This window comes from Phenylobacterium sp. LjRoot225 (assembly GCF_964252855.1).
Taxonomy (GTDB): Bacteria; Pseudomonadota; Alphaproteobacteria; order Caulobacterales; family Caulobacteraceae; genus Phenylobacterium.
The window spans coordinates 56,094-725,229 of sequence record NZ_CAXUPL020000004.1; the positions used below are offsets into that span (position 1 = coordinate 56,094).

The 669,136-nt window shown below is 69.6% G+C and carries 636 protein-coding genes, 2 tRNA genes, 1 other RNA gene, 7 pseudogenes and 2 riboswitches (1 of these 648 running past the window's edge); of the genes and pseudogenes, 348 read left to right on the forward strand and 298 right to left on the reverse strand.

All coding sequences use genetic code 11. The features are described 5' to 3' along the window. From ACSQ2B_RS20310 to ACSQ2B_RS20385, 16 genes are all read left to right on the forward strand, one after another. On the forward strand, positions 1–105 hold the final stretch of the coding sequence (locus tag ACSQ2B_RS20310; RefSeq protein ID WP_436052718.1) for a papain-like cysteine protease family protein. Its footprint begins 4,227 nt before the window's first position; 105 of the gene's 4,332 nt are visible here — the last part of the coding sequence; the start codon falls outside the window, past its left edge; it ends in the stop codon at positions 103–105. A 31-nt stretch (positions 106–136) separates the two neighbouring features. Next, positions 137–1,222: a hypothetical protein gene (locus ACSQ2B_RS20315; RefSeq protein ID WP_436052719.1), complete on the forward strand. Its 1,086-nt coding sequence runs from the start codon at positions 137–139 to the stop codon at positions 1,220–1,222. Continuing rightward, entirely contained in the window at positions 1,219–1,461 is a 243-nt protein-coding gene (locus ACSQ2B_RS20320; RefSeq protein WP_436052721.1) for a hypothetical protein, read from the forward strand. The genes ACSQ2B_RS20315 and ACSQ2B_RS20320 overlap by 4 nt, the downstream gene beginning before the upstream one ends. Next, entirely contained in the window at positions 1,458–2,249 is a 792-nt protein-coding gene (locus ACSQ2B_RS20325) for a hypothetical protein (RefSeq protein ID WP_436052723.1), read from the forward strand. The genes ACSQ2B_RS20320 and ACSQ2B_RS20325 overlap by 4 nt, the downstream gene beginning before the upstream one ends. Beyond that, positions 2,246–3,685, forward strand: coding sequence for a S8 family peptidase (locus ACSQ2B_RS20330; RefSeq protein ID WP_436052725.1), 1,440 nt, complete (start codon positions 2,246–2,248; stop codon positions 3,683–3,685). The genes ACSQ2B_RS20325 and ACSQ2B_RS20330 overlap by 4 nt, the downstream gene beginning before the upstream one ends. Positions 3,686–3,730: 45 nt before the next feature. Next, positions 3,731–5,431, forward strand: a complete 1,701-nt coding sequence (locus ACSQ2B_RS20335; protein WP_436052727.1) for a hypothetical protein — start codon at positions 3,731–3,733, stop codon at positions 5,429–5,431. Positions 5,432–5,445: 14 nt separating this feature from the next. Next, positions 5,446–6,483, forward strand: coding sequence for a hypothetical protein (locus ACSQ2B_RS20340; RefSeq protein ID WP_436052729.1), 1,038 nt, complete (start codon positions 5,446–5,448; stop codon positions 6,481–6,483). A 23-nt stretch (positions 6,484–6,506) separates the two neighbouring features. Next, positions 6,507–7,877 (forward strand): hypothetical protein, encoded by a 1,371-nt coding sequence (locus ACSQ2B_RS20345; protein WP_436052731.1) that lies wholly within the window; start codon positions 6,507–6,509, stop codon positions 7,875–7,877. Positions 7,878–7,889: 12 nt separating this feature from the next. Beyond that, complete coding sequence (locus ACSQ2B_RS20350; protein WP_436052732.1) at positions 7,890–9,098, forward strand: hypothetical protein; 1,209 nt, start codon at positions 7,890–7,892, stop codon at positions 9,096–9,098. After that, on the forward strand, positions 9,098–10,045 hold the full coding sequence (locus tag ACSQ2B_RS20355; RefSeq protein ID WP_436052734.1) for a hypothetical protein: 948 nt from the start codon (positions 9,098–9,100) through the stop codon (positions 10,043–10,045). Before ACSQ2B_RS20350 ends, ACSQ2B_RS20355 begins: the two co-directional genes overlap by 1 nt. A 4-nt stretch (positions 10,046–10,049) precedes the next feature. Further along, complete coding sequence (locus ACSQ2B_RS20360) at positions 10,050–11,453, forward strand: hypothetical protein (protein WP_436052736.1); 1,404 nt, start codon at positions 10,050–10,052, stop codon at positions 11,451–11,453. Between the two features lie 154 nt (positions 11,454–11,607). Continuing rightward, on the forward strand, positions 11,608–12,471 hold the full coding sequence (locus tag ACSQ2B_RS20365; RefSeq protein ID WP_436052737.1) for a dienelactone hydrolase family protein: 864 nt from the start codon (positions 11,608–11,610) through the stop codon (positions 12,469–12,471). Between the two features lie 26 nt (positions 12,472–12,497). Next, positions 12,498–14,204: an arylsulfatase gene (locus tag ACSQ2B_RS20370; RefSeq protein WP_436052739.1), complete on the forward strand. Its 1,707-nt coding sequence runs from the start codon at positions 12,498–12,500 to the stop codon at positions 14,202–14,204. Positions 14,205–14,210: 6 nt separating this feature from the next. After that, positions 14,211–15,131 carry an SUMF1/EgtB/PvdO family nonheme iron enzyme gene (locus ACSQ2B_RS20375; RefSeq protein WP_436052741.1) on the forward strand — a complete coding sequence of 307 codons (921 nt, stop codon included), beginning with the start codon at positions 14,211–14,213 and terminating at the stop codon, positions 15,129–15,131. A gap of 66 nt (positions 15,132–15,197) precedes the next feature. Beyond that, positions 15,198–15,917, forward strand: a complete 720-nt coding sequence (locus tag ACSQ2B_RS20380; RefSeq protein WP_436052743.1) for an SIMPL domain-containing protein — start codon at positions 15,198–15,200, stop codon at positions 15,915–15,917. 91 nt (positions 15,918–16,008) lie between these two features. Further along, the gene (locus ACSQ2B_RS20385; RefSeq protein ID WP_436052745.1) at positions 16,009–17,376 is read left to right on the forward strand and encodes a sensor histidine kinase; all 1,368 of its coding nucleotides are present in this window, start codon (positions 16,009–16,011) and stop codon (positions 17,374–17,376) included. Between the two features lie 7 nt (positions 17,377–17,383). Here the strand turns inward: ACSQ2B_RS20385 and ACSQ2B_RS20390 are convergent, their stop codons facing one another. Next, entirely contained in the window at positions 17,384–17,749 is a 366-nt protein-coding gene (locus tag ACSQ2B_RS20390; RefSeq protein WP_436052747.1) for a response regulator, read from the reverse strand. A gap of 201 nt (positions 17,750–17,950) precedes the next feature. On the opposite strand from ACSQ2B_RS20390, the gene ACSQ2B_RS20395 reads away from it, so the two are divergent. Continuing rightward, a complete protein-coding gene (locus tag ACSQ2B_RS20395; protein ID WP_436052748.1) occupies positions 17,951–18,838 on the forward strand; it encodes a DMT family transporter in 888 nt (295 codons plus the stop codon). Between the two features lie 31 nt (positions 18,839–18,869). On the opposite strand, the gene ACSQ2B_RS20400 is transcribed toward ACSQ2B_RS20395, so the two are convergent. Further along, positions 18,870–19,286, reverse strand: a complete 417-nt coding sequence (locus ACSQ2B_RS20400) for a DUF6491 family protein (protein ID WP_436052750.1) — start codon at positions 19,284–19,286, stop codon at positions 18,870–18,872. 238 nt (positions 19,287–19,524) lie between these two features. Between ACSQ2B_RS20400 and ACSQ2B_RS20405 the strand changes: the two genes are divergently transcribed. The 8 genes from ACSQ2B_RS20405 (at position 19,525) to ACSQ2B_RS20440 (ending at position 33,402) form a co-directional block, all read left to right on the forward strand. Beyond that, positions 19,525–20,889 (forward strand): MdtA/MuxA family multidrug efflux RND transporter periplasmic adaptor subunit, encoded by a 1,365-nt coding sequence (locus tag ACSQ2B_RS20405; RefSeq protein ID WP_436052752.1) that lies wholly within the window; start codon positions 19,525–19,527, stop codon positions 20,887–20,889. A 100-nt stretch (positions 20,890–20,989) separates the two neighbouring features. Beyond that, positions 20,990–24,148: an efflux RND transporter permease subunit gene (locus ACSQ2B_RS20410; RefSeq protein ID WP_436052754.1), complete on the forward strand. Its 3,159-nt coding sequence runs from the start codon at positions 20,990–20,992 to the stop codon at positions 24,146–24,148. Continuing rightward, positions 24,145–27,492 carry an efflux RND transporter permease subunit gene (locus ACSQ2B_RS20415; protein ID WP_436052756.1) on the forward strand — a complete coding sequence of 1,116 codons (3,348 nt, stop codon included), beginning with the start codon at positions 24,145–24,147 and terminating at the stop codon, positions 27,490–27,492. Before ACSQ2B_RS20410 ends, ACSQ2B_RS20415 begins: the two co-directional genes overlap by 4 nt. Positions 27,493–27,496: 4 nt before the next feature. Continuing rightward, entirely contained in the window at positions 27,497–28,972 is a 1,476-nt protein-coding gene (locus ACSQ2B_RS20420; RefSeq protein ID WP_436052758.1) for an efflux transporter outer membrane subunit, read from the forward strand. A gap of 117 nt (positions 28,973–29,089) precedes the next feature. Continuing rightward, a complete protein-coding gene (locus ACSQ2B_RS20425; protein ID WP_436052760.1) occupies positions 29,090–30,751 on the forward strand; it encodes a glycosyltransferase family 4 protein in 1,662 nt (553 codons plus the stop codon). 2 nt (positions 30,752–30,753) lie between these two features. After that, on the forward strand, positions 30,754–32,418 hold the full coding sequence (locus ACSQ2B_RS20430; RefSeq protein WP_436052762.1) for a glycosyltransferase family 4 protein: 1,665 nt from the start codon (positions 30,754–30,756) through the stop codon (positions 32,416–32,418). A gap of 99 nt (positions 32,419–32,517) precedes the next feature. Next, the gene (locus tag ACSQ2B_RS20435) at positions 32,518–32,898 is read left to right on the forward strand and encodes a glycine zipper domain-containing protein (RefSeq protein WP_436052764.1); all 381 of its coding nucleotides are present in this window, start codon (positions 32,518–32,520) and stop codon (positions 32,896–32,898) included. A gap of 6 nt (positions 32,899–32,904) precedes the next feature. Then, positions 32,905–33,402 carry a hypothetical protein gene (locus ACSQ2B_RS20440; protein WP_436052766.1) on the forward strand — a complete coding sequence of 166 codons (498 nt, stop codon included), beginning with the start codon at positions 32,905–32,907 and terminating at the stop codon, positions 33,400–33,402. Between the two features lie 207 nt (positions 33,403–33,609). On the opposite strand, the gene ACSQ2B_RS20445 is transcribed toward ACSQ2B_RS20440, so the two are convergent. After that, complete coding sequence (locus tag ACSQ2B_RS20445) at positions 33,610–34,017, reverse strand: DUF3597 domain-containing protein (protein WP_436052767.1); 408 nt, start codon at positions 34,015–34,017, stop codon at positions 33,610–33,612. 118 nt (positions 34,018–34,135) lie between these two features. On the opposite strand from ACSQ2B_RS20445, the gene ACSQ2B_RS20450 reads away from it, so the two are divergent. Further along, entirely contained in the window at positions 34,136–37,294 is a 3,159-nt protein-coding gene (locus ACSQ2B_RS20450) for a rhamnan synthesis F family protein (RefSeq protein WP_436052769.1), read from the forward strand. Here ACSQ2B_RS20450 and ACSQ2B_RS20455 read toward each other — a convergent pair. Both ACSQ2B_RS20455 and ACSQ2B_RS20460 read right to left on the reverse strand, forming a co-directional pair. Then, positions 37,207–38,007, reverse strand: coding sequence for an ABC transporter ATP-binding protein (locus ACSQ2B_RS20455; RefSeq protein WP_436052771.1), 801 nt, complete (start codon positions 38,005–38,007; stop codon positions 37,207–37,209). The two genes, ACSQ2B_RS20450 and ACSQ2B_RS20455, sit on opposite strands and share 88 nt — an antisense overlap. After that, a complete protein-coding gene (locus tag ACSQ2B_RS20460) occupies positions 38,004–38,840 on the reverse strand; it encodes an ABC transporter permease (protein ID WP_436049282.1) in 837 nt (278 codons plus the stop codon). Before ACSQ2B_RS20460 ends, ACSQ2B_RS20455 begins: the two co-directional genes overlap by 4 nt. 266 nt (positions 38,841–39,106) lie before the next feature. Here ACSQ2B_RS20460 and ACSQ2B_RS20465 point away from each other — a divergent pair, with 266 nt between their 5' ends. From ACSQ2B_RS20465 to ACSQ2B_RS20480, 4 genes are all read left to right on the forward strand, one after another. Then, positions 39,107–40,087: a glycosyltransferase family 2 protein gene (locus ACSQ2B_RS20465; RefSeq protein WP_436052772.1), complete on the forward strand. Its 981-nt coding sequence runs from the start codon at positions 39,107–39,109 to the stop codon at positions 40,085–40,087. A 90-nt stretch (positions 40,088–40,177) separates the two neighbouring features. Continuing rightward, a complete protein-coding gene (locus tag ACSQ2B_RS20470; RefSeq protein WP_436052774.1) occupies positions 40,178–42,703 on the forward strand; it encodes a glycoside hydrolase family 99-like domain-containing protein in 2,526 nt (841 codons plus the stop codon). A gap of 141 nt (positions 42,704–42,844) precedes the next feature. Then, the gene (locus ACSQ2B_RS20475; protein WP_436052776.1) at positions 42,845–43,255 is read left to right on the forward strand and encodes a sugar 3,4-ketoisomerase; all 411 of its coding nucleotides are present in this window, start codon (positions 42,845–42,847) and stop codon (positions 43,253–43,255) included. Next, the gene (locus ACSQ2B_RS20480; protein WP_436052778.1) at positions 43,252–44,355 is read left to right on the forward strand and encodes a DegT/DnrJ/EryC1/StrS family aminotransferase; all 1,104 of its coding nucleotides are present in this window, start codon (positions 43,252–43,254) and stop codon (positions 44,353–44,355) included. Before ACSQ2B_RS20475 ends, ACSQ2B_RS20480 begins: the two co-directional genes overlap by 4 nt. Here the strand turns inward: ACSQ2B_RS20480 and ACSQ2B_RS20485 are convergent. Genes ACSQ2B_RS20485 through ACSQ2B_RS20495 form a run of 3 tightly spaced genes read right to left on the reverse strand, consistent with a single transcriptional unit; the run spans position 44,337 to position 47,466 of the window. Continuing rightward, the gene (locus tag ACSQ2B_RS20485) at positions 44,337–45,269 is read right to left on the reverse strand and encodes a GNAT family N-acetyltransferase (protein ID WP_436052780.1); all 933 of its coding nucleotides are present in this window, start codon (positions 45,267–45,269) and stop codon (positions 44,337–44,339) included. The two genes, ACSQ2B_RS20480 and ACSQ2B_RS20485, sit on opposite strands and share 19 nt — an antisense overlap. Then, the gene (locus tag ACSQ2B_RS20490; RefSeq protein ID WP_436052781.1) at positions 45,263–46,177 is read right to left on the reverse strand and encodes a hypothetical protein; all 915 of its coding nucleotides are present in this window, start codon (positions 46,175–46,177) and stop codon (positions 45,263–45,265) included. Before ACSQ2B_RS20490 ends, ACSQ2B_RS20485 begins: the two co-directional genes overlap by 7 nt. Before the next feature lie 5 nt (positions 46,178–46,182). Then, a complete protein-coding gene (locus ACSQ2B_RS20495; RefSeq protein ID WP_436052783.1) occupies positions 46,183–47,466 on the reverse strand; it encodes an ATP-grasp domain-containing protein in 1,284 nt (427 codons plus the stop codon). A gap of 300 nt (positions 47,467–47,766) precedes the next feature. Between ACSQ2B_RS20495 and ACSQ2B_RS20500 the strand changes: the two genes are divergently transcribed. Continuing rightward, the gene (locus tag ACSQ2B_RS20500) at positions 47,767–48,930 is read left to right on the forward strand and encodes a hypothetical protein (RefSeq protein ID WP_436052785.1); all 1,164 of its coding nucleotides are present in this window, start codon (positions 47,767–47,769) and stop codon (positions 48,928–48,930) included. A 37-nt stretch (positions 48,931–48,967) separates the two neighbouring features. Here ACSQ2B_RS20500 and ACSQ2B_RS20505 read toward each other — a convergent pair whose 3' ends face one another. Beyond that, positions 48,968–50,260, reverse strand: coding sequence for a hypothetical protein (locus ACSQ2B_RS20505; protein ID WP_436052787.1), 1,293 nt, complete (start codon positions 50,258–50,260; stop codon positions 48,968–48,970). A gap of 114 nt (positions 50,261–50,374) precedes the next feature. On the opposite strand from ACSQ2B_RS20505, the gene ACSQ2B_RS20510 reads away from it, so the two are divergent. The 3 genes from ACSQ2B_RS20510 to ACSQ2B_RS20520 all read left to right on the forward strand — a co-directional run bounded on the left by ACSQ2B_RS20510 (position 50,375) and on the right by ACSQ2B_RS20520 (position 53,325). Next, positions 50,375–51,433, forward strand: coding sequence for a glycosyltransferase family 2 protein (locus ACSQ2B_RS20510; RefSeq protein WP_436052789.1), 1,059 nt, complete (start codon positions 50,375–50,377; stop codon positions 51,431–51,433). A gap of 122 nt (positions 51,434–51,555) precedes the next feature. Further along, positions 51,556–51,924 carry an EamA family transporter gene (locus ACSQ2B_RS20515; protein WP_436052791.1) on the forward strand — a complete coding sequence of 123 codons (369 nt, stop codon included), beginning with the start codon at positions 51,556–51,558 and terminating at the stop codon, positions 51,922–51,924. 33 nt (positions 51,925–51,957) lie between these two features. Beyond that, the gene (locus tag ACSQ2B_RS20520) at positions 51,958–53,325 is read left to right on the forward strand and encodes a hypothetical protein (RefSeq protein WP_436052792.1); all 1,368 of its coding nucleotides are present in this window, start codon (positions 51,958–51,960) and stop codon (positions 53,323–53,325) included. Here ACSQ2B_RS20520 and ACSQ2B_RS20525 read toward each other — a convergent pair. Then, on the reverse strand, positions 53,322–54,062 hold the full coding sequence (locus ACSQ2B_RS20525; protein ID WP_436052793.1) for a hypothetical protein: 741 nt from the start codon (positions 54,060–54,062) through the stop codon (positions 53,322–53,324). The genes ACSQ2B_RS20520 and ACSQ2B_RS20525 overlap by 4 nt on opposite strands. Positions 54,063–54,107: 45 nt before the next feature. Here ACSQ2B_RS20525 and ACSQ2B_RS20530 point away from each other — a divergent pair, with 45 nt between their 5' ends. After that, positions 54,108–55,574 (forward strand): hypothetical protein, encoded by a 1,467-nt coding sequence (locus ACSQ2B_RS20530; RefSeq protein WP_436052795.1) that lies wholly within the window; start codon positions 54,108–54,110, stop codon positions 55,572–55,574. On the opposite strand, the gene ACSQ2B_RS20535 is transcribed toward ACSQ2B_RS20530, so the two are convergent. Further along, positions 55,551–56,621, reverse strand: a complete 1,071-nt coding sequence (locus ACSQ2B_RS20535; RefSeq protein ID WP_436052797.1) for a sulfotransferase family protein — start codon at positions 56,619–56,621, stop codon at positions 55,551–55,553. The genes ACSQ2B_RS20530 and ACSQ2B_RS20535 overlap by 24 nt on opposite strands. Positions 56,622–56,734: 113 nt before the next feature. On the opposite strand from ACSQ2B_RS20535, the gene ACSQ2B_RS20540 reads away from it, so the two are divergent. The 9 genes from ACSQ2B_RS20540 to ACSQ2B_RS20580 all read left to right on the forward strand — a co-directional run bounded on the left by ACSQ2B_RS20540 (position 56,735) and on the right by ACSQ2B_RS20580 (position 69,932). Next, the gene (locus ACSQ2B_RS20540; RefSeq protein WP_436052799.1) at positions 56,735–58,705 is read left to right on the forward strand and encodes a hypothetical protein; all 1,971 of its coding nucleotides are present in this window, start codon (positions 56,735–56,737) and stop codon (positions 58,703–58,705) included. After that, entirely contained in the window at positions 58,702–59,727 is a 1,026-nt protein-coding gene (locus tag ACSQ2B_RS20545) for a hypothetical protein (RefSeq protein WP_436052801.1), read from the forward strand. The genes ACSQ2B_RS20540 and ACSQ2B_RS20545 overlap by 4 nt, the downstream gene beginning before the upstream one ends. Next, positions 59,724–60,950 (forward strand): hypothetical protein, encoded by a 1,227-nt coding sequence (locus tag ACSQ2B_RS20550; protein ID WP_436052803.1) that lies wholly within the window; start codon positions 59,724–59,726, stop codon positions 60,948–60,950. The genes ACSQ2B_RS20545 and ACSQ2B_RS20550 overlap by 4 nt, the downstream gene beginning before the upstream one ends. A gap of 136 nt (positions 60,951–61,086) precedes the next feature. Then, a complete protein-coding gene (locus tag ACSQ2B_RS20555; RefSeq protein ID WP_436052805.1) occupies positions 61,087–62,814 on the forward strand; it encodes a type I secretion system permease/ATPase in 1,728 nt (575 codons plus the stop codon). Next, positions 62,811–64,187 (forward strand): HlyD family type I secretion periplasmic adaptor subunit, encoded by a 1,377-nt coding sequence (locus ACSQ2B_RS20560; protein ID WP_436052807.1) that lies wholly within the window; start codon positions 62,811–62,813, stop codon positions 64,185–64,187. Before ACSQ2B_RS20555 ends, ACSQ2B_RS20560 begins: the two co-directional genes overlap by 4 nt. A 302-nt stretch (positions 64,188–64,489) precedes the next feature. Next, positions 64,490–66,226, forward strand: coding sequence for a beta strand repeat-containing protein (locus tag ACSQ2B_RS20565; protein ID WP_436052809.1), 1,737 nt, complete (start codon positions 64,490–64,492; stop codon positions 66,224–66,226). A 138-nt stretch (positions 66,227–66,364) separates the two neighbouring features. Further along, the gene (locus tag ACSQ2B_RS20570) at positions 66,365–68,011 is read left to right on the forward strand and encodes a glycosyltransferase family 4 protein (protein WP_436052811.1); all 1,647 of its coding nucleotides are present in this window, start codon (positions 66,365–66,367) and stop codon (positions 68,009–68,011) included. Positions 68,012–68,322: 311 nt separating this feature from the next. Then, a complete protein-coding gene (locus tag ACSQ2B_RS20575) occupies positions 68,323–69,171 on the forward strand; it encodes a hypothetical protein (protein WP_436052813.1) in 849 nt (282 codons plus the stop codon). 5 nt (positions 69,172–69,176) lie between these two features. Beyond that, a complete protein-coding gene (locus ACSQ2B_RS20580) occupies positions 69,177–69,932 on the forward strand; it encodes a hypothetical protein (RefSeq protein WP_436052815.1) in 756 nt (251 codons plus the stop codon). A 5-nt stretch (positions 69,933–69,937) separates the two neighbouring features. Here ACSQ2B_RS20580 and ACSQ2B_RS20585 read toward each other — a convergent pair whose 3' ends face one another. After that, on the reverse strand, positions 69,938–70,693 hold the full coding sequence (locus tag ACSQ2B_RS20585) for a sulfotransferase domain-containing protein (protein WP_436052816.1): 756 nt from the start codon (positions 70,691–70,693) through the stop codon (positions 69,938–69,940). A gap of 105 nt (positions 70,694–70,798) precedes the next feature. Here ACSQ2B_RS20585 and rfbF point away from each other — a divergent pair, with 105 nt between their 5' ends. From rfbF to ACSQ2B_RS20610, 5 genes are read left to right on the forward strand one after another with little or no spacing between them, the layout of a single operon-like run. Further along, entirely contained in the window at positions 70,799–71,563 is a 765-nt protein-coding gene (gene rfbF, locus ACSQ2B_RS20590; protein ID WP_436052818.1) for a glucose-1-phosphate cytidylyltransferase, read from the forward strand. Then, positions 71,554–72,612, forward strand: a complete 1,059-nt coding sequence (rfbG, locus tag ACSQ2B_RS20595) for a CDP-glucose 4,6-dehydratase (RefSeq protein WP_436052820.1) — start codon at positions 71,554–71,556, stop codon at positions 72,610–72,612. Before rfbF ends, rfbG begins: the two co-directional genes overlap by 10 nt. Continuing rightward, positions 72,609–73,850 (forward strand): methyltransferase domain-containing protein, encoded by a 1,242-nt coding sequence (locus ACSQ2B_RS20600; RefSeq protein WP_436052822.1) that lies wholly within the window; start codon positions 72,609–72,611, stop codon positions 73,848–73,850. Before rfbG ends, ACSQ2B_RS20600 begins: the two co-directional genes overlap by 4 nt. Further along, the gene (gene rfbC / locus ACSQ2B_RS20605; protein WP_436052823.1) at positions 73,850–74,383 is read left to right on the forward strand and encodes a dTDP-4-dehydrorhamnose 3,5-epimerase; all 534 of its coding nucleotides are present in this window, start codon (positions 73,850–73,852) and stop codon (positions 74,381–74,383) included. Before ACSQ2B_RS20600 ends, rfbC begins: the two co-directional genes overlap by 1 nt. Next, positions 74,383–75,336 carry an NAD-dependent epimerase/dehydratase family protein gene (locus ACSQ2B_RS20610; RefSeq protein WP_436052825.1) on the forward strand — a complete coding sequence of 318 codons (954 nt, stop codon included), beginning with the start codon at positions 74,383–74,385 and terminating at the stop codon, positions 75,334–75,336. Before rfbC ends, ACSQ2B_RS20610 begins: the two co-directional genes overlap by 1 nt. A gap of 149 nt (positions 75,337–75,485) precedes the next feature. Here ACSQ2B_RS20610 and ACSQ2B_RS20615 read toward each other — a convergent pair whose 3' ends face one another. From ACSQ2B_RS20615 to ACSQ2B_RS20625, 3 genes are all read right to left on the reverse strand, one after another. Further along, positions 75,486–77,774 (reverse strand): O-linked N-acetylglucosamine transferase family protein, encoded by a 2,289-nt coding sequence (locus tag ACSQ2B_RS20615; RefSeq protein ID WP_436052826.1) that lies wholly within the window; start codon positions 77,772–77,774, stop codon positions 75,486–75,488. Between the two features lie 86 nt (positions 77,775–77,860). After that, on the reverse strand, positions 77,861–78,151 hold the full coding sequence (locus ACSQ2B_RS20620) for a SemiSWEET family sugar transporter (RefSeq protein WP_436052827.1): 291 nt from the start codon (positions 78,149–78,151) through the stop codon (positions 77,861–77,863). Positions 78,152–78,209: 58 nt separating this feature from the next. After that, positions 78,210–78,857, reverse strand: coding sequence for a sensor histidine kinase (locus ACSQ2B_RS20625; protein WP_436052828.1), 648 nt, complete (start codon positions 78,855–78,857; stop codon positions 78,210–78,212). A gap of 141 nt (positions 78,858–78,998) precedes the next feature. On the opposite strand from ACSQ2B_RS20625, the gene ACSQ2B_RS20630 reads away from it, so the two are divergent. The 5 genes from ACSQ2B_RS20630 (at position 78,999) to ACSQ2B_RS20650 (ending at position 84,025) form a co-directional block, all read left to right on the forward strand. Beyond that, positions 78,999–80,411, forward strand: coding sequence for an ATP-binding protein (locus ACSQ2B_RS20630; RefSeq protein ID WP_436052830.1), 1,413 nt, complete (start codon positions 78,999–79,001; stop codon positions 80,409–80,411). Between the two features lie 56 nt (positions 80,412–80,467). Beyond that, complete coding sequence (gene phoU, locus ACSQ2B_RS20635; protein ID WP_436052832.1) at positions 80,468–81,160, forward strand: phosphate signaling complex protein PhoU; 693 nt, start codon at positions 80,468–80,470, stop codon at positions 81,158–81,160. Positions 81,161–81,176: 16 nt separating this feature from the next. Beyond that, entirely contained in the window at positions 81,177–81,869 is a 693-nt protein-coding gene (gene phoB, locus ACSQ2B_RS20640) for a phosphate regulon transcriptional regulator PhoB (RefSeq protein WP_436052834.1), read from the forward strand. A gap of 215 nt (positions 81,870–82,084) precedes the next feature. Further along, a complete protein-coding gene (purD, locus tag ACSQ2B_RS20645; protein ID WP_436052836.1) occupies positions 82,085–83,356 on the forward strand; it encodes a phosphoribosylamine--glycine ligase in 1,272 nt (423 codons plus the stop codon). 171 nt (positions 83,357–83,527) lie between these two features. Then, positions 83,528–84,025 carry a helix-turn-helix domain-containing protein gene (locus tag ACSQ2B_RS20650; RefSeq protein ID WP_436052838.1) on the forward strand — a complete coding sequence of 166 codons (498 nt, stop codon included), beginning with the start codon at positions 83,528–83,530 and terminating at the stop codon, positions 84,023–84,025. Here the strand turns inward: ACSQ2B_RS20650 and lpxK are convergent. The 5 genes from lpxK to ACSQ2B_RS20675 are packed head-to-tail and all read right to left on the reverse strand — an operon-like array spanning position 84,006 to position 89,836. After that, a complete protein-coding gene (gene lpxK / locus ACSQ2B_RS20655; RefSeq protein WP_436052840.1) occupies positions 84,006–85,019 on the reverse strand; it encodes a tetraacyldisaccharide 4'-kinase in 1,014 nt (337 codons plus the stop codon). The two genes, ACSQ2B_RS20650 and lpxK, sit on opposite strands and share 20 nt — an antisense overlap. Continuing rightward, on the reverse strand, positions 85,016–86,299 hold the full coding sequence (locus ACSQ2B_RS20660) for a 3-deoxy-D-manno-octulosonic acid transferase (protein ID WP_436052842.1): 1,284 nt from the start codon (positions 86,297–86,299) through the stop codon (positions 85,016–85,018). Before ACSQ2B_RS20660 ends, lpxK begins: the two co-directional genes overlap by 4 nt. Before the next feature lie 11 nt (positions 86,300–86,310). Continuing rightward, positions 86,311–87,336, reverse strand: coding sequence for a cation diffusion facilitator family transporter (locus tag ACSQ2B_RS20665; protein ID WP_436052844.1), 1,026 nt, complete (start codon positions 87,334–87,336; stop codon positions 86,311–86,313). A gap of 11 nt (positions 87,337–87,347) precedes the next feature. Then, positions 87,348–88,073, reverse strand: coding sequence for a lysophospholipid acyltransferase family protein (locus ACSQ2B_RS20670; protein ID WP_436052846.1), 726 nt, complete (start codon positions 88,071–88,073; stop codon positions 87,348–87,350). Then, the gene (locus tag ACSQ2B_RS20675) at positions 88,070–89,836 is read right to left on the reverse strand and encodes an ABC transporter ATP-binding protein (protein WP_436052848.1); all 1,767 of its coding nucleotides are present in this window, start codon (positions 89,834–89,836) and stop codon (positions 88,070–88,072) included. Before ACSQ2B_RS20675 ends, ACSQ2B_RS20670 begins: the two co-directional genes overlap by 4 nt. A gap of 100 nt (positions 89,837–89,936) precedes the next feature. On the opposite strand from ACSQ2B_RS20675, the gene ACSQ2B_RS20680 reads away from it, so the two are divergent. Together ACSQ2B_RS20680 and ACSQ2B_RS20685 are read left to right on the forward strand one after the other, a co-directional pair. Continuing rightward, positions 89,937–90,620 carry a fused DSP-PTPase phosphatase/NAD kinase-like protein gene (locus ACSQ2B_RS20680; RefSeq protein ID WP_436052850.1) on the forward strand — a complete coding sequence of 228 codons (684 nt, stop codon included), beginning with the start codon at positions 89,937–89,939 and terminating at the stop codon, positions 90,618–90,620. A gap of 53 nt (positions 90,621–90,673) precedes the next feature. Beyond that, positions 90,674–90,889 (forward strand): hypothetical protein, encoded by a 216-nt coding sequence (locus ACSQ2B_RS20685; RefSeq protein ID WP_436052851.1) that lies wholly within the window; start codon positions 90,674–90,676, stop codon positions 90,887–90,889. Positions 90,890–90,924: 35 nt separating this feature from the next. On the opposite strand, the gene ACSQ2B_RS20690 is transcribed toward ACSQ2B_RS20685, so the two are convergent. From ACSQ2B_RS20690 to ubiA, 12 genes are all read right to left on the reverse strand, one after another. Next, positions 90,925–91,173 (reverse strand): DUF4170 domain-containing protein, encoded by a 249-nt coding sequence (locus tag ACSQ2B_RS20690; RefSeq protein WP_436052852.1) that lies wholly within the window; start codon positions 91,171–91,173, stop codon positions 90,925–90,927. Between the two features lie 32 nt (positions 91,174–91,205). Beyond that, positions 91,206–91,997, reverse strand: a complete 792-nt coding sequence (locus ACSQ2B_RS20695; protein ID WP_436052854.1) for a 3'(2'),5'-bisphosphate nucleotidase CysQ — start codon at positions 91,995–91,997, stop codon at positions 91,206–91,208. Next, positions 91,994–93,325 (reverse strand): TldD/PmbA family protein, encoded by a 1,332-nt coding sequence (locus tag ACSQ2B_RS20700; RefSeq protein ID WP_436052856.1) that lies wholly within the window; start codon positions 93,323–93,325, stop codon positions 91,994–91,996. Before ACSQ2B_RS20700 ends, ACSQ2B_RS20695 begins: the two co-directional genes overlap by 4 nt. A 137-nt stretch (positions 93,326–93,462) precedes the next feature. Continuing rightward, positions 93,463–94,107 carry a hypothetical protein gene (locus tag ACSQ2B_RS20705; RefSeq protein ID WP_436052858.1) on the reverse strand — a complete coding sequence of 215 codons (645 nt, stop codon included), beginning with the start codon at positions 94,105–94,107 and terminating at the stop codon, positions 93,463–93,465. A 249-nt stretch (positions 94,108–94,356) separates the two neighbouring features. Continuing rightward, positions 94,357–94,758 (reverse strand): MAPEG family protein, encoded by a 402-nt coding sequence (locus tag ACSQ2B_RS20710; protein WP_436052860.1) that lies wholly within the window; start codon positions 94,756–94,758, stop codon positions 94,357–94,359. A gap of 47 nt (positions 94,759–94,805) precedes the next feature. Beyond that, the gene (locus ACSQ2B_RS20715; RefSeq protein WP_436052862.1) at positions 94,806–96,332 is read right to left on the reverse strand and encodes a UbiD family decarboxylase; all 1,527 of its coding nucleotides are present in this window, start codon (positions 96,330–96,332) and stop codon (positions 94,806–94,808) included. 49 nt (positions 96,333–96,381) lie between these two features. Continuing rightward, positions 96,382–97,506: a glycosyltransferase gene (locus ACSQ2B_RS20720; RefSeq protein WP_436052864.1), complete on the reverse strand. Its 1,125-nt coding sequence runs from the start codon at positions 97,504–97,506 to the stop codon at positions 96,382–96,384. Beyond that, entirely contained in the window at positions 97,503–98,312 is an 810-nt protein-coding gene (locus tag ACSQ2B_RS20725) for a hypothetical protein (protein ID WP_436052866.1), read from the reverse strand. The genes ACSQ2B_RS20720 and ACSQ2B_RS20725 overlap by 4 nt, the downstream gene beginning before the upstream one ends. Positions 98,313–98,390: 78 nt before the next feature. Further along, a complete protein-coding gene (locus ACSQ2B_RS20730; protein WP_436052867.1) occupies positions 98,391–98,735 on the reverse strand; it encodes an MmcQ/YjbR family DNA-binding protein in 345 nt (114 codons plus the stop codon). 28 nt (positions 98,736–98,763) lie between these two features. Continuing rightward, on the reverse strand, positions 98,764–99,105 hold the full coding sequence (locus ACSQ2B_RS20735; RefSeq protein ID WP_436052869.1) for a VOC family protein: 342 nt from the start codon (positions 99,103–99,105) through the stop codon (positions 98,764–98,766). Between the two features lie 72 nt (positions 99,106–99,177). Continuing rightward, positions 99,178–99,840 (reverse strand): class I SAM-dependent methyltransferase, encoded by a 663-nt coding sequence (locus tag ACSQ2B_RS20740; RefSeq protein ID WP_436052871.1) that lies wholly within the window; start codon positions 99,838–99,840, stop codon positions 99,178–99,180. 178 nt (positions 99,841–100,018) lie between these two features. Then, positions 100,019–100,942, reverse strand: a complete 924-nt coding sequence (ubiA, locus tag ACSQ2B_RS20745) for a 4-hydroxybenzoate octaprenyltransferase (protein ID WP_436052872.1) — start codon at positions 100,940–100,942, stop codon at positions 100,019–100,021. A 323-nt stretch (positions 100,943–101,265) separates the two neighbouring features. Here ubiA and ACSQ2B_RS20750 point away from each other — a divergent pair, with 323 nt between their 5' ends. Continuing rightward, positions 101,266–103,056, forward strand: a complete 1,791-nt coding sequence (locus ACSQ2B_RS20750) for an ABC transporter ATP-binding protein (protein WP_436052874.1) — start codon at positions 101,266–101,268, stop codon at positions 103,054–103,056. Between the two features lie 10 nt (positions 103,057–103,066). On the opposite strand, the gene ACSQ2B_RS20755 is transcribed toward ACSQ2B_RS20750, so the two are convergent. From ACSQ2B_RS20755 to ACSQ2B_RS20785, 7 genes are all read right to left on the reverse strand, one after another. Then, on the reverse strand, positions 103,067–104,266 hold the full coding sequence (locus tag ACSQ2B_RS20755; protein ID WP_436052876.1) for a winged helix-turn-helix domain-containing protein: 1,200 nt from the start codon (positions 104,264–104,266) through the stop codon (positions 103,067–103,069). Positions 104,267–104,416: 150 nt separating this feature from the next. Next, positions 104,417–105,178: a polyphosphate kinase 2 family protein gene (locus tag ACSQ2B_RS20760; protein WP_436053732.1), complete on the reverse strand. Its 762-nt coding sequence runs from the start codon at positions 105,176–105,178 to the stop codon at positions 104,417–104,419. Positions 105,179–105,246: 68 nt separating this feature from the next. Then, entirely contained in the window at positions 105,247–106,737 is a 1,491-nt protein-coding gene (locus ACSQ2B_RS20765) for an ATP-binding protein (protein ID WP_436052877.1), read from the reverse strand. Beyond that, a complete protein-coding gene (locus tag ACSQ2B_RS20770) occupies positions 106,734–107,363 on the reverse strand; it encodes a SpoIIE family protein phosphatase (protein ID WP_436052878.1) in 630 nt (209 codons plus the stop codon). The genes ACSQ2B_RS20765 and ACSQ2B_RS20770 overlap by 4 nt, the downstream gene beginning before the upstream one ends. A 16-nt stretch (positions 107,364–107,379) precedes the next feature. Next, on the reverse strand, positions 107,380–107,781 hold the full coding sequence (locus tag ACSQ2B_RS20775) for an anti-sigma regulatory factor (RefSeq protein WP_436052879.1): 402 nt from the start codon (positions 107,779–107,781) through the stop codon (positions 107,380–107,382). Further along, the gene (locus ACSQ2B_RS20780) at positions 107,771–108,145 is read right to left on the reverse strand and encodes an STAS domain-containing protein (RefSeq protein ID WP_436052881.1); all 375 of its coding nucleotides are present in this window, start codon (positions 108,143–108,145) and stop codon (positions 107,771–107,773) included. The genes ACSQ2B_RS20775 and ACSQ2B_RS20780 overlap by 11 nt, the downstream gene beginning before the upstream one ends. Positions 108,146–108,157: 12 nt before the next feature. After that, positions 108,158–109,111 carry a protoglobin domain-containing protein gene (locus ACSQ2B_RS20785; RefSeq protein WP_436052883.1) on the reverse strand — a complete coding sequence of 318 codons (954 nt, stop codon included), beginning with the start codon at positions 109,109–109,111 and terminating at the stop codon, positions 108,158–108,160. A 269-nt stretch (positions 109,112–109,380) separates the two neighbouring features. On the opposite strand from ACSQ2B_RS20785, the gene ACSQ2B_RS20790 reads away from it, so the two are divergent. Both ACSQ2B_RS20790 and ACSQ2B_RS20795 read left to right on the forward strand, forming a co-directional pair. Next, positions 109,381–110,103 (forward strand): 16S rRNA (uracil(1498)-N(3))-methyltransferase, encoded by a 723-nt coding sequence (locus tag ACSQ2B_RS20790; RefSeq protein WP_436052884.1) that lies wholly within the window; start codon positions 109,381–109,383, stop codon positions 110,101–110,103. Between the two features lie 114 nt (positions 110,104–110,217). After that, a complete protein-coding gene (locus ACSQ2B_RS20795; protein ID WP_436052886.1) occupies positions 110,218–111,573 on the forward strand; it encodes a glutamate--cysteine ligase in 1,356 nt (451 codons plus the stop codon). On the opposite strand, the gene ACSQ2B_RS20800 is transcribed toward ACSQ2B_RS20795, so the two are convergent. From ACSQ2B_RS20800 to ACSQ2B_RS20810, 3 genes are all read right to left on the reverse strand, one after another. After that, a complete protein-coding gene (locus ACSQ2B_RS20800) occupies positions 111,567–112,514 on the reverse strand; it encodes a DUF808 domain-containing protein (protein ID WP_436052888.1) in 948 nt (315 codons plus the stop codon). The genes ACSQ2B_RS20795 and ACSQ2B_RS20800 overlap by 7 nt on opposite strands. Before the next feature lie 25 nt (positions 112,515–112,539). Next, positions 112,540–113,391 carry an alpha/beta fold hydrolase gene (locus ACSQ2B_RS20805; RefSeq protein WP_436052890.1) on the reverse strand — a complete coding sequence of 284 codons (852 nt, stop codon included), beginning with the start codon at positions 113,389–113,391 and terminating at the stop codon, positions 112,540–112,542. 100 nt (positions 113,392–113,491) lie between these two features. Then, the gene (locus tag ACSQ2B_RS20810; protein ID WP_436052892.1) at positions 113,492–114,046 is read right to left on the reverse strand and encodes a DUF427 domain-containing protein; all 555 of its coding nucleotides are present in this window, start codon (positions 114,044–114,046) and stop codon (positions 113,492–113,494) included. 172 nt (positions 114,047–114,218) lie between these two features. Here ACSQ2B_RS20810 and ACSQ2B_RS20815 point away from each other — a divergent pair, with 172 nt between their 5' ends. Next, positions 114,219–116,075 (forward strand): peptide MFS transporter, encoded by a 1,857-nt coding sequence (locus tag ACSQ2B_RS20815; protein WP_436052893.1) that lies wholly within the window; start codon positions 114,219–114,221, stop codon positions 116,073–116,075. A gap of 169 nt (positions 116,076–116,244) precedes the next feature. On the opposite strand, the gene tldD is transcribed toward ACSQ2B_RS20815, so the two are convergent. Continuing rightward, entirely contained in the window at positions 116,245–117,675 is a 1,431-nt protein-coding gene (tldD, locus tag ACSQ2B_RS20820) for a metalloprotease TldD (protein ID WP_436052895.1), read from the reverse strand. A 378-nt stretch (positions 117,676–118,053) separates the two neighbouring features. On the opposite strand from tldD, the gene coxB reads away from it, so the two are divergent. From coxB to ACSQ2B_RS20880, 12 genes are all read left to right on the forward strand, one after another. Next, positions 118,054–118,998: a cytochrome c oxidase subunit II gene (coxB, locus tag ACSQ2B_RS20825; RefSeq protein ID WP_436052897.1), complete on the forward strand. Its 945-nt coding sequence runs from the start codon at positions 118,054–118,056 to the stop codon at positions 118,996–118,998. A 17-nt stretch (positions 118,999–119,015) separates the two neighbouring features. Next, complete coding sequence (gene ctaD, locus ACSQ2B_RS20830; protein ID WP_436052899.1) at positions 119,016–120,677, forward strand: cytochrome c oxidase subunit I; 1,662 nt, start codon at positions 119,016–119,018, stop codon at positions 120,675–120,677. An 84-nt stretch (positions 120,678–120,761) separates the two neighbouring features. After that, complete coding sequence (locus ACSQ2B_RS20835) at positions 120,762–121,733, forward strand: heme o synthase (RefSeq protein ID WP_436052901.1); 972 nt, start codon at positions 120,762–120,764, stop codon at positions 121,731–121,733. Between the two features lie 11 nt (positions 121,734–121,744). Then, positions 121,745–121,897 carry a hypothetical protein gene (locus tag ACSQ2B_RS20840; protein WP_436052903.1) on the forward strand — a complete coding sequence of 51 codons (153 nt, stop codon included), beginning with the start codon at positions 121,745–121,747 and terminating at the stop codon, positions 121,895–121,897. Further along, entirely contained in the window at positions 121,875–122,459 is a 585-nt protein-coding gene (locus tag ACSQ2B_RS20845) for a cytochrome c oxidase assembly protein (protein WP_436052905.1), read from the forward strand. The genes ACSQ2B_RS20840 and ACSQ2B_RS20845 overlap by 23 nt, the downstream gene beginning before the upstream one ends. A gap of 179 nt (positions 122,460–122,638) precedes the next feature. Beyond that, positions 122,639–123,517: a cytochrome c oxidase subunit 3 gene (locus ACSQ2B_RS20850; RefSeq protein WP_436052907.1), complete on the forward strand. Its 879-nt coding sequence runs from the start codon at positions 122,639–122,641 to the stop codon at positions 123,515–123,517. Positions 123,518–123,519: 2 nt separating this feature from the next. Beyond that, positions 123,520–123,879 carry a DUF983 domain-containing protein gene (locus tag ACSQ2B_RS20855; protein ID WP_436052909.1) on the forward strand — a complete coding sequence of 120 codons (360 nt, stop codon included), beginning with the start codon at positions 123,520–123,522 and terminating at the stop codon, positions 123,877–123,879. Beyond that, a complete protein-coding gene (locus ACSQ2B_RS20860) occupies positions 123,872–124,639 on the forward strand; it encodes an SURF1 family protein (RefSeq protein ID WP_436052910.1) in 768 nt (255 codons plus the stop codon). Before ACSQ2B_RS20855 ends, ACSQ2B_RS20860 begins: the two co-directional genes overlap by 8 nt. Then, positions 124,640–126,031: a threonine synthase gene (gene thrC, locus ACSQ2B_RS20865; protein WP_436052911.1), complete on the forward strand. Its 1,392-nt coding sequence runs from the start codon at positions 124,640–124,642 to the stop codon at positions 126,029–126,031. After that, positions 126,006–127,301 carry a M16 family metallopeptidase gene (locus tag ACSQ2B_RS20870; protein ID WP_436052913.1) on the forward strand — a complete coding sequence of 432 codons (1,296 nt, stop codon included), beginning with the start codon at positions 126,006–126,008 and terminating at the stop codon, positions 127,299–127,301. The genes thrC and ACSQ2B_RS20870 overlap by 26 nt, the downstream gene beginning before the upstream one ends. 47 nt (positions 127,302–127,348) lie before the next feature. Beyond that, positions 127,349–127,960, forward strand: a complete 612-nt coding sequence (locus ACSQ2B_RS20875; RefSeq protein ID WP_436052915.1) for a GNAT family N-acetyltransferase — start codon at positions 127,349–127,351, stop codon at positions 127,958–127,960. 84 nt (positions 127,961–128,044) lie between these two features. Continuing rightward, positions 128,045–129,685, forward strand: a complete 1,641-nt coding sequence (locus ACSQ2B_RS20880) for a putative bifunctional diguanylate cyclase/phosphodiesterase (protein WP_436052916.1) — start codon at positions 128,045–128,047, stop codon at positions 129,683–129,685. Here the strand turns inward: ACSQ2B_RS20880 and ACSQ2B_RS20885 are convergent. Beyond that, positions 129,682–130,245 carry a YqgE/AlgH family protein gene (locus ACSQ2B_RS20885; RefSeq protein ID WP_436052918.1) on the reverse strand — a complete coding sequence of 188 codons (564 nt, stop codon included), beginning with the start codon at positions 130,243–130,245 and terminating at the stop codon, positions 129,682–129,684. The genes ACSQ2B_RS20880 and ACSQ2B_RS20885 overlap by 4 nt on opposite strands. Before the next feature lie 129 nt (positions 130,246–130,374). Between ACSQ2B_RS20885 and ACSQ2B_RS20890 the strand changes: the two genes are divergently transcribed. Next, the gene (locus ACSQ2B_RS20890) at positions 130,375–130,857 is read left to right on the forward strand and encodes a peroxiredoxin (protein WP_436052920.1); all 483 of its coding nucleotides are present in this window, start codon (positions 130,375–130,377) and stop codon (positions 130,855–130,857) included. 148 nt (positions 130,858–131,005) lie between these two features. On the opposite strand, the gene ACSQ2B_RS20895 is transcribed toward ACSQ2B_RS20890, so the two are convergent. After that, positions 131,006–131,563: a DNA-3-methyladenine glycosylase gene (locus ACSQ2B_RS20895; protein ID WP_436052922.1), complete on the reverse strand. Its 558-nt coding sequence runs from the start codon at positions 131,561–131,563 to the stop codon at positions 131,006–131,008. Between the two features lie 13 nt (positions 131,564–131,576). Beyond that, positions 131,577–133,322, reverse strand: a complete 1,746-nt coding sequence (locus ACSQ2B_RS20900) for an acyl-CoA dehydrogenase (protein WP_436052923.1) — start codon at positions 133,320–133,322, stop codon at positions 131,577–131,579. Positions 133,323–133,472: 150 nt separating this feature from the next. On the opposite strand from ACSQ2B_RS20900, the gene ACSQ2B_RS20905 reads away from it, so the two are divergent. Together ACSQ2B_RS20905 and ACSQ2B_RS20910 are read left to right on the forward strand one after the other, a co-directional pair. After that, positions 133,473–134,249, forward strand: coding sequence for an SDR family NAD(P)-dependent oxidoreductase (locus ACSQ2B_RS20905; RefSeq protein WP_436052925.1), 777 nt, complete (start codon positions 133,473–133,475; stop codon positions 134,247–134,249). 86 nt (positions 134,250–134,335) lie between these two features. Beyond that, positions 134,336–135,259 carry an L-threonylcarbamoyladenylate synthase gene (locus ACSQ2B_RS20910; RefSeq protein ID WP_436052926.1) on the forward strand — a complete coding sequence of 308 codons (924 nt, stop codon included), beginning with the start codon at positions 134,336–134,338 and terminating at the stop codon, positions 135,257–135,259. Positions 135,260–135,265: 6 nt separating this feature from the next. Here ACSQ2B_RS20910 and ACSQ2B_RS20915 read toward each other — a convergent pair whose 3' ends face one another. Beyond that, positions 135,266–135,907: a PaaI family thioesterase gene (locus ACSQ2B_RS20915; protein ID WP_436052928.1), complete on the reverse strand. Its 642-nt coding sequence runs from the start codon at positions 135,905–135,907 to the stop codon at positions 135,266–135,268. Positions 135,908–136,013: 106 nt separating this feature from the next. Continuing rightward, complete coding sequence (locus ACSQ2B_RS20920; protein WP_436052930.1) at positions 136,014–136,202, reverse strand: hypothetical protein; 189 nt, start codon at positions 136,200–136,202, stop codon at positions 136,014–136,016. A gap of 179 nt (positions 136,203–136,381) precedes the next feature. Between ACSQ2B_RS20920 and ACSQ2B_RS20925 the strand changes: the two genes are divergently transcribed. Together ACSQ2B_RS20925 and ACSQ2B_RS20930 are read left to right on the forward strand one after the other, a co-directional pair. Beyond that, positions 136,382–137,680, forward strand: a complete 1,299-nt coding sequence (locus tag ACSQ2B_RS20925; RefSeq protein ID WP_436052932.1) for an O-acetylhomoserine aminocarboxypropyltransferase/cysteine synthase family protein — start codon at positions 136,382–136,384, stop codon at positions 137,678–137,680. Positions 137,681–137,728: 48 nt separating this feature from the next. Beyond that, on the forward strand, positions 137,729–139,138 hold the full coding sequence (locus ACSQ2B_RS20930) for an FAD-binding oxidoreductase (protein ID WP_436052934.1): 1,410 nt from the start codon (positions 137,729–137,731) through the stop codon (positions 139,136–139,138). A gap of 330 nt (positions 139,139–139,468) precedes the next feature. On the opposite strand, the gene ACSQ2B_RS20935 is transcribed toward ACSQ2B_RS20930, so the two are convergent. Further along, complete coding sequence (locus tag ACSQ2B_RS20935) at positions 139,469–140,179, reverse strand: hypothetical protein (protein ID WP_436052936.1); 711 nt, start codon at positions 140,177–140,179, stop codon at positions 139,469–139,471. 112 nt (positions 140,180–140,291) lie between these two features. On the opposite strand from ACSQ2B_RS20935, the gene ACSQ2B_RS20940 reads away from it, so the two are divergent. From ACSQ2B_RS20940 to ACSQ2B_RS20950, 3 genes are all read left to right on the forward strand, one after another. After that, positions 140,292–140,531, forward strand: coding sequence for an AbrB/MazE/SpoVT family DNA-binding domain-containing protein (locus ACSQ2B_RS20940; RefSeq protein WP_436052938.1), 240 nt, complete (start codon positions 140,292–140,294; stop codon positions 140,529–140,531). Continuing rightward, positions 140,528–140,923, forward strand: a complete 396-nt coding sequence (locus ACSQ2B_RS20945; RefSeq protein WP_436052940.1) for a PIN domain-containing protein — start codon at positions 140,528–140,530, stop codon at positions 140,921–140,923. Before ACSQ2B_RS20940 ends, ACSQ2B_RS20945 begins: the two co-directional genes overlap by 4 nt. A 73-nt stretch (positions 140,924–140,996) precedes the next feature. After that, positions 140,997–141,317 carry an FxLYD domain-containing protein gene (locus tag ACSQ2B_RS20950; RefSeq protein WP_436052942.1) on the forward strand — a complete coding sequence of 107 codons (321 nt, stop codon included), beginning with the start codon at positions 140,997–140,999 and terminating at the stop codon, positions 141,315–141,317. Positions 141,318–141,410: 93 nt separating this feature from the next. Here ACSQ2B_RS20950 and ACSQ2B_RS20955 read toward each other — a convergent pair whose 3' ends face one another. Beyond that, positions 141,411–142,115: an energy transducer TonB gene (locus ACSQ2B_RS20955; protein ID WP_436053733.1), complete on the reverse strand. Its 705-nt coding sequence runs from the start codon at positions 142,113–142,115 to the stop codon at positions 141,411–141,413. 698 nt (positions 142,116–142,813) lie between these two features. Between ACSQ2B_RS20955 and ACSQ2B_RS20960 the strand changes: the two genes are divergently transcribed. Further along, complete coding sequence (locus ACSQ2B_RS20960) at positions 142,814–143,488, forward strand: hypothetical protein (protein WP_436052944.1); 675 nt, start codon at positions 142,814–142,816, stop codon at positions 143,486–143,488. A 179-nt stretch (positions 143,489–143,667) separates the two neighbouring features. After that, a complete protein-coding gene (locus ACSQ2B_RS20965) occupies positions 143,668–144,879 on the forward strand; it encodes a hypothetical protein (RefSeq protein ID WP_436052946.1) in 1,212 nt (403 codons plus the stop codon). 19 nt (positions 144,880–144,898) lie between these two features. On the opposite strand, the gene ACSQ2B_RS20970 is transcribed toward ACSQ2B_RS20965, so the two are convergent. Then, entirely contained in the window at positions 144,899–145,588 is a 690-nt protein-coding gene (locus tag ACSQ2B_RS20970) for an AbiV family abortive infection protein (protein WP_436052948.1), read from the reverse strand. 369 nt (positions 145,589–145,957) lie between these two features. Here ACSQ2B_RS20970 and yaaA point away from each other — a divergent pair, with 369 nt between their 5' ends. After that, positions 145,958–146,758, forward strand: a complete 801-nt coding sequence (yaaA, locus tag ACSQ2B_RS20975) for a peroxide stress protein YaaA (protein WP_436052950.1) — start codon at positions 145,958–145,960, stop codon at positions 146,756–146,758. Between the two features lie 90 nt (positions 146,759–146,848). Here the strand turns inward: yaaA and ACSQ2B_RS20980 are convergent, their stop codons facing one another. Then, positions 146,849–147,382 (reverse strand): hypothetical protein, encoded by a 534-nt coding sequence (locus tag ACSQ2B_RS20980; protein ID WP_436052951.1) that lies wholly within the window; start codon positions 147,380–147,382, stop codon positions 146,849–146,851. A gap of 112 nt (positions 147,383–147,494) precedes the next feature. On the opposite strand from ACSQ2B_RS20980, the gene ACSQ2B_RS20985 reads away from it, so the two are divergent. From ACSQ2B_RS20985 to ACSQ2B_RS20995, 3 genes are all read left to right on the forward strand, one after another. Continuing rightward, positions 147,495–148,466: an SPFH domain-containing protein gene (locus ACSQ2B_RS20985; protein ID WP_436052953.1), complete on the forward strand. Its 972-nt coding sequence runs from the start codon at positions 147,495–147,497 to the stop codon at positions 148,464–148,466. A gap of 4 nt (positions 148,467–148,470) precedes the next feature. Further along, a complete protein-coding gene (locus ACSQ2B_RS20990; protein WP_436052955.1) occupies positions 148,471–148,929 on the forward strand; it encodes an NfeD family protein in 459 nt (152 codons plus the stop codon). Positions 148,930–149,059: 130 nt separating this feature from the next. Further along, positions 149,060–150,379 carry a hypothetical protein gene (locus ACSQ2B_RS20995; protein WP_436052956.1) on the forward strand — a complete coding sequence of 440 codons (1,320 nt, stop codon included), beginning with the start codon at positions 149,060–149,062 and terminating at the stop codon, positions 150,377–150,379. Positions 150,380–150,622: 243 nt separating this feature from the next. Here the strand turns inward: ACSQ2B_RS20995 and ACSQ2B_RS21000 are convergent, their stop codons facing one another. From ACSQ2B_RS21000 to ACSQ2B_RS21015, 4 genes are all read right to left on the reverse strand, one after another. Beyond that, positions 150,623–152,404 carry an AMP-binding protein gene (locus ACSQ2B_RS21000; RefSeq protein ID WP_436052958.1) on the reverse strand — a complete coding sequence of 594 codons (1,782 nt, stop codon included), beginning with the start codon at positions 152,402–152,404 and terminating at the stop codon, positions 150,623–150,625. A gap of 55 nt (positions 152,405–152,459) precedes the next feature. Continuing rightward, entirely contained in the window at positions 152,460–154,154 is a 1,695-nt protein-coding gene (locus ACSQ2B_RS21005) for a sensor histidine kinase (protein ID WP_436052959.1), read from the reverse strand. A gap of 72 nt (positions 154,155–154,226) precedes the next feature. Then, positions 154,227–155,561 (reverse strand): dihydroorotase, encoded by a 1,335-nt coding sequence (locus tag ACSQ2B_RS21010; protein WP_436052961.1) that lies wholly within the window; start codon positions 155,559–155,561, stop codon positions 154,227–154,229. Positions 155,562–155,588: 27 nt separating this feature from the next. Then, on the reverse strand, positions 155,589–156,587 hold the full coding sequence (locus ACSQ2B_RS21015) for a glycosyltransferase family 9 protein (RefSeq protein WP_436052963.1): 999 nt from the start codon (positions 156,585–156,587) through the stop codon (positions 155,589–155,591). A 60-nt stretch (positions 156,588–156,647) separates the two neighbouring features. On the opposite strand from ACSQ2B_RS21015, the gene ygfZ reads away from it, so the two are divergent. The 6 genes from ygfZ to ACSQ2B_RS21045 all read left to right on the forward strand — a co-directional run bounded on the left by ygfZ (position 156,648) and on the right by ACSQ2B_RS21045 (position 163,492). Then, positions 156,648–157,481: a CAF17-like 4Fe-4S cluster assembly/insertion protein YgfZ gene (ygfZ, locus tag ACSQ2B_RS21020; RefSeq protein WP_436052964.1), complete on the forward strand. Its 834-nt coding sequence runs from the start codon at positions 156,648–156,650 to the stop codon at positions 157,479–157,481. 227 nt (positions 157,482–157,708) lie between these two features. Beyond that, positions 157,709–158,299, forward strand: coding sequence for a DNA-3-methyladenine glycosylase I (locus ACSQ2B_RS21025; RefSeq protein ID WP_436052966.1), 591 nt, complete (start codon positions 157,709–157,711; stop codon positions 158,297–158,299). Between the two features lie 68 nt (positions 158,300–158,367). Then, positions 158,368–159,048, forward strand: a complete 681-nt coding sequence (locus ACSQ2B_RS21030; RefSeq protein ID WP_436052967.1) for a ribonuclease HII — start codon at positions 158,368–158,370, stop codon at positions 159,046–159,048. Positions 159,049–159,461: 413 nt separating this feature from the next. Next, positions 159,462–161,741: a TonB-dependent receptor gene (locus ACSQ2B_RS21035; RefSeq protein WP_436052968.1), complete on the forward strand. Its 2,280-nt coding sequence runs from the start codon at positions 159,462–159,464 to the stop codon at positions 161,739–161,741. 292 nt (positions 161,742–162,033) lie between these two features. Beyond that, complete coding sequence (locus ACSQ2B_RS21040; protein WP_436052970.1) at positions 162,034–163,113, forward strand: site-specific DNA-methyltransferase; 1,080 nt, start codon at positions 162,034–162,036, stop codon at positions 163,111–163,113. Between the two features lie 13 nt (positions 163,114–163,126). Further along, positions 163,127–163,492, forward strand: coding sequence for a carboxymuconolactone decarboxylase family protein (locus ACSQ2B_RS21045; protein WP_436052971.1), 366 nt, complete (start codon positions 163,127–163,129; stop codon positions 163,490–163,492). Between the two features lie 58 nt (positions 163,493–163,550). Here the strand turns inward: ACSQ2B_RS21045 and ACSQ2B_RS21050 are convergent, their stop codons facing one another. Beyond that, positions 163,551–164,594, reverse strand: coding sequence for an A/G-specific adenine glycosylase (locus ACSQ2B_RS21050; protein WP_436052973.1), 1,044 nt, complete (start codon positions 164,592–164,594; stop codon positions 163,551–163,553). A 141-nt stretch (positions 164,595–164,735) separates the two neighbouring features. Between ACSQ2B_RS21050 and ACSQ2B_RS21055 the strand changes: the two genes are divergently transcribed. From ACSQ2B_RS21055 to ACSQ2B_RS21100, 10 genes are all read left to right on the forward strand, one after another. Continuing rightward, entirely contained in the window at positions 164,736–165,275 is a 540-nt protein-coding gene (locus ACSQ2B_RS21055) for a DUF721 domain-containing protein (RefSeq protein WP_436052974.1), read from the forward strand. A 63-nt stretch (positions 165,276–165,338) separates the two neighbouring features. Beyond that, entirely contained in the window at positions 165,339–165,947 is a 609-nt protein-coding gene (locus tag ACSQ2B_RS21060; protein WP_436052976.1) for a DsbA family protein, read from the forward strand. A gap of 5 nt (positions 165,948–165,952) precedes the next feature. Further along, positions 165,953–166,555 carry a DsbA family protein gene (locus ACSQ2B_RS21065; protein WP_436052978.1) on the forward strand — a complete coding sequence of 201 codons (603 nt, stop codon included), beginning with the start codon at positions 165,953–165,955 and terminating at the stop codon, positions 166,553–166,555. Between the two features lie 16 nt (positions 166,556–166,571). After that, entirely contained in the window at positions 166,572–170,015 is a 3,444-nt protein-coding gene (locus ACSQ2B_RS21070) for an AAA family ATPase (RefSeq protein WP_436052980.1), read from the forward strand. A gap of 204 nt (positions 170,016–170,219) precedes the next feature. Continuing rightward, positions 170,220–170,576 (forward strand): AtpZ/AtpI family protein, encoded by a 357-nt coding sequence (locus ACSQ2B_RS21075; protein ID WP_436052981.1) that lies wholly within the window; start codon positions 170,220–170,222, stop codon positions 170,574–170,576. Between the two features lie 16 nt (positions 170,577–170,592). After that, positions 170,593–171,378 (forward strand): F0F1 ATP synthase subunit A, encoded by a 786-nt coding sequence (locus ACSQ2B_RS21080; RefSeq protein ID WP_436052983.1) that lies wholly within the window; start codon positions 170,593–170,595, stop codon positions 171,376–171,378. A 59-nt stretch (positions 171,379–171,437) separates the two neighbouring features. Continuing rightward, positions 171,438–171,662 carry a F0F1 ATP synthase subunit C gene (locus tag ACSQ2B_RS21085; protein ID WP_436052985.1) on the forward strand — a complete coding sequence of 75 codons (225 nt, stop codon included), beginning with the start codon at positions 171,438–171,440 and terminating at the stop codon, positions 171,660–171,662. Between the two features lie 57 nt (positions 171,663–171,719). Then, positions 171,720–172,325, forward strand: a complete 606-nt coding sequence (locus ACSQ2B_RS21090; protein ID WP_436052987.1) for a F0F1 ATP synthase subunit B family protein — start codon at positions 171,720–171,722, stop codon at positions 172,323–172,325. Further along, entirely contained in the window at positions 172,325–172,828 is a 504-nt protein-coding gene (locus ACSQ2B_RS21095) for a F0F1 ATP synthase subunit B (protein WP_436052988.1), read from the forward strand. Before ACSQ2B_RS21090 ends, ACSQ2B_RS21095 begins: the two co-directional genes overlap by 1 nt. A gap of 180 nt (positions 172,829–173,008) precedes the next feature. Further along, positions 173,009–175,153, forward strand: a complete 2,145-nt coding sequence (locus ACSQ2B_RS21100; RefSeq protein WP_436052990.1) for an Ig-like domain-containing protein — start codon at positions 173,009–173,011, stop codon at positions 175,151–175,153. A gap of 22 nt (positions 175,154–175,175) precedes the next feature. On the opposite strand, the gene ACSQ2B_RS21105 is transcribed toward ACSQ2B_RS21100, so the two are convergent. Then, positions 175,176–175,880, reverse strand: coding sequence for a GntR family transcriptional regulator (locus tag ACSQ2B_RS21105; RefSeq protein ID WP_436052992.1), 705 nt, complete (start codon positions 175,878–175,880; stop codon positions 175,176–175,178). A gap of 166 nt (positions 175,881–176,046) precedes the next feature. On the opposite strand from ACSQ2B_RS21105, the gene ACSQ2B_RS21110 reads away from it, so the two are divergent. The 6 genes from ACSQ2B_RS21110 to hpxZ are packed head-to-tail and all read left to right on the forward strand — an operon-like array spanning position 176,047 to position 181,226. Continuing rightward, on the forward strand, positions 176,047–176,892 hold the full coding sequence (locus ACSQ2B_RS21110; RefSeq protein WP_436052994.1) for a hypothetical protein: 846 nt from the start codon (positions 176,047–176,049) through the stop codon (positions 176,890–176,892). 28 nt (positions 176,893–176,920) lie between these two features. Beyond that, a complete protein-coding gene (locus tag ACSQ2B_RS21115) occupies positions 176,921–177,619 on the forward strand; it encodes a cysteine hydrolase family protein (RefSeq protein ID WP_436052995.1) in 699 nt (232 codons plus the stop codon). Beyond that, complete coding sequence (locus tag ACSQ2B_RS21120; protein WP_436052996.1) at positions 177,616–179,238, forward strand: hypothetical protein; 1,623 nt, start codon at positions 177,616–177,618, stop codon at positions 179,236–179,238. The genes ACSQ2B_RS21115 and ACSQ2B_RS21120 overlap by 4 nt, the downstream gene beginning before the upstream one ends. A 13-nt stretch (positions 179,239–179,251) precedes the next feature. Then, a complete protein-coding gene (locus ACSQ2B_RS21125; RefSeq protein WP_436052998.1) occupies positions 179,252–179,452 on the forward strand; it encodes a hypothetical protein in 201 nt (66 codons plus the stop codon). Then, positions 179,449–180,849, forward strand: coding sequence for an AtzE family amidohydrolase (locus ACSQ2B_RS21130; protein ID WP_436052999.1), 1,401 nt, complete (start codon positions 179,449–179,451; stop codon positions 180,847–180,849). The genes ACSQ2B_RS21125 and ACSQ2B_RS21130 overlap by 4 nt, the downstream gene beginning before the upstream one ends. Next, positions 180,843–181,226: an oxalurate catabolism protein HpxZ gene (hpxZ, locus tag ACSQ2B_RS21135; RefSeq protein ID WP_436053000.1), complete on the forward strand. Its 384-nt coding sequence runs from the start codon at positions 180,843–180,845 to the stop codon at positions 181,224–181,226. The genes ACSQ2B_RS21130 and hpxZ overlap by 7 nt, the downstream gene beginning before the upstream one ends. On the opposite strand, the gene ACSQ2B_RS21140 is transcribed toward hpxZ, so the two are convergent. The 10 genes from ACSQ2B_RS21140 to ACSQ2B_RS21185 form a co-directional block, all read right to left on the reverse strand. Continuing rightward, on the reverse strand, positions 181,223–181,639 hold the full coding sequence (locus ACSQ2B_RS21140) for a hypothetical protein (RefSeq protein WP_436053001.1): 417 nt from the start codon (positions 181,637–181,639) through the stop codon (positions 181,223–181,225). The two genes, hpxZ and ACSQ2B_RS21140, sit on opposite strands and share 4 nt — an antisense overlap. A gap of 137 nt (positions 181,640–181,776) precedes the next feature. After that, the gene (locus ACSQ2B_RS21145) at positions 181,777–182,193 is read right to left on the reverse strand and encodes a hypothetical protein (RefSeq protein WP_436053003.1); all 417 of its coding nucleotides are present in this window, start codon (positions 182,191–182,193) and stop codon (positions 181,777–181,779) included. 123 nt (positions 182,194–182,316) lie between these two features. Continuing rightward, positions 182,317–183,906 carry an aminomethyl-transferring glycine dehydrogenase subunit GcvPB gene (gene gcvPB / locus ACSQ2B_RS21150; protein WP_436053004.1) on the reverse strand — a complete coding sequence of 530 codons (1,590 nt, stop codon included), beginning with the start codon at positions 183,904–183,906 and terminating at the stop codon, positions 182,317–182,319. Beyond that, positions 183,903–185,249, reverse strand: a complete 1,347-nt coding sequence (gene gcvPA, locus ACSQ2B_RS21155) for an aminomethyl-transferring glycine dehydrogenase subunit GcvPA (RefSeq protein WP_436053006.1) — start codon at positions 185,247–185,249, stop codon at positions 183,903–183,905. Before gcvPA ends, gcvPB begins: the two co-directional genes overlap by 4 nt. Before the next feature lie 98 nt (positions 185,250–185,347). Beyond that, entirely contained in the window at positions 185,348–185,713 is a 366-nt protein-coding gene (gene gcvH, locus ACSQ2B_RS21160; protein ID WP_436053007.1) for a glycine cleavage system protein GcvH, read from the reverse strand. A 17-nt stretch (positions 185,714–185,730) separates the two neighbouring features. Next, complete coding sequence (gcvT, locus tag ACSQ2B_RS21165) at positions 185,731–186,855, reverse strand: glycine cleavage system aminomethyltransferase GcvT (protein ID WP_436053009.1); 1,125 nt, start codon at positions 186,853–186,855, stop codon at positions 185,731–185,733. 166 nt (positions 186,856–187,021) lie between these two features. After that, positions 187,022–187,113: riboswitch (glycine riboswitch) on the reverse strand. A 197-nt stretch (positions 187,114–187,310) separates the two neighbouring features. After that, entirely contained in the window at positions 187,311–187,562 is a 252-nt protein-coding gene (locus ACSQ2B_RS21170; RefSeq protein ID WP_436053011.1) for a nuclear transport factor 2 family protein, read from the reverse strand. After that, positions 187,531–187,719 (reverse strand): hypothetical protein, encoded by a 189-nt coding sequence (locus ACSQ2B_RS21175; protein WP_436053013.1) that lies wholly within the window; start codon positions 187,717–187,719, stop codon positions 187,531–187,533. Before ACSQ2B_RS21175 ends, ACSQ2B_RS21170 begins: the two co-directional genes overlap by 32 nt. A 53-nt stretch (positions 187,720–187,772) precedes the next feature. Next, complete coding sequence (locus ACSQ2B_RS21180; protein WP_436053014.1) at positions 187,773–189,566, reverse strand: arginine--tRNA ligase; 1,794 nt, start codon at positions 189,564–189,566, stop codon at positions 187,773–187,775. Beyond that, entirely contained in the window at positions 189,563–190,240 is a 678-nt protein-coding gene (locus ACSQ2B_RS21185) for a Tat pathway signal sequence domain protein (RefSeq protein WP_436053016.1), read from the reverse strand. The genes ACSQ2B_RS21180 and ACSQ2B_RS21185 overlap by 4 nt, the downstream gene beginning before the upstream one ends. A 122-nt stretch (positions 190,241–190,362) precedes the next feature. On the opposite strand from ACSQ2B_RS21185, the gene ispH reads away from it, so the two are divergent. Further along, positions 190,363–191,316: a 4-hydroxy-3-methylbut-2-enyl diphosphate reductase gene (ispH, locus tag ACSQ2B_RS21190; RefSeq protein WP_436053018.1), complete on the forward strand. Its 954-nt coding sequence runs from the start codon at positions 190,363–190,365 to the stop codon at positions 191,314–191,316. Between the two features lie 136 nt (positions 191,317–191,452). On the opposite strand, the gene ACSQ2B_RS21195 is transcribed toward ispH, so the two are convergent. Then, a complete protein-coding gene (locus tag ACSQ2B_RS21195; RefSeq protein ID WP_436053019.1) occupies positions 191,453–191,680 on the reverse strand; it encodes a hypothetical protein in 228 nt (75 codons plus the stop codon). An 87-nt stretch (positions 191,681–191,767) separates the two neighbouring features. Here ACSQ2B_RS21195 and thrB point away from each other — a divergent pair, with 87 nt between their 5' ends. Beyond that, positions 191,768–192,733 carry a homoserine kinase gene (gene thrB / locus ACSQ2B_RS21200; protein ID WP_436053020.1) on the forward strand — a complete coding sequence of 322 codons (966 nt, stop codon included), beginning with the start codon at positions 191,768–191,770 and terminating at the stop codon, positions 192,731–192,733. A gap of 11 nt (positions 192,734–192,744) precedes the next feature. Next, entirely contained in the window at positions 192,745–193,203 is a 459-nt protein-coding gene (gene rnhA / locus ACSQ2B_RS21205) for a ribonuclease HI (protein WP_436053735.1), read from the forward strand. A gap of 9 nt (positions 193,204–193,212) precedes the next feature. Here the strand turns inward: rnhA and ACSQ2B_RS21210 are convergent, their stop codons facing one another. Continuing rightward, positions 193,213–194,469 carry an MgtC/SapB family protein gene (locus ACSQ2B_RS21210; RefSeq protein WP_436053737.1) on the reverse strand — a complete coding sequence of 419 codons (1,257 nt, stop codon included), beginning with the start codon at positions 194,467–194,469 and terminating at the stop codon, positions 193,213–193,215. A gap of 86 nt (positions 194,470–194,555) precedes the next feature. Then, positions 194,556–194,930 carry a glycine zipper 2TM domain-containing protein gene (locus tag ACSQ2B_RS21215; RefSeq protein WP_436053022.1) on the reverse strand — a complete coding sequence of 125 codons (375 nt, stop codon included), beginning with the start codon at positions 194,928–194,930 and terminating at the stop codon, positions 194,556–194,558. A 238-nt stretch (positions 194,931–195,168) separates the two neighbouring features. On the opposite strand from ACSQ2B_RS21215, the gene ACSQ2B_RS21220 reads away from it, so the two are divergent. Next, positions 195,169–196,332 (forward strand): hypothetical protein, encoded by a 1,164-nt coding sequence (locus ACSQ2B_RS21220; protein ID WP_436053024.1) that lies wholly within the window; start codon positions 195,169–195,171, stop codon positions 196,330–196,332. 185 nt (positions 196,333–196,517) lie between these two features. Here ACSQ2B_RS21220 and ACSQ2B_RS21225 read toward each other — a convergent pair whose 3' ends face one another. Together ACSQ2B_RS21225 and ACSQ2B_RS21230 are read right to left on the reverse strand one after the other, a co-directional pair. Next, positions 196,518–197,426, reverse strand: coding sequence for a response regulator (locus ACSQ2B_RS21225; RefSeq protein ID WP_436053026.1), 909 nt, complete (start codon positions 197,424–197,426; stop codon positions 196,518–196,520). Beyond that, on the reverse strand, positions 197,416–200,598 hold the full coding sequence (locus ACSQ2B_RS21230) for a hybrid sensor histidine kinase/response regulator (protein WP_436053027.1): 3,183 nt from the start codon (positions 200,596–200,598) through the stop codon (positions 197,416–197,418). The genes ACSQ2B_RS21225 and ACSQ2B_RS21230 overlap by 11 nt, the downstream gene beginning before the upstream one ends. 913 nt (positions 200,599–201,511) lie before the next feature. On the opposite strand from ACSQ2B_RS21230, the gene urtA reads away from it, so the two are divergent. From urtA to urtE, 5 genes are read left to right on the forward strand one after another with little or no spacing between them, the layout of a single operon-like run. Further along, complete coding sequence (urtA, locus tag ACSQ2B_RS21235; protein WP_436053029.1) at positions 201,512–202,747, forward strand: urea ABC transporter substrate-binding protein; 1,236 nt, start codon at positions 201,512–201,514, stop codon at positions 202,745–202,747. A 26-nt stretch (positions 202,748–202,773) separates the two neighbouring features. Next, the gene (gene urtB, locus ACSQ2B_RS21240; protein WP_436053031.1) at positions 202,774–203,667 is read left to right on the forward strand and encodes an urea ABC transporter permease subunit UrtB; all 894 of its coding nucleotides are present in this window, start codon (positions 202,774–202,776) and stop codon (positions 203,665–203,667) included. Positions 203,668–203,680: 13 nt separating this feature from the next. Next, positions 203,681–204,793 (forward strand): urea ABC transporter permease subunit UrtC, encoded by a 1,113-nt coding sequence (gene urtC, locus ACSQ2B_RS21245; protein WP_436053033.1) that lies wholly within the window; start codon positions 203,681–203,683, stop codon positions 204,791–204,793. After that, the gene (locus tag ACSQ2B_RS21250) at positions 204,790–205,581 is read left to right on the forward strand and encodes an ABC transporter ATP-binding protein (protein ID WP_436053035.1); all 792 of its coding nucleotides are present in this window, start codon (positions 204,790–204,792) and stop codon (positions 205,579–205,581) included. The genes urtC and ACSQ2B_RS21250 overlap by 4 nt, the downstream gene beginning before the upstream one ends. Beyond that, complete coding sequence (gene urtE, locus ACSQ2B_RS21255; protein WP_436053037.1) at positions 205,578–206,294, forward strand: urea ABC transporter ATP-binding subunit UrtE; 717 nt, start codon at positions 205,578–205,580, stop codon at positions 206,292–206,294. Before ACSQ2B_RS21250 ends, urtE begins: the two co-directional genes overlap by 4 nt. Before the next feature lie 153 nt (positions 206,295–206,447). Here the strand turns inward: urtE and ureG are convergent, their stop codons facing one another. From ureG to ACSQ2B_RS21305, 10 genes are all read right to left on the reverse strand, one after another. Then, positions 206,448–207,080, reverse strand: coding sequence for an urease accessory protein UreG (ureG, locus tag ACSQ2B_RS21260; RefSeq protein WP_436053039.1), 633 nt, complete (start codon positions 207,078–207,080; stop codon positions 206,448–206,450). Next, on the reverse strand, positions 207,077–207,826 hold the full coding sequence (locus ACSQ2B_RS21265) for an urease accessory protein UreF (RefSeq protein WP_436053040.1): 750 nt from the start codon (positions 207,824–207,826) through the stop codon (positions 207,077–207,079). Before ACSQ2B_RS21265 ends, ureG begins: the two co-directional genes overlap by 4 nt. Next, a complete protein-coding gene (locus ACSQ2B_RS21270; RefSeq protein ID WP_436053041.1) occupies positions 207,816–208,289 on the reverse strand; it encodes an urease accessory protein UreE in 474 nt (157 codons plus the stop codon). The genes ACSQ2B_RS21265 and ACSQ2B_RS21270 overlap by 11 nt, the downstream gene beginning before the upstream one ends. Positions 208,290–208,299: 10 nt before the next feature. Then, the gene (ureC, locus tag ACSQ2B_RS21275; protein ID WP_436053043.1) at positions 208,300–210,009 is read right to left on the reverse strand and encodes an urease subunit alpha; all 1,710 of its coding nucleotides are present in this window, start codon (positions 210,007–210,009) and stop codon (positions 208,300–208,302) included. Then, on the reverse strand, positions 210,009–210,314 hold the full coding sequence (locus tag ACSQ2B_RS21280) for an urease subunit beta (protein ID WP_436053045.1): 306 nt from the start codon (positions 210,312–210,314) through the stop codon (positions 210,009–210,011). The genes ureC and ACSQ2B_RS21280 overlap by 1 nt, the downstream gene beginning before the upstream one ends. After that, the gene (locus ACSQ2B_RS21285) at positions 210,311–210,892 is read right to left on the reverse strand and encodes a HupE/UreJ family protein (protein ID WP_436053046.1); all 582 of its coding nucleotides are present in this window, start codon (positions 210,890–210,892) and stop codon (positions 210,311–210,313) included. Before ACSQ2B_RS21285 ends, ACSQ2B_RS21280 begins: the two co-directional genes overlap by 4 nt. Before the next feature lie 10 nt (positions 210,893–210,902). Further along, complete coding sequence (locus ACSQ2B_RS21290; protein WP_436053048.1) at positions 210,903–211,205, reverse strand: urease subunit gamma; 303 nt, start codon at positions 211,203–211,205, stop codon at positions 210,903–210,905. A 20-nt stretch (positions 211,206–211,225) separates the two neighbouring features. Beyond that, complete coding sequence (locus ACSQ2B_RS21295; RefSeq protein ID WP_436053050.1) at positions 211,226–211,990, reverse strand: urease accessory protein UreD; 765 nt, start codon at positions 211,988–211,990, stop codon at positions 211,226–211,228. Positions 211,991–212,288: 298 nt separating this feature from the next. Next, positions 212,289–212,627 carry a hypothetical protein gene (locus tag ACSQ2B_RS21300; RefSeq protein WP_436053052.1) on the reverse strand — a complete coding sequence of 113 codons (339 nt, stop codon included), beginning with the start codon at positions 212,625–212,627 and terminating at the stop codon, positions 212,289–212,291. A 119-nt stretch (positions 212,628–212,746) separates the two neighbouring features. Further along, entirely contained in the window at positions 212,747–214,021 is a 1,275-nt protein-coding gene (locus ACSQ2B_RS21305; protein WP_436053054.1) for a TetR/AcrR family transcriptional regulator, read from the reverse strand. 154 nt (positions 214,022–214,175) lie between these two features. Here ACSQ2B_RS21305 and ACSQ2B_RS21310 point away from each other — a divergent pair, with 154 nt between their 5' ends. From ACSQ2B_RS21310 to ACSQ2B_RS21320, 3 genes are all read left to right on the forward strand, one after another. Beyond that, on the forward strand, positions 214,176–216,464 hold the full coding sequence (locus ACSQ2B_RS21310; protein WP_436053056.1) for a TonB-dependent receptor: 2,289 nt from the start codon (positions 214,176–214,178) through the stop codon (positions 216,462–216,464). A gap of 60 nt (positions 216,465–216,524) precedes the next feature. After that, positions 216,525–217,610, forward strand: coding sequence for a tyrosine-protein phosphatase (locus ACSQ2B_RS21315; RefSeq protein WP_436053058.1), 1,086 nt, complete (start codon positions 216,525–216,527; stop codon positions 217,608–217,610). Positions 217,611–217,736: 126 nt separating this feature from the next. Further along, entirely contained in the window at positions 217,737–218,189 is a 453-nt protein-coding gene (locus tag ACSQ2B_RS21320) for a MarR family winged helix-turn-helix transcriptional regulator (protein WP_436053059.1), read from the forward strand. Here ACSQ2B_RS21320 and ACSQ2B_RS21325 read toward each other — a convergent pair. After that, positions 218,186–218,800: an Hsp20/alpha crystallin family protein gene (locus ACSQ2B_RS21325; protein WP_436053061.1), complete on the reverse strand. Its 615-nt coding sequence runs from the start codon at positions 218,798–218,800 to the stop codon at positions 218,186–218,188. The genes ACSQ2B_RS21320 and ACSQ2B_RS21325 overlap by 4 nt on opposite strands. A gap of 150 nt (positions 218,801–218,950) precedes the next feature. Between ACSQ2B_RS21325 and trxC the strand changes: the two genes are divergently transcribed. The 4 genes from trxC to ACSQ2B_RS21345 all read left to right on the forward strand — a co-directional run bounded on the left by trxC (position 218,951) and on the right by ACSQ2B_RS21345 (position 221,907). After that, positions 218,951–219,403, forward strand: a complete 453-nt coding sequence (gene trxC / locus ACSQ2B_RS21330) for a thioredoxin TrxC (protein ID WP_436053062.1) — start codon at positions 218,951–218,953, stop codon at positions 219,401–219,403. A 143-nt stretch (positions 219,404–219,546) separates the two neighbouring features. Continuing rightward, positions 219,547–220,614, forward strand: coding sequence for an MBL fold metallo-hydrolase (locus ACSQ2B_RS21335; RefSeq protein WP_436053064.1), 1,068 nt, complete (start codon positions 219,547–219,549; stop codon positions 220,612–220,614). A 34-nt stretch (positions 220,615–220,648) separates the two neighbouring features. Further along, on the forward strand, positions 220,649–221,416 hold the full coding sequence (locus tag ACSQ2B_RS21340) for an enoyl-CoA hydratase-related protein (protein ID WP_436053066.1): 768 nt from the start codon (positions 220,649–220,651) through the stop codon (positions 221,414–221,416). Positions 221,417–221,475: 59 nt separating this feature from the next. Continuing rightward, complete coding sequence (locus tag ACSQ2B_RS21345) at positions 221,476–221,907, forward strand: N-acetyltransferase family protein (protein WP_436053738.1); 432 nt, start codon at positions 221,476–221,478, stop codon at positions 221,905–221,907. Here ACSQ2B_RS21345 and ACSQ2B_RS21350 read toward each other — a convergent pair. Next, a complete protein-coding gene (locus tag ACSQ2B_RS21350) occupies positions 221,904–223,157 on the reverse strand; it encodes an MFS transporter (protein ID WP_436053068.1) in 1,254 nt (417 codons plus the stop codon). The genes ACSQ2B_RS21345 and ACSQ2B_RS21350 overlap by 4 nt on opposite strands. Positions 223,158–223,391: 234 nt before the next feature. Here ACSQ2B_RS21350 and ACSQ2B_RS21355 point away from each other — a divergent pair, with 234 nt between their 5' ends. The 6 genes from ACSQ2B_RS21355 (at position 223,392) to ACSQ2B_RS21380 (ending at position 227,383) form a co-directional block, all read left to right on the forward strand. Then, complete coding sequence (locus ACSQ2B_RS21355) at positions 223,392–223,904, forward strand: GNAT family N-acetyltransferase (protein ID WP_436053070.1); 513 nt, start codon at positions 223,392–223,394, stop codon at positions 223,902–223,904. A gap of 40 nt (positions 223,905–223,944) precedes the next feature. Beyond that, positions 223,945–224,529: a DUF1285 domain-containing protein gene (locus ACSQ2B_RS21360; RefSeq protein WP_436053072.1), complete on the forward strand. Its 585-nt coding sequence runs from the start codon at positions 223,945–223,947 to the stop codon at positions 224,527–224,529. A 10-nt stretch (positions 224,530–224,539) separates the two neighbouring features. Then, entirely contained in the window at positions 224,540–225,172 is a 633-nt protein-coding gene (locus ACSQ2B_RS21365; RefSeq protein WP_436053074.1) for a CoA pyrophosphatase, read from the forward strand. Between the two features lie 23 nt (positions 225,173–225,195). Continuing rightward, on the forward strand, positions 225,196–226,398 hold the full coding sequence (locus ACSQ2B_RS21370; RefSeq protein WP_436053740.1) for a CCA tRNA nucleotidyltransferase: 1,203 nt from the start codon (positions 225,196–225,198) through the stop codon (positions 226,396–226,398). Next, positions 226,395–227,108 carry a type 1 glutamine amidotransferase gene (locus ACSQ2B_RS21375; RefSeq protein WP_436053076.1) on the forward strand — a complete coding sequence of 238 codons (714 nt, stop codon included), beginning with the start codon at positions 226,395–226,397 and terminating at the stop codon, positions 227,106–227,108. The genes ACSQ2B_RS21370 and ACSQ2B_RS21375 overlap by 4 nt, the downstream gene beginning before the upstream one ends. A gap of 62 nt (positions 227,109–227,170) precedes the next feature. After that, entirely contained in the window at positions 227,171–227,383 is a 213-nt protein-coding gene (locus ACSQ2B_RS21380; protein ID WP_436053078.1) for a hypothetical protein, read from the forward strand. Here ACSQ2B_RS21380 and ACSQ2B_RS21385 read toward each other — a convergent pair. Next, on the reverse strand, positions 227,380–227,817 hold the full coding sequence (locus ACSQ2B_RS21385; protein ID WP_436053080.1) for a CBS domain-containing protein: 438 nt from the start codon (positions 227,815–227,817) through the stop codon (positions 227,380–227,382). The two genes, ACSQ2B_RS21380 and ACSQ2B_RS21385, sit on opposite strands and share 4 nt — an antisense overlap. A gap of 306 nt (positions 227,818–228,123) precedes the next feature. Here ACSQ2B_RS21385 and ACSQ2B_RS21390 point away from each other — a divergent pair. Then, a pseudogene (locus ACSQ2B_RS21390) lies at positions 228,124–228,878 on the forward strand (IS5 family transposase). A gap of 13 nt (positions 228,879–228,891) precedes the next feature. Here the strand turns inward: ACSQ2B_RS21390 and hemF are convergent. Next, complete coding sequence (hemF, locus tag ACSQ2B_RS21395; RefSeq protein ID WP_436053082.1) at positions 228,892–229,764, reverse strand: oxygen-dependent coproporphyrinogen oxidase; 873 nt, start codon at positions 229,762–229,764, stop codon at positions 228,892–228,894. A 174-nt stretch (positions 229,765–229,938) separates the two neighbouring features. Then, on the reverse strand, positions 229,939–230,400 hold the full coding sequence (locus ACSQ2B_RS21400; protein WP_436053084.1) for a tRNA (cytidine(34)-2'-O)-methyltransferase: 462 nt from the start codon (positions 230,398–230,400) through the stop codon (positions 229,939–229,941). 211 nt (positions 230,401–230,611) lie between these two features. Here ACSQ2B_RS21400 and petA point away from each other — a divergent pair, with 211 nt between their 5' ends. Genes petA through ACSQ2B_RS21415 form a run of 3 tightly spaced genes read left to right on the forward strand, consistent with a single transcriptional unit; the run spans position 230,612 to position 233,344 of the window. Next, positions 230,612–231,166, forward strand: coding sequence for a ubiquinol-cytochrome c reductase iron-sulfur subunit (gene petA / locus ACSQ2B_RS21405; RefSeq protein WP_436053086.1), 555 nt, complete (start codon positions 230,612–230,614; stop codon positions 231,164–231,166). Positions 231,167–231,171: 5 nt separating this feature from the next. After that, complete coding sequence (locus ACSQ2B_RS21410) at positions 231,172–232,491, forward strand: cytochrome b (RefSeq protein ID WP_436053088.1); 1,320 nt, start codon at positions 231,172–231,174, stop codon at positions 232,489–232,491. Positions 232,492–232,498: 7 nt separating this feature from the next. Further along, positions 232,499–233,344, forward strand: a complete 846-nt coding sequence (locus ACSQ2B_RS21415; protein WP_436053089.1) for a cytochrome c1 — start codon at positions 232,499–232,501, stop codon at positions 233,342–233,344. Positions 233,345–233,368: 24 nt separating this feature from the next. Here ACSQ2B_RS21415 and ACSQ2B_RS21420 read toward each other — a convergent pair whose 3' ends face one another. Next, on the reverse strand, positions 233,369–234,178 hold the full coding sequence (locus ACSQ2B_RS21420) for a hypothetical protein (RefSeq protein ID WP_436053091.1): 810 nt from the start codon (positions 234,176–234,178) through the stop codon (positions 233,369–233,371). 82 nt (positions 234,179–234,260) lie between these two features. Here ACSQ2B_RS21420 and ACSQ2B_RS21425 point away from each other — a divergent pair, with 82 nt between their 5' ends. Further along, positions 234,261–234,734, forward strand: coding sequence for a hypothetical protein (locus tag ACSQ2B_RS21425; RefSeq protein WP_436053093.1), 474 nt, complete (start codon positions 234,261–234,263; stop codon positions 234,732–234,734). Positions 234,735–234,744: 10 nt separating this feature from the next. Here the strand turns inward: ACSQ2B_RS21425 and ACSQ2B_RS21430 are convergent, their stop codons facing one another. After that, positions 234,745–235,422, reverse strand: a complete 678-nt coding sequence (locus tag ACSQ2B_RS21430) for a dienelactone hydrolase family protein (RefSeq protein WP_436053095.1) — start codon at positions 235,420–235,422, stop codon at positions 234,745–234,747. A 160-nt stretch (positions 235,423–235,582) separates the two neighbouring features. Further along, on the reverse strand, positions 235,583–236,680 hold the full coding sequence (ychF, locus tag ACSQ2B_RS21435) for a redox-regulated ATPase YchF (protein WP_436053097.1): 1,098 nt from the start codon (positions 236,678–236,680) through the stop codon (positions 235,583–235,585). A 131-nt stretch (positions 236,681–236,811) separates the two neighbouring features. On the opposite strand from ychF, the gene ACSQ2B_RS21440 reads away from it, so the two are divergent. The 3 genes from ACSQ2B_RS21440 (at position 236,812) to ACSQ2B_RS21450 (ending at position 239,218) form a co-directional block, all read left to right on the forward strand. Then, positions 236,812–237,333: a DUF1993 domain-containing protein gene (locus ACSQ2B_RS21440; RefSeq protein ID WP_436053099.1), complete on the forward strand. Its 522-nt coding sequence runs from the start codon at positions 236,812–236,814 to the stop codon at positions 237,331–237,333. 416 nt (positions 237,334–237,749) lie between these two features. Next, positions 237,750–238,469, forward strand: a complete 720-nt coding sequence (locus ACSQ2B_RS21445; protein WP_436053101.1) for a Crp/Fnr family transcriptional regulator — start codon at positions 237,750–237,752, stop codon at positions 238,467–238,469. A 23-nt stretch (positions 238,470–238,492) separates the two neighbouring features. Next, a complete protein-coding gene (locus ACSQ2B_RS21450; RefSeq protein ID WP_436053103.1) occupies positions 238,493–239,218 on the forward strand; it encodes a hemerythrin domain-containing protein in 726 nt (241 codons plus the stop codon). Between the two features lie 141 nt (positions 239,219–239,359). Here the strand turns inward: ACSQ2B_RS21450 and ACSQ2B_RS21455 are convergent, their stop codons facing one another. Then, complete coding sequence (locus tag ACSQ2B_RS21455; protein WP_436053105.1) at positions 239,360–240,139, reverse strand: class I SAM-dependent methyltransferase; 780 nt, start codon at positions 240,137–240,139, stop codon at positions 239,360–239,362. Positions 240,140–240,227: 88 nt separating this feature from the next. Here ACSQ2B_RS21455 and ACSQ2B_RS21460 point away from each other — a divergent pair, with 88 nt between their 5' ends. After that, positions 240,228–241,010 (forward strand): helix-turn-helix transcriptional regulator, encoded by a 783-nt coding sequence (locus tag ACSQ2B_RS21460; RefSeq protein ID WP_436053107.1) that lies wholly within the window; start codon positions 240,228–240,230, stop codon positions 241,008–241,010. A gap of 69 nt (positions 241,011–241,079) precedes the next feature. Continuing rightward, entirely contained in the window at positions 241,080–241,331 is a 252-nt protein-coding gene (locus ACSQ2B_RS21465; protein ID WP_436053109.1) for a hypothetical protein, read from the forward strand. A 14-nt stretch (positions 241,332–241,345) separates the two neighbouring features. On the opposite strand, the gene ACSQ2B_RS21470 is transcribed toward ACSQ2B_RS21465, so the two are convergent. The 6 genes from ACSQ2B_RS21470 to ACSQ2B_RS21495 form a co-directional block, all read right to left on the reverse strand. Beyond that, positions 241,346–241,768: a response regulator gene (locus tag ACSQ2B_RS21470; protein ID WP_436053111.1), complete on the reverse strand. Its 423-nt coding sequence runs from the start codon at positions 241,766–241,768 to the stop codon at positions 241,346–241,348. After that, positions 241,768–241,935 carry a hypothetical protein gene (locus ACSQ2B_RS21475; protein WP_436053113.1) on the reverse strand — a complete coding sequence of 56 codons (168 nt, stop codon included), beginning with the start codon at positions 241,933–241,935 and terminating at the stop codon, positions 241,768–241,770. The genes ACSQ2B_RS21470 and ACSQ2B_RS21475 overlap by 1 nt, the downstream gene beginning before the upstream one ends. 72 nt (positions 241,936–242,007) lie before the next feature. Next, on the reverse strand, positions 242,008–242,346 hold the full coding sequence (locus ACSQ2B_RS21480; protein ID WP_436053115.1) for a hypothetical protein: 339 nt from the start codon (positions 242,344–242,346) through the stop codon (positions 242,008–242,010). Between the two features lie 108 nt (positions 242,347–242,454). After that, the gene (locus tag ACSQ2B_RS21485) at positions 242,455–243,267 is read right to left on the reverse strand and encodes a hypothetical protein (protein WP_436053117.1); all 813 of its coding nucleotides are present in this window, start codon (positions 243,265–243,267) and stop codon (positions 242,455–242,457) included. 85 nt (positions 243,268–243,352) lie between these two features. After that, positions 243,353–243,622, reverse strand: a complete 270-nt coding sequence (locus tag ACSQ2B_RS21490) for a hypothetical protein (RefSeq protein WP_436053119.1) — start codon at positions 243,620–243,622, stop codon at positions 243,353–243,355. Between the two features lie 113 nt (positions 243,623–243,735). Continuing rightward, entirely contained in the window at positions 243,736–244,191 is a 456-nt protein-coding gene (locus tag ACSQ2B_RS21495; protein ID WP_436053121.1) for a cupin domain-containing protein, read from the reverse strand. A 134-nt stretch (positions 244,192–244,325) separates the two neighbouring features. Here ACSQ2B_RS21495 and ACSQ2B_RS21500 point away from each other — a divergent pair, with 134 nt between their 5' ends. After that, positions 244,326–245,081, forward strand: a complete 756-nt coding sequence (locus ACSQ2B_RS21500; RefSeq protein WP_436053123.1) for a sulfite exporter TauE/SafE family protein — start codon at positions 244,326–244,328, stop codon at positions 245,079–245,081. Between the two features lie 6 nt (positions 245,082–245,087). On the opposite strand, the gene ACSQ2B_RS21505 is transcribed toward ACSQ2B_RS21500, so the two are convergent. After that, positions 245,088–246,851, reverse strand: coding sequence for a chloride channel protein (locus tag ACSQ2B_RS21505; protein WP_436053125.1), 1,764 nt, complete (start codon positions 246,849–246,851; stop codon positions 245,088–245,090). A gap of 117 nt (positions 246,852–246,968) precedes the next feature. Between ACSQ2B_RS21505 and ACSQ2B_RS21510 the strand changes: the two genes are divergently transcribed. From ACSQ2B_RS21510 to ACSQ2B_RS21530, 5 genes are all read left to right on the forward strand, one after another. After that, positions 246,969–247,253, forward strand: a complete 285-nt coding sequence (locus ACSQ2B_RS21510) for a hypothetical protein (protein ID WP_436053126.1) — start codon at positions 246,969–246,971, stop codon at positions 247,251–247,253. 46 nt (positions 247,254–247,299) lie between these two features. Next, positions 247,300–247,512: a hypothetical protein gene (locus ACSQ2B_RS21515; RefSeq protein WP_436053128.1), complete on the forward strand. Its 213-nt coding sequence runs from the start codon at positions 247,300–247,302 to the stop codon at positions 247,510–247,512. A gap of 193 nt (positions 247,513–247,705) precedes the next feature. After that, entirely contained in the window at positions 247,706–248,332 is a 627-nt protein-coding gene (locus ACSQ2B_RS21520; protein WP_436053129.1) for an HAD hydrolase-like protein, read from the forward strand. A gap of 84 nt (positions 248,333–248,416) precedes the next feature. Next, positions 248,417–248,656 (forward strand): DUF3297 family protein, encoded by a 240-nt coding sequence (locus tag ACSQ2B_RS21525; protein ID WP_436053131.1) that lies wholly within the window; start codon positions 248,417–248,419, stop codon positions 248,654–248,656. A 103-nt stretch (positions 248,657–248,759) separates the two neighbouring features. Beyond that, positions 248,760–248,972 (forward strand): hypothetical protein, encoded by a 213-nt coding sequence (locus ACSQ2B_RS21530; RefSeq protein WP_436053133.1) that lies wholly within the window; start codon positions 248,760–248,762, stop codon positions 248,970–248,972. A gap of 46 nt (positions 248,973–249,018) precedes the next feature. Here the strand turns inward: ACSQ2B_RS21530 and ACSQ2B_RS21535 are convergent, their stop codons facing one another. Beyond that, complete coding sequence (locus ACSQ2B_RS21535) at positions 249,019–249,717, reverse strand: pirin family protein (RefSeq protein WP_436053135.1); 699 nt, start codon at positions 249,715–249,717, stop codon at positions 249,019–249,021. A 187-nt stretch (positions 249,718–249,904) separates the two neighbouring features. Here ACSQ2B_RS21535 and ACSQ2B_RS21540 point away from each other — a divergent pair, with 187 nt between their 5' ends. Beyond that, entirely contained in the window at positions 249,905–250,765 is an 861-nt protein-coding gene (locus ACSQ2B_RS21540) for a D-alanyl-D-alanine carboxypeptidase family protein (protein ID WP_436053136.1), read from the forward strand. Between the two features lie 88 nt (positions 250,766–250,853). Further along, on the forward strand, positions 250,854–251,030 hold the full coding sequence (locus ACSQ2B_RS21545; RefSeq protein WP_436053138.1) for a hypothetical protein: 177 nt from the start codon (positions 250,854–250,856) through the stop codon (positions 251,028–251,030). A gap of 157 nt (positions 251,031–251,187) precedes the next feature. On the opposite strand, the gene ACSQ2B_RS21550 is transcribed toward ACSQ2B_RS21545, so the two are convergent. Then, positions 251,188–251,472 (reverse strand): hypothetical protein, encoded by a 285-nt coding sequence (locus ACSQ2B_RS21550; RefSeq protein ID WP_436053140.1) that lies wholly within the window; start codon positions 251,470–251,472, stop codon positions 251,188–251,190. A 63-nt stretch (positions 251,473–251,535) separates the two neighbouring features. Next, positions 251,536–251,721 carry a hypothetical protein gene (locus tag ACSQ2B_RS21555; RefSeq protein WP_436053142.1) on the reverse strand — a complete coding sequence of 62 codons (186 nt, stop codon included), beginning with the start codon at positions 251,719–251,721 and terminating at the stop codon, positions 251,536–251,538. A gap of 290 nt (positions 251,722–252,011) precedes the next feature. Between ACSQ2B_RS21555 and ACSQ2B_RS21560 the strand changes: the two genes are divergently transcribed. Next, positions 252,012–252,533: a MarR family transcriptional regulator gene (locus ACSQ2B_RS21560; protein ID WP_436053144.1), complete on the forward strand. Its 522-nt coding sequence runs from the start codon at positions 252,012–252,014 to the stop codon at positions 252,531–252,533. On the opposite strand, the gene ACSQ2B_RS21565 is transcribed toward ACSQ2B_RS21560, so the two are convergent. From ACSQ2B_RS21565 to ACSQ2B_RS21575, 3 genes are read right to left on the reverse strand one after another with little or no spacing between them, the layout of a single operon-like run. Continuing rightward, positions 252,468–252,740, reverse strand: a complete 273-nt coding sequence (locus ACSQ2B_RS21565; protein ID WP_436053146.1) for a DUF1294 domain-containing protein — start codon at positions 252,738–252,740, stop codon at positions 252,468–252,470. The two genes, ACSQ2B_RS21560 and ACSQ2B_RS21565, sit on opposite strands and share 66 nt — an antisense overlap. Before the next feature lie 25 nt (positions 252,741–252,765). Then, the gene (locus ACSQ2B_RS21570) at positions 252,766–253,410 is read right to left on the reverse strand and encodes a hypothetical protein (RefSeq protein ID WP_436053148.1); all 645 of its coding nucleotides are present in this window, start codon (positions 253,408–253,410) and stop codon (positions 252,766–252,768) included. A 27-nt stretch (positions 253,411–253,437) separates the two neighbouring features. Further along, the gene (locus tag ACSQ2B_RS21575) at positions 253,438–257,193 is read right to left on the reverse strand and encodes a hydantoinase B/oxoprolinase family protein (protein ID WP_436053150.1); all 3,756 of its coding nucleotides are present in this window, start codon (positions 257,191–257,193) and stop codon (positions 253,438–253,440) included. A gap of 72 nt (positions 257,194–257,265) precedes the next feature. Here ACSQ2B_RS21575 and ACSQ2B_RS21580 point away from each other — a divergent pair, with 72 nt between their 5' ends. Together ACSQ2B_RS21580 and ACSQ2B_RS21585 are read left to right on the forward strand one after the other, a co-directional pair. Beyond that, positions 257,266–257,961 carry a TerB family tellurite resistance protein gene (locus ACSQ2B_RS21580; protein WP_436053152.1) on the forward strand — a complete coding sequence of 232 codons (696 nt, stop codon included), beginning with the start codon at positions 257,266–257,268 and terminating at the stop codon, positions 257,959–257,961. Between the two features lie 102 nt (positions 257,962–258,063). Further along, positions 258,064–258,354 carry a hypothetical protein gene (locus ACSQ2B_RS21585; protein ID WP_436053154.1) on the forward strand — a complete coding sequence of 97 codons (291 nt, stop codon included), beginning with the start codon at positions 258,064–258,066 and terminating at the stop codon, positions 258,352–258,354. Between the two features lie 194 nt (positions 258,355–258,548). On the opposite strand, the gene ACSQ2B_RS21590 is transcribed toward ACSQ2B_RS21585, so the two are convergent. After that, positions 258,549–259,124, reverse strand: coding sequence for a TetR/AcrR family transcriptional regulator (locus tag ACSQ2B_RS21590; protein ID WP_436053156.1), 576 nt, complete (start codon positions 259,122–259,124; stop codon positions 258,549–258,551). Between the two features lie 86 nt (positions 259,125–259,210). On the opposite strand from ACSQ2B_RS21590, the gene ACSQ2B_RS21595 reads away from it, so the two are divergent. After that, a complete protein-coding gene (locus ACSQ2B_RS21595) occupies positions 259,211–259,969 on the forward strand; it encodes an alpha/beta fold hydrolase (RefSeq protein ID WP_436053158.1) in 759 nt (252 codons plus the stop codon). A gap of 53 nt (positions 259,970–260,022) precedes the next feature. Next, the gene (locus ACSQ2B_RS21600) at positions 260,023–261,981 is read left to right on the forward strand and encodes a PKD domain-containing protein (RefSeq protein WP_436053159.1); all 1,959 of its coding nucleotides are present in this window, start codon (positions 260,023–260,025) and stop codon (positions 261,979–261,981) included. A gap of 28 nt (positions 261,982–262,009) precedes the next feature. Here the strand turns inward: ACSQ2B_RS21600 and ACSQ2B_RS21605 are convergent, their stop codons facing one another. From ACSQ2B_RS21605 to ACSQ2B_RS21630, 6 genes are all read right to left on the reverse strand, one after another. Beyond that, positions 262,010–263,278 (reverse strand): cytochrome P450, encoded by a 1,269-nt coding sequence (locus tag ACSQ2B_RS21605; RefSeq protein WP_436053161.1) that lies wholly within the window; start codon positions 263,276–263,278, stop codon positions 262,010–262,012. A gap of 98 nt (positions 263,279–263,376) precedes the next feature. Then, entirely contained in the window at positions 263,377–264,258 is an 882-nt protein-coding gene (locus ACSQ2B_RS21610; protein WP_436053162.1) for an SMP-30/gluconolactonase/LRE family protein, read from the reverse strand. 27 nt (positions 264,259–264,285) lie between these two features. After that, positions 264,286–264,804: a dihydrofolate reductase gene (locus tag ACSQ2B_RS21615; RefSeq protein ID WP_436053164.1), complete on the reverse strand. Its 519-nt coding sequence runs from the start codon at positions 264,802–264,804 to the stop codon at positions 264,286–264,288. 149 nt (positions 264,805–264,953) lie between these two features. After that, the gene (locus ACSQ2B_RS21620; RefSeq protein WP_436053166.1) at positions 264,954–265,796 is read right to left on the reverse strand and encodes a thymidylate synthase; all 843 of its coding nucleotides are present in this window, start codon (positions 265,794–265,796) and stop codon (positions 264,954–264,956) included. Positions 265,797–265,977: 181 nt separating this feature from the next. After that, positions 265,978–266,520 (reverse strand): DUF924 family protein, encoded by a 543-nt coding sequence (locus ACSQ2B_RS21625; RefSeq protein WP_436053168.1) that lies wholly within the window; start codon positions 266,518–266,520, stop codon positions 265,978–265,980. 279 nt (positions 266,521–266,799) lie between these two features. Then, positions 266,800–267,105 (reverse strand): hypothetical protein, encoded by a 306-nt coding sequence (locus tag ACSQ2B_RS21630; protein ID WP_436053170.1) that lies wholly within the window; start codon positions 267,103–267,105, stop codon positions 266,800–266,802. A 240-nt stretch (positions 267,106–267,345) separates the two neighbouring features. Here ACSQ2B_RS21630 and ACSQ2B_RS21635 point away from each other — a divergent pair, with 240 nt between their 5' ends. Beyond that, positions 267,346–267,513 (forward strand): RcnB family protein, encoded by a 168-nt coding sequence (locus ACSQ2B_RS21635; protein ID WP_436053742.1) that lies wholly within the window; start codon positions 267,346–267,348, stop codon positions 267,511–267,513. Positions 267,514–267,702: 189 nt separating this feature from the next. Here ACSQ2B_RS21635 and ACSQ2B_RS21640 read toward each other — a convergent pair whose 3' ends face one another. After that, on the reverse strand, positions 267,703–268,182 hold the full coding sequence (locus tag ACSQ2B_RS21640) for a Fur family transcriptional regulator (RefSeq protein WP_436053744.1): 480 nt from the start codon (positions 268,180–268,182) through the stop codon (positions 267,703–267,705). A gap of 160 nt (positions 268,183–268,342) precedes the next feature. Between ACSQ2B_RS21640 and ACSQ2B_RS21645 the strand changes: the two genes are divergently transcribed. Further along, positions 268,343–268,546 (forward strand): hypothetical protein, encoded by a 204-nt coding sequence (locus tag ACSQ2B_RS21645; protein WP_436053171.1) that lies wholly within the window; start codon positions 268,343–268,345, stop codon positions 268,544–268,546. Between the two features lie 161 nt (positions 268,547–268,707). On the opposite strand, the gene ACSQ2B_RS21650 is transcribed toward ACSQ2B_RS21645, so the two are convergent. The 4 genes from ACSQ2B_RS21650 to prfA form a co-directional block, all read right to left on the reverse strand. Further along, on the reverse strand, positions 268,708–269,730 hold the full coding sequence (locus ACSQ2B_RS21650) for a DUF4167 domain-containing protein (RefSeq protein WP_436053173.1): 1,023 nt from the start codon (positions 269,728–269,730) through the stop codon (positions 268,708–268,710). Positions 269,731–269,996: 266 nt separating this feature from the next. Beyond that, the gene (gene prmC / locus ACSQ2B_RS21655; RefSeq protein ID WP_436053175.1) at positions 269,997–270,866 is read right to left on the reverse strand and encodes a peptide chain release factor N(5)-glutamine methyltransferase; all 870 of its coding nucleotides are present in this window, start codon (positions 270,864–270,866) and stop codon (positions 269,997–269,999) included. Between the two features lie 6 nt (positions 270,867–270,872). Beyond that, positions 270,873–271,667 (reverse strand): MOSC domain-containing protein, encoded by a 795-nt coding sequence (locus ACSQ2B_RS21660; protein ID WP_436053176.1) that lies wholly within the window; start codon positions 271,665–271,667, stop codon positions 270,873–270,875. Positions 271,668–271,768: 101 nt separating this feature from the next. Beyond that, positions 271,769–272,845: a peptide chain release factor 1 gene (gene prfA / locus ACSQ2B_RS21665; protein WP_436053178.1), complete on the reverse strand. Its 1,077-nt coding sequence runs from the start codon at positions 272,843–272,845 to the stop codon at positions 271,769–271,771. Positions 272,846–272,984: 139 nt separating this feature from the next. Between prfA and ACSQ2B_RS21670 the strand changes: the two genes are divergently transcribed. After that, entirely contained in the window at positions 272,985–273,290 is a 306-nt protein-coding gene (locus ACSQ2B_RS21670; RefSeq protein ID WP_436053180.1) for a hypothetical protein, read from the forward strand. A 156-nt stretch (positions 273,291–273,446) separates the two neighbouring features. On the opposite strand, the gene ACSQ2B_RS21675 is transcribed toward ACSQ2B_RS21670, so the two are convergent. From ACSQ2B_RS21675 to ACSQ2B_RS21700, 6 genes are all read right to left on the reverse strand, one after another. Continuing rightward, complete coding sequence (locus ACSQ2B_RS21675) at positions 273,447–273,740, reverse strand: hypothetical protein (RefSeq protein WP_436053181.1); 294 nt, start codon at positions 273,738–273,740, stop codon at positions 273,447–273,449. A gap of 92 nt (positions 273,741–273,832) precedes the next feature. Then, positions 273,833–274,981: a flavodoxin-dependent (E)-4-hydroxy-3-methylbut-2-enyl-diphosphate synthase gene (gene ispG / locus ACSQ2B_RS21680; protein WP_436053183.1), complete on the reverse strand. Its 1,149-nt coding sequence runs from the start codon at positions 274,979–274,981 to the stop codon at positions 273,833–273,835. Between the two features lie 61 nt (positions 274,982–275,042). Then, positions 275,043–277,427: a TonB-dependent receptor gene (locus ACSQ2B_RS21685; protein WP_436053185.1), complete on the reverse strand. Its 2,385-nt coding sequence runs from the start codon at positions 277,425–277,427 to the stop codon at positions 275,043–275,045. Between the two features lie 367 nt (positions 277,428–277,794). Then, the gene (locus tag ACSQ2B_RS21690; RefSeq protein WP_436053186.1) at positions 277,795–278,742 is read right to left on the reverse strand and encodes a helix-turn-helix domain-containing protein; all 948 of its coding nucleotides are present in this window, start codon (positions 278,740–278,742) and stop codon (positions 277,795–277,797) included. A gap of 183 nt (positions 278,743–278,925) precedes the next feature. After that, positions 278,926–281,190: a phosphoenolpyruvate--protein phosphotransferase gene (ptsP, locus tag ACSQ2B_RS21695; RefSeq protein ID WP_436053188.1), complete on the reverse strand. Its 2,265-nt coding sequence runs from the start codon at positions 281,188–281,190 to the stop codon at positions 278,926–278,928. A gap of 115 nt (positions 281,191–281,305) precedes the next feature. Continuing rightward, positions 281,306–282,283 carry an alpha/beta hydrolase family protein gene (locus ACSQ2B_RS21700; protein WP_436053189.1) on the reverse strand — a complete coding sequence of 326 codons (978 nt, stop codon included), beginning with the start codon at positions 282,281–282,283 and terminating at the stop codon, positions 281,306–281,308. A gap of 619 nt (positions 282,284–282,902) precedes the next feature. Between ACSQ2B_RS21700 and ACSQ2B_RS21705 the strand changes: the two genes are divergently transcribed. Both ACSQ2B_RS21705 and ACSQ2B_RS21710 read left to right on the forward strand, forming a co-directional pair. Next, positions 282,903–283,217: a LytTR family DNA-binding domain-containing protein gene (locus tag ACSQ2B_RS21705; RefSeq protein WP_436053191.1), complete on the forward strand. Its 315-nt coding sequence runs from the start codon at positions 282,903–282,905 to the stop codon at positions 283,215–283,217. Between the two features lie 48 nt (positions 283,218–283,265). Next, a complete protein-coding gene (locus ACSQ2B_RS21710; protein ID WP_436053193.1) occupies positions 283,266–284,669 on the forward strand; it encodes an MFS transporter in 1,404 nt (467 codons plus the stop codon). Here the strand turns inward: ACSQ2B_RS21710 and ACSQ2B_RS21715 are convergent. Next, positions 284,666–285,916 (reverse strand): aspartate kinase, encoded by a 1,251-nt coding sequence (locus ACSQ2B_RS21715; protein ID WP_436053195.1) that lies wholly within the window; start codon positions 285,914–285,916, stop codon positions 284,666–284,668. The genes ACSQ2B_RS21710 and ACSQ2B_RS21715 overlap by 4 nt on opposite strands. Positions 285,917–286,042: 126 nt before the next feature. On the opposite strand from ACSQ2B_RS21715, the pseudogene ubiG reads away from it, so the two are divergent. Both ubiG and ACSQ2B_RS21725 read left to right on the forward strand, forming a co-directional pair. After that, a pseudogene (ubiG, locus tag ACSQ2B_RS21720) lies at positions 286,043–286,789 on the forward strand (bifunctional 2-polyprenyl-6-hydroxyphenol methylase/3-demethylubiquinol 3-O-methyltransferase UbiG); the annotation flags it as partial. 354 nt (positions 286,790–287,143) lie between these two features. Then, positions 287,144–288,097, forward strand: a complete 954-nt coding sequence (locus ACSQ2B_RS21725) for an alpha/beta fold hydrolase (RefSeq protein ID WP_436053197.1) — start codon at positions 287,144–287,146, stop codon at positions 288,095–288,097. A 13-nt stretch (positions 288,098–288,110) separates the two neighbouring features. Here the strand turns inward: ACSQ2B_RS21725 and chrA are convergent, their stop codons facing one another. Further along, positions 288,111–289,352, reverse strand: coding sequence for a chromate efflux transporter (chrA, locus tag ACSQ2B_RS21730; protein ID WP_436053199.1), 1,242 nt, complete (start codon positions 289,350–289,352; stop codon positions 288,111–288,113). A gap of 139 nt (positions 289,353–289,491) precedes the next feature. Here chrA and ACSQ2B_RS21735 point away from each other — a divergent pair, with 139 nt between their 5' ends. Next, complete coding sequence (locus ACSQ2B_RS21735) at positions 289,492–290,574, forward strand: Zn-dependent alcohol dehydrogenase (RefSeq protein WP_436053201.1); 1,083 nt, start codon at positions 289,492–289,494, stop codon at positions 290,572–290,574. 222 nt (positions 290,575–290,796) lie between these two features. Here the strand turns inward: ACSQ2B_RS21735 and ACSQ2B_RS21740 are convergent, their stop codons facing one another. After that, positions 290,797–291,603 (reverse strand): hypothetical protein, encoded by an 807-nt coding sequence (locus tag ACSQ2B_RS21740; RefSeq protein ID WP_436053203.1) that lies wholly within the window; start codon positions 291,601–291,603, stop codon positions 290,797–290,799. A gap of 132 nt (positions 291,604–291,735) precedes the next feature. Here ACSQ2B_RS21740 and ACSQ2B_RS21745 point away from each other — a divergent pair, with 132 nt between their 5' ends. Continuing rightward, positions 291,736–292,293, forward strand: a complete 558-nt coding sequence (locus tag ACSQ2B_RS21745) for a class I SAM-dependent methyltransferase (protein ID WP_436053205.1) — start codon at positions 291,736–291,738, stop codon at positions 292,291–292,293. Positions 292,294–292,458: 165 nt separating this feature from the next. On the opposite strand, the gene ACSQ2B_RS21750 is transcribed toward ACSQ2B_RS21745, so the two are convergent. From ACSQ2B_RS21750 to ctrA, 4 genes are all read right to left on the reverse strand, one after another. Beyond that, positions 292,459–293,730, reverse strand: coding sequence for a peptidoglycan DD-metalloendopeptidase family protein (locus ACSQ2B_RS21750; RefSeq protein WP_436053207.1), 1,272 nt, complete (start codon positions 293,728–293,730; stop codon positions 292,459–292,461). A 341-nt stretch (positions 293,731–294,071) separates the two neighbouring features. Then, complete coding sequence (arsC, locus tag ACSQ2B_RS21755; protein WP_436053209.1) at positions 294,072–294,422, reverse strand: arsenate reductase (glutaredoxin); 351 nt, start codon at positions 294,420–294,422, stop codon at positions 294,072–294,074. 31 nt (positions 294,423–294,453) lie between these two features. After that, a complete protein-coding gene (locus tag ACSQ2B_RS21760; protein ID WP_436053211.1) occupies positions 294,454–296,835 on the reverse strand; it encodes a M20/M25/M40 family metallo-hydrolase in 2,382 nt (793 codons plus the stop codon). 115 nt (positions 296,836–296,950) lie between these two features. After that, positions 296,951–297,646 carry a response regulator transcription factor CtrA gene (gene ctrA / locus ACSQ2B_RS21765; protein WP_436053213.1) on the reverse strand — a complete coding sequence of 232 codons (696 nt, stop codon included), beginning with the start codon at positions 297,644–297,646 and terminating at the stop codon, positions 296,951–296,953. 452 nt (positions 297,647–298,098) lie between these two features. On the opposite strand from ctrA, the gene fliI reads away from it, so the two are divergent. Together fliI and ACSQ2B_RS21775 are read left to right on the forward strand one after the other, a co-directional pair. Further along, positions 298,099–299,436: a flagellar protein export ATPase FliI gene (gene fliI / locus ACSQ2B_RS21770; RefSeq protein WP_436053215.1), complete on the forward strand. Its 1,338-nt coding sequence runs from the start codon at positions 298,099–298,101 to the stop codon at positions 299,434–299,436. Beyond that, on the forward strand, positions 299,433–299,849 hold the full coding sequence (locus ACSQ2B_RS21775; RefSeq protein ID WP_436053217.1) for a flagellar export protein FliJ: 417 nt from the start codon (positions 299,433–299,435) through the stop codon (positions 299,847–299,849). Before fliI ends, ACSQ2B_RS21775 begins: the two co-directional genes overlap by 4 nt. A 67-nt stretch (positions 299,850–299,916) precedes the next feature. On the opposite strand, the gene ACSQ2B_RS21780 is transcribed toward ACSQ2B_RS21775, so the two are convergent. Together ACSQ2B_RS21780 and ACSQ2B_RS21785 are read right to left on the reverse strand one after the other, a co-directional pair. Beyond that, a complete protein-coding gene (locus ACSQ2B_RS21780) occupies positions 299,917–300,765 on the reverse strand; it encodes a hypothetical protein (protein WP_436053219.1) in 849 nt (282 codons plus the stop codon). A 15-nt stretch (positions 300,766–300,780) separates the two neighbouring features. Continuing rightward, positions 300,781–301,455, reverse strand: coding sequence for a DUF6345 domain-containing protein (locus tag ACSQ2B_RS21785; RefSeq protein WP_436053221.1), 675 nt, complete (start codon positions 301,453–301,455; stop codon positions 300,781–300,783). 406 nt (positions 301,456–301,861) lie between these two features. Between ACSQ2B_RS21785 and ACSQ2B_RS21790 the strand changes: the two genes are divergently transcribed. Together ACSQ2B_RS21790 and ACSQ2B_RS21795 are read left to right on the forward strand one after the other, a co-directional pair. Continuing rightward, the gene (locus ACSQ2B_RS21790) at positions 301,862–304,480 is read left to right on the forward strand and encodes a TonB-dependent receptor (protein ID WP_436053223.1); all 2,619 of its coding nucleotides are present in this window, start codon (positions 301,862–301,864) and stop codon (positions 304,478–304,480) included. Further along, positions 304,480–305,499 (forward strand): phosphatidylinositol-specific phospholipase C domain-containing protein, encoded by a 1,020-nt coding sequence (locus ACSQ2B_RS21795; RefSeq protein WP_436053225.1) that lies wholly within the window; start codon positions 304,480–304,482, stop codon positions 305,497–305,499. The genes ACSQ2B_RS21790 and ACSQ2B_RS21795 overlap by 1 nt, the downstream gene beginning before the upstream one ends. A 13-nt stretch (positions 305,500–305,512) precedes the next feature. On the opposite strand, the gene ACSQ2B_RS21800 is transcribed toward ACSQ2B_RS21795, so the two are convergent. The 15 genes from ACSQ2B_RS21800 to ACSQ2B_RS21870 all read right to left on the reverse strand — a co-directional run bounded on the left by ACSQ2B_RS21800 (position 305,513) and on the right by ACSQ2B_RS21870 (position 323,539). Then, positions 305,513–307,258 (reverse strand): PAS domain S-box protein, encoded by a 1,746-nt coding sequence (locus ACSQ2B_RS21800; protein ID WP_436053227.1) that lies wholly within the window; start codon positions 307,256–307,258, stop codon positions 305,513–305,515. A 174-nt stretch (positions 307,259–307,432) separates the two neighbouring features. Then, on the reverse strand, positions 307,433–307,795 hold the full coding sequence (locus ACSQ2B_RS21805) for a DUF4282 domain-containing protein (protein WP_436053229.1): 363 nt from the start codon (positions 307,793–307,795) through the stop codon (positions 307,433–307,435). 102 nt (positions 307,796–307,897) lie between these two features. Continuing rightward, complete coding sequence (gene flhA, locus ACSQ2B_RS21810; protein WP_436053746.1) at positions 307,898–309,907, reverse strand: flagellar biosynthesis protein FlhA; 2,010 nt, start codon at positions 309,905–309,907, stop codon at positions 307,898–307,900. Positions 309,908–310,492: 585 nt separating this feature from the next. Then, positions 310,493–311,860: a sigma-54-dependent transcriptional regulator FlbD gene (flbD, locus tag ACSQ2B_RS21815; protein ID WP_436053231.1), complete on the reverse strand. Its 1,368-nt coding sequence runs from the start codon at positions 311,858–311,860 to the stop codon at positions 310,493–310,495. 31 nt (positions 311,861–311,891) lie between these two features. Then, positions 311,892–312,215: a flagellar motor switch protein FliN gene (fliN, locus tag ACSQ2B_RS21820; RefSeq protein ID WP_436053233.1), complete on the reverse strand. Its 324-nt coding sequence runs from the start codon at positions 312,213–312,215 to the stop codon at positions 311,892–311,894. A 5-nt stretch (positions 312,216–312,220) separates the two neighbouring features. After that, on the reverse strand, positions 312,221–312,871 hold the full coding sequence (locus tag ACSQ2B_RS21825) for a flagellar assembly protein FliH (RefSeq protein ID WP_436053235.1): 651 nt from the start codon (positions 312,869–312,871) through the stop codon (positions 312,221–312,223). Next, positions 312,871–313,899, reverse strand: a complete 1,029-nt coding sequence (fliG, locus tag ACSQ2B_RS21830) for a flagellar motor switch protein FliG (RefSeq protein WP_436053237.1) — start codon at positions 313,897–313,899, stop codon at positions 312,871–312,873. Before fliG ends, ACSQ2B_RS21825 begins: the two co-directional genes overlap by 1 nt. After that, positions 313,896–315,551 (reverse strand): flagellar basal-body MS-ring/collar protein FliF, encoded by a 1,656-nt coding sequence (gene fliF, locus ACSQ2B_RS21835; RefSeq protein WP_436053239.1) that lies wholly within the window; start codon positions 315,549–315,551, stop codon positions 313,896–313,898. The genes fliG and fliF overlap by 4 nt, the downstream gene beginning before the upstream one ends. Positions 315,552–315,799: 248 nt before the next feature. Continuing rightward, on the reverse strand, positions 315,800–316,132 hold the full coding sequence (locus ACSQ2B_RS21840; protein ID WP_436053241.1) for a copper-binding protein: 333 nt from the start codon (positions 316,130–316,132) through the stop codon (positions 315,800–315,802). Beyond that, the gene (locus tag ACSQ2B_RS21845; RefSeq protein ID WP_436053243.1) at positions 316,129–319,278 is read right to left on the reverse strand and encodes an efflux RND transporter permease subunit; all 3,150 of its coding nucleotides are present in this window, start codon (positions 319,276–319,278) and stop codon (positions 316,129–316,131) included. The genes ACSQ2B_RS21840 and ACSQ2B_RS21845 overlap by 4 nt, the downstream gene beginning before the upstream one ends. Next, on the reverse strand, positions 319,275–320,762 hold the full coding sequence (locus ACSQ2B_RS21850) for an efflux RND transporter periplasmic adaptor subunit (protein ID WP_436053245.1): 1,488 nt from the start codon (positions 320,760–320,762) through the stop codon (positions 319,275–319,277). Before ACSQ2B_RS21850 ends, ACSQ2B_RS21845 begins: the two co-directional genes overlap by 4 nt. Then, the gene (locus ACSQ2B_RS21855; RefSeq protein WP_436053247.1) at positions 320,759–321,988 is read right to left on the reverse strand and encodes a TolC family protein; all 1,230 of its coding nucleotides are present in this window, start codon (positions 321,986–321,988) and stop codon (positions 320,759–320,761) included. Before ACSQ2B_RS21855 ends, ACSQ2B_RS21850 begins: the two co-directional genes overlap by 4 nt. 123 nt (positions 321,989–322,111) lie before the next feature. Continuing rightward, positions 322,112–322,384: a hypothetical protein gene (locus ACSQ2B_RS21860; RefSeq protein ID WP_436053249.1), complete on the reverse strand. Its 273-nt coding sequence runs from the start codon at positions 322,382–322,384 to the stop codon at positions 322,112–322,114. 78 nt (positions 322,385–322,462) lie between these two features. Continuing rightward, the gene (locus ACSQ2B_RS21865) at positions 322,463–322,849 is read right to left on the reverse strand and encodes a hypothetical protein (RefSeq protein WP_436053250.1); all 387 of its coding nucleotides are present in this window, start codon (positions 322,847–322,849) and stop codon (positions 322,463–322,465) included. Between the two features lie 36 nt (positions 322,850–322,885). Then, entirely contained in the window at positions 322,886–323,539 is a 654-nt protein-coding gene (locus ACSQ2B_RS21870; RefSeq protein WP_436053252.1) for a thioredoxin family protein, read from the reverse strand. Positions 323,540–323,795: 256 nt separating this feature from the next. Here ACSQ2B_RS21870 and ACSQ2B_RS21875 point away from each other — a divergent pair, with 256 nt between their 5' ends. After that, a complete protein-coding gene (locus tag ACSQ2B_RS21875; protein ID WP_436053254.1) occupies positions 323,796–324,572 on the forward strand; it encodes a VOC family protein in 777 nt (258 codons plus the stop codon). Positions 324,573–324,647: 75 nt separating this feature from the next. Here ACSQ2B_RS21875 and ACSQ2B_RS21880 read toward each other — a convergent pair whose 3' ends face one another. Then, entirely contained in the window at positions 324,648–324,959 is a 312-nt protein-coding gene (locus ACSQ2B_RS21880; RefSeq protein WP_436053256.1) for a DUF6665 family protein, read from the reverse strand. Between the two features lie 104 nt (positions 324,960–325,063). On the opposite strand from ACSQ2B_RS21880, the gene ACSQ2B_RS21885 reads away from it, so the two are divergent. From ACSQ2B_RS21885 to ahpF, 12 genes are all read left to right on the forward strand, one after another. Continuing rightward, positions 325,064–325,630, forward strand: coding sequence for a DUF4262 domain-containing protein (locus ACSQ2B_RS21885; RefSeq protein WP_436053258.1), 567 nt, complete (start codon positions 325,064–325,066; stop codon positions 325,628–325,630). Further along, a complete protein-coding gene (locus ACSQ2B_RS21890; RefSeq protein ID WP_436053260.1) occupies positions 325,627–326,226 on the forward strand; it encodes a DUF4262 domain-containing protein in 600 nt (199 codons plus the stop codon). Before ACSQ2B_RS21885 ends, ACSQ2B_RS21890 begins: the two co-directional genes overlap by 4 nt. Continuing rightward, entirely contained in the window at positions 326,223–326,774 is a 552-nt protein-coding gene (gene ilvN, locus ACSQ2B_RS21895; protein ID WP_436053261.1) for an acetolactate synthase small subunit, read from the forward strand. Before ACSQ2B_RS21890 ends, ilvN begins: the two co-directional genes overlap by 4 nt. A gap of 177 nt (positions 326,775–326,951) precedes the next feature. Further along, entirely contained in the window at positions 326,952–327,845 is an 894-nt protein-coding gene (locus ACSQ2B_RS21900) for a hypothetical protein (RefSeq protein ID WP_436053262.1), read from the forward strand. Between the two features lie 140 nt (positions 327,846–327,985). After that, on the forward strand, positions 327,986–329,098 hold the full coding sequence (locus ACSQ2B_RS21905) for a glycosyltransferase family 87 protein (protein ID WP_436053263.1): 1,113 nt from the start codon (positions 327,986–327,988) through the stop codon (positions 329,096–329,098). After that, positions 329,083–329,463: a transfer-messenger RNA gene (ssrA, locus tag ACSQ2B_RS21910) on the forward strand. The genes ACSQ2B_RS21905 and ssrA overlap by 16 nt, the downstream gene beginning before the upstream one ends. 166 nt (positions 329,464–329,629) lie before the next feature. Further along, complete coding sequence (locus tag ACSQ2B_RS21915) at positions 329,630–330,094, forward strand: SspB family protein (RefSeq protein ID WP_436053748.1); 465 nt, start codon at positions 329,630–329,632, stop codon at positions 330,092–330,094. Positions 330,095–330,108: 14 nt separating this feature from the next. Then, complete coding sequence (locus ACSQ2B_RS21920) at positions 330,109–330,909, forward strand: C13 family peptidase (RefSeq protein ID WP_436053264.1); 801 nt, start codon at positions 330,109–330,111, stop codon at positions 330,907–330,909. Positions 330,910–330,968: 59 nt separating this feature from the next. After that, positions 330,969–333,254, forward strand: coding sequence for a serine hydrolase domain-containing protein (locus tag ACSQ2B_RS21925; protein ID WP_436053266.1), 2,286 nt, complete (start codon positions 330,969–330,971; stop codon positions 333,252–333,254). A 474-nt stretch (positions 333,255–333,728) separates the two neighbouring features. Beyond that, positions 333,729–334,112: a hypothetical protein gene (locus ACSQ2B_RS21930; RefSeq protein WP_436053268.1), complete on the forward strand. Its 384-nt coding sequence runs from the start codon at positions 333,729–333,731 to the stop codon at positions 334,110–334,112. Positions 334,113–334,277: 165 nt separating this feature from the next. After that, entirely contained in the window at positions 334,278–334,841 is a 564-nt protein-coding gene (gene ahpC, locus ACSQ2B_RS21935) for an alkyl hydroperoxide reductase subunit C (RefSeq protein ID WP_436053270.1), read from the forward strand. 87 nt (positions 334,842–334,928) lie between these two features. Then, complete coding sequence (gene ahpF, locus ACSQ2B_RS21940) at positions 334,929–336,512, forward strand: alkyl hydroperoxide reductase subunit F (protein WP_436053272.1); 1,584 nt, start codon at positions 334,929–334,931, stop codon at positions 336,510–336,512. Positions 336,513–336,627: 115 nt separating this feature from the next. Here ahpF and ybaK read toward each other — a convergent pair whose 3' ends face one another. The 3 genes from ybaK to miaA all read right to left on the reverse strand — a co-directional run bounded on the left by ybaK (position 336,628) and on the right by miaA (position 340,196). Next, the gene (gene ybaK / locus ACSQ2B_RS21945; protein WP_436053273.1) at positions 336,628–337,098 is read right to left on the reverse strand and encodes a Cys-tRNA(Pro) deacylase; all 471 of its coding nucleotides are present in this window, start codon (positions 337,096–337,098) and stop codon (positions 336,628–336,630) included. Between the two features lie 167 nt (positions 337,099–337,265). Further along, the gene (locus tag ACSQ2B_RS21950) at positions 337,266–339,056 is read right to left on the reverse strand and encodes an acetolactate synthase 3 large subunit (protein ID WP_436053275.1); all 1,791 of its coding nucleotides are present in this window, start codon (positions 339,054–339,056) and stop codon (positions 337,266–337,268) included. 210 nt (positions 339,057–339,266) lie between these two features. Next, complete coding sequence (gene miaA, locus ACSQ2B_RS21955) at positions 339,267–340,196, reverse strand: tRNA (adenosine(37)-N6)-dimethylallyltransferase MiaA (RefSeq protein WP_436053277.1); 930 nt, start codon at positions 340,194–340,196, stop codon at positions 339,267–339,269. On the opposite strand from miaA, the gene serB reads away from it, so the two are divergent. Further along, the gene (gene serB, locus ACSQ2B_RS21960) at positions 340,195–341,085 is read left to right on the forward strand and encodes a phosphoserine phosphatase SerB (protein ID WP_436053279.1); all 891 of its coding nucleotides are present in this window, start codon (positions 340,195–340,197) and stop codon (positions 341,083–341,085) included. The genes miaA and serB overlap by 2 nt on opposite strands. A gap of 25 nt (positions 341,086–341,110) precedes the next feature. On the opposite strand, the pseudogene ACSQ2B_RS21965 reads toward serB, so the two are convergent. Next, positions 341,111–341,202 (reverse strand): annotated as a pseudogene (locus ACSQ2B_RS21965) (hypothetical protein); the annotation flags it as partial. Between the two features lie 17 nt (positions 341,203–341,219). Here ACSQ2B_RS21965 and ACSQ2B_RS21970 point away from each other — a divergent pair. Then, positions 341,220–341,885 (forward strand): HAD family hydrolase, encoded by a 666-nt coding sequence (locus ACSQ2B_RS21970; protein ID WP_436053281.1) that lies wholly within the window; start codon positions 341,220–341,222, stop codon positions 341,883–341,885. 124 nt (positions 341,886–342,009) lie between these two features. Here the strand turns inward: ACSQ2B_RS21970 and hflC are convergent, their stop codons facing one another. Both hflC and hflK read right to left on the reverse strand, forming a co-directional pair. Next, on the reverse strand, positions 342,010–342,906 hold the full coding sequence (gene hflC / locus ACSQ2B_RS21975) for a protease modulator HflC (protein ID WP_436053282.1): 897 nt from the start codon (positions 342,904–342,906) through the stop codon (positions 342,010–342,012). Beyond that, positions 342,903–344,066: an FtsH protease activity modulator HflK gene (gene hflK / locus ACSQ2B_RS21980; RefSeq protein ID WP_436053283.1), complete on the reverse strand. Its 1,164-nt coding sequence runs from the start codon at positions 344,064–344,066 to the stop codon at positions 342,903–342,905. Before hflK ends, hflC begins: the two co-directional genes overlap by 4 nt. Positions 344,067–344,198: 132 nt before the next feature. On the opposite strand from hflK, the gene ACSQ2B_RS21985 reads away from it, so the two are divergent. Then, positions 344,199–345,299 carry a P-loop NTPase gene (locus tag ACSQ2B_RS21985; RefSeq protein WP_436053285.1) on the forward strand — a complete coding sequence of 367 codons (1,101 nt, stop codon included), beginning with the start codon at positions 344,199–344,201 and terminating at the stop codon, positions 345,297–345,299. Here the strand turns inward: ACSQ2B_RS21985 and ACSQ2B_RS21990 are convergent, their stop codons facing one another. Further along, positions 345,300–346,280: a FecR family protein gene (locus ACSQ2B_RS21990; RefSeq protein ID WP_436053286.1), complete on the reverse strand. Its 981-nt coding sequence runs from the start codon at positions 346,278–346,280 to the stop codon at positions 345,300–345,302. Beyond that, positions 346,195–346,887 (reverse strand): RNA polymerase sigma factor, encoded by a 693-nt coding sequence (locus ACSQ2B_RS21995; protein WP_436053288.1) that lies wholly within the window; start codon positions 346,885–346,887, stop codon positions 346,195–346,197. The genes ACSQ2B_RS21990 and ACSQ2B_RS21995 overlap by 86 nt, the downstream gene beginning before the upstream one ends. 268 nt (positions 346,888–347,155) lie before the next feature. On the opposite strand from ACSQ2B_RS21995, the gene ACSQ2B_RS22000 reads away from it, so the two are divergent. Together ACSQ2B_RS22000 and ACSQ2B_RS22005 are read left to right on the forward strand one after the other, a co-directional pair. Beyond that, on the forward strand, positions 347,156–349,849 hold the full coding sequence (locus ACSQ2B_RS22000; RefSeq protein ID WP_436053290.1) for a TonB-dependent receptor domain-containing protein: 2,694 nt from the start codon (positions 347,156–347,158) through the stop codon (positions 349,847–349,849). A gap of 3 nt (positions 349,850–349,852) precedes the next feature. Continuing rightward, positions 349,853–352,990, forward strand: a complete 3,138-nt coding sequence (locus tag ACSQ2B_RS22005) for an amidohydrolase family protein (RefSeq protein WP_436053291.1) — start codon at positions 349,853–349,855, stop codon at positions 352,988–352,990. Between the two features lie 24 nt (positions 352,991–353,014). Here ACSQ2B_RS22005 and ACSQ2B_RS22010 read toward each other — a convergent pair whose 3' ends face one another. Continuing rightward, positions 353,015–354,388, reverse strand: a complete 1,374-nt coding sequence (locus ACSQ2B_RS22010) for an MFS transporter (protein WP_436053293.1) — start codon at positions 354,386–354,388, stop codon at positions 353,015–353,017. Between the two features lie 153 nt (positions 354,389–354,541). Here ACSQ2B_RS22010 and ACSQ2B_RS22015 point away from each other — a divergent pair, with 153 nt between their 5' ends. From ACSQ2B_RS22015 to ACSQ2B_RS22060, 10 genes are all read left to right on the forward strand, one after another. Further along, complete coding sequence (locus ACSQ2B_RS22015) at positions 354,542–355,825, forward strand: NupC/NupG family nucleoside CNT transporter (RefSeq protein ID WP_436053295.1); 1,284 nt, start codon at positions 354,542–354,544, stop codon at positions 355,823–355,825. A 150-nt stretch (positions 355,826–355,975) separates the two neighbouring features. Then, entirely contained in the window at positions 355,976–356,434 is a 459-nt protein-coding gene (locus ACSQ2B_RS22020; RefSeq protein WP_436053296.1) for a globin domain-containing protein, read from the forward strand. A 65-nt stretch (positions 356,435–356,499) separates the two neighbouring features. After that, on the forward strand, positions 356,500–357,123 hold the full coding sequence (locus ACSQ2B_RS22025; RefSeq protein ID WP_436053298.1) for a glutathione S-transferase family protein: 624 nt from the start codon (positions 356,500–356,502) through the stop codon (positions 357,121–357,123). 282 nt (positions 357,124–357,405) lie between these two features. Continuing rightward, the gene (locus ACSQ2B_RS22030) at positions 357,406–358,695 is read left to right on the forward strand and encodes a hypothetical protein (protein ID WP_436053300.1); all 1,290 of its coding nucleotides are present in this window, start codon (positions 357,406–357,408) and stop codon (positions 358,693–358,695) included. Between the two features lie 211 nt (positions 358,696–358,906). Then, the gene (locus ACSQ2B_RS22035; RefSeq protein ID WP_436053301.1) at positions 358,907–359,932 is read left to right on the forward strand and encodes a glycine zipper 2TM domain-containing protein; all 1,026 of its coding nucleotides are present in this window, start codon (positions 358,907–358,909) and stop codon (positions 359,930–359,932) included. Between the two features lie 148 nt (positions 359,933–360,080). Next, the gene (locus ACSQ2B_RS22040) at positions 360,081–360,644 is read left to right on the forward strand and encodes a hypothetical protein (protein ID WP_436053302.1); all 564 of its coding nucleotides are present in this window, start codon (positions 360,081–360,083) and stop codon (positions 360,642–360,644) included. 16 nt (positions 360,645–360,660) lie between these two features. Continuing rightward, positions 360,661–361,809 carry an acyl-CoA dehydrogenase family protein gene (locus tag ACSQ2B_RS22045; protein WP_436053303.1) on the forward strand — a complete coding sequence of 383 codons (1,149 nt, stop codon included), beginning with the start codon at positions 360,661–360,663 and terminating at the stop codon, positions 361,807–361,809. Then, entirely contained in the window at positions 361,809–362,075 is a 267-nt protein-coding gene (locus ACSQ2B_RS22050) for a DUF3253 domain-containing protein (protein ID WP_436053304.1), read from the forward strand. The genes ACSQ2B_RS22045 and ACSQ2B_RS22050 overlap by 1 nt, the downstream gene beginning before the upstream one ends. Positions 362,076–362,105: 30 nt before the next feature. Next, a complete protein-coding gene (locus tag ACSQ2B_RS22055; RefSeq protein WP_436053306.1) occupies positions 362,106–362,708 on the forward strand; it encodes a uracil-DNA glycosylase family protein in 603 nt (200 codons plus the stop codon). Beyond that, the gene (locus tag ACSQ2B_RS22060; protein ID WP_436053308.1) at positions 362,705–363,739 is read left to right on the forward strand and encodes an alpha/beta fold hydrolase; all 1,035 of its coding nucleotides are present in this window, start codon (positions 362,705–362,707) and stop codon (positions 363,737–363,739) included. The genes ACSQ2B_RS22055 and ACSQ2B_RS22060 overlap by 4 nt, the downstream gene beginning before the upstream one ends. An 18-nt stretch (positions 363,740–363,757) precedes the next feature. On the opposite strand, the gene ACSQ2B_RS22065 is transcribed toward ACSQ2B_RS22060, so the two are convergent. Further along, positions 363,758–363,886: a hypothetical protein gene (locus ACSQ2B_RS22065; protein ID WP_436053310.1), complete on the reverse strand. Its 129-nt coding sequence runs from the start codon at positions 363,884–363,886 to the stop codon at positions 363,758–363,760. Positions 363,887–364,251: 365 nt separating this feature from the next. Here ACSQ2B_RS22065 and ACSQ2B_RS22070 point away from each other — a divergent pair, with 365 nt between their 5' ends. The 6 genes from ACSQ2B_RS22070 (at position 364,252) to ACSQ2B_RS22095 (ending at position 369,874) form a co-directional block, all read left to right on the forward strand. Continuing rightward, positions 364,252–365,676: a sensor histidine kinase gene (locus tag ACSQ2B_RS22070; RefSeq protein WP_436053311.1), complete on the forward strand. Its 1,425-nt coding sequence runs from the start codon at positions 364,252–364,254 to the stop codon at positions 365,674–365,676. 140 nt (positions 365,677–365,816) lie between these two features. After that, entirely contained in the window at positions 365,817–366,653 is an 837-nt protein-coding gene (locus ACSQ2B_RS22075) for a helix-turn-helix transcriptional regulator (protein WP_436053313.1), read from the forward strand. 156 nt (positions 366,654–366,809) lie between these two features. Continuing rightward, entirely contained in the window at positions 366,810–367,628 is an 819-nt protein-coding gene (locus ACSQ2B_RS22080) for a sugar phosphate isomerase/epimerase family protein (RefSeq protein ID WP_436053315.1), read from the forward strand. Position 367,629: 1 nt separating this feature from the next. Continuing rightward, positions 367,630–368,001 carry a VOC family protein gene (locus ACSQ2B_RS22085; protein ID WP_436053316.1) on the forward strand — a complete coding sequence of 124 codons (372 nt, stop codon included), beginning with the start codon at positions 367,630–367,632 and terminating at the stop codon, positions 367,999–368,001. A gap of 22 nt (positions 368,002–368,023) precedes the next feature. Further along, complete coding sequence (locus tag ACSQ2B_RS22090; protein WP_436053318.1) at positions 368,024–369,049, forward strand: zinc-dependent alcohol dehydrogenase; 1,026 nt, start codon at positions 368,024–368,026, stop codon at positions 369,047–369,049. A 39-nt stretch (positions 369,050–369,088) separates the two neighbouring features. After that, a complete protein-coding gene (locus ACSQ2B_RS22095) occupies positions 369,089–369,874 on the forward strand; it encodes an SDR family NAD(P)-dependent oxidoreductase (protein ID WP_436053320.1) in 786 nt (261 codons plus the stop codon). 106 nt (positions 369,875–369,980) lie between these two features. Here the strand turns inward: ACSQ2B_RS22095 and ACSQ2B_RS22100 are convergent, their stop codons facing one another. The 5 genes from ACSQ2B_RS22100 to ACSQ2B_RS22120 form a co-directional block, all read right to left on the reverse strand. Further along, entirely contained in the window at positions 369,981–370,736 is a 756-nt protein-coding gene (locus tag ACSQ2B_RS22100) for an SDR family oxidoreductase (RefSeq protein ID WP_436053322.1), read from the reverse strand. Beyond that, the gene (locus tag ACSQ2B_RS22105) at positions 370,733–371,338 is read right to left on the reverse strand and encodes a carboxymuconolactone decarboxylase family protein (RefSeq protein ID WP_436053323.1); all 606 of its coding nucleotides are present in this window, start codon (positions 371,336–371,338) and stop codon (positions 370,733–370,735) included. The genes ACSQ2B_RS22100 and ACSQ2B_RS22105 overlap by 4 nt, the downstream gene beginning before the upstream one ends. A gap of 32 nt (positions 371,339–371,370) precedes the next feature. After that, positions 371,371–372,240, reverse strand: a complete 870-nt coding sequence (locus ACSQ2B_RS22110) for an SDR family NAD(P)-dependent oxidoreductase (RefSeq protein ID WP_436053325.1) — start codon at positions 372,238–372,240, stop codon at positions 371,371–371,373. A 43-nt stretch (positions 372,241–372,283) separates the two neighbouring features. Then, positions 372,284–373,132 (reverse strand): TauD/TfdA dioxygenase family protein, encoded by an 849-nt coding sequence (locus tag ACSQ2B_RS22115; RefSeq protein ID WP_436053327.1) that lies wholly within the window; start codon positions 373,130–373,132, stop codon positions 372,284–372,286. 211 nt (positions 373,133–373,343) lie between these two features. Beyond that, a complete protein-coding gene (locus ACSQ2B_RS22120) occupies positions 373,344–373,994 on the reverse strand; it encodes a TetR/AcrR family transcriptional regulator (protein WP_436053329.1) in 651 nt (216 codons plus the stop codon). Between the two features lie 313 nt (positions 373,995–374,307). On the opposite strand from ACSQ2B_RS22120, the gene ACSQ2B_RS22125 reads away from it, so the two are divergent. The 4 genes from ACSQ2B_RS22125 to ACSQ2B_RS22140 all read left to right on the forward strand — a co-directional run bounded on the left by ACSQ2B_RS22125 (position 374,308) and on the right by ACSQ2B_RS22140 (position 380,264). Beyond that, entirely contained in the window at positions 374,308–375,498 is a 1,191-nt protein-coding gene (locus tag ACSQ2B_RS22125; protein WP_436053330.1) for an FAS1-like dehydratase domain-containing protein, read from the forward strand. A 28-nt stretch (positions 375,499–375,526) separates the two neighbouring features. Then, positions 375,527–377,263, forward strand: a complete 1,737-nt coding sequence (locus ACSQ2B_RS22130; RefSeq protein ID WP_436053332.1) for a class I adenylate-forming enzyme family protein — start codon at positions 375,527–375,529, stop codon at positions 377,261–377,263. 16 nt (positions 377,264–377,279) lie between these two features. Beyond that, on the forward strand, positions 377,280–377,801 hold the full coding sequence (locus ACSQ2B_RS22135) for a nuclear transport factor 2 family protein (protein WP_436053334.1): 522 nt from the start codon (positions 377,280–377,282) through the stop codon (positions 377,799–377,801). A gap of 933 nt (positions 377,802–378,734) precedes the next feature. Then, the gene (locus tag ACSQ2B_RS22140; RefSeq protein ID WP_436053335.1) at positions 378,735–380,264 is read left to right on the forward strand and encodes a UdgX family uracil-DNA binding protein; all 1,530 of its coding nucleotides are present in this window, start codon (positions 378,735–378,737) and stop codon (positions 380,262–380,264) included. An 18-nt stretch (positions 380,265–380,282) separates the two neighbouring features. On the opposite strand, the gene ACSQ2B_RS22145 is transcribed toward ACSQ2B_RS22140, so the two are convergent. Continuing rightward, positions 380,283–381,458 carry a vWA domain-containing protein gene (locus tag ACSQ2B_RS22145; protein WP_436053336.1) on the reverse strand — a complete coding sequence of 392 codons (1,176 nt, stop codon included), beginning with the start codon at positions 381,456–381,458 and terminating at the stop codon, positions 380,283–380,285. Positions 381,459–381,693: 235 nt separating this feature from the next. Here ACSQ2B_RS22145 and ACSQ2B_RS22150 point away from each other — a divergent pair, with 235 nt between their 5' ends. After that, entirely contained in the window at positions 381,694–382,866 is a 1,173-nt protein-coding gene (locus ACSQ2B_RS22150) for a calcium-binding protein (RefSeq protein ID WP_436053337.1), read from the forward strand. 13 nt (positions 382,867–382,879) lie between these two features. On the opposite strand, the gene ACSQ2B_RS22155 is transcribed toward ACSQ2B_RS22150, so the two are convergent. After that, positions 382,880–383,314 carry a nuclear transport factor 2 family protein gene (locus ACSQ2B_RS22155; RefSeq protein ID WP_436053339.1) on the reverse strand — a complete coding sequence of 145 codons (435 nt, stop codon included), beginning with the start codon at positions 383,312–383,314 and terminating at the stop codon, positions 382,880–382,882. Between the two features lie 134 nt (positions 383,315–383,448). Here ACSQ2B_RS22155 and ACSQ2B_RS22160 point away from each other — a divergent pair, with 134 nt between their 5' ends. Then, the gene (locus ACSQ2B_RS22160) at positions 383,449–384,483 is read left to right on the forward strand and encodes a zinc-dependent alcohol dehydrogenase (protein ID WP_436053340.1); all 1,035 of its coding nucleotides are present in this window, start codon (positions 383,449–383,451) and stop codon (positions 384,481–384,483) included. Beyond that, positions 384,476–385,561 (forward strand): phosphotransferase, encoded by a 1,086-nt coding sequence (locus ACSQ2B_RS22165; protein ID WP_436053341.1) that lies wholly within the window; start codon positions 384,476–384,478, stop codon positions 385,559–385,561. Before ACSQ2B_RS22160 ends, ACSQ2B_RS22165 begins: the two co-directional genes overlap by 8 nt. Positions 385,562–385,831: 270 nt before the next feature. Here the strand turns inward: ACSQ2B_RS22165 and ACSQ2B_RS22170 are convergent, their stop codons facing one another. Both ACSQ2B_RS22170 and ACSQ2B_RS22175 read right to left on the reverse strand, forming a co-directional pair. Further along, positions 385,832–386,323, reverse strand: a complete 492-nt coding sequence (locus ACSQ2B_RS22170; RefSeq protein WP_436053342.1) for a recombinase family protein — start codon at positions 386,321–386,323, stop codon at positions 385,832–385,834. A 150-nt stretch (positions 386,324–386,473) separates the two neighbouring features. Continuing rightward, the gene (locus ACSQ2B_RS22175; protein ID WP_436053344.1) at positions 386,474–387,016 is read right to left on the reverse strand and encodes an N-acetyltransferase family protein; all 543 of its coding nucleotides are present in this window, start codon (positions 387,014–387,016) and stop codon (positions 386,474–386,476) included. 31 nt (positions 387,017–387,047) lie between these two features. Here ACSQ2B_RS22175 and ACSQ2B_RS22180 point away from each other — a divergent pair, with 31 nt between their 5' ends. After that, positions 387,048–387,974 carry a histone deacetylase family protein gene (locus ACSQ2B_RS22180; RefSeq protein WP_436053345.1) on the forward strand — a complete coding sequence of 309 codons (927 nt, stop codon included), beginning with the start codon at positions 387,048–387,050 and terminating at the stop codon, positions 387,972–387,974. A 47-nt stretch (positions 387,975–388,021) separates the two neighbouring features. After that, positions 388,022–388,645: a histidine phosphatase family protein gene (locus ACSQ2B_RS22185; RefSeq protein ID WP_436053346.1), complete on the forward strand. Its 624-nt coding sequence runs from the start codon at positions 388,022–388,024 to the stop codon at positions 388,643–388,645. A gap of 10 nt (positions 388,646–388,655) precedes the next feature. Here the strand turns inward: ACSQ2B_RS22185 and ACSQ2B_RS22190 are convergent, their stop codons facing one another. Further along, complete coding sequence (locus ACSQ2B_RS22190) at positions 388,656–389,609, reverse strand: DUF5996 family protein (RefSeq protein WP_436053347.1); 954 nt, start codon at positions 389,607–389,609, stop codon at positions 388,656–388,658. Positions 389,610–389,779: 170 nt separating this feature from the next. Here ACSQ2B_RS22190 and ACSQ2B_RS22195 point away from each other — a divergent pair, with 170 nt between their 5' ends. From ACSQ2B_RS22195 to ACSQ2B_RS22215, 5 genes are all read left to right on the forward strand, one after another. Beyond that, on the forward strand, positions 389,780–390,697 hold the full coding sequence (locus tag ACSQ2B_RS22195; protein WP_436053349.1) for an alpha/beta fold hydrolase: 918 nt from the start codon (positions 389,780–389,782) through the stop codon (positions 390,695–390,697). A 71-nt stretch (positions 390,698–390,768) separates the two neighbouring features. Next, positions 390,769–391,023 carry an exodeoxyribonuclease VII small subunit gene (locus tag ACSQ2B_RS22200; RefSeq protein WP_436053350.1) on the forward strand — a complete coding sequence of 85 codons (255 nt, stop codon included), beginning with the start codon at positions 390,769–390,771 and terminating at the stop codon, positions 391,021–391,023. After that, positions 391,023–391,904, forward strand: a complete 882-nt coding sequence (locus tag ACSQ2B_RS22205) for a polyprenyl synthetase family protein (protein ID WP_436053352.1) — start codon at positions 391,023–391,025, stop codon at positions 391,902–391,904. Before ACSQ2B_RS22200 ends, ACSQ2B_RS22205 begins: the two co-directional genes overlap by 1 nt. A gap of 33 nt (positions 391,905–391,937) precedes the next feature. Further along, positions 391,938–393,857: a 1-deoxy-D-xylulose-5-phosphate synthase gene (gene dxs / locus ACSQ2B_RS22210; RefSeq protein ID WP_436053354.1), complete on the forward strand. Its 1,920-nt coding sequence runs from the start codon at positions 391,938–391,940 to the stop codon at positions 393,855–393,857. Positions 393,858–394,015: 158 nt separating this feature from the next. Further along, positions 394,016–396,535 carry an esterase-like activity of phytase family protein gene (locus ACSQ2B_RS22215; protein WP_436053356.1) on the forward strand — a complete coding sequence of 840 codons (2,520 nt, stop codon included), beginning with the start codon at positions 394,016–394,018 and terminating at the stop codon, positions 396,533–396,535. Between the two features lie 51 nt (positions 396,536–396,586). Here ACSQ2B_RS22215 and flgH read toward each other — a convergent pair whose 3' ends face one another. From flgH to flgF, 4 genes are read right to left on the reverse strand one after another with little or no spacing between them, the layout of a single operon-like run. Further along, positions 396,587–397,315, reverse strand: coding sequence for a flagellar basal body L-ring protein FlgH (gene flgH / locus ACSQ2B_RS22220; RefSeq protein ID WP_436053749.1), 729 nt, complete (start codon positions 397,313–397,315; stop codon positions 396,587–396,589). Between the two features lie 48 nt (positions 397,316–397,363). Then, positions 397,364–398,125: a flagellar basal body P-ring formation chaperone FlgA gene (gene flgA, locus ACSQ2B_RS22225; RefSeq protein WP_436053358.1), complete on the reverse strand. Its 762-nt coding sequence runs from the start codon at positions 398,123–398,125 to the stop codon at positions 397,364–397,366. Next, the gene (gene flgG, locus ACSQ2B_RS22230) at positions 398,125–398,913 is read right to left on the reverse strand and encodes a flagellar basal-body rod protein FlgG (RefSeq protein WP_436053360.1); all 789 of its coding nucleotides are present in this window, start codon (positions 398,911–398,913) and stop codon (positions 398,125–398,127) included. The genes flgA and flgG overlap by 1 nt, the downstream gene beginning before the upstream one ends. A gap of 12 nt (positions 398,914–398,925) precedes the next feature. Next, positions 398,926–399,663 (reverse strand): flagellar basal-body rod protein FlgF, encoded by a 738-nt coding sequence (gene flgF, locus ACSQ2B_RS22235; protein WP_436053362.1) that lies wholly within the window; start codon positions 399,661–399,663, stop codon positions 398,926–398,928. Positions 399,664–399,880: 217 nt separating this feature from the next. On the opposite strand from flgF, the gene ACSQ2B_RS22240 reads away from it, so the two are divergent. From ACSQ2B_RS22240 to ACSQ2B_RS22260, 5 genes are read left to right on the forward strand one after another with little or no spacing between them, the layout of a single operon-like run. Further along, positions 399,881–400,474: a flagellar basal body-associated FliL family protein gene (locus ACSQ2B_RS22240; RefSeq protein WP_436053364.1), complete on the forward strand. Its 594-nt coding sequence runs from the start codon at positions 399,881–399,883 to the stop codon at positions 400,472–400,474. A 27-nt stretch (positions 400,475–400,501) separates the two neighbouring features. Beyond that, on the forward strand, positions 400,502–401,578 hold the full coding sequence (gene fliM / locus ACSQ2B_RS22245; RefSeq protein WP_436053366.1) for a flagellar motor switch protein FliM: 1,077 nt from the start codon (positions 400,502–400,504) through the stop codon (positions 401,576–401,578). Next, on the forward strand, positions 401,575–402,060 hold the full coding sequence (locus tag ACSQ2B_RS22250; RefSeq protein ID WP_436053368.1) for a DUF6468 domain-containing protein: 486 nt from the start codon (positions 401,575–401,577) through the stop codon (positions 402,058–402,060). Before fliM ends, ACSQ2B_RS22250 begins: the two co-directional genes overlap by 4 nt. Beyond that, the gene (locus tag ACSQ2B_RS22255; protein WP_436053370.1) at positions 402,057–402,947 is read left to right on the forward strand and encodes a MotE family protein; all 891 of its coding nucleotides are present in this window, start codon (positions 402,057–402,059) and stop codon (positions 402,945–402,947) included. Before ACSQ2B_RS22250 ends, ACSQ2B_RS22255 begins: the two co-directional genes overlap by 4 nt. Positions 402,948–402,951: 4 nt before the next feature. Beyond that, positions 402,952–405,885, forward strand: coding sequence for a tetratricopeptide repeat protein (locus tag ACSQ2B_RS22260; protein WP_436053372.1), 2,934 nt, complete (start codon positions 402,952–402,954; stop codon positions 405,883–405,885). Positions 405,886–405,936: 51 nt separating this feature from the next. Here the strand turns inward: ACSQ2B_RS22260 and ACSQ2B_RS22265 are convergent, their stop codons facing one another. The 3 genes from ACSQ2B_RS22265 to ACSQ2B_RS22275 all read right to left on the reverse strand — a co-directional run bounded on the left by ACSQ2B_RS22265 (position 405,937) and on the right by ACSQ2B_RS22275 (position 407,403). After that, positions 405,937–406,239, reverse strand: a complete 303-nt coding sequence (locus tag ACSQ2B_RS22265) for a GIY-YIG nuclease family protein (protein ID WP_436053374.1) — start codon at positions 406,237–406,239, stop codon at positions 405,937–405,939. Between the two features lie 91 nt (positions 406,240–406,330). Beyond that, positions 406,331–407,119 (reverse strand): flagellar type III secretion system pore protein FliP, encoded by a 789-nt coding sequence (gene fliP, locus ACSQ2B_RS22270; protein ID WP_436053751.1) that lies wholly within the window; start codon positions 407,117–407,119, stop codon positions 406,331–406,333. Continuing rightward, on the reverse strand, positions 407,116–407,403 hold the full coding sequence (locus ACSQ2B_RS22275) for a flagellar biosynthetic protein FliO (protein WP_436053376.1): 288 nt from the start codon (positions 407,401–407,403) through the stop codon (positions 407,116–407,118). The genes fliP and ACSQ2B_RS22275 overlap by 4 nt, the downstream gene beginning before the upstream one ends. A 92-nt stretch (positions 407,404–407,495) precedes the next feature. On the opposite strand from ACSQ2B_RS22275, the gene flgB reads away from it, so the two are divergent. The 3 genes from flgB to fliE are packed head-to-tail and all read left to right on the forward strand — an operon-like array spanning position 407,496 to position 408,667. Further along, the gene (gene flgB, locus ACSQ2B_RS22280) at positions 407,496–407,909 is read left to right on the forward strand and encodes a flagellar basal body rod protein FlgB (RefSeq protein WP_436053753.1); all 414 of its coding nucleotides are present in this window, start codon (positions 407,496–407,498) and stop codon (positions 407,907–407,909) included. Positions 407,910–407,939: 30 nt separating this feature from the next. Continuing rightward, positions 407,940–408,359: a flagellar basal body rod protein FlgC gene (gene flgC / locus ACSQ2B_RS22285; RefSeq protein WP_436053378.1), complete on the forward strand. Its 420-nt coding sequence runs from the start codon at positions 407,940–407,942 to the stop codon at positions 408,357–408,359. 11 nt (positions 408,360–408,370) lie between these two features. Beyond that, positions 408,371–408,667 (forward strand): flagellar hook-basal body complex protein FliE, encoded by a 297-nt coding sequence (gene fliE / locus ACSQ2B_RS22290; protein ID WP_436053380.1) that lies wholly within the window; start codon positions 408,371–408,373, stop codon positions 408,665–408,667. 27 nt (positions 408,668–408,694) lie between these two features. On the opposite strand, the gene ACSQ2B_RS22295 is transcribed toward fliE, so the two are convergent. Then, positions 408,695–408,994: a hypothetical protein gene (locus ACSQ2B_RS22295; RefSeq protein ID WP_436053382.1), complete on the reverse strand. Its 300-nt coding sequence runs from the start codon at positions 408,992–408,994 to the stop codon at positions 408,695–408,697. Between the two features lie 137 nt (positions 408,995–409,131). Beyond that, entirely contained in the window at positions 409,132–409,662 is a 531-nt protein-coding gene (locus ACSQ2B_RS22300; RefSeq protein ID WP_436053384.1) for a DUF4168 domain-containing protein, read from the reverse strand. Between the two features lie 165 nt (positions 409,663–409,827). Between ACSQ2B_RS22300 and ACSQ2B_RS22305 the strand changes: the two genes are divergently transcribed. The 11 genes from ACSQ2B_RS22305 (at position 409,828) to ACSQ2B_RS22355 (ending at position 421,719) form a co-directional block, all read left to right on the forward strand. Further along, positions 409,828–410,604, forward strand: a complete 777-nt coding sequence (locus tag ACSQ2B_RS22305; protein ID WP_436053385.1) for an ATP-binding cassette domain-containing protein — start codon at positions 409,828–409,830, stop codon at positions 410,602–410,604. After that, positions 410,601–412,151, forward strand: a complete 1,551-nt coding sequence (locus tag ACSQ2B_RS22310; protein ID WP_436053387.1) for an ABC transporter permease/substrate-binding protein — start codon at positions 410,601–410,603, stop codon at positions 412,149–412,151. Before ACSQ2B_RS22305 ends, ACSQ2B_RS22310 begins: the two co-directional genes overlap by 4 nt. A gap of 248 nt (positions 412,152–412,399) precedes the next feature. Then, on the forward strand, positions 412,400–412,663 hold the full coding sequence (gene fliQ, locus ACSQ2B_RS22315) for a flagellar biosynthesis protein FliQ (RefSeq protein WP_436053388.1): 264 nt from the start codon (positions 412,400–412,402) through the stop codon (positions 412,661–412,663). A 19-nt stretch (positions 412,664–412,682) separates the two neighbouring features. After that, positions 412,683–413,438 carry a flagellar biosynthetic protein FliR gene (gene fliR, locus ACSQ2B_RS22320; protein WP_436053390.1) on the forward strand — a complete coding sequence of 252 codons (756 nt, stop codon included), beginning with the start codon at positions 412,683–412,685 and terminating at the stop codon, positions 413,436–413,438. 4 nt (positions 413,439–413,442) lie between these two features. Further along, positions 413,443–414,528, forward strand: a complete 1,086-nt coding sequence (gene flhB, locus ACSQ2B_RS22325; RefSeq protein WP_436053392.1) for a flagellar biosynthesis protein FlhB — start codon at positions 413,443–413,445, stop codon at positions 414,526–414,528. 75 nt (positions 414,529–414,603) lie between these two features. Further along, complete coding sequence (gene cckA / locus ACSQ2B_RS22330) at positions 414,604–416,679, forward strand: cell cycle histidine kinase CckA (RefSeq protein ID WP_436053394.1); 2,076 nt, start codon at positions 414,604–414,606, stop codon at positions 416,677–416,679. 248 nt (positions 416,680–416,927) lie between these two features. After that, positions 416,928–418,007 carry a glycosyltransferase family 9 protein gene (locus ACSQ2B_RS22335; RefSeq protein ID WP_436053396.1) on the forward strand — a complete coding sequence of 360 codons (1,080 nt, stop codon included), beginning with the start codon at positions 416,928–416,930 and terminating at the stop codon, positions 418,005–418,007. A 4-nt stretch (positions 418,008–418,011) separates the two neighbouring features. Continuing rightward, positions 418,012–418,230 carry a hypothetical protein gene (locus tag ACSQ2B_RS22340; RefSeq protein WP_436053398.1) on the forward strand — a complete coding sequence of 73 codons (219 nt, stop codon included), beginning with the start codon at positions 418,012–418,014 and terminating at the stop codon, positions 418,228–418,230. Positions 418,231–418,306: 76 nt separating this feature from the next. Further along, complete coding sequence (locus ACSQ2B_RS22345) at positions 418,307–419,038, forward strand: dienelactone hydrolase family protein (protein ID WP_436053399.1); 732 nt, start codon at positions 418,307–418,309, stop codon at positions 419,036–419,038. A 116-nt stretch (positions 419,039–419,154) separates the two neighbouring features. Beyond that, a complete protein-coding gene (locus tag ACSQ2B_RS22350) occupies positions 419,155–421,014 on the forward strand; it encodes a DUF885 domain-containing protein (RefSeq protein ID WP_436053401.1) in 1,860 nt (619 codons plus the stop codon). 75 nt (positions 421,015–421,089) lie between these two features. After that, positions 421,090–421,719 carry a glutathione S-transferase family protein gene (locus tag ACSQ2B_RS22355; RefSeq protein WP_436053403.1) on the forward strand — a complete coding sequence of 210 codons (630 nt, stop codon included), beginning with the start codon at positions 421,090–421,092 and terminating at the stop codon, positions 421,717–421,719. 151 nt (positions 421,720–421,870) lie between these two features. Here ACSQ2B_RS22355 and ACSQ2B_RS22360 read toward each other — a convergent pair whose 3' ends face one another. Then, entirely contained in the window at positions 421,871–422,815 is a 945-nt protein-coding gene (locus ACSQ2B_RS22360; RefSeq protein WP_436053405.1) for a LysR family transcriptional regulator, read from the reverse strand. 149 nt (positions 422,816–422,964) lie between these two features. Here ACSQ2B_RS22360 and ACSQ2B_RS22365 point away from each other — a divergent pair, with 149 nt between their 5' ends. Continuing rightward, positions 422,965–424,041: an HlyD family secretion protein gene (locus tag ACSQ2B_RS22365; protein WP_436053406.1), complete on the forward strand. Its 1,077-nt coding sequence runs from the start codon at positions 422,965–422,967 to the stop codon at positions 424,039–424,041. Between the two features lie 58 nt (positions 424,042–424,099). Beyond that, positions 424,100–425,557: an efflux transporter outer membrane subunit gene (locus ACSQ2B_RS22370; RefSeq protein ID WP_436053408.1), complete on the forward strand. Its 1,458-nt coding sequence runs from the start codon at positions 424,100–424,102 to the stop codon at positions 425,555–425,557. Positions 425,558–425,751: 194 nt separating this feature from the next. Here the strand turns inward: ACSQ2B_RS22370 and ACSQ2B_RS22375 are convergent, their stop codons facing one another. Then, positions 425,752–427,755 (reverse strand): elongation factor G, encoded by a 2,004-nt coding sequence (locus ACSQ2B_RS22375; protein ID WP_436053409.1) that lies wholly within the window; start codon positions 427,753–427,755, stop codon positions 425,752–425,754. 410 nt (positions 427,756–428,165) lie between these two features. Here ACSQ2B_RS22375 and ACSQ2B_RS22380 point away from each other — a divergent pair, with 410 nt between their 5' ends. Next, positions 428,166–428,981, forward strand: coding sequence for a carbon-nitrogen hydrolase family protein (locus ACSQ2B_RS22380; protein ID WP_436053411.1), 816 nt, complete (start codon positions 428,166–428,168; stop codon positions 428,979–428,981). Then, positions 428,978–429,406 carry a DUF1178 family protein gene (locus tag ACSQ2B_RS22385; RefSeq protein ID WP_436053413.1) on the forward strand — a complete coding sequence of 143 codons (429 nt, stop codon included), beginning with the start codon at positions 428,978–428,980 and terminating at the stop codon, positions 429,404–429,406. The genes ACSQ2B_RS22380 and ACSQ2B_RS22385 overlap by 4 nt, the downstream gene beginning before the upstream one ends. Positions 429,407–429,555: 149 nt before the next feature. Here ACSQ2B_RS22385 and ACSQ2B_RS22390 read toward each other — a convergent pair whose 3' ends face one another. Continuing rightward, on the reverse strand, positions 429,556–430,845 hold the full coding sequence (locus tag ACSQ2B_RS22390) for a porin (RefSeq protein WP_436053415.1): 1,290 nt from the start codon (positions 430,843–430,845) through the stop codon (positions 429,556–429,558). Positions 430,846–431,058: 213 nt separating this feature from the next. On the opposite strand from ACSQ2B_RS22390, the gene clpB reads away from it, so the two are divergent. Beyond that, positions 431,059–433,641 carry an ATP-dependent chaperone ClpB gene (gene clpB / locus ACSQ2B_RS22395; RefSeq protein ID WP_436053417.1) on the forward strand — a complete coding sequence of 861 codons (2,583 nt, stop codon included), beginning with the start codon at positions 431,059–431,061 and terminating at the stop codon, positions 433,639–433,641. A gap of 100 nt (positions 433,642–433,741) precedes the next feature. On the opposite strand, the gene ACSQ2B_RS22400 is transcribed toward clpB, so the two are convergent. Together ACSQ2B_RS22400 and arfB are read right to left on the reverse strand one after the other, a co-directional pair. Continuing rightward, complete coding sequence (locus tag ACSQ2B_RS22400; RefSeq protein ID WP_436053418.1) at positions 433,742–434,272, reverse strand: hypothetical protein; 531 nt, start codon at positions 434,270–434,272, stop codon at positions 433,742–433,744. Between the two features lie 92 nt (positions 434,273–434,364). Beyond that, positions 434,365–434,787: an alternative ribosome rescue aminoacyl-tRNA hydrolase ArfB gene (gene arfB, locus ACSQ2B_RS22405; RefSeq protein ID WP_436053420.1), complete on the reverse strand. Its 423-nt coding sequence runs from the start codon at positions 434,785–434,787 to the stop codon at positions 434,365–434,367. Between the two features lie 163 nt (positions 434,788–434,950). Between arfB and ilvC the strand changes: the two genes are divergently transcribed. Then, a complete protein-coding gene (gene ilvC, locus ACSQ2B_RS22410) occupies positions 434,951–435,970 on the forward strand; it encodes a ketol-acid reductoisomerase (protein WP_436053422.1) in 1,020 nt (339 codons plus the stop codon). 66 nt (positions 435,971–436,036) lie between these two features. On the opposite strand, the gene ACSQ2B_RS22415 is transcribed toward ilvC, so the two are convergent. Together ACSQ2B_RS22415 and rsgA are read right to left on the reverse strand one after the other, a co-directional pair. Next, the gene (locus tag ACSQ2B_RS22415) at positions 436,037–437,515 is read right to left on the reverse strand and encodes an NCS1 family nucleobase:cation symporter-1 (RefSeq protein ID WP_436053423.1); all 1,479 of its coding nucleotides are present in this window, start codon (positions 437,513–437,515) and stop codon (positions 436,037–436,039) included. Between the two features lie 129 nt (positions 437,516–437,644). Continuing rightward, a complete protein-coding gene (gene rsgA, locus ACSQ2B_RS22420; protein ID WP_436053425.1) occupies positions 437,645–438,727 on the reverse strand; it encodes a ribosome small subunit-dependent GTPase A in 1,083 nt (360 codons plus the stop codon). A 230-nt stretch (positions 438,728–438,957) separates the two neighbouring features. On the opposite strand from rsgA, the gene ACSQ2B_RS22425 reads away from it, so the two are divergent. Continuing rightward, complete coding sequence (locus ACSQ2B_RS22425) at positions 438,958–439,272, forward strand: GNAT family N-acetyltransferase (protein WP_436053426.1); 315 nt, start codon at positions 438,958–438,960, stop codon at positions 439,270–439,272. Position 439,273: 1 nt separating this feature from the next. On the opposite strand, the gene ACSQ2B_RS22430 is transcribed toward ACSQ2B_RS22425, so the two are convergent. Further along, the gene (locus ACSQ2B_RS22430) at positions 439,274–440,014 is read right to left on the reverse strand and encodes a tRNA1(Val) (adenine(37)-N6)-methyltransferase (RefSeq protein ID WP_436053428.1); all 741 of its coding nucleotides are present in this window, start codon (positions 440,012–440,014) and stop codon (positions 439,274–439,276) included. Between the two features lie 179 nt (positions 440,015–440,193). Here ACSQ2B_RS22430 and ACSQ2B_RS22435 point away from each other — a divergent pair, with 179 nt between their 5' ends. Next, positions 440,194–441,162, forward strand: coding sequence for a polyprenyl synthetase family protein (locus ACSQ2B_RS22435; RefSeq protein ID WP_436053755.1), 969 nt, complete (start codon positions 440,194–440,196; stop codon positions 441,160–441,162). 220 nt (positions 441,163–441,382) lie between these two features. Here ACSQ2B_RS22435 and fumC read toward each other — a convergent pair whose 3' ends face one another. Continuing rightward, positions 441,383–442,774: a class II fumarate hydratase gene (gene fumC, locus ACSQ2B_RS22440; RefSeq protein ID WP_436053429.1), complete on the reverse strand. Its 1,392-nt coding sequence runs from the start codon at positions 442,772–442,774 to the stop codon at positions 441,383–441,385. A 278-nt stretch (positions 442,775–443,052) separates the two neighbouring features. Between fumC and ACSQ2B_RS22445 the strand changes: the two genes are divergently transcribed. Then, entirely contained in the window at positions 443,053–443,373 is a 321-nt protein-coding gene (locus tag ACSQ2B_RS22445; protein ID WP_436053431.1) for a YbjQ family protein, read from the forward strand. Continuing rightward, positions 443,343–443,757 (forward strand): annotated as a pseudogene (locus ACSQ2B_RS22450) (RusA family crossover junction endodeoxyribonuclease); the annotation flags it as partial. The gene ACSQ2B_RS22445 and the pseudogene ACSQ2B_RS22450, both read left to right, overlap by 31 nt. 91 nt (positions 443,758–443,848) lie before the next feature. On the opposite strand, the gene sciP reads toward ACSQ2B_RS22450, so the two are convergent. From sciP to ACSQ2B_RS22475, 5 genes are all read right to left on the reverse strand, one after another. Beyond that, positions 443,849–444,136 (reverse strand): CtrA inhibitor SciP, encoded by a 288-nt coding sequence (gene sciP / locus ACSQ2B_RS22455; RefSeq protein WP_436053432.1) that lies wholly within the window; start codon positions 444,134–444,136, stop codon positions 443,849–443,851. Between the two features lie 166 nt (positions 444,137–444,302). Further along, positions 444,303–445,712, reverse strand: coding sequence for a flagellar hook-basal body complex protein (locus ACSQ2B_RS22460; protein ID WP_436053433.1), 1,410 nt, complete (start codon positions 445,710–445,712; stop codon positions 444,303–444,305). A 72-nt stretch (positions 445,713–445,784) separates the two neighbouring features. Next, entirely contained in the window at positions 445,785–446,528 is a 744-nt protein-coding gene (locus ACSQ2B_RS22465; protein WP_436053434.1) for a flagellar hook assembly protein FlgD, read from the reverse strand. A gap of 10 nt (positions 446,529–446,538) precedes the next feature. Continuing rightward, complete coding sequence (locus tag ACSQ2B_RS22470; RefSeq protein ID WP_436053435.1) at positions 446,539–447,258, reverse strand: flagellar hook-length control protein FliK; 720 nt, start codon at positions 447,256–447,258, stop codon at positions 446,539–446,541. After that, the gene (locus ACSQ2B_RS22475; RefSeq protein ID WP_436053437.1) at positions 447,224–448,291 is read right to left on the reverse strand and encodes a hypothetical protein; all 1,068 of its coding nucleotides are present in this window, start codon (positions 448,289–448,291) and stop codon (positions 447,224–447,226) included. Before ACSQ2B_RS22475 ends, ACSQ2B_RS22470 begins: the two co-directional genes overlap by 35 nt. Before the next feature lie 366 nt (positions 448,292–448,657). Between ACSQ2B_RS22475 and flgK the strand changes: the two genes are divergently transcribed. The 3 genes from flgK to mnmA are packed head-to-tail and all read left to right on the forward strand — an operon-like array spanning position 448,658 to position 452,938. Further along, entirely contained in the window at positions 448,658–450,751 is a 2,094-nt protein-coding gene (flgK, locus tag ACSQ2B_RS22480; protein WP_436053438.1) for a flagellar hook-associated protein FlgK, read from the forward strand. A gap of 14 nt (positions 450,752–450,765) precedes the next feature. After that, positions 450,766–451,704 (forward strand): flagellin, encoded by a 939-nt coding sequence (locus ACSQ2B_RS22485; RefSeq protein WP_436053439.1) that lies wholly within the window; start codon positions 450,766–450,768, stop codon positions 451,702–451,704. A gap of 49 nt (positions 451,705–451,753) precedes the next feature. Then, positions 451,754–452,938 carry a tRNA 2-thiouridine(34) synthase MnmA gene (gene mnmA / locus ACSQ2B_RS22490; RefSeq protein WP_436053441.1) on the forward strand — a complete coding sequence of 395 codons (1,185 nt, stop codon included), beginning with the start codon at positions 451,754–451,756 and terminating at the stop codon, positions 452,936–452,938. A 31-nt stretch (positions 452,939–452,969) separates the two neighbouring features. On the opposite strand, the gene ACSQ2B_RS22495 is transcribed toward mnmA, so the two are convergent. Next, positions 452,970–453,455 (reverse strand): SRPBCC family protein, encoded by a 486-nt coding sequence (locus ACSQ2B_RS22495; RefSeq protein ID WP_436053443.1) that lies wholly within the window; start codon positions 453,453–453,455, stop codon positions 452,970–452,972. Positions 453,456–453,524: 69 nt separating this feature from the next. Then, positions 453,525–454,091, reverse strand: coding sequence for a DUF3617 domain-containing protein (locus tag ACSQ2B_RS22500; protein WP_436053444.1), 567 nt, complete (start codon positions 454,089–454,091; stop codon positions 453,525–453,527). A 133-nt stretch (positions 454,092–454,224) separates the two neighbouring features. On the opposite strand from ACSQ2B_RS22500, the gene ACSQ2B_RS22505 reads away from it, so the two are divergent. Next, positions 454,225–454,497 carry a GNAT family N-acetyltransferase gene (locus ACSQ2B_RS22505; RefSeq protein WP_436053446.1) on the forward strand — a complete coding sequence of 91 codons (273 nt, stop codon included), beginning with the start codon at positions 454,225–454,227 and terminating at the stop codon, positions 454,495–454,497. A 291-nt stretch (positions 454,498–454,788) separates the two neighbouring features. Here ACSQ2B_RS22505 and ACSQ2B_RS22510 read toward each other — a convergent pair whose 3' ends face one another. The 4 genes from ACSQ2B_RS22510 to ACSQ2B_RS22525 all read right to left on the reverse strand — a co-directional run bounded on the left by ACSQ2B_RS22510 (position 454,789) and on the right by ACSQ2B_RS22525 (position 456,982). Further along, positions 454,789–455,088: a hypothetical protein gene (locus ACSQ2B_RS22510; protein ID WP_436053448.1), complete on the reverse strand. Its 300-nt coding sequence runs from the start codon at positions 455,086–455,088 to the stop codon at positions 454,789–454,791. Positions 455,089–455,369: 281 nt separating this feature from the next. After that, complete coding sequence (locus ACSQ2B_RS22515; RefSeq protein ID WP_436053450.1) at positions 455,370–455,576, reverse strand: hypothetical protein; 207 nt, start codon at positions 455,574–455,576, stop codon at positions 455,370–455,372. A 133-nt stretch (positions 455,577–455,709) separates the two neighbouring features. Then, on the reverse strand, positions 455,710–455,910 hold the full coding sequence (locus ACSQ2B_RS22520) for a hypothetical protein (protein ID WP_436053451.1): 201 nt from the start codon (positions 455,908–455,910) through the stop codon (positions 455,710–455,712). 127 nt (positions 455,911–456,037) lie between these two features. Further along, positions 456,038–456,982: an aldo/keto reductase family protein gene (locus ACSQ2B_RS22525; protein WP_436053453.1), complete on the reverse strand. Its 945-nt coding sequence runs from the start codon at positions 456,980–456,982 to the stop codon at positions 456,038–456,040. Positions 456,983–457,427: 445 nt separating this feature from the next. Here ACSQ2B_RS22525 and ACSQ2B_RS22530 point away from each other — a divergent pair, with 445 nt between their 5' ends. Continuing rightward, positions 457,428–460,994 carry a PAS domain S-box protein gene (locus ACSQ2B_RS22530; RefSeq protein ID WP_436053455.1) on the forward strand — a complete coding sequence of 1,189 codons (3,567 nt, stop codon included), beginning with the start codon at positions 457,428–457,430 and terminating at the stop codon, positions 460,992–460,994. Positions 460,995–461,066: 72 nt separating this feature from the next. Here the strand turns inward: ACSQ2B_RS22530 and ACSQ2B_RS22535 are convergent, their stop codons facing one another. The 6 genes from ACSQ2B_RS22535 to ACSQ2B_RS22560 all read right to left on the reverse strand — a co-directional run bounded on the left by ACSQ2B_RS22535 (position 461,067) and on the right by ACSQ2B_RS22560 (position 469,110). Next, a complete protein-coding gene (locus ACSQ2B_RS22535) occupies positions 461,067–463,121 on the reverse strand; it encodes an ATP-binding protein (RefSeq protein ID WP_436053456.1) in 2,055 nt (684 codons plus the stop codon). A gap of 201 nt (positions 463,122–463,322) precedes the next feature. Beyond that, positions 463,323–463,553 carry a lipoyl domain-containing protein gene (locus ACSQ2B_RS22540; RefSeq protein ID WP_436053458.1) on the reverse strand — a complete coding sequence of 77 codons (231 nt, stop codon included), beginning with the start codon at positions 463,551–463,553 and terminating at the stop codon, positions 463,323–463,325. A 14-nt stretch (positions 463,554–463,567) separates the two neighbouring features. Further along, positions 463,568–465,610, reverse strand: a complete 2,043-nt coding sequence (locus tag ACSQ2B_RS22545; RefSeq protein ID WP_436053460.1) for an alpha-ketoacid dehydrogenase subunit alpha/beta — start codon at positions 465,608–465,610, stop codon at positions 463,568–463,570. Between the two features lie 219 nt (positions 465,611–465,829). After that, positions 465,830–467,179 carry an SRPBCC family protein gene (locus ACSQ2B_RS22550; RefSeq protein ID WP_436053462.1) on the reverse strand — a complete coding sequence of 450 codons (1,350 nt, stop codon included), beginning with the start codon at positions 467,177–467,179 and terminating at the stop codon, positions 465,830–465,832. Positions 467,180–467,457: 278 nt separating this feature from the next. Next, a complete protein-coding gene (locus ACSQ2B_RS22555) occupies positions 467,458–468,207 on the reverse strand; it encodes a hypothetical protein (protein WP_436053464.1) in 750 nt (249 codons plus the stop codon). A gap of 39 nt (positions 468,208–468,246) precedes the next feature. Continuing rightward, the gene (locus tag ACSQ2B_RS22560) at positions 468,247–469,110 is read right to left on the reverse strand and encodes an alpha/beta fold hydrolase (RefSeq protein ID WP_436053465.1); all 864 of its coding nucleotides are present in this window, start codon (positions 469,108–469,110) and stop codon (positions 468,247–468,249) included. Between the two features lie 300 nt (positions 469,111–469,410). On the opposite strand from ACSQ2B_RS22560, the gene ACSQ2B_RS22565 reads away from it, so the two are divergent. Further along, entirely contained in the window at positions 469,411–470,244 is an 834-nt protein-coding gene (locus tag ACSQ2B_RS22565; protein ID WP_436053466.1) for a TauD/TfdA dioxygenase family protein, read from the forward strand. A gap of 27 nt (positions 470,245–470,271) precedes the next feature. Here ACSQ2B_RS22565 and ACSQ2B_RS22570 read toward each other — a convergent pair whose 3' ends face one another. Continuing rightward, positions 470,272–471,069 (reverse strand): alpha/beta fold hydrolase, encoded by a 798-nt coding sequence (locus tag ACSQ2B_RS22570; protein WP_436053468.1) that lies wholly within the window; start codon positions 471,067–471,069, stop codon positions 470,272–470,274. A gap of 142 nt (positions 471,070–471,211) precedes the next feature. Between ACSQ2B_RS22570 and ACSQ2B_RS22575 the strand changes: the two genes are divergently transcribed. The 6 genes from ACSQ2B_RS22575 to ACSQ2B_RS22600 all read left to right on the forward strand — a co-directional run bounded on the left by ACSQ2B_RS22575 (position 471,212) and on the right by ACSQ2B_RS22600 (position 476,764). Then, positions 471,212–472,087, forward strand: a complete 876-nt coding sequence (locus ACSQ2B_RS22575; protein WP_436053470.1) for a CPBP family intramembrane glutamic endopeptidase — start codon at positions 471,212–471,214, stop codon at positions 472,085–472,087. Positions 472,088–472,207: 120 nt separating this feature from the next. Next, positions 472,208–472,453: a hypothetical protein gene (locus ACSQ2B_RS22580; RefSeq protein ID WP_436053472.1), complete on the forward strand. Its 246-nt coding sequence runs from the start codon at positions 472,208–472,210 to the stop codon at positions 472,451–472,453. Positions 472,454–472,591: 138 nt separating this feature from the next. Further along, positions 472,592–473,476: an SMP-30/gluconolactonase/LRE family protein gene (locus tag ACSQ2B_RS22585; protein ID WP_436053474.1), complete on the forward strand. Its 885-nt coding sequence runs from the start codon at positions 472,592–472,594 to the stop codon at positions 473,474–473,476. A 118-nt stretch (positions 473,477–473,594) separates the two neighbouring features. Next, the gene (locus ACSQ2B_RS22590) at positions 473,595–473,804 is read left to right on the forward strand and encodes a hypothetical protein (protein WP_436053475.1); all 210 of its coding nucleotides are present in this window, start codon (positions 473,595–473,597) and stop codon (positions 473,802–473,804) included. Between the two features lie 180 nt (positions 473,805–473,984). Beyond that, the gene (locus ACSQ2B_RS22595; RefSeq protein ID WP_436053476.1) at positions 473,985–475,340 is read left to right on the forward strand and encodes a hypothetical protein; all 1,356 of its coding nucleotides are present in this window, start codon (positions 473,985–473,987) and stop codon (positions 475,338–475,340) included. Continuing rightward, entirely contained in the window at positions 475,337–476,764 is a 1,428-nt protein-coding gene (locus tag ACSQ2B_RS22600; RefSeq protein ID WP_436053478.1) for an acyl-CoA reductase, read from the forward strand. Before ACSQ2B_RS22595 ends, ACSQ2B_RS22600 begins: the two co-directional genes overlap by 4 nt. A 75-nt stretch (positions 476,765–476,839) precedes the next feature. Here the strand turns inward: ACSQ2B_RS22600 and ACSQ2B_RS22605 are convergent, their stop codons facing one another. Beyond that, positions 476,840–477,160 carry a glycine zipper 2TM domain-containing protein gene (locus ACSQ2B_RS22605; RefSeq protein WP_436053479.1) on the reverse strand — a complete coding sequence of 107 codons (321 nt, stop codon included), beginning with the start codon at positions 477,158–477,160 and terminating at the stop codon, positions 476,840–476,842. A 198-nt stretch (positions 477,161–477,358) separates the two neighbouring features. Between ACSQ2B_RS22605 and ACSQ2B_RS22610 the strand changes: the two genes are divergently transcribed. Both ACSQ2B_RS22610 and ACSQ2B_RS22615 read left to right on the forward strand, forming a co-directional pair. Beyond that, the gene (locus ACSQ2B_RS22610; RefSeq protein WP_436053481.1) at positions 477,359–478,882 is read left to right on the forward strand and encodes a DHA2 family efflux MFS transporter permease subunit; all 1,524 of its coding nucleotides are present in this window, start codon (positions 477,359–477,361) and stop codon (positions 478,880–478,882) included. A 193-nt stretch (positions 478,883–479,075) separates the two neighbouring features. Next, entirely contained in the window at positions 479,076–482,039 is a 2,964-nt protein-coding gene (locus tag ACSQ2B_RS22615; RefSeq protein ID WP_436053482.1) for a TonB-dependent receptor plug domain-containing protein, read from the forward strand. A gap of 22 nt (positions 482,040–482,061) precedes the next feature. Here the strand turns inward: ACSQ2B_RS22615 and ACSQ2B_RS22620 are convergent, their stop codons facing one another. Then, on the reverse strand, positions 482,062–483,321 hold the full coding sequence (locus ACSQ2B_RS22620; protein ID WP_436053484.1) for a multidrug effflux MFS transporter: 1,260 nt from the start codon (positions 483,319–483,321) through the stop codon (positions 482,062–482,064). A gap of 211 nt (positions 483,322–483,532) precedes the next feature. On the opposite strand from ACSQ2B_RS22620, the gene ACSQ2B_RS22625 reads away from it, so the two are divergent. Further along, positions 483,533–485,323, forward strand: coding sequence for a thiamine pyrophosphate-binding protein (locus ACSQ2B_RS22625; protein WP_436053485.1), 1,791 nt, complete (start codon positions 483,533–483,535; stop codon positions 485,321–485,323). Between the two features lie 120 nt (positions 485,324–485,443). Here ACSQ2B_RS22625 and ACSQ2B_RS22630 read toward each other — a convergent pair whose 3' ends face one another. The 3 genes from ACSQ2B_RS22630 to ACSQ2B_RS22640 form a co-directional block, all read right to left on the reverse strand. Beyond that, on the reverse strand, positions 485,444–486,328 hold the full coding sequence (locus ACSQ2B_RS22630) for a MaoC/PaaZ C-terminal domain-containing protein (protein ID WP_436053486.1): 885 nt from the start codon (positions 486,326–486,328) through the stop codon (positions 485,444–485,446). Positions 486,329–486,429: 101 nt separating this feature from the next. Then, positions 486,430–486,603 carry a hypothetical protein gene (locus ACSQ2B_RS22635; protein WP_436053488.1) on the reverse strand — a complete coding sequence of 58 codons (174 nt, stop codon included), beginning with the start codon at positions 486,601–486,603 and terminating at the stop codon, positions 486,430–486,432. Between the two features lie 21 nt (positions 486,604–486,624). Then, complete coding sequence (locus tag ACSQ2B_RS22640; protein ID WP_436053489.1) at positions 486,625–487,506, reverse strand: hypothetical protein; 882 nt, start codon at positions 487,504–487,506, stop codon at positions 486,625–486,627. Between the two features lie 297 nt (positions 487,507–487,803). Between ACSQ2B_RS22640 and ACSQ2B_RS22645 the strand changes: the two genes are divergently transcribed. The 3 genes from ACSQ2B_RS22645 to ACSQ2B_RS22655 all read left to right on the forward strand — a co-directional run bounded on the left by ACSQ2B_RS22645 (position 487,804) and on the right by ACSQ2B_RS22655 (position 490,766). After that, the gene (locus tag ACSQ2B_RS22645; RefSeq protein WP_436053491.1) at positions 487,804–488,331 is read left to right on the forward strand and encodes a hemerythrin domain-containing protein; all 528 of its coding nucleotides are present in this window, start codon (positions 487,804–487,806) and stop codon (positions 488,329–488,331) included. Positions 488,332–488,455: 124 nt separating this feature from the next. Then, positions 488,456–489,679: an alpha/beta fold hydrolase gene (locus ACSQ2B_RS22650; RefSeq protein ID WP_436053492.1), complete on the forward strand. Its 1,224-nt coding sequence runs from the start codon at positions 488,456–488,458 to the stop codon at positions 489,677–489,679. Between the two features lie 151 nt (positions 489,680–489,830). Continuing rightward, a complete protein-coding gene (locus tag ACSQ2B_RS22655) occupies positions 489,831–490,766 on the forward strand; it encodes an oxygenase MpaB family protein (protein ID WP_436053757.1) in 936 nt (311 codons plus the stop codon). A gap of 6 nt (positions 490,767–490,772) precedes the next feature. On the opposite strand, the gene ACSQ2B_RS22660 is transcribed toward ACSQ2B_RS22655, so the two are convergent. Both ACSQ2B_RS22660 and ACSQ2B_RS22665 read right to left on the reverse strand, forming a co-directional pair. Continuing rightward, positions 490,773–491,951 carry an FAD-dependent oxidoreductase gene (locus ACSQ2B_RS22660; protein WP_436053493.1) on the reverse strand — a complete coding sequence of 393 codons (1,179 nt, stop codon included), beginning with the start codon at positions 491,949–491,951 and terminating at the stop codon, positions 490,773–490,775. A 343-nt stretch (positions 491,952–492,294) separates the two neighbouring features. Next, entirely contained in the window at positions 492,295–492,855 is a 561-nt protein-coding gene (locus ACSQ2B_RS22665) for a YfcE family phosphodiesterase (RefSeq protein WP_436053494.1), read from the reverse strand. 61 nt (positions 492,856–492,916) lie between these two features. Between ACSQ2B_RS22665 and ACSQ2B_RS22670 the strand changes: the two genes are divergently transcribed. Further along, entirely contained in the window at positions 492,917–493,147 is a 231-nt protein-coding gene (locus ACSQ2B_RS22670; RefSeq protein ID WP_436053495.1) for an alpha/beta fold hydrolase, read from the forward strand. A 303-nt stretch (positions 493,148–493,450) separates the two neighbouring features. Here the strand turns inward: ACSQ2B_RS22670 and ACSQ2B_RS22675 are convergent, their stop codons facing one another. Then, the gene (locus ACSQ2B_RS22675; protein ID WP_436053497.1) at positions 493,451–494,452 is read right to left on the reverse strand and encodes a sensor histidine kinase; all 1,002 of its coding nucleotides are present in this window, start codon (positions 494,450–494,452) and stop codon (positions 493,451–493,453) included. A 138-nt stretch (positions 494,453–494,590) separates the two neighbouring features. Between ACSQ2B_RS22675 and ACSQ2B_RS22680 the strand changes: the two are divergent. After that, positions 494,591–494,781 (forward strand): annotated as a pseudogene (locus ACSQ2B_RS22680) (transposase); the annotation flags it as partial. Here ACSQ2B_RS22680 and ACSQ2B_RS22685 read toward each other — a convergent pair. Both ACSQ2B_RS22685 and ACSQ2B_RS22690 read right to left on the reverse strand, forming a co-directional pair. Continuing rightward, entirely contained in the window at positions 494,771–495,445 is a 675-nt protein-coding gene (locus ACSQ2B_RS22685) for an OmpA family protein (protein WP_436053499.1), read from the reverse strand. The pseudogene ACSQ2B_RS22680 and the gene ACSQ2B_RS22685 sit on opposite strands and share 11 nt — an antisense overlap. A gap of 145 nt (positions 495,446–495,590) precedes the next feature. Then, positions 495,591–495,752 carry a hypothetical protein gene (locus ACSQ2B_RS22690; protein WP_436053500.1) on the reverse strand — a complete coding sequence of 54 codons (162 nt, stop codon included), beginning with the start codon at positions 495,750–495,752 and terminating at the stop codon, positions 495,591–495,593. Positions 495,753–496,088: 336 nt separating this feature from the next. Here ACSQ2B_RS22690 and ACSQ2B_RS22695 point away from each other — a divergent pair, with 336 nt between their 5' ends. Next, the gene (locus ACSQ2B_RS22695) at positions 496,089–496,721 is read left to right on the forward strand and encodes a hypothetical protein (protein WP_436053501.1); all 633 of its coding nucleotides are present in this window, start codon (positions 496,089–496,091) and stop codon (positions 496,719–496,721) included. 107 nt (positions 496,722–496,828) lie between these two features. Here ACSQ2B_RS22695 and uvrB read toward each other — a convergent pair whose 3' ends face one another. Both uvrB and ACSQ2B_RS22705 read right to left on the reverse strand, forming a co-directional pair. Beyond that, the gene (gene uvrB / locus ACSQ2B_RS22700) at positions 496,829–499,078 is read right to left on the reverse strand and encodes an excinuclease ABC subunit UvrB (protein ID WP_436053502.1); all 2,250 of its coding nucleotides are present in this window, start codon (positions 499,076–499,078) and stop codon (positions 496,829–496,831) included. A gap of 60 nt (positions 499,079–499,138) precedes the next feature. Then, positions 499,139–499,321 (reverse strand): hypothetical protein, encoded by a 183-nt coding sequence (locus ACSQ2B_RS22705; RefSeq protein ID WP_436053503.1) that lies wholly within the window; start codon positions 499,319–499,321, stop codon positions 499,139–499,141. A gap of 427 nt (positions 499,322–499,748) precedes the next feature. Here ACSQ2B_RS22705 and ACSQ2B_RS22710 point away from each other — a divergent pair, with 427 nt between their 5' ends. Next, a complete protein-coding gene (locus tag ACSQ2B_RS22710) occupies positions 499,749–500,723 on the forward strand; it encodes a cell wall hydrolase (protein ID WP_436053504.1) in 975 nt (324 codons plus the stop codon). Here the strand turns inward: ACSQ2B_RS22710 and ACSQ2B_RS22715 are convergent. Further along, positions 500,720–501,664 carry a GlxA family transcriptional regulator gene (locus ACSQ2B_RS22715; RefSeq protein ID WP_436053506.1) on the reverse strand — a complete coding sequence of 315 codons (945 nt, stop codon included), beginning with the start codon at positions 501,662–501,664 and terminating at the stop codon, positions 500,720–500,722. The genes ACSQ2B_RS22710 and ACSQ2B_RS22715 overlap by 4 nt on opposite strands. A gap of 79 nt (positions 501,665–501,743) precedes the next feature. On the opposite strand from ACSQ2B_RS22715, the gene ACSQ2B_RS22720 reads away from it, so the two are divergent. Continuing rightward, entirely contained in the window at positions 501,744–502,424 is a 681-nt protein-coding gene (locus ACSQ2B_RS22720) for a DJ-1/PfpI family protein (RefSeq protein ID WP_436053508.1), read from the forward strand. Positions 502,425–502,482: 58 nt separating this feature from the next. On the opposite strand, the gene ACSQ2B_RS22725 is transcribed toward ACSQ2B_RS22720, so the two are convergent. After that, entirely contained in the window at positions 502,483–502,800 is a 318-nt protein-coding gene (locus ACSQ2B_RS22725) for a winged helix-turn-helix transcriptional regulator (RefSeq protein ID WP_436053510.1), read from the reverse strand. Between the two features lie 117 nt (positions 502,801–502,917). Here ACSQ2B_RS22725 and ACSQ2B_RS22730 point away from each other — a divergent pair, with 117 nt between their 5' ends. Both ACSQ2B_RS22730 and ACSQ2B_RS22735 read left to right on the forward strand, forming a co-directional pair. Further along, entirely contained in the window at positions 502,918–503,244 is a 327-nt protein-coding gene (locus ACSQ2B_RS22730) for a nuclear transport factor 2 family protein (RefSeq protein ID WP_436053511.1), read from the forward strand. Continuing rightward, on the forward strand, positions 503,244–504,026 hold the full coding sequence (locus tag ACSQ2B_RS22735; RefSeq protein ID WP_436053512.1) for an SDR family oxidoreductase: 783 nt from the start codon (positions 503,244–503,246) through the stop codon (positions 504,024–504,026). The genes ACSQ2B_RS22730 and ACSQ2B_RS22735 overlap by 1 nt, the downstream gene beginning before the upstream one ends. A 62-nt stretch (positions 504,027–504,088) precedes the next feature. Here ACSQ2B_RS22735 and nadC read toward each other — a convergent pair whose 3' ends face one another. Genes nadC through nadA form a run of 3 tightly spaced genes read right to left on the reverse strand, consistent with a single transcriptional unit; the run spans position 504,089 to position 507,554 of the window. Continuing rightward, on the reverse strand, positions 504,089–504,934 hold the full coding sequence (nadC, locus tag ACSQ2B_RS22740) for a carboxylating nicotinate-nucleotide diphosphorylase (protein WP_436053513.1): 846 nt from the start codon (positions 504,932–504,934) through the stop codon (positions 504,089–504,091). After that, on the reverse strand, positions 504,931–506,469 hold the full coding sequence (locus ACSQ2B_RS22745) for an L-aspartate oxidase (RefSeq protein ID WP_436053515.1): 1,539 nt from the start codon (positions 506,467–506,469) through the stop codon (positions 504,931–504,933). Before ACSQ2B_RS22745 ends, nadC begins: the two co-directional genes overlap by 4 nt. Next, on the reverse strand, positions 506,469–507,554 hold the full coding sequence (nadA, locus tag ACSQ2B_RS22750; protein ID WP_436053517.1) for a quinolinate synthase NadA: 1,086 nt from the start codon (positions 507,552–507,554) through the stop codon (positions 506,469–506,471). Before nadA ends, ACSQ2B_RS22745 begins: the two co-directional genes overlap by 1 nt. A gap of 102 nt (positions 507,555–507,656) precedes the next feature. Here nadA and ACSQ2B_RS22755 point away from each other — a divergent pair, with 102 nt between their 5' ends. Continuing rightward, entirely contained in the window at positions 507,657–508,964 is a 1,308-nt protein-coding gene (locus tag ACSQ2B_RS22755) for a cell wall hydrolase (RefSeq protein ID WP_436053519.1), read from the forward strand. Between the two features lie 175 nt (positions 508,965–509,139). On the opposite strand, the gene ACSQ2B_RS22760 is transcribed toward ACSQ2B_RS22755, so the two are convergent. Both ACSQ2B_RS22760 and trxB read right to left on the reverse strand, forming a co-directional pair. Next, positions 509,140–509,301: a hypothetical protein gene (locus tag ACSQ2B_RS22760; protein ID WP_436053521.1), complete on the reverse strand. Its 162-nt coding sequence runs from the start codon at positions 509,299–509,301 to the stop codon at positions 509,140–509,142. Between the two features lie 207 nt (positions 509,302–509,508). Next, positions 509,509–510,522, reverse strand: coding sequence for a thioredoxin-disulfide reductase (gene trxB / locus ACSQ2B_RS22765; RefSeq protein WP_436053522.1), 1,014 nt, complete (start codon positions 510,520–510,522; stop codon positions 509,509–509,511). Positions 510,523–510,556: 34 nt separating this feature from the next. On the opposite strand from trxB, the gene ACSQ2B_RS22770 reads away from it, so the two are divergent. The 4 genes and pseudogenes from ACSQ2B_RS22770 to ACSQ2B_RS22785 all read left to right on the forward strand — a co-directional run bounded on the left by ACSQ2B_RS22770 (position 510,557) and on the right by ACSQ2B_RS22785 (position 512,802). Continuing rightward, entirely contained in the window at positions 510,557–510,766 is a 210-nt protein-coding gene (locus ACSQ2B_RS22770) for a hypothetical protein (RefSeq protein WP_436053524.1), read from the forward strand. Between the two features lie 256 nt (positions 510,767–511,022). Further along, positions 511,023–512,078: a pseudaminic acid synthase gene (gene pseI, locus ACSQ2B_RS22775; RefSeq protein ID WP_436053526.1), complete on the forward strand. Its 1,056-nt coding sequence runs from the start codon at positions 511,023–511,025 to the stop codon at positions 512,076–512,078. After that, complete coding sequence (gene pseH / locus ACSQ2B_RS22780; RefSeq protein ID WP_436053527.1) at positions 512,075–512,650, forward strand: UDP-4-amino-4,6-dideoxy-N-acetyl-beta-L-altrosamine N-acetyltransferase; 576 nt, start codon at positions 512,075–512,077, stop codon at positions 512,648–512,650. The genes pseI and pseH overlap by 4 nt, the downstream gene beginning before the upstream one ends. Positions 512,651–512,675: 25 nt before the next feature. Next, positions 512,676–512,802: pseudogene (locus tag ACSQ2B_RS22785) on the forward strand (hypothetical protein). Positions 512,803–512,841: 39 nt separating this feature from the next. Here the strand turns inward: ACSQ2B_RS22785 and ACSQ2B_RS22790 are convergent. Next, positions 512,842–513,558 (reverse strand): cytidylyltransferase domain-containing protein, encoded by a 717-nt coding sequence (locus ACSQ2B_RS22790; RefSeq protein ID WP_436053759.1) that lies wholly within the window; start codon positions 513,556–513,558, stop codon positions 512,842–512,844. Between the two features lie 101 nt (positions 513,559–513,659). Between ACSQ2B_RS22790 and ACSQ2B_RS22795 the strand changes: the two genes are divergently transcribed. Continuing rightward, a complete protein-coding gene (locus tag ACSQ2B_RS22795) occupies positions 513,660–514,535 on the forward strand; it encodes a hypothetical protein (protein ID WP_436053529.1) in 876 nt (291 codons plus the stop codon). 30 nt (positions 514,536–514,565) lie between these two features. Here the strand turns inward: ACSQ2B_RS22795 and pseG are convergent, their stop codons facing one another. The 6 genes from pseG to ACSQ2B_RS22825 all read right to left on the reverse strand — a co-directional run bounded on the left by pseG (position 514,566) and on the right by ACSQ2B_RS22825 (position 521,411). Further along, on the reverse strand, positions 514,566–515,600 hold the full coding sequence (pseG, locus tag ACSQ2B_RS22800) for a UDP-2,4-diacetamido-2,4,6-trideoxy-beta-L-altropyranose hydrolase (protein ID WP_436053531.1): 1,035 nt from the start codon (positions 515,598–515,600) through the stop codon (positions 514,566–514,568). A 166-nt stretch (positions 515,601–515,766) separates the two neighbouring features. Then, positions 515,767–516,240 (reverse strand): transcription elongation factor GreA, encoded by a 474-nt coding sequence (greA, locus tag ACSQ2B_RS22805; RefSeq protein ID WP_436053532.1) that lies wholly within the window; start codon positions 516,238–516,240, stop codon positions 515,767–515,769. 184 nt (positions 516,241–516,424) lie between these two features. Beyond that, on the reverse strand, positions 516,425–516,925 hold the full coding sequence (locus ACSQ2B_RS22810; protein WP_436053534.1) for an AAA family ATPase: 501 nt from the start codon (positions 516,923–516,925) through the stop codon (positions 516,425–516,427). Between the two features lie 260 nt (positions 516,926–517,185). Then, positions 517,186–517,359: a hypothetical protein gene (locus ACSQ2B_RS22815; RefSeq protein WP_436053536.1), complete on the reverse strand. Its 174-nt coding sequence runs from the start codon at positions 517,357–517,359 to the stop codon at positions 517,186–517,188. Between the two features lie 251 nt (positions 517,360–517,610). Next, positions 517,611–520,898 (reverse strand): carbamoyl-phosphate synthase large subunit, encoded by a 3,288-nt coding sequence (gene carB / locus ACSQ2B_RS22820; protein ID WP_436053538.1) that lies wholly within the window; start codon positions 520,896–520,898, stop codon positions 517,611–517,613. Between the two features lie 303 nt (positions 520,899–521,201). Beyond that, complete coding sequence (locus ACSQ2B_RS22825; RefSeq protein ID WP_436053540.1) at positions 521,202–521,411, reverse strand: cold-shock protein; 210 nt, start codon at positions 521,409–521,411, stop codon at positions 521,202–521,204. A gap of 277 nt (positions 521,412–521,688) precedes the next feature. Between ACSQ2B_RS22825 and ACSQ2B_RS22830 the strand changes: the two genes are divergently transcribed. The 6 genes from ACSQ2B_RS22830 (at position 521,689) to ACSQ2B_RS22855 (ending at position 526,442) form a co-directional block, all read left to right on the forward strand. Beyond that, positions 521,689–521,913 carry a hypothetical protein gene (locus ACSQ2B_RS22830; protein WP_436053541.1) on the forward strand — a complete coding sequence of 75 codons (225 nt, stop codon included), beginning with the start codon at positions 521,689–521,691 and terminating at the stop codon, positions 521,911–521,913. A gap of 156 nt (positions 521,914–522,069) precedes the next feature. Further along, positions 522,070–522,621: a sigma-70 family RNA polymerase sigma factor gene (locus ACSQ2B_RS22835; protein ID WP_436053543.1), complete on the forward strand. Its 552-nt coding sequence runs from the start codon at positions 522,070–522,072 to the stop codon at positions 522,619–522,621. Beyond that, positions 522,618–523,340 carry an anti-sigma factor gene (locus ACSQ2B_RS22840; RefSeq protein WP_436053545.1) on the forward strand — a complete coding sequence of 241 codons (723 nt, stop codon included), beginning with the start codon at positions 522,618–522,620 and terminating at the stop codon, positions 523,338–523,340. Before ACSQ2B_RS22835 ends, ACSQ2B_RS22840 begins: the two co-directional genes overlap by 4 nt. An 87-nt stretch (positions 523,341–523,427) precedes the next feature. After that, positions 523,428–524,021: a fasciclin domain-containing protein gene (locus ACSQ2B_RS22845; protein ID WP_436053547.1), complete on the forward strand. Its 594-nt coding sequence runs from the start codon at positions 523,428–523,430 to the stop codon at positions 524,019–524,021. A 182-nt stretch (positions 524,022–524,203) separates the two neighbouring features. Further along, positions 524,204–525,985 carry a DUF885 domain-containing protein gene (locus tag ACSQ2B_RS22850; RefSeq protein ID WP_436053549.1) on the forward strand — a complete coding sequence of 594 codons (1,782 nt, stop codon included), beginning with the start codon at positions 524,204–524,206 and terminating at the stop codon, positions 525,983–525,985. A gap of 55 nt (positions 525,986–526,040) precedes the next feature. Beyond that, positions 526,041–526,442: a GxxExxY protein gene (locus tag ACSQ2B_RS22855; protein WP_436053550.1), complete on the forward strand. Its 402-nt coding sequence runs from the start codon at positions 526,041–526,043 to the stop codon at positions 526,440–526,442. 36 nt (positions 526,443–526,478) lie between these two features. On the opposite strand, the gene carA is transcribed toward ACSQ2B_RS22855, so the two are convergent. After that, on the reverse strand, positions 526,479–527,645 hold the full coding sequence (gene carA, locus ACSQ2B_RS22860) for a glutamine-hydrolyzing carbamoyl-phosphate synthase small subunit (protein WP_436053551.1): 1,167 nt from the start codon (positions 527,643–527,645) through the stop codon (positions 526,479–526,481). A gap of 155 nt (positions 527,646–527,800) precedes the next feature. Here carA and ACSQ2B_RS22865 point away from each other — a divergent pair, with 155 nt between their 5' ends. From ACSQ2B_RS22865 to sigJ, 4 genes are all read left to right on the forward strand, one after another. Continuing rightward, positions 527,801–528,496 (forward strand): HAD family hydrolase, encoded by a 696-nt coding sequence (locus tag ACSQ2B_RS22865; RefSeq protein WP_436053552.1) that lies wholly within the window; start codon positions 527,801–527,803, stop codon positions 528,494–528,496. Positions 528,497–528,558: 62 nt separating this feature from the next. Next, positions 528,559–528,969 carry a hypothetical protein gene (locus tag ACSQ2B_RS22870; RefSeq protein WP_436053554.1) on the forward strand — a complete coding sequence of 137 codons (411 nt, stop codon included), beginning with the start codon at positions 528,559–528,561 and terminating at the stop codon, positions 528,967–528,969. Then, complete coding sequence (locus ACSQ2B_RS22875; RefSeq protein WP_436053555.1) at positions 528,969–529,520, forward strand: hypothetical protein; 552 nt, start codon at positions 528,969–528,971, stop codon at positions 529,518–529,520. Before ACSQ2B_RS22870 ends, ACSQ2B_RS22875 begins: the two co-directional genes overlap by 1 nt. A gap of 11 nt (positions 529,521–529,531) precedes the next feature. Then, positions 529,532–530,392 carry an RNA polymerase sigma factor SigJ gene (sigJ, locus tag ACSQ2B_RS22880; protein ID WP_436053557.1) on the forward strand — a complete coding sequence of 287 codons (861 nt, stop codon included), beginning with the start codon at positions 529,532–529,534 and terminating at the stop codon, positions 530,390–530,392. On the opposite strand, the gene ACSQ2B_RS22885 is transcribed toward sigJ, so the two are convergent. Continuing rightward, complete coding sequence (locus ACSQ2B_RS22885) at positions 530,369–530,632, reverse strand: hypothetical protein (protein ID WP_436053559.1); 264 nt, start codon at positions 530,630–530,632, stop codon at positions 530,369–530,371. The two genes, sigJ and ACSQ2B_RS22885, sit on opposite strands and share 24 nt — an antisense overlap. Before the next feature lie 319 nt (positions 530,633–530,951). On the opposite strand from ACSQ2B_RS22885, the gene dnaG reads away from it, so the two are divergent. The 3 genes from dnaG (at position 530,952) to ACSQ2B_RS22900 (ending at position 535,589) form a co-directional block, all read left to right on the forward strand. Further along, positions 530,952–532,862 carry a DNA primase gene (dnaG, locus tag ACSQ2B_RS22890; RefSeq protein ID WP_436053561.1) on the forward strand — a complete coding sequence of 637 codons (1,911 nt, stop codon included), beginning with the start codon at positions 530,952–530,954 and terminating at the stop codon, positions 532,860–532,862. 86 nt (positions 532,863–532,948) lie between these two features. Further along, the gene (gene rpoD / locus ACSQ2B_RS22895) at positions 532,949–534,886 is read left to right on the forward strand and encodes an RNA polymerase sigma factor RpoD (protein WP_436053563.1); all 1,938 of its coding nucleotides are present in this window, start codon (positions 532,949–532,951) and stop codon (positions 534,884–534,886) included. Positions 534,887–535,160: 274 nt separating this feature from the next. Next, positions 535,161–535,589: a hypothetical protein gene (locus tag ACSQ2B_RS22900; RefSeq protein ID WP_436053565.1), complete on the forward strand. Its 429-nt coding sequence runs from the start codon at positions 535,161–535,163 to the stop codon at positions 535,587–535,589. Between the two features lie 27 nt (positions 535,590–535,616). Here the strand turns inward: ACSQ2B_RS22900 and ACSQ2B_RS22905 are convergent, their stop codons facing one another. Beyond that, the gene (locus ACSQ2B_RS22905; protein ID WP_436053567.1) at positions 535,617–535,991 is read right to left on the reverse strand and encodes an EthD domain-containing protein; all 375 of its coding nucleotides are present in this window, start codon (positions 535,989–535,991) and stop codon (positions 535,617–535,619) included. A 191-nt stretch (positions 535,992–536,182) separates the two neighbouring features. On the opposite strand from ACSQ2B_RS22905, the gene ACSQ2B_RS22910 reads away from it, so the two are divergent. From ACSQ2B_RS22910 to ACSQ2B_RS22920, 3 genes are all read left to right on the forward strand, one after another. Continuing rightward, complete coding sequence (locus tag ACSQ2B_RS22910; protein WP_436053569.1) at positions 536,183–536,950, forward strand: retropepsin-like aspartic protease family protein; 768 nt, start codon at positions 536,183–536,185, stop codon at positions 536,948–536,950. A 32-nt stretch (positions 536,951–536,982) separates the two neighbouring features. Then, the gene (locus ACSQ2B_RS22915) at positions 536,983–538,404 is read left to right on the forward strand and encodes a M48 family metalloprotease (protein WP_436053571.1); all 1,422 of its coding nucleotides are present in this window, start codon (positions 536,983–536,985) and stop codon (positions 538,402–538,404) included. A gap of 148 nt (positions 538,405–538,552) precedes the next feature. Next, complete coding sequence (locus ACSQ2B_RS22920; RefSeq protein ID WP_436053573.1) at positions 538,553–538,879, forward strand: CC_3452 family protein; 327 nt, start codon at positions 538,553–538,555, stop codon at positions 538,877–538,879. 186 nt (positions 538,880–539,065) lie between these two features. Here the strand turns inward: ACSQ2B_RS22920 and ACSQ2B_RS22925 are convergent, their stop codons facing one another. The 4 genes from ACSQ2B_RS22925 to ACSQ2B_RS22940 all read right to left on the reverse strand — a co-directional run bounded on the left by ACSQ2B_RS22925 (position 539,066) and on the right by ACSQ2B_RS22940 (position 541,350). Then, positions 539,066–539,299, reverse strand: coding sequence for a hypothetical protein (locus ACSQ2B_RS22925; protein WP_436053575.1), 234 nt, complete (start codon positions 539,297–539,299; stop codon positions 539,066–539,068). A gap of 174 nt (positions 539,300–539,473) precedes the next feature. Continuing rightward, entirely contained in the window at positions 539,474–540,094 is a 621-nt protein-coding gene (locus tag ACSQ2B_RS22930; protein WP_436053576.1) for a TIGR02466 family protein, read from the reverse strand. Positions 540,095–540,142: 48 nt separating this feature from the next. Next, positions 540,143–540,364 carry a flagellar basal body rod C-terminal domain-containing protein gene (locus tag ACSQ2B_RS22935; protein ID WP_436053577.1) on the reverse strand — a complete coding sequence of 74 codons (222 nt, stop codon included), beginning with the start codon at positions 540,362–540,364 and terminating at the stop codon, positions 540,143–540,145. Positions 540,365–540,792: 428 nt separating this feature from the next. Beyond that, positions 540,793–541,350 (reverse strand): YbhB/YbcL family Raf kinase inhibitor-like protein, encoded by a 558-nt coding sequence (locus tag ACSQ2B_RS22940; protein WP_436053579.1) that lies wholly within the window; start codon positions 541,348–541,350, stop codon positions 540,793–540,795. A gap of 210 nt (positions 541,351–541,560) precedes the next feature. Between ACSQ2B_RS22940 and panD the strand changes: the two genes are divergently transcribed. Both panD and ACSQ2B_RS22950 read left to right on the forward strand, forming a co-directional pair. After that, positions 541,561–541,917: an aspartate 1-decarboxylase gene (gene panD, locus ACSQ2B_RS22945; protein WP_436053580.1), complete on the forward strand. Its 357-nt coding sequence runs from the start codon at positions 541,561–541,563 to the stop codon at positions 541,915–541,917. Then, positions 541,917–542,390, forward strand: a complete 474-nt coding sequence (locus ACSQ2B_RS22950) for a hypothetical protein (protein ID WP_436053581.1) — start codon at positions 541,917–541,919, stop codon at positions 542,388–542,390. Before panD ends, ACSQ2B_RS22950 begins: the two co-directional genes overlap by 1 nt. A 112-nt stretch (positions 542,391–542,502) precedes the next feature. Here the strand turns inward: ACSQ2B_RS22950 and ACSQ2B_RS22955 are convergent, their stop codons facing one another. After that, a complete protein-coding gene (locus tag ACSQ2B_RS22955; protein ID WP_436053582.1) occupies positions 542,503–543,240 on the reverse strand; it encodes an SIMPL domain-containing protein in 738 nt (245 codons plus the stop codon). Between the two features lie 114 nt (positions 543,241–543,354). On the opposite strand from ACSQ2B_RS22955, the gene ACSQ2B_RS22960 reads away from it, so the two are divergent. After that, a tRNA-Ile gene (locus ACSQ2B_RS22960) sits at positions 543,355–543,430 on the forward strand. A gap of 79 nt (positions 543,431–543,509) precedes the next feature. On the opposite strand, the gene ACSQ2B_RS22965 is transcribed toward ACSQ2B_RS22960, so the two are convergent. The 8 genes from ACSQ2B_RS22965 to ACSQ2B_RS23000 all read right to left on the reverse strand — a co-directional run bounded on the left by ACSQ2B_RS22965 (position 543,510) and on the right by ACSQ2B_RS23000 (position 553,052). Then, positions 543,510–544,739 carry a dipeptidase gene (locus ACSQ2B_RS22965; protein ID WP_436053584.1) on the reverse strand — a complete coding sequence of 410 codons (1,230 nt, stop codon included), beginning with the start codon at positions 544,737–544,739 and terminating at the stop codon, positions 543,510–543,512. A 71-nt stretch (positions 544,740–544,810) separates the two neighbouring features. Beyond that, complete coding sequence (locus ACSQ2B_RS22970) at positions 544,811–545,290, reverse strand: hypothetical protein (protein WP_436053585.1); 480 nt, start codon at positions 545,288–545,290, stop codon at positions 544,811–544,813. Between the two features lie 20 nt (positions 545,291–545,310). Then, positions 545,311–547,413 (reverse strand): penicillin acylase family protein, encoded by a 2,103-nt coding sequence (locus ACSQ2B_RS22975; protein WP_436053586.1) that lies wholly within the window; start codon positions 547,411–547,413, stop codon positions 545,311–545,313. A gap of 2 nt (positions 547,414–547,415) precedes the next feature. Beyond that, positions 547,416–550,169, reverse strand: coding sequence for a TonB-dependent receptor domain-containing protein (locus ACSQ2B_RS22980; protein ID WP_436053587.1), 2,754 nt, complete (start codon positions 550,167–550,169; stop codon positions 547,416–547,418). Between the two features lie 305 nt (positions 550,170–550,474). Continuing rightward, complete coding sequence (locus tag ACSQ2B_RS22985; RefSeq protein ID WP_436053589.1) at positions 550,475–551,491, reverse strand: FecR family protein; 1,017 nt, start codon at positions 551,489–551,491, stop codon at positions 550,475–550,477. Continuing rightward, positions 551,421–552,008: an RNA polymerase sigma factor gene (locus ACSQ2B_RS22990; RefSeq protein ID WP_436053590.1), complete on the reverse strand. Its 588-nt coding sequence runs from the start codon at positions 552,006–552,008 to the stop codon at positions 551,421–551,423. The genes ACSQ2B_RS22985 and ACSQ2B_RS22990 overlap by 71 nt, the downstream gene beginning before the upstream one ends. Before the next feature lie 49 nt (positions 552,009–552,057). Then, complete coding sequence (locus ACSQ2B_RS22995) at positions 552,058–552,390, reverse strand: NIPSNAP family protein (protein WP_436053591.1); 333 nt, start codon at positions 552,388–552,390, stop codon at positions 552,058–552,060. A gap of 221 nt (positions 552,391–552,611) precedes the next feature. After that, complete coding sequence (locus tag ACSQ2B_RS23000) at positions 552,612–553,052, reverse strand: Lrp/AsnC family transcriptional regulator (protein ID WP_436053592.1); 441 nt, start codon at positions 553,050–553,052, stop codon at positions 552,612–552,614. A gap of 135 nt (positions 553,053–553,187) precedes the next feature. On the opposite strand from ACSQ2B_RS23000, the gene ald reads away from it, so the two are divergent. Together ald and ACSQ2B_RS23010 are read left to right on the forward strand one after the other, a co-directional pair. Next, positions 553,188–554,285, forward strand: coding sequence for an alanine dehydrogenase (gene ald, locus ACSQ2B_RS23005; RefSeq protein WP_436053593.1), 1,098 nt, complete (start codon positions 553,188–553,190; stop codon positions 554,283–554,285). Positions 554,286–554,300: 15 nt separating this feature from the next. Continuing rightward, entirely contained in the window at positions 554,301–555,026 is a 726-nt protein-coding gene (locus ACSQ2B_RS23010; RefSeq protein WP_436053595.1) for a cupin domain-containing protein, read from the forward strand. A 12-nt stretch (positions 555,027–555,038) separates the two neighbouring features. On the opposite strand, the gene ACSQ2B_RS23015 is transcribed toward ACSQ2B_RS23010, so the two are convergent. The 4 genes from ACSQ2B_RS23015 to ACSQ2B_RS23030 are packed head-to-tail and all read right to left on the reverse strand — an operon-like array spanning position 555,039 to position 557,509. Then, positions 555,039–555,620 carry a hypothetical protein gene (locus tag ACSQ2B_RS23015; RefSeq protein ID WP_436053596.1) on the reverse strand — a complete coding sequence of 194 codons (582 nt, stop codon included), beginning with the start codon at positions 555,618–555,620 and terminating at the stop codon, positions 555,039–555,041. Continuing rightward, complete coding sequence (locus ACSQ2B_RS23020; protein ID WP_436053597.1) at positions 555,617–556,339, reverse strand: HupE/UreJ family protein; 723 nt, start codon at positions 556,337–556,339, stop codon at positions 555,617–555,619. The genes ACSQ2B_RS23015 and ACSQ2B_RS23020 overlap by 4 nt, the downstream gene beginning before the upstream one ends. 10 nt (positions 556,340–556,349) lie before the next feature. Then, a complete protein-coding gene (locus tag ACSQ2B_RS23025) occupies positions 556,350–556,745 on the reverse strand; it encodes a hypothetical protein (RefSeq protein ID WP_436053598.1) in 396 nt (131 codons plus the stop codon). Positions 556,746–556,768: 23 nt separating this feature from the next. Further along, positions 556,769–557,509, reverse strand: a complete 741-nt coding sequence (locus tag ACSQ2B_RS23030) for a DUF4198 domain-containing protein (RefSeq protein WP_436053599.1) — start codon at positions 557,507–557,509, stop codon at positions 556,769–556,771. A gap of 483 nt (positions 557,510–557,992) precedes the next feature. On the opposite strand from ACSQ2B_RS23030, the gene ACSQ2B_RS23035 reads away from it, so the two are divergent. The 15 genes from ACSQ2B_RS23035 (at position 557,993) to ACSQ2B_RS23105 (ending at position 576,912) form a co-directional block, all read left to right on the forward strand. Then, positions 557,993–559,201, forward strand: a complete 1,209-nt coding sequence (locus tag ACSQ2B_RS23035; RefSeq protein WP_436053601.1) for a DUF1624 domain-containing protein — start codon at positions 557,993–557,995, stop codon at positions 559,199–559,201. 383 nt (positions 559,202–559,584) lie between these two features. Further along, positions 559,585–561,726, forward strand: a complete 2,142-nt coding sequence (locus ACSQ2B_RS23040) for a TonB-dependent siderophore receptor (protein WP_436053602.1) — start codon at positions 559,585–559,587, stop codon at positions 561,724–561,726. A gap of 97 nt (positions 561,727–561,823) precedes the next feature. After that, the gene (locus ACSQ2B_RS23045) at positions 561,824–562,750 is read left to right on the forward strand and encodes a 2-hydroxyacid dehydrogenase (RefSeq protein WP_436053604.1); all 927 of its coding nucleotides are present in this window, start codon (positions 561,824–561,826) and stop codon (positions 562,748–562,750) included. Between the two features lie 177 nt (positions 562,751–562,927). After that, the gene (locus ACSQ2B_RS23050; protein WP_436053606.1) at positions 562,928–563,596 is read left to right on the forward strand and encodes a haloacid dehalogenase type II; all 669 of its coding nucleotides are present in this window, start codon (positions 562,928–562,930) and stop codon (positions 563,594–563,596) included. A 12-nt stretch (positions 563,597–563,608) separates the two neighbouring features. Then, the gene (locus ACSQ2B_RS23055) at positions 563,609–564,880 is read left to right on the forward strand and encodes an NAD(P)/FAD-dependent oxidoreductase (RefSeq protein ID WP_436053607.1); all 1,272 of its coding nucleotides are present in this window, start codon (positions 563,609–563,611) and stop codon (positions 564,878–564,880) included. Continuing rightward, positions 564,880–566,415 (forward strand): ABC transporter substrate-binding protein, encoded by a 1,536-nt coding sequence (locus ACSQ2B_RS23060; protein ID WP_436053608.1) that lies wholly within the window; start codon positions 564,880–564,882, stop codon positions 566,413–566,415. The genes ACSQ2B_RS23055 and ACSQ2B_RS23060 overlap by 1 nt, the downstream gene beginning before the upstream one ends. 5 nt (positions 566,416–566,420) lie before the next feature. Further along, entirely contained in the window at positions 566,421–567,371 is a 951-nt protein-coding gene (locus tag ACSQ2B_RS23065; protein WP_436053609.1) for an ABC transporter permease, read from the forward strand. Next, positions 567,368–568,240, forward strand: a complete 873-nt coding sequence (locus tag ACSQ2B_RS23070) for an ABC transporter permease (RefSeq protein WP_436053610.1) — start codon at positions 567,368–567,370, stop codon at positions 568,238–568,240. Before ACSQ2B_RS23065 ends, ACSQ2B_RS23070 begins: the two co-directional genes overlap by 4 nt. After that, positions 568,237–570,057 carry an ABC transporter ATP-binding protein gene (locus ACSQ2B_RS23075; RefSeq protein ID WP_436053611.1) on the forward strand — a complete coding sequence of 607 codons (1,821 nt, stop codon included), beginning with the start codon at positions 568,237–568,239 and terminating at the stop codon, positions 570,055–570,057. The genes ACSQ2B_RS23070 and ACSQ2B_RS23075 overlap by 4 nt, the downstream gene beginning before the upstream one ends. 133 nt (positions 570,058–570,190) lie before the next feature. Then, the gene (locus ACSQ2B_RS23080; RefSeq protein ID WP_436053612.1) at positions 570,191–571,048 is read left to right on the forward strand and encodes a GNAT family N-acetyltransferase; all 858 of its coding nucleotides are present in this window, start codon (positions 570,191–570,193) and stop codon (positions 571,046–571,048) included. Positions 571,049–571,074: 26 nt separating this feature from the next. After that, entirely contained in the window at positions 571,075–572,550 is a 1,476-nt protein-coding gene (locus tag ACSQ2B_RS23085) for an NAD-dependent succinate-semialdehyde dehydrogenase (protein WP_436053613.1), read from the forward strand. A 4-nt stretch (positions 572,551–572,554) separates the two neighbouring features. Further along, positions 572,555–573,631, forward strand: coding sequence for a tartrate dehydrogenase (locus ACSQ2B_RS23090; RefSeq protein WP_436053614.1), 1,077 nt, complete (start codon positions 572,555–572,557; stop codon positions 573,629–573,631). A 116-nt stretch (positions 573,632–573,747) separates the two neighbouring features. Further along, on the forward strand, positions 573,748–575,151 hold the full coding sequence (locus ACSQ2B_RS23095) for an aspartate aminotransferase family protein (RefSeq protein ID WP_436053615.1): 1,404 nt from the start codon (positions 573,748–573,750) through the stop codon (positions 575,149–575,151). Between the two features lie 86 nt (positions 575,152–575,237). Further along, positions 575,238–575,732 (forward strand): Lrp/AsnC family transcriptional regulator, encoded by a 495-nt coding sequence (locus ACSQ2B_RS23100; RefSeq protein WP_436053616.1) that lies wholly within the window; start codon positions 575,238–575,240, stop codon positions 575,730–575,732. Between the two features lies 1 nt (position 575,733). Beyond that, positions 575,734–576,912: a M20 aminoacylase family protein gene (locus tag ACSQ2B_RS23105; protein ID WP_436053617.1), complete on the forward strand. Its 1,179-nt coding sequence runs from the start codon at positions 575,734–575,736 to the stop codon at positions 576,910–576,912. A 2-nt stretch (positions 576,913–576,914) separates the two neighbouring features. On the opposite strand, the gene ACSQ2B_RS23110 is transcribed toward ACSQ2B_RS23105, so the two are convergent. The 7 genes from ACSQ2B_RS23110 to copC form a co-directional block, all read right to left on the reverse strand. Continuing rightward, complete coding sequence (locus ACSQ2B_RS23110; RefSeq protein WP_436053618.1) at positions 576,915–578,051, reverse strand: carbohydrate porin; 1,137 nt, start codon at positions 578,049–578,051, stop codon at positions 576,915–576,917. Between the two features lie 130 nt (positions 578,052–578,181). Beyond that, the gene (locus ACSQ2B_RS23115) at positions 578,182–578,769 is read right to left on the reverse strand and encodes an RNA polymerase sigma factor (protein WP_436053620.1); all 588 of its coding nucleotides are present in this window, start codon (positions 578,767–578,769) and stop codon (positions 578,182–578,184) included. Then, the gene (locus ACSQ2B_RS23120; protein ID WP_436053621.1) at positions 578,766–579,206 is read right to left on the reverse strand and encodes a Spy/CpxP family protein refolding chaperone; all 441 of its coding nucleotides are present in this window, start codon (positions 579,204–579,206) and stop codon (positions 578,766–578,768) included. Before ACSQ2B_RS23120 ends, ACSQ2B_RS23115 begins: the two co-directional genes overlap by 4 nt. After that, positions 579,203–579,496 (reverse strand): hypothetical protein, encoded by a 294-nt coding sequence (locus ACSQ2B_RS23125; protein ID WP_436053623.1) that lies wholly within the window; start codon positions 579,494–579,496, stop codon positions 579,203–579,205. The genes ACSQ2B_RS23120 and ACSQ2B_RS23125 overlap by 4 nt, the downstream gene beginning before the upstream one ends. Positions 579,497–579,587: 91 nt before the next feature. Continuing rightward, positions 579,588–579,929 carry a copper-binding protein gene (locus ACSQ2B_RS23130; RefSeq protein ID WP_436053624.1) on the reverse strand — a complete coding sequence of 114 codons (342 nt, stop codon included), beginning with the start codon at positions 579,927–579,929 and terminating at the stop codon, positions 579,588–579,590. A 55-nt stretch (positions 579,930–579,984) separates the two neighbouring features. Beyond that, positions 579,985–580,893 (reverse strand): copper homeostasis membrane protein CopD, encoded by a 909-nt coding sequence (gene copD, locus ACSQ2B_RS23135; RefSeq protein WP_436053625.1) that lies wholly within the window; start codon positions 580,891–580,893, stop codon positions 579,985–579,987. Between the two features lie 4 nt (positions 580,894–580,897). Next, entirely contained in the window at positions 580,898–581,257 is a 360-nt protein-coding gene (copC, locus tag ACSQ2B_RS23140; RefSeq protein WP_436053626.1) for a copper homeostasis periplasmic binding protein CopC, read from the reverse strand. Positions 581,258–581,444: 187 nt separating this feature from the next. On the opposite strand from copC, the gene ACSQ2B_RS23145 reads away from it, so the two are divergent. Continuing rightward, positions 581,445–583,220, forward strand: coding sequence for a copper resistance system multicopper oxidase (locus ACSQ2B_RS23145; RefSeq protein ID WP_436053627.1), 1,776 nt, complete (start codon positions 581,445–581,447; stop codon positions 583,218–583,220). Further along, entirely contained in the window at positions 583,217–584,062 is an 846-nt protein-coding gene (locus ACSQ2B_RS23150; RefSeq protein WP_436053629.1) for a copper resistance protein B, read from the forward strand. The genes ACSQ2B_RS23145 and ACSQ2B_RS23150 overlap by 4 nt, the downstream gene beginning before the upstream one ends. Positions 584,063–584,071: 9 nt before the next feature. Here ACSQ2B_RS23150 and ACSQ2B_RS23155 read toward each other — a convergent pair whose 3' ends face one another. The 3 genes from ACSQ2B_RS23155 to ACSQ2B_RS23165 are packed head-to-tail and all read right to left on the reverse strand — an operon-like array spanning position 584,072 to position 586,883. Continuing rightward, positions 584,072–585,223, reverse strand: a complete 1,152-nt coding sequence (locus tag ACSQ2B_RS23155; RefSeq protein WP_436053630.1) for an NAD(P)/FAD-dependent oxidoreductase — start codon at positions 585,221–585,223, stop codon at positions 584,072–584,074. Further along, a complete protein-coding gene (locus ACSQ2B_RS23160) occupies positions 585,220–586,590 on the reverse strand; it encodes an FAD-dependent oxidoreductase (RefSeq protein WP_436053631.1) in 1,371 nt (456 codons plus the stop codon). Before ACSQ2B_RS23160 ends, ACSQ2B_RS23155 begins: the two co-directional genes overlap by 4 nt. Next, positions 586,572–586,883, reverse strand: coding sequence for a (2Fe-2S)-binding protein (locus ACSQ2B_RS23165; protein WP_436053632.1), 312 nt, complete (start codon positions 586,881–586,883; stop codon positions 586,572–586,574). Before ACSQ2B_RS23165 ends, ACSQ2B_RS23160 begins: the two co-directional genes overlap by 19 nt. Positions 586,884–587,519: 636 nt before the next feature. Between ACSQ2B_RS23165 and ACSQ2B_RS23170 the strand changes: the two genes are divergently transcribed. The 6 genes from ACSQ2B_RS23170 to ACSQ2B_RS23195 all read left to right on the forward strand — a co-directional run bounded on the left by ACSQ2B_RS23170 (position 587,520) and on the right by ACSQ2B_RS23195 (position 596,883). Next, complete coding sequence (locus ACSQ2B_RS23170; RefSeq protein ID WP_436053634.1) at positions 587,520–588,395, forward strand: transglutaminase family protein; 876 nt, start codon at positions 587,520–587,522, stop codon at positions 588,393–588,395. Positions 588,396–588,486: 91 nt separating this feature from the next. Beyond that, positions 588,487–589,374, forward strand: coding sequence for a transglutaminase-like domain-containing protein (locus tag ACSQ2B_RS23175; RefSeq protein WP_436053635.1), 888 nt, complete (start codon positions 588,487–588,489; stop codon positions 589,372–589,374). Between the two features lie 179 nt (positions 589,375–589,553). Continuing rightward, a complete protein-coding gene (locus ACSQ2B_RS23180) occupies positions 589,554–592,799 on the forward strand; it encodes a DUF2126 domain-containing protein (protein ID WP_436053636.1) in 3,246 nt (1,081 codons plus the stop codon). Next, positions 592,789–595,329 carry a circularly permuted type 2 ATP-grasp protein gene (locus ACSQ2B_RS23185; RefSeq protein WP_436053637.1) on the forward strand — a complete coding sequence of 847 codons (2,541 nt, stop codon included), beginning with the start codon at positions 592,789–592,791 and terminating at the stop codon, positions 595,327–595,329. Before ACSQ2B_RS23180 ends, ACSQ2B_RS23185 begins: the two co-directional genes overlap by 11 nt. Further along, entirely contained in the window at positions 595,326–596,288 is a 963-nt protein-coding gene (locus tag ACSQ2B_RS23190; protein WP_436053638.1) for a transglutaminase family protein, read from the forward strand. The genes ACSQ2B_RS23185 and ACSQ2B_RS23190 overlap by 4 nt, the downstream gene beginning before the upstream one ends. A 190-nt stretch (positions 596,289–596,478) precedes the next feature. Further along, positions 596,479–596,883, forward strand: a complete 405-nt coding sequence (locus ACSQ2B_RS23195) for a hypothetical protein (RefSeq protein ID WP_436053640.1) — start codon at positions 596,479–596,481, stop codon at positions 596,881–596,883. Here ACSQ2B_RS23195 and ACSQ2B_RS23200 read toward each other — a convergent pair. Together ACSQ2B_RS23200 and ACSQ2B_RS23205 are read right to left on the reverse strand one after the other, a co-directional pair. Then, the gene (locus tag ACSQ2B_RS23200) at positions 596,880–597,512 is read right to left on the reverse strand and encodes a PepSY-associated TM helix domain-containing protein (protein ID WP_436053641.1); all 633 of its coding nucleotides are present in this window, start codon (positions 597,510–597,512) and stop codon (positions 596,880–596,882) included. The genes ACSQ2B_RS23195 and ACSQ2B_RS23200 overlap by 4 nt on opposite strands. After that, positions 597,509–598,936 (reverse strand): DUF2271 domain-containing protein, encoded by a 1,428-nt coding sequence (locus ACSQ2B_RS23205; protein ID WP_436053642.1) that lies wholly within the window; start codon positions 598,934–598,936, stop codon positions 597,509–597,511. The genes ACSQ2B_RS23200 and ACSQ2B_RS23205 overlap by 4 nt, the downstream gene beginning before the upstream one ends. A gap of 118 nt (positions 598,937–599,054) precedes the next feature. On the opposite strand from ACSQ2B_RS23205, the gene ACSQ2B_RS23210 reads away from it, so the two are divergent. Together ACSQ2B_RS23210 and ACSQ2B_RS23215 are read left to right on the forward strand one after the other, a co-directional pair. After that, the gene (locus ACSQ2B_RS23210; RefSeq protein WP_436053643.1) at positions 599,055–599,927 is read left to right on the forward strand and encodes a DUF4198 domain-containing protein; all 873 of its coding nucleotides are present in this window, start codon (positions 599,055–599,057) and stop codon (positions 599,925–599,927) included. Between the two features lie 49 nt (positions 599,928–599,976). Beyond that, a complete protein-coding gene (locus tag ACSQ2B_RS23215) occupies positions 599,977–602,823 on the forward strand; it encodes a TonB-dependent receptor (protein WP_436053644.1) in 2,847 nt (948 codons plus the stop codon). A gap of 21 nt (positions 602,824–602,844) precedes the next feature. Here ACSQ2B_RS23215 and ACSQ2B_RS23220 read toward each other — a convergent pair whose 3' ends face one another. Both ACSQ2B_RS23220 and ACSQ2B_RS23225 read right to left on the reverse strand, forming a co-directional pair. Beyond that, positions 602,845–603,699, reverse strand: coding sequence for a hypothetical protein (locus ACSQ2B_RS23220; protein WP_436053646.1), 855 nt, complete (start codon positions 603,697–603,699; stop codon positions 602,845–602,847). 84 nt (positions 603,700–603,783) lie between these two features. Next, positions 603,784–604,230: a hypothetical protein gene (locus ACSQ2B_RS23225; RefSeq protein WP_436053647.1), complete on the reverse strand. Its 447-nt coding sequence runs from the start codon at positions 604,228–604,230 to the stop codon at positions 603,784–603,786. 243 nt (positions 604,231–604,473) lie between these two features. Between ACSQ2B_RS23225 and ACSQ2B_RS23230 the strand changes: the two genes are divergently transcribed. Together ACSQ2B_RS23230 and mmsB are read left to right on the forward strand one after the other, a co-directional pair. Further along, positions 604,474–605,970: a CoA-acylating methylmalonate-semialdehyde dehydrogenase gene (locus tag ACSQ2B_RS23230; protein WP_436053648.1), complete on the forward strand. Its 1,497-nt coding sequence runs from the start codon at positions 604,474–604,476 to the stop codon at positions 605,968–605,970. A gap of 96 nt (positions 605,971–606,066) precedes the next feature. Then, a complete protein-coding gene (mmsB, locus tag ACSQ2B_RS23235; protein ID WP_436053761.1) occupies positions 606,067–606,978 on the forward strand; it encodes a 3-hydroxyisobutyrate dehydrogenase in 912 nt (303 codons plus the stop codon). A 3-nt stretch (positions 606,979–606,981) separates the two neighbouring features. On the opposite strand, the gene ACSQ2B_RS23240 is transcribed toward mmsB, so the two are convergent. Further along, entirely contained in the window at positions 606,982–608,115 is a 1,134-nt protein-coding gene (locus ACSQ2B_RS23240; RefSeq protein ID WP_436053649.1) for a zinc-binding dehydrogenase, read from the reverse strand. A gap of 99 nt (positions 608,116–608,214) precedes the next feature. On the opposite strand from ACSQ2B_RS23240, the gene ACSQ2B_RS23245 reads away from it, so the two are divergent. The 3 genes from ACSQ2B_RS23245 (at position 608,215) to ACSQ2B_RS23255 (ending at position 610,548) form a co-directional block, all read left to right on the forward strand. Beyond that, a complete protein-coding gene (locus tag ACSQ2B_RS23245) occupies positions 608,215–609,132 on the forward strand; it encodes a response regulator (RefSeq protein WP_436053650.1) in 918 nt (305 codons plus the stop codon). A 132-nt stretch (positions 609,133–609,264) separates the two neighbouring features. Then, entirely contained in the window at positions 609,265–609,762 is a 498-nt protein-coding gene (locus ACSQ2B_RS23250) for a GAF domain-containing protein (protein ID WP_436053651.1), read from the forward strand. A gap of 93 nt (positions 609,763–609,855) precedes the next feature. Beyond that, positions 609,856–610,548 carry an SDR family NAD(P)-dependent oxidoreductase gene (locus ACSQ2B_RS23255; RefSeq protein WP_436053653.1) on the forward strand — a complete coding sequence of 231 codons (693 nt, stop codon included), beginning with the start codon at positions 609,856–609,858 and terminating at the stop codon, positions 610,546–610,548. A 16-nt stretch (positions 610,549–610,564) separates the two neighbouring features. On the opposite strand, the gene ACSQ2B_RS23260 is transcribed toward ACSQ2B_RS23255, so the two are convergent. Further along, entirely contained in the window at positions 610,565–611,917 is a 1,353-nt protein-coding gene (locus ACSQ2B_RS23260) for a PQQ-dependent sugar dehydrogenase (RefSeq protein ID WP_436053654.1), read from the reverse strand. A gap of 111 nt (positions 611,918–612,028) precedes the next feature. Between ACSQ2B_RS23260 and uvrC the strand changes: the two genes are divergently transcribed. Then, the gene (uvrC, locus tag ACSQ2B_RS23265) at positions 612,029–613,891 is read left to right on the forward strand and encodes an excinuclease ABC subunit UvrC (RefSeq protein ID WP_436053656.1); all 1,863 of its coding nucleotides are present in this window, start codon (positions 612,029–612,031) and stop codon (positions 613,889–613,891) included. Positions 613,892–613,960: 69 nt separating this feature from the next. Here uvrC and ACSQ2B_RS23270 read toward each other — a convergent pair whose 3' ends face one another. From ACSQ2B_RS23270 to ACSQ2B_RS23285, 4 genes are all read right to left on the reverse strand, one after another. Continuing rightward, positions 613,961–615,646, reverse strand: a complete 1,686-nt coding sequence (locus tag ACSQ2B_RS23270) for an FAD-dependent oxidoreductase (protein ID WP_436053657.1) — start codon at positions 615,644–615,646, stop codon at positions 613,961–613,963. A 327-nt stretch (positions 615,647–615,973) separates the two neighbouring features. Continuing rightward, positions 615,974–618,778 carry a family 16 glycosylhydrolase gene (locus tag ACSQ2B_RS23275; protein WP_436053658.1) on the reverse strand — a complete coding sequence of 935 codons (2,805 nt, stop codon included), beginning with the start codon at positions 618,776–618,778 and terminating at the stop codon, positions 615,974–615,976. Between the two features lie 334 nt (positions 618,779–619,112). Beyond that, complete coding sequence (locus tag ACSQ2B_RS23280) at positions 619,113–619,838, reverse strand: EthD domain-containing protein (protein WP_436053659.1); 726 nt, start codon at positions 619,836–619,838, stop codon at positions 619,113–619,115. A 24-nt stretch (positions 619,839–619,862) separates the two neighbouring features. Continuing rightward, positions 619,863–622,055: an acyl-CoA dehydrogenase family protein gene (locus tag ACSQ2B_RS23285; protein WP_436053660.1), complete on the reverse strand. Its 2,193-nt coding sequence runs from the start codon at positions 622,053–622,055 to the stop codon at positions 619,863–619,865. A gap of 202 nt (positions 622,056–622,257) precedes the next feature. Between ACSQ2B_RS23285 and ACSQ2B_RS23290 the strand changes: the two genes are divergently transcribed. The 3 genes from ACSQ2B_RS23290 (at position 622,258) to pgsA (ending at position 626,954) form a co-directional block, all read left to right on the forward strand. After that, the gene (locus tag ACSQ2B_RS23290; RefSeq protein ID WP_436053661.1) at positions 622,258–623,931 is read left to right on the forward strand and encodes an MFS transporter; all 1,674 of its coding nucleotides are present in this window, start codon (positions 622,258–622,260) and stop codon (positions 623,929–623,931) included. 288 nt (positions 623,932–624,219) lie between these two features. Next, complete coding sequence (locus ACSQ2B_RS23295) at positions 624,220–626,136, forward strand: transglycosylase domain-containing protein (RefSeq protein WP_436053662.1); 1,917 nt, start codon at positions 624,220–624,222, stop codon at positions 626,134–626,136. A gap of 197 nt (positions 626,137–626,333) precedes the next feature. Continuing rightward, complete coding sequence (gene pgsA / locus ACSQ2B_RS23300; RefSeq protein ID WP_436053663.1) at positions 626,334–626,954, forward strand: CDP-diacylglycerol--glycerol-3-phosphate 3-phosphatidyltransferase; 621 nt, start codon at positions 626,334–626,336, stop codon at positions 626,952–626,954. Between the two features lie 69 nt (positions 626,955–627,023). Here the strand turns inward: pgsA and ACSQ2B_RS23305 are convergent, their stop codons facing one another. Continuing rightward, positions 627,024–627,905, reverse strand: a complete 882-nt coding sequence (locus ACSQ2B_RS23305) for an SDR family NAD(P)-dependent oxidoreductase (RefSeq protein ID WP_436053664.1) — start codon at positions 627,903–627,905, stop codon at positions 627,024–627,026. Between the two features lie 119 nt (positions 627,906–628,024). On the opposite strand from ACSQ2B_RS23305, the gene ACSQ2B_RS23310 reads away from it, so the two are divergent. Further along, the gene (locus tag ACSQ2B_RS23310; protein ID WP_436053665.1) at positions 628,025–628,216 is read left to right on the forward strand and encodes a hypothetical protein; all 192 of its coding nucleotides are present in this window, start codon (positions 628,025–628,027) and stop codon (positions 628,214–628,216) included. A 6-nt stretch (positions 628,217–628,222) separates the two neighbouring features. Here the strand turns inward: ACSQ2B_RS23310 and bluB are convergent, their stop codons facing one another. The 3 genes from bluB to ACSQ2B_RS23325 all read right to left on the reverse strand — a co-directional run bounded on the left by bluB (position 628,223) and on the right by ACSQ2B_RS23325 (position 630,220). Continuing rightward, positions 628,223–628,888: a 5,6-dimethylbenzimidazole synthase gene (bluB, locus tag ACSQ2B_RS23315; RefSeq protein ID WP_436053666.1), complete on the reverse strand. Its 666-nt coding sequence runs from the start codon at positions 628,886–628,888 to the stop codon at positions 628,223–628,225. Beyond that, positions 628,885–629,418: an N-acetyltransferase family protein gene (locus ACSQ2B_RS23320; protein ID WP_436053667.1), complete on the reverse strand. Its 534-nt coding sequence runs from the start codon at positions 629,416–629,418 to the stop codon at positions 628,885–628,887. Before ACSQ2B_RS23320 ends, bluB begins: the two co-directional genes overlap by 4 nt. A 79-nt stretch (positions 629,419–629,497) precedes the next feature. Continuing rightward, positions 629,498–630,220 carry an N-formylglutamate amidohydrolase gene (locus ACSQ2B_RS23325; protein ID WP_436053668.1) on the reverse strand — a complete coding sequence of 241 codons (723 nt, stop codon included), beginning with the start codon at positions 630,218–630,220 and terminating at the stop codon, positions 629,498–629,500. A gap of 74 nt (positions 630,221–630,294) precedes the next feature. On the opposite strand from ACSQ2B_RS23325, the gene ACSQ2B_RS23330 reads away from it, so the two are divergent. Then, positions 630,295–631,221 carry a transglutaminase family protein gene (locus ACSQ2B_RS23330; RefSeq protein WP_436053670.1) on the forward strand — a complete coding sequence of 309 codons (927 nt, stop codon included), beginning with the start codon at positions 630,295–630,297 and terminating at the stop codon, positions 631,219–631,221. Positions 631,222–631,248: 27 nt separating this feature from the next. Here ACSQ2B_RS23330 and ACSQ2B_RS23335 read toward each other — a convergent pair whose 3' ends face one another. Then, on the reverse strand, positions 631,249–632,304 hold the full coding sequence (locus ACSQ2B_RS23335; protein WP_436053671.1) for an alpha/beta hydrolase: 1,056 nt from the start codon (positions 632,302–632,304) through the stop codon (positions 631,249–631,251). A 219-nt stretch (positions 632,305–632,523) separates the two neighbouring features. Here ACSQ2B_RS23335 and ACSQ2B_RS23340 point away from each other — a divergent pair, with 219 nt between their 5' ends. Then, on the forward strand, positions 632,524–633,753 hold the full coding sequence (locus tag ACSQ2B_RS23340) for a DUF3734 domain-containing protein (protein WP_436053672.1): 1,230 nt from the start codon (positions 632,524–632,526) through the stop codon (positions 633,751–633,753). Beyond that, a complete protein-coding gene (locus tag ACSQ2B_RS23345; protein WP_436053674.1) occupies positions 633,750–634,532 on the forward strand; it encodes a 3-hydroxybutyrate dehydrogenase in 783 nt (260 codons plus the stop codon). Before ACSQ2B_RS23340 ends, ACSQ2B_RS23345 begins: the two co-directional genes overlap by 4 nt. A gap of 57 nt (positions 634,533–634,589) precedes the next feature. Here ACSQ2B_RS23345 and ACSQ2B_RS23350 read toward each other — a convergent pair whose 3' ends face one another. Both ACSQ2B_RS23350 and ACSQ2B_RS23355 read right to left on the reverse strand, forming a co-directional pair. Continuing rightward, positions 634,590–636,629 carry a TonB-dependent receptor gene (locus ACSQ2B_RS23350; RefSeq protein ID WP_436053675.1) on the reverse strand — a complete coding sequence of 680 codons (2,040 nt, stop codon included), beginning with the start codon at positions 636,627–636,629 and terminating at the stop codon, positions 634,590–634,592. A gap of 168 nt (positions 636,630–636,797) precedes the next feature. Then, a riboswitch (cobalamin riboswitch) is annotated at positions 636,798–637,032 on the reverse strand. Positions 637,033–637,139: 107 nt separating this feature from the next. Beyond that, complete coding sequence (locus tag ACSQ2B_RS23355; protein WP_436053676.1) at positions 637,140–637,427, reverse strand: hypothetical protein; 288 nt, start codon at positions 637,425–637,427, stop codon at positions 637,140–637,142. A gap of 309 nt (positions 637,428–637,736) precedes the next feature. Between ACSQ2B_RS23355 and ACSQ2B_RS23360 the strand changes: the two genes are divergently transcribed. Further along, complete coding sequence (locus ACSQ2B_RS23360) at positions 637,737–637,928, forward strand: DUF1059 domain-containing protein (protein ID WP_436053677.1); 192 nt, start codon at positions 637,737–637,739, stop codon at positions 637,926–637,928. Positions 637,929–637,940: 12 nt separating this feature from the next. Here the strand turns inward: ACSQ2B_RS23360 and ACSQ2B_RS23365 are convergent, their stop codons facing one another. The 5 genes from ACSQ2B_RS23365 to ACSQ2B_RS23385 form a co-directional block, all read right to left on the reverse strand. Next, positions 637,941–638,834 (reverse strand): pirin family protein, encoded by an 894-nt coding sequence (locus ACSQ2B_RS23365; protein WP_436053678.1) that lies wholly within the window; start codon positions 638,832–638,834, stop codon positions 637,941–637,943. Between the two features lie 128 nt (positions 638,835–638,962). Next, positions 638,963–639,460: an Lrp/AsnC family transcriptional regulator gene (locus ACSQ2B_RS23370; protein WP_436053679.1), complete on the reverse strand. Its 498-nt coding sequence runs from the start codon at positions 639,458–639,460 to the stop codon at positions 638,963–638,965. A gap of 103 nt (positions 639,461–639,563) precedes the next feature. Beyond that, on the reverse strand, positions 639,564–639,812 hold the full coding sequence (locus tag ACSQ2B_RS23375) for a hypothetical protein (RefSeq protein WP_436053680.1): 249 nt from the start codon (positions 639,810–639,812) through the stop codon (positions 639,564–639,566). A gap of 126 nt (positions 639,813–639,938) precedes the next feature. Next, the gene (locus tag ACSQ2B_RS23380; RefSeq protein WP_436053682.1) at positions 639,939–640,067 is read right to left on the reverse strand and encodes a hypothetical protein; all 129 of its coding nucleotides are present in this window, start codon (positions 640,065–640,067) and stop codon (positions 639,939–639,941) included. A 100-nt stretch (positions 640,068–640,167) separates the two neighbouring features. Then, complete coding sequence (locus ACSQ2B_RS23385) at positions 640,168–641,469, reverse strand: tetratricopeptide repeat protein (protein WP_436053684.1); 1,302 nt, start codon at positions 641,467–641,469, stop codon at positions 640,168–640,170. Positions 641,470–641,625: 156 nt separating this feature from the next. On the opposite strand from ACSQ2B_RS23385, the gene ACSQ2B_RS23390 reads away from it, so the two are divergent. Beyond that, complete coding sequence (locus ACSQ2B_RS23390) at positions 641,626–642,273, forward strand: TetR/AcrR family transcriptional regulator (protein ID WP_436053686.1); 648 nt, start codon at positions 641,626–641,628, stop codon at positions 642,271–642,273. 13 nt (positions 642,274–642,286) lie between these two features. On the opposite strand, the gene ACSQ2B_RS23395 is transcribed toward ACSQ2B_RS23390, so the two are convergent. Continuing rightward, positions 642,287–642,907 carry an FkbM family methyltransferase gene (locus tag ACSQ2B_RS23395; RefSeq protein ID WP_436053688.1) on the reverse strand — a complete coding sequence of 207 codons (621 nt, stop codon included), beginning with the start codon at positions 642,905–642,907 and terminating at the stop codon, positions 642,287–642,289. A gap of 129 nt (positions 642,908–643,036) precedes the next feature. On the opposite strand from ACSQ2B_RS23395, the gene ACSQ2B_RS23400 reads away from it, so the two are divergent. Next, positions 643,037–644,149, forward strand: coding sequence for an NAD(P)/FAD-dependent oxidoreductase (locus ACSQ2B_RS23400; RefSeq protein ID WP_436053689.1), 1,113 nt, complete (start codon positions 643,037–643,039; stop codon positions 644,147–644,149). Positions 644,150–644,244: 95 nt separating this feature from the next. Beyond that, on the forward strand, positions 644,245–645,186 hold the full coding sequence (locus ACSQ2B_RS23405; protein WP_436049975.1) for an IS481 family transposase: 942 nt from the start codon (positions 644,245–644,247) through the stop codon (positions 645,184–645,186). On the opposite strand, the gene ACSQ2B_RS23410 is transcribed toward ACSQ2B_RS23405, so the two are convergent. Genes ACSQ2B_RS23410 through ACSQ2B_RS23420 form a run of 3 tightly spaced genes read right to left on the reverse strand, consistent with a single transcriptional unit; the run spans position 645,183 to position 649,281 of the window. Continuing rightward, the gene (locus ACSQ2B_RS23410) at positions 645,183–646,415 is read right to left on the reverse strand and encodes a PQQ-dependent sugar dehydrogenase (protein ID WP_436053763.1); all 1,233 of its coding nucleotides are present in this window, start codon (positions 646,413–646,415) and stop codon (positions 645,183–645,185) included. The two genes, ACSQ2B_RS23405 and ACSQ2B_RS23410, sit on opposite strands and share 4 nt — an antisense overlap. A 14-nt stretch (positions 646,416–646,429) precedes the next feature. After that, a complete protein-coding gene (asnB, locus tag ACSQ2B_RS23415) occupies positions 646,430–648,253 on the reverse strand; it encodes an asparagine synthase (glutamine-hydrolyzing) (protein WP_436053691.1) in 1,824 nt (607 codons plus the stop codon). Then, on the reverse strand, positions 648,253–649,281 hold the full coding sequence (locus ACSQ2B_RS23420) for a glycosyltransferase (RefSeq protein WP_436053692.1): 1,029 nt from the start codon (positions 649,279–649,281) through the stop codon (positions 648,253–648,255). The genes asnB and ACSQ2B_RS23420 overlap by 1 nt, the downstream gene beginning before the upstream one ends. 96 nt (positions 649,282–649,377) lie before the next feature. Between ACSQ2B_RS23420 and ACSQ2B_RS23425 the strand changes: the two genes are divergently transcribed. Both ACSQ2B_RS23425 and ACSQ2B_RS23430 read left to right on the forward strand, forming a co-directional pair. Then, positions 649,378–649,454: transfer RNA gene (locus tag ACSQ2B_RS23425), tRNA-Met, on the forward strand. 438 nt (positions 649,455–649,892) lie between these two features. Further along, positions 649,893–650,162 (forward strand): hypothetical protein, encoded by a 270-nt coding sequence (locus tag ACSQ2B_RS23430; RefSeq protein ID WP_436053693.1) that lies wholly within the window; start codon positions 649,893–649,895, stop codon positions 650,160–650,162. 12 nt (positions 650,163–650,174) lie between these two features. Here the strand turns inward: ACSQ2B_RS23430 and ACSQ2B_RS23435 are convergent, their stop codons facing one another. Next, a complete protein-coding gene (locus ACSQ2B_RS23435) occupies positions 650,175–651,035 on the reverse strand; it encodes a beta-1,6-N-acetylglucosaminyltransferase (protein ID WP_436053695.1) in 861 nt (286 codons plus the stop codon). Positions 651,036–651,543: 508 nt separating this feature from the next. On the opposite strand from ACSQ2B_RS23435, the gene ACSQ2B_RS23440 reads away from it, so the two are divergent. Then, positions 651,544–652,602 (forward strand): methyl-accepting chemotaxis protein, encoded by a 1,059-nt coding sequence (locus tag ACSQ2B_RS23440; RefSeq protein ID WP_436053696.1) that lies wholly within the window; start codon positions 651,544–651,546, stop codon positions 652,600–652,602. Between the two features lie 6 nt (positions 652,603–652,608). Here ACSQ2B_RS23440 and ACSQ2B_RS23445 read toward each other — a convergent pair whose 3' ends face one another. Beyond that, positions 652,609–653,790, reverse strand: coding sequence for a hypothetical protein (locus ACSQ2B_RS23445; protein WP_436053698.1), 1,182 nt, complete (start codon positions 653,788–653,790; stop codon positions 652,609–652,611). Positions 653,791–653,924: 134 nt separating this feature from the next. On the opposite strand from ACSQ2B_RS23445, the gene ACSQ2B_RS23450 reads away from it, so the two are divergent. After that, positions 653,925–654,899 carry a mitochondrial fission ELM1 family protein gene (locus tag ACSQ2B_RS23450; RefSeq protein WP_436053700.1) on the forward strand — a complete coding sequence of 325 codons (975 nt, stop codon included), beginning with the start codon at positions 653,925–653,927 and terminating at the stop codon, positions 654,897–654,899. Here the strand turns inward: ACSQ2B_RS23450 and ACSQ2B_RS23455 are convergent. Together ACSQ2B_RS23455 and ACSQ2B_RS23460 are read right to left on the reverse strand one after the other, a co-directional pair. Beyond that, positions 654,896–655,090, reverse strand: coding sequence for a hypothetical protein (locus ACSQ2B_RS23455; RefSeq protein WP_436053701.1), 195 nt, complete (start codon positions 655,088–655,090; stop codon positions 654,896–654,898). The two genes, ACSQ2B_RS23450 and ACSQ2B_RS23455, sit on opposite strands and share 4 nt — an antisense overlap. Positions 655,091–655,141: 51 nt before the next feature. Beyond that, positions 655,142–656,182 carry a DUF2125 domain-containing protein gene (locus ACSQ2B_RS23460; protein WP_436053703.1) on the reverse strand — a complete coding sequence of 347 codons (1,041 nt, stop codon included), beginning with the start codon at positions 656,180–656,182 and terminating at the stop codon, positions 655,142–655,144. Between ACSQ2B_RS23460 and ACSQ2B_RS23465 the strand changes: the two genes are divergently transcribed. After that, positions 656,181–656,762 carry a gamma-glutamylcyclotransferase gene (locus ACSQ2B_RS23465; RefSeq protein WP_436053705.1) on the forward strand — a complete coding sequence of 194 codons (582 nt, stop codon included), beginning with the start codon at positions 656,181–656,183 and terminating at the stop codon, positions 656,760–656,762. The genes ACSQ2B_RS23460 and ACSQ2B_RS23465 overlap by 2 nt on opposite strands. A gap of 221 nt (positions 656,763–656,983) precedes the next feature. Next, a complete protein-coding gene (locus tag ACSQ2B_RS23470) occupies positions 656,984–659,152 on the forward strand; it encodes an Ig-like domain-containing protein (RefSeq protein ID WP_436053706.1) in 2,169 nt (722 codons plus the stop codon). A gap of 11 nt (positions 659,153–659,163) precedes the next feature. Here ACSQ2B_RS23470 and ACSQ2B_RS23475 read toward each other — a convergent pair whose 3' ends face one another. From ACSQ2B_RS23475 to ACSQ2B_RS23490, 4 genes are read right to left on the reverse strand one after another with little or no spacing between them, the layout of a single operon-like run. Then, complete coding sequence (locus tag ACSQ2B_RS23475) at positions 659,164–659,868, reverse strand: lysophospholipid acyltransferase family protein (RefSeq protein ID WP_436053708.1); 705 nt, start codon at positions 659,866–659,868, stop codon at positions 659,164–659,166. Between the two features lie 11 nt (positions 659,869–659,879). After that, positions 659,880–660,515 (reverse strand): YdcF family protein, encoded by a 636-nt coding sequence (locus tag ACSQ2B_RS23480; protein WP_436053710.1) that lies wholly within the window; start codon positions 660,513–660,515, stop codon positions 659,880–659,882. Continuing rightward, positions 660,512–661,405: a cell division protein FtsX gene (locus tag ACSQ2B_RS23485; RefSeq protein WP_436053712.1), complete on the reverse strand. Its 894-nt coding sequence runs from the start codon at positions 661,403–661,405 to the stop codon at positions 660,512–660,514. Before ACSQ2B_RS23485 ends, ACSQ2B_RS23480 begins: the two co-directional genes overlap by 4 nt. Continuing rightward, a complete protein-coding gene (locus ACSQ2B_RS23490) occupies positions 661,402–662,058 on the reverse strand; it encodes a cell division ATP-binding protein FtsE (RefSeq protein WP_436053765.1) in 657 nt (218 codons plus the stop codon). The genes ACSQ2B_RS23485 and ACSQ2B_RS23490 overlap by 4 nt, the downstream gene beginning before the upstream one ends. 125 nt (positions 662,059–662,183) lie before the next feature. Here ACSQ2B_RS23490 and ACSQ2B_RS23495 point away from each other — a divergent pair, with 125 nt between their 5' ends. Beyond that, positions 662,184–663,035, forward strand: a complete 852-nt coding sequence (locus ACSQ2B_RS23495) for a DUF3426 domain-containing protein (RefSeq protein ID WP_436053714.1) — start codon at positions 662,184–662,186, stop codon at positions 663,033–663,035. Next, the gene (locus ACSQ2B_RS23500) at positions 663,028–663,555 is read left to right on the forward strand and encodes a phosphoribosyltransferase (RefSeq protein ID WP_436053716.1); all 528 of its coding nucleotides are present in this window, start codon (positions 663,028–663,030) and stop codon (positions 663,553–663,555) included. The genes ACSQ2B_RS23495 and ACSQ2B_RS23500 overlap by 8 nt, the downstream gene beginning before the upstream one ends. A 61-nt stretch (positions 663,556–663,616) precedes the next feature. Here ACSQ2B_RS23500 and lysA read toward each other — a convergent pair whose 3' ends face one another. From lysA to argH, 3 genes are read right to left on the reverse strand one after another with little or no spacing between them, the layout of a single operon-like run. After that, complete coding sequence (gene lysA / locus ACSQ2B_RS23505; protein ID WP_436053717.1) at positions 663,617–664,891, reverse strand: diaminopimelate decarboxylase; 1,275 nt, start codon at positions 664,889–664,891, stop codon at positions 663,617–663,619. Next, complete coding sequence (locus ACSQ2B_RS23510) at positions 664,888–665,199, reverse strand: hypothetical protein (protein WP_436053719.1); 312 nt, start codon at positions 665,197–665,199, stop codon at positions 664,888–664,890. The genes lysA and ACSQ2B_RS23510 overlap by 4 nt, the downstream gene beginning before the upstream one ends. Beyond that, on the reverse strand, positions 665,196–666,629 hold the full coding sequence (gene argH / locus ACSQ2B_RS23515; protein ID WP_436053721.1) for an argininosuccinate lyase: 1,434 nt from the start codon (positions 666,627–666,629) through the stop codon (positions 665,196–665,198). The genes ACSQ2B_RS23510 and argH overlap by 4 nt, the downstream gene beginning before the upstream one ends. Between argH and ACSQ2B_RS23520 the strand changes: the two genes are divergently transcribed. Next, positions 666,630–667,247: a TlpA family protein disulfide reductase gene (locus tag ACSQ2B_RS23520; RefSeq protein ID WP_436053723.1), complete on the forward strand. Its 618-nt coding sequence runs from the start codon at positions 666,630–666,632 to the stop codon at positions 667,245–667,247. Between the two features lie 21 nt (positions 667,248–667,268). Here the strand turns inward: ACSQ2B_RS23520 and ACSQ2B_RS23525 are convergent, their stop codons facing one another. Then, complete coding sequence (locus ACSQ2B_RS23525) at positions 667,269–667,685, reverse strand: helix-turn-helix domain-containing protein (protein WP_436053725.1); 417 nt, start codon at positions 667,683–667,685, stop codon at positions 667,269–667,271. A 394-nt stretch (positions 667,686–668,079) separates the two neighbouring features. Here ACSQ2B_RS23525 and ACSQ2B_RS23530 point away from each other — a divergent pair, with 394 nt between their 5' ends. Beyond that, positions 668,080–668,331 (forward strand): hypothetical protein, encoded by a 252-nt coding sequence (locus tag ACSQ2B_RS23530; RefSeq protein ID WP_436053726.1) that lies wholly within the window; start codon positions 668,080–668,082, stop codon positions 668,329–668,331. Positions 668,332–668,564: 233 nt separating this feature from the next. After that, a pseudogene (locus ACSQ2B_RS23535) lies at positions 668,565–669,136 on the forward strand (ice nucleation protein); the annotation flags it as partial.

The following is a 669,136-nucleotide window of genomic DNA, read 5'->3' on the forward strand; positions in this document are numbered from 1 at the left end:
CAGCCCGACGAGGTGGCGATCACCGAGGTGACACTGTTCGGCGACGGACGTGAGCCTCAGCGGGTCAACCGCCAGGAAAAGCCTGTTCCGGCGCTCGGCCGCTAACGGGAGCTGGACCGTGGCTGGTGACCCTAAGATGTCCAGGCTGACCCCGCCCCCGCCGCCCAACACCTGGGGCCCTGCGGCGAGCGGGCGTGGGACCGCTCGCGGGCTGGAGAGCGGCTTCTTTCTCGGCGGCGGGCGCTCCGAGCCGGAACCGCCTCCGCCCGATCCCGTCGACAGCGGGGCGGGCAAGCCGAAACGCGAGCTGGCCACCGACGCCTTCGCCAGGCGGGTCGGCGCGACCGTGGACGAGCTCGACTTCCCCGCCTTCGTCGCCTCCCTGGTGCACGGGACTTTCGACGCCATCGTGGATTCGTCCATCCGCCAGATGGAGAGCTTCGCGGACCTGGTGTCGGCGGTGGCCAAGCCGCTCGACGAGTTCACCCAGGACAACGTCACCCAGAACCAGGCGCGCGACTGGATCGTCGAGCAGTTCCCGCGCGACGTCCAGCTGGTCCAGTCCGGCGGTGAGTTCCGGCTGGAGCCCCGGCTGGCGGCGGCGCCCGACGGCGACGAGCCGCCTGCGCCGGCCTGGCTCGCCGACTTCGGCCAGGAGGGGGCGGAGCTCTCCAGTGAGCTGCTGGAGGAGGAGATCCTGCCCCAGGCCCGCGAACGGGTGGCCCGCCAGCGCCTGCAGACCTTGGCCAGCATGGTGCTGATGGGCATGAACCGGGTGGTGGTGAAGGACGGGACCATCGCCGCGCGCCTGCGCTTCCGGGCCACCGGCGTCGACACCGCCGCCGTCCAGTACGCCACGTCGGACGACCCGTCCGGCGGCGGCTCGGAATGGGGCAGCCGCGGAGCGCGAACCTATTCCCTGCCGTCGACCAAGGTCTCCACCGTGGGCGTCAACGCCCAGTCCGACAGCGAGCTCAAGGCGGAGCTGTTCGGCGAGGTGAAGATCAACTTCGCCTCCGAGACAGTGCCGCTCGACCGGTTCATGGACGAGGCCAAGCGCACCCTCCTGGAGCGCCACGCGCGCAGCATTCCCACGCCCCAGGCCCGGGCGGCCGCGCCGGCCGCCGCGCCGCCGCCGCCGATCCTGGCGGCGCCCGCTCCCGCTCCCGCGCCAGCTCCCGCTCCCGTGTCGAACCCGGCGCCCGCCGGAGGCCCGGCATGAGCGCGCGGCGGACCATGGGCGCGATGCTGGCCGAGGTCGCCGACGGGGCCATGGCCGCGGCGGCGACGGGCGGGCTGCGCGCCACCCGCGTGGAGATCACCTTGCCGGTCGAGGTGGGCTTCCGGCGGGTGGACGGCGAGACCCAGCTGCTGGCCGACCTGCCCCGGCTCCTCACCCGCACCGACTTCGACCTGGAGCCCAGCCGGCTCACCGTGGTGTGGCAGGAGGCCGGGCCATGACGTCCGACGCCACCCTGCCGCTCGAGCACTTCATCCAGGCCGTGCAGAGCCAGCTCGACAACGCCCAGACCGCCATGGCGGTGAAGGCGCGCAATCTCAACCTGCCGCTGACCTTCGCCATCAAGGACATCACCCTGGACCTGCGCGCTCATGTGGAGTTCGCCAACAGCCAGATCCGCCTGCGGCCCGCCGGTCCCTCCGAGAAGGAGGCCAGCCTCTTCCACCTGGTGTTCACCGCCATCACCCGGCCGATGATCGACGAGAACGCCGTCAGCTTCTCCGAGAACCCTGACGATCAGTCGATCGACGACCTGAAGGACGACCTTTCCGACGACGAGCGCCGCCGGCTGGAGTGGGTGGGCGTCCGCACCGTCTCCAAGCTGCGCGAGGTGGAAAGCCAGGGCGAGAGCCGTACGGTGGGCCGGGTCACGAGCCTGCCGGTCGACCGACTGCGCCGGGCGCTGGAGCGGGCCTCTTCGCCGCTGGTGGAGCATGTGACGCCGGTGGGCGCCTCGCCGGGCGACCCTCCCGACCTGCCGGCGCTGTTGCGGGTGCGCGGCCGCAACCTGACGCAGGAAGGCGTCTCGCCCTACGTGGCCATCGGCGGCCGTCCCGTGGCGGTGCTGAAGGCCAGCGATCGCGAACTGCTGATCGCCCCGGACGCCGAGCAGTGGGCGGGCGAGCTCTCGATCCAGCCGTCGCCGCAGCTGGCGACCACCATGGGCTTCGACCTGCGGCCGTTCGCGCCACGCCCGAACGGCCATGGCCAGCCGGAGGCGCCGTCATGACCATCCGCCGCCTCGGCATGCCCTGGGCCGCGCCCGGGGACCGCACCTACTCCCTGCCCAACAGCCTGATCGTCAAGCTGGCCCTGGGCGAGGCGCCCGACGCCGCGCCGGCGCTGGCCGACGTGCGGCGCGGCGCGGCGGCGGCGGCGGCCTCGATCGACGGCGGTCCGGTCGACCGGATCGTCACGCGCTACGCCGGCGGCGTCCGGGCCTGCCGCCTGCACGCTGCGGCCCGGAGCGCCGGAGCGCTCGGGCGCGGGCGCCAGGGCTTCGACGAGGTCGAGCAGCTGACCGGCGTGGCGCGCACCTTCGTGCTGCAGGCGCCGACGGGCACCTCGATCGGGGCCTTGGTGGACTCGCTGGCTCAGGTGACGACGGTGGAGTCCGCCAGCCCGAACTATGTGTGCGTGACGCCCTATGAGGCGTCGCCGCGGGGCGACCCGATGGGCGAGGACGCCTGGGCCGCGCGGCTGATGGTGCGCGCCGCCGAGGCCCTCGCCTACGAGCCCGGAGATCCCGCCGTCATGGTCGGCCTGGTCGACAGCGGCGTCGCGCCCGACCATCCGGAGCTGAGCGGCCGCCTGAGGGCCGGCTACGACACCGTCCAGCTGGGCGGCGATGACGTGGCGCCGGGGATCATCCTGATGGGCGACCACCGGCGCGACGACAGCAATCCCGTCGACCTGTGGGTCGGCCACGGCATGGGCTGCGCCGGCGTGATGTCGGCGCTTGGACTGGGCATGCCTCCGGGGCTGGCGGGACAGAGCCAGATCATCCCCATGCGGGCGCTGGGCGCGGCCAAGCTGCCTGGCAAGCCGATCCCGGTCGGCCTGGGGGCGATCGCCGATCTGGACGCGGCGGTGAAACGGGCCGTCGACCTGGGCGCCAAGGTGATCAATATGAGCTTCGGCTCCGACGACGCCGCCCTGGCCCCCTCGAGCCCCAAGCCGCACGCCGACGTGGTGCGCTACGCCCTGGAGCGGGGGTGCATCCTGGTGGCGGCCAGCGGCAACAACGGGGCCGACACCCGCTACTGGCCGGCCGCCTATCCCGGGGTGATCGCCGTCGGCGCCGTGGGCGCGGACCGGCATGCCTGCGCCTTCTCCACCCGCGGCGACCACGTGGCCCTGTGCGCGCCAGGCGAGCGCGTGCTCACCGCCGGCCTCACCGGTTACCAGTCGGCCACCGGCACCAGTTTCGCAGCCCCGTTCGTGGCCGGCGCCGCGGCCCTCCTGGCGGCGCGGGCGGCCCGCCGGGCCGTGCCGATCGACGGCGCCATCGTCGCGGAACTGCTCACCCGGACGGCGCAGCCCTTCGCCGGCGGACCGGCCCCAGGGTGCGGCGCCGGCATCCTCGACGCGGCGGCGGCGCTCGCCGCCCTCGACGCCTTCATCGACGCTGCGCTTCCCGAAGAGGAGCGAGCCGATGACGGCTGAGACGAGGCGAGGCGAGAACGGCAACCGACATTCAGGAGACTAGACATGGCCATTATCGACAACATCCGCTTCCGCGACATCGACCAGCGGGAAAAGCGCGAGATCCAGCGCATCGAAAGCCGCCTGGGCGTGCTCAGGACGACAGCGCCCAAGCGCCCGCTCAACCACGAAGAGATCGACGAAGAGCGGCGTCTGAAGGAGATAGCCGCCGAACTGAAGGCCGACCCGACGGAGGTCTGCGATCCCCTCTACGTCGGCGTCCGCGACCTGTTCAACGCCAGCGACGGCATCCTCGGCAGGCCGCTGGGCAACCATGTGGCCGGCAAGCTGCCGATCGACGACGACGATGCGATCATCAAGGCGGCCCTGACCCTGGGCTTCCTGATCGCCGACAACGTCGCTGCGCCGCCGGTGATGGTGCTGGGCGCCGCAGCGCCCGCAGCCGCCGCCGGAGGAGTGGTCGCGCCGACTATCGTCACCATGAGCGATCAGGCGGCCTTCCGGAGCCTCAGCCGCGCGTTCTTCGGGGCGATCGGCGAGGCCCAGGCCGTGCATGAGCTGGCCAAGCTGGTGCTGCCGATCCTGGCCATCGAAGGCGACCCCGACGGCAGGGGCGGCGACCAGCCCTCCGTGGACGCCGGCGAGTTCGCCCGGGTGGTGCGCGCCCTCGTCGAGCGGAACGTCACCGCCGACGAAGCCCAGCTGCGCCGCCGGGTCAACGAGGCGCTCGACCGCATCCAGCGCGTGGGCGCCAACAAGCCCATCACCGAGATGTCCCTCGCGCTTCCGGAGTTCGACGTCGAGCCGGCCAACGAGGTGGTCAAGCAGCACGTCGAGGTCTTCGAGCTGGCGGTCCCCGCCGCGATGCTCGACGAACTGGGGGTGTTCGACGTCGTCGACAAGATGGCCGAGATGGCGGTCTGCGGCGCGCTTTCCATCCCGCCGGGCGAGGCGGGCAAGATGTTCTACCGCTACTGGAAGGACGCGCCCTTCCGGATGAGCGCGGCCGATCGGCGGGCCTTTCTGGCCCTGACCATCGGCACGCCCGGCGGTCCGCCGAACAACGACATGGTCAACAAGTATTTCCGCGACCTGTGGCTGCGGTTCGTGGTCGCCGTCCCGGCGTTCATGCGTCGCAATGACGTCGACAACCTCCTGCGTCCGGCCGCGCCCAGCGTGATCAGCCACCAGCAGGTGCGCAAGGCGGCGCGGGACCTGATCGTGAACATGTCCCGCTACGCCTACGGCATGACCTACTACACCGCGCTCGACGTGCAGGAACAGATCAAGTTCATGATCGACCTGCTCAACGACAAGGACGTCAAGGCCAGCTGCAACGCCAATAATATGTGGGATGTCATCGACTACTATTCGTCGGTGTATCTGGAGCGGCCGAAGAGCGCCCCGCGGTACCGCACGCTCGCCAATTCGAGCGCCATCATCGCCGCATGGCTGTCCAGCAACGTCGATCGGATCATGGAGCCCACGGGCCCGCTGATCGACGTCGACGCGGTGCGGTTTCCGCCGCCCCGACCCTCGGGCCAGACGGCGAAGACCGATCCCACCGACTTCGACCTCGTCGAGGCTTGCGAGCTGTGGCAGCTGGACACCGCGACGTCGGCCGAGATGGCGGAGGCGGCTCTGCTGCCTCGAGAAGCTCCGCCCGTGGCGTCTCGTCCCATCCCCTCCTTCGCCCGCGAGATGCTCGACTCCGTCGACGTGGGACTTGGCTTCGCGCGGCACTAGGCAGGGAGGCTGACATGAAAAGCGAACCCCTCGCCGCCAAGGTGGCGCGACGATTGAGCCTCGCCGCGGGCGTCCTCGGCACCGCCGATCCGGGGGATTCCGTGCGGGGGATCCTGCAGCGCACCTTCTCCCTGCCGGAGGGCGACCAGCGCTACGGCCAAAACGCGCTCATGCCGATGGCCGCGCCGTTCGAGCCGTCGTTCTCCGAGCTGCAGCCCGGCGTCCTGCGCTTCACCATCGAACCGTTGCCGCCGGAGGCCTCCGGCCTCGACCGACGCGACGAGGCCACGCGCGAAATGCGGCGGCTGATCTCCGGCTGTGTCGGCCGCGAGGCGCTGCGGTGGTTCGACGAGCGCAGCGAGCCTTGGCGGGGCTTCACGGCGGGCGGCCGGCTCAACTACGGCGCCTTCTTCGGGACCAGCCACGACCGCGACGGCCTCTGTGCGTCCAAGGTCTACTACGAGATGCAGCCGGGCCAGGTCGGCGAGCTGCCCCACGGCCTGACGAGTCTGGCCCGCCTGGTCACCTCAATGCTGCCCTCGCTGACGCCGCTGTTCACGACCCTCGCCGCCCAGCGCGACCAGGGCGGCCAAAGGCTGACCTTCGCCCACACCGGGCCGCTCAAGCTGTCGGACCTGGGGCCGGTCCTCGACCAGCTCGGGCTGGGCCACCGGCTGCCGGGCATCATGCAGACCATCGGCCTGGTGCTCGGCGGACGTTTCGACCTGCCGGCCAACGGCTGTCTGCTGGCGTTCGGCCAGGGCCCGGACGGCCCGGAGTTCGAGATCTACGTTCTGCTCTCCACTATTCCCGACCTGCCGGCGAACTTCCTCAGCCTGTTGAGCCTCGGCCTGTCGGAGCGTCCGCGCGAGCTGATGGCCCTGGAGCGGTGGATGGGGGCCTTCACCCCCGAGGACGACGTCTGGCCCGGGCGGTTCTCGATCTTGTCGCTGCGCACGAGCCGCACGACCCCACCGCGCGCCAGCCTCTACCTGCGGCCGGCCGAATTCGAACTCCCCGCGCAGACGGCGAGAGCGTCGATCGCGGTCTGACCTCTACACTTCGGAGCTGCCCCATGCCCGCGTCCGCCGCCCAGTCCGTCCTTCCGCCGCCGCCCGGCCCCGAGGTCCGCGCCGTCGTCCGCGACCTCCTGACATCGAGTCGGGCCTTCCAGGCGCTGTCGCCCGCGAAGCAGCAGCAGGTCGCCCGCGACACGGCCCTGGTCGCCAGCTATCTGGCGGCGCCCGAGGGCATCCGGGCCCACAAGCTGGCGGGCGGCGCCCCTCCGGCGCGGGCGCTGGACGGCGACACCTGGCTCGCCGCGCCGTCCTCGCAGAACCCTCCGGCCCAGAACGCCGACTACCAGACGGCGCGCCAGGCGGTCACCGAGATCGGCACCAGCGACTTCAAGGCCGGGGGGGCCCGCGAAGGCGTCAGCCAGATGGGCGCGATGGTGGAGCAGGTGAACTTCACCGCCTTCGTGGGCGGGCTGATCAGCGGGGTGTTCCAGGCGATCGTGAAGTCCTCCATCGAGCAGATGGAGGCCTACTCCTCGATGATCGCCTCGGTGGCCAAGTCGCTCGGCCAGTTCATGGACGACAACGTCACCGACAATCAGGGCCGCGACCACATCGTCCAGCAGTTCCCGGACACCTTCGAGATTGGTCTCGACGACTTCTCCGGCGACCCCCAGCCCCGCTTGAAGCTGAAGGAGGGCGTGGAGGAGGGCGATGCGCTGAAAGCGGTCAACAACAAGCTCACCTTCGTCGACGGCTCTCCCACCAGCCTCGACCTGTCGGACGAGAACGCGGAACAGGCGCTGGTGCTCGCAGCGCGCGTGCAGCTCGCCAAGCAGCGCCAGCAACTGCTCGCCAGCATGGTGATGATGGGGATCAACCGCATCGTCATCACCGACGGCAAGATCTCCGCGAAGGTGATCTACCAGTTCCAGGCCCACGACGACCGGCGGCTCGAGCGCAGCGCCCAGGCGTTCGATTTCGCCCGCAAGGCCGACGGCAGTCTCGACTACACTCAGGACGGCACCAAGACCTGGGACAACAGCTCCAAGCGGGTCGGCAACTACAAGGGCGACTACCAGGGCGGCGGCGGCAGCTATTCCGGCAACTACACCGGGGACTACAGCGCCGAGTCCTACGCCAAGGGCACCCACCAATATCAGCAGAAGCCGGTGATGACCGCGATGAGCGCGGCTGCGGAGGGCAGCAACTCCAGCCTGGAGACCCGCGCCCAGCTGGCCGGCAACGTCGAGGTCAACTTCAAGAGCGACTACCTGCCGCTCGACAAGATGGCGACGCCCGGCATGATCGCCGCCATCCAGGGCAACTCGACCCCTGTCGATCCCAACGTCATTCCGTCGGCGCGCGCCGCCCCCGCTGCGGTTCCGGGCGCTGCGGCTCCCGCCGCCGCGCCGGCGCCGGCCGCCTGAAGGCCCGCCGCGATGACCCTCCAGCAAAGCAAGGCCCGGTGGACCAGCGCCGGCGCACTGGAGTCTGTCCGCCCCCAGGTCCGCGAGGCGCTCACCGCGATCCCGTCCTTTAACCAGATCTCAGAGCCCGAGCGGCGCGAGCTGGCCGCCAATATGGTCAAGGTGCTGTCCTACATCGCCGACCCCAACGCGGTGGTGTCCGAGACGGCGCTGGCGTCCCAGCCGCCGACAGCCCGCGCCCAGGCGGAGGATCCCGTCACCGCCACCAAGCGTCAGCTCTCGCAGAATCCGGGACAGGTGGGGAAGGGCTTCGAGGCCGGGGCTGTCCGCGAGGGCGTCCAGCAGTTCGGCGAGCTGGTGCAGAAGGTCGACTTCCCCAAGTTCGTCGGCGGCCTGATCAAGAACGTCTTCCAGGCCATCGTCGAAAGCTCGATCGAGCAGATGCGGGCCTACGGCGAGCTGATCGCCAACGTCGCCAAGACCGTCGACCAGTTCATGGCCGACAACATCACCCAGGGCGCCGGCCGCGACTACCTGGCCCAGCGCTTCCCCGACGACCTCGGCGTCGACGTGCAGGGCGGCTCGTCGGCCTTCGCCGAGGGAGACGCCGCCGCGCCGGCGCCAACCGCGGCCCTGAAGGTGACGGCTGACGACCCGGAGGTCGCCCTGGCCAAGATCAGCCAGGAGATGAACATCAACCCGCCGATCACCGACCTCTCCGACGCCGACGCCGAGATGCGGCTGGTGACCGCGGCGCGGCTGCAGATGGCGAAGTCGCGCCAGCAGCTACTCTCGTCGATGGTGATGCTGGGCATCAACCGCATCGTCGTCACCGACGGCTCGATCAACGCCAAGGTGGTCTTCTCGATGCGCGCGACGGACACGGCCAAGCGCCACTACACCGCATCGATGTACGACCAGCAGACCCAGCGTCACAAGGAGTCGATCAGCGCCGAATACGGTTCCTGGTACTCGCCGGTCAGCGCCTCGGCGTCGGCTGAGAACGAGCAGACCCACGTGGCCACGGTTGGGTCGGCGGTCGACGACACCAGCGAGTCCAAGGCCGAGGTCAAGGCCCAGCTCTCGGGCGACGTGCGGGTCAACTTCAAGAGCGACTACCTGCCGTTGGAGAAGATGGCGACGCCCGAGATGATGTCGGTGATCCAGGGCAATTCGACGCCGTACAATCCCAACATGCCGGCCAAGGGGGCCGCGCCGTGATGAAAGCGCTCACCGACGCGGATCTGAAGCGCGCGCTGGACGACGCCGGCGCCCTCACCACCCTCGCGCTCGGCTTCGCCGTGGCGCTGGCGGACCTGGGCGACTTCGACCTGCCCGCCGGATCCGAGGCCCGCGTCGACCAGGCCCAGATGCGCGCCCTGGCCAGCCTCTACCTGGCCGCCGACCTGGAGGCGGCCGGGGTCCTGCCGGCGGTGGAGACGCTGGCCGGCCTCGCCCGCTCCGGCGCCATTCCGGGGGACATCGGGCCCGCCGCGCCCCTGCTGCAGGCCTTCTGGAGGGGCCGCAACGAACGGGCGAGCGCCGACGAACGCAGCGCCTTCTACGGCCGGCTGTTCGGCGCCGGGGCTGGGCCGGTCGCCGCCGTCGGGGCCAACATGGAGTTCGAGGACCGCATGCTCGACCTGTGCGAGGCGCTCTTCAAGCTCGACGAGCTGGCGAGCAATTCGACCTACGGAGGCGTCGGCCAGCAGGCGCGGGTGCGCGCCGCGGCCCAGCGGCTGGCCGGCAACCTGGTCGACGCGGGCGGCGGCGTCACCGCCTTCTTCGCCCAGGAGATCTTGCAGTCGTTGCGCGACGCCCTCGCCATCCTGGCCACACCCGCCGTGCGCGCGACCTTGCGGGCCCGCGACACCTGGGAGGCGATCGCCGGCGTCAACCGGTTGTCCGGCGAGCGCACCGAAGATCCGAGCCCCTTCGCCCGGCGCGGCAAGGCGGGCATGATGGTGATCTCCTGGCTGGCCGACGCCGCGCCGATGCTGGCTCAACCCTCCCAGCCGCTGGTCGGCCTCGGCGATCCGGTGATCGCCGCGGCGGTGGAGTGGCTGGAGGCTTCGCTGGCCATCGGGGAGACCGCCCCGGCGCCTGTTCCGCCGACCTCTCCGCGAGCGCCGCAAGCGGCTTCGCCCTGGGCCGCGATCGGAGCCTGAGGCCATGCTGGCGACGCCGATCAGACCGGCCGCCGAAACTCCGTCCCCGGCTGTGCGCGCCGTGGTGCGCGACCTGCTCACCACGTCCCAGGCCTATCAGGATCTCGATCCGGCGACGCGCCGGGAGATCGCCGGCTCCCTGGTGCGCATCTCGTCCACCGCCGCGGCCTTGGCCGATCAGGCCGAAGTCATGCCCCGTCCCATGCTGGCTGCGGCGCAGGATGCGGGACAGACGTTTTCCGGCGTGGCCGCCGACAAGGTGGCCGGAACCACCAAGGCGATCCTCAACGCCGTCTCCTTCCCGCGGTTCGTCACGGAACTGATCAACGGCGTCTTCAAGGCCATGAACGATTCCAACCAGCAGCAGATGGCCTCCTACGTCGAGCTGATCAAGAACGTGGCCGCGACCACCGAGGGCTTCGCCGACGCCAACATCGGCGTGGCCGGCGCGCGCGAGTGGCTGGCCGAACGCTTCCCGGCCACCTTCATGATCCAGGGCGACGAGGACGACACCACCGCCGAGGAGCGGGCCCAGATGACGCCCGAGGAGCGATCCGAATATCAGCAGGAGCGCGACGCCTCCACGCGTCTGCGACTGCGGCCGGGCGCATCGATGCCCACCGAGCAGGCGTTGAAGACCGCATTCGGCCTGGGCCCCGGCGAGAGCGTGCCGTCGGGCGATCCGGAGAGCCTGGTGGGGATCGCCCGCGCCGCCATGGCCAAGAACCGGCAGCAGACGCTGTCGACCATGGTGATGATGGGGCTGCAGCGAATCGTCATCGACTCGGGACGTCTGAACGCGTCCATGCGGTTCCACATCGACACCCACAGCCTGGCGGCGGACGACCGCGGCTCGAGCTTCGACGTCCGCAACGAAACCTCCGCCGAGGTCGGGGCCAAGGTGGGGCCCTGGGGCGTCGACGCCAAGATGAAGAACACCATAGGCTACGTCTCCACCGAGCGGACGCAGAGCACCGAGGAGATGAACACCTCGCTCGATCTGAATTCGTCGGTCGAGCTGATCTTCCACACCGACTATGTGCCGTTGGGACGTTTGGCGGGCGTAGGCGACGTGGACCGGATACGGGTCAACGCCCTCAACCCCGAGGCGGAGGCCAAGATCGCGGCCGACGACCGCCGAGCCCAGCGCGAGTCCCAGGGCCAGGCGGAGCGTGCGCGCGCCGGTCAACTCGACCAGGCCCTGCGGCCCCCCGCGCCCAGTCCTCCCGCCCCGCCGAAACCGGCCGAAAAACCCGCGGTCGACAAGAAGCCGGACGCCCAGGCCCAGACCCCGACCAAGACTCCGCCGGCGGGCAAGACCGACGCAGGCGCAGGCCAGTCCGCCAAGCCGCCCGCCAAGCCGCCGCCCAAGGCGCCCGAGACGCCCAAGGCGCCGGCCAAGGCTTAGGGGCGGTCAGCTCAATTCGGCTTCGGTCGTGATCGCGCGGCGAGCCGAAGCTGGTATCGTCGCAAACGTCCACGTCGCTCCTTAACGGTCAGCATCCCGCGCATTGATCCGGAGCTCGTGAATTGAGCCTTCCCAACGTCGAGGACCATTGAAGATGTGCGACGGTGATCGCCCCGCCTTTGTCCCATACACCGGTCTGACACGCCGCACGTTCGGAGCGCTGGCGACCGCCGCGGCGGCCAGCGGCGCGGCGACCGCCGCCGGCGCGGCTGCGCGGGATGTCGTCGAGCGCGACGTCACGGTGCGCACGGCCGACGGAACCGCGGACGCGGCGTTGTTCCATCCGCAGGGCAAAGGCCAGTGGCCGGGCGTGTTGTTCTGGGCCGACATCAAAGGCTTGCGGCCCGCCATGCGCGACATGGCGCGGCGCTTGGCCTCCTCCGGCTACGTGGTGCTGGTCCCCAATCCCTTCTATCGCTCCGCCCGGGCGCCCGTCGTACCGGCGGATGCGAACTTCCAGGATCCCGCGACGCGGGAGACGCTGACGGGCATGCGACAGGCGATGACGGACGCAGGGGTCGGCGCCGACGCGCGGGCCTATGTCGCGTACCTGGACGCCCTGTCTGAGACCTCGCCGGCCAAGCTCGGCGTGCAGGGCTACTGCATGGGCGGGCCGCTCAGTTTCCGCACGGCTGCGGCGGCTCCCGACCGGATCGGGGCGGTGGCCTCGTTTCACGGCGGCGGCCTGACCACCTCGCAACCGAACAGTCCGCACCTGCTGGTCGAGAGCACCAAGGCCGCCTACCTCGTGGCCGTCGCGCGGAACGACGATCTGAAGGATCCGACCTCCAAAACCATCCTGCGCGAGACCTTCGCCAGGACGCACAAGGTCGCCGTGGTGGACGTCTATGACGGCGACCATGGCTGGTGCGTCGTCGACAGCGCTGCCTACAACCAAGCTGAGGCGGAACGCGCCTGGACCACGCTTCTGGGCGTGTACAAAGCGCACCTGGTCTAGGGCCTGGCGATTTGGGGGAGTCAGCCATGATTCGTAATCTACGGGCGTTCATCCTCGCGCGTCACAGCATGCGCGGGCCGCTGCGGCGGGGGCTGGGGCGCTGGCTGCTCGCGATCGGTCTCTCGCTGGTCGCCGGCGCGACCGCGGCGGCGGCCCCGGCGGCGAAGCGGCCGAACTTCCTGGTGATCGTCGCCGACGACCTGGGCTTCTCGGACCTGGGCGCGTTCGGCGGCGAGATCGACACGCCGAACCTCGACAGGCTGGCGCTGTCCGGCCTGCGGCTGACCGGCTTCCACACGGCTGCGGCCTGCGCGCCGACGCGCGCCATGCTGTTCACCGGCAGCGACAGCCATCGGGTCGGCCTCGGCAACATGCCGGAGTCGATGCAGACCAATCAGATCGGCCAGGTCGGCTACGAGGGCCATCTGCGGGCCGACAACGCGACCCTGGCCGAGCGCCTGTCCGCGGCGGGCTATCGCACCCTCTTCTCCGGCAAATGGCACCTGGGGACGGCCCCGGACCAGGACCCGCACGCGCGCGGCTTCCAGCAGAGCTTCGCCATGCTGCACTGCTGCCACAACCACTTCGGCCTGGGCGCCACCGACGATCCGACGAAGATGCCGGGCTACCGCGAGAATGGGGTGACGGTCAGCCGTCTGCCGGCGGACTTCTACTCCTCGCGCTTCTTCGCCGCGAAGCTGGTCGAGCAGCTGACGTCCAGCAAGGACGGGCCGGACGGGCGCAAGCCCTTCTTCGCCTATCTGGCCTTCACCGCCCCGCACGCTCCCCTGCAGGCGCCGCCTGAGACCATCGCCAAATACAAGGGCCGCTACGACGCGGGCTTCGAGGTCCGGCGCGCCCAGCGGCTGGCGCGCCAGCGGGCGCTCGGCCTGCTCGACCCTGCCGTCGAGCCGCACCGGGTCGTCGACGCGCCGGCCTGGGACCAGCTCACCGCCGACCAGAAGCAGGTCGCCGCGCGCAAGATGGAGATCTATGCGGCCATGGTGGACGAGCTGGACCAGGCGGTCGGCCGGGTGGTGCAGACGCTCAAGGACACCGGCGAGTTCGACGACACCGTCATCATCTTCCTGTCGGACAATGGCGCAGAGGGCCGCGAGGACGCGCGCACCCCCGATCCGCCGGGCCCGGGGCCGAAGTTCGACGCGATGGGGACGGCGCAGAGCTACGTCAACTACGGCCCTGCCTGGGCCCAGGTCGCCACCGCCCCGTCCTGGCGGTTCAAGACCTTCGCCTCCGAGGGCGGGATCCGCACCCCCGCCTTCATCGCGGGTCCGATCGTCAGCAAGAAGGGCGCCGTCGCGGGCGTCTACACCAATGTGACCGACATCGTGCCGACCGTCGTGGAGCTGGCCGGCGCGCCGCTCGAGCCGGGCCGCTTCGCCGGCCGCCAGGTCCAGCCCGTCGACGGGATCAGCTGGACGGCCCTCCTGAAGACCGGCGCGCCGGTCTATCCCGCCGATCGCGCCGTGGGCGCGGAGCTCTTTGGGTCCCGGGCGCTGCGCCAGGGCGACTGGAAGATCACCGACATCGGCGACGGCCGGTGGCGGCTGTTCAACATGGCCGCCGATCCCGGCGAGAACCGCGACCTGTCCGAGGCGGAGCCGGCGCGCAAGGCGGCGCTGCTGAAGGCCTGGGACGCCTATGCCCGCGACGTCCACGTGGTCATGCCCGACCCGCCGCTGCAGCCCACGCCCCGCAAGGCGCCGGAGTAGCCGGTCATGGCTCCGACGTCCGCCGACAGACCGCGACGCCGCTGGGCCGGGCTGTGCGTCGCCGCCCCTTTGCTCGCGCTCGTGCTCGGCGGTGCGGCCAGCCGCCCGACGGCCACCGAGCCTGCCCGCTGCAACGGGCGCGACGCCCGGGTGGCCATCCCGGCGGGCGCGGTGCTCCTGGGCGAGGACGGTCGCGCCCGGCCCGGCCGCACGGTTTCGCTGCCGGCGTTCTGGATTGATCGGCACGAAGTCACTAACCGGCAGTTCGCGGCCTTCGTCCGGGCGACCGGCTACCGCACCCAGGCGGAACGCGAAGGCGGCTCCGCCCTGTTCGTGCAGCCGACGGAGCCCACGCCGCTCGACGACGCGGGCCGTTGGTGGCGGTTCGTGCGCGGCGCCGACTGGCGCCATCCCGCGGGCCCGGGGAGCGACCTCTCGGGCCGGGACAGCCTGCCGGTCGTGCACGTCGATCGCGAAGACGCGCAGGCCTACGCCAGGTGGGCGGGCGGCGCCCTGCCCACGGAGGCGCAATGGGAGCGCGCGGCGCGCGGCGGCCAGGTCGCGCCCGTGGACCCGACGAGCTGGGCCTTCGACGACCAGGGGCGGCCGCAGGCGAACGTCTGGGAGGGAGCCTTTCCCGCGCGCGACACCGGCGAGGACGGCTTCAAGGGGCTCGCGCCCACAGGCTGCTTCCAGCCGAACGACTTCGGCCTGGTGGACATGGTCGGCAACGTTTGGGAGTGGACGGCGGGCGAGGGCGAGCTGGGCCTTGTGAAGGGCGGCAGCTTCCTTTGCGCCTTCAACTACTGCGCCAACTTCCGTCCCGCCGCCTTCCAGGCCCAGGAGCAGGACCTCGGAACCTCGCACATCGGTTTTCGCGTCGCCTACGACCGGGCGGCGCCCGAGGCGGCGAGCGCCAAGCCCTGAGCGCGCGCCGTCCATGGCCCCGACAGCTCCGAAGGGCTAACCTGGCGCGAAATCCGTGAGGCAGAGATGGCCGACAGCCGCATCCTCCCCGCCGCCATCCTGGGCGCCCTCGTGGCCCTCGGCCTGGCGATCGCCGGAGGCCTCGTGGGGAAGGGCGTGGAGAACGCCCGGGTCGGCGACCGCAACGTCACGGTCCGCGGCCTGGCCGAGCGCGTGGTCAAGGCGGACCTGGCGGTGCTGCCGCTCAAATTCGCGGCCGCCGGCGATGATCTGCAGGCGGTGCAGGCCGACATAGACGCCGACACCGCCGCGGTGCGGCGGTTCCTCGCCGCCCAGGGCTACCAGGGGGCGGAGGTCGATCTCGGTCGTCTCGAAGTCACCGACCAGTTCGCGCGCGAATACCAGCAGCAGAATGTCGCCGCGCGGTACCGCGTCGCCCAGACGGTGATCGTACGCACGACCAACGTCGACCGCGTCCAGGCGACGACGCGGCAGCTGGATCAGCTTATTCGCCAGGGCGTGGTGCTGCAGGACTACACCGGACCGTCCTATGTCTTCACAAAGCTCAACGAGGTGCGCCCGGCGATGATCGCCGAAGCCACCGCCAGCGCCCGGACCGGCGCCCAGCAGTTCGCCCGCGACGCCGGCGCTGAGCTCAATGGAATCCGCTCGGCGACGCAGGGTTCTTTCGAGATCCTGGGTCGCGATGAAATCGGCTACGAGGCCGCGGCCCAGGTCTTCAAGAAGCTCCGCGTGGTCACGACCGTCAGCTATCGGCTCCGCTAGGCCGAGGGCTCCCCTGGGGTCCGTTTCATGAACGACGGGCCCGGTGATAGGGTGGCGTGCGGGCGTCTGGCGCCGCTCTGGGCCCGAACAATTGGAAATTTCCGCGGACGATATCGTCGAGACCGTCCGCAGCGCCTTGCTGGTGCTGGACGCGGACCTCACCGTCCATTCGGCGAACCGGGCCTTCTATCGAACCTTCGGCGTGACGCCCGAAGAGTCGATCGGCCGGACCATCTATGACCTCGGCAACGGGCAATGGGACATCCCTGCGCTGCGTCGCCTGCTGGAAGAGGTGATCCCCAAGCAGGAGGTGGTCGAGGCCTACGAGGTCGACCACGTCTTTGAGACGATCGGCCGGCGCAGCTTCGTGCTGAACGCGCGCAAGGTGTTCCGTCCGGGCAATGGCGTCCCCTTCCTGCTGCTGGCGCTGGACGATGTCACCGAGGCGCATGACGCCCGGCTCGACCGGGACCGGGCCTGGGCGCTGGCCGAGACCATCGTCGACACCGTCCGCGATCCGCTGGTGATCCTCGAGGGCGACATGACCGTGGTGCGGGCCAACCGCTCGTTCCTGCAGCTGTTCGACGTGACGGCGGAACAGATCGCGGGGCGCCCGGTCGGCGAGCTCGGAGAGGGTCAGTGGGGCGTCGCGGCCCTGCGCGACCTGCTTCTGCGGGTGGTCCCGGACAGCGAAGCCTTCGACGGCTACGAGATCGAGGACGAATTCCCCGGCCTGGGCCGGCGGATCTTTAAGCTCAATGCGCGGAAGGTCTTCCGCCCGGGCGACCACGTGACCCGGCTCCTGGTCGTGTTCGAGGACGTCACCGAAGCCCGGCTGCTCGAGCGCCACCGCGACGTCCTGGCGGCGGAGCTCGCCCACCGGATCAAGAACAGCCTGCAGATCATCTCGTCCTTCGTGGCCTTCGAGATGCGCCGCGCGGCCGAGCCCTGCGTCGCCGGCTATCGCGCCATGCAGGCGCGGATCGGCGCTGTGTCCGAGCTCTACGACGTGATCTCCCGCTCAGCGGCCTTCGGGCCGGTTCCGGTGGACGCCTATCTCGACGGCATCGCCGCCAGCCTGACGGCCAGCCTGTTGGGGCCGGGGTCTCCAATCGGGATCAGCGTCGCCGCGGAGCCCCTGTCGATCTCCGCCGACCACGCGGTGACCCTCGGCCTGATCGTCAACGAACTGGCGACCAATGCGGTCAAGCACGCCTTCCCGCGGGGCGAGGGCCAGATCGTCCTGGGCTTTGCGCGCCAGGACGGCGAAGTGACCCTCACCATCAGCGACGACGGGGTCGGCCTGGCGGCGGCCGGCGACAGCGGCGGCGCGAAGCTCGGCTCGCGATTCGTCGAGGCCTTCGTCCGGCAGGTGGGCGGAACCCTGTCGAGGGACTCTGGCGCCGACGGCACGACCTTCACGGTCCGCTTGCCGCCCACGGTCCTGGCCGCAGGCTAGACGCCGCCTAAGCGCGGCGCGCGCCTTGGATCGACGCGGTCATCTCGTCGGCCGTGTAGGGCTTGGTGAGGAAGCAACCGTCTTCGGGAACCCGGCGCTCGAGCGAGCGGCCCGAGGTCACCACCAGGCTGATGTTCGGCCACCGGACATGGACGAGCTCGGCCAGCGCCAAACCATCCAGAGGGCCCGGCATGTTGATATCGGTGAACAGAACGCCGACGTCGCTGCGCGATTTCAGCACGTCGAGCGCCTCGTTCGCGCTCGCGGCCTCCACCACCCCGTAGCCCGCGTCCTCCAATCCCTCGGCGGCGACGAAACGAACCATCGGCTCGTCCTCCACAAGCAAGACGAGTATTTTTGCGACGTGATCCATGGGTGCGTAGCACCTGAGCGCCGGGGCGGTTCCATGGCCGCCGAGCGATCGGTCACCGTCCATTGGACTTCACGAAGGTGGAGGTTGAGGCTTGCGGCGCCGGCGCGGGCGCCGCACTGCGGGTCACCGCCGCATCAGTGAAAGACCTTGATCTTGGACATATCGGCCGCAGCAGACGAAAGACGGCGGGGCCTGCAGGGTTTGGCGATTTGCGCGCTGGTCCTCGCCGGTTCCGGGTGGGGGCTGGGCCTGCCGATGGGCAAGCTGGCGCTTCGCGAGATCGATCCGGCGCACATGGTGCTGCTGCGCTTTGCGGTGGCCGCGGTCGCCGCGGCGCCCTTCGCCTTCGCGCGGCGCGAGACCCGCGCCCTGTTCCGTTCGCCGGCGGTGCTCGCGGCGGGCGCGCTCTACGGCCTGGGGTTCGTCATGCAGTTCGAGGGGCTGGCCGGGGTCAGCGTCACGCTGGCGGCCCTGCTGGTGGGGGTGATGCCGGCGCTGATCGCCATCTGCGCCAAGCTGATGGGCGAGCGGCTGAACCGGCTGGTCTGGATCGGGGTGGTGGCCGCGACCCTGGGGGCGGCGCTGATCGCCGGCAAGCCCGACGGCGCAGGCACGCCCTTCGGCATCTTCCTGTCGCTGGCGTCGCTGTTCGTTTTTCTGGGCTGGCTGATCGCGCTGAAGCGCACCCCGAAAGGACCGACCGTCATGGCGATCCCGGCGGTGATCATCGTCGTGGCCGCCGTGACCATCCTGCCGATCGCCCTCGTGCTGCACGGCGTCCCGCAGCTGGCCATGAGCCCGACAGCCTGGACCGGGATCGTCGGCCAGGGCCTGTTCTCGACCCTGCTGGCCACCGCGGCCTGGCAGTATGGATCGACCCGCGTCGGCAGCGCCACGGCCGGCGTCTTCATCAACATCGAGCCGCTGCTCGGCGCCACGCTCGGCGTGCTGGCGTTCGGCGACCACCTGCATCTGGGCCTGGCCGTCGGCGGGGCGCTGATCCTGATCGGCAGCTTCGTCGTGGTGCTGGGCGAGAGCGCCACGCCGCCGGGGACCCTGGCGCACGACGCCCCGGCGACACCGGGCTAGGTCAGATCCGCGAGAGGGCCTCCGCGAGCCCCTACGGCAGTTCCTTGCGCGGGATGGCGGCGATCTCTTCGGCCGAGAGCTTGCGCAGGCCGCGGGCGATCAGCGGTTGCCGGAAGCCCTGGTGGTCGGAGATCGCCAGGTTGAGGTCGAGCGGCGAGCAGATCCAGTTGGAGCCCCGCACGGTGTTGACCAGGAACTGGTCGCCGTACCGTCGCGCATGCGATCCGGGCGTCAGGTCGACGCGATAGATGTCCCTGACGTTGACGCGAAGGTAGAGGGCGTCGCCGTCCGCCGTCGTGCTCCAGCCGCTCCAGCTGCTGCTGGCGAAACAGCTGCTCTTCGACTTGGCCGGGGCCTCAGTCGAGGCGTGGGCGAGGGGAGCGGCGAGCCCGCCAAGGGCTATGGCGGCTGCGATGGCCGAGGCGAGGCGAATGAGACGTGTCCGCATGGGGATTCTCCGCGAGACTCCGGGATCTAGGCGCGCGCCGGGCGACGGCAAGGGACAGAAGGATCGATCACGCAGATTTTGCGCGCCTTGACCGTATTTGTCATGCCTGCCGTCGCCCCGTCCGGCGACGCCGCCGTCACAGGGCCTTGGCGATCGCTGCGTACGAAGCGCCGGAATCGAGGGGCTGGTGCGTTCTTAGTGCTCGAGCTTCGGTGTTCCGCGGGTTTTTGGAGGCATGATGGACGATCTGGTCGCTGACCGGCGCCTGAAGCGCGACAGCAAGGTCGCGTCGAGGCGGCCCTGGATCATCCTGCTCGTCCTGGTCCTCCTGGGGCTGGCGGTCTGGGGCGCCTGGACGTTGGCGCAGAACGCCCAGAGCGGCGGGAGCGGAGGTCCGGGCGGCGGTCCCGGCGGCTTCGGCCGGCGCGGCGGCAGGCCTGCAACCACCGTCGGCGTCGCGACAGCCAGCCTTGCCGACATTCCGGTGACGCTCGACGCCCTGGGCACGGTGACGCCGGTCGCGACCGCGACCGTGACGCCGCAGGTCGGCGGGACCATCACCCAGATCCTGTTCCGCGAGGGCCAGATGGTGAAGCGCGGCCAGGCGCTGGCGGTGATCGACCCGCGGCCGCTGGAGATGGCGCTGCTGCAGGCCCAGGGGACGCTGACCCGCGACGAGGCCCAGCTCGCCAACGCCCGGCTGACGCTGGGCCGCTACCGCACCCTGCTCGCCCAGGACTCCATCGCCCGCCAGGAGGTCGACACCCAGGCCGCGACGGTGAAGCAGCTGGAGGGCACGGTGATGACCGACCGGGCCGCCGTCGGCACGGCCCGGCTCAACCTCGGCTATTCGCGGGTCGTCGCACCCTTCGACGGCCGCGTCGGCCTGCGCGCGGTGGACGTGGGCAATGTGATCGCCGCCAACAGCACGACCGGCATCGTCGTGGAGACCCAGGTGGCGCCGATCGACGTCCAGTTCACCGTGCCCCAGGACCAGGCGCCGGAGATCATGGGCCTGGCGGCGCGAAGCGCCCTGCCGGTCACCGTGCTCGACCGCACCAAGACCAAGGCCCTCGCCACGGGGACCTTCGCCACCCTCGACAACCAGGTCGATCCGACCACCGGCACGGTGCGGGCCAAGGCGCGCTTCGCCAACGGCGACGCGGTCCTCTTCCCCAACCAGTTCGTCAATGTGCGGGTCACGCTGAACACCCTGCAGAAGGCGGTGGTCGCCCCGCTGACGGCGCTGCGCACCGGACCGAACGGCGACTACGTCTGGATCGTCAAGACGGACCAGACCGTAACCATGCGCCAGGTGAAGCGCGGCCAGACCACGCCCAGCCAGGTCGTCATCCTCTCCGGCCTTTCGGCGGGCGAGAAGGTGGTGACCGAGGGCGGCGACCGGTTGACCGAAGGCGGCAAGATCATGTTGCCGGGCCAGACCCGCAACAGGCGCAGCGGCGGCAAGCCGGGTGAGGCCGGCGCCCCGGCGAGCCGCCCGCGGCCTGGCCGGAGATGCAGGCGGCGCGCGCGGCGATGCGCCAGGCCTGCGCCGGCGACCTGCAGACGCTGTGCGCCGGCGCCGAGGGTCGCGAAGCGATGACGTGCCTGCGCGACAAGGCCGACCAGGCGAGCGCGGCGTGCAAGGCGGCGCTCGCCAAGGCGCCCCGCCGAGGCCTAGGCGGCGGCGCGGGTCCCGGCTGATGTCGGAACGCCAAGATCCGCGACCGCCGCAGGCGCTTCCGCCCCTCGGCGGCGGGCCGTCGCGGCCCTTCATCCTGCGGCCGATCGCGACCTCGCTGCTGATGGTGGCGATCGTTCTCGGCGGGCTGGTGGGGATGCGGCTGATGCCGCTCGCGGCCCTGCCGCAGGTCGACTACCCGACCATCCAGGTGCAGACCCTCTATCCGGGCGCCAGCCCCGATGTGATGGCCCAGACCGTCACCGCCCCGCTGGAACGGCAGTTCGGCCAGATGTCCGGCCTGTCGCGGATGAGCGCGGTGAGCTCCGCCGGCGCCTCGGTCGTCACCCTGCAGTTCGACCTGTCGGAGAGCCTCGACGCCGCCGAACAGGAGGTCCAGGCGGCGATCAACGCGGCCAACGCCCTGCTGCCGGCCGACCTGCCGGCGCCGCCGGTCTACGCCAAGGTCAACCCCGCCGACGCCCCGATCCTGACGCTGGCCGTGACCTCCGACGCCATGCCGCTGACCGAGGTGCAGAACCTGGTGAACACCAACCTGGCGCAGAAGATCAGCCAGGCGCCGGGCGTGGGCCTGGTGACGCTGAGCGGCGGCCAGCGGCCGGCCGTGCGCATCCAGATGGACACCCAGGCGCTGGCCGCCCGGGGGCTCAGCATGACCACGGTGCGCACCGCCATCACCGACGCCAACGCCAATGCGGCGAAGGGCAGCATCGACGGCCCGCTGCGCGCCTACGCCATCAACGCCAACGACCAGCTGCTGACCGCCGAGGACTACAAGACCCTGGTCGTCGGCTACAGGAACGGCGCGCCGGTGCGGCTGTCCGACGTCAGCCAGGTGGTGGAGTCCGCCGAGAACGTGCGGCTGGCGGCCTGGGCCGGGATGACCCCGGCGATCATCCTCAACGTCCAGCGCCAGCCGGGCGCCAACGTCATCGCCACCGTCGACGCCATCAAGAACCGGTTGCCGGAGCTGACCGCCGGCCTGCCGGACTCGGTGAAGGTGGCGGTGCTCTCCGACCGGACCACCGGCATCCGCGCCAGCGTCCACCACGTCGAGCTGGAGCTGTTCCTGGCCGTGGCCCTGGTGGTCGCGGTGATCTTCCTCTTCCTGCACAGCGTTCGCGCCACCGCGATCGCCAGCCTGGCGGTGCCGGTCTCGCTGATCGGCACGCTGGGGGTGACCTACCTGCTGGGCTACAGCCTCAACAACCTCAGCCTGATGGCGCTGACCATCGCCACCGGCTTCGTCGTCGACGACGCCATCGTCATGCTGGAGAACATCTCGCGGCACGTGGAGGCGGGCGAACGCCCGTTCGAGGCGGCGCTGAAAGGCGCCAAGCAGATCGGCTTCACCATCATCTCGCTGACGGTCTCGCTGGTCGCCGTGCTGATCCCGCTGTTGTTCATGCAGGAGGTGGTGGGCCGGCTGTTCCGCGAGTTCGCCGTGACCCTGGCGATCACCATCCTGATCTCGGCGGTGGTGTCGCTGACGCTGACGCCGATGCTGGCGGCGCGCTGGCTGAAGCCCGGCGACCAGACCGGGGACAGCGCGCTCGCCCGCAGATCCCAGGCGCTCTTCGACAAGCTGCTGGGCCACTACGACAGCGCCCTGATCTGGGTGCTCGACCGGCAGCGGGCCACCCTGGCGGTGGCGGTCGGCACGGTGGTGCTGACGGTCCTGCTCTATCTCGTCATGCCCAAGGGCCTGTTCCCGACCCAGGACACCGGCCAGCTGCAGGCGCGGGTCGAGGCGACGCGCGACATCTCCTTCAGCCGCATGAGCCAGCTGCAGCAGCAGGTGGCGGGCGAGATGCTGAAGGACCCGGCGGTGGAGAGCCTGAGCTCGCTGGTCGGCGTCGACGCCTCGGCCAACAGCATGCTGCACACCGGCCAGATGCTGATCAATCTGAAGCCGGACCACGGCTCCCAGGCAAAAGTCATCCAGCGTCTGCGCGAGCGCGCCGCCAACGTGCCGGGCGCGACCCTCTATCTGCAACCCACCCAGGACCTGACAATCGACTCCGAGACCGGGCCGACCCAGTACCGGCTGTCCGTGGAAGGGGCGAACACCCAGGAGGTGCAGAACTGGGCGGCCAAGCTCACGGCCAGGCTGGCGACCGTAAAGCAGCTGCGCAACGTCTCCACCGACGCCCAGGCGACGGCGCCGGCCATCTACGTCGACCTCGACCGGGACACCGCCGCCCGGGTAGGCGTTAGCAGCTCCTCGGTGGACGACGCCCTCTATTCGGCCTTCGGTCAGAGGATCGTCTCGACCATCTTCACCGAGACCAACCAGTACCGGGTGATCCTGGAGGCCCAGCCGGGCCTGGCGGCGACGCCGGAGGGCCTCGGTCAGCTGCAGATCCCGACCTCGAGCGGGACCACGCCGCTCAGCGCCATCGCCACCATCCGCGAGGCGCCCGCGCCGCTGCAGGTGACCCATGTGGCCCAGTTCCCGGCCGCCACGGTCAACTTCGACACCGCCCCCGGCGTGGCCCTGGGCGCGGCGGTCGACGCCGTGCGCAAGGCGGCCGCGCAGCTGGAGATGCCGACCTCGGTCAGCATCAAGATGCTGGGCGCGGCGGGCGCTTACGAGACCTCGCTCGGCAACACCCTGTGGCTGATCCTGGCGGCGGTGGTCTGCGTCTACATCGTGCTGGGCGTCCTCTACGAGAGCTACATCCACCCGCTGACCATCCTCTCGACCCTGCCGTCGGCGGGCGTCGGCGCCCTGCTCGCCCTGCTGCTGACCGGCCATGAGCTGGGGGTCATCGCGATCATCGGCCTGATCCTGCTGATCGGCATCGTGAAGAAGAACGCGATCATGATGATCGACTTCGCCATCGACGCCGAACGCAACCAGGGCAAGAGCCCGCGCGAGGCGATCCACCAGGCGGCCCTGCTGCGCTTCCGGCCGATCCTGATGACCACCATGGCGGCCCTGTTCGCCGCGGTGCCGCTGATGATCGGCCTCGGCGAAGGGGCGGAGCTGCGCCGGCCGCTGGGGATCGCTATCTTCGGCGGGCTGATCGTCAGCCAGCTGCTGACCGTCTTCACCACCCCGGTGATCTACCTGGCCTTCGACCGGCTTGCGCCGCTCCGGCGGCGGGCGGGGGCGGCGGACGGCGAGCCGGAGCCTCGCCCGGAGCTGGGGACGTGAACCTCTCGGCCCCCTTCATCCGCCGGCCGATCGCCACCATCCTGCTGACGATCGGACTGGCGCTGGCGGGAACCGCGGCCTTCTTCGTCCTGCCGGTCGCGCCCCTGCCGAACGTCGACTATCCGGCGATCTCGGTCAGCGCCAGCCTGGCCGGGGCCAGCCCGGACACCATGGCGTCCAGCATCGCCACCCCGCTGGAGCGGCGGCTGGCGGTGATCTCCGGCGTCAACGAGATCACTTCCCAGAGCTCAACCGGATCGAGCCGGATCAGCCTGCAGTTCGACCTCGCCAAGAACATCGACGTGGCCGCGCGCGAGGTGCAGGCGGCGATCAACGCCGCGCGCGTCGACCTGCCGGCCACGCTCCGCTCCAACCCGACCTACCGCAAGCGCAGCGCCGCGACCCAGCCGGTGATCATCCTGGCCCTGACCTCGGAGAGCCGCACGCCCGGCCAGATCTACGACGTCGCCAGCAACGTCCTGCAGCAGCGGCTGAGCCAGTTGGACGGGGTGGGCGAGGTGGAGATCGGCGGCTCCTCCCTGCCGGCGGTGCGGGTCGAGCTCCTGCCGTTCGCGCTGAATTCCTACGGCCTGTCGGGCGAGGACGTGCGCGCCGCGGTCCAGGCGGCCAGCGCCAACCGGCCCAAGGGCGCCGTCGACGAGGGCGCCCGGCGGCTGCAGATCTACACGCCGAAGGCCGGGCGCCATGCGGCCGACTATCAGGACCTGGTCATCGCCTGGCGCAATGGCGCGCCCGTGCGGCTGAAGGACGTGGCCCAGGTCACCGACAGCGTTCAGGACGAACGGACGCTGGGCCTCTTCAACGGCAAGCCGGCCATCGTGGTGCTGGTCACCCAGCAGGCTGGGGCCAACGTCATCAAGACGGTGAACGAGGTCCGGGCCGAGCTGCCGATGCTGCGGGCGGACCTGCCCGGCGACGTGACCCTGCAGGTCGCCTCCGACGCGACATCCTCGATCCGCGCCTCGCTGCACGAGATCGAGATGACCCTGCTGATCTCCATCGTCCTGGTGGTGCTGGTGGTCAGCGCCTTCCTGCGCAGCGGCCGGGCGACGGTCATTCCCGCGGTCGCCACCGTGGTCTCCCTCCTGGGGACGTTCGGGGTGATGTACCTGCTGGGCTTTTCGTTGAACAACCTCAGCCTGATGGCGCTGACCGTGGCGACCGGCTTCGTCGTCGACGACGCCATCGTCGTCCTGGAGAACACCAGCCGCCACCTCGAGGCCGGCATGGACCGCGCCAAGGCCGCCCTGCTGGGCGCGCGCGAGGTGGGCTTCACCGTGCTGTCGATCAGCGTCAGCCTGGTGGCCGTCTTCATCCCGCTGCTGTTCATGGGCGGCCAGGTCGGACGGCTGTTCCGCGAGTTCGCGATCACCCTGTCGGCGGCGGTGCTGATCTCCCTGGTGATCTCGCTGACCACCACGCCGATGATGTGCGCCCTGCTGTTGCGCCCCGAGTCGAGGCGCCGCCCGCCGGGCCGAATCGCGCGCGCCTTCGAGGCCGGCTGGGAGCGGATCCTGCGCGCCTACGCCGTCAGCCTGGACTGGGCGCTGGGCGCCAAGCCGCTGATCCTGCTGGTCCTGGCGGTGGTGATCGGCCTCAACGTCTTTCTCTACATGGCCGCGCCGAAGGGCTTCTTCCCGCAGCAGGACAGCCGTCGGCTGAACGGCGGCCTGCGCGCCGACCAGAGCATCTCGTCCGAGGCCATGGGCAAGAAGCTGCGGCAGATCGAGCGGATCATCCGCCGCGACCCGGCGGTGGACACGGTGGTCGGCTTCACCGGCGGCGGCCGTGCGGGCGGCGGCTTCTTGGCCGTCCAGCTCAAGCCGCCCTCCGAGCGTCCGGGGGTGAAGGGCCAGGACGTGATCCAGCGCCTGCGGCCCCAGCTCAGCCGGGTGACCGGCGTCTCGCTCTTCCTCAATCCGCAGCAGGACGTGCGGATGGGCGGACGCATGGGCAACGCCACCTACCAGTACACGCTCATGGCGGACAACGACGCGGACCTCGCCGCCTGGACGGTGAAGCTGGCCGATGCGCTGAAGTCGGATCCGCGGCTGACCGACATTGACAACGACGTGCAGGACAATGGGGTCGAGGCCTTCGTGAACATCGATCGCGACACGGCTTCGCGGCTGGGGATCTCGCCGCGCGACGTCGACAACGCCCTCTACGACAGCTTTGGCCAACGCCAGATCGCGACCATCTACGAGGACATCAACCAGTACAGCGTGGTGCTCGAGAACGCTGACGTCTACAGCCAGGGCCCCGAGGCCCTGACCGCGGTCAACGTGCCGACCAACGGGACCACGACGACCTCGCGCCAGGTCAGCCAGGCGCCGCCGGAGAAGGTGTTCCAGCCGATCGCCCGCAGCACGCCCCTCGCCAGCTCCAGCGGAACGATCGCCGATCCCTTCCCGCAGATCGGCGCGAGCGCCGCCAGCAGCGACTCCGCCTCCACGGCGACGACGACCAGCGAGACGACGGCCAATCCGGGGCTGCGCGACTCGGCGAGCGGGCAGGGGATCAGCACGAGCGCCAGCCGCATGGTTCCGCTCCCGGCGCTGGCGACCTTCTCCGAACGGGCGAGCCCGGCCAGCGTCAATCACCAGGACGCCCAGCTGGCCGCGACCATCTCCTTCAACCTGGCGCCCGGAAAATCCCTGAGCGACGCCGAGGCCGCCTTCGCCGAGGCGGAGGCGCAGATCGCCATGCCGGCCAACGTCCGCGGCGGCTTCCAGGGGACGGCCCGCAGCTTCCAGGCGCAGATGAGCGAACAGCCGGTGCTGATCCTGGCGGCGCTGGTCACGATCTACATCGTGCTGGGCGTGCTCTACGAGAGCCTGGTCCACCCGCTGACGGTGCTCTCGACCCTGCCCTCGGCGGGAGTCGGCGCGGTGTTCGCCCTGTTGCTGTTCCAGATGGAGTTCTCGATCATCGCCCTGATCGGGATTTTTCTGCTGATCGGCATCGTCAAGAAGAACGCCATCCTGATCATCGACTTCGCCCTGGAAGCGCAGCGCGCGCGCGGCCTGTCGGCCACCGAGGCGGTGCGCGAGGCCTGCCTGCTGCGGTTCCGGCCGATCCTGATGACCACCCTGGCCGCCGGCCTGGGCGCCCTGCCGCTGGCCATCGGTTTCGGCGAGGGCTCGGAGCTGCGCCAGCCCTTGGGCGTGGCGATCATCGGCGGCTTGATCGCCAGCCAGCTGCTGACCCTGCTGACCACCCCTGTCGTCTACATCTACCTCGATCGTCTGCGCCCGCGCCGGCGCGACGAGCGCTTCCTGAGCCGGAGCGGCGGGCCCAGGCCCGCCCCGGCCAACGGGTGACCGCATGCTGAACCGTCTCGCCAGAAGCCTGATTTCCGGCGCCGCGGCCGCCGCGCTCTGCGGCTGCGCCGTTGGGCCCGACTACGTCCGCCCGTCGATCCCGGTCGCGCCAGCTTACAAGGAGCAGGCTGGCGAGGCGCAGGTCGCCACGGAGCCGGGCTGGAACCCGGCCCGGCCGGCGGACCTCGCTCCGCGCGGCGACTGGTGGGCGCTGTTCAACGACGCGACGCTGAATGGACTGGAGGCGCGCGTCGCCGTCTCCAACCAGAACGTCGCCGCTGCAGAGGCCGCCTATCGCCAGGCCGAGGCCCTGGTGCGAGAGCAGCGCGCCGCCCTCCTGCCGACCCTCGACCTCAGCGGCGGGGCGACCCGCTCCGGCGGCGGCAGCGGCAGCGGCGGCACGGTCGTCAGCTCCGGCGGCGGGACCGTCGTCACCAGCGGCGGCGGCTCGCGCAGCACCTACCGCGCCAGCGTCGGCGCCTCCTGGGAGGCCGACGTCTGGGGCCGTATCCGGCGGGGGGTGGAGAGCGCCCGCGGCTCGGCCCAGGCCAGCGAGGCCGACCTCGCGGCGGCGAAGCTCTCGGCCCAGGCGACGCTTGCGGCCAACTATTTCGACCTGCGCCAGACCGACCTGCAGATCGCCCTGCTGCAGCAGGTGACGGATGGCTACAAGCGCGCCCTGCAGATCACCCAGAACCGCTTCAACGCCGGGATCGCCCCGCACAGCGACCTCTTGCAGGCGCAGAGCCAGCTGGCCTCCGCCCAGGCCGATCTTGCAGACCTGTCGAGCACCCGCGCCGCCTTCGAACACGCCATCGCCGTGCTGGTCGGCGAGACGCCGGAAAGCTTCAGCCTGGCCGTCGATCCGAGCTGGAGCGCGGCGACCCCCGACATCCCCGCAGGCGTGCCCTCGACCCTGTTGCAGCGCCGGCCCGACATCGCCGCCGCCGAGCGGCGGGCGGCCGCGGCCAGCGCCCAGATCGGCGTCGAGACCGCCGCCTGGTTCCCGAGCCTGACGCTCACGGGCTCCTACGGCTTTTCGGCGAGCGCGCTCGGCAAGCTGTTCAGCGCCTCGACCAGCGTCTGGTCCCTCGGCGCCTCGGCGGCCCAGACCCTGTTTGACGCCGGGGCCACGCGCGCCCGGGTCTCGGGCACACGCGCGGCCTATGACCAGTCCGTGGCCGAGTACCGGCAGACCGTGCTGGCCGCCTTCCAGGATGTGGAGGACCAGCTGGCGGCGCAACGCGCGCTCGCCGCTCAACACGCGCTGCGCCGCCAGGCCGCCGAAGCCTCCGAGCAGGCCGCGACCATGATGCTCAACCAGTACAAGGAAGGGCAGGTGGCCTACACCGACGTGGTCACCGCCCAGGCCACGGCGCTCACTGCGCGACGCACCTTTGTTCAGACGACCGCGGCGCGGCAGACCACGGCGGTGGCTCTGGTGCAGGCGCTCGGCGGCGGCTGGACCGCGCCGTTCTGAGCAGATGCTTTCCGGCGAGGCGGGCGCAGGTCTGAACGCCTCTCCCCGCGTGCGGGGAGAGGGCTCGACTGCCTCGCTCCCCTTGGGCCCAGCTACGTCGCCGTGTTAAGCGGGGGCGTGACTCCCGCAATCCTCTTTGACGCCGACGGCTATGTCCTCGACGGCCCCAAGCTGATGGGGCGCCAGGCCGCCGGCCATGGCTTCCTGCGCGCCGCGGTGCGCGGCCACGCCGGCCGGCCGATCCACGCGCTGACCCCCCACCGTGCGGCCGCCGAGAAATTCCGCGACGTGGTGCTGGGGCTCGATCCGAGGGCTCAGCCGCGCTGGGTGCCCTCCTCCCGGCTGGCCGGCGTCGCCGATCGCGGCGTCCTCTATCGGCCCGACGCCAACATCGTCACCCACGCCCGCGAGCGCCTGCGGATCGGGGCGGAGCGCTACAGCGTCTGCGGCGTGACGCACACCCTGTCGTCCCACGGACCGGCGGAAGCCCTTGCGGACATGGTCGCCGGGCCGGTGATGCCGTGGGACGCCCTGATCTGCACCTCGACCGCAGCGCGGACCTTCGTCGAGCACCTGCTTTCGGAACAGGAAGACTATCTCGCCTGGCGCTTCGGCCAGCGGCTGGCGACGCCGCGACCGCAGCTGCCGGTGATCCCGCTGGGGGTCCACTGTGAGGATTTCGCCTTCACCGAGGCTGACCGCGCCGCGGCGCGCCTGCGCCTCGGCCTGGCGCCGGACGAGGTCGCGGCCCTGTTCGCCGGGCGGCTGACCTTCAACGGCAAGATCCACCCCTTCCAGATGTACACGGCCCTGGAGCAGGCGGCGCGCGCCACCGGGCGCAAGCTGGTGCTGATCCAGGCCGGCCGCTTCCCGAACGCGGCCATCGAGCAGGCGTACAGGAGCGCCGTCGTCCAGTGGGCGCCCAGCGTGCGGGCGGTGTTCGTCGACGGCGGCGATTTCCAGCTGTTCGCCAGCGCCTGGCGGGCGTCGGACATCTTCGTCTCGCTGTCGGACAACATCCAGGAGACGTTCGGCATCACCCCGCTGGAGGCCATGGCCTGCGGCCTTCCGGTGCTGGTCAGCGACTGGAATGGCTACAAGGACACGGTGCGCGACGGGATCGACGGCTTCCGCATCCCGACCTGGGCGCCGGCGCCGGGCGCGGGCGCGGAGATGGCGCTCGACTTCGAGACCTTCACCCACAACTACGACTATTTCCTGTCGCGCACGAGCACGGCGACGTCGGTCGAGGCGCAGCCGCTGCTGGAGCGGCTCACCGGCCTGGTGGAAAGTCCTGAACTGCGTCGCAGCCTCGGCGAGGCCGGTCGCGCCCGGGCGCGGGGCGAGTTCGACTGGGCCGTGGTCTACCGGCGCTACGAGGAGCTATGGCGCGAGCTCGGCGAGATCCGCGCCCGCGGGGCGGCCGAACCGGCGCTGCGGCTTCAGGCGGCGCCCAAGGCCTCGCCGATCCGCCCCGATCCCTTCACCGCCTTTGGCCACTATCCGACCCATCACGTCGGTCCGGCCACCCGCGTGCGCGCCGTCGCGCGCGCCAACGGCAAGACCTATGCGACGCTTGTCGCCCATACCATGCACCAGGGGTGGCGCTCGGAGCCCGAGCTGGTCGGACGCACGCTGGCGGCCTGCGGCGGCGAGGGGACCACGGTCCAGCGCCTGGCCGAGCTGCTGCGCGAACCGGTTCCGGCGGTGCTCGAGCGGGTGGCCCGGCTGGCCAAGCTGGAGCTGGTCATTCTCGCGCCCGGCGAAGGGGCCGACTGAGGATGGCCCGGCGGCTTTCCATCTTCCATCCGCCCGGGCGGGTGGGCTTCGGGGCCAATCCGTTCGGCAAGGACGTCGCCAACCTGCAGCTCTATCGGGCCCTGGCCCGGCACGGCGGCCTGGAGCAGCTCGACCTCCTGAGCCTGACGCCCGCGGCCCAGGCGGACGTCCGTCGCGACCTCCTGGGCGACGCCGAGGCGAGCGTGCGGCTGACCACCGAGTCGATCTTCAACCAGGCCGCGCCGGCCGCCGCCGGCGCGATGCTGCGCGGCCAGCCCTATCTGCATGAACTGGCCTGGCTGCGGCGGCGCGGGCCGGGCGACAAGGCCTACAGCCTGATGGGGCTGGTCCATACCATCGCGCCGCCGGCGATCCGCGAGCTGATCTCGATGACGCTGACCAGCCCGGTGCAGCCGTGGGATGCGGTGATCTGCACCTCGCCTTCGGTGCGCGATGGGCTGGCGCGGATGTTCGACGAGTACGGCGACTTCCTGGGCGAGCGGACCCGCGGCGTGCGCCCGCCGCAGCCGCAGCTGCCGATCGTGCCCCTGGGCGTCGACGGCGAGGTCTTCGCCGCGCGCGCCGACCGGCCCGAGGCTCGAGCGCGGATGCGCTCGGAGCTGGGGCTGGCCGACGACGACGTCCTGGTGCTCTGGGTCGGGCGGCTTTCCTACTACGAGAAGGCCTTTCCCCAGCCGATGTTCCGCGCCGTCCAGCAGGCGGCCAAGGCCACCGGCGCCAAGGTGGCCTTCGTCATGGCCGGCTGGTTTCCGGGCGAGCCGGACCGGGGGGCCTACCAGCAGGCCGCCGCCGTGCATGCGCCGGACGTGACGGTGCGCTTCATGGACGGCAACCTCGCCGACCAGGTGGCGGACCTCTGGTCGGCGAGCGACATCTTCCTGTCGCTGGTGGACAACATTCAGGAGACCTTCGGCCTGACGCCGCTCGAGGCCATGGCCGCCGGCCGTCCGGTGGTGATCAGCGACTGGGACGGGTACCGCTTCACCGTGCGCGACGGGATCGAAGGCTTCCTGATCCCCACCCTGATCGGTCACGCCGGCAGCACCAGCGCGTCGATCGGCCTGCAGCATGTGCTCGAGGCCCAGAGCTATCAGGCCTATGTCGGGACCCTCGCCCAGCATACCGCCGTCCATACCGGCCGGGCCGCGGAGGCTCTCACGCGGCTGATCGCCGATCCGGAGCTGCGCCGGCGGATGGGGGCGGCCGGGCGCGAACGGGTGCGCCAGGCGTTCGACTGGAAGGTCGTGGCGGGCCAGATCAACGCCCTGGTCGACGATCTCGCCGCCCGGCGCGCGGCCGCGACCGAGCCCTCGACCCGTCATCGCGCCCATCCGGTGAAGGGCGACCCCTTCCGCGACTTCGCGGGATTCGCCAGCGCAGTTCTCGGCCTTGACACCCCGCTCTCCGTCGCGCCGGGGGCCACGCCGGACAAGGTCCGCGCCGCCGGCGCGGTCACGCTTGACGTCGCCTTCCCCTCCTGGAGGGCCGACCTCGCCGAATGCGCCCGGGCGCTGCAGCTGATCGCCAGCGGCGAGGCGCGCACGGTGCGCGAGGTGCTGTCGGCGTTTCCGATGCCGCGCCGCCGGCCCGTCGAGCTGGGCCTCCTCTGGCTCGCCAAACACGACTTCCTCGACTGGCCGACGTAGAGCGCGCGCTCGCGCCGCCCTCGCGAAGCATCCAAACGCGCGAACGCCACGTTCTCCCTGGGCGAGCTCCGCGAGGCTCCCGACAGAGGAGACGGCAAGATGCGTCGAACATGGATGGCCGCGGGGCTTGTCGCGGCCCTGGCCGCGCCCTCGTTCGCCAGCGCGCGCGACGCCTGTCAGCAGCGCGCCCACGACCGCAAGGTCACCGGCACGGTCCTCGGCGGGGTTGGCGGCGCGCTTGTCGGCGGCGCGATCGGCGACACCAAGGGCGCCGTGATCGGCGGTCTCGGCGGGGCGGTGGTCGGCAACCAGCTGGCCCGCACCAAGTGCGATCGAAGGGTGGTCTACCGCACCCGCTCTACGCACCGCGCTTCGTCGCGGGGCGATGACGCCGCGCCGCGCGGCTGCACCTATGAGAACCGGCGCTACTATGACGAACGCGGCCAGGCGATCTACGCGCCTGTCCGGGTCTGCAGGTAGGGCCGGATGCGCGCCCCCAGTCTCATCGCGGCCGTGGCGCTGACGGCGCTGGCGGTCGCCGCCTGCAACAATCCCGACCGCGCCGCGTCGCGGATCTGCACGCCCTTCGCCGCGGCCAACGCCAGCGCCAATCCCGGTCCCGCGGCCCCGGGCGTGGCGCAGCCGCTCCCGGCCGCTGCGGATCCGGCCGCGGCGCTCGACGACTGCCTGCACCGCTGGGGCTATACGCTGGCGGCCTCGTCAGACCGCGCCCAGGAGGTGGCCCAGGCGGCGATCGCGGCCTGTACGCCGGCCCTGACCCGTTGGAACCAGCAAACGCTCTCGGCCCCCGCCGCCGGCTCGCAGGGGCCGGGTCCTGCGGAGACGGCCCCCAGTCTTCTCACCGGCCAGGCCACCACCCCGATCGTCGAGCACTACAACTATGCGCAGGCGCGAGCGCTGTTCTACGTCGTCCAGGGCCGCGCCGGGAAATGCGCGCCGCCCCCGGCGAGCGGCGCGAAGTAGGCCTCTGAATCCTTCCCGCCGCTAGTGTCCCGATTCCGAAGTTCGCATGCGCCTGTGGCGGGCTCGGACGAGTTCGGAATCGAGAAGGACACTAGCAAGTGTAAGTTTCTAGTGTGCTTTGCGGATCTGAAGCTCGCTTCGGCGCCTGATCGAGATGCCGGCGAACTTCAGATCCAGCACACTAGCGGCGAGAGGGATGCCGCAAGGTCAGCGCAGCGAGTCTGGGACCAGGCCGCCATTTGCGGCGAGCTTGGCCATGACCTGCTTGTGCAGCCAGATATTCATCGAGGCGGAGTCGCCTGTGTCGCCGGTGTAGCCCAGCTCGCCGGCCAGGCCCTTGCGGGACGCCAGGCTGGAATCGATGGACAGCAGCTTCATCAGGTCGACAATCGAAGCCCGCCAGTCGAGCTTCTCCGGGTTGTCCTTGGCCATGACGTCGAGCACCGCGGCGACGTCCACCGGGGACATCGCCGCCGCGGGCGCAGGTTGCGGGGCCGTCGGGGGTGCGGCGGATGGCGGCGCCTGCGCCGGGGCGGGCTGAGGCTTGGTGGCCGGCGCGGCCTGCGCCGTGGGGTGGTGGAAGATCTTGGACATGATCGAGCTGAAGATGCTCATCTGGGACGCTCCTTGGTTGCCGCGTGGCGGGCAACGCGCCGGACGCAGGTTGGATGCGGCGGGAGTGCGGCTCGGGCGCGAGGGTGGACCCGACCCGCGACGCATGGTTGAAGGCTCCATGCCTCTGATCAGCGTCGCGAAGGCGCGCCTGAAAAAGCTCCTCTACCGGTTGGTGATGAGCGTCCGCGAGGTCGCGCTGGACCGGCCGAGGCTGCGCGTCGTCCTGCGGACCCTGGGGCAGCCGGTGATCGTGCTGATGCGGTGGGTCAGCCGCGGGCCGCCGCCGACCGTGCCGGAGCCGGTGCTGCGCCTGCCGCTGGACTATGAGCCGGCGGCGCCGCCGCTCTCCACCGTCATTCTGCTGCACGCCTACCATGTCGAGGTGCTGCCGGAGATGGCGGCGCTGCTGCGGCGGCTGCCGTTCCCGGCCGACCTGGTCGTCACGACCGACGCCGAGGCCAAGCGCGCGGCGATCCTGGCGGCCTTCGAGGGCTGGACCGTGGGCGGGCTGGAGGTCCGGGTGACGCCCAACCGCGGCCGTAACGTCGGGCCCCAGCTGATCGCCTGCCGCGACGTGGTCGACGCCCATGAGTTGGTGCTGATCCTGCACACCAAGGTCTCCGCCCACACCGACGCGCTCGCCGGCTGGCGCGAGTTCCTGCTGCGCGACCTGGTCGGCTCCGCCGGCGTGGCGCGCGGCGTCATGGAGGCCTTCGCCCGCCTGCCGAAACTGGGCGTGCTGGCGCCGCGCACCTTCCCGCTGATCCGCCGGCACATGACCTGGGGCGAGAACTATGCGGCCTGCCGTGGTCTGGCCGATCGGCTGGGCTTCGCCCTGTTCCCCGACAGCCCGCTCGACTTCCCGGCCGGCTTCATGTTCTGGGCGCGCAGCGCCGCCCTGCGGCCGCTCCTCGACCTGAACCTCGACTGGGAGGATTTCCCGACCGAGGCGGGCCAGAAGGACGGCACCGTCGCCCACGCCCTCGAGCGGCTGATCTTCCACGCCTGCGAGCGCGCCGGCTATCGCTGGGCGCGCGGCGGCGTCGAGCTCGACCCGCAGAGCCCTGAGGCCTTCTACGCCGCCTGGACGCCGCGGGTGCTGGCCCGGGCGCTCACCGAGCATGGCCGCGCCGTGCTGATCCCCGGGCGCGTCCCGGAGCCCACGGCGGGGACCGACGCCGAGACCCTGAGGGCGGCGCCCGACCCCAAGGCGGCCTTCCGCGCCGCCTGCCGCGCCGAGCTCGACGCCTTTCTGGCGCGCGGCGACCGGCTGGTCCTGCCGACCTCCGAGACGCCGGTGGTCTCGATCCTGCTGGTGCTGTTCAACCAGGCCGAACTGACCTTCGAGGGCCTGCGGGCGCTGCGCCTGGCGCTCGACGCGCCGTGCGAGGTGATCCTGGTCGACAACGCCTCGTCCGACCGGACGGCCGAGTTGCTGGACCGGATCGACGGCGCCAGGATCGTCCGCAATTCCGAGAACCTCCACTTCCTGCGCGGGGTGAACCAGGGTGCGGAGCTGGCGCGCGGCCGCTGCCTGCTGCTGCTCAACAACGACGCCCGCCTCGTCCCGGGCGCCATCGCCGCGGCCGTCGAGCGGCTGGACGCCGAGCCGGACCTGGGCGCGGTGGGCGGCCGGATCACCCTGCTGGACGGCAGGCTGCAAGAGGCCGGCAGCATCATCTGGAGCGACGGAAGCTGTCTGGGCTACGGCCGCGGGATGGATCCCTGGGCGCCGGAGTTCCAGTTCCGGCGGGACGTGGACTACTGCTCCGGGGCCTTCCTGATGACGCCGCGCGCCCTTTTCGAGCGGCTTGGCCGCTTCGACATGGCCTTCGCGCCGGCCTATTACGAAGAGACCGACCTGTGCATGCGGATCCGCGAGGCCGGCCTGCGGATCGGCTATGACCCACGCATCCTGCTGTCGCATTTCGAGTTCGGCAGTTCGTCCAGCTCGGAGGCGGCGCTCGCCCTGCAGGCGGATCACTCCAAGATTTTCCAGGCGCGCCACGCCGCCGTCCTCCAGGCGGATCACCGGCCGCCGGGAACCGCGCCGTTCGAGGCCCGGATGCGCGGCGGCTTCCGTGGGCGGGTGCTGATCGTCGAGGACCAGATCCCCTATCCGCAGCTGGGCGCCGGCTATCCGCGCGCCCTCGATCTGCTGCGCGCGACGGTCGCGGCGGGGTGGTTCGTCACCTTCTATCCGCTGGTCTACCCGGACGTGGACTATGCCGACGCCTATGGCGTGCTGCCGCCTGGGGTGGAGATCGCCGCCGATCGCGGCGAGGGCGGTCTGGCGGACTTCATGCGCGAACGGCCGGACTATTACGACGCCGCCATCGTCAGCCGGCCGCACAATATGGCGGTGTTCCGCACAGCGCTCGCCGAAGCGCCCGGCTTCATCGGCCTCTCCAAGGTGGTCTACGACGCCGAGGCGATCTTCGCCTTGCGCGAGGAGGCGCGCGCGCGCATCGCCCGCGAGCGGGAGAAGGCCAAGGGCGACGTGGCCGCGGAGCTGGCGCTGGGCGCCGGCGCGGCGGTGATCCTGGCGGTCAACGAGGTCGAGGCCGACGCCTTCCGGCGCGCCGGCGCGCCGGACGTCCGGGTGCTCGGCCATGGGATCGCGCCCCGGCCGACCGCGATCGCCTTCGAGGATCGAGGCGACCTGCTGTTCGTCGGGGCGATGGACGAGAACGCGTCGCCCAACGCCGACGCCCTCGAGGTCTTCGTGCGCGAGATCATGCCCCGGCTCGACGCCCTGATCGGCGCGGACTGGGTGCTGCGCGTCGCCGGCCGCCACGGCGCGGCCCGGGTCCAGGCGCTCTCCGGCCCGCGAGTGCAGCTGCTGGGGCCGGTGGACGACCTGCAGCCGCTCTATGCCAGGAGCCGCGTCTTCATCGCCCCGACCCGCTATGCGGGCGGCATCCCGATGAAGGTGCAGGAGGCCGCGGCCCGCGGCCTGCCCGCGGCCACGACCTCGCTGCTGGCGCGTCAGCTTGGCTGGGCCGATGGCGAGGCGCTGGTGGTCGGCGACGCGCCCGAGGCCTTCGCCCAGGCCTGCCAGAGGCTCTATCAGGATGCGGCCTTGTGGGAGGCGATCCGCGCGGGCGCCCTGGCGCGAATCTCGGCCGAGTGCGCGCCGGAGGCCTTCGCCGCGACGGTCGCGACCGCCCTCGACGCCGTGGCGGGACGTCAGGCGGCGAGCAGCTCGTCGAGCTTGCGGATGTCGGTGACGGGGGAGGCGACGCCGCCGTCGAGCCGCATGACCTTGTTGCAGTAGAGCCGGAGCAGGTCGCGGTCGTGGGAGGCGAGCACCAGGATGCCGGCCCGTTCCACCAGCTTCAGCAGGCGCTTGTGGGCGAGCTGCTGGAACTCGGCGTCGCCGACGGCGATCCACTCGTCCATCAAGAGCACGTCGGCCTCGACGGCGGTGGCCGCGGCGAAGGCCAGCCGGGCCTTCATGCCGGCCGAATAGGTCTTCACCGGCATGGCCAGGAAGGCGCCCAGGCCGGTGAAGTCGGCGATCTCCTCCAGCCGCGCCTCGATCTCGCGCGAGGTGAGGCCGGCGATGCGGCCGCGCAGGCGGATGTTGTCGAACCCGGTGGCCGAGGGGTCGACGCCGAGCGAGAGGTCGAGCAGGGCGGCGATGCGGCCCTGCACCTCGACCTGGCCCTCGTCGGGCTCGTAGGCGCCGGACAGCGCCCGCAGCAGGGTGGTCTTGCCTGAGCCGTTGTGGCCGACCAGGCCCAGCCGGTCGCCGGCCTTCAGCTCGAGGTTCACCCTCGTCAGGGCGGTGACGTCGGTGACGCCGGCGTGGGAGCCCAGCCGGCCGCCGACGGTCACCGCCGCCAGCCGCTTCTTCAGCGACTTGGCGTCGACCCCGTAGACCGGGAAGCGCAGGGTCAGGTCGCGGCAGGAGATGGAGACCGGCGGCGCCTTGCCGGGGCCCGGCGTCCAGGCCTTCAGCGGCGCGGTCTTCAGGGCGGGCTTCATAGGAAGTGGACGATCCGGCGGCGGGTGACGGCGAACAGGCTGAACGTCAGGCCCCAGCCGACCAGGGCCATGACCGCCAGGAAGGAATAGGTGTGCGGCGCGATCGGGACGCCCAGCAGCGGCGCGCGGACGGCTTCGAGCATGTGGTAGAAGGGATTGAAGGCGAGCACCGCATGCTTGGCGCCCGCCAGCCGCTCCGCCGGCCAGAACACCGGCGTCACGAACATCGCGAACTGCATGACCGAGACCACCAGCTGGGGAATGTCGCGAAAGCGCGCCGAGGCGATGGCGATCAGCATGCTGATCCAGGCGGCGTTGGCGACCAGGAAGACCAGGCCGATGGCGGCGCCGGGCAGGTTGGTGTGGCGCCAGTAGCCGTAGAAGACCAGCACCGCGACCACGATCACCAGGTGGTGGGCGAGGTTGATCAGGTTCCTGAGCACCGTGCGCCAGACGAAGGTGAACATCGGCAGATTGGTCTGCGACAGCATGCTGGAGGCGGAGACGAAGGTGTCGCAGCCCTCGGTGATGATGCTGCTGATCGTGCCGAAGAAGACGATGCCCAGGGCCACCAGCGGCAGGAACTCGCCGAGCGTGACGCCGAACAGCTGAGCGTAGACCACGCCGATGCCCAGCACCATCAGCCCCATGGACAGGGTGATCCAGAACGGTCCGAGGATCGAGCCGCGGTAGCGCGACACCACGTCGTGCGAGGCCAGCGACCAGGCCAGACCCAGCCGGCGGGCGGAGTTCCTGAGGTCCTGAAACGCCATGTTGAACTCGAACAGCGCGCCGCGCCGCCCGGTCCGCAACATGTGAGTCGCCGTGTCCATCTGCTCTCCGAAGCGGCCGCTGGTAACAGCTGCCCTATGTCCGTGCAAGGACGCCCCGGTCCGCCGCTGGGCCTTGCTGCCGCGGGAAAAGGGCCGGGGCGTGGCGGCGGCCCCGCCGCGACCTTTGCTCGCCGCGACCGAACCGTGGTAGCGCGCTCCCGACCAGGCTGGGCGTCTCGCCAGGCCGATTGGAAGCTTGCCGTGCCGTCAAAGCTCTTCGATGAGCGGCTCTCTACGTCATCGCACCTCATGCAGGGAGGCGCGTCGTGCCGTTCGTGACTGTGGCGATCCCGGCCTACAAGGCCGAGCACCTCGGCCAGGCGATCGCCAGCGTGCTGGCGCAGACCTTCACGGATTTTGAGCTTCTGATCTCAGACGACTGCCCCGACGATGCCGTTCGCGCGGTCGTGGCCCAGTTCAGCGACCCGCGCATCCGGCTGATCAGCGGGCCGCGAGACGGTCTGGTGGCCAACAGCGTGCGCCTGTGGGACAGCGCAACGGCTGACCTGCTCAAATATGTCTACGATGACGACTTCCTGCTGCCGTTCGGCCTGGCCGAATTGGTGGACGCCATCGGCCATGGTCCGGAGTTTGGCTACGCCTTTTGCTGGCGCTACGTCGTCGACGGGGCCGGCAAGGTCCTGTTCCGCCAGCCCTCGTTCGATGGCGACAAGAAAGTCGTCTTCACGCCGTCCGCAGTCCTGGGAACGATCATCGGTGAAATCCGCAATCCGATCGGCGAGCCGACGAACGTGCTCATCCGGCGGTCTCGGTTTGCGGACAGCCGTTGCCTGTCGAGCTACGCCGGACGCTCGATCCGGCACCATATCGACCTCGCATTCTATCTGAACGCCTGCGAGCGCGGCCCCTGCATCGGCGTGCCGACGTTCGGCGCCGCCTTCCGCCGTCACGCGAACCAGGTCACCTCGTTGGAGCGGTCGCCGGACTTCGCCTATGGCGTCGCGGAGTGGGAGATCTTCGTGCGCGCCGCGGTGACGCAGGGTCTCGTTGCGCCCGAGATCGCGCTGCGGAACCTCGATCGGCTGGCGCAGCACTATGACAATCACAGAGCGGCCTTCCCTGAAATCGACGCCCTGGCGGCGGCCCTGCCGGCGCTCAGGGCCGCGCTCGAGCGCGGCGAGCGGGATCTGCTGGGGGGAGCCTTCCACGCCCAGCTTGAACGCATCGACGCGGGCAGACAGCGTCCTGAAGGTCAGCGCTCTGATCTGACGTTTCGGCCAGCCTAGCGCGGCTGCGTCGCCGGGTCCATTCGCCTCGGTTGCATCGACGGAGGCGCGCAGCTACTCCTGCCCCGCCCAGATTTCTGGTGGAGCAGCATGGCGAAGGTCACGGTCGCAATCCCGGCTTACCGGACCCGGTTCCTCGTCGAAGCGATTTCCAGCGTTCTCACCCAGAGCTTCACGGATTTCGAGCTCCTGATCTCGGACGACAGCGCCGACCGCTCTGTGGCGGATCTTGTCGGCCGCTTCCGTGACCCGCGCATTCGCCTCATCGAGGGGCCCCGGCGCGGGCCAGCCCGCAATAGCGCGCACATTTGGGAGAACGCCTCGGCGCCGTTCCTCAAATTCCTCCACGATGACGACAAGCTCTATCCCAACGCCCTGGCCGAGCTCCTTCGGGTCATCGAGAAGGACGAGCGCCATCTCTTCGCCTTCTCCCATCGCGATGTCATCGACGACTACGGCCGGCTGATCCGAAAGCCGCAACAATTCAACGGCGAGACATTCGAGCTGCCCGTCCTGGCGGAGTTCATGGTCAGCAGGATGGTCAACCCGGTGGGCGAGCCGACGGCCATGCTCGTTCGACGCTCGCACATCCCGGACGCCTCGGTCCTGCATCGTTTCGCGGGCCTCGAGATCTCCAATCTGAGCGAGGTCGCCTTCGTCCTGAACGTCGTGAACGCCGGCAGCGCCATCGCTAGCGGAGAACGGCTGTGCGCCATCCGGCAGCACCGGGAGCAGGTGTCGGCGAACCGCGCCGATCCGGCCTATCCGAGGGGCCTGTTCGAGTGGGAGATCTGCCTGCGCGGCGCGGTTCAGGCCGGCCTCATCACGCCGCAAGCCGCCGTCGGCGCCCTGCCGCGGCTGGATGCGCTCTATGTCCGCCAAGGGAGCGGCTTCGAGGAGATCGACCGGTTCAGAGCCGGGCTTCCCCAGCTTCGCGACCTGCTTGCGGCCGGACGGACCGATGTCGTCGACGACGGGTTCAAGGCGGCCATCGCCTTTGCTGAGCAATCGGCGCAGCTTCCAGCGCGCCGGGCGCCGGCCATTCCCGCGAGCCCTTACGATCAGGCTGGCGAACGCCGCGCGCGCCTGACCGTGGAACAGCTGACGCGCCGACGCGCGCGGGGCTGGGCCTGGCTGCCGGAGGCGCCTGAGAAGAGCGTTCGGGTCGAAGTCCTCGCCGGGGCCCGCGTCGTCGGGCAGGCTGTTGCAGACCTCGAGCGCGCGGATCTGCGCGATGTCGGAACAGGCCGGTACGGCTTCGACCTGGTCTTCGAGGAGCCGATTCTCGGGGACGACCTGCCTGTGTTGCGCGTGGTCCTCGACGAGGAGGAGTTCTCACCGGGCAACTACAAATTTCCGCCCCTCGAACAGGCGCTGAAGTCGACCGAGGGCGGCGGCGCCGTGCTTCGCGAGCACGCAAGGTTCACGACCGCGGGGCCGCAGTTCGAAGAGTTCCAGCCGGCCATCCTGGCGGACCGCCCGAAACTCGTCGGCGGAGAGGACCCGCTCGTCCTCGCCTTCTATCTTTCGCAGTTCCACGCCATTCCTGAGAACGACGAACACTGGGGCGCCGGCTTTACGGAATGGCGCCAGCTCGCCCGCGCCGCGCCGCGCTTTCCAGGACATTACCAGCCGCGGATCCCGCGGGACCTCGGTTTCTATAATTTGCTGGATCCCGAGGTCATGCGCCGCCAGGTCGAATTCGCGACGGCGGCCGGCGTGGGCGCGTTCGGGTTCTACTACTACTGGTTCGATCAGAAGCGCGTGCTGGAACGGCCGATCGAACAGTTCCTCGGGTCCGACATCGAAATGCCCTTCCTGCTGATTTGGGCGAACGAGAACTGGACGCGCGCCTGGGACGGCGGCGACCGCGACGTGCTCCTGGAGCAGCGCTATCGGATCGAGGACGAGGACGCCCTGCTGGCGGATCTCGCCCGCCATATGCTCGATCCACGTTACGTGCGGATCGCCGGCCGCCCGCTTTTCGTCATCTACAACGCAAGCTCGATTCCGGAGACCGAGAAGACGGTCGATCGCTGGCGGCGCAAGTGGGAGAGCGAGTTCGGTCTCCAGCCGCTGATCTTCATGGCCCAGGTCTTCAATCGCAACGATCCGCGACCGTACGGGCTGGACGGCGCGCTGGAGTTCCCGCCGCACAAGCTCTCGGCTCGGACCCAGAAGATGGAGGTGCTGGACGCCTTCTCGAGCGACTTCCGCAGCACCGTCATTTCCTATGACGACATCGTCGGCGCGTCGCTGACCGAGCCGCCCTCACAATTCCCGCTGATCAAGACCGCCCTTCCAGGCTGGGACAATGACGCCCGGCGACCGAACCGCGGCGTGACCTTGGCGGCGTCCGCGCCCGCGAAATATGGCGCCTGGCTGCAGAACCTCATCGAGGCGGCGATCGAGCGGCCGCTGTACGGACGACCGGTTGTCGCGGTGAACGCCTGGAACGAGTGGGCGGAAGGCGCGCATCTGGAGCCGGATGTCTATTATGGCGCCGCCTATCTGAACGCGACGGCCCGCGCCCTCAAGGGCGCCATCCTGAAGAAGAACCTGGAGCGTGAGGCCCTGGCGGCCAGGCGAGGCCCAGCCGGTGAACCGAGTTCCTGAGCGCCTGGCCGCCGCGGGGAAGAGGCCGCCGGTGACCGGCGGCGAGGCCAGCTTTGCGCCGCCCAGGCCATTCGTGGTAGCGGCGTTCCGCACTCGGTCGGGTCTCCCGACGCCGGCTCATCGAGACTGTCGCCCCCGCCCATGAAGCCGACCCGCCTCGCCGCCCTCATCGAACTCCCCGTGGTCTCCGATCCCCGCGGGAACCTCTGCTTTGTGGAATCCGAGCGGCACGCGCCGTTCCCGATCGCGCGGGTCTACTACCTCTACGACGTGCCGGCGGGCGCGGTGCGGGCGGGACACGCCCACCTCGCCCTGCACCAGCTGCTGTTGCCGCTGTCCGGCAGTTTTGACGTGCGGCTGAACGACGGGACCGTCGAAGAGGTGGTGACGTTGAACCGCCCCAATATCGGCCTGCACATCGGTCCGATGACCTGGCGGGAGCTGGAGAACTTCTCCTCGGGCTCGGTCTGCATGGTGCTGGCCTCCACGCCCTACGATGAGGCCGACTACATCCGTGACTTCGACACCTTCCTGGCGCGGGCGCGGCGATGAAGTTCTTCCAGCTCGACGTCCAGGAGCCCGAGCTCAAGGCCGAGCTGGACGCCGCCTACCAGCGGGTGCTGGCGAACGGCCAGCTGATCCTCGGGCCGGAGCTCGCCGCCTTCGAGGCGGAGTTCGCCGCCTATTGCGGCGCGGGCCAGGCGATCGGCGTCGGCAACGGCCTCGACGCCCTGGTGCTGACGCTGCGGGCCGCTGGCGTCGGTCCCGGCGACGAGGTGATCGTCCCCTCCCACACCTTCGCCGCCACCTGGCTGGCGGTGACGCAGGTGGGCGCGCGGCCAGTCCCGGTGGAGCCTGACCCGGCCAGCTATACGATCTCGGCCGAGGCGGTCGGCGCCGCGCTGACGCCGCGGACGGCGGCGGTCATTCCGGTCTCGCTCTACGGACATCCGGCGGACATGGATCCGATCCTGGCGCTCGCTGCGGATCGCGGCCTCTTCGTGCTGGAGGACGCCGCCCAGAGCCACGGCGCCGAATACCGCGGCCGGCGCACCGGCGGGCTCGCCCACGCCACCGCCTTCAGCTTCTATCCGACCAAGAACCTCGGTGCGCTGGGCGACGGCGGCGCGGTCACCACCTCGGACGCCGCCCTCGCCGACAGGATCCGCAAGCTGCGCAACTACGGCTCGGCGCGGAAGTACGAGCACGAGCTGTCGGGCGTGAATTCGCGCCTCGACGAGCTGCAGGCCGCCTTCCTGCGCGCCAAGCTGCCCCGGCTCGACGCCGCCAACGGCGCGCGGCGAACGCATGCGGCGGCCTACGCCGAGGCCCTGACGGACATCCCCGGCGTGACCCCGCCCGCGGAAGCCGCCTGGGCGCGGCACGTCTATCACCTGTACGTCGTCCGCTGCGCCGACCGGGCGGCGACCCAGGCGCGCCTGGCCCAGGCCGAGGTGCAGACCCTGATCCACTATCCGACCGCCTGCCACCAACAGCCGGCCTTCGCCGAGCTCGGTTTCCGGCCCGGCCAGTTCCCGCTGGCCGAGCGGCTTGCGGCCGACGTCCTGTCGCTGCCGATGTGGCCGGGGATGGACGAAGGCGCGCCGGAGCGGATCGCGGCGGCGCTACGGAGTCAAAGCGGGATCTCGTAGACGTCGTAGGCCACGGCCCGGCCGCCCAGCTCTTCCTTCTGCCGCATCAGCCCGTCGTTCAGCACGGCGCCGCCGTTCTCGGTGGAAATGCCGAAGTCGAAGTAGGGTCGGTCCCGATATCGCTCGTTGATCAGGTGGTCGAGGATGACGTCCGCCGCCGAGCTCCTGCGGCCCAGCTCCGAGGCGCCGATGTACTGGGTGTGGACGACGCGCCCGGTGTCGAACACCAGGACGCCGGCCTCCATCCGGCCGTCCAGGGTCCAGGCGAACAGCCGGATCTGCTCGGGGAAGCGCGACCTCAAGAGCCGCAGTTCGGCCGCGGTATGGACGGGGCGGGTGTCGTACTTCTCGGCCAGCCGCTGCGCCATCAGCCCGACGAAGGCTTCGAAATCCGCGGATTCCGCCAGTTCGCCGAGACCCTGGCTCTTGCGGACGCGCCCGCGGCGCCCGGGATTGAACGCCAGCCGATTGTCCGCGCTGATCGTCGAGGACAGGCCGCGGGCGGTCAGGCGGGCGCCGCAGCGAAACAGGGCGTAGAGATCCTCCTCCGCCGGCAGCGCGTGATAGATGTGCGGGACGCATTTGTAGACGATGCTGCGGAAGCCCTGCCCACGGGCATGGTCCAGGATCGCCTGGAACGCCTGCAGCATGTCGGCCGTCTTCATGCGCCGGTCGCTGATGACGCCGCCGTAGGTCAGGCCCTGGTGCGAATGGAGGACTCCTTCCTTGGCGTTGGCCGGAAGGATGGCCAGCAGCGCCTCGCCCTCGAAGATCATCAGCGAATGATCCTCGAACCGATCGGCGTGGTAGTCCATGAAGCCACGGTTGAAGAGGAAGGTCGCGTTCTTGGCCTCCGCCACGAAGCGGTTCCAGGCCTTGGCGTCGTCCGACCTGAAGCGGCGGACCGTCACCATGAGGCGAGTTCAGCGTAACCGAAGCCGCCGCGGCTGAAGTCGTTGCCGATGTAGAAGAGATAGCGGCGCGAGCCGGTGTCGATGAAGTTCGGAAAGTAGACCATCTCGGAGTCCCACGATCCCGCCGGACTGTGGCCGAGGTTCAGGGCGTCGTCGCGCCGTGTCCAATCCCAGCCGTCCTCCGACACCGCGTAGCCGCTGGCGTAGCGCAGGTCCGGCGTCCGGACGCAGAAGAACATTCGCCACAGGCCGTCGGCGCGGACGATCTGCGGCCTTCCCAGGCCATGCTCGCCCGCCTGCCGCGCCAGCAGTGGGCGGCCTGCCGGCGGGAACACCGCGCCGTCGGCCGAGATCGATCCATAGATGTCGTAGGTCGGGCGCAGCCGGTCGCCGATGAATTCCCACGCGCTGCCCGCGCTGTAGACGGCGCGCAGGCGACCGTCCTCCGGCTCGACCGACGGCCCGCCCCGGAAGAACAGCCCCTCGTCCGTCCGGTCCATCACCGGCGCTTCGGTCGCCCGGTGAAAGGTTTCGCCGTCGTCGTCGGAAACGGCGAGGCCGCCAAACATCCGGTAGCGGATCTTCTCGCAGATTTCGAAGCCGGTGTAGTAGAGGAACACTTGGCTTCCGACCCGCGTCACGCTCGCCGGGAACACGCCGTTGTCGTCGAACATGCCCGGCCGGCCTTTGACCAGAACCGGCTCCTGCGAAATCCCCAGGATGCGGCTCGGATCATTCGCGGCGACGTCGACGTAGCCGATGCTGGAGACGCCATCGGCCGCGATGCCGCCGACATAGATCCGGATCGTCTCGCCGCGCAGCAACGGCGAGGGGGCCAGCGCGCTGTGCTCCCACCACGGACGTTCGCGATCGGGCGTCAGGATTTTCCTGCGAACTTTCCATTCCATCGCAGTCAGTCGATCCGGTCGTTCATGAGCATTTCCAGCATGCTGGGGTCGAAGGTCGGGATGCCGTGACGCTCGGCGACCTCGCGCCGCTGGCTGAAGCTGTCGTCGATGAAGATCGACCCGTCGGGATCGATGTGGTCGGCCTTGGAGTCGGCTTCGGCCAGATGCACGATGCGGTCGAACAGGCCGGAAAGCCGCCGCGCCGCGAGGACCTGATGGGGATCCGTCAGGCATTTGGTGAGCAGCACCAGTTCGCAGCCCTCGTTCAGCGCCCGGAAGAGAAAGGCCGCGACCTCGACGTTGATCTTGTCGTGCAGCAGCAAGGTGTCGTCCAGGTCCACGTAGACCCGGCGATAGCCGATTCGGTGCGCGAAGCGGTTGGTCAGGGCGCGGTCGATGGCCTCGGGCGGATCGTTCAGCAGCAGGGCGAGCGGCGCGCGCTCGTCCTCAAGGATGCTCAGTAGCGGGAAGTTGACGCCGCGCACGCGGTTGAAGGCCATGGTGCCGGCCACGCGCGTGCCGATCTCGAGCAGCTTCGGCGTCCCGGCGGCGTCTTCGCGCATCTGGAAGAACCAGGCGCCGCGCATCGGCAGGCGCGCCTGGATGGCGCGGGCGTGCTTCAGGAAGAGTGCGTCCCGCTCCGGACCGGCCGAGGCCGAACGCATCGCCGTCCCCATGCGGATCCGTTCCCGGGTCCGACCGCCGGCGAACAGCACGCCCTGCTCGCGATCCGAGAAGCAGTCGATCGTGTACTCGCGGCCGGGCAGGTATTCGAGCGTGAGGGGATCGGAGGTCTGTTCCAGCGCGCCGCCCAGCTGCACCGCCGAATCCACCCGCACCGCCCCCTGGCCGCCGTAGCCGTGGTCCGGCTTGATGAAGACGGGGAAGCTCGCGACCGTCGCCGGATCGAGGATCGCAGGCGTCGGGATCACGTCGGCGAACAAGGACAGGGTCGCCCGCTTCGAGGCGGTGATCGCAAAGACCTCGGCGGGCGCCGCGATCACCGGGACGGAGATCCTCTCGCGCTCGCGCACCAGAGCCTCGGCCACATAGTCGTGGGCCGGATAGACGAGGTCGATCGACCACGCCGCGCAAAGTGCGTTCAGCGCCTCGAGCCATCCTTCCGTAAAGACGTCGGGCGTCGCGGCATGGCGTGCGAACACGAACGGAGCGTGGTTGCCCGGGCCGCTGCTGGCGGCGAACAGGCGCACCTCCTTGCAGCCCTTCAGAGCGCGAGCGATCTCCAGCCCGGGCTCCGTGCCGCCGGGGAAGATCAGAACGTTGCGCACGCGGCGGGCCATGTCTGCGGACTAGGGCCTCGCCGGGAAATTCGCAACCGTGCGGGACGTGACCGCCTGGCGCCTGCGTTGTCCGGGCGGAGCCTATCCACTATAGAGACGAAGGCCTTGGGGGCGTGGGCTCGCGCACGTGCGATCGGAATATCGGAACCTCGCGCTTGAGCGGCGTCCGTCGGCCGTGGGTTCGATGCGGGCTCATGAAGCCGTCCTAAAGCAGGGCTCGTCCCCAGCCTCTTCAGCCGCCGCCCGATGGCCCCGCGCCGCGGCCCTGCAACTCGATGAGACCTCGCCTTGAGCCCCAAGTCCGATCCTGCGCGCGCCATCCTCATCTGCGACTCCGGGCGGCTCAACCAGCTGTTCGCCCTGTTCGATGGGGAGGCGGTCCGGATCGAACGCGTGCTGACGAACATTCTGCGGCCCGCGGACTTTGCCCATGCTGGCGGTCTGACGCCTTGCCTTCCCGCCTGCGACGTGGATCGTCTGGCGGCCGACGAGGCGGACCTTCGCATCGTCGTGCGCGACCAGCACGACAAGGGCCTTCTCGACCGGCTCGCCCTGCGCGGCTTCGAGAGACGGCGCGTGCTCGACTTGGATGTCCAGGAACTGTTCCGGAACGCGTCGGGGCTGCGCTCGGCGGCCCGGGCGGTGCAGCAGTCGGCGTTGCGCTGGCGCGGCTTCCTCACGGGCCTGTCCTACTTCCGCGGCGGCGTCATCGAGTCGGCGTTCGACGACCAGCTCGCGAATTTCGCGGGCGATAGCCAGGATCTCTATTACGACTTCGCCCTGGCCCGCGATGTGCTGCTCGCCTCGCCACAGAGGTTCCAGTACGCCGTCATCGGGCTGGCCCCCTACTCGTTCGACTACGATATGGCCCTGGGCGGCGAACCTTGGCGCTTCATCAAATACTATCCCACCCTGAGGGACGATCACGGGGTGGCGGCGGCCCTGCCGGCGCCGCTCGGCGGGCTGTTCAGCCGGCGGCTGTACGACATCGCGTCGGCTGAAGCCGAGACCCTCACCCAGGCCAGCTTTCCCCGCCTGTTTTACACCCACCGCCCCGAACGCCTGAACCTCGACAGCGTCTTGGAGGGCCGTCAGAAGGCCGTCTCATGGAACGGACGTCGGTTTCCCGTCACCCAGGCCGCCAATTCTGAGATTCTAAGCCGCTACGTCGACCTTTGCCGATCTGCGGGTCTTGCGGTGTTCATCGCCACCCCGCCCATGTCCAGCCTCTTCCGCGACGCCTATGGCGCGGAGCGCCTGGCGGAATTCCACGCGAAGCTCAGGCCGGAGCTGGAGAAGCCCGGAGTGCGCTTCCGCGACTTCTACTCCGAGACCGAATACGATCTGCACCACATGTACGACGCCGACCATCTCAACACGAAAGGCGCGCTGAGGTTCTCGGCCGAGCTTCGCGCCTGGATCGAGCAGACCCTGGCCGGCGGCTGCCTCTAGGAATCGTCGGTCCGAAGCTGCGTCCCCCGGGCGCGACTCACCGCGCCGCAGGCGGCGTGGCCGCCGGCGGGGTTCGGACATAGGCGTTGAAGCGCTCGACCTCAGCCGCGATCGGGTCGCCGGCGCCCGCCATGGCGGCGCGCTTCGCCAGGGCGGCGTCGATCGCCCCGTTGATGTCCTGCGGACGGGAGACCTCGACCCAGATGTCGGTCGGAAAGTCGAAGCGAAGCAGCGGCGGGCAATCTGGGTCGAGCGGGACGATCGGCGGCAAGCCTGCGGACATGGCCTCGACGATCGCCTTTCCGCCGCTCACCGGATAGCTCGACAGGTAGACGTCCACCTCGCGGGCCCGCAGATCCTCGGCGAGACCTGGCGTCAGCCCCGCGAAGACATAGGCGGCCGGATCGACGCCCGCTTCGGCCAGGCCCTGCCTGATCTCGCGCTGAAACGCGTCTTCCGCGTCGCCGAAGTGAACGATCTCGGCGCCGGGCCGCTGGAGGGCCGCCACCGCAAAATCCAGCCAACGGTAGGTCCCGGCGCCCCGGTACTTGGCGCTGTGGCCGCAGGTGGCGATCCGAAGCCGGTCTGGGGTCTTCCCGCCTGTCGTCGACGGCGTCGTGAGCGCCGTCGGCGTGACGGTCAGGCCCACATAGGTCGGATTCAGGCCGGCGCGCTGGCAGGTCGTGTGGCAGCCCCATGTCAGGTCCGCGTGCGCCGACCATGGCAAGGTCGCTCCGAGCGTCGGCAGGTGGTCGGCGTGGTGCAGGTATTCGACGACGCTGCGGAACGGCCACAAGGCGATCAGAGCGACCATGTCGAAGTGATGGGTGAGCAGGAAGATGCGGCCGGGCCGGACCGCCGCCATCAGATTGTACAGCTCGAGGATCTTGCCCACGAGGGTGTTCGCGCCGAGCAACAGGTCTGCACGGTGCCGGTTGTCTGCAGGCGTCCGCCGCAAGTTGAGCAGGTTCTGGTGTCTCAGTTCGCGGTCGATGTCCGTGTAGACGACGGTGGTGTCCCCGGGGCCGACGATCGCGGCGATGTCGGAGGCCACCTTGCTGTGTCCTCCGAACTCGTAGAGCCGTGTCGCGACGATGCAGATACGGTCGTTGGTCTTCGTCAGCGGCACGTCGTGAAGATCCAGGCGGCGCGCGACCGTGGGGATCGCCGCGTCCAACCCCGGGCTGAACATCTGATGCCCGCGAATGGCGGGATCGTCGAGGTCCGCCTTGAGGCCGGCCGTCGCCGTCAGCGCAGCTTCGAGCGAAGCCACATCCTTGGCGCTGAGAAGGGCCTGCTCGACGTCAGGTCGGCGGTATTCGAATTCCAAGATGTGACTTCCCTGGGCGGACCACCGGTCGTAAGCCGCCCGCCGAAGCCGATCAACCCGCCCGCTTTGCGCCGCTGGCGAGTTCCGTGTTAGCCGAACCGGATGGCCACGGTGATGGACAGGACCCCGCGCAACCCGGCGCCGCCGATGGGCGAGCGCCGCCGCGCGGGCGCGGCGCCCGCGCTGGAGGGCGCCGGCGTCTGGTTCGTCGTGCCCTGCTTCAACGTCAAGGCGCACATCCTCAACGTGCTGGCCAAGACCCCGGCCTGGGTCGAGGGGATCGTCTGCGTCGATGACGCCTGTCCCGAAGGCTCGGGCGACTTCATCCTGGAGAACACGCGCGATCCGCGGGTGGTGGTCGTCAAGCTGAGCCGGAACCTCGGCGTCGGCGGCGCCACGCTCGCCGGCTACCGCGAGGCCGAGCGGCGCGGCGGCCAGGTGCTGGTCAAGGTCGACGGCGACGACCAGATGGATCTGAGCTACGCGGCCCACCTGGTCGCGCCGATCCTGCTGGGCGAGGCCGACTACACCAAGGGCAACCGCTTCACCTCGATCAGCCACCTGCAGTCGATGCCGACGGTCCGGGTGCTGGGCAATGCGGCGCTGAGCTTCGCGGCCAAGCTGTCGACCGGCTACTGGAACATCTTCGACCCGACCAACGGCTTCACCGCCATCGACTCCCAGGTCGCCAAGATGGTGATGCGCAAGCGGGTGTCTCGGCGGTTCTTCTTCGAGACCGACCTGCTCTACCACCTGGGCACCCTGCGCGCGGTGGTCCGCGACGTGCCGATCCCGGCGCGCTACGCCGACGAGGTCTCCAACCTGCGCATCGGCGCCATCGTCGGGCCCTTCGCGCTGAAGCACCTGCGCAACTTCCTGCAGCGGGTGCTCGGTCAATATTTCGTCCGCGACTTCAGCGTGGCCAGCCTGGAGCTGGTGTTCGGCCTCTTCTCGCTGCTGTTCGGCGCCGGCTATGCGGCCCACTATTTCGCCACCCGGATCCCCGGCAACTCGGCCTCGGCCGGCGTCGTCATGGCGGCGGCCCTGCCGGTGATCCTGGGGGCCCAGCTGCTGCTGCAGGCGGCGAACTTCGACGTGCTGAACGTGCCGACGCGGCCCATCTATCCCTACCTGCGCACCCTGGCCCAGCTGGAGCAGGCCGCGAAGGCCTAAGGCCCAAGCCCAGAGGCGGCCCGGAGCCCCTGGGGACGTCGCGGCGGAGCGCTTGACCGGGTCTGGGGAAGCGGTTCTACAAACCGCGAGCGCGGGACGGATGCGGGCCGGGAGGGGACAGCTTGGGCGAGGTCGGACTGTTCTGGGGATGGGTGGCGCCGCTGGCCTGCGTCGGCGTGATCTCCGCCGGCCAGCTCCTCTTCAAGCTCGCCTCGGGCCACCTCGACTTTCGACGCCCGCTGGCCGATCTGCAGGGCCTCGCCATCCTCGGCGCAGCGCTGGCGCTCTACGGGGCGGCGACCCTGGTCTGGGTGATGATCCTCAAGCACGCGCCGCTCAGCCGGATCTATCCGCTGATGGCGCTGAGCTTCGTACTGACGCCACTCGGCGGCATGGTGCTCCTGAAGGAGCCGATCTCCAGCGTCTATTGGGTGGGCGTCGGCCTGATCCTGGCCGGCCTGGTGGTCATCAGCCGCGCGCCCGCCGGCTAGCCGCGCGAGCCGATGGGGGCGAGGGAGATGGACATGGACGGCCGCGCCGGGCGCGCTTGGACGACCTGGCGCTGGATCCTCATCGCCGGCTTTGCGATCGTCGCCAGCCTCAACCTGCCGGGCCAGGTGGGGTTCGATTCCACGACCGCCCTTTGGGAGGGCCGCCATCATGTGCGGATGAGCTGGGGCCCGCCCATGTACAGCGCCATCCTCGGCGCCTTCGATGCGATCGTGCCGGGAACCGGCCTCTTCGCCGCCGCCAGCCTGATGACCACCGCCCTGGCCTGGGCCGCCCTGCCGCTTCTGCGCCGGCGGCTCGCCTGGAGCGGGCCGGTGGTGCTGGCGCTGGTCTTCGCCCTGCCGCAGGTCCTGATCTACCAGGGGATCGTCTGGCGCGACGTGCTGTTCGCCGACCTGACGGTCGCCGCCTTCGTCGCCCTGGCGCTGGCGGCGCGGGTCTGGCCGCGGCCGGGCCTGCGCTGGAGCCTCCTGGTCCTGGCGGCCTTCGCGCTCGCCTTCGGCGCCCTGGTCCGTCAGAACGGCGGGGTGGTGATCGGGCCCTGGGCCCTGGCGCTGGCCTGGATCGCCGCCCAGGGACGCTGGAGGCGGGGCCTCGCCTGGATGGCCGGCGGCCTGGCCGGGCCGCTGGTCCTGGCGCTGGCGCTGGCCGCCGCCAACCCCGTCCATGAGGCGCCGGACCGCAACCGCTCGATCGGCCTGCGGCTGCTGGCGCACTACGACCTGATGGCCGCCCTGGCCGAGAATCCGGCGCGTCCGCTCCCGCGGATGGCCGCCGACCGGCCGGACGCTCTGGAGGTTCTGCGCCGCGAGGCGCCCGCCACCTATTCGCCGACCCGGATCGACACCCTCGACTGGAACAAGCGGCTGCAGGTGAAGATCTGGCGGTTCAAGGCGCCGGTGATGACCGCCGAGTGGCGGGACATGATCGCCTCGGATCCCGTGGGCTACGCGCGCCGCCGGCTCGAGGTGTTCCGCTGGGTCTTCCTGACCCCAAGGCTCGATCTCTGCGTGCCGCTGCACCTGGGCGTCAGCGGCCTGCCCCACGTGCAGAAGGAGCTCGGCCTGGTCGACGGCCAGAGGCTGCAGGATCCGCGCCTCTACAGCTACACGGCGCGGTGGTTCCAAACCCCCTTCTATTCGCACGCGACCTACGCCTTGCTGGCGGCGGCCGTGGCGGCCCTGCTGATGATCCGGCGCGATCCCGAGGACATCGCCGTCGCCGGCCTGATGGTCGCGGTCCTGGGCTTCACCGCGACCTTCTTCTTCGTCTCGATCGCCTGCGACTACCGCTACCTCTACGCGGTCGACCTGGCTGCGATCACCGGGGTTCTCTACCTGGCGGTCGATCCCTTGCTGCGACGGCGAAAGCCGGCCTCCTAGGTCCGCGCGGCATCCAGCGCCGCGCGCACATCTTCGTAGGGCGTCTTGAACATCCGCTCGTAGAACAGCGAACCCGCGTGCGGCCGGGCGGAGACCCGCTCGGGCGCGAGGGTCTGCCAGGCGAAACCGCGGGCGAGCAGGCCGGCGAACATCGCCGGCCAGATGCCGGACCAGGCGTAGGCCTGCGAGGGGAAGGCGCGGACGCCGGCCATCCAGCGCAGCCATTCGGCGGACGTCAGCCGGACCTGGCGCCGGGCTCCGTTTTCCGCCAACGGCGCGCCGCCGCGCAGCAGCGGGCCGGGCAGGCCCCAGCCGTTGTAGAGGGTGAACTGGCGGATCTCCGGCTCGTCAATCCGCTGCGCCAGCCGCACCGCCATGAAGGCGCAGGCGTCGTGGTCCATGTGGCCGCCTTCCCAGGCCGGCGCGACGAGACGCGTCACCCTCCCCATCCCGGCGAGCAGCTGCGAGAGCTCGGGCAAGAGCAGGTCGACGGAGCGATGCAGGCTCTGGTCAAAGGCGCCGCTTCCGAGCCCCAGCGGAACGACTGCGGAAGCCTCGATCCCGTGCCGCTGGAGGAAGCTGCGGGTCTCGGCCAGCCGCCGCTGGCCCAGGGCGGCGTCCCGGTAGTCGGCGAGATAGACGAAACGTTGCGTCAGGCCTTCGCGCGCCGCCTGCCAGATCATCGGCAGGGCGCAGTATTCGTCGTCGAAATGCGCCAGGATATAGACGACGCTCATCGGGCGGTTCCGGCGCGGCGCCGGCGGCCGCGCGGCGGAGTGAGCATGATTTCGCCCATTCCGGAAGGTGTCCGGCCGGAAGGCGTCTGGGCGATGGCTGGCGAGGTTGGCGGCGGAATGGGAGCTGGACGGTGGCGGGTGACGCGCAGCGCCTATCTCGCCGCGCTGGCGGCCGGCTGGGCCGCAATGCTGGTCATCAACCTGCCGGGCCATCTGTCGGTCGATTCCGTCCTCGAGCTCTACGAGGGCCGGTTCCGCGTCCGCCAGAGCTGGGCGCCGTCCTTCTACGCCTGGGTGTTGGGGGCGTTCGACGGGATCCGGCGGGGTACGGGCCTCTATGTGGCCGCAAGCGGCCTGCTGCTGTTCGCGACCCTGGCCTCGTTCGCCTGGCTGCGGACCAGGGTGAGCCGCTGGGCGGTGATCGCTGCGGTGCTTTTCAGCCTTTCGCCGCTGGTGCTGATCTACCAGGCCATCGTCTGGAAGGACGTGCTGTTCGCCAACGCCGCGGTGGCCGGAATGGCCAGTCTCGCCTGGGCGCTCCGCGACTGGGAGGGGCGGCGCGCGCGCTGGCTGCGGCTGGGCGCGGCCCTGGCCCTGTTCGCCGCCGCCGCCCTGCTGCGGCAGAACGGGATCGTCGTCGGCGTCGCGGCGGCCGCGGCGCTGGGCTGGGCCCGCGCCCGGACTCAGGTTGACGGCCGCTGGCGGCGCGGCCTGGTCTGGGGGCTGGGCGCGCTGGCGGCGATCGTCGCGGTCTCCCACGGCCTGAACCTCGCCACCCAGCCGCGCCAAGGCGTGGTCGCGGGCGACGGCATGGCGGAGGGGATGCGGGTGCTGCAGACCTACGACCTGCTGGGCGCCGTGGCCCTCGACCCGGCCTTCCCGCTGACCGCCGTCAGCCGCGCCGCGCCCGAGGCGGCGGCGACCGTGCGCCGTCTCGCGCCCCGCTACTGGTCCGCCGAGCGCACCGACTTCACCGACGCCCAGCCGGAGCTCGCCGAGGCCGTGGCGGCCGTGCCGGCGGCGGCGCTGGCGGCGGACTGGCGGGCGCTGATCCTGCAGCATCCCGGCCTCTATCTGCGCGAGCGGAGCGCAGTGTTCGCCTGGGTCTTCCTGACGCCGCGGATCGACCGCTGCCTGCCGATCTGCCTCGGCGTCCAGGGCTCGCGGGAGCATCTCGCGGCGCTGGGCCTTTCGCGGCGCTGGTCAGGTCACGAAAGCCGCCTGCTGGCCTACAACGACGCCTTCACCCCGACGCCGGCCTATTCGCACCTCGCCTACGCCCTGCTGGCGCTCGGCGTCGGGCTTGTGCTGCTGCTGCGGCGCGATCCGGCGGACCTGCCGATGATCGCCCTGATGGCCAGCGCGCTCGGCTTCGCCGCCAGCTTCTTCGCCATCTCGATCGCCTGCGACTACCGCTATCTCTACTTCCTGGATCTCGCGGCCATGGCGGGCCTCATCTATGTCGCGGTCGATCCGCCGGACCGGCGATCAACCCTTGAGCAGGGCGTCTAGCGTCCGCTCGGTCTCCTCCATCACGCTCTTGCGGCTCAGCCAGTCGCGCTGGAGGCTCTCGAACCGCGCCTTGAGCGCCTCGAGCTCGCGCCGGTCCCAGGCCAGGTTCTGGCGCGCGCTGATCAGCTGGCCGCGCGTGGCGTCGAAGTCGCGCGCCGTGGGCGAGACCAGGGCGCCCATCTCCCGCTGGCGTTCGGCCAGGTCGCGGGCGGCCGCCTCCAGAGCCGAGCGGTCGGGGGCTTCGTCGCGGGCGGCCGCGGCGAACCAGTCGTAGACCGCGCTTGCGATCGCGCCGGTCCAGCCGAGGGCCGCCAGGTCGCCGGTCGCCGCGTTGTGCCGCAGGTCCGAGGTCAGGGCGGCGTCGATCTCGCGCTCGGCGCGCTTGCCGAGCTTGGGCAGGGGCGCGCCGTGGTCGCGTTCGATGCGGGCGACCTGCGCGCGCCAGTCGCCGAGCAGCGGGTCGTAGCCGACGAAGGCGCGCGGCAGGTCGCGGCTGTAGGCTTCGGCGGCCAGCATGTAGGCGCTCCAGAGCAGCACGGATTTCTGCGGGGCGAAGCCGTCGCGGCGGCCGAGCGAGTTGGCCACCGCCATGGGATGGCGCACGGGGATCACGCAGCGTGCGTCTAGGCCTGCGCCGTCGAACACCTCGCGCCAGAAGGGCAGCAGCACGGTGACCCGCGGATCCTTCATCAACGGATGGCGCCGGCCCGCGTACTCCTCGGCGAAGAGGGCGGACGCGCGCTCGCGCCAGGCGGCGGCCTCGGCGTCGGGAACCGCCGGGCAGGGATAGGCGAAGACGTCGTCCCAGGCCGAGCCCGCGGCCCGCAGGCGCTCGTCGTTGAACATGGCGATGCGCCAGGGCTCGAAATAGCCCTGCGCGTTGTGCTCGTCGCCCGGCATCAGGTTCTTCGGCAGCTGCGCGCCCGCCAGCGACAGCAGCTGGGTCATCGCCGAGGTGCCCGATCGGTGCATCCCCAGAACGAGATAGGCCGTGCGCCGCGGCTCGGCGGTCGGCTTGGGCGGGGCGGGCGTACGGGTCGTGCTCATTGCATCCGGTGGTATGCGGGCTCGCCTATGGGAGCAACCTCAGGCGCAGGTTGATCGGCCCGACCATCTGTTGCACACAGGCCCTCGCCGCCGCGAAGGGAAGAATACGCCGTATGGCCGCCACGGCCAAAGCTGAGGACGTCTACCAGATCGTCGCGACGACGTTCGACCAGGCCTTCTATCGGGCGACCAATCCCGACCTGAACCTGACGGACTTCGACCCGATCTGGCACTACCTCGAGTACGGCTGGCGCGAGGAGCGCGATCCTGCGCCCTGGTTCTCGGTGCGGCGATATCTGCAGCGGCATCCGGACGTCGCCGCGAGCGGCCGCGAGCCCCTCCGCCACTACATGGAACAGGGTGTCCGGGAAGACCGCGCCGTCTTCATGTCGGACCATGCCGCCGCCTATCAGCGGGACTACGGCGAGACCTGGAGCTATGTGCCGGAGACGCGGCCCCTGACGCTTGCGTCGCAGGAGGAGCCGACGCCGCGGCCGTTCGATGACGCCGACTGGCGGGTCGTGGGGCCTCGGTTCAACAGCGGCTTCTACCGCGAGGCCTATCCGGACGTCGTCGCCAAGGGCGTCGACCCGATGGAGCACTTCCTCACCGTCGGATGGCGGGAAGGCCGTGATCCGACGCCCCAGTTCTGCGTCCGCGAATATCTGCAGGACAATCCGGACGTCGCCGCGACCGGAATCAATCCCTTCGTCCACTACATCGTGGCCGGCCGCGCGGAGGGACGAGCGCCGCGCCGCGTCGAGGGATTCCGCCTGAAGATCGCCGCCGACCTGACCTCGCTGGAGGCGCGGGTCGCCGAGGCCGCCGATCGAGCGCGAATCGCCGAGCCCGCTGCGGACTTCGCCGCCGCCGCCGCACCGTCGCGCACCGGCCTGAAGGACCTGCACGTCACCTTCAGCCACGACGACTACACCGCCAACCTGGGCGGGGTGCAACTGTGCCTGCAGTACGAGGCGCAACAGATGGCCGGGCTCGGCCGCGACCACCTGCACCTCTGTCCCACGACCTCCTGGCCAGTGCTGCGGCGGAGCGAGCCCGGATCGCTCGCCGCCATCCTGAACGGCCGCGCGATCGGCGTCTTCAGCGCCCACGCCGTCGCCGAGGGCCTGGCCGCCCTCAGGAGGCCAGAGGGGCGCGGGCAGGCGACGCGCGGCAGCTTCGCCATCCACAACCTGCTGGGCCACAGCGTCGACGAGGTTCTCGAGATCCTCGAGGCGGCGAGCCTGAGCGAGGGCGCCTTCTGGCTGCATGACTTCACCAGCCTTTGCGCCGGCTACCAGTTGCTGCGCAACGATGTGGAGGACTGCGCCGCGCCGCCGCCGGACAGCCCGGCTTGCGGGATCTGCCTCTACGGCCCCGGCCGCATGCCCCAGGTCGCCGAGCATGAGCGGCTGTTCCGCAAGCTGCGTCTCACCGTGGCCAGCCCGTCACAGGTGACGCTCGACTTCTGGCGCGACAGATCAAGCTACCCGACCGCCGCGACCGTGGTGCACCCCCACGTCCGCCTGATCCCCCGACCGCCGGCGCAGCCGTCGCCCGAGCCGGGGCGGAGCGAGCCTAGGCCGCTGCGGCTGGCCTTCTTGGGCTTTCCGTCGGCGCACAAGGGCTGGCCGGTCTTCGCCGGGCTGGCGGCGGACTACGCGGACGATCCGCGCTATCGCTTCCTGCACCTCGGCGCCCAGCGCGATCCCCGCACGACCATCGAATTTCACCCGGTCTCGGTCAGCCTGGCCGAGCCGCGGGCGATGCAGCAGGCCCTGGAGGCTCTGGAGATCGACGTGGCGGTCATCTGGTCGATCTTCCGCGAGACCTTCTGCCTGGCGGCCTATGAGGCCATCGCCGCCGGCGCGGCCATCGTCACCTCGCCGGAGAGCGCCAATGTCGCGGCCCTGGTGGCGGGGGAGGGGCGCGGCCGGGTGCTGGCCGACGAAGCGGCGCTGCGGCAGGCCCTGGCCGACGGCGACCTGCTCGCCCTTGCGCGCAGCATCCGTCAGCCCCGGCTCTACGACCTGGCCTTCAGCGGCATGACGGCCGACCTGCCGCTGGCGAGCGCGGCCGCATGAAGGTCCTCTGCTTCTCCAGCTTCACCTTCTCGTACCTGAACCGCGCGCGGGTGCTCTACGCGTCCTTGCGGCGCTTTCATCCCGACTGGGAGCTGGTGGCGCTGATCACCGACGAGCCGCCGCCGGGCTTCGTGCTGGACGTCGCCGCCGAACCCTTCGATCGGGTGGTCTATGCGTCCGAGCTCGGTATCCCGACCTTCAGGTCCTGGCTCTTCAAGCACGACGTCGTCGAGGTCTGCACCGCGGTGAAGGGACCCTTCCTGCTGCAGGCCTGCAACTCGGGCGCGGACGCCGTCATCTACCTCGACCCGGACACGGCCCTGCTGGGCAGCCTCTCGCCGCTGGAGGCCTGGCTCGAGGCCGACGACATCCTCCTGACCCCGCACCTGCTGGACCCGAACGACGATCGACAGGCGATCGAGGACAACGACGTGGCGACCTTGCGGACCGGGATCTACAATCTGGGCTTCGTCGCTGTGCGCACCTCGGGCGAGGGCGCGCGTTTCGCCCAGTGGTGGAACGACCGCCTGTTGACCCACTGCTATGACGATATTCCCAACGGACTGTTCGTCGACCAGCGCTGGTGCGACCACGTCCCGGCCCTGTTCGACAAGGTCAAGGTCGTGCGCGATCCGGGCTACAACGTCGCCAGTTGGAATCTCAGTCGCCGGAAGGTCAGCGTGGAGAAGGACGGTCGCATCCTCGTCAACGGCGCCCCGCTGCGGTTCTGGCATTTCACCAAGCTCGGACCGGTGGGGGACGCCATGACGCGGCGCTACGCCGGGGAGAACTTCCCGGTCTACGAGATCTGGAGCTGGTACAAGCGCGAGGTCGCCGCGGCCACCGACCCGGCGATCCCGTCGCGCTGGTGGGCCCATGGCGTCTATCAGGACGGCGGCCCGATCGAGAAGGCGCACCGGCTGCTCTATCGCGGCCGGCCGGACGTGCAGGCCGCGTTCCCGGACCCCTACGCGGTCGGCGCGGGCAGCTTCCAGGCCTGGATGGCGGAGTTCGCGGCGTGAACGCACCGGTTCGAACGGATCCCTGGGAGGATCGCCAGCAGCCCGACGCGCTGATCCAGAAGGCCGCTGCGGCCGCCAAGCTGGTCGACGAGCTGCGCGGCGAGATCGCCCGGCTCCACGCCCGCCATGCTGTGACGCGCGCGGAGATGGGCCAGGCGGTGATCGGGGTTTTCGCCGAGCACGCCCGCCGTCTGGCGGCGCGGCGCGCCGCGGTGATCGAAGCGGGCCGGACGCGAGCCTTTGCAGGGGTGGACCTGCTGAGCCGGACGGCATGGCGCCGCCGCTCCCTTCTGCTGCCGCTCGGCCGGGTCGGGCAGGCCCTTGTGGTTCTCGCCTCGGGCATGTGGCGTCGGAGCGGACGTCTGATCTATGATCTGCGGCACATCGCAGCCTATCTGCGCCGCGGGGCCGATCCGACCCTCGCGCCGCCCAGCCTGTTCGACCAGGCCTTCTACCTGAGCCGCGGCGCCGACGTGACGGCCGAAGGCGTGTCGCCCCTGCTGCACTATCTCCTCTCCGGCGGGCTGGAGGGGCGCGAGCCCCATCCGCTGTTCGACAGCGCCTTCTATGCGCGCGAGAACGCCGAGGCTCTCAGCGCGAGCGGCCTGTGGCCTGCGGCGCACTTCGTCGTGCATGGCGCGCAGAGCGGGCGCGACCCGCACCCGCTGTTCGACCTGGCTCACTACCTCGCCCAGGCGCCGGTGCTTGCGCCGGGCGAGGATCCGCCGTCGCATTATCTGCGCGAAGGCTGGCGTCTCGGCCTGTCGCCGCATCCGTTGTTCGATCCCGCCTGGTACCGATCGCAGATGCCGGCGAGCGCGGCGGAGACGCCGCCGCTGGTGCATTTCGTCTTCGAGGGCGCGGCCGCCGGCCTGTCGCCGCACCGGCTGTTCGATCCGGCCTGGTACCTGGCCCAGCTTCCCGAAGCGGGGGAGGCGGGGCGAAATCCGCTCCTCCACTACCTCTCCGTGGGCGCCCGGCAGGGCCTCAGCCCCAGTCCTTGTTTCGATCCGCAGCATTATGCCGCGCGGCGCGGCGACGCGCTGCCGGCGGGGGTCGATCCGCTGATCGACTATGTGCTGGGAGGCGCCTGGGCGGTCGCCGAGCCGATGCCGGGGTTCGCCACCACGGCCTATGTCGCGGCCCATCCAGAGCTCGTGCGCCTAGGAATAACGCCCCTGGAGCACTGGGCGCGATCCGCCGAACAGCGTCTGCGAGATTGACAGGGCGGTAGGCCACGAGCATCTCTCCGCGGGCGCCAGGCGCAGTGCAGCGGAGCGGAGACGCTTCGCGGCGCTCCGCAATTCAGCCACCTTTCGGGTATCTTGGCGGCGCCTCGGACGGGACAGCTCGGCGACCATGAAATTTCTGACGTTCCTCACGAACCAACCCGACAACGTGCTGACGCGCGCGTTGAACGAGGGCAAGAAGCCATTCGCCGTCGCGGCGGTGTTCAGCTTCTTTTCCAATGTCCTCTATCTGGCCATGCCCCTCTACACCTACCAGGTGTACGGCCGGGTGATGCAGAGCGAGAGCCAGTCGACGCTCTGGGTGCTGACCTTCATCACCGTCTTCGTCTTCGCCGTCTCCAGCGTGATCGACGACTATCGGGCGCGGATCCTGATCAACTACGGCGTGGTGCTCGACCAGCGCGTCTCCGGGCGGCTGTTCTCGAGCCTGTTCGATTCCGCGGTGCGCGGCGACGCCAACGGCCGCTCGCAGGTGCTGCGCGACCTCGATTCGTTCCGGCAGACCCTGACCGGGGTGGCGGCGGCGGCCTTCTTCGACCTGCCCTGGATCCCGGTCTTCATCTTCGTCCTCTACCTGATCGACCCCCTGGTCGGCGTGCTGACCACCGTGGGGGCCGTCGCCCTGATCTTCCTGGCCCTGGCGCAGGAACGCGCGATCCGGCCGCCCATGCGCGAAGCCAACGACGCGGCGCTGAAGAGCTACGCCTTCACCGAGGCGGCCCTGCGCAACGGCGAGGTGGTGCGGGCCATGGGCATGCTGCCGACGCTCGGCCAGGCCTGGGCCCACTTCCGGCGGATCACCATCGAGCGGGGCGCCGACACCGCCGAGGTGTCGAACGCCTACGCCGACACCATCAAGGCCACCCGGATGGCGATCCAGATCCTGACGATCGCCGTCGGCGCCTGGCTGATCATGAGGGGCCAGCTGCATTCGGGCATGCTGTTCGCCAACATGATCCTGGCGGCCCGCGCGCTCTCGCCGATCGAGAAGATCGTCGCCGCCTGGGAGCCGCTGAACAACATGGCCCGGTCGCACGGCCGGTTGATGGAAATCCTGCAGAAGGCCGAGCCGGCCTCGTCGGCGACGGCGCTGCCGCGGCCCAAGGGCCGGCTGAGCGTCGAAGGGCTGAACTTCGCCCCGCCCGGCGCCACCCGGCTGCTGCTGTCCGGCGTCAATTTCCAGATCGAGCCTGGGGAAGTGCTGGGCGTGATCGGCCCGTCCGGCGCGGGCAAGTCGACGTTGGCGCGCCTGCTGATGGGCATCTGGCGGCCGATCAACGGCATCGTGCGCCTCGACGGCGCCGACGTGTTCAGCTGGAACCGAGCCGATTTCGGCCGCCACGTCGGCTACCTGCCCCAGGACACCGAGCTGTTCGCCGGGACCGTCCGCCAGAACATCGCGCGTTTCCGCGATGACATCACCGACGAGCAGGTGGTGCGCGCCGCGCAGCTCGCCGGCGTCCATGAGCTCATCCTGCGGACCGCCAAGGGGTACGACACCGAGGTGGGCGACGGCGGCGTCGTCCTGTCGGTCGGGCAGCGGCAACGGGTGGGCCTCGCCCGCGCCATGCTCGCCGATCCCGCCTTCATCGTGCTCGACGAGCCGAACGCCAGCCTCGACGCCGAAGGCGAGGTGGCCCTGATGAGCGCCATCGAGACCATGAAGGCGAACGGCGCGACCGTCGTCATCATCTCGCACAAGGTCGGCGTCTTCCGCGTGGCCGACAAGCTGCTGGCCCTGCGCGACGGACGCATGGAGCTGTTCGGCGGGCGCGACGCGGTGCTCGCCAGGCTGACGAAACCCGCCGAAGTGCGCGCCGTGGAGGCCGGACGATGAAGCTTGATCTCGGGCCGCCCCACGGCCACGGCTACGTCACGCCGGTCTTCGGCACGGAAGTCGCGGGACCGATCGCTCCCCACCTGCAGCGCAGGCTGCGGCGGCCGATGATCATCGGCGGCGTCATTATCGGCGTGCTGGTCCTTGGCCTGGGCCTCTGGGCCGGCCTGACCCCGTTGGCCAGCGGAATCACGGCGCAGGGCGAGGTGGAGGTCGAGGCCAACCTCAAGACGATTCGCCACCGCGAGGGCGGCACGGTGCGCCAGATCCTGGTGCAGGAAGGCCAGCTGGTGAAGGCCGGCCAGACGCTGATCACCTTTGACGACACCGACGAACGTGCGTCGGTGGAAGTCCTGCAGAACCAGGCCGACGTGCTCACGACCCAGGCCGCCCGGGCCGCGGCCGAGGCCAGCGGGCGGGAGACGATCGAGTTCCCGCCGGAGCTGATGGCGCGGGCGTCGGATCCGCGCGTGGCGGGGTCGATCCGCGACCAGCAGCTGCTGTTCAGCACCCGCCTGCAGCTGTTCAAGAGCCAGACCTCGGTGCTCGCTCAGCGCCTCGACCAGATCCAGAACCAGATCCAGGGCGACCAGGCCCAGGTCGAGTCGGTGAAGGACCAGGCCGCGCTGACCGAGGAGGAGATGGCGGGCTACAAGACGCTCTACGCCAAGGGCTATGCGCCCCGGCAGCTGATCCTGCGCTACCAGCGCTCGATGTCCGAGCTGGCCGGCCGCAAGGGCTCGCTGCTGGCCGATATGGCCCGGCTGAAGCAGCAGCAGGGCGAGACCCGCATGCAGATGGTCACCATGAGCGACCAGCGGCACACCCAGGCGGCGGACGAGATGCGCGACGCCCAGGCCAAGCTGGCCGACGTGCTGCCGCGGCTGACCGCCGCCAAGGCGGCGCTCGAACACTCTGTGCTCCGCTCCCCGGTGGACGGTTACGTCTTCAACCTCACCCAGTTCACGCCCGGCGGCGCGTCGAACCCCGGGGAGGTGCTGATGCAGGTGGTGCCCGCCAACTCCCCGCTGTTCGTCCAGGCGATGATCAAGCCGCAGGACATCGAATCGGTCCGCATGGGCATGGATGCGCGGGTGCGAATCCTGGCGCTGAACCCGCGTTGGCACAATCCGATGGACGCGAAGGTGACCATGGTCGGGCCCGAGAAGACGAATAATGAGAAATTGGGACTGTCGTTTTACCGCGTAGACGTGCGAATCGATCCCAAAGAACTGACGAAACTCCGGCCGGGCGAGCGCATCACCCCCGGAATGCCGGCGAGCGTGATGCTGGTCAGCGGGAATCGGACGCTGCTGAGCTTCCTGATTTCGCCCATTACCGACACGTTGGAAGACGCATTCCATGAGCGGTAAGGCAGACGGTTTCGGACGGGCTTTCAGAGGCTCGTCCGACACCGTTTTTTAACCGTTTTCTGGGCCGATTTCCGAGCGTTTTCCCCCTGCGCAGACGCGGTAAAGCTCGGCCTCCAAGCCGCCCTAGTGTGGCCTTTTTGATATTGCGCGACGGGCCCTCATCCGATACGTCTTCCATCGGGCTCGTTTAACCTTCGCCGCGGTTCCGCCGTGGCGCATGGGGTGATGGACCGTCGGGACCGCTCCATCGGGGATGGGGGTCAGGCGTGCCGGGGTCCGTGTGACACAGACTGGAGAGAATAATGGCGAACTATACTTTTGAGACGATCACTGACGCACAGGCGCTGAGCTACAGCTCGGGCTCCGACTCGTTGGTGATCTCCAACACGACTTCGACGGGCGCGAAGTTCCGCGTCGCCTTTGTGACCGATCCGGGCGACGCGACGACGCCGGCGAGCGTCAAGGTCGTGGTGACCGACTCCAACAGCGGCGTGGTGAAGACCTTCGGTGCGGGCCTGTCGGGCGAAACCGTCACCATGGCTTCGACCGGTTCGAACCTGTACGTGGGCAGCACGGCTGGCGAAACCTTCGGCACGGCCGCCGGTCTCGCCGCGGGCGCCTTCCTGGGCGCGGGCGACGACACCATCACCGGCACCACCAGCGCCGACTACATCCAAGGCAACCAAGGCGGCGACATCCTCGCGGATGGCGGCGGCGCCGGCAACGACACCATCTACGGCGGCGCTGGCAACGACGCGATCACGATCAGCTCGACCGGCAGTGACTTCGTCCAGGGCAACCTCGGCGACGACACGATCTCGGCCAGCGGCACGGGCTCGCACACCCTGCTCGGCGGTCAAGGCGGCGACTCGATCACCGGCGGCGCGGGCGCTGACATCATCAGCGGCGACCTCGGCAACGACACCGTCGTCGGCGGCGGCGGCAACGACATCATCCATGGCGCGGCCGGCAACGACACCCTGACCCTGTCCTTCGGCGCCACGACCGATGACAGCCAGGCGTTCGGCGACGACGGCGACGACACCATCACGCTGACGGCGTCGACGCATACGACGACCATCGAAGTGAACGGCAACGCCGGCAACGACACCATCACGGCGGCTGACGTCGGCTCCTCCATCTACCACGGCGGCGCTGGCAACGACACGATCACCGTCACCGGCACGGGCGCGAAGTACATCGCCGGCGACCTGGGCGATGACACCTTCACCATCACCGCGGGCGGCAACGACACCATCCTCGGCGGCGACGGCAACGACGGCATCACCTACACCGGCACCGGCTTCTCGGCCTCGATCGACCTGGGCGCTGGCACCAACACCCTGGCCGTGACCCACGGCGCTGGCGTCGGTAACGACACCATCCTGGGCGGCGACGGCAACGACACCATCACGATCACCGGCAACGCCGCCTACACCGGCTCGGAAAGCATCGACGCCGGCGCGGGTAACGACACCGTCACCCTCGGCCTCAGCACCGCGGCGGGCAACGACACCGTCTCCGGCGGCCTCGGCGACGACACGATCACCGGCGCGGCCCACACTGCGGGCGGCGGTCTTTCGATCGGCGGCGGTCAGGGCAACGACCTGATCACCGGCGGCGCGGGCGCTGACACCCTCACCGGCGGCTTCGGCGACGACACGATCACCGGCGGCGCCGGCAAGGACGTGTTCTTCGGCAGCGATGGCAACGACACCTTCGTGTTCAGCACGAGCGACTCGAACATCGCCATCGGCAGCCAGGACCAGATCCGCGACTGGACCTCGGGCGACCACCTGAGCTTCACGACGACGACGGCGTCGGCCTACATCGAACAAACCGTCACGGACTACGCGGCGGCGACGGCTTTCGCCAACACCCAGTTCGGCGCCGGCAACGACATCGTCGCCGTCCAAGTGGGCAGCGACGTGGTTGTGTTCGCCGACACCACCAACGGCGGTGGCCTGACGGCCGCCGACAGCGCGGTGGTTCTGGTCGGTCGCTCGCTGAGCGACATTGACTCGACCAACATCGTCTAAGCCTTACGGCTCAGACAAAGCTTGGGGCCGCCCTTCGGGGCGGCCCTTTTCTTTTGGGGCCTTCCTTCCGGTCTTTCGGGACTTCCGTCGGCTCTTTTCGGACTTCCCTTCGCGCGGCGGTCGCGGTCTTAAAGGGCCATGTCGAACGCAGCCCTCTATTTCCATCCCGACGCCTACGACACGACCGGCGCGCGCCTTATGGGCCGCCATTCCGCGGGCGAAAGCTTCCTGCGCGGGTTCCTGCGTCACGGTCAGGTGGACGCGGTCCACCTCTGGAATGTGAACCGGCGACCGATCGCCGAGGTCATGGCCATGGTCCGGCGGATCCATCCCAACGAACGGGCCCTCACCTGGCATGCCAGCCGCCGCCGGCTCGGCGAGGTGGGCGTGCTCAACATGCCGGTGCCCGGGATCGCCGGCGAGGCCTGGGCGCGCCGCCCGCTCGGCGAGCAGTCCTATGCGATCTGCGGCATCACCCATACGACCGCCACCGCGGCCATCATGCAGAACGTCTCGGACCTGCTGCTCTCGCCGCTGCAGGACTACGACGCCTTGATCTGCACCTCCGAAGCGGTGCGCGCCTCGGTCGAGACCCAGCTCGACGGCGTGCGCAGCTACCTCGCCCAGGAATATGGGCCGCGCCGGCGCCCTGAACCGCAGCGCGTCACCATCCCGCTCGGCATCAACGTCGAAGACTTCGCCACCACCGCCGAGCATCGCAAGGCCTGGCGCGAGAAGCTCGGCATTCCCGAGGACGCCGTGGTCGCCCTCTATGTCGGCCGGTTCAGCGCGCGCGCGAAGATGAACCCGGCGCTGATGGCGATCGCCCTCGAGCAGGCGGCGCAGCGCACCTCGCGGCCGCTCTATTGGGTCAACTCCGGCTGGGCGGCGACCGAGCAGGCCATCAGCGAACACCACGAACAGGCGCGGGCGCTCTGCCCTTCGGTTCACTACCGCGAGCTCGACGGCCGTCCCGCCGATGTCCGCTTCTCGATCTGGTCGGTCGCGGACTTCTTCATCAGCTTCTCCGACAACATCCAGGAGACCTTCGGCCTGACCCCCGTGGAGGCGATGGCCGCCGGCCTGCCCTCGGTCGTCACCGATTGGGACGGCTATCGCGACACCGTCCGCCCGGGCGAGGACGGCTTCCGGATCGCGACCTACGCCCCCCGTCCGGGCGACGGCGGCGACCTCGCCTACGCCTACGCCGACAGCGTGATCAACTATGAGACCTATGTCGGGGCCGCGAGCCAGTTCACGGCCATCGACTTCACCGCGGCCGCCCAGGCGATCGTCGACCTGGCGGAGAACGCCGACCTGCGCCGCAGGATGGGCGCTCAGGCCAAGGCGCGCGCGCTGAGCGCCTTCGACTGGTCGGCCATCATCCCCCAGTATCAGGCGCTGTGGGCCGAGCAGAACGCCCGTCGCCGCGCCGCCCCGGTCGTGCCTGCGCCGGCAGCCAATCCTTTCCGGCCCGACCCCTTCACCCTGTTCGGCGGCTACCCGACCCACCACCTCCAGCCGGGCTGGCAGGTCAGCCTGCCGCCCGGCGCCGCCTGGGGTGGCCTTCTGGCCGTCCTGACCTCGCCGCTCGCAGCCCACAGCGACGTGCACCGGCCCAGTCTCGATGCGGCGCGCAAGGTGTTCGACGCGCTCGCGCAGCACGGTCCCGCCACCGTCGCGGAAACCGCCGCGCGGTTCGCACCGAGCGAGCAGCCGTTCGTTCAGCGGGGACTTCTGTGGATGGCGCGATTTGGCGCGGTCGTGCTCACGCCCCGAGCCTAAGCGCGTTCAAGCCTAAGCCCACAAACACAAAGGCCGGACAGCGAACCTTGCGGTCTGCTGCCCGGCCAAAGCGACACAGCCATGGAGAGCTAGGCTGACGTCAAAGCTTAGCCGAAAGCGGCGCTCGGGCAAAGAAAATCCGGGTCCCGGGCGATCAACTTCCAGAGAGCAGGCGGCGGCCCGCCGCCCCATCGGGCAAGACTCCGAAGCGCGGCGCAGCTAGAACGAGCGACGACTCAAACCTAGCCGCCCCGGGTTCGTCGGCGCCTCGCGCGGCGCGCGACCGTGATGCGGCGCAGCCGAACGAGACCATGGGGACGGAACCGCGAGACCTGGTGGTTGTGATGGCCGGCGACCGGTCGCTCCACGAGAGCTTCGTCGCCGATCGCGCGTTCGACCTGTGGGTGGTCTACTACGGCGACTCCGAGGAGGTCGCCCAGCGCTACAGCGCCGGCGCAGACCGGTTCTGGCGGCGCAAGGGGCTGAAGATCGACCTCATCCGCCAGGTCCTGCTGGAGGAGGTCTGCCTCGGCGAGGGCCAGGATTATTCCCAGTACCGCTATGTCTTTCTGCCCGACGACGACATCCATTTCGAGGCTGGCGCGGCGGACCTGCACAAGCTGTTTGCAATGGCGGCCGAACTGGAGGCCGACGCCTTCCAACCGGCGGTGAAGAACGACAACGTCTCGTTCAGCGCCACGCGGCAGATGGCCGGCGTCGTCTGCCACCACGTCAACTGGGTCGAGAACATGATGCCGGGCTACCGCTCCGACATCTTCCGCACCGCCTTCCTCGCCGGCGTTCACGCGCTCGAATACATGAAGTCCGGCTGGGGCTCGGAGATCATGGCCATCAAGCTCGCCGAGGTGATGCTGGGCCGCGGCGTCCGCAGCTACGTGATCGACGCCTGTCCGGCGGTGCACACGCGGCCGGTCGGGGCCAACTCCGCCGTGCACGAGATCGGCCGCGACGAAGAGTTCCTGTTCCCGCAGCTGACCACCAACCAGCTCAAGGCCTACACCGCCTTCCGTACGACGGCGGCGGCCCGCGAGCACATGGCCGGCGTCCGGCCGCAACCGCGCAACCGGCTGGCCATCGAGCTCTACATGCAGAAGACGCGCTTCGCACGGAAGCTCTGGCGCAATCTCGCGGAGAAATAGGCGGGATGAACCAGCCGGCGAGCCCGATCGGGCAGTACTATCCCGACGCTGCGGATCCGCAGGCGCCGGCGGACGTGGCCGTGGTCATGCCCACCATCCTTCGCCCCTGCATCGGCGCCGCGGTGGAGTCCGTCTTCCGGCAGACCTTCCCCGGGCGGATCCAGCTGATGATCGGCGTGGACAAGGCGGGCGAGACGCCGGTCGACCTCGCGGCCCTGCTCGACCGCCGGCCCAGCCACGTCTCGGCCCTGGTGCTGGCGCTGCCCTATTCGACCTCGATCCGGCACGGCGGCGTGCACCCCGCGACCGACGGCGGCTCGCTGCGCTCCATGCTCAGCTTCATGGCCAACACCCGCTATGTCGCCTACCTGGACGACGACAACAGCTGGGAGCCGGACCATCTCGCAGGCGTGATGCAGGCGATCCGCGGCAAGGTGTGGGCCTATTCGCTCCGTATGCTGATCGACGAGACCACCGGGCGCGAGTTGGGCGTCGACCGCTGGGACTCGGTCGGCCCCGACGCCGGCCGATTCGCGCCGCAGGGCGGGCTGGTCGATCCGAACTGTCTGCTCGTCGACAAGGTGCTGGCCGCGCGGGCCTTCGGCCGCTGGGCGGAGGGGCCGGGCGTCACCTCGGACCGCGCCTTCTTCGCCGCCATCAAACAGGCGTCGCATGCTCGCGTGGAGCGGGCCAGCGTGCGCTACGGCATCCGCCCGACCAATGTGCTCAACACCTTCCTGCGCGAGAACACGCAGTTCTGAGTCGGCTAGCGGTAGCTGAAGCCGGCCAGCGCCTGCAGCCGGTCCTGATCGCGGGCGTAGACGCCGCGCAGCCAGGCCGTGTCCTCCGCCGTCAGCGTCGAGCCGTAGTCGATCTCCCGGCCGACATGGACCTCCCGCGCCGCCGGCGCCGGCGCATCGGCCAGTCCGAGAAAGCCGCGCGCCTGGCTGAGCGCCGCGGCCGGATCCCGCCTCAGGTCCTCGGCGCGCAGGATCAGGACCTGCTCCCGTGGGAATTGGGCGAACAGCCGCTCCAGCTGTTCGCCATAGAAGCCGCGTTCGACATAGGAGAACTCGCGGTGATGGCCCCAGGGCGCGACGGGGGGCCGGGCCTCGAACAGGCGCTGGCGGCCCTGGCGGATGCACCAGCCGAAGGGCTCGCGCTCGGCGCCGCGCGCGTATTCCATGCGCCAGTGCGACCAGGCCCGCTGCACCGGATCGCGCAGGGTCACGATCAGCCGCATCGCCGGATTGTAGGCGGCGATGCGCTCCAGGGCGTTCGGCCAGTAGAGGTAGATCGGCGTCGCCTCGCCGCACGGGTGTCCGTCGGGGGCGTCGAACTGGGCGTGGTAGGCGCCATAGTCCGGAGCACGCCAGTCCCGGGTCTCGTCGTCGAAGAAGTGGACCTCCTTCACGCGCGACAGGGCGACGTCCGGATAGTCCGCCAGATAGTCGTAGAGCGCCGTCGTGCCGCCCTTCTGGACGCCGGCGATGAGAAAGGTGACGCGCGGCGCCTCTGCCATGCCGCATCCATCTCGCGCGATGGCGATCAGCGCAAGCTTCATCCGGGCGGAGGTTCGCTATAAGAGGGAGCGAGTGGGGCTGGGAAGGCCCGCAAGAGGCGAAGCATGAAGACGGTGATCCTCGCGGGCGGGCTCGGCACGCGCATCTCGGAAGAGAGCCATCTCCGGCCCAAGCCGATGATCGAAGTCGGCGGTCGGCCGATCCTTTGGCACATCATGACGCATTACTCACGTCATGGCTTCAACGACTTCATCGTGTGCCTTGGATACAAAGGCTACATGGTCAAGGAGTATTTCGCCAACTATGTGCTCCACAACGCCGACGTCACGGTCGACCTGGCCAGGGGCGCCATCGAATATCACGCCACCAACCACGAGCCCTGGCGGGTGACCCTCGTCGAGACCGGCGAGCAGACCATGACCGGCGGCCGGTTGAAGCGGGTGGCCGGCTACCTCGATCCGGCGGAGCCCTTTTTCCTGACCTATGGCGACGGTCTCTCGGACGTCGACCTGACCGCGCTCGCCGCCTTCCATCGCCAACACGGACGTGAGGCGACGGTCACCGCGGTGGCCCCGCCTGGCCGCTTCGGCGCGCTGGAGATCAACGGGGGCCAGGTTCAGCGCTTCAGCGAAAAGCCGCCCGGCGACAACGGCCTGATCAACGGCGGCTTCTTCGTCCTGCAGCCGAGCGTGCTGGGCCGTATCGACGGCGACGCCACGGTCTGGGAGAACGCGCCGCTGGAAGGCCTCGCCCACGATGGTCAGCTGATGGCCTACCGTCACGACGGATTCTGGGCGGCGATGGACACCCTGCGCGACAAGAACCACCTGGAGAGCCTGTGGGCCTCGGGCGCGGCGCCGTGGCGTTGAATCCCGGCTTCTGGCGCGGCAAGCGCGTCCTGCTGACCGGCCACACCGGCTTCAAGGGCGCCTGGGCGGCGATCTGGCTGTCGCGGATGGGGGCCGAGGTCACCGGCCTCGCCCTGCCGCCGGACCAGGATCCCAGCCTCTACGAGCTGGCCGGCGTCGCCCGCCGGGTTAGCTCGCGGCTGGTGGACCTGCGCAATCCGGAGGCGGTTCACGCCCTGGTCGCCGACCAGGCTTTCGACCTGGCGCTGCACATGGCCGCCCAGCCGATCGTCCGCGCCGCGATCGAGGATCCGATCGAGACCTTCGAGACCAATGTCATGGGCACGGCCCACCTGCTGCAGGCGCTGCGGGACCAGCCGGCGCTCCAGGCGATCCTGGTGATCACCACCGACAAGGTCTACGCCAACGCCGAGACCGGCCGGCCCTTCGTCGAGAGCGACGCCCTGGGCGGCAAGGATCCCTATTCGGCCTCCAAGGCCGCGGCCGAGCTGGTCACCGCCAGCTTCGCCAAGAGCTATTTCGAGCGCGAGGGCGTGCCCGTCGCCACGGCGCGCGGCGGCAACGTCATCGGCGGCGGCGACTTCTCACGCGACCGCCTGGTGGCCGACATCGTCCGCGCCGCCCAGGCCGGCGAGACCGTCGAGCTGCGCCATCCGGAAGCCACCCGGCCGTGGCAGCACGTGCTCGACTGCGTGGCCGGCTACCTCACCTATCTGCAAGCCCTGGCCGAGCGTCCGGAAACGCCGCGGGCGCTGAACTTCGGTCCTCGTCCTGGCGGGCCGGAGGTGACCGTCGGCCAGCTGGCGAGCCTTGGCGTCGCGGCCCTGGGCGCCAAGCCCTGGCGTCACGACCCGGATCCCGACTCGCTGGAAGCGCGCTCGCTGGCCATCGACGCCACCCGTGCGGCCGAGATCCTCGGCTTCCAAAGCCGGCTGGACGCGCCGGCGGCCGTGGCGTTGACCATGGACTGGCACCGTCGCCAGGCCGCCGGCGAGGCCGCGCTCGACTTGTGTCTGGAAGAGATCGCAGGCTACGAAGCCTGCTTATGAGCGCCACCCCCCATTGCCGGTTCTGCCGGACCCCCTTGGTTCACACCTTCGTGGACCTCGGCGATCAGCCCTTGGCCAACAGCAACCTGACGGGCGAGCAACTGGAGGCCGGAACCGAGCGTCGCTATCCGCTGCACGCCCGGGTCTGCCACGCCTGTTTCCTGGTCCAGGTGGACGACGTCGTGCCGGCGGAAGCCATTTTCGACCAGGACTACGCCTACTTCTCGTCCTTCTCGCCGAGCTGGGTGGCGCACGCCCGGCGCTACGCCGAGTCCATGGCCGAGCGGCTGAACCTCGGGCCGGACTCCCTGGTGGTCGAGATCGCCAGCAACGACGGCTATCTGCTGCAGCACTTCGTGGCGATGGGCGTGCCGGTGCTGGGGATCGAGCCGGCCGCCAACACCGCCGAGGCGGCGCGGGCGCGCGGCGTGGCCACCGAGGTCGCCTTCTTCAACGAGCAGACGGCCGTAGCGCTGGCGGCGCGCGGCGTTCGCGCCGACCTGATCGCGGCCAACAACGTCCTGGCCCATGTGCCCGACATCTCGGCCTTCGTGGCCGGTTTCGGCCATGTGCTGAAGGGCGAAGGCGTGCTGACCTTCGAATTCCCGCACCTGCTGAACCTGATCGAGCTGGTGCAGTTCGACACCATCTACCACGAGCACTTCTCCTACCTGTCGCTGCTGGCGGTGGAGCAGGTGCTGGCGGCGAATGGGCTGCGGCCCTTCGACGTCGAGCTGCTGCCGACCCATGGCGGCTCGCTCAGGCTGTTCTGCTGCCACGTCGGCTCGGACCGGTCGGAGACCGAGGCGCTGCAGACGCTGCGCGAGCGCGAGGCCGCCGCAGGCCTGGGGCGGATCGAGACCTATCTGGACTTCACGCCCAAGGTGGAGGCCGTCCGCGACAGCTTCCGCGCCTTCGTCGCCGCCGCCAAGGCGCAGGGCCGGCGGATCGCCGCCTATGGGGCGGCGGCCAAGGGCAACACCTTCCTCAACTACTGCGGCGCCACGGCTGACGACATCGTCGCGGCCTTCGACGCCAACCCCGCCAAGCAGGACCATTTCCTGCCCGGGACCCACGCCCCGATCCTCGCCCCGGACAAGGTCAGCGAGGTGCGGCCGGACTATCTGCTCATCCTGCCGTGGAACCTGAAGGCCGAGATCATGGGCCAGCTGGCCCATATCGCCGAATGGGACGGAAGGTTCGTCGTGGCCTCGCCGCGGACCGAGGTGGTCGGCTGATGCGGTTCACCGCGACCGCCATCGCCGGCGTGGTCGTGGTCGACATCGAACCGCGCACGGACGAGCGCGGCGCCTTCGCGCGGCTGCACTGCCCGGAGGAGTTCGCCGCCGCGGGCCATCCCTTCGTTCCGGCCCAGACCAGCCTGTCGCGCAATCTGCACGCCCGCACCCTGCGCGGCCTGCACTACCAGCCCGCGCCCTACGCGGAGACCAAGCTGGTGCGCTGTGTCCGCGGGCGGATCTTCGACGTGGCGGTCGACCTGCGTCCCGACAGCCCGACTTACCGCCAATGGACCGCCGCCGAGCTGTCGGCTGAAAACGGTCGGGCCCTGCTGATCCCCGAGGGCGTGGCGCACGGCTTCCTGACCCTCGAGCCGGACACCGACGTGATCTACCAGATCGCGCCCGAGTATCGACCGGGCCATGAGGCCGGGGTGCGCTGGGACGATCCCGCCTTCGCCATCGCCTGGCCGGCGGCGCCTGAGATGATCTCGCCGCGCGACGCCGGCTACCTGGACTACGAGGCCGGCTGATGGGCGAGAGGGTCCTCCTCACCGGCGCCAGCTCCTTCACCGGCCTGTGGATCGCCGAGGCCCTGGCCACGGCCGGGTTCGAGGTCATTGCCCCCCTTTTGCGCGAGCGCGGCGACTACGACGCCGAGCGGCTGGCGCGCATCGCCCGGCTCAAGTCGGTGGCGCAGGTGGTCCATGCCCGCCCGTTCGGCTCGGAGGCCTTCCTCGACCTGGTCCGCAGCCGATCGAAGATCGCGGCCCTCGCCCATCACGCCGCAGACGTGACCGGCTACCGCGACCCCGGCTTCGACGCCGCCGCGGCGGTCGCGCGCAATCTCGCCGGCGCGCCGGAGGTGCTGCAGGCGCTGGCGGGGCAGGGCGCGCGCGCCGTCCTGGTGACCGGCACGGTGTTCGAAGCCGGCGAGGGCGGCTCACGCGACGCTCCCCTCGCCGTGACGCCCTACGGCCTCTCCAAGACCCTGACCAACGTCGCCTTCCAGCACTACGCCGCCTGGGCTGGACTGCGGTTCGGCCGCTTCGTCATCCCCAGTCCCTACGGCCCGTTGGAGCAGCAGCGGTCCTTCCCGGCCTATCTGTTCCGCAGCTGGTTCGCCGGCGAGACGCCGGTCGTGCGCACGCCGCTCTACCTGCGCGACCACCTGCCGGCGCCCCTGCTGGCGCGGGCCTATGCCGAGCATCTCGCCGCACTCCTGAGCGACCCTGCTGCGCCCTCGGTCCATCGTCCGAGCGGCTGGGTCGCGACCCAAGGCGACTTCGCCGAAAAGGTCGCCGCCGAGGCCGGTCGCCGGCTCGGCCGCGCCTGTCCGGTCGCCTTCGCGGAACAGACCGAGTTTCCCGAGCCGCTGCGCCGGGTGAACGCCGAGCCCGCCCCGCGCGAGGGCTGGGACGAGACCGCCTTCTGGGACGACTACGTGGGCTGGTACGCGGCGTTGCAGGCCGCCGCGGGGCGCTGACGTTCGTATTCGTCATGGCCGGGCCCCGTCCCGGCCACCCATGAACGTCGAAGGCGCAGGACGGGCTTCGTCCTTCGGTGTGCATGGGTTCCCGGCACAAGGCCGGGAATGACGGGGGAAGGGGCGGAGCCGAGCCGAGCCGCCTTGAGTTAGTGGTCCGCCGCTTCGAGCGTCCGCGCCACCGCGGCGTAGAAGTCGCGCGCCCAGGCCTGGGTCTGGCCGAGCGGGCTCGCCTGCATGCGCTGGCGCAGGCCGGATCGCAGTTCGGCGATGCGGGCGGGATTGGCGGCGAGGCCGGCGGCGATCGCCACGTATTCGTCGACGGAGTGAGCGCAGAGATCGCCGAGGCCCAGGTTCATCAGGGTCGAGTAGCTCAGCCGCTCAAACACGCCTGCGCCCACCAGGGTCACGCAGGGCGCGCCCATCCACATCGACTCGCAGGTCGTCGTCCCGCCGGTCTGGGGGAAGCAGTCGAGGCTGATGTCGAGGCGGTTGTAGTGCGGCAGGTGCGCGCCCCGCACCGGTTCGAACTGGATGCGATCGGCCGAGACCCCGCCGGCTTCGAAGATGGCGCAGAGGTTCTCGCGGAAGGTCCGCGCGCCGCCTTCCGGACGGATGAACAGGAACCGCGAGCCCGGCGTCTCGCGCATCACCCGCGCCCAGGCGGCGATCACATGGGGTGTGTATTTCTGCGGATTGTTCGCCGTGCCGAAGGTCACATAGCCGTTGCGCGCAACCGGCGGTTCGGGATTGGCGGCGGGCTCCGGGCGGAAGTGGAAGGCGCCCAGCGGATACCAGGCGTGCGGCAGCATCAGCGGCCTTTCCTGGATCAGCTCCGGCCGCTGCGGCATGACGTAGGGGTCGACCACAAGGTAGTCGATGGTCGAGAGCCCCGCCGAATGCGGATAGCCCAGCCAGCTCGCCTGCCGGGCGGCGGGCCGGTAGGCCATGACGTCCAGCTTGTTCATGTAGGTCGATCCGCCCAGCTCGATCAGCATGTCGAGCTGGTCGTCGGCGATCACCTGGGCGGCTTCGCGCGCGCCGATCTCTGGCTTCCAGCGGAAGGCCTTGGCCCGGCTGGCCATGGCCTTCTGCACCTCGTCCTCCGCCCCCTGGGAGTAGGAATAGGCGTAGAGATCGAAGCGTTCGTCGATGCTCTCGAACAGCGGCATGGCGAAATAGCCGACCGGGTGGCGGCGCAGGTCCGAAGACATCAGGCCCAGCCGGATGCGACCGTCTTTCGCGCGCGGCTTCGGGCGGCGGATCGGCGCCTCGGCGGTGTGGCGCTCCACCTTCCGACCCCAGATCTGATGCTGCTCCAGAAGCTCGGCGCGGTCCTCGTCCGTCTCCACCGCCGAGAGCTGCTTCATCAGGGCGGCGTGGCGGCCGCTCTCCGCCCAGGCGCGGCCGCGGCCGCGGAAATCGCCGACGCGGGGCATGGCGTCGTAGTCGGCCACCCGCTGCAGAACCTCGTAGAGGATCTTCCGCGCCCCCGGGTCGGTGATCTCGCCGCCCTGCGCCAGGGCCGACTTCGCCAGCTGGTAGGCCTCTTCGATGTTGGCGCCTTCGTCGCCCGCACGCGTGCGCTCCAGGCTCTCGATCAGCGTCAGCCGATAGTCATTGTTCGTGGGCTCGAGCTCGATCGCCCGGCGCAGGTGGACGTTGCCGCTCGCGCGGTCGTATTCCCCAAGCGTCTGGCCGAGCTGATTGTGCAGCCAGGCCGAACTCTCCAGTTGCGGCAGAAAGCTCCGCAGATAGGTCTCCGCGCGGCGGAACTGTCCCGCCCGGCGCAGCACGATGACCCGGGCCTCGATCAGGCGCGGGTGGGCCGGATTGGCCGCTATCGCCTTGTCCAGCACCTCTTCGGCCTGTTTCGTCCGGTGCAGCTCGTTCAGCGCGCCAGAGAGGTCCAGCCAGGCGTCGATGAGATCCTTCTGCAGCGCCACGGCCTGGCGGAACCGCACCAGGGCGGGGTCGGTCTTGCCCTGCAGCAGGAAGGCGCGGCCGAGCTGGCGCTGAAATTCGGCGTTCCGCGGCTGCTGGCGCACCAGCTTGGTCAGGCCTGCCTCGGCCCGGGCGCCGTCGCGCAGGTCGAGCAGCACGTTGCAACGGTTGTATTGCGGCGCGTCCAGCTGCGGCGCGATCCGGACGGCGTCGTCGAGCGCGGCCAGCGCCTCCTCGAGACGGCCAAGGCGGCGCAGCAGAATGCCGCGAAGATTGGCGAGATCGACGTCGCGCGGATGCTGGGCCACGGCGCGGGCCGCCCAGGTCGCGCCCTCTTCGTAGCGGCCGGCCTGGTAGAGCTGGGTGAGAAGGGCGCGGTAGACTTGCGCCGGACGGGCGGGATCCTCCGCCAGCGCGGCCAGGACGTGGTCGATGGCCTCCGCCGTCCGCCCCGCGTTGAGGGCCGCTTGCGCCGCCGCCAGTCGATCGCTCATGCCACACCGTCCCAAGCGCGCGCGCGAGGCGCCTGCGCCGGCAGCCTTAAGGCGCGGCGCGGTGAATGGCTAGAAGGAGGGCGTGGCTAGACGGCGGCGTGAGGCGCCGCGCCGCGGCCCTGGTCGAACCGCCACTTCAGCACCAGGATGGTGGCGGAGAGCGCCAGGCAGACGGCGTTGGAGCCGATGATGGGCCAGCTGTCGATCATCACGCCGTAGGCGATCCAGAGGCTGAAGCCGGTGACGGTGACGGCGTACATGCGCAGCGAGACCGCCGAGGCGTCGCGCTCGCGCAGGATCTTGAGGATCTGCGGCACGAAGCTCGCCATCGAGCAGAGCGCAGCGCCCGTGCCGATGATGTTCGCCAGATAGGACATGCTCACGACCTCGCGCGGTCGAGGTGCAGGTGCGCGGTCGGGCGGGAGGCGGATGAGCTCATGGGACGGTAACGACGACCTGCAGTCCGGGTTGCGCATCCTTCCAGGCGACGTCGGCGCCGAGTTGCTGGGTCAGCAGGCGCGTCATGAACAGGCCGAACCCGCCGTCGGCGCTGCCCGGCGGCAGCCCTGGCCCCTCGTCCTGCACCGTCAGCGCGAAACCGCCGCCGACGGGCTCCAGCCGGACCGTCACCTCAGCCGGGCGGCCCGTCGCAGCGCCGTGGGTCAGGGCGTTCTGCGCCAGCTCATTGACCATCAGGGCCATCGGGCAGGCCTGGGCCGCGGAGACCTCGACCGGCGCGAGGTCCAGATGCACGACCGCCCCGCCGCCCTGGGCGCGCGCCAGGGTCGAGACATGTTCCCGTATGAAGGCCGTGAGGTTGAATCGGTCCGAATCCGGAGCGTCGAGGATTTCGCGATGCACCGCGGCCACGGCGCCGACCCGCTGGTGCATGGCCTTCATCGCCCGCTGGGTCTCCGGCGCCGCCGAGCGGCGCCCCTGCAGCAGCAGCAGGGATGAGACCAGCTGGAGGCTGTTCTTGGCGCGATGGTCGACCTCACGGGCGCGCTCGCGCTCCCGATCAAGCGCAGCCTGCAGCGCCTCGACCGTGGTCGGCTCGGGTCTGGTGTCTGGCCCCTCTAGCATCCCCGCAGCCGCCCCTGAGCCTCATCCCTGGGAAAAACGGCGTCGTCCCGCCCTTGGTTCCTCTTGCACGTGAGCGGCGTTCTTGTCACGGCCGTGACACACCCATGAGGATGTTGGAGAGTTCGCCGTCTGGAGATTCGATTGCCCGCGTCGCCGCCCGAAGACACTCGCGCCGCCCAGTCGTCACCCTGGCCGATCATGGCCGCCGGCGCCGCGGGCGTGGTGGCGATCGCGGCGATCGCCGTGACCCAACAGATCGGGCCCCCGGCGGCCCTGGCGGCGGCGGGCGTGGTGACCGTGGTGACCGCCCTGTGCGTCCTCGCCGCCGACCGCTCCGGCGAGGCGCGCTATCGCGCGCTGATGCGCAGCGCGGCGATCCGGGCCGGGGAGCCGCCGCCCTTCGCCAGTCTCGTCAACGCCCTGCCGGATCCGATCCTGGTGATCTCGGCGACGGAGCCTGAGGACCTCACCAGCCGGCGCTACGTCTTCGCCAACACCGCCGCGCGCGACCTTTTGAGGATCGAACGGGACGAGGGGTTGCTGGTGAACGCCATCCGCGACCCGGACGTGCTCGACGCGGTCGATCGGGCGCTGTTCACCGGCCACGACGCCGAGTGCGTCCATGAGGCCGGCGGCGCCCAGACCCGGACGCTGCGCGTCCACGCCCGCCCCCTGGCCGAGGCGCTCGACGGCCGCCGGATGGCGGTGCTGATGTTCCGCGACGAGACCGAGATGCGGCAGGTGGAGCGGACCCGGGCCGATTTCCTGGCCAACGCCAGCCACGAGCTGCGGACGCCGCTGGCCTCGCTTGCCGGCTTCATCGAGACCCTGCGCGGCCACGCCAAGGACGACCCCGTGGCGCGGGATCGCTTCCTCTCCATCATGCAGGCCCAGGCCGGGCGGATGTCGCGGCTGGTCGACGACCTGATGTCGTTGTCGCGCATCGAACTCGGCGAGCATATCGCCCCGGCCGACCAGGTGGATCTCGCCGCCTGCGTCAGCGACGTGCTGGACGCGTCCGCCCCCATCGCCGAACGGCGCGGGGTCAAGCTGAAGATCAAGCTGCCGCGCAAGGGCGCAGCCAGGGCGCCGGGCGATCGCGACCAGATCCTGCAGGTGATTCAGAACCTGGTCGACAACGCGGTGAAATACTCGCCCGACGGCGGGGTGGTGGAGGTGGCGCTGCAGGCCGGCCTCTCGCCGGAGGCCGCCAGCGCCCCCTACCGTCCGGGCGCCGCGCGCCTGTCGCTGCTGGCTCCGGATGTGCTGGGTTCCGCCTATGCGGCGCTCAGGGTCAGCGACCGCGGCCCGGGCATGCCGCGCGAACATCTGCCGAGGCTCACCGAGCGCTTCTACCGCGTCGAGGGCCAGAAGAGCGGCGAGCGCGCCGGCTCCGGCCTGGGGCTGGCGATCGTCAAGCACATCGTCAACCGCCACCGCGGCGGCCTGACGGTGGAGAGCGCGGTTGGCGAAGGCACGACCTTCACGGTCTACCTGCCGATGCGGAGCGCCCGCGTGACGCCGACTGCCGTTGCCGTCGCGAAAGTGTCATGACGTTGTTGCATACGCCTGACGCGCCAGGGGCTTAAGGCGCTGGAGATCGTCCCACCATGACCGAGCACACCGTCAAGTCCTTCGAAGAAGAGCTGAACACGCTCTCGGCGGAGTGCGCCCGCATGGGAGGGCTTACAGAGTCCCAGGTGGCCGACGCCATCACCGCGGTCGTCAAGCGCAACCAGGAGCTCGCCGGCGCGGTTGTCGGCCGCGACGACCGCCTGGATATCGCCGAGCGCGACATCGAGCGCCGGGCGATCAAGCTCATCGCCTTGCGCCAGCCGCTGGCCGACGACCTTCGCCGCACCGTCGCGGCGATGAAGATCGCCAACAACCTCGAGCGCTGCGGCGACCTCGCCAAGAACATCGCCAAGCGGACCCTGGTGATCATCGAATCCGATCCGATGACGCCGCTGACCCGTTCGATCGACCGGATGGGCAAGCTGGTGGTCCAGCGTTTGACGGCCGTGCTCGACGCCTACGCCCGCTCGGACCTGGAGCGCGCGCTGGCGGTCTGGTCCCAGGACGAGGACGTGGACGAGCACTACAACAGCCTGTTCCGCGAGCTCTTGACCTACATGATGGGCGACCCGCGCACGATCACCGCCTGCGCCCACCTGCTGTTCGTCGCCAAGAACCTCGAGCGGATCGGCGATCACGCCACCAACATCGCCGAGATCATCCACTACCAGATCACTGGCGACGAGATGATCGCGCCGCGCCCGAAGACCGACGCGTTCACCGCCTGACCGGAGCTTGAACGCCTTGCGGCCGACCATCCTGATCGTCGAGGACGAGGACGCGCTCGCGACTCTCCTCCAGTACAACCTCGAGAAGGAAGGCTACGCCGTCATCGTGGCCGAGGACGGCGACGAGGCCATGGTCTCGGTCGACGAGAAACTGCCCGACCTGATCGTGCTGGACTGGATGCTGCCGAAGGTTTCCGGCATCGAGGTCTGCCGCCGGCTGCGCCAGCGCCCCGAGACGCGCAACGTGCCGATCATCATGCTCACCGCCCGCGGGGAGGAGAGCGACCGCATCCGCGGGCTGGACACCGGGGCCGACGACTATGTGGTCAAGCCGGTCTCGATGAGCGAGCTGGCCGCCCGCGTCCGCGCCGTGCTGCGCCGGCTGCGGCCGGGGCTGGCGGAGGACGAGGTCCGCTGCGGCGACATCATCATCGACCGGGTCGGCCATCGGGTGAAGCGCGCCGGCAAAGAGGTGCATCTGGGGCCCACCGAGTTCCGCCTGCTCGACTATCTGATGCGCCATCCGGGCCGCGTCCTGTCGCGCGAGCAGCTGCTCGACGCGGTCTGGGGCTCGGACGTCTATGTCGAGGCGCGCACCGTCGACGTGCACATCGGCCGCCTGCGCAAGGCGCTGAACCTGCCGCAGACCGAAGATCCAATCCGCACGGTGCGTGCGGCGGGCTACTCGCTGGACGTGGCGCGGCAGTAGGTCTTCCTGGGCAGCGCGGGTTCGTGTCGACGCCGAACGCCCCCTCAGTCGCTTCGCGACAGCTCCCCCGCTATGCGGTGGAGCATCTTCGGCCCAGATCCTCCACCGCGTAGCGGGGGAGGTGGCTCGCGCAGCGAGACGGAGGGGGCGTTTGCAGCGCGCCTGACGCCCTCACGCCTTGACCCCGCCAGCCCAGCGCGCCAAAGCCCGGCGTCATGAACATCCTTCTCGTCGGCTCCGGCGGCCGTGAGCACGCCCTGGCCTGGAAGATCGCCCAGTCGCCGCTTCTCACGCGCCTGGTGGTCGCGCCCGGCAATCCCGGCGTCGCCGCGCTTTGCGAGACCCGCAGCGTCGCTGCGACCGACGTCGACGGCCTCCTGGCCCTGGCCCGCGAGATCGCTGCGGACCTGGTGGTGATCGGTCCGGAGGTGGCGGTGGCCGCGGGGCTGGGCGACGCGCTGCAGGCGGTGCAGATCCCCTGTTTCGGCCCGACCGCCCAGGCCGGCCAGCTGGAATCCTCCAAGGCCTTCACCAAGGCCTTCACCGACCGCTACGGCCTGCCGACCGCGGCCTATGCGGTCTGTGAGGACGCCGCCGCCGCACGTGCGGCGCTCGACCGTTTCGAGCCGCCCTATGTGGTCAAGGCCGACGGCCTGGCCGCCGGCAAGGGCGTGGTGATCGCGCCCACCCGCGGCGAGGCGGAGGCGGCCATCGACGACGCCCTTGGCGGGCGTTTCGGCGCCGCCGGCGCGCGCGTGGTCATCGAGGAGTTCCTCGAGGGCGAGATCGGCTCGTTGTTCGCTCTGTGCGACGGCGAGACCTCGATGCTGTTCGGCTGGGCCCAGGACCACAAGCGCGCCTTCGACGGCGAGCAGGGCCCGAACACCGGCGGCATGGGGACCTATTCGCCGGCCCCGGTCTTCACGCCGGAACTGGTCGAACAGATCCGCACCCGCCTTGTCGAGCCGGCCTTCGCCGGGATCGCCCAGGACGGCGCGCCCTATCGCGGGGTGCTGTTCGTCGAGCTGATGGCGACCCCGCACGGACCGAAGCTGGTGGAGTTCAACGTCCGCTTCGGCGATCCCGAATGCCAGGTGCTGATGCTGCGCCTGGAGAGCGACCTCGTGCCCTATCTCATGGCCTGCGCGACCGGGACGCTGAAGGACATGGCCCAGCCGGTCTGGCGCGACGAGGCGGCGGCCTGCGTCGTCGTCGCCGCCCACGGCTATCCCGAGACGCCCCGGTCGGGCGGTGAAATCCGCGGCCTGGAACAGGACTTCGGATCCGACGTGGTGGTCTTCCACGCGGGAACGACGCGCGATGCGGCGGGCGTGCTGCGGGCCTCCGGCGGGCGTGTGCTGAACGTCTGCGCCAAGGGCGCGGACCTCAAGGCGGCGCTGGCGCAGGCCTATGGCGCGATCGAGGCGATCGACTTCCCCGACGGCTTCTTCCGCCGCGATATCGGCTGGCGAGCGCTCGCGCGCTGACCTGGATTGGGCCGCCTGCTCACTCAAAACGGGTAATGGTCCCCCAAAACGGGTAAGGCCAAGCTTCAATGTGGCGAAAAAGTGTCGCTCTTCTCAACCTGAAGGCGTTGCAGGCGAGCCATCTGGCTCGCCTGCTCATGCGCCTTCACGTTGGGGTTGGAGCATCCGCAGATGAATACGGTTTCTCGCCGCGGGAACGAGGTCGCCGACCAAGACGCGGTCCCTGACGGCGGACCGCATCCGGTGGACCGTCACGTGGGGTTGCGCATTCGCATGCGCCGCAAAGAGCTCGGCATCAGCCAGGAGAAGCTGGCCGACGCCCTGGGGCTGACCTTTCAGCAGGTCCAGAAGTATGAGCGCGCCGCCAATCGGGTGAGCGCCTCCAAGCTCTACGAGATCGCTCGCGCGCTGAACGCCAGCGTCGGCTACTTCTACGAGGGGCTCGCGACGGTCGAGGAGATCGACCCGCCCGCCGCGCCGAATCTCGAGGCCCACGCCTTCCTGCTCACGCCGGAAGGCGCCGAGCTCGCGGCCATCTTCCCGAAGCTCGGCCGCAGCCGCGTCCGCCGCAAGGTGATCGAACTGGTGCGCGCGATCGTCGGCGCCGAGGAGAGCGAGCCGGCGGCCGACGCGGTCCGCGCCCGCGTCCTCACCTACGAGGCTCACTAGACGCCAGCAGGTCCTCCAGGGCTTCCGGAGTCTCGAACACCGCCCGGACCGGCCAGGCCGCGACCCGTTCGCGCCAGGCCGGCGGCAGCCGCACCCAGTCCTTCTCGGTGGTGACGAGGCCGGCCGCGAACGGCTCGGCCCGCGCCGCCAGCGCCCGCAAGGTGGCCTCGTCATAGGCGAAGTGGTCGGGGAAAGGCGCGAAGTCGGCCAGGTCGCAGCCGGCGGCGATGAGGGCGCGCTCCACCTTCCAGGGCTTGCCGACGCCGGCGAAGCCGACCTGCGGACCCGACGGCGGCGGTTCGGCCGCCTCCAGCCGGGCGACCAGCAGGGGCCTGGCGGCGAGCATCGCGGCCAGCTCCGCATCCACCGCCGCAAGATCCGAGGGCAGCAGGACGATGCTGGCGTCCGCCCGCGCCAGGCCGGCGGCCAGCGGTTCGCGCATCGGCCCGGCGGGAAAGACCCGGCCGTCGCCGAACGGCCATTCCCCTTCGCGGGTCTCGCCGTCGACCACCACCAGCGACAGCGCCTTCTCCAGCGAAGGATTCTGGTGCCCGTCGTCCATGACGATCACCTGGGCGCCCGCCGCGGCCGCGGCGCGGGCGCCGGCGGCGCGGTCGCGCGCGACCCAGACCGGAAAGTCCCGGGCCAGCATCAGCGGCTCGTCCCCAACCTCGGAGCCGGTATGGCGCTTCGGCTCCACGCGCACCGGACCTTCCAGCCGGCCGCCATAGCCGCGCGAGAGCAGGTGGACCTCGACGCCGCGGGCGGCCAGGCGCTCGGCGAGCGCGCGGACGATCGGCGTCTTGCCGACCCCGCCCACGGTCAGGTTGCCGACGCAGATGACCGGCACGCCGGGATCGGCCGGCGCGGTCCTGGCGATGCGCCGCGCGGTGACCGCCGCCCAGATCCAGGAGACCGGGGTCAGCAGGGCGCGCGTCACCGGCCTGGCCCGGCGATCGCGGCTGTACCACCAGCGCGGCGTCGACAGCCTCACGGCGCCACCAGGCCTTCGATCAGCGGCAGGGCCTCGTCGAGCGCCGCGCTTTGCCGCTCGGCGTAGTCGAGCGCCGCCTCGCCGATGCGCCGGGCGACCGCAGGATAGTCGAGCAGGCCGCGGATGTGTCGCGCCAGCGCCTCGGGCCCGCCGGCCTGGATGACGGCCGCCTCGGCCAGCATCTCGGCGTAGAGCTCCTGGGCGTTGGCGACGTGCGGTCCGGTGACGAGCGCCGCCCCGACCCGGGCGGCCTCCAGCGGATTGTGGCCGCCCACCCCGTTTACGAAGCTGCCCCCCATCACCACCGCGTCGGCCAGGCGCAGCCAGAGACCCATCTCGCCCAGGGTGTCGGCGACATAGGCCGTCGTCCGCGGCTCGAGCGGTTCGCCCTGGCTGCGGCGGGCGGCGAAAAGGCCGAGCTCGGCGAGGTCCTCGGCCGCCGCGGCCCCGCGTTCGGGATGCCGCGGGGCGACGACGAGCAGGGCGTCGGGTCGCTCCGTGGTCGCCGCGCGGAAGGCTTCGGCGATCAGCCGCTCCTCGCCTGGATGGGTGCTGGCGGCGAGCACCACTGGACGGCCGGAGATCTGCGCCGACAGCTTCGCAAGCTCCTCGGCGTCGAACGGCGGGGCGGCGCCGGTGCGCTTGAGGTTGAGCCGCGGGCCGATGCGGGGGGCGCCGAGGCTCGCGAGCCGTTCGGCGGTGGCGGCGTCCTGCGGCAGGATCAGGTCGAAGGCGTTCAGCAGGGCCCGCGCGGAGGCCGGGGCGCGGGCCCAGCCGGCGGCGCTGGCGGCGGTGATGCGGGCCGAGACCAGGCCCAGCCGGACGCCGCGCGCGCGGGCGGCCAGGATCAGGTTCGGCCAGAGCTCGCTCTCCACCAGCAGGCCTGCGTCCGGCCGCCAGTGGTCGAGGAAGCGGCGCACGGCGCCGGGCGCATCCACCGGCGCGAACTGGTGGATGACGCCGGGCGGCAGGCGTTTGGCCATCAGCTCGGCCGACGTGACGGTGCCAGAGGTGACCAGCAGGGAGAGGTCCGTCTGTCGGGACAAGGCCTCGACCAGGGGCAGGAGGGAGAGGCTTTCGCCGACGCTGACGCCGTGCAGCCAGACCAGGCGGCCGGCCGGGCGCGGGCGTCCGGCGCGTCCGAGCCGTTCGCCGAGCCGCTCAGGCGTCTCCTTGCCGGCGCGGGCCCGGGCGGCCAGGAGGCGGGGGGCGAGCGGTTCGAGAAGGTGCGCCGCCGCGCCGTAGAGCGCCAGCGGCAGGGGCCGGGCGGCTCGCGTCACGCCGCCTCGGCTCACACCACTTCCGCAGGCGCCAGGCGGCAGACGCCCGTCGGATCCCGCTCCACCTGCACCGTGGCGTGGCCGATGTTGAAACGCTTGGAGAGGCCCTCGCAGGTCTGGTGCAGGAAGGCGTCGCCGTCCTCCTCCGACCCCGCGCTCCCAGGGCGGATCAGGTGGACGGTGAGCGCCGTCTCGGTGGTGCTCAGGGCCCAGATGTGCAGGTCGTGGACCTCGACTACGCCAGGGCGGGCGGCCAGCCAGTCGCGCACCTTGGCGACGTCGATGTCCTTGGGGACGGCGTCGAGCGACAGGTCGATCGACTCCCTCAGGAGCCCCCAGGTGGCGAACAGGATGAAGGCGGCGATGGCCAGGCCCAGCGCCGGGTCGACCCAGGTCAGGCCGGTGCGGGCGATCACCAGGGCGCCGATCACCACCGCCAGCGAGACCGCGGCGTCGCCGGCCATGTGCAGGAAGGCCCCGCGCACGTTCAGGTCGCTGTGGCTGCCGCGGAAGAAGAGCAGGGCGGTGGCCGTGTTGATCACCACGCCCAGCCCGGCGGTCAGCATGACGACGCCGGTCTGGATCGAGGCGGGCTCCGCCAGCCGGTGGATGGACTCCGAGATGATTGCGCCGACCGCCACCATCAGCAGGACGGCGTTGGCGAGGGAGGCCAGGATGGTGGTCTTGCGCAGGCCATAGGTGCGCCGCGCGGTCGGCGCGCGCTTGGCCAGCGTCGCGGCCCCCCAGGCCAGGATCAGCGCCAGCACGTCGGACAGGTTGTGGCCGGCGTCGGCCAGCAGGGCCAGCGAGCCGGTCCAGACGCCCGCGCCCACCTCCGCCGCCACGAACAGGCTGTTCAGGACGATGCCGATGGCGAAGGCCCGGCCCATGTTTTCCGGAGCGACGTGATGATGGTGGTGGTGGTGGCCATGGCGGTGGCCGCCGTGTTCGTGCGCATGATCCGGATCGTGATGATCATGCTCGTGGTGATCATGGTGGTGACCGTGATCATGCGGATGCGGATGGACGTGCGCCATGGGCCTATGTCTCACCCCGCCGCGCGGGGATCAACCGAAGCGCGGCCGACCAGGGCCTCGGCGCGCCGGGTCGCCGCAGAAAGGCGGGCGGACCAGGCCTCGACCAGGGCTGCGATCCCGGCCTCGTCGGCCTCGGCCGGCACGTACAGTGGTCCGTCCCAGACCACCGCGCCGCGGCCGAAGGGGGCGGCGAACATCACCCTGTCCCAGGTGCTCTCCAGCTGCAGGGCGGGATTGGCGGCGATGCCCATCAGGAACACCGGCTGGCCGGAGCGCCGGGCGATCTGCAGGGCGCCGGGCGCGATCACCTCGTTGGGGCCGCGCGGGCCGTCGGGGGTGACCACCAGGGCGCCGCCGTCGCCGACCCAGGTCACCGCCTCGCGGATGGCGGCCACCGCCTGGCGCGCCTTGGCCGCGTCGCCCTTCTTGGCCGTCGAGACCCGGATCGCCGGAAAGCCGGACATGGCTAGGGCCTTGGCGATGAATTCGCCGTCGGCCGAGGGCGAGACGAAGGCGCGCGTGCGCTTGCGCCACCACTGGGGCGCGGTGGCGAGGCAGAGCGGAATCCGGCCGTGCCAGAAGAGGGCGATGGCCCCGGCCTCGCCGGCCAGCACCGGCTCGACGCAGGCCTGGTTCTCGTGGCGCCAGCGGACCGTGCGCAGGACGATCCGCAGATAGGCCCCGAGCAGCCAGCCCAGGGAGGCCTGGACGCCGTCGCTGCGCAGCAAACCCTTCAAACCGCCTCCAGATCCTGGGTGCGGGCGAGCCGGGCGTAGAGGCCGCCGGCCCGGACCAGGCTGTCGTGGTCGCCGGTCTCGACGACCCGGCCCTTGTCGATGACGTAGATGCGGTCGGCGCCGCGGACGGTGGAGAGCCGGTGGGCGATCAAGAGGGTGGTGCGGCCGGCCATCAGCCGCTTCAGCGCCGCCTGCACCTGGGCCTCGCTCTCGGTGTCGAGCGCGCTGGTCGCCTCGTCGAGCAGCAGGATGGGGGCGTCCTTCAGGAAGGCGCGGGCGATGGCGATCCGTTGGCGCTGGCCGCCGGAGAGCCGGGCGCCGGCCTCGCCGACGCCGGTCTCGTAGCCGGCCGGCAGGCTGGTGATGAACTCATGCGCCGCCGCGGCCCGGGCGGCGGCCTCGATGTCGGCGCGGCTGGCGTCGGGTCGGGCGTAGGCGATGTTGGCGCGGATGGTGTCGTCGAACAGGAAGGGCTCCTGGGTGACCAGCGCGATCTGCCGGCGCAGCGAGCTCAGGGTCACCTCGCGCACGTCGTGGCCGTCGAGCCGCACCCTGCCTTCGGTGGCGTCGTAGAAGCGCGGGATCAGGTTGAGCAGGGTGGTCTTGCCGCCGCCCGAGGGGCCGACGAGGGCCACGGTCTCGCCGCGGCGCACCTGCAGGGTGACATCGCGCAGCGCCGCCGGCCCCTCGGTCCCGTAGGCGAAGCCGACGTGCTCGAAGGTGATCTCGCCCTCGGCGCGGTCGAGCGGCTTGGCGCCCGCGGCGTCGCCGATCTCCGGCTCGACGTCGAGGGCGGCGAACAGCCGGCGCGCCGCCGACATGCCCTCGGCGAACACCGTCTGCAGGTTGGCGAGCTGGCGCAGCGACTGCGACCCCATGGCCAGGGCGCCGATGAAGGAGACGAAGGCGCCGGCGCTCATGCCGCCGTGCTGCGAGCGCCAACCGGCGTAGGCAAAGACGACCGCGGTGATCAGGGTCATCAGGAGCTCGGTCGCGGGCGCGGCGCGGGCGCGAGCGTTGGCGCCCTTGACCAGATGCTTCTCGCGCCGGCGCACCACCTCGGCGACGCGGGCCTCCTCGAAGGCCTCGCGGTTCTCGATTTTCACCACGCGGACCCCGTCGAGGCTTTCCATGATCGCCGTCGAGAGCGCCGAGGTCTCGACCATGGCGCCTTTGGCGGCCTTGGTGGTCTGTTTGGCGAAGCGCCGCATGATGGCGCTCGCCGCCGGGGCCGCGACCAGCAGGACCAGGGACAGGATCCAGTCGTTGTAGACCATCACCACCACCGCGCCGGCGGTGGTGAGGAAGTGCTGGGTGTAGTTGATGACGCCGGAGGTCGCCGCCTCGCGGATCAGGCCGGCGTCGTACAGCACCGACGAGACGAAGGCGCCGGAGTGCTGGGTGCGCAGATGGGCGAGGTCGGCGCGGACCAGCTTGCCGAACAGCTGCAGCTGGATGTCGCCCACCAGCCCGTTGCCGATGCGGTTGACCAAGGTCGCCTGGGTCACCTGGGCGATTGTCCGGCAGAGCGCCAGGACGGCGAGGGTGACCGGCAGGATGACGATGGCGCGCGGAACATGGTGGACCAGCAGCTGGTCGGTCGCGGGCCGCAGGAGCTGCACCAGCCAGGCGGAGGTGAGGGCGACGCAGATCGCCGCCAGCATGGCCCCGCTCCAGCCCTTCCAGCGCGGCGCCAGGTAGACCCGGGCCACCCGCGCGATCAGGGCGCGGGCGGAAAGCTCGGGCGGGGCGGGCTCGCTCATGGGCCTGGGGTCGTCCGTTGCGGGCCGTAAGTCAAGTCAGGGGGCGTTCGGCGCCGGCGGGCCGCTTCCTTAAAGCCTCCCGACCCCCTAGTTAGGCGCGATGAGCTCCGAGCCCGCCCGCAATGGATTCGACCTGTCCACCCCTGCCGGACGGACGAAGGCCTATCTGGACTATCTCTGGAAGGACCACGCCTACCTGCGCCTGGGCTTCCAGAACGCCCACTGGATCTCCGACGAGCTGGTGCGCACCAACCAGCCCTGGCCGCACCAGCTGGCCGCCTGGAAGGCGCGCGGGGTCAAGACCATCATCAACCTGCGGGGTGGGTTCGACGCCAGCTTCCACGCCCTGGAGAAGGACGCCTGCGAGCGCCACGGGCTGACGATGGTCGATTTCACCATCACCTCGCGCGAGGTGCCGAGCCGCGAGCGCGTGCTGGGCGCCAAGCGACTATTCGAGACCATCGCCTACCCGGCGCTGATGCACTGCAAGTCCGGCGCGGACCGGGCCGGCATCATGAGCGTCTTCTACATGCACTTCCGCGGGGGCCGGACGATCCGCGAGTCTCTGGAGCAGCTGCACCTGCGCTACCTGCATGTGAAGCAGGGCAAGACCGGCGTGCTGGACTACACCTTCGAGCGCTACCTGGCCGAGGGCGAGGTCGCCGGCATGTCCTTCCTCGAGTGGGTGCAGAGCCCGATGTACGACCCGGCGGGCATGAAGGCCCAGTTCCGCACCGAGATGTGGGGCCGGCTGCTGACCGAAGGCCTGCTCAGGCGGGAATGACATGAGCAGTGTCGGGCGCCCGACGGACGTTGGTTAGCCGGATATGCGAATCCTTGTCCGTGAGCGGCGTCGCCTATGACATCCCTGAGCAATACTACACCCTCCTGGGCGTTCGCCCCGACGGTGTGGCCTCGGTCGTCGACCTGGTGGCGGCGGGGGACCTGATGACGGCGCGCAACCGCGCGACGGCCCTGTTGCGCGAACACCAGAGCTGCACGGTCGTCGAGGTCTGGCGCGACGGCGCCCTGGTCGATCAGCTGTCGCGCTGACGCCGTAGCGCCGCCTCAGCCCAAAAACCCCGGGCTCAGTGCTTGTGATCGCCTTCGCCGTCGAGCTCCGGGTCGAGCAGGCGGTGGGCGTGGATGATGAAGTAGCGCATCAGCGCGTTGTCCACCGTGGCCTGGGCCTTGGCCCGCCAGGCGAGCAGGGCAGGCTCGTAACCGGAATAGGCGCCCACCAGATCGACCTTCGACGGGTCCTTGAACTCCGGCGCCCCCTGCAGAGATTTCAACTCGCCGCCAATCACCAGGTGCAGGAGCTGTTTATCGGCCATGGGGTCGCCTTCGTATGGGTGAGGGTTCGTATTCAGAGCGCGATATGCCGGACGCGGTCCAGGATCAATGGGGCGAGCGCGGGTGCGGCGCAAACCAGACTTGGCTGCATCGGTACGGTCTGGTTGTAGGCGAAACTCCGGCCGGTGTGGTCGCCGACAAATCCGCCGGCCTCCGTGGCGATCAGATCGGCGGCGGCGAGGTCCCAGTCGTACTTCGCCGCGAAGGTGACCGTGGCGTCGGCCGCCCCGGACGCCACCAGGCACAGGCGGTAGGCGGTCGAGTTGCGCCGGGCGATGCGCATGTCCGGCCAGGGCGTCGGCCAGTCCTCGTGCCGGAACATCGCCGGGTGGGCGATCATGCCGCACCCCTCGATCGCGCCGGCGGCGCTCGCATGGATCGGCTGGCCGTTCAGGGTCGCGCCTTCGCCGATCGCAGCGGCGTAGGCCTCGTCGAGCTGCGGGGCGATCACGGCGCCGGCGATCGGCCGACCGTCCTCGACCACGGCGACGCAGACTGTCCAGAAGGGCTCGCCGGCCAGGAAGGCGCGGGTGCCGTCGATCGGATCGACGACAAAGACCCGTCTTGCCGACAGACGGGCGGGATTGTCCGCCGTCTCTTCCGACAGCCAGCCGTAGTCCGGCCGGGCTTGCCGCAGCATCGTCTTCAGGAGGTCGTCGGCGGCGAGATCGGCGTTGGTCACCGGCGAGTCGCCGGGCTTGAACTCGGTGATGAGACCCCGGTCGCGCAGGGTCGAGGCGAGCTGGCCCGCCTCGCGGGCCGCCTCGACGATCAGGGTGAGGTCTTGGCTGAGGCCCAGCGTCAACGCCCCGCGATCGCGAGGTTGTCGATCAGCAACGACGGCGCGTTCGAGGCGCCGCGGATCTCCAGGTCGGCGCCCGGGACGACCCGGCCGTAGATGTCGATCAGATTGCCGGCCACGGTGATCTCGGTCACCGGATAGGCGATCTCGCCGTTCTCGAACCAGAAGCCCGAGCAGCCCACCGACCAGTCGCCGGTGTTGCCGTTCAGCGAGGGGCCGAACATCGAGGTGACCAGCAGGCCGGTTCCGGCGTCGCGCATCAGGGCCGCCTGGTCCCGGTCGCCGGGCTGGAAGGTCAGGTTCGACGGCGAGACCCCGGGCGGACCCGCCAGACCGCGCGAGGCGTGGCCGGTGGTCTTGAGGCCCAGCTGGCGCGCCGAGGAGGTGTTCAAGAGCCAGGTGGTCAGCACGCCGTCCTCGATGATGGAGGTTCGGCTATTGGCGACGCCCTCGTCGTCGAACGGGCTGGAGCCCAGGCCGCGAAGGCGGTGCGGATCGTCGTTGATGTTGATCCCCTTGGCGAAGATCTGCTGGCCGAGCCTGTCCTTCAGAAAGGAGGTCCCGCGGGCGATCGAGGGGCCGGAGATGGCGCCGATCAACGGACCCATCAGCGAGGCGGCGAGCCGGTTCTCGAAGATCACCGGCGCGGTGGTCGAGGCGATCTTGCGCGCCCCGAGCCGGCCGACGGCCCGGCGGCCCGCTTCCGCGCCGATCGATTCCGGCGAGGGCAGGTCGCCTTCCCAGCGCGTGGAGCGGCCGTCGTAGCCGCTTTCCATGCCGTTCTCGTCGCCGGCGATCGCCGAGGCGCCGAGCGAGAAGCCCGAGGCGCGGTGGACGCCGGTAAAGCCGCCGCTGGTGACCATCTTCCATTCCGACGCCGCCCAGGAGCCCGAGCCCCCGTCGGAGTTCGTCACTCGCGGGACCGCGCGGGCGGCGGCCTCGGCGGTGCGGGCGCGCGCCTCCAGCGCCTCGGCGGTGGGCTCGGCGGGGTCGAAGAGGTCGAGGTCGGGCAGGGGCCCGCGGGCCAGCCGGTCGCTGTCGGCCAGGCCAGCATAGGGATCCTCCGGCGCGAGCCGCGCCATGGCGACCACGCGTTCGATCAGCTTGGCGCGGGCTTCGGGGCTGATGTCGGAGCCGGAGACGCTCGCCTGCCGACGGCCGACGAAGACGCGCAGGCCGAGGTCGCGCGACTCTTCGCGCTCGACCTCCTCCAGCTCGCCCAGCCGGACGCTGATGGAAAGCGCACGGCGCTCGGCGCTGACGGCTTCGGCCGCGTCGGCGCCGGCCTTCAGGGCGGCGGCGACGACGTCTTGCAGCAGGTTTTCGTCCATGCACCGGATATGGCGGACCCGGGCCGCTCCGGCAAGTTAAGGCGGGCAAGTTCCAGGGTCGCAGGCCCTGGCTTCCGCGCCTTTCGGCCAAGCGAGCGCAGCCGTCGAAGCACGGCCGCGCTCACGGCCCGCTCTGGCTAGGGTTGGGTCACCTTGGTCGTCGTGGTGACCTGGCCCGAAGGGGCGGCCACCGGATTTGTCGCGCGCCGTGTCACATGGGTCCGCGTAGAACGACGAGCGCTGCCCGGCTGCTGGGTGGTGACGGTCGTCTCGACCTGCGTCGGCGGCGTCTGTGCAGCGACGGCGGCGTTGCGCGCGGCCGCCGCGTCAGCCGCCGAAGTCGCCGCGGATTGCTGGGCGGCCGCGGCTCGTGAGTTGGCTTCCGCGGCCTGTTGCTGCGCAGTCGCGGCCTGATCTTGGGCCGCGGCGACGCCTTCCCTCTGGTTCTCCTGCGCGGCGGCGACGGAGGCGTCCTTATGCTGCTGCAACTCGCCGATCGCGGTGTCGGCCAGGGCCGAAGCGCGGATGGCGGCTGCGATGGATGGCGACTTGTGGCCAGCCGCAAGATTTTCCTTGGCGGTCGCCAGGGCCGCCCGGGCTTCAGCCGTCTCGCGCGGCGCCTCGGTGCTGGCGCCGATGGATTCGGCGGTGTGGATCTTGGCCTCCGCGGCGGCGATGGCTTCGCGAGCGCGATCGCCCTTGCCAGCATGGGCCGGAGTTGTGAGGGCCAAAGCCATGGCGCTCGAAGCGAGGATCGATGTGAAGAGCGTCTTTCGGATCATGGTCTCTCTCCTGTAGGCGTCGTGGTGCAACGGTCGACCATGAGAAACGTTGCGAGACCAAATAAATATATGGAGAGATATGGCCTTCAATATGTGAAGCGAAGACGGGCAGTAAGTCTCGTCATACGTAATCGGAATCGACGAGAACCACGCCGATATCTCGGACATTGGTGGGGTCTTGATGGGAATGTTTATTGCCGGCGTCGCGGCGAGCTCGGCTGGACCGCCCTCAGCCTTGGCTTCCCGCGCCTACGGAACCGCGTAGACCAGCAGGATCACCGCCGTCGTCAGATAGACCAGCCAGGTCGTGATCACGCCCACGGTCCGTGGCAGAGACGCGCCGCCGCTGCGCGACAGGCCGACGGCGTGGGCGATACGGCCGAGGGTGAAGGCGAGCCCAAGCAGGTGGACCAGGCCGGCCGGCGCGTTCAGCAGCGCCAGCAGACCCAGGCCGAGCAGGGCGGCGGGGATATATTCGCTGGCGTTGCCGAAGGCGCGGACCGCCCGCTCCAGGTCCGGGTTCCCGGCATGGCCCAAGCCGATCCGGCGCGTGCGGCGGATCCGCACGACCCGCACCGACAGCACCAGCATCAGGATCAGGTTGAGGCCGGCCCAGAGGGCGGCGGCGTGGGCGGCGGGAGGAACGGTCATGGCGCGCAGACCTAGCACAGCTGTGGCGGAGCCGCCGAAACGCCCCCTCAATCCACCTCTTTCCCGTCGCCGGGCAGGCCAAGGCTCGCCCATTTGCGGGTCACCTCGGCGACCACGGCCTTGTCCATGCCGAGCTTCTCGCCCCACTCGCGCCGGGTCTCCGGCGGCCATTTGTTGGTGGCGTCGAGGCCGATCTTCGAGCCCAGGCCGCTCTCGGGCGAGGCGAAGTCGAGGTAGTCGATGGGGGTGTGCTCGACGAGGGTGATGTCGCGCGCCGGGTCCATGCGGGTGGAGAGCGCCCACATGACGTCCTTCCAGTCGCGGGCGTTGATGTCGTCGTCCACGACGATCACCCACTTGGTGTACATGAACTGGCGAAGGTAGCTCCAGACGCCCATCATCACGCGCTTGGCGTGGCCGGGGTAGGCCTTCTTCATCGACACCACGGCGATGCGGTAGCTGCAGCCCTCGGGCGGCAGCCAGAAGTCGACGATCTCCGGGAACTGCTGGCGGATCAGGGGCACGAACACCTCGTTCAACGCCTCGCCGAGCACGCTGGGCTCGTCCGGCGGCCGGCCGGTGAAGGTGGTCAGGTAGATCGGGTCCTTGCGCATGGTCACCGCGGTGACCTGGAAAACCGGGAAGCGCTCGACGGAATTGTAGTAGCCGGTGTGGTCGCCGTAGGGGCCTTCGTCGGCGTATTCGTCCAGGAGGACGTGGCCCTCCAGCACGATCTCGGCGTTGGCCGGGACCATCAGCGGCACGGTCTTGGCCGGAACCAGCTCGACCTTGGCCCCGCGCATCAGGCCGGCGAACTGGTACTCCGACAGGGTCTCCGGGACCGGGGTCACCGCCGCCAGTATGGTGCCGGGGTCCGCGCCGATGACGGCGCAGGCGGGCAGCGGCTCCGGCTTGCCGGCCGCCTTCCAACGGCGGTGGTGCTGGGCGCCGCCGCGGTGCGCCAGCCAGCGCATGATGGTGCGATCCTTGCCCAGAACCTGCATGCGGTAGATGCCGAGGTTGTAATCATCCTCGCGGTCGGTGGACGGGCCCTTGGTGACCACCAGCGGCCAGGTGATCAGGGGCGCAGGCTCGCCCGGCCAGCAGGTCTGGACCGGCAGTTTGGTGAGGTCGATCTGGTCGCCCTTCATCACCACCTGCTGCACGGGGGCGCGCTTCACGATCTGCGGCCGCATCGACATGACGGTCTTGGCGAGCGGCAGCATCTCCATGGCGTCCTTGAAGCCGCGGGGCGGCTCCGGGGCGCGCAGGAAGGCCAGCAGTTCGCCGACCTCGCGCAGGTCGGCGGCGGTCGAGCGGGCGCGGCCCTCCAGGGTCACCCCCATGGCCACCCGCTTGACCGTGCCGAACAGGTTGACCAGGGCCGGCATGGGCGAAATCTCGCCGTCGGCGCGGATCGGCCTCTCGAACAGGACGGCTGGGCCGCCGGTCGCCAGGAGGCGGCGCTGGATCTCGGTCATTTCAAGAACCGTGGAGACGGGCTCGGAAACCCGCACCAGCTCGCCGGCCTTCTCGAGCGTCGTCAGGAATTCCCGCAGCGATCGGTACGCCATCACCCCTCCGCAAAACTGGCGCGGAAGCTAGGGCGGGAGGCGGGTCCTGTCACGCCTGCAGCCGAAGCGCTTCGGCGCGGGCCTCCGCGAGCTCGCGCTCCAGCTGCTCGATCCTGGCCGCCATGACGGCGCGTTCGTGCATCCAGGGCCAGCGGCCGTCGGCGCGGGTCCGGGGCAGGGCGCCGCGGAGGAACTTCTGGGTCCCCGCACGCACCTCGTCGGGCCCGGGCCGGGGCGCTGCGATGGCCTCACGGTAGATCGCCTCGAGTCTGTCGAGCATCGGGCCGTGGCTGGCTTGCCGCCGGGCGGCGAAGGCGACCTGCGCCGACTCGTTGGCGTCATACCGGTCGATCGCCTGGCCAAGCGCCTCGACGCTGACGGGGCGGCTCAGCGAGCGCAGTCCGAAATTCAACCGCCGCAGGTCGGCGAAATTGGCCGTGGTGACGAGATCGGCCAGGCCGCGCGAGTCGCAGACGATGACGGCGCATCCGGCGCAGAGCGCTTCCAGCGCCATGCGCGCGGTGGCGAACACCAGATCGTAGCGGATCAACTCCCGTTCCGGATCCAGGACGAGGCGGTCTGCGCCCGCGCCCAGCAGGTCGAGCTCCAGGCCGCGACGTCGGCAGGCCTCCTGCAGGTATGGAATCTGAGCCTTGAACTTGGTGAAGGCGAGCGCGCGTCCGGGCTTTGGCGACAGCGGGTCGCGCCGCGGAATCCGGGCGAGATCGACGGTGTTGTACAGGGTCTCCACACGGTCCGCCGCGATCCCCTCCATCTGCAACAGGCGGTCGCGCACCGTGTCGTCGACCGCCAGATAGCGATGGATCTGGGGGAACGGGGCCGGGGCCTCGCGCCAGTGCTGCCAGCCGTGACAGTACTGGATCGCGGGCGTCTGCGGGAAGTGAAGCAGCGCTTCGGCGGTCGGGATGAAGTGCTGCCCATGGATGACCTCGGGCGCCTCGGTGATCGTCGAAAGATCCTCGGTGACGGCGACGCCCAGCTGGAAGAGGGCGCGCGCCGGGTCGCCCAGATGCGGCGCGTAGACCGTCGGCCGATGGCCGCGCCGCAGGAGGCCGAGCGCCACGTCCCGGATGACCGACTCCGTGCCCCCCGGCTGGTCCATCCAGGCATTGGTCAGAAGCACCCGAAGCCCGCCGGCTGGAGGCCCGCTCATGCCGCCACCGCCTGATCTCGGAGCATGGCGATGAGCTCGGCTGCGATGGGCGCCGCGTGTCTCCATCGCAGCACCGAATCATAGAGGCCGGCCTGCACGCGCATTTCTCCGAACTGCTCGTAGATCGGCGTCTCGCCGGGGCGGGGCAGAAGCTCCGGCATGGGTCGGGGGAGGTGCAGGGACTCGGTCGCGATGAACGCCGGCCCGCCGACCGCCAGCACCTCCGCCACGTCCTGCGCGATGGCGGGAAACACGGCCGCCAGCTCCTGCTTCCGCCGCACTTCGCCGTCGTCGAGCCTTCGGATCTCGTGCGTCTCGCCCATCGACCTCAGGGCGAGGCTGGGCGGCGTCACGGCGTAGTCGAAGCAGGCCACCCGGCGTCCGAGCCGCTCGCTGGCGAGGGCGACGGCGGCGCGTGTCACGAGGTGCCAGATGTCGTGCGTCACGTTGTAGAGCTGCCAGGCGTCGGTCACGACCGCGTCCAGGCGCTGGTCCACAATGTGATCGGCGAGCTGGCGCGCGAGGTTGGAGAACCTGCGAGTCTCGCCGGCCATGATCCAGGCGTAGACGTCTCGGTCCAGGCATTGGCCGAACAGCTGCCCAGGACGGGCCCCGAGGGTTTCCAGAAGCCGGCGGCTCGCGTCCACACGGGCGCGGTCGACGCCGTGACGAGAGCCGCTGGTGAGAATGAAGACGGTCGGGCGCCGCTGCTCGATCCAGCGCGTCAGCCTCAGCTCATGTCCGGGATGGGCGACAGCCAAGCCGACGCGAGCCGTCGTCGCGAGTCGGTTTGTCGATAGGCTCATCTTTCCCCCTGCCCGCAGCCAGCCTGATGCACCTGAGGCGCCGACTGAATGCAAGCGAAACCACGGAAGAATCGCGCCCTACGACTGGTGGCCGTCCCAGTTATTGACCAGCTTCTTCGGCGCGATCTTGCGCCAGCGCCGCTCCAGGAAACTTCGCAGCGAGCCTGCATCGAGGCTTTCGATGCGCGCCAGGACCATCGGGTAGTTCCGGTAGTGGTCAGTGAAGTGGAAGGTCGCGGGCTCGGCCTCGATCAGCATCTCCCGCTCGTCGAACCCGACCTCCTGCAGGACGACGCTGGCGTCCTCGTCGCGCAGCCGGGTGAAGAACTTGCCGCCGACCTTGTAGGCGGGATGGCCGTAACTGGTCCCCACCTCCACGCCGGGGAAGCCCATGACGATGACGTACATCTCGTCTGCGGTCATCGCGAACTCCGCCCAGCGTGCAGCCGCCTCAGGTCTCCGACCAGACCCCCATCTCGTTGCCGCTGGGGTCGCGGAAGTGGAAGCGGCGGCCGCCGGGGAAGTCGTAGGGGCCGCGGATGATCTCGCCGCCGGCGGCGCGGACCTTGTCCGCCATCGCCTCCAGGTCGTCGGCGTAGAGGATGACCAGGGGCATGGGCGCGCGGTCCGCGGCGTGGCCGTTGAAGCCGCCGTCCAGCCCCTCGTCGAAGGCGGCGTAGTCGGGGCCGTAGTCGGTGAAGGCCCAGCCGAAGGCCTGCTCGTAGAATCGCTTGGTGGCGACCATGTCGCCGCCCGGAAGCTCCACGTAATCGATCCGGCCGTCCTCGCCCATGGCGCGCTCCTGTAGCTATGTTCTGTTAATGTTCTAGTTTGGCGTCGGGCGGATGTGAAGCGCGATTTTGAGCTACGGCATCGCCCAGACCGCCGTCTTCTTGACCTCCATGTCCTCCAGCTCGCGCGTGGTCGGGACCTGGTATTCGGCGAGTTTCGTCAACCCCTCGCGCGGGAAGTAGCTGCGGCCGGGGTCGCCGATCAGCACGGTCGCGCCGGCGGCCCGGGCGACGGCGAGCCAGGCCAGAACGCGCTCGGCCAACGGTTTCTCATAGCAGATGTCGCCGGCCAGGATGATCTCCGCCCAGGCGGGCGGGGGCTGGTCCAGCAGGTTCTGGTCGGTGAAGTCGACGCAGACCCTGTTCGCCGCAGCGTTCATCTCCACCGCGGCTTCGCAATAGAGGTCGATGTCGGCGGCCAGCACGCGCGCGGCGCCGGCCTTCATGGCCGCGATGGCGACGATCCCTGACCCGGTGGCGAAGTCGACCACCCGCTTGCCCGCGACGACCTGCGGATGGTCGAGGAGGTAGCGCGCCAGGGCCTGGCCGCCGGCCCAGGCGAAGGCCCAGAAGGGGGGCGGCAGGCCCATCTCCTCCAGCGCCTCCTCGGTCAGCCGCCAGATCGGGGTGATCTCGTCGGCCAGGCAAAGCTCGAGCTCGGGAGTGTGCGGCGGGCGTTGCGGCCGGGTGTTCGCCAGCACGAAGTCGCGGCGGCCTTGCGGCGTGGGCTCGATCATGGGGCGTCCCTTCGCCCGTCCTCTCTCCTCTGTCATCCCGGAATGCGCGGAGCGCATGTCCGGGATCCATGAACACAGAGGTCAGTGTCCCTGCGCGGTAATCGCGGCGGACAATTTTCTCGCGCCGTGTTCATGGGTCCCGGTCTTTCGCTTGCGCGAAAACCGGGATGACAGCGGTTTAGAACCGGATCGCCCCGGCCGCGAAGGCGACGAACAGGACCACGCCGGCCCAGGTGTTGGCCTTGAACAGCGCCAGGGCTCCGGCCGGGTCGCTCACCCGGACGCGCCTCGCCTGCAGCATCAGCTGGACCGCGTAGAGGGCGAAGACGGGCACGAAGAGGAAGCCCAGGCCCGCCCAGAGACAGGCGGCGAAGGCCAGCGCCAGCGAGACGCCGTAGAAGCCGGCGATGGCCCGGGGCGCGGCCGCGCCCAGCCTGCGGGCGGAGGACTTCACGCCGGCGAGGGCGTCATCCTCCAGGTCCTGGATGGCGTAGATGGTGTCGTAGCCCAGGGTCCAGAACAGGCCCGAGGCGTAGAGCAGGATCGCCGGCCCATCGAGCCGGCCGGTCGCGGCGGCGAAGCCCAGTAGCGCCCCCCAGTTGAAGGTCAGGCCCAGCCAGGCCTGGGGCCACCAGGTGATCCGCTTCATGAAGGGATAGGCGGCGACCAGCGCCAGCGAGCCCACGCCCAGGCCGATCGCCAGCGGTCCCATGGTCAGCAGGATGAGCAGCGAGGCCAGGCAGCAGCCGGAGACGAAGGCCCAGGCCTGTTTGACCCGGATCTGTCCGGACGGAATCGGCCGGCCGGCGGTGCGGGCCACCTGGGCGTCGATGTCGCGATCGACGATGTCGTTGTAGGCGCAGCCCGCCGCCCGCATCAGCGCCGCGCCAAGGAAGAACTCCAGCAGCAGCAGCGGGCTGGGCGGACGATTGGACATGGCGCCGGCAAGCGCGATCGCCTGCCAGCCGGGCAGCATCAAGAGCCAGATCCCGGTTGGCCGGTCGAAGCGTCCCAGCTTCAGCCAGGGCCTGAGCGGCGCCGGCGCGCGCCGGTCGACCCAGTTGGTCGGGGCGGCGTCGGGCAGCGGGGCGGACTGGCTCATGGGCGCGGGATTAGCAGATGGCGGCCGGCGTCGCGACTGGCGGCCGTGGCGGAACGGGCCAAACTGTCGGGCGAGACATTGACCCTCGCGGAGGGTGATCCTACCTTGGCGTTGCAACTTTGGGCCGAAGGAGGCGAAGCATGATTGCGATCAGCACTGCGCGCTTCGGCATGAGCGGCGCGACGGCCTTCCTGGCCGGATAGGGCGTCACCCGCCCGGACGAAGCCAAGCTGAGCTTCGTCACGCCGCCATGATTTCCCCCACAGTCGCCGCCTGCAGACGCGGGCGCCTCACGACGGTCTCGCCCCGTCCACGAGCCATTCATGACCGACAATTACGAGGATGACGCCCCGGCCGAGCGCCGGCGCGTCCTGACCAACCGACAGGTGCTGGGCTTCATCGCCAGCCATTGGCTGCAGCGTCCCTGGCTGCTGACCGCGACGCTGAGCCTGATGCTCGTCGCGATCGCCTTCGATCTGACCGTACCGTGGGCCGCGGGGCGGCTGGTCGACGCGGTCGCCGGCGGTCCGGCCCAGCTGAAGCCGGCGTGGGAGGCCTGGGGCCTGTTCGTCGGCGCCTACCTGCTGTTCTCCGTGCTGCGGAACCTCGCCATGCGGTTCTGGAACCCGCTGGCCGCGGCCAACATGAAGACCATCGTCGACGACAGCTTTCGCAAGGTGCAGGCCTTCTCGTCCGACTGGCACGCCGACACCTTCGCCGGCGCCACGGTGCGGCGGCTGACGCGCGCCATGTGGGGCTACGACACCGTTTCGGACGCCGCCCTCATCTTTCTGGGACCGGCGCTCGTCGTGCTGTCGGGGATCTGCCTGATGATCGGTCTGCGCTGGCCGCTGGTCGGCCTGTTCGCCGCGGCGATGGTGGCGCTCTACATCGCCTCGAACGTCATCCTGACCGAGAAGTACGCCCGTCCCGCCAACCTGAAGTCTGTCGCGCTCGACTCGCGCATCGGCGGCGCGGTCGCCGATGCGATCAGCTCGAACGCGGTGGTGAAGAGCTTCGGCGCCGAGACCCGGGAGGAGTCGCGCCTGGCCGAGGTGACCGAGCTCTGGCGCCGTGCGGCCCTGCGCAACTGGGGCCGCTTCATGGACCTCTGGCTGCTGCACAACCTGCTGCTCGTCGTCCTGCAGGCGGGGCTCACCGGACTGCTGCTGCGCCTCTGGTCCAAGGGCGAGGCGAGCGCCGGGGACGTGGCCTTCGTGATCACCGCCTTCATGCTGATGACCAGCTACCTGCGGAACCTGGGCGAGAACATCCGCACGTCGCAGCGCGGCCTGGACGACGTTGAGGACGTCGCCCGCTACGCGACCGTCGATCCGCAGGTGATGGACGCCCCGGGCGCGCCGGCGTTCCGGCCTGAACGGGGCGAGATCGTCTTCGATCGCGTGGTCTTCCGCTACAAGTCCGCCGAGCGGCCGCTCTATGACGACTTCAGCCTGCGCGTCGCGCCGGGCGAACGGGTGGCGCTGGTCGGCCCCACCGGGTCGGGCAAGTCCACCTTCGTGAAGCTGATCCAGCGGCTCTACGACGTGGAGGGCGGGCGGATCCGGATCGACGGTCAGGACATCGCCGGCGTCGCCCAGGGATCGCTTCGGCGGGCCATCGCCGTGGTGCCGCAGGATCCGGCGCTGTTCCACCGGACGCTGGCCGAGAACATCGCCTACGCCCGTCCGGACGCCGACGAGGAGGCGGTGATCCTCGCCGCCAGGCGGGCGCGGGCGCACGACTTCATCAGCCGGCTGCCGCGGGGCTACCAGACCCTGGTCGGCGAGCGCGGGGTGAAGCTGTCGGGCGGCGAGCGCCAGCGGGTGGCGATCGCCCGCGCCTTCCTAGCCGACGCGCCGATCCTCGTGCTCGACGAGGCGACGTCCTCGCTGGACGTCGAGACCGAACGGCAGGTGCAGGCGGCGATGGAAGAGCTGATGGACGGCCGCACGACCGTGGTCATCGCGCACCGGCTCTCGACGATCCGCAGCGCGGACCGCATCCTCGTCTTCGAGAACGGCCGCATTGTCGAGGAGGGGCGCCACGCCGAACTGGTCGAGGGCGGCGGGACCTATGCGCGGCTGCACGCCGTGACGGAGGGGGCGAGCTAGCGGCGGGGCCTCAAAGCTCAGCCGCCAAGGCCTCGGCCAGATCGCCCCGGGGCGCGACGGCGACCCGCTCCAGCCCCAGCCAGCCGGCCATCCGTTCCAGCTCGGCCGCGAGCCGGCCGGCTGTCTCGGCCATCGCCCAGGGTTCGGCGTGGCTGGCCAGGACCCGCAAGGTCCCGGCCTTGCGATCGGCCTTCAGGTCCACCCGGGCGGTCAGGGCGTCGTCCTCCAGGAAGGGCAGGACGTAGTAGCCGTGGGTGCGCTTGTGGGCCGGGGTGTATATCTCCAGCCGCACGCGGACGCCGAACATCCGCTCTGTGCGTTCGCGGAACCAGATGGCGTTGTCGAAGGGCGAGAGCAGGGCCGCCGTCGCGATGCGCCTGGGCCGGCGCGCGGCGGGATCGAGATAGGCGGTCTCGCGCCAGCCTTTCACCGCCACGGGGACAAGCTCGCCGGCCTCGACCAGCTCGGCCAGCCGGGCGCGGGCCTCGGCCACGCCCATGCGGAAATAGTCGCGCAGGTCGCGCTCGGTGGCGACGCCCATGGCGCGGGCGGCGATCCGTAGCAGGGCGCGCTGGGCCTCGTCGCGCGGCGGCGTCGGCGTGTTGAGGACGGCGTTCGGCAGGACCTTGTCCGGCAGGCCGTAGACCCGCTCGAAGGTCCCGCGCCGGGTGGCGGTGGTCAGCTCGCCGGTCCAGAACAGGCCTTCCAGCGCCCGCTTGGCCTCGCTCCAACCCCACCAGCCGCCGGCGCCGCGATCGCCCAGCTCCAGCTCCGAGGCGGCCAGCGGCCCCCGCGCGCGGATCTCGTCCAGGGCGCGATCGACCACGTCGCGCCGCTCGCGCAGGAAGCGCGCCACGCCCTTCCACACCCCGACCCCGTCATGGGCGTCGGCCATCCGCCAGCGGAGCAGGGGCTGGGACGAGAGCGGCAGCAGGCTCGCCTCATGCGCCCAGTATTCGAACAGCGCCGGCCTGCGGCTCCAGGCGACCTCGTCGAGCAGGGCGCGCGGATAGGCGCCCAGGCGCGAGAAGGCCGGCAGGTAGTGGGTGCGCGAGACCACGTTGACGGAGTCGATCTGGACGACGCCGAGGCGCTCGATGGTCTTCAGCAGCTGGCGCCTGGCGACCTCTCCCTCAGGCCGCGCCGCGCCGAAGCCCTGCGCGGCCAGGGCGATGCGGCGGACCTCGGGCGCCGAGAGCGTGTCCTTCACGGACGTTCTCATCCGCTCGTCCCCGCGAAAGCGGGGATCCAGGTGTTTTTGTGCTTCGGCATGACCGGAACCCTGGTCGGGCGAGCCCAGGCTCGGCAACAGAAAAAGCCTGGGTCCACGCTTTCGCGGGGAAGAGCGGAGTTTAGAAGCTCACCGCTCCAGCCGTCCGTCTTTCAGCGCTGCGCTGTCGAAGGGGAAGAGGAGCGCCGGGTCGGCGGGGGGGACGGTGGCGGCGAGCTTGGGCGGCGCCAGGGTGTGGGCCAGGTGGCTGAGGATGGCGAGCCGCGCCTTGTGCTTGCGGTCGGACCGCACGCAGATCCAGGGCGACAGCGCTGTCGAGGTGCGCTGGAGCATCAGGTCGCGCGCCTTGGTGTAGTCGTCCCACTTCTCCTGGGCGGCGGCGTCCAGCGGCGAGCTCTTCAGGATTTTCAGCGGATCGTCGCGGCGCTCCTTGAGCCGCGTGGCCTGTTCGTCCTTGGAGACGTCGAGCCAGAGCTTGACGATCGTCAGTCCGCCCTCGATCAGCATCGCCTCGACCGTCGGCGCCTCGCGCAGGAAGATCTCCTGCTCCTGGGGCGTGGAGAAGCCCATCACCCGCTCGACCCCGGCGCGGTTGTACCAGGAGCGGTTGAAGATCGCCGTCTCGCCGGAGGCGGGCAGGTGCGGCATGTAGCGTTGGAAGTACCACTGGCTCCGCTCGCGGTCGGAGGGCTTGGCCAGGGCCACCACCTTGGTGTTGCGCACCGACAGGTGCTCGGTCAGCACCCGGATCGCCCCGTCCTTGCCGGCGGCGTCGCGGCCTTCGAAGATGATCAGCACCTTCTCGCCGGTTTCCATGGATTGCTGCTGCCATTTCACCAGCGCCAGCTGGCGGGCCTCAAGTTCGGGATCGTCGTCGTGATTGTTGGACATGGCTGAAGTGTAACGCGCGACGGGCGCAAGGATCACGCCCATCCTTTCGTCATGGCCGGGCGCCGCCCCTATGCGGCGAGCAGCATCGCGCTGATGCGATTGCACAACTCGTTCGAACGGTAGGGCTTGCCGATGATCTGGAAACCCTGGCCCTCGGCGTCGCTCAGGGCGTCGCTGTAGCCGGTGGCCAGCAGCACCGGCATATCCGGATGCTCGAGGGTGACCTGGGCGGCGAGGTCCAGGCCGTTCATCCCGTCCGGCATGACGATGTCGGAGAAGAGGATGTCGACCTTTTCGCCGCGCCGAAGGAGGTCCAGCGCCCCCTGGGCGCGATGGACAAGCCGAACCTCATAGCCGCTGTTGGCCAGAATCGTCGCCGCCACCTCGGCGACGTCGACGTCGTCCTCGACGATCAGGACCGTTCCCAGGGATTCGCGCCGTCCCGGCTCTTCGGCCCCGGCCTCGGCGTCGCCCAGGGCGGGCAGATAGAGCCGGACGGTCGTGCCGCGCCCCATCTGGCTCTCGATGTCCACGGCGCCGCCAGCCTGGTGAGCGAACCCGTGCACCTGGCTGAGGCCAAGTCCCGTTCCGACACCGACGGGCTTGGTGGTGAAGAAGGGATCGAACACCTTGGATAGCAGTTCGGGCGCAATGCCCTCGCCGGTGTCGGAAACCTCGATGGCCAGATAGCTCCCGTCGATGCCGAGCCGCTCGTCGCGGATCTCCCGGTTGACGGCGGCGACGCGCAGGCGGCCGCCGCCCGTCATGGCGTCGCGCGCATTGAAACACAGGTTGAAGAGGGCCAGCTCGAGCTCCGCCGCATCCACCTTGACGGGCCAGAGACCCTGCGGAAACTCGAACTCGACCGAAACCTCGGCGCCGAGGGAGCCGGCGATCAGCGCGGACAGGTCAGGAAGGCGCGTGTCGGGCTCGAATCGATCCGGCTTCAGGTGCTGCCGTCCGGAGAAGGTGAGCAACTGCCTTGTCACCCTGGCGCCGCGCTCCGCCGCCTCGGTCGCGGCCGCGAGGCGCTTGTCGCGGAGCTCGGGACCAAGGTCGCGGCGCTGAACGATGTCGAGATTGCCCAGGATCACGGTGAGCAGGTTGTTGAAATGGTGCGCGACGCCGCCAGCCAGACGGCCCACGGCCTGAAGCTTCTGAGCCTGCCGCAGCGTCTCCTCGACCCGCTCGCGCCCTGCCGTCTCGGCCTTTAGCCGGGTGTTGGCCTCTTGCAATTCGGCGTTCACGATCGCCAGTTCGGCGTTGGAGTCCCGCACGCCGCGAAGCGCCATCTCGAAGGGCGCTAGGCATTCGGCCAGGAAGGCCGAAGCGCGCCGCAGGCTCGGATATCCCGTCGCCGCCTCGGCCTTCGGATCTGCGTCCAGACCGATCAGCGCGTCGCGGTGCAGGCGCACGATGTCGAGCACGCTGTAGTTCTCGTCGAGCGCTCTGCGACCGATCAGATAGGCGCTGTGCAGCCAGCGCTCATCGTTTTCGCCGCCTTCTCCGCGCAGCATCGCCTCGTAGTCGGCGGGCAGGCTGTTCATCAGGTTGTTCATGATGGCGTCCCAAGATCCCGGCCCGGATGCCGGCCGAGATACCGGACGACGAGCACCAAGGCGTCGTCGGTCGATTTGCCGTGATCGGCGATGATGTCGTCTGCGATCGTCTGGGGGGTGCGGCCGTCCGCGACCGTGGCGGTGAAACCATGGCGCACCCCGTCCGTCGCGAAGATCAGGATGTCGCCGGTCGCGACAGGCCAGGCGGCCACTCGCGGCTCCTGCGCCTGATAGCCGACGACGCCGTTGCGGGGCAGAATCGACTGACGCGCATCCTTCGATGTGTCCCAGGCGCGCAGAAGAACACCTTCGACATTCCCCACCCCCGCCCAGGTGACGACGCCACGCGCCGCGTCGAACGATGCCAGGCTAAGGACGGCGCCGCGTGTGCTCTTGAGTTCTTCGTGGCACAGTTGGATGAGGTCCGCGACGGGCGCGTCGGGCCGCAGCGACAGCACGGCGGCGGCGGCTTCCGCGGCTTCCGCGGCCTGGGGACCGTGTCCCAGACCGTCGATCACTGCGGCCAGCGCGCCCCCCTCGAACGGCGCCACCAGATGCCGGTCACCCGATATCGGCTGACCGGCCAGCGCGCGGCCGGCCACCGCCCATTCGACGATGTCGCTCACGGCTGCTCCGCCGGTCTCATCGCGACCACTTGGTCATCGTCACCGTGACCCCGTTGCCCGGCTCGGAGACGATCTCGAACTCGTCCATCAGCCGTCTGGCGCCGGGCAGACCCAGCCCCAGGCTCTTGCCGGTCGAGAAGCCGTCGCGCATGGCCATGGCGATATCGGCTATGCCCGGTCCCTGGTCGCTGGCGATCACGATCACGCCGCGCCGGTGACCGTTCTGGGCGATCTTCAGCACGATCTCGCCGCGCTTGGCGTAGACGACGATGTTGCGGGCGATTTCCGAGATCGCCGTGGCGACCACCGTGAGGTCGCTGCCCGAGATCCCGGCCAGGACAGCCAGTTCCCGCCCCTTCTGGCGGGCGGTGACGACGTCGGCGTCGCGGTCGACGCGCAGGCGGGCCTCATCGGTCATCCGAGCCGCCTTCCAGCCCCAGGTCGGTGAGCATCTCCAGGCCCTCCTCCAGATCAAGGGCGGTGGATATCGTTCCAAGGCCCAGGCCCAGCTGCACCATAGAGAAGGCCACGTCCGGCTGAATGCCGACGATGACGGTGCGCGCGCCGCGCAGCCGGGTCGCCTCGGCGATGTTTCGCAGCATGCGGGCGGCGAAGGAGTCCATCACGTCCAGGGCGGTGACGTCGATGATCACGCCTTGCGCGCGGAACCGGCCGACCCTGGCCGTCAGCTCGTCCTTCAGCTCGCTGAGGTCATGGTCGGTCAACGCGACCTGGATGGAGGCGATCAGGACCTTGCCTTGTTTGAGGATGGGAACTGTCACGGCCCTGGACCATCACGCCAAGGTGCGGGCCGCGGACGGGGGGCCGATACGAACGAACTCGTAACCCAGCAGCCGCTCGGCCAGTTCGAGACCGCCTTGCAGGTCGCCGACGGCGTTGAGCTTGGTCAGATCGACGCCCAGGGTCACCAGCGACTGGGCGACCTCGCCGGACAGCCCCGTGATGATCACCTCGGCGCCCATCAGCCGGGAGGCCGCGATGGTCTGCAGCAGATGGTTGGCGACCTGGGAGTCCACCGTCGCCACCCCGGTGACGTCCATCACCACGACCTTGGCCCGATTGTCGCGGATCGCCCGCAGCAGGCCTTCCGTGAGTTGTCGGGCGCGATGGGTGTCGAGCACGCCGATGATCGGCAGGATCAGCAGGCGATCGCGAATCTGCAACGCCGGCGTCGACAGCTCGCGTATGGCCTCCTGTTGCTGGGCGATGGTGCTCTCGCGGTCGGCGATCAGCACATCGACGATGATCGCGAGGTCAAAAAACAGCACCTTTTCCAGGGACGACAGGCGATCGAACGCCGGCGTCGACGCCTCGCCCACGGCCATGATCCGGGCGCCGAGCGATCGCAGCACGGCGTGGAAGCCGCCCAGGAACATCCGCGCATCCAGTCCGGCCCGGCTGTACATGATGCCGAGGGTGACGCGCTGTTCGACGTAGTCCTTGCCGTACTCGCCGCCGACCATGGCGATCAGATGATCGCGCTTCAGGCGGACGCCTTCACTGCGCATCTCCCGTCCTGCAAACAGGCCGCGGGCCTCGGGCAGCGCGTCGAGATAGCTGAAAAACGCTTCGACGTGTTCGTCGAGGTGCTGGAGCACACCACCTTTCAAGTCGGCGATATGCTCCAAGTCGAGCGGCTGGAGATTTACAAATCGCCGCCGACGTTCGACGTCGTAATCCAGGACCTGGCGAAGATGTGCATCTGAACGTGCATGAATTTCGAGCATGTTTTTCCTCAGTCCCCGACGCTACAACTATAGGTAAGTGTCGAGAAGAACTATCTCGGAAAGGTCGAAATTGCCGCAGCCGCGAGCAATTGTTCGTCAGAATCATCGTTCGTTTCTGAAGACTCCCGCTGCGCCACTGTCTAGCTGGTCCGCCTCGACCTCCCCTCGCCCGCAGGGCGGCCTCAGGCGCGCTGGAGTTCGCCATCGATCGCCATGTCGCGCTTCACGGCCGGAGATGACGACCTGAAGAAAGCCGCTAAAACCTTCCCATGATCCGCCTTTTCGTCCCGCACGACCTCGCTTCCGGCGCCGGACTGGCGCTGGACGAGGGACAGAGCCGCTATCTCGCCGCGGTCATGCGGCTCTCGCCCGGCGATGAGCTGCTGGTGTTCAACGGCCGCGACGGGGAGTGGCGGGCCCAGGTCGCCAGCGTCGGCAAGCGGGCGGTGACCGTGGCGGTCGAGGCCCAGGCGCGGCCGCAGGCGACGGGTCCGGACCTCGACCTGGTCATCGCGCTCGTCAAACGCGCCCGGCTGGAGACCATCGTCGAGAAGGCGGCCGAGCTGGGCGCCAGACGGGTCCAGCCCGTGATCACCGAACGCACCAACGCCGACCACACCCGGGTCGACCGGCTGCGGGCCATCGCCGTCGAGGCCTCCGAGCAGACCGGCCGGCTGGACGTTCCCGAGGTGCTGAAGCCGGTGCGGCTGGAGAAGCTGATCGGCGGCTGGCAGGCCGGCCGCCAGCTGCTGTTCTGCGACGAGGCCGGCGACGCCGCCCCGGCGCTGGCGGCGCTGAAAGGCCAGCGGGACGCCCCCTGGGCCATCCTGATCGGTCCGGAAGGCGGGTTTTCGCCGAAGGAGCGCGAGATGCTGCGGGCGCAGACCTTCGCGACGCCGGCGACATTGGGGCCGAGGATCCTGCGCGCCGACACCGCCGCGATCAGCGCGCTGACGCTGTGGCAGGCGGCGCTTGGCGACTGGTCCAGCTGAAGAGCGGGGCGCCCTTGAGCTGCGACAGTTTGCACCCATCTCACAGATGCGCGTAAAGATCGCCGCCGCGCGGGGGCTCGCCCGCCGACAGTTAATTCGGGCTGGAGAGCTTCATTGGCCGACACTGCTTGCCAGGACCGCCCGCTGGTCTTCGAAGACCTGGTTCGCTGGTTCGAGGTCGGCGCCAAGCCCGCGTCCGAGTGGCGCGTCGGCGCCGAGCACGAGAAGTTCGTCTTTCAACTGGGCACGCACAAGCCGGTCCCTTACGAGCCCTCCGGCATCAAGGACCTGCTCGACGGTCTGACCCGGTATGGCTGGCAGCCGGTCTATGAAGGCGAGCACGTCATCGCCCTGGAGCGCGGCAAGGCCAACGTCAGCCTGGAGCCGGGCGGCCAGTTCGAGCTCTCCGGCGCGCCGCTCGAGACCATCCACGAGATCTGCGAGGAGACCGGCGGCCACCTGCAGGAGGTCAAGGTCGTGGCCGATGAGCTCGGCCTGGGCTTCCTCGGCCTAGGGTTCACCCCCGTCTGGCGGCGGGACGAGATCCCGGTGATGCCCAAGGGCCGCTACAAGATCATGCGCGAGTACATGCCCAAGGTCGGCGGCATGGGGCTCGACATGATGTTCCGCACCTGCACGGTGCAGGCCAACCTCGACTTCGGCTCGGAAGCCGACATGGTCGCCAAGTTCCGCACCAGCCTGGCGCTGCAGCCGATCGCCACCGCCCTGTTCGCCAATTCGCCCTTCGTCGAGGGCAAGCCGACCGGCCTGCTCTCCAGCCGCGCCAATGTCTGGACCGACACCGATCCCGACCGCACCGGCATGCTGGACTTCGTGTTCCGCGACGGCTTCACCTTCGAGACCTACGCCCGCTACGCGCTCGACGTGCCGATGTATTTCGTCAAGCGCGACGGCAGGTACATCGACGCCTCCGGCCAGTCCTTCCGCGACTTCATGGACGGCAAGCTGCCGGCGCTGCCCGGCGAGCGGCCGACGATCAAGGACTGGGCCGACCACACCACCACCATCTTCCCGGAAGTCCGACTGAAGCAGTACCTGGAGATGCGCGGCGCCGACTCCGGTCCGTGGAGCCGCCTCTGCGCCCTGCCGGCGCTGTGGATGGGCGTGCTCTACGATTCCGCCTCGCTCGCCGCCGCCTGGGACCTCTGCAAGGACTGGGCGATCGAGGACCACGAGCGCCTGCGCGCCGACGTGGCGCGGCTCGGCCTCAAGGCCGAGATCGCCGGTCGCACCGTGCAGGACGTCGCCAAGGACATGCTGGCCATCGCCCGCGAGGGGCTGAAGCGCCGCAACCGCCTCTCCGGCGGCCTGGTCGACGAGAGCGGCTATCTGGGCGAGCTGCACGAGATCGCCGACAGCGGGATCACCCCGGCCGAACGCCTGCTCGAACTCTACAACGGCCCCTGGGCCGGCGACGCCGGCAAGGTCTTCGAGGCCTTCGCCTATTGAGCTTGCGCGTGCGCCCTTCGCGGGATGACGTGAAGAGCGCCGGCGACGATCCCCCCGACCAGGAAACCGACCAGGGCGCAGCTTGTCGCGAACACCAGCCAGCCGGTGATCGCGCCCACCGCCGGCGCGCCTTCCGCCCAGTGTTGCAGGCCGTGGATCAGCTGCGGCACGGGGCTCAGGTGATAGTGCTCCAGTCCGTGCACGATGATGCCGCCGCCGACCCACAGCATGGCGGCTGTGCCGACGAGGGTCAGGCCTGAGAGCAGAGGCGGCATGGCCTTGACCAGCCCGCGGCCGAAGGCGCGCACGGCGCGGGCTTTCCGTTGGGCCAGGTGCAGGCCGATGTCGTCCATCTTCACGATGAAGCCCACCACGCCATAGACGCCGACGGTGATCAGAAAGCCCACGACCGCGAGCGATGCGGCCTGGATCGCCAGCGGCCGCTCGGACACGGTGGCGAGCGAGATGGCCATGATCTCGGCCGAGAGGATCAGGTCGGTGCGAATCGCGCCGGACACCTTCTGGCGTTCGACCTCCTTGGAGCTGAGGGCCAGCTCGGCCGGAGCCACGTCGTCCTCCGGCCCATGGGCGATCGCCTCGATCACCTTCTCGGCCGCCTCGAAGCAGAGATAGGTCCCGCCGAGCATCAGCAGCGGCGTCACCGCCCAGGGGGCGAAGGCGCTGAGCAGCAGGGCGCCCGGCAGCAGAATGAGGAATTTGTTGCGCAGCGAGCCCATCGCGATCTTCCAGACGATCGGCAGCTCGCGCTCCGGCGTGAAGCCGACGGCGTAGCCGGGCGTCACCGCCGTGTCGTCGATCACTACGCCGACCGCCTTGGAGCTGGCCTTCCCCGCCGCGCCCGTGACGTCGTCCAGGGAGGCGGCCGCCAGCTTGGCGATGCCGGCGATGTCGTCGAGCAGTGCGGCGAGACCCGAGGCCATAACGTTCCTTCGTTGCGGGCGCGGATCAGCAAACGCGCGGGCTGGCGATGAACGCCAGGATGGCGGGCGCCAGCAAGGGGTAAAGCTCGAAAACCGTCCCGGGCGCGCGGCCGGTGAACCGGTCCATCCAGGTTTCCGGCGGCCAGGCGGAGGGCAGGAGGCTCGCACCGGGGATCAGCCTGGCCAGCGCCTGGGAGACCGCGGCCGGGTGGATGTCGTCGCCGCCTTCGAAGATCAGGGCGGGGAGCGCCAGCCTCTCGAGGTCCGCATCGGCGACGCCGGCCAGGGCCGCGTCGTCGCGATAGTAGAAGAAGCCGTTCCAGCGCTTGAGCGTGGCGATGAAGGCGCCCGGCTGGAGCGCCAGCAGGCGCTCGCGATTGGCCGGGTTGGCGGCGATCCGCTCGGCGAAGAAAGGCGTCTTGGCGATCGCCGGCATGCCGCCGCGCTCGGCCGCCATGATGTAGGGCACATGGTACTGGAAGCCGAGGAATTGGCAGGCGTACCGCCCGCCGGACGCTGACCAGAGGATCAGTCCCTTAGCGACGTCGGGACGGCGAAGCATCGTCAGCACGGACACCCGGCATCCCGCCGATCCGCCCGCCAGCCAGGCCGGTCCCTCGCCCAGGTGGTCGAGGAGGTCGGCGAGGTCGTCGGCCCAGATCTCCTGTTCGGAGCCCTCGCCGCCGAAGAAGACGTCGCTCGCGCCGGTGTTGCGCCGATCCCAGGTCAGCACGCGGGCCTTCACTGCAAGCGCCTCGGCCAGAGCCGTCACCGCCGCGCCCGCTTCGCGGCCGCCGGGCGTAAGCGCGATCAGCGGGCCCTCGCCGCGCAGTTGGTAGGCCAGGCGACAGCCGTCGCGGGTCGTGAAACTGGCCATGCCGCAGCCTCCGCCTTCACCGGCGAGGGCTACCGCATTTGACTAGGGCTCGTCATCCCGGGCGGGGATTTCGATGATGGCGTAAGGCGCGAGACCGCGCCTACCGCGCCCCGCCCTGGTCGGGCCCCGAGACGTTCGGGGGCCAGTGCTCGCCCTGGCTGGCGCCGCTCCCTGAGTCCGTGTGCCGGACGATCTCGTCGATCTCGTCGATCTCATCGCTATCGTCGACCTCGGCGACCTCCTCGCGGGCCGTCACCTCGGCGGCGCGCTCGCGAGGGTGCGGGTTCACCGCCGCATCGTCGATGTCGTAGACCTCCACCCGGCCCGGATAGAAGGCGAGGCGTTCGCGGATCGGGCTCATCGCCTCGAACGGGCTCTCGTAGGACCAGGCCACGTTCTCGGCGATCTCGCCGTCGAGGGTCAGGGTGTAGTGGGCGGCGTCGCCCTTGTAGGGGCAGTGGGTTTGGTGGGCGGTGCGGCCCATATATTCCACGCTCACGTCGTGGCGCGGGAAGTAGACGACCGGCGCCAGGTCGGCTTCGCGCAGGATCAGCGCGTCGTTGGTGTCGGCGATGACGTGGCCGTTGAAATAGGCGCGCCAGCGCCGCGCGCTGGGCTCGAGCGTAATCGGATGGTCGGGGCCGGGGGTCAGCATGGCGGTGGTTCTCCTCGTCAGCCTCAACGTCTGGGGCGGCGGGCGGGCTCCCGTACACCGAATGTTACGTCTTGTGACGTCGACGAGCCCGTGATTTTCTGCGCCGCTTCGAGGGCCGCGCCCAAGCGGGTAGGCTTGCCGCAGCGCCCGCATCCGCAGGACCCCATTCGAGATGGATATCGTCTTCGTCGTCGGCCTCGTGGTCACCCTGGCCACCGCCGTCCCCGTGGCCCTGCAGCTGCGACGACATCCGCGCGGGCTGGCCATCCTGTTCTTCACCGAGATGTGGGAGCGGTTCTCCTACTACGGCATGCGCGGCCTGCTGATCTTCTTCCTGACCCAGCAGTTCCTGATGGACGACAAGGCCGCCAACGCCGGCTACGGCGCCTATACCGCCCTGGTCTATCTGATGCCGCTGATCGGCGGGGTCGTCGCCGACCGGCTGCTGGGGACGAGGAAGGCGGTGGCCTTCGGCGCCCTGCTGCTGGTCGCCGGCCATCTGACCATGGCCTTCGAAGGCCGGCCCGCCGTCCAGCTGCTGACCTACCAGGGCGCGACCTACGAGTTCGTCGCCGAGGGCCGAGGCGAGGATCGCCACGTGCGGCTGAAGGTCGGCGAGGGCGTCTACGCCTATGCGGCGACGCCCGAGGGCGGCCTGGCGGTGAAGGACCTGCCCGCCGCCGCGCCCCTGCCGTCGGTCCTGCCGAAGGGCGCCTTCGAGCTCAGCGTCCGCGACGACACTCCGATCTTCCGCAACGTCATGTACCTGGCGCTGGCCCTGATCATCATGGGGGTGGGCTTTCTGAAGGCCAACATCTCCTCGATCGTCGGCCAGCTCTATCCGCAGGACGACCCGCGGCGGGACGCCGGCTTCACCCTCTACTATTTCGGCATCAACATCGGCGCCTTCTGGGCGGCGATCGCCTGCGGCTGGCTGGGCCAGAGCATCGGCTGGTGGGCGGGCTTCGGCGCGGCCGGGGTCGGCATGCTGCTGGGCTACGTCGTCTTCCTCTGGGGACAGCCGCTGCTGGCCGGACACGGCGGCCCGCCCGATCCCGAGCGGCTGAAGCGGCCGCTGGTCGGCCGGCTCAGCACCGAGCATGGCGTCTATCTGCTGGCCCTGCTCGGCGTCGGCGTCATCTATTTCGTCGTGCAGCGCAGCAGCGTCGTCGGCGGCATGCTGGCGGCCGGCGCCGTCCTCGTGCTGGGCTATCTGGTCTGGCACATGGTCACCCAGTGCGACCGGGTGGAGCGGCAGCGGCTGATGCTGGCCCTGGTGCTGGTCGCCGCCTCGGTGGTGTTCTGGGCGCTCTATGAGCAGGGCGGCTCCTCGCTCAACCAGTTCGCCGAGCGCAACGTCGACCTCAGCCTCTGGGCGGGCCAGTCGATGACGCCGGCCCAGGCCCAGGCCTTCCAGGGCGGCGGCATCCTCATCCTGGCGCCCATCATGGCGGCGCTGTGGGCCTGGCTCGGCCGGCTCGGGCGCGACCCGAATCCCGTCGCCAAGTTCGCCGTGGGCCTGATGATGGTCGGCGGCAGCTTCTTCGTGATCGTCTTCGGCGCGCGCTTCGCAGGTCCCGACTTTAAGACGCCGCTGCTCTATCTGGCGCTCGCCTACATGATCCAGACGACGGGGGAGCTGTTCCTGTCGCCGGTCGGCCTGTCGCAGATGACCAAGCTCGCGCCGCGGGCGCTGATCGCCACCCTGATGGCCACCTGGTTCCTCGGCACGGCGGGGGCCCAGTGGCTGGCGGCGCAGATCGCCACCCTCACCGCCGCGGACACCGTCGGCGGCCAGGTGCTCGACCCCGCCAGGTCGCTGGCCACCTACAATGAGGTGTTCACGAAGATCGGCCTCTTCGGCGTCGCCGCGGGGCTGCTGATGCTGGCGCTGTCGCCCTGGCTGAAACACTGGGCCCACGCGGTCCACGCCGGCCCGCCGCAGCAGCCGGAGCCGATCGCCCCGGTGCTGGACGGCGAGCGCCAGGCGGTGAACCCCGGCGCGATGCGGGCCGACCGGGAGGCTTGAGGGCGGCGCGGAACGCCCCCTCAGTCCAGTTTACCCCGGAGCGGACCGGCCAAGGGCCGGATCCGGGGCGACAGCTCCCCCGCATTGCGGTGGAGCATCTACGGTCCAGATCCTCCACCGCGCAGCGGGGGAGGTGGCTCGCGCAGCGAGACGGGGGGCGCTCCCCGCCCTACAGATTCGTCCCGCCGACGGTCAGGCCGGTGAGCTTCAGCGAGGGCTGACCGACGCCGACCGGCACGCTCTGGCCGGCCTTGCCGCAGCTGCCGATGCCCGGATCGAAGTCAAAGTCGTCGCCGATCATGGTCACCCGGGTCAGCGCCGAGGGGCCGTCGCCGATCAGGGTCGCGCCCTTCACCGGGGTGGTGACCTTGCCGTCCTCGATCAGATAGGCCTCGGTGCACTGGAAGACGAACTTGCCGTTGGTGATGTCCACCTGGCCGCCGCCGAAGTTGGCGCAGTAGAGGCCGCGTTTGGTGGAAGCAATCATTTCTTCCCGGGACGTATCGCCGCCGAGCATGCCGGTGTTGGTCATCCGCGGCATCGGCATGTGGGCGTAGGACTGGCGGCGCGCATTGCCGGTCGCCGCCAGGCCCATCAGCCGCGCGCTCATCCGGTCGTGCATATAGCCCACCAGGATGCCGTCCTCGATCAGGATGGTCCGCTCGGTCGGGGTGCCCTCGTCGTCGACCGTCAGCGAGCCGCGGCGGCCGGGGATGGTCCCGTCGTCGAAGACGGTGACGCCCGGCGCGGCCACCCGCTCGCCGATCCGGCCGGAGAAGGCCGAGGTGCCCTTGCGGTTGAAGTCGCCTTCCAGCCCGTGGCCGACCGCCTCGTGCAGCAGCACGCCGTTCCAGCCGGGCCCCAGCACCACGTCCATCTCGCCGGCGGGGCAGGGGACTGCGTCGAGGTTGACCAGGGCCTGGCGCAGCGCCTCCTCGACCTGCTCCTGCCAGCGCTCGGGCGTGATGAAGGTCTCGAAGCCGGTGCGGCCGCCGGCGCCGCTGGTGCCGGTCTCGCGCCGGCCGTCGCGCTCCACATTGATCTGCACATTGAGCCGGCACAGCGGGCGCACGTCGCGCACCAGCCGCCCGTCGGCGCGCAGGATCTCCACCGTGCGCCGCTCGCCGGCCATCGAGGCCATCACCTGCACCACGCGCGGGTCGCGCGCCCGGGCCCAGGCGTCGATCTCCTGCAACAGGGCGACCTTGTCGCCGAAATCGGGCGAGGAAAGCGGATTCTCCTCGCCGTAGAGCTTGGCGTTGGTGGCGCGGGGGCCTTCCGCCGCCACGCCGGCGTAGCCGCGCTTGGCCAGGGCCGCGGAATCCGCCGCGCGCCGGATGGCCGCCTCGGAGATCTCGCTGGCGTGGGCGTAGCCGGCGGTCTCGCCGGCGACGACCCGCAGGCCGAAGCCCTCGGTGGCGTCGTAGGCGGCGGACTTCAGCCGGCCGTCGTCGAACAGGAAGGATTCGCTTTCGGAGCGTTCGACGAACAGCTCGCCGTCGTCCGCGTCGGCGAGCGCTTCGCTCAGGATGCTGACGGCGCGCTCGGGGTCGACGCCGGCGGCGTCCAGGATCGAAGGGGCGGGGGCGTGGGCGTTCATGGCCTCAAGATAGGGAGAGCCCGGCCGCGCGTCACCTGCGACGTCAGCGCTTATCCTTGCGCGGAGGTTTCAGCGCCCGTCCTTCAGCGGATCCGGCCCCAGTTCGTGGCGCAGGGCCCCGGGGCGTCGCGACGCAAATGCGCTGCGGTCCTTCCCAACGGCGGGGCGAATCGCCAGCTCTTGCTCGTCGATCCGCTTCGTCGGGGCGAGGTTTGATCTAACTGAAGCAGGCGCCTTGGCAAGCTCCGGGGATGCGCGTATGCACGCCCGCTGAAGGGGCGGACCGGCGCAGCAACTGCGCCTGCGCGCGCTCATTCTGTCAGGCGGCGGGCTCGTCGGTTTCGCGAGACGCGGCCGCGCCAAGCAGACCGAGGGGACATGAAGTCGAGGTTTAAGGGGATGCGGGCGCTGGCGACCGGTGTCGCCGCGGGCGCAATGGCGGCGTTCTGGGGTGTTTCCGCCCTCGCCGAGGACCTGGTGGGCCAACCCACTCCGGGCGCGATCGACCTGCAGCCGGGGGTGACCCCGCTGCGTCACGACGCGATCTTTTTCCACAACGCGATCCTGATGCCGATCATCACGCTGATCGTGCTGCTGGTTCTGGGCCTGCTGATCTGGTGCATGGTCCGCTACAACAGCCGCGCCAACCCGACGCCGGCCAAGTGGAGCCACAACACCGTGGTCGAGGTCATCTGGACCCTCGCCCCGGTGCTGATCCTGGTCTTCATCTCGATCTTCTCGTTCAAGCTGCTCTTCGCCTACCACGACATGCCGAAGCCCGACCTGACCATCAAGGCGACGGGCTACCAGTGGTACTGGGGCTACGAATATCCGGACCAGAAGATCTCCGAATTCGTCTCCAACATGCTTCCCGAGGACCAGGCCAAGGCCAAGGGCGTGCCCTTCCGTCTGGCGGCGACCCAGCCGGTCGTGGTGCCGGTGAACGCCACCGTCCGCGTGCTGGTGACCGGCGCCGACGTGATCCACGCCTTCGCCGTGCCGTCCTTCGGCGTCATCACCGACGCCATTCCGGGCCGGGTGAACGAGACCTGGTTCAAGGCCGAAAAGGTCGGCGTCTACTATGGCCAGTGCCGCGAGCTCTGCGGCGTCGACCACGCCTTCATGCCGATCGAGGTTCACGTCGTGACCCAGCCGGAGTTCGACGCCTGGGTGGCCTCCAAGAACGGCACGACCGCTGCGGCGACGCCGACCACGGTCGCGGCCGCTGCAGCCGCTCCGACCAACCCCGCCACGCCCGCGCCGCAAGGCGCGCCGGCCGCGGCTGTCACGACCCCGGCGCCCGCTGCGCCGGCCGCGCACTGATCTAGGACAAGCGTACGATGGCAAACGCCGCCGCTCACGATCATGCCCATGGGCATGACCACGATCACAAGCCGGGCTTCTTCGCCCGCTGGTTCTTCTCGACCAACCACAAGGACATCGGCACCCTCTACCTGCTGTTCGCCATCATGGCGGGCCTGGTGGGCGGCGCGCTCTCCGGCCTGATCCGCTGGGAGCTGGCCGAGCCGGGCATTCAGGTCTTCGCTCCGGGCAGCCTGCTGGCCCAGATGGGCCTGATCGAGGCCTCGAAGCACGGCTATAACGCCGTGGTCACCGCCCACGCCCTGATCATGATCTTCTTCATGGTCATGCCGGCGATGATCGGCGGCTTCGGCAACTGGTTCGTGCCGCTGATGATCGGCGCGCCGGACATGGCCTTCCCGCGGATGAACAACATCTCCTTCTGGCTGCTGGTCGCGGCCTGGGTGCTGCTGGTCACCTCGATGTTCGTCGACGGCGGCCCGGGCAAGGGCTTCGGCGGCGGCTGGACGGCCTATCCGCCGCTCTCGACCACCGGCCACGCAGGCCCGGCTCTGGACTGCGCCATCCTCTCGCTCCACCTGGCCGGCGCCAGCTCGATCCTGGGCGCCATCAACTTCATCACCACCATCTTCAACATGCGCGCGCCGGGCATGACCCTGCACCGGATGCCGCTGTTCGTCTGGTCGGTGCTGGTGACCGTCTTCCTGCTGCTGCTGTCGCTGCCGGTCCTGGCGGGCGCCATCACCATGCTGCTGACGGACCGCAACTTCCACACTCACTTCTTCGACCCGGCCGGCGGCGGCGACCCCGTCATGTACCAGCATCTGTTCTGGTTCTTCGGCCACCCGGAAGTGTACATCCTGATCCTGCCGGGCTTCGGCATCATCAGCCACATCGTCTCGACCTTCTCGCGCAAGCCGGTGTTCGGCTACCTCGCGATGGCCTACGCCATGGTCGCCATCGGCTTCGTCGGCTTCCTCGTGTGGGCGCACCACATGTACACGGTCGGCATGAACATCAATCTGCGCGCCTACTTCGTGGCGGCCACCATGGTCATCGCGGTGCCGACGGGCGTGAAGATCTTCTCCTGGATCGCGACGATGTGGGGGGGCTCGATCGAGTTCAAGACGCCCATGCTGTGGGCGATCGGCTTCATCTTCCTGTTCACCGTCGGTGGCGTGACGGGCGTGGTCCTGGCCAACGCCGGCATCGACTACAGCCTGCACGACACCTATTACGTCGTGGCCCACTTCCACTACGTGCTGAGCCTCGGCGCCGTGTTCGCCATCTTTGCGGGCTTCTACTACTGGTTCGAGAAGATCTTCGGGGTGAAGTACCGCGAATGGCTGGGCGCGGCCCACTTCTGGGTGATGTTCGTGGGCGTGAACCTGGTGTTCTTCCCGCAGCACTTCCTGGGCCTGCAGGGCATGCCGCGCCGCTACATCGACTATCCGGAAGCCTTCACGCTCTGGAACAAGGTGTCGTCGATCGGCTACGCGATCACCGTCGTCGGCGTGCTGATCTTCCTGATCATGCTGGTCGAAGCGATGGTCTTCCGCCGCAAGGCCGAGGCCAATCCCTGGGGTGAAGGCGCGACCACGCTCGAGTGGACGCTGTCCTCGCCGCCGCCGTTCCACCAGTTCAACGAACTGCCCGTCGTCGAGCCCGAGGCGCACTAAGCCCCGATCTGCGGCAAGTCTTCGGGGGGCGTGCGCCGGAAACGGTGCGCGCCCCTCGCCCATTTCCGAGTATTCTCCATGGTCATGGCGACAGCCCCTTCCGACGCTCGCGCAGCCGCTCCCGCGCGGTGGCAGGACTTCATCCAGCTGCTGAAGCCGCGCGTGATGTCGCTCGTCGTGTTCACCGGCCTGACGGGCCTGGTGGCCTCCGGCCAGCCGATCAACCCGATCCTGGCCGCGGTGGCGATCCTCTGCATCGCCGTCGGCGCCGGCGCCTCGGGCGCGCTCAACATGTGGTACGACGCCGACATCGACGCGATGATGCGGCGCACGCGGGGCCGCCCGGTTCCTGCCGGACGCGTCCAGGGCGCCGACGCCGCGGGTCTCGGCGTGGTGCTCTCGCTGTTCTCGGTCATGCTGATGGGCATGGCGCTGAACTGGCTGGCGGCGGGCCTGCTGGCCTTCACCATCCTGTTCTACGTCGTGGTCTATACGATGTGGCTGAAGCGTTCGACGGCGCAGAACATCGTAATCGGCGGGCTGGCCGGCGCCCTGCCGCCGGTGATCGGCTGGGCCGCGGCGACCGGCGAGACGCCGCTGAACGCCTGGCTGCTGTGCGCGATCATCTTCATGTGGACCCCGCCGCACTTCTGGGCGCTGTCGCTCTATACGACCGAGGACTATGCCCGCGCCGGCGTGCCGATGATGCCGGTGGTCAAGGGCGCGGCCTTCACCCGCCGGCAGATCCTGATCTACAGCTGCCTGGTGACGCCCCTGGGCGTCGTCCCGGCCTTCACCGGCCTGGGCGGGATGGCCTATCTGGCGGTCTCGACGGTGGGCGGCCTGGTCTTCCTGCTGCTGGCCGTGCGCCTGTTCCGCAGCCACGCGGGCGAGAGCCCGGATCCGCGCATGGACGACGGTCTGTATGACGTCCGCGCCGGGGCCAAGGATGCGCGCAATCTTTTCGCCTTCTCGATCCTCTACGTCACCCTGCTGTTCGCCACCCTGCTGGTGGAGCATCTGGCCGGGCTGGCGGCCCTGAACCTGTGGAACTGAGAGCTGTTCAAATGAGCAATCCCGCCCGGGAGTCCGAGGCTGAGAGCAAGGCCAGGCGCGGGCGCAATATCGCGCTGGCGCTCGGCCTGTTGCTGTTCGTCGCCCTGATCTTCGTCGTCACCATCGTGAGGCTCGGGTCCAATGTCGCCCAACGCCCCTTCTAAGCGCGAGCTGTCGCCGAAGGCGCGCCGCAACCGCAACGTGGCGGTGATCTGCGGGGCTGTCTTCTTCGGCATGATCGGCGCGGCCTACGCCTCGATCCCGCTCTATCGCGCCTTCTGCCAGGCGACCGGCTTCGACGGCACGGTCCGCCGCGCCAAGGCGGCGCCCACGACGGTCGCGACCCAGTCCGTGACGGTGCGCTTCGACGCCAACGTCCGCGACCTGCCGTGGGACTTCACCGCCGAGCAGACCGCCCAGAAGGTGCAGCTCGGCGAGACCAAGCTGGCCTTCTTCAAGGTGGCGAACAATTCCGACACGCCGGTCACGGCGCGCGCGGTGTTCAACGTCGTGCCGGAACAGGCGGGTCCCTACTTCCAGAAGCTGCAATGCTTCTGCTTCTCCGACCAGACCATCGGCGCTCACCAGACGGTGGAGATGCCGGTGCTCTATTTCGTCGATCCGAAGTACGCCCAGGATTTCGAGACCAAGACCAAGTCGGAGATCACCCTCTCCTACACCTTCTATCCGGCGACCGACGCGCCGCCGGCTGGGCCGAAAAGTTGACTTTGAGCCGTCGCCCCGACTGCGGGGAGACGGTTGGGCGCGGGGCGGCGCATTCCTGCCGCGTTTCCCCTTGGCGGACCCCGCAGGGCGGGGCTATAGCGTCACCCGAACCGGCCTGCGCCCGCCCCGCGATTTGCGGGCTCGTGGCCGCTTGGGGGAATTAGAGGATTAGGACCGAGATGGCCCAAGGCGTGAAGCACGACTATCACCTGCTAAGCCCGAGCCCGTGGCCGCTCGTCGCCTCTGTGTCGGCGACGGTGATGGCGCTGGGCGGGGTCGTCTGGATGAAGGGCCTGTTCGGCCTGCCCAAACACACCTCGTGGCTGTTCTTCATCGGCCTCGCCGGCGTGCTCTACACCATGTTCGGCTGGTGGCGCGACGTGGTGAAGGAAGCCAACCAGGGCGACCACACGCCGGTCGTCTCGCTCGGCCTGCGCTACGGCATGATCCTGTTCATCGCTTCCGAAGTGATGTTCTTCGTCGCCTGGTTCTGGATGTTCTTCGAGATGGCGCTGTTCCATCAGCACCGGACCCTCTCCTCGATCGAAGAAGTGCGAACCGCCTGGGCGACCTGGCCGCCGCACGGCGTCGAGACGGTCTCCGCCTGGCACCTGCCGCTGGTCAACACCCTGACCCTGCTGCTCTCGGGCACGACGGTCACCTGGGCGCACCACGCCCTGCAACAGGGCGACCGCAAGGGCGCCAAGCTCGGCCTGCTGCTGACGGTGCTGCTGGGCGTGCTGTTCACCGCGATCCAGGTGTTCGAGTACGCGCACATCCTCGAGCACAAATACTTCTTCAACACCGAGGCGGTGAACTCGGGCCTCTACGGCTCGACCTTCTTCATGGCCACGGGCTTCCACGGCTTCCACGTGCTGATCGGCACCATCTTCCTGCTGGTCTGCCTGCTGCGCCTGATGAACGGGGCCTTCACCCCGCAGAAGCATTTCGGCTTCGAGGCGGCGGCCTGGTACTGGCACTTCGTCGACGTGGTGTGGCTGTTCCTGTTCGCCTTCATCTACGTGGTGTTCGGGACGCACGCCGGCGGCGCCCACTGATCGTGGCGCACGGCCCCAACCCGTTCCTGGCGGGACTGACGGGCCGCTGCCCCAATTGCGGCGAGGGGCGCCTCTACGAGGGTTTCCTCAAGGTGGCGCCTCAATGCGAAGCCTGCGGCTTCGATCTGGCGGCGGCCGATTCCGGCGATGGGCCGGCGGTCTTCGTCATTCTGATCGCAGGCTTCGTCGTCGCCTTCGCAGCGCTGTTCACCGAAGTGGCGCTCCATCCGCCGGTCTGGGTGCACCTGATCGTCTGGCTGCCGGCCACCTTGATCCTCTGCCTGGCGCTGCTTCGACCCACCAAGGGCCTGCTGCTGGCCTCCCAGTTCAAGAACAAGGCCTCCGAATCCCGTCATGGCTGACAGCTGGGAGCCGCAGCTGCCGCCGGCGCCCGCCGCGTCGCCGCGCGCTACGGGATTTCCGCTTGGCCTGACCGTGGCCACGGCGCTGGCCCTCGTCCTGCTGATCGGTCTCGGCGTCTGGCAGCTGCAGCGGCTGACGTGGAAGGAAGCCCTCCTCGCCCACATCGCCGCCCTGCAGAGCGCGCCGGCGCGGCCGCTGGAGCCCGAGCTCGACGCCCTGGCCGGCGGCCGCAACGTCGACTTCACCCGCGTGCGGCTGTCCTGCCCGGGCCTGGGCGCCGCGCCCTTCCTCGAGCTCTATGGCCTGAAGGACGGCCAGGCCGGCTGGCGCCTGGTCTCGGCCTGCGCCGTGACGAGCAACCGCTACCGCACCGTCCTGGTCGATCGCGGCTTCGTCATCGACACCGTCACGGCGCGGCCCGCGGTCGACCGGACGATCACGGCCCCAGTCGAGGTCGTGGGCGTGCTGCGCATTCCCGACCGCGCCACCTTCATGACGCCGAAGAACGGCGCCGCCGCGGATCGCTGGTATTCGCGCGACGTGCCGGCCATGGCCAAGGCGCTGGGCGCGCCTCTGCCGGCGCCGATCTTCCTGTTCGCCGAGACCTCGTCCAACCCGGGCTTCGCCGCGCTGGAGCCGGCCCCGCTGCCGGCCGAGATCCCCAACCGGCACCTGGATTATGCCTTGACCTGGTTCGGCCTTGCCGCGGCCCTGGCCGGCGTCTATGCCGCCGTCCTCTTGAGAAGGCGGAAGAATTAGATGCGTTACGTCTCGACGCGAGGCCAGTCGCCCGCGGTGGGTTTCGTCGATGCGGTGCTCGCGGGCCTTGCCCCCGACGGCGGCCTCTATGTGCCGGAAACCTGGCCCGCCTTCACGCGCGAGGAGATCGCGGGCTTCGCCGGCCGGCCCTACTATGAGGTCGCCGCCGCGGTGATGGGCGCCTTCGCCGGCGACGAGATCGCGCCTGCGACGCTCACCGAAATGTGCCGCGAGGCCTACGCGACCTTCAAGCACGCCGCGGTCGTCCCGCTCGTCCAGCTGGGCCCCGACACCTTCATGGCCGAGCTGTGGCACGGCCCCAGCCTGGCGTTCAAAGATGTCGCCATGCAGATCCTGGCGCGTCTCTACGACCATGTGCTGGGCCAGCAGAACCGCGTCCAGACCATCCTGTGCGCCACCTCGGGCGACACCGGCGGCGCCGCCGTCGAGGCCTTCCGCGGCCGCAAACACGTCAAGGTGATCGCCCTCTTCCCCGAGGGGCGGATCAGCGAGGTGCAGCGGCGCTTCATGACCACGGCCGCCGACGCCAACGTCGCCTGCGTCGCCGTGCGCGGCACCTTCGACGACTGCCAGGCGATCGTGAAACAGGCCTTCCAGGACCAGGCGCTGCGCCAGGCGGTGGACCTGTCGGGCGTCAACTCGATCAACTTCGCGCGTATCGCCGCCCAGGCGGTCTACTACTTCACCAGCGCGGTTGCGCTGGGCGCGCCTGACCGATCGGTCAGCTTCTGCGTGCCCTCGGGCAATTTCGGCGACGCCTTCGCAGGCTTCGTGGCCAGCCGCATGGGCCTGCCGATCGCCCGCATCGTGGTCGCCACCAATTCCAACGACATCCTGGCCCATGCCTTCGAGGACGGCCGCTACGCCCGCGGCCAGGTGCACGCCACCATGAGCCCGGCGATGGACATCCAGTCGGCGTCCAACTTCGAACGGCTCTATTTCGAGGCGGTCGGCCGCGACGCCGCCGTCACGGCCCAGGCCTTCGAGGGCTTCAATACGACCGGGGTGATCGAGGTCCCGGCGGACGCGCTTTCGGTCATGCGCCAGATGTTCCGCGGCGTCGGCGTCGGCGAGGACGACACCGCCAAGGCCATCGTCGCCACGCTGAATTCCTCGGGCCAGCTGATCGATCCGCACACGGCGGTGGCGGTCTCCGCGCTCGGCCGGGCTGCGGATACGCCCGGCCCGGTCGTGGTGCTGTCCACGGCGCACGCTTCCAAGTTCCCCGAGGACGTGGCCAAGGTGTCCGGCCTTATGCCGCAGTTGCCGCGCGGGGCGGCGGATCTCGCCGACCGGCCCGAGCGTTTTGACCGGCTTGCGGCCGAGACGGAGACGATCAAGGCCTATGTCCGCACCTTCGCCGAGGCCTAAGACGACAGCCCCCCGGGTTCATACCCTCGCCAACGGCGTGCGCGTCGTCTGCGACCCGATGCCGGGGTTGCAGACCGTAGCGCTGTCGGTCGTCGCCGGCCGCGGCGCGCGCAGTGAGGACGCCGCCCGCTCCGGATGGTCGCATCTGCTGGAGCACATGGTCTTCAAGGGGGCCGGCGGTCGCTCGGCCCGCGGGGTCGTCGAGGCCATCGAGGCCGAAGGCGGCCACATCAACGCCGCCACCGGCTATGAGCGCACCAGCTACCAGGTCCGCGCCCTGAAGCATGGCCTGGACCTCGGTTCGGCGGTGATCGCCGACCTGGTGCTGCGCCCGCACATGGACCCGGACGACCTCGCCCGCGAGAAGCAGGTGGTGGGCCAGGAGATCGCCGAGGCCGCCGACGCCCCCGACGACCTCGTCTTCGAGCTGGCCCAGAGCGCGGCCTTCGAGGGCCATTCCCTCGGCCGTTCGATCCTCGGCACCCCGGACTCGATCGCCACCGCGACGCCGGAGACGCTCAGCGCCTGGCGCGGGGCCCTCTATTCCCCCGACAGCCTGGTCGTCAGCGCCGCCGGCGCGGTGGAGGAGGCGCAGGTGCTGGCGCTCGCCGAGCGCGACTACGGCGACGCGAAGGCGGCCGCCCCGCCTCCGGAGGACGAGCCTGCGGCCTTCCACGGCGGCCAGCGTCCGACCCCCAAGCGACTGGAGCAGGCCAACCTCGTGCTGCTGCTGCCGGCCGTCGGCACCCTGCATCCCGACTATTTCGCCCTTCGCCTGCTGGCCGAGATCCTCGGCGGGGGCATGGCCTCGCGGCTGTTCCAGGAGGCCCGCGAGAAGCGCGGCCTGGCCTACGCCATCGACGCCTACTGCGAGACCTACGACGACACCGGCGTGCTCGGCGTCTTCGCCGGCTGCGCGGCGGGCGACGCCGCGGAGTTGGTCAGGGTGGCCGCGGGCGAGATCGCCGGCATGACCACGGCGGTGGACGAGGCCGAGCTCGCCCGCGCCAAGGCCCAGCTGAAGGGCTCGATGTTCATGGCCCGCGAGCAGCCGCTCTCCCGCGCCGAACAGGCCGCCGGCCACGTGTTGATGTTCGGCCGGGTGCTGGAGCCGGAGGAGCTGGCTGCGGAGGTGGACGCTGTCGTCGCGGCCGACCTCGTGCGCCTGACCGAGACCATCCTCGCGCAGCGCCGCAGCGTGGTCGCCGTGCTGGGCCCCAAGGCCTCGATGAAGGCCGCGCCGGCCTTCGAGAAGGCGCTGTTCGGCTAGGGTTCAGCGAAACTTGACGCATTCTGGAAATCGGCGACGCTGCGGGGATGGCCTTGCTGGACTGGATTGCGCCGGAGAGCGGCCTGCGTCTCGACGCGGAGGCGATCTATCTGCGTCCGCCGCGGGCGGCGGACTACGCCGAATGGCGCGAACTGCGGGCGGCTTCGAGGTCCTTCCTGCAGCCCTGGGAGCCGGTCTGGCCCTCCGACGACCTGACCCGCGCGGCATTTCGTCGCCGATTGACGGCCTATGCGCGCGATCGCGATCTCGGCGTGGCCTATCCCTTCTTCATTTTTCGCGGTTCGGACGATGCGCTCACCGGCGGCATCACCCTGTCGAACGTCCGTCGCGGCGTCGCCCAGATGGCTTCGGTGGGCTATTGGTGCGGCCGGCCCTATACGCGCCAGGGCCATACGCTGGCGGCGGTGCGCGCCGTCAGCGATTTCGCCTTCCGCACCCTGGGGCTTCACCGCATTGAAGCGGCCTGCATTCCGGACAACGGCCCCTCGCGACGGCTGCTGGTCAAGGCCGGCTTCGACGAAGAGGGCTACGCCAAAGCTTATTTGAAAATTAACGGCGTTTGGCGAGATCATGTGCTCTTCGGTCAGGTCTCGCCCTTCAGCGCGCCTGAGGGGCCGGATCCCGGGGCGTCGGTGTGAGCGGCGCCTGCAGTTTTTAAGTGCTGCGCTTCGGCTGTTCCTCGCGAACGGCGCGGGCCGCGGTGAGGCAGGCAAGCGCGCCCGATGTCCGACGGCGGCTGGATCTGGGACGTTTCCACGACCCTCGCCGCCCTTGGCGCGGGTGAGGCTGCGCTCTGGGCGTGGTCGCCGGACGACGACCGGCTGCAGCTCGCCGGAGCGGCGCGCGCCCTGGGCCTTGGCCCGCTCGTCCCCGACTGTTCTTCCGCCGCCTTCCGCGCCCTCGTCCTGCCGCAGGACCGCAACCAGGCCGATGAGCTGCTCGAGCCGCGCGCGCCCGGCGCCGAGGTGGTCGCGCGGATCCGGATGCGCGGCGCCGAGCCCTGCGTCTGGCGCGGGCGTTGGCTAGAAGGCGGCCGCGCGACAGGCGTGCTGGCGCCCCAGACCCGGTTCGCCGCCGCCGACCATGACAGCCTGACCGGCCTGCTCGACCGCCGGAGCTTCATCCGCTGCGCCCGCGAGCGCCTTCAGGCGCCCGGCCAGCACCAGCTGGTCGTCGCCGATCTCGACCGTCTGCGCCGGCTGAACGAAGCCCTGGGCCACGAGCGCGCGGACCTGGTGCTGGCGGCGCTGGGCGCGCGGCTCGCGGCCGCGCTGTCGCCGAAGGCCATCGTCGCCCGGATCGGCGAGGATGAGTTCGCCGCCCTGTTCCCGGCCGCGACCGGCCCCGGCGTCGAGCACCTGCGTCGCGAACTGGAACGGCCGATGCGGGTCGCCGGCTTCGACATCCATCCGAAGATGTCGCTGGGCGTGGTCGAGGTCCGCGGCGGACCCGACGCTCCGGAGGCCACCGAGCTGCTGCGCCGCGTGGAGCTGAAGGTCGAAGCCGGCAAGGCGGGCTTCCGGCGCCTCGGCCCTCCGCTGGAAGGCGACGGCCTCTCGCGGCTGGCGCTGGAAGCCGACCTGAAGGGCGCGATCGAACGTGGCGAGCTGGGGCCCTTCTACCAGCCGATCGTGCGTCTGGGGACCGGGGCGCTGGCCGGGTTCGAGGCCCTGGTGCGCTGGCGTCACCCGCGCCGCGGCCTGCTGACGCCCGAACACTTCCTGCCGCTCTGCGAGGAGCTCGGCATGATGGGCGAGCTGGGCGTCATGATGCGCCGCGAGGCCGCCGCCCAGCTGGGCGCCTGGCGGCGCCTGCGACCCGCCGCGGCGGGGCTGACGGTGGCGGTCAACCTGTCGGTGGGCGAGCTGGACCGGCCCGACCTGCTGGCCGAGGCCTGCGACCTGCGCCGCAGCGCCGACCTGCCGCCCGGCGCGCTGAAGCTGGAGGTCACCGAGGGCGACGTGATGCGCGATCCGGAGCGCGCGGCGGTCACCCTGCACAATCTGCGCGCCGCCGGGGTGACCCTGGCCCTGGACGACTTCGGCGTCGGCTTTTCGTCGCTCTCCTATCTGACGCGCCTGCCGTTCGACACGCTGAAGATCGACGGCTACTTCGTGCGCACCATGACCGCCGACCCGGGCTCGGCGAAAATCGTCTCCTCGATCATCAAGCTTGGCCAGGACCTGGCGCTGGAGGTGGTGGCCGAGGGGGTGGAGGACGCCGCCACGGCCCTGCGGCTGCAGGCGCTCGGCTGCGACTACGGCCAGGGCTTCAGCTTCTCGCAGGCGCTCAGCCCTGGCGATGCGCTCGCCTATATCGAAGCCTGCGACGTTGAGGGCCGGCCAGCGCGAAAAGCGGGTTAGGCTCGTCCCGCCGCCGAGCTGAGCCGCTGGGGATCGATGCCGAGCTTGCCGAGCGCGCGGGTCCATTTGGCCGCGTGGCCGCTGTCGAAGATCAGCTGCTCGTCGGCGTCGCAGGTCAGCCAGACGTTCTCCTTGATCTCCGTCTCCAGCTGGCCGGCGCCCCAGCCGGCGTAGCCCAGCGCCAGCAGGGCGCGGCGGGGATGGCCTTCGGCCTGGGCCATGGCCTCAAGAACGTCGCGGGTCGCCGTGATCGCCAGGCCGCCGCCGATCGCCAGGGAGTGCTCGCCGCAGTAGTCGTCGGTGTGCAGCACGAAGCCGCGTTCGCGCTCGACGGGGCCGCCCATCAGCACCAGGTCCGGCGGGGCCTTGATCTCCGACTTGATGTCCAGCCGTTCGAGCAGGTCGGGAACGTTCAGCCCCTCGACCGGCCGGTTCACCGCCAGGCCCATGGCGTGCTCGGGATCGTGGGCGCAGACGAGGATCACGGCGCGCTCGAACCGCGGGTCCGAGATGCCGGGCATGGCGATCAGCAGTTGGCCGGAGAGGAAGCCGTCATCCATCCCCAGGAGATTTGGCCTGGAACGCCAGGCTTTCAAGCGCGATCGTAAGAGGTTGGTTGAAGCGTGCGGAACTGTCGCTATCTGCCAAGCTTGAGATTCGCCCCGTTTGGGGCCTGAGGAGAGACGGCCATGACGATCAAGGTTGGCGACAAGCTGCCGAGCGTGAAGCTGAGCGAAGCCACGGCCGAGGGCCCCAAGCCCGTGACCACCGACGAGGTCTTCAAGGGCAAGCGCGTCGCCCTGTTCGCCGTGCCGGGCGCGTTTACGCCCACCTGTTCGGCCAAGCACCTGCCGGGCTTCCGGCAGCTCGCGGGCGAGATCAAGGCCAGGGGCGTCGACGTGATCGCCTGCATCTCGGTCAATGACGCCTTCGTCATGCGCGCCTGGGCCGAGGACCAGGCGGTCGGCGAGGACATCGTCATGCTGGGCGACGGCAGCGGCGACTTCACCAAGGCGATCGGCCTGGAGATGGACGCCACCGGCTTCGGCATGGGCAAGCGCTCGCAGCGCTATTCGATGCTCGTCGACGACGGCGTGGTGACCGAGCTCAACGTCGAGGCGCCCGGTGAGTTCAAGGTGTCGACCGCGGACTACCTGCTGGCCCAGCTGTAGGCGCTCTCTCCTGCTTACTTCAGCCGTCATGGCCGGGCCCCGTCCCGGCCACCCATGAACGTTGACGGCGCAGGGCGACCTCCGTCGCGCCGTGTGCATGGGTTCCCGGCACAAGGCCGGGAATGACGGCTTTAGGGTGGAGAAGGAACTAGACCTTCGGAAACGGCCTGCTCAGAAACCGCGACCCGGCCTCGCCGAACCGCCAGGGCAGGTCCGCCGCCTTGCTGATGCCGATCCTGGGGCCTTCGACGACCCCCGCCGCTTCGCCCGGCCGAATGGCGAAGGGCGCTTCATCGACCGCCAGGCCGTCGTGGGCGCGGGTGACGGCCAGCGCCTGGCACAGTTTCCCTGGTCCGGAGCAGAGGCTCCGCAGCTCGCTCAAGGCCCGGCGTTCGCGCATCACGGCGATCCCAGCCACGGGCTCCAGGGCGCGGATCAGGACCGCGCTGCCGGGGTCCTCGCCGCAGACCAGGTTCAGGCACCAATGGACGCCGTAGGAGCGATAGACGTAGGCGCGGCCGACCGGCCCGAACATGACGCCGTTGCGCGGCGTGGGGCCGATGAAGCTGTGCGCCGCCGGATCTTCGTGATGATAGGCCTCGGTCTCGACGATCCGCCCGCCGACGCCGTCCAGCGTCAGGGTCCAGCCGATCAGGTCGCGGGCGACCGCGACCGGATGGCGGGCGAAGAAGGCGGCGAAGTCCAAGCGTCAGCCGGGCTCAGCCGACCAGGGCGTCTGGCGTGATCGCGGCCATCTCGGGCAGGGTGTCCATGACGCCCTCGGCGAGGCCGGGGGCCTGGGCCAGGACCTGGCTGGCGTAGAGCTTGGCGAGCGGAGCCTTGGCCTGCAGCCAGGGCGCGTCCGAGCCGGCGGCCGCCAGCGCCTGGCGGGCCAGGACCCAGCCGCCGATGACGTCGCCGGCCAGTTTCAGATAGGGGGTGGCCGAGGTCAGGCTGTCGGCGCCCTGGTGGGCGAGCTGCCAGTCGGTGGCCTTTTCCAGGGCCTGGGCGCCAGCCGCCAGCCGGCGGCCGACCTGGATGAGGTCGGGGCTTTCGGTGAGCGCCTCGGCGGTCAGCAGGATCTCGGCGCAGACCTCGCGCATGGCCGATCCATTGGTCGTCTTCAGCTTGCGCCCCGACAGGTCGATGGCCTGGATGCCGTTGGTCCCCTCGTAGATCGGGGCGATGCGGGCGTCGCGATAGTGCTGGGCCGCGCCAGTCTCCTCGATGAAGCCCATGCCGCCGTGCACCTGCAGGGCGGCCGAGGAAACCTCGACGCCGACGTCGGTCGACCAGGCCTTGGCGATCGGGGTCAAGAGCTCCTGGCGGACCAGGGCGGCGGCGCGGTCCTCCTCGCTGGCGGCGACCTTGGCGAGGTCGGCCAGCACCCCGGTCATCAGGCAGATCCCTCGCGCGGCCTCGATCTTGGCCTTGGCCAGCATCAGGGTGCGGCGCACGTCCGGATGGTCGTAGATCGGCCCCGAGGGGCCGGCGGACCACAGCGCCTTGCCCTGCACCCGCTCCTGGGAAAAGGCCAGGGCCTGCTGGAAGGCCCGCTCGGCGATCGCCACGCCCTGCACCCCGACCTCGAGGCGGGCGGCGTTCATCATGACGAACATGTGCGCCAGGCCCTGGTTCAGCTCGCCGACCAGCTCGGCCTGGGCCCCGTCGTAGAGCATGACGCAGGTGGGCGAGCCGTGGATGCCCATCTTGTGCTCGATGGAGATCGGCCGGAAGTCGTTCGGGCTCCCGAGCTCGCCGTCCTCGTCGATCAGCCGCTTGGAGGTGAGGAACAGGCTGATGCCCTTCACCCCGGGCGGGGCGTCGGGGGTGCGGGCGATGACCAGATGGACGAGATTGTCCGTCATGTCGTGGTCGCCCCAGGTGATGAAGATCTTCTGGCCGTAGAGCCGGTAGCCGCCCGCGCCGTCGGGCCTGGCGACGGCGGCCAGCGCCGCCAGGTCGGTGCCGGCCTGGGGCTCGGTCAGCACCATGGCCCCGGTCCATTCGCCGCTGACCAGCTTGGGCAGGACCAGACGTTTCTGCCGCTCGGTGCCGTGCAGGGTCAGCGCCTCGATCGCCGCCAGGCTGAGCATGGGGCAAAGGCCGAAGCTCATGTTGGCCGACTGCACCATCTCCGAGACCGCCAGCTCGACGGCCTTCGGCAGGCCCTGGCCGCCGTGCTCCGGGTCCGCCGTCAGCGATGTCCAGCCGTCCCGGGCGAAGGCCCGGTAGGCTTCGGCGAAGCCGGGGACCGGGGTGACCTTGCCGTTGGCGTAGGTCGCGCCGATCTGGTCGCCCGCCCGGTTCAGCGGGGCCAGCACCTCGCCCGCGAAGGCGCCCGCCGCCTCCAGGATCGCCTCGACGGTCTCGAAGTCGGTCTCCGGATAGCGCTCCAGCACGGCCTCGAAGCCCGCCGTCTTCAGGGCGAAGGCCAGCTCACGGACAGGCGCGCGGAAGGTCATGGATCAGGCCCCAGACTGGAGAAATCGCTCAGAAGTGAACAGGCGCTCTTTAGGCCATGGAAAACGGTCATCCAAGCGAGGCGGTCCGGGAACCATCCCCGCGACCCACCGTTGGCGGCCGGAGCCCAAACATCGCCCAGGATGCTCGACATGGCCGAAGCTCTCCGTCCCCTCGCCGTCGTCACCGGCGCCTCCTCCGGCATCGGCTACGAGCTCGCCAAGCTTGCCGCGGAGAACGGCCACGACCTGGTCCTGGCCGCCGACCGTCCGGAGATCGTCGAGGCGGCCCAGGCGCTCCGCCAACTGGGCGGCTGGGTCGACCACATCCAGGTCGATCTCGCCACACGCGACGGCGAGGAGAAGCTCATCGCGCTGATCGGCGATCGTCCGGTCGACCTCCTGATGGCCAACGCCGGCCACGGGCTGGGCCGTGGCTTCCTCGACCAGCAGCTGAACGAGTGGCGCCATGTGATCGACACCAACATCACCGGAACGCTCTATCTGGTGCACAGGCTGGGCCAGAAGATGCGCGAGCGGGACCGCGGCCGGATCCTCTTCGTCGGCTCGATCGCCGCCCTGATGCCGGGGATCTCCCAGGCGGTCTACAACGCCAGCAAGGCCTTCATCGATTCCTTCTCCCTCGCCCTGAGGCGGGAGCTGAAGGACACCGGGATCACCGTGACCTGCCTGCTGCCCGGGGCGACCGACACCGACTTCTTCGAGCGTGCGGGCATTTCGGACAGCAAGGTCCGGACCTCCAGGAAGGACGACCCCGCCATGGTCGCCAAAGTCGGCTTCGAAGCGATGATGAGGGGCGAGGGCGACGTGGTCGCCGGTTTCAAGAACAGGTTCCGCGCGGCCGTAATCCCGCAGAGTTCGTTCGCCGAGATGTACAGGGGGATGGCGGAGCCGGGGGCAGGTCGCTAGGCGGGCCGGGATGACGGTTTGGGGTTGGGACGCGGCCGGTGTAACCAGCCATCGTGCCAGACGCGCCGCCAAATCCGACCGAAGGCTTGACCGACGACGCCGCGCTCGCAACGGCGGTCGCCGCTCTGCGCGCCGGCGGGTTGGTGATTCTGCCGACCGAGACGGTCTACGGGCTGGCGGCGAACGCGTCCGACCCGCGCGCCGTCGCCGCGGTCTATGAGGCCAAGGGCCGGCCGAGCTTCAATCCGCTGATCGCCCACGTGGCCGACCTGGCGGCCGCGCGCCGCATCGCCCGTTTCGACGCCCGCGCCGAGCGCCTGGCCGAGGCCTTCTGGCCGGGGCCGCTGACCCTGGTGCTGCCGGTCGCCGACGATCAGGCGGTGTGCGATCTCGCCCGTGCGGGCCTCGACACGGTGGCGGTGCGCGCCCCGGCCCATCCGCTGGCGCGCCGGCTGCTCAGCGCCTTCGGCGGTCCGGTCGTCGCCCCGTCCGCCAACCGCTCCGGCCGCCCGAGCCCGACCACCTTCGCCGATGCGCTGGAGGAGACCGGCGCCGCCGCGGCCGCGGCTCTGGACGGCGGTCCCTGCGCCGTGGGTCTGGAATCGACCGTCGTGGCCCTGCTCGACGAGGCCCGGCTGCTTAGGCCCGGCGCGGTGACGCGGGCCGAGATCGAGGCTTTGATCGGGCCGTTGGCCGAGGCGGAGGCCGACGCCAAGCGCTCGCCGGGCCGGCTCGCCCGGCACTATGCGCCCAAGGCGCCGGTTCGGTTGGATGCGACGCCCGGGCCCGGTGAAGCCTATCTCGCCTTCGGCCCGACGCCGAAAGCGGAGGGGGTCTGGAACCTGAGCCCCGCGGGGGACCTCCGCGAAGCCGCCGCGAACCTCTTCGCCCATCTGCGCGCCGCCGATCGCAGCGCGCCGTCGGCCATCGCCGTCGCGCCGATCCCGCACGAAGGGCTGGGCGAGGCGATCAACGACCGGCTGAAGCGCGCCGCCGGGTTCGTCGGCTGATCCGCCTCAGCGCTGGTCCGGCTTCAGCGCGACGAACAGGCCCTCGGCGTCGGCGCAGACCACGTCGCCATGGCGAAGCTCGCCACGGACGAAATATTTGCGGCCCTCCTGCCGGTCGAGCCAGCCGCGGACCTCCAGCCGGGTGTCCAGCGGGGTGAGCGCGCGGAAGTCGGTCTTCAGATAGGCGGTGCGCAGCCGCAGGCCCGGCTGCCCGGCCGCACGGCCCAGCACCTCGTCGAACATCAGCGGCAGGGTTCCGCCGTGCACCGCCCCGTTCACGCCCAGGAAGTAGCGGCCGAAGGTGACGTGGCCGCGGAAGTCGCCGACCTCCTGTTTCTCGACGACCAGGGCGGGCGACATGGTCTGGCCGCGCCCGGGCTGGTCCAGCAGGCGGGCGAACAGCTGGTCGCGCTCCTCGACGGCGCAGGCCTGCAGCCGTTCGGACCAGGCCTTGAGGTCGTGGGTCAGGTCGGCGAGCGTCGCCGGGTCCGGCCGGGCGCCGGAGACCTTGTCGAGAAAGCCGCGCAGCAGGTCAATCATCTCGCCGTAGGGGACGGCGACGTCCGCCGACAGCCTGCCCCGATCGGGCCAGGCGTGATCGTGGGACGGTTCGGAGGACGGCTCGGGGCTCGAGGACTCGTCGCGCAAGACGCAAGGCTCCCTGTTCCTGACGGCGGAGATCAAGCCTTACCGGCCCCGGAGCCATGCGGCCATAGCCAAGCCAAGGGTATCGCTGCGGCGAAGCGGAGCGGGTTCAGGCGACCACGTCGCTGCACGGAAAAACGCCGACCTTGCGCGGGCCCTGCCAGAGCTCGACGCTGGGGGTTCCCTCGTCGCAGAGCGAATGCGCCATCCGCCGCGCGTCCTGCTCGCTCTCGGCCTCGATCCATTCGCCGCTGATGATCGCGCCCGCCCGATTGAGCCTGTAGACCCGGTAGCTCACGTGAAGACCCTCGCGGGAATGCTCGCCCATATCGGCAGACTAGGCCGCGCCAGGCTTCTTGCCGATGTGGCATGAGGAAGCTCGACCGCGCGATCACCCCTCTAGCGGTCGGTTACGCAGCTATGCAATTTGTCGGTGTCCAGCTCGCCCCCCGGCGAGGCGCGAGAAGGGAACCCGTCATGTCCGAGCCGCAACTTCGCCCCGAGACCCTGGCGGTGCACGCCGGCTGGCGCGCCGATCCGTCGACCGGCTCGGTGGCGGTGCCGATCCACCAGACCACCTCCTACCAGTTCCGCGACGCCGACCACGCCGCCGCCCTCTTCTCGCTCCAAGAGATGGGCAACATCTACACCCGGATCATGAACCCGACGACCGACGTGCTCGAGAAGCGGATCGCCGCGCTCGAGGGCGGGGTCGCGGCGCTGGCGGTCGCCTCGGGCCAGGCGGCCTCGGCGTTCGCGGTGCAGAACCTGGCGCGGGCGGGCGACAATATCGTCAGCTCCACCGCCCTCTACGGCGGCACCTGGAACCTGTTCGCCAACACCCTCAGGGACCAGGGGGTCGAGGTCCGCTTCGTCGATCCGGACGAGCCCGAAGCCTTCCGCCGGGCCACCGACGCCCGCACCCGGGCCTATTACGCCGAGACCCTGCCGAACCCGCTGCTGGAGGTCTTCCCGATCGCCCCGGTGGCGGCCATCGGCCGCGAGCTGGGCGTGCCGCTGATCATGGACAATACGGCCGCGCCCCTGCTCTGCCGGCCGCTCGACCATGGGGCGGCGATCGTCGTCTATTCGGCGACCAAATACCTGGGCGGTCACGGGACCTCGATCGGCGGGCTGATCGTCGACGGCGGCAATTTCGACTGGGCCGCCTTCCCGGAACGCCAGCCGCTGCTGAACACCCCGGACGCCTCCTATCACGGGGCGATCTGGACCGAAGCCGTCAAGCCGCTGGGGCCGGTCGCCTACATCATCCGCGCCCGCGTGATCCTGCTGCGCGACCTCGGCGCGTCGCTGTCGCCGTTCAACGCCTTCCAGATCATCCAGGGCGTCGAGACCGTGGCCCTGCGCATGGAGCGCCACTGCGCCAACGCCCGCCGCGTGGCCGATCACCTGGCGGAGCGCGAAGGCGTCGCCCGGGTGATCTATCCCTCCCTGCAGAGCGGTAAGGCCCAGGCGCGCGCCGACGCCTACCTCAAGGGCGGCTACGGCGGCCTGGTGGGCTTCGAGCTGGAGGGTGGGATCGAGGCCGGCAAGCGGTTCATCGACGCCCTGCAGCTCTTCTACCACGTGGCCAATATCGGCGACGCCCGCAGCCTGGCCATCCACCCGGCCTCGACCACCCACTCCCAGCTGACGGCCGAGGAGCAGGCGGCGACCGGAGTGACCCCAGGCTATGTGCGCCTCTCCGTCGGCATCGAGCACATCGACGACATCCTGGCCGACCTGGAGCAGGCGCTGACGGCCGCCGGCGTCTAGCGGAATCGGGAGTCCACGGCGCGCGCCTGAGGGATTATCCTCAGGCGCATGACCGCGCCCGTTCCCGCCGACGTCCTCTCCCGCCTGAAGTCCGTGCTGGGCGAGGGCGGCTGGAGCCAGGATCCCGACCGCCTCGCGCCCAAGCTGCTGGAGTGGCGCGACCGCTGGCGCGGGACGACCCCGCTGCTGGTGCTGCCGAAGACCACCGCGGACGTCGCCGCGATCGTCGGCATCTGTTTCGAGGCCGGCGTGGCGATCACGCCCCAGGGCGGCAACACCGGCCTGGTCGGCGGCCAGATCCCCCAGGGCGAGGTGCTGCTCTCGACCGAGCGCATGCGCGCCATCCGCGAGATCGACGTCGACGACGAGGTGATCGTCGTCGAGGCCGGCGCGACGCTCGCCGCCGTGCACGAGGCCGCCGCCGAGGTCCGGCGGCGGTTCCCCATCGGCCTGGCCTCGGAGGGGACCGCGACCGTGGGCGGGGTGATCTCCACCAACGCCGGCGGCACCCAGGTGCTGCGCTACGGCATGGCGCGCAACCTGGTCCTGGGATTGGAAGCCGTGCTCCCCAACGGGGAGATCTGGCAGGGCCTGAAGCGGCTGCGCAAGGACAACACCGGCTACGACCTCAAACAGCTGCTGATCGGGGCGGAAGGCACCTTGGGCGTGGTCACCGCCGCGGCGCTGAAGCTCTTCCCGCTGATGGCCTCGCGGGCGGTGGCCTTCGCTGGGGTCGCGAGCCCCGAGGCGGCGATCCGCCTGCTGGCCCGCGCCAAGGAGGAGACCGGCGGCGGGGTCGAGGCCTTCGAAATCATGGCCCGTCAGGGGATCGACTTCGTGCTGAAGAACATCCCCGGCGCCCGCGATCCGCTGGCCGAGGCCTATCCCTGGTACCTGCTGGCCGAGTTCGGCTCCGGCGAGCCGGGCGCCTCGGAGGCCGCCATGGAGCGCTTCCTGGAGCGCGGGCTGGAGGACGGGCTGATCCAGGACGCCGTGGTCGCCCAGACCGACGCCCAGGCCAAGGCGATCTGGAATCTGCGCGAGAACCAGTCGCCCGCCCAGAAGACCGAAGGCGCGACCTGGAAGCACGACGTCGCCGTGCCGGTCAGCCAGGTGACCACCTTCCTGCGCGAGGCGGACGCGATCGTGCGCGCCGTGGTCCCGGACGCCCGCATCGTCGCCTTCGGCCACATCGGCGACGGCAACATCCACTATGACGTCCTGCGCCCCGACGGCGGCGTCGACGCCGAGCATTCCGCCCGGCGCGACGCCGGCTCGCGGCAGGTGCACGACCTGGTGGCCCGGCTGGGCGGCTCGATCTCCGCCGAGCACGGCCTGGGCGCGATGAAGACCGAGGAGGCGCGGCGCTACAAGAGCCCGGTGGAGATCGCGGCGCTGGTCGCCATCCGCAACGCGCTGGATCCCAAGCGGATCATGAACCCGCGGGTGTTGTTCTAGAAGATTTGGAACCACGGAAGGCACGGAAAGCACGGAAGGGGGCCGTCCACGGGCCCCACGAACCCGTGCCTTCTCACATCTCTCCGTCATGGCCGGGCTCGTCCCGGCCACCCATGATCACCGCCCGGCGTGAATGTGCATAGGTTCCCGGCACGAGGCCGGGAATGACGGATGTGGAGAGGGCGAGGAGCCACGCCAGTCACGCCCGCGCGGCCGAGAGCCGGGCTGAAGTGGTCCACGAAATACACGAAATACACGAAAGGGGCCGCGCCGAGAGGGGGCGTTCGTCCGGCGTCCGGTGGATTGGGCGACCGGCCTTGGGCCGGTCAGTCATGGCGCCTGGCTCAAGGTCTTTCGTGTATTTCGTGTATTTCGTGGACCGACTTTCCGACGCGGAGCGGCGGGCGGGTCTGGCCCGCCCAGGGCCGCGAGCGGCGCCGCGGCCGTGCGGGCTTCGATCTCTTCCTGCGCCCAGGCCTCCTGCGCGAGGCTGGGCCAGTCGGGGGAGAGGCCGAGGTCGCGGCAGACCCGGTCGATGATCTCGCTGACCGACCTTTCGGCCAGGTCGCCGTAGATGTCGTCGCGCTCCAGCCGCTCATGGGCCTCGCCGGCCAGGCGCTCGCCCTCGGCCTCGCTCGTGGCCTCTTTCTCGATCACCCGGTCGAGGACGCGGTCGACGCGCTCCCTGTGAGCCTGGGCGCGCAGCTGCCGGTCGCGCTCGGCCTTGCAGCGCTGTTCGTAGAGGCGGCTGCCGGCGGCCCGGTCCAGCGCCTGCAAGCCCTCCAGCACGCTCGACTGCAGGGCCAGGCTCAGCCGCACGGCCCGCGAGACCCGGGCGTAGGCGAGCGCCGCGTCACCTGCGGCCAGCTTGGCGCCCTCGGCTGTCACCTGCTGTTCGAGGGCGCCGGCGATGGACAGCCCGATCTCCGCCAGCCGCCCCAGCACCTGCAGCTGCCGCTGGGCCACGGCGCGGGCCTGCGCCTCGGCCTCCCAGGCGTCGGCCTGGGGCTCGGGGGCGGAGGTTGCGGCGGCGGCGGTCATGCGGCGAACAAACCACGAACGATTGGTGGGGTTTGTCAAGCCGTGGCGAGCCCTTGCGCCGCCTGGACCGCTATCTTACTTTTGTCCTTACTAAATGTAAGGAGGCGCCCGAATGGCGACGGCGACCATTTCGTCCAAAGGACAGGTGACCTTGCCGCGGGAGGTCAGGGCCGCCCTGGGGGTTTCCACCGGCGACCGGCTCGACTTCATCCGGCTGGACGACGGGACCTACGCCATCGTGCCGGCGTCGCACTCCATCCGCGCGCTGAAAGGGCTGCTGCCCCGGCGCGACCGGGCCGTATCGCTCGAACAGATGGACGCGGCGATCGAGGCTGGTGCGAAGGGCGAGTGATCGGTCTCGATACCGACGTCCTGGTCCGCTACATCGCCCAGGACGAGCCCACCCAGGCCGCGCTCGCGGCGCGACTGATCGACGGCTTCACCGCCGAGGCGCCGGGCTTTGTCTCCACGGTCACCCTGGTGGAGACCGTCTGGGTGCTGGCCCGGGCCTATAAGACGGCGAAGGCCGAGATCCTCCAGGTCATCGAGGGCCTGCTGCGAGCCCGCGACCTCGTCATCGAGGACTCCGAGACCCACTACCTCGCGCTGAACCAGTTCGCCGCGACGAGCATCGACTATGCCGACGCCGTGATCGCCCAGACTGGACGCCGGGCCGGATGCGAATTCACCGCCACATTCGACCGCCGCGCCGCGAGCGGCGGCATGCGTCTGCTGGAGGGGTGACTGGCGAGGAGGGGTCTTCGCCCAGCCAAATTCAGTTTGGGGATAGGCCCGGTGTTCCCGTAGATCTCGTTCCATGATCGGGATCGTGTTCGCCGCCGCGCTCGCCAACAGCATCGCTGCGCCCTACGGGATCTGGGCGCGCGCCCAATGGGGCGCGACGCGCCCGAATGTCCAACTTTCCCTCGAGAACCGCAGCCAGGTGAAGGCCTGGCTCGTCGACGTCGCCTGCAACGCCTACGACGCCCGTGGCGCCCTCGTCGCCGTTGCGACCGCCAACGTGGCTCAGCTCAAGCCGGGCGAGCGCGTCGAGACCTGGGCCACGGCGGAGGCCGAGGCGCCGGCGGTTCGCTTCGCCTGCAAGGTCGGGGTCAGCGAATGGCAGCGACCGGATTGAAGGCGAGTCTGGTCGGTGTGCCGAGCCGACGTCGGGCTCGCGCCATCTCCAAGGCCCGCTCCACGAACGGAGCTAGCCGACGCAGCGCCTGCATCAGCGCAGAGGATCCAGGTGCATTCGGCCTTCTCCGAGAAAGGCGACCTCGATCCTGACTGTGCGTTGTTCTGTGGCTCCGTCAGGCCTGTGGAGCGTGACGCGATAGATGCGCTCTGCGTCCGTGCTGCGGGTCGGCAGGGTCCCTCCGTCATGCACGATATCGAGCACCTCCCTCGACGGGCCAGCTTCGCCATAGATGCCTCCCAAGTTGGCGCGTATGCGGGTCACGTCAGCTTCTGGCGAGGTCCTGAACGCCAGCACCGGCTTTAGAATAATCCGTGCTCCGAAATAGATGCCAAATCCCAAGACAAGAAGCGTCGAGAACGCTGCTGATAGTGGGTGATCAATCCAAGGATTTGAATCCGCAGACTGTGGCGACAGTCGAAAGCTTATTGGGATTATGATCTTACCGTCATCTACGGCCTGACCGTTGATCAACATTGGGCTCATGCGAAATCGCGACGCCATCGCAAGCGCCGCCGCGCCGAAGCCATACCCTTTTGGAGACTCGCTGACGGCGATGCACGCTCGCAAGCTGCCTGAAGCGTCGACCTTACAAGAGATGGTCGCCTCGCCTTCGATCGAGCGCGCTTCAGCGACCTTCGGATAGGCATCCGCCAGGTCTGATCCGCTCGGTTGTTCGATCCAATCGGGCTGGGTCACCACAACTGGCTCCGCCGCCGCGGCCGACCAGACGATCATGCTCAAGGCTAGGCCAAGACCGGCTTTCAAATGTGGCCCCCCGGCGCTGCGATTGGTCGGCGCCGGAAGATGAGCACACGGGCCTCTGCATGGCCAAGCTGTTGCGCCGTCCGGAGTCGGACCTGGCGCGCGGCGCCATGGTCAACGCGTCTCCTGCGTCGCGGGGCCACGATGGTTGGACCTGCGCGAACCGGGACAGCAGACGGGGTGGGCCCGGTGTTCGTCGAAACATCCGGAGTCGGCCGGTGGCGGACACACTGGTCTTGAGATCCAGATGCATCGGTGGGAATTTGGCAAATGATCAAGGATGACTGGGTGACGATAGGGGGCGCCGTCGTAGCGGTCGCGCTAGGCGTCCTATCGGTTATGGCCCACCGATGGGGTGCCGCTGCAGGCCTCATCGTCACCGGCGTTGCGCTGGTCCTCGTCACCTTCGCGAAGGTGAAGGACAGGATCCAAAAGCGAAAGATTCATTAGCGCCAGGAGCGGAAGTTGGCGTCCTTGCGGATTCGAGACCTTCGTGCGGGGAGAGGGACGTGTTCCTAAATCTCCGGGGGCGTTGAGTAGGTACGGTAGGCACGCCGCGCCAGGTTAAGCGCCGCCCACGGCACCTGTCCCAATTCCCTCGATAACCCGCCGGCATCTGAGTCCGCGCGGGGTTCGCATTCGGGTATACGCAGAAGATTCGCGGGGTGTAGATGGATCAACCGACCTGGCGCGGCTCGCTTGCCGACATGCTCTTTGAGGAGTTCGCCAGTTCGACTGGCACGTTCCGCGACCTTGTCGTTTCTCCTGCCTGTGAGGCTCTATCCGCCCATGAACCGGCAGAGGGTATCGGCACGGTCTTGGACCTGGACGATTACAAGCGGGCCCAAAGCGCACGCGAGGCACGGAAGGCGTTGGCGCTCGCAATGGCCGGGCTATGGGAAAGCCACTTCCGCGAGCACATGTGGAAATCGGTCGCCATTTTCGGCAAGGATCACGACGTGACTCTCGCGCGCTTCGACAAAGCGCGCATTCCGGACCTTGAGGACATGTTCTGTAAGTTGCGGGGGTTCGCCCTCACGACACTAGCGCCTTACCAGACGATCGCTGAGCTACTCGAAATCGCGAATGCGGCCCGCCACGGCAACGGTCGGTCGTCGGAAGCCGCGTTCAGGGCATATCCCCAGTACTTCTCGGAATCGCGGCCGCACGCGGGCTGGTATTCCTACTTCCTGCACGGCGCGACCCCGCTCGAGGATGTTCGCCACATCGATGTGTCTGATGATCAACTTTTCCGCTTTGCCCATGAAATCATCGCGTTCTGGGTTGCGCTGCGGGAGAAGACGCGGCCGATGCCAAGCGGTAGCTTCTCGGGCCCGTCCGTCTGAGCGAGCCGAGGGTCGGCGTGGGGGTCAGGCCTGCGCCAGCAGCGGCGTTGGCACGGCTCCCGACAGCGGGCATTCGCCCGCGCCGCAAATCGCCCCACAACGTTTCACGACCTTCGTTATTGAAGCTGCGCCATGCGGTTTCCAGCTAAGCTTCGTTGCCGGCCGAGGCCTAGACTGTGATGTTTGAGCGTGCGCCTTTTCAGTACTGCCCCGGTTGTCGCCAATCCGACTTAGGCATCCTGTCGGTTGGCGGGGACGCCCTGACGCGACGCTGCCGCCGCTGCCGATACGGCTATTCGGAGGCCCTGCCCGAGGTTGATAAGAAGGTCATTTACCTCGACCAGTTAGCCATCAGCGAAATATTCAAAATCAGGTCGGGAACTCGGCGCCCCGGTGCGAATAGCGAGGCGTTCTGGCGTGAAGCTGAGCGCCTCATCCGCCGGGTTCACCTGCTCCAACAGGCAGTCTTCCCGGACAGCAATATCCACACGGATGAGACGCTGGTTTATCGGTCCGCCTCCGAGCTTCGCCTCGCTCACGAAATGCTCGGGGGCGACGTGTCGTTCAAGAACATTGATGACGTCATCAATGCGCAGACGTGGGCGTTCTTCAAGGCGTTCCTCGCTGGATGCGAGCCGCCCGAGCTAACCTTCGACGTGGATGAGGTTCTTGAGGGCAGCCGCAATGCATGGCTCTCCGATATGCACATCAGCACCAACATGGACCTGAGCCGGTTTGCGGACGGCGTGCGGGCGTCGAGAGACAGAGCGGGAGACGCGCTTGCGGAGCTGGCTGAGCATTGGGGTCAGGAAAAACCCACATTCAAGCAAGCTCTGAAGCGGGAGCTGGAGAGCTACGGCCGTTCGCACATGCAGGCGCTGGCGGCCGCGCTACGGGGCGCGGCGGAGGCTAACGAGAGTGGCGACTGGATGGCCATGCTGGATAGTTTGCACAGTCCGGCGTACGTCCAGTTCGGCTTCATGGCCGATGATTTGCGTCGGCGCGGGAGTAGCTCGGAAGAGGCGAGTGAGACGGTCGTTCGCTTCTGGAACTGGAAGGGCAACTGGCGGCTCCCTCACCACCGCATCTCGGCCCATCTGTTCGCCGGGCTCGCGCGCAAAATGGCAGCCGGTCAGAAGGAGCTTCCCACCAGAGGCTTCTTCAACGACGTGAACGCGGTGTCCGTATATGGGCCGTACGTGGATGCAATCTTCCTCGACAACGGTTGCGCCGGTCTGGTTCGTGAGATGATCCAATCGGGCGTCACCCTGAAGGCGAAAGTCTTCTCGCCACGCTCGGGTGACCAGTTTCTCGCGTACCTCGAAGAGCTGGAGACGAAGGCGACTGCGGAGGTCCGTGAGTACGCGCATGAGGCATACGGCATCACCTGAACCGGCTCGCCGCGTGCGGTCAGTCGGTTCGACTTGGCCGCCGCCCCTGGGCTACACCGCGCCGCGAAGGAAGAGCCGACGCAATCTTGAAGCCCGCTTCCAACGTCCGTGGATCGCGCAGCGCGCTAGCGGCCTCACATGTCTGCTGCAACACGCTCACAACGTCAGCTCCGCTGGCCGGATCATGGAAGGGCACTCCCAGCTCATCGAAGTCGAGGTAGAAGCCCGCCTGTTTCTGTCGGTCGAGATAGCCCTCGAACGCTAGAGACAGCACCTTGATAGCCAAGCTGTCCTGATAGCTCCCCCGTAGCGCTTGGACCAGCGCGGCGACTTCTTTCGGTACGGCTCGCTGGGTGACCGCCTCTTCCGCTCTATCCCTGAGCCACGCAGCCATGACGATGGTTGATGCGGCGAGTTGCTTTTGCAGGTGCTCGCCTCGCATGCGCAAGGACGGGGCATCATAGCCGGCCTTGCGCCAGCCCATCAGCACCAGCTTTCCGACTTCCTCGTAGGACAGAACAGCCAAGCTGCGCGCGCTTTGCAGGCGGCCACCAGTGGCAAGATACATCGCGTCTTCATAGAGGCGATCCGCGTTCCGAAGGAGGATACCGAGCTGCTCGCGAGTAAGGCCGAACTGCCCCGCATCAAGCGCGCGCCCTATGGCGGTGAGAGCGCCGTCCCGCTGCTCTCGGTACTGACCGTCGTTCATCCGCTCCCACCTTTGGGCAAGGTATCCGTGAGCCACGAGTCGTCAATATTCGCGTGTTTCCCCCCGACGCGACATATCGACGATAGGCCTAGCGACTTCCTGTTGGGGCGCGAAGTTCACGCAAGACGGCCAAATCGAAGAGTTGCGCTTCAGCGACTATGTTGCCGCCAGCCGCAAGCAGACCTTCTGAACGTCAGCTAGGAGTCAACATCCCCACCCCACGCCGCGCCAGCGACGCCTGAGGCCGCGGCCGCGACGACGGTGAGCGAGCCGCCGCCCGCGGCCATCTTGCCGGCGGCTGACGCGCCCGCGGCGGGCGCCGCAATACGCCCCTTGCGTACGGCTCAGCCTGGCGGCAAACCCGCGGCCATGCTGATCGTGCTCTCGCCGGCCAAGGCCCTCGACTTCACTGCGCCGGCGACGGCGGCGCCGCTGACGACGCCGCAGCTGGGCGCAGACACCGCCGAGCTGGCCAAGGTCACCCGCAAGCTGACCGCCGCGGACCTGCGCCGGCTGATGTCGCTGTCGGACAACCTGGCCAAGCTCAACCGCGAGCGGTTCCAGGCCTTCGACCCGGCCTCGGAGGAGGGGCTGCAGGCGGTCTTCGCCTTCAACGGCGACGTCTACGGCGGGCTGGGCGCGCGCGAGCTGGACAAGAAGGGCCTGGCCTGGGCGCAGGACCATGTGCGGATCCTGTCGGGCCTCTATGGGGTGCTGCGTCCGCTCGACGCCATGCAGCCCTACCGTCTGGAGATGGGAACCCGGCTGAAGACCCGGCGCGGCCAGAGCCTCTACGACTTCTGGGGCGACCGGATCTCCACGGCGCTGAACGAGGCCGCCATGGGCCACAAGGACAAGACCCTGGTGAACTGCGCCAGCGGCGAATATTTCGGCGCGGTCGACCGCAAGGCGCTGAAGCTGCCCCTGCTGTCCTGCCGCTTCCTCGAGGAGAAGGACGGCGAGGCGCGGATCATCTCCTTCTACGCCAAGAAGGCGCGCGGCCTGATCGCCCGCTATGCGATCGACAACCGCATCGAGCGGGCCGCCGACCTCAAGGCCTTCGACGTCGGCGGCTACCGGTTTGTGGCTTCGCAGTCGAACGAGGCGGAGTTCGTCTTCACCCGGCCGCAGCCGGCGCCGGTCGCGGCGGCGCGGCGGCAGGAGGCGTAGAGGCGGGGGGCGATCGATAGGCCTGCGCCGAACGCCCCCTCAGTCGCTTCGCGACAGCTCCCCCGTTTCACGGTGGAGCACCTTTGAGCCCTATTCGGCGCCGGCCAGGAAGCCCGCGGGGTCTTTCTGGAAGGCGCTGAAGTCGCCGATGCAGCCGCGCCAGGCGTTCAGGTGCATCAGCATCTCGGCGCGCCCGTCCTTCTGGAACAGCAGCGACGAATACAGCACGTGGGCGCGGCCGCCCTTGTCCTGGTAGAGCCGGCACATCACCGAGGTCTGGTTGAAGGCGTTCAGCTGGACCAGGGTCGGCGAGCCCTGGGCGCTCGGCCGATCGAACAGCAGGGCCTGGCACTTGCGGCCCTGGGCGTCGCATCCCGCGAACTGGACGGAAAACACCTCGGTCGGCGAGGTCACCGTCAGGAAGACCGCATCCCCGTCGCGCTGCGCGACCTCGGCCTTGGCGCTGAGGCTGGAGAGCAGGGTTATCAGGCTCGCCGGATCACGGGCGTCGAGCGCGGCCGCACGGGCCGGTGCGGGCGCTGGGGCCGCGCGGCCGGCGGGCTTGGGCGCGGCGGCCATGCAGAGCAGGGCGGACAGGGTGAGGGCGAGGGCTTTGCGCAGCATGAGCAGGGCTTAGCAAACCGCGAACCTGGGCGGGAGCATGGCCGGCGCCTGCAACGGCGATGGCGCGAGCGCTGGGCGGTCGATAAACTCCAGGCTGTTTCCGGAGGACCGCATGGGCTTCACCATTCTCGTCGTGTTCGTGATCCTCGCCGTGGTCGTGGCCCTGGGCGCGATCAAGATCGTCCCGCAGGGGCGCGAATTCACCGTGGAACGGTTCGGCCGCTACACCCGCACCCTGAAGCCCGGCATCAGCTTCCTCACCCCCTTCGTCGAGAACGTGGGGCGGCGGGTGAACCTGATGGAGCAGGTGCTCGACGTGCAGCGGCAGGAGGTGATCACCAAGGACAACGTCACCGTCCAGGTCGACGCCATCGTCTTCATCCAGGTGATGGACGCCTCGCAGGCGGCCTATCGGGTCGACAACCTGCACTACGCCATCGCCCAGCTGACCATGACCAACCTGCGCACCGTGGTGGGCTCGATGGAGCTGGACGAGGTGCTGTCGCAGCGCGACCACATCAACTCGCGCCTGCTGAGCGTGATCGACGAGGCGACCAGCCCCTGGGGGGTGAAGGTCACGCGGATCGAGATCAAGGACCTCCTGCCGCCCCCGGACATCACCAACGCCATGGCCCGGCAGATGAAGGCCGAGCGCGAGCGGCGCGCGGTGATCACCGAGGCCGATGGCGAGAAGTCGGCGGCGATCGCCCGGGCCGAGGGCTCGAAACAGTCGGCCATCCTCGAGGCCGAGGGCCGCAAGGAAGCGGCCTTCCGCGACGCCGAGGCGCGCGAGCGCTCGGCCAAGGCCGAGGCCACCGCCACCGAACTGGTCTCCAACGCCATCGCCCAGGGCGACGTCAACGCCATCAACTACTTCATCGCCCAGAAATACGTCGAGGCCTTCGGCAAGCTGGCCGAGAGCCCGCAGCAGAAGACCGTCATCGTGCCCGCCGACATGTCCTCGCTGGTCGGTTCCGTCGCCGGCATCGGCGAGCTGCTGAAGAGCATCGGCGCGGAGCCGCCCGCCCTGCCGCCGCCGCGCCCGCGGGCGCGGGGCGCCGCCGTGCCGCCGACGGACGGCTGAGGCGATGGCGACGCTCGCCGACCTCTACCTGGCCCACCCCGCCTGGATCTGGGCGGGGATCGCCGCGGCCCTGCTGGCGGTCGAGGTGGCGGCCGGCTCCGGCTGGCTGCTGTGGCCGGCGGCCTCGGCCGGCGTCGTGGCGGTCATCGAGGGCTTTGGCGAGATCCCGTTCGCCGCCGCGGTGCTGATCTTCGTCTTCCTGACCATCGTCTCGACCCTGACCGCGCGGCGCTATGTCCCGCGCCGGCTGGCCAGCCATGCGCACGACATCAACGACAATGTCGCGCGGCTGATCGGCCATGAGGGCCGCGTCGTCGAAGCCTTCCAGGCCGGCGCCGGCCGGGTCTTCATCGACGGCAAGGAATGGGCCGCCGAGCTGGAGGGCGGCGAGACGCTCGAGACCGGCGCCCGGGTCACCGTCGCCGGGGTCGCCGGCGCGCGCCTCAAGGTGCGGGCGGCCTGAGTGCTCGGCGCGCTAAACCTCTGGATTCATGCCATGATTTGGCCGCCTTGGCGCCTCACTTGACCCTGGCGCGGCGAGGGGGCTTATGTTCGCCCTAACGATTAGAACACACCCAGGAGAGAGTAGCGACATGAGGCCAATCGGTTGGGGGCTGGTTGCGGCCCTCTGTGCAGCGGTGCTGGCGCCCGCCGCGGTGATCTCCGCCCCGAAAGCCGCCGCGCCGGTTTCGGACGCCCAGCGCAAGCAGGGCATGGCCGAAGCGCCAGCAGTTGTCCAAGCCGCAAGCCTGGGCTGCCAGGTCAGCGACGCCCGCTTCATCGGCAAGGCCAACGACCCCAAGACCAAGGTGGCGACCAGCTATTACGAAGTCGCCTGCGGCCCGGGCATGGGCTACATCCTCCAGGCGGCTACGGGCGCCGCGCCGTCGGTGTTCAGCTGCATCGAGATGGCCCCGCCTGCCGGCCAGCCGCCGAAGGAAGGCGCCATCACCTGCGTCCTGCCGGGCAACTCGGACCCGAAGGCGCAGCTCGCGCCGCTGCTGGCCAAGGCCGGCGTGCAGTGCGTGCCGGAAAAGGCCCGCGGCATCGGCCAGACCAAGGCCAACACCTTCCTCGAAGTCGCCTGTCAGGGCGGCGCCGGCTACGTCGTGATCGCCAGCTCGCCGCTGGACACCGCCAAGCCCGCCGAGGCGCAGAACTGCCTGAACTTCGACGACGCCGGCGGCAACGTGAAGTGCGAGCTCAGCGACAAGGCCGCCCGCCTGGCGGTGGTCGACCGCTACGCCCAGTCCGCCAACAACGGCTGCACGGTCAAGGATCGCCGCTTCGTCGGCAACTCCAAGGACGGCGCGGACTACTATGAGGCCGCCTGCCAGGACGGGAAGGGCTATATCTACAAGGTCGCCAGCGGCCAGCTCTCCCAGACCTGGAGCTGCGGCCAGGCGGTGAACATCCTTGGCGGCTGCACCCTGACGGACTCGCGCCAGGCCACTGCGGAACAGGCCGCCCTCTACACCAAGCTCGCCCGTAACGCCGGCTCGACGTGCGAGGTGGACCACTACGCCCAGTTCCCGATGCGCGGGAACGACGAGGTCGTCGAGCTCGCCTGCAAGAGCGGCTCCGGCGGCGTCGGCATCTTCCCGGCCACCGGCAAGGGCCAGGTGCTGGATTGCGGCCGTGCGCTCGCCGCCGGCTACAAGTGCAGCCTGACCAAGGACACCGGCTACGCCGCCCTGACCGAGGACCTGCGAAAGTTCAACCAGAAGACCTGCACCGTCTCGGGCGCCCGCGTCAGCGGCAAGACGCCCAAGGGGACCATCATGGTCGAGGTCGCCTGCTCGGACGGCTACAAGGGCTATATGATCGAATACAACACGACGCCGACCGTGACCGCGATCGGCGCCACCGGCTGCGCCTTCGCCGGCGGCTGCAAGCTGCCCGGCAACGTCTAAGGCTTAGCCGACAGGCTTAAGGAACGAGGCTCGCGGGTTCGCCCCGCGGGCCTTTTTCTTTTGTCCGGGTGAAAAACTTCGGCCGTGCATCAACCTAGGTCGTCATCCCGGCCGTAGCGAAGCGGAGAGCCGGGACCCAGGGGGTTTTGCGGTGCGGCGGCCCTGGGTCCCGGATCTGCGGCGCTTCGCGCCTTGTCCGGGAAGACGCGGAGTATTGGGTGTGATCGCATTCAGTAGGAGGTCCTAGCCCTCGTCGAACACCATCACCTCCGCCTCCGGCCGCTCGGCGAAGAGGCCGCGGATGGTCTCGGCGTGGCGGGCGCGGGCGATCGACTGGGAGACGTAGCCCTTGTCGGTGATTTCGCCGCTGGCGGGGTTCGGAGGCTGAGCCAGCACGAGGGCGCGGGCGATCCGTCCGGAGATCCCGGGCGTGCGGCTGTTGAACGCCTCGATCCCCTTGCGCGCGGCGGCGGCGACCACGTCGCGCGCCAGGGTCGGGTTCGGATAGAGCAGCAGACCGACGCCGGCCTGGTTCTCCCCACAGACCACCGCGTCGGTGACCGCCGGTCCGATCGCGCCGGTCGCGTTCAGCCGCACCTCGCCGCAGGCGACGAAGGCGCCGGTGGCCAGCTTGAAGTTCTCCACCAGCCGGCCGTCGAACACCATGCCCCGCGTCGGATCCTCCGGATCGAGCAGCCGCACGGCGTCGCCCAGCCGGTAGAAGCCTTCCTCGTCGAAGGCGGCGGTGGTGAGCTCGGGCTGGTCGAGATAGCCGCGGGTGAGCTGCGGCCCCTTCACGCGAAGCTCCAGCTTGCCGGCGCTTGGGACAAGCCGCACCGTGGTGCCGGGGATCGGCAGGCCGATCATGCCCATCCGGTCGTTCGGCCAGTGGACGCTGCAGGCGCTCGGCCCGGTCTCGGTCGCCCCATAGCCGCTGGAGAAGGTGATGCGCTCGCCGACCGCGCGCAGGGCGCAGGCCTGGATGCGGTCGCCGACGCCCTGGCCGAGCGCCGCGCCGCCGTAGACCATCACCCGCAGCCGTTCGAAGAAGGTGCGCGCCAGGGCGTCGTCGGCCTCGAGCGCCTCGACCAGCAGGCTCCAGCCCGCGGGCACCATGTACTGATAGGTCGCCTGGACCTCGCGCAGGTTCCGCAGCGTCTCGCCGAACCGCGCGGCGGTGGGTTGTCCCCAGTCGATGTAAAGCGTGCCGCCGCGGTGCAGCGACATGTGCAGGACGGAGTTGGCGCCGAGGCTGTGGCTCCAGGGGGCGGAGGAGAGGATGACCGGCGGCTCGGGATCCAGGAAACAGGCGGCGATCTGGGCCGAGTTCAGGCTGATGGCCCGGTGGGTGCAGATCACCGCCTTGGGCAGGCCCGTCGAACCCGAGGTCAGCAGGTATTTGGCGTGGTCGTCCGGCGTGGCGACGGCTGCGCAGGCGCCTGCCTGGTAGAGCCGCTCGAGCGGAATGTCCCCGGGCCGGGGGCGGCGGGCGGCGATCACCGGCAGGCCCGCCAGCCCCTCCGTCGCCAGTCCCTCGGCGAAGATGGCCGCGTCCTGGGTGTAGACTGCGGCGGGCCGGAGCGTGCGGCAGGCGTGGTCGAGGCGGGCCAGGTTCGCGCCCGGCAGGCCGTACTGCGGCGAGAGCGGCGCGATCGGCCGGCCCTGGCTCATCGCCGCATAGGCGATCAGGGCGTGGTCGATGGCGTTGGGCGAGAGGATGGCCAGGGGGCCGGGCGCGGGGATCCCGATCTCGGCCAGACCGGCGGCCAGCGCCTGGACCCGCGCCCTGGCCTCGGAGAAGCTGATCGTCCGCCAGCCTTCGCCGGAGCGTTCGGCCAGCCAGACGCGGTCCGGCGCGGTCGTGCTCCAGTGGTCGAGCGCCGCGGTCTGGGTCTGGAAGCGGTCGGAGAAGGGGGTGAGATTGGTCAGCAGCAGTTCGCCGCCCGCGCGCCGCTCCACCTCCAGATGGCGGGGCGCATAGCGGGCGTCGCGGATCGGGGCTGTCGCCGTGGCGCCTGGAGCCATGGCGGCGTTTATTCCAAGCGCCGGCGGGCTTGGGAAGCGTGATCTCTGCGCGGCATCAGGCGCCGCCGTGCGTCCTGACGGTGAAGTCGCAGCGTACGCCGTCCGCGGCGAACTCCAGTTTCGAGGGCTTCAGATCCCGGGTGGCCCGGCCGATCAGGCGTGATCCGAAGCCCTTCCGGGTCGGCGGGACGACCGGCGGACCCCCGGTTTCGCGCCAGGACACGTGGGTCTCGCCGCCGAGGTTGCGCCAGCTCAGCTCCACCGCCCCTTCCGACGTGGAGAGGGCGCCGTGCTTGGAGGCGTTGGTCGCCAGCTCATAGAGGACAAGCGCCAGATTGAGCGCGTCGGTGGGGCTCAGCGGGGCGGACGGGCCGTGGATCTTGAGCTGCGGGCCGGCGAAGGCGCTGAGCGTATCGCGCGCCAGGTCGCCGAGCTCCGCGCCTTCCCAGGCGGTGCGTGTGAGGATTTCGTGCGCGCGGCTCATGGCGATGACCCGGCCCTCGAGGGCGGCATGATAGTCCTCAGTCGAGGCCGCCCCCGCGCGGGTGTGCAAGGCGACGGCCTGCACCGTGGCCAGTGTGTTCTTCACCCGATGGTTCAACTCGTTCATCAGCAGCTTCTGCCGCGTGTCGCGCTGTTCGACAGCCTCCAGGGCCGAGGCGAAGGCGCGGCTGAGCCCGTCCGTCTCGGAAAGGCCCGTGCTGGTGGGAAAGTTCGCCGCGCCGCCGGCGACCCATTCGGAGGCGGCGCGGGCGACGGTTTCGACGGGCTGGGCGATGCGGCGACCCATCCGCAGGGCCAGCAGCACCGCCGCCGTGAGCAGCAGGGCGCCGAGGACGACGACGAGCAGCAGCGCTTGCTGGACGGCGCCGACGGCCTCGTCGCGCGGCATCGCCACCACGGCCACCCAGTGATAGCTCGGCAGTTGATCGTAGGCCGTGATCCCAGCGATCCCGTCGAGGGTGACGGTTCGCAGGACGTGGCGGTTCTGCGCGGCCAGGGATTTCATCACCTGGGCGGGGTGGCGATAGCCGACGAACTTCTGGCCCTCACGGCTTCGCCCGACGACGCGTTGCTGACCGTCGAGGATGGTGGCCGTCCAGCGGGCCGGCAGCTGCTGGCGCGCCAGCAGCTTGCTGAAGCTCGCCGCCGTGGTCACCACGCTGAGGTTCGCGGCCCGGCCGTCGTTGAGCACGACCGGCTTCATCACCACGACCACGGGCTGCTTCGACACCGGCCCCCAGATGACGTTCGATATCTGGGCCGGCCCGCGGCTCCCCGACCACGCCGCGGCTGGGATCCGCGTCGGAGACGCCGGCGTGGCCTCCCCGGGTCCGGCGAAGGTGTTCACCTTCAGGTCGCCGTTGGGAAACCGCACGACCACCCACGAGCTGGTGCCGTTCAGCGCCGTGCGCGCCTCGTTGGCGAACGCCCCCCAATCGCCTTGCGCCAGAGGGCGGGAAACCGCCAGGGCCTGGAGGGTGGCGACCTGTTCGCCGATCCGGCCGTCCACCACCAGGGCCAGGGCCCGCGCGGTGGCGGCGAGCTGCCGTTCCTGCATCCGGTTGACCTGCCGTTCGAGGCTCCAGAGCAGCAGGCCGGTGAGCAGCAGGGCCGGGATCAACAGGGCGAGGACGAGCAGGACGAGGCGCGCCCGGATCGAAGGCGTCCGATCCATGCCAGCGGCGGGCGAGGCGGCGCGCGAGCGGCGTGACGACCTTGGTCCGCCCTCGTGCTCCGTCGCGATCATCAATACGCTCCGCCGTAGTTTCGCAGGCTGCTTACAATCTCTGCGATAACTCCGTCATGCCGAATTTTTTGACTAGCCTGCCAGGGTTTCCAGGAAACGGACCGGCTGGCCGAGGTGGGCGGCGGTCACTTCGTCGTCGCGCATCACCACCCGGCCGCGGATGATGGTGGCGATCGGCCAGCCCTTGGCCTCCATGCCGTCGAACGGCGTCCAGCCGACCCGGCTGGCCATCATCGCGTGGGTCAGGGTGCGTCGCGCCTTCAGGTCGACAATGGTCAGGTCGGCGTCGAAGCCGGTCGCCAGCCGGCCCTTGTCGGCCAGGCCGAAGATCCGGTTCGCCCCATGGCTGGTCAGGTCGACGAGCCGCTCCAGGCTCAGCCGGCCTTCCGCCACATGGGTCAGCATCACCGGCAGCAGGGTCTGGACGCCGGGCATGCCCGAAGGCGAGGCCGGGTAGGGGCGGGCCTTTTCTTCCGAGGTGTGCGGCGCGTGGTCGGAGCCGAGCACGTCGGCGACGCCGTTGGCGACGCCGATCCAGAGGCCCGCGCGATGCTCGGCGCTGCGGATCGGCGGGTTCATCTGGGCGTAACCCTTCAGCCGTTCGTAGGCTTCGGGGCCGGCGAGGGTCAGGTGCTGGGGCGTGACCTCGACGCTGGCGACGTCCTTGTGCGCGGCCAGGAAGGCGATCTCCTGGGCGGTGGTGACGTGCAGCACGTGGATGCGCTTGCCGAGGCTGCGGGCGATCCGCACCAGCCGTTCGGTGGACTGGATCGCCGACTGGGCGTCGCGCACCTCGGGGTGGCTGGTCCAGTCGCCGGTGCGGGCGAGCGGCCGGCGCTCGGCCAGGCGGTACTCGTCCTCGGAGTGGAAGGCCGCGCGGCGGCTGACGTGGCGCAGCACCTGCTCGACGCCCTCGTCGTCCTGCACCAGCAGGCTGCCGGTCGAGGCGCCCATGAAGACCTTGATCCCGCAGCAGCCCGGCAGCCGCTCCAGCTCGCCCAGGAAGTCGGCGTTCTCGTGGGTGCCGCCGACGTAGAAGGCGTGATCGCAGTGCATGCGTCCGGCCGCCCGGCTGAGCTTGTCGGCGAGGGCGTCGCCGTCGGTGGTGGTGGGTTCGGTGTTGGGCATCTCGAAGACGGCGGTGACGCCGCCCAGCACCGCCGCGCGGCTGCCGGTCTCGAGGTCTTCCTTCCACTCCATGCCCGGTTCGCGGAAGTGCACCTGGCTGTCGATCACGCCCGGCAGGACCGTCAGCCCGGTCGCGTCGAACACCTCGCCGGCGGAAGCCTGGGCGAGGTCGCCGATCGCCGCCACCTTGCCGCCGCGCACGCCGACGTCGGCCAGGCCGCGCCCGGCGTGGTTGACGACTTCGCCGCCGCGAACGATCAGGTCGAAGGTCTCAGCCATGACAGCTTCCTTTGGGAAGGCTTCCGCTCAGGGGGCGGGGGAAGAAGCCTGCGGCTTCGGCTCGGTCTGGGCCAGCAGGACGCGCGCGGCCTCGTAGACCCGGTCAACGCTCAAGTCCATCATGTGACAGAGCGCCTGGCTCGAGTCCGGGTCGCTGGACATGATCTCCTCGAAGCTGCGTCCGCCGCGGACGACCCGCGCGTTCGCGCCCCAGGGCGCGTAGCGCCGCTCGTCGGACGGGCCGAAGAGGCCGAGCGTCGGCGCGCCTGAGGCGGCGGCCAGGTGCATGGCGCCGCTGTCGTTGCCGACGAACAGGCGCGCACGCTTGAGGCAGGCGAAGGAGGTCACCACGTCCACCTGGCCGACGAGGTCGATGAAACGGTTGCGCGGGACGCAGTCCTTCAGCCCCTGCGTCGTCTTGCGGTCGACAGGGCCGCCCAGCACCATCAGCCGTCCGCCCTTCAGCGGACCGTCTGATCCCAGGAGCCGTATGGCGACGCGCGAGAACCGCTCCAGCGGCCAGGTCTTGCCGACCCAGTTGGCGGCCGGCGCCATGGCCAGGATCGGCCCCTGGCCGGGCATCAGGTCCGAGGCGTAGGCCTCGACCTCGGGCGAGACATAGACGTGGGGGGCGGCGGGCTCGTCCTCGATCTTCAGGACGCGGGCGGCCTCCATCACCTTGTGGATCGGCTCGCCGATGAGCTTGCGGTGGACGGCGCGGCGCTTGGTGGAGATCAGCCGCGAGATGGCCGAACCGCGCAGGTCCACGACCAGGCCCCAGCGGCGCTTGCGAACCTTGCGCCACAGGTCGAACCAGTGGCTGCCGTCCTTCTGCTTCGCGAAGACGATCACCTCGTCCAGCTTGGGGACGAAGGCGAACAGCGGCGCGGCCGCCGGCCCGGCGACGATCGTGAAGCGCGCGTTCGGAATTTCGTCAGACAGGCGTTTGATCAGCCCGGACGCCAGGACGGCGTCGCCGATGTTCGTCGCCGTAATGAAAAGAATCGGGAAGGACCCGCGCGCCATTCTCTCTCTATATGCTGCTGCCGGCTGGCGCTCCACCGCCGCAGCGCCCAAATTGCCTTCATGACCAGCAAGCCTGCCTTCGCCGAGCTTCCGAGCCGCGCTCTTATCGCCGTGGGCGGCGCCGACTGGCGCAGCTTCCTCCAGGGCCTGCTGACCCAGGACGTCGAGAGCCTCGCGCCCGGCGAGGCGCGCCTCGCCGCCCTGCTGACGCCCCAGGGTCGGCTGCTCTGGGACATGTTCGTGGTCGGTCGCGAGGACAGCTGCTGGCTGGATGTGGCGCGCGAGCACCGCGAGGCGATCGTCCAACGCCTCTCCCTGTACCGGCTGCGGGCCAAGGTGGAGATCGCCGCCGACGCGGCGACGGTGTCGGCGCTGTTCGGGCCGGACGCCTCCTCGGCGCCGGGCTTCATCCGCGACCCGAGGCTGCCGGAGCTCGGCTGGCGCGGATATGGCGCAAGCGCCCCGGCCGGGGCGGAGCTCGCCGACGATGCGGCCTACGACGACTGGCGACTTGAGCTGGGCGTCCCCGGTCCGGCGGACTGGGGCTCGGACAAGACCTATCCGATCGAGGCCAACTTCGACCTCCTGGCCGGGATCGACTTCAAGAAGGGCTGTTTCGTCGGCCAGGAGACGACCTCGCGGATGAAGCGCCGTGGCCAGATCAAGACCCGCATGCTGCCGATCGTCTTCGACGGCGAAGCGCCCGCGCCGGGCGTCGAGGTGCTGGCGGGGACCTTGCGCGCCGGCGAGGTCTGCTCCGGGACCGACGGCCGGGCCATGGCCCTGCTGCGGCTCGACCGCATCGCCGGTGAGCTGACGGTCGACGGCTGGCCGGTCTCGGTCGAGCGGCCGGACTGGATGGTCGAGGCGCTGGGCCAAGGCGCGCCGGCGTAGTGGCGCTGAACGCCCCCTCCGTCTCGCGCTTCGCGCGATCCACCTCCCCCGCGTTGCGGTGGAGGATCTGGGCCGAAGATGCTCCACCGCAACGCGGGGGAGCTGTCAGCGAAGCTGACTGAGGGGGCGTTCGGCGCCGAAGCTTCCGCAACATCTCGAAACCAGGTCCGGATTCCGCTGAAAAGCGGGCTTGTGCTTCGCGCCGGGCTCGGCTGAAAGTCCCGGCGATGGATGCTCCCCTGCACAGGTGCGGCTGGCGCGGCATGGCCGGCGACCCGCTCTACGAAGCCTACCACGACACCGAGTGGGGCGTGCCGGAGTATGACTCGCGCGCGCTCTGGGAGAAGCTGGTCCTCGACGGCTTCCAGGCGGGGCTGGCCTGGATCACCATCCTGCGCAAGCGCGACGCCTTCCGTGCGGCGTTCGACGGTTTCGACCCCGAGGCGGTCGCCCGCTATGGCGAGGCCGAACGTGCGCGCCTGATGGCCGACGCCGGCATCGTCCGGTCGAACGCCAAGATCGACGCGGCGATCGGCGGCGCGCGCCTCTATCTCGATATGCGCGAGAAGGGCGAAGACTTCGCCGCCTTCTGCTGGAGCTTCACCGACGGCAAGCCTCTGCAGAACGGCTGGACCGAGGTCGGTCAGGTCCCAGCGCAGACCGAGCTGGCCGTGGAGCTGTCCAAGGCGCTGAAGGCCAAGGGCTTCAAGTTCGTCGGCCCGGTGATCGTCTACGCCTGGATGCAGGCCGTCGGCCTGGTCAACGACCACCTGACCTGCTGCTTCCGGCACGAGCCGATCAAGGGGATGGCGCGCTAGCGTGCTGGATCTGAAGTTCGCCAGGGGTTAGGTCATGCGCAGCGCGAACTTCGGAATCGGGACACTAGATGGCGAAGGGGCCCACCCTGATGCTGGAGAAGGCCTTCATCGACGGCCCGGTCTGCGGCGTCGATGAGGCCGGCCGCGGTCCCTGGGCCGGGCCGGTCAGCGCCGCGGCGGTGATCCTGCACCCGAAGAAGACCATCAAGGGCCTGGACGACTCCAAGAAGCTGTCGGCCAAGACCCGCGACGTCCTCGAGCTCGAGATCAAGCAGAAGGCCCTGGCCTGGGCCGTCGGCTTCGCCTCGGTCCAGGAGATCGCCGAGCTCAACATCCTGCACGCCACCGGCCTGGCCATGCGCCGGGCGGTCGAGGCCCTGACGACCCCGCCGAAATACGCCCTGGTCGACGGCAACTACCGCTTCAAACTGCCCTGCGAGGTGAAGACGGTGGTCGGCGGCGACGCGACCTCGAAGTCGATCGCCGCGGCCTCGATCCTCGCCAAGGTCGCCCGCGACCGGCTGATGGTGGAGATGGACGGCCTCTATCCCGGCTATGGCTTCGCCCGTCACAAGGGCTATGGCGCCCCGATCCACGCTGAGGCCTTGATCGCGCTCGGCCCCTGCGAGATCCACCGCATGAGCTGGGCGCCGGTGAAGCTGGCGATGATGGGCCAGGACCCGCTGACCGCCTTCGCCGACGTCCCGGACGATGAGCTGCCGCTCGACGCGGCCGAGGCGTTCAACTGACGGGCGTCGCCAGCTCCGCGGTGCGGTCGAATTGAGACCGTCGTCGCATCTCGACGTTCGTCGAGGCCGGATAAAATGTTCCCTATTTCAATAGCATATGGGGTCGGCTCCGTCCGGCCTGGGCGGGTGTGGGACGGCGCTGGGCGGCGATCCTGCGGCTGAGCTTCGCCGGGTCTGAATGTCACCCTGCCCAGCGGGCTCGCGATTGACACCCAGCGTATCCTCAACAACGATGTTGATAGATAAAAGCCAACGACGGTCCCGGCGGGCAATCGATGCGCCCGCCCGACGGCGTGAGAGCTGGCAAAGAATGCCGCCAAGGCGTATAAAAGAATAATAAGTTCAAGAGTTTAGGTGGCGGCTCAGAGGCTGCGTTCCCGAACTTCGATTGAACGTAAGACGGGGAGGATAAGATGTATTCGAGAGCGACTTCATTGCGCGTGAGCATGCTGGCGGGCGCTGCGCTGGCGGGACTGGCCGCGAGCCTTGCGCCGTCCTGCGCGAGCGCGCAGGCGCCGGGCGAGGCCGGCGCGCCCGCCGCTCAGCTCGACGAGATCGTCGTCACCGCCCAGCGCCGCGAGGAGAACCTGCAGGAGGTTCCGATCGCCGTGACCGCGGTCGGCGAGCAGGCCCTGCAGAGGGCCGGGATCTCGACGACCAGCGCGCTGCCGCAGCTGGTTCCGAGCGTGCAGATGACCCGGTCCGGCCCCAGCGGGCTGTTCTTCGTCCGCGGCGTCGGCACCACCAACGCCGCCGCCGGGGAGGAGGGCGCCAACGCCCTCTATGTCGACGGGGTCTACATCGGCGACCTCAGCCAGACGATCAACAATTTCAACAATATCTCGCGTATCGAGGTGCTGAAGGGGCCGCAGGGCACACTGTTTGGCCGCAACGCCACCGGCGGCCTGATCCACGTCATCACCCGCGAGCCCGGCACGGAGAAGGTCCTCAAGGGCCAGATCGGCTACGGCAATTACGACACCGTGAGCGGCCAGCTCTATGCCGGGGGCCCCCTCGCGGAGAATCTTGCCGGCGACATCGCCTTGACCGGCTCGGATCAGAACAACGGCTGGGGCCGCAACCGGACCACCGGTCAGAAGATCAAGAAGCAGGAGTTCTGGGGCGCGCGGTCGAAGATCGTCTGGCGTCCGACCGACGCCCTCAAGTTCACGCTGGCCGGCGACTACAACCGCAACAAGGACGATCTCGGACTGGCCTGGCGTCTCGAGGACGGGGTGGTCGGCACCGGCGGCGTCATCGGCCCGCGCGGCCAGGACACCACCTCCAACACGCCGGCCCAGACCAATCTCAAGATCTGGGGCGTGAGCCTGACGGGCGAGGCGGATCTCGGGTTCGCCACCCTGACCAACGTGGCGGCCATGCGCCGCATCCGCAACCACTCGAGCTTCGACGTCGACGGCGGCCCGATCAACCTGGTCAACATCGACTACGTCGCCCACGCGCGGACCTACCAGGAAGAGCTGCGACTTGCGTCGAACGCCGAGGGCCGGCTGCAGTGGCAGACGGGCGCCTTCTACCTGCGGTCCGAGGCGGAAACCGACCAGACGCAGTTCGGCCTGGCCTTCGCGGCGCCGCCGCTCAGCGCGCGCCAGCTGGATATTCTCTCCAGCCTGAAGACCGATTCCTATGCGGCCTTCGGCGAGGCCACCTACGCCATCACGCCGACGACCAAGATCACCGGCGGCGTCCGCTACACCATGGATCGCCGGCATTTCGACGGAAACCAGACCCCGGTGTTCCTGACCGGGGTTGTCGGGCCGACGTCGTCGAACATCGCCAAGCTCAGCTACAACAAGTTCACCTATCGCGTCGCTCTCCGCCAGGAGATCAACGACGACGTCAGCGTCTATGCGTCGGTGAACCGCGGGTTCAAGGCCGGCTCCTTCAGCCTGCAGAGCCCGCTCAGCCCGGCGGTCAAGCCGCAGTACATCATGGCCTATGAGGCCGGGCTGAAGTCCGAGTGGTTCGACCGCAAGCTCCGGCTCAATCTCGCCGCCTACCACTACGACATCGACGACTATCAGGTGCGCTCGGCGGCCACCGCCAACCCGGGGGCATCGCTGCTGCTGAACGCCGCGACCGTGAAGGTGGACGGTTTCGACCTCGAATTCGAGGCCGCGCCGACCGAGGAGCTGCGGCTCTTCGGCGGGTTCACCGCCCTGGATTCGCGGTTCCACAAGTTCGGCGGTTCGCCGGTGGCGACGGTCCCGCAGGCGCCGATCGCCTATGCCAATCCGGCGACCTGTCCGGCGGCCCTCAGGGGAACCGAGGACCCCGGCGTGCTCGGCGCAGGCCCGCGCACCGGCGGCTTCACCACCTGTTTCGGCGACGTGTCCGGCAACGACACGCCGCTGGCGCCGACGTTCAGCGGCAGCTTCGGCGCAAGCTATACGGCGCAGGTGCAGCCCCAGGGCGAGCTGCGGATCTCGGCGCTCTACAGCTACAACAGCGGCTATGTGTTCGAGCCTGACAACCTGTTCGACCAGGGCCCGTACCAGCTGCTCAACGTGTCGATGGAATACCGGCCGACGGAACACTTCGGCGTCGAGTTCTGGGTGAAGAACCTGACGGGCACCGAATATAGCGTCCAGAAGCTGACCACGGGCACCGGCACGACCGTCGCGCTCGGCGCGCCGCGGACCTACGGCGTCAATCTGAAGTACGACTTCTGACGCCGGCCGCGCCCCCTCCGCTGTTGCGGACCGGGGCGCGCGGTCTCCGCACCCCCGGGCCGTTGTCGACAAATCCGAAAACCGCGCTCGCGCGGCCGCTTCACGCGATGGTCTCGAGCAGGGCCAATCGCGTGTTTCCTGCCGTCCGCAGGAGCTAAAGCCCCTCGATCTCCACCTTAGCGCGCAGGAACGGTGGGAAAGCGGCCGGTCTTAGGCTTTCATTCACCATGTTTTGCAACTCAGAATTCACCATGAGCATGTGAATTCAGGCTCTTGAGTTCACGAGGTTGAAATGGCGTTTCCGGCCGAGACCATCCTCCAGGGCGATTGCCTGGAAGAACTGAAGAAGTTGCCGGACCGTTCGGTCGATCTGGTGTTCGCTGATCCGCCCTACAATCTGCAACTTGGCGGCGAGCTTTTGCGTCCCGACAATTCCAAGGTCGATGCGGTCGACGACGACTGGGACCGGTTCGAGAGCTTCGAGACCTACGACACCTTCACCAAGGCCTGGATGGGCGAATGCCGCCGGGTGCTGAAGGACGACGGCGCACTGTGGGTGATCGGCAGCTACCACAACATCTTCCGGGTGGGCGCGACCCTGCAGGACCTGGGCTTCTGGATCCTGAACGACATCATCTGGCGCAAGTCCAACCCGATGCCGAACTTCAAGGGCACGCGCTTCACCAATGCGCACGAGACCCTGATCTGGGCGACCAAGAGCCGGGGCGGCAAGCGCTACACCTTCAACTACGACGCCATGAAGATGGCCAACGACGAGCTGCAGATGCGCTCGGACTGGACGCTGCCGCTGTGCACCGGCGAGGAGCGGCTGAAGGACGAGACCGGCGCCAAGGCCCACCCGACCCAGAAGCCCGAGGCCCTGCTGCACCGGTTGATCATGGCCTCGACCAAGCCGGGCGACATCATCCTCGACCCCTTCTTCGGCACCGGCACCACCGGGGCGGCCGCCAAGCGGCTGGGTCGTCGCTTCATCGGCATCGAGCGCGAAGAGGCCTACGCCAAGCTCGCCAAGGAACGGATCGCCCGGGTCATCCCGGTGGCGCCGGACGAGGTGGTGGTCACCAGCTCCAAGAAGTCGGAGCCGCGCATCCCGTTCGGCCAGATCGTCGAGGCGGGCCTGCTGCGCGCCGGCGACATTCTCTATGACACCAAGGGCCGCCACGCCGCTCGCGTCCGCGCCGACGGCAGCCTGGTGGTCGGCGAGGTCTCGGGCTCGATCCACAAGGTCGGCGCCTTGGTGCAGTCGGCGCCGGCCTGCAACGGCTGGACATACTGGCACTTCAAATCGGACAAGGGTCTCGCTCCGATCGACGTGCTGCGCGCAAAGGTTCGCAGCCAGATCGCCATCTGATCCGAGGCGAACAATGTCCGACAAATCCGAGCGCGCCGAACGCGGCGCCGAGACGTTTGCGACCGTCGTCGGCCGTCCCATGCACCCGCCGGGCTCGCCTTTCACCGAAGCCGCCCGGGATTTCGTCTTCGCCGAGGTCTGGTCGCGGCCGGGCCTGGACCTCCGCTCGCGCCGCTGGATCACCCTGGCCTGCGTCTGCGCCGCCCGCGCGCCGATGGCGATCAAGACCTATATCGAGGCCGCCCTCGACAGCGGCGACATCACCGAAGACGAGATGCGCGAGTTCGTCCTGCAGTTCGGCGTCTTCCAGGGTTTCCCCAAGGCGGCGGAGGTGGAGATCATCCTGGGGCAGATCCTCAAGGACCGCGCCGCAAGATAACCCCCGGTGTCATCCCGGTTTCGGCTTCGCGAAACCGGGATGACACTCAAGGTGGAGCTCAGAGCAGGTTCGACAGCCCGGCCTTCGCGGCCTTGAGGAAGACGCTCGGCAGGGCGTCGAGGTCGCGGCGGGGACTCCAGATCACGTCAGAGGCTTCGCCCTCGGCCCGCAGCAGCTGCAGCGTGAGCGAGAAGTGGGTGAAGACGTGCTCGACCTCGCCCACGCCGCGCCAGGGCGCCGTCGCCGGCGCCGCCGCCAGGGCCTCGGCGTCGCTCCAGCGGGCGCTGCGCCAGTCCGAGGTCGGCAGGGCCAGCATGCCGCCCAGCAGCCCCTTCGGCGGGCGGCGCACCAGGGCGATCTCGCTGCCGCGGGTCAGCACATAGGCCACCCCGTAGCGGTGCGGCCGCTCGGCCTTGGCGACCTTGCGCGGATAGGTCTCCGGCGCACCGCCGCGCGCCGCGCAGGCCGCCGCCGCCGGGCAGCGGTCGCAGAGCGGCGCCTTGGGCCGGCAGATGGTGGCGCCCAGGTCCATCAGCGCCTGAGCCCAGTCGCCGGGCCGCTCGTCGCGCACCAGGCTCTCGGCCAGGCGTTTGAGCTCGGGCTTGCCGTCGGGCAGCGGGGTTTCGAGGGCGAACAGCCGGGCCATGACGCGCTCGACATTGCCGTCGACGACATTGGTCGGAAGGTCGAAGGCGATCGCCGCCACCGCCGCGGCGGTATAGGGACCCAGTCCCGGCAGGGCGCGCAGGCCCTCTTCGGTGTCGGGAAAGACGCCGCCGTGGTCGCGGGCGACGGCGCGGGCGCAGGCCAGCAGGTTGCGGGCGCGGGCGTAGTAGCCGAGCCCCGCCCAGGCGGCCATCACCTCGCCGTCCGCCTCCGCCGCGAGATCCGACACGGTGGGCCAGCGAGCGGTGAATTTCAGGAAATAGGGCGTCGCGTGCGGCACGGTGGTCTGCTGCAGCATCACCTCCGACAGCCACACCCGGTAGGGATCGGCCCTCACCCCCCCCGCGCGCGCCTGCGGCCGCACCCGCCAGGGCAGGTCGCGGGCGTTGGCGTCATAATGGGCGAGCAGGGCGGCGCGGAGGTCGGCGGGGGTCACGGGCGGTGGGGTAGCATCGTCGGGCGGGGCAGGGAACGCGAAGATGCCGAACGCCCCCTCCGTCTCGCTTCGCCGACACCTCCCCCCAAAGGGAGGATCTTTGCGTCGCGTCCCGAACCTCGCCGCGCTAGGGTGCCTCTCATGCGCCGGCAGCTGCCCACGCCCGAAGAAGCGATGCGGATCCTGACCGCCAAGCGGACGCGTCCGCAGCACCGGGCGCCGCCGCCGGCCGGGCGCGCGCTCAACAAGACGCTGAAGGCGCTCGACGACCGCTTCGGCCAGGGGCCCGGCGCCCTTGTCGCCCGCTGGCGCGAGATCGTCGGCCCGGAGGTCGCCAAGCGCACCGAGCCGGTGAAGCTGGTCAAGGGCCGCAACGGATCGCCGTCCTCGCTGGAAATCCGGGTGGCGGGGCCGTCAGCCGCCATCATCCAGCACCAGGCCCATGACATATTGGCGCGGGTGAACCTCTTCCTGGGCTCCGAGGCGGTGCAGAAGCTGCGCATCGTCCAGGGCCCTCTGCGCGTGGGGATCGAGGCGCCGGCGCCGCCGCGCAAGCGCGCCGCCCCGCTCGATGCGGCCAAGGAGGCCCAGCTCGCCAAGGATCTTGCCGACGCCCCGGACGGGCCGCTGAAGGACGCCCTCACGCGCCTCGGCCGCGCCGTCATGCGCCGCCAGAGCTAGATCGCATCCGATCCTGCGGGAATCGGGCTTTAATCCTTTCTTCGTATTTCAGGGACCTCGCCCATGTTCAGCCGCCGCATCCTTCTCGTCGCCGCCGCCGTGGCCGGGCTCAGCCTCGCGGGCTGCAACAAGGGCGCGAGCGGACCGAGCGCCGGCGACATGAGCCTGGGCCCGGCCGACGCCAAGGTGAAGGTGGTGGAGTACGCCTCGGCCAGCTGCAGCCACTGCGCAAAGTTCAACAACGAGGTCTTCCCGGCCTTCAAGGCCAAGTACATCGACGCCGGCAAGGTGAGCTACACCCTGAAGGAGTTCCTGACCCCGCCCGAAGAGGTGGCCGCGGCGGGCTTCCTGGTGGCGCGCTGCGCTGGGAAGGACAAGTATTTCACGGTCCTCGACGCCATCTACAAGAACCAGGCGGAGATGTTCCAGACCGGCGACTTCCGCGGCGTCCTGCTGCGGATCGCCCAGTCGTCGGGGATGACCGAGGAGCAGTTCAACAAGTGCGTCTCCGACCCCGAGGCGCTGAAGGCGCTGAACGCTCGGGTGCAGAAGGCGATCAACGACGACAAGATCACCGGCACGCCGACCTTCGTCGTCAACGGCAAGAAGGTGGCCGAGGGCGAGGTGACGCTGGCCCAGCTCGACGCGGCGATCGCCGCGGCGTCGAAGTAGCCGCTGTGACCTCCACCCGCCGCATCCTGCTGAGCGCCGTCCTCGCCCTCACGGCAGGCGCGGCCTCGGCCGCGCCGGCGAACAAGCTGCCGCCGGCGCCTGGCGACATGAGCCTCGGCTCGCCCAGGGCGGCGGTGCAGGTCGTCGAGTACGCCTCGCTCAGCTGCTCGCACTGCGCCCGGTTCAACAGCGACGTCTTCCCGGCCTTCAAGGCCAAGTACGTCGACACCGGCAAGGTCCGCTACACTTTGCGCGAGATGCTGACGCCGCCGGCCGAGGTCGCCGCCGCAGGCTTCCTGATGGCGCGTTGCGCCGGGCCGAAGAGCTACTTCAAGGTCGTCGACGAGGTGTTCCGCAGCCAGTCCCAGTGGGAGGGCGAGATCAAGCCGATCTTCCTGGGCATCGCCAAGAACAACGGCATGACCGAGGCGCAGTTCGAGGCCTGCCTGAGCAGCCAGGCGGGCTACGAGGGCGTCAACGCGCGGGTGAAGGCGGCCATCGACGCCGGCGTCAACTCCACCCCGACCTTCTTCATCAACGGCAAGAAGTACGAGGGCGAGATGAGCCTGCAGCAGTTCAGCGCCGCCCTCGCCGCGGCCGGCAAATAGGGAGGCGAAGCAAGCCGTGCATTTCCAGCGGCTGCGCCTTTCCGGCTTCAAGTCCTTCGTCGATGCGACGGAGTTCAGGATCGAGCCTGGCCTGACGGGCATCGTCGGGCCGAACGGCTGCGGCAAGTCGAACCTGCTGGAGGCGCTGCGCTGGGTGATGGGCGCCAATTCCGCCAAGGCGCTGCGGGCGGGCGGCATGGACGACGTGATCTTCGCCGGCTCCGGCGCGCGTGCGTCGCGCAACCACGCCGAGGTCCAGCTCACCATCGACAACGCCGAGCGCCGGGCGCCGCCCAGCTTCAATGACCATCCGGTGCTGGAGGTGGTGCGCCGGATCGACCGCGGCGCCGGCTCGACCTACCGCATCAACGGCCGCGAGGTCCGCGCCCGCGACGTCCAGCTCTTGTTCGCCGACGCCTCGACGGGCTCGAATTCGCCGGCCCTGGTGCGCCAGGGGCAGATCTCCGAGCTGATCGGCGCCAAGCCGCAGAACCGCCGGATGATCCTGGAAGAGGCGGCGGGGGTTTCCGGCCTGCACTCGCGCCGGCACGAGGCGGAGCTGCGTCTCAGGGCCGCGGAGGCCAACCTCGCCCGCCTCGACGACGTCGCCCGCGAGCTGGAGAGCGCGCTGAACCGGCTGAGGCGCGAGGCCCGTCAGGCCGAACGCTACAAGAAGCTGTCCGCCGAGATCCGCGCCCTGCAGGGCGCCGTGCTCTACGCCCGCTGGAACGAGGCCCGCGAGGCGGCCCAACGGCTGACGTCGGAGGCGCACGCCGCGGCCCGTGCGGTGGAGGAGACGGCGCGCGCCGCCGCCCAGGCGACCCTGCGGTCGACCCAGGCCGAAGAAGCCCTGAAGCCGCTGCGCGAGGCCGAGACGATCTCCGCGGCCATCCTGCACAAGCTGGCCATCGACAAGGAGCGGCTCGACCGCGAGGCCGAGGCCTACGCCGCCGAACTCGCCCGCCTGTCCGACGAGATCGCCCGCATCGACGCCGACCGCGCCCGCGAGGCGCACATCGTCGAGGACGCCGACGCCGCCTTGAAGCGGCTGGCCGGGGACCTCGGCGCGCTGGAGGCCGCGGTGGCCAGCTTGTGCAGGATGGCCGCGGAGATGGAGGCCGCCGCCCGCGCCGCCGAGGCCGCCCGCGCCGCCGCCGACGCCGAGGTCGAACGGCTCGCCGCCCAGGTCGCCGCCGACGAGGCCCAGCGCCGCGCCGCGACCCAGCGGGTCCAGGAGGCCGAGGCGCGCGTCAGCCGCACCCAGCGCGCCCTCGACCAGGCCCGCCGCGAGCGCGAGGCGCTCGGCCTGGCCGCCAATCCTCAGGCGGTCCAGGCGAAGTCTGATCTGGACGCCGCCGAGGCGGCCCTGGCCGCCGCCCGCGCCGCGCTGGAGGCGGCCGAAGAGACCCGGTCCAGGACCATCGAGACCGAGGCCGTCGCCCGCGACGCGGCCCGCAAGCTCGACGAACAGCTCAGCCGGCTGACGGCGGAGGCCCGGGCGCTCGCCAGCGTCGCGACCCAGGCCCGCCGCGGCGGCTTCGCCCCGGCGCTGGACTCCGTGCGCCCCGACCGCGGCTACGAGGCTGCGTTGGCCGCGGCCCTGGGCGACGACCTGGACGCAGCCCTCGACGCCAAGGCGCCGGCCTACTGGGGCGGCCGCGAAGCCGGGGCTCCGGCCTGGCCGGACGGGGCTGCGCCGCTTGGTCCGCTGGTGAAGGCGCCCGAGGCGCTGGCCGCGCGGCTGGCCTTCACCGCCCTGGTCGCCCGCGCCGACGGCGCGCGGCTGCAGGGCCAGCTTCCGCCAGGTTGCCGGCTGGTCTCGAGGGAGGGCGACCTCTGGCGCTGGGACGGCTTCACCGCCCGGGCCGACGCGCCAAAGCCCGCCGCGGTGCGGATGGAGCAGAAGACCCGGCTCGCCGAGCTGGAGAATGAGATCGAGGCCCTGGCTCCCCGCGCCACGGCCGCGCGCGAGACCCTGGGCCAGGCCGCCGCCGCCCTGCGCGCTGCGGAGGAGGCGCTGAAGGCCGGCCGCCGTGAGCCGCCCCTCTGGGAGCAGAAGGCCGCCGCCGCCCGCCAGGCGCTGGCCCGTTTCGAACAGGAGGCCGCCCGCAAGGAGGCCCAGGCCGCTTCGCTCGACGAGCTGATCAGCCGCTTCGCGGCGGAGCTGGCCGAGCACCAGGCGGCGTTCGACCAGGCCCGCGCCGACGCCGGCGAGGGCGGCCCTGTCACCGACCTGCCGCGCGAGCTGGCCGAGGCGCGGGCCAGCCAGGGCCGCGCCCGGGAGACGGCGAACGCCGCCCGCAGCGCCCTGGAGCAGGAGGTCCGCGAGCGCGACGGTCGGGCGCGGCGGCTGGAGAGCCTGACCAAGGACCGCGACGACTGGACCCGCCGGGCCCAGGCCGCCGCACGGCGTCTGGAGGCGCTCACCGAGGCGCGCGGCAAGGCCGAGGCGTCCTTACGCGCCGCCGAGGCTGCGCCCGGCACGCTGGAGACCCGCCGCGCGGTCCTGCTGGACGAGTTCTCCGCCGCCGAGGCCCGCCGCGCCAAATCGTCCGATGCTCTGGCCGCCGGCGAGCGGGAGCGCACCGAGGCCGACCGGGCCTTGCGCGCCGGCGACGCCGCGGCCGCCGAGGCTCGCGAGGTCCGCGCCAGCCTGTCCGCCCACGCCGAGGCCGCGCAGCAAAGGCTGGGCGAGGTCACGGCGCAGATCCGCGAGACCGCCCGCGTCGAGCCGGAGGAGCTCGCCCGCCGGATGGCCGACGAGGCCGTGGCCATCCCGGGCGACGCCGGCGGCATCGAGGCCCACCTCCATAATCTGGAACGCCAGCGCGACGGCGTCGGGCCGGTCAACCTGCGGGCCGAGGAGGAGGCGGGCGAACACGCTGCAAGGCTGCACACCATGCAGACCGAGCGCTCGGACCTCACCGGCGCGATCGCCCGGCTGCGCCAGGGCATCGACGAGCTGAACGGCGAGGGGCGCGAACGGCTGGTCGCCGCCTTCGACATCATCAACGAGCACTTCAAGACCCTGTTCGCCACCTTGTTCGAAGGCGGCCAGGCGGAGCTGCGCCTGGTGGAATCCGAGGATCCGCTGGAGGCGGGGCTGGAGATCTACGCCTGTCCGCCCGGCAAGCGGATGGCGACCATGAGCCTGATGAGCGGCGGCGAACAGGCGCTGACGGCGGCGGCCCTGATCTTCGCCGTCTTCCTGGCCCAGCCGGCGCCGATCTGCGTGCTCGACGAGGTCGACGCCCCGCTCGACGACGCCAATGTCGACCGCTTCTGCAACATGCTGGACGAGATGGCGCGGCGAACCAAGACCCGCTTCATCGCCATCACCCACAACCCGGTGACCATGGCGCGGATGGACCGGCTGTTCGGGGTGACCATGGGCGAGCGCGGCGTGTCGCAGCTGGTCTCTGTCGACCTGCATCAGGCCGCCGCCATGGCCGCGCAATAAGGCGCCGGGCGGGCGGATATTTCGAGATTGTAGCGTTGCCGGCCCTGTGGATAGAGGTTTTGGACGAAAAACTCTGCGTATTCAATCGGATAGACAATATTCGCCCAGCCTTGACGCACCGCACCACGCTCTATAGGTTCCGCGCGACTTTCGAAGCCCCCTACCGCGGCGGCGACGTCGTGGTCGCCTAGGTGACCTAGACGCATGCCACCTCCGGACGAGACCCGCGAAGAGACGATTCGTCGCCTCCAGCAAAGGGCCGGCGCGCTTGAAGCGCGCGCCAACCCGGAGCCGCGTGACTTGGGCTCACATGCCGCCGGCTACGGCTATCGGCTGCTGGGCTTGTTGATAGGCGGGGTTTTTGTGGGGTTGGGTTTCGGCTTTGCGATCGATGCGATCGCCGGGACGAAGCCTTGGGGACTGATCATCGGGGTCCTTGCCGGCTTCGGCGTTTCGCTCTGGATGACCATTCGGTCAGCCAAGGCGATGGCCGCGGAAGCTGCGCAGGATTGGGGTCCGCCACAGGATCTCGGCCCCGAGGACGACAAAGAAGACGATTAACGGAGACCGAGGCGGCATGGCCGACCCGATGCATCAGTTTGAGATTCACAAGATTGTGGATCTGCCCGACATCACCCTTCCGGGCGTTGGCGCCATTGATATGGCGCTGACCAACTCGACGCTGGCTATGACCCTCGCCGCCGGTCTGATCGTCGCCTTCATGGCGGCTGTCACGGCCAGGCCGCAGGTCGTGCCGGGCCGGGTCCAGGTGATCGGCGAGGCCGCCTTCAACTATATCGACAACCTCGCGGTCGGGATCATCGGCCACGAGGGGCGGAAGTTCTTCCCCTTCCTGTTTACCATCTTCCTGTTCATTCTGACGATGAACGTCCTGGGCCTGTTCCTGGTGTTCACCGCGACCTCGCAGCTGGCGGTGACCGCCACGCTCGGCGTCATGACCTTCCTGCTGGTGCTGGGCGTCGGTTTCGCCCGCAACGGCCTGGGCTTCTTCAAGCTGTTTTTCCCCTCGGGCGTGCCCTGGTACATGCTGATCCTGGTCACCCCGATCGAAGTGATCTCCTTCCTGCTGCGCCCGGTCACCCTCGCCCTTCGTCTGTTCGGCAACATGCTGGGCGGCCACGTGGCGATGAAGGTGTTCGCCGGCTTCGTGGTCTCGCTGGGCACGCTCGCCGCCGGCGGCGGCCTGGGCCTGCTGGGCATCCCCGGCGCCGCGCTCGCGCTCGGCGGCGTGGTGGCGCTGACGGCGCTGGAGTTCCTGGTGGCCTTCCTTCAGGCCTTCGTCTTCGCGGTTCTCGCCTGCGTCTATCTCAACGACGTGGTGAACCTCGGCCATCATCACTGACGGCCGAACTACCCAACCAACACAACATCAACTCTCATAATTAGACGGGACTAAAAAACATGGATCCGGCAGCGGCTAAGTTCATCGGTGCGGGCATCGCCACCCTCGGCATGCTGGGCGCCGCCATCGGCGTCGGCATGATCTTCTCGGGCTTCCTGCAAGGCGCGACCCGCAACCCGTCGGCCGCCGGCGGCCAGTTCACGAACCTGATCCTGGGCGCGGCTCTGACCGAAGCCCTGGGCATTCTGGCCTTCGTGCTCGGCCTGCTCATCCTCTTCAGCTAATCGCCCTGCGCGAGGCGGGTTTCCCCCGCCTCGCCGTCTTAGGATCGACGAAGCCTTATGGCCGCCGAAACCCATACCGAGACGGTCGTCGCAACGGAGGGCGCTCTGCCCTCTGGGGAAGCCGCCCACACGACGGCGACCAGCGAGCAACCGCACAAGAGCGGCGGCCTGCCGCAATTCCAGGTGGAACATTGGGGCGGCCAGGTCATCTGGCTGCTCATCGTGTTCGCGGTCCTGTACGCCCTGCTGGCGAAGGTCTTCGTGCCTCGCCTGCGCGGCATCCAGGACACCCGCGCCAAGACCATCGCTGACGCGGTGGAGCAGGCGCGGCGCGTCCAGGCCGAGGCTGACGCCCAGGCCGCCGCCGCCAAGGCCGAGATCGACGACGCCCGCGCCCAGGCGCGCCGCTTCGCGACCGAGGCCAAGGCCAAGGCGCAGGCCGATCTCACCGCCAGCCAAGCCGCCGAGGACCTGCGCCTCCAGGCCGAGTTGGAGAAGGCCGAGACCCGGATCCGCGCCATGCGCGACCAGGCCATGGCCAACGTCGGACAGATCGCCGCCGAGACCGCTCAAGCGATCGTCGCCAAACTCACCGGAGCCGCGCCTTCGCGGACCGAGGTGGATGCGGCGCTGACCGCCCGCACGCCGGAAGGAGTGGCCTGATGCCCGCGCTCCTGAACCCCGCCGAGGCCGAATTCTGGGTCGGCGTCGGCTTGCTCATCTTCCTGGCGATCGTCGTTTTCGTCGCCAAGGCGCCGGCGAAGATCCTCAGCGCCCTCGACGCCCAGTCCCAGGCGATCCAGACCAACCTCGACGAGGCGGCCCGGATCCGCGAGGAGGCCCAGCGCCTGCTCGAGACCCTGAAGGCCGAACGCGCCGAGGCCGAGCGTCACGCCAAGGAAATGCTGGCCCAGGCTCACGCCCAGGTCGCGCGCCTGGAAGCCGACGCCAAGGCCAAGCTCGAAGAGAGCCTGGCCCGGCGTCAGCTGATGGCCGAACGCAAGATCGCCACGGCCGAGGCGCAGGCCGCGGCCGACGTCAAGGCGGTGGCCGCCGACATGGCCACCCAGGCCGCCGAGACCATGCTCGCCCAACGCCTCGTCGGCGCCAAGGCGGACCCCCTGGTCGACGCGGCGATCAGCCAGATCGCGACCAAGCTGCAGTAGTTTCCGCGGCATCTGAATTGAGAAAGGCCCCGGAGTTCACTCCGGGGCTTTTTTCGTTTTGGCGGAGAGCCGCGCCAGGCCGCCAAGACGCCACGGATGGACAATCTAAAGTGGTAGTTATTACAAATTACGCCTAGCCTTCATTAGCCTTCCATTGCGTGGAGGACGAGGGGGGCGACTATGCCGACGACTATTCTAGGCGCTTCCCTAGGTCCGACGTCGCCCAGCGGCCTGGCGGACGTCGCCATCGTCAACGGCTACGTCAACAACGTCCGCGACACCGCGAGCCAGACGCTGACCGGCCTGGCCGATGCGGGGGCCACGGTGAGGGTGTACAACGGCGCGACCCAGCTCGGGACCGCCACCGCCGACGAGAGCGGGGCCTGGAGCTTCACGCTCGGGCGGCTGGCGGACGGGCCCTACAAGCTGACCGCCACCGCCGTCGACGCGGAGGGACACGTCAGCGCCGCGAGCGAGATCCTCAGCTTCAAGGTCGACACCCGGCCGCCATCCAAGCCCGGAACCCTGGCCGACGCCGCCATCTCGAAGGGCCACGTCAACGCGGAGCACAACACCGCCAGCCAGGCCTTCACCGGCAAGACCGACGCGGGCGCCACGGTCACCGTCTACGACGGCGAAATCCAGCTGGGGACCGTCAAGGCCGGCGGCGACGGGACCTGGAGCTTCACCCTGGGGCAGCTCTCCGAGGGCGCCCACAAGCTGACGGCGAGCGCCACCGACATCGTCGGCAACACCAGCGACCGCAGCGACATCCTGGCCTTCACAGTCGACACCCATGCGCCGGGCGCGCCCAGCGGCCTTGCGGACGCCAAGATCATCGGCGGCTATGTCAACGCCGCCCACGACGTCGCCAACCAGGCGCTCACCGGCAAGGCCCAGGCCTACGCCTTCGTCACCGTCTATGACGGGGCGACCAAGCTGGGCCAGGTCCAGGCGAGTGGGACAGGCACGTGGAGCTATACGCTGGGCAAGCTCGCCGACGGCGACCACAGCCTCCCCGCCACGGCCGCCGACAAGGCCGGCAACACCAGCGCGCCCAGCGCAGCCCTGGCCTTCACCGTCGACACCCATGCGCCGGGGGCGAACATCTTCGCCATCCAGGAGACCGGGCACCTCTTCATGGCCGGCGGGACCGAGCCGGGCTCGGTCATCACGATCTCCGAAGGCGAGACGATCCTCGGGACGACGGTCGTCGACGAAGGCGCCAACTGGAGCATGACGCTCTCCGGCCTGGCCGACACGGTCCACAACTTCACGATCTCCGCGGCCGATCCGGCCGGCAACAAGTCGACGACGACGCTGAAGCTCTACCATGGCGGAACGATCATTTTCGGTGACGGCGACGTCGTTCTCAGCGGCCACGCCGCGGCGGCAGGGGAAACGCTGAACTACAGCGATCCCCCCTCAACCCCTTCGCAGGTGTTGACCTTGGTCGGCGACGTGAACGGCTTGTCGGGCCAGGCCAGCGGCGGCGACGACATCCTCACCCTCTCCTATTGGTCGCCCATTGTGATCGGGGACGCACTCTCGATCACGGACGACGCCCACGGCGGCGATGACCAGATTTCCTCATCGAGCGGGCAGCGCACAGCGACGTCCGTGGGAGATGCTGTGTCGTTGAGCGGGCACGCCACGGGCGGCGACGACACCGTCAGCGCCGTCTGCGTCTTTCTCGGCGGCTCCGTCGGCATAGGCGACGCCAATTCCATGACGGACTACGCGCGCGGCGGCGACGACGTGGTCACGGCTGCGGGGGCGGGCAAGTTCTCGATCGGCGTCGCCTATGGCGACGCCGGGACCATGAGCGGAAATGCCGTGGGGGGGCGCGACACGGTGACGGCTGTTGTCGCTTTCGGAGACGCCGGCTCGCTGACCGACAACGCCCAAGGCGGCGACGATGTGGTGACCGGAGAGGACCACGCTCCCTATTGGACGAACTTGCTTTATGGCGACGGCGCGGAGCTGCTGGACCACGCGAGGGGCGGGAACGACACCGTGGTCGGGACCTCCAGCGCCGACGATCAAATGTGGGGCGACGCGGCGACCGTCCAGTCGACAGCGACCACCGGAGCCGACCTCTTCGTCATTCAGTGGAACGGCGGCCGGGATGAAATCGTGGATTTCGAGCTGGGGAAGGACCGGATCGAAGTCGACGGCTACGGGTTCACCGGGTTCGCCGACCTCTCTAGTCATTTCCAGAACACGGCGGAGGGGGTGCAGATCTCCCTCGACGCGTACAACAAGATCCTGGTGCGCGGCGTGACCGTCGCCCAGTTGACCGCAGGGGATTTTGTCTTCGGCTAGCGCTCAGGCTTGAGCCTTACCCTCAGACCTGCCCGGCAGGGACGGCGACGCCCAGGCGGGCGAGCTTCTCGAAGGAGGCGCCGACGATGTCGACGTGCTGCAGCATGGCGGCGTGGGCGCGGGCGGGTTCGCCGGAGATGATCGCCTTGACCACCGCCTCGTGCTCGGCGTGCGAGCTGGGCAGGCGGCCGGCGGTGCGGAACTGCGCCCGGCGGTAGGCCGCCACCCGCCGTCGCAGCGCCGTCGTCGCCTCCTCCAGGAGGCTGTTGTGCGCCCCCTGGTAGATCTGGGCGTGGAAGGTCTCGTTGGCGGCGCGGAATTCGTCCACCTCGCCGCGCTCGGCCATGCCGCCCATGCGCTCGTGCAGGCGCTGCAGGCCGCGGCGTTCGAGCGGGCTCATGCTCATGGCGGCGAGGCGTGCGCAGGTCGCCTCCATCTCGGCCATGGCGACGAACATCTCCTCGAGCTGCTCCGGAGTGATCTCGGCGACGAAGGCCCCGCGGTTGGGCCGAAGCTCGATCAGGCCGGTGCTGGCGAGCTGGCGCAGGGCTTCGCGCACCGGTGTGCGCGACACCTGAAAACGCTGGGCCAGACCGCGCTCGTCGAGCTTGGCGCCGGGCAGGAGCTCGCCGCTCAGCAGGATCGCCTCGATCTGCTCGGCCAGGCTCCGCGAGCCCGGGCGCTGGGCGCGGTCGTCGTCCGCGGATGGGGGCACGTCCTTCGTCACTCTCAACATCTCGTTCTGTGTGCAGCTTGATCAAACACTGTTCGCCTAGCGCGCAGATGTGAACGAACGCCGACGTTGGTATGCAAAATACGTTAATCCGGACGGATTGCATGCATCAATGCCTCCAGACGCGCCGCTGAGGCGCGCGTGAAGCGGGGGTGTCTCAATGCTGAAGATCTGTGGGGTGGCGGCGGCCATCGCATTCCTGGGATCGGCGCCGGCGTTGGCGCAGGAGGCTGGGCCCAGTCTGCACGGTTTCGCCGACCTGTCCGTCAAGAACGACTACATCACGCCGCGCGGCCTGCACGTGACCTCGACAGGGTCGACCGTACAGTTCCTGAACGGCTTGGTGCTCGATTTTCCGCAGGATCCCGCCGGCGTGGTGACTGACATCTCCCTGGTGGCGGGCACCTGGACTGATTTCAATCCCGGCGCTGCCGGGGTCCAGACCCTCAACGAGTTCGACTGGTTCGTCGGGGCCAATGCAAAGCTCGGCAAGTCTTGGACGATCGGGGCGCAATTCGTTCAGTTCATCAGCGCGCCGGGGAACTTCGACACCGAGAACAATATCGAGTTCAGCCTTTCCTACGCCGACAAGCTCACGCCGATCTCGATCAACCCCTACGCCAAGTTCTTCTGGGCGGTCAGCGGCGACTCGACCGTCGTTCTCGGCAAACGCGGCGACACCTTCGACATCGAACTGGGCGCTGTGCCGACCTGGGACCTGCATCCCTATGGCGCGCCGGTCGTGCTCTCGGCTCCGACCTGGGTGACCGTGGGGCCGAAGTCCTACTGGGGGGGCGACCAGAACGCCGGGGTGTTCTCGACCGGTTTGAAGGCGACCCTGCCGCTGAAGACCCCGCCGGCGACCGGCCATTGGTCGGTCTACGCCGGCTATCAGTACTACTACCTGATCAACGATCAGCTGGTGGCCGCCCAATCGATCCTCAACAACGGCATGGACGATCGGAATCTGCATCTCGTCCAGGTCGGCGTCGGCCTGGGCTTCTAACGTCGTCGCACAGATGCAGGAGGTCGCAATGGATATCGAGGCCAGACCTTATCCTTATCGGCTGGAGCCGGATCGGACGGCCCTGGTGATCATCGATATGCAGCGTGACTTCCTGCAACCGGGCGGGTTCGGGGCGGCTCTTGGGAATGACGTCGGCCAGCTGGCCGGCGTCGTCGCTCCGACCCAGCGCCTGCTGGCGGCCGCGCGGGCCTCTGGTTTGCTCGTTGTCCACACCCGCGAAGGCCACCGTCCGGACCTCAGCGACCTGCACCTCGCCAAACATCGGCGCGGCGGCGGGTCGCTGAGGATCGGCGACAAGGGCCCGATGGGCCGGATCCTGGTGCGCGGCGAGGCGGGTCACGACATCGTCCCGGAACTCGCGCCGCTGCCCGGCGAGCCGGTGGTCGACAAGCCCGGCAAAGGCGCCTTCTACGCCACCGACCTGGAGCTCATGCTGCGCGCCCGCGGCGTCACCCAGCTGCTGATCTGCGGGGTCACCACCGAGGTCTGCGTCAACACCACGGCGCGCGAGGGCAACGACCGCGGCTTCGAGGTCCTGGTCGTCTCCGACTGCACCGGCTCCTACTTCCCCGAATTTCACCTCCAGGCCCTGGAGATGATCCAGGCCCAGGGGGGCGTCGTCGGCTGGGTCGCCCCGTCCGACGCCATCATCCAAGCTCTCGCGGCGTCCGCCGCGTCCCCGCGCCAGAGGAGCGCCCAACCATGACCGCCACGTCCATCGCGCCGGGGTCAGGCCCCGCGTCCGCCGCCACGCGCCCGCCGTTCTGGACGCCGGGCGACTGGAACGCGCTGTTCGGCTTCGGCACCAACATCCTCGTCAACGTCCTGGTGCTGACCGGCCTGCTGCGGTTCGTGCTGCAGATGCCGTCCGAGATCGTCTTCGGCCGCATCCTGCCGGCGACCGGCCTGATGATGTTCCTGAGCACCATGTACTACGCCTGGCTGGCGCGGCAGCTGGCCGTCAAGACCGGCCGCACCGACGTCTGCGCCCTGCCGTCGGGCATCAGCGTGCCGCACATGTTCGTCGTCGTCTTCGTCGTGATGATGCCGATCCTGAACGCCACCAAGGACCCGCTGCAGGCCTGGGGCGCAGGCCTCACCTGGGTGTTCGTCCAGAGCTTCGTGCTGATGATCGGCGGCTTCATCGCTCCGGTGATCCGCAAGATCACGCCCCGCGCCGCCCTGCTGGGCTCGCTGGCCGGCATTTCGCTGACCTTCATCTCGATGAGCCCGGCGGCGCAGGTCTTCACCACCCCGGGTATCGGCCTGATCTGCCTGGTGGTGATCCTGATCAGCTGGCTGGGCGGGGTGCGCTATCCGAAGGGCATGCCCGGCGGGCTGGTGGCCATCGCCATCGGCGCCGGGATCGCCTGGGTCGCCACCCTGGCCGGCTACCCCATGGGCGGCGTCGGCCCGACGCAGGTCGGCGAGGCGCTCGGAACCTTCGGCCTCCACCTGCCGACCCCGGCCATTCCGGAACTGGTCGGGGGCTTCAAATACATCGGCGTCATCCTGGTCACCGCCATTCCGTTCGGCATCTACGACCTGGTCGAAGCCCTGGACAACGTCGAGAGCGCGTCTGCGGCCGGGGACAGCTTCCCGACCACCCGGGTGCTCACCGCCGACGGCGTGGTCAGCCTGATCGGCTGCCTGATGGGCAACCCCTTCATCAACGCCGTCTACATCGGCCATCCCGGCTGGAAGGCCATGGGCGGGCGCGGCGGCTATTCGGCGGCCACCGGCGTCCTGATGCTGGTGCTGACCTGGCTGGGCGTGGTCGCCGTGCTGATGGCGATCATTCCCTCCGTCGCCCTGCTGCCGATCCTGCTCTACATCGGCATGCTGATCGGCGCTCAGGCCTTCCAGGAGAGCCCGCACAACCATGCGCCGGCGGTCGTCCTGGCGCTGGTTCCGCAGGTGGCGGCCTGGGGCAAGACGCAGATCGACAATGCGCTGGGCGCGGCCGGGACCAATGCCGCCGATGTCGGCCTCGACAAGCTGGCCCAGGGCGGCGTGCTGTACCACGGGCTTTCGATCCTCGGCAGCGGCGCGACCCTGGCCGGCATCATCCTGGGCTCGGTCGCCGTGCTGATCATCGACCGCAAGCTCGACAAGGCGGCCTGCTTCGCCTTCGCCGGCGCGGTGCTGACTTTCTTCGGCCTGATCCACTCCGAAGCCATCGGAATAGCCAAAACCCCCCTGGTCGCGGCGAGCTATCTCGGTTGCGCCATCTTCCTGCTGGTCTGCGCCAAGCGCGCGCAGCAAGCTGACGCCGCGATCGTCCATGCGCCGACGATCGAACACGGAGTGGGCGAGCCGGCATGAGTTCGTTGCAGCCATGAGTTCATTGCAAACCGGGGGCGACGACCCTGACGAGGCGGTAGTCCGCACCCTGGCCGAAGCCTTCGACCTGACGATCCGGCCGGAGCATCTGGGGGAGGTCGCCGCAGCCTGGAGGCTGATGCGGCCTCATCTCGAACGGGTGCGGTCGGCGGAGCTCCCGCCGACCGCCGAGCCGGCTTCGCTCTTCCGCCCATGATCTCGGAAATCGAGGGACTGGGCGTCGCCGAGACGGCGGCGGCGGTCCGCGGCCGGCGGCTCACCGCCAGCCGCGTCGCCGAAGCAAACCTGCAGCGGATCGAGCGGCTCAACGGGCCGCTCAACGCCTTCCGGCTGGTGCTCGCCGAGCGCGCCCTGGCGGAGGCGGCCCTGGTGGACGCCGCGATCCGTGACGGCCGCGACCCCGGACCGCTGGCGGGGACGCCCTATGGGGTGAAGGACCTGTTCGACGTGGCCGGGCTGGCCACGGCGGCCGGCTCGAAGATCGGCGCGAACGGCCCGGCCGCGGCGCAGGACGGCGTCCTGGTCGAACGGATGCGACGGGCGGGCGGCGTGCTCCTCGGCGTCCAGGTGATGGACGAGTACGCCTATGGCTTCACCACCCGCAACGCCCACCACGGGACGACCCGCAATCCGCACGACGCCAGGCGCACGGCCGGCGGCTCCTCGGGCGGCTCGGCGGCGGCGGTGGCCGCAGGCCTGGGCGCCTTCGCGCTGGGATCGGACACCAACGGCTCGATCCGCGTGCCGTCCTCCTTCTGCGGCGTCTTCGGCCTGAAGCCGACCTTCGGCCGGCTGCCGCGGACCGGATCCTTCCCCTTCGTCTTCGACCTCGACCACCTGGGGCCCTTCGCCCGCAGCGTCGCCGATCTCGCCGCCGTCTACGACGCCCTGCAGGGTCACGACGCCGGCGACCCGGCCTGCGTCGATCGCCCCGCGGAGCCCGTCGGCCCGGGCCTCGCCACGGCTGCGGCCCCGACCCGCGTGGGGGTGCTGGAGGGCTGGTTCCACGAGATGGCGGGGCCGGAGGCGCGGGCCGCCGTGGCCGCCTGCGCAGACGCCCTGGGCGCACGGGCGCGGGTGACGCTGAGCGGCGCGGAGACCGCGCGTTCGGCGGCCTTCGTGATCACCGCCTCCTCGGGGGCGAACCTGCACCGCCGCAGCCTCCGCGACCGTCCGCAGGACTTCGATCCGGCGACCCGCGGACGCCTGCTGTCCGGGGCCTTGCTGCCCGCCGACGCGGTGATCCAGGCCCAGCGCCTGCGCCGCAGCTTCTACGAGGAGGCGATGGCGGCCTTCCGCGACGTCGACCTGCTGCTGGCTCCGGCGACCCCGGTCCCGGCGCCTGGGCATGACGAGGCGACGATCCGGATCGGCGGCGACGAGGTCCCGACGCGGCCCAACCTCGGCGTCCTGACCCAGCCGATCAGCGCCATCGGCCTGCCGGTGGCAGCCGTCCCGCTGCGCTGCGCCTCCGGTCAGCCGATCGGCGTCCAGCTGATCGCGCCGCCCTGGCGCGAGGACCTGGCCTTCGCCGCCGCGGCGCGCCTCGAGGCGCTGGGCTTGGCGGCCTCCCCGGTGGTGGAGCCATGCTGATCAACGACCCTGCGGTCGTGGCCGAAGTCCGCGCCGCCTTCGAGGCCTATGAGGCCGCCCTGATGGCCAACGACCTGGAGGCGCTCGACGCCTTCTTCTGGGCCGACGGACGCACCGTCCGCTACGGGCCGGGGCAGAACCTCTACGGCATCGAGGAGATCCGCGCCTTCCGCCTCGCCCGCGTCGGCGGCTCGCCGCAGCGGACGCTCGATCACACGGTGATCACCACCTTCGGCCGCGACTACGCCACCGCCAACACCGAGTTCCAGCGCGCCGGCGCCGACCGGCCGGGACGACAGAGCCAGACCTGGGTGCGGCTGGAGGCCGGCTGGCGCGTCGTCGCCGCCCACATCTCCCTGTTGTCCGAAGGGGCTTAGGAGAGGGGCCGGGCCCGCCACTTCCGCTTCAGCCGGCGTCGCGTCTTCACCCCGATGCGGGCCCGCTTCGGCGCGATCATGCGCTCGGCGCGCAGGTACTGCTGCCAGGCCACCGGGAAGACTTCCGGCTCCCGGCGCAGCAGCCGGCGGATCGGAAACACCATCTTCGGCCGGGCGCGCTGGAGGCGGACGAACTGCCGTTTGGCGGCGAAGGAGTTGCGCAGAACGAGGATCAGCCCAAGGACCACCAGGGGCACACCCAGCGGCCCGGGAAGCGGGGCGATCAGCACGCCCGTCAGCGCCAGGGTCCCGCCCAGGGCCAGCAGGAGCCAACGCGTGATGCGCGCAATGAGCTCGCGTGCAAAGGCGGCGTCTGGTCCTCTGAAGCGCAGCGGGGCGCGGGCGAATGACACGAAAGCTCCTGAGCGCTCTATGGAGAAGGCCGTCCTAGGCCGAGATGCAGCGACTTCTGTGGCGTTCCCGCGGCGGAGAGGTGAAACTCCGCTCGGCGGCGAATTGTTCCTGGAGAGCATGGCGGCGGCGCCACAGCCTAGACCAGGCGGCTCGCGCGGATCCTGCGCTTCAGGCCGCGGCGAGACTTCACCCCGAACCGCGCCCGCTTCGGCAGCACCAGGCGCTCGACGCGCAGATACTGCTGCCAGAAAACCAGGATGATCTCCGGCTCCCGGCGCATAAGGCGCCGGATCGGGAACACCATCTTCGGGTGAGCGCGCTGGATGCGGACAAACTGGCGCTTGGCCGCGAAGGAGTTGCGCAGGACGATCATCAGACCGACCACCAGCAGCGGCAGGCCGATATGTCCGGGCAGGGCCGCCAGGCCCAGGCCGACCAGCATGATGACGCCGCCGAGGAACAGCAGAAGAAAACGGCTGATCTTCGCCAGCAGATCGCGGGCGAATTCGTCCGAGGCGCGGTTCACGCGCAGAGAGGGCATAACGAAGGACACGAGCGCAACCTGGGGTCGCGCGGTCGTTCCGAGGGGAGTCGGTCCAGCACCGCGCCTCTCAGATATGTGAGCGGTCCGGGGAATCGTAAAGACAACGTCCGGTTAATTTCTATCCATGCGGCTCTATTCCGCAGCCAATGGCGCCGGCGCCACAGGTATGGGTTCCGGGCGCCACGTAAGCCGCGGCTTGCGGGCCGCCAGGGTCTCGTCCAGCCGCTTCAGCGGAGCCAGTCTCGGGGCGGCCTTGAACCGCTCCGTATCGCCGGCCTTGGCGGCGTTCGCCAGCGCGCGAAGCGCGTCACAGAAGCGGTCGAGCTCGCGCTTGGACTCCGTCTCGGTCGGCTCGATCAGCATCGCGCCGTGCACGACCAGGGGGAAGTACATGGTCATCGGGTGGAAGCCCTCGTCGATCATCGCCTTGGCGAAGTCGAGGGTGGTCACCCCCGTTCCGTCCAGCCAGGCGTCGTCGAACAGGGCCTCGTGCATGCAGGGCCCGTCGGGGAAGGCCGGCGACATGACGTCGGCGAGCTTGGCCTTGATGTAGTTGGCGTTCAGGACGGCGTCCTCGGCGACCTGCCGCAGGCCGTCGGCGCCATGGCTGCGCATATAGGCGTAGGCGCGCACGAACATGCCCATCTGGCCGTGGAAGGCGCTCAACCGGCCGAAGGCCTGGGCGGCCTCGCCGACGGCCTCCTCGGTGAGCGTCAGACCGTCGGACCCGTGGGTCACCCAGGGAGCCGGGGCGAAGGGCGCCAGCGCGGCCGACAGCACCACCGGGCCCGCGCCCGGCCCGCCGCCGCCGTGCGGCGTCGAGAAGGTCTTGTGCAGGTTGATGTGCATGGCGTCGACGCCCAGGTCGCCCGGCCTCACCCGGCCGACGATGGCGTTGAAGTTCGCCCCGTCGCAGTAGAAGTAGGCTCCGGCCGCGTGGGTCAGCCGCGAAATTTCCACGATGTCGCGCTCGAACAGGCCGCAGGTGTTCGGATTGGTCACCATGATGGCGGCGACGTCGGGCGCGAGCTTGGCGGCGAGGTCGGCGAGGTCGACCCGGCCGTCCTCGGTCTGGGCGATCTCCTGCACCGAATAGCCGACGAAGGCGGCGGTGGCGGGATTGGTGCCGTGGGCGGAGGTGGGGACCAGCACCCGGCGGCGCTCGCCGTGGCCGGCCGCCTCGTGCGCGGCCTTGATGGTCAGGAGGCCGCAGAGCTCGCCGTGCGCCCCGGCCTTGGGCGGCAGCGCCACCGCCGGCATGCCGGTCAGCGTCTTCAGCCAGTGCGCCAGCCGGTCCATGAGCTGCAAGGCGCCCTGCGTCGTAGACGCCGGCTGAAGGGGATGCAGGTCGGCGAAGCCGGCCAGGCGGGCCATCTTTTCGTTGAGCCGTGGGTTGTGCTTCATGGTGCACGAGCCCAGCGGATAGAGCGCCAGGTCGATGGCGTGGTTCTTCTGGGACAGGCGCACATAGTGGCGCACGGCCTCCGGCTCGGAGAGGCCGGGCAGGCCGATCGGTTCGGCGCGCACCAGGTCGCCCAGGTCCGAGGCGTCGGCGTCTGCGGCCGGCAGGTCGACGCCGGTCTTGGTCCAGCCGCCCAGTTCGAAGATCAGCGGCTCGTCCTGCAGCAGGCCGCGGCCGCCGGTCAGGGAGGCGAACGGCGCGTCCGCATCACTTGCGGGGCTCTCGGGCCGGGTCGGACGGCCCACGTTCTGCATGCTCATCGGCCGATATTCCGTTCAAGGGTGCGGACCAGGGCCGCGACGTCTTCGGAGGTGGTGGTTTCGGTGGCGGCCAGCAGCAGGACGTCGTCCAGGCCGGCATGGGGATCGAGGCGCGAATAGGGGACGCCGGCGACGACCCCGTCGGCCAGCGCCGCCTCCACCAGGGCCGCGGCGTCGCCGGGCGTGCGGATCGCCAGCTCGTTGAAGAAGCGGGGCGTCAGGATCTCGACGCCGGCGACGCCCGCCAGCGCATCCTTCAGTTCGCGCGCCCGGGCGTGGTTGATCTCCGCCAGCCGGCGCAGACCGGTCTCGCCCAGCAGCGACAGGTGGATGGTGAAGGCCAGCGCGCAGAGGCCGGAGTTGGTGCAGATGTTGGAGGTCGCCTTCTCCCGGCGGATGTGCTGCTCGCGGGTCGACAGCGTCAGCACGAAGCCGCGGCGGCCGTCGGCGTCGACGGTCTCGCCGCAGAGCCGGCCGGGCATCTGCCGCACCAGTTTCTCGCGCACCGCGAAGAGGCCGACGTAGGGGCCGCCGAAGTTCAGCGCATTGCCGATCGACTGGCCCTCGGCGACGGCGATGTCCGCGCCCATGGCGCCCGGCGACTTCAGCAGGCCGTAGGAGACCGCCTCGGTGGTGACGACGATCAGGAGGGCGCCGGCGGCGTGCGCGGCCTCGGCGATCCGGGTCACGTCGGTGGCCACGCCGAAGACGTTGGGGGTCTGGACGACGACGCAGGCGGTCTCGGCGTCGATGGCGTCGATCACCGCGGCCTCGGCGTCGACCGCCGCGGCCAATCGGACGATGTCCATGCCCTCGGCGTGGGCGATGGTCTGGGTGGTGGCGGCGTAGTGCGGATGCAGGCCGCCGGAAAGGACAGCCTTCTCCCGGCGGGTGACGCGTTGCGCCATCATGACCGCCTCGGCGCAGGCCGTGGACCCGTCGTACATCGAGGCGTTCGCCACATCGAGCCCCGTGAGCGCCGCCACCTGCGTCTGAAACTCAAAGAGAACCTGCAGCGTGCCCTGGGCGATCTCGGGCTGGTAGGGCGTGTAGCTGGTGAGGAATTCCGAGCGCTGGATGATGTGGTCGACGCTCGCCGGCACATGGTGGCGGTAGGCGCCGGCGCCGCAGAAGAAGGGCCCCGCGCCGGCCGGCCGGTTGCGGGCGGCCAGGGCGGAAAGTTCGCGCTCCACCTCCATCTCGCCGGCCAGCAGCGGCAGGTCGAACAGGTCCTGGGGCCGGGCGGCCTCAGGCACGTCGCAGAAGAGAGCGTCCACGTCGGGCGCGCCGATGACCGCCAGCATCTCGGCGCGGTCGTCGGGGGTCAGGGGCAGGTAGCGCATGTCCGTCTTTCCTCCGCTCGTCCCGCCCCGGACGTGATCCGGGGCAAGAGCCAAGCGGCGCTTCAGCTTGGGCCCCAGCCTTCGCCGGGGTGAGCGGATTAAAGGGTCTGCAGATAGGTTTCGTAGGCGTCGCGATCCATCAGCTGGTCGATCTCGGCCGGGTTGGCGACCTTCAGCTTGGCGAACCAGCCGGCGGCCTCCGGGGCGGCGTTGACGGTCTCGGGCGCCTCGGCGACCGCGCTGTTGGCCTCGACCACCTCGCCGGAGATCGGGGCGTAGACGTCGGAGGCGGCCTTGACGCTCTCGACCACGGCGAAGCCGTCGCCGGCCTTCACCGTCTTGCCGACCTCGGGAACCTCGACGAAGACGACGTCGCCCAGCTGCTCGGCGGCGTAGGCGGTGATGCCGACGGTGGCGACGTCGCCGTCCAGCTCGACCCACTCGTGGTCCTTGGTGAAGCGCATTCGAGTCTCTTTCATAGCTAGAGCTTGCGGACGTAGCGGTGGGCGGCGAACGGGGCCTGTACGACCTCGCAGGCCTGCGGCTTGCCGCGGACGATGACCTTCAGCCGCGTCCCGGGTTCGGCATGCCGCGGGGGGACGAAGCCCAGCGCGATTCCCTGCCGCAGGCTCGGCGAAAAGCCGCCGGAGGTCACGCGGCCGATCACGGCGCCGTCCGCGTCGGCGAGCTCGGCGCCTTCACGGGCCGGCGCGCCTTCCAGCACCTTCAGGGCCACGCGGACCCGCGCCGGGCCGGCGGCGAGTTCGCGCTGGATGCGCGCCGCGCCCGGAAAGTCGCCGGCCTCGCGGCGGCGCTTGGAAACAGCGAAGCCGAGGTCGGCCTCGATCGGCGAGACGGTCTCGTCGAGGTCGTGGCCGTAGAGCGGCAGCCCGGCTTCGAGGCGCAGCGAATCCCGCGCGCCGAGGCCGATCGGCCTGACCCGTTCGTCGGCCAGCAGGGCGTTCCAGACCGCGACGGCCGCCGAGGCGGGAATGGAGATCTCGTAGCCGTCCTCGCCGGTGTAGCCGGAGCGCGAGACGATCAGCTCGACGCCGAAGCCCGTCAGCGTGCGGGCCTCCATGAAGACCAGGGCCGCGGCCTCCGGAACGTGCTGCTTCAGGACCTCGGCGGCCTCGGGGCCCTGCAGGGCGATCAGGGCGCGGTCTTCCAGCCGCTCGACCTCGGCCGCGCCGGCCAGGGCGTCTGCCATCAGCTTGTAATCGTTCTCCTTGCAGGCCCCGTTGACGATGACGAACAGGCCGTCGTCGTCCGGCCGGGCGGCCATCAGGTCGTCGACGATCCCGCCCTGCGCGTTCAGCAGCACCGAATAGCGCTGCTTGCCGGGCTTCAGCCCCTTGAAGTCGCCGGGCGTCAGGGTCTCGAACGCGGCCAGCGGATCGGCGCCGCGCAGCCGGGCCTGGCCCATGTGGCTGACGTCGAACAGGCCGGCGTGCTCGCGGGTCCAGAGGTGCTCCTTCAGGACGCCGTCCGTGTACTGGACAGGCATGTCGTAGCCGGCGAAGGCGACCATGCGTGCGCCCAGCGCCACGTGCGCCTCGGTCAGGGGCGTGGTCTTCAGGACCGTCTTGGCGGGAGCATCTGACACTTGAAACGGACTCCGGGCTGATGACCAGCGAGCCGCCGGAACAAGTCCCGGCATCCCGCGCCCCCGCTGTCCTTGGGCCTGAGAGATTTCGGGTCCCGCCGATGGCTGGCGGCCCTCTGCTCCTTCGGCGAGTCGGCCTTTCGACCGACTACTTTCCAGCGTGCATCAGCTCTTCGCGGTCCGTTTTGCCTGAGCGTTTCCGGGGCGGTTGCGCCTTCGGCTCCGGACTCGAAGTCCGGTATCTCCCGCGAGAGTCGGCGGGAAGGTGGGTGATGGGCGGTGGGGAGTCAACGCGGGAAATGGCGCAGGGGGGCTGGGGCCGGAGTTTGCCAGTGTTCGGACCTTCCGAAGTCCCGTTGAGGGTGGATCAGAGACACTCTCACCGCCCCCGCGCAGCGGGGGAGGATCTGGGCCGAAGATGCTCCCCCTCAGGGGGAGCATCTGAGTTCCGCCGCCTAATGCGCCGTCGCCCGGTCGCGGCCGTAGGGGTCGCCGGCGAGGGATTCGGTGTGCAGGGCGCAAAGCCAGCGGCCGTTCTTGCGCACCCAGGTGGAGGCCTCGGCGGCGTCGAGCGACACGGGCTTGCCGTCGACGGTGAGCTCCTCGTGGACCTGGTAGCCGATGATCGCGACGTTGTCGTCCAGCTGCTCGAACTTCACGTCGCGGATCGTGAAGTCACGCAGCTGCCAGTCGCCGGCCTGCATCATCTGGGCGAAGCTCTTCTTGTCGTTCGACGCCCTGGGCGCCGGTGACGATGCAGGGCTCGTCGGTGAGGCGCAGCGCCGCATCGATGTCCTTGGTCTTCATGGCGTTCCAGAACTGCGTCTCGAGACCGAGCAGTTCGCGTTCAAGTGCGGTTTCCATGGCGGGCCTCCTGTCGTCGCAACAACCCGGAGGCCGGCGGCAAGGTTTCCGACCTACATCCGCTCCGGAACCGAAATCCCCAGCAGGTCCAGCGCCTGCTCCAGCTGGCGCAGCGTCGCCTGGGCCAGGGTCAGGCGGCTGGCGCGGACGGCGGGCTCGGCCTGCAGGATCGGGCAGGCGGCGTAGAACTTCGAAAAGCTCTGCGACAGGCGGTAGGCGTGCTCGGCCACCGCGTTGGGGGCGTGTCTGTCGTAGGCCTCGGCCAGCGCCGCCTCGAAGGCGTCCAGCGTCAGGGCCAGGTCGCGTTCGGCCGGCTCGGCCACCCTGACTTCGCCGGCGACGGCGCCCTCGTCGGCCGCCTTGCGCAGCACCGATTTCACCCGGACGGCCTGGTAGAGCAGGTAGGGGCCGGTCTTGCCTTCGAAGCTGGTGAAGCGGTCGAGGTCGAAGACGTAGGAGGTGCCGCGGAAGTTCTGCAGGTCGCCGAACTTCAGCGCCGCGACCGCGACCTTCTGGGCGATGTCCTCGAACTCCGCCTCGGGCAGGCTCTCGCCCAGGCCCGCCTCGTGCAGCCGCTCGCGCGCCTTGTCCCGGGTCATCTGGATCAGGTCGTTGAGCTTCAGCACCCCGCCTTCGCGGGTCTTGAAGGGCTTGCCGTCGGTCCCGTTCATGGTGCCGAAGCCGATGTGCTCCAGCTGGCCGTCCCTGGCGTAGTCGGCCAGGAAGGCGGCGCGGAAGACGATCTCGAAGTGGTCCGCCTGGCGCTGGTCGACGCAGTAGATCACCAGCTCCGGATCGAAGCTGTTCTTGCGGTCGAGGATGGTCGCCAGGTCGGTGGTGCCGTACATGGCCGAGCCTTCCGACGAGACCACCAGCAGCGGCGGCAGCTCGCGCTTGTCGCCCTCGCGCGTGACCCGGACGATCTTGGCGCCCTGGTCGTCGACCAGCAGCCCCTTGGCGGCGAGGTCCGCCACCATCGGCTCGATCAGCGAATCGACGTCGCTCTCGCCCTTCCAGAGGTCGAAGTCGACGCCGAGCGCATGGAAGTCGCGCTCCAGCGCCACGCGGGTGACCTTGGCGAAGCGCCGCCACAGCAGGTAGGCGCCCGGCGTCTTGGCCTGCAGCTCGGCGGTCAGCTTGCGTGCGCGGTCGCGGTAGTCGGGCTCGGTCTTCCCCTTGGCGGCGGCCTCCGGATAGAGCCGGTCGAGGTCGGCCAGGGAGACGGTCTCGAACTCGGCGGGCTCGAGCTCGGTCCAGTCAGCCGGCAGGTCGGTCCGGGCGTTCAGCGTCGCGACGGCGGCGGCGACTTGCGGGTTCTCGTCGCAGACCGCGCCGATCAGCAGGCCCATCTGGTAGCCCCAGTCGCCGAAGTGGGCGTCGCCCACCACCACGTCGCCGCGGAAGCGATAGAGCCGCTTGATCGACTCGCCGATGATCGAGGAGCGCAGGTGGCCGACATGCATCGGCTTGGCGACGTTGGGGCCGCCGTAGTCGACCAGCACCCGGCGCGGGGTTTCGACCAGCTCGCCGCCGGCGCGCGGATCCGCGGCGATCTCGTTCGCCCGGCGGGACAGTTCGGCCGGGGCGAGCTTGAGGTTGATGAAGCCCGGGCCGGCGATCTCGACCGAGGCCAGGCGCGGATCGCCGCTCAGGGCTTCCGCCACGGCGGTCGCCAGCTCGCGCGGGTTCTTGCCCACCCGCTTGGCCGCGGCCAGGGCGCCGTTGGACTGGAAGTCGGCCAGGTCCGGCCGGTCCGAGGCGGTCACCCGGCCGAGCTCGGCGGGCAAGCCAAGGCCGGCGAAGGCGGCTTCGACCGCTTCGCTCAAGATGCGTTTCAGGTCGCTCATGGGCGCTTGGCGTTGTCCTGGGCGGCGACGGTGGGCGCGACGTTCGGGCGGAAGCGTTTGCCCTCGCGATTGAAGGCGGCCATTTCCGGCGTCACGTCAAAGCCGACCAGGATCTCGAAATTGGCCCCCGACACCGTGGCGGTGGCGCGCGGGATGACGATGCCGCCGACAGTCTCGGACTTGTAGACCCGATCCTTGCCGGCCGGGAAGCTGACCGGCAGGTCGAAGGTCTGCTTGGCCAGCACCTCGCGGTTGCGGTCGGTGACGGCCACCCAATAGCGGTAGGTGTTCGACGAGCCTTCGGCCTGCGGCCCGCGGCCGAACTCGAACAGCAGGTTCATGGTGACCTTGATCGGCTCGTCCGACTTGTACTCGCAGGCGGCCGAAACCCCCTGGATCTCGCCGGTGAAGCCGACCGAGGCCGAGGCCTCCTGGCCGCCCTTGAACTCGACGTAGCGGGCGGCGTCATAGAGGCTCTTGGCGAACGGGCAGGGGCCGGCGTTGCGCAGGGCCGGCAGCGGCGCCTGCTTGTCACCCCAGTCGTCGTCCTTCTTCTTCTTCGCGGCGGCGTCGTCCTGCTGGTCGCCGCCCGGATCGATCTGGGCGTAGGCGAGGGTCGGGACCGTCGAGGTCGCCACGACAAAAGCTGCGGCGACGAGAAGCAGGCGGCGCATGAGGAGCGTCCATGATCGAGGAAGGGCGCAGATGAGCGCGCGGTGTGGCGCCTAAGTACAGCGTGACGAATGCGGCCGCAACGCGGCTGGTCCCGGCGGCCTCCAGCCCCTAAGTTCCGGCCATGTCCGACGCCGTCCCGCGCCCCAAGCTCAAAGTCCTGCTCGCCAGCCCGCGCGGCTTCTGCGCCGGAGTCGACCGGGCGATCCAGATCGTCGAGCGGGCGATCGAGAAATATGGCGCGCCGGTCTATGTGCGCCACGAGATCGTCCACAATCGCCACGTGGTCGACCGGTTGCGCGCCCTGGGCGCGGTGTTCGTCGAGGAGCTGGACGAGGCGCCGGACGACCGTCCGGTGATCTTTTCGGCCCACGGCGTGCCGAAGTCGGTGCCGGCCGCGGCCAAGGCTCGCCAGATGCTCTTTCTCGACGCCACCTGCCCGCTGGTCTCCAAGGTCCACGTCGAGGCCGAGCGGCACTACGAGGCCGGCCGCGAGATCGTGCTGATCGGCCACGCCGGCCATCCGGAGGTGGTCGGCACCCTGGGCCAGCTGCCGGAGGCGAGCGTCACCCTGATCGAGACCGTGGCGGACGTGGCCCACTTCGCGCCCCGCGATCCCGCCAATGTCGCCTTCGTCACCCAGACCACGCTTTCGGTCGACGATACGGCCGAGATCGTGGCGGCGCTGCGCGCCCGCTTCCCGGCCATCGCCGCGCCGCACAAGGAAGACATCTGCTACGCCACCACCAACCGCCAGGAGGCGGTGAAGGCCCTGGGCGTGAAGAGCGACGTGGTGCTGGTGCTGGGCAGCGCCAACTCGTCGAACTCGGTGCGTTTAGCTGAAGTGGGACGGCGGGCTGGGGCAGCGGCCTATCTGATCGAGGACGCCGACACCCTGGATCTCGACTGGCTGCAGGGCGCGTCCGTCGTGGGCGTCACCGCCGGGGCCTCGGCGCCCGAGGTGCTGGTGCACGGCGTGCTCGACCGCCTCGCCGAGAGCTTCGACCTCACCGTCGAGGAAGTCCAGGCCGAGCCGGAAACGGTCAGCTTCAAGCTGCCGCGGGCCCTGGTGGAGTAGCCGCCCGAACGCCCCCTCCGTCTCGCTGCGCGAGCCACCTCCCCCGCGTTGCGGTGGAGGATCTGGACCGTAGATGCTCCACCGCTTGCGGGGGAGCTGTCAGCGAAGCTGACTGAGGGGGCGTTCGGCGCCGGCCTCAGCTCAGCCGTTCGAACGTTCGGTTGTAGCGCTTCAGGAAGGCGCGGCCGCGGGCGTGGGAGTCCTCGACCCAGACCTCCTGGGTCACCGCCGCCAACACGTGGCCGTCGCGCGTGGGCTCCAGGTGCAGAATCCCGCCGACCTGGGCGTTCAGCACGTCGAGGGCTTCTTCGTTGAGGATCACGGCGATCTGGTCACCGATTTTTTCGACCTTCAGCGCAATCATAGACAGCTCTCCTGAAAGTCCGCCGATCCTAGCACGCTGGCGCCGAGGTGTCTTGACCCGGCCCGCAGGCTCGCGCACGCAGCGCCCATGGCGGTCTATACGGACATAACGGACGACGAGCTGGCCCAGTTGCTGGCGGATTTCGACCTCGGCGAGGCGGTGAGCTTCAAGGGCATCGCCGAGGGCGTCTCCAACTCCAACTTCCTGCTGGAGACGGAGGGGGGCCGCTTCATCCTGACGGTCTACGAGCAGCGCACCAACGAGGCGGAGCTGCCCTTCTTCATCGAGCTGATGCACTGGCTCGCCGAGCACGGCTATCCCTGCGCCTCGCCGATGGCCGATCGCAACGGCCAGGCGCTGAAGCGGGTGCGCGGCAAGCCCTGCGCCATCGTCGGCTTCCTGCCGGGTCTGTCGGTGCGCAAGCCCTCTGTCGCCCACTGCCGCCAGGCCGGCGAGGGGCTGGCGCGGCTGCACCTGGCGGTGCGGGGTTTTCCGATGCACCGCCACAACGACCTCGGCCAGGCGGCCTGGAGCTCGCTGTTCGCGCCGCTCGGCGACGCGGCCGAGGCGCTGAAGCCCGGCCTGCAGGCGGTGATCGAGGCCGACCTCGCCCACTTCGCCAAGGACTGGCCCAAGGGCCTGCCGGAAGGGGTCATCCACGCCGACTTCTTCCCGGACAACGTCTTCTTCCACGGCCCGGAGTTCGCCGGCGCCATCGACTTCTATTTCGCCTGCGACGACGCGCTCGCCTACGACATCGCCATCGCGCTCAACGCCTGGTGTTTCGAGCCGGACGGCAGCTTCAACATCACCGCGGCGCGGGCGATGGTCGCGGGCTACGAAACCCACCGACCGCTCTCCGACGCCGAGCGTTCGGCCCTGCCGATGCTGGCCCACGGCGCGGCGATGCGGTTCTTCCTGACCCGGCTGCAGGACTGGCGCGCGACCCCGGCCGGCGCGCTGGTCAAGCCGCACGACCCGCTGGAATACGAGCGCAAGCTCGCCGTGCACCGCGCGGCCCCTGACCTCGTCCTGTTCGGAGACCCGGCCTGATGTCCCCTGAAATGTCCCCCGATACCGGCAAGGTGGTGATCTTTACCGACGGCGCCTGCTCGGGGAATCCGGGGCCGGGCGGCTGGGGGGCGATCCTGTTCTACGGCGACAAGCGTCGCGAGCTGAAGGGCGGCGAGCGGGCGACCACCAACAACCGCATGGAGCTGATGGCCGCGATCCAGGCTCTGGAGGCGCTGACCCGGCCCTGCAAGATCGAGCTGCACACCGACAGCCAGTACGTCCAGAAGGGCATCCACGAGTGGATCCATGGCTGGAAGCGCCGTGGCTGGCTGACCGCCGACAAGAAGCCGGTGAAGAACGACGACCTCTGGAAGCGTCTCGACGCTGCGCGCCAGCGCCACGAGGTCGACTGGCGCTGGGTCAAGGGCCACGCCGGCCACGAGCACAACGAACGCGCCGACGAGCTGGCCCGTCAGGGCCTGAAGGAGGCGCTCGGCCGCGCGGCGTAGGCGCGATTGTCAGAGGACCGCGGTCACGCCGATCGCGGCGCCCGCCGCCGCCAGGGCCGCGGCCGTGACGACGGCGAACCGCACGGCGAAGGCCCTGGCGCCGAAGGACAAGGCGAGGATCACCCGCTGGACGGCGTTCACGCCCAGGGCGATGAGAATCCCGACCGCGCTCACCGTCGCCGGTTCGCCCTGCGCCGCGCGCCGCGCCAGCGACAGGGTGACGGCGTCGACGTCGACGAGGCCCGAGGCGGCCGCAAGGGCGTAGGTTCCCGCGGCGCCTGCGGTCTTCGCCAGCCAGGCGCCCAGCAGCATGATCGCCGCCAGCAGCACGCCGAAGCCGAACACTGCGCCGAACTCGAACGGGACGATGACTTCGTCGGGCGCCTTCTGGCCGCGGGTCCGGCGCCGCAGCGCGATCAGCCCCCCGGCGGCGAACATCAAGGCGGCGGCGGCCGCCGCAGGCGCCAACTCGACGAGCAGGCCGGGGGCGACGATCGCCGCCAGCAAGGTCGCCCGAACCACCGAGACCATGGAGGCGAAGCAGACGCCCGCCGCCAGCCCCAGAGTGTCGCGCGTCCCGCGGCTCAGCCGCGCCAGGGCGAGGGTCGTGGCGGTGGACGATGCGAGCCCGCCCGCCAGCCCGGCCAGGGGCGGCCCCTTCTCCGGGCCGCCGATCTTGAGCGCGATGTAGCCGGCGTAGGAGATGGCCGCCGTCAGGATCATGAACTGCCAGACTTCGCTCGGATTGACCGCGCCCAGGGGATCGATCGGCCGGTTCGGCAGAACGGGCAGGATCACCGCCGTCATGCCGAGCAGCAGCAGCGCCGAGCGGAGCTCCAGCCAGGTCAGCCGGGCGACGGCGCGGTGCAGGAGTTCGCGGCCCGCCAGCAGGCCCGCGGTGACCACCCCGGCGGCGGCGGCGATGAGCAAATCGCTGAGCAGGGCCATGACGCCGAGGCTGAAGACCACCATGGCGGCGACGACGCTGGTGACGCTGAAATCCTGGTCGGCGCCTCCCTCGCGGTAGCTGAAGACGGCGAAGGCGGTGGTCAGGATGGCCAGGCTCGCGACCCAGGGCACGTAGCTTGCCGCCGCGCCCGACAAGGCGCCGGCGAGGCCGCCGAGCAGGCCGATCAGCGCGAAGGTGCGGACGCCGGCCGTTCGCCCGCCCTCGCGCTCGTCACGTTGATGCCAGGCGCGCTCGACGCCGACCAGCAGGCCGATGCCGAGGGCCGCGCCGAGCCGCAGCAGGAGGTCTCGTTCGATGGTCTCGCCTCAGGGCTGAAGCCTCGGCTCCCGAAGGAGCCGTCGCGACCGACCTTAGCGGCCTCGGCGCCCCGGCGTCAGCACTTCTAGCGGCAGCGCATGCCGCCGCGGTCGATCTCGCGTCCGAGCAGCGCCCCGCCGGCGGCGCCGAGAACGGTGCCCACGGTGCGGTCGCGGCCGCCATCCAGCTCACGGCCGACCAGGGCGCCGACCGCGCCGCCGATCACCAGGCCCGTGGTTCCGTTTCCCCGGCGACAGTAGTAGCGGCCGTCGCCGCCGCGCCAGACGCGGTCACGCTCGCCGATCGCCCGGGGCTCATAGTAGCGGCCGCGGCTGTCGTAGATCGCCCGCTCCTTGGCCCGCCGGCCGTGCGCCGGCGCCCAAGGCGGCGGGTCGGCCTGCGCCGGAAGGGCCGGGATCGCGATCGCGGCGAGGACGATGGCGATGACGGACTTGCGCATGAGAGGTTCCCTTGAGGCTCGACTGTTCAAGGCCTCTGGGCGGCGGTTGTGGCGCCAGGATGGCGGCCCGCCTCACCTGCGGCGTTGTCGCTCACCCGCGAGGCGCGCCGTCGCCCCTCCATCCCAGGCTACGCTGTTTGACGTATTCCGATTTTCCGCCCGCGGACGACACTTGGACACGGGCGCGGACCTGCGCCGCTGTTGCGACTGGACGCGCAACGTCTGTGAGGGGGATCTCATGAAAAAGGATTATCGCCGCAGCCGGCTGCGGCTGCGCGGGCTTCTGTTGGCGGCCGCGGCCGGCGCGTGCCTTGCGCCGCTGAGCGCAGCCCAGGCCGGAGCCAAGATTCCGCTGGGCGACGACAGCTGGATCAGCGTGGGCCTGGGCGTTCGCGCCAGCGTCACCCAGGACGAACATGGCGCGCCGGACGGCTCGTCTGACTTCGACACCAATCTCGACAGCGTCCGCCTCTATGTGAACGGCCAGCTGAACAAGACCATCGGCGCGACCTTCAACACCGAGCGTGACGGCGACGGGAACATCAAGCTGCTGGACGGCTACCTGCGCTTCGAGTTCAGCGACGCCTTCAACATCTGGGGCGGCCGGCTGCTGCCGCCGAGCGACCGCTCCAATCTCGACGGACCCTACTATCTGTCGACCTACAACTTCCCGGGCCTGGTCTCGCAGTATCCGGCGCGCTTCGCCGGCCGCGACGACGGCGTGGTCGTCTGGGGCAAGCTGATCGACAAGAAGCTGGTCTATTCAGCCGGCGTCTTCCGCGGCCACAACAAGATCTCCGGCGCCTCGAACGAGGGCGGCGACCCGCTGTTCGCCGGCCGCGTCGCCTTCAACTTCTGGGAGCCTGAGGACAACCCCGGCTATTACACCAGCAGCACCTACTACGGCTCGGCCGACATCCTGACCGTCGCGGTCGCCGGCATGATGCAGAACGACGCCATCGGTACGGCCTCGGCGAAGGGCGACTACAAGGCCTGGAACGTCGACGCCCTGATGGAGAAGAAGGTGATGGGCGGCGGCGCCGTCACCCTGGAAGGCGCCTACTACAAGTACGACACCGACGGCGTTCTGGACGTTTTTCCGGGCTTCGGCGGCGCCGGCGGCACGGACAACGTCGGCGGGATCACCGAGGGCAAGGCCTATCTGGTCTCCGCCGGCTTCCTGTTCCCGCAGACGGTCGGCATCGGCAAGTTCCAGCCGGTGGTGCGCTTCCAGCAGTTCGACGCCAAGCTGCTGGACATCAAGACCAAGCAGTTCGACGCCAGCCTGAACTACATCATCAAGGGCCATAACGCCCGGCTCTCGCTCGACTACGCCCACCTGGACACCGACGGCGGCCAGGACAACGACACCCTGACGCTGGGCGCCCAGCTGCAGTTCTAAGGAGAGCTATCGGATGGGCGGCAACGCCCCCTCCGTCTCGCTGCGCGAGCCACCTCCCCCGCGTTGCGGTGGAGGATCTGGGCCGAAGATGCTCCACCGTGAAACGGGGGAGTTGTCGCGAAGCGACTGAGGGGGCGTTCGGCGCATGTGCGATTCCCCTGCAGTTCCAAGGAGAGTGAGGAGAGTCAGTTCCGGGCGGCGACCACGCGCGTTGCGATCGCCGCGGCCGCCGCCCGGTTCTCGACGCCCAGCTTCGAAAAGACCTGTTCGAGATGCTTGTTCACGGTGCGCGGGCTGATGTTGAGGATCTCGCTGATGTCGCGGTTCGGCTTCCCATGCGCGATCCAGACCAGCACCTCGGCTTCGCGCTGCGTGAGCTGGAGGGCCGATCTTAGTATGTCGGCTTCACGCCCCTGGACCGACTCGCTGAGCCGGAAATAGGCCTCCTTACCGCTGCTCCCCAAGTAGGCCACTTCCAGCCGTCGGCCCTCCAGCACCACGACGATCGGCGCGGTTCCCGGTTCCGGCGGCCGCGCCGTCATCGCCGCCACCGGCTGGGCGATCTCCGGCGGCAGGCCCGCGCCCGCGCCCGGGAAGCTGGCGGCGAGGAGCTCCGCCGCCGCCGGCGTCCGCCAAAGCAAAGCGCCGCTCGGCGTCTCCACCGCGAACAGCGAGCGCCCGGCGACGTCGAGCGCCATGCGGGCGCTCTCGGCGTAGCGCGCATTGGCCAGGTGCACGCGCACCCGCGCCACCAGCTCCTCCAGCACGATCGGCTTGGTCACATAGTCGACGCCGCCGGCCCGCAGGCCTTCTACAACGTGTTCGGTCTCGCTCAGGCCGGTGATGAAGATCACCGGCAGGTGGGCGCTGTCGGGCATGGCCTTCAGGCGGCGGCAGGTCTCGAAGCCCGACAGCCCGTCCATCACCGCGTCGAGCACCACCAGGCTCGGCCGCGCCTCGGCCACCAGGGCCAGGGCCGCCTGGCCGCTGCCGGTGGAGATCGCCGGCAGGCCCGCCTGGTCGAGGGCGGCGGTCACCAGGGCGCAGGCCTCGGGGTCGTCGTCGACGACCAGGATCAGCGCGTCAGTCGCCATGGAGGGCTGCATTGGCTGCGCCTGCGGGATCGTCGTGGCGCCATTCGAGGTCAAGCAGGACGCGGAGGCGTTCATGGAGGTCATCCACCTCGTAGGGTTTGATCAGGAAGTCGTCGTGCGGGTCGTCTTCGCGCCGGCTGCGCGAGAAGTCGTAGCCGTTGGCCGAGACCATCAGGATGGCGAGGTCGGGCCCCAGGCGGGCGCGCAGCGCGCGCGCCGCGGTCCAGCCGTCCATCCCCGGCATGGAGACGTCCATCATCGCCAGGTCCGGCCGCTGGCGCGCCGCCGCAGCCAGGCAGGCCTCGCCGTCGCGGGCGAAGGTCAGGTCGAAGCCGAGCGGTCCCAAAAGGTCGCGCACCAGGTCCAGGTGCACCGGATCGTCGTCCGTCACCAGGATGCGCCGGCGCGGCCCGCGGTAGCCGTTGACCGCCTGGGCGCGCGGCTTGGCCTCGCCCGGCGAGCGGCGCTCGGAGAGGTGAAGCTTCACCGAAAAGGCGCTGCCCTTGCCCGGCTCGCTGCGGACCTGGATGTCGCCGCCAAGCACGGTGACCAGCACCTTGGTGATGGTCAGGCCGAGGCCGACGCCCGGCGCGCCGGTCGGGCCGCCGAGCCGCTCGAACGGCTCGAAGATCCGCTCCAGGTCGCCCTCGTCGATCCCCTGTCCGGTGTCGGCGACGATGAACTCGGCGGTCTGGCCGCTCCAGCGCACGGTCAGCGAGGCCCCGCCGGCGTCGGTGTATTTGATGGCGTTGGACAGCAGGTTGATCAGGATCTGCCGCAGCCGCTTCTCGTCGCCGTAGATGTAGGCGGGCAGGTTGTCCGGCCAGGCGTGGTGGAAGGCCAGGCCCTTGTTGGCCGCCTGCAGGCGGAACATGTCGACCACCTGGCCCAGCAGGTCGATCAGGTTCACCCGCGCGTTCTCCAGCCTCAGCGTGCCGTTCTCGATGCGGGAGATGTCCAGGAGGCCGTTCACCAGGTCGGCGAGGTGGGTGGCGCTGCGGCGGATCACCCGCACCGCCTGGGGGACGTTGACGTTCGGGTTGCGCTCCAGGAGCTGGGCGTAGCCGGAGATGGCGTTCAGGGGCGCGCGGATCTCGTGGCTGACGCCGACGATGTAGCGGCTCTTGGCGCGGTTGGCGGTCTCGGCGACCTCCTTGGCCCGCTGCAGGGCCGCGTCGGTGCGCTCGTGCGCCTCGATCTCCTCGAGCAGCATGGTGGTCTGGCGGTCGGATTCGCTCTCGGCGGCGTGCTGGTTTTCGCTGGCGAGGATGAAGAACCAGACGGCGAAGGCGGCGACCGTCATGAAGGCGGCGAACACCACCAGCAGGGCCGCGCCCACCGCCTCGGCGCGAGGCGTGCCGACGCCCAGCCGGTCGTAGACCAGCCAGAGGGCGCCGCCGATGCCCAGGGCGCAGGCCAGCAGGGTGATGACAAAGCGGGCGACCAGGGGATAGGTCCCGTCGACGAGGCCGGCCGGCGCCCAGCGGCGCACTGCGCGCCCGACCTTCCCGATCAGCGGCGCCTCCGGCTTGCAGGCGTCGTGGCAGCGCGCCTCCAGCGTGCAGCAGAGCGAACAGATGGCGCCCTGATAGACCGGGCAGAAGGCCATGTCGGGCCGCTCGAAGGGGTTCTCGCAGACCGTGCAGACCAAGGTGGAGGGACCGCCCGGCGCCAGGCCGTCGGTGCGCGCGAGATAGTAGCGGCCGCGGGTGAGCTTGGCGATCGCCGGCGCCGCCACGAAGCCGGCGGCCAGCCCCGCCAGCGGCGAGAAGGCCTTGGCCGCCGGCCCGAAGACGCCCCAGAACAGCACTGTGGAGACGATCAGGGAGAAGCCCATCGCGCCCACGCCCACCGGATTGATGTCGTAGAGATGGGCGCGCTTGAACTCGATGCCCTTGGGGCTGAGGCCCAGCGGCTTGTTGATCAGCAGGTCCGCCGTCACCGCGCCGATCCAGGCCACCGCGAAGTTGGCGTAGAGCGCCAGGATGCCGGCGACCACGTTCATGATCCCGATCTCCATCAGCTGCAGGGCGATGAAGATGTTGAAGACCAGCCAGACCACCCGGCCGGGGTGGCGATGGGTCAGCCGGGAGAAGAAGTTGGAGGCGGCGATCGAGCCGGCGTAGGCGTTGGTGACGTTGATCTTGATCTGGCAGACCGCGACGAACAGGGCGGTGAGCGCCAGCGCCACGGCGGGATTGTGGGTCAGCCCCAGGAAGACGATGTCGTAGAGCCGGGCGGGCTGGGCCGCGTCGGCCGGCGACAGGGCCATGCCGACCGCCAGGCAGGCGAGCGCCGCGCCGATCAGGATCTTCACCCCGCCGATCAGGATCCAGCCCGGGCCGGCGATCGTCAGGGCGCTCCACCAGGCGAACCTCTTCCCCGGCCGGCGCGGCGGCAGGAAGCGCAGGTAGTCGACCTGTTCGCCGATCTGCGGCAGCAGCGAGAGCAGCACCGCCACCGCCGCCCCGATCATCGGCCAGCTCCAGCCGGAGCGGCCGGCGTGCACCGCGACCGCGTCGCTGACGGCCTGATAGTGCAGGGCGATATAGATCAGCGGGGCGAGCTGCAGGACCAGCCAAACCGGCTGGGTCCAGTTCTGCATCCAGCTGATCCGCTTCACCCCATAGGCCGCGATCGGCAGGACGATCAGGGCGCTGATCAGATGGCCTACGGCCAAGGGCACGCCGAAACAGAGCTCCAGCGCGGTCGACAGGATGGCCGCCTCGATGGCGAACAGGATGAAGGTGAAACAGGCGTAGATCGCCGAGGTGATGGTCGAGCCGATGTAGCCGAAGCCGGATCCGCGGGTGAGCAGGTCCATGTCGACGCCGTAGCGCGCCGCGTAGAAGCAGATCGGAAAGCCGGTCACTAGCACGATCACGGCGAAGACCGCGAGGGCTGCGAGCGCGTTGGGGAGGCCGAAGTCCAGGGTGATCGAGGCGCCCACCGCCTCGCAGGCCAGGAAGGCGATCGAGCCCAGGGCGGTGTTGCCGATGCGGCCGATCGTGAAGCGCCGGCCGCCCTCGGCGGTGAAGCGCAGGGCATAGTCTTCCAGCGTCTGGTTGGCCGCCCACTGGTTGTATTGGCGGCGCGTGCGCACGACGCGCTGACGGCGCGCCGCTGCGCCCGAAAGGCGCGCGGCCTCGGCGCCCTGCGGCTCAGCGCTCATCGGGGGCCCCTCGCATCACAAGGCTAGGCTGACGGGCCGGGCCGGTGGAGGGAACTGCTGGCGGGCCCCACCGGCGCGCGATCAACGTTCTGCCGAGAACTTGGGCGCCCAGGTCCTCCGTCGTCGAAGGGGGATGTCGCATATCCGGCCAGTCGGGCGTCGCTACTCCGGAAAGCAATCTAAAGTGGAAGAGGTATTCGTTGACCTCTCATCTTGGGTTTTGTGGCGCCGCTCGTTCTTCGGCGGAGCGCTCTGGATTGTTGCAACGCAGCATAGTCGAAGACCGTGAAGCCAACCTATCCTATTTACTTTACGCAAAGAGCAGCTTGGGCCTACGGTTCGTCTCCTTGGGCAGGGACGCGAGATGGCCCATTATCTGGTGAAGACTTACGACCGGCATCGGCGGTTGGTCTGCCGTTTTGAGTTTGCGGCGCCCGATGACGAAGAGGCGCAAGGCGCGGTCGGCGACATGCCGGACGACAGACGGCATGAGCTGTGGTGCGGAAGCCGCCTGGTGAGAACCTGGCCAGCGACCCTCGTACAGGTCGCACCACCGGGGCGATCCCCCTCCGCAGGCGCTTAGCAGACCCACAGATCCCGAGATCTTCGGCCCAGATCCTCCACCGCGCAGCGGGCGCGAAGCGCCAGAGGGAGCGTTCGGCGCCGGCTCGTGAGGCGCCCGTAGGCGCCGCGCGGCCCCCGGACATGGGGTGTTTGACGTATTGACCGGGTCCGCTTGCCGCCGCGCCGGGCAGCCGACGGGCGTGGTCGCCCGATCTACGTCAAATGGCCCATGTGGCGCGCCCGGAGCCTCGCCCATAGTCGATCCATCGTGAGGCGGGCGCCATCTTTTCGAACGCGCGCCAGGCCTCGCCATCACATGATCCATCGAGACGAGACGGGGGCAATTCACATGGTCACTGGGACAAAGATCGGGCGGCTCGCCGTCATCCTGATGATGAGCACGGCGCTGGTCGCCTGCAATAAGGCTGGGGGCAACACGGAAGCCGCGGCCGGGGCGCCGACCGGCGATACGGTCAAGGTCGGCGTGCTGCAGTCGCTGAGCGGCACCATGGCCATCAGCGAGGTCACGGTGAAGAACGCCTCGATGCTGGCGATCGACGAGATCAACGCCGCCGGCGGCGTGATGGGCAAGAAGATCGAGGCGGTGGTCGAGGACGGCGCGTCCGACCCCACCACCTTCGCCCAGAAGGCCGGCAAGCTCCTTGAGAGCGACAAGGTCGCCACCGTCTTCGGCGGCTGGACCTCGGCCAGCCGCAAGGCGATGCTGCCGGTGTTCGAGAAGGACAAGGGCCTGCTCTGGTACCCGGTGCAGTTCGAGGGCAACGAGTGCTCGCCGAACATCATGTACTCGGGCGCCCAGCCCAACCAGCAGATCCTGCCGGCCTACGACTGGGCCAAGTCCAAGGGCTACAAGTCCTACTTCCTGGTGGGCTCGGACTACGTCTTCCCGCGCACGGCCAACCTGATCGTCAAGAAGCATATCGAGAAGGACGGGCTGAAGATGCTCGGCGAGGAGTACCAGCCCCTCGGCGGCACCGACTTCTCCGGCGTGATCGCCAAGATCCGCTCGGCCAAGCCGGAGATCATCTTCTCGACCCTGAACGGCGACTCCAACGTGGCCTTCTTCAAGCAGATGGCCGCCGCCGGCATGACCCCGGACAAGGTTCCGGTGATGAGCTTCTCGATCGGCGAGCAGGAAGCCATGTCGATGGGCCCGACCCTGGTGCAGGGCGGCTTTGCGGCCTGGAACTACTTCCAGACCCTGGAGAACCCGGACAACAGCAAGTTCATCGCCGCCTACAAGGCGAAGTTCGGCGCCGACGCGGTGATCACCGACCCGATGGTGCACGGCTATCTGGACGTCTACGCCTGGAAGGCGGCGGTGGAGAAGGCCGGCAGCTTCGATCCGAAGGCCGTGCGTGACGCCGCCGTCTCGATGGACGCCTTCCCGAGCCCGCTCGGCGCGGCGAAGTTCGCGGCGAACAACAGCCTGACCCAGACCGCCTACATCGGCCAGTCCGACGCCACCGGCCAGTTCAAGATCCTCTGGAGCTCGCCCGCGCCGATCGCGCCGGATCCCTACGATCCGCTCGCCTTCCCCGGCAAGTCCTGCGTGATCAGCTAGGCCGGGCGGTACGACAGGAGACCCGCATGATGGATCCGGTGTTCCTGGTCGGCCAGGTGTTCAACGGTCTCAGCGTCGCCTCGATCTACGTCCTGGCGGCGCTGGGCCTGGCCCTGAGCTTCGGCCTCATGCGGGTCATCAACATGGCCCACGGCGAGATCGTCATGGCCGGGGGCTACGTCGCCTTCCTGGTCATGCGCCTCCTGCCGGGGCCGCTCGGGGTGCCGGCGGCCATGCTCGCGGCCTTCCTCGCAGCGGGCGTCATCGGCGCCCTCCTCGAGAGCACCCTGATCCGGCCGCTGACCGACCGGCCGCTCGACACCCTGCTGGCGACCTGGGGCGTCAGCCTCATCGTCCAGCAGGCGGCGCGCGACCTCTTCGGCGCCACCGGGGTCTCGGTGACCGCGCCCGCCTGGATGGGCGGGGCGATCGCCCTCGGTCCGCTTTCCATGCCGATCACCCGCCTGTTCATTCTCGGCTCGGCGATCCTGGTGCTGGGGGGGCTCACCCTCTTCCTCAGCAAGACCCGCGTTGGCCTGCTGGTCCGCGCGGTGAACCAGGATCGGCCGACGGCCTCGGCCATGGGCGTCAGCGTCCGCGGCGTCGACCTGCTGGTCTTCGCCCTCGGCTCCGCGGTCGCCGGCGTCGCCGGCGTCGTCCTCGCCTTGCTGGGTCCTGTCACCCCGAGCGTCGGCCAGAGCTATGTGGTCCCGGCCTTCCTGGTGGTGATCATGGGCGGGCTCGGCAGCATCCGCGGCACCACCATCGCGGCGGTGATCATCGGCTTGTTCTCGGCGCTCGCTCAGATCTTCGTCGACGTGAGCTTCGCCCAGGTCCTGATGCTCGTCTTCGTCATCATCTTCCTCCAGTTCCGTCCGCAGGGCGTCGTGGCGATCCGCTCGCGCGCCCTGGACGCTTGAAGGCGGCTCCGTCATGACGCTTCCCATCCTGGGCCTTCGACGGGGTAGTTGGCTGATCGGCGGTCTTCTCCTGATCGCTGCGGCCGTCGCCCCCTTCCTGATGTCCGCCTACGATCTGAACCTGCTCGGCCGGTTCCTGGCGCTGTCGCTGACCGCGCTCGGCCTGGTCATCCTCTGGGGCGAAGGCGGGATCCTCAGCCTCGGGCAGGGGGTGTTCTTCGGCCTGGGCGGCTACGCCATCGCCATGCACCTGAAGCTGGCGGCGCTCTCCGGCGGCGACACCATGCCGGACTTCATGATGTGGAGCGGCCTGACCCAGCTGCCGGGCTGGTGGAGCCTCTTCGCCAACCCGTTGGTGGCGATCGCCGGCGTCGTGGTGATTCCGGCGGCCTTCGGCGCGGCCTTCTCCTGGCTGGTCTTCCGCCGGCGCATCGGCGGGGTCTATTTCGCCCTGATCACCCAGGCCCTGGCGCTGGCCTTCGCCACCCTGCTGATCAGCCAGCAGGCCTATACCGGCGGCTTTAACGGCCTGACCGACTACAAGACCCTGTTCGGCGTCGACCTGAACTCCGCCGGCGCGACCCGGGGGCTCTACTGGATCACCCTGCTGCTCGTGGCCCTGGCCTTCGTCGGCGCTCGCCTGCTGCTCGCGTCGCGCTACGGCAAGATCCTGCGGGCGACGCGCGACGGCGCCAACCGGGTGCGGTTCCTGGGCTTTGACCCGGCGCCCTACAAGGTCCTGGCCTTCACCATCGCCGCAGCGCTGGCGGGGGTGTCCGGGGCGCTCTTCACCCTGCATGCGGGCAATGTCTCGCCGGCCCTGGTGGGCGTCGCCCCCTCCATCGAGATGGTGATCTGGGTCGCGGTCGGCGGCCGCACCAGCCTGGCCGGCGCGATCGCCGGCGCCCTGCTGGTCAACTTCGCCAAGGACCGGATCTCCACCGTCCTGCCGGCCTTCTGGCTCTACGGCCTGGGCGCGCTGTTCATCATCGTCGTCACCGTCGCGCCCAAGGGGCTGGCGGGCATGGTCGAGGCGTTCCGCAACCGGCCGCCGCGTCCGCCCAAGCCTGCGGCTGCCCCCGCCCCGGACCTCGCCGCCGAACCCGTCAGGAGCCCCGCCCCATGACCGTCGCCGCTCTCGCCGTGGAAGCGCCCGCGCTGCGGGCGCCCAGCCCGCCCTTGCTGGAGATCGACGACGTCACCGTCGACTTCGACGGCTTCAAGGCGCTGAACGGACTGAAGCTCAGCATCCCGGCCGGCGGCCTGACGGTGGTCATCGGCCCCAACGGCGCGGGCAAGTCGACCATGTGCGACGCGGTGATCGGCCGGGTGCATCCCAGCGCCGGCCGCATCCGGCTGCGCGGCGAGGACATCTCGCACCTGGCCGAGCACAAGATCGTCGCCAAGGGCGTCTGCCGCAAGTTCCAGACGCCCGGCGTGCTGGGCTCGCTGAGCGTCTTCGATAATCTGCTGCTGGCCGCCGCCGGCGACCGCCGCTGGTTCCGCACCTTCCGGCTGCGCGCGCCGGAGGCCGACGTCGCCCGCGCCGAGGAGACCCTGGCCCTGGTCGGGCTGGAGCGTCAGCGCGACGCCCTGGCCGGGGAGCTGTCGCACGGCGAGAAGCAGTGGCTGGAGATCGGCATGGTGGTCGCCACCGGCTGCGAGCTCTTGCTGCTCGACGAGCCCACCGCCGGCATGGGGGCGCCGGAATCCAGCCGCACCGCCGAGATCATCCGCGGCCTGGTCGGCCGCCATTCGGTGCTGGTGATCGACCACGACATCGACTTCGTCGAACAGCTGGGCGGCCACGTGGTGGTGATGCACCAGGGCTCCGTCTTCCGGGAGGGCGCGCTGGCCGATATCCGCAACGACGACGAGGTCGCCGCCATCTACCTGGGACGGCCCTCGAAATGACCGACCTTCTCAACCTGCGCCTGGTCTCGGCCGCCTACGGCAATGCGCCGGTGCTGTTCGACGTCGACCTCGACATAAAGCCTGCGTCGGCCACCGCCCTTCTGGGTCGAAACGGGGTCGGCAAGACCACCCTGATGCGCACCATCATGGGCCTGCACCGGCTGTCCGACGGCGACATCTTCCTGAACGGCGACAAGGTCAGCGAGCTGAGCGCCCACCAGCGGGCCCGCAAGGGCGTCGGCTTCGTGCCCCAGGGCCGCCACGTCTTCCCGCACCTGACGGTGGAGGAGAACCTGCAGGTCGGGCTCTCGGCCCTGACCGGTCGTCCGGAGAAGACGCCCAAGGGTATCCCGGATTATATCGCCGACCTCTTCCCGAAGCTGACCCAGATCGCCAAGCGTCACGCCGGCTTTCTCAGCGGCGGCGAGCAGCAGCAGCTCGCCATCGGCCGTGCGCTCGCCGGCCGGCCCCAGCTCCTGCTTCTGGACGAGCCGTGCGAGGGCGTGCAGCCCAACGTCGTCCAGCACATCCAGGAGGTGCTGGGCCGCATCCGCAGCGAACTGGGCGTGGCCATCATCATCGTCGAGCAGAACCTCGACTTCGCCTGGGGCTTTGCCGACCGCTACATGGTCATGCAGCGCGGCCGCGTGGTCCGCTACGGCGCGACGGCGGAGGACTCCACCGAGGCCGTGGGGCATTTGATCCACGTTTAGGCGGCGGCCGCTCCCTGAACGGTCCGTCATGGCCGGGCTTGTCCCGGCCACCCATGAACACGGCGCGTCTGAGCATCCCCTCAAGCTTCGGTGTGCATGGGTTCCCGGCGCAAGGCCGGGAATGACTGACGGAGGGGTGATGGGGATGTGGCGCTAAGCCGTCTTCAGCGCCTTCATCTCGAGTCCGCCCTGGGTGATCAGGAAGTCGATGACCTCCTCCAGCCCCCGCAGCCGCGTCAGGTCGGTGAAGACGTAGGGCCGGCCGCCGCGGGCGGTCTCGGTGTCGGCGCGCATGACCGCCAGATCCGCGCCGACGTGCGGCGCGAGATCGGTCTTGTTGACAACCAGCAGGTCCGAGCGGGTGATCGCCGGCCCGCCCTTGCGCGGGATCTTCTCGCCCTGGCAGACGCTGATCACATAGAGGCTCAAGTCCACGAGGTCCGGCGAGAAGGTGGCCGCCAGGTTGTCGCCGCCGGACTCCACGAAGATCAGGTCGAGGTCCGGGAAGCGGCGGTTCATCTCGGCGATGGCCGCCAGGTTCAGCGAGGCGTCCTCGCGGATGGCGGTGTGTGGACAGCCGCCGGTCTCGACGCCCAGGATCCGATCCTCCGGCAGGGCCTGCAGCCGGTTGAGGATCAGGGCGTCCTCCTGGGTGTAGATGTCGTTGGTCACCACCGCGACGCTCCAGTGGTGGCGCATCGTCTTGCAGAGCTTCTCGATCAGGGTGGTCTTGCCGGAGCCGACCGGGCCGCCGACGCCGATGCGCAATGGGCCGTGCTTGCTCATGAGATGAAGAGCCTCGGTTGCAGGGTTTCGTGCCGCATGGCGGCGATGTCGGAGAGGAAGGCGCAGCCGCCGAGATCGTCCCGGTCGGCGATCGCCGCGCGCTCGGCGGCGTCGAGCAGGGCGGGCTCGAGGGCGGCCAGAACGCGGACGGCCTCGCTCTGGCCGATGGGGATCGCCCGCACGGCAACGCTGACGAGATTGGCCGCAAAGCCGTGCAGCCAGGCGGTGAGGGCGGAGGCGAGCGGGATGTCGGCGGCGGAGCAGGCCGCGCCGGCGGCGACGGGGTAGGGGGCGTCGCTGGCCCCCTCCGTCTCGCTACGCGAGCCACCTCCCCCGTTACACGGGGGAGGAGCGAGGCCCAGCTGCTCCCCCGCTCGCGGGGGAGCTGTCAGCGAAGCTGACTGAGGGGGCGTTCGGCTCCACGGCGTCACTGCGATCGAGAAAGCCGTCCCCAGCTGCATCGTCTCCCGATGCCGCTCCCGCGACGGGGCGAGCGCCTCGGCCAGCTCGGCCAGATCCGCGAGCTCCTGCTCGTCCGCCGCGCTCCAGGCCAGCTTGAACAGCACCGCGTCGGTCCATCCCGAGCCGTGCTCGATCAGGCCGGCGATCCAGGCTTCCAGCGTCTCGCCGGTGACCCGGCCCTCGCGGATCGCGGTCTCCAGCCCATGCGAATAGCCGAACGCGCCGACCGGGAAGGCGGGCGAGAACCAGGTGAGCAGGCGGAGCTGGGCCGCCTCAGTGCTCATGGGAATGGGGCGCATGGTCGTGGTAGGCGCCGCCTTCGGGATCGAAGATGGCCTCCACCTCGCGGACCTGGGCGCCCTGGTGTTCGAGCATGTGGGCGATGACGTGGTCGCGGCGGATCAGGATGCGGTCGGCGAAGACCGCCGCCGCCAGGTGGCGGTTGCCGATATGCCAGGACAGACGCAGCAGCGCCTCGGTCGAGGCGGCGCGGATCTCCAGCAGCGGCTCGGCCAGCGCCTCCACCTCGACCAGCCGTCCGTCGGCCAGCTTCAGGGCGTCGCCGTGGCGAAGATGCGCGGTCTCGGGGAGGTCCAGCAGGTAGCGGGCGCCCGCCATCCCCGTCAGCACGATGCGCCGGCGGCGGCGGCCGTCGTAGTCCAGGCGGACCCGGTCGGCGGGCGCGGCCGCCCAGGCCTTGGCCGGGAGGATCTCGACGATCGGGGCGATGTCGGCGGTCTCGCTCATGACGGGCCTCTCAGAACAGGAAGTAGCGTTGGGCCATCGGCAGGACGTCGGCCGGCTCGCAGGTCAGGAGCTCGCCGTCGGCGCGCACCTCGTAGGTCTCCGGATCGACCTCGATCACCGGGGTCGCGGAATTGTGGATCATCGAGGCCTTCGAAATGCCGCCCCGCGTGTTTTCTACCGGCAAGAGAGTCTTTTGCAGGCCAAGGCGCTCTTGCAGCCCGCGCTCCAAGGAAAGCTTTGAAACGAAGGTCACCGCCGAGCGGGTGACCGACCGGCCGTAGGCGGCGAACATCGGCCGGTAGTGCACCGGTTGCGGCGTCGGGATCGAGGCGTTGGGGTCGCCCATGGGGGCGGCCGCGATCGAGCCGCCGAGCATCACCAGGTCCGGCTTCACCCCGAAGAAGGCCGGGGTCCAGAGCACCAGGTCGGCGCGCTTTCCGACCTCGATGCTGCCGATGTGCGCCGAGAGACCGTGGGCGATCGCCGGATTGATCGTGTATTTGGCGATGTATCTTTTCACCCGGGCGTTATCCGCCGGCCCGTCGCCGGCCAGGGCGCCGCGCTGGCGCTTCATCTTGTCGGCGGTCTGCCAGGTGCGGATCAGCACCTCGCCGACCCGGCCCATGGCCTGGCTGTCGGAGGAGATGATCGAGAAGGCGCCGAGGTCGTGCAGGATGTCCTCGGCGGCGATGGTCTCGCGGCGGATCCGGCTCTCGGCGAAGGCCACGTCCTCGGGGATCGACGGGTCGAGGTGGTGGCAGACCATCAGCATGTCGAGATGCTCGGCCAGCGTGTTGCGCGTGTAGGGCCGGGTCGGGTTGGTCGACGACGGAATGACGTTGGCGAGGCCCGCGATCTTGATGATGTCCGGCGCGTGGCCGCCGCCGGCGCCCTCGGTGTGGAGGGCGTGGATGGTGCGGCCCTTGAAGGCTGCGATGGTGTCCTCGACGAAGCCGCTCTCGTTGAGGGTGTCGGTGTGGATCATCACCTGGATGTCGTGGTCGTCGCCGACGCCCAGGCAGCAGTCGATGGCGGCGGGCGTCGTGCCCCAGTCCTCGTGCAGCTTCAGCGCGCAGGCGCCGGCGGCGATCTGCTCGACCAGGGCCTCGGGCAGGCTGGCGTTGCCCTTGCCGGCGAAGGCCAGGTTCATCGGGAAGGCCTCGGCCGCCTCGATCATCCGCTGCAGGTGCCAGGGGCCGGGGGTGCAGGTCGTGGCCTTCGTCCCGGTCGCCGGGCCCGTGCCGCCGCCCAGCATGCAGGTGACGCCGCTCATCAGCGCCTCTTCGATCTGCTGCGGGCAGATGAAGTGGATGTGGGCGTCCATGGCGCCGGCGGTGAGGATCTTGCCCTCGCCGGCGATCACCTCGGTGCCGGGGCCGACGATGATGTCGACGCCGGGCTGGGTGTCGGGATTGCCGGCCTTGCCGATGGCGTAGATCCGCCCGTCCTTGAGGCCGACGTCGGCTTTGACGATCCCCCAATGGTCGACGATCAGGGCGTTGGTGATGACGGTGTCGACCGCGCCGCCGGCGCGGCTGACCTGGCTCTGGCCCATGCCGTCGCGGATCACCTTGCCGCCGCCGAACTTCACCTCTTCGCCATAGGTGGTGAAGTCGCGCTCGACCTCGACGAAGAGCTCGGTGTCGGCCAGCCGCACGCGGTCGCCGACGGTCGGGCCGAACATGTCGGCATAGGTCGCGCGGGAAATCTTCGCCGGCATCAGAGGTCGCCCATGACGGCCTGGCGGAAGCCGTAGACCCGACGCGCCCCGACGATGGGAACCAGCCGCACCTCGCGCGACTGGCCGGGCTCGAAGCGCACCGCCGTGCCGGCGGCGATGTCGAGCCTGAGGCCGCGCGCCTGCTCGCGGTCGAACGCCAGGGCCGGATTGGTCTCGGCGAAATGGTAGTGGCTGCCCACCTGGATCGGCCGGTCGCCGGTGTTGGCGACCTCCAGCACGACGACCGGCTGGCCGGCGTTCAGCTCGATCTCGCCGGGGGCGGCGATGACTTCTCCGGGGATCATCCGGCCACCGCGAGGACAACGCCGCAAGCCGCCACGCCGGCGCCCAGCCAGCGGACCAGCTCGCCCCGGCGCAGCGCAAGGCCCAGGCCCAGGCCCAGGCCGGCCGCGATCAGGGCTCCGGTCGCCAGCAGCATGCCGAGTTCGAAGGTCGGGTCCGCCCGGCCGATGTCGGCGGCGTGGGCCATGCCGTGCAGGACCCCGGCCGCGCCGACGACCACGAGCCCGGCCGCCTCGCCGGCGCGGCGGTTCAGCGCCGTGACCGCGCCCAGCAGGATGACGCTCGCCAGCACGCCGAGCTCGAGGGCGGCGCGATCGAAGACGGGCAGGACGAAGCCCGCGGCCATGGCGAAGAGGAAGGTGGCCGGCCAGGTCGCCAGCGCGCGTCCGCCGCGCCGCGTGGCCCACAGACCCACCGCCAGCATCGCCAGCATGTGGTCCAGGCCGGTGAAGGGGTGGCCGAAGCCGGCCCAGGCGCCGAGGTCTTCGTGTCCCGGATGGCCGGGATGGGCGAGCGCAGGCGTCGCGGCCAAGGCGGCGAGGGCGGCGGCGGCGCTGAGCCGGCGGAGTAGGCGGGTCATGCTGGGCTCCTCAGCGAATCGGATGGTGGACGGTCACCAGCTTGGTGCCGTCGGGGAAGGTCGCCTCGACCTGGACGTCGTGGATCATCTCGGCGACGCCGCTCATCACCTGGTCGCGGCCGACCACATGGGCGCCGGCCTCCATCAGCTCGGACACCGCGCGGCCGTCCCGGGCGCCCTCGACCACGAAGTCGGTGATCAGGGCGATGGCCTCGGGGTGGTTCAGCTTGACGCCGCGCTCCAGCCGTTTGCGCGCCACGACGGCGGCCATGGCGATGAGCAGCTTGTCTTTTTCTCGGGGGGTCAGGTTCATTGGGTCGCGTTCGTGGGGGGTCAGGTCCGCCAGACGCGGGGCAGGGCCGATCCGCGCAGCGCCTCGAGCGCCGGGATCAGCGCCCGGCGCAGCGCGCGGCCGTCGTGAGCGACCAGCCGGGCGAACAGCTTGCCGTCGAAGGCGCTGGCGCCGCCGCTGTCGCCGAGCGCGCTGCGGACCGCGTCCAGCCGCTCGTGGGCGTCATCGGCCACCAGCAGCAGGGAGGCGAAGGCGCAGCCGCCGGCCAGCACCGGGGCGGCGGCGGAGATGCGGGCGACCTCGCCCTCCATCCGCACGTCGTCGGCGAACACCAGCCGGCCTTCGCGGCGCACGCGCCAGCGGTCGCGCAGCCGGCCAGCCAGGACCTGCTCGCCCATGGCCGTGCGGCCCAGCACCACCGACTCGACGGCCAAGAGCCGGGCGTCGGCGGCCAGGTCGGCTTCCAAGCTGCGGGCGAGGGCTCCCTGGTCGAAGAGCAGGGTCTCCTGCGGCAGCCAGTGCAGTTCGGCGGCCTCGCCGAGCGTGAGCCGGACCTCGACCTTGGCCGGGCCGCCGTTCGACCGGTAGACCCGCTCGCAGGCCTGGGTGGTGACGGTCAGGCGCGCGCCGGCGTCGGCGTCGGCGGACCAGCTCAGGCGGTCGTCGCCGGTCAGGCCGCCGGCGGTGTTGATCAGCACCGCCTCCAGGCCCAGTGCCTCGGCGTCGCGCGGCAGGCGGATCTTGGCGCAACCGTCCTGGTACAGGCGATGCAGCCGCGAGACCCCGTCGACGGCGTGGATGCGCACCCGTCCAGCGCCTTCGGCGCGCTGAAAGCGCGGCGGGACGGCCCCTGGGCGAGGGGGCGAGGCCTGGGCTGGCGAAAATTGCATCACGATACGACCTGAAAGGCCGCAACCTCGGCTGTCCAGGGCCGCACGCGCTCGCGCGGAGGCGGACTCAGCGGCGCCGAAAATCCAGGCGCCCTCCCTGCCCAGGTTGGAGCTCGCAGGCGCCCCGGCCGGTTTCGCCCGTCACGCCGCGAAGCACGTTGACTCAGGCCGCAGGTTCCGGGGGCGGCCCTGAAGACTGCCCCCGGAGCGGAGGTCAGTACCGGCGGCTGCGGTCCTGGCGGTCGTGACGCTCGGCGCGGATGTTCTGCGACAGGCGGTCGAACCGGCTGTTGAGGTCGCGGCGCTCCCAAGCGCTCAGGCCGTCGCCGGTGTGGCGGTAGCGCGCCTCCAGCCGGGCGATCTCGCGGTATTGGGTGCGCAGGCGCGCGGCTTCGGGGCGGGTCAGGTCGCCGCTGCGGACGCCCTGGTCGATGCGGCGCTCGAGATTGGCCTGGCGCTCGTTGATCGGCTGCCAGGGTGCGGCGCTGGCCGCGACGGGCAGGGAGACCAGGACGGCCGAGGCCGCAGCCACGGAAAGCAGGAGACGTTTCATGGGAGCCTTCTCTGAACCTTGCTTCGCTTGCGGAAGCGATGGCCCGAGAAAACAGGTTCGAGCCTGAACGTCCGCGGAGCGTCACTGTTGGCTGGCGTTCATCTCGCCCTTGGCGTGGGTCAGTTCAGGCGCTTCGCTGTCGCCGCGTGGCTGAGGCGCGACGCGATCGCCTCGAACAGCCGTTCCCGCGTCGCCGGCGGCTCCGGGTCCGCGGCGGCGGCGAACCAGAGCGCAGACAGCAGGCGCGACAGAACGCCGGCGTGGAGCGCCAGCTCCTCAGGGAGAAGGTCGAAGACGCGGTCCAGGCCGGTGCGGGTGGTGCCGCCGTGGGCGAATCGGATCACCGCGCCGCACCCGGCCAGCTCCGGCCGACGGACGGCGGCAAGGAACAGGTTTCGTCGGCTGAGCGCTGGCGACGACGGATGATCGACGACGGCATGGGGGCGGACGATCTGGAAAAAATGCTCGACGGAGCGGCTCTGCGCCACCGTCTGGGGCGCGGGGATGTCGGGCTCGCCCGCCATCGCCATCGCCAGCACTTGGCCGCGGATGGCGCCGGCGACCAGCTCTTCGATCGTCCTGAAATGATGGGTGACGGCTCCGGTGGTGACGCCGGCGCGGGCGGCGACCGCGCGATGGGTGAGCCCGCCGAGCCCGCCCTCGACCACTTCGGCGGCGGCCTTGGCGATCCGCATGGCCGCGTGGGGGATGGTTCCGTAGGCCTGCGCCCCGGCGGTCTGCTCCGCCAAGGCCAGAGCCCCCATCGGCGGTCCCGCCGCCGCGTCCAGCCAGACGACCCCGAAGTGATCGGCGAGTTCGCGCAGGGTCGCCGCCTCGAGCGCCGGCGACCAGCGGGAGAGGTGGTAGAGGCCCTCGGACTCGAAGAACAGGTGCAGGAGCCGGCCCTCGATCTCGCCCAGGCCGAAGGTCGCCGCGGCGTCGAGCCAGAAGTCGCGCCAGAGCGCCGTCCAAGCCGCGCCGACGCCGCGGCCGACGCTGGCGGCGAGGCATTCCTGGTAGAGCAGGGCCAGCGGCCGGGCTTCGCGCGTCCACGCCGCCACTATGTGCTCCAGCGCGCGGACGGCGCCTTCCGGACGATGCGGCAGGGCCTGCAACTCGCAGCGGCGCGCTGCGAGCCAGTCGGCGGTCTGCGCCACGCCCTGCTCGAAGGCGGTAGATAACAAACGTTCCATTCCGCCAAGGTTGTAGTTCACGGCGCTGGGCGAGCCGCCAGCGGCTGCAGCGACGGAGCGGGCCGAAACGGCGGCGAGCCCATGATCGGCGATCTGCTGCGCTGCGACGGAGACAAGGCGGTCTGCCCGCGTCTCGCCATCTGGGGAATGGACCGCGGGCGAAGGCTCCGGGGAGAGGGCGAACGGGTGACGGCGAGCCATGCCGCATTCTCCGGGGCCGCGACGGTGAGCGCAAGTCGCCGCGAAAGAACGTTGTGCTTCATGCGCCGGCAACATAACAGTCGTTCTATCGTCATGCGCTCCCTCTAACGCACCGCCGTCCCCCGCTCGGGGGCGAGGATGTTGAGGGGATGTCATGAGACGGCAATTTCACCGGTCGGCCGCGTCGCGCGCCGGCCTGCTGGCGGGCGCTGCGGCGCTGATCGCGGCGAGCTCGGCGCTCGCTGAAGGGGGCGAGACGGCGGCCGCTGAGAGCCCGGCCGGCGTCGGCCTGGAGGAAATCGTCGTGACCGCTCAGAAGCGAGCCTCCAACCTGCAGGACACCCCGATCTCAATCTCGGTGATGGGTGCGGAGGACCTCGCGCGCCGCCACGTCCAGTCGCTGGCCGACCTCGGCGACGGCGCGATCCCGTCCCTGCGGGTGGCCCCCTTCTTCTCACGCAGCTCGGCCCTGACCATCGGCATGCGCGGCATCGGCGCCCTGGGCGACGCCAACCAGCCGGCGCGCGACCAGGCGGTCGGGGTCTATCTCGACGGCGTCTATCTCGGCCGCGCCCAGGGGCTGGGCGCCGCGCTCTATGACGTGGAACGGATCGAGGTGTTGAAGGGGCCGCAGGGCACCTTGTTCGGCCGCAACACCGAGGGTGGGGCGATCAGCATCGTCACCAAGGCGCCGACCGGCCGGTTCGGCGTCAACGCCACGGCCGGCTACAGCAATTTCGACGGCTACAAGGCCGAGGCCCACGTCGACCTGCCGAGCTACCGCGACGTCAGCCTGAAATTCGACGGACTGCTCGCCAGGCGCGACGGCACGGTGAAGAACCCGACCACCTCCGGCCAGCCGGACTTCAACGCCTACGATCGCCGCGGCTTCCAGGCCGAAGCCCTGTGGCGGCCGAGCGACGCCTTCAGCGCCGACTACGCCTTCGACTACGGCTACGACGCGACGACGCCCTACTATGTCCAGCTGCTGAGCCAGGGATCCCTGGCGATCGCGCCCTTGATCCACGTCCAGCCCGAGCGGGCCGAGGTCGGCAATATCGGCGTCCCGTTGCAGTGGAGCGTGGGCAAGACCTGGGGGCAGCGGCTGAACCTGGACTGGAAGCTCAGCGAGGCGCTCGCGCTGAAGTCGGTCAGCTCCTATCGCAAGCTCGACCAGAGCCAGTTCGACAACGGCGCGTCGGTGCTCTCCGTCTTCACCCCGAACGGGACCTTCAGCCGCTACAGCATGGCGAAGGTGGGGCAGGACCAGTACAGCCAGGAGCTCCAGCTGATCGGCAAGCTCCCGCACCTGGAGTTCGTAGGCGGCGCCTTCTATTACCACGAGGCGGTCAACGACAACGCCCGGACCCCGAACACCCTGCAGTGGAACGCCACGGGAACGGCCTACACGACCCTGTCGCTGGACCTCAACGCGGTTCCGCTCGACCGCGCCAGCCATGTCGAGACCGAGAGCTATGGGGTGTTCGGCCAGGCGGTCTGGACGCCGCCGATCCTCAACGGCATCGCCCATCTGACCGTTGGCGGCCGCCTGACGCACGACGCCAAGAAGGGATCGCTCGACGTCGTCAACGGCGCCCTGCCGAGCTACGTGGACGCCAACAACGTCAGGATCACCGGCGCGGTCCCGCTCGACGAGTCCTGGAACCGGTTCGATCCCCTGGTCATCCTCGCCGTCGACGCCACGCCGGACCTCAACCTCTATGGAAAGTGGAGCACCGGCTACAAGGCCGGCGGCGCCAACTCCCGCTCGCTCACCTTCCGCGCCTTCGATCCCGAACGCGTGTCGATGTTCGAGGTCGGGGCGAAGGCGGAGTTCTGGGACCACCGCGTCCGGCTCAACGTCGCGGCCTATCGCGGAGACCTGAAGGACGCCCAGATCGATTTCTCGGTCACGATCCTGAACAACAACCGCGGCACCCTGGAGACAACCAACGCCGCAACCGGAACGACAAAGGGGGTCGAAGTGGACCTCTCCATCCAGCCCGTCGAGGGCCTGACGCTCTCGGCCGGCTACGCCTATACGGACATGAAGCTGTCCAAGGCCTTCAACCCGTTCACCAACGCCCTGGCGACGGTCTATCCGCTCTACACGCCGAAGAACGCCGCCAGCGCCTCGCTCGACTACGAGCGCCCGTTGCTGGGGGCGACGCTGCGGGCCCACCTCGACGGCGCCTACGCCGACGGCCAGTACACGACGACCACCGATCCGATGCTCAGCGACAGCTCTTTCATCGTGAACGGCCGGCTGGCGTTGAGCGACATCCCGCTGTCCGACGGGGCCGCCCTGCAGGTGGCGCTGTGGTCGCGCAACCTGCTCGATGAGGACCACGCCTTCGTCAAGAACCACAGCGCGGCGCTGGGGACCTACGGAATCTTCAACGAGGCGCGGACCTTCGGGGTCGAGGCCAACATCAAGTTCTGAACGCCGCCAAGGCGGGGCGGGCGGCTGTCGCCGCCTGCCCGGATATCTGGAGGAGGAAACATGGACCGTCGCGAACTTCTGATGGCCGCCGTGGCCAATGGGGCCCTGGCCGCCGCGCCCGCCGCCCTCGCCGCGGCGAAGCTGGAGGGGCGGGCGACCCGCACCTCGGCCCAGGCCGTGCGGCTGGACTGGGAGGCGCCGCGCCGGCCCGCGTCGATCTTCGTCTCCAGCGATCCGGACGCGCAGAAGCCCTACATGCGGGCGATCAGGTCCGGCGTGCGCGGCGGGCGGGCGGAGCTGCCGCTGCCGGTCTCGCCGCGACCCTACTTTCTGCTGAGCACGCCGGACGGCGCCCAGGTGCGGGTGGCCGAGCGCCTGCTGCCGCTGCAGGGCGGCCGCAACTTCCGCGACCTCGGCGGCTATCGCTCGGCCGACGGCCGGCAGGTCCGCTGGGGCCGGATCTATCGCTCGGGGGTGATGAGCGGCCTCACCCTCGCCGACATGAGCTATCTGTCCGGCCTCGGCGTCGAGGTGATCTGCGACCTGCGCAGCGTCCAGGAGCGCACCAGCCAGCCCAATCCCTTCCAGAAGGCCGAGGCGCCGCGGGTGGTGGGGACGGACTACGACATGATGTCGTTCGACGGCCTGCATCGCGCCACCACCCGCGCCGAGGCGGTCGACGCCTTCGCCGCATCCTACGTCCAGTTCACCGAGATCCTGGCTCCTCAGTACACGGACCTTTTCGCCCGTCTCGTGCGCCGCGAGACGCCGCTCGCGTTCAATTGCTCGGCGGGCAAGGACCGCACCGGCATGGGCGCGGCCCTGATCCTCTCCGTGCTGGGCGTGCCGCGCGAGACCGTCGTGGCCGACTATCGCCTGACCGAGATCTATGCGCCGCCGTCGATGTATGCGGGACAGGCGCCGCATGCGGGCCCCTCCCCGGGGATCACGCCGGAACAGTCCCAGGCCTTCGCGCGCATGCCGCGCGAGGTGATGCAGGTGATGCGGGGCTCCGACCCGGCGGTGATGCGCCAGGCGCTGGCGCGGATCGACCAGAAGTTCGGCGGGCCGATCGAGCTCGCCAAGGCCCGCTTCGGCCTGACCGACGCCAGGGTCGCCTATCTGCGCGGCGTCTATCTGATCTAGGCCGGGCTGTCCCAGCCGGGCCTGCGGCGTTACGACCGCCATCCATCCCCGGCTTCGGCGAGCGCGAGCCTTGATCGTACGATCTTGAACATTAGATTGTTCAGGGTCGTACGAAGGGGAATCGGAATGGCTGTGCAACCTCTCGACCATCCCATCCTACAGACGTTCGCCATGATCCGGCGGATCGAGGAGGGCGTGCGCGAGCAGATCGCCGAATGCCTCCCCGACGGGCTCACCGTGCCTCAGTACGAGGTGATGCGGCTCTTGGACCTCAAGGGCGACGGCCTGACGCCGGCCGACATCGCCCAGTCGTTGCACGCCACCAAGAGCGGCCTGACCAGCACCCTGCAACGGCTCGAAGCCGGCGGCTTCGTCCGGGTCGAGCCGTGCCCGGAGGATGGGCGCAAGAAGCGCATCTGGATCACGCCCGCGGGCAAGGACGCTTACATCGAAGCCCTGGGCGCGATCCGGCCGAAGATGGGCAAGCTGCGCGAAGCCTTCACCCCGGAGGAGTTCCGCGACGCCCTGCCTTTCCTGAAGGCGCTGCAGACCTGGTTCGCCGAGCGCGACTGGGCCTAGATTCTGGTCCCGGCCGCGTCCGGCGAGGCGGTGGGCTGGGCGCCCGACTGCTGAGCGCCCGTCTGCTGACTGGCGGACATGGCGCCTGAAGCCGGGATCTGGCCGGGCTCCGCCGAGGCGCCGGCGCCGCGGACCTCGATGCGCCGCGTCTTGTCCCGCGCCTTGGCGTTCTTCGGCAGGACGACCTTCAGCACGCCGTTTTCGCAGCTCGCCTCGACTTGGTCGGCGTCGACCTCGGCCGGGAAGGGGATGATGCGCTCGAAGCGGCCGAAGCTGCGTTCGCTGTAGCGGCGTCCGCCATCCTCCTCGTTGCGCTCGGTGCGCTTCTCGCCGCGCAGGGTGAGCGTGTTGTCGCTGAGGTTCAGCTCGATGTCCTTCTGGTCGATGCCGGGCAGTTCGGCGGTCACCGTGTAGGCCTGCTCGGTCTCCTGAACATCGACGCTCGGCCGAACGGCGGCGGTCAGGTCGGAGCTTGCGAAGCTGCGCGCTTCGGCCGGGGTGAAAAAGGTGTCGAACAGCTGATCCATCTCACGGCGGAAGGCGGTGAAGGGATCGCGTCCGAACGTCGGCAGCCCCGACGTCCTTGAGGGGATGAGGTCTCGATTGGCCATGAGGGTCTCCATCTGTCGATCGCCCCGACGACCTCCAAACGAGCGCCCTGGCGGAAGCGCACCGGGCTCGCCATATTTTGATCGAGGCCGCGCCACGACGGAACCCTGTCAGCCTCGCCGGCGCGCCTTATGATCGGTGTGGAGAAGCCGATGGCTGAGCCCCTGCATGTCGTCTGCCCGCACTGCGACAGCACCAACCGCCTGCCGCTCGAGCGGCTCGGCCTGGCGGCCAAGTGCGGCCGCTGCCACCGTGCGCTGTTCGACGGCGAGCCGGTCGCTCTGGATCAGGCGCGGTTCGCCAAACACCTCGCCCACAGCGACCTGCCGTTGGTCGTCGATTTCTGGGCCGCCTGGTGCGGTCCCTGCCGGGCCATGGCGCCGATCTTCGCCCGCGCCGCCGCCGAGCTGGAGCCGCACGCCCGCTTCATCAAGGTCGACGTCGACGCCAACCCGGGGCTGTCGACCCAGTTCGCTGTGCAGAGCATTCCCGCCCTCTTCGTCTTCCACGGCGGCAAGGTCGCCCTCCGCCAGGCCGGGGTGACGGACCTGGCGACGCTGCGGGCCTGGGTCCACAAGTTCGCCCCGCGCCAGGTGGGGGCGTGAAGGAAGCTCGCCCAATCGCATCCGTCATCCCGGACGGCCGCAGGCCGATGTCGGGTTACCGCCCTCGTCAGGCGCCTGAGGCCTTTACGCGCCCCTCGCTAGCGGGGGACACTGCTGCTCCGACGAGATGAGGAGCGCAGGCATTGGCGGACGGCGTAGACGAGGGCGTCGCGGAGACGGTGCGGCCGCGGCTCTCCTATCCGTTCGCCGAAGGTCCGGGCCAGGGCCAGGCGGTGGAGATCGCCCCCGGCGTGAACTGGCTGCGGATGCCGCTGCAGGGGCCGCTCGGCTTCATCAACGTCTGGGCCATCGCCGAGGACGGCGGCTACGCCATCGTCGACACCGGCATCGGCGGACCGGAAACGATCCAGGCCTGGCGTGAGGCTTTCAGCACCTCGTTCGATGATCGGCCCGCCACCCGCGTCTTCGCCACCCACATGCATCCCGATCATATCGGCATGGCCGGCTGGCTGACCCGCAAGTACGACTGCCGGCTGTGGATCACGCGGCTGGAGTTCCTGACCTGCCGCAGCCTGGCCGCCGACACCGGCCGCGAGGCGCCGGAGGACGCGGTGCGCTTCTATCGCGCCGCGGGTTGGGACGCCGAGGCGCTGGAGACCTACCGCGCCCGCTTCGGCTCCTTCGGCAAGAGCCTGCACGCCCTGCCGGACAGCTTCCGCCGCCTGCGCGACGGCGACGAGGTCGTCATCGGCGGGCGTCTCTGGCGCATTGTCGTAGGTTGTGGACACAGCCCCGAGCACGCCTGCCTCTACTGCCCGGAGCTGAAGCTGCTGATCTCCGGCGACCAGGTGCTGCCGAGGATCTCCTCCAATGTCGCGGTCTTCCCGACCGAGCCGGACGCCGACCCGCTGCACGACTGGATGACGTCGCTCGCCCGCATCAAGACCCTGGTTCCGGACGAGGTGCTGGTGCTGCCGGCGCACAACGACCCCTTCCATGGCCTGCACGCCCGCATCGACCACCTGATCGGCGGCCATCAGCGGGCGCTGGCGCGGCTCCGCAAGCGGATCGCCGAGCCGAAGCGGGTGGTCGACGTCTTCCCATTTCTCTTCCGCCGCACGATCGACGACTCGGTCATGAGCCTGGCGACGGGCGAGAGCCTGGCCCACCTCAACTACCTGCTGGTCCGCGGCGAGGCGGTCCGCACCAGGGACGAGAACGGCGTCGACTGGTACCGCGCCGCCGCCTAAGAGGCCGAACCTGCTGCTGGAACCGGAGGCCACGATGAGCGAACAGGTGCTGATCGACAAGGCGGACGGCGTGCTGACGATCACGCTGAACCGGCCGGAGCGGAAGAACGCGCTCACCATGGACATGTACCAGACCTTCGGCGGCGCGATCGACGCGGCCAATGACGACCGCGACGTCCGCGCCGTCCTGATCCAGGCCAACGGCGACATGTTCACCGCCGGCCACGACGTGTCCGAATTCGCCGAGATCAACGCCGGCGAGGCGCCCGGCCAGCCCTCCGGCGAGCCGCTGCTCCTGGCGCTCGCCAACGCCCGAAAGCCGCTGGTCGCGGCGGTGCATGGCCGCGCGGTCGGCATCGGCCTGACCATGCTGCTGCACTGCGACCTGGTCTATGTCGCCGAGGCGGCGCTGCTGTCCGCGCCGTTCGTCAACCTGGCGCTGGCGCCGGAGGCGGCGTCATCGCTGCTGCTGCCGGCGCGGATCGGTCATGTGCGGGCCTTCGAGCTGTTCGCGCTCGGCCGGACGATCGACGGGCGCACCGCCGAAGCCTGGGGGCTCGCCAACGCCGCCCTGCCGGCCGACGAGGTGCAGGCCCACGCCCGGGCCGCGGCTCAGGCGCTGGCCAGGCAGCCGCCGGCCGCCGTCGCCATCACCAAGGCCCTCATGCGGGATCCGTCCGCACTCGTCGAACGGATCGACGAGGAGTTCGTCCACTTTTACGCCCAGCTGAAGTCGCCGGAAGCGCGGGAGGCGTTCCAGGCCTTCTTCGAGAAGCGGCCTGCGAACTTCGGCAGGTTCTAGGAGGTTCGGTGTCCGAACTCGTCATCCGCGCCGCCCAGCCGGCCGACGCCGGCCAGGTCATGACCTTCATCCGCGAGCTGGCGGACTACGAGCGGCTGTCGCACGCGGTCGAGGCCAGCGAGGCCGACATCGCGCGGGATCTCTTCGGGCCGACCCCGCGGATCTTCTGCGACATCGCCGAGGCGGACGGCGAGCCGATCGGCTTTGCGCTCTGGTTCTACAACTACTCCACCTTCAAGGGCCGCCACGGCGTCTATCTGGAGGATCTCTACGTTCGGCCCGCCGCGCGGGGCCGCGGCGCCGGCAAGGCGTTGCTGAAGCGGCTCGCCCAGCGCTGCCTGGACGAAGACCTGGGGCGGCTGGAATGGGCGGTGCTCGACTGGAACGCGCCCTCCATCGGCTTCTATGACGCGCTCGGCGCCGAGGCGATGAAGGAGTGGATCGTCCGCCGGCTCAGCGGCGAGCCGCTGGCCAAGCTGGCGGCGGGTTAGCCCAACCGGTCCGCCTTGCGCAGGGCTGGGAACAGCCAGGCCCAGAGGCCGGTGATGCCGAGGGCGCCGACCCCGCCGAACAGGGCGGCCCCGATGGGGCCCAGGAAGCGGGCGACCACGCCGCTCTCGAACTCGCCGAGCTCGTTCGAGGCGCCGATGAAGACCGAGGAGACCGCCGCCACCCGGCCGCGCATGGCGTCCGGCGTGACCAGCTGAATGAGGGTCTGGCGCACATAGACGCTCAGCATGTCCGCCCCGCCGAGCACCGCCAGGGCCGTGACGGAAAGCCACAAGACCTTCGAGACCGCAAAGACGCAGGTCGCCAGGCCGAACAGGGCGACGCCGGCGAACATATAGCTTCCTGCCTTCCGGCGGATCGGGTTGGTGGCGAGCCACAGGGCGACCGCGGTCGCGCCGATCGCCGGCGATGCGCGCAGGATCCCGAAGCCCTCCGCGCCGACATGCAGGACGTCCCGGGCGAACACCGGCAGCAGGGCGGTCGCGCCGCCGAGCAGTACCGCGAAGAGGTCGAGGGAGATGGCGCCGAAGACGATCTTCTCGCGCCAGACGTAGGAGAGCCCCTGCTTCATCAGGGTCCAGCGTGAGCCGGGCTGGGTCTCGGGCTTGGTGTTCTTGCGGATCATCGTCACGCAGAGCCCTGAGACCGCGAACAGGATCAGGGCGGTGACGAAGGCGTGGGCGGGCGAGATGCCGACCAGGACGCCGGCGACCGCCGGACCGGTGATCGAGGCCGTCTGCCAGGCGAGCGAGTTCCAGGCGATCGAGCGCGGCAAGAGCTCGCGCGGCACCAGCATCGGGCCCATGGCCGTGTTGGCCGGGGCGAAGAAGGCGCGGCTGGCGCCGAACAGCACGGCGACCCCCAACAGCAGGTGCGGCGTGGCGACGTCGCGCCAGGCGGCCAGGGTCAGGATGAAGGCGGTGAGCATCTCCCCCGCCACGCAGGCCAGGGCCAGCTTGCGCCGGTCGTAGCGGTCCGCCGCCTCGCCGGCCGGAAGGGTGAGCAGGAACACCGGCACGAAGGCCGCCAGCCCGATCATGCCGACCAGGAAGGCCGACTCCTGCACGCCCAGGGTGCGACGCGCCAGGGCGTACATCTGCCAGCCGAGCGCGACGCTCTGCACCTGGGCGGCCATGCTGCCGCACCAGCGCGAGCCCCAGAAGAGCAGATAGTCGCGTTCCTTCAGGAGGGCGCGGGCGGACGGAACGATGTCCGGAGAGGCGTCGGGCATGGGGCGGGGAACCTGCCGTGTGCGGGGCGCGGCGGCAACCAAGAGTTTGTCATCACAGCCATGAGGTTGACGTGAGAGGCTTGCGGCCCTACGTCGCGCGCTCCCGAAAGGGCCGGAGTCCTGTCACATGCGACGATCAAGATCTGTCCGCGCCTCAGGCGCGTTTCGCTGAACCCGAGGCCGACCGCGCGCGACGCGCCGGCCGCTCCCGTCGACTCCGCAGTCCCAAGGTCCATGTCCGCAGAGCCCAGTCCGAGCCGGCCCGCGCTCAACTTCACCCACGAGACGCCGCAGGATCAGCCGGCGATCGAAGCCCTGCTCGATCGCGCCTTCGGTCCTGGCCGCTTCGTCAAGTCGTCCGAGCGGGTGCGCGAGTTCGCCGAGTTTGCGCCCGAGCTCTCCTTTTGCGCCTGGGCGGAAGCTCGCCTGCTGGGCGTGGTGCGCATGTGGCGCGTGCGGGTCGGCGAGACTCCGCTGGTTTTCCTGGGCCCGCTCGCGGTCGAGACCGACCAGCGCAGCGCCGGCGTCGGCGGCCTCCTCGTCGAACGCGCCTGCGAAGCGGCTGATGCGGCGGGCGAGGCCGCCGTCCTGCTGGTGGGCGACGGTTCCTATTTCGCCCGCTTCGGCTTTGCGGCCGCACCGGCGACCAAGGCCAAGATGCCGGGGCCGGTCGACCAGCGTCGGCTGCTGGTGCGCGCCTTCAGGGAACTGGGCGAGGGACTCTGCGGGACGGTCGAAGCGCGCTGAGCCGCTTGAGGCGGCCGCCGGCCACGCCTACCTTGGTCGCATGGGCGAAATCGAGGACAAGTCGGGGCTGGAGCAGGTGGCGGCCGCGGCCCAGGCGGCGGCCGATGCGCCGACACGACGCGGCCTGCCGCCGGTCCACCTGTGGGATCCCGCCCACTTCGGCGAGATCGACATCGTCATCCGCAAGGACGGCAGCTGGGTCCATGAGGGCGGGGTGATCGGCCGCGAGGCCCTGGTGCGGCTGTTCTCAACCATCCTGCGCAAGGATCCGGACGGCATCTATCTGGTGACCCCGCACGAAAAGCTGCGCATCACGGTCGAGGACGCGCCCTTTGTCGCCGTCAGCGTCGACCGCGACGGCGAGGCGCTGCGCTTCCTGACCAATGTCGGCGACGAGGTCGAGGCGGGACCCGAACATCCCATCCGGGTGCAGACCGACGCCGAGGGCGAGCCCAGGCCCTACCTGCATGTCCGCGCCGGGCTGGAGGCGCTGATCACCCGGCCGGTCTTCTACGAGCTCGTGGCCATGGCCGAGGAGCGGCCCGCCGGAGAGGGCGTCGAACTCGGCCTCGTTTCCAACGGCGGCTGGTTCCCGATCGGCGCGCTCGAGGCGCCCGTCCGGTGAGGCGCGGCCGGTGACCGACAGGATGCGCGCGGACGATCTCCGCGACTGGATCAGCCGCCACCTCGATCCGATCGAGGACTGCGACGCGGTTGACGGCGTCCACCTGGAGGCCGACGACGGCACCCTGCTGACGGAGCCGGCGACCCCGGCGGCCGTGCTGATCGGCCTGATTGAGCGGCCGCATGGCTACAACGTGCTCCTGACCCGGCGGGCCGACACCCTGCGCAGTCACACCGGACAGGTCGCCTTTCCCGGCGGCCGGCGCGATCCCGGCGAGACCGCCTGGCAGACGGCGCTGCGCGAAGCGGAGGAGGAGGTCGGTCTCGACCGGCGGCTGGTCACGCTGGCGGGCCTCTCCACCCCCACAGTCACCCACTCCGGCTATCTGATCACCCCGGTGGTGGGCTTCATCGGCGAGGGCTTCGAGCTCACCGCCAACCCCGACGAGGTGGCCGAGATCTTCGAGACCCCGTTCGGCTTCCTGATGAACCCGGAGAACTACGGCCGGCAGGAGATCGACATCGGCGACGGCTTGGTCCGGCACTACTATGAGATGACCCACGAGCAGCAGCGCATCTGGGGCGTGACCGCGGGCATCCTCCGCGCGCTCTACGACCGCCTCTACGGGGCGGGGCTGTCGTGACGGAGCGCCTAGACCTGCCCTGGATGACGGCGCCGGCGACCACGGCGGTGCTGGACGCACTGGAGGCCGCGGGCGGCGCCGACTGCGCCCGGTTCGTCGGCGGCTGCGTGCGAAACGCCGTGATCGGCAAACCGATCGCCGACATCGACCTGGCCACGACGCTCACGCCTGACGCGGTGACCCAGGCGCTTCGGGCGGCCGGCGTCCGCGCCGTCCCCACAGGCGTCGAGCACGGCACGGTGACGGCGGTCTACAAGCGCCATCCGATCGAGGTCACCACCCTTCGCCGCGACGTCGAGACCGACGGCCGCCGGGCAGTGGTGGCCTTCACGACCGACTGGCTGGAGGACGCCGAGCGGCGCGACTTCACGCTGAACTCGCTCTACGCCCGCCGCGACGGGACCATCTTCGACCCGACCGGCCATGGGGTCGCCGACGCCCGCGCCGGCCGCATCGTCTTCGTCGGCGATCCCGAGATGCGGCTGCGCGAGGATCATCTGCGGTCGCTGCGCTTCTTCCGCTTCCTGGCCTGGTACGGCCGGGGCGAACCGGACGCGGCGGCCATCGCCGCCATCACCGCGCTGAAGGACAAGGTGGCGAGCCTCGCCGCCGAACGGATCTCAGCGGAGCTGCTCAAGCTGTTCGGCGCGGAGGACCCGCGGGCGGCGGTGCGGCTGATGCGCGAGACGGGGGTGCTGCCGGTGATCCTGTCGGGCCGGCTGGACCTCGATCGCTTTGACGCCCTGGTGGAGATCGAACGGACGCTGGCCGAGACGGACGCGCTGGCGCGGCTCGCCGCCCTGCTGCCCGACGATCCGGCCGAGGCGATGCGGACCGCCGAGCGCCTGCGGCTGTCCAACGCCGAGCGCGACCGGCTGGCCGCGGCCTTGACGCCCGCGCCGCAGATCGTCCCCGGCCTGGCGCCGCCGACGGTGCGGGCGATCCTCTATCGGCTCGGCGGCCAGGCCGTCCGGGACCGGACGAAGCTGAACTGGGCCGCCGCCGGCGGCGCTCAGGCGGCCGGCTGGAAGGCGCTGCTGGCGATCGCCGAGGCCTGGACCCCACGCGCCCTGCCGGTCGGCGGCGCCGACGTCATGGCGGCCGGAGCGCCCAAGGGGCCCAAGGTCGGCGAGGTCCTGCGCGCGATCGAGGCCTGGTGGATCGACGGCGACTTCACCGCCGATCGCGCGGCGGCGTTGGCCAAGCTGAAGGAGCTGATGCCGTGAAGCTCGGCGTTCTCAAGACCGGCGCCCCGCCCGCCAGCCTGGGCGCCTTCGGGACCTATCCGGAGATGTTCCGCCGGTTGCTGGGCAAGGACGCCTACGACTATTCCGTCTTCGCCGTGGATGCGGGCGAGCTGCCGGCTACGCCCGAGGCGTGCGACGCCTATCTGATCACCGGCTCCTCGGCCGGGGTCTATGACGGTCTGCCGTGGATCGCCGACCTCAAGGGCTTTCTCGCCGCCGCCAAGGGCCGGGCGGCCCTGGTCGGCGTCTGCTTCGGCCACCAGGTCATGGCCGAGGCCTTCGGCGGCAGGGTAATCAAGTCGCCCAAGGGCTGGGGGATCGGCGCGCAGACCTACCGGCTGCTCCGCCGCGAGCCGTGGATGGCGGACGCCGCCGAGATCCGCCTGCCGGGCTCGCACCAGGACCAGGTGGTGGAAGCCCCGCCCGGCGCCGAGGTGGTGGCCGCCAGCGACTTCACCCCGTTCGGCGCGCTCGCCTATCGCGACCAGCCGGCGATCTCGCTTCAGCTGCACCCGGAGTTCGAGCCGGCCTATGCGATCGCCCTGATCGAGGCCCGCCGCGGGACGATGCTGACAAACGAACAGGCCGACCGCGCCATCGCCAGCTACGGGGCGCCCGACGACCGGACGAAGATTGGCGGCTGGATCCGGAATTTCCTCGAGACGGCGGGGACCACGGCGCGGGGATGAACCGAGCGCGCCGGGGTGCGTTCCAGTCCGACGTCGCGTCGCGTGCGGCCCGGGAGACGATCATGCGTCCATCGAACCTGAACAAGACGGACGTTTGGCTGGCCGGCGAGCCGCCCCTCCACGACCCCGTCGCCCCGCCGATCCCGCCAGAGTTGCCGGTCATGCCCGATCCGCCGGACATTCCGCCGACGCCCTTTCCCGATCCCTCGCCCGAGAGTCCGACTCTCGTGGCCTTCGCACGGTGGAATTCGCGGGGCGCCGGCGGCCAAGTCTAGTGCATCATCTGCGTATGCTGTCCGCCATGGCGCGAGATCGCCGAGAGGGTCGCGCCGGTCTGTTCGGGCTGGGCGCTTGCGGTGAGGTCGGCCATCGCGACGATGCCCACCAGTCGCTTGTTGCGATTGAGCACGGGCATCCGCCGGATCTGCTCGTCGCCGAGACGGCGCAGCACGCCCTCGACGTTTTCGTCCTCGTAGCACCAGCAGACGTCGGAGCTCATCGCCTCGTGGACCTTCGCCTTGGGCCCCTTCCCTTCGGCCATGCCGCGGATGGCGATGTCCCGGTCGGTGAGCATGCCGACCAGGCGGTCGTTATCGCCCACCGGCAACACCCCGGCGTCGCATTTGGCCATGAGCCCCGCCGCTTCTTGCAGCGTCATCTCCGGATTGGCGAGTTGCACGTTGCGGGTCATGCAGTCTGAGATTTTCATGCGCGCCTCCACACGTTCGGCCCCCTGCGGCTGGGGCAACACGCCGTGCAGGGTAAGGTTCCGGCCTCGACGCGAGGCGGCGAAACCGGCGTCCGCCTTCGCCTGACGCGCCCTAGACCCTTCCCGGTTCAGGTGGAATCACTGAACCGGATGAGAAGGGTCTATCTTCAAGGGTTTAGAGCGTGACGGCGGCCGCAACCGGCATTCACTTGCGGCTGTCACGCTCTAGGAGCTGTGGACTCTTAGGATTCCCTGCGACTCCGAAGCGTGATTCAAGACTGCTTTTTGGGGGCAGTCTTGGGGGTGATGGACCGCTTGGTGCTTAGCGACGACCAGTGGGAGCGGATCGCCCCGCTGGTCATCGGCCGTCCGGATCAGAAGGGCTCGACGGGCCGGGACAACCGGATGTTCGTCGAAGGCGTGCTGTGGGTGGTGCGCACCGGTTCGCCGTGGCGGGATCTTCCGGAGGTGTTCGGCGACTGGAACAGCGTCTGGCGGCGGTTCAGCCGCTGGAGCGCCAAGGGGATCTGGTGGCGCATCTTCGAGGCGCTCTCGAATGATCCCGACTTCGAGTACCTGATCGTCGACTCGACCATCGTCCGCGCTCACCAGCACGCGGCGGGGGCGAAAAAGGGGGGCCTGAAGATCAGGCCATTGGCCGCTCCCGCGGGGGCTTGAGCACCAAGATCCACATGGCCGTGCGAGGGTTGGGCTGTCCCGTGCGGTTCACGCTCACCGCTGGCCAGCGCGGCGACGCGCCCCAGGCCGGCCCGCTGATCGAAGGCCTGCCAGCCCAGGCCGTAATGGCCGACACCGCCTACGACTCCGACCGCCTGCGCCAGGCGATCGCCGAGAAGGGCGCGGTCGCGGTGATCCCCAACAACCCGTCCCGATCCCGCAAGCACCCGCTCGACAAGCACCTCTACGCCCAGCGCCACCTGGTCGAGTGCTGCTTCAGCAGGCTCAAGCAGTTCCGGCGCGTCGCTACACGCTTCGAGAAGACCGCCAGGAACTATCTCGCCATCGTCACCCTCGCAGCCATCGTCCTCTGGCTACGCTAAGTGTCCACAGCTCCTAGGGCCAGGCCACCATCGGCGGCATGGAGCTGAGGATGGATTCGATGTTCCCGCCGGTCTTCAGGCCGAACATCGTGCCCTTGTCGTAGAGCAGGTTGAACTCGACGTAGCGGCCGCGGCGGATCAGCTGCTCCTGGCGGTCGGCCTCGGTCCAGGGCTCGTCTATGCGGTGGCGGACGATCTTCGGATAGACGTCGAGGAAGGCCTCGCCGACGTCGCGGGTGAAGGCGAAGTCGCGCTCCCAGTCTCCGGAATTGTGGTGGTCGTAGAAGATGCCGCCGACGCCGCGCGGCTCGTTGCGGTGCGGCAGGAAGAAGTACTCGTCGCAGCGGGCCTTGTAGCGCGGATACCACTCCGGATCGTGGCGGTCGCAGGCGGCCTGCAAGGCCGAGTGGAAGAGCCGCGCGTCGTCGGCCTCCTGGCTGCGCTGGGCCTCGAGCAGCGGCGTCAGGTCCGCGCCGCCGCCGAACCAGCCGGCGGTGGTGGCCAGGTAGCGGGTGTTCATATGCACCGCTGGAATTCGTGGGTTGCGCAGATGGGCGATCAGGCTGATCCCGGTGGCGACGAAGCGCGGATCGGCGTCGGCGCCCGGCATGGTCGCGGCCATCTCCGGCGTGAAGGTCCCATGCACCAGGCTGATGTGCACGCCGACCTTCTCGAAGAGGCGGCCGCGCAGGAAGCCCATCACCCCGCCGCCGCCGGCCGGCCGGTCCCAGGGCTTCAGCTCGAAGCGTCCGGGCTCGCCCGGGTAGAGGTCGGCGGGCGCCTCGTCCTCCAGCTGCTCGAACGCCGCGACGATCCGGTCGCGGAGGCTGTCGAACCAGGCCCGCGCGCGCAGGCTCTTCTCGTCGAGGGCAGGGGCTTGGGTCATGGACAGGGGGATATCCGGATGCGGCGAGCCCGCCAAGATGCCGCTGAACGCCCCCTCCGTCGGCTTCGCCGACACCTCCCCCGCTGCGCGGTGGAGGATCTGGGCCGAAGATGCTCCCCCGCGCAGCGGGGGAGCTCCCGCGAAGCGGGTGAGGGGGCGTTCGGCGCTGTGATTTCAGCCGCCGCTGAAACCGCCCGTCTGCCGCAGCGCCTCGCCCAGCGCCATGGCCGCGGCGTTGACGACGTTCAGAGACCGGGCGTCGGGGACCAGCGGGATGCAGAGGCGGGCGTCGGCGGTCTGGTGGACCTCGTCGGGGACGCCGGCGCTTTCGCGGCCGAACAGCAGCACATCGCCCGGGCGGTACAGAAACGTGTGGAAAGGCTCGGCGCCGCGTGTCGTGAAGAGCAGCACACGCCCCGTCATCCGTTCGGGCGCCTCCAGGAAGCGCGACCAGCTCGTATGGCGCACAAGCTCGGCCTTTTCGGCGTAATCCATCGCCGCGCGACGCACTGCGCGATCCGAAAGCGGGAAGCCGCAAGGCTCGATGACGTCCACCGGAACGCCCAGGCAGGCGCCCAGGCGCAGCGCAGCGCCAAGGTTTTGCGGAATGTCGGGTTGAAAAAGGGCCAAGCGCATTCTAAGCGATCCGCCACGGATTAGGCCGGGGCGTAAAGACGAATCACAAAAGGCAGCCTTGCGCGCGTTCGCAAGGCCAGCCGCCGATGATTTGTCGCGCCCGTGACCTGTCCTGAAGAACCGCCTGGCCAGAATCTCTGGCCGGGTTCAAGCCTGGGCGTTCCTTCGGCGATCTCAAGAAGGCGCGCTCGAATTCGAAGGGTAGCTTTAGGTGGCCGACACCGTCGCGGGCGAAAGACCCGACCCGCACGTCTCGGGTGAAGACCCGAGCCGTCGCGACTTCATCCACATCGCTGCGGGCGCTGCTGCTGTCGGCGCCGTCGCGACTCTCGCCTGGCCGTTCATCGATCAGATGAACCCCGCCGGCGACACCCTGGCGCTCGCCTCGATCGAGTTCGACCTGAGCAAGGTCGCGAAGGGCCAGCAGGTGACGGTGAAGTGGCGCGGCAAGCCGCTCTTCGTGCGCAATCGCACCGAAAAGGAAATCGCCGAGGCGGTGAAGGACGATCACGCCGACATGCGCGATCCCCAACTCGACGCCGACCGGCACAAGCCGGGCAAGGCCGAGTGGCTGATCCTGATCGGCACCTGCACCCACCTGGGCTGCGTGCCGACCTTCGGCGGCGGCGAGTACGGCGGCTGGTTCTGCCCCTGCCACGCGTCGGTCTACGACACTTCCGGACGGATCCGTAAGGGTCCCGCGCCGCTGAACCTGGCGGTGCCGGAGTACAGCTTCCTCTCCGACACCAAGGTCAAGGTGGGCTGACGGACATGAGCGGACATTCCACCTACGAGCCGAAGACCGGCTTCGAACGCTGGCTCGACGTGCGCCTGCCGCTCGTCCGGTTCGGCATGGACACGGTCATCAACTTCCCGACCCCGAAGAACCTCAACTACTGGTGGACCTTCGGCGGCATCCTTTCGACGATGCTGGTCTTCCAGATCGTCACCGGCGTCGTGCTGGCCATGCACTACGTGCCGCACATCGACCATGCCTTCGCCTCGGTCGAGCGCATCATGCGCGACGTCAACTACGGTTGGCTGATCCGCTACATGCACGCCAACGGCGCCTCGATGTTCCTGCTGGCGGTCTACATCCACATGTTCCGCAACCTCTACTACGGCTCCTACAAGGCGCCGCGGGAGGTGCTGTGGATCCTGGGCTGCGTCATCTACCTGCTGATGATGGCCACGGCCTTCATGGGCTACGTCCTGCCCTGGGGCCAGATGAGCTTCCACGGCGCGGTGGTGATCACCAACCTGATCGGCGCCTTGCCGGTGGTCGGCGACGCCATCACCACCTGGCTGTGGGGCGGCTTCGCGGTGGACAACGCCACGCTGAACCGCTTCTTCTCGCTGCACTTCCTGCTGCCGTTCATGATCGCAGGCGTCGTGATCCTGCACATCTGGGCGCTGCACGTGCCGGGCAACAACAACCCGACCGGCGTGAACGTGAAATCCAAGGAAGATACGGTTCCGTTCCACCCGTACTACACGGTGAAGGATGGCTTCGCGATCGCCGTCTTCCTGCTGCTGTTCGGCTACTTCGTCTTCTACAACCCGAACGTCCTGGGCCATGCGGACAACTACATCCCGGCCAACCCGCTGGTGACCCCGGCGCACATCGTGCCCGAATGGTACTTCCTGCCCTTCTACGCGATCCTGCGGGCGGTCCCGCACAAGCTGGGCGGCGTGCTCGCCATGTTCGCCGCCATCGGGGTGCTGTTCGTCCTGCCCTGGCTGGACACCTCGAAGGTGCGCTCCATGCGCTACCGTCCGACGGCGAAGCTCTACTTCTTCATCTTCGTCGCCGCCTGCCTCGTGCTGGGTCTCTGCGGCGGCAAGCTGCCGGACGATCCGGTGATCCCGGGCCTGACCAGCTTCACCCTGATCGACGCCGACATGAACAGCTTCGTCTGGCTGTCCCGCATCGCGACGCTCTACTACTTCGGCTATTTCCTGATCATCCTGCCGATCCTGGGGCTGACCGAGACCCCGCTGCCTCTGCCGGAGTCCATCTCCGAGCCTGTCCTGTCGCATCCCGCCACCACGCCCGCCGGCGCCGTGGCGTCGCCTGAAAAGAGGGGTTGAGCCCAAGATGCTGCGTAAAGGTTTGACTCTCGCGGCGCTCGGGCTGGCCCTCATGGCGGGCCAGGCCCAGGCGTCCACGCATCCCGAGGAGCCGAAGGCGGTCGACTACGCCTTCGAAGGACCGTTCGGAAAGTTCGACAAGTCCCAGCTGCAGCGGGGCTACAAGGTCTATCGGGAGGTCTGCTCGGCCTGCCACTCGATGAACCTGCTCTACTTCCGCAACCTTGGGCAGAAGGGCGGACCGTTCTTCGATCCGAAGTACCCGAACCCGAACAACAACCCGTACGTGAAGGCGCTCGCCGCCGACCTCCAGGTCAATGATATCGACTCGGAGACGGGCGACGCCATCAAGCGGCCCGCCACCTCGGCCGACCGCTTCCCGGCGCCGTTCGCGAACGACGCGGCGGCGCGCGCGTCCAACGGCGGCGCATTGCCGCCGGACCTGTCGGTGATCGCCAAGGCGCGCGAGGGCGGGCCGGCGTACATCTACTCGCTGCTATCGGGTTATGGGGAGCCCCCGGCGGGCCTGACCGTTCCGCCCGGCCAGCACTACAATCCCTACATGCCGGGCGACGTGTCGCCGTTCTGGTCTGGCTCGCACGACCACGTTCCCCCGGGCGGCTTCCTGGCGATGCCGCCGCAATTGGCGGATGGCAAGGTGACCTTCGACGACGGCACGAAGTCGACCATCGACCAGCAAGCCAAGGACGTGGCCGCCTTCCTCGCCTGGGCCGCCGAGCCCAAGCTGGAAGAGCGCAAGACCTTCGGCCTGGGCGCGATGATCTATCTGCTGATCTTCACGGGCCTGCTCTACGCCAGCTACCGCCGGATCTGGCGCAACGTGGCCCACTAGGCCGCCAAGCCAGCCAGAGCTCGATCAGGGCCCGCCGGAGCGATCCGGCGGGCCTTTTTCGTGGGCGAGCAGCAGCTCGCCCCGCACAAAGTCGAACCGCAGGCGATAGCGCGCCAGCACCGGCGCGCCGATCTCGCCCGCCGCATCGAGCTCCGCCTTGGCGGTGAGGCCGCTCGCCGGGTCCTCGAAGAGGTCGCCAGCGAAGGACAGGGCCCGCAGCCGCGGCCGGGTCGCGCCGTACGGATAGAGGGCCTCATGCCGGACGGCGCCTGGCGCGTCGGCGAGGTCGTCGCGCAGCCGCACCGGCGTGTCGGAGCCGGTCGCCGGCACGAAGTCGCCGGCCCAGGCGCGCCGCCCGTCGGCCACCGCCGCCGCCGTCACCGGCCGTCCCTCGCGCCAGACGAGGGGCAGGGTGACGGCGTGGGCGAAGGGCGGGGCCTGTCCGGGTTCATGCAGCGCGACCCGGCAGGGGGCGAAGCTTACGTCCAGCACCCGGCCCACGAGGACGTCGGCGCCGATCACGCCGGCCACCGGGGTCGGCAAGGGGCGCAGGCGCGAGTCCAGCTTGACGACCTGCACCGGGCGATCGCGAAGCGCCAAGCCGGCCAGCCGGATATCGCCCCTGAGGGCGACCTCGGCGAAGCCGGCGCCCTGGGCCTGGGTCTCGGCCATCAGGGTGTGGGGCGCGCCGGTGTCGAGCACATAGTCGCCCGCCAATCCCATCACCTCGGCGGGAACCACCAGCACGCCGCCCTCGAACCAGCACCGGGTCTCGCCGGCGTGGGCGGCCAGCGGCAGGAAGCTGACGACGAGGAGGAGGGGTGAGGCGCGCACGTAAGCTCAGCTTAACGCAGCCGCGAGCGATCGGCGAGCCAAGGCGCCTTACGCCCGCCCCGAAGGCCCGGCACAATAGGCCATGGCCTCCTACACGCGCGCCTGGCGCAATTTCAAACGCATGCAGGACCTCACCGTGGCCATCGCCAGCCTGATCTATGCAGGCGCGGCGGTGCACGCCATAGGCCGGCTTCCAGGAGGGCCGGGCCTGGTGCTGCGCTGGATCCTGCTGTGGCCGGCCCTCTACCTCGCCGCCTCCCTGGTCGCGCCGCTGCTGATCGCGCCGGTCCGCCGCTGGCTGACGAAATATGTCTGGATGAGCTTCCAGGCCGGCTTCGGCCAGACGCCGGGCTCGGTCATCATGGGCGTCGTCCTGCTGATGGGGGCGGCGATGTTCATCTACTGGCAGATCGCCACGGTCGCGGCGACCGGCGCCTACCGCGCCAACGTCTTCTCGGCCTATGCGGCCGGCATCGGCATCCTCGCGGCCCAGGCGGTGCTGGTGCGGACGCTGGAACGTCGGCCGGATGTGCGGGCGCTGATCGAAGAGGGGTAGGGGGGAGGACCTAGGCCTCGCCCTTGCCGCGGCTGCGCGAGAAATGGGCCAGGGTGCGCAGCCTCGCGAGCTTGGCCGAGTCCGCGTCATAGTCGCTGCGGCGGTCGGAGACGAAGCCGTGGCCGGCGTCGTAGAGGAAGATCGGCAGCTCCGGGTGGCGCTCGCGGATCGCCTCGATGTTGTCCGGCGGGATCGAGGCGTCGGTCTTGCCGAAGTGCAGGATGGTCGGGACCCTGGGCGTCTCGTCCATCAGCTCGCTGATCCGGCGGCCATAGTAGGCGGCCGCCGCGGTCAGGCCGTCGCAGCGGCAGGCCGCCAGCCAGGTCGCCGCCCCGCCCCAGCAGAAGCCGGCGGCGAAGACCGGAGGGCCGAGGGCGTCGATGGCCGCCTGCAGGTCGCCCTGCACCTGGTCCCAGGGCGTCGCCTGGGAGATGAGCTTGCCCTGTTCAATGCTCTCGGGGCTGTAGTCCGCCTCGAAGCCGGGGGCGCTGCGATCGAAGAGGGCCGGCGCGATCACCTCGTAGCCGTCCTCGGCGAACCCTTCGCAGAGCTCGCGGATGTGGTCGGTGACCCCGAAGATCTCCTGCACCAGGACGAGGCCGCCGCGCCGGGCGTCGCGCGGGGCGACGTGGTAGGCGGCGAGCTCGAAGCCGTCGAAGCGGCTCGTCAGTCGGATCGTCTCGCCCATCCCCAGCTCCTCAACATCCGCTCATCCCGGCGAAAGCCGGGACCCAAGCTGAACCGCCGAATGATCTCCGGGGCTGCACCCAGGCACCGCCGTCCTGAACCTCAGCTTGGGTCCCGGCTTTCGCCGGGATGAGCGGAGGAAGGGGGTCGAGTTTGCCGCCTCAAACGTTGAAGCGGAAGTTCAGCACGTCGCCGTCCTGGACGACATATTCCTTGCCTTCCTGACGGAACTTGCCGGCCTCGCGGGCGCCGGCCTCGCCCTTCAGGCGGACATAGTCCTCGTAGGCGATGGTCTCGGCGCGGATGAAGCCCTTCTCGAAGTCGGTATGGATCACGCCGGCCGCCTGCGGGGCGGTGTCGCCCTTGTGGATGGTCCAGGCGCGCGCCTCCTTGGGCCCGACCGTGAAATAGGTCTGCAGGCCGAGCAGGTGGTAGGCCTCGCGGATCAGCTTGTTCAGGCCGGGCTCGGTGAGCCCCAGGGTCTCCAGGAACTCCGCGCGCTCGGCGGGGTCCAGCATGGCGATCTCGCTCTCGATCTGGGCGGAGATCGCCACGTGGTCGGCGCCGTCGCGCTTCGCGCGCTCGGCGACCTGGCTCGACATCTCGTTGCCGGCGGCGGCCGAGGCCTCGTCGACGTTGGAGACGTAGAGGGCGGGCTTCGAGGTCAGCAGCTGCAGCATCCGCCAGGCCTTGTCGTCCTCAGGCGAAACCTGGGCCTTGCGGGCGGGGCGGCCGGCGTTGAGCTCGGTCAGCGCGAGGTTGGCCAGGCGCAGGTTGGTCGCCGACTCCTTGTCGCCGGTCTTGGCGCGCTTCTCCAGGTTGACGACGCGCTTCTCCAGGCTCTCCAGGTCGGCCAGCATCAGCTCGGTCTCGATGGTCTCCAGGTCGGCGAGGGGATCTACTTTACCTTCAACGTGGGTGATGTCGTCGTCGACGAAGCAGCGGGCCACGAAAGCCACGGCGTCGCAGTCGCGGATGTTGGCCAGGAACTGGTTGCCCAGGCCCTCGCCCTTGGAGGCGCCGCGCACCAGGCCGGCGATGTCGACGAAATTGATCCGCGCCGGGATGATCTCCTTCGACGGGATGATGGCGGCCAGCGCCTCCAGGCGCGGCTCGGGCACCGCCACGTCGCCGGTGTTGGGCTCGATGGTGCAGAACGGATAGTTGGCGGCTTGCGCGGCGGCCGTCTGGGTCAGGGCGTTGAACAGCGTGGACTTGCCGACGTTGGGCAGGCCGACGATGGCGACTTTCAGGGCCATGTTGTCTTTCGGGGTCCTTCTCGAAGGGGCGGGAGGTAGCATGCGCGGGCGGGCCGCTCCACCCATGCGCTGCTTGTGGTCGGTTTCGCCGCAAAGCTAAGGTCGCCGACAACGATAACCGGAGGAAACCCATGGCCATCACGCTCTACGACGCGACCGTGCCCAACTACCTGCAGATCCTCCGCAGCCTGCGCGGGGTGCTGGAGAAGGGCCTCGCCCACGCGCAGGCGACCGGTGTCGATCCGGACAGCCTGGTCGAGGCGCGGCTGGCCGAGGACATGTTCCCCCTGAGCTTCCAGGTGCAGCGGGTCGCCGACCATTCCGCAGGCGCTCTGCGCGACGTGAGCCAGGGCGCCTTCAGCTTCCCGAGCAAGGACAGGTTCGACTACGCCGGCCTGCAGACGCTGATCGCCGACGCCGAAACGGCGGTGAGCGGCTGGACGCGCGAGGCGGTGAATGCGCTGGAGGGCCGCGAGGTGCTGTTCGACACCGGGCGCAGCCCCGCGAGGACCTTCACTGCGGAGGCCTTCCTCTTCTCCTTCTCGCTGCCGAACTTCCATTTCCACGCGGTCACCGCCTACGGCATCCTGCGGATGAAAGGGGCGCCGATCGGCAAGATGGACTACCTCGGCCAGCTGCGGACCAACCTCTAGTCGCTCCTTAATCGCCGCTCGCCCGTCCGGCGGGCGATCCGAAGGTGATTTCATAAAGGTGTCACCGGCGGGGAAGATTCCGGAAAGCCTGGACCGATAGCCATGCCGCACCCAACACGGTGCAGTCAGCCGGGCGGTGGCCGATCAGGCCGAGGCGCTGGCCCGGCCGATTGATCGCTTCCACCTCCGCGCCGACGTCGCGGGCCGGCCGGCCGCCGCGCCGGTCCGCCTCGCCTCCTGAGCGCGTTCAGGCGTGGGGCCGGCGCCGGCGCCGACGACCTTCGGGCCTGCCTTGGCTTTGCGAACCTCTTGCCGTCGAACGCCGCTGGGCGTTCAGTCTGAGCGACTCCCCACGGGCGGCGTGCGACGAGTCCGGGGCGAGGCAGTCGGCGTGAGCGCAAGGTCGGACGTGGACGATGGCCAAGCAAGGTAACTGGCTGCTCAAGGCCCTCGAGCCGGATGTTCGATCGCGTTTCACGCCGCGCTTGCGGCAGGTCCAGCTGGTGCGTGGCGAACTGCTGCTCAGTCCCGGCGAGACCGTCTCCAAGGTCTTCTTTCCCGAAGGCGCCCTGATCGGGCTGATCAGCGCCACGGCCGCCGGCGACACCGTGCAGACCGCCATGGTCGGCTGGGACGGCGCGCTCGGCGTCTTCGAAGCCTGCGGCACCCGCCAGAGCGCCTTCATGGCCGAGGTGCAGGTCGAAGGCGCCGCCTGGGCCATGGCCGCGACCGACTATCGCCTGATGTACGCGGCCTCCGAAACGCTGCGCACCGCGGTGCACAAATATGTCGAGATCCTGCTGACCGAGGCGCGCCAGTTCGTCGCCTGCAACGCCCTGCACAGCGTCGAGGCGCGGCTCAGCCGCTCGGTGCTGGAGGCGCTGGACCGCAGCCGCGACGGACGTATCTTGCCGGCCACCCAGGAAGTCCTCGCCCAGATGCTCGGCGTCCAGCGGACCACGGTGACGGCCGCCATAGCCCAGCTCCAGGCCGTCGGCGCTGTGCGCAGCACCCGCGGCGTGCTGGAGGTGGTCGACGAGGCCGCACTGGAGGCCGCCGCCTGTTGCTGCCGGGAGACCTTGCGCGAAGCCCGCGCGGAGATCTACGCCGCCGACGACGAGGCGTGCGACGACTAGCCGCCGCGCTTGCGAGAGGAATAATGACCCAGGATATCACGCGCCCTTCGCGGCGTGCGGCCTTCGTGGCTGCGGGCGGCGCCTTGGCGGCCGGGCTGGCGCTCGCCGGCTGCGGCGGCGGCAAGACGGACGAAACCCCCAAGGGCGCCGGCGCAGCCGACTCGGCGGACGAGGCGCTCATCCGCGGGCACGCGGTGTTGCGGCGGTTCCTGGTGATCTACCGCGAGTTCGGCGGGCGGCTCGCCAGGGGCGCTGCAGACTTCGACGCCGCGGCGCTTGGTCAGGTGGCCGACCTCTTCCGCGCCTATGGCGAGGGCTACCTGGAGCGCGAGCTGCAGGAGCAGCACGTTTTTCCCGCGCTGCAGAAGGTCGGCGGCCCGGTTGCGACGCTGGTCCCGGTGCTGCTCGCCCAGCACAGCCGCGGCCGCGAGATCACCGCCTACGTCCGCGCGCGTTGCGCCGGCGGCAAGATCGCGGCGGCGGACGCCATGCCCCTGGCGCGGGCGCTGCAGGACTTCGCCCGCATGTACGAAGCCCACGCCGCCTGCGAGGACACGGTGGTCTTCCCCGCCTGGCGTCAGGGCCAGTCCGAGCCGCAATGGGCGACGATCGGCGCGCAGTTCGCGCAGATCGAGCGCTCGCACTTCGCGGGCGGAGCCTTCGAGATGGCGGCCGGCCAGGCGGCGCAGATCGAACAGAAGCTCGGGCTGTCGGATCTGGCGCGCTATACGGCGCAGCCGGTAGCCTGACCGCAGCGCCGAACGCCCCCTCCGTCTCGCCTGCGGCGATCCACCTCCCCCGCTTCGCAGGGGAGGAGCGAGGCCGCGCTGCTCCCCCGCCTGCGGGGGAGCTGTCAGCGAAGCTGACTGAGGGGGCGTTCGGCGCTGCCTCTAAGCCGCCGCCTCCAGCACCATGACGTCGAGCTGGAAGGAGCCGTCCGGCTCGATGGCGAAGTGGGCGCGGACCTCGTCCGCGGCGAGCCGTTGCAGAGATCGAACGGCCTCGACCTGGATGTTCGGCGTGCGCATCCGCTCGGTCCAGACGGCGAAGTCCATGCGGATCTGCCGGCGGCTGACGGCGCTGATGGTGAAGCCGGCCCGCTCCACCGCCGCGGTCCATTCGCCGATCGTGTAGTCGCGCACATGGCTGGGGTCGCGCAGCAGCTCGACCGCCTGAAGGTGGCTGTCCAGCAGCGGCCGGCCGGGCGAAATGGCGTCGATGAAGACCGCCGTTGAGCCGGCCCGGGCCACCCGCCGGGCCTCGGCCAGGCCCGCCCCCAGGTCGCGCCAGTGGTGGGCGCTGAAACGGGTGGCGACGAAGTCGAAGGCGGCGTCGGGGAAGGGCAGGCGCTCGGCCGGCGCCTGTTCGGTGGCGATGTTGGCCAGGCCGCGCTCGGCGGCCGTCTGGCGCACCGCCGCCAGCATCCCGGCGGAGAGGTCGCAGGCGACCACCTCGCCGGCGTGCGGCGCCAGCCGATAGGCCACGTGTCCGCCGCCGCAGCCGATGTCGAGGGCGCGGGCGGGACGCGCGCGGCGGACGCTCGCCTCCAGGGCGTCGAGGTCGGCGCCGGAGGCGTGCACGGCGCTCTGCACATAGGCCTTCGCCTGCGGCCCGAACTGGGCGTCGACGACGGCGTGGTGGCTGCGGTCCTCGGAGGTCTTGGCGGTCATGGGGGTTCGTCTCCTTGAGCGGCCCACCCAAACTGCGCCGTCTTCAGCCTGGTACAAGATAGGCAATTATCCTGGTATAATTGGCGCCATGCCGACGCCTGTCGCCGACCAGCGCCGCCTTCTCGGGGCCTTCCTGCGAACGCACCGCGAGCGGCTTTCGCCCCTGGCCGCGGGTCTGGCCGCCGGACCGCGCCGGCGTACGCCCGGCCTGCGGCGCGAGGAGGCGGCCCAGCTCGCGGGCGTCAGCGCCACCTGGTACACCTGGCTCGAGCAGGGGCGGGACGTCTCCGCCTCGCCCGAGGCCCTGGGCCGGGTCGCGGGAAGCCTGCAGCTGACGCGCGCCGAGCGGGCCTATCTGTTCGAGCTGGCCGGCCGGCGCGATCCCGCGGCCCCCGCCGCGGCGGCTGAGGCGCCGCCGGGCCTGGCGGAGGCGGCAGCCAGGTTCGAGGGGCCGGCCTACGGCCTGGACCGGTGCTGGACCGCGGTCTGCTGGAACGCCGCGGCAGGGCGGCTGTTCGCGGGATGGCTGGACGGGGCCGAACCCAATCTGCTGCGCTACCTGTTCCTGGACCCGGGCGCGCGGCGGCTGGTCGTCGACTGGCCGGACCGGGCGCGCCGGGTCATCGCCGAGTTCCGCGCCGACTTCAGCCGCAGCTTGTCGGACCCGCAGATGCGGCGGCTGGTCGACGGCCTGCGGGGCGAGGACGCAACCTTTGCGGCGATGTGGGACGAGCAGTCGGTGCTGGCGCGGGAGGGCGGCCTGCGCCGCTTCGACCACCCGCAGGACGGGCCCCTGGCCTTCGAGCAGTTCACCTTCCAGCCGGCGGACCGGCCGGACTGCAAGCTGGTGCTGCTGGCGCCGCGCGACTGAGATCCCATTTGCGAGGGATCAAGGCGCGACGCGATCCTATGGTGCAGTCTGGCGCCGGCGAGGAAGATCATGGGCGAACCCACATCCGACGACCCGGCGCTGTCGATCCGGCGGAAGCTGGCGGGCGCGGTGATGGTGCTCGTGGGCGGCCTGACGCTGGTCGCCCTGGTCTTCATCAGCAACAGTCAGAACCCGACCGCGGCGCACATGATGTTCAGCCTGGGTCTGGCCGGCTCGGCCCTGCTGTCGGCGACGGCGCAGGGGCTGATCTTCGCCGGCGCCTGGATGCTCTGGCGCGCGACGCGTCGCCGGCCGCGCTGAGAAGGGCCGAAGCTCTAGCCGAAGGCGCTGCGACGCGTGTCCAGGCCGGCGTCCTGACGCCGGGCGCCCAGCATCTGCTGCACTGAGGCGAGCGAGATCGGCTTGTTGGCGTAGTCGTCGAAGCCGAGTTGGAGATAGTCGCGCTTGCTCCGCGTCGTGTCGCCGGTGACCGCGACCACCGGGGCCTGCTGGTTGGGGCCAGCGCCGGCGCGCAGCCGTTCGACCGCCTGGATCCCGCTCATCTGCGGCATCTGGATGTCCATCAGCACCAGGTCGACCGCTTCATGGCTGAGAAGCTCCAGCGCTTCGGGGCCGCTCGCCGCCTCCACGCATTGTGAACCCAAATGCTCCACCATGCGGGCGAGCACCATGCGGTTGACGGGCTCGTCGTCGACGATCAGCACCGTCAGGGCGCGGGTCCCGTCCGGGGCCTGCATCAGAAGTATTCCCCTTGGCGCACAGCTTCTTCATACTCACGTAAGGCTTTCAACGCCGTGTCCATCCGGCGCCGGAAGTCACAGAGCAGTTCGTCATAGTGGCCATTGAGCAGCGGAACCTCGACGACGTGGTCGTCGTTGGCTCCCGCCAATTCGAGCGATCTCATTCTTACCCACCTATTTTGAGGCAGGGTGTCGCATGGCCGTGAAATACAGATTAACGCTGCGGCGGTGAGCGATCAGCTCTTCTCGACCACGCGCGGGGTGAGCGGGGTGGCGAGGTAGGTGACGCTGGCCATGGCGTCCAGCGAGTCGCTGATCGGGATCACGGAAGAGTCTGCAAGGCGGGCGAGCTCGTCGAGCGCGGCCTGGGGATCGTCGGTCTCGATCTCGTAGATGGCGAGGTAGGGCAGGATGTCGGGCGCGCCGAACTGCGGCGCGACGCTGAAGCGCTGGGCGGCGACGAATCCCTTGGCGCGCAGGACGTCGTCGAGGTGCTGGTCGTCGTACCAGCTGTTGTAGGCCGCATCCTGGCCGGGCCGCGGCGTGGTGAACACTAGGAACAGATACTTGGCCATCGCGCGCGATCCTCCACGACGCGTCTCGGCGCGTCCTTCATCCAGGGCGCGGATCTTGGCGGAGGTTGTCAAGGCGCTCCACCGCTCCGCGAAGCGGCGAGGTCGGGGCTACCAGCGCCGGTAGGAGGTCGGCGGGTCGTAGCGGGTGTACGGATCCGGCGGATAGTAGGCGTCGCGCGGATCCTCTGGATAGTCGCGGACCCGGGCGTAGGGGTAGCTCTCGGCCTGGGCCTGCTGCCGGGCCCGTACGCGCTCGGCTTCGGCCTGGGCGCGCTGGCGCTCGGCGTCGGCCGCCGCGCGTAGCCGCTCGGCTTCGGCGGTGTTGCGCTGGGTTTCGGCCTCGGCCGCGGCCTTCTGAGCCCGCGCGGCCGCGAGCTGTTCGTCGGCGATGGCCTGAGCGCGGGTCTCAGCATCAGCCCGAGCCTGGGCCTCGCGCTGGGCGGCCTGCTGGGCGCGGTAGCGGTCGGCGACCTGGGCCCCGCAGGTGCGCAGGTCGGCCAGCGCCTGGTCGGAGCCGGCGAGCCCCACCTGCACGGGCTCGTCGGCGAGCCAGCCGATCTGCAAGGCGGCGCCCTTCTTCAGGGCGGCGAGCGTCTCGGAGCTGAGCTGCATGGTCGCCGACTTGCTGTCGGCCTGGCGCAGAACGAGGTTGGCGAAGGCCTTGCGGTCGACGCGGATCGGCAGGAAGGCGCGTTCCGGGGCGTCGGGCTTGGTGAAGACCAGGTCCACCGCCTCGCCGTTGGAGATCAGCGCCGCTGGCGAGATCGCGCCCGAGGGGGCGGTGAACTCCAGTTCGGTGCGGCAGCTGTCCTCGCCCGGGACGATGATCCAGGCGGGCGCCTCGGCGCGGCTGGCCGCGGCCCAGGCCGATGGGGCCGAGATCGAGGCTGCGGCGACGCCGAATAGCAGAACTTTGATCACGACAGATCCCCGACGCGTCCCTCGGCGCCGAGGCTACGCCGCAGGCCTTGCGGCGCCTAGATGCTGCGCGCTCCGGCCGCAGCCGTCAGTGGAGCCGGCGGCGGGGCGACAGCAGCACGCCCAGCACGGCGCCGGCCGCCAGGGCGACGGCGGCGGTGGCGAACGGGCGGGCCTTGACCTGGGCGGCGGAAAAGCGGCCGAGCGACTGGCCGCGTCGGCTGAGCACCTCGGCGGCGTCACGGCTGCGGCGCGCCAGGGCGTCGCTCACGGGGCGGACCACACGAATGACGCGCTGCACGGGCGGCAGGCGCAGCTCGGGCGGCGCATCCTCAATGCCGAAAGCGTCGTCTCGCATGACCTCTCTCATCCGGTCTCTCCTGTTGGCGCGAACCATTCTTCCAAGTTGCCGCGATAAGGCGGCGTGACTTTGTCTTTCGACAGCCTGGACCCAAAACAGTTAAGAGAGGCTCAGTTCCCCACCGTGCTCGCAGTATTGGTTGTGCTGGCCGTGGCCGTGGCGGCGCCGCCGGCGTCGGCCGGGGTGCGGTCGATGACGTAGACGGTCACGGGGTCGCCGCCGACGACCTCGGCGACATGCCAGTCGCCGGGCTGTTCGGCGGCCATCTTGCCGGCGTCCACCAGCTGTTCTTCGCCGGTGACCAGGTTCGAGACCCTCAACCGTCCCGAAACGACATAGAGGTAGCGCTCGCCGGCCTGCCGGTGCTCAGCCATCTTGCCGCCGGGGGGAAGGGTCTCCCGGCGCATGCCGATGCGGACGGCGTCCGTCGCGGCCTCCGGAAGCGCCTCCGAGGGCGCGACGGGCGAAATCGGCGACGGCGCGGCGAGCGCCGTGGCCCGAGACGCCGCGAGCGCCGGGGCGGACGAAACGCAAACCGCCAGCGCGGCCGCAACGAACAGTCTCATTGTGGGACCTCCCACCCGTCTCCCTAGCACGCAGGGCGCCACCTGCTTAAGCTTTCGGTAAGCATTTCGTCCGGGCGGCCTTCCGGCAACCGCGAAGCTTGCGCGCGCGTCGCGGAGCGGGGCATGAGGCGCAGGTGGACGGGTGGTTGCAAACGGCGAGCCTCGCGGGGGCGGGGCTCCTGGCCGGAGCGATGAACGCGCTCGCCGGGGGCGGCACCTTCGTGGCCTTTCCGGCCCTGATCGCCAGCGGCGTCGCACCGACCGTCGCCAACGCCACCAGCAACGCCGCGCTGCTGCCGGGGGCGGCGGCGAGCGCCTATACCCTGCGGCGGCATCTGACGCCGTTCGGTCCGCTGCCGATGCGTGCGATGGTGGCCCTGACCCTGGCGGGCGGCGCTGCGGGGGCATGGCTGCTGCACCTGACCAGCGAGACGGCGTTCCGCGCCATCGTGCCCTGGCTGCTGCTGTTCGCCAGCCTCGCGCTCACCTTCGGCAATCATGTCCGGCGCGCGCTGGAGCGCTCCGAGTTCCGGCTCCACGCCGGGCCTGCCGCCGTCGTCCAGTTCGTGCTGGGAATCTACGGCGGCTATTTCGGCGGGGCCGTCGGCCTGTTGATGATGGCCACCTGGGTGCTGATCAGCGAACTGCCGGTCCAGCGGCTGGCGCCCACCCGCACCCTTTTGCTGGCCTGCGCCAACGCCGCGGCCTGCGTGCTGTTCGCCGCGCTGGGCCTGATCGCCTGGGGCCGCGCCGCGCCGTTGGCCGCAGGCGGCGTCATCGGCGGGATCCTCGGCGCGCGCCTGGGCCTGAAGCTGCCCGCCGTCTGGGTGCGGCGCGTGACCCTGGCGATCACCTACGCCACCACGGCGGTCTTCTTCTGGCGATCCTGAGCGACCTCAGCTCTCGCCGAACACGCCTTCCTGCACCCGTTCGAGCTCCTTGGCGTAGCGCTTCGAGACATAGACCTCGGCCAGCACGCCCAGCACCACGCCGCTGGGATCGATCACCGCCAGCTCCTCGGTCTGGGTGGCGTCGAAGGTCTGCATGACCTCGGAGATGTTCATCGCCGGCGTCAGGGCGACGCCCTTGTTCAGCGCCAGGACGGCGGCGTGGCCGTCCGGCGGGTGGCCTTCGACATAGGCCGCCGCCGTGGGGGCGATGCCCGCGTAGTGGCCCTCCTCGTCCAGCAGCACGACCCGGCTCGGCCCGCCCAGCGGGAAGCGCCGGCGGAATTCGCTCAGCGGCGCGGTCTCGGCGATGGTCGGCACGTCGGTGCGCATCATCCGGCCGGCGGTGAGCGTGCGCACCCAGCCGACGTCGCGGGCGCTGCGAATGGTCTCGCCGCGCAGGTGAAGCCGCCAGGTCGAGAAGGAGTAGCCGAACCGCTCGCGCACCAGGCTGGAGGCGACCAGGGAGGCGGCGAGCGTCGCGGCGGTGACGCCGAAGTTGTGGGTGGTCTCCAGCACCAGGAAGCTCATCGTCAGCGGCCCGCCGACCACGGCGGTGGCCAGCGCCCCCATGCCGACCAGGGCGGCGTTCTGCGGATCGAGGCCGGCGGGCAGGTTGGTGAAGGCCAGCAACCGCGCATAGATCTGCCCGACCAGCGAGCCCAGGAAGAGCGAGGCGAAGAACAGGCCGCCGCGGAAGCCGGTGCTCAGCGAGACCACCGAGGCGACGGTCTTCAGCGCCAGGATCGTCGCCAGCGCGGTCACCGGCGGGGTGAAGAAGAGGTCGTGGTGCAGCGCGCCGTGCCCGGAGGACAGGGTCTGCGGCGAGATCAGCGCCAGGCCCGCCAGCGCCGTCCCACCGAGGAACAGGCGCATGGACGCGGGCATCGGCAGGCTCTTGGCCAGTTGCTCGCCGCGGGCGACCAGCAGCATCAGGACGATGGCGAAGACGGCGCAGACGCCGCCCAGGCCGGCGTAGAGGGCGTAGTCGGGAATGGTCGGCGTCTGGGTGACGCTGACGTGGATCGCGTAGGAGTCGACGCCGAAGGCGGTCGCCGCCGCCACCGCGGCCAGGCAGGCCGCGGCGACCGGGGCGATCATCGACGGCGCATAGGAGCCGATCACCACTTCGAAGGCGTAGAAGGCGCCCGTCAGGGGCGCGCCGAAGGCCGCCCCGATCGCTGCGCCGGCGCCGGCGCCCACCAGGGTGCGCAGGTCGTGCCGCCGCAGCCTGAGGCGCTGGCCGATCGCCGAGGCCAGCCCGCCGCCCGCCTGGGCGTAGGCCGCCTCCAGCCCGACCGAGGCGCCGAAGCCGTTGGAGATCAGGGTCTGGATGCAGATCACCAGGCTGCCGCGCAGCGACATGCGCCCGCCGTAGAGCGAATTGGCTTCGACGACGTCGATGATCGGCCGGTTTCTCCAAAGTCGGTGCAGCGACCCGAACCCCGCCAGCACCAGCCCCCCGACCGGCAGCCAGAGCAGGGCCATCGGATCGACCGTCTCCAGCGCGCTCAGCCGGATGTCCGGCGCGATGCCGTAGAGGTGCTCCTGCAGCGTGTGGGCGAGGCGGCTCTGGACGACCGCCAGGACGCCTGCGCCTGCGCCGACGACGATCGCCAGGGTGATGAACCAGGCCTCGCTGGCGCGGAACCGCGCCCGCAGCCAGGCCAGCGGGCGCGACGTGAGCGTGGGCAGCGGCGCGAGGAAACTCATCTTGCTGCAGATTGCACCGGTTCGCCCTCCCGGGCGATACGTCGCGGGGCGCGGCATTGACACAACCTCTCAGCGAATTGAGAGTGCGGTGCGATCCTGTTGGGGGGAGGCGTCTGGGTGCTTCGGCTGGCCTACAAGCTTCACTCTGGGGATGACGCCGACGGGGATGGGGCCGCTGCGACGCCGTCCGGCGGCGTGGCCCGCGACGGCGAGGACCTGCCTTACAAGGTGGAGGTCTGGGATCCCGCCGGTGATTTTGTCGAACAGGTGGTGGCGGTCAGCGCCAATCCTGCGATCGGTTTCGCCGCCTACTATGCCGCCGCTCGCGAATTCCCGGGCCGCGATGTTACGCTGCGCCACATGGGGCGTGTCCTGAGCCGCTGGCCCGGCCGCGCGCACTGAGCGCTGGGACGGCATGATCCAGGACAGGCGACCTTCTTCTTCATCCGTGGACGCGCCCGACGCCGGCGGCGCGCCGACGGACGAGCTGCCCTTTGCGATCGAGCTGTGGAACCGGCAGCGCACCGCGCCGGAACGGATCATCGGGCGCGCGCTCAACGCAACCCTGGCGCGCGCCATCTTCCAGTCGGCCCGGGGGGAATACCCCGACCGCCGCATCCGCCTGCGCCGCGGCGCCCAGGTGGTGATCGACACGAACTGATTCGCCGAGAATCGGCCCGCCGCGGAGTCGATCGCCGCATGGGGGCGTCGAACCTGCGTCTGAACGCCCCAGCGGCGGAGCGGCGCATGGGCGAGCCCGGGGCCAACAGGCTTAATCAGGCCTTAAGAGCGCTTGACCTGGCGGCGATGGAGCCGTAGGCGCAGCGCTCTCAAAACCACGGCGTCCAAGCTTCATGTACAAGCTGGTGATCTTCGATTTCGACGGCACCTTGGCGGACAGCGCCCGCTGGCTGGCCCGGGAGCTGAATCCGCTCGGCGCGCGCTTTGGCTTCCGCCAGGTGAGCGAGGCCGAGGTCGAGAGCCTGCGGGGCTGCGACACACGCCAGATCCTCGCCCGCCTGGGCGTGCCGGGCTGGAAACTCCCGCTGATCGCCCGCTACCTGCAGCAGCGCGTCGCCCAGGAGGCCGAGACCATCCAGCTTTTCCCCGGGGCCAAGGCGCTGCTGCGCAGCCTGGCGGGTCAGGGCGTCGTGCTGGGCCTGGTCAGCTCCAACTCCGCGGCCAACGTACGCCGCATCCTGGGGCCGGAAGCCGCCGCCCTGATCGAGCACTACCAGTGCGGCGCGGGCCTCTTCGGCAAGGCCGCCCGGTTCCGCAAGGTGGTCCGGCGCGCGCGGGTGAAGCCGACCGAGACCCTCTGCATCGGCGACGAGACCCGCGACATCGAGGCCGCCCGCGCGGCGGGCCTCGCCTCGGGCGCTGTGGTGTGGGGCTACAATCGCCGGGAGCTGCTGGCGGAGCGCGCGCCCACCTGGATGTTCGAAACGCCCGACGACGTCGCCGCCCGGCTCGCCGCCTAGGCGGGTCCGGCCGCCAGGATGAGTCCGCCGCCTGGCGCGCCGCAGATCTTGATCCCGTCGGCGGCCCGTGAGAGAGCGACACCCATGAGCGACACACCGCCCGACCGCCTCTCGACCACCCCAGGCAGCCCCTACTACGATCCGGACGTTCTCGCCCGGAACGTCGGCGTGCGCTTCCGCGGCGAAGACAAGACCAACGTCGACGAATATTGCGTGTCGGAAGGCTGGGTGCGGCTGGCGCTCGGCGACAAGCGCGACCGTCATGGCAAGCCGCTCACCATCAAGCTCACCGGACCCGTCGAGCCCTACTACCGTCAGGGTTGATGCGCGGTTCGGTCGCATCCCCTGCGGCCGTCGGTCCCCGCGCGATCTTCATCGATGAGTGACATAACTGAGTCATCCATCGTGGAGACCACGGGAGGCTGAGATGTTCGACCTGACTTTGCTCGCCAAGGGCGGCCAGTGGGTTCTTCTCGACGAACGGGCGGGTGAACTGGGCGCCTACGCCTCCCAGGCGGACGGCCTGCGGGCGGCCGGCGCCTACGAGGGCTTTCCCGGCGACGAATTCCGCTATGTGCTGATCCAGGAAGAGACCGGCGAGTGGGACGAGGCGGTCATCGAGCTCCCGCGGCTCCACTAGCCGAGAATGAACGTGGAGACGGCCTTCGCCGCCTCCACGCCCAGACCTAGGCCGCGTCCACCAGAACCACTTCGGCGTCATCCAGCGCGGTGATGCGCAGGACGGGCTCGTCACGCACGGCTGCGCCGTCGCGGGCGTCGAGTCGGACGCCGTTCACCTCGATCGCGCCGACCGCCGGCACCAGATAGGCGTGGCGGCCTTCGCCCAGGGCGTATTCCGTCGTCTCGCCGGCCTTCAGGGTTGCGCCCGCCACCCGCGCATCGGTGCGGATGGGCAGGGCCTCGCCGTCGTCCGGCAGGCCGGAGGCCAGGGACACGAAACGTCCGGCGCGGTCGCCCTTGGGGAAGGGCCGTGCGCCCCAGGTCGGGGCGCCGCCGCGGCCGGTCGGCTGGATCCAGATCTGGAAGATCCGGGTCGTCGTCGGCTCGACGTTGTACTCCGCATGGCGGATGCCGGAGCCGGCGCTCATCACCTGGACGTCGCCGGCTTCGGTCCGGCCCTCGTTGCCGAGGCTGTCCTTGTGGGTGATGGCGCCCTCGCGGACGTAGGTGATGATCTCCATGTCCGCATGCGGATGCGGCGGAAAGCCGGAGTTCGGCGCGATCTCGTCGTCGTTCCAGACGCGCAAGCTCCCCCAGTTCGTCCGCGCCGGATCGTAGTAGCCGGCGAAGGCGAAGTGATGCCGGGCCTTGAGCCAGCCGTGGTCGGCGCCGCCCAGGGTCGCGAAGGGCCGTTTCTCGATCATGTCTCAGGTCCTCCTCAGAGGCGCCGCAGCGGCGCCGTTCGAGTGAGAAGATAGGTTGACGATCTGCAGGATAAACGGCGCATTTCGCACAAGATTATTTCCATTTTGGAACGAGTTCGCAGGCGGCTCGGGAGCCTTTGGGGTTCGGCGCCGTTCCCAGCCTGGTGGAAGCTTAGGCGAAGCATCGATGAAATGGCTTCTCCTGCTCGCTGGGCTCGTGGTGGTTTTGCTGCTCGCGACCCGTAACGTCTGGCGTCCGGAGCAGGTCGCGACCGCCGCCTGCGTCGGGGCTCCGGAATTCGAGGCCGCCGCGCGCCGCAACGCGCAGACCTTCGCCTCCGTGGCGTGGGCTCCGTTTGGCGAGTTCGAAACAGGCTGGGACGCCTATGCCCCGGCCATCGCGCAGGAGATCCGCACAAGCTGTGGTCCGACGACGCCCGGTTTCGCCGCCGCCCTCGCCGCGTGGCAGAAGGCCCGGCATCTCGACGCCGCCGGCGAGATCGAGCCGAACACCTTCGAGGCCATGCGCGTCATCTGGATGCTGCGCCGTCCGTTCGTGGCGGCGACGCGCGACGGAAGCTGCCCGCCGGGCGCGACGGAAGCCTCGCTGGCGCAGGCCGCCGCGAGCGAAGGCTATAGGGGAAGGCTGGTTCAGCTCCGGCCAGGCGCCCTGGCGGCCTGGCGCCGGCTACGCGACGCCGCGCGTCGCGAAGTGCCCGCCGTGAGGGTCGACCCGAGCCTGCTGGCGCTGGTCTCCGGCTACCGCGACCCGCTGGCCGCCGAGGCGCTCTGTCTGGCCAATGGCGACTGTGGCGGTCCGGCCCGCGCCAACTGCTCGGCGCACCGGACGGGGCTCGCCCTCGACCTCTACCTCGGCGCAGCGCCCGGGCTCGACCCGATCTCCAGCGCAGACGCCAATCGCTCCCATCAGGCGGCGACGCCGGCCTATCAGTGGCTCGTCCGCAACGCAGGCCGCTTCGGCTTCGTGGCCTATCCGTACGAGCCTTGGCATTGGGAGTGGACCGGCGAGCCGATCGCGAGGGTCTAGGCTGCGGCGTCGCGACGCGCTGCGCGCGAATGTTGCGTTAACCGGAGATGGTCTAACGCAATGGTTGTAGTTCGGTGGTGGGTTGTCGATGTACGAGGTGGTGGAGGCGGCCGGCGAGTGGATCGTGCGGCAAGGCGGGCTGGAGGTGGCGCGCTACGACGCGCAGACCGCCGCCCTTCAGGCGGTCGCGGAGCGCATCCGTTCAGAAGACGCTCGCGACCGCACCGTTTCCTTCGCCATGCGGTTTCAGAGCCGCAAGAGCTAGTGTGCTGGATCCGAAGTTCGCCAGCATCTGGGTCATGCGCCGTGGCGAACTTCAGATCCAAGAAGCACACTAGAAACTTACACTTGCTAGTGTCCTTCTCGATTCCGAAGTTCGTCGGAGCCCGCCACAAGAGCCTGCGAACTTCGGAATCGGGACACTAGATCCGCATCTCGAAATAGGCCGTGTCGCTGCCGGCCGAGTGTCCCAGCATGGTGATGCGAAACTGCGCCCCGCCTTCCAGCGTCAACAGTCCCTCGCCCTCGCGGAACGCCTCCGCGGCGACCTCAGGCGTCGCGCTGATCGACCCGCGCAGCCGCGCCGGTCCCGGCCGAAGCGAGGAGGGCTCGCCGAGGATCTCGTAGCGAACCTGGCCGCGGAAGCCGCGGTAGCGCAGTTCGCCGTCGCCGGGAAAAGCTGGGAGCTTTTTGCGGACGTGCGCCATCGGATCTCCTTTTCGGTGAGACTCTCCTAACGGCTCAGGCGCGGGATCGATCCGTGGCAGAGCTCAGTTCGCGGGCGCGCGGCGCAGGCGCACCAGGCAGACGGGACCTTCCCAGACCTCCACAGCATGCCAGTCCTGTAGCCGCGCGTCGGCCAAGGCGCGCAGATCGGCGCGGTCGAAATCGCGGAGCAGCTGCGAGAAGACGATCTCGCCGGCTTCGTTGATCCCGTAGAATAGAAAATTCGCCACGCCCCGCCCCCCGCGGGAGCGGTGATTCCACGGTGGCTCGTCCGGGTCTGCCTGGAACCCGACATTGCCGTTCGCGGGCGCCTTTGCTGACCGTTGCAGGTCTGAGCACCTCGTCGGCGCCATCCCCATTTTGGGCGCCACCCTGAGCGCTGGGGTGGTTTTTCGATTTACTTGCGAGAGAAATCACAGCGGTCTGCAACGAAGGATTGCGGGTTGATCGAGCGCAATGCGCTGGCCGGCCCGTCGTCGATGGTGGTTCCTTCAAGTCACTTGCCATGGAGAACCCACGCGTGAGCCAGCCCGACGAGGAGGTGCTTCACGCGTTTTCACGCGAGCTTGTCGTGACCGCGCGGCGTTGGCGCACCCGGCTGAACGAACGGCTCAAGAGCATCGGACTGACGGAGGCCCGCTGGGCGGCGCTCTATTGGTTATGGCAGTCCCCAGAGGAACTCAGCCAGACCGCCCTGGCCGACCGCGCGGGCGTCGAAAACCCGGCCCTGGTGCGTACCCTCGACCTGCTGTGCAAGGCGGGGCTGGTGGAGCGCCGGACCTGCAAGCACGATCGGCGCGCCAAGGTTGTCGTCCTCACGCCGGCGGCCATGCCGATCGTCCGCCAGCTGGACCGTATCGCCGCGGAGCTTCGCGCCGAGCTGATGAGCGACCTGACCGCCGAGGAGCTGCAGGTGGCGCTCCGGGTGATGCATAAGCTGCGCACGAAGCTTGACGCCGCTGATCCGGACGGGCTCCTAGCGGAGCAGCCAGACGGCGAAGCCGCCGGCGATCGCCTGGATCGTCAGGATCAGCCGCATTAGGCTGGCGAACGGCTCCTTCACCGTCTTGTGGCGGAACAGCCGCTGGGCGGCCGCTGCGCCCGCGCCGCCGCCGATGGCGGCCAGGCTCAGCAGCCGACGTTCGGGAATCCGCCAGCCGCCGCGCAGGGCGCGGCGCTTGTCGAGACCGAAGGCTGCGAACGCCGCGAGGTTGATCGCGACGAGATAGACGGCGACAGCTGCGAACATCGATGACGGCGGCCGAGCGCGCGGCCTAGTTCTTGCCGGACGGCGCCGGCTCCGGAGCCGGCGCGGCGGGCTCCGCGGGCGTGGCCTCGGAGGCGGACGTCGGGGAGTCCGGGGCGGCGTTCCCCTTCAACGAGGCGCCAAGGAGGCTGGCGCGCTTGGCCAGGGTGTCGGCGACCACCGGGCAGCGGGACGGCAGGCTCCAGCTCATCCATTCCTGGGCCAGCCGCGCCTTGGTCACATCGGGGCCGACGTTCCAGACCGCGTGGCCGCGCTTCATGGCGGCCGAGCCGGTGACGTTGATCGGCTGCAGGCTGGCTTTTTCGGCCGCGGTGAGGGCGTTCTGGAAGCGCTTGAGATCGGCGCGGCCCTGGCGTTGCTGGTCCTCGTAGACCTTGAGGTCGTCAGACAGCTTGCTGCCGGGGCGCCGCCAGGTGGTCTCGATGCGGGTCACCTCGGGCATCACCTGGTCGTGCAGATCGAGGTAGCCGGAGAGCACGCCGTAGCACCAGGCCACGAACTGGTAGTCGTCGGTGGGCGCGCCCGTCGGGGCGGGGGCTTCCGCAGCCGGGGCTTGAGCCGCTTCGGCGGCCGGAGGGGCGGCGGCGACAGCCTGCTGGGCGGCGGGCTGGTCGGCCAGGAACAGGCTGGCGGCGAGCGCGAGCGAAATCATGCGGCGGTGAACCTCGAATGGTGCAGCTTAGCTCTTTAGGGCGTCGGCGACCGATCCGAACCCGCCGCCCCCCGGGGTTTCGATCTCGATCGCGTCGCCCGGCCGCACCTCGATCGAGAAGCAGCCGGCCAGATCTGTAGCGGTCCCGTCGGCCGCGATCAAACGCTGGCGGCCGGGCAGGCCCGGACCGCCGCCCGCCAAGCCTTGCGGCGCAAACCTCCGGCGCGAGGCCAGGAGGGCCGCCTGCATCGGCGCCAGGAAGCGGATCCGGCGCAAGGCGCCGTCGCCGCCCCGCCGCGCGCCCGCCCCGCCGGACCCGCGCCGAACCTCGAAGGTCTCGACCCGCACGGGGAAGCGCCGTTCGAGGATTTCCGGATCGGTCAGGCGCGAGTTGGTCATGTGGGTGTGGATGGCGTCGGCGCCGTCCGCGTCGGGTGTCGCGCCGGCCCCGCCGCAGAGGGTCTCGTAGTACTGGCGGGCGTCGTCGCCGAAGGTGAAGTTGTTCATCGTCCCCTGGGCGTTGGCCATCACGGCGAGCGCCGAATAGAGGGCGTCGACCACGTGCTGGCTGGTCTCGACATTGCCGGCGACCACGGCGGCCGGCGGCCGCGGGCTGAGCAGCGAGCCCTCCCGCGTCAGGATCTTCAGCGGTTCGAGGCAGCCGGCGTTCAGCGGGATGTCGTCGTCCACCAGGGTGCGGAAGACGTAGAGGGCCGCGGCGTCGACGATGGCCGAGGGCGCGTTGAAGTTGCTGTCCAGCTGGTCGGACGAGGCGGTGAAGTCGAGCACCGCCTCGCCGGCCCCGGCGTCCACCGTGGTCCGCACCACGATCTCGCCGCCGGCGTCGAGCGGCGCGCGGGCCTGCCCGTCCGAGAGCCGGCCGAGCGCGCGGCGGACCGCGGCCGCAGCGTTTTCCTGCACGAAGCCCATATAGCGGGCGACGGTCTGCGGCCCGAAGCTTTCGATCATCCCGCGGACCGCGGCGGCGCCCGCCTGGCAGGCGGCGATCTGGGCCTTGAGGTCGGCCAGGTTGCGCTCCGGCGCCCGGGCCGGCCAGCGCCCGGCGACCAGGGCCGCGCGGGTCTCGTCGGCCAGGAAACGGCCCTCGCGCATGATCGGCAGAGCGTCCAGCAGCACGCCCTCGTCCTCGATGGTCCTGGAGAAGGGCGGCATCGAGCCCGGCTGCATCCCGCCGACGTCCGCATGGTGGCCGCGCGCGGCGACGTAGAAGGCGGGTTGGGGCGGAGAGCCCCCTCCACCGCTTCGCGGACCCCCTCCCCCAAAGGGGGAGGAGAGGGGCCGCTGCAGCTTAGAATCTCCTCCCCCTTTGGGGGAGGGGGACCCCGAAGGGGTGGAGGGGGCCGTCGGCCCCTCCATGAACACCGGCATGACCACGGTGATATCCGGCAGGTGGGTGCCGCCGGCGTAGGGGTTGTTGAGCGCGAAGGCCTCGCCGGGCCGAAGGTCGGGGTGACGGTCGCGCACGGCCCGCACGCTGGCCCCCATCGAGCCCAGGTGCACCGGCATGTGCGGGGCGTTGGCCACCAGGCCGCCGTCGGCGTCGAAGAGGGCGCAGGAGAAGTCCAGCCGCTCCTTGATGTTGACCGAGTGCGCCGTCCGCTCCAGCGCCGCTCCCATGGCTTCGGCGACGCCCATGAAGCGGCGGTTGAACAGCTCCAGGGTGACCGGGTCGGGCCGCGAGAGGTCGGGCGCCGCGGCGGCGGTCACGCCGGTGCGGTGCAGGCGGATCAGTCCGTCCTCGTCGGCGAGGGCGCTCCAGCCGGGGAGCACGGCGATCTGGGTGTCCGGCCGCACGATCAGGGCGGGGCCGTCGAGGGTGGTGAAAGCGTCGGCCGCCACAAGCGGCGCATCGTGCCAACCGCCGGCGAACATCCTGACGCGAGCGCCGAACGCCCCCTCAGTCGGCTGCGCCGACAGCTCCCCCGCTGCGCGGTGGAGCATCTGCGGCCCAGATCCTCCACCGCGAAGCGGGGGAGGTGGCTCGCGAAGCGAGACGGAGGGGGCGTTCAGCGCCTCCGCTTCAACCGTGGAGATGAGGATGTCCCGCTCCGGCTCTACGAACCCGAACAGCCGTTGGTGCGCAGTCTCGAACGCTGCCCGGACCTCCGCGACCTCGCCCGGCGCCACCGGCAGCTCGGCGTCGGCGCCGTCGTAGCGCAGGCGCAGGGTCCGGCGGACCTCGCCGGCCGCGGCGCCCTGGTCGGCGAGCGCCGCGCGGGCGGCCTGCTCGACCTCGCCGAGGCGGGCCTCGGCCTGGACCAGTCCGGCCGCGTCCAGCGGCGCCTCCAGCCCCGCCTGGCGCAGGGCGCTCAGCTGCGCCTCGCCGATGCCCCAGGCCGAGAGCACGCTGCCCTGGCGCGGGCAGAGGATCTCCGCGACGCCCAGGGCGTCGGCGGTGGCGCAGGCGACCTGGCCGGCGGCGCCCCCGAAGGCGGTCAGCACATGTTCGCGCGGGTCGAAGCCGCGCTCGGTGGAGATCCGTCGCACCGCCTGGGCCATCTGCTCCACGGCGACGGCGAGGAAGCCCTCTGCCGCGGCCTCGACGCTGGGCGCGCCCATGGCCTGGGCGAGCTCGGCCAGCCGTGCGTGCGCCGCCGCGGCGTCGAGCGGCTGGTCGCCGCCCGGCCCGAACACCGCCGGGAAGGCGGTCGGCTCCAATCTTCCCAACACCAGGTTGGCGTCGGTCACCGTCGCCGGGCCGCCGTGGCCGTAGCAGGCCGGGCCCGGCTCGGCGCCGGCGCTGGCGGGCCCGGCTCGGGCGCGCAGGCCGTCGAAGGCGAGGATCGAGCCGCCGCCGGCCGCCACCGTCTCCACGTCCAGCATCGGGCTGCGGAGCCGCACCCCGGCCACCCGCGCCGCGTCCCGCCGCTCCAGCGTTCCGGCGAAGCGGCAGACGTCGGTGGAGGTGCCGCCCATGTCGAAGCCCAGCGTCGCCGCAGCGCCGGCCCGCCGCGCGGTCTCGGCGACGCCGACCACGCCGCCGGCGGGCCCGGAGACGACCGCGTCGCGCCCGCGAAAGGCCTCGGCGTGCACCAGGCCGCCGGCCGAGGTCATGAAATAGAGCGGCGCGCCGGCGACCGCGTCGGCGACCTGGCGGACATAGGCCTGCAGGACCGGCGTAAGATAGGCGTCGGCGACCGTGGTCTCGGCGCGCGGCAGGAAGCGGGGCAGGGGCGAGACCTCGTGGCTGAGCGCCACGAAGGCGAAGCCGGCGTCGCGCGCCAGAACGCCGGCGCGCCGCTCATGCTCGGGGTTCAGGTCGGCGTGCAGGAAGGCGATCGCGCAGGAGGTGAAGCCCTGCGCCGCCGCCGCCGCCAGCCGCGCCGCCAGCGCCGGTTCGTCGAGCGGCTCGACCACCTGGCCGTCCGCGCCCAGCCGCTCGTCGGCCTCGACGACGCCCGCGTAGAGCGGCGCCGGGCGGCGGATGTTCAGGGCGAACAGGTCGGGCCGCGACTGGTCGCCGATCAGCAGCGCGTCGGCGAAACCTGCGGTGGTGACGAACAGGGTCTTGGCGCCGGCGCGCTCCAGCAGGGCGTTGGTCGCCACCGTGGTGCCCATGCGGATGGTCTCGACCCGCGCGGCGGGGAAGGGCGTTCCGCGCGCCGCGCCCAGGATCCGGCGCATCCCTTCGACCGCCGCGTCCGTATAGGCGCAAGAGGAGGACAAGAGTTTGAGCGAGGCGTCCCGCCCGTCTGAAGCACGGCCGATCACGTCGGTGAACGTCCCGCCGCGGTCGATGGCGAAACTCCAGGCGATGTCCAAAACTTAATGTCTCCCAACTACTCGTGCGATTGTAATGCGACTTGATGCGGCCTAAGGCATTTCCCTACTCCGATGGGCTTTTGGCGCAAAATCGCGGGCTTGGCGGTCCGCAATCTGGACGAGGCGGACTGCCCGACCTGTCCCCCCGGCTTGCCGGGCGAAGATCCTGCGTTCACGACGGCGGTCACGGCCCTGGGCGCGAAGCTCGCCAAGGTCGACGGGCGGGCCCAGGCGTCGGAGTATGAGGCCTTCGCCGAAGTCTTCCAGCCGGAGGAGGGCAGCCTGGGCAACGTCCGGCGCCTCTACCAGCTCGCCCGCCAGACCACGCGCGGTTTCGAGAGCTACGCCCGCCGGCTGGCCAAGCGCTACCGCCACTGCCCGCAACTTCTGGAAGATGTGCTCGACGGCCTGTTCTTCGTCGCCACCTCCGACGGCGCGGTGACCGCCGACGAGCTGATCTATCTGGAGCGCGTCTCGCAGCTGTTCGGCCACAGCCCGCTCACCTTCCGCCGCCTGAAGGCGACGCACCTGGGGCTCGAGAAGGAAGATCCCTACGTCGTGCTCGGCGTGGCGCACGACGCCCCCGACGCCGACGTCCGCACCGCCTGGAAGGCGCAGCTGTCCGAGGCGCACCCCGACCGGGCGCGCGCCCGCGGCCTGCCCACCGAGTTCGTCGAAGTCGCCGAGGCCAAGGCCGCCGCCATCAACGCAGCCTTCGACACGGTCATGCGAGAGCGCAGGGCGCTGGCGTTGCAGGGAGCGGCATAGTTACGCGCTCGCCGAAGTTCACGATTATCTTCAGTTGACGTTCAGATCCTGAGGACCAAAATAGTTTATTACAGCTCATGCCTGGGCTGATTTGAGGACGCCATGGTGAGAGAATTCGCCGTTCGGCCGGGATCCGCCCTTCGCAGCCTTGCAGCGCTCGGCGGGACGCTGGCGACCGGGGCGGCGGTTGTCGTCGGTGCGGTGATGGCGGTTTTCGCCGCCGCCACCGTCGCGGTGATCGCGGTCATGGCGAGCGCGCTTCTCGGCTTCGCCGGCCTCGCGCTTCGGGCGCGGCGCACGGCGCGGGCGCGCAGCCGCCAGCCGGACGTCATCGAAGCCCGCCACCTGGGCGGCCACCACTGGGTGGCCTACGGCTGGAACGAGCGCAGCTGAACCTTAAGCGGCCGGACCCGGCCGGTTAAGGCTGTCGCGCGGTCGGGCTGGAGCTCTATCGCGACCAGGCCGCCATCGATCAGCACACCGCCAGCGACTATTTTCTCGCCGCGCTCGGCCGGATGCAGGCGTGCGTGGAAGGCGAGTCCGAAGTCGAATTCCTCGACAGCCTGGACTAGGGACGCAAGACGGGCTCAGGACTTGTCCACGACGCCCGTTGTGGACGTCCGCCGCTTCCCTGACGCCGGCGCGGCCGGAGCGATGACGGTTCGATCCAGAATGTCAGCCATGAGCGCGGCGGGCGGCGGGTCCGGTTGCCGGAGCCACCAGGCGAGAAGCTCGACGATCGCAGAGGCGGTGAGCACGACGCCCAGATCGCCCGGCAACCCGCTGTGCGGGCGCGCCGCAGCAGCCTCGCGGCCCTGGCGCAACATCTCCTCCCGCACGAAGCCGAACGCTCCTGTCAGCAGAGCTGACCACAGGGCGCGGTGCTGGTCGACATAGGTGCACAGAGCCAGGCAGGCGGCTCGCGAGTTCTCCGCGTCGTAGACGGGAATGGTCAGGTCCGACAGCCGCCGAACTTCCGCCGCCGCCAGGTCCTGCAGCAGAGCTTCCTTGCTCGCGTAGTGGCGATAGTAGGTCGTGAAGCCCACGCCGGCCGTCGCGGCGATATCGCGGATCGTGATCTGCTCCAGGGGCGTGGACTCCAGCAACTCCAGCAAGGCCTGGCTCAGGCCAGCCCGGCTGCGGAGCACGCGAGGGTCCGTCACGACCGCGCCTTTTTGGTTGATCTTCGGAACGCCGCGTTTCACAAGTTGCTCCATAGTCGGACAACCGATAGTCGGAGGAGACGCTCATGGCCACATTTGTACTCGTGCATGGAGGCGGACACGGCGGCTGGTGCTACACGCGCGTGGCGCGGCTGCTCAGGGAGGCCGGCCATCTCGTCTACGCGCCGAGCCTGACCGGCCTTGCCGACCGCAAGCATCTGCTCAGCCGCGACACCGACCTCGACACCCACGTCACCGACATCGTCAATCTGCTGGACTACGAGGAGCTGTCCGACGTGGTTCTGGTCGGCCACAGCTATGGCGGCATGGTCATCACCGGCGTCGCGGATCGCGCCGGCCGGCGCATCGCCCGGCTCGTCTATCTCGACGCCGCCCACCCGAAGGACGGCGAATCCCTCGCCGACGTCGCGCCCGCCATGATGAGCATGGCGCAAGGCGAACTGTTCGTTGCCGACGGCGTGGAGCTGGTGATGTCGCCGGAGTCCCAGGTGATCCCTCATCTGGGCGTCACCGATCCGGCCGACTTCGCCTGGATGAAGTCGAAGCTCACGCCCCACCCTTGGAAGTGCTTTACCCAGAAGCTCCAGTTCAGGGACGAGGTCGCCCTGCGCCGGATTCCGCGCACCAGCATCAACTGCACCCAGGCGCTGCGGTCGAGCGTGCCTGACGCCCGCGAGCGCCAGCTTGATGGCGACCAGCTGTTCGAGATCGACACCGGCCACGACCTGATGATCACCGAGCCCGCGGCCGTGGCCGACATGCTGCTGCAGGCCGCCGCCGCGGGGTCTCGGGCGGCGTCGCAGCCCGCAAGCGAAAGGGTCTGAGCGTTTCGCCCGGACTCGCCCAGCTGATGCCATAGCCAACGGCAAGGTTGAAAATGAACCTGCAGTCCCTCGACCGCGATGGGTCGGTGCGGGTGACGGAGGACTCCGTCGATCCGCTCTACAACGAGCCCTATATCGACGTGAACGAGCTGCGCGATGAGCCGGCGCCGCATCGTTACGTGCACGGCGGGTTCAAGGGCACGGACGCGCGCTTCTCGTTCTATTTCCCGCCTCCGGAGCAGTACGAGGGGCGCTTCCACCACAACACCTATCCGTTGGCGACGTCCGAGGACATTGGTCCGTTCCCGATCGCCTTTGGGGTGGCGACGGGCAATCTCGGCTTCACCCTCGACAGCGGCGCCTACTACGTCCAGACGAACCTCGGCGGCGCCTTCAGCCTGGGCGGCGCCGATCCCGCGATCGCGGCCTATCGCGTCAATGCGGCCGCGGCCAAATATTCGCGGGTGGTGGCGGCCGAGCTCTACGGCGATCACCGTCCATTCGGCTATCTCTTCGGCGGAAGCGGCGGCGCCTATCAGGCGGTCGGCAGCGCGGAGCAGACGAGCGGCGTGTGGGACGGCTTCGTCCCCTTCGTGCTGGGCTGCAACCACGCCACGCCGAGCAATTTCACCGTGCGGATGCATGCGCTGCGCGTGCTGCGGCGCCGGAACAGGTTTCCCGGCATCATGGACGCCCTGAACCCGGGCGGGAGCGGAGATCCCTATGCCGACCTGAACGAAGAGGAGCGGGCCGCGCTGAAGGAGGCGACGCTGATGGGCTTCCCTCCGAACGGCTGGTACAGCCACGAGACGATGGACGCCGGCTATTTCGGGAATATCGCCAGCGCCATTCCCCGCTTCGATCCGACCTATGTCGAGGACTTCTGGACGAAGCCCGGCTACCTGGGCGGCGATCCGGCCTCCTCGATCCGGGCCGATCGCTTTCACTTCGACACCACGGCGGCCAGCGTGACCGAGGGGCCTCCCAGGCGGGTCGAGCTGGCGACCATACCGGACAGGGACTTCGCCAATGCGCACCTGGTGCTGCTGAGCGGGGCTGCGGCCGGCAAGAGTCTCGCGATCCACGAAATCGACGGCAGGACCGTAAGCTTCACCACGACGGCCGATCCGGACGTGGTCGCGGCGGTTCAGCCCGGCGCACCGGTGCGGATCGACAATTCGTGGCCGCTCGCCGCGGAGACCTACCATCGCCACCAGGTCCCGCCGACGGAGGACTTCTATGGCTGGAACCAGTTCCGCGACGATCAGGGCCAGCCGATCTATCCGCAGCGCCACGCCCTGCTCGGCGCCACCTTCACGGTCAGCAGCGCGGGCGCCCTGCTGACCGGAAGGTTCCACGGCAAGATGCTCCTGATGCAGGCGCACATGGACATCGATTCCTTCGCCTGGTTCGCCGACTGGTACCGGTCGAAGGTGAAGGCGGCGATGGGACCCGGCTTCGAAGACAGCTTCGCGCTGTGGTTCGTGGATCGTGCCCAGCACGACAACCCCTCGACCCTGGTCGCCAAGGCCCACGCCGTGAGCGCCGAGGGCGCGCTGCAACAGGCGTTGCGCGACCTCAGCCGATGGGTCGAGACGGGGGTGCGCCCCTCCGACACCCGATACAAGGTGGCGCAGTCGCAGGTCGAGCTTCCGGCGCGGGCGGACGAGCGCGGAGGCCCGCAGCCGGTGGTCGACCTCAAGGCCAACGGCGGGGCGCGCGCCGAAGTCTCGGTCGGCGAACCCGTCGCCTTCACGGCCACGATCGAGACGCCGCCGGACGCGGGCGAGGTGGTTGCGGCGGAGTGGGACTTCGAGGGCCTCGGCGCCTACCCCGTCGATGACAGTCCCACCTCGCCGCAAGCGCGCGTCACCCTGTCGACCACCCACGCCTATTCCAAGCCCGGCGTCTATTTCGCCGTGCTGCGCGGCACGTCCCAGCGCGAGGGGGACGCACAGACGCCCTATGGGCGAATTCAGAACATCGCCCGCGTACGCGTGATCGTGACCTAGCCGGGCAGGACGGCGCGACGAGCGGCCTTCAGGCCCGGCGCGGGATCCGCACCGGCAGCTGCTCGTAGCCGTGCACGAAGCTCGAGTAGACGCGGGTCGGGGGACCGGTGACCTCGATCACCGGGAACCGCTTCAGGACCTCTTCCCAGATGATCTGCAGCTGCAGCTCGGCGAGGCGATTGCCGACGCAGCGGTGGATGCCGAAGCCAAAGGACAGGTGCTGGCGCACCCGCGGCCGCTCGATCCAGAAATCGTTCGGCCGCTCGATCACGCTCTCGTCGCGGTTGCCCGAGATGTACCACATGGCGACCTTGTCGCCCTTGCGGATCAGCTTGCCGCCCAGCTCCACGTCGCGGGTCGCCACGCGGCGCATATAGGCCAGCGGGGTCTGCCAGCGGATGGTCTCCGAGACCATGGCCGGGATCAGCGCCGGGTCGGCGCGCAGCCGAGCTTCCTGGTCGGGGTTCTGGCTTAGCGCCAGCACCGAGCCGGTGATGGTGTTGCGGGTGGTGTCGTTGCCGCCGACGATCAGCAGGATCAGGTTCCCGAGGTACTCCATGCGGTCCATGTTCCGCGTCGCCTCGCCGTGGGCGAGCATGGAGATCAGGTCGGGCCTTGGCGGGGCGTTGACCCGCTCATTCCACAGCTGGCCGAAATACGTCAGGCATTCGAACAGCTCGCCCTTGCGTTGCTCGACGCCGCGGCCGGGCTCGAAGAGGTGGCTGTCCGGCGGGGCGGTGGCCACGTCCGACCAGCGGGTCAGCTTGCGCCGGTCCTCCCAGGGAAAGTCGAACAGGGCGGCCAGCGTCATCGAGGTCAGCTCGATCGAGACCTTGTCCACCCAGTCGAACTCTTCGCCGATCGGCAGCTGGTCGAGGATCTGTCCCGCGCGCTCGCGGATGATCGGCGCCAGGTGCGCCATGTTCGGCCCGGAGACGATCGGCGCGATGGTCTTGCGCTGCACGTCGTGCCGCGGCGGGTCCATGGCGATGAACATCTGCAGCCGGAAATCTGGATCCGGATCCGGCAGGACGATCGCGGGCTCCGAGGAAAAGCTCTCGTGATCGCTGTCGACGGCGACGATGTCGTTGTAGCGGGTGATCGACCAGTAGCCGCCGATCTCCGGCAGCGGCGAGACGGCCCAGTGCACGGGATCCTCCGCCCGCAGCCGCTCGAAATAGGGCCAGAAGCCGCCGGTCCGGAAGAGTTCCGGATTCGCGGGACTGAGCGCCTCGAGCGGCATGGAATAGGCCGCTTCGCGAGCGGTGCGCTTCAGGTCTTGAGCGCCGTCATCCATGGGATCCATCCTCCAGCCGCGGGCGTCTCACCCATGGCGGCCCAAGTGTCCAGCCTCGCGCGTCGCCGCCGGGGCGCGGCGGGCGGGAGTCTAGACCCTCAGGCGTTGAAGTTCAGCCGCAATCCCGGCCGCGGCCAGCGGCATCTGTAGAGCTGGCCGGCGGCCGAGCCGGTGATCCAGGCGTCGCGCATGTCGGGTCCGCCGAAGCAGATGTTGGTGGTGACCGGGTCGGGGCAGGCGACGTGCTCCGTCGTTCCGTCCGGATCGAAGATGGTGATTCCGCTATCGCCGATGGTCGCGGCGCAGACCTTGCCGCCGGCCTCGACCGCCAGGCTGTCCAGCGCCTGCAGGCCGACCAGGTTCGCGACCAGGCGGCCGGGGACATGCCGCTCCTGGGGCGTCAGCACGCCGGGCTCGACGACGTCGAAGGCCCACAGCCGGCCCGTCTCGGTGTCGGCCAGATAGACCACCGTCTCGTCGGGCGAGAGGCCCACCCCGTTCGGCGAGAGCAGGCGCTGGCGCTGGCGGCTGATCTTCGATCCGTCGGCATGCGCGTAGTAGAGGCCGCCGTATCGGCGCGCGTCCGGCGTCGGCAGGCCGTGGTCGCTGAACCAGAGCCCGCCGTGGCGATCGAACACGAGGTCGTTGGGCGCGATCAGCCGCTGGCCGTCGCAGGCCTCGTAAACGGTCGAAAGCTCGCCGGTCTTCGGGTCGTAGCGCTGGATGTAGCCGCCCTGGTAGCTGTCGGCGTGGAAGAAGGCGCCGCCGTTGTTGGCGATCCAGATCGCGCCGTCGGGTCCGATCGCGGCGCCGTTCGGGCCCCCTCCGGTCTCGACCACCAGCGCCTTGCGGCCGTCCGGCCAGATCCGGGTGAGTTTCTGGCCCTGGACCTCGGTGACGATGACCGAGCCGTCGGCCATGGCCATCGGCCCTTCGGGGAACGCCAGCCCGTCGCAGACCTGCTGCATCTCGATCGTCATGCCAGCCGCCTCCCAGGTTTTGAAGGACTATAGGCGTTCCAGGACCCGGAAGGTGAAGGGGTGCTCGTCGTCGTCGCTCGCCGGATGCGACTCGCGGCGCACCTCCCGCCAGCGGCTCTCGTCGATCGGAGAGAGGCGCACGTCGCCCTCCACCTCGGCCTCGACCTCGGTGAGGTAGATCCGGCCCGCCCGTTTCAGCGCCAGCTCGAACAGCGAGGCGCCGCCGATCACGCAGACCTCGTCGCGGCCGTCCTCCTCGGCCTGCTCGCGGGCGATCTGCACGGCTTCGGAGAAGTCCTCGCAGACCAGGGCGCCGTGCGGCTCGAAGGAGCCGTCGCGCGACAGGACGATGTTGGTGCGGCCGACCAGCGGCTTCCGGGGCAGGCTGTCCCAGGTCTTGCGGCCCATGATCACCGGCTTGCCCATGGTCACGGCGCGGAAGATGGCCAGGTCGCTCTTCAGCCGCCAGGGCAGGGTCCCATCCTTGCCGATGACGCCGTTGCGCGCCCGAGCGATGGGGCCGGCAGTGAGAATGATCTGGGGCATGGAAGCTTCTTTAGCGCGAGTTCGCCCCCTCAGTCAGCTTCGCTGACAGCTCCCCCGCAAGCGGTGGAGCATCTTCGGCCCAGATCCTCCACCGCGTAGCGGGGGAGGTGGATCGCCGAAGGCGAGACGGAGGGGGCGTTCGGCGCGGATCAGACCGCGATCGGCGCCGGGATGGCCGGATGAGCCTTGTAGCCTTCCAGCTTGAAGTCCTCGAACGCGAAGCTGAACAGGTCGGGCTTGTCGGCGATCTGCATCACCGGCAGCGGCAGCGGTTCGCGGCTCAGCTGCAGCCGGGCCTGGTCGAGGTGGTTCAGGTAGAGGTGGGCGTCGCCGAAGGTATGGACGAACTCGCCGGGCTCCAGCCCGGTCACCTTGGCTATCATGAGGGTGAGCAGGGCGTAGCTGGCGATGTTGAACGGCACGCCCAGGAAGACGTCGGCCGAGCGCTGGTAGAGCTGGCAGGAGAGCTTCCCCTCCGCCACGAAGAACTGGAACAGGCAGTGGCAGGGCGGCAGCGCCATGTCGTCGACGTCGGCCGGGTTCCAGGCGCTGACGATATGGCGGCGGCTGGCGGGATTGGTCTTCAGGCTCTGGACCACATTGGCGATCTGGTCGATCACCCGGCCGTCCGGCGCGGCCCAGGAGCGCCATTGCTTGCCGTAGACGGGGCCAAGCTCGCCGTTCTCGTCGGCCCACTCGTTCCAGATGCTGACGCCGCGCTCCTGCAGCCAGCGGACGTTGGTGTCGCCGCGCAGGAACCAGAGCAGCTCCAGGATGATCGACTTGCGGTGCAGCTTCTTGGTGGTGAGAAGCGGGAAGCCCTTGGAAAGGTCGAACCGCATCTGCCGGCCGAAGACGCCCAGGGTGCCGACGCCCGTGCGGTCCTCGCGCCGGACCCCGGTCTCCAGGATGTCGGCGAGCAGGGCCAGGTACTGCCGCTCGGGATGGTCCGCGGCGGCTACGGCTTCAGCAAGGGCGAAGGGGGCGTTCATTGGACGCAAGCTTACGCGCAGAGGGGCGAGTCGTCAGGGCGAAACCACGCGGCCCATCATCCGCCCAATCCGTCATCCCGGCCGGAGCGAAGCGGAGAGCCGGGACCCAGGGGGTTCTGCAGTGCGGAGGCCCTGGGTCCCGGCTCGGCATGCGGCCGTCCGGGATGACGGGATTTTGAGTTCACCCCGCGAAGCCGCCCTCGTCGAGGAACTCCTGCTCCGGCGCGGTGGTCGGGCGGCCGAGGCAGGGGTTGCGGTGCGGGAAGCGGCCGAAGCGGGCGATGATGTCGCGGTGGATCGTCAGCCACTTCAGGACTTCGGCGTCGCCGAGCTCGGTGGCCACAGCCAGGCCGAAATCCTGGTCGGCGAGGTCTTCGGAATGTTCGAAGGGCAGGACGAAGAACTGCCGAAGCTCCGGCTCGACCTCGGTGTGGAAGCCGGCGTCGATCGCCGCGCGGGCGATGCTGCGCGCCTTGGGGTCGGTGGCGAAGGCATGCGCCGAGCCGCGGTAGAGGTTGCGCGGGAACTGGTCGAGCAGGATCAGCAGGGCCAGCGCGCCATCGGCGGTTTCCGTCCAGCCGTCGTACTGGCCGCGGGCGGCGGCGTGGTGCACCGGCTCGAACTTCAGCCGGATGGCGTCGTCGAACGCCCAGGAGCTGGCGTACCACTTCTTCGGACCGGCCGAGCGCCAGAAGCCCAGGATGTCGTTCGGGATCGCCGGCACGCGCGTTTCAGCTCCACTTCGGCGGCCAAGGCGCTCGCCTGCGGCAGACTTGGCCTGACGGGCGTCGTCGTTCAAGTCGGGTTCAGCCGCCGGGGCTCACAAGGAAGGTGAAGCGATGGGGCGGCCACGAGGGTCGCCCGGGAAAAGGTCGATGAAAACTAGGGTCCTCAGTCTTACGATCCTGTTGCTGGCGAGCACCGCGTCCGGCGCCTTGGCGCAGGATTCCGGCGGCGCCATGCAGCGGGTTTTGCGTCACTCCCAGGAGCAGGCGCGGTCGCGTCAGGAAGCGGCCGTCCCCGAGGCCCAGCCCGCCCCGCCCGCGCCAGCCGCTCCGGCCGCCCCGCCGGCGCGCTCGCCGCGGGCCCGCCCCTGGATGACGGCCGGGCCGACCGTGCGCCGCCCCGGGCCGGCGGGTCGCACGGGCCCGACGGAAACCGCGTCCGGGAGCGTGACCGTCGCGTCGAGGAGCGCCGCGTCGAGGAGCGCCGCGTCGAGGAGCGCCGCGACGATGATCGTCGCCGTCGCGACCTGGATCCGCGGGTCCAGGACCGGGATCGGGGGAACTGGGACCGCCGCGACGATCACCGGCCGCCCGGCGACCGTGACGGCCGGCGCGACGACAGGCGTGACGACAGGCGTGACGACAGGCGTGACGACCGGGGACGTTGGGACGGAGACCGGCGCCGCGACGACGGCGGGCGCGACGGTCCGCGCTGGGAATCCCGCCGCTATCCACCGATCTACAACAGCCCGTCACGCTACCGCGGCCCCTCCTGGCGGCCCCCGTACGGCTATTACGCGCGGTCCTGGCGGTTCGGCGAGATCCTGCCGCGCGGCTGGTATGGAGAGCAGTACCGGATACTCGACTGGTGGGAGTACGGCCTGCCGGAGCCGCCCTATGGCTACGACTGGGTCCGCGTCGGCCGCGACGTGCTGCTGATCGACAGCTACACGGGCCGCATCGTCCAGGTGGTTCGGATGGTCTTCTGGTGAGGCGCTAGAAGCGCCCGCCGCCCTTCCATCTTTCCGTCATGGCCGGGCCCCGTCCCGGCCACCCATGAACGTCGAAGGCGAAGGACGGTCTTCGTCTCTCCGTGCGCATGGGTTCCCGGCACAAGGCCGGGAATGACGGCGGGGGAGGGCGGAGCCGGGGGTTAAAGAGCGAATGAAAGCGCCGCGGCCCTATGCCCGGCAGGCGGGGCATAGGCCGCGGGCTTCGAGCGTGACGACGCGGACCTGGTAGCCGCGCGTTTCGGCCGCGGCGAGCTGGGCCGTGAAATCCGGCTCGAACTCTTCTGCTGCACCGCAGCAGTCGCAGATCAGGAAGGCGGCGCTGTGCGCCTCGCCGGCCAGGCGGCAGGGGACGTAGGCGTTCAGGCTCTCGATGCGATGGGCGAAGCCCAGGCGTTCGAGGAACTCCAGGGCGCGATAGACGGTAGGGGGTTTTGCCGGCGCGCCGGTCTGGCCGAACACCGCGATCAGGTCATAGGCCTTCAGCGGCGCGTCCGCGCCCAGCAGCAATTCCAACACCCGCCGGCGCGGCGCGGTCAGCCGCTCCTGGTTTTCCAGGCAGCGCGTCTCGGCCAGGCCGAGCGCGTGCTGAAGCGCTGGACCCTTGAGCCCAGGATGCGCCCCGTCGGCGTGATGACAATCCACACCCATCTGCACCAGCTAATCGCTTCAAGCCTCGGCGCCAACCACCCTGTCGTGATCGTTTCACAGTCAAGGTAGATACCTGCGTTCCGCGGCGCAGCAATTGCCTGCGACAATGTTGTGCGATGCGGTAAGAGATCGTTAGCCGTATAGCTTTGAGGGAAGCCCCATGTCGTTCATCCAGATGCGCACTGTGCCGGGCCTGTTCATCGGTCGCCGCACCTTGATCTGCGCCGAGCCGCCGGCCCCCGGGGTCGAGGACACGGGCTACCGCTGCGGCGCCTGCGACAGCATCATCCACGCCGCCGTCGATCCGGCCGAACTGCGCGACGTCGTCGTCCGCTGCGGCTGCGGCGAGATCAACCAGCTCTAGGCGGTTTCTCCTCCCCTCCCCGGGAGGAGCCTTCCACCGACCCAAAGAAAAAGCCCGCGGCTCGCGCCGCGGGCTTTTTGCATTCTGGGCCTTCGGCTAGCGCCTGAGGGCCTGACCCTCGTCGCCGCTCGCGCTGATCCAGCGCGAGCGGAACGGGGGCCTTAAGCGCCTTCGGTCTCGCTGCTGCTCGGCGAGCCGTCGCCGCCTTCGAAGGTGCGGGGCGCCCGGCGCCGGCGCGGCCGGCGGGCGGGAGCTTCCTCGTCGCTGGCGGCGGCTTCGGGGCGCGGCGTGGCGGGCGCCTGCAGGAAGGCCGGCGCGTGGCTTTCGCCGCCTTCGGAGTCGCGCAGCATTTGGGCCGGGCGCTCCTCGACGACGGGCGCCGGCGCGACCGGGACCTGAGCCTCGATCACGGGCGCCGGCTCGCGTGCGTCGCGACGCTCCTCGCCGGTGCGTTCGCCGCGGTTGCGGTCGTCCCGTTCGCGCCAGCGGTCGCGGCGGCCCTGGCCCTGAGCGGGCTGGCCGGTCGCAGCCAGCTGGGCGTTCTGAGCGCCCTGGGCCTCGCGATTGCGGTCGTCCCGGACCCGGTCGTCGCGGGGCCGGTCATCGCGCACCCGGTCGTCACGGGGACGATCGTCGCGCGGCCGGTCATCCCGGGGGCGGTCGTCGCGGTCGCGGCTCTCGAAGCGGTCGCGAGGCCGGTCGTCGCGAGCCCGATCGTCGCGTTGGCGGTCGTCACGGGGACGCTCTTCGCGCGCCTGCCAGCGGTTGTCGCGGGGCTGTTCCCCTTCGACTTCGTTGAGGCTCGCTTCCGCGGCGGCTTCGTCGGCCGCCTCGTGCTGGGCCTGGACGCCTTCGTCCTCGAAGTCGATGTCGTAGCCCGACTGGAACTGGTCTCGCCCGAGGATCTCGGACGCCGGCCGTTGCGGCTGCAGGGCGCGCAACAGGCGGAAATAGTGTTCGGAGTGCTGAAGGTAGTTCTCAGCCAGCACCCGGTCGCCCGCGGTCGTCGCGTCACGCGCCAGTTGCTGGTACTTTTCGAACACGGTCTGGGCGTTGCCGCGGACCTTCACGCCCTCGGGACCATTCGAATCGAAAGCCCGATTGGCGTTCTGTTGCTGCGGCTTGCCGCCGCCGCCGCTTCCGCCGCTTCCGCCCCCGCGGCCACGGCCGCGTTGACGCTTCATGCCCTTGAAATCTCTCATTATGCGATGACCGTTTTGGCTCTTCCTTGAGCGGACCTCGGTGAGGTCACTGCGCTAGCTTCAGCGTTCGGGCGTATGGCCCGTGGGAGTTGAGAAGACGCTAAGTTCCCAGTCGTCCGCCCGGGAGCTCGGAGCGAGAGCCTTTTGTGAGAAAGCGTCGCGCCTGCCGGGTCGGCTGGGCGTCCGTCTTTGGACGCGTCTGCCTTGGATCCAGCGATTTGGGTGGAGACGCACTGAGATGTAGCGAGTCAGGCCTTCTTTTCCAAGGGGTTTTTCAAGCCGGCCACCACGCGGTCGCGATCGGCCAGATCGCGCAGGGTGATCACCTCCGCCGCGCCGGCCTCGCGGAACAGGGCTTCGACGGCGTCTTTCTGGTCGTAGCCGATCTCGACGGCGAAGCGGCCGCCCGGTTTCAGCACCCGGAGGATCTCCGGGGCGAGGGTTCGATAGGCGTCCAGGCCGTCAGGGCCGCCCTCCAGCGCCAGCCGCGGCTCGTGGTCGCGGACCTCCGGCTCGAGGGTCTCGATCACATGGCTGGCGATATAGGGCGGGTTGGAGACCACCAGGTCGAAGCTCGCGTCCCCCAGGCCCCAGGTCCAGTCGCCGCGCATCAGCGCCGTGCGGCCGGCGAGGCCGAGGTTGGCGGCGTTCTCCCGGGCCACCGCCAGCGCCTCTTCCGAGACGTCGACGCCCAGGCCCTTGGCGGCCGGCCGCTCGGCCAGGATGGAGAGCAGGATGGCGCCGGAGCCGACGCCGAGGTCGAGCACATGCCAGGGCGCGTGCTCGGGGAAGTCGCGCAGGACGTATTCGACCACGGTCTCGGTGTCCGGCCGCGGCGTCAGCACGTCCGGCGTCACCTGCAGCATGATCTTCCAGAAGCCCTTGCGGCCGAGGATGTGGCTGACCGGCTCGCGGCGGCTTCGGCGCGCCAGATAGTCCTCGAGACGGGCCTGCTGCTCCGCGGTGAGCGGACGATGCGGGTCGGTGACGATGTCGACGCGCGTGGCCTCGGCGGCGGCCTCGACGAGCAGGCGGGCGTCGATCACCGGCCCGGCGACCCCGGCGGCTTCCAGCTGCTGCCTGGCCAGTTTCCAGGCTTGGACGAGGTTCAGGCCCATTCGGGTTCACGCTCTCCGGTCGGCCGCGGCCGGACCCTCGCAGATGTCCCCCGGGGCGATACGGCCCGCGGTGGTGACCTGCAGATAGACGCCGCAGTACATGTGGCCGTAGTTGTCGAACAGCGCCTTGGTGATCTCCAGATCGCGCTGGGCGGTCTTGAGGTTCACGTGAGTGGCCGCGCAACGGACGATCGGCTTGAACACCTGGGCCGCTGCGCCGCCCAGCTTCAACGCCTCGCCGACCCAGTCGTTCTCGACCCAGGCCGGCCAGCCCTCGACATAGAGGTTGGCCCGGAAGCGCAGGGGATTGATCTCCACGCCCAGGCGCTCGGAGAGGTCGCGGACGCTGGCGAGGTTGACCAGCGAGACCTGGCCCTGGGGATGGTCGGTGAAGCGGTGCTCGCCCGGCGCCTGGACCACCTGCAGCGGACCGCGGGCTTCCTCGCCGAGAAGCTCGCCCAGCCAGGCGGCGAAGCCCGCCCGGCCCTCGGCGCTGTCGAGCCGTCCGGCGAACGGGGTCAGGCCGTCGGCGCTGGCGTACAGAACGCCGTCCGCCTCGTCGTAGCAAGTGGTCGCCGCCGCCACCCGCGGCAGGCTGGCGAGCACGGTGAACTTCTGCTTCGGGATGAAGGCCGGCGCGGCCGGGTCGAAGCCCGAGGGGCCGTTCTCGACCGCCCACAGCCGGTCGAACGGGAAGCCTTCGCCCGGCGCCAGCGCGACGTCGGGCAGGGGCTCGGGCGTGAAGCCTTTCACCGGATGGCGGCACAGGGCCGCGAGAGTTCCCGAGATGGGGCTGGACATGCCAGGGCTCTAGCCGTTCGGGGCCCAGGGCGACAAGCGGAAGAAGAGCCTCCACCTTGGCGGCGTTTGCGATTCCCCTCCGCCTCGGCGAAGGTTCGCGCCTAGGCGATCTCGTCTTCGAGAGCCGCCAGGCGGGCGGCCTGGTCCTCGGCGATCAGCGGGTCGATGATGTCGTCGAGGGCCTCGCCTTCCAGCACCTTGGGCAGGTTGTAGACGGTCAGGTTGATGCGGTGGTCGGTCACCCGGCCTTGCGGGAAGTTGTAGGTGCGGATGCGCTCGGAGCGGTCGCCGGAGCCGACCTGGCTCTTGCGGGCGTCGGAGCGGGCGTTGTCGAGCGCCTCGCGCTGCTGGTCGTAGAGCTTGACCTTCAGCGCCTTCATCGCGCGAGCGCGGTTCTGGTGCTGCGACTTCTCGGAACTGGTGACCACGATGCCGGAGGGCAGGTGGGTGATGCGCACGGCGGAATCGGTCTTGTTGACGTGCTGGCCGCCGGCGCCGGACGAGCGGTAGGTGTCGATGCGCAGGTCCTGGTCGCGGATGTCGATCTCGACCTCCTCGGGCTCAGGCAGCACCGCGACGGTCGCCGCGGAGGTGTGGATGCGTCCGCCGGCTTCGGTGGCGGGCACCCGTTGAACCCGGTGGACGCCGCTCTCGAACTTCAGCCGGCCGAACACGCCGTCGCCGGTCACCGAGGCGATGATCTCCTTGTAGCCGCCGACCTCGCCCTCGGAGACCGAGTCGATCTCGACCCGCCAGCCCTGCAGCTGGGCGTAGCGCTGGTACATGCGGAAGAGGTCGCCGGCGAACAGCGCCGCCTCGTCGCCTCCGGTGCCGGCGCGCACTTCCAGGATGGCCGACGCGTTCTCGTCGCGGTCCTTGGGCGCCAGCAGCAGGGCCACCTCGCGCTCCAGCAGCGGCAGCCGTTCGTTCAGCGTCTGCAGCTCGCCGCGGGCGAGGCCGGCCATTTCGGCGTCGCCTGAGGCCAGCATCTCCTCCAGCTCCGGCAGCTCGCCGCGGGCGCGCTCCAGCGTCTGCACCGCCTCGGCCACCGGCCGCAGCTCGGCGTGCTCCTTGGAGAGTTTCACGATCTCGGCGCCGTCGCTGGCCGCGCCCATGCGCGCCTCCACCTCGCGGTAGCGGTCGAGCACCTGATCGAGCCTGGCCTGGGGAAGTCGCAAACGCAGATCCTGTCGAAAACTGGGAGGCTTCCTCTACCGCGCGGGGTCGCCGATGCCAACGCGCGCCGAGCTGGACCCAGGAACGCATGCCTGGGCGGCGAGTTACCCGCGCGGGGACGACAACAAGGAGACTGGCGAAATGGCGACGGAACGAGTGACCGAGCGCGCCGACGGACCCATCCGCGAACGCGTCGTCGAGCGGGAGGGCGGGGATACGACCTATGTGGATCGCGGCGGATCCGGCATCGGCGGCGTGATTGTCGGCATCGCGATCCTGGCGCTGGTGGCGATCATCGCCTTCTTCCTGCTGAACCAGAGCCGCAACGACAATCTACGCACCCGTGCGGTGACGAGCGCCGCCTCCGCCGTGGCCGACAGCGCCACGGGCGCAGCCAGGACCGCCGGCGACGCCGCCCAGGGCGCGGCGGACAACACGACCCGGTAAGCCCTCGTCAGGATCATGCAAAGGCCCGCCCCTGCGGGCGGACCTTCCATACGTCGAGCGCCATACTCTGACGCGAAAACGGGCCGTCCCTGCGGACGGCCCGTCGGTATCGCGAGACGGCGTCGGCGCTTGCGCCGGCGCCGTTATCGTGTGCGGCTAGATCCGATGCCCGTTCAGCGGCGCATTGCCGAAGGCGCCCAGCTTCACCGTCCCGGTCATCTTGTCGCCGTCCACCTTGGCGTCGAAGTCGAGCGTCAGCGGCATCGGCTTGGTGATGTCCGCGCTCCAGGTGAGGGTGTCGCCGGCGACCTTGCCGGTGATCTCCTGGGCGCCCATCGGGCTTTCGCTCTTGCCGGTGAAGGTGTCGCCCTGGGTGGTGATGGAGGCGGTCACCTCCTGCGGGCCCATGGGCGTCGAGATGGTGATCTTCCAGTTGCCGTCCGCGGACATGCAGGTCCTCCCGTTTCGTTGGGCGGCAGCTAAGCCCGGATGTCGGGCGCCGGCAAGGGCGCCGCAGGCGTCCGCTTCCTGAGGGAAGCCGGCTACTCCGCAGCCTCGCGCGCGGCGGCCGCAGCCGTCTCGGCCTGGATCTCCGCGGCGCGGGCTTCGACCAGGTCGACGATGTGTTCGACCATGCCTTCGTTGTCCATCTTGTGGTCCGGCCGGCCGGCCACATAGACCATGCCCGCGCCCTTGCCGCCGCCGGTGAAGCCCAGGTCGGTCATCAGCGCCTCGCCGGGGCCGTTCACCACGCAGCCGATGATGGAAAGGCTCATGGGCGTAGAAATGTGCGCCAGTCGCTCTTCCAAGGCCTCGACCGTCTTGATCACGTTGAACCCCTGCCGCGCACAGGAGGGGCAGGCGATGATGTTCACGCCGCGGTGGCGCAGGCCCAGCGACTTCAGGATGTCGAAGCCGACCTTGATCTCCTCCACCGGATCGGCCGCCAGGCTGACGCGGATGGTGTCGCCGATGCCGGCCCACAGCAGGGCGCCCATGCCGATGGAGGATTTGACCGTCCCGGTGCGCAGCGCCCCGGCCTCGGTGACGCCCAGGTGCAGCGGGCAGTCGATGGCCTCGGACAGCATCTGGTAGGCGGCGACGGTCATGAAGACGTCGGAGGCCTTCACGCTGATCTTGAACTCGTGGAAGTCGTGGTCCTGCAGGATGCGGGCATGGTTCAGCGCGCTTTCGACCATGGCCTCGGGGCAGGGCTCGCCGTAGCGCTCGAGCAGTTCGCGCTCCAGCGATCCGGCGTTGACGCCGATCCGCATCGAGCAGCCGTGGTCGCGGGCGGCCTGGATCACCTCGCGCACCCGGTCGGGCGAGCCGATGTTGCCGGGATTGATCCGCAGGCAGGCCGCGCCGGCCTGGGCGGCCTCGACGCCGCGGCGGTAGTGGAAATGGATGTCGGCGACCAGCGGGACCTTCGAGGCCTTGGCGATCTGCTTGAACGCCGCGGTGGAGTCCTCGTCCGGGCAGGAGACGCGGACGATGTCGGCGCCGGCCTCCTCCAGCCCGCGGATCTGGTCGATCGTCGCGGCCGCGTCGGCGGTCAGCGTATTGGTCATCGACTGGACGGTGATCGGGGCGTCGCCGCCCACCTCGACGGAGCCGACGCGGATCTTGCGCGACGGCCGGCGCTGGATCGCGCGCCAGGGGCGGAGATGGGTGTGGTCGTGGGCGCTCATGATGGGTGGAAGATAGAGGCTTCCCGGTCAAAGCCCAACCCGTCCCGCGCCCCCACGGGACCTAGCTGAACGGCCGCACCGTCAGCCGCAGCCAGACCTCCCGGCCGCGGTCCATGAAACAGACCGTTTCGTCGACGCCCGCAGGGCCGCGGTCATTTCCGCCGGTGAGCTGTCCGCCGAAGATGGAGTTCTGGATATTGGCGGCCGTGCAGTTGTGGGAGGTCAGCTTGTCGCCGATGTTCTTGCCGATCAGGGCGAACTCCCACCGGTCGTCCGGTCCGTGCACCGCCACGCTCAGATCGCTCTTGATGTAGCTCTTCTGGAAGAAGTCCGGCCGCAGGCCCAGGTAGGCCAGATACTTCGACGAGTACTGGTTGGAGTTGGAGATCACCATCTTCATCTCGTTGCCGATGGAGAATTCATAGTCGAACCCGAAATCGGCCTGCCAGTCCGGCGCACGGATCAGCGGCTGGCCGGCGAGGTTCTGGGCGGTGAACCGGCCGGTCAGCGGATTGAGGACCTCGGTGCAGCCTGCCGCGACCGTCTGGCCGCCCCAGCAGGGAACGTTGTTCAGGGTCTTGAACCGCGCGTGGTTCCAGTTGACCGCGCCGTGCAGGGTCAGTCCGTCGACCTGCGGCGGCAGGTAGCTGACGTCGAAATCAACGCCGTAGACCTGGGCCGCGCCGGCGTTGAGGGTCATGTTGACCGGCACGCCGCCGGCGGCGATCGGCTGGATGGCCCCAACCTGCAGCCCCGTGTAGCGGTAGTCGTAGAAGGCCAGGTTGGCGGCCAGCCGGCGCTCCAGCCACCGGGTCTTCAGGCCGACTTCGCCGCCCTCGACCTTCTCGTCGCCGAAGGAGAGGTCGGGGTTCGGCGTGGTCAGCGCCGTCAGGTTGAAGGAGCCGGACTTGTAGCCCTTCTTCAGCGAGCCGAAGGCGGTGATGTCGTCCGTCGGCTTGTAGGTGACCGTCAGCTCGGGCGAGACATTGTCCGACTTGATCTTCGGAACCCTGGTCGGGAACAGCACCGCCGCGCCGCTGATCAGGTTCTTGGCCGTGAGCTCGCGCCTTTCACCTGTCCAGCGGGCGCCGCCGGCGATCTCGAGCTTGGGCGAGACCTGCCACCGAAGCTGGCCGAAGGCGGACTTCGACTCGATCTGGACGAATTGCTCATAGTGGCCGATCGAAACGGGAATGCGATAGGCGCTGTTGCCCGGCAGGTTCACCCGGTTGAGCAGCTTGCCGTTCTGGTAATAGGCGCCGGCCGAGACGTTCAGCGGCCCTGTGAAGTCGGAGTTGGCGCGGAATTCCTGGGTCAGGTCGCGCCGGCTCAGCGGCTCCAGCACGGATGCGAAGGCCGGGCCCGCGAAGGTGCTCGACGAGGCGTTGGACGTGCTTTTGAACACCATGTCGTAGTAGCCGGTCGACGAGGTGAGCGTCAGCCCGGGGATCGGCCGGTAGTTCAGCTCCAGCGAGCCGTATTCCTGGTGCGTGCTGTGGAAGACGACGCCGTTGTTTTTCACGCCCGTGAAGTTGGCCGGGTTGAGATCCACGTAGCTGAGGTTGCGATCCCTCCTGCAGTTTTCGGCGCCGCCCAGAAGCGGCGGGTTGGTCCCGACCGCGCCGACGCCGTCGGGACAGGAGACGAGCTGGAAGGCGTCGTTTCCGGTGTGGCGGTTGTCGGCCATGTTGACCTTCAGCCGGGCGTCGAAGGCGCCCGACGGCTGCCAGATGGCCGTGCCCCGCAGCACATAGTTCCGCTCGGCCGGCGTGCGGCGGTTGTGCGGGTCCAGCGCGCCGGCGCCGGGCGCGGCGACAGCGACGTTTTTGAAATAGCCCTGGGCCTCGTCGTACATGCCGGCGAAGCGCAGGCGCAGGGTGTCGGTCACCGGGCCTGATATGATGAGTTCGCTCCGGTCCTCCTGAGCCACCAGCTCACGGCCGTAACGGGCGATGACCTCGAACCGGTCGGTCGGGTCGGCGGTGCGCAGAGCGATCACCCCGCCCGGGCTGTTCTTGCCGTAGAACAACGCCTGCGGGCCCTTCAGCACCTCGGCCTGACCCAGGTCGAACATGGCGCTGGCGTAGGCCAGGCTCTGGGTGATCTGCATGCCGTCGACGTTCAGCGAGACCGAGGCGTCGATGCCGGCGTTGATCGCGCTCGTTCCCACGCCGCGCAACGACACCTGGGTGCCCAGCGCGCCGGTGCCCTGGGCGAGCGAGAGGCCTGGCACGAACTTCGCGATGTCCTTCAGGTCCTGCGTCTGCCGACGCTCGAGTTGCACCTGCCCGATCGCGGTTTCGATGACCGGAACGTTGAGAATCGATTCCTGGCGTTTCCGGGCGGTGACGATGATTTCGCCGAGCTGAGTGTCCTGCGCCGTCGCCGCGACCGGAATCGCCGAGACGCACGCCGTCGCAGCAAGCAGCAGAAGCCTGAGCCGCATTGTAACCTCCCCAGTGTAGATTCTTGTCTCGTTGTCCTATTTGCGCGTATTCGAGAGCGCGCGGTCAAGGTGCGCGGGGGCTAAAAACGTGCTCTGGCGGCACGGGTTTTGGGATTTCGACGCAAAATCCGCTGGAAAGCTGAGTTTCAACTGTGGGATCGGGCCCAATTCTGGGCGCGCGACCATCTCGTCGAAGATCCTCGATGATCTGCGACTGTCGGTTGAGGCCGCCCTGAGGCGAGGCCCTAGATGGTGCGCGCTCACCTAACGACGCATTGCGCCGGTTTGCAATATCGTTGTTACCCAAGCGCTTGCTTCGCTCAGGGGGCGGGCTAGGCGCCGCAGGCGCGTTCAGACGCCGCGGCGTCTAGCCTCCGGCCAGTCCGCTGACCGAGGCCTGGGCGGCGGGGAGCACGCCGCGCGACTGGCCGCCGACGAAGACCTGGAAGCTGTTCGGGTCGGTGACGTTGAAGGTCAGGCCGTTCACCTGGGGCGCGCGGAAGGCCTCGCCCGCGGCGAGCTGGCGGGCGAAGTAGAGCGAGCCGTCGGCGCCCCGCACGATCAGCTGCGAGGACTTCAGCGCCTGGACGGTGACGAACGAGGGCTCGCCCGCCTTGGCGCCATAGATCATGCCCTTGGCCACGAACTTCGGCGGCAGCTGGGCCAGCGGCGGCGGATCGGTCATCTGGTTCAGCGGCTTGGGCTGGCCTGGCAGCGTCAGCTTGCCGTCTTCGGTCGGCACCGCCTGGGCCAGACCCGGGGTCTCGTAGGGCGGCGGCGTGGTGGACTCCACGGGCGCCGGCAGCGGGGGGCCCAGCACGATCGGTCCCGGCTTGGCGCTGGCGAGCGCCTTGGCGGTGATGACCTCCGAGGCGGCGGGCGGCGGCGGCGCGTCTTCGATCATGGCGCGCCGGGCGATGTTCCACAGGAAGATGGCGACAATGATCACGCAGCCGCCGGCGATCAGCGAGTTCACGCGCGGGTCGTGCTCGTCCTGCACGCCCAGCGGGGCGCGAAGCGGCTCGTCCAGCACCGGCTCCTCGGCGCGGAAGCGTTCGACGGCGGCTTCGGGATCGAGGCCGAGCGCGGAGGCGTAGGCGCGGATGTAGCCGATGGTGAAGGGCCGCGAAGGCAGGAGCTCTAGCCGCAACTCCTCGATCGCGGACAGATAGCTCGCGCGCACGCGGGTGGTTTCGGCGAGATTCTCGAGACTGCGGCCCTGGTGCTCGCGCACGGCGCGCAACGCCTGGCCGATGTCGACGCCGCTCTGCAGGGTCGGCGGCTCAGCCTGGGACGACCCGTCGGAGGCCGACATGTTAAGCTCGCTTACCCCGCCAGTATCGAGCGGCATGGCCACTGGACCTCTGCTTTAACGTCGCGTCGATCGGGCCGCGAAGACGCGCAACCCGAAACTTCTGAGCGTGATTGGATTAAGCTTTCGGTAACATGCGTCACGGAAGTGCTCAATGCGATGATCGGTCACGTGGCTCCGATCATTCTACACCGCAAGATAAATCTTGCGCGCGAGAGTCTCGATCTCGTTGCGCACCGATCCGGCGGAGCCCTTCAGCAGCGCCGACACCCCGCGCCGGGCCGCCTCGCGGTCGCAGGAGAGCACCATCTGCTTCACCGGGCCGATGCCGGCCGGCGGCATCGACAGCCGTTCGAAGCCGAGGGCGACCAGGGTGAAGGCTTCCAACGGCCGGCCCGCCATCTCGCCGCAGACGCTGACCGGGGTGCCGGTCTCGGCGCAGGCGAGCTGGATCTGCTGGAGCGCCCGCAGCGCCGGCGGCGACAGGAAGTCGTATCGATCCGAGACGCGCGGATTCCCGCGGTCGGCGGCGAACATGTACTGCATCAAGTCGTTTGTGCCGACCGAGACGAAGTCGGTCATCGGCAGCAGGGCGTCGAGGTGCCAGATCAGCGACGGCGCCTCGATCATTGCGCCGACGTCCAGCCTGGCGGGCGCGGCCCGGCCGCGGCGCAGCGCCCAGGCCACCTCGGTGTCGACCAGGGCGCGGGCGGCGCGGAACTCGTCGACGCTGGCGACCAGCGGGAACATCACTCGCAGCGGCCGGCCGCGCGCGGCCGCGAGCAGGGCGCGCAGCTGCAGCCGCAGCAGGGCCGGGCGGTCGAGCCCCATGCGGATCGCGCGCCAGCCGAGGGCCGGGTTCTCCTCGCGCTCGGCCTCCAGGTAGGGCAGCACCTTGTCGCCCCCCAGGTCGAGGGTGCGGAAGGTCACCGGCCGGTCGCCGGCGGCGTCCATCACCCGCTCGTAGAGCGCCGCCTGGGCGTTGAAGCGCGGCATCTCCTCGGCGACCATGAACTGGAACTCGGTGCGGAACAGGCCGATGCCCTCCGCCCCCGTCTCGGCCAGGATGTCGAGGTCGACGTCGAGGCCGGCGTTCATCAAGAGGGTGATCTTGGCGCCGTCGCGGGTGAAGGCCGGGGTGTCGCGCAGCTTGGCGAACTCTTCCCGACGCTGCCGGCGCACGTCGATCCGCGCCTGGATGGCTTTGACCACGTCGGGCCGGGGCCGCAGGTAGGCTTCGCCGGTCTCGGCGTCGACGATCACCATGTCGCCTTCCGACACCCGGTCGCGCAGGTTGGAGATCCGGCCGACGCAGGGGATGTCGAGCGCGCGGGCGACGATCGCGGCGTGGCTCGCGGCCGAGCCTTCCTCCAGCAGGAGGCCGCGCAGCTTCTTGCGGTCGTATTCCAGCAGGTCCGCAGGGCCCAGGTTCCGGGCGATCAGGATGGCGTTGTCGGGCAGCTCGCGGGCCACATGGCCGTCGCCGGACAGGTGGCGCAGCAGCCGGTCGTTGAGGTCTTCGAGGTCGTGCAGCCGCTCGCGTAGATAGGGATCGCGGGCCTGGCCCAGTCGCGCGCGGTGCTCGGAGCGCACCCGCTCCACCGCCGCCTCGGCCGTCAGCCCGTTGTGCACCGCGTCTTCCAGGCTGCGGTTCCAGCCGCGGTCGTGGGCGAACATGCGGTAGGTCTCGAGCACCTCGTAGGAGGCGTCGACCAGGCCGTGCTGGCCTTCCAACATGGTGTCGATCTGCGCCTGCAGGGCGGTGACGGCGGTCTTCAGCCGCTCTTCCTCGGCGACGACGTCTTCGGCCAGCAGCTGCGAGGGGGTGACCGGCGGCTCGTGCAGGACGGCGACGCCATAGGCCAGGCCGTCGCCGAACTTCGAGCCCTTCATCCGCTCGGGCTTGCGCGGCGCGATTTCGACGCCGGCGAGCTCGCCCAGGGAGATCAGCTCGCCCCCGGCCATCATCTCGGCCAGCACCATGGCGACGATCTGCAGATCCTCGACCTCGTCCTCGGTGTAGACGCGCTCGGTGCGGTTCTGCACGACCAGGACGCCGATCGCCCGGCCGCCGCGCAGCAGGGGCACGCCGAGGAAGGCGTGGAACGGGTCTTCGCCGGTCTCGGGCCGGTAGGAGAAGGCCGGGTGTTCCGGCGCGTCGGCCAGGTTCAGCGGGCGGCCCAGGCGCATGATCTCGCCGATCAGGCCTTCGCCGCGCTTCATGCGCGTCAGGTGGACGGCGCCGGGGTCGAGGCCTTCGGTGGCGAACAGCTCCATCTCGCCCGCCGAGCGGCGCATGTAGAGCGAGCAGACTTCCGCCACCATCGAGCGGGCGATGATGCGCACGACCATGTCGAGGCGCGCCTGCGCGGGGCCGCCGCCGGCGAGCGCCTCACGGATCTGCTTGAGCAGGCTCCGCTGTCCACGGATCGCAACGCCCGTATTCGCCATCGGACGTCTCGACGCCTCCCTGTCCTGCCTCGGCCTCCTATCAGCTTTATCGTCTGGAACGGAGACGGAAAGGGGGCGCGTGCACCGAAAGACGTGAAGTTCAGAAGCCGACCTTTCAAGGCCGCGGTTCGAGCGTTCTGCGAAAGAAATCGACGAGGTCGCGGTTGAACGCAGCGTGGAAGCCGGCGCGATCAAAGCCGGGCGCGCTGGTGCAGATCTGCGGATAGTGTTTCGCCAGTTCGGCCGAGCAGGGCGCAAGGAAGTCGTAGTGGCCGGCGCCGGCCACGAGGTGGAACTCCGGCGGGGCGGGCAGGGCGAGCCGCACAGCTTCGGCGTAATAGGGATGCGGCAGCACCTGGTCGTCGGCCGCGCGCCACAGCTGCACCGGCTGGCGCACCTGGGCGAGCCCCTTGCGTCCAAAGGCGTAGCCGAGGGCGGGCGCTGCGGCGACGACGGCCTTGATCCTCGGGTCGTGGGCCCAGATGAAACCGGCGGGCAGGGCGCGTCCGCCGCCACGCGCCACCAGACGGCAGTCGAAGAAGTCCGGATGCGCCTGGCAATGCGGTCCGACGGCGACCAGATCCGGCTCGCCGCCGGCCGCGGCCAGCACGGTGAAGCCGCCGGCCGAAAAGCCGAACGCGCCCACCCGGTCCGGGTCGATGCGGTCGTGATCGGGCCAGGTCGAGAGGATGTAGTCGACCGTCAGCTTCAGCTGTCGAGGGCGACGCCAGATCTCCACAGCGCGGCTCCGGTCGCGCCAGTTGTCGCCGGCGTGGGTCAGGGCGACGGCGACGAAGCCCGCGGCCGCCAGGGCGGCGGCGGTGTCCTGATGCGAGGTGAAGGCGCCGCCGGTCCCGTGGGAGATGACCACCAGCGGCAGGCCCTGCCCCGCCACTGGGCCGCCGACCGCCGCCGGGGCCTCGAGAAATGGCAGCTGCCTTGGAGCCGCGTCGGTGGGATACCAGACCCCGGCCTCGATCGGCCCGTCGTCAGGGTCGGGGATGGTGAGGCGGGCGAAGCCGACTCCGGCTTGGGCTGAGGCCGTCGTGAAGATCAGGACGAGAAGCGCAAGCGCGAGCGGACGGCGAAGCATGGCGGACCTTTCGGGGTTTCGATCCGGCCAAGGGATCCGCCGGACAGCCAGCCCGCCAGCGCCGCTTCGCGAACGGGCGAACGGGTTCGCCGGCCGCCGAACTGCGATATAAAAGGGGCCATGGTTGAAGGGGACAGCGGGGGCCGCCTGCGCGGATGGGCCGGCGATTTCACGATCGCGACGGCCATCGGCGTCTTCCTGGGCCTGCTCGGCCCGTTCGGCAGCTTTCTCAACGGTCCCTTCTGGCAGCGGGTCGGCTACTGGGTCGTGTTGGCCTGGCTGGGCTTCGGGGTGTTCGGCCTCGGCGCCCGTCTGGTCCTGGCCCGCATCCGCTCGCGGCGCGCGGCGCGGGCCGCGCTTTGCGCCTACGTCATCCTGATGTCCGCGCCTTTCGGCCTGCTCAGCTGGCGCGTCGCGACGGCGACCTGGCCCATGCTCGAACACCTGCCGGGCCTCACGCCGCTCGTCTGGTATCTCGAGGGCCTGCTGATCACCGCGCCTCAGGTGGCGCTGTTCAGCTATCTCGGCCGGCGGCGAGGCGCGGCCGCTCCGGACCGGCCGCTATCGCCAGGCGCCGGGCCTGCTGGGCGTCCCGCCCGGCGATGTGCTGTGCCTGCAGATGGAGGATCATTACGTCCGGGTTCACACCGCGGGCGGCTCGCGCCTGGTGCTGGCGACCTTCGCCCAGGCGATCGCCGCCATGGGCCGCACGCCCGGATTGCGGGTCCATCGATCCTGGTGGGTGGCCGACAAGGCGGTGGACCGCGCCGAGGCCGAAGGCCGCAACCTGCGCCTGATCCTGACCAACGGGGTCAGTGCGCCGGTCGCCCGCTCGTCCGTGGCGGCGGTGCGGGAAGCCGGCTGGCTGCAGCGCCCAGGCAGGGCCAGGTGCGAGACCGAGCGCCCGACGGCTTCCGCCGCGCTCAGCTCCTGACGCCGCGCCGGCTCGCCGGAGCGCAAGTGATCGGCTAAAGGCTGGCCGATGGCCGAAATGAGCGTGGGTGAGAAGGGCTGGGGCGACCTGCTGGCCGAGGGTCGCCTGCCGAAGTTCGCCCTGATTTGTCTGGGCGTCTGGCTCAACGCCGCCGACGCCCTGGTCACCGCCACCATCATGCCCAGCGTCGGCCTCGACCTTGGCGGCTACGGCTATTTCAGCTGGTCGGTGGCCGGCTTCCTGGTGGGGGCGATCCTGGCGGGAGCCAGCGCCGGCCGGATTTCGGAGCTGTTCGGCCTGCGCGCGGCCACGGTGCTCTCCGGCCTGCTGACCGCGGCCGGTTGCGTGATGAGCGCCGCGGCGCCGGACATCTTCACCTTCCTCGCGGGCCGCCTCGTGCAGGGCCTGGGGACCGGCTGGATCAGCGGCTTCTCGATGGTCGCCATCGCGCTGTTGTTCCCGGAGCGGCACCTGGCCAGGGTCTTTGCGACGGTGTCCGGCGTCTGGGGCGTGGCCACCCTGCTGGGCCCGCTGGTCGGCGGGTTGTACGCCACCGGCCACGACTGGCGGGGCGTCTTCTGGCTGTTCGCCGTGCAGTCGGCGGCCTTCAGCGCCGCGGCGCTGTGGCTGTTGCGCGGGGCGCAATCCCGCCGCGAGGGCGCAGGGATTCCCTGGCTGCAACTGGCGGTGCTGACCCTGGGCGTCGGCGCGATCGCCTTCGCGGACCTGGCTGGCGATGCGGCCGTCTCGCTGGGCCTGGTGGCCGCGGGCCTTGTCGTGCTCGTCCTGGTCCTGCGGATCGACGCCCGCGCCCGGGTGCGGCTGCTGCCGCGCGAGGCTGCGAAGCTGGGCGCGGTGGTCGGCGCAGGCTACGCCAGCATGTTCCTGATGACGGCCGCGTCCATGGGTTTCGCCATCTATGGTCCGCCCATCCTGCAGACGCTGCGCGGCTACTCCCCGCTGTGGGCGGGCTATGTGGTCGCGGTGGAGTCGCTGGCCTGGACGGTGGCGGCCTTCCTGGTCGCCGACGTCTCCCAGCGATGGGACGCTATCTGGGTTCGCGCCGGCGCGGCCTGCCTGATCGCCAGCGTGATCGTGCTGCCGTGGGCGCTGGCCGACCAACCGCTGGCCTGGGTGCTGATCGGCGCGAGCCTGCTGGGCGCCGCCTTCGGCTTGTCCTGGAGCTCGATGTCCATGCGGGTCATGGCGGCGCTGCCGGATGAGGACCGGGCGATCGGGACCTCGGCCATCACGGCGGTGCGCCAGACCGGCGCCGCCGCGGGCGCGGCCCTGGCGGGTGCAGCCGCCAATCTCGTCGGCTTCTCGCACGGCGTGAGCGCCGAGACCGCGCGGGCGGCCTCGGTCTCGGTCTTCCTGATCGCCATCCCGCTGGCCCTGGCCGGCGCCTGGACGGCATTCCGGCTGACCGGGGCGGCGGCCCGAAACGTCTAGAGCTGGTCCAGGCCGTAGGCGGCGTGCAGGGCGCGGACCGCCAGTTCGGTGTAGGCGGCGTCGATCAACACGCTGATCTTGATCTCCGAGGTCGAGATCACCTGGATGTTGACGCCCTTCTCGGCGAGCGCGCTGAACATCGACTTGGCGACGCCGGCGTGGCTGCGCATGCCGACGCCGATGACCGAGACCTTGGCCACGTCCTCGTTCACCGCCACCTCGTCGAAGCCGATCTCGGCCTGGGCGGCGCGGACGATTTCGACGGCGCGCGCGGCGTCGCGCTTGCCGACGGTGAACTCCATGTTCGCCGTGTCCTGGGTGCGGGCGTGGCTCTGGACGATCATGTCCACGTTGACGTTGGCGTCGGCCAGGCGGCCGAAGATCTCCGACGAGACGCCGGGATGGTCGGGCAGGCCGAAGAGGCTGATCTTCGCCTCGTCGCGGCTGTAGGCGACCCCGCTCACGATGCGCTTTTCCACGATCTCCTCCTCGTCGCAGACGATGGTGCCCTGGCCAGGGGCCTCGCCCGGCTCAACGAAACTTGAAAGCACCCGCACCGGCACGCCCTTGGCCATGGCGAGCTCGACCGAACGGGTTTGCAGCACCTTCGCGCCCAGGGACGCCATCTCCAGCATTTCCTCGTAGGAGATCTTGCTGAGCTTGCGGGCCTTGGACTCGATGCGCGGGTCGGTGGTGTAGACGCCGTCGACGTCGGTGTAGATGTCGCAGCGCACCGCCTTCAGCGCGGCGGCGATCGCCACGGCGCTGGTGTCCGAGCCGCCCCGGCCCAGGGTGGCGATGCGGCCGTCGCGGGTCACGCCCTGGAAGCCGGCGATCACCGCCACGGCGCCTTCGTCCATGGCGGCGGCCAGGTTCTCGGGCGGGATCTCGTCGATCCGCGAGCGGCCGTGGGCGTCATCGGCGATGATCGGGATCTGCCAGCCCATCCAGGAGCGCGCCGGCACGCCCATGTTGCGCAGCGTCATGGCGAGGAGACCCGCGGTCACCTGCTCGCCCGACGCCACCACCACGTCGTACTCGTCGTCGCTCGCCGGCAGGTCCGCCGCGGCCGAGCCGCAGCCGTCGGTCCAGGCGACCAGCTCATTGGTCTTGCCGGACATGGCCGAGACCACCACGGCGACCTGATGGCCCGCCTGCACCTCGGCGTTCACCAGCCGGGCCACGCGGCGGATGCGTTCCAGGTCGGCCACGGACGTGCCGCCGAATTTCATCACCAGCCGGGACATGCGAGTCTAGGAGCTCTCGTTTCTCAAAGGGCCGCGCCGTGAAAGGCGGAGCCTTCTAGCGGTGTGTCGTGTTCGGAGCAACGGTCTGGGTGTTTTGCCGCGGGGGCTGACGCGTTAATGAGAGCCATGACCACCGCCGACCCGCCCAAGTCCAGCATCGATCCGGCCGAGGTCGAACGCTTCTCGCGCATCGCCGCGGAGTGGTGGGACCCGAACGGCAAGTTCGCGCCGCTGCATCGTTTCAATCCCGTGAGGCTGGGTTTCATCCGGGAGCAGGCGCTGGCGCGGTTCGGGCGCGACGGGACGCAGCGCCAGCCGTTCGAAGGCCTGCGTCTGCTGGACATCGGCTGCGGCGGCGGCCTGCTGTCGGAGCCGATGCGCCGGCTGGGATTTGCGGTGACCGCGGTCGACGCCTCGGAGCGCAATATCGCCACCGCCGCCGCCCACGCCGCCGAACAGGGGCTGGTGATCGACTACCGCGCCTCGACGGCCGAGAGCCTGCTGGCCTCCGGCGAGCCGGCCTTCGACGTGATCCTCAACATGGAGGTGATCGAGCACGTCGCCGATCCGGGCGAGTTCCTGCGCACCACCGGACGTCTGCTGGCGCCGGGCGGGGTGATGATCTTCGCCACCCTCAACCGCACCCTGAAGGCCTTGGCGCTGGCCAAGTTCGGGGCGGAGTATGTGCTGCGCTGGCTGCCCGTCGGCACGCACGACTGGCGGAAGTTCCTCAAGCCTGAGGAGGTGCGCGGCTTCATCGCCGGCGAGCCGCTGGATATCGAGGGCCCGTTCGGCGTGGCTTACGACCCGCTGACAGGCCGCTGGTCGCGGTCGAACGACGTCGACGTCAACTATCTGATGGTGCTGACCCGCGCCCCCGAATCCGCCTCGGCGCCGGCGCCGGCGCCGGCGCCGGCCGCGCGGCGTCGCCGCACCCGCAAGGCCGCGGCCTGAGCGAAAAACCCGCTCTCGCCGTCATGGCCGGGCCCCGTCCCGGCCATCCATGAACGTCGAAAACGAAGGACGGTCTTGCGTCTCTCCGTGTGCATAGGTTCCCGGCACAAGGCCGGGAATGACGTTGGGGGAGGGGCGGGAACGCCTCCGGCGTGACCTTCGCGCCACGCAGATAGCAAATGACATCTTCCGGCGACGCTTCCCCGAACCCGAAGCTTGAACGGCGCGTTCCAAACTCCAGGTGATGAGTGAGTCCTGAGGAGTTTTCCCACCGTGTCGCGTAAACGGCCGAAAGGCGTGCTCGCCATGGGTTGGGCCTGTTTCGAGGCGGCCGCGACCGGCCGCAGCGAGCATGCGCCGACGTCTGCGGATTATCCCGACACCGTGCTGCGCCGAACCAGCTTCATCGCCGGCGGCGGCCACGGCTGGAAAATTTCCGCGCTGGAGACCCCGCGCCACAAGCCGGCGCCCTGGAAGATCGTGGTGATCACCGGCGCCCCGTCCTGGGCGGAGTACTGGGCCGAGACCATGGCCGAGCTGCCGCAGGACCGCGAGATGGTCGTCGTCGATCGGCCGGGCTATGCGGGCTCCGAGCCGGCTCACCCGGTGCACGACATCCGCGTCCAGGCCGAGGCGCTGGCCCCGGTGCTGACGGCGGCGCCCGGCCAGAAGGTGCTGCTGGTCGGCCAGAGCTATGGGGCGGCCATCGCCTCGATCATGGCGGCGCAGAACCCGGGCCGGGTGGCGAGCCTGGTGCTGCTGTCCGGCTTCTTCGGCGAGACCGGGCCGACCTCGCGCTGGCTGATCGACATGGGCTCCAGGGCGCTGAAGATGATCCCGCGCGACCTGCGCCATGCGGTGATGGAGGCCTCGGGCCAGCGGCCGCAGCTGGTGCACGCCAAGCGCGCCCTGATGCAGCTGACCATTCAGGTGCACATGATCCACGGCGACAAGGACGACTTCGCCCCGATCGAGGTCGCCGAGCGGCTGGCCAAGGAGACGCCGACGCGCCGGCCGGTGCGCTTCGTGCGCACCACGGGGGCCAACCACTTCCTCAACGACGGCCCGGCCCAAGAGCTGATCGCCGCCCTGGAAGGCTGCCTGCCGCCGAAGAAGACCTGGACCTTCCGCCTGCCCAAGCTGCCGAGCTTCGGCCTGCCCAAGGCCCGGCTGCCCGGCTTCGCGGCGCGCGCCCCAGCCGCCGCCGCCGCCCAGGCGCAGGCCTGAGCGCGGTCGGCGCCTAGCGGGCGAGAAGCCCGGCCGCCAGGGCGAAGCCGATGACCACCAACCAGGGCGGCAGCCTCGCCACCGCCAGGAAGACGTAGGCCGCGGCGACCAGCGCCCAGTCGTTCGTTCGCTGGACGGCGCCCGTCAGCACCGGGTCCCAGAGCGCGGCGGCCAAGAGGCCGACCACCACGGCGTTGACCCCGGCCAGCGCGCCGCGCGCCTCGGGGAGGACCTTCAGCCGGTCCCAGAAGGGCACCACGCCGGCCACCAGCAGCAGGCTGGGCAGGAAGATGGCGGTGACGGCGACCAGGCCGCCGATCCAGCCGCCAGGGGCCACGCCCTGGGCTGCGCCGACGAAGGCCGCGAAGCTGAACAGCGGGCCGGGAAGGGCCTGGACCGCGCCATAACCGGCCAGGAAGGTGTCGCGGTCGAGCCAGCTGCGCCCGACGATCTCCGACTGCAGCAGCGGCAGCACCACATGGCCGCCACCGAACACAAGGGCGCCGGTGCGGTAGAAGACGCTGGCCAGGCCGAGCAGCGGCTCGTTCAGGGCCGAGGCGGCGAAGGGAAGGCCGGCGAGCAGCAGGGCGAAGACCGCCAGGGCCGCGAGCGGCGGGCCATAGGCCGGCGCGCGCGCCGTAACGAGGTCCGGAGTCTCGATCGCCGGCGCGTCGCGCAACAGGCCGTAGCCGAAGGCCGCGCCGGCCAGGAGGGCGAAGATCTGCGCCATCGGCCCATGGGCGACGATCAGGCCGGCGGCGGCGCCGATGGCCATGCCGGCGCGCACCGGTCCGCGCGCCAGGGTGCGGGCCATGGCCGCCAGGGCCTGGGCGACGATGGCCGCGGCGGCGATCTTCAGCCCGTGCCGCCATCCGCCGCCCCAGGCAGCGTTCAGCAGCGGGGTGGCGTAGGCGAGCGCGATCATCGCCAGGGCCGCCGGCAGGGTGAAGCCGATCCAGGCGGCGATCAGGCCGGCCCAGCCGGCGCGGCGCTGGCCGATCGCCATGGCCAGCTGGCTGGACGCCGGGCCGGGCAGGAACTGACAGAGCGCCAGAAGGTCGGCGAAGGCGGCCTCGCCCAGCCAGCCGCGGCGCTCGACGAACTCGCGCCGGAAATAGCCGAGGTGGGCGACCGGGCCGCCAAAGGCGGTGAACCCCTGGCGCAGGAAGGCCAGGAAGACTGCGCCAGCTTCGCTCGCCCTCGAGGTCTCGCTGACCTTCGGGCTTTCGCTGGCTGTCGGCTGTCCCTCGTCCATCAGAGCTCCGGGCCGCAATTCTGGCCTCCTCATGCGTTGCAAGGCGGCCGCTGTCGACTGTTTTGCGGCTCCGCCGCCGGCGCGATAAGGCTAAGGGTCGGCTGCGCCGGCTGGTTCACGGGCGCGAGGAGAAAACGCCATGAAGGCCGCGGTGCTGCGTGCGGTGGGCCTGCCGCTTCAGATCGAGGACGTGCAGATCGACAAGCCGGGCCCGCGCGAGGTGCTGATCCGCACGGTCGCGGCCGGCGTCTGCGGTTCCGACCTGCATTTCCTCCAGGGCGATTTCGCCACGCCCCTGCCGACCGTGCTCGGCCATGAGGCCGCCGGCGTGGTCGAGGCGGTGGGCTGCGACGTGCGCACCGTGAAGCCGGGCGACCACGTCATCACCTGCCTGAGCGCCTATTGCGGACACTGCGACCACTGCCTCACGGGGCGCCTGAACCTCTGCGTCTCGGACGAGACGTCGCGCGACGCCGACCAGCCGCCGCGGCTGGCGCGCGCCGGCCAGCCGATGCCGCAGTACCTGCACCTCTCGGCCTTCGCCGAGCAGATCCTGACCCACGAGCATGCGGTGGTCGCGATCCGCAAGGACATGCCGCTGGACCGCGCCGCCCTGATCGGCTGCGCGGTGGTCACCGGCTTCGGCGCGGTGACCCACACCGCCCGGCTCCAGCCCGGCGAGACCGTGGCGGTGATCGGCTGCGGAGGGGTGGGGCTGTCGGCCATCAACGCCGCCCTGATCGCCGGGGCCGGCCGGATCATCGCCATCGACACCGTGGCCTCGAAAGAGAGCCTCGCCCGGGCCTTCGGCGCGACGGACTTCATCTGTTCGGCGCAGGACAATCCGGTGAAGGCGGTGCGCCAGCTGACCGGCGGCGGCGCGCACCACGCGCTGGAATGCATCGGCCTCGCCAAGACCGCCGAACAGGCCTTCGCCATGGTCGGCCGCGGGGGGACGGCGACCATCGTCGGCATGATCCCGCCGGGCCAGAACCTCTCGATCCCGGGCGCCGCCTTGCTGTCCGAGAAGCGCCTGCAGGGCTCGTTCATGGGCTCCAACCGCTTCCCGGTCGACATGCCCAGGCTGGTCGACTTCTACATGCAGGGGCGGCTGAAGCTCGACGAGCTGATCTCGCGGCGGATCCGGCTGGACCAGGTCAACGAGGCCTTCGCCGAGATGCAGACCGGCGAGATCGCCCGGTCGGTGATCCTGTTCGACTGAACGGCCGTGGAAGTGGGGTGTCCATGAACCACACGAACGCGCGCCAACCCTTTGTCATGGCCGGGCCCCGTCCCGGCCATCCATGAACGTCGAAGGCGCAGGACGGTCTCCGTCTCTCCGTGTGCATGGGTTCCCGGCACAAGGCCGGGAATGACGGTGGGCGGAGAAGTGGAGCCGGGCCCCTAAGTTGGCCCTGAGCAGACAGAGGAAAGCGGCCTGCTCTCACCCCTTCGGCCGCATCACCAGCCAGGGCGTCGGCGCTTGCCGCCACTCCCAGACCGCCAGCAGCTGGTCGAGATGCGCCAGGTTCTGCAGCCAGGACGGCATCTCGAACGCCTTCGGCTGCTGGCGCACGACCTGGATGTCGTGGGTGGGGGCGAACCGGAGGATCAGCTCCTTGAACGCGCCCTTGCGGTAGACGTCGTGGGTCTCGACGATGAGGCTCATGCCGGCCAGCGCCGGGCTGAGGTCCGGCCGCAGGACGTCGAGCTCCGCGCCCTCGGCGTCGACCATCACCAGAGTCCGCTGGCCGGCGAACGCCTGGAAGCCGTCCGGCGGGAACTCTGCGCCGATGCGGACCCGGTCGGTCACGCCGTTCCTGGCGGCCAGGTCCGCGCAGGCGGCGCGCGCCGCCGCGTCGATGTCGAAGGCGTGGACCACGGCCTGCGGCATCAGCCGCGCCAGGCCCACGGCGTAGTAGCCTTCGGCGCATCCCACATCGATCACCGCCTCCAGGCCCTCGGCGGCGAAGGCCCGGATGTGCGGATGCAGTTCGGACTCGTAGGTCCCGAGCAGACGCGGGACCAGGGCGCCCTCCGTGGCCTCGGTCACATAGGCCATGCCGGCGAAGGGTCCGCTGCGGATATAGGCGCCCTCGCGGGCGATGAAGGTGTTGGCGAGCACGCGCGAGCGCCAGCGTCCCAAGAGCCGCAGCAGCTCGTTCATCTCATCCAGGGTGGGCTCGTCCGGCAACGCCTCGGCGCGCCGCCGCGCGAGCTCGGCGTACTGGCTGGTGATGCTGTTGGCCACATTGGCCTCCGCGCCCCGGATGGGTAAGCGAGCAAACCAAATGCGGGCCGGTCTGGCCAGGGCCGGCAGGCCTTCGCGTTCGGCCTGGACTCGCCTAAGGCTCGCCGGGCCACAGGCTCAGGGAGACCCCGCGTGAAGCTCAATCTCGGCTGCGGCTTCGACAAGCGGGACGGCTGGCTGAACGCCGACGGTTTCGCCGGGTGCGAGCCCGACCTCTTGATGGACATCGAGACGACGCCCTGGCCGCTGGAGACCAGCGCCTTCGACCATGTGCTGCTGAAGCATGTGCTGGAGCACGTCGGCGCCGCCTTCGACGACTTCGCCGCGGTGATGCGCGAAATCTGGCGTGTGACCGCGCCCGGCGGCCTGGTCGAGATCCATGTGCCGCACGTGCGCCACGACACCTTCTGGTCGGACCCGACCCATGTGCGGTCCTTCACCCCGTTGACCTTCACCATGATGTCGAAGCGTCAGAACCAGGCCTGGATCGCGGCGCGGGCCAACTACACCATGCTGGCCCTGGTGATGGACGTGGACTTCGAGGTGGAGGCGATCGTCCAGGTCTATGACGCCAAGTGGCAGGTCAGGCTGCAGGCCGGCGAGATCACCCGCGAGCAGCTGCGCGAGAAGGCCGCCGAATCCTGGAACGTCGCCCGCGAGCTGCAGGTCAAGCTGCGCGCGGTGAAGTAGGCGCTAGTGTGCTGGATCTGAAGTTCGCCAGCATCTGGGTCACGCGCCGGAGCGAACTTCAGATCCAAAAAGCACACTAGAAACATATACCTTGCTAGTGTCCTTCTCGATCCCGAAGTTCGTCGGAGCCCGCCACAAGAGCCTGCGAACTTCGGAATCGGGACACTAGCGCCGCAGCGCCTGGCCGACCTCGGCCAGCGCCAGGGTCTGGGGCTTTTCCTGGGCGGCGAGCAGGCCGTCGATCCGAGCCTTCTCGGCCTTGAAACGCTTCAGCTCGCGGCCGGCGAGGACCGTGCCTTGCGGGACCTTGGCGCTCAGCGGGTTCACCCGCTGGCCGCGCCGGAAGATCTCGTAGTGCAGGTGCGGGCCGGTCGCCAGGCCGGTCGCGCCGACATAGGCCACCACCTGGCCCTGCCGGACGCGCACGCCCGGCCGCATGCCGGGCGCAAACCGCGAGATATGGCCGTAGCCGGTGTCCCAGACGCCCGCATGGCGGATGCGCAGCCAGTTGCCGTAGCCGCCCTTGCGTCCGGCCTCGACCACCACGCCGTCGCCGGCGGCGAGGATCGGCGCGCCCTGTCCGGCGCCGAAGTCGATGCCCTGGTGGGCGCGGGTGTAGCCCAGGACCGGATGCCTGCGCATGCCGAAGGCCGAGGTGACGCGCGCCCCGTCGACCGGGGTGCGCAGGAGGAAGCCTTTGATGTTCTTGCCGGACTGGTCGAAGTACTCGGCGTCGCCGTGCGGCCGCTCGAAGCGGTAGAACTTGACCCCGTGCAGCTCGGCGTATTGCAGGTCGCCGACCTCGATGGTCTTGCCGCTCTCGGTCACCGTGCGGTCGAACACCAGCTTGAAGTCGTCGCCCGGCTGGATGTCCCGCTGGAAGTCGAGCTTGTGGGCGAACAGCTTGACCACCTGGGCGGTGATCGTCGGCGTTGCGCCGAGCTTCTCGGCGGTCTCGTAGAGCGACCCCTCGATCTCGCCGTCGGCGGCGACGGTGTCCTCGCGGACCGCCTCGTCCCTCTGGCGCAGGGTCAGGGCGCCGTCGAAGGTGCGCGAAAGCGTCAGCGCCCGCACCGGGCTGGCTTGGAGCGAAAGGCTGATCAGCTGCGCATGCCCGCGCTCGGCGGCGGGGCGGGCGACGGCCGCCTCGAAGGCCATGCCGGCCTTGATGTTCACCGTGTCCATGGCCTCGCCGAGGGTCTGGACCGCGCGGCGGGCTTCGTCGGGCGCGACGCCGGCGCGTTCGACCGCCTCGGCCAGGGTCTCGCCTGGCAGCACCCGCACGGGCACCTTCTCGGGCGCCGGGGCCGCGGGGCGGGACTGGACGGCGAGCGGCGCCGTCTGGGACGTCGGCGCGCGCGCCGCGGGGCCCAGGACCTGTTCGGCGGCCTTCCACCCCAGGGCAAGGGCCAGCACCACGCCGGCGCCCGCGAGCATACGCGGCGCTTGCCGCACAAGGAGGTCTGGCAGTCGGAAGTCCTGCATCACCTCTCCGCTCTAGACGGTTGGGGTTAACGTCGCCTACCGCCAAGCCTGACGGGGCGCGGAGGATGCCTGGATCCGCCGCAAGCGGGGCCTGCGCGATTTGTCACGCGGGGGCTCGCGCGTGGGAGGGGCGCCGCCCCGGCTTGCCTAACCTAGGCTGTCATCCCGGCCGTAGCGTAGCGGAGAGCCGGGACCCAGGGGCGGTGCGCACGGCCCTGGGTCCCGGATCGGCCTTTCAGGCCGTCCGGGATGACGAAGGTTTATGGGCGGTAGGCCACCGCTTCGACCTTCAATCAGATCAGCGTCAGGGCGATCTCGGCCGGGCGGCAGAGGGCCGCGCCCTTGGGCGTGGCGACGATCGGCCGGTTGACCAGGGCCGGATCCAGGATCATCGCGGCGATCAGCGCCTCGTCGGAGGCGGCGGGGTCGGTCAGGCCCAGCGCCTCGGCCTGGGTGCCGCGCACGCGCAGGATGTCGTGGGCCTTGGCGTCCATCCGCTTCAGCAGGTCCTGCAGCTGTTCGCGGGTCCAGCCGGTCTTCAGATATTCGACGACCTTGGGCTCGAGCCCCTTTTCGCGCAGCAGGGCGAGGGTGTTGCGGGACGTGCCGCAGCTCGGGTTGTGATAGATGACGACGTCGCTCATGGCCCCGAGGCTTAGCCGAAATCGCGGCCGATCACCAAGCGAGGCTGCGGCTTCCGGTGACCAGCGTTTCACCGGAGCGGCCGGTCGCCATGGTTCCGGCCGGAGGCGGGGGCGGGGCGACGGCGCCCGCCGGCCAATCGTCGAACGCCATCGCATAGCGCAGCTGCAGGCGTCCGGGCCCGCCCGGGCGGAGCACCAGGGTCAGCCCGCCCTCCGGCGGCGCGGTCCAGCGCAGCTGGGTCCAGCGGCCCGGCGCCAGCGGCGCATCGGTCGCCGCCGTCGCGATCGCGACCAGGCGCGCCGGGGTGTCGGGGGAGAGGTGCAGCGTCAGCGTGCGGGCGCCGGGCGGGGTCGCGACCTTTACGGTGATCAATCCCGCCTCGGCGTGGGCGAGCGTGGTGATCGGCGCCGGCGCCGGGACGATCTTGGCGGGCGCGGCGTCGACCGGCCGGGGCCAGGCCCAGTGGCGCAGCTCGGCGATGCGGCCGCCGTCGGCCCGCAGCACGGCGTCCGACCAGGCCGAACGCCTTTCCGCGTCGCCGACCCGCCAGGCGCGGCCGGAGTCCTGATCGAGCTGGTAGGCGACGAAGGCCGGCTGGGGGTGGCGTGCGTCCCAGGGATTGGACAGACGAATGACAGCGACGAGGACCGCGCCGACGAACAGCAGGGCGCGTCCGGTCAGTCGCTCGGGCGGCGCGCCGGCGGCGGGCTGGGCGAGCGGCCAGACCGTCATGGCGCTCATGAACAGCGGCAGGGCGAGCAGCTCGGGCAGGCTGGTCACCACCACGATCAGGTGGGCGTGGATGGCGGCCCAGCCGACGCCGATCGCGGCGAACGGCATGAGGGCGGCGAGCCGGCCGCGCCGGCGGTCCGCGCCGAGGTCGGTGGCGGCGGCGCCAAGCGCGCCGAGGACGAGCGGCCAGGTCAGCACATAGGCGATCTGCGGGGCGAGGATCTGCGCGAGGCAGGCGGCGGCGAGGCCCAGCAGCAGGACGCCCGCCCAGGCCCCGGGCCGGTCCGCCGGTTGGCCGCCCACGGCCAGGGCCAGGAGGGCGGCGGCGATCCCTTCGCCCAGGCCTACGGCGTCCAGTCCGCGGGCGACCGCGCAGCTTCCCAGGCCGGCGACGAGCGCCAGCAGCGCGGCCTGGATCCGGCGGCCGCGCGCGGCCTCCGCCACGGCGAACATGAAGACGCCGGCGGCGAGCAGCAGTTGCGCGACTTCCCATCGTCCGGCGACGGCGAGCAGACGTTCGGCGGCGAGCGGGCCTTGGGCCGCCGCCGCGCCCGCCAGGTGCAGCACCGCGGCGAGGCTGGTCAGGGCGTAGAGCGCCCAGCCCGCCCCACGCGCCGCCTCGGACCAGGTCAGGGCGTCGCGCCTGCGGGCGCGGACCAGGGCGAGGGCGATCAGGGCGGCCGAGACGGCCAGCGGCGCCCAGCCCCACGCCGGCGGATAGGCCAGCACCGCATCGCCGAACAGCACGCCATAGACCGCGTCCGGCTGGCGCGGCGGCAGGCTGGGCGAGAAGGCCAGGGCCCGGGCGGCCGACAGCGCCTGGTCGCCGAGATCCTGCAGCGACCCGGGCTGCAGGTTGGCCGGGGTGTCGGTCGGCGCGTGGTAGTCGAAGGCCTGGCTGGTGAAGGCGTAGTTGAAGCCGGCGATCCCGGCCTGGCGGGCGAGGGAGAAGTCCGTGTCGTTGGGCAGGCGCTCATAGACCTCGCTGAACAGCGAGCCGGCGGAAGGGCGCACGGCGGTCCGCCGGAAGAGGTCGATCGCCGCGCCATTGTCGCGGCCGGTCTCGAACATCTGCACCCGCCCACCCGAACCCCGGGCCTCCAGGTTGAGGACGAACCCCAGTCGCCGGGCGAGCGGATCGTCGGCGAAGATGGCGCGGGCCCCGAACAGGCCCATCTCCTCGCCGTCGGTGAGGATCACCGCCACGTCGCGGACGGGGACGCCCTCGGCGCGGATCGCGCGCACTGTCTCCAGGGCGGTGGCGACGCCGGAGGCGTCGTCGGCGCCGCCGGGCGCGCCGGGCACGCTGTCGTAGTGAGCCATCAGGGCCAGCGGCGCCAGGCTGCGGTCGCGACCGGGCAGTACGCCGATCAGGCTCTCGGTCGAGCCGCCCTGCATGCGGTCGACGCCCTTGGTCACGAAGACGTCGTCGCGCCGAACCCTTGGGGCGAGCCCGAGCTCGGTCATCCGCGCCAGCAGCCGGTCGCGCACCGCATGGTTGGCGGCCGAGCCCATCGGATGGGGCCGGGCGGCGACCATCCGCACGTCGGCCATGGCGCGTTCGGCGGAAAACTGGGTGAGCGGGGCGTCAGCGGCGACGGGCGTCGGCAGGCGCAGTCCGCCCCAGGCGATCAGGACGCCGACGATGAGCGCCAGCACGAGCGCGATCGATCGCCCCACGTTGTCTCCCCCCTTTGCCTGCTTGGCCGCAACCTAGCCTGACGGCCGCCCCAAATGAAAACGCCCGCCTTGCGGCGGGCGTCTCAACGCTCCCAAAACGTCTTGGGGGCGACCCTCAGGCCGCGATTTCGGACTCGTGCGGGTCGCGCAGCACATAGCCGCGGCCCCAGACGGTTTCGATGTGGTGCTTGCCCTCGGCCGCGGCCGCCAGCTTCTTGCGCAGCTTGCAGATGAAGACGTCGATGATCTTCAGCTCAGGCTCGTCCATGCCGCCGTAGAGATGGTTCAGGAACATCTCCTTGGTCAGCGTCGTGCCCTTCCGCAGCGAGAGCAGCTCGAGCATCTGATATTCCTTGCCGGTCAGATGCACGCGCAGGCCGTTTACTTCGACGGTCTTGGCGTCGAGGTTGACGACGATGTCGCCGGTCTTGATCACCGATTGCGCGTGGCCCTTGGAGCGGCGGACCACGGCGTGAATTCGGGCGACCAGCTCGTCCTTGTGGAACGGCTTGGTCATGTAGTCATCGGCGCCGCCCGAGAAGGTCTTCACCTTGGTGTCGATCTCGGCGGTGCCCGACAGGATCATGATCGGCGTATTGATCTTGCCGACGCGCAGCGTGCGCAGAACGTCCATGCCGCTCATGTCCGGCAGGTTCAGATCGAGCAAGATCAGGTCATAGTCGTAGATCTTGCCCAGATCGACGCCTTCTTCACCCAAATCCGTCGTATAGACGTTGAATCCTTCGGACTTGAGCATCAACTCGATGCTTTGCGCAGTCGCGCTGTCGTCCTCGATCAACAGTACGCGCATAAGCTTCTCCTACTGCGTCCCCGTTCGCCCCTGGGATTCTTGGAATCCGACCAGAACCTCGTCGTTAAGCTGCCCGACAGGTCATTTAAGACTGGTTAATGGAAGCCTTCCCCCGCGAAGAAAATCGTTAATCTGATTTGAGTCAGGGGAGCAAGCGGGCCCGGCGCACGCCGCCGCCACGGGGTTGAATCTTTTGTGAGTGGACGCTGCGGCGAAGCAGTGGCGGCATCTGCTCCGCCCGTCGGCCGCGCGGTTTTCCTTGGGAAAGATCGAGGCGGGGCGTCGGCGCCAGCGTGGTTTCGTCGCAGGTCACGCGGGTCGACGCCGCGCCTGAAGGGGGCGCGAGCCTTATGGTTTCTCCGGCCCGGCCTTGCGCCGGCGCCGCCGCCGAAATCTTCACTCCCGGTTAAGAGGACGCGCCGAACCTGCTGCCGGGCTTGGGGACGTATTCGTTGCAGAGTTTGGTGGCCGCGGTCGAGCGGCTGGATCCCTTGACCGTTTCCGGCCGGGTCGCGGCGGTGAACGGGCTGTTGATCGAGGCGCGGGGCGGGCTGTCGCGCCTGGCCGTCGGCGCGCGCGCCGAGATCGACCGGATCGGCGAGAAGCCCCTGGCGGCCGAGGTGGTCGGCTTCCGCGAGACCCGCGCCCTGCTCATGCCCTTCGGCCCCGTCGAGGGCGTGGCCCCGGGCGCCGAGATCCGTATCGAACCGACGGCCGCCACCGTGCGGCCGACCAAGGCCTGGCTGGGCCGCATCGTCGACGCCTTCGGCGAGCCGATCGACGGCCTCGGGCCGCTGCCCAAGGGGCTGGCCGCCTATCCCCTGCGGGCCCCGCCGCCGCCGGCCCACGCCCGCGACCGGGTCGGCGAACGGCTGGACCTCGGGGTCCGGGCGATGAACGTCTTCACCACCTGCTGCCGTGGCCAGCGCCTGGGCGTGTTCGCCGGCTCCGGGGTCGGCAAGTCGGTGCTGCTGTCGATGCTGGCGAAGAACGCCGATTGCGGCGCGGTGGTGGTCGGCCTGATCGGCGAACGTGGCCGCGAGGTGCGTGAATTCGTCGAGGAGACCCTGGGCGAGGAGGGCCTGCGCCGCGCCGTGGTGGTGGTCGCCACCTCCGACGAGCCGGCGCTGAAGCGCCGCCAGGCCGCCTATATGACCATGGCGATCGCCGAATACCTGCGCGACCAGGACCTGGAAGTCCTGTGCATGATGGACAGCGTCACCCGCTTCGCCATGGCCCAGCGCGAGATCGGGCTGGCGGCCGGCGAGCCGCCGACGACCAAGGGCTATACGCCGACCTGTTTCACCGAGCTGCCGAAGCTCTTGGAGCGGGCCGGACCTGGGCCGGTCCGGGCGGATGGGACGACGGCCGGGCCGATCACCGCCATCTTCACCGTCCTGGTGGACGGCGATGACCACAACGAGCCGATCGCCGACGCCGTGCGAGGCATCCTTGACGGCCACATCGTCATGGAACGGGCCATCGCCGAGCGCGGCCGCTTCCCGGCGATCAACGTCCTGAAGTCGATCAGCCGGACCATGCCGGGCTGTCACCATCCGCACGAGCGGGAGATCGTCAAGAGCGCGCGCCGGGCGCTCTCGGCCTACTCCAACATGGAGGAGCTGATCCGCATCGGCGCCTATCGCGCCGGCGCCGATCCAGAGGTCGACCGCGCCATCTATTTGAACCCCGCCCTCGAAGACTTCCTGTCCCAGGACAAGGACGAGGCGAGCGGCCTGGACGAATCCTTCGGCCGGCTGGGTGAAATACTGCAGAGCGAGCACGCATGAGCAGCTGGGCGAAATCCCTGATCAAGCTCTCCACCTACGAGGTGGAGACCCTGCAGAAGCGGCTGGCGGACATCGCCGACCAGCGCCAGCGGGTGGAGATGAAGCTGGCGGCGCTGCAGGCCGAGGGCGAGGCTGAGCAGGCCGCCGCCGCCCAGGACCCGCAGAACGGCTGGCGGGTCGTCAGCTATCTCGACGCGCTGCGGGTGCGCATGGACCTGGTGCGCCAGGACCTCTACCTCATCCAGGTCGAGGAGCAGGGCGCGCGCGATGCGCTCGCCAAGGCCTTCGAGGCCCAGAAGAAATACGAGCACGTCGCCGAACAGGCCGAGATCCTGGCCCTGAAACAGCTCGACCGGCTGGAAAGCGCCCAGATGGACGAGGTCGGCCTGCGCAAGGCGGCGGGCGGCCGCTAGACCCTTCCCGGTTCAGGCGCTCGGGGCCAGGCGGGGAGCCTGGCCCCTTTCGCGTTCTCGCCTCGGCTCAGGCGATCAGCAGCGCCGGACGCGCATGCGCCCAGCGATGCAGCTTCGCCTCGGCCTCGGCGATCTCGGCCGCCGCCACATAGGTTACGAAGTCGTAGCGCGGCTGCAGTTCGGTGCTCACCTCGCCGCGCAGCACATAGGCCGGCGCAAGTACGCCCTGGGTCTCGGTGGGCGGCAGGCACAGCAGACCGAGCTGCACGGACTTGACCGTGACCCGCGCCCTGCCGCCCAGGTTTTCGAACGGCTCGCTGCGGGCGAACCGGTCGAACGCCTCCTTCGGCCCGATGGTGGGCCGTTCGCCGACCCGTCTGAGATCGCGGGCGAACCGGTAGGCCTGCGCCAGTTCGCCGTCGTGGCCGATGGTGACCTGGGCCTTGGCTCCGGGGCCCAGCAGCGGCAGGCCCTCGTGGGCGTAGCGGAAGCTGACCTGCAGGCCGACCACCTGGGGTTCACCGTCGGGCTTCCCCCGCGTCGCCTTGACGACCTCCAGTTCGGTGATCGATCCGGCGTCGGCCTTGGCGTGGGTTTCCCCCACACTCTCCAGGAACCCGTGCGCGATGGCCATCGCGCGCTCGCGGTCGAGGGCGATCGCCTTCGCCTCGCGGGCCTCGGCGTCGAAGTCATGGCGCTCAAGGCGCAGCGAATTGCTGGCCTGATAGACCTCGAGCGTCCATTGGTCGTTGCGGGCCACGTACCACGCGCCGACGTCGACGGCTCGGGCGCCGATATCGAAGCGCGCTGCGAGCCGGGCGACCTTGTCCGCCGTCCAGGCGGGCGGGACGACCTCGTAGAGGGGCAGCGTCCGGGGGACGTCGATCGGGTCTGGGAATTGGATCTTCACACTCATCTCACCCTCCTTCGATCAACAGGCGCCGCGCGCGTAATAGAGGACGTTGGGGTTGTCCGGGTCGGCGGACACGTGGCCCTTGCCCAGCCAATGGTCGTTGTAGGTGTCTGTGCCCGGCGCGTCGGCGCGCAGGTAGGCCCACTGGGTGTCGGAGTCCTCGGTGTCCTGGCAGGCCTTGATCCATGCCCTGCGCACGGTGTTCCCGGCGTTCAGGTACTGGGCCAGGATGCGCCCGCGGTCGGGCTCGTCCGAGGTCGTCGTGTTGAAGCCCAGGATGTAGTGCAGGCCCTTGAACACCGGCCATCCCCAGCGGCCGAACACGCCGTCCCGGGCGAGCACATTGCACGCGTCGAGGACGATGTATTCCAAGTCCTTGTCGCCCCAGCGGATCTCGCTGGGCTTGGCCTTGGCGTCGTCAGTCTTCACGCCGAACAGGAACCCGCTCGGCGAGCCGTGACCGGAAAAGAACAGCATGTCGACGTTGTCCGCCCAGGTGCTGTCGGTTCCCGCCGCCGGCGAGCCGACGTTCTTCTGCTCGAAGTCCTGGTCCCAGGCCAGGTCGTCGCCCCAGGCGAAGGAGCGGGTCGCGCTCAGGGTGTTGTAGAAGCCTTCCGCCTGCGGCTTGGTGTTGGTGAGATTTGACGCCAAGCCATTGTACTTACGTACCCATTCGATGCCGATTGTCGCCATTGTCGCCTCCCTGCCCGATTGGTTCGGGGTCCCGCTCTCGCGAATTCGGCGGCGCATCATCCGGCGGTTGGGGGCGAAGGCGGCGCGGCCGTCGGCGTCGCGCAGGCCGCGCGAAGCCGCCGACAGCGGACAAGCCGCCGATCTTCCCCCGGTTGTCGGAGACAGACACAGGTAATCGCGAAAGTGGTGAAAGCCTACACTGTTATCTCCCTGGGGTTGAGTCGAAAATTGTGCAGTCGGTGCAAAACTGATGGGCATGCCTTCCGCCGTCGCTGCGCCATGGGGTTGGTAGCGCAACACAAAACCTTCGCCGAAGCGTCACGGTTGTGCGGCGGATCCTAAGGTTGCGCCTGCGCTAGCTTGACCTCGGACCGGCGCGTTCCCGCCGGGATGGGGCTTTGAGTCAATGAAGACGAGACTGAGGGCGGCGCTCTGCGCCGGCGTGGCGTTCGCATGCCTGGCCGCCGGGCCGACGCGGGCCGCCGAAGGCGCCGCGGCCGAGGCGCCGGCCACCGTCGAGGAGGTCGTCGTCACCTCCTACGCCCGCAGCCTGGCGGAAGCCTCCGAGCTGAAGCGGACCTCCACCTACGGACTGGATGCGATCAGCGCCGAGGACATCGGCAAGTTTCCGACCCGCAACGCCGCCGAGGCCCTGCAGCTGGTCACCGGGGTGACCATCGAGCGCCCGCGCGGCGCGGGCCTCTACGTCAGCGTCCGCGGCCTGGGCCCGCAGTTCCAGAACGTGCAGCTGAACGGCCGCTCCATCGCGGTCAACGACCTGATCGAGAACGGCGGCGCGCGTGGGCGGCAGTTCCGTTTCGAGGTGCTGCCGACCGAGATCATCTCGCAGATCGAAGTCGTGAAGACCCCCACGGCCGACATGGATGACGGCGCCCTGGGCGGCAACATCAACATCCGGACCTTCAAGCCGCTGGACCTCGGCAAGACCGCGGCCTTCTCGCTGCGCGGCTCCTGGAACGATTTGACGGAGAAGACCGACCCGGCGGCCTCGGCCCTGCTGAGCTGGGTGAACGCGGACAAGACACTCGGGGTCTCGGTCTCCGGCCTCTACAGCCGCCAGAAGGTCCGTAACGACCGGCTGTACCAGGTGGGCTGGAACCTCAACAGGTTCACCAGCGTGCTGGGCGCCGGCGTCTACACCCCCTCGCGCACCCGCTCGACGATCGAGACCGAGGACCGCAAGCAGAAGTCGGTGGACGTCGCCGTCCAGTGGCGGCCGACCAGCGAGCTGCAGACCGATTTCGACCTGCTCGCCAACCGGCTGGACGTCGACTACGACGAGTTCGGCCTCGACATCTATCCGGACGACACGACCTTCCAGACGCCGAGCTTCGTGGCCGGCAGCCAGCGGCTGGTGGGCGACACCGCGGTCGCAGGGACCATCAACAATGTCCGCTGGATGGCCTCGCGCGAGACCAGCCTGAACCGCCACGACCTGGTGGCGGTCGGGCTGAAGCAGCGCTGGTCGCCGGGGTTGTGGACCTTCACCGGCGACTTCGCCTGGTCGAGCGCGCGCAGCTACCACCCGGACGGCAAGGCCACGACCCGCAACCGCCTGGCCTTCTTCGCGCCGCTGACCTACGACTTCCGCACCCTGGGGCAGATCCCGATCCTGACCACCCCGGTGGACTACAACAATCCCGCCAACTACGTCGGCCAGGCCTTCGACTACACCTGGAAGGACAGCCGCGACCACGACGACATGATCCGCTTCGATGCGGCGCGGGAGTTCCAGGGCAAGCCGTTCACCCGCCTGATGGCCGGGGTCGAGCAGCATCACCGCAACCGCGAATATCTGCGTCGCGACTGGGTGCTGAACGACATCCTCAACGTCCCGGCGACGACGCTCGGGGCGAACTTCTACGGCCCGCTGCCCTATTCCGACTTCCTGTCGGACTATTCCGGGGCGAGCCCGCGGACCTGGCTGACGCCCTCGTCGACCGCCTTCTACCAGCGCCTCTACACCGCCGCCGTGGCCGCCCAGCCGCTGTCGGCGGCCGACATGCGCAACACCTTCGAGGTCGACGAGAAGATCTTCGGCGCCTATGCGCGGGCGGACTTCGCCTTCGACGCCGCAGGCGTGCCGGTCACCGGCAACCTGGGGATCCGCTACGCGCGCACCAAGCAGGTGGCGAGCGGGACCCTGGTCAGCGGCTCGACGCCGGTCGCGGTGCGCTATGCCAAGACCTATGACAACTGGCTGCCCAGCTTCAACCTGCGGGCGGAGCTCGCGCCGGAGCTGATCGGCCGCCTCGCGGCCTCGCGGGTGGTCAACCGGCCGAACGTCACCGACATCGCCCCGCGGATCACCGTCTCGCGGGACTCGCCCACCGCGTCGGGCGGCAACCCGGACCTGGACGCCTTCCTGGCGACCCAGTACGACGCCTCGCTGGAGTGGTATCCGACCCGCACCACGGCGGTCACCGTGGCGGTCTTCCACAAGAAGCTCGACGACTACATCACCGCCCAGAACACCACCATCCAGGTGCCCGGGCGCGGCGACGTCCTGCTCTCGACCAACGTCAACGGCGGCGAGGCCGAGCTGTCGGGCGTCGAGCTGGCCTACAACCAGGTGTTCAGCTTCCTGCCCGGGCCGTTCGACGGCTTCGGGGTGCAGGCCTCGCTGACCGCGGTGAAGAGCAAGGCCAGCTATTTCGCCGGCAACCGCGCCATCTCGGACGACCTGATCGGCCTGTCCAAGACCAGCTACAACCTGGTCGGCTATTATGAGAAGGGGCCGGTGTCGGCCCGCCTGGGCTGGTTCTGGCGCTCGAAGTACCTGAACGGGATCGGCTCGACCACGACGGCGCCGAACTACGTCGACGACTACGGCTCGTTGGACGGCTCGCTGTCCTATGCCTTCAACCGCAACTACTCGGTGGTGCTGGAAGGCTCGAACCTCAGCAACCAGGACCGCTTCGTCTACGGCAAGACCAAGGACCAGCCGATGGAGATCTACCACTGGGGTCGCACGGTCTCGGTGACCGTCCGGGGCCGCTACTGATGCCGGTCGCGGCCCTGGCGCTGGCCGCCGCCCTGTCCGCAGTCGCGTCTGGGGCGCCGGCGGATCTGCGGGTGGACCAGCTGAGCTGGCTGGGCTCGCACAACAGCTACCGCCCGGCGCCTGGGCCGCAGGACCTGGCCCGGCTGCGGGCGACGCTGGGGCCGCGCTCGGCCGGTCTCGAGTATGGCCATCTGCCGATCGCCCGGCAGCTCGACCTCGGGATCCGGCAGCTGGAGTTCGACCCCTGGGCCGACAGCGCCGGCGGCCGCTACGCCGCGGCGCACCCGGACGACCCGGCGCAGCAGGCCGCGATGCAGGCGCCGGGACCGAAGGTGCTGCACATCCCGGTGGTGGACGAGCGCACGCTCTGCGCCAGCCTGGCGCAATGCTTCCAGACGGTCGCCGACTGGTCGCAGGCCCATCGCGCACACGACCTGATCGTCATCTTCGTCAACGTGAAGGAGGAGGAGACGCCGGTTCCCGGCGCGCCCAAGCCGGAGCTCTGGACGTCGGAGAGCCTGGGCGAGGTCGACCGGATCGCCGTGGCGGCGTTCGGACGGGCCGGGATCGTCACGCCGGACGACGTCCGGGGAGGCGCCGCAAGCCTGCGCGAGGCGGTGATGGCGCATGGCTGGCCGGGGCGGATCGCGGCGCGCGGCAAGGTGCTGCTGGTGCTGGATTCCAGCCCGCGCGTCGGAGAGGTCTATCGGGCAGGTCATCCTTCGCTCGGCGGGCGGGTGATGTTCGGGCTCTACGACGAGGCCGAGCCGGAGGCCGCGGTCTTCAACATCCAGGACCCGCGACCGCAGGAGCATCGCATCCGCCGTCTGGTGGCGGCAGGCTTCCTAGTGCGCACGCGCAGCGACGCCGACACCCGGGAGGCGCGGGCCGGCGACCACGGCCGGCTGGACGCGGCGATCCGCTCGACGGCGCAGATCGTCAGCACGGACTACTATGCGGGCGCGCCGGATCCGCTTGGGCTGAAGTTCGTCGTGACATTTCCGGCCTCGGCCCGTTAGCGGCTGTCACGCTCTAGGCGGCCTCGCGGGCGTGTCGCAGGGCATTGTCCAGCAGGCGCACGTCGACCGGCTTCCTGACGAGGGGCCAGACTTCATAGGCCGGATTGCTCTCCAGCTGTTCGTAGCCCGAACAGAAGACGAAGGGCACCTGCTGCGCCCGCAATCGGTCGGCAAACGGATAGACGAGCGTGCCGGAGAGGTTGACGTCGAGCACGGCGACGTCGGGCGGAGAACTCGCCTCCAGCAGCCGCTCGGCTTCCTCGACCGAGGCCGCGGGACCGATGACGTCCCAGCCGAGCGAAGTCAGATCCTTGCAGATGGCCAGGGCGATCAGCGTCTCGTCCTCCACCACGAGCAGGCGTCCACGCCGATGGCCGTCGATGATGCTGGCCTCCTGCGAAGCGACCGCGACGACCGGCGCGGCCGGACGATAGGTCGACGCCGGCAGGGTCGCGACCAGTCTCATGCCGTCCGGCGGCCAGGCCTGGGCGAGAGAGCCTCCCAGCTGCCGGGTCGTGACCTCGTTGATCAAGGTCGAGCCGAAGCCCTTGGCCGCCGGCTCCTGCGCCTGCGGCCCGCCGGATTCCGTCCATCGGAGCTGCAAGTCGCCGTCCGGCAGAATGGACCAGGCGATGTCCACCCGGCCCTCGGCGACGGACAAGGCGCCGTATTTCACGGCGTTGGTCGACAGCTCATGCAGCAGAAGACCGACCGGCTGCACGGCGTTGGGGGCCAGCAGGACATGGGGTCCCGTAAGGGTCACCTGGCCGCCCTTGTGGCAGCCCTCGGTTTCGTCGACGGCGATCTGGGCCAGGTCGCCGCCCTTCCAGTGGCTCTGCGCGAGCAAGGAGTGGGCGCGGCCGAGCGCGAGCACGCGGCCGCGCACCGCGGTGATGAAGTCTTCCTTCGACGCCGCGCGCGTCAGCGAAACGACCGCCTGGACGACGGCCAGGGCGTTCTTGGCGCGGTGGTCCACTTCGCGCGCCAGCAGGTGCCGCGCCTCCTCGTTGGCCTTGCGTTCGGTGACGTCGCGCAGGATCACCGTGGCGAGGTGCGCGCCGCCGACCTTGACATGCGAGATCGAGGCTTCCACCGGGAACTCCTCGCCATTGGCGCGCAGACCGCTGACCGCCGCGAGCGCGCCCATCCGGCGAGTGGTCACGCCGACCTCCTTGAACTTGCGGATATGTTCGGCGTGGTCGGGGCGGAACCGCTCGGGAATGAAGCGATCGATCGGCGCGTTGATCGCATCCTTGCTGGAAACGCCGAACATGCGTTCCGCAGCAGGGTTGAAGAGGATGATCCGCTGCTGGTCGTCGATGGTGATGAGGGCGTCCATCGCGGATTCGACGATGCCTTCCATCCGCCGCCGGCTCGCCAGCAGGGCGTCCTCCGCGGCCTTGCGCTCGGTGATGTCGCGCAGGATGACCGTGGCCAGCCGCTCGCCGCCCACCTCCACCTGCGATATCGAGGCCTCGATGGGAAATTCCTCGCCGTTGGCGCGCAGGCCGCTGAGCGCGCCCAGCGAGCCCATCTGGCGATTGGTGACGCCGGTCTCGGCGAACCGGTGGATATGCGCCTCGTGGGAGGCCCGGAAGCGCGCTGGGATGAACCGGGAAATGTTCTCGCCCAGGGCTTCGGACGCAGACATCCCGAACATCCGCTCGGCCGCCGGATTGAACAGCACGATCCGCTGTTGGTCGTTGATGGTGATGATGCCGTCCATCGCCGAGGCGACGATGCCCTCCAGCCTCCGCATCGTCTCCAGCGCGTCGCTTGAGGATCGGAGCCCGCGAGAATGGTTTGGCATGATCCGCCCCAGGTGGGTTTGGACACAACCTATACTAAGTTATGACCCAAGACACCTACCGAGGCATGTGTTCAGCGAGGCGTGAAGTCGGGGCCTGGCGCCTCGGCCTGTCGCCATCTCGCTCTAGCGGTCGGTCTTGGTCTTCTCGGCTTCCATGTCGGCGCGCAGGGCCGAAAGGTCTTCGCTGATCTTGAAGATGGCGACGTAGAATTCGCAGAACGAGCGCCACAGCAGCAGCAGCGCGCCCATCGCGACCAGGCCCACGACCGCCACGGGGATCGCCATCAGCAAGCCCCACGGGAAGGGGTCGCGGATCGCCACGCCGACGGCGGCGCCGATGAAGCCGAACACGCCGACAGCGACGATGGCCAGGCCTGCCCAGTAGATCAGGTGGACGACCGTATTGGTCATCAGCCGGTCAAAGGTGAGCAGGTCCCAGATCAGGGCTGCGCCCGGGCCTTGAGGTCTGTTCAGAGGTCGCCGCATCCGTTTCCCAGAAGTAGCGGAGCCGTAGACGCCCCTTCGTTGAACCGCTAGCAGCGCCCGCCGCGGGCTGCAACGTCCGTGACGTCGCTCCGTCCTTGCGGTCTAGATCTGCCCGACGGTCTTGAGCCGGGCGCGCGGATGGATTTCGCTCTGGCTCATCACCGGGGTCTGGCCGCGGAAGCGCTCGACGATCGAGCGGACATAGGGCCGGATCGCCGGGCTGGTCAGCAGGACCGGGGACTCGCCGCTGAGGGCGGCGCGCTCGAAGGTGTCGCGGACGCCGCGGATGAACTCCTGCAATCGCGAGGGCGCCAGCGCCAGCTGCTTCTCCTCCCCGGCGCCCACCAGGGCCTCGGCGAAGGCCATCTCCCAGTCGGGCGACAGGGTGATGATCGGCAGGCTCCCGTCGTCGCCGCGGTTGGCGAAGCAGAGCTGGCGGGCCAGTCGCGCGCGCACCTGCTCGACCAGGTTGGTGACCGAGGTGGTGTGGGGCGCGGCCTCGCCGATGCCTTCCAGGATCGCCGGCAGGTCGCGGACCGAGACCCGTTCGCGCAGCAGGGTCTGCAGCACGCGCTGGACGGTGGTGGCGGTCACCACGCTGGGGATCAGGTCGTCGGCCAGCTTCTTCTGCTCGGGCGGCAATTCCTTGAGGAGCTTCTGGACCTCGGCGTAGGAGAGCAGGTCCGGCATGCTCTCCTTGAGGATCTCGGTCAGGTGGGTGGTCAGCACGGTGGCCGGGTCGACGACCGTGTAGCCGCGGAATGTCGCCTCTTCGCGCAAGGAGTCGTCGATCCAGGTGGCCGGCAGGCCGAAGGCCGGCTCGCGCATATGCTCGCCGGGCAGCTCGACCTGGCCGCCGCGCGGGTCCATCGCCATCAGCTGGTTGAGCCGCACCTCGCCCTGGCCGGCGTCCATCTCCTTGATGCGGATGCTGTAGCCCTGGGAGGGCAGGCGCATGTTGTCGAGGATCCGCACCGCCGGCATGATGAAGCCGAAGTCCGAGGCGAGCGTGCGCCGCAGCGCCTTGATCTGGTCGGTGAGCCGGCGGCCCTCGAGATCGTTGATCAGGCCCAGCAGGCCGTAGCCGAGCTCGATCTTGATCTCGTCGATGGCCAGGCTGGCGGCGATCGGCTCCTCTTCCGGCTCGGCGTTGGCCGCGTCCGTGGCGATGTTGACCGCCGGCTCCGCCACCTTGTGCGCCCGCCGCCAGGCGAGGACGCCGGCGCCCAGGGAGATCGCCGCGAACGGAATGATCGGCATGCCCGGCACCAGGGCCAGCACGCCGGCGGCGGCGGAGACCATGCCCAGGCTGATCGGGTTCATCGCCAGTTGGGCGACGAGCGCCTTGTCGGCGGAGCCCTCGACGCCGGACTTCGACACCAGGAAGCCGGCGGCGATCGAGATGATCAGCGCCGGGATCTGGCTGACCAGGCCGTCGCCGATGGTCATGATGGTGTAGGTCGACAGCGCCTGGAGGATCGGCACCTTGTGCTGGATCACCCCGATCAGGATGCCGCCGATGATGTTGATGGCGACGATGATCAGGCTGGCGATCGCATCGCCGCGCACGAACTTCGAGGCGCCGTCCATGGCCCCGAAGAAGGTGCTTTCCTGCTCCAACTCCTTGCGGCGCGTCTTGGCCGTTTCCTGGTCGATCAGGCCCGACGACAGATCGGCGTCGATCGCCATCTGCTTGCCGGGCATGGAGTCCAGGGTGAAGCGGGCCGCCACTTCGGCGATCCGGCTGGAGCCCTTGGTGATGACGACGAAGTTCACGATCACCAGGATGGCGAAGACGATCACCCCGATGGCGAAGTTGCCGGCCATCATCAGTCGCCCGAAGGTCTCGATGACGTGGCCGGCGCCGTGCACGCCCTCATGGCCGTGGCCGAGGATCAGCCGCGTCGAGGCGATGTCGAGGCCCAGCCGGTAGAGGGTGGTGACCAGCAGCACGGTCGGGAAGCTGGTGAAATCCAGCGGGCGGCGCATCATCAGCGCCGTCATCAGGATCAGCACGGCGCTGGTGATCGAGATCGCCAGCAGCAGGTCCAGCACGAGGGCTGGCACCGGCAGGATGAGCAGGACGACGATGCCGACGATGCCGATCGCCATGGCGACGTCGCCACGGGCGACCCAGCCCCAGACCTCCCGCGGGGTCGGCGCATTGGTGCGCAGCCCGGAAAAGCCGGTGTCGGCCATCTAAATGCCGCGCCTACGCGATCGCGCGCAAGCGACGAACAGGACGGTTTCAATCGACGATGGACCGATCACGATTCAGTTTTGACCGGAGTCGCCAATTTGGGAAAGACTGTGGCGAGAAGGTGTGCGGAGACGCATTGACGCACCCTCTTGGTAGAAGGCTGGAACTCGCGTCCGCCTTTTTTGCGGCGAAGAAATGCTTAGTCAGGCAAACAACCTGGCCCAATGCCACGAGAATCGATCTGTGGTGGCGAAAATGACACATACATAACCCAAGGTTGCGTCACAAATACCTACGCATAGAGATGTCGTGCGGCTCTATGCCTCGATAACCTGAAACGTCTGAATGGATGAATCCGTGTCGGGGGGCCGTCGGCAGCCTCTCCGGGCGGGCCGCGCGACAGGGCCGGTGCGGCGTCGGACGGCGGGCATGCAAAAGCCCCACCCCCGAAGGGGAGGGGCTTTGACAGGACGGTCAGTTCGAGGCGGCTGAACGGGTCAGGCGGCGCTGGCGCCCATCTGCGGGGCGGGCACCGAGACGCCGGCCTCGGAATATTCCTTGAGCTTGTTGCGCAGGGTGCGGATCGAGATGCCCAGGATGTTGGCCGCATGGGTGCGGTTGCCCAGGCAGTGCTCCAGGGTGTCGAGGATCAACTGCTGCTCCATCTCGGACACGGTCTGGCCGACGAAGCCGCGCGTGGCGGTTTCGGCGGCGACCGAGGCGTGCTGGGCGGCGCGGGCGTGCGGATCGATCGACGAGAGCGGCTGGCCGTCGGGCAGGCGGATGGCCGCCTCCTCGATCTCCGGCCCGATCGCCAGCAGGACGGCGCGGTGCATGGCGTTTTCGAGCTCACGCACGTTGCCGGGCCAGCGGTGCGTCACCAGCCGGCGGCGCGCCTCGGCGGCGAGCGCCCGCTCCGGCACGCCGTTGGCGGCGGCGTACTTCTTCACGAAATGCTCGGCCAACGCGATGATGTCGCCGGGGCGCTCGCGCAGCGGCGGCAGCTTCAGGTTCACCACGTTCAGGCGATAGAGCAGGTCCTCGCGGAAGGTCCCCTCCTTCACCGCCTGGATCAGGTCGCGGTTGGAGGTGGCGAGGATGCGGATGTCCACCCGCACCGGCTTGGAGCCGCCGACCCGGTCGATCTCCCGTTCCTGGATGGCGCGCAGCAGCTTGGCCTGCAGGCGCGCGTCCATCTCGGAGATTTCGTCCAGCAGCAGGGTGCCGCCGTTGGCCTCCTCGAACTTGCCGATGCGCCGGGCCACGGCGCCGGTGAAGGCGCCCTTCTCGTGGCCGAAGAGCTCGCTTTCCAACAGGTTCTCGGGGATGGCCGCGCAGTTGACGCTGATGAAGGGCTTCGAGGCGCGACGCGACTTCTGGTGCACGTAGCGGGCGATGACTTCCTTACCGACGCCGCTCTCGCCGGTGATCAGGATGGAGGCGTCGGAGCCGGCCACCTGGTCAGCCAGGCCGAGCACGTTCATCATGCCCGGGTCGTGAACGACCATCGGCCGATTGTCGTCGGCCACCGCCGCCAGCACCGCGGCGATCAGCTCGGCGTCGGGCGGCAGGGGGATGAATTCCTTGGCCCCAGCCTTGATCGCCGCGGCGGCGCCGGCCGCATCGGCCGCCACCCCGCAGGCCACCACCGGCACCCGGATCCGCTCGGCCTCGTTGGCCGCGATCAGCGCCCGGATGTCGAGCTGGTAGTCGACCATCAGCAGGTCCGCGCCCTGGCCGGCGCGAAGCGCGTGGGTGGCCGCCTCGATACTCTCCACGTGGCTCACCTTCGCGCCTGCGCTCATCGCCAGCTTTGCGGCGCTGGACAGCTGTCCGTTCAGTTTTCCGACGACAAGAAGTCGCATTGTCCCGTCTCCTTACGTTTCGCGCCGACCGTCAGGCCTGTGCGTCGCCGTCCTTGATGATTTCCGTCATGGTCACGCCCAGCCGCTCGTCGACGATGACGACCTCGCCGCGCGCCACCAGGCGGTTGTTCACATAGATGTCGATGGCTTCGCCGACCTTGCGGTCGAGCTCCAGCACGCTGCCCTGGGCGAGCTGCAGCAGCTGGGCGACCGACAGGTGCGCCCGGCCCAGCACCGCCGAGATGTTCACCGGCACGTCGAAGACCGGCGCGAGATCGGTCGCGGTCTTGTCCTCTTCGTGCGGCGCGTCGGGGATGCCCCCTTCGTTGAATTCGTCGAGCTTCAAATCGGACATGAAGGTCAGCCTTCGCCGTCGAGTGTCAGGGCTTCGCCATGCAGGCCCTCGGCGGCCAGAGCCGCCTGCAGGGCCTCGGTGACGCGTTCCGCAGCGGCGGCGGGATCGAAGCTTCCCGCGCCGTCGCCGAAATCGAGGGTGAAGGCGTGCAGCCCCATGCCGAGGTCGGCGCGCACCTGGATGGCGCCGGTGAAACCCGCCCGGGCGGCGGTTTCGTCCAGCCTGCCCTGCAGATGTTCGGCGAGCTCGGCCGAGGCGGTGACGATCAGCCGGGGAGCAGCCTCGATCTCGCGGCCCAGGGCCTCAATCGCCGCCTGCACCGCCCCTTCCGGGAACCGGTCGAGGGCTGCGCCGGCGATGGCCCGACCGCAGGCCAGCGCCAGCTCGGCGGCGCCGATGCGGTGCTGGTGGGCGACATTGGCCAGGGTCGGGAGGGCCTGGCTGCAGGCGCGCGCGATTTCGGAGAGCGCCGCCATCTGCTGGGCGGTGATGCTGGTGATCGCCGCGCGCTCGCCCTCGCTGCGAGCCTTCTGGCGGATCTCCTCGACCTCTTCCGGGGTGAAGCTGCGCTTCGGCCGTGGCGCGACGTAGGAGACGTCGCCGGCGGCGTCGAATTCGGTGTCGAAGACGAATCTCTGATGGGGGGCGGTCGACATCAGTACACGAACTCATCTTCAGAGTTGGAGGTCGCCAGCATGATCTCGCCCTTGGCGGCGAGGTCCTTGGCCACCTGGACCATGGCCATCTGCGCCTGGTCGACGTCGCGCAGGCGCACGGGACCCATGGTCTCCATGTCCTCGCGCATGATCTTCGCGGCGCGTTCGCTCATGTTGGAGAAGAACATCTCGCGCAGCACGTCGGAGGCCCCCTTCAGCGCCAGCGCCAACTGGTCCTTCTCCACCGCGCGCAGCAGGGTCTGCACCCCGCCGGGATCGAGCTTGTTCAGATCCTCGAAGACGAACATCAGGGCGCGGATCCGCTCGGCGGACTCGCGGTTGCGCTCCTCAAGCGCGGTGATGAAGCGCGACTCGGTCTGGCGGTCGAACGAGTTGAAGATGTCGGCCATCAATTCGTGGGAGTCGCGCTTCGAGGTCCGCGCCAGGTTGGACATGAACTCGGTGCGCAGCGTCTGCTCGATCTTGTCGAGGATCTCGCGCTGCACGGGCTCCATGCGCAGCATGCGCGTGACGCATTCCAGCGCGAAGTCCTCGGGCAGGGCGGCCAGCACCCGGGCCGCATGCTCCGAGCGGATCTTGGAGAGCACGACGGCGACGGTCTGGGGGTATTCGTTCTTCAGATAGTTGGCGAGAACCGCCTCGTTCACATTGCCGAGCTTGTCCCACATGGTCCGACCCGCGGGACCGCGGATCTCCTCCATCAGGGCGTCGACCTTCTCCGGCGGCATGATCGCCGAGAGCAGCTTCTGGGTCTGTTCGAACGAACCCATGATCGCTCCGGCCCCGGACATGCCGGAGACGAACTCGACGAGCAGGTCCTCGACCACGCCGGAGTGGACATTGCCGAGGCTGGCCATGGCCTGGGAGATCTCCTTGATCTCCTCTTCGTCGAGCGACTGCCAGACGTGGGCGTGCTCTTCGCCGAGCGACAGCAGCACGATGGCGGCCTTCTCCGGCCCGGTCAGGCGGGCGACGTCGCTGACGGTCTTCTTCGCGGGCAGCTTCATGTTTCGTGAAGCCAGCTACGGAGGATGGCGACGGATTCCTCGGGGTGACGCTCGACGAATTCGGCGACCCGCTTGACGGAGCTCGCCTTCACCTGGCCCTCGATGCGGGCGATGTCGATCTTCTGGTCCAGCTCGCCGTTTCCGGTCGGACCGGGCAGGGCGAGCTGGCCGGTGACCGGATCGACCGCCAGCTGCATCGGCTGGCCGTCGGCGGCAGCCGCGATGCGGGTCACGGGCTGGCCGGGCAGCATCGGCAGGCTCCCGCCGCCGCCGCGCCCGCCGCCGCCCGTCGAGGACAGCATCGGCTTGACGATGAACAGGATCATCAGGATCGCCACCATCGCCAGCACGCCGAGTTCGGCCGCGCGCATGATGTCGTTCTTGTCGAAGCCCATCAGCGGATTGGCGGTGGTCACGCCGTCCGGATCCTCGACGCTGGGGAAGCGCACGTTGACCACGGTGACCTGGTCGCCGCGGCTTTCGTTGTAGCCCACCGCCGAGCGCACCAACTGCTCGATCTGCTGCATTTCCTGCGCGCTGCGCGGGGTGTAGGCGCCGGGTTTGCCGTCCTTGCCGGGCGGGCCGGTGACGCCGTCGACGGCCACCGCCACCGACAGCCGCTTGACGTCGCCGGGCGCCTGCACCTCGGTGCGCGTCGTGCGCGAGATCTCGTAGTTGGTGGTGGATTCCTGCTTGCCGCTGGCCGAGGAGGCGTTGGCGCTGCCAGGCGAGGCTCCGCCCGGGATGTTGGCGGAGGCCGAGACCTGGCCGACGCCTTCCGGCTCGTTCTGCTTGGAGTTCTCGTCGGTGGTCGATTCCGAGCGCACCACCTGGCCGTCCGGATCGTAGGTCTCCTGCTGGACGGTGACCTGGCTCAGCTGCAGGTCGGCGGTGATGTTGACCCGCGCCTTGCCCGCGCCCACCACCCCTTCCACCAGCGACTTCACCTGTTTGGAGATGCGCTGCTCGACGTCGGCCTTGCGGCTGTCGGCTTCGGACGCCAGCCCCTGCTCGCCGCCCGAAAGGGTCTTGGCGTGCTGGTCGACGACGGTGACCCGGTCGGGCTTCAGGCTGGGGACCGCGCTGGCCACCAGGTTCTGAATGGCGCGGACCTGTTCGGCGGAGGGCTCGCGGCCGCCGACGACGATGTTGACCGAGGCCGACGGCTGTTCGGCCTCTTCCTCGAACAGCTGGCGCTTGGGGAGCACCAGGTGCACGCGCACCGAGGTGACGCCGTCGAGGCCCTGGATGGTGCGGCCGAGCTCGCCTTCCAGGGCGCGCTGGCGGTTCAGCTGCTGGACGAAGTCGGTCTGGCCCAGCGCATTGGCGTTGTCGAAGATCTCGTAGCCGACCGAGCCCGCGGTCGGCAGGCCCTTGGACGACAGCATCAGGCGGGTGGAGGCGACCTCGTCGCGCGACACCAGGATGGTCGAGCCGTCGCCCTTGACCTCGTACTTCACGTTCGCCTGGTCCAGCGCCTGGGTGATGGAGCCGGCTTCCTTGAGGTCGAGGTTGGAATAGAGGAGCGCCTTGGGTTCGCCCAGGTTCATGGTCACGGCCACCAGGGCCGCGGCCACGCCGGCGCCGATGCCGAGCAGGGCGACGAGGCGCCCGATCCCGAACCTCTGCAGCGCCGCCAGAACCTTACTCAACGCACACGTCCTTCCCCCAAAGGCGTCGCGTCAGGCGTGAATCGCTCGCGCCTGTCGCTAGGCAGTAATTTCCCAGTGATTTGGTAAACGGCGTCTTAAGGTCGGTTAAGACGCGCGGTTTCGCGTTCGGGAGCGGTTCCAAAATCTCGTTTTGGCACAAAGGCTTGCGATCCCCCGCCAGGATCCGCAGCTTAAGCTGTGCGTGGATTCCAATCGGTGAACGGCGATGGCGATTGGGGCTCCGTCGGTCACTGTTTTCGGATCGCCGTGACCTCGTTGGAGCTGCCTTGAACCTTCACGTCAAAGCTCACCTTGTCGCCGGCCTTCACCGCGCTGGCGAGGACGGGCGGATTCGCCTTGAAGGTCATGGTCATCGCCGGCCAGCCCATCGCGGGGATGGGGCCGTGCTTGATCGTGACCGTCTTGGCCTTCGAATCCACCGCCGTGACGACGCCGGTCGCGTGACCTGTCTTGGCAGCCGCCGGACTCCTCGCCATGCCTTTCATATCGTCGGCGAAGGCGGGCGCGGCGAAGGTCGCCACGGCAAGGCCGGCGAGCGTGACAACGGTCGAGAATTTCATGGGATCTCCTTGGGTTGAGAGGCTGCAGGAAGGGATCGCCGCCGGCGTAGCAGCAGGTAGCCGGCGGGAATGACGAACATCGAGAGCAGCGGCGCGGTCAGCATGCCGCCGATCATCGGAGCGGCGATGCGGCTCATCACTTCCGAGCCGGCGCCGTGGCCGAAGAGGATGGGCAGCAGGCCGGCCAGGATCACAGCCACGGTCATGGCCTTCGGCCGGACCCGTAGCAGCGCGCCTTCGCGGACCGCCTCGGCGACTTCGGTCTCCGTCGGGTCGTCGCCGCGAACCGCCAGCGCGTCTTTCAGATAGATCAGCATGACCACGCCGAACTCGGCCGAGACGCCGGCGAGTGCGATGAACCCCACCCCGGTGGCGACCGACTGGTGGAAGCCCAAGAGGTACAGCATCCAGATCCCGCCGGTGAGCGCGAAGGGCAGGGTGCCCATGATTAGGGCCGCTTCGTCGAACCTCCCGAACGTGATGTAGAGCAGAAGGAAGATGATCAGCAGTGTGGCCGGCACGACGAGTTTGAGCCGCTCGACGGCCCGCTGCAGGTATTCGAACTGGCCGGAGTAGGCGATCGAGACGCCGGGCGAGAGCTTCACGTCCTTGGCCACGGCCTTCTGCAGATCGCCCACGACCGAGGCCAGGTCGCGCCCGCGCACGTCGACATAGACCCAGGTCGATGGCCGGCCGTTCTCGGTTTTGAGCATCGGCGGCCCGTCGGCGATCTGCACCTTCGCCACGGTCCCAAGCGTGATCTGCTGCCCGCCCGGGGTCAGGATCGGCAGGGCGCGCAAGCCTTCGAGGCTGTCGCGCAGCTCGCGCGGATAGCGGACGTTGATCGGATAGCGCGCCAGTCCCTCCACCGCCTGGCCGACATTTTCACCGCCGACAGCGCCGCTGACGATCGCCTGCACGTCGGCGATGTTCAGGCCGTAGCGGGCGGCGGCGGCTCGATCGATGTCGACGTCCACGTAACGCCCGCCGGTCAGTCGCTCCGCGAGGGCGGAGCTGACGCCCGGGACGGTCTTGGCGACCGTCTCGACGTCATGGGCGATGCGATCCAGCTCGGCGAGATCTGCGCCGGACACCTTCACGCCGATCGGGCTCTTGATGCCGGTGGCCAGCATGTCGATGCGATTGCGGATCGGCGGGACCCAGACGTTGGCGAGGCCCGGGACCTTCACCGTCCGGTCCAGCTCCTCGACCAGCTTCTCCGGCGTCATGCCTGGGCGCCACTGGCTCTGCGGCTTGAACTGGATGGTGGTCTCGAACATCTCCATCGGCGCCGGATCGGTGGCGGTCTCCGCTCGGCCGGCCTTGCCGAATACGCTCTGCACCTCCGGCACGGTCTTGATCAGCCGGTCGGTCTGCTGGAGCAGCTCCCCGGCCTTGGCGGCGGAGATCCCCGGCAAGGCCGAGGGCATGTAGAGCAGGTCGCCCTCGTTGAGCTGCGGCATGAACTCGCCGCCGAGATGCGCCAGCGGCCAGGCCGTGGTGGCGAAGGCCAGCACCGCGACGACGAGGGTCGTTCGCGGCTGGCGCATCACCCAGTCCAGGACCGGCTTATAGGCGGCGGCCAGCCAGCGGTTGATCGGATTGCTGCTCTCGGCCGGGATGCGGCCGCGGATCAGCAGGCCCATCAGCACCGGGACCAGGGTCACCGAGAGGATCGCCGCGCCGGCCATGGCGTAGCTCTTGGTGAAGGCCAGCGGCGAGAACAGCCGTCCCTCCTGACCCTGCAGGGAGAACACCGGCACGAAGCTGAGGGTGATGATGATCAGGCTGAGGAACAGCGCCGGCCCGACCTCGGCGGCGGCCTCGGTGATGACGATCCAGCGCTTCTCGCCGTGCAGGTGCTCGCCGGGATGGGCCGCCTCCCAGCGCTCGATCTTCTTGTGGGCGTTTTCGATCATCACCACGGCGGCGTCGACCATCGCCCCGATGGCGATGGCGATGCCGCCCAGCGACATGATGTTGGCGTTCACCCCCTGGGCCCGCATGACCAGGAAGGCGAAGACGACGCCCAGCGGCAGGGTCAGGATCGCCACCAGGGCCGAGCGCAGGTGCCAGAGGAACAGCGCGCAGACCAGGGCGACGACGATGAACTCCTCGATCAGCTTTTCGCGCAGGTTGCTGATCGACCGGTCGATGAGCTGCGAGCGGTCATAGGTCGGGACGATCTCGACGCCGGGCGGCAGGCTCTTCTTTAGCTCCGCAAGCTTGTCTTTCACCGCCGCGATGGTGGCCCGGGCGTTCTTGCCCGAACGCAGGATCACCACCCCGCCAGTGACCTCGCCCTGACCGTTCAGCTCGGCGACGCCGCGGCGCATTTCTGGTCCGAGCTGGATTGTGGCGACATCGCCCAGCCGGACTGGAACCCCGCCGGCCGCGGTCTTCAGCGGGATGGCGCGGAAGTCGTCCAAGTTCTTAAGGTAGCCGGAGGCGCGGACCATGTACTCGGCCTCGGCCAGTTCCAGCACCGAGCCGCCGGTCTCCGAATTGGCCTGCTGGATCGCCGCGACCACCTGCTGGTGGGTGACGCCATAGGCGGCGAGCTTCACCGGGTTGAGCACCACCTGGTACTGCTTGACCATGCCGCCGATGCTGGCGACCTCGGCCACGCCCGGCAGGGTTTTCAGCTCGTAGCGCAGGAACCAGTCCTGCAGCGACCGCAGCTGCGAGAGGTCGTTGCGGCCGGTCCGGTCGACGAGAGCGTATTCGTAGACCCAACCGACCCCGGTCGCGTCGGGCCCGAGCGCTGGCTTGGCCGTGTCCGGCAAGCGGCTTTGCACCTGGTTGAGGTATTCCAGCACCCGCGAGCGGGCCCAGTAGAGATCCGTCCCGTCCTCGAACAGCACGTAGACGAAGCTGTCGCCGAAGAAGGAATAGCCGCGCACCGTCTTGGCGCCCGGAACCGACAGCATGGTGGTGGCCAGCGGATAGGTGACCTGGTTCTCGACGATCTGCGGCGCCTGGCCCGGATAGGGCGTGCGGATGATCACCTGCACGTCCGAGAGGTCCGGCAGCGCATCCACCGGTGTGGAGCGCAGGGCGACGATCCCGGCTGCGAGCAGGGCCAGGGCGCCCAGCAGGACGAAGATGCGATGCCGAACCGACGCGCGGATCAGGGCGGCGATCATTGGGCCGCCACCGGCGCCAGCCGCTGCACGACCGGCCCGTCCGGCTTCTGCTCGAACCTGAAGGCCACGCGGTCGCCGACCTTCACGCCCTTGGCGAGCGCAGGCGACCCGAGCTTGAAGGTCATGGTCATGGCCGGCCAGCCGATCGCCGGGACCGGCTCATGGCTCAGCGTGATGGAGTCCGTCGTGAGCGCCTCGATCCGGCCGCGCGTCTCGTAGAGAGCGGCCTGCGGCTGTGGCGGGGGCGTTGCGGGCGCTGCGCTCAACGGTTGGGCCTGGAGACCGGCGAGGCTCGCTTCGGAGTCGATCAGGAATTGGCCGGAGGCGACCACCTTCTGGCCTTCGTTCAAGCCCGCCAGGATCTCCGTACGATCGCCATCTTCGCGGCCGACCTGAACCTCGACCGGCTGGAATCGGCTGCCCGCGCCGGCGACCATGACGATGGCGCGCTTGCCGGTGCGGATCACCGCCTCCGACGGGACGGACAGGGCCGGGTGTGCAGCCCCGCTCAGGTGAACCGTTCCGTACATCCCCGGTCGCAGTCGACCGCCGGTGTTCGCCAGCTCCACCCGGACCTGCAGGGTTCGGCTCGCCGCCTGCGCGGCGGGAAGGATGGCGGCGACGCGCCCGGTGAAGGCTTCGCCCGGGAAGGCGGCGAGCTCGACGCGGGCCGGCGCTCCGGTCCGGACCTGGCCGGCTTGCGCCTCCGGCACGGCCGCCGTGAGCCACACCGTGCTCAGCCCGGAGACCTGGGCGAGCGTCTGGCTCATGTTGACGGCCATGCCCTGGCGGACGTCGAGGGTCTGGATGGCCCCGCCGATCGGGCTGGTGATCGTGACGACCGTCTGCGCCCGGCCGCGCTGCGCGACCGCTTCGATCAGACCATCCGGCATGCCGAGGAACCGCAGGCGCTGGCGCGCAGCCGCTTCCAGGGCCGGATCGCCGGTGCGCCGCACCGCCAGGTACTCCGCCTGGGCGCCGCCCCAGGTCGGGACCAGCAGGTCGGCGATCGGCGCGCCGGCGGGCACGACGTCGCCCGGGGCGCGGCCGTAGACCCGTTGCACGAAGCCGTTGGCACGGGCCTGGACGATGGCGACGTCGCGCTGGTTGAACTCCAGCACGCCCGGGGCGGTGAGCTCGTCGGCGAAGATGGCGCGCTCGACGGTCGCATACCGGACCCCGAGGCTCTGCAGCCGGACCGGATCGATCTGGACGCCGGATGCGGCGCCCGGCCCCTCGTCCGCGTAGCGGGGGACCAGCTGCATATCCATGAACGGGGACTTGCCCGGTTTGTCGAAGTGCTGCGCCGGGACCATCGGGTCGTACCAGTAGAGGACCTTGCGGCCCCCAGCCGGCGCCTGCGCAGCGGGGTCCGGCGCCTTGCCGAGGTGGGCAAGGCCGTAGCCCGTCGCGCCCGCGACCACGGCGATGAGGGCCGCGCCGAGCGCCAGGTGCGCGGGTGTCAAGGAGCGGATCGGGCTCATGGGTTCGAGGTCTCGTAGGTGAGGTTGATGCGGACGGCGTCGCGGACCACGTCCGCCTCGCGGTCCAGGGCGTCGACGCGGGCTTCGGCCAGCGCGACGAGGGCTTGCAGCACATCGGACAGACTGGCCGTCCCGGCGGCGTAGCTCGACCTCTCGAGGTCCGCCTTGCGCTTGGCCAGGGGCACGAGCGTGCTCTGGGCGCGCATCAGCCGGTTGTGGTGCATGAGGTGATCGGCGAGGTCGGCGTCGAGCTGGGCGACGAGGGCTCTCTGCGTCGCCTCCCGCTCGATCCGCACGCGCGAGGCGGTCTCCGTCCGTGCGGTGATCACCGGATCCTGACGCTTCTTGCCGAACAGCGGCAGGCTCACCGTCCCCTCGAGCGAGACCATGTCGCCCCACATCGGGTCGCGGCGCTGGTAGGCGAGCTCCCAGCTCCAGTCCGGGCGCTTCTCGGCCCGGGCCGCCGCCACATCGGCGCCGGCCTGGCGTCCCATGGCGTCGTAGGCCAGGAGCGAAGGATGACGATCCAGGCCGGCGCGCAATTTGGCCGGATCGATCTTTTTATCCGGCGGGCCTCCCGCGACCTCGGGCTCGGCATCACCGGTCCAGCGTGCAAGCTCGGCGCGCGCCTTGGCCACAGCGGCGGCCAAGTCGGCCCGCCGGTCGCCCAGGGCGGCCAGCAGTTGTTCGGGCTCCACGGTCTGCGCAGGTCGCGCGGCGCCTGAGGCAAGCTGCGACGGCGCTGTCTTCCGCAGCGGCTCGAGCGCGGCCTCGATCTCGTCCAGCGCCGCAAGCCGACGCGTCGAGAAACAGAGATCGACCCACGCCAACGCCGCCGCAATCCGGACGTTCCGGGCTTCGATGACCTGGCTGGCTTGCGCCGCCCCGATGTCGGCGGCGCCTCGCTCGCGCGCGGCGCGGCGCCTGGCGCCGTTCGGCACGTCCTGCATGACCCCGACCGTGGCCATGGTCATGCTGTCAGGCCCGAACCGGCCGGCCGGCGGGCCGGAGATCGGGAAGTTGTCGAGCCCGAAACGCAGCTTCGGATTGGGCAGCCGGCCGGCGGCGACGGCCGCCGACTGCGCCGCCCGCACGTCCAGAGCCTTGGCTTCAAGGCTCGGCGCGGTCTCGCCTGCGAGCTTCAGCGCCGCATCGAAGGTGAGCGGGGCCGCGTGCGCCGCGCTGGCGAACAGCGCCGATGTCAGCATCAGCCAATAGGGCCGCATGTTGGCTCCTGGGATGGAAATGGCGGGATTCGACCGGCCGGAAGCGGCGGCGGACGGCGCGAGCCTCCCGCCGCCGCCCTCCGTCCCCGCGGCGGGAATAGGGGCTGCGGGGTTGGGAGCCGACTAGCCGGGCTGACCGGGCTGGGAGGTCGCGCCGCGATGGTCGCCGCTCATGGACATGCACTGGTCGCGCATGGACCCGGCGCCATTCATCATCGAGCAGTCGCACTGGGCGTCACGCATGTGGCCCCTGTGGTCGTCTTGAACCGAGGCCTGCGCGGTGGGCGCAAGGGCGTAGTTCCCGCCCTTGCCATAGGGCTGCGCGAAGGCGGCGGATGTGGCGATGGAGAGCCCAAGCGCCAGCGCGCCGAGGGCCGTGAAGTTACGGTTGGTCATGGGAAAGCTCCCTTGGAATCGATCAGGAAACCCGGACAGAGTCCGGGCGCTCGATCCTGCGGGCTCAGGCCCGCAGGATCAGCCGATCGATCTGGGAGGTCGTTCGAGCCGACTGGGCTCGTGGGGATGCAGCGACGCCAGCACCGCGGGGCGCGGCGCTCGCTCAATCAGCCGCAGCGGGGCGGCAGCCGGCGTGCTCGGCAGCGCGGCCACGACGCCGGACATCGCCGCACAGGCCTGCACGCAGTCGGAAGCCTGATGCCTGGAATGAACCTGGTCCTTGCCGGGGTCGCAACAGGGGTCGGGCTTCTGGCCATCGGTATGATGCATTCCGCTCATGTCCCCCATGGGCATGCCCGCCATGACCTGGTCGGCATGCCCGCTGCAGGCGGCCTGGGCCGCCGCGGCGGTGACCGGGCTCGCGAGCAGGCCGAGAATAGCCAGGAGGGCGACGACGAAACGCATCGGATCTCAGGCTACCGTGCGGGTGGGACAAGTCATCTAAATTCGCACATCACGCCGCTCGCGACGGGGATGCAGTCCCAGGTCATGATGCGCAGTGTGGCGCTCGCCGTCTGCATGTTGCACCGGCTGTGACCCATCCCGGGGCGGAAGCAGCCGGCATCCGGCGGCGGCGACCTGGTGCTGCGGCGCTGGGCGGCCGTTGAGGATCTGGAGGACGGCATGGCGCAGGTCCGCGCCGTGGGCCGGCCGGCCGCCGCCGAACCGGGTCTCGTCGAAACGCCCGTGGTAGGCGAGCCGTCGGTCGCGGTCGAACAGGTAGAAGTCCGGGGTGCAGCCGACCTGGTAGGCGCGCGCCACCGCCTGGGTCTGGTCGATCAGGTAGGGGAAGACATAGCCCCGCCGCAGCGCCTCGGCGGCGACGGCGGAAGGCGCCTCCTCCGCAGCGTCGGATGCGTCGGAGTTCACCGCCAGCACGCGCAGGCCGAGGGGGTCGAGATCCCGTGTGAGCGCGGCGAGCGCGCCGGCCACATGCTGCACGTCTGGGCAGGCGTTGCAGATGAAGGCCACAAGGAGGCCCTGCGCCTCCGGAAAGTCCTCCGGTCCGACCAGCCGCCCGGTGAGCGGCTCCGGCAGCCGGAAGGACCTTAACGGCGCGCCGAGGCCGAACGGGGGAGGGTTGGGGATGGGCATGACGCTCTCGCACACGGGAGAGCTCAAAATCCTACCGAACCACTTCGGTTTAAAGCGCAGAAATCCTGCGGGCCCGATGAGCTGAGCCGATGACGCTCAGGGGATCAACGTCTCGGGGCGAGTGTCCAGTTCCTGTTGGAGTCCCGTTGCTGTCATGGATGAAATTCGCGCTCCTCCTGTCGGAACCGTATTCCGTCGCGCGTCCTTCGCAGGAAACCCCGATCATGGTTTCTCTCACCCAAACGGAGGCGCTGCGATGAGCGACGATCACGGCCGTTTCATCTGGTACGAACTGCTGACCACCGACCCGAAGGCCGCCCAGGCCTTCTACGGCGACGTGGTGGGATGGACCTTTCAGGACATGCCTGGCGACGGCTTCACCTACACGGTGGCCAACGCGGACGGGAACGGAGTCGGCGGCCTGATGCTGATCCCGCCGGAAGCCAAGGCGATGGGCGTCCCGCCCAACTGGTCCGGCTACGTCGACGTCGACGACTGCGACGCGGCCGCCGACAAGATCAACAGCCTCGGCGGCTCGGTGATCCGGCCGCCCGCCGACATCCCCGGCATCGGCCGCTTCGCGGTGGTCGCGGATCCGCATGGGGCGGTGTTCGAGATCATGAAGCCCGCGCCGATGGAGACCGGGCGGCCGAGGGCGCCGCAGGGGACCCAGGGCCACACCAGCTGGCACGAACTCTACGCCGGCGAGCTGGAGACAGCCTTCGCCTTCTACGCGGCCCTGTTCGGCTGGAAGAAGGACGAGGCGATGGATATGGGCCCGATGGGGACCTACCAGCTGTTCTCCAACCAGGACGGCCAGATCGGCGGCATGATGAAGAAGCCGGACCAGATCCCGCGTCCGGCCTGGCTCTACTACTTCCAGGTCGGCGACATCGACGCGGCGGTCGAGCGGGTGACGCGCGGCGGCGGCCAGGTGGTCAACGGGCCGATGGAGGTGCCGGGCGGCGACTGGATCATTCAGGGGGTCGATCCGCAGCGCGCCATGTTCGCCCTGGTCGGCCGTCGCGGCTAAACGCATCGCGCGAGGTCAGCGCTCCGTCTGATAGCTCTGACGCGGGCATGACGACTGAAGATTGTTATTTCCCGGTTATCGCGCGCCGATGCGGACCAGCACCTCGCGCGGGATCTCGTGCCGGGCGACCACCTCGGCGCGGTCGCGCAGGCCCAGCACCTCGCGCTGGACGAAGAAACACCAGGCCGCGTCCGTCGCCTCCTTCAGCACGGCGGCGCGGCCTTCGCCCTCATGCGCCCGCAGGACGGCCAGCGCCTGCTCCAGCTTCGCGCCGAGGCGGCCGAGAGCTGCGGCCTGCTCCTGCAGGATCTCGTAGTTGAGCACCGCTTCGCCGGTCTCGACGCCGAGTCGCTTGGAAAGGCTCTGGGGCATGCGCAGCGAGGACATCGGGCGAATCTGACCGTGCGAGCGACGGTTGCAAGCTCGGCCGTTGACATGCGGATAATGTTCATGGAACGTTCCGGTCCAGCCGACGCCATGGAGAGCGCTGCGTGACACCGCCGGAGCTGATGTTCTTCTGCAACGGCCGTCGTCCGAGCCTGCGCGAACGTCTCTGGCTCAGCGGCCAGATGCGGAAGGTGGCTCGCCACGTGAAGGCGAGCGGCTGGACCGCGATTCCTTTTCAGCTTCCGCACGATGCGGCGCCGCGATTCTTCTACACCGTCGGCTTCGACGAGACCCTGAACCAGCCCGAACTGATCGCCTTCGACCAGACCGTCGAGGTCGCCGTCAATCAGTTCCATGTCGCCTTCCAGGAGTTGCAGGCCGGCGAACTGGCCTTGGAAGACGGCATGGTCTGGGCGCAGGACGGGCCGTGCCGATGCGTCCTCCGCAAGGTGCATCCCGGGCAGCTCGCCAACGGGTGGGTGGGCCTGGCGAGAGAGCGACGTCGCATCGTCAAGGGCGACGCCGACGGCCTGCAGGCCTTCCAGCTCGTGGCCACGGACAGATCGGGCTTTCTCCCGTGGGAGCCCGGATATGACGAGGCTGTCCGCAAATGGCAGCCGGCGCTCTACGAGCCGCCGGACGACCCGCGGCCTGACAGCGTCCCGGCATGAATGTTTTCGACCGGCTTCGAGTGTCCTGGGTCCAGCAGCGGCAGGGGAATGAGATCCGCCGCCACGGCTGGTCCGGCGTCTACGTGGGCGACCATCGCTCGGCGCCGTCGTGGGCCTACACGATCGGCTTCGACGAGTCCCTCGACCATCCGGAGCTTGTCGCCTTCGACCTGCCGAAGGCCGTCGCCAACGAGCTGTTCTGGAGAAGCTTTGAAGCCGCGCGCACGCGCCAGCTGGCGATCGAAGACGGGCTCCAGGCGCCGTTCACCGACACGCGCTGCGTCTGGCGGAAGGTCCATCCGGACCATACGGGCGAATGGCTGACGCTCGCCTGCATGCGACGGTTCGCCAGGACCGGCATGCGCGTCGGCCTGGAAGCCTATCAGTTCGTTCTGTCGGATAGGGCGGGCCTGCTTCCGTGGGAGCCCGGATATGACGAGCGCCTGCGCCATCTCCAGCGCGCGCTGTGGGAGGCGCCGCGCCTGCCTCCTGAGCCCAAGGGAAACCGCTGCCGGCGAAGAGCTGAACGATGTGGTTGCGGCGGCGGGCGCCGTGTGAGAGGTCACGCGCGACAATTCGCCGGAAACGAACGATGACCACCGACCCGCAGCCCGCCTCCGTCTACGACCTGGCCCATGACGAAGAGCCGGAGAACCTGGCCACCTTCGCCGTGCTGGTGGACAACGAACCAGGCGTGCTGCACCGGCTGGTCGGCCTGTTCGCCGCGCGCGGCTACAACATCGAGAGCCTGACGGTCGCCGAGACCGACCGGCGCTCGCACACCAGCCGGGTCACCATCGTCACCCGCGGCACGCCGCACGTGCTGATGCAGATCGAGGCGCAGCTGGAGAAGATGGTCTCCACCCGCCACGTCCAGGACGTCACCCGCGACCCCAACGGCCTGGAGCGCGAGCTCGCCCTGGTGAAGGTCCGCGGCGCCGGCGCCGACCGGGTCGAGGCCCTGCGCGTCAGCGACATCTTCCGCGCCAAGGTGATCGACACCACGCATGAGAGCTTCGTCTTCGAGATCACCGGCGCGCCCGACAAGATCGACAGCTTCATCGAGCTGATGCGGCCCCTGGGCCTGGTCGAGGTCTCGCGCACCGGCGTGCTCTCCATCCAGCGCGGCGCAAAGCCGCTTTAACGCCAGCGCCGAACGCCACCTCAGTCAGCTTCGCTGAAAGCTCCCCCGCGTTGCGGTGGAGCATCTTCGGCCCAGATCCTCCACCGCGCAGCGGGGGAGGTGGCTCGCGCAGCGAGACGGAGGGGGCGTTCGGCCTGGCCGCGAGGAACCCGCGCGCTCCTGCGGCTCTTCACTCCCGTGCGCAGCGCGATCCTGATCCTGGCCGCCGCCGCGGCCCTGGCCGGCCCAGCCCAGGCGCAGATTTTCGCGCGCCCGCGTCCCGCCCAGGCCGGACCGCCGCCGGGGACGCCGCCCGCCGAGGCGGACATCTGGCCCTTCCCCGCGCCCGACCCGCAAAGCTGGTGGGACGACAAGCGGCCTATGCCGTCGGAGGCCGCCGATCCGCTCGGCGGCCGACGCCTGCCGCGCGGCCAGCGCCTGCCGGTGATCGACAACGGCGTCGAGGCGGCCACCTATCGCCTCTGGGGGCTGATGCCGCTGCAGTGGCAGCTGCTGCGCGGCGACGAGATGATCCTCGAGGTCTGGGTCCGGCCGGCGCGCAACGTCCGCCAGAGCATCGTGCGCGTGACCGTCCGCGGCGACGGCCGCGGCTTCGTCCAGGGCCGCGCCGGCTACGCCTGCTGCGAGGCGGGCGTCGGCCGGCGCATCGGCTTCGACGCCGAGCTCGCGCCTGAGGCGACCCAGAGCTTCGTCGTCCTGCGCGGCCATCCGATGTGGTCGACCCCGCGCGAGGTCCAGCAGGTGCACGACGCCTCGACCACCGACGTGGTCTGCGTCTCGGGGGTGGGCTACGATCTGACGCTGCTGACCCGCAGCGGGTCGCGCTCCCTGCACCGGGCCTGCGACGACGTCGTCGTCGGCCAGGCGGCCGATGCGCTGGAGCCCGCGCTCCGCTCGGCGCTGGGCCACGACCCGCGCTTCGACATCCTGTTCCGCAGCCGCATCGACTTCGGCCCCGAGCGCCAGGCCTACCTGGACTTCACGGGCGCGGGCGGGGTGCTGAAGGCCGCGCCCACCAGCCGGGCCCAGCCGCCCGGCGCCGAGCCCGAGCCGCAGCCGGAAGCGCCCTGACCTCGCCGCCGGACCGGGTGAACGCTGAGATTTTCAGCAAGACCCCAGGCGTTCGCCGCCGCCGCGAGCGCAAACCCTTTGTCGATTGATGTATTTAGCGCCGTATTGCAGTGCACCAAACGGTCGTCTATGGGGCGCATATGCAGCTGAGCCGAATCGTCTGGATGGCCCTGGCCGTGCTGGCCCTTGGCCTCATGGCCTATGCCATGTGGGAAGACTATCAGGACCTTCTGGTCCTGGTGCGAGTCCAGATCCTCGGCGCAGACTATTCCTGCTTCTGGGCGGGCGCGAAGACGGCGCTGAGCCAGCCGCACCTGCTCTACGACTTCATTCACAACACCGACGTCCAGGGCTGGCCGCTCGGGCCGCGCGACATCCGCCCCTACATCTATCCGCCCTCGGCGCTGTTCGTCTTCATCCCCTTCGCCGTCTTCCCCTACTACGTGGGCCTGGCGCTCTGGGTCGCGGTGACGGGCGCGCTCTACATGTGGGCGACGCTGAAGGTCGGGGCGCCCTGGTGGGTGGCGCTGTCGCCCTGCGTCCTGCTGGTCGTCGACTGCGGGCAGATGCCCTTCATCATGGGCGGGCTGGTGATCGGGGCCCTGGCGCTGAAGGACCGGCCGAACCTCGCCGGCGTGATGCTCGGCCTCGCCGCCTGCCTGAAGCCGCAGTTCGTCCTGCTGGCGCCGCTGGCCTTCCTCGCTGAGGGCCGGATCCGCACCCTGATGGTCGCCGGCCTCACCGGCATGGTGGTCTGCTCGGCCTCGGCGATGATCTGGGGTCCGGGGATCTGGTTCGACTGGCTGGCCGCCCTGCCGCGCTTCAAGCAGCTGGTCACCACCAACCACGGCCTGTTGGCTACGGGCGCCACCCCCTACGCCTGGCTGACCAGCGCGGGCTACAACGGCGCCTGGGCCTATCTGCTGATCCCGGTCGCCATCGCCATGGTCTGGTTCACCTTCGCCAACAAGACGGAGATGCCCGACCGGCTGATGGCCCTGTTCGGCGGCATCCTGCTCATCTCGCCCTATGCGATGAACTACGAGTACGTGCTGCTCGCCCCGGCCGTGGCGTCCTATCTGGCGCGCATCCGCGATCCGCGCTGGCCGCTCTACGGTCTGGCGACCGCAGGCTTCCTGACCTACATCTGGACGCCGCCGGCGCTCTATTTCGCGCTGGCCCTGCCGCTGTTGCGCTACATCCCCGTCCCGGCGCCAATTTCAATTCGCGAACTCAGCTTCTTCAAATCCTAATCCGCAGCGCCTATATTCCTCAGCGTCGGGTTCGCCCGACTATGGAGATAAACGCGCACGTAATAAGCGGACTGGACCCGGGTGCGATTCCCGGCGGCTCCACCAATCTTCCTCCGGGTTATCGCCGGACAGCCAAATTTTCGCTGGAAGCATGGGGCCGATCAGCATCGACAGACGTCTAAAGGTGTTTGCCTTCTCTCGGCTTGACCCACCGTTCCGGGTCTTTTTCTAACTGCGAACGATAACTTCGCTCAAGAAGTCCGGCTGGCCGCGTAAGCGGTTCGTCGAATTTCGATCTTAAAGCCCTAACGTCTTAGCAGCGTTAGGCGGGGCCGGAGGGAGCCTGCCAACAGAATCCCTCCACTTCATTCTCTCCCGCTGAGCCAGGCGTCCGCCTGATCCCCGCGAATGGGATTCTCGCGAATTTCAGGCGCTTGGGGCCCTTTCCGCCGCGCAGCCCGCGCGCTACCTTCAACCAGACGCGTTTCGTCGGAGACACCATTGGCCCAGGACCCGCCGGCCCAGGACTTGATGCATTACGAGGCGATGGCTCAGGACGCCCTTCGCGGGGTGGTCAAGGCTGCGCTGAAGCGCGCCGCCGCGCCCGGAGGCCTGCCCGGCGCCCACCACTTCTACATCACCTTCAAGACCGATGCGGCCGGCGTCTCCGGGCCGACCGACCTGCTGGGCAAGTACCCGGACGAGATGACCATCGTCCTGCAGCATCAGTACTGGGACCTTGCGCCCGGAGAGACCTTCTTCTCCGTCACCCTGCAGTTCGGCGGCCAGCCCAAGCGGCTGAGCATTCCCTACGCCGCGGTGACTCGCTTCTACGACCCCAGCGTCCAGTTCCTGCTGCAGTTCGAAGCGCCGCCGGCCGCCATCGCCGACGCCCGCCCCCAGCCCGCCCCTCCGGCCGAGGTTGAGGACCCGTCCGCGGAGCCTGTGGCCGGCGAGACCAAGATCGTCTCGCTCGACCAGTTCCGAAAGAAGTGAGGGCGGACCGCTAGATGCGAGAGCTGGCCAGACTGGCGCTCGCACTCTGGCTCGCCCTGGCGCTTCCGGCCGCCGCAGCCCCGCCGCCTGCCTCTCCGTCCAGCTCCGCCTCGCCCTTCGCCAACTGGGCCGCCGTCGTGGTGGCCGGCGACTGGCATGGGCACGAGGGCGGCCCCTCCGAAGCCTTCGACAACGCCCGGCGCGACGTCAGCGCCGCCTTCCGCGCCGCCGGTTTCCGGGCGCAGAACCTGCGTGAGTTTTCGGTGCGCCCCGCCCGCTACCGGCCACGGCCCGCCAAGAGCGACATCGACGGGATCTATGACGCTTTGAGCGCGCTGACGGCGCGGGCGCCCGAGGGCTGCCTCGTCTACTTCAGCTCCCACGGCGCTCCCAACGGCGTGGTGGTGGGCGACGATCTGCTGGCGCCCAGCGTGCTGGGGGCGATGCTGGATCAGGCCTGCGGCCGCCGGCCCACCGTCGTCATCGTCTCCGCCTGCTTCTCCGGCGTCTTCGTGCCCGAGCTCGCCGCCCCCAATCGCATGGTGCTGACCGCCGCGCGCGCCGACCGCAGCTCGTTCGGCTGCGGCGAGGCCGACCGCTACCCCTATTTCGACGACTGTTTCCTGCGGTCGTTCCCGGCGGCGCACGACCTGCGCCAGCTCGCCGGCGCCGTCCAGGCCTGCGTGGCCCGGCGCGAAATCGAGACCGGCATGGCCCCTCCCTCCGAGCCGCAGCTATCGATCGGAGCAGCCATCAAGCCCCTCCTTCCGCTCTACGCCCTGCCTGCCGGCGCCATGCAGCCCGCGCAATTTTGAAGGACTCACTTTGCGCCCTACAACCGACGAACATTCCATGGTCAAGCCGGTGGCGCCTGATGCGGTCTTTGGTTCCTGCCCTGGTCGCTTTGGTCGCCCTGCTGGCGGCGCCCCACGGCGCGCCCGCCCACGCGCAGGAGATCTACCCCTACACCAAGCAGAATACGGCCCCTGCCGCGCCTGAAGCGCCGGCGTCCTCCAGCCCCGCGCCGGACCTCCCGAAGCGGCCGATCCCCTACACCAAGCTGGTCCCGAAGCCCCGCCCCAAGCCACGACCGGCGACGAAGCCGGCGTCCGCGCCCACCAAGCCAGCGGCCGCGACCTCGCCGACGACGCCCAGCCCGCCGGCCGCAGTCGTCGCAGCGCCGCCGCCGGCCGCGCCCGCCCTCCCGCCCGCAGCCAGCGTCCCGCCTGTGGTTCCCCCCGCCGCTCCGCCCGCGCCCGGCGCGCGGCTGCAACCCGGCCAGCCGATCCCGCCGGGCGAGCTGGAGACCTTCGTCGATGGCCTGGTGAAGCAGGCCATGGCGCGCCAGCACGTCGCCGGCGTCACCGTGTCGGTGGTGCAGAACGGCCAGATCCTGCTGAAGAAGGGCTATGGCTTCGCGCGCCTGTCGCCGGACAGCCCGGTGGACCCGGACCGCACCCTCTTCCGGCTCGGCTCGATCTCGCAGACCTTCACCTGGATCGGGGTGATGAGGGAGGTCGAGGCCGGTCGCATGCGTCTCGACCAGCCGCTCAACCTCTACCTGCCCGAGCGCATCCAGGTTCGCGACCAGGGCTTCGACCGGCCGATCCGGGTGGTCGACCTGATGGACCATGCGGCCGGGTTCGAGGATCGCGCCTTCGGCCACCTGTACGAGCAGGATCGGGACTATGTGCGCCCGCTCGAGCTCTACCTTCGGCGCGAGCGGCCTCGGCGCGTGCGCCCGCCAGGCCAGCTCTCCAGCTATTCGCACTACGGCGCGGGACTTGCCGGCGAGGCGACGTCCTGGGTCAGCGGCCGGCCCTTCGAGCGGCTGATGGAGGAGGACATCTTCCTGCCGCTGGGGATGAACCACACCACCTTCCGCGAGCGGCGCCCGCAGAAGGCCGCTCTGCCCGCGCCGATGCCGGACGCCCTGGCCGCCGACGTCGCCGACGGCTTCCATTGGACCCATGACGGGTTCGAGCGGCGGCCCTACGAGTACATCGGCCAGATCGCGCCCGCGGCCTCGGCCTCGTCCACCGCCGGCGACATGGCGCGCTACATGCTGGCGCTGCTGGGCGGCGGGCAGTTCGGCGGGGTCTCGATCTACGGCCCGCGCACCGCCCAGGCCTTCCGCACGCCGATCCTCGCCACGCCGGCCGGCGTCAACGGCTGGGCGCACGGCTTCGTCGTCGAACCGCTGCCCGGCGGCCGCAACGGCTATGGCCACCCCGGCGCCACCCTCGCCTTCGTGTCCAACATGGTGACCGCTCCGGACCTGGGCCTCGGCGTCTTCATCGCCGCCAACACCGAGACCGGCCTGCCGCTGGTGCAGGACCTGCCCCAGGCGGTGGTGCGCGAGTTCTACGCCGCGCCTTCGCCCTACCCGCGAACCGGCTCATCCGAGCTGGCCGCCGAGGCGGCGCGTTTCGCCGGCCATTACCTCTCCACGCGCCGCACCTACACCGGCCTGGAGGGGTTCGTCGGACGGCTGCTCGGCGACACCGAGGTGCGGGTCTCGCCGGACGGGCGGCTCGTCACCAAGGGCGAGGAGGGCCTGAAGGTCTGGGTCCCGGAGGGGCCGGCAGCCGAGGGACGGTTCGTGGCCTTGCAGGGCGAGGAGCGGCTGGCCTTCAAGATGGCCGACGGGCGCGCCACGGCCTTTGTCACCACCACCGGAATGGAGAGCTTCGACCGCATCGCCGTCTGGCGCTGGCGCGAGGCGCTGATCCTGCTGGCCGGGCTGACCGGCCTGGCGGCGATCTTCAGCCTGGCCGGCGCGATGCTACGCGACCGCCGAGAGTTGCGCGAAAGCCAGGTGCAGGGTCGCGCCGCCATGTTCCAGAACATTCAGGCGGGTCTCTGGCTGATCGCCATGGCGAGCTTCGGTGTCTGGGGCGCCAAGGCCCTCGCCGATCCGGCCCGGCTGGTGTTCGACTGGCCCGGCGGCTTGCTGGTGACAGCCTCGGCCTGCAGCCTGGTGGCCGCGGCGCTGACGATGACCACCATCTTCGCCCTGCCGGCGGTCTGGCGCGGCGGCCGGCGGGTGGATTCCTGGCCGATCCTGCGGCGGGCCGGCTTCACCCTGACGGTGGTGATCTACGCCGCCTTCTCGATCGTGCTCGCCCGCTCCGGCGCGCTGCTGCCTTGGAGCGGCTGAGGGGCTTGCGGCTTGGGCGGGTTACGGCCGCGTGAGAAGGAACGGCCCTAAAGGTATCCCGGAAGCGGACCTACCGAAGCGCCGCGATGGGTGGATCCGAGACTCTCACCGCCCCGACGGCCACAGGCTATCCGCGAAAGAGCTCCAATCTCGCCATGGACCTTAAGGGCTTCCAGCATTCTGCGAATGCAGGACGAACTTGCGATACCCCCCTCGAAGCCTGGGGATCGCATATGCCGCAAACGCCCCCTCCGTCTCGCTGCGCGAGCCACCTCCCCCGCGTTGCGGTGGAGGATCTGGGCCGAAGATGCTCCACCGTGAAACGGGGGAGCTGTCGCGAAGCGACTGAGGGGGCGTTCGGTCTCGATGCAGGCTCCCGCGCCGCGTCATGTATCGAAGACGTATCGGAACCCGCCTCGCACCGCCTAAATTAAGCCAGGGCGGACAGGTTAGTGGTCGCATCGGAGCCTGCCCATGATGCGATATCTGAGCGCCATCGCCCTAGCCCTGCTGATCGCGGCGCCCGCCGCCGCCAGCGAGCCGCTCGCCACCGCCGGACGGATCGCGGCCGCGCCGTTTGGCTTCGGTCCCGACGACGTCAGTCTTGTCCCGCCGCTAGGATCCTATCGCGCCCTGCCGCCGGCCCTGGACGACGGGTCGCCGAACCTGCCGCCGGGGGCCTCCGGCTGCAGCGAGGTCGCCGATCGCAAGCCCCACGGCGAAGTCTGGGCCGGCGTCGGCACCCACGGCTACCGGAACGTCGGGACCGCGATGACCGCACCGGTCGGCAAGTGCGGCTCCCTGTCGATCATGGTCGACCGGACGGAAGGCGGCGGCCTCTACGGCTGGCGGCGCTGAGACAGCTCAAGGCGCTGCAGGCTGTTCGCAAGCTGACGATCTGCGGCTTGCGAAACGCCGCATCATAGATTTAATCAATCGAAACAAATTGCACGATCGATTGGACCTTCGCTTCGGGAGGGGCTATCTCATGCCCCGTCAACCAACCATAGCGAGGGCGCTCCAATGTCGCTGATCGATACCGCCGTGAAACCCTTCACCGCCGACGCGTTCAAGGACGGCAAGTTCATCACCATCTCCGACGCCGACCTGAAGGGGAAGTGGTCGGTCGTGTTCTTCTATCCCGCCAACTTCACCTTCGTCTGTCCGACGGAGCTCGAGGATCTGGCCGACAACTACGCCGAGTTCCAGAAGCTGGGCGTGGAGATTTACAGCGTCTCCACCGACACCCACTTCGCCCACAAGGCGTGGCACGACACCTCGGACGCCGTCCGCAAGATCAAGTACGTCATGGTCGGCGACCCGACCGCCAAGATCAGCCGCAACTTCGACGTCCTGATCGAGCACGCCGGCCTGGCCGACCGCGGCACCTTCGTGATCGATCCGGAGGGCAAGATCCAGATCGTCGAAATCAACGCCGGCGGCGTCGGCCGCGACGCTTCGGAACTCCTGCGCAAGGTCAAGGCGGCCCAGTACGTCGCCAGCCACCCTGGCGAAGTCTGCCCGGCGAAGTGGGAAGAAGGTGAGAAGACCCTCACTCCGTCCCTCGACCTCGTCGGCAAGATCTAACTCAAGAAGGCCGCCGCCCTTCCGCGGGGCGGCGGCCCCTCCCCAGGGCCTCAGGAAGAGGCCGACACCTTCTCTCGGAGCGGTGCAATGTTGGACAATGGTCTGAAGGCCCAGTTGAAGGGCTATCTGCAAAACCTGGCGATGCCCGTGGAGCTCGTGGCCTCCGTCGATGACGGCCCGAAGTCCCGGGAGCTGCTCGAGCTGCTGAACGACATCGCCGGGCAGAACGACAAGGTGACGGTGGTGACGAACGGCGAGGACGCGCGGCGTCCGTCGTTCGAGATCCGCCGCACCGGCACGGACATCTCGGTGGCCTTCGCCGGCCTGCCGATGGGCCACGAGTTCACCTCGCTGGTGCTGGCCCTGCTGCAGGTCGGCGGCCATCCCCCCAAGGTCGACGCCATCGTCATCGAACAGATCCGCGCCCTGGAGGGCGAGTTCGAGTTCGAGACCTACTTCTCGCAATCCTGCCAGCTCTGCCCCGACGTGGTGCAGGCGCTGAACCTGATGAGCGTGATCAATCCGCGCATCCGCCACACGGCCATCGACGGCGCCCTGTTCCAAGAGGAAGTGGCGGCGCGCAACGTGATGGCGGTGCCCGCCGTGCACCTGAACGGCGAAGCCTTCGCCCAGGGCGGCATGAGCCTGGAGCAGCTGCTGGCCAAGATCGACACGGGCGCTGCGGCCCGCTCGGCCGAGGCCATGCGCGCCAAGGAGGTCTTCGACGTCCTGGTGGTCGGCGGCGGTCCGGCCGGCGCGGCGGCGGCGATCTATGCGGCGCGCAAGGGGATCAACACCGGCGTGGCCTCGGAGCGGTTCGGCGGCCAGGTGCTCGACACCATGGCGATCGAGAACTTCATCTCCGTGCCGGAGACCGAAGGCCCGAAGCTGGCGACGGCGCTGGAGACCCACGTCCGCAACTACGACGTCGACATCATGAACCTGCAGCGGGCGGTGGGGCTGAAGGCGCCCAGCGCTCCCGGCGGGCTGGTCGAGGTCGAGTTCGAGAGCGGCGCGACCCTGCGGGCCAAGTCGGTGGTGGTGTCGACCGGCGCGCGCTGGCGCTCGATGAACGTCCCCGGCGAGGTCGAGTACCGCAACAAGGGCGTGGCCTACTGCCCCCACTGCGACGGCCCGCTGTTCAAGGGCAAGCGCGTGGCGGTGATCGGCGGCGGCAACAGCGGCGTCGAGGCGGCGATCGACCTCGCCGGCATCGTCAAGCACGTCACCCTGATCGAGTTCGACCCCAAGCTGCGCGCCGACGCGGTCCTGCAGCGCAAGCTGGCCAGCCTGCCGAACGTGACGGTCATCACCTCCGGCCTGACCACGCAGGTGCTGGGCGACGGCCAGCGCGTCACCGGCCTGGTCTACAAGGACCGGGTCAGCGACGAGAGCAGGACGGTCGAGCTGGAAGGCATCTTCGTCCAGATCGGCCTGGTTCCGAACACCGACTGGCTGAAGGGCGCCATCGAGCTCAGCCCGCGTGGCGAGATCGAAGTGGACGTGCGCGGCGCGACCTCGGCGCCGGGCGTGTTCGCCGCGGGCGACGCGACCACCACGCCCTACAAGCAGATCGTCATCGCCATGGGCGAAGGCTCCAAGGCGGCGCTCTCGGCCTTCGACTACCTGATCCGTCTCGCCCCTGCGGAAGAGGCGGCCCAGGCAGCCTGATCGCAAGTCCGGGTTACGGACACGCCGTCCGCGCTCGCCGCGGGCGGCGTTTCTGTTTGCGGCGGGTGTCATCCCGGTTTCGCGGAGCGAAGACCGGGATGACATTTGAAGAGGGTCAGACCGCCACCGCGGCGACCGTCGCGCCCAGCACCCGGACCAGGTCCGTGGGCGCCAGCCGCGCCTGCAGGCCGCGCTGGCCGCCGTTGACATAGGCCTGGGGCAGGGCGGCGGCCTCTGCGTCGAGCACCGTAGGCAACCGCTTCTTCTGGCCGAAGGGGCTGACGCCGCCGACGCGGTAGCCGGTGATCCGCTCGGCCTCGGGGACCGGCGCCATCTCGGCGGCCTTTCCGCCGAGGGCGGCGGCCAGTTTCTTCATCGCCACTTCGCGATCCGAAGCCAGCACCACGCAGGCGGGCTTGCCGTCCACCTTGACAATCAGGGTCTTCAACACCTCCGACGGCGGCGCGCCGAGCGCTTCGGCGGCCTGCAGCCCGACCCGGTCGGCCGTGGGATCGTAGGCGTAGGTCTCCAGACTGTAGGCGACGCCGGCCTTGTCGAGCGCCTGGGTGGCGGGGGTCTTGGACATGATGACGCCTGTCAGCCCCTCAGCGGCCGCACACGCCGAACGCCCCCTCAGTCGCTTCGCGACAGCTCCCCCGCGTTGCGGTGGAGCATCTACGGCCCAGATCCTCCACCGCGCAGCGGGGGAGGTTGCTCGCGTAGCGAGACGGAGGGGGCGTTGCGGCGCGTGAACTACACCAGCCCCTTGCCGGCCTCGTCGATGATCGAGCCGAGGTCGCGGGTCTCCTCGGCCATGATCATCTCGTTGTGCGCCTTGCCGGAGGGGATCATCGGGAAGCAGTTCTCTTCCTTGGTGACCCGGCAGTCGAAGATCACCGGACGGTTCACCGAGATCATCTCGCGGATCTTGTCGTCGAGCTCGTCCGGGTGCTCGGCGCGCAGGCCGACGCAGCCGAAGGCGTCGGCCATCTTCACGAAGTCCGGCAGGCTCGCCGAATAGGAGTGCGAATAGCGCTCGCCGTGCAGCAGCTGCTGCCACTGGCGGACCATCCCCATCCACTCGTTGTTGAGGATGAAGATCTTGATCGGCAGGTCGTGCTGCACCGCCGTCGACATTTCCTGCATGGTCATCTGCACGGAGGCGTCGCCGGCGATATCGACGACCAGGGCGTCCGGATGGGCGATCTGCACGCCCACCGCCGCGGGCAGGCCGTAGCCCATGGTGCCCAGGCCGCCGGAGGTCATCCAGTGGTTCGGCTTGTCGAAGTGGAAGAACTGGGCCGCCCACATCTGGTGCTGGCCGACCTCGGTGGTGACGAAGACCTCGCGGTGCTTGGTCAGCTCGTAGAGCCGCTCGATGGCATGCTGCGGCTTGATCAGCTTGTCGTCCGGCAGATAGCGGAACGACTTGCGCGCGCGCCAGGCGTCGATCTCGCGCCACCAGTCGGTCAGCGCGCCCGGGTCGACCTTATAGTTGCGCTGCTTCCAGACCGCGATCAGGTCCTCCAGCACCGAGGCGGCGTCGCCGACGATGCCGATGTCGGCGCGGACGTTCTTGCTGATCGACGAGGCGTCGATGTCGATGTGGATCTTGCGCGAGGTGGGCGCGAACGCGTCCAGCCGGCCGGTCACCCGGTCGTCGAACCGGCTGCCGACTGCAATCATCACATCACAATCGTGCATGGCGTTGTTGGACTCGAACGAGCCGTGCATGCCGACCATGCCCAGCCACTGCCTGTCCGAGGCCGGGAAGGCGCCCAGGCCCATCAGGGTCGAGGTCACCGGCGCGCCGGTCAGGGCGGCGAACTCGCGCAGCAGCTCGGCCGCGCGGGGGCCGGCGTTGATCACGCCGCCGCCGGTGTAGAGGATCGGCCGGCGGGCGCCGGCGATCATCGCCGCAGCCTCGGCGATCCGGCCCGGGTCGCCCTTGGTGCGCGGCGAATAGTTGTGCGCCGGCTTCACCTCGTTCGGGCCCTGGTAGCGGCCCTTGGCGAACTGCACGTCCTTCGGAATGTCGATGACCACCGGGCCCGGACGGCCGGAGGTGGCGATGTGGAAGGCCTCGTGGATGATCCGCGGCAGCTCCTCGACCGACTTCACCAGGTAGTTGTGCTTGGTGCAGGGCCGGGTGATGCCGATGGTGTCGCATTCCTGGAAGGCGTCGGTGCCGATCAGGTGGGTGGCGACCTGGCCGGTGATGACGATCAGCGGGATGGAGTCCATCAGGGCGTCGACGATGCCGGTGACCGCGTTGGTCGCCCCTGGGCCCGAGGTGACCAGGACCACGCCCGGCTTGCCGGTCGAGCGGGCGTAGCCTTCCGCGGCGTGGGTCGCGCCCTGCTCGTGGCGGACCAGGACGTGGCGCAGCTTCGGCTGGTTGAACAGGGCGTCGTAGATCGGCAGGACCGCGCCGCCCGGATAGCCGAACAGCACGTCGACGCCTTGATCGAGCAGGGCGCGCACGACCATCTCGGCGCCGGAAATCGTCTCTTGCTGGACTTCGAGGGTTTGGGCGGCGGTCATGTGGGGCGACCTTTTTGGGAAACGGGCCGGGTTACGGAAAAGGGGGACGGCCAATTGGGCAATAAAAAAGGCCCTTCAAGGGGCCTGGGACGAGCGACCGAAAGGGCCTGACGCGGAGGTCAGTCCTTAGAGCGGTCGCCTTACGATTACGAGGAGGGTGCGCACGAGCATTCTCTTCAGAATAGGAACGGAGCATTTGGCATGCCCGTCTCAGTCCGTCAAGGCGGGGTGGAGCGCAAGAAACTGCCCCCACTGTCCCTCGGCCTCGGCGGCCGTGATGCGCGGCCAGTCGGCCATCTGGCCGCGCATCCAGGTGAGCTGGCGTTTGGCGTAACGGCGGGTCTCGCGCTGGGCGGCGTCGAGCGCCTCGGCCAAGGTGACTTCGCCGCGCAGATAGGCCGCCAGCTCGCGCACACCGACCGCCTTCATCGCCGGCAGGGCGGGATCGAGGCGCCGCGCCATCAGCCCCGCGACCTCGTCGAGCGCGCCCTCGCGCACCATCGCTTCGAGCCGCGCATCGCAGCGGGCATAGAGCACCTCCCGCGGCGGATCGAGCGCGACCGCGCGCCAGGCGCCGGCGGGCAGGGCGGGCTCGCCGGTCTTCTGCCAGTCGGTCAGCGAGGTCCCGGTGGCGGCGAACACCTCCCAGGCCCGCACCAGCCGCTGGCGGTCGCCCGGCGCGATGCGGGCGATGGCGGCGGGATCAGCCTGCGCCAACTGGGTGCGGAATCCCGCCTCGCCCAGGTCCTCGAAGGCGGCTTGGGCTTCGCGCCTCGCCTGCGGCGGGATCGGCGGGAGCTCCGCCAGGCCCTGGGTCAGGGCGCTGAAGTAGAGCCCGGTGCCGCCGACGACGATGGCCGGCGCGCCGCGGGCCTCGATTTCGGCCAGGGTCGCGGTCGCCGCGCGCAGCCAGCGGCCGACCGACCAGCCGTCCGCGGCGTCGACGGTTCCGAACAGGTGATGCGGGGCCTGGGCCAGCTCGTCAGCGCTCGGCCCCGCGGTGATCACGCGCAGGCCGCTGTAGAGCTGCAGGGCGTCGGCGTTGACGATCTCCGCGCCGGTCGCGGCGGCCAGCCGCAGCGCCAGGGCCGACTTGCCGCTTGCCGTGGGGCCGGCGATCAGCCAGATGCGGCGTTGCATGGAACTGGTGCTCACTCTCGTCAGCCCCGACCCGGGGGCCCTTCCCGCGGCCGAGGCGGCCGTCGATCAAGCGCTCGCAAGAGCGAGCGTACCCGTCAAGGCGCACGAGCCGCTCGGCGCGGGCGCGGTCGACCTCTATCTAGAGGGCCACATTGGCGCGGTGCGCAAGCTGGCGCTGGACGCGCTGGCCCATCACGCGACCGACGCGGCGGTGCAGCCGGTGGCCAATCGCCGCAAGGCCCTGCTGCTGGCGGACATGGATTCGACCATCATCAACGTCGAATGCCTGGACGAGCTGGCGGACTACGCGGGCGTAAAGGCCCAGGTCGCCGAGATCACCGAGCGCGCCATGCGCGGCGAGCTCGAGTTCGAAGGCGCTCTTCGCGAGCGGGTCGGCATGCTCAAGGGCCTGTCGCTCTCGGCGCTGCAAGCCGCCTACGACGAGCGGGTGCGGCTCAATCCCGGCGCCGGCACCCTGATCCGCACCATGGCTGCGAACGGCGCGCGCTGCGTGCTGGTCTCCGGCGGCTTCACCTTCTTCACCAGCCGGGTGGCCGAGATCGCCGGCTTTCACGCCAACCGCGCCAACACCCTGATCGAGGCCGACGGCGCGCTCACCGGTCAGGTCGGCGAGCCGATCCTCGGCCGTGAGGCCAAGCTAACGGCGCTGAAGGAGGAGGCCGAGATCCTGGGCCTGGACCTGTCGCGGACGCTGGCCATCGGCGACGGCGCCAACGACCTGGCGATGATCCAGGCCGCGGGCCTGGGGGTCGCCTATCGCGCCAAGCCGATCGTCGCGGCCCAGGCCGACGCCAAGGTCGACCACGCCGATCTCACCGCCCTGCTGTATTTCCAGGGCTACCGCGCCGACCAGTTCGTGGTGGACTGAAGCACCCCCAATCCGTCATCCCGGACAAGGCGCGCAGCGCCGCAGATCCGGGACCCAGGGCCGCCGCACTGCAGAACCCCCTGGGTCCCGGCTCTCCGCTTCGCTACGGCCGGGATGACGAAAGGTATTGCCGAATGCTTCTCCCTCGCACCGTCAAGGCCGTCGTCTTCGACATGGACGGCCTGCTGGTCGACACCGAACAGGTGGTGTTCGAGGCGATGGTCGCGGCCGCGAGCGGCTCCGGCCGTGAGATGCCCTTCGCCCTCTTCCAGCGGCTGGTCGGCCTGCCGGGCCATGTCAGCGACCTGATCGTCGTCGAACACTTCGGGGCGGACTTCGACCTCGCCGTCTGGCGGGACGGGGTCTCCCGCCATTTCACCGAGATCGCCGCGGCCGGGATCGCGCTGAAGACCGGCGTGGTCGAGCTGCTGGACGTGCTGGACGCCCGCGCCCTGCCGCGCGCCGTCGCCACCTCCTCGACGCGCCACGCCGTCGACCACAGCCTGGGCCAGCACGGCCTGGTCGAGCGTTTCGGCGCCATCATCAGCCGCGAGCTGCAGACCCACCACAAGCCGCACCCCGATCCCTTCCTGAAGGCCGCCGCGGCCCTGGGCGTCGCGCCCGAGGACTGCCTGGCGCTGGAGGACTCGCACAACGGCGTCCGCGCCGCCGCCGCCGCCGGCATGATGACCATCATGGTCCCGGACCTGCTGGATCCGACCGAGGAGATGCACGGGCTGGCGGTGCATATCGCCCAGGACCTGCACGAGGTGCGGGCGATGCTGGAGGCGCAGCGGTAGCGGCGGCCCCCTCCACCGCTTCGCGGTCCCCCTCCCCCAATGGGGGAGGAGAAGAACTGCAACCTCGAGTCTCCTCCCCCTCTGGGGGAGGGGGACTCCGAAGGGGTGGCGGGGGCTCGCCGCCCTACTTCCGCCCGCTCGCCCCGCGTTCGAAGTAGCGGAAGAAGGCGCTGTCGGGGGACAGGATCAGGGTGGAGTCGCCCTGGCCGAGCGCCGTGTCATAGGCCTGCATCGAGCGGTAGAAGCTGGCGAAGGCGGGATCGCGGCCGTAGCTCTGGGCGAAGATCCGCGTGCGCTGGGCGTCGCCCTGGCCGCGGGTGGTCTCGGCCTCCTCGGTAGCGGTGGCCAGGGTGATCGCCACCTCCTTGTCGGCGCCGGCGATGATCTCGCGCTTCTGCTGTTCGCCGACGGCGCGGATCTGGGCGGCTTCCTGCTGGCGGGCGGTCTGCATGCGGCGGTAGACGGCCGCCTGGTTGGCCGCCGGCAGGTCTGCGCGCTTGATCCTGAGGTCGATCACCTCGATGCCGAACCGGCCAAGCGCGGCGCGGCGCGCCACGTCGGCCTTGGTCTGGGCCATCAGCTCGGCGCGCTGGCCGGAGATGATGTTGCTGGAGGTCGTCGTGCCCAGCACCTGGCGCAACGCCGAATTGACCAGCGGCTCCAGCCGGGCCGCCGCGGTGCGGTCGTCGCGCAGGGTGCGGTAGAACTGCAGCGGATCGGAGATCCGGTAGCGCAGGAAGGCGTCGACCACGAGCCGCTCCTGGTCGGCGGCGATGACCTCTTCCTGGTCGGCCTCCATGCCCAGGTTGCGGCGGTCGAACCTCACGACGTTCTCGAGAAAGGGCGTCTTGACGTTGAGCCCCGGACCGCCCTTGCCCAGCGCATGGATCACCCGCACGGGTTCGCCGAAGCGCAGGACGACGGCCGACTCCCGCTGGTCGACGATGAAGAAGGTGTTGGCGAGCACGACCAGGATGGCGAACCCGATCACGCCCCAGGTGGTGAGCTGGCTGCGGGTCATTGGGCGGCGCCCTTCTGGCTGGCGGGGGGCGTCTCGGCGGCCGGCGCCGGCGCCGGCGCCGCGGCGGCGACGGGCTGGGCTCGTCGCTGGAAGACGTCGGGCGGCAGGATGACCGGGGCGGTGGCGCCCTTGCTGTCGACGATCACCTTGTTCGACCTGGCCAGCACCCGCTCCATGGTCTCGAGATAGAGCCGATCCTTGGTCACGCCGGGGGCCCGGCGGTACTCGCCATAGATCTGGTTGAAGCGGGAGGCGTCGCCGAGCGCCTCGCGCACCGACTGTTCGCGATAGCCCTGGGCCGACTGGATCAGGCGGGCGGCGTCGCCCTTGGCCTCGTTGATCACCCGGTTGCGGTAGGTGTTGGCCTCGTTGACGGCGCTCTCGGCGTCCTGGCCGGCGTTGGCCACTTCGCGGAAGGCGGCGACCACCTCCTGCGGCGGGTTGGCCGAGCGGATCTGCACCTCGACGACGATGACGCCGACGCCCCAGGCGTTGAGGGTCTTCTGCATCAGTTCGGCGGCCTGGATCTGCACCTGGCCGCGGCCCTTGGTGAGGATCTCCTGCAGCGGCATCTTGCCGACCACCTCGCGCATGGCGCTTTCGGCCACGGCCTTCACGGCGTCGTCGGGGTTGCGGGTGGCGAAGACGTATTGCGAGGCGTCGGCGACGCGCCAGGTGACGCTGAAGTCGAGATTGATGATGTTCTCGTCGCCGGTCAGCATCAGGCTTTCCTGCGGCACGTCGGCGTCCGTCGTGCCGCCGATGTCGACGCGGTTCAGCGAGGTCACCGGCACCTTCTCGACAGCCTCGATCGGCGCGGGCAGGTGGTAGCGCAGGCCGGGGGGCTCGGAGCGCGAATAGGCGCCGAAGGTGGTGACCACGGCCTCCTCGTTCGGCTGCACGACATAGAGACCCGACAGCGCCCAGAGGCCGACCAGGCCGCCCAGGACGGCCAGGACCGCGGCCGGACGCACGCCGCCCGGGCCGCCGAAGAGGGCGCTCAGCTGCGCCTTCAGACGCTCCAGGTTCGGGTTCAGGTCCGGCCGACGCGGGCCGTCGCCGCCACCGCCGCCTTGCGGTCGGCGCGCAGGGTCTCGACGATCATTTTCCGGCGGCGGAGCGCCCCAGGGGCCGGGATTGGCGTTATCGTTCCAGGGCATTAGCCGCGTCGCGTCTTGGTCAAACTGGCATCCAGGGCGCGGCCGGGTCTCGCAAACCCCCGCTGGGCTTGTAAACCGGCGCTGTCCGCCGGATATGAGACCCCTTCTCGGTCAACGCAAGCCATAGGCGCCATGAGCGACGGACCCGCCCTCGACCGCGCAGCCATCCTTTCGGCCCTCGACGGGGTGCGCGACCCCAAAAGCGGCCAGGGCCTGGCGGCGGCGGGACTGGTGCGCGGCCTGATTCTGCGCGCCGACCGGGCCGCCTTCATGCTGGAAGTTCCGCAGGCGGACATTGAGCTCTACGGGCCGGTCCGCGACGCCGCCGAACAGGTCCTGGCGCGCGCCACGGGCCTGCCCAAGGCCCAGGTCGTGCTGACGGCCGAGACCGCCGCGCCGCAGGTCCAGGCCCGGCGCGCCAAGGTGGCGGAGGATCCTCAGGCCCGCCTCGGCCACATGCCCGACGCCGAGCGGCCGGCCCATGTGAAGAAGGTCGTCGCGGTCGCCAGCGGCAAGGGCGGGGTGGGCAAGTCCACCGTCGCGGTCAGCCTGGCCGTGGCCTTCGCCCGGCTCGGCCTGCGCGCCGGCCTGCTCGACGCCGACATCTACGGGCCGTCGGCGCCGCACATGCTGGGGGTGGAGGGCGAGCCGACCTTCGACGCCGAGAAACGCCTCAACCCGCTGGAGGCCTGGGGCGTCAAGGTGATGTCCATCGGCTTCATCGTCGAGCCGGGCGACGCCGCCATCTGGCGCGGACCCATGGCCTCGTCCGCGGTGCGGACGCTGCTGGGATCCAACTGGGGCAGCGAGGCCGAGCCGCTCGACGTCCTGGTGGTCGACCTGCCGCCCGGCACCGGCGACATCCAGCTGACGATCGTCCAGCGGCTGAAGCTGGACGGGGTGGTGATCGTCTCCACGCCCCAGGAGATCGCCCTGATCGACGCCCGGCGCGCCGTCACCATGTTCCGCAAGATGGGGACCGAGATCCTCGGCGTGGTCGAGAACATGGCCTATTTCGCCGACCCGACCACCGGCGCGAAGATCCCGATCTTCGGGGCGGGCGGCGCGGCCGCCGAGGCCGAGCGCCTGGGCGTTCCCCTGCTGGGTCAGGTCCCCCTCGAAACGCCGCTGCGCGAGGCTTGCGACGCCGGCCGGCCGCTGGTGGCGACCGATCCGGACAGCCCGGCGGCCAGGGTCTTCCTGGAGATCGCGCGGAACTTGTCCAACACCTAGCTAGAGCGTCCGCCTGCGCTCAAGCCGGATCGTGTCGCCGTCGCGAACGACCTCGGCCCCCAGGGCGATGGCGGCGGCGGCGGCGAAGCTGTCCGGTTCATTGGTCCGGAACAGGCCGACGAAGCGGGCCTGCGCAAGCTCCGGGTCCTCGATGACGATCCGCCGGGCGTTGTAGCGGTTGAACTCTTCCGCGGCCTCGGCAAGGCTGTCGCCGTCCAGGGCGATCTGCCCGGAGCGCCAAGCGAGCCGACGCTCGATCTCCTGCGGCGCCGCGGTCGGCGCAGCATGAGGACCCACGGATTTGACGCCGGAGCCGGCGGCGATCCGGACGGGGGCGCCGTCTGCGCCCGTCCACCAGGATTCAACGACGCCTTCGGTCACGAGGACGTCCACCGCGTCGCCGCGGCGGCGGACGGAGAAGGCCGTGCCCACCGCTCGCACCTTGACCGGCCCCGCCTCGACGACGAACGGCCGCCTGGGATCCTTGGCGACCTCGAACCAGACCTCGCCGCGCAGCAGCCTGACCTGGCGCAGGTCCGAACTCATGGCGACGTCGATCTTGCTGGCCGTGTTGATGGCGGCCACCGAACCATCGTCGAAGGGAACGCGCCGGATCTCGCCGCGCGCGGTCCCGTAGCGCTTGCCGGACCCGACGAGGACGCCCGCGGCCACGGCCGCGGCGGCCGCGGCCGCACCGCCTGCGCCGGCCAGCACCCTGCGGCGGGAGAGGCCGTCGAGGGGGTGCCGCCTGGATATCGTGGAGGGAAGGGGGGAGGGCAGGGCCCGGCCCCTGTCCAGGAGGCTCAGCGCCGCCTGGGCGCGCAGCAGCGCGCCGCACCGACGCGCGTCGCCGTCCAGCCACGCCTGTAAGGCCGGATCGGGCGCCGCCTCCGGATCACGACCCTCGAGCCGGACCGCCCAGAGTGCGGCCTCGTCGTCGATTTCGCGGGCGGTCGGCCGCATGGTCATTCGGGTCCGCATGCGCCGGCCGCTCCGCAACTGGGGACTCCGCCAGCGCCTGCAGGATCAGCCGCAGGCCGCGCGCGGATTGCGCCTCGACGACGTTCTCGCTGACTCCCAGCCGCGCGGCGATCTCGCGCTGCGAGAGCCCACGGATGCGGCGCAGTATGAATATGTCTCGGCACCGCTTCGGCAGGTCCTCGATCAGGCGTTGAACGCGTTGCAGCTCTCGTCGCGCGGTGACGACGCGTTCGGGAGACGGCTCATTATCTACGACGTTCAGCGCTTCCAATTCCGTTGCGCAATCGATTCGAACGATGCGGGCGCGCCGAAGCCGCTCGATGGCGATATGACGCGCCGTCTGGAAGAAATAGGCCCGCCCATTCTGGATGTGGACGACGCTCTGCAGCGCGGCGAGCCGGCAATAGGCGTCTTGGACGATATCGTCGACCTCGTCGCTCGACGAGCCGTTGCGGCGGAGCCACGCGCGCACATCCCCCTCGTGCGGCAGAACATGGCCGCCCACCCACGCCACGATCTCCTGCCTGCTCTGCACCATGATCACGCCCCCGCGGTCATTGAGCTCGCGATCGCCAAGGTTGGCCTGTCGCCGAACGCCGAGGCACATGTTCGTTCGCGACGGCGATACGATTTGGCTCGAGCGCAGGCGGACGCTCCAGAAGCGAGCCGATTCCCACGGGCTCCTGTCGCAAAATCAAGCAGAAGCACGGTCCAGCGGAAATCTCCGTCGGCCGACGAAGGAAGCCCGTTTCCCGCGCATCGCTTGTCTGTGAGGCGCGGGCGTCGCCTGCTCCATTGGCGAAAGGGCAAGCACTGTGAAGTTTGGGGGCAAGTCATCTCGGGCGGGGCTGTTCTGCACCGCAGCCGGGCTTTGTGTGACGTTGGCCGGCGGATCGGCCTGGGCGGAGGCTCTGAGCTTCAAGGTGCCGGCTCAGCCGGCGACGACCGGGGTGACCGAGTTCGCCAGACAGGCCGGCGTGCAGATGCTGGTCGCGCGCGACGCCGCCCTCAGCCGCAGAACGGCGGCGGTGGTGGGCCAGTTCTCGCTGGCGGAAGGCTTGAACCAACTGCTGGCCGGGTCCGGGCTGGTGGTGGCGGCCAACGACGGCCACACGATCACCCTGGCGCAGCCGCGCGCGGAGCTGCTGCGGGCGCGCTGGGCCTCGGGCGCCGCCGACTTCGCCGCCCCCGCGGCGACAGACGCTCCTGCGCCGTCCGAACAGGTCGAGGAGGTGATCGTCACCGGCACGCGCCAGGCGCGCACCGTGACCACCAGCCTCGCGCCGATCGACGTCCTCTCGGCCGCGGCCCTGCAGAAGACCGGCAAGCTCTCCACCCGCGACCTGATCGCCACCCTGGTGCCGTCGGCCAACGTCTCGAGCTCCGGCGCGGGCGCGAGCTTCGCCTTCAAGACCATCTCGCTGCGCGGCCTCTCCGGCGACCATGTCCTGGTGCTGGTGAACGGCAAGCGCCGGCACAACACCGCGGTGCTGTTCGTCAACGGCACCACCCAAAACGGCCAGTCGCCGCCGGACCTGGACCTGATCCCGGCGTCGGCGATCGACCACGTCGAGGTGCTGCGCGACGGCGCCTCGGCCCAGTACGGCTCCGACGCGCTCGCCGGCGTCATCAACATCATCCTGAAGGACCAGGCCGGGGGCGGCTCGGCGCTCTTGATGGGCGGCCAGACCGCCGCCGGCGACGGGGAGACCGGCCAGGCGGCGCTGAACGGCGGGTTCAAGCTCGGCGAGGACGGCTACCTCAACCTCACCTTCGACGCGCGCTCGACCAAGCACACCGATCGCGGGAAGGTCACGCCGAACCTCACCCAGCTCTATTTCCCGCTGGCGGGGGGCGTCCCGGACCCGCGGGAGGCCACGGCCGACCGGCACACCAGCCACCCGGGCCAGCCGGAGGTGCAGCTCTATTCCTTCGACTACAACGCCGGCTACCGGGTCACGCCGGACGTGCTGCTCTATTCGTTCGGGACGGTCAGCAGCCGCAACTCGCTGGCCTACCTCACCTTCCGCAACCCGAACTCGCTCAACAACAATGTCGCCGTCTATCCGGACGGCTTTACACCCCGTCTGAAACTGGCGGACCGCGACTATCAGTTCGCCTTCGGAGCTAAGGGCTCTGATCTCGCCGGCTTCAACTGGGACCTCTCCACCACCGTCAGCCGCAACAACGTCTCCTATTTCGAGGACTCGCTGAACGCCTCGCTCGGGCCGGCGAGCCCGTCCCGCTTCTTCCTCGGCAAGCTGCGCTTCAAGGAGTGGACCACCAACCTCGACCTGACGCACGACCTCGACCTGGGCCTCGCCAAGCCGCTGCTGGTCGCCTTCGGCGCCGAGTATCGCAATGACGAGTTCATGATCCTGGCCGGCCAGCCGGAGAGCTACATCAATGGCGGATACCGCGCGCCCTCGGGGCCGCTGGCGGGCCAGGTGACCACCGCGGGCTCGCAGGGCGTCACCGGCTTCCCGACCTTCGCCGCCGGCTCCTTCTCGCGCAACAACAAGAGCGCCTACATCGACTTCGAGCAGACCCTGAGCGATCAGCTCGACGTCTCGGTCGCCGGCCGCTGGGAGGATTATTCCGACTTCGGCAAGGCCACCACCGCCAAGGCCTCGGCCCGCTTCGAGCCCGTCCGCGGCTATGCGATTCGAGGCACCATTTCCTCGGGCTTCCGCGCGCCCTCCCTGCAGCAGGAGCACTACGCCTCCTCCAGCACCATCGGCGTGCGTTTCCCGGCGGGCACCATTCTCTTCCCGGTGCAGTTGCTGCCGCCGGACAATCCCGCCGCCCAGGCGCTGGGCGCCAAGCCGCTCCGTCCGGAAAAGTCGACCAGCTATTCGGTGGGCTTCGTCGCCCAGCCCATGCGGGGCCTGAACCTGACGCTCGACCTCTACCAGATCGACATCAAGAACCGCATCATGCAGAGCGCGACGCTCGGCCCCAATACGGCGGTCAGCAATGCGTTGGCGAGCGTGGGCCTCGATCCCAACCAGGCGGTCTTCTACTACGCCAACGCCGCCGACACGCGCACGCGCGGCGTCGACGTCGTGGCCGAGTATGTCACCGACTTCGGCGACTGGGGCTCGGTCGCCTGGTCGCTCTCGGCCAACCTCACCGACAACAAGTTCACGCGCATCGCACAGCCGCCGCCGGCCCTGGCGGCCGCAGGCCTGGTGCTGATCGACCGCGTCCGCATGGGCGACTTCACCGTGGGACAGCCCCGGGACAAGGAGATCGCCTCCGCGCTCTACACGCGCGGCCCCTTCCAGGCGAACCTGCGCGTCACCAGCTACGGCAAGGTCATCCAGCGGACCGCGCTGGCCGCCAACGACGACACCATCTCGCGCCACCAGATCGTCGACCTCGATCTGGCCTACAAGATCCGGCCGAGCCTCAGGGCCTCGATCGGGGCGAACAACCTGTTCGACGTCTATCCGGACGTGATCAAGGTCGCCAACCGCGGGAACCCGCCCTTCTCCTACTACAACCAGTACTCGCCCTGGGGCTTCAGCGGCGGCTTCTACTACGCCAAGCTCGAGTGGACCTTCTGACCCATGGGGCGTTCGCGTAAGGGCGGCGTCGACCGTCGCCGCCTCTTCACCCTGACCGGCGCCGGCGTCGCCGCCTCGGCGCTTCCCCGCACGGAGGCGCTGGCCCAAGGGGCAGGGGGCCAGCCGCTCGTCACCATCACCGAGGGAACCAATATCTCGGCCAGGATCTCGCCGGACGGGCGCACCGTGGCCTTCGACCTCTATGGCGTCATCTGGACGGTTCCCGTGAACGGCGGCGCGGCGAAGCGGCTGACGGACGACTACGCCGACGCCGCCCAGCCCGACTGGACTCCAGACGGCCGGCGACTGGTCTTCCAGTCCTATCGAGACGGGACCTTCCAGGTCTGGAGCGTGGGCGTCGACGGGGCGGGGTTGACGCAACACACCCGCGGCCCCTTCGACTGCCGCGAGCCCAGGGTGTCGCCGGACGGGCGCAAGGTCGCCTTTTCGTCCGACCGCGGCGGCGACTACGCCATCTATCTGCTCGACCTACAAACCGGCCGCATCGACCTTGCGGCCAGGGCCGCCGGCCAGGCCTGCGAGCCGGCGTGGTCGCCGGACGGCCAGCGGCTCGCCTACGCCGTGGATCGCGAGCGGATCGAGATCGCGGACCTCTCGGGCGGTCGCACACCCGGGCCGAAGATCACCGCCTCGGCGGACCGCTTCAATCCATCTGAGCTGCACAGTCCGGCCTTCACGCCCGACGGCCGCGACATCGTCTACTGGGTGTTGGAGAACGGCCAGGCCTCGTTGCGCGGCGGCGCGGGCCCGCTGGTTGCGGGCGAGGACGTCTTTCCTTTCCGCGCCGCGTGGCTGAAGAACGGCGACCTGCTCTACACCGCCGACGGCCGGATCCGGCGGCGCTCGGCCGCCGGAGTGCGGGAGATCCCGTTCACCGTCGTCGTTCCGGTGCAACGTGCGACCTATCGCAAGACGCCGCGGGATTTCGCGAGCCCCGGTCCGCGGCCGGTGGTGGGCGTGGGCGCCCCGGCGCTCTCGCCCGACGGTCGCAGCGTCGTCTTCCGCGCCTTGAACGGGCTCTGGCTCTCCGAACTCGGCGGGGCGCCCAGGGTGCTGGTGCGCGACGGCTACTGGGTCTGCGACCCGGCCTGGTCGCCGGACGGCCGGACGCTCGCCTACTCGACCGACCGCGCCGGCAAGCTGGACATCTGGCTGCGCGACATGGCTACGGGAACCCAGCGTCAGCTGACCCGTCACAAGGACGCCGCCCTCTCCGCCGCCTGGTCGAAGGACGGCCGGCAGATCGCCTTCCTCGACCAGAACGGCGCGCTGCACGCGGCGGACGCAGCGTCCGGCGCGGTGCGTCAGGTGTTCGGGGCCATCTGGGAGCCGGGCAAGCCGAGCTGGAGCCTGGACGGCAAGACCATCGCCATGGCCGCCTTCAAGCCCTACTCGTCGCGCTTTCGCGAGGGATTGAGCGAGATCCTCGCCGTCGACGTGGCGAGCGGCCAGGCGACCTACCAGCCGATCTTCCCGCAGAAGTCCCTGGGCGTCCGCGGCGACGACGGGCCGGTCTGGTCGCCGGACGGCAAGCGCCTGGCCGTGGTCTTCGCCAGCCGGCTCTGGACCATTCCCGTGGACGCCGGCGGCCGCTTCACCGGCGAGCCCGTAGCCCTGAACGACGAGGTGACCGACGCGCCGAGCTGGAGCGGCGACTCCTCGAAGCTGCTCTACCTCAGCAAGGGCGAGTTCCGGCTGATCGATGCGGCCGGCGGGGCGCCGCAGCGGTTTCCGGTCAATCTCACCTGGGCCGCGCCGCGCGCGCCCGCACGGCTGGTGATCCGCGCCGGCAAGCTGTGGGACGGCCGCGCCCCAAGCCTCAGGCCCGCCACCGACATCCTCGTCGAGGGCGACCGGATCGCCGGCCTGGCCCCGGCGGGCGGGGCCTTGCCCAGCGACGCCAAGGTGATCGACGCCAGCGACGCCACCGTGATGCCGGGCCTGGTGGAGATGCACGCCCACCGGCAGATGCAGGGCTACGGCTATGGCGACCGCGACGGGCGGCTGTGGCTGTCGCTGGGCGTCACCACCACCCGCTCGCCCGGGTCGCCCGCCTACCACATGGTCGAGGATCGGGAAGCCATCGACTCCGGCGCGCGCGTCGGGCCGCGCTACTTCGCCACCGGCGAGGCGATCGACGGCTCGCGGATCTTCTATAACTTCATGCGGCCCGTGACAGAGCCGGGGCAGATGGACCTCGAGCTCGCCCGGGCCGAAGCGCTGTCCTACGACCTCATCAAGACCTATGTCCGGCTGCCGTTGCAGGACCAGAAGCTGGTCACCGCCTGGGCCCACGCCCGCGGGGTGCCCGTCACCTCGCACTACCACTATCCGGCGCTGGCCTTCGGCCTCGACGGGATGGAGCATATCGGCGCGACCAGCCGCACCGGCTATTCGCGTACGGTGACCGCAACGGGCGCGAGCTACCAGGACGTGGCGGCGCTGTTCGTCGCCTCGGGGGCGCGGCGCACGCCCACCCTGTTTCAATCCTCGGCGCTCTACGGCCAGGACCGTTCCCTGGTGGACGATCCGAGGGTCAAGGCCCTCTATCCGCCCTGGGAATACGCCAAGCTCACACAGCGCGCCGAGGCCGCCGCCGGGACCGACATGACGCCGGCGCTGCGCTACCTGGAGCGCAATGTCGCCCACCTGAAGTCCATCTTGCACGGCGGCGGCCGGGTGGTGACCGGCACGGACTCGCCGATCGACTTCAACGGGATCAGCCTGCACATGAACCTGCGCGGCATGGTGCGCTACGGGCTGACGCCCTACGAGGCGCTCACCACCGCCACCCGCTTCCCGGGGGAGTACCTGCAGCAGCCGATCGGCGTCGTGGCGCCCGGCATGCTGGCGGACCTGGTGGTGGTCGAGGGCGACCCGCTGCAGCGGATCGAGGATGCGGCGGCCGTGCGCCTGACGATCAAGGGCGGCCTAGCCTACGACATCCCCACGCTCACCGCGCCGTTCGCGAAGGTCCCGGAGCAGGCCGTCCGGCCGGTGCGGCGCGTCTTCGCCGCCGCCCCGACGCATTGGTGGCATGGCGAAGACTACGTCGAGGAGAGCCGCGCGGCCTGCTGCGTCGACGGTTGCCGCCGGTCGTGGCCGCGGTTCGAGGCCTGAGCGCCCCGGCTGGCCCCGTTCGCTTCACGGGGGCTCCGGAAAAGTCCCGCCGTGCTGCAGGTCGCGGGCTTCGAGCTGGCGGCGGATGTCGGCGTGGCGGACCTGGTCGAGCTTGTAGCCGACGAAGCACAGCCCCCCCAGCATGACGAAGACGATCGGGCCGGAGAGGAAGGCGATCTCCAGCCCCCTCAGCGCATAGGCGGTGTTGGCCGCGCCTTCGCGCGGGTCGAAGCCCACCTCGCTCAGCACGCCGAAGGTCAGGAAGATGGCGGCCGCGGTGGCGAGCTTGGTGGTGGCGTTGGTCAGGGCGAAGATCAGGCCGGTCCATTCGCGGCCGGTCTCCAGCCGGATCTCGTCGGCGATGTCGGCGGTCAGCGACCGCAGCGAGACGAGGAAGCCGGCGAAGGCCGCCCCGGCCGCCAGCATCAGGGGAACCGCCGCCAGGAAGTCGCCATAGGGGATGAAGGGCACGCCCATCAGGCAGAGCGAATAGGCGGTGGTGCAGACGATCAGGGCGCGGTGCTTGTTGAGCCGGGCGGCGAGCCAGGCGGTCGCCGGCGCGCCGACGAAGCCGGCGGTGATGTAGACGAGCAGCAGCAGGTTGGCCTGGCCGGGGGCGAAGCCGCGCTTGGTGGTGAAGTAAAATAGGTAGAGCGCCGCCATCCAGCCCGGGCCGAGCTGGATGCAGAGGTCCGAGGCCACCAGCCGCACCACATTGGGCCGGACCAGCAGGCGGCCGTAGTCGCGCAGGCTGAAGTGGTGGGCGTGGTCCGGGGCGATCCGCTCGGGCGTGCGGGCGATCATCAGCAGGGTCGTCACGGGCGCCGCGACGATGACGAACCAGATCATCGCCTCCACGCCCTGGGCGTCCGAATAGCCCAGCTTCTCCATGACCACCGGGACGAGCAGCACCGAGACCGAGCCCAGGATGCTCAGCCAGATGATGATGGCGAAGATCCGCGAGCGCTGCTGGTAGCTGGGCGCGAGGCTGGCGGCCCAGGCCTGCTGGGCCAGGTACATGGCCGAATAGCCCAGGAACATCACCAGGAGCACGCTGACCAGGAAGGCCTGGCCGACCGCTCCGGGCGGATGCATCAGCACATAGAGGGCGGCGATCGTCACGAGCGGGCCGCAGGCGGCCCAGAGGCGGTAGCGGCCGAATCGGCTGCGGGTCCGGTCCATCATCAGGCCGAGGATCGGATCGAGCGGGATGTCGATCGCCCGCACCAGGGCGAAAGCCCCGCCGACGACCGCCAGGCTGAGGCCCATGTGGCTGGCGAAATAGCGCGGCAGGTGCACGGTCAGCGCCAGCTGCAGGGCGCCGACGGGCAGGGCGGCGACGGCGAACGCCAGGACGGCGGGCAGCGAGAGCGCGGGCGCCGGTCCGGTCTGCGTCACCTGGCTGTCTCCTGAACGTCCGGCAGAGCGTTCCAATAGCGCAGATTCGCCGGAAGCCGGGGCGCGGTCTCAATCTGGCGGCGCGGGCCGCGCCGAACGTGTCACATCGGCGCGGTAGCCATCAGGATTGCGCTACGGCGCCGGGGGAGATGCATGTTTCGGGGGGAAAACGCCCAGAGCCTTTTTGGCATGGCGCTGGTGCTGGCGCTCTGCTGGCTGATGTCGGAGGACCGGCGACGCTTTCCATGGAAGCTGGTCGCCGGCGCGCTCGCCGTCCAGGCCTTGCTGGTGCTGGCGCTGTTCGGCGTGCCGCGCGTGCGGCAGGCGGTGGCCTTCGTCAGCCAGGGCGTCGAGGGCCTGGCGGCGAGCAGCCAGGCGGGCGCGGCCTTCGTCTTCGGCTTCCTGGCCGGAGCGCCGGATCAGCAGCCCTATCCGCTGAGCAATCAGGGCGCGCTCTTCGTCTTCGCCTTCCGGGTCCTGCCGGTGGTCCTGGTGGTCTGCGCGCTCGCCGCCCTGCTCTGGCACTGGCGGATCCTGCGCTGGATCACCCAGGGCTTCGGCCTGGTCTTTCGCCGGCTCTTCGGCCTGCGCGGCGCGCCGGCGCTGGCCACCGCGGCGACCGTCTTCATGGGCCAGATCGAGGGGCCGATCTTCGTCCGCAACTATCTCGACAGCCTCAGCCGCTCCGAGCTCTTCCTGCTGATGGCGGTGGGCATGAGCTGCGTCTCCGGCTCCACCATGGTCGCCTATGTGACCATCCTCCACGACATGCTGCCGAACGCGGCGGCCCATGTGATGACCGCCTCGATCATCTCGGCGCCCGCCGGCGTCGCCCTGGCCCGGATCGTCGTGCCCCGCGATCTCGTCATCGAGGCGCAGGGCGACGTTTCGCCGAGCGGGAGCAAGACCTACGACAGCTCCGTGGACGCGGTGATGAAGGGCACCCTGGACGGCCTGCAGATCAGCTTCAACATGGCCGCGACCCTGATCGTCTTCGTCGCCTTGACGGCGCTGCTGAACGGGCTGCTGGCCGGATTTCCGAACGTGGGCGGGGCGCCGGTCACCCTGGAGCGCGGCCTGGGCCTGCTGTTCGCGCCCCTGGCCTGGTCGCTCGGCGTGCCCTGGCGCGACGCCTCCGCGGCCGGGACCCTGCTGGGGGTGAAGATGGTGCTCACCGAGTTCACCGCCTTCATCAGGCTGGGGGCGACGCCGGCGGCCGAACTCGCGCCGCGCAGCCGCGTGATCATGACCTACGCGCTTTGCGGCTACGCCAACATCGCCTCCGTCGGCATCAATGTCGCCGGCTTCAACGTGCTGGCGCCGAATCGCCGGAGCGAGGTGATCGGCATGGTCTGGAAGGCGATGGCGGTGGGGTTCCTGGCCACCTGCCTCGGCGCCGCCGTGGTGGGCGCCATGCCCGCGGCCCTGTTCGGGTGAAAGGTCCGCGAATGCCGTCGCTACCTCGCGTCACGATCCAATTCAATTCCGTACGCGCCCGGAGTAGGCGGACTGGGTCGTCGCCTGTATCCGACCTCGTCCGCCGCAAACCAGCGCCGCAATCGGCGCCTACGACAAGGGATCTCTCGCATGACCAAGCCGCTGTCGCCGCCGTCGATCGCCATCGTGAAGGCCACTGCGCCCGTGCTCGTCCAGCACGGCGTCGCCATCACCACGCGCATGTACGAACGGCTGTTCGTCGACCCGGAGATCAAGGCCCTGTTCGATGAGGCGGCCCAGGCCTCCGGCGAGCAGCCGCGCCGGCTGGCCGCCGCCATCGTCGCCTTCGCCCAGAACGTCGACAACCTGCCGGCCCTGACCGGGGCGATCGAGCGGATGGCGGCCCGTCACGTCGAGACCAAGGTCAAGCCGGAACACTATCCGAAGGTCGCCGAGGCCCTGCTGCCGGCGATCCGCGACGTGCTCGGCGCGGAGGCGGCCACCGACGAGGTCCTGGCCGCCTGGGGCGAAGCCTACTGGTTCCTGGCCGACGTGCTGATCCATCGCGAAGCTCAGCTCTACATCGACGCGGAGCCGATGGCGGTCTGACCGGTCTCGGTCTTGACCCGGCGCAAGGGGGCGAGCTCACTCACAGGCAGAGAGGGAGCCCGCTCATGAAACTCTACGACAGCCCATTTGCGCCGAACCCTCGCCGGGTCCGCTGGGTGATGGCCGAGAAGGGCGTGACCGACATCGAGATCGTCGCCCTCGACCTGATGAAGGGCGAGCACAAGCAGCCGGACTATCTGACCAAGGCGGGCCTTCCGCAGCTCCCGGCGCTGGAGCTCGAGGACGGGACGGTGGTCACCGAGTCGATCGCCATCTGTCGCTATCTCGAAAGCCGCTATCCCGAACCCAACCTCTTCGGCCGCACGCCGGAAGAGACTGCGGTCATCGAGATGTGGCTGCGCCGCGCCGAGTTTCTGGTGGCGACCCCGATGATGCAGTGGGTGCGCCACACCGCCCTGCCGCTCGCGGTCCTGGAGACGCAGGACCCGGCGGTCGCCGAGCGTCAGCAGGCCGAGGGCCTGAAGGGCCTGGAGGTGCTGGATCACCACCTCGCGGGTCGCCAGTGGCTCGCCGCCAACCGCCTGACCATCGCCGACATCGCCGCCTTCATCGGCATCGATTTCGCCCGGCTGATCCGTTACCGCCCGCCGGAGACCCTCATCAACCTGTGCCGCTGGGCCGACGTCATGCGCGCCCGGCCGGCGGCCAAGGCCGGGATGGCCGGCTAGGGCGCGTTCGCAAAGGCGGACGCCGGATTTTGCCGCCAGAACGCGCCGCCTGATCGTCCTCGACCCGCGGCCTACCGAAGGCGGTTGGCGTAGCCGTCCGCCCGGGCCTGCAGCTGGCGCGCATCAAACATCCATAAAACTGATGGGAATTATAGAAAATATTCACCCCACCGCCCCGCCTCTGCGGTTAATCCAGAGGCAAGCGCTGCCGGGGCCTGCAGAGGGCGCGACCTTGCGCGTCCGCTATTGAGCAGGCCGTATGGCCTGGGAGGAGATCAAAAGATGAAACTGCAGACATGGCTGATCCCGTTCGCGGGACTGCTGGCGGCGCCGGTCGACGCCGGCCACGCCCAGCCCGCGCCGAGCGTGGCGAGCGCGCCGCCTTCGGTCGCCGGCTGGGACGAGTTCGTCGACAGCCTGCGGGCGCTTCCAGGCCGCATGCTCGCCAAGCTGCCGGAGGATCAGCGCAACGATCCCCAGGTGCAGCAGGAGGTCGGCCGGCTGGCGCTCGAAGCGCTGGCGGCCCAGACGCTCGACGCCATCGCCGGCGATCCGGACCACCCGGCCTTCATCAGCCAGATCGGCCAGGTGCTGAACGTCGGCCAGCCCAACGCCGACACCGTCTACCGCACGGCGCGGGTCCGGCCCGAGGGGACCTACCGTCTGCGCGGGGTGCGCGGGACCCTGCGGCTGTTCAACATCTCCCAGTCGCCCCCCAGCCCCGGAGAGCCGGGCTTCAAGCCGGAGGGCGGGGCGCGGACGCGCCACGAATTCGGCGATCTGCATGTCGACGCCCAGGGGCGGTTCGACGTGATCCTCAGCCCCGAGCGGCCGGCGGGCTACAAGGGCGACTGGTGGAAGCTGGAGCCGACGACCACCAAGCTGTTGATGCGGATGGTCAGCGCCGACTGGGCCAAGGAACAGGATCCGACCATTTCGATCGAGCGGGTCGACATCCCCATCACCCGTCCGCGGCCCCCGGCGGCGGACCTGGAGCAGCGGCTGCGCCAGCTCCCCGGCGCGGTGAACTTCCTGGCCCTGCTGTTCGTCGACCACGTCGAAAAGCTTCGGCAGGAGGGGTACGTCAACAAGCTGAAGGTGTTCGACATCACCCAGGTCGCCGGGCTGCTGACCGGCCAGGCCTATTACGAGGGCGCCTATGACCTCGCCGACGACGAGGCGCTGATCGTCGAGGCCAAGGCGCCGGCCAAGTGCGGCTACCGCTCGCTGATCCTGACCAACGACCTCTACGAGACCACCGACTGGTACAACAACCTGAGCAGCCTGAACGACGCCCAGGCCCCGCTCGACAAGGACGGGGTGCTGCGCATCGTCGTCTCGGCCAAGGATCCGGGCGTGCCGAACTGGCTGGACACCGCGGGCCATCGGCGCGGCCTGATCCAGGGACGCTGGACGGACTGCGACAGCCAGCCGACGCCGTCGGTCCGCAAGGTGGCCCTGGCCGACGTGCGCAAGTCGCTGCCGCCGGAGACGCCGACCGTCTCGCCGGCGGAGCGCGAAAAGCTGATCCGCGAGCGCCGCGCGGCCCTGCAGGAACGGCCGCTCTGGTAGCGAAAGCCGCTGAAGGATGGGGTCGCCGCTCGCGCGGCGGCCCCTGCTGTTTGCGAGATAATTCTCCTGTGAGGGAGCTGTGCAAAAATAGAATGAAGACGTTCCTGACGCCAATGCAGATAAATCGCGCTCGAATTTGGGCGATTCTATCATTTCATGCGTTGTGGGCGGCGAGGAATGGATTGGAATCCTTTCCAGGAGCTTCCCTGAAATGCGAAAACACCTTCTAGCCGTCGGCCTCGCCGCGGCGACACTATTTCCGTCGGCCGTCCTTGCGCAGCAAACCTGCGAGCAGCGGGCCACCAACCGCGCCGTCGGCACGGTTGCCGGCGCGGGACTGGGCGCCCTTGTCGGCGGGGCCGTGGCGGGTCGTGACGATCGCACGGCGGGCGCGCTGATCGGCGCCGTCGGCGGCGCTGTGGCCGGCAACCAGCTGACCAAGGGACACGGCGACTGCAGTCGCGCCTACGGCTACTACGACAACGCCGGCGTGTGGCACGCGAGCTCCGTCCAGAGCGGGCAGGCCGCGGGCTATTACGACCGCGAGGGCGGATGGGTGAACGGCGCGCCGAACGGCTACTACGGCGATCACGGCCGCTGGGTGGCGGGCCAGGCCGAGGCCTCGAGGGCCGCCTACCGCGACTCGAACGGCCGGTACGTCCCGGCCGCGGCGACGGGCTATTACGACAGCGACGGGCGCTGGGTCGCCGGCGCGGCGAGCGGGCACTATGACCGCAACGGGCGCTGGGTCGCAGGCCCCGCCGTCGGCCGCTACGACGTCGACGGTCGCTGGATCGCCGGCGAGGCCGCCGGGCGTCGCGACGCCAAGGGCGTGTGGGTGGCTGACGCCCAGCCGGGTTACTACGCCAACGGCCGCTGGGTTCGTGGCGAGGCGCGGGGCTACTACGACGGCGCTGGCCGTTGGCAGCCGGTCGCCGACGTCCGCGACAACAGGGCCGACCGCGGCCACGGCGTCGACCGTGCGCCGACCAACTCCACCGACCGTCGCCAATGGCTGGAGGCCCGGATCGAACGGGGCATGAACACCGGCGCCCTGAGCCGGCAGGACGGCGGGCAGGCGCTGCGCCAGCTCGCCGTGCTTCGCCGCGACGCGCGCGCACTGCGCGGCCGCCAGGGGAGCCTCAGCCCTCGCCAGGAACGGCGGATGATGGCGCGGCTCGACGTCATCAGCGACGGCCTGCAGTGGTCGCGAGGCGGCGGCGTCCGCCAGCGCTGACCGCGTCCGCCGACGCTGACTGCTCGCAGACACGGCCCGCCGGAGCGATCCGGCGGGCTTTGTCGTGAAGGTTTGCTCCCGGCGGCAGGGCTCACTAGGTTGCCCGGCGCGTTGCAACGGTCTTTCGGCCGGCGTGCGAGGAGCTGGAATGCAAGCCCGCAAACTTGGACTCGGTCTGGCCTTGGCGGTCCTGGCGCTGGCCGCACCGGGCGCCCTCCTGGCCCAGGAGGCGCCGGCCGCGCCGGCTGAGCCCGCGGCCCCGGTCGCGGGCGGCCTGGCCTTCAGCGGCAAGACCGAGATGGTCGAGGGACCGGCCCTGCAGGTGGTGTTCGGCGAACGCGCCGTCTTCCACCTCGACGACAAGGGCGAGCCGGCGCTGGATTTGGCCGAGAAGGGCCCGCTTGCGGTGGCCCATCCAGTCGGATCGGTGACCGAAAGCTTCCAGCCGCCCGGCGCCGGCAAGCTGGCGATCGCCCTCGACGGCTCGCCGCAGAAGAAGGCCTCCTACCTCAAGGTGTGGAATGGGCTGGATCATCCCGTGCTCTTCCGCGCCGGCGTGCTGGCCTACGAGGGCGGGGCGCTGAAGCCGGTCACCGTGCGGGTCTGCGCCGTCCCCGCCGGCGGAACCAATATCCAGACCTGGCCCGCGCCGATCGCCGCGGTGGTGACGGCCAACTTCACCGCCGCGAAGGACGCCAAGGCGTGCCAATGAGCGCAAAGGCCGGCTGATGGCGCTCGACCGCGAGACCCGCGACCAGCTGATCCAGACCCTGCGCCGGTATGTGACCGAGCGGCTGCGCCCGCTCGAGGCCCAGGTCGCCGAGCAGGACCTGGCGCCGCCCGAGGTGGTCGAGGAGATGAAGGCGCTGGGCCTCTTCGGCCTCTCCATTCCCGAAGAATATGGCGGGTTCGATCTCTCGGTGGAGGACGAGGCGCTGGTCTCGTTCGAGATGGGCCGCACCAGCCCGGCCTTCCGCTCCATCTACGGCACCAATGTCGGGATCGGCAGCCAGGGGCTGGTGATGTTCGGGACGCCTGCGCAGAAGGCCAGATACCTGCCCGGCATCGCCAGCGGCGAGCGCATCATCTCCTTCGCCCTCACCGAGCCGGAGGCCGGCTCCGACAGCGCCAACGTCCAGACCCGGGCGATCCGCGACGGCGACCACTATGTGCTGAACGGGACCAAGCGCTACATCACCAACGCCGACCGGGCGAACCTCTTCACCGTCATGGCGCGCAGCGATCCGGAGAAGAAGGGGGCGAGCGGCGTCTCGGCCTTCATCGTCTCGCGCGACCTGCCCGGCGTCAGCGTCGGCCCGCCCGAGCGCAAGATGGGCCAGCAGGGCGCGCACATCTGCGACGTGGTCTTCGACGACGTCCGCGTTCCAGTCGAGGACCGGCTGGGTCAGGAGGGCGAGGGGTTCAAGATCGCCATGCAGGTGCTGGACCGCGGCCGCATCACCATCGCCGCCATCTGCGTCGGCGTGGCCGAGCGGCTGGTCGCCGACTGCGTCGCCTACGCCAGCGAGCGTAAGCAGTTCGGCCAGGCGATCGCCAACTTCCAGCTGGTCCAGGCGATGATCGCCGACTCCAAGACCGAGTCCCTAGCCGCCCGGGCCTTGACGCTGGAAGCCGCCCGCAGATGCGACGCCGGCGAGGACGTCACCCTGGAAGCTGCGGCGGCGAAGCTGTTCGCCTCGGAGATGGTCGGCCGCGTCGCCGACCGGGCGGTGCAGATCTTCGGCGGCGCGGGCTATGTCGCAGACTACGGGATCGAGCGCTTCTACCGCGACGTACGCATCTTCCGCATCTATGAGGGCACCTCTCAAATCCAGCAGGTGGTGATCGCCCGCGAAACCCTGAAGCGAGGTGGCTGATGAGCGCCCAAGTCGAGACCGCAATCTTTGATCTCCTGGCCAAGGTCCCGGCCGGCAAGTCGATCTCTCCCGAAGAGGTGGCCCGGGCCGTCGAGCCGGAGCGCTGGCGGCGGTTGCTGGGCCATGTGCGCACCGTCGCCGTGAACTTGGCGAAGGAAGAACGCCTGGTTATCACCCGGCACGGCAAGCCGGCCGACCCCGCGGACTTCCGGGGCGTCTACCGGCTCAAGCTGCCGGCCGCCGGCGAAGCAGCCGAAGAGGAATAGCTGCGATGCTCGCGGGCTGAGGCGTCGGGCGTGGCCCAGGCCGGGTTGGCGGCCCTGCTGGAGGAGATCGCCGGCTGCCGCGCCTGCGCCGGCGAGCTTGCGCATGAGCCGCGGCCGGTGGTCCGAGTGTCCGCCGCGACGCGTCTGCTGATCTGTGGCCAGGCGCCCGGGCGGCGGGTGCACGAGAGCGGCCTGCCGTTCGACGATCCTTCGGGCGAGCGGCTGCGCGACTGGCTGGGGGTGGATCGGCCGACCTTCTACGGCCGCGCCGAGCTCGGCGTGGCGGCCATGGCCTTCTGCTTCCCCGGGACCGATCCCAAGGGCGGCGACTATCCGCCGCCGCGCCGTTGCGCCGAGCTGTGGCGGGCCCGGCTGCTGGCGCTGCTGCCGAAGGTCGAGCTCACCCTGCTGGTCGGCGGCCACGCCCAGGCCTGGGCGCTGGGCGATCGGCGGCCGATGACGGCGGTGGTGCGCGACTGGCGGGCCCATGGACCCGGCGTCCTGCCGTTGCCGCACCCGTCCTGGCGCAACACCGCCTGGCTGAAGCGAAATTCCTGGTTCGAAGGCGAGGTTGTTCCTTATCTTCGCCAGCGAACGGCCGAGATCCTCAACCGCGACAGTCCGAGTTCATGACGCGTTTCCTTGCTGTCCTCTTCGCCGCCCTGTCGCTGGCGGCCTGCACGCCGATGCTGGTCCAGGCCCCCGGCGCGCCGCCGATCGGATTTTCGGGGCCGCACCTGGAGCGCGACGCGGTGGTCAGCTTCGACGGCGCGCGGCTGGGGCTGATGAGCTGGGAGGCCAAGGGCGAGCCCTGGGCGGTGATCGTCGGCGTGCACGGCATGAACGACTACGCCAACGCCTTCCACATGGCCGCGCCGTGGTGGGCGGAGCAGGGGGTGACCACGCTCGCCTACGACCAGCGCGGTTTCGGCCGATCCCCGCAGCGCGGCATCTGGGCGGGCGACGAACTGATGGTCGAGGACCTGCGTACGGTCACCGCCCTGGCGCGCCAGAAGTATCCGCACGCCATCCTGGCGGTGGCCGGCGAAAGCATGGGCGGCGCCGTGGCCGTCGAGGCCTTCGCCTCGGACCGCCCGCCCGCGGCCGACCGGCTGGTCCTGCTGTCCCCGGCGGTGTGGGGCTGGCGCGAGCAGGCGCTGCCCTACAAGACCCTGCTCTGGCTCGCCGCCAACTTCACCGCCTCGAAGGTCTATACGCCGCCGTCCTGGCTGACGCGGAAGATCCAGCCCACAGACAACCGCGAGGAGTTGATCGCCATGGGCCAGGACCCGCTGATGGTCTGGGGGGCGCGCTCCGACACCCTCTATGGCCTGGTCGGGCTGATGGATCACGCCGCCGAGGCGATGGACGAGATCCAGGTTCCGACCCTCTACCTCTACGGCGCGCACGATGAGATCATCCCGAAGCACGCCGCCTTCCACGCCGCGCGCGATCTCAAGCCGAGCGCCCAGACGGTCTACTACGCCCAGGGCTATCATCTGCTGACCCGCGACCATCAGGGGCCGGTGGTCTGGCGCGACATCCTGGCCTTTGTCCGCGATCCCTCGGCGCCGCCGCCGTCCGGCGCGCCGCCGATCCCGGGCGCGCCCCGCCTCACCAGCGCCAGCACGACCAGGACCCTGGACCAGGCGGCCAGTCCTTAGACCCTTCCCGGGAAGGGTCTAGATCGCGCCAAGGAGCCGCAGGGCCGGGACGAGCAGGGCGACGGCCACGGCCTCGCCGATAGCCCACCAGATGCCGAACGGCAGGCCGCTGTCGGTGTGGAGATGTTCGATCTCTGCTTCGGCCATGGTTGCGCCCTCCCGCCCTTCCGGACGGCCCCGTGCGCGCCGAAGCGCGTCGGGACCGGCGGCCGTCCGGGTGATGAAGGATGCGGGCCGCTCGCCGCCTTGAGCCTGCGCCCTTGTGCGCATTGCGCGGCCTCAAAAGAAAGCTTGGCTGCCCTGGCGGTGAGATCCGCCTAAAGCTTGGCCTCAGATGTCCTCTGCAGGCCTCGAACGCGACCTTACGGCTTCCGCCAGCCGTCGCCGGGGCCGACAATAGCCAGGTCCTGCGACCATGCTGCCCGGCGCCTGCGACGACTAGATAAGGTGACGGTTAAGGTTTGCCGTGCTTCGATGATCTCGGGTGGGCGATGAACGTTAGAGTTGAGCTTATGCCGCCTGCGTCTGCGGAGACAGCCGCCCATCTCCACGAGCGGATTGGCCGCGCCCTGCTTGCCGGGCGCGAGGACCAAGGCGTGCTGGCCGTGGAGGACGGCCGCGTCGTCGCCTGCAGCGACTACGCAGCTGAACTGCTGAGCTGCGACGCCCGCCTGGCGCCGGGCGTCTCGGTCTCCGACTTCATCGATCGACTCGAGGGCGAGCTGCTGCAGCTGCGCCTGCGAAGCGCGCTCCTGGATCAGGCCGCCGTGGAGTTCGTCGTTCAGCGGCCGCAGCGCGACGACGAATGGATCGAATTTCGCTGTCTGCCGCTGTCGCCGGGGGTGGCCTTCTTTCTGAAGGACGTCACCGATCGCGAGCTCAGCGACCGGACGCTGCGGCGCAAGGAGCGCCGGCTCCTGGCGGCGAACCGCAGCCTGCGTCTCGCCCATACCGCGGCCCACGCGGCGAGCTGGGACTGGCGCTGGGACCAGTCCCTGCGCTGGCTTGATCTCGCCGCCGCCCGCGAGCTCGAGTGTCTGCCGGCCTCCTGGACCGAGGACGAGGAAATCCGCGACTGGCGAAGCCTGATGCCGGCCGCCGGTCAGCGCGCGTTCGACCGGGCGATCAAGGCTCTCGTCCGCAAGGGCCAGGCCTCGTTCGAGATGGAGGTGGTGGGCGCGGACGACGCCCGCCACTGGATGCGGATCGACTGCGCCGTCACCGAGCGCGACGAGAGCAGCGCTCCGACGCGGGTCAGCGGCGTCACCGTCGACGTCACCCTGGCCAGGCGCGCGGACGAGGCCCTCCGCGCGGAGGTGGCGCAGCGCAAGCGCTCCGAGGAGCGCCAGCAGATGCTGGTCCACGAGCTCAATCACCGCGTGAAGAACATGCTGGCCACCGTCCAGTCGGTCGCCCGGCAAAGCCTCGCCGCCCCCGACCTGGCCGGCCCGGCGCAGGATTTCGAGGAGCGGCTGATGGCCCTGGCCTGGGCCTACGAGATCCTCACCCGCGAACAGTGGGCGGGCGCCTCCCTGCGCGAGGTGATCCAGCGCACCATGGCGCCGCACATCGATCGCGCATCGAACCGGCTCGCGCTGGATGGGCCCGACCTGTGGCTGACGCCCAACTGGGCGCTCTCGCTGGCGCTGGCGATGCACGAGCTGGCGACCAACGCCGTCAAATACGGCGCCCTGTCGACGGATGGAGGCCGCGTCGGCGTTCAGTGGCGGATCCTGGAGAGTTCCGGGACGCGCCGCCTCGAACTGGAATGGCGCGAAAGCGGCGGGCCGTCGGTCATCCAGCCCGAGCGGCGGGGGTTCGGATCGCGCCTCATCGAGCGCAGCCTCTCGCGCGAACTGCACGGCGAGGTGAGGCTGGATTTCGAGCCCGCCGGGCTGGTCTGCCGCGTGTTCGCCCCCTTGGCGGAGGCTCCCTAGGGGCGCGAGCGGCGGCGGCCACGCGGCCGGTCGAGTTCATTTGACTGGCGATCGGCCCTGCGTCCGCCCATTCTCGCCGCGACGTAGGGAGGTCCGCCATTCGCAGCCTGAGCGACACGCGCGTCGGCGATCCGATTTCCGTGAAGGTGGAGGCTGAGCTCCATTCGCCGGCCACGTCGCTGCAGATCGTTCAGTTCGAGCTGGGCGATGACGTCGAAGCCGTGCTCCTCGAGAAGAACGCCTACCGCCTGGACCTTAGCCTGACCGCGCGGCTGCGCCACGCGCGGCTGCGTTTCGCTGAGCACTGGGACGTGAACCGCTTCGAGGCGCCCGGCGACGTCTTCCTGCTGCCGCCGGGCGAGACCTTGCAGTTCCACAGCGGCACGGGGCGCCAGCGGGCGCTGATCTGCCACCTGCCCGTCGAGGCGATGCGGACCTGGCTCGACACGGACATCGAATGGACGGCCCGACGGCTCGACGCCAGCTTCGACCTCGCGAACCTGAAGATCAGGAACCTGCTTCTTCGCCTCGGGGAGGAAGCCGTGCAGCCGGGGTTCGCCAGCGACTTCCTCGCCGAGGCGCTGGCGATGCAGCTCTCGGTGGAATTGCATCGTCACTATAGCGGCATCGTCGAAGAGGCGCCGACGGAGGAGCTGGCGAAGTGGCGGCTTCGCCGGATCGACGAGCGCCTGCTGGAGGCGGACGAGGCGCCCACCCTGGCGGAACTGGCCGCCCTGTGCCGGCTGTCGGTGCGCCAGCTCTCCCGCAGCTTCCGGGCCAGCCGGGGCATGTCGCTGGGAAACTACGTCATCCAGAAGCGCCTGGAGCGGGCGAAGCAGCTGCTGGCCGCCGGCGAGAGCGTGAAGTCGGTCGCCTATGCGCTGGGCTTCTCGTCGCCTTCGAGCTTCTGCTACGCCTTCCGCAAGGCGCTCAGCATTTCGCCCGGACGATATCGCCAACGGGCGGACCGGGCCTAGCTCGCCCCGTCCGGTTCGAGACGCCGCGTCAGGATTTCGACATCCAAGGCCGTTGCCGCCTGCGGGCCTTTTGCCGTTGGAATGATCCGAGCTTCACGCGAAGCCTCGACCAGCAAGGGCCCGCCGAGGCCTGGGAAATCAAACGGGAGGAATGTCATGCCGGCGCTAGGCATCGAGAACATCAGCGTCTTCGGTCTTCCGCCCGTCGAGTTCGTGACCCTCGCCGCGGATCTGGGCTGCCAGCATATCTCAACCGGGCTGACCGCCTGGGGCTACAATCCCCATGGCTATGCGCCCTTCTCGCTCCGGGACGACGCGGCGCTGCGCCGCGAGATGAACGCCGCCATGCGCGATCGGGGAGTCTCGATCGCGCTCGGCGAAGGGCTCACCGTCCGGCCAGGGGGCGACGTGCGCGACTACGCCGCCGATCTCGACCTCTTCTGCGAGCTCGGGATCCGACGCATCAACACCGTCAGCATGGATCCGGACCTGACGCGCAGCTTTGACCAGTTCGCCGTGCTCGCCGAGATGGCGGCGGCGCGCGGCGTCGAGACCACGACCGAGCTGTCGCCGGGCCTGACGGTGCCGGACCTGCCCACGGCGCTGGCTGCGGTGCGCCATGTCGGCCGGCCCGACTTCAAGCTGCTGATCGACACCATGCACCTGGTGCGGTCGGGCTCGGGTCCTGCCGACATCGCCGCCCTCGACCCCGACCTGATCGGCTACGTGCAGATCTGCGACGCGCCGCTCAAGCCCCGCTTCGCGACCTATTTCGAAGAGGCCATGTACGAGCGCATGGCGCCGGGCACGGGCGAGCTGGGCCTCCTGGAGCTGCTCGCGGTCTTGCCGCGCGATCGGGTGTTCGCGCTGGAGGTCCCGCTGCGCAGTGAGGCCGAGGCCGGCGTCGGGCCGCACGAGCGGCTCGGCAAATGCGTCGAGGCGACCCGCAACCTCTTTGCGCAGCTGGACGCCTGAGATGCGCGTCACCGGCTTTGACCATGTGAACATCCATACGGACGACCTCCCCGCTTCCGTACGCTTCTATTCGGAGCTGCTCGGGCTGGAGCCGGGCAGCGCGCCGATGGGCCTGCCGCCGGAGAAGGCGCGCTGGCTGTGCGACGCGGAAGGCCGCGCAATCATCCATCTGTTCAACGGCGACGTCACGCCAGGCCCGACCGGGCCGATCGACCACCTGGCCCTGCGGTGCGCCGGCAAGGCCGAACTGCTCGACAAGCTGATCCAGCGCGGGACGAAGTTCGACGTCTTCGAAGCCTCGCCCGAGCACACCTTGGTGTTCACCCGCGATCCGCATGGCGTCCTGCTGGAACTCAACTTCTACGGCGAGTGACGCGAGCCAGGGAGGAAATCTAATGAAGCCTGAGACCTACAAGGCCGCGATCTTCCGGGACACGGGCAGCGTCGACGTCGTCGAGCTTCCCTATCCGCAATGCGGCGACGACGACGTCATCGTCCGTAACCTGATCACCGGCGTCTGCGGCTCGGACGTGTCGGCCTACAAGCATGGCGGCGACGACCACATGGTCTGGAAGGACCACGAGTTCGGCCACGAGGCGCTGAGCGAGGTCGTCGAGATCGGCCGCAACGTCAAGGACCTGAAGCTCGGCGACCATGTCTTCCCCAACCAGGGCAAGGCGCTGCGCGACATGAGGCGGATGGCGACGGTCGGCGGCTTCTCCGAATACATCCGCATCCCGCAGTGCGAGGTCGGCTACAGCGTCCTGAAGATCGACAACGACATTCCGCTGAAGTCGGCCGTCCTGTTCGAGCCCTTCGTCATCGGCGCGCGCGGCGCCAGGAGCCTCAACCCCGGGCCGGGCAAGACCGCCATCGTCTTCGGCGCCGGCATCATCGGCATCTCCGCGGCCATCATGCTGCAGTGGTTCGGCTGCTCGAAGGTGATGGTCGTCGATCTCTCCGACTTCCGCTTGGAGAACGCCAAGACGTTCGGCCTCGTCACCTGCAATGTCGCGACCGAGGACCTCAAGGCCAAGGCGCTCGCGGAATTCGGCGCCCAGACGAGCTTCTTCGGCGAGCGCTGCGGCGCCGACCTCTACCTGGACGCCATCGGCATGAAGCCGGCGATCGACAATTTCGCCATGCTGGCCGGCCGCGAAGCCTCGCTCGCCATCGTCGGCGTGCATCACGAGCCCGTCGCCATCGACCTGATGAAGGTCTGCTACAGCAACTGGCATATCGGCGGCTGCGGCGGCCTGCCGATCGAGGAGGCCGCAGTGGATATTCTGGCGATGATGCGGTCCGGACGCTACGAACTTTCCACCCTGGTGACCCACGAGTACCAGGTCGACCAGATCGCCGACGCCCTGGTGATGGGCGCCAATGCGAAAAAAGCGCAGAAGGTCTGCATCTCGTTTTAGCGCCGCGCTGCGCCCTTTTCTGAGGCCGGGAACTCCAGAATGAACCAGGACGACTTCAAAGACCGCTATGGCCCCGTAGCCCTGGTGACCGGCGCCTCGTCCGGCATCGGCAAGGCCTTCGCCGAGATCCTGGCCGCCAAGGGCCTGGACCTGGTGCTGGTCGCGCGCCGGCTGGACCGGCTGGAGGAGCTGGCCGCCCAGCTGAAGGCGCAGCACGGCGTGCAGGTGACAACGCGCCAGATCGACCTCGCCCGGCCCGACGCGGCGCAGCAGATGCTGGACGCCACGGCTTCGCTCGACGTCGGCCTGGTGGTCAGCAACGCCGGCTTCGGCCTGAAGGGCGAGCATGCGGCCAACGACCCGCAGGCCATGACCGAGATGCTGATGGTCAACTGCAACGTCCCGATGCAGCTGGTCCACGGCTTCACCCCGCGCCTGCGCAAGCGCGGGAAGGGCGGGATCATCTTCACCAGCTCGATCGAGGCCCTGATGGGTTGTCCCTATTCGGCGGCCTATTCGTCGTCGAAGGCGCTGGTGAACGCCCTGGGCGAAGCCCTCTGGGCCGAGCTTTCGCCGGAGGGGATCGACGTCCTGACCCTCTGCCCCGGCGCCACCGAGTCCGAAGCCGCGGGAAATCAGGGCATCGACATCTCGAAGCTGCAGAACGTCATGACCGCCGAGGCCGTGGCCCGCCTGACCCTCGACAATATCCGCAACGGCCCGACCTTCTTCAGCAGCGAGCCCTACAAGGCCCAGATGGACAAGCTGCTCTCCCTGCCGCGGCAGACGGCGCTGATGGCCATGGCCCAGGGGATGAAGCAGTAGGGGACGGCCGCTCGATCCTGCACAAGTCCTTGTGGCAGCGGGCATGAAGCGCTCTGCGTGGCCGAGCTGGACGGACCATGTCGTTGGCTGCCCGCTTGCTTGAAGATCAGGCGCTGGTGTCGATGGTCGGACGAACGCAAATTTCGGAGATGTTCACCCGCCGGGGCAGCGACAGGATGAACACGATTGTCTCGCCAATTTCCGAAGGGAGAACCGCGCCTTCCTTGTTGACGTGAGCCTGGATGGCCTTGCGCCAGTTCGGATCCGAGATGTTGTCGCCGACTTCGGTTGTGGTGGCCCCGGGCATGAGTGTGCAGACGCGGATGTTGCGGTCGCCGAACTCCTGCCGCATCGCATCCGTCATCGCGTTGACCGCGTGCTTGCTCGCTGAATAGGCGTTGGTCTGCGGCCCGCCTTTGCGGCCGGCGAGCGAGGAAATCGTGACGATGTCGCCGCCGCCTTGCTTCAGCATGTGAGGCACGGCGGCGTTGCAGGTGTAGAGCGTCGCGAACAGGTTGATGTCGAAGACCCGGCGATATTCGTGGACGTCGCAGTTCTCGATCCCGCCGGCCTGCATCACCCCGGCCGAGTTGATGAGAATGTCGACCCGGCCGAACTTGGCGACGGTCTCGTCGACCACGCGAACCGCGTCCGCCTCGTCCGTCATGTCGCCCGCAAGTGCGAGCGCCTTGCCGCCGGCGGCTTCGATCCGGCGGACCAGGCCCTCCAGGCGATCCGCGCGGCGCGCTGCGAGCGCCACCGTCGCGCCGGCCGCCGCCAGCGCCAGGGCCGTACCCTCGCCGATCCCTGACGAAGCCCCAGTGACCAGAGCGATCTTATCCGCCAGCGTTCCCGCCATCATTGTCCACCTTGTTCCGAAGGCGCGCCGTACTTCTCCGCCAGCGCCAGCAGTTCGGGCTCACGCTCGACGCCGGTGGAGCGCATCACCCCGGCCGTCAGCACATAAGCCCCGACCGTGAACATGAAGTCGAGCAGCTGTTGTTCGTCCCATTCGGCCGACAGGACGGTCCAGTTCGCCTCGCTGATCAGACGGTCGTTCACCAGCTCCTCAGTGGCGCAGATGATGACCCGCTCGAAGTCGGTGAAATAGGGATCGTCCGCGCCGACCTGCAACGGTCCGAACAGCTCCGGCTCGAGGCCGAACCCCATGCTGGTGCGCAGGTGGCTCGACCACATGTAGGTCGCCTTGCAGATCCAGGCGGTGCGCATGATGGCGATCTGCCGCTGGCGCACGGGCACGCTGTTGGTCAGCAGCAGGTGGACGTTAAGCTCCGAGAACAGCTCCGCGGTCTTCGGGCTGTGGGCGAAGGTCCGCAGCACGGGGTTCTTCTCCGCGTCCTTAAACGGACCGGTGGTCCAGCGCGCGAACATCGCCCGGACCGGATCGGACCAGGCGTCGGGTTCGAGCTGCTGCAGGCGGGCGGGAGGATCGGGGGGCTGCATGGCGGTGCCTGTCTGTTCGCGGCGCGCGGGCGTCACTTGACCTTGTACGGATACTGCTCGCGCGGCGCGCAGTGGTGCAGCTCGCGCACCGAGGGCGGATATTTGCCGCCGATGTCGGTGACGCCGTATTTCACACCCATCTCCGCGCCGATCACCGTCTGGCCGCTCAGCGCCATCAGAGCGGGATCTTTGTAGAGCGCCCAGATGACGTGTCCGGTGAACTCCGGGGACTCGAGCGTGCCTGCGAGGTGCTCGAAGTGCTCGGGCGCCGAGGCCATCAGGTTGAGGAGCCGCTCCGTGGCCAGCGATCCCATCCAGATCGACACGGCGGCGACATCCACCCCGGCGTCCTTGAAGTCGACCGCCATGTCGGCGGCCATCTTGTCGACGCCAGCCTTGTGCGCCCCATAGGCGGGGCCGAAGCAGTAATGCACTGCGCCCGGAGCCGAGGTGAAGACGATCAGACCCTTGCCCTGCCTGACCATCATCGGCGCGGCGCGCCAGCTCGCGTCGAAGCCGCTTTTCACGCCGACATTGATCATCTCGCCGATCTCGCGCGGCTTTTCCCAGAAGGCGCCTGGGGCCGGCAGCATGTCGTGAATGGCGCAGGCGTTGTTGACCAGGATGTCCAGCCGGCCCTGCTCGCGCGCGACCTGCTCGAAGAGGGCGGCCACCTGCCCGTCGTCGCTGTGATCGACGCGGACGGGAACGCCTTTGCCCCCGGCCTTGGTCACCTCCTCGGCCGTGGCGTAGATCGTCCCGGAGACGCTCGCGTCACCTTCCTTCTGTGAGCGGCCTGTGACGTAGACGGTGCAGCCATGGCTGCCCAAGGCGACGGCGATGCCGCGCCCCGCACCGCGGCTGGCGCCGGTGACGATGGCCACGGGTCGAAGGTCGGTCATTGCGATCTGTCCTGGGTCAGGAGCTCGAACTCCGCAGCCGCCATCAGGCGAACGCCTCCTCGCCTTCCAGCTTGGTCCGGTGCATCAGCCGGCCGCTGTCATGGTCGTAGGGCAGGGCGCGGTGCATGGTGCCGGTGTTGTCCCAGATCACCATGTCGCCCAGCTTCCAGGTATGGCGGTAGACGAACTGCGGCTGGGTCGCCCAGGTGCGCAGCCGTACGAGCAGCGCCTCGCTCTCAGCGATGTCCATCCCGACCACCTGCAGGGCGGTCGCGCCCAGGACCAGCGACTTGCGGCCCGAGCCGTGTTTCCAGACCAGCGGCAGGGTGTTGCGGCCGCGGGCCATCCACTGCTGGAGCAATTCGTAGCTGGGCTCCGGATGCCAGTAGAGCTGCGAGCGCCACATGGCGTGGACGACCTGCAGGCCCTCGAGCGTCTTCTTCTCGTCCTCGGGCAGGTCGTCCCAGGCCGCATAGGTGTTGCAGAACTCCGTCTCGCCGCCGGTGGGCGCAAGGCGGCGACCCGACATGATCGACGCCAGGATCGGCTTTTCCGACATCGTGCCGTCGATGTGCCAGAAGAAGGCGCCCTTCAGATAGCTGGCGATCGGGTTGATCCGCTCGTCCATGGTGATCGGATAGACGCTGTCCTTGCCGGCCAGTCCCTCGCCTTCCTCATGTGCGAAGGTCCCCAGGGTGTGGGTGAAGGCGATCTGCTCCTCATCCGTCAGACTGATCTCGGGAAACACGATCACGCCGCGTTGCTCCAGGATCTCGCGGATCTCTTTCGCCTTGGCTCCGCCGAGCAGCGTGGCCTTGTCCGCCTCGATCCGACACCCGATCCTGGGCGTGACATCGGTCACTTCGAAGCGTGCATGCGTCGAAACTGTCATCCCTGATCCTCCTGCATTTTGCTCCGGCGGGCGGCGGAGCCGTCGCGCACTCGGGGGCGGCCGCGTTCGCCGGCGGGCCGCCACCTCGTCATTTCCAGGCGGGAGAGCTCTCGTCAACAAATTTCTACCACCTGGTAGAAGTGGCCCCAGCCAAGGGGTCGAGCTGTCGCGTTTACGCAATGCTGCAGGCGTGCCCTGATGGGAGGACCGTTCAGCGGGTGGCGTCGACCGCCACGAGAGGCTCGACCGGATCGGCGACGTCGCGACCATCTCCGAACCGCCGCAGTGCGGCTTCAATGAGGGCCTCCACCTCTTCATGTCCCGCGGCGACGCCGATGTTCGAGTCCTGAACGAGGAGGCGAGCCATGGCGCTCATCAGGATCGTGAGCAATTGCGGCGACAGGCGCGGCTCGATCCCGCGAGCTTTCAGGTGCTTCCCCAGCGCCTCGGCCTGAAGCGCGCGCACCGATTCTGCGTTCTCGGCGATGGCCGCGCGGACCGCTTCGTTGTGGTTGGCCAAAGCCAGGAACTCGAGCGTGAGCTTCGTCGAGCCCGCGTCGCTCATGACCTGCCAGAGCCCGCGAAGCGGCTGATCTGAACCCAGGGCTTCGACGAGGCGCGTGCGATGCGAGTCCGCCACGCGCCGGAACAACGCAAGAAAGAGATCGTCCTGCGTGCCGAAATAATAAAAGACCGCCGGGTGCTTGAGCCCCACCTTGCTCGCGATGCGACGGGCCGTCGCCGCGGCGTAGCCTTCCTCACGCATCAATACCTCGGCGGCGTCCAACAATGCTGTTTGGACGTCGAGCCCTGGAGAATCGCGGCGTTTCCTGGAGACCCGGGCCTTCTCGCCGACCGCCATTTGTAACTCTCTCGCGTGACAGCCGAACCAGCCGGCCCGCGACCGATCTACCGCCGTCCCCCGGATCGCGCGAGGCTCTTCGCGTTTGCTGCGACAGCCGCCGGGGGCGCCGCCTCGCCCACCCCGTCGCCGCCGGTCGTCTTCTGCCGACGGGATTTCGCCTTCTATCGAGATCGGCGACGGGGCTGGCGGCAATAGATTTCCCATGCGCCGGCGCCGCCCCTGAGGCGGCCTGCCGCCTTGCGGCCTGGGGCTCGAGCCCGGGATCGCCGGGTCGCTTATGGCGCGCGGTGTCGTTTGAAGGTGATGAAGAATGTCCCAGCAAGCTCAGTCTAGCGAACCGACCCTCGACCTGACCGACGTCGACAAGTGGATCGGCAAGCCGGTGGTCTTCGCCGAGTTCTGGGATCCGTGCAGCGCCACCGACATCCGCCGCTGGGTGCAGGCGCTCGACTACGCCAACCCCATCCACTGGGACGAGGAGTTCGCCAGGGCCTCGAAGTTCGGCGGCATCGTCGCCCCGCAGTCCTTCACCGTCGCCATGGACTACGGTCACGGCTGCCACCCGGCCTGCGTCGGCAATGTGCCGGGCACCCACCTGATCTTCGCCGGCGAGGAATGGTGGTTCTACGGGACCCCGGTGCGGCCGGGCGACAAGCTGGTCCAGGAGCGCCGCTTCGACGGCTACAGCGTCTCCGACACCGCCTTCGCCGGACCGACCATGTTCACCCGCGGCGACACCGTCCATCGCAACCAGAACGGCGCCCTGGTCGCCAAGGAGCGCGCCACCGCGATCCGCTACCTGGTCGAGGAGGCCAACAAGCGCGGGGTCTACGGCAAGGAGAAGCGCCCGCCCAAGAAGTGGACCCAGGAGGAGCTTGCCGAGATCTACAAGCTCCGCCACGACTGGATCCTGTCCAACCGCGAGGGCAGGTCGCCCAGCTTCGCCGAGGTCAAGGTCGGCGACAAACTGCCCCGGCGCGTGGTCGGGCCGCACTCAGTCGTCAGCTTCGCCAACGAATGCCGGGCGCATAAGCAGAACATCTGGGGGACCTGGCGGTGGAATCCGCCGGAGGGCTATGTCGATCCGGCCAAGGAAGACGCCGGCTTCGGCAAGGACATGACCTACGACTTCGAGGCCCGGAAGATCGATCCGCGGATGGGCGACGGCCTCTATCACGGCCCGTCGAGCGGCCACATCAACCCGGACAAGGCCGAGAAGGTCGGCATGGGCGGCGCCTATGGCTACGGCGCCTCGATGAACGCCTGGTTCCTCGACACCATCGCCTACTGGGCCGGCCACGACGGCTATGTCTGGCATTCGAAGACCCAGTTCCGGAGCCCCGCCTTCGAGGGCGACGTCACCTATATCGACGGCGAGGTCGTCGAGAAGATCGAGGCCTCGCCCTATGGCTTCCCGGTGGTCCAGGTCGCGGTGAAGATGACCACCCAGAACGGCGACACCATCCTCACCGGCAAGGCCGAAGTTCAGCTGCCCTATTGAGCTGACCGACGGAAGGAGGGCGCGCGGCATGGCCATCGCGGCGGCGACACTGGAACAGCTCTCGATCGTCCACGGCCCCAAGCTCGGCGAGGAGCCGGGCCTCGGGTCGCTGACGATCGCGGGCTATGCGCGCGAGGTGACGCGCCGCTTCGCCGAGCGCGAGGCCCTGGTCATGCACGGCCCGGACGGCCGCGTGTCCTGGACCTACGCCGAGCTCTGGGCGCGCTCCGTCGAGGTGGCCAAGGCGCTGATCGCCGCCGGCGCCGGCAAGGACGCCCGCATCGGCGTGCTGATGACCAACCGGCCGGAATATATCTCCGCCGTGTTCGGCGTCGCGCTGGCGGGCGGGGTGACGGTCTCGCTCAGCACCTTCTCGACCCCGGCCGAGCTCGAACACCTGCTGCAGGCGGGCGACGTCGCCATCCTGCTCTACGACCGCCAGGTGCTGAAGAAGGACTTCGGGGCGATCCTCTGCAAGCTCGAGCCGCAGATCGCCGCCGCCGCGCCGGGCGCGCTCAGCTCGGCCAAATTCCCCTTCCTCGACCGGGTGGTGGCCCTCGACGGCGTCGCCGCGCCGTTCGGCGAAGCGGCGCCCGACTGGGCCTGCGTCGAGCGCTGGACGGACTTCCTCGCCCTGGGCCGCGACGTCTCGCTCGAACGGGTCGAGGCGCGCGCCGCCTCGGTCAAGCCGTCCGATCTCGGCGCGGTCTTCTTCTCCTCCGGCACCACCAGCCTGCCGAAGGGCATCCTGCAGGCGCAACGCGCCTTCGCCATCCAGTGGTGGCGCTGGCGCAGGATCATGGACCTCGATCCGGTGGGCCATCCCGTGCGCTGCTGGACCGGCAACGGCTTCTTCTGGTCGGGCAACATCTCCCAGGTGCTTGGCTATGCGCTGACGACCGGCGGCGCCATAGTGCTGCAGCCGGTGTTCCAGGCCGAAGAGGCGTTGGAGCTGATCGAGACCGAGCGGGTGAGCTTCGCGATCGGCCGGCCGCACCAGTGGGCCAGGCTCGAGGCCTCCGAAAAGTGGCCAGGCGCCGATCTCTCCAGCCTGCACTATGTGACCTACGGCTCGAAGATCTACGACCATCCGACCGTTCAGACCGATTGGAAGATGTGCCCGGCCTTCGGCACGACCGAGACCCTGACCATCCTCACCGCGGTTCCGGCGAACACGCCGGAAAGCGTCTACCGTGGCAGCTACGGCCAGCCGCTGCCGGGCAACATCCTGAAGATCTTCGACCCCCTGACGGGCGAGGTGGTCCCGCGCGGCCAGCGCGGCGAGATCGCCATCAAGGGCCCGACGCTGATGCTGGGCTACATCGGCAAGGCGATCGAGGTGACCTTTGACGAGGACGGTTTCTTCTGCACCGGCGACGGCGGCTACGTGGACGACGAAGGCTATCTGTTCTGGGAGGGCCGTCTCACCGACATCATCAAGACCGGCGGCGCCAATGTCTCGCCGCTGGAGGTGGACGCGGTGCTGGCTGCGCTCGCCGGGGTGAAGCGCGCCCAGACGGTCGGCGTGCCGCACGACACCCTGGGAGAGCTGGTCGTCGCCTGCATCGTGCCGCACGAGGGGGTCACCCTCGAGGCCAAGGCGGTGCAGGATTTCGTCAAACAGCGGCTGGCGAGCTTCAAGACGCCGCGCGCCGTGCTCTTCTTCCGCGAGGACGAGTTCGCGGTGACCGGCAGCGAGAAGATCAAGACCGGCGTGCTCCGCGAGATCGCCGCCAAGCGGCTGGCGGGGCAGACGTTCGGCTGAATTCTGGAGGACGGACATGTCGGCTCAGGACGTCGCGTCGATCATCAAGACGCTGAACCTCTACGCGCTCGCGATGGACACCCAGCGTTGGGACCTGTTCGATCGGATCTTCACCGCCGACGTCGACGCCGACTATGCGGACCCCGCGCATTGGCGGGATCTGGAGAGCTTCAGGCGCGATTTCGCCGCCTATCACGCGCCCTTCGACAGCACCCAGCACGTGATGATGAACCACCTCGTCGAGGTCAGCGGCGACGTCGCCCGCGCCTTCGTCTACGGCAGCTGGCTGCTGATCAAGCGCGGGACCGAGGGCGGCGATTTCTGGCAGGGAACCGGCTGGTACGACGATGCGCTGGTCCGCGCCGACGGCGGCTGGAAGATCAAGCGGCGGGCCTGCCGCGTCGTCTGGCAGGGCGGCAATCCGCGGGTGAACGCGCCCGCCTCGCCCGACGTCAGCTTCGACACCGCCTCGAAAACGCTGCGCGAGGAAGCCGCGGCCGGACGCGTTGAATTCGTCAATGCGACCTGGCCGAAGTAGGGCGCTCGCTGCCTGAAGGATCCCCGGCCGGGCGCAGGCCCTTGTGGCAAGGACCGGAGTCCCCGAGCGCAATGCGATCGGGCGAAATCGCCTGGTTGTTGAATATAGCAATAAAATCAAATGTTTGATCGCGTTCTCACGCGCAAGACCGGTGTCCGCCTTTGCGCGCGGCGCTCCAGGCGCGTCCCGCGCACCTCCTTGAGGTGAGCGGGTTTTCAAGCACAATTTCCAATTGACACGGCGTCATGCGTAACCCAAGTTGGATATTGGCGTTTTTGTGTCTTAATCAAGGCGACAGAGAATACATCTAAGGCGGATTTCGTAAGAATAAGGCTGTTTATCATCAAAAAGGCGCCCGTTTCGAATGGGGCGCGACGGCCGACCCATCATTTTTCATAGACGCCCATGTGATCGTTGAGTCCGACCGCCTAGCCCGGGCGAAACGGGCGCGACGGTTGGAAACTATTCAACCCTTGTCGGAGGCCTGAACTTCGGATGAGCCTGCAAGATAACCTCAATTTCCCATATCTGTCGTCCCCGCCGCGGCCAGCTGCAGAACGACGTCTGGACAGCCATTGGCGCGATCGACGCCTGCGCCTTTCACGCCCTGGGCGGCTTCGATTCCAGCTGTTCCAGCGCTTGCGGGGAGGATGGAGAGCTTGGCGTCAGGTTCCCGGCAGCCAGCTTTGAACGACTGACGGACGGGCTCGGCGGCGCCGAGAAACGACCCGCCACGCCGTCATAGACGAGGACCCGCGCCGCGCCCTCCGGATTACGGATGGACGGAACAAAACATGAACATTAGAATGGCCGGATGGCGGTTCTGGACCTCAAGCGCAAGCTGGCCATCGTCACGGCCGATTGGACGCCGGACGCGCTGACCGATCGGCGCGAGCGGCTCGCGCCGCGGCCGGAACAGCTGAGCCGCTTCTGATGCAGGTCGTCCGTCTCGCCTCGGAAACCGATTTCGACGGCTGGCGGCAGGCCGCGCGCGACCTGCGGGCGAGGGGGGTGGCGCCGGGCGAGGCGCTGTGGACGGTGGAGGGGGATCTGTTTGCAGGTTCCGCGCCAAACGCCCCCTCAGTCAGCTTCGCTGACAGCTCCCCCGCAAGCGGTGGAGCATCTACGGCCCAGATCCTCCACCGCGTAGCGGGGGAGGTGTCGGCGAAGCCGACGGAGGGGGCGTTCGGCGCCGCCTTCTGCGTTCCGCGCGAGTTCCTGGAGCTGGCCGAGGCGGTGGTGCTGCATCGTTCCGACGAGCGGTTCGAGCTGCTCTATCGCCTGCTCTGGCGGTTGTCGGCCGAACCCCATCTCCTGCGCCTCGCCCCGGACCCCGACGTGGCCAAGGCGCGCAGCTTCGCCCGGCAGGTGGAGCAGGCGGTCCAAAAAATGAAGGCCTTCGTCCGCTTCCGGCAGGTCGAGGACGTCGACGGCCAGGCGGCCTATGTCGCCTGGTTCGAGCCGGCCCACCGGGTGGCCGAATGGACGGCGCCCTTCTTCGCCCGGCGCTTCGCCAACATGCGCTTCTCGATCCTGACGCCGGACGTCTGCGTCCACTGGGACATGAGGGCGCTGGCGTTCACGCCGGGCGCCGATCCCGCCGACGTCCCCGGCGAGGACGCCTTGGAGGACTATTGGCGCACCTGCTACGCCGCGATCTTCAACCCGGCGCGGCTCAATCCGCAAATGATGCGTCGCGGGACACCCCAGCGCTATTGGCGGAACCCGCCCGAGGCCCGGCTCATTCCGGAGCTGATCGCCCGCGCCGAAGCCCAGGTCGAAGAGATGGTCCGCCAGGCCCCGACCGAACCCAGCCGCCGCGTCGTGCGCGCAGCCCAGCGCGCCAGCCGCGACGCGCCCTACGACGGCCAGGCGCCGACCAGCCTGGAGGAGATCGCCGCGGGGGTTCAGCTCTGCCGGCGCTGCGACCTCTGGCGCGACGCGACCCAGGGCGTGGCGGGCGAGGGGCCGAAGGTCGCCCGGCTGATGTTCGTCGGCGAACAGCCCGGCGACCAGGAGGACCTGGCCGGCCATCCCTTCGTCGGGCCCGCGGGCCAGGTGCTGGACCAGGCGCTGGCCGCGGCCGCCGTGCCGCGGGCCGAGACCTACGTCACCAACGCCGTGAAGCACTTCAAGCACGAGCTGCGCGGCAAGCGGCGGCTGCACAAGACGCCGGATGCGGGAGAGGTGACGGCCTGCCGCTGGTGGCTGGACGCCGAGCGGCGGATCGTGCGGCCGCGGGTGGTCGTAGCCCTTGGCGCCACCGCGGCGATGGCGGTGTTCGGCCGGCCGACCCCGATCGCCAAGATGCGGCAGCACGCCATCCAGCTCGCCGACCAGGCGCAGGGCGTGGTGACCTACCATCCCTCCTACCTACTGCGCCTGCCGGACGCCGCCGCCAAGGCCAAGGCCTACGAGATGTTCGTCGAGGACCTGAAGTTCGCCTGGGCGCTCGCAGCCTAAGGGCCGCCTAGGCCCCGCTCAGCGGGCCAGCTCCTTCATCGCCCGGTCGAGGCCGTCCAGCGTCATCGGGAACATCCGGCCGCCGACCATCTGGCGGATCAGGGCGGTGGAGGGCGAGTGGTCCCACTGCCGCTCGGGCGTGGGGTTCAGCCAGATGATGTGCTCGTAGATGTCGGCGACCCGCTGCAGCCAGACCGCGCCCGCCTCCTCGTTCCAGTGCTCCACCGAGCCGCCCGAATGGGTGATCTCGTAGGGGCTCATGGCGGCGTCGCCGACGAAGATGATCTTGTAGTCGTGCGGGAACTTGTGGAGCACGTCCCAGGTCGGGATCTTCTCCGCCTGGCGGCGGCGGTTGTCCTTCCAGACCGCCTCGTAGAGGCAGTTGTGGAAGTAGTAGAACTCCATGTTCTTGAACTCGGCGCGGGCCGCCGAGAACAGCTCCTCGCAGACCTTGATGTGGCCGTCCATCGAGCCGCCGATGTCGAGGAACAGGAGCACGCTGACCTTGTTGCGCCGCTCCGGGCGCAGCTGGATGTCGAGATAGCCCTTCTCCGCCGTGCCGCGGATGGTGCCGGCCATGTCCAGTTCGTCGGCGGAGCCTTCGCGCACCCAGCGGCGCAGGCGGCGCAGCGCGACCTTGATGTTGCGGGTGCCGAGCTCGACGGAGTCGTCGAGGTTCTTGTACTCGCGCTTGTCCCAGACCTTCACGGCGCGGCCGTGGCGGCCCTTCTCCTGGCCGATGCGGACGCCTTCGGGATTGTAGCCGTGGGCGCCGAAGGGCGAGGTCCCGCCGGTGCCGATCCACTTGTTGCCGCCCTCGTGGCGCTTCTGCTGCTCCTTGAGTCGCTCGGCCAGGGTCTCCATCAGCTTCTCGAAGCCGCCGAGGGCTTCGATCTGCGCCTTCTCTTCCTCGGTGAGGAACTTCTCCGAAATCTTCCGCAGCCATTCGGTCGGGATGTCGGCGACATGGTCGTCGTCGAGCCGCTCGAGGCCCTTGAAGACGTGGCCGAAGACCCGGTCGAACTTGTCGAGGTTCTTCTCGTCCTTCACCAGGGCGGCGCGCGACAGATAGTAAAAGTTGTCGACCCGCCGATCGATCACCGCCTTGTCGAGTCCCTCCATCAGCATGAGGTACTCTTTGAGCGTCACCGGGACCTTGGCTTCGCGGAGCTCGGTGAAGAAGCGCATGAACATCGGGGCGGGGCGGTCCTCTGCTGGCGCGCGCGGCTGCGAGCGAACGTCCGTTTGACGTCGACGATGGAGGCGCCGGACGGCGATGTCCAGGGCGAGTCCCAGGCGCGACGTGCGCGCCCCGCGTCCGGGCGGGGCCAAAATGAAACCTGACTGAAACAGGCGCGACCTTCGTCAGATACCGTCGGTCCTCATCTTCCTCGCCAACAGAGACGGCGCTCAGGCGAAGGACGAGACCATGCCCAACTTCATCATCGGCACGAACAACCCAGACCAACTCTACGGCACGGCCGCCGAAGATTTCATCTTCGGCGGCGCCGGCGACGACGACCTCAACGGCGGCGCGGGCATGGACCACCTGTGGGGCGAGGCTGGCCGCGACCTGCTGGACGGCGGCGCGGGACAGGACCTGCTGGCCGGCGGTGCGGGTGATGACGCCTATGTCGTCGACCAGGTGGACGACGTTGTCCTGGAGGGCGCGAACGACGGCCACGACCTGGTGATGTCTCGGACGTCGGCCTTCACCCTCACCGCTAACGTCGAGGACCTGACCTACATCGGGAGCGGGAACTTCACCGGCGCCGGCAACGCCCTGGGCAATGTGGTCGTCGGCGGGATCGGCGCCGACAAGCTGAACGGTCTGGACGGCAATGACACCCTGTGGGGCGGCGCCGGCGCCGACACGATGGACGGCGGCACGGGAAACGACACGGCCTGGAGCGGCGACGGCGTGGACTACTTCTTCGGCCGTGAGGGCGCCGACTTCGGCTCCGGCGGCGCCGGCAATGACCTTCTGCTCGGCGGCGACGGCGCCGACCGGCTGCATGGCGATGCGGGCGACGACCGGCTCTGGGGCGACGCGGGCGACGACGCTTTGAATGGCCACGCCGGCGCCGACCAGCTGTTCGGCGGCCTCGGCCAGGACGTGATGAATGGCGGCGACGGCAATGACATCCAGTACGGCGACGTGGGCGATGACCGGATGTGGGGCGAGGCGGACAATGACCTGCTGAGCGGCGACGCCGGCGCCGATCTGCTCGACGGCGGGACCGGCGACGACACCCTGACCGGCGGGGCCGGCCGTGACCAGCTGACCGGCGGCGCGGGCGCCGACAGGTTTGCCTTCGGCGCGGTCGGCGACTCGCCCGCCCTGATCGGCGACACCATCCTGGATTTCCAGAAGGGTATCGACCGGATCGACCTGTCGGGGATCGATGCAAAGACCTACGTCGCCGGCGACCAGGCGTTCACCTTCGTCGGGACCGCGTCACTTGCCGGCGGGCGCGTCCAGACGGTTGAGCTCGGCGGCGGCACCTACGTAAACGCCGACGTGGACGGCAACGGGATCGCCGACTTCCAGGTGTTCGTGAAGGGCGTCACCGGCCTGACGTCAGGCGACTTCCTGCTCTAGGACGCGCGATCGGTCAGTGCGCGCCGGCGATCAGGCTCGTCGGCGCCACCCAGAGGGTGCGGGGGCGGCGATAGGCGATCAGCCATTCGTCGCCCGAGGCGACCAGGCGGTCATCATAATAGCCGCTATGGTCCACGCCCACGGCGCTGATCACCAGCCAGTAGGTCCTGACGGTCGCCGAGCGGTCGGAGGTCAGGTCGATCCGGCAGGTCGTCAGATGATGGCTGACGTAGCCGGGCTTGCCGCCGCCGGGCTGCGGGATGACCGAGGGCGCTGACATCCATTGGCGGATGGCGTCGCGCCCGACCAGGCGCCCCCCGAGATCGAGCACGCCATCCTCAGTGAAGCAACTGGCGTAGGCCTCCGCCTTGCGGGCGTCGCCGGCCTGGGTGCAGGCCGCAAGCGTCTTGGCGATGGCCGCCCTGGCGAGTTGCTCCATCTCGGTCATCTCCACCTCCAACGCATCCGTCCCGCCGTCATACTAGCGGGTCGCAGCTGGCGGCCGGAAGGCGCTGGACGCCCGCCCGACGGCGCGGCAGGTTCCGCGGAGGGCGCGTAAGATCGCCGGCAGGAGGAAAACCCATGCGCGCGGCGGTGTTCCACGGCGCAGGTCGCATCACCATCGAGGAGGTCCCGGACCCGGCGCCCGCCCCCGATGGGTTGGTGGTCAAGGTCGCGCGCTGCGGCGTCTGCGGCGGCGACGTCTCGATGACCTCCGGCAGCGCCTTCGACTATCCGCTGGGCCAGCACATCGGCCACGAGTGCGCGGGCGAGGTGGTGGCGGTCGGACGCGACGCGCACGGCTTCAAGGTCGGCGACCGCGTGGCCTGCATGCCGGCCTCCGGCTGCGGCGCCTGCGATATCTGCCGTGACGGCCGGCCGATCCTCTGTCGCGCGGTGAGAGGCCACGGCGGCGGCTTCGCCGACTACATGACGCCGACGATCCACGGCGCGGTCCGCCTGCCGGACAGTCTCAGCCTCGCCGACGGCGCCCTGGTCGAGCCGATGGCCTGCGGCCTGCACGCCCTCCGCCAGGCTGGGATGGGCCAGGCCGGGATGCGCGGCGGCGAGCGGATCCTGGTGCTGGGCGCCGGCGCCATGGCCCTGGCGATGACCTTCTGGGCGCGGCGGCTGGGCGCCGGCAGGATCGTCGTGGCCTCGCGGTCGGACCACCGGCGCGAGGTCGCTCTCGCCATGGGGGCGGACGCGGTCGTGAGTTTCGACGAGGACGATCCCGACGCCCTGCTCCAGGCGCTTGGCGGCCCGCCCGACATCGTCGCCGAATGCGTCGGCAAGCCCGGCCTGCTGAACCGCGCCATCGCCCAGGCGCGGGTCGGCGGGACGGTGATCGCCATGGGCATGTGCGCCAGCCAGGAGCCGGTGATCCCCGCCGGCTGCACCTTCAAGGAGGTCCGGCTGTTCTTTCCGCTGGCCTATTCGCTGGCCGAATTCGAAGAGACCGCCAGGGCCTTCGACGACGCCGATGTCCGGCCGGAGATCATGATCAGCGAGGTGATCGCCCTGGAAGAGGTTCCCGCCACCATCGAGAGCCTGCGCGCCGGCAAGCGGGCGCTGAAGATCCAGGTGGATCCGACGCTGGAGCCGGCCCGTGGCTAATCGCCAGGCCCTGCCCCTGCCGCTGACGCTTGAGGAGATCGACCGCGACTGGCTGACCGCCGCCCTCAGGACGCGCGCGCCCGGCGTCTGCGTCGAGGCCTTCGAGATCGTCGACGTGAAGCGCGGCACCTGCACCAAGGTGCGGCTGAGGCTGGAAATGGACGCGGCGGGGCGCAGCGCCGGCATCCCGCCGACCGTCATCCTCAAAGGCGGCTTCGAGCCGCACAGCCGCGAGATGCACTTCATGCATGAGACCGAGGTCCGCGGGTATCGCGACCTCTTTCCGGTCCTGAAGCTGCCGAGCCCCGCCTGCTATTTCGCCGACTATGACGCCCAGCGCCGCCAGGGCGTGATCCTCATGGAGGATCTGGTGGCGCGCGGCGTGGCCTTCTGCAATCCGCTGCGGCCGGAGCGCTTCGAGGCCGTGGCCCGTCGCCTGAGGGTGCTGGCCCGGTTCCACGCGAAGACCTGGAACAGCCCGGAGTTCGCGCCCGGCGGGCGCTGGGATTGGGTCGCCGAGTTGATGCCCGCCAACCGGGCCTATGCCAGCCAGTACCTCGAGCCCGACACCTGGCGGCGGTTCATCGACTCCCCGCGCGGGGCGGCCGCCTCGGTGCGTTTCCACGATCCGGCCTGGATGACGCACGCCCTGGACCGGCTGGTGCTGTTGTCCGGGCGTCGGCCCAGCTGCATCCAGCACGGCGACACCCACCTGGGGAACCTCTACGTCGATACGGACGGAACGCCCGGCTTCTTCGATTCCCTGCCGCACCGGGGCCCGGCGGCGGGGGAGGTCAGCTACCACATCGCCTGCGCCCTGGACCCGGCCGATCGGCGGCGATGGGAGGGCCCGCTGGTCGCCCTCTATCTGGACGAGCTGGCGCGCAACGGCGTCGAGCCTCCGGACTTCGACGAGGTGATGAGCGACTACGGCGCCTGCCTGGCGCGGGCCTACTTCACCTTTGTGGTCAACGACGCCGTCTTCCAGTCCGAGGCGGTCAACACCGCCTACGTCGCGCGGATCAGCGCCGCCATGTTGGACCACGACGCCATCGGGTTGTTGGACGCGATCAGCTGAGGCGCCCGGTCATCCCCGCGAAAGCGCTAGGGTATGCACACATATGCGCCGGAGCCGATACAAGGCCGCAACGCCCCCTCAGTCGCTTCGCGACAGCTCCCCCGCAAGCGGTGGAGCATCTTCGGCCCAGATCCTCCACCGCGCAGCGGGGGAGGTGGCTCGCGCAGCGAGACGGAGGGGGCGTTGCGGCCTTGCGGTGGCCTATGCAGCTTCCAGCGAAGATGTGTGCGTCCCGTAGCGCTTTCGCGGGGATGACCGGATAAGCCGCCCCTAAGCCTCGACGGACTTCAGCTTGCGCCAGACGGTCATCCGCGAGACCCCGAGCCGGCGGGCGATCTCCACCGGTCCGACGCCGGCGCGCTGCAGCTCGAGGATCTCGTCGGCGGCGGGGCGGCGGCGGCGGGGCGCGGTGTGCGGTTCGATCGAGGCGACCGCTTCCAGCGCCGCGCGCAGGGCGCGGCCGCCCAGGCCCTCGCTCGTCAGCTCCGGTTCGGCGACCACCAGAACCGCGCCGCGTTGCTGCAGCCGGTCGAGGACGTCGAGCACGGCCCGCGCCGAATCGCCGAGGTTGTTAAGGCGGGTGACGACCAGCTGGTCGCCGGCGCCGACGAAGTCGAGGATGGACAGCAGGACGGCGGACTCGTCGCCGCCGGTCATTTGCGGTTCTTCGGCGCGGACCACATGGCATCCAAGCGTCTTCAACGCCGACGTTTCGACCGCCGAGTCTTGATCCCGCAACCGAACGTAGCCGATCCTTAACATCCTCGCCCGAGTCCCTCCGCTAGCACCCTCTGTATAACAGCAAAATGTGGCGCGCGCGCGTAGGAGCACATAGGCGACAGGTTAAATCGGTGCAATATTTCTTCGGTGAACGCCCATAACTTAGGCGAATTCGTGTGCCCGACAGCGAAACTACGGCGCCTCATTAGAAAAACTCTCCGCGTTCCGCCTCAAGATGAATTCCCTGTCAACCGTCTCGCCGACGCGAAAACCGTACTCTCCGACCCTTAAGAAACCGCGCCGCCCGTAGAACCGCTGGGCGCCCAGATTCTCCGACCAGACGCCGATCCAGACCGTCCGCGGCCCGTCCGTCTGAAGCCAGGAGAGCGCGGTCTCGAACAGCCGGCCGCCCAGGCCGCCGCCCTGCGCCCGCCCCAGCAGGTAGATCCGCTTCAGCTCGCCGTCGTCGGGCGAGACGTCCGGATGCGGCAGGTCGCAAGGCCCGGCCAGCGCATAGCCGATCGCTTCGCCGGCCGCCTCCGCCAGCCAGACCGCCTTGCGCGGGTCGGCGAGGTCGGCCCGCAGGCGCGCCAGGCGGTGGGCCTCGGCCAGGAAGTCCGCCAGATCCTGCGGCGGATAGAGGTGGCCGAAGGTCTCGGTGAAGGTGGCGACGCCGATGGCCGCCAGCGCCTCGGCGTCGGCCGGGGTCGCCCGGCGCAGGATAGTTTCTTGCAATGCTTCGGCTTCGGTCTGAGATAGTGAGCTTATGGATGTCGCGCTCTACACCCACGCGGACATGTTCGACCACCGTCCTGGCGAGTGGCATCCGGAGCGGCCGGAGCGGTTGCGCGCGGTCGTCGACGCCCTGGGCGACGCGGCCGATCTCAGTCTCGCGCCGGCCGACGCGCCGCTCGCCGAACGCGCCGACCTGGAGCTGGTCCATCCCCACGCCCATGTCGAGCGCCTGCTGAACCTGTCGCCCGGCCGCGACCTCATCCAGCTCGATCCCGACACCTTCGTCTCGGCCGGCAGCCTCTCGGCGGCGCGGCGCGCGGCCGGGGCCGTGGTCGAGGCTGTGCGCGCGACGGCGCGCGGCGAGACCGAACGGTCGTTCTGCGCCGTGCGGCCGCCGGGCCACCACGCCGAACCGGCGACGACGATGGGCTTCTGCATCTTCTCCAACGTGGCGATCGCCGCGCGCGCGGCGCAGGCGGCGGGCTTTCGCAAGGTGGCGGTGGTCGACTTCGACATCCACCACGGCAATGGCACCGAGGCGGTGTTCCGCGGCCATCCCGACCTCATGCTGGCCTCGATCCAGCAGTTCCCGATGTGGCCGGGCAGCGGCCAGCCGAGCGCTGCGGATCCGCCCAACATCGTCAACGCCGTGGTCGCGCCCGGGGCGCCGGCCGAGCGCTGGCGCCGGACCTTCGAGAGCCTGCTGCCGCAGGTCGACGCCTTTGCGCCGGACCTGATCCTGATCTCCGCCGGCTTCGACGCCCACCGCCGTGACCCGATCGGCGACGGCGGCCAGAGCCTGGAGGCGGAGGACTTCGCCTGGGCGACCCGCGCCATTCTCGAAGTCGCCCGCGCCCGCGCCAGGGGCCGGGTTGTGTCCTCGCTCGAGGGCGGTTACGACCTGGAAGCTCTGGGCCAGTCGGCGCTTGCGCACGTCAGGGCTCTTGCAGAGGGGTGAGGGAACGCGGCATGGGGCGCTCGTCGGCGTCGGGCCGTCCTGATGGAATGACCAACGCTTTGACCGCCGAGGTTCCCGCCGCGCCCGCCACGTCCCGTTCGGGCGCCATCGTCCTGGCGCGCCACGGCGAGCCGGCGCTGTCGCGCAAGGTGAAGCTGAACGCGCGCGAATACCGCGACTTCTGGGCCCGCTACGAGGTGCTGGGCCTGCTGCCCGGCCAGAGCCCGCCGGCGATGCTGACGACCTTTGTCGAACAGTCTGGAGTCCTGGTCTCGTCCACCCGGCTGCGCTCGATCGAAAGCGCCGAGAAGCTGGCGCTGGGCCGCGCCTTCGCCCGCGAAGCGGTGCTGATCGAAGCGCCGCTGCCGCCGCCCAACTGGCCCGCCTGGATCCGCCTGTCGCCCTCGATCTGGGGCTTCCTCGCCCGCTTCTGGTGGTGGTTCTTCAACCATCATGACGGCCAGGAGACCCGCGGCCAGGCTGAGGGCCGCGCCGACGAGGCCGCCGCCATGCTCGAACGTCTCGCCGCGACCGGCGAGGACGTGGTGGTGCTGGCCCACGGCTTTTTCAACTTCATGATCGGCCGCGCCCTGAAGCGTCGCGGCTGGAAGCTCGCGCACAGCCAAGGCTGGAAATACTGGTCCATGCGCCGCTTCGTGCGCGCAGGCTGAACACGTCCCGTCAGCCGACGATCAAGCGCGGGTGGCCGATCGCGCCTTCCTCGCACTCCAGCGCGTCACGGTCCCAGCCGGCGGCGTCGGCGGCGGCCTCGTAGGCGCTTTGCAGGAAGGCGAGCAGAGCCGCGTCGGGATCGGCGGCGGTCCGGACCGCCTCGTAAGGCAGGAGGAATTCGCCGAGCCGCTCGTCGAAGCGCGCCGCCTCAGGCGCGACCCTGGCCCCGGAGAAACCGTCCGGCGTCGGATAGGCGTAGGAATAGAAGCACGGTCCGTCCTTGGCGTTGTCGCCGGGCCAGAAGCCCGCGCTCGAGACCTCATGCGAATAGGCCTCCCGGGTCACGGCGTCCGGAAGATGCGGGATCCCGCCGGGATGCAACGGCGCCCTGCGTCCGGAAAACCGCGTCACCGCGAGGTCTGCGCCGCCCCAGAAGAGATGCACCGGGCTGCATTTGCCGAGGAACCGGGTCCGGAACCGGTGGAAGACGCGGTCGACCTGGATAAGGGCGCGCCAAAAGTCCGTCGCCATGGCGGAGTCATAGGGGCGAGACGCGAGGTCTTCGGCGAACGGCGTGGCGTCGGGCAGTTCGTTCGGCGTCGCAACGATCCGGGTGGGCGCGCCCAGCGCGGCGAGCGCCTCCATCACCTCGGCGTAGAAGGCCGCGATGCTGCCCGCGGCCAGCGGGACGCGCCGTTCGCCGCCCTCGCTGGACCGGACGGCCAGGACATGAGCGCGCAGGTCGAACTCCAGCTCGAGGCTGGTCCTCGGGTCGGGGATCAGCGAGGTCGTGAATCCGCGCGCCGAGACGTAGAAGACGGCGTGCCAGCCGTGGTTGAGCCACGGGGTTCGCGCGAGCCGCACCTTTCCGACGATCTGCATCCAGAGCTGCAGGGTGTCGGCGGTGGGACGTAGGGCGGCGTAAGGAAGTTCCGGCCAGGTCTGCGGGGCGAGTGACGTCATGGTGCGGGCGCCTCCTGGGCTGCGACCTTGCGCCCTTGCGAAGGCCGATGCGAGCGCAGCAGCATGCCGGCGCTTCGCCTCCCGGCGTTTCCTGGACTCCGCCCGCAGATCAGAGTTGTGTGCCTTTGGCGGCATGGCCTCTGCGTTGCGCCCTGCCCTGGGAGACGGCCATGCTCCGCCTTGTCTGCGCTCTGTTCGCCGCCCTGGTCCTGGCCGCGCCGGCGCTGGCCCAGATGACGCCCTTTCCGCCGGATTTCCGCGTCCGGGAGATCACGACCAATGGGGCGACGATCCACGTGCGGGTCGGCGGGCGCGGTCCGGCGGTCGTGCTGCTGCACGGCTACGCCGACACCGGGGACATGTGGGCGCCGATGGCGGCCGACCTGGCGCGCGACCACACCGTCATCGTCCCGGATCTGCGCGGGCTCGGCCTTTCCTCCAAGCCGGCCGGCGGGTTCGACAAGAAGACCCAGGCCGGCGACGTCGCCGGCGTGATGGACGCCCTGGGGGTCCGCCGCGCCGATCTCGTCACCCACGACATCGGCAATATGGTGGGCTTCGCCTTCGCCGCCCTGCACCCCGACCGCGTGACCCGCTGGGTGGTGATCGACGCCCCCGTGCCGGGCGTCGGCCCCTGGGAGGAGATCCTCAAGAACCCGCTGCTCTGGCATTTTCGCTTCGGCGGGCCGGACATGGAGCGGCTGGTGGCCGGGCGCGAGCGCATCTATCTCGACCGCTTCTGGAACGAGTTCGCCGCCGATCCGCGCCGGATCACCGAGGCGACCCGCCAGCACTATGCGGCGCTCTACGCCCTGCCGGGGGCCATGCATTCCGGCTTCGCCCAGTTCGCCGCCTTCGACCAGGACGCGATCGACAACCGGGCCTTCCTGACGAAGGGCAAGCTCACCATGCCGGTGCTGGCCCTGGGCGGGGAGAAGTCCTTCGGCCTGACCATGGGGAAGATCATGGAGTTCGCGGCCGTCGACGTGCACGCCGGCGTCGTGCCGGATTCGGGTCATTGGGTGATGGAGGAGAATCCGCAGGCGACGACCGCCCTGGTGCGCGCCTTTTTGGACTCAAGGCCATAACGTCGGCCTGTCGAGCCCGAGCGGACGTAAACCCGGTGGACCATGGCAAACGCGGGCTCTAGGTTCGGCCCATGTCCGAAGCCCCCGACATCCAAGCGCTGACCTTCGAGCAGGCGCTCGCCGAACTTGAGCAGATCGTTTCGCGGCTCGAATCCGGCCAGGCGCCGCTGGAGGACTCCATCCGGCTCTACGAGCGGGGCGCGGTGCTGAAGGCCCATTGCGAAACCCGGCTGGAGGCCGCGCGCCTGCGGGTCGAGAAGATCGTCATGGGTGCGGGCGGGGGCGCCAACGGCGCGCCCGCGGTCGAGCCCGCCGAGTTCAGCTGATGAGCCTGTTCGCCCAGCGCGCGGCCGAGGCGGCCGATCTGGTGACGGTGGCGCTGGACGAGCTGCTGCCGCGCGCGGACGGGCCGGAATCACGCCTGACCGAGGCCATGCGCTATGCGGCGCTTGGGCCGGGAAAACGTCTGCGCCCCTTCTTCGCGCTCGAGACCGGGCGGATGTTCGATCTCGAAGACCGGCCGGTGCTGCGCGCCGCCTGCGCGCTGGAGTGCATCCACGCCTACAGCCTGATCCACGACGACCTACCGAGCATGGACGACGACGACATGCGTCGCGGCCGGCTGACCGTGCACAAGGCCTATGACGAGGCCACCGCCATCCTCGCCGGCGACTCCCTGCAGGCCGCCGCCTTCGAGATCCTGGCCCATCCGGACACCCACAAGGACGGCGGCGTACGCGCGGAGATGATCTTCAAGCTCGCCCAGGCCAGCGGCGCGCGGGGCATGTGCGGCGGCCAGATGATCGACCTGATCGGCGTGCACGACGACCTGGGCGCGGTGGCCCGCATGCAGCGGCTGAAGACCGGCGCCCTGATCGCCGCGGCCTTCGAGCTGCCGCTGATCATCGCCCGCCCCAAGGACGGCGAGCGCCATGCGCTGCTGGCCTTCGCCCAGGATCTCGGCCTCGCCTACCAGATCGTCGACGACCTGCTGGACGCCGAGGGCGACGAGGCGACGCTGGGAAAAAAGGCTGGCAAGGACGCCGCCCGGGGCAAGACCAACTATGTGACCCTGCTCGGCGCGGAGGCGGCGCGGACGCGGCTGGAACTGCTGGTGGAACAGACCAAGGCGCATCTCGAGCCTTTCGGCGCCGCGGCTGAATTCCTGCGGGACAGCGTAGATTTCGTGCTAGAGCGCCGAAGCTAGTCCTCCTCATCCGCATCGCCGGCAGTCGCGTTCATGGCCCCGAACACACCTTTGCTCGACAAGGTCTCCTCGCCCGCGGATACGCGGGCCTTCTCGATCGGCGAGCTGAGGCAGCTCGCGGACGAGCTCCGCGCGGAGACCATCGACGCCGTCTCGCAGACCGGCGGCCACCTGGGCGCGGGCCTGGGCGTGGTCGAGCTGACCGTCGCCCTGCACCATGTCTATGAGACGCCCAAGGACATCCTGATCTGGGACGTCGGCCACCAGGCCTATCCGCACAAGATCCTCACCGGCCGGCGCGATCGCATCCGCACCCTGCGCCAGGGCGGCGGCCTGTCGGGCTTCACCAAGCGCGCCGAGAGCGAATACGACCCCTTCGGCGCAGCCCACGCGGCGACCTCGATCTCGGCCGCCCTCGGCTTCTGCGCCGCGCGCGACCAGGACGGCCGCGACAACAGCGTCGTGGCGGTGATCGGCGACGGCTCGATGAGCGCCGGCATGGCCTATGAGGCGATGAACAACGCCTGCGAGACGACCGGCCGGCTGACCGTCATCCTCAACGACAACGACATGTCGATCGCCCCGCCGGTCGGCGGGATGAGCGCCTACATGGCCCGGCTGGTCTCCGGCGGCGGCTACCAGTCGCTGCGCCGGGTCGGCAAGTCGGTGGCCAAGGCCCTGCCGCGCCCGCTGCAGGAGGCGGCCCGCAAGGCCGAGGAGTTCGCCCGCGGCATGGTCACCGGCGGGACCTTCTTCGAGGAGCTCGGCTTCTACTACGTCGGGCCGATCGACGGCCACGACATGGACGCCCTGGTCCACGTCCTGCAGAACGCCCGCAACATCACCGACAAGCCGGTGCTGGTCCACGTCGTGACGCAGAAGGGCAAGGGCTACGCCCCGGCCGAGAGCGCTGCGGACAAGCACCACGCCGTGGCCAAGTTCGACGTGGTCACCGGCCAGCAGGCCAAGCCGGCGCAGACCCATGCGCCCAGCTACACCAAGGTCTTCGCCACCCAGCTGGTCAAGCTGGCCGAACAGGACCCCAGGATCGTCGCCATCACCGCGGCCATGCCCTCGGGCACCGGCCTCGACCTCTTCGGCCAGCGTTTCCCGGAGCGCACCTTCGACGTCGGCATCGCCGAGCAGCACGCGGTGACCTTCGCCGCCGGCCTCGCCGCCGACGGGATGAAGCCGTTCTGCGCCATCTATTCGACCTTCCTGCAGCGCGGTTACGACCAGGTGGTCCACGACGTGGCGATCCAGCGCCTGCCGGTGCGCTTCGCCATGGACCGGGCGGGCCTGGTCGGCGCCGACGGCCCGACCCACGCCGGCAGCTTCGACATCGGCTTCATGGGCGCGCTTCCCGGCATGGTGCTGATGGGCCCCGCTGACGAGGCCGAGCTGGCCCGCGCGGTCGCCACCGCCGCGGCCATCGACGACCGGCCCAGCGCCTTCCGCTATCCGCGGGGCGAGGGCGTGGGCGTCGAGCTTCCCGAGCTGGCCGAGCCCTTCGAGATCGGCAAGGGCCGGATCGTCCGTGAAGGGACGACCGTCGCCATCCTCTCCTTCGGGACCCGGCTGGCGGAGTCTCTGCGGGCCGCCGATCTGCTGGCTGCGCGCGGACTTTCGACGACCGTCGCCGACGCCCGCTTCGCCAAGCCGCTCGACGTCGAGCTGATCCTTCGGCTCGCCCGCGAGCACGAGGCGCTGATCACGGTGGAGGAGGGCGCGATGGGCGGCTTCGGCAGCTTCGTGCTGCAGGCCCTGGCCGAGCATGGCGCGCTGGACCGCGGCCTGAAGGTCCGGGTCCTGACCCTGCCCGACATCTTCCAGGACCAGGACAAGCCCGACCTCATGTACGTCGAGGCCGGCCTCGACGCCGACGGCATCGTCCGCACCGCGCTCGCCGCGCTCGGCGTGAGCAACGTCGCGGCCAAGGGCCGCCGGGCCTAGCCAGCCCCGGCGCGCCGCCGCTCCGTTCCCAGGGACCGGGCCGCACCAGACGGCTGAGCCGCCCCTGCCGTAATCCGCTGTCATCGCGACGTGACCGAACTGTCGTCGCAGCGTCACCTGTCGCCGCTAGCCGCTTCTCCACCTGGAGGGGTGCAACCATGTCGTCATTTCGCTCGCTGGCGTTCGCCAGCGCCTCGGCCTGCCTGTTCGGCCTCGTCGCCGCACCGGCCGACGCCCAGTCTGTCGCCTATAGGACGCCGAACGTCACCACGGCCGCCGGCGCCCAGTCGGTCACCTTGGGCGGCGCGACCTTCGTGAACCAGGGCCTGGTCGGCGTCGGCCGGCTCTCGGCCACCACGCGCGACTTCGCCGGCGAGACCCTGGGCTCGTTCTCGGCCATGTCGGTGGACGCGTCGAGCTGGCGGCGCAACGCCGACGGGTCCTACTCCGGAAAGATCTGGACCCTGCCGGACCGCGGCCCCAATGACGTCGGCCCGTTCGTCGGCACCACCGACTACCGCAACCGCATCCACGTCAGCGACATCAAGCTCACGCCTTACGCCGGAACGGCCAACCTGCCGGCCTCGACCAGCTCGCAGAGCCAGCTGAGCATCACGCCCGACAGCGGCTTCTTCCTGACGGACGCCACCGGCCTGAACTTCACCGGCAAGGACGCGGGCTCGAACGTCATCACCCGCAACGGCGTCCTCTATCCCAGTCCCGCGAGCGGCGAGGGCGCCGGGCGCATCAGCCTGGACTCCGAGGGCGTTGCGCGTCTCGCCGACGGCTCCTTCTACATCTCGGACGAGTATGCGGCCGGGCTCTACTATTTCGACGCCAGCGGCCGGCAGATCGGCGCCATCCAGACCGTCTCCGCGCTCCTGCCGCGCACTGGCGGCGTGGTCAACTTCAACGGCGGCGCCGCGCCCACGACCGGCCGGCGCAACAACCAGGGCCTGGAGGCGGTCGCCGTCACGCCGGACGGCCAGCGGCTCGTGACCATCCTGCAGAGCGCGACCTTGCAGGACACCGGCTCGGGCAACCAGGGGCGCAACAACACCCGCATCCTGGTCTACGACATCAGCCAGACGCGGACGCCCACGGCGCCGGTCGAGCACTATGTGCTGCAGCTGCCGGTGCTGACCACCGCCGGCGACGGCGGCGCCCCCAACGCCACGGCCGCCCAGTCGGAGATGCTGGCGCTCAACAGCAATCAGTTCCTGGTGCTGTCGCGCGACGGGATCGGTCGCGGGGCCGATCCGAACGCCGCCAATTCGCCGGTCTTCAAAAGCGTCCTCCTGGTCGACACGACCGGCGCCACCAACATCGCCGGGACGACCTATGAGACCGCCGCCAACGGCGCGGTCTCTCCGGGCGGAGCGTTGAACGCCGCCATCAAGCCCGTCCAGCAGGTGCAGCTGGTCAACATGCTGAACCCGGTCCAGCTGGGCAAGTTCGGCATGAACCTCAAGACCGCGCCCTCGGACCTGCTCTCGCTGTCGGAGAAGTGGGAGGCGATGGGCCTGCTGCCGACCCTGGAGGAGAAGGCGCCGCAGGACTTCTTCCTGCTGGTCGGCAACGACAACGACTTCATGACCGCCAACGGCCGGATCAACGGCCAGGACTTCGACGCCTCGCTGACCGGCGTGCGGGGCTCGGGAAACAACGACAACGTCATCCTGGTCTATCGCCTGACCCTGCCGACCTACGTCGATCCGCTGGCGCTGCAGGCGATGCGCCTGGGCGCTCCGGTCGTCGCCGGCATGTCGTTGCAGCTGGCCGAAGACCTCGGCGGTGCGGCGGCCGCCGCCGGCTTCGGCGAGGCCGCGGCGGCGCGGCGCGCGGCCCAGCTGGGGGCCGCCTTCGCGCCCGGCCTGCGCCTCTGGGCTCAGGGCGGCTGGTCGCAGTCGCTCGTCAACGGGGTCGCGGTCGACGACGAGCCGAGCGGCGACGGCCCGCGCGTGGCGCTGGGCGCCGACTTCACCGCCGGTCCGGTGCGGGTCGGCGCGGCGGCGGCCTACGGCGGCGCCGACGTGGAGGCGTCCGGCTTCCGGGCCAAGTCCGATGCCGCGAGCTTCAGCTTCTACGGCAGCTATGTCGGGCCGAGCGGCCTCTACGTCCAGGCCGCCGCGGGCGGCGCCAGCAACGTCAACTTCGACGAGCTCGCGCGTCCGGCGGCCTACGGCCTGACGGGGACCGGAACGGCCAAGGCCGACGTGTTGAACGCACGGCTGGAAGCGGGCTGGTCGCGGCAGATGGGGCCGGTCCGGCTCGGGCCGTTCGTCGCCGCGCGCACCTCCCGCGTCATGATGAAGGCCTACACCGAGAGCGGCGCTTCGCTCGGCAACGCGGCCTACGGCAACCACGATGCGACCTGGGAAGAGCTCGCCGGCGGCCTTGAGGTCGCCGGGCGCTTCGGCGGCCTGGTCCCGTCCCTGCGGGTGAGCTACGTCGGCCAGCGCAGCGAGGTGGATCCGCTGACCGTGCGTCTCGCCTCGGCCCAGCACGCCATGGGCCAGCAGGTCCTCGACCTCGGCGACCTCGCGCACGACCGGACCGAGGCGGAGTTCAGCCTGGCCGGCGAGGGGCGCGGCTTCAGCTGGCGACTGGATCTGGCGGGCCGCTTCTCCGAGCAGACCGCGGTGGCCGGCGCCGTCACAGTGGCGAAGTCGTTCTGAGCCTGAGGCTGAGGTTGCGGGGCGGCCGACGCCGGCCGCCCCGCGCCGGTCTCAGAACGGCGAGAAGCGCTCGATCAGCGCCTGGCCGGCCGGGGTCTTCTGCACCCGGCTGATGTCGCCGCGGCCGCCGTAGCTGATGCGGGCTTCGGCGATCTGGGTGTGCTTGATGGTGTTGGCCGAGGAGATGTCCTCCGGCCGGACGATGCCGGCGACGGTCAGCTGGCGCAGCTCGGTGTTGGTGCGCACCTCCTGGGTGCCTTGGATCATCAGGTTGCCGTTCGGCAGGACCGCGCTCACCACGGCGGCGATGGTCAGGCTGATCTTTTCCTGGCGGTTCACCGAGCCGGCCCCGGTGTTGGAGGTCTTGGTGCTGGTGCCGATCGCGTTCGTCGGGTCGTAGCCGCCGGGCAGGATCCGGCCCAGCGTCGATTCCAGGCCGAACATGTGTGAGATGCTGCCGTCCATGCTGGAGTCGCGGCTGGAGGCGGTCGAATTGGTGGTCTTCGCCTGGTCGTCGATGTCGATCATCACCGTCACGATGTCGCCGACGTGGGAGGCCCGCTGGTCGGCGAAGAAGGCCCGGGCGCCGACGCGCCACAGCGAGTTGGCGCTGGCCGAGCCCGCCTCGCGCGGGACCAGGATGGCCTGCTCGCGCGGGACGAGGGCGGCGGGGTAGCCGACCGGCGCGAGCTCGGGGCCGCGGACGGCCTCGGAGACGGTGCTGCAGGCGCCGAGCGGGGCCAGGACCGCGAGGGCGGCGAGGATGGAGCGCAGGGACATGGCCATGGGCTGGGACTGGGATTGGGATTGGGACATGCGACGGGTTCCTTAGCGGAGCGCGTAACGGCTGGGGCCGGCGGCCTTCAGGCTGGCCGCGGCGGGGCCGACGACGGCCTGGCCGGGACCGGTCACCACGGCCTGGATGATCTTCTTCGAGCCGGTGTTCTGCACGTTGATCGTCTCGCCGACGCCCGCGGCGCCCATCGCCTTGCCTTCCAGCGAGAGCGAGATGCCTTCCGAGGCGAAGGTGACGGTGATGGTCTCGCCGGCCTTGACCACCTGGGCCGCGCCCAGGTCGCGGGCGGAGACCGCCGCGCCGACGCGCAGGGGACGCTTGGCCGCTAGGCCGATCGCCGCATCGGCGTCGGACGGCGCATCGGCCGGCGAGGCGGCGGCCTTGCCCCAGATCAGATCCTGCGGCTGGACGATCTCGCCGGTCTGCAGGTTGCGGGCGTAGGTCAGCACCTCGACATTGCCGCGGGGCGCCGCAACGCCCGGGCCCATGGCGCGTGCGCCGCTCGGGGCGCCGGACACCACGATCGTCTTCAGGCCCTCGGCGTTGGCCCAGTCGAGCCCGGCGCGGGCGGCGGCGAGCTGCACCGCGCGGGCGTTCAGCGCCACGACGGCGCCGGTGCGGCCGGCCACGGGCGTTCGGGCCGCGGCGCCTGCGCCGTCGAACAGGTCGCCCAGGGTCACCACGGCGTCGGCGCTGACGGTGTCCGCCTTCAGGCTGACCGCGATCCCGGCGAAGGCCGGGGAGGCCAGCGCGCCCGCGGCGGCGAGGACGGCGAGGAGGGCTGCGGCCTTCATCAGGATTTGATCTGGTTGGCGACGCCCAGCATGTTGTCCGCCGTGGAGATAACCTTGGAGTTCATCTCGTAGGCGCGCTGGGCGACGATCAGGGAGGTGATCTCGGTCACCGCATCGACGTTCGAGGCTTCGGTGTAGCCCTGCAGCAGCTCGCCCACGCCGTCGACGCCAGGGGTGCTGTTGGTCGGCGCGCCGGAGGCGGCGGTTTCCTTGAACAGGTTGCTGCCCTGGGCCGACAGGCCGCCCTCGTTGACGAAGGTCGACAGCTCGAGCGTGCCGACCACATTGGGGGTGGGCGTGCCGGGCTGGGTCACCTGCACCTGGCCGCTCTTGGAGATGGTGATCTGCAGGGCGTCGGCGGGAATGGTGATCGCCGGCTGGACCTGATAGCCGTCCTGGGTGACGACCTGGCCCTGGTCGTTGACCGAGAAGTTGCCGGCGCGGGTGTAGCCGGTCTCGCCGCTCGGCAGCAGCACCTGGAAGTAGCCGCGCCCGTCGATCGCCAGATCCAGGCTGTTCGCCGTCGCGGTCATCGAGCCCTGGGTGGAGATGCGGTAGACCGAGCCCGCCTTGACGCCTGCGCCCACCTGGACCCCCGTCGGCACGATGGTGCCCTGGTCGGAGGACTGGGCCCCGGCCTGTTCGAGGGTCTGGTAGAGCAGGTCCTGGAACTCGGCGCGCTGCTTCTTGAAGCCCACCGTGTTCATGTTGGCGATGTTGTTCGAGATGACCTCGACGTTCAGCTGCTGGGCGGCCATGCCGGTCGCCGCGGTGCGGAGCGCTTGCATCGTTCAGTTCTCCTACTGGATCCGGCCCATGCGTTGGACAGCGCTCTTCGAGAGCTCGGCGTTGGAATCCATGATCTTGGCCATCTGCTCGTAGGCCCGGCTGACCTCGATCATCTGGGTGATTTCCAGGATCGGCTGGACGTTCGAGCCTTCCAGCATGCCCTGGCGGATGCGGGCGTCCACGGCGGGCGTGGGCTGCTGGTTGGAGGTGTCGCGGTAGAGGTTGTCGCCGGTCTTCTCGAGCGTCCCCATGGTCGCGAACTTGACCAGGCCCAGCTTGCCGACCCGCGTCGTGCCCTGGGTGACCGTGCCGTCCGCCGAGACGGTGACCTGGCCCTCGGCGGGATCGAGCGTGATCTCGCCGCCGCCGTCATCCGAGACCGGCAGGCCGCCCTCGGTGACCACCTTGCCGGTGTCGTCCATCCGGAAGCGGCCGTCGCGGGTGAAGCGGGGGCCGTCCGGCGAGTTCACCTGGAAGAAGCCCTGGCCCTCGATGCCCAGGTCGAGCGGCGCGTCGGTCCGGCGCAGCGCGCCCTGGCCGAAGTCGCGCAGCACCCCGTCTTCGCCGACGAACTTCACCGGCCGCGGACCTTGCAGGGTCATGGCCGGCTCGGCGGGGTTGGTCTTCTGCATCAGCGACTCGACCTTGAAGCCGGTCGTGTCGGTGTTGGCGATGTTGTTCGCCACGATGTCCAGTTGGCGGCGCAGCACCATCTGGCGCGACAATCCGACGTAGAGGGCGTTGTCCATTAATCCCAGGCCTCAGCCGCGACACTTTGCGCAGGTCTCGCTGCAAGCATCGGGCCAGAGCGAAAAGCTAAGGAAATCCAGCAACTAAAATAGTTAACGGGCGCCCCCCGGCGAATTCTGCCGGGCAGGTCTGACCGCGCGTTAAGGTCGGTTAAAAACCGGTTCTTAACCAAAGCGGCGTGAATGAGACGGAGACAGGTTTCTAAGGAATGCGCGCGTGGCCGAGGCCAAGGTCAAGGAAGCGCCGGCCGATGAGGCGGGGGCGGAAGACGGCGAAGGCGGCGGCAAGAAGAAGCCGCCGCTGAAGCTGATCATCATAATCGCCGCCGCGGCCGTCCTGGTTCTGGGCGGCGGCGGGACGGCGGCCTTCCTGATGCTCAAGCCGAAACCCGACGCGCACGGCGAAAAAGGCCACGAGAAAAAGAAGAAGGAAAAGGGCGGCAAGGAAGAGAAGAAGGGCAAGGAGGGCGAGAAGGGCGCGGCCCAGGTGCGCGAAGGCCCTGACGGGGTTCTCTTCTACACCCTGCCCGACATCGTCGTGAACATGCAGACCGCCGATGGGCGGCCGACCTTCCTGAAGCTCAAGCTCACCCTGGAGATGCCCGACCAGGAGGCGGTGGACGAGCTGGAGCCGAACATGCCCAGGCTCCAGGACATGTTCCAGACCTTCCTGCGCGAGCTTCGGCCCGAGGACCTCTCCGGCAGCCAGGGCTCCTACCAGCTGCGCATGGAGATCCTGCGCCGGGTGAACATGGTCATCGCGCCGTCGAAGGCCAATGCGGTCCTGATCGAGGAGATGCTGATCAACTAGCCGCAAGGCTGGTTCGGCGTTCCGCGCATGGCTGACGACAACGAAGACAAGGACGACTGGGCGGCGGGCGGCGGGGCCGCTCCTGCAGCCGCGCCGGCGGCGTCCGGCGACGGCATGGCGGCCGAGCGGATCCTCAACCAGGACGAAATCGACAGCCTGCTGGGCTTCGACTTCTCCGATGACGAGGCCGAAGAGCGGACCGGCATCCGCGCGATCATCAATTCTGCGCTCGTCTCCTACGAGCGCCTGCCGATGCTCGAGATCGTCTTCGACCGCCTAGTGCGGCTGATGACGACCAGCTTGCGCAACTTCACCTCCGACAACGTCGAGGTCAGCCTCGACAACATCTCCTCGATCCGTTTCGGCGACTATCTGAACTCGATCCCGCTGCCGGCCATCCTGTCGGTGTTCCGCGCCGAGCAGCTGAACAACTTCGGCCTGATGACGGTCGATTCGAACCTGATCTACTCGATCGTCGACGTGCTGCTGGGCGGGCGCCGCGGCACCGCGGCGATGCGCATCGAAGGCCGGCCCTACACCACCATCGAGCGGATGCTGGTGCAGCGGATGGTCGAGGTGGTGCTGAACGACGCGAAGGAGGCGTTCGAGCCGCTGACGCCGGTGACCTTCACCCTCGACCGGCTGGAGACCAACCCGCGATTCGCCGCGATCGTGCGGCCGGCCAACGCCGCCATCCTCGTCAAGCTGCGCATCGACATGGAAGACCGCGGCGGCAGAATCGAGCTCCTTCTGCCGTACGCGACGCTCGAGCCGATCCGCAAGATGCTGCTGCAGCAGTTCATGGGCGAGAAGTTCGGGCGCGACAACATCTGGGAAGGCCACCTTGCGACCGAGCTCTGGACCACGAACGTCGAGGTCCGCGCGGTGCTCGACGAGCAGCTGCTTCCCCTCAGGGAGGTCCTGAACCTGAAGGTCGGGGACACCATGATGCTCAACGCCACGCCCGACAGCCTGATCGAGCTGAAGGCCGGCGCGATTCCGCTCACCCGCGGCCGGATGGGCCGCCGCAACGCCCATATCGCCGTGCGCGTCGAGGCGCCGCTGGCGCCCAACGCCCGCCAAGCCCTGCAGAGGTTCCCATGAGCTTCATCGGCCTCGCGATGAACGTCTTCCTGGCGGTGCTGCTGGGGGCCGCCCTGGTCATGGGCTGGCGGCTGAACCGCCGGCTCAAGGCGCTGCGCGACAGCCATGAGGGCTTCGCCGTCGCCGTCCGCGAGCTCAACATGGCCGCCGCCCGCGCCGAACAGGGGCTGGCGGACCTGCGCGCCGCCACGGACGAGGCCGTCGACGTGCTGGGCGACCGGATCGAGAAGGGCCGGGCGCTCGCCGCCAAGCTCGAGAAAATCACCCTGGAGGCGCCCGCCGCGGCGCGTCGCCAGCCGGCCGAGAACGACGAGCAGGCCCAGGAGCGCCGGCTGGGCGCCTTGCTGGCCTCCGCCCGCGAGGCCCGCGCCCGTCCCGAGCGGCTGGTGCGGCGCGAGCCGATCGCCCGTCCGAAGCCGGCGTTCGAGGACGACCTCTTCGAGGATCCGCTTGAACCCACGCCGCGTGGAGCCCGCCGATGAAGCCCATTCCGCGCATCCTGCCGCTGATCGGCGTCGCCGCCGGCGGCGTGCTCGCCATCAACGCCCTGTCCGGCGCGCGCGAGCTGCCGGACCTGATCTCCGGCGCCAAGGCCTATGCCGAAGGCGCCGCGAAACCGGACAAGGCTGGCAAGGAGGCCGCCGCCACGGGCAATGCGACCGACGCCGGCGCCAGCGGCATGCCGTCGCTGACGTCCGCCGCCAAGCCCCCGCCGGTCTGCGCCCCCACCGCCGCCGAGCTCGCCAAGGAAGCCGGCCTCTCGCCCGCCGAACTGCAGGTGCTGCAGAGCCTGGGCGCGCGCCGCGGCCAGCTGGACCAGCGCGAGAACGACCTCAACACCCAGCTCGCCCTGATGGCGGCGGCCGAGGCCAAGCTGGACGCCAAGGTCAAGGCGCTGACCGGGCTGAAGTCGGAGATCCAGGGCCTGCTCACCCAGACCGACCAGAAGGAGGCCGCCGAGGTCGACCGTCTGGTCAAGGTGTTCGAGGGCATGAAGCCGAAGGACGCCGCGCCGCGGATGGTGCTGCTGGACGACGCTGTGCGCCTGCCGATCGCGGCCAAGATGAAGGAGCGTTCGCTCTCGGGCATCCTCGCCCTGATGCCGCCGGCCGAGGCCAAGAAGCTGACCGAAAGCCTCGCCAAGCGGTTCACCGACGCGCGGAGCATGGCGGCCAACGCCGCGGCGACGGCGACCCAGGCCGCCAACCAGGTGGCGACCCCGGCGCCCCTGACGCCGGACCCCGTCGAGTCGAGCGGCAAGGCCGCCAAACCGGCCCAGGGCAAGGCGCCCGGCAAGCAGGCCCAGAAGGCCGACGCGCCCTCCGCCAAGGCCGCGCCGACCGCGCCCGCGGCGCCCAAGGCCGGCTGACGCCGTGAACCTGCGCCAGACCCTCCGCTCCGGCGTTGCGGCGGTCTGCATCGCAGGTCTCGTCGCGCCGGCAGGCCTGGCCAGTCCGAAGGCCGCCGCCGATCCCGCCCGGGCGGGTCCGCTCGAAGTCCATGTGGCCCAGGCGGAGACCTTCTCGCGGGTCGAGCTCCGCTGGCGCGGCGCCGGCGGCCAGGCCCAGACCCGGCGCGACGGCCAGACCCTGACCTTCCGCTTCGGCCGCGACGCCGACCCGGACATCGCCCGTCTGCGCACCGCGCCGCCGAAGTGGATCAAGACCGCCGAGAAGCGCCATGTCGGCGGCCGGCTCGAGCTGACGCTCACCCTGACCGACGACGCCGACGCCAAGGTGGGGGTCGCCGACGGGGCGACCTTCATCAACGTCTTCCCCAAGCCCGAACCGCCGCCGGTGCAGACCGCCGAGGTGGTGACCGGTCCGGCCGAGCCTGAGCCGCCCCGGCCCAATCCGATCCCGGCCGGCGGCGTCGTGCGGATGACGTCCAACGTCATCAACGGCCAGGTGCTGCTGAGCTTCGCCTGGGCGAATCCGGCGGGCGCGGCGGTGTTCCGCCGCGGCGATGCGGTCTGGGTGGTGTTCGACGCCGCCGCCACCCTCGACATCTCAAAGGCGCCCCACGGCGTCACCCAGTTCCGCGCGGTGCAGGCCTACCGCGGCACGGACTATTCGGCGGTGCGGATAGACGCGGCGCACGACGTGCCGCTGTTCGCCGTCTCGGAAGGGGCGACGTGGACGATCGCCCTGGGCCCGGGCCAGCAGAGCCAGCCCGCCATCGTGCGTCTGCAGCGCGACCCCGACAGCGGTCCCGCGGCGCTGAAGGCCCCGGTTTCCGGCGCGACGCGGATCATCCGCATGCCCGATCCGGAGGCGGGCGACACCCTGACGGTGGTCACCGCGCTCGGCCCGGCCAAGGGGCTGGCCTCGCGGCGCGACTACATCCAGATGGCCTTCCTGGCCTCGGTCCAGGGCCTGGCCGTCCAGCCCCACGTCGACGACCTCGCCATCCAGCGCGAGGGCGACATCGTGCGCTTCGGCCGCCCCGCCGGCCTGACCCTCTCGCCCGCCTGGGCCGTGCAGCGCCGCGCGCAGAACAGCCTGGGCGTCCCCCAGCCCGCGGCGATGCCGGCGCTGATCGACTACGACAACTGGCCGAAGACCGGCGAGGGCGGCTTCCTCGCCCGCTACAACGGCCTGCTGGACGCCGCCACCATCGAGTCGGGCAACCGCGAGCGCGACGGCCCGGTGACCGCCCGCATGGCGCTGGCGCGCTTCCTGGTGGGCTCGGAACTGGCCTTCGAGGCGATCGGCGTCCTCAACGACACCGCGCGCACGCATCCGGAGCTGCTGGAGACCGCAGAGTTCCGCGGCCTGCGCGGCGTCGCGCGGGTGATCGCGCGGCGCTACAAGGAGGCCGACGCCGACTTCTCCGCCCCGGCCCTGGCGGACGATCCGTCGAGCGCCTTGTGGCGGGCTCTGATCGCCGCCAAACAGGCGCAGTGGACCGAGGCGCGCGCCCAGTTCGCCAAGGGCGGCGAGGCCTACGCCCTCTTCACCCCGGCCTGGCGGGCGCGCTTCGCCCGGGCCGACGCCGAGGCCGCCCTGCGGCTGGGCGACCTCGGCGGGGCCGAGGCGCGGGTCAACCTCGCCCTGATGGAGAAGGTCGATCCGCTCGAGCAGCTGGCCACCCGCCTGGTCCAGGCCCGGATCATCGAGCTCCAGGGCCACAAAGACCGGGCGCTCAGGATCTATCTCGCCATCTCCGGCGCCCCGCTGGAGTCGCTCTCGGCGCCGGCGCTGCTGCGCGCCACCCAGATCCGGCAGGAGAACGGCACGATCACCGCCGTGCAGGCGGGCGTGGTCTACGACAACCTGCGCTACCGCTGGCGCGGCGACGCGACCGAGCTCGAAGCCACCCGGGCGCTGGGGCAGCTCTACCTGGCCCAGGGCCGCTATCGCGAGGCGCTGGAGGCGTTGCGCTCGGCCCGCGTGCGGATGCCGGACCTGCCCGAGGCGCAGGCGCTGCAGGCGGATCTCGCCCGCGGTTTCCGGGCGCTGTTCCTTGACGGCATGGCCGACGGCCTGGAGCCGATCCAGGCGCTGGCGCTGTTCTACGACTTCAAGGACCTGACCCCGCTGGGCGCCGACGGCGACCTGATGGTGCGCAAGCTGGTCCGTCGGCTGGTCGACGTCGACCTCCTGCCGCAGGCCGCCGAGCTCCTGAAATACCAGGCGGACAACCGGCTGGACGGGGTGCCGCGCGCCCAGGTCGCCACCGACCTGGCGCTGATCTATCTGATGGACCGCAAGCCCGAGCAGGCGCTGGTGGCGATCAACGAGTCCCGCACCACCGTGCTGCCCGCAGCCCTGACCGCCGAGCGCCGGGTGGTCGAGGCGCGCGCCTGGACCGCGCTCGGCCGCTACGACGCGGCGCTGGAAATTCTCTACAAGGACATGTCGAAGGACGCCCAGGACCTGCGCGGCGAGATCACCTGGAAGCAGAAGAACTGGGCCGCCGCCGGCCCGCTGTTCGAGAAGGCGCTGGGCGAGCGCTTCAAGGCCCCTGGGCCCTTGTCCAGCGACGAGGAAGGCAAGCTGCTGCGCGCCGGCGTCGCCTACAGCCTGGCCGGCGACCTGGGCTCGCTCGCCCGCCTGCAGGGGCGCTACCAGGGCTTCTACGACCAGGCGCACAATCCCGAGGCGCTGCGCATCGCGCTTTCCGGCGAACCCACGGGGCGCCTCGGCGTCGCCGACTTCGGCCGGGTGAGCGCCGACAACGAAACCTTCGCCGGCTGGGTCGCCAAGATGAAGACCCGCTTCAAGACCGCCCCGCCACCCGTCGGCAAGCCCGCCGCCGCCCCGGCGAAACAGGCCGAGGCGGGCCAAACGACCCCGCGCGCCTGATTTTTATCCGCTCATCCCGGCGAAAGCCGGGACCCAAGCAGAATCAGACACCTACCGAAACCCGAGCGGGCTCATGATCTCGTCGTACAGATCCGTCCAGGTTGGGTTCACGCTCTCGATGAGCTCGACCTTCCACCGCCGCCGCCATTCCTTGATCCGCCGCTCCCGGCGAAACGCGCCTTCGCGCGTCTCGTAAGGCTCGTACCAGACCAGTCGTGTCACGTCGTACTTGGCCGTGAAACCGGGTCTGATTTTCTCTCTGTGCTCGTAGAGCCGTCGGCTTAGATCGTCGGTGCTCCCCGTGTAGAGCGTGCCATACGGCGCGCTGGCCAGGATGTAAGCGTAGAAAGCCATCTGCAGCGCGCACTGGATCCGATCAGCTTGGGTCCCGGCGTTCGCCGGGATGAGCGGATATTAGTTTCCCATATGTTCTCGGTCAAAGCTCTCACCTCGGGTGGAAGCTCTCCACCAGGCTGCCGCAGACCAGCCGCCAGCCGTCCACCAGGACGAAGAAGATCAGCTTGAACGGCAGCGACACGGTCACCGGCGGCAGCATCATCATCCCCATGCTCATCAGCACGCTGGCGACGACCAGGTCGATCACCAGGAAGGGGACGAACAGCAGGAAGCCGATCTCGAAGGCGCGCTTCAGTTCCGAGATCATGAAGGCCGGGGTGACGATGCGCAGCGGGGTGTCGACCGCCGTGGCCGGGCGGGGGACCTTCGACAGGCGGACGAAGAGGGCCAGGTCGTCGGCGTTCACCTGGGAGAGCATGAACCGCTTCACCGGCGCGCCGGCGGCGTCGAAGGCCTGGGGCAGCTCCATGGTGTGGTTCAGCAGCGGCTTGATCCCCTGCTGGTAGGACTGGTCCAGGGTCGGGCCCATGACGATGGCCGTCAGGAACAGCGACAGCGAGATGATCACCGAATTGGGCGGGCTCTGCTGCAGGCCGAGCGCGGTGCGCAGCAGGCTGAGCACGACCACGATGCGGACGAAGGAGGTGGTCATGATGACGATCGAGGGCGCCAGCGACAGCACCGTCATCAGCCCGATCAGCTGGACCACCCGGTCGGTCAGGCCCGCGCCCGTCCCCAGGTTGATGTTCACCGCCTGAGCCAGGGCCGCGGCGGGGAAGATCAGGCTGGCGAGGGTGACCAGCGCCGTCAGGCCGGCGGCGCGGCGCCAGTCTTCGGCCGGCAGGCCGCGGACCGCTTTCAGAAGCCCGCGCATCAGCCCCAATCCTTGGCTGAAGGGGCCTTGGCCGCAGGGGCGTCGAGCAGCCGGCCCTCGCCGAGCAGCAGCAGCCGTTCGCGTCCGTCGCAGGAGACCAGGACCAGCCGCCGCGAGGGGTCGAGCACAAGGGTCTCGACGACCGTCAGCCGGCGTTCCTTGCGCGGCGCGGCGAAGCGGGCGAGCACGTCGGGCCCGAAGCGCCGAAGGGCCACGGCGCAGAGGCCCAGAAGGCCCAGGGTTAACGCGAGCGCGAAGAAGGCGCGGGCGAAATCTGCAAGAATCATAAGCGCTTCTGCGTGTGGCGGAGGACCTTCATTCGCACGGTCGTCTGAGTCGATTAAGTCCTGATTAACCCTGTTTATTCACCATGTTCGCCATGGACCTCTCGCAGATTCCCTTGTTCGCCATGCTGCGCGGACGCCTGGGCTACCTCTCTGAGCGTCAGCAGCTGATCGCCCAGAACGTCGCCAACTCGGACACCGCGAACTTCCGGCCCAAGGATCTGAAACCGTTCAGCTTCCACGTTCAGGAAAGGTCGGGCGCGAGCTCCGCCGCGGCGGTGACCCAGCCGGGCCACATCCCGCTGCAGCACGGTTCGGCCGGCGGTTCGGCGGCCTTCCAGCAGATCACCGCGCCGGACTCCGAGACCCGACTCAACGGCAACGGCGTCGTCCTCGAGGAGCAGATGATGAAGATGAGCGAGTCGCGCATGAACTACGACGCGGCGATCAGCTTCTATCAGAAATCGCTTGGTATTCTGCGCATGGCCACCCGGGCGCCGGGCCGCTAGCCCCAGGTCCTTGACGTTAGGAGTCGCTGAATGGCCGACATCAAGTCTTCGAGCGGGGTGACCCAGGCGATCGCCGCCTCCGCCATGCGCGCCCAGCAGGCGCGCATGCGAATCATCGCCGAGAACCTGGCCAACTCGAACTCCACCTCGCGCAGCCCCGGCGGCGATCCCTACCGCCGTCAGGTGCCGATCTTTCAGCCGACCAAGGTGGCCGGCGCGACCGGCGTCCACATGTCGCGGGTGCAGCCGGACCCGACCGAGTTCAAGACCACCTACGAGCCGGGCAACCCGGGCGCCGACGCCAAGGGCTATGTGAAAGAGCCCAACGTCGATCCGCTGATCGAGGCGCTCGACATGAAGGAGGCGCAGCGCGCCTACGAGGCCAACCTCAACGTCATCGAGACGGCGCGGGCGATGGACTCGCGCACCCTCGACCTGCTGAAGAAATAGAGGCTTAGGCGATGATCACTGCGCTTTCGGCGGCCAAGGCCTACGCCAACATGCAGAACGCCTCCGCCTTGGGGGCCGGGGCCACCGGCGTGGGCGGCTTCGGCGACCTGGTGAAGGCGGCGATGACCGACGCGGTCCAGGCCTCCCGCCATGCCGAGACGCAGATGGCCGCCCAGGTCCAGGGCAAGGCCGAGCTGGTCGACGTGGTCACCGCCATCTCCGCCGCCGAGACCAGCCTGGAGACGGTGATGGCGGTGCGCGACCAGGTGATCAGCGCCTACCAGGAAATCATGCGCATGCCGATCTGACGACGCGCGCGGCGTCGCTGCGACCCGTCAGCACTTCATGTCGAGCGAGCTGCCCGACGATCGGTCGGCGGAGGGATAGCGGTCGAACCTGATCTCCTGGATCAGCGCCGCCCGGGGCGGCGGCGCGCGCGCCAGCAGGGCCTGCTGGACCTCCGCGGGGCCCGGCGGCTGGGCGGCGCGATCGTCGGCCGGAGCGGTCGGGAATATCACGAAGCCGCAGATCCCCCAGCCGCCGGAGCCGCGCCCCTTGCTCTGGGCGATCAGCCCCACCAGCGCCCCTGCGAGCGCGCCCACGAGGGACCAGGAGACAATCAGACCTAAGAGCATGACACGCTCGCTGCGGGCCGGACGCCGCAAGGAGAGCGTGGCCGACCGAGGCCCGCCGCGAACTATCAAATGGTCTTAAAGCCTCTCGCGTTGAGCTCCGCCGCTGCGGATCGCTCCTCGGCAAGTGAGACCCCGGGTCAGCCCTTCCGCTGGCGATGGCGCGCCGCCGGCTTGGACGCGGCGGCGTGGCCTTTGCGTTTCGTGGCGTGCTGGCGGCTCGCCGCGGCCTTGCGCTTGTGGCTGCGGGCCTTGGCGTGCGACCGGCGAGACGTCTTGGTCGCGGCCACCTTGCGCTTCGGCGGGCTCCAGCGGCGGTCGAGGCCCTGGGTGGCCAGGCGGGTCACCCGCGCTGTGCGCTCGAGGTTGGCGGTGTCCAGATAGGGGTAGAGGCTGGCGGCGAGCGCGGGGTCGGCGCGCATGGCGTCGCCCATGCTGTTGTAGTCCTCGACGTTCATGCCCGCGCCTTCGATGGCCCGGGTCATGGCGGCCGGGTCCTGGTCGCCCAGAGCCTGCAGCTCCACGGTCGCCCGGGCGAAGTCCTGCATCCGGCTGTCGGAATAGGCCGGCGGAGCTGAGGTCGCCGGGGCGGCGGTCTCCTGGGCCGCGGCGGCGGTCGCCAGCGCAAGCGCGGTGATCACGGCGACCGGCAGCAGGGTCCTACGCCACATCTTCAAATCTCCCCGACTGTTCAAACGCCCGCGGGCGGGCGCCCGACTCGAAGCTCCACAGTGGAGCCTAGCGCCGCCCTGGACGCGCGGCCACTTCGCCGCGATGTCGCACCCGTCGGCCTGACTTCCGCGCGCGACATGTTAGCGTGCGGCATGCGCGGCGCGATGATTGAGCTCGACGGGGTGGCGAAGCGCTATGGCGGCCAGCTGGCTCTCGACGGGGTCTCCCTGAGCGTCACGCCGGGCGAGTTCCTGGCCCTGGTCGGTCCCTCCGGATCCGGCAAGACCACCCTTCTGAAGACCATCAACCGGCTGATCGAGCCGGACGCCGGCGCCATCCGCATCGACGGCGGCGACGCCCGGGCGCCCGCGCCGCACCTGCTGCGCCGCCGCATCGGCTATGTCTTCCAGGAGGTCGGCCTGTTCCCGCACCTGACCGTCGCCCAGAACATCGCGGTCACGCCGAAGCTGCTGGGCTGGGCGGCGGCGCGGATCGCCGCCCGGGTCGAGACCCTGCTCGGCCTGGTGGACCTGCCGTCGGCCCTCGCCGGGCGCATGCCGGCGGAGCTTTCCGGGGGCCAGCGCCAGCGGGTCGGCGTCGCCCGGGCGCTGGCCGCCGAGCCCGCCATGGTGCTGATGGACGAGCCGTTCGGCGCGCTGGATCCCCTGACCCGGGAGACGCTGGGGACCGACTATCGCGCCTTGCACGACCGGCTGGGCCTGACCACGGTCATGGTGACCCACGACATGGCCGAGGCGGTGCTGCTGGCCGACCGCCTCGTGGTGCTGAACCAGGGGCGGATCGTCGGCGACGGGGCGCCTGCCGCCTTGCTGGCGCAGACCTCCGACCCGCAGGTCCGGGCCCTGCTCGAGGCGCCCAAGCGGCAGGCTGAACGGCTGAGCGCGCGGCTGGCCGGAGATCCGCCCGGAGCGCGCCCTTGAGCCCGCGTCTCGACGCGGCCCTGGCGCTGCTCCCCAACTATCTGGCCTGGCATGTGGCGCTCTCGGCGTCGGCGCTGGCGCTGGGGCTGGCGGCCAGCCTGCCGCTGGCGGTCGCCGCCAGCCGCAGCCCGCGCCTGCGCTGGCCGCTGCTGGCGATCTCCAGCCTTGTGCAGACGATCCCCAGCCTGGCGCTGCTGGCGCTCTTCTATCCGCTGCTGCTGGCGCTCTCGGCCCTGTCCAAGGGGCTGTTCGGCCATGGATTCTCGGCCCTGGGCTTCCTGCCGGCGCTGCTGGCGCTGGCCCTCTATTCGATGCTGCCGATCCTGCGCAATGCGACCGCCGGCATCCTCGGCGTCGATCCCGCGGTGCAGGCCGCCGCCGACGGGGTCGGCATGACGCCGGGCCAGAGGCTGTGGCAGGTCGAGCTGCCGCTGGCCGCGCCGGTGATCATGGCCGGCGTGCGCACCGCCGCGGTCTGGACCATCGGGGCGGCGACCCTCTCCACCCCGGTCGGCCAGACCAGCCTCGGCAACTACATTTTCTCGGGCCTGCAGACCGAGAACTGGGTGGACGTGCTGACCGGCTGCGCCGCCGCCGCCGTCCTGGCCCTGGCCGCCGACCAGCTGCTGGGGCTGGTGGAGGCCGGCGTGCGGCTGCGCAGCCGCGTGCGCCTGATCGCCGGCGGCCTGGGCCTTGCCCTGGGGATCATCCTGGCGGTCTCGCCGCTGATCGGCGCCGGCGCCCGGCCGGCCTATGTGGTGGGCGCGAAGAACTTCTCGGAGCAGTACATCCTGGCCGAACTGATTGGCGAGCGGCTGCAGCGGACCGGGGCGGCGGTGCAGCTGAAGCAGGGGCTGGGCTCGGCGGTGGCCTACCGGGCGCTGGCCGCCGGCGAGCTGGACGCCTACGTCGACTACTCCGGCACGCTGTGGACCAATGTCTTGGGCCGCGCCGACAATCCCGGCCGAGCCGAGGTGCTGCGGCAGCTGACCGCGGAGATGCAGCGCCGCGACGGCGTCGTGGTGCTGGGCTCGCTGGGCTTCGAGAACGCCTATGCGCTGGCCATGCGCCGGGACCGCGCCCAGGCCCTGGGCGTCGCCACCCTCGCCGACCTTGCGCGAGAGGCGCCGTCGCTGACCCTCGGCGCGGATCTCGAGTTCCTCTCGCGTCCGGAGTGGACGTCCGTGGCCGCCGCCTACGGCCTGCGGTTCAGGTCGCAACGGTCCTACCAGCCGACCTTCATGTATCGCGCGGTCGCCGGCGGCGACGTCGACGTGATCAGCGCCTTCTCCTCCGACGGCCGCATCGCCGCCGACCGGCTGACGGTGCTCGGCGACCCGAAGGGCGCCATCCCGCCCTATGACGCGGTGGTGTTGATCGCGCCGCGGCGCGCGGGCGACGACCGCCTTCGCCGCGCCCTCCAGCCGCTGATCGGGCGGATCCCGGTCGAGGCGATGCGGGCGGCCAACCTCAGCGTCGATCGGGATGTGGACAAGGTCGCGCCGGGGGCGGCCGCGCGGGCGCTGGCGGCCAAGCTCGGGCTCTGAGCGGGCGGCGAGCCCCCTCCACCGCTCCGCGGTCCCCCTCCCCCAACGGGGGAGGAGAGGGCGGGTTCGGCTTCGAATCTCCTCCCCCCACAGAGGGAGGGGGACCCCGTAGCGGTGGAGGGGGCCGCACGGCCCCGGCAATTCCTGCCGGCCTCGTTAACAAAAGTAGCCAATCGTTAACCATGCCGCCGTGACCTTGGGCCCTCGTCGCCGCGGCGATTCCGTTGGGTTCAGAAGGGACGACCACCATGACCGGCGCCGAGGTGTTGGATGTCGGGCGCGACGCCATCTGGCTCACCATCCAGCTGTCGGCGCCCGTGCTGATCGTCGGCCTGGTGGTCGGCGTCGGCATCGGTCTCGTCCAGGCGCTGACCCAGGTGCAGGAACAGACCCTGGTGTTCGCGCCGAAGATCGTCGCGGTGTTCGTGTCGCTGCTGGTGTTCCTGCCGCTGATGGGCGCTCTGATGAGCGGCTTCATGCGCAACATCGCCGCGCGTATCGCATCGATGTAGCGCCCGCGCGGCCCGTCCGATGGAGCACTACGCCACCGCCCAACAGGTCTTCTCGGGCGGCCTGATCTTCGCCCGGCTGGCGGCGATCGTCATGCTGATCCCCGGCATCGGCGAGAGCTTCATCCCGGCGCGGATCCGGCTGTCGATCGCCTTCGTCATGACGCTGGCCCTCTATCCGGTGCTGGGCGCCAGCGCGCCGCTGGTCCCGGGCTCGGTGGGCGATCTCGCCGGCGGGGTGATCAAGGAGCTGCTGATCGGACTGATGATCGGCTCCATCATCCGGCTCTTCATGAACGCGCTGACGGTGACCGGGGAGGTCGTCTCGATCACCACCACCCTGTCCTTCGCCCAGACCGCCAACCCGACCCAGGCGACGCCCTCGACCACCCTGGGCACCTTTCTCGGCCTGCTGGCCCTGGTGCTGATCATGAGCACCAACCTGCACCACATGTTCATCAGCGCGATCGTGCGCTCCTATTCGATCTTCCCCTTCCGACGCGACGTGCCGGTGAGCGACGCGGGCATGCTGGCGATCCAGACCGTGGGCAAGTCGTTCGCGCTCGGCATCCAGCTGTCGGCGCCGGTGATGGTGTTTTCCTTCATCTTCAACATCGCCACCGGCCTGATCGGACGGGTGATGCCGCAGTTCCAGGTCTTCTTCGTCGCCTCGCCGCTGCTGGTGCTCGGCAGCCTGTCGATCTTCGCCCTCTCCCTGGGGGTGATCGGCATGGTGTTCATCGACCGCTACCGCGAGCTCCTCTCGGTCTTCGCCTAACGCCATGGCCGAGGAAAACGAAGGCGCATCGCGCACAGAAGAGCCGACACCCCGGAAACTCGAACAGGCGCGCGAGAAGGGCGACGTCGTCAAGACGCCGGAACTGCCCCAGCTCGCCTCGCTGGCGGCCGTGGTGGCGGTGCTGGCGATCAGCGGCGGCTGGCTGTGCCGCAACCTCGCCCTCCAGCTGCTGCCCTTCATCGCCCATCCGGATTCCATCGCCATCGCCGGCGGCGGCGGCATGAACGTGGCGCAGCACGCGCTCAAGGCCGCCCTGCCGATCATCCTGATGGTGATGCTGTCGGCCGCGGCCGCGGGCGCGGCGGGCCATCTGCTGCAGACCGGGCTGATGTTCACGCCGGACAAGCTGAAGTTCGATTTCACCAAGCTTTCGCCGATGCAGGGCCTGAAGCGGCTGTTCGGGATCGACGGCCTGATCCACTTCGGCAAGTCGCTGCTGAAGGTGGCGATCACCACGGCGCTCGCCTGGTGGATCGTCAAGCCGCACCTGACGGACATGGAGCGTCTGGCGACGCTCGATCCGGCGGCGATCCTGCCCTTCCTCGCCGACCTCCTGCGGCGGCTGGTGTTCGCGGTGATGGCCCTCCTGCTGGTGATCACCGGCGCCGACTGGTTCGTCCAGAAGCAGCGCTTCATGGCGCGCATGCGGATGAGCAAGGAGGAGCTGAAGGAGGAGTTCAAGAACACCGAAGGCGACCCGCACGTGAAGGCCAAGCAGAAGCAGATCCGGGCCGAACGCGCGCGCCGGCGGATGATGCAGGCCGTGCCCAAGGCGACGCTGGTGGTGATGAACCCGACCCACTACGCCGTGGCGCTGAAGTATGTGCAGGGCGAGGACGACGCCCCGATCTGCGTCGCCAAGGGCATGGACGCCATCGCGCTGAAGATCCGCGACGTCGCGAAGGAAGCGAACGTGCCGGTGATCGAGGACCCGCCGCTCGCGCGCGCCCTCTACGCCGCGGTCGAAATCGACGACGTAATTCCGCAAGCCCACTTTGAAGCCGTCGCCAAGATCATCGGCTTCATCCTGAGGCAGAGCCGCCGCCGTGCGACGGCGCGCCCGCTGTGAGACAATAGAATGACCGAATCGCTAGGCCGGATCGGCGCATCCGGATTTTCGCAAGGGGACTTCGCGGGCGGGACGATGGCAGAGCCTAAGTCCACCAGGGGCGATCGTCGCAAGCTTGACGCGCTGACCAGCGCGGCGGTGGGCTTCTTCATGCTCGCCGTGGGCTTCACCGCCTGGGTGGCGATGCACTCGAGTCCGGTGCTGCTGGCGACCCTGATGTTGCTGGCGGGGCTGGCGGGGGTCGCCTGCCTGGGTCTCTTCGTGCTGCGCGGCGCGTCCGAGCCCGCGGCCGACGCGGACCTGGCGCCGGAGCGGCTGCTCGAGGCGCTGGACGAGGCCGCAGCCCTGGTCGCCGCCGACGGCCGGCTGCTGGCGACCAACAGCGCCTGGCGCGAGACCGTCGGCCCGGCCCCGCGCCTGCCGAAGACCGGCGCCCCCGCGGCCAGCCTGCCCTCGGCGCCTGCGCGCCGCGGCGAGCTCGGCCGCGCCACCCTGCGGCTGGGCGGCGCGGACCGCAACGCGGTGGTGACGCCGATCGGGACCCGGCGCTTTTTCATCCGGCTGCCTGGCGACGCGCCCGGCGCGCTCGCCCTGCCGGCGGCGGCGCTGGAGGTGATCACCGCCTTCTCGTCGGCCGGCGCCCCGCCGCCGAAGGTGCTCGACGCCTTCGCCGCGGCCTCGCCGTTCGGCGCCGCCCTGCTGGACGGCGAGGATCCGTTCGCCGCGATCATCGTCGAAGCCAATCCGGCGCTGAAGGCCGTCGCCGGCGGCGGCCAGCCCGGCCAGGCGTTCGGCGAGCTGATCGAGCCCGCCAGCCGGGCCGACGCCGCCCAGCGGCTGGCCGCCGGGACCGCTGGCGCGGCCCCGCTGGAAGTGCGCCTGGCCCATGACCCGGCCCGCATCGCCCACCTCTACCTCGCCCGCACCGACGGCCGCTGGGTCGCCTATCTGGTCGACGTCTCCGAGCAGAAGCAGATCGAGCTGCAGCTCGCCCAGAGCCAGAAGATGCAGGCCATAGGCCAGCTCGCCGGCGGCGTCGCCCACGACTTCAACAACCTGCTCACCGCCATCTTCATGCAGCTCGACGTGCTGGCCTCGCGCCACCCGGTGGGCGATCCCTCCTACGAGGGGCTGAACGAGATCCGCCAGACCTCGGCCCGCGCCGCCGACCTGGTGCGCAAGCTGCTGGCCTTCTCGCGCAAGCAGACCGTCCAGCGCGAGATCCTCGACCTCGGCGAACTGATCAGCGAGTTCGAGGTGCTGCTGCGCCGGGTGCTTTATGAAGACGTCAAGCTGGCCACCGAATACGGCCGCAACCTGCCGCAGGTGCGCATCGACCGCAGCCAGCTGGAGACCGCGGTGATGAACCTGGCAGTCAACGCCCGCGACGCGGTGCGCGCCCACGGCGGCGGCCAGGTGACCATCCGCACCGCCCGCCTGACCCAGGAGCAGGCGATCCAGATGGGCTATCCGGAGGCCCAGGGCGAGCAGGCGCTGATCGAGGTGGCCGACGACGGCCCGGGCATCCCGCCGGACATCCGCGACAAGATTTTCGAGCCCTTCTTCACCACCAAGCCGGTGGGCGAGGGGACGGGGCTGGGCCTCGCCACCGTCTACGGCATCGTCAAACAGGCGGACGGCTGGATCGCGCTCGACAGCAGGATCGGCGAAGGAACCGCCTTCCGCATCTTCCTGCCGATCCACCATCCGTCGGCCGCCGTCGCCGCCGCCCCGCAGCCGGCGGCGCCCAAGCGGACGGTCGCCCGCGACCTCTCCGGCGCCGGGCGCATCCTCTTCGTCGAGGACGAGGACGCCGTGCGCGGCGTCGCCGCCAAGCTGCTGCGCGCCCGCGGCTACGAGGTGATCGAGGCCGCCAGCGGCGAAGAGGCGCTGGAGCTCGCCGAGACCCATGCCGGCACGATCGACCTGATGATCTCCGACGTGGTCATGCCCGGCATGCAGGGTCCGGACCTCTTGAAGGCGGCGCGCCGCTACCTCGGCGAGGCGCCGGTGATGTTCATCTCCGGCTATGCGGAGTCCGAGTTCTCGGACCTGCTGGAGGGCGAGGCCAACATCTCCTTCCTGCCCAAGCCGATCGACATCAAGACCCTCGCGGAGCGGGTGAAGCAGGAACTGGGAAAGGCCGCGTAGGGCGTAACGCCCCCTCCCTCAACCTGAGCCGTCATCCCGGCCGGAGCGAAGCGGAGAGCCGGGACCCAGGGGGTTCTGCAGTGCGGCGGCCCTGGGTCCCGGATCGGCCTGCGGCCGTCCGGGATGACGGGCATTTTCAAGCGGTGGAGGGGGCCTGAAGCCCAGAGCGCTTCGCTTCGCGACCCTTGTCTTCCCTTCGCCCCGGTTCCAAAGATCGTCGCCTTCAGATCTCCATGGCGAATCCCACCGTGTCCGAGCCTACCTCCGCCGACCCCAAGCCGCTCACCGAGGCGGACATCGTCAACATGGGCCTCGCCGCCGTCGCGGCCGGCGAGCCCGATCGGGCGGAGCAGCTCTATCGCGGCCTGCTGAGGGTCAAGGCCTCGACGGCCGGCGCGGCGAATCTGGCGGTTCTGCTGCAGGATCAGCTGCGGTTCGCCGAGGCCGAGACCATGCTGCGCGAGACCCTCGAAAGGCTGCCTGAGGATCCGGTGCTGCGTTGGCACATGGCCTTCGTCCTGCTGCGCCAGAGCCGCTACGCCGAGGCCTGGCCCTATTATGACGACCGTCGGGCGCGGCTGGATTGGAACCAGAGGCTGAGCTTCCCGGAATGGGGCGGCGAGCCGATCCGCTCGCTGCTGGTGCTGCCCGAACAGGGATTGGGCGACCAGATCATGTTCGCCCGCTTCGTTCCGCTGCTGCGGGCGCGCGGCATCGAGGTCACCCTGCTCTGCGCGCCGGTCCTGGCGCGGCTGTTCGAGCCGCTCGGGGCGAAGGTGATCCCCGCGGCCGGCGGCGTCGACATCGCCCGTCATGACGCCTGGGTGTTGGCGGGCTCGCTGCCCGGACGCCTCGGTGTCGGCTTCGACGGCGTGCCGGGCGCGCCCTACCTGCCCGGCGATCCTGGCCGGGGCTCGGGCGTCGGCTTCATCGGCAAGGGTAATCCGACCCACGCCAACGACAAGAACCGCTCGCTCCCCGACGCCCTGGTCGCCGAGATCCTCGCCTGGCCGGGCGTGCGCAGCCTGCTGCCGGAGCACACGGGGGCGGTGGACATGGAGGCGACCGCCCGCCTCATCGACGGGCTCGACCTGGTCGTCGCGGTCGACACCGCCGTCGCCCACCTGGCCGGCGCCATGGGCAAGGAATGCTGGGTGCTGCTGCCCTTGGTCGGCGACTGGCGTTGGCCGCACGGCGAGACCGGTACGCCGTGGTATCCTTCGATCCGTCAGTTTCGCCAGCCGAAGGCCGGAGACTGGGCGAGCGTGCTCGCCGAGGTCCGCGCCCAGCTCGAGGCTCGGCAAGACGGGGCCCGCCAGAGGGGATAGGATCATGAGCCAGCCTGTGGTCGTCAAGCCGCGCCGAGGCGTCACGGCCTGGGGCGCGGGCGCGCTCGGGGCGGCGGCGATCGGCGCCCTGGCGCTGGGGGCGGTCGCCGTCGGCAGCCTGGCGATCGGTCGGCTGGCCGTCGGCCGCGTGCGGGTGAAGCGCCTGGTGGTGGACGAGCTCACGGTCCGGCGGCTCAATGTTCTCGAGCGCCACGACCGCTGAGCGGCATCTAAAGCGCCGCCGCTTCGTTGCGGCCCTTTTGACGGCGGGCCGCGGGCCAGGCGGCGAGGAGGTGACGATGATCGAGCAGACGGTCGAGATCCCCACGCGCGGCGGGGCGGCGCCGACCTTCATCACCCATCCTGAGCGCGACGGCCCCCATCCGGTGGTGATTGTTTTCATGGACGCCACCGGCGTGCGCGAGGAGCTGCGCGACATGGTCCGCCGGCTGGCGAGCGTCGGCTACTATGTGATGCTGCCCGACCTCTACTATCGGGCGGAGACCGAGGCGCTTTCGGATTCGGCGGGGGAGGGGGGCGACGAGGTCCTCGAGTGGATGACCAAGCTCTCCGTGGCCGAGGTGCTGGAGGACGCCGAGGCCCTGCTCGACTACGCCGACCGCGACCCGGCGGCGAGCCCAGGACGCGCCGGCTGCATCGGCTACTGCATGAGCGGCCAGTATGCGGTGAACTTCGCCGCGCGGCGCCCGGAGCGGATCGGCGCGGCGGCCTCGATCTACGGGGTCAAGCTGGTCACCGATCGGGACGACAGTCCGCATCTGATGCTCGGCCGGGCGACCGCGGAATTCTACTTCGCCTGCGCCGAGGACGACGGCTGGTCGCCGATCGAGATGGTCGAGGCCCTCGACCAGGCGGCCAGGACCTATGCGCCGACGACCGAGGTGGAGATCCACGAAGGCGCCAGCCACGGCTTCGCCTTCCCGGGACGGCCGACCTACCACAAGGCCGCCTCCGAGCGGTGCTGGGAGCGGGTCCTGGCCCTGTTCCGCCGCCGCCTGCAGCCGGCCTGAGGCCGCCAAGACCGCATTACCGCGATTTAACGGCCGCGCGCGGCGACAGGCCTTGCGGCCTGCGCAGGGCGGGACGTAAAGGCCTATGTCACATCGTGTAACATGGAGCCTCGCCCGTGCTGAGCCGCCGCAACCTCCTGCTTACGGGCGGATCGCTCGCCCTCGTCGGTTGCGCGACCGCCAAGCCCGCGCCGGCCCCTGTCGCTGCGGCGGCCCCGGCGCTCCCGCCGCCGAGCGCCGGCGCCCAGCTTTCGACCACGCTCGACCAGTTCTTCCAGGAAGCCCTGGAGCTCAGTCCGCAGCTGGTGACGACCCTGGGGCTCGACACCGGCGAACGTGCGGCCGCCAAGTCCAGGCTCGACGACGCATCGCTGGCCCAGCTGGAGCGTAATCGCGCGCTCAACGCCGACCAGCTGCGCCGGCTGAAGGCGATCGACCGCACCCAGCTCTCCGGCATGCCGGCGGTCAACTACGACGCGGTGATCTTCGCGACCGAGACCACCGCCGAGGCGGATCGTCGCTTCCCCTACGGCCAGCAGGGCGCTGGCGCGCCCTATGTGCTGAGCCAGCTCACAGGCTCCTACCAGAGCACGCCGAGCTTCCTGGCCACGCAGCACGCCATCGCCACCAAGGCCGACTGCGACGCCTATCTGGCGCGCCTGGAAGCCTTCGCCGAGGTGATGGACCAGGAGACCGAGAGGGCCCGTCGCGATGTCGGCCTGGGCGTCGTCCCGCCGGATTTCGCGGTCGATCGCGCGCTGACCCAGATGAAGGGGCTGCAGGTCGCGCCCGCGACATCCCCGCTGGTCACCTCGTTGACCGACCGGGCGAACGAGAAGGGGATCGCCGGCGACTACGCCGGGCCAGCGGCGAAGATCTTCAGCGACAAGGTCATGCCGGCGCTGGGCCGCCAGATCGCCCTGATGCAGGAGCTGCGGCCCAAGGCGGCGCATGACGCCGGCTGCTGGCGCCTGCCCGATGGGGAGGCCTACTACGCCCTCTCGCTGAAGGTCGGCACCACCACCAACATGACCGCCGAGGAGGTGCACCAGATGGGCCTCGACCAGGCCCGTGAGCTCTCCGCCCGCGCCGACGTCATCCTCAAGGCCCAGGGCATGACCAAGGGCACGGTCGGCCAGCGGATCCACGCGCTCTACAAGGACAAGCGCTACTGGTACGCCAACACCGATGCGGCCAAGGTCCAGCTGATCGAGGATCTCAACGCCCAGGTCCGCGCCATGCAGGCGAGGCTGCCGCAATATTTCGACGCGCTTCCCAAGGCCCCGGTCGAGATCAAGCGGGTGCCCAAGTTCATCGAGGCCGGCGCCCCGGGCGGCTACTACAACACCCCCAGCCTCGACGGCTCGCGGCCGGGCATCTACTGGATCAACCTGCGCGACAGCGCCGAGGTCCCGCGCTGGACCCTGCCGACCCTCACCCACCACGAGGCGATCCCGGGCCACCACCTGCAGCTGTCGCTGCAGCAGGAGGCGGATCTGCCGATGATCCGCCGCGTCAGCTTCTACTCCTCCTACGGCGAGGGCTGGGCGCTCTACGCCGAGCAGCTGGCCAAGGAGATGGGGGTCTATGAGAACAATCCGCTGGGCGAGATCGGCTATCTGCAAGGCGCCCTGTTCCGCGCCGCCCGCCTGGTGGTCGACACCGGCCTGCACGCCAAGCGCTGGAGCCGCGAGAGGGCCATCGCCGTGATGTCGGAGATCGACGGCGAACCGGGCTCCAGCACGGCCACCGAGATCGAGCGCTACAGCGTCTGGCCGGGCCAGGCCTGCTCCTACATGGTGGGCAAGCTCACCTGGCTCCGACTGCGCGAGAAGGCGAAGGCCGCGCTGGGCGACCGCTTCGACATCCGCCAGTTCCACGACGCGACCCTGCTCACGGGCGCCATGCCGCTGGTGGCGTTGGAAGGGGTGGTCGACGGCTACGTCGCCCGCGGCGGCGTCGCGAAGGCGGCGTGAACGAAGGTTGCTGACACGCAGGTGTCAGCAGGGTCCGGGTAGGCGTTCTCGTAGTCCGCCATCAGGAGGTTCGCCATGACCGACAAACTCGTTTTCTACACCAACCCGATGTCGCGCGGCCGCATCATCCGCTGGATGCTGGAGGAGGTGGGGCAACCCTACCAGACCCACGTTCTGGACTACGGCGCGGACATCAAGGCGCCCGCCTACCTGGCGATAAATCCGATGGGCAAGGTGCCGGCCCTGGTTCATGGCGAGACGGTGGTCACCGAGTGCGCGGCCATCTGCGCCTATCTCGCCGACGCCTTTCCTCAGGCCAGCCTTGCGCCTGCGTCGGGCGACCGGGCGCGCGGCCCCTATTATCGCTGGCTGTTCTTCGCCGCCGGCCCGCTGGAGGCGGCCATCGGCGCCAAGGCGCTTGGAGCGGAGCCAACGGCAGAGCAGCAGCGGATGGTCGGGTTCGGCTGCTACGCGGACGTGCTGAACACTCTGGAGAAGGCGGTCGAAGGCCGCCAGCACCTTGCCGGCGACCGCTTCAGCGCCGCCGACCTCTACGTCGGCTCGCATCTGATGTGGGGAATGGGTTTCGGCACGATCGAGAAGCGTCCGGCGTTCGAAGCCTATGTGGCGCCGATGAAGCTGCGGCCCGCCGCGATCAGGGCCGACGAGATCGACGACGCGCTCGTCCAGCCGCAGCCGGCGTGAGGCGCTGGTGTTCAGACGCTTGCGCCGAACGCCCCCTCAGTCGCTTCGCGACAGCTCCCCCGCGTTGCGGTGGAGCATCTACGGCCCAGATCCTCCACCGCGTAGCGGGGGAGGTGTCGGCGAAGCCGACGGAGGGGGCGTTGGCGGCGCCTCAGATCCCCGCCGCGACCCCGCGGATCAGGTCGCGCATCCAGGCGATCGCCGGCTCGACCAGTCGCTCTTTCAGGTAGATCAGGCTGATGTCGACCGAGGGCGAGAGGTAGGGCGGCTCGATCAGCTTGAGCCGGCCGCTCTGCGCCGACATCAGGGCCAGGCGGCGCGGGATCAGGGTGACCATGTCGCTGCGCGACACCACGGCGATGGCCGAATAGCTGTCGGGGACGCTGACGCCGATGCGTCGGGCCAGCCCCTGGGTGGCGAGCGCCGCCTCGAAGGCGCCGGTTTCTTCCCAGCTCGCCCGTGTGACGAACCCGCGCCGCTCCGAGACCTCATCCAGCCCTTGGCGCGCCCCGGCGATGACGACGTGTGGTACCGACACCAGATCCTCCAGCCCCACCCGATCCAGCTGGGCGAGCGGATGCTCGGAGCGCACCACCCAGGCAAGGCTTTCCCGGATGATCACCTCGTGAGCGAAGCGCGCCGGCGCCGCCAGCACCCCGCCGACGGTGAAATCAAGCCTTAGGGCGTCGAGCCGGTCGAAGACGTCGGCGGTGTACTGATCGATGGAGAGTTCCGCCAAAGGCGCCTCGGCGGCCATGCGGCTCACCAGCGGCGGCGTGAGCACTGCGCAGGAGAAGGTGCCGGCCGCGAGCACGAACCGCCGCTCGCTCGTCGCCGGCGAGAAGTCCGCCGGCGCCACCGCCGCCTGGAGCTGCACCAGGGCGGCGTGCACCTGCGGTCCCATCTCGATGGCGCGCGCCGTCGGCTGCATGCCGCTCGGCCCCCGGACGAAAAGTTCGTCGCTCAGCGTGTAGCGCAAGCGATTGAGCGCGTGGCTGACGGCGGACTGGGTGAGGCCCAGCCGGGCGCCGGCTCGCGTCACATTCCGCTCCTCCAGCATGACGTCGAGGACGCGCAGCAGATTCAGATCCAGCATGATGCATCAGGTTCATTCATCCTGTGACAAGGTATCATTTGGATCATCTGCCGGGCAGCTCTATCTCCGAGTCGGTAGGAGATGCGGCGACGCTCGCGGGCGGACGTCCGTGTTCGCTTTTCCGCGATCCCGAGTAGAAGGTCCCGCAGTTGAATCAGACGGATCTCACGGAGAACCGCAACGACGCCCAGGCGCTCGGACAGCGCGACAGCCTGTTGCGCCGGATGCGCTGGCCGTTGATTCTCGGTGGTCCGCTGCTGATCCTTCTGATCGTCGGCTACTTCGTGCTGACGGGTGGCCGATTTGAATCGACCGACAATGCCTATGTGCAGATCGCCAAGGCGCCGGTCGCGCCGTCGATCCCGGGCCGGGTCACCGACATCTACGTCAAGGAGAACCAGTACGTCCGCCGCGGGCAGCTGCTGTTCCGCATCGACGCGCGCGACTACCAGGCCAACGCCGCCGCCGCCCAGGCGCAGCTGGCCTCGGCCGAGCAAGCGGTCCAGGCCCAGCGCGCCGCCTATCAGGAGGCGCTCGCCAGCGCCCAGATGGCCCGCGACACGGTCAAGTTCGCCACCACCGAGGCGACCCGCCAGCGTCGCCTGGCCGCCGCCGGCGTGGCCTCGCAGCAGCAGGTGGACCAGGCGGTCCACGCCGCCCAGCAGGCTCGGCAGCAGCTGGCCGCCGCCGAACAGCAGACGGCCCAGGCCCTGGCCAACCTCGGCGGCGCGCCGAACGGCCCGATCGGCGCCCATCCCTCGGTGATGCAGGCCCAGGCCCAGCTGAACAAGGCCAAGCTGAACGTCTCCTACGCCGACGTCTCCGCGCCGGCCGACGGCATCGTCACGCGCGTCGAGCAGATGCCGGTCGGCACCTATCTGAACGCTTCCCAGACCGCCTTCTGGCTGCTGTCGGGGGCTCCGTGGGTCGAGGCCAACTTCAAGGAAGACCAGCTCGCGCACATGAAGGTGGGCCAGCCGGTCTCGATCAAGGTCGACGCCTATCCCGACGCCGACCTGAAGGGGCATGTCGCCAGCTTCTCGCCGGGCACGGGTTCGGCCTTCTCCGCCCTGCCGGCGCAGAACGCCACCGGGAACTGGGTCAAGGTCGTGCAGCGTCTGCCGGTGCGTATCGACTTCGACAAGACGCCGCCCGGGATGGCGGGCCGTGCGGGCCTGTCCTCTCGCGTGAAGGTTGACGTGCGCGCGCCCGCCCGCGCCGGCTAAGAGGGTCTTTGTGAATATCGCCGACGAGAGCCGCGGGGCGCCCGGGGAAAGCCTGTCCATGCCGCCTTCGAATAGACTTCGCCGTCTCGCCGCCGCCGTCTCGATGCTGGCGCTTGGGGCCTGCACCACCGTCGGACCCGATTTCAAGCGCCCGGCGCCGCCGGAAGGCGCGGCCGGCGCCGGTTACGCCATGGCCGGAGATCCGGTCGCGCCCGGCGTCACCTTGTCGCCCGACGCGCGCAGCGCCGGCCCGTGGTGGGAGGCCTTCGGCTCGCCGGAGCTCAACGCCACCGTGCGCCAGGCCCTGGCTGACAGCCCGACTCTCGCCGAAGCCAATGCGACGCTCGCCCGCGCCCACGCCCAGGCGGCGGCCGCCGCCGGGCGGCAGGCGCCTGAGGTCACCGCCAACGCCGGCGTCGATCGCGAGCGGATCAACATCCAGGCGCTCGGCTTCGGCGGCTTCCCGAACCCGACGGTGACGCTCTATTCGATCGGCGGCGCCGTCGACTACGACCTCGACCTGTTCGGCGGGAAGCGGCGGGCGACGGAAGAGGCCCGGGCCCGGGCCGAAGCCGAGCAGCGCCGCGCGGATGCGGCCTATCTGACCCTGTCCGGCAACGTCGCCATCCAGGCGATGCGGATCGCCAGCCTGCGGGCGCAAATCGCCGCGGTCGAGGCGGTGATCGCCGACGACGAGCGGGTGATCGACATGGTGCGCCGCGCCGAGCGCGCCGGCGGTGAGGCTCCGTCGGCGATCGTCGGCGGCGAATCCCAGCTCGCCGAGGACCAGGCGCTCCTGCCGCCGCTCCGGCGCGACCTCGACGCCGCGCGCCATCAGCTTGCGCTGCTCGCCGGCAAGTCGCCTTCGGAATGGACGCCGCCCGACTTCGACTTCGCGCGCCTGACCGCGCCGGCGTCAGTCCCGGTCAGCCTGCCCTCGACGCTCGTGCGCAACCGGCCCGACATCCTGGCCGCCGAGGCCGACCTGCACGCCGCGACCGCGGCGGTGGGCGTGGCGACCGCCGAGCTCTATCCGAACATCAGCCTCTCGGGCAGCCTGACCCAGACCGCGACCAAGCCGGAGAACCTGTTCAGATATGCCGCCAGCGGCTGGGATCTGGGCCCCGCCGTGAAGATCCCGATCTTCAACGGAAAGGCTTTGCGGGCGGAGCGCCGCGCCGCGGAGGCCGACGCCCGCGCCGCGCTCGCCCGCTACCAGCAGACGGTGCTGCGCGCCTTCACCCAGGTCGCCGACGTCCTGGCCGCGCTGGGCGCCGACCAGCAGTCGATCGCCGCGCTCAACCGCTCGGTCACCGCCTCGGAGGCCAACGCCCGCAACGCCCAGACCGCCTACCGCCTGGGCGGCGGCGCCCTGCTGCAGGTCACCGACGCCCAGCGCCAGCTCAGCCGCGCCCGCCGCGCCCTGATCCAGGCGCAAGGCCAGCAGTTCCTCGACCTGGTGCAGCTCTACGCCGCCACCGCCACCGACTGGCGCCCGGCGGCGTCGGCGACCTGAGCTGCGCCGAGCGCCCGCCGCTCAAAACGTCCGTCATCCCGGACGGCCGATAGGCCGAGCCGGGACCCAGGGGGTTCTGCAGTGCGGCGGCCCCTGGGTCCCGGCTCTTCGCGTAGTTTATCCTCGGGCCGGTCTTTAGCCGGACCCGGGGGCTCCGGCCGGGATGACGGCTTAGGTTGAGCGACCGCTGCCCCTCAAGCCCGCGCCGCCTGTCGTCCTGTCAGCTCGGCCATGTGGTCGAAGTCGGCTTCGAAGGCGCCCAGGCCCTGGGTGAGGCCGCGTAGCTCGGCGATCAGCTGCTGGCGCTCGCTCTGCGGCAGATAGGCCTCGATCCGCTCCCAGCCCCGCCAGTCCTCGCGCGGGCCGAGGCCCAGGATCTGGCCGCGGCGGGCGGTCAGGGCCGAGGTGACGTTCGAGGCGCTGGGCGAGGGCGAATAGACCACCAGCTTTTCGATCGGCTCCAGCAGGATGGTGCCCGACGCCTTCAGCGCGTCCTCGATGGCGAGACGGCCCACCGTGCGGAAGGCCATTTCCGAGGAGTCGACGCTGTGGGTCTGGCCGTCGACCAGGGTGACTTCGAGGTCAGTGACCGGATAGCCCAGCGGTCCCTTGGCCAGGCCGTCGCGGACGCCGGCCTCCACCGCCGGGATCCAGTGCTTGGGCACGGCGCCGCCGACCACCTTCTGCTGGAAGACGAAGCCGGAGCCGCGGGGCAGGGGCTTCACCTCGATGGTCACGTCGGCGAACTGGCCGTGGCCGCCGGACTGCTTCTTGTGCCGCGCCCGCTGGGTGAGGGCGCGCTGGAGGGTCTCGCGATAGGCGGTCTTGGGCTGTTCGGTGTCGATCTCCACCCCGAAGCGTCGCTTCAGCCGCTCGAGGGCGAGCCGCAGATGGCCCTCGCCCTGGCCGGCCAGCAGCACCTGGCGGGATTCCGCGTCGTGGGTCAGCGACAGGCCAGTGTCCTCCTCGATCAGCTTGCCCAGGGCGCCGGAGAGCCGGACGTCGTCCTTGCGGGCCTTGGCGGCGAGCGCCACGGCGAACAGCGGCCGGCGGACGGGATGGGCGGCGGCGCCGGCTTGCGGCTGGCCGGTGAGCGACAGGATCTGGCCGGCCTGGGCCTGCTCCACCTTGCCGATGGCGCAGATGTCGCCCGGCGCGGCCGCGGCGATCTTCTTCAGCGAGGGACCCTGGACGGCGGACAGGCCGCCGGCGCGGCAGCGATCGCCCGTCGGCAGGACGAGCTCCGCCCCGTCCTCCAGCTTGCGGCCGAAGACCCGGGCGTAGGCCATCTTGCCGGACTGGCCGGCGTAGGCCGCCTTCAGCACATAGGCCCCGGCGCCTTCGACCCCGAGACGGGCCGCGGCGCGCTCCGGCAGGGGGGCTTCGTGGCGCAGCGCCTTGAGCAGTCGCCGGACGCCGAAGCCGTTGTGGGCCGAGCCGAAGAAGACCGGCACGATCTGGCCCTGGTTCATCTCGCGCACCAGGTCGGTGAAGACGGCGTCGCGGCTGGGCGTCATGTCGGACAGCAGCTGTTCCAGCAACTCGTCGTCGAAGTCGGCGATCTGCTCCAGCATGTGGAAGCGCGCGTTGGTCTCCGTCTCGCGCAACTCCGGCGGGATCTCCACCGCCGGCTCGCCCGGCCGGTAGACGAAGGCCCGTTCGAGGGCGAGGTCGATGTAGCCGGAGACGCGCTCGCCTTCGAGGATCGGGATCTGGCGGGCGACCAGCGGGGCGTTGCTGACGGGCGCCAAGGCGTCCAGCAGCTCCTGCAGGGAGCCGCGCGCCTGGTCCATCTTGTTGACGAAGAGGGCGTGGGGCACGCCCAGCCGCTCGAGGTCGCGCAGCGTCGGCTGCAGGAGCGCGGCCTTGGCGGGGTCGGGCTCGGCCACCACCACCGCGAGGTCCACGGCCGGGAGGGCGGCGTCCAGGTCGGCGCAGAACTCCAGCGATCCGGGGCAGTCGATCACCGCATAGCGGTCGCCCATGAACTCGAAGTCGGCGAGGTTCAGCTCCACCGAATGGCCGTGGGCGCGGGCCTCGGGGCTGGCGTCGCCGATCTTTTCGGCGGCGGCTCCGTCAGGGCGTCGCTCCACCGCGCCGGTGGCCAGCAGCAGGGCTTCCATGAGCGTGGTCTTGCCGGAGTTCGTGGGGCCCACGAGCGCAAGCGCTCGTACGGACCCCGCTGACTGGATCGGCATGTTCGTCCTCCCATCAGTTCGGGCGCCTGGACGCCCCCGAGCCGGGGTTTCGAACGCGTCGAAGGCGCGATGACGGACGGTCGCGGACCGATAGTGACGAGGGCGCGGCCGCCCATGGATGAAAGCCTATGCCTGCTTTCGAGGCATGGCGAGTCGCGGATTGCGCAATTTTCCGCGGAACGTTTCCCCTCACGTGACATCCTGGAAAGCGCAGCGCTTGTCCGGGACCCATGAACACGGCGCGGCTCGATAAGAAGGCGGCGCTGCTGCAGTTCACCCCAACGCGCCGTGTTCATGGGTCCCGGTCTTTCGCTGCGCGAAAACCGGGATGACAGGTGAGGGGGAGGGGGATCAGTGGGACAGCTCGAAAATAACCCCCTGAAAAGCCAATCCCTATATTGTAGCTCAAGATGAAGGTCGCACTCGTCCAGACCCGCACCCCTGCGACGCCCGAGGCGGCGCGCGACCACGTGCTGCCGCTGGTGCGCGAGGCCGCGGCCGCGGGCGCCCAGCTGATCGCCACGCCCGAGGGGACCAATGTCCTGCAGAAGGACCGCGACACGCTCGCGCCGCTGCTGCGGTCGTTGGAAGCCGACCTCGTCGTCCAGGCCCTGCGCCAGGAGGCCCGCGACCTGGGCGTCGCCATCCTGATCGGCTCGGCCCTGGTGCGGCGCGAGGACGGCAGGTTCGCCAACCGCCAGGTGCTGGTCACCGCCGAGGGCGAGATCGCCGCCACCTACGACAAGCTGCACATGTTCGACGTCCAGCTGCCGAACGGCGAGACGGCGCGGGAATCGGCGACCTACGAACCGGGCGACCGGGCCGTTGTCGTCGAGGCCTGCGGCACGAAGCTCGGCCTGACCATCTGCTACGACATCCGCTTTCCCGCCCTGCACCGGGCGCTGGCGCTGGCCGGCGCGGAGGTGCTGACGGTCCCGGCCGCCTTCACCCGCCCGACCGGCCAGGCGCACTGGGAGGTGCTGTTGCGCGCCCGGGCCATCGAGACCGGCAGCTTCGTGCTGGCCCCGGCCCAGGGCGGACTCCACGAGGACAGGCGTGGCACCTACGGCCATTCCATGGTGATCGGCCCCTGGGGCGAGGTGCTGGCGCATCTTGACCATGACGCGCCGGGCGTGCTTCTCGCCGACCTCGATCTGGCGGCGGTCGCCAAGGCCCGCCGGGCGATACCTGCGCTCCTCAATGCGCGACAGTTCGAAGGACCATGATCCGCTACGCCCTCATCTGCGACCACGCGCACGAGTTCGAAGGTTGGTTCGGCTCGTCCGGCGACTTCGACGACCAGCAGGCCCGCGGCCTGATCGAATGCCCCATGTGCGCCACCAAGGACGTGCGCAAGCAGATCATGGCCCCGGCCGTGGCCGGCACCCGACGCACGGTCCAGGACGAGGGCGGCTCCTCCCAGGCGATGATGCTGGAGGCCATGGGCCGGCTGCGGCGGCACGTGGAAGAGAACTTCGACGACGTCGGCGACACCTTCGCCAAGGAGGCCCGCGCCATCCACGAGGGCAAGTCCGAGGTGCGCGGCATCTACGGCCAGGCGACGCCCACGGAGGTGCGCGACCTGGTCGAGGACGGCGTGCCCGTCGCCCCCCTGCCGCCCGAGCCGCCGAAGAAGACCGAGCTGAACTGAGGAGCAGGGGTGGCGGAGAGGCCGCAACGCCCCCTCCGTCTTGCTGCGCGAGCCACCTCCCCCGCTCCGCGGTGGAGGATCTGGGTCGCTCCACCGCGAAGCGGGGGAGCTGTCAGCGAAGCTGACTGAGGGGGCGTTCGGCGCCGACTTTAGAACGCCGTCCGCAGTCCCACCGAGAGAAGGTAGCCGGCTCCCTTCACCGTACCGGCCAGGTTGGTCCGGATTTCCGCGGCCGTGCCGGCGTAGAAGGCGTCGCTGCGGTCGATCCGGCTCTTCTTGAAGCTGATGTAAGCCAGGCCCGCGTCGAGCTTCATACGCTTGGTCACGTTGGCGGTGGCGCCGACGGCATAGAGCCAGCGATCGCCATCGGGCACGCGGGCCGTGCGGCCGACGTTCGGGGTCGGCGTCGGGTCGTACTGCACCCCGGCGCGGAGCGTCAGCGCCGGGTTCGCCGCATAGTCGACGCCGACGCCGCCGGTGGTGACGTCCTTGTAGTCCTGCGCGATGGTCTGCAGCCCGGTCGCGGTCCGCACTTGGATGGCGTCGAACTCGCCCCAGCCGATGCGCTGCACCTGGCCGTTCAGGGTGAGCTGGTCGGTCAGGGCGTAGCGGGCGCCGAGGGTGGCGATCCATGGCGTGGTGAAGGTCGCCGAGGCGTCGACGGTTTGGTTGGCGGCCGCCGGCAGCGGCGGCAGCAGGCCGCTCACCGCGACGCTGCCCTTCAGCCTGTGCTCGATCTTGGACTTGTAGCTGGCGCCCAGGGTGAGCCGACCGAGATGCGCCTGGCCGCCCACCGCCCAACCCCAGTCCCAGCCCTCTCCGGCCAGCTGGGTGGCGCCGTCCGGCAACAGGGGCGAGAGGTTCGGATTGGCGCTGGACAGCCGCGCATCCGAGCGCTCGGCGTTGGCCGAGGCGCCGAGGTCCAGCCAGTCGGTCACCCGCACGGCGGCCGTGAGCTGAATGTCGACGGTGCGCAGGTCCGAGGTCAGGGCGTCGTAGCGCGTCCAGGCCGTCGGCTCGTACTTGGTCGTGAAGTTGTAGGGGGCCGAGACCGAGAGGCCGACGGCGAGGCGGTCGCCGACCGGGCTGGCGATGGCGGCGTTGGGCAGGAGGCCCGGCTCGATGGGCTTGAAGGCGCGCGGCTGGCCCCGGATCGGCAGGGTGACGCCGCCAGGATAGGTGAGGGTCGAGCCGGTGTTGCCGACGCTGCCGTCGACGATGAGGCCGTGGGCGCCGAAATAGGCCTCCCGGCCGGAGCGGGCGATGGCGGCGGGGTTCCACCACAGCGAGGCGACGCCGGTGTCGGCGACCTCGCCGGAATAGGCCCGGCCCGCGCCGCGGACCGATTGTTCCTGCAGATAGAAGCCGCCGGCCTGGGCCTCGGCGGCGAGCGCTGCGGCCGTGACGGCCGCCGACGCGAATAATCGTGTCTTGCGCATGGGTCCTCCCAGGACGAACTGTCTTTTGGGAAGAGAACTGCCTCCGCGACCGGTGGTTGCGCGGCGGCGATCGAAGCGGTGGCTCCGACAGTCGCCGATGGTCGTTACGCCGGTGGATGGGGCTTGTGTGGCCGATCTGCCACACTAAATGAGCTCAAGCCCGGTTGCGCTTATTCAAGGCGGCCGGGGACGTTCCGCCTCAAGAGGGGACCCATGAACATCGATCTCTATTCAGACCGCGCCAAGCAGGCGGTCCAGTCGGCCCAGAGCCTGGCGCTGGCCAGGCGTCACCAACAACTCGCCCCGGAGCACCTTTTGAAGGTGCTGCTGGAAGAAAAGGACGGCCTGACCCGCGCGCTGATCCAAAGCGCCGGCGGCCGGCCCGACGAAGCCGACCGCGCCGCCGACGCAGCGCTGGGCAAGCTGCCGAAGGTCGAGGGCGGCTCCGGCCAGCTCTACATGAAGCCCGAGACCGCTCGCGTCTTCGCCGACGCCGAGGAGGGCGCGAAGGCGGCGGGCGATTCCTTCGTCACCACCGAGCGGCTGCTGATCGCCGTCGCCAAGGAAGGCGGCGAGGCGGCGGCCGCCCTGAAGGCCGCCGGCGTCACCGCCAAGGGTCTGGAAGAAGCGGCCACGGCCGTCCGCAAGGGCCGCACGGCCGATTCAGCCTCGGCCGAGGAAGGCTATGACGCCCTGAAACGCTATGCCCGCGACCTCACCCAGGCCGCCCGCGACGGCAAGCTCGACCCGGTGATCGGCCGCGACGAGGAGATCCGCCGGACCATCCAGGTCCTCTCCCGCCGCAGCAAGAACAACCCGGTGCTGATCGGCGAGCCCGGCGTCGGCAAGACTGCCATCGTCGAAGGCCTGGCGCTGCGCATCATCAACGGCGACGTGCCGGAGAGCCTGAAGGACAAGAAGCTCCTGTCGCTCGACATGGGCTCGCTGATCGCCGGCGCCAAATACCGCGGCGAGTTCGAGGAACGGCTGAAGGCGGTGCTGAACGAGGTGATCGCCGCCGAGGGCTCGATCATCCTGTTCATCGACGAGATGCACACCCTGGTCGGCGCCGGGAAGAGCGAAGGCGCGATGGACGCCTCCAACCTCTTGAAACCCGCCCTCGCCCGAGGCGAGCTGCACTGCGTCGGCGCCACCACGCTCGACGAGTACCGCAAGCACGTGGAGAAGGACGCCGCCCTGGCGCGGCGCTTCCAGCCGGTCTTCGTCCAGGAGCCGACGGTGGAGGACACCATCTCCATCCTGCGCGGCCTGAAGGAGAAGTACGAGGTGCACCATGGGGTGCGCATCTCCGACAGCGCCATCGTGGCGGCCGCGACCCTCTCGAACCGCTACATCGCCGACCGCTTCCTGCCGGACAAGGCGATCGACCTCATCGACGAGGCCGGCAGCCGCGTGCGCATGGCGGTCGACTCAAAGCCCGAGGAGCTGGACGAGATCGACCGGCGCATCGTGCAGCTGAAGATCGAACGCGAAGCGCTGTCGAAGGAGCACGACTCCGCCTCCAAGGCCCGCCTCGAAAAGCTCGAGGAGGAGCTGGAGGGGCTCGAGGCCGACTCCGAGGAGATGACCGGGCGCTGGCGGGCCGAGAAGGACAAGGTCGGCCAGGCCGCCCAGGCCCGCGAGGCCCTGGACCGGCTGCGCGCCGAGCTGGTCACCGCCCAGCGCCGGGGCGACCTGCAGCGCGCCTCGGAGATCGCTTATGGCGAGATCCCGCAGCTGGAGCGCCGCCTGGCCGAGGAAGAGGCCAAGGCCGAGAAGGACGCCGTCTCGCCGGAAGTGGTCGACGCCGAACAGGTCGCCGCCGTGGTCTCTCGCTGGACCGGGGTGCCGGTCGAGAAGATGCTGGAAGGCGAGCGCGAGAAGCTGCTCTCCATGGAGAACAATCTGCGGGAGCGGGTGGTCGGCCAGGAAGAAGCGCTCTTGGCCGTGTCGGACGCGGTACGGCGTGCGCGCGCCGGACTGCAGGACCCGAACCGGCCGATCGGCTCCTTCCTGTTCCTGGGGCCGACGGGCGTCGGCAAGACCGAGCTCACCAAGGCGCTGGCGGAGTTCATGTTCGACGACGAGCACGCCATCACCCGCCTCGACATGAGCGAGTACATGGAGAAGCACTCGGTCAGCCGGATGATCGGCGCGCCGCCCGGCTACGTCGGCTATGACGAAGGCGGGGCGCTGACCGAGGCGGTGCGGCGCAGGCCCTACCAGGTCGTGCTGTTCGACGAGATCGAGAAGGCCCACCCGGACGTCTTCAACATCCTCCTTCAGGTCCTGGATGACGGCAGGCTGACCGACGGCCAGGGCCGGACGGTCGACTTCCGCAACACCCTGATCATCATGACCTCCAACATGGGGTCGGAATATCTGGCGAGCCTGGCGGACGGCGACGACGTGGAGACGGCGAGGCCCGCGGTCATGGAGGTGGTCCGCCACCATTTCCGGCCCGAGTTCCTCAACCGGATCGACGAGATCATCCTCTTCAAGCGGCTCGGCCGGGCGGAGATGGACAATATCGTCCGCATCCAGCTGAAGCGGTTCGAGAAGCTGCTGGCCGACCGGCGGATGACGCTGTCGCTCGACGATGCGGCCCTGCACTGGCTGGCCGAGCGCGGCTACGACCCGGTCTATGGCGCGCGGCCGCTGAAGCGGGTGATCCAGAAGGAGCTGGTCGACCAGGTCGCCCGCAAGCTGCTCGCCGGCGACCTGGAAGACGGCCAGGTGATCGAGGTCGGCTCGTCCGGCGACGGCCTGGCGATCGACCGCGCCAAGGTGCACTGAGGCCGGCGCCGAACGCCCCCTCCGTCTCGCTACGCGAGCCACCTCCACCGCTTGCGGGGGAGCTGTCAGCGAAGCTGACTGAGGGGGCGTTCGGCCGCCCCTACAGCGCCAGCGGGCTTACCTTGCCGCCCTGGGTCACCACCCGTTTCATCAGCGCGATCCCGCCGCCTTCGCCCGAGGGGGGCTTGGCGATGGTGATGGCGTACCAGGCGCCGTCCGGCAGGCCGGAGAAGCTGAAGCGGTTGTCGGCGTCGCAGGTGGTGCGCCGCACGAAGGCGGAATAGTCGCCGGCGGGGGCGGAGGGCGTCCGCGCGCGAACCGCTTCGGCCGGCTCCGCGGCGGCCTCGCTCGAACGATAGAGCACCTGCATCCGCCGTCGCGTCCAGGCCGTCTCCGGCGTCAGGATCACCGTGGCGTGGGCGCAGTTGAAGCGGGCCTTGCCCTGCCGGTAGGTCACGCGCCCGGCGATCCCGCCGCGGCCGGCCTCGGTCGACCAGGCGAAGTCCGCGGCGCTGAAGCTCGAAGACGCCGGTGGGCGCGGACCGCCGGGCGGCGGCGGACCGAGCGTGGGGGTGCAGCCGGCCAGGACGGCGGCTGCGGCGAGGACGGAAAACATCGGGGCGCGCGACATGTGCCTCACCATAGGAGCTTCTTGGGCTCTCGAAAAACCGCCATTTGCGGCGGAGAGATGGCGAAGGGATGGCGAAGTCGTCCGAGCACGGGCTAATCCATCCCCGGCTTGCCGCGCATCGCCTTGACGCCGCCCCGGCGGACCTTGCCTTCCACCCGCCGTTTCTTCGACGCTAGCGTCGGCCGGGTCTTCTTGCGCTTCGGGGGCGGCGGCTCGGCCGCCTTGCGGATCAGGGCGAACAGCCGGTCCTGGGCGTCGGCTCGGTTCATCTCCTGGGACCGGTGGCTCTGGGCCGTGATCACCAGCACGCCCTCCTGGGTCAGACGCGAGCCGGCGAGATCGTAGAGCCGGGCGCGCACCGGCTCCGGCAGGGCCGGCGAGAGGCGCACGTCGAAACGCAGCTCCACGGCGTTGGAGGTCTTGTTGACGTGTTGCCCTCCGGGTCCGGAGGCGCGAATGGCCTTCCAGACGAGCTCGCTTTCGGAGAGCGCGATGGCGGGCGTGACGTCGATCATCGCCGATCAACTGCCATGCTTCGCGCTTGGATGCGACGTCTCGCGGCGATCTCGTCGGCGGCGAACCCTTGACCTCGGGGCAAAAAAACGCTTGAGAGCCCGCGCTTTGCCGCGCGCGCGCCAACGTCGCCGTGCGGCCTTCTTTCGGTTCAGGAGAACAATCATGCGCGTCTACTACGACCGCGACGCCGACATTTCCCGCATCCTGGACAAGAAGATCGCCATCGTAGGCTACGGCTCCCAGGGCCGCGCGCACGCGCTGAACCTGGTCGACTCCGGCGCCAAGAACGTCGCGGTCGCCCTGAAGGCCGGCTCCGCCACCGCCAAGAAGGTGGAAGCCGACGGCCTGAAGGTGATGACGGTCGCCGCCGCCGCGGCCTGGGCCGACGTGCTGATGATCCTCGCGCCCGACGAACATCAGGCGCAGATCTACAAGACCGAGATCCAGGACAATATCCGCGACGGCGCAGCCCTGCTGTTCGCCCACGGCCTCAACGTTCATTTCGGCCTGATCGAGCCGAAGGCGAGCGTCGACGTGCTGATGGTCGCGCCGAAGGGCCCGGGCCACACGGTGCGCGGCGAATACCAGAAGGGCGGCGGCGTGCCCTGCCTGATCGCCATCCATCAGGACAGCACCGGCGGCGCCATGGACCTGGGCCTCGCCTACGCCTCGGCGATCGGCGGCGGCCGCTCGGGCGTCATCGAGACCAACTTCCGCGAGGAATGCGAGACGGATCTCTTCGGAGAGCAAGCGGTGCTCTGCGGCGGCCTGGTGGAGCTGATCCGCGCCGGCTTCGAAACCCTGGTCGAGGCGGGCTACGCGCCTGAAATGGCCTATTTCGAGTGCCTGCACGAAGTGAAGCTGATCGTCGACCTCATCTACGAGGGCGGCATCGCCAACATGAACTACTCGATCTCCAACACCGCCGAGTACGGCGAGTACGTGACCGGTCCGCGGATCGTCACCGCCGAGACCAAGGCCGAGATGAAGCGCGTGCTGGACGATATCCAGTCCGGCCGCTTCGTGCGCGACTTCATGGTCGAGATGCAGTCCGGCCAGGCGTCGTTCAAGGCGATCCGTCGCCGCGGCTCCGAGCACCAGATCGAGGATGTCGGCCAGCGCCTGCGCGCCATGATGCCCTGGATCACCAAGAACAAGCTGGTGGACACCGCGCGCAACTAGGCGTCAGCCACATCGGACTTATGGAAAGGCCCGGGGGAGACCCCGGGCCTTTTTCGTTGGCGGCCGCTACTCCGCCGCCGCTATCGCCGTCGCACGGCTCGGCGCGCGCCGCATGAGCAGGGTGTAGGCGCCGAGCGCGAGCAGGACGCCCACGAACCAGGCGTAGGTGTAGACCCCCGACCAGAAGGGGGCGACGCCGGCGAAGCTTGCCGGGGCAGCGGCCTTGAGGAAGCCGGGAACATTGGGCGCCACGCCCAGGGCGAAGGCGATCAGGGCCGCCGGGTTCCAGCCGCGCCGATAGGCGTAGACGCCGGCCTCGCGATAGAGGGCTTCGACATCGAGCCGGCCGCGCCGGACGAGCCAGTAGTCGGCGATCAGAATGCCGGCGATGGGGCCCAGCAGGGCGCCGTAGCCGGTCAGCCAGGTGAAGATGTAGCCGTCGGTGGTGGCCATCAGCTTCCACGGCATGATCACCAGGCCGATCGCGGCGGTCGCCAGGGCGCCGGTGCGATAGGAGATCCGCGCCGGCGACAGCGAGGCGAAGTCATAGGCCGAGCAGACCAGGTTGGCGGCGATGTTGCACGACACCGTGTCGACGGCGATCACCACCAGGCCGAGCAGGACGAAGGGCCCGGCCATCGAGCCGGCCAGCTGCACCGGGTCCCAGATCGCCTTGCCGTAGATCACCACCGTGGCCGAGGTGGTCATCACGCTGATGAGGGTGATCAGTCCCATGGTCGGCGGCAGGCCCAGGGTCTGGCCGATGATCTGGTCGCGCTGGCGGCGGGCGAAGCGCGTGAAGTCGGGGATGTTGAGCGCCAGGGTTCCCCAGAAGCCCACCATGGCGGTGAAGGCGGGCAGGAAGACCGCCCAGAACTGTCCGGCCTTCGGACCGCCCGGGACGAAGGCCGAGGGCGCGCTGAGGATCGGGCCGACGCCGCCCGCCCGGCTCACCGCCCACCACAGCAGGGCGCAACAGGCGAGGATCTTCAGCGGCGCGGTCCAGGTCTCCAGCCGCCGGATCGTCGTCAGCCCCTTGCGCACGAAGAAGAGCTGCGCGCCCCAGAAGACCAGGAAGGCGGCCAGCTGGCCGGCGCCGATGCCGAGGGCCGGCAGCATCGGTCCGCGAAGGTCGGCATGGATGGAGATGCCGAGCAGGGTGAGCAACGCCTCGCCGCCGATCCAGGTCTGGATGCCGTACCAGCCGCAGGCGACGAGCGCGCGCGCCAGCGCCGGCAGCCGGGCCCCCTGGACGCCGAAGGACGAGCGGATCAGCACGGCGAAGGGAACGCCGTAGCGCGCGCCGGGGTGGGCGATCAGCAACATGGGAATGAGGATGACGATGTTGCCGAGCAGCACCGTCACCGTCGCCTGCGCCGCCGACATGCCCTGCTCGATCAGGCCGGCGGCCAGCATCCAGGTCGGGACCGCGACGATCATGCCGATCCAGAGCGCGGTGAAATGATACCAGGCCCAGTTGCGCTGCGCCGCGCTGGTCGGCGCCAGGTCCGGGTTCCAGAGCGTCTCGTCGGACTGCGTCGCCATGCCATGCCCCCCTCAAGGTCGGGCACAGCGAGCATGGGCCTGATGACTCTGGGCAAACCAAACCTGCATTTCGCCCGAGCAGCGGTCAAAATGCGTCGGAGATGGACGCTTTTCGGTTCAGGCTGCGCGCTACTGCGGCCCCTTGCGCTTGGCGCGCATGTGCGCGCGCCCCGCCTTCATCAGCGAGATCCACTCCCGCTTCTTCGCGTCGCGGGCCAGCGCGTCGCCCTTGAGCCGCTCATGCTCCAGCTCGCGCTGCAGCTTGCGCCAGCTCTCGAAGTGGCCGGGGTCCAGCCGTCCGTCCGAGAGGGCCTCGCGGACGGCGCAGCCGGGCTCCCGCTCGTGGCTGCAGTCCTTAAAGCGGCAGGCCTGCGTCAGCGTCTCGACGTCGGCCTCCAGCCCCGCGAAGGCGGCGGCGACGCCTTCGTCGGCGTCCATCAGCCCCAGCTCGCGCATGCCCGGCGTGTCCAGGATGAGTGCGCCGGAGGGCAGGCGCAGGAGCTCCCGCCGGACGGTGGTGTGACGACCCCGCCCATCGTTTTCCCGGATCTTGCCGGTCGCCATCAGCGCCTCGCCGGCCAGGGTGTTGACCAGGGTGGACTTGCCGTCGCCGGACGACCCGAGGAGCACGGCCGTGCGCCCCGGCTCCAGCTGGTCGGCGAGCGCCTTCATTCCCTCGCCGGTGAGGGCCGAGACCGCGATCACCGGAACGCCGCCGGCGATCGCCGTCACCTCGGCCACGGCCTGGGCGAGGTCCGCGGCCTGGTCGGCCTTGGTCAGGACGACGACCGGCTGGGCGCCGCTGTCATGAGCCGCGGCGAGGTAACGCTCGAGCCGGCGCAGGTTGAGGTCGCCGTTCAGCGAGAGCGTCAGCAGGGCGACGTCGACGTTGGCGGCCACCACCTGGAGGCCGTGGCCGCCCGCCTGCCTGCGGGTGAAGGCCGAGCGGCGCGGCAGGACGGCGTGGATCTGGCCGAAGGCGTCGGCCGGGTCCGCCTGGACGGCGACCCAGTCGCCGACGACGGGCTGCAGGCCATCCTCTGCCTCGTGACGGAAGCGTCCGGCAAGCTTGGCGTCCGCCTCGCCGCTGTCCAGGGCGAGCCGATAGTGGCCGCGATGCTGCACGAGCACGCGGCCGGGTGCGAAGCCGCGCGCTTCGAAGGGCGCGAAGTCGCTCTGGAGCCCACGGCTCCAGCCATAGAGTTTGAGCAATGTCAGGGTTTCCTTGAATTCAGTCGATGAGCCGAGCGGCGTCGACCGTGGAAAGTCCCGGATCCTTCAGGTCAGGAGCTTCGGCCGCCTGTGGTCAGGCGGCGTGCACGGCGACGCAAAGGGCTGCGGCAATGGGCGTTTGCATTCACGGCTCCTCTCGTTTGCGTGACCGTTATGAGAGCTTGGCGTCCCGGCGCGGCGACGTCAAGCTGACCGAGGAGGAGGCGCTGATGTCCGAAACGATCGCCGTGGTGAACAACGAGGCCGCCCGCCGCTTCGAGGCCTGGATCGGCGACGAGGTGGCGTTCACCGAATACCGGCTGCGGGACGGGACGATGATCCTGCCGCACACCGTGGCGCCGGAGGCCTTTGCGGGAAAGGGCGTTGGCGGCCTGCTGGCCAAGGCGGTCCTGAGCTACGCCCGCGAGCAGGGCCTCGAGGTCGTCCCCACCTGCAGCTTCATCGCCGGCTACATCACCAAACACCCCGAATGGCACGACCTGGTACAGGCCGGCTATCGCGAGCGGCTGGGGATCGAGCGCTAACTCAAAGCCACGCCAGCGCCGCGCGGCCGCGCAGGATTTCCTCGGTCTCGGCGGTATGCTGGCCGCCGTCGCGGGCGTGCAGGACCAGCGGCGGGAGCAGCTGCAGCGGCGCCTTGCCGGTCTTGACCGCCCGCACCAGCACCCGTTTCGCTGGCGTGTCGATGAAGGGATGGACGGGGCGCACCTGGACGGATCCCGCCTTGGGCGCCAGCAGGGCCAGGATATCGGCCAGCCGATCGGCCCGGTGGATCACCGTCACGGTCCCACCCTCGCGCACCGCCTTGATGAGGAAGCCGATCCAGGCGCCCAGGCCGTCGTCGGCCATCCAGGCGCCGCGCCGCTCGGCCGCCGGCGCGCGCAGCGCCTGGGGATCGTCGAAGAAGGGCGGATTGGCCAGGGCCGCGTCGAAGGGCGCGCGGCCCAGGGCCTGGAACCGCGTCGCCACGTCGCCCTCCAGCACCTCGACGCGCCCGGAGAGGTCGTTCAGCGCGATGCTGCGGCGGGCGAGGGCGGCCGCGGCCGGGTCGCGTTCGACGCCGGTGAAACCTGTCTGGGGCCGGCGCATCGCCGCCGCCAGCAGCGCGGCCCCGCCGCCGCAGCCGGCCTCGATCACGCGCGCGCCGTCGGCGGCGTCGCAGGCAGCCGCCAGCAGGGCCGCGTCCAGCCCGGCGCGGTAACCGCGTTCCGGCTGCAGCAGCCGCACCCGGCCGTCCAGCACCGTGTTTTCCGTGATCCCATCCATTCCCGTAGGGCCCAGTATATGCTTGAAGGCCTGCGCGCTCGGGCCGCTTGACCGTGCCCTAGCGCGTCACCATTGTCCGCCGCAATTGTCCGGGCTGCAAAACGCGCTATCGGACGCCTGGAGACCTTAGCCGCGTGGAAGCCAGCACCGCCGCTGTCGCCGAGACGCCCCCGCCGTCGCTGGATGGGCTGATCGCGCTCGCCGCGCCCGACATGGCGGCCGTCGATGCGTTGATCCGTCGGCACATGGACAGCCCGGTGCCGGTGATCCCGGCCCTGGCCGACCATCTGATCGCCGGCTCCGGCAAGCGGTTGCGTCCCCTGCTGACCGTCGCTGCGGCCCGGATGGCCGGCGCCCGCGACGACGCCTGCCTGAAGCTCGCCGCCGCGGTGGAGTTCATCCACACCGCCACCCTGCTGCACGACGACGTGGTGGATTCCTCCGAACTGCGCCGCGGGCGCGTGGCCGCGCACCTGATCTGGGGCGCGCCGTCCTCGGTGCTGGTCGGCGACTTCCTGTTCGCCCGGTCCTTCGAGCTGATGGTCGGCGCCGGCTCGATGTCGGCCCTGGAGATCCTGGCGCGGGCCTCGCGGGTCATCGCCGAGGGCGAGGTGCTGCAGCTCACCCGGGCCCACGACCTGGACCTCGGCCAGGACCTCTATCTGGAGATCATCCAGGCCAAGACCGCCGAGCTGTTCGCCGCCGCCGCCGAGTGCGGCGCGGTCTCGGCCGGCGCCCCGCCCGAGCGTTGCCGGTCCTTGCGCAAGTTTGGCATGGATCTGGGCCTGGCCTTCCAGCTGGTCGACGACGCCCTGGACTATTCCAGCGACAGCGCCACCCTGGGCAAGAACCCGGGCGACGACTTCCGCGAAGGCAAGGCGACCCTGCCGCTGCTGCTGACCATGGCCCGCACGGGCCCGGCCGAGCGCGAATTCTGGGTGCGCACCGTCGATCGCCGCGAACAGACCGACGCCGACTTCCAGCGCGCCTGCGAGCTGATGCGCCAGACCGGCGCGCTGGCCTCGACCCTGGACCTGGCGCGCAGCTACGCCGACTCCGCCAAGGCCGCCCTGGCGGACTTCCCGGCGAACAGCTGGCGCCCGGCGCTCGAAGCCCTCGCCGACTTCGCGGTCGGCCGCCGGGCGTAGAAGCCGAGGTTTTCCTCCCCAGCGAAAGCGGGGGAGGGGAACCACACGCCGAGCGAAGCGGAGAGCGTGTGGTGGAGGGGGCGGGCCGTGCGCACGATCTCGCCACCTCAATGCCGTAGCGACAAAAGAACGGCGCGCGCCGCGCTTGCGGCTCGCCCCCTCCACCACCCGGTGTTCCCCGGGCGGTCCCCCTCCCCCGCTTCGCAGGGGAGGAGCGTGGTCAGCCCGGCTTGATCATGTTTTCCGGGCGGACGACGGCGTCGAACTGCTCGTTGGTGACGTAGCCGCCGCCGACAGCTTCTTCGCGCAGCGTCGTGCCGTTCTTGTGCGCGGTCTTGGCGATCTTGGCGGCGTTGTCGTAGCCGATCGTCGGCGCCAGAGCCGTCACCAGCATCAGCGAGCGCTCGAGGTTGGCCTTGATGTTGTCCTCGCGGGCCTCGATGCCGGCGACCATGTTGTCGGCGAAGGAGATGGCCGCGTCGCCCAGCAGCTGGGCCGACTGCAGGAAGTTGTAGGCCATCACCGGGTTGAAGACGTTGAGCTCGAAGTGGCCTTGCGAACCGGCGACCGTCATCGCCGTCTGGTTGCCCATGATGTGGGCGCAGACCATGGTCAGGGCCTCGGCCTGGGTCGGGTTGACCTTGCCCGGCATGATCGAGGAGCCCGGCTCGTTCTCCGGCAGGGCCAGTTCGCCCAGGCCCGCGCGCGGGCCGGAGCCCAGGAAGCGCAGGTCGTTGGCGATCTTGAAGAGGGCCGCGGCCGCGGAATTCAGCGCCCCGTGGCTGAACACCATGGCGTCGTGCGCCGCCAGGGCTTCGAACTTGTTCGGCGCGGTGACGAACGGCAGGTGGGTGATGGCGGCGATCTTCTCGGCCACCTTCTTGTCGAAGCCGATCGGGGCGTTCAGGCCGGTGCCGACGGCGGTGCCGCCCTGGGCCAGCTCATAGAGGCCGTAGAGGGTCTCCTTGATGCGGCGGACCGCCATGGCGACCTGGTGCGAATAGCCGCCGAATTCCTGGCCCAGCGTCAGCGGGGTGGCGTCCTGGGTGTGGGTGCGGCCGATCTTGATGATGTGGGCGAACTCGGCCGACTTCTTCTTCAGCGCCGCGTGCAGGTGCTCCAGCGCCGGCATGACGTGGTGGGCGACCTGTTCGGCGCAGGCGATGTGCATGGCCGTCGGATAGGTGTCGTTCGACGACTGGCTCATGTTGACGTGGTCGTTCGGGTGGATCGGCTTCTTGGAGCCCATCTCGCCCTTCAGCACCTGGATCGCCCGGTTCGAGATCACCTCGTTGGCGTTCATATTCGACTGGGTGCCGGAGCCGGTCTGCCAGACCACCAGCGGGAAGTGGTCGTTGAGCTTGCCGTCGATCACTTCCTGGGCGGCCATGATGATCGGCAGGGCGATGTCCTGGTCGAGCTTGCCGAGCTCCATGTTGGCTTCGGCCGCGGCGCGCTTGACGATGCCCAGGGCGCGGATGATCGGCTCGGGCTGCTTCTCCCAGCCGATCTTGAAGTTCTGGATCGAACGTTGGGTCTGCGCGCCCCAATAGCGGTCGGCGGCGACCTCGATGGGTCCGAAGGTGTCGGTCTCAGTGCGGGTCGCGGTCATCAGGGCCTCCATCTGCGTCGGGCGGGGTCTAACCGGCGCGCGCGCCGGCCGCAACGGCCGTGGCGGTCAAAGCGCCGCCAGTTTATAGGGTAGGGCCCCGCTGACCCGGAGCCAGTATGCTGGATCTGAAGTTCGCCAGCACACGGGTCATGCGCCGGAGCGAACTTCAGATCCAAAAAGCACACTGGAAACGTACACTTGCTAGTGTCCTTATCGATTCCGAAGTTCGTCGGAACTCGCCACGGGCGCAAGCGAACTTCGGAATCGGGACACTAGGCATGCTGGTCGCCACCACGAACGATCTTCCGGGCTACCGCATCACCGCCCATGTGGGCATGGTCCGCGGCGTCACCGTCCGCTCGCGCAGCGTCGTCGGCAACATCGGCGGCGCCATCCAGTCGATCTTCGGCGGCAGCCTGTCGATCTACACCAAGCTCGCCGAGACCGCCCGGCAGGAGGCCTATGACCTCATGGTGGCGCACGCCCGCGAGATGGGGGCCGATGCGGTGGTGGCCATGCGCTACGACGCCAACGAGATCATGGACGGGATCACCGAGGTGCTGGCCTACGGCACGGCGGTCAAGGCGGAGCGCCTGTAGGTCCGGATGGATGACGGCTGGATCCACAGCGGCAAGGTCCGCGCACGCGAGGCTGGCGGCGCGATCGAGGTGGTCGTCGACGGCCTGACCACCCAGGCGAAATACTACAAGCCGCTGATCTACGAGTTCTTCCGCAAGGAATGGCGCGGCGCCCGGCCCGCCTGGGGGGAGTTCGCCGTCGAGATCCGCATGGAATATGTCGGCGACCCGCCCTGGATCGACCTCGACAACCTGGCCAAGGCCATCCTCGACGCCATCAAGGGCTATGTCTTCCACGACGACGCCCAGGTCGCCCGCCTGCTGGTCGAGCGCGCGGCGGGGGAACGTGAGCGGATCACCGTCTGCGTCCGCAAGATCGGCGAGCTGTCGCCTATTCACCGGTAGAGCGCCGCTTTCGCTGCCCCAAAAAAGAAAATGGCCGCGCCCCCGGAGGGACGCGGCCGATGTTCCTGAGCCCTCCGGGGGAGGGGATGGCTCAGCGATACTGCTGCAGCCGGGTCGTCCGCAGACCCGCCAGACCGTGACGATCGATCGAACGCTGCCAGGCGGTGAATTCTTCCGCCGTCAGCGAGTAGCGCGCGAGCGCGTCGTCGAGCGAGATCAGTCCGCCTCGCACGGCCGCGACGACTTCCGCCTTGCGGCGGATGACCCAGCGCCCGGTGTTCGGCGGCGGCAGGTCCTTCAGCGTGAGCGGCGCACCGGTCGGGCCGATCACATAGGCCTCGCCACGGTTATTCGTGCGCGTCTGCTGTTGTTGCAACATGGCTCTACGTCTTTCCCACCATCGTTATTGGTAGGAACCATACACAGCAGCCACTAACGGCCGCTGAATCGTGAAAGTAAATAAACCCATAATCATTTCCTCCCCCGCGTACTAAAATGGCACATACTCTAAGTGGCGAAGTAACCGATATTAATGTTGAACGAAGTTATCTCTTCATCTGGATCAGTTCGTCCAACATCTGGTCTGCGGTGGTGATGATCTTCGAGGAGGCCGAATAGGCCTTCTGGGTGGTGATCAGGCCGGTGAATTCCTGCGACAGGTCGACCGTCGAGGCTTCCAGGCTGGAGGGCGAGATGACGCCAGCACCGGCGGTGCCGGGCGCCTTGGCCACCATCACGCCGGCCGGGATGGCGGAGGAGTAGGTGTTGCCGCTGGAAGGCTTCAGGCCGTCGGGGTTGGGGAAGGTCGCCAGGCCGATCTGGGCGATCTTGCGGACCTGCTTGTTGTCAAAGATGGCCGAGACGAAGCCCTGGTCGTCGACCTGGACGGCGATCACATTGCCGACGCCCGCGCCGTCGGAGTTCACCGACTTCAGCTGGCTGGCCTCGACCACCTGCGAAAGCTTGCTGAGGTCGAGGGTGATCGTCTGGTCGCTGAGGCCGAGGCTGGTCGCCCACTTCGGCGCGGCCCCCGTCGCGGAGTTGCCGAGCGAGAAGCTCGGCGTCATGGAACCGGACAAGTTCGCAAAGAAGCCCCCGCTGTTGACTGGATCGAAGTCGCCGTTCGACGTGAACATGATCTTGCCTTCGCCGATCAACCCCGGGGACGCGCCGCCCGTCACGTCCGTCGCGGGGACGGCGTAGACTTCGGCGTGCCACTCGTTCGGGGTGGCGCCTTTCAGGACCGCCAGGGCGACCTTGTGGGTGCCGCCGGACGAGTCCGTGATGCTCATCTCCATGGTGAAGTCAGGCTTGGTGCCGGTCACCACCGCGTTGTTTGCGATGTCGTCGGCATATTGCGCCATCGAGGTCGTCGGCGTGACCGTCGGGTCGTAGGCGGCCTCACCGGCGGACACCGTCTGGTTCTTGAAGAGCGAGGCGGTGAGCTGCACCAGGCTGGTCGGCGCCACGGCGGTGCCCAGCGACTTGACGTTGATCGGCTGCATCGAGGTGAGGTCGGAGGGGTCGGGCGTCGCCACGCCGTCCTCCACCGGCCAGCCTTGCAGGTAGAGCTTGGCGTCGTTCACCAGGTAGCCGTTGGCGTCCACACTGAAGGAGCCGGAGCGGGTGAACAGGCGCTGGTCGGAGTCGGCGAGACCCAGACCCTTGTTGGTCACGACGAAGAAGCCGTCGCCGTTGATGGCGATGTCGGTCGCCGAGTTCGCCGTCTGGATCAGGCCCTGTGTGCTGACCAGTTGGCGGGTGATCGCCTGGGTGCCGCCGGCGGAGTAGTGCCCGGGGACGGCCTGGGCGGTCACCACGCTGGAGAAGTTGGTCTGGTTGCGCTTGTAGGCGACCGTGTTCACGTTGGCGATGTTGTCGGAGATGGAGGCGAGCGCCGAGGCGTTGGCGACCAACCCCGAAACGCCGGCCAACATGGCTGAATTGATGCTCATTGCTTCACTTTCCGTTCGGTGACCGCGGCGCGCGGCGTCCTGCTCTCGCGCCTGGGTCCGATTTCAGGGCGTTCAGGCCGACGTTTGGTCGGCCGTGTTCGTGGTGTCGGTGGTGGTGGCTGTCTCGGTGGCCGGCTGGGTGACGGAGGTCACCAGGCTGATCGGCACCTTGCCGCCGTTGACGGTGATGACGGCCGCGCCGTCCTCCTGCTGGATCGCCGTCACCAGCCCCTGCACGTAGATCGTGCTGGCGACGCTCTTGGCGCCGGCGTCCGTCGCGGTGACCCGCAGGGTGTAGACGCCGTCGGGCTGCGCAGCGCCCGAGTTGTCCTTGCCGTCCCAGGTGAAGCTATGCTCCCCGGCCTTCATGTCGTCCGTCCCGCCCGAGGCGGTGCGGACCGGCACGCCGTTGGCGTCGAGCACCTCGATCTTCACGTCGGCGGCGTTGGCGGGGAGGCTGTAGCCCCACTTCGCCTGGCCGTTCGACAGGGCCGCGTCGCTGGTGCTGGCGCGGACTTCCTTGCCGATCAGGCCCACGGCGCTGGAGAGGCTGGTTCCGGTGTTGGCGACCAGCTGCTTCAAGAGGTCGTTGCCCGCCAGCTGCTGCTCCACGCCGGTCATCTGGACCAGCTGCGACATGAACTGGTTGGAATCCATCGGCGAGGTCGGATCCTGGTTCTTCATCTGCGTCGTCAGCAGGGTGAGGAACATGTTCATGTTGTCGGCGAGGCGCGTGCGTCCGGCCGAGGTGGTGTCGGTCGTGGCGGCGGTCGTGGTCGCCGTGGTGGTGCTGATCGGCGAGGTGGCGCTGGTCATCGCTTGATCCTCAGATGCGCACGTCGACGCCGGACGGCGTCGCGCGGCGATTTATGAGCGCGGCCTGAGCCGCGTCCCCGGCCGTCTCCAGGGCGGCGGCGAACGCGCGGCCCCGGAAGGCCTGGCCGGAATTCTCGTTGTTCTGGAAGGCGTTCTGCTGGCCGGAGCCGCCCCGGCCCTGGTCCTGGGCGACGTCGAACGAGAGGCCGCCTGTCACGTCGAACCCCGACTGCGCCAGCGCCCGCTGCAGTTCGTTGGCCCGCGACCTGAGCTCGGCGGCGGCCTGCGGGGTGTCGAATGACATGGCCGCGCTGACCCGGCCGTCCGCGTTGATCTCGATCCGGACGTTGACCTTGCCGAGCCCCGCCGGATTCAGCTGCAGGTCGAACTGGGTCGTACGCGCGCCGAGCTTCTTGACGATCTGGCCCGCCAGGTTCGCCACCGTCTCCGGCGTCGCGCGGGCGGCGGCGGCCGCCGCGGCGTGGGTCGGGCTCGAGGCGCCGGTGGCCGGCGGCTGGACCGTCGGGTCGGCGGCGAGCTGAGGATCGGCGGCCCGCGACGGGGGCTCCGCGAGCTGCGGCTCGGCGGTGTTGGCCGATCCCTGGCCGGGGTCGTTGTTCGCGGCGCCCTGGGGCGCGGCGCCGACCGTGGAGGTCGGGCCCGGACGGACCGCAGGGGCGGCGGCCGTGGCGGCGTCAGGCGTTGCTTCCTCGCGGCCGGCGCGCGCCATGGCCGGCTTCTCGCCGACAGGCGGCGGCGGGCGGCGGCGGCGCGGCGGCGGCCTGGGCCGTGACAGGCGCCGCCGCGGTGTCCACGGGCGGGGCGGGCGCCGGGACGGCCGCTAGGGGCGCGCTCGCCGTCTTGGCGGTTTCCGTCTTCGGCGTGGCCGCGTCGGCGACGGTGGAGGCTGGCGTCGGAAGGTCCGCGGTCTTGTCCGCGAGCATTTCCAGCCTGGGTTCGGCGGCGGTCTGCGGCGCCGGCTCGGGCTGCGCGGGGAGGGAGGTCGCCGGGAGCGGCAGGGCTTCGGCGGCTGGCGGCGGAGCCGAGGAGCCGTTCGGCGCCGGCGGGGCTGCGGACTTTGCAGCGGCCGGCGGCGGGGCCGGGGCCGGCGTCATCAGCGCCATCACCGACGTGATCTGCGCCGCCGTCAGCGGATCGGTCGGGGGCGGCGTTTCGGTCGCATCGTCCGGCTGAGTCTCGACGATCACCGAGGCGTCGAGGGCTACGGTCATATCGGCCGCCGCATCGGCGGTCGGGATCGTCTGAGGCGTCTGGGCCGGTTCGGCCGCCGCAGCGTCGCCCTTGCCGACAAGCTTGCCCGCGTCGCCGCCCAGGATCTTGTCGGCGTGAGCAGGAGGCTTCGGCGCGACCGCGGCCGCTACAATGGCGTTCCGGTCCGTCGGCGGGGCGCCGGCGGCGTTCGCCGCGTCGATCGGCAGGGTGGCCGAGGCGTCGGCGGGAACGCTCGTCTCCATCTGGTTCGCCAGCGTCTGGCCCACCAACGCCGGGTCCATCAGCGTCTGGCCTGCCAGCCCCGGGTCCGCCAACGCGGGATCCGCCTGACCGGCCAGCGCCTGGCCGGCCAGCGCCGGATCCGTCGCGACCTGGCCCGGCGTCGCCCCGGCCTGCGGGACGCCGTCCGCCGAGGCGAAGAAGGCGCTCATCAGCGCGTCGAAACCTGCGAGCGGGCCGCCCACGGTCTTGCCGGCGCCGGCGGCGGCGGCGGGTACCATGGGCGCAATGATGCTGATGGGTGCGGACACGGACGACTCGACAACGAGGGGGCGCGTGCTGCGCTGAGGGTTCCGTCGGACTGGAGCAACCTTCGCGCCAGTCTGAAAATCGTTGAAAATATTAGAGTATTTGTCCCGTCCCCGAGGCGCCGCCGCCGGGCTGCGGCCGAAATTGCCGGGCTATAGCGGCGCCGGCGGGGCGTTCCCTGCCGGGCCGGCGGGGCCCGGCCAGCTCTGGCATTGGTCTTGCGTTAACCCTGTTGGGCTCCGTCGAGCCTGAAGAGGTCGGCATTGAAAACGCTGATGAATTTTGTTCCCAAGGCGCTGCCCGAGCGCCGAAACGTCCCGGCAGTTTCGTCCGGGGCGCGCAGCGTTTGCCGGGCGGAGGCCTAATCCATGTCGCTCAACGCCGCCCTTAGAACAGCGACCTCCGGCCTGAACGCCGCGCAGATGGGCCTGCGGGCGGTCTCCGACAACATCGCCAACGTCAACACGCCTGGCTACGTCCGCAAGACCGTCGAGCAGGCGCCCCTGGTCGTCGCCGGCCAGGGCATGGGCGTCTCGGTCACCGGCACCAAGCGCATCACCGACCAGTATCTGGAGTTGGCGAGCCAGACGGCGAGCGGCGAGGCGAGCCGCTGGGGCGCCTATTCCCAATATATCGACACCGCCCAGGGCCTGTTCGGCGACCCCACCAGCGAGAACTTCTTCTTCAACCGGCTGGACACTCTCTATTCCGGCTTCTCGGCCGCGGCCAACGACCCGTCCTCGACCCTGCTGCGCAGCCAGGCTGTGGCCAACGTCAAGGATTTCCTCGGCGAAGCCCAACGCATCAACAGCCAGCTGGTCTCGCTCAGCGAGACGATGGACACGCGCATCAGCGCCGACATCGCCGAGGTGAACGCCCTGCTGTCGAGGATCAATTCCCTGAACGGGGACATCGTCCGCGCCAAGCTGATCGAGCAGGACGCTTCCGGCGCCGAAAACATCCAGGCGCAGCTGGTCAACCAGCTCTCCGGCCTGATGGGGGTGAAGGTGTCGCCTCATGCCGGCGGGGGCGTCGATATCCGCTCCGGGGACGGACTGAAGCTCGCTGGCGACGGCGCCGTGACGCTCACCTACAATAGCTCCCCGGGCAATCCTGGCTATATCACCGCCACAGCCGACGGCGGCGCTCCGCAGCCGCTGCAGCTCGACAGCGGCGAGGTGCGCGGCCTGCTCGACCTGCGCAACACCGAGCTGCCGCAGCTGAGCGACCAGCTGGGCGAACTCGTGCAGGGGACCGTCGACCAGCTCAACGCGGCGCACAACGCCTCCAGCACCGTCCCGGCGCCCACCACCTTGACCGGCCGCAGCACCGGTCTCGACCTGACCAGCGCGGTCAGCGGCTTCACCGGGCAGACGACCGTCGCCCTGACGGACTCCTCGGGCGTCGTCCAGCATCAGGTCGCGATCGACTTCGACGCCATGACCATGAGCGTCAACGGCGGCGCGGCCACAGCCTTCGGCGCCTCGACCTTCGACGCCGACCTCAACGCCGCGCTCGGCGGCCTGGGGACCGCCAGCTTCACCAACGGCGCCTTGAAGATCTCCGGCGCGGGCGGCCTTGGCGTGGCGATCGACGAGGGCACGTCGTTGAAGGCCGGCAAGGCCTTCTCGCACTTCTTCGGCCTCAACGACCTTGTGCGCAGCTCCGGCACGGGCACGTACGCCACCGGCCTGACGGGAACCAGCGCTCACGGCTTCACGCCGGGCGACACGATCACGCTTCGCCTGTCGCAGCCGGACGGCAAGGCGCTGCAGGACGTGACGGTGACAGTGCCCGCGTCGCCGACGATGGACGACCTGGTCGCCGCGCTCAACAACACCAGCAACGGCGTCGGCCTCTACGGCGCCTTCAGCCTCGACACTCAGGGCCGGCTCAGCTTCACCGGGGCGCCGCCGACCAATGCGGTGCTGTCCGTCGTCAGCGACAAGACCGCCCACGTCGACACCGGCATCGCGATGACCCAGCTGTTCGGCCTGGGCGCCGGCGAACGCTCGTCGCGCGCCAACCAGTTCAAGGTGGACGCCGTGGTGGCCGCCGATCCGGGCAAGCTGGCCTTTGCACACCTGGACCTGGACGTCGCCGCCGGCGCGCCGGCGTTGCGCATCGGCGACGCGCGCGGCGCCCTGGCGCTGGCGGAGTCTGGCGATGTGAACGCCCAGTTCGGCGCGGCGGGCGGCCTGGGCACGGTGAACATGACCGTCGCCCGCTACGCCTCGGAGTTCTCCGGCGCGATTGCGCGCGGCGCCGCCGACGCCCAGAGCCGCACAGACGCCGCGGAGTCGGTGAAGACCGAAGCCGAGGCGCGCCGCCAGTCGGCCGAAAGCGTCAACCTCGACGAAGAACTGGTGAACCTCACCACCTACCAGCAGGCGTTCAACGCTTCCGCCCGGATGATCCAGGCCGTGAAGGAACTGTTCGACGTCCTCACCAACATCATCTGACGGAGCGCCCTGCCGTGAACCGCGTCTCGACTTCGGGCAACTACGCCACCGTGCTGGCCAACCTCACCAAGGCCCAGCAGAGCCAGATCTATTTCGGCAACCAGGTGGCCACCCAGAGAAAGGGCGCCGACCTCAAGGCCTATGCGACCACCGCCGACACGCTGACCGCCATGCATACGGTGCAGGCGCGGCTGAAGAGCTATCAGGAACAGAACACCGTGATCGGCGACCGGCTCTCGAGCCAGGACGTGGCGCTGAACCAGGTGACCGGCGCCGCCGGCGCGATCCGCGAGGCGCTGGCCAATGCGCTCGCCACCGGCAGCGCCGAGACCATGATGACCGACATCGAGGCCCAGGTGTCCGGCGCGGTCGAGGGTATGAACTCGCGCTACAACGGCAAGTATCTGTTCGCCGGCGGCCAGGTGGACACACGGCCGGTGTCGCTCAATTCGATCGCTGACCTCACCGATCCGGTCCTGCCGGCGGCTCCCGTCGACGTCAGCAGCTTCTTCCACAACGACGACTACAAGATGCAGAACAAGCTGGACGACTCCACGACGGTGACGACCGGCGTGCTGGCGTCGGACATCGGGACCGAGCTGCTCACGGCGCTGCACACGCTGCAGAATTCGCCGGTCGGTCCGTTCAGCGGCAAGCTCACCGAGGCCCAGCAGGTCTGGATCCAGGGGCAGCTGGGGACCTGGGACGGCTTGCGCTCGGACCTGACGACCATGACCGCGGCCAACGGCCTCACCCAGAAGCGGCTCGACACCAGTAAGGAGAACGTCGTCTCCCAGGACGTCACCCTGGCCGGCATGGTGGGCGACATCACCGACGCCGACATGGGCCAGGCCGCCACCCAGCTGCAGATGGCCCAAATGGCGGTGCAGGCTTCCGCCCACGTCTTCCAGGCCCTCCAGGGCGCGTCGCTGCTGAGCATCCTGCCGGCTTAAGGCGCCCCACCCCTCGCAAAGCCTTGGCGTCACAGCTAAATAGGCGGTCATGACGACCGCTTCCGCCCTGTTGCGCGACGCCCCCGACGGCCTGATCGAGGCCGCGCGCGAGGCTGTGCGCCTGCCGGTGGGGACGCGGATCGTGGCGGCCATGTCCGGCGGGGTGGACTCCACGGTGACCGCCGCGGTCCTGGCGCGCGCGGGCTACGACGTGGTCGGCGTGACCCTGCAGCTCTACGACCATGGCGCGGCGATCCAGAAGAAGGGCGCCTGCTGCGCCGGCCAGGACATCCACGACGCGCGGACCGCGGCCGACGCCATCGGCATCCCGCACTACGTCCTCGACTACGAGAGCCGCTTCCGCGAGCAGGTCATCGAGGACTTCGCAGACTCCTATCTGCGCGGCGAGACGCCGATCCCCTGCATCCGCTGCAATCAGACGGTGAAGTTCCGCGACCTGCTCGACACCGCCCGCGACCTGGGCGCCGAGGCCATGGCCACCGGCCACTATGTCCGCCGCGAGCAGGGGCTCGCCGGGCCGGAGCTGCATCGCGCCGCCGATCCGGCCCGCGACCAGAGCTACTTCCTGTTCGCCACCACGCCTGAGCAGCTCGCCTATCTGCGGTTTCCGCTTGGGGGATTGCCCAAGCCTGCGGTGCGCGCCGCCGCCGCCGAGCTGGGCCTCGCGGCGGCCGACAAGCCGGACAGCCAGGACATCTGCTTCGTTCCCGAGGGCCGCTACACGACCGTGATCGACCGCTTGCGGCCGCACGGCGCGGAGCCGGGCGACATCGTCCATATGGACGGCCGCACGCTCGGCCGCCACGAGGGCGTCACCCGCTACACCATCGGCCAGCGCCGGGGGCTCAACGTGGCCGTCGGCGATCCGCTGTTCGTGGTGAAGATCGACGCCGACCGTCGCCAGGTGATCGTGGGGCCGCGAGAGGCCCTGCTGACGCGCGCGCTGACGCTGAAGGAGGCCAACTGGATCGGCGACGGCGCCTCGATCGAGGCCGCCTGCGACGCCGCCCGCCCGGTGCTGGCGCGCGTGCGCTCGACCCGCGAGCCGATGGCCGGGCGCCTGGGGTGGATCGACGGCCAGGCTGGCGTGCTGTTCGACGGCGCCGAGGAAGGCGTGGCCCCCGGCCAAGCCTGCGTCCTCTACGCCCCGGAAGCTCCGACCCGGGTGCTCGGCGGCGGCTTCATCGCGGGCGCGGTGCGCGGCGAGGATTAGATCCTCCCTCCCTTAATGGGGAGGGAGGGCCTCAGAGCGTCTTCGCCAGCGCCTCCAGCTGCTCGGCGCAGACGCCCCAGCCTTCGTGGAAGCCCATCTCGACGTGCTGTTTGACGGTGGCGTCCGTCCAGTGACGGGCGCGGGCGATGTAGAGGGTCTCGCCGTTTCCGGCGTCCTCAAAGGTGATTATGCCGGTGAACATCGGGTTTTCGGTCGGGACCCATCCCTCGGTGTAGGCGTCGGTGAAGACGAGTTTCCGGTTCGGGACCACCTCCAGGTAGACGCCGTCGTTCGGGAAGGACTCGCCGTCGGGGCCGTGGAAGATCGTCTGGCTGACGCCGCCGGGGCGGACGTCCATCTTCACCACCTCGGCGTACCAGGGCTTGGGGCAGAACCACTGCGGGATCAGGGCGGGATCGGTCCAGCAGCGGAACAGCGCCTCGGGCGAGGCGGCCAGCTTGCGGGCGATCACCAGTTCGCGGTCGCTCTCGGGCTTGATCTCGACGGGGGTAGCCATCTTGGGTCTCCTTTTTGGTTCAGCTCGGGTTGCTGGCCCAAGGACGGACAGGGGCGTAGGTCGCCGACATCAGCCCGTCGGAATTTTCATCATGTTGAGCTTCACGCCGCCGGGCAGGAGCATGTCGCCGGGCTCCATGCCGGCGGGGCAGGGCCCCCGCCAGTTGGCTTCCAGCGTCATCTCGTGGGTCCCGTTCATCTCCGGGGCGCGGGCGCCGGAGATGCTGCTCTCGGCGCTGACCTTGTAGGACTTGGCGAAGTCGCCGGTGACCTCGCCCTTGGTCGCCGTCTTGCCGCCCTCGCCCATGTCGCAGGTCGAGGCGAATTCCCAGCCGCCACCGAGCCGCGGCGCCATCCTGGTCTGGCTGCAGGCGTTCTTGCCGGCCTGCTGACCCCAGACGGTGAAGCGCTGCTCCACCGCGTGATCGATGCAGACCTGGCTCACCTGGGTCATGCCCCGGGTCGAGATCTTCTGTTCCCAGAGGCCCGGCGCGCGCTCGGGCACGGCGGCGGGCGTGGCGGTTCCGGAGGTCGGCGCGGCGCCGGGCGGCGCCGGAGTGCGGGGCGCATTGGCCGGCTTCCTGTCGCAGGCGGCGAGCGCGAGCAGGCCGGCGGCGAGCATAAGGACTTTGCGCATGGTCCAGGGACCTCCCATTTCTTGTTGGGGCGCAGCTTCGCGCCGGGCCGGGCTGGGATCAATCCGCGCCGCGCCGCCGTTGTCCTTCAGATGTCTCGCATGAGACGCTCGGGGCGAGCAGAGGTGAAGATTGATGAATGAGCTGCGCAACGACCATGTGCGGTCGCGTTACGAAATGGACGAGCAGGGCCAGACCTCCTACGCCAACTATCGTCTGCAGGGGGACCGGCTCTACGTCGACTATGTCTTCGCCCCGCCCGCCCTGCGCGGCACCGGCGCGTCCGGCCGGCTGATGGCGGCGCTGGCCGCCGACGCCCGCGAAAAGGGCCTGAAGATCACCCCGATCTGCGGCTACGCCGCCGCCTGGCTGCAACGGAGCCGGGAGTTCCGGGATCTGGTGACGTAGGCGCGAATTCGCGTCAGCGGCGAAGACAGTGAACAAAGATCGTTAATCGGCGCGACCAACCGGCGGGCGCTTCGAGCGTCACGCGGGGGATCAGCGCATCGGCTCGGAAACGGCCTGCGGCGGCGCGGCCGCGCCTTCGTACGAGTGTCTAGGATGTCCCCCGGTCCCGATCTGGGACGGGGCGCCTGTCCCGGATCGGGATGGCGCCGCCGGCGCCTGGCCGGCCTCCCGGGTTAACGGAAGGCCTTCGCCAGGCGCCGCACTGCAGACCTGTTAACCTCTAGGCCCGCTTCAGATCGTGCGGGCGACGATGGCTTCCAGCGTCTGGACGCGGGCTTCGCAGTCTTCGACCAGGCGGCGGGCGATGTCGCGCACGCCCGGCGGATAGGCGTCGCCGCCCTCGGCGATCTCGGCGGCGATCGTCTCGACCTCGACCATGGCCGTGCTCAGGGCGCGGATGTGGTCCTTGGCGAGAGTCTTGGCTTCCAGCTGCAGGCGACGGACGCGCTGCGCAACGGTTTCACTCTTCGGGGCCGCGACGGTGGCGGCCTTCATGTCGTTATCGGCGACGACGCTCAGAGACGGTGACATGCGATAATTCCTCAAATCCCCAACCCAGGTGTTCGGCCGCGACCCACGATAGGCCGCCTCCAAAGCCGCAAGCCCTGCTGTTTCATCTACGGACGAGAACAGCTCAGGTTCCCTGTCATACGCACGATCGGCGCCAGGTTTTCGCGGCTAAGGCGAAGGTGGGGATTCGGCGCCACGGTATGAAGTTAACGCGGGCGCCTGGCGGCCGGTTTTTTCCTGTGGACGATATCAGCGAAGCTCCTGGCCCAGCCTGGAGCGTGACGGCCGCCGCAGTGGCGGCTCTAGTCTTCGCGGCGGTTCGCGGCCTTCCAGCGCAGGCAATCCAGCGGCATCACCTGGACGGCGGGGCGGCGCTCGTCCTGCAGCCAGGCCTTGCCGTCGGCGACCGCCATGACGCGATAGATCGGCAACCCGCCGGCGTCCGCCGAGACCAGATCCCCCACCGAAACGGCGTCCTTCGCCAGAAGCACCCAGTCCAAGCCGCGCATCGAATTTTCCTGCCGATGACGCCCGCCACAGCAGCGGACCGTCAGCAGCTATAGGCACAGCAGGGTTGCGACTGCCTGAAGAGGGCGTTTACCCGCCGTTCAGATTCGGCCAGGCCGGTCATTCGGCCGGGCCTCAGCTGTGTTTTGCGGCCTTCCAGCACAGACGATCGAGAGACATGAGCTGAGGAGTGGGGTGACGATCTTCCTGCAGCCAAGCCTTGCCATCGGCGACGGCCAGCACGCGGTAGATCGGCAGTCCCCCTGCGGCGGCGGACACTAGGTCACCTGGCGAGACGGCGTCTTTTGCCAAAGAAGTCCAGTCTATGGCGTTCATCGAAATCTTCCTTGCGATGACATCCTAACGCCGTCGAATCTCAAGGAATTCTCTTCTGACAGAAATGCGACACAATCAACGGGAGCGATATGTCGCGGCCAAACTCAACCGTCGCTGGCCGGCGCGATCAGCCCCGCAGGGCCTCGATGATCGTTTCCGCCCGCTGGAACAGCGCCGGGTCGACCTGGAGGTCGGCGGCCGCGGCGTTGTCGTCCAGCTGCCCAGGCCGGCTGGCGCCGACGATGGCGGAGGCGACGTTCGGTTCGCGCAGCACCCAGGCCAGGGCGAACTGCGCAAGGCTGCAGCCCGCCTCTGCGGCCAGCGGCTTGAGCTCCTGCACGGCCGCCAGGACCTGGGGCCGCATCAGGTCGTTCATGCTGTGGCCCATGCGGTCGCTGGCCGCGCGGCTGTCGCCCGGCGGCTTGGCGTCCGGCGCATACTTGCCGGTCAGCACTCCCTGGCCGAGCGGCGACCAGACGATCTGCGAGACGCCGCTTCTGGCGCTGAGCGGAATGACCGCCTGTTCCGGCTGGCGGTGCAGCAGGGAATATTGCGGCTGGCTGGAGACGAACCGCTCGGCACCGGGAACGGCGAGGGCGGCTTCGATCTGCGCGGGCGACCACTCGCTGAAGCCGATGTAGCGCGCCTTGCCGGCCCGGACGACCTCGCTCAGCGCCTCCATGGTCTCCTCGATCGGCGTCTGGGCGTCGTAGCGGTGGCATTGGTAGAGGTCGACGTGATCGGTCCGCAGGCGTTGCAGCGAGGCGTCGATCTGCTTGTGGATCTGCTCGCGCGAGAGCCCACGGTCCGTTTCGCTCATCGGGAAGAAGACCTTGGTCGCCAGCACATAGCTGTCGCGCGGACGACCGCTCAGCGTCTCGCCGAGCATCGTCTCCGCCGCGCCCCGACCATAGATGTTGGCGGTGTCGATGAAGTTGATCCCCAGGTCGAAGGCGCGGTTCACGCAGGCCCGGCCGGCGTCCGCCTCCACGCCGACCCCGTAGGTCAGCCACGACCCCAGCGAAATCACCGAGACGTCGAGATCGCTCGCGCCGAGCTTCCGGTACTTCATGATGTCCACCTCGCTCCGACAACCTTGGCTGCCGATTGCAGGCTCGATATGGGGCCCCGTCGACGGACCGGCTAGGCGCCATTTCGGCAGGACGAAGCTAGCACGCTACGCTTGTGGACGAGGATCTCGCGTAAGAAGACATCATCATCATTGGCGCGAGCACGCCATGTCCCGACATCTTGGCGGACTCATGAACTGGGCGAGCGGGAAGCGGGGAAGTTTCCGCACAAACTCTATGGATACTTAGGGGTAGACGGAAATGGGCTGCATAAAGGCCTGAGTCTTGGCGCTAGGGGTCTTGAGCTGGCTTAGCTATGCGCGGGAAACGTGCGGCTACAAACTTGATGTGGATTAGATATGCGCGCAATGCGTGCGACGCTGTGTCAGGGATACTTGAGCTCCGGGTTCCGACAGGTTCGCCAGCGACGAGGCGGAGACCTGATCCATGGCGGACATCGAACGCGCTCGGCTCAAGGCGCTGCAGTCCTATCGTGTGCTCGACACGGCGCCGGAGCCGGCGTTCGACGAGATCGCCGACATCGCGGCGCACATTTTTCATGCGCCGATTGCGCTGGTCTCGTTCGTCGACGACGAGCGGCAATGGTTCAAGGCGCGGGTCGGCCTCGAGCTTCAGTCCACGCCTCGCGACGACGCCTTTTGCGACCACGCCCTCCGTCTGCCCGCCAACGACGTCCTGGTCGTAGAAGATGCGCGCGCGGACCCTCGCTTCGCCGGGAATCCTCTGGTGGTCGGCGCCCCGTTCATCCGCTTCTACGCCGGCGCTTTGATCACCAGCCCCGACGGTCGCCACCTCGGCGTGCTCTGCGTGATCGACACCGAGCCGAGGGCGCGGCCGACGCAGGCAGACCTCGCCCGCCTGCAGAGCCTGGCCCGCCGGGTGGTGGACCAGCTGGAGCGGGCGCGCCTCGAGCGGGTCCTGGCGGACCAGCAGAGGATCGCCGCGATCGCCGAATCCATGTCCGGGGTCGGTCATTGGCGCCTGGAGCTGAAGGGCGGGGCGCCGACCTGGTCCGACGAGGTCTACCGGATGGTCGGCCTCCCGCCGGAAAGTCGGTTTGAAGGCGATGATCGCATCCTGGCCTTGCTGAAGGGCGGAAGCGAGGAGGCTCGGGCGGCCTTCGAACAGGCCGTTCGCAATCGTTGCGGATACGACCATCTCCAGCGCCTGCAGCTGCCCGACGGCCGGGTCCGGCGCCTGCATGCGCGGGGCGCGTGCGAGGTGGACGAAAGCGGCGAGGCGGTCGGCTTCATCGGCGTCGTGCAGGACGTCAGCGAGGCCTACGCCGCGATCGAGACGGCCCAGACGAGCCGGGCGCGCTACAAGCTGCTGGCCGACAACATGGCCGACGTGGTCACCAGCATCCGGCTCGACGGGTCCGCCAGCTATATTTCGCCGGCGGTCCGCGACCTGCTCGGCTATCGGCCGCGCGAGATGGCCGGCCGCCCGGCTCAGGACTTCGTCCATCCGGATGACCGACCGCAAGTGCTGGCGATGTTCGCCGAACTGGCGGCCGGCCGGCCCGACGCCACCCTGCAGCATCGCGCCCAGCACCGGGACGGCCGCGCGGTATGGGTGGAGACCCGTTTTCGCCTGATCCGCGACGCGGCGGGCCGGCCCCAGGAGATGGTGGCGGTCATCCGCGACATCTCCGACCGACGCGCCTTGGAGGAGGAGCTGGCGACCAGCGAGGCGCGGGCTCGACGCGTCATCGCCGAGGCGAGCCAGGCCATCGTCTGCATGGACGAAGCCGGGCTGATCGTGGACTGGAATCACTATGCCGAGGCGACGTTTGGTTGGCGGGCGGACGAGGTCATCGGGAAGTCGATGAGCGGCCTGGTCGTCCCAGACCCGGATCGGGACAAATACGCCTCCGGTCTGGCGGAGTTGCTCGCGACCAGCGAGGCGGCGTCGGTTGACCGCCGCGTCGAACTCGTCGCGCTGAGGAAGAGCGGCGAAGTCTTCCCCATCGAGGCCGCGATCACGGCCATCCGTACGCCCCAAGGCTGGCGCCTCACTTCGCTGATGCAGGACATCAGCGAGCGCAAGGCCCAGATGGAAGAGTTCGAGACGGCTTTCGACTACGCCTCTGTCGGCATGGCGCTGGTCAACCTCGAAGGCGGGTTCAACAAGGTCAACCGGTCGTTCTGCGGCATCGTCGGCTATCCGGAGGACGAGCTGCTGGCGCTGGACTTCCAGCAGATCACCCACCCCGACGATCTCGAGGACGACATGAGGGAGCTGCGCCGGCTCCTCGTCGGCGAGATCGACAGCTACACCCTCGACAAGCGCTACATCCGGAAGGACGGTCGGCCGGTCTGGGTGCATCTGGCCGTGGCGCTCGTCCGCAGTCCGGACGGCGCGCCGCGCCACTTCATCGCCCAGGCGCAGGATCAGACGGCCCGCGTCGAGGCCCAGGAGGCCCTGGAGCGCCAGACCCAGGCCCTGGCGGCGACGACGGCCCAGCTCGCGACGGCGAAGGACGCCGCCGAGGCCGCCAACTGCGCCAAGTCGGAGTTCCTGGCCAACATCAGCCATGAGCTGCGCACGCCGCTGAACGGCATCATCGGCTTCTCCCGCCTGCTGGCCGAAAGCCCGCACCTGACCAGCGAGGATCGACGGCGTCTCCTTCTCGTGCGCTCGGCCGGCGAGGCGCTGAACAGCCTGATCAACGACGTGCTCGACTTCTCCAAGCTGGAGGTGGGCGCGGTCCGGCTCGAGATGGTCCCGTTCAGCGTCGGGGACATGGTCTCCGAGGCGCTCTCCATGGTGGAGCCCCAGGCGGCGGAAAAGTGCGTCGACCTGTGCATCAGCGGAGACGATCCGGGGGTGCTGTTCGGCGACAACTATCGCCTGCGCCAGGTGTTGCTGAACTTCCTGTCGAACGCCGTGAAGTTCACGACAAAGGGGACCGTCACCGTGGACCTGGGCGCGGCGCCTCAGCCGAACGAGCGCCTGCGCCTGCGGATCGAGGTCATCGATCAGGGCGTCGGCATCGATCCGGAGAAGCTGCCGAAGCTGTTCCGGCGCTTCTCGCAGGCCGACGGGTCGGTGACGCGCACCTTCGGCGGCACCGGTCTTGGCCTCGCCATCTCGCGCGAGCTGATCGAGCTGATGGGCGGGCGCATCGGCGTGGAAAGCGAACCCGGCCGCGGATCGACCTTCTGGTTCGAGGTGGAGCTGCCGCGCGGAAAGACCGAGCCGCGGCGCGAGAAAGCGCCCCTGGGACGCGCGACCTTCCCGGGTCGCCGGATCCTGGTGGTCGACGACGTCGCGCTGAACCGCGAGCTGTTCCAGGAGATGCTCCAGCGGCACGGCTGTGAGGTTCATCTCGCCTGCGACGGACAAGAGGCCGTGGAGGCCGTGGCGCGCGAGCCCTACGACCTCGTGTTGATGGACATCCACATGCCGCTGATGGATGGCCTCGCCGCAACCCAGGCGATCCGTGGGGCGGGATCCAAGCAGTTGCCGATCATCGCCCTCACCGCCAGCGGGACGCCGGAACAGGTGGGCGGCTGCTTGGCGGCGGGCATGGACGGCCACCTTCTCAAGCCGCTTGCGCCGCAGGACCTTGAGCGTGCCCTGACCCGCGTCTTTCACGCATCGACCCTGCCGGCGCCGGCGCCGGCTTCCGCCCGATGCGTCGAAGAGGAGGAAGCTCAGGAGATGTTCGAAGCCTCCATGGGGCCGGCGATGACGATGAAGCTTGTCCGCATGTTCCACGAGCAGCTCGCGGACCGCTTCCTCGTGGACGACCGGACAAGGCTGCAGGACGATGCGCACAGGATCGCCGGCAGCGCCGGCACGCTGGGCCTGTTGACGCTGGGCGAGGCGGCGACGCGGTTGGAATCCCTCTGCCGGGAGGGTGAAGCCTATGCGACGGGCCTGGCGTCGGTGCGCGCGGCCGCCGAGGCGGCGAGGTCCACGCTCCAGGCCTGGGACGAGCGCCTCGTCCGACGCGCCCACGCCGTCGAGTTCGCCGAGACGTTCTGAGCCCGCTGGGGCGGCCCGAACCTCTGGAGTCGGTTAGGCGCAAGCGAGAGCGGCTTCGCCGCTCGAACGCGATCAAGCCGGCGGGGCCGTCCCGTCCGACGCCGCGGCGGCGTCCACGCGCTCACTCTGGGCCGTGATAGCCCCGCTCAAGGTGCGCGCCAGGCTCTCCGCCGAATAGGGCTTGGCCAGCAGCGTGAACCCGTGACGGCCCTCCTCGGCCAAGACATGGCTGTAGCCGCTGGTCAGGATCACCGGCAGGCCAGGATAGTGACGGCGGATCGATTGCGCGAGCTCGACCCCGCTGACCCCGGGCATGACGACGTCGGAGAAGACGACGTCGAACGAACGCTTCTCTTCCTGCAGTCGCTGCAGGGCCTCTTGGGCGTTGGTCACCCAGGTGGTTCGATAACCGAGGTCGTGCAGCATGCCGGTCGAGAAGGCGCCCACCTCCAGATTGTCCTCGACGACCAGGACCCGGGCGCCGCGCGCGGAAACCCCTGGCGCGCGGGGCTCATCGGGTTCGGCCTCAGGCGCCGGCGTCTTCAGCGTGCGCGGCAGGTAGAGCGTGAAGGCGGCGCCGCCGCCGAGCCGGCTCTCGATGTCGATCTCGCCGCCGGACTGTTTGGCGAAGCCATAGACCTGGGACAGGCCCAGCCCGGTCCCCTTTCCCACGTCCTTGGTGGTGAAGAAGGGCTCGAAGACGCTCTGCATGTGCTCCGGCGCGATGCCCGAGCCGGTGTCGCGCACCGTGACCGCGACGAAATCTCCCGACGCGCCGGGATGCCGCCGCACGGGGGGGAGGTGCGACACCCGATCGACCTCAATGGTCAGCCGGCCCATCCCGTCCATGGCGTCGCGCGCGTTCACCGCCAGATTGACGAGCGCGGTTTCGAACTGGGCGATGTCCGCTTCGACGGCGCATGGGGCCTGGGGCGCGCGGGTCTCAATCTGAATGCCCGGACCGACGAGCCCCCGGACCAGTTCCGCGACGTCGGAGATGCGCTCCTTCACGTCGAAGACCTCCGGGTCCAGCGGATGGCGGCGGGCGAACGCCAGCAGCTGGCCGGTGACCTTCGTGGCGCGTTCGACCGTATCGGAGATGGCCTGGATGTAGCGCGCGCGTCGCGCGTCCGACAGGCCGGGCCGCGCAAGCAGGTCGATGGAGGAGCGGATGATCGTCAGCAGGTTGTTGAAGTCATGGGCGACGCCGCCGGTCAGCTGACCGACCGCCTCCATCTTGTGCGCCTGCCGGAGCGCCTCCTCATTGCGCAGGCGTTCGGTGATGTCGCGCCCCACGGCGTAGACCAGGCCGCGCTCGGGCGAGGCGCGCCAGGAGATGTAGCGATAGCCGCCCTCCCGGTGGCGGACGCGGTTCTCGAAACGCAAGGTGACGCCGCCGGCGGCCAGCCGTGAGACCTCCGCCCGGGTGGAGTCGACATCGTCGGGGTGGGAGAGGTCCAGGATGTTGGTGGCGCGGAGCTCGGCCTCGGTCCAGCCGAGCGTCGCCGTCCAGGCGCCGTTGACCGCGATGAGCTTGCCCTCGGCGTCGCTGACGCTCATCAGATCCGTGGAGAGCTGCCAGATGCGGTCGCGTTCCTCGGTCCTTTCCGTGACGCGCTGCTCGAGGGAGCTGTTGAGCTGTTGAAGCTGGGCCTCACGGTCCCGCAGCTGCGCCTCGACCTCCTGGCGCCGGCGGGCTTCGCGCGCGCTGGCGGTCACGTCCTCGGCCGCATGGATGATGTGGGTCACCGCCCCGTCCGGGCCGAGCAGCGGCCAGTTGATCGGACTCCAGTGGTGTTCCTCGAAGGTCCCGTCCGAACGCCGGATGTCATAGCGTTGAATCGGCATCCGGTCGGGGGCGCGGGTCCTGAGGACCCGCTCCAGGGAGGCGCGCAGGTTCAGGACGCCATCGGCGGCCGGATCCTGCGGGTTGTCGGGAAACAGCTCGAACAGCGGCCGGCCGATGGTGTCTTCCCGGCGCGTCATGGTGGCGGCCAAGCGGTCGTCGGTGACGGCGACCATCGTGAAATCCGGGTCGGCGGCCAGCAGGACGTAGTTGCCTGGCAGCGCTGCGAACAGCGCCTGCGGGTCGAGGGGGGCGACCCCTGTCGGAGCGGGCGAGGTCATCGGGCCGACACTCGGCGTCGTTAGTCGGACGGGTGGATCCACCCGGCTCTCACGTGCGCCTCCATCTAGCGGGAAAGCGCGAGAATTATCAATAGTTTCATGCCGATAGGCGAGTTCTGGATTAATTCCCGTCCTGCGTGTCCCCGATGTCTGTGACCTTCCCCCAAGGACCGTAAAGAGCCATCAGCTCCTCCGCGCCCCCTACACGATCTCCCCGATATCGTGCCCGACCGGGTAGATTTCGCCGGCCGCAGCCTTGTGCACCAGCGTCCCCGAGACCGGCGCATTGACCTCCTGCGAGGCCTTGGAGGTCTCCAGGACGTAGATGGGGTCGCCTTCGGTGACGGCGGCGCCGTCGGCGACCAGCCATTCGGCCAGGCCGCCTTCGGTCATGGCCATTTCGAGACGGGGAATGGTCAGCGGGGTCGACATGCGGGGACCTGTCCTTAGGCTTTGAAGGCGAGCACTTCGCGCGCGCGTGCGGCGATGGATTTGGCGGCGGGGATCTGGTTCATCTCGATCTCGCGCGAATAGGCGATCGGCGCGAACGCCGCGCCCAGCCGGCACGCCGGCGCCTTGAGGGTCGAGAACAGCTCTTCGTTGATGGTGCTGGCGAGCTCGCCGCCGAAGCCGCAGAACTCGGTCGCGGCGTGGACGACCAGGGCGCGACGGGTCTTCTTCACGCTGTCCAGCACGCGCGCGTAGTCCAGCGGCACCAGGGTGCGCAGGTCGATGACCTCGGCGCTGACGCCCTCCTTCGCCAGCTCCTCGGCGGCGGCCAGGGATTCCTGCACCTGCCAGCCGTAGGCGATCAGGCTGATGTCGGCGCCCTCCCTACGGACCTTCGCGACGCCGAGCGGGATGCGGTAGTCCTCCAGCGGGACCTCGCCGCGCACCCCGCGCAGCAGCTTGATGGACTCCAGCTGGATGCAGGGGTCCTCGTCGAAGATGCAGCTGAGCAGCAGGCCCTTGGCGTCGAACGGCGTCGAGGGGAAGGCGACCTTCAGGCCGGGCGTGTGGGTGAGCCAGGCCTCCAGCGATTGGGAGTGCTGGGCGCCGAAGCCGCCGATGCCGCCGCCGACCATCATGCGGATGGTCATCGGCACATGGGTGGCCGCGCCCGACATGTAGCGCTGCTTGGCGGCGTGGTTGAAGATCTGGTCCAGGCAGACGCCGGCGAAGTCGTTGAACATGATCTCGGCCACCGGCCGCATGCCGACCAGGGCCGCGCCGATGCCGGCGCCGATGATGGCGGTTTCGGCGATCGGGGTCGGCCGCACGCGCTTGTCGCCGTACTTGGTCTGCAGGCCCTTGGAGGTGGCAAAGACGCCGCCGGGCGGATCGCCGATGTCCTCGCCGAGCAGGAAGACGCCCTTGTCCTTCTCCAGGGCGATGTCCTGGGCGCTGACGATGGCCTCCAGCATCAGCATCTTCTTGGTCTCGCCCGTAGGCTCGACCTCGGCCGCGCGAAGCGGGTGGTGGCCGCGGCGGGGTGGCGTATCCGGATCGGCGTAGACGTCGACCAGGGTTTCGGATTCCGGGGTCGCCGGGCTTTCCAGCGCCTTGGCGATGGCGGCGTCGACCTCGGCGGCGGCGGCCTCGTCGATCGCGGCCAGCTGGGCTTCGGTCTGGACGCCGGCTTCCAGCAGCAGGGCGCGGGTGCGCGGCACGGGCCAGGCCTGCTTGGCGGCCTTCAGCCCCTCGGCGGTGACCTCGTGGCTGTCGCCGACGCCGGCGTGCGGGCCCAGCCGGAAGGTGACGGCCTCGACGAAGACCGGGCCCTGGCCGGCGCGGACCTGCTCGATCACCGCCTTCATGCCGCGGTGGAAGCCGGCGACGTCGTTGGCGTCGAGCCGCACGCCCCTGAAGCCATAGCCCTCGGCGCGCGAGGCGAAGTCCTTGGCGGCGGTGTAGCCGGGGATCGGCGTGTACTCGCCGATCAGGTTGTTCTGGCACAGGAAGATGACCGGCAGCTTCCAGACGCCGGCCAGGTTCATGGCCTCGTGCACCGCGCCGATGCTGGTGGCGCCGTCGCCGAAGTTGACGATGGTCACGCGGTCCTCACCGCGCGACTGGGCGGCCAGCGCCAGTCCGTTGGCGATCGGCGCGCCGGCGCCGACGATGGCGGTGGTCAACATGGAGCCCGAGGATGGGTCTGAAATGTGCGGCGAGCCGCCCTTGCCCTTGTTGACCCCGTCGATGCGGCCGAGCATCTCGGCGAACAGCCCCTCCAGGGTCACGCCCTTGGCGACCTGGTCGTGTATGCCGCGGTAGGTGGTGACCATGTAGTCGCGGGCGCTGATCAGCTGGGCGATCGTCGCCGGGATCGATTCCTGGCCGGTCATCGGCCAGTAGCTGAACATGAACTTGCCGCCGGAGAGGCCGGCCTGGATGGCCTTGTCGACGGCGCGGATCCGCGACATCTGGCGGTAGATCTCCACCAGGACGGCGGGCTCGATTCCGAGGTTGGTGTCGGTCAGCAGCGTCATGGCGGGGCTCCCTTGGGCGGTTTTGTTGCTTTGGATGGGTCCGAGGGGGCTACCCGGATAGGCCCGAACGCCCCCTCAGTCCGCTTCGCGGACAGCTCCCCCGCTGCGCGGTAGAGCATCTTCGGCCCAGATCCTCCACCGCGCAGCGGGGGAGGTGGATCGCGCGAAGCGCGAGACGGAGGGGGCGTTGCGGCATATCCGATACCCCTTAGCGCCCCGTCAGATCGGCACAGGCGCGCCTGTCCCCATGTATTCGGCCAGCATCTTGTGGAAGTGGATGATGGCCAGCTCCTGTTCGGGGCTGGGCCGCGGGCCCGGGAAGCCGCGGGACTTCATGCCCTGCTGCACCTTGGGCATGTTCTGGAAGTCCTGGGACAGGACCAGCCGCCACTTCTCCTCGGTCGGGTCGGGTTCGTAGACCCACTCGGTCTTGGGTTCCTGCCCTTCGGGGAAGCGTTCCAGGACGTAGACCTCGAAGATGCAGCTGTTCGGGTCGTCGCCGTTCGGCCGGGCGCGGTAGCAGAGCGCCGTGGTCAGCGCCGGCAGGAAGACCGTGTTGGGGAACAGGTGCCAGTCATGGCCGACCACCCCGAAATAGGCCGGGTCGATCACCGGCCACTCGACGCCGCGCGCCGCGTCGATCTCCCGGGCCTTGGTCATCAGATGCCGCCCGACCTCCTGGGGCGAGGTGTCCGCGGGTAGATCCTCCAGCAGCCGGTTCGCGACGTCGACGAAGGTCTGGGTGGTGGTGGCGTTGACGGTCTCGTAGATCGAGATGACCTGCTCCATCGCGGTGACCCGCGGGTCCTGGCCTTCCTGGCTGCGCACGGCGCCAAAGCCTTCGCCCGCGCGCGCCGCCCCGCCGCGCGGCGCGCCCATGCCGTGCCAGGTGTGCTTGCCGCCGGCCTTGCTCCAGTTCTTCGTCGTCCCCCACTTGGTCCGCTGCGGGTGGGTGGCGTCGAGGTGGTAGCTCTCGTTGAAGGCCTCGATGGCGGTCTTCCAGTTGCAGGGGAAGTAGAGCCACTGCCGCCAGCGGTAGCGCATCTTCTCCAGCTCGAACGGCGCCAGCATGGTGGTGGCCGGCGCCAGGTAATCCGCCAGCGGCTCGCAGTCGGGATCCATGTTGATCCACACCCAGCCGCCCCAGGTGTCGACCTTGACCTGCTTCATGCGCAGGTTCTCCGGGGTGAAGGCCTCGCCCCAGTCCTCGCGGTCGAGGACGAAGGCGTTCTCGCCGTCCAGGTTCCAGCGCCAGCCGTGGAAGCGGCAGTAGAATTGGGCGGTGTGGCCGCAGCCCTCCGTCAGCCGGCGGCCGCGGTGCAAGCAGACGTTGTAGTAGGCGGCGATCCTGTCCGGCGCGACGCGGGCCACGATGATCGATTCATCGAGGATGTCGTAGGTGACGTAGTCGCCGACCTTGGGGATCTCCTCGACGCGGCAGGCGACCTGCCAGACCTTGGCCCAGAGCTTGTCCTTCTCCGCCTGGGCGTACTCGCGCGAGACATAGGCCTCGATCGGGATGACCACCGGCGTCGTCGAGGTCTGGCCCAGGTTGCTGACGTCGTTCATCTACTTCCTCCCGCGCCGCTCGTCGCTGCGCCCATCGTCTCTGGCCGCCGCTTCGACGCTCGCGCCTTCAGGCGCGGGCGGGCGGTGGTCTCTCGCGATCCTCCCATTAAGTGCGTCGCGGGCGGCGGGTTCAAGGGCGCGCGCGCCTGCGAGCGACTAATCGCCGGGGCGACGCGCGAGCCTTGCGAAGGTGCGCCCATGCACGCGCTTGTCCATGCAGCCAGGCGCAATGCGGATTGCGCCTGTGGGAAGCAAGCGCCCGCGATCGGCCCCGCCTGTCAGGTCCTGACGGCGTCCAGCAGGCTGCCGGAGAAGGCCATGGCGCCGACGTGGGTCAGCCGGCCCTGGAAATCGGCGAAGATCTCGCCGCCCAGGTCGCGCCAGCGGCGGCAGAAGGCGTAGTCCTCCGACAGGTGCTGCCGGGTGTCCGGTTCGATCATGCACTCGAAGATCATCACCGCCTCGGTCACGCCGGCGCCGGCGACGTCGCCCAGCCGCGCGTACAGCTCGGGGTGGGCGTCGACCACCTGCTGGACGGCGCTGCGGCTCAGCATCATGAATCCCGTGCCGACGTAGGAGACCGGGCCGAAACCGGCCTCGTCCACCTCCACCGAATTGTCCGGGCTCGGGATGAAGCGCACCACATAGCCGACCGAGGCGGCCAGCAGGTCCGCCTTGCCGGTTTCGACGGCTGTCCGGACCTTGGCCCAGTCGATCCCCTTGATCGGATAGATCCCGCCCGCCACCTCGCGATCCGCCGCCAGCAGGCGGAAGACATGCTCCGGGGCGAAACCGATGTCGGCGTCGACGAAGAAGAGGTGGGTCGCGTCGCTGGCCAGGAACTTCGCCGCCATCGCCGAGCGCGCCCGGCTGATCAGCGCGTCGCCACCGCCGAGCTCGACGTGCAGTCCGATGTTCCGCTCGCGGCAGGCCGCCTGCAGGTCGAGCAGAGAGGTGATGTAGTGGATCGACGCCATGCCGCCGTAGCACGGCGTCGCCAGGAAGATCTTCGCGCCTGCGGCGGCCATGCGTGGGCTCCAGTGTGACCCGGCCGTCGTAGCCGAGCCTTAGCGGCGGGTGAACTCCAGGATCGCCGGCGCCATGGCCGGCCAGCCGGCGAAGAGGTTGGGCCGGCCTTCCGCATTGACGGTTCCCGAGCGGTGGTTCCACTCGTCGGCGCCCCAGGGCGGATCCTTCATCTCGGCGTGGGGGATCAGCCTGTGCACCCACTGGCTGGTCGCGCGGGTGTGGGACAGGTCGCTCTCGCCGTTCTGAAACAGCAGCACCGGCATCCGCAGCTTGGCGAAGTCGGCCGGCGTCATTCCGGGCACCGGCGACTCCGCCGTCGGCAGGTAGAAGGAGGCCCAGCTCTCCATCTTCTCGATGAAGGCCTTCGGCTCCTGGGCGAGGATGATGTCGCGGTTCTTCGGATTGCGCCGGATCTGCTCCGCCCAGCCCGGCAGGGCGGCGACCGCCTCCATCCCGCCCTTGCTGGCGGCCAGCGCGCTGTCGGCGCAGTAGTAGTTGGCGAGCGTGATCAGGCCGATCAGGCCGCCGCTGATCCACCAGAGCACCAGGCTCGAGACGATCTCCGGATCGCGCGAGGCGGCGATCAGCGACACCCGCGATCCGGCCGAGCCGGCGGCCAGCGTCGTGGGCCCCAGGTCCAGTTCGCGGATCAGCTTGGTGAGGGTGATTCCGCACAGCTCGGATTCGCTGGGGCCGTCGAACGAGATGTCGGAGCCGCCGGTGTTCGGCCGGTCCCACAGCAGGACGCGCTTGCCGCCAGCGGCCAGCGCCTGTCCAAGCTCGCGAATGCCGGGGGTGTCCATCGGAAACCGCCCGCCGGGCGTGATGGCCACGGGCGGCGCGCCGGGATCGCCCAGCAGCTCGTAGTCGACGCCAACGCCGTTGATTGAAATGCGCGCCAAGGCCTGAGCCCTCCCTGTGCTGCGGCCGGTTTTCCCGGGCCGTCTCTGTCGGCGTCTCGCGCCGGCCATCTTCGATAGCCGAAGACGCGGCGTTTCAGAATGGCTCCATCGGCCATGCGCCAAGCCTCCGGCGGCGGCGCCTCCGCCGCGGACCCTAAGCAGAGACTGTGATGGGCGAGGGGCCTGTGTTCTACTGGCCGACAGAAAAAAGAGCCCTGCAAGCCACAGGGTCTGACGGCCGTAGCCCGGATCTCCTGCCGGGCGCGATGAGCCGGGGAGGAGGCAGTTGAAGGTGTGGTCATGAAACTCGAAGTCGAAAACATCAAGCCGGCCATCGGCGCCATCGTCCATGTCGACCGCGCGTCGCTGCTGGATCCGGAGGTCTCCCAGCGCCTGGTCGAGCTGCTCGAGGAGCGCGGCGTCCTGGTCTTTCCGCGCATCGGCCTGACCGACGCCGAGCAGCTGGCCTTCACCGACAGCCTGGGCGCGCGGGTGAACTTCACCACCACCGTGGCCGGCGGCAACAAGGATGCGCAGGACGTCTACACCATCACCCTCGATCCGAAGCAGAACCCCGAGCCGGAGTACGTTCTGGGCACATTCTTCTGGCACATGGACGGGATCACCTCGGACATCGCGCCGCCGAAGGCCAGCGTGCTCACCGCCCGCAAGACGGCGCCAAAGGGCGGTCAGACCGAGTTCGCCAGCACCTACGCCGCCTACGAGGCCCTGCCCGAGGACGAGAAGAAGGAGCTGGAAGGCCTTCGCGTCATGCACAGCGTCACGGCCGCCGTGCGCGAGGTCGCCTCGCCGGAGGAGATCGAACCCTACAAGCGCAGCTTCAAGCACGAGCACCCGCTGGTCTGGAAGCGCAAGTCCGGCCGCAAGTCGCTGCTGATCGGCTACACCGCCGACTATGTGATCGGCCAGGGCAAGGCCGAGGGCCGCGCCCTGCTCGTGCGCCTGCTCGAGTGGGCGGCCCAGCCGGCCTTCACCTATCGCCACCAGTGGCAGGAGGGCGACCTGGTCGTCTGGGACAACACCGGCGCCCTTCACCGGGTGATCCCCTACGCCCCGGATTCCGGCCGCACCATGCATCGCACCTCGGTGGCCGGGGTCGAAGAGGTGGTCTGAGGCCGGGCGGGCGGCCCGGGGGCCCGCTCAGGCGTCGGCGAGAAACCGCAGGATCTCGGTGGAGACTTCGCGCGGACGCTCGAGGTTCAGCATGTGGCCGGCTCCGTCGAAGTCGATCCGGCGCACATCGGGGGCGGCCGCCTCGATCAGCTCTGCGATCAGCCGGAAGTCCGGCAGGTCCAGGGCTCCGGTGAGCAGCAGGGTCGGGACCTCGAGGAAGGGCAGGCGGTCGAGATCCGGCAGCGCCGGCGCCTCGCGATCTCCCTCGCTCCAGACCGCGCCGGAATAGTCGCGGAGGGTCTGCTGAAGGATTTCGGCGGCGTGCGGCAGGTCCCGCGTCGTCGCGAACAGCGGGTGCGCCCGCCAGAGCGCGCGGGCGCGATCGAGGCCGTCCGCCTGCGCGGCCTCGACGATCGCGCCCCAGAGCGCGCGCCATTCATCGGACCATTCCCAGGCCGTCATGCCAGGGCTGACCAGGACCAGCTTGCGGACCCGCTCCGGGTGATCGAGGGCGCAGTTCAGAGCCACGCTGCCGCCCAGCGACACGCCGACGAGATCGCAACGCTCAATCCGCAGCGCGTCGAGCAGACGCGCCAGGTCCACGGAATGGCGAAAGGGTTGGTCATCCGAGGCGACCGAGGCGCCGAAACCGCGCAGGTCGTATCGGATGACCCGCCGCCCGGCTGTGAGGTCGTCCCAGACCAGGTCCCAAATCCGCCGATCGCTCGCCAGCCCATGCAGGAGCAGAAGCGGGGGCTCGCCGCCGCCCGCCGCCTCGACCCTCAGCCTTGCCCCCGGGACGAAAACCTCATGCACGTCCGACATCGAGCAACCCCATCCGCACGAGGCGCGGACGCTAGGCGGCAGCGGATCGCATCTCAATGGCTCGCGGCGCATGATCGCCTGGGCGAATGTTCGTCCGGCCGCCGCACACAAAATATCCACCGCTGGGGGTGAGGCTGGTTCCATGAACACCCTGGAATACGCGCGCCGCGGGCGAACCGCGTGGTGGCGCTACCTCTTGACCGTCGGGCTGGCTCTGATCCTCGCCCTCGTCCTGGGCGCGGTCGTGATGGCGGTCCTGCTTCTCACCAGGTCCATGCCCCCGGACCTGGCGATGAAGATGACGGATCCGGGCCATCCCGGGGTGTTTTTCGCCTCGATCGGGGCGACGTTCACCTGTCTCCTGGCCGGTCTTGTCCTCGCCGCGCGCTGGGTTCAGCAGAAGCGGTTTACGGACATCGTCGGCGCGTGGAGTTGGCGCCAGTTCGGCCTCGCCGCCGGGATTTGGACCCTGGTTCTCGTCGTGCTGACGCTGGTCGACATGGCGATCGCGCCGACGGGCTTCCGCGTCACGGCCACCCCCGAGACCTGGTCGCTCGCCGCCCTGTCGGTCCTGGCCCTGGCGCCCCAGACCTTCGCCGAGGAGTTCGTGTTCCGCGGGTTCCTGACGCAGGGACTTTTCCTCGCCTTCAAGCGTCCCTTGCCGGCTGCGGTGTTGAGCGGCCTGATCTTCGGCGCTGTCCATATTCCGAACGGCGCGCCCCAGGCCGTGTCGGCGACCGTGTTCGGGATTCTGATGGCGCTGCTCGCCATTCGCCTCGGCGGCATCGCCTTCACCTTCGGCCTGCACCTTGTGAACAACGTCTTCGGCGCGGTGGTGGTCGTTTCGCAGTCCGATGTCTTCCGCGGCCTTCCCGGCGTCCTCAGCCAGTCCACGCCTCAGCTGATGTGGTGGGACACGGGCGCCTCTGCTCTGGGTCTGGTGGCCGTGACGGCGCTCGCCCACCGCCTGACGGTTCAGCAAGGCATAGGTCGCCGCCGACACAGGTCGCTTCTGTAGGGCCGATTTCGCGGCCCGCGCGGCGCCGCCACGGGACAATCCGGCTGGCACGGGCCATGCTTCGGACCGGACCATCCATCAGCGTATGTCGCAAAATGGCAGGCCGGGAAGACGCCGCCGATGCCGGACCCCACAGCCGCGGCTCATGTCGAGAAAAGGGCTGCAAGGTTAGGTTCCACGCTCCAGATCCTGGTGTTCGCGGCGCCATGGATCGTCTTCGGTCCGATCACGGGCGTCATGAGCGGTCTGGCGATCCGTTGCTTCCGCGCCGGCCAGCCGGTGCGCGGCGCGCTCTGGGTGATCGCCAATATCTGCGTCGTTCTTTCGATCCCGCTTCTGACGGCGGAGATCCTTCGGCGCTCCTAGTCGGAGCGGCGGGGACGGCCGCGCGCCGAAGGGCAGGCGGTGGAGAAGAGCCCTTCGCCTAAGCCCACGCCTGCGCCAAACTGGGCCGCTATGCATAAGAGCCCGGCCAACGGGATCTGAAGAACGGGAGGAGAGGCCTTGGGCTATGAGGTCGTCTGCCGAGGTGTCTACCTCGAAGGCTTGTGCGCCGACGCCGGCGTCGTCTGGGTCAGTGATCCGATCCGGGGCGGGATCCGGCAGGTCACGTCGGACGGCGCCATCAAGGCCTGGCTGCCGGAGAAGCGCTGGGTCGGCGGTCTTCTGCTCAACGCCGACGGCAAGGTGCTGATCTCGGGCGAGGGCGGCGTCATCTGGCTGGATGGCGCGACGGGCGCCTCGGGCCTTTTGGTGGACAAGGTCGACGGCCGGCCGCTGCCGGGCGTCAACGAGATGGTCGCCACGCACGACGGCGGGATCTACTTCGGCAGCCTGGACGCCGCGGCGATCATCGGCGGCGAAGCCCCGGGCCCGGCTTCGATCTATCGGATGGACGTCGACGGCGGCGTCCGCGAGGTCTGCGGCGGCCTGAAGTTCTCCAACGGCGTCGGCGTCAGTCCGGACGGAAGACGCCTCTACCACAATGAGACCTTCGTCGGCGTCTCCGCCTACGATATCCTGCCGGACGGGAGCCTGGGTCCGGCGACCTTCCTGCTGGACAAGCCCGACTGCGACTGCGACGGCCTGGCGGTCGATGCGGACGGCGTGGTCTGGATCACCGGCTTCGCCACCAGCGCCATCACCTGCCTGCACCCCGACGGCGCGCTCAAGGGCCTTGTCGAATTTCCGGGCGGGGGCGCGACCAACGTCCGGTTCGGAGGTCCCGATCGCCGCGATCTCTATGTGACGAGCGTGGCCGCCGGCGCAGCGGACAAGCTCAAGGCGGGGATCTGGCCGACGGTCGAGGAGTCCGTCCTCTATCGCGGGCGCTCGGACGTTCCGGGCCTCGCCTACAGGCCGGCCGACTTCCAGCTGGGGGCTGGGTAGGGACGCTCGTATGCTGTCGCGCCTCAGGCCTCACACCCCCTTTCCGTTGTCGCCGGCTTGTCTGGGCGACCCATCCCAAAGTCGTTCCGCGACAGCTGAGGCTGGCGCCTTGGGCTGGATGGCCCGGAACAACAAGCCGGGCCATGACGGCGGCCGCCAGCCGCCCTCCTACCGCGACACCCATGGCGTCGCGCCTCGGGTCCAGTATCCGAACATGATCCGCCGACGCGCGCCAGGCGACGAGGTCGCCCTGGCCTTCAACGCCGTGCGGATCCAGCGGGAGCCGGAGCTGATCGCGCTGGCCGAGCGATACGGCTCGCCGTCCTGAGCGCGATGGCGGCCTTCTGCAGGTCGCCGCCACCGCCAGGCGACCCGTCCCGGCGAACGGCGAAAATTCATCCTCGCGGATAATTTCCTTGCCTTGCTCATTCGAACGGCTCTTAATGACACGCGTTGGGTGCCATTAAGAGCGAGCGCCCTGCGTAACAGACGTTGAGTGGCGGAGGGAATGATGGGAGCGGCGGTCGAACGGCTCACCGGCCTTGTTTCGGATGAACACCGGTTTGAGATCCCGGCCTCGGAGCTGCGCGCGACGCAGATCGAGGCGATGAACGAGCGCTTCCAGGAGCGGAAGGACAGCATCAAGCTGCTGAGCCATCGGGCAAAGGAGGCGGGGATCAGCGAGGTCCGCTCCATGGACGACATGGTGCCGCTGCTGTTCCCGCACACCGCCTACAAGAGCTACCCGGAAGGGTGGCTGATGGACGAGAAGTGGGATCGGATGACCAAGTGGTTGGGCACCGTCTCCTCCCATCCGATCACCGACGTCGACCTGACCAACGTCGCCGACGTCGACGACTGGATCGGCCGGCTGCAGGCGCGGGGATATTTCATCTCCTGCTCCAGCGGCACGACCGGCAAGTCCGCTATGCTCATCGCCTCGCAGAAGGACATGGACTGGTCGAAGATCGACACGGTCAACGTCTTCTCCTGGGGTTCGGGCGTGAAGCCGGCGCAGGATCGGCTGATCGTCGGCTGCGCCCCGGTCGCCAGCGTGCCCAAGAACATCACCATCGGCGAAGCGCAGAAGGCCGCCTTCGCCAACCCGGACTGGGGCCGCATCAACTATCCGGTGCCGCCGATCACCGTCGGCTCGCTGACCAAGATGGTGGTGATGCGCAAGGCGATCGCCGACGGAACCGCCAGGCCCGGCGACATCGCCGACTTCGAGAAGACCTCGAAGGAACGTCAGGAAGTGGTCGACGCCGCCATCGGCATCACCGCCGAGGCCCTGGTCGCCAACCGCGAAAAGAAGCTGATGATCTCCGGCCTGTGGAGCGGCCTCTATGCGGTGGCGAAAGCCGTCCGGGAGCTGGGCTACAGCGCCAAGGACTTCGACCCGGACAACTGTATCTATGTCGGCGGCGGGCTGAAGCGTGCGCAGCTGCCGCCCGATTACCAGGAGTTCGTCCACGAGACCTTCAACATCCCGGAAGGCCGCCACTTCCAGAACTACAGCATGCAGGAGCTCAACTCCGGTATGCCGAAGTGCCGGGACGGCGGGCGCTATCATGTGCCGCCGTGGATCGTGCCCTTCATCCTGAACAAGGACGGCGACGCCCTGCTGCCGCACTCCGGCGAGGGCGAGATCGAAGGCCGCGCCGCCTTCTTCGACCTGTCGCTCGACGGCCGCTGGGGCGGCGTCATCACCGGCGACAAGATCTCCCTGGACTATCGCCCCTGCGCCTGCGGCGCCAAGGGCCCCTCCATCCGCGACAACATCGCCCGCTACGCCGACCTTGAAGGCGACGACAAGATCGGCTGCGCGGGCACCGTCGATGCCTACGTGAGAGGTGTGGCATGAACGCGCTGAACGAACCGAACACCGCCAACGCCGAACCCGTCGTCTCCGCGCCCTTCTTCCTGCGCGGGCGGCTGGTGGAGGGCCAGGACGTCACCCACCGGTCGCGCGACCTGGGCGTCACCTTTGCGACGCCGAACATCGACCTCGACCAGGCGGTTCATCCGCGTACGGAGGTCCCGCCGCTGCTCAATGTGCCGCTGGCGGAGATCATCGACTTCCTGGTCGAGACCGGCCAGCGGATGCTGGCGTCGGACAATCCCTACATGCAGGAATGTTTCGACCGGATGGCCTCGACCCACATCCTGCCGAGGAGCGTGGTGGAGACCACGGCGAAGCACGCCGTCGCCTATCTCGACAAGCGCATCCTGATGGCGGAGGTGGAGCAGAACTTCCCGGATCCGCGGGCGCTGGACGGCTGGGTGCCCAAGCAGGACTTCCGGGGCCGCAAGAGCTTCGTGCGGGCCTTCGCGCCGCGCCTGATCCACGTCCTGCCGGGCAATTCGCCGGGCGTGGCGGTGAAGTCCGTCGCCCAGGGGGCGATGGTCAAGGGCGTGAACCTGTTCAAGATGTCCTCGGCCGATCCCTTCACCATGACCGCCATCCTGCGCACCATGGCCTCGATCGATCCGGACCATCCGATCGTGAAGTCGATGTCGGCGGTCTATTGGCGCGGCGGCGACGACGCCACCGAGCAGGTGCTCTATCGCCCGCAGTATTTCGACAAGATCGTCGCCTGGGGCGGCGGCGATGCGATCAACAACGTCATCAAATACCTCGGGCCCGGCTTCCAGCTGGTGTCGTTCGATCCGAAGACCTCGATCTCCATGGTCGGCAAGGAAGCCTTCGCCTCGGAAGAGACGCTGGACCTGGCCGCGGACCTGGCGTCGGGCGACGTCATGACGCTCAACCAGGAAGCCTGCGTCGCCAGCCGCTTCCTCTATGTCGAAGGCGACCAGCCGGCCGTCGACCGCTTCTGCGAGAAGCTGCACAGGCGCATCGCCGAACGCGCCGCGGCCTCTGGCGACATCCGGCCGCTCGACATGGACCTGCGCGAGCAGATCGAAACCCTGATGATGATGGACGACGAGTTCGGCGTCTGGGGCCGGCCTGACGGCAAGGGCGTCGTCATCCGCTCCGACGAGCCGGTGGATTTCCACCCGATCAACAAGACCGCCAATGTGGTGCGGGTCGACAAGCTCGACGACGCGGTGAAATGGATCAACGTGGCGACCCAGACCGTCGGCTTCTATCCCTTCGACCGCATGGCCGCCTATCGCGACCGGCTGGCCAGCGGCGGCGCCCAGCGCATCGTCCACCTGGGCGAGGCGGGGCCGTCCACCATCGGCAATCCGCATGACGCCATGTATCCGATGCACCGCTTCGTGCACTGGATGGCCCACGAGGACGGGCTCGCCCCGACCTAGGATCGTTCAGCCGGCCATCGGCCCTAGCCCCCGCCGCCCTCGAAGGGTCGGCGGGGCGCGGTCGTCGGCGTCGGCTTAGCAGCGCGACTTCCTGGAGACCTCCCGTCCGAGCAGCGCGCCCGCCCCGGCGCCGAGGATGGTTCCGGTCGCCCGATCGCGCCCGCCGTCGAGTTCGCGTCCCAGCAGCGCGCCTGCGGCGCCGCCGACGATCAGGCCCGTGGTCCCGCTGCTGCGGCAGCTTTCCCGGCGATAGTAGCGCTGCGGCTCGGCGTACCCGTCCCGATAGTGGGCATGATGCTTGTGATGCCCCTGTCCATGGGCCAGGGCGCCCGTGGGCAGCGCCGCCATCGCCGACGCCGCCAGGACCGTGGCCGTAATCAAGTTGCGCGACCTCATTCTCTCACTCTCCCAAACCGGTGGCGCGCGACCGTTGCGGCGGCGTCGCCTTGGCAGCCCAGTTCGCACGGCGCCGCTGGCGCTTAGCTGAAGCGTGGATTCAGGCGAGGTTCATCTTGGCCCCTCGGCGCCGGCTAGCGCCGCGCTCGCCAAAGCTCCGCCTCCCGATTAGCCTGCGACGGGGAGGAGCATGAGAACATGAGCTCCGCAGAGGGTTTGGCGACACGGGTGATCGCGACAGGGGGGCTGATGCTCGCCACCCTGATGGTCACCATCGACATGACCATCGCCAACGTCGCCCTGCCGCACATGCAGGGCAGCCTCTCGGCCTCCCAGGATCAGATGACCTGGGTGCTCACCTCCTACATCCTGGCGACGGCGATCATGACGCCGCTCTCCGGCTGGCTGTCGATGAAGATCGGCCGCAAGCGGCTGTTCCTCATTTCCGTCGTGAGTTTCGTCGCCATGTCCCTGCTCTGCGGCATCGCGACCAGCCTGCCGGAGATGGTGCTGTTCCGGCTGCTCCAGGGCCTGGCCGGCGCCTCGATGATGCCGATCTCCCAGGCGACCCTGCTCGACCTCTGGCCGCAGCGGTACACCGCCCAGGTCATGGCGGTCTGGAGCGCCGTCGTCATGGCCGCGCCGATCCTGGGGCCGACGCTGGGCGGCTACCTGACCGAGGAGTTCTCCTGGCGGTGGTGTTTCTACGTCAACGTGCCCCTGGGCGCCGTGGGGTTCATCGGCGTCTATTTTTTCCTGCCGCGGGATGCGGGCGGGCGCGAGCGGCCGTTCGACATGCTGGGGTTTGCGGCCCTGGTCCTGTTCAGTGCCTCGCTGCAGCTGATGGTGGACCGCGGCCCGAGCCGCGACTGGTTCGAGTCGGCCGAGATCTGGACCTATGCGGTGGTCGCGCTCTGCGGGCTCCACGTCTTCGTCATGCAGACGCTGACGGCCGACCACCCCTTCTTCCACCGTGACCTGTTCCTCGACCGTAACTTCACCAGCTGCCTGGTGTTCGGGGTGCTGCTCTCGGCGGTGCTGTTCGGCAGCATCGCCATGCTGCCGGTCTTCATGCAGCATCTGATGGGCTATTCGGCCCTGCAGAGCGGCATGGTGAGCGTGCCGAGGGGCGTGGGCTCGGTCCTGGCCTTCACCGTCGTGCCCTGGCTCGGCGCCCGCGCAGGACTTCGGCGCACCATGCTGATCGGCGCGCTGATGAACATCGCCGCCCTCTGGCACATGGGCCATTTCGACCTCGCCATGACGGCGACCCCGATCAAGGTCACCGGCTTCCTCCAGGGGTTCGGCCAGGGGCTGATGTTCAACCCGATGTCGGTGATCAGCTTCGCCACCCTGCCGGCGGTCCACCGCACCGAGGCGGCGGTGCTCGGCGGCATGCTGCGCAATCTCGGCGGCAGCCTGGGCATCGCGCTCGCGGGCGCCTTCCAGATCCGGCGCAGCGCCCTGGCCCACGAGGGCCTGGCGGCCCAGATCATCCCCAGCGACCCGATGATCCGCTGGGCCCTGCCGGAGATCGTCCGCAACGCGGGGGAGGGGCTCTTAGCGCTCAACGCCGAGGTGACGCGCCAGGCCTCGATGATCGGCTACGACGCGGCCTTCGGCTGGATGTTCATCGCCAGCATCGCCATGCTGCCGCTGCTCCTGCTGATGCAGCCCGCCCGGCGGCGGCCGGGCACGGTGATCGAGGTCAACGCGGACTAGGGCGCGTCCGCGCCGCGCCCCAAATGTGCTCGAAAAGCGACAGCGGCGTGGTCAATCACAACCGTAACGGATTGTCTCGTTGACGTAACAATCCTGCAACTCGCAGCATTTGCACAACCAGGGATCGTAATCACGGGCCGTGTCTCCTCCGGAGGCACGGCCCGTGGGGGCGCCCGAAGCAAATGAGGCTCTTATGCGCATCGCCAAGCGGCGCCTGTTCGCCGGCTCCCTCCTGTCCAGCCTGGTCCTGATCCCGGCCGTCGCGGCCGCCCAGAGCTCCGCCGAGGCCCAGGCGGGCTCCGTCGCCACCTCGGTGGGCGAGGTGGTGGTCACCGGCTCGCGCATCCCGCGGCCCAATCTCGAACAGCCGACGCCGATCACCACGATCAACGCCGTCGCCCTCGAGAATTTCGGCGCCAGCAGCCTCGGCGACGCCCTGGCCCAGCTGCCGGCGCTGGCGTCTTCGGGCACGGCGCGCGCCAATTCGGACGGCGGCTCGAACCGCGGCGGCCTGAGCTTCCCCGACCTTCGCGGGTTGGGCACGTCGCGGACGCTGACCCTGGTCAACGGCAAGCGCCACGTGTCGGGCGATGCGGGCGACACCGCCGTGGACCTGAACACTATCCCGATCGCGCTGGTGGACCGCGTCGAAGTGGTCACCGGCGGGGCCTCGGCCATCTACGGCTCGGACGCGGTCTCGGGCGTGATCAACATCATTCTCAAGGATCGTTTTCAAGGCTTCGAGTTCGGCGTCCAGGGCGGCGGCCCGATGAACGGCGAATACGGGGAGAATTACTCCGCCTACGGAACCGGCGGCTGGAACTTCGCCGGCGACCGCGGGAACGTCACCTTGACCGTTTTCGGCGACAAGCAGGAGCGGGTGCGCGGCAGCGACGTGAAGGGGCTGAAGAACTGGGCCACGGTGGCCAATCCCCTGAGCGAGGGCCCCGCCGACGGCGTCGTCGACCGGATCTTCAAGCCCTACGTGCAGACCGAGTACTTCAGCCCCAACGGCAACCTGATCGGGGCCAACACCTTCAACGCCCTCGCCGGCTTCGACGCGGCCGGCGATCCGCGGGCGATCCCGCCGCGCACGGGCGTGAACAACTTCTATTACGGATCGCACGACGCGCCTTGCGACGTGTGCGACCCCGGCGACCAGGCCTCGGTATTGGTGCCGCGCCAGCGCCAATACGGCGTGGCGGGGACCCTGATGTACGAGTTCAACCCCAACCTTCGGTTCCGGGCCGACCTGAAGTACGTCGACAGCAAGTTGATCGACACCTTCAGCTCGTCCTTCACCACCTTCCAGTACCTGCTGGACCCGGACAACGCCTTCATCACCCCGGCCATCCAGGCGGTGCTGGACGCCAATCCGGAGGAGCAAGGCTTCTTCTACGTCAACCGCGTCAACGACGACATCGGCGGGCGCAACGACTACACCCGGCGCAAGACCTTCCGCGGGGTCTTCGCCCTGGAGGGTGATTTCGACGCCAGCTTCGCCGACGTGACGTGGGAGGCCAGCTACAACTACGGTCGGACGCGCAACAAATTCCATTCGGTCAACGGCTTGATCCCGGGCAACTTCCTGGCCGCGGTCGACGCGGTGCAGGATCCTTCGTCGGGCGAGATCCGCTGCCGCAAGGACGTGCCGTCCGCCTGGTACGACGGCTATCTCGTGCCGGACTCCACGACGCTGACCAACGAGACCTGCGTCCCCTTCAACCTGTTCGGCCAGCAGAACAGCCAGGCGGCGGTCGACTACGTCACCTTCGAGGCGGACCGATCCCACACCATCACCCAGCAGGTGGTCGGCCTGACCTTCAACCTCGACACCTCGCGCGTCTTCACCTTGCCGGGCGGCCCGGTCGCCCTGGCCGGCGGGCTGGAGTATCGCGAGGAGCGGAGCCGCAACATCAACGACCCCTTCGTGCAGAGCGGCATCACCGAGATCGCGCCCCAGCCGAACGCAGAGGGCGGCTTCAACGTCCGCGAGGCCTTCCTCGAGTTCGACGCGCCGCTGCTGCGCGACGCGCCCTGGGCCTATCGTCTTTCCGTGAACGGGGCCGTGCGCCTCGCCGACTACAGCCACGCCGGGAATGCGACCGCCTACAAGGCGGGCGGCGTCTGGGCGCCGGTCCGCGACCTGAGCTTCCGCGGGACCTTTTCGCGGGCGGTCCGGGCGCCGAACATCACCGAGGCCTTCCTGCCGGCGACCTCGGGCTTCGACAACATCTTCGACCCCTGCGACATCAACAGCATCGACGAGCGGTCGACGCGGCGGGCCAATTGCGCGGCTCTGGGCGTGACGTTCGACGATGCGGCGGACACCAACTTCCCGGGGGTGACGAGCGGCAACCGCGACCTGAAGCCCGAGAAGGCCGAGACCTGGACGGTGGGCTTCGTCCTGCAGCCGCGCTGGGTCCCGGGCCTGGCGCTGACGGTCGACTACTATGACATCGTCATCAAGGACGCGATCAGCTTCCTCAACCCGCAGGATGCGGCGGACAAGTGCGTCGACGGCCCGGAACTGGCCGAGCAGTATTGCTCGCTGATCCTCCGCGATCCGGCGACGGCGCAGATCCTCTCCTACCGGTCGAGCTACCTCAATCAGACGGCGTTGAAGACGGCCGGCTATGACATCCAGGTCTCCTACAGCCATGACATGGGCGACTGGACGCAGGACTGGGGGCGGCTGAGCCGGCTCGACGGCGTCATCACCGGTTCGCTCAACGCCAACTATGTCGAGAAGCTCCGGCAGTTCGCCTTCCAGGACTTCCCGGACGAGGTGGACCGGATCGAGGGCGAGATCAGCAGCCCGCGCTGGAGCTTCGTCAGCTCGCTCACCTACCAGCAGGGGCCGGTCAGCCTGACCTGGAACAGCCAGTTCCTCGACAAGGTCCGGCGCAACAAGGACATCTCCAAGGAGCGCTATGACCGGCCCTACGTGAACTCGGTCTGGTACCAGGACTTCATCGCCCGCTACCGCTTCACCGAGATCGGCGAGGGCGCCGAGGTCTATGTCGGGGTGAAGAACGCCTTCAACGAGAAGGTCCCGATCGGCATCACCGGCAACACCAACAGCAACGACGTCAGCGAGGCCGACTACGACATCTACGGCCGGTACCTGTTCGCCGGCTTCAAGGGCAAGTTCTGACGCCGGGCCGGCGGGCGCCGGCCTATTCCGCCAGGCAGCGCTGGTCGACGCCGCCCTCGTGCGGCTGGAACAGCCGCCCGCGCTCGGCCGTCAGCACCGCGGCCAGGGCGCACAGGCCGCACAGCAGGTAGCCCGCCTCCATCGGCACCACGGTGCCGTCGAAGGCCTGGCCGACGGCGAAGCCGATCAGCGAGGCGCCGACCATGCTGACGAAGCCCTGGAAGGACGAGGCCACGCCGGCGATGTGGCCCATCGGCTCCATGGCCATCGCCGCGAAGTTGCCGGAGGTCAGGCCGAAGCAGAACATGGACATGGCCTGGAAGGCCGCGAAGACCACCAGCGTCTCGTGGCCCGAGCGGGCGACGACCAGGTGAATGGCGGCCACGGCGATGTAGCCCAGCAGGGCGGCGTGCGAGAGCCTGCGCATGCCCAGCCGCATCACCAGCCGGGCGTTGAGCAGCGAGGCGGCCGCGATGAAGCTGGCGCAGATGGCGAAGACCAGCGGAAACTGCGCGCCCGCGCCCAGGGCCTCGGCGAAGACCTGCTGCGACGAGTTGATGAAGCCCAGCAGGCCGCCGAACAGGAAGGTCTGGCCGAGGATGTAGCAGAGCGCGGTGCGGTTGCGCGCCGCCAGGCTGAAGGCGTGGGCGATCTCGCGCGGCCGGATGGGCAGCCGGTCCTCCGGATGCAGGGTCTCGGGCAGGCGCAGCAGCGACCAGAGCATCAGGACCAGGGCCAGCGCCGCCAGCAGGGCGAAGATCCACGGCCAGGAGGCGAGCACCAGCACCAGCTGGCCCAGGCTCGGGGCGACGATCGGCGCGGCCATGAAGACCATGGAGGTCAGGGACATCACCCGCGCCATCTCGCGGCCGGCATAGCGGTCGCGCACGACCGAGACCGGGATCGACCGGGTGGCCGCCGCCCCTATGCCCTGCAGGACGCGGGCGACCAGCAGCAGGTCGAAGGTCGGCGCAAACGCCGCCAGCAGGCTGAAGCCGACGTAGAGGGAAAGGCCCGCCAGCAGCACGGGCTTGCGGCCGTACCGGTCGGCCAGCGGGCCAAAGATCAGCTGCGCCCCGCCGAAGCCCAGCAGATAGGCGGTGATGATCAGCTGGCGCCGGTTCTCGTCCGCCACGCCCAGGGCTGAGCCGATCGCCGGCAGGTTCGGCAGCATGGCGTCGATGCCCAGCGCCCCCAGCGCCTGCAGCGCCGCCATCAGCACCACGAACTCGACAAGGCTGATCCCGCCGAGCGGCCGCTGCGGTGCAACATGGGTGGTCATGGCAGGGCTTCAGCACAGCCGCGCGGCGGCGTCGACCGGGAATTGGGGGATAAGGGCCGTGCGAGCTCAAGCCGAAGGGCCATTGCGGTTGCCTTGATCTCAAGGATCGCCTTGACCCCCCGTGGGGTGAAATGCTTCGAAACCTCTGCCGACAGATCCCAATCCGAAATCCTGCGCGACCCTGGCGTTTCGCCGGGCTAGAGAAGGCTCCATGACGAACCAAGCAATGCACGAGCGGCTCCTCGACCTGATCCAGGCGGAGGGCATCGATACCCTTTTCGGGATTCCGGATCCGAGCTTCTTCGGCATGTTCATCGAAGCCGAGCGGCGCGGCATGGAGATCGTCTCTCCTCACCACGAACAGGCTGCTGCGCTCACCGCCGACGGATACTTCCGCATGACCGGAAAGCCTGTCGTACTGTGCATGAACAAGGGACCGGGTGTCGGCAACATCGCCGCGGGCGCCAACTTCTTCCGAAAGGAGAACATCCCTGCCGTGTTCATCATGGCGCAGCGCCAGCGGATCTACGAACAGCGCGTTCGCCGCGGCAAGATGCAGTACATGAGCCAGCCGCCGATCTTCGAAGGCGTGATGAAATACGTCGGCGTCATCGAGTATCCCGACCAGACTGACGAGATCCTCCACGAGGCGTTCCGCCAGGCGACGACCGGCGTGCCGGGCCCGACCTACGTCGAGCTCCCGCTCGGCGTCATGCAGGCGAAGTTTGACCTGCCGCCGGTGCTCGCGCCCAGCCGCTACCGCCTGGTGCGGCAACGCGCCGATGACCTGTCGATCTCCGAAGCCGTCGCCCTGCTGAAGGGGGCGCGGAATCCTGTCCTGCTGCTCGGCCAGGGCGTGTTCGTCAGCCGTCAGCACGAAGCCGCCGCCAAGCTCGCCGAGAAGCTCAACTGCCCCATTCTTCTTTCGAACGCGGTCGAGGCGATCCTCCCCGGCATGGAGGCCCGCACCTTCGCCTATAGCTCGGAAGCGGGTGGCCAGATCGCTTCCGGTTCGGACGTCGTTCTGGCGATCGGCACCGAACTGGGCGAGGCGCTGAACTACGGTCGCGGCCACGCCTGGAAGGCGGGGGATGCGAACCGCAAGTGGATCTACGTGGAGCGCGACGCCACTGCGATCGGCGTCAATCGACCGATCGACGTTCCCCTCGTCGGCGACCTCAAGGACATCGTTCCGCAGTTGACTGAGGCGCTGGGCGGCTTGCAACGCGAGGCGCCCGCCAAGCTGGCCGACTGGATCAAGATCCGCGACGGCGCCAAGCAGGCCCTGATGGACCGCATACCGGCGGCCTCGCAGCCGATCCATACGGGCCGGCTCGCGATCGAGGCGACCAAGGTGCTGCCCGAGGACACCATCCTGGTGCGCGATGGCGGCGCGGCCAGCATGTGGTTCTCGGCGCTGCTGCAGTGGACCCCGCGCGACGCCATGTGGAGCTCCAACTGGGGCGCGATCGGCAACGGCCTGCCGATGGCGCTAGGCGCGCAGCTCGCCGTCGGCGACAAGCGCCGCGTCGCGCTCCTGACCGGCGACTCGGCGTTTCTGTTCCACATCTCCGAGCTCGAGACGGCGGTCCGCAAGAACCTGCCGTTAATCTGCATCGTGGCGGTCGACCACGCCTGGGGCATCGAGGCGGCGTCGTACAAGGCCAACTTCGGCGAGAACACCGCGACCCCCGAGGCCCGTTGGGGCGCCGAGGTTCGCCTCGACAAGACAGCCCAGAGCTTTGGCGCACACGGCGAATATGTCGATCGCGCCGAGGACATCGGCCCGGCGGTCCAGCGCGCCCTGGCATCAGGCAAGCCAGCGGTTGTGCATGTGGAGGTCGATCAACTGGCCAACAGTAGCTTCGCCGGGATCCCAGGCTTCCTGGAGTTCCGCAACTGGTTCGGCGAAGAAGGCGATTTTCTCGGCGTGCCCGGCGCCGCCGCGGCGTCGACGGCCGCCAAAGCCGGCGGCTCGACTGAGAACAGCAGCGGCTATTGAGAGCGTCGCCGTCTAAGCTGCAGACGGCCGGCTGGATCGGATCGAGCGGCGGGGTGTTGATCCTGGCGCAGTTTGGGCTGCCCCCTAGCTGCGCCAGGTTCGGCCCTCGGCCCTGATCTCCTAGCTGGTCCGCGCGGCGGCGCGGAAGCGGAAGACGCCGCGGTCCAACACCAATCGCTCGCCGTTCGCCCACATCTGGAACCCGGCGCCATCGTCCGTCCGCCAGATGCGCGTGTCGAGCCTGTCGCCCGGATAGACGGGCTTGGAGAAACGCCCCTCCATGTGGCCGAACCGGGCGACGTCGCCATCGCAGAGCGCCGAGACCAGCGCCCGACAAGCGACGCCATAGGACCCAAGGCCATAGAAAACGGGCCGCTCAAATCCATCAGCTCGGGCCCTGGCGGGGTCGGTGCCATGCAGGTGGTGGTCGCCGGAAAGCCGATAAATCAGCGACTGGTTGAGCCCCACGGGCAAGGAGACGATCTGATCGGGGCTCCTGTCCGGCAGGCGCCAGGCCCGCTCCCCGGCAGGGCCGCGCGGACCGCCAAAGCCGCCCTTGCCTTGCGCGAACAGCCGCATGCACGTCGAACCGAGATACTCGCCGGTATCCGCCAGCGTAATCCGGGTCTCCTTGACGACGAGAGCGCCCGAACCCTTGTCATAGACCCCGCGCAGCACGGTGGAGAGCTGCGCCTTGCCGCTCGTGGGGATCGACCGGGCAAGCGTCACGCTTTGCTCTCCGTGCACCATGCCGACGGGGCTCAGCCCTTCGCTCTTCCACCCGAGCAGCTCGACCCAGGGGCTTGGCAGGCCCATGATGGTCAGGAAGGACGGGATCACCTGCTGGGCGACGCCCGGCGAATTCTCCGTGGTGAACGGGAGCTCCCGAAGAGGGTCGTCCAGGCCGGCGCCGACGCCGACGGCGTACAGCAGCGCCCGGTCCGAGTCCCAGCTCCAACAGCCATTGACCAGTTCTGTGCCGATCAGGTGATCGTAGCCGCTCATCCTAGTCCCTCAGGTCCATGACCTCCTCGCTGAGAGGTCCGGCAGACTATCTCGGCCCGGCCCTGCCAGAAATGCCCGCCGCGCTTTTCACGAGCATGGATTTAGCCGGCATGCTGGCGATGGGCGGGGGCCGGGCCTCGGCGCAAGGCGCCCGGGTCCGGCGGCGTGAGAATGAGATGCAGATGGCTGGGAATCAGCGCCCCGGCCCAGACCTCGACGTCGGTTCGCGCCGAAGGCTCGGCCAGAAGATCGCGGTAGCCGATAGTCCTCGTCATCGAAGGAGGGTCGCCGGAGACCTACCCGCGCCCCTCATAGAAGCCCTTGCTCAGGCTCGGCGTTTCGTTCATCGGCCGTGGGGACTGGATGATCACCCGTTTCCCCGAGCGGACCTGGGTCGGAAACCAGAACGGCGTTGCGGCATAGCCGTCGTACGGCGCGCCCGATCCGCCAGCGGCCTCCACGTCGCTGTCTTTCCATACAAATTGCACAGTTAGAAAGATCGGTATCAGGGTCATCTCGCCGGGACCCACCATTGGTAAATCTTTGAGGGTCCGGGTTTGCGTGCGCGTTGCGATGCAATCCTCGCTGAGGCTGCTGAGGAAGCAGTTCGATTTCGCTGACACCTGGCCAGGGACGAAGCCGTCCAGAGCATCTATGACGCCGGAGGTGTTCGACAACACGGCGACATCGACTTCAAGATCGGCGACAGCCTCTTTGTCGAAAGAGCGTAATCCATAGGCGCCAATCAGGATCTTCTGTTGGGCTTGATCTTCGCAAGCGGTGATAAGCCGCTTTCGCGCGGGATCTGCTGCAGACGAGAAATTGTGCAGCGAAGTTGCTTCGTTGTTTTCGCAGAAGTGGCGTTTCAAACGGGCCGTGTCGGCCTCGATGTTCCTGAGCCAGTCCGGAAGCACAATGTGCAGGCCGGGAACCTGCTCCATCACGCCTTGCAGGTTCGTCTTGATGTCTTCGTCCGACCCCTCGATCATCAGATATTCCTGTCCGATTTTGGGAGGCGGCGGCGGTCGAACCCATTCCACCATTGTCTTCGTGAGGCCGACCGCGCTCCCGCCCAGGCCGATGACGAACGCGGCGGCGGCGAACGCTGCAGGAGGCGCCCACGCCGCGCCTTTCTTGCGCTCCTTGCTGGCCGCTGGAGCGCCGGGCTCATCGGACATGTCGCCCCCCACCGTTTGAGACTTCACCTTAGCGCGATCATTACATCCTCTGCGTGTTTTTTTCACGGGCGCCGCATCCGAACCGGCCCTGCCGGACGTGTCCGCTGCACCTTTCGCGGGCATGGATGCTCGTCACCGAAGACGGCCTGCGCCCGCCCGCCGCCGCGCTGGGGGACATGGGGATCTTCGCTATTTCAACGAGATGCGACCGTATCGCAACAGGAACCGGGGCTGGCCCTGGGTGTTCGGCATGGGCTTTCGGGCGTCCTGCCCGCGCGCACTATGAGGGACACACCCATGGCCACAGCGAAGTCCGTTCCGACCAAAGCGTCCAAAGCGCGGCGAACCCGCCGGACCGGCCGGCGCGATCCGCTCGCGATCTCCCTGCTGAAAAAGGATCACCGCGAGGTGGAAGGCTGGTTCGACGAGTACGAACAGCTTGAGGATGCAGGCGAGAAGCTCGCCCTGTTCAACCAGATCGCTCTCGCCTTGAAGACGCATACGAGGCTCGAGGAAGAGATATTCTATCCCGAGGAACGCGGGGACGTCGAAGACGACCTGCTAGACGAGGCCTATGTCGAACATGACGGCGCCAAGAAGCTGATCGCCGAGATCGAGGCGATGAAGCCCTCCGACGACTTCTATGACGCCAAGGTCAAGGTTCTCGGCGAGTACATCAAGCATCACGTCAAGGAAGAGGAGCAGCCGGGCGGCATCTTCGCTCAGGCCAAGAAGGGCGACGAGGACCTCGACGCCATGGGCGAGCGGATCAAGGTCCGCAAAAGCGAACTCATGGCCGAGCTGAGCCCGCCCAAGGCCAACTGATCGCGTCCGCGCACGAAACGGAGGCGGCGGTCCCCCGACCGCTGCCTCTCTTCCGCGCCGTTGTCGCTGGCGCGGAACACTCCCTGCCCGGACGAGTTGAGCAGGCCATCGCCGGAGCTCCGCCATGCCGCTTCTCGGAATCATCCGTTTTTTCACCAGCTTGCTCTCCCTCCTGATCCTGGCCGCCGCCGGGTATCTGCTGTGGAGCTGGTACGACGGCGATCTGATCCGCGACGCGGCCGGCGCGATCTACCGGGAGCGGGAGAGCTGGCGGCTGTGGACGGCCGTCGGCCTTTTGGCCTGGTCCTTCTTGGGCGGGCGCATCCTGCCGCTCGTCCTCGCCAGGGCTGACCAGCGCCCGACGAAGGCGGAGCGCGGCGAAGGCCATCTGGTCGCCAGCCCGACCGGCGCCTCGCTCTATGCGGAGACCCATGGCCCGGTCGGCGCGCCGCCGATCATCTTCACCCACGGCTGGGGCATGGATTCGACCTTCTGGCGCTACGCCAGGGAGGATCTCGGCGACCGCTTTCGCCTGGTGCTGTGGGATCTCCCCGGCCTGGGGAGGTCGAAGGCAGGCGACGACAAGACGGTGAGCCTCGGCGCCTTCGCGACAGATCTCGCCGCCCTGATCGACGCCGCCGGCCGCCAGCCGGTCGTCCTGGTGGGACACAGCATCGGCGGCATCACCATTCAGACCCTGATCCGCGACTTCCCTCAACTCCAGAGCCGGCTGGCGGGCGTGGTCCTGCTCAACACCACCTACACCAACCCCCTGAAGACCATGATCCTCAGCGGCCTGCTCCAGGCTCTGCAGCGGCCGGTCCTTGAGCCCGCGATGAAGCTGACGATAGCGCTGCAGCCCCTGGCGTGGCTTTCGAAGTGGCAGAGCTATCTCAGCGGATCTGCGCACCTGGCCCAGCGGTTCGGCTACGGCAGGTACGTCACCCGCAGCCAGCTCGAGCACACCACCCTGCTGGCGACGCGCAACCCGCCGGCGGTGCTGGCGCGCGGCGACCTCGCAATGTTCCACTGGGACGCGACGGGCGTCCTCGCCGCCCTGCGGGTCCCGGCCCTGGTCATCGGCGGCGACAAGGACATCGTCACCAAGCTGGAGGCGAGCCGCACCATCGCCGCCGAAAGCGAGCTCGCCGCCCTGCAGGTGGTGGAAGACGTCAATCACATGGGGCCGATGGAGCGCGCCGACCTCTACAATCAGATGATCGGCGACTTCGCGCTGCATGTTCAGCCCAGCGCCTCGATCGACCTGCCACCGGCGCGGGCCTCGGCTCCAGATCTGCGGAGCAACGCCGACGGCGCCCCCTACGCGCCCCCGCCTCCGCCGCACTGAGCCGGGGGCCGTCGCGAGATGTCGACAGGCGGCCGATGGTTTCGGCGCGGCGAAGGGCGTCCGACAGGGCGTCGTCCTGCGCCTCCGCCATCATGGCGGCGAAGCAAAGCAGCGCTTTCACACTCATAAGCGTCCACTATCTTGGAGCGTGATGCAGCCGCCTACATCCAAATCACCCGTTCCATCGCCGATCCGCAAGGCGATCGTGCTCCAGGTGCGCCAGCTCGTCGGCGGCACGGGCGACGACACGATTGAGCGCAATCGGCAGGACACAGGCTTCTTCGGTCCCGAAAGCGCGTGCTGGAAGGTGCACGGCGACTTCGCGAGCATGATGGTCGGCGGGATCACCGCCCTGCTCGTCCAGATGCTGCATCCCGGCGCGCTCGCGGGCGTGTGGGACCATTCCGACTTTCGGCGCGACATGACCGGACGCCTGAAGCGCACCGCGCAATTCATCGCTGGCACCACCTATGGCGACCAAGCCGAAGCCCAGGCCTTCATCGACCGCGTTCGCAGCGTGCATGCAAGGGTGGTCGGGACCTTGCCCGAGGGCACGCGCTATTCCGCTGACGACCCTGATCTGCTGACCTGGGTGCACGTGGCGGAAGTCAGCTCGTTCCTGGCGGCCTATCTCCGCTACGTCGATCCGGATTTCCCGCCGAAGGCGCAGGACGCTTACTTCCGGGAGGCCGCCGAGATCGCCCGACGCCTGGGTGCGGAGGGCGTACCTGAAAGCCGCGCCGAGATCGCCGCCTACTTCCGCGCCGTTCGTCCCAAGCTGCGCTACGACCACCGCACCCGCGAAGTGGCCCTGGCGCTGCTGTCTCAGAGCCCTCCCAGCGCGGCCGCGGCGCCTGCCATGTCGATCGCCTTCGATGCGGCCAAGGATCTGCTGCCCGACTGGGCCGCTGAGATGCACGGCTTTCGCCTGTCTGCGCCCCGCCGCGCGGCTGCGCGCTTCGGTGTTCGGGCGCTGGGGCGTACGCTGCGCTGGGCCCTGGTCAACAGCGCCGAGGCCCGCGCTCGACGGCGCGCCGACCAGTTGGCTCAGGAAGCCGCGCAAAGCGCGTCTGGCGCGGCGGCTTAAGTCACCTCACTCGGACAATCCGAGCGACTTCAGCGGATCGCCGACGAGACCGCTGACCATCAGCGCCTGAACAACGGTGGCCGGCCATCGCTTCGATAGGGGTCCCACAAGGCGGTCGCGCAGCAGCGGCAGGAGCTGGCTGTCCGACTGATAGACCGGCGTGAACAGCCAGCTCATCAGCTGATAGGCATGGACGTGGCGTCGCCGCAGCCTGTGATACCGCCGCAGGGCAGCCTCAAGCTCGCGTTCGCGACCGAGAGCGATCCGCAAGGCGTAAGCGTCGAGCAGGGCCATATTCGCACCCTGTCCCAGCTGGGGGCTCGTCGAGTGCCAGGCGTCGCCGATGTGCACCAGCCGCGAAGCAAATGGGCGGCTCACCGTGCGGTGGGCATACCGGGCGAAGGTGAGCTGGTCCGGCGAGCGGATCTGCTCGAGCAAGGGCGCCGTCGCCGGCCAGAGCTGCAGGGCGTCCGCCTTCCAGGCGTCGAGGCCGGCGGTCCGCCACGCCTCGAGCTGATCCACGCGAAGGCTCCAGAAAAAGGCCGCCTGCTGGCGACCATTCGCGTCGCGGCCGATCGGCAGCACCCCGACCATGACGCTCGCTGCCTCATAGCGCTGCTCCAGCGCGCGTCCGTTCAACTCCCCGTCGCCTGGCCAGTCGAGGCTCGCCCAGAGCGCGCCGTAAGGGAGGTTGCGCCCGATGCGCGGCGCCAGAGGCGAGGCGTGGCCCAGCGCGTCGACAACCAGGTCGAACGGCCCGGCCTCCTGGCCGTCCTCGAACTGGAGAAATCGGCCTTCCGGCCGGATCTCGGAGGCGGCGACGGTCTTGCCGTGGGTGATCGCGATCCCGCCTGCGAGCGCCGCCTCGTGCAGGATGTCGAACAGCGTCGCTCGATGCACGCCGAAGCCGCATGCATGGCCAATGGCGGCGTAGCGCACGTCGAGCACGGTCCGATCGGCGTCCGTAGTCTTGCCGAACAGGCGTTCGATCTCCGACGCATTGCGCCGCAACCGCTCGGCCAGGCCAAGCTGGGCGAGAACGGCGAGGCCGGTTGGCTGGATCATGAGGCCGGACCCGACCGGCTGGGGCGTCTCGAAACGCTCGTAGCAGCTGATCTGACACCCCGCGCGCCGAAGCAGGAGCGCCGCGGAGAGGCCGGCTGGCCCGCCTCCGACGACGGCCACGTTCAATGGCTCAAGGCCAAGCTGCACCATGGAGGGTGTGTAGCAGATCTCCCCCGCTACGGGGGCGCAGCGCCAGAGTACTAACCCGCTCGCGCGGGAGGAGTACTCGCATCGGATGTGGGGGGGGCTCCTGTCTGAAGAGGATCGTGGGTGGGCCACGTCCTCCTCAAGACGCGTGACGACAGAAGAGGTCATCAACCCGCTGCGCCGAAGGATGGTCGAAGACATGACCATCCGCAACTTCGATCCGCGGGCCCAGCAGGAGCTGTGGGGATAGGTATTGTGTCCCTGGATCCCTCGCCGGGCGAGAAGGTGACGGGCTGAAGGGACGCCAGCCGCAGGCCTAGGCGACCCAGATGATCTGGCCGTAGCAACCTTCCGAGGTCACCCTGAGCCGCAGGAAGGTGGGCTTGGCCCCCTCTGCTGGAAGCACGGCGCTGCCAGGATTGAGCGCCGAGCCCTTGGCGCCGAAGCGCGCCTCGTCAGCCCTGTGCGTGCCGCCATGCAGCAGGACGTCCACCGGACCGCCGAACAGGCGCCTGCAGACCTCCGCTGCGCCATCGGCCTCGACAAAGGGATCGCATGACGACGCCAGGCCAACCGCCTTCGCGTCGAACACGCAGCCGATGCGATAGCCTTCGTCTGTCAGCACAAGTTCGGACCGCCGGGTGCGAATGTCATCGGCGTCATCGCGGCCGCGGACGCCCAGCACGGGCGCAATCTGCTCAAGCTGGTCGAGACCCGACCTGTCGCCCATGTCGCCCAGGGTGACGATCAGATCCGCGCCTTGCAGCCGCGGGAACAGCTCAGCCGGGAATTGCGGTCCGCCGTCGTGGATGTGGCAATCGGCGAGGACAGCCACATTCGTCCCGCTCAGCGGTAGGCTCCACACTGAGTCCGACATCTGCTGGCCTCCAGTCTGGCGACGCTACGATGTCGGAGGGGCGGTCGCCACCCTGGATGGGTTGGAAGCGTGCCCGACATTTGGGGATTGGTGCTCCTGTCCCCGAATTCCTACGGGCGTCCTGGGCGCCCTGCGGGTCCCGGCCCTGGTCATCGGCGGCGACAAGGACATCGTCACCAAGCTGGAGGCCAGTCGCACGATCGCCGCCGAAAGCGAGCTCGCCGCCCTGCACGTGGTGGAAGACGTCAATCACATGGGGCCGATGGAGCGCGCCGACCTCTACATCAGATGATCGGCGACTTCGCGCTGCATGTTCAGCCCAGCGCCTCGATCGACCTGCCCTTGGCGCGGGCCTCGGCTCCAGATCCGCGGAGCAACGCCGACGACGGCCCCTACGCGCCCCCGTCTCCGCCGCACTGAGCAGGCGTGCCGCCGCACTGAGCAGGCGTGGATGCTCGACCACGGCCAATCCCAGGCCTGCTCGACGTCTAGCCCTGGCAGACGAAGGACGCGGCGGCGATGGAGGTCAAATCAGGGCTTGTTGAGATTTAGGATTCGCGGCGCAGGCGTTTTCCGTGACTGTTAGAAGTTGCGATCAGGCTGCAATCCGGCTTTTGAGCATTCGCAGCGTCACCACGAGACCACTGGCCTGCCAGTCGTACGTGAGGCCGCCGTCGAATTGCTGGGACATGCTTCGCGCTATCATTTTGCTGCCGAACCCACGCATCTCGGGCACGGCGGCGACCGGAGGTCCGCCATCCTCCGCCCAGGTGACAGTTAGATGGGTCTCGTCGCAGGCTCCCGACACGTCCAACGTCCCCTCATTGACGGACAACGCTCCATGCTTGACCGAGTTGGTCGCCAGCTCGTGAATGACCATGGCGAGCGTTGTCGCTGTCCCCTCGCCAATCCCGAGCCGGGGAACGGCGACTCGGATACGACCGGCGAACGCCTCGGTACCGTCGTAAGGCGCCAGCAGCACGGCGAGCAGGTCGCCAAGCAGTGCAGCCTTCCCCTCATTTCCCGGGAGGGGACGAACCAGGTCGTGGGCGCGCCCTAGGGCCGTGAGACGTTCAATGAGGCCCTTCGCCATATCCTCAAGGCTGTTGGCCGACCGCCGTGAGATGTGCGTCAGCCCAGTTGCGATCGCCAGCAGGTTCTTGACCCGATGGCTCATCTCGCCGGCGAGGAGCTCATGGCTTTCTTCAGCCTGCTTACGAGCGGTCACATCGAGGAAGATGCCGAACATCACGCTGTCGATCATGCCTGCGTCGGCGCCCTGCCCACGCGCGGAGATCCAGCGCACTTCCTCTCCCAACATGATCCGGAAGTCGATCTCGTAGGAGCCCTCGACTGATCGCGTGCCGGAGAATGCGGCTCGAACTCGATTCCGATCAGCAGGGTGGATGTGGGCGGAAAGCTCCTCGAATGAGACTTCTGGCGCCCAAGGCATGCCCCACAATTCGAAGGCGCGCGCGTCCATGGTGAAGTGGTCGCTATCTACGTTCCACGACCACAACGCGACGCTGGCGGCGTCAATCGCCTGTCTGAGATGGTCTGGGCGCCAAACTTGAGAGCCGGGGCCCTGGGCTGACATGACTGCCTCTCCATGCGCCGAGAAGCACTCAACATTCAGCATGAGGACGGCGTAAACAACAATTAGCTGGCTGTTGCGTCCGGGACGAGGCGCAGATCACGCGCGCCCATCCGTATTTCCAAGCTCAGCACCTCAGCCGGCGAGGCGGTCAGAAGCCGCATCGAGGCCAGGGGCGCCAAGCTGCTCCTGCCGCCGCCCTACTCCCCGACCTCAACCCGATCGAGCTGGCCTTCTCCAAGCTCAAGGCGCTGCTGCGCAAGGCCGCCGAGCGAACCGTGGGTGCGCTGTGGATGGCGAGGTCGGGGCCAGGTCCGGATTTCAACCCGTAAACGGCCGAACCACGACCTCGACGCGCCGATTCCGGGCGCGGCCGTCCTCCGTGTCATTGGAGGCAATCGGCTGGGCCTCTCCGCGACCTGCGACGAACAGGCGATCGCGCAAGACGCCGTTGCTCACGAGACGGCTAGCGACGGAGGCCGCCCGACGCTCGGATAGCGCCCGATTGTAGTCGTCGGCCCCCGTGGAGTCGGCGTGGCCGACGATGTCGATCGTCGTCTGGGGATATTGCCTAAGGGTATCCGCAACAGCGTCCATCGCCGGGTAAAAGCGGCTTTGAATGTCCGCCTTGTCGACGCCGAAGGTAACGTCCGACGGCATGTTCAGCACGATGTTGTCGCCCTGGCGCTGCACGTCCACGCCTGAGCCGGCGAGCTGCGCGCGAAGCTGGGCTTGCTGCCGATCCATGTAGGTTCCGGCAGCTCCGCCTGCGAGCGCGCCCACGCCGGCCCCGATGAGCGCGTTCTTGCGGCCCTGCTCGCCATTGTTCGTATTGGTCAGGTACCCGAGGAGCGCCCCGCCCGCAGCGCCGGCCAACACCCCCGTTCGGGTGTTACTGCGCACCACCTGACCGGTATGTGGGTCTGTCGTGGTGCAGGCGGCGGCGGACAGCGCCCCCGCCGCGGCGACCGCAACGCTCCAACGGAATCGAAACATGGAACCTCCCAGATAAGCCGCAGGTCCTCTGACCTGCGCCATGGCGGACCTCACAACGGCCAGGTTGTCATTAGGTTGCCCCTCTGCGGGCCACCTTGCGCTTCGCCTTCCTGCGCCCTTGCCAACTGAGGCGGGCAGATCGCCGCTAGAACAGGCCCGCACGCTGGGCGATCACCACTGCAGCGATGATCAGGATCAATGCCTGGATTATTTGGCCAAAGGGCGACGGCAGCGGAAGCTTCTGGACTGCCCAGGCGATCAGGGCGGCAACGACTAAAACGATTACGGCGAAGACGAGGATGGACATGAACGGTCTCTTCAGGGGCTGGGCCGCGGTGCGTAGCTAAAGCGTACGTCAAGCTGGAGCGTTCCACGGCGTGCCCAAATGCGACCGCAACCATCGAAACGTGTGGACCTCGCGGCGCTGCGCACTCGCGACGCAGGCGAAGGAATGGGGTGTGTCCCTGGTGGTGGTGTAGCTCGGCGGGCCGACACCGCGCAGCGGCTCGTGACCCAAACAATCGCTGTGAGCTCGACCACTTTGCCGGCGGCCTCGGAGATCGGAGGGGGGGCGGCCAGCCTTCGCCGGCGGCGGGGTAGACCTTGACAAATCGGAGCTTTTTTGTTCATGATTTGTTCCAAGATGACCGAGCCGACCACAGTCTCAACCCAGGCCGACGACCAGGCGCCCGCCAGGGCCGCGGAGACGGCGCGCGTCCTGATCGAGCGCCAGCTTTGGGTGCTGGGGCGGCTGGCCGAGGCGGGGCTCAATGTCGCCCTGGCCATCGAGCGGCAGGCGATGGCGGCGGCGGACGAGGGGCCGGAGACGGTTCGGCCGGAGACCTTTCAGGTGGTGCAGGGCGACCTCGCGCTCGCCTATGGGCGTGCGTCGCGGGCGGTGCGCCTGACGCTCGCCCTGCAGGCCAGGCTGATCAAGGACCTTCAGGCCTTGGACGAGGGCGAAGCCCGCCATCAGGCCAAGGAGCGCTCCGAGCGGCAGCAGCGCGAGGACGCGCGCAAGGCGCGCGTGGAGCGCATCGTCGAGCGGGTGATCAAGGCCGAGTTCACCTCCGAGGACGAGATCACCGGCTGGCGGAGGAGGCCTGCGAGCGCCTCGACGACGACGGCGTCTACGGCGACCTGTTGGCGCGGCCGGTCAGCGAGATCATCGCCCGGATCTGCCGGGACCTGGGCCTGGCGCCGGACTGGAGCCGGCTGGCCGAGGAGGCCTGGGCGCAGGCGGAGATCGACAGCGGCGTGGCGGCGGCGCCGCTGATGACGCTGCGGTGACCCGCCGCCGCTGGAGGCGGCCGACGCTGCAGGTCCTTGGGCCCCAGGTCCTTGGGCTACAGGTCCGGCGCCGATGAAACCCGCGCGCTCCCCCTACAGCCGCCCCTTCCTGAACCGCTCCTGCGCCTCTGCCCGGGCCTCGGCCTTCAGCCGCTTCACCCCCTCCTTGTCCGCGGCCTCGCCGGCCGGGGCGAGCGCGTCGGCGGCGAACTCCAGGTCGAGCAGCTTCAGGCGCTTGACCTCGTCGCGCAGGCGGGCGGCTTCCTCGAACTCCAGGTTGGAGGCGGCCGCGCGCATGCGGGTCTCGAGGTCCTTGAGGGTGGCCTTGAAGTTGTCGCCGACGAACGGCGTCGCGCCCCCCTCCGCGACGCCCACCGGCACGGTGACGCGGTCCTTCTCGTAAGGGGAGGCGAGGATGTCCTTGATCCGGCTCCGCACGCTCTCGGGCGTGATGCCGTGCTCGAGGTTGTAGGCCTCCTGCTTCTCCCGCCGCCGCTTCGTCTCCGCCATGGCGCGTTCCATCGAGCCGGTGACGCGGTCGGCGTAGAGGATGACCCGGCCGTCGACGTTGCGCGCCGCCCGGCCGATGGTCTGGATCAGCGAGGTCTCGGAGCGCAGGAAGCCTTCCTTGTCGGCGTCGAGGATGGCGACCAGGCCGCACTCGGGGATGTCGAGGCCTTCGCGCAGCAGGTTGATGCCGACCAGGATGTCGAAGGCGCCAAGCCTGAGGTCGCGGATGATCTCGATCCGCTCCAGGGTGTCGACGTCGGAGTGCATGTAGCGGACCCGCAGGCCCTGCTCGTGCATGTATTCGGTGAGGTCCTCGGCCATCTTCTTGGTCAGGACGGTGATCAGGGAGCGGTAGCCGCGCAGGGCGACCTGGCGGGCCTGGTCGATGACGTCGTCGACCTGGGAGAAGCCGTCCTTGGCGACCGGCTTCACCTCCACCGGCGGGTCGATCAGGCCGGTGGGGCGGATCACCTGTTCGGTGAAGACCCCGCCGGTGCGCTCCATCTCCCAGGAGCCGGGGGTGGCCGAGACGTGCACCGTATCGGGACGCATGGCGTCCCACTCCTCGAACTTCATCGGGCGATTATCCATCGCTGACGGTAGGCGGAAGCCATACTCGGCCAGGGTGAACTTGCGCCGATAGTCCCCCCGATACATGCCGCCGATCTGCGGTACGGTCTGGTGGCTCTCGTCGACGAACAGCAGGGCGTTCTCAGGGATGTATTCGAAGAAGGTGGGCGGCGGCTCGCCCGGCCGGCGGCCGGTCAGGTAGCGGGAGTAGTTCTCGATCCCCGCGCAGGAGCCGGTGGCGTCGATCATCTCCAGGTCGAAGGTGGTGCGCTGTTCGAGGCGCTGGGCCTCCAGCAGCTTGCCGTTGGCGACCAGCCAGTCGAGGCGTTCCTTGAGCTCCGCCTTGATGCCGTTGATCGCCTGGCGAAGCGTCGGCCGGGGCGTCACATAGTGGCTGTTGGCGTAGACCTTCACGCCCTGCAGGTCGGCGGTCTTCTTGCCGGTCAGCGGGTCGAATTCGCTGATGCTCTCGATCTCGTCACCGAACAGCGAGATGCGCCAGGCGCGGTCCTCGTAGTGGGCGGGGAAGATCTCGAGGGTGTCGCCGCGCCGGCGGAAGGTCCCGCGCTCGAAGGCCGCGTCGTTGCGCTTGTACTGGAGGGCCACCAGGTCCCCCATCAGCTTCTTCTCGTCGATCCGCTCGCCCGGCGTCAGCTGGAAGGTCATGGCCGTATAGGTCTCGACCGAGCCGATGCCGTAGATGCAGCTGACCGAGGCCACGACGATGACGTCGTCGCGCTCGAGGATCGCCCGGGTCGCCGAGTGGCGCATCCGGTCGATCTGCTCGTTAATCGAGGAGTCCTTCTCGATGTAGGTGTCGGTCCTGGGGACGTACGCCTCAGGTTGATAATAGTCGTAGTAGGAGACGAAGAACTCGACCGCGTTCTCCGGGAAGAAGCTCTTGAACTCGGAATAGAGCTGGGCGGCGAGGGTCTTGTTGGGGGCCAGGATCAGCGCCGGCCGCTGGGTCTGTTCGATCACCTTGGCCATGGTGAAGGTCTTGCCGGAGCCGGTGACCCCCAGCAGCACCTGGTCGTGCTCGCGGCCCTCGAGGGCGCTGACCAGTTCGGCGATGGCGGTCGGCTGGTCGCCCGCGGGCTCGTAATCGCTGACCAGCTTGAACCTCTGCCCGCCCTCGGACTTCGCCGGCCGCGTGGGCCGGTGCGGCTTCCACAGCAGCGGCATGGTGTTTTCGTCGTAGTCGAACGCCGCGGACATGTCCGCGACGCCGTCTTCTGCGCGCTTGCCGGGGGAACGAGCCATGAACGCCAAGGTAGGGCGGGGCGGGGGCGCGCGCTAGAGGCTGATGCGAACCTCCGGACGTCAGTTCTTGTCGGCCTGGCCGACCGCCGCGCCGGCTGCGCCGCCGACCGCGGCGCCGATCGGTCCGCCGACCACGGCGCCGGCGACGGCTCCGGTGGCGGCTTTTGATTCGGTGCTGTGGCCGCAGGCGGAAAGGTTGAGGGCCGCGCTCGCGGCGGCGAGGAACGTCAACATCTTGCGCATCGTCGTGCTCCAATATTTCGGCGCTCAAACGATGCGGTCGCAGCGAAGGTTCCGCTCCAGCTTCAGTTCCGTGGCGGATCCTGGGCCTTTCCGAGGCGCCGTGCAGGAATAAAGCATCTGCGAGTATAGATTAACCCTCCTTGAGATCATGGGTGTGTCGTCGAGTTGGCCCGGGACTTGCCGCGATCAAGTGAGAGTGGATCAGAAGGGCACAGCTGCAGCCGCGACATTAAATCTCGTGTTGCACTGCGATATTGGCTTGCAAAGGCTGGGCAATGCCTTCATACACAATTCACCATTTGCCGTCGCTTGCCCCCACAGAGTCCCGGGCAGGCCAGCCGGCGAGCGCTGCCAGCATGAGCAGGGGCGTTCGCGGCGACAATTGTCGGAGGGCGCGACCGCCCTCGCGGATCAGGACTAGTTTGTTTTGCATTTTGGAACGCAGGCCCGCGCCGATTGGCGCGCGCTGATCAGCGCCGCCTTCATCGGCTCCGGTGTCGGCCTGTCTCTCGGCGCCGTCTATATGGCGGGCGGGATGGGGCAGGCCGTGGCCGACCACGGCCGCGCCGAACGGATCGCCCAGGCGACCGACGGCGCGCTCTCGGATTCGGCCCTGCGTCAGGGCCTGGACCCGAGCGTGATGGCGCTGGCCAAGGCTCATGACCCGATCACCGCCAATCCTGTCGCTGGGGGCTCGACCGCCGCCAAGCTGGCCGGCGTCGACCCGGACGCCCAGCGCGTGGCCCAGGCCAAGCCGACCCGGGCGCGTGAGCTCGAGTGCCTGACCGAGGCGGTCTATTTCGAGGCCCGGGGCGAAAGCGCCCGGGGCCAGGCCGCCGTCGCCACCGTGATCATGAACCGGGTGAAGAACCCGAACTTCCCGAAGACCGTCTGCGGCGTCGTCTACCAGGGCGCCGCCCGCCGCCACGGCTGCCAGTTCTCCTTCGCCTGCGACGGCATGGTCGAGCGGGTGATGGAAGGCAACGCCTGGGACCGCGCCCGCCAGGTCGCCGCCCGCACCCTGTCCGGCGTGGTGCTGCGCGACGTCGGTTCGGCGACCCACTTCCACACCACCGGCGTGTCGCCGGGCTGGGGCTCGCGCATGCTGCGCACCGCCCAGGTCGGCCTGCACGTCTTCTACCGCTTCAATCCCCACGCGCCGCGTCCGGTCCAGGCTGCCGACGACGCCCCGGTGTTCGTCAGCGCCCCGGTGGTCAATCCGCCGGAGCTGCGCATCGCCAACGCCATGCTGACCCCGGTCGCCGCCGAGGAGAAGCCCGCGACGGAGACCAAGCCCGCGCTCAAGGCTGAAAAGGTCGAGGCCGCCGCCCCGACCTCCGGCCCGATCGCCCGGACCGAGACCTCCGCCCCGCCGAAGGGCGACGCCGCGACGGCGTCTTAGGGGCCCCGCGCCGCCCGTCGCAGCGCCTGGGGCGGCTGGCCGAAGGCGCGCAGGAAGGCCCGGCGCATGCGCTCGGGATCGCCGAAGCCGACCGCCTCGGCCACCCGGTCGATCGGCTCGCGGGTGGTCTCCACGCGCAGCCGCGCCACCTCCAGCCGCAACCGCTCCACCGCCTTGGCCGGCGTGGCCCCGGTCTCGGCGACGAAGGCCCGGGCGAAGTGGCGCGGGCTCATCGCCGCCCGGTCGGCCAGCCGCTCGACCCCGAGCGGTTCGCCGAGCCGCTCGCGCGCCCAGTCCAGCAGCGGCCCGAAGCGGCCGTTCAGCCCGCCCAGGTCCAAAAGGTCCGAGAACTGCGACTGGCCGCCCGGCCGGCGCTGGTGGACCACCAGCTGCTGGGCGGTGCGCCGGGCGACCGCCTCGCCAAGGTCCTCCTCGATCATCGCCAGCGCCAGGTCGATCCCGGCGGTGATGCCGGCCGAGGTCCAGATCGGCCCGTCGCGGACGTAGATCCGGTCGGCCTCCATCCGCACCTGGGGATAGCGGCGGGCGAAGTCGTCCGAGCGCTGCCAGTGGGTGGTGGCGCGCCGCCCGTCCAGGAGCCCCGCCTCCGCCAGCAGGAAGGCCCCGGAGCAGACGCTGGCCATCCGCCGCGTCGATTCGGCCTGGCGCTGCAGCCAGCCGACCAGGCTCGACAGGTCGCCCAGGGCGCGCGTCCCGTCGCCGCCGGAGACCAGGAGGGTGTCGTAGGGACCCTCGTCCAGCGCCTCGGCCGCCAGGGCCACGCCGGCGGAGCTCCGCACCATCCCGGCCGTCCCGGCCAGCAGGCGCACCTCATAGGCGCCGCCGGCGAATCGGCCTGCGATCTCGAAGGCCGCCAGCGGTCCGGTGGCGTCGAGGATCTGGAAGCCGGGGAAGATCACCAGGCCCACTCGGCGGCTCATGGCGGAAACTGAGGGAACAATGTCATTTCGGCCGCAGGCTAGGCCTGGGAGGATGGGGCGTCAAATCACGGAGGCCGCCATGCTCGAAATCCTCATCGCCCTCTATCCCGGCGTCACCCAGCTGGACTTCACCGGTCCGCACCAGGTGCTGAGCCGGGCCCCGGACGCCCGCATCACCGTCGCCTCGCTGGGCGGCCGCGACGTCGAGGCGGAGGGACTGACCTTCACCCGCCTCGCCGACCTCGCCGCGGTCCCCCGTTGCGACGTCCTGCTGGTCCCGGGCGGGGTCACGGCGATCGAGGCCGCGCTGGACGAGGCCTTCCTGGCGCAGATCCGCCGGCTGGGCGGCGGCGCGCGCTATCTGACCTCGGTCTGCACCGGCTCGCTGATCCTCGGCGCGGCGGGCTTCCTGAAGGGCAAGCGCGCCGCCTGCCACTGGGCCTGGCGCGACCTGCTGGAGCCCTTCGGCGCCATCGTCGACGAGGGCCGGGTGGTCCGCGATGGAAACCTCATCACCGGCGGCGGGGTCACCGCCGGCATCGACTTCGCCTTCAGCCTGCTGGCCGAGCTCGCCGGCGAGACGGTGGCCAAGACCGTGCAACTCGGCTTGGAATACGCCCCGGCCCCGCCGTTCGACTCCGGCCGGCCGGAACTCGCCCCGCCGGAGGTGCTGGCGGCCTATCAGGCGCGGCTGGCGCCCTTGGCGGCCAAGCGGCGGGCGCAGGCGGCGGAGGCGGCGGGAAGGTTGGAGGCGGCGTAAATCCTCCCCTTTGGGGACATTGCCGCCTTCCTTGTTGAGCGGAGAGCCAGTTCCCGCGTCAATCGCCCTGGGGCGCCGCCGGCCGCGCCGCCGCCCATTCGAGCAGGGCGTCCAGTGCAGGGCACATGGCCTGGCCCCAGTCGGTCAGCCGATACTCGACCTTGGGCGGCACCTGCGGATAGACGGTCCGCTGGACGATCCCATCCCGTTCGAGCTCTCGAAGCTGCTGGATGAGCATCTTCTGCGAGACGCCTGGAATCGCGCGCTCCAGTTCGGAGAAGCGAAGCACCGGCTCGTCGAACAGCCGGAAGATGATCACCATCTTCCATCGCCCCTCCAGCATCCGGAAGGCCGCCTCGACGCCGGACGCCGCCATGTCGGGCGTGACATCTTCTAACTTACCCGTGGGTGAGTACCCTACATTTTTGTCAGTTCTTGTCATGTTGGGAGCATAGCGCCACTTCTGGGTCTCGCAATCGCGCAGGAGGCGATCATGGACCTCGAGCTTCCCGAACCCGTCGAAACCTACTTCGCGGCCGCCAATACCGATGACGCTGATCTCGTAGCCGCCTGCTTTACCGAAACGGCCTTTGTCCATGACGATGGCCAGGACATTCACGGGCGCGAGGCGGTCCGCGCCTGGGCCGCCGAGGCCCGTCGCAAGTATCGCTTTCATGCCGAGGTCTTGGCGGCTGAGGTGGACGCAGAGCGCACCATGGTGACGGCGCACCTCACCGGCGAGTTTCCGGGCAATCCCGTAGACTTGCACTATCGCTTCAGGCTCGCGGACAGGAAGATCGCCGCCCTGGAGATCGGCTGATGTCCGGCGAGCGGGAACTCGCGGGCAAGCGCGCCCTGGTCACGGGCGGCACCAAGGGCATGGGCCAGGCGATTGTGCAGCGGTTGCGAGAGGCGGGGGCGACGGTGTTCACCACCGCCCGCTCGGCCCCTGACACGCTCGCCGACCCGACCCTTTTCCTCGCCGCAGACCTCAGCACGCCGGACGGAACATCGGCGGTGGCCGCGCGCGCCGTCGAGCGTCTGGGCGGCCTCGACATCCTGGTGAACAACGTCGGCGGCTCGTCCGCGCCCGGCGGCGGGTTCGCCGTCCTGACCGACGAGCATTGGCGCGACGCCATCAACACAAACCTGTTCGCCGCCGTCCGCCTCGACCGGGCTATCCTGCCCGGCATGCTGGCCCAGGGCTCAGGGGTGATTGTGCACATCTCCTCGATCCAGCGGCGCTTGCCGCTATACGAGTCGACCCTGGCCTACGCGGCGGCCAAGGCCGCGCTCACCACCTACAGCAAGGGGCTTTCCAACGAGGTCGGTTCGAAGGGGGTCCGTGTTCTGAGCGTTGCGCCCGGCTTTATCGAGACTGACGCCGCCGCCCGCATGATTGAACGCTTGGCTGAGGCCGGTGGAACTGACGTCGCAGCCGCCCGGCAGGGATTGATGGACTCGTTGGGCGGCATCCCCATCGGTCGCCCTGGGCGTCCTGAAGAAGTCGCCGACCTCGTCGCGTTCCTTTCCTCCGATCGCGCGGCGTCGATCACGGGAGCGGAGTACGTGATCGATGGCGGAACGATTCCGACGGTGTGATGTGACCGAGCCCCCTCAGTCCGCTTCGGGGACAGCTCCCCCTGGGGGGAACGCCGAAGGACTCAGACCGCGTCCAGGCCGATGTCGAGGACGCTCACCGAGTGGGTCAGCGCCCCGACGCTGATCACGTCCACGCCGGTCTCGGCGATGGCGCGGACCGTGGAGAGGTTGACCCCGCCGGAGGCTTCCAGGACTGCGCGGCCATGGGCTCTTCGGACCGCTTCGGCCAGGTCCGCGAGGCTGAAGTTGTCGAGCATGACGACGTCGGGGCCGTGCTCGAGGGCCTCGTCGAGCTGGTCCAGGCCGTCGACCTCGACCTCGACCTTCATCAGGTGGCCGGCGAAGGCCTTGGCGCGGCGCACCGCCTCGCCGACCGAGCCGCAGGCGGCCACGTGGTTGTCCTTGATGAGGATGGCGTCGTCGAGGCCGAAACGGTGGTTGACGCCGCCGCCGCAGCGCACGGCGTACTTCTCCAGCGCCCGCAGGCCCGGCGTCGTCTTGCGGGTGTCGACGATCCGGGCGTGGGTCCCGGCGACCGCCTGGACATAGGCCTGGGTGAGGGTGGCGATCCCCGACAGCCGGCCCAGCAGGTTGAGCCCCGTGCGCTCGGCCGAGAGCAGGGCCCGCGCGTTGGCCTCGACCTGGGCCAGCCGGTCCCCGGCCGCGACGTGGGCGCCGTCGGCGACCAGCGGTTCGAAACGGGCGGCGGGGTCCAGCTCGGCGAGCGCCAGGCGCGCGCAGGCGAGGCCTGAGACCACGCCGGGCTTGCGGGTGGCGAACACCGCCGAGAGCCGGGCTTCGGCCGGAATGCAGGCCTGGGCGGTGACGTCGCCGGCGCGACCGAGATCCTCGGCCAGGGCGGCGCGCACGATCGGCGCGATCAGCAGGTCGGGCAGCGGCTCGATCATTCGGCGGCGAACCGCAGGGCGCCGGCCAGAACGCTGGCGCTAGCGTCGACGTCGGCCAGCCGGACGAAGGTGCGCTGTGGCCTGACCTGCGGCGTCGCGTCCGAGCGGAAGTGGCCGCCGCGGCTCTCGGTGCGGGCGAGCGCCCCGGAGACCACCAGGCGGGCGGCCACCAGCGGGGCGCTGCGGCCGTGCCCGGCCTCCATCGCCTCGATCTCGAGGAGGAGGGCGGTGAGGCCGCCGGCGTCACGAACGACGCCCGCATGGCGGCTCATCAGCTTGCGCAGGCGCTGCAGGACCTCGGCCGGCAGCTCCGGCGGGACGGACGGGCGCAGCGGCGCAGTTCCGGGATCGGCCTCGGCGGCCGCGGCCCGGCCGGCGCGGGCGCCGAAGACCGCAGCTTCCAGCAGCGAGTTCGAGGCCAGCCGGTTGGCGCCGTGCACGCCCGTGGAGGCGCACTCGCCCGCCGCGTAGAGGCCGGCGAGGCTGGTGCGGCCGTCGGCGTCGGTGACGATCCCGCCCATGTGGTAGTGGCAGGCCGGCGCGATGGGGATTGGCTGGACGCGCGGATCGATGCCGCCGCCGAGGCAGGCGGCGAAGACCCCCGGGAACTCCTCGGGGAAGTGTTCGCCCACGGCCACGCGGGCGTCGAGGAAGGCGCCGCGGCCGGCGAGGCGCTCAGCATGGATGGCGCGGGCCACCACGTCGCGCGGCGCCAGCTCCGCCTTCTCGTGATAGCGGCTCATGAACCGCTCGCCGTCGGCGCCCACCAGCACCGCGCCTTCGCCGCGCAGCGCCTCGGTGGCGAGCGGGGCGGGGTCGCGGCCGATGTCGATGGCCGTCGGGTGAAACTGCACGAACTCCGGGTCGCCGATCACCGCGCCCGAGAGGGCGGCCAGGCCCAGGCCGTCGCCGACCAGCTCGGCCGGCGTGGTGGTCACGGAATAGAGGCCGCCCACGCCGCCGGTGGCCAGCACCACGGCGCGCGCGGTGATCTCGACCAGCTCGCCGGCGATCTCGGCGACCACGCCGCGGATGCGGCCGTTCGGGTCCTGGAGCAGCGCACGAAGCTTGGCGCTGGTGCGCACCTCGACGTGGCGGGCGGACATGGCCGCGACGGTCACCGCCTGCATGATCTCGCGACCGGCCTGGTCGCCCTTCACCCGCGCGACGCGCGCGCGGCTGTGGGCGGCTTCCAGGCTCTGGGCGAAGCCGCCGTCGGCCGTGCGGTCGAACGGCGCGCCGAGGTCGGCGAGCGCACGGACGGCCGCGGGGCCTTCCTGCGCCAACAGCAGCGCCATGGCCGCGTCGACCAGGCCGGCGCCGGCGTCGACCGTGTCGGCGGCGTGCAGGTCGGGCGTATCGTCGGCGGCCAGAGCCGCGGCCAGGCCGCCCTGCGCCCAGGCGGAGGAGCAGCCCTGGTTCAGCGGCGCGCCGGTGAGCACGAGCGCCTTGGCGGGCGCGGCGGCGAGCGCCGCCGTCAGGCCCGCGAGGCCCGCGCCCACCACGACGAGGCCGTCGTGGCGAAGACGCTTCATCAGATCAGCTCCACATCGACGTGGTGGCGAGCCTTCACGAGGTCGTAGCGCGCCGGAACAGCCGGCGGCGGCAGGTCGATCATCCGCTGGACCGCGAGGCGCGCCCGCTCGGCGATCGCCGGATCGACGGTCACCTCGTAGCGGCCCTCGACCAGGGTCTCGTAGATGTTCTCCAGCGTGATCCGCTTCATGTGCGGGCAGAGGTTGCAGGGCCGGACGAACTCCGTCTCGGGTGCGTCGGCGGCGACGTTGTCGGCCATCGAGCACTCGGTGATCAGCACGACCTGCTTCGGCTTCCGCTGGATCACATAGTCGTTCATCGCCGCCGTCGATCCGGCGAAGTCCGAGACCTCCAGCACCTCGGCCGGGCACTCGGGGTGCGCCAGGACCTCGGCGCCCGGATAGGCGGCGCGGATCTCCAGGATGTCGGCGGCGGTGAAGCGCTCATGCACCTCGCAGCGGCCCTGCCAGGCGATGATCTTGATGTCGGTCTGGCGGGCGACGTTGCGGGCCAGGAATTCGTCGGGGATTAGGATGACCCGGTCGACGCCCCATAGGCGCGCAGCCTCCTCCACCACCTGCACGGCGTTGGCGCTGGTGCAGCAGATGTCGGTCTCGGCCTTCACGTCGGCGGTGGTGTTGACGTAGGTGACCACCGGGACGCCCGGATAGCGCTGCTTGATCAGGCGCACGTCGGCGCCGGTGATCGAGGTCGCCAGCGAGCAGCCGGCCATCAGGTCGGGGATCAGGACGGTCTTTTCCGGCGAGAGGATCTTCGAGGTCTCGGCCATGAAGTGGACGCCGGCTTGGACGATCACCCGGGCGCGCGACTTGGCGGCTTCCTTGGCCAGGCCGAGGCTGTCGCCGACATAGTCGCCGACGCCGTGGAAAATCTCCGGCGTCATGTAGTTGTGGGCCAGGATGACCGCGTCCTTCTCCCGCTTCAGCCGATTGATCTCGGCGATCAGCGGCGCCTGGGCGCGCCATTCCATGGGGGTGATATGCCGTTTCACCTTCTCCCAGGACGCGGCCGTCTCGGCTTCGACCTGAGGGGTGAATTCGAACTGGAACCCATCAGCGGCCATGGCGTCCTCCTTATGCTCAATTTGAGCATTTCACCGGCCTAAAAAAGACGCCTAAGAGCAAGTCCTAGGCGGCCCATTATGCTCAGATCGAGCATAACCGACATGTCACATATAGCGCGGGTTGCGTTCCGCGCAAGACGAATCCCATATGGGGGCTGCGCGGGGAGCCCACGACGGGCCGCCATTGTCGTCCAGCGTCATCAGTTTTCGTCGATTTTCCGTGGCATTGACCGCCACCCATCCGATCGAGAGCCGCTCCTGACTATTTTTTCCACCATCCCCCGTCTTGGGGCGCGCCTCGGGGCGATCGGCGCGGCGCTCGCGCTCACCGGATCGTGCACGCCCGGCGGCCACGTCTATGTCGGCGCGGACCGCAAGGCGCTGACGACCTCGGGCCTGTCGAACGCCGATCTCGCCCGTTTCGCCGGGCGCCTGGACCCGGCGGCCCGGGCGCTGGCCGAGCGCCACGATCCGGCGGAACTGGCGCTCGACGCCTGGGGCCGGCCGCAGGGCTGGGCGGTGCTCGACCTGGCTCGCGCGCCCGACCTGGGGATCGCCGTCGTCGCGCCGGAGACCGCCCAGCAGGTCAATGCACTACGTCCCTTCGCCAACGCGGCGATCCGGCCGATGCGGCCCTTTGTCTTCAGCGGGGCTGCGGCCGACCAAGACCGCGCCCTCCAGTGCCTCAGCCAGGCGGTTTATTACGAGGCCGCCCGGGAGTCGCGGAAAGGCCAGGAGGCGGTCGCCCAGGTGGTGCTGAACCGGGTCCGGCACCCGGCCTATCCGAAGTCGGTGTGCGGCGTGGTCTACCAGGGCGCAGCCAAATCCACCGGCTGCCAGTTCACCTTCACCTGCGACGGGGCCCTGCGCTGGCGGCCGGAGCCGGCGCTGTGGTCGCGGGCCCAGCAGGTCGCTCGCCGGGCGCTCGCCGGCTTCGTCGACCGCGACGTGGGCTCGGCCACCCATTACCACGCCGCCTATGTCGCGCCCTACTGGGCGCCGACCCTGGTGAAGATGACCCAGGTCGGCCAGCACATCTTCTATCGCTGGACCGGCCCCTGGGGCGAACCGCGGGCCTTCACCGGCCGCTACGCCGGGCGCGAGGCGGAGCTGACGTCCGCGGTCCTGGGCAGCGACGATCCCCGTGCGCCTGACGGGCCTGCGGCTCCCGACCTGCGACAGGTGACCCTGACCCTCGGCGGCGAAGTGCGCACCTACAAGGTGGCCGATGCGGCGGCGCCGGGCGGCGAACGGACGCGGGTGATCGGCGTGATCCAGCCGATCCGCCGCCGCGCGACGCCCGAGGAGATCCAGCGCATCAACGACAACCTGGCGGGCCTGGAACAACAGCTCGACGCCGCCAGTGCGGACGGCAGCGCCAAGGCGGCCTCGGCCAACGCGCCGGGGTGAGTGGATAAAAGGTCTGTCATCCCGGACAAGGCGCGTAGCGCCGCAGATCCGGGACCCATGAACGCCGATGTCGGTTCGTGAAGCGTGGCGGCGCAGCGGACGCTCGCAGGGATCCGGTGTGCATGGATCCCGGATCGGCCTTGCAGGCCGTCCGGGACGACACATCGTGAGGGGCTTACAGTTCCTTCAACGGCTTGAACGAGCGAGCTTCCTGCGGGCTGTCTCCCTCGCGCGGCTCGTTGCGCTGGACCTCGGCGGCCAGCTTGCGCCAACCGTCGGCGATGCTCAGGTAGACGCTCTTTTCCGCAGCGCTTTCGGCCCGGGCGGCCATGCGCATGACGGTTTCCGCCTGGACCAGATATCGCTCGCTATCTCTCATCACGCCGACACGCCCTCGAACCAGCTCACAAATGAGATTGGGACCGGGCGCTTCCGTGCCGAAATCAGACGGCAGAAATTGGGCGTATGGCTCCGCTTCCCGGGCGTCGGTCGCCGCTGCCCGGGGATTGGCGACCTGGCGCCGAATTTCGCGGCGCGAGGATTTCTACCAGGCGCCGATCTTCTCGGCCTCGGCGTGGCTGATCGGGTGGTGCGCCTTGCGGTGATCCTCTTCCGCCAGGAGGCGCACCGCCTCCAGCGCGGCCATGCAGCCCATGCCGGCGGCGGTCACCGCCTGGCGGTAGACGTCGTCGGTCACGTCGCCGGCGGCGTAGACGCCTTCGATCGCGGTGGCGGCCGAGCCGGGCTTCACCTTCAGATAACCCGCGGCGTCCATCTCCAGCTGGCCCTTGAAAAGTTGCGAGGCGGGCGCGTGGCCGATGGCGACGAAGACCCCGTCGCAGGGGATCTCGCGGGTCTCGCCGGACTTGACGTTCTTCAGCCGTACGCCGGTGACGCTGGTCGGCTCCTGGGAGCCCAGGACCTCGTCGATGGCGCTGTCCCAGATCACCTGGATCTTCGGATGATGGAACAGCCGCTCCTGCAGGATCTTCTCGGCGCGGAACTCGTCTCTCCGGTGCACGACGGTGACCTTCGAGGCGAAGTTGGTGAGGAACAGCGCCTCCTCCACGGCGGTGTTGCCGCCGCCGACCACCACGACCTCCTTGCCGCGATAGAAGAAGCCGTCGCAGGTGGCGCAGGCGGAGACGCCGAAGCCCTGGTAGGTCTGCTCGGACGCAATGCCCAGCCACTTGGCCTGGGCGCCGGTGGCGATGATCAGGGTCTCGGCCAGCCAGACCTGGCCGCTATCGCAGGTCAGCTTGAACGGCCGGCTGGAAAGGTCGGCCTCCATGACGATGTCGGTGATGATCTCCGTGCCGACGTGCTCGGCCTGGGCCTGCATCTGCTCCATCAGCCAGGGTCCCTGGATGACGTCGGCGAAGCCCGGATAGTTCTCCACGTCGGTGGTGATGGTCAGCTGGCCGCCGGGCTGGATGCCCTGGATCAGCACAGGCTGCAGCAAGGCGCGCGCGGCGTAGATGGCGGCGGTGTAGCCGGCGGGACCCGAGCCCACGATGAGGCAGCGGACGGAGCGGGGGGCGGAACGTTCTGAGGCCATGGCCGTAATGTAGGGAAGATTCTGGAGCGTTGCGATGGATGACCATGTGAAACAGCTGGGCCTTGTCGCCGCAATGGGCGCCGCCGTCGGCGTGGGGCTCGCGCTGGGCATGGGTTTGCGGATCGTCGCTGTGGGCGCGCTGGCCGGCATCGGCATCGGCGCCGCCCTGGGCGTAGCCGTCGCCGTCAAAGAGCGCGGGGGCGCCGTCGCCATCCCGGGCGAGCGCTACGCGGCGCTGCACTAGCCGCGTCAATCCATGCCCCCGTCCTACCGTCATGGCCGGGCTCCGTCCCGGCTATCCATGAACGTCGAAGGCTCAGGACTATCTCCGTCTCTCCATGTGCATGGGTTCCCGGCACAAGGCCGGGAATGAAGGCGGGGGGAGGGGCGGAGCCGGGGTCCTTATATTAGCGCCTGTGCGGACAAGCCGGGCCATGAGGGAAGGTTGGGGATAGGGGCGCGCGGCCCTAAGCTCGGCCCTCAGGAGCTCCTGAGTCGCCATGCCTGCACCCGAAATCGAGATCGCCGGCCGCCGGATCGGGGCGGCGCACGAGCCCTTCGTGATCTGCGAGCTGTCGGGCAATCACAACGGCAGCCTGGAGCGGGCGCTGACGATGATCGACGCGGCGGCGGCGACCGGATGCGACGCGATCAAGATCCAGACCTACACCGCCGACACCATCACCATGGATGTCGACCGGCCGGAGTTCCGGATCCACGGCGGGCTGTGGGACGGGCGCAGCCTCTACGAGCTCTACCGGGAAGCCCAGACGCCCTACGAATGGCACCCGGCGCTGTTTGCGCGGGCGCGGGACCTGGGCGTCATCCTGTTCTCCAGCCCGTTCGACGAGACTGCCGTCGACCTGCTCGATGGCCTGGGGGCGCCGGCCTACAAGATCGCCTCCTTCGAGGCCGTCGACCTGCCGCTCATCCGTCACGCGGCCGCCAAGGGCAAGCCGCTGATCATCTCCACCGGCATGGCCAACCTTGACGAGATCGCCGCCGCCAAGGCCGCGGCGCTGGAGGCCGGCGCCGCCGGCGTCGTCCTGCTGCACTGCGTCTCCAGCTACCCGGCGGCGCTGGAGGACGCCAACGTCCGCACCGTGGCCGACATGGCCGAGCGGTTCGGCTGTCCCGTGGGCCTCTCCGACCACACGCCGGGAACCGCGGCCTCGGTGGCGGCGGTCGCCCTGGGCGCCTGCGTCGTCGAGAAACACTTCACCCTGGCCCGGGCGGACGGTGGTCCGGACGCGGCCTTCAGCCTCGAGCCCGACGAGTTCGCCGCCTTGGTCCGCGACTGCAAGGCGGCCTGGCGGGCGCTCGGCCGGGCGCACTACGACCTGCTGGGCTCGGAGCGCGGCAACCTCGCCTTCCGCCGCTCGCTCTACGTCGCCGCCGACGTGACGGCGGGCGAGACATTGAGCCGCGAGAACGTCCGCTCGATCCGGCCAGGGCTGGGCCTGGCGCCCGCCGAGCTGGACAGGGTGCTGGGCCGGCCCGCCGCGCGGGACCTGAAGCGTGGCGAGCCGCTCGCCTGGGACATGGTGGTGCGATGAGCCTGCGTCTTCGCCTGGTCGAGCCGACCGACAGCGCCCGCCTGCTGGCCTGGCGCAATTCGCCGGAGGTCGCGGCCTACATGTACAACGACCATGCGATCTCCCAGGCCGAGCACGATCGCTGGTTCGCGGCCGCTATGGTCGCCGAAGACCGGCGCTACTGGATCATCCAAGCCGACGACGAGCCGGTGGGCCTGGCCAACCTGATCCGCATCGACCCCGAGGCGCGCCGCTGCGAATGGGCCTACTACCTCGGCGAGGCCTCCACCCGCGGCAAGGGGCTGGGCGCGCGCATCGAGTATCTCGTCCTGCGCTACGTCTTCGAGACCCGCCGGCTGAACAAGCTGTGGTGCGAGGTGCTGCTGGAGAACGAGGCCGTCTGGAAAATGCACCAGTCGTTCGGCTTCGTCCGCGAAGCCCTGTTGCGCGAGCACGTCTGCAAGCACGGCCGCTTCCACGACGTGGTGGGGCTGGGCATGCTGCATAGCGAATGGCAAGCCGCAAAGCCCGCCATCGAGGCGCGTCTGCGGGCGAAGGGCTTCGAGCCGGAGATGCTTCCGGCGGCGCCTTAAGACGCCCCCGCTCAGGGCAGGGCACATGAAAAATGCTCGTCATCCCGGCCGCAGCGAAGCGGAGAGCCGGGACCCAGGGGCGGTGCGCACGGCCCCTGGGTCCCGGCTCTCCAGCCCGCAAGAGCGGGCCTCCGGCCGGGATGACGGATTAGGCTGGTTTCATATGCGAGAGCCCAGCTCAGGAGGGGGGCTCAGACCCGCCGATCGCCGCCCCAGGTCGCCCACCGCGGATGCGCCCGCACGAACGCGCGGACATCGTCCGAGGTGAACGACGGATCGCGCGGATAGAGCGCCTCATAGACTGCGCGGACGAATTCCAGGTCGTCCGGCCGGTCGACGGTCCAGCGGACCTCGCCCTCGTCGACCGGCGGGGCAAGCCGTTCGATGCGGTAGCGCTCGGGATGGTTCCAGACCCCCCAGGTGACGTGTTCGTGCTCTTCCGGGGTTGCGGCCAGGGCGCCGGCCCGGCGCAGGGCCTGGGCGGTGATCACCTCGACGTCCTGGCCCTTGGGGTAGCCCGCCGAGGCGACACGGTTGGCGGTGTAGTCGGCGCCGGCCTGCAGGTGTCGGGCGATGGTCGCGTCGATCAGTGCGGGGTCGGCCAGCGGGCAGTCGGCGGTCAGCCGCACCAGGTGGTCGGCGGGATGGGCTTCCAGGGCGCCGAGGAAACGGGCCAGCACGTCGTCGAGCGGGCCGCGGAAAACCTCGACCCCGGCCTGATGCAGGGCCGCCACGAGCGGGTCGTCGCTGGTCCGGTCGCTGGTCGCCACCACCAGCCGGTCGATCCGGGTCGCGCGGCGCACGCGCTCGATCTGGCGCAGGATCATGGGCGCGCCGGCCAAGGGTTTCAGCACCTTGCCGGGCAGGCGGCTGGAGCTCATCCGAGCCTGGAGCAGAGCGAGGATCAGGGCGGTCTCCGTCGGGCAGACTGTCGCTGCGGCCTTTTGGCGTAAGCCGAGGTTAAGGCGAGTCTGGTTCTCTGGTGCGGTCGCGTCCGGAGAATCCCGACATGAACGCCCTGGCCAAGACCGACTTCAGTCCCTGGAGCCTTTCGGAGGCGGTGGTTTCGGACCTTGTGCGCAAGGGCGCACATGTTTTCGACGATCCGCTGGATCCGACCGCCTGCGCCGCCCTGCTGGCCGATATCCGGGCGACGCGCCGGTTCGACCAGAGTCTGTTCCTGAGCGAGGCGGATTTCGCCGCCGCCCCGTCACAGAGCGTTGAGAGGCCCAAGCCGGGCTGCAACCTGCTCGAGCGGCCGCGGTTGGGCTTCGTCGAACGCGCGCCGCAGGTCGTCGAGGCGCTGTGGAGCCTGCTGGGTCCCGATTACCGGATCCTCGACAAGCGCGTGGTCTGCGCCCTGCCGACGACGGCGGTTCCGGAGTGGGTCAAGCGCCGCGTCGACGGCGGCGCAGACAGCCTGGTCCCCTACGTTCGGCCCGAGTTCCGCGACATCGGCTACGCCTGGGGCGCCGACTTCCGCCAGGACCTCGGCGCGCTGTCCGACGCGGACGCCGACGTCGTCACCCTGCACCTTTATCTGCATCCGGTCGCCGAAGCCGACGGGCCGATCCGGCTGCTGGAAGGCAGTCATCGAATGGGCGGCTCGGCCTTTCCGCATGACCTGAAGCCGAGCCCGAAGGGCTGGCGCTATCGCAATGTCGAACATGGAGAGATGTACGTCACCGAGCGGACGCTGACCGGTGAGGCCGGATCCACCGCCCTGTGGCACGCCTGCACCCTCAACGGCGGGACGCCGGCCGGCGATCATCCGCGGATTTCGTTGCGCTATCTGTTCGTCCGCGGCGCAGCCAAGGCGGCCGGCATCGACGCGGTCAACGCCTCGCTCGCCGGGCCGGCGAGCTTCGTCGCGCGGCGCGACTGAGATCCCGCGCGCCATGACGACGATGGGGATCTACGCCACGTAGTCCCGGATGCGCTGCAGGAAGGCCGTCGCGGTGCGCGCGGCGCCCTGGCCGTCGCAGAGCTCGGCGCTGGCGGCCGCCAGCTTGCGGCGAAGGTCCGCATCGATCAGCAGGCGGGTCAGCGCCCGGTTGAACTGGGCGTCGAAGTCGGCGGCGTTCAGGTCGACGACCAGGGCCGCCCCTCGCTCGGCCATGGCGTTCGCCGCCGCGCGCTGGTTCTCGGCGAGGATCACCAGCAGGGTGGGCAGGCCCAGCGTGCAGCGCTCCCAGGTCGAGGAGCCCGCGCCGCCCACGGCGATGTCCGCCTCGGCGGTGAGCCTGGCCATATGCGAGGTGTCGACGTGGATCGCCAGCCGCGCGTCGCGCCGCGCGACCTTGGTCAGGCCGGGCAGGCTGGGGGCGGCGGCGCCCATGACGATGTCGAGGCCGGCGTCGCCGACGCGCGGCCGTAGCCGCTCGACGATCTTGGCGGTCACGCCGCCGACATCGGTGAGGCCCATCGAGACCAGGATCCGCTGCACCGGCTCGCCGCGCCAGGCCAGGGCGGTCTCGCGCAGGGCGGCGAACTCCGGGCGGACCGGGGCGAAGTTGGGACCCAGCAGCAGGCGGGCGTCGTCGGGGATCAGGCCGCTGTAGTCCTCGGCCTTCCGGGCCGGGCCGGAATCGACGACGATGTCGGCGCCCAGCGGGCGGTCGGCCAGGTCGTCGATCACCAGCACGGGCCGCCCCTGGCCCATCGCCCGGTGCTCGCGGGCGCCCAGGCCGTAGTGGTCGAAGACGACGGCGTCGAACTGCTCTGCGCCGATGGCGGCCGCCAGATCGCGCGGCTCGGTCGAGGCCGCCGCCAGCCGCGCCGCCGCCGGGGCGAAGGCGTCCAGCAGGACGCTGACCGACGGAGGCCCCATGAAGGTGCAGGCCGCGCCCTGGCCGCCCAGCGCTCCGGCGAGCGTCAGCGAACGCATGACATGGCCGCCGCCAATGCGTGGGCCGGCGTCGACGACAAACAGGATGCGCGGTCCGGTCATGCCCGCCCATCCCCTGCAAACGCGGCGGCTATGGGGCGGTGCGATCCTTTAAGCTGGAGCAACGCCCCCTCCGTCTCGGCGCAGGCGCGCCGATCCATCTCCCCCGCGAAGCGGGAGAGGCGCTAACCGAGAGCCCTCCCCGATCGGGGAGGGGCACTTCAGATGGTCAGAGCCACTCGACCTTGGTGATCTCGTAGGCCTTCACGCCGCCGGGGGTGTTGACCTCGACCACGTCGCCGCTCTCCTTGCCGATGATGGCGCGGGCGACCGGCGAGGTGATCGAGACCTTGCCGCGCTTCACGTCGGCCTCGTGCTCGCCGACGATCTGGTAGCGAGCCTCTTCCTCGGTGTCCTCGTCGATCAGCGACACCGTCGCACCGAATTTAACCTGACTGCCCGACAGTTTGGAGACGTCGATCACCTGGGCGCGGGCCAGTTTGTCCTCGATGTCGGCGATCTGGCCTTCGATCCAGCCCTGGCGCTCCTTGGCGGCGTGATACTCGGCGTTCTCAGAAAGGTCGCCGTGTGCGCGCGCCTCCCCGATCGCCGCGATTACCGCTGGCCGTTCGATAGTCTTCAAACGTCTCAGCTCGTCGTCGAGGGCCTGATAGCCCTCGCCGGTCATCGGGACTTTTTCCATAGAGGTGATGACTCGAGTTCGCCCTAGTTGGTGAAGTTCAGCTTCCGGCCGCGGGCGCAGGCGTCCGGGGGGAAAAACAATAGAATTGTGTGGCGCAAAACTCAAGGGTGCGCAGGGAGAGGGGTTCTCCACCCTGCGAGACCTCGATGCGGCTCAGCGTCTCAGGACGCCAATCGGTTCCCGTTTATTCGCTCTCGCTGACGATTGCGCCTTCCAGTTCTACTGCGTCGGGCGCCTCGAAGACGCCCTCGACGAATTCGAACATATCAGGTGTCACCTGTAAGGCGAAGCTGGCTCCGTGCACTTGCGTGCGTTCGGCGACCCGCGCGCGACGGATGTCCTGCGGCGCAGTCACATAATGCCACTGCACGGACAGCTCCACGGCCTCGGCGATCTGGCGGATGCGCTCGCGGTCGGCCTTGCGCATCAGCCCGAGGTCGAGGATCACCGGGGTCCCCGCGGTGACGGTCGCCGCCACGGTCGACCAGACCTGCGCCTCGCAGCGGCCGACCCGCTCGACCAGCCAGTTGTAGTCGACCGGTTCAGGGATGTCGGGCCCGAACAGCCGCGCCATCCACTCGTCGAGAATGAAGGGCACGGCGTGCTCGCGCCGGGCGAACGCGTTGGCGTAGGTCGTCTTGCCGGCGCCCGAGGGCCCGTAGATCACATGCAGGGTGGCGGTCATGGGCGCGGTCGTTACTGCAGACGCGCCGCGGCGTCGATGCGCAAGATGTCCCGCGCCCGAACGCCCCCTCCGTCTCGCCTTCGGCGATCGTCAGCAAAGGGCGCGCGGGAAGCGAGCGTAATGACTCCTGCTCGGAGTGTTTTCCGCGTGTTTTCCGCCAACGCGCGCTATCGCCCGCCAGGGCTTAACCCGGGCGGGCGTGCGCAAGGTCCAGGGCGTCCACGACGACCTGGCGCCAGCGCGGTCGGTGATCGAGCCCGCTACCTGAGGTAGCTGGGCGTCGTCCCGCCTGTGTTCAGCAGCCCGTAAATCAGCCCCACCGCCAAAACGGCGATGGCGATGACCATCAGGACCCCGATCAGATTTTCGAACCGCTGGGCGAGATGGCGGTTGCGGTGCGGATGATGGTGCTCAACGTCGTGTTCGCTCGGCATGCGTCGTCCTCGCTAATCCCCTGCAAAAAGGACCTTGGTCCTTTTCGCCGGACTGCGACTGGCGCCGCTCAGACCGTCTCGGCCGCACTTTAGAACGCCGCCGGGGCGCCTTCGAACGCCGGGTCGCAACCCGGATGATTTCAGGAGGTTGCGCTCGCCGAAATCGTTGGTCAATGCGAAGTTTTGACGTACCCGACGAACGTCAGTGTAATTTTTGCCGAAATTGTCAAATTGAGGGATAATTTTGACAGTTACGCATAACTTTGTAGGGGGCGCACCTCGAGCGGAGCCTGGGCGGTCACCACGATGGCCTGGGCCGCGGCGAGCGCGCCGGCCGCCGTGGTGAAGTAGGGGATCTTCATCATCAGCGCCGTGCGGCGGATCTCGAACGAATCGGTCAGGGACTGACGCCCCTCGGTGGTGTTGAAGACCAGCTGCACCCCGCCGTTCTTCATGGCGTCGACGATGTGCGGCCGGCCTTCGAGGACCTTCTTGACCACCTCGACCGGGATCTGCTCGGACGCCAGGTAGCTGGCGGTGCCGCTGGTGGCGAGGATGCTGAAGCCCTGGGCGACCAGCAGGCGCACCGGCTCCAGGATCCAGGTCTTGTCGGCGTCCTTCACCGAAACGAAGACGCAGCCTTCCTGGGGCAGGATGGTGCCGCCGCCGAGCTGGCTCTTGGCGAAGGCGCGCGCGAAGGCGGGCGCCAGGGTCTCGCCCGGACGCACCCAGTCGAGGCCCATGACCTCGCCGGTGGAGCGCATCTCCGGGCCCAGCACCGTGTCGACGCCGGCGAAACGGGCGAAGGGGAAGACGGCTTCCTTCACCGCGATATGGTTGTAGGGCACGTCCACCAGGTTGAAGCTCGCCAGCGGCACGCCGGCCATCACCTTGGCGGCGATGGCGGCCACCGGCTGACCGATGGTCTTGGCGACGAAGGGCACGGTGCGGCTGGCGCGCGGATTGACCTCGAGCACATAGATCCGCGGCGTCTCGGAGTGCGGCTCCTCGATCGCGAACTGCACGTTCATCAGGCCGCGCACGTTCAGCCCCCGGGCCATGGCCTCGGTCTGCTTCTTAAGCTCGGCGATGGTCTCAGGCTTGAGCGAGAAGGGCGGCATCGAACAGGCGCTGTCGCCCGAGTGCACCCCGGCCTCCTCGATGTGCTCCATGACGCCGGCCACGAAGACGGTCTCGCCGTCGCAGATGGCGTCCACGTCCACCTCGGTGGCGCGGCTCAGATACTGGTCGATCAGGACCGGGCTGTCGCCGGAGACCTGCACGGCGGTGCGGATGTAACGATCGAGCTGCTCGTCGTCGCGGACGATCTCCATGGCGCGGCCGCCCAGCACGTAGGAGGGGCGGATCACGACCGGATAGCCGACCTGGTGCGCGCCGGCGAAGGCCTCGTCGCGCGACCGGGCGATGGCGTTGACCGGCTGGGCGATGTTCAGCTTGTGCAGCAGCTGCTGGAAGCGCTCGCGGTCCTCGGCCAGGTCGATGGCGTCCGGCGTGGTGCCGAGGATCGGGATGCCCGCGTCCTCCAGCGCCTGGGCGAGTTTCAGCGGCGTCTGCCCGCCGAACTGTACGATCACGCCCAGCAGCTCGCCGCGGCTCTGCTCGACCCGGATCAGTTCGAGGACGTCCTCGGCGGTCAGCGGCTCGAAGTAGAGGCGATCGGAGGTGTCGTAGTCCGTCGAGACCGTCTCGGGGTTGCAGTTGACCATGATCGACTCGATGCCGATCTCGTCGAGCGCGAAGGCCGCGTGGCAGCAGCAATAGTCGAACTCGATGCCCTGGCCGATCCGATTGGGTCCGCCGCCCAGGATGATCGCCTTCTTGCGGTCGGAGGGCTCGCTTTCGCAGTCGGGCAGCTGGCCCAGCGCGCCCGTCTCGTAGGTCGAGTACATGTAGGGGGTGTCGGCGCGGAACTCGCCGGCGCAGGTGTCGATGCGCTTGAACACCGGGCGCACGCCCAGGCCGCGCCGCTGTTCGCGCGTCTCGGCCTCGGTGGTCTGGGTGAGCTGGGCGAGGCGGGCGTCGGAGAAGCCCAAGGCCTTGAGGCGACGGAACTCGGCGGCCGAGGCCGGCAGGCCGTCGGCCTTGATGCGGGCCTCTTCACGAACCAGCTGCTCGATCTGGCGCAGGAACCAGGCCTCGTAGGCGCAGGCGGAGTTGATCTCTTCGACGCTCAGGCCGGCGCGAAAGGCCTGGGCGATCACCCGCAGCCGGTCCGGCGTCGGCTGGCCCAGCGCGCGCAGCACCGCAGCGCGGCCGGTCTCGGGATCGTCGGCGCCTTCGATCTCGACCTCGTCGAGACCGGAGAGCCCGGTCTCCAGGCCGCGCAGCGCCTTCTGCAGGCTCTCGGCGAAGGTGCGGCCGATGGCCATCACCTCGCCGACCGACTTCATCGCGGTGGTCAGCAGGGGCTCGGAGCCCGGGTACTTCTCGAAGGCGAAGCGCGGGATCTTGGTGACGACATAGTCGATGCTGGGCTCGAACGAGGCCGGCGTCGCGCCGGTGATGTCGTTCATCAGCTCGTCGAGGGTGTAGCCGACCGCCAGCCGGGCGGCGACCTTGGCGATCGGGAAGCCGGTGGCCTTGGACGCCAGCGCCGAGGAGCGGCTGACCCTTGGATTCATCTCGATCACCACCATGCGGCCGTCGGCGGGGTTCACCGCGAACTGCACGTTGGAGCCGCCGGTCTCGACGCCGATCTCGCGCAGCACCGCGATCGAGGCGTGGCGCATCCGCTGATATTCCTTGTCGGTCAGCGTCAGGGCCGGGGCGACGGTGATCGAGTCGCCGGTGTGCACCCCCATCGGGTCGATGTTCTCGATCGAGCAGATGATGATGCAGTTGTCCGCCTTATCGCGGACGACCTCCATCTCGTACTCCTTCCAACCCAGCACGCTCTCCTCGATGAGGACTTCGGTGGTGGGGGAGAGGTCGAGGCCGCGCTCGACGATCTCGCGGAATTCCTCGAGGTTGTAGGCGATGCCGCCGCCGGTGCCGGCGAGGGTGAAGGACGGGCGGATGATGGCCGGCAGGCCGACGAACTCCAGGCCCTCCAGAGCCTCGTCCATCGAATGGGCGGCCTTGGACTTGGGGCTTTCCAGCCCGATCTTGTCCATGGCGTCGCGGAATTTCTGACGGTCCTCGGCCTTGTCGATGACGTCGGCCTTGGCCCCGATCATCTCCACGCCGTACCTGGCCAGGACGCCGCTGTGCTCGAGCGCGAGCGCGGTGTTCAGCGCCGTCTGGCCGCCCATGGTCGGCAGCAGGGCGTCGGGGCGCTCCTTCTCGATGATCTTCTCGACCATCTCGGGTGTGATCGGCTCGATGTAGGTGGCGTCGGCGACGTTCGGATCGGTCATGATCGTCGCCGGGTTCGAATTCACCAGGATGATCCGGTAGCCCTCGGCCCGCAGCGCCTTGCAGGCCTGGACGCCGGAATAGTCGAATTCGCAGGCCTGGCCGATGACGATCGGCCCCGCGCCGATGATCAGGATCGAGGAGATATCGGTGCGTTTGGGCATATCGTCTCGCGCGCAAGGGCGGTCGCGCTTCCGCGCGCCCGTCACCGTTCAGCCATGCAGGTTAAGGCGCGGACTTAGAGCCTCGCCCACGCGTAGGCAAGGCAGTTTGCGGCCGGATGTCGTCGGGAAAGGGGGCGGCGCGCCCGCTTCGAAGGTCTCAAGGCGATTTCCGCCGGTTGCGCCTCGCCCTGGCGAAAACCGGTCCAGCCTTCGCGAAAACAGGGGAGGCGCTGGGCCCAGAAGCTCCCCCGCAGGTGGGGGGAGCCGTCCGCGAACGGACTTAAGGGGCCTTTGGTCGCAGCCTTAGGCCGGTTGCAGCTGACCTGCGGAGGTCTTGCCGCTGCGCTTGTCGCGCTCGATTTCGTAGGAAACCTTCTGGCCCTCGTCCAGCTGGCCGAGGCCCGCGCGCTCGACAGCCGAAATGTGCACGAAGACGTCCTGACCGCCGTCGTCGGGTTGAATGAAGCCGTAGCCCTTAACGCCGTTGAACCACTTCACCGTACCGGTCGCCATGTACTCCGAAGTCCTTGGATAAGTATTCACGACGCGCGCAGGGATTTGCGCCGTCGATCAAGTCCGAAAAGGGTCGGGAGGCAGTCCGGGGCCGCGAGGCTAACCGAAAAAAGTCGGCCCGAGCCGTGACGAATTCGACGGACGGGAGCCTGGATGAATTTCGGAGCCTGCGCAAGACGGTCAAAAAAACCTGAGGCGTACGGCAACCAAACGACCGCCCAGCCATATTTCCTGGGTGGCGGCGCGGTCCAATCGCGCCGCGGAGTGGAGGCGCGCCGTGAGTCTGATCGAAAAAATACCAAGCCTGACCGACGAAGAGGTGATCAATCTCCTGGCCAACGCGCGCCGGCTGCAGGCCGAGGGCGACGAGAAGCAGCAGGCTCGCGCCTCGGAACTGATCGGCCCGCTGGAGGAAGCCGCCGACCAGCGCCGCACGGCGCGCCTGGCGGCCACCCAGGCCAAGCGGGCGGCCCGCAGGCCGAAGGCGCAGGTCGTCGCCTGACGGCGCCCCGCCCCCAGGGGCGCTGAGGATCTCGAAACGGCCGGGGCGATCCCGGCCGTTTTCAGCTTCCCATGCGACCGACAAGCTTAGCGCTTGCCCCGTCGGTGGGGAGCGGGCAGCTTCCGCCCAGGTCTCTGGATCACGGTGTCGCGAAGCTTGGTCGCTCTCTCATCCGACATCCTCGCGCCGCTGATGGTGCGGATCGCCGAGGGCGACCGCTCGGCCCTGCGCGCGCTCTACGAGGCGACATCTCCGAAGCTTTTTGGCGTCTGTCTCCGTATCCTCTCCGATCGAGAGGAGTCCGAAGACGTGCTGCAGGAGGTCTATGTCACCATCTGGCGCAGAGCTGACCGGTTCGACCCGGCGCGCGCCAGCGTGACTGCCTGGATCTCCACCATCGCCCGCAATCGCGCCATCGACCGGCTGCGCGCCCGGGGGCCGCTGGCCAAGGCCGATCCGATCGAAGATCTCGAGATCGCCGACGACCAGCCGGACGCCGAGGCGCGCCTGGCGTCCGCGGGGGACGCGGCGCAGCTGCACGACTGCCTTGGCGAGCTCGATCCACGCACCCAGGCGGTGATCCGCACGGCCTTCTTCGAAGGGGTCACCTACGAGGCCCTGGCCCGGCGGATGGACGCCCCGCTGGGAACGGTGAAGAGCTGGATTCGCCGCGGCCTGGCTCGGCTCAAGGGGTGTTTGGAGCAATGAGCGAGGGGCCGGACCTTTCCGAACTCGAAGCCCTGGCCGCCGAGCATGCGCTGGGCCTGCTGACCGCACGCGAGCGGGCCGAGGTCGAGGCGCGGGCGGCGCGCGAGCCGGCCTTCGCCGCCCTGATCGACGCCTGGCGCCAGCGGCTGGCGCCGATGCTGGATGCGGTGACGCCGGTCGCTCCCGACGCGGCGGTGTGGGCCCGCGTCGAGCGCGCCCTGCCGGTCAACGACAACGGCGCGGTCCGCCGGCGGCTGCGCTTCTGGCGTGGCGCGACGGTGGGCTCGGCCGGGCTGGCGGCGGCGAGCCTGGCCGTGGCGGTGATGCTGGCCAACCGTCCCCCGGTCTTGCTGCAAGCCCCGCCGCCCGCGCCGATCCTCAACGCCAGCCTGATGAGCCAGGCCGACAGTGCGCAACCCATGTTCGTGGCGGCCTACGACCCGGCGCGCCAGGCGCTGATCGTCACCTCCCTGGTCCCGCCTGGCGGCGATCCGACCCATGTCCACGAACTCTGGATCATTCCGGCCGACGGCAAGCCGCACCCGATCGGCATGATTGAGCCCGGCAAGTCCAAGGCCATGCCCATGCCGAAGGACATGGTCCCGATGTTCGCGCCCGGCTCCTCCATCGCCGTCTCCGTCGAACCGCCCGGCGGCTCGCCGACCCGGACCGCCCCCTCCGGCCCGATCGCCGCCATGGGCATGCTCGACAAGATTTAATTCCCAGAATTCGCATCCGCTCGGGAAATCGATCCGTATCCTCGTCGTCGCGACAAGAAGGCGGCGAAATTTTCGGAGGATATGACGATGACGGGTAAGTTTATCTCGGCCGCGATCGCTGGCGTCGTGCTTGCTGCGTCCGGATCTGGTCTGGCGTCAGCCCAGATGATGCACGCTCAGGACCACAAGAGCGGTGAGATGCACGCGCCGATGGTCGGCGGCGCGCCGATGTATCCCAGCAAGAACATCGTGCAGAACGCGGTGAATTCGAAGGATCACACCACATTGGTGGCCGCCGTGAAGGCCGCGGGCCTGGTCGAGACCCTGGAGGGCCCGGGTCCCTTCACCGTCTTCGCCCCCACCAACGCCGCCTTCGCCAAGCTGCCGGCCGGCACGGTCGACACCCTGGTCAAGCCGGAGAACAAGGCGACCCTCACCAAGGTCCTGACCTACCACGTCGTCCCGGGCCGCCTGTCGGCCACGGAGCTGATGGCCAAGGCCAAGGCCGGCGGCGGCAAGGCCATGCTGAAGACCGTCGAGGGCGAGGACCTGACGGTGCAGGTCAAGTCCGGCGCCGTCTGGCTGGTCGACGCCAAGGGCGGCGTGTCCCAGGTCGCCATCGCCGACGTGAACCAGTCCAACGGCGTGATCCACGTGGTCGACACGGTGCTGATGCCGTAGGACGCGGACGGCTGCTGCGGCCCCCTCCACCGCTGCGCGGTCCCCCTCCCCCAAGGGGGGAGGAGAGGGCGGCTGCGGCCTCGATTCTCCTCCCCCTCTAGGGGAGGGGGACCCCGAAGGGGTGGAGGGGGCCGCGCAGCCGTCCCACTTGGCGTCCCTGTCACCTCGTGCTCAGCTCGGGCATGACCGGTCTCCGCTTCACCCGCCGCGGCGCGGGTCTTCTCGCCCTGGCCGCCGTCGCTGCGCCGCGTGCGGTTCTGGCGGATCCCGCCGCCGACGCCCGCTTAGCCGCCCTGGCCAGCCGCTATATCGACGTCGGCGCCCAGCTCTCGCCGATCTCGGCGACGACGCTCGGCGACCACCGCTTCGACGCCCAGGTCGACGACGTCTCGGCCGCCGGGCGGGCCCGGCGCATCGCCTTCAACCGCAGCGTCCTCGCCGAAGCCCAGGCGATCCCCGCCGCCGAGCTTTCCCGGGAGAACCAGGTCGACCGGGCCCTGCTGATCAACCAGGCGCGCTATGACCTCTGGCGCGACGAGACGCTGAAGTCCTGGGCCTGGGATCCGCAGATCTATTCAGCTCTCGCCGGCGGGGCGCTCTACGGCCTGATGGCGCGCGACTTCGCCCCCTTGCCGGTGCGGCTGCGCGCGGCGATCGCGCGGATGGAGCGGCTGCCCGGCCTGCTGGCGCAGAGCCGCGCCCAGCTGCAGCCGGCCCGCGTTCCGCGCATCCACGCCGAGACGGCAGCCAAGCAGAACGCGGGCGTCACCGGGATCGTCGACGAGATGATCAAGCCGCACCTGGCCGAACTGTCGCCGGCCGAGCAAGCCCGGTTCGCCGCGGCCGACGCGCGGCTCCGGGCCGCGGCGGCCGAGCACCAGGCCTGGCTCGACAAGGTGCTGGTCCCGGCGGCGACGGGCGACTTCCGGCTGGGGGCCGCCCGCTACGACCAGAAGCTCGCCTTCGCCCTGCAGTCGCCCCTGTCGCGCCAGGAGATCCGGAAGGCGGCCGAGGCGGCGCTGGCCGCGACCCGGGCCGAGATGTACCGGATCTCAGCCTCCGTGCTGGCCGGCCGTCCGGGCGCGCCCGCCGCGCCGGCGACGCCCAACCCTTCCGTCCAGCAGGCGGTGATCGAGGCGGCGCTGGAGATCGCCTACGCCGATCACGCGCCGCGCGACGGCCTGGTCGAGGCCGCCCGCGCCGCGCTCGACCAGTCGACAGCGTTCGTAAAGGCGCGCGACCTGATCACCCTGCCGGACGCCCCCGTGGAGGTGATCCTGATGCCGGAGTTCCAGCGCGGTTCGGCGGTGGCCTATTGCGACGCGCCGGGGCCGCTCGACCGCGGCCAGAAGACCTTCTACGCCGTCTCGCCGATCCCCGACGACTGGTCGGCCGCCCAGGCCGACAGCTTCCTGCGCGAGTACAACCGGCGCGGCCTGCACGACATCGCCATCCACGAGGCCATGCCCGGCCACTATGTCCAGCTCTGGCATTCCAACCGGCATGCCTCGACGCTGCGGGCGGTGTTGAGCTCTGGGCCGTTCGTCGAGGGCTGGGCGGTCTATGCGGAGAACCTGATGGCGGTCGAAGGCTACCTCGACCACGACCCGCTGTTCCGCTTGCAGCAGCTGAAGACCCGCCTGCGCACCATCACCAACGCCATCCTCGACCAGATGGTCCATGTGGACGGGGCGAGCGAGGCCGAGGTGATGGCCTTCCTGACCGTCACCGCCTTCCAGCAGGAGCGCGAGGCGGCGGGCAAGTGGACCCGGGCCCGGCTCGATTCCGCCCAGCTGCCCTTCTACTTCGTCGGCGTCACCGAGCACGACGCCGTCCGCGCCGAAGCCGAACGCCGCTGGGGCGCGGACTTCACGCTGAAACGCTACCACGACAAGGTGCTGTCCTTCGGCTCCCCGCCGATGCGCTACGCCCGCGCCCTGATGTTCGACGAGGCGATCGGGTAGGTGGCGGCGTTCTCGTATTGTTCCAAAGCTTGCGCTGCTCTAAGCTCAGCAATGAATGGTCCACGAAAAACACGAAAAGCACGAAAAGGTCCTGTACGCGGACGAGGCCTACGCGATCCAGGGTGCGATCTTCGATGTCTACCGCACGATGGGCGCCGGGTTTCTGGAGAACGTGTACCAGGAGTGTCTGGCGCTGGAGTTCAGCGCACGGCGGATTTCGTTTCGCGCGCTTGAGCCGCTTAGGCTCGGATACAAGGGACATCCCCTCCGCCAGACCTATACACCAGACTTCGTCTGCTTCGACCGCATCATCCTTGAGCTTAAGGCGCTTCGAGCGCTCGCGCCTGAGCATCAGGCGCAGACAATAAACTATCTGAGAGCCAGCGGTTTAAGGCTGGGCCTGCTCGTGAACTTTGGGTCGACCCCTAAGGTTCAGATCGAGCGCTTCGCGATCTGACCTTTTCGTGTGTTTCGTGTATTTCGTGGACGAATCCTACTTCGCCGCGTCCATGAAGCCCGCGAACCTCTCGAAGAGGTAGAGGCTGTCGGTGGGGCCCGGCGAGGCTTCGGGGTGGTGCTGGACGGAGAAGACCGGGCGGTCCTTGAGGGCGATGCCGGCGTTGGTGCCGTCGAACAGCGAGACGTGGGTCTCCACGACCGGGGCGGGGAGGCTGTCGCGGTCCACGGTGAAGCCGTGGTTCATCGAGACGATCTCGACCTTGCCGGTGGTCAGGTCCTTCACCGGGTGGTTCGCCCCGTGGTGGCCCTGGTCCATCTTGGTGGTCTTGGCGCCCAGCGCCAGGGACAGCATCTGGTGGCCGAGGCAGATGCCGAAGACCGGCACGCCGCTTTCCACCAGCTTCCTGATCTCCGGCACCGCGTATTCGCCGGTCGCCGCCGGGTCGCCCGGGCCGTTCGATAGCAGGACGCCGTCCGGCTTGCGGGCCAGCACCTCTTCGGCGCTGGTCGAGGCCGGCACCACGGTGGCGCGCGCGCCGACCGAGGTCAGGGCCCTCAGGATGTTGCGCTTCACCCCGAAGTCGAGGACGACGACCTCGTACTTGGGCGCGCCCGGCTTGGCGTAGCCCTCGCCCCATTCCCACAGGCCCTCGTCATAGACGAAGGGCTGCAGGCAGGAGGCGTCCTTGGCGAGGTCCAGGCCTTCGAGGCCGTTCCAGGCGCGCGCCTGGGCGACCAGGGCTTCCAGGTCGAAGGTCCCCTCGGGCGAGTGGGCGATCACCGCGTGCGGCATGCCGGTCTCGCGAATCCGGCGGGTGAGCGCGCGGGTGTCGACGCCGGAGAGGCCGACGACGCCGCGGCGGGTCATCCAGGTCTCCAGGTCGCTGTCGGACCGCCAGTTGGCCGGCTGGGTCGGGGCGTCGCGGAAGATCGCCCCGCGGGCGGCGGTCTCGGCCGCGCCCGACATCTGCTCGACGTCTTCCACATTGGTGCCGACGTTGCCGACGTGCGGGAAGGTGAAGGCGACGATCTGGGCCATGTAGGAGGGGTCGGTCAGGATCTCCTGATAGCCGGTCATGGCGGTGTTGAAGCAGACCTCGCCCACCGCCTCGCCGACCGCGCCGACGCCGATCCCCTGAAGGATGGTCCCGTCTGCCAGGGCCAGCACGCCGGTGACGCCGGGCAACAGATCGCGGCTCATGGGGAGGCTCCTCTTGGGTGGACGGTTATTCAAAGATACGGGTCGCAAAAAGGCGGGCCGAGGTGAACCCCGCCCGCCGCACAAACGGCCGCGTAGGTAATGACTGGTCGCCGCCGGGTCAATGCACGGGAATTCGGATCTGCTAAGAGGTCGCGATGCGCATCACCACGGTCGGCTTGGACGCCGACGACACCCTCTGGCACAACGAGACCATCTTTCGCCTGACCCAGGACCGCTTTCGAGCCCTGATGGGCGAGGTCGCCGCGCCTGAGGAACTGGACGCGCGGCTGGCGGCGGTCGAGCGCCGGAACCTCGCCCTCTACGGCTATGGGGTGAAGGGCTTCACCCTGTCGATGATCGAGACGGCCATGGAGCTCACCGGCAACGAGGCGCCGGCGCGGCTGGTCGCCGACATCCTCGCCGCCGGGCGCGAGATGCTGGCCCATCCGGTGGAGCCGCTGGCCGGCGTCGACGTCGCGCTCTCTCGGCTGGCCGAACGCTATCGGCTCGTGCTGATCACCAAGGGCGACCTGCTGCACCAGGAGCAGAAGCTGGCGGCCTCCGGCCTCGGGGACTATTTCGCCGCGGTCGAAATCGTCAGCGAGAAGGACGCCTCGACCTATGCCCGGGTCTTCGCCCGCCACGGGACCGGGGCGGCGGAGGCGGCGATGTGCGGAAATTCGATGAAGTCCGACATCCTGCCGGCGCTCGCGGCGGGCGCCTTCGCCGCCCACGTGCCCTATCCGTTGATCTGGGCCCACGAGGCGGCCGACGCGCCGGCGGGCCACGCCCGGTTCGCCGAACTGGCCAGCATCGCCGACCTGCCGGACTGGCTGGGTCGCCTCGGCTGAGGCGGTCATGTCACAAGTCCGCCCGCTCATCCGTCCTTGGGGCAGAACGACGGAGAGCTTTGATGATTCGTATCCTGGCGGGCCTATTGGCGGTGTTTCTCGGGGTCACCGCGCTGGCGCAGCTGATCGCGCCCCTGAGCTGGTATGACGCCGTTCCCGGCGTGGTCGCGACCGGGCCGTTCAACGCCCACTTCGTACGCGACATCGGCGCGGCCTATCTGACCGTCGCAGGCAGCCTGGCGGCGTTCGCCTGGCGTCCTCGCCTCGCGCGGCCCGCCCTGATGGCGTCGGCGACCTTCCTGGTGGTGCACGCGGGCATCCATCTGTTCGACGCGGTTTGCGGCGCCCAGCCGCTGTCGGACACGGTCCGTGACTTCGCCGGCGTCCACCTGATGGCCCTGATCACCCTCGGCCTGGCGCTCGCCCCGGAGCCGCGATCCAGGCCGCAACCCAGCCTGAAAGGAGCCGTCTGATGCTGAAGGCCATTCTCCTGCGCGGCCTCGACCGGTTCGAGCGGACCTGGGGCTATGACGGCAGCTACATGCGCGCCCTGCTGCGGGCCTCGACGGCCAGCTTCTTCAAGTTCGGCCTGGCGACCGGAATGGTCGACCGCAAGGCCGCGCCGGCGGAGGCGCTGGCCGCGGCCGGGATCGTCGGAACCCTGGCCGAGGATTGCGGGCCCTGCGTGCAGATCTCCGCCGACATGGCCGCGGCGGCCGGCGTGACGCCCGACGTCCTGCGGGCCATCCTGGCCGGCGACGAACCCGGCATGGGCGAGACCGCCGTGCTCGTCTGGCGCTTCGCCCGGGCCAGTTTGGCGCGCGACATGGAGATCGCCGATCCGCTGCGCGACGAGATCGTCCGCCGCTGGGGCGAGGCGGGGCTAGCGGCAATCGCCCTTCAGCTCACCACGGCGCGGATGTATCCGACGCTCAAATATGCGCTGGGCTATGGCAAGGCCTGCTCCAAGGTCGTCGTGGCCGGCGTCGCCGCGCCGGTCGCCCACCCGCCGCTGGCGGCTTGAGTGGAGGCGTGATGATGCGCACGGCGGAATTCGAAGCGGAGCGGGGCCGGCTGCAGCGGCTCGCCTACCGCATGCTGGGCTCGGTCAGCGACGCCCAGGACGTGGTGCAGGACGCCTGGCTGCGCTGGACCCGCGCCGGCGCGGACGTCGCCGATCCCGCGGCCTGGCTGGTCAAGGCGACCACGCGGCTCTGCCTGGACCGCCTGCGCGCGGCCAAGGCCGAGCGGGCGGCCTACCGCGGCCCATGGCTGCCGGAGCCCCTGATCGAGCCGCTGGTCGAGGATCCGGTCGAGCGCGCCGAGGATGTCTCGGTGGCCTTCCTGCTGGCGCTGGAGCGGCTCTCGCCCCTCGAGCGCGCCGTCTTTCTGCTGCGGGAGGCCTTCGAGGAGGACTATGCGGCGATCGGCCGGGCCCTCGGGCGCAGCGAGGCGGCGGTGCGCCAGCTGGCGGCGCGGGCCAAGGCCCATGTCCGCGAGGCCCGGCCGCGCTATTCGGTGGATCGGGCGGAAGCCGAGCGGCTGGCCCATGCCTTCCTGGCGGCTGCGGCCAGCGGGGACGCCAGCGCCTTCTCGGCCCTGCTGGCGCAGGACGCCATCATGGTCTCCGACGGCGGCGGCAAGCGGATGGCGGCGCTGCGCGTCCTGGTCGGCCCCGCGGACATCGCAGGCCTGTTCCTGGCCGTGGCCGAGCGGCATGGGCCGATGGCGGTCAGCTCGGTGCGACTGGCGCGGATCAACGGCTATCCGGGCGTGGTGCTGGAGATGGCGGACGGGCCGCAGACCTTCGCCCTGGAGCCCGGCCCGGACGGCCGGATCGCGGCGATCTACGTGGTCCGCAATCCGGAGAAGCTAGGCCACGTTTCGGCGTCTTAGCTGGGACGTCGTCAGGGCGCCGCGCAGCTGGGCGGTCCGGCGGCGCAGGGCCGCCACCACGGACATGGTCATCACCAGGGCGAAGATCGCCAGCCAGAAGAGCTCGCGCAGACGGCTCTCCACGTCGTGCTGCACGTCGTCGGCGGCGCGGCCGCCGAGCATCGCGCTCACGCCGAAATATTCCAGGCACGCCAGCACCAGGAAGGTGATCAGCAGCGCCCCGCCCAAACGCAGCCACATGGCCATTCGCCTAAGTCCTTCCAAGCGCCCCGGCGCCCTGACGCGGGATCGCAGTTCTCGCCGTGGTCGGCTGCGGTCAAACGAGAACGCCGCCGCAGCTCATATAGGTATGCGGCGGCAAGTGCGATTGGCGGTATGTGCATCGCCCGCTAAGACGAATCGCTCGGGCGGTCCAGAATGGGCGGCGCCAGAGCCCTTCCCGCTCGCATTGGAAACGATGCGAGCGGATGAGAAGGGCTCTCATCAAAGAGCGACGACCCTGTCTATCCCGCCTGAATGTCAGGCGGACAGGGTCTAGGCTGGAGGCGACGGATCGACCGTGCGTTTTGACGAACGGTTCCTGGACGAGATCAAGTCGCGCCTGCGCCCTTCGGACGTGATCGGCAAGACGGTGAAGCTGCGCAAACAGGGGCGCGAGTTCGTCGGCCTCTCGCCCTTCACCAAGGAAAAGACCCCCTCCTTCTACGTCAACGACGACAAGGGCCAGTTCTTCGACTTCTCGTCCGGCAAGTCCGGCGACCTGATCTCCTTCCTGCAGGAGACCGAGCGGCTGTCCTTTTCCGAGGCCGTCGAACGACTGGCGGCCGAGGCCGGCCTGCAGCTGCCGGTCGCCGACCCGCGCACGGCCGAGCAGGAGAAGAAGCGCCAGGGGCTCTCCGACTGGCTGGACCTGGCGGCCCAGTGGTTCGAGGCCGAACTGCGCCGGCCGGTCGGCCGCGAGGCGCGCGCCTATCTGGAGCGGCGCGGCCTGCCGGAAAGCGAGTGGGCGCGTTTCCGGCTGGGCTTCTCGCCGTCCGGGCGCACGGCGCTGAAGGACTATCTGGTGACCAAGGGCGCCCGGCCCCAGGCGCTGGTCGAGACCGGCCTCCTGATCGCCCCGGAAGACGGCGGCCAGCCCTACGACCGGTTCCGCGACCGGATCATCTTCCCGATCACCGATCCGCGCGGCCGGGTGGTCTCGTTCGGCGGCCGGGCGATGGATCCCCAGGCCCGCGCCAAATACCTGAACGGGCCGGAGACGCCGCTCTTCCACAAGGGCCACCAGCTCTATGGCCTGGCGGAGGCGCGCAAGATGCTGGCCGCCGCCCCGAACGGCGAGAACCCGTCGCTGGCGGTCGTCGAGGGCTATATGGACGTGATCGCCTGCCAGCGGGCCGGCGTCCCGGCGGTGGCGCCGATGGGCACGGCGCTCACCGAAGAGCAGATGGAGATGCTCTGGCGCCATCACCCGGAGCCGACGCTCTGCTTCGACGGCGACCGCGCCGGCCGCCAGGCCGCCGCCCGGACCATGGATCGCGCCCTGCCGCTGCTGCAGCCCGGCAAGAGTTTCAAGTTCGCCCTGGTGGAAGGCGGCAAGGACCCCGACGAGGTGCTGCGCGAGCACGGGCCCCAGGCGCTCAAGGCCCAGCTGGCCAGCACCACCGCCTTCGCCGAGGCCCTGTTCATCCGCGAACGCGACCTGGAGACCCTGGACACGCCCGAGCGGCGGGCCGGGCTGAAGGGCCGGCTGCGCCATGCGGCGGGGCTGATCGCCGACAAGGACCTGCAGCAGGCCTATCGCGACGACCTCCTGCAGCGCCTCGACGGCCTGTTCGCCGCGGCGCGGCCGGCGCGCGCCCAGGAGGGCGGGCGCCCCAGCGCAAAGGGCGGTGACTTCCAGCGGGGCGACTTCCGGCGCGGTGGCGGACGCAACGCCCCGCTCGCCGGCGGCACGCCGGAGGGCATGGCTGCGGCAAAACGTCTCGCCGTGACTCTCGCCTCGCCAAGCGCGGCTCTGGCCCACGTGGCGATCTCGGATCCCGGCGTTCTCGACGAGCATCTGGAGGACGGCTTCACCGCAAGAGGCTTCGGCGAACCGGTGCTCGGTGAATTGGTCAAGGAAATCATTCGGCTTCGTCTGGAGGCAGACCACCTTGACTCCGCCGCTCTGCAACGCCATCTGGCCTCGTGCGGATTTAGCGCGCTGTTGACAGACATCGAACGGGCCGCTGCGAACTCGGGCGCGCCCATGCTCAAAGATGATGTCTCCCTCGATGCGCGGAGATCCCAGTGGTCGCGTGGCTTCGCCGCTCTTTCGAGAGCTGCGGCGCTGGATGACGCCATTAACGCTGCTAAGGGTAGCCTTAGCGGACGTGAACATATGGCCGCATTCGAGCGTCTGAAGACGGAACGTGACGCACTGAAACGCGCGATCAGAACGGGAACGATTTGGACGGAAGACGGGTCGTAAGGTCGCGGGACCTTAGCGAGTCGTCCGCCACGCACCATATTTCGGCCCTCGCCTTGTAAAGGCGCGAGCCGGTTTCGGAGATTTAGATGAGCACGAACACGGCCGAAGCGGAAACCCCTGAAACCACGGGCGGCGACGGTCCGCTGCTCGACCTGACGGACGCCGCGGTCAAGAAGTTCATCAAGCAGGCCAAGGCCCGCGGCTACGTCACCATGGACGAGCTGAACAAGGTGCTGCCGTCGGAGGAAGTCACCTCCGAGGCCATCGAAGACACGCTGGCCATGCTGTCGGAGATGGGCGTCAACGTCGTCGAGGCGGAAGAAGACGCCGAGGGCGGCGAGGTGGCGGTCCGCGAAGAGTCGGCCGTGGTCGAGACGACCAAGGAGCCGGCCTACGACCGCACCGACGACCCGGTGCGGATGTACCTGCGCGAGATGGGCTCGGTCGAGCTGCTGTCCCGCGAAGGCGAAATCGCCATCGCCAAGCGCATCGAAGCCGGCCGCGACACCATGATCCGCGGGCTGTGCGAAAGCGCCCTGACCTTCGAAGCCATCATGGTGTGGCGCGAGGAGCTGGGCTCGGGCCGCATCCTGCTGCGCGAGGTGATCGACCTCGAACAGACCTACGGCGGCCAGAACGCGGGCGTCGAGGTTCCGGCCGAGCCCGCCGCGGAGGCGCCTCCGGCCGAGGCGGCCGAGCCCGGCGCCGCCGAGGGCGAAGGCGATGGCGAGAACGAAGACGATTTCGACGACGGCGCGGGCCCCACCATCAGCGCGATGGAAGCCGAGCTGCGCGAAGGCGTCATGGTCACCCTCGACGCCATCGCCGTGGAGTTCGAAAGCTTCCGCCTGCTGCAGGAGAAGCTGGTCGGCGCCAAGCTGAAGGGCGAGGATCTCTCCCAGGCCGACCGCAAGGCCTATGAGGTGGCGACGACGAACATCGTCCAGCACCTCAAGACGCTGAAGCTGAACAACAACCGCATCGAGGCCCTGGTCGAGCAGCTCTATGCGATCAACAAGCGCCTGATGGGCCTGGAAGGCCGGCTGCTGCGCCTGGCCGACAGCTACGGCATCAGCCGCACCGAGTTCCTGAAGGCCTACTTCGGCTCGGAAATGCGTCCGGACTGGTCGACCCAGGTCAAGACGCTCGGCATCCGCTGGACCAAGTTCGCCGAGAACGACGCCGGCCAGATCGGCGACATCCGCACCGAGATCGCCGGGCTCGCCCAAGAGACCGGCGTGCCGATCGACGACTACCGCCGCATCGTCCAGACCGTGCAGAAGGGCGAGCGCGAAGCCCGTCAGGCGAAGAAGGAAATGGTCGAGGCCAACCTGCGCCTCGTGATCTCCATCGCCAAGAAGTACACCAACCGCGGCCTGCAGTTCCTGGACCTGATCCAGGAGGGCAACATCGGCCTGATGAAGGCGGTCGACAAGTTCGAGTACCGCCGGGGCTACAAGTTCTCGACCTACGCCACCTGGTGGATCCGGCAGGCGATCACCCGCTCGATCGCCGACCAGGCCCGGACCATCCGCATCCCGGTGCATATGATCGAGACGATCAACAAGATCGTCCGCACCTCGCGCCAGATGCTGCACGAGATCGGCCGCGAGCCGACCCCGGAAGAACTGGCCGAAAAGCTCGCCATGCCGCTCGAGAAGGTGCGCAAGGTGCTGAAGATCGCCAAGGAGCCGATCAGCCTGGAGACGCCGATCGGCGACGAAGAGGACAGCCACCTCGGCGACTTCATCGAGGACAAGAACGCCATCCTGCCGATCGACGCGGCGATCCAGTCGAACCTGCGGGAGACCACCACCCGCGTGCTGGCCTCGCTCACCCCGCGGGAAGAGCGCGTGCTGCGCATGCGCTTCGGCATCGGCATGAACACCGACCACACCCTCGAAGAAGTCGGCCAGCAGTTCAGCGTCACCCGCGAACGGATCCGCCAGATCGAAGCCAAGGCGCTGCGCAAGCTCAAGCACCCCAGCCGCAGCCGCAAGCTCCGCAGCTTCCTCGACAGCTAGGACCCAAGAGCCCCGCCCACCGGCGGGGCTTTTTCGTTGGGGCGTTCGCGCGCCACGACAGCCAGGTTGCCTTCGCAGCGCCAGCCGTCTTTGCTACAAGCCTCGCCGTGACCTACGCGACCCGCCCCCAGGCTCAGAAGCAGCAACGCCTTCCGGCGGTGTTTGCGCGCGCCTGTTCCTGAGCGGTCCCTTCCGTCAGCCACAGCGTCCCGCAAACCCCGCCTCGGCGGGGTTTTTGCTGCGCCCGCCGAGCCCCTGACCGCCAAGGAGCTCCATGCCGTCCCATCTCTCCGACGCAGACATCGACCGCATCGGCCGCGGCCTCGTGGCGCGCACCCTGCCCAAGGCCGAGTGGACCCACGCCGCCCACTTCGCCGCCGCGCTCTGGCTGCTGCGCCGGCCGGGGATCGACGCCGCGCACGACATGCCCGGCCTGATCCGCGCCTACAATGAAGCCACGGGCGTTCCGAACACCGAGACCTCCGGCTATCACGAGACCATCACCCAGGCCTCGCTGCGCGCCGCCCGCGCCTGGCTGCACGCCCGGCCGGGGGCGCCGCTGTCCGCGGCCCTGGCCGGGCTGCTCGCCGCGTCCTTCGGCCGGCCTGACTGGCTGCTGGTCCACTGGTCGCGCCCGCGGCTCTTCTCGCCAGAGGCCCGACGAACCTGGCTATACCCCGACCTCGAGCCGCTGCCGTTCTGATCGCAGATCGTTCCCGGCGACCGCGCCCTATTGGGCGACCAGCCTGGACTCGCGCTCGACGACCGTCGCGATCCGGAAAGAGGCACGGTCGAACAACTGCTTCTCATCCTCGACGATCACCTCGGGCATGATGGTGCTGGTGATGTAGTCGACCGTGCCGCGGAAGATGGCCTCGTCGTCGAACCATAGCTCGGTGATCACGTCGAAGGACATTTCATCGTTCGGTCCCGTTTCCGGGTGCGGAAGCGGATCGACGTAGCGTCGAATATAGCGGGTGACGCCTGAGGTATATTTCTCGCAAAGCGGCGCATGGTTATTTTCATAGTAGTCGCGGAACGCGTCCACCGTCATGCCGGGGCGGCGCTTCATGAACAGAAGAACCTTGTATGTGACGTCGGCCATTTAATCCTCCCAGGGTTAGGCGTCGTGCTTGCTTGAGATCTTATCGGCTCGTCGCACGAGGGGCTTGCGGGCGCGGCGACCGCACGGCCGTAGAAATGCGGAGGCAATCAACCGGAATTTCACCGGCCCGCCAATGGCCGCCAAGTTGTCCGCCGTCGCGCCCCCGCCTATCCTGCCTGCGGGGAGGCCGCATGACGCACGACAATGGACCCTGGGCTCGGCCGCCGGCCGCGCCTGCGCCCCCTGCGCCGCGGGTGCGGCCGCGCATCCTCCTCTGGCTCGCCTTCTGCGCCGCCCTGGCCGCGATCATCCTGGCGCTGGCCCGCGCCTTTCCGGAGGCGGTCCGCACCCCCGCTGACTGGGCCGAGGTCGCCCGCGCCGCGGGGATCCTGGTCCTGGTCGCCGCCGGCATGTTCCGCGCCGGCCGGGTGTTACGGCCGCAGCACCTGAAGTACGCCGCCGCCTGGGCCGGAATCATCGCCGTCCTGGCGCTGGGCTTCGCCTATCGGCGGGAGCTGAGCGACGTCGGCCAGCATCTGCAACTGGCCTTCAGCGCCGGCGATCCGGTCGTCACCGCCGAGCGCGAGCTGGTCGTGCCGCAGGGCGAGGACGGCGGCTACATTCTGGTGGGCCGGGTGAACGGCCAGCGCGTCCGCTTCGTGGTGGACACCGGGGCGACCGACACCGTGCTCAGTCCCGACGACGCGCGCCGCATCGGCGTCGACATGGCGAGCCTTCGCTATGTCATGGAAGCCGAGACCGCGAACGGCATGGGCTCCGCTGCGCCCTATGTCGCCCAGCGCCTCGAAGTGGGGCCGATGGCGCTTTCGGACTTCCAGCTGACGGTGAACCGCGCGCCGATGAGCGCCTCGCTGCTGGGCATGAGCTTCCTGTCCCGGCTGGAATCCTTCCACATCGAGGACCACAAGCTGGTCCTGCGCTGGCGCGAGGCAGGTTAGATCGCCCTCGATCGTCGTCCCCGGGAATGAGCATGAGCCGCCGACACCTCCGCCCCGTTGTCGCCGCCCTCGCGGCCCTCTCCTTGGCGACCTCGGCCGCGGCCGCGCCATCGCAGACGCCCGAGCAGCGCCGGGCCGAGATCCTGCAGGCCTTCGGCGGCGCCTACGAAGGGCCGATCAACGCCTACGTCAGCCGGATCGGCGCGCGGATGGCGGCGGCGGCAGGGCAGGGCGGGCGCTGCACCTTCAGCGTGATCAACAGCGAGGTGGTCAACGCCTTCGCCAGCCCGCCCGGCTGCGACATCTACGTGACCCGCGGCCTGCTGGGGCTGATCCGCAGCGAGGACGAACTGGCCGCCGTGCTGGGCCACGAAGTCGGCCACGTGGCCGCCAACCACGCCGGCCGCCGCCAGACCCGTTCGGCGATCACCGGGATCGGCGCCCTGATCCTGGGCGCCGTCACGGGGTCTGGGGAGGTCGCCCAGATCGCCGGCAAGGCCGGGCAGTTGGGCGTGCTCAGCTATTCGCGCGGTCAGGAGTTCGAGGCCGACAGCCTTTCGGCGCGCTATCTGGCCAGCGCCGGCTACAATCCGTTCGGCCTCGCCGACATGCTCTCCGCCTTGCAGGCCAGCGACCAGATCGAGACCCTGGACCAGGGGACGCAGACCAAGGCCCAGCCCGTCTGGTCGCGCACCCACCCGCTGACCGGCGAGCGCGTCGCACGGGCGGTCAGCGCGGCGCGCGCGACCGCACCGTCGGCGCCCGGCGCCGCGCCGGCGCGGCTTGACGGCTACCTCGACGCCGTGGACGGCTTGCTGTTCGGCGAAGACCCGGAACAGGGCGTCGTGATCGGCCGCCGCTTCCTGCACCCCGGCCTCGGCTTCGGCTTCACCGGGCCCCAGGGCTTCGTCCTCGCCAACAGCCCGAGCGCGGTGATGATCCAGGGGTCGGGCGGCCTGAGGGCGCAGTTCGCCGGCGCCGTAAGCGGTCGCGGGGATCCGGTCGACGAGGCCTACGCCGCGCTGCGTCAAGTGATCGGCCAGGCGCCGGCCCGGACGGCGGAGCTGAAGCGCACCCGGATCGGCGGCTATGACGCCGTGGTCCTGCCGGCCCAGGCCCAGGCGAGCAACGGCTGGGTCGACGTGACCGTCGTCGTCTACGCCGTCGGCCGCGAGACCTTCCACCTTGTGACCCTGGCGCCGGCGGGCCAGGCCTATGTCTTCGACCCGCTGATCGGGTCCTTCCACCGGCTGACCGCCGCCGAACGCGCCGAGGCCCGGCCGAAGCGGATCCGCGTCGTCGCCGTAACCGCGGGGGACACGGTCGCCTCGCTGGCCGCCCGCATGGCGGTGGAGGACCACCCGCGCGAGCAGTTCGAGGCCATCAACGGCCTGCAGCCCGGCGACGCGCTTCGCCCCGGCGACCGGGTGAAGATCGTGGCAGCCGGCTCCTAAAACGCGTGAGGCAGATGAGCCAAACGAACGCGCTCTGCGCTCAAGGGCCGGTCGCCCCGGCGTTATTTGTCACAACCTTCAAAACGTATTTTGCAATGTCGAGGTGCGCAATGCATACGAAGAGCATCCTCTTCCGCGGAGCAATATCTTGAAGCCCTTTACCCTCATGGCGGTCGCCGCCTTCCTGGCCAGCGCCGTCGTCTCGACCGCCGCCGCCGCCGGCCCCTCCACGGGCCCCGTCGTGGCGAAGCTGCAGACCCCGATCGCCAAGCGCGTCCGCCCGATCGCCGGCGAGGCGGTGTTCGTCTGTGAGGCCGACACCTGCTCGGCCGCGACCCCGACCAGCGCCACCAACTCGGTTCCCAGCTGTCGCGAACTTGCGCGTCGCGTGGGCGCGCTGGCGAGCTTCGGCGCAGACGGCGCGGCCCTTGACGCCGAGGGCCTGGCCCGCTGCAATCTGGCCGCCCGCAAGTAGGCGCCCGTCGAGCGAGTCAGGCGAACGTGTTTCGCCGCTCGAACGCGCTCTACACTCTTGAATCTACAGCACGTTCAGCGGTCGGGCGATTTCCGCCTGACCGCGTCGCGGCCTCGTGGGTGAAGACCTCGAGGCCGCCCGCAAGGCGATGATCCGGAACTACCGGCAGACCCATGCGGCTGACCGCTATCGGCCAGCCGCCGTCGGCGCCGCCTCGGTATAGGACTTGGACGCGCGGTCGGCCTCGGCCGCCGTCGGCGGCAGGCGAAGGACGCAGACCGCGTCGTCCCAGACTTCGATGGACGCGAAGTGCGCCCAACGATTTCGCGCGAGCTTCAGCATCTGTATCGGCCGAAGGGGCGTAAGCAGCTCTGTGAGCTGGACTTGGCCCTGGCTGCTTAGTCCCAGTAATACTTGCAAGACAGATTTTCTCCAAAACCTGCCCACCCCAGCGGGCTTATAATTAGGAGGATGTGCTTAATTTCACCCGAACGAACAGGGTTAACGAAACAAGTATGGCGCACTGCCGCTACTCAATGGCGCGGCCCTCAGAAGCATAGTTTTCGCGGCCTGCAAGGCCAGCCCGGTCGGGATCTACCGCCAGCCGTAGTTGAAGCTGATCGAGATCCGCTCGGACTTGGCGGTGTTGACCGGCACTTCGTGGCGCAGCCAGCTCTCCCACATCAGGACCGTGCCCGGCTGGGGCTTGAGGTAGACGAAGGCGCGGCGGTTTTCCTCGGCGTCGGCGCGCCGGGGCGGGGCGGCCATCATCATCGGCAGCCTGGGGTCCTCGAACTTCAGCGCGCTCGCGCCGGGCGGGATCGCCACATAGACGGTGCCGGAAAGCACGCTGTGGGGGTGGATATGGCTGGTGTGGGCCGCGCCCGGCTTGAGGATGTTGACCCACAGGCTGTCGAGCCGCAGGCGCCCGCTCCCCAGGTCGTACTGCAGCGCCTCGGCGAAGGCCGCGGCATGGCGGTCGAGCTTCTTCCTCAGCTGGTCGAAGACGGTGACGCGCTGCGGCAGGTCGTTCAGCGAGGCGTAGGAGGTGTAGCCGCCGTAGTTGTGCTCCTTGCACCAGGCGCGCCCGGCGCGGTCCTCGGCGGCCAGCATGCGGCAGCCGTCCTGCAGCTCGGCGAGGAAGGCCTCGAAGCCGCGGTCCTTGGCGAGGCTCGCCTCATAGACCGGAGTCGGGAAGAGCGTGTGAAGCGCCATGCCGCCAGCCGCTAGACCCCGGCGGGCTGCAAGTCAAAGCGGCAGGCTCTAGGCGTGCTGAATGTCCATCAGCGAACGCCACATTTCGTCGGCGAAGGTCACGACCTTGGCGTTGGCGGCGAACTGCTGGCTGGCCTCGATCTGCTCGACGGTCTCCCGGACGAGGTCGGGCTCGTCGCCGCCCTGCCAATTGGCGACGCGGTCGGCGGATTTCGCCAGCCGGTCTTGGGCGGACATCATGCCGTAGCGGGCGATGCTGAGCGGATCCATGGGTTCGCCTCCTGAGCCCGTCCAGCATGGGCTCGCCTGCGTTAAGGCCTCGCCAGCAAGCATGGTGAACCGATCGGGGGCTGGCGTTAACTAATCTCTCGGGGGGATGCAGGAGGACGACGATATTCAAGGCCCTTCTCGCCGGCGCCCAGCCGGAGTCGGCGACGCGAACGACGGTTTGCGTCGAGGTCAACGGCGCGCTCCGCGCCGCCTGGAATCGCGTGAGGACATCTGCCTCTGTCCGAGCGGGCAGCGGGTGGAGGCGTCGGTCTGTCCGTCGGGGGTCTTGCCGGCGCCCGACAGCCTGGCCGTCGCCAAGGCGCGCAGGGAAATCCTCCGCAGCCAGCCGAGCCTGGTGGGCGCGACCTTCGAAGGGCGGCCAATCTGCGTTCAGGCCCGTCTGCGGTGAGCGGCGCGCGTCACCCGCCCTACTGCGGCTTGGGCGCTTCGTAGGTCGCCATCATCTCGCCCTTGGCCAGGGTGTGGGCCTTCAGCGCCTTCTGCAGTTCGGCGAGCGAGGTCTCCGGGTCCATGTCGATCGGTTCGTCCAGGGCGAAGACCTGGAAATAGTAGCGGTGCACGCCGTGGCCGGCGGGCGGACGCGGGCCAAACCAACCAAAGCCGCCCATGTCGTTGCGCCCCTGGACCCCGCCCTGGGGCGTGACCAGGAAGTCGCTGTTCGGCAGGCCCTCCGGCAGGGACCGCAACTCGCCCTGGATGTTCCAGATCATCCAGTGGACGAAGGGCTGCTCGCGCGGCGCGTCCGGGTCCTCGACGACCACGGCCCAGGCCTTCACGTCGGGAACGCCGGTCCACTTCAAGGGCGGCGAGATATTGTCGAAATAGGCGGAGCAGCGGTCGGCAAGCTTGCCGCTCACCTCCTGGGCGCTTGAGGTCACCACGACCCCGGCGTCGAGGATCGGGTCGACCTTCATGATGGTGATGGCTTCACCGGAGTGTTCCGGATGGGGCGGGTGTCGGCTCATCGCGCGTCTCCTCGAAAAGCGTGCCTGGGGGAAGCGTGCTGCCCTAACCGGCCGAGGGCGGCTTGGTTGCGTCCTGCCGCGTCGTTCCAGGCTTCCCTTGCGTCAACCCGGGCCCTTGCGGCATTTGATCCTTCGCCTTTTCATGCCTAAATGCGCCCCCGTCCCCTGGGGCGCCTGCATTCCTCCCGACCCTAGAAAGGACGTCTTCGTATGTTGGTGACGCTGATGAAGGCCAAGCTGCATCGCGCGACGGTCACTCAGGCGGATCTCGAGTACGAAGGCTCGATCGCCATCGACCGCAATCTGCTCGACGCGTCCGGCATCCTGCCGCACGAGCAGGTCGATGTGCTGAACATCACCACCGGCGCGCGCTTCACCACCTACGCCATCGAGGCTCCGCGCGGGTCGCGCGTGATCGGCGTCAACGGCGCGGCCGCGCGCCTGGTGCAAAAGGGCGACAAGGTGATCGTCGTGACCTACGGCATGCTGCCGGCTGAGGAGGCCCGCAACTACGCCCCGACCGTCGTCCTGCTCGACGAAGGCAACGAGATCAAAAAGGCCGCCTGATGCCACGCGGGGCCGCAGCGCTCACGCTCGCCACGCTGGTGCTGGTGCTCGCTTCCGGACTGGCCGCCTGTGGTCCGCGCCTGCCCAAGGGCGTCGATCCCGACAAGCTCGACCAGGCCGTCTCCGCCGCCATCGGCGACCCGCTCACCTGCATGCTGATCGGCCGCAAGGGCTCCGGCCAGGTGGTCTGGCGCTACAACACCCACACGACCTGCGCCCGCACGCTGCCGGCCTGCGACGGCCCGGGCCTGCGCACCGTCGGCGAGCTGCTCAAGGCCACCGCCAAGGACGGCCAGACCCGCCACCTCAGCTGCAGCACCCAGGCCGACGGCTCGCGCGGCGTCGGCTGGTCATCGGGCGTCATCGGCGACCGCGGCCTGGTCTATGCTGCGGTGATGGAAGGCGAGCGCGCCCTGCCGGGCCGGATCATGGCCGAGAAGATCGAGGGCGCGCTGCAGGACGGCGGCTTCTAGACCCTTCCCGGTTCAGGTGGAGTCACCTGAACCGGACAAGCAAACGGTCTATCTTCAAAAGTTTAGAGCGTGACGGCCGCCGCAACCGGCATCCACTTGCGGCTGTCACGCTCTAGCGGGCCAGCTCGTAAAGGCCGCTGATGTCCACCCGAACCCTGACCTCGCCCGGCGAGACGGCGGTGTCGGCCTCTTTGAACCGGGCGCTCATCGCCACCATCGGCATCGGCTGGGGCGGGCTGTAGGAGCTTCCCTCGTTCAGCGAGACCAGCCGCAGGACGCGGTGGCCGGTCGCCTTCGCATAGAGGTCGGCCTTGGCCGCCAGCGCCTTCACCGCCTTCTCGCGCGCGGCGTTCTCCGCCGCCGTCGGGTCTTCGAGGCCGAAACTGATCCCGCCCACCTGGTTGGCGCCGCCCGCGACCGTGGCGTCCACCGCCTGGCCCAGCTTCGAGAGGTCGTGCACCGTCACCGTCACCTGGTTCGTGGCGCGGTAGCCGTTGAGCTTGGGCGGCTGGTTCTGCTCGTAGACGTACTGCGGCTCGACGCTGAGCTGCGAGGTCTGGATGTCCTTGGCGGCGATCCCGCCGCGCTTCAGCGCGGCCATCACCTGGTTCATCTGGGTGGCGTTGGCCTGCATCGCCGCCTGGGCCGTCGCCGCCTCGGTGCTCACCCCGAGGCTGATCGTCGCCATGTCGGGCGCGAGCTTGGTCTCGCCATAGGCCGAGAGGTTGAGGGTGGTGGCGCGGAACACCGCGTCCGCGCCGGTCGCGGGCGCAGTCTGGGCGAACGCCGCGGGCGCGGCCGCCGCCGCCAGGACCAGGCTCAGGGCCGCCGCCCGCATCATCGTCTTCATCGGTTCATCTCCCTCGAGCCGTGCTCGTCTGGCGCCAGCTCTCGCAATTCTAAGCTGAACGGGACCTTTAAGCGCTCTGCAGGAGATGGTAACCCGCCGCCTTCGTCGCTGTTGGGGCCTGTAGCTCAATGGTTAGAGCCGGCCGCTCATAACGGTCTGGTTGCAGGTTCGAGTCCTGCCGGGCCCACCAGCGAGGTTCCAGAGGGATCTGGGGACATCCAGACGCGGCGACCCCTCGAGCGGCGCGCAGTGGCTCGGGAGGCTGACCCTCAGGGTGTGTCGAGGCTGGCCTTGTAGGCTTCGGCCTGGCGCAGGACCCGCAGGACGTTGCCGCCCCAGATCTTGACCAGGTCTTCGCGGTTGTAACCGGCCGCCAGCAGCCGCGCGGTGATCACCGGATAGGCGGCCACGTCCTCGAGCCCCGCCACGCCGCCGCCGCCGTCCATGTCGGCGCCGATGCCGACGTGATCCACGCCCGCGACCTTCAAGGCGTGAAGCAGCTGCGCCATGTAGTCGTCCAGCGTCGCCTGAGGCTGGGGGTATTGCTTCTGGATCGCGCGGTATTCGGCCTGGAACGCCTGTTCCTGCTGAGGGGTGAGGCCGCCGGGCGGGTTCGTCTTCGCCATCAGGGCGGCTAGCGCCGCCTCTCGCGCCGGGATCTTCGGCGTCGGGATGAGATAGGCGCTCATCGCGTTGATCTGGATGACGCCCCCGCTGTCGGCCAGCGCCTTCAGGCGCCTGTCGTCGATGTTCCGCGGATGGTCGAACACGGCCTTGCAGCCGGAGTGCGAGAGAATGATCGGCGTGCGCGAGAGCGCGATCATCTGGTCCAGCACCTCGTCCGAGGCGTGCGAGGCGTCGAGCACCATCCCGAGCCGGTTCGCCTCGGCCACGAAGCGGCGACCGGCCGGGCTCAGCCCATGCCATTCCGGCGCGTCCGTCGCCGAGTCCGCAAGGTCGTTGTTCTTGAAATGCACCGGTCCGACCAACCGGACGCCGAGCTTCTGGAAGGTCGCCATCAGCGTCAGGTCGCCCTCGAGCGGGGAGCTGTTCTCGATGCTCATGAAGACGACGCGCTTGCCCCGGCCGACGATCGCCGCGGCGTCGTCCGCCTTGAGCGCCAGCTCGAACCTGTCGCCGTGCCTGGCGACCATCTCGCGGATCTCGACCGCCCGGATCAGCGCCGCATCGCGGGCGGCGGCGTCGCCCTGCGGCGTGCGCGGTCCCTGCGGTGTGTAGATGGCGAAGAAGCCGCCGTCGAGGCCGCCCTCCACCATCCGCGGATAGTCGACCCGCGAGTCGTCGGCGACCTTGTGCCGGTCGAGGATGTCCCAGCCGGGGGTGTGGAATTTCGCCGGGGTGTCCAGATGGGTGTCGAGGGTCAACAGCCCCTCGTGCAGCGCGCGCGCCTGGCCAGGCGTCGCGGCGCCGGCCGCCGCCGGGCAGGCCAGCGCGGCGGCGCAGAGCGCGGTGGTCAGCCATAGGGTGCGTATTGTCATAGGGCGCTCACGATTGAGGCGTCCCGCCCGGACGGCGCGGGAGCGGGCGGAAGCCGTCGGCTCCGCACCGGCTATTGTCGGACGAAGGTCTCCTGATAGGCCTTCGACCTGCCTTCGGGGGACTTGCCGACGCCGCGACGCACCAGGGTCTTTCCGTCCGGACGGAAGGTCCAGAACTCGCCGACGATGACGTCGCCGTCCTTCATCTTCAGGATCTGAAATTCGTCGGGTCCCAGCTGCTTGACCGAGACCTGATTGAACCGGTCCTGGTTCTCGAAAATTGCCGGCGTGCCGTCCAGGGTGGTCAGATAGTCGGTTTTGAATTCCTTGCCCGGCATGGTCGTGTTGACCGAGTGGTACTCCAGCTTGTTGTCGCCGAACGCCAGATTGATGGTCAGCTTGAAGCCCTTGGGCAGTTTGCCGTCGCTCCAGTAGGACTGGGACTCCACCGAGCTCCAGGCGCCATCGTGCGGGTTGGCGGCCTGGGCCTGGCCGGCGGCGAGGGCGAGGGTCACGGCGGCCACGGCGGTGGTCAGCGATCGTTTCAGCATCGTGGCGTCTCCTGAACGTCTTAGAAGGGGGTGCGGGCTTCGAGGTGCTGTTCGACCTCGGCCCGGGTGGTCCAAAGGGTGCGCAGGGTGTTGTCGGACAGGTGCTGCAGCTGGTCGGCGCGGTGCGGCGAGCCCGGCTGGCTGGCGTTGCCGTAGCTCATCAGCCCCACCGCCTTGATCGGCGTGGAGAACTCGACCAGCGACACCCAGGTCTCCCCATGCACCGGCGTGCGCCGGCCGTCCTTGAGCGGCCCCCAGGTGATGGTGCGGAAGATGCCGGTGTTGCCGAAGCCCCCGTTGCCGGGAAGGTCTACGCCGTCGATGGCGAAGCGCGAGACCTCGCCGAACGGCCGGTCGATGGCGCCGTACCTGGCCTGGGTCTCGGCGATCGCGGCCTTGAGCTGGGCGAGGGCGGCGGCGGGATCGGCGATTCCGCTGGGGGTCGTCACCGGCGCGGCGGGCGACCACTTGACCTTGTAGTTGGCCAGGCTGGTGAAGTTGTTCGGCGAGAACTTCGCCGCCCAGGTCTCGAACAGCAGGGCCGCGCGGCTGTCAGCGACGGTCTGCCGGTCCCAGGCCTTCAGGAGGGCGACGGCGGCCTTGACCTCAGGATCCGGATCCCCCTCGGCGGCGGCGATCAGGTCGGGCAGCACCCGATCGGCCATCAGCGTGTGGTGCGACAGTTTGCGGGCGACGAAATCGTCGAACGACAGCTTCGGGGTGTCGGCCAGCAGATGCACCGACTGCTGGGCGCGCAGCGACATCGGCCCGTTCGTGGCCAGATGGGGCGGATAGTCTTCGTAGCGGATCGTCTGGGGATAGGTGGAGACCCAAGGCGGATCGTTGGCGTTCTGGACGAAGCCGGTCGCCGGATCGGTGACCTTGGGCAGGTCGTCGTAGGAGAGGATGTCGTCCCACAGGGTGGCCGAGGTGTCGCCCGGCACGAAGCCGCTCCAGAACGCCACATCTCCCTTGTCGTGCTTGGGCAGGATGCCGTTGTCCAGGAACTGGATGTGGCCTTCCTTGTCGCCGTAGACGATGTTGAACTTGGCCACCTGCAGGCGGCGCAGGATCTTCTCGAACTCCGCAAAGCTGCGGGACTTGCCCATGTCCCAGTACTGCGAAAGGCCTCCCGGCCGATCGAGGCCGGCGACCCGCAGGGCGACGGTCTTGCCGTCGGGACGATCGAAGACCGGGCCATGCACCGACAGCCGGGTGGTCAGGGTCTCCGTGCGCAAGACGCCGTCTGCGCCCTTGATCTTTAAGCTGGCCTGGCGGGTCTTGAACGGCAGCACCTTGCCGTCGAACAGATAGCCGCCATCGGCCAGCTTGAGCTCGTAGTTCGTCGAGCCCAGCAGGGTGTTGACGGTGTTGGTGAAGCCCATCCGCTGGTTGAAGGCGAAGCGCAGAACCGGCAGGCCGACCTGGGTCGCGCCATATATCTGGAAGCCCGGCCCGTTCAGATCGGCCTCGAAATAGGTGAAGAAGCTGGTCGGCCAGGGCAGGTGCGGGTTGGCCAGCAGCATGGTGTTCCCGCTCGCCGACTTCGACGGCGCCACCGCCCAGGCGTTGGACCCGGCGTTGGCGGCGGGATTGTTTCCCCCCATCGTTCGCTCGCGCGGCGCGATGTAGATGTAGTTCATCAGCCGGTGGGCGTGGGCCATGACGTCGACGCCGCTGACCGGCAGCACGACCGCCACGGTCGGATCGATCTTGTCCGGATGGGCCCGGGCGTAGGCGTTGATGCCCTCGGCGAAGGCGTCGAGATTGGCCCGGAACTGGGCGGATTCGGCCCGGTACCAAGAGGCGCCGCGACGCGGCGTGTCGTTGGCCAGCAGCCAGCGGTCGGAGTCGGCTAAGCTCTCGCCCCAGTATTCGGCCGCCCGGCCCCGCGCCTCGCCGTACAGGCGGATGACGATGTTTCCGTGGTTCTGGGCCTGGGCCCAGCCGAAGCCGTAGAACACCGCCGCCTCGTCCTTGCCGTAGATGTGCGGCACGCCGAAGCTGTCCCATAGGATCTCGCCCCGGCCGGCGAAGCTCTTGGGGGCGGCCCCGGCGACCCCGCGCGTCAGGCCGGCAAGGCCCGCCCCCAGGGTCAGGCCGAGGAAGGTGCGCTTGCGCATGGTCAGAAATCCCACTGCAGACGCGCGTAATAGGACCCGCCCGTGAAGCCGAACGGCGAGATGCCGGGATACTGGCCCGACCCGATCGCGGCGTTGAAAACGCCATTGGCCGAGGGATAGACGTTGAACAGGTTGTTGGCGCCGACCGCGACGCTCAGGGACTTGTTGAGGCGGTAGCTGGCTTCCAGGTCGGTGATCCACTTGGCCCCGAAGGAGCGATCGTTGGCCGTCGTGTTCTGCTCGACCGTGTACTTGCCGTAGCGCGTCTCCCGCAGGTTCACATTGAGCCTGTTCCAGGACCAGTTGGCGCCCAGCGTCACCTTGTCCTTGGGGAAGGCCTTGGTCAGGTTGCCCTGGCTCAGCCGATCGAAGAGCACGAAGCTCGACCCCAGCGCCGTCAATTGCGGCGGGTTGGGGATGATGTCGGTGATCTTGGTCTTGTTGTGGTTGTAGCCCAGGGTCAGGCGCAGGGCGCCGTAATCGCCCAGGTCCTGCCGGTAGGCGGCGACCAGGTCTATGCCCCGGGTGCGGGTGTCGATGGCGTTGGTGTAGTACTGGGCGCTGAGCGAGCCCGGCAGGCCGTTGGCCACCAGGATGTTGCTCACCGCCGCGCCCGTCAGGGTGCTGGTGATGGCGATCCGGCCGTCGACGTCGATCTGGTAGGCGTCGAGGGTGACGCTCAGCCGCGGCAGCGGCTCGAGCGTCACGCCCAGGCTGTAGTTCTTCGACTTCTCAGGCTCCAGCGGCTTGGCGCCCAGGGCGATGGCCTCGGGCGAGTTCACCGGCAGGGTCTTGATCTGCAGCAGGTCCAGCACGCCGTTGACGAGACGGAACTGGCTGGAGCTGGCGGCGTAGTTCTCCTGGGCCAGGCCCGGCGCGCGGAAGCCCGTGCTGGCCGCGCCGCGGATCGCCAGCCACGGCGTCAGCTCGTAGCGGCCGTTGACCTTGCCCACGACGGTGTCGCCCGAGGCGTCGTCATAGTCCTCGTAGCGAACCGCCGCGCCGAGGAAGAGCTTGTCGATCGTATAGCCGGCCTCGCCATAGGCGGCGTAGTTGTTGCGGGACGACTTGCTGGCGTCCGACGGCTGGAAGCCCGGGGCGGCCTGGGCGCCGGTCGCCGGCCGCTGCCCTGCGAAAGGCTGGCCGGCCGGTATCACATAGGTCCCGGCCTGATAGCTGAGCAGTTCGCCCTCGCCGACCTGGTAGGTCTCGCGACGATGCTGGGCGCCGAACGACAGCTGCAGGTCGCCGCCGGCCACGGTGAAGCCGCGGGTGAAGTCGATTGAATTGACCCATTCGGACGAGACCAGCTTGCCGACATAGAAGTCGGTGGGACTGGAGGGGCCGAGGCTGGCGTTGATGCTCTGGGCGACATGCTCCTTGGCCAGGTTCTTGCCGTAGGTCGTCGAGACGTCCCACGACCACCCCCGGGCCTCGCCGCGCGCCCCCAGGGCGTATTCGAAGTCCTGCTCCTTGATCACCAGGTTAGGGCGGAACCCCTCCGGATAGACCTGGGGCAGGGCGTTGACGCTATTGGGCGAGCGGAAGGTGAACGGCAGGTCAGAGACGCGATGGCTGAAGGTGCCGAACGCGTAGAGCTCGACCGCCCCGACCTCGTAGCGGCCGTTGTAGCCGAGGTTGACGCCGTTCTGCGGCAGGACGCCGTAGTTGCGCGTCACCAGGCGATCGACTGTCGCTTCGCGCGGATCGGCGACGCCGTTGATCCTCGGATAGATCTGCACGGACGGGTCCACCGGAATGGCGCGATTGGAGAGCGCCTGGTCCTTGGTGGCGGCCGAGACGGTCAGGAAGCCGCGATCGCCCAGCTTGAGGCCATAGCTGCCGACCACCTGGGTGAAGTCGCCGTCGTTGCGGTCGAAGTTCTGGCCGTGGGTGACGCTGAGCGAGCCGCCGGGCGTGTCCTTGAGGATGATGTTGATTACGCCGGCGATGGCGTCCGACCCGTACTGGGCTGCGGCGCCGTCGCGCAGCACCTCGATCCGCCCGATCGCCGAGGTCGGGATGAGGTCGAGATCGGCCGGCACCGAGCCGTTGTAGAGCGACGACACCGAGTTGATCAGCGAGGTCTTGTGACGGCGCTTGCCGTTGACCAGGATCAGGGTCTGGTCAGGGTTGAGGCCGCGCAGGCCGCCCGTGGCGATCACCGTCGCGGTGCCGCCGCCGGCGCGGGCCGGCAGGTTGAACGACGGCACCAGGGTCTGCAGCGCCTGGAGGGCGCCGGCCCGGCCGGTGCGCTCCAGTTCGCTCGCGCTCAGCACGTCGATCGGGGTCGAGCTCTTGATCACCGTGCGCGCCACGCCGCGCGCGCCGGTCACCACGACCTCGGAGATCTCGTCGCCCGGCGCATCGGCGGCCGGAGCCGCGGCCGCGGCCTCGACGATGCCGCCCGGCGCGCTGGTCCTGATGAGGCCTTGCGAGGGCGGCGTCGCCCTCAGGGCGATCAGCCCGTCCTGCATGATCGCCACGCGCAGCGGCGAATGCTCGATGATCATCTCCAGCGCCTGGCGCGTCGGCATCCGACCGTTGACCGCCTGGGAGCGCAGCCCCGCGACCTGGTCGTAGGGGTAGAGCAGGCGCACGCCGGACTGTTCGGACAGGGCGTTGAGCGCCCCCTGCATCGGCTGGGCGGCGATATGGAAGTTGGTGATGGTCTCGGCGGCCGCCGGCGCAGCCGCCGCCGCGACGGCGGCGCACAGCGCAGCGCCCCAAGGATGGAATCCAGATCCGCCAGTCATATCAGACGCCCCCAAGCGCAGTTGCCCCGTGTCAACCACCTCGAACGGGCCGGGACGGGCGGAACCGCCATCCGTCCGGAGAATAAATTTTCCAGCGTCCCGATTCCGCAGCTCGCCTGCGTCTGCGGCGAGCTCGGATGGACTCTAGTGTGCTGGATCTGAAGTTCGCCAGTATATGGGTCATGCGCCGTGGCGAACTTCAGATCCAAAAAGCACACTAGAAACTTACACTTGCTAGTGTCCTTCTCGATTCCGAAGTTCGTCGGAGCCCGCCACAAGCGCCTGCGAACTTCGGAATCGGGACACTAGCTGCGCATCACCAGCAGGATGCTGCCGTCGGCCGCGGTGATCGCGTTGACCGGGAAACTGCATTCCACCGCCGTCAGGAACTTGTCGGCCTCATCGACCTCGAAGCGTCCGCCGACGCGCAGATTGGCCAGGCGGGGATCGCCGATGATGATCGGCCGGCCTCGGTAGCGGTTGAACTCCTCCACAGCCTGGGGAAGCGTCTCGCCGTCCAGCTCGATGACGCCGTTCTGCCAGGCGGTGCGCTGACGCAGCAGGTCAGGACTGAGGACCGTGGGGGCCACGGCGTCGGACCGGATCACCGCCCCGTCGCCGGCGGTGATCCTCGGCGCCTCGATCCGGCGCACGACATCTTCCCTCTGGGCGACGGCGACGACTCCCTGGGTCACGGTCAACTCGACCACGTCTTCCCGGATCCGCACGTTGAAGGCCGTCCCGACCGCGCGCAGCCGCGCCGATCCGGCGTCGACGAGGAAGGGGCGATGCGCATCGTGCGCGACCTCGAACAGGGCCTCGCCCTTGACCAGGTGGATGCGGCGAACGTCTTGGCGCATCGCCACCTCGACCGTGGAGGCGGTGTTGAGGTGGATCTTCGATCCGTCCGACAGGCGGACGATCCGGCGTTCGCCCAGGCGGGCGCGATAGGTTTCGACGTCGCGGGTGAAGCGCCAGGCGGCCGTGGCGGCGACCGCGCCCGCCGCCAGCGAGGCGGCGACGCCGCCGCCGATCAGCAGGCGACGGGACGTCTGGGGCTTTCCGGAAATCGGAGCTTGGCCGGACGCCGCGAATTCGGACGCGGGAGACTCGGCGGGCGGGCGGGCCTTGAGGCGTTCGCCGGCTTCCCAGGCGGCGTCCATGCGCGCGAAAGCGACGGCATGATGGGGATCGGCGTCGATCCAGGCGAAGATGGCCTGACGTTCGCTCTCGTCGACGTCACCCTGCAGTCTAGCGACGAGAGCGGAGGCCTGCTCCTCGATCGCCTGCCGGCTTTTCGGCCCTGCGGGTGTTGCAGTCAAAACCGTCTTCCTCGCGCTCGGACATTGCCTTGGCCACGAGCATCACAGCTCTAGCAAGATGCTTCTCGACTGTCGAAACGGATAGCGACATCTGAGCCGCTATCTCCTGAAAAGAAACTTCGTGCACGCGCCGAAGGATGAACACTCGCCGGCACTGTGGCGGCAGAGTCTCGATGATGGCGTGCAGGCGTCGCAGTTCGTCGCGTGCGGTCAGCGACGCCTCGAGCGAGTCGTCGGATCGCAGCATGTCCAGGTCGGCGACGAAATCGAGCGAGACGATGGTGTCCCGCCGCATCGTGTCGACCAGCAGGTTGCGGGCGATGGCGAAAAGATAGCCCCGACCGGTGGGAATACGGCTGATGTCCCTGGCCGTATAGGCGCGGGCCAGGCTCTCGGCCACGAGGTTGTCGACGTCGAAGCCGGCGGGGCAAAGACGCCGCAGGCGCGACCGCAGGGCCGCCTCGTGCGGCAGGATCACCGTCTTGAACCAACTCAGGCGCGTGGTCAGGGCGTCCATCATTTCGTCCCGAGAGGCGGGGCGAAGGCCCATGTCGCGAGCGACGGCTTCACCGCCATTGGCCCGGCGAATAGTCGGTGGCGCGCAACAGTCTCTCTTCGATCGCACCGACAAGCGCGCCGTTCACCGCCGCCGTCTCGCGTTTGATGCGCGCCCACTCCTCATCCGCCATGAAGCTCGCCCACTGTGACTTGAGCAGGTCCTCGTTCGGCCAGCGCGCCACGTAGACGAACTCGGTGCGCTCAGCCGTCGTCGCCTCCCAGGTTGCGACGATGTCGAAACCATTTCTTTTCATGATGCGGAGCGCATGATCTCGAAAGCGCGCGTGGAACGCGGCCTTGTTGTGCTCGAAAATCTCATAAATGCGCAGTTGGTAGAGCACGCCGCCTCCTTTCTCGGCAGGGGGCCTTCCCCAAGAGGCGCTGGCTCCCAGCCAGATAGGCAAAAGCAGACCCGCCATCGCCCGGCGGCGTAACAATATATCGTGGCCGAGTTGAAATGTTCGAGGTCTCCACTTCATGCGAAGTGGAGGATAGAATACCGATCCGTTATCGATAAACAAAATTCGCCAAACGAGAACTTGAGGAAATCAAATAAAAGCTTCTATTCTGCGTCGACGACCGTTCGAATGCTGAAGTGCGAGACGAGGCGCTGGACGCCCGGCAGGCGCGCCAGGGTGTCCCGATGCAGCCGTTCGAAGCTGTCGTCGGCGCGGACCGCCAGCTTCAGCAGATAGTCGAATTCGCCGCTCATCAGGTTCGCCTCGAGGACCTCCGGACAGCGGTGCAGCGCGGTCTCGAAACGGCCAAGGGTGTCCTCGGTCTGGTCCTTCAGGGTCACCATCACGAAGACGGTGGAGGGATCGCCCCGGGCTGCGGGTGACAGGCGCGCGCGATACCCCCGGATCATCCCCTCGGCTTCCAGCTGCTGAACGCGGCGGTGCGCCGCCGAGGGGGAGAGGCCGACCGCCTGGCCGAGCGCCGAGCTCGTCAGATCGGCGTTGGTCCAAAGCGCGCGCAGGATGTTCCGGTCGATCGAATCCATGAAGGGACTTTGTCCGCTGAATGGCTGAGCTTGCAGGATATTATCCTGCCGCCCCCGGCGCCATCGCCTGTCTTTCGGAGCTAATCGCGGATCGCCTGCGGTATTTTTCCCTCCATCAGCAGAGGGACGACGGACATGCGGATCGGTGCGCCAAAAGAGATCAAGGTCCAGGAGCATCGGGTCGGGCTGACGCCGGACGCGGTCGCCGAGCTGGTTGCGCGCGGCCACGCGGTGAGCGTCGAGACCGGCGCCGGCGCGGGCGTGGATTTTTCAGACGCGGACTATATCGCCGCTGGCGCCCAGATCGCGCCCAGCGCCGAGGCGGTGTTCGAGGCGGCGGACCTGATCGTGAAGGTCAAGGAGCCCCAGCCGGGGGAGTGCGCCCGGCTGAAGCCGCACCAGACCCTCTTCACCTATCTCCACCTGGCGGCCGACCGGCCTCAGGCCGAGGCGCTGATGCGCTCGGGGGCGACCTGCATCGCCTATGAGACCGTCACCGACGATCGCGGCGGCCTGCCGCTGTTGCGGCCGATGTCGGAGGTCGCCGGCCGCATGAGCGTCCAGGTCGGCGCCCACTACCTGGAGAAGGCGCAAGGCGGCCGCGGCGTGCTGCTGGGCGGCGTGCCGGGCGTCGCCCCGGCCAAGGTGGCGATCCTCGGCGGCGGCGTCAGCGGCGTGCACGCCGCCGAGATGGCGGTCGGCCTGCGCGCCGACGTCACCATCTACGACATTTCGACCGCGCGGCTGGCCGAGCTCGCTCGCCAGTTCGGGGCAGCCGCGCGGACGGCCTTCGCCTCGCGCGCCGCCATCGCCGCCGCCGTCGCCGAGGCCGACCTGGTGATCGGCGCCGTGCTGGCGCCGGGCGCCGCCGCGCCCAAGCTGGTGACCCGGGCCATGCTGAAGACCATGCGGCGCGGCGCGGTGCTGGTGGACATCGCCATCGACCAGGGCGGCTGTTTCGAAACCTCGCGGGCGACCACCCATGAGGCGCCGGTCTTCGTCGAGGACGGCGTCCTCCACTACTGCGTCGCCAACATGCCGGGCGCGGTGGCGCGCACCAGCACCCAGGCGCTGAACAACGCCACCCTGCCGTTCGTGCTGGCGATCGCCGACCAGGGCGCCGAGCGGGCGATGGCGGCCGATCCCCATCTGCGACGCGGGCTCAACATCTCCCAGGGCGCGATCCGCCACGCCGCGGTGGCCGAGGCGCTGTCGCTGCCGCTCGCCGCCTGAGCCTGGAAGCACACGATGGTGAGTCAAGCGACTGCGGCGCGCGTGCGGGGGGCCTCCGTCTTCGACCTTCGCCTCTGGGCGGCGGAGCAGGCGCAGCTCCAGGCCGGGGACGCCTGGCCGGGCGGGCAGCAGGCGCTGCCGCTGGGCGACGACAGGATCTCGGTCGGCGTGGCCCAATTGACCGCGGGCGGAGGCGAGCGAGGCGCGGCGCCGTTCGACGAGTTCCTTCACGTTCTGGAGGGCGAGCTGATCCTGCGCGCGGTCGACGGGGAGCTTCGCCTCGGACCCGGCGAGAGCGCGGTGCTTCCAGAGGGCGCGCGGCTGTCCTGGCGGGCGGAGCGGCCGGCGCGGCTCATCTTCATGCGCCATCCAGACGCATCGAGCGGCGGCGCCGCATGCCGGATGGACCCGACTCTGCCGCGGACGCCGTCGAACCCGCCGCTGGCGGAGCTCTTGACCACGCCCACGCCGAGCTGCCGCAACCGCACCCAGTTCAAGTCGGCGGACGAGACCTTCACCTGCGGCGTCTGGGACTCCACGCCCTATGCTCGCCGGCCCATGACCTACGGCCACCACGAGCTGATGCATCTTCTCGAAGGCGAAGTGACCTTCGAGGACGAGTTCGGCGCGCGGGCGACCTTCTCGGCCGGCGACGTCCTGCTGGTCTGTCGCGGCGCGCGGTGCAGCTGGGACAGTCCGGTCCCGGTGACCAAGGTCTTCGCCATCCACCGGCCGGTCTAGGTTAGGCCCGACCTATTCCGGCGGCGGCTGGAACAGCTCCTTGTAGAAGCCGCTGGTGCGGACCTTGACCGTCACCGGCGTTTCGCCCCGGTTTCGCCAGTACCAGCCGTGCTTGCCTTCGAACGGCGCGGTGAGGGCGCCCTGGCCGCTCGTCAGGTTCGTCTCTTTCCAATAGCTGGCGACCTGGTCCCCGCCGTCCAGGCGCTCGCCGTGCATGTCCACCTTCAGCGGGCCCGTCGCCTCCCAGCGGAAGATCATGTGGTCGCCCTGCGCCATCCGGGCCTTGACCTCGACGCCCGAATGCGGCGGCAGGACCAGCCTCATCTCGTCGGAGCGCAGCGGCGTGGCCTTGGCGATGGTCGCCTTGTCCGGCGTGGCGGCCATGGCCGCCGGGCCCGCCGCCGCCTCAGGCTCGGCCGCCGCTTCGTCGCCGGTCATGCCGGTGAGCCCGAGGGCCGAGCCCAGTCCGGTCAGATCGATCCCGCGCTCGGCCGGCAGCACGAAGAGGGTGAGGATGGCGGCCGCGCCCGCCGCCGCCGCCGCGCAGACGACGGCCAGTTTGCGGGGCGCCACTTCGTAGCGGACGTCGGTCATGCGGAACGCTCCAGGAAGAGGCCGGAAAGCTGGTAGCCGATCAGGACGAAGCCGGCGCACATCAGCGCGCAGTTGGCGACGACGACGCTCCGGCCGAAGCTCGGCGTCTGCCGCCACAGGGTCATCAGCACGAGGATGCCGCTCAGCGCCAGGAACTGGCCGATCTCCACCCCCACGTTGAAGCTCAACAGATTGGGCAGCAGGCCGTCGCGCGACAGCGCCAGCTCCTGCAGCTTGGCGGCCAGGCCGAAGCCATGAAAGAAGCCGAAGATCAGCACGGCCGCCTTCGGGTTCGGGTCGAAGCCGATGACCCGCTTCAGACCGCCGAGGTTGTCGAGCGCCTTGTAGACGACCGACAGGCCGATGATGGCGTCGACCACCAGAGGATTGGCGTGAACGCCGGTGAGGACGCCGAACAGCAGGGTGGTGCTGTGGCCGATGGCGAACAGCGTCACGTAGTGGACGACGTCCTTCAGCCGGTAGAGAAAGAAGATCACGCCCACCAGGAACAGCAGGTGGTCGTATCCGGTGACCATGTGTTTCGCGCCCAGGTAGACGTAGGGGGCGACATGGACGCCCGTGGCGCCCTGGATGAAGGCCTTGTCGTTCTCGGACACGCCGTGGGCGAGCGCTTCCGGAGCAAGGCCGAAGGCCGCCAGGGCCAGCAGCCCTGCGCCCAGCCAGCTCCACTGGACGCGGTGGGCGGAGCGCCTGCGCATCGCCTGCGCCCTAGTTGATCGTGAAGGTCGTGGAGGAGCGGGCCTGGGTGGCCTTGTCGACCACCATCACGCCCACCTTGGAGCCGGGGGCGAGCTTCAGCCCCTTCGCCTCGAACTTGTTGCTCCCGGCCGCCGCGAGCGGAACGCTTGAGGTCTTTCCGGCCTTGGTGGTGATCGTCAGCTTGGCCGTCATGGCGGAGCTGGCGATGTCGTCCTCGTCATCCTTGACGTAAAGGGCGACGCCGGGACCGCCGTTGACCAGCTCGAAGCTGGTCTCGCCCGACATCTGCACGACGCCGCCGTGCTCGGGCTTCATGCTGCCGTGGGCTTCGGCGGCCAGGCCGAGGGCGAGAGCGCACAGACCGGCGCCCACGGGCGCGAAAATCTTCCAGGAAACGAACGGCATGGGATCCTCTCGGGGTGTGCGGACTATTCGGGAGCGTGCTGGAGCACGAAGGTAAGCGTCGCCTCGTGCTCCATCTTGGCGGCCTTGGCCGGCTCGTCGGAGGCGCTGTCGTAGACGGCGTTGACCACGTTCAGACCCTGGTTGCGGACCTTGAGAGTCGCGACGCCGTCCGGCCCCGTGACCTGCTTCTCCGCATCGGGATCGTTGACGAGATCGGCGATGACCCGCGCGCCGGCCACCGGCTTGCCCTGGTGCAGGACGCGGACCTTGAGGGGCTCGCCCATCTTCGCGGGAATGTCGCCGACCGGGACGATCTGCAGGACCTGGTCCGGGAAGGTCGGCATGGGCGCGCTGAGCGGGCCGGCGAGGAAGACCGCGTACTTGAAGTTCTTCGTGGTGATGACGGCTTCAGGCGCTTCGGCCTTGGTCCTCTTGACCCATTCGCCATCCGGCATCTTCGCCCAGATACCGTTGTCCATGACCGCCGTCACCACGGCGACCGGGCTGTCGGAGTCGACCATCACCATCGGGCCGGCGACTCGCAGCGTCGTCGGCACGGGCTTGTATTGGAGGTCGTAGCCCGCAACCGAGCGGACCAGCGGCAGGCGCTTGACGGAGTCGAGGTCGTCCGCGCCGACGCCATAGATGAAGGCCAGCTGTTTGGATCGCTGGGCGAACCAGATGGCGTGGGCGTCCGCACCGGTCGCGGAGAGGGCGACGGCGGCGGCGAGCGCTGCGCCCAGGGCTTTCGAGAAGGACATCATGCGTGGCTCCGGTCGAGGCTCTGGCAAGGTCGAGCCGTCGCAAGACGGTACGCTCGTCACGGCCGCCACGGCGCCGTTCGTAGGCGCAGGGCGGGAATCTTGTGCCGAATATGCCTGGCGGGCGGCAGGTTAGACTTGGCCGCCCTGGGCGCTCCCGCGTGCGCGCACGATCTTCTGTGCGCGGCCCGGTCGGCGGGCGTTCAGCGGCCCCGGCCGGCGTTCGAGAGCGCGCCGTGGTTTGTGCCGTTCGCGGAGCACTTTCAGCGCATTATCGCCGGCGCGGGCCGGCCAAAAAGCACGCCGGCTTTCGGTCCGTGGCTATGCTGACAGGATGAGACCTGGGGCCGTCCCAGACCCGCCGGAGTCAGCCATGCGCCGGACCGTCACGCTAAAGGCCGTCGGCTGCGTCACCGGCTGGGGATCAATAAGGTCGTGCTCGGCGCCACAGGGCGGCGCGTGGCGTCGAAGCTCAGGGGGAGTGAGATGACGGACATGGCAAGCGCCCGCGGGCGCCTCGGACGACCCGTCGCGGTAAGTTCAGCCCCGGCGAAAGTCGTCGCGCGGACGCGGCTGCAGAACATCGACGCCTTGCGGGGCCTGGTCATGCTGTTCATGCTGGTCGACCATGTGCGCGAGGCCTTCTACGGCCACCATCCCGTCACCGATCCGATGATGGCGCAGAGCATCGAGCCGGCGCTGTTCTTCACGCGGATCACCAGCCAGATCTGCGCCCCGGTCTTCGTCGCCCTGACCGGGCTCTCGGCCTATCTCTATGGCCAGTCGCACAGCAAGCGGGAGACCTCGGTCTTCCTGCTGAAGCGCGGCGCCTTCCTGGTCTTGCTGGAGTTCACCGTGGTGGGCTTCGCCTGGGCGGCGCAGACCTTGCCGCCGACCTTCTGGCTGCAGGTGATCTGGGCGATCGGTCTCTGCATGATCGCGCTCGCCGGCCTGATCTACCTGCCGCGGCGCTGGCAGCTGATCCTGGGGGCGGTGATCGTCTGCGGCCATAACCTGCTCGACGGGATCCATCTGACCGCGGGCGAACCCTTCTTCATTCCCTGGGCCATCCTTCACCAGCGCGACGTCATCGTCCTGGGCGGCGGCATGGTGGCCAAGACCACCTATCCGATCCTGCCGTGGATCGGCGTCATCCTGCTGGGCTATGCGGTTGGCCCCTGGTTCGGCCGCGACGCCGATCCCGAGGCGCGACGTCGGCTGCTGATCGCCTGGGGTGTGGGCCTGCTGGCTGGCTTCGTCCTGATCCGGTTCGCCAACGTCTATGGCGACAAGCCCTGGGTCCACACGGGCGATGCGCTGCGCACGGTGATGAGCTTTCTGTCGCTGACCAAATATCCGCCGTCGCTGATGTTCCTCGCGCCCTCGATCGGCCTGGGCCTGCTGCTTCTGGCGATCTTCGAACGGTTCGACGGCGAGCGGCCGATCGCCACCCTGGCGATCCTCGGCGGGGCGCCGATGTTCTTCTATATCGTCCACCTCTACACGCTGAAGGTGCTCTACTTCGGCGCGGCGGCGATCTGGGGACTGAACCAGGGCAAGTCCTTCGGCTTCGACCACGTCTGGATGCTCTGGGCGGCGGCCGCCTGTTTGGCGATCCCGCTCTACTTTCCGGCCAGCTGGTTCGCCCAGTTCAAGCAGCGCCGCCGCGACCTCTGGTGGCCGCGCTACCTCTAGGTTTTCACGCGTTCCCACGCGCGATCAGCACCGGCGGCCCTCTCGCGAGGGCCGTCTCTTTTTGGGCTGTGGACGTCCCATTATCGGGCGCGGCGGGACGCGCGGCCAAGCTGTGTTTCGAGGGGCGATTCAGCCCTGCATAGCGGTCGGCATTTTCTGCGTCTGCCGGCGCCTTTACCCCACAATTGTTCGCCTACCGTCGGTCTTTTGACGAAAAATACCTATGGCGCAGCCGGACACTTGCTGGCGAGAGAGGTGACTACGACCGCTCTCCAGCGACGAGGCGCCTCGGACAGAAAAAGCTCGGTTGGTTGTCCACGAGGCCCCAAAGAAGTGCTTCTCCGTCAGCTCGGCCATTCCTTGGGGAATAAGGGGGTTTTGTCATGTCTAGGTCGCGCGGTCTGCGCCTTGCTCTTCTTGCTAGCGGCGCTCTGTTCTCGAGCCTTTCCACCGCCCATGCCGTGGAGGCGAACCCGGCGACAACGATCGACGAAGTCGTCGTCCTGGCGCACCGCCAGCAGTATCGCGGCGACGTGCCGATCCAGGAGCTGCCGCAGAACGTCGCCGTCCTGTCGGCCAAGCTGCTCCAGGACGTGAACATCACCCGGCTGGACGCCGCGCTCGAGATGGTCAGCGGCGTCGAGCACCAGAACAATTTCGGCGGCCTGTGGGACGCCTTCGCCGTCCGCGGTTTCGTCGGCGACCCCAACGTCCCCTCGGGCTATCTGCTGAACGGTTTCAGCAGCGGTCGCGGGTTCGGCGGCCCGCGCGACGCCTCCAACATCGACCACATCGAAGTGATGAAGGGCCCGACCTCGGCGCTGTTCGGCCGCGGCGAGCCCGGCGGCACGATCAACGTCATCACCAAGAAGCCGCTGTTCACGCCCCAGGGCACGTTCTCGGCCTCCGCCGGCAGCTACGACACCTATCGCGCCGAAGGCGATTTCACCGGAGCGATCAACGACGCCGTCGCCGTCCGCATCAACGGCGCCTACGAGCAGGGCGACAGCTTCCGCGACACGATCAACTACAAGAAGTACGTCGTCACCCCGTCGGTCCTGCTGAAGCTCGGTCCGTCGACGACGCTCACCTATGACCTCGAGGTGGTGCACCAGGAAGTGCCGTTCGACCGGGGCGTCCTGGCGCTGAACGGCGACCTGCACACCATTCCGAAGGACCGCTTCCTCGGCGAGCCGGGCGACGGGCCGATCAAGGTGGACGCCGTCGGCCACCAGCTGCAGCTGAACCACGAGCTCAGCGACCATTGGACGGTGATGGCCGGGGTCGGCTACCGGGTGACCCAGCTGAAGGGCTTCTCGACCGAGGCCGAGCTGACCCGTAGTCGCCAGAGGCTCTACGTCGACGGCCAGACGCTTTCGCGCCAGCGCCGCTACCGCGACTGGAGCACCAACGACCTGACGCTGCGGGCCGAGGTGGACGGCCGGTTCGAGACCTTCGGCCTGCCCCACCACGTCCTGATCGGCGCCGACAGCGAGGAGCTGCACCTGCACCAGCTGCAGCTGCGTTTCCGGCCGCCCGCCGTGGCCGCCCAAACCAGTCTTGCGGCCGGCAATGCGGTCAACATCTTCAGCCCCGCCTACGGCAACCAGCCGACGGTCGCGCCCTTCTGGGATTTCTACGAACAGCAGAACGCCTACGGGATCTACGTCCAGGACCAGGTCGACCTGACCGATCAGCTGAAGTTCCGGGCCGGCGCCCGCTACGACTACTATCGCCAGTCGATCCTCGACCGGCGGACGAGCGCCGTGACCGGACAGAAGGTGACCGTCACCAACCCGCAGCTCGGCCTGGTCTATGCGCCGAACAAGGTGCTGTCCTTCTACGCCGGCTACGGCAAGGGCTTCCGCCCGAACTCGGGCCAGGACGTAAGCAACAGCCCGTTCACCCCCGAGCGCTCCAAGTCCTACGAGGTGGGCGTCAAGTTCCAGGATCCGGAAGGCCGGATCAACGGAACCCTGTCGGTCTACGACATGAAGAAGTCGGGCCTGATCACCGCAGACCCGGTGAACACCGGCTTCTCGCTCGCCATCGGCAAGGCCAAGAGCAAGGGGGTCGAGCTCGACGTCAACGGCGAGCTGCCGGGCAAGATCAAGTACTGGCTGTCCTACGCCTACACCGACGCCAAGATGGCCAACGACATCCTCGATCCGGACTTCGGCCTCACTGTGCCCGCCGGCGCGCGCCTGCTGGGCATCCCCAAGACCAGCGGCAACATCCTGGTGTTCCGCGACTTCGAGCTCGGCGACGACCGGGTGGTCAGCCTCGGCGGCGGGGTGAAGTACGTCGGCAAGCGGCTTGGCGAGACCGGTACGGACTTCATGCTGCCGAGCTACGCCCTGGTGAAGGCCTTCGCCTCCTACGCGCCGAACGACAGCCTGAAGCTCTCGGCCGAAGTCGATAACCTCTTCGACAAGAACTACTTCCCCGCCTCCTATTCGAGGCTCTGGATTCTCCCCGGAACGCCGCGCACCTTCTCTGTGAAGGCCACCTATAGCTTCCGCTAGGCGCGGCGGACTTCACGGCGCTGTCGGCGGCCTTCCGCCGGCGGCGCCGATTTTCTTTTCGATCGGCGAGACCGCTGCGGGTGCTGATGAGGCGCACATGAGCCTGCTCTACAAGGCCGACCGTGACCGCGGGCGGGAATGGCGGGCGCTGTTCGCCGAGCTGGCGCCGGACATCGAGTTTCGCCTGTGGCCGGAGATCGGCCCGCCGGACGACGTCCGCTATCTCGCCGCCTGGCAGATACCGCCGGACCTTTTGGCGAGCCTGACGAAGCTGGAGGTGCTGTTCTCCACGGGCGCGGGCGTCGACCAGTTCGACCTGGCCAGCCTGCCGCCGCAGGTGAAGCTGGTCCGGCTGATCGACCCCGGCATCATCGCCGGCATGGTCGAATACGTCGTGTGGGCGGCGCTGACCCTGCATCGCGACATGCCCGACTATCTCCTGGCCCAGCGCGAGGGACGCTGGGCGCCGTTGCCGCTGGTTCCGGCGCAGCGGCGGCGGATCGGGGTCATGGGCCTGGGCGAACTGGGCCGGGCGGCGCTCGCGGCGCTGCGGCCCTTCGGCTTCCAGCTCGCCGGCTGGAACCGCAGCCCGCGGCCGATCGAAGGCGTCCGCGGCTTCGTCGGACAGGCCGAGCTGCCCGCCTTTCTGGGCGAATGCGATATTTTCGTCTGCCTGCTGCCGCTGACGGCGGAGACCCGCGGAATCCTATGCCGCGAAACCCTGGCCCTGCTGCCGAAAGGCGCAGGCCTGGTGAACACCGGGCGGGGCGGACATCTCGTCGAGGCCGATCTCCTGGCGGCGCTGGACAGCGGGCAGATCTCGGCCGCCGTGCTCGATGTGGCCGCCGAGGAGCCGCCGGCGGAGGGCCATCCCTTCTATTCGCATCCGAAAATCCTGCTGACGCCGCACATTGCGGCCATGACCCATGCGGAAACCGCCGTGCGGGTGGTGCTGGACAATATCCGCCGCCATGAATCGGGGGCGCCGATGCACGGCCTCGTGCCGCGGGAGCGGGGCTACTGAGGCGCGGCGACATGTGCCGATTGATCCTCCGGAAAACGCGTTTTGTGCGTCTCGTCGAAGCCAATCGGGGTGATCTGTCGGTCCCGCCATGAGCAAATCGGCAGGACGACGGAGCCGGCGAGCCGGCGCTCCGTATACGTTGGAAATCTCTAGGTTCGGGAACGGGGGACATCGCCCATGAGCAGCTTCAGGCCGAAGTTCATCACCTTCGACTGCTACGGAACCCTGACCCGGTTCCGCATGGCGGACATGGCCCGCGAGATCTTCCCGGACCGCATCGCGCCGGACAAGATGGAGCGGTTCGTCAAGGACTTCGCCGCCTACCGGCTGGACGAGGTGCTGGGCGCCTGGAAGCCTTACGAGGAGGTCATTCGCAACGCCGTGCAGCGGGTCTGCAAGCGCTGGGGGATCGAGTACCGCGACGCCGAAGCGCGCGGGATCTATCAGGCCGTGCCGACCTGGGGCCCGCATCCGGACGTGCCGGAGGGGCTCGCCAAGGTGGCCCAGGAGATCCCGCTGGTGATCCTCTCCAACGCCTCGAACGACCAGATCCACGAGAACGTCGCCAAGCTCGGCGCGCCCTTCGCCCACGTGTTCACGGCCCAGGACGCCCAGGCCTACAAGCCGCGCCTGCAGGCCTTCGAATACATGCTCGACCAGCTGGGCTGCGCGCCGGAGGAGATCATGCACGTCTCGTCGAGCTTCCGGTACGACCAGATGTCGGCCCGCGATCTGGGCATGGGCGCGCGGGTGTGGGTGAAGCGGGGCCATGAGGCGCGCTGCGAGGGCTACGCCACCCATGAGATCGACGACATCGGCGGCCTTCCGGGTCTCGTCGGTCTCTGATCGGCGCCTTCGATGAAGCTCGCGTCCTACTGGATCGAGACGTCGCCGTCCTTCCGCTCCGGCCAACAGGCCGGGCCGGCTGGACGGTTCGACGTCGCGGTGGTGGGCGCCGGCTTCACCGGCCTCTCGGCGGCCCTGGCGCTGGCCAGGCGCGGCGCCTCGGTGGTGGTGCTGGAGGCGGGCCGGGTGGCCGGCCAGGCCTCGGGACGCAACGGCGGCCAGTGCAACAACGGAACCTCCCACGACTACGCCGCCCTTTCGGCCAAGCTGGGAGCCGAGCGGGCCAGGGCCTATTATCGCGAGCACGTCCTGGCGGTGGACGCCGTCGAGGCGCTCGTCCGGGAGGAGGGGATCGATTGCGATTTCCACCGCCCCGGCCGCCTGAAGCTCGCCGCCAAGCCGGAGCATTTCGCCGGCATCGCCCGGGCCTATGAGCGGCTGAAGGCCGAGGTCGATCCCGACGTCGAGCTGGTCCCGCCGGAGCGGATCGGCGAGGAGGTCGGGTCGAACGCCTTCTACGGCGGCATGATCCAGACCCGCAGCGCCCAGCTGCACGTCGGCAAGTTCGGCGTCGGCCTGGCCGAGGCCGCCGCGCGCCAAGGCGTGCAGATCTACGAGAACGCCCCGATGACCGGCCTCGATCGGCTGGCGGGCTCCCGGAGCCGGCTGCACACGCCGAAGGGCGCGATCGAGGCGGACCAGGTGCTGATCGCCACCGGGGCGACCCCGCCGCTGGCCTGGTTCAAGCGACGGATGATCGCGCTCGGCAGCTTCATCGTCGTCACCGAGCCGCTCGAGACGGCCGTGCTCGACCGCCTGCTGCCGAAGCGGCGCAACTATGTGACCAGCAAGATCATCGGCAACTACTTCCGCACCACCCCCGACAACCGGCTGCTGTTCGGCGGCCGGGCGCGGTTCGCCATCTCCAGCCCGACCTCGGACGCCAAGAGCGGGGAGGTCCTTCGCGCCACCCTGCACGAGGTCTTTCCGGAGCTGGCCGGCGTGCGGCTGGACTACTGCTGGGGCGGCCTCGTCGACATGACCTACGACCGCCTGCCGCGCGCCGGCGAGCACGACGGCCTCTTCTACGCCATGGGCTACAGCGGCCACGGGGTGCAGATGGCGGTGCGCACCGGCCAGGCCATGGCCGAGGTGATGAACGGCGGCCCCGAGGCCAATCCCTGGCGCGACCTCGACTGGCCGGCCGTGCCGGGCCATTTCGGCCCGCCCTGGTTCCTGCCTGTCGTTGGAGCTTGGTACAAACTGCAGGACCAGCTGCACTGATGGTCGAGCGCCCGGACCTCTCGCGGCGCGACGCGCTCTGCGGCCTCGGCGCCGCCAGCGCCCTCTCGCTTCTGCCGGAGGCCGCCGCGGCCGCGCCGCGGCGGGGTGGCCGCATCCGGGTGGCGACCATCTCCAGCTCGACCGCCGACACCCTCGACCCGGCCAAGGGCGGCCTCTCGACCGACTATGTGCGCCACTTCATGGTCTACAGCGGCCTGACCCAGTTCACCGACAGCATGGCGCCGAGGCTGGCGCTCGCCGAAGCGATCGAGACCTCCGACCGGATCCGCTGGCGGGTCCGCCTGCGCAAGGGGGTGGCGTTCCACGATGGCGCGCCGCTCACCTCCGCCGACGTGGTCTATTCGCTGCTGCGCCACAAGCAGCCGGCGCTGGGCTCGAAGGTGAAGACCATCGCCGACCAGATCGTCGAGGCGAAGGCGGTCGGGCCGCACGAGGTGGAGCTCCAGCTCTCCGGGCCCAATGCGGACCTGCCGGCGATCCTGGCGACTTCGCACTTCCTGATCGTCAAGGACGGGACGCGCGACTTCCGGACCGCCAACGGCACGGGCCCCTTCCGCTGCCGGGCGTTCAATCCCGGCGTTCGCACCATCGTCAGCCGCAACCCCAACTACTGGAAGCCGGGGGCGCCCTATCTCGACGAGATCGAGCTGATCGGCATTCCGGACGAGGTCTCGCGGGTCAACGCCCTGCTTTCCGGCGACGTCCAGCTGATCCAGTCCGTCAATCCCCGCTCGACCCGGCGCATCGCCGCTACGCGGCGGCACGTAATGATGGAGACCCGGTCCGGCCTCTACACCGACCTGATCATGCGGCAGGACCGGACGCCCACCAGCCATCCGAACTTCGTGCTGGCGATGAAGCACCTGTTCGACCGGGAGCTGATCAGGAAGGCGCTCTACCGCGGCTACGCCGTCGTGGCGAACGACCAGCCGATCCCGCCCGGCCATCCCTACTATCTGGCGGGCCTGCCGCAGCGGGCCCACGATCCGGATCGGGCGCGCTTCCTGCTGAAGCAAGCCGGCCTGCTGAACCTGCGGCTGCCGGTCTACGCCTCGCCGGCGGCCGACGGGTCGGTCGACATGGCCTCGATCCTCCAGGAGCAGGCGGCGCGGATCGGCCTGCGGCTGGCGGTCAACCGCGTGCCGTCGGACGGCTACTGGTCGAACCACTGGATGAAGCACCCGCTGACCTTCGGGAACACCAATCCGCGGCCGACCGCCGACCTGGTCTTCAGCCTGTTCTACAAGTCGGACGCCGCCTGGAACGAATCCGGCTGGAAGAACGCCCGGTTCGACCAGCTGCTGCTGGCCGCCCGCGCCGAGGCCGACGAAACACGTCGCAAGCAGATCTACGGCGACATGCAGGCGCTGGTGCACGATCACGGCGGGGTGGCCATTCCCGTCTTCATCAGCAACCTCGACGCCCATACCCATCGGCTGAAAGGTCTGAGGCCGATCCCGGCCGGGGGGCTGATGGCCTATTCCTTCGCCGAATACGTCTGGCTGGAGGGCTGAGGCGGATGACCACGCTCCAGCTAGTCCTCAAACGCCTGGGCGCCGCGGCGCTGACCCTGCTGCTGGTCTCGGTGATCGTCTTCACCATCAGCTCGCTGCTGCCGGGCGACGCCGCCTCCGAGACCCTCGGCCAGAGCGCGACGCCGGAAGCCGTGGCGGCGTTGCGGGCCGAGCTCGGACTGAACGAGCCGGCGCCGGCCCGCTACCTGCACTGGCTGGGCGGGTTGGTGACCGGCGATCCCGGCCTTTCCATGTCGAGCGACCTGCCGGTGCGAACCCTGATCGCCAACCGCCTGCCCAAGTCGCTGTTCCTGGCCGGCCTGACCGCCCTGGTCGCGACGCCGATCGCGCTGGCCATCGGCGTGGCCGCCGCCATGCGCAAGGACTCGGCGCTGGACCGGGGGTTAAGCCTGCTGACGCTGTCGATGGTGGCGGCGCCGGAGTTCCTGATCGCCACCCTGGGCGTGCTGCTGTTCGCCGTGAAGCTGCGCTGGCTGCCGTCGATCACCCTGATCCCGGAGGCGCCCACCCCGCTGGATCTGTTTCGAGCCTACGCCCTGCCGGTCGCCACCCTGGCCTTCGTGGTCATCGCCCAGATGGCGCGGATGACCCGGGCCGCGGTGATCGACCAGCTGCAGCAGCCCTATGTGGAGATGGCGACGCTGAAGGGGCTGAGCCGCGTCCGCGTGGTGCTGGTCCACGCCCTGCCGAACGCCGCGGGCCCGATCGCCAACGCCATCGCGCTCAGCCTGTCCTACCTGCTGGGCGGGGCGATCATCGTCGAGACCATCTTCAACTATCCGGGCATCGCCAGCCTGATGGTGGACGCGGTGACCAGCCGCGACATGCCGCTGCTGCAGACCTGCGCCATGATCTTCTGCGCCGCCTACCTCGCCCTGGTGCTGATCGCCGACATCTGCGCCATCCTCAGCAATCCGAGGCTGCGACAGGCATGAGCGAGATCGCCAGCTCCGCCGCCGTGGGCGACTCCGCCGGTTGGGCCCGCCATTGGCGCTGCCTGCCGCTCAGCGCGCGCATCGGCGCCGTCGTGGTGGTCTTCTGGGTGCTGGTGGGCCTGTTCGGGCCGCTGCTCGCGCCGCATCCGGTGGGCGCCATCGTCGCCGATGACGTGTTCGAAGGCTTCAGCGCCCGCAACCTGCTGGGAAGCGACTATCTGGGCCGCGACGTGCTGAGCCGCATGCTGAGCGGGGCCCGCTACACCGTCGGCCTGTCGCTGGCCGCGGCCCTGCTGGCCAGCACCACCGGCGCGACCCTGGCGCTGACCGCCGCGGTCAGCCGCCGCGCGCTCGACGAGCTGATGAGCCGGCTGATGGACGCCTTCATCTCCATTCCCAGCAAGGTGCTGGCCCTGGTGATGGTGGCGGCCTTCGGCTCGTCGATCCCGCTGCTGCTGCTGATCGCGGCGGTGACCTATACGCCGGGCGCCTACCGGATCGCCCGCTCGATCGCCGTCAGCCTCGGGCAGATGGACTATGTCCAGGTCGCCCGCGCCCGGGGCGAGGGCCGCTCGCACATCGCCTGCCGCGAAATCCTGCCGAACATGATCCGGCCGCTGCTGGCGGACTTCGGGCTCCGGTTCGTCTTCGTGGTGCTGCTGCTGAGCGGGCTGAGCTTCCTGGGCCTGGGGGTTCAGCCGCCGCACGCCGACCTGGGCTCGCTGGTGCGCGAGAACACCTCGGGGCTCGGCGACGGCGCGCCCGCGGTGGTGCTGCCGGCGGTGGCCATCGCCACCCTGACCATCAGCGTCAACCTGCTGATCGACGGCTTCGGCGGCCGCCGGCGTCGCGGGAAGGGCGTCCGATGAGCGATCTGGTCAACGTCTGCGGCCTGAACGTCTGCGCGCCGGACGGCGGGGCGACGATCGTCCGCGACGTCAGCTTCACCCTGGCCAGGGGCGAGGTGCTGGCCCTGATCGGGGAGTCCGGCTCGGGCAAGACGACGATCGCGCTCGCCCTGATGGGCTACGCCCGCGGAGGGTGCGAGATTTCGGGCTCGGTGCGGGTCGCCGATGAGGACGTGCTGGCGTTGAGCCAGGCCGAGCTTGCGGCCTTCCGCGGCGCGCGGGTCGCCTATATCGCCCAGAGCGCGGCGGCCGCCTTCAACCCGGCCAAGACCATCCTGGAGCAGGTGATCGAGCCCGCCGTCGCCCACGGGCTGATGAGCCGGCGGGCGGCGCGCGACAAGGCCGTCGAGCTGTTCCGCGAACTGGCCCTGCCGTCGCCGGAGACCATCGGCCGCCGCTATCCGCACCAGGTGTCCGGTGGCCAGCTGCAGCGGCTGATGGCGGCCATGGCGCTGATCACCGATCCCGCCCTGGTGATCCTCGACGAGCCGACGACGGCGCTCGACGTCACCACCCAGATCGAGGCGCTCCGGGTCTTCAAGCGAGTGGTCCGCGAGCGCGGCGCGACGGCCGTCTACGTCTCCCACGACCTGGCCGTGGTGGCCCAGATGGCCGACCGCATCGTCGTGCTGAAGCAGGGCGCGGTGCGCGAGATGGGCGCGACCGAGCAGGTGCTGGATGCGCCCGAGGACGACTACACCAAGACCCTGATGGCGGCGGCGCGGCCGCGGGTCCCGACCCAAGGCGCGGCCGACCTCTCCGCCGCCCCGGTGCTGGAGGTGCGCGGGGTGTGGGCCGGCTACGGCGCGACGGACATCCATGTCCTGCCGCGCAACCTGATCCTGCACGACATCGACCTTTGCATCCGCCGCGGCGCGACGGTCGGGGTGATCGGCGAATCCGGCTCCGGCAAGTCGACGCTGGCCCGGGTCGTCGCGGGGCTGTTGCCGGCGGCCCAGGGCCGCGTGCTGCTGAACGGCGAGACGCTGCCGGCCGGGCTGGCGGCGCGAACCCGCGACCAGCTGCGGCGCATCCAGATCGTCTTCCAGAACGCCGACACCGCGCTCAATCCGGCCCAGACGGTGCGCCAGGTGCTGCAGCGGCCGATGGCGCTCTATGGCCTGGGCGGACGCCAGGATCAGGACCGGCGCGTGCTGGAGCTGCTGGACCTGATCCGGCTGCCCGCCGCGCTCGCCGACCGACGCACCGCGGAGCTGTCCGGCGGCCAGAAGCAGCGCATCAACCTCGCCCGGGCGCTCGCCGCCCAGCCCGACCTGATCCTCTGCGACGAGGTCACCTCCGCCCTCGACACCGTGGTGGCCGCCGCCATCCTGGAGCTGATCGCCGAGCTTCGCCGGGAGCTCGGGGTGGCGGTGATGTTCATCAGCCACGACCTGGCGACCGTGCGGGCGATCTGCGACGAGGTCAGCGTCCTCTACGCCGGGCGGCAGGTGGAGCATGGGCCGGCGAGCGCCTTCGCCCAGCCGCCGCACCATCCCTACGGCGACCTCCTGCTGGCCTCGGTGCCGGAGATGCGGCGGGGCTGGCTGGAACAGGCCCGCGCTCGCGAGCGCGACGCGCCGCCGCACGCCGCGGACGCTGATCCGAGGCTTTGTGCGTTCCTGGCCCGGTGCCCGGTCTCGGTACGCGGCGTCTGCGATCGCACGCCGCCGCCGCGTCTTCGGCTCAGCCACGGTTCGGAGGCCCTGTGCCATCGGACGGAGGCCGAACTTCGGGCCGCTCAGGCGGTCCGGCTGCAGGCGACGAGCGCGGGATGAGGGTCCGGCGTCTCCGCCGCGCAGGGCCGCCGAGCACGCGATAAGCTTCCGTTTCCGGGCCGAGGGCGGCAGCGAATGCTTGCAGCCGCAGTCTAGATTGCGGCGCGAGACCCGGGTTGGAGGAGCAGGCGCGATGCAGATGGGGGCGGAGGCCGAGGTGCAGCTGCGTGAGATGACGCCGCAGGACCTGGCCGGCGCGCAAGCGCTGTCGAAGGCCGCCAACTGGCCGCACCGTCTCGAGGACTGGGAGCTTATGCTGCGGGTCGGCGAAGGCCTGGTCGCCGAACAGGCCGGCGAGGTCGTCGGCACGGTGATGGGCTTCCCCCATGGCCCGGAGATCGCCACCCTGGGCATGGTCATCGTCAGCAAGACGCTGCGGGGCCAGGGGATGGGCCGCAAGCTGATGGACGCTATGATGCGCCGCCTAGCGCCGCGCGCCATCCAGCTCAACGCCACCCAGGACGGTCTGGCCCTCTACAAGAGCCAGGGCTTCACGCCCGTGGGCTCCATCCACCAGCACCAGGGCGCCGTCTTCACCCAGCCCATGCCGCGCCTGCGGCCCGGCGAGCGCGTGCGCCCGATGGGGGTGAACGACGAGGCGCGGATCGTCGCTCTCGACCAGCGGGCCAGCGGCCTCCAGCGCGGCGCCCTGTTCGCCGAACTGATCAAACAAGCCCAGGGCGTGGTGCTCGACCGCGACGGCGAAGCCGCCGGCTTTGCGCTCTTCCGGCGCTTCGGACGCGGCTATGTAGTCGGCCCGGTGATCGCCCCGGACCGGGAAGGCGCGCGCACCCTGATCTCCCATTGGGCCGGCGCCAATCTCGGCATGTTCATCCGCGTGGACGTGCCGGGCGACTGCGGCCTGACCGACTGGCTGGTCCACCTGGGCCTGGAGTCCGTCGACCGGGTCGTCACCATGGTCCGCGGGACGCCGCCGGAGCTCCCGGGCGGGGCCGCCACCTTCGCCATCGTCAGCCAGGCGCTCGGCTGAGCCGCCGCCGTCCGGATTGTTTCGAGATGACTTCCTTGCAGCTCAAAGACCCCGACCTCCTGATCCCGCGCGCCTACGTGGCGGGCGAGTGGGTGGCTGCGGCTTCCGGCCGGACCATCGAGGTCGAGGACCCGGCGACCGGCGCGACCCTTGGTTCGACGCCGGACATGGACGGCGCCGACACCCGCGCGGCGATCGACGCCGCGGCGGCGGCGTTCCCGGCCTGGCGCGCGCGCACCGCCGAAGACCGCGGCGCCATCCTCGAGCGCTGGCACGCCCTGGTGCTGGAGAACGTCGCCGATCTCGCCGCCATCATGACTGCTGAACAGGGCAAGCCCCTGGCTGAGGCGGCGGGCGAGATCCGCTACGCCGCCACCTTCATCAAATGGTTCGCGGAGGAAGGTCGCCGGGCGAACGGCTGCACCATCCCGGCCCCGACCCGCGACCGCCGGATCGTTGTGTTGAAAGAGCCGATCGGCGTCGCCGCGGCGATCACCCCGTGGAACTTCCCCGCGGCGATGATCACCCGCAAGTGCGCCCCGGCGCTGGCGGCCGGCTGCACGGTGGTGGTGAAGCCCTCGGACCTGACCCCCTTCGTGGCTCTGGCTCTGGTCAGACTCGCCGAACGCGCGGGCGTGCCGGCCGGGGTGATCAACATCGTCACCGGCCGACCCGAGGCGATCGGCGCGGAGCTGACCGCCAACCCGGTGGTGCGCACCCTGTCGTTCACCGGCTCGACCCGGGTGGGGTCGCTGCTGATGCGGCAGTGCGCCGACACCATCAAGCGGCTCAGCCTGGAGCTCGGCGGCAATTCGCCATTGATCGTCTTCGACGACGCCGACCTCGACCTCGCCGTCGAGGCGGCGATGGTCAGCAAGTTCCGCAACGCCGGCCAGACCTGCGTCTGCGCCAACCGCATCCTAGTGCAGTCCGGCGTCCACGACGCCTTCGCCGAGAAGCTCGCGGTGGCGGTCAGGGCGCTGAAGGTGGGGCCGGGCGCGACGCCTGGCGTTACGGTCGGCCCGCTGATCAATGCGGCCTCGGTCGGCAAGGCGCGGCAGCATGTCGAGGATGCGCTCAGCAAGGGCGCGACAGTCTTCGCCCAGGCCGACAGCGCGGCCGATCCGACCCGCTTCGTCGCCCCCGTGGTGCTGACCGGCGCGACGCGCGAGATGCGGCTGGCGGAGGAGGAGACCTTCGGCCCGGTCGCCCCGCTGTTCCGCTTCCGCGACGAGGTCGAGGCGATCGAGCTCGCCAACGCCACACCCTTCGGCCTGGCCAGCTATTTCTACACCGAGAACCTGCACCGCGCCTGGCGGGTGGCCGAGAAGCTCGAGGCCGGGATCGTAGCCCTGAACACCGGGTCCGTGGCCATGGAGGTGGCCCCCTTCGGCGGGGTCAAACAGTCCGGTCTCGGCCGCGAAGGCGGCCACGATGGGCTCGAGGAATATCTCGAATCCAAGGCCTTCCACATCGGCGGCCTGAAGCTTTCGGAGCGATGAGCAGATGACAGAGCGCGCCTACCGGATCGCCGTGATCCCCGGCGACGGGATCGGCAAGGAAGTGATGCCCGAGGGGATCCGCGTCCTGGAGCGCGCGGCGCAGCTGTTCGGCTTCACCGTCGAGCAGCAGTGGCACGAGTTCGCCTCCTGCGACTACTACGCCCGCCATGGCCAGATGATGCCGGAGGACTGGAAGACCCGCATCGGCGACGTCGACGCCATCTTCTTCGGGGCGGTCGGCTGGCCGGACACGGTGCCGGACCACATCTCGCTGTGGGGCTCGCTGCTGCAGTTCCGGCGGGAGTACGACCAGTACGTCAACCTGCGCCCGGCGCGGCTCATGCCGGGCGTCCCGTCGCCGCTGGCGGGCCGCGAGCCGGGCAGCATCGACTTCTGGGTGGTGCGCGAGAACACCGAGGGCGAATACTCCTCGATCGGCGGCCACATGTTCGCCGGCACGGACCGCGAGGTGGTCATCCAGGAGACGGTGATGACCCGGTTCGGCGTCGACCGGGTGCTGCGCTACGCCTTCGAGCTGGCCGCGCGCCGGCCGCGGGCCAAGCTGACCTCGGCCACCAAGTCGAACGGCATCTCCATCACCATGCCCTTCTGGGACGCGCGGGTGGAGGCGATCGCGGCCGAGTATCCGGGGGTCGCCTGGGACAAGTACCACATCGACATCCTGACGGCGCAGTTCGTGCTGAACCCGGACCGCTTTGACGTGGTGGTGGCCTCCAACCTGTTCGGCGACATCCTGTCGGACCTGGGTCCCGCCTGCACCGGGACCATCGGCGTGGCGCCGTCCGGCAACATCAATCCGGAGCGCACCTCGCCCTCCCTGTTCGAGCCGGTGCACGGCTCGGCGCCGGATATCGCCGGCCAGGGGATCGCCAATCCGGTGGGCCAGATCTGGTCGGCGGCGATGATGCTGGAGCATTTCGGCGAGGCGCAGGCGGCCGCGGCGATCATGACGGCGATCGAGACCGTTCTGGCCGAACCGGGTCTGCGGACGCGCGACCTGAAGGGGCAGGCGGGCACCGAGTCGTGCGGCAAGGCCGTCGCCGAGGCCCTGCAGGCTTGAAGCATTTTCTGCCGTGGCAGGTACGAAAACACCATCTTGGCCCGATAGATCGGCAAGCACGGCCGCACCCCGCCGGGACGATCCCCTAGCCTTCTGCCGGAAAGAGGGATGGCGTAATGTCGATGTCCACCGCTGCGGCCAAGACGAACCTGGACCTGGTCGAGATCGACCGGCGGCGACTGATCCATCCGGTGAGCGCCTTCCGCGCCCACGAGGCGCGCGGCGTGACGGTGCTGGAGTCGGGCCGCGGCATGTGGCTCACCGACGCCGACGGGCGCGAACTGCTCGACGCCTTCGCCGGCCTGTGGTGCGTCAACATCGGCTACGGCCAGGAGAGCGTGGTCGAGGCGGCGGTCGAGCAGATGCGCAAGCTGCCCTACGCCACCGGCTATTTCGGCTTCGGCAGCGAACCGGCGATCCGGCTGGCCGAGCGGCTGGTCGAGCTGGCGCCCGACGGCCTGACCCGGGTTTATTTCACCCTGGGCGGGTCGGACGCGGTGGACTCGGCGATCCGCTACATCGTCCACTACTTCAACGCGATCGGTAAGCCGCAGAAGAAGCAGTTCATCGCCCTGGAGAAGGGCTACCACGGCTCCTCGAGCATGGGCTCGGGCCTGACGGCGCTTCCGGTCTTCCACCGCAGTTTCGACGTCCCCCTGCGCTGGCAGCACCACATCCCCTCGCCCTACGGCTACCGCAGCCCGGCGGGCGACGATCCTGCGGCCCTGATCCAGGCCTCGGTCGCGGCGCTTCGCGAGAAGGTCGCCGAGTTGGGGGCCGACACGGTCGCGGCCTTCTTCTGCGAGCCGGTCCAGGGTTCGGGCGGGGTGATCGTTCCCCCGGTCGGCTGGCTGAAGGCGATGGCCGAGACCTGCCGCGAGTTGGGTGTCCTGTTTGTCGCCGACGAGGTGATCACCGGCTTCGGACGGACCGGACCGATGTTCGCCTGCGAGGCCGAGGGCGTCTCGCCCGACCTCATGACCGTCGCCAAGGGCCTGACCGCCGGCTATGCCCCGATGGGCGCGGTGCTGATGTCCGAGGAGATCTACGACGGCCTGGCGGACGGCGCCGCGCCGGACGCGCCGATCGGCCACGGCTTCACCTACTCCGGCCATCCGGTCAGCGCCGCCGTCGGCCTCGAGGTGCTGCGGCTCTATACGGACGGCGGGATCCTCGCGAACGGCCAGGCCGTGACCGGCCGGTTCACGGCGGGGCTGGAGCGGCTGTCGCAACATCCGATGGTCGGCGAAGCCCGTGGGCGGGGACTGCTGGGGGCGCTGGAGCTGGTCGCCGACAAGTCGACGAAGCGGGCGTTCGACGCGGCCCTGCGCCTGCCCGAACGGCTGTTCCAGCAGGCCTACGACAACGGGGTGATCTTCCGCGCCTTCGGCGATGGGACCATCGGTCTGGCGCCGGCGCTCTGCTGCAGCGAGGCGGAAATGGATATGATCTTCGAGCGGATCGCCAAGACTCTCGACGATCTGCTCGAACAGGCTGACATTCGCGCAGCCCTGGCGTGACGGCCGGTCTGGATTTTTGGACGTTGGCGGCGGGGGCCTCGGTCTCCGGTCCGCCAGGCGGAGGAAGGCGAGAGGTCCGCGGCTGAATGTTCAACGCTCCGAAGCTTGACCGGATCGACCTGAAGATCCTCGCGCAACTGCAGAAGAGCGGGCGGATCACCAACGTCGAGCTCGCCGACGCCGTCGGCCTGTCGCCCAGTCCCTGCCTGACGCGGGTCAAGCGGCTCGAGCAGTCGGGCTACATCGTCGGCTATGGCGCCCAGATCAATCTCCAGAAGCTGGGCGAGTTCATCACCGTCTTCACCGAGGTGACGCTGGAGGACCACCGCAGCAGCGACTTCGTCCGCTTCGAATCCAAGATCCGCACGATCGACGAGATCATGGAATGCCACCTGGTCAGCGGCGGCTACGACTACCTGCTGAAGTTCGTCACGCCGGGCCTCGGCCACTACCAGTCGCTGATCGAGAGCCTGCTGGAAGGCAATCTCGGGATCGAGAAATACTTCAGCTACATCGTCATCAAATCGCCGTTCGTGAAAACCTACTACCCGATGCAGAAGCTCTTCGGCGAGAAGCTCTAGGATGGGCGACCGGGCGATGGAGCGGCGGCACGCCGAGCTGGCGGACCTGATCGACCCGCTGGTCGCCTTCCGGCGCGACCTGCACCGCAATCCGGAGCTGGGCTTCGCCGAGCACCGCACCGCGGCGAAGATCGCCGAAGCCCTGACCGACCTCGGGCTGGAGGTGCACGCCGGCGTCGGCGGGACCGGCGTTGTGGGCGTCCTGCGCAACGGCGGGTCCGAGCGCAAGCTGGCGCTGCGCGCCGACATGGACGCCCTGTCGATCGAGGAGCAGACCGGGCTCGCCTACGCCAGCTGCAAGGCCGGGGTCTTCCACGGCTGCGGCCACGACGGACATGTGGCCATGCTGCTGGGCGCGGCCCAGCATCTGACGCGCACGCGCCGGTTCGACGGGACCGTCAGCTTCATCTTCCAGCCGGCCGAGGAAGGCCTCGGCGGCGCGCGCGCGATGATCGAGGCGGGCCTCTTCGAGCTGTGCCCGGCCGACGAGGTCTATGCGCTGCACAACTGGCCGGACCTGCCGGCGGGAACGCTGGAGACCCGGCCGGGCCCGATCATGGCGGCGGCAGACAAGTTCGAGATCACCCTGACCGGGCGCGGCGGACACGCCGCCATGCCCCACCAGACGCCCGACGCCATCCTGGCGGCCAGCGAACTGGTCGGCCAGCTGAACACCATCGTCTCGCGCCGCATCCCGCCGACCTCCTCGGCGGTGCTCTCGGTGACCCAGATCCACGGCGGCCACGCGCACAATGTGCTGCCGCCCGCAGTCTCCGTCGTGGGCACGGTGCGCAGCTTCGTTCCGCCGGTGCAGGACAAGATCGAGGAGAGCCTGCGGGCCATGTCGCAGGGCGTCGCCGCCAGCTTCGGCGTCGCGGTCCAGGTGCGCTACGACCGCTACTACCCGGCGACCATCAACCATCCGCAGGCGGCGGCCCACGCCCTGGCGGCGGGCAAATGCGCCTGCTGTCACGCCGGCGTCGCGCCGGAGCCGGCCTTCACCTCCGAGGACTTCGCCTTCATGCTGCAGGCCAAGGAGGGCGCCTACGCCTGGCTGGGGCAGGGCGGCGAGGGCGAAACCGTGCCGCTGCATCACCCGCGCTACGACTTCAATGACGCGGTGATCCCCTATGGGACCGCCTGGCACGTGGCGCTCACGGAGCAGCGGCTCTCCGCCTGAGGCTACAGCCCGCCGCTCCAGACCCCCTCGAGCCGCAGGCCGACCACCAGGGCGTGGCCCACGCCGCGGAGCGCGCCCGGCCGGATCACGTATTGCACGTCCGGCTGCAGGGCGAGCCGGTCGCCGATCGGCAGCCGCCAGGTCGCCTCCACCACCGTCTCTCGCCGGGCTGGACGTTCGTGGGCGTGGGCGCGGCGGAAATGGTCGCCGTTCGCCGAGCTCAACACGGCGAGACCCAGCGCCTCGCCGGCGCGGTCGGTGAAGGGACGGGCCAGCACCAGGCCGAGGTTGAGGTCGCTGGCGACCTGCTGGGTCTTCGCATCGGCGAGTCCGAGGCGGGCGAAGCCGTCCAACCGGCGTCGCGCGCCGCGCCAGAGCGGATGCTCGACCAACAGATATCCGCCGACCCCAGGGTGGCGGCTCACCGGCGCCAGCACGCTGCCGAAATGGGCGGAGTGGCGCCAGAGCCCCAGGCTGACGCGGCCGCCGGCGCCCGTCTCCTGGCTGGCCTCCAGGATGGCGAGCCAGGGCTGTCCCCGGCGAAGCGCGGGGTCGGCTTCTCGCGCGCCGGCGAAGAGGCCGAGCTTCCAGGTCCGGCGGCCTTCGAGCGCGCCCATGAGGCCCGCGCGGGGACGCGGATAGACGGAGGGGCCGCCCCAGCCCAGCTGGGCGGTCTCCAGTCCCAGCCCCTGGGCGCCGTTGATGAACAGGACGCCGGTGCGGTTGACGCTGAACTCGGTGTTCAGGTCGATCGAGCCGGCCTTGGCGTAGCCGCCGGGAAAGGCCTGCCGCGCCCAGGCCTCCAGGAGACGCGCGCCGCTCTGGGCGTCCTTGTTGTCGAGGCCATGCAGGTCGCCGACCACATCCCCCGGCGCGGAGGGCCTGGCGGTGACGATGGCCGACACCAGGATCGCGCCGCCGCGCCATCCGACGGCGCCCTCGGCGTCGAGCTCCAGGCCGAGCTGGGCGTTCGCCAGGCTGAAGGCGTCGCGGCGCAGGCCGCCCTGCAGATTGCGCCAGGTGTCGAGATTGATCGCCGCAGTGACCTGCGCCGCCGGCTCAGCATCGGCGCCTTGGGCGAGGCCGCTGAAAAGAAGGACGCTGGCGAGTCCCCACAGCCACGATCTCTTGCGCCGCACGCCATGCTCCGGACCCACCGGAGCAGTTTGCCGCAACGGCGCGGAACAGGATGCTCGATGGGCTCGGCGCGCAGGGTGACGGCGCTCTTCAGGCCTCCCAAAGCGCAGAAGATGCTGCGACCAGCCGGGGTCAGGCGGAGGCGGGGCGCAGCTCCGGGGGGAGGCGTTCTGCGAGCAGCTTGCGGGCGCGGTAGACCCGCATCTCGACGGTCTTTGTGCTGACGTCGAGGATCTCTGCGGCCTCCTGTTGCGAGAAGCCGTCGAAGGCGGTGAGCAGCAGGGGCGCCTTCAGCTGCGGCGGCAGGGCGGCGATGGCCCGGTCGAGGGCCTGGGTGCGCTGGCGGGCGATCAGGGCCAGGTCGGCGGGTTGCGCCGGATCGGCCGCCTCCATGGCCTCGCTCTCCTCGATCGGCCGGGCGCCGAACAGGATCCGGCGCACCAGGGCGCGGCGGCCGCGGTCGCGCGCCTTGTTGATGGCGATCACCCTCAGCCAGGCGCCGAAGGGGCGGTCCGGATCATAGCGGCCGAGCGCGCTCCAGGCGGCGATGAAGGCCTCGTGCGCGGCCTCGTAGGCGTCGTCGGGATCGCCGGTGTAGCGGCGCAGCAGTCGGTAGAGGCCGTCCTTGTGCCGGCGCACGAGCTCTGCGAACGCCCGGTCTTCTCCGGCGGCCGCACGGCGCGCCAGGTCGTTGTCGGACGCCTCGGCGTCGAAGGTCACGGGGCGGCTTCGGTCAGCGACTTGGCGACGGTGGCGTCAAACTGAGCCGCCTGCTGGGGCGTGAGTTCCGCACGCATCGCCAGCACATGAAGGATGGTCTCCTTCTGCAGCGCGCCCATGGCGTGGTGGAAGCGGTCCACCGCCGTCTGCACCTGCGGCGTGTAGGCGTGCCGCGCCTCGATGGCGCGAGAGAGGTCGGCGTTGGCGGCGCGCATCTCGATCTGCAGCTCCTGGCGCCGGATCGCATGGCGCGCCTCCAGAGCCTCGATGCGGCGATGCTGTTCCGGGGTCAGGCGCAGTTTTTCGTGAACCAGCTCGTGCAGCGGCGCGGCGGGATGCATGCGGCGCATGACGTATTCGGCGCCGGCCCAGGCGCCCAGCCCGCCCAGGACCAGCGACAGCACCAGGGTCAGCGCGATGCTCCGCGCCAGGCTCATCCGGCGCCGTCCAGCAATGTGGAGGGGGCAAACTGGGTCGCCGCGGCGAAGGCCCCGGCCGGCGGCGCGGTGCGGATCGTCGCCAGCCCGGCCACGCCGCCTGCGCCGACCCCGACGACGAGGGCGAGGGCGACGGCGGCCAGACGGATCGGCCCAAGCGCCTGGATCGTGCGCGCGTCCCGGCGCCGGGCGGCGATGTCGCGGCCGATCTCGGCTTCAAGCCCGTCCAGCCCACGGTCCGCCGGCGCCGTCGCCAGCTGTGCGAACCAATCGTCGAGGTCTGTGCTCATGTCTGAGAGGTCCTGCGCGGATCGCCGGCGAGTATAAGCACCGCCGCTGGCCGCGGGTAAGCTTCGCCGTCGCCGATCGGCGGCTGGCCGGTCACTGGGGCTGGATGGCGACGAGCAGGTTGTCCGCCGGCTGCAGGGTGAACTTCACCGTCTGGCCGGCCTTGGCGGTCTTCAAGACCTCAGGCGTCGCCTTGAAGCTCATGGTCATGGCCGGCCAGCCGAGGCTGGCGATCGGCCCGTGGTGCAGGCTCACCGAGCCGGTCTTGGCGTCGATCGACTTGATCTGGCCGACGCCTTCGACGGTCTTGGCGGCCTCGCTGGTCTTTCCGGGCATGGAGCCCATCGCGTGGTCCCCCATCGCGTGATCCCCCGTCGATTGGGCGAAGGCAGGCGCGGCGACGAGGGTGACGAGGGCGGCGAGAACGAGCTTCATCTGGCGATCTCCATTCGGCGTTCAGGAAGGTTACGCCGCAGACCGGCCGGATCCCTCAGCCGGAGATCGGCGGCGCCAGGCGGCCCAGGACGGCGACCAGGGCCAGCACCGCCAGGCCGGCTCCGGTCTCGAGCAGGAGGCTGCGGCGCAGGTCGCCCAGCGCCGCCCGCGGGTCGCCGGCGAGCGCCGCCTCCAGCCGGGGCGTGAGGCGGAACCGGTTCAGTGCGGCGAACCCCAGCATGGCGGCGAACAGGGCCAGCTTGACCAGCAGCAGCTGTCCCCAGAGCGAGGCGGCGAAGTCCCTAAGGTGCTGCGGTCCGATCAGGAACCAGCTGTTCGCGAGACCACTGGCGACGATCACGGCGACCGCGGCGGAGCCGACGCCGGAAAATCCCTTCAAGGCGCGGTGGAGGTCGGCGACGGCGCCGGACGAGGGCGCGCGCCGGCTCAGCAGCATCAGCAGGGCGGCCAGGGCGCCCAGCCAGACCCCGGCCGAGAGCAGGTGGATGACATCGGCCAGAGCATGGACGACGCCGGCCGCGCCCTCGTCGGCGCCGCCATGTCCGCTCCAGGCGTTGGCGGCGAGGCTGAGCGCGCCCAGCGCCGCGGTCAGGCCCCAGAGGGTCCGTCTGGCGCGAAGCAGGATCAGCGGGACGACGGCCAGCAGCCCCGCGGCGATGCGGGCCGCCATGGAAATCCCGAAGCCGCCGCCGGCCAGCACACCAAGCAGGGTCGCCGGGTCGAGGCCGGCCTTCGGGTCGCCCGCCATCTGCCCGGTCTGCACCACCAGGCCGACAGCGGCGGCCAGCACGGTCAGCAAGGCGGCGACGATCAGGATCGGCCGGAGCCCGCTGGGCCCGTCGGCGTCCCTGGGCAGGCTGTAGAGAACGAACAGCGGCGCGCCGAACAGGGTCACGCCCGCCGCGAAGGCGGCCAGCCGGGTGAGGACGACGGCCGCCTCCATGGCCTCAGCGCACCGTGAAGGTGTAGGCGCCCGTTATGCGGTGGGTGTCGGAGGTCACCGCATGCCAGTTGACCTTGTAGAGGCCGGGCGACAGCGGCGCCGTCGGCGTGGCGACCAGGCCCATCTTGTCCTTCGAGACCGTCACCTTCACCGGCGTCGCCGTGTCGTTCATCTGCGGCATGGTCACGGTCAGGCCGGAGAAGTTCGGCTGAAGCTTCTCGCTGAACTGCAGGGTCAGCTGCTTGGGGGCGGCCACGGTGGCGTCCGCCGCCGGGCTCGCGGCGGTGAGATGGGCGTGGGCCGAGGCCTGGCTGGCGAGAGCCAGGGCGGCGAGGCCTGCAAGGGCGGCGAGCGTGCGGGTCATCTAGGGTCTCCAGCAGAGGATGTCGGGCCTACGCGCCGTCGCCGGCCTATCCCTCAAACTCCGGCCGGGGGCAGTCGGCGCGAAGTCGGTGAGGGATCGCGCCGGCCGGGGCGTATCCTCCATGCGTCCGAGCGGCGCGCAGTTGGCCCGACGCCTCCGGTGGGGGGGCGCGCAGTTGGGACGTCAGATGAGCAGCATCGATCGGCGGCGAGTGTTAGGCGGCGCAGCCGTCCTGGGCGGCGGAATGGCCGCCGCGGGCCTGCTTCCCGCCTGGGCCCAGAGCGCCACGCCGGGCCTCGGCGAGACGCCGACGCTATCCGGCGAGGACCTGAAGCTGACCATCGCGCGGCGGCCCTGGACCGTGGACGGCCGCTCCGGCGGCGCGGTGCTGGTCAACGGCACCCTGCCGGCGCCGATCCTGCGGCTGAAGGAGGGCCAGCGGGTGCGCATCGCGGTGGAGAACCGCCTGGACGAAGAGACCTCGATCCATTGGCACGGCCTGCTCGTGCCGCCGCACATGGACGGGGTGCCGGGCGTCAGCTTCCCGGGCATCCCGGCGCGCACAACATTCGTCTACGACTTTCCGATCCGTCAGGCCGGCACCTACTGGTACCACAGCCACTCCGGCTTCCAGGAGCAGGAGGGTCTCTACGGCGCGATCATCATCGACCCGAAGGACCCCGACCCGGTCGCCTATGACCGCGAGCACCTGGTCGTGCTGTCGGACTTCAGCTTCATGCCGGCCGGCCGGATCCTCAAGCGGCTGAAACAGGAAGGCGGCGTCTTCAACTATCAGAAGCAGACCTTGGCCGGTCTGTTCGCCCATAGGGACCAGACCCTGCGCGAACGGATCGAGTGGGCCAAGATGTTGATGGACCCCACCGACATCTCCGACGTCACCGGGGCGACCTACCGCTATCTCGCCAACGGCCATGGCCCGAAGGACAACTGGACGGCGCTGTTCAAGCCCGGCGAGCGGGTGCGGCTGCGCTTCATCAACGCCGGCGCCCAGACCATCTTCGACGTCCGCATCCCCGGCCTGAAGCTCACCGTGGTGGCGGCCGACGGCCTGAACGTGCGGCCCGTCGAGGTCGACGAGTTCCAGATCGCCAACGCCGAGACCTATGACGTCATCGTCCAGCCGACCGAGGACCGGGCCTACACCCTCGTCGCCGAGGCGGTGGACCGATCGGGCATGGCGCGCGCGACCCTGGCGCCCCGGCCCGGCATGAGCGCCGAGGTCCCGCCGCTGCGAGCGCGTCCGCTCGGCACGATGAAGGACATGGGCATGGACATGTCGGCCATGGCGATGGGCGGTCAGGCGAAGTCCGCGCCGGCGGCCCCGCCGGGCCTGGCCGCGCCGCGGGTCCGCGGTTCGGACGCCATGGGCGACATGGCCGGCATGGAGATGTCCATGCTCGACCCGCTGAACGCCCCGCAGGTGAAGCTGGGACCCGGCGTGCAGATGATCACGCCGATGCCCCAGGACCGCACGGCTGAGCCCGGGCAGGGGCTGGAGAGCGCCGGCCACCGGGTGCTGGTCTATCGCGACCTTGCGGCCCTGGCGCCCAACCCCGATCGACGGCCGCCGGCCCGGACCATGGAGATCCACCTGACCGGCAATATGGAGCGGTTCATGTGGGGCTTCGACGGGCGCCGCTACGACGAGCAGCCGGCCCCCTACGCCTTCCGCGCCGGCGAGCGGGTGCGGGTGACCCTGGTGAACGACACCATGATGGCCCACCCGATCCACCTGCACGGCCACTTCTTCGAGCTGGCCGAGGGGCCCGAGGGCTTTAGGCCGCGCAAGCACACGGTCAACGTCCTGCCCGGGAGCAAGGTCAGCTGGGACTTCACGCCCGAGGGCGGCGACTGGGCCTTCCACTGCCACATGTTCTTCCACATGGCGGTGGGCATGTTCCAGGTCTTCGCCGTGCGCCCCTTCGAGGAGGCGGCGGCATGATCCGGCGCCTGCTTCTGGCGCTTGCGCCGCTGATGATCGCAGCCCCCGCCGCCGCCCAGGAGAGCGGCCACCACCATGGCGCCGCGGCGACCCAGGCGCAGGTTCCCGCCGCGAGCGCGGCGCCGCCGGCCCCGACCGACCATGTCGCCGACCGCTACTGGGATCCCGTGGCGATGCACCACGCCCGCGAGATGGCGCGCGAGGAGATGGGCGGGATGCGCTTTTCCAAGGTCATGCTGAACCTTGCCGAATACCGGACGGGTGCGAAGGGCGACGCCTACCACTGGGACGGCGAGGCCTGGTACGGCGGCGACTACAACCGGCTCGTCCTGCGTTCGGAAGGCGAGGGCGCGGTCCGCGAGGGCCTGGAGAGCGCCGAGGTGCAGGCGCTCTATTCGCGCGCGGTCGGCCGCTACACGGACCTGCGCGCGGGCCTGCGCCAGGATTTCTCGCCGCACGCGCGGACCTATCTCGCGGTCGGGGCGGAGAGCCTGCTGCCCTACTGGTTCGATGTCGAGGGATCCGCCTTCCTGTCCACGGAAGGCGAGGTGCTCGTCCGGGCGGAGGGCAGCTACGACCTGCGCCTCTTCCAGCGGGTGGTCCTGCAGCCCCGCGCCGAGCTGAACTTCGCCGCCCAGAACAGTCCCGAGACCCGCACCGGCCAGGGCCTGTCGAGCGCCGAGCTCGGCCTGCGGCTACGCTATGAGATCCGTCGCGAGTTCGCCCCCTACATCGGCGTCTCCTGGGAGCGGCGGTTCGGCCGGACCGCGGACTATGCCCGTGACGAAGGAGACGCGGTCGAGGCGACCAGCCTGGTGATGGGCCTGAGAGCCTGGTTCTAGGACGCAGGGTCAGGCAGCACGCGCCGGGGCGAAGCGGCGGATGTGGAAGGGGTCGATGGGGGTGACGGTGGTCCCGGTGTCGACCAGTTCGGCCAGGACGTCGCCCACGCCGGGGCCGATCTGGAAGCCCGCGCCGCAGAAGCCGAAGGCGTAGAGCAGGCCGGCCACCTTCTCGCTGGCGCCGAGCACCGGCAGGTCGTCGGGCAGGTAGCTTTCGATGCCGCTCCAGGTGCGGATCAGGCGCAGCGGGCCGACGCCCGGGACCAGCCGCTGCAGGCGCGGCAGCTGGTTCAGGGTGTTCACCGGGTCGACGTAGGCGCGGATGGCTTCGATATCCGCGTCGCCGCGCGTGCCGCCGCCGAAGACAATGTTGCCGCGCTTAACCTGGCGCAGATAGACGGTGTCCGCCTCGACCGAGGTGCTGACGCCCAGCGACGGCCCGATGCGGTAGGGGACCGGTTCGGTGACGCCCATCTGCGGGCCCTTGGCGGTCAGGGGCACGGGCTCTCCGAAGCCGGCGGCCAGCGCCCCGCTCCAGGCGCCGGCGGCGACGATCAGGTTGGGCGCCCGGAAGGTCCCGCGGCCGCGGGTCTCCACCTGGAAGTCCTCGCCCAGCTTCTGGATCGCCAGGACCTCGGTGTTTTCCTCGATCGCGGCGCCGGCGCGGCGGGCGGCGCGGCCGAAGGCGGGCGTCGCCAGCCGGGGATTGGCGTGGCCGTCCTGCGCGCCCAGCGAGGCCATGATCACGTCGCGGCCGAGATAGGGGAAACGGTCGCGCAGCGCGTTGCCGGCGAACAGCTCCAGGTGCAGGTCGTAGGCCTTGGCGTCGCGCGCATACTGTTCGCCCTTGGCGGCGAACTCGTCGCTGTAGAAGACCCGCAGGTGGCCGGAGGGCAGGAATTCGCAGTCCTCGCCCAGCAGCTCCGGCAACCGGCCCCAGATGTCGCGCGCGCGGTTGGCCAGCGGCAGCTGGATCAGGTGGCGGCCCTGCCGGCGCACATTGCCGAAGTTCACCCCGCTGGCCTGCTGGCCGACCAGGCCGCGTTCCAGCAGGATCACCGAGCGGCCGCGCTGGCGCAGGAAGAAGGCGGCCGAGGCGCCCATCAGGCCGCCGCCGACGATGATCACGTCGGCCGCCTGGGTCTTCGCAGAACCGTTCATGCCTCGTCCCGCACGGTCGCCATCGGCAGCGGTTTCACGGGGGCGGCGCCGCGCAGCCGTCCGACGGCGGCCAGCGGCTCCCGGCGCTGGTCCGCCAGGATCTCGGCCGCCGCCGCGCCGCAGAACCGGCCCTGGCAACGGCCCATGCCGACGCGTACGAAGGCCTTGGCGCGGTTCAGCTCCGGCGCGTCCTTCTCGTCGGCGGAGCGGCGCAGCTCGCCGGCGGTGATCGCTTCGCAGCGGCACAGCAGCACGTCGTCGGCCACGGTTCTCGCCAGCTGGGCCGGCCAGGGGAAGGCGGCGGCGAGACCCTTGCGGAAGGCCTCCATGCGCCTCTGCCGCGCGCGGAGCGCCGTCATCCGGCCTTCGGGCGCCGGCCGACCGAGATCCTTCAGCGCCGCCAGCGCGGCCAGTTCGCCGGAGATTTCGGCGGCGTCGGCGCCCAGGATGCGCGCGCCGTCGCCGGCCACATAGACGCCCCTGGCCGTCGTGCGGCCGTCCGGGTCGGCCTGCGGCCGCCATTGGGCCAGCGCCTCGTCGAAGACGAACTCGCAGCGCGCCAGGTCGGCGAGCTGGGTCTCGCTGCGCAGATGGAAGCCCATGCCGACGGCGTCGCAGGCGATGGTCTGCTCGGCGCCGCCGCTGTCGCGGAACCGGACGCCCTCGACGCCGCTTGCGCCTGCGATCTCCAGCGGGGTCACGCCGCCATGGACGGAGATTCCCCGCGCGGTCAGCTGGGCGCGATAATAGAGGCCCTTGAGCAGCAGGTTCGGCCGCACCGCCAGGCGCGGCAAGGCGCGCAGCTGCCGGACCGTCGCCGAGGTGTCGAGCACGGCAGCGACCTCGACGCCCGCCTTCGCATACTGGTAGCTGACCAGGTAGAGCAGGGGGCCGGTCCCGAGGAAGACGACGCGCCGGCCGATGGCGCAGGCCTGGGCCTTCAGCGCGATCTGCGAGGCGCCCAGGCTGTAGCAGCCGGGCAGGGTCCATCCGCGGATCGGCAGCAGGCGGTCGGTCGCCCCGGTCGCCAGGATAAGGGCGTCGAAGGGCAGCTCGCGGGCGACGCCTTGCGTCACGGTGTGGAGGGCGCCGCGGTAGACGTTCCAGGCCAGGGTGTCGGGCCGAAAATCGACGGCGCCGGCCAGGTCGTCGAAGGCCTGGTGAAGCGCCCGGGCGCGACCGGCCTCGAAGCCGTAGAGAGTCTCGTAGGACCGCCGGAACAGCGCCGGCTGGCGGCGATAGATCTGGCCGCCGCTCGCCAGGCCCTCTTCGATGACGACGGGGCGCAGGCCCGCGGCGACCAGCGCCTGGGCCGCGCGGACGCCGGCCGGGCCGGCGCCGACGACGATCACCCGAGGGTCGGCCATGTGGCCTCCGCGGGCTGATGGGTGATGACGCTCATGCCGGGCGCCACGAAGGTCGTGCAGGCGCGGACGCGCTCGCCCGCCGCGGTCCACATCCAGCAGTCCTGGCAGGCGCCCATCAGGCAGAAGCCAGCCCGCGCGCCGTCGCCGAACTCGGAGTCGCGCAAGGTCGCGACATGGGTCAGCACCGCCACCAGCAGGGTGTCGCCCTCCTTGGCGGCGCAGGGCGCGCCGTTGACCTCGATTTCGACGGACGGCCGATCCAGTTCGGCGATCCGGACAAAGCGACCCGTCATCACACCTCCCCAAGGGCGAACCGCGGTCGCGAAAATCGGTGCGGTCGTCCGTGGCTTACGGCCAAAATGTAAGCGCCGTGAAGCTCGATGCGTCGTCGTTTTCCTTCCGCGCGCAGGAGAGCCTGCTGCGGTGTCCGGCGCAAACGGCAGGATCTGCCCGGACGGCGGCGCGCGAACGGGTTCGCCAGGCCTGTGGGCGACGCCGCGCTTCGAAGGCGGACGCCCCGCGGTGATCATCCGGCCCCGGCAGTGGCCCGATGAAACGGCGGCCGGCGCCAAAGTCGAACGAGCGCAGTGCTTGCCGCGGCTGATGACGTTATCGTCCTGGTCGAGCGGGCGGGATAATTTTCGTCAAGAGTGTCAGGTTTTCAGCCAGTATAAGACGCGCCGTTATTGTGTTAGGATCCCCGGGCGCAACTTCGCTGGGCCGAGATGCAATCTCGTCCGTCCTCGTTCCGTGACAATGGATGGCGGCGGCATGTTCAACCCGACAAGGCATGCTCATAAGTCTGAGCGCGGGCGACGCCCTCAAGGGCGAGATCGAAGGTCCGGACGTCGTGATCGGCAAATGACCGGCGGGCCGGCCAACCAGCGCGGTTGGAACCTCGCAAGACGATACGGGTTCTTCCCGGTTCCATGACCCTGCTCAGCATCCGCCACGAGACCCGCTACAGCTACGAACATCCGGTGAGGTTCGGCGCGCACCGGCTGCTGGTGCGTCCGCGCGACAGCCACGCCATCCGCCTGACCGATGCGAGCCTGACCCTGTCGCCGACGGGCGACACCCGCTGGGCCTATGATTCGCTCGGCAACAGCGTCTGCTTCTTCACCCCGCGGGGCGAGACGAAGCAGCTGCTGATCGTCAGCGACCTGGTGATCGAGCGCTATCCGGCGACGCTGGCGGGGCGGCCGGGCGATCCGCATACCCTGACCCCGGTGGTCTACGACCGCACCGACCGGCTGTTGCTGGGCCCGTTCATGGAGCCGGTGACGGAGGATCCGGGCGCGGACCTCTTGAGCTGGGTGCGCAGCCTGGTGGATCAGCCGGACGAGCGGGCGCTGGACTTCCTCCTGCGCCTCAACAGCCATATCCATCAAAGCTTCACCTATTCGGCCCGCTACGAGCCGGGCGTCCAGGCGCCGGAGTTCACCGTGCGGCTGGGCTCGGGCACTTGCCGCGATTTCGCCTGGCTGATGGTCGAGGCGTTGCGGCGGCTGGGCTATGCGGCGCGGTTCGTCACCGGCTACCTGAACTCGCCGGCGCATCTGGAGGTCCGCGGCGCGGGCGCGACCCACGCCTGGTGCGAGGTCTTCCTGCCGGATCTCGGCTGGATCGAATTCGACCCGACCAACGGGCTGGCGGAGTCTCCGGACCTGATCCCGATCGCGGTCGCCCGCACCCCGGACGAGGCTGCGCCGATCTCCGGCGCCCTGATCGGCGATCCCGGATTCAGTCAGATGGAGGTCCATGTAGACGTCCGTCCGACCAGCGAGCTGGCTCAGGTCGCCTGAGCGCACGAACTCCGGGAACGGATTTTAAAGTCCATCGTTTTGAGGCTTCGCGAGAGCGGCGACGAGGCGCGCTCCTGACCAGGGTTTGTCCATGCGCATCCGGGCTGGCTTCGAGATTTCCTATCATGCCGTCGACGAGACGCCGATGTCGCTGCTGCTGAGCGTCCATCCGGATCGCCGGCAGGATCTGCTGACGCCGGACGTGCTTGAGGTCGAGCCGGCCGCCTCCGTCCATCAGCATGTCGACCTCTTCGGCAACCTGGTGACCCGGGTCATCGCGCCGGGCGGGCCGATCACCTTCCGGTCCGACTTCATCATCGCCGACAGCGGCCTGCCGGAGCCGCACGATTGGAACGCCCGCCAGCATGCGGTGAAGGAGTTGCCCGACGACGTGCTGCCCTTCCTGCTGGGCAGCCGCTATTGCGAGACCGACCGGATGGGCGATCTGGCCTGGGCCTTGTTCGGCCAGACCGAGGCGGGCTGGCCCCGGCTGCAGGCGATCCTCGACTACGCCCACCAGCGCATCCAGTTCGGCTACGAACACGCGCGCAAGACCCGCACCGCCTTCGAGGCGCACGAGGAGGGGATCGGCGTCTGCCGCGACTACTCGCACCTGGCGATCACCCTGTGCCGCTGCATGAACATTCCCGCCCGCTACTGCACCGGCTACCTCGGCGACATCGGCGTTCCGGCGGTGGATGCGCCGATGGACTTCAGCGCCTGGCTGGAGGTCTACCTCGGCGGACGCTGGCATTCGGTCGACGCCCGCCACAACCAACGCCGGATCGGCCGCATCGTCCTGGCCCGAGGACGCGACGCCACCGACGTGGCGATCAGCACCGCCTTCGGCTCGCAGCTTCTCACCAGCTTTAGCGTCGTGACCGAGGCGCTCGACGAGACAGCCTCCGCCAGCGGCGAGGCGCGCGCGGAGGGCGCGCCCCCGGCGCAGGAGGACGGGCGGACGCTCGCGGCCGAATAGGCCGAGGCGCGCCATAACCCGAGGCGGCTGGCGCCGAACGCCTATGGAAGCGGCAAAGCTGCCCGCAATGTGCGCTGGCGAGAACTAGGCCGCGCAGCGCGCCGTTTGGGCAGTAAGACTACGGAGGTTATTCCTCGAAGGAGGGCATCGCCCTGTCCGTCGTCGCCGCGCTTCACCATGTGACCCGCTACACCTACGACGAGCCGACCGAGTTCGGCCCGCACGTCGTGCGCCTGAGGCCCGCGCCCCATACCCGGACGCGGATCCCGAGCTATTCGCTGAAGGTCGAACCGGCCAACCATTTCATCAACTGGCAGCAGGATCCGCACGGCAACTGGCTGGCGCGGATCGTTTTCCCTGAACCGGCCCGGGAACTGAGCATCACGGTCGACCTCACCGCCGAGATGGTGGTCATCAACCCGTTCGACTTCTTCATCGAGCCCTACGCCGAGACTCTGCCGTTCGCCTATCCGGAGCAGTTGAAGCACGACCTGGCGCCCTATCTGGCGCTGGACGACGACGGTCCGCGGCTGGACGCCATCGTCGGCGAGCTGAAGCCGGACGGCTGCGCCGTCATGGACTTCATCGTCGGGCTCAACAGCCGCCTGCAAAGGGAAATCCAATATGTGGTGCGGATGGAGCCCGGGGTGCAGACGCCGGACGCAACCCTCTCGCTCGGCTCCGGCTCGTGCCGCGACAGCGCCTGGCTGCTGGTGCAGATCCTGCGCCGGCTCGGCCTCGCCGCACGCTTCGTCTCCGGCTACCTGCTGCAGCTGAAGGCCGACATCGACCCCATCGAGGGGCCGATGGGGACCCAGACCGACTTCACCGACCTGCACGCCTGGGCCGAGGTCTATCTGCCGGGCGCGGGCTGGATCGGTTTCGACGTCACCTCGGGCCTGCTGTGCGGCGAGGGACATATCCCGCTGGCGGCCTCGCCCCACTACGCCACCGCCGCGCCGATCACCGGCATGGCGAGCCGCGCGGCCGACGGCTTCGACTTCGCCATGGAGGTCTCCCGGCTGATCGAGCCGATCCGCATCACCAAGCCGTTCGAAGTCGCCGATTGGGAGGCGCTCGATGCGCTCGGCGACAAGGTGGAGCAGGACCTGCAGCGCCAGGACGTCCGGCTGACCCTGGGCGGCGAGCCGACCTTCGTCTCGATCGACGACTTCGAGGCCGAGGAGTGGAACACGGCGGCGTCGGGCCCGACCAAGCCGGTGATCGCCGAAAAGCTGCTGCACCGGCTGAAGGACCGCTTCGGCGCCGGCGGCCTGCTGCACTACGGCCAGGGCAAATGGTATCCGGGCGAGCCGCTGCCGCGCTGGGCGCTCGGCCTCTTCTGGCGGCGCGACGGCGTTCCGGTCTGGGGCGGCGAGCCTGAGTCCGACGAGGCTGCGCCGGCGGTCGCCGACGACGCCCGGACGCTGCTCGAGCGGCTGGCCGCGCGGCTCGGCCTCGATCCGCAGCTGATCGTGCCGGCGCGCGAGGATCCGCTGCACGCGATCAAGACCGAGGCCGACCTCCCCCATGGGGTCGAGGCGACGGACGCCGATCTCGACGTCCCTGGCGCCCGGGCCTCGCTGCGGCGATCCCTGGAGGGCGGGCTCTCCAAGCCGGTGGGCTATGTCCTGCCGCTGCGCCGCGCCTTCAGCCAGGCCGAGGGCGGCGACTGGGTGAGCGAGGCCTGGCGCTTCAAGCGCGAGCGTCTCTTCCTCATCCCCGGCGACTCGCCGCTCGGCCTGCGCCTGCCGCTGGGCGGGCTGCCGGAGCTGGAGCCGGAGGACTATCCCTACATCGTCCCGGCCGACCCCTACGAGGAACGCGGGCCGCTGCCGGACTTCCGGGCCGCCGAAGCCGCGCCGCCGAAGCCGCGCCGCGCGACGAAACAGCCGGTGCACGTGCGTACGGCGCTGTCGGTCGAGCCGCGCAAGGGCTTGCTCCATGTCTTCATGCCGCCGGTCTCGCGGCTGGAGGACTATCTCGAGCTGCTGGCCGCGGTGGAGGCGGCGGCGCAGGGCCAACCGCTCAGGATCGAGGGCTATACGCCGCCGGACGACCGCAGGATGGGCGTCTTGAAGGTGACGCCGGACCCCGGCGTGATCGAGGTCAATGTGCAGCCGGCCTCGACCTGGCGCGAGTCCGTCGAGATCACCACCGGCGTCTACCAGGACGCGCGCGTCTGCCGGCTGGGCGCCGACAAGTTCATGATCGACGGCCGCCACACCGGCACCGGCGGCGGCGCCCATGTGGTGGTCGGCGGGGCCAGCCCGGAGGACTCGCCCTTCCTGCGCCGGCCCGACGTGCTGAAGAGCCTGCTGCTCTACTGGCAGCGCCATCCGTCGCTTTCCTACCTGTTCTCCGGCCTGTTCGTCGGACCGACCAGCCAGGCGCCGCGGATCGACGAGGCGCGCCACGACGTGCTGTACGAGCTGGACCTGGCGCTTTCGATGATCCCGCCCCCGGGCGCCGGCCTCGGCGAGGAGGCGGCCCCGCCGCCCTGGCTGGTCGACCGGCTGCTGCGCAACCTGCTCACCGATGTGACGGGCAACACCCACCGCACCGAGATCTGCATCGACAAGCTCTATTCCCCGGACGGCCCCACCGGCCGGCTGGGCCTGCTGGAGTTCCGCGGCTTCGAGATGCCGCCGGACGCCCGGATGAGCCTGGCGCAGCAGCTGCTGCTGCGGGCGCTGATCGCCTGGTTCTGGCGGGAGCCCCAGACCGGCCGGCTGGTGCGCTGGGGCACGGCCCTGCACGACCGCTTCATGCTGCCCCACTTCGTCTGGCGCGACTTCCTCGACGTGCTGGGCGAGCTGGGCGAGGCCGGCTATCCCCTGCAGCCGGCCTGGTACGAGGCCCAGCGGCAGTTCCGTTTCCCGGTCCACGGCCAGGTGCAGTACGGATCGGTGTCGCTGGAGCTGCGCCACGCCCTGGAGCCGTGGCATGTGATGGGCGAGGAGGGCGCGGCCGGCGGAACGGTGCGCTTCGTCGATTCCTCCGTCGAGCGGCTGCAGGTGCTGGCCGAGGGCTTCAGTCCCGATCGCTACGTCATCGCCTGCAACGGCCGCGCCCTGCCGATGACGCCGACGGGGGGCTCCATGCAGGCTGTCGCCGGCGTGCGCTACAAGGCCTGGACCCTGCCCAGCGGCCTGCATCCGACCTTGCCGGTGAACGCGCCCCTGACCTTCGACGTCGTCGACCGGGCCAGCCAGCGCTCGATCGGCGGCTGCGTCTACCACGTCGCCCACCCTGGCGGACGCAACTATGCTACCTTCCCGGTGAATTCCTACGAGGCGCAGGCGCGCCGCAAGGCCAGGTTCCAGGAGCACGGACACAGTCCCGGCCCCATGCGGCCGCCCCCTGCGGAGGTCAGCGACGAATTTCCGATGACGCTCGATCTCAGGAGAACCCGTGTCGGCTGAGCTGACAGCCCCGAAACCGCCGGCGAAAGCCGACCTGGAGCCGTCCGCAGCCCGGCGGCTGTCCGGCTGGCTGCGCGGCTACCGGCCCCTGCAGGGCATTCCCGACGAACTGGTCGACAGCAGCGGCCGGCCGCGCGACCAGTGGCTGTCCTTCCTGGGGGAGCTGGCGGAATACCGGGAGGACGACTTCAAGACCCGGTTCGACCTGGCCACCCGGCACATCCGCGACACCGGGGTCTCCTACCGGATCTACGGCGAAGAGACCGAGCGCAGCTGGCCGTTAGGCTCGCTGCCGCTGATCCTGGACAAGCGCGAGTGGGCGCAGATCGCCGAGGGCGTCGAGCAGCGGGCGCGGCTGATGGAGGCCCTGCTGCAGGACATCTATGGCGAGGCGCGGTTGGTGGCCGACGGCGCCCTGCCGGCCGCGGCCCTGACCGGCAGCATCGACTATATCCGGGCGATGAGCGGGGTGCGGCCGCCGGGCGGGCGATTCCTGCAGGTCTACGCCGCCGACCTCGGCCGCGGGCCCGACGGGCGGTGGTGGGTGCTGGACGACCGCACCCAGGCGCCGTCCGGCGCAGGCTATGCGCTGGAGAACCGGCTGGTGCTCTCGCGGGCCTATCCGAACCTCTACAACGCCATGAACGTCCAGCGGCTGGCGCCCTTCTTCGACAGCTTCCGAAAAGGCCTGGCCGCGGCCGCAGACCGCCCCGATCCGCGCATCTGCCTGCTGACGCCCGGGCCCTACAGCGAGACCTATTTCGAGCAGGCGCACCTCGCCCGCTACCTGGGCTTCCTGCTGGTCGAGGGCGACGATCTCGTGGCGCGCAACGGCAAGGTCTATGTCCGCACCATCGCCGGCCTGAAGCGCGCCGACGTGATCGTGCGCCGGGTCGACGCCGATTTCATCGACCCGCTGGAGCTCAACAGCGGATCGCACCTGGGCACCCCCGGCCTGCTGGACGCCATCCGTGCCGGCGGCGTGGCGGTGCTCAACATGCCGGGCTCCGGCGTTGTCGAATCCAAGGCCCTGCTGGGCTTCCTGCCGAAGCTCTCGCGCCGCATCCTCGGCGAGGAGCTGAAGATGCCCAACGTCGCCACCTGGTGGTGCGGCCAGCCGCGTGAGCGGGAGATGGTGGAGAAGAACCTCGACGAACTGGCGCTCGCCTCGGCCTTCAACGTCGCGGGCGGCGGCGACGGCGCCCTGACGCGGCCGCGGATGATCGCCGACATGGACCCGCAGGAGCGCGCGGCGGTGCTGGCCAGGCTCGCCGATCGGCCGGGCGACTTCGTCGGCCAGGAAGTGGTCCAGCTCTCGACCATGCCGGTGCTGCGCGACGGGCGGCTGGGACCCGCGCCCTTCGTGCTGCGCGTCTATGCGACCTGGACGCCGCAGGGCTTCCAGATCATGCCCGGCGGCTTCTGCCGGACCTCCGACCGGCTGGACGCGCGGGCCATCTCCATGGGTGACGACGCCCGCACCGCCGACGTCTGGGTGATCGACGACAGGCCGGTCGAGAAGGTCACCCTGCTGGCCAGCAAGGAAGAGGTGAAGGTGCGCCGGATCATGGGGAACCTCCCCAGCCGCGCCGCCGACAACCTGTTCTGGCTGGGCCGTTATCTGGAGCGGGCGGAAGCGACGCTGCGGCTGGTGCGCAGCCTCTGCACCAGCCTGATGAATTCGGAGTCCGCCATCCACGGCGCCGGCGAGACCCTGGCCGGCCTGCAGAAGCTGCTGATCGACTGGGGGGCGCTGGACGAAGAGGCGCTGGGCGGCCGGGCGCTGGACGCCGCGCGCGACGCCATGCACGACCAGAAGGCCTATGGCTCGGTGATCTATCTGGTCCGCGGCGCCCGGCGCACGGCGGCCAGCATGCGCGAGCGGCTGTCCGCCGACTTCTGGGCCCAGCTCACCGCCCTGGAGGCGGAGCTCACCCAGGGCGCGCAAAATCCGCTCTCGGAAGCCGAGGCCCTGCAGCAGGTGGAGAGCGCCCTGCAGATCCTCGCGGCGCTCGCCGGTCTCGCCCAGGAGAACATGAACCGCGTGGCCGGCTGGCGCTTCCTGGACATGGGGCGGCGGCTCGAGCGGGGGATCAACACCTGCCGCCTGGCCCGCACCTTCGCGCCGGAGACAGCCGACACCGACGACCTCGACCTGCTGTTGGACCTGGCCGACAGCCAGATCACCTATCGCGCGCGCTATCTGGTGGGCCTGGCGTTGATTCCGGTGCGCGACATGATCATGCTGGACCCGTTCAACACCCGCTCGCTCGCCTTCCAGGCCGCGACGCTGAAAGGACACCTGCAGAGCCTGCCGGCGCTGCAGGACGACGGCATGCCGGAGGAGCCGCTGCGGCTCCTGCTGCCGCTGGTCACCGAGCTGGAGACCGCCGACGCCGCGCAGCTGACGGTCGAGAAGATGCAGACCTTCGAGCGCGTGCTGCTGCGGCTCTCCGGGGCCGTCGCCGACCGCTTCTTCCAGCAGGGCGCCAATGCGGCGCCGACGCTCAAGCTCGCCGGCCTAGCGTGATCTATACGCTGCGACATCGCACGACCTATCGGTACGAGGACGCCGTGTCCTTTGCGCAGTGCGTGCTGCGGCTGACGCCGCGGTCGTCGCCGACCCAGACCCTGCTGCGCAGCGCCATCACCGTGCTTCCGCGCCCGCATCACACCCAGAGCGGCGTGGGACCGTACGGCGAACGCACCCTGCGGGTGCTGATCGACGTGCCGCACGAGGTGCTGGTGATCGAGAGCCAGTGCCGGGTGGACGTGCACGTGCCGCCGACCGGCGACCCGGCCGACAGCGAGCCCTGGGAGGACGTCCGGCAGGAAAGCTTCGCCCACCGCGACCTTGGGCCCGAAGGCCCGGCGGCCTTCCTCTATCCGACGCCGCGCACGCCCAACGTCGCGCAGATCACCGACTATGCGCGCCAGAGCTTCGCGCCGGGACGACCGATCGTCGAGGCCGCCGCCGACCTGATGCGGCGCATGCATCGCGACTTCCACTACGATCCCGAGGCCACCACCGTCTCGACGCCGGCGGCGGAGGCCTTCAAGCGCCGCCACGGCGTCTGCCAGGACTTCGCCCACATCATGATCGCCGGCCTGCGCGGGCTCGGGCTGCCGGCGGCCTATGTCAGCGGCTATCTACGGACCATCCCCCCGGCCGGCCAGCCGCGGCTGGAGGGCGCCGACGCCACCCACGCCTGGGTGGCGGTCTGGTGCGGCCCGGGGCGCGGCTGGATCGGCTTCGACCCGACCAACGCCATCTTCGCCGAGAACGACCACATCGTCCTGGCCGTGGGCCGCGACTACGGCGACGTCGCGCCGATCGACGGCATCATCCTGGCGCCCGGAGTGCAGACCCTGGAGGTGGAGGTCGACGTCATTCCGGAAGGCGAACCTCCGCCCGTGGCGCGGGTGACGGCCAACGCGGCCGATGAAGACCGCTCCGGGACGTCCCGCGAATTTGGCCGGACTCACTGACGGCCCGCTTGGGATCACGACCGCGCCGAAGTCCCTAAATCTCCTGTCCCAGAAACGATGTTGCGAATGCGAATGAGAAGCGTTCTTATTGTTGCAGGCGACGCTACATGCAACCTGCGCAGGCGACACGGGGACGGAGACGATGCGGCGGCGAAGGGACGAAGGGGCTGGACCTGAGGCGCTCCCCCCATTGGGCGAGGCGGTCCTGGCGCTGTGCGACCGGCTGGGCGTCAAGCCGTCCGGCAGCGGACATCTGGTGCTGGCGGTGCTCGAAGGCGCGGGCGCGCCGATCGACATCCATGAACTGGTCGCCGGGATCGGCGCGTTGGGACGCAGGGCGCCGCTGACCTCGATCTATCGCACGCTGCGGAGCTTCAAGGCGGCCGGCCTGGTCAGCGAACTGACCGACCGCGACCGGCGGCGCTACATGATCGCTCAGCCGGGTCTGACGACCTTCGGGGGGGACGGTTTGACCGAGCGGGTCGAGGTCGCCTGTCCGGAGCTGGCCACGCGCATCCTGTTCGAGGCGCGGCGCCTCGGACTGGACGTCAGAGGACGCCGGATCACCATCACCTTCTCGGAGAAGGGGGTTTAGGGCGTCAGTCCCAGGACGACGCCGACGAGGACCAGGAGGCTGGCCACGGTCAGCAGCAGGCTGGTGCGCAGGCGGAACCGGAGGCTGAAGAACAGCAGGTAGCCGATCACCGACAGCGCCAGCACGACGACCGCGGTCAGGTCGATCACCAGCTTCCAGACCTTGCCGGCGTTCTTGCCGCGATGCAGGTCGTTCAGCGTATCGACCAGACGAGCGGGCTCGACGGAGACCTCCGCCGCGCCCGTCGCCATGTCCACAGTGATGTCGGTCGAGCCGCGCGGCCCTTCCAGGCGCACGAGGGCCTGATCGTCGACGATTTCGCCGCTCTGAAAGGCGCCGAGCAGGCGCGCACGCTGGCCGATCTCGGCGGCGAGCGCGCGGCCGGGGTCGGCGGCGGTCCGGGCGCGGCTGAGCGCGTCACCGGGCAGGGTGAGCGTCTGGTCCTTGGTCGGCCGCTCGCCTTTGTTGGGCGTCCATTCCGGATGATTGAGCAGCAGGCCGGTGACGGCGAAGAAGGTCAGCGCCAGGAAGGCGACGGCCGAGAGATAGCCGTGCCAGGCGCGGGACTGGCGATAGAACTCGCCCTTCCAGCTGGCCGGCCGGGCCTTCGGCTTGGCGTCCGTCTTCATTTCGACTTCGCGTAGCGCACCTTCGTCGCTCCCAGTTCGTCCTTGGCCGGCGCGGCGCCCGTCGCGGGGGCGGCGCCGAGGTTGATGTCGATGACCTGGTAGGTGTGGCCGCCGTGTTCGCGCGCCGCCTCGATATGGATCAGGTAACGGCCCTGCGGCGCCCGCTTGCCGCTCTCATCGACGCCGTCCCAGCCGACGGTGTAGCGGCCCGGCGCGCGGGTCGGCTTGCCGATGGTGTCGAGCAAGCCCGGCTGCTTGCGGCCGTAACGGCGCCACCAGACGTAATTGTCCTCCTGGTATTCCTTCTTGGTCCCCTGGATGGCCAGGGTCTTGACGAGGTTCTTGTCGGCGTCCGTGACCCAGATCAGCACATAGGGTTTGCGGTAGTTGGCGGCGTCGAATTTCGGGATCTCGTAGGCGACCTCGACCGCAAATCTGGCCGGCAGGGCGCTGGCGGCCTGGCAGGCCGCCCGCCAGTTCGAGGTGGCGTGCTGGCGGCCGCCGGCGACCAGCAGGGCTTCGACGCCGGGCCGCCGCTCGGCCAGGGCGAGGCCCTGTTCGATAGGCATCACCGCCAGCGCCGTGGCCAGCGCGTCGGCTTCCATGGCCGAGGGCGCGATCACCGCGGCCTGGACCCGCGGGGCGGGCTGGCCGGTCCGCGGATCGAGCAGGTGGGAGTAGGCCTGGTCGCCGATCTGGCGGTCGCGCATGCCGGGTCCGCTGACCGCCAGGGCCTGATGGGTCAGGCTGAGGACGGCGAGGGGCGGGGCGTTGTCGGCGCGCTGGGCGGGATCGGCCACGCCGACGCGCCAGGCGGTCGCGCCCCAGCAGGCGACGTCGCCGCCGATGTCGATCATCACGCCGCTGGCGCAGGGCGCGGCCCGCCGCGCGGCCGCGAGCGCGGCGTCGATGATGTAGCCCTTGGCCAGGCCGTCGGGCGCGAACCGGATCGCCTCCGGCCGACGGACGGTGCGGCTGTCCGGCTCCAGCGTGACGGCGGCGCTGTCGACCTGGTGGGCGGCGGCGCAAAGCGCGGTCGCGTCGGGAGTGCGGTCGGACGCCTGGCCCCAGGCATCATGGAGCCGGCCCAGCCGCGCGCTGAAGGCGCCGCCCGTTCGCCTGCGCCAGGTTTCGCAGGCCGACATCACCGCGAAGAGGTCCGGCGAGACCTGCATCGAGTCCGTCCGGTTCAGCGCCGAAAGCTCGCTGTCGTCGCGCCAGACGCTCAGCACCCGGTCCAGGCGCGCGATCTCCGTCGTCGCGGTGGCGAAGGCGAACTGCGCCTCGGCCTGGGTGGGCGCGGCCACCGCCATGTCGAAGGACGTTCCCAGCACGTGGTCGAGGTGAAACGACCAGGCGTCGCTGGCGGACGCCGGCGACGCGGCTGCTGCGACGAGAGCGGGCAGGATCAGGGCGGACGACATCGAGGCTCCGTGTGCGCCGCGGCCGTTGGCCCCTTGAAAGAGGCGGTAGGCCGCACTCGCGCTTGCTAATGATAATGGGTCGCATTAGCAAGGCAAAGCTTATGATGGAGATGGTCCAATGCGGTTGGCGGGTGTGTTTGCGGGCATTCTGGGCGGTCTCGTCCTGGCGCAGGCGGCGGCGGCCCATACGCCCTATCTGAAGCCGACGAATTTCGCGCCGGATCGGGCCTTTGTGACGGTCGAGGCCGCGGTCGGCGAGACCTTCTTCGTGCCGGACTTTCCGATCCGCGGCGCCGTCGACTACTGGGTGACCGGACCCACGGGCGTGCCGGCCAAGGCCGAGGCCGTCACCAGCCTGAAGGAGTTCGCCGCCATCGAGGTCAGCCTGCCGACCGAGGGCACCTACCGGATCTCCACCGGCGACCGTCTCAGCCGGACGACCAAATGGGTCAAGGTCGACGGCGCCTGGAAAATGGTCCGCGCGGCCGGCGCCGGCCAGGCGCGCCCGGCTGAGCCGCCCCGCATGGGAGAGGCGGCCCGTCCCGCCGGCCCCAGCCGCTTCATCGAGGAGGCCGCTGTTCCGCCTGGGGCCGAGACCGTCACCTCGCAGAGCTATTCGCGGGTCGAGACCTATGTGTCGCGCGGCGCGCCCTCGCGCGAGGCGCTGAAGCCCACGGGCCAGGGCCTGGAGCTCGAACCCGTCACCCATCCGAACGAGATCTACGCCGGCGAGGCGTTCAAGTTCCGCCTGCTGCTGGATGGCAAGCCGCTGCCGGGGGCGGGGTTCACCGTCGTCCGCGGCGGCGACGCCTATGCGGAAAGCCGCTACGCCTTCGCCGGCAAGTCGGATGCGGCGGGCGCCGCGGCGGTGACCATCGCCCAGCCTGGCATGTACCTGCTCGAAGCCAGCTATCCCGCCCGCGTCGAAGGACCGGCCGAACCCGTGACACGCAGTTCGCAATTCACGCTTACTTTCGAAGTTACCCGGTAGTCGCCAGTCGGCGCTCGCCTCCGAGCCGCCGGCGCCCGATGAGACGGATATGAATAGAAGACTGGCGCTACTGAGCCTGCTCGGCTGCATCACGCCGAGCCTGGCCCACGGACAGGAAGCTTCGCCGGAGCCTGCGCCGGCCATGTCCGGCGCCCCCGGCGCAGACCAGCCCGCCGAGGTCGAGGAGCTCGTCGTGACCGGCGGGCGTCCGCGCGGCGCGGTGCTGAGCGACATTCCCCCGGAGGTGACGTTCAACGCCGCCGAGGTGCGCGCCATGGGCGTGAGCTCGATGACCGACCTCCTGGCGGAGCTGACCCCGCAGTCCACCAGCGGCCGCGGCGGCTCGCCCGTGGTCCTGCTCAACGGCCGGCGGGTCTCGAGCTTCAACGAGCTGAAGGACATCCCGACCGAGGCCATCCAGCGGGTCGAGGTCCTCCCCGAGGAGGTGGCGCTCAAGTACGGCTATACGGCCGACCAGAAGGTGGTCAACGTCGTGCTGCGGCAGCGCTTTCGCGCGGTCACCGGCGAGTTCTCGCTCGCCGCGCCGACCGCCGGCGGCCAGACCACGGAGCAGGTGGATGCGAACAGCCTGCGGCTGAACCGCGACGGTCGCGTCAACCTGGCGGTCAGGTTCCGGCGCAGCGACGCCCTGCTCGAGAGCGACCGCAACCTCCGCGCCTCGCAGACGGGCGGGCTGTATGACCTGGCGGGCAATCTGACCTCGAGCCCAACGGGGGGCGAGATCGACCCGGCGCTGAGCGCGCTTGTGGGCGTCCCGGTGACAGTGGCGGGCGCGCCGGCGCTGGCGGCTGCCCGAGCCCCAGGCCTGGCCGACTTCGTGGCGACCGCCAACCAGGCCAACGTCAGCGACATCTCCGACAGCCGCTCCCTCCTGCCGAAGACCGACCAGCTTTCGGTCAACACCGTGGTCAATCGGTTCATCTTCGGCGACGTCTCGGCAACCCTCAACGCCAGCGCCTCGCTCACCGACACCACGGCCCTGCTTGGGCCGGCCAGGGCGCAACTGGTCGTGCCGGCGGGCGATCCGTTCTCGCCGTTCGGGCAGGACGTGACGCTCTACCGCTACCTGGGTCGGCTGTCGCAGGACAGCCGCAACTGGACCGGCCACCTCGGCGGCACCCTGAACGGCGACTCCAGGCGCTGGCGCTGGTCGCTGACCGGCAACTACGACCACGCCGAAACCCGCACCCTGACCGGCCGGGGCGTCGACGTCACCGGCCTGCAGGCGCGGCTCGACGCCCAGGATCCGACGCTGAACCCGTTCGCGCCGATCACCTCGCTTGCGACCCTCACCGATCGCGCCGTGTCGGCGAGCGACACCGGCAACGCCCAGCTGGTCGTCAACGGCGCCCTGTACCGGCTGCCGGCGGGCGACCTCTCGACGTCCGTGAAACTGGGGACCGACGCCACGCGATTTGACGCCACTTCCCGTCGCGCGGGCGTGGAGACGACCAGCGACCTGTGGCGAGGCGGCGTCAACGGCCAGATCAGCTTCGACGCGCCGATCGCCAGCCGCAAGACCGGGGTGGCGCCGCGACTGGGCGACCTGTCCGCCAACCTCAACCTGGCGGTCAATCAGCTCTCGGACTTCGGTGCCCTGACGACGCTCGGCTATGGCCTGACCTGGTCGCCGGTCACGCCGGTCAGCTTCATCGCCTCGATGACGCGGCAGGAGCGGGCGCCCACCATCCAGCAGCTCGGCAATCCCCTGGTGACGACGCCGGATGCGCGGGTGTTCGACTACGTGAAAGGCCAGACCGTCGACGTCACCAGCGTCAGCGGCGGCAATCGCGACCTCAAGCCCGAAGACCGCAGGGTTCTGAAACTGGGCCTGACGCTGCGGCCGCCGAAGATCAACGGCCTGTCGGTCAGCGCCGACTATTTTCGGACCCGGATCGACGATCCGATCGCGTCCTTCCCGACGGCGACCGCCGCGATCGAAGCCGCCTTTCCGGATCGCTTCACGCGCGACGCCGACGGCGACCTGCTGCGCATCGACAGCCGCCCGGTCAACTTCGCCCGTCAGGAAAGCGACCAGCTGCGCTGGGGGCTGAACTTCTCCCGGCAGATCGGCAAGTCGCCGCCGCCTGGGCGGGACGGGTTCCGGCGGCGAGAAACGTCGGACACCCGGCCGGGGCCGCCCGCCGCGGCGGGCCAGCCGCCCTCCGCCGCGCCCGCCGCGGATCGCCCGCCCGGCGCGGAGCTGCTGCAAGGCGCTCTGGCGCAGGACCGTACGCCGCCGAGCGACCCTGGCGCGTCGCCGTCCCCGCCTGTCACGGGCGACGCCGTCCGGGCGAATCCGCCTCAAGGCGCCGGTCCGCGGTCGGGCGGTCCGGGCGGATTTGGCGGAGGGCCTGGCTTTGGCGGCGGCTCCGGCTCCGGGGCGACGCGGGTGCAGCTGACGATCTACCAGACCATCCATCTGCGTGAGCGCATCGCGATCAATGACGCTGTGCCGGTGCTCGACCTGCTCGACGGCGACGCGGTCGGTTCGAACGGCGGCCAGCCGCGTCACGAGATTGAGGCCCAGGCGGGGATCACCAAGAACGGTCTCGGCGCGCGGATGACCGCCAACTGGCGGAGCGCGACCACCGTGCGCGGTGGCGGTGCTCCGGGCGCGCCGACCACTCTGCGGTTCTCCGACCTGACCACGGTGAACCTTCGGCTCTTCGCCAACCTCGGCGCTCAGCGGGATCTGGTCGCGGCCTATCCGACCCTGCGCGGGACGCGGGTGTCGGTGTCGTGCACCAATCTGTTCGACAGCCACATCCGGGTGCGTGACGGATCGGGGAGCACGCCGATCAAATACCAGGCCGACTACCTGGATCCGCTCGGGCGCAGCGTTCAGCTGAGCGTGCGGAAGGTCTTCTTCTGACGCGGCCCGGCGGCTGAGCCCTTAGTGGCTGAGCTTGGCGGCCTGCACCTTCGCCAGCTCGTCCGGCCGATTGAGGCTGAAGCCGTCGCGGGTCACGGGCGTGAAGACCAGGCTCTCGCGCTGGCGGGCGAGGGGATCGGCGGGGCCGCCGGGCTCTGGCGCGAAGCGGAAGGGGATCAGCACTGGTCCGACCTTCCGGTAGTCGGTGACCTGCAGGGCCGCGGCGCGGCGGCCGGTGCGGTTGACGATGCGGGCGAGCAGCCGGCTCCTCTGGTCGAACCACAGTTCACGGGGCTCGCCGCCCCAGGGCTGGATGCGGACCACCTCATAGGCGCGACGTCCCAGGCGGCGCACGCCGACATAGTCGCCGCGCGCGTCGAACCGGCCGCGGAAGAAGTAGCCGTTGACCGCGAAGAAGGCTTCGGTGCGGGCCTTGGCGACAGTGGGATGGTCGTTCACCGCCGTCATCGCCCCGTTCGATCCGACCCGCCAGTCGGCCAGGCCGTTGAAGCCGTGGACGGCCAGCCCCTCGGCCTCGCGGGTCTCGGTGCGCAGGCCATAGCGCAGCGGGTCGATCCAGCTCTCATAGGCGAGGTCGCCCCGGCGGCCCGTCTCGCGCCATCCGCGCAGCAGGTACCAGCCCGAGCCGCCGGTGGCGGTGAAGGCTCGCGACAGCACGCGCTCGGCGGCGCGCGAATAGCCCTGGGCTTCGGCCGTCGAGGCGAGGCCGACGAGCAACAGGACGAGAAGATGCAGAATCGAGCGGCGGGTGCGCATGGAGCCGGCCAGGAAGCCGCCCAGCTTGTCGAGAATGGGGCGCGCCGCCCTTCGGCCGGACGGGATCGGCTTTGCGCCGCAAGCGTGGGGAGGGGTCATGGGCGCCGGGGCTGTCGCGGGAGGCCATCCGCAATGGCGCGAATTGGCGGGCGGTGCAACGGCGCGCCGGGCGACGCGGGGAACTCAGTCCGGAAACCGCGCCAGCAGATCGTGATTGGCCAGGGCCTGCGCCTGGATACGCACCCGCACCGGCTCAAGCGCCGCATAGCAGACGGCGGTCATACGGAAATCCCAGCCCTGGCGCACCAGCCAGCCGGCCTCGACCAGTTCGGCGAGCTTGCGCCGCGCCGTCTCCTTGGGAATGCCGACGGAGGCGGCGATCGAGCGGATGTTGGTGCCGAGGCTCGGCAGGACCGCCGGGTCGCCCGCCATGATCCGATCGTGTTCCAAGGTCTTGAAGTCAGGATGCTCGCTCATCCGCATACCCAGCACCAGCAGGATCAGGTATTTATCGACATCGCCGTCACAAACGTCCCGCGCAGCGGAAAGGACATTCAACAACGGTCGCAGCAAGTCGCTCGCGACGCTGGGGAAATGTTCTTGCAGGAAGAGGCCGCGTTGATTGGACAAATCTGGACAGTTCTCGAAAAAGTGGTTCGAGAGCGACCTTTCTATCTGAGGATGATCTGAGGCTGCGGAAATGGAGCCTGTCCGATTGCAAGGCGCTGTGCAACTCGCAAGAGAGTCGCAGCCCAAATTGGGCCGGGCTGTACGCTTGATGGTTGAGTTCATAATTCACAATGCAAAATTGCAAGGTACGAGCGGCATTATTGCAATAGCGGCCAGGCGGCCGGACTGGTAGCGGAGCAACCCATGCGAGACATCACACACTTCATCGACGGTCAGTCCGTCGCGGGGACCTCGGGCCGCTACGGCGAGGTCTTCAATCCAAACACCGGCGAAGTTCAGGCGCGGGTGGCTCTGGCCACCGTGGACGAGCTGAACACCGCCGTGCAGTCGTCGCTGCGGGCGCAGCAGAGCTGGCAGCTGGTCAACCCGCAGCGGCGTGCGCGCGTGATGTTCGACTTCAAGCGGCTGATCGAAGCCAATATGAACGAGCTGGCCGAGATGCTCTCGTCGGAGCACGGCAAGGTGATCGCCGATAGCAAGGGCGACATCCTGCGCGGCCTGGAAGTCGTCGAGTTCGCCTGCGGCATCCCGCATGCGCTGAAGGGCGAATATACCGAGGGCGCGGGCCCGGGCATCGACGTCTATTCGATGCGCCAGCCGCTGGGCGTCGTCGCCGGCATCACCCCGTTCAACTTCCCCGGCATGATCCCGATGTGGATGTTCGGGGTGGCGATCGCGGTCGGCAACACCTTCGTCCTGAAGCCGTCGGAGAAGGATCCCTCGGTGCCGGTTCGCCTCGCCGAGCTGTTCATGGAGGCCGGCGCGCCGAAGGGCGTGCTGAACGTCGTCCACGGCGACAAGCTGGCGGTCGACGCCATCCTCGACCATCCGGACATCAAGGCGGTCAGCTTCGTCGGCTCGTCCGACATCGCCCAGTACGTCTATTCGCGCGGCACGGCCGCCGGTAAGCGTGTCCAGGCGATGGGCGGGGCCAAGAACCACGGCATCGTCATGCCTGACGCCGACATGGCCCAGGCGACCCGCGACATCATGGGCGCGGCCTACGGCTCGGCCGGCGAACGCTGCATGGCGCTGCCGGTGGTCGTCCCTGTCGGCAAGAAGACCGCCGACGAGCTGCGCGAGCGGCTGCTGGCGGAAATTGAAACGTTGAAGGTGGGGATCTCCACCGACGCGGCCGCCCAGTACGGCCCGGTGGTCTCCGCGGTCCACAAGCAGAAGGTCAGCGATTACATCCAGCTGGGCGCCGACGAAGGCGCTGAGCTGGTGGTCGACGGCCGCGGCTTCCAGCTGCAGGGCTACGAGAAGGGCTACTTCCTCGGCCCGACGCTGTTCGACAACGTGAAGACCTCGATGCGCACCTACAAGGAAGAGATCTTCGGGCCCGTCCTGCAGATCGTCCGCGCCGAGAGCTTCGACGAGGCGGTCGCCCTGCCGAGCGAGCACCAGTATGGCAATGGCGTGGCGATCTTCACCAGCAACGGTCGCGCGGCGCGCGAGTTCGTAAGCCGCGTGCAGGTCGGCATGGTCGGCATCAATGTGCCGATCCCGGTGCCGGTGGCCTACCACTCCTTCGGCGGCTGGAAGCGCTCGGGCTTCGGCGACACCAACCAGTACGGCATGGAAGGCGTCCGCTTCTACACCAAGGTCAAGACCGTCACCGCCCGCTGGCCGGAAGGCGCGGTCGAGGACTCGGCCTTCGTCATCCCGACCATGAAGTAAGGGTCGAACCCTGAGGTGAGGCGGGCGGCCTTCGGGCGGCCCGCCGACGCTCCAACCAAGAACAAGACGGGAAACGCCCAGATGTCCTCCGATACGATCTCCCGCATCGCCTTCGTGGGGCTGGGCAACATGGGCGGCGGCATGGCCGCCAACCAGGCGAGGGCCGGCCGCCAGGTCCTGGCCTTCGACCTCTCCGACGCCGCGCTGGCCCGCGCCGCCGACGCCGGCTGCACGGCCGCCGGCTCGGTCGCCGAGGCGGTGAGCCAGGCCGACGTGGTCATCACCATGCTGCCGGCCGGTCCGCACGTGCGGAAGGTCTACGAGGAGCAGGTGCTGCCGAACGCCAAGGCCGGGACCATCATGGTCGACTGCTCGACCATCGACGTGGAGACGGCCCGCGCCGTCGCCGTCCAGGTCAAGGCGGCGGGTTACCGGTTCGCCGACGCCCCGGTGTCCGGCGGCACGGCGGCGGCCGAGGCCGGGACCCTGGCCTTCATGGTCGGCTGCGAGGAGGCCGATTTCCCGATCGTCGAGGCGATCCTCGAGCCGATGTCGCGCGCCACCCTGCGCGCCGGCGACCACGGCGCCGGCCAGGCCGCCAAGATCTGCAACAACATGGTGCTCGGCATCTCGATGCTGGCGGTCTGCGAGGCCGTCGCGCTCGCCGAAAAGCTCGGCCTCGATCCCGAGCGCTTCTTCGAGATCGCCTCGAAGTCCTCCGGCCAGTGCTGGAGCCTGACCAGCTACTATCCGTGGCCGGGGCCGGTGCCGGCGGCGCCCTCGAATCGCGGCTACGAGGGCGGCTTCGCCACCGCCATGATGCTGAAGGACCTGAAACTCGCCCAGGACGCCGCCGCCAAGGCCGGCGCGGCGACACCGATGGGCGCCCAGGCCGAGGGCCTCTACGCCCTGTTCGACCGGCTGGGCGCGGGCGGCAAGGACTTCTCCGCCATCCTGCAGCTGCTGCGCGGCCGCCTCGACGAGATCGGCCTCGCCGGCAAGGCCTGAACCCTATTTCGAGGGATTGAGCAGGAATTTCTCGCCGGTGGCCTTGCGGCTGATGGCGAGCAGGGTCTCACGCTGGAGCATCTCGGCGAGCGAGATCTCCCGCGTGTAGCGGCTGGCGAAGACGGTCTTCAGGCCGGCGAGCACGCGGGCGCGCAGGCGCTCGGCGGCCTGCGGTCCGATGCGCAGCAGCACCGGCGGCATCAGCCAGCCGCCCACGCCCCAGGTCAGGCCGAAGTTGCGGACCAGCTCGGTCGGCGACGGGTCCAGCGCCCCATAGATGTAGACCTGCTTCGGCTGGCCCGAGCCGTAGACGCTGTACTCGGTCATCTTCGCCGCCGCCACCGCCTCCATGGCGGCAAGGATCTGGCCGGCGGTCCGGCCGCCGCCGATGGCGTCGAAGGCCAGAGTCGCGCGGGTTTCGCCCAGGGCCTGGACGAGGTCCTCGAAAAAGCCGGGCGCGCTGGAACAGCAGACATGGCGGGCGCCCAGACTGCGCAGCAGCTCGGCCTGTTCGGGCTTGCGCACGATGTTCACCAGCGGGACGCCCTCCTCGAGGCAGATCCTCACCAGCATCTGGCCGAGGTTGGAGGCTGCGGCGGTATGGACCAGACCCGTGTGCCCCTCCAGCTTCATGGTCTCGACCATGGCCAGCGCCGTCAGCGGATTGACGAAGGCCGAGGCGCCCTCCGCGGCGGTCACGTCCTTCGGCAGCACCAGGCCGTCGGCGGCCCGGACCGTGCGGTACTGGGCGTACATGCCGCCCGCCAACACGGCGACGCGTTTGCCGAGAAGTGACCGGGCCGCATCCCCGGCCGCCACCACCTGGCCGGCGCCCTCGTTGCCCGCCGAAAGGGGGCGGTCGAGCCGGCCCGCCAGGGCCTTCACCGCCGCCGGCGAAAGCGGGATCGCCACGGTCGGACGCTCCGCCGAGCCCTCGAACCGGGCCGCGGCCAGGTCGGCTGGGCCCAGCAGGACGCCGAGGTCGGAGGGATTGATCGGGGTCGCCTCGACGCGGATCACCACCTCGTCGGCGCCCGGCGCGGCAACCGGAGCCTCGACCAGCTGCAACACCAGCTCGCCTGCCCGCGTCACGGTGGAGATCAGCTTCAGCCCATGGGCCGGCAGGTCGGAAGTCATCGCCGTCTCCGTTGGTCTCGTCCTTGGCGAGCATAAACCGCTTTTCAACCGGAAGCCCTTATCCCCGTAACCTCCTCCTCCGCGAAAGCGCCTGCCGAGATGAGCCGAAGCCTGCCCAGGACCACCCTGAGACCCGAGGACCTGACGTCCCTGAAGGTCCTCGTGGTGGACGACAACGCCAATGTTCTGCGGCTGATCACCGATGTGCTGCGCGCGGCCGGCGTGGGCCAGGTCGAGACCGCGCCCGACGGGATGAAGGCGCGCGACAAGATCGCCAGCTGGGATCCGCAGATCATCTTCAGCGACTGGAACATGCCGGTTATGGGTGGGCTCGAGCTGACCCGCTCGATCCGCCGCGCCGCGCTGACCGGCGACCGGCGCGTCCCCAATCCGCGGGTGCCGGTGGTGATCGTCACCGGCCAGCGCAGCGAGGCCGACGTGCAGATGGCCCGCAAGGCCGGGGTCAACGAATTCGTCATCAAGCCTTTCACGCCCGCGGGCCTGCTCTCGCGCCTCCAGCTGGTGCTGCTCAAGCCTCGGCCGTTCGTCGTCACCGAGGACTACATCGGTCCGGACCGCCGCCGGCGTGCGGAGCTGAGCTACGCGGGCCCGCTGCGCCGGGCCACCGACCCTGCCGAGGTGGTCGACGAGGTCGAGCGCGCGATGACCCGCGACACCATCAGCGTTGAGCTCGAAGCCCTTCGCATCCTGGTGGCCGCGCGCGGCGGCGTCGACCGCGAGACGCTGAAGATGACCTACCGGGTCATGCAGCACACCAGCTTCCGCGCGCGTCAGGTGCGCGACGCCATGGTGGCCCGCGCTTCGGCGCTCCTGATGGAGTACGTCGACGCCATGGGCGGCCACGAGCACTGCGAGCCCGAGGTGCTGCAGGTCCACTTCGACGGGATCAGCCAGCTGATCGCCGCCGAGCCCGGCGCCACGCGCGACGCCGAGGATCTCGTCTCCAACCTGGAGGCGGTCGTCCGCCAGAAGATCGCCCGCCGTCGGGCGGCCTAGGCGGCGAACGCCCCCTCCACCGCTTCGCGGCTCAGTTTCGAATCTCCTCCCCCTTGGGGGAGGGGGACCCCGAAGGGGTGGAGGGCCGGCCGCCGGCTTCGCGGCGAGGAGATTAGGCGCTAAACACCGCCCATGGCCGAAGCCTTCAACGACAAGGTCCTGACCGGCGCCAAGGCCGAGCGCTACGCCCAGGTCGCCGAGGAGATCGCCGCGGTGCTGGCGGGCGAGCCGAACCTGACGGCGCGGATGGCGACGGTCGCCTCGATGCTGGCGGCCACCTTCGAGCACTATTTCTGGACCGGCTTCTACGTCGTCGATCCCGACCGGCCGGGCGAGCTGGTGGTGGGGCCCTACCAGGGGACGCTGGGCTGCCTGCGGATCGCCTTCGGCCGGGGCGTCTGCGGGACGGCGGCGGAGACGCAGCGTGTCCAGCTGGTCGCCGACGTCCACGCCTTCCCCGGCCACATCGCCTGCGACAGCCGCTCGGCCAGCGAGATCGTCATTCCGGTGTTCGACGCGCAGGGCCGGCTGATCGCGGTGTTCGACGTGGACTCCGAGGCCCCCGCGGCCTTCGATGCGGTCGATCAGGCCGGCCTGGAGGCCATCCTCTCGCACGTCTTCGCGGCATAGGCTCCTTGCGCGAGCTCAGGCTGCGGGACAGCTCTTGCGCTTCCCCCTCCGGGCGGTCATGAGCGACGCCAGAGACAAGTCGATGAGGGCAGGATGACTGGACGGGTTTACGCGATCACGGGCGCGTTCGGGGTGCTGGGCGCCGCGGTGGCCAAGGCTGCGGCCGCGCAGGGCGCACGACTGGCGCTCATCGACTTCGCCAAACAGGCGCCCGCAGGGCTCCCTTCGGGCGAGGACGTCCTGGTGCTGGGCGGCGTCGACCTGACCGACCCGACGGCGGCCAAGGCCGCCGTCGACGCCGTCGTCGCCCGCTTCGGCGGCCTCGACGTCCTGATCAACGTCGCCGGCGGTTTCCGCTGGGAGATGCACGAGGGCGGCGATCCGGAGACCTGGAGCAAGCTGTTCCTGATGAACGTCCAGACCACCGCCAACGCGACGCGCGCGGCGGTGGGCCCGCTGAAGGCCTCGGCCTCGGGCCGGATCGTCAATGTCGGCGCCAACGGCGCGGTCAAGGCGGGCATGGGCATGGGCGCCTACGCCGCCTCCAAGGCCGGCGTGCACAAGCTGACGGAAGCCCTGGCCGAAGAGCTGAAGGCGACCGGGGTGACGGTCAACGCCGTCCTGCCGTCGATCCTCGACACGCCGGTCAACCGCGCCGACATGCCCGACGCCGACGTCTCGACCTGGGTGACGCCGGAGGATCTTTCGGCGGTGATCCTGTTCCTGGCCTCGGAAGAAGCGCGTGCGGTCACCGGCGCGCTGGTGCCGGTGACGGGTAAGGTCTGAACCAGCTCTCTCCGTGTCATCCCGGCTCTCCGCCTGGCGACGGCCGGGATGACGATGAAGGTTGCGGCGCCACCCGCCAGACCATCCCGCCCACGTCGTCAGCGACGAGCAGGCCTCCGCGCCGGTCTACGGCCACGCCCACCGGCCGGCCCTGGATCTGGTTCTTCTCGTTGAGGAATCCTGTGAGGAAGACCTGCGCCGGCTGGGTGGGGCGGCCGCCGGCGAAGGGCACGAAGACCACGCGATAGCCGTTCAGCGGCTGCCGGTTCCAGGAACCGTGCTGGCCGATGAAGGCCCCGCCGCGCCAGGGCGGCGGGAAGGCTTGCGCCGTGTAGAAGGCCAGCCCCAGGGAGGCGGTGTGCGGTCCCAAGGCATAGTCCGGGCTGATCGCCTTGGCGACCAGGTCGGGCCTGGGCGGCTTCACCCGGTCGTCGACATGGGAGCCGTAGTAGCTGTACGGCCAGCCGTAGAAGCCGCCGTCCTTCACCGACGTCATATAGTCCGGCGGCAGGTCGTTGCCGATCTCGTCGCGCTCGTTGACTGTGGTCCAGAGCGTCCCCGTCACGGGCTCCCAGGCCAGGCCGTTCGGGTTGCGCAGGCCCGAGGCGAACACCCTCGCACGGCCGCTCGCGGGATCGTACTCCCAGATGGCGGCGCGGCCCTGCTCGACCTCCATGCCCTTCTCGGCGACGTTGGAGTTGGAGCCGACGGTGATGAAGAGCTTCGAGCCGTCGGGGCTGGCTGCGAGGTTCTTGGTCCAGTGGTGGTTGATCGGCCCCCCCGGCAGGTCGAGCAGCGTCTCCGGCGGACCAGAGACTTCGGTCTGGCCGGGCCGGTAGGTGAAGCGCGCCAGGCTGTCGTCGTTGGCGACATAGAGCTTGTCGCCCACCAGGGTCATGCCGAACGGCCGCTTCAGGTTCTGGGCGAAGACCCAGCGGGCCTCGGCCCGGCCGTCGCCGTCGGCGTCGCGCAGCAGGACGATCTTGTTCGGGCTGGGGACCTGCGAGCCGACGCGCTTCATGATCAGGCCCTGGAGCCAGCCGCGCAGCCCCTTCGGGCCAGCGGGATTGGGCTCCGAGGCGGCCTCGGCGGCCAGCACGTCGCCGTTGGGCAGGACCAGTAGCCAGCGCGGATGCTCCAGCCCTTCGGCGAAGCGGGTGACCACGAAGCCCGGCGGCGCCTGCGGGGCCGCGTCCGCCGGCCAGCCCACCGCCTTCGGCGCACCGATGATCGGGATCAGCGACTTTTGCGGCGCGGCCAGCGGCGGGTCGGGTCCGAAGCCGACCAGCGGGTCCGACGATCCATGGGCGCAGGCGCAGAGCGCCAGGGCGGAGAGGACCGCGGCGAGACGGGCAGGGGGCAAGATCATGAGCGTCAGCTTCACAGATCGCGCATTCATCCACAGAACCCGTGAGCGGTCCGCCAGTTGCGACCGCGAGGCCCGTGCCGACCTGCGCGAAGCCGCCTATATGTGAGCCCCATGCTCGAAACGCCCGCCGCGCCTCTGAAGGGCGCCGCCCTGATCAAGGACGAGGTCAAGCGCCTGCCCGACGCGCCAGGCGTCTATCGCATGCTGGGCGAGGGCGCCGAGGTGCTCTACGTCGGCAAGGCGCGCTCGTTGAAGAAGCGGGTGCTGCAGTATGCGCAGGGGCGGTTCCACACCCAGCGCATCGCCCACATGGTGGACCTCACCCGGACGATGGAGTTCGTCACCACCCGGACCGAGACCGACGCCCTGCTGCTCGAGATCAATCTGATCAAGCAGCTGAAGCCGCGCTTCAACGTCCTGCTGCGCGACGACAAGAGCTTCCCCGAAATCGTCATCCGCCGCGACCATGAAGCGCCGCAGCTGCGCAAGCACCGCGGCGCCCACACCATCAAGGGCGACTATTTCGGCCCGTTCGCCTCTGCTTGGGCCGTCAACCGGACCCTCAACACGCTCCAGAAGGCCTTCCTGCTGCGGTCCTGTTCGGACAGCGTCTACGTCAGCCGCACCCGGCCCTGCATGCTGCACCAGATCCGCCGCTGCGCCGCGCCCTGCACCGGCCTGGTCAGCGTCGAGGACTATGGCGCCCTCGTGGACCAGGCCGAGGACTTCCTGCGCGGCAAGAGCCGGGCGGTGATGGCGCGGATGTCGAAGGAGATGCAGGAGGCCTCCGACGAGATGGAGTTCGAGCGCGCTGCGCGCCTGCGCGACCGGATCCGGGCGCTGGCCTCCATCGCCCAGGAGCAGCAGATCAATCCGGAGACGGTGGACGAGGCCGACGTCTTCGCCCTCTTCGCCGAGGGCGGCCAGGCCTGCGTCCAGGTCTTCTTCTTCCGCGCCGGCCAGAACTGGGGCAACCGCGCCTATTTCCCCCGGGTGGACCGGAGCGACGAGGACCTCGACGTGATGAGCGCCTTCCTCGGCCAGTTCTACGACGACAAGCCGATCCCCAAGCTGATCCTGGTCAATGTCGAGCCCTCGGAGAAGGAGCTGCTCAGCGAGGCCCTGGGGATCAAGGCCAACCGCAAGGTCGAGATCAACCGGCCGCAGCGGGGCGAGAAATGCCAGCTGGTCGAGCATGCCCTGACCAATGCGCGCGAAGCGCTCGGCCGAAAGATGGCGGAGAGCTCGGCCCAGTCGAAGCTGCTGGCCGGGGTCTGCGAAGCCTTTGGTCTTGAAGGCAATCCCGAGCGGATCGAGGTCTACGACAACAGCCACATCATGGGCACCAATGCGGTGGGCGGGATGATCGTCGCCGGCCCCGAGGGCTTCCAGAAGAGCCAGTACCGCAAGTTCAACATCCGCGGGGCGGAGCTCACCCCCGGCGACGACTACGGCATGATGCGCGAAGTGCTGCGCCGCCGCTTCGCCCGCCTGGTGAAGGACGAGGAGGAGGGCGGCGACGCCGTCCGCCCGGACCTAGTGCTGATCGACGGTGGCGCGGGTCAGCTGGCCGCCGCCATGGAGATCATGGCGGACCTCGGCGTCGACGACATCGCCGTGGTCGGCGTCGCCAAGGGCCCGGACCGCGACGCCGGCCTGGAGCGCTTCTTCATGCCGGGCAAGACGCCCTTCATGCTCGAGCCCAAGTCGCCGGTCCTCTACTACCTCCAGCGCCTGCGCGACGAAGCCCACCGCTTCGCCATCGGAACCCACCGCGCCAAACGCTCGGCGGAGATGAAGAAGAACCCCCTCGACGAGATCGACGGCGTCGGGCCGTCAAGGAAGCGGGCCTTGCTGCACGCGTTCGGGTCCGCGCGCGGGGTGAGCCGGGCGTCGGTGGACGACCTGGGCAAGGTCGAGGGCGTCAGCGAGGCGCTCGCGCAGCGGATCTACGACTTCTTCCGGAAGGGGTAGGTCAAGACCCGCCACCGGCCAGCTCGCCTCCGAGCTGGTCGGCAAAGGCGTCAGCGATCACCAAGCCGCTCAAAACGCGTTGTCGAGCCCGGCGGCATGCTTCGCGGCGATATAGCCGAACGTCATCGATGGCCCGACGCTGGCCCCCGCCCCCGGGTAGACTCCCCCCATGATCGAGGCTGTTGTCACGCCGCAGGCATAGAGCCCTTCGATCGGCGCGCCGTCCGCCGTCAGCACGCGGGCCTTGGTGTCGATCAGGACGCCGCCGTAGGTGGAGACGTCGCCAGGCACCATCTCCACGGCGTAGTAGGGCGCGTGGTCGATGCGTCCCAGGGACGGGTTCGGCCGATGGAAGGGGTCGCCCAGCCACTTGTCGTATTCGCGCGCGCCGCGACCGAAGTCCTCGTCCACGCCCTTGTCGACGAAGCTGTTCCAGCGACTGATGGTGGCGCGCAGAACGGCCGGATCGACAGCGATCTTGGTGGCCAGTTCCTCGATGGTCTCACCCTGCTTGAGATAGCCCGTTTCGGCCCAGCCCGGCGGCTTCTTGTGCTTGCCGACCCAGCCGCCCGACACCTGGTATTCCTCCGCGTAGGTCTGGTCGAAGATCGCCCAGCTCGGGACCGCGGGAACCGTCTCGTTGCGCTTCAGCATGGTCTCGCAGAACAGCTCGTAGGAGCCGCCCTCGTTCAGGTAGCGGACGCCGGTCTGGTCGACCAGGATCGCCCCGGGACGTCCGGTGAGGCTCTGTCCCGCCGGTTTGACATAGTCCGTTGCGAAGGTCGGCGAGCGGCTCGTCTGGTATCCGACCATCTGGTCCATCTGCGCCAGCACGCCGCCGATCCGCTCCAGCTCGACATGCAACTCGCCGGTGTCCCCCTCAGGCGTATTCGACCACTCGGAGCGGGTGCCCGGCATGTATTTGTCGCGCATCGCCTGGTTCTGGGCGAAGCCGCCGGCGTTCACCAGGACGCCCAGCCGCGCGCCCACCCGCCAGGGCTTGCCGTCCTTTTCAGCGACAACGCCCAGGACCTTGCCGCCTTCGACGATCAGTTCGCGCACAGGGGTTTCGATCCGGACGTCGACGCCGGCCTTGAGCGCGGCCTGCAACATGCGGCCTTGAAGCGCCGCGCCGGCGGTCACCCAATGCTTTCCAGTGATCTTTCCCATGACCACGTCGAAAGCGATCTTTGCGAAGATCTTTTGGATCTCCCAGCTTTTCTTCACGAAGGCCAGCTTCATGCCGTCATCGAGTCGCGCCGGAACCTCGAGGAAGCCCTTGCGAAGCTTCGCCTCCCATCCGCCGAGCTCACGCTTGTTGAAGGGCGCGGCCACGACGCAGCGGCTCGTCTTGCAGCCGCCCGGCAGCTCGTCATAGTAGTCGGGCCAGTAGGTCGAGCCGCGTTCCAGGGCTATTCCTTGATCGACCAGGAAGTCGATCATCTTCGGCGCCTCGGCGACATAGGCCAGCCGCCGATCCCGGCTGGTGCCGGGCGTTTCGGGACTGTCGCCGCATACCGCGTCCAGATAGGCGAGCGCCTTCTCCGCGCTCTCATCCTCGCCGGCGGCTTTCATGAAGCGGTTGTTGGGGATCCACATCACGCCGCCGGACTTGGCGGTGGTGCCGCCGACGAACTTCGTCTTTTCCAGTATGACCACCGACTTGCCAGCCTGGCGCATGACCAGCGCCGAGCTCATCGAGCCTGCGCCGCTGCCCACGACAACCCAGTCGAACATCTCGTCGAAACCGGCCATCTCCCCGCCTCTCTCTTTTCTTGTCCCCGCCAGCGCAGCCCCGATAGCCGCCGCCGGGCGAAGTGATCTTGTTCAGAACAGATCTTATGGCGCAGGGCGGCGCGAGCCGAAAGGCGCGGTCAGCGCGTCTCGCCCTGGGACCGGGTTCTAGGGCTGAGCGCAAGGCCGTGGTCCAGGGTCGTTCATCCGTAGAATGGGTGTCGCCCAGGTCGTCTCGCGGACGACCTGGGCGACTTTCAGGTTCTGCAAATCTAGGCGAGTTCTTCGCCCCTGACGCCAAGGCGCCCGGCTGGCGGCCTGGGCCGCGCAGCCGGGCGGTGCGGGGGTTCAGACGAAGACGAAGCCGCTGGTCGTCGCCGACAGGTGGCTGGAGGCCACGCCCAGGACGAGAATGTCGTCGCCGGAGGAGAGTTGGACCAGCGTGTCGGAGCCGCTGTCGACGAGGGTCGCCGTGTAGCCGGCGTTCAGCAGGCTGCTCAGGTCCAGTATGTCGGCGCCGTTGCCGAAGTCGGCGATGACGTCGTCTCCGTCCCCCTTGTTGAACAGGAAGACGTCGTTGCCGGTCCCGCCCGTGAGGTTGTCGTTTCCGACGCCGCCCAGGAGGGTGTCGACGCCGCCGCCGCCGATGAGGACGTCGGAGCCCCCGCGGCCTTCCAGCCGGTTGGCGGCGCCGTTGCCGGTGATGGCGTTGGCGAGGTCGTTGCCGTAGCCGTAGGAGGCGTAGGTGCCGGTAATGGTGAGGTTTTCGACGGTCACGCCGAGGCTGTAGTTCAGGTTGCTGGTGACCGTGTCGATCCCCTGGCCCGCGACTTCCACCACCACGTCCTGGTCCGAGCCCAGCACGTAGAAGTCATCGCCAAGCCCGCCGACCAGGCGATCGGCGCCGGCGCCGCCGTTCAGCGTGTCCGCGCCGTCGCCACCGGTGAGGGTGTTGGCTGCGCCGTTGCCGGTGAGGAGGTTGGCCAGCTCGTTGCCGGTTCCGGAGATGGCGCCGGAGCCGGTGAGGGTCAGGTTCTCGACGTTGGCGCCCAGCGTGAAGCTGATGCTGGCGTTGACAACGTCCAGGCCTTCGCCCGCTGCTTCGACGATGACGTCCGCGTCGGCGACAACGAAGGTGTCGTTCCCGGTCCCGCCGACGAGCTGGTCGGTCCCGAGGCCGCCGTTCAGGGTGTCATTCCCGGCGAGCCCGCTGAGGGTGTTCGCCCCGCCGTTGCCGGTGAGGTAGTTGCCGATCGCATTGCCCGTGCCGAAGATGTCGGCCGAGCCCGTCAGGGTGAGGTTCTCGAGGTTCGCTCCGAGGGTGTAGCTGTCGCCGACGACGACCGTGTCGACCCCGCTGCTGGCGTTCTCGACGACCGTGTCGGCGCCGGAGTTCAGCATGAAGGTGTCGTTGCCGGCGCCGCCGGCAAAGGTGTCCACCCCGCCGCCGCCGGTGAGGACGTTGGCGGCGCTGTTGCCGGTGATGACGTTGTTGAGCGAATTGCCGGTCCCGTTGATGGCGCTCGTGCCGGTGAGGGTCAGGTTCTCCACATAGTCGGTGAGGCTGTAGCTGAGGCTGGTCTTGACGGTGTCGACGCCCCCGTCGGCGGTCTCGACGACGGTGTCGGCGATCCCCACGGTAAAGACGTCGTTTCCGGCGCCGCCGGTCAGGATGTCAGAGCCGGCCGTGCCCGTCAGAGTGTCGTTCCCGGCGGTGCCCTGGGTCGGCGAGGCCAGCGGAGCGGCGTCCAGGCTGTAGGCGCGGATGTAGTCGACGGTCATGCCGGGCAGGGTGGTTCCCGGGGCGATGTCGCCGGCCCAGTTGCCGCCGACCGCATAGTTGACCAGCATGTACATCGGCTTCTTGGCTTCGGCCGGCGTGGCGATCTGGGCGACCTGGGTCCCGTCGACGTACCAGGTCAGGGTCTCCGCGGTCCAAAGCAGGCCGTAGGTGTGGAAGCCCTCGCCGAGACCGGCCACGAAGGTCTTGAAGGACGGGGCGGTCCAGTGCGCGCCGTCGGGACCGTAGTGCACGGTGTTGTGCACGGTGTTGGTCTCGCCGACGGCCTCCATGACGTCGAGTTCGGCGGTGAAGGTGCCGTCGGCCGGCAGCAGCCAGAAGGCCGGGAAGGCGCCCTTGGCGTCGGGCAGGTCGGCCCGCATCTCGAAGTAGCCGTACTGCTGGGCGAAGGTGCCCTTGGTCGTCAACAGCCCCGAGGTGTATTCGAGGTCCCACAGCTGCGACTTCAGCGCGTCCGGCGTCGGGGCCGCGGTGATGGTCAGCACCCCGTCATCAATCGAGAACGGATTGAGGCCGAGCGCGGTCGTCCCGGTTCCGGTGAACTGCGGGTCGACATAGACCTCCTGCTCGCTGGTGATGTTGTGGGCCGACATGGTGGTGTAGCGGTCCCAGGCGAAGCTGGTGGCCCAGATGCCGCCGCCGGCGCTCTTGTTCTGCAGCGACAGGGAGTCGAACTCTTCGGCGAAGGTGAGCTTCAGCTTCGACGGGTCGATCGACAGTTGGAAGTTCTGGGCGGTGAAGGCCGAGATCGTGGTGTTCTTGAACAGGATCAGGTCGCTCGGCGACAAGGTCAGCACCACGTCGGTCCCGGTCTGGGTCATCGCCCCGGTGACCTCGGAGAAGCTGTCGAAGCCGTAGCCGGTCAGACGCACGACATCGCTGTCGGTCGCGCCGGTGCGGAAGTTGTAGATGATGTCCTTCCCGGAGCCCTGTTCGAACAGGAAGGTGTCCTTCTTGCCGAAGCTGAGGATCACGTCGTCGCCGCCCATGGCGTCGAGGGTGACGTTGGCGGTCGCGGCCTTGACGATGTTGGCGCCGTTGTTGGCGACCCCGAAGACCGGCGTCCAGGTCGCGTCCATCGTCAGGTTTTCGATGTCGTTGCACAGGATCGTATCGACCGTGGAGATCACGGTGTCGACGCCGGCGCCGCCGGTGAATTTGTCCTTCAGGCTGTTGAGCCCGAGGGTGTCGTCGTAGCTTCCGCCGACGAGGACGTTGCCCTGGCCGTTGGCCATCAGACGCGTCGCCGTGTTGCCGGCGGTGATCGTCGCCGTTCCGTTGGCCCAGATGGTCGTCGTGTAAGCGCCGCTCTGAGACAGGAACGTGCCGCTGAAGTTCGTGTAGCCAGCCATGGTTGCGTCCTCGCTCTAAAACCGTGGCCTGTGTTTTGCTGCGATCACTCTTAACGGGTGAGCTATCCGGACAGCTAACAAGAGTTAACTTAGTAGCATCAACGAATAATTCCGCCCCCTTGTGCGCCCCTACTCTTTATAGAAACGCGTGTTTTTAGGTGTAGATTCGCGTCACTCTGCCGCACAGCTTTACATATTGTCGCAATTACGCGCCGACACCCTCCCGGGTGGCGCTTCATATCTTCAGAAGGGGGGCAATGCGATCAACCGTCGCAGTAGCGGCTCATGACGCCGCACGGCGATGGCGCAGGCCGCGGGTCTAGGACACTGCGGCTCAGGCCCGCGGCCAGCGATGTATGACGCTGGTCAGCACGGTGACGCTGCGGTCCAGGTCGCAGAATTCGGCGAGGTCCTGGGCGACGGGGGCGAAGGCGTCGTCGACGAAGGATCGTACGGCATCGTCAGGGGAGGCGAACCAGGTCTCGGCGACGCCGTCGAACGGATAGCCCGCCGGCGGTTCTTCGATGACCAGGTCGTGGACGTAGCGGGTCACCTTTCCCGTGGCGTCCGCGGCGCGGGCGGCGATCTCGGCGTGGCCCCCGTTCCAGCGCGCCTCGAAGGCCTCGGGCGAGGCCCCGGCCTTGCGCGCCAGGAAGCGGAAGACGGCGGCCAGAGTGGGGGATGGCCCGGGCGCTCCGCCATGCACCAGGGTTTCGCGGCAGCGGAACGAGAAGTCGGGGGTCTGGGCGCTGAACACCCGCCGCTCGTCCTCGTAGATCCGGGCCCGATCGTCCGGCGTCATGTCGCCGCCCAGGGACTCCGCCGAGGGGCTGGAGACGACCGCCACGCCGTCATAGTCGCGGCTGGCGCCCGGCGGATCGAAGCAAACGCCATCCAGCGTCGGGGCGAACTGCCGGCTGCAATAGAAGAGGCTGCTGATGCGGGCGCCCAGCACCGGAAACTGGCTGGCGAATACTGCATGAGCGCGCCAGGCCCGCGGCCAGTCCTCGGGACTGACCGCGGGATTGCGTTTCGCCAGGTAGATGAGCTTGAAGTCCATCACCGGGCTTGAGCGTCGCTCCGGCTAGGCGCGGCTGCGCGGGAGGCCCAGACGCCGCTCGGCCACCATGCTGCGCAGCACCTCGCTGGTGCCGCCGTAGACGGAGGTGGCGGTGGAGTGGCGGTAGCCCATCTCGATCATGCCCAGGCCTTCGCGCCCGCGGATCAGCGACTGCGGCGCCGCCAGGTCCAGCAGGTCGGCCGAGTCGACGATGAAGGCCTCGGTGGAGAAGACCTTCGAGGCCGGCCCGAACGCCTGGTCAGGCACGCCCGCCAGGCTCATGCCCAGGACCTTCGCCGAGAGCGCCTCGGCGATGTTGGCGTCGGCGAAGGCGCGGGCCAGGCGGGCGAGGATGCGGGGATCCTCGATCTTCTCGTTGCGGCGCGCCCAGTCGGTCGCCGCCTCGGCCATGTGGCGGATGTGCTTGTGGTAGTAGCCGCCGCTCTGCTCCTGGGACAGCGCCGAGGCCATCACCTTCACGCCGCCGTTCACCTCGCCGATGCGATAGCGGTCGGGGATGCGGACGTCGGTGTAGAAGGTGCCGTTCGTCCGCTCGTCCATGAAGGTGTAGACCGGGTGGATCTCCACGCCCGGCGCGTCGAGCGGCACCAGGAACATGGTCAGGCCCTTGTGCTTGGGCGCGTCCGGGTCGGTGCGGGTGAGCAGGAAGACGTAGCTGGCCCACTCGGCGCCCGAGGTGAACATCTTCTGGCCGTTGATGATCCAGTCGTCGCCGTCGCGCACCGCGCGGGTCTTGGCGGCGAACACGTCCGAGCCGCCGGACGGCTCGGTGTAGCCGAGGGCGGTGGTGATCTCGCCCGAGGCCATGCGCGGCAGGACCTCGGCCTTCAGCTCCGGCGTGCCGAACTTGAGGATGGCGGCGCCGACCAGGCCGGTCGTGCTGCGCGGCGGCGGGGTGTAGCCCACCTCCTGCCACACTGCGAGGCTGGCGCGGGTCGAGCCCCTGTCCGCGTCGCGGCCGCCCCACTCCTTCGGCCAGTCGGGGAACAGCAGGCCAGCTTTCCCAAGCGCCCTGTGGACGTCCCAATCGTGGGACTCGAAGGAGTGGTCGTGGAGCTTGTGCTTCTTGGGGTCGAGGATGCCCTCGAACAGGGCGCGGGTCTCGGCCGCCAGCTCCTCGCCGCCTTCGGGCGGGTCGAAGTCGACGTCGACCTGGCCCGGGTCCGGCGCGACCGCGGCCTCGCTGAGCAGCAGGCGGCGGCCGGCGCGGACCAGCTCGTCCTGGGGATCGCCCAGCACCAGCGGCCAGGCCTTGGCCCGGCGGTGATAGAGCTGGATGTCGTATTCGTTGGAGAGGCCGTAGCCGCCGAAGGTGTGCAGGGCGTGGGCCACGGAATTGGTGGCCGTGCGCGACGCCCACCAGAACAGCATCGAGACGTTGGCGGCGGCGTCAGGCTTCTTGTCGGCCAGCGACCGCAGCGTCCACCACAGCAGCATCTTGCCGCCGTCGGCGTCGATCACGTCGATGGCCAGCGGGTGGGACAGGCCCTGGTTGGCGCCGATCGGCTGGCCGAAGGCGACCCGCTCGCAGGCGTAGGCCGACGCCATGGTCAGCGCCTCCTGCGACAGGCCGATCAGGGCGGCGGCGGTGAGCACCTTCCACTCCTCGACCGCGGCGGTCCAGATGCGGGCCGCGTCGGCGTTGCTGGCGATCACCAGACGCTCGCCCTGGCCGGGCGTGAAGGCGCCGATCGCCGCGCCGCCGAGGGTCTCGGGCGCGCTCAGCGGCGCGGCCGGGACCTCGATCGCCACATCCTGCCCGTCGAAGGTCAGGATCCCTTGGGCGACCGCGCCGCCCGGGACCAGCTGGACCACGCCGGGCTTGGTCTGATGCAGGGCCAGCGTCAGCACCGTGTCGCCGCCGCGGACCTTCTCGATCCACGCGCGGGCCACCTCGCCGCCGAGTTCGCCCAGCGCCTTAAGCGCCACGACGGATTCGGCCAGCGGCGCGGGCGCCAGCCGGCGGCCGGCCTGCTCCATCATCAGGCAGGCGTCGAACAGGCTCATCTCGCCGCCGCCGGCCTCTGAGTTCAGGCGCAGGAATTGCGCCTCCAGGCCGAGCAGCTCCGTCCACAGCCCGGGATCGAAGCCCACCGGTTCGGCGGCGCGCACGCGCACCGAGGTCGACTCGGTCGCGAAGAACCGCTCGAACATTTCCTGCACCGGCAGGCTGTCATCGGGCATTCCGAGCTGCATGATTTTTCCTCCTGGGGACCGGACCCAAGCCTGGACCGGCTCCGTCTCTGCGCATTCTCCAAGACGTCGTACCCAAACGAGGCGCTCAAGCAAGGCCGAGGATCACGCCGGGGCGATCTCATCGCGACGGCGGCGCGTTTACGCGACCTGCGCTAAAGAGCTTGTAGGGATAGGCGACGCGCGAGCGGGAAGGGAAGAAGACATGGCGGAAGCGGCGGGCCAGTCCCAGTCGACACGCAGCTGGGGTCCGTTCGAGCCGCTCCGGGAACGATCGTTCGCCACCATCTGGTCGAGCAGCGTGCTGTCCAACTTCGGCCAGCTGATTCTGGGGGTGGGCGCGGCGTGGGAGATGACCCGGCTCGCCTCCTCGACGGAGATGGTGGCCCTGGTGCAGACGGCGCTGATGCTGCCGCTGATGCTGGTGGCGGTGCCGGCCGGGGCCGCGGCGGACATGTTCGACCGCCGCAAGGTCGCCCTGGCGGGCCTCGGCTTCGCCACCCTGTGCGCGGTGATCCTGACGACGCTATCGGTGCTGGGCCTCGCCACGCCCTGGGTGCTGCTCGCCTTCTGTTCGCTGATCGGGGCCGGCGTGGCGCTCTACGGCCCGGCCTGGCAGGCCTCGGTGCGCGAACAGGTGTCGGAAGAACACCTGCCGGCGGCGGTGGCGCTGGGGTCGATCAGCTACAATGTCGCCCGCAGTTTCGGCCCGGCGCTGGGCGGTCTAATTATCCTGGTCGCCGGGGCGAAGTCGGCCTTCGCCGTCAACGCCTTCTGCTACCTGCCGCTGTTCATCGCCTTCTTCTTCTGGCGGCGGAAGCCGGCGCCGTCGCGGCTGCCGCCGGAGCGCATGGACCGGGCGATCATCTCCGGCGTGCGCTACGCCATGCACTCGCCGCCGATCCGCACCGTCCTGGTGCGCTCGCTGGTCTTCGGCCTGCTGGGCGCGGCGATCGCCGCGCTCACCCCGATCGTCGCCCGGGATGCGCTGAAGGGCACCGCCGGCACCTACGGCCTGCTGCTGGGCGTCTATGGAACGGGCGCCGTCGCCGGGGCGATGCTGACGGGGCATGTGCGGGCGCGCCTCAAGGCCGAGCACGCGGTCAGCCTGTTCGCGGTCGTCACCGGTCTGATGACGGTGGTCATCGGGTTCAGCCACAACGTCCTCCTCACCGCCGCGGCGATGGCGGTGGCGGGCGCCTGCTGGATGCTGCTGGCCACCCTGCTGAACCTGGGCGTTCAGTTCTCCGCCCCGCGCTGGGTGACGGCGCGGGCGCTGTCGCTCTACCAGTCCGCCCTGACCGGCGGCTCGGCGTTCGGCGCCTGGATGTGGGGCTGGCTGGCCACCGAACACGGCGTCGGGCCGGCGCTGGTGATCGGCGGCGTCGCCCTGGTCGTCTCGCCGCTGCTGGGCCTGTTTCTGCCGATGCCGGACATGTCGACGGTCGCGGCCGAGCCGTTCGAGACCGGCCAGGAGCCGGAGGTCGCGATGGCGATCACCCTGAAGAGCGGCCCGGTGGTGATCGAGATGGACTATGAAGTCGATCCTGCCGACGCGCGGCCCTTCTACGACGCCATGCAGAAGCTGCAGCGGATGCGCAAGCGCAACGGCGCGTTCGACTGGTCGATCGCCCGCGACATCGGCGATCCGGCGATGTGGACCGAGCGCTACCTGTGCCCGACGTGGGGCGACTATCTGCGCCTGCGCAGCCGCTTCACCCATTCCGACCGCGCCCTGCAGGACGCCGCCAACAGCTTCCTCAAGCCCGGCAGCCGCCTGCGCGTGCGCCGCAAGCTGGAGCGCCCGTTCGGCTCCGTCCGCTGGCGCGCCGACACCCCTGACACCGGCGAGGAGCCGGTGGTGACGTTCACGCCGTGAGGCGCGGCGGGGCGCTGCCCTCATTTCTCCGTCTCGCTCACCACCGTCATTCCCGGCCTTGTGCCGGGAACCCATGCACACGGAGAGACGCAGGCCGTCCTGCGCCTTCGACGTTCATGGGTGGCCGGGACGGGGCCCGGCCATGACGGAAGGGGGGCTTAGTCCCCCGATGACGGGCGGGATTGGCTGTGTCGCTCCCTCCTGCAGCGACTCCTCAGCGCATTCCCGTTACGCGCGAGGCGCCCTAGTCTGGCGACGGGACGGCCGAGGAAGGGTCTTGAGTCGCTGATGGACGACGCTGGCGGGCCGCAGCCCTACGCCTATGGCTACGACGGCGTGGATCCCCACCTCCCCCACGACGAGCCGCCTGCGCGGCCACGGCGACCGCGGTTCTGGACCCTGCGTCGGATCCTCGGCGTCCTGACGATCCTGGCCGTGCTGTTCGGCCTGCTGGTCGCTTGGCTGAGCTGGAGCCTGCCGGTCTCGCGCGCCCTGGAGCCGCTGCCCACGCCCGCCCTGGTGCTGGTCAGCGCCGACGGCCATCCGTTCGCCCGCCGCGGCGCGGTCAAGGACCGGCCGGTGGATGTGGCGGCCCTGCCTCCACATGTGGCCCAGGCCTTCGTGGCCATCGAGGACCGCCGCTTCTACCGCCATTTCGGCGTCGACGTGCTCGGCGTCGGCCGCGCCCTTGTCACCAACATCAAGGAGCGCCGCATCGTCGAGGGCGGCAGCACGCTCACCCAGCAGCTCGCCAAGACGGCCTTCCTGAGCTCCGAGCGGACCTTCCGCCGCAAGGCCCAGGAGGTGGTCGTCGCCCTGTGGCTCGAGGCGCGGCTGACCAAGGCGGAGATCCTCTCGCGCTACCTCTCCAGCGTCTATTTCGGCGACGGGGTGTTCGGCCTGCGCGCCGCGGCCCAGCACTATTTCGCCAAGCCGCCCGAGCAGTTGACGGTGGGCGAGGCGGCGATGCTCGCGGGCCTGGTCAAGGCGCCCTCGGCGCTCAACCCCGTCGACCATCCGCAGGCGGCGGCGAAACGCCAGCGGGTGGTGCTGGGCGCCATGGTCGAGACCAAGGCGATCACCCAGGTCCAGGCCCAGCGCGCCCGGCGGGTGCGCATCCGCGCGACCGAGCCCTTGCCGGTGGGCGGCTACTTCGCCGACTGGGCCGCGCCCCAGGTCAAACAGGCGCTGGACGCCCAGTACGGTCGCATCGAGGTCCGCACCACCCTGGATTCCCGCCTGCAGCGCCGGGCCGAGCGCGCGGTGAGATCCTGGCTGGACGGGCCGGGCAAGCGGCAGGGCGCGACCCAGGCGGCGCTGGTCGCGCTGCGGCCGGACGGGGCGGTGGTGGCCATGGTCGGCGGCCGCGACTATGCCGTCAGCCAGTTCAATCGCGCGGTCCAGGCCAAGCGCCAGCCCGGCTCGGCCTTCAAGCTCTTCGTCTATCTGGCCGCCCTGCGCGACGGGGCCCGGCCGGACTCCCTGGTGTCCGAGGCGCCGATCACCGTCGGCGGCTGGACGCCGCGCAACTATGAGCGCACCTCCGGGGGGGATTTGACGCTGCGCGAGGCTTTCTCCGAGTCCAGCAACATCGCCGCCGTGCGGCTGGCGCAGACCTTGGGTCGCGACAAGATCGTCGAGGCCGCCCAGGACTTCGGCGTCACCAGCCCGCTGGTGAAGGACGCCACCCTGCCGCTGGGCACCTCGGAGATGACGCTGCTGGAGCTGACCTCTGCCTACGCCGCGGTCGCCGCGGGCGACGCGCCGGTGCGGCCCTACGCTCTGCTGGAGGGCCAGGACCGGCTGTCCGCGCCGCGCGCCCTGCCGCCCCAGGAGCGGGTGGAGCTGCTGGACCTGTTGGGTGCGACGGTCGAGGGCGGCACCGCCCGCGCGGCGCGCCTCGACCAGCCGGTGTTCGGCAAGACCGGCACCACCCAGGAGCACCGCGACGCGGTCTTCGTCGGCTTCACCGGCGACATCATCGTCGGCGTCTGGGTCGGCAACGACGACCATTCGCCGATGCGGGGCGTCACCGGCGGCGGCTTGCCGGCGCAGATCTGGCGCAGTTTCACGGTCAGCGCGCTCGACGCCGGCCTGGTCGAACGGGTGCGTCCGCCGCCGCCGCCGTCGCCCATGCCCGAGCCGGAAGAGCGCGGGATCGGCGGCTTCCTGCACCGCGCCTGGGAGAGCCTGTTCGGCGGGTGACGTCGGCGCTGAACGCCCCCTCCGTCGGCTTCGCCGACACCTCCCCCGCTGCGCGGTGGAGGATCTGGGCCGAAGATGCTCCACCGCTTGCGGGGGAGCTGTCGCGAAGCGACTGAGGGGGCGTTTGGGAGGCGCCGTTGCTTCAAAGGCTGCAGTTCGCGCGTTGACGCACCCGTCCATCTCGCCAAGGTGCGCCCATGAAAGCTCTGCCGAACATTCTCACCTCGATGCGCCTGGTGCTGGCGCTCTTCATGTTCGTGGCCCTCGCGGCCGCGGCCGGCGCCGTGCCCTATGTGGCCGAGCGGCTCGGGCCCGATCAGCAGTTCGCCCTGGAGCGCTGGGCGGTGATCGCCTTCGTGGTGGCGGCGGTGACCGACTTCTTCGACGGCTGGCTGGCGCGCAAGCTGGACGCGACCAGCGTCTGGGGCGCCATCCTCGATCCGATCGGCGACAAGGTGCTGGTCTGTGGCGCGGTGCTGGGCCTGCTGGCGCTGGGACCTCAGCCGATGGTGGTGCTGCCGGCCGGTCTGATCCTGTTCCGCGAGTTCACCGTCAGCGCCCTGCGCGAAGTCGGCGCCGGCAAGGGGATCAAGCTGCCCGTCACCCTGCTGGCCAAGTGGAAGACCACCCTCCAGCTCGTCGCCCTGGCGCTGGAGCTGTTCGTCTCCGCCTGGGCCGCCTTCGGCATGCCGGACGATCCGGCGCTGCAGGGTCCGGTGACCGGCGTCGCCCACGGCCTCTTCTGGCTGGCGGCCATCGTGACCCTCGTCACCGGCGCCCAGTACTGGGAGCAGACCCGCAAGGCGCTGCAGGGCTGAGGGGGCGAAAACGCCCCCTCCGTCTCGCGCTTCGCGCGTTCCGGCAGCTCGCGGCGGAGCCGGCGCGCCTTAGAGCCCCGCCTGGGCGATGAGCTTCTCGCTCTCCTCCCACAGCCGGTCGACATAGGCGTCGTCGAGGGCGACCGGATTGGGCGCGCGCGGCTTGCGTTCGAAGAAATAGCCGCCGCTGGTCTGGCCGCCCTCGTCCGAGGTGGCGAGCCAGACGAGGGTGTCCGCGCCCTGTTCGGCGGTCTTCCCCGTGAGCGTGCGCATGTGCGCCTGGGCGTGCGGGTCGGCGTGGGTGATGAAGTTGGACTCGACGAAGCCCGGGTGCATCGCATGGGCGACGATGCCGTCGTCCGCCAGCCGCTTCGCCAGGCCGCGGGCGAAGAGGACGTTGGCGAGCTTGCCGCGGCAGTAGGCGTAGCCGGGGTTGAAGTTTTCCAGCCCCTGCAGGTCGTTGAAGTCCAGGCCCGGGATCATCTCGCTCGCGTCGGACGAGGTGTTGAGGATGCGCACGCCGCCCTTCGGCGCGTCGGCCGCGGCGCGGCGCAGCAGGGGCAGCAGCCGTTCGGTGAGCAGGAAGGGGCCCAGGTGATTGCCGGCGAAATTCTCCTCGAAGCCTTCCGGGGTGATCACCTGCTGCTTGGTCATGCCGCCGGCGTTGTTGACCAGCACGTCGACGCGGTCGGTCAGGGCGGCGATCTCGCCGGCCACGCGCACGGCGTCGGCCATCCGCGAGAGGTCGGCGCGGAGCATGTCCACCTGGCTGCCGTTGGGGCCGCCGCTGGAGGCCGCCCGGATCTCCGCCTCGGCCGCGGCGCTCCGCTCCGGGTTGCGTCCGACGCCGATCACCCGCCAGCCCTGCGACGCCAGAGCCTTGGCGGTCTCCTTGCCAATGCCCGAGCTGGCGCCCGTCACCACCGCGACACGTTGGGTCTTCGCCGTCATCCTGGGGCTCCCGTTTTCAGCAAGCCTATAGCCCGCGAGGCGCGGCGTCGGCGCCTTTGTCGCCCCGGACTGGGGCGTCGCGTCCTGGCGTCTGCCCGGTCCAGGCCCTACATCAGCCGATGCAAACATTCAGAGCCTATATCCAGGACGCGGCCGGCGCGATCACCTGGGCCGCTTGGGTTGAAGCGGCGCATCGGGACGACGCGCAAGCCCAGGCCCAGGCCTTGCGGCCCGGCCAATCCCTGAGCCTAGACCTCTGGTCGGCCGCCGAGCGCAGGCTCTACGCCGCGAGCGAACTTGAGGCCGTCTGATCGGGCTCAGCGCCTGAGGATGAAGCTGTCGACGGACAGCCGGCGCTCCCAGCCTTCGCGCAACAGCTCGGGTTCCTCGGCGGCGGCGGCCGGGTATCCGAGACAGAAATAGCCGATCAGCGACCAGTCGGCCGGAACCTCCAGATCGCGTCGGACGGCGGCGGGATCGAGGATCGAAACCCAGCCCATGCCGATGTCCTCGGCCCGGGCGGCGAGCCACAGCTGGCAGATGGCGGCGACGGCCGAATAGCGGAGCATCTCCGGCATGGTCCGGCGACCGAGCCCGTGGCCGATCGGCGTCGCCTCGTCGACAAAGACCGCGAAATGGCAGGGCGCCTCCTGCAGGCCGGCGAGCTTCAGCTGGGCGTAGCGGGCGCGCCGCTCGCCGGAATAGGTCTCCAGCGCCTCGCGATTGGCCGTCCGGAAGTTGTCGATGACCGCCGCCCGCCGCGCCGGATCGTCGACGATCACGAACCGCCAGGGCTGGCTGAGACCGACCGAGGGGCCCAGGCAGGCCTCCTCGATCAGCCGCTGGAGGGTTCCCGGCGGCGGTGGATCGGTCCGGAAGCGGCGGACGTCCCTGCGCCAGACGAACAGCTGATGCAGCCGGGCCTGGAAGGCCGCGTCGAACGAGGGCGGTGCGGCGGCTTCGGACAGGTGCGGGTCGGTCACGCCTTTGGCCAGCCGTAGGCGACCTCGTTCAGCGCGCCGTGTTCGAGGGTGATCTCCCGCTGGCCCATAAGCTTGCCGCCGAGCTTCTCGCACAGCGACCGGGCGGGGATGTTCGAGCGCGGCGCCCAGCAGGTGAAGCCCACCAGGCCTCGGCCGGCGAGATCGCCCATCATCGCAGACATCAGGCCTGCGCCCAGGCCGCGTCTCTGGTCGGTCTTGAGCACATAGACCGCGGTGAACTCGCCCGCGTAGCCCGCCGCCGCGAGAGCCTGGTCGCGCTGCTCGCCGCAGGAGCCGAAGGCGACGAACTTGCCGTCCCGCTCGGCCACATAGGCCGTCGACAGGTCTCCGGTCTCGCCGGAAAGCTTGCGCCGCCAGACCGCTTCGCGCGCGTCGGCCGTCAAGGCGTCCAGCATCTGTCCGGACATCAGGCCGGCGTAGGTCTCCCGCCACGTGGCCTCGTGCACCTGGGCCAGCGCCTCAGCGTCGGCCGCCGTCGCCCGGCGGATAGAATAGTCCGTCTGTTCCAAGAGCGAGCCTCGTTTCCGTCCCTATTTTCATCAGCCTAACACACAGCGGCGAGATCGAGTCCAAGTGCGGCGCGCAGCCCTAACCGAGGCGCGCCAGGGCCTCCCGCAGGGCCGGCGCCAACAGGTCGGCCGCGGCCTGGACGCCGGCGGGGTCGGCGATCAGATCCTGGCGCACCTCCAGCTCGACATAGTCGAGGCCGCGGGCCACCGCCTGGCGCGGGATCGTGTAGTCGGTGGCGTCCATCCGGTAGGGCTGGTTGTCGCCCACCAGGTCGGGGCTCAGGCGTGCGCGAAGGCTCGCCAGCACGGCGTCGGAGAAGGGCGAGGCGCCCAGATGCAGGACGCCATAGCGCCAGGGTCTGGCCGCCTGGTCCATCACCGGGGTGAAGGAGTGCAGGGCGACCAGCTGCGTGGGCTGGTCCCGGGCCATCCGGGCCGAGACTTCGTCTTCGATCCGCCGGTGATAGGGGGCGAACACTTCGTCGATGCGGATCTGGCGCTCGGCCTCGGACAGGCCGGCGTTGCCGGGCACCCTCGTGCCGTCGCTCACCTCGCAGATGGCGTCGGGGCGGCCGGGATCACGGTTGCAGTCGATCACCAGCCGGGAGAAGCGCTGGGCGATGAAACAGGCGTCCAGCGTGTCGGCCAGCCGCTGGCCGAGCTCGGCCACGCCGATGTCCCAACCGATGTGGCGCGTCAGCTCTGCGTGCGGCAGGCCAAGTTCTTCGAGCGCCGCGGGGACCTCGCAGCCGGCGTGGTCGCCGATCAGCAGGAAGGGCGAGCGGGCGCCGGGATTCCGCACAGAGAAGGGCGGGCTCTGGCCAGCGACGAGCTGTCGCGTGGACCGCGCCGCCGAATCTGCGCTTTCATTTTCCAATGCCGGTCGTCTCCATCCGTCACCTGACTACCTATCGCTATCGCAAGGCGGTGGGCTTTGGTGAGCATCGCATGATGCTTCGGCCGCTTGAGGCGTTCGATCAACGCCTGCTGTCCGCCGAGATCGACATCTCGCCTGAGCCCAGCCTTGTGCAGCATCTTCATGACGCCAGTGGGGCCTGCGTCGGCGTCGCCCGTTTCTCCAGCCGCGCCGACCGGCTGGTGTTCGACAGCCGCGTCCGCATCGACCATCGGCCCCACGCGCCCTTCGCCCTGGAGGCGGCGACCCTGCGGCCGGGCGAGGACCAGCCCCTTTACGAGCCGGAGGAGGCGCAGGAGCTCTCCGCCTCGATCCAGCGGCGCTACGCCGACGCCGGCGAAACCGAGGCCTGGGCGCGGGGTTTCCTGCGCGCAAAGGGCGCGACCCGGCTTTCCACCGTCCTGACTGAGATGATGCAGGCCATCCGCAGCGACTGCGTCTACGCCCTGCGGCTGCGCGGGGCGCCGCAGACGCCGGCCGAGACCCTGGCGCTGCGCAAGGGCACCTGCCGCGACTTCGCCGTGCTGATGATGGAAGGCGCCCGCAGTCTCGGCCTCGCCGCCCGGTTCGTCTCCGGCTACATCTATACCGGCTCGGCCAAGGCCGGGCGGACCGGCGGGGGCCATACGCATGCCTGGGCGCGGGTCTATCTGCCCGAGTGCGGCTGGGTCGACTTCGATCCGACCAACGGCATCGTCGGCAACCTCGACCTGATCCGGGTCGCGGTGGTCACCGACCCGCGGCTGGCGCTGCCGCTCTACGGCTCATGGGCCGGCGAGGCGGGCGACTATCTCGACATGGATGTCTCCGTCGATCTCACGGTCGAGCCGGCCGCGACGGTGCAGAGCCTGACGCTGGATTACCAGCCGGTCCGCGCCGTCGGCTGATCTCGCCGCCGGCGAGCTCCGAGCCCGCTACCGGGACAGATGCCTGCGGAAAAAGCGGATGATCGTGTCGTAGGCGTCGACGGCCTCCGGGGTCGCCGCGCCATAGAAGAAACTGTGCCCGAGGCCGTCGAACACGTGCAGCGACGCCTCGACCCCGGCCTGCGCCAGGGCGCGATGGGTGGCGAGCGCCGGACTGAGGTCGAAGGCGCGGGTCGCGGTGATCAGCAGGGTCGGGGGGAAGCGGGCGCGAAAGGCCGCGGGCGCGATGTTGGGGTTGACCAGGTAGTCGTCGGCGCGGGTTTCCGCGAAGTAGCCGAATGAAGCCGTGGTGATCGACGACATCACGTCGTCGGGCGGATGTTTGCCGCTTCCGATCGCTGAGAAGTAGTCGCCGTCGCCGGATCCGCCTGTGCCCGCGCTGAAGACGCCGATGGCGCCGGGCGCCGGCAGGCCGTGCTCCAGGATCCAGGCGGTCGCCTGGGACGTCAGCATGCCGCCGGCCGAGGCGCCGCAGATCCCGACCTGGCTCGGCGCATAGTCCTTCAGCATCTCGGCGTACACCGCCGCGACGTCTTCGCTGGCCGCCGGGAACCGGTGTTCGTAGCCCTGACGGTAGTCGACCGAGACGACCCGGAATTTGCCCTTGTACGCCAGCGGGATGGCTTCCATCCGCGCCACATGGGTCGCCCCGGCGAAGAAGGCGCCGCCGTGCAGGTTGATGAGGACGCGGTCCTCGTCCATTCCGGCCTGCGGCGTGAACACCTCGACCGGCACGCCGCCGATCCGGTCGGGGGCGATGTTCACCGGGAAGGTCTGCAGCAGCCTCTCGGATGCCGGACGCGCCATGCCTTCGTCGATGGTCGTCCGAAACGCGTCGACCGCCGATTGGAACTCAGCGTCGGTCGCAAAGGCCTTCGCGTCGGGAATGTCGATGCGCAGGGGGCTGTTGAGCATGGCGGCCCAGCTCGCCCGGCTTTCGCGGCTCAGCGCCGCCGAGACCGGAAGTTCGAACGGGGCCACCGACACCGTCCCGTCTTCGGCGATCGCCAGCGGATCGCCCGTCCGAGCCTGGTCATCTTCCATATTCGTCTCCCCATTTTCTTTGAATGTTGGGCCGAGGATCGCGCGGCGCCAAGGCCGTCGTCCAAGCGCCTGCGCGGTCCGGCGCCTCCGTGTCGGGCAGCTCGGCGGTGTTTGCGCCCCGGCTCACGCCTGGGTGGCGGAAGCTGATCCGGACACCATATTGTCGCGATCGTCAGGCGCAGCTGCAGCCCCAACGCCCCAGGGGAGAGGCCTTCACGCATGGATAGCGACCTCGTTCCGGGCAAGACCGGCGGCCTCCAGGCGCCGGCGGCCAGCGCCCACGTCACCGGCACGTCCTTCGAGTGCGTGGCTCTGCTGCTGCAGGGCGGCGGAGCGCTCGGCGCCTACCAGGCCGGGGTCTACGAGGCCTTGCAGGCGGCGGGCGTCGAACCGAGCTGGATCGCCGGCATCTCCATCGGCGCGGTCAACAGCGCGATCATCGCCGGCAACGCGCCCGAGCACCGGGTGGAGAAACTGCGCGCCTTCTGGGAGCTGGTCAGCGAGGGCGGCGGAGGCGTCTGGCCGAGCTTCTGGGACAGCTTCCTGAGCGACGGGCCGGTCCGCGGCTGGCTCAATCAGTTGTCCGCCGGTCGGATCATCGCGGAGGGCGTGCCGGGCTTCTTCACGCCGCGGATTCCGCCGCCCTATCTGCGCCCGCCCGCGAGCCCTGGCGCGACCGGCTGGTACGACACCGCCCCCCTGCGCGCGACGCTCGAGCGGCTGGTCGATTTCGACCGGATCAACGCCCGTGAGGCCCGCTTCAGCGTTGGGGCGGTCTGCGTGCGCACCGGCAACTTCATCTATTTCGACAATGCGACCCACAGGATCGGGCCCGAGCACATCATGGCCAGCGGCGCCCTGCCGCCGGCCTTCGATCCGGTGGAGATCGACGGCGACCTCTACTGGGACGGCGGCCTGGTCTCGAACACGCCGCTCGACTGGGTGCTCTCGTCGCACTCCGAGCTCGACACCCTCGTCTTCCAGGTGGACCTCTGGAACGCCCGGGGCGATGCGCCGCGCGATCTGGTGGAGGTCGCCGTCCGCGCCAAGGAGATCCAGTTCTCCAGCCGCACCCGGGCCGCCACCGACAGCTTCCGCAAGCTGCAGCGGCTGCGCGCCGTCTACAACGAGCTGCACGCCCTGTTGCCGCCGGAACTGGCGGACACCCCGCAGGCGAAGCTGCTGGCGCGGGCCAGCGACCCGGCGGTCTACAACATCGTCCAGCTGGTCTACCGCTCGCCGAGCTACGAAGGCCAGTCGAAGGACTACGAGTTCTCGCGCCGGACGATGGAAGACCACTGGGCCGCGGGCCTGCGCGACGCCGAGATTACGCTCTCCCACCCTGAGGCGCTGGCCTTGCCCGAAGGTCCCCACGCCGTTCACGTCTACGACTTCATCAGCCCCACGAGCCGTCACAGCCCGGTGCGCACGGAAAAGGATCCCGCATGAGCCTCAAAGACAAGGTCGCCATCGTCACCGGCGCCGCCAGCGGCATCGGCAAGGAGATCGCCCGTCAGTTCCTGGCCGAGGGCGCCAAGGTGGCGATCGCCGACATCAACATCACCGCCGCCCAGGCCGTCGCCGCGGAGTTCGACGCGACGGGCGCGACCACCTTCGGGGTCGCCATGGACGTCACCGACGAGGCCCAGGTGGACGCCGGCGTCGACGCGGTGGTCGCCCACTTCGGCGGCGTCGACGTCCTGGTCTCCAACGCCGGCGTGCAGATCGTCGCGCCGATGGAGGAGTTCAAATTCAGCGACTGGAAAAAGATGCTGGCCATCCACCTGGACGGCGGCTTCCTGACCACCCGAGCCTGCCTGCGCCACATGTACGCCCAGGGCCGCGGCGGATCGATCATCTACATGGGCTCGGTCCATTCCAAGGAGGCCTCGATGCTGAAGGCGCCTTACGTCACCGCCAAGCATGGGCTGATCGGCCTGGCCAAGGTCGTGGCCAAGGAAGGCGCCGCGCACGGCGTGCGATCCAACGTCATCTGCCCCGGCTTCGTCCGCACCCCGCTGGTCGAAAAGCAGATCCCGGAACAGGCCAAGGAGCTGGGGATCAGCGAGGCGGACGTGGTCAAGAAGGTGATGCTGAAGGAGACCGTCGACGGCGAGTTCACCACCGTCGACGACGTCGCCCGCACCGCCGTCTTCCTGGCCGGCTTCCCGACCAACGCCCTGACGGGCCAGTCCATCGTCGTCAGCCACGGCTGGTTCATGCAGTAGAGGCTGTTCGCGGGCGACCGCCGCTTGGCGGCCGCCCGCTGAGGCCGGAAATTGCCGTCAGAACTTGTAGCGGGCGCCGACGCGCACCGTGCGCGGCTCGACGACCCGGCTCAGCCGTCCATCGACGGGGGCCAGGTCGACCGCCGGGATGAAGGACTCGTAGTCGTAGGCCATGTCCTTGTCGCGGCTGTCGAGGATGTTCAGCACCTCGGCGTAGATCTCCACGTCGCGGCTCTTCCAGGCCCCGCGGGCGTTGACGACGGTGCTGCCCTTGTCGCGCTGGGAATTGTCCTCGATCAGCGGATAGGGGCCCAGATGGCGCACGCGCAGACTGCCTTCCCAGTGCTCTGAGACGGCGGACACGCCGAGCGATGCGGCGTTCTCGAAGGCGTTCGGGATGTGGTCGCCGTTGTCGTAGCGCGCGTGGCTGGCGGTGTAGTTGGCGTCGAGCGCCAGCCAGGGCAGCGGCCGCCAGAAGCCGACGAGTTCATAGCCGCGCCGGCGGCTGGCGCCGGTCGGCTCGACAGCGTTGCTGTCGCCGACGAACTTCAGCTCGCTGCCCACGTTCAGCCACCAGTAGGTCGCCGTCAGGGTCAGGTTGGCGTGCTGGAAGCGGGCGCCCACCTCCTTGCCCGTGCCGTGCACGAGGACGGGGACCGGCGTAGCGGTCACCGCGCCGCGCACGTCGTTGGAGTGGAAACCCCGTCCCCAATCGGCATAGAGCTCGACCTGGTCGCTCAGCCGATAGGCGAGGGTCACCTTGGGCGAGACGATCTGGTCGTGGCCGGAGCCCTCGCCGAGGGCGGCGGCCGCCGCATCCAGCGCCCGGACGTCGTAGTGGTAGTAGTCGCCGCGCAGGCCGCCGATGATCCGCAGCCGCTCGGTCGCCTGCCAGGACGCCTCGCCGTAGGCCGAGGCCGACGCCTCCTTCACGCGGTAGAGGCCGAGGGATTCGACGAACGCGCGATCGTCGGTGTGCGTGACCCCGACCTTGCTGATGTCGTCGTAGCGGTTTTCGGTCCCGAGCATGAGGTCGAGCCCCGGAGCCAGGCGCCAGGTCCGTTCCGCCTTCACGCCGAAGATCCGTCGGCGGTCGTATTGGTGGATCTGGGCGCTCGTCCCGTCCGCGTTGGCGTAGGTCGGGTTGGAGAACATGTCCCAGTCGTAGGCCTGGGCATAGGCGTTGGCGCGCCAGGCTTCGCCGGTCAGCCGGGCGCTGGCGATGAAGCGCATGGTCTGCCCGGTCGCTGACGGATCGGGGGAGCAGAAGACCTCCGGGCAGGTCGGCGTGCCGATGATCCGTTCGGGGATCTGCTCGGTCGGGTTCCAGGTCGCGCGGTAGGCGTGGGCGGTCAGCTCGAGCTGGCCCAGCGAGGTGTCGTGGGCGTATTTCAGAAATCCCGCATAGTGCCGAAGGCGCTCGGGCTCTTCCCAGGGTCCGTCGTAGACCTTGGCTTGGCCGACCAGGGTCAGGTCGCCGCCGCCGAGATCATGGGCCGTGCCGCCCGCCGCCGCCCGGCGCCAGCCGTAGGAGCCGACCTCCGCCGAGACCCAGGGGCGGTCGTAGCCGTCGAGGGTGGTCATGTAGGCGGCGCCCGCCAGGGCGAAGTCGCCGCCGTCGGCGCGGTAGGGGCCTTTGCGATAGTCCTCGCGGCCGATGATTTCCGGGATCAGGCCGTTGAGGTCGAGATAGCCCTGGCCGTGGCCGTGGCTGCGGAAGTTCATCTGCACGTCGTCGATATAGGTGGTGAAGTCCGACCCGTGGTCGAGGTTGAAGCCGCGCAGGAAGTACTGGTTGGCCTTGCCGCTGCCGGAGTGCTGAGCGGCGATCATCCCCGGCACCGCCTCGAGCAGCTCGGCCACCCGCAGCAGCGGGCGAACCAGCAGGTCGGAGCCGGCCACCGTGCCCTCGCTCGCCGCCTGGGCCACGCCGATCTTGGACTCGCCGCGGCCGAAGACCACGACCTCCCCGACGGAGCCGGCGGCGGTCGCGATGGCGGGCGCCTCATCCGCCCGGGCCGATCCGAAGGCGGCGAGCGCCCATGGGGCCGCCATGAGAAGGGCCGCTGTCCGGGCCTTGAAAACTGCTTTAGTCATTCTAGTCCTGCCGAGCGCGATGAGACGCGGCGGGACCTCCGCCGGCGGACAGCCAGGCGGTCGCACCGGTCGCACGAGCGCTCGCGCACGGCCGGCGTCGAGGCGGTCTCCGCCTCCTGTCGTCGCTCGACGGGGTTCCGTCGCCTCGGCCATCCCCTGGGCCAGGGCAAGAGCGACATGCGCCAGCCGGTCTCCTGGCTCACGGGTCAAGGCGTGGTGCGCGGCCTTCCCAGGGCGGGCTCCATGGAACCTTCCCCAGTGGCTGCGGTCCGGGCTGGCCGGACCACGATGCGCACTACGCTCGCCGCTTACAGTTGCAGGGACAGCCCCGGCTTCCGGTCCTGGAGGACCGTCACCGTGTTCCCGTAAAGCCCTCGCGGGCGCCGGCGCGATGTAGATGACGCCGGTATGCCGACGCCACAGCGCCGCTTAGGGGGTTTTCATTGCGGCGCCAAGGCGCCTGTTCGGGCGCCTTGGCTCAGGCGGGCTCAACGATCCGCTTCGTTCGCCTCAGAGGTTCGAAAGGCCCGTCTGCAGGTCGGCCGCATCCATGGCGGGGCTCAGCTCGAAGGTGGCGTTCAGACCCGTGAAGAAGGGCTCGGCCAGCGGCGGCATCTGGGCGGGCGAGGCCAGATCGAACACCGCGACCATGGTGCGCTTGCCGTCCAGGGCGGTGAACCAGACCCCCTCCGGCTTGGCGGCCTCCATGAAGCCTTGGACGATCTTTGGCAGGCTGCCGTCCTTGATCGCCCGGTTGGCGGCGTCGACCTCCATCTGAACCTTCAGAAACATGCGCATGGCTCGCTCCCTTTCGCCTCGAGGGGTCGCTGACGACCGGATGATGGCTTGCACCCGGATGCAGGTGTTCAATCACTGCAAATGACGCCCTGGGCGCCGAATTCAGCTCGACGTTCGGCGCTTGAGCCGCTGGAGGGCGCGGCGCCGTCGAGGGGCGACGCCCGGGCGCGTCGCGGTTTCTGCAAGAGAGCCGACGGCGCGCGCAACGAGGGGCTGACCTGAACGTTTTTCGGCAGATCCGATGCGACAGGCCGGCGGACGGCGGTGAGACCCTCGGCGGCCTGAGCGAGAGGGAAGAAGGAGGACGTCATGCGCAAGTACATCGACTGTCGCGAGGTCCCGAGTGAAAGCCACTGCACGGTCGCCATCTCCGCAGACACGGAGCGTGAACTCGAAGAGGCCGCCGTGCAGCACGCCACGGCGGTGCACCAGCACCAGGACACGCCGGAGCTGCGCGCCATGATCCGGCAGGCCATCCACGAGGGCCAGCCGGCCGCCTGAGCTCAGGCGCCCTCAGCTCATTGGATTGGCCGGCGGCGCAGGGTCGCCGGGGAGCGGGATGAACTCCTTGTCGTCGGCGTCGGGCAGCTTCATGCGGCCGGCGCGCCAGTCGGCCTTGGCCTGCTCCAGCCGCGCCTTCGAAGAGGCGACGAAGTTCCACTCGATGAAGCGCGGTCCGATCGGCTCGCCGCCCAGCAGCATGACCACGGCCGGGGTCACGGCGCGAAGGGTGACAGCATCGCCGGGCGCGAAGACGGCCATCTGGCCATCATGCAGCTGGCGGCCATCCACCTCGACGACGCCCTGGGCGACGTAGGCCGCGCGCTCGGAATATTCCGGCGGCAGCTCGGCGACGGCGTCCGCCGCCAATGTCCAGTGGACGTAGAACAGCGGCGAGAAGGTCTGCACCGGCGAGCGCGCGCCGAAGGCCGCCCCGGCGATCAGCCGCGCGCTCAGCCCAGGCGCCTCAAAGGCGGGAAGCTCGCTCGCGGCGTAGTGATCGAAGGACGGCGCAGTTTCCTCGTCCGCCACCGGCAGGGCGATCCAGGTCTGGATGCCATCCATGCGCCCGCCGTGGGCGCGCAAGGTCTCGAACCGCTCGGAATGGGTGATGCCGCGCCCGGCGGTCATCCAGTTGACCTCGCCGGGGCGGATCGGCTGGGTGACTCCGGTGGAGTCCCGGTGGGTCATCTCACCCTCGAACAGATAGGAGAGGGTGGAGAGGCCGATGTGCGGATGCGGCCGCACGTCCACCGACTTCGGAAAGCCCGCGGGGAACTCCGCCGGCCCCATGTGGTCGAAGAAGATGAAGGGCCCGACCATGCGCCGCGGGGCGTAGGGCAGCACGCGGCCCACCTCGAACCCGCCGAGGTCCTTGCGCCGCTGGTCGATGACGAGCTCGATCATAGCCTGTCTCCCATGGTTCCTACGGCCAAACGCAGGGTCTGTGTCATAGGCTTGAACGCCCCTTCAGTCAGCTTCGCTGACAGCTCCCCTGCGAAGCCGACGGAGGGGGCGTTGCGGCGTTGGCCGGGCTACCCCTGCGCGCTCACATAGGCGCTGATCAGGCCGAGGGGCGCGGCGGTGGTGTGTTTCACCGAGCGGATGACGATCCGGCTTTCGATGTTGGAGATCAAACCCAGCGACAGGAGGCGGTCGCGCAGGAAGGTGTCGAAGGCGTGCATGTCGCGGGTGACGACCCGCAGCTCGTAGTCGGCGGAGCCGGTGACGGTGGCGCACTGCACCACCTCGGCCATCTTGGCGATCGCCAGCTCGAAGGCCTCGAGGTTGTCCTTGGTCGGCAAGGTGAGCTTGACCGTGCAGTAGACCTCGAAGGTCAGGCCCAGACGATCGCGATCGAGAATGGTCACCCGGCGCAGGATGATGCCGGAGTCTTCCAGCCGCTTGATCCGCCGCCAGCAGGGGCTGGAGGACAATCCGACCCGGTCGGCGATCTCGGCGACCGATAAGCCGGCGTCATGCTGGATCAGGTCGAGAATCTTGGCATCGACCGCGTCGAGGGTCTCGGACAAGTTTTCCTCCTTCGATCGCCGAAGAGGCGCGATGATCGTTCCCCAGAACCGAATGGAAGGGGCATGCTTTTGGCAAGCAATTGCAGCGACCTTATATGATCTTCTAATGGCCCTGGGGAGGGCTCGCAGGAAAGAAATTGCAATGCGGCGCCTGGATGTGACGCTGGACGACACGTTTCTCCTCCCGGAGGGGAGAGTGTTCATCACCGGCGTCCAGGCCCGTATTCACGTCCTTCTGGACCCGCATCGGCTTGAACCCCCTGGGTCCCGGCTGCGCATGCCGCTCGCGGATGAAGACGTAGAGACGGCCGCCATCGCCCCAGTTCATGCTGCGCGCATCGTCGGAATCCACTTGCAGCAGCAGCCGCCAGCTCCGCGCGGCGGCGATGATCGCGTCGGGGACCTCATTTGCCCAGACCGGCTCCGGCAGCGGTTGCGCTTGTGAAGTTCGGGCGGCCCGCGTCCGGCTTGGGCGCGGTCAGCGGCGGCCGTACCAGAACCACAGCGGAGGTATCAGGAAGGTAAGCGCCATCACGCCGAAGATCAGGCATGGCCAGAACGACGCCCAGAACAGCGGTGACGAACTCATTTCGCTGAGGCTAGGCACCGGTCCCTCCTTGGTTTGTAGGGCGAGTTGATAACACGCTGCAGGTCGAGAACAAAGAAAGAACATGGGGCGGCGGCGTCGGCGCCGCCGCCCCAGCCCGTTACGCCGCCAGCCGGGCGTCGCGGCTGCGGGAGATGGGCTTGGCCGCCTCGCGCTCGGCGACGAGCGCGCGCGCCAGACCGTCCTGCCTGTCGCGCCGCGCCGCCTCGATCAGGGTCAGGTCGAGAAGGTCGCGCTGGGCGTTGCTGCCTCCGTAGCGGACAGCCTTGTTGCGGACGCCGCGCAGCAGCTCGACCGCGCGGGCGTAGTCGCCCTGGCCGTAGGCTTGAATGGCGCGCATCACCGCCAGGCCGACCTCGCTGACGAAACCCGCGTTGTCGCCGGAACCGGTGAGGGCGGCGGCCTGCAGGTCGAGCAGCTCGTGCGCCGCCCGCTCGCGGCGGGCGCCGGTGAAGGCCAGCATGGCGTGGGCGTCGTCGAAGGCGTAGCCGCCACGCGGCTCGCTTTCATAGGCGTCGGCGATGCGCCGCCAGCGGTCGCCGACGTCCACGCCCTGCAACTCCAGCCGCCAGAGCAGGGCCGAGGCGTCGACCATGTCGAAGGCGAAGGTCGAGGTCTCGCCGAAGATCGGGCCGTCGTAGAGCTTCAGCACCTCCTCGGTCTCGCCCAGCCCCAGGTGGAAGAGGGCGGTGTGCCACCAGTTGTGCACGGCGAAGAAGCTCTCGGCCTGCCAGCCGGTCGCCTCGCTGCGCATCCAGGCGATCCCCTCGACGCGGCGGTCCTGCATCTCCAGGACGTGGGCGACGGCGTGCTGGGCCCAGTTGTCGCGCGGCTCCAGCGCCACGGCTTCGCGGCCAGCAGCCTCGGCCCGCTCGTAGTCGCCGGTCTCCTCCAGGCCGAAGGCCAGGAAGCCCAGGACCGCATGATAGTCAGCCATGTCGCGCGACCAGGCGGGCAGCACGCGGGTGATCCGGTCGCGCAGCATGCGCTGTTCGCCCAGCAGGAAGTCGCAGACCTGGCCCACCTGCAGCGCGAGGCTGTCGTGCGGATAGGCGATCGAGACGTCCTCCAGGATGCGCGCCGCCTTGCGGATCTCGCCGGTCAGCAGGGCGCCCACGGCGGCGACATGCCCCTGTTCGCGCGGGTTGGCCGGCAGGGCCTTGGCGGCCAGATAGGCGCTCGCGCCGACGGCCGCCGCCTCGGTGTTTCCGCCCAGCAGGTGCATGTAGGCCTTCAGCGCCTGCGCCATCACGAAATCGGGGCGCTCCACCACCGCCGCCTCGACCCCGCCGATGGCGTCTCCGGCGTAACAGTGGTATGAATGCAGCGCCTGCCGATAGCTTTCCGCGGCGCTGGCGCTTGCGCCCGTCAGAACGAATCCCTGGTGATCTTTGATGGTCATCTCGTTGCTCCCGATCTTGTGGAGCGAAGGGATAGTTCGCCGGGAGGCGGGGCTCTAGCGAGCGTGCGGTCGGTTTTCGACGGGGCCTAAAAGCCAGCAATAACAGCGGCATGCTTTGCCGGCTGTCGGGGGTGCGGAGTCATGGGGCGCGAGGTCGTGGAGAAAACTGCACCGCAGGTGCAGTCGGAATCCCTCTCAAAGGGGGAGCGCACGCGCCAGAAGCTGCTGGACCTCGCCTATGACTCGCTGATCCGCAAAGGCTTCGCCGCGACCTCCATCGAGGAGCTGGTCGAGGCCGCCGGCCTCACCAAGAGCGGCTTCTTCTACCACTTCAAGGACAAGCGCGACCTCGCGCGCCAGCTGATCGAGCGGCACTCCGACGAGGACGCCGTCTTCCTGGACGGCATGGTGGCGCGGGCGCGCGAGCTCAGCGACGATCCGCTGCACAGCTTCCTGATCTTCCTGAAGTTCTATGCCGAGGCGATGGAGCAGCTGGTCGACCTGCATCCGGGCTGTTTCGTCGCCACGGTGAGTTTTCAGGATCTCACCTTCGACCACGAGATGCGGCGGCTGAACACCGCCAGCGTGCTGGCCTGGCGCGCGCGGCTGGTCACCTGGCTGGAAGAGATCGCCGAGGCCCATCCGCCCCGCGGGCCGCTGCAGGCGACCGATCTGGCCGACGCCATCCTGGCCTTCACCTACGGCGGCATGACGCTCGCCAAGGCCTTGCAGGACAACAGCGCGATCGCCCGCCAGGCGCTGCTGTTCCGCGAGACCGTGCGGCTGCACTTCCAGCCGCACTAGCTCGGCGGGCGCGTCAGGCCCAGATCTTCTTGTAGAGCACGTTGACCTCGTTGCAGTGCACGTCGTTCGGGGTCATCCGCTCGATCTCGAAGCCGTTGCGCAGCAGGAACATCACCACGTCCTCGATGGTGTGCTGGCCCTTGTAGAGGGCGACGGATTTGGAGCTGGCGGTCTCCAGCATGCCGCGCTTGACCATCTGGATGCTGTCGCCCAGCGAGGCCATCACCTTCAGATCGACCCCCTGGACGTCGGTGTGCAGGAACTCGATGTCGCTGATGCCGCGCTCCTTCACGAACTTCTCGAGCGTGATGCACTGCACGTCGATGGTCTCGGTGACCTTGAAGTCCGTCCGTCCCGGCCAGGTCTGGTCGAGGTCGTCGCTGAAGGTCAGCAGCGAGCTGCAGCCCCAGTCGGCCTGGCCCGCCACGTTGAACTTCACCACGCCTTCGTAGTCGGAGACGGCGACGGGGATCAGCTCGTAGTTGGCGATCGACAACTCCGAGACCTTGCCGCGGATGATCTCGCACATCCGAGGCGTCGGCTCGAAGCCGTAGACCTTAATGTGCGGATTCTGCTGGGCGATATTGAGGCCCCAGGAGCCGTCATTCGCTCCCACGTCGAGAACCGCTTGCAACCTAATCCCTCCACAGCCCGGTAGCTTTACGGCGGAGCTTACGCGTTCGCGGTTGATTCGCACCTGAGGTGACACGCCGCGGCGCCGGCCGTGCTTCTCCTGGCCCGGCTCGCGCGTTAAGCCTTGAGCATGGCCGAGTTCGACTTCGACGCGGTGGTGGTGGGCGCGGGCGCCGTGGGGCTGGCGTGCGCCTACGGCTTGAGCCGGCGCGGGTTGAGCGTGGCGGTGCTGGAGCAGGAGAGCGCCATCGGCCAGGGGGTCTCCTCGCGCAATTCCGAGGTGATCCATGGCGGGCTCTACTATCCGACAGGCTCGCTGAAGGCGCGGCTCTGCGTGGCCGGCCGACGCGCCCTCTATCCCTTTCTGGCCAAGCACAACGTCGACTTCGACCGCTGCGGCAAGCTGGTGGTGGCGACCAACGCCGAGGAGGTGGCGCGGCTCGATCGCATCTTCGACCAGGCCGTGGCCAACGGCGTCGAGGGGATGCGCAAGCTCTCCAAGGCCGAGGCGCTGGCGCTGGAGCCGCAGCTGGCCTGCGAGGGCGCGCTGCTCTCGCCCGAAAGCGGCGTCTTCGACAGCCACGGCTACATGCTGGCCCTGGAGGGCGAGATCGAGGCGGCCGGCGGGGCGGTGGTGCTGAGCACGCCCTTTGAAGGCGCCGCGCCCTTGGCGGGCGGGGGGTTCGAGGTCCGCGCCGGCGGCGCCGAGCCGACCGAGCTTTCCTGCCGCTATCTAGTGACCGCGCCCGGGCTCTCGGCGCAGGGCGTGGCGGCGCACATCGCGGGCTTCCCGGCGCAGATGATCCCGCCTGCCCATTACGGCAAGGGCATGTACTTCCGCCTGGCCGGCAAGGCGCCCTTCGCCCACCTCATCTATCCGCCGCCGATCCCCGGCGCGCTCGGCACCCACTACCGCCGCGACCTCGGCGGGCAGGGGATCTTCGGGCCGGACCTGCATTACGTGGACGCGCCGGACTATACGGTCGACCCGTCCGCCGCGCCGGACTTCTACCGCTACATCCGCAAGTTCTGGCCGGCCCTGCCCGAGGGCGCGCTCAGCCCCGACTACGCCGGCGTGCGGCCGAAGATTCACGGCCCCGACGAGCCGCAGCCCGACTTCCGCATCGAAGCGGCCGAGGAGCACGGGATCAAGGGCCTCGTCGCCCTGTTCGGCATCGAAAGCCCCGGCCTCACCTCGTCGCTGGCGATCGGCGAGGAGGTGGCGGCGAGGCTGAGGCTCTAAACGCCTAGCTGTCGAAGCTACGAAGGTTGTTCACCCGGGGAGGGGTCTGAACGAAGCTGGGGTTGCAACACTCCACTTCCACCGGAACTCCCCGGATGAACGTCCATAAGAATGCGCGGCTGACGCCGCGTGGTCGAGCCCTGATGGTGTCTCGGATCGTAGATGAAGGCTGGTCGGTGGCAGCTGCGGCGGAAGCGGCTGGGGTCTCGGTGCGGACGGCCCGCAAATGGGTGGGCCGGCGTCGTCGGGGGCCGAGCGAAGACTTCACCGATCGCAGCTCGGCGCCCCGACGATGTCCGCGCAGGACGTCGCAACCGCGGGTGATGCAGATCGAGCAGCTGCGCCGCCAGCGGATGACCGGGCCGGCGATCGCCCAGGCCCTGGGCATGGCGCGCTCGACGGTGGGCGTGATCCTTCGCCGGCTGGGGCTGGGCAAGCTGACGGCGCTGGAGCCCCGGCCCGAGGTGATCCGTTACGAGCGCTCGCGACCCGGCGAGATGATCCATCTCGACATCAAGAAGCTCGGCCGCTTCGACGTGGAAGGCCACCGCATCACCGGCGACCGCCGTAAAGGCGCATCCCGGGGAGCCGGCTGGGACTTCCTGCACGTCTGCGTCGATGACGCCTCGCGCCTGGCCTACACCGAGATCCTGCCTAGCGAGCGCAAGGAGGACACCACGGCCTTCCTCGAGCGCGCCCTGGCCTGGCTCGCCCGCCACGGCGTCACCGTCGAACGGGTGATGACCGACAACGGCTCGGCATATCGCTCCAAGCTCTTCGCCAAAGCCTTGCAGACCGCCGGCGCGCGTCACGTCCGAACCCGCCCCTACACGCCTAGGACCAACGGCAAGGCCGAACGCTTCATCCAGACCAGTCTGCGCGAGTGGGCCTACGCCAAGCCTTACGGCTCGTCGGCGGAGCGATCAAAGGCCGTCGGACCCTGGACCGACAGCTACAACCTCACCCGACCCCACTCCGGCATCAAAGGCTTCACCCCCTGGCAGAGGGTGAACAACCTTCTTGGTAACGACACCTAGCGCGGCGCCAGCTTCAGCACCCGTCCTCGGTCATTGTCGGTGGCGACGTAGAGCGCGCCGTCCGGGCCGACGATCACGTCGCGCACCCTTTCGTCGACCTCGCCGAGCAGCCGCTCTTCGCCGACCACCCGATCGCCGTCGAGCACCAGCCGGGTCAGCCGCTTGTCCTTCAGGCCGCCGACGAACAGGCTGCCCTTCCAGGCGGGGAAGAGGCTGGCCTCGTAGAAGGCCATGCCGGAGGGGGCGATCACCGGGTCCCAGTAGTAGACGGGCTGCTCCAGGCCGGCCTTCTGGGTGACGCCGCCGGTGATCTGGCCGCCGGCGTACTCGCGTCCGTAGGCGATGGTCGGCCAGCCATAGTCCCGGCCGGCGCGGACGACGTTGACCTCGTCGCCGCCGCGCGTTCCGTGCTCGACCTCCCAAAGCTCGCCCGTCCGCGGGTTCAGGGTCGCCGCCTGGATGTTGCGGTGGCCGGTCGAATAGATCTCCGGCTGGGCGCCGGCGCGACCGACGAAGGGGTTGTCGCGCGGGATGGAGCCGTCGGCGTTGATCCGCATCACCTTGCCCAGCCCGCTGTCGAGCCGCTGGGCCTGCATTCGGCCCGCGATGATCGACCGCTCGCCGGTGGTGATGAAGAGGGTTCCGTCGCGGGCGAAGACCAGCCGGGCTCCGAAATGGGCGGTGGAGCTCAGCGACGGCTTCTGCCGCCAGATGACGCGGACGTCGTCCAGCTTCGGCGGCGCGCCGGGGGACCGCGCCAGCCGGCCGCGGCCGACCGCCGTGTGATTGGCGTCGCCGTCGGGCTCGGAAAAGGCGAAGTAGATGAGGCCGTTGCGGGCATATTGCGGGTCGATCGCCAGCCCCAGCAAGCCGCCCTGGCCGCGCGCATCGATCGCCGGCAGCCCCGCCACCGCAGGCGACAGCTTGCCGGCCTCGAAAATCCGCAGCCGGCCCGGCTTCTCGCTGATCAGCAGGCCGCCGTTCGGCAGGAAGGCCAGGCCCCAGGGCTCCTCCAGCCCGTCCACATAGGTGGTCACCTGATAGGCGACATTGGAGCGGACCTCCGGCGCGCGGGTCTGGCCCGGGACGGCGGGGGTCTGGTCCGCGGCGTTGGCCCGCCCGGTCTGCACAGGCGCTCCGCCCTCTGCGCCTTGCGTCTGCGCCTGCCCGTTCGATCCGCCGCAGGCGGTCAGCAGGGCGGCGAGGCTCGCCAACATCGTCCACCGCAGCATCGCCCTCTCCCTCAGAGCGGCCCGACGACGCGTCTCAGAGCCTCGTCGGGCGAGGCGCCCTCGAGGTGGATCAGCGACCAGACCGCAAAAAACAGCAGCGGCCAACGCTGGCCGGCCGCCTCGCCTGCAAAGGCCCGCTGCACAGCCTCCGGTTCCCGTAAACGCCGAACGGCGTCGATCCGGGCGATCCTGGGCGCGATTTCGGCGGCGCGCGGGGCGATCCAGGTCTCGACCGGCACGGTGAAGCCCTGCTTCTTCGCCCAGGGCTCGGCCGCCGGGCAGGCGCGCTCCAGCCATTTGCGCAGCAGCCACTTGCCGTGGCGGCCGCGCACCTTGAAGCGGTCGGGCAGGGGATAGGCGAAGGCGGCCACCTCGCGGTCGAGGAAGGGGGTGCGGCCTTCCAGCCCATGGGCCATCAGGCAGCGGTCGAGCTTGAGCAAAAGGTCGTTCGGCAGCCAGGTGGCGACGTCGGCCCACTGGGCCTGCTGCAGGCGGGACAGGCCCTTCGGGGCGCCCCCTTTCTGCGCGGAAGCCTCGGCGCGCCAGCGGGCCAGGGCGCCGGGGCTTTCGGGCCGGGGTTCGGCGGGCCGGCCGCCCAGCCAGGCGGGGCGCAGCGCCCGGCGATAGCGGCCATAGCCGCCGAACAGCTCGTCGCCGCCTTCGCCGGTCAGCACCACGGTGAGGGTGTCCTTCGCCGCCTCGGCGAGCTTGTAGGTCGGCAAGGTCGCATAGTCGGCGGTGGGGTCGTCCAGCGCCCAGGCGACCTGGGGCAGGATCCGCCAGAAGTCGGCTTCGTCGAAGCGGGTCTCGCGCCAGTCGAGGTTGAGCGCGCGGGCCACCCGCTCGGCCTGGCCCCGCTCGTCCTTGGCGCCGGGCGCGTCGAAGCCGCAGGTGAAGGCGGTCACCGGCCGCGCGTTCAGCCGGGCCATCAGCGCAGCGATCGCCGCGGAATCGATCCCGCCGGAGAGGAACAGGCCGTAGGGCACGTCCGAACGCTGGTGCACGCGGACGCTGTCTTCGAGCACGGTGTCGAGGCGGGCGAGGAGGTCGGCTTCGGAGCTGAACGCCCCCTCAGTCAGCTTCGCTGACAGCTTCCCCGCACGCGGGGGAGCAGCGACCCGCTCCTCCCCTGCGAAGCGGGGGAGGTGGATCGCCGAAGGCGAGACGGAGGGGGCGTTCGGCGCGAGCGCCCGCCGCCGCCAGCCGCCGACCACCTCGCCATTGCGGACCTCGAGAACCTCGCCGGGCGCCAGACGGCGCACTCCCTTGAAGACGCCGCCCACCGTGTAGCTGAAGCCGAGCAGCTCCTCGCCGGCCTCTTCGTCCAGCTCCGGCGTCAGCAGGCCGGCGGCGAAGAAGGCCCGGGGCTCGGAGGCGAAGGCGAGGCCCGCCTCGTGCTCCAGCAGATAGAGCGGCTTGATGCCGAAGGGGTCGCGCGCCAGCCAGGTCCGCCCGTCGCCGCCGATCAGGCACAGCGCGTACATGCCGCGCAGCCGGTCGAAGGCCGCCGGGCCCTCCTGGGCGTAGAGGTGCAGCAGGGGCTCGAAGTCCGAGCCGGTGGCCAGCGCGCCGGCCAGCTGGAAGTCCCGCGTCAGCTCGAGGTAGTTGTAGATCTCGCCGTTGCCGATGACCGTCGCGCCGCCCGAATGCAGCGGCTGCCAGCCGCCCTCCAGGTCGATGATCGACAGTCGCGCGTGCGCCAGGGCCGCGTGCGCCGTGGTCTCCAGCCGCACCCCGTCCGGACCGCGGTGGGTGATCGCCCCGATCATCTGCGCAGTCCGCGCCTCGCCGGCCTCGCCGGGGGCGGGGCTGAGCATCCCGGCGATGCCGCACATCAGATCGCCCCGTAGTCGGAGAACAGCGCCTTCCACTGGGCGACCACCGCGGCTTCGGAGAACTCCAGCTGGATGCGCTGGGCCCCGCGCTTGGCGAAACGCGTGCTCAGGGCCTTGTCGGCGAGCAGCCGCTGCACGCCCTCCGCCAGCGCCTGGGCGTCGTCGATCGGCACCAGCAGCCCATCCTTGCCGTCCTCGATCAGCGCCTGCGGCCCCTGGCTGGCGGCGGCCACCACCGGCAGGCCGTGCGCCCAGGCCTGGATCACCACATTGCCCAGGGGCTCGTAGCGCGAGGGAAAGACGCAGACGTCGGCGGCGCGATAGAGGGCCGAGGCGTCGGTGCGCCAGCCCAGGAACCGCACCCGGCGTTCGACGCCGAGCGCCGCGGCCATCGCCTTCAGCCGCGCCTCTTCCGGCCCCGCGCCGGCTAGCCAGAGGTAGGCCTCGGGCAGGCTGGCGAGCGCGGTCAGGGTCACGTCATGGGCCTTGGATTCGTGCAGCCGTCCCATGCCCAGCAGCAGGGGCGCGTCCTCCGGCGTGTTCAGGCTGGCGCGCGAGGCCGGCGCCGCGTCAGCCGGTGCGGCGGCGAAGTTCGGGATCACGCGCACCCGTCCTGCCGGCCAGCCCTGGCCCACGATCCACTCGGCGATGTCCTCGGTGTTGGCCACCAGCTGGTCGAAGCCGGCGTAGTATTTGAGGTTGTAGTAGCCGCCCAGCCGGCCGATCCGCGCCCAGGGCCCCTTGGGCGTGTGGCGCGCGGCGCGGTTCATCCAGGCGACCAGCAGTTTGGCGTCGTTCAGCCGCGCATATCCCGCCGCCGCTGTCTTGGTCAGGATGTCGATGGGGCCGCCGAAGCGCAGCACCTTGGCGGGGACGCCTGCGGCCTTCAGCGCCGCCTCGCGGCCGGGATGGCGGCGCAAGGCCACGGCTTCGCCCACCCCCGCCCGCGCCAGCGCCCGGACCAGATCGACAAAGTAGGTCTCGGCTCCGCCGTCGCCGGACGTGCCTAGGAGGTGGAGCACGCTCATGAGGCGGCGAACCTAGCCGTTCACGCGCCTTCGCCCAAGCCGCTTGAAGAGGCGAAAATCTGACCCTATAACCCGCGCCTCGTTCGCGAGGCCCGTGGCTGGGTAGCTCAGATGGTTAGAGCGGTGGATTCATAACCCACAGGTCGGCGGTTCGATCCCGCCCCCAGCTACCAACGCTCCCAACCGAGCGTTCCCAGCGTGTTCGTTCAGCAGCTGGCCAGAGTGCCCTCGGTTTCAACGTCGATGGGCGCGCCGCGGTCTAGGCCCTCAAAGGCCGGAAACATATCAAGAACAACGACCCCGTGGCGAGTCCATTCCGGCGCGACATTGCCGCGCTAGGTGGCGCTTTCACACAGCAAGATGGTCTTTTGATGTGACCCGTTCATAGTCGGGGAAACTATAGTCTAGGTACCGAGTGATCTGTTGTCACTCAGAGTGATTGCGTACCTGTATGAAGAAGTTATTCGGTTTTATCCAGTCCGTTACGTCTCATATACTGTATGAGTGCTTTCGTCGTGGTGGTGGATGGGCGCGACTGATCACCGGACGGCCAGAAGCGCCTAAAATCGACGGTAGGTCCCACTTCGACCCACTCTGGTCAGGGGGCTGAGATGGTCGGCAAGCCCCCCTCTAGCCTTTCGCACTTCGGCTTCACAGATCTGGACTGGGCGAGGATCAAGATCCTCGCGCGCCAGGTCAGCGCCACCTATGTGCCGCCACCCCTGGACGACCTGGATGTTCCGTATCGCGTTGGCGCCTGCAAGCTGGGCCAGGAAGGCGGCTACAGCGGAAAACATGTCGCGAGCTGGAGGGGGCGGGCGATCTTGGTCTGGGAGATGACCGAGCCGGAGCGCCGAGACTGGGAGCGCCGTCGTCGCTAGCGACGCGTCAGCTCACCGGGCTGAGCTCACCCGGGCCGGAACCGGGCTTTTCGCGCCGATTGACGCGTCCAGCGCGTCCAGCACCTCGTGATCTTCGAACTTCCGGGCGAACAGCGCGCCGCTCGCACGCGCGGCGTCGAAGTCTGCAGCCTTCAAGACGGCGGGGTTCGAGGCGCCGGGCTCGAACGTCGAGTAGTTGAAGGCGGTGCGGACCACGTCCGACGAAAAGGGCGAGTTCGCCAAGATGGTCTGGATCATCATTTCGTCGGGCGCGAACGCCGTGCTGAAGAAGCGGGCGACCTTCCTGTTCTGCTCGAGGTAGCCGAGCAGGTGCTCCGCATGCTTGCGCGAGAGGCACCAGTAGCTTTGGCCGCCGTGCGGGTGGAGACCGCCGGGGACCTTCCGCGGGAGGAGTTTCAAGGCCTTCGGTTTCACGCCGCCGCGATGGAAGTAGTGGCGGTCGATGCGCTCGAAGCCGCCCCTGGGGCCCCATTTGTCGATCGGGAACGGAAGCATCCGCATCTGGGAGCGCTCCCCCAGGTTGGCGAGATGCTGCTCGATCTCCTGCTGCGGAACCAGCGGATAGCACTGGCCGGTGGCCAGGATGGCGTGGCTGGCGTCCGTCGTCAGGAACCACTTCAGGCCCTCGAGACTGGCGGCGACGTGGCCATACAGGCCCCAATGGCAGACGTGTCGCGGCAGAAAGGTCACGTCAGGCTTGAGCTTGACGGCCTCGCGAAACGGTTCGACGTCCGCCTTGCCGTCAATGTGAACCGCGATCGGGGCGGGATCCAAGGCCTCGACGAGGCGGGACAGCAGGTCCGGCCGCTTGTGCGCCAGAACGATGTATGCGGGCTTAGGTTTAAAGGTCACGACGAAGCCTACTGATGCGGGTGACCCTCTCGCAAGGGACATGGTCGAATTGCGGGGCGCGAGCGGAGCGCCTGAGCTCCGGCGCCAGCTTTCACGTCGCAGGTGACACTAGGAAGGCGCCCGTCCGCTTTTGCGGCGCGCGCGGAGCCCGACGCCGCCGCCGTCCAGATGGCCGCCGACAATTCCCGGCCGACGGCCTTCGACATCCGCCGGCCTGGCTGAGGCCTGAAGGGCCCAAGGCGAGCTTAAATTTTTCAGCGTCCCCACAGTTGTAAATCGCAAATCAGCGAGGGGAATTCGAGGCGCAAAAACTATGCAGATCCTCCAGATTCTGCGCGGATGCTCATCTTTTGACTCGGACGTCATGTAACAACGTGACGAATGAGGTCGAGAATTGGTCAATGTCTGACCATTTTCGACGCACGAGTCAGTAGTCTGATCAATTTTTGTGTTAGGGTCTGTTTAACCTCCACCTTCCGATTTCGCACGCCGAGAGGTGGAGCAGCGGATGCAGGACGATATTCTGGCCTTGGCTTTGGAGGTCTCGCGGATCACCAGCGAGAAGATCTCGCTGATCGAGAGCATCATGCGGCAGACGCGCCTTCTGGCGCTGAACGCGCGCATCGAGGCGGGGCGGGCCGGCGCGTCGGGCGCCGCCTTCGGCGTGGTGGCGCATGAGATGGGCAGCGTCTCGGCCAACATCACCGAGGTGGCCCAGGACTTGCGCGCCGCCGTCCAGGCCAATGTCGCGCGGATCGAGACCGTCGGGGCTGAGATGATGACCGCCTTTCGCGGCGCGCGGTTGCAGGACATCGCGCTGAACGCTGTCGAGATCATCGACCGCAACCTCTATGAGCGCTCGTGCGACGTGCGTTGGTGGGCGACCGACAGCGCCGTCGTCCAAGCCCTCGAGGTCCCGAGCCAAGCCTCGGCCGCCTACGCCATCGGGCGGCTGGCGACGATCTTGCGCGCCTACACCGTCTATCTGGACCTCTGGGTGGTGGACGCCGCCGGGCGGGTGGTCGCCAACGGCCGGCCGCAGGCCTATCCGGGGGCGGCGGGGACTGACGTCTCGGGCCAGGCCTGGTTCCGCGACGCCATGGCCACTCGCGACGGCGACCAGTACGTCGTCGCCGACGTCGAGACGGCGCCGGCCCTGGGCGGCGCGCCCGTGGCGACCTACGCCGCCGCCATCCGCGCCGGCGGCCAGCCGCACGGCCGGCCGATCGGCGCCCTGGGCATCTTCTTCGACTGGGCGCCTCAGGCCGCCACCGTGGTCGGCGGCGTCGGCCTGTCGGACGAGGAGAAGGGACGCGCCCGCGCCCTGCTGCTCGACGGCGGCGGCCGGGTGATAGCCGCCTCCGACGGTCGCGGCGTGCTGGCCGAGACCTACGCCCTCAAGTCGGAAGGCCGGCCGCGCGGCTTCTATGTCGAGGACGGGCGGCTGGTCGCCTATGCCCTGACCCCCGGCTACGAGACCTACGCAGGCCTGGGCTGGCGAGGCGTGATCGAGTACCGGCTCGGGGAGGCGCGCGAGGCGCCGGCCGCGAACATGGCGGCGGCCTGACGGTGCTCAGCCTGCCTGCCAGATGTCGTGTCCGAAGGCGTCGAGCGGCGGGGTGAAGGCCAGCGCCCGGGCGAGCAGGCCGCCGGGCGGCGCGGCGCGGAGCGCCTGCTCCAGCGTCCTCGGCGCGGCGCCCAGCCAGGCGTCGACGCGGCGCATGTCGCGGATGTTGTCGGAGAGCAGGTGGACGACGGCGCTCGGAAGGTTGAGCGGTTCGCGGCGATCCATCCGCCGCAACAGCGCCGCGCAGATCAGCCGCACGACGTGGTAGTTGTCGTCGTCGAGATCCACGTCCTCTCCGGCCTGCTCGGCCAGAAAGGCGTCGATCGCCTCGATCCGTTGGGGCCAGGGGGCGGCGAACAGCCGATCACGCTCGCCCGCCTCGCGCGTCGAGGCCCAGGCGTCGAGCGCGCGGTCGAGCGCCAGCGGCGCGCGGGAGGGGTGCTTGAAATCGACCTGCCCGGCGAGATCCGGGAAATGGGCGAGGGTGAAGGCTTCCCAGTCCTCGTGCTTGGCGGCGTGGAACAGCGGATCGTCGACCAGGGCGGTGAACGGCAGGTCCTGCTGGCCTTCACGCTGCAGCCGCATGGCGATCGGCTCGAGCTGCAGGGTCAGCTTGCAAACCGTCTCGAGATAGATGCGCAGCATCCGCTCCGGCCGCAGCCATTCGCCGCGCAGCTCCGGCAGGACGGCCGGGAGCCAGCGACGGATTTCGCCATAGGCGCGCATCTCCGCCGGCCGGCCGATCGCGAACTGGTCGTTGCAGCTCGCCGTATCGGGATCGCGGTCGGAAACGACAAGCTCGCCCACCCCCGGAACCTCGCCCGACCAGACCCCGTCGAACAGGGTGTCGAAGCGCGCGCGGGCGACCAGATCGTAGGGCTGGCCGGCGGCTTCGGCGAGCGCCAGGCTCTCGCCCACCGAGTGGAACATGTCGAAGATGGTCAGCGGCGGACACTTCGGGAAGCGCTCGGCGAGCAGCCGCTTCTCCGCGACGAACAGCGGCCGCGCCTCGACCCGCCAGGCGCGCGGCGCATAGGCCTCGACCAGGGCGTCCAGTTCGGCCGGGTCGCCCTCGCGCCAGGTGTGGAAGAAGACGTCCACCTCATGGTCGACGAAGAAGGCCAGCAGGCTCTTGCGCGTCGATCGCCAGGTGCGGGGCTGGCCGCTCAGGCAGAGCGCGATGCGCATGGCGGCGAGGCCCTCCGGTTGCTGGGGTGCAGGCTGGGAGCCTAGGACGATTCTGCGGGCCGCCTTGCTGCGGTCTGGCGGCGCGGGCTATTCGGCCCAGGGCGGGGCATGACGCGGCGGACGAGGCGGACGGTTTGGGCGAGCAGCGACACGGCGGAGTGACGGCCTGGGCGCTGACCACCGGCGAGGCCGGCATGCGCACCCAGGCGCGCGGCCTGGCCCGCGCCGTCGCCGACGAGGTGATCGAGAAGGTGGTGATCGCCCGCCCGCCCTGGCGCAACCTGCCGTCGGGCCGGCTGATCCTGCTGGGGCTCGAACCGCAGAGCGACCTGATCGGCCCGCCCTGGCCCGACCTCATCGTCTCCTCCGGGCGCCGCTCGGCGCTGATCGCGCGCGAGGCGCGCCGGCGGGCGAAGGGCGCGCCCTTGCTGGTGCATGTGCAAGATCCCCGGGCCGGCGTGCGTGATTTCGACCTGATCGTCGCCATGGACCACGACGACGTGCAGGGGGCGAACGTCGTGCGCGTCGCCACCGCCCTGCATGACGTGACCCCCGAACGGCTGTCGGCCGCCGCAGACGCCTGGCGCGGCCGGCTCTCGCCGCTGCGCCGGCCGCTGATCGGGGTGATCGTCGGCGGTCCCGCCGGACGCGCGCCCTTCGGCCTGGACGAGGGGCGCAGCCTGCTCGAGCGGGTGCTGGCCATGAAGGCGGCCGCCGCCGGCGGCGTCGCGGTCGTCCCCTCCCGCCGCACGCCGGACGAAGTGCTGGCCCTGTTCGCCGAGGCCGCCGATCGGGATCCCGACCTCTGGGTCTGGCGGCGCGAGGGCGACAACCCCTACCTCGGCGTGCTCGCCCTGGCCGACCGTCTGGTGATCACCGGCGACAGCACCTCGATGGTCTCGGAAGCGCTCGCGACGTCGTGTCCGGTGGAGGTGTTCACGCCGCGCCTGCGCCGTCGCCACCAGGGTTTCGTGCGCGGCCTGGAGGCGCGAGGCCTGATCCGCATCTTCGACGGAAGCTGGACCCAGCCGGCGCCGCGGCCGGCGGTGGACGCCACGGCCGAGGCCGCCGCCGCCGTGCGGCGTCTCCTCGAGGCCCGGCGGGGCTAGCCTTTGCCCGGGTCCGAAGACCGGGTCGGTTCGCGCGGCGCCTCGATCGGCTCGGGCCGATCGATCTGGCCTTTGTCGTCGGTGTCGCCCTGTTTGCCGCTGCTTCCCCATTGGCCGCCGTAGGCCGCGGGCTTGGCGGGGTCGGGCGCGGCCGGCGGCTCCGGCCGGCTCTGCGGTTTCTGGTTCGCCATCTTCGGCTCCTTCGCGGGAGAAAACGCGCGAAGGAGCCATGCGGCCGTCAACTATCGCGGGGTGTAGACCTTAGGCGCGGGGCCGAGCGCCACCGGCCCGAGGGTGGTCTGGCCGGCCTCGAAGTTGAGGGTCGCGCGGGCGGCCTCGCCGTCCTGACGGGCCAGGGCGACGATGCGGGCGGCGTCGGCGGCGGTGGGCGGGATCACGCCGGTGTCGGCCATGGCGCCGAGCGCGCGCGGGGCCTGGCGCAGGCTCACCGGCAGCACGCCGCGAAGCCGTCCGTCGCGGCCGACGCCCAGCTTGCTCGCACGGGTCTCGATCAGGGCGTCGCCGGCGGTGAGCTTGCCGTCGCGCACGGTCATCAGCCCGCCGGCATCGGACCAGCGGCGCACGGCCTCGGGCCAGCCCGGGCCTTCGAAGGCGCTCATCTTCGACAGGGTGGAGTTCCAGACGATGGAGACCGGCTTGCCGCCGGCGATGCGGCCGAAGAGGCCGGAGGCCTGGGCCTTGCCGTTGTCCAGCTTGGCGAAGACCCCGCCCTCGTCGTCGGGTCCTGCGCGCAGGTGAAACTCGACGAGGTCGGCGGCGCTCAGCGCGAAGGGCTGGGCCCCGGCCGCGGGCTGGAAGGTCAGGCCCTCGCCCTGGAAGGAGAAGCTCGGCGGCCGCTTGTCGAAATTCGTCAGGCTGGCGCGCAGCACCTTGCCGTTCACCGCCACGGCTCCGCCTTGCGGCCGCACGAAGGTCAGCCCCTGGGGCGCGGCGAGCACCCACATTCCGGTGGAATAGAGGAAGGCCTCGCCCTCCAGGACCGGCGCCTGCAGGCTCCAGCCGGACGGCTCCTGGACGCGGGCGTCGCTCAGCGTCACGTCCATGCGGAACGGAAAGCCGCCGATGGTTCGCCGACTCCAGCTCAGCTGGTAGCCGGCGCGGGAGAAGTCGGCGACTGCGGCCTCCATCCGCCCCTGCACCTGGCCGCGCGCCCAGAGCCAGAAAACGCTCCAGGCGACCGCTGCGACGAGCAGGAGGACGAAGGGAAGATAAAGGCCAAGCCTTCGGGGTTTGCGGGCGACGCCGGGATCGTGCAGAGACATGGACGCTTCTTTAGCGCGGGGCGGGATGGCGGACGAGCGCTGGGTCTTCGGTTATGGCTCGCTGATGTGGCGACCGGGGTTTGCGTTCGTCGAGCGCTGCGCCGCGACCCTGCATGGCCGCCGGCGGGCCTTCTGCATCTATTCGGTCCACCACCGCGGCACCTACGAGCGGCCGGGCCTGGTGCTTGGCCTGGCGCCGGGCGGGGCGGCCCGCGGGGCGGCCTTCAGGGTGGCCGAAGCCGACTGGCCCGAGGTCTACGCCTATCTGCTGGAGCGCGAGCAGCCGACCGAGACCTATATCGAGGCGCGCCGCGCAGTGCGTCTGGCCGACGGACGACGCGTCGAGGCGCTGGTCTTCCTCTCCGACGTCCGCCACGTCCAATGGGCGGGCCGCCTCAGTCTGGAGCGCCAGGCCGAGCTGATCGCCGGCGCCCACGGTCTCTCCGGCCGCAATGTCGATTACCTGCGCGACCTCGTGCTCCATCTGCGCGAGGAGGCGGTGCGGGATTCCGCCATGGAGCACCTGCTGGCCATGGTCGAGCAGCGGGAGCTGGCGGGACGTACGGTCGCCGCGACCTAACCGGCGACGCCGCCGGCAGATTTCTCGAACTGTTTTGGGCGATCAGGCGCTGACCTCGCCGTACACGGATGATGTGTGGCGATGATGGGGCGAAACTGCGGCGGCCCTAGCTCGAAAAGTGGCCGGGTGGACGCCTGCAATAACACATCTATGAATTAGCAATTCAAAGTTGTAACGATGGTTAACGGCTCGTAAACAAAGGGGCCGATGGGGAGGCGACTATGCCCACGACAACTTTGAGCCCGCCCAGCGGCCTTGCGGACGCCGCCATCGTCAACGGCTACGTCAACAATGTCCGGGACACCGCGAGCCAGGCGCTGACCGGCCTGGCCGACGCTGGCGTCACGATCAGGGTGTACAACGGCGCGACCCAGCTCGGGACCGCCACCGCCGACGAGAGCGGGGCCTGGAGTTTCACGCTCGGGCGGCTGGCGGACGGGCCCTACAAGCTGACCGCCACCGCCGTCGATGCAGAGGGACACGTCAGCGCCGCGAGCGAGATCCTCAGCTTCAAGGTCGACACCCGGCCGCCGTCCAAGCCAGGGACCCTGGCCGACACGAGCATCTCGAAGGGCTTCGTCAACGCGGAGCACAACACCGCCGACCAGGCCTTCACCGGCAAGACCGACGCGGGCGCCACGGTCACCGTCTACGACGGCGAAACCCAGCTGGGGACCGTCAAGGCCGGCGGCGACGGGACCTGGAGCTTCACCCTGGGGCAGCTCTCGGAGGGCGCCCACAAGCTGACGGCGACCGCCACCGACATCGTCGGCAACACCAGCGACCGCAGCGACATCCTGGCCTTCACGGTCGACACCCATGCGCCGGGCGCCCCCACCAACCTCGCCGACGCCAAGATCGTCGGCGGCTACGTCAACGCCGCCCGCGACGTCGCCAACCAGGCGCTGACCGGCAAGGCCGAGGCCTATTCCTTTGTCTCGGTCTATGACGGGGCGACCAAGCTGGGCCAGGTCCAGGCCAGCGGGACGGGCGTCTGGAGCTATACCCTGGGCAAGCTCGCCGACGGCGACCACAGCCTCGCCGCCACGGCCGCCGACAAGGCCGGCAACATCAGCGCGCCCAGCGCAGCCCTGGCCTTCATCGTGGACACCCAGGCGCCGCTGGCGAACATCTTCGCCATCCAGGAGACCGGGCCCGGAGGCCTCTTCATGGTCGGCGGGACCGAGCCGGGCACGACCATCACCGTCTCGGAAGGCTCGACGACCTTGGGCGCGGCCGTAGCCGACGAGAACGGCTACTGGAGCGTGACGCAGCCCGGCCTGGCCGACAGGCCGTACGACTTCAAGGTGACCGCGACCGACGCGGCCGGCAACAAGTCGACGACGATGTTGACGCTCTATCACGGCGGATCGATCGTCTTCGCCGACGGCGACATCGTTCTCGGCGGCCAGGCCGTGTCGGCAGGAGGAACGGTCAGCTATGACGGCGACGCAACGCCCTCACGCTTGGCGACCTTGGTTGGCGACGTGGATGGCCTGTCGGGGCAAGCGCGGGGCGGGGACGACATCCTAACGCTTTCGCACAACACTGCGCCTGCGGACGGGCCTGCCGCCACGGCGATCGGGGATGCAATCTACATCACGGATTACGCAGCCGGCGGCGATGACCAGGTCTTCGCATTCGCCGGCTTTGGCTCGGACGCCATAGCGACGTCAGTGGGCGACGCCGCAAGGCTGAGCGGGCACGCCACGGGCGGTGACGACACGGTGGACGCGCTGAGCATGAGCCTGTCCGTCGGCATAGGGGACGCCAACTCTCTTACGGACTATGCCCGCGGCGGCGATGACGTGGTCGTGCTCAGCGGCGGCGGTCCCCACGGATCGGCCACCCGGGGCTATGGCGACGGCGAGACCATGAGCGGGCATGCCGTGGGGGGCGACGACACGGTGACGGCCCACACGGCCTATGGAGACGCCCAGTCGCTGACGGACTACGCCCAAGGCGGCGACGATCTGGTGGCCGGAAGGGTCGACTATCCCAATTTTATAAGCTCGCTTTACGGCGACGGCGCGGAGCTGTTGGGCCACGCCCAGGGGGGTGACGACACCCTCGTGGGGACGGACCATGCGCCCGACGTCATGTGGGGCGACGCAGCAACCGTGGCCGCCACGGCGACCACCGGGGCCGATCTCTTTGTCTTTCACCTGAACGACCGGGAAGACAAGATCATGGATTTCGAGCCGGGGAAGGACAGGATCGAGCTCGTCGGCCTCGGCGTCACCGGCTTTGCGGACCTGTCCACCCATTTCCAGACCACGCCCGACGGCGTTCTGATCGGCTTCGACCCGACTGACGGCGCCGCCAACAGCATTCTCGTGCGGGGCGTGACCGTCGCCCAGCTGACCGCCGGTGATTTCGTCTTCAGCTAGCGCCGAGCGGCCTACTCCGCCAGCAGCCTGGTCGACGCCGTCTCGATCCGTTCGGTGAGGATGCGCATGAATTCCGCCCGCTTCAGGCCGGGCGGGATCGGCTCCAGATATTCGAAGACGATGACCCCGGGCTTGATCCGGAAGCCCTTGGCCGGCCAGTGGACGCCGGAGTTGGTCGCCATCGGATGCACCGGCACGTCGATCTCGCGATAGAGGGCGGCGATGCCGGGCTTGTAGTCGCCAGCCTGGCCGGGCGTGGTGCGGGTGCCTTCGGGAAAGATCACTACCTGGCGGCCGTGGGCGAACAAGGCCTTGGCCTCGCGCACCAGCTTCTTGAGCGCCGCCGAATGGCCGCCGCGATCCACGGCGATGTTCCCGACCCGCTGGGCGTACCAGCCGAACCAGGGGATCCACTTCAGCTCCTGCTTCATCACGAAGGCGGACGCCGGCAGCACGCTGAACTGGGCGAAGACGTCGAACATGCACTGGTGCTTTGGCGCGACCAGGGCCGCGCCCGTCGGGATGTGCTCGCGGCCCCGCACCACCACCCGGACCCCGCAGATCCGCAGCAGGACGATGATGCCGGTGCTGTAGAACCGGAACATCGCCAGGATGCCGGAGAGCGGCCCCAGCAGCAGCGGCGTGGCGAGGATCGCGACGCTCGCGGACCAGAGATAGAAGAGCGCCGCGAACAGCACGGATCGGATGGCGTTCACAGTCAGCCCTTCTATTGCGCCGCCGCGGCGGGCTCCGAGCCCGGCGCGGGCTCGCGCGGCCCCAGCCCCAGGACCGCTTCGCGGCCGAGGATCGCCAGATACTTGCAATATTCCACCACCATCAACCGCGTGCTTCGCGGCGAGCGCCACCAGCGGCCGGATTTCAGCGAGGGCGTGGGGACGGCGTAGGTCTGCAGGTGGAACTCGGGCTCGCGCATCACGGCGCGCAGCTCCAGCATGGCGCGGGGCATGTGGTAGTCGGTGGTGACGATGATCAGGCTCTTGAAGCGCATGGTGCGCGCCCAGTCGGCGGTCTCGCGGGCGTTGCCGACCGTGTCGGCGGCGGTGAAGCCCAGGTCCACGCAGCAGTCGTAGAGCCGGCGCGCGGGCTTGGAGACATTGCGGATGTCCTCGCGGGTCGCGTCGCGGTTGACGCCGCTGATCAGCAGGCGCCGGCCCATGCCATCCTGCAGCAGGTTCAACGCTGCGGCGATGCGCTCGTTCGAATTGGCCCCGGTCAGGGCGACCACGCCGTCGGCCGGGTCGGGATAGGGCGCCGGCGTCGACTGCTGCACCCGCGCGGCGAAGGCCAGCAGGCCTGCGACCCAGATCAGCGCGAGCACCAGGAAGGCGGCGATGGACTTCATTGCATCTCCCGGATCAGGGCGCCGGCCGTGAGCCGCGCGGCGATCGCCGCCACGGCGGCGGCCAGCAGCGGGCAGGGCAGCACCGCCAGCAGGTCCGCCCAGGCGATCGGCAAGGCCGGCGTCAGCCCCTGGCTGCCGCCCAGCAGGCGAAGAATACCGCCCGACAGTATCGCACCGCCAGCTCCGATCAGGCCGGCCACCGCGGCCACCCGCGCAAACCGCAGCTGGAACAGGCGGGCGATGAAGCTGTCCTCGGCGCCGGTGAGGTGCAGCACCTCGACCACGTCGCGCTGGGCGGCGAGGCCGGCGCGCGTGGCGAAGGCGACCACCGCGGCGGCGGCTCCGGCGATCAGCAGGAAGACGACGGTTCCCATGCCCCGGGCGACGCCGGCGGCGCGGCGCACGTCCTTCAACCAGAGACTATGGTCGTCGACGATGGCGTCGATCCCCTGGCTCTTCAGCGCGGTCTCCAGCGCCCCTGCGGTCGCCGGCGTGCGATCGTCCAGGCTGACGGCGACCAGGCGGGGCACCGGCAGGTCCTCGACGTCGGCCACGTCGCCCAGCCAGGGGCGGACCAGGTCGTAGGCCTTCTGCGGCTCCAGGGCCCGGGCCTCCGTCACCCCGGTCACGCCGGCCAGGGCCTCGGCCGCCTTGGCGGCGGCGCTGTCGGGCGTCTCGCCCGGCCGCGGGCGGACGATCACCGTCGCCTCTGCGGAAAGCTGGCGGGTCCAGCCGCTGGCGGCACGGTCGGCGGCGATCACGCCCAGCGCCGTGACGCAGGCCAGGAAGCAGAGCACGGCGACGACGAAGACCAGCGCGCCGTCGCGGGTCTCATGTTCCGGAAGGAAGGGCGCCGGCCGCCAGCGGGCCGGGTCGAACATCTCGCTCATGAGAGCGCCGGACCCTGCGGCGGCATCAGGCTGAGCCGGCCGCCCTCAAGGTGCATCGACGGCCGCCCCGAACGGGCGACGAGGTCTTGATCATGGGTGGCGATCAGGATGGTCGTCCCCAGCCGGTTCAGCTCGACGAACAGGCGGTAGATCCGTAGCGCCATGTCGTGGTCGACGTTGCTGGTCGGCTCGTCGGCCAGCAGCACCTGCGGCCGATTGACCACGGCCCGGGCGATGGCCAGGCGCTGCTTCTCGCCGCCGGCCAGCGTCGGCGGCAGGGCGTGCATGCGCGCGCCCAGGCCGACCCAGCTCAGGAGCTCGGCGACGTCGGCGCGATAGTCGGCCGCCCTGGCGCCGCTGATCCGCAGCGGCAGGGCGGCGTTGTCGAAGGCGCTCATGTGGTCGAGCAGCAGCAGATCCTGGAAGACCACGCCGATGCGCCGGCGCAGCTCAGGTCGCGCCTGGGGGGCCGCATGTGCGACATCATGGCCGAACAGGTGGATCAGTCCCTTCGAGGGTTTGGCGGCGAGGTAGATCAGCTTCAACAGCGAGCTCTTTCCCGCGCCGGAGGGGCCGGTCAGGAAGTGGAATGACCCTTGAGCCAGGCTGAACGAAAGATCCCGCAGCACATCGGGACCTCGCCCGTAGCGCATCGAGACGTCGTCGAAACGAACCACCTCGTCGGAATCGTTCGCAAAAGTCGCGATAGGGTTTCTGGACATGAGGGCCGAAATCGGCGACCTCGGAGGAGGTTGCTGGAGCGTCCGATTCGGCCGTCATGATACTGTCCTGTCCAGAGTGCGCCACCAGCTATTTCGTGGACGACTCGCGCATCCCCGTCGACGGACGTCGGGTGAAGTGCAGCAGCTGCGGTCACCGCTGGTTGGCCGGACCTGAGGGTCCGATCCTCGAAGCCGACAGCTTCGAGCCGACGCCCGAACCTGTGTACGTCGAGCCTGCGGCGGTCGCGCCGGAGGTCGAGGTCGAGGCGGTCCCGGAGGAGGTCGAACCGCCGCCCGTTCGCCGGCCGGCGCGCCGCGTCCCTCCAGCCCGCGCCGACGGCCGCTCGAGCGCCCTGGTCTGGGCCGGCGCCGCCGTCCTCGCCGCCGCCCTGATCGCCGGCGTCGTCGTTTTCCGCGAGCAGGTCGTGCGGATCTGGCCAAAGAGTTCGGCGGCCTATGCCGGCCTCGGCCTTGAGGTCGCTGGCGGCGGCCTGGTGCTCGAGCAGGTGCAGGTGAAGCCCGACTTCCTCGGCGGCCACCCCATCCTCGCGGTGACCGGTGCGATCCGCAACGTCCGCGACGTGCCGGTGGACGCGCCGCCCGTGCGTCTGACCCTGCTCAACCGCGCCGGCCAGCCGGTGGCGGCCAAGATCGCCCGGCCCGACGACGCCACCATTCCCGCCGGCGCTCTGCGACGCTTCGCGGTCAACATGCTGGATCCGCCGGCCACCGCCCGCGATCTCGAAGTCCGTTTCGACGCCGGCGGCCATGGCAAGCCGGTGCGCACGATCGCCGCCGCGGAGCCGCCGGTCGCCGAAACGCCAACCGCGCCTCCGCCTGTCGAAGCGGTTCCCGCGCCGGCGGACGCGCCTGCGCTCTCACCTGCTGCGGCGACCGAACATGGCTGAACCGATCGGAACCATCCTGCTGAACGAGGCCGAGGTGGCCGAGCGGGTCGAGGCGCTCGCCCGCGCCATCGCCCCCCGGATCGACGACGAGACGGTCGCGGTCTGCCTGCTGACCGGCGGACTGTGGTTCTGCAGCGACCTGATGCGCGCCCTGGCCCGGGCCGGCCGCCATGTGCGCTTCGACGCCCTGTGGCTGGCCTCCTACAAGGACGAACGCGTCTCCACCGGGCGCTGCGAGGTCCGCGCCGACCTGCAGCGGCCGCTGGTCGGTCGCAAGGCGCTGGTGGTCGACGACGTCTTCGACACCGGCCTGTCGCTCTCGGAAGCCTATCGGCTGGTCAATGACGCCGGCGCGGCCGAGGTGCTGACGGCGGTCTTCGCCCGCAAGCCCTGGCCCCACGAGCGGGCCAGACAGCCCGACTTCGTCGGCTGGGAGGCGCCGGCCCGCTACCTGGTGGGCTATGGCATGGACTCCGCCGGCGCCTACCGCGGCCTGCCCTACATCGGCGCCCTGGACTGACGCGTGTCATCCCGGTCTTCGCTGCGCGAGACCGGGATGACAGAAATTGGAGTGGAGAGGGCTACCCCTCCAGCCACGGCGCCGGGCGTTCGCGCTCCAGCATCTCCTCGTAGGTCGGCCGGGGCCGCACGACGGCCCATTGATCGCCCTTCACCAGCACCTCGGGGACCAGCGGGCGGCTATTGTATTCGCTGGCCATGGCTGCGCCGTAGGCCCCGGCGCTCATGAAGGCGATCAAGTCGCCGGGCTCGATCGGGGCCAGGGTCCGGTCGCGGGTGAAGGTGTCGCCGGTCTCGCAGACCGGGCCGACGACGTCGTAGACGACCCCTGCGCCGGTGCGCGGACGCAGCGGGCGAATGTCGTGGTAGGCGTCGTACATCGCCGGCCGCATCAGGTCGTTCATCGCCGCGTCGAGCACCAGGAAGCGGCGGCCCTCGGGCCGCTGGTGGATGTGCTGCACGCGCGCCACCAGCACGCCGGCGTTGGCGGCGATCACCCGGCCGGGTTCGAAGGCGAGCTGGACGTCCAGGCCCTGGGTCACGCGGCCGATCATGGCGGCGTAGGCGTCCGGGCCGGGCGGCTCAGGCTGGTTAAAATAGGGCACGCCCAGGCCGCCGCCGAGGTCGAGGCGCTCGACGTGCATCCCCTCGCCGCGCAGCCGCTCGACCAGGCCGCGCATCTTGGCGAAGGCGGCCTCCATCGGGGCCAGGTCGGTGATCTGGCTGCCGATGTGACAGGCGACGCCCACCGGCTTCACGCCGGCCATGTTCGAGGCGTTGGCGTAGAGCCGCTCGGCCTCGGCGAAGGAGACTCCGAACTTGTTCTCCGCCTTGCCGGTGGCGATCTTGGCGTGGCCGCCGGCCTCGACGTCGGGATTGACCCGGATCGCCACGATCGCCCGCTTGCCGAGCCGCTGGCCGACCTGGTCGACCAGGCGAAGCTCTGGCTCGGACTCGAGGTTGATTTCGGCGACGCCGATCTGCAGGGCGAATTCGATCTCCGCCTCGGTCTTGCCGACGCCGGAGAAGACGATGCGCTCGGGCGGCACGCCGGCGGCGAGCGCACGGCGGATCTCGCCTTCCGAGACCACGTCGGCCCCGGCGCCGAGCTGGGCGAGCGTCTTCAGCACGGCGACGTTGGAGTTCGCCTTGACGGCGAAGGCGATCAGCGGATCGCGCAGGCCGGCGTTCACCAGGGCGTCGCGCAGCACGGTGTAGTGCCGCTCCAAGGTGGCGGAGGAATAGACGTAGACCGGGGTGCCCACAGCCTCGGCGATCTTCGCCAGCGGCACGTCTTCGCAGAAGAGCTCGCCCCCCTGCAGCTCGAAATGGTTCATTGCGGGTTGGCGTAGGGGTCGGGGAGGACGCCTTGCGGGGCGGAGGCGGCCGGATTCGGGCTCTGGCCCTGGATCGGCGCGGTGCGCGAGGGCGCGGTGTTCAGCCACTCGTCACGCGGATCCACGGTCGTGACCGGCCGCGAAGGATCCCGCGTCTCGCGCGAGGCCTCAGCGTCCGGGGCGGGCGTGCGTCCGAAGAGGGGCGCCGGCCGCTGCAGTTCGCCGGTCTTGCCGCAGCCCGCGAGGGCGACAGCCACGACCGCGAGGCCGGCGAGCGTCAGCGCGCGCAGGGGGGTGAGGCGGCTCATTGCAGGATCTCCTTCCAACGCGTGATCTGCGCCCGGACCTGGTCCGGCGAGGTCCCGCCATAGCTCTTACGGCTGGCGACGGAGGCTTCCGGCGTCAGCACTTCGTAGATGCGATCGTCGATGCGCGACTCCAAGGCCTGCAGCTCCGCGATCGGCAGGCCGGGCAGGTCGCAGCCGAGCGTCTCGGCCCGCTTCACGGCCGCGCCGGTCACATGGTGGGCGTCGCGGAACGGCAGGTTCAGCTCGCGCACCAGCCAGTCGGCGAGGTCGGTGGCGGTGGAGAAGCCCGCGCCGGCGGCCGCCGCCATCCGCTCGGTGTTGGGCGCCAAGTCCGCGACCATGCCGGCCATGGCCCGCAGCGACAGCTCCAGGGCGTCGAAGGCCTCGAAGGTCGGGACCTTGTCCTCCTGCATGTCCTTCGAATAGGCCAGCGGCAGGCCCTTCATCACGACCGACAACTGCTGGAACGACCCCAACGCCTTGCCCGCCTTGGCCCGGATCAGCTCGGCGGCGTCGGGGTTCTTCTTCTGCGGCATGATCGAGGAGCCGGTGGTGAAGGCGTCCGACAGTCGGATGAAGCCGAACTGCGGGGTCATCCAGATGACGATCTCCTCGGCCAGCCGCGAAAGGTGGAGGGCGCAGATCGAGCCGGCGGCCAGGGCCTCCAGGGCGAAGTCGCGATCCGAGACGCTGTCCAGCGAATTGGCCGTCGGCCGGGCGAAGCCCAGCGCCTCCGCCGTCATATGGCGATCGATGGGGAAGGGAGAGCCGGCCAGGGCCGCGGCGCCCAGCGGACTCTCGTTCATCCGCGCCCGCGCGTCGGTGAAGCGGCCCGCGTCGCGGCCGAACATCTCGACATAGGCCATCAGGTGGTGGCCGAAAGTCACCGGCTGGGCGGGCTGCAGGTGGGTGAAGCCCGGCATCAGCACCTCGGCGTGCGCTTCGGCCTGGGCCAGCAGCGCCTTCTGGAGCGCCTGGATGAGACCAGCCGTCCGGTCGCAAGCCTCGCGCACCCACATGCGGAAGTCGAGCGCCACCTGGTCGTTGCGCGACCGCGCCGTGTGCAGCCGCCCGGCCACAGGCCCGACCAGCTCGCGCAGGCGGGCCTCCACGTTCATGTGGATGTCTTCGTATTCCTCCCGGAAGGGAAAGGTCCCGGCGGCCATCTCGTCGCCGATCGCGGCCAGGCCCTGCTGGATGGCGGCTTCGTCCTCGCTTGAAATGACGCCCGCCTTGCGCAACATCGCCGCGTGCGCCCGGGACCCGGCCAGGTCCTGCAGCGCCAGCCTGCGGTCGAAGCCGATCGAAACGTTGATCGCCTGCATCAGTTCGGCCGGTTTGTCGGAGAATCGGCCGCCCCACATCGCCTGCCCGGCGGTCTGGCCTGCTGCCGGGGCGGTCTTTTGAGCGTCAGAGGAAGAGTCTGTCATATGAGCGATCAATCCGGGGCGAAACTCAGAGGCGGGTTCCTGAAGTGGGCCCTCTGGGGCGCCGCACTGATCGGCGTCGCGGCGGTTCTCTACATCATCGTCCAGGCTTCCATCAAACCTCACCAGGAGACCAGCCTCACGGCGGTCGCGCGCGGGGAGATGAAGAAGCTGGTCGCGCCCGCCGAAACCACGGTCGCGCCGACGCACGTCTTCTATGACGCCGCAGGCAAGCCGGTGCGCGCCGCGGACTTCAAGGGCAAGGTCCTGGTGCTGAATCTCTGGGCCACCTGGTGCGCGCCCTGCATCGCCGAGATGCCGACGCTCGCCAAGCTGGCGGCCGCCTACGCCGGCAAGCCGGTGGCGGTGGTCGCGGTCAGCGTCGATACGCCGGCGGACGCCGACAAGGCCAAGACCTTCATCGCCAAGCAGGCGCCGCTGGCCTTCTATGGCGATCCTGAAATGAAGCTGCCCTTCGCCTTGAAGCCCCCGGCGGCCGGCATGCCGACCACCATCATCTATGGCGCGGACGGCCTTGAGCGCGGACGCCTGTCAGGCGGGGCGGACTGGTCGGGCGTCGACGCCCGCCAGGTCATCGACCAGGTGCTGGCCGACCAATGAGGTTTCGCCTCGGACCTGACGTCAGGCCGAGAGCTTCATCGGAGCGGTCCGAGCCTCGGCGGCCAGGGTGCGAATCAGGCCCAGCAGGCTGCTGCGCGTTTCGGGCGTGAGGCGCTCGAACGCCGACAGCAGCTCCAGCGCGCCCGGGGTTCGCATGCGGTTGAGAAGGTCAAGGTCGCCTGGCGTGCCGCCGTCCGGCCCGTCGAGCACGTCCATCAGGTCGACGACCCGGCACTGAAGGGCGCGGGCGATCTGCACCAGCCGCGAGAAGGAGATGCGGTTGGCGCCGTTCTCATACTTCTGAATCTGCTGGAAGCTGACGCCGCACTGTTCGGCGAGGGCTTCCTGAGAGATGCCGAGGCTGCGCCTCCTGATCCGCACCGCCGCGCCGAGGGCGATGTCCATAGGATCCGGCGCCTTCGTCGATAGCTCGCTCACAGCACTGCTCCTCCTAGAGACCGCGGACTCAAAGTTGTTCCCCGTGCCGCCCAACAACTATGTCCTTTATTTCAATAGCGAAAAGGGGGGTGCGACGTCGGGTTCCCAAGCTGGGCCATAAGTGGGGGGTCTGAAGGTCGTGAAATTTCCGTGACAGCCTTCCGATGCACTCGGGAAAGCGCGGCTTTGACCCGCGCGGCCGCGACTTGGCGTCGCATCGGGCCTCAGGGCCGCCGTGTTGGCCTTGGCGCGCCTGATTTTCGGGATTGCCGGACCCGCGCCGGCCGCCGGCCGCAGGAATCGTTCGCGCGGGGCCGAAGATCGTCAGCAAGTTAAGCTTCTGGTCACCGAAGCAAGGCCGAATCTGGGGTTCCGCCGCCAACGATCGGAAGCCATGCGAGCCAGTCGTTCCCATCCGCACTTCGACCACGGAGCCGCCCTGCGCGTCCCGCCGCCGCACGACGCCAAGAACTGGCGGACGTTGTGGATGTGGCTCGGAGAGGACGCCCACATCATGTCCGAGGGCGGCGCCGTCCAGGTGCGAACTCCGGAAGGTCCGGTCGTGGCCCATTGCGGCGACTGGATCGTCCTTTCGCATTCGGGCTCGTTCCACGTCGCCCACGCCGCGCGCACCTGCGACGCCTGAGTCTCGGGGCGCGAGCCACGGTCTCGCGTATCTCACACCTTCTGTATCGACGAGCCGCGCCCGCCCAATTGCGGCGAGCGCCTAACGCCGTTCGCCACAGAGATTAACAACCGTAACCATTTGGAAAGGTGATTCTGGTCTAAGCCGTGTGCGCCAATAGCGCTTTTGGGGCCTGCTTTCGTCTCTCACGACCTGACCGACAGAATGTCGGCAGTTCCGACCAGGATGGTGTCATGTCGATCTCGTCGCTCTCTGCCGCACAGATCAGCAATCTGTCGGTCACCGCCATCCAGGGCCTCACCACAACCGACATCTCGTCGCTCAATGCGACGCAGCTCGGTGCGATCAACACCACAGACATCGGGGTCCTGACCACCACGCAGGTCGGCGCGATCAGCGCGACGCAGGTCAAAGGGCTGACCGCGACGCAGATCCCCTACTTCCAGAGTTCGATCGTCTTCAGCGCCACGCAGCTGTCAGTGTTCAATGGGGCGCAAGCCGGCGCCTTGAGCACGGACCTGCTGACCGCCTTCGACAACACTCAGATTAACGCGCTCAGCACGACCGCACTGGCCGGGCTGAACAGCACCAAATTCTCCGCCCTGAGCAGCGATCAGGTACACGGGCTGAGCACTGCGCAGTTGAAGGCGCTGACCGCCACCCAGCTGGGCGGCCTGACCACCGCCGATGTCGGCGAATTCACGTCGACGCAGCTCGGCCAACTGTCCTCGACGCAGCTGAACGGCCTGGGCGCGACGAACCTGGCGGCGCTGGACGAGACCCAGCTCGGCGGCCTGACCTCGAC

Coding starts and splice junctions, on each gene's coding strand:
- ACSQ2B_RS20475 (WP_436052776.1), top strand. CDS start 42,845: ATGAAGCCGACCCGCCTCGCCGCCCTCATCGAACTCCCCGTGGTCTCC.
- ACSQ2B_RS21990 (WP_436053286.1), bottom strand. CDS start 346,280: ATGCGGACCCGAATGACCATGCGGCCGACCGCCCGCGAAATCGACGAC.
- ahpC (WP_436053270.1), top strand. CDS start 334,278: ATGTCGCTGATCGATACCGCCGTGAAACCCTTCACCGCCGACGCGTTC.
- ACSQ2B_RS22130 (WP_436053332.1), top strand. CDS start 375,527: ATGGCCATCGCGGCGGCGACACTGGAACAGCTCTCGATCGTCCACGGC.
- ACSQ2B_RS22500 (WP_436053444.1), bottom strand. CDS start 454,091: ATGCGCAAAGTCCTTATGCTCGCCGCCGGCCTGCTCGCGCTCGCCGCC.
- urtB (WP_436053031.1), top strand. CDS start 202,774: ATGATGGATCCGGTGTTCCTGGTCGGCCAGGTGTTCAACGGTCTCAGC.
- ACSQ2B_RS22760 (WP_436053521.1), bottom strand. CDS start 509,301: ATGCGCATGGCCGCCCGGGCCGAAAGCGCTGCGGAAAAGAGCGTCTAC.
- ACSQ2B_RS22155 (WP_436053339.1), bottom strand. CDS start 383,314: ATGACCGAGATGGAGCAACTCGCCAGGGCGGCCATCGCCAAGACGCTT.
- ybaK (WP_436053273.1), bottom strand. CDS start 337,098: ATGTCCAAGACCCCCGCCACCCAGGCGCTCGACAAGGCCGGCGTCGCC.
- ACSQ2B_RS20900 (WP_436052923.1), bottom strand. CDS start 133,322: ATGACCTTCCGCGCGCCTGTCCGTGAGCTGGCCTTCGCCCTGAAGACG.
- ACSQ2B_RS21425 (WP_436053093.1), top strand. CDS start 234,261: ATGGCCTCCTACACGCGCGCCTGGCGCAATTTCAAACGCATGCAGGAC.
- ACSQ2B_RS20680 (WP_436052850.1), top strand. CDS start 89,937: ATGAGCTCCGAGCCCGCCCGCAATGGATTCGACCTGTCCACCCCTGCC.
- fliQ (WP_436053388.1), top strand. CDS start 412,400: ATGACCGGCGCCGAGGTGTTGGATGTCGGGCGCGACGCCATCTGGCTC.
- ACSQ2B_RS21970 (WP_436053281.1), top strand. CDS start 341,220: ATGCTTCTCCCTCGCACCGTCAAGGCCGTCGTCTTCGACATGGACGGC.
- ACSQ2B_RS21010 (WP_436052961.1), bottom strand. CDS start 155,561: ATGGCTGAGACCTTCGACCTGATCGTTCGCGGCGGCGAAGTCGTCAAC.
- ACSQ2B_RS23405 (WP_436049975.1), top strand. CDS start 644,245: ATGAACGTCCATAAGAATGCGCGGCTGACGCCGCGTGGTCGAGCCCTG.
- ACSQ2B_RS22955 (WP_436053582.1), bottom strand. CDS start 543,240: ATGAAGACGATGATGCGGGCGGCGGCCCTGAGCCTGGTCCTGGCGGCG.
- hemF (WP_436053082.1), bottom strand. CDS start 229,764: ATGACCCAAGCCCCTGCCCTCGACGAGAAGAGCCTGCGCGCGCGGGCC.
- ACSQ2B_RS20875 (WP_436052915.1), top strand. CDS start 127,349: ATGGCCTTGCTGGACTGGATTGCGCCGGAGAGCGGCCTGCGTCTCGAC.
- ACSQ2B_RS23350 (WP_436053675.1), bottom strand. CDS start 636,629: ATGACTAAAGCAGTTTTCAAGGCCCGGACAGCGGCCCTTCTCATGGCG.
- ispH (WP_436053018.1), top strand. CDS start 190,363: ATGTCCGACGCCGTCCCGCGCCCCAAGCTCAAAGTCCTGCTCGCCAGC.
- ACSQ2B_RS22600 (WP_436053478.1), top strand. CDS start 475,337: ATGAACGCGCTGAACGAACCGAACACCGCCAACGCCGAACCCGTCGTC.
- ACSQ2B_RS23335 (WP_436053671.1), bottom strand. CDS start 632,304: ATGGAAGATGACCAGGCTCGGACGGGCGATCCGCTGGCGATCGCCGAA.
- ACSQ2B_RS20810 (WP_436052892.1), bottom strand. CDS start 114,046: ATGCTGACCCCCGGCCCCGACCATCCGATTACGCTCGAGCCCAGCGCG.
- flgK (WP_436053438.1), top strand. CDS start 448,658: ATGTCGCTCAACGCCGCCCTTAGAACAGCGACCTCCGGCCTGAACGCC.
- ACSQ2B_RS22080 (WP_436053315.1), top strand. CDS start 366,810: ATGCCGGCGCTAGGCATCGAGAACATCAGCGTCTTCGGTCTTCCGCCC.
- clpB (WP_436053417.1), top strand. CDS start 431,059: ATGAACATCGATCTCTATTCAGACCGCGCCAAGCAGGCGGTCCAGTCG.
- ACSQ2B_RS20410 (WP_436052754.1), top strand. CDS start 20,990: ATGTCGGAACGCCAAGATCCGCGACCGCCGCAGGCGCTTCCGCCCCTC.
- ACSQ2B_RS20935 (WP_436052936.1), bottom strand. CDS start 140,179: ATGACCGCCGCCGCCGCAACCTCCGCCCCCGAGCCCCAGGCCGACGCC.
- pseG (WP_436053531.1), bottom strand. CDS start 515,600: ATGACCGGACCGCGCATCCTGTTTGTCGTCGACGCCGGCCCACGCATT.
- ACSQ2B_RS22095 (WP_436053320.1), top strand. CDS start 369,089: ATGAACCAGGACGACTTCAAAGACCGCTATGGCCCCGTAGCCCTGGTG.
- ACSQ2B_RS23200 (WP_436053641.1), bottom strand. CDS start 597,512: ATGAAGACGGACGCCAAGCCGAAGGCCCGGCCGGCCAGCTGGAAGGGC.
- ACSQ2B_RS20340 (WP_436052729.1), top strand. CDS start 5,446: ATGAAAAGCGAACCCCTCGCCGCCAAGGTGGCGCGACGATTGAGCCTC.
- ACSQ2B_RS20705 (WP_436052858.1), bottom strand. CDS start 94,107: ATGATCCGAAAGACGCTCTTCACATCGATCCTCGCTTCGAGCGCCATG.
- ACSQ2B_RS23360 (WP_436053677.1), top strand. CDS start 637,737: ATGCGCAAGTACATCGACTGTCGCGAGGTCCCGAGTGAAAGCCACTGC.
- ACSQ2B_RS21125 (WP_436052998.1), top strand. CDS start 179,252: ATGAGTTCATTGCAAACCGGGGGCGACGACCCTGACGAGGCGGTAGTC.
- ACSQ2B_RS21790 (WP_436053223.1), top strand. CDS start 301,862: ATGAAGACGAGACTGAGGGCGGCGCTCTGCGCCGGCGTGGCGTTCGCA.
- ACSQ2B_RS20970 (WP_436052948.1), bottom strand. CDS start 145,588: ATGAACGACGGTCAGTACCGAGAGCAGCGGGACGGCGCTCTCACCGCC.
- ACSQ2B_RS23400 (WP_436053689.1), top strand. CDS start 643,037: ATGGCCGAGTTCGACTTCGACGCGGTGGTGGTGGGCGCGGGCGCCGTG.
- ACSQ2B_RS21315 (WP_436053058.1), top strand. CDS start 216,525: ATGGACCGTCGCGAACTTCTGATGGCCGCCGTGGCCAATGGGGCCCTG.
- gcvPB (WP_436053004.1), bottom strand. CDS start 183,906: ATGAGCATGCAGAACGTGGGCCGTCCGACCCGGCCCGAGAGCCCCGCA.
- ACSQ2B_RS23480 (WP_436053710.1), bottom strand. CDS start 660,515: ATGAAGTCCATCGCCGCCTTCCTGGTGCTCGCGCTGATCTGGGTCGCA.
- ACSQ2B_RS23470 (WP_436053706.1), top strand. CDS start 656,984: ATGCCCACGACAACTTTGAGCCCGCCCAGCGGCCTTGCGGACGCCGCC.
- ACSQ2B_RS21055 (WP_436052974.1), top strand. CDS start 164,736: ATGCGCCGGCAGCTGCCCACGCCCGAAGAAGCGATGCGGATCCTGACC.
- ACSQ2B_RS20460 (WP_436049282.1), bottom strand. CDS start 38,840: ATGGACACGGCGACTCACATGTTGCGGACCGGGCGGCGCGGCGCGCTG.
- ACSQ2B_RS20430 (WP_436052762.1), top strand. CDS start 30,754: ATGGCCCGGCGGCTTTCCATCTTCCATCCGCCCGGGCGGGTGGGCTTC.
- ACSQ2B_RS23035 (WP_436053601.1), top strand. CDS start 557,993: ATGACGGACATGGCAAGCGCCCGCGGGCGCCTCGGACGACCCGTCGCG.
- ACSQ2B_RS21325 (WP_436053061.1), bottom strand. CDS start 218,800: ATGGCCAATCGAGACCTCATCCCCTCAAGGACGTCGGGGCTGCCGACG.
- ACSQ2B_RS21660 (WP_436053176.1), bottom strand. CDS start 271,667: ATGTCCAGCCCCATCTCGGGAACTCTCGCGGCCCTGTGCCGCCATCCG.
- ACSQ2B_RS23015 (WP_436053596.1), bottom strand. CDS start 555,620: ATGACCGACGTCCGCTACGAAGTGGCGCCCCGCAAACTGGCCGTCGTC.
- ACSQ2B_RS23160 (WP_436053631.1), bottom strand. CDS start 586,590: ATGGCCGACCCTCGGGTGATCGTCGTCGGCGCCGGCCCGGCCGGCGTC.
- ACSQ2B_RS21640 (WP_436053744.1), bottom strand. CDS start 268,182: ATGGGTGTGGATTGTCATCACGCCGACGGGGCGCATCCTGGGCTCAAG.
- ACSQ2B_RS22355 (WP_436053403.1), top strand. CDS start 421,090: ATGACCGACAAACTCGTTTTCTACACCAACCCGATGTCGCGCGGCCGC.
- ACSQ2B_RS21880 (WP_436053256.1), bottom strand. CDS start 324,959: ATGTCCTCGCTGCGCATGCCCCAGAGCCTTTCCAAGCGACTCGGCGTC.
- ACSQ2B_RS20715 (WP_436052862.1), bottom strand. CDS start 96,332: ATGGCGTACCGATCGCTGCGGGAATTCCTGACGACGCTCGAGAAGGCC.
- ACSQ2B_RS23155 (WP_436053630.1), bottom strand. CDS start 585,223: ATGAACGGTTCTGCGAAGACCCAGGCGGCCGACGTGATCATCGTCGGC.
- pgsA (WP_436053663.1), top strand. CDS start 626,334: ATGAAAGCTCTGCCGAACATTCTCACCTCGATGCGCCTGGTGCTGGCG.
- ACSQ2B_RS21520 (WP_436053129.1), top strand. CDS start 247,706: ATGTACAAGCTGGTGATCTTCGATTTCGACGGCACCTTGGCGGACAGC.
- ACSQ2B_RS22125 (WP_436053330.1), top strand. CDS start 374,308: ATGTCCCAGCAAGCTCAGTCTAGCGAACCGACCCTCGACCTGACCGAC.
- ACSQ2B_RS22525 (WP_436053453.1), bottom strand. CDS start 456,982: ATGAAGTACCGGAAGCTCGGCGCGAGCGATCTCGACGTCTCGGTGATT.
- ACSQ2B_RS22550 (WP_436053462.1), bottom strand. CDS start 467,179: ATGAACGACGTCAGCAACCTGGGCCAGACCTCGACGACGCCGGTGGTC.
- rfbF (WP_436052818.1), top strand. CDS start 70,799: ATGAAGACGGTGATCCTCGCGGGCGGGCTCGGCACGCGCATCTCGGAA.
- ACSQ2B_RS23250 (WP_436053651.1), top strand. CDS start 609,265: ATGGCCGAAGCCTTCAACGACAAGGTCCTGACCGGCGCCAAGGCCGAG.
- ACSQ2B_RS22685 (WP_436053499.1), bottom strand. CDS start 495,445: ATGTTTCGATTCCGTTGGAGCGTTGCGGTCGCCGCGGCGGGGGCGCTG.
- flgB (WP_436053753.1), top strand. CDS start 407,496: ATGGACCTCTCGCAGATTCCCTTGTTCGCCATGCTGCGCGGACGCCTG.
- ACSQ2B_RS23205 (WP_436053642.1), bottom strand. CDS start 598,936: ATGTCGTCCGCCCTGATCCTGCCCGCTCTCGTCGCAGCAGCCGCGTCG.
- flgA (WP_436053358.1), bottom strand. CDS start 398,125: ATGAAGGCCGCAGCCCTCCTCGCCGTCCTCGCCGCCGCGGGCGCGCTG.
- lysA (WP_436053717.1), bottom strand. CDS start 664,891: ATGAACCATTTCGAGCTGCAGGGGGGCGAGCTCTTCTGCGAAGACGTG.
- ACSQ2B_RS21090 (WP_436052987.1), top strand. CDS start 171,720: ATGGCCGCCGAAACCCATACCGAGACGGTCGTCGCAACGGAGGGCGCT.
- ACSQ2B_RS22400 (WP_436053418.1), bottom strand. CDS start 434,272: ATGTCGCGCGCCCCGATGTTTTCCGTCCTCGCCGCAGCCGCCGTCCTG.
- ACSQ2B_RS20555 (WP_436052805.1), top strand. CDS start 61,087: ATGAAATTTCTGACGTTCCTCACGAACCAACCCGACAACGTGCTGACG.
- ACSQ2B_RS22635 (WP_436053488.1), bottom strand. CDS start 486,603: ATGACGAGGACTATCGGCTACCGCGATCTTCTGGCCGAGCCTTCGGCG.
- ACSQ2B_RS22990 (WP_436053590.1), bottom strand. CDS start 552,008: ATGGACGCCCTGACCACGCGCCTGAGTTGGTTCAAGACGGTGATCCTG.
- ACSQ2B_RS20365 (WP_436052737.1), top strand. CDS start 11,608: ATGTGCGACGGTGATCGCCCCGCCTTTGTCCCATACACCGGTCTGACA.
- ACSQ2B_RS22950 (WP_436053581.1), top strand. CDS start 541,917: ATGCCACGCGGGGCCGCAGCGCTCACGCTCGCCACGCTGGTGCTGGTG.
- ACSQ2B_RS21890 (WP_436053260.1), top strand. CDS start 325,627: ATGAATGTTTTCGACCGGCTTCGAGTGTCCTGGGTCCAGCAGCGGCAG.
- ACSQ2B_RS22770 (WP_436053524.1), top strand. CDS start 510,557: ATGGATGACCATGTGAAACAGCTGGGCCTTGTCGCCGCAATGGGCGCC.
- ACSQ2B_RS21705 (WP_436053191.1), top strand. CDS start 282,903: ATGGAGGATCATTACGTCCGGGTTCACACCGCGGGCGGCTCGCGCCTG.
- ACSQ2B_RS22535 (WP_436053456.1), bottom strand. CDS start 463,121: ATGACCTCGCCCGCTCCGACAGGGGTCGCCCCCCTCGACCCGCAGGCG.
- ACSQ2B_RS21545 (WP_436053138.1), top strand. CDS start 250,854: ATGTACGAGGTGGTGGAGGCGGCCGGCGAGTGGATCGTGCGGCAAGGC.
- ACSQ2B_RS21495 (WP_436053121.1), bottom strand. CDS start 244,191: ATGAGACTGTTCGTTGCGGCCGCGCTGGCGGTTTGCGTTTCGTCCGCC.
- ACSQ2B_RS22255 (WP_436053370.1), top strand. CDS start 402,057: ATGAAGCCCATTCCGCGCATCCTGCCGCTGATCGGCGTCGCCGCCGGC.
- ACSQ2B_RS23465 (WP_436053705.1), top strand. CDS start 656,181: ATGGACGCTTCTTTAGCGCGGGGCGGGATGGCGGACGAGCGCTGGGTC.
- ACSQ2B_RS21995 (WP_436053288.1), bottom strand. CDS start 346,887: ATGTGCCTCGGCGTTCGGCGACAGGCCAACCTTGGCGATCGCGAGCTC.
- ACSQ2B_RS20940 (WP_436052938.1), top strand. CDS start 140,292: ATGGCGACGGCGACCATTTCGTCCAAAGGACAGGTGACCTTGCCGCGG.
- ACSQ2B_RS22885 (WP_436053559.1), bottom strand. CDS start 530,632: ATGTGGCTGCGTTTGGGCGGGGCGCTGCTGATCACCTTCCTGGTGCTG.
- ACSQ2B_RS22040 (WP_436053302.1), top strand. CDS start 360,081: ATGCAAGCCCGCAAACTTGGACTCGGTCTGGCCTTGGCGGTCCTGGCG.
- ACSQ2B_RS22640 (WP_436053489.1), bottom strand. CDS start 487,506: ATGTCCGATGAGCCCGGCGCTCCAGCGGCCAGCAAGGAGCGCAAGAAA.
- gcvH (WP_436053007.1), bottom strand. CDS start 185,713: ATGCGCTTCACCAAGGACCACGAGTGGGTCGAGCTGGACGGCGACGTC.
- ACSQ2B_RS23345 (WP_436053674.1), top strand. CDS start 633,750: ATGAGCCTCAAAGACAAGGTCGCCATCGTCACCGGCGCCGCCAGCGGC.
- ACSQ2B_RS22465 (WP_436053434.1), bottom strand. CDS start 446,528: ATGACCAGCGCCACCTCGCCGATCAGCACCACCACGGCGACCACGACC.
- ACSQ2B_RS22605 (WP_436053479.1), bottom strand. CDS start 477,160: ATGAGGTCGCGCAACTTGATTACGGCCACGGTCCTGGCGGCGTCGGCG.
- flhB (WP_436053392.1), top strand. CDS start 413,443: ATGGCCGAGGAAAACGAAGGCGCATCGCGCACAGAAGAGCCGACACCC.
- ACSQ2B_RS22030 (WP_436053300.1), top strand. CDS start 357,406: ATGAAACTGCAGACATGGCTGATCCCGTTCGCGGGACTGCTGGCGGCG.
- ACSQ2B_RS20690 (WP_436052852.1), bottom strand. CDS start 91,173: ATGGCCGATAAACAGCTCCTGCACCTGGTGATTGGCGGCGAGTTGAAA.
- ACSQ2B_RS21535 (WP_436053135.1), bottom strand. CDS start 249,717: ATGATCGAGAAACGGCCCTTCGCGACCCTGGGCGGCGCCGACCACGGC.
- flgG (WP_436053360.1), bottom strand. CDS start 398,913: ATGCAAGCGCTCCGCACCGCGGCGACCGGCATGGCCGCCCAGCAGCTG.
- rpoD (WP_436053563.1), top strand. CDS start 532,949: ATGAGCACGAACACGGCCGAAGCGGAAACCCCTGAAACCACGGGCGGC.
- ACSQ2B_RS20330 (WP_436052725.1), top strand. CDS start 2,246: ATGACCATCCGCCGCCTCGGCATGCCCTGGGCCGCGCCCGGGGACCGC.
- ACSQ2B_RS21215 (WP_436053022.1), bottom strand. CDS start 194,930: ATGCGCAAGTCCGTCATCGCCATCGTCCTCGCCGCGATCGCGATCCCG.
- ACSQ2B_RS22540 (WP_436053458.1), bottom strand. CDS start 463,553: ATGTCGACCCCGCTGACCATTCCCCGTCTCGAAATGGCCATGACCGAA.
- ACSQ2B_RS21080 (WP_436052983.1), top strand. CDS start 170,593: ATGGCCGACCCGATGCATCAGTTTGAGATTCACAAGATTGTGGATCTG.
- ACSQ2B_RS22845 (WP_436053547.1), top strand. CDS start 523,428: ATGACGGGTAAGTTTATCTCGGCCGCGATCGCTGGCGTCGTGCTTGCT.
- ACSQ2B_RS21860 (WP_436053249.1), bottom strand. CDS start 322,384: ATGACCAACCGTAACTTCACGGCCCTCGGCGCGCTGGCGCTTGGGCTC.
- ACSQ2B_RS21030 (WP_436052967.1), top strand. CDS start 158,368: ATGGCGAAGGGGCCCACCCTGATGCTGGAGAAGGCCTTCATCGACGGC.
- ACSQ2B_RS21370 (WP_436053740.1), top strand. CDS start 225,196: ATGACGGCGCCGGCGACCACGGCGGTGCTGGACGCACTGGAGGCCGCG.
- ACSQ2B_RS22135 (WP_436053334.1), top strand. CDS start 377,280: ATGTCGGCTCAGGACGTCGCGTCGATCATCAAGACGCTGAACCTCTAC.
- ACSQ2B_RS21075 (WP_436052981.1), top strand. CDS start 170,220: ATGCCACCTCCGGACGAGACCCGCGAAGAGACGATTCGTCGCCTCCAG.
- ACSQ2B_RS20650 (WP_436052838.1), top strand. CDS start 83,528: ATGAATACGGTTTCTCGCCGCGGGAACGAGGTCGCCGACCAAGACGCG.
- ACSQ2B_RS22115 (WP_436053327.1), bottom strand. CDS start 373,132: ATGACAGTTTCGACGCATGCACGCTTCGAAGTGACCGATGTCACGCCC.
- ACSQ2B_RS21280 (WP_436053045.1), bottom strand. CDS start 210,314: ATGATCCCCGGAGAAGTCATCGCCGCCCCCGGCGAGATCGAGCTGAAC.
- ACSQ2B_RS21410 (WP_436053088.1), top strand. CDS start 231,172: ATGAGCGGACATTCCACCTACGAGCCGAAGACCGGCTTCGAACGCTGG.
- greA (WP_436053532.1), bottom strand. CDS start 516,240: ATGGAAAAAGTCCCGATGACCGGCGAGGGCTATCAGGCCCTCGACGAC.
- ACSQ2B_RS22970 (WP_436053585.1), bottom strand. CDS start 545,290: ATGCTGAAACGATCGCTGACCACCGCCGTGGCCGCCGTGACCCTCGCC.
- ACSQ2B_RS22380 (WP_436053411.1), top strand. CDS start 428,166: ATGAAGGTCGCACTCGTCCAGACCCGCACCCCTGCGACGCCCGAGGCG.
- ACSQ2B_RS22675 (WP_436053497.1), bottom strand. CDS start 494,452: ATGTCAGCCCAGGGCCCCGGCTCTCAAGTTTGGCGCCCAGACCATCTC.
- ACSQ2B_RS22795 (WP_436053529.1), top strand. CDS start 513,660: ATGAACGCCCTGGCCAAGACCGACTTCAGTCCCTGGAGCCTTTCGGAG.
- ACSQ2B_RS21430 (WP_436053095.1), bottom strand. CDS start 235,422: ATGGGCGAGACGATCCGACTGACGAGCCGCTTCGACGGCTTCGAGCTC.
- ACSQ2B_RS20930 (WP_436052934.1), top strand. CDS start 137,729: ATGACCGCGCCCGTTCCCGCCGACGTCCTCTCCCGCCTGAAGTCCGTG.
- chrA (WP_436053199.1), bottom strand. CDS start 289,352: ATGGACGAGGGACAGCCGACAGCCAGCGAAAGCCCGAAGGTCAGCGAG.
- ACSQ2B_RS23095 (WP_436053615.1), top strand. CDS start 573,748: ATGTCGATGTCCACCGCTGCGGCCAAGACGAACCTGGACCTGGTCGAG.
- ACSQ2B_RS22940 (WP_436053579.1), bottom strand. CDS start 541,350: ATGAGCCGACACCCGCCCCATCCGGAACACTCCGGTGAAGCCATCACC.
- ACSQ2B_RS23090 (WP_436053614.1), top strand. CDS start 572,555: ATGACAGAGCGCGCCTACCGGATCGCCGTGATCCCCGGCGACGGGATC.
- ACSQ2B_RS21585 (WP_436053154.1), top strand. CDS start 258,064: ATGGTGAGAGAATTCGCCGTTCGGCCGGGATCCGCCCTTCGCAGCCTT.
- ACSQ2B_RS21805 (WP_436053229.1), bottom strand. CDS start 307,795: ATGCGGCGACCTCTGAACAGACCTCAAGGCCCGGGCGCAGCCCTGATC.
- ACSQ2B_RS21570 (WP_436053148.1), bottom strand. CDS start 253,410: ATGATTTCGCTCGCGCTCGCCGCCAGCCTGTTCCTGGCCGACCAGCCC.
- ACSQ2B_RS21775 (WP_436053217.1), top strand. CDS start 299,433: ATGAGCAGCTGGGCGAAATCCCTGATCAAGCTCTCCACCTACGAGGTG.
- ACSQ2B_RS20850 (WP_436052907.1), top strand. CDS start 122,639: ATGGCCCAAGGCGTGAAGCACGACTATCACCTGCTAAGCCCGAGCCCG.
- ACSQ2B_RS23010 (WP_436053595.1), top strand. CDS start 554,301: ATGGTGAGTCAAGCGACTGCGGCGCGCGTGCGGGGGGCCTCCGTCTTC.
- hflK (WP_436053283.1), bottom strand. CDS start 344,066: ATGCCCTGGAACGATAACGCCAATCCCGGCCCCTGGGGCGCTCCGCCG.
- ACSQ2B_RS21350 (WP_436053068.1), bottom strand. CDS start 223,157: ATGCCCGACGCCTCTCCGGACATCGTTCCGTCCGCCCGCGCCCTCCTG.
- ACSQ2B_RS23100 (WP_436053616.1), top strand. CDS start 575,238: ATGTTCAACGCTCCGAAGCTTGACCGGATCGACCTGAAGATCCTCGCG.
- ACSQ2B_RS20575 (WP_436052813.1), top strand. CDS start 68,323: ATGGGGACGGAACCGCGAGACCTGGTGGTTGTGATGGCCGGCGACCGG.
- ACSQ2B_RS20315 (WP_436052719.1), top strand. CDS start 137: ATGTCCAGGCTGACCCCGCCCCCGCCGCCCAACACCTGGGGCCCTGCG.
- mnmA (WP_436053441.1), top strand. CDS start 451,754: ATGACGACCGCTTCCGCCCTGTTGCGCGACGCCCCCGACGGCCTGATC.
- ACSQ2B_RS22865 (WP_436053552.1), top strand. CDS start 527,801: ATGCGCATCACCACGGTCGGCTTGGACGCCGACGACACCCTCTGGCAC.
- ACSQ2B_RS22145 (WP_436053336.1), bottom strand. CDS start 381,458: ATGTTCATGCGCTTCTTCACCGAGCTCCGCGAAGCCAAGGTCCCGGTG.
- copC (WP_436053626.1), bottom strand. CDS start 581,257: ATGACCCGCACGCTCGCCGCCCTTGCAGGCCTCGCCGCCCTGGCTCTC.
- ACSQ2B_RS21110 (WP_436052994.1), top strand. CDS start 176,047: ATGCTGAAGATCTGTGGGGTGGCGGCGGCCATCGCATTCCTGGGATCG.
- ACSQ2B_RS22915 (WP_436053571.1), top strand. CDS start 536,983: ATGAGCCGCCGACACCTCCGCCCCGTTGTCGCCGCCCTCGCGGCCCTC.
- ACSQ2B_RS21270 (WP_436053041.1), bottom strand. CDS start 208,289: ATGAGCGAGACCGCCGACATCGCCCCGATCGTCGAGATCCTCCCGGCC.
- miaA (WP_436053277.1), bottom strand. CDS start 340,196: ATGCAACGCCGCATCTGGCTGATCGCCGGCCCCACGGCAAGCGGCAAG.
- rfbC (WP_436052823.1), top strand. CDS start 73,850: ATGCGGTTCACCGCGACCGCCATCGCCGGCGTGGTCGTGGTCGACATC.
- ACSQ2B_RS21605 (WP_436053161.1), bottom strand. CDS start 263,278: ATGGATGACGGCGCTCAAGACCTGAAGCGCACCGCTCGCGAAGCGGCC.
- ACSQ2B_RS21610 (WP_436053162.1), bottom strand. CDS start 264,258: ATGACGATCGAGATGCAGCAGGTCTGCGACGGGCTGGCGTTCCCCGAA.
- ACSQ2B_RS21645 (WP_436053171.1), top strand. CDS start 268,343: ATGTCGTTCATCCAGATGCGCACTGTGCCGGGCCTGTTCATCGGTCGC.
- ACSQ2B_RS21305 (WP_436053054.1), bottom strand. CDS start 214,021: ATGGCTCGCCGTCACCCGTTCGCCCTCTCCCCGGAGCCTTCGCCCGCG.
- ACSQ2B_RS23280 (WP_436053659.1), bottom strand. CDS start 619,838: ATGGACTTCAAGCTCATCTACCTGGCGAAACGCAATCCCGCGGTCAGT.
- ACSQ2B_RS21950 (WP_436053275.1), bottom strand. CDS start 339,056: ATGACCGCCGCCCAAACCCTCGAAGTCCAGCAAGAGACGATTTCCGGC.
- ACSQ2B_RS20375 (WP_436052741.1), top strand. CDS start 14,211: ATGGCTCCGACGTCCGCCGACAGACCGCGACGCCGCTGGGCCGGGCTG.
- argH (WP_436053721.1), bottom strand. CDS start 666,629: ATGACAGACTCTTCCTCTGACGCTCAAAAGACCGCCCCGGCAGCAGGC.
- ACSQ2B_RS21040 (WP_436052970.1), top strand. CDS start 162,034: ATGGCGTTTCCGGCCGAGACCATCCTCCAGGGCGATTGCCTGGAAGAA.
- ACSQ2B_RS21455 (WP_436053105.1), bottom strand. CDS start 240,139: ATGACCGCCAAGACCTCCGAGGACCGCAGCCACCACGCCGTCGTCGAC.
- ACSQ2B_RS22205 (WP_436053352.1), top strand. CDS start 391,023: ATGAGCCTGTTCGCCCAGCGCGCGGCCGAGGCGGCCGATCTGGTGACG.
- ACSQ2B_RS20435 (WP_436052764.1), top strand. CDS start 32,518: ATGCGTCGAACATGGATGGCCGCGGGGCTTGTCGCGGCCCTGGCCGCG.
- ACSQ2B_RS21175 (WP_436053013.1), bottom strand. CDS start 187,719: ATGGAAACCGCACTTGAACGCGAACTGCTCGGTCTCGAGACGCAGTTC.
- ACSQ2B_RS20545 (WP_436052801.1), top strand. CDS start 58,702: ATGAAGGTCCTCTGCTTCTCCAGCTTCACCTTCTCGTACCTGAACCGC.
- ACSQ2B_RS21035 (WP_436052968.1), top strand. CDS start 159,462: ATGTATTCGAGAGCGACTTCATTGCGCGTGAGCATGCTGGCGGGCGCT.
- ACSQ2B_RS20585 (WP_436052816.1), bottom strand. CDS start 70,693: ATGGCAGAGGCGCCGCGCGTCACCTTTCTCATCGCCGGCGTCCAGAAG.
- ACSQ2B_RS23075 (WP_436053611.1), top strand. CDS start 568,237: ATGAGCGATCTGGTCAACGTCTGCGGCCTGAACGTCTGCGCGCCGGAC.
- ACSQ2B_RS23490 (WP_436053765.1), bottom strand. CDS start 662,058: ATGCGCTACGGGCGAGGTCCCGATGTGCTGCGGGATCTTTCGTTCAGC.
- ACSQ2B_RS21905 (WP_436053263.1), top strand. CDS start 327,986: ATGCAGCTGAGCCGAATCGTCTGGATGGCCCTGGCCGTGCTGGCCCTT.
- ACSQ2B_RS23215 (WP_436053644.1), top strand. CDS start 599,977: ATGAATAGAAGACTGGCGCTACTGAGCCTGCTCGGCTGCATCACGCCG.
- ACSQ2B_RS22910 (WP_436053569.1), top strand. CDS start 536,183: ATGACGCACGACAATGGACCCTGGGCTCGGCCGCCGGCCGCGCCTGCG.
- ACSQ2B_RS23260 (WP_436053654.1), bottom strand. CDS start 611,917: ATGATCTTGCCCCCTGCCCGTCTCGCCGCGGTCCTCTCCGCCCTGGCG.
- ACSQ2B_RS21785 (WP_436053221.1), bottom strand. CDS start 301,455: ATGGCGACAATCGGCATCGAATGGGTACGTAAGTACAATGGCTTGGCG.
- ACSQ2B_RS22520 (WP_436053451.1), bottom strand. CDS start 455,910: ATGAACGCCATAGACTGGACTTCTTTGGCAAAAGACGCCGTCTCGCCA.
- ACSQ2B_RS21450 (WP_436053103.1), top strand. CDS start 238,493: ATGACCCAGGATATCACGCGCCCTTCGCGGCGTGCGGCCTTCGTGGCT.
- flhA (WP_436053746.1), bottom strand. CDS start 309,907: ATGGCGATCGGCATCGTCGGCATCGTCGTCCTGCTCATCCTGCCGGTG.
- ACSQ2B_RS20390 (WP_436052747.1), bottom strand. CDS start 17,749: ATGGATCACGTCGCAAAAATACTCGTCTTGCTTGTGGAGGACGAGCCG.
- ACSQ2B_RS21700 (WP_436053189.1), bottom strand. CDS start 282,283: ATGCTTCGCCGTCCGCTCGCGCTTGCGCTTCTCGTCCTGATCTTCACG.
- ACSQ2B_RS22595 (WP_436053476.1), top strand. CDS start 473,985: ATGATGGGAGCGGCGGTCGAACGGCTCACCGGCCTTGTTTCGGATGAA.
- ACSQ2B_RS21300 (WP_436053052.1), bottom strand. CDS start 212,627: ATGAAACGTCTCCTGCTTTCCGTGGCTGCGGCCTCGGCCGTCCTGGTC.
- ACSQ2B_RS21115 (WP_436052995.1), top strand. CDS start 176,921: ATGGATATCGAGGCCAGACCTTATCCTTATCGGCTGGAGCCGGATCGG.
- fliM (WP_436053366.1), top strand. CDS start 400,502: ATGGCTGACGACAACGAAGACAAGGACGACTGGGCGGCGGGCGGCGGG.
- ACSQ2B_RS23230 (WP_436053648.1), top strand. CDS start 604,474: ATGCGAGACATCACACACTTCATCGACGGTCAGTCCGTCGCGGGGACC.
- ctrA (WP_436053213.1), bottom strand. CDS start 297,646: ATGCGCGTACTGTTGATCGAGGACGACAGCGCGACTGCGCAAAGCATC.
- ureG (WP_436053039.1), bottom strand. CDS start 207,080: ATGAGCAAGCACGGCCCATTGCGCATCGGCGTCGGCGGCCCGGTCGGC.
- ACSQ2B_RS21120 (WP_436052996.1), top strand. CDS start 177,616: ATGACCGCCACGTCCATCGCGCCGGGGTCAGGCCCCGCGTCCGCCGCC.
- ACSQ2B_RS22065 (WP_436053310.1), bottom strand. CDS start 363,886: ATGGCCGAAGCAGAGATCGAACATCTCCACACCGACAGCGGCCTGCCG.
- ACSQ2B_RS20355 (WP_436052734.1), top strand. CDS start 9,098: ATGAAAGCGCTCACCGACGCGGATCTGAAGCGCGCGCTGGACGACGCC.
- ACSQ2B_RS20360 (WP_436052736.1), top strand. CDS start 10,050: ATGCTGGCGACGCCGATCAGACCGGCCGCCGAAACTCCGTCCCCGGCT.
- nadA (WP_436053517.1), bottom strand. CDS start 507,554: ATGGCCGCTGATGGGTTCCAGTTCGAATTCACCCCTCAGGTCGAAGCC.
- asnB (WP_436053691.1), bottom strand. CDS start 648,253: ATGTGCGGCATCGCCGGGATGCTCAGCCCCGCCCCCGGCGAGGCCGGC.
- ACSQ2B_RS23445 (WP_436053698.1), bottom strand. CDS start 653,790: ATGCGCATCGCGCTCTGCCTGAGCGGCCAGCCCCGCACCTGGCGATCG.
- ACSQ2B_RS23060 (WP_436053608.1), top strand. CDS start 564,880: ATGGTCGAGCGCCCGGACCTCTCGCGGCGCGACGCGCTCTGCGGCCTC.
- phoU (WP_436052832.1), top strand. CDS start 80,468: ATGACCGAGCACACCGTCAAGTCCTTCGAAGAAGAGCTGAACACGCTC.
- ychF (WP_436053097.1), bottom strand. CDS start 236,680: ATGGCCCTGAAAGTCGCCATCGTCGGCCTGCCCAACGTCGGCAAGTCC.
- ACSQ2B_RS23020 (WP_436053597.1), bottom strand. CDS start 556,339: ATGCGCAGGCGCTCCGCCCACCGCGTCCAGTGGAGCTGGCTGGGCGCA.
- ACSQ2B_RS21920 (WP_436053264.1), top strand. CDS start 330,109: ATGCGAGAGCTGGCCAGACTGGCGCTCGCACTCTGGCTCGCCCTGGCG.
- ACSQ2B_RS21465 (WP_436053109.1), top strand. CDS start 241,080: ATGGGCGAACCCACATCCGACGACCCGGCGCTGTCGATCCGGCGGAAG.
- ACSQ2B_RS22305 (WP_436053385.1), top strand. CDS start 409,828: ATGATTGAGCTCGACGGGGTGGCGAAGCGCTATGGCGGCCAGCTGGCT.
- ACSQ2B_RS23485 (WP_436053712.1), bottom strand. CDS start 661,405: ATGAGCGAGATGTTCGACCCGGCCCGCTGGCGGCCGGCGCCCTTCCTT.
- ACSQ2B_RS22250 (WP_436053368.1), top strand. CDS start 401,575: ATGAGCTTCATCGGCCTCGCGATGAACGTCTTCCTGGCGGTGCTGCTG.
- ACSQ2B_RS22720 (WP_436053508.1), top strand. CDS start 501,744: ATGCTCGAAATCCTCATCGCCCTCTATCCCGGCGTCACCCAGCTGGAC.
- ACSQ2B_RS22610 (WP_436053481.1), top strand. CDS start 477,359: ATGAGCTCCGCAGAGGGTTTGGCGACACGGGTGATCGCGACAGGGGGG.
- ACSQ2B_RS23270 (WP_436053657.1), bottom strand. CDS start 615,646: ATGGCCGGTTTCGACGAGATGTTCGACTGGGTTGTCGTGGGCAGCGGC.
- ACSQ2B_RS21525 (WP_436053131.1), top strand. CDS start 248,417: ATGAGCGACACACCGCCCGACCGCCTCTCGACCACCCCAGGCAGCCCC.
- ACSQ2B_RS23285 (WP_436053660.1), bottom strand. CDS start 622,055: ATGCAGCTCGGAATGCCCGATGACAGCCTGCCGGTGCAGGAAATGTTC.
- flgH (WP_436053749.1), bottom strand. CDS start 397,315: ATGTCCCTGCGCTCCATCCTCGCCGCCCTCGCGGTCCTGGCCCCGCTC.
- ACSQ2B_RS22935 (WP_436053577.1), bottom strand. CDS start 540,364: ATGGATCCGCTCAGCATCGCCCGCTACGGCATGATGTCCGCCCAAGAC.
- ACSQ2B_RS20675 (WP_436052848.1), bottom strand. CDS start 89,836: ATGAGCGAGCCCGCCCCGCCCGAGCTTTCCGCCCGCGCCCTGATCGCG.
- ACSQ2B_RS22020 (WP_436053296.1), top strand. CDS start 355,976: ATGACCAAGCCGCTGTCGCCGCCGTCGATCGCCATCGTGAAGGCCACT.
- ACSQ2B_RS22150 (WP_436053337.1), top strand. CDS start 381,694: ATGCCCAACTTCATCATCGGCACGAACAACCCAGACCAACTCTACGGC.
- ACSQ2B_RS23440 (WP_436053696.1), top strand. CDS start 651,544: ATGCAGGACGATATTCTGGCCTTGGCTTTGGAGGTCTCGCGGATCACC.
- ACSQ2B_RS22825 (WP_436053540.1), bottom strand. CDS start 521,411: ATGGCGACCGGTACGGTGAAGTGGTTCAACGGCGTTAAGGGCTACGGC.
- ACSQ2B_RS22815 (WP_436053536.1), bottom strand. CDS start 517,359: ATGCCGAGCGAACACGACGTTGAGCACCATCATCCGCACCGCAACCGC.
- thrC (WP_436052911.1), top strand. CDS start 124,640: ATGCGTTACGTCTCGACGCGAGGCCAGTCGCCCGCGGTGGGTTTCGTC.
- ACSQ2B_RS21855 (WP_436053247.1), bottom strand. CDS start 321,988: ATGCGGCCCTATTGGCTGATGCTGACATCGGCGCTGTTCGCCAGCGCG.
- ACSQ2B_RS21615 (WP_436053164.1), bottom strand. CDS start 264,804: ATGCCCCAGATCATTCTCACTGCCGGCCCCATCGCTCGGGCGCGCAAC.
- ACSQ2B_RS23055 (WP_436053607.1), top strand. CDS start 563,609: ATGAAGCTCGCGTCCTACTGGATCGAGACGTCGCCGTCCTTCCGCTCC.
- ACSQ2B_RS22275 (WP_436053376.1), bottom strand. CDS start 407,403: ATGATTCTTGCAGATTTCGCCCGCGCCTTCTTCGCGCTCGCGTTAACC.
- ald (WP_436053593.1), top strand. CDS start 553,188: ATGCGGATCGGTGCGCCAAAAGAGATCAAGGTCCAGGAGCATCGGGTC.
- ACSQ2B_RS22295 (WP_436053382.1), bottom strand. CDS start 408,994: ATGCTCTTAGGTCTGATTGTCTCCTGGTCCCTCGTGGGCGCGCTCGCA.
- ACSQ2B_RS20750 (WP_436052874.1), top strand. CDS start 101,266: ATGACCGACAATTACGAGGATGACGCCCCGGCCGAGCGCCGGCGCGTC.
- ACSQ2B_RS20710 (WP_436052860.1), bottom strand. CDS start 94,758: ATGACCGTTCCTCCCGCCGCCCACGCCGCCGCCCTCTGGGCCGGCCTC.
- ACSQ2B_RS22385 (WP_436053413.1), top strand. CDS start 428,978: ATGATCCGCTACGCCCTCATCTGCGACCACGCGCACGAGTTCGAAGGT.
- ACSQ2B_RS22200 (WP_436053350.1), top strand. CDS start 390,769: ATGTCCGAAGCCCCCGACATCCAAGCGCTGACCTTCGAGCAGGCGCTC.
- ACSQ2B_RS20610 (WP_436052825.1), top strand. CDS start 74,383: ATGGGCGAGAGGGTCCTCCTCACCGGCGCCAGCTCCTTCACCGGCCTG.
- ACSQ2B_RS23290 (WP_436053661.1), top strand. CDS start 622,258: ATGGCGGAAGCGGCGGGCCAGTCCCAGTCGACACGCAGCTGGGGTCCG.
- ACSQ2B_RS20520 (WP_436052792.1), top strand. CDS start 51,958: ATGGACGGCCGCGCCGGGCGCGCTTGGACGACCTGGCGCTGGATCCTC.
- ACSQ2B_RS22730 (WP_436053511.1), top strand. CDS start 502,918: ATGGACCTCGAGCTTCCCGAACCCGTCGAAACCTACTTCGCGGCCGCC.
- ACSQ2B_RS21840 (WP_436053241.1), bottom strand. CDS start 316,132: ATGAAATTCTCGACCGTTGTCACGCTCGCCGGCCTTGCCGTGGCGACC.
- ACSQ2B_RS20450 (WP_436052769.1), top strand. CDS start 34,136: ATGCCTCTGATCAGCGTCGCGAAGGCGCGCCTGAAAAAGCTCCTCTAC.
- ACSQ2B_RS22185 (WP_436053346.1), top strand. CDS start 388,022: ATGACCAACGCTTTGACCGCCGAGGTTCCCGCCGCGCCCGCCACGTCC.
- ACSQ2B_RS22180 (WP_436053345.1), top strand. CDS start 387,048: ATGGATGTCGCGCTCTACACCCACGCGGACATGTTCGACCACCGTCCT.
- ACSQ2B_RS20570 (WP_436052811.1), top strand. CDS start 66,365: ATGTCGAACGCAGCCCTCTATTTCCATCCCGACGCCTACGACACGACC.
- serB (WP_436053279.1), top strand. CDS start 340,195: ATGGAACTGGTGCTCACTCTCGTCAGCCCCGACCCGGGGGCCCTTCCC.
- flgF (WP_436053362.1), bottom strand. CDS start 399,663: ATGGACAACGCCCTCTACGTCGGATTGTCGCGCCAGATGGTGCTGCGC.
- ACSQ2B_RS22110 (WP_436053325.1), bottom strand. CDS start 372,240: ATGACCGACCTTCGACCCGTGGCCATCGTCACCGGCGCCAGCCGCGGT.
- ACSQ2B_RS22190 (WP_436053347.1), bottom strand. CDS start 389,609: ATGACGTCACTCGCCCCGCAGACCTGGCCGGAACTTCCTTACGCCGCC.
- ACSQ2B_RS21850 (WP_436053245.1), bottom strand. CDS start 320,762: ATGAGCCCGATCCGCTCCTTGACACCCGCGCACCTGGCGCTCGGCGCG.
- ACSQ2B_RS22620 (WP_436053484.1), bottom strand. CDS start 483,321: ATGACCACCCATGTTGCACCGCAGCGGCCGCTCGGCGGGATCAGCCTT.
- ACSQ2B_RS20470 (WP_436052774.1), top strand. CDS start 40,178: ATGGCGAAGGTCACGGTCGCAATCCCGGCTTACCGGACCCGGTTCCTC.
- ACSQ2B_RS21620 (WP_436053166.1), bottom strand. CDS start 265,796: ATGAACGCCCCCTTCGCCCTTGCTGAAGCCGTAGCCGCCGCGGACCAT.
- ACSQ2B_RS23120 (WP_436053621.1), bottom strand. CDS start 579,206: ATGAGCCTGGCGCGGAGCATCGCGCTGACCCTGGTGCTGTCGCTGGTC.
- ACSQ2B_RS20800 (WP_436052888.1), bottom strand. CDS start 112,514: ATGGCCTCGGGTCTCGCCGCACTGCTCGACGACATCGCCGGCATCGCC.
- ACSQ2B_RS20530 (WP_436052795.1), top strand. CDS start 54,108: ATGATTTCGCCCATTCCGGAAGGTGTCCGGCCGGAAGGCGTCTGGGCG.
- ACSQ2B_RS21385 (WP_436053080.1), bottom strand. CDS start 227,817: ATGAAAATCTCAGACTGCATGACCCGCAACGTGCAACTCGCCAATCCG.
- ACSQ2B_RS20540 (WP_436052799.1), top strand. CDS start 56,735: ATGGCCGCCACGGCCAAAGCTGAGGACGTCTACCAGATCGTCGCGACG.
- ACSQ2B_RS20615 (WP_436052826.1), bottom strand. CDS start 77,774: ATGAGCGATCGACTGGCGGCGGCGCAAGCGGCCCTCAACGCGGGGCGG.
- ACSQ2B_RS23245 (WP_436053650.1), top strand. CDS start 608,215: ATGAGCCGAAGCCTGCCCAGGACCACCCTGAGACCCGAGGACCTGACG.
- ACSQ2B_RS23045 (WP_436053604.1), top strand. CDS start 561,824: ATGAGCCTGCTCTACAAGGCCGACCGTGACCGCGGGCGGGAATGGCGG.
- ACSQ2B_RS20535 (WP_436052797.1), bottom strand. CDS start 56,621: ATGAGCACGACCCGTACGCCCGCCCCGCCCAAGCCGACCGCCGAGCCG.
- trxC (WP_436053062.1), top strand. CDS start 218,951: ATGGCTGAGCCCCTGCATGTCGTCTGCCCGCACTGCGACAGCACCAAC.
- ACSQ2B_RS22215 (WP_436053356.1), top strand. CDS start 394,016: ATGTCGTCATTTCGCTCGCTGGCGTTCGCCAGCGCCTCGGCCTGCCTG.
- ACSQ2B_RS22575 (WP_436053470.1), top strand. CDS start 471,212: ATGAACACCCTGGAATACGCGCGCCGCGGGCGAACCGCGTGGTGGCGC.
- ACSQ2B_RS23255 (WP_436053653.1), top strand. CDS start 609,856: ATGACTGGACGGGTTTACGCGATCACGGGCGCGTTCGGGGTGCTGGGC.
- ACSQ2B_RS20700 (WP_436052856.1), bottom strand. CDS start 93,325: ATGGACGAAAACCTGCTGCAAGACGTCGTCGCCGCCGCCCTGAAGGCC.
- ACSQ2B_RS20565 (WP_436052809.1), top strand. CDS start 64,490: ATGGCGAACTATACTTTTGAGACGATCACTGACGCACAGGCGCTGAGC.
- ACSQ2B_RS23150 (WP_436053629.1), top strand. CDS start 583,217: ATGATCCGGCGCCTGCTTCTGGCGCTTGCGCCGCTGATGATCGCAGCC.
- ACSQ2B_RS21415 (WP_436053089.1), top strand. CDS start 232,499: ATGCTGCGTAAAGGTTTGACTCTCGCGGCGCTCGGGCTGGCCCTCATG.
- ACSQ2B_RS22665 (WP_436053494.1), bottom strand. CDS start 492,855: ATGTCGGACTCAGTGTGGAGCCTACCGCTGAGCGGGACGAATGTGGCT.
- ACSQ2B_RS23385 (WP_436053684.1), bottom strand. CDS start 641,469: ATGACCATCAAAGATCACCAGGGATTCGTTCTGACGGGCGCAAGCGCC.
- ACSQ2B_RS22905 (WP_436053567.1), bottom strand. CDS start 535,991: ATGGCCGACGTCACATACAAGGTTCTTCTGTTCATGAAGCGCCGCCCC.
- uvrC (WP_436053656.1), top strand. CDS start 612,029: ATGCTCGAAACGCCCGCCGCGCCTCTGAAGGGCGCCGCCCTGATCAAG.
- fumC (WP_436053429.1), bottom strand. CDS start 442,774: ATGACCGCGACCCGCACTGAGACCGACACCTTCGGACCCATCGAGGTC.
- urtA (WP_436053029.1), top strand. CDS start 201,512: ATGGTCACTGGGACAAAGATCGGGCGGCTCGCCGTCATCCTGATGATG.
- ctaD (WP_436052899.1), top strand. CDS start 119,016: ATGGCAAACGCCGCCGCTCACGATCATGCCCATGGGCATGACCACGAT.
- ACSQ2B_RS22755 (WP_436053519.1), top strand. CDS start 507,657: ATGTCACATATAGCGCGGGTTGCGTTCCGCGCAAGACGAATCCCATAT.
- ACSQ2B_RS21715 (WP_436053195.1), bottom strand. CDS start 285,916: ATGTCCCGGCTGGTGATGAAATTCGGCGGCACGTCCGTGGCCGACCTG.
- ACSQ2B_RS22510 (WP_436053448.1), bottom strand. CDS start 455,088: ATGTCACCGTCTCTGAGCGTCGTCGCCGATAACGACATGAAGGCCGCC.
- ACSQ2B_RS21100 (WP_436052990.1), top strand. CDS start 173,009: ATGCCGACGACTATTCTAGGCGCTTCCCTAGGTCCGACGTCGCCCAGC.
- ACSQ2B_RS20870 (WP_436052913.1), top strand. CDS start 126,006: ATGTCCGCACCTTCGCCGAGGCCTAAGACGACAGCCCCCCGGGTTCAT.
- ACSQ2B_RS21710 (WP_436053193.1), top strand. CDS start 283,266: ATGGCCGAAATGAGCGTGGGTGAGAAGGGCTGGGGCGACCTGCTGGCC.
- ACSQ2B_RS20665 (WP_436052844.1), bottom strand. CDS start 87,336: ATGGCGCACGTCCATCCGCATCCGCATGATCACGGTCACCACCATGAT.
- ACSQ2B_RS20620 (WP_436052827.1), bottom strand. CDS start 78,151: ATGTCCTATCTGGCGAACATCATCGGCACGGGCGCTGCGCTCTGCTCG.
- ACSQ2B_RS20510 (WP_436052789.1), top strand. CDS start 50,375: ATGGACAGGACCCCGCGCAACCCGGCGCCGCCGATGGGCGAGCGCCGC.
- ACSQ2B_RS23310 (WP_436053665.1), top strand. CDS start 628,025: ATGCAAACATTCAGAGCCTATATCCAGGACGCGGCCGGCGCGATCACC.
- ACSQ2B_RS23460 (WP_436053703.1), bottom strand. CDS start 656,182: ATGTCTCTGCACGATCCCGGCGTCGCCCGCAAACCCCGAAGGCTTGGC.
- fliN (WP_436053233.1), bottom strand. CDS start 312,215: ATGTCCGATTTGAAGCTCGACGAATTCAACGAAGGGGGCATCCCCGAC.
- ACSQ2B_RS21470 (WP_436053111.1), bottom strand. CDS start 241,768: ATGCAGGCCCCGGACGGGACCCGCGCCCTGACGGTGCTGATCGTCGAC.
- fliR (WP_436053390.1), top strand. CDS start 412,683: ATGGAGCACTACGCCACCGCCCAACAGGTCTTCTCGGGCGGCCTGATC.
- ACSQ2B_RS20840 (WP_436052903.1), top strand. CDS start 121,745: ATGAGCAATCCCGCCCGGGAGTCCGAGGCTGAGAGCAAGGCCAGGCGC.
- ACSQ2B_RS20525 (WP_436052793.1), bottom strand. CDS start 54,062: ATGAGCGTCGTCTATATCCTGGCGCATTTCGACGACGAATACTGCGCC.
- ACSQ2B_RS20420 (WP_436052758.1), top strand. CDS start 27,497: ATGCTGAACCGTCTCGCCAGAAGCCTGATTTCCGGCGCCGCGGCCGCC.
- ACSQ2B_RS20835 (WP_436052901.1), top strand. CDS start 120,762: ATGGCGACAGCCCCTTCCGACGCTCGCGCAGCCGCTCCCGCGCGGTGG.
- ACSQ2B_RS23105 (WP_436053617.1), top strand. CDS start 575,734: ATGGGCGACCGGGCGATGGAGCGGCGGCACGCCGAGCTGGCGGACCTG.
- ACSQ2B_RS22555 (WP_436053464.1), bottom strand. CDS start 468,207: ATGGCCGCCGCAGGCGCGAAGATCTTCCTGGCGACGCCGTGCTACGGC.
- sigJ (WP_436053557.1), top strand. CDS start 529,532: ATGATGCGCACGGCGGAATTCGAAGCGGAGCGGGGCCGGCTGCAGCGG.
- yaaA (WP_436052950.1), top strand. CDS start 145,958: ATGCTGATCGTGCTCTCGCCGGCCAAGGCCCTCGACTTCACTGCGCCG.
- ACSQ2B_RS20400 (WP_436052750.1), bottom strand. CDS start 19,286: ATGCGGACACGTCTCATTCGCCTCGCCTCGGCCATCGCAGCCGCCATA.
- ACSQ2B_RS22100 (WP_436053322.1), bottom strand. CDS start 370,736: ATGATGGCGGGAACGCTGGCGGATAAGATCGCTCTGGTCACTGGGGCT.
- ACSQ2B_RS21490 (WP_436053119.1), bottom strand. CDS start 243,622: ATGCGAGACGACGCTTTCGGCATTGAGGATGCGCCGCCCGAGCTGCGC.
- hflC (WP_436053282.1), bottom strand. CDS start 342,906: ATGACCCGCAGCCAGCTCACCACCTGGGGCGTGATCGGGTTCGCCATC.
- ACSQ2B_RS20905 (WP_436052925.1), top strand. CDS start 133,473: ATGGCCGAAGCTCTCCGTCCCCTCGCCGTCGTCACCGGCGCCTCCTCC.
- ACSQ2B_RS22090 (WP_436053318.1), top strand. CDS start 368,024: ATGAAGCCTGAGACCTACAAGGCCGCGATCTTCCGGGACACGGGCAGC.
- ACSQ2B_RS21320 (WP_436053059.1), top strand. CDS start 217,737: ATGGCTGTGCAACCTCTCGACCATCCCATCCTACAGACGTTCGCCATG.
- purD (WP_436052836.1), top strand. CDS start 82,085: ATGAACATCCTTCTCGTCGGCTCCGGCGGCCGTGAGCACGCCCTGGCC.
- ACSQ2B_RS21360 (WP_436053072.1), top strand. CDS start 223,945: ATGGGCGAAATCGAGGACAAGTCGGGGCTGGAGCAGGTGGCGGCCGCG.
- ACSQ2B_RS22695 (WP_436053501.1), top strand. CDS start 496,089: ATGACCGAGCCGACCACAGTCTCAACCCAGGCCGACGACCAGGCGCCC.
- ACSQ2B_RS22340 (WP_436053398.1), top strand. CDS start 418,012: ATGAGCCAGCCTGTGGTCGTCAAGCCGCGCCGAGGCGTCACGGCCTGG.
- ACSQ2B_RS21685 (WP_436053185.1), bottom strand. CDS start 277,427: ATGCGGCTCAGGCTTCTGCTGCTTGCTGCGACGGCGTGCGTCTCGGCG.
- ACSQ2B_RS23170 (WP_436053634.1), top strand. CDS start 587,520: ATGACCCTGCTCAGCATCCGCCACGAGACCCGCTACAGCTACGAACAT.
- ACSQ2B_RS23520 (WP_436053723.1), top strand. CDS start 666,630: ATGAGCGATCAATCCGGGGCGAAACTCAGAGGCGGGTTCCTGAAGTGG.
- ACSQ2B_RS20955 (WP_436053733.1), bottom strand. CDS start 142,115: ATGATCGTCTGGTCGGCCGCGGCGGCGGAGCCAGTTGTGGTGACCCAG.
- ACSQ2B_RS21650 (WP_436053173.1), bottom strand. CDS start 269,730: ATGAAGCGTCAACGCGGCCGTGGCCGCGGGGGCGGAAGCGGCGGAAGC.
- ygfZ (WP_436052964.1), top strand. CDS start 156,648: ATGACCAGCAAGCCTGCCTTCGCCGAGCTTCCGAGCCGCGCTCTTATC.
- ACSQ2B_RS21345 (WP_436053738.1), top strand. CDS start 221,476: ATGACCTTCATCCGCGAGCTGGCGGACTACGAGCGGCTGTCGCACGCG.
- ACSQ2B_RS22035 (WP_436053301.1), top strand. CDS start 358,907: ATGCGAAAACACCTTCTAGCCGTCGGCCTCGCCGCGGCGACACTATTT.
- ACSQ2B_RS22195 (WP_436053349.1), top strand. CDS start 389,780: ATGCTCCGCCTTGTCTGCGCTCTGTTCGCCGCCCTGGTCCTGGCCGCG.
- ACSQ2B_RS21675 (WP_436053181.1), bottom strand. CDS start 273,740: ATGTCCGCGGACGGCAACTGGAAGATCACCATCTCGACGCCCATGGGC.
- ACSQ2B_RS21265 (WP_436053040.1), bottom strand. CDS start 207,826: ATGAGCACTGAGGCGGCCCAGCTCCGCCTGCTCACCTGGTTCTCGCCC.
- ACSQ2B_RS20370 (WP_436052739.1), top strand. CDS start 12,498: ATGATTCGTAATCTACGGGCGTTCATCCTCGCGCGTCACAGCATGCGC.
- ACSQ2B_RS22580 (WP_436053472.1), top strand. CDS start 472,208: ATGCCGGACCCCACAGCCGCGGCTCATGTCGAGAAAAGGGCTGCAAGG.
- ACSQ2B_RS20950 (WP_436052942.1), top strand. CDS start 140,997: ATGATCGGGATCGTGTTCGCCGCCGCGCTCGCCAACAGCATCGCTGCG.
- ACSQ2B_RS22045 (WP_436053303.1), top strand. CDS start 360,661: ATGGCGCTCGACCGCGAGACCCGCGACCAGCTGATCCAGACCCTGCGC.
- ACSQ2B_RS20380 (WP_436052743.1), top strand. CDS start 15,198: ATGGCCGACAGCCGCATCCTCCCCGCCGCCATCCTGGGCGCCCTCGTG.
- ACSQ2B_RS21095 (WP_436052988.1), top strand. CDS start 172,325: ATGCCCGCGCTCCTGAACCCCGCCGAGGCCGAATTCTGGGTCGGCGTC.
- ACSQ2B_RS20965 (WP_436052946.1), top strand. CDS start 143,668: ATGTTTGAGCGTGCGCCTTTTCAGTACTGCCCCGGTTGTCGCCAATCC.
- ACSQ2B_RS20925 (WP_436052932.1), top strand. CDS start 136,382: ATGTCCGAGCCGCAACTTCGCCCCGAGACCCTGGCGGTGCACGCCGGC.
- ACSQ2B_RS21130 (WP_436052999.1), top strand. CDS start 179,449: ATGATCTCGGAAATCGAGGGACTGGGCGTCGCCGAGACGGCGGCGGCG.
- ACSQ2B_RS23125 (WP_436053623.1), bottom strand. CDS start 579,496: ATGAGCACAGACCTCGACGATTGGTTCGCACAGCTGGCGACGGCGCCG.
- ACSQ2B_RS22810 (WP_436053534.1), bottom strand. CDS start 516,925: ATGACCGCCACCCTGCATGTGATCTACGGGCCCTCGGGCGCCGGCAAG.
- pseH (WP_436053527.1), top strand. CDS start 512,075: ATGAGCCTGCGTCTTCGCCTGGTCGAGCCGACCGACAGCGCCCGCCTG.
- ACSQ2B_RS22445 (WP_436053431.1), top strand. CDS start 443,053: ATGCTGGTCGCCACCACGAACGATCTTCCGGGCTACCGCATCACCGCC.
- ACSQ2B_RS23355 (WP_436053676.1), bottom strand. CDS start 637,427: ATGCGCATGTTTCTGAAGGTTCAGATGGAGGTCGACGCCGCCAACCGG.
- ACSQ2B_RS22650 (WP_436053492.1), top strand. CDS start 488,456: ATGCCGCTTCTCGGAATCATCCGTTTTTTCACCAGCTTGCTCTCCCTC.
- ACSQ2B_RS20485 (WP_436052780.1), bottom strand. CDS start 45,269: ATGGTGACGGTCCGCCGCTTCAGGTCGGACGACGCCAAGGCCTGGAAC.
- ACSQ2B_RS20960 (WP_436052944.1), top strand. CDS start 142,814: ATGGATCAACCGACCTGGCGCGGCTCGCTTGCCGACATGCTCTTTGAG.
- ACSQ2B_RS21290 (WP_436053048.1), bottom strand. CDS start 211,205: ATGAACCTGACCCCCCGAGAAAAAGACAAGCTGCTCATCGCCATGGCC.
- ACSQ2B_RS21550 (WP_436053140.1), bottom strand. CDS start 251,472: ATGGCGCACGTCCGCAAAAAGCTCCCAGCTTTTCCCGGCGACGGCGAA.
- ACSQ2B_RS20985 (WP_436052953.1), top strand. CDS start 147,495: ATGGGCTTCACCATTCTCGTCGTGTTCGTGATCCTCGCCGTGGTCGTG.
- ACSQ2B_RS23175 (WP_436053635.1), top strand. CDS start 588,487: ATGCGCATCCGGGCTGGCTTCGAGATTTCCTATCATGCCGTCGACGAG.
- uvrB (WP_436053502.1), bottom strand. CDS start 499,078: ATGGCTCGTTCCCCCGGCAAGCGCGCAGAAGACGGCGTCGCGGACATG.
- ACSQ2B_RS23295 (WP_436053662.1), top strand. CDS start 624,220: ATGGACGACGCTGGCGGGCCGCAGCCCTACGCCTATGGCTACGACGGC.
- ACSQ2B_RS22980 (WP_436053587.1), bottom strand. CDS start 550,169: ATGACTGGCGGATCTGGATTCCATCCTTGGGGCGCTGCGCTGTGCGCC.
- ACSQ2B_RS23340 (WP_436053672.1), top strand. CDS start 632,524: ATGGATAGCGACCTCGTTCCGGGCAAGACCGGCGGCCTCCAGGCGCCG.
- ACSQ2B_RS22565 (WP_436053466.1), top strand. CDS start 469,411: ATGAAACTCGAAGTCGAAAACATCAAGCCGGCCATCGGCGCCATCGTC.
- ACSQ2B_RS20720 (WP_436052864.1), bottom strand. CDS start 97,506: ATGAGCGGGCCTCCAGCCGGCGGGCTTCGGGTGCTTCTGACCAATGCC.
- ACSQ2B_RS21780 (WP_436053219.1), bottom strand. CDS start 300,765: ATGAGTGTGAAGATCCAATTCCCAGACCCGATCGACGTCCCCCGGACG.
- ACSQ2B_RS22085 (WP_436053316.1), top strand. CDS start 367,630: ATGCGCGTCACCGGCTTTGACCATGTGAACATCCATACGGACGACCTC.
- ahpF (WP_436053272.1), top strand. CDS start 334,929: ATGTTGGACAATGGTCTGAAGGCCCAGTTGAAGGGCTATCTGCAAAAC.
- arsC (WP_436053209.1), bottom strand. CDS start 294,422: ATGAGCGACGTCGTCATCTATCACAACCCGAGCTGCGGCACGTCCCGC.
- ACSQ2B_RS20350 (WP_436052732.1), top strand. CDS start 7,890: ATGACCCTCCAGCAAAGCAAGGCCCGGTGGACCAGCGCCGGCGCACTG.
- ACSQ2B_RS21225 (WP_436053026.1), bottom strand. CDS start 197,426: ATGGCGACTGACGCGCTGATCCTGGTCGTCGACGACGACCCCGAGGCC.
- ACSQ2B_RS20885 (WP_436052918.1), bottom strand. CDS start 130,245: ATGGATGACGGCTTCCTCTCCGGCCAACTGCTGATCGCCATGCCCGGC.
- ACSQ2B_RS22505 (WP_436053446.1), top strand. CDS start 454,225: ATGAATGAGCTGCGCAACGACCATGTGCGGTCGCGTTACGAAATGGAC.
- urtE (WP_436053037.1), top strand. CDS start 205,578: ATGACCGACCTTCTCAACCTGCGCCTGGTCTCGGCCGCCTACGGCAAT.
- ACSQ2B_RS20775 (WP_436052879.1), bottom strand. CDS start 107,781: ATGACCGATGAGGCCCGCCTGCGCGTCGACCGCGACGCCGACGTCGTC.
- ACSQ2B_RS22545 (WP_436053460.1), bottom strand. CDS start 465,610: ATGACGCTGCTGACCGACACCAACCTCGGAATCGAGCCCGCCGTCCTG.
- ACSQ2B_RS22930 (WP_436053576.1), bottom strand. CDS start 540,094: ATGGCGCTTCACACGCTCTTCCCGACTCCGGTCTATGAGGCGAGCCTC.
- ACSQ2B_RS20625 (WP_436052828.1), bottom strand. CDS start 78,857: ATGCTAGAGGGGCCAGACACCAGACCCGAGCCGACCACGGTCGAGGCG.
- ACSQ2B_RS21565 (WP_436053146.1), bottom strand. CDS start 252,740: ATGTTCGCAGCTGTCGCCGTCTATCTCGTCGCGATCAACCTCGCGGCG.
- ACSQ2B_RS20725 (WP_436052866.1), bottom strand. CDS start 98,312: ATGAGCCTATCGACAAACCGACTCGCGACGACGGCTCGCGTCGGCTTG.
- ACSQ2B_RS22850 (WP_436053549.1), top strand. CDS start 524,204: ATGACCGGTCTCCGCTTCACCCGCCGCGGCGCGGGTCTTCTCGCCCTG.
- pseI (WP_436053526.1), top strand. CDS start 511,023: ATGCCTGCACCCGAAATCGAGATCGCCGGCCGCCGGATCGGGGCGGCG.
- ACSQ2B_RS23165 (WP_436053632.1), bottom strand. CDS start 586,883: ATGACGGGTCGCTTTGTCCGGATCGCCGAACTGGATCGGCCGTCCGTC.
- ACSQ2B_RS23025 (WP_436053598.1), bottom strand. CDS start 556,745: ATGCCGTTCGTTTCCTGGAAGATTTTCGCGCCCGTGGGCGCCGGTCTG.
- ACSQ2B_RS20740 (WP_436052871.1), bottom strand. CDS start 99,840: ATGATCGAGCCCACGCCGCAAGGCCGCCGCGACTTCGTGCTGGCGAAC.
- ACSQ2B_RS21915 (WP_436053748.1), top strand. CDS start 329,630: ATGCATTACGAGGCGATGGCTCAGGACGCCCTTCGCGGGGTGGTCAAG.
- ACSQ2B_RS21875 (WP_436053254.1), top strand. CDS start 323,796: ATGAGCGACGATCACGGCCGTTTCATCTGGTACGAACTGCTGACCACC.
- ACSQ2B_RS23365 (WP_436053678.1), bottom strand. CDS start 638,834: ATGATCGAGCTCGTCATCGACCAGCGGCGCAAGGACCTCGGCGGGTTC.
- arfB (WP_436053420.1), bottom strand. CDS start 434,787: ATGATCGACGTCACGCCCGCCATCGCGCTCTCCGAAAGCGAGCTCGTC.
- ACSQ2B_RS22570 (WP_436053468.1), bottom strand. CDS start 471,069: ATGTCGGACGTGCATGAGGTTTTCGTCCCGGGGGCAAGGCTGAGGGTC.
- ACSQ2B_RS20405 (WP_436052752.1), top strand. CDS start 19,525: ATGGACGATCTGGTCGCTGACCGGCGCCTGAAGCGCGACAGCAAGGTC.
- ACSQ2B_RS21355 (WP_436053070.1), top strand. CDS start 223,392: ATGTCCGCAGAGCCCAGTCCGAGCCGGCCCGCGCTCAACTTCACCCAC.
- ACSQ2B_RS22590 (WP_436053475.1), top strand. CDS start 473,595: ATGGCCCGGAACAACAAGCCGGGCCATGACGGCGGCCGCCAGCCGCCC.
- ACSQ2B_RS20990 (WP_436052955.1), top strand. CDS start 148,471: ATGGCGACGCTCGCCGACCTCTACCTGGCCCACCCCGCCTGGATCTGG.
- ACSQ2B_RS22415 (WP_436053423.1), bottom strand. CDS start 437,515: ATGGCGACGCAGTCCGACGAGACGCTCTGGAACCCGGACCTGGCGCCG.
- ACSQ2B_RS22965 (WP_436053584.1), bottom strand. CDS start 544,739: ATGACAATACGCACCCTATGGCTGACCACCGCGCTCTGCGCCGCCGCG.
- ilvC (WP_436053422.1), top strand. CDS start 434,951: ATGCGCGTCTACTACGACCGCGACGCCGACATTTCCCGCATCCTGGAC.
- ACSQ2B_RS23495 (WP_436053714.1), top strand. CDS start 662,184: ATGATACTGTCCTGTCCAGAGTGCGCCACCAGCTATTTCGTGGACGAC.
- ACSQ2B_RS21310 (WP_436053056.1), top strand. CDS start 214,176: ATGAGACGGCAATTTCACCGGTCGGCCGCGTCGCGCGCCGGCCTGCTG.
- ACSQ2B_RS21000 (WP_436052958.1), bottom strand. CDS start 152,404: ATGGCTCCAGGCGCCACGGCGACAGCCCCGATCCGCGACGCCCGCTAT.
- ACSQ2B_RS22655 (WP_436053757.1), top strand. CDS start 489,831: ATGCAGCCGCCTACATCCAAATCACCCGTTCCATCGCCGATCCGCAAG.
- ACSQ2B_RS20600 (WP_436052822.1), top strand. CDS start 72,609: ATGAGCGCCACCCCCCATTGCCGGTTCTGCCGGACCCCCTTGGTTCAC.
- ACSQ2B_RS22015 (WP_436053295.1), top strand. CDS start 354,542: ATGTTTCGGGGGGAAAACGCCCAGAGCCTTTTTGGCATGGCGCTGGTG.
- ACSQ2B_RS21925 (WP_436053266.1), top strand. CDS start 330,969: ATGCGGTCTTTGGTTCCTGCCCTGGTCGCTTTGGTCGCCCTGCTGGCG.
- ACSQ2B_RS23070 (WP_436053610.1), top strand. CDS start 567,368: ATGAGCGAGATCGCCAGCTCCGCCGCCGTGGGCGACTCCGCCGGTTGG.
- copD (WP_436053625.1), bottom strand. CDS start 580,893: ATGGAGGCGGCCGTCGTCCTCACCCGGCTGGCCGCCTTCGCGGCGGGC.
- ACSQ2B_RS23040 (WP_436053602.1), top strand. CDS start 559,585: ATGTCTAGGTCGCGCGGTCTGCGCCTTGCTCTTCTTGCTAGCGGCGCT.
- ACSQ2B_RS22615 (WP_436053482.1), top strand. CDS start 479,076: ATGCGCATCGCCAAGCGGCGCCTGTTCGCCGGCTCCCTCCTGTCCAGC.
- ACSQ2B_RS22645 (WP_436053491.1), top strand. CDS start 487,804: ATGGCCACAGCGAAGTCCGTTCCGACCAAAGCGTCCAAAGCGCGGCGA.
- carA (WP_436053551.1), bottom strand. CDS start 527,645: ATGAGCCGCGATCTGTTGCCCGGCGTCACCGGCGTGCTGGCCCTGGCA.
- ACSQ2B_RS20890 (WP_436052920.1), top strand. CDS start 130,375: ATGACGATCAAGGTTGGCGACAAGCTGCCGAGCGTGAAGCTGAGCGAA.
- ACSQ2B_RS20815 (WP_436052893.1), top strand. CDS start 114,219: ATGGATATCGTCTTCGTCGTCGGCCTCGTGGTCACCCTGGCCACCGCC.
- ACSQ2B_RS21870 (WP_436053252.1), bottom strand. CDS start 323,539: ATGCCCATCCCCAACCCTCCCCCGTTCGGCCTCGGCGCGCCGTTAAGG.
- ACSQ2B_RS21445 (WP_436053101.1), top strand. CDS start 237,750: ATGGCCAAGCAAGGTAACTGGCTGCTCAAGGCCCTCGAGCCGGATGTT.
- ACSQ2B_RS20765 (WP_436052877.1), bottom strand. CDS start 106,737: ATGAACAACCTGATGAACAGCCTGCCCGCCGACTACGAGGCGATGCTG.
- ACSQ2B_RS23000 (WP_436053592.1), bottom strand. CDS start 553,052: ATGGATTCGATCGACCGGAACATCCTGCGCGCGCTTTGGACCAACGCC.
- ACSQ2B_RS20335 (WP_436052727.1), top strand. CDS start 3,731: ATGGCCATTATCGACAACATCCGCTTCCGCGACATCGACCAGCGGGAA.
- ACSQ2B_RS21185 (WP_436053016.1), bottom strand. CDS start 190,240: ATGCGCCGCCTGCTTCTCGTCGCCGCAGCTTTTGTCGTGGCGACCTCG.
- ACSQ2B_RS21580 (WP_436053152.1), top strand. CDS start 257,266: ATGGGCTTTTGGCGCAAAATCGCGGGCTTGGCGGTCCGCAATCTGGAC.
- flgC (WP_436053378.1), top strand. CDS start 407,940: ATGGCCGACATCAAGTCTTCGAGCGGGGTGACCCAGGCGATCGCCGCC.
- ACSQ2B_RS21825 (WP_436053235.1), bottom strand. CDS start 312,871: ATGTCGACCGCCCCCCATCAGAGATTCGTCTTCGACACCGAATTCGAC.
- carB (WP_436053538.1), bottom strand. CDS start 520,898: ATGCCCAAACGCACCGATATCTCCTCGATCCTGATCATCGGCGCGGGG.
- ACSQ2B_RS22900 (WP_436053565.1), top strand. CDS start 535,161: ATGCCGTCCCATCTCTCCGACGCAGACATCGACCGCATCGGCCGCGGC.
- ACSQ2B_RS20580 (WP_436052815.1), top strand. CDS start 69,177: ATGAACCAGCCGGCGAGCCCGATCGGGCAGTACTATCCCGACGCTGCG.
- ACSQ2B_RS21060 (WP_436052976.1), top strand. CDS start 165,339: ATGTTCAGCCGCCGCATCCTTCTCGTCGCCGCCGCCGTGGCCGGGCTC.
- ACSQ2B_RS21540 (WP_436053136.1), top strand. CDS start 249,905: ATGAAATGGCTTCTCCTGCTCGCTGGGCTCGTGGTGGTTTTGCTGCTC.
- ACSQ2B_RS22050 (WP_436053304.1), top strand. CDS start 361,809: ATGAGCGCCCAAGTCGAGACCGCAATCTTTGATCTCCTGGCCAAGGTC.
- ACSQ2B_RS22140 (WP_436053335.1), top strand. CDS start 378,735: ATGCAGGTCGTCCGTCTCGCCTCGGAAACCGATTTCGACGGCTGGCGG.
- trxB (WP_436053522.1), bottom strand. CDS start 510,522: ATGGCCTCAGAACGTTCCGCCCCCCGCTCCGTCCGCTGCCTCATCGTG.
- ACSQ2B_RS20735 (WP_436052869.1), bottom strand. CDS start 99,105: ATGGGCGAGGACGGCCGGATCGATTACGTGGAGCTTCCGGGCGGCGAC.
- ACSQ2B_RS21460 (WP_436053107.1), top strand. CDS start 240,228: ATGCCGACGCCTGTCGCCGACCAGCGCCGCCTTCTCGGGGCCTTCCTG.
- ACSQ2B_RS21845 (WP_436053243.1), bottom strand. CDS start 319,278: ATGATCGCCGCCCTGATCCGCGCGTCGGTTCGGCATCGCATCTTCGTC.
- ACSQ2B_RS22460 (WP_436053433.1), bottom strand. CDS start 445,712: ATGAGCATCAATTCAGCCATGTTGGCCGGCGTTTCGGGGTTGGTCGCC.
- panD (WP_436053580.1), top strand. CDS start 541,561: ATGTTGGTGACGCTGATGAAGGCCAAGCTGCATCGCGCGACGGTCACT.
- ACSQ2B_RS22630 (WP_436053486.1), bottom strand. CDS start 486,328: ATGAGCGGCTACGATCACCTGATCGGCACAGAACTGGTCAATGGCTGT.
- ACSQ2B_RS21690 (WP_436053186.1), bottom strand. CDS start 278,742: ATGTCGGCCTCCGACGGGTCGTCCCAGGCTGAGCCGCCGACCCTGCAG.
- ACSQ2B_RS21180 (WP_436053014.1), bottom strand. CDS start 189,566: ATGAGCGACCTGAAACGCATCTTGAGCGAAGCGGTCGAAGCCGCCTTC.
- ACSQ2B_RS22725 (WP_436053510.1), bottom strand. CDS start 502,800: ATGGCGGCGTCCGGCGTCGAGGCGGCCTTCCGGATGCTGGAGGGGCGA.
- ACSQ2B_RS21480 (WP_436053115.1), bottom strand. CDS start 242,346: ATGGCCAAGTATCTGTTCCTAGTGTTCACCACGCCGCGGCCCGGCCAG.
- ACSQ2B_RS21795 (WP_436053225.1), top strand. CDS start 304,480: ATGCCGGTCGCGGCCCTGGCGCTGGCCGCCGCCCTGTCCGCAGTCGCG.
- ACSQ2B_RS20345 (WP_436052731.1), top strand. CDS start 6,507: ATGCCCGCGTCCGCCGCCCAGTCCGTCCTTCCGCCGCCGCCCGGCCCC.
- dxs (WP_436053354.1), top strand. CDS start 391,938: ATGGCCCCGAACACACCTTTGCTCGACAAGGTCTCCTCGCCCGCGGAT.
- ACSQ2B_RS21085 (WP_436052985.1), top strand. CDS start 171,438: ATGGATCCGGCAGCGGCTAAGTTCATCGGTGCGGGCATCGCCACCCTC.
- ACSQ2B_RS22625 (WP_436053485.1), top strand. CDS start 483,533: ATGACGAACCAAGCAATGCACGAGCGGCTCCTCGACCTGATCCAGGCG.
- ACSQ2B_RS23080 (WP_436053612.1), top strand. CDS start 570,191: ATGCAGATGGGGGCGGAGGCCGAGGTGCAGCTGCGTGAGATGACGCCG.
- ACSQ2B_RS22375 (WP_436053409.1), bottom strand. CDS start 427,755: ATGCCGATCCAGTCAGCGGGGTCCGTACGAGCGCTTGCGCTCGTGGGC.
- fliE (WP_436053380.1), top strand. CDS start 408,371: ATGATCACTGCGCTTTCGGCGGCCAAGGCCTACGCCAACATGCAGAAC.
- ACSQ2B_RS22370 (WP_436053408.1), top strand. CDS start 424,100: ATGCCGCCTTCGAATAGACTTCGCCGTCTCGCCGCCGCCGTCTCGATG.
- ACSQ2B_RS22070 (WP_436053311.1), top strand. CDS start 364,252: ATGCCGCCTGCGTCTGCGGAGACAGCCGCCCATCTCCACGAGCGGATT.
- ACSQ2B_RS22265 (WP_436053374.1), bottom strand. CDS start 406,239: ATGGCTTTCTACGCTTACATCCTGGCCAGCGCGCCGTATGGCACGCTC.
- ACSQ2B_RS22300 (WP_436053384.1), bottom strand. CDS start 409,662: ATGTGGCGTAGGACCCTGCTGCCGGTCGCCGTGATCACCGCGCTTGCG.
- ACSQ2B_RS22530 (WP_436053455.1), top strand. CDS start 457,428: ATGGCGGACATCGAACGCGCTCGGCTCAAGGCGCTGCAGTCCTATCGT.
- ACSQ2B_RS23330 (WP_436053670.1), top strand. CDS start 630,295: ATGCCGGTCGTCTCCATCCGTCACCTGACTACCTATCGCTATCGCAAG.
- ACSQ2B_RS21025 (WP_436052966.1), top strand. CDS start 157,709: ATGGATGCTCCCCTGCACAGGTGCGGCTGGCGCGGCATGGCCGGCGAC.
- ispG (WP_436053183.1), bottom strand. CDS start 274,981: ATGAGCGCCCACGACCACACCCATCTCCGCCCCTGGCGCGCGATCCAG.
- ACSQ2B_RS22745 (WP_436053515.1), bottom strand. CDS start 506,469: ATGAAGCGTCTTCGCCACGACGGCCTCGTCGTGGTGGGCGCGGGCCTC.
- ACSQ2B_RS20455 (WP_436052771.1), bottom strand. CDS start 38,007: ATGAAGCCCGCCCTGAAGACCGCGCCGCTGAAGGCCTGGACGCCGGGC.
- ACSQ2B_RS21400 (WP_436053084.1), bottom strand. CDS start 230,400: ATGCGCTTGGCCCTTTTTCAACCCGACATTCCGCAAAACCTTGGCGCT.
- ACSQ2B_RS23085 (WP_436053613.1), top strand. CDS start 571,075: ATGACTTCCTTGCAGCTCAAAGACCCCGACCTCCTGATCCCGCGCGCC.
- gcvPA (WP_436053006.1), bottom strand. CDS start 185,249: ATGCGCTACCTGCCCCTGACCCCCGACGACCGCGCCGAGATGCTGGCG.
- ACSQ2B_RS22705 (WP_436053503.1), bottom strand. CDS start 499,321: ATGCGCAAGATGTTGACGTTCCTCGCCGCCGCGAGCGCGGCCCTCAAC.
- hpxZ (WP_436053000.1), top strand. CDS start 180,843: ATGCTGATCAACGACCCTGCGGTCGTGGCCGAAGTCCGCGCCGCCTTC.
- ACSQ2B_RS21505 (WP_436053125.1), bottom strand. CDS start 246,851: ATGAGTTTCCTCGCGCCGCTGCCCACGCTCACGTCGCGCCCGCTGGCC.
- ACSQ2B_RS20980 (WP_436052951.1), bottom strand. CDS start 147,382: ATGCTGCGCAAAGCCCTCGCCCTCACCCTGTCCGCCCTGCTCTGCATG.
- ACSQ2B_RS23210 (WP_436053643.1), top strand. CDS start 599,055: ATGCGGTTGGCGGGTGTGTTTGCGGGCATTCTGGGCGGTCTCGTCCTG.
- tldD (WP_436052895.1), bottom strand. CDS start 117,675: ATGAACGCCCACGCCCCCGCCCCTTCGATCCTGGACGCCGCCGGCGTC.
- cckA (WP_436053394.1), top strand. CDS start 414,604: ATGGCAGAGCCTAAGTCCACCAGGGGCGATCGTCGCAAGCTTGACGCG.
- ACSQ2B_RS20995 (WP_436052956.1), top strand. CDS start 149,060: ATGAGGCCAATCGGTTGGGGGCTGGTTGCGGCCCTCTGTGCAGCGGTG.
- ACSQ2B_RS21045 (WP_436052971.1), top strand. CDS start 163,127: ATGTCCGACAAATCCGAGCGCGCCGAACGCGGCGCCGAGACGTTTGCG.
- ACSQ2B_RS21985 (WP_436053285.1), top strand. CDS start 344,199: ATGAGCGACGGACCCGCCCTCGACCGCGCAGCCATCCTTTCGGCCCTC.
- ACSQ2B_RS23030 (WP_436053599.1), bottom strand. CDS start 557,509: ATGATGTCCTTCTCGAAAGCCCTGGGCGCAGCGCTCGCCGCCGCCGTC.
- ACSQ2B_RS20480 (WP_436052778.1), top strand. CDS start 43,252: ATGAAGTTCTTCCAGCTCGACGTCCAGGAGCCCGAGCTCAAGGCCGAG.
- ACSQ2B_RS22470 (WP_436053435.1), bottom strand. CDS start 447,258: ATGGCGCGCGCCGGCCGCGAGGAAGCAACGCCTGACGCCGCCACGGCC.
- ACSQ2B_RS21930 (WP_436053268.1), top strand. CDS start 333,729: ATGATGCGATATCTGAGCGCCATCGCCCTAGCCCTGCTGATCGCGGCG.
- ACSQ2B_RS20790 (WP_436052884.1), top strand. CDS start 109,381: ATGATCCGCCTTTTCGTCCCGCACGACCTCGCTTCCGGCGCCGGACTG.
- nadC (WP_436053513.1), bottom strand. CDS start 504,934: ATGATCGAGCCGCTGCCCGACCTGCTGATCGCGCCGATCGTGCGCGCC.
- ACSQ2B_RS20845 (WP_436052905.1), top strand. CDS start 121,875: ATGTCGCCCAACGCCCCTTCTAAGCGCGAGCTGTCGCCGAAGGCGCGC.
- ACSQ2B_RS21340 (WP_436053066.1), top strand. CDS start 220,649: ATGAGCGAACAGGTGCTGATCGACAAGGCGGACGGCGTGCTGACGATC.
- ACSQ2B_RS21170 (WP_436053011.1), bottom strand. CDS start 187,562: ATGATGCAGGCCGGCGACTGGCAGCTGCGTGACTTCACGATCCGCGAC.
- ACSQ2B_RS21670 (WP_436053180.1), top strand. CDS start 272,985: ATGGCGACGGAACGAGTGACCGAGCGCGCCGACGGACCCATCCGCGAA.
- ACSQ2B_RS20730 (WP_436052867.1), bottom strand. CDS start 98,735: ATGACCGCAGACGAGATGTACGTCATCGTCATGGGCTTCCCCGGCGTG.
- fliG (WP_436053237.1), bottom strand. CDS start 313,899: ATGAAGCTGCCCGCGAAGAAGACCGTCAGCGACGTCGCCCGCCTGACC.
- ACSQ2B_RS20490 (WP_436052781.1), bottom strand. CDS start 46,177: ATGGAATGGAAAGTTCGCAGGAAAATCCTGACGCCCGATCGCGAACGT.
- ACSQ2B_RS22715 (WP_436053506.1), bottom strand. CDS start 501,664: ATGAGCCGCCGAGTGGGCCTGGTGATCTTCCCCGGCTTCCAGATCCTC.
- prmC (WP_436053175.1), bottom strand. CDS start 270,866: ATGGGCCTGAACCTCGTCCAAGCCTGGAAACTGGCCAGGCAGCAGCTG.
- ACSQ2B_RS21865 (WP_436053250.1), bottom strand. CDS start 322,849: ATGCGTTTCGTCGTCGCCCTCCTGGCTATTCTCGGCCTGCTCGCGAGC.
- ACSQ2B_RS22360 (WP_436053405.1), bottom strand. CDS start 422,815: ATGCTGGATCTGAATCTGCTGCGCGTCCTCGACGTCATGCTGGAGGAG.
- ACSQ2B_RS22060 (WP_436053308.1), top strand. CDS start 362,705: ATGACGCGTTTCCTTGCTGTCCTCTTCGCCGCCCTGTCGCTGGCGGCC.
- ACSQ2B_RS22345 (WP_436053399.1), top strand. CDS start 418,307: ATGATCGAGCAGACGGTCGAGATCCCCACGCGCGGCGGGGCGGCGCCG.
- urtC (WP_436053033.1), top strand. CDS start 203,681: ATGACGCTTCCCATCCTGGGCCTTCGACGGGGTAGTTGGCTGATCGGC.
- ACSQ2B_RS20320 (WP_436052721.1), top strand. CDS start 1,219: ATGAGCGCGCGGCGGACCATGGGCGCGATGCTGGCCGAGGTCGCCGAC.
- ACSQ2B_RS21595 (WP_436053158.1), top strand. CDS start 259,211: ATGGCCACATTTGTACTCGTGCATGGAGGCGGACACGGCGGCTGGTGC.
- ACSQ2B_RS23420 (WP_436053692.1), bottom strand. CDS start 649,281: ATGAGCGTGCTCCACCTCCTAGGCACGTCCGGCGACGGCGGAGCCGAG.
- ACSQ2B_RS22005 (WP_436053291.1), top strand. CDS start 349,853: ATGGGGCGTTCGCGTAAGGGCGGCGTCGACCGTCGCCGCCTCTTCACC.
- ubiA (WP_436052872.1), bottom strand. CDS start 100,942: ATGAGCCAGTCCGCCCCGCTGCCCGACGCCGCCCCGACCAACTGGGTC.
- ACSQ2B_RS23510 (WP_436053719.1), bottom strand. CDS start 665,199: ATGAGCCGCCTCACCCCCCTGCGCGCGCTGACGCTCGCCGGCCTCGCG.
- ACSQ2B_RS23220 (WP_436053646.1), bottom strand. CDS start 603,699: ATGACCCCTCCCCACGCTTGCGGCGCAAAGCCGATCCCGTCCGGCCGA.
- ACSQ2B_RS23275 (WP_436053658.1), bottom strand. CDS start 618,778: ATGGCTGGCTACACGAACTTCAGCGGCACGTTCCTGTCTCAGAGCGGC.
- ACSQ2B_RS22855 (WP_436053550.1), top strand. CDS start 526,041: ATGGTCCACGAAAAACACGAAAAGCACGAAAAGGTCCTGTACGCGGAC.
- ACSQ2B_RS20805 (WP_436052890.1), bottom strand. CDS start 113,391: ATGGCCAGTTTCACGACCCGCGACGGCTGTCGCCTGGCCTACCAACTG.
- ACSQ2B_RS23050 (WP_436053606.1), top strand. CDS start 562,928: ATGAGCAGCTTCAGGCCGAAGTTCATCACCTTCGACTGCTACGGAACC.
- ACSQ2B_RS21380 (WP_436053078.1), top strand. CDS start 227,171: ATGCGTCCATCGAACCTGAACAAGACGGACGTTTGGCTGGCCGGCGAG.
- ACSQ2B_RS21475 (WP_436053113.1), bottom strand. CDS start 241,935: ATGAGATCGCTCGAATTGGCGGGAGCCAACGACGACCACGTCGTCGAG.
- rnhA (WP_436053735.1), top strand. CDS start 192,745: ATGTCCCCCGATACCGGCAAGGTGGTGATCTTTACCGACGGCGCCTGC.
- ACSQ2B_RS21195 (WP_436053019.1), bottom strand. CDS start 191,680: ATGATTGCGCTGAAGGTCGAAAAAATCGGTGACCAGATCGCCGTGATC.
- ACSQ2B_RS23530 (WP_436053726.1), top strand. CDS start 668,080: ATGCGAGCCAGTCGTTCCCATCCGCACTTCGACCACGGAGCCGCCCTG.
- ACSQ2B_RS20445 (WP_436052767.1), bottom strand. CDS start 34,017: ATGAGCATCTTCAGCTCGATCATGTCCAAGATCTTCCACCACCCCACG.
- ACSQ2B_RS23145 (WP_436053627.1), top strand. CDS start 581,445: ATGAGCAGCATCGATCGGCGGCGAGTGTTAGGCGGCGCAGCCGTCCTG.
- ACSQ2B_RS22170 (WP_436053342.1), bottom strand. CDS start 386,323: ATGTTAAGGATCGGCTACGTTCGGTTGCGGGATCAAGACTCGGCGGTC.
- ACSQ2B_RS21750 (WP_436053207.1), bottom strand. CDS start 293,730: ATGCTCGCGGGCGCCGGCGTGGTGCTGGCCCTTGCCCTGGGGTGGAAG.
- ACSQ2B_RS20785 (WP_436052883.1), bottom strand. CDS start 109,111: ATGCTCGAAATTCATGCACGTTCAGATGCACATCTTCGCCAGGTCCTG.
- ACSQ2B_RS20880 (WP_436052916.1), top strand. CDS start 128,045: ATGTCCGACGGCGGCTGGATCTGGGACGTTTCCACGACCCTCGCCGCC.
- ACSQ2B_RS22870 (WP_436053554.1), top strand. CDS start 528,559: ATGATTCGTATCCTGGCGGGCCTATTGGCGGTGTTTCTCGGGGTCACC.
- ACSQ2B_RS21285 (WP_436053046.1), bottom strand. CDS start 210,892: ATGACCCGCCTACTCCGCCGGCTCAGCGCCGCCGCCGCCCTCGCCGCC.
- ACSQ2B_RS23430 (WP_436053693.1), top strand. CDS start 649,893: ATGGTCGGCAAGCCCCCCTCTAGCCTTTCGCACTTCGGCTTCACAGAT.
- ACSQ2B_RS21250 (WP_436053035.1), top strand. CDS start 204,790: ATGACCGTCGCCGCTCTCGCCGTGGAAGCGCCCGCGCTGCGGGCGCCC.
- ACSQ2B_RS22425 (WP_436053426.1), top strand. CDS start 438,958: ATGTCCGAAACGATCGCCGTGGTGAACAACGAGGCCGCCCGCCGCTTC.
- ACSQ2B_RS21220 (WP_436053024.1), top strand. CDS start 195,169: ATGAAAAAGGATTATCGCCGCAGCCGGCTGCGGCTGCGCGGGCTTCTG.
- ureC (WP_436053043.1), bottom strand. CDS start 210,009: ATGCCGGCGAAGATTTCCCGCGCGACCTATGCCGACATGTTCGGCCCG.
- ACSQ2B_RS22975 (WP_436053586.1), bottom strand. CDS start 547,413: ATGCGCAAGCGCACCTTCCTCGGCCTGACCCTGGGGGCGGGCCTTGCC.
- ilvN (WP_436053261.1), top strand. CDS start 326,223: ATGACCACCGACCCGCAGCCCGCCTCCGTCTACGACCTGGCCCATGAC.
- ACSQ2B_RS20860 (WP_436052910.1), top strand. CDS start 123,872: ATGGCTGACAGCTGGGAGCCGCAGCTGCCGCCGGCGCCCGCCGCGTCG.
- ACSQ2B_RS22515 (WP_436053450.1), bottom strand. CDS start 455,576: ATGCGCGGCTTGGACTGGGTGCTTCTGGCGAAGGACGCCGTTTCGGTG.
- ACSQ2B_RS23130 (WP_436053624.1), bottom strand. CDS start 579,929: ATGAAGCTCGTTCTCGCCGCCCTCGTCACCCTCGTCGCCGCGCCTGCC.
- ACSQ2B_RS20760 (WP_436053732.1), bottom strand. CDS start 105,178: ATGTCCAACAATCACGACGACGATCCCGAACTTGAGGCCCGCCAGCTG.
- ACSQ2B_RS20560 (WP_436052807.1), top strand. CDS start 62,811: ATGAAGCTTGATCTCGGGCCGCCCCACGGCCACGGCTACGTCACGCCG.
- ACSQ2B_RS22690 (WP_436053500.1), bottom strand. CDS start 495,752: ATGTCCATCCTCGTCTTCGCCGTAATCGTTTTAGTCGTTGCCGCCCTG.
- ACSQ2B_RS23305 (WP_436053664.1), bottom strand. CDS start 627,905: ATGACGGCGAAGACCCAACGTGTCGCGGTGGTGACGGGCGCCAGCTCG.
- ACSQ2B_RS21530 (WP_436053133.1), top strand. CDS start 248,760: ATGTTCGACCTGACTTTGCTCGCCAAGGGCGGCCAGTGGGTTCTTCTC.
- ACSQ2B_RS21230 (WP_436053027.1), bottom strand. CDS start 200,598: ATGAGCGCTGAGCCGCAGGGCGCCGAGGCCGCGCGCCTTTCGGGCGCA.
- ACSQ2B_RS22840 (WP_436053545.1), top strand. CDS start 522,618: ATGAGCGAGGGGCCGGACCTTTCCGAACTCGAAGCCCTGGCCGCCGAG.
- ACSQ2B_RS23065 (WP_436053609.1), top strand. CDS start 566,421: ATGACCACGCTCCAGCTAGTCCTCAAACGCCTGGGCGCCGCGGCGCTG.
- ACSQ2B_RS22120 (WP_436053329.1), bottom strand. CDS start 373,994: ATGGCGGTCGGCGAGAAGGCCCGGGTCTCCAGGAAACGCCGCGATTCT.
- ACSQ2B_RS20440 (WP_436052766.1), top strand. CDS start 32,905: ATGCGCGCCCCCAGTCTCATCGCGGCCGTGGCGCTGACGGCGCTGGCG.
- ACSQ2B_RS22430 (WP_436053428.1), bottom strand. CDS start 440,014: ATGGATGGGATCACGGAAAACACGGTGCTGGACGGCCGGGTGCGGCTG.
- ACSQ2B_RS22495 (WP_436053443.1), bottom strand. CDS start 453,455: ATGGCTACCCCCGTCGAGATCAAGCCCGAGAGCGACCGCGAACTGGTG.
- ACSQ2B_RS22105 (WP_436053323.1), bottom strand. CDS start 371,338: ATGCAGCCCCCCGATCCTCCCGCCCGCCTGCAGCAGCTCGAACCCGAC.
- ACSQ2B_RS21015 (WP_436052963.1), bottom strand. CDS start 156,587: ATGGCGCGCGGGTCCTTCCCGATTCTTTTCATTACGGCGACGAACATC.
- ACSQ2B_RS22390 (WP_436053415.1), bottom strand. CDS start 430,845: ATGCGCAAGACACGATTATTCGCGTCGGCGGCCGTCACGGCCGCAGCG.
- flbD (WP_436053231.1), bottom strand. CDS start 311,860: ATGCGACTTCTTGTCGTCGGAAAACTGAACGGACAGCTGTCCAGCGCC.
- ptsP (WP_436053188.1), bottom strand. CDS start 281,190: ATGGCGAATACGGGCGTTGCGATCCGTGGACAGCGGAGCCTGCTCAAG.
- thrB (WP_436053020.1), top strand. CDS start 191,768: ATGGCGGTCTATACGGACATAACGGACGACGAGCTGGCCCAGTTGCTG.
- ACSQ2B_RS21005 (WP_436052959.1), bottom strand. CDS start 154,154: ATGATCGCGACGGAGCACGAGGGCGGACCAAGGTCGTCACGCCGCTCG.
- sciP (WP_436053432.1), bottom strand. CDS start 444,136: ATGTTGCAACAACAGCAGACGCGCACGAATAACCGTGGCGAGGCCTAT.
- ACSQ2B_RS23240 (WP_436053649.1), bottom strand. CDS start 608,115: ATGACTTCCGACCTGCCGGCCCATGGGCTGAAGCTGATCTCCACCGTG.
- ACSQ2B_RS22735 (WP_436053512.1), top strand. CDS start 503,244: ATGTCCGGCGAGCGGGAACTCGCGGGCAAGCGCGCCCTGGTCACGGGC.
- ACSQ2B_RS21440 (WP_436053099.1), top strand. CDS start 236,812: ATGGCCATCACGCTCTACGACGCGACCGTGCCCAACTACCTGCAGATC.
- ACSQ2B_RS21800 (WP_436053227.1), bottom strand. CDS start 307,258: ATGCGGAGGCTGGAGGGCATCGTCGCCTCGGCGATGGACGGCATCATC.
- ACSQ2B_RS22875 (WP_436053555.1), top strand. CDS start 528,969: ATGCTGAAGGCCATTCTCCTGCGCGGCCTCGACCGGTTCGAGCGGACC.
- ACSQ2B_RS23500 (WP_436053716.1), top strand. CDS start 663,028: ATGGCTGAACCGATCGGAACCATCCTGCTGAACGAGGCCGAGGTGGCC.
- ACSQ2B_RS20325 (WP_436052723.1), top strand. CDS start 1,458: ATGACGTCCGACGCCACCCTGCCGCTCGAGCACTTCATCCAGGCCGTG.
- ACSQ2B_RS21735 (WP_436053201.1), top strand. CDS start 289,492: ATGAAGGCCGCGGTGCTGCGTGCGGTGGGCCTGCCGCTTCAGATCGAG.
- coxB (WP_436052897.1), top strand. CDS start 118,054: ATGAAGTCGAGGTTTAAGGGGATGCGGGCGCTGGCGACCGGTGTCGCC.
- ACSQ2B_RS22160 (WP_436053340.1), top strand. CDS start 383,449: ATGCGCGCGGCGGTGTTCCACGGCGCAGGTCGCATCACCATCGAGGAG.
- ACSQ2B_RS22025 (WP_436053298.1), top strand. CDS start 356,500: ATGAAACTCTACGACAGCCCATTTGCGCCGAACCCTCGCCGGGTCCGC.
- ACSQ2B_RS23455 (WP_436053701.1), bottom strand. CDS start 655,090: ATGGCGAACCAGAAACCGCAGAGCCGGCCGGAGCCGCCGGCCGCGCCC.
- ACSQ2B_RS21600 (WP_436053159.1), top strand. CDS start 260,023: ATGAACCTGCAGTCCCTCGACCGCGATGGGTCGGTGCGGGTGACGGAG.